The 922,746-nt window shown below is 55.1% G+C and carries 834 protein-coding genes, 17 tRNA genes, 2 other RNA genes, 10 pseudogenes, 2 riboswitches and 1 other annotated feature (2 of these 866 running past the window's edge); of the genes and pseudogenes, 456 read left to right on the forward strand and 407 right to left on the reverse strand.

Features of this window, described 5'->3' with window-relative positions:
• Positions 1-18, reverse strand: partial view of a phosphoporin PhoE gene (gene phoE, locus ACB496_RS04275; protein ID WP_102104387.1) — the 5' portion only. It extends 1,035 nt beyond the left edge of the window; only the first 18 of its 1,053 coding nucleotides appear in the window; its start codon is at positions 16-18; the stop codon falls past the left edge of the window.
• Positions 19-324: 306 nt separating this feature from the next.
• Between phoE and proB the strand changes: the two genes are divergently transcribed.
• From proB to ACB496_RS04295, 4 genes are all read left to right on the forward strand, one after another.
• Positions 325-1,428, forward strand: coding sequence for a glutamate 5-kinase (gene proB, locus ACB496_RS04280; protein ID WP_100777506.1), 1,104 nt, complete (start codon positions 325-327; stop codon positions 1,426-1,428).
• Between the two features lie 10 nt (positions 1,429-1,438).
• Positions 1,439-2,692, forward strand: a complete 1,254-nt coding sequence (gene proA, locus ACB496_RS04285; RefSeq protein ID WP_371974530.1) for a glutamate-5-semialdehyde dehydrogenase — start codon at positions 1,439-1,441, stop codon at positions 2,690-2,692.
• A gap of 111 nt (positions 2,693-2,803) precedes the next feature.
• Positions 2,804-2,879: transfer RNA gene (locus ACB496_RS04290), tRNA-Thr, on the forward strand.
• Between the two features lie 163 nt (positions 2,880-3,042).
• The gene (locus tag ACB496_RS04295; RefSeq protein ID WP_371974531.1) at positions 3,043-4,239 is read left to right on the forward strand and encodes a tyrosine-type recombinase/integrase; all 1,197 of its coding nucleotides are present in this window, start codon (positions 3,043-3,045) and stop codon (positions 4,237-4,239) included.
• Positions 4,240-4,773: 534 nt separating this feature from the next.
• Here ACB496_RS04295 and ACB496_RS04300 read toward each other — a convergent pair.
• Positions 4,774-5,127 (reverse strand): annotated as a pseudogene (locus tag ACB496_RS04300) (tyrosine-type recombinase/integrase); the annotation flags it as partial.
• Between the two features lie 492 nt (positions 5,128-5,619).
• On the opposite strand from ACB496_RS04300, the gene ACB496_RS04305 reads away from it, so the two are divergent.
• The gene (locus ACB496_RS04305; RefSeq protein WP_371974532.1) at positions 5,620-8,697 is read left to right on the forward strand and encodes an autotransporter outer membrane beta-barrel domain-containing protein; all 3,078 of its coding nucleotides are present in this window, start codon (positions 5,620-5,622) and stop codon (positions 8,695-8,697) included.
• Between the two features lie 300 nt (positions 8,698-8,997).
• Here ACB496_RS04305 and ACB496_RS04310 read toward each other — a convergent pair whose 3' ends face one another.
• The 8 genes from ACB496_RS04310 to ACB496_RS04345 form a co-directional block, all read right to left on the reverse strand.
• Entirely contained in the window at positions 8,998-9,894 is an 897-nt protein-coding gene (locus ACB496_RS04310) for a hypothetical protein (protein WP_371974533.1), read from the reverse strand.
• 83 nt (positions 9,895-9,977) lie between these two features.
• Positions 9,978-10,520 carry a fimbrial protein gene (locus ACB496_RS04315; protein ID WP_371974534.1) on the reverse strand — a complete coding sequence of 181 codons (543 nt, stop codon included), beginning with the start codon at positions 10,518-10,520 and terminating at the stop codon, positions 9,978-9,980.
• Positions 10,517-10,888, reverse strand: a complete 372-nt coding sequence (locus tag ACB496_RS04320; RefSeq protein WP_371974535.1) for a fimbrial protein — start codon at positions 10,886-10,888, stop codon at positions 10,517-10,519. Before ACB496_RS04320 ends, ACB496_RS04315 begins: the two co-directional genes overlap by 4 nt.
• Positions 10,889-11,063: 175 nt before the next feature.
• Positions 11,064-11,534: a hypothetical protein gene (locus tag ACB496_RS04325; RefSeq protein WP_371974536.1), complete on the reverse strand. Its 471-nt coding sequence runs from the start codon at positions 11,532-11,534 to the stop codon at positions 11,064-11,066.
• A 15-nt stretch (positions 11,535-11,549) separates the two neighbouring features.
• Entirely contained in the window at positions 11,550-12,149 is a 600-nt protein-coding gene (locus ACB496_RS04330) for a fimbrial protein (RefSeq protein ID WP_371974537.1), read from the reverse strand.
• A gap of 43 nt (positions 12,150-12,192) precedes the next feature.
• Entirely contained in the window at positions 12,193-12,942 is a 750-nt protein-coding gene (locus ACB496_RS04335) for a fimbria/pilus periplasmic chaperone (protein ID WP_371975209.1), read from the reverse strand.
• Between the two features lie 73 nt (positions 12,943-13,015).
• Positions 13,016-15,571 (reverse strand): outer membrane usher protein, encoded by a 2,556-nt coding sequence (locus ACB496_RS04340; RefSeq protein ID WP_371974538.1) that lies wholly within the window; start codon positions 15,569-15,571, stop codon positions 13,016-13,018.
• Positions 15,572-15,657: 86 nt separating this feature from the next.
• The gene (locus ACB496_RS04345; protein WP_371974539.1) at positions 15,658-16,194 is read right to left on the reverse strand and encodes a fimbrial protein; all 537 of its coding nucleotides are present in this window, start codon (positions 16,192-16,194) and stop codon (positions 15,658-15,660) included.
• A 467-nt stretch (positions 16,195-16,661) separates the two neighbouring features.
• On the opposite strand from ACB496_RS04345, the gene ACB496_RS04350 reads away from it, so the two are divergent.
• Positions 16,662-17,192, forward strand: coding sequence for a fimbrial protein (locus ACB496_RS04350; RefSeq protein WP_371974540.1), 531 nt, complete (start codon positions 16,662-16,664; stop codon positions 17,190-17,192).
• Positions 17,193-18,015: 823 nt separating this feature from the next.
• Here the strand turns inward: ACB496_RS04350 and ACB496_RS04355 are convergent.
• On the reverse strand, positions 18,016-18,972 hold the full coding sequence (locus ACB496_RS04355; protein WP_371974541.1) for a hypothetical protein: 957 nt from the start codon (positions 18,970-18,972) through the stop codon (positions 18,016-18,018).
• A 513-nt stretch (positions 18,973-19,485) separates the two neighbouring features.
• Here ACB496_RS04355 and ACB496_RS04360 point away from each other — a divergent pair.
• The 3 genes and pseudogenes from ACB496_RS04360 to ACB496_RS04370 all read left to right on the forward strand — a co-directional run.
• A pseudogene (locus ACB496_RS04360) lies at positions 19,486-19,734 on the forward strand (transposase); the annotation flags it as partial.
• A 64-nt stretch (positions 19,735-19,798) separates the two neighbouring features.
• Positions 19,799-20,950, forward strand: coding sequence for an IS30 family transposase (locus tag ACB496_RS04365; RefSeq protein ID WP_371974542.1), 1,152 nt, complete (start codon positions 19,799-19,801; stop codon positions 20,948-20,950).
• A gap of 12 nt (positions 20,951-20,962) precedes the next feature.
• Positions 20,963-21,856, forward strand: a pseudogene (locus ACB496_RS04370) (IS3 family transposase); the annotation flags it as partial.
• An 18-nt stretch (positions 21,857-21,874) separates the two neighbouring features.
• On the opposite strand, the pseudogene ACB496_RS04375 reads toward ACB496_RS04370, so the two are convergent.
• Positions 21,875-22,138, reverse strand: a pseudogene (locus ACB496_RS04375) (autotransporter outer membrane beta-barrel domain-containing protein); the annotation flags it as partial.
• 246 nt (positions 22,139-22,384) lie between these two features.
• Positions 22,385-26,698, reverse strand: a complete 4,314-nt coding sequence (locus tag ACB496_RS04380; protein WP_371974543.1) for an autotransporter outer membrane beta-barrel domain-containing protein — start codon at positions 26,696-26,698, stop codon at positions 22,385-22,387.
• A 405-nt stretch (positions 26,699-27,103) separates the two neighbouring features.
• Here ACB496_RS04380 and ACB496_RS04385 point away from each other — a divergent pair.
• Positions 27,104-27,509: pseudogene (locus ACB496_RS04385) on the forward strand (Tn3 family transposase); the annotation flags it as partial.
• A 182-nt stretch (positions 27,510-27,691) separates the two neighbouring features.
• Here ACB496_RS04385 and ACB496_RS04390 read toward each other — a convergent pair.
• From ACB496_RS04390 to ACB496_RS04400, 3 genes and pseudogenes are all read right to left on the reverse strand, one after another.
• Complete coding sequence (locus tag ACB496_RS04390) at positions 27,692-28,084, reverse strand: type II toxin-antitoxin system death-on-curing family toxin (RefSeq protein WP_371974544.1); 393 nt, start codon at positions 28,082-28,084, stop codon at positions 27,692-27,694.
• Positions 28,081-28,302: a type II toxin-antitoxin system Phd/YefM family antitoxin gene (locus ACB496_RS04395; protein WP_181828015.1), complete on the reverse strand. Its 222-nt coding sequence runs from the start codon at positions 28,300-28,302 to the stop codon at positions 28,081-28,083. Before ACB496_RS04395 ends, ACB496_RS04390 begins: the two co-directional genes overlap by 4 nt.
• A gap of 161 nt (positions 28,303-28,463) precedes the next feature.
• Positions 28,464-29,369: pseudogene (locus ACB496_RS04400) on the reverse strand (IS3 family transposase); the annotation flags it as partial.
• A 64-nt stretch (positions 29,370-29,433) separates the two neighbouring features.
• On the opposite strand from ACB496_RS04400, the gene ACB496_RS04405 reads away from it, so the two are divergent.
• Complete coding sequence (locus ACB496_RS04405; protein WP_371974542.1) at positions 29,434-30,585, forward strand: IS30 family transposase; 1,152 nt, start codon at positions 29,434-29,436, stop codon at positions 30,583-30,585.
• Positions 30,586-30,597: 12 nt separating this feature from the next.
• Here the strand turns inward: ACB496_RS04405 and ACB496_RS04410 are convergent.
• The 4 genes and pseudogenes from ACB496_RS04410 to ACB496_RS04425 form a co-directional block, all read right to left on the reverse strand.
• A pseudogene (locus ACB496_RS04410) lies at positions 30,598-30,855 on the reverse strand (transposase); the annotation flags it as partial.
• 305 nt (positions 30,856-31,160) lie between these two features.
• Positions 31,161-32,196: pseudogene (locus ACB496_RS04415) on the reverse strand (IS110 family transposase).
• Between the two features lie 245 nt (positions 32,197-32,441).
• On the reverse strand, positions 32,442-33,062 hold the full coding sequence (locus ACB496_RS04420; protein WP_371974545.1) for an inovirus Gp2 family protein: 621 nt from the start codon (positions 33,060-33,062) through the stop codon (positions 32,442-32,444).
• An 803-nt stretch (positions 33,063-33,865) separates the two neighbouring features.
• On the reverse strand, positions 33,866-34,075 hold the full coding sequence (locus ACB496_RS04425; protein WP_371974546.1) for a helix-turn-helix transcriptional regulator: 210 nt from the start codon (positions 34,073-34,075) through the stop codon (positions 33,866-33,868).
• Between the two features lie 569 nt (positions 34,076-34,644).
• Between ACB496_RS04425 and ACB496_RS04430 the strand changes: the two genes are divergently transcribed.
• The 11 genes from ACB496_RS04430 to ACB496_RS04480 all read left to right on the forward strand — a co-directional run bounded on the left by ACB496_RS04430 (position 34,645) and on the right by ACB496_RS04480 (position 41,785).
• Positions 34,645-35,481 (forward strand): hypothetical protein, encoded by an 837-nt coding sequence (locus ACB496_RS04430; RefSeq protein WP_371974547.1) that lies wholly within the window; start codon positions 34,645-34,647, stop codon positions 35,479-35,481.
• Between the two features lie 63 nt (positions 35,482-35,544).
• Positions 35,545-36,432, forward strand: coding sequence for a GTPase family protein (locus ACB496_RS04435; protein WP_371974548.1), 888 nt, complete (start codon positions 35,545-35,547; stop codon positions 36,430-36,432).
• Between the two features lie 292 nt (positions 36,433-36,724).
• Complete coding sequence (locus tag ACB496_RS04440) at positions 36,725-37,276, forward strand: hypothetical protein (protein WP_371974549.1); 552 nt, start codon at positions 36,725-36,727, stop codon at positions 37,274-37,276.
• A 4-nt stretch (positions 37,277-37,280) separates the two neighbouring features.
• Positions 37,281-37,796 carry a hypothetical protein gene (locus ACB496_RS04445; protein ID WP_371974550.1) on the forward strand — a complete coding sequence of 172 codons (516 nt, stop codon included), beginning with the start codon at positions 37,281-37,283 and terminating at the stop codon, positions 37,794-37,796.
• Positions 37,797-37,973: 177 nt separating this feature from the next.
• Positions 37,974-38,813: a DUF932 domain-containing protein gene (locus ACB496_RS04450; protein ID WP_371974551.1), complete on the forward strand. Its 840-nt coding sequence runs from the start codon at positions 37,974-37,976 to the stop codon at positions 38,811-38,813.
• A gap of 12 nt (positions 38,814-38,825) precedes the next feature.
• A complete protein-coding gene (locus ACB496_RS04455; protein ID WP_371974552.1) occupies positions 38,826-39,269 on the forward strand; it encodes an antirestriction protein in 444 nt (147 codons plus the stop codon).
• A 12-nt stretch (positions 39,270-39,281) separates the two neighbouring features.
• Entirely contained in the window at positions 39,282-39,824 is a 543-nt protein-coding gene (radC, locus tag ACB496_RS04460; protein ID WP_371974553.1) for a RadC family protein, read from the forward strand.
• Positions 39,821-40,042, forward strand: coding sequence for a DUF987 domain-containing protein (locus ACB496_RS04465; RefSeq protein WP_371974554.1), 222 nt, complete (start codon positions 39,821-39,823; stop codon positions 40,040-40,042). The genes radC and ACB496_RS04465 overlap by 4 nt, the downstream gene beginning before the upstream one ends.
• A 25-nt stretch (positions 40,043-40,067) precedes the next feature.
• The gene (locus tag ACB496_RS04470; protein WP_371974555.1) at positions 40,068-40,424 is read left to right on the forward strand and encodes a type IV toxin-antitoxin system YeeU family antitoxin; all 357 of its coding nucleotides are present in this window, start codon (positions 40,068-40,070) and stop codon (positions 40,422-40,424) included.
• A gap of 20 nt (positions 40,425-40,444) precedes the next feature.
• Positions 40,445-40,813 carry a TA system toxin CbtA family protein gene (locus ACB496_RS04475; RefSeq protein ID WP_371974556.1) on the forward strand — a complete coding sequence of 123 codons (369 nt, stop codon included), beginning with the start codon at positions 40,445-40,447 and terminating at the stop codon, positions 40,811-40,813.
• A gap of 480 nt (positions 40,814-41,293) precedes the next feature.
• Complete coding sequence (locus ACB496_RS04480) at positions 41,294-41,785, forward strand: DNA-binding protein (protein WP_371974557.1); 492 nt, start codon at positions 41,294-41,296, stop codon at positions 41,783-41,785.
• Positions 41,786-42,293: 508 nt separating this feature from the next.
• On the opposite strand, the gene ACB496_RS04485 is transcribed toward ACB496_RS04480, so the two are convergent.
• The 4 genes from ACB496_RS04485 to ACB496_RS04500 all read right to left on the reverse strand — a co-directional run bounded on the left by ACB496_RS04485 (position 42,294) and on the right by ACB496_RS04500 (position 46,412).
• On the reverse strand, positions 42,294-43,268 hold the full coding sequence (locus ACB496_RS04485) for a bacteriophage abortive infection AbiH family protein (RefSeq protein WP_371974558.1): 975 nt from the start codon (positions 43,266-43,268) through the stop codon (positions 42,294-42,296).
• Between the two features lie 82 nt (positions 43,269-43,350).
• Positions 43,351-44,292, reverse strand: a complete 942-nt coding sequence (locus ACB496_RS04490; protein WP_371974559.1) for a hypothetical protein — start codon at positions 44,290-44,292, stop codon at positions 43,351-43,353.
• Positions 44,293-44,449: 157 nt separating this feature from the next.
• Positions 44,450-44,977: an MltR family transcriptional regulator gene (locus tag ACB496_RS04495; RefSeq protein WP_371974560.1), complete on the reverse strand. Its 528-nt coding sequence runs from the start codon at positions 44,975-44,977 to the stop codon at positions 44,450-44,452.
• 583 nt (positions 44,978-45,560) lie between these two features.
• Complete coding sequence (locus tag ACB496_RS04500) at positions 45,561-46,412, reverse strand: aldo/keto reductase (RefSeq protein WP_371974561.1); 852 nt, start codon at positions 46,410-46,412, stop codon at positions 45,561-45,563.
• 432 nt (positions 46,413-46,844) lie between these two features.
• Here ACB496_RS04500 and ACB496_RS04505 point away from each other — a divergent pair, with 432 nt between their 5' ends.
• Entirely contained in the window at positions 46,845-47,006 is a 162-nt protein-coding gene (locus ACB496_RS04505) for a hypothetical protein (RefSeq protein ID WP_371974562.1), read from the forward strand.
• 68 nt (positions 47,007-47,074) lie between these two features.
• Here ACB496_RS04505 and ACB496_RS04510 read toward each other — a convergent pair whose 3' ends face one another.
• Positions 47,075-47,389 carry a hypothetical protein gene (locus tag ACB496_RS04510; protein ID WP_371974563.1) on the reverse strand — a complete coding sequence of 105 codons (315 nt, stop codon included), beginning with the start codon at positions 47,387-47,389 and terminating at the stop codon, positions 47,075-47,077.
• Between the two features lie 388 nt (positions 47,390-47,777).
• Here ACB496_RS04510 and ACB496_RS04515 point away from each other — a divergent pair, with 388 nt between their 5' ends.
• On the forward strand, positions 47,778-48,398 hold the full coding sequence (locus ACB496_RS04515) for a LysE family translocator (RefSeq protein WP_100777501.1): 621 nt from the start codon (positions 47,778-47,780) through the stop codon (positions 48,396-48,398).
• 465 nt (positions 48,399-48,863) lie between these two features.
• Here ACB496_RS04515 and ACB496_RS04520 read toward each other — a convergent pair whose 3' ends face one another.
• Positions 48,864-49,025: a hypothetical protein gene (locus ACB496_RS04520; RefSeq protein ID WP_158238457.1), complete on the reverse strand. Its 162-nt coding sequence runs from the start codon at positions 49,023-49,025 to the stop codon at positions 48,864-48,866.
• A 213-nt stretch (positions 49,026-49,238) separates the two neighbouring features.
• The gene (locus ACB496_RS04525) at positions 49,239-49,697 is read right to left on the reverse strand and encodes a VOC family protein (protein WP_371974564.1); all 459 of its coding nucleotides are present in this window, start codon (positions 49,695-49,697) and stop codon (positions 49,239-49,241) included.
• A gap of 618 nt (positions 49,698-50,315) precedes the next feature.
• On the opposite strand from ACB496_RS04525, the gene ACB496_RS04530 reads away from it, so the two are divergent.
• Positions 50,316-50,933 carry a LysE family translocator gene (locus ACB496_RS04530; RefSeq protein WP_371974565.1) on the forward strand — a complete coding sequence of 206 codons (618 nt, stop codon included), beginning with the start codon at positions 50,316-50,318 and terminating at the stop codon, positions 50,931-50,933.
• A gap of 121 nt (positions 50,934-51,054) precedes the next feature.
• Here the strand turns inward: ACB496_RS04530 and catA are convergent, their stop codons facing one another.
• Complete coding sequence (gene catA / locus ACB496_RS04535) at positions 51,055-51,732, reverse strand: type A chloramphenicol O-acetyltransferase (RefSeq protein ID WP_371974566.1); 678 nt, start codon at positions 51,730-51,732, stop codon at positions 51,055-51,057.
• Between the two features lie 744 nt (positions 51,733-52,476).
• Here catA and ACB496_RS04540 point away from each other — a divergent pair.
• The 4 genes from ACB496_RS04540 to ACB496_RS04555 all read left to right on the forward strand — a co-directional run bounded on the left by ACB496_RS04540 (position 52,477) and on the right by ACB496_RS04555 (position 57,710).
• A complete protein-coding gene (locus ACB496_RS04540; RefSeq protein WP_371974567.1) occupies positions 52,477-52,971 on the forward strand; it encodes a molybdopterin-dependent oxidoreductase in 495 nt (164 codons plus the stop codon).
• Positions 52,972-52,988: 17 nt separating this feature from the next.
• Positions 52,989-54,962, forward strand: coding sequence for a putative bifunctional diguanylate cyclase/phosphodiesterase (locus ACB496_RS04545; protein ID WP_371974568.1), 1,974 nt, complete (start codon positions 52,989-52,991; stop codon positions 54,960-54,962).
• Between the two features lie 477 nt (positions 54,963-55,439).
• On the forward strand, positions 55,440-56,993 hold the full coding sequence (locus tag ACB496_RS04550) for a peptide MFS transporter (RefSeq protein WP_107704186.1): 1,554 nt from the start codon (positions 55,440-55,442) through the stop codon (positions 56,991-56,993).
• A gap of 111 nt (positions 56,994-57,104) precedes the next feature.
• A complete protein-coding gene (locus ACB496_RS04555) occupies positions 57,105-57,710 on the forward strand; it encodes a class I SAM-dependent methyltransferase (RefSeq protein WP_371974569.1) in 606 nt (201 codons plus the stop codon).
• 3 nt (positions 57,711-57,713) lie between these two features.
• Here ACB496_RS04555 and ACB496_RS04560 read toward each other — a convergent pair whose 3' ends face one another.
• Positions 57,714-59,498 carry a diguanylate cyclase gene (locus tag ACB496_RS04560; RefSeq protein ID WP_371974570.1) on the reverse strand — a complete coding sequence of 595 codons (1,785 nt, stop codon included), beginning with the start codon at positions 59,496-59,498 and terminating at the stop codon, positions 57,714-57,716.
• A 121-nt stretch (positions 59,499-59,619) separates the two neighbouring features.
• Positions 59,620-60,729, reverse strand: a complete 1,110-nt coding sequence (locus ACB496_RS04565; RefSeq protein ID WP_100777491.1) for an AI-2E family transporter — start codon at positions 60,727-60,729, stop codon at positions 59,620-59,622.
• Between the two features lie 432 nt (positions 60,730-61,161).
• Between ACB496_RS04565 and mmuP the strand changes: the two genes are divergently transcribed.
• Positions 61,162-62,562: an S-methylmethionine permease gene (mmuP, locus tag ACB496_RS04570; protein WP_371974571.1), complete on the forward strand. Its 1,401-nt coding sequence runs from the start codon at positions 61,162-61,164 to the stop codon at positions 62,560-62,562.
• Positions 62,549-63,481: a homocysteine S-methyltransferase gene (gene mmuM / locus ACB496_RS04575; RefSeq protein WP_371974572.1), complete on the forward strand. Its 933-nt coding sequence runs from the start codon at positions 62,549-62,551 to the stop codon at positions 63,479-63,481. The genes mmuP and mmuM overlap by 14 nt, the downstream gene beginning before the upstream one ends.
• Positions 63,482-63,558: 77 nt before the next feature.
• Here the strand turns inward: mmuM and fbpC are convergent, their stop codons facing one another.
• The 6 genes from fbpC to ACB496_RS04605 all read right to left on the reverse strand — a co-directional run bounded on the left by fbpC (position 63,559) and on the right by ACB496_RS04605 (position 71,367).
• Complete coding sequence (fbpC, locus tag ACB496_RS04580) at positions 63,559-64,605, reverse strand: ferric ABC transporter ATP-binding protein (RefSeq protein ID WP_100777488.1); 1,047 nt, start codon at positions 64,603-64,605, stop codon at positions 63,559-63,561.
• Between the two features lie 4 nt (positions 64,606-64,609).
• Positions 64,610-66,688: an iron ABC transporter permease gene (locus ACB496_RS04585; RefSeq protein WP_100777487.1), complete on the reverse strand. Its 2,079-nt coding sequence runs from the start codon at positions 66,686-66,688 to the stop codon at positions 64,610-64,612.
• Positions 66,689-66,765: 77 nt separating this feature from the next.
• Positions 66,766-67,797 carry an ABC transporter substrate-binding protein gene (locus tag ACB496_RS04590; RefSeq protein ID WP_100777486.1) on the reverse strand — a complete coding sequence of 344 codons (1,032 nt, stop codon included), beginning with the start codon at positions 67,795-67,797 and terminating at the stop codon, positions 66,766-66,768.
• A 12-nt stretch (positions 67,798-67,809) separates the two neighbouring features.
• Positions 67,810-69,111 (reverse strand): MFS transporter family glucose-6-phosphate receptor UhpC, encoded by a 1,302-nt coding sequence (gene uhpC, locus ACB496_RS04595; protein ID WP_129035500.1) that lies wholly within the window; start codon positions 69,109-69,111, stop codon positions 67,810-67,812.
• 85 nt (positions 69,112-69,196) lie between these two features.
• Entirely contained in the window at positions 69,197-70,738 is a 1,542-nt protein-coding gene (locus tag ACB496_RS04600) for an MASE1 domain-containing protein (RefSeq protein ID WP_312155253.1), read from the reverse strand.
• Positions 70,738-71,367: a response regulator transcription factor gene (locus ACB496_RS04605; RefSeq protein ID WP_100777483.1), complete on the reverse strand. Its 630-nt coding sequence runs from the start codon at positions 71,365-71,367 to the stop codon at positions 70,738-70,740. The genes ACB496_RS04600 and ACB496_RS04605 overlap by 1 nt, the downstream gene beginning before the upstream one ends.
• A 269-nt stretch (positions 71,368-71,636) precedes the next feature.
• Here ACB496_RS04605 and tauA point away from each other — a divergent pair, with 269 nt between their 5' ends.
• Genes tauA through tauD form a run of 4 tightly spaced genes read left to right on the forward strand, consistent with a single transcriptional unit; the run spans position 71,637 to position 75,051 of the window.
• Positions 71,637-72,599, forward strand: coding sequence for a taurine ABC transporter substrate-binding protein (gene tauA, locus ACB496_RS04610; RefSeq protein ID WP_194512869.1), 963 nt, complete (start codon positions 71,637-71,639; stop codon positions 72,597-72,599).
• A 12-nt stretch (positions 72,600-72,611) separates the two neighbouring features.
• Positions 72,612-73,379: a taurine ABC transporter ATP-binding subunit gene (tauB, locus tag ACB496_RS04615; protein WP_102104338.1), complete on the forward strand. Its 768-nt coding sequence runs from the start codon at positions 72,612-72,614 to the stop codon at positions 73,377-73,379.
• Positions 73,376-74,203 carry a taurine ABC transporter permease TauC gene (gene tauC / locus ACB496_RS04620; RefSeq protein ID WP_371974573.1) on the forward strand — a complete coding sequence of 276 codons (828 nt, stop codon included), beginning with the start codon at positions 73,376-73,378 and terminating at the stop codon, positions 74,201-74,203. Before tauB ends, tauC begins: the two co-directional genes overlap by 4 nt.
• Positions 74,200-75,051, forward strand: coding sequence for a taurine dioxygenase (tauD, locus tag ACB496_RS04625; protein ID WP_100777469.1), 852 nt, complete (start codon positions 74,200-74,202; stop codon positions 75,049-75,051). The genes tauC and tauD overlap by 4 nt, the downstream gene beginning before the upstream one ends.
• Positions 75,052-75,130: 79 nt before the next feature.
• Here tauD and ACB496_RS04630 read toward each other — a convergent pair whose 3' ends face one another.
• Together ACB496_RS04630 and hemB are read right to left on the reverse strand one after the other, a co-directional pair.
• On the reverse strand, positions 75,131-76,831 hold the full coding sequence (locus tag ACB496_RS04630) for a lysophospholipid acyltransferase family protein (protein WP_371974574.1): 1,701 nt from the start codon (positions 76,829-76,831) through the stop codon (positions 75,131-75,133).
• Positions 76,832-76,961: 130 nt separating this feature from the next.
• Positions 76,962-77,936 carry a porphobilinogen synthase gene (hemB, locus tag ACB496_RS04635; protein ID WP_371974575.1) on the reverse strand — a complete coding sequence of 325 codons (975 nt, stop codon included), beginning with the start codon at positions 77,934-77,936 and terminating at the stop codon, positions 76,962-76,964.
• A 476-nt stretch (positions 77,937-78,412) separates the two neighbouring features.
• Between hemB and ACB496_RS04640 the strand changes: the two genes are divergently transcribed.
• On the forward strand, positions 78,413-81,187 hold the full coding sequence (locus ACB496_RS04640) for an autotransporter outer membrane beta-barrel domain-containing protein (protein WP_371974576.1): 2,775 nt from the start codon (positions 78,413-78,415) through the stop codon (positions 81,185-81,187).
• A 94-nt stretch (positions 81,188-81,281) separates the two neighbouring features.
• The gene (locus ACB496_RS04645; RefSeq protein WP_102104334.1) at positions 81,282-81,908 is read left to right on the forward strand and encodes a helix-turn-helix domain-containing protein; all 627 of its coding nucleotides are present in this window, start codon (positions 81,282-81,284) and stop codon (positions 81,906-81,908) included.
• 5 nt (positions 81,909-81,913) lie between these two features.
• Here ACB496_RS04645 and ampH read toward each other — a convergent pair whose 3' ends face one another.
• A complete protein-coding gene (ampH, locus tag ACB496_RS04650) occupies positions 81,914-83,071 on the reverse strand; it encodes a D-alanyl-D-alanine-carboxypeptidase/endopeptidase AmpH (protein ID WP_102104333.1) in 1,158 nt (385 codons plus the stop codon).
• A gap of 204 nt (positions 83,072-83,275) precedes the next feature.
• Here ampH and ACB496_RS04655 point away from each other — a divergent pair, with 204 nt between their 5' ends.
• The 3 genes from ACB496_RS04655 (at position 83,276) to ACB496_RS04665 (ending at position 86,259) form a co-directional block, all read left to right on the forward strand.
• A complete protein-coding gene (locus ACB496_RS04655; RefSeq protein ID WP_371974577.1) occupies positions 83,276-83,809 on the forward strand; it encodes an isochorismatase family protein in 534 nt (177 codons plus the stop codon).
• Between the two features lie 114 nt (positions 83,810-83,923).
• Positions 83,924-85,144, forward strand: a complete 1,221-nt coding sequence (gene sbmA / locus ACB496_RS04660) for a peptide antibiotic transporter SbmA (RefSeq protein WP_371974578.1) — start codon at positions 83,924-83,926, stop codon at positions 85,142-85,144.
• 14 nt (positions 85,145-85,158) lie between these two features.
• Positions 85,159-86,259 (forward strand): DUF1615 domain-containing protein, encoded by a 1,101-nt coding sequence (locus ACB496_RS04665; RefSeq protein WP_371974579.1) that lies wholly within the window; start codon positions 85,159-85,161, stop codon positions 86,257-86,259.
• 3 nt (positions 86,260-86,262) lie between these two features.
• Here ACB496_RS04665 and ACB496_RS04670 read toward each other — a convergent pair whose 3' ends face one another.
• Positions 86,263-86,565: a DUF2755 family protein gene (locus ACB496_RS04670; protein ID WP_100777460.1), complete on the reverse strand. Its 303-nt coding sequence runs from the start codon at positions 86,563-86,565 to the stop codon at positions 86,263-86,265.
• Between the two features lie 249 nt (positions 86,566-86,814).
• Here ACB496_RS04670 and ACB496_RS04675 point away from each other — a divergent pair, with 249 nt between their 5' ends.
• On the forward strand, positions 86,815-87,051 hold the full coding sequence (locus ACB496_RS04675) for a DUF2754 domain-containing protein (protein WP_100777459.1): 237 nt from the start codon (positions 86,815-86,817) through the stop codon (positions 87,049-87,051).
• Here ACB496_RS04675 and ddlA read toward each other — a convergent pair.
• Positions 87,048-88,148, reverse strand: coding sequence for a D-alanine--D-alanine ligase (gene ddlA / locus ACB496_RS04680; RefSeq protein ID WP_102104414.1), 1,101 nt, complete (start codon positions 88,146-88,148; stop codon positions 87,048-87,050). The genes ACB496_RS04675 and ddlA overlap by 4 nt on opposite strands.
• A 108-nt stretch (positions 88,149-88,256) precedes the next feature.
• On the opposite strand from ddlA, the gene ACB496_RS04685 reads away from it, so the two are divergent.
• From ACB496_RS04685 to adrA, 6 genes are all read left to right on the forward strand, one after another.
• On the forward strand, positions 88,257-88,940 hold the full coding sequence (locus ACB496_RS04685; protein WP_231276375.1) for an extensin family protein: 684 nt from the start codon (positions 88,257-88,259) through the stop codon (positions 88,938-88,940).
• A gap of 169 nt (positions 88,941-89,109) precedes the next feature.
• Complete coding sequence (locus tag ACB496_RS04690) at positions 89,110-90,321, forward strand: multidrug efflux MFS transporter (protein WP_371974580.1); 1,212 nt, start codon at positions 89,110-89,112, stop codon at positions 90,319-90,321.
• A gap of 237 nt (positions 90,322-90,558) precedes the next feature.
• Positions 90,559-90,819, forward strand: a complete 261-nt coding sequence (gene iraP / locus ACB496_RS04695; RefSeq protein ID WP_100777456.1) for an anti-adapter protein IraP — start codon at positions 90,559-90,561, stop codon at positions 90,817-90,819.
• Between the two features lie 96 nt (positions 90,820-90,915).
• Positions 90,916-92,331, forward strand: a complete 1,416-nt coding sequence (gene phoA / locus ACB496_RS04700; protein WP_371974581.1) for an alkaline phosphatase — start codon at positions 90,916-90,918, stop codon at positions 92,329-92,331.
• Between the two features lie 92 nt (positions 92,332-92,423).
• Positions 92,424-92,744 (forward strand): phosphate starvation-inducible protein PsiF, encoded by a 321-nt coding sequence (gene psiF / locus ACB496_RS04705; RefSeq protein ID WP_102104324.1) that lies wholly within the window; start codon positions 92,424-92,426, stop codon positions 92,742-92,744.
• 89 nt (positions 92,745-92,833) lie between these two features.
• Entirely contained in the window at positions 92,834-93,949 is a 1,116-nt protein-coding gene (gene adrA / locus ACB496_RS04710; protein WP_371974582.1) for a diguanylate cyclase AdrA, read from the forward strand.
• A 16-nt stretch (positions 93,950-93,965) separates the two neighbouring features.
• Here the strand turns inward: adrA and proC are convergent, their stop codons facing one another.
• Complete coding sequence (gene proC / locus ACB496_RS04715) at positions 93,966-94,775, reverse strand: pyrroline-5-carboxylate reductase (protein WP_100777452.1); 810 nt, start codon at positions 94,773-94,775, stop codon at positions 93,966-93,968.
• Positions 94,776-94,872: 97 nt separating this feature from the next.
• Between proC and ACB496_RS04720 the strand changes: the two genes are divergently transcribed.
• The 5 genes from ACB496_RS04720 to ppnP all read left to right on the forward strand — a co-directional run bounded on the left by ACB496_RS04720 (position 94,873) and on the right by ppnP (position 97,637).
• The gene (locus tag ACB496_RS04720) at positions 94,873-95,331 is read left to right on the forward strand and encodes a YaiI/YqxD family protein (RefSeq protein WP_100777451.1); all 459 of its coding nucleotides are present in this window, start codon (positions 94,873-94,875) and stop codon (positions 95,329-95,331) included.
• 270 nt (positions 95,332-95,601) lie between these two features.
• Positions 95,602-96,126: a shikimate kinase AroL gene (gene aroL / locus ACB496_RS04725; protein ID WP_102104321.1), complete on the forward strand. Its 525-nt coding sequence runs from the start codon at positions 95,602-95,604 to the stop codon at positions 96,124-96,126.
• Between the two features lie 44 nt (positions 96,127-96,170).
• On the forward strand, positions 96,171-96,362 hold the full coding sequence (gene yaiA / locus ACB496_RS04730) for a protein YaiA (protein ID WP_100777449.1): 192 nt from the start codon (positions 96,171-96,173) through the stop codon (positions 96,360-96,362).
• Between the two features lie 238 nt (positions 96,363-96,600).
• Positions 96,601-97,278 (forward strand): AroM family protein, encoded by a 678-nt coding sequence (locus ACB496_RS04735; protein WP_100777448.1) that lies wholly within the window; start codon positions 96,601-96,603, stop codon positions 97,276-97,278.
• Between the two features lie 71 nt (positions 97,279-97,349).
• Positions 97,350-97,637: a pyrimidine/purine nucleoside phosphorylase gene (ppnP, locus tag ACB496_RS04740; protein WP_100777447.1), complete on the forward strand. Its 288-nt coding sequence runs from the start codon at positions 97,350-97,352 to the stop codon at positions 97,635-97,637.
• A gap of 54 nt (positions 97,638-97,691) precedes the next feature.
• Here ppnP and rdgC read toward each other — a convergent pair whose 3' ends face one another.
• Positions 97,692-98,606, reverse strand: a complete 915-nt coding sequence (gene rdgC, locus ACB496_RS04745; RefSeq protein WP_100777446.1) for a recombination-associated protein RdgC — start codon at positions 98,604-98,606, stop codon at positions 97,692-97,694.
• Positions 98,607-98,729: 123 nt separating this feature from the next.
• On the opposite strand from rdgC, the gene mak reads away from it, so the two are divergent.
• A complete protein-coding gene (gene mak, locus ACB496_RS04750) occupies positions 98,730-99,635 on the forward strand; it encodes a fructokinase (RefSeq protein WP_314520449.1) in 906 nt (301 codons plus the stop codon).
• A 294-nt stretch (positions 99,636-99,929) separates the two neighbouring features.
• On the opposite strand, the gene ACB496_RS04755 is transcribed toward mak, so the two are convergent.
• The 3 genes from ACB496_RS04755 to sbcD form a co-directional block, all read right to left on the reverse strand.
• The gene (locus tag ACB496_RS04755) at positions 99,930-100,367 is read right to left on the reverse strand and encodes a hypothetical protein (RefSeq protein WP_371974583.1); all 438 of its coding nucleotides are present in this window, start codon (positions 100,365-100,367) and stop codon (positions 99,930-99,932) included.
• 188 nt (positions 100,368-100,555) lie between these two features.
• Positions 100,556-103,693: an exonuclease subunit SbcC gene (gene sbcC / locus ACB496_RS04760; RefSeq protein ID WP_371974584.1), complete on the reverse strand. Its 3,138-nt coding sequence runs from the start codon at positions 103,691-103,693 to the stop codon at positions 100,556-100,558.
• Positions 103,690-104,895 carry an exonuclease subunit SbcD gene (sbcD, locus tag ACB496_RS04765; protein WP_123429396.1) on the reverse strand — a complete coding sequence of 402 codons (1,206 nt, stop codon included), beginning with the start codon at positions 104,893-104,895 and terminating at the stop codon, positions 103,690-103,692. The genes sbcC and sbcD overlap by 4 nt, the downstream gene beginning before the upstream one ends.
• A gap of 180 nt (positions 104,896-105,075) precedes the next feature.
• On the opposite strand from sbcD, the gene phoB reads away from it, so the two are divergent.
• The 8 genes from phoB (at position 105,076) to ACB496_RS04805 (ending at position 115,574) form a co-directional block, all read left to right on the forward strand.
• Complete coding sequence (phoB, locus tag ACB496_RS04770) at positions 105,076-105,765, forward strand: phosphate response regulator transcription factor PhoB (protein ID WP_095280962.1); 690 nt, start codon at positions 105,076-105,078, stop codon at positions 105,763-105,765.
• A 21-nt stretch (positions 105,766-105,786) separates the two neighbouring features.
• A complete protein-coding gene (gene phoR, locus ACB496_RS04775; RefSeq protein WP_102104313.1) occupies positions 105,787-107,082 on the forward strand; it encodes a phosphate regulon sensor histidine kinase PhoR in 1,296 nt (431 codons plus the stop codon).
• Between the two features lie 409 nt (positions 107,083-107,491).
• Positions 107,492-108,811: a branched-chain amino acid transporter carrier protein BrnQ gene (brnQ, locus tag ACB496_RS04780; RefSeq protein WP_100777441.1), complete on the forward strand. Its 1,320-nt coding sequence runs from the start codon at positions 107,492-107,494 to the stop codon at positions 108,809-108,811.
• Between the two features lie 78 nt (positions 108,812-108,889).
• Positions 108,890-110,263: a proline-specific permease ProY gene (proY, locus tag ACB496_RS04785; protein ID WP_100777440.1), complete on the forward strand. Its 1,374-nt coding sequence runs from the start codon at positions 108,890-108,892 to the stop codon at positions 110,261-110,263.
• A 160-nt stretch (positions 110,264-110,423) separates the two neighbouring features.
• Positions 110,424-112,241, forward strand: a complete 1,818-nt coding sequence (gene malZ / locus ACB496_RS04790) for a maltodextrin glucosidase (protein ID WP_371974585.1) — start codon at positions 110,424-110,426, stop codon at positions 112,239-112,241.
• 200 nt (positions 112,242-112,441) lie between these two features.
• The gene (locus ACB496_RS04795; RefSeq protein WP_100777438.1) at positions 112,442-113,083 is read left to right on the forward strand and encodes a hydrolase; all 642 of its coding nucleotides are present in this window, start codon (positions 112,442-112,444) and stop codon (positions 113,081-113,083) included.
• Between the two features lie 55 nt (positions 113,084-113,138).
• Positions 113,139-113,684 carry an antibiotic biosynthesis monooxygenase gene (locus ACB496_RS04800; RefSeq protein ID WP_100777437.1) on the forward strand — a complete coding sequence of 182 codons (546 nt, stop codon included), beginning with the start codon at positions 113,139-113,141 and terminating at the stop codon, positions 113,682-113,684.
• Between the two features lie 21 nt (positions 113,685-113,705).
• Positions 113,706-115,574, forward strand: coding sequence for an amidohydrolase (locus ACB496_RS04805; protein ID WP_371974586.1), 1,869 nt, complete (start codon positions 113,706-113,708; stop codon positions 115,572-115,574).
• 101 nt (positions 115,575-115,675) lie between these two features.
• On the opposite strand, the gene ACB496_RS04810 is transcribed toward ACB496_RS04805, so the two are convergent.
• On the reverse strand, positions 115,676-116,278 hold the full coding sequence (locus tag ACB496_RS04810; RefSeq protein WP_100777435.1) for a peroxiredoxin: 603 nt from the start codon (positions 116,276-116,278) through the stop codon (positions 115,676-115,678).
• A gap of 127 nt (positions 116,279-116,405) precedes the next feature.
• Entirely contained in the window at positions 116,406-116,987 is a 582-nt protein-coding gene (gene acpH, locus ACB496_RS04815) for an ACP phosphodiesterase (RefSeq protein WP_100777434.1), read from the reverse strand.
• Positions 116,988-117,078: 91 nt separating this feature from the next.
• On the opposite strand from acpH, the gene queA reads away from it, so the two are divergent.
• From queA to ACB496_RS04845, 6 genes are all read left to right on the forward strand, one after another.
• On the forward strand, positions 117,079-118,149 hold the full coding sequence (gene queA / locus ACB496_RS04820) for a tRNA preQ1(34) S-adenosylmethionine ribosyltransferase-isomerase QueA (RefSeq protein ID WP_123429390.1): 1,071 nt from the start codon (positions 117,079-117,081) through the stop codon (positions 118,147-118,149).
• A 53-nt stretch (positions 118,150-118,202) separates the two neighbouring features.
• Complete coding sequence (gene tgt, locus ACB496_RS04825; protein WP_100777432.1) at positions 118,203-119,330, forward strand: tRNA guanosine(34) transglycosylase Tgt; 1,128 nt, start codon at positions 118,203-118,205, stop codon at positions 119,328-119,330.
• A gap of 21 nt (positions 119,331-119,351) precedes the next feature.
• Complete coding sequence (gene yajC, locus ACB496_RS04830; RefSeq protein ID WP_064325012.1) at positions 119,352-119,684, forward strand: preprotein translocase subunit YajC; 333 nt, start codon at positions 119,352-119,354, stop codon at positions 119,682-119,684.
• 26 nt (positions 119,685-119,710) lie between these two features.
• A complete protein-coding gene (gene secD / locus ACB496_RS04835) occupies positions 119,711-121,558 on the forward strand; it encodes a protein translocase subunit SecD (protein ID WP_100777431.1) in 1,848 nt (615 codons plus the stop codon).
• Between the two features lie 10 nt (positions 121,559-121,568).
• Complete coding sequence (gene secF / locus ACB496_RS04840) at positions 121,569-122,540, forward strand: protein translocase subunit SecF (protein WP_100777430.1); 972 nt, start codon at positions 121,569-121,571, stop codon at positions 122,538-122,540.
• 110 nt (positions 122,541-122,650) lie between these two features.
• Positions 122,651-124,036, forward strand: coding sequence for a M24 family metallopeptidase (locus tag ACB496_RS04845; protein WP_371974587.1), 1,386 nt, complete (start codon positions 122,651-122,653; stop codon positions 124,034-124,036).
• A 69-nt stretch (positions 124,037-124,105) separates the two neighbouring features.
• Here ACB496_RS04845 and ACB496_RS04850 read toward each other — a convergent pair whose 3' ends face one another.
• Entirely contained in the window at positions 124,106-124,990 is an 885-nt protein-coding gene (locus ACB496_RS04850) for a nucleoside-specific channel-forming protein Tsx (RefSeq protein WP_102104413.1), read from the reverse strand.
• Positions 124,991-125,256: 266 nt separating this feature from the next.
• Positions 125,257-125,796: a DUF3251 domain-containing protein gene (locus tag ACB496_RS04855; protein ID WP_371974588.1), complete on the reverse strand. Its 540-nt coding sequence runs from the start codon at positions 125,794-125,796 to the stop codon at positions 125,257-125,259.
• Positions 125,797-125,948: 152 nt separating this feature from the next.
• On the opposite strand from ACB496_RS04855, the gene nrdR reads away from it, so the two are divergent.
• From nrdR to thiL, 5 genes are all read left to right on the forward strand, one after another.
• A complete protein-coding gene (nrdR, locus tag ACB496_RS04860) occupies positions 125,949-126,398 on the forward strand; it encodes a transcriptional regulator NrdR (protein WP_064325018.1) in 450 nt (149 codons plus the stop codon).
• Positions 126,399-126,402: 4 nt separating this feature from the next.
• Positions 126,403-127,506, forward strand: a complete 1,104-nt coding sequence (gene ribD, locus ACB496_RS04865; protein WP_371974589.1) for a bifunctional diaminohydroxyphosphoribosylaminopyrimidine deaminase/5-amino-6-(5-phosphoribosylamino)uracil reductase RibD — start codon at positions 126,403-126,405, stop codon at positions 127,504-127,506.
• Between the two features lie 87 nt (positions 127,507-127,593).
• Positions 127,594-128,064 carry a 6,7-dimethyl-8-ribityllumazine synthase gene (gene ribE / locus ACB496_RS04870; protein ID WP_100777426.1) on the forward strand — a complete coding sequence of 157 codons (471 nt, stop codon included), beginning with the start codon at positions 127,594-127,596 and terminating at the stop codon, positions 128,062-128,064.
• A gap of 21 nt (positions 128,065-128,085) precedes the next feature.
• A complete protein-coding gene (gene nusB, locus ACB496_RS04875; RefSeq protein WP_100777425.1) occupies positions 128,086-128,505 on the forward strand; it encodes a transcription antitermination factor NusB in 420 nt (139 codons plus the stop codon).
• Between the two features lie 78 nt (positions 128,506-128,583).
• Entirely contained in the window at positions 128,584-129,555 is a 972-nt protein-coding gene (gene thiL, locus ACB496_RS04880) for a thiamine-phosphate kinase (RefSeq protein WP_371974590.1), read from the forward strand.
• 97 nt (positions 129,556-129,652) lie between these two features.
• Here thiL and ACB496_RS04885 read toward each other — a convergent pair whose 3' ends face one another.
• The 4 genes from ACB496_RS04885 to xseB form a co-directional block, all read right to left on the reverse strand.
• Positions 129,653-130,627 carry an aldo/keto reductase gene (locus ACB496_RS04885; protein ID WP_371974591.1) on the reverse strand — a complete coding sequence of 325 codons (975 nt, stop codon included), beginning with the start codon at positions 130,625-130,627 and terminating at the stop codon, positions 129,653-129,655.
• 68 nt (positions 130,628-130,695) lie between these two features.
• Positions 130,696-132,558, reverse strand: a complete 1,863-nt coding sequence (gene dxs, locus ACB496_RS04890) for a 1-deoxy-D-xylulose-5-phosphate synthase (protein ID WP_129035473.1) — start codon at positions 132,556-132,558, stop codon at positions 130,696-130,698.
• Positions 132,559-132,584: 26 nt separating this feature from the next.
• Entirely contained in the window at positions 132,585-133,484 is a 900-nt protein-coding gene (gene ispA, locus ACB496_RS04895) for a (2E,6E)-farnesyl diphosphate synthase (protein WP_371974592.1), read from the reverse strand.
• Positions 133,485-133,727, reverse strand: a complete 243-nt coding sequence (gene xseB / locus ACB496_RS04900; protein ID WP_100777420.1) for an exodeoxyribonuclease VII small subunit — start codon at positions 133,725-133,727, stop codon at positions 133,485-133,487.
• A gap of 193 nt (positions 133,728-133,920) precedes the next feature.
• Here xseB and thiI point away from each other — a divergent pair, with 193 nt between their 5' ends.
• Both thiI and ACB496_RS04910 read left to right on the forward strand, forming a co-directional pair.
• The gene (gene thiI / locus ACB496_RS04905; RefSeq protein ID WP_371974593.1) at positions 133,921-135,369 is read left to right on the forward strand and encodes a tRNA uracil 4-sulfurtransferase ThiI; all 1,449 of its coding nucleotides are present in this window, start codon (positions 133,921-133,923) and stop codon (positions 135,367-135,369) included.
• A gap of 125 nt (positions 135,370-135,494) precedes the next feature.
• Entirely contained in the window at positions 135,495-136,220 is a 726-nt protein-coding gene (locus tag ACB496_RS04910; RefSeq protein WP_181827413.1) for a GntR family transcriptional regulator, read from the forward strand.
• 27 nt (positions 136,221-136,247) lie between these two features.
• Here the strand turns inward: ACB496_RS04910 and ACB496_RS04915 are convergent, their stop codons facing one another.
• The 5 genes from ACB496_RS04915 to panE form a co-directional block, all read right to left on the reverse strand.
• Positions 136,248-136,970 (reverse strand): glucosamine-6-phosphate deaminase, encoded by a 723-nt coding sequence (locus tag ACB496_RS04915; protein ID WP_371974594.1) that lies wholly within the window; start codon positions 136,968-136,970, stop codon positions 136,248-136,250.
• A 9-nt stretch (positions 136,971-136,979) separates the two neighbouring features.
• Positions 136,980-138,293 carry a 6-phospho-beta-glucosidase gene (locus tag ACB496_RS04920; protein ID WP_194512841.1) on the reverse strand — a complete coding sequence of 438 codons (1,314 nt, stop codon included), beginning with the start codon at positions 138,291-138,293 and terminating at the stop codon, positions 136,980-136,982.
• A 12-nt stretch (positions 138,294-138,305) separates the two neighbouring features.
• On the reverse strand, positions 138,306-139,574 hold the full coding sequence (locus ACB496_RS04925; RefSeq protein ID WP_102104298.1) for a PTS sugar transporter subunit IIC: 1,269 nt from the start codon (positions 139,572-139,574) through the stop codon (positions 138,306-138,308).
• 312 nt (positions 139,575-139,886) lie between these two features.
• Positions 139,887-140,480 carry a protein deglycase YajL gene (gene yajL, locus ACB496_RS04930; protein WP_107704150.1) on the reverse strand — a complete coding sequence of 198 codons (594 nt, stop codon included), beginning with the start codon at positions 140,478-140,480 and terminating at the stop codon, positions 139,887-139,889.
• Positions 140,443-141,354: a 2-dehydropantoate 2-reductase gene (gene panE / locus ACB496_RS04935; protein ID WP_123429378.1), complete on the reverse strand. Its 912-nt coding sequence runs from the start codon at positions 141,352-141,354 to the stop codon at positions 140,443-140,445. Before panE ends, yajL begins: the two co-directional genes overlap by 38 nt.
• Positions 141,355-141,481: 127 nt before the next feature.
• Between panE and ACB496_RS04940 the strand changes: the two genes are divergently transcribed.
• Positions 141,482-141,973: a YajQ family cyclic di-GMP-binding protein gene (locus ACB496_RS04940; RefSeq protein ID WP_371974595.1), complete on the forward strand. Its 492-nt coding sequence runs from the start codon at positions 141,482-141,484 to the stop codon at positions 141,971-141,973.
• Positions 141,974-142,005: 32 nt separating this feature from the next.
• Here the strand turns inward: ACB496_RS04940 and ACB496_RS04945 are convergent, their stop codons facing one another.
• The 8 genes from ACB496_RS04945 to ACB496_RS04980 all read right to left on the reverse strand — a co-directional run bounded on the left by ACB496_RS04945 (position 142,006) and on the right by ACB496_RS04980 (position 150,943).
• A complete protein-coding gene (locus ACB496_RS04945; RefSeq protein ID WP_371974596.1) occupies positions 142,006-143,367 on the reverse strand; it encodes an MFS transporter in 1,362 nt (453 codons plus the stop codon).
• Positions 143,368-143,578: 211 nt separating this feature from the next.
• Positions 143,579-144,466, reverse strand: a complete 888-nt coding sequence (gene cyoE / locus ACB496_RS04950; RefSeq protein ID WP_100777411.1) for a heme o synthase — start codon at positions 144,464-144,466, stop codon at positions 143,579-143,581.
• Between the two features lie 11 nt (positions 144,467-144,477).
• Complete coding sequence (locus tag ACB496_RS04955; RefSeq protein ID WP_100777410.1) at positions 144,478-144,804, reverse strand: cytochrome o ubiquinol oxidase subunit IV; 327 nt, start codon at positions 144,802-144,804, stop codon at positions 144,478-144,480.
• A complete protein-coding gene (locus ACB496_RS04960; RefSeq protein ID WP_095280996.1) occupies positions 144,804-145,418 on the reverse strand; it encodes a cytochrome o ubiquinol oxidase subunit III in 615 nt (204 codons plus the stop codon). The genes ACB496_RS04955 and ACB496_RS04960 overlap by 1 nt, the downstream gene beginning before the upstream one ends.
• Positions 145,408-147,399, reverse strand: coding sequence for a cytochrome o ubiquinol oxidase subunit I (gene cyoB / locus ACB496_RS04965; protein ID WP_100777409.1), 1,992 nt, complete (start codon positions 147,397-147,399; stop codon positions 145,408-145,410). The genes ACB496_RS04960 and cyoB overlap by 11 nt, the downstream gene beginning before the upstream one ends.
• A gap of 16 nt (positions 147,400-147,415) precedes the next feature.
• Complete coding sequence (gene cyoA, locus ACB496_RS04970) at positions 147,416-148,363, reverse strand: cytochrome o ubiquinol oxidase subunit II (protein WP_100777408.1); 948 nt, start codon at positions 148,361-148,363, stop codon at positions 147,416-147,418.
• A gap of 479 nt (positions 148,364-148,842) precedes the next feature.
• On the reverse strand, positions 148,843-150,318 hold the full coding sequence (gene ampG, locus ACB496_RS04975) for a muropeptide MFS transporter AmpG (protein WP_371974597.1): 1,476 nt from the start codon (positions 150,316-150,318) through the stop codon (positions 148,843-148,845).
• A gap of 46 nt (positions 150,319-150,364) precedes the next feature.
• A complete protein-coding gene (locus tag ACB496_RS04980) occupies positions 150,365-150,943 on the reverse strand; it encodes a lipoprotein (RefSeq protein ID WP_100777406.1) in 579 nt (192 codons plus the stop codon).
• A gap of 305 nt (positions 150,944-151,248) precedes the next feature.
• Between ACB496_RS04980 and bolA the strand changes: the two genes are divergently transcribed.
• The 9 genes from bolA (at position 151,249) to ACB496_RS05025 (ending at position 161,620) form a co-directional block, all read left to right on the forward strand.
• Positions 151,249-151,566: a transcriptional regulator BolA gene (gene bolA, locus ACB496_RS04985; RefSeq protein WP_100777405.1), complete on the forward strand. Its 318-nt coding sequence runs from the start codon at positions 151,249-151,251 to the stop codon at positions 151,564-151,566.
• Positions 151,567-151,899: 333 nt separating this feature from the next.
• Positions 151,900-153,198, forward strand: a complete 1,299-nt coding sequence (tig, locus tag ACB496_RS04990; RefSeq protein ID WP_100777404.1) for a trigger factor — start codon at positions 151,900-151,902, stop codon at positions 153,196-153,198.
• 260 nt (positions 153,199-153,458) lie between these two features.
• Positions 153,459-154,082: an ATP-dependent Clp endopeptidase proteolytic subunit ClpP gene (gene clpP / locus ACB496_RS04995; protein WP_003021624.1), complete on the forward strand. Its 624-nt coding sequence runs from the start codon at positions 153,459-153,461 to the stop codon at positions 154,080-154,082.
• Between the two features lie 126 nt (positions 154,083-154,208).
• Complete coding sequence (gene clpX / locus ACB496_RS05000) at positions 154,209-155,483, forward strand: ATP-dependent protease ATP-binding subunit ClpX (RefSeq protein ID WP_095281003.1); 1,275 nt, start codon at positions 154,209-154,211, stop codon at positions 155,481-155,483.
• A gap of 181 nt (positions 155,484-155,664) precedes the next feature.
• On the forward strand, positions 155,665-158,019 hold the full coding sequence (lon, locus tag ACB496_RS05005) for an endopeptidase La (protein WP_100777403.1): 2,355 nt from the start codon (positions 155,665-155,667) through the stop codon (positions 158,017-158,019).
• A gap of 210 nt (positions 158,020-158,229) precedes the next feature.
• The gene (gene hupB, locus ACB496_RS05010; RefSeq protein ID WP_010428111.1) at positions 158,230-158,502 is read left to right on the forward strand and encodes a nucleoid-associated protein HU-beta; all 273 of its coding nucleotides are present in this window, start codon (positions 158,230-158,232) and stop codon (positions 158,500-158,502) included.
• Positions 158,503-158,713: 211 nt separating this feature from the next.
• Complete coding sequence (gene ppiD, locus ACB496_RS05015) at positions 158,714-160,588, forward strand: peptidylprolyl isomerase (RefSeq protein WP_371974598.1); 1,875 nt, start codon at positions 158,714-158,716, stop codon at positions 160,586-160,588.
• A gap of 148 nt (positions 160,589-160,736) precedes the next feature.
• Positions 160,737-161,123, forward strand: coding sequence for a helix-hairpin-helix domain-containing protein (locus tag ACB496_RS05020; protein ID WP_371974599.1), 387 nt, complete (start codon positions 160,737-160,739; stop codon positions 161,121-161,123).
• A 98-nt stretch (positions 161,124-161,221) separates the two neighbouring features.
• Positions 161,222-161,620: a YbgC/FadM family acyl-CoA thioesterase gene (locus ACB496_RS05025; protein ID WP_095281007.1), complete on the forward strand. Its 399-nt coding sequence runs from the start codon at positions 161,222-161,224 to the stop codon at positions 161,618-161,620.
• A 43-nt stretch (positions 161,621-161,663) separates the two neighbouring features.
• Here the strand turns inward: ACB496_RS05025 and queC are convergent, their stop codons facing one another.
• From queC to ACB496_RS05040, 3 genes are all read right to left on the reverse strand, one after another.
• Positions 161,664-162,359 (reverse strand): 7-cyano-7-deazaguanine synthase QueC, encoded by a 696-nt coding sequence (queC, locus tag ACB496_RS05030; RefSeq protein WP_371974600.1) that lies wholly within the window; start codon positions 162,357-162,359, stop codon positions 161,664-161,666.
• A 67-nt stretch (positions 162,360-162,426) separates the two neighbouring features.
• Entirely contained in the window at positions 162,427-164,127 is a 1,701-nt protein-coding gene (locus tag ACB496_RS05035; protein ID WP_371974601.1) for an SgrR family transcriptional regulator, read from the reverse strand.
• A 20-nt stretch (positions 164,128-164,147) separates the two neighbouring features.
• On the reverse strand, positions 164,148-165,059 hold the full coding sequence (locus ACB496_RS05040) for a LysR substrate-binding domain-containing protein (RefSeq protein ID WP_100777398.1): 912 nt from the start codon (positions 165,057-165,059) through the stop codon (positions 164,148-164,150).
• A 191-nt stretch (positions 165,060-165,250) separates the two neighbouring features.
• On the opposite strand from ACB496_RS05040, the gene ACB496_RS05045 reads away from it, so the two are divergent.
• The 3 genes from ACB496_RS05045 (at position 165,251) to cof (ending at position 168,610) form a co-directional block, all read left to right on the forward strand.
• Complete coding sequence (locus ACB496_RS05045; protein WP_371974602.1) at positions 165,251-166,441, forward strand: MFS transporter; 1,191 nt, start codon at positions 165,251-165,253, stop codon at positions 166,439-166,441.
• Positions 166,442-166,456: 15 nt separating this feature from the next.
• On the forward strand, positions 166,457-167,641 hold the full coding sequence (locus tag ACB496_RS05050) for an amidohydrolase (protein ID WP_371974603.1): 1,185 nt from the start codon (positions 166,457-166,459) through the stop codon (positions 167,639-167,641).
• 150 nt (positions 167,642-167,791) lie between these two features.
• Positions 167,792-168,610, forward strand: a complete 819-nt coding sequence (gene cof / locus ACB496_RS05055; protein ID WP_371974604.1) for an HMP-PP phosphatase — start codon at positions 167,792-167,794, stop codon at positions 168,608-168,610.
• 50 nt (positions 168,611-168,660) lie between these two features.
• On the opposite strand, the gene ACB496_RS05060 is transcribed toward cof, so the two are convergent.
• Positions 168,661-169,707, reverse strand: coding sequence for a PLP-dependent cysteine synthase family protein (locus ACB496_RS05060; RefSeq protein ID WP_100777395.1), 1,047 nt, complete (start codon positions 169,705-169,707; stop codon positions 168,661-168,663).
• Positions 169,708-169,823: 116 nt separating this feature from the next.
• Between ACB496_RS05060 and ACB496_RS05065 the strand changes: the two genes are divergently transcribed.
• From ACB496_RS05065 to amtB, 5 genes are all read left to right on the forward strand, one after another.
• Positions 169,824-170,282 (forward strand): Lrp/AsnC family transcriptional regulator, encoded by a 459-nt coding sequence (locus ACB496_RS05065; RefSeq protein ID WP_012016320.1) that lies wholly within the window; start codon positions 169,824-169,826, stop codon positions 170,280-170,282.
• A 42-nt stretch (positions 170,283-170,324) separates the two neighbouring features.
• Entirely contained in the window at positions 170,325-172,097 is a 1,773-nt protein-coding gene (locus tag ACB496_RS05070) for a SmdA family multidrug ABC transporter permease/ATP-binding protein (RefSeq protein ID WP_371974605.1), read from the forward strand.
• A complete protein-coding gene (locus tag ACB496_RS05075; RefSeq protein WP_100777393.1) occupies positions 172,090-173,871 on the forward strand; it encodes a SmdB family multidrug efflux ABC transporter permease/ATP-binding protein in 1,782 nt (593 codons plus the stop codon). Before ACB496_RS05070 ends, ACB496_RS05075 begins: the two co-directional genes overlap by 8 nt.
• A 219-nt stretch (positions 173,872-174,090) precedes the next feature.
• Positions 174,091-174,429, forward strand: coding sequence for a P-II family nitrogen regulator (gene glnK / locus ACB496_RS05080; RefSeq protein WP_012016323.1), 339 nt, complete (start codon positions 174,091-174,093; stop codon positions 174,427-174,429).
• A 35-nt stretch (positions 174,430-174,464) separates the two neighbouring features.
• Positions 174,465-175,751: an ammonium transporter AmtB gene (gene amtB / locus ACB496_RS05085; protein WP_100777392.1), complete on the forward strand. Its 1,287-nt coding sequence runs from the start codon at positions 174,465-174,467 to the stop codon at positions 175,749-175,751.
• A 103-nt stretch (positions 175,752-175,854) separates the two neighbouring features.
• Here the strand turns inward: amtB and tesB are convergent, their stop codons facing one another.
• Positions 175,855-176,715, reverse strand: coding sequence for an acyl-CoA thioesterase II (tesB, locus tag ACB496_RS05090; RefSeq protein ID WP_371974606.1), 861 nt, complete (start codon positions 176,713-176,715; stop codon positions 175,855-175,857).
• 204 nt (positions 176,716-176,919) lie between these two features.
• Between tesB and ACB496_RS05095 the strand changes: the two genes are divergently transcribed.
• Positions 176,920-177,489: a YbaY family lipoprotein gene (locus tag ACB496_RS05095; RefSeq protein WP_100777390.1), complete on the forward strand. Its 570-nt coding sequence runs from the start codon at positions 176,920-176,922 to the stop codon at positions 177,487-177,489.
• Between the two features lie 36 nt (positions 177,490-177,525).
• Here the strand turns inward: ACB496_RS05095 and ACB496_RS05100 are convergent, their stop codons facing one another.
• Positions 177,526-177,837 carry an MGMT family protein gene (locus tag ACB496_RS05100; RefSeq protein WP_371974607.1) on the reverse strand — a complete coding sequence of 104 codons (312 nt, stop codon included), beginning with the start codon at positions 177,835-177,837 and terminating at the stop codon, positions 177,526-177,528.
• Positions 177,838-178,078: 241 nt separating this feature from the next.
• On the opposite strand from ACB496_RS05100, the gene ffs reads away from it, so the two are divergent.
• The 3 genes from ffs (at position 178,079) to ACB496_RS05115 (ending at position 178,884) form a co-directional block, all read left to right on the forward strand.
• Positions 178,079-178,175, forward strand: an RNA gene (gene ffs, locus ACB496_RS05105) — signal recognition particle sRNA small type.
• Between the two features lie 245 nt (positions 178,176-178,420).
• On the forward strand, positions 178,421-178,672 hold the full coding sequence (locus tag ACB496_RS05110; protein ID WP_100777388.1) for a hypothetical protein: 252 nt from the start codon (positions 178,421-178,423) through the stop codon (positions 178,670-178,672).
• Positions 178,669-178,884: a hypothetical protein gene (locus ACB496_RS05115; RefSeq protein WP_014069144.1), complete on the forward strand. Its 216-nt coding sequence runs from the start codon at positions 178,669-178,671 to the stop codon at positions 178,882-178,884. The genes ACB496_RS05110 and ACB496_RS05115 overlap by 4 nt, the downstream gene beginning before the upstream one ends.
• Before the next feature lie 63 nt (positions 178,885-178,947).
• On the opposite strand, the gene ACB496_RS05120 is transcribed toward ACB496_RS05115, so the two are convergent.
• Positions 178,948-180,369, reverse strand: a complete 1,422-nt coding sequence (locus tag ACB496_RS05120; protein WP_371974608.1) for a PLP-dependent aminotransferase family protein — start codon at positions 180,367-180,369, stop codon at positions 178,948-178,950.
• An 84-nt stretch (positions 180,370-180,453) separates the two neighbouring features.
• On the opposite strand from ACB496_RS05120, the gene ACB496_RS05125 reads away from it, so the two are divergent.
• The 4 genes from ACB496_RS05125 (at position 180,454) to ACB496_RS05140 (ending at position 185,815) form a co-directional block, all read left to right on the forward strand.
• Positions 180,454-181,065, forward strand: a complete 612-nt coding sequence (locus tag ACB496_RS05125; RefSeq protein WP_100777386.1) for a YczE/YyaS/YitT family protein — start codon at positions 180,454-180,456, stop codon at positions 181,063-181,065.
• 75 nt (positions 181,066-181,140) lie between these two features.
• A complete protein-coding gene (locus ACB496_RS05130; RefSeq protein ID WP_371974609.1) occupies positions 181,141-182,208 on the forward strand; it encodes a LacI family DNA-binding transcriptional regulator in 1,068 nt (355 codons plus the stop codon).
• 104 nt (positions 182,209-182,312) lie between these two features.
• Positions 182,313-185,399 carry a beta-galactosidase gene (locus ACB496_RS05135; RefSeq protein WP_371974610.1) on the forward strand — a complete coding sequence of 1,029 codons (3,087 nt, stop codon included), beginning with the start codon at positions 182,313-182,315 and terminating at the stop codon, positions 185,397-185,399.
• A gap of 62 nt (positions 185,400-185,461) precedes the next feature.
• Positions 185,462-185,815, forward strand: a complete 354-nt coding sequence (locus ACB496_RS05140) for a DUF1428 domain-containing protein (protein WP_102104278.1) — start codon at positions 185,462-185,464, stop codon at positions 185,813-185,815.
• A gap of 29 nt (positions 185,816-185,844) precedes the next feature.
• Here ACB496_RS05140 and ACB496_RS05145 read toward each other — a convergent pair whose 3' ends face one another.
• Complete coding sequence (locus tag ACB496_RS05145; RefSeq protein WP_107704132.1) at positions 185,845-187,404, reverse strand: EAL domain-containing protein; 1,560 nt, start codon at positions 187,402-187,404, stop codon at positions 185,845-185,847.
• A gap of 94 nt (positions 187,405-187,498) precedes the next feature.
• On the opposite strand from ACB496_RS05145, the gene ACB496_RS05150 reads away from it, so the two are divergent.
• Positions 187,499-188,218 carry a GntR family transcriptional regulator gene (locus tag ACB496_RS05150; RefSeq protein WP_100777381.1) on the forward strand — a complete coding sequence of 240 codons (720 nt, stop codon included), beginning with the start codon at positions 187,499-187,501 and terminating at the stop codon, positions 188,216-188,218.
• Here the strand turns inward: ACB496_RS05150 and ACB496_RS05155 are convergent.
• Entirely contained in the window at positions 188,206-189,405 is a 1,200-nt protein-coding gene (locus tag ACB496_RS05155; protein WP_371974611.1) for an enolase C-terminal domain-like protein, read from the reverse strand. The genes ACB496_RS05150 and ACB496_RS05155 overlap by 13 nt on opposite strands.
• 278 nt (positions 189,406-189,683) lie before the next feature.
• On the opposite strand from ACB496_RS05155, the gene ACB496_RS05160 reads away from it, so the two are divergent.
• The 3 genes from ACB496_RS05160 to ykgO all read left to right on the forward strand — a co-directional run bounded on the left by ACB496_RS05160 (position 189,684) and on the right by ykgO (position 191,554).
• Positions 189,684-191,060 (forward strand): PTS transporter subunit EIIC, encoded by a 1,377-nt coding sequence (locus ACB496_RS05160; protein ID WP_312069587.1) that lies wholly within the window; start codon positions 189,684-189,686, stop codon positions 191,058-191,060.
• A gap of 90 nt (positions 191,061-191,150) precedes the next feature.
• Positions 191,151-191,411 carry a type B 50S ribosomal protein L31 gene (locus ACB496_RS05165; protein ID WP_095281030.1) on the forward strand — a complete coding sequence of 87 codons (261 nt, stop codon included), beginning with the start codon at positions 191,151-191,153 and terminating at the stop codon, positions 191,409-191,411.
• Positions 191,412-191,413: 2 nt separating this feature from the next.
• Complete coding sequence (gene ykgO, locus ACB496_RS05170) at positions 191,414-191,554, forward strand: type B 50S ribosomal protein L36 (protein WP_003859006.1); 141 nt, start codon at positions 191,414-191,416, stop codon at positions 191,552-191,554.
• On the opposite strand, the gene ACB496_RS05175 is transcribed toward ykgO, so the two are convergent.
• Complete coding sequence (locus ACB496_RS05175; protein WP_371974612.1) at positions 191,551-192,261, reverse strand: GNAT family N-acetyltransferase; 711 nt, start codon at positions 192,259-192,261, stop codon at positions 191,551-191,553. The genes ykgO and ACB496_RS05175 overlap by 4 nt on opposite strands.
• Positions 192,262-192,361: 100 nt before the next feature.
• Between ACB496_RS05175 and ACB496_RS05180 the strand changes: the two genes are divergently transcribed.
• Positions 192,362-193,819 carry a PLP-dependent aminotransferase family protein gene (locus ACB496_RS05180; RefSeq protein WP_371974613.1) on the forward strand — a complete coding sequence of 486 codons (1,458 nt, stop codon included), beginning with the start codon at positions 192,362-192,364 and terminating at the stop codon, positions 193,817-193,819.
• On the opposite strand, the gene ACB496_RS05185 is transcribed toward ACB496_RS05180, so the two are convergent.
• The 6 genes from ACB496_RS05185 to acrA all read right to left on the reverse strand — a co-directional run bounded on the left by ACB496_RS05185 (position 193,791) and on the right by acrA (position 200,637).
• Positions 193,791-194,258 carry a YlaC family protein gene (locus ACB496_RS05185; protein ID WP_100777376.1) on the reverse strand — a complete coding sequence of 156 codons (468 nt, stop codon included), beginning with the start codon at positions 194,256-194,258 and terminating at the stop codon, positions 193,791-193,793. The genes ACB496_RS05180 and ACB496_RS05185 overlap by 29 nt on opposite strands.
• A 117-nt stretch (positions 194,259-194,375) precedes the next feature.
• Positions 194,376-194,927, reverse strand: coding sequence for a maltose O-acetyltransferase (gene maa, locus ACB496_RS05190; RefSeq protein ID WP_319423905.1), 552 nt, complete (start codon positions 194,925-194,927; stop codon positions 194,376-194,378).
• A 215-nt stretch (positions 194,928-195,142) separates the two neighbouring features.
• Positions 195,143-195,361, reverse strand: a complete 219-nt coding sequence (locus tag ACB496_RS05195) for an HHA domain-containing protein (protein ID WP_012016344.1) — start codon at positions 195,359-195,361, stop codon at positions 195,143-195,145.
• 27 nt (positions 195,362-195,388) lie between these two features.
• Entirely contained in the window at positions 195,389-195,763 is a 375-nt protein-coding gene (gene tomB / locus ACB496_RS05200; protein WP_100777374.1) for an Hha toxicity modulator TomB, read from the reverse strand.
• 511 nt (positions 195,764-196,274) lie between these two features.
• The gene (gene acrB, locus ACB496_RS05205; protein WP_100777373.1) at positions 196,275-199,421 is read right to left on the reverse strand and encodes a multidrug efflux RND transporter permease subunit AcrB; all 3,147 of its coding nucleotides are present in this window, start codon (positions 199,419-199,421) and stop codon (positions 196,275-196,277) included.
• Between the two features lie 22 nt (positions 199,422-199,443).
• Positions 199,444-200,637: a multidrug efflux RND transporter periplasmic adaptor subunit AcrA gene (gene acrA, locus ACB496_RS05210; protein WP_100777372.1), complete on the reverse strand. Its 1,194-nt coding sequence runs from the start codon at positions 200,635-200,637 to the stop codon at positions 199,444-199,446.
• 142 nt (positions 200,638-200,779) lie between these two features.
• Here acrA and acrR point away from each other — a divergent pair, with 142 nt between their 5' ends.
• The gene (acrR, locus tag ACB496_RS05215; RefSeq protein WP_107704126.1) at positions 200,780-201,433 is read left to right on the forward strand and encodes a multidrug efflux transporter transcriptional repressor AcrR; all 654 of its coding nucleotides are present in this window, start codon (positions 200,780-200,782) and stop codon (positions 201,431-201,433) included.
• 107 nt (positions 201,434-201,540) lie between these two features.
• Positions 201,541-204,894, forward strand: coding sequence for a mechanosensitive channel MscK (gene mscK / locus ACB496_RS05220; protein ID WP_102104411.1), 3,354 nt, complete (start codon positions 201,541-201,543; stop codon positions 204,892-204,894).
• Between the two features lie 16 nt (positions 204,895-204,910).
• Here mscK and rsmS read toward each other — a convergent pair whose 3' ends face one another.
• Entirely contained in the window at positions 204,911-205,081 is a 171-nt protein-coding gene (gene rsmS, locus ACB496_RS05225) for a pleiotropic regulatory protein RsmS (RefSeq protein WP_100777370.1), read from the reverse strand.
• Between the two features lie 12 nt (positions 205,082-205,093).
• Positions 205,094-205,621, reverse strand: a complete 528-nt coding sequence (priC, locus tag ACB496_RS05230) for a primosomal replication protein N'' (RefSeq protein ID WP_123429356.1) — start codon at positions 205,619-205,621, stop codon at positions 205,094-205,096.
• A 50-nt stretch (positions 205,622-205,671) separates the two neighbouring features.
• Here priC and ACB496_RS05235 point away from each other — a divergent pair, with 50 nt between their 5' ends.
• From ACB496_RS05235 to ACB496_RS05275, 9 genes are all read left to right on the forward strand, one after another.
• Positions 205,672-206,049 (forward strand): DUF454 family protein, encoded by a 378-nt coding sequence (locus tag ACB496_RS05235; RefSeq protein ID WP_100777368.1) that lies wholly within the window; start codon positions 205,672-205,674, stop codon positions 206,047-206,049.
• Positions 206,050-206,203: 154 nt separating this feature from the next.
• On the forward strand, positions 206,204-206,755 hold the full coding sequence (apt, locus tag ACB496_RS05240; protein ID WP_010428187.1) for an adenine phosphoribosyltransferase: 552 nt from the start codon (positions 206,204-206,206) through the stop codon (positions 206,753-206,755).
• An 89-nt stretch (positions 206,756-206,844) separates the two neighbouring features.
• Complete coding sequence (dnaX, locus tag ACB496_RS05245; RefSeq protein WP_107704124.1) at positions 206,845-208,773, forward strand: DNA polymerase III subunit gamma/tau; 1,929 nt, start codon at positions 206,845-206,847, stop codon at positions 208,771-208,773.
• Positions 208,103-208,167, forward strand: a sequence feature (DnaX frameshifting element). Its footprint overlaps the gene before it by 65 nt.
• 56 nt (positions 208,774-208,829) lie before the next feature.
• Positions 208,830-209,162, forward strand: a complete 333-nt coding sequence (locus ACB496_RS05250) for a YbaB/EbfC family nucleoid-associated protein (RefSeq protein WP_052283815.1) — start codon at positions 208,830-208,832, stop codon at positions 209,160-209,162.
• Positions 209,162-209,767, forward strand: coding sequence for a recombination mediator RecR (gene recR, locus ACB496_RS05255; RefSeq protein WP_100777366.1), 606 nt, complete (start codon positions 209,162-209,164; stop codon positions 209,765-209,767). Before ACB496_RS05250 ends, recR begins: the two co-directional genes overlap by 1 nt.
• 110 nt (positions 209,768-209,877) lie before the next feature.
• Positions 209,878-211,752 carry a molecular chaperone HtpG gene (gene htpG / locus ACB496_RS05260; protein ID WP_102104268.1) on the forward strand — a complete coding sequence of 625 codons (1,875 nt, stop codon included), beginning with the start codon at positions 209,878-209,880 and terminating at the stop codon, positions 211,750-211,752.
• A gap of 194 nt (positions 211,753-211,946) precedes the next feature.
• Positions 211,947-212,591, forward strand: coding sequence for an adenylate kinase (gene adk, locus ACB496_RS05265; RefSeq protein WP_100777364.1), 645 nt, complete (start codon positions 211,947-211,949; stop codon positions 212,589-212,591).
• Positions 212,592-212,745: 154 nt separating this feature from the next.
• Positions 212,746-213,708 carry a ferrochelatase gene (gene hemH / locus ACB496_RS05270; RefSeq protein ID WP_123429354.1) on the forward strand — a complete coding sequence of 321 codons (963 nt, stop codon included), beginning with the start codon at positions 212,746-212,748 and terminating at the stop codon, positions 213,706-213,708.
• 62 nt (positions 213,709-213,770) lie between these two features.
• Positions 213,771-215,075, forward strand: coding sequence for an inosine/guanosine kinase (locus tag ACB496_RS05275; RefSeq protein WP_100777362.1), 1,305 nt, complete (start codon positions 213,771-213,773; stop codon positions 215,073-215,075).
• A 73-nt stretch (positions 215,076-215,148) separates the two neighbouring features.
• Here the strand turns inward: ACB496_RS05275 and ybaL are convergent, their stop codons facing one another.
• Together ybaL and ACB496_RS05285 are read right to left on the reverse strand one after the other, a co-directional pair.
• On the reverse strand, positions 215,149-216,825 hold the full coding sequence (gene ybaL, locus ACB496_RS05280) for a YbaL family putative K(+) efflux transporter (RefSeq protein WP_100777361.1): 1,677 nt from the start codon (positions 216,823-216,825) through the stop codon (positions 215,149-215,151).
• 232 nt (positions 216,826-217,057) lie between these two features.
• Positions 217,058-218,278, reverse strand: a complete 1,221-nt coding sequence (locus ACB496_RS05285) for an MFS transporter (protein WP_371974614.1) — start codon at positions 218,276-218,278, stop codon at positions 217,058-217,060.
• 163 nt (positions 218,279-218,441) lie between these two features.
• Between ACB496_RS05285 and ushA the strand changes: the two genes are divergently transcribed.
• A complete protein-coding gene (ushA, locus tag ACB496_RS05290) occupies positions 218,442-220,094 on the forward strand; it encodes a bifunctional UDP-sugar hydrolase/5'-nucleotidase UshA (protein WP_371974615.1) in 1,653 nt (550 codons plus the stop codon).
• Positions 220,095-220,233: 139 nt separating this feature from the next.
• Here ushA and ybaK read toward each other — a convergent pair whose 3' ends face one another.
• The 3 genes from ybaK to copA all read right to left on the reverse strand — a co-directional run bounded on the left by ybaK (position 220,234) and on the right by copA (position 224,303).
• Positions 220,234-220,713 carry a Cys-tRNA(Pro)/Cys-tRNA(Cys) deacylase YbaK gene (ybaK, locus tag ACB496_RS05295; RefSeq protein ID WP_100777358.1) on the reverse strand — a complete coding sequence of 160 codons (480 nt, stop codon included), beginning with the start codon at positions 220,711-220,713 and terminating at the stop codon, positions 220,234-220,236.
• A gap of 200 nt (positions 220,714-220,913) precedes the next feature.
• Positions 220,914-221,708 carry a TraB/GumN family protein gene (locus tag ACB496_RS05300; RefSeq protein WP_129034599.1) on the reverse strand — a complete coding sequence of 265 codons (795 nt, stop codon included), beginning with the start codon at positions 221,706-221,708 and terminating at the stop codon, positions 220,914-220,916.
• 96 nt (positions 221,709-221,804) lie between these two features.
• Positions 221,805-224,303 carry a copper-exporting P-type ATPase CopA gene (copA, locus tag ACB496_RS05305; RefSeq protein ID WP_371974616.1) on the reverse strand — a complete coding sequence of 833 codons (2,499 nt, stop codon included), beginning with the start codon at positions 224,301-224,303 and terminating at the stop codon, positions 221,805-221,807.
• Positions 224,304-224,400: 97 nt separating this feature from the next.
• Between copA and cueR the strand changes: the two genes are divergently transcribed.
• Positions 224,401-224,811: a Cu(I)-responsive transcriptional regulator gene (cueR, locus tag ACB496_RS05310; RefSeq protein WP_100777355.1), complete on the forward strand. Its 411-nt coding sequence runs from the start codon at positions 224,401-224,403 to the stop codon at positions 224,809-224,811.
• Here the strand turns inward: cueR and ACB496_RS05315 are convergent.
• Positions 224,808-225,260, reverse strand: a complete 453-nt coding sequence (locus tag ACB496_RS05315) for an NfeD family protein (protein ID WP_100777354.1) — start codon at positions 225,258-225,260, stop codon at positions 224,808-224,810. The two genes, cueR and ACB496_RS05315, sit on opposite strands and share 4 nt — an antisense overlap.
• Positions 225,257-226,171 (reverse strand): SPFH domain-containing protein, encoded by a 915-nt coding sequence (locus ACB496_RS05320; RefSeq protein ID WP_100777353.1) that lies wholly within the window; start codon positions 226,169-226,171, stop codon positions 225,257-225,259. The genes ACB496_RS05315 and ACB496_RS05320 overlap by 4 nt, the downstream gene beginning before the upstream one ends.
• A gap of 149 nt (positions 226,172-226,320) precedes the next feature.
• Between ACB496_RS05320 and fetA the strand changes: the two genes are divergently transcribed.
• Positions 226,321-226,998: an iron efflux ABC transporter ATP-binding subunit FetA gene (fetA, locus tag ACB496_RS05325; RefSeq protein WP_100777352.1), complete on the forward strand. Its 678-nt coding sequence runs from the start codon at positions 226,321-226,323 to the stop codon at positions 226,996-226,998.
• Entirely contained in the window at positions 226,985-227,767 is a 783-nt protein-coding gene (gene fetB, locus ACB496_RS05330; RefSeq protein ID WP_100777351.1) for an iron efflux ABC transporter permease subunit FetB, read from the forward strand. Before fetA ends, fetB begins: the two co-directional genes overlap by 14 nt.
• A 52-nt stretch (positions 227,768-227,819) precedes the next feature.
• Here the strand turns inward: fetB and ACB496_RS05335 are convergent, their stop codons facing one another.
• The 3 genes from ACB496_RS05335 to tesA are packed head-to-tail and all read right to left on the reverse strand — an operon-like array spanning position 227,820 to position 230,159.
• The gene (locus ACB496_RS05335) at positions 227,820-228,674 is read right to left on the reverse strand and encodes a co-chaperone YbbN (protein ID WP_312069520.1); all 855 of its coding nucleotides are present in this window, start codon (positions 228,672-228,674) and stop codon (positions 227,820-227,822) included.
• A 59-nt stretch (positions 228,675-228,733) separates the two neighbouring features.
• The gene (locus ACB496_RS05340) at positions 228,734-229,504 is read right to left on the reverse strand and encodes an SDR family oxidoreductase (RefSeq protein ID WP_100777349.1); all 771 of its coding nucleotides are present in this window, start codon (positions 229,502-229,504) and stop codon (positions 228,734-228,736) included.
• A gap of 28 nt (positions 229,505-229,532) precedes the next feature.
• Positions 229,533-230,159: a multifunctional acyl-CoA thioesterase I/protease I/lysophospholipase L1 gene (gene tesA / locus ACB496_RS05345; RefSeq protein ID WP_100780759.1), complete on the reverse strand. Its 627-nt coding sequence runs from the start codon at positions 230,157-230,159 to the stop codon at positions 229,533-229,535.
• Here tesA and ybbA point away from each other — a divergent pair.
• The 6 genes from ybbA (at position 230,127) to ACB496_RS05375 (ending at position 237,365) form a co-directional block, all read left to right on the forward strand.
• Positions 230,127-230,813, forward strand: coding sequence for a putative ABC transporter ATP-binding protein YbbA (gene ybbA / locus ACB496_RS05350; RefSeq protein WP_371974617.1), 687 nt, complete (start codon positions 230,127-230,129; stop codon positions 230,811-230,813). The two genes, tesA and ybbA, sit on opposite strands and share 33 nt — an antisense overlap.
• On the forward strand, positions 230,810-233,224 hold the full coding sequence (gene ybbP / locus ACB496_RS05355; protein ID WP_102104259.1) for a putative ABC transporter permease subunit YbbP: 2,415 nt from the start codon (positions 230,810-230,812) through the stop codon (positions 233,222-233,224). Before ybbA ends, ybbP begins: the two co-directional genes overlap by 4 nt.
• Positions 233,225-233,400: 176 nt before the next feature.
• Positions 233,401-234,552: a porin gene (locus ACB496_RS05360; RefSeq protein WP_194512930.1), complete on the forward strand. Its 1,152-nt coding sequence runs from the start codon at positions 233,401-233,403 to the stop codon at positions 234,550-234,552.
• 255 nt (positions 234,553-234,807) lie between these two features.
• Positions 234,808-235,641, forward strand: a complete 834-nt coding sequence (locus ACB496_RS05365; RefSeq protein WP_371974618.1) for a MetQ/NlpA family ABC transporter substrate-binding protein — start codon at positions 234,808-234,810, stop codon at positions 235,639-235,641.
• Between the two features lie 58 nt (positions 235,642-235,699).
• On the forward strand, positions 235,700-236,713 hold the full coding sequence (gene sfbB / locus ACB496_RS05370; protein ID WP_100777344.1) for a virulence-associated ABC transporter ATP-binding protein SfbB: 1,014 nt from the start codon (positions 235,700-235,702) through the stop codon (positions 236,711-236,713).
• On the forward strand, positions 236,706-237,365 hold the full coding sequence (locus ACB496_RS05375; RefSeq protein ID WP_371974619.1) for a methionine ABC transporter permease: 660 nt from the start codon (positions 236,706-236,708) through the stop codon (positions 237,363-237,365). The genes sfbB and ACB496_RS05375 overlap by 8 nt, the downstream gene beginning before the upstream one ends.
• Positions 237,366-237,369: 4 nt before the next feature.
• On the opposite strand, the gene mnmH is transcribed toward ACB496_RS05375, so the two are convergent.
• From mnmH to ppiB, 5 genes are all read right to left on the reverse strand, one after another.
• Positions 237,370-238,440 carry a tRNA 2-selenouridine(34) synthase MnmH gene (gene mnmH, locus ACB496_RS05380; protein WP_371974620.1) on the reverse strand — a complete coding sequence of 357 codons (1,071 nt, stop codon included), beginning with the start codon at positions 238,438-238,440 and terminating at the stop codon, positions 237,370-237,372.
• Between the two features lie 98 nt (positions 238,441-238,538).
• On the reverse strand, positions 238,539-239,606 hold the full coding sequence (purK, locus tag ACB496_RS05385) for a 5-(carboxyamino)imidazole ribonucleotide synthase (protein ID WP_100777341.1): 1,068 nt from the start codon (positions 239,604-239,606) through the stop codon (positions 238,539-238,541).
• Positions 239,603-240,112, reverse strand: a complete 510-nt coding sequence (gene purE, locus ACB496_RS05390) for a 5-(carboxyamino)imidazole ribonucleotide mutase (RefSeq protein WP_100777340.1) — start codon at positions 240,110-240,112, stop codon at positions 239,603-239,605. Before purE ends, purK begins: the two co-directional genes overlap by 4 nt.
• Positions 240,113-240,231: 119 nt before the next feature.
• A complete protein-coding gene (gene lpxH / locus ACB496_RS05395; protein ID WP_107704304.1) occupies positions 240,232-240,954 on the reverse strand; it encodes a UDP-2,3-diacylglucosamine diphosphatase in 723 nt (240 codons plus the stop codon).
• A 3-nt stretch (positions 240,955-240,957) separates the two neighbouring features.
• The gene (gene ppiB, locus ACB496_RS05400) at positions 240,958-241,452 is read right to left on the reverse strand and encodes a peptidylprolyl isomerase B (protein ID WP_107704116.1); all 495 of its coding nucleotides are present in this window, start codon (positions 241,450-241,452) and stop codon (positions 240,958-240,960) included.
• 173 nt (positions 241,453-241,625) lie between these two features.
• Between ppiB and cysS the strand changes: the two genes are divergently transcribed.
• On the forward strand, positions 241,626-243,011 hold the full coding sequence (gene cysS / locus ACB496_RS05405) for a cysteine--tRNA ligase (protein WP_371974621.1): 1,386 nt from the start codon (positions 241,626-241,628) through the stop codon (positions 243,009-243,011).
• 71 nt (positions 243,012-243,082) lie between these two features.
• Here cysS and malI read toward each other — a convergent pair whose 3' ends face one another.
• The 4 genes from malI to folD form a co-directional block, all read right to left on the reverse strand.
• Positions 243,083-244,099, reverse strand: a complete 1,017-nt coding sequence (gene malI / locus ACB496_RS05410) for a Mal regulon transcriptional regulator MalI (protein ID WP_102104251.1) — start codon at positions 244,097-244,099, stop codon at positions 243,083-243,085.
• Positions 244,100-244,182: 83 nt separating this feature from the next.
• On the reverse strand, positions 244,183-245,682 hold the full coding sequence (locus ACB496_RS05415) for a PTS transporter subunit EIIC (protein ID WP_100777337.1): 1,500 nt from the start codon (positions 245,680-245,682) through the stop codon (positions 244,183-244,185).
• Between the two features lie 294 nt (positions 245,683-245,976).
• Positions 245,977-246,189, reverse strand: coding sequence for a ribosome-associated protein YbcJ (gene ybcJ / locus ACB496_RS05420; RefSeq protein WP_100777336.1), 213 nt, complete (start codon positions 246,187-246,189; stop codon positions 245,977-245,979).
• A gap of 1 nt (position 246,190) precedes the next feature.
• Positions 246,191-247,057: a bifunctional methylenetetrahydrofolate dehydrogenase/methenyltetrahydrofolate cyclohydrolase FolD gene (folD, locus tag ACB496_RS05425; RefSeq protein WP_102104250.1), complete on the reverse strand. Its 867-nt coding sequence runs from the start codon at positions 247,055-247,057 to the stop codon at positions 246,191-246,193.
• A gap of 307 nt (positions 247,058-247,364) precedes the next feature.
• Here folD and fimA point away from each other — a divergent pair, with 307 nt between their 5' ends.
• The 6 genes from fimA to sfmF all read left to right on the forward strand — a co-directional run bounded on the left by fimA (position 247,365) and on the right by sfmF (position 253,383).
• Complete coding sequence (gene fimA, locus ACB496_RS05430; protein WP_100777334.1) at positions 247,365-247,919, forward strand: type 1 fimbrial major subunit FimA; 555 nt, start codon at positions 247,365-247,367, stop codon at positions 247,917-247,919.
• 65 nt (positions 247,920-247,984) lie between these two features.
• Positions 247,985-248,530: a type 1 fimbrial protein subunit FimI gene (gene fimI, locus ACB496_RS05435; protein ID WP_371974622.1), complete on the forward strand. Its 546-nt coding sequence runs from the start codon at positions 247,985-247,987 to the stop codon at positions 248,528-248,530.
• Positions 248,531-248,573: 43 nt separating this feature from the next.
• Positions 248,574-249,266, forward strand: coding sequence for a type 1 fimbria chaperone FimC (fimC, locus tag ACB496_RS05440; protein ID WP_100777332.1), 693 nt, complete (start codon positions 248,574-248,576; stop codon positions 249,264-249,266).
• Between the two features lie 14 nt (positions 249,267-249,280).
• The gene (locus tag ACB496_RS05445; RefSeq protein ID WP_102104248.1) at positions 249,281-251,848 is read left to right on the forward strand and encodes a fimbrial biogenesis usher protein; all 2,568 of its coding nucleotides are present in this window, start codon (positions 249,281-249,283) and stop codon (positions 251,846-251,848) included.
• Positions 251,849-251,861: 13 nt separating this feature from the next.
• Positions 251,862-252,848 (forward strand): type 1 fimbria D-mannose specific adhesin FimH, encoded by a 987-nt coding sequence (gene fimH / locus ACB496_RS05450; RefSeq protein WP_100777330.1) that lies wholly within the window; start codon positions 251,862-251,864, stop codon positions 252,846-252,848.
• Between the two features lie 10 nt (positions 252,849-252,858).
• Positions 252,859-253,383, forward strand: a complete 525-nt coding sequence (gene sfmF, locus ACB496_RS05455; protein WP_102104246.1) for a fimbria assembly protein — start codon at positions 252,859-252,861, stop codon at positions 253,381-253,383.
• Between the two features lie 51 nt (positions 253,384-253,434).
• On the opposite strand, the gene fimZ is transcribed toward sfmF, so the two are convergent.
• The 3 genes from fimZ to ACB496_RS05470 form a co-directional block, all read right to left on the reverse strand.
• On the reverse strand, positions 253,435-254,067 hold the full coding sequence (gene fimZ / locus ACB496_RS05460) for a fimbria biosynthesis transcriptional regulator FimZ (protein ID WP_100777328.1): 633 nt from the start codon (positions 254,065-254,067) through the stop codon (positions 253,435-253,437).
• Positions 254,068-254,864: 797 nt separating this feature from the next.
• Positions 254,865-255,584 (reverse strand): response regulator transcription factor, encoded by a 720-nt coding sequence (locus ACB496_RS05465; RefSeq protein ID WP_181827438.1) that lies wholly within the window; start codon positions 255,582-255,584, stop codon positions 254,865-254,867.
• Positions 255,585-255,594: 10 nt separating this feature from the next.
• Complete coding sequence (locus ACB496_RS05470) at positions 255,595-256,329, reverse strand: EAL domain-containing protein (RefSeq protein ID WP_371974623.1); 735 nt, start codon at positions 256,327-256,329, stop codon at positions 255,595-255,597.
• A 286-nt stretch (positions 256,330-256,615) separates the two neighbouring features.
• Here ACB496_RS05470 and ACB496_RS05475 point away from each other — a divergent pair.
• Positions 256,616-256,692, forward strand: a tRNA-Arg gene (locus ACB496_RS05475).
• 15 nt (positions 256,693-256,707) lie between these two features.
• Here ACB496_RS05475 and ACB496_RS05480 read toward each other — a convergent pair.
• From ACB496_RS05480 to ACB496_RS05490, 3 genes are all read right to left on the reverse strand, one after another.
• Positions 256,708-257,556, reverse strand: a complete 849-nt coding sequence (locus tag ACB496_RS05480) for an EAL domain-containing protein (RefSeq protein ID WP_371974624.1) — start codon at positions 257,554-257,556, stop codon at positions 256,708-256,710.
• A 76-nt stretch (positions 257,557-257,632) separates the two neighbouring features.
• The gene (locus tag ACB496_RS05485; RefSeq protein ID WP_371974625.1) at positions 257,633-259,561 is read right to left on the reverse strand and encodes a methyl-accepting chemotaxis protein; all 1,929 of its coding nucleotides are present in this window, start codon (positions 259,559-259,561) and stop codon (positions 257,633-257,635) included.
• Between the two features lie 152 nt (positions 259,562-259,713).
• On the reverse strand, positions 259,714-260,154 hold the full coding sequence (locus ACB496_RS05490; protein WP_102104243.1) for a transcriptional regulator: 441 nt from the start codon (positions 260,152-260,154) through the stop codon (positions 259,714-259,716).
• 511 nt (positions 260,155-260,665) lie between these two features.
• Here ACB496_RS05490 and ACB496_RS05495 point away from each other — a divergent pair.
• The 4 genes from ACB496_RS05495 (at position 260,666) to ACB496_RS05510 (ending at position 265,563) form a co-directional block, all read left to right on the forward strand.
• Complete coding sequence (locus tag ACB496_RS05495) at positions 260,666-261,496, forward strand: winged helix-turn-helix domain-containing protein (RefSeq protein ID WP_371974626.1); 831 nt, start codon at positions 260,666-260,668, stop codon at positions 261,494-261,496.
• Complete coding sequence (locus tag ACB496_RS05500; protein ID WP_371974627.1) at positions 261,483-261,947, forward strand: hypothetical protein; 465 nt, start codon at positions 261,483-261,485, stop codon at positions 261,945-261,947. The genes ACB496_RS05495 and ACB496_RS05500 overlap by 14 nt, the downstream gene beginning before the upstream one ends.
• A 286-nt stretch (positions 261,948-262,233) precedes the next feature.
• Positions 262,234-263,313, forward strand: a complete 1,080-nt coding sequence (locus ACB496_RS05505; protein ID WP_371974628.1) for a YncE family protein — start codon at positions 262,234-262,236, stop codon at positions 263,311-263,313.
• A gap of 63 nt (positions 263,314-263,376) precedes the next feature.
• Complete coding sequence (locus tag ACB496_RS05510) at positions 263,377-265,563, forward strand: TonB-dependent receptor (protein ID WP_371974629.1); 2,187 nt, start codon at positions 263,377-263,379, stop codon at positions 265,561-265,563.
• Positions 265,564-265,606: 43 nt separating this feature from the next.
• On the opposite strand, the gene ACB496_RS05515 is transcribed toward ACB496_RS05510, so the two are convergent.
• Positions 265,607-266,527: a M14 family metallocarboxypeptidase gene (locus ACB496_RS05515; RefSeq protein ID WP_100777313.1), complete on the reverse strand. Its 921-nt coding sequence runs from the start codon at positions 266,525-266,527 to the stop codon at positions 265,607-265,609.
• 149 nt (positions 266,528-266,676) lie between these two features.
• Here ACB496_RS05515 and pheP point away from each other — a divergent pair, with 149 nt between their 5' ends.
• Entirely contained in the window at positions 266,677-268,071 is a 1,395-nt protein-coding gene (gene pheP, locus ACB496_RS05520; RefSeq protein WP_371974630.1) for a phenylalanine transporter, read from the forward strand.
• A 47-nt stretch (positions 268,072-268,118) separates the two neighbouring features.
• Here pheP and fhuE (ACB496_RS05525) read toward each other — a convergent pair whose 3' ends face one another.
• A complete protein-coding gene (fhuE, locus tag ACB496_RS05525; RefSeq protein WP_371974631.1) occupies positions 268,119-270,257 on the reverse strand; it encodes a ferric-rhodotorulic acid/ferric-coprogen receptor FhuE in 2,139 nt (712 codons plus the stop codon).
• Between the two features lie 266 nt (positions 270,258-270,523).
• On the opposite strand from fhuE (ACB496_RS05525), the gene ACB496_RS05530 reads away from it, so the two are divergent.
• The 4 genes from ACB496_RS05530 (at position 270,524) to ACB496_RS05545 (ending at position 274,991) form a co-directional block, all read left to right on the forward strand.
• Positions 270,524-271,762: an MFS transporter gene (locus tag ACB496_RS05530; RefSeq protein WP_102104236.1), complete on the forward strand. Its 1,239-nt coding sequence runs from the start codon at positions 270,524-270,526 to the stop codon at positions 271,760-271,762.
• 15 nt (positions 271,763-271,777) lie between these two features.
• Entirely contained in the window at positions 271,778-272,803 is a 1,026-nt protein-coding gene (locus ACB496_RS05535) for a sugar phosphate isomerase/epimerase family protein (RefSeq protein ID WP_371974632.1), read from the forward strand.
• The gene (locus ACB496_RS05540) at positions 272,796-273,938 is read left to right on the forward strand and encodes a Gfo/Idh/MocA family protein (RefSeq protein WP_371974633.1); all 1,143 of its coding nucleotides are present in this window, start codon (positions 272,796-272,798) and stop codon (positions 273,936-273,938) included. The genes ACB496_RS05535 and ACB496_RS05540 overlap by 8 nt, the downstream gene beginning before the upstream one ends.
• 75 nt (positions 273,939-274,013) lie before the next feature.
• Positions 274,014-274,991: a LacI family DNA-binding transcriptional regulator gene (locus ACB496_RS05545; RefSeq protein ID WP_102104233.1), complete on the forward strand. Its 978-nt coding sequence runs from the start codon at positions 274,014-274,016 to the stop codon at positions 274,989-274,991.
• 3 nt (positions 274,992-274,994) lie between these two features.
• Here the strand turns inward: ACB496_RS05545 and ACB496_RS05550 are convergent, their stop codons facing one another.
• Together ACB496_RS05550 and ACB496_RS05555 are read right to left on the reverse strand one after the other, a co-directional pair.
• Positions 274,995-276,239, reverse strand: a complete 1,245-nt coding sequence (locus tag ACB496_RS05550) for a mechanosensitive ion channel family protein (RefSeq protein ID WP_100777306.1) — start codon at positions 276,237-276,239, stop codon at positions 274,995-274,997.
• Between the two features lie 78 nt (positions 276,240-276,317).
• Positions 276,318-277,745 (reverse strand): MFS transporter, encoded by a 1,428-nt coding sequence (locus tag ACB496_RS05555; protein ID WP_371974634.1) that lies wholly within the window; start codon positions 277,743-277,745, stop codon positions 276,318-276,320.
• A 107-nt stretch (positions 277,746-277,852) separates the two neighbouring features.
• Between ACB496_RS05555 and ACB496_RS05560 the strand changes: the two genes are divergently transcribed.
• Both ACB496_RS05560 and ACB496_RS05565 read left to right on the forward strand, forming a co-directional pair.
• Positions 277,853-278,731, forward strand: coding sequence for a helix-turn-helix transcriptional regulator (locus tag ACB496_RS05560; RefSeq protein WP_371974635.1), 879 nt, complete (start codon positions 277,853-277,855; stop codon positions 278,729-278,731).
• A gap of 24 nt (positions 278,732-278,755) precedes the next feature.
• Positions 278,756-279,799 (forward strand): DUF2157 domain-containing protein, encoded by a 1,044-nt coding sequence (locus ACB496_RS05565; protein ID WP_371974636.1) that lies wholly within the window; start codon positions 278,756-278,758, stop codon positions 279,797-279,799.
• Here the strand turns inward: ACB496_RS05565 and nfsB are convergent.
• The 3 genes from nfsB to ACB496_RS05580 all read right to left on the reverse strand — a co-directional run bounded on the left by nfsB (position 279,796) and on the right by ACB496_RS05580 (position 281,517).
• Entirely contained in the window at positions 279,796-280,449 is a 654-nt protein-coding gene (nfsB, locus tag ACB496_RS05570) for an oxygen-insensitive NAD(P)H nitroreductase (protein WP_107704096.1), read from the reverse strand. The two genes, ACB496_RS05565 and nfsB, sit on opposite strands and share 4 nt — an antisense overlap.
• Before the next feature lie 119 nt (positions 280,450-280,568).
• The gene (locus ACB496_RS05575) at positions 280,569-280,937 is read right to left on the reverse strand and encodes an MmcQ/YjbR family DNA-binding protein (RefSeq protein ID WP_100777301.1); all 369 of its coding nucleotides are present in this window, start codon (positions 280,935-280,937) and stop codon (positions 280,569-280,571) included.
• Positions 280,927-281,517: a TetR/AcrR family transcriptional regulator gene (locus ACB496_RS05580; protein ID WP_100777300.1), complete on the reverse strand. Its 591-nt coding sequence runs from the start codon at positions 281,515-281,517 to the stop codon at positions 280,927-280,929. The genes ACB496_RS05575 and ACB496_RS05580 overlap by 11 nt, the downstream gene beginning before the upstream one ends.
• Before the next feature lie 191 nt (positions 281,518-281,708).
• On the opposite strand from ACB496_RS05580, the gene ACB496_RS05585 reads away from it, so the two are divergent.
• Both ACB496_RS05585 and ACB496_RS05590 read left to right on the forward strand, forming a co-directional pair.
• Positions 281,709-282,812, forward strand: coding sequence for an MBL fold metallo-hydrolase (locus ACB496_RS05585; protein ID WP_312155390.1), 1,104 nt, complete (start codon positions 281,709-281,711; stop codon positions 282,810-282,812).
• Between the two features lie 35 nt (positions 282,813-282,847).
• A complete protein-coding gene (locus ACB496_RS05590; RefSeq protein ID WP_020885132.1) occupies positions 282,848-283,189 on the forward strand; it encodes a RamA family antibiotic efflux transcriptional regulator in 342 nt (113 codons plus the stop codon).
• A gap of 56 nt (positions 283,190-283,245) precedes the next feature.
• Here ACB496_RS05590 and ACB496_RS05595 read toward each other — a convergent pair whose 3' ends face one another.
• Positions 283,246-285,390, reverse strand: a complete 2,145-nt coding sequence (locus ACB496_RS05595) for a TonB-dependent siderophore receptor (protein WP_371974637.1) — start codon at positions 285,388-285,390, stop codon at positions 283,246-283,248.
• 123 nt (positions 285,391-285,513) lie between these two features.
• On the opposite strand from ACB496_RS05595, the gene ACB496_RS05600 reads away from it, so the two are divergent.
• Positions 285,514-287,082: an alpha/beta hydrolase-fold protein gene (locus tag ACB496_RS05600; RefSeq protein ID WP_100777297.1), complete on the forward strand. Its 1,569-nt coding sequence runs from the start codon at positions 285,514-285,516 to the stop codon at positions 287,080-287,082.
• Here ACB496_RS05600 and ACB496_RS05605 read toward each other — a convergent pair.
• Positions 287,068-287,316: a DUF1158 domain-containing protein gene (locus tag ACB496_RS05605; RefSeq protein ID WP_100777296.1), complete on the reverse strand. Its 249-nt coding sequence runs from the start codon at positions 287,314-287,316 to the stop codon at positions 287,068-287,070. The genes ACB496_RS05600 and ACB496_RS05605 overlap by 15 nt on opposite strands.
• Positions 287,317-287,815: 499 nt before the next feature.
• On the opposite strand from ACB496_RS05605, the gene ACB496_RS05610 reads away from it, so the two are divergent.
• The 3 genes from ACB496_RS05610 (at position 287,816) to ACB496_RS05620 (ending at position 294,777) form a co-directional block, all read left to right on the forward strand.
• Positions 287,816-290,509 carry a cation-transporting P-type ATPase gene (locus ACB496_RS05610; protein WP_102104225.1) on the forward strand — a complete coding sequence of 898 codons (2,694 nt, stop codon included), beginning with the start codon at positions 287,816-287,818 and terminating at the stop codon, positions 290,507-290,509.
• A gap of 80 nt (positions 290,510-290,589) precedes the next feature.
• Positions 290,590-291,669, forward strand: coding sequence for an efflux RND transporter periplasmic adaptor subunit (locus ACB496_RS05615; protein ID WP_371974638.1), 1,080 nt, complete (start codon positions 290,590-290,592; stop codon positions 291,667-291,669).
• Positions 291,670-291,678: 9 nt separating this feature from the next.
• Positions 291,679-294,777: an efflux RND transporter permease subunit gene (locus ACB496_RS05620; protein WP_371974639.1), complete on the forward strand. Its 3,099-nt coding sequence runs from the start codon at positions 291,679-291,681 to the stop codon at positions 294,775-294,777.
• Here the strand turns inward: ACB496_RS05620 and ACB496_RS05625 are convergent.
• Complete coding sequence (locus ACB496_RS05625) at positions 294,764-295,885, reverse strand: YbdK family carboxylate-amine ligase (RefSeq protein WP_371975210.1); 1,122 nt, start codon at positions 295,883-295,885, stop codon at positions 294,764-294,766. The two genes, ACB496_RS05620 and ACB496_RS05625, sit on opposite strands and share 14 nt — an antisense overlap.
• Before the next feature lie 257 nt (positions 295,886-296,142).
• On the opposite strand from ACB496_RS05625, the gene ACB496_RS05630 reads away from it, so the two are divergent.
• The gene (locus ACB496_RS05630; protein ID WP_107704088.1) at positions 296,143-296,622 is read left to right on the forward strand and encodes a cold-shock protein; all 480 of its coding nucleotides are present in this window, start codon (positions 296,143-296,145) and stop codon (positions 296,620-296,622) included.
• A 55-nt stretch (positions 296,623-296,677) separates the two neighbouring features.
• Here the strand turns inward: ACB496_RS05630 and ACB496_RS05635 are convergent, their stop codons facing one another.
• The 6 genes from ACB496_RS05635 to ACB496_RS05660 all read right to left on the reverse strand — a co-directional run bounded on the left by ACB496_RS05635 (position 296,678) and on the right by ACB496_RS05660 (position 302,540).
• Positions 296,678-297,133, reverse strand: a complete 456-nt coding sequence (locus ACB496_RS05635) for a hypothetical protein (RefSeq protein ID WP_371974640.1) — start codon at positions 297,131-297,133, stop codon at positions 296,678-296,680.
• Positions 297,134-297,501: 368 nt separating this feature from the next.
• A complete protein-coding gene (locus tag ACB496_RS05640) occupies positions 297,502-298,206 on the reverse strand; it encodes an ABC transporter ATP-binding protein (RefSeq protein WP_102104221.1) in 705 nt (234 codons plus the stop codon).
• Positions 298,193-299,017, reverse strand: coding sequence for an ABC transporter ATP-binding protein (locus ACB496_RS05645; RefSeq protein WP_102104220.1), 825 nt, complete (start codon positions 299,015-299,017; stop codon positions 298,193-298,195). The genes ACB496_RS05640 and ACB496_RS05645 overlap by 14 nt, the downstream gene beginning before the upstream one ends.
• Positions 299,010-299,843 carry an ABC transporter permease gene (locus ACB496_RS05650; protein WP_102104219.1) on the reverse strand — a complete coding sequence of 278 codons (834 nt, stop codon included), beginning with the start codon at positions 299,841-299,843 and terminating at the stop codon, positions 299,010-299,012. Before ACB496_RS05650 ends, ACB496_RS05645 begins: the two co-directional genes overlap by 8 nt.
• Positions 299,843-300,865: an ABC transporter permease gene (locus tag ACB496_RS05655; RefSeq protein WP_371974641.1), complete on the reverse strand. Its 1,023-nt coding sequence runs from the start codon at positions 300,863-300,865 to the stop codon at positions 299,843-299,845. The genes ACB496_RS05650 and ACB496_RS05655 overlap by 1 nt, the downstream gene beginning before the upstream one ends.
• A gap of 106 nt (positions 300,866-300,971) precedes the next feature.
• The gene (locus ACB496_RS05660) at positions 300,972-302,540 is read right to left on the reverse strand and encodes an ABC transporter substrate-binding protein (RefSeq protein ID WP_102104217.1); all 1,569 of its coding nucleotides are present in this window, start codon (positions 302,538-302,540) and stop codon (positions 300,972-300,974) included.
• 213 nt (positions 302,541-302,753) lie between these two features.
• Between ACB496_RS05660 and ACB496_RS05665 the strand changes: the two genes are divergently transcribed.
• Positions 302,754-303,476, forward strand: coding sequence for a GNAT family N-acetyltransferase (locus ACB496_RS05665; RefSeq protein WP_371974642.1), 723 nt, complete (start codon positions 302,754-302,756; stop codon positions 303,474-303,476).
• An 88-nt stretch (positions 303,477-303,564) separates the two neighbouring features.
• Here the strand turns inward: ACB496_RS05665 and entD are convergent, their stop codons facing one another.
• A complete protein-coding gene (entD, locus tag ACB496_RS05670; protein ID WP_371974643.1) occupies positions 303,565-304,221 on the reverse strand; it encodes an enterobactin synthase subunit EntD in 657 nt (218 codons plus the stop codon).
• Between the two features lie 52 nt (positions 304,222-304,273).
• Positions 304,274-306,526: a TonB-dependent siderophore receptor gene (locus tag ACB496_RS05675; RefSeq protein ID WP_100777281.1), complete on the reverse strand. Its 2,253-nt coding sequence runs from the start codon at positions 306,524-306,526 to the stop codon at positions 304,274-304,276.
• Between the two features lie 256 nt (positions 306,527-306,782).
• Here ACB496_RS05675 and fes point away from each other — a divergent pair, with 256 nt between their 5' ends.
• The 3 genes from fes to entF are packed head-to-tail and all read left to right on the forward strand — an operon-like array spanning position 306,783 to position 312,109.
• Positions 306,783-307,988 (forward strand): enterochelin esterase, encoded by a 1,206-nt coding sequence (gene fes, locus ACB496_RS05680; RefSeq protein ID WP_371974644.1) that lies wholly within the window; start codon positions 306,783-306,785, stop codon positions 307,986-307,988.
• Between the two features lie 36 nt (positions 307,989-308,024).
• The gene (locus ACB496_RS05685) at positions 308,025-308,237 is read left to right on the forward strand and encodes an MbtH family protein (protein WP_100777279.1); all 213 of its coding nucleotides are present in this window, start codon (positions 308,025-308,027) and stop codon (positions 308,235-308,237) included.
• Positions 308,234-312,109, forward strand: coding sequence for an enterobactin non-ribosomal peptide synthetase EntF (gene entF, locus ACB496_RS05690; protein ID WP_371974645.1), 3,876 nt, complete (start codon positions 308,234-308,236; stop codon positions 312,107-312,109). Before ACB496_RS05685 ends, entF begins: the two co-directional genes overlap by 4 nt.
• A 48-nt stretch (positions 312,110-312,157) precedes the next feature.
• On the opposite strand, the gene fepC is transcribed toward entF, so the two are convergent.
• Genes fepC through fepD form a run of 3 tightly spaced genes read right to left on the reverse strand, consistent with a single transcriptional unit; the run spans position 312,158 to position 314,948 of the window.
• Positions 312,158-312,958, reverse strand: coding sequence for an iron-enterobactin ABC transporter ATP-binding protein (fepC, locus tag ACB496_RS05695; RefSeq protein ID WP_100777277.1), 801 nt, complete (start codon positions 312,956-312,958; stop codon positions 312,158-312,160).
• Positions 312,955-313,947 carry an iron-enterobactin ABC transporter permease gene (gene fepG, locus ACB496_RS05700; protein ID WP_102104212.1) on the reverse strand — a complete coding sequence of 331 codons (993 nt, stop codon included), beginning with the start codon at positions 313,945-313,947 and terminating at the stop codon, positions 312,955-312,957. Before fepG ends, fepC begins: the two co-directional genes overlap by 4 nt.
• Positions 313,944-314,948 carry a Fe(3+)-siderophore ABC transporter permease gene (gene fepD, locus ACB496_RS05705; RefSeq protein ID WP_371974646.1) on the reverse strand — a complete coding sequence of 335 codons (1,005 nt, stop codon included), beginning with the start codon at positions 314,946-314,948 and terminating at the stop codon, positions 313,944-313,946. Before fepD ends, fepG begins: the two co-directional genes overlap by 4 nt.
• A 111-nt stretch (positions 314,949-315,059) precedes the next feature.
• Here fepD and entS point away from each other — a divergent pair, with 111 nt between their 5' ends.
• Positions 315,060-316,304: an enterobactin transporter EntS gene (gene entS, locus ACB496_RS05710; RefSeq protein WP_371974647.1), complete on the forward strand. Its 1,245-nt coding sequence runs from the start codon at positions 315,060-315,062 to the stop codon at positions 316,302-316,304.
• Between the two features lie 49 nt (positions 316,305-316,353).
• Here entS and fepB read toward each other — a convergent pair whose 3' ends face one another.
• Complete coding sequence (gene fepB, locus ACB496_RS05715; protein ID WP_371974648.1) at positions 316,354-317,313, reverse strand: Fe2+-enterobactin ABC transporter substrate-binding protein; 960 nt, start codon at positions 317,311-317,313, stop codon at positions 316,354-316,356.
• 189 nt (positions 317,314-317,502) lie between these two features.
• On the opposite strand from fepB, the gene entC reads away from it, so the two are divergent.
• Genes entC through entH form a run of 5 tightly spaced genes read left to right on the forward strand, consistent with a single transcriptional unit; the run spans position 317,503 to position 322,332 of the window.
• Positions 317,503-318,678: an isochorismate synthase EntC gene (gene entC / locus ACB496_RS05720; RefSeq protein ID WP_102104209.1), complete on the forward strand. Its 1,176-nt coding sequence runs from the start codon at positions 317,503-317,505 to the stop codon at positions 318,676-318,678.
• A gap of 9 nt (positions 318,679-318,687) precedes the next feature.
• Entirely contained in the window at positions 318,688-320,298 is a 1,611-nt protein-coding gene (entE, locus tag ACB496_RS05725; protein WP_371974649.1) for a (2,3-dihydroxybenzoyl)adenylate synthase EntE, read from the forward strand.
• A 10-nt stretch (positions 320,299-320,308) separates the two neighbouring features.
• Positions 320,309-321,163, forward strand: a complete 855-nt coding sequence (locus ACB496_RS05730; protein ID WP_100777270.1) for an isochorismatase — start codon at positions 320,309-320,311, stop codon at positions 321,161-321,163.
• On the forward strand, positions 321,163-321,918 hold the full coding sequence (entA, locus tag ACB496_RS05735) for a 2,3-dihydro-2,3-dihydroxybenzoate dehydrogenase EntA (protein WP_371974650.1): 756 nt from the start codon (positions 321,163-321,165) through the stop codon (positions 321,916-321,918). The genes ACB496_RS05730 and entA overlap by 1 nt, the downstream gene beginning before the upstream one ends.
• Complete coding sequence (gene entH / locus ACB496_RS05740) at positions 321,919-322,332, forward strand: proofreading thioesterase EntH (RefSeq protein ID WP_100777268.1); 414 nt, start codon at positions 321,919-321,921, stop codon at positions 322,330-322,332. It begins immediately after the preceding gene.
• Positions 322,333-322,385: 53 nt separating this feature from the next.
• On the opposite strand, the gene ACB496_RS05745 is transcribed toward entH, so the two are convergent.
• From ACB496_RS05745 to ACB496_RS05755, 3 genes are read right to left on the reverse strand one after another with little or no spacing between them, the layout of a single operon-like run.
• Complete coding sequence (locus tag ACB496_RS05745) at positions 322,386-323,498, reverse strand: M20 family metallopeptidase (protein WP_371974651.1); 1,113 nt, start codon at positions 323,496-323,498, stop codon at positions 322,386-322,388.
• A 13-nt stretch (positions 323,499-323,511) separates the two neighbouring features.
• The gene (locus ACB496_RS05750) at positions 323,512-323,976 is read right to left on the reverse strand and encodes a YjiG family protein (RefSeq protein WP_371974652.1); all 465 of its coding nucleotides are present in this window, start codon (positions 323,974-323,976) and stop codon (positions 323,512-323,514) included.
• The gene (locus ACB496_RS05755; RefSeq protein WP_100777265.1) at positions 323,973-324,695 is read right to left on the reverse strand and encodes a nucleoside recognition domain-containing protein; all 723 of its coding nucleotides are present in this window, start codon (positions 324,693-324,695) and stop codon (positions 323,973-323,975) included. The genes ACB496_RS05750 and ACB496_RS05755 overlap by 4 nt, the downstream gene beginning before the upstream one ends.
• Positions 324,696-324,986: 291 nt before the next feature.
• Between ACB496_RS05755 and cstA the strand changes: the two genes are divergently transcribed.
• On the forward strand, positions 324,987-327,092 hold the full coding sequence (gene cstA, locus ACB496_RS05760) for a pyruvate/proton symporter CstA (RefSeq protein ID WP_100777264.1): 2,106 nt from the start codon (positions 324,987-324,989) through the stop codon (positions 327,090-327,092).
• A 65-nt stretch (positions 327,093-327,157) separates the two neighbouring features.
• Entirely contained in the window at positions 327,158-327,355 is a 198-nt protein-coding gene (locus ACB496_RS05765; protein WP_100777263.1) for a YbdD/YjiX family protein, read from the forward strand.
• Here ACB496_RS05765 and ACB496_RS05770 read toward each other — a convergent pair.
• The 4 genes from ACB496_RS05770 to ACB496_RS05785 all read right to left on the reverse strand — a co-directional run bounded on the left by ACB496_RS05770 (position 327,352) and on the right by ACB496_RS05785 (position 330,124).
• The gene (locus tag ACB496_RS05770) at positions 327,352-327,756 is read right to left on the reverse strand and encodes a helix-turn-helix domain-containing protein (RefSeq protein ID WP_371974653.1); all 405 of its coding nucleotides are present in this window, start codon (positions 327,754-327,756) and stop codon (positions 327,352-327,354) included. The genes ACB496_RS05765 and ACB496_RS05770 overlap by 4 nt on opposite strands.
• The gene (locus tag ACB496_RS05775; protein WP_371974654.1) at positions 327,731-328,123 is read right to left on the reverse strand and encodes a type II toxin-antitoxin system RelE/ParE family toxin; all 393 of its coding nucleotides are present in this window, start codon (positions 328,121-328,123) and stop codon (positions 327,731-327,733) included. Before ACB496_RS05775 ends, ACB496_RS05770 begins: the two co-directional genes overlap by 26 nt.
• Before the next feature lie 111 nt (positions 328,124-328,234).
• A complete protein-coding gene (locus tag ACB496_RS05780) occupies positions 328,235-328,978 on the reverse strand; it encodes an SDR family NAD(P)-dependent oxidoreductase (RefSeq protein WP_371974655.1) in 744 nt (247 codons plus the stop codon).
• Positions 328,979-329,035: 57 nt separating this feature from the next.
• Positions 329,036-330,124: an oxidoreductase gene (locus ACB496_RS05785; protein WP_100777260.1), complete on the reverse strand. Its 1,089-nt coding sequence runs from the start codon at positions 330,122-330,124 to the stop codon at positions 329,036-329,038.
• 162 nt (positions 330,125-330,286) lie between these two features.
• Between ACB496_RS05785 and ACB496_RS05790 the strand changes: the two genes are divergently transcribed.
• The 4 genes from ACB496_RS05790 (at position 330,287) to ACB496_RS05805 (ending at position 335,195) form a co-directional block, all read left to right on the forward strand.
• Positions 330,287-331,789: a sugar ABC transporter ATP-binding protein gene (locus ACB496_RS05790; protein WP_100777259.1), complete on the forward strand. Its 1,503-nt coding sequence runs from the start codon at positions 330,287-330,289 to the stop codon at positions 331,787-331,789.
• Entirely contained in the window at positions 331,786-332,781 is a 996-nt protein-coding gene (locus ACB496_RS05795; protein ID WP_102104200.1) for an ABC transporter permease, read from the forward strand. The genes ACB496_RS05790 and ACB496_RS05795 overlap by 4 nt, the downstream gene beginning before the upstream one ends.
• A 20-nt stretch (positions 332,782-332,801) precedes the next feature.
• Entirely contained in the window at positions 332,802-333,866 is a 1,065-nt protein-coding gene (locus tag ACB496_RS05800; protein WP_100777257.1) for a sugar ABC transporter substrate-binding protein, read from the forward strand.
• Between the two features lie 84 nt (positions 333,867-333,950).
• On the forward strand, positions 333,951-335,195 hold the full coding sequence (locus tag ACB496_RS05805) for an LVIVD repeat-containing protein (RefSeq protein WP_371974656.1): 1,245 nt from the start codon (positions 333,951-333,953) through the stop codon (positions 335,193-335,195).
• Between the two features lie 49 nt (positions 335,196-335,244).
• On the opposite strand, the gene mtnK is transcribed toward ACB496_RS05805, so the two are convergent.
• Positions 335,245-336,444: an S-methyl-5-thioribose kinase gene (gene mtnK, locus ACB496_RS05810; RefSeq protein WP_371974657.1), complete on the reverse strand. Its 1,200-nt coding sequence runs from the start codon at positions 336,442-336,444 to the stop codon at positions 335,245-335,247.
• 105 nt (positions 336,445-336,549) lie between these two features.
• Between mtnK and mtnA the strand changes: the two genes are divergently transcribed.
• Entirely contained in the window at positions 336,550-337,566 is a 1,017-nt protein-coding gene (gene mtnA / locus ACB496_RS05815) for an S-methyl-5-thioribose-1-phosphate isomerase (RefSeq protein ID WP_371974658.1), read from the forward strand.
• Positions 337,567-337,758: 192 nt separating this feature from the next.
• Here mtnA and ACB496_RS05820 read toward each other — a convergent pair whose 3' ends face one another.
• Genes ACB496_RS05820 through ACB496_RS05830 form a run of 3 tightly spaced genes read right to left on the reverse strand, consistent with a single transcriptional unit; the run spans position 337,759 to position 339,598 of the window.
• The gene (locus tag ACB496_RS05820) at positions 337,759-338,301 is read right to left on the reverse strand and encodes an acireductone dioxygenase (RefSeq protein ID WP_181827469.1); all 543 of its coding nucleotides are present in this window, start codon (positions 338,299-338,301) and stop codon (positions 337,759-337,761) included.
• On the reverse strand, positions 338,298-338,987 hold the full coding sequence (gene mtnC / locus ACB496_RS05825; protein WP_102104197.1) for an acireductone synthase: 690 nt from the start codon (positions 338,985-338,987) through the stop codon (positions 338,298-338,300). The genes ACB496_RS05820 and mtnC overlap by 4 nt, the downstream gene beginning before the upstream one ends.
• Positions 338,984-339,598 carry a methylthioribulose 1-phosphate dehydratase gene (locus ACB496_RS05830; RefSeq protein ID WP_100777251.1) on the reverse strand — a complete coding sequence of 205 codons (615 nt, stop codon included), beginning with the start codon at positions 339,596-339,598 and terminating at the stop codon, positions 338,984-338,986. The genes mtnC and ACB496_RS05830 overlap by 4 nt, the downstream gene beginning before the upstream one ends.
• Positions 339,599-339,719: 121 nt before the next feature.
• On the opposite strand from ACB496_RS05830, the gene ACB496_RS05835 reads away from it, so the two are divergent.
• Positions 339,720-340,880, forward strand: coding sequence for a pyridoxal phosphate-dependent aminotransferase (locus tag ACB496_RS05835; protein WP_248859815.1), 1,161 nt, complete (start codon positions 339,720-339,722; stop codon positions 340,878-340,880).
• On the opposite strand, the gene ACB496_RS05840 is transcribed toward ACB496_RS05835, so the two are convergent.
• A complete protein-coding gene (locus ACB496_RS05840) occupies positions 340,881-341,507 on the reverse strand; it encodes an IbrB-like domain-containing protein (RefSeq protein ID WP_102104195.1) in 627 nt (208 codons plus the stop codon).
• The gene (locus ACB496_RS05845) at positions 341,492-342,715 is read right to left on the reverse strand and encodes a phosphoadenosine phosphosulfate reductase (protein ID WP_371974659.1); all 1,224 of its coding nucleotides are present in this window, start codon (positions 342,713-342,715) and stop codon (positions 341,492-341,494) included. Before ACB496_RS05845 ends, ACB496_RS05840 begins: the two co-directional genes overlap by 16 nt.
• Before the next feature lie 700 nt (positions 342,716-343,415).
• Between ACB496_RS05845 and ahpC the strand changes: the two genes are divergently transcribed.
• Together ahpC and ahpF are read left to right on the forward strand one after the other, a co-directional pair.
• A complete protein-coding gene (ahpC, locus tag ACB496_RS05850; protein ID WP_100777247.1) occupies positions 343,416-343,979 on the forward strand; it encodes an alkyl hydroperoxide reductase subunit C in 564 nt (187 codons plus the stop codon).
• A gap of 217 nt (positions 343,980-344,196) precedes the next feature.
• Complete coding sequence (ahpF, locus tag ACB496_RS05855) at positions 344,197-345,762, forward strand: alkyl hydroperoxide reductase subunit F (protein WP_100777246.1); 1,566 nt, start codon at positions 344,197-344,199, stop codon at positions 345,760-345,762.
• A 67-nt stretch (positions 345,763-345,829) separates the two neighbouring features.
• Here the strand turns inward: ahpF and uspG are convergent, their stop codons facing one another.
• The 3 genes from uspG to rnk all read right to left on the reverse strand — a co-directional run bounded on the left by uspG (position 345,830) and on the right by rnk (position 347,031).
• Positions 345,830-346,258, reverse strand: coding sequence for a universal stress protein UspG (gene uspG, locus ACB496_RS05860; protein ID WP_100777245.1), 429 nt, complete (start codon positions 346,256-346,258; stop codon positions 345,830-345,832).
• Positions 346,259-346,391: 133 nt separating this feature from the next.
• On the reverse strand, positions 346,392-346,481 hold the full coding sequence (gene yldA / locus ACB496_RS05865; protein ID WP_276528585.1) for a small membrane protein YldA: 90 nt from the start codon (positions 346,479-346,481) through the stop codon (positions 346,392-346,394).
• A 139-nt stretch (positions 346,482-346,620) separates the two neighbouring features.
• Entirely contained in the window at positions 346,621-347,031 is a 411-nt protein-coding gene (gene rnk, locus ACB496_RS05870) for a nucleoside diphosphate kinase regulator (RefSeq protein ID WP_371974660.1), read from the reverse strand.
• Between the two features lie 243 nt (positions 347,032-347,274).
• Between rnk and ACB496_RS05875 the strand changes: the two genes are divergently transcribed.
• The gene (locus tag ACB496_RS05875) at positions 347,275-347,895 is read left to right on the forward strand and encodes a flavin reductase family protein (RefSeq protein WP_102104193.1); all 621 of its coding nucleotides are present in this window, start codon (positions 347,275-347,277) and stop codon (positions 347,893-347,895) included.
• Between the two features lies 1 nt (position 347,896).
• Positions 347,897-348,751, forward strand: coding sequence for a helix-turn-helix transcriptional regulator (locus ACB496_RS05880; RefSeq protein WP_371974661.1), 855 nt, complete (start codon positions 347,897-347,899; stop codon positions 348,749-348,751).
• Between the two features lie 3 nt (positions 348,752-348,754).
• On the opposite strand, the gene ptsP is transcribed toward ACB496_RS05880, so the two are convergent.
• The 7 genes from ptsP to dcuC all read right to left on the reverse strand — a co-directional run bounded on the left by ptsP (position 348,755) and on the right by dcuC (position 357,512).
• Positions 348,755-351,250, reverse strand: a complete 2,496-nt coding sequence (gene ptsP / locus ACB496_RS05885) for a phosphoenolpyruvate--protein phosphotransferase (RefSeq protein ID WP_371974662.1) — start codon at positions 351,248-351,250, stop codon at positions 348,755-348,757.
• A 23-nt stretch (positions 351,251-351,273) separates the two neighbouring features.
• Positions 351,274-352,314 carry an aminopeptidase gene (ypdE, locus tag ACB496_RS05890; protein WP_371974663.1) on the reverse strand — a complete coding sequence of 347 codons (1,041 nt, stop codon included), beginning with the start codon at positions 352,312-352,314 and terminating at the stop codon, positions 351,274-351,276.
• A complete protein-coding gene (gene ypdF / locus ACB496_RS05895; RefSeq protein WP_371974664.1) occupies positions 352,314-353,399 on the reverse strand; it encodes an aminopeptidase in 1,086 nt (361 codons plus the stop codon). The genes ypdE and ypdF overlap by 1 nt, the downstream gene beginning before the upstream one ends.
• Positions 353,400-353,411: 12 nt before the next feature.
• Entirely contained in the window at positions 353,412-354,662 is a 1,251-nt protein-coding gene (locus tag ACB496_RS05900; RefSeq protein WP_371974665.1) for a PTS fructose transporter subunit IIC, read from the reverse strand.
• 24 nt (positions 354,663-354,686) lie between these two features.
• Complete coding sequence (locus ACB496_RS05905) at positions 354,687-355,013, reverse strand: PTS fructose transporter subunit IIB (RefSeq protein ID WP_102104187.1); 327 nt, start codon at positions 355,011-355,013, stop codon at positions 354,687-354,689.
• Positions 355,014-355,186: 173 nt separating this feature from the next.
• The gene (gene rna, locus ACB496_RS05910; protein ID WP_371974666.1) at positions 355,187-355,996 is read right to left on the reverse strand and encodes a ribonuclease I; all 810 of its coding nucleotides are present in this window, start codon (positions 355,994-355,996) and stop codon (positions 355,187-355,189) included.
• Positions 355,997-356,138: 142 nt separating this feature from the next.
• Positions 356,139-357,512: an anaerobic C4-dicarboxylate transporter DcuC gene (gene dcuC, locus ACB496_RS05915; RefSeq protein WP_102104185.1), complete on the reverse strand. Its 1,374-nt coding sequence runs from the start codon at positions 357,510-357,512 to the stop codon at positions 356,139-356,141.
• Between the two features lie 341 nt (positions 357,513-357,853).
• Between dcuC and ACB496_RS05920 the strand changes: the two genes are divergently transcribed.
• The 7 genes from ACB496_RS05920 to cspE all read left to right on the forward strand — a co-directional run bounded on the left by ACB496_RS05920 (position 357,854) and on the right by cspE (position 365,332).
• Positions 357,854-358,255 carry a hypothetical protein gene (locus tag ACB496_RS05920; RefSeq protein ID WP_371974667.1) on the forward strand — a complete coding sequence of 134 codons (402 nt, stop codon included), beginning with the start codon at positions 357,854-357,856 and terminating at the stop codon, positions 358,253-358,255.
• A gap of 55 nt (positions 358,256-358,310) precedes the next feature.
• Positions 358,311-358,622, forward strand: a complete 312-nt coding sequence (locus tag ACB496_RS05925; protein ID WP_371974668.1) for a copper-binding protein — start codon at positions 358,311-358,313, stop codon at positions 358,620-358,622.
• 11 nt (positions 358,623-358,633) lie between these two features.
• On the forward strand, positions 358,634-359,890 hold the full coding sequence (locus tag ACB496_RS05930; RefSeq protein ID WP_371974669.1) for a TolC family protein: 1,257 nt from the start codon (positions 358,634-358,636) through the stop codon (positions 359,888-359,890).
• Positions 359,887-361,092, forward strand: coding sequence for an efflux RND transporter periplasmic adaptor subunit (locus tag ACB496_RS05935; RefSeq protein ID WP_371974670.1), 1,206 nt, complete (start codon positions 359,887-359,889; stop codon positions 361,090-361,092). The genes ACB496_RS05930 and ACB496_RS05935 overlap by 4 nt, the downstream gene beginning before the upstream one ends.
• On the forward strand, positions 361,089-364,193 hold the full coding sequence (locus tag ACB496_RS05940; protein WP_371974671.1) for an efflux RND transporter permease subunit: 3,105 nt from the start codon (positions 361,089-361,091) through the stop codon (positions 364,191-364,193). The genes ACB496_RS05935 and ACB496_RS05940 overlap by 4 nt, the downstream gene beginning before the upstream one ends.
• A gap of 193 nt (positions 364,194-364,386) precedes the next feature.
• Positions 364,387-364,932 carry a lipid IV(A) palmitoyltransferase PagP gene (pagP, locus tag ACB496_RS05945; protein WP_371975211.1) on the forward strand — a complete coding sequence of 182 codons (546 nt, stop codon included), beginning with the start codon at positions 364,387-364,389 and terminating at the stop codon, positions 364,930-364,932.
• A 190-nt stretch (positions 364,933-365,122) separates the two neighbouring features.
• On the forward strand, positions 365,123-365,332 hold the full coding sequence (gene cspE / locus ACB496_RS05950; RefSeq protein WP_000034826.1) for a transcription antiterminator/RNA stability regulator CspE: 210 nt from the start codon (positions 365,123-365,125) through the stop codon (positions 365,330-365,332).
• Between the two features lie 223 nt (positions 365,333-365,555).
• Here the strand turns inward: cspE and crcB are convergent, their stop codons facing one another.
• Positions 365,556-365,939, reverse strand: coding sequence for a fluoride efflux transporter CrcB (crcB, locus tag ACB496_RS05955; RefSeq protein ID WP_100777235.1), 384 nt, complete (start codon positions 365,937-365,939; stop codon positions 365,556-365,558).
• Between the two features lie 66 nt (positions 365,940-366,005).
• Here crcB and ACB496_RS05960 point away from each other — a divergent pair, with 66 nt between their 5' ends.
• A complete protein-coding gene (locus ACB496_RS05960; protein WP_371974672.1) occupies positions 366,006-366,794 on the forward strand; it encodes a deaminated glutathione amidase in 789 nt (262 codons plus the stop codon).
• Positions 366,795-366,921: 127 nt separating this feature from the next.
• Positions 366,922-367,125, forward strand: coding sequence for a twin-arginine translocase subunit TatE (gene tatE, locus ACB496_RS05965; RefSeq protein ID WP_100777233.1), 204 nt, complete (start codon positions 366,922-366,924; stop codon positions 367,123-367,125).
• A gap of 81 nt (positions 367,126-367,206) precedes the next feature.
• Here tatE and lipA read toward each other — a convergent pair whose 3' ends face one another.
• From lipA to ACB496_RS06045, 16 genes are all read right to left on the reverse strand, one after another.
• Positions 367,207-368,172 (reverse strand): lipoyl synthase, encoded by a 966-nt coding sequence (gene lipA / locus ACB496_RS05970; protein ID WP_102104176.1) that lies wholly within the window; start codon positions 368,170-368,172, stop codon positions 367,207-367,209.
• Positions 368,173-368,378: 206 nt separating this feature from the next.
• A complete protein-coding gene (locus ACB496_RS05975; protein ID WP_102104175.1) occupies positions 368,379-369,332 on the reverse strand; it encodes a YbeF family transcriptional regulator in 954 nt (317 codons plus the stop codon).
• Between the two features lie 299 nt (positions 369,333-369,631).
• Positions 369,632-370,273, reverse strand: coding sequence for a lipoyl(octanoyl) transferase LipB (gene lipB / locus ACB496_RS05980; RefSeq protein ID WP_123429272.1), 642 nt, complete (start codon positions 370,271-370,273; stop codon positions 369,632-369,634).
• Between the two features lie 97 nt (positions 370,274-370,370).
• On the reverse strand, positions 370,371-370,634 hold the full coding sequence (gene ybeD, locus ACB496_RS05985) for a DUF493 family protein YbeD (protein ID WP_095281214.1): 264 nt from the start codon (positions 370,632-370,634) through the stop codon (positions 370,371-370,373).
• Between the two features lie 108 nt (positions 370,635-370,742).
• The gene (gene dacA, locus ACB496_RS05990; RefSeq protein ID WP_095281215.1) at positions 370,743-371,954 is read right to left on the reverse strand and encodes a D-alanyl-D-alanine carboxypeptidase DacA; all 1,212 of its coding nucleotides are present in this window, start codon (positions 371,952-371,954) and stop codon (positions 370,743-370,745) included.
• A 139-nt stretch (positions 371,955-372,093) separates the two neighbouring features.
• Positions 372,094-373,194, reverse strand: coding sequence for an endolytic peptidoglycan transglycosylase RlpA (gene rlpA / locus ACB496_RS05995; RefSeq protein ID WP_107704047.1), 1,101 nt, complete (start codon positions 373,192-373,194; stop codon positions 372,094-372,096).
• A 16-nt stretch (positions 373,195-373,210) separates the two neighbouring features.
• Positions 373,211-374,323 carry a peptidoglycan glycosyltransferase MrdB gene (gene mrdB, locus ACB496_RS06000; protein ID WP_100777228.1) on the reverse strand — a complete coding sequence of 371 codons (1,113 nt, stop codon included), beginning with the start codon at positions 374,321-374,323 and terminating at the stop codon, positions 373,211-373,213.
• A 2-nt stretch (positions 374,324-374,325) separates the two neighbouring features.
• Positions 374,326-376,227: a peptidoglycan DD-transpeptidase MrdA gene (gene mrdA / locus ACB496_RS06005; RefSeq protein WP_100777227.1), complete on the reverse strand. Its 1,902-nt coding sequence runs from the start codon at positions 376,225-376,227 to the stop codon at positions 374,326-374,328.
• Between the two features lie 28 nt (positions 376,228-376,255).
• On the reverse strand, positions 376,256-376,723 hold the full coding sequence (rlmH, locus tag ACB496_RS06010; RefSeq protein WP_014069327.1) for a 23S rRNA (pseudouridine(1915)-N(3))-methyltransferase RlmH: 468 nt from the start codon (positions 376,721-376,723) through the stop codon (positions 376,256-376,258).
• A 3-nt stretch (positions 376,724-376,726) separates the two neighbouring features.
• Complete coding sequence (rsfS, locus tag ACB496_RS06015; RefSeq protein WP_100777226.1) at positions 376,727-377,044, reverse strand: ribosome silencing factor; 318 nt, start codon at positions 377,042-377,044, stop codon at positions 376,727-376,729.
• A 268-nt stretch (positions 377,045-377,312) separates the two neighbouring features.
• Positions 377,313-377,978, reverse strand: coding sequence for a nicotinate-nucleotide adenylyltransferase (gene nadD, locus ACB496_RS06020; RefSeq protein WP_371974673.1), 666 nt, complete (start codon positions 377,976-377,978; stop codon positions 377,313-377,315).
• On the reverse strand, positions 377,971-379,002 hold the full coding sequence (gene holA / locus ACB496_RS06025) for a DNA polymerase III subunit delta (protein WP_100777225.1): 1,032 nt from the start codon (positions 379,000-379,002) through the stop codon (positions 377,971-377,973). Before holA ends, nadD begins: the two co-directional genes overlap by 8 nt.
• Positions 379,002-379,571, reverse strand: coding sequence for an LPS assembly lipoprotein LptE (gene lptE / locus ACB496_RS06030; protein ID WP_102104171.1), 570 nt, complete (start codon positions 379,569-379,571; stop codon positions 379,002-379,004). The genes holA and lptE overlap by 1 nt, the downstream gene beginning before the upstream one ends.
• Before the next feature lie 14 nt (positions 379,572-379,585).
• The gene (gene leuS, locus ACB496_RS06035; protein ID WP_371974674.1) at positions 379,586-382,168 is read right to left on the reverse strand and encodes a leucine--tRNA ligase; all 2,583 of its coding nucleotides are present in this window, start codon (positions 382,166-382,168) and stop codon (positions 379,586-379,588) included.
• A 274-nt stretch (positions 382,169-382,442) separates the two neighbouring features.
• Positions 382,443-382,718, reverse strand: coding sequence for a hypothetical protein (locus ACB496_RS06040; protein WP_194512750.1), 276 nt, complete (start codon positions 382,716-382,718; stop codon positions 382,443-382,445).
• A gap of 20 nt (positions 382,719-382,738) precedes the next feature.
• Complete coding sequence (locus ACB496_RS06045; RefSeq protein ID WP_215628780.1) at positions 382,739-382,915, reverse strand: YnfU family zinc-binding protein; 177 nt, start codon at positions 382,913-382,915, stop codon at positions 382,739-382,741.
• Positions 382,916-383,060: 145 nt separating this feature from the next.
• On the opposite strand from ACB496_RS06045, the gene ACB496_RS06050 reads away from it, so the two are divergent.
• Positions 383,061-383,294, forward strand: a complete 234-nt coding sequence (locus ACB496_RS06050; RefSeq protein ID WP_100777222.1) for a hypothetical protein — start codon at positions 383,061-383,063, stop codon at positions 383,292-383,294.
• 18 nt (positions 383,295-383,312) lie between these two features.
• Here the strand turns inward: ACB496_RS06050 and ACB496_RS06055 are convergent, their stop codons facing one another.
• Both ACB496_RS06055 and ACB496_RS06060 read right to left on the reverse strand, forming a co-directional pair.
• Entirely contained in the window at positions 383,313-391,895 is an 8,583-nt protein-coding gene (locus ACB496_RS06055) for a GH36-type glycosyl hydrolase domain-containing protein (protein WP_371974675.1), read from the reverse strand.
• Positions 391,896-392,052: 157 nt separating this feature from the next.
• Positions 392,053-392,217, reverse strand: a complete 165-nt coding sequence (locus ACB496_RS06060) for a YnfU family zinc-binding protein (RefSeq protein ID WP_164971751.1) — start codon at positions 392,215-392,217, stop codon at positions 392,053-392,055.
• A 173-nt stretch (positions 392,218-392,390) separates the two neighbouring features.
• Here ACB496_RS06060 and ACB496_RS06065 point away from each other — a divergent pair, with 173 nt between their 5' ends.
• Positions 392,391-392,873: a zinc ribbon-containing protein gene (locus tag ACB496_RS06065; RefSeq protein ID WP_100777220.1), complete on the forward strand. Its 483-nt coding sequence runs from the start codon at positions 392,391-392,393 to the stop codon at positions 392,871-392,873.
• A 79-nt stretch (positions 392,874-392,952) separates the two neighbouring features.
• On the opposite strand, the gene rihA is transcribed toward ACB496_RS06065, so the two are convergent.
• The 10 genes from rihA to miaB all read right to left on the reverse strand — a co-directional run bounded on the left by rihA (position 392,953) and on the right by miaB (position 403,244).
• Entirely contained in the window at positions 392,953-393,888 is a 936-nt protein-coding gene (rihA, locus tag ACB496_RS06070) for a pyrimidine-specific ribonucleoside hydrolase RihA (RefSeq protein WP_102104169.1), read from the reverse strand.
• Between the two features lie 120 nt (positions 393,889-394,008).
• The gene (locus tag ACB496_RS06075; protein ID WP_107704044.1) at positions 394,009-394,734 is read right to left on the reverse strand and encodes an amino acid ABC transporter ATP-binding protein; all 726 of its coding nucleotides are present in this window, start codon (positions 394,732-394,734) and stop codon (positions 394,009-394,011) included.
• Positions 394,731-395,408 carry a glutamate/aspartate ABC transporter permease GltK gene (gene gltK / locus ACB496_RS06080; protein WP_100777217.1) on the reverse strand — a complete coding sequence of 226 codons (678 nt, stop codon included), beginning with the start codon at positions 395,406-395,408 and terminating at the stop codon, positions 394,731-394,733. The genes ACB496_RS06075 and gltK overlap by 4 nt, the downstream gene beginning before the upstream one ends.
• A complete protein-coding gene (locus tag ACB496_RS06085; RefSeq protein WP_102104168.1) occupies positions 395,408-396,148 on the reverse strand; it encodes an amino acid ABC transporter permease in 741 nt (246 codons plus the stop codon). The genes gltK and ACB496_RS06085 overlap by 1 nt, the downstream gene beginning before the upstream one ends.
• A gap of 157 nt (positions 396,149-396,305) precedes the next feature.
• A complete protein-coding gene (locus ACB496_RS06090; protein ID WP_146003453.1) occupies positions 396,306-397,211 on the reverse strand; it encodes an amino acid ABC transporter substrate-binding protein in 906 nt (301 codons plus the stop codon).
• A 401-nt stretch (positions 397,212-397,612) separates the two neighbouring features.
• On the reverse strand, positions 397,613-399,151 hold the full coding sequence (gene lnt / locus ACB496_RS06095; RefSeq protein ID WP_371974676.1) for an apolipoprotein N-acyltransferase: 1,539 nt from the start codon (positions 399,149-399,151) through the stop codon (positions 397,613-397,615).
• A gap of 5 nt (positions 399,152-399,156) precedes the next feature.
• Positions 399,157-400,035 carry a CNNM family magnesium/cobalt transport protein CorC gene (gene corC / locus ACB496_RS06100; RefSeq protein ID WP_100777214.1) on the reverse strand — a complete coding sequence of 293 codons (879 nt, stop codon included), beginning with the start codon at positions 400,033-400,035 and terminating at the stop codon, positions 399,157-399,159.
• Positions 400,036-400,136: 101 nt separating this feature from the next.
• Positions 400,137-400,604, reverse strand: a complete 468-nt coding sequence (gene ybeY, locus ACB496_RS06105) for an rRNA maturation RNase YbeY (protein WP_100777213.1) — start codon at positions 400,602-400,604, stop codon at positions 400,137-400,139.
• Positions 400,601-401,647: a PhoH family protein gene (locus ACB496_RS06110; protein WP_181827485.1), complete on the reverse strand. Its 1,047-nt coding sequence runs from the start codon at positions 401,645-401,647 to the stop codon at positions 400,601-400,603. Before ACB496_RS06110 ends, ybeY begins: the two co-directional genes overlap by 4 nt.
• A gap of 172 nt (positions 401,648-401,819) precedes the next feature.
• Positions 401,820-403,244 carry a tRNA (N6-isopentenyl adenosine(37)-C2)-methylthiotransferase MiaB gene (gene miaB, locus ACB496_RS06115; RefSeq protein WP_129034471.1) on the reverse strand — a complete coding sequence of 475 codons (1,425 nt, stop codon included), beginning with the start codon at positions 403,242-403,244 and terminating at the stop codon, positions 401,820-401,822.
• A 136-nt stretch (positions 403,245-403,380) separates the two neighbouring features.
• Here miaB and ubiF point away from each other — a divergent pair, with 136 nt between their 5' ends.
• Complete coding sequence (gene ubiF / locus ACB496_RS06120; protein WP_371974677.1) at positions 403,381-404,556, forward strand: 3-demethoxyubiquinol 3-hydroxylase; 1,176 nt, start codon at positions 403,381-403,383, stop codon at positions 404,554-404,556.
• Between the two features lie 93 nt (positions 404,557-404,649).
• On the opposite strand, the gene ACB496_RS06125 is transcribed toward ubiF, so the two are convergent.
• The 12 genes from ACB496_RS06125 to nagB form a co-directional block, all read right to left on the reverse strand.
• Positions 404,650-404,724 (reverse strand) — tRNA-Gln (locus ACB496_RS06125).
• 43 nt (positions 404,725-404,767) lie between these two features.
• Positions 404,768-404,842, reverse strand: a tRNA-Gln gene (locus ACB496_RS06130).
• 44 nt (positions 404,843-404,886) lie between these two features.
• Positions 404,887-404,963, reverse strand: a tRNA-Met gene (locus ACB496_RS06135).
• A 16-nt stretch (positions 404,964-404,979) separates the two neighbouring features.
• Positions 404,980-405,054: transfer RNA gene (locus tag ACB496_RS06140), tRNA-Gln, on the reverse strand.
• A 32-nt stretch (positions 405,055-405,086) separates the two neighbouring features.
• A tRNA-Gln gene (locus tag ACB496_RS06145) sits at positions 405,087-405,161 on the reverse strand.
• A gap of 23 nt (positions 405,162-405,184) precedes the next feature.
• A tRNA-Leu gene (locus tag ACB496_RS06150) sits at positions 405,185-405,269 on the reverse strand.
• A gap of 9 nt (positions 405,270-405,278) precedes the next feature.
• Positions 405,279-405,355 (reverse strand) — tRNA-Met (locus ACB496_RS06155).
• Between the two features lie 224 nt (positions 405,356-405,579).
• Positions 405,580-407,244 (reverse strand): asparagine synthase B, encoded by a 1,665-nt coding sequence (gene asnB / locus ACB496_RS06160; RefSeq protein WP_371974678.1) that lies wholly within the window; start codon positions 407,242-407,244, stop codon positions 405,580-405,582.
• Between the two features lie 250 nt (positions 407,245-407,494).
• Entirely contained in the window at positions 407,495-408,247 is a 753-nt protein-coding gene (locus ACB496_RS06165) for an HAD-IIA family hydrolase (RefSeq protein WP_100777208.1), read from the reverse strand.
• A 47-nt stretch (positions 408,248-408,294) separates the two neighbouring features.
• Entirely contained in the window at positions 408,295-409,515 is a 1,221-nt protein-coding gene (locus tag ACB496_RS06170; RefSeq protein WP_100777207.1) for an N-acetylglucosamine repressor, read from the reverse strand.
• Between the two features lie 8 nt (positions 409,516-409,523).
• Positions 409,524-410,672, reverse strand: a complete 1,149-nt coding sequence (nagA, locus tag ACB496_RS06175; RefSeq protein WP_102104165.1) for an N-acetylglucosamine-6-phosphate deacetylase — start codon at positions 410,670-410,672, stop codon at positions 409,524-409,526.
• 55 nt (positions 410,673-410,727) lie between these two features.
• A complete protein-coding gene (nagB, locus tag ACB496_RS06180) occupies positions 410,728-411,528 on the reverse strand; it encodes a glucosamine-6-phosphate deaminase (RefSeq protein ID WP_100777205.1) in 801 nt (266 codons plus the stop codon).
• Between the two features lie 331 nt (positions 411,529-411,859).
• Between nagB and nagE the strand changes: the two genes are divergently transcribed.
• From nagE to chiQ, 4 genes are all read left to right on the forward strand, one after another.
• The gene (gene nagE, locus ACB496_RS06185; protein WP_102104164.1) at positions 411,860-413,878 is read left to right on the forward strand and encodes an N-acetylglucosamine-specific PTS transporter subunit IIBC; all 2,019 of its coding nucleotides are present in this window, start codon (positions 411,860-411,862) and stop codon (positions 413,876-413,878) included.
• Between the two features lie 179 nt (positions 413,879-414,057).
• A complete protein-coding gene (gene glnS, locus ACB496_RS06190) occupies positions 414,058-415,725 on the forward strand; it encodes a glutamine--tRNA ligase (RefSeq protein WP_100777202.1) in 1,668 nt (555 codons plus the stop codon).
• A 441-nt stretch (positions 415,726-416,166) separates the two neighbouring features.
• Positions 416,167-417,564, forward strand: coding sequence for a chitoporin ChiP (chiP, locus tag ACB496_RS06195; protein WP_100777201.1), 1,398 nt, complete (start codon positions 416,167-416,169; stop codon positions 417,562-417,564).
• 46 nt (positions 417,565-417,610) lie between these two features.
• Positions 417,611-417,940 (forward strand): ChiQ/YbfN family lipoprotein, encoded by a 330-nt coding sequence (gene chiQ, locus ACB496_RS06200; RefSeq protein WP_100780751.1) that lies wholly within the window; start codon positions 417,611-417,613, stop codon positions 417,938-417,940.
• 106 nt (positions 417,941-418,046) lie between these two features.
• On the opposite strand, the gene fur is transcribed toward chiQ, so the two are convergent.
• From fur to ybfF, 4 genes are all read right to left on the reverse strand, one after another.
• Positions 418,047-418,493, reverse strand: a complete 447-nt coding sequence (gene fur / locus ACB496_RS06205) for a ferric iron uptake transcriptional regulator (RefSeq protein ID WP_064325325.1) — start codon at positions 418,491-418,493, stop codon at positions 418,047-418,049.
• Positions 418,494-418,787: 294 nt separating this feature from the next.
• A complete protein-coding gene (fldA, locus tag ACB496_RS06210; protein ID WP_059178645.1) occupies positions 418,788-419,318 on the reverse strand; it encodes a flavodoxin FldA in 531 nt (176 codons plus the stop codon).
• Positions 419,319-419,475: 157 nt separating this feature from the next.
• Positions 419,476-419,763, reverse strand: coding sequence for a LexA regulated protein (gene ybfE / locus ACB496_RS06215; RefSeq protein WP_102104162.1), 288 nt, complete (start codon positions 419,761-419,763; stop codon positions 419,476-419,478).
• 128 nt (positions 419,764-419,891) lie between these two features.
• Positions 419,892-420,665 carry an esterase gene (ybfF, locus tag ACB496_RS06220; protein ID WP_319423832.1) on the reverse strand — a complete coding sequence of 258 codons (774 nt, stop codon included), beginning with the start codon at positions 420,663-420,665 and terminating at the stop codon, positions 419,892-419,894.
• A gap of 183 nt (positions 420,666-420,848) precedes the next feature.
• Here ybfF and seqA point away from each other — a divergent pair, with 183 nt between their 5' ends.
• Together seqA and pgm are read left to right on the forward strand one after the other, a co-directional pair.
• Positions 420,849-421,391: a replication initiation negative regulator SeqA gene (gene seqA / locus ACB496_RS06225; protein ID WP_100777197.1), complete on the forward strand. Its 543-nt coding sequence runs from the start codon at positions 420,849-420,851 to the stop codon at positions 421,389-421,391.
• Positions 421,392-421,415: 24 nt separating this feature from the next.
• Positions 421,416-423,056 (forward strand): phosphoglucomutase (alpha-D-glucose-1,6-bisphosphate-dependent), encoded by a 1,641-nt coding sequence (pgm, locus tag ACB496_RS06230; protein WP_371974679.1) that lies wholly within the window; start codon positions 421,416-421,418, stop codon positions 423,054-423,056.
• Between the two features lie 127 nt (positions 423,057-423,183).
• Here pgm and potE read toward each other — a convergent pair whose 3' ends face one another.
• The 9 genes from potE to kdpF form a co-directional block, all read right to left on the reverse strand.
• The gene (gene potE / locus ACB496_RS06235) at positions 423,184-424,500 is read right to left on the reverse strand and encodes a putrescine-ornithine antiporter (protein WP_100777195.1); all 1,317 of its coding nucleotides are present in this window, start codon (positions 424,498-424,500) and stop codon (positions 423,184-423,186) included.
• Positions 424,497-426,695 carry an ornithine decarboxylase SpeF gene (gene speF / locus ACB496_RS06240; RefSeq protein ID WP_102104160.1) on the reverse strand — a complete coding sequence of 733 codons (2,199 nt, stop codon included), beginning with the start codon at positions 426,693-426,695 and terminating at the stop codon, positions 424,497-424,499. Before speF ends, potE begins: the two co-directional genes overlap by 4 nt.
• A 256-nt stretch (positions 426,696-426,951) precedes the next feature.
• Positions 426,952-427,056 carry a leader peptide SpeFL gene (gene speFL / locus ACB496_RS06245; protein WP_106875989.1) on the reverse strand — a complete coding sequence of 35 codons (105 nt, stop codon included), beginning with the start codon at positions 427,054-427,056 and terminating at the stop codon, positions 426,952-426,954.
• 279 nt (positions 427,057-427,335) lie between these two features.
• The gene (kdpE, locus tag ACB496_RS06250; RefSeq protein ID WP_231276558.1) at positions 427,336-428,013 is read right to left on the reverse strand and encodes a two-component system response regulator KdpE; all 678 of its coding nucleotides are present in this window, start codon (positions 428,011-428,013) and stop codon (positions 427,336-427,338) included.
• Complete coding sequence (gene kdpD, locus ACB496_RS06255; RefSeq protein WP_100777192.1) at positions 428,010-430,697, reverse strand: two-component system sensor histidine kinase KdpD; 2,688 nt, start codon at positions 430,695-430,697, stop codon at positions 428,010-428,012. The genes kdpE and kdpD overlap by 4 nt, the downstream gene beginning before the upstream one ends.
• Entirely contained in the window at positions 430,698-431,273 is a 576-nt protein-coding gene (gene kdpC / locus ACB496_RS06260; protein ID WP_371974680.1) for a potassium-transporting ATPase subunit KdpC, read from the reverse strand.
• 12 nt (positions 431,274-431,285) lie between these two features.
• The gene (gene kdpB / locus ACB496_RS06265; RefSeq protein WP_371974681.1) at positions 431,286-433,334 is read right to left on the reverse strand and encodes a potassium-transporting ATPase subunit KdpB; all 2,049 of its coding nucleotides are present in this window, start codon (positions 433,332-433,334) and stop codon (positions 431,286-431,288) included.
• A 19-nt stretch (positions 433,335-433,353) separates the two neighbouring features.
• Positions 433,354-435,033: a potassium-transporting ATPase subunit KdpA gene (gene kdpA, locus ACB496_RS06270; protein WP_268196565.1), complete on the reverse strand. Its 1,680-nt coding sequence runs from the start codon at positions 435,031-435,033 to the stop codon at positions 433,354-433,356.
• Positions 435,033-435,122: a K(+)-transporting ATPase subunit F gene (gene kdpF / locus ACB496_RS06275; protein WP_003858638.1), complete on the reverse strand. Its 90-nt coding sequence runs from the start codon at positions 435,120-435,122 to the stop codon at positions 435,033-435,035. The genes kdpA and kdpF overlap by 1 nt, the downstream gene beginning before the upstream one ends.
• A 308-nt stretch (positions 435,123-435,430) precedes the next feature.
• On the opposite strand from kdpF, the gene ACB496_RS06280 reads away from it, so the two are divergent.
• From ACB496_RS06280 to nei, 10 genes are all read left to right on the forward strand, one after another.
• Positions 435,431-435,637, forward strand: coding sequence for a YbfA family protein (locus ACB496_RS06280; RefSeq protein ID WP_095281257.1), 207 nt, complete (start codon positions 435,431-435,433; stop codon positions 435,635-435,637).
• Between the two features lie 219 nt (positions 435,638-435,856).
• Complete coding sequence (phrB, locus tag ACB496_RS06285) at positions 435,857-437,269, forward strand: deoxyribodipyrimidine photo-lyase (RefSeq protein ID WP_371974682.1); 1,413 nt, start codon at positions 435,857-435,859, stop codon at positions 437,267-437,269.
• A 10-nt stretch (positions 437,270-437,279) separates the two neighbouring features.
• Positions 437,280-438,023, forward strand: coding sequence for a type 2 GTP cyclohydrolase I (locus ACB496_RS06290; RefSeq protein WP_100777187.1), 744 nt, complete (start codon positions 437,280-437,282; stop codon positions 438,021-438,023).
• Between the two features lie 14 nt (positions 438,024-438,037).
• A complete protein-coding gene (gene pxpB / locus ACB496_RS06295) occupies positions 438,038-438,694 on the forward strand; it encodes a 5-oxoprolinase subunit PxpB (protein WP_107704027.1) in 657 nt (218 codons plus the stop codon).
• Entirely contained in the window at positions 438,688-439,620 is a 933-nt protein-coding gene (gene pxpC / locus ACB496_RS06300; RefSeq protein ID WP_371974683.1) for a 5-oxoprolinase subunit PxpC, read from the forward strand. The genes pxpB and pxpC overlap by 7 nt, the downstream gene beginning before the upstream one ends.
• Positions 439,610-440,344 (forward strand): 5-oxoprolinase subunit PxpA, encoded by a 735-nt coding sequence (gene pxpA, locus ACB496_RS06305; protein WP_371975212.1) that lies wholly within the window; start codon positions 439,610-439,612, stop codon positions 440,342-440,344. Before pxpC ends, pxpA begins: the two co-directional genes overlap by 11 nt.
• A 51-nt stretch (positions 440,345-440,395) precedes the next feature.
• Complete coding sequence (locus ACB496_RS06310; RefSeq protein WP_194514244.1) at positions 440,396-441,115, forward strand: DUF969 domain-containing protein; 720 nt, start codon at positions 440,396-440,398, stop codon at positions 441,113-441,115.
• Positions 441,112-442,107: a DUF979 domain-containing protein gene (locus ACB496_RS06315; RefSeq protein ID WP_102104152.1), complete on the forward strand. Its 996-nt coding sequence runs from the start codon at positions 441,112-441,114 to the stop codon at positions 442,105-442,107. Before ACB496_RS06310 ends, ACB496_RS06315 begins: the two co-directional genes overlap by 4 nt.
• 9 nt (positions 442,108-442,116) lie before the next feature.
• Positions 442,117-442,761 (forward strand): pyroglutamyl-peptidase I, encoded by a 645-nt coding sequence (gene pcp / locus ACB496_RS06320; protein WP_371974684.1) that lies wholly within the window; start codon positions 442,117-442,119, stop codon positions 442,759-442,761.
• A 15-nt stretch (positions 442,762-442,776) separates the two neighbouring features.
• Positions 442,777-443,568, forward strand: a complete 792-nt coding sequence (gene nei, locus ACB496_RS06325; RefSeq protein WP_102104150.1) for an endonuclease VIII — start codon at positions 442,777-442,779, stop codon at positions 443,566-443,568.
• Between the two features lie 99 nt (positions 443,569-443,667).
• Here nei and ACB496_RS06330 read toward each other — a convergent pair whose 3' ends face one another.
• Positions 443,668-444,954, reverse strand: a complete 1,287-nt coding sequence (locus tag ACB496_RS06330; protein ID WP_102104149.1) for a citrate synthase — start codon at positions 444,952-444,954, stop codon at positions 443,668-443,670.
• Positions 444,955-445,714: 760 nt separating this feature from the next.
• Between ACB496_RS06330 and sdhC the strand changes: the two genes are divergently transcribed.
• The 8 genes from sdhC (at position 445,715) to sucD (ending at position 455,482) form a co-directional block, all read left to right on the forward strand.
• Complete coding sequence (gene sdhC / locus ACB496_RS06335; RefSeq protein WP_164971833.1) at positions 445,715-446,119, forward strand: succinate dehydrogenase cytochrome b556 subunit; 405 nt, start codon at positions 445,715-445,717, stop codon at positions 446,117-446,119.
• Positions 446,113-446,460 (forward strand): succinate dehydrogenase membrane anchor subunit, encoded by a 348-nt coding sequence (sdhD, locus tag ACB496_RS06340; protein ID WP_100777177.1) that lies wholly within the window; start codon positions 446,113-446,115, stop codon positions 446,458-446,460. The genes sdhC and sdhD overlap by 7 nt, the downstream gene beginning before the upstream one ends.
• The gene (gene sdhA / locus ACB496_RS06345; RefSeq protein WP_100777176.1) at positions 446,460-448,226 is read left to right on the forward strand and encodes a succinate dehydrogenase flavoprotein subunit; all 1,767 of its coding nucleotides are present in this window, start codon (positions 446,460-446,462) and stop codon (positions 448,224-448,226) included. The genes sdhD and sdhA overlap by 1 nt, the downstream gene beginning before the upstream one ends.
• Positions 448,227-448,241: 15 nt before the next feature.
• Positions 448,242-448,958 (forward strand): succinate dehydrogenase iron-sulfur subunit, encoded by a 717-nt coding sequence (locus ACB496_RS06350; protein WP_100777175.1) that lies wholly within the window; start codon positions 448,242-448,244, stop codon positions 448,956-448,958.
• Positions 448,959-449,298: 340 nt separating this feature from the next.
• Complete coding sequence (gene sucA / locus ACB496_RS06355; protein WP_100777174.1) at positions 449,299-452,106, forward strand: 2-oxoglutarate dehydrogenase E1 component; 2,808 nt, start codon at positions 449,299-449,301, stop codon at positions 452,104-452,106.
• Between the two features lie 14 nt (positions 452,107-452,120).
• Positions 452,121-453,350, forward strand: coding sequence for a 2-oxoglutarate dehydrogenase complex dihydrolipoyllysine-residue succinyltransferase (gene odhB / locus ACB496_RS06360; protein ID WP_371974685.1), 1,230 nt, complete (start codon positions 452,121-452,123; stop codon positions 453,348-453,350).
• 96 nt (positions 453,351-453,446) lie between these two features.
• Positions 453,447-454,613, forward strand: coding sequence for an ADP-forming succinate--CoA ligase subunit beta (gene sucC, locus ACB496_RS06365; RefSeq protein WP_059355295.1), 1,167 nt, complete (start codon positions 453,447-453,449; stop codon positions 454,611-454,613).
• Complete coding sequence (gene sucD, locus ACB496_RS06370; protein ID WP_095281274.1) at positions 454,613-455,482, forward strand: succinate--CoA ligase subunit alpha; 870 nt, start codon at positions 454,613-454,615, stop codon at positions 455,480-455,482. Before sucC ends, sucD begins: the two co-directional genes overlap by 1 nt.
• 125 nt (positions 455,483-455,607) lie before the next feature.
• Here sucD and ACB496_RS06375 read toward each other — a convergent pair whose 3' ends face one another.
• Positions 455,608-456,324 carry a GntR family transcriptional regulator gene (locus tag ACB496_RS06375; RefSeq protein ID WP_102105256.1) on the reverse strand — a complete coding sequence of 239 codons (717 nt, stop codon included), beginning with the start codon at positions 456,322-456,324 and terminating at the stop codon, positions 455,608-455,610.
• A 182-nt stretch (positions 456,325-456,506) separates the two neighbouring features.
• On the opposite strand from ACB496_RS06375, the gene mngA reads away from it, so the two are divergent.
• The 21 genes from mngA to pnuC all read left to right on the forward strand — a co-directional run bounded on the left by mngA (position 456,507) and on the right by pnuC (position 473,417).
• Entirely contained in the window at positions 456,507-458,423 is a 1,917-nt protein-coding gene (gene mngA, locus ACB496_RS06380; protein ID WP_371974686.1) for a PTS 2-O-a-mannosyl-D-glycerate transporter subunit IIABC, read from the forward strand.
• Positions 458,424-458,440: 17 nt separating this feature from the next.
• Positions 458,441-461,074, forward strand: coding sequence for a mannosylglycerate hydrolase (gene mngB, locus ACB496_RS06385; protein ID WP_371974687.1), 2,634 nt, complete (start codon positions 458,441-458,443; stop codon positions 461,072-461,074).
• Positions 461,075-461,755: 681 nt separating this feature from the next.
• Positions 461,756-463,324: a cytochrome ubiquinol oxidase subunit I gene (cydA, locus tag ACB496_RS06390; RefSeq protein WP_100777169.1), complete on the forward strand. Its 1,569-nt coding sequence runs from the start codon at positions 461,756-461,758 to the stop codon at positions 463,322-463,324.
• 15 nt (positions 463,325-463,339) lie between these two features.
• Entirely contained in the window at positions 463,340-464,479 is a 1,140-nt protein-coding gene (cydB, locus tag ACB496_RS06395) for a cytochrome d ubiquinol oxidase subunit II (RefSeq protein ID WP_107704020.1), read from the forward strand.
• 14 nt (positions 464,480-464,493) lie between these two features.
• Complete coding sequence (cydX, locus tag ACB496_RS06400; RefSeq protein WP_095281280.1) at positions 464,494-464,607, forward strand: cytochrome bd-I oxidase subunit CydX; 114 nt, start codon at positions 464,494-464,496, stop codon at positions 464,605-464,607.
• 2 nt (positions 464,608-464,609) lie between these two features.
• Positions 464,610-464,900 carry a cyd operon protein YbgE gene (gene ybgE / locus ACB496_RS06405; protein ID WP_100780748.1) on the forward strand — a complete coding sequence of 97 codons (291 nt, stop codon included), beginning with the start codon at positions 464,610-464,612 and terminating at the stop codon, positions 464,898-464,900.
• Positions 464,901-465,048: 148 nt separating this feature from the next.
• Positions 465,049-465,453, forward strand: a complete 405-nt coding sequence (gene ybgC / locus ACB496_RS06410) for a tol-pal system-associated acyl-CoA thioesterase (protein WP_032617092.1) — start codon at positions 465,049-465,051, stop codon at positions 465,451-465,453.
• Positions 465,450-466,142, forward strand: a complete 693-nt coding sequence (tolQ, locus tag ACB496_RS06415; RefSeq protein ID WP_100777167.1) for a Tol-Pal system protein TolQ — start codon at positions 465,450-465,452, stop codon at positions 466,140-466,142. Before ybgC ends, tolQ begins: the two co-directional genes overlap by 4 nt.
• A 3-nt stretch (positions 466,143-466,145) precedes the next feature.
• Entirely contained in the window at positions 466,146-466,574 is a 429-nt protein-coding gene (gene tolR / locus ACB496_RS06420) for a colicin uptake protein TolR (protein WP_100777166.1), read from the forward strand.
• A gap of 28 nt (positions 466,575-466,602) precedes the next feature.
• Positions 466,603-467,874, forward strand: a complete 1,272-nt coding sequence (tolA, locus tag ACB496_RS06425) for a cell envelope integrity protein TolA (RefSeq protein ID WP_102105252.1) — start codon at positions 466,603-466,605, stop codon at positions 467,872-467,874.
• A 129-nt stretch (positions 467,875-468,003) separates the two neighbouring features.
• Positions 468,004-469,296: a Tol-Pal system beta propeller repeat protein TolB gene (gene tolB / locus ACB496_RS06430; protein ID WP_102105251.1), complete on the forward strand. Its 1,293-nt coding sequence runs from the start codon at positions 468,004-468,006 to the stop codon at positions 469,294-469,296.
• Positions 469,297-469,331: 35 nt separating this feature from the next.
• On the forward strand, positions 469,332-469,853 hold the full coding sequence (gene pal / locus ACB496_RS06435) for a peptidoglycan-associated lipoprotein Pal (RefSeq protein WP_003858578.1): 522 nt from the start codon (positions 469,332-469,334) through the stop codon (positions 469,851-469,853).
• Between the two features lie 9 nt (positions 469,854-469,862).
• Positions 469,863-470,657, forward strand: a complete 795-nt coding sequence (gene cpoB, locus ACB496_RS06440) for a cell division protein CpoB (RefSeq protein ID WP_371974688.1) — start codon at positions 469,863-469,865, stop codon at positions 470,655-470,657.
• Between the two features lie 162 nt (positions 470,658-470,819).
• A tRNA-Lys gene (locus ACB496_RS06445) sits at positions 470,820-470,895 on the forward strand.
• 37 nt (positions 470,896-470,932) lie between these two features.
• Positions 470,933-471,008: transfer RNA gene (locus tag ACB496_RS06450), tRNA-Val, on the forward strand.
• Positions 471,009-471,010: 2 nt separating this feature from the next.
• Positions 471,011-471,086: transfer RNA gene (locus tag ACB496_RS06455), tRNA-Lys, on the forward strand.
• A 29-nt stretch (positions 471,087-471,115) separates the two neighbouring features.
• A tRNA-Lys gene (locus ACB496_RS06460) sits at positions 471,116-471,191 on the forward strand.
• A gap of 30 nt (positions 471,192-471,221) precedes the next feature.
• A tRNA-Lys gene (locus ACB496_RS06465) sits at positions 471,222-471,297 on the forward strand.
• A gap of 31 nt (positions 471,298-471,328) precedes the next feature.
• Positions 471,329-471,453: non-coding RNA, RtT sRNA (locus ACB496_RS06470), on the forward strand.
• A 163-nt stretch (positions 471,454-471,616) separates the two neighbouring features.
• Positions 471,617-472,660 carry a quinolinate synthase NadA gene (gene nadA / locus ACB496_RS06475; RefSeq protein ID WP_371975213.1) on the forward strand — a complete coding sequence of 348 codons (1,044 nt, stop codon included), beginning with the start codon at positions 471,617-471,619 and terminating at the stop codon, positions 472,658-472,660.
• 37 nt (positions 472,661-472,697) lie between these two features.
• Positions 472,698-473,417: a nicotinamide riboside transporter PnuC gene (gene pnuC, locus ACB496_RS06480; protein ID WP_100777161.1), complete on the forward strand. Its 720-nt coding sequence runs from the start codon at positions 472,698-472,700 to the stop codon at positions 473,415-473,417.
• Here pnuC and zitB read toward each other — a convergent pair.
• Both zitB and ACB496_RS06490 read right to left on the reverse strand, forming a co-directional pair.
• Positions 473,414-474,352 carry a CDF family zinc transporter ZitB gene (gene zitB, locus ACB496_RS06485; RefSeq protein WP_102105247.1) on the reverse strand — a complete coding sequence of 313 codons (939 nt, stop codon included), beginning with the start codon at positions 474,350-474,352 and terminating at the stop codon, positions 473,414-473,416. The two genes, pnuC and zitB, sit on opposite strands and share 4 nt — an antisense overlap.
• A gap of 107 nt (positions 474,353-474,459) precedes the next feature.
• The gene (locus tag ACB496_RS06490) at positions 474,460-474,858 is read right to left on the reverse strand and encodes a YbgS-like family protein (RefSeq protein ID WP_100777159.1); all 399 of its coding nucleotides are present in this window, start codon (positions 474,856-474,858) and stop codon (positions 474,460-474,462) included.
• A gap of 317 nt (positions 474,859-475,175) precedes the next feature.
• On the opposite strand from ACB496_RS06490, the gene aroG reads away from it, so the two are divergent.
• Entirely contained in the window at positions 475,176-476,228 is a 1,053-nt protein-coding gene (gene aroG / locus ACB496_RS06495) for a 3-deoxy-7-phosphoheptulonate synthase AroG (protein ID WP_371974689.1), read from the forward strand.
• A 62-nt stretch (positions 476,229-476,290) separates the two neighbouring features.
• On the opposite strand, the gene gpmA is transcribed toward aroG, so the two are convergent.
• The 7 genes from gpmA to modE all read right to left on the reverse strand — a co-directional run bounded on the left by gpmA (position 476,291) and on the right by modE (position 484,086).
• On the reverse strand, positions 476,291-477,043 hold the full coding sequence (gpmA, locus tag ACB496_RS06500; RefSeq protein ID WP_100777157.1) for a 2,3-diphosphoglycerate-dependent phosphoglycerate mutase: 753 nt from the start codon (positions 477,041-477,043) through the stop codon (positions 476,291-476,293).
• 250 nt (positions 477,044-477,293) lie between these two features.
• Positions 477,294-478,334 (reverse strand): galactose-1-epimerase, encoded by a 1,041-nt coding sequence (gene galM / locus ACB496_RS06505; protein WP_371974690.1) that lies wholly within the window; start codon positions 478,332-478,334, stop codon positions 477,294-477,296.
• A complete protein-coding gene (gene galK, locus ACB496_RS06510) occupies positions 478,328-479,476 on the reverse strand; it encodes a galactokinase (RefSeq protein WP_123429247.1) in 1,149 nt (382 codons plus the stop codon). The genes galM and galK overlap by 7 nt, the downstream gene beginning before the upstream one ends.
• Before the next feature lie 3 nt (positions 479,477-479,479).
• On the reverse strand, positions 479,480-480,526 hold the full coding sequence (galT, locus tag ACB496_RS06515; protein WP_371974691.1) for a galactose-1-phosphate uridylyltransferase: 1,047 nt from the start codon (positions 480,524-480,526) through the stop codon (positions 479,480-479,482).
• 9 nt (positions 480,527-480,535) lie between these two features.
• Positions 480,536-481,552, reverse strand: coding sequence for a UDP-glucose 4-epimerase GalE (gene galE, locus ACB496_RS06520; RefSeq protein ID WP_100777153.1), 1,017 nt, complete (start codon positions 481,550-481,552; stop codon positions 480,536-480,538).
• 205 nt (positions 481,553-481,757) lie between these two features.
• A complete protein-coding gene (modF, locus tag ACB496_RS06525; protein WP_371974692.1) occupies positions 481,758-483,230 on the reverse strand; it encodes a molybdate ABC transporter ATP-binding protein ModF in 1,473 nt (490 codons plus the stop codon).
• A 67-nt stretch (positions 483,231-483,297) separates the two neighbouring features.
• A complete protein-coding gene (modE, locus tag ACB496_RS06530) occupies positions 483,298-484,086 on the reverse strand; it encodes a molybdenum-dependent transcriptional regulator (protein ID WP_100777151.1) in 789 nt (262 codons plus the stop codon).
• A 128-nt stretch (positions 484,087-484,214) separates the two neighbouring features.
• Between modE and ACB496_RS06535 the strand changes: the two genes are divergently transcribed.
• The 4 genes from ACB496_RS06535 to modC all read left to right on the forward strand — a co-directional run bounded on the left by ACB496_RS06535 (position 484,215) and on the right by modC (position 487,066).
• Positions 484,215-484,364, forward strand: coding sequence for an AcrZ family multidrug efflux pump-associated protein (locus ACB496_RS06535; RefSeq protein ID WP_072241805.1), 150 nt, complete (start codon positions 484,215-484,217; stop codon positions 484,362-484,364).
• 178 nt (positions 484,365-484,542) lie between these two features.
• On the forward strand, positions 484,543-485,316 hold the full coding sequence (gene modA, locus ACB496_RS06540) for a molybdate ABC transporter substrate-binding protein (protein ID WP_371974693.1): 774 nt from the start codon (positions 484,543-484,545) through the stop codon (positions 485,314-485,316).
• On the forward strand, positions 485,316-486,005 hold the full coding sequence (gene modB, locus ACB496_RS06545) for a molybdate ABC transporter permease subunit (protein ID WP_100777149.1): 690 nt from the start codon (positions 485,316-485,318) through the stop codon (positions 486,003-486,005). Before modA ends, modB begins: the two co-directional genes overlap by 1 nt.
• Positions 486,006-486,007: 2 nt before the next feature.
• Positions 486,008-487,066 (forward strand): molybdenum ABC transporter ATP-binding protein ModC, encoded by a 1,059-nt coding sequence (gene modC / locus ACB496_RS06550; RefSeq protein ID WP_371974694.1) that lies wholly within the window; start codon positions 486,008-486,010, stop codon positions 487,064-487,066.
• On the opposite strand, the gene ACB496_RS06555 is transcribed toward modC, so the two are convergent.
• Positions 487,067-487,885, reverse strand: a complete 819-nt coding sequence (locus ACB496_RS06555) for a pyridoxal phosphatase (RefSeq protein ID WP_371974695.1) — start codon at positions 487,883-487,885, stop codon at positions 487,067-487,069.
• A 141-nt stretch (positions 487,886-488,026) separates the two neighbouring features.
• Here ACB496_RS06555 and pgl point away from each other — a divergent pair, with 141 nt between their 5' ends.
• Positions 488,027-489,022: a 6-phosphogluconolactonase gene (gene pgl, locus ACB496_RS06560; protein ID WP_371974696.1), complete on the forward strand. Its 996-nt coding sequence runs from the start codon at positions 488,027-488,029 to the stop codon at positions 489,020-489,022.
• A gap of 58 nt (positions 489,023-489,080) precedes the next feature.
• Here the strand turns inward: pgl and ACB496_RS06565 are convergent, their stop codons facing one another.
• Positions 489,081-490,364, reverse strand: a complete 1,284-nt coding sequence (locus tag ACB496_RS06565; protein ID WP_100777145.1) for a putative acyl-CoA thioester hydrolase — start codon at positions 490,362-490,364, stop codon at positions 489,081-489,083.
• A 224-nt stretch (positions 490,365-490,588) separates the two neighbouring features.
• Here ACB496_RS06565 and hutI point away from each other — a divergent pair, with 224 nt between their 5' ends.
• From hutI to hutH, 5 genes are all read left to right on the forward strand, one after another.
• Positions 490,589-491,812, forward strand: a complete 1,224-nt coding sequence (gene hutI, locus ACB496_RS06570) for an imidazolonepropionase (RefSeq protein WP_371974697.1) — start codon at positions 490,589-490,591, stop codon at positions 491,810-491,812.
• Positions 491,809-492,747 carry a formimidoylglutamase gene (hutG, locus tag ACB496_RS06575; protein ID WP_371974698.1) on the forward strand — a complete coding sequence of 313 codons (939 nt, stop codon included), beginning with the start codon at positions 491,809-491,811 and terminating at the stop codon, positions 492,745-492,747. The genes hutI and hutG overlap by 4 nt, the downstream gene beginning before the upstream one ends.
• A 19-nt stretch (positions 492,748-492,766) precedes the next feature.
• Positions 492,767-493,501 (forward strand): histidine utilization repressor, encoded by a 735-nt coding sequence (locus ACB496_RS06580; RefSeq protein ID WP_371974699.1) that lies wholly within the window; start codon positions 492,767-492,769, stop codon positions 493,499-493,501.
• A 127-nt stretch (positions 493,502-493,628) separates the two neighbouring features.
• The gene (gene hutU / locus ACB496_RS06585; RefSeq protein ID WP_123429239.1) at positions 493,629-495,314 is read left to right on the forward strand and encodes a urocanate hydratase; all 1,686 of its coding nucleotides are present in this window, start codon (positions 493,629-493,631) and stop codon (positions 495,312-495,314) included.
• Positions 495,314-496,834 (forward strand): histidine ammonia-lyase, encoded by a 1,521-nt coding sequence (gene hutH / locus ACB496_RS06590; protein ID WP_371974700.1) that lies wholly within the window; start codon positions 495,314-495,316, stop codon positions 496,832-496,834. The genes hutU and hutH overlap by 1 nt, the downstream gene beginning before the upstream one ends.
• Before the next feature lie 102 nt (positions 496,835-496,936).
• Here the strand turns inward: hutH and ACB496_RS06595 are convergent, their stop codons facing one another.
• Together ACB496_RS06595 and bioA are read right to left on the reverse strand one after the other, a co-directional pair.
• Entirely contained in the window at positions 496,937-497,413 is a 477-nt protein-coding gene (locus tag ACB496_RS06595; RefSeq protein ID WP_100777139.1) for a kinase inhibitor, read from the reverse strand.
• A 71-nt stretch (positions 497,414-497,484) separates the two neighbouring features.
• On the reverse strand, positions 497,485-498,774 hold the full coding sequence (bioA, locus tag ACB496_RS06600; protein ID WP_409340093.1) for an adenosylmethionine--8-amino-7-oxononanoate transaminase: 1,290 nt from the start codon (positions 498,772-498,774) through the stop codon (positions 497,485-497,487).
• Positions 498,775-498,863: 89 nt separating this feature from the next.
• Here bioA and bioB point away from each other — a divergent pair, with 89 nt between their 5' ends.
• Genes bioB through bioD form a run of 4 tightly spaced genes read left to right on the forward strand, consistent with a single transcriptional unit; the run spans position 498,864 to position 502,488 of the window.
• Entirely contained in the window at positions 498,864-499,904 is a 1,041-nt protein-coding gene (gene bioB, locus ACB496_RS06605; protein WP_100777137.1) for a biotin synthase BioB, read from the forward strand.
• Positions 499,901-501,052, forward strand: a complete 1,152-nt coding sequence (bioF, locus tag ACB496_RS06610; RefSeq protein ID WP_371974702.1) for an 8-amino-7-oxononanoate synthase — start codon at positions 499,901-499,903, stop codon at positions 501,050-501,052. The genes bioB and bioF overlap by 4 nt, the downstream gene beginning before the upstream one ends.
• The gene (gene bioC, locus ACB496_RS06615) at positions 501,039-501,794 is read left to right on the forward strand and encodes a malonyl-ACP O-methyltransferase BioC (protein WP_371974703.1); all 756 of its coding nucleotides are present in this window, start codon (positions 501,039-501,041) and stop codon (positions 501,792-501,794) included. The genes bioF and bioC overlap by 14 nt, the downstream gene beginning before the upstream one ends.
• Positions 501,787-502,488, forward strand: coding sequence for a dethiobiotin synthase (bioD, locus tag ACB496_RS06620; RefSeq protein WP_371974704.1), 702 nt, complete (start codon positions 501,787-501,789; stop codon positions 502,486-502,488). The genes bioC and bioD overlap by 8 nt, the downstream gene beginning before the upstream one ends.
• Here bioD and ACB496_RS06625 read toward each other — a convergent pair.
• Positions 502,451-503,173, reverse strand: coding sequence for an ABC transporter ATP-binding protein (locus ACB496_RS06625; RefSeq protein ID WP_371974705.1), 723 nt, complete (start codon positions 503,171-503,173; stop codon positions 502,451-502,453). The two genes, bioD and ACB496_RS06625, sit on opposite strands and share 38 nt — an antisense overlap.
• A 709-nt stretch (positions 503,174-503,882) precedes the next feature.
• On the opposite strand from ACB496_RS06625, the gene uvrB reads away from it, so the two are divergent.
• Positions 503,883-505,898: an excinuclease ABC subunit UvrB gene (gene uvrB, locus ACB496_RS06630; protein WP_102105221.1), complete on the forward strand. Its 2,016-nt coding sequence runs from the start codon at positions 503,883-503,885 to the stop codon at positions 505,896-505,898.
• Between the two features lie 91 nt (positions 505,899-505,989).
• Here the strand turns inward: uvrB and yvcK are convergent, their stop codons facing one another.
• Positions 505,990-506,898, reverse strand: coding sequence for a uridine diphosphate-N-acetylglucosamine-binding protein YvcK (yvcK, locus tag ACB496_RS06635; protein ID WP_100777131.1), 909 nt, complete (start codon positions 506,896-506,898; stop codon positions 505,990-505,992).
• A 227-nt stretch (positions 506,899-507,125) separates the two neighbouring features.
• Positions 507,126-507,259: riboswitch (molybdenum cofactor riboswitch) on the forward strand.
• On the opposite strand from yvcK, the gene moaA reads away from it, so the two are divergent.
• The 6 genes from moaA (at position 507,247) to ACB496_RS06665 (ending at position 510,718) form a co-directional block, all read left to right on the forward strand.
• On the forward strand, positions 507,247-508,236 hold the full coding sequence (gene moaA, locus ACB496_RS06640) for a GTP 3',8-cyclase MoaA (RefSeq protein ID WP_312153063.1): 990 nt from the start codon (positions 507,247-507,249) through the stop codon (positions 508,234-508,236). Its footprint overlaps the riboswitch before it by 13 nt.
• Before the next feature lie 22 nt (positions 508,237-508,258).
• Positions 508,259-508,771 carry a molybdenum cofactor biosynthesis protein B gene (moaB, locus tag ACB496_RS06645; protein WP_100777129.1) on the forward strand — a complete coding sequence of 171 codons (513 nt, stop codon included), beginning with the start codon at positions 508,259-508,261 and terminating at the stop codon, positions 508,769-508,771.
• A gap of 3 nt (positions 508,772-508,774) precedes the next feature.
• Positions 508,775-509,260: a cyclic pyranopterin monophosphate synthase MoaC gene (gene moaC / locus ACB496_RS06650; protein ID WP_371974706.1), complete on the forward strand. Its 486-nt coding sequence runs from the start codon at positions 508,775-508,777 to the stop codon at positions 509,258-509,260.
• Positions 509,253-509,498: a molybdopterin synthase sulfur carrier subunit gene (gene moaD / locus ACB496_RS06655; protein ID WP_371974707.1), complete on the forward strand. Its 246-nt coding sequence runs from the start codon at positions 509,253-509,255 to the stop codon at positions 509,496-509,498. Before moaC ends, moaD begins: the two co-directional genes overlap by 8 nt.
• 2 nt (positions 509,499-509,500) lie before the next feature.
• Complete coding sequence (gene moaE, locus ACB496_RS06660; protein ID WP_371974708.1) at positions 509,501-509,953, forward strand: molybdopterin synthase catalytic subunit MoaE; 453 nt, start codon at positions 509,501-509,503, stop codon at positions 509,951-509,953.
• 57 nt (positions 509,954-510,010) lie between these two features.
• Positions 510,011-510,718, forward strand: coding sequence for a Bax inhibitor-1 family protein (locus ACB496_RS06665; RefSeq protein WP_371974709.1), 708 nt, complete (start codon positions 510,011-510,013; stop codon positions 510,716-510,718).
• A 76-nt stretch (positions 510,719-510,794) separates the two neighbouring features.
• On the opposite strand, the gene ACB496_RS06670 is transcribed toward ACB496_RS06665, so the two are convergent.
• Genes ACB496_RS06670 through ACB496_RS06680 form a run of 3 tightly spaced genes read right to left on the reverse strand, consistent with a single transcriptional unit; the run spans position 510,795 to position 513,756 of the window.
• The gene (locus ACB496_RS06670) at positions 510,795-511,757 is read right to left on the reverse strand and encodes a YbhN family protein (RefSeq protein ID WP_102105216.1); all 963 of its coding nucleotides are present in this window, start codon (positions 511,755-511,757) and stop codon (positions 510,795-510,797) included.
• On the reverse strand, positions 511,757-512,998 hold the full coding sequence (gene clsB, locus ACB496_RS06675; RefSeq protein ID WP_371974710.1) for a cardiolipin synthase ClsB: 1,242 nt from the start codon (positions 512,996-512,998) through the stop codon (positions 511,757-511,759). The genes ACB496_RS06670 and clsB overlap by 1 nt, the downstream gene beginning before the upstream one ends.
• Positions 512,995-513,756, reverse strand: a complete 762-nt coding sequence (locus ACB496_RS06680; RefSeq protein ID WP_102105215.1) for an endonuclease/exonuclease/phosphatase family protein — start codon at positions 513,754-513,756, stop codon at positions 512,995-512,997. Before ACB496_RS06680 ends, clsB begins: the two co-directional genes overlap by 4 nt.
• A 133-nt stretch (positions 513,757-513,889) precedes the next feature.
• Between ACB496_RS06680 and ACB496_RS06685 the strand changes: the two genes are divergently transcribed.
• A complete protein-coding gene (locus tag ACB496_RS06685) occupies positions 513,890-514,300 on the forward strand; it encodes a YbhQ family protein (RefSeq protein ID WP_100777121.1) in 411 nt (136 codons plus the stop codon).
• Here ACB496_RS06685 and ACB496_RS06690 read toward each other — a convergent pair.
• The 5 genes from ACB496_RS06690 to cecR form a co-directional block, all read right to left on the reverse strand.
• A complete protein-coding gene (locus ACB496_RS06690; protein WP_107703996.1) occupies positions 514,262-515,368 on the reverse strand; it encodes an ABC transporter permease in 1,107 nt (368 codons plus the stop codon). The two genes, ACB496_RS06685 and ACB496_RS06690, sit on opposite strands and share 39 nt — an antisense overlap.
• 96 nt (positions 515,369-515,464) lie before the next feature.
• A complete protein-coding gene (locus ACB496_RS06695; protein WP_100777119.1) occupies positions 515,465-516,598 on the reverse strand; it encodes an ABC transporter permease in 1,134 nt (377 codons plus the stop codon).
• Positions 516,588-518,327, reverse strand: coding sequence for an ATP-binding cassette domain-containing protein (locus tag ACB496_RS06700; RefSeq protein ID WP_129035316.1), 1,740 nt, complete (start codon positions 518,325-518,327; stop codon positions 516,588-516,590). The genes ACB496_RS06695 and ACB496_RS06700 overlap by 11 nt, the downstream gene beginning before the upstream one ends.
• Positions 518,320-519,315 (reverse strand): secretion protein HlyD, encoded by a 996-nt coding sequence (gene hlyD, locus ACB496_RS06705; RefSeq protein WP_100777117.1) that lies wholly within the window; start codon positions 519,313-519,315, stop codon positions 518,320-518,322. Before hlyD ends, ACB496_RS06700 begins: the two co-directional genes overlap by 8 nt.
• The gene (cecR, locus tag ACB496_RS06710) at positions 519,312-519,989 is read right to left on the reverse strand and encodes a transcriptional regulator CecR (RefSeq protein ID WP_100777116.1); all 678 of its coding nucleotides are present in this window, start codon (positions 519,987-519,989) and stop codon (positions 519,312-519,314) included. Before cecR ends, hlyD begins: the two co-directional genes overlap by 4 nt.
• A gap of 232 nt (positions 519,990-520,221) precedes the next feature.
• Here cecR and rhlE point away from each other — a divergent pair, with 232 nt between their 5' ends.
• The 3 genes from rhlE (at position 520,222) to ybiB (ending at position 524,920) form a co-directional block, all read left to right on the forward strand.
• Positions 520,222-521,613 carry an ATP-dependent RNA helicase RhlE gene (gene rhlE, locus ACB496_RS06715; protein WP_371974711.1) on the forward strand — a complete coding sequence of 464 codons (1,392 nt, stop codon included), beginning with the start codon at positions 520,222-520,224 and terminating at the stop codon, positions 521,611-521,613.
• Between the two features lie 97 nt (positions 521,614-521,710).
• Entirely contained in the window at positions 521,711-523,888 is a 2,178-nt protein-coding gene (gene dinG / locus ACB496_RS06720; protein ID WP_371974712.1) for an ATP-dependent DNA helicase DinG, read from the forward strand.
• A 66-nt stretch (positions 523,889-523,954) separates the two neighbouring features.
• Positions 523,955-524,920, forward strand: coding sequence for a DNA-binding protein YbiB (ybiB, locus tag ACB496_RS06725; protein WP_371974713.1), 966 nt, complete (start codon positions 523,955-523,957; stop codon positions 524,918-524,920).
• A gap of 116 nt (positions 524,921-525,036) precedes the next feature.
• Here the strand turns inward: ybiB and ybiJ are convergent, their stop codons facing one another.
• The 3 genes from ybiJ to mcbA all read right to left on the reverse strand — a co-directional run bounded on the left by ybiJ (position 525,037) and on the right by mcbA (position 526,238).
• Positions 525,037-525,297 (reverse strand): DUF1471 family protein YbiJ, encoded by a 261-nt coding sequence (ybiJ, locus tag ACB496_RS06730; RefSeq protein WP_100777112.1) that lies wholly within the window; start codon positions 525,295-525,297, stop codon positions 525,037-525,039.
• 285 nt (positions 525,298-525,582) lie between these two features.
• Positions 525,583-525,849 (reverse strand): DksA/TraR family C4-type zinc finger protein, encoded by a 267-nt coding sequence (locus tag ACB496_RS06735; protein WP_231276502.1) that lies wholly within the window; start codon positions 525,847-525,849, stop codon positions 525,583-525,585.
• Between the two features lie 122 nt (positions 525,850-525,971).
• Positions 525,972-526,238, reverse strand: coding sequence for a DUF1471 family periplasmic protein McbA (mcbA, locus tag ACB496_RS06740; RefSeq protein WP_100777110.1), 267 nt, complete (start codon positions 526,236-526,238; stop codon positions 525,972-525,974).
• 247 nt (positions 526,239-526,485) lie between these two features.
• Between mcbA and rlmF the strand changes: the two genes are divergently transcribed.
• Entirely contained in the window at positions 526,486-527,403 is a 918-nt protein-coding gene (rlmF, locus tag ACB496_RS06745) for a 23S rRNA (adenine(1618)-N(6))-methyltransferase RlmF (protein ID WP_194514151.1), read from the forward strand.
• A 33-nt stretch (positions 527,404-527,436) separates the two neighbouring features.
• Here rlmF and ybiO read toward each other — a convergent pair whose 3' ends face one another.
• The 6 genes from ybiO to rhtA all read right to left on the reverse strand — a co-directional run bounded on the left by ybiO (position 527,437) and on the right by rhtA (position 534,048).
• Positions 527,437-529,650 carry a mechanosensitive channel protein gene (ybiO, locus tag ACB496_RS06750; RefSeq protein WP_371974714.1) on the reverse strand — a complete coding sequence of 738 codons (2,214 nt, stop codon included), beginning with the start codon at positions 529,648-529,650 and terminating at the stop codon, positions 527,437-527,439.
• Positions 529,651-529,788: 138 nt separating this feature from the next.
• The gene (gene glnQ, locus ACB496_RS06755) at positions 529,789-530,511 is read right to left on the reverse strand and encodes a glutamine ABC transporter ATP-binding protein GlnQ (RefSeq protein ID WP_100777107.1); all 723 of its coding nucleotides are present in this window, start codon (positions 530,509-530,511) and stop codon (positions 529,789-529,791) included.
• Positions 530,508-531,167: a glutamine ABC transporter permease GlnP gene (glnP, locus tag ACB496_RS06760; protein ID WP_095281341.1), complete on the reverse strand. Its 660-nt coding sequence runs from the start codon at positions 531,165-531,167 to the stop codon at positions 530,508-530,510. The genes glnQ and glnP overlap by 4 nt, the downstream gene beginning before the upstream one ends.
• Before the next feature lie 78 nt (positions 531,168-531,245).
• A complete protein-coding gene (gene glnH / locus ACB496_RS06765) occupies positions 531,246-531,992 on the reverse strand; it encodes a glutamine ABC transporter substrate-binding protein GlnH (protein WP_100777106.1) in 747 nt (248 codons plus the stop codon).
• A gap of 362 nt (positions 531,993-532,354) precedes the next feature.
• Positions 532,355-532,858: a DNA starvation/stationary phase protection protein Dps gene (gene dps / locus ACB496_RS06770; protein WP_100777105.1), complete on the reverse strand. Its 504-nt coding sequence runs from the start codon at positions 532,856-532,858 to the stop codon at positions 532,355-532,357.
• Positions 532,859-533,160: 302 nt separating this feature from the next.
• On the reverse strand, positions 533,161-534,048 hold the full coding sequence (gene rhtA / locus ACB496_RS06775; protein ID WP_371974715.1) for a threonine/homoserine exporter RhtA: 888 nt from the start codon (positions 534,046-534,048) through the stop codon (positions 533,161-533,163).
• A 355-nt stretch (positions 534,049-534,403) separates the two neighbouring features.
• On the opposite strand from rhtA, the gene ompX reads away from it, so the two are divergent.
• On the forward strand, positions 534,404-534,922 hold the full coding sequence (ompX, locus tag ACB496_RS06780; protein WP_100777103.1) for an outer membrane protein OmpX: 519 nt from the start codon (positions 534,404-534,406) through the stop codon (positions 534,920-534,922).
• 91 nt (positions 534,923-535,013) lie between these two features.
• Here ompX and ACB496_RS06785 read toward each other — a convergent pair whose 3' ends face one another.
• Positions 535,014-536,597, reverse strand: a complete 1,584-nt coding sequence (locus tag ACB496_RS06785; protein ID WP_371974716.1) for a phosphoethanolamine transferase — start codon at positions 536,595-536,597, stop codon at positions 535,014-535,016.
• A gap of 279 nt (positions 536,598-536,876) precedes the next feature.
• Positions 536,877-537,005, reverse strand: a complete 129-nt coding sequence (gene mntS / locus ACB496_RS06790; RefSeq protein WP_107703991.1) for a manganase accumulation protein MntS — start codon at positions 537,003-537,005, stop codon at positions 536,877-536,879.
• Between the two features lie 182 nt (positions 537,006-537,187).
• On the opposite strand from mntS, the gene mntR reads away from it, so the two are divergent.
• The 7 genes from mntR (at position 537,188) to ACB496_RS06825 (ending at position 546,045) form a co-directional block, all read left to right on the forward strand.
• Positions 537,188-537,661: a manganese-binding transcriptional regulator MntR gene (gene mntR, locus ACB496_RS06795; RefSeq protein WP_102105205.1), complete on the forward strand. Its 474-nt coding sequence runs from the start codon at positions 537,188-537,190 to the stop codon at positions 537,659-537,661.
• Positions 537,658-538,767, forward strand: coding sequence for an anion transporter (locus ACB496_RS06800; RefSeq protein WP_371974717.1), 1,110 nt, complete (start codon positions 537,658-537,660; stop codon positions 538,765-538,767). Before mntR ends, ACB496_RS06800 begins: the two co-directional genes overlap by 4 nt.
• 102 nt (positions 538,768-538,869) lie before the next feature.
• Positions 538,870-539,973 (forward strand): HlyD family secretion protein, encoded by a 1,104-nt coding sequence (locus ACB496_RS06805; RefSeq protein WP_100777097.1) that lies wholly within the window; start codon positions 538,870-538,872, stop codon positions 539,971-539,973.
• Complete coding sequence (locus ACB496_RS06810) at positions 539,970-541,541, forward strand: DHA2 family efflux MFS transporter permease subunit (RefSeq protein WP_371974718.1); 1,572 nt, start codon at positions 539,970-539,972, stop codon at positions 541,539-541,541. Before ACB496_RS06805 ends, ACB496_RS06810 begins: the two co-directional genes overlap by 4 nt.
• On the forward strand, positions 541,541-543,064 hold the full coding sequence (locus ACB496_RS06815) for an efflux transporter outer membrane subunit (protein ID WP_371974719.1): 1,524 nt from the start codon (positions 541,541-541,543) through the stop codon (positions 543,062-543,064). Before ACB496_RS06810 ends, ACB496_RS06815 begins: the two co-directional genes overlap by 1 nt.
• A 108-nt stretch (positions 543,065-543,172) precedes the next feature.
• Positions 543,173-544,210: an aldo/keto reductase gene (locus ACB496_RS06820; RefSeq protein WP_371974720.1), complete on the forward strand. Its 1,038-nt coding sequence runs from the start codon at positions 543,173-543,175 to the stop codon at positions 544,208-544,210.
• A gap of 947 nt (positions 544,211-545,157) precedes the next feature.
• Complete coding sequence (locus ACB496_RS06825) at positions 545,158-546,045, forward strand: LysR family transcriptional regulator (RefSeq protein ID WP_371974721.1); 888 nt, start codon at positions 545,158-545,160, stop codon at positions 546,043-546,045.
• Between the two features lie 118 nt (positions 546,046-546,163).
• Here ACB496_RS06825 and ACB496_RS06830 read toward each other — a convergent pair whose 3' ends face one another.
• Positions 546,164-547,057, reverse strand: a complete 894-nt coding sequence (locus ACB496_RS06830) for a LysR family transcriptional regulator (protein WP_371974722.1) — start codon at positions 547,055-547,057, stop codon at positions 546,164-546,166.
• Positions 547,058-547,160: 103 nt separating this feature from the next.
• A complete protein-coding gene (locus ACB496_RS06835; protein WP_371974723.1) occupies positions 547,161-550,403 on the reverse strand; it encodes an autotransporter outer membrane beta-barrel domain-containing protein in 3,243 nt (1,080 codons plus the stop codon).
• A gap of 474 nt (positions 550,404-550,877) precedes the next feature.
• Here ACB496_RS06835 and ACB496_RS06840 point away from each other — a divergent pair, with 474 nt between their 5' ends.
• The 13 genes from ACB496_RS06840 (at position 550,878) to ACB496_RS06900 (ending at position 566,786) form a co-directional block, all read left to right on the forward strand.
• Entirely contained in the window at positions 550,878-551,408 is a 531-nt protein-coding gene (locus tag ACB496_RS06840; protein ID WP_102105197.1) for a fimbrial protein, read from the forward strand.
• A 71-nt stretch (positions 551,409-551,479) separates the two neighbouring features.
• Positions 551,480-552,028: a fimbrial protein gene (locus ACB496_RS06845; protein ID WP_371974724.1), complete on the forward strand. Its 549-nt coding sequence runs from the start codon at positions 551,480-551,482 to the stop codon at positions 552,026-552,028.
• A gap of 84 nt (positions 552,029-552,112) precedes the next feature.
• A complete protein-coding gene (locus tag ACB496_RS06850) occupies positions 552,113-552,793 on the forward strand; it encodes a molecular chaperone (RefSeq protein ID WP_107703983.1) in 681 nt (226 codons plus the stop codon).
• 51 nt (positions 552,794-552,844) lie between these two features.
• A complete protein-coding gene (locus tag ACB496_RS06855; protein ID WP_371974725.1) occupies positions 552,845-555,526 on the forward strand; it encodes a fimbria/pilus outer membrane usher protein in 2,682 nt (893 codons plus the stop codon).
• Positions 555,527-555,546: 20 nt separating this feature from the next.
• Positions 555,547-556,503 (forward strand): fimbrial protein, encoded by a 957-nt coding sequence (locus ACB496_RS06860; RefSeq protein ID WP_371974726.1) that lies wholly within the window; start codon positions 555,547-555,549, stop codon positions 556,501-556,503.
• A gap of 342 nt (positions 556,504-556,845) precedes the next feature.
• Entirely contained in the window at positions 556,846-557,736 is an 891-nt protein-coding gene (locus ACB496_RS06865) for a LysR family transcriptional regulator (RefSeq protein ID WP_371974727.1), read from the forward strand.
• A 361-nt stretch (positions 557,737-558,097) separates the two neighbouring features.
• A complete protein-coding gene (locus ACB496_RS06870) occupies positions 558,098-558,643 on the forward strand; it encodes a fimbrial protein (RefSeq protein WP_102105191.1) in 546 nt (181 codons plus the stop codon).
• 87 nt (positions 558,644-558,730) lie between these two features.
• Positions 558,731-561,217 carry a fimbria/pilus outer membrane usher protein gene (locus tag ACB496_RS06875; protein WP_371974728.1) on the forward strand — a complete coding sequence of 829 codons (2,487 nt, stop codon included), beginning with the start codon at positions 558,731-558,733 and terminating at the stop codon, positions 561,215-561,217.
• A gap of 12 nt (positions 561,218-561,229) precedes the next feature.
• A complete protein-coding gene (locus tag ACB496_RS06880) occupies positions 561,230-561,952 on the forward strand; it encodes a molecular chaperone (protein ID WP_371974729.1) in 723 nt (240 codons plus the stop codon).
• Positions 561,953-561,964: 12 nt separating this feature from the next.
• A complete protein-coding gene (locus tag ACB496_RS06885; RefSeq protein WP_371974730.1) occupies positions 561,965-563,101 on the forward strand; it encodes a fimbrial protein in 1,137 nt (378 codons plus the stop codon).
• A 201-nt stretch (positions 563,102-563,302) separates the two neighbouring features.
• Positions 563,303-564,679, forward strand: a complete 1,377-nt coding sequence (locus ACB496_RS06890; RefSeq protein ID WP_231276495.1) for a glycoside hydrolase family 1 protein — start codon at positions 563,303-563,305, stop codon at positions 564,677-564,679.
• Positions 564,680-564,730: 51 nt separating this feature from the next.
• Positions 564,731-566,053: a PTS sugar transporter subunit IIC gene (locus ACB496_RS06895; RefSeq protein ID WP_100777081.1), complete on the forward strand. Its 1,323-nt coding sequence runs from the start codon at positions 564,731-564,733 to the stop codon at positions 566,051-566,053.
• A gap of 16 nt (positions 566,054-566,069) precedes the next feature.
• Positions 566,070-566,786 (forward strand): GntR family transcriptional regulator, encoded by a 717-nt coding sequence (locus ACB496_RS06900; protein ID WP_100777080.1) that lies wholly within the window; start codon positions 566,070-566,072, stop codon positions 566,784-566,786.
• 49 nt (positions 566,787-566,835) lie between these two features.
• On the opposite strand, the gene ldtB is transcribed toward ACB496_RS06900, so the two are convergent.
• Entirely contained in the window at positions 566,836-567,756 is a 921-nt protein-coding gene (gene ldtB, locus ACB496_RS06905) for a L,D-transpeptidase (protein ID WP_102105187.1), read from the reverse strand.
• A gap of 223 nt (positions 567,757-567,979) precedes the next feature.
• Between ldtB and ACB496_RS06910 the strand changes: the two genes are divergently transcribed.
• Positions 567,980-569,575: an ABC-F family ATPase gene (locus tag ACB496_RS06910; protein WP_100777078.1), complete on the forward strand. Its 1,596-nt coding sequence runs from the start codon at positions 567,980-567,982 to the stop codon at positions 569,573-569,575.
• Between the two features lie 187 nt (positions 569,576-569,762).
• Here the strand turns inward: ACB496_RS06910 and ACB496_RS06915 are convergent, their stop codons facing one another.
• Together ACB496_RS06915 and ACB496_RS06920 are read right to left on the reverse strand one after the other, a co-directional pair.
• Positions 569,763-572,126 (reverse strand): TIM-barrel domain-containing protein, encoded by a 2,364-nt coding sequence (locus ACB496_RS06915; protein ID WP_371974731.1) that lies wholly within the window; start codon positions 572,124-572,126, stop codon positions 569,763-569,765.
• Positions 572,127-572,143: 17 nt separating this feature from the next.
• Entirely contained in the window at positions 572,144-573,445 is a 1,302-nt protein-coding gene (locus tag ACB496_RS06920) for an MFS transporter (protein ID WP_100777076.1), read from the reverse strand.
• A 288-nt stretch (positions 573,446-573,733) separates the two neighbouring features.
• Here ACB496_RS06920 and ACB496_RS06925 point away from each other — a divergent pair, with 288 nt between their 5' ends.
• Entirely contained in the window at positions 573,734-574,807 is a 1,074-nt protein-coding gene (locus ACB496_RS06925; protein WP_146003472.1) for a LacI family DNA-binding transcriptional regulator, read from the forward strand.
• Here ACB496_RS06925 and ACB496_RS06930 read toward each other — a convergent pair.
• From ACB496_RS06930 to ACB496_RS06945, 4 genes are all read right to left on the reverse strand, one after another.
• Positions 574,804-576,060, reverse strand: a complete 1,257-nt coding sequence (locus ACB496_RS06930) for a DUF1479 domain-containing protein (RefSeq protein WP_371974732.1) — start codon at positions 576,058-576,060, stop codon at positions 574,804-574,806. The two genes, ACB496_RS06925 and ACB496_RS06930, sit on opposite strands and share 4 nt — an antisense overlap.
• Positions 576,061-576,217: 157 nt before the next feature.
• Positions 576,218-577,027, reverse strand: coding sequence for a Cof-type HAD-IIB family hydrolase (locus ACB496_RS06935; protein WP_312069667.1), 810 nt, complete (start codon positions 577,025-577,027; stop codon positions 576,218-576,220).
• Positions 577,028-577,192: 165 nt separating this feature from the next.
• Complete coding sequence (locus ACB496_RS06940; RefSeq protein ID WP_371974733.1) at positions 577,193-579,625, reverse strand: formate C-acetyltransferase/glycerol dehydratase family glycyl radical enzyme; 2,433 nt, start codon at positions 579,623-579,625, stop codon at positions 577,193-577,195.
• A 4-nt stretch (positions 579,626-579,629) separates the two neighbouring features.
• Positions 579,630-580,529, reverse strand: a complete 900-nt coding sequence (locus ACB496_RS06945) for a glycyl-radical enzyme activating protein (RefSeq protein WP_371974734.1) — start codon at positions 580,527-580,529, stop codon at positions 579,630-579,632.
• A gap of 126 nt (positions 580,530-580,655) precedes the next feature.
• Here ACB496_RS06945 and fsa point away from each other — a divergent pair, with 126 nt between their 5' ends.
• Positions 580,656-581,318, forward strand: a complete 663-nt coding sequence (gene fsa, locus ACB496_RS06950; protein WP_102105258.1) for a fructose-6-phosphate aldolase — start codon at positions 580,656-580,658, stop codon at positions 581,316-581,318.
• Positions 581,319-581,359: 41 nt separating this feature from the next.
• Here the strand turns inward: fsa and moeB are convergent, their stop codons facing one another.
• Together moeB and moeA are read right to left on the reverse strand one after the other, a co-directional pair.
• Positions 581,360-582,112, reverse strand: a complete 753-nt coding sequence (moeB, locus tag ACB496_RS06955; protein ID WP_248859881.1) for a molybdopterin-synthase adenylyltransferase MoeB — start codon at positions 582,110-582,112, stop codon at positions 581,360-581,362.
• A gap of 1 nt (position 582,113) precedes the next feature.
• Positions 582,114-583,346, reverse strand: coding sequence for a molybdopterin molybdotransferase MoeA (moeA, locus tag ACB496_RS06960; protein WP_371974735.1), 1,233 nt, complete (start codon positions 583,344-583,346; stop codon positions 582,114-582,116).
• A 189-nt stretch (positions 583,347-583,535) separates the two neighbouring features.
• Here moeA and iaaA point away from each other — a divergent pair, with 189 nt between their 5' ends.
• From iaaA to ACB496_RS06995, 7 genes are all read left to right on the forward strand, one after another.
• A complete protein-coding gene (gene iaaA / locus ACB496_RS06965) occupies positions 583,536-584,474 on the forward strand; it encodes a beta-aspartyl-peptidase (RefSeq protein WP_371975214.1) in 939 nt (312 codons plus the stop codon).
• Between the two features lie 11 nt (positions 584,475-584,485).
• Complete coding sequence (gene gsiA, locus ACB496_RS06970; RefSeq protein WP_100777068.1) at positions 584,486-586,351, forward strand: glutathione ABC transporter ATP-binding protein GsiA; 1,866 nt, start codon at positions 584,486-584,488, stop codon at positions 586,349-586,351.
• A gap of 33 nt (positions 586,352-586,384) precedes the next feature.
• Positions 586,385-587,923, forward strand: a complete 1,539-nt coding sequence (gsiB, locus tag ACB496_RS06975) for a glutathione ABC transporter substrate-binding protein GsiB (protein WP_371974736.1) — start codon at positions 586,385-586,387, stop codon at positions 587,921-587,923.
• A gap of 48 nt (positions 587,924-587,971) precedes the next feature.
• Positions 587,972-588,892, forward strand: a complete 921-nt coding sequence (gene gsiC, locus ACB496_RS06980; protein WP_100777066.1) for a glutathione ABC transporter permease GsiC — start codon at positions 587,972-587,974, stop codon at positions 588,890-588,892.
• Position 588,893: 1 nt separating this feature from the next.
• Positions 588,894-589,805 (forward strand): glutathione ABC transporter permease GsiD, encoded by a 912-nt coding sequence (gene gsiD / locus ACB496_RS06985; protein WP_095281372.1) that lies wholly within the window; start codon positions 588,894-588,896, stop codon positions 589,803-589,805.
• A gap of 131 nt (positions 589,806-589,936) precedes the next feature.
• Positions 589,937-590,320 carry a biofilm formation regulator BssR gene (bssR, locus tag ACB496_RS06990; RefSeq protein ID WP_100777065.1) on the forward strand — a complete coding sequence of 128 codons (384 nt, stop codon included), beginning with the start codon at positions 589,937-589,939 and terminating at the stop codon, positions 590,318-590,320.
• A 108-nt stretch (positions 590,321-590,428) separates the two neighbouring features.
• A complete protein-coding gene (locus ACB496_RS06995; protein ID WP_371974737.1) occupies positions 590,429-591,547 on the forward strand; it encodes a PQQ-dependent sugar dehydrogenase in 1,119 nt (372 codons plus the stop codon).
• Here the strand turns inward: ACB496_RS06995 and ACB496_RS07000 are convergent, their stop codons facing one another.
• Complete coding sequence (locus tag ACB496_RS07000; RefSeq protein ID WP_371974738.1) at positions 591,548-592,174, reverse strand: glutathione S-transferase family protein; 627 nt, start codon at positions 592,172-592,174, stop codon at positions 591,548-591,550.
• Between the two features lie 258 nt (positions 592,175-592,432).
• On the opposite strand from ACB496_RS07000, the gene dacC reads away from it, so the two are divergent.
• Positions 592,433-593,638, forward strand: a complete 1,206-nt coding sequence (gene dacC, locus ACB496_RS07005; RefSeq protein ID WP_100780743.1) for a serine-type D-Ala-D-Ala carboxypeptidase — start codon at positions 592,433-592,435, stop codon at positions 593,636-593,638.
• Positions 593,639-593,755: 117 nt separating this feature from the next.
• Here dacC and deoR read toward each other — a convergent pair whose 3' ends face one another.
• From deoR to ACB496_RS07020, 3 genes are all read right to left on the reverse strand, one after another.
• Positions 593,756-594,514, reverse strand: a complete 759-nt coding sequence (deoR, locus tag ACB496_RS07010; RefSeq protein ID WP_102105172.1) for a DNA-binding transcriptional repressor DeoR — start codon at positions 594,512-594,514, stop codon at positions 593,756-593,758.
• A gap of 67 nt (positions 594,515-594,581) precedes the next feature.
• Positions 594,582-595,190: an undecaprenyl-diphosphate phosphatase gene (gene ybjG, locus ACB496_RS07015; RefSeq protein ID WP_100777061.1), complete on the reverse strand. Its 609-nt coding sequence runs from the start codon at positions 595,188-595,190 to the stop codon at positions 594,582-594,584.
• Positions 595,191-595,196: 6 nt separating this feature from the next.
• Complete coding sequence (locus tag ACB496_RS07020) at positions 595,197-595,925, reverse strand: phosphatase PAP2 family protein (protein ID WP_107703961.1); 729 nt, start codon at positions 595,923-595,925, stop codon at positions 595,197-595,199.
• Positions 595,926-596,092: 167 nt separating this feature from the next.
• On the opposite strand from ACB496_RS07020, the gene ACB496_RS07025 reads away from it, so the two are divergent.
• On the forward strand, positions 596,093-597,322 hold the full coding sequence (locus ACB496_RS07025; RefSeq protein WP_102105170.1) for an MFS transporter: 1,230 nt from the start codon (positions 596,093-596,095) through the stop codon (positions 597,320-597,322).
• A 42-nt stretch (positions 597,323-597,364) separates the two neighbouring features.
• Here ACB496_RS07025 and ACB496_RS07030 read toward each other — a convergent pair whose 3' ends face one another.
• Positions 597,365-598,177, reverse strand: coding sequence for a Cof-type HAD-IIB family hydrolase (locus ACB496_RS07030; RefSeq protein ID WP_371974739.1), 813 nt, complete (start codon positions 598,175-598,177; stop codon positions 597,365-597,367).
• Entirely contained in the window at positions 598,167-599,381 is a 1,215-nt protein-coding gene (locus ACB496_RS07035) for an MFS transporter (RefSeq protein ID WP_371974740.1), read from the reverse strand. Before ACB496_RS07035 ends, ACB496_RS07030 begins: the two co-directional genes overlap by 11 nt.
• An 80-nt stretch (positions 599,382-599,461) precedes the next feature.
• Between ACB496_RS07035 and ACB496_RS07040 the strand changes: the two genes are divergently transcribed.
• On the forward strand, positions 599,462-600,004 hold the full coding sequence (locus ACB496_RS07040) for a TetR/AcrR family transcriptional regulator (protein ID WP_100777056.1): 543 nt from the start codon (positions 599,462-599,464) through the stop codon (positions 600,002-600,004).
• A 2-nt stretch (positions 600,005-600,006) separates the two neighbouring features.
• Here the strand turns inward: ACB496_RS07040 and ACB496_RS07045 are convergent, their stop codons facing one another.
• Both ACB496_RS07045 and ACB496_RS07050 read right to left on the reverse strand, forming a co-directional pair.
• Positions 600,007-600,804 carry an SDR family NAD(P)-dependent oxidoreductase gene (locus ACB496_RS07045; RefSeq protein ID WP_371974741.1) on the reverse strand — a complete coding sequence of 266 codons (798 nt, stop codon included), beginning with the start codon at positions 600,802-600,804 and terminating at the stop codon, positions 600,007-600,009.
• A gap of 346 nt (positions 600,805-601,150) precedes the next feature.
• Entirely contained in the window at positions 601,151-602,836 is a 1,686-nt protein-coding gene (locus tag ACB496_RS07050) for an aspartate:alanine antiporter (RefSeq protein ID WP_100777054.1), read from the reverse strand.
• Between the two features lie 277 nt (positions 602,837-603,113).
• Here ACB496_RS07050 and ACB496_RS07055 point away from each other — a divergent pair, with 277 nt between their 5' ends.
• Positions 603,114-603,485, forward strand: coding sequence for an inner membrane protein YbjM (locus tag ACB496_RS07055; RefSeq protein ID WP_107703957.1), 372 nt, complete (start codon positions 603,114-603,116; stop codon positions 603,483-603,485).
• Between the two features lie 29 nt (positions 603,486-603,514).
• Here ACB496_RS07055 and ACB496_RS07060 read toward each other — a convergent pair whose 3' ends face one another.
• Positions 603,515-603,784 (reverse strand): GrxA family glutaredoxin, encoded by a 270-nt coding sequence (locus tag ACB496_RS07060; protein WP_095281388.1) that lies wholly within the window; start codon positions 603,782-603,784, stop codon positions 603,515-603,517.
• Between the two features lie 187 nt (positions 603,785-603,971).
• Between ACB496_RS07060 and nfsA the strand changes: the two genes are divergently transcribed.
• From nfsA to ACB496_RS07115, 11 genes are all read left to right on the forward strand, one after another.
• Positions 603,972-604,694 (forward strand): nitroreductase NfsA, encoded by a 723-nt coding sequence (gene nfsA, locus ACB496_RS07065; protein ID WP_371974742.1) that lies wholly within the window; start codon positions 603,972-603,974, stop codon positions 604,692-604,694.
• A 70-nt stretch (positions 604,695-604,764) separates the two neighbouring features.
• Positions 604,765-605,667 (forward strand): 30S ribosomal protein S6--L-glutamate ligase, encoded by a 903-nt coding sequence (gene rimK / locus ACB496_RS07070; protein WP_100777051.1) that lies wholly within the window; start codon positions 604,765-604,767, stop codon positions 605,665-605,667.
• Positions 605,668-605,722: 55 nt separating this feature from the next.
• Complete coding sequence (locus tag ACB496_RS07075) at positions 605,723-606,199, forward strand: YbjN domain-containing protein (RefSeq protein ID WP_100777050.1); 477 nt, start codon at positions 605,723-605,725, stop codon at positions 606,197-606,199.
• Positions 606,200-606,556: 357 nt separating this feature from the next.
• Positions 606,557-607,669, forward strand: a complete 1,113-nt coding sequence (potF, locus tag ACB496_RS07080; RefSeq protein ID WP_100777049.1) for a spermidine/putrescine ABC transporter substrate-binding protein PotF — start codon at positions 606,557-606,559, stop codon at positions 607,667-607,669.
• 97 nt (positions 607,670-607,766) lie between these two features.
• Complete coding sequence (gene potG / locus ACB496_RS07085; RefSeq protein ID WP_100777048.1) at positions 607,767-608,900, forward strand: putrescine ABC transporter ATP-binding subunit PotG; 1,134 nt, start codon at positions 607,767-607,769, stop codon at positions 608,898-608,900.
• A gap of 9 nt (positions 608,901-608,909) precedes the next feature.
• A complete protein-coding gene (gene potH, locus ACB496_RS07090; RefSeq protein ID WP_194513546.1) occupies positions 608,910-609,863 on the forward strand; it encodes a putrescine ABC transporter permease PotH in 954 nt (317 codons plus the stop codon).
• The gene (gene potI / locus ACB496_RS07095) at positions 609,860-610,705 is read left to right on the forward strand and encodes a putrescine ABC transporter permease PotI (protein WP_371974743.1); all 846 of its coding nucleotides are present in this window, start codon (positions 609,860-609,862) and stop codon (positions 610,703-610,705) included. Before potH ends, potI begins: the two co-directional genes overlap by 4 nt.
• A 42-nt stretch (positions 610,706-610,747) precedes the next feature.
• On the forward strand, positions 610,748-611,245 hold the full coding sequence (locus ACB496_RS07100) for a YbjO family protein (RefSeq protein ID WP_228483451.1): 498 nt from the start codon (positions 610,748-610,750) through the stop codon (positions 611,243-611,245).
• 40 nt (positions 611,246-611,285) lie between these two features.
• On the forward strand, positions 611,286-612,413 hold the full coding sequence (gene rlmC / locus ACB496_RS07105) for a 23S rRNA (uracil(747)-C(5))-methyltransferase RlmC (protein WP_371974744.1): 1,128 nt from the start codon (positions 611,286-611,288) through the stop codon (positions 612,411-612,413).
• Positions 612,414-612,540: 127 nt separating this feature from the next.
• Entirely contained in the window at positions 612,541-613,248 is a 708-nt protein-coding gene (locus ACB496_RS07110) for a response regulator transcription factor (RefSeq protein WP_371974745.1), read from the forward strand.
• On the forward strand, positions 613,232-614,704 hold the full coding sequence (locus ACB496_RS07115) for a sensor histidine kinase (protein WP_371974746.1): 1,473 nt from the start codon (positions 613,232-613,234) through the stop codon (positions 614,702-614,704). The genes ACB496_RS07110 and ACB496_RS07115 overlap by 17 nt, the downstream gene beginning before the upstream one ends.
• A gap of 46 nt (positions 614,705-614,750) precedes the next feature.
• On the opposite strand, the gene artJ is transcribed toward ACB496_RS07115, so the two are convergent.
• From artJ to ACB496_RS07145, 6 genes are all read right to left on the reverse strand, one after another.
• On the reverse strand, positions 614,751-615,482 hold the full coding sequence (artJ, locus tag ACB496_RS07120) for an arginine ABC transporter substrate-binding protein ArtJ (protein ID WP_100777041.1): 732 nt from the start codon (positions 615,480-615,482) through the stop codon (positions 614,751-614,753).
• Between the two features lie 171 nt (positions 615,483-615,653).
• A complete protein-coding gene (gene artM, locus ACB496_RS07125; protein WP_100777040.1) occupies positions 615,654-616,322 on the reverse strand; it encodes an arginine ABC transporter permease ArtM in 669 nt (222 codons plus the stop codon).
• Positions 616,322-617,038: an arginine ABC transporter permease ArtQ gene (gene artQ / locus ACB496_RS07130; RefSeq protein WP_100777039.1), complete on the reverse strand. Its 717-nt coding sequence runs from the start codon at positions 617,036-617,038 to the stop codon at positions 616,322-616,324. The genes artM and artQ overlap by 1 nt, the downstream gene beginning before the upstream one ends.
• A 6-nt stretch (positions 617,039-617,044) precedes the next feature.
• Entirely contained in the window at positions 617,045-617,776 is a 732-nt protein-coding gene (gene artI, locus ACB496_RS07135) for an arginine ABC transporter substrate-binding protein ArtI (protein WP_102105164.1), read from the reverse strand.
• Positions 617,777-617,795: 19 nt separating this feature from the next.
• A complete protein-coding gene (gene artP / locus ACB496_RS07140) occupies positions 617,796-618,524 on the reverse strand; it encodes an arginine ABC transporter ATP-binding protein ArtP (RefSeq protein ID WP_100777037.1) in 729 nt (242 codons plus the stop codon).
• A 217-nt stretch (positions 618,525-618,741) separates the two neighbouring features.
• Positions 618,742-619,260: a lipoprotein gene (locus ACB496_RS07145; protein WP_371974747.1), complete on the reverse strand. Its 519-nt coding sequence runs from the start codon at positions 619,258-619,260 to the stop codon at positions 618,742-618,744.
• Between the two features lie 229 nt (positions 619,261-619,489).
• On the opposite strand from ACB496_RS07145, the gene ACB496_RS07150 reads away from it, so the two are divergent.
• Together ACB496_RS07150 and ACB496_RS07155 are read left to right on the forward strand one after the other, a co-directional pair.
• Positions 619,490-619,813: a heavy metal-binding domain-containing protein gene (locus ACB496_RS07150; protein ID WP_100777035.1), complete on the forward strand. Its 324-nt coding sequence runs from the start codon at positions 619,490-619,492 to the stop codon at positions 619,811-619,813.
• Positions 619,810-620,637, forward strand: a complete 828-nt coding sequence (locus ACB496_RS07155) for an N-acetylmuramoyl-L-alanine amidase (RefSeq protein ID WP_371974748.1) — start codon at positions 619,810-619,812, stop codon at positions 620,635-620,637. Before ACB496_RS07150 ends, ACB496_RS07155 begins: the two co-directional genes overlap by 4 nt.
• On the opposite strand, the gene ACB496_RS07160 is transcribed toward ACB496_RS07155, so the two are convergent.
• The 4 genes from ACB496_RS07160 to poxB form a co-directional block, all read right to left on the reverse strand.
• Positions 620,638-621,651 (reverse strand): NAD(P)-dependent oxidoreductase, encoded by a 1,014-nt coding sequence (locus ACB496_RS07160; RefSeq protein WP_100777033.1) that lies wholly within the window; start codon positions 621,649-621,651, stop codon positions 620,638-620,640.
• 92 nt (positions 621,652-621,743) lie between these two features.
• Positions 621,744-623,180 (reverse strand): DUF2867 domain-containing protein, encoded by a 1,437-nt coding sequence (locus tag ACB496_RS07165; RefSeq protein ID WP_371974749.1) that lies wholly within the window; start codon positions 623,178-623,180, stop codon positions 621,744-621,746.
• Positions 623,181-623,190: 10 nt separating this feature from the next.
• On the reverse strand, positions 623,191-624,192 hold the full coding sequence (ltaE, locus tag ACB496_RS07170; RefSeq protein WP_371974750.1) for a low-specificity L-threonine aldolase: 1,002 nt from the start codon (positions 624,190-624,192) through the stop codon (positions 623,191-623,193).
• A gap of 38 nt (positions 624,193-624,230) precedes the next feature.
• Positions 624,231-625,949, reverse strand: a complete 1,719-nt coding sequence (gene poxB / locus ACB496_RS07175; RefSeq protein WP_371974751.1) for a ubiquinone-dependent pyruvate dehydrogenase — start codon at positions 625,947-625,949, stop codon at positions 624,231-624,233.
• 152 nt (positions 625,950-626,101) lie between these two features.
• Between poxB and ACB496_RS07180 the strand changes: the two genes are divergently transcribed.
• Positions 626,102-626,536 carry a DoxX family protein gene (locus ACB496_RS07180; protein WP_100777029.1) on the forward strand — a complete coding sequence of 145 codons (435 nt, stop codon included), beginning with the start codon at positions 626,102-626,104 and terminating at the stop codon, positions 626,534-626,536.
• A gap of 103 nt (positions 626,537-626,639) precedes the next feature.
• Here the strand turns inward: ACB496_RS07180 and hcr are convergent, their stop codons facing one another.
• The 4 genes from hcr to aqpZ all read right to left on the reverse strand — a co-directional run bounded on the left by hcr (position 626,640) and on the right by aqpZ (position 631,183).
• Positions 626,640-627,608: an NADH oxidoreductase gene (gene hcr, locus ACB496_RS07185; RefSeq protein WP_371974752.1), complete on the reverse strand. Its 969-nt coding sequence runs from the start codon at positions 627,606-627,608 to the stop codon at positions 626,640-626,642.
• Positions 627,609-627,619: 11 nt separating this feature from the next.
• Positions 627,620-629,272, reverse strand: a complete 1,653-nt coding sequence (gene hcp, locus ACB496_RS07190) for a hydroxylamine reductase (RefSeq protein WP_371974753.1) — start codon at positions 629,270-629,272, stop codon at positions 627,620-627,622.
• 143 nt (positions 629,273-629,415) lie between these two features.
• Positions 629,416-630,315 carry a lysine exporter LysO family protein gene (locus ACB496_RS07195; protein ID WP_102105158.1) on the reverse strand — a complete coding sequence of 300 codons (900 nt, stop codon included), beginning with the start codon at positions 630,313-630,315 and terminating at the stop codon, positions 629,416-629,418.
• Between the two features lie 172 nt (positions 630,316-630,487).
• Complete coding sequence (gene aqpZ / locus ACB496_RS07200; RefSeq protein WP_100777025.1) at positions 630,488-631,183, reverse strand: aquaporin Z; 696 nt, start codon at positions 631,181-631,183, stop codon at positions 630,488-630,490.
• Between the two features lie 372 nt (positions 631,184-631,555).
• Between aqpZ and ACB496_RS07205 the strand changes: the two genes are divergently transcribed.
• Entirely contained in the window at positions 631,556-633,214 is a 1,659-nt protein-coding gene (locus tag ACB496_RS07205; protein ID WP_371974754.1) for an ATP-dependent endonuclease, read from the forward strand.
• Here ACB496_RS07205 and ACB496_RS07210 read toward each other — a convergent pair.
• On the reverse strand, positions 633,211-634,167 hold the full coding sequence (locus ACB496_RS07210) for a VirK/YbjX family protein (protein ID WP_371974755.1): 957 nt from the start codon (positions 634,165-634,167) through the stop codon (positions 633,211-633,213). The genes ACB496_RS07205 and ACB496_RS07210 overlap by 4 nt on opposite strands.
• Before the next feature lie 160 nt (positions 634,168-634,327).
• On the opposite strand from ACB496_RS07210, the gene macA reads away from it, so the two are divergent.
• Positions 634,328-635,443 carry a macrolide transporter subunit MacA gene (gene macA, locus ACB496_RS07215; RefSeq protein ID WP_100777022.1) on the forward strand — a complete coding sequence of 372 codons (1,116 nt, stop codon included), beginning with the start codon at positions 634,328-634,330 and terminating at the stop codon, positions 635,441-635,443.
• The gene (gene macB, locus ACB496_RS07220) at positions 635,440-637,380 is read left to right on the forward strand and encodes a macrolide ABC transporter ATP-binding protein/permease MacB (RefSeq protein ID WP_371974756.1); all 1,941 of its coding nucleotides are present in this window, start codon (positions 635,440-635,442) and stop codon (positions 637,378-637,380) included. Before macA ends, macB begins: the two co-directional genes overlap by 4 nt.
• 104 nt (positions 637,381-637,484) lie before the next feature.
• Here the strand turns inward: macB and cspD are convergent, their stop codons facing one another.
• Positions 637,485-637,706, reverse strand: a complete 222-nt coding sequence (gene cspD / locus ACB496_RS07225; protein WP_100777020.1) for a cold shock-like protein CspD — start codon at positions 637,704-637,706, stop codon at positions 637,485-637,487.
• Between the two features lie 320 nt (positions 637,707-638,026).
• Here cspD and clpS point away from each other — a divergent pair, with 320 nt between their 5' ends.
• Together clpS and clpA are read left to right on the forward strand one after the other, a co-directional pair.
• Complete coding sequence (clpS, locus tag ACB496_RS07230) at positions 638,027-638,347, forward strand: ATP-dependent Clp protease adapter ClpS (RefSeq protein ID WP_025912927.1); 321 nt, start codon at positions 638,027-638,029, stop codon at positions 638,345-638,347.
• Between the two features lie 27 nt (positions 638,348-638,374).
• Positions 638,375-640,654, forward strand: coding sequence for an ATP-dependent Clp protease ATP-binding subunit ClpA (gene clpA / locus ACB496_RS07235; protein ID WP_371974757.1), 2,280 nt, complete (start codon positions 638,375-638,377; stop codon positions 640,652-640,654).
• Between the two features lie 240 nt (positions 640,655-640,894).
• On the opposite strand, the gene infA is transcribed toward clpA, so the two are convergent.
• The 6 genes and pseudogenes from infA to trxB all read right to left on the reverse strand — a co-directional run bounded on the left by infA (position 640,895) and on the right by trxB (position 646,722).
• A complete protein-coding gene (gene infA / locus ACB496_RS07240; protein WP_002211347.1) occupies positions 640,895-641,113 on the reverse strand; it encodes a translation initiation factor IF-1 in 219 nt (72 codons plus the stop codon).
• A pseudogene (locus ACB496_RS07245) lies at positions 641,041-641,214 on the reverse strand (hypothetical protein); the annotation flags it as partial. The pseudogene ACB496_RS07245 and the gene infA, both read right to left, overlap by 73 nt.
• A gap of 187 nt (positions 641,215-641,401) precedes the next feature.
• Entirely contained in the window at positions 641,402-642,106 is a 705-nt protein-coding gene (gene aat, locus ACB496_RS07250) for a leucyl/phenylalanyl-tRNA--protein transferase (RefSeq protein WP_371974829.1), read from the reverse strand.
• Between the two features lie 46 nt (positions 642,107-642,152).
• On the reverse strand, positions 642,153-643,874 hold the full coding sequence (gene cydC / locus ACB496_RS07255) for a heme ABC transporter ATP-binding protein/permease CydC (RefSeq protein WP_371974831.1): 1,722 nt from the start codon (positions 643,872-643,874) through the stop codon (positions 642,153-642,155).
• Positions 643,874-645,640: a heme ABC transporter permease/ATP-binding protein CydD gene (gene cydD / locus ACB496_RS07260; RefSeq protein ID WP_371974833.1), complete on the reverse strand. Its 1,767-nt coding sequence runs from the start codon at positions 645,638-645,640 to the stop codon at positions 643,874-643,876. The genes cydC and cydD overlap by 1 nt, the downstream gene beginning before the upstream one ends.
• A 113-nt stretch (positions 645,641-645,753) precedes the next feature.
• Positions 645,754-646,722, reverse strand: a complete 969-nt coding sequence (gene trxB / locus ACB496_RS07265; RefSeq protein ID WP_181827557.1) for a thioredoxin-disulfide reductase — start codon at positions 646,720-646,722, stop codon at positions 645,754-645,756.
• A 552-nt stretch (positions 646,723-647,274) separates the two neighbouring features.
• Here trxB and lrp point away from each other — a divergent pair.
• From lrp to ACB496_RS07310, 9 genes are all read left to right on the forward strand, one after another.
• Positions 647,275-647,769, forward strand: coding sequence for a leucine-responsive transcriptional regulator Lrp (lrp, locus tag ACB496_RS07270; RefSeq protein WP_000228473.1), 495 nt, complete (start codon positions 647,275-647,277; stop codon positions 647,767-647,769).
• Positions 647,770-647,903: 134 nt separating this feature from the next.
• Positions 647,904-651,737: a DNA translocase FtsK gene (gene ftsK, locus ACB496_RS07275; RefSeq protein WP_371974835.1), complete on the forward strand. Its 3,834-nt coding sequence runs from the start codon at positions 647,904-647,906 to the stop codon at positions 651,735-651,737.
• Between the two features lie 128 nt (positions 651,738-651,865).
• Positions 651,866-652,480, forward strand: a complete 615-nt coding sequence (gene lolA, locus ACB496_RS07280) for an outer membrane lipoprotein chaperone LolA (RefSeq protein WP_371974837.1) — start codon at positions 651,866-651,868, stop codon at positions 652,478-652,480.
• Positions 652,481-652,489: 9 nt separating this feature from the next.
• Positions 652,490-653,833, forward strand: a complete 1,344-nt coding sequence (gene rarA / locus ACB496_RS07285) for a replication-associated recombination protein RarA (protein ID WP_100777012.1) — start codon at positions 652,490-652,492, stop codon at positions 653,831-653,833.
• 91 nt (positions 653,834-653,924) lie between these two features.
• Positions 653,925-655,217 (forward strand): serine--tRNA ligase, encoded by a 1,293-nt coding sequence (gene serS / locus ACB496_RS07290; RefSeq protein WP_100777011.1) that lies wholly within the window; start codon positions 653,925-653,927, stop codon positions 655,215-655,217.
• Between the two features lie 209 nt (positions 655,218-655,426).
• Positions 655,427-657,871, forward strand: a complete 2,445-nt coding sequence (gene dmsA / locus ACB496_RS07295; protein ID WP_371974839.1) for a dimethylsulfoxide reductase subunit A — start codon at positions 655,427-655,429, stop codon at positions 657,869-657,871.
• A gap of 10 nt (positions 657,872-657,881) precedes the next feature.
• Positions 657,882-658,499: a DMSO/selenate family reductase complex B subunit gene (locus tag ACB496_RS07300; RefSeq protein WP_102105149.1), complete on the forward strand. Its 618-nt coding sequence runs from the start codon at positions 657,882-657,884 to the stop codon at positions 658,497-658,499.
• 1 nt (position 658,500) lies between these two features.
• Complete coding sequence (locus tag ACB496_RS07305; RefSeq protein ID WP_371974841.1) at positions 658,501-659,364, forward strand: dimethyl sulfoxide reductase anchor subunit family protein; 864 nt, start codon at positions 658,501-658,503, stop codon at positions 659,362-659,364.
• 272 nt (positions 659,365-659,636) lie between these two features.
• Positions 659,637-660,785, forward strand: a complete 1,149-nt coding sequence (locus ACB496_RS07310; RefSeq protein ID WP_371974842.1) for an MFS transporter — start codon at positions 659,637-659,639, stop codon at positions 660,783-660,785.
• Positions 660,786-660,836: 51 nt separating this feature from the next.
• Here the strand turns inward: ACB496_RS07310 and pflA are convergent, their stop codons facing one another.
• The 4 genes from pflA to ycaO all read right to left on the reverse strand — a co-directional run bounded on the left by pflA (position 660,837) and on the right by ycaO (position 667,138).
• Positions 660,837-661,577 carry a pyruvate formate lyase 1-activating protein gene (gene pflA, locus ACB496_RS07315; protein ID WP_100777006.1) on the reverse strand — a complete coding sequence of 247 codons (741 nt, stop codon included), beginning with the start codon at positions 661,575-661,577 and terminating at the stop codon, positions 660,837-660,839.
• A gap of 204 nt (positions 661,578-661,781) precedes the next feature.
• A complete protein-coding gene (gene pflB / locus ACB496_RS07320) occupies positions 661,782-664,064 on the reverse strand; it encodes a formate C-acetyltransferase (protein ID WP_100777005.1) in 2,283 nt (760 codons plus the stop codon).
• A gap of 49 nt (positions 664,065-664,113) precedes the next feature.
• Positions 664,114-664,971, reverse strand: a complete 858-nt coding sequence (focA, locus tag ACB496_RS07325; protein WP_123429160.1) for a formate transporter FocA — start codon at positions 664,969-664,971, stop codon at positions 664,114-664,116.
• 406 nt (positions 664,972-665,377) lie between these two features.
• Complete coding sequence (ycaO, locus tag ACB496_RS07330) at positions 665,378-667,138, reverse strand: 30S ribosomal protein S12 methylthiotransferase accessory factor YcaO (RefSeq protein WP_312069640.1); 1,761 nt, start codon at positions 667,136-667,138, stop codon at positions 665,378-665,380.
• Positions 667,139-667,276: 138 nt separating this feature from the next.
• Here ycaO and ACB496_RS07335 point away from each other — a divergent pair, with 138 nt between their 5' ends.
• The 14 genes from ACB496_RS07335 to ACB496_RS07400 all read left to right on the forward strand — a co-directional run bounded on the left by ACB496_RS07335 (position 667,277) and on the right by ACB496_RS07400 (position 683,178).
• Positions 667,277-667,969, forward strand: coding sequence for a DUF421 domain-containing protein (locus ACB496_RS07335; protein WP_100777002.1), 693 nt, complete (start codon positions 667,277-667,279; stop codon positions 667,967-667,969).
• A 162-nt stretch (positions 667,970-668,131) separates the two neighbouring features.
• Positions 668,132-669,220, forward strand: a complete 1,089-nt coding sequence (serC, locus tag ACB496_RS07340) for a 3-phosphoserine/phosphohydroxythreonine transaminase (RefSeq protein ID WP_371974844.1) — start codon at positions 668,132-668,134, stop codon at positions 669,218-669,220.
• Positions 669,221-669,290: 70 nt separating this feature from the next.
• Positions 669,291-670,574, forward strand: coding sequence for a 3-phosphoshikimate 1-carboxyvinyltransferase (gene aroA, locus ACB496_RS07345; protein WP_129034330.1), 1,284 nt, complete (start codon positions 669,291-669,293; stop codon positions 670,572-670,574).
• A 154-nt stretch (positions 670,575-670,728) separates the two neighbouring features.
• Positions 670,729-671,496 carry a M48 family metallopeptidase gene (locus tag ACB496_RS07350; RefSeq protein ID WP_371974846.1) on the forward strand — a complete coding sequence of 256 codons (768 nt, stop codon included), beginning with the start codon at positions 670,729-670,731 and terminating at the stop codon, positions 671,494-671,496.
• A gap of 169 nt (positions 671,497-671,665) precedes the next feature.
• Positions 671,666-672,349 (forward strand): (d)CMP kinase, encoded by a 684-nt coding sequence (gene cmk / locus ACB496_RS07355; protein ID WP_100776998.1) that lies wholly within the window; start codon positions 671,666-671,668, stop codon positions 672,347-672,349.
• A gap of 108 nt (positions 672,350-672,457) precedes the next feature.
• Positions 672,458-674,131, forward strand: coding sequence for a 30S ribosomal protein S1 (rpsA, locus tag ACB496_RS07360; RefSeq protein ID WP_100776997.1), 1,674 nt, complete (start codon positions 672,458-672,460; stop codon positions 674,129-674,131).
• A 238-nt stretch (positions 674,132-674,369) separates the two neighbouring features.
• On the forward strand, positions 674,370-674,657 hold the full coding sequence (gene ihfB, locus ACB496_RS07365) for an integration host factor subunit beta (RefSeq protein WP_012016828.1): 288 nt from the start codon (positions 674,370-674,372) through the stop codon (positions 674,655-674,657).
• Between the two features lie 213 nt (positions 674,658-674,870).
• Positions 674,871-677,135, forward strand: a complete 2,265-nt coding sequence (locus ACB496_RS07370) for a ComEC family protein (RefSeq protein ID WP_371974849.1) — start codon at positions 674,871-674,873, stop codon at positions 677,133-677,135.
• A gap of 36 nt (positions 677,136-677,171) precedes the next feature.
• A complete protein-coding gene (msbA, locus tag ACB496_RS07375; protein WP_100776995.1) occupies positions 677,172-678,920 on the forward strand; it encodes a lipid A ABC transporter ATP-binding protein/permease MsbA in 1,749 nt (582 codons plus the stop codon).
• Complete coding sequence (gene lpxK / locus ACB496_RS07380; RefSeq protein ID WP_371974851.1) at positions 678,917-679,894, forward strand: tetraacyldisaccharide 4'-kinase; 978 nt, start codon at positions 678,917-678,919, stop codon at positions 679,892-679,894. Before msbA ends, lpxK begins: the two co-directional genes overlap by 4 nt.
• A 43-nt stretch (positions 679,895-679,937) precedes the next feature.
• The gene (locus ACB496_RS07385) at positions 679,938-681,167 is read left to right on the forward strand and encodes a winged helix-turn-helix domain-containing protein (protein WP_371974853.1); all 1,230 of its coding nucleotides are present in this window, start codon (positions 679,938-679,940) and stop codon (positions 681,165-681,167) included.
• 45 nt (positions 681,168-681,212) lie between these two features.
• Complete coding sequence (gene ycaR / locus ACB496_RS07390) at positions 681,213-681,395, forward strand: protein YcaR (protein WP_095281446.1); 183 nt, start codon at positions 681,213-681,215, stop codon at positions 681,393-681,395.
• The gene (kdsB, locus tag ACB496_RS07395) at positions 681,392-682,138 is read left to right on the forward strand and encodes a 3-deoxy-manno-octulosonate cytidylyltransferase (protein WP_100776992.1); all 747 of its coding nucleotides are present in this window, start codon (positions 681,392-681,394) and stop codon (positions 682,136-682,138) included. The genes ycaR and kdsB overlap by 4 nt, the downstream gene beginning before the upstream one ends.
• 146 nt (positions 682,139-682,284) lie before the next feature.
• Entirely contained in the window at positions 682,285-683,178 is an 894-nt protein-coding gene (locus ACB496_RS07400; RefSeq protein WP_100776991.1) for a YcbJ family phosphotransferase, read from the forward strand.
• Here ACB496_RS07400 and elyC read toward each other — a convergent pair.
• Positions 683,155-683,934 (reverse strand): envelope biogenesis factor ElyC, encoded by a 780-nt coding sequence (gene elyC / locus ACB496_RS07405; protein WP_100776990.1) that lies wholly within the window; start codon positions 683,932-683,934, stop codon positions 683,155-683,157. The two genes, ACB496_RS07400 and elyC, sit on opposite strands and share 24 nt — an antisense overlap.
• 124 nt (positions 683,935-684,058) lie before the next feature.
• Here elyC and cmoM point away from each other — a divergent pair, with 124 nt between their 5' ends.
• The 7 genes from cmoM to ACB496_RS07440 all read left to right on the forward strand — a co-directional run bounded on the left by cmoM (position 684,059) and on the right by ACB496_RS07440 (position 694,692).
• Entirely contained in the window at positions 684,059-684,838 is a 780-nt protein-coding gene (cmoM, locus tag ACB496_RS07410) for a tRNA uridine 5-oxyacetic acid(34) methyltransferase CmoM (protein ID WP_102105759.1), read from the forward strand.
• A gap of 3 nt (positions 684,839-684,841) precedes the next feature.
• Positions 684,842-686,164 (forward strand): chromosome partition protein MukF, encoded by a 1,323-nt coding sequence (gene mukF, locus ACB496_RS07415; RefSeq protein WP_100776988.1) that lies wholly within the window; start codon positions 684,842-684,844, stop codon positions 686,162-686,164.
• Positions 686,145-686,849 (forward strand): chromosome partition protein MukE, encoded by a 705-nt coding sequence (mukE, locus tag ACB496_RS07420; RefSeq protein ID WP_102105760.1) that lies wholly within the window; start codon positions 686,145-686,147, stop codon positions 686,847-686,849. Before mukF ends, mukE begins: the two co-directional genes overlap by 20 nt.
• Positions 686,849-691,297, forward strand: coding sequence for a chromosome partition protein MukB (mukB, locus tag ACB496_RS07425; protein ID WP_100776986.1), 4,449 nt, complete (start codon positions 686,849-686,851; stop codon positions 691,295-691,297). The genes mukE and mukB overlap by 1 nt, the downstream gene beginning before the upstream one ends.
• A gap of 181 nt (positions 691,298-691,478) precedes the next feature.
• Complete coding sequence (gene ldtD / locus ACB496_RS07430) at positions 691,479-693,302, forward strand: L,D-transpeptidase (protein WP_194513614.1); 1,824 nt, start codon at positions 691,479-691,481, stop codon at positions 693,300-693,302.
• Between the two features lie 175 nt (positions 693,303-693,477).
• On the forward strand, positions 693,478-694,029 hold the full coding sequence (locus ACB496_RS07435) for a YcbK family protein (protein WP_181827572.1): 552 nt from the start codon (positions 693,478-693,480) through the stop codon (positions 694,027-694,029).
• A 15-nt stretch (positions 694,030-694,044) separates the two neighbouring features.
• A complete protein-coding gene (locus ACB496_RS07440; RefSeq protein ID WP_100776983.1) occupies positions 694,045-694,692 on the forward strand; it encodes an MBL fold metallo-hydrolase in 648 nt (215 codons plus the stop codon).
• 56 nt (positions 694,693-694,748) lie between these two features.
• On the opposite strand, the gene ACB496_RS07445 is transcribed toward ACB496_RS07440, so the two are convergent.
• The 4 genes from ACB496_RS07445 to pncB form a co-directional block, all read right to left on the reverse strand.
• Positions 694,749-695,939: an amino acid aminotransferase gene (locus ACB496_RS07445; RefSeq protein ID WP_100776982.1), complete on the reverse strand. Its 1,191-nt coding sequence runs from the start codon at positions 695,937-695,939 to the stop codon at positions 694,749-694,751.
• A 185-nt stretch (positions 695,940-696,124) separates the two neighbouring features.
• Positions 696,125-697,204, reverse strand: coding sequence for a porin (locus tag ACB496_RS07450; RefSeq protein WP_100776981.1), 1,080 nt, complete (start codon positions 697,202-697,204; stop codon positions 696,125-696,127).
• 606 nt (positions 697,205-697,810) lie between these two features.
• Positions 697,811-699,211 carry an asparagine--tRNA ligase gene (gene asnS, locus ACB496_RS07455; protein ID WP_100776978.1) on the reverse strand — a complete coding sequence of 467 codons (1,401 nt, stop codon included), beginning with the start codon at positions 699,209-699,211 and terminating at the stop codon, positions 697,811-697,813.
• A gap of 164 nt (positions 699,212-699,375) precedes the next feature.
• On the reverse strand, positions 699,376-700,578 hold the full coding sequence (pncB, locus tag ACB496_RS07460; RefSeq protein ID WP_102105764.1) for a nicotinate phosphoribosyltransferase: 1,203 nt from the start codon (positions 700,576-700,578) through the stop codon (positions 699,376-699,378).
• A 265-nt stretch (positions 700,579-700,843) separates the two neighbouring features.
• Between pncB and pepN the strand changes: the two genes are divergently transcribed.
• Positions 700,844-703,456, forward strand: coding sequence for an aminopeptidase N (pepN, locus tag ACB496_RS07465; RefSeq protein ID WP_371974856.1), 2,613 nt, complete (start codon positions 700,844-700,846; stop codon positions 703,454-703,456).
• A gap of 109 nt (positions 703,457-703,565) precedes the next feature.
• Here the strand turns inward: pepN and ssuB are convergent, their stop codons facing one another.
• From ssuB to ssuE, 5 genes are read right to left on the reverse strand one after another with little or no spacing between them, the layout of a single operon-like run.
• On the reverse strand, positions 703,566-704,333 hold the full coding sequence (gene ssuB, locus ACB496_RS07470; RefSeq protein ID WP_100780700.1) for an aliphatic sulfonates ABC transporter ATP-binding protein: 768 nt from the start codon (positions 704,331-704,333) through the stop codon (positions 703,566-703,568).
• Positions 704,330-705,121 (reverse strand): aliphatic sulfonate ABC transporter permease SsuC, encoded by a 792-nt coding sequence (ssuC, locus tag ACB496_RS07475; RefSeq protein WP_100780699.1) that lies wholly within the window; start codon positions 705,119-705,121, stop codon positions 704,330-704,332. Before ssuC ends, ssuB begins: the two co-directional genes overlap by 4 nt.
• Before the next feature lie 10 nt (positions 705,122-705,131).
• Complete coding sequence (gene ssuD, locus ACB496_RS07480; protein ID WP_100780698.1) at positions 705,132-706,277, reverse strand: FMNH2-dependent alkanesulfonate monooxygenase; 1,146 nt, start codon at positions 706,275-706,277, stop codon at positions 705,132-705,134.
• Positions 706,274-707,224, reverse strand: coding sequence for a sulfonate ABC transporter substrate-binding protein (locus tag ACB496_RS07485; RefSeq protein WP_371974858.1), 951 nt, complete (start codon positions 707,222-707,224; stop codon positions 706,274-706,276). The genes ssuD and ACB496_RS07485 overlap by 4 nt, the downstream gene beginning before the upstream one ends.
• A complete protein-coding gene (gene ssuE, locus ACB496_RS07490; protein ID WP_102105597.1) occupies positions 707,217-707,792 on the reverse strand; it encodes an NADPH-dependent FMN reductase in 576 nt (191 codons plus the stop codon). Before ssuE ends, ACB496_RS07485 begins: the two co-directional genes overlap by 8 nt.
• Before the next feature lie 247 nt (positions 707,793-708,039).
• Between ssuE and pyrD the strand changes: the two genes are divergently transcribed.
• Together pyrD and zapC are read left to right on the forward strand one after the other, a co-directional pair.
• Entirely contained in the window at positions 708,040-709,050 is a 1,011-nt protein-coding gene (gene pyrD, locus ACB496_RS07495; RefSeq protein WP_371974860.1) for a quinone-dependent dihydroorotate dehydrogenase, read from the forward strand.
• Positions 709,051-709,215: 165 nt separating this feature from the next.
• Complete coding sequence (gene zapC, locus ACB496_RS07500; RefSeq protein ID WP_100780694.1) at positions 709,216-709,758, forward strand: cell division protein ZapC; 543 nt, start codon at positions 709,216-709,218, stop codon at positions 709,756-709,758.
• Here the strand turns inward: zapC and ACB496_RS07505 are convergent.
• Positions 709,755-710,864, reverse strand: coding sequence for a YcbX family protein (locus ACB496_RS07505; RefSeq protein ID WP_371974861.1), 1,110 nt, complete (start codon positions 710,862-710,864; stop codon positions 709,755-709,757). The two genes, zapC and ACB496_RS07505, sit on opposite strands and share 4 nt — an antisense overlap.
• Before the next feature lie 104 nt (positions 710,865-710,968).
• Here ACB496_RS07505 and rlmKL point away from each other — a divergent pair, with 104 nt between their 5' ends.
• From rlmKL to rmf, 6 genes are all read left to right on the forward strand, one after another.
• Positions 710,969-713,077, forward strand: a complete 2,109-nt coding sequence (rlmKL, locus tag ACB496_RS07510; protein ID WP_102105594.1) for a bifunctional 23S rRNA (guanine(2069)-N(7))-methyltransferase RlmK/23S rRNA (guanine(2445)-N(2))-methyltransferase RlmL — start codon at positions 710,969-710,971, stop codon at positions 713,075-713,077.
• Positions 713,078-713,089: 12 nt separating this feature from the next.
• Entirely contained in the window at positions 713,090-714,997 is a 1,908-nt protein-coding gene (locus tag ACB496_RS07515; RefSeq protein WP_371974863.1) for an ABC transporter ATP-binding protein, read from the forward strand.
• 13 nt (positions 714,998-715,010) lie between these two features.
• Positions 715,011-716,264 carry a membrane integrity-associated transporter subunit PqiA gene (pqiA, locus tag ACB496_RS07520; protein ID WP_100780690.1) on the forward strand — a complete coding sequence of 418 codons (1,254 nt, stop codon included), beginning with the start codon at positions 715,011-715,013 and terminating at the stop codon, positions 716,262-716,264.
• Positions 716,265-716,268: 4 nt separating this feature from the next.
• Positions 716,269-717,906, forward strand: a complete 1,638-nt coding sequence (gene pqiB / locus ACB496_RS07525; RefSeq protein ID WP_100780689.1) for an intermembrane transport protein PqiB — start codon at positions 716,269-716,271, stop codon at positions 717,904-717,906.
• Entirely contained in the window at positions 717,906-718,472 is a 567-nt protein-coding gene (gene pqiC, locus ACB496_RS07530; RefSeq protein WP_102105591.1) for a membrane integrity-associated transporter subunit PqiC, read from the forward strand. The genes pqiB and pqiC overlap by 1 nt, the downstream gene beginning before the upstream one ends.
• A 254-nt stretch (positions 718,473-718,726) precedes the next feature.
• Positions 718,727-718,894 carry a ribosome modulation factor gene (gene rmf, locus ACB496_RS07535; RefSeq protein ID WP_100780687.1) on the forward strand — a complete coding sequence of 56 codons (168 nt, stop codon included), beginning with the start codon at positions 718,727-718,729 and terminating at the stop codon, positions 718,892-718,894.
• Positions 718,895-718,970: 76 nt separating this feature from the next.
• On the opposite strand, the gene fabA is transcribed toward rmf, so the two are convergent.
• Complete coding sequence (gene fabA / locus ACB496_RS07540) at positions 718,971-719,489, reverse strand: bifunctional 3-hydroxydecanoyl-ACP dehydratase/trans-2-decenoyl-ACP isomerase (RefSeq protein WP_064325594.1); 519 nt, start codon at positions 719,487-719,489, stop codon at positions 718,971-718,973.
• A 68-nt stretch (positions 719,490-719,557) separates the two neighbouring features.
• Positions 719,558-721,318 (reverse strand): AAA family ATPase, encoded by a 1,761-nt coding sequence (locus tag ACB496_RS07545; RefSeq protein WP_371974867.1) that lies wholly within the window; start codon positions 721,316-721,318, stop codon positions 719,558-719,560.
• Positions 721,319-721,504: 186 nt separating this feature from the next.
• Between ACB496_RS07545 and matP the strand changes: the two genes are divergently transcribed.
• Positions 721,505-721,957 (forward strand): macrodomain Ter protein MatP, encoded by a 453-nt coding sequence (gene matP, locus ACB496_RS07550; RefSeq protein WP_100780685.1) that lies wholly within the window; start codon positions 721,505-721,507, stop codon positions 721,955-721,957.
• 63 nt (positions 721,958-722,020) lie between these two features.
• On the opposite strand, the gene ompA is transcribed toward matP, so the two are convergent.
• Complete coding sequence (gene ompA / locus ACB496_RS07555; RefSeq protein WP_107703919.1) at positions 722,021-723,076, reverse strand: porin OmpA; 1,056 nt, start codon at positions 723,074-723,076, stop codon at positions 722,021-722,023.
• A gap of 356 nt (positions 723,077-723,432) precedes the next feature.
• On the reverse strand, positions 723,433-723,942 hold the full coding sequence (sulA, locus tag ACB496_RS07560; RefSeq protein ID WP_181827581.1) for an SOS-induced cell division inhibitor SulA: 510 nt from the start codon (positions 723,940-723,942) through the stop codon (positions 723,433-723,435).
• A 218-nt stretch (positions 723,943-724,160) separates the two neighbouring features.
• Here sulA and ACB496_RS07565 point away from each other — a divergent pair, with 218 nt between their 5' ends.
• Complete coding sequence (locus tag ACB496_RS07565; RefSeq protein ID WP_100780904.1) at positions 724,161-724,787, forward strand: TfoX/Sxy family DNA transformation protein; 627 nt, start codon at positions 724,161-724,163, stop codon at positions 724,785-724,787.
• On the opposite strand, the gene yccS is transcribed toward ACB496_RS07565, so the two are convergent.
• On the reverse strand, positions 724,744-726,906 hold the full coding sequence (gene yccS / locus ACB496_RS07570) for a YccS family putative transporter (RefSeq protein WP_100780682.1): 2,163 nt from the start codon (positions 726,904-726,906) through the stop codon (positions 724,744-724,746). The two genes, ACB496_RS07565 and yccS, sit on opposite strands and share 44 nt — an antisense overlap.
• A gap of 19 nt (positions 726,907-726,925) precedes the next feature.
• On the reverse strand, positions 726,926-727,372 hold the full coding sequence (locus ACB496_RS07575; protein ID WP_100780681.1) for a YccF domain-containing protein: 447 nt from the start codon (positions 727,370-727,372) through the stop codon (positions 726,926-726,928).
• Positions 727,373-727,495: 123 nt separating this feature from the next.
• Here ACB496_RS07575 and helD point away from each other — a divergent pair, with 123 nt between their 5' ends.
• The gene (helD, locus tag ACB496_RS07580; protein WP_371974871.1) at positions 727,496-729,550 is read left to right on the forward strand and encodes a DNA helicase IV; all 2,055 of its coding nucleotides are present in this window, start codon (positions 727,496-727,498) and stop codon (positions 729,548-729,550) included.
• 42 nt (positions 729,551-729,592) lie between these two features.
• Here helD and mgsA read toward each other — a convergent pair whose 3' ends face one another.
• Together mgsA and csgI are read right to left on the reverse strand one after the other, a co-directional pair.
• Positions 729,593-730,051, reverse strand: coding sequence for a methylglyoxal synthase (mgsA, locus tag ACB496_RS07585; protein ID WP_100780679.1), 459 nt, complete (start codon positions 730,049-730,051; stop codon positions 729,593-729,595).
• Between the two features lie 87 nt (positions 730,052-730,138).
• Entirely contained in the window at positions 730,139-730,801 is a 663-nt protein-coding gene (gene csgI, locus ACB496_RS07590) for a curli synthesis inhibitor (protein ID WP_100780678.1), read from the reverse strand.
• A gap of 173 nt (positions 730,802-730,974) precedes the next feature.
• Here csgI and ACB496_RS07595 point away from each other — a divergent pair, with 173 nt between their 5' ends.
• Complete coding sequence (locus tag ACB496_RS07595) at positions 730,975-731,388, forward strand: CoA-binding protein (RefSeq protein ID WP_100780677.1); 414 nt, start codon at positions 730,975-730,977, stop codon at positions 731,386-731,388.
• A gap of 35 nt (positions 731,389-731,423) precedes the next feature.
• Here the strand turns inward: ACB496_RS07595 and hspQ are convergent, their stop codons facing one another.
• Entirely contained in the window at positions 731,424-731,741 is a 318-nt protein-coding gene (gene hspQ / locus ACB496_RS07600) for a heat shock protein HspQ (protein ID WP_100780676.1), read from the reverse strand.
• A gap of 60 nt (positions 731,742-731,801) precedes the next feature.
• Positions 731,802-732,992 carry a 23S rRNA (cytosine(1962)-C(5))-methyltransferase RlmI gene (gene rlmI / locus ACB496_RS07605; RefSeq protein WP_268196487.1) on the reverse strand — a complete coding sequence of 397 codons (1,191 nt, stop codon included), beginning with the start codon at positions 732,990-732,992 and terminating at the stop codon, positions 731,802-731,804.
• A 94-nt stretch (positions 732,993-733,086) separates the two neighbouring features.
• Between rlmI and yccX the strand changes: the two genes are divergently transcribed.
• Positions 733,087-733,368 carry an acylphosphatase gene (gene yccX / locus ACB496_RS07610; RefSeq protein ID WP_100780674.1) on the forward strand — a complete coding sequence of 94 codons (282 nt, stop codon included), beginning with the start codon at positions 733,087-733,089 and terminating at the stop codon, positions 733,366-733,368.
• Here yccX and tusE read toward each other — a convergent pair.
• Positions 733,365-733,694, reverse strand: a complete 330-nt coding sequence (gene tusE / locus ACB496_RS07615) for a sulfurtransferase TusE (protein WP_371975215.1) — start codon at positions 733,692-733,694, stop codon at positions 733,365-733,367. The genes yccX and tusE overlap by 4 nt on opposite strands.
• An 87-nt stretch (positions 733,695-733,781) precedes the next feature.
• A complete protein-coding gene (gene yccA, locus ACB496_RS07620; protein ID WP_100780672.1) occupies positions 733,782-734,441 on the reverse strand; it encodes an FtsH protease modulator YccA in 660 nt (219 codons plus the stop codon).
• A 266-nt stretch (positions 734,442-734,707) separates the two neighbouring features.
• On the opposite strand from yccA, the gene ACB496_RS07625 reads away from it, so the two are divergent.
• Together ACB496_RS07625 and ACB496_RS07630 are read left to right on the forward strand one after the other, a co-directional pair.
• A complete protein-coding gene (locus ACB496_RS07625; RefSeq protein ID WP_371974875.1) occupies positions 734,708-736,336 on the forward strand; it encodes an ABC transporter substrate-binding protein in 1,629 nt (542 codons plus the stop codon).
• Positions 736,337-736,481: 145 nt separating this feature from the next.
• Positions 736,482-736,569: transfer RNA gene (locus ACB496_RS07630), tRNA-Ser, on the forward strand.
• A 258-nt stretch (positions 736,570-736,827) separates the two neighbouring features.
• Here the strand turns inward: ACB496_RS07630 and ACB496_RS07635 are convergent.
• On the reverse strand, positions 736,828-737,829 hold the full coding sequence (locus ACB496_RS07635) for a magnesium transporter (RefSeq protein WP_102105583.1): 1,002 nt from the start codon (positions 737,827-737,829) through the stop codon (positions 736,828-736,830).
• 60 nt (positions 737,830-737,889) lie between these two features.
• A riboswitch (M-box (ykoK) riboswitch) is annotated at positions 737,890-738,059 on the reverse strand.
• 158 nt (positions 738,060-738,217) lie between these two features.
• On the opposite strand from ACB496_RS07635, the gene ACB496_RS07640 reads away from it, so the two are divergent.
• Complete coding sequence (locus ACB496_RS07640; RefSeq protein ID WP_268196370.1) at positions 738,218-738,739, forward strand: DedA family protein; 522 nt, start codon at positions 738,218-738,220, stop codon at positions 738,737-738,739.
• A 41-nt stretch (positions 738,740-738,780) separates the two neighbouring features.
• Here the strand turns inward: ACB496_RS07640 and dgcJ are convergent, their stop codons facing one another.
• Positions 738,781-740,349 (reverse strand): diguanylate cyclase DgcJ, encoded by a 1,569-nt coding sequence (gene dgcJ / locus ACB496_RS07645; protein ID WP_371974878.1) that lies wholly within the window; start codon positions 740,347-740,349, stop codon positions 738,781-738,783.
• 95 nt (positions 740,350-740,444) lie between these two features.
• The gene (locus ACB496_RS07650; RefSeq protein ID WP_102105580.1) at positions 740,445-741,194 is read right to left on the reverse strand and encodes an SDR family oxidoreductase; all 750 of its coding nucleotides are present in this window, start codon (positions 741,192-741,194) and stop codon (positions 740,445-740,447) included.
• 100 nt (positions 741,195-741,294) lie between these two features.
• On the opposite strand from ACB496_RS07650, the gene ACB496_RS07655 reads away from it, so the two are divergent.
• The gene (locus ACB496_RS07655; RefSeq protein ID WP_100780665.1) at positions 741,295-741,654 is read left to right on the forward strand and encodes a winged helix-turn-helix transcriptional regulator; all 360 of its coding nucleotides are present in this window, start codon (positions 741,295-741,297) and stop codon (positions 741,652-741,654) included.
• Position 741,655: 1 nt separating this feature from the next.
• On the opposite strand, the gene ACB496_RS07660 is transcribed toward ACB496_RS07655, so the two are convergent.
• Both ACB496_RS07660 and ACB496_RS07665 read right to left on the reverse strand, forming a co-directional pair.
• A complete protein-coding gene (locus ACB496_RS07660) occupies positions 741,656-742,450 on the reverse strand; it encodes an SDR family oxidoreductase (protein WP_123429133.1) in 795 nt (264 codons plus the stop codon).
• Positions 742,451-742,608: 158 nt separating this feature from the next.
• Positions 742,609-743,049, reverse strand: a complete 441-nt coding sequence (locus tag ACB496_RS07665) for a winged helix-turn-helix transcriptional regulator (protein ID WP_371974881.1) — start codon at positions 743,047-743,049, stop codon at positions 742,609-742,611.
• A gap of 148 nt (positions 743,050-743,197) precedes the next feature.
• Between ACB496_RS07665 and agp the strand changes: the two genes are divergently transcribed.
• Positions 743,198-744,439 carry a bifunctional glucose-1-phosphatase/inositol phosphatase gene (agp, locus tag ACB496_RS07670; RefSeq protein WP_371974883.1) on the forward strand — a complete coding sequence of 414 codons (1,242 nt, stop codon included), beginning with the start codon at positions 743,198-743,200 and terminating at the stop codon, positions 744,437-744,439.
• 33 nt (positions 744,440-744,472) lie between these two features.
• Here the strand turns inward: agp and ACB496_RS07675 are convergent, their stop codons facing one another.
• Both ACB496_RS07675 and wrbA read right to left on the reverse strand, forming a co-directional pair.
• On the reverse strand, positions 744,473-744,700 hold the full coding sequence (locus tag ACB496_RS07675) for a YccJ family protein (RefSeq protein WP_100780661.1): 228 nt from the start codon (positions 744,698-744,700) through the stop codon (positions 744,473-744,475).
• Between the two features lie 19 nt (positions 744,701-744,719).
• Positions 744,720-745,316 carry an NAD(P)H:quinone oxidoreductase gene (wrbA, locus tag ACB496_RS07680; RefSeq protein WP_100780660.1) on the reverse strand — a complete coding sequence of 199 codons (597 nt, stop codon included), beginning with the start codon at positions 745,314-745,316 and terminating at the stop codon, positions 744,720-744,722.
• A 391-nt stretch (positions 745,317-745,707) separates the two neighbouring features.
• Between wrbA and ACB496_RS07685 the strand changes: the two genes are divergently transcribed.
• Together ACB496_RS07685 and ACB496_RS07690 are read left to right on the forward strand one after the other, a co-directional pair.
• Positions 745,708-745,884: a general stress protein gene (locus ACB496_RS07685; protein ID WP_100780659.1), complete on the forward strand. Its 177-nt coding sequence runs from the start codon at positions 745,708-745,710 to the stop codon at positions 745,882-745,884.
• A 138-nt stretch (positions 745,885-746,022) separates the two neighbouring features.
• Positions 746,023-746,931: a DMT family transporter gene (locus tag ACB496_RS07690; protein ID WP_371974886.1), complete on the forward strand. Its 909-nt coding sequence runs from the start codon at positions 746,023-746,025 to the stop codon at positions 746,929-746,931.
• A gap of 93 nt (positions 746,932-747,024) precedes the next feature.
• On the opposite strand, the gene rutG is transcribed toward ACB496_RS07690, so the two are convergent.
• The 7 genes from rutG to rutA are packed head-to-tail and all read right to left on the reverse strand — an operon-like array spanning position 747,025 to position 752,468.
• Positions 747,025-748,353: a pyrimidine utilization transport protein G gene (gene rutG, locus ACB496_RS07695; protein ID WP_371974889.1), complete on the reverse strand. Its 1,329-nt coding sequence runs from the start codon at positions 748,351-748,353 to the stop codon at positions 747,025-747,027.
• A 21-nt stretch (positions 748,354-748,374) separates the two neighbouring features.
• Complete coding sequence (rutF, locus tag ACB496_RS07700; protein WP_194513301.1) at positions 748,375-748,869, reverse strand: NADH-dependent FMN reductase RutF; 495 nt, start codon at positions 748,867-748,869, stop codon at positions 748,375-748,377.
• A 9-nt stretch (positions 748,870-748,878) separates the two neighbouring features.
• Positions 748,879-749,469, reverse strand: coding sequence for a malonic semialdehyde reductase (locus ACB496_RS07705; protein ID WP_194513303.1), 591 nt, complete (start codon positions 749,467-749,469; stop codon positions 748,879-748,881).
• Positions 749,470-749,478: 9 nt separating this feature from the next.
• Positions 749,479-750,279: a pyrimidine utilization protein D gene (rutD, locus tag ACB496_RS07710; protein WP_371974891.1), complete on the reverse strand. Its 801-nt coding sequence runs from the start codon at positions 750,277-750,279 to the stop codon at positions 749,479-749,481.
• A gap of 7 nt (positions 750,280-750,286) precedes the next feature.
• A complete protein-coding gene (rutC, locus tag ACB496_RS07715) occupies positions 750,287-750,673 on the reverse strand; it encodes a pyrimidine utilization protein C (protein ID WP_100780653.1) in 387 nt (128 codons plus the stop codon).
• Between the two features lie 11 nt (positions 750,674-750,684).
• Positions 750,685-751,377 (reverse strand): pyrimidine utilization protein B, encoded by a 693-nt coding sequence (gene rutB, locus ACB496_RS07720; RefSeq protein ID WP_371974894.1) that lies wholly within the window; start codon positions 751,375-751,377, stop codon positions 750,685-750,687.
• Positions 751,377-752,468, reverse strand: a complete 1,092-nt coding sequence (gene rutA, locus ACB496_RS07725; protein ID WP_102105570.1) for a pyrimidine utilization protein A — start codon at positions 752,466-752,468, stop codon at positions 751,377-751,379. The genes rutB and rutA overlap by 1 nt, the downstream gene beginning before the upstream one ends.
• 289 nt (positions 752,469-752,757) lie before the next feature.
• On the opposite strand from rutA, the gene rutR reads away from it, so the two are divergent.
• Positions 752,758-753,396, forward strand: coding sequence for an HTH-type transcriptional regulator RutR (gene rutR / locus ACB496_RS07730; protein WP_100780650.1), 639 nt, complete (start codon positions 752,758-752,760; stop codon positions 753,394-753,396).
• On the opposite strand, the gene ACB496_RS07735 is transcribed toward rutR, so the two are convergent.
• Entirely contained in the window at positions 753,393-753,788 is a 396-nt protein-coding gene (locus ACB496_RS07735) for a lysozyme inhibitor LprI family protein (RefSeq protein WP_371974896.1), read from the reverse strand. The genes rutR and ACB496_RS07735 overlap by 4 nt on opposite strands.
• Positions 753,789-753,858: 70 nt before the next feature.
• Complete coding sequence (putA, locus tag ACB496_RS07740) at positions 753,859-757,821, reverse strand: trifunctional transcriptional regulator/proline dehydrogenase/L-glutamate gamma-semialdehyde dehydrogenase (protein ID WP_123429125.1); 3,963 nt, start codon at positions 757,819-757,821, stop codon at positions 753,859-753,861.
• A gap of 424 nt (positions 757,822-758,245) precedes the next feature.
• Here putA and putP point away from each other — a divergent pair, with 424 nt between their 5' ends.
• Entirely contained in the window at positions 758,246-759,754 is a 1,509-nt protein-coding gene (putP, locus tag ACB496_RS07745) for a sodium/proline symporter PutP (protein ID WP_371974898.1), read from the forward strand.
• Positions 759,755-759,811: 57 nt separating this feature from the next.
• Here putP and ACB496_RS07750 read toward each other — a convergent pair whose 3' ends face one another.
• Positions 759,812-760,231 (reverse strand): DUF3574 domain-containing protein, encoded by a 420-nt coding sequence (locus tag ACB496_RS07750; RefSeq protein WP_371974900.1) that lies wholly within the window; start codon positions 760,229-760,231, stop codon positions 759,812-759,814.
• Positions 760,232-760,322: 91 nt separating this feature from the next.
• Positions 760,323-761,507 carry a NupC/NupG family nucleoside CNT transporter gene (locus ACB496_RS07755; RefSeq protein ID WP_371974902.1) on the reverse strand — a complete coding sequence of 395 codons (1,185 nt, stop codon included), beginning with the start codon at positions 761,505-761,507 and terminating at the stop codon, positions 760,323-760,325.
• Positions 761,508-761,758: 251 nt separating this feature from the next.
• On the opposite strand from ACB496_RS07755, the gene efeU reads away from it, so the two are divergent.
• The 4 genes from efeU (at position 761,759) to phoH (ending at position 766,343) form a co-directional block, all read left to right on the forward strand.
• Positions 761,759-762,592, forward strand: coding sequence for an iron uptake transporter permease EfeU (gene efeU / locus ACB496_RS07760; protein ID WP_100780644.1), 834 nt, complete (start codon positions 761,759-761,761; stop codon positions 762,590-762,592).
• A 44-nt stretch (positions 762,593-762,636) separates the two neighbouring features.
• Positions 762,637-763,764 (forward strand): iron uptake system protein EfeO, encoded by a 1,128-nt coding sequence (gene efeO / locus ACB496_RS07765; protein WP_371974904.1) that lies wholly within the window; start codon positions 762,637-762,639, stop codon positions 763,762-763,764.
• A 5-nt stretch (positions 763,765-763,769) separates the two neighbouring features.
• A complete protein-coding gene (gene efeB, locus ACB496_RS07770; protein WP_371974906.1) occupies positions 763,770-765,053 on the forward strand; it encodes an iron uptake transporter deferrochelatase/peroxidase subunit in 1,284 nt (427 codons plus the stop codon).
• A gap of 498 nt (positions 765,054-765,551) precedes the next feature.
• Positions 765,552-766,343 (forward strand): phosphate starvation-inducible protein PhoH, encoded by a 792-nt coding sequence (gene phoH, locus ACB496_RS07775; protein WP_174348619.1) that lies wholly within the window; start codon positions 765,552-765,554, stop codon positions 766,341-766,343.
• 107 nt (positions 766,344-766,450) lie between these two features.
• On the opposite strand, the gene ACB496_RS07780 is transcribed toward phoH, so the two are convergent.
• Positions 766,451-766,538, reverse strand: a tRNA-Ser gene (locus tag ACB496_RS07780).
• Positions 766,539-766,669: 131 nt separating this feature from the next.
• Positions 766,670-767,530, reverse strand: a complete 861-nt coding sequence (locus tag ACB496_RS07785) for a pirin family protein (protein WP_100780640.1) — start codon at positions 767,528-767,530, stop codon at positions 766,670-766,672.
• 111 nt (positions 767,531-767,641) lie between these two features.
• Between ACB496_RS07785 and ACB496_RS07790 the strand changes: the two genes are divergently transcribed.
• Positions 767,642-768,547 (forward strand): LysR family transcriptional regulator, encoded by a 906-nt coding sequence (locus ACB496_RS07790; RefSeq protein ID WP_107703893.1) that lies wholly within the window; start codon positions 767,642-767,644, stop codon positions 768,545-768,547.
• 57 nt (positions 768,548-768,604) lie between these two features.
• On the opposite strand, the gene ACB496_RS07795 is transcribed toward ACB496_RS07790, so the two are convergent.
• A tRNA-Ser gene (locus tag ACB496_RS07795) sits at positions 768,605-768,692 on the reverse strand.
• A 232-nt stretch (positions 768,693-768,924) separates the two neighbouring features.
• On the opposite strand from ACB496_RS07795, the gene ghrA reads away from it, so the two are divergent.
• The 4 genes from ghrA (at position 768,925) to ACB496_RS07815 (ending at position 771,843) form a co-directional block, all read left to right on the forward strand.
• Complete coding sequence (gene ghrA / locus ACB496_RS07800) at positions 768,925-769,863, forward strand: glyoxylate/hydroxypyruvate reductase GhrA (protein ID WP_102105562.1); 939 nt, start codon at positions 768,925-768,927, stop codon at positions 769,861-769,863.
• A gap of 85 nt (positions 769,864-769,948) precedes the next feature.
• Positions 769,949-770,686 carry a phosphatase gene (locus ACB496_RS07805; RefSeq protein ID WP_371974910.1) on the forward strand — a complete coding sequence of 246 codons (738 nt, stop codon included), beginning with the start codon at positions 769,949-769,951 and terminating at the stop codon, positions 770,684-770,686.
• A gap of 20 nt (positions 770,687-770,706) precedes the next feature.
• On the forward strand, positions 770,707-771,261 hold the full coding sequence (locus ACB496_RS07810; RefSeq protein WP_194513316.1) for a molecular chaperone: 555 nt from the start codon (positions 770,707-770,709) through the stop codon (positions 771,259-771,261).
• 96 nt (positions 771,262-771,357) lie between these two features.
• Positions 771,358-771,843: a DUF1097 domain-containing protein gene (locus ACB496_RS07815; protein WP_206732568.1), complete on the forward strand. Its 486-nt coding sequence runs from the start codon at positions 771,358-771,360 to the stop codon at positions 771,841-771,843.
• Between the two features lie 45 nt (positions 771,844-771,888).
• Here ACB496_RS07815 and csgG read toward each other — a convergent pair whose 3' ends face one another.
• Genes csgG through csgD form a run of 4 tightly spaced genes read right to left on the reverse strand, consistent with a single transcriptional unit; the run spans position 771,889 to position 774,234 of the window.
• Positions 771,889-772,722 (reverse strand): curli production assembly/transport protein CsgG, encoded by an 834-nt coding sequence (gene csgG, locus ACB496_RS07820; RefSeq protein ID WP_100780634.1) that lies wholly within the window; start codon positions 772,720-772,722, stop codon positions 771,889-771,891.
• A 26-nt stretch (positions 772,723-772,748) separates the two neighbouring features.
• Complete coding sequence (gene csgF, locus ACB496_RS07825; protein ID WP_100780633.1) at positions 772,749-773,165, reverse strand: curli production assembly/transport protein CsgF; 417 nt, start codon at positions 773,163-773,165, stop codon at positions 772,749-772,751.
• A 24-nt stretch (positions 773,166-773,189) separates the two neighbouring features.
• Complete coding sequence (gene csgE, locus ACB496_RS07830; protein WP_100780632.1) at positions 773,190-773,579, reverse strand: curli production assembly/transport protein CsgE; 390 nt, start codon at positions 773,577-773,579, stop codon at positions 773,190-773,192.
• A 4-nt stretch (positions 773,580-773,583) separates the two neighbouring features.
• On the reverse strand, positions 773,584-774,234 hold the full coding sequence (gene csgD, locus ACB496_RS07835; protein ID WP_100780631.1) for a biofilm master transcriptional regulator CsgD: 651 nt from the start codon (positions 774,232-774,234) through the stop codon (positions 773,584-773,586).
• A 746-nt stretch (positions 774,235-774,980) separates the two neighbouring features.
• Here csgD and csgB point away from each other — a divergent pair.
• The 6 genes from csgB to ACB496_RS07865 all read left to right on the forward strand — a co-directional run bounded on the left by csgB (position 774,981) and on the right by ACB496_RS07865 (position 778,819).
• Positions 774,981-775,436: a curli minor subunit CsgB gene (gene csgB / locus ACB496_RS07840; protein ID WP_100780630.1), complete on the forward strand. Its 456-nt coding sequence runs from the start codon at positions 774,981-774,983 to the stop codon at positions 775,434-775,436.
• Between the two features lie 40 nt (positions 775,437-775,476).
• Positions 775,477-775,929, forward strand: coding sequence for a curli major subunit CsgA (gene csgA, locus ACB496_RS07845; RefSeq protein ID WP_100780629.1), 453 nt, complete (start codon positions 775,477-775,479; stop codon positions 775,927-775,929).
• Positions 775,930-775,989: 60 nt separating this feature from the next.
• Positions 775,990-776,313, forward strand: coding sequence for a curli assembly chaperone CsgC (csgC, locus tag ACB496_RS07850; protein WP_100780628.1), 324 nt, complete (start codon positions 775,990-775,992; stop codon positions 776,311-776,313).
• Between the two features lie 114 nt (positions 776,314-776,427).
• Positions 776,428-776,748 carry a type 1 fimbrial protein gene (locus ACB496_RS07855; RefSeq protein WP_102105557.1) on the forward strand — a complete coding sequence of 107 codons (321 nt, stop codon included), beginning with the start codon at positions 776,428-776,430 and terminating at the stop codon, positions 776,746-776,748.
• Between the two features lie 108 nt (positions 776,749-776,856).
• Positions 776,857-777,399 carry an O-acetyl-ADP-ribose deacetylase gene (gene ymdB / locus ACB496_RS07860; RefSeq protein ID WP_100780626.1) on the forward strand — a complete coding sequence of 181 codons (543 nt, stop codon included), beginning with the start codon at positions 776,857-776,859 and terminating at the stop codon, positions 777,397-777,399.
• The gene (locus tag ACB496_RS07865) at positions 777,335-778,819 is read left to right on the forward strand and encodes a phospholipase D family protein (RefSeq protein WP_371975216.1); all 1,485 of its coding nucleotides are present in this window, start codon (positions 777,335-777,337) and stop codon (positions 778,817-778,819) included. Before ymdB ends, ACB496_RS07865 begins: the two co-directional genes overlap by 65 nt.
• Before the next feature lie 30 nt (positions 778,820-778,849).
• Here the strand turns inward: ACB496_RS07865 and mdoC are convergent, their stop codons facing one another.
• Positions 778,850-780,004 (reverse strand): glucans biosynthesis protein MdoC, encoded by a 1,155-nt coding sequence (gene mdoC / locus ACB496_RS07870; protein WP_123429115.1) that lies wholly within the window; start codon positions 780,002-780,004, stop codon positions 778,850-778,852.
• 272 nt (positions 780,005-780,276) lie between these two features.
• Between mdoC and mdoG the strand changes: the two genes are divergently transcribed.
• The 3 genes from mdoG to ACB496_RS07885 are packed head-to-tail and all read left to right on the forward strand — an operon-like array spanning position 780,277 to position 784,617.
• Entirely contained in the window at positions 780,277-781,812 is a 1,536-nt protein-coding gene (gene mdoG, locus ACB496_RS07875; protein WP_100780903.1) for a glucans biosynthesis protein MdoG, read from the forward strand.
• Positions 781,805-784,333 carry a glucans biosynthesis glucosyltransferase MdoH gene (mdoH, locus tag ACB496_RS07880; protein ID WP_102105554.1) on the forward strand — a complete coding sequence of 843 codons (2,529 nt, stop codon included), beginning with the start codon at positions 781,805-781,807 and terminating at the stop codon, positions 784,331-784,333. Before mdoG ends, mdoH begins: the two co-directional genes overlap by 8 nt.
• A gap of 56 nt (positions 784,334-784,389) precedes the next feature.
• Complete coding sequence (locus tag ACB496_RS07885; protein WP_100780622.1) at positions 784,390-784,617, forward strand: YceK/YidQ family lipoprotein; 228 nt, start codon at positions 784,390-784,392, stop codon at positions 784,615-784,617.
• Between the two features lie 6 nt (positions 784,618-784,623).
• On the opposite strand, the gene ACB496_RS07890 is transcribed toward ACB496_RS07885, so the two are convergent.
• The 3 genes from ACB496_RS07890 to ACB496_RS07900 all read right to left on the reverse strand — a co-directional run bounded on the left by ACB496_RS07890 (position 784,624) and on the right by ACB496_RS07900 (position 787,365).
• Complete coding sequence (locus ACB496_RS07890; protein WP_100780621.1) at positions 784,624-784,998, reverse strand: MysB family protein; 375 nt, start codon at positions 784,996-784,998, stop codon at positions 784,624-784,626.
• Positions 784,999-785,084: 86 nt separating this feature from the next.
• The gene (gene mdtG / locus ACB496_RS07895) at positions 785,085-786,311 is read right to left on the reverse strand and encodes a multidrug efflux MFS transporter MdtG (RefSeq protein WP_371974917.1); all 1,227 of its coding nucleotides are present in this window, start codon (positions 786,309-786,311) and stop codon (positions 785,085-785,087) included.
• Positions 786,312-786,438: 127 nt separating this feature from the next.
• Positions 786,439-787,365: a Kdo(2)-lipid IV(A) acyltransferase gene (locus ACB496_RS07900; protein ID WP_100780619.1), complete on the reverse strand. Its 927-nt coding sequence runs from the start codon at positions 787,363-787,365 to the stop codon at positions 786,439-786,441.
• A 220-nt stretch (positions 787,366-787,585) separates the two neighbouring features.
• On the opposite strand from ACB496_RS07900, the gene ACB496_RS07905 reads away from it, so the two are divergent.
• Entirely contained in the window at positions 787,586-788,635 is a 1,050-nt protein-coding gene (locus tag ACB496_RS07905) for a rhodanese-related sulfurtransferase (protein WP_100780618.1), read from the forward strand.
• A 41-nt stretch (positions 788,636-788,676) separates the two neighbouring features.
• Here the strand turns inward: ACB496_RS07905 and ACB496_RS07910 are convergent, their stop codons facing one another.
• From ACB496_RS07910 to mdtH, 9 genes are all read right to left on the reverse strand, one after another.
• Entirely contained in the window at positions 788,677-789,255 is a 579-nt protein-coding gene (locus ACB496_RS07910; RefSeq protein ID WP_102105551.1) for a YceI family protein, read from the reverse strand.
• Between the two features lies 1 nt (position 789,256).
• The gene (locus ACB496_RS07915) at positions 789,257-789,823 is read right to left on the reverse strand and encodes a cytochrome b (RefSeq protein ID WP_102105598.1); all 567 of its coding nucleotides are present in this window, start codon (positions 789,821-789,823) and stop codon (positions 789,257-789,259) included.
• Positions 789,824-790,084: 261 nt separating this feature from the next.
• Entirely contained in the window at positions 790,085-790,198 is a 114-nt protein-coding gene (locus tag ACB496_RS07920) for a YceO family protein (protein WP_100780616.1), read from the reverse strand.
• Positions 790,199-790,257: 59 nt separating this feature from the next.
• Positions 790,258-791,376: an N-methyl-L-tryptophan oxidase gene (solA, locus tag ACB496_RS07925; RefSeq protein ID WP_371974921.1), complete on the reverse strand. Its 1,119-nt coding sequence runs from the start codon at positions 791,374-791,376 to the stop codon at positions 790,258-790,260.
• Positions 791,377-791,493: 117 nt separating this feature from the next.
• The gene (gene bssS, locus ACB496_RS07930) at positions 791,494-791,748 is read right to left on the reverse strand and encodes a biofilm formation regulator BssS (protein ID WP_095281565.1); all 255 of its coding nucleotides are present in this window, start codon (positions 791,746-791,748) and stop codon (positions 791,494-791,496) included.
• 271 nt (positions 791,749-792,019) lie between these two features.
• Positions 792,020-792,265 (reverse strand): DNA damage-inducible protein I, encoded by a 246-nt coding sequence (dinI, locus tag ACB496_RS07935; RefSeq protein WP_100780614.1) that lies wholly within the window; start codon positions 792,263-792,265, stop codon positions 792,020-792,022.
• Positions 792,266-792,339: 74 nt separating this feature from the next.
• Positions 792,340-793,386 (reverse strand): dihydroorotase, encoded by a 1,047-nt coding sequence (gene pyrC / locus ACB496_RS07940; protein ID WP_371974923.1) that lies wholly within the window; start codon positions 793,384-793,386, stop codon positions 792,340-792,342.
• Between the two features lie 141 nt (positions 793,387-793,527).
• Positions 793,528-794,088 (reverse strand): lipoprotein, encoded by a 561-nt coding sequence (locus tag ACB496_RS07945; RefSeq protein WP_100780612.1) that lies wholly within the window; start codon positions 794,086-794,088, stop codon positions 793,528-793,530.
• Between the two features lie 138 nt (positions 794,089-794,226).
• On the reverse strand, positions 794,227-795,435 hold the full coding sequence (gene mdtH, locus ACB496_RS07950; RefSeq protein WP_100780611.1) for a multidrug efflux MFS transporter MdtH: 1,209 nt from the start codon (positions 795,433-795,435) through the stop codon (positions 794,227-794,229).
• Between the two features lie 289 nt (positions 795,436-795,724).
• Between mdtH and rimJ the strand changes: the two genes are divergently transcribed.
• From rimJ to murJ, 4 genes are all read left to right on the forward strand, one after another.
• Positions 795,725-796,309, forward strand: coding sequence for a ribosomal protein S5-alanine N-acetyltransferase (rimJ, locus tag ACB496_RS07955; protein WP_100780610.1), 585 nt, complete (start codon positions 795,725-795,727; stop codon positions 796,307-796,309).
• Between the two features lie 9 nt (positions 796,310-796,318).
• Positions 796,319-796,969: a YceH family protein gene (locus ACB496_RS07960; RefSeq protein WP_100780609.1), complete on the forward strand. Its 651-nt coding sequence runs from the start codon at positions 796,319-796,321 to the stop codon at positions 796,967-796,969.
• A gap of 2 nt (positions 796,970-796,971) precedes the next feature.
• Positions 796,972-797,895 (forward strand): Gfo/Idh/MocA family protein, encoded by a 924-nt coding sequence (locus ACB496_RS07965; RefSeq protein ID WP_123429109.1) that lies wholly within the window; start codon positions 796,972-796,974, stop codon positions 797,893-797,895.
• Positions 797,896-798,015: 120 nt separating this feature from the next.
• Entirely contained in the window at positions 798,016-799,551 is a 1,536-nt protein-coding gene (gene murJ / locus ACB496_RS07970) for a murein biosynthesis integral membrane protein MurJ (RefSeq protein ID WP_107703883.1), read from the forward strand.
• A gap of 64 nt (positions 799,552-799,615) precedes the next feature.
• Here murJ and flgN read toward each other — a convergent pair whose 3' ends face one another.
• From flgN to flgA, 3 genes are all read right to left on the reverse strand, one after another.
• Positions 799,616-800,038: a flagella biosynthesis chaperone FlgN gene (gene flgN, locus ACB496_RS07975; RefSeq protein WP_100780606.1), complete on the reverse strand. Its 423-nt coding sequence runs from the start codon at positions 800,036-800,038 to the stop codon at positions 799,616-799,618.
• Positions 800,039-800,042: 4 nt separating this feature from the next.
• A complete protein-coding gene (flgM, locus tag ACB496_RS07980; RefSeq protein WP_100780605.1) occupies positions 800,043-800,336 on the reverse strand; it encodes a flagellar biosynthesis anti-sigma factor FlgM in 294 nt (97 codons plus the stop codon).
• Positions 800,337-800,428: 92 nt separating this feature from the next.
• Positions 800,429-801,088: a flagellar basal body P-ring formation chaperone FlgA gene (flgA, locus tag ACB496_RS07985; protein ID WP_371974928.1), complete on the reverse strand. Its 660-nt coding sequence runs from the start codon at positions 801,086-801,088 to the stop codon at positions 800,429-800,431.
• Between the two features lie 158 nt (positions 801,089-801,246).
• Between flgA and flgB the strand changes: the two genes are divergently transcribed.
• From flgB to flgL, 11 genes are all read left to right on the forward strand, one after another.
• A complete protein-coding gene (flgB, locus tag ACB496_RS07990) occupies positions 801,247-801,663 on the forward strand; it encodes a flagellar basal body rod protein FlgB (RefSeq protein WP_100780603.1) in 417 nt (138 codons plus the stop codon).
• Between the two features lie 3 nt (positions 801,664-801,666).
• Positions 801,667-802,071, forward strand: coding sequence for a flagellar basal body rod protein FlgC (flgC, locus tag ACB496_RS07995; RefSeq protein WP_371974930.1), 405 nt, complete (start codon positions 801,667-801,669; stop codon positions 802,069-802,071).
• Positions 802,072-802,082: 11 nt separating this feature from the next.
• Positions 802,083-802,793: a flagellar hook assembly protein FlgD gene (gene flgD, locus ACB496_RS08000; protein ID WP_100780601.1), complete on the forward strand. Its 711-nt coding sequence runs from the start codon at positions 802,083-802,085 to the stop codon at positions 802,791-802,793.
• A gap of 26 nt (positions 802,794-802,819) precedes the next feature.
• The gene (gene flgE / locus ACB496_RS08005; protein ID WP_100780600.1) at positions 802,820-804,028 is read left to right on the forward strand and encodes a flagellar hook protein FlgE; all 1,209 of its coding nucleotides are present in this window, start codon (positions 802,820-802,822) and stop codon (positions 804,026-804,028) included.
• Positions 804,029-804,048: 20 nt separating this feature from the next.
• The gene (locus tag ACB496_RS08010; protein ID WP_100780599.1) at positions 804,049-804,804 is read left to right on the forward strand and encodes a flagellar basal body rod protein FlgF; all 756 of its coding nucleotides are present in this window, start codon (positions 804,049-804,051) and stop codon (positions 804,802-804,804) included.
• Between the two features lie 11 nt (positions 804,805-804,815).
• A complete protein-coding gene (gene flgG, locus ACB496_RS08015; protein WP_064325681.1) occupies positions 804,816-805,598 on the forward strand; it encodes a flagellar basal-body rod protein FlgG in 783 nt (260 codons plus the stop codon).
• Positions 805,599-805,653: 55 nt separating this feature from the next.
• On the forward strand, positions 805,654-806,352 hold the full coding sequence (gene flgH / locus ACB496_RS08020) for a flagellar basal body L-ring protein FlgH (protein ID WP_100780598.1): 699 nt from the start codon (positions 805,654-805,656) through the stop codon (positions 806,350-806,352).
• A gap of 12 nt (positions 806,353-806,364) precedes the next feature.
• On the forward strand, positions 806,365-807,462 hold the full coding sequence (locus tag ACB496_RS08025) for a flagellar basal body P-ring protein FlgI (RefSeq protein WP_100780597.1): 1,098 nt from the start codon (positions 806,365-806,367) through the stop codon (positions 807,460-807,462).
• Positions 807,462-808,415: a flagellar assembly peptidoglycan hydrolase FlgJ gene (gene flgJ / locus ACB496_RS08030; RefSeq protein ID WP_371974935.1), complete on the forward strand. Its 954-nt coding sequence runs from the start codon at positions 807,462-807,464 to the stop codon at positions 808,413-808,415. The genes ACB496_RS08025 and flgJ overlap by 1 nt, the downstream gene beginning before the upstream one ends.
• A gap of 74 nt (positions 808,416-808,489) precedes the next feature.
• On the forward strand, positions 808,490-810,133 hold the full coding sequence (gene flgK, locus ACB496_RS08035; protein WP_100780595.1) for a flagellar hook-associated protein FlgK: 1,644 nt from the start codon (positions 808,490-808,492) through the stop codon (positions 810,131-810,133).
• A gap of 14 nt (positions 810,134-810,147) precedes the next feature.
• Positions 810,148-811,101, forward strand: a complete 954-nt coding sequence (flgL, locus tag ACB496_RS08040; protein WP_102105544.1) for a flagellar hook-associated protein FlgL — start codon at positions 810,148-810,150, stop codon at positions 811,099-811,101.
• Between the two features lie 80 nt (positions 811,102-811,181).
• Here flgL and ACB496_RS08045 read toward each other — a convergent pair whose 3' ends face one another.
• On the reverse strand, positions 811,182-812,396 hold the full coding sequence (locus tag ACB496_RS08045) for an MFS transporter (RefSeq protein WP_371974936.1): 1,215 nt from the start codon (positions 812,394-812,396) through the stop codon (positions 811,182-811,184).
• Positions 812,397-812,463: 67 nt separating this feature from the next.
• Between ACB496_RS08045 and ACB496_RS08050 the strand changes: the two genes are divergently transcribed.
• Positions 812,464-813,438 carry a LysR family transcriptional regulator gene (locus tag ACB496_RS08050; protein ID WP_371974937.1) on the forward strand — a complete coding sequence of 325 codons (975 nt, stop codon included), beginning with the start codon at positions 812,464-812,466 and terminating at the stop codon, positions 813,436-813,438.
• Positions 813,439-813,491: 53 nt separating this feature from the next.
• Here ACB496_RS08050 and rne read toward each other — a convergent pair whose 3' ends face one another.
• The gene (gene rne / locus ACB496_RS08055; protein WP_371974938.1) at positions 813,492-816,659 is read right to left on the reverse strand and encodes a ribonuclease E; all 3,168 of its coding nucleotides are present in this window, start codon (positions 816,657-816,659) and stop codon (positions 813,492-813,494) included.
• 570 nt (positions 816,660-817,229) lie between these two features.
• Here rne and rluC point away from each other — a divergent pair.
• Positions 817,230-818,177: a 23S rRNA pseudouridine(955/2504/2580) synthase RluC gene (rluC, locus tag ACB496_RS08060; protein WP_181827608.1), complete on the forward strand. Its 948-nt coding sequence runs from the start codon at positions 817,230-817,232 to the stop codon at positions 818,175-818,177.
• Positions 818,178-818,233: 56 nt separating this feature from the next.
• Here the strand turns inward: rluC and ACB496_RS08065 are convergent, their stop codons facing one another.
• Entirely contained in the window at positions 818,234-818,818 is a 585-nt protein-coding gene (locus tag ACB496_RS08065) for a nucleoside triphosphate pyrophosphatase (RefSeq protein ID WP_371974939.1), read from the reverse strand.
• Between the two features lie 140 nt (positions 818,819-818,958).
• On the opposite strand from ACB496_RS08065, the gene yceD reads away from it, so the two are divergent.
• The 14 genes from yceD to ptsG all read left to right on the forward strand — a co-directional run bounded on the left by yceD (position 818,959) and on the right by ptsG (position 831,337).
• Complete coding sequence (gene yceD, locus ACB496_RS08070) at positions 818,959-819,480, forward strand: 23S rRNA accumulation protein YceD (protein ID WP_100780588.1); 522 nt, start codon at positions 818,959-818,961, stop codon at positions 819,478-819,480.
• 16 nt (positions 819,481-819,496) lie between these two features.
• Entirely contained in the window at positions 819,497-819,670 is a 174-nt protein-coding gene (gene rpmF / locus ACB496_RS08075; protein WP_071844907.1) for a 50S ribosomal protein L32, read from the forward strand.
• Between the two features lie 132 nt (positions 819,671-819,802).
• Positions 819,803-820,837 (forward strand): phosphate acyltransferase PlsX, encoded by a 1,035-nt coding sequence (gene plsX / locus ACB496_RS08080; protein ID WP_206732569.1) that lies wholly within the window; start codon positions 819,803-819,805, stop codon positions 820,835-820,837.
• Between the two features lie 6 nt (positions 820,838-820,843).
• Entirely contained in the window at positions 820,844-821,797 is a 954-nt protein-coding gene (locus ACB496_RS08085) for a beta-ketoacyl-ACP synthase III (RefSeq protein WP_102105540.1), read from the forward strand.
• A gap of 13 nt (positions 821,798-821,810) precedes the next feature.
• A complete protein-coding gene (gene fabD / locus ACB496_RS08090; protein ID WP_129034383.1) occupies positions 821,811-822,740 on the forward strand; it encodes an ACP S-malonyltransferase in 930 nt (309 codons plus the stop codon).
• 12 nt (positions 822,741-822,752) lie between these two features.
• Positions 822,753-823,487: a 3-oxoacyl-ACP reductase FabG gene (gene fabG, locus ACB496_RS08095; protein WP_100780584.1), complete on the forward strand. Its 735-nt coding sequence runs from the start codon at positions 822,753-822,755 to the stop codon at positions 823,485-823,487.
• A gap of 154 nt (positions 823,488-823,641) precedes the next feature.
• A complete protein-coding gene (acpP, locus tag ACB496_RS08100) occupies positions 823,642-823,878 on the forward strand; it encodes an acyl carrier protein (RefSeq protein ID WP_003857954.1) in 237 nt (78 codons plus the stop codon).
• Positions 823,879-823,969: 91 nt separating this feature from the next.
• Positions 823,970-825,211, forward strand: coding sequence for a beta-ketoacyl-ACP synthase II (fabF, locus tag ACB496_RS08105; RefSeq protein WP_100780583.1), 1,242 nt, complete (start codon positions 823,970-823,972; stop codon positions 825,209-825,211).
• Between the two features lie 123 nt (positions 825,212-825,334).
• Entirely contained in the window at positions 825,335-826,144 is an 810-nt protein-coding gene (pabC, locus tag ACB496_RS08110; RefSeq protein WP_371974940.1) for an aminodeoxychorismate lyase, read from the forward strand.
• 2 nt (positions 826,145-826,146) lie between these two features.
• Positions 826,147-827,169: a cell division protein YceG gene (gene yceG, locus ACB496_RS08115; RefSeq protein ID WP_371974941.1), complete on the forward strand. Its 1,023-nt coding sequence runs from the start codon at positions 826,147-826,149 to the stop codon at positions 827,167-827,169.
• The gene (gene tmk / locus ACB496_RS08120) at positions 827,159-827,800 is read left to right on the forward strand and encodes a dTMP kinase (protein ID WP_100780580.1); all 642 of its coding nucleotides are present in this window, start codon (positions 827,159-827,161) and stop codon (positions 827,798-827,800) included. Before yceG ends, tmk begins: the two co-directional genes overlap by 11 nt.
• Positions 827,797-828,801 carry a DNA polymerase III subunit delta' gene (gene holB, locus ACB496_RS08125; RefSeq protein ID WP_371974942.1) on the forward strand — a complete coding sequence of 335 codons (1,005 nt, stop codon included), beginning with the start codon at positions 827,797-827,799 and terminating at the stop codon, positions 828,799-828,801. The genes tmk and holB overlap by 4 nt, the downstream gene beginning before the upstream one ends.
• A gap of 10 nt (positions 828,802-828,811) precedes the next feature.
• Positions 828,812-829,606, forward strand: a complete 795-nt coding sequence (locus ACB496_RS08130; RefSeq protein WP_371974943.1) for a metal-dependent hydrolase — start codon at positions 828,812-828,814, stop codon at positions 829,604-829,606.
• Positions 829,607-829,903: 297 nt separating this feature from the next.
• The gene (gene ptsG, locus ACB496_RS08135) at positions 829,904-831,337 is read left to right on the forward strand and encodes a PTS glucose transporter subunit IIBC (RefSeq protein ID WP_100780577.1); all 1,434 of its coding nucleotides are present in this window, start codon (positions 829,904-829,906) and stop codon (positions 831,335-831,337) included.
• Positions 831,338-831,528: 191 nt separating this feature from the next.
• On the opposite strand, the gene fhuE (ACB496_RS08140) is transcribed toward ptsG, so the two are convergent.
• Positions 831,529-833,739 carry a ferric-rhodotorulic acid/ferric-coprogen receptor FhuE gene (gene fhuE, locus ACB496_RS08140; RefSeq protein WP_371975217.1) on the reverse strand — a complete coding sequence of 737 codons (2,211 nt, stop codon included), beginning with the start codon at positions 833,737-833,739 and terminating at the stop codon, positions 831,529-831,531.
• A 349-nt stretch (positions 833,740-834,088) separates the two neighbouring features.
• Here fhuE (ACB496_RS08140) and hinT point away from each other — a divergent pair, with 349 nt between their 5' ends.
• The 8 genes from hinT (at position 834,089) to ACB496_RS08180 (ending at position 840,178) form a co-directional block, all read left to right on the forward strand.
• A complete protein-coding gene (hinT, locus tag ACB496_RS08145) occupies positions 834,089-834,448 on the forward strand; it encodes a purine nucleoside phosphoramidase (RefSeq protein ID WP_006809243.1) in 360 nt (119 codons plus the stop codon).
• 1 nt (position 834,449) lies between these two features.
• Positions 834,450-834,824: a YcfL family protein gene (locus ACB496_RS08150; RefSeq protein WP_100780575.1), complete on the forward strand. Its 375-nt coding sequence runs from the start codon at positions 834,450-834,452 to the stop codon at positions 834,822-834,824.
• Positions 834,825-834,834: 10 nt separating this feature from the next.
• Positions 834,835-835,485, forward strand: a complete 651-nt coding sequence (gene lpoB / locus ACB496_RS08155) for a penicillin-binding protein activator LpoB (RefSeq protein WP_100780574.1) — start codon at positions 834,835-834,837, stop codon at positions 835,483-835,485.
• Positions 835,466-836,290 (forward strand): thiamine kinase, encoded by an 825-nt coding sequence (gene thiK, locus ACB496_RS08160; RefSeq protein WP_371974944.1) that lies wholly within the window; start codon positions 835,466-835,468, stop codon positions 836,288-836,290. Before lpoB ends, thiK begins: the two co-directional genes overlap by 20 nt.
• Positions 836,291-836,301: 11 nt before the next feature.
• The gene (nagZ, locus tag ACB496_RS08165; RefSeq protein ID WP_371974945.1) at positions 836,302-837,327 is read left to right on the forward strand and encodes a beta-N-acetylhexosaminidase; all 1,026 of its coding nucleotides are present in this window, start codon (positions 836,302-836,304) and stop codon (positions 837,325-837,327) included.
• 35 nt (positions 837,328-837,362) lie between these two features.
• Entirely contained in the window at positions 837,363-837,905 is a 543-nt protein-coding gene (ycfP, locus tag ACB496_RS08170; RefSeq protein WP_100780571.1) for an alpha/beta hydrolase YcfP, read from the forward strand.
• 237 nt (positions 837,906-838,142) lie between these two features.
• The gene (locus ACB496_RS08175) at positions 838,143-839,447 is read left to right on the forward strand and encodes an NAD(P)/FAD-dependent oxidoreductase (protein WP_100780570.1); all 1,305 of its coding nucleotides are present in this window, start codon (positions 838,143-838,145) and stop codon (positions 839,445-839,447) included.
• A 191-nt stretch (positions 839,448-839,638) separates the two neighbouring features.
• Entirely contained in the window at positions 839,639-840,178 is a 540-nt protein-coding gene (locus tag ACB496_RS08180; RefSeq protein WP_100780569.1) for a glycine zipper 2TM domain-containing protein, read from the forward strand.
• A 63-nt stretch (positions 840,179-840,241) separates the two neighbouring features.
• Here ACB496_RS08180 and ACB496_RS08185 read toward each other — a convergent pair whose 3' ends face one another.
• Together ACB496_RS08185 and comR are read right to left on the reverse strand one after the other, a co-directional pair.
• Entirely contained in the window at positions 840,242-842,434 is a 2,193-nt protein-coding gene (locus ACB496_RS08185; RefSeq protein WP_314520115.1) for a TonB-dependent siderophore receptor, read from the reverse strand.
• Between the two features lie 207 nt (positions 842,435-842,641).
• The gene (gene comR, locus ACB496_RS08190) at positions 842,642-843,277 is read right to left on the reverse strand and encodes a TetR family copper-responsive transcriptional repressor ComR (protein WP_100780567.1); all 636 of its coding nucleotides are present in this window, start codon (positions 843,275-843,277) and stop codon (positions 842,642-842,644) included.
• Positions 843,278-843,523: 246 nt separating this feature from the next.
• On the opposite strand from comR, the gene bhsA reads away from it, so the two are divergent.
• Positions 843,524-843,781, forward strand: a complete 258-nt coding sequence (bhsA, locus tag ACB496_RS08195) for a multiple stress resistance protein BhsA (protein WP_100780566.1) — start codon at positions 843,524-843,526, stop codon at positions 843,779-843,781.
• 78 nt (positions 843,782-843,859) lie between these two features.
• On the opposite strand, the gene ACB496_RS08200 is transcribed toward bhsA, so the two are convergent.
• The 3 genes from ACB496_RS08200 to ACB496_RS08210 all read right to left on the reverse strand — a co-directional run bounded on the left by ACB496_RS08200 (position 843,860) and on the right by ACB496_RS08210 (position 849,639).
• A complete protein-coding gene (locus ACB496_RS08200) occupies positions 843,860-844,819 on the reverse strand; it encodes a L,D-transpeptidase family protein (protein WP_371974946.1) in 960 nt (319 codons plus the stop codon).
• A gap of 143 nt (positions 844,820-844,962) precedes the next feature.
• Positions 844,963-848,409, reverse strand: coding sequence for a transcription-repair coupling factor (mfd, locus tag ACB496_RS08205; protein ID WP_371974947.1), 3,447 nt, complete (start codon positions 848,407-848,409; stop codon positions 844,963-844,965).
• 156 nt (positions 848,410-848,565) lie between these two features.
• A complete protein-coding gene (locus tag ACB496_RS08210) occupies positions 848,566-849,639 on the reverse strand; it encodes an acyltransferase family protein (protein ID WP_371974948.1) in 1,074 nt (357 codons plus the stop codon).
• 268 nt (positions 849,640-849,907) lie between these two features.
• Here ACB496_RS08210 and lolC point away from each other — a divergent pair, with 268 nt between their 5' ends.
• The 5 genes from lolC to cobB are packed head-to-tail and all read left to right on the forward strand — an operon-like array spanning position 849,908 to position 854,848.
• Positions 849,908-851,107 carry a lipoprotein-releasing ABC transporter permease subunit LolC gene (gene lolC, locus ACB496_RS08215; RefSeq protein ID WP_100780562.1) on the forward strand — a complete coding sequence of 400 codons (1,200 nt, stop codon included), beginning with the start codon at positions 849,908-849,910 and terminating at the stop codon, positions 851,105-851,107.
• Positions 851,100-851,801: a lipoprotein-releasing ABC transporter ATP-binding protein LolD gene (gene lolD, locus ACB496_RS08220; RefSeq protein ID WP_100780561.1), complete on the forward strand. Its 702-nt coding sequence runs from the start codon at positions 851,100-851,102 to the stop codon at positions 851,799-851,801. Before lolC ends, lolD begins: the two co-directional genes overlap by 8 nt.
• Positions 851,801-853,045 (forward strand): lipoprotein-releasing ABC transporter permease subunit LolE, encoded by a 1,245-nt coding sequence (lolE, locus tag ACB496_RS08225; RefSeq protein WP_102103458.1) that lies wholly within the window; start codon positions 851,801-851,803, stop codon positions 853,043-853,045. The genes lolD and lolE overlap by 1 nt, the downstream gene beginning before the upstream one ends.
• 54 nt (positions 853,046-853,099) lie before the next feature.
• Positions 853,100-854,011: an N-acetylglucosamine kinase gene (gene nagK, locus ACB496_RS08230; protein WP_123429091.1), complete on the forward strand. Its 912-nt coding sequence runs from the start codon at positions 853,100-853,102 to the stop codon at positions 854,009-854,011.
• A gap of 15 nt (positions 854,012-854,026) precedes the next feature.
• Positions 854,027-854,848, forward strand: coding sequence for a Sir2 family NAD+-dependent deacetylase (gene cobB, locus ACB496_RS08235; RefSeq protein ID WP_102103460.1), 822 nt, complete (start codon positions 854,027-854,029; stop codon positions 854,846-854,848).
• 40 nt (positions 854,849-854,888) lie between these two features.
• Here the strand turns inward: cobB and potD are convergent, their stop codons facing one another.
• Genes potD through potA form a run of 4 tightly spaced genes read right to left on the reverse strand, consistent with a single transcriptional unit; the run spans position 854,889 to position 858,697 of the window.
• Positions 854,889-855,935 carry a spermidine/putrescine ABC transporter substrate-binding protein PotD gene (potD, locus tag ACB496_RS08240; protein WP_102103461.1) on the reverse strand — a complete coding sequence of 349 codons (1,047 nt, stop codon included), beginning with the start codon at positions 855,933-855,935 and terminating at the stop codon, positions 854,889-854,891.
• The gene (gene potC / locus ACB496_RS08245; RefSeq protein ID WP_100780556.1) at positions 855,932-856,723 is read right to left on the reverse strand and encodes a spermidine/putrescine ABC transporter permease PotC; all 792 of its coding nucleotides are present in this window, start codon (positions 856,721-856,723) and stop codon (positions 855,932-855,934) included. The genes potD and potC overlap by 4 nt, the downstream gene beginning before the upstream one ends.
• Positions 856,720-857,577, reverse strand: a complete 858-nt coding sequence (gene potB, locus ACB496_RS08250; RefSeq protein ID WP_102103462.1) for a spermidine/putrescine ABC transporter permease PotB — start codon at positions 857,575-857,577, stop codon at positions 856,720-856,722. The genes potC and potB overlap by 4 nt, the downstream gene beginning before the upstream one ends.
• Entirely contained in the window at positions 857,561-858,697 is a 1,137-nt protein-coding gene (gene potA, locus ACB496_RS08255; protein ID WP_102103463.1) for a spermidine/putrescine ABC transporter ATP-binding protein PotA, read from the reverse strand. The genes potB and potA overlap by 17 nt, the downstream gene beginning before the upstream one ends.
• 250 nt (positions 858,698-858,947) lie before the next feature.
• Between potA and pepT the strand changes: the two genes are divergently transcribed.
• Positions 858,948-860,171, forward strand: a complete 1,224-nt coding sequence (gene pepT, locus ACB496_RS08260; RefSeq protein ID WP_100780553.1) for a peptidase T — start codon at positions 858,948-858,950, stop codon at positions 860,169-860,171.
• A gap of 46 nt (positions 860,172-860,217) precedes the next feature.
• Here pepT and ACB496_RS08265 read toward each other — a convergent pair whose 3' ends face one another.
• The 8 genes from ACB496_RS08265 to rluE form a co-directional block, all read right to left on the reverse strand.
• On the reverse strand, positions 860,218-861,339 hold the full coding sequence (locus ACB496_RS08265) for a cupin domain-containing protein (RefSeq protein ID WP_100780552.1): 1,122 nt from the start codon (positions 861,337-861,339) through the stop codon (positions 860,218-860,220).
• Positions 861,340-861,429: 90 nt separating this feature from the next.
• Entirely contained in the window at positions 861,430-862,893 is a 1,464-nt protein-coding gene (gene phoQ / locus ACB496_RS08270) for a two-component system sensor histidine kinase PhoQ (RefSeq protein WP_102103464.1), read from the reverse strand.
• Positions 862,894-863,565 carry a two-component system response regulator PhoP gene (phoP, locus tag ACB496_RS08275; RefSeq protein ID WP_100780550.1) on the reverse strand — a complete coding sequence of 224 codons (672 nt, stop codon included), beginning with the start codon at positions 863,563-863,565 and terminating at the stop codon, positions 862,894-862,896. It lies immediately after the preceding gene.
• A gap of 125 nt (positions 863,566-863,690) precedes the next feature.
• Positions 863,691-865,061 (reverse strand): adenylosuccinate lyase, encoded by a 1,371-nt coding sequence (gene purB, locus ACB496_RS08280; RefSeq protein WP_371974949.1) that lies wholly within the window; start codon positions 865,059-865,061, stop codon positions 863,691-863,693.
• A 19-nt stretch (positions 865,062-865,080) separates the two neighbouring features.
• Positions 865,081-865,710 carry a high frequency lysogenization protein HflD gene (gene hflD, locus ACB496_RS08285; protein ID WP_100780548.1) on the reverse strand — a complete coding sequence of 210 codons (630 nt, stop codon included), beginning with the start codon at positions 865,708-865,710 and terminating at the stop codon, positions 865,081-865,083.
• Between the two features lie 27 nt (positions 865,711-865,737).
• Complete coding sequence (mnmA, locus tag ACB496_RS08290; RefSeq protein WP_100780547.1) at positions 865,738-866,850, reverse strand: tRNA 2-thiouridine(34) synthase MnmA; 1,113 nt, start codon at positions 866,848-866,850, stop codon at positions 865,738-865,740.
• Positions 866,851-866,890: 40 nt separating this feature from the next.
• A complete protein-coding gene (locus ACB496_RS08295; RefSeq protein ID WP_268196332.1) occupies positions 866,891-867,364 on the reverse strand; it encodes an NUDIX hydrolase in 474 nt (157 codons plus the stop codon).
• A 9-nt stretch (positions 867,365-867,373) separates the two neighbouring features.
• Positions 867,374-868,036, reverse strand: coding sequence for a 23S rRNA pseudouridine(2457) synthase RluE (gene rluE / locus ACB496_RS08300; RefSeq protein ID WP_371974950.1), 663 nt, complete (start codon positions 868,034-868,036; stop codon positions 867,374-867,376).
• A 108-nt stretch (positions 868,037-868,144) separates the two neighbouring features.
• Here rluE and icd point away from each other — a divergent pair, with 108 nt between their 5' ends.
• The 3 genes from icd (at position 868,145) to ACB496_RS08315 (ending at position 871,102) form a co-directional block, all read left to right on the forward strand.
• Positions 868,145-869,395 carry an NADP-dependent isocitrate dehydrogenase gene (icd, locus tag ACB496_RS08305; RefSeq protein ID WP_102103468.1) on the forward strand — a complete coding sequence of 417 codons (1,251 nt, stop codon included), beginning with the start codon at positions 868,145-868,147 and terminating at the stop codon, positions 869,393-869,395.
• Between the two features lie 152 nt (positions 869,396-869,547).
• Positions 869,548-870,366: a hypothetical protein gene (locus ACB496_RS08310; protein ID WP_371974951.1), complete on the forward strand. Its 819-nt coding sequence runs from the start codon at positions 869,548-869,550 to the stop codon at positions 870,364-870,366.
• Position 870,367: 1 nt separating this feature from the next.
• Entirely contained in the window at positions 870,368-871,102 is a 735-nt protein-coding gene (locus ACB496_RS08315) for a hypothetical protein (protein ID WP_371974952.1), read from the forward strand.
• Here the strand turns inward: ACB496_RS08315 and ACB496_RS08320 are convergent.
• From ACB496_RS08320 to ACB496_RS08335, 4 genes and pseudogenes are all read right to left on the reverse strand, one after another.
• A pseudogene (locus ACB496_RS08320) lies at positions 871,099-872,083 on the reverse strand (tyrosine-type recombinase/integrase); the annotation flags it as partial. The gene ACB496_RS08315 and the pseudogene ACB496_RS08320 overlap by 4 nt on opposite strands.
• A complete protein-coding gene (locus ACB496_RS08325) occupies positions 872,077-873,087 on the reverse strand; it encodes an NAD-dependent epimerase/dehydratase family protein (protein WP_371974953.1) in 1,011 nt (336 codons plus the stop codon). The pseudogene ACB496_RS08320 and the gene ACB496_RS08325, both read right to left, overlap by 7 nt.
• Positions 873,080-873,667 (reverse strand): TetR family transcriptional regulator, encoded by a 588-nt coding sequence (locus ACB496_RS08330; protein WP_371974954.1) that lies wholly within the window; start codon positions 873,665-873,667, stop codon positions 873,080-873,082. The genes ACB496_RS08325 and ACB496_RS08330 overlap by 8 nt, the downstream gene beginning before the upstream one ends.
• Before the next feature lie 570 nt (positions 873,668-874,237).
• A complete protein-coding gene (locus tag ACB496_RS08335; RefSeq protein ID WP_233210340.1) occupies positions 874,238-875,806 on the reverse strand; it encodes a methyl-accepting chemotaxis protein in 1,569 nt (522 codons plus the stop codon).
• Positions 875,807-876,291: 485 nt separating this feature from the next.
• Between ACB496_RS08335 and ACB496_RS08340 the strand changes: the two genes are divergently transcribed.
• Positions 876,292-876,540, forward strand: coding sequence for a GlsB/YeaQ/YmgE family stress response membrane protein (locus ACB496_RS08340; RefSeq protein WP_100780542.1), 249 nt, complete (start codon positions 876,292-876,294; stop codon positions 876,538-876,540).
• Between the two features lie 55 nt (positions 876,541-876,595).
• On the opposite strand, the gene yoaJ is transcribed toward ACB496_RS08340, so the two are convergent.
• Genes yoaJ through ACB496_RS08355 form a run of 3 tightly spaced genes read right to left on the reverse strand, consistent with a single transcriptional unit; the run spans position 876,596 to position 877,840 of the window.
• Positions 876,596-876,670 carry a protein YoaJ gene (gene yoaJ, locus ACB496_RS08345; protein ID WP_107704291.1) on the reverse strand — a complete coding sequence of 25 codons (75 nt, stop codon included), beginning with the start codon at positions 876,668-876,670 and terminating at the stop codon, positions 876,596-876,598.
• Complete coding sequence (locus ACB496_RS08350) at positions 876,671-876,769, reverse strand: YoaK family small membrane protein (protein WP_041689378.1); 99 nt, start codon at positions 876,767-876,769, stop codon at positions 876,671-876,673.
• A 42-nt stretch (positions 876,770-876,811) separates the two neighbouring features.
• Positions 876,812-877,840, reverse strand: coding sequence for a sensor domain-containing diguanylate cyclase (locus tag ACB496_RS08355; RefSeq protein WP_100780898.1), 1,029 nt, complete (start codon positions 877,838-877,840; stop codon positions 876,812-876,814).
• 310 nt (positions 877,841-878,150) lie between these two features.
• Between ACB496_RS08355 and ACB496_RS08360 the strand changes: the two genes are divergently transcribed.
• Positions 878,151-878,393 carry a DUF333 domain-containing protein gene (locus ACB496_RS08360; protein ID WP_100780541.1) on the forward strand — a complete coding sequence of 81 codons (243 nt, stop codon included), beginning with the start codon at positions 878,151-878,153 and terminating at the stop codon, positions 878,391-878,393.
• 82 nt (positions 878,394-878,475) lie between these two features.
• Positions 878,476-878,781, forward strand: coding sequence for a hypothetical protein (locus ACB496_RS08365; protein ID WP_100780540.1), 306 nt, complete (start codon positions 878,476-878,478; stop codon positions 878,779-878,781).
• Here the strand turns inward: ACB496_RS08365 and ACB496_RS08370 are convergent.
• Positions 878,767-879,120: a DUF488 domain-containing protein gene (locus ACB496_RS08370; RefSeq protein ID WP_371974955.1), complete on the reverse strand. Its 354-nt coding sequence runs from the start codon at positions 879,118-879,120 to the stop codon at positions 878,767-878,769. The genes ACB496_RS08365 and ACB496_RS08370 overlap by 15 nt on opposite strands.
• Entirely contained in the window at positions 879,107-879,610 is a 504-nt protein-coding gene (locus tag ACB496_RS08375; RefSeq protein WP_371974956.1) for a DUF523 domain-containing protein, read from the reverse strand. Before ACB496_RS08375 ends, ACB496_RS08370 begins: the two co-directional genes overlap by 14 nt.
• A 158-nt stretch (positions 879,611-879,768) precedes the next feature.
• Here ACB496_RS08375 and ACB496_RS08380 point away from each other — a divergent pair, with 158 nt between their 5' ends.
• Positions 879,769-880,476, forward strand: a complete 708-nt coding sequence (locus ACB496_RS08380; RefSeq protein ID WP_123429086.1) for a CTP synthase — start codon at positions 879,769-879,771, stop codon at positions 880,474-880,476.
• 30 nt (positions 880,477-880,506) lie between these two features.
• On the opposite strand, the gene ACB496_RS08385 is transcribed toward ACB496_RS08380, so the two are convergent.
• Complete coding sequence (locus ACB496_RS08385; RefSeq protein WP_102103474.1) at positions 880,507-881,694, reverse strand: CynX/NimT family MFS transporter; 1,188 nt, start codon at positions 881,692-881,694, stop codon at positions 880,507-880,509.
• Positions 881,695-881,793: 99 nt separating this feature from the next.
• On the opposite strand from ACB496_RS08385, the gene ACB496_RS08390 reads away from it, so the two are divergent.
• Positions 881,794-882,585 (forward strand): helix-turn-helix transcriptional regulator, encoded by a 792-nt coding sequence (locus ACB496_RS08390; protein ID WP_100780535.1) that lies wholly within the window; start codon positions 881,794-881,796, stop codon positions 882,583-882,585.
• Here ACB496_RS08390 and ACB496_RS08395 read toward each other — a convergent pair.
• The 3 genes from ACB496_RS08395 to ACB496_RS08405 all read right to left on the reverse strand — a co-directional run bounded on the left by ACB496_RS08395 (position 882,569) and on the right by ACB496_RS08405 (position 886,510).
• Positions 882,569-883,015, reverse strand: coding sequence for a DUF441 domain-containing protein (locus ACB496_RS08395; RefSeq protein ID WP_003857881.1), 447 nt, complete (start codon positions 883,013-883,015; stop codon positions 882,569-882,571). The two genes, ACB496_RS08390 and ACB496_RS08395, sit on opposite strands and share 17 nt — an antisense overlap.
• A gap of 108 nt (positions 883,016-883,123) precedes the next feature.
• Complete coding sequence (locus tag ACB496_RS08400) at positions 883,124-885,160, reverse strand: TIM-barrel domain-containing protein (RefSeq protein WP_371974957.1); 2,037 nt, start codon at positions 885,158-885,160, stop codon at positions 883,124-883,126.
• Positions 885,161-885,175: 15 nt separating this feature from the next.
• Positions 885,176-886,510: a glycoside-pentoside-hexuronide (GPH):cation symporter gene (locus ACB496_RS08405; RefSeq protein ID WP_107703850.1), complete on the reverse strand. Its 1,335-nt coding sequence runs from the start codon at positions 886,508-886,510 to the stop codon at positions 885,176-885,178.
• 286 nt (positions 886,511-886,796) lie between these two features.
• On the opposite strand from ACB496_RS08405, the gene yoaI reads away from it, so the two are divergent.
• On the forward strand, positions 886,797-886,901 hold the full coding sequence (yoaI, locus tag ACB496_RS08410) for a small membrane protein YoaI (protein WP_228483420.1): 105 nt from the start codon (positions 886,797-886,799) through the stop codon (positions 886,899-886,901).
• A 21-nt stretch (positions 886,902-886,922) separates the two neighbouring features.
• Here yoaI and ACB496_RS08415 read toward each other — a convergent pair whose 3' ends face one another.
• The 3 genes from ACB496_RS08415 to yeaG form a co-directional block, all read right to left on the reverse strand.
• Positions 886,923-887,423 (reverse strand): YbaK/prolyl-tRNA synthetase associated domain-containing protein, encoded by a 501-nt coding sequence (locus ACB496_RS08415; RefSeq protein WP_371974958.1) that lies wholly within the window; start codon positions 887,421-887,423, stop codon positions 886,923-886,925.
• Positions 887,424-887,718: 295 nt separating this feature from the next.
• Complete coding sequence (locus tag ACB496_RS08420) at positions 887,719-888,999, reverse strand: YeaH/YhbH family protein (protein WP_371974959.1); 1,281 nt, start codon at positions 888,997-888,999, stop codon at positions 887,719-887,721.
• Positions 889,000-889,120: 121 nt separating this feature from the next.
• On the reverse strand, positions 889,121-891,055 hold the full coding sequence (yeaG, locus tag ACB496_RS08425) for a protein kinase YeaG (RefSeq protein ID WP_100780530.1): 1,935 nt from the start codon (positions 891,053-891,055) through the stop codon (positions 889,121-889,123).
• Positions 891,056-891,490: 435 nt separating this feature from the next.
• Here yeaG and ACB496_RS08430 point away from each other — a divergent pair, with 435 nt between their 5' ends.
• Both ACB496_RS08430 and ACB496_RS08435 read left to right on the forward strand, forming a co-directional pair.
• Complete coding sequence (locus ACB496_RS08430) at positions 891,491-892,237, forward strand: MipA/OmpV family protein (protein ID WP_371974960.1); 747 nt, start codon at positions 891,491-891,493, stop codon at positions 892,235-892,237.
• Between the two features lie 90 nt (positions 892,238-892,327).
• The gene (locus ACB496_RS08435) at positions 892,328-893,182 is read left to right on the forward strand and encodes an aldo/keto reductase (RefSeq protein ID WP_371974961.1); all 855 of its coding nucleotides are present in this window, start codon (positions 892,328-892,330) and stop codon (positions 893,180-893,182) included.
• 37 nt (positions 893,183-893,219) lie between these two features.
• Here the strand turns inward: ACB496_RS08435 and ACB496_RS08440 are convergent, their stop codons facing one another.
• Positions 893,220-894,104, reverse strand: a complete 885-nt coding sequence (locus tag ACB496_RS08440) for a D-hexose-6-phosphate mutarotase (RefSeq protein WP_100780527.1) — start codon at positions 894,102-894,104, stop codon at positions 893,220-893,222.
• A gap of 74 nt (positions 894,105-894,178) precedes the next feature.
• Complete coding sequence (gene gapA, locus ACB496_RS08445; protein ID WP_100780526.1) at positions 894,179-895,174, reverse strand: glyceraldehyde-3-phosphate dehydrogenase; 996 nt, start codon at positions 895,172-895,174, stop codon at positions 894,179-894,181.
• Positions 895,175-895,514: 340 nt separating this feature from the next.
• On the opposite strand from gapA, the gene msrB reads away from it, so the two are divergent.
• Together msrB and ACB496_RS08455 are read left to right on the forward strand one after the other, a co-directional pair.
• A complete protein-coding gene (msrB, locus tag ACB496_RS08450) occupies positions 895,515-895,928 on the forward strand; it encodes a peptide-methionine (R)-S-oxide reductase MsrB (RefSeq protein WP_100780525.1) in 414 nt (137 codons plus the stop codon).
• 41 nt (positions 895,929-895,969) lie between these two features.
• Complete coding sequence (locus tag ACB496_RS08455) at positions 895,970-896,248, forward strand: YeaC family protein (protein WP_100780524.1); 279 nt, start codon at positions 895,970-895,972, stop codon at positions 896,246-896,248.
• A 40-nt stretch (positions 896,249-896,288) separates the two neighbouring features.
• On the opposite strand, the gene ACB496_RS08460 is transcribed toward ACB496_RS08455, so the two are convergent.
• Positions 896,289-897,542 carry a glycoside hydrolase family 18 protein gene (locus tag ACB496_RS08460; RefSeq protein ID WP_371974962.1) on the reverse strand — a complete coding sequence of 418 codons (1,254 nt, stop codon included), beginning with the start codon at positions 897,540-897,542 and terminating at the stop codon, positions 896,289-896,291.
• 400 nt (positions 897,543-897,942) lie between these two features.
• Between ACB496_RS08460 and ACB496_RS08465 the strand changes: the two genes are divergently transcribed.
• A complete protein-coding gene (locus ACB496_RS08465; protein WP_371974963.1) occupies positions 897,943-898,293 on the forward strand; it encodes a hypothetical protein in 351 nt (116 codons plus the stop codon).
• A gap of 60 nt (positions 898,294-898,353) precedes the next feature.
• Here ACB496_RS08465 and yajD read toward each other — a convergent pair whose 3' ends face one another.
• From yajD to sppA, 4 genes are all read right to left on the reverse strand, one after another.
• Positions 898,354-898,698 (reverse strand): HNH nuclease YajD, encoded by a 345-nt coding sequence (yajD, locus tag ACB496_RS08470; RefSeq protein ID WP_100780522.1) that lies wholly within the window; start codon positions 898,696-898,698, stop codon positions 898,354-898,356.
• 42 nt (positions 898,699-898,740) lie between these two features.
• Entirely contained in the window at positions 898,741-899,382 is a 642-nt protein-coding gene (gene pncA / locus ACB496_RS08475) for a bifunctional nicotinamidase/pyrazinamidase (RefSeq protein ID WP_371974964.1), read from the reverse strand.
• A gap of 10 nt (positions 899,383-899,392) precedes the next feature.
• Positions 899,393-900,409 (reverse strand): asparaginase, encoded by a 1,017-nt coding sequence (gene ansA / locus ACB496_RS08480; protein WP_100780520.1) that lies wholly within the window; start codon positions 900,407-900,409, stop codon positions 899,393-899,395.
• Between the two features lie 62 nt (positions 900,410-900,471).
• Positions 900,472-902,328 (reverse strand): signal peptide peptidase SppA, encoded by a 1,857-nt coding sequence (gene sppA / locus ACB496_RS08485; RefSeq protein WP_371974965.1) that lies wholly within the window; start codon positions 902,326-902,328, stop codon positions 900,472-900,474.
• 167 nt (positions 902,329-902,495) lie between these two features.
• Between sppA and ACB496_RS08490 the strand changes: the two genes are divergently transcribed.
• The 3 genes from ACB496_RS08490 to ACB496_RS08500 all read left to right on the forward strand — a co-directional run bounded on the left by ACB496_RS08490 (position 902,496) and on the right by ACB496_RS08500 (position 906,118).
• Positions 902,496-903,047: an NAD(P)H nitroreductase gene (locus tag ACB496_RS08490; protein ID WP_123429075.1), complete on the forward strand. Its 552-nt coding sequence runs from the start codon at positions 902,496-902,498 to the stop codon at positions 903,045-903,047.
• Between the two features lie 115 nt (positions 903,048-903,162).
• Positions 903,163-904,206 carry a selenide, water dikinase SelD gene (gene selD / locus ACB496_RS08495; protein WP_100780517.1) on the forward strand — a complete coding sequence of 348 codons (1,044 nt, stop codon included), beginning with the start codon at positions 903,163-903,165 and terminating at the stop codon, positions 904,204-904,206.
• 4 nt (positions 904,207-904,210) lie between these two features.
• The gene (locus ACB496_RS08500) at positions 904,211-906,118 is read left to right on the forward strand and encodes a DNA topoisomerase III (protein WP_102103487.1); all 1,908 of its coding nucleotides are present in this window, start codon (positions 904,211-904,213) and stop codon (positions 906,116-906,118) included.
• 84 nt (positions 906,119-906,202) lie between these two features.
• On the opposite strand, the gene gdhA is transcribed toward ACB496_RS08500, so the two are convergent.
• Positions 906,203-907,546 carry an NADP-specific glutamate dehydrogenase gene (gene gdhA / locus ACB496_RS08505; RefSeq protein WP_371974966.1) on the reverse strand — a complete coding sequence of 448 codons (1,344 nt, stop codon included), beginning with the start codon at positions 907,544-907,546 and terminating at the stop codon, positions 906,203-906,205.
• A 315-nt stretch (positions 907,547-907,861) separates the two neighbouring features.
• Between gdhA and ACB496_RS08510 the strand changes: the two genes are divergently transcribed.
• On the forward strand, positions 907,862-908,134 hold the full coding sequence (locus tag ACB496_RS08510; protein ID WP_371974967.1) for a YnjH family protein: 273 nt from the start codon (positions 907,862-907,864) through the stop codon (positions 908,132-908,134).
• On the opposite strand, the gene ACB496_RS08515 is transcribed toward ACB496_RS08510, so the two are convergent.
• Positions 908,094-908,510 carry a pyrimidine (deoxy)nucleoside triphosphate diphosphatase gene (locus ACB496_RS08515; protein ID WP_102103850.1) on the reverse strand — a complete coding sequence of 139 codons (417 nt, stop codon included), beginning with the start codon at positions 908,508-908,510 and terminating at the stop codon, positions 908,094-908,096. The genes ACB496_RS08510 and ACB496_RS08515 overlap by 41 nt on opposite strands.
• 75 nt (positions 908,511-908,585) lie before the next feature.
• Between ACB496_RS08515 and ACB496_RS08520 the strand changes: the two genes are divergently transcribed.
• Together ACB496_RS08520 and ACB496_RS08525 are read left to right on the forward strand one after the other, a co-directional pair.
• The gene (locus ACB496_RS08520; protein WP_371974968.1) at positions 908,586-909,155 is read left to right on the forward strand and encodes a carboxymuconolactone decarboxylase family protein; all 570 of its coding nucleotides are present in this window, start codon (positions 908,586-908,588) and stop codon (positions 909,153-909,155) included.
• Complete coding sequence (locus tag ACB496_RS08525) at positions 909,148-909,765, forward strand: CDP-alcohol phosphatidyltransferase family protein (protein WP_123429071.1); 618 nt, start codon at positions 909,148-909,150, stop codon at positions 909,763-909,765. Before ACB496_RS08520 ends, ACB496_RS08525 begins: the two co-directional genes overlap by 8 nt.
• Here ACB496_RS08525 and ACB496_RS08530 read toward each other — a convergent pair.
• The 6 genes from ACB496_RS08530 to xthA all read right to left on the reverse strand — a co-directional run bounded on the left by ACB496_RS08530 (position 909,762) and on the right by xthA (position 915,944).
• Complete coding sequence (locus ACB496_RS08530) at positions 909,762-911,063, reverse strand: sulfurtransferase (protein ID WP_371974969.1); 1,302 nt, start codon at positions 911,061-911,063, stop codon at positions 909,762-909,764. The genes ACB496_RS08525 and ACB496_RS08530 overlap by 4 nt on opposite strands.
• 77 nt (positions 911,064-911,140) lie before the next feature.
• On the reverse strand, positions 911,141-911,758 hold the full coding sequence (locus ACB496_RS08535; RefSeq protein WP_371974970.1) for an ATP-binding cassette domain-containing protein: 618 nt from the start codon (positions 911,756-911,758) through the stop codon (positions 911,141-911,143).
• Positions 911,758-913,293 carry a thiamine ABC transporter permease gene (locus ACB496_RS08540; RefSeq protein WP_371974971.1) on the reverse strand — a complete coding sequence of 512 codons (1,536 nt, stop codon included), beginning with the start codon at positions 913,291-913,293 and terminating at the stop codon, positions 911,758-911,760. The genes ACB496_RS08535 and ACB496_RS08540 overlap by 1 nt, the downstream gene beginning before the upstream one ends.
• Entirely contained in the window at positions 913,266-914,429 is a 1,164-nt protein-coding gene (locus tag ACB496_RS08545) for an ABC transporter substrate-binding protein (protein ID WP_371975218.1), read from the reverse strand. Before ACB496_RS08545 ends, ACB496_RS08540 begins: the two co-directional genes overlap by 28 nt.
• Positions 914,430-914,450: 21 nt before the next feature.
• Positions 914,451-915,131: a TVP38/TMEM64 family protein gene (locus ACB496_RS08550; protein WP_371974972.1), complete on the reverse strand. Its 681-nt coding sequence runs from the start codon at positions 915,129-915,131 to the stop codon at positions 914,451-914,453.
• Positions 915,132-915,137: 6 nt separating this feature from the next.
• Positions 915,138-915,944, reverse strand: a complete 807-nt coding sequence (gene xthA / locus ACB496_RS08555; protein WP_371974973.1) for an exodeoxyribonuclease III — start codon at positions 915,942-915,944, stop codon at positions 915,138-915,140.
• Between the two features lie 433 nt (positions 915,945-916,377).
• Here xthA and ACB496_RS08560 point away from each other — a divergent pair, with 433 nt between their 5' ends.
• The 6 genes from ACB496_RS08560 to spy all read left to right on the forward strand — a co-directional run.
• Entirely contained in the window at positions 916,378-917,598 is a 1,221-nt protein-coding gene (locus tag ACB496_RS08560) for an aspartate aminotransferase family protein (RefSeq protein ID WP_371974974.1), read from the forward strand.
• Positions 917,595-918,629, forward strand: a complete 1,035-nt coding sequence (gene astA / locus ACB496_RS08565) for an arginine N-succinyltransferase (protein WP_100780505.1) — start codon at positions 917,595-917,597, stop codon at positions 918,627-918,629. Before ACB496_RS08560 ends, astA begins: the two co-directional genes overlap by 4 nt.
• Positions 918,626-920,113 (forward strand): succinylglutamate-semialdehyde dehydrogenase, encoded by a 1,488-nt coding sequence (gene astD, locus ACB496_RS08570; protein ID WP_371974975.1) that lies wholly within the window; start codon positions 918,626-918,628, stop codon positions 920,111-920,113. Before astA ends, astD begins: the two co-directional genes overlap by 4 nt.
• Complete coding sequence (astB, locus tag ACB496_RS08575) at positions 920,100-921,425, forward strand: N-succinylarginine dihydrolase (RefSeq protein WP_371974976.1); 1,326 nt, start codon at positions 920,100-920,102, stop codon at positions 921,423-921,425. The genes astD and astB overlap by 14 nt, the downstream gene beginning before the upstream one ends.
• A 9-nt stretch (positions 921,426-921,434) precedes the next feature.
• Positions 921,435-922,400: a succinylglutamate desuccinylase gene (gene astE, locus ACB496_RS08580; protein ID WP_371974977.1), complete on the forward strand. Its 966-nt coding sequence runs from the start codon at positions 921,435-921,437 to the stop codon at positions 922,398-922,400.
• A gap of 326 nt (positions 922,401-922,726) precedes the next feature.
• Positions 922,727-922,746, forward strand: the start of a protein-coding gene (gene spy / locus ACB496_RS08585; protein WP_123429060.1) for an ATP-independent periplasmic protein-refolding chaperone Spy. 469 nt of this gene lie beyond the right edge of the window; only the first 20 of its 489 coding nucleotides appear in the window; the start codon lies at positions 922,727-922,729; the stop codon falls past the right edge of the window.

Consider the following 922,746-nt stretch of genomic DNA (forward strand, 5'->3'; position numbering starts at 1 on the left):
CAGAGTGCTCTTTTTCATTTTCAATCCTGATGTTTTATAAAACGCGCTAATATTCGCTGAGCAATAAGATTCAGCTTATTACCCCGTGAAAAACAGGAAGGGTTTTATCGTCTGCGGGTGAACGTTTTATGACAAAGTAAGAATATGTTTAAAAAAGTCAGTTTTAATTTTTCAGTCATAAAACTGTCAAAATCTGCCGCTACGCTTCCTGATCCCGCGCAACAAAGTCGCGAGCTTTGTGCGCCAGCAGTTGGCAACGGCGCTGAGTCCTGTTAAAACGTCTGATTGACATCATTTTCCCTTATTGTTGAATGGCAGAGAATCATGAGTGACAGCCAGACGCTGGTGGTAAAACTCGGTACCAGTGTTTTAACAGGCGGATCGCGCCGCCTTAATCGCGCCCACATTGTTGAACTTGTCCGCCAGTGCGCACAGCTTCATGCCGCAGGTCATCGTATTGTGATTGTCACGTCAGGCGCGATTGCCGCCGGGCGCGAACATTTAGGCTACCCCGAACTCCCCGCCACCATCGCCTCTAAGCAACTGCTGGCCGCGGTCGGGCAAAGCCGACTGATTCAACTGTGGGAACAGCTGTTCTCTATCTATGGTATTCACGTCGGGCAGATGCTGCTGACCCGCGCGGACATGGAAGATCGTGAACGCTTCCTGAACGCGCGAGACACCTTGCGTGCACTGCTGGATAACAACATCGTTCCGGTCATTAACGAGAACGACGCGGTGGCAACCGCTGAAATCAAAGTTGGCGATAACGATAATCTCTCTGCGCTGGCGGCGATTCTGGCCGGGGCTGACAAGCTGCTGCTGCTCACGGATCAGCAGGGGCTGTTTACCGCCGACCCGCGCAATAACCCGCAGGCGCAGCTGATTAAGGACGTTTACGGCATTGATGACGCACTGCGCGCGATTGCCGGAGACAGCGTTTCCGGGCTGGGCACCGGCGGAATGGGCACCAAGTTGCAGGCCGCCGACGTGGCCTGCCGCGCGGGCATCGATACCATCATCGCAGCGGGCAGCCGTCCGGGCGTGATTGGCGACGTGATGGAAGGAATTTCCGTCGGCACCCGTTTCCACGCGCAGGCTTCTCCGCTGGAAAACCGCAAACGCTGGATTTTTGGCGCACCGCCAGCCGGTGAAATCACCGTCGATGAAGGGGCGACCGCCGCGATTCTGGAAAGAGGCAGCTCATTGCTTCCAAAAGGAATTAAAAGCGTGACAGGTAACTTCTCCCGTGGTGAAGTGATTCGTATCTGTAATCTTGAAGGTCGCGATATTGCTCACGGCGTCAGCCGCTACAACAGCGACGCGCTGCGCCGCATTGCCGGGCATCACTCACAGCAAATCGACGCCATTCTGGGCTATGAATACGGCCCGGTTGCTGTGCATCGTGACGATATGATCATTCGCTAAGGAGCCAATCATGCTGGAACAAATGGGCGCCGCTGCCAAAGCCGCCTCTTACAAACTGGCGCTCCTTTCCAGCCGCGAGAAAAACCGCGTTCTGGAAAAAATCGCTGATTATCTGGAAGCACAGTCTCAGCAGATCCTGCTCGCCAACGAACAGGATTTGGCCGACGCGCGTAACAATGGCCTGAGCGAGGCAATGCTCGACCGCCTGGCTCTGACGCCCGCACGTCTTAAAAGCATCGCGGATGACGTGCGCCAGGTCTGCAACCTCGCCGATCCAGTGGGGCAGGTGATTGACGGCGGGCTGCTCGACAGCGGCCTGCGCATCGAGCGTCGCCGCGTCCCACTCGGTGTGATCGGCGTGATTTATGAAGCGCGCCCGAACGTGACCGTCGACGTCGCCTCCCTGTGCCTGAAAACCGGTAACGCCGCCATTCTGCGCGGGGGTAAAGAGACGTGGCGAACCAACGCGGCCACCGTTAACGTCATTCAGCAGGCGCTGGAAGAGTGCGGCCTGCCAGCCGGTGCGGTACAGGCTATCGAAAGCCCGGATCGTGCGCTGGTGAATGAAATGCTGCGCATGGATAAATACATCGACATGCTGATCCCACGCGGTGGCGCGGGCCTGCACAAGCTGTGCCGCGAACAGTCGACCATTCCGGTAATCACCGGCGGGATTGGCGTGTGTCATATCGTGGTGGATGACAGCGCAGAGATCGCGCCTGCCCTGAAGATTATCGTCAACGCCAAAACCCAACGCCCGAGTACCTGCAACACCGTTGAAACGCTGCTGGTGCATCAGGATATCGCGCAGACGTTCTTACCTGCGCTGAGCAAGCAGATGGCCGAGAGCGGCGTGACGCTGCATGCAGATGAGAATGCGCTGGCGTTGTTGAAAGATGGCCCAGCGAAAGTAGAAGTGGTCAAAGCACAGCAGTATGACGACGAATATCTGTCGCTGGATCTGAATGTGAAAGTGGTCGCCGATTTGGACGATGCTATCGCCCACATTCGCACCCACGGCACGCAGCACTCTGACGCGATTCTGACCCGCACCCTGCGCAACGCCGATCGGTTTATCAATGAAGTGGATTCTTCTGCGGTCTACGTGAATGCCTCAACGCGCTTCACCGACGGCGGCCAGTTTGGACTGGGCGCAGAGGTGGCGGTGAGCACGCAAAAACTGCACGCCCGTGGCCCGATGGGCCTGGAAGCGCTGACCACCTACAAGTGGATCGGCTTTGGCGATGATACGATTCGTGCGTAAATAAACGTGGGTGATGCAAAATTAGGCTTTTGATTCGCAAGGCTATTGACGCATCACCCCGTTAGTTTTAACCTTTTGCCCCGTGGTTACACTCGTAACCGGCCTCTCAGGGCCGATATAGCTCAGTTGGTAGAGCAGCGCATTCGTAATGCGAAGGTCGTAGGTTCGACTCCTATTATCGGCACCATTTCAAACTCTTCCCAAGTCTACCGAAATCAACTTAAAGCCCGTATACTGCGGTTTCTGGCCCGTATCTTATCTCCTGTTATCAACTGGACTCAACCGGAATCAAGTCACAGTTGGGGGCATAAGTGGGGGCATTCTGTGTTCGGTCCAGGGAGGTGCCCCCAATGAAGCTTAATGCACGACAGGTAGATGCTGCTAAACCCAGAGAGAAAGCCTACAAGCTAGCAGATGGTGCAGGCTTGTATCTTGAAGTTGTTCCTTCTGGTTCCCGATACTGGCGGATGAAATATCGCTTCAATGGAAAAGAGAAGCGTATGGCTTTTGGTGTCTATCCGACAGTGTCCCTTGCACAAGCGAGGGCACTACGTGATGAAGCCAAGAAAAAACTGGCCGAAGGTATCGATCCATCGTTTGCCAAGAAAGAAGAAAAGTTGGTTCGCGATGTGCAGCTCAATAATACGTTTCAGGCTGTGGCACTTGAATGGCACGGAACGAAGGTGAGCCGATGGTCAGAAGGTTATGCCTCCGATATCATCGAAGCATTCAATAAAGATATTTTCCCCTATATCGGCCAGCAGCCGGTAAATGAAATCAAACCACTGGTTCTGCTGAATGTGCTGCGTCGTATGGAAAGTCGTGGCGCGACAGAGAAGGCCAAGAAGGTTCGCCAGCGCTGCAGCGAAGTCTTTCGTTACGCCATCGTTACCGGTCGCGCGGAATACAATCCTGCTGCGGATCTAACCAGCGCGATGTCAGGACATGAATCGAAGCATTATCCCTTCCTTACCGTTGAGGAGTTACCAGACTTCTTTAAAGCTCTCTCTAGCTATACAGGCAGCCCGTTAGTTGTTCTTGCCGCACGTTTGCTAATCCTTACGGGAGTTCGTACCGGCGAGCTTCGGGGGGCTTTCTGGAGTGAGTTTGATCTTGAGAAAGCGGTGTGGGAAATACCTGCAGAGCGAATGAAGATGAAACGGCCTCACCTTGTCCCCCTCTCTACCCAAGCGCTGGAAATCGTACAGCAGCTCAAAGTGATGTCTGGACAATATCCTCTGGTATTCCCAGGGCGTAATGATCCCCGTAAGACGATGAGTGAAGCGAGCATTAATCAGGTATTCAAACGGATTGGATATACAGGAAAGGTTACGGGACATGGTTTTAGGCACACGATGAGTACGATTTTGCATGAAGAAGGGTTCAATACGGCGTGGATTGAAACCCAGCTTGCGCATATCGATAAGAACGCGATTCGTGGGACGTACAACCATGCGTTGTATCTGGAAGGACGTAGGGAGATGATGCAGTGGTATGCGGATTATATTGATAACATTGGAAAATATAAAATAATCATGGCCTTATGATACGAACCTTAAATTGGTCCTTTATTAGTAGGTAGCGTGAAATCTAAAGCTTAGCTCCTCCGCTTTGGAGGAGTTCAACCCCCGTAATTTTTTGTACTGATTTACATTTGCGTCCATCAGTTGAACTCACAGTGAAAAGCTGACTCTGATATCATTTGCGCATATCGTTGCTAAGCAATCGTGTCTGCTAATATCTGTGCGTATGCGAAAAAACTACTAACCTTTGAAGGTTAATTTGGAAGGTGAAAATGGCAAAATTATATGTTGTCGACAGATACAATCGCTACCAAGAAAAACAAATTGTATCGCTGAAGAAATTTGATGATATCACACCTATCGAACTGGGCCATTTAGTGAGGGAGTTGTTCCCTGATGGTGTATCAGATCAAGGTAACTACTATTTTCTTTCGAATGTGCCTTATGTAGACCCAATGACCTGCTCCCCGTTGATTAGTACACCCCGATGTTAGTAATGTCTTCATCTGCAACGTGAGGACATCCCCATTTCCCTGATACTCGAAGTAATGAAATTACTTACCTGACTTTCAATATCGCCACAGCTTCAGTCTCCGGCATCGAAAACTGCACCCGGTGCCGGGCAGCCACATCTAGTGTAAACACTTTTGTATAGAATTCCGTCGAGCTGACCGACTTGTGACCCATCAGGCTCTGCAGCACCTTTACCGGAATTCCTGCGTACAGCATGTGCATGGCGTAGGAATGACGAAACGTGTCCGGGGTCACCGGTACCGAGAACGTTACCCCGTCGGCCGCAGCCGCTTCCACTGCTTCACCAAGCCATGTCCGGACCGTGCGAGCAGTGTTCTCCCAGATACGTGCCTTCTCTGTCTTACCGGTTCGCTTGTTGCGGTGCTCCAGCGGGAGCTCGCCCGGCAAAACTGCCTTAAAACTTAAACCAAGCATAAATGGCACCAGAATGACTCAAAAAATACTGGCGCATTACGCTGGTTTTAAGGGGCGATTTTGAATAATTTTAACTTTGTGGAGCAATGTTAGTCAGCAGAAATTAAATGTAAGCTACAATAATACTGTGAAGCTATCTGGGGCATAAAAAACAGCGTGTAGTACAGGATAATTTCAGGTCATACAGATAATGAATTTTATTAATGACAGTAGGTATAATTGCAAGGGGTGATTACTTTGCTAATAATTACCAAAAGACGATTTTAATCTTTAATGTATACCGATTATCCCCTGCACGGCGAGAATTCATGCCTGCATCTTTAGGGTGTATGGGTTAGATTGAGGGAATCAGACGTCCACCATAGAGTACCTATTTTATTCGTAACATCCTATCAGTACCTTTCCAGCCGAGCCTGAAAATGATTTTTCACTGTATCCATATTTTGGAAGGTTAGAATGATGAAAAAAGTCAATATGCTATATCAACCTGATCTAACAACAAGTCGAAAGATGTCTGGTGTAACTCGTTGTAATAGCATGACCTGCATAGGTAAATTTTTTCCCCTCACGATATTACTGCCATTCGTTTTTGTATCTTCAGCTAAGTCTGCAGACGACCTTATCGTAGTGAAAGCGGATGAAATACTTCAGTTAGAAACTGGCTCTAATCTGACTTACGGTATTATTTATATAGGCAACACTCCTGGGGATGCCTCGCTTACTATTAAAGGAACAGGCTTTCCTGCTTCTGGGGTCGTAAAGACGAATTATGTTAGTGTGGGAAATAACAGCTCCGGCACGTTAACTGTGGATAACGGTGCTTTTGTATCTGCGGAAAATATTTTTTTCGTCGGCTTAGGCTCTGCAGGTTCAGGAACAGGCGTGTTAAACGTGGACAACAAAGCTGCTGTGCTGGCAAAAAATGATATTTACGTTGGCTACGGCTACGATACAGGTAATTATGACAGTGCCGGCACGGGGACATTAACAGTGGACAGAGACGCTTCTGTGTCTGCAGGAAATAATATTTTTATCGGCTTAGGTTCTTCAGGAACAGGTGAAGGTATATTTAATGTAAATAACAATGCTACTTTGCGGGCGGGGAATGATATTTACGTCGGCTACAGCGACAGTACAGGTAACTTTGACATAGCTGGTTCAGGGAGGCTAATCGTAGATAGTGGTGCTTTTGTGTCTGCGACAAATGATGTTTTCATTGGCTTAGGCGTTATAGGTACTGGTACCGGTATGCTCACCGTGAATAACAAAGCTTCTGTGCTGGGGGGGAAAGATATTTATGTCGGCTACGGTAACAGTACCGGTAGCTACGACAGCTTCGGCTCAGGTACACTAACCATGGATAGCGGTGCCTCTGTGTCTGCAGGAAAAAATATTTTCGTCGGCTTAGGCACCAGCACCAGCACCGGAACCGGAACCGGAACCGGTACGCTAACCGTTGATAGTGGTGCTTCTGTGTTTGCTGAAAATTATATCTTTGTCGGCTTAGGCACCAGTACCGACTCTACAGGCGCGGGTAACGGCACCGGTGTGTTAACTGTAAATAACGGTGCTTCTTTAACTGCGACAAATAATATTTATGTCGGTTATTCCGTATTTTTCAACGGCAGTACCAACGCAACCGCCTACGGCACTCTGACGGCCAGTAATGGAAGCCTGATTAAATCTCCAAACCTTTCTATCAATAATGGTGCGCTAAATATTGGGGCTGCCCGAAATCAAGATGCAATCGGAGCGGGTTATGTGGAAGCTGGTGTTGTTACTCTAAATTCCAACTTAAACACAAGTATTGCGGAAATTAACTTCAACCACACAGATTCGGAGTATGTGTTCTCCTCTCCAGTGGAAGGTACCGGTAATATTAATATCTGGCAGGGACATACCACACTTACCAGTAACAATACCTATTACGGAAGAACATCTGTTTATGGCGGTACACTTACCGCCGGGACGGAAGGTGCATTCAGCGGTAGTTCCGGCTATAACGTGCGACGGGAAGGTGTGCTTGATCTTAACGGGCACGATCAGACGCTATATTCTCTGGTCAACAGCGGAACAGTTTACCTCAACCAGAGTGAGTCGTCTGCCGGAACCACCCTTACAGCTACTGACTATATAGGTAACGGCGGCACCCTCGTATTCAACTCTGTTCTGGCAGGTGATAACTCACTTACCGACAGGATGCATATCACGGGTAACACTTCCGGAAGCAGCTATGTTCAGGTGATCAACCTTGGGGGCCAGGGCGCAGAAACCGTGGAAGGGATTGAGTTGATTGGCGTTGACGGGAAATCAAATGGAAATTTCGTTCAGAAAAGTCGCATTGTGGCCGGTGCATACGACTATCGGCTTGCGAAAGGTCCGCAGAATGGCAACTGGTATCTGACCAGTACGCTTAACCCACTACCACCTGTTGAACCGGGGCCTCTGCCTGTAGATCCTGAGGCACCGGAACCACCATTACCACCAATAGACCCTGAGGCACCAGAACCACCATTACCACCAATAGACCCTGAGGCACCAGAACCACCATCGCCACCGATTGGTCCGGGAGTTCACATGGTTCGTCCGGTAGCAGGCAGCTACATCACCAACATGATAGCTGTCAGTGAAATGCTCGTCACCCGAATGGAAGATCGCAACGATCAGCGGACTTATACCGATATGCTGAGCGGAGAGAAGAAAACAACCAGCATGTGGTTACGCACGGAAGGGCGCCATCTGGACAATCGCTCTGCCGGTGACCAGATCGACACCGACGAGAACCGCTATGTGGTTCAGTTAGGGGGCGACATTGCCCGCGGCACCTTGACGGGAACCGACAGCTGGCGTACCGGGGTTATGGTTGGCTATGGTAACAGCCACAGCACCAGCGACTCCAGCCTGACCGGTTACGGCTCAGAGGGGAACGCCAGTGGTTACAGTGCCGGTCTCTACGGCACCTGGTTCCAAAATGCAGACCAACGTACCGGGGCTTATCTTGACAGCTGGTTACAGTATGCCTGGTTCAGCAATGAAGTCCGGGAGGAGGGGATGTCTGCCGAAGAGTATGATTCAAATGGGCTACAGGCATCACTGGAAGGGGGTTATACATTCCACCTCGGGGGAAATGAGCAGAATGACTTCTTTATTCAGCCTCAGGCCCAGGTGGTGTGGAATGGCGTGAAGATGGATGAGCATATTGAAGATAACGGAACCCAAGTGGTAGGTAAGGGTGATAACAATGTGCAGAGCCGCGTTGGCCTAAAGGGCTTTATGGAGCACCGGCCGGACAAGAATAGTGTCTGGAAACCGTACCTGGCCGCAAACTGGATACACAACAGTGAAGAGGCTGGCGTCAGAATGGATGACGTAACGCTGTACAGCGCAGGTCAGAAAAACCTGGGTGAAGTAAAGGCAGGAGTTGAGAGTCGTATAATACGTAATATGAGCGTACAGGCCGGTGCTAGTGTTCGATTTGGCAGGGATGACTATCGTGATGTGGGTGGCAGTATAGGAGTGCGTTATGAGTTCTAATGTTACGGTTTCATTACCATCATCGGTGGCTTCCGTGCTTGCTAACAGAACAGAGAAAACTTCACCAACCTGCCCAGCAGGTTGCGGGTAATTTGACCGATAACCACGGGAAGATACAACCGACATGCGACCTGCATGTCGGTTTGCGCTCAGGCACAACAACCGGACATAACCCGCAAAGGTGATTACATGGAGCCGATATGTAAATAACGAATTTTGATCGCAAAGCAATAAATGGATATAAGAACACTATGAGAATTTTTTTCCGACTGCAGGAGAATATTTTCAAAGGGATGGGTATCAAGGGTTGGCAATAGATAGTATCGCCTCGTTAATGACTACCGGAATATAGTAGCTAAATACGTAATAATTATCTATGCCTTCTACCTTTCGCCTCCTTGATATATCAAACCCCTCTTTCCGCGTTGCCATATATTCAAGAAAAAAAATATCGTAAAAACTTCTGACCCTTAAAAAGGTATCCTCTACCCGGCCAGCCCAGCTAAAACAGATGTAATCACCCTGAAGGGATAAATTTTCACCTTCAGGTAAAATGTTTGGATTGCCGGATATAAAGGTATACATACTGACTTCATAATTTTCACCATCATATGGAGAGAATTGTGCACACATCCATACGTCATCACGATTTAACGAATTGGTATCACAAAAATTATCAATAATGCGTTCAATCTGATGGTAATGTGAGGCTATCATCATCCCGCCTGGACGCTGAAACGTATGCTTAACACCACGAGCCTGTATATCAAAATCAAAAAGGCTGACAAATGTACATGATAGATACCTCTTTGGAAGATTTATTCTATGTTTTTTAAGAATCCCATTGAAACTAATGTTTCTATGTGTTTTTGATTTATCAATACACTCTCCAGTGATTAGTTCAATGCTTTTTTTAAAATAACCAATACCCTTTCTGTTGTGTTTTTTACAAATATCCTCTACTGAAATGGTGGTGAACTTGAGCTCCAGAAGTATTCTGTAAGCCCACATTACTTTAATATACAGGTATGGAGTGACACCTGCATATTCCAAAAATAATCGACTCAGGTGTCTTTTACTATAACCAGAAATGCGCTGTAACTCATTCATGGTCATCTGATAGGGCAGTCGATTGTCAATATGCTCCAGTAAAGAATTGAAAATTTCCCGTGTAAAGCCATCATTAAATTTAGTCATGTCATCGCCTAATATAACATATGCCATCTGGATATATTAGCATATCCCAGGTCTGGTGCTAGTTCTTATTCGGTCTAAATTAATTAGTCATACTCAATGATATAATTTGCGCTAGCATAGAAGGTACCCTCGGTTAAGTTATTTTCATCATCAACCTGAATGAAAGCCTGCACAGTAAACATTGTCGACTCTGCAATCTGTAATGAAAGATATTTTGCAGGGTCGTTAATTGACAGCAGTTCTCCATCTGGCGTTTCAATGCCAATGGCAATTCCATTACTGGTACTACTGGGGTCGGGCATTAACAAACCGGTAGAGCCAGAGCTTTCAGCCCCGGTAAAGAGAATTTTCACTGTTCCTTGCCTGGAGATATCACAGTTATCAAGATGTATAGTAAAAGGAAAACCTTTCGTCCTTTTTTGTTCTTTAAGCTCTCTCACTGTAATATCAGAAATCATCATCGTAATTTCTTCATCACCAGGCCTGATGGTGCAGGGAGAGGCTTCAATTAATGTTCCGCTAAATTCAGCAGCAATGCTACTTTCATTTGATATAGCATGACGGAATGGATAAAATAAGAAAGAAACTATAACCATTGTAGTGAATATAACTTGGCGATTCATCATTGATAAGTTACCCGCAGGGTTGCAGATGCTGTAAATCCCCCCCCCATTAAAGTCGCATCAACATCTTTATCAAGAACAGCTTCAAGTATCGTATTATCACCGTAATTTAATGTAAATTCTTCATTAATAGCCTGGGGGGTGCCATTATTCAGTAACCGCACACCCAGTCCGGGTTTTTCAGGAATATCAAGCAACGCAGTATTAAATTGCGCACTGGCACCATAAAATTGTAGGGTTAACTGATTATTCTGAAGATGTTCACATGTTAGGTGTAAATCTAACTGTTTTCTTAGATACGAAGAACCGTCAATTTTTGTAATATCGACATCTCCAAATTGAACAACAATATTTTCATTGTTATTAACCATGCATTGTGCTTCTTCTGAGACCATCGCTGTAATCGAGAATTTTACTCTATCATCATCCTGAGCAGCGCGCGGTGAATATGAGACCAACAATATCAGGCTATAACCAAGCCAGGCTAAGGTGTATTTTATAAACCTAAGATTATACATTGTATCCTACATATAAATTTAGATGGTGTTAGTCATACTTAATTATCATGACCAGATTATTATTATAGGCACCAGCCTGAACTGGAGTCCCGGTAGTTCGCACTGATAACATGGTTAACTCCGCCTGTTTCTTCTCCAGGTGAGTGCCATCCTTGATTTCAATATTCGTAGAACGATCAATTAACTGGTGATTCAGCCCATTTTTACTTGGATTGTCCAGGGAAACTGTAAATCCAAACGGGCGGGATTCGGATCCTGGGCAAACACCCCTCATTTTCCCAACGGGAAAATCTATTTTCACCGGAATGCCAAGTGTGAGATCCCCCAAAGAGACAGTGGTTTCGCCCTCATGTTGCCACGTACACTGCGGACCTAAAATAATGGCGGTCGCGGTAAAGGTAAAACTATCGGGTGACTGCGCCGCATAACAAAAAGAAGTTGAAACTGCTGTCAATACCAGTATGAAAATCTTTACACACGCATTTAGTTTCGTAATCATTCAATTTATATCTCATCAATCATAAATTAATTCGAAACTCACAAAAGCATCCCATTCGTTGGCCTCAAGGGCCGATAGGGTTCGTTCAGGGGCTACATGGTAAATTACGGCATCAGTACCCGGTTCCAGGAACAAAGGTCCTTCCCGCTGCCCCAAAGGTACACTTTTCCCCTGATGATCCGTGATTCTCAAACCAATGCCTTCAATCCCGTTTAACGCGATAAGCTGGTCGTTATCTTTATGGCTGTTTGCAATAAAGCGAATTGTGGCCAATGGCTGACTATCACTCCAGCTAAGTAATGCACCAGGAACATTCATTAAACTCCGGCTAATCTGTTGACAGTCTTTCAGTCGCAGCTCAAGGGTAGCTGCCCTGCCTCTATCTCCCGGATGGTTAAACTGGCTTGTTTTTGTATCCCCTAAATCGATTTCCTGAAAGACTGAAGCCATATCAAGACGACAGGCATCTCGATATACAGCACCATTTACGTGAAACACTCCATGTAAACCATCTGTAAGCCAATTATTTTGCTCAGTGGCCTGAGTCACCTGTATAGATAGAGTTGCTATTAATATAATAAACAACATCTGAAGGTTTGATGTTTTTAAAAACATACGTATTCTCTTAATAAGAGGCTTGTTAACACTGGCAATTCATTCATTTCTGATTTGTATCAGTCTTGCAGGAATTTGCATTGCATTTAAAATTCAGGCGAGGACGTCCACCATAATCATTTATATACGTAAGAACAGGGTTGCTTCCTAATTCATTGGCGTTAACACCTAGCGTATTCTGGCCATACGGTTCGAGCATCACGGCTTTGAAGTTTGCATTACTCTCAGTTTTTTCTGAAGAGCGTGCATCAACCAGCGTAATAAAATAAGGAGTCTGATTTGAAACCTGATACTTATCACCCGATTTAGTCAGCGTGATTTTTTCGTTCCAGATGGAAGCCATCTCTGTTGCACTGATAACAAGGGCCTTTGGTCTATAAAACAGCTTTATGCGCGACTGCAGTGCCAGTTGCATAGTATTTGCTTTGTCGCTACGTGGTGGGATCTCACGTAAATTGAAATAAAAAAGTGATTCGCGATCCTGAGGGAGCGTGCTGACGGAGGGTAAAGCCTGAATTTTAACCTGACTTTTACTTCCTGGCTCAATACGCTGAACTGGCGGTAAAACAGTCAACGGGCTGGTAATTTTGTTTCCTTTCGAATCCTCAAGCCATCCCTGTGCAAGATAAGGTAATTTTGTATTTTCGTTACTAACTCCCAAACTCACTGAATTCTTGCTGCCATCAAATATAACACGCGTTCGGTCCAGGGCAACGGCTGCCAAGGCTGATTGACCGTTTATAGTTATCAGTAATGATACAAAAAGACTATTCTTAATAGTGGATGATTTCATGTTAATTTCCGGTTGTAGTATTGAATTAAAAGAAGATAAATTAATCATGATATATCTTCTCATGATTATGTTTTCACTCTTGCACTGTTGATGATGCCACAGGGTGACATGTCAACAGCAAGTTAGCAATTTGCTCATTATTAAGGGGAAGTTTATCAGGAACACCAATGGCACACTGGGATTCTCCATCCCAACGTACAGATATAGTTTCACCTGCATTTATTCCGCTTAAATAGACACTGCCACTATCATTTACGAGACCAATTTCTTCGTGGTTTGTATTGTGAACAGTAGCACCAAAAGGTGGATATGACCCGTCCTTAAGACGAATTACAGCCATACCTTTACTCCCTGATATAACATCAAAATGTCGATATCCTATAGCGCCTTCAGTCATAGTCAAATCGGCAACAGAACGTCTGACTTCTGTGTTTTCATCCAGTTTATCTAAATCGATTTTAGCTGAATTTCGATAATAGCTATTAACGTCACCGAGAACTGATGTGCCGAATACATTTGAATACACAGATGCCCCATAACCTCTGACAGGGACGCCTGAAACACCATCAGTATCGACCATAAGCCGGGTTCCTCCATTCATCCCAGAACGGTGCAGCGCAGCGCCTTTCATAGTCGCAGTCCCACTTCCTTGTAAGGATATCCCTAGCTGAGTGTATTGATCTGACTTATAGCTTACATTTCCATTTATCAGCGCAATATCGGTTTTATGCGTCACATTTGCGCTTAACGAATTGCTGCTTTCATTATAACCTGTGCTAATTCGATAGTCAGTATATTCATTTAAATGTTTGTTATAGCTGACTTGCTGCTCTGTGTTACTTCCATTGTTTGAAACGTTATAAGAAACAGTACCACCCTCACCAAAAGGCACTGACATGGAAAGATACATCCCATCGTCTGTCTCCTGTTGGTATTCATTACGATAAGCTGACAATGACAGATTGATATTTTTTATAGGACCAATGTCAACATTATGAGAGGCCGTAATACTATAACGATCATTAACAGGGTTTTCCCAATATGTTTCATGGGTATAATTCAGATATGCGGTAAGTCCGATACTGTCAAATCGTTTATTTGCCGTTATAGTATACATCTCTTTTCGGTTTCCTGACCTTTCCCCAGTATCAAGGGCATCAAGGTACTCAGCCATACTCATGAAGTCTCTTTCTGAAAATCGGTAACCTGCAAAGCTTATATTTGCATCTAGCTCGTCAAAAGATTTCGAGTAATCCAACCGAAAGGACCTACCTTGTAATGTTGAATCATCGGGTAGGGTAGCCTTGGATTGTGTTATATCAAAAGATACAGCCCCAATGGTGAACAGGTCTCTGCCAATACCCGCAGCGGCAGCCCAGTAATTATCACTAACAAGGCTCCCACCAAAAAGTGACCAACCATTACTTACACCCCAGGAAAATTCCCCGGTAGCAAACAACGGACCATCTACTGAATGAGACCAGCCCGAGGCCCGACCAACAGCGGTACTGTATCTTACCGTTCCAGGGCGGGTGAGATAAGGTATATTCGCGGTCTCAACCTGAAACTCTCTAATTGAACCGTCTGCCTCAGAAATCTTAACGTCAAGTTTTCCACGGATATTATCGCTTAAATTCTGTATAGAAAAAGGACCACTTGCGACCTGTGTTTCATATAAAATGCGGTCCTCTTGGGAAATTGTCACACGTGCATTACTGTTGGCCACACCAGTGACTTCAGGTGCATAACCCCGTAAATTTGGTGGCAGCATATTGTTGTCAGACTTAAGCCCTGCACCTGTAAATCGGAAACTGTCAAAAACGTCCGAGTAAAGATAGTCTTCGCCTACTGTCAGTTTCGCCGCTAATGCTGGTATCGGACGATACGCATAAAATCGACTCCATTCCATATCAGAGGACATTGCACTGGTTGACGAAGTTGAATCTGGGCTCATTTGCCAGTCAGCCCTTAAGCGCCAGGCTCCTAGGTTAACTCCAGTAGTTCCATTTCCACTAAGTGTGTAATCACTACTACTACGCGATTCATGTTGTCTATCTATCGACTGCGCATTGATGTAATAATCAACCAAAACTCCTGAAATGCCATTATCCCATCGGGAGGGAGGGTCCCAGTTTGTGTCAGTATATTCGAGATAAGCTTGCGGAATGCCTAATGCTAAGGATGACGTAGCGAGTGCGACATCAATGGTTAGGCCGTTCAGGCTATTAAGCCTCAGGCATTGGTCTTTATCATCCCATTGCAATTTTTCAAAAATGTCAGGTTTAATCCCAAACAGGGAAACCATATCTCTAGTTAAGCAAGCTTCGCTACCATTAGGGTCGTCTTCAGGCGCCCGAAAGATGACTTCCATTTCTTCGGTGCTTTGACCATTTATTTTCACTATCAACTGGTAAGTACCGGGTAAAATAAACCCTTTCTTAGAAAACTGGCTTAAGTCAAAATTATTTTTATCATTTATATCAAGGATGCTAGTATTAAATTGAATTTCATCTTCAGAATTGACGACTGGCACCCGAAGGAAAATTGAAAATGCAAGTGAATACATTGCAAATATAACCGCACTTGCCTTTATTGATTTGCTATGTATCGCCATTTCAATTAACTTCAATTATCAAACATTGATTATTTAATTCACCCGAAAATATCCTTACGAACAGGTGTTACAAGTACTCCTGCTCGTAAGGATAAAGCAACTTACTGGTAAGCTAAAATAAAGTTTGCGACAGCGGTAAATTCACCCTCGGTTGGCGTAGCACTTTCATCCCCCATGAGATAAGCTGAGAAATGCATCGTATTACTGCCATTCATAATATCCATTGCTTTACTTGGAGTATTCAGAGGTAGAAAACCAGAGCTACTATTCTGCTCTGCGATAGCTACTCCAACACCACTTGCCGTACCACTAACCCCTAAAATGCCTGGCTCAAATTCTGACGACGTACCACCGAATGTAACGGTCACTGTATTTGCGCCATCTTGATCCAGCACACAATTTTCTAGTGTAATATCAAAATCACGCGGTTTTGTTGTTTTATCGCCATCAGTCAGATCTTTAATGGATATCTGCCCCAGATCAACTGTTTGATCTGATGATTCAGGAGAAATGGAACAGGCCGAGTCAGTAATATTTCCGGTAAAGGTTACTTTCCCTCCCTGGTTTATAGCCATTGCGCTGCCAGACATCATTACAGCAGTAAAACCAAGCGAAAGACATAATGCAGATAATTTCATTTGAAAGCCTTAATCTTTTATTTATAAGATCTGAACCAATTCCAGATTTCGTTACATATTAAATAGGAAAGTATTACGAAGATTATAAAAATGTCCGCATTGTTCGAAAAACCCATGTTTTTGTAACAAACAACTAACAACTAACAACTAACAAATAGGTTTTTCCAACCGTTTACCCGGATATTTTCATCGTAGGTTGTAAGTGTTCTGATGTTGCAGAACCATTCCTGATAAGTAGTGCAGATGAACCGCAGGAGAATATCAGTTATGTTTTTTACATCTGGTCCCCCTGACGATGAATGTAATCTCCGGTATAGCAGGGGCACCACACAAATGTTATAAATTTGTTTCTTTGAGAGAGTGGGTGGACGCTTTTGATACACTACCTGATAATTATATTTATCCTTTCTAATATACTTGGCTTGAACCCAGCCATGTTATGACTTTATATTTCAACAGGAAAATATATGAATTTATCATCAAAAATTATCCTTCTTGGCTTGGCGACAGCATTTATAACCGGGAATGCAATGGCTGCAAATCAGGGAGGTAAAGTAACCTTTACCGGAAATATTACTGACTCGGCCTGTTCCATTTCTCCTGAATCATCAGATCAAACAGTTGATCTGGGGCAGATATCCATTAAAGATCTGACCGATGGTGACAGAAAATCAACACCACGTAACTTTGATATTTCACTCGAGAACTGTATCTTAAATAAGCCAAAACTCGAGAATTGGGTAACAATAACCTTCAACGGTTCAGGCGCTACGTTTAATCCTTCAATTCTGGGGACAAGCGGCACAGCCAGTGGGATTGGCATCGCCATTTCGGAGCAAAATAGCGGTGATTATCTTCCTCTGGGAGTCGCAAGTTCACCTCAAAATCTTTTGGCAGGTGATAATACATTACATTTCTCAGCTTATCTCGTTGGCGGTTTGCGTCCAACTGAAGGTGATTTCACCGCAGTTGCAAACTTTACATTGGATTATTTATAATTTCTAACAAGAGCTATTTTAAGCGATAGCTCTTGAACTATATCACCACCGTAATTTTACCATTGCGGCTGGAAGTGCTAATATCATTAACTGTGCTAGTCTACATATTACCTTCATATCAGCCATTATTATTTAACCTCATTATTATGAGGTTAAATATCTTTATCTAACATGAACCCCATAGCTCTCGTTCTCAGGTGCGCTTACTGGACTCACTGAATTGCCATGGATAACCTCGACACTTCTAAGTCATTGATGGACTGACTCCGCCACGGTAGTCGACCTATATTTTGAGTATAGGAGATGTCTATGGGCGCACCACCCACGCTACCAGCTAAGTAAGACGGCGACCAAAGCGCTTCCGGCTTCCCGTTAAACTCCTGCAATTCGCACTCGAATAGCTCGCATACCATGGCAAGGCACGAAAACAGTTTAAACGTTTGCGCTCGCCGGTCGTTGGGCTGGATTCTGTTTAAAGTTGGCTTTACGAAGTGGCAAAACGGGCAAGTTAAGTTGTTTGAAGTCGTCAACGAAAGGAATTCTACCGCAAGCTTGTTCGTGTTGCGGTGTTATCTTCGCCAGCACTCCGAAAGATAGAGCTGGCTAGCGAATAAGAGAATGGCCGGATAAGCCTGAAGTTAACGGGCCAGTGCCCAGTAGAATACCGGACCTAGGCCTCAGCGACAGCCTGATTTAAATCGTCCAACTTTTGGGTTGCAGTTCATTTAGGGCGGGGAGGATGTCAATTTCAACCAATTAGAGACATCACATGCATTTTCATGACCTTTCTAACTTATTTTATAACCTATTGAATATCAATTTATTATAAATATGTGATTTTCATTATTGAAGTAAATGTCATACTTCCTGTTTCTGATGGCATTCCGATAAATGTGATTTTTATCGGAAATTGACGCCCAGGGGTGAGCGTGTAGTCCCCATCCAAAGATTTTTCTGTTGAAGTGGTGAAAGCCATTTCGACATTGTTGACTTCATTAGGAGTAACTTCGATGTTAACTTGCACACTATTCTGATGGGGATTTTTACATTCAGTGCTCAAATACAAATCAATACTCTTTTTGGCGAGTTCATCAGCAGTTAACGTCCCGAGATCCCATTTCAATTCAGAGGGTACAACATGACAATCAAGTTCGGGTATACCTGGGCTAATACTACAGGATCTATCTGCCAAGGCTTCCTTGTCGATATCCGAATTATCGCCATCAAAAACGAGGCATGTGTCACCAACAAGCTCGGGGTCATCAGGTTTAAACAACCCGATATTGAAGGCTGAGTCTATCGGAACGCCAAATAGTTTGTCACCTTCGGTCTTGCAGACGCGGTTTTCTAAGATCATTTTTGGGTCAATCGTCGATTCGTCATTCCATGCTTGCCCAGTGGTAGCTCCATATGTGCGAGGAGCCACAGTACTCCCTGCTCGTCTCCACTCTCCCCACTCAGTATTCCATCTATATGGAGTCACATTCCAACTTTTCGCGGGGTATGCATCTGCCTGATTACAGATAGGAACCGAAGTGCCTTTAGCTAGTGTGCCACCTGTTGCTGGCAGGCCACCCTGGTAGTATCCGTAGGCACCGGCAAAGCAGGAGTTGGACACAAAGATAAGTGATAGCATCACTATGCGCATAATTTTCTGTCTTATTATCGTTTTTAAGTTAATGAGATACCCACGCTCGGCGTAGGCTGTATGATTGCAATCATTGTGTCCGTCGCGGGACTGCGCTCTTATCATAGATGGTGTCATTACTTTCTCGACCATTTAATACAGACTCTTGTTTAACAGGTTTCCCTCACGCCATAAGAAACACTGCTGGGATTTTACAAGAAATAGTTACCGACCAATTTAACAGAGAAAAGATTCTACTCATAAACATAGATAGTTATCCAAGAGTATAGTTTGTTATTGACTGTAACGATTAAATAATGCGAGCGGCTTTCGTTGCCCATAGAGAGCTAATCACTGATGGCGAGACAAACTCCACGATTCACACAAGTTGTGCATAGTAATTTAAAATCAACCATTTCAGGATGTTAGTTATTTTTAACGGCATAAATAAAAGTTATTCCCAACCCAACCATAAGCACCTAATTACAAAATCATTGCAGGATAAGTATATAATGATAGGGTAATTTCCTTGCAGGGCACAGTGTTTGTCCGCGCCTTTGATTGGCGAAACAAGTTTTTAACAATAGTGTTACTACCAACAATTGAATCGCCACGGGTTTAACAGACACCTCAGAGTCATTTAAGATGGCTTAAAGAGAGGTGCCCATGAGCGGTAAGCGTTATCCCGAAGAGTTTAAAATTGAAGCAGTCAAACAGGTTGTTGATCGCGGTTATTCTGTTGCCAGCGTTGCAACACGTCTCGATATCACCACCCACAGCCTTTACGCCTGGATAAAGAAGTACGGTCCGGATTCTTCCACTAATAAAGAACAGTCAGATGCTCAGGCCGAGATCCGCCGTCTCCAGAAAGAGCTGAAGCGGGTTACCGACGAACGGGACATATTAAAAAAAGCCGCTGTAGATTCAATTGGTCAACGCAACAGTCATGTGAAAACATGTAGTTGCGGAGGATTGTTGGATGAGACGGACATTTACAGCAAAGGAAAAAGCATCTGTTTTTGAACTGTGGAAGAACGGAAAAGGCTTCAGTGAAATAGCTAATATCCTGGGTTCAAAACCAGGAACAATCTTCACCATGTTAAGAGATACTGGTGGCATTAAACCCAATGAGCGCAAGCGGGCTGTAGCTCATCTGACGCTGCCTGAGCGCGAGGAAATACGAGCCGGTTTGTCAGCCAAAATGAGCATTCGTGCTATAGCGACTGCGCTGAATCGTAGTCCTTCGACGATCTCACGTGAAGTTCAGCGTAATCGAGGCAGGCGCTATTACAAAGCTGTTGATGCTAATAACCGGGCCAACAGGATGGCGAAAAGACCAAAACCGTGCTTACTGGATCAGAATTTACCGTTGCGAGAGCTTGTCCTGGAAAAGCTGGAGATGAAGTGGTCTCCAGAGCAAATATCAGGATGGTTAAGGCGAACGAAGGTGCGCCAAAAAACACTGCGAATATCACCTGAGACAATTTATAAAACGCTGTACTTTCGTAGCCGTGAAGCGCTACACCACCTGAATGTACAGCATCTGCGCCGGTCGCATAGCCTTCGTCATGGCAGACGCCATACCCGCAAAGGTGAAAGAGGTACGATCAACATAGTGAACGGAACGCCAATTCACGAACGCTCCCGGCATATCGATAACAGACGCTCTCTGGGGCACTGGGAAGGTGATTTAATATCAGGCACAAAAAACTCGCATATAGCCACACTTGTAGACCGAAAATCACGTTATACGATCATCCTTAGACTCAGGGGCAAAGATTCTTTCTCAGTGAATCAGGCTCTTACCGACAAATTCCTGAGCTTGCCGCCTGAACTCCGACGATCACTGACATGGGACAGAGGAATGGAGCTGGCCAGGCATCTGGAATTTACTGGCAGCACCGGAGTTAAAGTTTACTTCTGCGATCCTCAGAGTCCCTGGCAGCGGGGAACAAACGAGAACACTAATGGGCTAATTCGACAATACTTTCCCAAAAAGACATGCCTTGCCCAATATACTCAGCATGAGCTGGATCAGGTTGCAGCTCAGCTAAACAACAGACCGAGAAAGACACTGAAGTTCAAAACACCGAAAGAGATAATTGAAAGGGGTGTTGCGTTGACAGATTGAATCTACAGCGGCGTACTTCGCAAAGCTGTCCGACTGAGGTACGCCTTTATCCGTGACAACACCTGTTGCTGGCCTGTTCGCCTGCTCTGTCGGGTGCTGGATGTTCATCCCAGTGGTTTTTACGCCTGGCTTCAGCAGCCGCATTCACAACGCCATCAGGCAGACCTGAGACTGACAGGACAGATTAAACAGTTCTGGCTGGAATCGGGATGCGTCTATGGTTATCGCAAAATCCATCTGGATCTGCGGGACAGCGGGCAACAGTGCGGAGTGAACAGAGTCTGGCGACTGATGAAACGTGTCGGGATAAAGGCTCAGGTCGGATACCGGAGCCCGCGGGCACGTAAAGGCGAGGCCAGTATCGTGTCGCCCAACAGGCTCCAGCGACAGTTCAATCCGGATGCTCCGGATGAGCGTTGGGTAACGGACATAACCTACATCAGGACCCACGAAGGCTGGCTGTATCTTGCCGTGGTTGTTGATCTGTTCTCACGCAAAATTATCGGCTGGTCCATGCAATCCCGGATGACAAAGGACATTGTCCTGAACGCACTGCTGATGGCTGTATGGCGGCGTAATCCCCAAAAACAGGTGCTGGTTCATTCGGATCAGGGCAGTCAGTACACAAGCCATGAGTGGCAGTCGTTCCTGAAATCACACGGTCTGGAGGGCAGCATGAGCCGTCGCGGTAACTGCCATGATAATGCGGTTGCAGAAAGCTTTTTCCAGTTACTGAAACGCGAACGGATAAAGAAAAAGATCTACGGAACGCGGGAAGAAGCCCGCAGTGATATTTTTGATTACATCGAAATGTTTTATAACAGTAAGCGTCGGCATGGTTCTAGCGATCAGATGTCACCGACAGAATATGAAAACCAGTATTATCAACGGCTCGGAAGTGTCTAGATTATCCGTGGCGATTCATTCCATCGAAGCATTTTTGCCCTGAGAACCATATTTTTCTTCAGACAGGTCTTCACCATTCACCGTATTTTTGAACCAGTTATACTGCGCCCACATATCCAGATATAAACCGGTTTTATCCGCATCGTTCGCATACCACGTACCGTATACACCCACACTGTAGCCACTAATCTGGCCTTTGGAAGAGTAACCGCTGACGTTTGAAATTGAGTTGCTTTTATTATTTCCGTAACCGGCCATCAGTCCCAGGTGCCAGCGACCCAACGGGGTTTGGGGAGCAACGGAACAGTAAACGCTGTTAAGCGGTCATTTAAAGTGGCTAACAATAAATCGACCACTTATTCGATACCATCAGGTAAACGAATCGATGGTCACTCATGGACAGGTGCAAGGCAAATTGATTGTATGCTGCGTTGAGTAAAGAGCAAAAGCCCACCGAAAAGTGGACAGTAAACATATTGCCGGGCCGATATCAAAATGAGCCCGGACATTCAATGCTGAATACTGGGATCACCAGCTATATTTAACTCCCAGCATAGCCTCCGTATTGAAATAACCTTTATTCCCCACCTGCTGACCCACGTTACCCCACGCCGTAAGGTTGCGTGAAAGCTGGCCTTCGACGCCGGTTTTCAGCTCGCCAATATTTCGGGCACCGTCCTGACTAATTCTGACGCTGTTCATACTGGTTGAATAGCTGCGGGTATTATGCAGCCAGTTCGCCTCAACGAAGGGTTCAAACTCCCGGTCTTTGCCTTCGTCAATATTGCTGTGGCCTTTCAGGAAAACGCGGGTCCCCAGGCGGGTCTGGATATTTCCGTCACCGTCGCTGTTGATTCGGGTTCCGTTACCCTCCGTATGGTTGTCTGCCTTTACGCCCATCCAAGTTATCTGCGCCTGCGGCTGGATATAAACTGAATTAATGCTTTGCTTGCTGCTGCTGAATTCGCCGACTTTCCATGTATAGCCGCTCTCCAGAGAGGCGCTCAGTCCACTTGAATCGTATTTTTCCTGGGGAAGGTCTTCACCCTTAACGGTGTTTTTAAACCAGCCGTACTGTGCCCAGCTGTCTATATACAGACCTGTTTTGTCAGCATCGTTTGCATACCATGTGCCGTACAGGCCGACGCTGTAGCCATTGACCTGGCCTTTGGCGGAATAACCTGTCACGCTGGAACGAGTGTTGCTCTGGTTGTTGCCGTAACCGCCCATAATGCCAAGATGACCGCGATCCAGTCCATCGCTACTCCATTGCGCCAGATCCCCACCAAGCATCACAACGTACTGATTGCTAGTAGTTTTCAGCGAGCCGGTATTTGAGCGGGAGGAGTTATGCGTGCCAACCTGGCGGAGCCAGAGGCTGGTGACGTTTTTCTCTCCGGTAAGCGCGTCGGTGTACTGCGTTTCCCCCAGTCTGTCGTGCAACCGCGTATTAAACATGGTATTTGCCGCAGTCAGGTTTGCTGTATAACTGCCCGCTTCAGGGCGCAGCATGACATTATTACCTGTAGGCGGTTCAGGGATGCCCGGCTCTGTAGGGTTAGTCGGGTCATCAGCATCATTAGTCAGATACCAGTTTTTTTTGTTTGCGCCCGCACCGCGCCCCAGCCGGTAATCATATGCCCCTGCAACAATGCGTCCGTCCTGTAAGAATTCGCCGTCAGAACTTCCGCCGACATTGATCAATTCAATTCCGTTGAGAGTTCTGGCCCCGCTTCCCACGGTGTTAGCCACGACTACGTAAGTTGTCCCGCCAGTGTCGCCGTTGACGGTCATATGGTCAGTGGTGGAGGCGTCATTTCCAAGAGCTGTATTAAAGGCGATTTTACCGCCGTTACCTGTATAGTTGCCATTGACGGTGAGCGTATTGCCAGCCAGGGCATCGCTTCCGGTCTGGCCTACCTGAACCTGGCCGCTGTTGGTCAGATTGCCATCTATTGTCAGCGCATCGGTTGTTGACTCAGCCAGAACGGCGGCAAAGGTCACGATACTCTGCGTGACGCTGTCCTGCGAGGCCGTGCGATTCCCGACCTGAAGCAGACTTTTGTTATTTACATCCCCGGCAACCGTACCGTTGCCCGCGAGGAAGCCGTTATTAATATTAACTTCTGAGGTTGCCAGCTTAATCGGCTGGCCGCGGCTGCCAAAGGCAATGCCGCTCTGGTTAATATATGTTGTTCCTGTATAGGCTGCGCTCGCCTGCGTCAGAGTGACAACGCCCGCTCCGTTTTTAACGAGGTTGCCTGCTCCCGTTACGCTGTTAGCCAGCGTCCAGTCGGTGCCGGTAGTCAGATTTAATGTGCCCGCATCGTTGATGGTCGCACTGCCAATATGTCGGGCTTCTCCCGCCGTCAGCTGGCTGTCTGCATCAATATTAAACGTGCCGCTGAACTGTGAGTTATCCCCGGCCAGGATAATCTGGCTGGTATTTAAATCCACGTCGCCGCTGTTGCTCAGGTTGTTGAGCAGCGTGCCGCTGGCTCCATTGAGGTTAAGCAGACCGGCGTTATCGATATCGCCGCTTCCCAGACCCTCCGCGTTGGTCAGATTGACCGTGGCGCCATTCAGGATTTGCGTGCTGGCGCTCAGCGCGGTGTTTGCGCCGTTGATGTCCAGCGTGCCGCTATTAAGCGTCAGGTTTCCGGCGCCAAGCAGGCCGCCGTTTATTGTGCCACCTTGGTCAACCGTCAGGCTGCCGCTGGCAATATCAATCTGCGAATTTTCAGCGGTATCAACGCTGCCAATCGTCTGGGCAAACCCATTCATATTTAGCGCGGTGTCTCTCGCCATTTGAAGAATGGATGTTTTGCCGAGAACTCTGTTGTTATTCATCAGCAAATTACCGCTGCGAACATCGGTTATTCCGGTGTAGTCGTTATCTTTATTCGAGAGAGAAACCGTACCGTTTGCGGCATTCTCAAATGCCAAATCACCGCTGCCGGTAATTTTTGCGCTCAGGTCTGCCGCATTGCCTGAGGCGTTCTGACCGTTGAGGATCAGGGTATCGGCGCCGGTACCCTGGAGTTCCACCTGCTTCAGGGCGTAGGCGATATACAGCCCGTCTTGGTTTTCACCTGAGCTTAAACGCCAGTCCCAGGTCCCCTGAGCAACCACCTTGCCGTTCTGAAGAATGTCATCGGTAATACTGTCGGTAATTATGTTGCCACTGGCATCGGCCAGCGTCAGGTTGCCGCCGTTTCCGGTGACTGTGCCATCTGAACCAGCCAGTTTGATGGTCGTGTTTGCGTCATCCTGAGAGAGCAGCGGCAAATTATTCGCGGCGGCAGGGTATTCATTCACCATATTGCCAATGCCAACTTTAACCGTACCGCTGCCCTTCAAATCGAGATCGCGGCTTGTTTGAATGGTGTTGTCCGGCAGGGTATTACCAGGCGCGACGCTTCCAAAATCGACGGTCCCGCCTGCAAACGTTAGACCGCCGATATGCTGTTCGCCAGCTCCTACGGTCGTCACGCTGTCAGTTCCTGCCCGCAGCGTGGCATGGCCGAGCGCCTGAGTATTCAGACCACTCAGATCGAAGGTGCTGTCACCCAGCGCCAGGGTTCCGGAAAAATTGTCCCCGGCATTGTTGCCGGTAAAGCTAAAAACGTTGCCGCTTGTGTCCGTACTTATCGTCCCCGTTCCGCTCACGTGACTTTTAAACGCCGTCTGGTTGCCGTTTTGAATCGCGAGGGTGCTGGTACCGTCGAGGGTATAACCGGTGCTGGCGTTATCGTCTTTGGCATCACCCAGCGGCAATGGACTGTTATTGAGCGCCAGCGTGGAACCGTTAATGAGAGTAATGTGCTCAATCCCTTGCATAACGTTTGCCGTGCTGTGGACATATACGCTGTTGTCCATAACTAAAGTATCATTGCCCTCGCCTCCGTCTATAAGAGGAGAGGGGGCCGCAGAGGCGGCGTCTAGGTTAGTCAACTCTATCCGGTCGTTATCGGCCTCCATCATTATATTGCCCAGAATAGTGCCTTTCTCCCAGTGGAAGATATCATCCCCGGTGCTCATTCTGATTTCGCCTTTGACCGTGCCGCCGGTGACCGTCACACTGTCTGTGCCGCCGCTGACGCTAATGTTTCCACCGATTACGCTGTCGCCTCTGACAAGAATGGTGTCATTGCCGAAGCCGGTAACCAAGTTACCGACTATCTCGCCGCCGGACATATCAAAAATATTGTTATCGAGCTTCATATTAACGCGGCCAATGGTTCCTCCGGTCATCTTAGCTACGTCGCCATCTTCGAAAGCGTCCACGATGGTGCCGCCTGTCATGATGAACGTGTCCCGGTTATCTCCCTGCTGAAGCGCGCCCAGTGAGCCTCCACTCATGACAAAATCGTCAATGCCATTGCCCTGCAGGAGGGTGCCGGTGATGGTGCCGTTGCTGATGTTGGCACTGTCGGCCCCATCGCCAAAATCAACATCGCCGGTAATGGTGCCGCCGTTCACGATGAGTGAATCATTGCCGCTGCCAAAGACAACCGCCTTGCTACCGACGCCGCCCTGGATAGCCCCGCTGTTTGTCAGTTGATTATTTCCGCTGCTGCTAAACAGTACTCCTGGCCCGGTAGTTCCGGTGATAGCGCCGCTGTTATTAAGCACGCTTGTTCCTTCCCGCAGTAGCACACCAATGGTGCCTGTCAGCTGCCCGGCGTTAATGATATTGCTGCCATCACCAAGAGAAATAGCTTCCGCTCCTGCGACATTAAGTTCGCTACCTGGGGCAATATTAACGGTGACGCCTGTCACGCCGCTGGTGCTGACAATCGCAGTGGGATAGGGATTGGGGGGGGATACGTCGCACTCCACAGTTTGCCCCGTGCCAGGAAGATAATTGTCGCAGGCGGCATAAGACTGACTTGCAGAAGATAAAGCTAGGTAAATACATGTAGAAAGGAGAGAGGTCTTTCCGAGTACTGCCATAGTCATACTCCTTTTGCTTTTACCTTGACTTCATGGGTGTAACTTATTGTAATTATTAATTAAATATAAATTATCAATATTTTTAATGATTCTGTTTAAAATTACTAGTAGGAAATCTCGCCACCTAATTCATGATAAATTTAAAGTTTCTAATAGATAAAACTACAAGCTCTACTGACGTGCATATTCTTTCAGGATAGTCAGGCTTAAGCATAATGGTTAGTTAAATGCTATCCGGTCGGTGGCTGCCACTGTCCGTATCTGCTGATTTTCGGATCAATACAGCCGGTTTTCACCGACATAATCAGTCGGGTCAGGGTTTCAACCCATGTGCTCGATGGCCTGCTGTACCACGAAAGTGACCTCGAAATCAGGGAGCATTACACCGATACCGCTGGTTTCACCGATCATGTTTTTGCCCGGATGCATCTGCTGGGATTTGCATTCTGTCCACGAATTCGGGATCTCCATGACAACAAGCTGTTTATCAAAGGGAAAGCGGACCAATACCCGGCGCTTCAGTCGCTGATATCCACAACCAGCCTGAACCTGAAAGAGATCGAGATTCACCGGCGTGAGGTGCTGCGTCTGGCGACATCGATAAAGCAGGGAACCGTAACGGCATCCCTGATGCTGAAAAAGCTATCCCAAACAAAATGGCCTGGCAAAGGCGCTGAGAGAAATTGACCGCATTGAGTGAGCGCTGTTTATGTTACTGCAATTTGATAATGTCACTTTAGGGACTGCGGATGTTTTCTTGGAATGATTAAGTTGTGATCCCCAGATGCTGACTGTCCTTTATCGGGTTCATTACACCTAATGATTACTTGATTCGCTTCTCGTTATGCCAGCGTATGCTCTTGAGCTGGAGCAATCATATCAGAAGGTAACGAACGTGCGGAGCTGGGTGGCCAAATCAGCAATGTCCCGGTCGCCGGTAGCGGCTTTGAGGGTTAAATCCACTAACCGCGCCTGATCTTCCGGATGGTTACGGATTTGGATGTTGTTACGCGCCAAATAAAAAAGTGTACTGGCCAGCGCTGTGCGCTTATTGGCATCGTTGAAGATATGGCCCCGCGCTATGGCTATCCAATATAGGGCCGCCGTTTCAAAAATATCCGGAGCGGGATCGCTATAAAACTTAGCTTGCTCCACGCGCGCTATGATTGCACCCACCCTTTCCGCATCCGGCATGCCAGGAAGCCCGCCGTATAATTCGATCATACGATCGTGAATTCGCATTACGATCGCTTCATTCAGTGAAAAAATCATTTATCAGCCAAATCCTTTAAGGCATCACCAAACCGGCCCGTGATTTGGGCGAACTCCCGATCAAACTTTTCCGCTTGCCACTCCTGATACTCTTTAGCAGAAATAACCACTACATCGCCACCAATTCGGCGCGTGATGCGTACAGCTTCGCCCTGCGAAGCTTTATCCAGGATCGTGGATTGTTTTGCACGGGCTTCTGTTGCTGAAATAGTGAACATAAAAATACACCTCTTCTTTGTAATGTACAGATTAAATGTACAGTTAAACGGTAGTAGTCGCAACCTGTCAGGGACCGGATTAACACTGAAAGATATTAAGAGGAATGGATGCCCAGCTTTGTGCCTGGTCAAACCGTGCATGCCATTAGACGGTGTAGTGGTCAAGAAAAACTGGCCACGGCTTTAGAGTTTTTCCAGTATCGACTTTCCGATTCGTTTGGTGGTAATCCACCGTTATATTCATGCGGCCTGAACGTGCTGTAATAACCCACGATGTAATCTGTGATCGCATGAGCGGCTTCACTGAAGTTCATATATCCCATCACAGGAACCCACTCCTTTTTCAGGCTTCGAAAGAACCGCTCCATTGGGCTGTTATCCCAGCAATTTCCCCGCCGACTCATGCTCTGCTTTATCCTGCAACGCCACAGTAACTGCCTGAACTGTCGGCTTGTGTAGTGGCTACCTTGATCGCTGTGGAACATTACTCCCGTTGGCTTTCCCCGACGCTCCCAGGCCATTTCCAGCGCTTTCATAGTGAGTTTGCTGTCCGGTGAGAATGACATTGCCCAGCCCACGGGTTTTCTGGCGAACAGGTCGAGAATAACGGCAAGATATGCCCAGCGCTTTCCCGTCCAGATATAAGTCACGTCGCCGCACCATACCTGGTTGGGCTCGGTGACTGCGAACTGGCGAGCAAGATAGTTCGTTATAGCGATGTGCTCCTGTCCACCGCGCTTATACCGGTGTGTTGGCTGCTGGCAGCTTACAAGTCCCAGCTCTTTCATGAGCTTGCCTGCAAGCCAGCGCCCCATACGGAAGCCTTTAAGCCTTGCCATGGTGGCAATGCTCCTTGCCTCCGCAGAGCCATGACTGATGCTGTGCAATTCCTGCACCTGGCTGCGCAGCGCTGTCCGCCTGATATCCGGTTCATCAGGACGACTTTTCCAGTATTTGTAGCTGCTACGGTGAACCCCAAACACATGGCAAAGTGTTGCCACGGGATAACGCGCTCTGAGCTTCCCGATTAACGAGAACTGTTCAGGGAGTCTGACATCAAGAGCGCGGTTGTAGATTCAATTGGTCAACGCAACAGTCATGTGAAAACATGTAGTTGCGGAGGATTGTTGGATGAGACGGACATTTACAGCAAAGGAAAAAGCATCTGTTTTTGAACTGTGGAAGAACGGAAAAGGCTTCAGTGAAATAGCTAATATCCTGGGTTCAAAACCAGGAACAATCTTCACCATGTTAAGAGATACTGGTGGCATTAAACCCAATGAGCGCAAGCGGGCTGTAGCTCATCTGACGCTGCCTGAGCGCGAGGAAATACGAGCCGGTTTGTCAGCCAAAATGAGCATTCGTGCTATAGCGACTGCGCTGAATCGTAGTCCTTCGACGATCTCACGTGAAGTTCAGCGTAATCGAGGCAGGCGCTATTACAAAGCTGTTGATGCTAATAACCGGGCCAACAGGATGGCGAAAAGACCAAAACCGTGCTTACTGGATCAGAATTTACCGTTGCGAGAGCTTGTCCTGGAAAAGCTGGAGATGAAGTGGTCTCCAGAGCAAATATCAGGATGGTTAAGGCGAACGAAGGTGCGCCAAAAAACACTGCGAATATCACCTGAGACAATTTATAAAACGCTGTACTTTCGTAGCCGTGAAGCGCTACACCACCTGAATGTACAGCATCTGCGCCGGTCGCATAGCCTTCGTCATGGCAGACGCCATACCCGCAAAGGTGAAAGAGGTACGATCAACATAGTGAACGGAACGCCAATTCACGAACGCTCCCGGCATATCGATAACAGACGCTCTCTGGGGCACTGGGAAGGTGATTTAATATCAGGCACAAAAAACTCGCATATAGCCACACTTGTAGACCGAAAATCACGTTATACGATCATCCTTAGACTCAGGGGCAAAGATTCTTTCTCAGTGAATCAGGCTCTTACCGACAAATTCCTGAGCTTGCCGCCTGAACTCCGACGATCACTGACATGGGACAGAGGAATGGAGCTGGCCAGGCATCTGGAATTTACTGGCAGCACCGGAGTTAAAGTTTACTTCTGCGATCCTCAGAGTCCCTGGCAGCGGGGAACAAACGAGAACACTAATGGGCTAATTCGACAATACTTTCCCAAAAAGACATGCCTTGCCCAATATACTCAGCATGAGCTGGATCAGGTTGCAGCTCAGCTAAACAACAGACCGAGAAAGACACTGAAGTTCAAAACACCGAAAGAGATAATTGAAAGGGGTGTTGCGTTGACAGATTGAATCTACAGTAGCCTTTTTTAAAATGTCGTTTTCCATTTCAATTCGTTGAATTTTTTTCTTTAACTCACGAATTTCAATTTGTTCAGGCGTTATGGGTGAGGCTTTTGGCGTTTTGCCCTGACGTTCATCGCGCAACTGTTTAACCCAGCGCGTCATGGTAGAAAGACCGATGTCCATCGCTTTAGCCGCTTCAGCAACGGTATAATTCTGATCGACAACAAGTTGAGCTGATTCGCGTTTGAACTCTGCACTGAAATTTCTTTTTTTCATTGGGGCACCTGTATTGTTCTGAGGTGAGCATATCACCTCTGTTCAGGTGGCCAAATTCAGTAAACCATATATGGACGCCCCGGGTGATGCAAGTACTGGTTCGATGCGGTTTGCGACCATATATCCGGCGTCGTTAGTAGGTTCAATGACCTGCGCCATGATGTTATCCGAGCCCTGTTTCCTAATCACTACACCGGTATTTGATTACCCAGGTCAACTTCAGGCTGTTACAGGGACGGTAGCCGTTATCTCATCAGTGCCTGCAAACTCAGTTAAAAATGTTTTCTGTAACTTGCTGTTTTTATTCAGCTCATCGAAACGGCCTTTTGCAAATTAAAATCAATACCATCGGTCAAAACACGCCAGATAATTCTCGTCAGCTTATTCGCCAGCGCAACCGTAGTTTTCAGGAACCCTCGACGGGCCTCCAGCCTTTGCAGCCAAATACTCAGGCGATCATCGCGCTTTTTCATACAGCGCATTACAGATCGCGCACCATGAATAATGAGAGTTCTCAGACTCCGGTTGCCATTCTTCGTCACTGAATACAGGCGTTGTTTTCCGCCCGAACTGTGCTGGCGGGGAACCAGTCCGCACCATGCAGATAATTCTCGCCCACTCGAGAACTGTGTGGCATCAACTATCGCTGATAAACGCGGCTGCAATCAGGGGACCGACGCCCGGGATTGTTAATAGATGGCGGTACGCGATTTGTTGTGATGACAGCGCTGTAATTTCGTTATCCAGACTGTTAATTCGTTCATTTAATGCCTGCATATCTTCCCGCAGCGAGGACAGCAGCCGACGAAGAGTGAATGTCAGGCTGTTTGAGGCATCTTCAATCAGCTCCGGTAGCTGTTGCTGGAGACGCAGGATCCCGACAGGAATAGTGAAGCCATATTCAGCGAGCAGAGAACGAAGCTGGTTGGCCAGCGCCGTTCTCTGCTCAACCATCAGTTGACGTGTGTTCCGAAGCGCCTTGATATCCTGCTGCTCTGTGGTTTTTACACAAACAAAGTGAATGCCCGGGCGAAATGCTGTCTCGCAAATTGCCAGCGCATCATTGGCATCATTTTTTTGGCTACGGACAAAAGCTTTTACGTGTTGTGCGGGGATGAGTCTGACGCAGTAGCCCATAGATGCGAAGGTTCGCCCCCAAAAATGCGAAGTGGCGCAGGCTTCCATAGCAACAAGAGTTCCAGGTTCAAACTGTCGGATAGTATCCAGCAATTTAGAACGAGAGATTTTTTTGTTCCATGCGACGGAGCCATCCACCATCCAGACGCAGACCTGAAAAACTGATTTGGCGATATCAATACCAACAACTCTGATCGTGCTCATGTGATTTACTCCCGTAGTAAACGCAGACAGTAAAGTATGGCACTGGCTGCTTTAGGAAAGGGCGTCCATCACATCACTACACATCAGGGTGGCAAGTTCAACGATCGTGCGATTGATGAAGACAATAAGTCTGCCCGGTGTGTCTGATGGTAAAAAAGGGCTCACGACAGCTTGTCCTTTGTCTAAGCCGCTCACGAAAGGGTCAATCGTCAGTTCGTGGCTGGCTCTGGCTGTGCTCTGTTGGCTTATCTGACACTTCCCCCGAATGAGCGTTCTTCCTTGTTGTAGGATTTGGTGTGTTCTTTGGCAAAATAGCTTAAGTGGCTCCGTAGTTTCAGTAACTGTTGCCCAAAGCGGTCCACCCGAAGACACTCCAGCGAATGTGGCGTATTGTTGAAGGTTACCAGCGTTCTGTACTCAGGCGTTTCGAGCAGATTTAACGCACTCAACCAGGCCTCGCTGATATAGCTCCCCAGATTATGGTCTTCCGTCGAATAATTCCCTAAGCCGTTAAAGGTATCTTTATTAACAAATATCGCTGCGTGGTAGTGCGATTTACCGCTCTCTCCAACTTCACGCACCCAGATGTATCTCAGATCCGTTGAACACACCTGGAGCCCCTCCCGCTTACGGCGCTGTTGATGGGCATTTATCCGCGACCTCAGCGCTCCGGTGAAGCGTTCCATTAAGCCCGGTCTCAAATCAGGGGCACAGGCGATGCTGTCATCTGCATCACGATGCTCAGGCAGTCTGAGTACGAAGGTGAAAACGGATGTTCTGGCGTGGGCTTTTATTGCTTTGTTGATGATTTCAGTCATACGATTCATATAGCCAGAGTTCAGGGGGCCAAATTTACTGTTAGTCATGAAGATTGCTCCAGTAGGTATATTGCAGATGTTCGCAATCCCTGTCAGAACAAATGACCGTGAGGGATGCACTCATGGGGATTAAGCTTTCAGAAGGTGAAACGTCATGATACTACCGGGTACTTGTCAATTGACGGAGATAAGAGGCTTGTCAATCAATGCACTTTAAGGTTTATATTTACGTGATAATGAAGTAAGGGTGATTTAAGTGACTGATGGCCATCACACCTGAATGATCAGTAGTGAGAAGTGAGCTAGGGTAATTTTATCGCTGATGACAGTTTTATCTCTTTAATATTTACTTAATGTCGATGTAAGGGTGGGTTTGATATTTAATGTGCCACTTTCATCTAGTTATTTATATTTCAAGTCTCGATCGACTTTCTGTTATTATACGGCTGTATACTTTACAATCCTGTCTTGCGTTTATGTGCATTTTTTGAGGCTGTATCTTAATGCATAGCTGATTTATAATCTGCTTTATGTATGTGTTATCTATCTATGGATTGCCTTGAATATAATGCATCAATATAAACAATTATTATTTCATGCATCTCTAAAGACTACTCTGTATATAATATATATACTGTAAAAGAATTGTGGCTAATTACTATGCAGAGCCGCGCAGGACACGCTTAGATAATTTTTCATCGTCTGAATTTTACTCCAGGGTTATCGATTCAGAACATAAACGAAAATCTGATAATCAGGACATCTGGGAGTGCTCATGGACAACATCTGTTTTGCCCATTTTTGCTTCAGCCAGACTACCTCGGACAAAGCCTTGCTTCCACTGTTTTAGCTCAGTTACCCCGGGAGTCTGCTATGCGCTGCTGCACCCAGGCTTCCACTTCGCTTTTCAGCCAACGCGAGCTACGACCCAGTTTGATTGGCTTAGGGAAGTGTCCTTCGCTAATCAGTTTGTAGAACCATTTGTCTGTCATTTCGGTGTAGGTGGTGATGAAAGCCATATCGACCAGCTGGTCGTTAAGCAGGGCCGTTGATGTATTCATGATGAGAACTCCTTTACGTTGAATGTGAAAAGGAGGAATGACTGTTTCAGGTATGAGATGCAGCCTTCCTCAGAGGATGGAAGGCCGTGTAAAAAATTAATTAGACAGACGGGTATCCACTTTCAACAGGCGCGTCAGTGATGTGTTAAACCCCGCCTCTTCTGCCCGGACTAAGGCCGTGCGCACATAGTTCATAGCGCACAGTGGCACGCTGGAGTGGAGATTGATGGTGTAGTATTTTTTTAACGAAACATCTTATCCATGAGGTTACTAACGGAGTCAGTACCCTGCAGAAAGGCCAGCTGGGTACAATTGCAGATTGATATGTCATTTTTATAATGCACTGTTATTCAAAATAAAATAATAAAGTGACCTACTTTTATAGGTTGCTTTATTATTTTCATTAAAATATAAATAACCTGTAATTCTTACTTTGTAGGTTACTTTTTATTTTTTAGTTTGTATGATTGTAAGCCATCTTTGCACGGCATCAGATATGGACAGGTTGTCGGAGATGGAAGGCAAACCAGAAGATAAGTACAGGGAAACCAGGTGAGGGGTGAGGATTTATGGCATATAAATTTAAGGCAACAATGTACTATTCGGATGAGGAGACGAAAGCGTTTCTTCAGAGCAAGGCGGTGAAGTCCAGTGGGAAAAAAAGCGAATCCCACTATCTTTACTCTCTGGTAAAGAACGAAAGAGAAGGCCTGCAGCAGGCTGATAATGAGGGTAAGAGCAAACCCGCTTCAGTAGAGCTTTATCCCGAATTTATTACGTCACGTGAATTCACTGTGAGTGGCCAGATTGAATTTGCGGGACTTGCTCACGGATATCAGCAACAGGAAAAAGAAAGCGCCCTGATGCGGTTAAAGCACAAATCTTTAATGGGAGTGATTGATATCAAAATTGAAGAAGGTGTCCTGCAACAGGATGGTTTTAAATGTGAGGGACAAAACGAAGGCCACTTTCTGGTCGTGCTAAAGACAAATGTCGCGTGTTATTATAGTACCCCCTATGCTGAATATGGCCTTTACGAAGGGATGTTCACCGCAACATGCAGGGTTATTATCGTCAACAGGGAGTTATGGGACAGGCACGACGGGAAGTTTAATTTTGAAAAATTACGCTACATAAAATATGAAGATATTGCCAAAGCAGGGCGGGGAATACCCAGGGGGCTTTGTAAGGTGGCGGAGATATCCACTAAAGATAAAACCGGCGCATTCTTTATACCGGTGTCAACGTTACCCGTGAAATTTCCAGAAAAGACCAACCGTGCACCCGTCCTTATCAAGGGCGTTGATGTTTCTTTCCATAAAGAACGTCTGAAATTAAAAGCAATGAATGAAACGCAAAAGAAAAGACATTCCGGGAAGATATTAACCCTTCCCGGTGAGTTGTAAATAATTTCAGCCCAACATTACCCCTGTGATAACAAACAAGATTATTTTTATCACAGGTGAAATATGCACAATGATTCTCCGGAAGAAACGCCATTCAGGCAGCTGCTCTCCCGGCTGCCTCCTGACGCTGCACGTCAGATACAACAACAACTCCACAGCGTCATAAATTATGAGCCCCGCATCGGCCTGATGGGCAAAACGGGTTCAGGCAAATCCAGTCTGTGCAATACGCTGTTCAGCCCTCCTCCCGCCAGCGTTGACGCTGTCAAAGGCTGTACCCGTCGGGTGCAGCGCTGGCAGGTCCAGCACGGTTCCCGAATGCTTCATATTGTCGATTTCCCGGGTATTGCTGAGAGCCCGGAACTTGATGCCCTTTACCAGAGGCTTTACCTGGCCTGGTCCTCAAGGCTGGATGTGATTGTGTGGGTACTGAAAGCGGATGAGCGTGCATGGAATGACGACCTTCGCTGCTATCGCTCACTGAGGGAGGCGGGTGTCGCCCCGGCGCGCTTTCTGTTTGTCCTCAGCCAGGCAGACAAGACAGAGCCTTGCCGGGAGTGGGATACCGTGAGCCACTGTCCTTCTCCTCGCCAGGCTGAAAATCTGCATGCCAAAGCTGTTCTGGCCGCTACCCTGTTTGCCACTGCCCATCCCGTTATTGCCGTTTCTGCTGCAGAGTATTACAACCTGGACCGCTGGGCTGAAGCGCTGATACTGGCGCTGCCGCCACATAGCTGCAGTGCTGTTTCCCGTCACCTTGATCCTGAGCTGCGTACCTACTGCGTTAGCGACACGGCCCGGGCAGGCTTTGTCCGTATCACGGGTGACATATTTGATGAGGCTGTGAACACACTGGCGCTTTCAGACGTGCTGATACGCCAGCTCAGACAGCTGCGCCACGCGCTGCTCTGTGCTGCCCGTGCTCTCTGGCATCTTCTTTTCTGGCGATGACTCTCCTGCCGTTTCGATCTGTTTCGACGATCGATAAGCAAATAAGTGATAGTCATAAACTATCGAATGTTCGTTACCTATCGTTATTTCTGATAGATAAAAACGATCGGTATGCCTTTATCGATCTGAATTAACGATTATCACATCAGAAAGTTAGCCAGTACGATCTGCGCTGAAAATAACCTGCAGACTCTTTGCCAGTCATTCCAGTAAGTTGTTTATAAAGGAGCTTTTCCATGTTTTTGTTTATCACTGTCTTTAATAAAGAAAATATTATTCAGGGGGAAACGGAATGAAATCCTATACACTCCTGCGCCACGACCTCTTTGCCTGGTGTCTGGCGGTTGTGCTCCCGGCGCTCTGGATTGTCCTGGTCCTGAGTTTTCCCCAAATCGTCGCGCTTATCCTTTATATGGTCATAGCCCTGGTCTGGGTGTTGCTGGACCGGACAAACCTGATGAAGCAAGGCATCACGCCACCTTCCTTTCTCGGGTTCTGGTTCCCGGTGGTGTACCTGCGTCAGCGTGATCAGATGCACGGCAAACCCTGGCGGCTGATGCAGGTCTGGCTGTTGTGTACGGTGATGTCATTTATGGCGATTTATCTGTTTAACCGTCAGTCAGGCACGGAAAATCTCGCACAACGTGCCTGCAGTGTAGTGACGAAGATTCTGCAGGATGAAGGATCCGACGAACGTTGTATCCGTGTGAAGAATATGCAGGAAGAAGTGAACGACCGTTTCTGGCGGGCACAGGCATTACTGAACACCGGCGCTCAGGAGCCTGTGACCATTGAGCGCAAGGGCCGGGATATTTATGTCGTATTACCCGAAGCGGGGGAGTAAAAAAATGGAACACGTCAAAAGTATTACCTGTCATTTACTGTTAAATGCAGTGATTTTATTTGCGGTCACGTCAGAGGCGTCTGCCGCCACACCGGACACGTTGCGTCAGGTGCATTATCAGCGCTGCGCCAAACCGGTGTTTTACGCCCAGACTACAAACCACAAAAAGGAGGTAGAAATTTGTATTGTCACCCCGTCGGTTTCGTATTCGTTCGGTAAGGTGGGGGCAGGAAGCAAAGAGATGGATATCACCGTCCCGGCGCAGGCAACCTATTACGCATACCAAAGCAATCAAGTCATCAGCATTCAGGATTTTACGGTCAGAAATGGGGATACAAGCTATCAGGTTTCAGCGGGTTCGAATGATTCAGGGGAACCTTTTGCATCGCTTTATGTATATAAAGGCACGCCGGAGACTGGAAAACTGCTGACCGAAATAAAGCTCGACCCGAATACGGTGGCCAACAACATCAGCCATTCTCTGGCGAATGAGGGGGTTGTTCAGTCAGACAGCCTTTGATAATCCGGGCCTCTCCGGACAGTCATTTCTGGCCCGTCCGGTTACAAGGGAATGCTCCCGAACCCTGGCTCATATAACCGACGACTCTCTCTTCATACGCATCACACACAAGGCTGTCCCCTCCGGGGAATGGCCTTTTTGCTTTTTTACCGTCTGATTCATTCGAGGAGTTTTCACATGCGATTAGCCAGCCGTTTTGGCCGTATAAACCAGATACGCCGTTACCGGCCTCTGACCCACGAAGAGCTGATGAGCCATGTACCCAGCGTGTTCGGGAGTGACATGCATGAATCACGCTCAGACCGTTTTACCTACATCCCGACCATCACCATCCTCGAAAGTCTGGAGCGGGAAGGCTTTGAGCCGTTCTTTGCCTGCCAGACGAAGGTTCGGGACCAGAGCAAACGGGAGCACACCAAACACATGCTTCGCCTGCGTCGTGTCGGTCAACTGACCGGGCATCAGGTACCGGAAATCATTTTGCTCAACAGTCATGACGGCTCCTCAAGCTATCAGATGCTACCGGGGCTGTTTCGTGGCGTCTGTACCAATGGTCTGGTCTGCGGTCAGTCATTCGGAAAAGTGCGGGTACCGCATGAAGGGAATGTTGTTGAGAGGGTGATTGAAGGGGCTTACGAAGTGCTCGGCGTGTTTGACCGGGTGGAGGAGAAACGCGATGCGATGCAGTCGCTGGCGCTGCCAGCACCTGCACGTCACGCACTGGCGAATGCTGCACTGAAGTATCGATTTGGTGAGGACCACCAGCCAGTCACGTTATCGCAGTTGCTGACTCCGCGTCGTAGAGAGGACTACAACGATGACCTTTGGACCGTCTATCAGCGCGTGCAGGAGAACCTGATACAAGGCGGTCTGTTAGGGCGAACCGTACAGGGAAAAAGCAGCCGCACCCGTGCTGTTACCGGTATTGATGGCGATGTGAAGCTCAATCGTGCCCTGTGGGTTATGGCAGAAAACATGCTCGAGTTTTTCGGGCGTCAACCAACCGTTCCGGCATAAGGAGATAATTTAATGGATACACAAAACCTTCAGTTCGCTGAGCAGTCAGCAATTACTGCCTCGGTGATCCCTGACGAGTTACACGTCGGCTTCTGGCCACAGCACTTTGGCACCATCCCGCAATGGATAACGCTTGAGCCCCGGATCTTTGCCTGGATGGACCGGCTGTGTACCGATTATCACGGCGGTATCTGGAATTTTTTGACGCTCAGTAACGGTGGTGCTTTTATGGCTCCCGAGTTAGAGCAAGATGAAAAGTGGAGATTGTTCAACAGTATGAACGGTAACGGCGCGGAACTTACTGGCGAGGCCGCAGGGATAGTCGCCTGCCTGATGGCTTACAACCACCATGCCTGTCGTACCGAGTGTGACGCGATGACTGAGCACTATTATCGCTTACGAGACTTCGCGTTGAACCATCCAGAGTGCAGCGCCATTATGCATCTCATCGACTGAGGCATACCGAACATGAATACCGCAATACCCTCACTGTTATCGCAGCCTGAGCTCTTTCCGGTGTCGGTCATGGCTCAGCATTGCTGTTTATTCCCTACTACTTCCGGACTGACACCCTACGCCCAACGGACCATTCGTCGGGCTATCAACCTGCTGGATAAATATCTGCGTCAGCCCGGTATAGCCTTTACCTCAAGCACTGCTGCCCGTGACTGGCTTCGGTTACAGCTGGCCGGACAGGAGCGGGAAGTGTTTATGGTGCTCTACCTCGATAACCAACACCGTTTAATGGAGAGCGAAACGCTATTTGCCGGTTCAGTTAACCATGTGCAGGTTCATTCCCGTGAGGTTGTGAAGTCGGCGCTTCGCTTCAATGCTGCAGCGGTAGTACTGGCGCATAACCATCCCTCCGGCGATCCGGAGCCCAGCAAAGCCGATCGCCAGATGACTGACAAACTGAAGGAAGTGCTGGGACTGGTTGATGTGAAAACACTCGATCACCTGGTTGTCGGCCAGGACGGCATTGTGTCGTTTGCGGAGCGAGGGTGGATATGAAAATAATCAGTAAACGCCAGGCAATGGCCTTGTACCGTCAGCATCCTGGCTTCCGGCTGTTTCGCTTCTGTATCGGCAAATATAAATGGTCAGGCAGTATCTGCCATTATGCTGGCCGGGAAGTTCAGGACATACGTGGCGTTCTGGCCGTGTTTGCTGAACGTCGTCAGGACCGCAATGGTCCCTATGCCATTCTTCGAAGTGTCACTCTCAATTAATCCTTCCCTTTAATCAGGAACAATAATGAACAATCATTCGGAATCCGGCACCAGGCCGGAGAATTCCGCCATCCAGCAGTGGGGACTGAAGCGCGATATAACACCGTGTTTTGGCGCACGTCTGGTTCAGCAGGGCAACCGTCTGCACTATCTGGCTGACCGTGCAGGGTTTAGCGGGGCGTTCACCGACGATGTTGCAATGCGCCTCGATCAGGCATTTCCGTTAATGATGAAGCAACTTGAGCTGATGCTGACCAGTGGGGCGCTTAACCCTCGCCATCCGCACTGCGTCACGCTTTTCCACAACGGGCTCACCTGCGAAGCCGATACGCTTGGTAGTTGTGGCTACGTATACATAGCCGTTTATCCCACTCAACGTTAATTACGTTCACGAGAGAAAAAATGAAATTTCTACCTGCAACAAATATGCGGGCGGCGAAGTCATGCCTGATGCCTGTGGCTATCTGGCTAATGTTACTTACTCGTCTGCTTGAACAGCACTATGGTCTGATGCTAAGCGACACACCTTTTATTGATGAAACCGTTATAAAGGAGCATATCGATGCCGGTATCACTCTGGCTAATGCCGTTAACTTTCTGGTGGAGAAGTATGAGTTAGTCCGTATCGATCGCAGTGGATTTTCCTCACAGGAACAAGCGCCATATCTGACCGTGACAGATATCCTTCATGTCAGGAAAGCATGCGGATTAATGAACAATTATTCTTATCGGGAAGTAAGTAATATTGTTCTTAGCCGATCGCGTCAGTGAGAGGCGGCTTAAAGAGCTGAGAAGATTTGCACGGACTGTGAAGTAATTGGTGAGATTAGCGACTCGATGAAAGGCTCATCGAGTCGCATGAAAAACAAGGTGGGGGCACAAAAGGGGGCACTCATAAAGATGAAACAAGAAAATATATATATTTATCAATGGTTATGTGGATTATGTTATGTTCCTATTATCGCACCATTCAAGCATCTCTCAAAGTCTACTCAAGTTCGCTGAACGCCCTTATGATCTCCGCTTTACCGGCCCTTTAATTATTTCCCTGAAATCTACGTTTGTTTGGGGGGACTTATGGGGTATTTGTTGCTCGCGACGATCCAACAGAAGTACAGCCATTTATGACCGGTCGTGATCAGCTAAGCGAACATGTCAGCGCGATGCTCAAAGGCAGCCAGCGGCAGACACATTCAGAAGAGAAGCAGGCCGCCTGAGGGCGGCTTTTTTCTGCCCGGAGGGAAACACAGGATGCTGTTAAGTAAATCAGCCTACGCCAGGCATATGGGTGTCAGCCGGCAAACTGTTTACGGCTGGATAGCCCGCGGTGAAATTGTAATTTCAGGCGATAAAGTGGATGTCGAAGCATCGCAGGCTAAACAAAATTCTGCTGGTGCTGGCGAACACCAGACTGAAATGACGTGGGCGCAGGCCGCCGCATGGGTATGGAAGCATGACGGCGAGGAAGCGCTGCCGGCTGATATTGATGCTGGCCAGCGTATAGAGGCAGCAGCCGCTGAGCTGGGTTTTGATGTTCAGCACGAGCCCGATGAACAATTGCTGATTCTCTTCCGGCCGGATGAAGAAACCCACAGCTTCTATGGCAAAGACCGTGCAGCAGGCGCTTTACGGTTTCTTCGTTCTGAGCTGGCTTACGTTGCCACAATGCCCCCCGATACGCTGGATGACTGGAACAAAACTGGTTTAATGTCACTCTGCCTGCTGGACGGCGAAAAACTGTAAACCCCCCAGCCCCTCAAACTTGACACTTTTTCGCGAGAAACTGGGAAAAGTGTCAACCCAACCTAACGGATCCTGACGCCTACGAACAGCAGCTACAGCAGAAGTGTAAAGGGCTGGCGTTGAGAATTGTTGAGCCTTGGTTGTTAGCTTTTGTTAATCCTGATGCGAAGCAGGGCAGGTGTCAGCCTGTTATGGTTTGTTATGCCTTACTAGGGAAAACTAGGGGAAAAGTGACCATCGCTACCGCTTCAGAAAACTTCAGGTACACGAACTCGTGAAGTGGAGGTGTTAAGCACTCCCCTTTTGCAACCATCCTTGAGCCTCTTTCAGATCACTGTTCTGGTTTGCCCGGAAGCTGGTGTTCAGATTGAGTTGTCAAAAGTTGTCACCCACCGGCAGCGCCAGTGGGGATTTTTGGCAGAACGCGCTCTAAGTTACAGTTGCCTCAATGAGAAAGGATAATATTAATGACGGTAGATTTTTTAAAGAGCAAGATTATTTATTGAGCTTACTTGATAAGTAAGCTGTTCATTTCTACAATTATAGGGTGTTCTATTCCCAAATTTTTAAGTTTATGCCAATGATGTTCTTTCTCTTTTTTGAGATAGTATGTAGCCGTCCACTTACAGTCAGGGTGAACATATTCTTTAATGGCTGAAAAATAAGGCATGTCAACATCAGACAAGGAATGTCCGATTATTACAATCTCACTTACATATTTAAGTTTCGTAAAAAAACAGATGCTTTCTGAAATTACTTCTGCTGTATTTTTAAATGAGTAGTTGAAGTAGTTATTTAATTTATTCTTTCCATTCTCATATGAAATATTATAATTATCAGCTTGCTGTTGGAACCATTGTTGCAACTCTTCATTGTTTGCCCCTGAAGGAGGTTCCTTAGGAAGTTCTATAAAATTTTCAGGATCAATGCCATGTCCTAAAACTAGAGGAATATCGGGAATGGTTGCGATGCCGTGAAGGTAAAGAATTCTGCTGCTGTCTATATTGTAATAATATTCAAGAGTGTTTGTGTAATTAAAGTTAATAAGGAAAGACTTTTCGCATAGTTGCAGTCTCTTGTTCATTGCAAGTAATGGATATTCAACTTGAGAAATAAAATTCCGAAATTTATCGAGAAGAACTTCTGTTAATTGCTCAAGAATTCTCTCCATTTCAATTTCAAATGAATTCCAATCTCTATCGCGGAAGTCAGGATCGGAAATATTTGGAAGATATTCTATAAATGAGTCAAGTACGTATTGGGAATCTAACCCTGCAAGACTCTTTTCAAATTCACTCCAAAGAGGATGTTCATTAGTATCCAATTGGTCAGGATATTTAGGTAAATCAGTAAAGCTTAGAAAGTTGATTAAGAGTTCATACAATTCAGTATGATGGTTTCTGAGGAAGTAGCCGAATGAAAAATAGCTTGTTTTAAGTCCGTGATGTAAATCAAATCCATTTCCGGTTACATAAAGCTTCATGTTTTATAATCCTCCTTAGGCTAGATGAATTTGAAAGAAAACATCTATAATTCAATTGCTTATGAGATATATTTTCATCATTTTAAAATTCGATATCTACTTTTGGAATTTTCTTATTAATTGTTTCTTCAAGACTCTCGTATAATTTACTTCCTAACGACAGTGCGTTTCCCATTAAATTGTCAAGGTTTTCTTTAGTAATTATAACAGGATTGCCCTCTTTATCTTTACCACTGCGATGAACCAAATGGTTTCGCGTTTGAGTTGCCATCTCTATAACGTCGATAGGCCAGTCGCTATGAACGTTAATATCAAATGTTGCTTTATAACGTTTTATAACTGAGTTAGTACTATGCCAGCTCGCACTAATTAAATGCTCCTTTATTTCTTTAATTAACTCTTCTCTTATTTTTTCAATGGTCACACCTATGAATGGCATAACTGCAATCTTTTTACTTACTTTGAACTCTGTTTTTCCTTTATCAATGCAATCAACGATAAAAGATATATCCTTCTCGATGGACTTAATAAATAACTCAACGTAAAGAGTCTCCAAAACTGTGATTACATTAATATACAATATGCTATAAATATGATCTTTTTGCTCGTCTTTATATTTTTCCAGCGATAATGATTTTATTCTCTCTACATTTTCGATAAATTTGTGGAATGGTTCTTCGGAAGATGTAACAGCATCATATAAATCTTCATCGTACCAGTCAGAGTTATTGGAATTCCCGGACCATTCCCAACATTCCTGCTGCAATTCCTCTGCTAATTCTTCAATGTATGAATGTTTTATAAATCCTTCAAACATCGATTGCAACTCTTCATGAGCGTCATATGGACCTCCATAAATGTAAGCATAACCTCCCTCTCTAGATTCATAAGGACATGATTCCGCTGGGTCTTCATAGTTATCATAAAACCATTCACGCATTACTTGTATCTGGTCCTCTTTACTTTTGTACTTCAAGGAGTTGATTCGGGCTTTTTTACCATTTACATTGAAAAAGGTTGTCATTGTATTTTGCCTCACAAATTCAATAGCGGAAATAGTTGTTATTTCTACGTCAAATTGAAATGTTAATCACCTATACTTTGTTTAATAATACTTGTTGGTGTCAGCATTATTAAATGAGCGTGATTTTAAGTATTCACTACCTTAGCAGCGCACAAGCTTAACTGTTCGTGGTTTTGTCAATTACTGTGCCACGTGCGGTATGCCCCCATACCTTAGGTTGCACCTTCCCCCTTTCGACCAATTGTTTACGGTGCATCAGATCGGCAAGCAGTATGGCAACAAAAAACATGAATTTTGTTTTGGGTGTGTTTGGTACATCCTTGGGGCCAAGCCAGGGTAACTGTTCAATTTGGTTTTGTATTTTGGGTGTATCGAAACTAACACCATTCCAACTATGCCCGAAAGCATTTCTAATGCTACGTAAAGTGTTGAGTTCTTTGTATTCGTGTTCCATTATCAGGCCTAACGCATATGCTAAGCCTGTCCTGGCAGCAAAAGATGATAATGGAGCTGTCGCACCATTAAGTAGGCCTTTAGCTACTTTGTCATTTAACAGATGGGCTTGGATGATCTCGGATAACCACTCATCGAAAATGGAAGCAGCTATCAGAACAGATCCACGATCTGATTCTTTATTTAGTTCGGACAAAAATTGACCGAGTTCAATTTGGGTTTTTACACTCACAGATTCTAGAACTCCTTTCTCGAAAGCTAAGCATCAGGGCGCACTGCTCGCACATCTATCTTAACCACTAGGTACTGAAATTGTGTTAGGTGTGAGTCAAAATATGCACAAAAAACTGATGACAAAAATATATGGGGGTATCTTTGGGGGTATCAATGATGTGTGTCTTATGGTAATCAATTAAATATCAATGAGTTAGTTTTTTTTGTGTTCCTATTATCGCACCACTCAAGCATCCTCCAAAATCTCAATCTAATTTCTGTAACCACTTCTCTTTGCGGCTGGACGAACCTCATGGCATTTCTTCGTCAGCAAAATATCCTTCAAATCTGTAGTCATAGGCTTTTCCTGCGTTCAGGTCTACGTTGTTAATATGTAAGTCGTTATCCCAGATAAGTAGAACAAAACAGGATTAATGGCTCTATGTGTGTTTGCAGGTGAAAAAGTATCTACCCAGCCTCACGCCTCCTAACGCCCACGAACAACACCCGTAACCCAAGTAGTAAAAGACTGGCGTTGAGAGCTTTAAGCCCAAGCTAGAAATCAGCGATATCAAAAATGATACCGCTGACATAAAAAGCATTTAAATATTAAGTTTACGGCCAGTCAGCCATTCCACCATCGCCGGGTCGCGATGTGAGAAGAAGGCGCTGGTTGCGGTGTCGAGGGCAGCAATTTGCAGCATATCTTCAGAGCTGAGTTCAAAATCGAGAATGTTGATGTTCTCTTCCATGCGTTCTTTGCGCACTGATTTCGCCAGTGAAATGATGCCTCGCTGGAAGATCCAACGCAGCACAACCTGACCCACGCTTTTGCCGTACTTCTGGCCAATTGCCGTTAACACAGGATGCTGGAACAGACCATTTTTACCCTCAGCAAACGGCGCCCAGGCTTCCGGCTGAATACCACGGCTTTGCATCCAAGGCACGGCATGCAGCTGCTGGTTGAAGGGGTTAACTTCAATCTGGTTTACTGCCGGGGCCACTTTGTTGAAGGCGATAAGGTCGGCCAGTCGGTCAGGATGGAAGTTACTCACGCCGATGGCGCGAATTTTGCCTGCCTGTTGCAATTCTTCCATAGCACGCCATGCCCCATGGACATCGCCGTAAGGCTGATGAATCAGGTACAGGTCAACATAATCAAGTTGCAGCCGATTCAGGGAGCGCTCGAACTGGGCTTTAGCACCTTCGTAATGGGTATCCTGCAGCCACAGTTTGGTCGTGACAAAAAGCTCGTTACGGGCGATGCCGGTCTGTTTCAGTGCGTTCCCGACCTGGGTTTCATTCTGGTAAGACGCGGCGGTATCGATTAGGTGGTATCCGGTATCGATGGCATCAATAACGGCTCTTTCGCACTCGTCGGCATCCGTCATCTGGAAGACACCAAAGCCCAGCAGGGGCATTTCAATACCGTTATTGAGTTTTACTGTTTGCATGACGTTATCCTTTAACTGTTGTGTTGGTTAAGCATAACGCAAACGTATTTATTCTATTAGAGGGATAATTAGCTAGGGTTTATTAGATGAATTCATTAATTGAATGGGGAGGGTAGTCCGCTTTTTTCCAGCCACAGGCCATCAACATCATTGATGCTGAAGAAGCAGCGGCGCTCATTGAGATCAGCGATATCGGCTCGATATGCTGAGGGAAATAATTCGCTTTTTTTTAATATAATATTTTTTACATACCGCGCTATTTTCTATCTTGCACCTTAAGTTTTAAGCTAATCATTATAAATTATTTATGAACGGGTTCGAAACCCTCACCTTGCCCGAGAGGTGATAATTTGTTAAATTATCCGCATTAGCGTCAAATACATTGAGTAGTAAACTGGCGCTAATTATACAATAATGAGTGATGGAGCCAAAATGAAGTATGCGTTTGCATTAATGTTGAGTATGGTATTGTCAGGTTGTACCGCAAATGATTGGATTGATGCTGCAAGTGGAATAATGCAGGCTACAGATCAACACGAAAAAGATTCAAGAAATCAGCGCATCAAAGACGCCAACAGGGCTGCAGGCTATTGATATCAAGATGATTAAGACACTCCTCTTCTTGTATTTTCGACAGAAGAGGAATGGTATTCTAAGCAAATTTACTGACTAAAAACTCCTTTCGCTCTCGCCTGTTGGCAGGAGATATAGCCATAATGTTTTCGCTTTCCATTCTTATCGAACGCCACATAAAAAGGCATCGTCTCTTCACCTTTCTTTAGCGTGTAGTTAATGCAAGTCCCATTGATTTCTGGAACATTTATCTCACTGTCTGGTTTTCCACCTGCCGCAATAACTGAATGTTTTGTCGCATCAGCCGCATAGGTCGCTCGCACCAGAGGGTCATTATCAAATTTAATAAAATCGACACTACAGGCAGTTAAAAAAGGAACAATTAAAATGGGTGTATAGCGCATTGCATATCCTTGCAGAGAATATAATTACCTAAGAAACAAAATGACCAGGTCGATTTCTCTTGCCTGCCAAATTCCCTTCAAAAAGATTATAAGAGCGTAACAGCAGGAAATACAATTACCGCTAATATAGTCACTGTGTTTAATAGTTCTTTGTTAATTATTATGGACATTAAAGGTAGCGACAAATTTTTCTCTCATAAAGGGTCTTATAAACGTTAAGGCGCCGAAATGATGATGGACTCTAACCTCATAACCGCTCATGCGTAATGTCCCTTACTGACTGACAGGTCATATCAGGATGACACAGATCCTTACGGTGCCTACCGAACTTTGGGGTGTTGCAGCATTGTTAAATTTTCAGTAGGATCTTCGTTTTCGGAGAAGCATAATGTCAGTCACCGATGCCCTTCTGGCCTATACCCTTGCCGCCACGCTTTTGACGCTAACCCCCGGTCTCGACACCGCCTTGATCCTGCGAACCGCCGCGGCAGATGGCAGTAAAAAAGCCGTGCACGTGGCGCTGGGTATTGATACGGGCTGTTTTATCTGGGGCGCGCTGGTGGCGTTTGGTCTGGGAGCGTTACTGGCTGTTTCTGACGTGGCCTACTCGCTGCTGAAATGGTGCGGCGCGGCCTATCTTTGCTGGCTGGGGGTTCAGCTGCTGCTTCGTCCGCGTCAGCAATTTACGCTCACCGCCGGGGAGAATACGGGCAGCGGTAACGGCTTTATGCGCGGAATGCTCGGTAACGTGCTCAATCCGAAGATGGGCATTTTCTATGTCTCCTTCCTTCCCCAGTTTATTCCCGCAGGACATTCGCCCTTTGCCTGGACCTTTTTGCTGGTTTCCATTCATGTGTTGATAGGCACGCTCTGGTCATTAACCCTGATTATCGCCACGGGCTATGCGTCTCGCGTGCTGAAAAAGCCGGCCGTGGTGAAGTGGATGGACAGAACCACCGGCGTGGTGTTTTTGCTGTTTGCCGCCAAACTGGCGATGAGTAAACGATAGGAAAGAACGGCACCAAAGGAAGTCTGCCGAAGGGTTGGCACGCTTCTGCGGCCGATCTTCCCATCGGCGACAAATCTCCCGCGGTGTTGCTATTCGGCATCCGTCATCTGAACAAACAAAAGCTCAGCAGGGGCATTTCAATACATTACAGTAAGTGTGGCCTTTCCCTTAAGCGGTTGGGTTGGAAAAGCCTAATGCGAACATGTTTACTGGAGCAAAGGAAAAATTAACCAGGGCATATAAGTAAAATCCTGGGACAAACAGACATTCACTCGCGCTAAATAATCTATCTTGTTGAAAATTATGTGATATTGATCCAGGGCAATGTCAACATTAGCAACTTAAGCTAAATTGTTATTCAAATTTGAACGAGCCTATATCGGTATTATGTTTTTAAGAGCTTTACTGTTTTGCCTTCTGTCATTCTCCTGCTTTGCAAACGCCTTAAATTTCTCCTCTACCTTTTTACGCCTTAATTGCCCACAGCGGGGTCTGGTGGAAGTCATTCTTCACGCCTACGGTCACACGCAGGAAAGGTGGAAAGGAAACTTCGAAACGGGGGCCGGGCATAAACGCGCTGGTGATACCGAAATCATCCCTTTTGCGAATGGCGATACGCTTTTCCACTCAATATCCAGCGACTCATTTGGGTTTCAATACGCGGGCGAAGAGAAACTGTCCGTGTGCGCTAAAATTGATGAGCGCCCTGTTTATCCTTCATTTTAAAGGCAATCATCCATCCTGGCGCCTTGCTCGTTAAACCGGCAAGAGAGGTGCATCGATAGCCAGCGGTCATCTTGCCTTTAAACGATGCGGGAGCCCGGATGTTTAGCGCTGTAATTACTGGCCTGTCAGGTTACTTTTGGGTTCAGTGTGCGTTCCAGAAGCTTCAAGCCCAACTCTTTGCCCATATGAAAGTTCTAACGTATTGCCGTCAGGGTCAGCGATAAAGACAAAATATCCCACGGGATCACCAGCCTGAATCGGCTCTTTTCGCAGCACACCCTCTGCTCGCGCCATCGCCACTTTTTGGTCGATCGCTTCGATGCTTGAGCAAGCGACGCCAAGATGACCAAAACTTCCCAAAGGGGTATCAGTCACGACATCCGCCTGTACGAGGACCAGTGCAAATGGACGCGTTCGATCGCTGAGCCATGCCACTTTGCGTGCCTCTGGTACATCAGGCTCGCGTCTGTGAACAACCTCCATTCCGGCGTAGCGGTGATAGAAATCAATACTCTTATCCAAATCCCTGACGACAAACGCCACGTGGGTAAATCCAACGTCCACCTGTTTCATAAACCGAGTCCTTCTATCTGAGTTCCAGATAAGCATCTTAAAAGCTCAAGTTATCTTCAGGTCAAGCCGGAAAGTGCTGTCGATTTACGCCATAAAATTGTGTTCGCACAGTGCGTCAAGCCAGAATTGCTGGAGAGGGGAGATGAGCTGGGGGGAAGTGAGTCAGCATGCGTTCCCGGCGCGAACCACGGATGAGACGGTATTACGGGTTCGCGCCGGGGCAGTGTGTTTAATACTGCTTAATGACCATCAGGATCACACCAGGCATTCATTAACTGCACCAGGATGTATTTTAGCCCCAGCACAATGAGCAGGGAGAACAGAACTGTCACCACAATAATAGTCATCAGAAACTCCATGTAATCAGCTTTCTTCCCCAAAATCTTAGATCGTATTTTTCATTTGTCACGGTCCTGCAATCATTTTCCTTATCAGGGCGACACGAAGTATCTGTTCGGGTGCAAGAGAGGGTGATGCGCTGATATTTTGTTGTTTAATTTTCGCTTCGTTTCAGGGGCAGAGGTAGATGACATCGTGTTATGGTCGGGAGCGGTTCAGCTGTGTCCGGTTCGCGCGATGAGCGAACGGGCTGATAATGAGTCATGATGGGGAAAATGAATGATCAATGAATTGATTGCACTTTCTGCTATTGGTATTGCTATTCTTTTTGGCGCAATGAGCCCGGGCGTCAGCTTTCTTCTTGTTGCCCGCACGGCGATGTCGAGTTCGAGACGCGTGGCGTTATCTGTTGCGGCAGGTCTCGGTTTTGGGGCGCTTATATTTGCTGTCATAGCGTTAGCGGGCCTTCACACCTTGCTGACTTTGGTCCCCTCACTTTACACAGCCCTTAAAGTTGCCGGCGGATGTTATCTTTTATGGCTGGCGTTGAAAATTCTTCTTCGCCCTTCAAATCGCGTTATTGATTCCACCGCGATAGATGAGGTCAGCGCCTCAAAAGCTTTTTTGACAGGCGTATTGACGCAAATCAGCAATCCTCATACTGCGCTGGTCTTTGCCAGTATCTTTTCCGCAGCCCTCAGCAAAAATATTCAGCCTGCTATGTACATCATCCTGCCTTTAATGGCATTCATTATTGATGTGCTGTGGTATGCGATTGTCGCGTGCTTATTATCATCTGACGGGCCGCGTCTGGCTTACATTAAATACCGTAAATTTATAGATAAACTCAGTGGCGGTGTTATGGCCTTTCTGGGATTACGCCTGCTTCTAAAGTGAGTAAGACGATTTTCAGTCAATAGATGCGAGGAATTAAGGTCTGCTCCTCGCTTTCAGCAGAAATAGCAGCGATTCCTGCTGTCCATCTCGGATAAAGACGAATGATAAAATATCATTAACATCAATTACTTGAGTTGTCTGAATGGTGCTGCAGGTCGTCACAGAGTTCTTGTAACTCATTGACCAGTCTTGCCACATGGAAACCGTCGCATACGGAGTGATGCACCTGAACGGCGAAAGGCAACAAGACTTTTCCATCTTGTTCGAAGTATTTTCCAAGCGTGAACATAGGGGCAAAAAAGTTCTTCATATTAGCCACATTGACGTTAAAGCTGGTAAAAGTTACCCAGGGAATACCGGATATGAAAAATATATTTTCCCGCGACTCTTCCTTAGGCCAATAAGCAGTATTATTACTGTACCGAGCCATATCTTCTGAATATACTTTCTGGAAGTGATGAATATTGCCATCGTAATGACTCCATAATGATGAAAAGGTCTCTGTTTCATTATGGAAAATGGTATAGTTTGGATGAACTTCATCCCATACGACAAGCTCATTATCCTTCATCGCCATACGGAACTCCGGATGCCGATTTACGATTTTGGAAATGAGGGAAATCATCGTCGGATAAAATTTCCAGCCAGCCTCTTTAATATGTTTTAGCAACGCCGTAATGTCTAATTGAACAGTCTGATTAAAGGTCGATTGGGCGAAGGTCTGAAATATCTCAAAATGCTCCCTCCTTGCCCAACGAGATAAATCAACAGACGTATAATGTGGCGTTGTATTTTTCATCTTTTAACCTTTGATTCGCATTTATAAATAAGATGTTAGCATAAGATTTTTCGTCTATGAATGATGATTATGAGCCCTAAAGCCTTTAGAGAACAAACGCATTTGCCACAGTCGTTCCTCCTTATACCGGATCAAATAAAGGTGAAATATGATCAGAAGATCAAACCCGGTTACGCAATCTTGTCGTGCTTTCCCGCCCGAAAAATGTCGCAGGATTTCCGCCTGGAAGCAGCCTTCGTTGTGCCAGGAGAGGTGGCGTGTCCGCTTCCCCTGCGGGGACAGGTATCTGAATGCACCTGCCGTTCAGCCAAAAAGTGCCGGAACTGCCGTTGATGAAGGCTTTGTTGCTAGCGAGTCAGAAGTCAGCCAGCCATTTTTTTCTCAATAATGTGGAATTTTATCCAACAAACTGACAAACGTTCGGCTTGCATCAAAGCCCTCTCTCTTTACCACAACGCGGCCCTGGGCCTGCACCAAACACAAAGCATTAAGATTTGTGTGGGTTTATTTGCGCTAACCAAACACATAGATTATTGTTTGTACAGACATGGTTAGATTTAATGCACTTAAAATAACAGTATCAACCTTGATTAATCATCACTAAACAACTAAAATTTCATAATGCATTGATTTTATGGATTAAATTATAATTTTCTTAATGCATTGTTATTCTCCAGACAGCATGTATAAATAGCATAATAACTAAATTATAATTCTTTTATATTTGACGGATGGGTAGATAAAATGAAGTTAATTGTCATGTTGTTCAGCTTAGTGATTGCGTCGCAGGCTATGGCGGGGGAGCTTCCCAAACCTACCGGGAAAGTCCTTTTAACCATGTCCGGTAATATCGAAAATACAAATGAAGAGGGAAAAGCCGTTTTTGATGTCGCCAGCCTTGAAAAGCTGGGTATGGTCAGTTTCCAGACTGCCTCTCCCTGGTATAATGGGCGCACAACCTTTACGGGTATTCCGCTGAAAAAACTTATGGATTACGTAGGCGCCAAAGGTTCTATCGTTAAGGTTTCTGCACTTAATGACTACACTACCATTATCCCTCTCAGTGACTTCCAAAAATACAATGTGATCCTTGCCTTAAAAATTAATGGCGAATACATGCGTGTTCGCGACAAAGGTCCGCTCTTCATCGTCTATCCCTATGACAGCGAACCCGAGCTGAATAATCAGGTGTTTTATTCAAGGTCAGCATGGCAGGTCAGCAAAATGAGCATTGAGTAGGATTTCAGAAGAACAACATGAACAGAATACTGGCTGCCATAATATTCTCTCTTTTTATATCTACAGGATATATCTCTTTTCTTGTGCACGAAAGACAGCAGGAATTGCAGAAACTGACGCACTACGCCAGTTCATGGTCTGCTGGACAGCTGGTCTCGGAGTATTATCGGTTCGAATCATGGCTCAGTCTTTACACTATTGATGAGTCGATGACACTCGACGATGTGCGCCTACACCTCGACATTATGCTCAGCCAGAGTGATTTATTAAAGCAGGGAGATTTAGGGCAGTATATAAATAGCAATGAATCACTTCATGAACTTGCTGTAAAACTCGACAATACCCTTAATTATCTGGATACACATCTTGAGACAATGACCCGTCCAGAACTCCAGAAATATCTAAGGGTAATGTATTCGCTTGATGGACCATTGAGCCGCCTTTCATCCGGTGCGTTGAACAAAGATCTGAATCTGATTAACAACGCCAACAGCAAAATTCAAACGCTGTACTCTATTTATTCAGCGATTTCTGTGTTGTTGATAATTCTGAGTGCGATACTGGGTGTGCTGATTTTTTATCAAAACAGAAATATTCTCAAAGCGCATATTCAGGTTAAGAGCCTTGCTGGAGAGCTTCAGGAATCTAAAGAAAAACTGCAAATCCAGAATACCAAGCTGGAGTATGACGTCTATCATGACCCGCTCACAGAGCTGAGTAACAGACTGTTTTTCTGGGATAATTTAAACAAAAACATCAAGCTTGCAGACGCTAATAAAAGCTCTGTGACCGTGATGTTGTTTGATTTAGACCGATTCAAAGAGGTCAATGACACCTATGGTCATGATGCCGGTGATATGTTATTGCGTCTGATCGCTCAGCGACTTATTTCGATGGGGCTTCCGTCAGATATGCTTTATCGCTTAGGGGGCGATGAGTTTGCCTTTCTCACAAGCGATCTGGCAGAAAGCCAGGCTGTTTCGATGGCGCAAAAGATATGCGATTGTATTAACCAACCCTACACAATTTATAGCGCGGTTATAAATATAACCACCTGTGTGGGCATTGTTAACTCAGAAACTGAGCGCCGTTCCGACTATCTCTATAAATTTGCTGACCTGGCCCTTTATGAAGCAAAAAATGAAGGCGCTGGTAAGATTAAAGTCTTCCGACAGCGCATGTTAGATAAGCTGCTGGAAAGCAGAACGCTTGAGCATGACATGGCGCTGGCGTTAGTGAATAAAGAATTCGTGGTTTATTATCAACCGATTGTTGATTCGTACAGTCGGGAAATTTACAGCTATGAAGCCCTTATTCGCTGGATGCATCCGCTTAAAGGTCTTTTATCGCCAGATACCTTTATTCCTGTTGCTGAAAAAACCGGAATGATTAGCGAGATGGGCAAATCGGTGCTTGAAATGGCCTGTCGGGAAGCGGCTTCCTGGGCTGTTCCGGTGAAAATTTCAGTAAACGTTTCTCCTGTCCAGCTCAGCAGCAAAACCTTTGCAGGAATAGTGATGTCTATCCTGAAAGAAACAGGGCTTGCGGCTGACCGTCTTGAGCTGGAAGTGACGGAGTCCTCTCTCTTTACTGACAACAATACGCCGCTGAATACGCTTAATAAGCTCAGAGCCCTGGGCGTGAAAATTTCCATCGACGATTTTGGTACGGGCTACTCCTCTCTTTCCCGCCTGAGCCGACTTGCCTTTGATAAAATCAAAATAGACAAATCCTTTGTGAATTCGATATCCACACAGGGAGACGCCCTTAATATCATTAAACTCATCACCGGCATGGCGAAATCTCTCAGTATGAAAACGATTGCCGAGGGGGTTGAAACCCAGGAACAGCTGGAAAGTCTTCAGGCGCTGGGCTGCGATTTCGCACAAGGCTATCTGTTCAGTAAACCTCTGCCGTTTATCGCCGGAGAAATCAAAAACGGTGAATTCTCAAACGATCCTTCTACCCTGTTAAAGGCCCCGCATGGCTGAATAATCCCCATTGCGCGCGACCGTTCCTCGCGCTAAGCGGCCAGTCGCGTTCAACCGTTTTCCGCTGAGGCCAGTTCACTTTATACAACGGATGTTTGTATTGAGCCCTCAATAATGAGGGCTCAATGCTTCCTCTTTCTGATGCACTCATGCAGATCGTTTTCCTTAAGGAATTGACTGACTAAATCAGTGGGGCAATGCACTGTTATTCCGGCTTATTTTGGGGCACAAATCAGGCCGCATCTTCTGCAACGATGTCAATCTTTCCCCCTTTCCATCAAACAAAAAGTCTACAAAACTAGACATCTGTCGAATTTTCATCTTAAAGTCCCCCTCCGGGCACTAGACAAAACCATCGTCCGGTTATCAAATGGTTAAATAATATTTCGCTGGATGTAAAGAAGTGGCCCTGGACCTGAAAGGCCAGCAAACAATCCAGCGTTGACGTGCAACACGACACACCTCTTCGGGAGAACTATGCAATCCACTGTTAATCAAAAAGAAAGCCGAACTTTCTTCGGCCATCCTTACCCGCTTGGCTCGCTCTTCTTTACGGAAATGTGGGAGCGCTTCTCGTTCTACGGCATTCGTCCGTTACTGATCCTGTTTATGGCCGCGACCGTCTATGACGGTGGGATGGGGCTGGCGCGCGAAAATGCGTCGGCGATTGTCGGGATCTTCGCAGGCAGCATGTATCTGGCCGCGCTGCCGGGTGGCTGGCTTGCGGATAACTGGCTCGGGCAGCAGCGCGCCGTCTGGTACGGTTCGATTCTGATTGCGCTCGGCCATCTCTCCATCGCGCTCTCGGCTTTCATGGGCAACAACCTGTTCTTTATCGGCCTGATGTTTATCGTCCTCGGTTCCGGTTTGTTCAAAACCTGTATCTCTGTGATGGTCGGGACGCTCTACAAGAAAGGCGATGCGCGTCGTGACGGCGGTTTCTCGCTGTTCTACATGGGCATCAATATGGGTTCATTTATCGCGCCGCTGATCTCCGGCTGGTTGATTAAAACCCACGGCTGGCACTGGGGCTTCGGTATCGGCGGTATCGGGATGCTGGTAGCGCTGGTGATCTTCCGCCTGTTTGCCGTTCCTTCGATGAAACGCTACGACAGCGAAGTCGGTCTGGACTCCACCTGGAACAGCCCGGTGTCAAAGAAAAACGGCGTCGGCGCCTGGCTGCTGGCACTGGCGGTGGGGGTGGCGGTGATCGTCACGCTGATTGCTCAGGGCATCATTGTGATCAACCCGGTTGCGGTCGCCAGCATGCTGGTGTACGTGATTGCTATCTCGGTCGCGCTCTACTTTATCTGGCTGTTTGTCTTTGCCGGTCTGAACCGCAAAGAGCGTGCGCGCCTGCTGGTGTGTTTCATCCTGCTGGTTTCTGCGGCCTTCTTCTGGTCGGCGTTTGAGCAGAAACCGACCTCATTCAACCTGTTTGCGAACGACTACACCAACCGCATGATCGGCGATTTTGAAATCCCTGCCGTGTGGTTCCAGTCGATCAACGCCCTGTTTATCATCCTGCTGGCACCGGTCTTTAGCTGGGCCTGGCCGATGATGGCGCAAAAAGGTGTGCGTCCAAGCAGCATGACCAAGTTTGTTATCGGTATTCTGTGCGCAGCGGCGGGCTTTGGCCTGATGATGCTGGCGGCGCAGAACGTCCTCAGCAACGGCGGCGCGGGTGTCTCTCCGATGTGGCTGGTGGGCAGTATTCTGATGCTGACCCTCGGCGAACTGTGCCTTAGCCCGATTGGTCTGGCGACCATGACCCTGCTGGCTCCGGAAAGAATGCGCGGGCAGATGATGGGCCTGTGGTTCTGCGCCAGCGCCCTGGGTAACCTCGCGGCGGGCCTGATCGGTGGTCACGTGAAAGCCGATCAGCTGGATATGCTGCCGGATCTCTTCGCGCGCTGCTCCATCGCATTGCTGATTTGTGCTGCGGTACTGGCGGTGCTGATTGTGCCGGTGCGTCGGATGCTGGAAAACGCGCAGACCAAAACAGAGTCAAAACCGGTGACCAACGCCTGATAAGCGATGAATTGAGTCCCAACAAACCGGCGCATCTGCGCCGGTTTTTTTGTTTCCAGCCCGCCGGGTAAGGTATAAACGTTCCAGAAACTTCTGCATACGAGACTCACGATGTCTGATGCCGCTGCCAAACATATCCTGACTATCTACGACACCCATGCCGATGCATTTGTGCGGTTACGCTCGCGTCATCTGATGGAAAAAGGCTGGCTCGATAAGTTTACCCGGCTGATCGGCGGCAAGGGGACGATTCTGGATATCGGCTGCGGCAACGGGGTGCCGATAGCGGAACATTTTATCCGCCAGGGTTATCGGCTGACGGGCGTTGATGGCGCGCCCGGCATGCTGGCGCGGGCGCGACAGGCGTTTCCGTATCAGCGCTGGCTGCATCTGGATATGCGCCAGATGGCGCTCAATGAGACCTTCGACGGGCTGCTCGCCTGGGACAGTTTTTTCCACCTCTCGCCTGACGATCAGCGCCAGATGTTCCCCATTTTTGCCCGCCACAGCCGCCCTGGCAGCGTGCTGATGTTCACCAGCGGTACGGACAACGGGATCGCCATGGGGGAATTTGAAGGGGAGCCGCTGTATCACGCCAGCCTGTCGCCCGACGAATACCGGCAACGGCTGGCGGATAACGGTTTTGCGGTGGTTGAGGTGATGTTTGAGGATCCGGCGTGCGGCGGGCACTCGGTCTGGCTGTGCCAGGCCCGGTGAGGCTCACCCCGCCTCCAGCATTCCAAAGCTCACAATCCGCGATCTCCCCAGCTCTTTGGCGCGATACAGCGCAACGTCTGCCGCACGCAGCAGGTTGTCGCTCTGAGTGTGCTGCGGATAGCTGGCGATGCCGATCGACACATCGACCGGGCCAATCTCCGCCAGACCGTAGCGCAGTGCCAGGGCGCGCACGCCTTCGTAAATCTCCGTGGCGCAGGCGTGAGCACCTTCTTCGCACGTGTCCGTCAGCAGCGCCAGAAACTCTTCGCCGCCGTAGCGGAAGGCGATGCCGTTGTCATGCACCGCACGCTGCACAATCGCCGCCACGCTTTTAATCACCTGATCGCCTGCCTCGTGACCAAAGCGATCGTTAATACTTTTGAAGTGATCGATGTCGATCATCAGGCAGCTTAGCGGCTCATTGTTGCGCATCGCCTGGCTCATCAGCGTCTGCATTTTATCTTCGAGGTGATGGCGATTACGCAGGCCGGTTAAGGGATCGTAGAGCGCTTTTTCCAGCAGGGCGTCGCGCAGACGCTGGTTGGCGAGCGCCAGCCCGAGCGCTTCGGCCATCAGCTCAAGATAGGCGCGGGACGGGGCGGTTTCCGGAGTGATATTCTGGAACGAGAGCAAACCGATGGCCTCGCCCTGAGCGATCAGCGGCACGCAAAGCGACCGATCCGCCGCCGATTCCGGCAGATGATAGCAGGCGATATCCGGCTCACCGTTGACCGGCGGATGGCTCTGGCCGCGACGCACGGCCCAGCAATCATCGGGATGGAAGGGGGGATGTTTCTCCTCAGGCGTCAGCCACTGGGCGACACAGCGCATCTGCCACGGATCGCGATCGAGGATATACAGCTGCCCGCTAATGCCCGGCGCGATATTCGGCGCAAACAGCTGGGCGACGTTAATCACGTCGGTGAAATTCTCACAGCCCTGCAGCCGCTGCGTCATACGCGCCAGCAGTTCACGAATTGCCCAGTCGGCGTCGCGCTCTTTTTCCAGCTGCTGCCGCACCAGGCCGTTTTCGCGGAAAATGCGGATCGCCTGGGCCATATCGCCGATCTCATCGATCTGGCTAAAGTTAGGCGTCTCCACCGCGTAATCCTGCGACGCGAGGCGATGCACGACATCGCTCAGACGCACCACCGGGCGCAGCACGCGGCGCTTCAAAATAAAGCCCATCACGAACAAAAAGAGCAGGGCGGTCAGGCCGACCATCACTTCTGACAGGGTGCGCAGAATGCGGGACTTTTTTGTCGCCTCTTCCACGGCGTTGTGGGCGCGGCGATCCAGCATCAGGCGGAATTGGTCGATCTGATTCTGCACCCGCTCCAGCTCCTGCTCGTAGGGCTTACTGTAGAGCAGAATCACGGCCTGCCTCTCGTCGCCGCGCGCCATGCTGGCGAGCGCCGCCTGCTGCTCATCCTGCAACTCATCGACCACCTGTAACCCTTCATGCAGCAGCGCCAGCTCTTCGCCGGTCGCGCCGTTATCTTTGAGTCGGGAGAGCCGGTGCTCAATGGGCTTACGGGACTGATCTTTTTGCTGATAGTCCTTCAGGGCATCGGGATCTTTATTGATGACATACAGGCGTGCCAAATCCGACAGCGCCCAGGCATCCGTTTCGACCTCTTCGGTCAACTGATCAAATATCTGGCGCTGTTCAACGGCCTGTCGCTCGGCGTTATCGGCATTTGAGGCCAGCAGCATGACCACGCCGGAAGCGAGAGTCAGACACACCGTGACGCCGTAGGCCCAGTTGGTTATGGTGGCAATTCGCACCTGTTGGATCCTTTTCAGCCGTTAGTGGGATAGCGTTCTTGAAATTATAGGAAACGCCTGATTTGGCGTGACAAAAAAATGGCGGCCCGTGGCCGCCAGTCTGTTATTTATCGTCACGTTTTCACAAATCGGGAGGGTTTTTCCCTTCTTCGATGAACGCCTCGTCGATTTCGTCGACGTTCCCCGCGTGGTCGCGCCCGGAGAGCAAATTCCAGCAGGCGATAAACAGCGCGGCGACCAGCGGCCCGATGACAAATCCGTTGATGCCGTAAATCTCCATCCCGCCCAGGGTGGAGATCAGGATTAAATAGTCCGGCATTTTGGTGTCTTTCCCGACCAGCAGCGGACGCAGGATGTTATCCACCAGTCCGACGATAATCACGAAGAAGCCGACGATAAAGAACCCCTGCCACAGCTGCTGCGTGGCGAACAGGAAGATGGCGGCGGGCACCCAGATAATGGCCGAGCCGACAGCTGGGATGAGGGAGAGGAAGGCCATCAGCGCGCCCCACAGGACGCTGCCGTCGATACCGGCAATGTAAAAGGCGATCCCGCCCAGAATCCCCTGAACCACGGCGACCACGGCGGTGCCTTTAACGGTGGCACGCGAGACGGCGGCGAATTTGGCGAACAGATGCTGTTTAACAAAATCGGACAGCGGCAGCGAATCGAGGATCTGGCGCACCAGATAAGGCCCGTCTTTGAGCAGGAAAAACAGCAGATAGATCATCACACCAAAGCTAATCGCAAAGCCAAACGTCCCTTTGCCGATTAAGAAGGCGCTGCCCGCCAGATATTGACCGCCTTTCAGCGCCACATCCGACAGCTTTTGCTGGATCTGGCTGGCGTTATCCAGGTTGTGTTCGACGAGGAAGTTCCGCGCCCAGTCCGGCAGGTGTGAAAACAGGCTCGCTACCACCTCCGGGAACTGCGGATTGGTGTGCTGGAGCTTGGTGTAAACCACGTTCAGCTCGATGGCCAGCGACGACAGGATCACGATCAGCGGCGTAAAGACGATCAGGCAGATCACCAGCAGCGTCAGCAGCGACGCCACGCCGTTACGTTCACCCACCCATCCGCGCAGTTTGTTTTTCACCGGATGGAAAATGACCGCCAGGATTGACGCCCATAACACGGCGGAAAAGTAGGGTGCGAGGATATCGAAGAACGCCACTGAAACAATGGCGAGAATAAGAATGAAAAAACCTTTAGTCAGTCCGTTAAAGCGCATTAGCGAGTCCTGGTGGCTAAGAAACAGAGTCGACTATAGAACCCTTTGAGGGAATTACCAATTTTGTTACGGAGATCACCTTAATACCCGCCGGTCAGGAAAGCGCCGTGCGCCCGGCAAACCGCCTGCGCATCACGCGTTTGATGAGATGCGGGCCGCATGCAGCAACACCTTTATGTGTGAACTCGCCTTAGAACGTTACCACTTTCGACTGACCGAAGAAGTCAGCGCCCCGCGCCATGCTGTAAGTATCTGCTCTGTGGAGGTGCTTATGGCCTGGCGACCGATTCTCTACGTCATTCTCACTCATCACCCTCGTCTCAGCGCGCGCCGCGCCCGGCTGCGGCTGGTTCATGGCTAGCTTTTTGTTAACAATCACGGTATAACAAACCTTCTTTGGATGTTTAGATGTCCATACGTTTAGAAGGTAATATGCAAACAGAACAAGAAAATGGGCAGCTAAAGCGCACCATGAAAACCCGCCACCTAATTATGCTTTCGCTGGGTGGCGTGATTGGGACAGGGTTGTTTTTCAACACGGGTTACATCATTTCCACCACCGGTGCGGCCGGGACGCTGCTGGCGTATCTCATCGGCGCGCTGGTGGTATGGCTGGTAATGCAGTGCCTGGGAGAACTCTCCGTGGCGATGCCGGAAACCGGCGCGTTTCACGTTTATGCGGCACGCTACCTCGGCCCGGCGACAGGGTATACCGTGGCGTGGCTCTACTGGCTCACCTGGACGGTCGCCCTCGGTTCGAGCTTTACCGCCGCAGGATTCTGTATGCAGTACTGGTTCCCGCAGGTTCCGGTATGGATCTGGTGCGTTGTCTTCTGCGCCGTCATTTTTGCCCTCAATGTCATCTCCACGCGCTTTTTCGCCGAAGGGGAATTCTGGTTCTCGCTGGTCAAAGTGATCACCATCATCGCCTTTATTATTCTGGGCGGGGCGGCAATCTTTGGTTTTATCCCGATGCAGGACGGCTCACCCGCGCCGCGGCTGGCGAATATCACCGCAGAAGGCTGGTTCCCGCATGGGGGTCTGCCGATCCTGATGACGATGGTGGCGGTCAACTTTGCCTTTTCAGGGACGGAGCTTATCGGTATCGCGGCGGGCGAAACGCAGAACCCGCATAAAGTGATTCCGGTGGCGATCCGCACCACCATCGCGCGGCTAATCATTTTCTTTATCGGCACCGTGTTTGTGCTGGCGGCGCTGATCCCCATGCAGCAGGCTGGCGTTGAAAAAAGCCCGTTCGTGCTGGTGTTCGAGAAAGTCGGCATTCCCTATGCGGCGGATATTTTTAACTTCGTGATCCTGACGGCGATCCTCTCGGCGGCCAACTCCGGGCTGTATGCGTCGGGGCGGATGTTGTGGTCGCTCTCCAATGAAAAAACGCTGCCGCGCTGCTTTGCTCAGGTCAATAAAAACGGCGTCCCGCTGACGGCAATCTCCGTGAGTATGCTGGGTGGCGTTCTGGCGCTGTTCTCCAGCGTCATCGCGCCGGATACGGTGTTTGTCGCGCTCTCGGCTATTTCAGGCTTTGCGGTGGTGGCGGTGTGGATCAGCATCTGCGCATCGCACTTTATGTTCCGCCGTCGCCATCTTCAGGCCGGGAAAGCGCTGGGCGATCTGCAGTATCGCGCGCCGTGGTATCCGCTGGTTCCGGTGCTGGGCTTTGTGTTGTGTCTGGTGGCCTGCGTCGGGCTGGCGTTTGATCCGACCCAGCGTATTGCCCTGTACTGCGGGCTGCCGTTTGTCGCCCTGTGTTATGGTGCCTACTACCTGACTCAAACCTCAAAAACCCAGGAGCCTGAACATGTCGCAGAATAATCCGCTTACCACCCTCCTTGAAACACAGCCCTTTATCGTGCTGGACGGAGCGATGGCGACGGAACTGGAAGCGCGCGGTTGTCACCTTGCCGACAGCCTGTGGTCCGCCAAAGTGCTGGTGGAGAACCCGGAGCTGATCCGCGAAGTGCATCTCGATTATTTCCGCGCCGGTGCGCAGGTGGCGATCACCGCCAGCTATCAGGCGACGGCAGAAGGGTTTGCCGCACGCGGCTACGATGAAGCGCAATCCCGCGCGCTGATCGGCAAAAGCGTGGAGCTGGCGCGCAAAGCGCGTGAAGCCTGTCTGGCGGAAAACCCGCAGGCGGGCACGCTGCTGGTGGCCGGTTCCGTGGGGCCTTACGGCGCATTTCTGGCGGACGGCTCTGAATATCGCGGGGATTACGTCCGAAGTGCTGCGGCGTTTACCGATTTTCACCGTTCGCGGGTAGAAGCCCTGCTGGATGCGGGGGTCGATCTGCTGGCCTGCGAAACGCTCCCCTCGTTTGCGGAGATCACCGCGCTGGCGGCGCTGCTGGAAAGCTATCCCCGCGCGAAAGCGTGGTTCTCGTTTACCCTGCGCGATAGCGAGCATCTGAGTGACGGCACACCGCTGCGAGAGGTAGTGGCTGCGCTGGCGGATAATCCGCAGATTGTGGCGCTGGGGATAAACTGTATTGCGCTGGAAAACACCACGGCGGCGCTTCAGCATCTGCACACGCTGACGGATCTGCCGCTGGTGGTCTATCCGAATTCCGGCGAGCACTACGACGCGGTGAGCAAAACCTGGCACCATCACGGCGAAGCCTGTGAAACGCTGGCGGGGTACCTGCCGCAGTGGATTGCGGCAGGGGCAAAGCTGATTGGCGGGTGCTGTCGCACCACGCCGAAGGATATTGCTGAGCTTAAGGCTCTGCGCTAAGCATCGCCGGGCGGCGGCTTCGCCTGACCCGGCCTAAAAACCCGATGGCCCGACACGCGTAGCGCCGCCGGGCAAACTCACGCCGCGTCTGCCAGCACAAACATGCCGTACGGGTGGATCTCCAGGTAGTAATGGTCGCCTTCGTTGGGCTGCAGACGCGTGGCGTTAACCTGCAGCAAAATCTCCTGCCCGTGCCACTCCACAATTACCTCGTACTGCGGCCCCATGTAGGCGACGTGACGAATAGTACAGCGCTGGCTGTCGTCTCCGCGTTCGCTCAGGGTGATGGCTTCCGGGCGCACGCCGACGGAGCCGGAACCTTCACGCGCAAAGTGCATCGGGCGCGGCAGACGATAGCCGTGGATCTCCACGTAATCGTCGCTGAAGCGGGCCGGGAACAGGTTTGCGTCGCCCATAAAGCTCGCCATAAAACGCGACGCGGGCTGGCGATAGAGATCCTGCGGCGAACCGATCTGCATAATATTGCCTTTGTTCATCACCAGCACCGTGTCCGACACCGCAAACGCCTCGCTCTGATCGTGCGTCACGTAGAGTGAAGTGATGTTGAACTGCTTTTGCAGCTCGCGAATTTTGTCGCGCATACTGCGGCGCAGGTTGGCGTCGAGGTTACTCAGCGGCTCATCAAACAGCAGCACTTTCGGTTTGAGGATCAGCGCGCGCGCCAGGGCCACGCGCTGCTGCTGGCCGCCGGAGATCTGATCGACATAGCGATCTTCAAACCCTTCCAGATCGACCATCGCCAGCGCCTCTTTCACCCGCGCTTTGGTTTCCGCGCGCGACACGCCGAGCATTTTCAGGCCGTAGCCGACGTTCTCACCCAGCGACATATGCGGAAACAGGGCGTAAGACTGGAACACCATGCAGATATCACGCTGCTGGATGGAGCGATGAGTCACATCCTCGCCGTCAATAAGAATCTGCCCTTCAGTCGGCTTTTCCAGCCCAGCGACCAGGCGCAGAACGGTGGTTTTCCCACAGCCGGACGGGCCGAGGAGCGTCACCATCTGTCCCTGCGGGATCGCCAGGTTGATGTTCTCGATAACGGTATTATTCCCGAAGCGCTTGGTGACATTGCGCAGTTCAACGAAATGTTTCTGAGTCATAGTTTTACGCCTGGTTTTTAGCTTTGGAACGGGAGGTACGCGCCTCACCGATCAGCCAGTCAAAGAGGAAAATGATCGCCAGCATGACCACAATCAGGATTGAGCCGTAGGCAATCGCCACGCCGTATTCGCCGTCTTCCACGCGGTTCAGAATGTAGGCCGTGGCCACGCGGGTGTCTGGCGTGACGAGGAACACAATGGCGCTGACGGTAGTAATGGCACGCACGAAGCTGTAGATCAGCGCCGACAGAATCGCCGGGCGCAACAGCGGCAGCAGAATGTGGGTGATGGTGCGCAGGGAGCCCGCGCGCAGGCTAAGAGAGGCCTCATCGAGCGATTTGTCGATCTGCCCTAAGCCCGCAATCCCGGCGCGAATGCCGACCGGCACGTTACGCATCACCATTGAAATAATCACAATCGCCGCGGTGCCCGTGAGGTAAACCGGGGCGCTGTTAAAGGCCAGAATGTACGACACACCCGCCACCGTACCCGGCACGGCGAAGCACAGCATGGTGGTGAATTCGATGGTCTTTTTGCCTTTAAACTGCTGGCGCACGACGACCCAGGCAATCAGCAGACCAAAACCGGCGGTGATCGGCGCGGCGATCCCGGCGTAGAGCAGGGTATCAAGCAGCGAAGGCCATGCGCCGTCGCTCATGCCCTGGCCGAACAGCTTGATAAAGTTATCCAGCGTCAGGGTGTAATCCACGCCCCAGTTGACCGTAAAGCTGCCGTAGAAAATGCTGCCGTAAAGCAGGGCATTAAAGGCGATCCACACCGTCAGCAGGGCGACCACGCTCCACACCAGCGTCACCGGCAGGGGCTGCACGTCGCCACGGTAGGATTTGCCGGAGACCGTGACGTACGAGCGCTTGCCGATCCACATGTACTGAATGCAGAACACCAACAGGGAGAAGACCAGCAGGAACGCGCCGAGGGTACTGGCGGCCTGATAATCGAGCTGCGAGCCGGTGATGTAGAAGTAGATTTGGGTGGCTAATACGTCGAAGTTACCGCCGAGCACCAGCGGGTTACTGAAGTCGGCCAGCGACTGGACGATGACGATCAAAAACGCATTGGCGAGCGCCGGTTTCAGCAGCGGCACGAAGACGCCGTTAAAGGTCTGCCAGCGGCTGGCGCGCAGCGTATAGGAAGCCTCTTCCAGCGAGGGATGGATGGTTTTGATCGCGCCGTCGAGGATCATAAAAGCCATCGGGGTAAACGCTAGCACCTGCGCCAGCCAGATACCGGTGAAACCGTACAGCCAGTTGGTGTTGGTCAGGCCGAACCAGTCGACCATCAGCTCGGTGATGTAGCCGGAGCGGCCCATCATCAGCGTCACGCCTAAGCCCACCACAAACGGCGGGGTGACGATCGGCAGGATCGAGAAGATGCGGCCAATGATGGCGCTGCGTTTCGCGATGCGGGTGGTGTAGATCGCCAGCACCAGCCCGAAGAAAGTACAGCCGATACCGACGGCAATCGACAGCAGCACGGAGTTGATAATTACCTGCACGATGTGCGCCTGGGACAGCACATTCATAAAGGCCAGCGGGGCGAACTCCCCGGCGTCGTTGGTGAACATCGGAATGAAAATCGCGATGCTCGGCCAGACGATAAAGATGCCGATCAGGGCCACAATGGTGATCAGCGAGCCAATCACAAAGCGGTCGCCGCCCAGCCACTCCAGACGCGTCAGCGCCAGAGTCATAATCGCGCCGAGAGCAACGAACAGCACAATGGTGGCGAAGCCTAACCCGCGTCCTTCCACCGTAGCGCTGACGACGATAAAGGCCATGCACAGCAGCGCCCAACCGGCGTCGAGATAGTGGCGGCTGCGCTGCTCGCGCTTCGCTTCGTTAAACGGCCGCACCAGCAGCAGGCTTGGCAGCAAATACCACAGCCAGCTGATATTGAAATGGGACCAGCTGTAGGCGTCGAGAATTTCCTCGCGCGTCGACTCCAGCAGGCCGTAATCGAGGCTCCAGCTCGGCAGCAGCGCAAACGCCAGCCAGCCGACTAAAACCCACAGGAATACCGCATCCCGTTTTTTGACGGGATGAAGAGCCAGTGTGTGTGACATAAGTTTTCCGGGTGTTGAGGAAAATGTTGGCCGGGTCACGCGCAGACGCCACCCGGCATTGACCACGTATCGCGGGCTTATTTACCCATCTTCACGTCGCTGACCCATTTGTTGATCAGCGCTTTGCGCACATCCGTTGAGCCGTACTTGTCCATGTCGTAGCTAATCAGCTTCAGATCGTCGAGTTTCAGGGAGTTCGGCGAGGTCTCGGCGGTGGTGTTGGTCAGGATTTGGTAGGATTTGCCTTTCTTCCACGCCAGCTCCTGCGCCTCTTTTGACAGCACCCAGTCCACGAACAGCTTCGCGTTCTCTTCGTTACGCGCGCCTTTCAGAATGCTGACGCCGCCGATCTCATACCCGGTGCCTTCGCACGGTGAAATCAGCTCCAGCGGTGCGCCCTGTTCTTTTTCCAGCGAGTAGTCGTGCAGGAAACCAATGCCGATAGCCGTTTCACCGCGCGCGGCGTTACGCGCCGGGGCGATACCGGATTTGGTGTACTGGGAGACATTGCCGTTGAGCTGTTTCAGGTAGTCGAACGCCTGATCTTCGCCCCACAGCTGCACGAAGGTTGCCAGTGCGGTATAGGCGGTGCCGGAGCTTTGCGGATCGGCGATCTGGATCTCGCCTTTGTATTCCGGTTTGGTCAGGTCTTTCCAGCACTTCGGTACCGGCAGGTTTTTCTCTTTCAGGCGCTGGGTGTTGACGCCAAAGCCCAGAATACCGACGTAAACGGCAGAGGAGAGGTTGCCTTTGACCTTGGCGGGATCGCGGAATTTCTCCATGATCTGCTCAAGATTTTTTGATTTGTATGGCTGCAGCAGCCCCATTTCACCGGCCTGAGACTGAGGGTCCAGCGTGCCGCCGTACCAGACGTCTGCCTGCGGGTTTTTCTTCTCGGCATCGACTTTCGCCAGCGTGCTGCCGGAGCCGTTGCGGATAAACGAGGTTTTGACGTCGTACTTATCGCCGAACGCTTTGGTTTCGACTTCGCACATTTCGTTGGTGGCGCTGCAATAGACCACCAGACGGCCTTTGGCCTGTGCGGCACCGGTTAAGGTAGCCAGCGCGATCCCGGAAGCAATGAGGGTAGAGAGAAGCGTTGTTTTCATTATTCAGCCCTTTTAAGACGTTATGTGACTGCGAGAAGCGGTGATGCCCGACATCAGCAGCGGCATCAGTAATAAACCCATCAGTACGGCGGCGATGGAGAGCAAACTGAACATCCCCGACCAGCCGTAATGTTCAATAACCAGTGACAGCGGCCATCCGGCAAGCGACGCCCCCAGATAGGCAAAGACGCCGAGAAAACCGGTTATTGAGCCTGCCGCCTGCTTGTGTCCGCATTCGACGGCGGCAAGACCAATCAGCATTTGCGGCCCAAAGACAAAAAATCCGACCGCAAAAAAACAGATCGCCAGCAGGGCGTAGTGGTGAACCGGCGCCAGCCACAGTGCGGCGACAGAAACCATCAGGCCCAGCGTGAAGAGCAAAATCATCGGCGCACGCTGCCCGCTGAACAGCAGATCCGAGCCCCATCCGGCGAACAGCGCGCCGAGCAAACCGCCGACCTCAAACAGCATCACCGTCGCGTTGGCGCTGAGCAGATTGACGCCGTGGCTCTCCGACAGCCAGATGTTCCCCCAGTCGTTCAGCGCGATGCGGATCAAATAGACCAGCACATAGGAGGCACCGAGCAGCCAGATCATCGGGTTTTGCAGCATGGTGGTGCGTAACATCTGCCACAAACCCATCGGCGGACTTTGCTGCTCCTGGCGCAGCTCCAGCGGATCGTTGCGCCACTCCCCGACCGTTGGCAGACCCTCTTCCTGCGGTGTCCCCCGCAGTTGCGTGGTCAGCCAAATGCCGAGCACAATGCTGATAATCCCCGGTGTCAGCATCGCCGCCTGCCAGCCCCAGAGATGGGCGGCAAAGGCACATATCAGCGGAATAATCGCCCCACCGATGTTGATGGAGGTATTCCAGCATCCCCACCAGAAGCCGCGCTCGTTACGCGAATACCAGTGGGTGAGCAGGCGCGCGCAGGGCGGCCAGCCCCATCCCTGAAAGAATCCGTTCAACGTCCAGATGAACAGCAGCAGGCCAAACGAATCGCTGAAGGTGAACAGCACGTTCAGCACCCCGGTGGCCAGCAGGCCGATCCCCATAAACGCCCGCTGTCCGTGGCGGTCATGCCACAGTCCGGCGGCAAACTTCGACAGACCGTAGCTCAGATAAAACAGCGACCCGATAAGCCCGATATCGCTTTTACTCAGCCCCAAATCCATCTGCAGGGCGGGCAGAACGTAATTGACGCTTTTGCGCGTCAGGTAAAACGCCGCGTAGCCCACCACCATGCACAGCAACAAGCGTGGGCGCAGGGCCCGATAGCGTTGAGAAATCTGTTCAGCAGACAGTGCGTGCATGGCGTTCTCCGTTTGAGCTGACTGTAGGGAAGTGCAAGGCAAAAGGGATGAGAGAAAGTCTGGAGTGACTAAGACTTTTTCCTGGTTAGTGCGGTGTTTGTTGCAAAATTGTGGGCAGGTTAACAATTACGCGCGTGCCGCCCTGCGACTCAAGGGTGAATTCACCGCCCAGGGCGTGTACGCGCTCGCGCATGCCCTGAATACCAAAGCCGGGCGCATTGTCCGGTGCAATTCCGCTGCCGTTGTCCGTGACCTCCAGCAACAGGCGGCCATGGTGCTGGCGCAAGACGATCCGCACTTCGCTGGCGTCTGCGTGTTTGCTGACGTTATTCAGCAACTCCTGCAACAGGCGATAGAGGGTAAAGACCAGAGTCTCGTTTTGCGGCGGCGCGGCCAGCTGCCAGTCAAAACGGCAGTCGATGCCGCGCTCGGCGAAGGCGAATTCGTTCACCAGATGGTGCAGCGCCTCCTGGAGCGAGAGTTCATCCAGCACCGGCGGACGCAGCTGGCGCAACAGCTGGCGGGTCGAATGGTGGATGCGTCGCGCCAGCTCGTTGATCTGCCCGGCGGCTTCCACCGCCAGGGGGGTATCTCCCGCGCGTTTGACTAACTGGGACTGGATCTGAATCGCCGTGATGTTCTGGCCGATTTCGTCGTGTAGCTCGCGCGCCAGATGCTTGCGGGTATCTTCTTCCGTGTGGATCAGTTTTTCGGTCAGCGCCCGACGGGCCTGCAGCTCCGCTTCGAGCCTGCGGCGATAGTGATCGAGATTCAGCGCCAATTGCTGCTGACGGCTGATGGCGATCCCCAGCCCGATGCCAAGCAGGGACTGGGTGGCGAGAAAAATCTCCAGCTCCAGCAGGTCCGTAAACCCTACGCCCACCTGACGGGCAATGGTGATCATCATGCTGCCAAGCAGACCGGAGAGCACGCCGCCCTGCCAGCCGAATTTCCACGCCATCACCACGTTTGGCAGGAACACCACTATCAGCAGCAGGCGTTCCAGAGCGGGGGAGAGCACCATCTGCGTGCCGATCCCGATGATGAAAAACAGGCTGCACCAGATGATCAGCGACGTGCGCAAGGGCGGATTGGTCGTGTCCAGCCCGAGAAGATGGTAGCGATGCTGCTGGCGTAAAAACTCAAACACCAGATAGACGAACGGTGTCAGCAGCACGCCGCCGGTAAAAGAGGCCAGCCCCAGGAGCGTGGCGGGGCTTTGCAGAAACGGTGCAAGGCACAGGGTTTGCAGCAGCGCGTTGACGCTCACCGCCGCAATCAGCAGCGACAGCCGCTGCCAGTACAGGGGAAAACGGTGCCAGTAGCGTTGCGCCGCGTAAGCACTGAGTAGCCCGAGGGGCGGCGCAGCCAGCATCAGATAGCTTGTCAGTAACTGCTCACTGTGCAGCCAGAGAATGGCGGCGAGCGTCGGCAATACCACGGCGGGCCAGAAACGGCGCGACAGGAGGATCAGCAGCGCCAGATAGACGCCCTGCGGCAGAAAAAGCACCGCCTGCTGGCCGTTGTGAGTGAGATAAAAACTGAGCGTCCACAGCATCAGCCAGCCGGTTCCCCAGGCCAGCATAATAAACAGGGAGAGAACAATGTGCCGCAGGGAGCGCCGCATCAGTGGCCCGTCAGCAGCTGATTGTCGAGAGCGAAATGCACCAGCTCAATGGTGCTGCTGCACTGCAATTTTCCCAGCACGTTGGCGCGGTGGACGTGAACCGTCTTATGGCTCAACTCGAGGGTAAAGGCGATGGCCTTGACGCTTTCGCCTTTTACCAGCAGGTCGAACACCTCCCGCTCACGCGGGGTGAGGACATCGAGCACTTTCGACACCGGCTGGCCGCCACGCAGGGCTTTGACCGCGTCGGCGCAGAGATAGTGGCCGCCCATGCCGACGGAGCGCACCGCCTGCACCAGCTCTTCCGGGCCGCAGCGCTTGGTGAGATACCCGCTGGCTCCCGCGTCGAGCGCGCTTTGCACGAAAGCGGGTGTGTCATAGATGCTCAAAATGATGGCGCGAAACGTCGGGCGCTGCTGGCGCAGACGCTTGAGCAGGCTAAGCCCGTTTTCATCGGGCATGGCGACATCCAGCACCGCGACGTCAATCTCGCTGTGGGTTAACGCCGACCAGGCGTCAGCCGCACTGCTGTACTGGCCTTCGACCACCAGGTCGTCCTCCAGATTTAACAGCTGCGCAAAACCCGACCGTACTACCACATGGTCATCCACCAGCACCACTTTGATCATTTCATCTACCCTGGCTGAATACTGGCTCTATGATGCCTGTCGCCACCCGGCTGGCAATCGTGTGCGCACGGATATGGAATGAATGTAACAAAATTGCAATAAAGATGTCGGGCGGCCAGTGCAGACGGAATGCTATCTGCACGAAATTCACTATCCTTTGCCACTTTTTTTCTAAAAACTGTTAGGAATTACAGATTCTTTTTTATTCCTTTATCAAAATTCCCGCGCCAGAAATACTGCTCCCATAACAAGAGAGGGGAGCAGACATTATGGCAATTTCATCGCGTATCACATTACTCGGCGCACTGGCGCTGTGGGCATTTCAGGCGCAGGCGGTCGATGTGACCGTCGCGTATCAAACCTCCGCTGAACCGGCGAAAGTCGCGCAGGCGGACAACACCTTCGCCAAAGAGAGCGGGGCAAAAGTCGACTGGCGCAAGTTCGACAGCGGCGCGAGCATCGTGCGGGCGCTGGCGTCGGGTGATGTGCAGATCGGTAATCTCGGCTCAAGCCCGCTGGCTGTGGCGGCCAGCCAGCAGGTGCCGATTGAAGTGTTTCTTTTGGCTTCGCAGCTCGGCAATTCCGAAGCGCTGGTGGTGAAGAAAAATATCACTAAGCCCGAAGATCTGATCGGTAAACGCATTGCGGTGCCGTTTATCTCAACCACCCACTACAGCCTGCTGGCGGCCCTGAAACACTGGGGGATCAAGCCGGGTCAGGTGCAGATTCTGAACCTGCAGCCGCCGGCAATTATCGCCGCCTGGCAGCGCGGGGATATTGACGGGGCCTATGTCTGGGCACCGGCAGTCAACGAACTGGAAAAAGACGGCACCGTTCTGACCGACTCGGAAAAAGTGGGTCAGTGGGGCGCGCCGACCCTGGACGTCTGGGTGGTGCGCAAGGATTTCGCCGAGAAACATCCTGACGTGGTGAAAGCCTTCGCCAAGAGTGCCATCGACGCCCAACAGCCCTATATCGAAAATCCGGATGAGTGGCTGAAACAGCCCGCCAATCTGGAAAAACTCTCGCGCCTGAGCGGAGTACCTGAATCCGACGTGCCGGGGCTGGTGAAGGGCAACACCTATCTGACGCCTGCGCAACAGGTGCAACAGCTTTCGGGACCAGTGAATAAAGCGATTGTCGATACCGCCGGGTTCCTGAAAGAGCAGGGCAAAGTGCCTGCGGTAGCGGCGGATTACAGCCAGTTCGTGACCGATCGCTTTGTGAAGTAACGGGAGGCCGTGATGCTGCAAATTACAAACCTGTCCGCCAGCTACGGCGGGAAACCTGCGCTGGACGATATCAATCTGACGCTGGATAGCGGTGAGCTTCTGGTGGTGCTTGGGCCCTCCGGCTGCGGGAAAACCACGCTGCTCAATCTGATCGCCGGGTTTGTTCCGTATCAGCACGGCACCATTCACCTGGAAGGTAAACGTGTGGAAGGCCCCGGCGCCGAGCGCGGCGTGGTCTTTCAGAGCGAAGGGCTTCTGCCCTGGCGCAACGTGCAGGAGAACGTGGCCTTCGGTCTGCAATTAGCGGGAGCCGAGCGTGCCGGGCGTCTTGAGACGGCGCGCCAGATGCTGAAAAAAGTGGGGCTGGAAGGGGCGGAAAAACGCTTTATCTGGCAGCTCTCGGGCGGCCAGCGTCAGCGTGTCGGTATTGCCCGTGCGCTGGCAGCCAATCCGCAGCTGTTGCTGTTGGATGAGCCTTTTGGCGCGCTGGATGCTTTTACTCGCGAGCAGATGCAAACCCTGCTGCTGCGCCTGTGGCACGAAACGGGTAAGCAGGTGCTACTGATTACGCATGATATCGAAGAGGCGGTGTTTATGGCCACCGAACTGGTGCTGCTGTCACCGGGACCGGGCCGCGTGCTGGAGCGCCTGCCGCTGGACTTTGCCCGCCGCTACGTGGCAGGGGAACCGGTGCGCAGCATCAAATCCGACCCGCACTTTATTGCTCAGCGCGAATACGTGTTGAGCCGTGTATTTGAGCAGCGGGAGGCGTTCTCATGAGCATTGTTTTTAGCGAAAAACGGGCCGGAAAACGTTTCACCCTCCGCTGGCCGTTTTCACGTCAGATCACCCTGAGCGCAGGCACCTTGGTGGTGTTGCTGGCGATATGGTGGGCGGTGGCGGCGCAGCAGTGGGTTAGCCCGCTGTTTCTGCCCCCACCGGGTCAGGTGTTGACAAAATTGGTCTCCATCGCCGGTCCGCAAGGCTTTATGGATGCGACCTTATGGCAGCATCTGGCGGCGAGCCTGGGGCGCATTCTGGTGGCGTTGCTGGCGGCGGTGATCGTCGGTATTCCGGTGGGGATTGCGATGGGGCTAAGCCCGACCGTGCGCGGGATCCTCGATCCGCTGATTGAGCTTTATCGGCCGGTACCGCCGCTGGCCTATCTGCCGCTGATGGTGATCTGGTTTGGTATCGGTGAGACCTCAAAGATCCTGCTGATCTATCTGGCCATTTTTGCCCCCGTCGCCATGTCGGCGCTGGCAGGGGTGAAGAGCGCCCAGCAGGTGCGGATCCGCGCGGCGCAGTCTCTGGGAGCCAGTCGCGCACAGGTGCTGTGGTTTGTGATTTTACCCGGCGCGCTGCCGGAGATTTTAACCGGCTTGCGCATTGGTTTAGGCGTGGGCTGGTCGACGCTGGTGGCGGCAGAGCTGATTGCAGCAACGCGCGGGCTTGGTTTTATGGTGCAGTCGGCAGGCGAATTTCTGGCGACGGATGTGGTGCTGGCAGGGATCGCGGTCATTGCCGTGATTGCCTTTAGTTTAGAACTGGGGCTGCGCGCGTTACAGCGTCGCCTGACGCCCTGGCATGGAGAGATACAATGAGTGAACGTCTGACCATTACCCCGCTGGGACCTTATATCGGCGCGCAGATTTCGGGCCTCGACGTGACGCGCCCCCTGAGTGATAACCAGTTTGAGCAGTTGTACCACGCGGTACTGCGCCATCAGGTGGTCTTTCTGCGCGAGCAGGCGGTGACGCCGCAGCAGCAGCGCGCTCTGGCACTCCGTTTTGGCGATCTCCATATTCACCCGGTCTATCCGCACGCGGAAGGGGTGGAAGAAATTATCGTGCTGGATACCCATAACGATAATCCGCCGGATAACGACAACTGGCACACAGACGTCACGTTTATCGAAACGCCGCCCGCCGGGGCGATTCTGGCGGCCAAGCTGCTGCCGGAAACCGGCGGCGATACCTTATGGACCAGCGGGATTGCCGCCTTTGAGGCGCTGTCGGCGCCGCTGAAACAGCTGCTGAGCGGTTTGCGGGCGGAGCACGATTTCAAGAAATCGTTCCAGGAATATAAGTACCGCAAAACGGAAGAAGAGCACCAGCGCTGGCAGGAGGCGGTCGCGAAACACCCGCCGCTGCTGCATCCGGTGGTGCGCACGCATCCGGTCACGGGCAAGCAGGCGCTGTTTGTGAACGAAGGCTTTACCACCCGAATTGTGGATCTGAGCGAGAAAGAGAGCGAGGCGCTGTTAGGGTTCCTGTTTGCGCATGTGACGAAGCCGGAGTTCCAGGTGCGCTGGCGCTGGCAGCAAAACGATCTGGCGATCTGGGATAACCGTGTGACGCAGCATTACGCCAATGCTGATTATCTGCCGCAGCGCAGGATAATGCAGCGGGCGACGATATTGGGCGATAAGCCGTTTTATCGCGCGTCGTAATGGTTTCGGGTGGCACAGCGCTTTCCCGCCCTGCGTTTTTACAGGCCGGGTAGGGGGAGGCCGCCACCCGGCAAAAAAATTAAAGATGTGCCTCAATATACCGCTGATACCGGTTCGCCTTCAGATAGCATAAATCCACCAGCACCAGCCCATCCACACAGTTGTTGAACGCCGGATCGCTGCCGAAATCGATAAACTGCACGCCGCCTGGCTCGCACAGTTCGGAATACTGTTTGTAGAGCGGGGGAATGCCGCAGCCCAGATTCCCGAGCAGCGACTTGAGCTTTGTTAAATCCTCGACGTAATTCACGCCGCCAAACTGCGCCAGAACATCAGGTAATGATGCCGGGTAGGGCTGGCGGGAGGCGGCAAGCGGGTGACTGGCCGGGAACCACAGACGGTAAAACGCCACCAGCAGATCGCGCGCGGCGGGAGGCAAACCACCGGAGATGGACACCGGGCCGAACAGATAGCGATATTGCGGGTAACGCGCCAGATAAGCCCCAATTCCTGACCATAGATAGTCCAGTCCACGGCGGCCCCAGTAGCGCGGCTGAATAAAGCTGCGGCCAAGCTCGATGCCGTGCTCCAGCACGTCCTGCATTTTGTCGTCGTAGTGAAACAGGCTGTAGCTGTACAGACCGTCAAGCCCATGATGCGCAAGCTGTTTTGCGGTGGGGATAAAGCGGTAGGCGCCGACAATTTCCAGCTCTTCGTCATCCCACAGGATCAGATGCAGATAATCATCGTCGTAGCTGTCGGTGTCGCGACGCTTACCGCTGCCCTCGTCCACGGCGCGAAAGGCGATCTCACGTAAACGCCCCAGTTCGCGCAGCAGGGGCGCGTCCTCTTGTCCGTTGCGTTGCCACAGATAAATCCCTTTCCCATCGGCGGTTTTACCGAGGCATTCAGCCAGCGCCAGCTCGCGTTTTAGCGTGGCCCGATCTTCCGGGCGGGCGATAGCGCACTGGGTTTTGAACCTCCCTGGCAATCCCTTGCCAAGACGCATCACGTGCTGGCGGCATTGCTCGGCCATGTCACGGGGTGAAAGGGTTGAACTGAACCAGTGGCTCCAGGGAATCTGCTGGCCGATTTTTATCGGTAAGGTGCTGTGGCGGCGGCGGAACATCTGCTGCATTAACAGCAGCAGCGAAAGCGTCGGTGAGACCAGCGTGGAGGCATAAAACAGTAAACTGTTATGTGCCTGAATATGAACGGGCAGCAGCGGCGCGCGCAGCTTGCTGGCCAGTTTGATGAAGCCAGAATGCCACTTTTTATCGCGAATACCCTTGCGGGTCGGGCGTGAGACTTCGCCTGCCGGAAAAAAGATCAGCACACCTGCGTTTTGCAGGTGGTTTTCCATCTGCACGAGCGACGATTTCGCCGTTTTGCCACCCATGTTGTCCACCGGGATAAACAGCGAGCTGAGGGGTTCGAGGTGCGTCAGCATTCGATTGGTGACCACTTTCACATCGCGACGTACGCGGGAAACCGCATACAGCAGCGCCAGACCATCCAGCGTGCCGGTAGGGTGATTGGCCATAATAACCAGCGGGCCGTATTCGGGGATCTGTTCGAGGTCGCGTGCGCAGAGAGTGCAGAGAATATCCAGATGTTCCAGAATCTGCTCCACCATATCCAGCCCTTTCAGGTGGCGGTGTCGGGCGGCGAACTGCTGGAACTCGTCTTCGTAGAACAGCTTTTTTAACAGGCTTTTTTGCCAGGGGGCGGGCTTCGCCTGAGGCCAGAGATCGTCAAGAACGCTATCGAGACTGAACATGATGGTTTCTCCTGTCGTCTTGCCGAGACAGTAGAAGCACCCGATGTCGTTTGTATGGCAGTTTGATGAAGTTTCGTAGGGACAGGAACAGGCCGGGCAGGGCGAAGCCGCTACCCGGCACATGGGGGCATTAGCGCAGGATTTTCTTCTCGGCCAGATCCAGTGCGAAGTAGCTGAAGATCAGATCTGCGCCCGCGCGTTTGATCGCGCCCAGGCTTTCGAGGATCACTTTCTCTTCATCGATCGCACCCGCTTGCGCGGCAAATTTGATCATCGCGTATTCGCCGCTCACCTGGTAGGCACCCAGCGGCAGCTCGGTACGTTCGCGGATGTCGCGCAGGATATCCAGGTACGCCCCGGCGGGTTTGACCATCAGGCAATCGGCACCCTGGGCTTCGTCCAGCAGGGACTCACGGATCGCTTCGCGGCGGTTGAGTGGGTTCATCTGATAGGTTTTGCGATCGCCCTTCAGTGCAGTGCCAGCCGCTTCGCGGAACGGGCCGTAGAAGGAAGAGGCGAATTTGGTGGAGTAGGACATGATCGCGGTATCGGTGAATCCAGCCGCGTCCAGCGCCTGGCGAATCGCCTGCACCTGACCGTCCATTGCCGCTGAAGGCGCAATGAAATCCGCGCCGGCTGCGGCAGCAACGACGGCCTGTTTGCCGAGGTTAATCAGGGTGGCATCGTTATCCACACCGTGATCGCAGAGTACACCGCAGTGGCCGTGAGAGGTGTATTCGCAGAAACAGGTGTCGGACATGACGATCATTTCCGGCACGGCCTCTTTGCAGATACGTGACATGCGCGCCACAAGACCGTTTTCCTTCAGCGCATCGCTGCCGGTGGCGTCCGTGTGGTGCGAGATCCCGAAGGTCATCACCGAGCGGATGCCCGCGTTGGCAATGCGCTCAATTTCACGCGCCAGGTGTTTCTCCGGAATGCGCATAACGCCCGGCATGGCGTCGATGGCTTTGTGGTCATCGATCTCTTCTTCAACAAAAATCGGCAACACCAGATCGTTCAAACTGAGTGTTGTCTCTTCAAACATAGCGCGCAGCGCGGGGGATTTGCGCAGGCGACGGGGACGTGCAATTAAATCGGTCATGGGATGCCTGATGTCTGTAGAACAATAGCGCATATTGTACCTGAAATGACCGTTCGCTGTTTTACGAAAGTGGTGGTTTTGTTAGAAAAGCGGTGAGAAGTGCAGGGAAAAATGTTGCCAGTAGAGCAAGGGCATCCGGTTATTCTCTATTTGAAAGTAACCTGAGCAGAGCGTTTAATTTATTCATGATATTTCTTAGTGCTGCCATTCCTATTTTTCTGACATATTTCATTGGGCATAAATATATTAATTAATATGGGTGAAAACGCGTGTAATTCATTGTGTTTATGACGTTTTGATAATTTCTTATTTATATCTGCAGAACTCTTTTTGTTATTTGTCTGGATACGGACTTAATGGAATCATTCATTGAACCTTTTTGAAGTGAGGTCGCATAATTCCCACCGCACGATATTTAGTTGCACTTGTGTTTTTACGGACAAACTTGCTTACGTCCCTGAGGAGGGATTGACTCAATGCAAACATGGAAAAAGAAACTCGCCGTATCTCAAATTGCATTAGCCTGCACGCTGGCTATCGCTTCTCAGGCTAATGCTAAGGACATTTCCGGTACAACATATAATACCTTCGGCTATGACAACACGGTCTCTACCCCCTGGTTTGATGGGTATGCAGACTGGGGATATTCAGACGCCAGCCACGATGGCGATATTTATCCTGTCATCAATAAATCCACCGTGAATGGCGTTATTTCCACGTACTATCTGGACGATGGTGTGGGTGGTCGTGCCAATGCGCTGAGCATTTCAAACAGCACCATCAATGGAATGATCACCTCTGAGTGCAAGTCTGACACCTGTGCAGAGGGATTAGATGCGGACGGTACGATACATTCTCAGTACGATCGTTTCAGCCTGACGGTAGATAATTCCACCATCAATGATACCTATGAGCATTATGCTTATGACGTTGTGAATGGTGATAAAACCGAAACCCATTATCTCGATACCTATGCCGCAGGTAATGCCATTACGCTGGACACTGAGTCCGATATCGTTATCCAGAATAACTCCCACGTTGCGGGCATTACCCTGACCCAGGGTTATCAGCAGATTGATAATACGCCTTATGATGACGTCGAAGGTGTAGCGAATAACAGCCATGTCTTTACGGATACGCTGGTGGTGAAAGATTCCGTGCTGACTTCGGGTGCTTACAGCGATCTGGGGACCAACGGTTTTTATGGCCAAAGTGCGAAGCCGAGTGACTATGGCGAAACCAATGCCACAGCGGCGGACGATGCAGCGCTGATCGTTTCCTCAAGCGGTTCAGACAACGCCATGCAGACTACCGCGACGTTTGATCACTCCACCGTTACAGGCGACATCCTGTTCTCCAGCACCTTCGATAACAACTTCTTTGAGAACGGCGATCCGGCGACGGATACGACAGACGATGGCGTCTATAACCCAACCACCAACGGCTGGGATGGCACCGATAAACTGGATGTGACCTTAACCAACGGCAGTAAGTGGGTTGGCGCAGCACAGTCCAGCGTTGAAGCTATCGGTACTGCACAAATGTACGGTCTGGGTTATACCGGCGTTGACTGGACTACGCTGTCACCAAATAGCATCTGGCCAGATTCTACCTTCGATACTAATTCCCATGTCGCCGGTGAAGAGGTTTATCAGAGCGGCCTGTTTAACATCACTCTGGACAACGCGTCTGAGTGGGATACGCGTAAGCTCTCCAACATCGACACATTGGCGGTGAAAAACCAGTCACAGGTCAATGTTGAAAACTCTGGCCTGCTGGCTGACAGCATCACCCTCACCAACGGCTCATCACTGAATATTGGCGATAGCGGTGGCGTGGCAACAAACAGTCTCTATCTCGACAGCTACAGCCAGGCTGCGCTGACGGAAGAGACCGCTGAGCTGTATGCCAACACCATTACCGTGGATAACGGTGCGGAACTGGCGCTTGGTCTGGGTCAGGTTGATACGCACAACATGGTGCTGACGGATGGCGGTGTGCTGAACGTGGCGAGCCGTGACTACGTGCTGAATTCCGATCTGAACAACGCTCGTTACGTTACCAACGATAAGAGCAAAGCCGATTACGACTACGGCGTGGTTGCGCTGAACTCCGACGGTCACCTGGCGGTGAACGGCGAAGCCGCAGGTAACTACAAAGTGCGTATCGACAATGCAACGGGTGCAGGTTCCATTGCTGACTATAAAGGCAATGAAGTCATTCGCGTCTATGACAACAATGCAGACACACAGGCGACCTTCACCGCAGCCAACAAAGCCGATCTGGGCGCTTATACCTACCAGGCGCAGCAGCAGGGCGACAGCGTGGTGCTGCATCAGGAAGAGCTGACTGACTACGCGAACATGGCGCTCAGCATTCCTTCTGCAAATACCAATATCTGGAACCTGGAGCAGGACGCCGTGGGTAACCGTCTGACCAACAGCCGTCATGGCCTGGCAGACAAAGGCGGCGCGTGGGTGAGCTACTTCGGTGGCAACTTCGACGGCGATAACGGCGAAATCAGCTACGATCAGGATGTTAACGGCGTAATGGTCGGTCTGGACACGCAGATTGACGGCAATAACGCCAAATGGATCCTGGGTGGTGCAGCAGGCTTCGCGAAAGGCGACGTGAGCGATCATTCTGGTCAGGTTGATCAGGATAGCCAGACGGCGATGATCTACTCATCCGCGTACTTTGCTAACAATGTCTTTATTGATAGCTCACTGAGCTATACCCGCTTCAATAACGATCTCTCTGCAACCATGAGCAACGGCCAGTATGTGGACGGTAACACCACTACGGATGCCTGGGGCTTCGGTCTGAAACTGGGCTACGACTGGAAACCAAATACTTCTGGTTATGTCACGCCGTACGCCGCTGTGTCTGGGCTATTCCAGTCGGGCGACGATTATCAGCTGAGCAACGACATGCGTATGGACGGTCAGTCCTACGACAGCATGCGTTATGAAGCAGGTATCGATGCGGGCTATACCTTCAACTACGGTGGCGAGCAGGCACTGACTCCGCACTTCACGCTGGCATACGTTTATGACGATGCAAGTAACGATGCGGATATCAACGGCGACAGCATCGACAACGGCGTGAAAGGGTCTGCTGTGCGTGTTGGCCTGGGCACTCAGTTCAGCTTCACCAAAAACTTCAGCACCTATACGGAAGCTAATTATCTTGGTGGCGGCGATGTTGACCAAAACTGGGGCGCAAATCTGGGTGTGAAATACACCTGGTAATGCCTGAATTGCGGGGAGGTTCCTCTCCCCGCGTTTTTAACTATAACGACAATAATGAAACAGCACCGATAAGTAAGGATAGCTTGAGGTCTGTATGAATCCTGATGCGAAACCCCTTTCTGAATTTAAACGGCTCGAGCAATGTCTGAAAGCCGAGAGCACACCCTTTAAAGCCTCTGCGCATAATATTATTTACCATGAATGCTTCGATAAAGAACAACATACCTTTGTCATACAGACGGGAATAGTGGCAATCCATCGTCGGCCCGACGATCTTCTCCTCGGAATAGTGACGACCCCTTTCATTCTTGGCCTCACGGCGGGAATGATGGAACATCAGCAGGAATATACGATGGTGGCACACTCATCCTGCAGCGGTTTTTATCTTCCGGCCGCCACAGCACGTCAACTTATTCAGCAATCTCATCTTTGGCATGACGCATTTTGCTGGCTGTCATGGATAAATAGAATATTAGAAAAGCGGGATATGCAGCTGGTCGGAAATAACTCCTACAGCCAGATTCGTGCCATGCTACTGGATATGGCGGAATGGGATGAAACACTGCGTTCTAAAATTGGTGTGATGAATCATATTCAGCGCAGTACGCGTATTTCGCGTTCCGTTGTGGCGGAGGTGTTGTCGGCTTTACGCCAGGGTAATTATATTAATATGAACCGGGGCAAACTGGTTAGCATCAACCGTTTGCCCGCAGAATATTAATTCGATCAGGATGCGGGAACGACCTGGGCTTTATTTCCGCTCAGTTCGGCCACAAGATTATTGATCCCATCACTCATATTGATAAACCGGGTATTTGGTGAGCGGGTGACCACCACGAACGCACCGACATTCGACTGCGGAATCATCGCCATATAGGTGATGAATCCGCCGCCGCCGCCCGTTTTTTGAATAATACCCGGACGTCCATCTTTTGGAGCCATATAGACCCAGCCCATGCCCAGCGCATCGGCTTTGCCTGGGACATCCATCCCAATCACGCGATGAAGCTGATTGCGTTTATAAATCAGGGTCTGCATGCGATCGGCCTGATTGCTGCGGGCGTAGAAATCGGACGAGAGGAACTGCTGCATCCAGCGCATCATATCGCCGGGCGTGGAGTAAACTCCGCCGCTGCCAATCGCTGCCAGGGTGTTATTACACGGGCTTGCCCCTTTCTCCGCCACCATCAGGCGCTTGCACTGATCGGGAGACGGCGTAAAGGTGGTGTCTTTCATCCCCAAGGGCCGTGTGATCTGCTCTTCAAACAGCTGGGTATAAGGTTTTCCCGATGCCGTCGCCAGCGCATCGGCCAGCAGATCGAACGCCAGATTCGAATAGGCGGCCTGAGCACCAGGCGCGGATTTCAGCGTGGCGTTTGTCAGGTAGGTCCAGCGCTGTTCGCGCGTCGGCCAGACGAAAACAGGGCGATGCGCCGCGCCGCCGGGCTGTTCACGCGGCAGGGCGCTGGTGTGCGTCGCCAGATTCACCAGCGTAATCGGTGTCCCTTGATAAGAAGGCACGCGCGACCCTGGTGGTGCGTATTTGCTTAAGGGATCGTTGAGTTTGACTACGCCCTGATCGAGCAGCTTCACCAGCATTTCGCTGGTCATTAGCTTGGTCAAAGAGGCAATGCGAATGACCGAATCAAGCTGTGGACGGACATTGCTGCCAGGACGCGTTTCACCAAAACTGCGAAACACACGCTGATTGCCATCAATCACGACCAGCGCCATACCCGTTGCGCCACTGCCGTAATAGATAAGATTGGCGTAGCGGTCCGCGATATCAGAAGCGAAAACAGGTGCCGTCAGCGGCTGGGCAGCCTGGACAGACGTTAGGCTCACCGCACACAGCGCGGCGAAGGAAAGCAGACAACGTTTCAACGAAAAGCATCCATGAAGTGAATGAAAGAAGTAATGCGTATTTATACTACTAAACGGCGCGGTGCAAAGGGCCGAATTGCATAACGATAGCGGGAAAAACGTAACCACGGGTAAATAAGAACAATTTCGTTGCAATCAGTCTCCTGTTTTGTGACATCGGGCTTATGATAGGGGCTGGTATGACTCAATTCTTCGGAGACGGTGATGGCTGAAAAACGTGTGGTGATGGTGGTCGATATGCAGCAGGGCGTGTTTGCGACGCCTCGTATTCAACGCGAACAATGCGTTTCGCGAATCAATCAGCTTACGCACGCCGCCGATACGGTGATATTTATTCAGCACATCGAAGCGGGTGGACTGGAGGAGGGGAGCGAAGGTTTTGCGTTGCTGCCTGAACTGCATCAGCCAGCGGGGGCGTTTTATGTCACCAAAACCGCCTGCGATGCGTTCTATCGCACTCAGCTCGAAGCATTGTTAACAGAACACGGTATTCAACAGTTTATCATCTGCGGGTGTGCAACCGACTACTGTGTGGACACCACCCTCAAAAATGGCGTGAGCCGGGGCTATCACATCACGGTGGCAGAAGATGCGCATACCACTGCACATCGCCCGGCGGCCGAGGCGCAGGTGCTGATTAAGCACTATAACGAGGTCTGGGGCACCCTTAGCGCACCGGGTAATGCGCCCACCGTGAAACTCACCGAAACAATTCTTGCCGGGTGGCAGGCGAACTAACCTATAAACCACAGGTCTATTTTTTCTGCACGCACCGGTGAGCGGCGCGTGGCGAGTTTTTCGTGTGGTATTTTGTTGAACACAGCAACGCCATAACAACAAGAAGGAAGCACCATGTTTAAGTCTTTTTTCCCAAAGCCGGGACCCTTTTTTCTCTCGGCGTTTATTTGGGCGCTGATCGCCGTCATTTTCTGGCAGGCGGGCGGCGGTGCGTGGATTGAGCGCATAACCGGCGCAACGGGCGATGTGCCTATCAGCGCGGCGCGCTTCTGGTCCCTCAGCTATCTGCTGTTTTACGCCTACTATGCGCTGTGCGTAGGGCTGTTTGCCCTGTTCTGGTTCAGCTATGCGCCGCATCGCTGGCAGTATTGGTCGATTCTCGGCACAGCGCTAATCATCTTTGTTACCTGGTTTTTGGTGGAGGTCGGCGTTGCGGTCAACGCCTGGTATGCGCCGTTTTACGATCTGATTCAGACCGCGCTCAGTTCCCCGCACAAGGTCACCATCAATCAGTTCTATCATGAAGTCGGGATTTTCCTCGGCATCGCGCTAATCGCCGTCATTATCGGTGTCATGAATAACTTCTTCGTCAGCCACTACGTCTTTCGCTGGCGTACCGCGATGAACGAACACTATATGGCGCACTGGCAGCAGCTGCGTCATATTGAGGGTGCCGCGCAGCGTGTGCAGGAAGATACGATGCGTTTCGCCTCCACGCTGGAAGATATGGGCGTGAGCTTTATCAACGCCATTATGACCCTCATCGCGTTTCTGCCGGTGCTCGTCAAGCTCTCCGCGCACGTTCCGGAGCTGCCGATTGTCGGCCATCTGCCTTATGGCCTGGTGATTGCTGCCATCGTCTGGTCGCTGATGGGGACCGGGCTGCTGGCGGCGGTGGGGATAAAACTGCCGGGGCTGGAGTTCAAAAACCAGCGCGTGGAAGCTGCCTACCGTAAAGAGCTGGTCTACGGGGAAGATGACCCCGAACGCGCCTCACCGCCGACCGTTCGCGAGCTGTTTGGCGCGGTGCGTCGCAACTACTTCCGCCTCTATTTCCACTACATGTATTTCAACATCGCCCGCATCTTATATTTGCAGGTTGATAGCGTTTTCGGTTTGTTCCTGCTGTTCCCGTCGATTGTCGCAGGTACGATTACGCTCGGTCTGATGACACAGATCAACAACGTTTTCGGTCAGGTTCGCGGTTCTTTCCAGTATTTGATTGCTTCATGGACTACGCTGGTTGAGCTGATGTCGATCTATAAGCGTCTGCGCAGTTTCGAACGCGAGCTGGACGACCAGAACTTGCAGGAAGTGACCAACACATTAGGTTAAAACAGGGAGTTGCTATGCCATTTGCCGTGCCACGCGCGTTACCCTTATCACTGCTGGCCGCTCTCGTGCTGGCCGGATGCGCCGACAAAGGTGCCGCGCCGCTGAAAAAGGGCGAAAAGCCTGTTGATGTGGCAAGCGTGGTGCGTCAGAAGATGCCCGCGAGCGTCAAGGATCGCGACGACTGGGCAATCGTGCTGGCGAAAACCTTCGACAGCCAGAAGATTGCCCCGACCGAGGAGAATATCTGCTCGGTGCTGGCGGTGGCGCAGCAAGAGTCCATGTACCAGTCCGATCCGGCGGTGCCTGGGCTTAACAAAATTGCCTGGAAGGAGATAGACCGCCGGGCAGAAAAAATGCACATCCCGGTATTCCTCGTCCACACGGCGCTCAAAATCACCTCGCCTAACGGCAAAAGCTACAGCGAGCGGCTGGATACGGTTAAAACCGAGAAACAGCTGAGCGCCATTTTCGATGATTTTATCGATATGGTGCCGATGGGGCAGAAGCTGTTTGGCTCGCTGAATCCGGTGCACACGGGCGGCCCGATGCAGGTCAGCATCGACTTTGCCGAGAAACATACCCGCGGCTATCCGTGGGAAATCGACGGCACGGTGCGCCAGGAGGTGTTTTCTCTGCGCGGAGGGCTGTGGTTCGGCACTTACCATCTCCTTAATTATCCCGCCAACTATAGCGCGCCGCTGTATCGTTTTGCTGATTTCAATGCGGGCTGGTATGCCAGCCGTAACGCCGCTTTCCAGAATGCGGTAAACCGCGCGACGGGGGCGAAGCTGGCACTGGATGGCGATCTGATTGCTTATGGCAGCAGCGAGGCGGGCACAACCGAGCAGGCGGTGCGCAAACTGGCGATCAAACTGGACATGAGCAATAGCGAGATCCGCCGTCAGCTGGAGAAAGGGGACAGCCTGGCATTTGAGAAAACGGAACTTTATCAGCAGGTGTTTAAGCTGGCCGAGCAGAAGAGTGGCAACGCGTTGCCGAGAGAAGTTTTGCCTGGCATTCAGCTTGAAAGCCCGAAGATCACGCGCAATCTCACCACGGCGTGGTTCGCGAAACGCGTCGACGATCGTCGGGCTCGCTGTATGTCACTGAACTAAACGTCAGTGATGACGGCGCCAGCGCAGCACCAGGGCTATCACGCCGAGGATGGCACAGCCTGCGAGAAACGGAATCAATCCGAAGATGGTGCTGACACCCAAACCAATTTCGACATGCGGTCGGCCTGTGTCCTGGACCTGCATCAGGTGTTCATAAACGCCCGGTGCATGCACCAGCATATTCAGAAGCTGTGACCCTGCCCAGAAACAGAACAGCACAAACAGGGCATAGGCGATGTTGCCGGACGTGGAGGTTCTCGGTTTTTTGCCACCAAAAATCGGCTTCGCCAGTGTAAAGTCTGCCATAAAAACCTCCCCCTATTTCATTCTGGCAATGTGCCAGTCATACAAGGTGAGTCTGACAGGTCATAGCATTTGTCAATATCAGAATCGTGGTAATTTGGGCCAGGGAATGCTCCTGGTTTAGCAATTTATGTCTTACATCACATTTTGCTGACTTAAGTTAAATTGCGACGCATTTAAGATTTTCCGCATCCGCCACAGACCGCATGAGAAAACTGTGAGAGGATATCTTTTTATTCTGCCGGAGTTGCCATGAAGCTGTCTGCCAAACTACGCCGTGACTGGCATTATTACGCCTTTGCGATTGGCCTGATTTTTATTCTTAACGGTGTCGTTGGGCTGCTGGGATTTGAAGCGAAAGGCTGGCAAACCTATGCGGTAGGGCTGGTGACCTGGGTGATCAGTTTCTGGCTGGCGGGCTTTATTATCCGCCGTCGACCTGAAGAGTCGACGACGGAAACGGTCGAGAGCGCCGAAAAAGCGGATTAACCGTTTACGGAGCTTTTCAGGGCGCTGTCAGCGGCATGACGCTCCAGCGCCAGTTCGATCAGACGGGTGATCAAATCCGGATAACTGATACCGCTCGCCTGCCACAGTTTCGGGTACATACTGATATTGGTAAACCCTGGCAGCGTATTGATTTCATTGATGATCACGTCATTCTCTGCCGTCAGGAACACGTCAACGCGCGCCATTCCGCCGCAGCCGAGTGCCTGATAGGCTTCAATCGCGATCGCACGGATCTTGTCATTGATTTCCGGATCCAGCACCGCCGGGACCACTACCTGCGCCCCTTTATCATCGATATATTTGGTATCGTAGGAGTAGAAATCACTGTTCAGCACCACTTCGCCACAGGTACTGGCTTGCGGGAAATCATTGCCCAGTACCGCGCACTCGATCTCGCGGCCTTTAATCCCTTGCTCAACCACCACTTTGTGGTCAAATTCAAACGCCAGACGCACGGCTTCGGTGAACTGCGCTTCGCTGGTCACTTTGCTGACGCCAACGGAAGAGCCCTGGTTCGCCGGCTTTACGAAGAGCGGCAGGCCGAGCTGAGAAGTGATTTGGGCAAAGGTGTAGCGCTGGCGATTGGCGCGCGTGAGCGTCACAAATGGCGCGATGTTCAGCCCGGCGTCACGCAGCAGGCGTTTGGTCACGTCTTTATCCATGCAAGCCGCAGAGCCAAGGACATCGGAGCCGACGAACGGCAGGTTCGCCATACGCAGCATCCCTTGCAGGGAACCGTCTTCGCCCAGGGTACCGTGTACAATCGGGAAAACCACGTCAATCTGCGACAGCGCTTGCGCATTCCCCGCGTTAATCAGCTGGCCCTGCACGACGCCTGGGACGGTGGCAACGCTGATCTCTGATGGATTCAGCGCGATATGCGCCGGATCGTCTGCGTTCAGCAGATACTGACTGGCATCGTTTACGTGCCACTGGCCCTGCTTATCAATCCCCAGCAGTACGACATCAAAACGGCTCTTATCAATCGCATCAACGATATTTTTGGCCGACTGCAGCGACACTTCGTGTTCTGCCGATTTTCCCCCAAAAACAATTCCTACCCGCTGCTTCGCCATCTTCACTTTCTTCCAGTCTGACTCATCAAAGGCCATAACATACCACGATGTTCTGTGGGTTTCGCCGCCTTCTGCCATAATGTTTTGAGCTATTCACGAGGAGGGATTGTGCGAGGGAAAAGTGTGCTGGTTTGTCTGATAGTGGTGGGCGCGGCGGTGATGGGCTATCGCTGGCTGCCGTCGTATTACAACCCGTTTACCCCGCTTTCGCTCGACGATCCGCCGGGGAAAATCAGCCAGTTCAAGCTGCGTCGCCTGACGCCCGAAGCCTGTGTCACTCTGCTGGAGCAGGCCAATCAAAAACAGCTCATCCAGACCCAGGCGCTGGCGGACAGTGCCGGAGAGTGCCCGCTCAACGGCGTCGTGCGGGTGCGCAGTTTCGGCCCGGTCTCCCTGAGCAGCAGCTTTATCGCCAGCTGCCCGCTGGCCCTGAGTTCCGCGCTGTTTATCCATCAAAAGGCCCGGCCGCTCACTCAGACGATGATGGGCAGCCCGTTGACGCGCGTGGAGCATCTCGGCAGCTTTGCCTGTCGTAATATCTATAACCGGCCTGATGCGCGTCGCAGCGAACATGCCAGCGCCGAAGCGCTCGATATCAGCGCGTTCCAGCTGGCAGACGGCGAGCGGGTGACGGTGCTGCGCGGCTGGCGCAACGACAAAACACAGCCCTGGCTGCGCGCGCTGCTGAGTGCCAGCTGCGATTACTACGGTAACGGGCTTGGGCCGGAGTATAACGCGGCGCACGCCAACCATTTTCACCTCGGAATGCGCGGTTTTGGTCTCTGTCGTTAAAGCATAATTCACCACCAAAAAGTGGATGATTTGTGACTTGTTTCACAAATATGATGACTGGGGAGATAAAACACCAAAGTTGTCGCTGCCGCACCTCTGGCGCTACGTGATGTGACGCAACTTGCTAATCTGTCGGCGAATTCGCCTAAAAATGAAGAGTTTGCCTGTTATGGAATCCTGGAAAGTCAACCTTATATCGGTCTGGTTTGGCTGTTTTTTCACCGGTCTTGCGATCAGCCAGATTTTGCCCTTCCTGCCGCTGTATGTCTCCCAGCTCGGCGTGTCGTCCCACGAAGCGCTGTCGATGTGGTCGGGTCTGACCTTCAGTATTACTTTCCTGGTTTCCGCCATTGTCTCGCCCATGTGGGGCAGCCTTGCGGATCGCAAAGGGCGCAAGCTGATGCTCCTGCGCGCCTCGCTGGGGATGGCGATCGCAATCCTGCTGCAGGCCTATGCCACTAACGTCTGGCAGCTATTTCTCCTGCGCGGCCTGATGGGGCTGACGTCCGGTTATATTCCTAACGCGATGGCGCTGGTGGCGTCACAGGTTCCGCGCGAGCGCAGCGGCTGGGCGATCAGCACACTCTCGACCGCACAAATCAGCGGCGTCATTGGCGGCCCGCTGATGGGCGGTTTTCTGGCTGACCACGTCGGCTTGCGGGCGGTGTTTTTCATCACCGCGATGCTGCTGGTGGTGAGTTTTCTGGTGACCTTGTTCCTCATTAAAGAGGGCGTACGCCCGACGGTCAGCAAAGCCGATCGCCTGAGCGGAAAAGCGGTTTTTGCCACGCTGCCATACCCCGGCCTGATGATCAGCCTCTTTGTGACAACGCTGGTGATTCAGCTCTGCAACGGTTCGATCGGGCCGATTCTGGCGCTGTTTATCAAATCCATGGCGCCGGACAGCAACAATATTGCGTTCCTGAGCGGCATGATCGCCGCCGTGCCAGGCGTTTCCGCGCTGATCTCTGCCCCACGGCTGGGTAAGCTCGGGGATCGTATCGGTACGGCGCGGATATTAATGGCGACCCTGATTATCGCCGTGGTGCTGTTTTTCGCGATGTCCTTTGTCACCTCGCCGTTCCAGCTCGGCGTGCTGCGCTTCCTGCTCGGATTTGCCGATGGGGCGATGCTGCCTGCGGTACAAACTCTGCTGGTGAAATACTCAAGCGATCAGGTCACCGGACGCATCTTTGGTTATAACCAGTCATTTATGTATCTGGGGAATGTCGCAGGCCCGTTAATGGGCGCGACCGTTTCCGCGATGGCCGGATTCCGCTGGGTATTTGCCGCTACGGCAGTGGTGGTGTTACTGAACGTTATCCAGCTCGCGATAGCATTACGCCGTCGCCGTCAGAAAATGGCGAATATCGCGACGTAAAGAAGATATATTATGTATTAACCCACAACAGGCGCTGTTATCAAAAATAATGGCGCCTGCTTTCTACTATTTTGCTGCCACGCAATCAGTTTTTATAATAGCAAAACGTTTCGCTGGCGATAAATCATCGTTATTTGCGACATAGCGTGTTTTTTCATAAAGATAATACTTTTCGCCTCTTTGCAATAATCAACCGTAATGATACCGTCAGCAAAAACCTGATAAGGAAATAGCACGATGAAAAATCTCATTGCAGAGTTGCTGGTTAAGCTTGCCCAAAAGGAAGAAGAGTCAAAAGAACTGGTTGCCCAGGTTGAAGCGTTAGAAATCGTTGTCACGGCCCTTTTACGGCAAATGGCGCAGACCGATCAGCAGGCGCTGATCCGAAGTATTGAGGGCGCGCTGGAGGATGCCAGGCCCGACTCTCAAGTGCCGATTCAGGATAGCGAAATGCTACAGCAATACGTAAAAAAGCTGTTGCGGCATCCTCGTAGTTAATCTGTCACAGAATCTAAAAAACTGTCATAGCATTGTCATAAGTTGTGCCTATAGTCGCTCTGTTTATTTTTATGTATTTGTACATGGAGAAATAAAGTGAAACAGAGCGCACTTTTCATCGCATTACTGCCTTTATTATTTACCCCTGCCATTTATGCCGACACCACGAATACCCAGGTGCTAGATAATCGCGCGGCTCAGGGAGATATCACGCAGCCGGGCGGCGCACGCCGTCTGTCAGAAGATCAAACCGAAGCGCTGCGTGCATCGCTAAATGATAAACCGGCTAAAAATATTATTTTGCTGATTGGTGATGGGATGGGCGATTCCGAAATCACCGCCGCGCGAAATTATGCCGAAGGGGCCGGTGGCTTTTTTAAAGGTATTGACGCATTGCCGTTGACCGGACAATACACCCACTACGCGCTGGATAAAAAAACCGGTAAGCCTGATTACGTGACCGACTCGGCGGCCTCCGCCACGGCGTGGACCACAGGCGTAAAAACCTATAACGGCGCGCTGGGCGTCGATATTCACGAAAAGGATCACCAGACCATTCTGGAGATAGCGAAGGCGGCTGGCCTTGCGACAGGTAACGTCTCAACGGCTGAACTGCAGGATGCAACGCCTGCGGCGCTGGTGGCGCATGTGACGTCGCGTAAATGCTACGGCCCGTCCGTGACCAGCGAAAAATGCCCGACCAATGCGCTGGAAAAGGGTGGCAAAGGCTCCATCACCGAACAGCTGCTGAATGCCCGCGCCGATGTGACGCTGGGCGGTGGGGCGAAAACGTTCGCGGAAACCGCGACGGCCGGGGAGTGGCAGGGCAAAACTCTGCGTGAACAGGCGCAGGCGCGGGGTTATCAGCTGGTGAGCGATGCCGCTTCACTAGCGGCGATCACCGAAGCGGGCCAGGACAAGCCGCTGCTCGGCCTGTTCTCGGACGGCAACATGCCGGTGCGCTGGGAAGGGCCAAAAGCTTCTTACCACGGCAACATCGACAAACCGGCGGTGACCTGCACGCCAAACCCGAAACGCGATGACAGCGTTCCGACGCTTGCGCAGATGACCGACAAAGCCATCACTTTGCTGAGCAAGGGCGAGAAGGGCTTCTTCCTGCAGGTTGAAGGCGCGTCGATTGATAAACAGGATCATGCGGCAAATCCGTGCGGTCAGATTGGCGAAACCGTCGATCTTGATGAAGCCGTGCAGAAAGCGCTGGCGTTCGCGAAGAAAGATGGCAACACCCTCGTGGTAGTGACCGCTGACCATGCGCACGCCAGCCAGATCGTGGCACCCGATACCAAAGCGCCAGGCCTGACTCAGGCGCTGAACACCAAAGACGGTGCGGTAATGGTGATGAGCTATGGCAACTCCGAAGGCGATTCCATGGAACATACCGGCACACAGCTGCGCATCGCGGCATATGGCCCGCACGCGGCAAATGTGGTCGGGCTGACGGATCAAACGGATCTGTTCTACACCATGAAAGCCGCTCTTGGCCTGAAATAAAGCGATCGCCCGGCGGAAATCCCCTTCCGTCGGGTGGTATTTTTCCCGTCACGAACCAGACTTACTGTGAACCTTCACAAAAGGATGGTGTTATGAAACTGACTCTTACTGTAACCCTGCTCTCTTCTCTGCTCCTGATGTCTGTGGCGTCCGCCGCCGAAAAAACGCTCACTCCGCAGCAGCAACGGATGACCACCTGTAATCAACAGGCGACAGCCCAGACGCTGAAAGGCGATGCGCGTAAAACGTACATGAGCGATTGCCTGAAAAACAGTTCGTCGAAACCGGGCGAAAAGAGCCTCACGCCGCAGCAACAAAAGATGCGCGAATGTAACGGCCTGGCGACGCAGCAATCCCTGAAAGGGGAAGACCGCAGTAAATTTATGAGCGCCTGCCTGAAGAAATCCGCGTAGTCCTAACGGGTGAGCGGTGCCAGCGGCTCACCCGAAATTTCATACTTTCCCCACAACACCCGTCTCTATAATTTGGGAAATGTTTCAGAATGTTCCCAAAAATTATGAATGACGATAACTTTTACAATAAAGACGTCACGCGAGAAGAGTGGCCCCAGAACCTTTCTCAGGATGACCACCATCGTTCCGGAATCCGATTTGCCCGGCGGGTAAGACTGCCGCGGATGTTCGGGTTAGCGGCGATGTTTTTCCCCATCGCAGGTGCGCTGGTCGCCCAGTCTCCGCCTGGAATCTGGTGGCTGGTGCTGGTGGGTTGGGCGTTTGTCTGGCCACATCTCGCCTGGCAGCTGGCTTACCGCGCCGCCGATCCACGAGCCAGCGAAATAAAGAACCTGAAAGTCGATGCCATTATGGCGGGGATCTGGATGGGGCTGATGGGGCTGAATGTACTTCCCACGGCGGCACTGACAATAATGATAGGCATGAATCTGATGGGGGCAGGGGGCGTTAAATTGTTCACTGCTGGTGCAACCATGACGATTATTGCGGCCCTGATCACCCTGAAACTCACCGGTGTCTCTCCCACCTTTACCCTCTCTTCGCAGGAACTCTGGCTGGCGCTGCCGGCGATGGTTCTCTACCCGATCTATTTTGCCTGGGTCAGCTATCAGACCGCCATCCGTCTGGCAGAGCACAAGCGCCGCCTGGAGCTAATGAGCACCCGTGACGGTATGACCGGCGTGTTTAACCGGCGTCACTGGGAAATTTTATTGCGCAATGAATACGACACTTGTCGGCGCAGCCATCGCGAGGCGGCGATCCTGATTATCGATATCGATCATTTCAAGAGTATTAACGATACCTGGGGGCATGATGTGGGCGATGAGGCGATCATTGCCGTCACCCGACAATTGCAATTAGCGCTACGCGCCGGGGATCTTATCGGGCGCTTCGGTGGTGACGAATTTGCGGTGATCATGAGCGGCACGCCAGCGGAGAGTGCCATTGCGGCCATGTCGCGTGTCCATGAGCGGCTGGCAACCTTAACGCTACCCTGCGCGCCGCAGGTACGACTGCGGATAAGCGTTGGCGTGGCAACGTTAACGCCTGAATTTGGCCATTATCGCGAGTGGCTAAAAGCCGCCGATGTGGCGCTCTACAAAGCGAAAAATGCCGGACGCAACCGCACCGAAGTGGCAGCCTGACGCCCGGCGCGCGTCATCAGGATTTGCTGAGATTCTCTGATTTTTCCATGCACTTATTCATCGCTTCAATCACCGCCGAGCGGAATCCGCGCTCTTCGAGAACGCGCACGGCTTCAATGGTGGTGCCGCCCGGTGAACACACCATGTCTTTCAGTTCGCCTGGATGTTTGCCCGTTTCCAGCACCATTTTGGCGGAGCCCATTACCGCCTGCGCGGCAAATTTGTAAGCCTGCGCGCGCGGCATCCCGCCGAGCACGGCGGCATCAGCCATCGCTTCAATAAACATGAACACATACGCAGGCGCGGAACCGCTGACGCCCACCACCGGATGGATCATCGATTCGGCAATCACTTCTGCTTCGCCAAAGCAGCGGAAGATGTTCAGCACATCGGCCACGTCTTCTGCTGTTACCAGCGCGTTAGGCGTCACGGAGGTCATTCCCGCATTGACCAGCGACGGCGTGTTTGGCATCGCGCGGACAATTTTCCGGTCGTGGCCCAGGGCGCGTGCCAGCTGATCGAGGGTCACGCCCGCCGCAATGGAGACCACCAGCGTGTCTTTGTTCAGGCTGGAGGTGATGTCGCTCAGCACTTTAATCATGATGTTAGGTTTAACGGCGCCAAAGACGATGTCGGCAATCTGCGCGACATCCTGTGCGCTTTCGGCGGCATTAATGCCGTATTCATCATGCAGCGCGGCAACTTTATCCGGTGACGGGGTATAGACCCAAATCTGCCCTGGCAATACCTGACCGCTGGCAATCAGACCGCCGAGAATGGCTTTTCCCATATTGCCGCAGCCGATAAAACCGATTTTTTTGTCCATCACGTCTCTCCGTTATTATCCGTTGTGAGTTCTGATTTATAGCTTAACAACGAAAAGCAGGCGACAATAGCCACCAATGTCATCCAGGGGAGAAAGTATGGCGATTTGGGTGGATGCGGATGCGTGTCCGAATGTCATTAAAGAGATTTTATTCCGCGCGGCTGAGCGCGTGCAGATGCCGCTAACGCTGGTGGCAAACCAGAATCTGCGTATTCCGCCGTCGAAATTTATCCGTTCAATGCGCGTTCCGGCCGGGTTTGACGTGGCAGATAACGAAATTGTGCGCCTGTGCAGCCCTGAGGATTTGGTGATTACTGCCGATATTCCTCTGGCGGCAGAGGTGCTGGAGAAGGGCGCAGCGGCGCTGAATCCGCGCGGTGAACGCTACTCACCGGCGACGATCCGCCAAAAGCTGACCATGCGTGATTTTATGGATACCCTGCGGGCCAGCGGTGTGCAGACCGGTGGGCCAGATTCGCTCTCGCAGCGTGACCGCCAGCAGTTCGCCGCGGAGCTGGATAAATGGCTGCTGGAAGTGAAGCGCCGTACTGCGTAATGATAAGCATTGCTGTTTTGTGATATAGTGTGGCAACCGCAGGGTTGTCATCGCCTGGTGCTTTACAGTAAAGTTGACGTACCCGCTCATGCAATAATTTCTTTACAGAGAACAAGCGTTAAAAGCACGCCAGACGCTCTCTGTCATACAAACATAATCTTGTTGTAATCCTATTTTTACAGTTACCTTGCGTACTAGTTTAATGGTATTATTGCTCGTTTTTCGACATTACACACCGCAACCATGCGGTATCAAGGGGAACACCTGGCTATGACCCAACCCATCTTTTTAGTTGGCCCCCGTGGCTGCGGTAAAACGACCGTCGGCCTTGAACTGGCGCGTGTCAGTCAGAGCCAGTTTGTCGATACCGATCACTGGCTGCAAACTCAGGCCCGCCAGACCATTGCCGAGATTGTCGAAAAAGAAGGCTGGGAAAGTTTCCGCGCGCGTGAAAGCGACACTCTGGAAGCGGTAACCGCACCGTCGACCATCATTGCTACCGGCGGCGGCATTATCCTCGCAGAGCGTAATCGCCAGTTTATGCGCGAGAAAGGGATTGTGATTTACCTGTGCGCGCCCGTGTCTACGCTGGTGGAGCGCCTGGAAGCATTCCCGGAAGAGGGGCAACGCCCGACGCTGACCGGGAAACCAATCAGCGAAGAGGTGAGCGAGATCCTCGCCGAACGCGACGCCCTGTATCGCGAAGCGGCGCACCACGTGATCGACGCCGCACAGTCGCCGGAACAGGTCGTAAATCAGATTGTTACCGCCCTGCGTTTGGCTTGCGCCAGCTAGCAGGCGTCTATACTCATAGTTTAGCCGTTAAAAAAGGATGAACTATGCCAACCAGACCGCCATACCCACGTGAAGCGCGCATTGTCACTATTGAAAAAGGCACCGGTGCCCAAACCGTGACCTGGTATCAACTGCGTGCGGACCACCCAAAGCCGGACTCCCTGATCAGCGAACATGAAACTGAGCAGGAAGCGCTGGATGCCAAGCGCCGCTACGAAGATCCTGAAAAGTCCTGATACAAATCTGAAATCGATAACAACCGTGCCTGAATCACACTTTTAACTCAGCGTGAATGTTAAGTGGGGGTTAATATTTAGTTATTACAGTGAGATTCAGACCGGGCGTTGGATCTTTACATTTCGGTGTAGGGATATGCTGCTACGCTTTTGACCTGTTTAAGCTGAAACAAGAACCGCGCAGCGTATTGAGCTTGTGCCTGTATTATCGCAATGGTAGTGAAGAAAGGCGAAAACGATGAAGGCAACATTGGCGATCCTCACCATCGGGGTGGTCCCTGTCAGCGAAGTGTTACCGCTCTTAACTGAGCATGTCTCCGAACAGCAAATCACCCATCTTAGCCTGCTCGGCAAGATGAGTCGGGAAGAGGTCATGGAAGACTACGCACCTGCAGATAATGAGGTGACCCTGCCGACATTGTTAAGCGACGGTAAACTCGCGCATGTTTCACATCACAAAATCGAGCGTGCTTTACAGGGCGTGATCGAAGTGCTCGATAATCAAGGATATGACGTCATCCTGTTAATGAGCACCGCCCCGATTTCGGGTCTTATGGCGCGAAACGCTATCCTCCTTGAACCGATGCGGATTATCCCTCCGCTGGTGGCCTCGATTGTCGACGGGCATCAGGTCGGAGTAATCGTGCCGATTGCAGAGCTGCTGGAGAACCAGATAGCGAAGTGGAAAGTCCTGCAAAAACCGCCGCTGTTTGCGCTGGCAAATCCGATCTGGGATAGCGAAGCCAAACTGATATCGGCAGGACGTGAACTGCTGGAGCAGGGCGCCGACGTTTTGATGCTCGATTGTCTCGGTTTTCACCAGCGACATCGTGATTTGTTGCAAAAAGCCCTCGATGTACCGGTGCTGCTCTCGAACGTTCTGGTAACCCGTCTGGCGTCTGAATTACTGGCCTGATGATTTTGCGTGACAGGCACGGAGGATGGCCCCTATAGTGGATTTTTATCCAAAGACATAAGGGCCAGTTCATGCTTTCGAGTAACGAATACTTTTCCGGTAAAGTGAAATCCATTGGTTTTACCAGCAGCAGTACTGGCCGTGCCAGTGTGGGCGTTATGGCTGAAGGGGAATATACCTTTGGTACCGCAGAGCCTGAAGAGATGACGGTGATCAGCGGCGCGCTGAACGTGCTGTTGCCTGGCGAAACCGAATGGAAGGCGTACACCGCCGGAGAAGTCTTCAACGTCCCTGGCCACAGCGAATTCAACCTGCAGGTTGCAGAGCCAACCTCTTATCTGTGCCGTTATCTGAAATAAAAAAAGGCCGGGTAGCGTTGATGCTGACCCGGCCTGCTTCTCTGATTTGAGAATTTAGCGCTGCGCTTCGCCGCCTAAACCTTCCACCAGATTCTGAATCAATGCCGCCAGCTCACCCGTCATCAGGATAAAGTCCGCATCAAAACGCTGGGCGAAATCTTCACGATCGATATCTTCGTTTTGATCGCGCAACTCATCGCAGAACTTCAGACGCTTAATCGAGCCATCGTCGCACATCACGAACTGAATGCGCTGCTGCCAGTCGAGTGCCAGCTTGGTCACCAGTTTGCCGGCTTCGATATGGACTGCGATTTCGTCGCAGACCAGATCCTGTTTCTTCGCGCGGATCACGCCGCCATCTTCGAGGATCGCTTTTAGCTCGGCTTCGTCCAGCAGCTGGAAACCTTGCGCCGCGCTGCCGCTGCGAACCCATTCGGTGAGGGTCAGTTCAATCGGGTTTTCCATCGCCAGCGGAACCACCGGCAGCGAGCCCAGGCTCTTACGCAGCAGAGCCAGCGTATCTTCTGCTTTCTTGGCGCTGGCGCAGTCCACCATGATCAGACCGTTCACGGTGTCGATCCACATCATGGTCTGGCTGAATCGGCTAAAGGCGCGAGGCAGCAGAGAGTGCAGCACTTCATCCTTCAGGGAATCTTTTTCCGTTTTTTTCAGCTTGCGGCCCTGTTCAGCCTCCAGCTTGAAGATCTTCGCTTCCAGCGCCTGCTTCACCACCGGTGACGGCAGGATTTTCTGTTCCTGGCGCGCGCAAAGAATGATTTGACCATTGGTTGTCGAGTGGGTCAGCGCATCGCTTTGAGAACCCATCGGAGAAACCCAACCGGTTTTTGCCATATCCTGGCTACCGCATGGGGTAAAGGTGTAAGCGGCTAACTGTTTTTCCATCTCTTCCGCACGCAGCGAAACGTCGCGGCTGAGACGGTAAACCATCAAATTTTTGAACCACAGCATGATAATTTCCACGGCCTTGTCGTTAAATCAGCGGGCATGATAACGAATTGTGGCAGTGCTTGCATTGCTAATCGGGTAGCCTGCTTCTACTCTGTTGATAATCAAAATAATGAGGAGAGTCCAGTGCGTATTGGTATTGATTTGGGCGGCACCAAAACAGAAGTCATTGCGCTGAGCGATCGCGGCGAGCAGCTCTTTAGACATCGTCTTCCGACGCCGCGTGACGACTACCAGCAGACTATCGAAACCATCGCACAGCTGGTGGACATGGCGGAAAAAGCCACAGGGCAGACCGGCTCGGTTGGGATGGGGATTCCAGGCTCGATTTCGCCTTACACCGGCGTGGTAAAAAATGCGAACTCAACATGGCTCAACGGTCAGCCGTTTGATAAAGATCTGAGCGCGCGCCTGAACCGCGAAGTGCGGCTGGCAAATGACGCCAACTGCCTTGCTGTCTCTGAAGCGATTGACGGCGCGGCGGCGGGCGCACAGACCGTATTTGCGGTCATTATCGGCACCGGCTGCGGCGCAGGCGTGGCCTTCAACGGTCGCGCCCATATCGGCGGCAACGGGACGGCGGGCGAGTGGGGGCACAATCCGCTGCCGTGGATGGACGAAGACGAACTGAAATACCGCGCCGAAGTGCCATGCTATTGCGGCAAACAGGGCTGTATCGAAACCTTCATCTCCGGGACCGGCTTTGCCACCGACTATTGCCGCCTGAGCGGACAACCGCTCAAGGGCAACGAAATTATGCGTCTGGTAGAAGAACAGGATGCGGTGGCCGAACTGGCGCTGAGCCGCTATGAAATGCGCCTGGCGAAATCCCTGGCGCACGTGGTGAACATTCTCGACCCGGATGTGATCGTGCTGGGCGGCGGGATGAGCAACGTCGACCGTATCTACACCACGGTTCCGCAGCTGGTGAAGCAGTGGGTGTTCGGCGGTGAATGCGAAACGCCGATCCGCAAAGCGGTGCACGGTGATTCCAGCGGTGTGCGTGGCGCGGCGTGGTTGTGGCCTAACTGATCGTCCATATTATTCGGCTGTGAAAAAGCCTGATGTAAAACGTCAGGCTTTTTATTTTATCTGGAATGATAAGCGTTGCTGATAAATAGGTTTACATGGACTGTGTGTTTACATCGATATTACATTTAAAGAAGATGAAATAATCTTTGCAGTGAACAGTCGCGGTGCTGGTCACTAGCATGCTTTTCTGCGATGGATTAACCGGAATAGAAACGGATTTTGACGTGCCGATATTGACACAGCCTTGTAATAAGAAAGCGGCAATCACCAACGAAATACAACTTGTTTTTTTCATTATAATCCTCTCAAAATCTCAGTACGTTTTGCCTGGTATTCTTTGGTACTAATAAGTTTCTGAGACTTTAACTTATCCAGTTCTTCCAGTCGGGTTGCCACGGTTTCGTTGGCGGCAGGTGCTGGCGCTGCAACGGATGCCGTTGCGGGCGCATTTTCCATCACCCCAACCGGCGTCATGTCTAGATTCACTTTGCAGGTGATAATAAACAGAATATCTTTGCAGCGTGCGGTGGCATTAGTATCAACAACGATATGATCGGCGCCGGGTTGTGGTGTGACCTGAATAGTTTTAGTGGTGGATACCGTTGCACAACCAGCCAGAGCAATTGGTAATAACACAGGAAGCAAATAGCGCATAAAGCCCTCAGTCAAATGTTGCTCCCGACCAGTGAAATAATATCCACTGATCTGAATAAGCCAGATAATAATAAACAAGAAATCAACCACAACGGAACGGTGGGTAATATGCGAGTTAGAAATATCTTATGGGAGCGAAAAACGTCGCCATAGGGTAAGTAATATTGAAAATGGCTTTTTGATCACCGTCACACTTTTTGCGATTTGTAATCCCCTGACATAAAAGAATGGGGGCCGCAAAGCCCCCATTGATCGCGTGACCGCGCTTACTCCACAGCAAAGGCTCTGTCTAACTTGCTGTACCCGAGCCCGTTAATTTTCTTCACTTTGATTTGTACCGGTATGCGCTCTTTCATCGCCTCGACATGGCTGATGACGCCGATGGTTTTGCCCGTGGCGTTCAGGGCATCGAGCGCATCGAGCGCCGTATCCAGCGTTTCGCTGTCCAGCGTACCAAAGCCCTCATCAAGGAACAGGGAATCTATTCGCGTTTTATGGCTCACCAGATCTGACAGCGCCAGCGCCAGCGCAAGGCTTACCAGGAAACTCTCCCCGCCGGAGAGGGTGCGCGTATCGCGCACGGCGTCGGCCTGCCAGGTATCGACCACTTCCAGCTCCAGCGCATCGCTGGCCTTGCGTTGCAGCAGATAGCGCCCGTGCAGGCGGTTGAGCTGCTGGTTGGCCAGCCACACCAGATTATCGAGGGTCAGCCCCTGGGCAAATTTACGGAACCGGTCGCCGGTGCTTGAACCGATCAGCGCGTTCAGATATCCCCAATCATCCGCGAGACGCGCGGCTTCTTCAATCTGCTGCATCAAGCCCTGCTGATGAAGACGGTTATCGCTATCCTGCTTCAGCTGCTGGCGGATCTCGCCCTGACGCGTCGTATTTTCGCGCAGCTGCTGTGCCAGTTGCTGTAATTGCGCCTGCAATGCCTGTACGTCCAGATCCGCCGGCAGCGCTTCCGGTTGCTTTTCCCTATGCTCCAGACGCTGCTGATCCGCCTGTAAGGCCAGCGCAGAGGATTGCTGGAGCTGTTGTTCCAGCGTATGTTTCAGCTGTTCCAGCTTGCGCACGGTATCGCCATCAAGCAGTGCGGCAAGGAACGCGGCTTCACTGGCAAAACTGCTCTCCTGGAGCGCAGTCGCAAACTGGGTTTGCAGCTGTGCCAGACGCTCGCGATCGCTCTGCTCCTGCTGTTGCAGGGTGGCGAGCTGGCTTTGCAGGGAGATGCAGTCGTTGTGAATTTCGCGCCAGTTATCGGGGACCGGCTCGTCCGCCGTTTCATCTTCGGATGCGGGCAGCGTGTCGAGAAGCGGCATCAGGACGTTCATTTGTTCCTGAAGGGCCGTCAGCTGCTTCTGCTTTTCCTGCCACTCATTCGATTCGGTTTCACGCAGTGCCAGCCACGCGCTCTCTTCGCCCTCTTGCGGCGCGGTGAGGGCGAGCGGCGTTAATGCGCTCAGCAAGGTCTGGCGCTGGGTATCAATCTGCTGCTGAATCTGGTGAATCTGCTGTTCCAGTTCGTTGAGCTGATTCTGCAAGGCCAGGCGTTGGCTGAGCTGATACAGCTGGCGCTCGTACTGTTCCTGCTCCTCCAGCCAGGGGGCAATATCTTCCTGAATGTTCAGGCTCGCCTTCAGTGACGCGCACACCGACTGCCACTCCTGTGTGAGCGCTTGCTCCTCCTGAGTGAGCGTCAGGGTTTCTGCGGTTTCGCGCTCACGCTGGTCTATCAGCGCTTTCAGCTGTCCGCGCAGCAAGAGTCCCTCTTCTTCAAGCCGTTTCACTTCGGCGTGCAGTTCATCGCGGCGACGTTGGTTAGCGCTAACCTCCAGCGCCTGATACTGCGCCACGGCAGGATGTTCGGTTGCACCGCACAGCGGGCAGGGTTTACCCGCCTCGAGGCTGGCGCGGTGCGCCTCCAGACCCTTGATCAGCGCTTCCTGTTCGCACAGGGTTTTCAGATCCAGATAGTGCTGGTTTTTCTCTTTGTACTGCTGGCGTCGCGCAGCCAGGGTTTGATCAAGCGTGGCCTGCGCGGCCAGGTCTTTTTCCTGCGTTGCCCGCATCTGTAACAGCCGTTTTTGCAGCGGCTGATAGCGGGCATGCAGTGTGGCGAGACGCTGGCGCGCCGGGCGATACTGCACCTGATGCTCTAACGCCTGCGCGGTCTCTTCTGCGGATAGCGTCAGTGAAGTGAGCGGCAGCGCGGCCAGTTTTTGTTGCAGTTCAGTCAGACGCTTACCCAGCGCCACTGCCTGAGATTTATCCCGCTGCTGCTGGGTAAATAACGCGCGCCAGCCGCCAATGTGCTGGCTCAACAGACCGAAGTGGTTGTGTTCGTCGATCCAGCTGGCGAGCGATTTGTGCTGTGACTGGAGCCGCTCTGCCTCACGCATTGCACCGTTACGGATCCGCGCCCGCTGGCCCTTGCGTGAAAGTAAGCGAGTATTTACTTCGGAAATCTGCTGCTGCGTGCGGGCGAGCGTCGACGCCTGCTCCTGCTGACGGTCCCAGAGCGGGCGCAGCGCCAGCGCAGGCTGTGCCTGCTGCAGTTTAAGCAGTTCCGGTTGGGCGTCGGCCTGTGCCTGTAACGCCTGTTGATGTGCCGATTGCGCACGTAGCTGTTCACGCGCCAGCTCTTCGCTGCGCACCAGCCACTGATGTTGTGCCTGGCGGTTTTGCTGTTCACTGAGCAGCGTTTTTTCTTCGTCAGTCAGTGCTTGCAAACCCTGATGGAGCTGCTGTTGCTGTTCTTCGCTCAGCAGCACCACGCCTGCCGCCTGCGCTTCGCGCATCTCCAGCTCGGTTCTTGCCGTTTTGTGTTTTTCAAACACCATGGCGGAGATTTGGCCGTAGATCTCGGTACCGGTCAGCTCTTCCAGCAGCTCGGCGCGCTCTTTGGGTTTGGCATTTAAAAACGCCGCGAACTGCCCCTGCGACAGCAGCATCGAACGGGTGAAACGGCCATAATCCAGCCCGGTCAGGGAGGCGGTCAGATCGAGTTTATCTTTCACCTTATCGGCGAGAATTTTGCCGTCTTCGCACCGGGCAAGCTCCACGCGCGGTGCCTGTAAGTTCCCGTCCGGCTGGTTACGGGCGCGGTTCTGGCTCCAGAATGCGCGATAGGCCACGCCTTTCACTTCGAACTCCACTTCGGCGAGGCACTCCGCCGTGTCGCGGGTCATGAGATCGTTTTGCGATTGCGACACCGTGTTCAGACGCGGCGTCTCATGGTACAGCGCCAGGCAGATGGCATCGAGCAGGGTCGTTTTACCCGCACCGGTCGCGCCCGTAATGGCAAACAGGCCGTTGCTGGCAAACGGCTCGGCGGTGAAGTCGATTTTCCACTCGCCCTTCAGGGAGTTGAGGTTTTTCAGACGCAGGCTGAGAATTTTCATGCGTTGTTTTCCTCGTCATGCAGCGCGTGCAGGGTCTGGGTAAAGAGTTCGTTGAGGCGCGTGCGCTGTGCGTCGTCCAGCGCTTCCTGCGCCAGGCGGCGCTCAAATACCTCTTCCACGTTTAATTCGCTGAGGGTTTCGCGCTGCGCGCTTAAGAGAATTTTCTCGCGCTGTTCGCGGCTGCGGCGCACCAGCAATACCTCTACAGGCAGATCGTCGGTCAGGGTCTGGATTTTGCGCTGCATGTCGTGCAGATATTCATCGGTGCTGATTTCAATATCCAGCCAGACGGGAGGCGACTGTTCCAGGCCGCGCCACTGTTCAAGCTGCGCAGAAATGGCGGCCAGATCGCCTTTGAGCATCGCCAGCGGTTGTGTCACCGGTACGGTTAACGTCTCGACTGCGCTCAGTTTGCCCTCGGCAAAACTCACCAGATGCACGCTTTTGCCTTTGCCGGTTTCATCAAAGCTGAGGGAGATCGGTGAGCCGCAGTAGCGGATATGCTCGCAGCCGCCAATGATCTGCGCGCGGTGAATGTGGCCGAGCGCGATGTAATCCGCTGGCGGGAAATTCTGCGCCGGGAACGCATCCAGCGTACCAATATAAATCTCGCGCACCGCGTCACTTTTGCTGGCACCGACGGTGGTCAGATGCCCGGTAGCAATGACCGGCAGCGGCGCATCACCGCGCAGCGCGCAGGCCTCGGCGTACTGCTGGTGATAATAGTCCGTGATGGCCTGCAGCAGATGCTGCTGTTTTTCGCCGCCGGAAAGCCCAGCCTGGCTCTGAACGATGTCACGCGGGCGTAAAAAAGGAATCGGGCAAAGCACGGCACCCGGCGTTCCGTCGCGTTTTTTGAGGATTTGCGGGGCATGTCCGGCGTTTGCCACTACAGTAGTATTCAGAAACGCAAGAATATCGCGGGATTCGTTGAGCGTGGCGACGGAATCATGGTTGCCCGCGACGATCACCAGATGGCAGCCTGTTTGCTGCAGATTGACCACGAAGCGGTTATACAGCTCACGCGCATAGCTCGGCGGCGAGCCGGTATCAAAAATGTCCCCTGCAACAATGATCGCGTCCACCTCCTGCGACTGCGCCGTCTCCAGCAGCCAGTTCAGGAACGCTTCATGTTCGGCGGCGCGACTTTTGCTGTAAAAATTTTGCCCCAGATGCCAGTCCGAGGTGTGGAGTATGCGCATAACAGTTCCATGGCAAAAAAGGGTGAAGGGGATTATAAGCTTTCAGGGCTGGAAAATAACCGCTGTAATAAAACAACAGTTTGCCATTCATGGTGGTAATGTTTTTCATAAATCTGTCATAAATCTGACGCATAATGGCGCCGCATTACAAACTGATACTTTAATAAGACAGGGCAAAGTATGGCGAGACGTATTCTGGTCGTAGAAGATGAAGCTCCGATTCGCGAAATGGTGTGCTTCGTGCTCGAACAAAATGGCTTCCAGCCGGTTGAGGCGGAAGATTATGACAGCGCGGTGAATCAACTCAACGAACCCTGGCCCGATTTGATTCTGCTTGACTGGATGTTGCCCGGCGGTTCTGGCCTGCAATTTATCAAGCACATTAAACGCGAAGCGATGACCCGCGATATCCCGGTGGTAATGTTGACGGCGCGCGGTGAAGAGGAAGATCGCGTGCGCGGTCTTGAGACCGGCGCAGATGATTACATCACCAAGCCGTTCTCGCCGAAAGAGCTGGTGGCGCGTATCAAAGCCGTCATGCGCCGTATTTCGCCGATGGCGGTGGAAGAGGTGATCGAAATGCAGGGGTTAAGCCTCGACCCGACCTCACATCGCGTGATGACCGGCGAAAACCCGCTGGATATGGGCCCGACAGAATTCAAACTTTTGCACTTCTTTATGACTCACCCGGAACGCGTCTACAGCCGCGAACAGTTGCTGAATAACGTCTGGGGGACTAACGTCTATGTCGAAGACAGGACGGTCGATGTCCATATTCGCCGCTTGCGTAAAGCGCTGGAACACAGCGGCCACGATCGAATGGTGCAGACGGTCCGCGGTACGGGTTATCGTTTTTCGACCCGTTTCTGAACAATGACAGGAGTGTGACGCGTGCTGGAACGTCTGTCATGGAAAAGGCTCGTTTTTGAACTGATCTTATGTTGTATTCCCGCCGCCATTCTGGGGGCGATTTTTGGTTATCTGCCGTGGTTTTTACTGGCGGCAGTGACCGGCCTGCTGGTCTGGCATTTCTGGAATTTACTGCGTCTCTCCTGGTGGCTGTGGGTCGATCGCAGCATGACGCCACCGCCCGGCAGCGGCAGCTGGGAGCCGTTGCTTTACGGCTTGCATCAGATGCAGATGCGAAATAAAAAGCGCCGTCGTGAGCTTGGAAGCCTGATCAAGCGCTTTCGCAGCGGTGCCGAATCGCTGCCGGATGCGGTGATTCTGACCACCGAAGAAGGGACGATGTTCTGGTGTAATGGCCTGGCACAACAGCTGCTGGGGCTGCGCTGGCCGGACGATAACGGCCAGAATATCCTTAACCTCCTGCGTTATCCTGAATTCACCCTTTATCTGAAAAAACGCGACTTTACCCGCCCGCATAATCTGGTGCTGAACAATGGCCGTCACCTTGAGTTTCGCGTGATGCCCTACAGCGATCAGCAGTGGCTGATGGTGGCGCGCGATGTGACCCAGATGCACCAGCTCGAAGGGGCGCGGCGTAATTTCTTTGCCAACGTCAGCCACGAGCTGCGCACGCCGTTGACGGTGCTGCAGGGGTATCTGGAGATGATGCAGGAGCAGACGCTGGAGGGGGCGCCGCGAGAGAAAGCGCTTCACACCATGCGCGAGCAAACGCATCGTATGGAAGGGCTGGTGAAGCAGCTGCTTACCCTGTCAAAAATTGAAGCGGCACCGACGCTGGCGATGAATGAAACCATCGACGTGCCGATGATGCTGCGGGTGGTTGAGCGGGAAGCCCAGACCCTGAGCCACAAAAGGCATCAGTTCACTTTTGAGCTGGACAGCAGTCTGAAGGTGCTCGGCAGCGAGGACGAACTGCGCAGCGCGATTTCAAACCTGGTCTATAACGCGGTGAACCATACGCCAGAGGGCACGCAGATTATTGTGCGCTGGCAGCGCGTCCCGACGGGGGCGGAGTTTAGCGTCGAGGATAACGGGCCGGGGATTGGACCGGAGCATATTCCGCGTCTGACCGAGCGTTTCTATCGCGTGGATAAAGCGCGTTCGCGGCAGACAGGCGGCAGCGGGCTGGGGCTGGCGATTGTTAAGCACGCCGTGAATCACCACGACAGCCGCCTTGATATTCAGAGTACGCCGGGCAAAGGCACGCGCTTCAGTTTTGTTATCCCGGAACGTTTAATTGCCAAAAAAAGTGCCTGACAACGTGTGTGTCAGCCCTCCTTTCCACAGGCCAGCTTATGCTGGCCTGTTTGCTTTGCAGTCAAGCGAAACGTGAATGAATTTTATACGGATGTTGCTTTTTTGTTCGCATGATTAGCCATGAGTTTTTCTTAACCTTAGAGGATTGTTCTGGTCTGAATTTTCATGCTGGCATATTGTTCTGGTTTTCAGATCCCTCCTTGCCTTTAAACGTTATAAGCGTTTAAATTGCGCCCCATATACTGTCATACCGACTGTATTTACGTGGTAAATCGAAAAACTATTCTTCGCCACGGCATGACGGGAGCATATCCCGCTGAAATTGAGTAAATTTTCCGCTGTATCGTCCCCTTTGGGATGGCGAAAATCTCAACGTTTTCAACACCACATCCACAGGCAGTAAGGTTCTATGACCCATCATTTAAAATCGCGTGACATCATCGCGCTGGGCTTTATGACTTTTGCGCTGTTCGTCGGCGCAGGTAACATCATTTTTCCTCCTATGGTTGGCCTGCAGGCGGGTGAACACGTCTGGACAGCGGCGATTGGCTTCCTGATTACTGCGGTCGGTCTTCCGGTTCTGACCGTGATCGCGCTGGCGAAAGTCGGCGGCGGCGTGGACAGCCTCAGCACCCCGATCGGTAAAGTGGCGGGCGTTCTGCTGGCAACCGTGTGCTATCTGGCGGTGGGTCCACTGTTTGCGACCCCGCGTACTGCAACGGTCTCCTTCGAAGTGGGGATTGCTCCCCTGACCGGTGACGGCGCGCTGCCGCTGCTGATTTACAGCCTGGTCTACTTCGCGCTGGTGATTCTGGTCTCCCTCTATCCGGGCAAACTGCTGGATACCGTGGGTAACTTCCTCGCGCCAATGAAAATTCTTGCGCTGATCGTGCTGGCCGTTGCAGCCATCATGTGGCCAGCAGGCCCGATCAGCGAGTCGCTGGACGCCTACAAAACGGCGGCCTTCTCGAACGGCTTTGTGAACGGCTATCTGACCATGGACACCATGGGCGCGATGGTCTTTGGTATCGTCATCGTTAACGCCGCGCGCTCTCGCGGTGTGACCGAAGCGCGTCTGCTGACCCGCTACACCATCTGGGCTGGCCTGATGGCGGGCGTCGGTTTGACGCTGCTGTATCTGGCGCTGTTCCGTCTGGGCTCTGATAGCGCGACGCTGGTCGATCAAAACGCGAACGGCGCGGCGATCCTCCATGCCTACGTTCAGCACACCTTCGGCGGAGCGGGGAGCTTCCTGCTGGCGGTACTGATTTTCCTGGCCTGTCTGGTGACGGCTGTTGGCCTGACCTGCGCCTGTGCAGAGTTCTTCGCCCAGTATATTCCGCTGTCCTATCGCACGCTGGTGTTCATCCTTGGCGGCTTCTCAATGGCGGTTTCTAACCTTGGTCTGAGCCACCTGATTCAGGTCTCCATTCCTGTGCTGACCGCGATTTATCCGCCGTGTATCGTGCTGGTGGTGCTGAGCTTTACCCGTCCCTGGTGGAACAATTCCTCGCGAATTATTGCCCCAACGATGTTTATCAGCCTGCTTTTTGGTATCCTTGACGGGATTAAAGCATCCGCATTCGGTGGGATCCTGCCAGCCTGGACACAGCGTCTGCCGCTGTCAGAGCAAGGCCTGGCCTGGTTAATGCCGACCGTTGTCGCACTGGTTCTGGCTATTATCTGGGACCGTGCAGCAGGGCGTCAGGTGACTTCCAGCGCGCATTAATCAACGACAAATTGTTTAACCACGGGGCTTATGGCCCCGTGGTTTTTTGTTTTTTTCGAGTTGAATGGCAAGATTTAAATGGAAAGCACGAACAAACTCAAACGTGGGCTAAGTACCCGCCACATTCGTTTCATGGCGCTTGGCTCGGCAATCGGGACAGGCCTTTTTTATGGCTCGGCAGATGCCATCAAAATGGCCGGACCCAGCGTGCTGCTGGCGTACATTATCGGCGGCGTCGCGGCCTATATCATCATGCGTGCGCTGGGTGAAATGTCGGTACACAATCCGTCAGCCAGCTCTTTCTCGCGCTATGCCCAGGAAAACCTCGGCCCGCTGGCGGGCTACATTACCGGCTGGACCTACTGTTTCGAAATCCTGATCGTGGCGATAGCCGACGTGACGGCGTTCGGCATCTATATGGGCGTCTGGTTCCCGCTGGTGCCGCACTGGATCTGGGTGCTAAGTGTGGTGCTGATCATCTGCGCCATCAACCTGATGAGCGTGAAGGTCTTCGGTGAGCTGGAGTTCTGGTTCTCCTTCTTCAAAGTGGCGACGATTATCATCATGATTGTGGCGGGCTTTGGCATCATCATCTGGGGGATTGGCAACGGCGGGCAACCGACCGGCATCCATAACCTCTGGAGTAACGGCGGGTTCTTCAGCAACGGCTGGCTGGGGATGGTGATGTCGCTGCAGATGGTGATGTTTGCCTATGGCGGTATCGAAATTATCGGTATCACTGCGGGTGAAGCCAAAGACCCGGAGAAATCCATTCCGCGCGCCATCAACTCGGTGCCAATGCGTATCCTGGTGTTCTACGTGGGCACGCTGTTCGTGATTATGTCCATCTATCCATGGAATCAGGTCGGGACCAACGGCAGTCCGTTTGTGCTGACCTTCCAGCACCTGGGCATCGCGTTTGCCGCCAGTATCCTGAACTTTGTCGTGCTCACGGCGTCGTTCTCCGCCATTAACAGCGACGTTTTCGGCGTAGGGCGTATGCTGCACGGCATGGTAGAGCAGGGCAACGCGCCGAAAGTGTTTGCGAAAACCTCTCGTCGCGGTACGCCGTGGGTCACGGTGATGGTGATGACTGTCGCGCTGCTGCTCTCGGTCTATCTGAACTACATCATGCCGGAAAACGTCTTCCTGGTGATTGCGTCCCTGGCGACCTTTGCGACGGTCTGGGTGTGGATCATGATTCTGATTTCGCAGATTGCGTTCCGCCGCCGTCTGCCGCCGGAAGAGGTGAAAGCGCTGAAATTTAAAGTGCCGGGCGGCGTCGCGACCACGGTCGTTGGCCTGATTTTCCTGGTCTTTATCATCGGGCTAATTGGCTATCACCCTGACACCCGCATCTCCCTGTACGTGGGCTTTGCGTGGATTGTTCTGCTGCTGGTGGGATGGGCGTTTAAACGCCGCCGCGAGCGTCAACTGGCCGAAGCGCAGTAACATAAAAATGCCGGGTGGCGCTCTGCTTACCCGGCAAACATGCTTTTCGCGATAAAACGCCTCCTCCCTCCACCTCCTCCCCCAATAAACCTTTTCATGATGAGTTATCCTCCACTACGCTGTGGCAAGGTGGCCTCAATTTCATCAAAGGGGATACGTGATGTTGAACGCCTGGCACCTTCCGGTTGCCCCATTTGTTAAGCAAAACAAAGACAACTTAGTGATTACGCTGTGGCTGACGGGAGAAAATCAGCCGGAGCGCGTCATGCTGCGCGCCGAAGTGGATAACGAAGAGACGGCGCTGACTATGCATAAACAGCGCACGCAGCCGCAGCCGGGCGTCACCGCCTGGCGAGCCACCATTGATCTGTCCCAGGGCCAGCCGCGCCGTCGCTACAGCTTTAAGCTGCTGTGGAACAACCGCCAGCTGTGGTTTACTCCGCAGGGCTTTAGCCGTTTCCCACCCGCACGGCTGGAGCAGTTTGCCGTCGATTACCCGGACAACGGCCCGCAGTGGGTGTACGACCAGGTCTTCTACCAGATCTTCCCTGACCGCTTTGCCCGCAGCCAGCAGCGCACGGCCGATCAGGATCAGGTCTATTTCCACCATGCGGCGGGCCACGACATTATCCGTAGAACCTGGGATGAACCGCTGACGGCGCAGGCCGGCGGATCGACGTTTTACGGCGGCGATCTGGACGGGATCAGTGAAAAACTGCCGTACCTGAAAAAACTGGGGGTGACGGCGCTCTACCTCAATCCGGTGTTTAAAGCCCCGAGCGTGCATAAATACGATACGGAAGATTATCGCCACGTCGACGAGCAGTTTGGCGGCGACGAGGCGCTGCTGCGCCTGCGGGAGAACACGCACCGTGAAGGGATGCGCCTGATTCTCGACGGCGTGTTTAACCACAGCGGGGATTCCCACGCCTGGTTTGACCGCCACAATCGCGCCACGGGCGGCGCCTGTCACAATCCGGAATCTGCCCAGCGCGACTGGTACAGTTTTAACGAAGAGGGGCGAGCGCTCGACTGGCTGGGCTATCCGAGCCTGCCGAAACTCGATTTTCAGTCCCCGACGCTGGTTGACGAAATCTACGGCGGCGAAGACAGCATCGTGCGCCACTGGCTGAAAGCGCCGTGGAACATGGACGGCTGGCGTCTGGACGTGGTGCATATGCTTGGTGAAGCGGGCGGCGCGCGGAACAATCTTCAGCACGTAACCGGCATTACCCAGGCGGCCAAGGCCGCGCAGCCTGAAGCTTTTGTGTTTGGCGAGCATTTTGGCGATGCGCGCCAGTGGCTACAGGCCGATGCGGAAGACGCGGCGATGAACTACCGTGGATTTACCTTCCCGGTATGGGGATTCCTCGCCAATACCGATATCTCGTACGATCCGCAGCACATCGATGCCCAGACCTGTATGGCGTGGATGAATAACTATCGCGCAAGTCTGTCCCATCAGCAGCAGTTGCGGATGTTCAATCAGCTCGACAGCCACGATACCGCGCGCTTTAAATCCCTGTTAGGTAAAGATGTGGCGCGCCTGCCGCTGGCGGTCACCTGGCTCTTTACCTGGCCGGGCGTGCCGTGCATCTACTACGGCGATGAAGTGGGGCTGGATGGCAACAACGATCCGTTCTGTCGCAAAACCTTCCCGTGGGAGAGTGAGAAACAGGACAAAAACCTGCTGGCACTCTATCAGCGGCTGGCGAAACTGCGTAAACACAGTCAGGCGCTGCGCTACGGCGGCTGTCAGGTGGTCTATGCCCACGACAACGTGGTGGTGTTTGCCCGCGTCTATAACCAGCAGCGCGTGCTGGTGGCGATTAACCGCGGGGAGGCCTGTGAGGTGGTGCTGGACGACTCTCCGTTGCTCAATCTCCAGACCTGGCAACTTAAAGAGGGCAAAGGGGATATCCAGGAGGGCGTATTGTCTCTGCCTGCCATTTCGGCCACGGTCTGGTTCGGTAATTAGCCCCTTTCTGCAACGGGCATACGCTGCCCGTTGCAGAATATTCCCCAAAGTCGTTCGGTTAAATTAAACAGAGCGGACAAATATCTTTACTATCCCGCCAATCTATTCTCGCTATACTCAATTTGCTTTATCAGTCAGGGCCCGACCACATATCGCACACATTTAGTTTTCTTTTAACGTATTGATTAAAAGGTACATTTATGTCTATCCGCGAACTGATTGACCCATCAAACTCCACGCTTATTTTTATTGATCACCAGCCGCAAATGTCGTTTGGCGTGGCGAATATTGACCGCCAACTCCTCAAAAATAATACGGTTGCACTGGCGAAAGCAGGCAAAATATTTGATGTGCCGGTTATCTACACCTCGGTCGAAACTAAAAGTTTTAGCGGTTATATCTGGCCGGAATTACTGGCTGTTCACCCGGATGTGAAACCGATTGAACGCACCTCGATGAACTCCTGGGAAGATGATGCGTTTGTTGCGGCAGTCAAAGCAACGGGCCGCAAAAAACTCATCATCTCGGCCCTGTGGACCGAAGTGTGCCTGACTTTCCCGGCGCTGATGGCGCTGGATGAGGGCTTCGAAGTCTACGTCGTAACCGACACCTCAGGCGGCACTTCTGTCGATGCCCATGAACGTGCTATCGACCGTATGGTGCAGGCCGGTGCCGTTCCGGTGACCTGGCAGCAGGTACTGCTGGAGTACCAGCGCGACTGGTCTCGCAAAGAGACTTACGACGCGGTAATGGATCTGGTGCGTGAGCACAGCGGAGCGTACGGGATGGGCGTCGATTATGCCTATACCCTGGTTCACGGCGCGCCTGAGCGTAAAGCGTAAATCCCTCCCGGCGGGTTGATTGAACCCGCCATTTTCATCAGACCTGGATACTCTCATGGCGCAAAATTCACATGTGACGCTGGTGATCACCCATACCCTGCTGGCCGGACAGGCGGCGCGTTACGAACAGTGGCTGGGCAAAATCATGCCCGTGGCCGCAGAATTTCCCGGACACCTCGGCGCGAACGTGATTCGCCCGACGGAGGGGCAAGATCTGTGGACGGTCATTATCCGCTTCGACACCCTCGAACACCTCTATGCCTGGACGCAGTCCGATACCCGTTCAGTGCTGGTCAAAGAGATTGAACCGCTGCTGGCCGAAGGGGACAAAACGGAAGTGCGCACCGAGGCCGCGTTCTGGTTTACGCCGCCGGAGACGCATGTGCGCAAGCCGAAACAGTGGAAACAGTTTCTGATGACGCTGATGGTGATTTTCCCCAGCACGCTCGTCGTACCGCAATTGACCGGCGCGCTGCTTCCAGGCCTGAAAGGGTCTTTATTCCTGCATTTGCTTAACGATGCTTGTGTGGTCGCGCTGGTGGTCTGGTTGTGGATGCCCATCGTGACCCGCCTGTTCGCCGGATGGCTGAAAAAAGCCTGATTCGGCTCAAAGGAGTACGTTATGTCTCAAACGGCCACACTGATCTTAACCAAAGGTCAGATCCATACCCTTGATCGTGAAAATCCGCTCGCTGAGGCGGTGGCCATTGCCAACGGCAAAATCCTCGCCACCGGCAACCACGACCGGGTGATGAGTTACGCCACCGAAGGGACGCAAATAGTCGATCTGAAAGGGAGCACGGTGATCCCCGGTCTCAACGATTCGCACCTGCACCTGATTCGCGGCGGACTGAACTACAACCTTGAGCTGCGATGGGAAGGCGTGCCGTCGCTGGCCGATGCCCTGCGGATGCTGAAAGAGCAGGCCGATCGCACCCCAACGCCCCAGTGGGTGCGCGTGGTCGGCGGCTGGAGCGAATTTCAGTTTGCCGAACGGCGAATGCCGACGATCCAGGAGCTGAACGACGCGGCGCCGGATACACCGGTGTTTGTGCTGCATCTCTATGATCGCGCGCTGCTCAATCGCGCGGCGCTGAAAGCCGTCGGCTACACCAAAGAGACGCCAAACCCGCCGGGCGGTGAAATCGTCCGTGATAATAACGGCAACCCTACCGGGATGCTGATCGCCAAACCGAACGCGATGATCCTCTATTCCACGCTGGCGAAAGGGCCAAAACTGCCGCTGGAACAGCAGGTGAACTCGACGCGCCAGTTTATGCGTGAGCTTAACCGCTTAGGGTTAACCAGCGCGATTGATGCGGGCGGCGGCTTCCAGAATTACCCGGAAGATTACGAAATCGTCGAAGAGCTGCACGCCAAAGAGCAGATGACGATTCGCATCGCCTATAACCTCTTTACCCAGCGGCCAAAGCAGGAGCTGGAAGATTTCGAACGCTGGACCGATATGCTCAAACCTGGGCAGGGCACCGATTTCTATCGCGCCAACGGGGCGGGGGAAATGCTGGTCTTCTCGGCGGCGGACTTTGAAGATTTCCTGCAGCCGCGCCCGGATCTGCCTGAGGGGATGGAAGACGAGCTGGAGCGCGTGGTGCGTCATCTGGTGGAGCAGCGCTGGCCGTTCCGTCTTCACGCTACCTATGACGAATCTATCAGCCGGATGTTGGACGTGTTCGAAAAGGTGAACCGCGACATACCGTTTAACGGCCTGCACTGGTTCTTCGATCACGCGGAAACCATCACTGAGCGTAACATTGAGCGCGTAAAAGCGCTGGGCGGCGGGATTGCGGTGCAGCATCGCATGGCGTTCCAGGGCGAGTATTTTGTCGATCGTTACGGCAAAGAGGCGGTGAAACACACGCCGCCGGTCGCGAAAATGCTGGAGCTGGACGTGCCCGTGGGCTTAGGCACCGACGCTACCCGTGTGGCGAGCTACAACCCGTGGACGGCACTGTACTGGCTGGTCTCCGGTCGCACCGTGGGCGGGCTGTCGATGTATGACGACAGTAACCGACTGCCGCGTGATATCGCATTGGAATTGTGGACGGCAGGCAGCGCGTGGTTCTCCAGCGAGCAGGGCAAGAAAGGCCGCATCGTGGCAGGGCAGCTTGCGGATCTGGTGGTGCTATCAAAAGACTACTTCAGCGTGCCGGAAGAGGAGATCAAAGGCATCGAGTCGGTGCTGACGGTAGTGGATGGCAAAGTGGTGTACGCCGCCGGACAGTTTAGTCCGCTGTCGCCGCCGCCGATCCCGGTTCTGCCGGAGTGGTCGCCGGTGGTGAAAGTGCCGGGGCATTATCGCTCAGCGCCGCCAGTGGCCTCAAATGTCGGAGCCGTTGTGCAGATGCATCAGTGCATCGGCAGCTGCGGAGTCCATGGGCACCAGCACGGTATTGCACGCCAGTCGGGCATTCCGGTATCGGATGACCAGGCTTTCTGGGGCGTGCTGGGCTGCTCGTGTTTCGCGTTTTAACCTGATGATGAGGCCGGGTAGGGCGAAGCTCACTCCCGGAACAGGGTTAAGAGAAAACAAAAAGGCTCGCCTAAGCGAGCCTTTTTTATCATCCGTGCCGATTACAGGCTGGAGACGTTTTCAGTCAGGTATTTAGCCACGCCGTCTGGAGACGCGTTCATGCCTTCTTTACCTTTTTCCCACTGAGCCGGGCACACTTCGCCGTGCTCTTCGTGGAACTGCAGCGCGTCAACCATACGCAGCATTTCGTCGATGTTACGACCCAGTGGCAGATCGTTCACCACCTGGTGACGCACGATGCCGTTCGCGTCGATCAGGAAGGAGCCGCGCAGTGCAACGCCAGCGTCCGGATGTTCGATACCGTAAGCCTGCTGGATTTCGCGTTTGATGTCCGCAACCATTGCGTATTTCACTGCACCGATGCCGCCTTTGTCGACAGGGGTGTTACGCCATGCGTTGTGTACAAATTCGGAGTCGAAGGAAACACCCACAACTTCAACGCCACGTTTCTGGAACTCTTCGTAACGTTTGTCGAATGCGATCAGTTCAGACGGGCAAACAAAAGTGAAGTCCATTGGCCAGAAGAACAGAACGGTAGGTTTACCGTTGGTGTGCTGTTTGAAATTGAAGTTTTCAACGATTTCACCGTTGCCGAGAACGGCTGCAGCTGTAAAATCCGGAGCCGGACGAGTGACCAGAACCATGTGATTCTCCTGTAGTAACTAAGGTTATTTGGAACGCAACGCGGGCCAGTATAGAGAGTGTTCAGCATTAAGACAAAGAGGCGCTGACAATCGTTCAGCCAGTTTTTACCTATCAATCACACTTCTATTAAAGTTGTTTGTTTTTCGCCTGCGCCATCATGCGCGGATAGAACTGCCAGAAACGGGTCTCCAGCGCGTCGTAATGGGTGTCCAGATCCTGCCAGGAGTCGCGCAGGGCATCCAGCCGCGGACGGCGGCTTGCCATGCCGTTAAGCACGCGCTGAATAAATTCCATCTCGCTGTAACGCTCAAGCCAGCGTTCGGACCACAGATAGTCGTTCAGATTGACAAAGCGCGGCGGCGAGTCCGGGAGAATGAGCGCCACCTGCGAATGGGCATAGCGAACAAATTCCGGCAGCGGCAGCTCGGGTGAGAGTTGTGACCAGTGGCGCGAGAGAAAGTGATCCCACATCACATCCAGCGTAATCGGCGCCACGCGGCGGGTTTCAGGGCGAAACCACGCCTTCGCTTCTGTCACTTCCGGCAGGTTATCGGTCAACACATCGATGCGACGATGCATGAAAATACCCTCCACCACCTCCTCGGAATAGTCGTCTGCCGGGTTGCCGCGAACAAAATCGGCCAGCAAATTGCCCGAAAGTGAGCTGTCGGCGAGGTGGGCGAGGTGCAGGTGTGCGAGAAAATTCATGCGTTTTGGTATCCGGATACGGCTAGTTGTTGCAGCAAAGAGGTGTGAGCACTAGACTAAGCCGCCTGTTTTTAAGTCACGAGTATAAGTCATGCGCGTCGCCGATTTCTCCTTTGAATTACCTGAATCCCTGATTGCCCACTATCCGCAGCCGGAGCGCAGTGGTTGCCGCTTGCTTTCGCTGGACGGGCCAACGGGCGCGCTGACGCACGGTACTTTCACCGATCTGCTCGATAAGCTCAACCCTGGCGATCTACTGGTCTTTAACAATACCCGCGTGATCCCGGCGCGTCTGTTTGGCCGTAAAGCCAGCGGTGGCAAGATTGAAGTGCTGGTCGAACGAATGCTCGATGACAAACGTATTCTGGCACATATTCGCGCCTCCAAAGCGCCGAAGCCGGGCGCTGAGCTGCTGCTGGGTGATGACGAAAGCATCAACGCCACCATGACGGCCCGTCACGGCGCGCTGTTTGAAGTCGAGTTTAACGACGAACGCCCGGTGCTGGATATTCTGAACGCCATCGGCCACATGCCGCTGCCGCCGTACATCGACCGCCCGGACGAAGACGCCGACCGCGAGCTGTACCAGACGGTCTACAGCGAAAAACCCGGCGCCGTTGCTGCACCGACTGCCGGTTTGCATTTTGATGAACCGCTGCTGGAAAAACTGCGCGAGAAAGGCATCGAGATGGCGTTTGTCACGCTGCACGTCGGCGCGGGGACGTTCCAGCCGGTGCGCGTGGATTCTATCGAAGACCACATCATGCACTCCGAATACGCGGAAGTGCCGCAAGAGGTGGTTGATGCAGTGCTCGCCGCCAAAGCGCGCAACAACCGCGTGATTGCAGTCGGCACGACCTCCGTTCGTTCGCTGGAAAGCGCGGCGCAGGCGGCTAAAACCGACCTGATTGAGCCATTCTTTGGCGACACGCAAATCTTTATTTACCCAGGCTACCAATACAAAGTGATCGATGCGCTGGTGACGAACTTCCATCTGCCTGAATCGACTTTGATTATGCTGGTGTCGGCGTTTGCCGGTTATCAGCATACAATGAACGCCTATAAGGCTGCGGTAGAACAAAATTATCGCTTTTTTAGCTACGGGGACGCGATGTTTATCACGTACAATCCGCAGGCTTTGAATGAGCGTGTCGGGGACTGATTCCGCGACACCGTATGAAAACGTCGGACTGTTTTTCTGACGCTGGAGAAAAAATGAAATTTGAACTCGATACCACCGACGGACGCGCGCGCCGTGGCCGCCTGGTGTTTGATCGCGGCGTGGTTGAAACGCCAGCCTTTATGCCTGTGGGCACCTACGGCACCGTAAAAGGGATGACGCCGGAAGAAGTTGAAGCGACCGGCGCACAGATTATCCTCGGTAACACCTTCCACCTGTGGCTGCGCCCAGGCCAGGAAGTGATGAAACTGCACGGCGATCTGCATGATTTCATGCAGTGGAAAGGTCCAATCCTGACCGACTCCGGCGGTTTCCAGGTGTTCAGCTTGGGTGATATCCGTAAAATCACCGAACAAGGCGTACACTTCCGTAACCCTATTAACGGCGATCCGATCTTCCTCGATCCTGAAAAATCCATGGAAATTCAGTACGATCTCGGCTCTGACATCGTGATGATCTTCGACGAATGCACGCCATATCCTGCAGACTGGGATTACGCGAAGCGTTCAATGGAGATGTCTCTGCGTTGGGCGAAGCGTAGCCGTGACCGTTTTGACGGGCTGGAAAACAAAAATGCGCTGTTCGGGATTATTCAGGGCAGCGTTTACGAAGATTTACGCGATATCTCTGTTAAAGGTCTGGTAGAGATAGGTTTTGATGGCTACGCTGTCGGCGGTTTGGCTGTGGGTGAGCCGAAGGAAGACATGCACCGTATTCTGGAGCATGTTTGCCCGCAAATCCCTGCGGATAAACCGCGATACCTGATGGGCGTGGGTAAACCAGAAGATCTGGTTGAAGGTGTGCGCCGCGGCATCGATATGTTCGACTGCGTCATGCCAACCCGCAACGCGCGTAACGGACACCTGTTTGTTACTGACGGTGTGGTGAAAATCCGTAACGCGAAGCATAAAAATGACACCAGCACGCTGGATGCTGAGTGTGATTGTTATACCTGTCGTCACTATTCTCGCGCATATTTGTATCATCTTGATCGTTGCAATGAGATTTTAGGCGCGCGTCTCAATACCATTCATAACCTTCGTTATTATCAGCGTTTAATGGCTGGTTTACGTAAGGCTATCGAAGAGGGTAAATTAGAGAGCTTCGTGACTGATTTTTACCAACGCCAGGGTCGTGATGTTCCACCTTTGAACGTTGACTAATTTAATAATGAGGGAATTTGAATGAGCTTTTTTATTTCTGATGCGGTAGCAGCAACAGGCGCTCCGTCGCAGGGCAGCCCGATGTCTCTGATTCTGATGCTGGTGGTGTTTGGTCTGATCTTCTACTTCATGATCCTGCGCCCACAGCAGAAACGTACCAAAGAACACAAAAACCTGATGAACTCTATCGCAAAAGGCGATGAAGTGCTGACCAATGGCGGTCTGGTGGGTCGTGTGACGAAAGTGGCTGAAACTGGCTACATCTCTATCGCACTGAACGACACCACTGAAGTGGTTATCAAACGTGACTTCGTTGCTGCCGTACTGCCGAAAGGCACGATGAAGGCGCTGTAATCCAACTTTTCCCAAAGGGAACTGCCGTGTTAAACCGTTATCCTTTGTGGAAGTACATCATGCTGGTCGTCGTGATTATCGTCGGCCTGCTGTACGCACTTCCCAACCTGTATGGTGAGGATCCGGCCGTTCAAATCACTGGCGCGCGCGGTGTCGCCGCCAGTGAGCAAACGCTGATCCAGGTCCAGAAAACGTTACAAGAAGAAAAAATTACCGCTAAGTCTGTGGCACTGGAAGAGGGCGCAATTCTTGCTCGCTTCGACACCACCGACACGCAGCTCCGCGCACGTGAAGCGCTGATGGGCGTGCTGGGTGACAAATATGTCGTGGCGTTAAACCTTGCTCCTGCAACCCCGCGTTGGTTAGCCTCCATCAATGCAGAGCCGATGAAACTCGGTCTTGATCTGCGTGGCGGCGTTCACTTCCTGATGGAAGTGGATATGGATACCGCGCTCGGCAAGCTGCAGGAACAGAACATTGATAGCCTGCGCAGCGATCTGCGTGAAAAAAGCATTCCTTACACCACTGTGCGTAAGGAAGATAACTACGGTCTGAGCATCACCTTCCGTGACGCAACGGCTCGCGATCAGGCGGTCGATTATCTGGCTGCACGTCATCGCGATCTGGTTATTTCACGCCAGGGTAGCAATCAGCTGCGTGCCGTCATGACCGATACGCGTCTGAGCGAAGCGCGCGAATACGCGGTTCAGCAAAACATCAATATCCTGCGTAACCGTGTGAACCAGCTGGGTGTTGCTGAGCCACTGGTACAGCGTCAGGGTGCTGACCGTATCGTGGTTGAGCTGCCAGGTATCCAGGATACCGCGCGCGCCAAAGAGATTTTGGGTGCGACAGCCACCCTGGAATTCCGCCTGGTGAACACCAACGTGGATCAATCCGCTGCGGCATCGGGTCGTGTTCCGGGTGACTCAGAAGTGAAACAGACACGTGAAGGTCAGCCTGTTGTGCTGTACAAACGCGTGATTCTGACCGGTGACCACATCACCGATTCCACTTCGAACCAGGATGAATACAACCAGCCGCAGGTTAACATCTCGCTTGATAGCGCGGGTGGTAACATCATGTCCAACTTCACGAAGGATAACATCGGTAAACCGATGGCGACTCTGTTCGTGGAGTACAAAGACAGCGGTAAGAAAGATGCCAACGGTCGTGCGGTTCTGGTGAAAGAGGAAGAGGTGATTAACATCGCCAACATCCAGTCTCGCCTGGGCAACAGCTTCCGTATTACGGGCATCAACAACCCGAACGAAGCGCGTCAGCTCTCTCTGCTGCTGCGTGCCGGTGCGTTGATTGCGCCGATTCAGATTGTTGAAGAGCGTACTATCGGTCCAACGCTGGGTATGCAAAACATCACTCAGGGTCTGGAAGCCTGTCTGGCCGGTCTGGCGGTTTCAATCATCTTCATGCTCTTCTTCTATAAGAAGTTTGGCCTGATTGCGACTACCGCGCTGATTGCAAACCTGGTGCTGATCATCGGTATCATGTCCCTGCTGCCAGGGGCTACGCTGACCATGCCGGGTATCGCGGGTATCGTTCTAACCCTTGCGGTGGCGGTTGACGCCAACGTATTGATAAACGAGCGTATTAAAGAAGAACTGAGCAACGGTCGCTCCGTACAACAAGCGATCGATGAAGGCTATAAAGGCGCATTCAGCTCCATCTTCGATGCGAACGTGACAACACTGATTAAGGTTCTGATCCTGTATGCAGTGGGTACTGGCGCGATCAAAGGCTTTGCTATCACCACCGGTATCGGTGTGGCAACGTCAATGTTTACCGCTATTGTCGGCACCCGTGCCATCGTGAACCTGCTGTATGGCGGCAAGCGCGTCAAAAAGCTGTCTATCTGAGGAGTGCGTTGTGGCACAGGAATATACTGTTGAACAATTGAACCATGGCCGTAAAGTCTGGGACTTTATGCGCTGGGACTACTGGGCCTTCGGCATTTCAGGTTTTCTCCTGATTGTGTCTATCGCCATTATCGGTGTCCGTGGTTTTAACTGGGGTCTCGATTTCACCGGTGGTACGGTGATCGAAATTACCCTGGAAAAACCGGCTGACATGGACCAGATGCGTCTGGCGCTGCAGAAAGCGGGCTTCGAAGAGCCGCAGCTGCAGAACTTCGGCAGCAGCCGCGACATCATGGTGCGTATGCCTCCGGTTCACGATGCCAATGGCAGCCAGGAGCTGGGCAGCAAAGTCGTTAACGTGATTAACGAAGCGACCAGCCAGGACGCCACGGTTAAACGTATCGAATTCGTCGGCCCAAGCGTCGGGGCAGATCTGGCGCAGAATGGTGCACTGGCACTGCTGGCCGCGCTGATCTCGATTCTGGTGTACGTTGGTTTTCGTTTCGAATGGCGTCTGGCGGCCGGTGTGGTTATCGCACTGGCGCACGACGTGGTTATCACCATGGGTGTGTTGTCTCTGTTCCATATTGAGGTTGACCTGACCATCGTGGCCTCGTTGATGTCGGTTATCGGTTACTCACTGAACGACAGCATTGTGGTATCTGACCGTATTCGTGAGAACTTCCGTAAGATCCGTCGCGGTACGCCGTACGAAATCTTTAACGTTTCTCTGACCCAAACGCTGCACCGTACGTTGATCACATCCGGGACAACCTTGATGGTTATCCTGATGCTGTTCCTCTTCGGTGGCCCGATTCTGGAAGGCTTCTCGCTGACCATGCTGATCGGTGTGTCTATCGGTACAGCGTCTTCTATTTACGTCGCGTCCGCGCTGGCGTTGAAACTGGGCATGAAGCGTGAGCATCTGCTGCAGCAGAAAGTTGAAAAGGAAGGGGCGGATCAGCCGTCCATCCTGCCGTAACGGCAACAGCAATCTGATAACGGAATCCCGGTCGCAAGGCCGGGATTTTTTTATTACAGCTATCTCAAATTTGGTTACTCTCGCATTGTGAATCGCAATGACATGGAGTAATGCTGATGGTCACCCTTTCTTCCATTCCCCAGCCTGCCGTCTGGCATGGCGTGCCTTCCGTAATGTTGAGCGACGAAACCCTGCGTCAGCGAAAAGCCAGTATACTGAGCAAGATGCAACAGCACGGGCTGGACGCGCTGATTGTCTACGCGGATAAAGAGCACGGCGGTAACTTCGAATATCTGACCGGGTTTATTCCCCGCTTTGAAGAGGCGCTATTGGTGCTGCAGGCTTCGGGGGAGGCGGTGCTGGTGCTGGGCAATGAAAACCTGAAGCTGGCCGCCCATGCACGGCTCACAAACCGGGTGATTCATGCTCCGTGGTTTTCGCTACCCAATCAGCCGATGGATAACAAAAAACCGCTGCCGGAACTGCTGAAGGAAGCGGGCATAACGGCAGGTAAAAAACTTGGGCTGGCGGGCTGGAAGCTGTTTACCGGCTCGGGCGACGATGCGCATCAGATGTTTGATTTACCCGCTTTTATTGTCGATGCCATTCGCCTGGCGGGAGAGGGGACGGCGCAGCTGCGCAATGCCACGGGCATTTTTATCGATCCTGACGGCGGCGTGCGTACGGTCAACAACGCCAACGAACTGGCGCACTACGAATATGGTGCGAATCTGGCCTCAACGGCGATCCTCACGGCGTTAAATGCCATCGAACCCGGTAAAACCGAAAAACAGATCGCATCGCTGCTGGCGGCAGAAGGCCAACCGAATAATGTCGTCACCATCGCTGCGACGGGCGATCGCTTTGCCTGGGCTAACCTTTATCCCGGAGATAAAGTTATTCAGCGCGGTGATAAATTTTCCCTCACCACCAGCTACAAAGGTGGGTTGACCAGCAGAGCGGCATATGTCGTGGCGAATGCGTCGGAGCTTGCGCCCGACGTCGCAGACTATCTCGATGTGGTGGCAAAACCCTATTTCTGTGCGGTCGTCGCCTGGCTTGAACATCTGCACATCGGGATGAAAGGCGGCGAGATGTACGACGTAATCGAGCGGATATTACCAAAAGCCGAGTATCACTGGCACCTGAATCCGGGGCATCTGGTGGCGGATGAAGAGTGGCTCTGTTCGCCCATTGGTCCGGATTCGGCCGCGACCTTGAAAAGTGGAATGCTCCTGCAAATCGACATCATTCCGTCGAGAGCGGGATACGCCGGGGCCAGCATTGAAGATACCGTCGCGCTGGCGGATGATACGCTGCGTCATACGCTGGCAAGTGACTACCCCGCGCTCTGGCAGCGCATTGTGGCGCGTCGGGCATACATTGCCGAGCACATCGGAATCAGGCTGCCGGATGAGGTACTGCCGATGTCCAACACCGTCGGCTATTTACGTCCGTGGCTGCTGGATCAGGGCCGGGCGCTGGTCTGCAACTAACAAAAAAGCCAGCATTGCGCTGGCTTTTTGATGCCGGATGGCGGTTCGCTTATCCGGCCTGCGGCAAGATTAGAAGTTGTAACCTACAACCAGGTAACCACCCCAACCGGTAGAACGTACGCTGAAATCACCGTTACCGAAGTTCAGGCTCGCGTCGTCGTTCCACTGGCCACCGTTGTGCCAGTAACGAGCAACCACGGAGTAGTGCCAGTGATCGTAGTTCAGCGCCAGGATGTGGCTGGAGGCGATGGAGTCGTTGGTACGCGCTTTCTTACCGTTCAGGTCACGGAAGTCGTTGTCGCCCAGGTCTGAACCCCAGTCAAAGTTGGTGAAACCGATATAGCTCAGGTTACCGCCCCACAGCTGGGTAATTGGCACAAAGTATTTCACTTTGAAACGGTAGCCATCCCACTCGTTTTCGTTCGCGGCACCGTAGTTCTGCCACTGGTATTTGGCATACACGTTCATGGACAGGCTCATCGGCAGACCGGTGTCGATGTCAGTACCCAGACCCATGTACCAGGTGCTCTGACGGCCCGATGCGTTGCGGCCCATATCGTAGATGTAGTTGTTCGCGACATACCACTCTTTGAACGGACCGAAGCTCAGGTCTGCGCCCGTCAGCTTGTCGATAGAGAAGCGCGGTTCGATTTCCATGAACAGCGGAGAACCGTGGTTCCAGATACCTTTCGCATCGGTGTTACCACCGAAGAAGACCGGTGCATCGGCGTAACCGTAGAAATCAAACCAGTCTTTCTTGGCGAAAGCTTCGTACTCCAGATAGGTATCGTTGCGGATCTGAGGTCCGAAGCGGGTGTGGTAGCTACCAACCACGTTGACGCTCTGATGCCACCAGTCGGAAACATATTCAGGTTTTGAATTTTCAGCTGCGTTTACAGCGAAAGAGGAAGACAGTGCCAGAACTGCACCGGCTGCTAATACTGTTTTTTTCATAATCATGCCACTGATTGAAAATCCCTTTCGGGATGTGAAAGATGCGCGAATTGCGTTTCTAAATATTTCGTGTTTCTGCGGAGCCTATTATAGGAATCCCTGCTCACAAAAATATGTGTTGTTTCACATATCTCTCATGAGCGTAATCGATTGCGTTCACGTTTGCGTACTTTAAACGGCGGGGATTGTAACGGCAATCATTTATCTTGCCAATGTTTCGGAATGTAAGAGAGAGCGGAACGCGGTAAACGTTCCGCTAAAGAGTGTTACTGGGCGGCAGGCTGAATATCGTGGATACGGATGAAACCTAACTGCTCTGGCGTGGTGCCGTTTAACTGCAGTGGGATATCGACATCGCTCGGTGCGAGCACGCTGGCAGGTGCGGTAATTAACTGGTTTTGCACGTTAACCTCCTGATAGCTTTCGGTCGTTCCCTGCAGCTGGCCCCATTCGACCGTGCCGCTAAAGGCTGGCAGCGGATCGTTGGACTGGCCCCGGATGCGCAGGGTGGCGCGTGTGCCGTCGGCGTTAGGTGCCACATTGACCAGCGACATGCGCAGCGTACCAATTTGACTTTTCAGCAGGGCGGGCGTGTTGGCGCCCGGCAACAGATAAACGCCGCTACTGGATTTCGCGTTCAGGGCATTTTGCTGCGTGATTTTAACCGTTTCCTGGTTCAGATTAGTCATCGCCGTGTTGAGCGTATTAACGCTCTGTTTCATCTGGCGAACTTCGCTTTGCTGTGCGCAGGCGCTAAGGGTGAAGAGGCTTCCCACCACGAGAATTCTTAGGTAACGTCTTGTCATTGCGTTTAATTCCTTGAAATAACGGATGTCCTAATGGTAGCCAGTAACTCGCCGTCAGGTATAGATCCTTTGTCTCAAAAGCGCTCTTCCTTTGTTGTCGGCCCAGTTCAGGGTAAAATAGAGTTCAGTTAACCAGATAGCCAGGACACCGTATGCATTGCCCATTCTGTTCCGCTGTGGATACCAAAGTAATCGACTCCCGTCTTGTAGGTGAAGGCTCCTCTGTCCGTCGTCGTCGGCAGTGTCTGGTCTGCAACGAACGTTTCACCACCTTCGAAGTGGCAGAGCTGGTGATGCCGCGCGTGGTGAAAAGTAACGATGTACGTGAGCCATTTAACGAAGAGAAGCTGCGCAGAGGGATGCTAAAAGCACTGGAAAAACGGCCAGTCAGCGCAGATGACGTCGAAATGGCGCTTAATCACATTAAATCGCATCTGCGTGGCACCGGCGAGCGCGAAGTGCCGAGCAAAATGATCGGTAACCTGGTGATGGAGCAGCTCAAAAAGCTCGATAAAGTGGCTTACATCCGCTTTGCTTCCGTCTATCGCAGCTTCGAAGACATCAAAGAGTTCGGCGAAGAGATCGCCCGCCTACAGGATTAAGCCCATGCAGGATGAGATTTACATGGCGCGAGCGATGAAACTCGCGCAGCGCGGACGCTTCACCACCCATCCCAATCCGAACGTGGGCTGCGTGATTGTCAAAGACGGCGTTGTTGTGGGCGAGGGTTTCCATTATCGCGCCGGTGAGCCGCATGCTGAAGTGCATGCGTTACGCATGGCGGGCGAAAAGGCCCGTGGCGCAACGGCCTATGTGACCCTTGAACCCTGCAGCCATCATGGCCGCACGCCGCCGTGCTGCGAAGCATTAATTGCCGCAGGCGTGGCGCGCGTGGTGACCTCCATGCAGGACCCGAACCCGCAGGTGGCGGGGCGTGGTCTTTATCGCCTGCAGCAGGAGGGCATCGACGTCAGCCACGGGCTGATGATGAACGATGCTGAGGCGCTGAATAAGGGGTTTCTCAAGCGGATGCGGACCGGCTTCCCCTACATTCAGCTGAAGCTGGGCGCCTCTCTTGACGGTCGCACGGCGATGGCCAGCGGTGAAAGCCAGTGGATCACCTCCCCGCAGGCAAGGCGCGATGTGCAACGTCTGCGCGCGCAAAGCCATGCTATTCTCACCAGCAGTGAGACGGTGCTGGCAGACGATCCGGCGATGACCGTGCGTTGGGAAGAGCTTGATGCCGATACCCGGGCGCTCTATCCAGAGGAAAATCTGCGTCAGCCGTTGCGTATTGTGCTGGATCGTCAGAATCGCCTGACGCCCGCTCACCGTATCGTGCAGCAGCCGGGTGAAACCTGGATTGCACGTACGCAAGAAGACAGTCGTGAATGGCCGGACGCGGTGCGCAGCATTATGGTGCCGGCGCATCACGGTCATATCGATTTAGTGGTGCTGATGATGCTGCTGGGTAAACAGCAGGTGAACAGCATCTGGGTTGAAGCCGGGCCTACGCTTGCCGGTGCGTTATTGCAGGCAGGGCTTGTGGATGAACTGATTGTCTACGTTGCGCCTAAACTGTTAGGTACCGATGCGCGTGGCCTGTTTGTGCTGCCCGGCCTTGAAAAACTGGCCGATGCGCCGCAACTCAAATTCAGCGAAATTCGGCAGGTTGGCCCCGACGTGTGCCTGCATTTAATCCCTGCGTGAGGCTTTCTGAAATAGAGAAGCAGTGCGCGAAGTATTATGATAAAATCCGCCCCCCTGCGGGGCCAAATGAACCCGTAAAGGAAGAGTATGAATATTATTGAAGCTGCTGTTGCTACCCCGGACGCTCGCGTCGCCATCACTATTGCGCGTTTCAACAACTTCATCAACGAAAGCCTGCTGGACGGTGCGATTGACGCCCTGAAACGTATTGGCCAGGTTAAAGATGACAATATTACCGTTGTTTGGGTTCCAGGTGCCTACGAACTGCCGTTGGCAGCGGGCGCTTTGGCGAAAACCGGTAAATACGACGCGGTGATTGCGCTGGGTACGGTGATTCGTGGCGGTACTGCTCACTTCGAATACGTTGCGGGTGGTGCAAGCAATGGTCTGGCGCACGTGGCACAGGATGCTGAAATTCCTGTCGCATTCGGCGTACTGACTACTGAAAGTATTGAACAAGCCATCGAACGCGCTGGCACCAAAGCCGGTAACAAAGGTGCAGAAGCTGCACTGACCGCGCTTGAAATGATCAACGTATTGAAAGCCATTAAGGCCTGATTTTTTTGTAAGGGGAATTCCGTGAAACCTGCTGCTCGTCGCCGCGCCCGTGAGTGTGCCGTCCAGGCGCTCTACTCCTGGCAGTTGTCCCAGAACGACATCGCTGATGTTGAATACCAGTTCCTGGCGGAACAAGACGTCAAAGACGTTGACGTCCTGTACTTCCGTGAACTGCTGTCGGGAGTGGCGACTAATAGCGCGTATCTCGACGGTCTGATGAAGCCGTACCTGTCCCGTCTGCTTGAAGAGCTGGGCCAGGTTGAGAAAGCAGTGCTGCGCATTGCGCTGTTTGAGCTGTCTAAACGTCAGGATGTGCCATACAAAGTGGCCATCAATGAAGCTATCGAACTGGCAAAAACCTTCGGTGCTGAAGACAGCCACAAATTTGTGAATGGCGTGCTGGATAAAGCCGCACCTGCGATCCGTCCCCACAAAAAGTGATCCGCAAACCGGAGTTTCGCACTGCCGCCTGGCTGTGCGGCTCCGGTTTTTTTATTTTTATTTGCTGAGGCATAACGTATGGCATGCGGCGAATTCTCCCTGATTGCCCGTTATTTTGACCGCGTTCGTAGCTCCCGTCTTGATGTTGAAACGGGCATTGGCGACGACTGCGCACTTCTCAATATTCCCGAAAAACAGACCCTGGCTATCAGCACCGACACCTTAGTGTGTGGGCGCCATTTCCTGGCGGATATCGATCCGGCCGATCTGGCCTACAAAGCGCTGGCGGTGAACGTAAGCGATCTGGCGGCGATGGGCGCCGATCCGGCGTGGCTGACGCTGGCACTTACCTTGCCGAACGTCGATGAAGCCTGGCTTGAAGCCTTCAGCAACGCGCTGTTTGAACAACTGAACTATTACGATATGCAGCTGATTGGCGGTGATACCACGGCCGGTCCGCTGTCGATGACGCTGGCGATCCACGGCTATGTGCCAGTCGGACGCGCGCTGAAACGCTCGGGCGCGAAGCCGGGCGACTGGATTTATGTCACCGGTACGCCAGGCGACAGCGCGGCGGGGCTGGCGATTTTGCAGGAACGTTTAACAGTGAACGACGCCGATGACGCAGCGTATCTGGTGAAACGCCACTTGCGCCCGACGCCGCGCATTCTGCACGGCCAGGCGCTGCGCGAGCGCGCCAGCTCGGCGATCGATCTGTCTGACGGTTTGATTTCCGATCTCGGGCACATTCTTAAGGCAAGTGGCGTCGGGGCGCGAGTTGATCTCGATACCTTCCCGCTGTCAGAGCAGATGCGTAAACACGTCGAGCCTGAGCAGGCGCTGCGCTGGGCGCTGTCCGGCGGTGAAGATTATGAGCTGTGCTTTACCGTCCCGGAGCTAAATCGCGGTACGCTGGATGTTGCCCTGGGCAATCTCGGCGCGCCGTTTACCTGTATCGGGCAGATTTTGCCTGATAGCGAGGGGATGCAGTTTGTGCAAAACGGCACCCCTGTGACACTCGACTGGAAAGGGTACGATCACTTCGCGTGATGTCGTGCGGTTTGTTGCCGGGTCGCGCTGGGCTTCCCGGCTGACAAAATCATACGCATTGCAGGCCGGGTAAGACGAAGCCGCCGCCCGGCTTTTTTTATTTAAATCCGACGACCGAATGCTGCTGATAGGGCGTTTCCAGCTCGGCAATCTGCTCCGGCGTCAGCGTCAAATCGACCGCATTCAGCAGTTCATCCAGCTGTTCTTCCCGCGACGTGCCGATAATCGGTGCCGCCACTCCGCGTTTGCTCAGAAGCCACGCCAGCGCCACCTGCGCGCGGGTAGCCCCTGTCTCCTCGGCGATACCGGCCAGACGTTCGGCGATCAGCGCATCGCTTGCCTGGGTATCGTTATACAGATTTTTACCCACTTCATCGGAAACGGATCGCGCGGTGGTTTCTCCCCATGGACGGGTTAAACGACCGCGTGCCAGCGGGCTCCAGGGGATCACCGCCACGCCTTCCCGATAGCACAGCGGCAGCATGTCGCGCTCTTCTTCACGATAGATCAGATTGTAGTGATCCTGCATAGTGACGAACCGCGCCCAGCCGTGCTGCTTCTGAAGATCCAGCGCTTCAGCAAACTGCGAGGCGTGCATTGACGACGCACCGATGTAGCGCGCTTTACCCGCTTTTACCACGTCGTCCAGCGCTTCAAGGGTCTCTTCTATCGGGGTGTTGTAGTCCCAACGGTGGATTTGCAGCAGATCGACATAATCCATGTTCAGACGCTTCAGGCTGGCATCAATTGAACGCAGGATTTGCGCGCGGGACAGCCCTTCAGTTAAATCGCCTGAGGGATAGTAAACCTTGGTGGCAACCACCACTTCGTCGCGGCGGGAAAAATCCCGCAGCGCGCGGCCCACAATTTCTTCGCTGCTGCCGTCGGAATAGCTGTTTGCCGTATCGAAGAAGTTAATGCCGCCGTCGAGGGCGTGTTTGATGATAAGGCGGCTGCTCTCTTCCGGCAGCGTCCAGGCATGGTTTCCCCGTTGAGGTTCGCCAAAGGTCATACAGCCCAGACAAAGACGGGAAACCTTAAGATCTGTTTTTCCTAACGTGTTGTATTGCATGCTTCCACTCCTGCTGATTGCTTAAAATACTATCTTTAAGCATAGCAGGAGGGAAAAGAGGGGAGATGTTACGCCAGCCAGCTGCGGATTTTCGCTTCAATTCCGGCAGCATCCAGGCCAATCGCCGCGCGGGCTTCGTCCTGAGTTCCTTGCGGAATAAAGTAGTCTGGCAGGCCGAGATTCAGCACCGGAACTGGCTTGCGATGCGCCATCAGCACTTCGTTCACGCCGCTTCCTGCGCCGCCCATAATAGCGTTCTCTTCCAGGGTGACCAGCGAATCGTGACGCGCCGCCATCTCCAGAATTAACGTTTCATCCAGCGGTTTGACAAAGCGCATATCCACCAGGGTCGCATTGAGCGATTCCGCGACTTTCGCCGCCTCAGGCATCAATGTACCGAAGTTGAGGATTGCCAGTTTTTCGCCGTGACGTTTAACGATGCCTTTCCCGATAGGCAATTTCGCCAGCGGTTCCAGCTCGACGCCCACGGCGTTGCCGCGCGGATAACGCACTGCGCTTGGGCCGTCCTGATAGTGATACCCGGTAAAGAGCATCTGACGGCATTCGTTCTCGTCGCTTGGCGTCATCACGACCATGTCCGGGATACAGCGCAGGAAGGAGAGATCAAACGCCCCCTGGTGCGTCTGCCCGTCGGCACCGACGATACCAGCACGGTCGATAGCAAACAGCACCGGCAGCTTCTGGATTGCGACGTCGTGGATCACCTGGTCGTAGGCGCGCTGCAGGAAAGTCGAGTAGATAGCCACAATCGGTTTATAGCCACCAATTGCCAGACCGGCTGCGAACGTCACCGCGTGCTGTTCGGCAATCGCCACGTCAAAATACTGGCCCGGGAATTTTTTGGAGAACTCCACCATGCCGGAGCCTTCACGCATGGCAGGCGTCACGGCCATTAGCTTGTTGTCTTTAGCCGCTGTTTCGCACAGCCAGTCGCCGAAAATTTTCGAATAGCTTGGCATCCCGCCGCTGCTTTTTGGCAGACAGCCGCTGGTCGGATCGAATTTAGGCACGGCGTGGAAGGTGATCGGGTCTTTTTCCGCGGGCTCGTAGCCACGCCCTTTTTTAGTCATGATGTGCAGGAACTGCGGGCCTTTCAGGTCGCGCATGTTCTTGAGCGTAGAGACCAGACCCAGCACGTCATGCCCGTCCACCGGGCCAATGTAGTTAAAGCCCAGCTCTTCAAACAGGGTGCCGGGAACCACCATGCCTTTGATGTGCTCTTCGGTGCGTTTCAGCAGCTCTTTGATCGGTGGCACGCCGGAGAAGACTTTTTTACCGCCTTCACGCAGAGTGGAATAGAGTTTGCCGGAGAGCAGCTGCGCCAGGTGGTTGTTGAGCGCACCGACGTTTTCTGAGATCGACATTTCATTGTCGTTAAGGATCACCAGCATATCGGGCATGATATCGCCCGCGTGGTTCATCGCCTCAAACGCCATACCCGCCGTGATCGCGCCATCGCCAATCACGCAGACGGTGCGGCGCTGTTTATTCTCTTTTTCCGCCGCCACGGCAATGCCGATACCCGCAGAAATTGATGTGGAGGAGTGACCGACGCTTAAGACGTCGTACTCGCTCTCACCGCGCCATGGGAAAGGATGCAGCCCGCCTTTCTGGCGGATCGTACCAATTTTATCGCGACGGCCGGTGAGAATTTTGTGCGGATAAGCCTGATGACCGACATCCCAGATCAACTGGTCAAACGGGGTGTTGTAGACGTAGTGCAGCGCAACGGTCAGCTCCACCGTGCCAAGCCCGGAGGCGAAATGTCCGCTGGAACGACTCACGCTGTCGAGCAGGTAACGACGCAGTTCGTCGCTCAGCTTCGGCAGGCTCTCTTTCGGCAACAGACGTAACTCCTGGGTGGAGTCAACCAACGCCAGTGTCGGGTATTTGGCAATATCAAAACTCATCAAAGGCTCATCGAGATTTAGTATGTTTATTTATCACGCTGGATTATATAGTCCGCTAGCGCTTCCAGTGCCGAGGTATCAAGCGATTGTGCGGCCAGCAGATTCAGCGACTGGCGGGCATCATCGATCAGGTCCCGGGCTTTACGTTGGGCTTGCTCAAGGCCCAGCAGGGCGGGGTAGGTACTTTTGCCAAGCTGCTGGTCTGCACCCTGACGTTTTCCCAATATTGCAGTATCGCCCACCACATCCAGAATGTCATCCTGAACCTGGAAAGCCAGACCGATACTTTCGGCGTATCTGTCCAGAACGGGCAGGGCTTCACGCCCCTGTTCACCCGCGCTCAGCGCGCCCAGGCGAACGGCTGCACGGATCAGCGCACCTGTTTTATGACGGTGGATGCGCTCAAGCTGTTCCAGATTAACCTGACGACCTTCCGCTTCCAGATCCAGCGCCTGACCACCGCACATACCAGCGATGCCGCTGGCCATCGCCAGCTCAGAAACCATCGCCAGACGGTCACGGTCGGCCACTTCAACCATCGGCGCATCGCTCAGAATAGAGAACGCCAGCGTCTGCAGAGCATCACCGGCCAGAATGGCATTGGCTTCGCCAAACTTGATATGGCACGTCGGCTGGCCGCGACGTAAATCGTCGTCGTCCATCGCCGGTAAATCATCGTGGATCAGCGAGTAGGCATGAATGCACTCAACGGCGGCCGCTGGCGCATCCAGCGTGTCATTGCTGATGCCAAACATATTGCCCGTAGCATAGACGAGGAACGGGCGCAGACGCTTTCCACCTAAGAGTGCGCCATAGTGCATGGCTTCAACCAGTGGAGTGTTCTTAAAAGGCTGTGGTTCAATAAAACGACGCAGCGCGTCGTTGGCACGTTCCACACATTCCTGAAGCGCTTTGGCGAAATCCATTTACTCAGCGTCCGGTGTAAAAGGGGTTGTGGCGGCGTCTTCGCTATCGGACAGCAGAATTTGCACACGCTGTTCGGCCTGCTGCAATTTAACCTGCCCCTGGCGCGCAAGCTGCACGCCGCGTTCGAATTCATTGAGCGCGTCTTCCAGCGGCAGGTCGCCACTTTCCAGACGAGTCACAATTTGCTCCAGCTCACTCAGCGCAGTTTCGAAACTGGCTGGTGCGTCATTTTTCTTCGGCATAGTGAATGTAGACTCTCATATTTTCAGCCCCGTCATGGTAGCGGACTCGGGCGGATAAGCAAATAACGCGCAATGTGCACAGGAGCACCGCTATAGTGGTATACTTCCGCGCCTGGATGCAGCCACGGGTGTGGGCTGCTGTACTCTTTTCCATCACAAGCCTTTACGGGCTTGCCAACGAAACATTGCCGCCATGAAGTTTATCATTAAATTGTTCCCGGAAATCACCATCAAAAGCCAATCTGTGCGTTTGCGCTTTATTAAAATTCTGACCGGAAACATTCGTAACGTTTTAAAAAATTATGACGAAACCCTTGCCGTGGTTCGTCACTGGGATCACGTCGAAGTGCGCGCCAAGGACGAAAACAAGCGTCTGGATATTCGCGATGCGCTGACCCGCATTCCCGGGATTCACCATATTCTGGAAGTTGAGGACGTTCCGTTTACCTCACTGCACAATATTTTTGAACTGTCGCTTGCTCAGTACCGCGATCAGATCGAAGGCAAAACCTTCTGCGTGCGCGTAAAGCGTCGTGGTAAACATGAATTCAGCTCGATCGAAGCCGAACGTTATGTTGGCGGCGGTCTGAACCAGCACGTCGAATCGGCGCGCGTGAAGCTGACCAACCCGGAAGTGACCGTCAATCTGGAGATCGAAAACGATCGCCTGCTGCTGGTCAAAGGCCGCTACGAAGGGATTGGCGGGTATCCGATTGGGACGCAAGAAGATGTGCTGTCCCTGATTTCCGGTGGTTTCGATTCTGGCGTCTCCAGCTACATGCTGATGCGTCGCGGCTGCCGCGTGCATTACTGCTTCTTTAACCTGGGCGGTGCGGCGCACGAGATCGGCGTTCGTCAGGTCGCGCATTATCTGTGGAACCGTTTTGGCAGTTCCCACCGCGTGCGTTTTGTGGCGATCAACTTTGAGCCTGTGGTCGGCGAAATCCTCGAAAAAGTGGACGACGGCCAGATGGGTGTGGTGCTGAAACGCATGATGATGCGTGCGGCGTCGAAAGTAGCCGAGCGCTACGGCGTGCAGGCGCTGGTAACAGGCGAAGCCCTGGGCCAGGTCTCCAGCCAGACCCTGACCAACCTGCGTCTGATCGATAACGTCTCGGATACGCTGATCCTCCGTCCGCTGATCTCGCACGACAAAGAGCACATCATCGATCTGGCGCGCAAAATCGGTACGGAAGATTTTGCCCGTACCATGCCGGAATACTGCGGTGTGATCTCGAAAAGCCCGACTGTGAAAGCGGTGAAGGCGAAGATCGAAGCGGAAGAGCAAAACTTCGATTTCGAGATCCTCGAAAAAGTGGTTGCTGAAGCAACGAACGTTGATATCCGTGAAATTGCGCAGCAGACCGATCAGGACGTGGTAGAAGTAGAAACCGTAAGCGGATTCAGCGCCAACGACGTGATCGTGGATATCCGCGCCATCGACGAGCAGGATGCCAGCCCGCTGAGCGTGGAGGGCGTTGAAGTTGTCTCTCTGCCGTTCTACAAGCTGAGCTCCAAGTTTGGCGATCTGGAGAAGGATAAAACCTATCTCCTGTGGTGCGAGCGTGGCGTGATGAGCCGCCTGCAGGCGCTCTACCTGCGCGAGCAGGGCTTTACCAATGTGAAGGTATATCGCCCGTAAGCAATGCCCTTCGGGGCGCGCTCCACGATCAGGCCGGGTAAGGCGAAGCCGCTACCCGGCTTTTTTATTTCCAAATTTTGCGCCCATGGTAAAGTAACGATCCGTCAGGACGCCGCGAGGGTAGTATGCATAAATACCTGGAAATAAAAGAAAAGATAAAAAAGGATATTCTCGATCAGAAATATCGAATCGGAGAAAGTATTCCCTCTGAGCGCGATCTCGCCAGCGTGTATCACGTGACGCGGGTGACGGTGCAAAAAGCGATGGCGAATCTGGTTCAGGAAGGGTATATCGAGCGCATTCATGGTAAGGGCATGTTTGTGCTGAAAAATACCGCCAGCAATATTTATATCCTCAACAATGAAAAGAGCGACAGCATTCTGGGGTTTTCCCGCGAATTCCAGGGGCGGGTCAAGGTCACCAGCCGCTTAATTACCTTCACGACTATTCAGGCCGATCCCTCGTTGGCACAACACCTTGAGATTAAGCCTGGCGACGATGTCTGGTTTATCCGCCGCGTGCGTCTTCTGGATGGACAGCCCGTACTGGTCGAAGACACCAATATTCCTGTGCAAACGATCGCGGTGATTCCACAGTCCGTTCTCGAAAAAGGATCGCTGTATGGCTATATCGAAGAGTACACCGGGAAAAAAATCAGCGATGCGGATTCGTTAATTGAGGCGGCGCTGTTCGACCGCGAGCTGGCTACGCTTCTGGGTATTACACCGGGGCAAGCGATGCTGAAAATTACTGAAGTCACCCGCCTGAGTGATAAAAAAGCCTTTAACTATTCGATTAGCTATAACCGTGCGGATCTGTTTCGGGTTAAGAATCTACGCATTGAAAGATGACAGGCGCGAGCGCGCCTGTCGGAGCGTTTATAGCTGAGCCGCAGCGGCTTTATCTACCAGCATTTGCACCTGCGGATGGGCTTTTAACAGGGTCGCCGGAATACTGGCGTCGATATCTGAGCGCAGAGTCTGCGCCACGATAGCGGCCTTTTTCTCGCCGCTGGCCATCACAACCACTGACTTCGCCGCCAGAATCGTTTTCATCCCCAGAGAAATTCCCTGTTTCACGTCGCGCGCCTGGCCGAAATACTTCACGGAAACCGACTGGGTGACCTCATCCAGATCGACAACGTGACACTCCGTATCCTGTGCTGCGCCGGGCTCATTAAAGCCGATATGACCATTCATACCGATGCCGAGCACGATAATATCAATGCTTCCGTGGCCTGCGATGAAACGATCCACGCGGCGGCACTCCTGCGCAGGGTCGGTCGTAAGGCCGTCAAAGAAGCAGATCTGTTCATCCCGTAACGTCAGACGGCTGAAGAAATGCCCCCAGACCATCTCGCGACAGCTCCCCTTATCGGCTTTGCCCAGCCCCAGCCACTCGTCCAGGCCGACAAACGCCGCGCGGGAAAAATCGACGTTGCCCTCTTCGCTGGCACGAACCAGAACATCAAACACCCCCAGCGGCGTATCGCCCCCGGCAATGCAGATCAGGGCATCCGGTTTGCGGGTGACGGTGTCGATCACGCGCTGGGCCACAGTGGCGCTGAGCGCCCGGTAATCTTCAACAATTTCAACGTTCATCGCAGTTCCTTAGCGTTTCGTGTATTGCGGCAAATAGGCGTGGTTCACTTCCAGATACTCATCGAGGATCTGCTCGGCAATGGCGGCGGAGGGCACGATGGGGTTGATGCTCAGCGCCAGCAGGGCGGTGGCATAATCTCCGGTGACGGCGGCCTCGACGGTCAGCTCTTCGTAGGCTTTGACACTCTGGATTAACCCGCGAATTTTCACCGGAAGTCTGCCGTAGGCCAGCGGATGGGCACCGTTTTTATCGATGACGGCATTGGTTTCCAGGGTGACGTGATCCGGCAGATCTGGCGTCGCGCCGTTATTCACTGTGTTGACCACGTGCACTTCTTTTTTGTCGTTGAAAATCGAGCTGATGATGGAGCAGGCCGTGTCGGAGTACCACGCACCACCGCGCTGCTCCAGCTCTTTCGGCTTGTGGTTCAGGTTCGGGTCCTGGTACAGCTCAAACAGTTTGCGCTCGATTTCACGCGTTTGCTCACCGCGTGTGCCCTTATTTGCGCAATCGCGGATAGCCGTTTCCGTCATTTCGCGGGTCAGGAAGTAATACTTGAGATAGGAGATCGGATACATGTGCAGCGCGCGGGCAAAGCGCGCGGTAAAGCCGATATCCGGGATGTTTTTCAGCGAGTTATTAGCGCTGCCAACGGCCAGTTTTTCGATAAAATCATCGGTGCAATCGTCGCCTTTCACATAAATTTTATCGGCAAAGATCAGGTGGTTCAGGCCGATGATCCGCGCGTAGATATCTGCTTTGCGGACATCATAGGCTTTGGCGATGTCCATCATCATGCTATTTGCACCGCTGCAAATCCCGATGGTCTTAATCGCAGAGTGACGAGTGATGGCTTCTGTCACAATGCCCGCCGGGTTAGTGAAGTTGATAAGCCACGCGTTCGGGCACCATTTTTCCATCGCTTTGCAGATATCCAGCAGCACAGGAATGGTGCGCTGGGCTTTCATAAAACCGCCTGGCCCGGTGGTTTCCTGGCCGAGTACGCCGTATTTCAGCGGGATTTTCTCATCGTTAATGCGCGCATCAAGGAAGCCGACGCGCAACTGAGTAGTAACGAAATCGGCATCTTTCAGAGCCGTTTCCCGATCCAGCGTCAGGTGAATGTTCATCGGGATACCCGCTTGCGCCACCATGCGCTGGGCGAGCTTGCCGACGATCTCCAGCTTCTCTCTCCCTTCTTCAATGTCCAGCAGGTAGAAATCGGTGACCGGCAGTTCGTCGTAGCGTTTGATAAATCCATCGATCAATTCCGGCGTATAGCTTGAGCCACCACCAATCGTGACAATTTTGAGCTTTTTCATCGTGAATCCTTTTTACAAGATGGGATCGGGGAGTTTTTCAGCTTCACGGCGCGAGTGTTCTTCCGCCGCTTCTGTTTCTAACTGTTTGCGTTCTGCAAGTTTGAAAAACGGCAGCCAGACGAGGGCTGAAATGGCAATGGTGCAGACTGACCAAATCACGGCCGGAATATTGCCTCCGGTGACAAACCAGGCCGCGAAAATAGGCGGCATAGTCCAGGGGATCTGCAGTACCGGGCGGCCAATAATGTCGAAATACATCAGCGCGTAAGTCGACGTACAGAGAATCATCGGGGTTAAGGTAAAGGGGATCATCAGTAACGGGTTAAAGACAATCGGGCAGCCAAATATCACCGGCTCATTGATGCAAAATATTGCGGAGGGCAAAGAGAGTTTGCCGACCGATTTATACAGCTTGCTGCGCGAGCGCATCATCGCCATGACTAACCCAAGCGTCGCACCGGTGCCGCCGAGACACATAAAGACGATATAAAACCCGTCGGCGGTGATGTGCGGAATAGGCTGGTGGTGTAAATAGGCCTGGGTATTTTCGGCGATGTATTTCAGGAAGATCGGCGCGGTAATACCGGAGAGCACGTTGTCGCCATGAATACCGCAACACCAGAGCAGTGAGATCAAAAAGATTAAGACCAGCATGCCGGGAAGCGATCCTAAGCCGGTGACCAGCGGGCTGAGAATAAGCGTAAAGAAATTATTAATATCGAAGTTAAGAATGACCCTAACGAACCAGATTAACGTAATCGCCACCGCCGCTGGGATCAGGCTTGCGAAAGACTGGGCGACCGCAGGGGGGACGCCCTCGGGGAGTTTAATCACCACGTTATGATGAATAAAGAAACGGACAATTTGCACCGTCAGAATCGAGAGAATAATGGCGGAGAAAAGCCCGGCAGCTCCCAGGTTATCGACATTGAGCTGGTACTTATCGTTAAGCTGGGCCAGTAAAAAGACCACCATGGTGATGATGGCGCAGGTCAGGGCGTTGAGGCTGTACTCTTTCGCCAGGTTGTAGCTGATGCCGATGGCTGAAATCAGCCCGATGGCGCCGAAGGTCACGGCAACCGGTGCGCTGAGCTTCTCGGCGTAAGGGCCAAGCCAGTCGGTCCAGCCCGGAATCGGTAAATTCGCGAGGATCAGAAACAGACTGCCGGTAATGGTGAAGGGGAGCGTCAGGGCAATGCCGTTACGCACCGCCACCAGGATTTTGTTTTCACCGACGCGAATCAGGACAGGAATGACTCTGTTCTCAAGAAATGTAATCACATTGCTTACTCCAGAAGAGATTTCTGTTCTTCGCCATTCTTCATTTCCAGACCGCTTTAGTGGGCGAAGTGTTTAACTGGTATATGCCAGTTAAAATGAGTTTTTCACGGAAGCCTGTGGCTGTCAAACAGAGGGGAAACGACAAAGGGAATCTGTATCTCAATGAAAATACGCAGTTTTAGTCACGGTGAAAGTGCGTGATGAGAATCAGTGTCAGAAAGAAAGATAAGAATTGTGATTCCCGCCGCAATTATCAGCAGAGAAAATAAAGGCCGGCGCGATGGCCAGCCTGAGGGGAATAACAGCGTCTATTTACGCTTCGTAGTAGTTATAAATCCCTGCGGCCATCACCAGCGAGGACGCGACCTCATAGGCTTTTTCTCGCCCGACAAGCAGATCGATAATCTTGAGTGCAAAATCAATCGAGGTTCCCGGCCCCTGGCTGGTCAGCAGGTTGACGCGCGGATCCCAGACCACCCGTTTATCGACCCACTGTCCCTCGGGGATGCGGTCTTTCAGCGCCGGGAAGCCGGTCATGTTGCCGATGGGGAAGAGGTCATGGGGAACCAGTACGGTGGCTGCCGCAGCGCAGAGGGTGGCGACAATTCGCCCGGAGAGATGAAACTGGCGCACGGTTTCGACCAAAAGGGGGCTGTCGCGAAAACACTCCGCTCCTTTCAGGCCGCCGGGCAGAACAATCACATCGAAATCGCCGTCCGCCACTTCTACCAGCGGTGCATCGGCCAGCAGCTTCACGCCGCGCGAGCAGACGATAGTCAGATTGCCATCGCTGGCGACGCTGGCGGTGGTGACGTTTATCCCGCCGCGAACCAGCAAATCAATGGTCGTGACTGCTTCTGTCTCTTCGCTACCAGGGGCGAGGCATACCAGTGCCGACGCGCTCATACTCACTCTCCTTACGTTTAACCAGGTCATACAGGCGGATATTTTCCGGCACGTTGATGCCATGTGCGCGGGCTCGTTTGAGCAGATAGCCGGTGATGTAGTCGATTTCTGTGTGCCGCTGTGCGCGCACATCCTGCAGCATCGATGAGATATTTTCAGCAGTGCTGTCGATAATCTGCTCGACGTAATAACGGATATCGTCTTCTGAGGTGTGTATGCCCTCACGCTCAATCACGGCCGCGACTTCAGCGCACAGGGCCGCCACTTCCTGCGGATGGTTTTTCAGTTCACCGTTCGGGCAGTCCAGGAGCGCCGTTAGTGGATTGATCACGCAGTTGACCGCCAGTTTGCGCCACAGCTGTGGGCGAATGTTGTTGTGCCAGGCCACGTCGGGCAGCACATGCTGCAGCACGTCGGCGAGATAGCTGTAATCGCCATCCTGCTCGCGCGCCGGTCCCATATGGGTAACGCCGCTTGCCACGTGGACGATGATATTACCGTCGCGACGGGCCGCATGGGTGGTGATCGCCATCAGCAGCGGCTGTGGGATGCTTTTGAGCTCTTCGAGGGTGCCCATGCCGTTATGCACCAGAAGAATGGGCGTGGTGCGGGGCAGGGTGTTCGCCAGTGCTCTGACGGCATCCGAGACCTGCCAGGCCTTTAAGGTGACCAGCAGCAGGTCGCTTTGCGCCAGGAAATCAGGATCGTTGGCGGTGAGCGATTCGTTAAAGATACTTCCATCTTCATCGATCAGGTTTACACTGCAATACGGCTGGGGGACGCGTAGCCAGCCTTGTACCTCGTGTCCATGTTTGCACAATGCGGTGAGCCAAAGCTGGCCCAGGGCTCCGCATCCGAGCACGGTAATTTTCATTGTTCCTCCTCACCTGCAACTGCGCCAGGCGTGTCGGTTAAGTATAGCGCCGTCAGCTAAGCTTCTGTTGAGTTATGCCTCGTTGCGGGTATTATGCAACGCAACAAAAGTAAAGGGAGAAGAAAAGATGCCATCTTTCGATATTGTTTCAGAAGTTGATATCCAGGAAGTCCGCAACGGTGTGGATAACGCCAGCCGTGAAGTTGAGTCACGTTTCGATTTTCGTGGTGTAGAGGCGAGTTTTGAGCTGAACGACGCGAATAAGACCATCAAGGTGCTGAGCGAGTCCGATTTCCAGGTCAATCAGTTACTGGATATTCTGCGTGCCAAGCTGTTAAAACGCGGTATTGAAGGGACGTCTCTGGATGTGCCGGATGAGTTCGTGCACAGCGGCAAAACCTGGTTTGTTGAAGCCAAACTTAAGCAGGGTATTGAGAGCGCGATGCAGAAGAAAATCGTTAAGCTCATCAAAGACAGTAAGCTGAAAGTGCAGGCGCAAATTCAGGGCGAAGAGATTCGTGTCACCGGTAAAGCGCGCGACGATCTGCAGGCCGTGATGGCGCTGGTGCGCGGCGGCGACCTGGGACAGCCGTTCCAGTTTAAGAACTTCCGCGATTAAAAACGAAAATGCCCGGCAAGCCGGGCATTTTTTCAGGCTTTGATAGCCTGTTCCACTTCGAAGCGATTGGTGACTTTACTGTCGATTTTGACGTAAGCACTACGCTCTTCTGGGACGATCAGCACTTCGCTGACCCCTTCTGTTGTTTCCAGCCGCTGTTTCAGCGCGTCGCTTATCTCCACACCGTCCGGGATTTCCACCCGCAGGCTGCTTACGTAGCGCGGCTCTTTCATGGTGCTGGCAACCAGCAGCCAGACCATCGCCAGCAGTGCGCCGGCAAGAAATACGGTCTGCGAATCGAATAATCCGTCTACCCAGCCGCCGAACGAACCGCCGATGCCGACGCCCAAAAACTGGCTGGTGGAGTAAATGCCCATCGCCGTGCCTTTGTATCCGGCTGGGGATTCTTTGCTGATTAACGATGGCAGCAGGGCTTCCATCAGGTTAAAGGCGAGGAAGAACAGCTGCACGCCCAGCACCAGCTCCCAGAAGTGTGGACCGGAGCCCCACAGCACAATTTCTGCGATTAATAACAGCGCCACACAGCCCAGGAATACGCGCTTCATGCGACGTTTTACTTCGGCGTAGATGATAAACGGCACCACGGAAACAAAGGAGATCAGCATCGTTACCAGGTAAATCTTCCAGTGCTCCGCCGCCGGGAATCCGGCTGCCGCCAGCTGGCCGGGGAGGGCCACGAAGGTGGACATCAACAGGATGTGCAGACACATGATGCCGAAGTTGAGCTTCAGCAAACGCGGTTCAACGATGACTTTACTGAAGCAGCCTTTCACCATGCCCGATTCACGGTTGAGAACGTGATTTTTACTGTCCGGCACCACCCAAATCGTTAGCGCAATGCCAATCGTCGCCAGTACGGCAATCATCCAGAAGAGGGCATTCAGGCCCAGCTTATGGGTAATGATCGGGCCAAGCACCATGGCAATAGCAAAGGTGACGCCAAAGCTCACGCCAATAAACGCCATCGCTTTGGTTCGGTTCTGTTCGCGGGTTAAATCCGAGAGCAGCGCCATTACGGCGGCGGCAATCGCCCCTGAGCCTTGCAGCGCACGGCCAAGAATAATGCCCCAGATGGAGTGTGACAGCGCGGCAATAATGCTGCCGAGGACAAAGATCAGCAGGCCGCCGACAATCAGTGGCTTACGGCCCACGCGATCGGAGAGTAGCCCGAAGGGGATCTGAAATATCGCCTGGGCCAGGCCATAAATGCCAATTGCCAGACCAATTAACGCCTCGCTGGCGCCCTGAAGTGCCATACCATAGGTAGTCAGAACAGGCAGGACCATAAACATGCCAAGCATGCGCAGCGAGAAAACAGTCCCTAAACCCCAGGTTGCGCGCAGTTCGCCTGGTGTCATTTTATAATCGTTCATTACCACCTCTGTTCAAAAGCAGGCACTAGTGTAGGCGGGGTGTTAAGTGCGGTAAATAGGTGTTTGTTTAAGAGATATTACGGGGGCTAAACATTGCCGGTGGCGGCTTCATTTTACCCGGCCTGACGGTTACGCAGGCCTGTGCAAGCGGAGCGCGACAGGGCAAAAAAAAGCCGGGTTATCATCACCCGGCTTGTTCAAATCAGCGTGCTTACCAGACGTAAGTCAGCAGATTGTGTGAATCAGGCACCATAAAGTCGACGGACATCATCACGGACAGGGAGGTGATAGCGACAATCGAGAACACAAACAGCTTACGTGCCCACACTTTATCGTCTTCCACTTTGTACCCGCGCAGCGCCATACCGAGCCACCAGACGCTCACCGCAGCAGCCACCACCAGATATTTGTATCCAGCGTAGCCTCCGAGAGAGAGCATCAGCGTCGCCACAGCGAAGGCGATGATGTACAGCGTGATGTGATTCTTGGCGACTGAAATACCTTTCACGACCGGCAGAACCGGGATGTTCGCTGCCTGATAATCCTTGAAGCGGAAAATCGCAATGGCGTAGGAGTGCGGCATCTGCCACAGGCTAAAGATAGCCAGCAGAATCAGCGCACCGCTGTCGAACTCGTTCGTGACGGCGCAGTAGCCAATCACCGGCGGCGCAGCGCCGGAGAGAGAACCAATCAGCGTACCGTAGACGGAGTGACGTTTCATATACAGGCTGTAGACGCCCACATACACCACGAAACCCATCACCCCCAGCCAGCAGGCCAGAGGGTTGGCACCAAACCACAGCAGCATAAAGCCAGCAAAGCCCAGCAAGGTGGCGTACACCAGCGAGACGGCAGGAGATATCAGGCCTTTGACAAGCACCCGATTCTTGGTCCTTTCCATCTTCCTGTCGATATCCATGTCGATGTAGTTGTTAAATACACAACCGGACGCAACCACCAGTGACACGCCAATCAACGTGGATGCGAAGAGGGTGTAGTCAATGCTGCCCTTAGAGGCCAACAGGAACCCTCCGATCACGGAGATCAGGTTGCCAAAGATGATGCCTGGTTTCGTTACTTGCAGGTATTGCTTAAACATACTCGCCGCTCTTAGTGAACCATCATGTTGTAGTTCAGGTTCCACATAATCCAGATGGAACCGACTACCAGGATAGCGATGATAATCACGGTAAAGATGAAGGCCGTCATGTTCCAGCCCTCATCGGATTTGGTGTTCATGTGCAGGAAGCAAACCAGATGCACCAGAATCTGCACCACAGCGGAGATCAGGACTGTGCCCAGAATCACCGTGTGAGAAGCCGTTCCGCTCATCACCATCCAGAACGGGAGCGCCGTCAGGATGATCGACAGGATGAAACCTGTCATATAGGTTTTCACGCTACCGTGGGAAGCGCCATGATCGTTAGTATGACTCATTACATCGCCCCCATCAGATAGACAACCGAGAACACGCAGATCCACACCACGTCCAGGAAGTGCCAGAACAGACTCAGGCACATGATACGGGTGCGGTTAGTATTGGTCAGGCCGCGACGATAAACCTGGAACATCAGCACCGCCATCCAGATCAGACCAGATGTTACGTGCAGACCGTGGGTCCCTACCAGTGCGAAGAACGCTGACAGGAAGCCACTGCGATCCGGGCCCATGCCTTCAGCAATCAGGTGATGGAATTCATAGAGTTCCATCCCGATAAATCCAGCACCAAACAACCAGGTCAACGCCAGCCAGGAGACAACCTGGCTCTTGTTGTTTTTGTACATGGCGATCGCCGCCATGCCGTAGGTGATGGAGCTGAACAGCAGCAGAGCGGTTTCAACCAGAACGAACGGCAGCTCGAAAATGTCCTTGCCAGTCGGGCCGCCCGCTGTGCCGTTCACCAGAACGGCATAGGTCGCGAACAGACAGCAGAACAGAATGCAGTCGCTCATCAGGTAGATCCAGAAGCCGAAGACTTTCATCGGCCCTGTATCGTGGTGCGCGTGGTCATGCGCATGGGCAGTTGGGTGCGCCAAAGTATCAGTTGCCATTTTTCAGCCCCGCTTTAGAAATCTCATCGAAATGCTGGTTTTCCAGTTTTTCGACTTCACGGACTGGTACGTAGTAGTCCACGTCCTCGTCAAAGCTCTTCACAATCCAGCTAATGATCACGCCAGCGAAGCTCGCGATCGCCAGCCACCAGATGTGCCAGATCATGGCGAAGCCAAATACCGTTGCGAAGGCGGCAATCACAATGCCCGCACCGCTGTTTTTCGGCATGTGGATCTCTTCGTAATGCTCAGGTTGCTTGTACGCTTCGCCTTTCTCTTTCATTTCCCAGAATGCGTCGCGCTCATGGATCTGCGGCACAATGGCAAAGTTATAGAACGGAGGCGGGGAAGAGGTTGCCCACTCCAGCGTACGGCCACCCCATGGGTCACCGGTCAGGTCACGGTTCTGCTCGCGGTCGCGAATAGAGACGTAGAACTGAATCAGCTGGCATGCGATACCCATTGCAATCAGTACCGCACCACAGGCTGCAACTACCAGCATTGGGTGGAACTGTGGATCAATCTGCTGGCTCAGGCGACGGGTCATACCCATGAAGCCGAGCACGTACAGCGGCATGAAGGCCACGAAGAAACCAACGATCCAGAGCCAGAATGCGCGTTTGCCCCAGGTTTCGTTCAGCGTGAAGCCAAACGCTTTAGGCCACCAGTAGGTTACGCCAGCGAAGCAGCCGAAGACGACGCCGCCGATGATAACGTTATGGAAGTGCGCAATCAGGAACAGACTGTTGTGCAGAACGAAGTCAGCACCCGGTACCGCCAGCAGTACGCCGGTCATCCCACCTACAGAGAAGGTGACGATGAAGCCGATGGTCCACAGCATTGCTGAGTGGAACACAATACGGCCCTGATACATGGTGAACAGCCAGTTGAAGATCTTCACCCCGGTCGGGATGGCGATAATCATGGTGGTAATACCGAAGAAGGCGTTTACGTTCGCGCCCGCACCCATGGTGAAGAAGTGGTGCAGCCAAACTATGAACGACAGGACGGTAATACACACGGTTGCCCACACAAGCGAGGTGTAACCAAACAGGCGTTTACGCGAGAAGGTCGCGGCGATTTCGGAGAACACACCGAAGACCGGCAGAACCAGGATGTACACTTCCGGGTGACCCCATGCCCAAATCAGGTTGATGTACATCATCATGTTGCCGCCCATATCATTCGTGAAGAAATGGGTGCCCAGATAACGATCCAGGGTCAGCAACGCGACGGTAACCGTCAGAATTGGGAAGGAGGCAATAATCAGGATGTTGGCGCACAGAGATGCCCAGGTAAATACCGGCATCTTGAACATGGTCATGCCAGGGGCACGCATCTTGATAATGGTCACGAAGAAGTTAATACCGGTCAGGGTCGTACCGATACCGGAGAGCTGAATCGCCCAAATCCAGTAATCGACGCCTACGCCTGGACTGTATTCAATTCCCGAAAGCGGCGGGTAAGCCAGCCAGCCGGTCTGTGCGAATTCGCCCACACCCAGTGACAGGTTAACCAGGATAACGCCGACAACCGTGAACCAGAAGCTCAGGTTGTTCAGGAACGGGAACGCTACGTCGCGCGCGCCGATTTGCAGCGGCACAACCACGTTCATCAGACCGATAACCAGCGGCATCGCCACGAAGAAGATCATAATCACGCCGTGCGCGGTAAAGATCTGGTCGTAGTGGTGCGGTGGCAGGAAGCCGGCCTCACCTGCCGAAGCAAGTGCCTGCTGGCTACGCATCATGATTGCATCGGCAAAGCCACGAATTAACATGACGATACCGACGATGCAGTACATGATACCGAGTTTTTTGTGGTCAACCGAAGTCAGCCACTCATTCCACAGGTAACTCCACTTACCGAAGTAAGTGATCAGGCCCAGTAAGGCCGCGCCACCAATGATAATTGCAGCAATCGTAACCACGATAATCGGTTCATGGTACGGCACTGCATCCAGTGTCAATTTTCCGAACATTTTCTTCCTCGGCCCCTTAGTGAGAGGTTTCCGCGTGGCTCATGTCCATGCCTTCCATACCTTCGTGCGAGCTGTGCTCACCTTCTGGCTGAGTCATGTTCATGCTCTTCCCGTGGTCCATAAATTTGTTCACAACGTCTTTAAACAAATCAGGTTTCACGTTAGAGAAGTACTCCACCTTGTTGTATTCGCTAGGTGTTGCCACTTTCTCGAATGCCGCCATGTCAGACATGGTGTTAGTAGACTGTTTCGCTTTAGCGACCCACTGGTCGAAAGCGGCACGGTCCGGCGTCGCGATAGCTTTGAACTTCATACCTGAGAAGCCCGGGCCACTATAGCTGGCGGAGATACCGTCGTAGGTGCCTGCTTCATTCGCGATCAGGTGCAGGTTTGTCTGCATACCGGCCATCGCGTAGATCTGGCTGCCCAGACGCGGAATAAAGAAGGAGTTCATCACGGAGTTAGAAGTGACTTTGAACTGCACCGGAGTGTTCGCCGGGAAGGCGATTTCATTCACGGTAGCAATGCCCTGCTCCGGATAGATGAAGAACCATTTCCAGTCCATGGAGACCACTTCAATGGTAATCGGTTTTTCATCGTGAACCAGCGGTTTGCTCGGCTCAAGCGCGTGAGTGGTTTTCCATGTCAGCACGGCAAGGAACAGGATGATCAGGATAGGCACCGTCCAGACCACAGCCTCCACTTTATTGGAGTGTGACCAGTTAGGGCTATACTTCGCATCTTTATTGCTCGCACGGTACTTCCAGGCGAAACCAACTGCCATCAAAATGGCAGGAATAACGACAATCATCATCAGGCCGAAGGCCGTCAGAATCAGTGAACGTTGTTCCAGTCCAATCTGTCCTTTGGGGTCGAGAAGCGCAGAATCACAGCCACTGAGTAAAACAGTGCCTGCAAATAACGACAACCATCCCAAACTTTTATTGTATTTCCTAAGTGTCATTTAACGACCTCAATTCCACGGGGACCTGGTGGCGTTTAAAGTGTGGGGGCATTTTACGGGAAGGTTACATTACTGTAAACATCATTAGCCCTGTGTCAGGAAGGTGTTACCGGGTTCTGCCGCACGTGTCACATGTGTTGCAAATTATGTCTATTTTTAAGACAAAAGCCCGATGGTACGGGAGTTATAACGAAAGGGCTTACAAGGATACCGCAAACGGGGCAATTGGTATAACCATTGTTAGAAATAAACAATAAATTAACAAAAAAGCATCAATTAAAAGACAATTGAAATACGAAAATTTAATCTGCCAGAAGCTGAATCGTTTAATGAAAAATAGCGAAGCAGGGGAGGTTCCAATAATTTCCGGAACCTATCCAGCACAAAACAACAAATATTTTTTCTAGCCGAGGTCGGTTATTTCTCCGTTATAATTTCGTGTCGTTATTACCACGGTAAATAACCTTTCGGTTTTAGCTTCAGGTCAGCCGCGTTTTACGCAGTGCCATGAAATCGAGAAGACCCCCGATGACAATCCCGATGACAGCAAGTAACCCGCCGACGTCCAGCAGGACCGCTTCAAACGGCAATTCAAGCGCCGTGGAGGCGTTGATAATCAACAGGATCAGCCACAGCGCCAGCATCACACAGCCGACCAGCAACAGCCGCAGGGCAAAGCGATAAGCACCCTGATATTCCGTGCGCGGCATAAAGTGATCCGTCTTCTGGGTATATTCCAGCGTCTGTCGGCAGACCAGCAGCAATAATATTCCTGGGACCGCAGCAAAAACGGAGAACAGATAAAACGTCGGCCAGCCGTGCGCTTCGACAAACCAGCCTGCAATCGGCCCGACATACACCCGACCGACAGCGGATAGGGCAGAGAGCAGCGCAAACTGTGTCGCGGAAAACGACTTATTGCAGAGCGTCATTAACAGGGCGACAAATGCCGCTGTCCCCATCCCGCCGCACAGGTTTTCAAAGAACACGGCGGCAGCCATGCTGAACATCTGTTTATCGGTAATAGAGAGCAGCCAGTAACCGGCATTGGAGACGCCCTGCAAAATGCCGAAAATCAGCAGGGCGCGGAACAGCGACAGACGCTGCATCAACACGCCGCCATACAGCGCGCCTAAAATGGTTGCAAACAGCCCCAGCGTTTTATTCACCACCCCGACTTCACCCGCATCAAACCCGACACCGCGAATCAGGAACGTGGTGGTCAGGCTCATGGCAAACGCATCGCCGAGCTTATAAAGGACGATCAGCAGTAAAATCAGCCAGGCGTTGTTGCGCCCAAAGAAGTCCCGCAGCGGTTCAGCGACGGCCTGTTCGAGCGTACGGGGAACCGGGATAACATCGCTCGGTTCAGGGGCAAAAAAGGTCGCAATAATGCACGGGATAAGAAGGGCGGCCATCAGCCAGTACATCCCCTGCCAGCCGAGATAGCGGTCGGCCAGCCACAGGGCTAACCCGCCGGACACCAGCATCCCCAGGCGGTAGCCCAGAACGCTAATCGCCGCGCCGGTCCCGCGCTCTTCTGCCGGTAGCACATCCGTTTTCCAGGCATCAAAAACGATATCCTGCGAGGCTGAACAGAAGGCGATAACTACCGCCAGGGCGGCCATCCAGCGTAATTGTGTTGACGGCTCCAGGAACCCCATTGCGGCGATCGCCAGCAACAGCAGAATCTGAGTCATCACCAGCCAGCCACGGCGTCTGCCGAGGAATGGCGGGGTATAGCGGTCCATCACCGGCGACCATAAAAACTTAAAGACATAGGCCTGGCCGACAAGGGAGAAGAAACCAATGGTTTTGAGATCGATATTCTCGACCGTCATCCAGGCCTGAAGCGTGCCGGAGGTGAGGGCGAGAGGTAAACCGGAGGCGAAACCAAGGATCAGCAATATCGCTGATTTTGGCTGCTGGAAAATGCGCAAGTAATGACTGGACATGTTTCTATATGACTGACCCGGCGAAGCGCCGGGTCAGTGTGCGGGATTAACGCGCGTTCTGCTTGATGAATTCGTGAATGCTGGTGTCCTGCGCCATGTCGGCGATGGTATCCGTCAGCACGCTATTCACTGCGTTAGCAATGTTCTGGTTGGAGGCCTGGAAAGCACCTTCAACCGAGTAGCTTGCACGATAGTTTTTGTTCATCTTGTTGCCGTTCTTCGCGGTGGCGATGATGGCGATATCCGCTTTGGTGGAGATATTGTAACGCACATTGCCCTGAGAAACGTCGGCATACAGATTGTTGACAATGATCTGCAGATCAACAGCACCGCTTGGGCCAACCATGTAGCCGCGAGCGGTCATCTGTTTTTCCAGCACTTCCTGCAGCAGGAAGCGCAGGTCGCGGGAAGCGGTCAGCGTTACCTGTTGGTTGTCGCGAGTCACTTTTGCCAGCGCTTGATCCTGACGCTGATCGGCACCGTTAATACTTACGGTGACGCCCATCAGGCTTGGGTCCTGCTGTGGCAGGGTAATTTTAGGCGAAACGTCAATGGTGGTCGGCGGAGTGGCGCAACCAGCCAGCATGAAGAGAGCTACCAGCGGAAAGAAGAGTTTTTTTAACATTTCAGGTTCTCAACGGATCGTTAGCATATACAGAGAAAAATTGCCGCCATCATAACATCGCTAACGGCAAGGGGAAGTGGTCAACGCATGTAAATTCATCGTCTTGTCTGAAATCTGACCACCACTGACATTTTCTTTACTGCACCAGGGACAAAACGTATGAGGGAGACAGTGAACTTCATCCATTTGAATGAGGAAATCAGACGAAAGCTAAATATTTGTTGTCTTGATGTAATGGAAGCGGTAAAAGCGGCTAACATTTAAAGGGATGGGTGACATCTCAGCGTTGTCAGAGGAGTAATATCATGATGATACGTGAACAGATCGAAGAAAAACTAAGGACAGCGTTTAATCCCGTGTTCCTCGAAGTTGTCGATGAGAGCTACCGTCATAACGTGCCGGCCGGTTCTGAAAGCCATTTCAAAGTTGTACTGGTTAGCGACCGCTTCGTAGGGGAACGCTTCCTTAATCGTCACCGTATGATCTACGGAACGTTGACGGAAGAACTCTCCTCCACAGTGCATGCGCTGGCCCTTCATACCTACACCATTAAGGAGTGGGAAGGGTTGCAGGATACGATCTTCGCCTCACCACCTTGTCGGGGTGCGGGAAGCATCGCGTAATCGATCCGGGTTGCAACCGCTGGAGTTTTTCCAGTATGTTGCATACAGAATGATGTCAAGACGGCCTGCGGGCCGTTTTGTTTTGTCTGCGTTTTGAACGTATGGGGCGAATTTTAGGCCAAAAATAGCCTTAAATTGTGAAAAAAGCCGCAGCTAGATGCCCCAACCGTTCTCGACTCACCCAAGTGATGCCGCTATAATGCCGCGTCTTAATGAATGTCTTCGGGATGATTCTGGCGACAGGGAATGTGAATCTGCTAAATAGTGAGCATCCCGGTATTGCGAGACAAATTCAGAGTTGACCGAGCACTGTGATTTTTTTGAGGTAACAAGATGCAAGTTTCAGTTGAAACCACTCAAGGCCTTGGCCGCCGTGTAACGATTACTATCGCTGCTGACAGCATCGAAACTGCTGTGAAAAGCGAGCTGGTCAACGTAGCAAAAAAAGTACGTATTGACGGCTTCCGTAAGGGTAAAGTACCGATGAATGTCGTTGCTCAGCGTTATGGCGCTTCTGTTCGCCAGGACGTGCTGGGTGACCTGATGAGCCGCAACTTCATTGATGCCATCATCAAAGAAAAAATCAATCCAGCCGGCGCACCGAACTACGTTCCGGGCGAATACAAACTGGGCGAAGACTTCACCTACTCCGTAGAGTTCGAAGTTTACCCAGAAGTTGAGCTGAAAGGTCTGGACACCATCGAAGTTGAAAAACCAATCGTTGAAGTGACCGACACCGACGTTGACGGCATGCTGGATACTCTGCGTAAGCAGCAGGCGAACTGGAAAGACAAAGACGGCGCTGTTGAAGCAGAAGACCGTGTCACCATCGACTTCTCCGGCTCTGTAGACGGCGAAGAGTTCGAAGGCGGCAAAGCGACTGACTTCGTACTGGCGATGGGCCAGGGTCGTATGATCCCAGGCTTCGAAGACGGTATCAAAGGCCACAAAGCCGGCGAAGAGTTCACCATCGACGTGACCTTCCCTGAAGAATACCACGCTGAAAACCTGAAAGGTAAAGCAGCGAAGTTCGTTATCAACCTGAAGAAAGTTGAAGAGCGCGAACTGCCAGAACTGACTGAAGAGTTCATCAAACGTTTCGGCGTTGAAGATGGCTCCGTAGCCGGTCTGCGCGCAGAAGTGCGTAAAAACATGGAGCGCGAGCTGAACGGCGCCGTGCGTAACCGTGTGAAATCTCAGGCTATCGAAGGTCTGGTGAAAGCGAACGAAATCGACGTTCCTGCAGCACTGATTGACAGCGAAATCGACGTTCTGCGTCGCCAGGCTGCACAGCGCTTCGGTGGCAACCAGCAGCAAGCGCTGGAACTGCCTCGCGAACTGTTCGAAGAGCAGGCTAAACGCCGCGTTGTTGTCGGTCTGCTGCTGGGCGAAGTGATTCGTACCCACGAGCTGAAAGCTGACGAAGATCGCGTGAAAGGCCTGATCGAAGAGATGGCTTCTGCTTACGAAGATCCGCGTGAAGTGGTTGAGTTCTACGGCAGCAACAAAGAGCTGATGGACAACATGCGCAACGTAGCCCTGGAAGAGCAGGCTGTTGAAGCGGTTCTGGCTAAAGCAAAAGTGACTGAAAAAGCCACTTCTTTCAACGAACTGATGAACCAGCAGGCGTAATTCTGCCCCAACGGTTTAAAGTTTGAACAAAAACCCGTTGCCATTTGGTAACGGGTTTTTTTTATCGCAGTAATAGCCCAGGAAGAGTGCTAAAACGCCCTTTCAGTGTTAGCGTTACAACAAAAGATTGTTATGCTTGAAATATGGCGATGCCGTCCCCATAAGTGTGTAATCACGATGAATGAGACTGGCTGATAATCCGTCCATAAGGTTACAATCAGTACAGCAGGTATTTTCCAATTTTTATCCAGGAGACGGAAATGTCATACAGTGGCGAACGAGATAACTTTGCACCCCATATGGCTCTGGTGCCAATGGTTATTGAACAGACCTCTCGCGGTGAACGTTCTTTTGATATCTATTCCCGTCTGCTCAAGGAACGCGTTATCTTTTTGACCGGCCAGGTGGAAGACCATATGGCGAACCTGATCGTGGCACAGATGCTGTTCCTGGAAGCGGAAAACCCGGAAAAAGACATTTACCTGTATATTAACTCCCCTGGCGGCGTGATCACTGCCGGGATGTCCATTTATGACACCATGCAGTTCATCAAGCCTGACGTCAGCACCATTTGTATGGGGCAGGCGGCATCGATGGGTGCGTTCCTGCTGACCGCAGGGGCAAAAGGCAAACGTTTCTGTCTGCCAAATTCCCGCGTGATGATTCACCAGCCGCTGGGCGGATACCAGGGCCAGGCGACAGACATTGAAATTCATGCGCGTGAAATTCTGAAAGTGAAAGGGCGCATGAATGAACTTATGGCGCACCACACGGGTCAATCACTTGAGCAGATCGAGCGTGATACCGAGCGCGATCGCTTCCTCTCCGCATCAGAGGCAGTTGAGTACGGCTTAGTCGACTCCATTTTGACCCATCGTAATTGATGCCCACGGCGCGAGTGTGCCGCTATACTAAGGTAGGCGGCATTTTGCTTCACAGTAACTTGCGTCTGAGAATGGCATTTGCGTCGTCATGTGCGGCACAAAGAACTTAAAAAGAGGTTTGGACTCATGACAGATAAACGCAAAGATGGTTCGGGCAAACTGCTGTACTGCTCTTTTTGCGGCAAAAGCCAGCATGAAGTGCGAAAACTGATTGCCGGGCCGTCCGTGTATATCTGCGACGAATGTGTCGATTTATGTAACGACATTATCCGCGAAGAGATTAAAGAAGTAGCGCCTCATCGTGAGCGCAGCGCATTGCCGACTCCGCACGAGATCCGTCATCATCTTGATGATTACGTTATCGGCCAGGAACCGGCGAAAAAGGTGCTGGCAGTTGCAGTGTACAACCACTACAAACGTCTGCGTAACGGCGATACCAGCAATGGCGTTGAGCTTGGCAAAAGTAACATTTTGCTGATCGGCCCAACGGGTTCCGGTAAAACGCTGCTGGCCGAAACGCTGGCACGTCTGCTGGATGTTCCGTTCACCATGGCTGATGCTACCACGCTGACCGAAGCCGGTTACGTGGGTGAAGACGTTGAAAACATCATTCAGAAGCTGCTGCAGAAGTGCGACTACGACGTGCAGAAAGCCCAGCGCGGTATCGTATATATCGATGAGATCGATAAAATCTCTCGTAAATCCGATAACCCGTCCATCACCCGTGACGTATCGGGCGAAGGCGTGCAGCAGGCTCTGCTGAAGCTTATCGAAGGTACGGTTGCCGCCGTTCCGCCGCAGGGTGGACGCAAACATCCGCAGCAGGAGTTCTTGCAGGTTGATACCTCTAAGATCCTGTTCATCTGCGGTGGCGCGTTCGCAGGGCTGGATAAAGTGATCGCTAACCGTGTTGAAACCGGCTCCGGCATTGGTTTTGGCGCGACGGTGAAAGCCAAGTCCGAGAAAGCGAACGAAGGCGAACTGCTGTCGCAGGTTGAGCCAGAAGATTTGATCAAGTTTGGTCTGATTCCTGAATTCATCGGTCGTCTGCCGGTAGTGGCAACGCTGAATGAGCTGAGTGAAGATGCGCTGATTCAGATCCTGAAAGAGCCGAAAAATGCGCTGACCAAGCAGTATCAGGCATTGTTCAATCTGGAAGGCGTGGATCTGGAATTCCGTGACGAAGCGCTGGTCGCTATCGCGAAGAAAGCGATGGTCCGTAAAACGGGTGCGCGTGGTTTGCGCTCTATCGTTGAAGCGGCGCTGCTCGACACCATGTACGATTTACCGTCCATGGAAGATGTCGAAAAAGTGGTGATCGACGAATCCGTTATCAGCGGCCAATCTAAACCAATGCTGATGTATGGCAAACCGGAAGCCCAGCAGGCGTCTGGCGAATAATTAGCCAAATCATACAAGCAGTTAATCAAAAAGGGGGGATTTTATCTCCCCTTTTATTTTTCCTTATTCATAGCGTTGAATGTGTGGGAAACATCCCCATATACTGGTTACATGTTTATGGTTGTGTAACACAGTGACATGACCTGCTTACCTGGCGGACACTAAACTAAGAGAGAGCTCTATGAATCCTGAGCGTTCTGAACGCATTGAAATCCCCGTATTGCCGCTGCGCGATGTGGTGGTTTATCCGCACATGGTCATACCCTTATTTGTAGGGCGGGAAAAATCTATCCGTTGCCTTGAAGCCGCCATGGATCATGATAAGAAAATCATGCTGGTGGCGCAGAAAGAAGCATCAACGGATGAGCCGGGTGTAAACGATCTTTTCACCGTCGGGACCGTGGCCTCTATTTTGCAAATGCTGAAGCTGCCTGACGGCACCGTGAAGGTGCTGGTAGAGGGCTTGCAGCGTGCGCGTATCACTACGCTTTCTGACGATGGCGAACACTTCTCTGCCAAAGCGGAGTACCTTGAGTCGCCGCAGCTCGACGAGCGCGAGCAGGAAGTGCTGGTGCGCACGGCGATTAGCCAGTTTGAAGGCTATATCAAGCTGAACAAAAAAATCCCACCAGAAGTGCTGACGTCGCTTAATAGCATCGACGATCCTGCGCGTCTGGCGGACACCATCGCTGCACACATGCCGCTGAAGCTGGCTGATAAACAGTCCGTGCTGGAGATGTCCGACGTGAACGAGCGTCTGGAATATCTGATGGCGATGATGGAATCCGAAATCGATCTGCTGCAGGTTGAGAAACGCATTCGCAACCGCGTCAAAAAGCAGATGGAGAAATCCCAGCGCGAGTACTATCTGAACGAGCAAATGAAAGCCATTCAGAAAGAGCTCGGCGAGATGGACGACGCCCCAGACGAAAACGAAGCGCTGAAGCGTAAGATCGACGCGGCGAAAATGCCGAAAGAGGCAAAAGAGAAAGCCGAAGCAGAACTGCAGAAGCTGAAAATGATGTCTCCGATGTCGGCCGAAGCGACCGTGGTTCGCGGCTATATCGAATGGATGGTGCAGGTACCGTGGAATGCCCGTAGCAAGGTCAAAAAAGATCTGCGTCAGGCGCAAGAGATCCTCGATACCGACCACTACGGCCTTGAGCGCGTCAAAGACCGCATCCTTGAGTATCTTGCGGTTCAGAGTCGTGTGAACAAGCTGAAAGGCCCAATTCTGTGCCTGGTAGGGCCTCCTGGTGTGGGTAAAACCTCTCTGGGTCAGTCCATCGCCAAAGCTACCGGACGTAAATACATCCGTATGGCGCTCGGCGGCGTGCGTGATGAAGCGGAAATTCGCGGTCACCGTCGCACGTACATCGGCTCCATGCCGGGTAAACTGATTCAGAAAATGGCGAAAGTGGGCGTTAAAAACCCGCTGTTCCTGCTCGATGAGATCGACAAAATGTCTTCGGACATGCGTGGCGATCCGGCGTCTGCTCTGCTTGAAGTGTTAGATCCAGAACAGAACGTGGCGTTCAGCGATCACTATCTGGAAGTGGACTACGATCTCAGCGATGTGATGTTCGTAGCGACCTCCAACTCCATGAACATTCCGGCTCCGCTGCTGGATCGTATGGAAGTGATCCGTCTGTCCGGTTACACCGAAGACGAAAAACTGAACATTGCCAAGCGCCATCTGTTGTCGAAACAGATTGAGCGTAACGCGCTGAAAGAGAGCGAGATTACGGTCGACGACAGTGCGATTATCAGCATTATTCGTTACTACACTCGTGAAGCGGGCGTGCGTAGTCTTGAGCGTGAAATCTCTAAACTGTGTCGTAAGGCGGTTAAACAGCTTCTGCTGGATAAATCCCTGAAGCACATCGAGATCAACGGCGACAATCTGCACGAATATCTGGGCGTACAGCGCTTTGATTATGGCCGTGCCGATAACGAAAACCGCGTGGGCCAGGTGACCGGTCTGGCATGGACGGAAGTGGGCGGCGATCTGCTGACCATCGAAACCGCCTGTGTGCCAGGCAAAGGCAAGCTGACTTACACCGGTTCTCTGGGCGAAGTCATGCAGGAGTCCATTCAGGCAGCGCTGACCGTGGTCCGTGCGCGTGCGGAGAAGCTGGGTATTAATCCAGACTTCTACGAAAAACGCGACATTCACGTCCACGTTCCTGAAGGGGCTACGCCGAAAGACGGCCCAAGTGCCGGTATCGCGATGTGTACCGCGCTGGTCTCCTGTCTGACGGGTAACCCGGTGCGTGCTGATGTGGCGATGACGGGTGAGATCACGCTGCGTGGTCTGGTGCTGCCGATCGGTGGTTTGAAAGAAAAACTGCTGGCTGCACACCGCGGTGGTATTAAAACCGTATTGATCCCGCATGAGAACAAACGTGATCTGGAAGAGATTCCTGACAATGTTATCGCCGATCTGGATATCCATCCGGTGAAACGCATTGAGGAAGTTCTGAGCCTCGCGCTGCAGAATGAGCCCTCTGGAATGCAGGTCGTAACCGCAAAATAGTGACCTCGCGCAAAGAGCGCTAAGAAAAACAAGGCTGACAGGTGATTTCTCACTTGCCAGCCTTTTTTTGTATAGCTAATTTAGATTGCTGATTGGGTTAGCCATCAACAACGGGTGTTGTAAGGTCATGGCAGGCCTGATATAACTGCTGCGCGGTCGCGTCGTGAAGGATTCAGGCGCGATATAAATTATAAAGAGAGGAAGAGAACAGTGAATAAATCTCAACTGATTGACAAAATTGCTGCGGGTGCTGATATCTCTAAAGCTGCGGCTGGACGTGCGTTAGATGCATTAATTGCCTCTGTAACTGAATCTCTGCAATCCGGGGATGACGTTGCGCTGGTAGGTTTTGGTACTTTTGCTGTTAAAGAGCGTGCTGCCCGTACTGGCCGCAACCCTCAGACCGGTAAAGAGATCACCATCGCTGCCGCTAAAGTGCCAGGTTTCCGTGCAGGTAAAGCACTGAAAGACGCAGTAAACTGATCGCTTTCTCGTTCAAGGGAAGTCGAAAAGTACAAGGGCGCATCATTTGATGTGCCTTTTTTGTTTGTCCAGCGCGACTTTATGCGAGTTTATGCGCGTTGTGGGCTGACATTTACCCCGGTTTCTTGTCACAATACAACCTTACGCGCTGCGGTCAGGATTTTCCCCAGCGTGAGGTCACCAGTCACCTACAGCGGAGTGTGGTTTCACCATGATGGACAACTTACGCACGGCTGCTAACAGTCTCGTGCTCAAGATTATTTTCGGTATCATTATCGTGTCGTTTATTTTGACCGGTGTGAGTGGATACCTGATTGGCGGTAGTAGCAACTACGCCGCGAAAGTGAATGGCCAGGAAATCAGCCGCGGGCAGTTTGAAAATGCCTTTGCCGGGGAACGTAATCGCATGCAGCAACAGCTCGGCGAACAGTTCTCTGAGCTTGCAGCGAACGAAGGCTACATGAAAACCCTCCGTCAGCAGACCGTGAATCGTCTTATCGACGAAGCGCTGCTCGATCAGTATTCCCGACACCTGGGACTGGGCATCAGCGATGAGCAGGTCAAAAAGGCCATTTTCGCGACCCAGGCTTTCCAGTCTAACGGTAAATTCGATAACTCCCGCTACACCGCCATCGTTAATCAGATGGGGATGACGCCGGATCAATACGCTCAGGCGCTGCGTAATCAGCTGACCACACAGCAACTGATTAACGCGGTAGTCGGTACCGATTTCATGCTTAAGGGCGAAACCGACGAGCTGGCAGCCCTGGTGGCTCAGCAGCGTGTCGTTCGCACCGCAACGATTGATGTCAACGCGCTGGCGGCAAAACAGTCAGTCAGCGACGACGAGATCAAAGCCTATTACGAGCAGAACAAAAACAACTTCACCGCACCTGAGCAGTTCCGCGTGAGCTACATCAAGCTGGACGCCGCAGCGATGCCGGAAACAGCGTCTGACAGCGAAGTGCAGTCTTACTACGACCAGCACCAGGATCAGTTCACTCAGGCGCAGCGTAACCGTTACAGCGTCATTCAGACCAAAACTGAAGCCGATGCTAAGGCGATTGTCGACGAGCTGGCTAAAGGCGCCGACTTTGCGGCACTGGCGAAAACGAAATCCACCGACATCATCTCTGCGAAAAACGGCGGTGATATGGGCTGGCTGGAAGACGCTACCACGCCAGACGAGCTGAAAAACGCGGGCCTGAAAGAGAAAGGCCAGCTGTCCGGTGTGATCAAATCCTCTGTCGGTTTCCTTGTGGCGCGTCTGGATGATGTCCAGCCTGCTAAAACCAAACCGCTGGCTGACGTTCGCGATGATATCGCCGCGAAAGTGAAGCAAGAGAAAGCGCTGGATGCGTACTACGCGCTGCAGCAGAAAGTGAGCGACGCGGCGAGCAATGACAACGAATCTCTGGCGGGTGCTGAGCAGGCTGCTGGCGTGAAAGCCGTAGAAACGAGCTGGTTCGGTCACGACAACCTGCCTGAAGAGCTGAACTTCAAACCGGTTGCCGATGCCATCTTCAACGGTGGTCTGGTCGGTGAGAACGGTACGCCGGGCAGCAACTCTGACATCATCACCGTTGACGGCGATCGTGCGTTTGTTCTGCGTATTGCGGAGCATAAAGCCGAAACCATCAAACCGCTGGATGCTGTGAAAGATCAGATTGCTGCTCTGGTCAAACACAACAAAGCAGAACAGCAGGCGAAGCTGGATGCAGAAAAACTGCTGGCTGAGCTGAAAGCAGGTAAAGGTGATGCGGCGCTGAAAGCGGCGGGTCTGAGCTTCGGTGAGGCGAAAACCCTGAGCCGTACAGGTCAGGACCCGGTGAGCCAGGCGGCGTTTGGCCTGAGCCTGCCTGCGAAAGACAAACCGAGCTTTGGTACGGCGTCGGATATGCAGGGCAACATCGTTCTGCTGGCGCTTGACGAAGTGAAAGCAGGCACCATGCCGGAAGAGCAGAAAAAAGCGATGGTTCAGGGCATCACCCAGAACAACGCCCAGATCGCTTTCGAAGCACTGATGAGCAACCTGCGCAAAGATGCCAAAATCAAGCTGGGCGATATCATCACGCAGCAGCAGTAATTACGGCGCTGCTCGCAGATTTTCGCAACGCAATGCAATATTTAAAGGCCGCTTACGCGGCCTTTTCCATTTCTGAAATCTGCTGTTTGTTGTTGTTTTTGAGGGCGGGTATTGTGGCTTCGCTGTCAACAAACAAGGAGAAAACAGCATGAAACATGGAATCAAAGCACTTTTAATGACGCTTGCGATCGCCACAACGGGGATGAGTTTTAGCGCACTGGCGGCGACACCGGCGGCGAAGGCACATACCGTTGCGACGACGGCTGAAGCCACCACGTCGGACGCGGCAGCTTCCCAGCCTAAGGCGACAGTCAGCACTAAAGCGACTGACGACGATGGTACCCGGGTCAGCATCAACTCTGCCTCGGCAGAAGATCTGGCGCGCGTAATGAATGGCGTTGGGCTGAAAAAAGCGCAGGCCATTGTCGGCTATCGTGACGAATACGGTCCGTTTAAAACCGTCGACGATCTGAAGCAGGTACCGGGGATCGGTAACGCGCTGGTTGAGCGCAACCTCACGCACCTGACACTGTAATCACACAATAACTTGCACAGTGGCAAAATTTTGCCAGGATAAAGAGGTCATACCAGTTATGACCTCTCATCCTATAACAATTTCAGGGCTAGTGCGCTATGCAGACTCAGATCAAAGTACGCGGTTACCATCTCGATGTTTACCAGCATGTGAATAATGCTCGTTATCTCGAATTCCTCGAAGAGGCTCGCTGGGACGGGCTGGAAAACAGCGAAAGCTTCCAGTGGCTCACGGCGCACAACATCGCTTTTGTGGTTGCCAATATCAATATCAACTACCGCCGTCCTGCGGTGCTGGGCGATCGCCTGACGGTGACGAGCCAGTTGCAGCAGTTAAACGGTAAAAGCGGCGTGTTGAGTCAGGTCGTGACGCTGGACCCGGAAGGGCAGGTGGTGGCTGATGCGCTGATTACCTTTGTCTGCATTGATTTAAAAACGCAGAAAGCGCTGCCGTTAGAAGGCGAGTTACGCGAGAAGCTGGATCTGTTAATCGAATAATGTTGCGACCGGGTGAATGTCCTTCACCCGGTCGCGCCAGGGCTTATTTCAGCCCGGTTTTTTTCTTCATCAGCGCCATCACTGCAGGCTTATCGGCCAGGTAATGATTCAGACCGTTGGCGCGCAGGTTACAGGCGGCACATTGCCCACAGCCGTCGCCTTTGATGCCGTTGTAGCAGGTCAGCGTTTCCTTACGCACCAGATCCAGTTTGCCCCAGTAGTCGGCTAACGCCCAGGTCTCGGCTTTATCGAGCCACATCAGCGGCGTTTCAAAGCGAATCTCTTTTGCCATCCCCAGATCCACGGCGTGATTAAGCGCTTTCACGAACTCGTCGCGGCAATCCGGGTAGCCGGAAAAATCGGTTTCGCACACGCCGGTGATGATCGCCTCCGCTTTCACCTGGTAGGCATAAATCGCGGTGAGCGTCAGGAACAGGATATTGCGGCCCGGTACAAAGGTATTGGGAATGCCGCTGGCATCAGGCTCATAGTCAGGGACAGGAATACTGTCGCGCGTCAGGCTGCTGACAGCCAGTTCGTTTAACAGCGTGACGTCCAGCACTTTATGCGCACGTGCGCCCAGTTTCAGCGCCAGTTCGCGGGCCACGTCGATTTCAGCGCGATGGCGCTGACCATAATCAAACGTCACACAATGCACTTCATCATATTGATGCAGGGCCTGAACCAGACAGGTGGTGGAATCCTGTCCTCCGCTGAACACGACGACGGCACGTTTCATAAATAGATCTCAACAGTATCGGTAAAAACAATATGGTAACGTCTGGCACGCCTGGCGACCAGCTTCTTCACGCGTTCGGGGCCGGAAGCCAGGCCTGTGAAAAATCAAACCAACCGCGGGTATTAAGGCGAATACCGTTCACTCCCGGCGGCGCGCTGATTTGATACTGATAGTTAAAGAGAGGCGTTAAAACCGCATTCTCCATCAGATGGGTGAAAATCGACTGCAAACCGCTGTGCCGCGTGTGCTCGCTGACCTGCGTCTGTACCGCATCCAGCGTTGCCTGAAGATGAGCATACTGCGGCGCGCTGAGCAGATGCGGCCACAGGGTATCGCAGCGCAGCCACTGCTCAAGCGTATATCCCGGCGCTTCGCCGATCAGTCTGTCACCCATCATCAGATCCGCTTCGGCCAGATTGCCGCAGCCGTCCCAGGTTTTAGCATCATGGAAAATGACGTTGAGCGTACAACCCTGCTTTGCCAGATACTGTTTGAGCTGTTCAGCCATGGTGTGCAATTCAACGGGCAAATGGTAAATCAGAGTGAGCGTGTCGGGGAGAGGAACATCCCGCAACTGCGGCCATTCGGGAATGGTCCAGCCCGGCAGCAATTCGTGCGCGGGGGTAATCAGGTTTTCATCCAGTGGCAGGGTGTGCAGAAGCGTCGTGTGATGGATAATCGTGATGAGCCGCTGCGCCTGCCTTTTACTCAGGCGGGGACTCTGCTTCAGCGTGAGATAGCAAAAGCCAAGGCTGGTGCTGCTGCTGACCAGACGCAGATTAGCCAGTTCGTCCGGCTGCCCTATCGCAATTTGTACCGGATGACGACAGCTGGTGCCTAAATCCTGCTCAAACAGTTGCGGAGTGATCCAGTATTCAATGGCTTTGATTAACGGGTGGCTGAGATGGTATTGCTCATGGCTTTCCAGGCGCACCAGATCGGGTTCAAACACCGTCAACCGGAACGGGCCGCAGCCCGTCAGGGGACGCTCCGGATGGGCGAGACGGCTGCAATAACTGGCCAGACGATGTGCCAGCCAATAATCAGGCTGATGCAATACAAAGGTCAGGCACTGGGGATGCGTTACTTCAACGTTCAGCACGCTGTTAAACAATCGTCGCAGGGCGGGGAGGGCAAAGAGTTCGAGCAGGCTCGCGCGCAGCTGTGCGGTTTCGACCTTATCGCCGTTGTGCCAGTGCAACGTCGAACGGATGTAAAAATGCCAGCGTAAGCCATCGGCTGACACTTCCCAGTGATGGGCAAGATCCCCGGCAGGTTCGCGGCTGTCGTCGTCAAAGCGCGTCAGTCCGGAAAAGACCTGTCCGACCAGGTGCTGTTCCGCGCGTCCCGGCAAAAAGCCCGAATGGAGCGGATCAAGGGAGCGGTAGTAGGGTATCCGCAACGTGGGCGTATCGTTTTGCCACTGGCCGCCGAGGAAAGGGTGCAGCAAGGCGCGCAGCTCCGGTGCGGCCAGCTGCGCCAGCTCTAGCGCATCGTGCTGTTGTCCGCGCATCAGCGCCTGCTCCATCATCTCATTGCGCAGGCGGTCCGGGGTGACGTGAAAGGTTAATGTGCCGCGTTTGCCTCGCCCGGACTGTGCCTTCCAGCTCAGCCACCCAGACTCCTGCGCCTGGCGCAACAGCGTACGCACGTGCCGCTCGCTGCAAAAGCAGCGTTCCGCCAGTTCCGCGACGGTAATTTGCTGCGGCTCACCGGCAGAGGGCTGCCAGAGGCGTTGAAACTGATTCAGTCTGTTGAGTTGACGCATCTTTGGTGCCCGTTGAAAAGTTAGTGCCAGTCATACGCCTGACAATGGTGACGCAGCAGATCCAGCAGTCGGCGCGCCGCGAACGTCAGCGGCGATTTTTGCGAATACAGCACGTGATACTCGGCCTGCGGCAGGCCGTCAATATTCAGCAGGCAGAGCTGATCCTGTAAACCGAACGGAGCCTGCATCGCACGCGCCACTATCGTCAGATAATCCGACTGTAACACCAGACTCAGCCCTGAGATCATCGAGTCCGTGCGCACGGGCGTTTCCGCCAGCTGTGGCAGAAAATCGTTCGCTGAAAGCCGAAGCTGCTGGTAATACCCCATATCGGTCTCCGGCAATACCCAGCGAGCATTTTGCAATGCATCGAAAGTGGTGGCCTGCGCCAGAGGATGGCCTTTGCGGGCAATAATGCCGAAGGAGGCATTGAACAGCGGCTCGCGCACGAGATCGTCCAGGGGTAAGCCTGGGCCTGCCGTCCCGACGGCGAAATCCAGTCGTCCCTCCCGCAGTGCGGGCAACAGCATCGAAAGCTGCCCCTCTTTCACCAGCAGCGTAGAGTGAGGAAGCTGCGTCCGGAAGGCGTCGTTTAGTGCCGGAAAGACCGTCAGGGCCAGCAGAGATGAAATGCCCATCGCCACCGCCCCCTGCGAAAACTGATCGATCTGGCGAATTTCATCGGCCGCTCGCTCCAGCTCCTCCAGAATAAACTGCATCCGCTGAGAAAAGGCCCGCCCGGTTTCCGTCAGCGTCATCCCCTGATTCCCGCGCACAATCAGCCGCGTCTCCAGAGTCTGTTCCAGTTCGCGCAGCGTTCTGCTGACCGCCGGTTGAGATTGCCCTAAGGCTCTGGCCGCACCGCGAATACTGCCGCTGCGGATAACCTGCTGGAAAACCTTCAGTTGCTGTAATTTCGGCAGATAGCGCAACCCGCACCCCTATCAGTAAAAAGTATCACCTGTACAAAAATTGTATCTTATGGCCGGGTGGCAAAGCTGCTAACGTCGATGAAGAATCCACATAATCTGTTGTTGTTCAGTCTGTTATGTGATGCATGTCGCATTTTAATTTCACCTGTCGACAACTCTCTGGCGGGGTGATAACAAAAGGGATATCGGCTATGAAAAATCGTTTCCTGATGATCTTCCTGCTCTTTGTCGGTTATGTGGTGGTGTATCTCGACAAGACGGTGATGGGTTTTGCGCTGTTGCCCATTGAACGTGAATTTGATCTTCGGCCTGAGCAGTTGGGTTATATCACCGGGATCTTCTTTCTCGCCTATTCCCTGTTTCAAATCCCCGCGGGCTGGCTGAACGATCGCTTTGGCTACAAGAAAGTGCTGAGCGTCTCACTCTGTCTGCTCGGCGGCTTCGCCCTGTGCTTTGGGATGCTGGGATTCGGCCTGGGGCTGCTGGTCACTTTTCGTTTTTTATCCGGGATCGGCCATTCCGGTTATCCCTGCTCCTGCGCCAAAGCGGTGGTCTCGAACTTCTCCCTGGAGAAGAGAACTTTCGCACAGTCGATTTTGCTCTCCTCGGCCGGCTTTGCCATGACTGCCGGGCCGCTGATTGCGGTCTACAGTCTGAACTCCCTCGGCTGGCGCGGCTCTTTTTCGATCCTCGGTCTGCTGGCCTTTGCGATTGCCGTTGCCATTATGCTGTGGGTACCGAATCCGACGCCGGTTAAACCGCACTCCGGCGCAGTCACTGGCTATCGTGAGCTGCTGAAAAATCCCATCGTGGTGCTGCTGTTTGTCGCGATCTTCTGCATCAACATTCCGTCCTACGGTCTGATGGCGTGGCTGCCGAAATATCTGGTGCAGCAGCGCGGAATGACGCTGGATATTTCCGGGCTGGTGGTGGCCGCCGGAGGGCTGGGTATCTGGATCTCGTCGCTGGCGACGGGATGGCTGGTGGGGCGCTATATGCAGGGGAGGGAGCCAAAAGTGATTTTTTGCTGCGCGTTGCTAAGCGCAGTCTGCATCTGGCTGGTCTACACCTCCACTTCGGCGTTCACCGCCGGGCTGCTGCTGTTCTTTGGTTATGTTTTCCTGATGGCCGCTTTCGTGACCGTATTTACCTTACCCATGAAACGATTGCCGCCGGAGGTGATGGGCGCGGCGATGGGGATTATCAACACCGGTGGGACGCTGGGCGGTTTTGTCGCCCCGATTGCGATGGGGTATTTGATTACTGTCAGTCGCGACTACCTCTCGACGTTTGTTTTTCTGGCGCTGGCAATGGTGGTTGCCGGGCTTGCCATGTTGCCGCTGGCGCTGAAAACGCGCCCCGCTTTGAGCGATGCGGCTTAACTGAGGAGACATGTGATGGCATTTACGATTGAAGCGATGCTGGCTGAAGTGAAAGAGGACGTTTTGCGCTGGCGCAGACACATTCATGCTCATCCAGAGCTTTCATTTCAGGAGCATAAAACGGCGGACTATATTGCCGATGCACTGGCCAGTTTTGGCGGTTTAACGCTGACGCGCCTGACGCCCAACAGCGTCATTGCCGATCTGAAAGGGGCGTATGAAGGGCCGTGCTACGCGCTGCGTGCCGATATTGACGCGCTGCCCATCCAGGAAGAGAACGACGAAGCCTTTTGTTCGACGGTGCCGGGCGTGATGCATGCCTGCGGCCATGATGCGCATGCCGCCATGCTGCTCGGGGCGGCGAAAGTACTGACACAGTGCCAGTCGATGCTGCACGGCTCGGTGCGCTTTATCTTTCAGCACGCCGAAGAGGTGCCGCCGGGAGGCGCGCAGGAGCTGGTTGATCTCGGGGTGCTCAATGGTGTGGAAAAAATCTTCGGGCTGCACGTGATGCCGAATTTCCCGACGGGGGAAGTCGGGCTGAAAGAGGGCGTCTTCTGCGCCTCAACGGATAATTTTGATATCACCATTGTGGGCAAGGGCGGGCATGGCTCCATGCCGCATCTGTGCATTGATCCGGTGGTGATTGGCGCGGAAGTGGTGACGGCCCTGCAAAATGTGGTGTCACGTCGCACCGATCCGCTTCAGGTACCGGTCCTGACCATCGCCACCTTCCAGAGCGGCGAAAGCTATAACGTCATCCCGGAGCGCATCAAACTGGCGGGGACGTTGCGAACCCATCACGACAGCGTGCGTCAGCAGGTGCCACAGCGGATGGAGCAAATTATAGCGGGCATTACCGCCGCGCACGGCGCGCAGTTTACCCTGAACTGGACGCGGGGTTACGCCAGCGGCAATAACCATCCCGAGGCCTGTGCGATTGCCCGCAAAGTGATTAGCGCCACGCTCGGCGATCAGGCGCTGCGGGAGATTGCGCATCCCCTGTTTGGCGGCGAAGATTTCTCTTCCTATCAGCAAAAAGTACCGGGCTGCTTCCTGTTTATCGGCAGCGGCAATGAGCACATCGGGGCGACCTACGGCGTACATAATCCGCGATTCCGTCTGGATGAAGCGGCGTTGCAGACGGGCGTCAGACTGCATGTTGGATTTATTCAGCACCTGCTTCTTAATCAAGCCTGATTCTCTCCCTCATCAAAACGCTGCAACCGCAGCGTTTTTTTACGCCTGTAAAAAACCCGGAACAATAATAATCATCTATTCACTATTACTTCCGTATATCGCGGGCAATACTGATACCCAGATTAACCCCATCACATTTTCGGAGTCATCATGGCGCGGCTTGCAGCATTTGATATGGACGGCACGCTCTTAATGCCGGATCACCGCTTCGGAGAGAAAACCCTGAGCACGCTGAAGCGGCTGCATGAGCGTGATATCACCCTGACGTTTGCCACGGGCCGTCATGTTCTGGAGATGCGCCACCTGCTCGGCAAACTGTCGATGGATGCTTTTCTCATCACCGGCAACGGTACGCGCATTCACTCGGTGGAAGGCGAAATGTTGCATCGTCAGGATCTGGATCCGGAAGTGGCAGATCTGGTGCTGCACAGCACCTGGGATACGCAGGCCAGTATTCACGTGTTTAACGACACCGGCTGGCTGACGGGCGAAGAGATCCCTGAACTGCTGAAAGCGCACGTCTACAGCGGTTTTCGCTACCAGCTGACGGATCTGCGCCGTATCCCTGCGCACTCGGTGACGAAAATCTGTTTCTGCGGCGATCACGACGATCTGTGCCGTCTGCGCATTCAGCTTAATGAAGCGTTAGGCGACCGTGCGCACCTGACCTTCTCGGCGGTGGAGTGTCTCGAAGTGCTGCCGGTGGGATGCAACAAAGGGTCTGCGCTGGCGGTCCTGAGTGACCACCTCGGTTTAACGATGCAGGATTGTATGGCATTTGGCGATGCCATGAACGACCGCGAAATGCTGGGCAGCGTAGGTCGCGGTGTGATTATGGGAAATGCGATGCCGCAGCTGATTGCTGAGCTGTCGCATCTCCCGGTTATCGGACATTGCCGTAACGAAGCGGTGTCCCATTTTTTGACTCATTGGCTGGATAAACCAAACCTCCCGTATTCCCCCGAATAGTGAGACCCTTCCAGCAAGCCAGACGTCGATGTTTATCGGTCTGGCTTTTTTTATTTTGTCATCTGCGCTATTTGCGCTTTCCACGGCTCGATGTCGCCAATATTAGCTTTCACCCAGTCCGCGTTGTAGTAGGTGTCCAGATAGCGTTCTCCGCTGTCGCACAGCAGCGTGACGATAGAACCGCTCTTGCCCTCTTCGCGCATCCGCACGGCCAGCTGTAGCGCGCCCCACATGTTAGTCCCCGTGGAAGCCCCCACTTTTCGGCCCAGCTGCGTTTCCAGCCAGTGAGCGGTGGCGACACTTGCCGCATCCGGCACGCGCAGCATTTCATCGACCACATCAGGAATAAACGACGGCTCCACGCGCGGGCGACCAATACCTTCAATTTTACTGCCCACCGGGCTGCGCAGGCTGGCGTCACGGTTTTGCCAGTAGTCGAGGAACACGGAGTTTTGCGGGTCAACCACCATCAGTTTTGTATCGTAACCCTGGCAGCGAATATAGCGGCCAATGGTGGCAGAGGTCCCGCCGGTGCCCGCGCTCATCACGATGTATGACGGTTCCGGATGCGGTTCATTCTTCATCTGGCGGAAAATACTGTCGGCAATGTTGTTATTCCCGCGCCAGTCGGTTGCACGTTCGGCGAAGGTAAATTGATCCATGTAATGGCCGTTCAGCTCGCGGGCCAGCATTTCTGACGCGGCGTAAATCTCGCAGGCGCTTTCAACAAAATGACAGCGTCCGCCGTAAAACGCGATCTGTTCGATTTTGCGTTTTGCGGTGCAGGAGGGCATCACGGCGATAAACGGCAGGCCAAGCAGACGAGCGAAATAGGCCTCGGACACGGCAGTCGAACCCGACGACGACTCAATAATCGTGGTGCCCTCGTTGATCCAGCCGTTACACAGCCCATACAGAAAAAGCGAACGCGCCAGACGATGCTTCAGGCTGCCGGTCGGGTGAGTGCTTTCATCTTTCAGGTAGAGCTGAATTCCGGAAAACCCCGGCAGGGCGAGGCGGATAAGATGGGTGTCCGCCGAGCGCTGATAGTCGGCATTGATTTCGCTGATTGCGTGTTTGACCCAGGTGCTATTCATCGTGTGTATCCATTTGTCATTTTGTGCCTAGGATAGCGAAAAGCACAGAAAAAATTGTTGCTATCTGGCCTTTAAAATAGAATGTCAGGAGAAAATTATTCTCTGTGAGGCGGGGTATGTTAGATAAAATTGACCGTAAGCTGCTCTCTCTGCTGCAAAAGGACTGCACCCTCTCTTTGCAGGCGCTCGCTGATGCCGTTAATCTGACCACCACACCCTGCTGGAAACGCCTAAAAAGACTGGAAGACGACGGCGTTTTGCTGGGCCGCGTGGCGCTGCTCGATCCCGAAAAACTGGGGCTTGGATTGACCGCGTTTGTTCTGATAAAAACGCAGCACCACAGCAGCGACTGGTACTGCCGGTTTGTCACCGAGGTCTCCGAGATGCCCGAAGTGCTTGGTTTCTGGCGCATGGCAGGGGAATACGACTATCTGATGCGCGTGCAGGTGGCGGACATGAAACGCTATGACGACTTCTACAAACGGTTGGTCAACAGCGTGCCGGGCTTGTCGGATGTCACCTCAAGCTTCGCCATGGAACAGATTAAATACACCACCGCTTTACCCATTGAATAACTTCCAGGCCTTGCCGGAACAATACCTTCAGGAATTTACCGCGTGCGATTATTTGCTCAGTTAAGCTGGTACTTCCGCCGGGAGTGGCGACGCTATCTCGGCGCAGTGGCCCTGCTTATTATTATTGCCATTCTCCAGCTCATTCCGCCGAAAGTGGTGGGATATGTGGTGGATGGCGTCACAGAACAACATTACACCACCGCACGGGTGATGATGTGGATCGGCACGCTGGTCCTGACTGCGGTGATTGTCTACCTGCTGCGCTACGTCTGGCGCGTGCTGCTCTTCGGCGCGTCGTATCAGCTCGCCGTGGAGCTACGCGAAGATTTTTATCGTCAGCTTAGCCGCCAGCATCCTGAATTCTACCTGCGCCACCGCACGGGCGATCTGATCGCGCGCGCCACCAACGACGTGGATCGCGTGGTGTTTGCCGCCGGGGAAGGGGTGTTAACCCTGGTTGATTCGCTGGTGATGGGCTGCGCGGTGCTGATCGTGATGTCGACGCAAATCAGCTGGCAGCTTACCCTGCTGGCGCTGCTGCCAATGCCCCTCATGGCGCTGGCGATCAACCGCTTCGGCGAGCAGTTACACGAGCGCTTCAAACTGGCCCAGGCGGCGTTCTCCTCTCTGAACGACAGAACGCAGGAGAGCATGACCAGCATCCGCATGATCAAAGCCTTTGGCCTTGAAGATCGCCAGTCGGCGCAGTTTGCCGCCGATGCCGCAGACACCGGCGCGAAAAACCTGCGCGTGGCGCGAATTGATGCGCGCTTTGACCCGACGATTTATATCGCCATTGGCACCGCCAATCTGCTGGCAATCGGCGGCGGGAGCTGGATGGTGGTCAACGGCTCCATGACCCTCGGTCAGTTGACCAGCTTCGCCATGTATCTTGGGCTGATGATCTGGCCAATGCTGGCGCTGGCGTGGATGTTTAATATCGTCGAACGCGGCAGCGCGGCGTACAGCCGTATTCGCGCGATGCTGGCGGAAGCACCGGTGGTGAACGACGGCAGCGAATCCGTGCCGGAAGGGCGCGGTGTGCTGGAGGTGGCGATTACGGCGTTTTCGTATCCGCAAACCGAACGCCCGACGCTGGAAAACGTCAACTTTACGCTGCGCCCAGGACAGATGCTGGGGATCTGTGGCCCAACCGGTGCCGGGAAAAGCACCGTGCTGTCGCTGATTCAGCGTCACTTTGATGTCACCCAGGGGGACATTTGTTTTCACGATATTCCTCTAACGCGCCTGCAGCTGGACGCCTGGCGCAGCCGCCTGGCGGTCGTCAGTCAGACGCCGTTTTTGTTCTCGGATACGGTTGCCAACAACATCGCGCTGGGCCATCCCACGGCGACGCAGGAAGAGATTGAGCACGTAGCGCGCCTGGCCAGCGTTCATGACGATATTCTGCGCCTGCCGCAGGGTTATGCCACCGAAGTGGGCGAGCGTGGCGTGATGCTGTCGGGTGGGCAGAAACAGCGTATTTCCATTGCGCGTGCGCTGCTGCTGAACGCTGAAATTCTGATCCTCGACGATGCACTCTCCGCGGTCGACGGGCGCACGGAACACCAGATTCTGCATAACCTGCGTCAGTGGGGCGAAGGGCGGACGGTGATTATTAGCGCCCACCGGCTCTCGGCCCTGACGGAAGCGAACGAAATTCTGGTGATGCAGCACGGGCATATTGCCCAGCGCGGGCATCACGATCAGCTTGCGGAACAGCCCGGGTGGTATCGCGATATGCACCGCTATCAACAGCTGGAGGCGGCCCTGGACGACGCGCCAGATCTGAACGAGGAGGCCACCCATGCGTAAGTTTACCCAGTTGTGGCCGACGCTGAAACGCCTGCTGGCCTATGGTTCGCCGTGGCGAAAACCGCTCTCTATCGCGGTGGTGATGCTGTGGGTGGCGGCGATTGCCGAAGTCAGTGGCCCGCTGCTGATCAGCTATTTCATCGACAACATGGTCGCCAAAAGCTATCTGCCGCTGGGACTGGTTGCCGGGCTGGGCGCGGCTTACGTCGGGCTTCAGCTGCTGGCGGCGTCGTTGCACTATGCTCAGTCGCTGCTGTTTAACCAGGCGGCGGTCGGCGTAGTACAACAGCTGCGCACCGACGTGATGGATGCGGCCCTGCGCCAGCCCTTGAGCGAGTTTGATACTCAGCCCGTCGGGCAAGTGATCTCCCGCGTCACCAACGATACGGAAGTGATCCGCGACCTGTACGTGACCGTGGTCGCCACGGTGCTGCGCAGTGCCGCGCTCGTCGGCGCCATGCTGGTGGCGATGTTCAGCCTCGACTGGCGTATGGCGCTGGTGGCAATCACCATCTTCCCGGCGGTGCTGATCGTCATGGTGATTTACCAGCGCTACAGCACGCCGATTGTGCGCCGGGTTCGCGCTTATCTGGCGGACATTAACGACGGTTTTAACGAAGTCATCAACGGCATGAGCGTGATTCAGCAGTTCCGCCAGCAGGCACGTTTTGGCGAACGCATGGGCGAGGCGAGCCGCTCGCACTATATGGCGCGCATGCAAACCCTGCGTCTGGATGGTTTCCTCCTGCGTCCGCTGCTGAGCCTGTTTTCGGCGCTGGTGCTGTGCGGTCTGCTGATGCTGTTTGGTTTCGGCGCGGGCGGCACAATTGAAGTGGGTGTGCTGTACGCATTTATCAGCTACCTCGGGCGTCTGAACGAGCCGCTGATCGAACTGACGACACAGCAATCCATTCTGCAGCAGGCGGTGGTCGCCGGTGAACGCGTCTTCGAGCTGATGGATCGTCCACGACAAACCTACGGCGACGACGAGCGCGAACTGAAAAGCGGCACGATCGAGATCGATCATGCCTCCTTTGCCTATCGCGAAGATCGTCTGGTGCTGCAGGACATTCATCTTGATATCCCGTCGCGCAGCTTTGTCGCGCTGGTGGGGCATACGGGCAGCGGCAAAAGTACCCTCGCCAGCCTGCTGATGGGGTATTACCCGCTTACGAGCGGTGAAATCCGTCTTGATGGCCGTCCGCTCTCCACCCTGAGCCACGACGTGCTGCGCAAGGGGATTGCGATGGTGCAGCAGGACCCGGTAGTAATGGCCGACTCCTTCTTTGCCAACGTTACTCTGGGCCGTCCGTTTAGCGAAGCGCAGGTCTGGGCGGTGCTGGAGAAAGTCCAGCTGGCAGAGCTGGCACGCACCATGAGCGATGGGATCTACACCAAACTGGGCGAGCAGGGGAATAACCTCTCCGTGGGGCAGAAGCAGCTGCTGGCGCTGGCGCGAGTCTTGATTGAAACGCCGCAGGTGCTCATTCTCGACGAAGCGACGGCCAGCATTGATTCCGGCACCGAGCAGGCCATTCAGCAGGCGCTGGCGGAAGTGCGGGAGAAGACCACGCTGGTGGTGATTGCGCACCGTCTCTCGACGATTGTTGATGCTGATACCATTCTGGTGCTGCATCGCGGGCAAGCCGTCGAGCGCGGCACGCATCGCGAGCTGCTGGAAGCGAAAGGACGATACTGGCAAATGTACCAGCTGCAGCTGGCCGGAGAAGAGCTGGCCGCCAGCACGCGCGAAGAGGAGTCTCTGAGCGCCTGATGCACCAAAATTAAGCACCGCGCTAACAGGGATTTCTGTTGGTGCAAAAATGAAACGCACCCTGCACTGTCATGGTGCGTTTTTTTTATCCATTTCTTCAGAAGTGCCATTTCCTGCCTTTCCCGCCTGATTTCTTCGCCTTTTCAAACTCTGGCACACCCCTTGCAATACCTCTGTTGTAAAACGCGGCCATTATCGAATTCTGACTGGAGAGGAACTATGAAGCTGGTTACGGTTGTCATCAAACCATTCAAACTCGAAGACGTTCGTGAAGCACTGTCTTCAATGGGGATTCAGGGACTGACGGTTACCGAAGTGAAAGGCTTTGGTCGTCAGAAGGGCCATGCGGAGCTTTATCGCGGAGCCGAATACAGCGTCAACTTCCTGCCTAAAGTGAAGATTGATGTGGCTATCGCTGACGATCAACTCGATGAGGTGATTGATGTGGTGAGCAAAGCGGCTTACACCGGAAAAATTGGCGACGGCAAAATTTTCGTTGCCGAATTGCAGCGCGTCATTCGCATCCGTACGGGCGAAGCTGACGAAGCTGCACTGTAAGTAACTCCTGGCACACAGTGATAGGGATCGAGAAAATGAAGAAAGCAACAATCAAAACAGCTCTGGGGTCTCTGGCACTGCTGCCGGGCCTGGCGATGGCGGCTCCTGCGGTAGCCGACAAGGCGGATAACGCCTTTATGATGATCTGCACCGCGCTGGTGCTGTTCATGACAATTCCGGGCATCGCGCTGTTTTACGGCGGTCTGATCCGCGGTAAGAACGTGCTGTCCATGCTGACGCAGGTCGCAGTGACTTTCGCGCTGGTCTGCGTCCTGTGGGTAGTTTACGGCTACTCGCTGGCCTTCGGCGAAGGCAACGCCTTCTTCGGCAACTTCAACTGGGCGATGCTGAAAAATATCCAGCTGACTGCCCTGATGGGGAGCTTCTATCAGTACATCCACGTGGCGTTCCAGGGGTCATTCGCCTGTATCACCGTCGGCCTGATCGTCGGCGCGCTGGCAGAACGTATTCGTTTCTCCGCCGTGCTGATCTTCGTGGTGGTATGGCTGACACTCTCTTATGTGCCGATTGCGCACATGGTCTGGGGCGGCGGTCTGCTGGCGTCTCACGGTGCGCTGGACTTCGCAGGCGGCACGGTGGTGCATATTAACGCTGCGGTTGCAGGACTGGTCGGGGCATACCTGATTGGCAAGCGTGTGGGCTTTGGCAAAGAGGCGTTTAAACCGCACAACCTGCCGATGGTCTTCACCGGTACGGCAATCCTCTATTTTGGCTGGTTCGGTTTCAACGCCGGTTCAGCAAGTGCTGCAAACGAAATCGCCGCGCTGGCCTTCGTAAATACCGTGGTAGCCACCGCAGGCGCAATCCTCTCCTGGGTGTTTGGTGAGTGGGTGGTACGCGGTAAACCATCCCTGCTGGGCGCCTGTTCCGGTGCGATTGCCGGTCTGGTTGGCATCACCCCGGCGTGTGGTTATGTCGGTGTCGGCGGCGCGCTGCTGATTGGTATCGTCGCCGGTCTGGCGGGTCTGTGGGGCGTAACGGCGCTGAAACGCGTTCTGCGTGTCGATGACCCGTGTGATGTGTTCGGTGTGCACGGCGTGTGCGGTATCGTTGGCTGCATCATGACCGGTATCTTCGCCGCGACGTCCCTCGGTGGCGTAGGGTACGCAGAAGGCGTGACCATGGGCCATCAGCTGCTGGTTCAGCTGGAAAGTATCGCCATCACTATCGTCTGGTCGGGTGTTGTGGCCTTCATTGGCTACAAACTGGCGGACATGACCGTTGGCCTGCGTGTACCGGAAGAGCAAGAGCGCGAAGGGCTGGATGTGAACAGCCACGGCGAGAATGCGTACAACGCCTGAGCTGATTGAGTTTCTCCTGTAGCAAAAAGCCTCCCGATGGGAGGCTTTATTTTTTCCCTCAGTCACGGACCGTCACGAGAAGAGGGCGAGGTAAGGGCACAGATTATCCCCGGTTTCGCATTACCCCTTCCTGCACCGTAGAGGCAACCAGCACGCCATCCTGCGTATAAAACTCCCCGCGAACAAACCCGCGCGCGCTCGACGCCGACGTGCTTTCCACGCTGTACAGGAGCCATTCGTTCATGTCGAACGGACGATGGAACCACATGGAGTGGTCGATGGTTGCGACCTGCATCCCTTTTTCGAGGAAGCCCACGCCGTGCGGCTGTAGCGCCACCGGCAGGAAGTTGAAATCTGACGCATAGCCCAGCAGATACTGGTGAACGCGAAGATCCTGCGGCATTGCACCGTTGGCACGGATCCACACCTGACGTTTTGGCTCGGCGATATGGCCCTTCATCGGGTTATGGAACTCGACCGGGCGGATTTCCAGCGGTTTATCGCACAGGAATTTCTCTTTCACCTGCGGCGGCAACAGATGCGCCAGCGCCCGGGCAATGTCCGTTTCCGATTTCAGTTCATCCGGTGCCGGGGCAGGCGGCATCGTTTTCTGATGCTCATAACCGCTTTCCGGTGCCTGGAATGACGCCGTCATATAAAAAATCGGTTTGCCGTTCTGGATTGCCGCGACGCGGCGGGCGCTAAAACTGTTGCCGTCACGCAGCACTTCGACGTCATAGATTATCGGTTTTGCGCTGTCGCCAGGACGTAAAAAATAGCTGTGAAACGAGTGCACCAGACGGTCTGCAGGCACGGTCTCTTTGGCGGCATACAGCGCCTGTCCCACCACCTGGCCGCCGAAAACCTGGCGTAAGCCAAGGTCTTCGCTCTGCCCGCGAAAGAGTCCTTCTTCAATTTTTTCCAGATTCAGTAATGTCAGCAGATTGTTCAATGCTTGACTCATAGTGGTCCTCAATAAACGCCGTGGCGAAAGATAGGATGATTATAACGTAAAAAGGAGAGTGGTCCGATGGGTGCAATAATCTGAATAAGCGGCTGAAACCAGGCATATATAAGTGATATGTGCCACACTTAGTCACGTTATGTATTTGCTAACGACTCTTGGCGGGATCGATCCCGCTGGTGCATTGAAGATAAGGAGAACTCAATGAAACTCGTGCACATGCTTAGTGGTTTAGCGGTAGCGGTTGCTCTGTCTGCCTGTGCGGATAAAAGTGCTGACATCCAGACGCCAGCGCCAAACCCAAATGCCGCGGGAGCGACGACACAGCCAACCATGCAGCAACCTAACGTTTCCGGTACGGTGTGGATCCGCCAGAAAGTGGCCCTGCCGCCGGACGCCGTCTTAACGGTGACCCTGTCGGATGCTTCTCTGGCCGATGCGCCGTCTAAAGTGCTGTCGCAGAAAGCGGTACGTACCGAAGGGAAACAGTCACCGTTCAGTTTTGTGCTGCCGTTTAACCCGGCAGAAATCCAGCCGAACGCGCGTATCCTGCTGAGCGCAGCGATTACCGTGAACGACAAACTGGTGTTCATTACCGATACGGTACAGCCGGTGATCAACCAGGGCGGAACCAAAGCTGACCTGACGCTGGTTCCTGTTCAGCAGACTGCCGTGCCGTTACAGCAGGGCGGTGGTGCCGCGACGACGGTTCCGTCAACGTCGCCAACGCAGGTTAACCCATCTTCTGCAGTACCTGCACCGACACAGTACTAAGTCTGACCTTTGCCCTCTCCTTCGCGGGGAGGGCAGTTAATACGCCCAGCGATACTTCTGCATATCAATCTTCCCCTTTCCTGACACCTGAACACCTTCAGACAGCAATGCCTGGCGCTGACGCTGCAAATCCGGGCCGGTCAGTGAAATTTCGCCATGTCGATTTACTACCCGATACCAGGGCAGCGTACTGCCTTCCGGCAGTCGTTTCAGCACGCCGCCGACCTGACGCGCCGCGCGCGGGGAACCGGCGAGTCTGGCGATATCACCATAGGTGGTGACATACCCTTCCGGAATCGAGGCCACAATTTGCCAGACCCGTTGGGGGAAAGAGTCATGTTCATCCATGGGGCGCTCCTTTGAGAGGGTCATCGATTCTTCCGGAACAAGGGCGGGAAGTTCGGGTCTAATTTAGACAGGCATAATCGCGCAGTCCAGCGCAGATTTCATGCGGGGATGGGCATAATCTCGGATAAATTCCACAGTTTGCGCAATAAACCATCATCCGGTCGCGGTTAACTTGCAATTGCGATCCTGTGCAGGGATAATGCGCCAGCGCGTTGGGTAACAACGCTCTCAATGGGGGCTCTGTTGGTTCTCCCGCAACACTACTCTGTTTACCAGGTCAGATCCGGAAGGAAGCAGCCAAGGCAGATGACGTGTGTGCCGGGATGTAGCTGGCAGGGCCCCCACCCATTTCTGCCTCTCTGAAAATTTTCCCCCTTTAAAAACATTGCCCATGAATATAAAGGGGTTATGTAATATATCCTTCATTGCAATGAAATAATATTGTCATAAACCTGTAATAATAGACTGGCAAATTAATGTCGGGGTGTTTTTAATCCGTCATAAGCAAAAAATATATCAGTGGATTGCCCCGGTAACTTCGTGTATTAAATTAAATAACTTATTCCGAAGGGAAGTGATAAACATGGGCACTGCAGTCTTAAACGTAAAAATTGATGAAGCGCTAAAAGAGAGACTTCGTCATTATGCCGAAGCGAATAACGAGAATTTAAGCGTGACGACAGAAAAACTGCTGCTGCTGGCGTTTGAGGCAGTGGAAGAGGCGGGAGTAACGGAAGAGGATATTGATAATCAGCATACGGAAGAAGAGAGTGTGACTCCTTTTACTCCTAAAGAAATCAAGGCTCTACGCAAACTTCTGAAGAAGAGAAAATGAAACAACAACTGTCTACTGCCAACGACTACAAAGAGGCCTGCGATCTGCTTCGTTCAGGCTACGTAAAACACGTACGTCTTGGCTGGAATGTAGGAAGTGATGAGTTCTTTCGCATTGCGTCTGACTGGTGTGATACGGGCGCGAAAATAAAGAAAGAAGGAGAAAATTTCGTTATTTCTCTGAAAGGTTTTCCGATTCCTCCTCAGCACTGATGACAAACCTGTGAAAACTGCTGACTGCATCTAGTGCAGCCAGCAGTTTTTATTTTCCGCTGGTTATATTACGCCACGTTTTAAATAACTTTCACTTCTGTTCAGCGAGTTCCACAGCGGTTTAATTCGCAGTAGCGCGTTTTCCAGCTGCGCCGAATCCATTGAGAAAGGCATACGCAGATAGCGGTCAAACGCCCCGGAAAGCCCAAAGCGTGTGCCGGTGCCGAGATGAATTCCCAGCGTCTCCGCCCGCGCGCCGAGCTGCGTGGCGACCATCCCCGGCAGTTCCACCCAATACGACAGCCCGCCCTCTGGCTCGTGAAAACGCCATTCCGGAAAATGCTCGCGCATTAACGCGCTGCAGCGATCGCGGCGTTCTGTCAGCATCTGCCGTCTTGCGGGCAGGAAAGTGGCGGCGTGCTCAATCAGCCACAGGGTGGCCAGCTGTTCCAGCAACGGCGATCCAAGATCGAGGGTATCGCGCGTCTGGGCCAGCGTGGCAATGGTGCGCGACGAGGCGCGGATCCAGCCCAGGCGTAATCCCCCCCAGAAACTTTTGCCCGCTGAACCGAGGGTAATGACGTTGGCCTGCGGGTTAAACGCCGCCAGCGGCGGCGGGGGAGGCGCATCAAACCACAGATCAACCATGGTCTCATCCACCACCAGCGTGGTGCGGGTTTGTGCGGCGATATCGGTGATGGTCTGGCGCGTGGCGATGTCCATGCAGCGCCCGGTGGGATTATGGAAATCCGGCATCAGGTACGCCAGTCGTGGCGCGGTTTGCGCCAGCGTCGCGGCAAAGCCGTCCGTATCCCAGCCCGATTCCGGCAGCGCCACGCCAACAGGACGACAGGACGCGCCCTGGATTGCCGCAATCGCCAGCGGGTAAGTGGGATGATCCACCACCACCCGATCGCCCGGACCGGTCAACATGCGCAGCACCAGCGCCAGGCCGCTGACCGCACCGTTGACCACCATAATTTCATGTGCCCGCGTCGGCAGCCCGCGCGAAGAATAGCGTGCAGCGATGGTTTCGCGCAGCTCCGGTAAGCCCAGCTGGTCATAACCCGTGTGAGAGAGGTGTTGGGTCATGGCGGTGAGCGCGTGGGTATAAGCCTGGTGAATTTCCGGCCCGGCGCTGAGCGCGGCGGTTGAGAGATCCAGCGCAGTGCTGATGGCCGCTCGCGTCGGGACGGCGTGGCTGTCCGGGAGAATAATGCGGGAGCCGCTGCCGTGGCGGCTCTCCAGATACCCGGCGTCGCGCAGGTGTGCGAGCGCGCTGGCAATCGTCGTGCGGCTCACGTTGAGCACCGTAGCCAGTTCGCGCTCACCGGGCAGGCGCGTATCGAGGGCCAGTCGGCCATCGAGAATTAACAGGCGCAGTGCGTCCGCCAGTTGTCGCCATAAAGGCGTGCGGGAGGAGGGCTGTTGCCAGTGGCCTAAGAGGCGCACCAGCGACTGGCTACCGAAGCGACGAGATGACATAAGCAGTCCACTATTTGAAAACTGGACATTAATCATAGAGCCATTTTCAGCCAGGATGAAAGCATAACTTTCTGGAGAACCATCATGCTGCGTCGCTTACTGCAACTTTACGTCGGACTGGGATTTTACGGGCTTTCTACGGCGATGTTTGTCCGCGCCGATCTCGGTGCCGATCCGTGGAACGTGTTCCATCTGGGCGTCGCCCGTCTGCTGGCGATGGACATCGGCACGGTGATGATTTTGACCGGTGCGCTGGTGCTGCTGTTCTGGATCCCACTGCGTCAGCGCCCTGGCCTTGGCACAATCAGTAACGTCATTGTGATTGGTCTGGCGGCCGATGCGTCCCTGTCGCTGCTCCCGGAGATGAGTTCGCTGGTGGCCCGCAGCGCGCTGCTCATCTCCGCCGTGGTGGTCAATGCGCTGGCGACCGGAATGTACATCGGCGCAGGCTTTGGCTCCGGCCCACGCGACGGCCTGATGACCGGTATTAATGCCCGCACGGGCTGGTCGGTGCGCAGCGTGCGTACGGCGATAGAAGTGTCGGTATTGCTGATTGGTTGCGTGCTCGGCGGAACCTTTGGCGTGGGCACGGTCCTGTACGCGCTGGCTATCGGCCCGCTGATCCAGATCTGCCTGCCGTGGTTTCGTCAGAAGCCGCAGGTGACGCTGGTGCCAGAGCCGGAACGAATTGTTTAAACTGCGAAGCGCTCACATGCTTTACCCGCCGCGCTGTGCCAGAATAACGGCATCTCTCGCTGCGGTACGGAAAGCATGAAAGCCATCACTCTCTATGACGTTGCCCGCCTGGCGGGCGTTTCCTATCAGACGGTCTCCCGCGTGATAAACGACGCAGAGCACGTCTCCGCAAGGACCCGTGAAAAGGTGCAGCAGGCGATGGCTGAACTGCACTACGTCCCTAATCGCGGTGCGCAGCAACTGGCCGGAAAACGCACCCGCACGCTGGGGCTGATTACCACCGACCTGGCGCTGCATGCGCCCTCGCAAATCGCCTCTGCGGTAAAATCCCGCGCGGGCGAGTGCGGCGCAAGCGTGCTGATTTCGATGGTGGAGCATCCTGTGCGGTGCCAGGCGGCGCTCCAGGAGTTACTGGCCCAGCGCGTGGAAGGTTTGCTGGTCAACGTTCCCCTCGACGATCCCCTCGCCGAACAGATTCGCCAGCTCGCCGCACCGGTGCCAGTGTTATTCTTCGACGTCTCCCCTGAAGCCAAAGTTCATCGCCTGGCCTTTGATGCGGAGCAGGGCGCTAAGCTTGGCGCCGAGCACCTGCTGTCGCTTGGACACCGACGCATTGCCTTGCTCAGCGGGCCAGAGAGTTCCGTCTCCTCGCGCGCGCGTCTCGCGGGCTGGCAGGCGCGGCTGGCCCAGGACAATCTTGTTCCGTGTGCGATGGCCCATGGCGACTGGAGCGCGGCGTCAGGGTATGAAAAAGGTCATCAGCTTCTGGCGGCTAGCGCCCTTCCGGATGCGATTCTGGTGGCGAACGATCAGATGGCCCTCGGCGTGATGCGCGCCTGTGCTGAAAAAGGGATAGCCGTACCGGGGCAGATGTCGGTGGTGGGATTTGATGATACCGCTGACAGCGCCTGGTTCTCCCCGCCGCTGACCACCATTCGCCAGGCGTTTCGCGTGGCTGGCGAGCGCAGCGTCGAGTGGCTCCTTTCCGGATCAACGGATGAACTCTGGCAAACGCAGCTTCCTGTCACGCTGGTGGAGCGCCACTCCAGCGCCCGTCACGCGCCCGATCAGGCCGATCGCGAAGCGCTGGCACAGCAGCTGAAATCCCTGGCGCTATTGGCTGAGCAGCTGGCGCGGCACTGATCCTTTTGTGATCTGGCTCGCTTTGCCGTGGTCAGATCCTTTACCGGCTCCTCTCACCAGGGCATTGTGACTTAAATTGTGAGCGCTTCGCAAAAGAGGTCATTATGTCTGTCGCATCCCCGCACTCTCTTCATTCTGTTTTAGCTCGTCGCGACTGGGAAAACCCCGGCGTCACTCAATGGCATCGGCTGGATGCCCACGCGCCGTTTCACAGCTGGCGCGATGAAACGCAGGCTCGCGATGAGCAGCCACCTTCGCACAAGCGGTTACTGAACGGCGACTGGCAGTTCCGCTTTTTCACGGCGCCAGAGCAGGTTCCTGAGCACTGGATAACAGAAGAGTGTGCAGAGGCTATCACCACGCCGGTGCCGTCAAACTGGCAGATGCAGGGCGTTGATACGCCGATCTACACCAACGTTACCTACCCGATCATCGTCAATCCCCCGTTTGTGCCCGCCGAGAACCCGACAGGTTGTTACTCGCTCACATTTGAGGTGGACGAAGAGTGGCTTAAGAGCGGCCAAACGCGCATCGTTTTTGACGGTGTGAACTCGGCGTTTTATCTCTGGTGCAACGGCGAGTGGGTGGGGTATTCCCAGGACAGCCGCCTGCCGGCGGAGTTCGATCTTACGCCTGTGCTGAAACCCGGCAGTAATCGCCTGGCGGTGCTGGTGTTGCGCTGGTGCGACGGGAGTTATCTGGAAGACCAGGATATGTGGCGGATGAGCGGGATTTTCCGCGACGTGTCGCTCCAGCATAAACCGGCCACTCACATTGCCGATTACCACTACGTCACCGAACTGAATGCGGATTACGATCGCGCAAAATTGCAGGTGGAAGTGGCCCTCGGCGGCGAGGCAGTGGCCGACAGCGAAGTGGTGCTGACGCTCTGGCAGGATGGTGAACCGGTCGCGACGACGACCGCCCGACCAGGCTCTGCGATTGTTGATGAGCGCGGTAACTGGGCCGAGCGTTTACATGTCACTCTGCCGGTGGACCGCCCGGCGCTGTGGAGTGCCGAAATGCCCGCGCTTTATCGTCTGACGCTCGTTCTGCGTGACGGGCAGGGAAATCTGCTGGAAGTGGAGGCCTGCGATGTCGGTTTCCGCCGCGTGGAGATCAGCAATGGCCTGCTGAAAGTCAACGGTCAGCCGCTGCTGATCCGTGGGGTGAACCGCCACGAGCACCATCCCGAAAACGGCCAGGTGATGGACGAAGCGACCATGCGCCGCGATATCGAGCTGATGAAGCAGCATAACTTTAACGCCGTACGCTGCTCGCACTACCCTAACCATCCGCTGTGGTATCGCCTGTGCGACCGCTACGGCCTGTATGTGGTGGACGAAGCGAACATTGAAACCCACGGCATGGTGCCGATGAGCCGTCTGGCGGACGATCCGCGCTGGCTGCCTGCCATGAGCGAGCGCGTCACGCGCATGGTGCAGCGCGACCGCAATCATCCGTCGATCATCCTCTGGTCGCTGGGCAATGAGTCCGGCCACGGCGCCAATCACGATGCGCTCTATCGCTGGATCAAAACCACCGATCCGACGCGTCCGGTTCAGTATGAGGGCGGCGGGGCAAATACCGCCGCGACGGATATCGTCTGCCCGATGTACGCCCGCGTCGATCAGGATCAGCCGTTCCCGGCGGTGCCAAAATGGTCGATTAAAAAGTGGATCGGGATGCCGGATGAAACGCGCCCGCTGATCCTCTGCGAGTACGCCCACGCGATGGGCAACAGCTTTGGGGGGTTTGCCAAATACTGGCAGGCATTCCGCAGCCACCCGCGCCTGCAGGGCGGGTTCGTCTGGGACTGGGTGGATCAGGCGCTAACCAAAAAAGACGAAAATGGCCAGGCGTTCTGGGCCTACGGCGGGGATTTTGGCGATACGCCGAATGATCGTCAGTTTTGCCTGAACGGGCTGGTATTCCCGGATCGCACGCCGCACCCGGCGCTGTTTGAAGCTCAGCGCGCCCAGCAATTTTTCACTTTCACGCTGGTGAGCACTTCGCCGCTGGTGGTGGACGTGCACAGCGATTACCTGTTCCGCCACGGCGATAACGAATCCCTGCGCTGGTGCATCATGCGCGACGGCGACGAAGTGGCGAGCGGAGAAGTGCCGCTGTCCGTTGCGCCGCAAGGCACCCAGCGCATTGAAATGGCTTTGCCTGAACTGGCCGCTGCACCGGGCGAAGTCTGGCTGAATCTCGACGTTTTCCAGACGGCAGCAACCCACTGGTCGCCCGCTAATCATCGCTGCGCCTGGGATCAATTCCCGCTGCCTGCGCCGTTGCATGTGTCAGTGCCGGTTGCTGGACAGGTAAAACCAAAGCTGGCGGTTAACGACGAAGTGCTGGAAGTGAGCCACCTGGATCAACGCTGGCATTTCGATCGCGCCAGCGGAAATCTGGTCCAGTGGTGGAACCGCGGTACGCAAACACTGCGCTCGCCGCTCATCGACAACTTTACCCGCGCGCCGCTGGATAACGATATTGGCGTCAGCGAAGCGACGCGCATCGATCCGAATGCCTGGGTGGAACGCTGGAAAGCGGCGGGAATGTATAACCTCGCGCCGCGCGTGTTGCAGTGCGAAGGCGAGCAGCGTGCGCAGGAGGTGGCGATTACCACGCTTCATGCCTGGGAGTTTAACGGCAAAACGCTGTTCATGAGCCGGAAAGTCTGGACCGTTGACAGCCACGGTGTGCTGCAAGGTGATGTGCAGATTCAGGTGGCAAGTGATATTCCACAACCGGCGCGCATTGGCCTGAGCTGCCAGCTGGCAGAGGCGTCGGCGTCCGCAAGCTGGCTGGGGCTCGGGCCGGATGAGAACTACCCGGACCGAAAACTGGCGGCGCGACAGGGGCGCTGGACGCTGCCGCTGGAGGCGCTGCACACGCCCTATATCTTCCCGACGGAAAACGGCCTGCGCTGCGATACCCGCGAGCTGACATTTGGCGCGCACCAGTTGCAGGGCCATTTCCACTTTGCGCTCAGCCGCTACAGTCAGCAGCAGCTGCGCGACACCACGCATCATCATCTGCTGATCGAGGAGCCGGGCTGCTGGCTGTCTCTCGACGCATTCCATATGGGCGTGGGCGGGGATGACTCGTGGAGCCCAAGCGTTTCGCCGGAGTTTATCCTCGCAGAACGGTCACTGCGTTACGCGTTTAGCTGGCGACAGGACTAAACTTAAATCCGTCAGAGGCGGCCACACCAGGTGGCCGCATGATCACTTCGGAGGTTTGACTCATGAAGTATGTTGATGGTTTTGTGGTCGCTGTTCCCGCGGAAAATAAGGAGGCTTATCGCGAGATGGCAGCAAAAGCGGCCCCGCTGTTTAAAGAATTTGGCGCGACACGGATCGTGGAGTGCTGGGCTGACGATGTTCCCGATGGAAAGCTCACCGATTTTCGCATGGCGGTGAAAGCGGAAGAGGGCGAAGAGGTCGTCTTTAGCTGGATTGAATATCCGTCAAAAGAGGTTCGCGATAAAGCTAACCAGCAGATGATGGCCGACCCGCGCATGAAAGAGTTCGGCGAGTCGATGCCCTTTGACGGTAAAAGGATGATCTACGGCGGATTTGCGCCGCTGCTGGATGAGTAATCCGTGCGCCCGGCGAGGCTCGCCGGGCATTACTCTGGATCGAGGTTATTCTCTGCCCACAGTATGAACTCAATTTTTGGCAAGGCCTTGCTGTACAACCAGCCCTGTCCGTACTGCACGCCGTGACGGCGCAGCCACTCAAGCTGTCCTTCTGTTTCAATCCCTTCGGCGACCATCGCCAGCTTCAGCGATTTAGCCATTTCGATAATGTGTGGCGTGACGTTTTTGTACTCCAGTGCGTCCACGAACGACTTGTCAATTTTCAGGATGTCCACGTCCAGATCCTGCAGATAGCTGAGGCTGGAGTAGCCGGTGCCAAAATCGTCGATATGAATCGGGTGGCCCGAGCGTCGGAAGCTGGCAATAGCGGGCGCGCTCACTTTGGGATCGGCAAACCCGCGCTCGGTCAGTTCAAGCGCAATTTGCTGCGGTGTGATCTGCCAGTGGTTCAGCAGGCGGCTAAGCAGGGGCGGCAATTCAGTGCAAAACAGATCGGCGGGAGAGAGGTTGATCGAAATATGCTGATCCGGATTGTGGCGCAGCCATTCGCCCATATCTTCAAACACTTTCTCGAACACCAGGCGGGTAAGTCTGGAAGTTAATCCGGTCTGTTCGGCCAGCGGAATAAAGATGTTTGGCGACAACATACTGCCGTCCGGCTGCGGCCAGCGGACCAGGGCTTCTGCGCCGGTAATCTTACCCGTATCCAGCGCCACAATGGGCTGATAATGCACCACCAGTTCGCGGGCGTTGATCGCATCCAGCAGGCGATAACGTGGCGACTGCAAACGGCGCAACATGCGCAGGATAAACGCGGCGGCCAGTAAACTGATGAGCGCACCAAACGGGAACCAGAAAAGCAGCTGCTGATGCCAGCTCGCTTTTAACGGTTTCAGGGAGGCCCAGGCGACGACGGCATAGCGCAATTCCGGTACCTCTTTGACCACATACATGAAGCCATCATGCTGCAGGCGCGTGAGATTCTGCGTATGGAGCTTTTTCCAGATCAGCGGATCCAGCGGGTTGCTGCTGGCGAACACTCGATTACTGTCCTCGCCGACCAGCGCGGCATCAATCGGCCAGGAACCAAAGGGAATAACGTCAATCAGGGATGACGGGTCAATCACCACCATGTAGTGGCCTTTTCCCAGCATCAGCATGAAACGATTAACGTCCAGATCGTTTTGCGTCGTCAGCCAGGCGCGATAGCCATCGGCGGTGGTGCGCACAGGCGCAGGAAAAGGTACGGAGTTGCTGACCTGTTCAAGCGACGAGCAGATCGGCTTTTGGTCGACGACGTACATCACTTCCTGGACGTAACGAAGGGAGAACGCCACGCGGCGCATGTCGAGGAGATGTTCGTGGCTACAGGGTGTGCTTTGCAGGGGCTGGAGCTGTTTTAAGGCGGTTTTTCCCTGGCTTACGACTTTATCTGCCCGGAGCAAGACGCGTGAGGAGTACCGGTCCAGCGCTTCGACGAAATTCTCTTCCGCCTGGCGGTGCGCCATCCAGACGCTCAGACAAATGGGGATCAGCACGGCAAAGATCAGAACACCAGTCACAAGGCTGACCAGTTGGCGAGTTGTCATGCTAGGGTTTCCTTTCTGAGCCGCTGATTTACATTACCGCTGAATAATAATCTTATAGTATGCGGCAGAGTTTGATTTCATTCAGGTAAGGCTTATGAAAAAAAAAGAGTTTGTGACGCAAGATCTGCTGAGCAAAATTTACCAGGATACGACGCCCGGACCGCGTAAGCTGTCACCGGAAAGACAGCTCGCCGAGGAGTACGGCGTGTCGCGTTTTACTATTCGCCAGGCGCTGGAAAAGCTGGTCAGCATCGGAGTGGTGCGGATTGTGCAGGGTTCGGGGATCTGGATCAACGAGCAGGCGCGCAATAACCCGCTGGTCTATAACTCGATCACGGAGAAACGCTTCGATCAGATCCGTTATCGGATGATCAGTCTGCATAAAACGCGCCCGGACCGCGCCGCGCAGCAGATTTTTGGGCTAGACGAGGAGAGTTTTATCTGGCACTTCTGCCGCCTGCGCTACGTCGATGATGCGCCGGTGCAGCTGGAGATCTCCAGCATGCCGGTGGCGGATTTTCCCGATCTTAACCAGCAGGCGATTGAGCGATCGATTCAGCAGTACGTGCTGAGCAAAGGTTTCACCATTTCCCACATGCTGACCACCTATCGCGCGGTGAGCGTCAGCCGCGAACAGGCGGTGATTCTGGGCTGCAAGAAGGGCAGCCCGGCAATGCATATTAATAATCGCGGTATTCTCGACGGAGGACGCGTGTTCGAGGTGAGCGATATTATCGACATCAACTACACCTGTACTTACGTCATCCCCTACAACCGCGACAACTTAACCTGGCGGCAAAATCAGGGTGTATGAATCGCCCCATCGGGCAGGCGGCTCTGCGTCCACTCATGCGGGCGGTAGACAACCGGATGCGCCAGGGCCTGCTCCTCGTTGAAGCCCACGCCGATTCCGGCGTTGACAGGCGGATAGACAAATCCCTCTTTTGCCACCGGTGCGCCAGGGAAGACCGCATCCGTGGTTTGCGAACGGGGAATGAACTCCTGAATCGCCGCATTATGCAGATGAATATTCAGATGGGTATTCACCGCCACGCCGATAGGCGTCATGTCGCCCGGCCCGTGCCACGCCAGACGCACGCCAAAAGCCTGACACAGATGCGCCAGTTTGATGGCCGGGGTGATCCCGCCGATCTGTGATACGTGACAGCGGATGAAGTCGATACGACGATTAACGATCAGGTCGTGCCATTCTGCCGGATTGTTAAATAATTCCCCCAACGCCAGCGGTACGCAGCTTTGCTGGCGCACCTGTTCAAGCCAGGCGCTCTGCTGCGGCGGTAAAATGTCTTCAATAAAATAGGGCTGGAACGGTTCGAGCAGTTTTGACAGTTGAACGGCCTGCTGCGGGAACAGTCGCTCGTGGACGTCGTGTAAAATGTGCAGCTTCCAGCCATATTTTTCCCGCAGCGCGCGGAACATCTCAACGGTATTCGCCATGTATTCCTGCTGATCGAACCAGGCGCCAGGCGTTGGATTATCCGGGGCGTGAAGTGCCGACGGCGTGCCGCCGTAAAAGCCAAGCTGACAGCGAATATGCCGGTAACCCTGCGCCAGCAGTGAATCCACGGAGGCGAACAGTTCTTCCAGCGTTTCGCCGCTGGCGTGGCTGTAGGCGGGGATCGCGTCGCGGGATTTGCCGCCCAGCAGTTGATAGAGCGGCATGCCTGCCAACTGGCCTTTGATGTCCCACAGCGCCATATCGACACCCGATATCGCATTGTTCATCACCGGGCCGTTACGCCAGTAGGCGTTGACGTTCATCATTTGCCACAGATCTTCGATATTGTTGGCATCGCGACCAATGAGCAGCGGTTTGAGATACTCATCTACCAGGGTTTTGACCGCCAGCGGACGCTGCTGAAAGGTGGCACAACCGTGGCCGGAGATCCCCTGGTCGGTACTGACACGTACGGTCACCAGATTATGTCGGTCCGGGCGGGTAATAAAACATTCGATATTTTTAATCATCACAGGCGTCACGAAATAACTCCTTGGGGGCTCTGTGGGAATAGGTTATGGGGAATATCATCACCCTAAAAATGTTGGCGGGTAAACCGTTTTTTTGACTATTTATTTTGGTCAGTTATTTAACGGTAAAGCAATTAAAAACCAGACCAATTTTAGATTGATGAGGGTTTTTAGGCTTTTGTTATGGCTAAGTGTGAGCGGAATCAAATTTTATTGGTTTGTTTTGTTGTGACGGTTTAATTATCCTCATGGCAACATTAAAACGACAACAACATCCGGCAGGAGTCTTTATGGGGACGCAAGAAGCCATCAATAATATTATTCGTCTGGTCGGCGGCCAGGGGAATATAAATAAAGTCTGGCACTGCATGACGCGCTTACGCTTTGATCTGATTGACGATAATAAAGTCGATCAAAACGAGATTAAAAAACTGCCTGGCGTGCTGGGCGCGCAGCTGCAGAGCGATCAGTTCCAGGTGATTATCGGACCGAAGGTGAACAGCTGGTACGAGCAAATGCTCAGCGTGCTGGGCAATAACGACACCGCGACGCCTGCGGTGACAAAAGGGCGTAAGAGCCTGGTGTCGCTGTTTATGGACACGGTGTCGGGCGTGTTTGGCCCGATCGTACCGGCGATTGCTGGGGCAGGGATGATCAAAGGTCTGCTGGCCGGGCTTATCGCCCTGAAAGTTGTTTCGGCGAAAAGCGACACGGTGATGGTGATCGATCTCATCGCCAGCGGCGTCTTTTACTTCCTGCCATTTTTCCTTGCCGTTTCGGCGGCGAAAATCTTTAAGACTAATGAATATCTGGCGGCGGCCGTTGCGGCCTGTCTGATGTATCCGTCGCTCATCGAGGCGGCGAAAGCGCTGGCCACGCATCAGGAGGGGGCGGTTAGCGCAATCTGGCTGCTGGATGTGATCCCGGTGTCGGTCTTTAACTATGCCTCCAGCGTGATCCCGGTGATTTTCTCTATTCTGGCTTTGAGCTACATCCACCGCTGGGTGGACAGCATCATGCCCGACGTGCTGAAAACGGTCTTTACCCCGACGCTGACGCTGTTCCTCGGCGCACTGGCCGCGCTGGTGGTGATCGGGCCGATTGGCATCTGGCTCGGTAAAGGACTGGCGCTGTTTATCGAAGGCTTGTTTGGCGTGTCGGCGAGTTTTGCCGGCCTGGTGGTCGGCGCGATTCGTCCGGTGGCGATCCTCACCGGCATGCACCATGCAATGACGCCAATCGCGCTGCAAAACTTCAGCGATCGTGGCTACGACATGCTGATGCCAATGATGTTTATGGCTAACATGGCGATTGCCGGGGCGACCTTTGCAATCTGGCGTATAAGCCGCGATCGGCAGGAGCGCACCGTGACCTTGTCTGCCGCCATTTCCGCTCTACTCGGGATTACGGAACCGGCGCTGTTTGGGGTACTGACGCGCTACAAAAAAGCGTTTATCGCCGCCACCGTCGCCAGTTCTCTGGCCTCAGCGTTTATCGCGTTCTTTGGCGTTCGTCTCTACGGCTACATTCTGTCGAGCATTTTCAGCCTGCCGGCCTATATCGGGCCTTACTTTATCTTTGCGCTCTCGGGCGTGGTGATAGCGCTGGTGCTGTCGTTTGTCCTGACGACCATGCTGGTGGGGAAAGAACAGGCGGAAGAAAAGTAAGCTAAACCCTCGCCTGACGGCGGGGGTTGTTTTTTGTTCGCGACTCGGATACCATTTTGTTATGTTATAACAAAACATGACGAGATGACCATGAAAGCTGATATCCATCCGTACTACCGCACCGTCGTTTTCCATGACACCAGTGCGAACGAATATTTTAAAGTAGGCTCGACCATTAAGACCGACCGCGAAATCGAACTCGACGGCGAGACGTTTCCGTACATCACCATCGAGGTGTCATCGAAATCGCACCCGTATTACACCGGTAAGCAGAAAACCTTCTCGACCGAAGGCAGCGCGGCCCGTTTCCGTCAGCGTTTTGGCGGTTTCATTAATGCGAAGCGAGGTTAATCATGCAGGTACTTAACTCGCTGCGCAGTGCAAAACAGCGCCATCCGGACTGTCAGATTGTTAAACGCAAAGGCCGCCTGTACGTAATCTGCAAATCGAATCCGCGGTTTAAAGCGGTGCAGGGACGTAAGAAAAGACGTTAGTTCTGTAGCATTCGCCAATTTTCCAGGGACTTTATCTGCTTGCCGTCGGCGCTGAAATTGTCGGCGGCAAGCCAGTTCTGAAAGGCGCGATCCCGCGTCTCCCACTCTTTATCTATGATTGAAAACCAGTCTGTATCGCGGTTGTGGCCCTTGGTCACCAGCGCCTGACGAAAACGCCCTTCATACTGAAATCCTAAGCGCAGCGCCGCGCGCCGTGATGGCTCATTGAGGCTGTTGCATTTCCACTCAACGCGACGATAGCCCAGCACCTCAAACACGTAGCGCATCAGTAAATACTGGGCTTCTGTGGACATCGGCGTGCGGCTCAGCAGGGGGGAGAAATGGACATGACCCACTTCTACCACGCCGTTTTTCGGATCGATGCGCATCAGCGCTAGCGTGCCGACGGGAGCCTGAGTCTGGTTGTCGATGACCGCGAAGTGAATCGGATCGGACAGTGCGCAGACGCTCTCGACCCACGCAGTAAACGCCACTACGTTTGCATCCGGTTCACGCAACAGCCAGGTCCAGCTGCGGGTATCTTCCGCCAGCTGGTATGCGGCGAACAGCGCGGCGGCGTGTTCCGGGCGTAGCGGCGTTAAGGTGCAATAGCATCCGTTCAGCTCTACGCGCTCTGGATGCGGTCGCGGCTGCCAGTCGATAAGCTCATCGCCCACTGGCTGACCAAACTGGTTGAATTGATTCATCTTGATTCCCGTTGGCTTAAAGAGAGCCTCAGAGTAAGAAAAATGTGGCTCTGTAAAAAGGTCCACATGAGTGTGTTATGGTGGTACCACGGAGGGCGAGATGAACATTCCTGGCGACGACTTTTACACACTCATCACCCAGGCGCTGCAACGCCGTGGGGCAGAAACACTCCAGCGCACGCTGTATCGGGCATTGCGTGAGGCGATCCTGAGCGGCAGATTGCAGGCCGACAGCCGGTTACCCGGCTCCCGTCTGATCGCCCAACAGTTAGCGATTTCGCGTAATACGGTGAACGGCGCACTGGAACAGCTGACGCTGGAAGGTTATCTGCTGCGCAACCGACAGGGCACGCGGGTGGCGCATCTCGCGCACTGTCACGCCGGGCAGTCATCGCAAGCCCTGGATATCACCCTTGCGCGCCGGGTGGCGAATCTTCCTGCGCCGACACCGCGTGGTACCCCGGTGCCCGCATTTACCCCCGGTACGCCTGCGATCAACTATTTCCCGCTGCCTCTGTGGCGTCGTCTGTACGATCGGGTTCTGCGCGAAGAGGGCAGTGCGCTGCTGGGCTATGGTTCACCGGCGGGTGAGCTTACGCTTCGTGAGGCGATTGCCCGTCATCTTGCGCTCTCGCGCGGCATCCAGTGCGACGCCAGCCAGATTGTAATCACCGAAGGGGCGCTGGAAGGCGTCAGTCTTTGTACCCAGCTGTTGAGTGAAACGGGGGATATCGCGTGGATTGAAGATCCGGGTTATGCCGGGGCGAAAAGCGTGTTTGCCAAATCGGGCCTGACGATGGTCGGTATGCCCGTCGATGAAGAGGGCATGCGTCTGGAAACCCATGAGCACACACCCAAACTGATATTCACCTCGCCGTCGCACCAGTTTCCCTACGGGAGCGTGTTAAGTATTAACCGGCGGCTGGCGCTGCTGGAGTTTGCCCGTCAGCACAATGCTTGGATTATCGAAGACGATTACGACAGCGAGTTTCGCTACAGCGGCGAACTGGTTCCGGCGATGATGGGGATGCAGGAGAACGCGCCGGTGGTATATCTCGGGACGTTCAGTAAAACGCTCTTTCCGTCGCTGCGTACCGGATTTATGGTACTCCCGAAGGCGCTAGCCCGCGCTGCGCACCCGGCCATCGGCTCGCTGCTGCGCGGTGGGCATCGCGCCGAACAGCGCACCCTGGCGTTGTTTATCGAAGAGGGGCACTACGCGCGCCATCTTGCAGCGATGCGCAGACTGTATCGCAAGCGCTACCGGCAGCTACGCGAGGCGCTGGACGCTGAATTGCACGTCACGCATCGGGTGCTGGCCGGTGAGGGGGGGATGCATCTGACGGTTGCTATTGATGGTGTGGATGATAAAGCGATTGTGCAGCAAGCAAGAGCCTTTCAGCTCGCACCGGCCGCCCTGAGCGGTTACTACCTTGATGCACAACAGGGGCAAACCGGGCTGGTGCTGGGATACGGGAATACGTCAGCGTCGCAGTTTGCGCCTGGGATCAGGCGCTTGCAGACCCTGATTACGCAGTGGCAGGGCGAGAGAGGGTAAAGACGTCGTAGAACGACAGTTCACCTTTGGTGGAGATCATTTTCTGCAGTTTCGCCTTTTGCTCGTCTTCTACCTTTGGCGAATGCAAAATATTGCTGATCAGCTCCGACGGCACATAGCGTGTGTTGTACCACTCTCCGTTATAGCAAACGCGGAAATCGAGCACATCGATATCTTCATAGCGATAGCGGGGATTAACGTCGAAAAAGAAAAAGCCGTTAAAGACGACGAAAAGCACCACCAGCAGCCAGACTGAGTCGATCAGCGTTTCTGACAGCAGCATAACGACCAGCGTCGCCAGCAGTGCGGCATACATCGCCAGGAACAGGCCAGGGTGTTTACGGATAAAGCTAATGCTAAAGCGCGGGCGATTATCGCGCTTTTCGCGGGCATTCAGATCGTCGATGGTTTCAGTAAGCAGGCGCTGTATCTCTGTCATTTATAACCTTCATGAATTTTGCAAAATACAGGGGATCTGCCCATTTTAGGGGAGCGGCGGGGGGGAAAGAAGTAACAGTTATGGGCATAAAAACCATAACAGTTACCGGTTTCTGCCTTAAAGCGTTTTGATGATCTTCGCCGGGTTACCGCCGACCACCACGTTATTCGGCACGTTTTTGGTGACCACCGCACCGGAAGCCACCACCACGTTATCGCCAATCGTGACGCCTGGGTTTATTACCGCGCGGCCACCGATCCACACATTATCACCGATGGTCACCGGTTTGCCTAATTCAGCGCCGCTGTTGCGTTCTGTGGCATCCAGGGGATGGGTGGCCGTGTAGATGTGCACGCCTGGCGCCAGCATACAGTTATCACCGATATGAATAGGGCAGACATCCAGCATCACGCAGTCGAAATTGGCGTAGAACGATTTACCGAGATAAATGTTATAGCCGTAATCGCAGCGAAAGCTTGGCTCGATATAGGCATCTTCTGCCTGGCCGAGAAGCTCCGTCAATATTGCCCGACGCTCAACTTTAGCATCGGGTTCCGTATGGTTATAACGATGAACCAGATGGCGCGCGCGCAGACGATCTGCCCGCAATGTGTCATCAGAGGGGCGGTAAAGCTCACCGGCAATCATTTTCTGTTTTTCTTCACTCATGGGAAACCTCACGGGAATGGTCCTGACGCTACAGCGTAAAGAACCTCATCGTGAAAGGGAACGTTCCCATTAAGCTGATGTGATGATAATCACAACATTGTTGCCGACGTGCACGTTTGAAACGATGGGTCTGTTTGCCACGCAGGGATCGTATATCGAAAGGTGAATTCAGCGTAAGAAGGTAATGATATAACCTCAAAACAAAGCACTAGGTATTAACGGACAAATTTCCACACAGATACTGGGATTTTGTCATACAGTTTATTCATCGTTAACTCTGCAAGGCGGTGGTCGGCTGCTGAATAAAATACAGCCAGTTCATGATCGGGAAGTTCATATTTATTCTTTTCAATAACACGCTCCAGGGTGTCGAGTGACTGGCAGCGTCGCAAGCGCATCAAATAATCTGTCTTTGTTAATGGTTTATCAGACATAAATTCACCTTAGTAATTGTAATAATTTTAACATGAATGACTGACCGGGTTAGCTCTGCTCGCGTTGATGAAACAACGGAATAGGCGGTTTCCCGATTTACGCCATTTTTGCAAATCTTGTGTGTTAATGCCGTAACTGCTGAACAACATAAAGGTGTCGTCCAGATATTCATCAATTTGCTCAATCAATTTATTATCTTCATTGTACTTAATTTTATAATTAAGTGCGAAGGTTGCTATATGCTCTATGAGTTCATTTAGCTGCAAATTGATTGCGGAGGTCGGATCATTAACCCAGCCATGGTTACTTTCATCAAGATTGGCAAGGCAGTCATGGTACAAGGATTCGCAGAGAAATTTCAACTGCGCGATATCATGCCTTTTTGGCGAGTATTCGTCCATAGCGCATCCCCTTTTGAGTGATTCTTTACTCACCCGAGCAACGCTGTCGGGATGGATACAACTAGCTTACCTTAACGGGTGCTGTTTCCTGATGTCTTTAACTATAAGCCATGCTGATCAAGATTTCACCGCGCTATTACGAAAAATTACAATTAAAACGTTAGCCGCCGTTCGTCTCTGAATCTCCCTCATTCATAGTGTCAATTTTATCTAAATCATGGCAGAAATTTTGTCGGCTACCTTAGGATTCATCATGTTAGCTAAAACTTACACCTGAAATGTGGAATCCCAAATCTTCCTCATTACCTAAAACCGCCAGGAATAATCCTAATATCTTTAGGGCAAACGAAATAATTAAATAATTGCCGTAAGGATTAACGATGACTTTAAACAACAGAAGTTCAATGCGGTGACATAAAATAAATAAACGAACAATAAGCGTAATTTATGATTTTCGTCAGATAAAGAAAAAGGCCGCAATTTGCGGCCTTTTTAGCATGTGAAACCGGTATCAGTGATGATCTACTGAGTGACTGTGTTCCACATCTTCATTCTTGCGGCTAAAGCGGCGGCGTACCACCACGAAGAACACCGGAACGAAGAAGATAGCCAGTACGGTTGCGGTAATCATCCCGCCCATTACGCCGGTACCCACGGCGTTCTGCGCGCCGGAACCCGCACCGGTACTGATAACCAGCGGCATTACCCCGAGGATAAACGCCAGGGAGGTCATCAGGATTGGACGCAGACGCATACGTACCGCTTCCAGCGTGGCCTCAACGAGACCTTTGCCCTCTTTATCCATCAGATCTTTGGCGAATTCGACGATAAGTATCGCGTTCTTCGCCGACAAGCCAATGGTTGTCAGCAGGCCCACCTGGAAGTAAACGTCGTTGGTCAGGCCACGGAATGTCGCGGCCAGCAGCGCACCGATAACACCCAGTGGTACCACCAGCATGACGGAGAACGGAATCGACCAGCTCTCGTACAACGCTGCCAGACACAAGAACACCACAATCAGCGAGATGGCGTACAGGGCAGGGGCCTGGTTGCCGGACAGACGTTCCTGATAGGACATCCCCGTCCAGTCGTAGCCGATGCCGGAAGGCAGTTTCGCCGCCAGTTCTTCCATCAGGTTCATCGCTTCACCGGTACTTCTGCCTGGTGCCGCCTGACCAAGGATTTCCATCGATGGCAAGCCGTTGTAACGCTCCAGACGCGGTGAACCGTATTCCCAACGTGAAGTCGAGAAGGCGGAGAACGGAACCATCTGACCTTCGCTGCCACGCACATACCAGTTGTTGATATCGTTCGGCAACATACGGTACTGCGCTTCAGACATCACGTACACTTTCTTCACACGACCGCGGTCGATGAAGTCGTTGACGTAGCTACCGCCCCAGGCTGCGCCCAGTGTGGTATTGATGTCGCTGATAGACACGCCCAGCGCCTGTGCTTTTTCCTGGTCGATATCGATCTTGTACTGCGGGGTATCTTCCAGGCCGTTAGGACGCACGCCGACCAGCAGATCAGGGTGTTTCGCCACTTCGCCAAACAGCTGGTTACGAGCCTGAGTCAGTTTCTCGTGACCCAAACCGCCCTGGTCGATCAGCTGGAAGTCGAAGCCGGTTGCCGTACCCAGTTCGACGATCGCTGGCAGGTTAAAGGCGAATACCATCGCATCTTTAATCTGCGAGAAGGTTCCCATCGCACGACCGGTGATCGCTTCAACTTTGTTCTCATCACCTGGACGCTCGCTCCAGTCTTTCAGAGAAACGAAGGCGATACCGGTGTTCTGACCACGACCCGCAAAGCCAAAGCCGTTAACCGCAAACACGGATTCAACGTTCGCTTTCTCTTTGGTGAGGTAGTAGTTGGTCACTTCATCCAGCACTTTCTGGGTACGTTCTTGCGATGCACCCGCCGGAAGCTGTGCCATCGTCAGGAACACGCCCTGGTCTTCATCTGGCAGGAAGGAGCTTGGCAGACGAACGAACAGGAATGCCATGCCCACGACGATAATGATATAGAGCAGCAGATAACGACCGGTACTGCGCAGAATGTTGCCTACGCTGTCGGTGTAATGGTGCGTGCTCTTATCGAACATGCGGTTAAACCAGCCGAAGAAGCCTTTATGCTCGCCGTGGCCGCCTTTCTGAACAGGTTTCAGCATGGTGGCACAGAGAGCAGGGGTCAGAATCAACGCCACGAGAACCGACAGCGCCATTGCCGAAACAATGGTGATGGAGAACTGACGGTAAATCGCACCGGTTGACCCACCAAAGAAGGCCATCGGGATAAATACCGCAGACAGAACCATCGCGATGCCGACCAACGCGCCCTGGATCTGGCCCATGGATTTACGCGTCGCTTCCTTCGGCGGCAGCCCCTCTTCGGCCATCACACGCTCGACGTTTTCGACCACCACGATGGCGTCATCCACGAGCAAGCCGATGGCGAGCACCATCCCGAACATCGTCAGGGTGTTTATCGAGAAGCCGAATATCGCCAGTATTGCAAAGGTCCCTAACAGTACGACCGGAACGGCGATGGTTGGAATCAGCGTCGCGCGGAAGTTTTGCAGGAACAGGTACATAACCAGGAACACCAGGATGATCGCTTCGACCAGCGTTTTCACCACTTCGTGAATCGAGATTTTAACGAACGGTGTGGTGTCATACGGGTAAACGATTTTCAGACCTGACGGGAAGAACGGCTCCATTTTTGCCAGTTCAGCACGGATCGCGGTCGCGGTATCCAGGGCGTTCGCACCGGTCGCCAGTTTAATCCCCAGACCGGAAGCCGGCTGGCCGTTAAACTTCGCCACGATGTCGTAGTTTTCACCGCCCAGCTCAACCTTCGCAACGTCGCGCAGGCGAACCTGAGAACCATCCTGATTGACCTTCAGCAGAATTTTGCTGAATTCATCGGCGGAGGTCAGACGGGTCTGCGCGATGATAGAGGCGTTCAGCTGCTGCCCTTTCACCGGCGGTGTCCCACCTAACTGACCGGCTGCAACCTGGGCGTTCTGCGCTTTAATCGCACTAATCACGTCGACAGGGGTCAGCTGGAAGTTGTTCAGTTTGTTCGGGTCCATCCAGATACGCATCGCGTACTGGGAACCAAACAGCTGAACGTCACCCACACCTGAAGTACGACTGATGGCGTCCTTCATGTTGGCGCCCACGTAGTCGGAAATATCCTCCTGCGTCATGGTGCCATTGGTGTTGATAACGCCGACAACCATCAGGAAGCTACTGGAGGATTTCTCCACGCTTACACCCTGCTGCTGGACTTCTTGCGGCAGTAACGGCATCGCCAGCTGCAGTTTGTTCTGCACCTGAACCTGCGCGATATCCGCATCCGTACCAGACTCGAAGGTCAGCGTGATCTGAACCGTACCGGTTGAGTCACTGTTGGAGGACATGTACATCAGGTTATCGATACCGTTCATGTTCTGTTCGATAACCTGAGTCACGGTGTCCTGCACCGTTTTTGCATCAGCCCCAGGATAGGTCGCGGTGATCGAAACTGCTGGCGGCGCAATCGTTGGATATTGCGCTACGGGCAGCTTCAGGATCGCCAGTCCCCCTGCAAGCATGATGATGATGGCGATCACCCACGCAAATATGGGGCGATCGATAAAGAAATTAGGCATGTCTTAACGGCTCCTGTTTAAGTTAAGACTTGGTTTGTTCTGACTGGCCACCGGCTGCGGCTTGTTGTTTATCGTCAGATTTGACTTCCTGCGCTTTCACCTGCGCGCCAGGACGTACTTTTTGCAAACCAGTGACAATCACGCGATCGCCATCTTTCAAACCGTCCGTCACCAGCCATTTGTCGCCAATCGCCTGCGTTGCAGTGATTTGACGCGTTTCGACTTTGTCATCCGCACCTACAACCAGCGCGCTGGCATCACCGCGTGGCGTACGTGTTACGCCCTGCTGTGGCACCAGAAGTGCGGTTGGGTTGGTGCCTTCTTCAAGACGGGCACGCACGAACATACCTGGCAACAGCGTGTGGTCAGGGTTCGGGAAGATAGCGCGTAAGGTGATAGAACCGGTGGTTTGATCGACGGTCACGTCAGAGAATTCCAGCGCGCCAGCCTGTGGGAATTTGATGCCATCGCTGGTCACCAGCTCCACTTTTGCTTTGCCGTTTTCTTGCTTCAGCGCACCGCTTGCCAGCTCTTGTTTCAGACGCAGGAAATCGTTGCTGGACTGCGTAACATCAACATAGATCGGATCAAGCTGCTGCACGGTAGCCAACGCAGTGGCCTGACCGTTCTGTACCAGCGCACCTTCGGTGACAGCTGATTTACCAATGCGACCGCTGATAGGGGAGGTCACTTTGGTGTACGCCAGGTTAATGCGTGCCGTTTCAACAGCGGCTTTTGCAGCGAGTACCGCAGCGTTAGCCTGTTGAGAATCGGCCAGCGCCGTGTCGTAATCCTGTTGGCTGATGTACTGCGTGCCGAGCAGCTTTTTATAACGGTTCAGGGTCACCTGAGAAATTTTGGCTGCCGCTTCGGCTTTCGCCAGGTCACCTTTCGCACTGTCGTACGAGGCCTGATAGGTTGCCGGATCAATCTGATACAGAGAAACACCCGCTTTGATATCACTACCCTCGGTGAAGTTACGTTTCAGGATAATGCCGCTAACCTGAGGACGAACTTCCGCAACGCGGTAAGCGCTTGTACGGCCTGGTAATTCTGTGGTGATTTGAAGAGGTTCAGTTTTCAGCGTAACGACACCTACTTCTGGCATCTGCTGTGCTCCTTGTTGAGCCTGTTTCTCATCACATCCTGTAAGCGCTAAGCCGCCTGAGAGCATCAGAACGATCGCCAGAGGCGTTAACCCTCTGTTTTTGTTCATATGTAAACCTCGAGTGTCCGATTTCAAATTGATCAATGGATCAAAAGTCCGCAAACCCATTGCTGCGTTTATATTATCGTCGTGCTATGGTACATACATTCATAAATGTATGTAAATCTGACTCCTGTAAATTCATTGACGTATGGCACGAAAAACCAAACAACAAGCGCTTGAGACACGTCAACACATCCTGGATGTGGCATTACGTCTGTTTTCGCAGCAGGGGGTTTCTTCAACCTCTCTGGCGCAGATTGCTCAGGCCGCTGGCGTCACACGGGGAGCGATTTACTGGCATTTCAAAAATAAGTCAGATTTATTCAGTGAAATTTGGGAGTTATCAGAATCCAGTATTACCGATCTTGAGACTGAGTATCGGGCAAAATTCCCTGACGATCCACTCTCAGTTCTGAGAGAAATTCTGGTCCATGTCCTTGAGGCGACGGTCATTGAAGAAAGACGCCGCCTGATGATGGAAATCATCTTCCATAAATGTGAGTTTGTCGGTGAAATGGCCGTAGTGCAACAGGCGCAGAGAAGCCTGTGTCTGGAGAGCTACGATCGCATCGAATATACTCTGAATCAATGCATTCAGGCGAATATGCTGCCGGAAAATTTACTGACCCGCCGCACCGCCATCCTGATGCGCAGCTATATCTCCGGGCTGATGGAAAACTGGCTGTTTGCCCCGCAGTCCTTTGACCTGAAACAAGAAGCACGCAGCTACGTCGCCATTTTGCTGGAGATGTGCCAGTTCTGCCCGACGCTGCGGATGGAGCCGGGCGCGCTGCCAGCCTGATCGGCACCAGGAATTCTCCTGGAGGATTGCCTTCGCGCTATTCTGCTTTCACCTGCCGTGATATCCTTCGCACCAGACTATTCCCGGTCATTTCTGACATCAAATTCATCACTATGCTGCACTACACTCGCTCGCAAAACCCTGTTTTTGTCCTGATCTTCGCCGTGCTTTTTTTCTTCACTACGGCTTCTGCCGTTTACGCTCGCGCTGAGAATAACAGCGACGGACCGACGCGTGCGGATGTTCAGTCTCAGCTCGATACGCTGAACAAACAAAAAGAGCTGACCCCGCAGGAAAAACTGATTCAGGCCGATCTGACCGAGACGCTCGAAACCCTTGATAAAATTGAGCGCGTCAAAACCGAAACCGCCCAGCTGCGTCAGAAAGTGGCTGAAGCGCCGGAAAAAATGCGACAGGCGACCGCCGCGCTGAATGCCCTGAGCGACGTCGATAACGACGACGAAACCCGCAAAACCCTGGCCACGCTCTCGTTGCGCCAGCTTGAATCCCGCATGACTCAGGTGCTCGATGACCTGCAGACCGGGCAGAGCGATCTCGCCACTTACAACAGCCAACTGGTCTCGCTGCAAACCCAGCCGGAGCGCGTGCAGAATGCCATGTACTCGGCCTCTCAGCAGCTCCAGCAGATCCGCAACCGCCTGAATGGCACCACGCTCGGCGAGGGAGCGCTGCGCCCGACTCAGCAAACGTTGCTGCTGGCCCAGCAGACCCTGCTCAATGCGCAAATAGACCAGCAGCGCAAAAGCCTCGAAGGCAATACCATTTTGCAGGATACGCTGCAAAAGCAACGGGATTATGTCACCGCCAATATTAATCGTCTGGAACATCAGCTCCAGCTCCTGCAGGAAGCGGTCAACAGTAAGCGCCTGACGCTAACCGAAAAAACCGCGCAGGAAGCCGTCTCTCCGGATGAAACTACCCGCATCCAGAACAACCCGCTGGTGAAGCAGGAGCTGGATGTGAACCATCAGCTCAGCCAGCGCCTGATTCAGGCTACCGAAAGCGGTAACTCGCTGGTTCAGCAAAATATCAAAGTGAAGAACTGGCTGGATCGCGCCCTGCAGGCCGAACGCAATATTAAAGAACAGATTGCGGTGCTCAAGGGCAGCCTGCTGTTATCGCGCATTCTGTATCAGCAACAACAGACGCTGCCCTCCGCCGACGAGCTGGAAGACATGACCAACCGCATCGCGGATTTGCGTCTGGAGCAGTTTGAAATCAACCAGCAGCGTGATGCGCTTTTCCAGAGCGATGCGTTTGTCGCCAAAGTGGAAGAGGGCCATACCAGCGAAGTGAACGATGAAGTGCACGACGCCCTGCTGCAGGTGGTGGATATGCGCCGCGAGCTACTCGACCAGCTCAACAAACAGTTGGGCAACCAGCTGATGATGGCGATTAACCTGCAAATCAACCAGCAGCAGTTGGTGAGCGTGTCGAAAAGCCTGAAAGAGATCCTCACCCAGCAAATCTTCTGGGTTAACAGCAACAAACCGATGGACTGGGACTGGCTGAAGTCCTTCCCGGAGGCGCTGAAATCCCAGATCAAGAGCATGAAAATCACCGTGAACTGGGAGAAAGCCTGGCCTGCGGTGATGATTGCCTTCCTGGCCGGGCTGCCGCTGCTGCTGATTGCGGGGCTGATCCGCTGGCGTCTGGGCTGGCTCAAAAAATATCAGGCGAAGCTCGCCCATGAAGTGGGGCAACTGCGCAACGACAGCCAGCTCCATACGCCAAAAGCGATTCTCATCGATCTGATCCGCGCCCTGCCGGTGTGCCTGTTTATTCTGGCGGCGGGGCTGATTCTGCTGACGATGCAGCTCAACATCAGCGATCTGCTGTGGGCGTTCAGTAAAAAACTGGCGCTGTTCTGGCTGGTGTTTGGCCTGTGCTGGAAAGTGCTGGAAAAAGACGGGGTGGCGGTGCGTCACTTCTCAATGCCGGAACAGCTCACCAGCCACTGGCGTCGCCAGATTGTGCGCGTGAGTCTGGCGCTGTTGCCGCTGCACTTCTGGTCCGTCGTGGCTGAACTTTCCCCGCTGCATCTGATGGATGACGTGCTGGGTCAGCTGGCGATTTTCCTCAACCTGCTGCTGATCGCCGTGCTGATGTGGCCAATGTGCCGCGACAGCTGGCGCGATAAAGAGTCGCATAATATTCGCCTGATCACCGTCACGGTGCTGGCGATTATTCCGCTGGCGCTGATGGTGCTCACCGCGACGGGCTATTTCTACACCACACTGCGCCTGTCGGGCCGCTGGATTGAAACCGTCTACCTGGTGATCCTCTGGAACCTGCTCTATCAGACGGTGCTGCGGGGGCTGAGCGTCGCGGCGCGCCGTATTGCCTATCGCCGTGCGCTGGCGCGTCGTCAGAATATGGTGAAGGAGGGCGCAGAAGGAGCGGAGCCACAGGAAGAGCCGACTATCGCGCTGGAGCAGGTCAACCAGCAGACGCTGCGCATCACCATGCTGGTGATGGTGGCCCTGTTTGGCGTCATATTCTGGGCGATCTGGTCTGATTTAATCACCGTGTTTGCCTATCTCGACAGCATTACGCTGTGGCAATACAACGGCACCGAAGCCGGTGCGGCGGTGATGAAAAGCGTGACCATGGGCAGCCTGCTGTTCGCGCTGGTCTCATCGGTGGTGGCCTGGGCATTAATTCGCAACTTACCTGGGCTGCTGGAAGTGCTGGTGCTGTCGCGCCTGAACATGCGCCAGGGTTCGTCTTACGCCATCACCACTATTCTCAACTATGTGATTCTGGTGGTCGGGGCGATGACCGTCTTCGGCTCGCTGGGCGTCTCATGGGATAAACTGCAGTGGCTGGCTGCCGCTCTGTCGGTCGGTCTGGGCTTTGGTTTGCAGGAGATCTTCGGTAACTTCGTCTCCGGTCTGATCATTCTGTTCGAACGCCCGGTGCGTATCGGCGATACGGTCACCATTGGCACGTTCTCCGGGACGGTCAGCAAGATCCGCATCCGCGCGACGACAATTACCGACTTCGATCGCAAAGAGGTGATCATCCCGAACAAAGCCTTCGTCACGGAACGTCTGATCAACTGGTCGCTCTCCGACACCATCACCCGCGTAGTGATCCGCCTCGGCGTGGCGTACGGATCGGATCTGGATAAAGTGAAAGAGGTGCTGCTGCGGGCCGCAACGGAACATCCGAAGGTGATGCACGATCCCGCGCCGTCCGTCTTCTTTACCACCTTCGGGGCGAGCACTCTGGATCACGAGCTGCGTTTATACGTGCGAGAGCTGCGCGATCGCAGCTATGCGGTGGACGAACTGAACCGCACCATCGATCGCCTGTGCCGTGAAAACGACATTAATATCGCCTTCAACCAGCTTGAAGTGCATCTGCGCAATGAGAAGGGCGACGAGCATACGGAAGTGAAGCGCGAGATGAAAGGCGACGATCCAACACCAGCCTAATCGAACGCCTTCTTCTTCAAGGAAGAGGGTCAGGGTGAGGGCGGTCGTCCCTCACTTTCCCTTCGAAATCGCGCCGCACAATCTCGAGTGCTTTCAGCACCGTCTCTGCCGGAAGATCATGATTTTCCAGCAGCATAATCAGATCGACGGCCAGCTTGACTTCGTCGGGGGCGTTTTCAAGTGACATGTTCAGCTCCATTTAGCGGGTCATACGCGCAATTACGCGCTCTATCTCATCCAGCGCCTGACGGCAGCGGGTGAGTCGTCCTTCCAGGGCGGAAATTTCCCGCATCAAACGCTGCTGCTCTTCCAGGGTTTCGCTCCCTTTCAGCTGCTGTTCGCGTTCGTTTTTCATCGCATAGAGACGACGTTCAAAATCCTGATGCTCCAGCCGCTTGCGCTGCCATTTTGCCGCGCCAGGCGAGGGCGTGTCCCACGCGCGAAGCGGCCACGCGGTCATCTCCCGGTGCAGGGCAGTTATCTGTTCCACCAGATGGTCAGCCAGCCACGCCACCTGCTCGCGTTGCTGGCTCTCCACGGCGTGACGCAGCTCATCGAGATTATGTTGGGCTTCATCGAGATAATCTTTTATCAACGTACTGCGTGTACGAAACAGCTGCCGGTCAAAGCGTGGTTTCAGCGTCGCGTGCTGCAGCAGCGGTGATGCCTGCGCGCGCAGAGCAATCAGCTGATTTTGCAGCGTCTCTAAAAGCAAGGCTGTTTTCAATACGCTCTCCAGTGGTAAAGTAGCCGTTCAGTTTGATAACGATTCGCATTATGAAGCGTACTATTTTAATCATCATTGGCTGGCTTGCGGTAGTGCTGGGTACGCTTGGCGTGGTTTTGCCGCTGCTGCCCACGACGCCCTTTATTCTGCTGGCGGCCTGGTGTTTTGCCCGCTCGTCGCCGCGCTTTCACCAGTGGCTGCTCTATCGCTCGTGGTTTGGCGGCTATCTGCGCCACTGGCAACAATACCGGGCGATGCCGCCTGGCGCAAAGCCTCGCGCAATTGCGGTGATCCTCGTGACCTTCGCCATTTCATTATGGCTGGTGAAGATGATGTGGGTGCGAATCCTGCTGCTGGTGATCCTCTCCTGTCTGCTTTTCTTTATGTGGCGAATCCCCGTCGTTGATGAAAAGCAACAAAAGCACTGAAGTGCAATGATGGCTGTTGCAATTATCCCGCGCAGCCAGTAAATTCGACCGTTTTCGAGCACAGGTGCGCCTGGTCAAAAGTTAATCACTTGTTACTTTGACCATCATGTTATGCGCGCCGTGAGTAACACCGTTTTTAACCAGGCATACATTTATGACCGCGACTGCGCAGCAGCTTGAATTTCTGAAAAACAGCATCAAAAGCATCCAGGACTATCCAAAACCTGGCATTCTTTTCCGTGATGTCACCAGCTTGCTGGAAGACCCGAAAGCGTACGCACTCAGCATTGAACTGCTGGTTGAGCGTTATAAAAACGCCGGGATCACCAAAGTAGTAGGGACGGAAGCGCGTGGCTTCCTGTTCGGCGCACCGGTTGCGCTGGCAATGGGCGTGGGCTTTGTGCCGGTTCGTAAACCGCGCAAACTGCCGCGTGAAACCATTGCCGAGAGCTATGAGCTGGAGTACGGCACCGATCAGCTGGAAATTCACGTGGATGCGATCAAGCCGGGTGACAAAGTGCTGGTGGTGGACGATCTGCTGGCCACTGGCGGCACGATCGAAGCGACCGTGAAGCTGATCCGTCGTCTGGGTGGCGAAGTGACCGATGCGGCCTTCATCATCAATCTGTTCGATCTCGGCGGCGAACAGCGCCTGGAAAAACAGGGTATCACCAGCTACAGCCTGGTCCCTTTCCCGGGTCATTAATCCCTCATCCCGCAGCCTCGCCCAATGGGTGAGGTTGTGTTAGCATTACCCCCCTGAATATCCACCTTCCAGCGTTGCAGAGCCTGCCCATGAGTTATCAGGTGTTAGCCCGAAAGTGGCGACCCCAAACCTTCGCTGACGTCGTCGGCCAGGAACATGTGCTGACCGCCCTCGCGAACGGTTTATCGCTAGGACGCATCCATCACGCGTATCTTTTCTCCGGCACGCGCGGCGTCGGTAAAACCTCTATTGCCCGTTTGCTGGCAAAAGGCCTCAACTGCGAAACCGGGATCACCGCCACACCCTGTGGTGTGTGTGATAACTGCCGGGAGATCGAGCAGGGGCGTTTTGTCGATCTCATCGAAATCGATGCCGCGTCGCGCACCAAGGTCGAAGATACCCGCGATCTGCTGGATAACGTGCAGTACGCGCCGGCGCGTGGTCGCTTCAAGGTCTATCTGATCGATGAAGTCCACATGCTGTCGCGCCACAGTTTTAACGCCCTGCTGAAAACGCTGGAAGAGCCGCCATCGCACGTTAAATTCCTGCTGGCGACGACCGATCCGCAAAAACTGCCGGTCACGATCCTGTCGCGCTGTCTGCAGTTCCATCTGAAGGCGCTCGACGTCGATCAGATCCGCGCGCAGCTCGAGCACATTCTCGATGAAGAGAAGATCACTCACGAACCGCGTGCGCTGCAACTGCTGGCCCGCGCGGCGGATGGCAGTCTGCGTGACGCATTAAGTCTGACCGATCAGGCGATTGCCAGCGGCGATGGCCAGCTCTCGACCGAGGCGGTGAGCACCATGCTCGGCACCCTCGACGACGATCAGGCCCTGTCGCTGATTGAAGCCATCATCGAAGCCAACGGTGAACGCGCCATGTCTCTGGTGAACGTCGCGGCCTCTCGCGGCGTGGAGTGGGAAGCACTGCTGGTCGAAATGCTGGCGCTGCTGCATCGCGTGGCGATGCTGCAACTTTCCCCGTCGGCGATCGGCGCGGACATGGCGACGATTGAACAGCGAATGCGTGAGCTTGCGCGCACGGTTCCACCGGCTGACGTACAGCTTTACTACCAGACGTTACTGATTGGCCGCAAAGAGCTGCCGTTCGCACCGGACCGCCGCATGGGCGTCGAAATGACGCTGCTGCGTGCGCTGGCGTTCCATCCGCGAATGCCGTTGCCCGAGCCTGAAGTGCCGCGACAATCCTACGCCCCCGTCGCACCGACGGCGGTGATGACGCCGCCACCGATGCCGCAGCATGCAGCGCCACCGCCTGGGCCGGACGTTCCGCTGCCGGATGCCACCAGTTCGGTGCTCGCCGCGCGCAGTCAGCTACAGCGTGCGCAGGGAGCAACCAAACCAAAAAAGAGTGAACCGGCAGCGCCAGGAAGAGCGCGGCCGGTTAACAACGCCGCACTCGAACGACTGGCATCGGTAACGGAGCGCGTCCAGTCGCGCCCGTCACCGTCGGCGCTCGAACAAAAAGCCCCGGCGAAGAAAGAGGCTTACCGCTGGAAAGCGACGACCATCACCGAAGAGGTAAAGGTAGAAGTCGCCACGCCAAAAGCGCTGAAGAAAGCGCTGGAGCATGATAAAACGCCGGAGCTTTCCGCGAAGCTTGCGGCGGAATCCCTTGAGCGTGACGCCTGGGCCGCAGAGGTCAGCCAGTTAAAGCTGCCGAAACTGGTCGAGCAGGTCGCGCTCAACGCCTGGAAAGAGCAGGACGGAAATCACATCCGTCTGCATCTGCGTCCGGGCCAGCGTCATCTCAATTCCGCCAGCGCACAACAGGTGCTGGCGGAGGCGCTCTCCACATTACAGGGCGCGCCGGTTGAATTGACTATCATTGAAGATGATAATCCGGCGATGCGCACGCCGCTGGAGTGGCGTCAGGCAATTTATGAAGAGAAGCTCGCGCAGGCGCGCGAGTCGATTATTGCGGATAACAACATCCAGACCCTGCGCCGTTTCTTCGACGCCGATCTGGATGAAGAGAGTATCCGTCCCATTTGACCGTGAGTCAGACTCCCGGTCGTTGTCCTTAACGTGACTACTTAAGAGAGAAGCCTATGTTTGGTGGTAAAGGCGGTCTGGGTAACCTGATGAAACAGGCCCAGCAGATGCAAGACAAAATGCAGAAAATGCAGGAAGAGATCGCACAGCTGGAAGTCACTGGCGAATCCGGTGCAGGTCTGGTCAAAGTGACCATCAACGGCGCGCATAACTGCCGTCGCGTGGAAATTGACCCAAGCCTGCTCGAAGACGACAAAGATATGCTGGAAGATCTGGTCGCTGCCGCATTTAACGATGCCGCGCGCCGTATCGACGAAACCCAGAAAGAGAAAATGGCCTCTGTCTCCTCCGGGATGCAGCTGCCGCCAGGCTTTAAGATGCCGTTCTGATGCAAACCAGTCCGCTGCTCACGCAGTTAATGGAAGCGTTGCGCTGCCTGCCGGGCGTTGGCCCGAAATCAGCGCAACGCATGGCGTTTACGCTTTTACAGCGCGACCGCAGCGGCGGGATGCGCCTGGCGCAGGCTCTCACCCGCGCCATGTCGGAAATCGGTCACTGTGCGGACTGCCGTACCTTCACCGAGCAGGATGTGTGCAATATCTGTTCGAACCCGCGTCGTCAGGAAAACGGTCTGATTTGCGTGGTGGAGAGTCCGGCGGACATCTACGCCATTGAGCAAACCGGGCAGTTTTCGGGCCGCTATTTCGTGCTGATGGGCCATCTCTCTCCGCTGGATGGCATTGGTCCGGACGATATCGGTCTCGATCGCCTTGAGCAACGTCTGGAATCCGAGACGTTGACCGAAGTGATCCTCGCCACCAACCCGACGGTGGAAGGCGAAGCGACCGCGAACTACATCGGTGAACTGTGCGCGCAGTACGGCGTGCAGGCCAGTCGAATCGCCCACGGCGTGCCGGTTGGTGGTGAGCTGGAAATGGTAGACGGCACCACGCTGTCTCACTCTCTGGCTGGGCGTCACAAGCTTATTTTCTGACCAAACGGAGGCTGGAACCCTGGCCTCCGCTTGAAATTCTTCCCCGCTATCCCCATCTCACTCTCAACGTGTTCAAACCCCATTAAATGGCATTGTTGAGGTCGATCTAGATGAAAGGACAAGAAACCCGTGGTTTCCAGTCAGAAGTAAAACAGCTTCTGCACCTGATGATCCATTCCCTGTATTCCAATAAAGAAATCTTCCTGCGTGAGCTTATCTCGAACGCCTCAGATGCGGCGGACAAACTGCGTTTTCGCGCGCTGTCCAATCCGGATCTGTATGAAGGTGACGGCGAGCTGCGCGTGCGCGTCTCTTTTGACAAAGAAAACCGCACCCTGACCATTGCCGACAACGGTATTGGTATGAACCGCGACGAGGTGATCGATCATCTCGGGACCATCGCGAAATCGGGCACCAAATCCTTCCTTGAGTCCATGGGCTCCGATCAGGCGAAAGACAGCCAACTGATCGGCCAGTTCGGCGTGGGCTTCTACTCCGCCTTTATCGTGGCCGACAAAGTGACCGTGCGCACCCGTGCAGCGGGCGATAGCGCAGAAAACGGCGTGTTCTGGGAATCTCACGGTGAAGGTGAATACACCGTTGATGACATCACCAAAGCCGATCGCGGGACCGAGATCACCCTGCATCTGCGCGAAGGCGAAGACGATTTCCTGAATGACTGGCGCGTGCGCTCTATTATCGGCAAATACTCCGACCATATCGCGCTGCCGGTAGAGATCGAAAAAACCGAAGAAGTCGACGGTGAAACCGTAGTTTCATGGGAAAAAATTAACAAAGCCCAGGCGCTGTGGACGCGTAACAAGTCTGAGATTAAAGACGACGAATATAACGAATTCTACAAGCACATCGCCCACGACTTTACCGATCCGCTGACCTGGAGCCACAACCGCGTGGAAGGGAAGCAGGAGTATACCAGCCTGCTGTACATCCCGGCCCAGGCACCGTGGGACATGTGGAACCGCGATCACAAGCACGGCCTGAAGCTGTACGTGCAGCGCGTGTTCATCATGGACGACGCTGAGCAGTTCATGCCGAACTACCTGCGCTTTGTGCGTGGCCTGATAGATTCCAACGATCTGCCGCTGAACGTCTCGCGTGAAATCCTGCAGGACAGCACCGTCACGCGTAACCTGCGTAACGCTCTGACCAAACGCTCCCTGCAGATGCTTGAGAAACTGGCGAAAGACGACGCTGAAAAATACCAGACCTTCTGGAAACAGTTCGGCCTGGTGCTGAAAGAAGGCCCGGCGGAAGATTCGTCGAACGTGGAAGCCATCGCCAAACTGCTGCGCTTCGCCTCTACGCACACTGACTCTTCCGAGCAGACGGTCTCTCTCGAAGAGTATGTGTCCCGCATGAAAGAAGGGCAGGAGAAGATCTACTACATCACCGCAGACAGCTATGCTGCCGCGAAGAGCAGCCCGCATCTGGAACTGCTGCGTAAGAAAGGCATCGAAGTCCTGCTGCTTTCCGACCGCATCGATGAGTGGATGATGAACTACCTGACCGAGTTCGACGGTAAATCCTTCCAGTCCGTGGCGAAAGCTGACGAATCTATCGACAAGCTGGCGGATGAAGTGGACGAAACGGCGAAAGAGGCAGAAAAGGCGCTGGAGCCATTCGTTGAGCGTGTGAAAACCCTGCTGGGCGATCGCGTGAAAGAGGTACGTTTCACCCACCGTCTGACCGATACTCCGGCGATTGTGACCACCGATGCGGATGAAATGGGCACTCAGATGGCGAAACTGTTCGCCGCTGCGGGCCAGGCGATCCCGGAAGTGAAATACATCTTTGAACTGAACCCGGATCACCCGCTGGTTAAACGCGCGGCGGATACCCAGGACGAAACGCAGTTTAAAGAGTGGGTTGAGCTGCTGCTGGATCAATCCCTGCTGGCCGAGCGCGGCACGCTGGAAGATCCAAACCTGTTCATCAAACGTGTGAATGCGCTGTTGATGGCGTAATCACCCGGCCTCCCCTGGTCTTCTCCCTCTCCCCGAGGGAAAGGGCCAGGGTGAGGGCACCAAACCGCACTAACCTAAATAATCTCCCTCGTTAACCGTTTCAGCCGTCCCACCTTCCTTGAGCGATACCCGTTCTGATGGTATTGTTTAGCGCTTTTTGAAATATTGAACCAACTTTTGAGGGGATTTTCGCAATGCGTATTATTCTGCTTGGCGCTCCGGGCGCGGGTAAAGGAACTCAGGCTCAGTTCATCATGGAGAAATACGGTATTCCGCAAATCTCTACGGGTGACATGCTGCGTGCCGCTGTTAAATCTGGCTCCGAGCTGGGCAAACAAGCGAAAGACATTATGGACGCGGGCAAACTGGTGACTGATGAACTGGTTATCGCACTGGTAAAAGAACGCATCACTCAGGAAGATTGCCGCAACGGTTTCCTGCTGGACGGCTTCCCGCGTACTATTCCGCAGGCTGACGCCATGAAAGAAGCGGGCATCAACGTGGATTACGTTCTGGAATTCGACGTGCCTGACGAACTGATCGTTGACCGCATCATCGGTCGTCGCGTTCACGCTGCTTCCGGCCGCGTTTACCACATCAAATTCAATCCACCGAAAGTGGAAGGCAAAGACGACGTGACTGGCGAAGAGCTGACCACGCGTAAAGACGATCAGGAAGAGACCGTGCGTAAACGCCTGGTGGAATACCATCAGATGACCGCGCCACTGATCGGCTACTATTCGAAAGAAGCGCAGTCCGGTAACACCAAATACGCGAAAGTTGACGGCACCAAAGCCGTGGCTGACGTGCGCGCAGAGCTGGAAAAAATCCTCGGCTAATGTGCGATTTATCCGGCCTGCTTAGAATTCTGTAGGCCGGATAGGCGTTTACGCCATCCTCCGACAATCCCCGCTCCACCTATTACTGCAATGGGTTCCGTTTCCCCGCTTTTCAGTTACAATCATTAGCTATTCAAATGGTTAAGAGGCGTGAATGAGTCAGGCGAAAACCGGCATCCTGCTTGCCAATCTGGGCACTCCAGAAGCACCTACCCCTGCGGCAGTTAAACGTTATCTGCGACAGTTTTTAAGCGACGCCCGCGTGGTGGATACGCCAAAATTGCTGTGGTGGCCGCTGTTGCGCGGTGTCATTCTGCCGATTCGTTCCCCCCGTGTGGCTAAACTCTACCAGTCCGTGTGGATGGAAGAGGGCTCGCCGCTGATGGTCTACAGCCGTCGTCAGGAAAAAGCGCTGGCCGCCCGTTTACCGGATATGCCCGTCGCCCTCGGAATGAGCTACGGCAAACCGTCGCTGGAAAGCGCGGTCGACGAACTGCTTTCGCAGGACGTGGATCATATCGTGGTGCTGGCCCTCTATCCGCAATACTCCTGCTCGACGGTGGCCGCCGTCTGGGACGAACTGGCGCGCATTCTTGCCACCCGTCGCCGCATTCCAGGTATTACCTTTATCCGCGATTATGCCGAAAACGAGCTGTATATCGCGGCGCTGGTCAGCAGTGCGCGCGCCTCGTTTGAAAAACACGGCGAGCCGGATCTGCTGCTGCTCTCCTACCACGGTATTCCGCAGCGTTACGCCGATGAAGGCGATGACTATCCACAGCGCTGTCGCGACACCACCCGCGAGCTGGTTTCGGCTCTTGGACTGCCGCCGGAAAAGGTGATGATGACCTTCCAGTCGCGCTTTGGCCGTGAGCCGTGGCTGACGCCATACACCGATGAAACGCTCAAAATGCTGGGCGAGAAGGGCGTGAAACATGTTCAGGTGATGTCGCCGGGCTTCTCGGCGGACTGCCTCGAAACCCTGGAGGAGATCGCGGTTCAAAACCGGGAGTTCTTCCTCGAAGCGGGCGGCACGAAGTATGAATATATTCCGGCACTTAACGACTCCCCGGAACATATTGAGATGATGGCGGCGCTGGTGACCGGCAGCCGCTAATCGCGCATTGGGCCGGGTTTGTGCTACCATTTCCGGCCCAATAGTCACTCGCAGCCCTGATCATGAAATTTCCCGGTAAACGCAAGTCCAAACACTATTTCCCCGTCAACGCCCGCGATCCGCTGCTGCAACAGATTCAGCCGGTCAAAGAAACTAACGCAGCCTGGGTGGTCGGTATCGATCAGACGCTGGTGGATATCGAAGCAAAAGTGGATGATGCGTTTGTCGCACGTTATGGGCTGAGTTCCGGGCATTCGCTGGTGATCGAAGATGATGTCGCCGAAGCCCTGTATCAGGAGCTGGTGCGCGAAAACCTGATCACGCATCAGTTTGCTGGTGGCACCATCGGCAATACCATGCACAACTATTCGGTGCTGGCCGATGACCGCTCCGTCTTACTGGGCGTCATGTGCCGTAATATCGAAATCGGTGGCTACGCCTACCGCTACCTCTGCAACACCTCCAGCCGTACCGATCTGAACTACCTGCAGGGCGTCGATGGTGCCATTGGCCGCTGCTTTACGCTGATCAGCGACGCCGGCGAGCGAACCTTTGCCATCAGCCCTGGGCACATGAACAAACTGCGCGCGGAAAGTATTCCGGAAGAGGTGATTGCCGGTGCCTCCGCGCTGGTACTTACCTCCTATCTGGTACGCTGCAAGCCCGGCGAACCGATGCCGGAAGCGACCATGAAGGCGGTGGAGTACGCGAAGAAATACAACGTGCCGGTGGTGCTGACGCTGGGTACTAAGTTTGTGATCGCCGATAACCCGGAGTGGTGGCAGGCGTTCCTGAAAGAGCACGTCTCGATTTTGGCGATGAACGAAGAAGAGGCTGAAGCCCTGACGGGTGAAAGTGACCCGCTGCTGGCCGCCGATAAGGCGCTGGACTGGGTAGATCTGGTGCTCTGCACCGCAGGCCCGATCGGGCTGTTTATGGCCGGGTTTACCGAAGAAGAGAACAAACGCAAAACCCAGCACCCGCTGCTACCGGGGGCGATTGCTGAGTTCAACCAGTACGAGTTCAGCCGCGCGATGCGCCACAAAGATTGCGTGAATCCGCTGCGTATTTTCTCGCACATTGCCCCGTACATGGGCGGACCCGAGAAGATCATGAACACCAATGGCGCAGGCGATGGCGCGCTGGCTGCCCTGCTGCACGACATCACTGCGAACGCCTATCATCGCACCAACGTCCCTAATTCGAGTAAACACCAGTTGAACTGGCTGACCTATTCGTCGCTGGCGCAGGTGTGTAAGTACGCGAACCGCGTGAGCTATCAGGTGCTGAATCAGCACTCCCCGCGTTTAACGCGTGGCTTGCCGGAACGGGAAGACAGTCTGGAAGAGTCGTACTGGGATCGTTGATGGTTTCCCTCACCCTGGCGGTGAGGGAATATTGTTCCCCCTCTCGCGTAGAGAGGGGGCAGATTGAAGACGTTTAACCCGTTACCGCCTCTTCAATTGGCGGCTTCTCAATCAATGTAATCATGGTATTGGCAATCTCACGTTCGCCCATCACCACCTGATTCGCCCCGCGTTCGGTAATGTATTCCACTTCATCGTCATAATGCGCGCGAGCAATGATCTCGATAGTCGGGCACTTCTCCCGTGCCTTGGTCACGATTTCACCCGCCTCGTAGCCGTTCGGAATGGTCAGCAGCAGCCAGCGCGCACAGTCCAGATGCGCCAGATTCATAATCTCTTCGTTCGCCGCATTACCCAGCACCGCGCGGATGCCGCGCGCGCGCAGCTCATCCACACGGGTGCGTGACGTTTCAATCACCACCAGCGGAATGCCCTGCGCCATCAGTTTCTCACCGAGCAGACTCCCGACGCGGCCAAAACCGACCAGCAGGGCGTGGTTACAGATATCCACCGGGATCTGCTTCTCTTCTTCAATCGCTTCTTCCAGCGTCTGCTCTTCCAGCGTTTCGGTTTTATCGAGGTATTTCTCAAGCAGGGCAAACAGCACCGGGTTGAGCATAATGGAGAGGATCGCCCCCGCCAGCACCAGATTCTGCCCGGCCTGTGGCAGCAAGTTCAGCGCCATGCCGAGGCTTGCCAGGATAAAGGCAAACTCACCAATCTGCGCCAGGCTTGCGGCGATGGTGAGCGCGGTGCGCGGTGAGTGGCCGAACAGTCTGACCAGGCCGAATGCCACCACGGATTTACCGAAGATAATAATCGCCAGTGTGCCCAGCACGGCCAGCGGCTGCTCGATCAGGATTAGCGGATCAAACAGCATGCCGACGGAAACAAAGAACAGCACCGCAAATGCATCACGCAACGGCAGCGTATCGTGCGCCGCGCGGTGGCTCAGCTCGGATTCGTTCAGCACCATACCTGCGAAGAACGCACCCAGCGCAAAGGAGACGTCAAACAGCTCGACGGCACCGAAGGCGATACCGAGTGCCAGGGCCAGCACCGACAGCGTAAACAGTTCGCGAGAGCCAGTAGCGGCGCTGCGGGAGAGGATCCACGGTACCAGACGGCGGCCCACCAGCATCATAATGGCGATAAAGGCGACCACTTTGCCGATGGTAATGCTCATATCCAGCGCCAGCGTGGCAAAGCCGACGTTATCTTGTTCAACCATACCGGCGACGGCAGGCAGCAGAACCAGCGTCAGGACCATCACCAGATCTTCAACAATCAGCCAGCCGATGGCGATTTGCCCGCGCTGGCTGTCTATCAGCTGCCTCTCCTCAAGCGCGCGCAGCAGCACCACGGTACTGGCGGTTGAGAGACACAGCCCGAATACAATACCGGTCATCAGCGACCAGCCAAGCAGAGCGGAAAGCGCCATCCCCAGCAACGTCGCCACGCCTATCTGGGCGATTGCGCCGGGTATGGCGATATGCTTTACCGCCATCAGATCCTTCAGGGAGAAGTGCAGGCCCACGCCGAACATCAGCAGAATCACGCCTAATTCCGCCAGTTCAGGAGCCAGTTTGGTATCCGCAACAAAACCCGGCGTAAACGGACCCGCCAGCACACCCGCTAATAAATAGCCCACGAGAGGAGAAATACGTAATTTGTTGGCGATCATGCCAAGGATAAAAGCGAGCACAAGTCCACCTACAATGGTGGTGATAAGCGGTGTGGCGTGATGCATTCCGTCTCCTTTCGTCGTGGGGTGTTCCATTTTTGGCGTAAAAACCAAAAAGCCGATTAATAGTTTATGACAATTTCGGCCATTATGTTTATGAATAATTGTTGAAATTTGAAGAAAACAGCAATAAGCGTTAAAAAAAGCAGATTAGGACAAATTACCGGAGGGATGAAGAGGAAAGCCTTATGGCAGTAGGTGAGAGGTGCGGCCAAAGTTTACTTTGACCGCAGAGAAACTACGCCTTATGGCGATAATCAGGCAGGAATATGGTCAGTATCCCCAGAAGTGGCAGGTAAGCACAGATTTTATAGACCAGGAAGATGCTCGTGTGGTCTGCAACCAGCCCCAGCACAGCTGCACCAAGGCCTCCCATCCCAAACGCAAATCCGAAAAACAGCCCGGAAACCATGCCAATACGGCCCGGCATCAGCTCCTGAGCATACACCAGGATAGCGGAAAACGCGGACGCGAGGATAAAGCCAATGATCACGGTTAAAATCCCCGTCCATTCAAGGCTTGCATAGGGTAAAACAAGGGTAAAGGGCGCTACGCCGAGGATAGAGCCCCAAATCACATATTTACGCCCAATTTTATCACCCACAGGGCCGCCAATGAAGGTTCCCGCCGCAACCGCGAACAGGAAAGCAAACAGGTGGAACTGGGCGTTTTGCACCGATAATCCGAATTTCTCCATCAGATAAAAGGTGTAATAGCTGCTGATGCTCGCCATATAGAAGTATTTCGAGAAAATCAGCACCAACAGGATACTCACCGCCAGAATAACCTTATCGCGCGGAAGCGGATTGATAATCACGGCTTTAGGTTTCCCCTTGTTTACCCGATGCTGAGCCGCGTACCAGCGGCTGATCTGGATCAGCACCACGATGGCCAGCAGCGCCGCGAGGACGAACCACGCAACGTTACCTTTCCCGTAGGGGGCAATGACCACGGCGGCCAGCAAAGGGCCGAGGGAGCTGCCAAAATTGCCGCCGACCTGGAACAGAGATTGCGCCAGCCCATGACGTCCACCTGAGGCCATACGCGCGACGCGCGAGGACTCCGGATGGAAGACCGACGAACCGGTACCCACCAGCGCCGCAGCCAGCAGCACCATCTCAAAGCTTCCTGCCAGTGCCAGCAGTACCAGCCCGCTCAGGGTAAAGCACATGCCAATAGGCAGCGACCATGGCATCGGATATTTATCCGTCCAGTAGCCGACTACCGGCTGGAGCAGGGACGACGCCATCTGGAAGGTCAGCGTAATCATCCCGATCTGCACGAAGGTTAATGAAAATTCTGACTGCAGCAGCGGATAGATCGCCAGAATCAGCGACTGAATCATATCGTTAAGCAGATGCGACAGACTGATGGCACCCAAAATACCAAATGCGGTGCGCGATTTCGGCGCGGACGCCGGAGTGCCCGTAACAGGCGGAGTCGATTCACTGATTGCCATAAATACCACGTCTATTATTAGGAGAAGTGCAGGATGTCATTATTATCCCGCTAACATACCTGTGCGCGAGATTTGAAGAAAGTCGCAATTCTGAAAACATATTTGTCTATTCTTCTTACTCATTGTAATTTTTGCGTTTGTCTTTTGGTCAGGGAGCGAGAATATGAAGTTAATGAAGCGAGGCGTCGCACTGGCGCTGATAGCCGCATGGGCGCTGGCAAGCCAGCCTGCGCAGGCGTACGAAAAAGATAAAACCTATAAAATAACCATTCTCCATACCAACGATCACCACGGCCATTTCTGGCGTAGCGAATACGGCGAGTACGGCCTGGCCGCACAAAAAACGCTGGTGGACGGTATTCGTAAAGAAGTGGCGGCTGAGGGCGGCAGCGTCCTGCTGCTGTCTGGCGGCGATATCAACACCGGCGTGCCGGAATCCGATTTGCAGGACGCCGAGCCGGATTTCCGCGGCATGAATTTAATCGGCTATGACGCGATGGCCGTCGGCAACCATGAGTTTGATAACCCGCTAACCGTCCTGCGCCAGCAGGAAAAATGGTCCAAATTCCCGTTCCTCTCAGCCAATATTTATCAGAAGAGTACCGGCGAGCGCCTGTTTAAACCCTGGGCCTTGTTCAAACGCGACGATCTGAAAATCGCGGTGATCGGGTTAACCACCGATGACACGGCGAAAATCGGTAATCCGGAATATTTCACGGATATCGAATTCCGCAAACCGGCTGACGAAGCGAAGCTGGTGATTCAGGAGCTGAATCAAAACGAAAAACCAGACGTGATAATCGCCACCACCCATATGGGGCACTACGACAACGGCGAGCACGGCTCGAACGCGCCTGGCGATGTGGAAATGGCGCGCAGCCTGCCAGCAGGTTCGCTGGCGATGATTGTGGGTGGTCACTCACAGAACCCGGTGTGCATGGCATCGGAGAATAAAAAGCAGGTTGATTACGTGCCCGGTACGCCGTGCGCCCCGGATCGCCAGAACGGGATCTGGATTGTTCAGGCGCACGAATGGGGCAAATACGTGGGGCGCGCCGATTTTGAATTCCGCAACGGCGAAATGAAAATGGTGCGCTACCAGCTGATCCCGGTGAACCTGAAGAAGAAAGTGACCTACGACGACGGGAAAAGTGAGCGCGTACTTTACACCCCGGAAATTGCTGAAAACGCCCAGATGCTGTCGTTGCTGACGCCATTCCAGAACAAAGGCAAAGCGCAGCTTGATGTGAAAATCGGTACGGTGAATGGCCGACTCGAAGGCGATCGCAGCAAGGTCCGCTTCGTGCAGACCAACATGGGCCGTCTGCTGCTGGCGGCACAAATGGCGCGCACCGGTGCTGATTTTGCCGTCATGAGCGGCGGCGGTGTGCGTGACTCCATCGACGGCGGCGATATTACCTACAAAGACGTGCTGAAGGTTCAGCCGTTCGGCAACATCGTGGTGTATGCGGACATGAGCGGAAAAGAGGTGATAGACTATCTGACCGCCGTTGCGCAAATGAAGCCGGACTCCGGGGCCTATCCGCAGTTTGCTAACGTCAGCTTTACGGCGAAAAATGGCACGCTTAACGATCTGAAAATCAAAGGTGAGACGGTCGATCCCGCTAAAACCTACCGCATGGCAACATTAAGCTTTAACGCCACGGGCGGCGACGGGTATCCGCATATCGACAACAAACCGGGCTACGTCAACACCGGCTTTATCGATGCCGAAGTGCTTAAGCAGTACATCCAGCAGAATTCTCCGCTGGATGTGAATGCCTACGAGCCGAAAGGTGAGGTGAGCTGGCAGTAACGGGCTATTTTGTTCGCCCTTTTTGAACTCAGGCAGTGCCAGGAATCCGTATGTACGATGTGTACGCGGGTTCCTGCGCTGTCAGGGTGTAGAGACTAAATTCACGCCTGAACGTTGGCCCGCTAAGCGGACAGCGCGTTTAATCCCGGCGCGCAATATCCGCGAACGTCGCATCCAGCATCTTCGCCAGATCGCCCGCCGCCAGCTCAATATCCAGCCCGCGCTTACCGCCGGAAATATAGATAGTGTCAAAAGTCTGCGACGGCGCATCGATCAATGTCGGCAGGCGTTTCTTCTGCCCGAGAGGGCTAATTCCACCCACCAGATAGCCGGTCGTGCGTTGCGCAACCATCGGATCGGCCATATCGACCTTTTTCGCGCCCAGCGCTTTGGCGACTTTCTTTAAATCCAGCTGCCCGGCCACAGGCGTCACCGCCACGGCCAGGTGCTTCATATCACCGTTCACCGCCACCAGCAGCGTTTTATAGACCTGATCCGCGTTCAGGCCCAGCTTACGCACCACTTCGTCACCAAAGTTTGTCTCACTGGGGTCGTGATCGTAGGTATGGATACGGAAAGGAATTTTGTTTTTTTCGAGTAATTTAACGGCGGGAGTCATAATGATCCTTCTTACCACAGACAATTTACGCGCTCAGCATACGCCTGACAGCTGTCTAAAAAATAGCACCATCTTGCGCAATAGTATTGGCAGTGATGGTTACTTTGAGCGACAATCGGCTCTGACCGAAGGTCTCCTTCGGCATAATAATAACGATGAAATTCCTCTTTGACGGGCCAATAGAAATATTGGCCATTTTTTTATTTCAACAGTGACGGCAAATTCCCTTCGCCATACAAATGCAGCGCCCCCACGGCCACCACGTAACGCCCGGCGGGCAGAGCCTGCAATGTTTCTCGCCAGGCCTGATTGCGCTCATGCATCAGCACATCGTACAGCGATTCGCTGAAGGTCGAGGGCAATTCCAGCTTGCCGTTGGTCGGCGGCGTCTCCAGCCACCAGCTGATCATCATCTGCAACAGACGCGCGTTGGTGTGCCAGTGGGTGAGGGTGTCATCCAGCAGCAGCAGTCCATCCTCAGGAAGCTGGCGCAAAAGAGCAACCTGACTGTCGGCGCCCTCCAGCTCAATAATGGCAAGATTACGCGCGCGCGCGGCGTTGAGGAGCTGGTAGTCGATACCGTACTCCCCGCGCAAACCCAGTCGTTGAGCCTGTGTCGCCTGCAACACCATGGCGATTTGCCACAGGGGCTGCGTTTCCAGAAGGGATAAAGAAAGCCCCAGCTCATCGGCCACACGTTCAAGCTCGGCGCGCTGCGATTCGTTGAGACGCTCGCTCAGCGGCGGCGGGATATCGAGATTGGCGAACGGCGATTCGCTGCCGGAAATATCGGCTTCGACGATGAGCGCATCGGCTTTGCGCAACAGTTGTACCAGTGCCGGAGGCAGCGGCGACATATCGCGCGTGCCCATATGGATACTGCCGACCAGGTGCAGATGCTGCCCGCCCGGGAGTGAAATATCCAGCCCCGGCCAGGGATAGCGGCGGGGAAACAAAGCGCGGAAGGTGGTTTTTATACGACTAAACAGACTCATACGCGCTCCATTGATGGAAAAGTTCATGCTAGCGCGTGGTGGCTGAAGGTGCAACTCCAGGCCGGGTAGGGCGAAGCCGCCACCCGGCCTGCAGGTTTACTCTTTCGGTTTGAAGCGCAGCAACCGGTTCGCGTTGCTGACCACGGTAATGGACGAGAGCGCCATTGCCGCCCCGGCGACGACCGGGTTGAGCAAGGTGCCGGTCAGCGGCCACAAGATCCCGGCGGCAATCGGGATGCCGAACGCGTTGTAGATAAACGCACCGAGCAGATTTTGCTTCATGTTGCGCAGCGTGGCTTTCGAAATCGCCAGCGCATCGGCGACACCCATCAGGCTATGGCGCATCAGGGTAATCGCCGCCGTCTCAATGGCCACATCGCTCCCGCCGCCCATGGCGATCCCGACTTCCGCCTGTGCCAGTGCGGGCGCATCGTTGATGCCGTCGCCGACCATTGCCACCTGTCGGCCCTGACGTTGCAGTTTGATAATCGCATCGGCTTTGCCATCTGGCAGCACGCCCGCGATCACCTCGTCGATACCTGCTTCTTTGGCAATGGCGTTGGCAGTGGTCGGGTTGTCGCCGGTGAGCATCACCAGACGATAGCCAGCCTGATGCAGACGTTTCAGCGCGGCCACGCTGTCGGCCCGCAGCGGATCGCGGATAGCGAACAGCGCTGCCGCTTTGCCCTCGACCGCCAACAGCACCGGCGTCGCGCCCTGAGAGGCCTGGGCGGTTAATTCATCGTTCAGCGCAGCGGTATCAATGCCGTTTTCGTTGAGCAGTGCCTGATTACCAAGCAGCAGCGTGTGGCCATCGACTTCACCGCTGACCCCCAGCCCGCGAAGGGTGCGGAAGTTATTCACCTGCGGCAATGCTGCGTGACCAGCTTTCTCGAGAATCGCTCTCGCCAGCGGGTGGCTGGAGCCTTGCTCAAGCGCAGCGGCCAGACGTAAGGCATCTTCTTGCGTAACACCGACGGTTTTCACCGCCACAACCTGCGGTTTGCCTTCGGTGAGGGTGCCTGTTTTATCAAACACCAGCGTGTCGAGCGTACTGGCGCGCTGGAGGGCATCGGCGTCGCGAACCAACACACCAAACTCGGCGGCGCGACCAACGCCGGAAATAATCGACATCGGCGTCGCCAGCCCTAAAGCACACGGACAGGCGATGATCAGCACCGTGGTGGCGATGACCAGGGTGTAGACAATCTGCGGTGCCGGGCCAAAGACGTACCAGATGGCGGCGCTGAACAGCGCGATGCCCACCACCACGGGCACAAATATGGCGGAAATTTTATCGGCGAGCTGACCGATCTCCGGCTTGCTGCTTTGCGCCTGGCGCACCATGCGAATGATGCGAGAAAGCGTCGTATGACTCCCGACAGCACTGGCGCGGAAAAGCACGCTGCCGTCCTGCACCACCGTACCGGCATGGACTGCATCACCGGCGGATTTTTGCTGCGGCACCGGTTCACCGGTCAGCATCGCTTCATCCAGCCAGGCTTCACCCTGAGTGATTTCACCGTCGACCGGCACGCGATCGCCCGTCGTTAAGCGCAGCGTCATGCCTGGCTGCACCTCGGCGAGCGGCAGGCTGATTTCACCCTCGTCCGTCACCACGCGGGCCGACGGTGGCGTGAGATCAAGCAGACGTTCCAGCGCTTTGGACGACCGCTGGCGCGCGCGCGCTTCAAGCATATGGCCTAAGTTGATCAGACCAATAATCATCGCGCTCGCTTCGTAATAGAGATGGCGTGCTTCCATCGGGAACCACTGCGGCCAGACGTTCACGCTCATGGAGTAGAGCCACGCCGCGCCGGTGCCGAGGGCGACGAGTGTGTCCATCGTCGCGGTGCGGTTCTTGAGGCTCTTCCAGGCGCTGGTGTAGAAATGCCCACCGGCGAAGACCATCACACCAAGGGTGATCACACCAATCACCAGCCACAGCGTGCGGTTGTCGTCGGTGACCATCATGTTGTCGCCGAGCATTCCCCACACCATCACCGGAATACCGACCAGCAGAGCGACAATCGCCTGCCAGCGGAAGCGTTTCATGGCGGCGATGGCGGTCTCTTGCTGGCGTTCGCGGCGCTCGGCATCATCTTCAATGGCCTCTGCGCCGTAGCCGGCTTTTTCCACCGCCTGCACTAATTCTGCGGCTGACGCACTGCCCATAATCAGCGCAGTGCGTTCCGCGAGGTTTACCCGCGCCTGTGAGACGCCCGGTACGGCCTGCAACGCATTCTGTACGCGGGAGACGCAGCTGGCACAGCTCATGCCGTTGATCAGCAGCTGTTGGCTGTCGTCAATATCATGGGCTGCCGGAAGCTCAGAAGTATCCGCTGTCAGTGCTTCCGACGGGGTTAATGACTCTGTCAGCGGATTAGCCTTTGGGTGGCTTAGCTCCGCCCCGTAACCTGCTTGTTTAACGGTATCGATCAGCGCGTCGGCGCTGGCGCTGCCAGTGACAACGGCGCTTTCAATCGTCACGTCTGCACTTTCAACGTCAGGACGTTGTTCAAGGCTCTCTTTGACACGTTTGACGCAGTGACCGCAGGTCAGGCCATCCAGCGTCAGGTTGATTGTGTGAGACATAGTAAAACTCCTGTATGATTATTCAGCCAACATACTCTTTCTGGAACAGTGTTATGAAGGTTAAACCTTCCATCAAGGGGAAGGTCAAGGGGGAAATGTGAATATCAGTGATGTGGCAAAAAAAACCGGGTTAACCAGCAAAGCGATTCGTTTTTACGAAGAGAAAGGGCTGGTCACGCCGCCGCTGCGCAGCGAAAACGGCTATCGCAGTTACACGCAGCTGCATCTCGAAGAACTCACGCTTTTACGCCAGGCCCGGCAGGTGGGGTTTAATCTTGAAGAGTGCGGTGAACTGGTCCATCTGTTCAACGATCCTAAACGGCACAGCGCCGATGTGAAAAAGAGAACTCTGGAAAAGGTTGCGGAAATCGAGCGCCATATCCTGGAGCTGCAGGCGATGCGTGAACAACTGCTCTCACTCGCCGAATCCTGTCCGGGGGATGACAGCGCCGACTGTCCGATTATTGATAATCTTTCCGGCTGCTGCCATCGTAAGGCCAGCGTTTAACGGGCTTTCACCCGAAGCGTAATGCCTTCTACCGCGATGACTTCAATGCGAGTCCCTGCCACGAGGTCATCATCGGCTACCACTGGCCACGTGCTGTCACCGACACGAACATGTCCGCGCCCGTTGATTAACGTGGTATCCAGCGTATAGCGCTTACCCACCAGCTGTTGGCCGCGCTGATTGAGTGCGGCATCGGCAGGTTTTTGTTCGCGCACCTGGCGCGTCAGCCATCGATACCAGAGCCAGGCGGCGACCAGCGTCAGTAGGGCGAAGAGGGCGCCTTGCCACTCCCAGCCAAAAGGTGCGATCCAGACCAGTAGCCCGGTGATGACCGCCGCGACGCCGCTCCAGAGCAGATACCCGTTGCCGCCCAGCATCTCAGCCGCCAGCAACAGCCCGCCCAGGCTGAGCCAGAAAACATGAGGGTGTGCTGCAATCATCTCAATCATTTTTTGCGCTCATCTCCGCTATTCTTGATAAGCTCCGCGATCCCGGCGATAGAGCCCATCAGGCTGCTGGCCTCCAGCGGCATCATCACGACTTTGCTATTGTTGGCGGAGCCAATTTTCTGCAGCGCATCGGTGTATTTCTGCGCCACGAAGTAGTTAATTGCCTGGATATCACCGGCCGCAATGGCCTCGGACACCATCTGGGTGGCGCGTGCTTCTGCCTCGGCGGAACGCTCACGGGCTTCTGCCTGTAAGAAGGCCGACTGGCGTTCCCCTTCGGCTTTCAGAATTTGCGACTGTTTTTCCCCTTCGGCTTTCAGGATCTCTGCCTGACGCACCCCTTCGGCCTCAAGAATGTACGCACGTTTGGTTCGCTCGGCTTTCATCTGGGCGTTCATCGACGAAATCAGTTCTGCCGGTGGGCGCACGTCGCGGATTTCGATACGGGTGACTTTAATCCCCCACGGATTGGTCGCTTCATCAACGATATGCAGCAGGCGCGTATTGATGTTGTCGCGCTGGGAGAGCATTTCGTCCAGCTCCATCGACCCCAGTACCGTACGGATATTGGTCATGGTCAGGTTGATAATCGCCAGCTCCAGGTTGCTGACCTCATAGGCGGCTTTTGGCGCGTCGATCACCTGAATAAAGCAAACGGCGTCGATGGTGACGTTGGCGTTGTCTCGGGAGATGATCTCCTGGGAAGGGATATCCAGCACCTGTTCCATCATGTTGATTTTACGCCCAATACGATCCATGAACGGGACGATAAGACTCAGGCCTGGCTGGAGGGTGTTGGTGTAACGGCCGAAACGTTCGACCGTCCACTGATAGCCCTGGGGCACGATCTTTACGCCTGCCCCGACGATCACCAGCGCGACGAAAATAAGGATAGGGATGACGATCAACATGAAAACCTCCTGTTTTGCATTCCGTGGAGCAGCAAAAACTGCTCGTTTGTTGAACTTAAGTATATCGACTATTGCAGGGAAGTTCGCCTCCAATCCATTAACGTGGTTACAATATTGGAACGAAGCTGAATTAAAAAACGGGAAATAATATGAAGGATAATAATGCGCTTCTGGAACTCAGGAACGTGGGTTTTCGCGTGGGCGAAACCACGATATTGCAGCAGATTAGCTTCAACGTACAGCCAGGGGAATTCAGGCTCATTACGGGCCCGTCTGGTTGCGGTAAAAGCACGTTGCTGAAGATTATCGCCTCACTCCTCAGCCCGACGGAAGGGCGAATTTTCTTTGAAGACAAGGACATCACGACGCTCACACCCGAGCATTATCGCCAGCAGGTCTCCTACTGCGTGCAAACGCCCTCGCTGTTTGGTGAGACGGTGTACGACAATCTGATCTTTCCCTGGCAGATCCGCGATAAAGCCCCCGAACCGGAAAAATTCATTGCCGATCTGGCGCGTTTTAGTCTGCCAGCGGAAACCCTGACAAAGTCCGTAAACGAACTTTCCGGCGGTGAAAAACAGCGCGTCTCGCTGATTCGTAATCTGCAGTTTCTGCCCAAAGTGCTGTTGCTGGATGAAGTGACCAGCGCCCTCGACGAAAACAACAAACGCAACGTGAATGAGATCATTCATCGCTACGCCAAAGAGAACAACATTGCGGTGCTGTGGGTAACGCACGACGCCGGTGAGATTGCCCACGCAGATGAGGTGATTACCCTTCAGCCACAGGGCGGGAAGATGAAGGAGGAAAACCGTGAACGAGCATAATATTACCAACGAATCACTGGCGCTTTCGATGGTGCTGGTCCTGGTGGCGATTTTGGTCAGCCATCGGGAGAAGCTCGGTCTGGAAAAGGACATTGTGTGGAGCATTTGCCGGGCGGTCATTCAGCTGATTATCGTCGGCTATGTGCTGAAGTATATTTTCAACGTCAACCACGCGGTGCTGACGCTGCTGATGGTGCTGTTTATCTGCTTTAACGCCGCGTGGAATGCGCAAAAACGCAGTAAATACATCGACAAGGCCTTTATCTCTTCGTTTATCGCCATTACCACCGGCACGGCGCTGACGCTGGCAGTGCTGGTGCTGTCGGGATCGATTGAATTTTCCCCGATGCAGGTGATCCCGATTTCCGGGATGATTGCGGGTAACGCAATGGTGGCGGTGGGGTTGTGCTACAACAATCTCGGCCAGCGTTTTAGCAGTGAGCAGCAGCAGATCCAGGAGAAACTCAGCCTGGGAGCCACGCCAAAAACGGCGTCGGCGCGATTGATCCGTGAGAGTATACGATCGTCGCTGATCCCAACGGTCGATTCGGCGAAAACGGTCGGACTAGTGAGTCTACCGGGGATGATGTCCGGGCTGATTTTTGCCGGTATTGATCCCGTGAAAGCGATTAAGTATCAGATTATGGTGACGTTTATGCTGCTCTCGACGGCCAGCCTGTCGACCATTATCGCCTGCTATTTAACCTATCGAAAATTCTACAACTCGCGCCATCAGCTGGTGGTGACGCAATTGAAAAAAGCAGAGTAACGTGCAGGTGTGTTGCCGGGCAGCATGTCGCTTGCCCGGCTTTCAGCCTGGATTAGTAGAGCAGGGCGTAAAGCTGGCGACGATACTTTGAGGCCAGCGCATCGCCGGTACCCAGTGCCGCCAGGATCTCCTGGAACATTTTACGCGCCTGGCCGTCAGCAGCTGCCAGATCCTTTTTCAGATGGCTAAACAGCAGCTCCAGCGCCTCTTCGTTACGCCCGACCTGATGAAGCTGTAACGCCAGCTGGCTGGCCAGCGCCGCATCGTCGGGGTTCTCGGTTACCTGCTGCTGCAACTGCTGGATTTCCGGCGTGTCAGCTGCCTGTTTCAGCAACTCAATTTGCGCTACCAGACCCTGATAACGGGTATCCTGATCCTGCAGCGGAATGGTTTTCAGCACTGCTTCAGCCTCTTCTGAACGATGCAGTTCAATCTGCGTCTGCGCCAGCAGCAGGCCAATCTGGCTGTCCTGGTTCGACATCTGCCACGCCTCTTTCAGCAGCGGCAGCGCTTCGTCGTGTTTGCCTTCCTGAATCAATGCCAGCGCCTGCTGCGCTTTCAGCTCCTCTTCGCGCGGCAGCACTTTATCGAGCAGGGCGCGAACCGCCTCTTCGGGCTGCGGGCCCTGGAAGCCATCTACGGGCTGACCATTCTGGAACAGATAGACGGTTGGAATGGCACGCAGACCAAACTGGGAGGCCACCATCTGCTCGGCGTCGCAGTCCAGTTTTGCCAGCAGGAACTGACCGTTGTACTGCGCCGCCAGGCTTTCCAGCACCGGCGTCAGCTCCAGACAGTGCTGGCTGCGCTCGGACCAAAAATAGAACAGCACAGGTTTGGTCATCGACACTTCGAGTGTCTGGTGCAGGTTCGCTTCAGTGATGTTGACAATATTCTGTACGGACATACGGCATTCTCTTTTATCAATTTGACAAATACATGGGGGATGAGGAGCGTGGCTTCAACTCAACCGCGTAAAATTTTATCCATCATGCGCCCCGGTAGCAGACGTTTGAGCCAGCCCACGGCGTGGGTGACGAGGGTCACCGGGTAGCGTATTTTCGGGCGATCGCTTTCAAAAGCATGGCGCACTTTGGTGACAACTGCCTCTGGGCCGAGGGTAAAGCGTGCGGCAATGCCAGGGTTTTCGACCGGATTGTCGGACTGGGTTTGATTTACGTTTTCTGTGAAACGGGTGCGAATCGGGCCAGGCTCAATAAGGCTGACCTTAATACCGCTATGGCGCAGCTCCATGCGCAAGGCATCTGACCAGGCCTCCAGCGCATATTTGCTGGCGGCATACGCCCCACGGCCCGGCGTGGAGATCAGGCCCATCACCGACGAGGTCATCACAATGCGGCCTTCTCCATGGGGCAGCATCGCAGGCAACAGCGCCATGGTCAGCTGGTGGATGCCAAAAAAGTTGGTGGAAAACTGCTGCTCAAGCTGCTCGCGCGAGATGGTTTGCAGCGGGCCGTACACGCCAAAACCGGCGTTGTTAAACAGGCCGTACAGACGATTACCCGTCAGAGCGATCACTTCTGCGGCGGCGCGTTCAATGCTTTCCGGCGAGTCCAGATCCAGCAACACGCCCTGAAAACCTTTGCTGTTCATGCGTTCCACGTCTTCTTGTTTCCGGCATGCGGCGATTACCCAAAATCCCTGGCGCTTCAGTTCGAACGCGCTTTCAAGGCCAATTCCGCTGGAACATCCTGTGATTAAGACCGATTTTTGCATAACTTTACCTGTCAGGATCTCCGCTTAATTAAGAGTCATGTTTAACTAGAGGAGCCAGTCGAGTCGCCATCCAGTCTGCAATAAAGGGCTGGGCGTCGCGATTGGGGTGAATACCGTCATCCTGCATCCATTGCGGTTTCAGATAGACCTCCTCCATGAAAAATGGCAGCAGCGGAATATCGAATTCTTTGGCAAGCTTGGGATAGATGGCGCTAAAGGCCTCATTATAACGGCGTCCGTAGTTCGCAGGCAGACGAATTTGCATTAATAACGGCTGCGCGTTGGCGGCCTGAATATCCGTAATAATTTTGCGTAAGGTTTCTTCTGTCTGTTGCGGCTGGAATCCCCGCAGACCGTCGTTACCGCCCAGTTCGACCAGCACCCAGCGCGGTTGATGTTGTTTGAGCAAAGCGGGCAGGCGCGCAAGCCCCTGCTGGGACGTATCGCCGCTGATGCTGGCATTCAGCACCGGCGTTTGGGTCTGCCACTTATCGTTGAGCAGCGCAGGCCAGGCGGCAGTGGCCGCCATCCGGTAGCCCGCACTCAGGCTGTCACCCAGCACCAGTAACGTGTCCGCCGCAGCGGCGCGAAAGGTCATCAGAATCAGAAACAGGAAGGGCAAATGCCAGCGGAAAACATTGTTGCAGTTCATCATCTTAAGAAGTCCGTCGGTCAGGGTGAGCACGAGCTATCCATCCTCACCGGAGTTGAACTCGTTGTCAAACGCGCTGAAACCATTGCGCTGATTGGTGAATCCGGTTCCGGTAAGTCCACCCTGCTGGCGATTCTGGCCGGGCTGGACGATGGCAGCAGCGGGGAGGTCAACCTAGTCGGTCAGCCGCTGCATAAGCTCGATGAAGAGGCGCGTGCGGCGCTGCGAGCAAAGCATATCGGCTTTGTGTTTCAGTCCTTCATGCTCATCCCGACCCTCAATGCGCTGGAAAACGTTGAGCTGCCGGGTCTGCTGCGCGGTGAAAACGCCAGTCAGAGCCGCAGCGGTGCAAAAGCGCTGCTGGAGCAGCTTGGGTTAGGCAAGCGTCTGGATCATCTTCCGGCGCAGCTTTCCGGTGGCGAGCAGCAGCGTGTGGCCTTGGCGCGGGCATTCAACGGTCGCCCGGAGGTGCTGTTTGCCGATGAACCGACGGGGAATCTCGACCGGCAGACCGGCGATAAAATTGCCGATTTACTCTTCTCCCTCAACCGCGAGCACGGCACCACGCTGATTCTGGTCACCCACGATCCGCAGCTTGCCGCCCGCTGCGACAGACGTCTGCGTCTGGTTAACGGGCAATTGCAGGAGGAAGCATGATTGCACGCTGGTTCTGGCGCGAATGGCGCTCGCCCTCGCTGTTGATTGTCTGGCTGGCGCTGAGTCTGGCGGTGGCCTGCGTGCTGGCGCTCGGCAGCGTTAGCGATCGTATGGAAAAGGGCTTAAGTCAGCAAAGCCGCGAGTTTATGGCGGGCGACCGCACCCTGAGCAGCTCACGCGATGTGCCGCAGGCGTGGATCGATGAGGCGCGTAAACAGGGGCTGAAGGTCGGTCAGCAGTTGAGTTTCCAGACCATGACCTTCGCCGCTGATACGCCCCAGCTGGCGAGCGTGAAAGCGGTCGACGACATCTATCCCATGTACGGCGAGCTGCAAACCGAGCCGCCGGGCTTAAAACCGACGGCAGGCTCAGTGCTACTGGCCCCACGGCTGATGGCGCTGCTGAACCTGAAAACCGGCGACAGCATCGACGTGGGCGACGCCACGCTGAAAATCGCCGGGGAAGTGGTGCAGGAGCCGGATTCCGGCTTTAACCCCTTCCAGATGGCACCGCGTCTGCTGATGAATACCGCTGATGTGGCAAAAACCGGAGCCGTACAACCGGGCAGCCGCGTCACCTGGCGCTACAAATTTGGTGGCACGCCTGCGCAAATCGACGCCTACGAAAAGTGGCTGAAACCGCAGCTGAAACCGGAACATCGCTGGATTGGCATGGAGCAGGACGACGGCGCGCTGGGGAAATCCCTCGAACGCTCGCAACAGTTTTTACTGCTCTCTGCGCTGCTGACCATGCTGCTGGCGGTTGCTGCCGTGGCGGTGGCGATGGGGCACTACTGCCGCAGCCGCTACGATCTGGTGGCGATCCTGAAAACCCTCGGCGCGGGCAGGGCGCAGCTGCGTAAGCTGATCGTCGGCCAGTGGCTAATGGTGCTGGCGTTGTCTGCCATTACCGGCGGGGCGATTGGGCTGCTGTTTGAAAAAGTGCTGATGATCCTGCTGAAACCGGTGCTACCTGCCGCACTTCCGCCAGCCAGCCTGTGGCCGTGGCTGTGGGCCATGGGGGCGATGGTGGTGATTTCGCTGCTGGTGGGGCTGCGCCCTTATCGCCTGCTGCTGGCCACGCAGCCGCTGCGGGTGCTGCGCAGGGATGTGGTCGCCAGCGTCTGGCCGCTGAAATTCTATCTGCCGGTAGTGGTAGCAGTGGTGGTGATGTTGCTCGCCTGGCTGATGGGCGGCAGCATGTTGCTGTGGGCGGTGCTGGCCGGCGCCGTTGTGCTGGCGCTGCTGTGCGGCGTGCTGGGCTGGATGCTGCTGAACGTGCTGAAAGGGCTGACCTTGAAATCCCTGCCCGTGCGTCTGGCGGTGAATCGTCTGCTGCGCCAGCCGTGGTCCACTCTCAGCCAGCTGTCGGCATTTTCACTCTCCTTTATGCTGCTGGCGATGCTGCTGGTGCTGCGCGGCGATCTGCTTGACCGCTGGCAGCAGCAGCTCCCGCCGGAAAGTCCGAACTATTTCCTGATTAACATCGCACCGGAGCAGGTCACGCCGCTGAAGGGTTTCCTGTCTGAGCATCAGATTGTGCCCGAGTCGTTCTATCCGATTGTCCGCGCGCGGCTGACGCAGATTAACGGCAAGCCGACGGAGGGGAATCAGGACGAGGCGCTTAACCGTGAGCTGAATCTGACCTGGCAGGACAAGCGCCCGGATCATAACCCGATTACCGCCGGAAACTGGCCGCCAAAAGCGGGTGAAGTGTCGATGGAAGAAGGGCTGGCCGCACGGCTGAAAGTTGGTTTAGGGGATACGGTGACCTTCACTGGCGATACCCAGGACTTTAGCGCCAAAGTGACCAGTCTGCGTAAAGTGGACTGGGAAAGCCTGCGTCCGAACTTCTTCTTTATCTTCCCGTCCGGGGCGCTCGACGGGCAGCCGCAAAGCTGGCTGACCAGCTTCCGCTGGGAAAACGGCAATGGCATGCTGACGCAGCTGAACCGCGAGTTCCCGACGGTGAGCCTGCTGGATATTGGCGCGATCCTGAAACAGGTCGGCCAGGTGCTGGAGCAGGTAAGCCGTGCGCTGGAGGTCATGGTGGTGCTGGTCACCGCCTGCGGCCTATTGCTGCTGCTGGCGCAGGTGCAGGTGGGAATGCGACAGCGCCATCAGGAGCTGGTGGTGTACCGCACGCTCGGCGCGAGTAAATCCCTGCTGCGCACAACCCTGTGGTGCGAGTTTGCGCTGCTGGGGCTGGTGTCGGGACTGGTGGCGGCCATCGGTGCAGAAACCGCGCTGGCCGTGCTTCAGACCAAAGTCTTCGACTTCCCGTGGGAGCCGGACTGGCGGCTGTGGCTGATCCTTCCGGTCTCCGGCGCAGTGTTGCTCTCCTTGTGCGGCGGCTGGCTGGGAACGCGTCTGCTAAAAGGCAAAGCCCTGTTCCGTCAGTTTGCCAGTTAATTCCCTCACGTGATGATTACGCACCGGTTTATATACTGGTGTGTAATCATTTAGTAGCACAAATCGATAATACCCCCACTTTTAGCAGCACAAAACATTAAAAACCCAACACCACGGCTCGTTTAATTCCGGATATTATTTGTCTGCTAAATAATTAGCAGCGTGTCTATCAAGGAATAATAATGACCATAAAAAAAACAGCGCTGGCGGCAACGATCGGCGCGGCAGTGGCATTGGCGTCTTTCGCAGCACAAGCGGAAATCACCGTACTGAAACAAGATCCGCAGGCGGGCAACCCCCTGAGCCGTCTTAACTTCACCGTTGGCGGCAGTATTCGTCCTCAGTTCAACATGATGACGGGTGACGGCGACAAAGGTTCTTACAAGCGTAACGGCTTCGACGGCGGTACACGTTTCCGTTTCGCCGCAGATTACTACCTGTTCGATGACATCAGCTGGATAAGCTACTACGAGCTGGGTGTGAACATTCCGGCGCTGTTCGACTGGGATAATCACTACGCAGAAGGCGCGAACAACACCTCTCGCCGTATGCTCTACACCGGCCTGAAAAGCGATACCTGGGGTACGCTGACCTTCGGTCAACAGAACAGCGTCTATTACGATGTGGTGGGCGCGAAAACCGATATCTGGGACTACGACATGATCGGTCAGGCTCCGGGTAACGGCATTAACGGCGACTACGACGGCTCTTATCGTTCACGCAAAATGCTGAAATATAAGAAAACCGTGGGCGATGCCGATATCTACGCCTCCTACCTGTTTGAAGACGGTGAATACCTGCCAGGTAACGGCCTGCGTTACAAACGTAAAGGCGGCGGTTCACTGGGTCTGGATTACCACCTGACTACCGACCTGACCTGGGGCGCGGCGTGGAACTACACCCGTGCGGATATGCGTAACCCGGATAACGGCGACAGCAAATCTTACGACCAGAACATCCTCGGTACGGCGCTGAGCTGGACCCCGGACAACTGGACCTTCTCCGCAGGCGGCGGCTGGTATCAGAACTTCATGACCACCAAAAAAGTGTCTGTGAACGACTACTTTGCCGGTGATGCGTGGGGTATTGAATACTTCGCGGGCTACAAAATCCCGGTTGGCCAGTATGCGCTGAAATCCGTTCAGCCGTACGTGATGGGCGATCGTATTGAGTATGTGAATGGCCGCAACTACCAGCGCACCGATAATGGCGTGGGTGTGAGCTTCCAGCTGGATTACGGTTTCCGTGTTGATTACGAGCACGTCTTTACCTCCAGCACCGACGACCTGGGTGATATGAACCTGGTACGTCTGCGTTACGACTTCTAAGTCTGAACGCGTGGCCCTGGTGGCACGTTGCTACCGGGGCCACGAACTGTGCCGATCTCCCCGTTCATATACGCGCACGGTCTATCCTTTCCCATAAAACGCATTTCCCAATTTCCTGCACATTCAACGACATATTCCGCAACATCATGAAATAATTTCAAGGACAGCCGCTTGTGATCTGTGTCATGTTAAACAGACTCTGCCCCGCATCGTACGGGGCATCACAACGTCACACCGCTTTGAAATGGAGATCTCATGGGAATTCGTCATACGTTTCGCGCCGCCGCCGGTGCGCTTTTGCTGCTCTGCGGTTTGCAGACCGCCCACGCTAACAGCGATCCGCACGCCATTGTGTTTGGCGTCGCCCCAGGCCCTTACGGCGATATGGTGAAACAGGCCATTGCCCCCTCGTTGAAAGAGAAGGGCTACAAAGTCGTGGTGCGCGAATTCAGTGATTACGTGCAGCCCAATATGGCGCTCTCAAATGGCAGCATCGACGCTAACCTGTTTCAGCACTCGCTCTATTTTAATAAGTTCACGGCGGATAAAGGGCTGAAACTGACCAAATTACTCACCGTGCCGACCGCGGGAATGGGCTTTTACTCGCGCCAGATCAAGAGCCTGGATCAGCTTAAAAAGGGCGATATTGTGACCCTGTCAAACGACCCGACCAACCTCGCGCGCGGCCTGCGTTTCCTGCAGTCCCTGAAATTAATCACCATCAAAGACAACATCGATCCGACCAAAGCCTCTGAGCGCGATATTGCCAGCAACCCGAAAGGGCTGGTCTTCAAACCGCTGGAAGCCGCGCAGCTGCCGCGCACGCTTGATAGCGTCACGGCCTCGCTGGTGAACGGCAACTTTGCGATTGCTGCCGGGCTGGATCTCTCCAGCGCTCTGGCGCAGGAGCATCTCGATGAAAACCTGAAAAATATCATCGCCGTACGCACGGAAGATGCGGATAAACCCTTCGCGAAAGATATCGTGGCGGTGGTGCAGTCCCCGGCCTATAGCGCGGTGATCGACGATCCGAAAAACGTGTATACCGCTTTCCAGAAACCGGACTGGATGACGGCCGCAAAACCGTAATCGCGTAACCGATCGACAGGGCAGCCGAGTCTGCCCTTTTCGCATTTCTGAGGTAGTCATGATTGAGTTAGACAAGGTATGCGTCGACTTCCAGACAGGACGTGGACCTTCCACCCGTGCGGTTTCCGACGTCAGCCTGACGATTGCGGCGGGCGAGATTTTTGGCATTGTCGGCACCAGCGGCGCCGGGAAGAGCACGCTGCTGCGCACCCTCAACGCGCTCCAGCGCCCAAGTGCGGGCCGCGTGAATGTTAACGGCGTGGAGATTTCTGCCCTCGACGGCGTGAATTTGCGTAAAGCACGCCAGCGTATTGGCATGATTTTCCAGCATTTCAATTTAATGCATACCCGCACGGTGGCGCAGAACGTGGCGTTTAGCCTCAAAGCCGCCGGATGGGCGCGCAGCAATATTGCCCCGCGCGTGGCGGAGATCCTCGCCCTGGTCGGGCTGACGGACAAAGCGAATCGCTACCCGGTGCAGCTGAGCGGCGGGCAGAAACAGCGCGTGGGGATCGCCCGTGCGATTGCCAACCATCCTGACGTCCTGCTCTGCGACGAACCGACATCCGCGCTGGATCTGGAAACCTCGGCCACCATTCTGGCGCTGCTGAAGCAGATCAACCAGCAAATGGGGATCACGATCGTGCTGATCACCCATGAGATGAACGTGATCAAATCTATCTGCGATCGCGTGGCGGTGATGTCCGGCGGCGAAGTGGTGGAGCTGGGCGAGGTGTTTGACGTTTTTGCCCATCCGCAGCATCCGTTCACGCAGCAGCTGGTCTCCCATACTCTGAACCTGACCCTGCCGGAGCGGTTGCAGCAGCACCTGCCGGGGCAACTGCTGAAAATTCTGTTTATCGGGGATTCCGCCGAGCAGCCCGTGCTCTCGGATGTGGCGATTAAATTTGGCGTGGCGGTGAATATTCTGCACGGCAAAATCGAGTACATCGGTGAACGCGCGCTGGGGATTCTGGTGGTGCAGCTAACGGCGGATGACCCGTCCGTGGTGGCGTCTGCCGTGGAACATATTCGTCATCGTACAGCCCAGGTGGAGGTGATCCGTGGATGATTTAGTGGCCGATCTGGGCCTTGCGTTTAACGAAACCTTCCAGATGCTGAGCATCTCAACGGTGCTGGCGATAATTGGCGGCCTGCCGCTCGGCTTTTTAATTTTCGTCACCGACCGCCACCTGTTCTGGCAAAACCGCGCTGTCTATATGGTGAGTTCCGTGCTGGTGAACATTATCCGTTCGGTGCCGTTCGTGATTCTGCTGGTTCTGCTGCTGCCGTTGACGCAGCTGCTGCTCGGCAACACAATCGGTCCGATTGCGGCGTCGGTGCCGCTCTCCGTGGCGGCGATTGCGTTTTACGCCCGTCTGGTGGATAGCGCGCTGCGAGAAGTCGACAAAGGGATCATCGAAGCGGCAGAAGCCTTTGGTGCCAGCCCGATGCGGATTATCTGCACCGTTTTACTGCCGGAAGCGAGCGCCGGGCTGCTGCGCGGCCTGACCATTACGCTGGTGAGCCTGATCGGTTACTCGGCGATGGCGGGAATTGTCGGCGGCGGTGGGGTAGGGGATCTGGCGATCCGCTACGGCTATTACCGTTACGAAACCCAGGTGATGGTTGTCACCGTGATTGCGCTGATCGTGCTGGTGCAGATTGTTCAGGTGCTGGGCGACTGGCTGGCGAAACGCGCCGATAAGCGCGATCGCCGTTAGAGAATCAGGCCGCCAGCCAGGCGGCCACCGCGTTAAATTCGCCCCGAAAGACAATTTTGTCGGCTTTTTTCGCCAGCTGAAAGCGGTACATCGGGTCGTAATAGTCATTGAGCAGTGGCGCAAGCCAGGAATAGTGCGCCTCGGTACGTCTGGTGCGCTGCTGCTCGATGAGCGCGGAATCAAGTAAGGCGCTGAACTCTGCAAACCGCTGTAACCCCAGACGGCGGCGGATGGCGAACAGGCCATGGTGCAGATAGTCGGTGTACTCCTGCCAGCCTTTTTCTTCGCCGAATGCGGCTGAAAAATCCTGCCACATGTGCGCGAAATACTCCTCGCGCAGGCGTTCAAGACGAATATCAAAAGGATCGTCCACCACCACGATAGGCGATTCCGCCATGCGGTCGCGCAGACACTCCGGCAGATGGTTGGAGCCAATCATGCGGCCTTCGTCTTCCAGCACCCAGCGTGCGGCGACCTTTTTCAGCAGTGCGACGGCCAGGTGATTTTCAAAACTGGCTTGCGACAGCTGGGCATTAAGCGTGCGGCCAAAGGATGAGCCGCGATGACGCGCCAGCCCCTCCAGGTCGATGCCCGATGCGTGCTGTTTGACCAGCAGCGTTTTGCCGCTGCCGGTACAGCCGCCAATCAGCACCATCGGCTTTTGCACCTGTTCGGCGGTGGCTTGGATCGCGGTCTGACGCAGGGCTTTGTAGCCGCCCACAATCAGCGGGTAATCAATGCCCACCGCGTTTAGCCACGCCTGGGCAATGTGCGAGCGCTGTCCGCCACGCGCACAGCAGAGATAGCCGCCAGGGTTTGCCAGGCAGGCGTCGCGCCAGGCGTTAATCCGCTCTTCCCGCGTGTCGCCGCTGACCAGACTATGGCCCAACGCCAGCGCGGCTTCTGGCCCCTGGCGTTTGTAGCACGTGCCCACGGCGGCGCGTTCGTCGTCGGTCATCAGCGGCAGATTGAGCGCAGCAGGCATGGCGCCCTGAGTGAATTCGATCGGCGCGCGAACGTCGATTAAAGGGGTATCGGCGGCAAGGATCGCGCGATAGTCCGTTCCATCGTTCATGAGAAGTCCTGAAGGAAACAAAACAGCAATAGGCGGGGATTTTACGCGCGTTGAAAGATGCCGGGGAAGGAAAAGATCAACTCCCCGACATTTAGACCTTATTTGAGTTTGCTTTGCGCCCAGGCGATGCCGCTTGCGTACTCAGGTGGCAGCAGCGGAACCATCGCTTCGAGGGTGGCGCTCAGGCGGCCAGCGTCGTCATCGTTCAGATTGAGATGCCCGACTTTACGGCCTTCGCGCACCTCTTTGTCGTACCAGTGCAGATGGACCAGCGGCAGTTTCAGCCAGTCATAATTCAGATCGGTACCGATGAGATTGATCATCACCGACGGGCTGTTCACCACCGGCTGCGGCAGCGGCAGATCGGTGATGGCGCGCAGGTGCAGCTCAAACTGGCTGATAGAGGCGCCGTTTTGCGTCCAGTGGCCACTGTTATGCACGCGCGGGGCGAGTTCGTTGATCAGCAGACCGGCTGGCGTGATAAAGCACTCCATCGCCATGACGCCGACGTAGCCCAGCTCATGCATGATGGCTGAGAGCATATCTTCGGCCTGCGCCTGCTGAGCGGCGTTCGCCTGCGGGAACACCACGCTGGTGCGCAGAATGCCGTCCTGATGCAGGTTATGGGTCAGGGGATAAAACACCGTGCTGCCGTCATGGGCGCGCGCGCCAACCAGCGACACTTCGCCGCTAAAATTGATCCCCTGCTCGACGATACATTCGCCGTAGCACTCGTCCGGCAGCTCGGCGGTTTCGTTCGCACGCAAACGCCACTGGCCGCGCCCGTCGTAGCCGCCGGTGCGACGCTTCACGATCGCTAGCTCGCCGAGGGTCTCGAAGACCGCCGGCCATTCGCTTTTATCCGCCAGCAGTTGCCACGGGGCCGTCGCCAGGCCCAGCTTGTCGAACAGCTGTTTTTGCGTCAGTCGGTCAGCAATAATCGGGAATACATCGCGGTTCACGAAGGCATTATGACGCGCCAGCTCGCGGGTTAACGCAGTTTCCGGCCAGCGCTCGATTTCAGCGGTGATGACGCTTTGCTGAAACGGCACGGCTTCCGGCTCGGCGTCCAGCCCGACGGGCCAGACGCTGATGCCCAGCGGCTCACCCGCCTGACGCAGCATTCGGCCCAGCTGACCGTTTCCGAGGACGCAGACTTGTTTCATGCCTCACCTCGCGGATCCGGATTCTCCAGCACCTCGTCGGTCTGGGCTTTACGCCACTCTGCCAGACGCTGATGTAGCTCTTTATCGTGTGTTGCCAGAATTTGTGCCGCCAGCAGTGCAGCGTTCGCGGCGCCCGCTTTGCCAATCGCCAGCGTACCGACCGGGATCCCGCGCGGCATCTGTACGATGGAATAGAGGCTGTCGACGCCGCTCAGGGCAGCACTTTGCACCGGCACACCCAGCACCGGCACCAGCGTTTTGGCGGCAATCATGCCTGGCAGATGTGCAGCACCGCCCGCACCGGCAATGATCACCTGATAGCCGTTCTCTTCTGCGCCTTCGGCGAAGCTGAACAGTTTATCGGGAGTACGGTGCGCGGAGACCACTTCAATATGATGTGGAACGTTCAGGATTTCGAAGATTTCGGCGGCAAACTGCATGGTAGCCCAGTCGCTTTTGGACCCCATCACGATGGCGACACGCGCCGGATTATTGCGGGAAGACATGCGTCTTAAAACTCCTGTGGGTGCGGAACACACTGCTTTGAGGGCACAGAGAATAGCATTAAATCACGAGTAGGAAAACGATTGCGTAGCGATGATTTCGGCAACAAACAGAGGGGGGATTAAAACGGGAAAGGGATCAGTTCTATACCGTCTGGCGTGACTTTTACCATTGAGCCTTCCGTGTGCCACGCGCCTAACACGACGCGGTGCGCGGGCTCGCCGTTAGCGGATAGCGTGTGGACGTCCGGGCGATGGGTATGGCCGTGGATAAGCCATTGCACGCGATGTTTTTCCATCACCTCGATAACCGCCTGCGGATTCACATCCATGATGGACAGGGATTTGCTGCTGTTGGCGGCTTTACTGCCTGCGCGCATTTTAGCGGCAATGCGGTTGCGGATAAACAGCGGCAGAGCGAGAAACAGGGTCTGAATCCATGGCGTATGGACTTTGGCGCGAAACGCCAGATAGCCGGTATCGTCGGTGCAGAGCGTGTCGCCGTGCATGATCAGCACCTGGCGACCGTAGAGATCGAGCACCTGTTCTTCCGGCAGCAGCGTCATGCCGCTTTCACGGGCAAAGCGTTTGCCAATCAGAAAATCGCGATTGCCGTGGATGAAGAAGCAGGGAACGCCGGAATCAACCAGTGCTTTAATGGCGGCGGCGATTTCACGGTGCAGAGGGTTGGGATCGTCGTCGCCAATCCAGGCTTCAAAGAGGTCGCCCAGAATGTAGAGCGCATCGGCAGAGCGGGCTTCGCCTTGTAAAAAACGCAGAAAACCGGCGGTGATCGCCGGTTCTTCTGTTTGCAGATGGAGGTCTGCAATAAAGAGTGTCGCCACCAATTACTCGCTGACGGTCACGCTGGTAATGATAACGTCTTCTTTAGGAACGTCCTGGTGCATACCGCTGCGGCCAGTTGCCACGCCTTTGATTTTCTCAACCACGTCCATGCCTTCAACCACTTCTGCGAATACGCAGTAGCCCCAGCCCTGCATGCTTTCGCCGGAGAAGTTCAGGAAGTCATTGTCAGCCACGTTGATGAAGAACTGGGCAGTCGCAGAGTGTGGAGCCTGGGTACGCGCCATTGCCAGCGTACCACGGGTGTTTTTCAGACCGTTGTTCGCTTCGTTTTTGATCGCTTCTTTGGTTTCTTTCTGGTTCATGCCAGGTTCAAAACCGCCGCCCTGAATCATAAAGCCATTGATCACGCGGTGGAAAATAGTGTTGTTGTAGAAACCTTCGCGGCAGTAGTCCAGGAAGTTTTTAACTGTTTCAGGCGCTTTATCGTCAAAAGTTTTGATGACGATATCGCCATGATTAGTGTGGAAAGTAACCATTTTTGCATCCTGTTCCGGTATTGTGGTACGTCGACCTCTGTAAGGTCACAGATAAGAGGGCTGTTATAGCATAACCGTAAGACGGGATCATCTTGCATTGAGTGCTGATTCCGGTCTGAATTATGGGTATTATACAGACTTTATTATCCACACACGTCTACACGGAATCTTCGATGTTAAAAATCTTTAATACTCTGACGCGCCAAAAAGAGGAATTTAAACCTATCCATGCCGGGGAAGTCGGCATGTACGTGTGTGGTATCACTGTTTACGATCTCTGTCATATCGGTCATGGGCGTACTTTTGTCTCGTTCGACGTGGTCTCTCGCTACCTGCGTTTCCTGGGCTATACGCTCAAATACGTGCGTAACATCACCGACATTGATGACAAAATCATTAAACGCGCTAATGAAAACGGTGAGAGTTTTGTCGCGCTGGTGGACCGCATGATCGCCGAGATGCACAAAGATTTTGATGCACTCAATATACTGCGTCCGGACAGCGAGCCGCGTGCCACGCACCACATTCATGAAATTATCGATATCACCGAAAAGCTGATTGCCCGCGGTCACGCCTATGTCGCCGACAACGGCGATGTGATGTTCTCGGTGCCGACCGATCCGAACTACGGCCAGCTCTCTCGCCAGGATCTGGACCAGCTGCAGGCCGGTGCGCGCGTTGACGTCGTTGACGTGAAGCGCAATCCGATGGACTTCGTGCTGTGGAAAATGTCCAAAGCCGGTGAACCAAGCTGGCCATCCCCGTGGGGCGAAGGGCGTCCGGGCTGGCACATTGAGTGCTCGGCGATGAACTGCAAGCAGCTCGGCAAGCATTTTGATATTCACGGCGGCGGGTCGGATCTGATGTTCCCGCACCATGAAAACGAAATCGCTCAGTCCACCTGTGCTCACGGCGGCGAGTACGTGAACTACTGGATGCACTCCGGCATGGTGATGGTCGATCGCGAAAAGATGTCCAAATCACTGGGCAACTTCTTTACCGTGCGCGACGTGCTGAAATATTACGATGCGGAAACCGTTCGCTACTTCCTGATGTCCGGCCACTACCGCAGCCAGCTGAACTACAGCGAAGAGAACCTGAAACAGGCGCGTTCTGCGCTGGAGCGTCTGTACACTGCGCTGCGTGGCACCGACAAATCCGCCGCACCGGCAGGGGGCGATGCGTTCGAAGCACGCTTTATCGAGGTGATGAACGACGATTTCAACACGCCGGAAGCCTACTCGGTGCTGTTTGATATGGCGCGTGAAGTGAACCGCCTGAAAACAGAAGATATGGCTGCCGCGAACGCGCTGGCCGCTCATCTGCGCAAACTCTCTGCGGTGCTTGGCCTGCTGGAGCAAGAGCCGGAAGTGTTCCTGCAAAGCAGCGTGCAGGCGGACGATGGCGAAGTGGCGGAAATTGAGGCGTTGATCAAAGCGCGTCTGGAAGCGCGTCAGGCGAAAGACTGGGCGGCGGCGGATGCGGCGCGTAATCGCCTGACCGAAATGGGGATCATCCTGGAAGATGGCCCGCAGGGCACCACCTGGCGTCGTAAGTAGGTCACTGTTACCCGGTCAATGCCGTAAAACAGTCAATAAAGCGCCCGACATGTTCGGGCGTTTTGCTATTTCTAGGCCGACTCTCGCGCGATCAGCTGCCCGGAAAGGGTGATCCGCTGCGTTTGCAGATCCGGCTCTTTCAGCTTACGAATCATTAAACCGGCCGCCTGACGGCCCGTCTCTTCACTCGCCGACGACACATAGGTGAAGGACGGCGAGGTCAGATTCACATGCAGCATATCTTCAAACCCGACCAGCGCGACCTGCTGCGTCAGAAACACATCTTTCCCGACGGTACGCCCGACCTGATGAATCCCGGAAATCGAACCGATCATCGCATCCGGCGAATGGCACAGCAGGGCGGTGATGGTGTTGTTTTTTTCCAGCAGCTGACGGGTGATAAACCCCGCCGCCTGGGTATCGTCGCTACAGACCGGGGCGGACTCTTCGCGGTTCACCAGGCCGTATTGCGTCATCGCGCTGCGAAAACCGAGCAGGCGCTGCTCGCGGATCAGACAGCCTTCCCGCCCGCCGATATAGGCGATATTACGATGCCCGCGCTCAATCAGATAACGGGTGGCGAGATTCGCCGCCTGGCGATTATCGCGCATCACCAGATTGCAGGTTTCATTCAGCAAGGACTGGGAGACCACGACCAGCGGTAACGGGCATTCGCGGATCTGCGCCGGAAGCGTGGAGGTTCGCGTATCGGACGCCAGATAGATCACCCCGGCGACGCCCTGCTGTTTAAACGAAAGCAGGCAGCGCTCAAGATGCTCGTGATCGTTAAGCGGCTGCCCGAGGAAAACCATATAGCCTTGCTTTTCCAGCTCCTGCACGATGCTCGCCATCACTTTGATGGAGAAACTGTCGCTGAAATCACGCAGGATCAGGCCGATAAGATTGGAGGTGTTGGCGCGAAGATTGGCGGCAGCGACGTTATGAATGTAGCCAAGCGTATTGATGGCAGCGTGGACTTTCTCAATCGTTGCCTCTGAGATTTTCCCTTTCTGACGTAACACCAGCGAGACGGTGGACACCGATACGCCTGCGTGTTTTGCGACATCAATAATGCTGACTTTCTTCAAACTCGCTCCCTGAAATTTCTCGATTATCAGCCAGATAAGACACGCCTCCCAGAGTACAGGAGACGTGCCGGTCCGGCATCTTATTATTTACCTATCATGGTGGACATGGTCTGGGCGATAAACTGTGCTCTGGCACCGAAAATCACCTGAATACCGTTATCGCCGACGAAGACGACGCCGCGCGCACCCAGACCGTTCAGCCCGTCTTTATCCACTTCATCACTCTTCGCCACTTCCAGACGCAGACGCGTGATACAGGAGCCAACGGAGTCGATGTTTTTCGCGCCACCCAGCAGGCCGATGATTTCGGTCGCGATTTCGGTGTCGGTTTTGTCATCCGTGGTGGCGGTCACTTCCGTGCGGCCCGGCGTTTTGACGTCGAAACGGCGGATGACGAAGCGGAAGGTGAAGTAGTAGATCAGCGCCATCGGAATACCGATGATCACGGCGTTGAGGAAGTTTGTCTGATAGCCGTTGAACGACGGCAGGATACCAAATGAAATGTAGTCAATCAGGCCCGCAGAGAAGGATTTGGCGATGTGAGCGTGCAGAAGATACATCGTCATGTAGGCCAGACCCGCCATAATAGCGTTAAAGACGTACAGGATTGGGGCCACGAAGATAAAGGTGAATTCCACCGGCTCGGTGATGCCCGTCAGGAAGCAGGTCAGCGCCGCCGAGAACAGAATACCGAAGGCGATTTTTTTATTCTTGGTGTGCGCTTCGTGATACATCGCCAGACAGGCCGCAGGCAGCGCGAACAGCATCAGCGGGAACTCGCCCTGCATGAATTTACCGGCGTTCTGGTAAGTGTCGCTGCTAAAGGATTTGGTCCCTTCTTCCAGCATTTTGAACCAGATTGTCTGATCGCCGTGGATCACCTGGCCCGCCTGGGTAGTGTAATCGCCAAACGAATACCAGAACGACGGATACCAGATGTGATGCAGGCCGAGCGGGATTAACGCACGTTCAACCAGACCAAAGATAAAGGTCGAGGCCGCCTGATTATCGCCGTTTACAATCACCGACAGGGCATCGATCCCCGCCTGAATATGCTGCCAGACATACGGCAGCAGCAAACCGAGAACGAATGATAGAAACGCAGTGGCGATGGCGACAAAACGTTTGCCGGAGAAGAAGCCGAGGAATTCCGGCAGCTGCATGGTGTGGAAGCGGTTATAGCACCAGGCCGCAAGAATACCGCAGATAAGCCCGCCGAAAACGCCCATTTGCAGTGTCGGAATGCCCACCACCATGGCGTATTTCCCGCCCTGGGAGGCCATTTCCGGTGTAATGCTCAGAACGGTGCCGATGGTGATGTTAGTGACAAATACCGATACCGCCGCCGACAGGGCTGCGATCCCGGATTCAGACGCCAGGCCGACGGCAGAACCAATGGCGAACAGCATCGGCAGGTTATCAAAAATAACCCCACCGGCGTTCATCATCAGCGGCATGTGGAATTTATCGCCGAAGGCTAACAGCAGGCCCGCAGCAGGAAGCAGTGAAATTGGCAGCATCAACGCGCGGCCAATCATCGATAACTTAGACAACGATTTAACAAACCCTGATATCAGACTCATGCTGATTTCCCCCGAGAAGCGCTTTGAGAGGCGCTGTTATTGTAAGTAGAACGTTTTAGTAGAACGTTCTACTTATCGTGAGAGAAGCCTGAAATTCGTGCAACTTAATTTTCACATTTCAACAAACGAAATAGTGATTCTTTGAAGTTGATCGAGAATTAACCGTTATGGTTGAGGGGAAATCAGGGGGCCGAGAGGGGGAAAACCGGGCGGCGGAAATGCCTTACCCGGTCTACAAACACCAATCACGCGTCATTGGCCCGACATGCGAAGCGCCGCCGGGCCTTGAGCGACTCAGGCGGTAATGGTGATGCTCTGGTTTTCGAAGGTGACCGTCTGCCCTGCGACAATTTTGCAGCGCTTGCGGGTTTCAACCACGCCATCGACTTTAACCAGACCGTCGGCGATGAAAATCTTCGCCTGTGCGCCGCTTTCGCTCCAGCCTTCCAGCTTCAGCAGATCGCACAGTTCAACGTGCGGGTGTTTACCTAATGAAAATGTTGCCATCTTACGCTTCCTCTGCGTCGTGATACTCAACGCATGCTTGCAATGTATTCTGAATCAGGGTTGCTACGGTCATTGGACCCACGCCACCCGGTACCGGTGTGATGTAAGACGCGCGCGCGGCGGCGTCTTCAAATACCACGTCACCCACCACTTTGCCGTTTTCCAGACGGTTAATACCCACGTCCACTACGATGGCGCCTTCTTTGATCCACTCGCCCGGAATAAAGCCCGGCTTACCGACCGCCACGATCAACAGGTCGGCATTCTCGACGTGCTGGCGCAGGTTTTTGGTAAAGCGGTGCGTCACGGTGGTGGTGCAACCGGCCAGCAGCAGCTCCATGCTCATCGGGCGGCCAACGATGTTGGATGCGCCAATCACCACGGCGTTCAGACCGTAGGTGTCGATGTTGTAGCGCTCCAGCAGCGTCACAATACCGCGCGGCGTACACGGACGCAGACGCGGTGCGCGCTGGCACAGACGTCCGACGTTATACGGATGGAAACCGTCCACGTCTTTATCCGGTGCGATACGCTCCAGCACCTTCACGTTGTCGATGCCCGCAGGCAGCGGCAACTGCACCAGAATACCGTCGATCGCGTCGTCGGCATTCAGGGTGTCAATCAGCTCAAGCAGTTCTGCTTCGCTGGTGGTTTCCGGCAGATCGTAGGAACGGGAGACGAAGCCCACCTCTTCACATGCTTTACGTTTACTGCCGACATAAATTTGCGATGCCGGGTTGCTGCCAACCAGCACAACGGCTAACCCTGGAGCGCGTTTTCCGGCCGCTGTACGCGCCTTCACTTTTTCCGCGACCTCAGAGCGCACCTGCTGCGCAATCGTTTTACCGTCAATAATCTTTGCTGCCATCAGAGAGAGGATTCCGTCTGTAACGTTTGAAAGGGGGATTGCCTATATTTTGTCAGAAGCGAGGCCCGCTGTCAGTCACCCATTGAGAGATTTCCACAATCAGGCCCTAAACCATGCTCATTGAATGGTCTTTTCCTAAGGGAAATTAGGATGTAGCCTGGAATTATCGCAGTGTTTTGACCTGTTTTAATATTTGTCCGTGGGCTACTTTGTTGCTTCCAAAATAAACTTTCAATTACGCAATTGAATGTGTTTTTTATTCCCGAATTAACCCGGGAAGGGCTTTTTACATTCCAAAGGAACAGATATGAAACTTAGCAATATTGCTTCTTCCGTCATTGCTTCGCTGGTATTGGTTGCGGGTGCAGCTCATGCAGCAGATCCCGTTTCCGTCAATGGCGGTACCGTTCACTTTAAAGGTGAATTAGTTAATGCGGCATGCGCAGTAAATACTGAATCTGCGGATCAGATCGTGACTCTGGGTCAATATCGTACCGCTAAATTCACGAAAGTGGGCGATACCACTTCTAATATTCCGTTCAACATTGAACTGAATGATTGCGATCCAGAAGTGGCTGCCACCGCTGCTGTTGCCTTCACCGGCCAGATTGATGCGACCGATAAAACCCTGCTGGCTGTAACCGCAGGCGATAACGACAACACGGCTAAAGGTGTTGGTATCGAGATCCTGGATAGCGCGTCCAGCACCCTGACACCAGACGGTGCAACCTTCTCCGCAGCGAAAACGCTGATCGCAGGGACCAACACCCTGAACTTCACCGCACGCTACAAATCAACTGCGGCGACCACTGAGCCTGGTCAGGCGAACGCGGACGCCACTTTCGTCTTGAAATACGAATAATCGGCTTTTCAGGGAAGACCGGGCCTCAGGGAAGAGGCCAGTTTGATCCACATCGAGGGCTAAGGATGACCAGAATTGGGCTTCTGTTTCTGCTGACGATTACTGCCGTACAGCCTGTGATGGCGCACCGCGTGGTGGTGGATGGCGGACGGGTACATCTCAAAGGTGAGCTGGTCAACGGCGGTTGCGCCGTGGCGCCCGAGAGTCAAAGCCTGCGCGTGGAGATGGGGCAGTATCGCACCAACGCCTTTCACGGTGTGGGCAGTTTTTCGACGGTGGATGTGCCTTTTACCCTGCGTCTGGTGGATTGCAGTGTGGATGTTTCCCGCACGGTCGGGATGATGTTTCAGGGCATTACGCCCACTGAAGATCCGCAGGTTTTTCTGGCAACATCCCGTCCCGGCAACAGCCGCGTCAGTAGCGGGATTGGGCTGGCACTTTTTGATTCGCAGAAGCGACAGATTATTCCCAACGCCACCGCCAATAATATGCTGCCGATCGACACGCCCGAGCTGAACTTTCATTTCAGTGCGCGCTATCGGGCTATTTCAGAACACCTTGTGCCGGGCAATATTCAGTCGGATGTCTGGTTTACGTTGATTTATCCATAACGTCGTACACGCCTGCGAACTTAATAGTAAAGGTATTGTTGTGATGAACTCCCTAATAAAACCAGGACTGATCTTTTCGCTTATTTTGATGATGATTTCTCTGCCCGTTCAGGCATCCGGTGGGATTGCTCTGGGGGCGACGCGCGTGATTTATCCGGCCGACGCGAAACAGACATCGCTCGCGATCACGAACAGCAATAAACAAGAGCGCTATTTAATTAACGCGTGGATTGAAAACGATCGCGGGCAGAAAGAAAAAACCTTTGCGGTCACACCGCCGCTGTTTGTCAGCGAACCGGACAGCGAGAACACGCTGCGCATTATCTATGCGGGGCCGCCGCTGCCAACGGATCGCGAATCCCTGTTTTACATGAACGTGAAGGCCATTCCTTCGGTGAACAAAGCCAACCTGGAAGGAAAAAACGTTCTGCAGCTGGCGATTCTGTCGCGTATCAAACTGTTTGTGCGACCAAAAAATCTGGCGATGCAGCCGGAAGAGGCGCTTTCGCAGCTGCGCTTTGAACGCGCGGGTAACCACCTGAAAGTCAGCAATGCTTCACCCTATTACGTCACGCTGGTGAACCTGCAACTGGGCGGGAAGAAGCTGGAAAATATCATGATTGCGCCGAAGAATTCAGCCCAGCAGGCGCTACCTGACGGGGCCAGCGGCACGCTCTCCTGGCAGAGCGTGAATGATTACGGCGCGATCACTCCCGCGCGTCGCGTCAGTCTTTGAGCAGAGTCACAGTGATGAATCCTTCACGATGGCGTTACCGCCCGTGTGTGCTGGCCATAATGGCGGTGCTCTGCCCGGGGATAGCCTGGTCTGAGAACTATTTTAACCCCGCGTTTTTGTCTGATGACACGGCGGGCGTGGCGGATCTGTCGCGCTTTGAGCAGGGGCATCAGCAGGCGCCTGGCACCTATCGCGTGGATATCTGGCGTAACGATGAATTTATCGGTACCCAGGATGTCCGCTTTGAGGCCGGGGATGAAAATACACCTCCGGTCGCGGGCGGGCTGTCGCCGTGCATCACGCGCGCGATGCTGGACCGCTTTGGCGTCAACATCACTGCCTTCCCTGAACTGCTTAACGTGACCGGCGAAACCTGCGTTCCGCTGGCGACGGCGATCCCCGGCTCGGAGATTGGCTTCAATTTTGCCTCGCTGCGCCTGAACGTCAGCCTGCCGCAGGTGGCAATGCAGAACAGCGCGCGTGGCTATATTCCGCCGGATCAGTGGGACGAAGGCATACCGGCGCTGCTGCTGAACTACAGCTTCAGCGGCAACAAAGGCAATGACGCCGACAACAGCTACTACCTGAATCTGCAAAGCGGGCTGAACTATGGCCCGTGGCGGCTGCGTAACAACGGGGCGTGGCGCTATACCGAGAGCAACGGGGAAAGCCATCGCGAGTGGCAGAACATCAGCACATCCGCCCAGCGGACGATCATTCCCCTGAAAAGCGAGCTGGTGGCCGGGGACAGCAACACCGGCAATGACGTGTTCGACAGCCTCGGTTTCCGCGGGCTGCGCATGTACTCCTCTGACAGCATGTACCCGGACAGCATGCAGGGCTACGCGCCGACCGTGCGCGGTATCGCCCGCACCCCGGCGAAAGTGGTGATCCGCCAGAACGGGTATGTCATCTATCAGAGCTACGTGCAGGCAGGGGCATTTGCCATCAGCGATCTGAACCCGACGTCGTCGAGCGGCGACCTTGAGGTCACGGTTGAAGAGAAAGACGGCAACCCGCAGCGCTATACGGTGCCGTACTCCACGGTGCCGCTCTTACAGCGTGAAGGCCGCATGAAATACGATCTGGTGGCGGGGGATTACCGCAGCGGCAACGACGATCAGGACACGCCGTTCTTCACCCAGGGCACGCTGATTGCGGGGCTGAGCAACGGTTATACCCTGTATGGCGGCACCCAGCTCGCCTCGCGCTACAGCGCCATCGCGCTCGGTGCGGGGAAAAACTTTGGCGACTGGGGGGCGATTTCACTCGATGTCACCCAGGCGCGCAGCCAGCTGGCTGACGACAGCCGCCACGAAGGGCAATCTTTACGCTTCCTGTACGCCAAATCCCTGAACGGCTTCGGGACTAACTTCCAGCTGCTTGGCTATCGCTATTCCACCAAAGGGTTCTACACCCTGGATGATGTGGCGTGGAAAGCCATGGAAGGTTACCAGTACAGCGACAGCAAGGACGAGAACGGCGTGTCGGATGTGGTGAGTTATCACAATCTGACGTGGAACAAAAAAGGGCGCTTCCAGGTGAACATTTCCCAGTCGCTGGGGGATTACGGGTCGCTCTATGTGTCGGGCAGCGAGCAAACTTACTGGGGTACCAGCGATTCCAGCGTCTGGTATCAGCTGGGTTATGCCGGCGGCTGGCGAGGCGTGAGCTATTCCGTCTCCTGGTCGTGGAATCAGGCGGTGGGCATTGATGGCACAGACAAGCTGGCCTCGTTCAACGTGTCGGTTCCGTTCAGCCTGTTTACCCGTCACGGTTATCGCCGTGACAGCGCCTTCGATCGTGCCTACGCCACGGCCTCCGCCAGCCGCAACAGCAGCGGAGATACCACCTGGCAGACCGGCGTCAGCGGCACCTTGCTGGAAGATCGAAACCTGAACTACAGCGTGAGTCAGGGACACACCAGCACCAACGGTGCAAGCGGCAGCGCCAGCGCAAACTGGCAGGCCACCTATGGCACCTTCGGGGCCGGATACAACTATTCCCGCGACCAGCACGATCTGAACTGGCAAATGTCAGGCGGCGTGGTGGGCCATGCCGACGGTGTGACCTTCAGCCAGCCGCTCGGGGATACCAACGTGCTGATCAAAGCGCCGGGCGCGTCCGGCGTGAATGTCGAAAACCAGACCGGTGTGAAAACCGACTGGCGGGGTTACGCCGTGATGCCTTACGCCACGGTCTATCGCTACAACCGCGTGGCGCTGGATACCAATACCATGAACAACAGTACCGATATCGAAAACAACGTCAGCAGCGTGGTGCCGACCAACGGTGCGCTGGTGCGTGCCAGCTTTGATACGCGCATTGGCGTTCGTGCGCTGCTGACCGTCATGCGCGGCAATCAGCCGGTGCCTTTCGGTGCCGTTGTGCGCGAAACCGGAAGCGGCGTCACCAGCATGGTGGGCGATGACGGGCAAATTTACCTCAGCGGGCTGCCGCTTAAAGGCGAGCTGCTGGTTCAGTGGGGCAACGGCGCCAGCGCCCAGTGCCATGCGCCGTACGTCCTGCCTGAAAAGAGCCTGCAACAGGCAATCACGATGAAGGAGATTCGCTGTGATTAAGAGTCGATACCTGATGGCCGCGCTGCTGGTAATGCTTCCTGTCACGCAGGCGCTAGCCACGGTCTGTGCTAACGAAAACGGTGTGCCGACGGATATCTATTACGATCTGACGGATAAGTTTAATAGTTCCAATAACCAGATTGGGCAGATTGTCACGCTTGCGGAGAAATCCCAGTGGGTGGGGGTCAACGCGGTCTGCCCGAAAGGGACATCGGGCAACACCACCAAGCGCAGCTACGTGACTGATTTCCCGATCACCAGCACCATTGATGGCTACAAATATCTGAAGCTGAATGAGTATCTGGATGGCGCGATGAAGATCACCGACAGCTACTCTGGCGTGTTTTACCCGCCGCAGAATTTTATTCAGATGGGGAGCCACCCGAACGTCTCTAAAAATCAACCTTTCGGGGTGAAAGACTCGAATCTGGTGTTTCGCCTGAAGGTGACGCGGCGATTTATCAATATGGTGGAGATCCCGCGTCAGACGATGTTCCGTGTCTATGTTACGACCACCTCATCGGACCCGCTGACGACCCCGGTGTATACCATCAGCTACAGCGGAACCATCCAGGTGCCGCAGAGCTGCGCCATCAACGCCGGTCAAGTGGTGGAATTCGATTTTGGTGATATTGGCGCCTCGCAGTTTAGCCAGGCCGGGGCGGGAAATCGCCCGCAGAACGTCTCGCCTAAAACCCAGACCATCGCCATAAAATGCACTAACGTGGAGGCCAACGCCTACCTCACCATGCGTGTGGAAACGGAAAAAGTGTCCGGGAATGCGCTGGTTTCTGATAATCCTGATCTCGGTTTTATCGTCGCCAGCACGAACAACACGCCCCTGACGCCCAATAATCTTGCCAGCAAGATCCCGTTCCGCCTGGATGATAACGCCTCGGCAGTGGTTGGGATCACCGCCTGGCCGGTGAGCGTCACCGGGAATAAACCGAGCGAAGGGCGCTTCACCTCACGCGGGTATCTTCGCGTGGATTACGATTAAGGAGAGGGCGATGCGCATAGGGATTTTAGTTGCCGCTGTAGCCGTAGCCTTTATGCCTGTGAAAGGCGTGCTGGCGGCAAGCCCACTGGGCGAAATCAATATCGAACTGTACGGCAATATTATCGATTTTACCTGTGTGGCTGAGGGGAGCGACAGCGACAAATCGGTGACGCTGGGCACCTGGCCGACCAAACAGCTCAGCACCACGGGCAGCAGAACCCAGGCGATGCCGTTTACGCTAAAGCTGACCGGCTGCCCACCGGGTGCGGCGTCGATAACCTTTTCTGGAAAAACGGATCCGCAGGACCCAGAACTGCTGGCCTTAAACGATGCCAGCCAGGCGACGAATGTTGCGGTAGAAATACGCGATCGGGATAAAACGCGTCTGCCATTACAGCAGGCGAGCCAGAATGTGGTGGTTGATGAGCAAGGAAATGCAGTTTTGAATTTTTATGCGAATTATATCGCTACGGCAAATAATCCCCAGCCGGGGCGTGCAGATGCCGATGCGACCTTTATGATTAATTATAATTAAGCCTAAACACCCTCCCTGAAACTCACTGGAGTCTCAGGGAGGACTTTCAGATTAAAGCAGCTCGTGCGCTTTGGCATAATCAATCAGCTCTACAATAGTCTGCACACCTAATTTCGAGTAGATGTTGGACTTATGCGCACTAATTGTTTTGTTGCTAAGTAATAATTGCTGCGCGATTTCCTTGTTAGATAATCCATTGGCCAGATAACGCAAAACAGTCACCTCGCGGTTTGATAACGGCATGTCATTTATTGCTCCCCGGTGTGAGCCTTGATGATTTATAAAGCTCAGGGTCTCATAGGGAAAGAACGAATATCCAGAGAGCAACATTTCCACGGCGTTATAGATATCATTCAGATCTTTTCTTTTGCTCACAAATCCATTTGCACCTGCTCGCATGGCGCGGCCAGCGTAAAACGATTCTGATTTGGAAGACAAAAACAGAATTTTTATGTTGTCATCTAAGTTCTTGATTCTTTTTAGCAATGAAAACCCATCTGTGCCAGGTAATTCGATGTCGAGGATCACCAGATCGATAGGGTGATTGCGAATGTAGTCGAGTGCTTCATGGCTGTCTCCTGACTTGAGTTTAATCTCAATGCTTTTGTTTTTCTGGAGCAGGACTTCAATTGACATTCTGACGATAGGGTGCTCGTCAATAATGATGACGGATGCCGGTTTCATTTTTTATGCCTCAGGTTGTGAAAGCGCAATTGCAATCTCTGCAAAAGTGCCTGGTAAGCCGGAAGGATAATTCTGCAGATCCTTATACGGGGGTAATTCCCTGGAAAAAGCGTAAGCATCCTTGTTTGCATTCTGATAAAAAATGGCAGTAGCGCGTTGGCTTATTAATATTTTGGAAAGAGTAAAGGTATTTCTTATTCTCCTTTGGAACATGCTTATTATACCGTGTAAGTTTTCTCCGAAAAGCCTGTAAATTATTCAGGGTGTACTTAATAATATGATCTTCTGGAGACGGAAAGTGATTATTTTAAATTTGGGCTAAATCACCAGACATTCCTCTTAATGTGGATTATCCTATTTATGTAATTGCAAAAAATAATAGAATCCCCTCAATGTTAATTTAATGTTGCCATTTCACCCACGGTAAGCGGAATCTTCTGTGCCATCACGGCGGAAGATTTATTGCCGCTTTCCGCGCGTCACCTTCATTTGAAAGTGCTGTTCACCTTTCAGCAAAAAAAGCCGTCGGCTGCAGAAGGATCTGCTGCCAGCAAGGGATGGCGTTTTTAGCGACTCATTGAATACTCACGTTTTTACATCGTTATCATCTTTTTAACGGATGAAATTAAAACTTAACTTCTGGATGAATATGCTGTTTTTTGATCGCTACGCAGAGATTAACATCACGAGAAATCCTGGATTAGGAATAGTTGTAATCTTTGCATAAATGTTAATTTAAAACATAATTTTAATATTGTGCGTAAGTAATTTCTTAAAGGTCTTTAGGAATTAAGGGGTTATTCGGGAGAGGAGACAGAAAGGCGATGCAGCAGATGCAGTAATTCCTGACGATGGTTTAACCCTAATTTACTGAGAATTCGTCCCAGACGATAAACCACGCGGCTGTAAGGGCGCTGGCGAAAAAGCGCAATATTTCTTAGTGATTCCCCCTGTGTCAGATATTGCAGGACAAACCACTCTTCTCTGGAAAAGTAGATGTGGCGATTATTCACGGGAGGGAGGGCGGTCGCTAACGCATGTTGCAGCGCCTGAGCCGGGAGCTGGCGCTCAAGCACATCAAAGGGACCGCTGGTTTTGCAAAACAGCCGGGCGTCATAGTCATCAGCGCGTATCAGCAGGCTCACGGCAGTGTAGGGGGGATACAGAATGGCGCGTCGAAGCGTGGTGAGCATCTCCATCAGCGGCATCGTGCGGCTCTCCATATCGACAACCAGTCTGGCCGAGGGCCAGTTTTCCAGCGCGCTGAAAGCCGATTCGAGCGTGTCATATCCGCAGCAGTGTTTCAGGGGGGATGGGCCGTGCTGAATTCCTGCATGCAGGAAACGATCGTGGGTCACGAGAACGATAAAGGGGGCGTCGGGTCTGCGTGTCTGGTTGATGGATTGACTCAAATAAACAAGACGATCAAAAAAAGGGGCGCTGGAACGCGAATGTGAAAAACCCAGCGAATCGCTTCCTTTACGACGACGCCGATAGCGGCGTACGGTCATGCGCATAGATTCTCTCTCAGGCTAATGTCCTTTTTTCTTCAGACCAGCCTACAGACGGCCAGTAATATCCCTGACCGAATCCCGCTCCTGCCTGCAGCGCGTACTCCCGATCCCTGTTTGACTCAATACCTTCAATCAGCACATTGCTGGCGACCTGTGCGCAGAGATTTACCAGCTGGGCTAGCGCAGGCGAGCCTTTTTTTCGCCAGAACGCCATCTTATCGATCTTGACGCCACATAACGGTAAACGACAGCCTAAAAAAGGACGAACAGAAGCCGTGTTTACGTCATCAAGCCAGAGATGGCATCCGCGTTCGACGAGCATCCACCAGTGGCGGGTTACGCATTCACGCATGGGAGCCGGAAGTCTGAAGAGTGCGCTGGGTTCGACAATTTCAATATTCTGGCCGGCGTTAAGCAGCGGCAGGATTCGGGCGAAGGATTCTGGGTCACTCAATACGGTTATCGGCAGGTTGATAAAAAGGTTTTTAGCGTAAAGTGTGTTTTTTAACATGGCGAGCTGCAGTTCAAGCAGCCTAAGCGACTGTTTCACCGACTGTTGCTGAAAAAACGCTTCACTTTGCTCAGGGGAGGCGAGAAGGCTAAGCACTTCACGCCCGACCACTCGCGAAGAGGAGAGAGCCACGATAGGCTCCAGCTTGATGCCGATAATCTCTGGCGAGACGCTACGCAGTGGGGGGAGATCGCATTCTGGCAAGTCGGAATGGTTAAGCGGGAATGGGGAGGTCACTACACTGTCCTGTTATCTTCCGGCTCCTCGGCGCCGGGATACCGGAGGCTAGTGTGAGAGCGATGGTCGGCAGAAAATACCAGGCGTTACTTAAACGGCGTTAAGCCTTTTCGTAGAGTCATCAAGTGGCAGAAAAATGAGAGGAATGTCGAAAAAACAGACGTATTGACGAGGGATAAACAGGGGGATGATGAGAAGGCAGGCGATTGCGCTAAAAGGCATTGACTCACTAGCCATTGACCGTATAATTCCAGGCGTTTCACACCGCAAGTGCACGCTTCTCCGTGCGCCCTTAGCTCAGTTGGATAGAGCAACGGCCTTCTAAGCCGTAGGTCGTAGGTTCGAATCCTACAGGGCGTACCATTTAGTCGCTGTTACTCACGCCATCACCACGTTAAGCAACTCCTCCACCGGTAGCGGTCGGCAAAAATAAAACCCCTGCAAGAAGTCGACCTGTTTATCACGCAGATAGTTCGCCTGTACCTGTGTTTCGACCCCTTCGGCAATAATCTTCAGATGCATGTTTTTGGCCAGCGCAATCATGCTGTCCACGAGCCGTGTATCGGCACTGACGCCAATCTGGCTGATAAACATTTTATCGATCTTGATGAATTCTGGATTCAGGGCAGAAATATAGGACAGGTTCGAATAGCCGGTGCCAAAGTCATCCAGCGCGACAGAGATGTTGGCGCGCCGCAGGGCTGCAAACCAGTTACTCAGCTGCGGGGTGAAATGCAGCGGGTGTCTCTCGGTGATTTCCATCACCACCTGACTCTGATTCGCGTCGCATTTCTTTAACAGCTCACAGGTGTCGATCTCGAAATTCTGATCGAGACAATTTTGCGCGCTGATATTAATGCAAATATAAGTTCCCACCGGGAAGTGCTGAATCGGGTGTTCGAGATCGGCAATCACCTGCTGGATAAGCTGATGGGTCAGCGAAATAATCAGGCCGTTTTGCTCTGCCAACGGGATAAACACGTCGGGAGAAACATCGCCATAAGTGGGGTGCCGCCAGCGAGCGAGGACTTCGATGCCCGCGATTTTCCCGGTCTGCGCGTTGATAAAAGGCTGATAAACAGGGGTGATTTGCTTTTGCGCGATGGCCGTTTTCAGGGTTTTCAACCCAGGTCGGGCGGGGATCGTTTTAAACCGTGACAGACCGCGGATCAACGATGATCCCAGCCCGTTGAGGAACGTAGGATCTTTTTTAAGGGTGTTTTCCATAGGTCACTTTTATCGCGTTTTCGTCAGGCAAACCGGGAGGGTTTACCTGACGAGAAGGGGGGAATCACAGGCTGGATTAGAATTTCACCCAGTCGTCCTGGTCGCTGACACTCTCTTTTTTGCCGGGCGCCAGCGCAATAACATGCCCTTTGCCTGCCGGACGGCTCTCCTTAAGCTGGCGTGGGGTATTCGATACACGGAAGATCGACACCACCTTTTCAAGCTGCACGGCCTGATCTTCCAGCGAACTGGCCGCAGCGGAGGACTCTTCAACCAGCGCGGCGTTCTGCTGCGTGGTGGTATCCATCTCGGCCATCGCCTGCGCAATCTGCGAAATCCCACGGCTCTGTTCGTCCGTCGCGGTGGCGATTTCACTCATGATATCGCGCACCTGAGCCACCGATTTTTCAATTTTGAACATCGCGGCACCGGCGCCTTCCACCAGGTTAAAACCGGTATCGACGTGAACGGCGGATTCGTGGATCAGGTTCTCAATCTCTTTTGCTGACTGCGCGCTGCGTTGCGCCAGGGTGCGCACTTCGGCGGCGACAACCGCAAAACCTTTCCCCTGATCGCCCGCGCGTGCGGCTTCCACAGCGGCATTGAGCGCCAGAATGTTGGTCTGGAAAGCGATGCTGTTAATCACCGTGGTGATCTCAGAAATACGGTGCGAGCTGAGTCGCACATTTTTCATGGTATCGATCACTTTCTGCGAAATCAGGCTGCCTTCGCTGGCATTTTGCGATGCTTCTTCCGCCAGCAGGCGCGCCTGGTTAGCGTTTTCCGCATTCAGCGCGACGGTGGAGGTCAGCTCTTCCATACTGGCTGCCGTCTCCACCACGGCAGCAGACTGCTGCTCGGTGCGTGATGACAAATCCATGTTGCCTGCGGCGATTTCCGTGGAGGAGCGGGCCACGCTTTCCACCCCTTCGCGCACGTCATTAATAATGCTTTTCAGGTTTTCGTTCATGGTTGAAACGGCCTGCATCAGCAGTCCAGGTTCGTCATGACGCGTGCTGGTCAACGTACTGGTGAGATCGCCTTTGGCGATTTGCTCTGCGACGCGCAAAGTTTCGTTTAGCGGACGGGTGATTGATGCGGTGATCCCCATTGCCAGCAGCAGGCCAAGGGCAATGCCAATGGCAGCCACAATGCTCATCTGCAGCCGGACGCCATCAACGGTCTCAACCACTTTTTGTTGCTGTCTGGCGAACATCGACTGAATAGTCTCAATCAGAGTCTCTGCTTTATCTGTCAGGGTTTCTGATAGGGTCGATTGCTCTGCCCACACAACTTTGTAGTGGTCGAGTTCTGCAGCGATTGCCTGCATATCTTTAAGACTGCTGTTCAGCCAGGCGTTTTGATCTTCCGGCACAAACTGCAGCATCTCTGTTATCCCGTTTTTGGCCGCGTCCAGACGCGTCAGGACGTTTTGCTTTGCCGCCTCTGTCGGGTGCTGCTTATAGAGAGAGACCTGGGAGTCAATATCGCTCAGGATGAAGGCCACCTGGGACGCAACCAGCGTCTGCTGTGGAGTTAACGCCGCGCTGCGGCTTAATTTCGATGCGATTTCAGAGTTATCGCACAGGGATTGCGTATTGAGTTTGCGCTCACTGTCCGTTTTTTCGCTCGCCGCTTTGGTAAACGGCGTCAGGGACGCGATGTAGTTTTTCACCGCAGCGTCCGTCTTATCCACGGAAACTTTTCCCTCAGGCGTCCAGGTGTAAGTTTCCAGCCGGGCGATCATATCCTGCATCGTCTGGGCGGCATCGTTGGTCTGATCGAGATACTTCTGGTCCTGCGTATACAGATAGTTCAGACGGGCCAGTCGCACGGCAGACAGCGCGTTAAAAAGGCCGGTGGTATGTTCATTTTTCTCGACGCGATCCTGAATGCTCACCATCCCCAGCATTCCCGACAGCAGAATGGCCAGTGTCACCAATAAAATAGTCGAAAAGCCGAATAAGAGTTTTCGGCTGACTTTTAAATTTTGAAAACGATTCATTACACTCATCTATTTTTCCCGGGCCGGTTTTTACCGAGCGACAATATTTTTAGCTATGTTGCCATCATTAATGGAATGCAAAACATGAAACTGAAGAAGTAAAAAAAAGCCCTTTGCACTCAGGTACGAAGGGCAAAACCGCTGAGTTGACATCACTCACTCAGGGGATCAGACTTCTCCTCTTTTTTAACAGAGTGAGCAGGGAGTTCGCTCATTCTATAATATACGGGGACGACATCCTGGTAATTAATGATGTAACCATGCCCTCTAATATTGCGAATAAAGTCCTCGGGTAATCCAAGAAGATTCAGTTTGTTGTTCAGATTATGAAGCACTTGCCATAACCGCTGGGTCGAAGGACTGAGGTTATTGTCCTCCCAGATCTTTTCGAACAACTCTTCTTTGGCGATGACTTTCTTACGACCATGTTCCAGCAAATATAGAAAAAGCCGTAACATTGTTTCGTTAAAATAGATTGATGCAAACGCCACACTTTTATCGTTGTGACTACCGGTAAGTCGGTACAGTCTGCGATTGGTAATATCGAAGTGAATTTCATCACCAATCATAAAGCCATATAGACGATAGCCCATCTCTTTATTCCTGCATTAGAGTCAACCTGACATACGCCGCTGGAAATACACTTTTCTAATAAACCATACATTTTATAAGGTGGATTATATGTATGCCGTTCGTGCTTTCCAATACACAAGCCTATGCGCTATAAGAAACCCTGTGTTGACGATTTGTTTATAGAGTTTCTATTTACATAAGTTGCATCTGTAGTGCTATGCACCTTGTTTTTTATGATTTCTGGAGATTAATGCTAAAAACGTGTAATGAACCAACCACTCAACATAAAGTCGCGAAGTTTTCTGGTTTTCAAGCATCAATGGCTGATTGTGAGTGTCGATGATCACGTTTTCTTCATCCATAGGTTTCCGATGCCACAACTTTAAGAATTGCCTGACAAAAACGTGAGTGAAGTTATATGATTTATACTGATTAAGAGGCTTAAGGCGCGAGCGAAGAGCGGTTTTTTGCATGAAGGTGTTTATTTCAACCTGCTGATATATAATAACTAAATTCTGAATCAGGTTTTCTATGTCAACTATCGATCGCACCATGAAAAAAGTGTACGTCATCAACGATACCTTGCTGTTTGAACCTGATTTGCGGCGCCTCGGTCCGCTGGACGGGTATCCTCAGAGGGCTACCACCCTTCATGGCCCGGTGAGCGAGTGCCTGCTTTTACTCCTTGAAAACAACAACCAGGTTGTGACGCAGCGGGTTCTGTTTGCCTCCATTTGGGAGAAACAGGGGGCGATTGTCAGCACCAATGCCCTTTACCAGACCATTTCCCAAATCCGCAAGGCGCTGAAATTTGCAGGGTTGGAAGAAAACATCATTAAGACCCTGCCTAAAGAGGGGTTTAAGTCGATTGCCCAGCTGCGCGAAGGGGAACTGGACGAGTTTATTCGCCCGCAGACAACGGCGCTGGTTTCGGTTTTACCCGAAGAATATCCCGTCGCCGAGGTTACGGCGGTGGCTGTTTCTGAGGTGATTCGCAAACCCCCTTTTTTCCCGGCAAAGCTTGCCTATGGGGTGGCAGGCATTCTTTTTCTGCTCTCCTGCGCGATATCGTACTTTCTGATTAAAGAGGATAAGTCCTCTCTGACGCATTATCAGTCGGTGAGTCAATTTAACGGATGTGACGTATATTCATCCTGGCGGGATAAAGAGAAAACCAGTGAAATGCTGGCGGGGCTGGCGAAACGCTATCCCATTCAGTGCAAACCCGGAGGGGTACTGTGGATGACCAGCAGTTTTTCCCAGCAGGCTCATTCGGTCATTATTTGCGACCGTCCGCTACAGGACAAAAATGCGCAGTGTGATTCCATTATTTACAGGCCGCAGAATCATGATGATGAATAAAATAACGCTGCGCTGGACGTTTATCGTTCTGGCCATTGCCGCACCCTTGCTTTATGCGTGGTATATTCATTACCAGCGTAATCACTTCAGCTGCGAAGCACATGTAACGGTGGTAGACGATAATTATCTTCTCGACGTCATGATGGATTATTCATTTATGAACGGGGAGGGTAGCTATGCAACGTCCGGGGAATATACCCAGAAAGGCCAGCCACCTGTCGAAGTCAGTAATAAAATTGCGTTTAATTACTGGCGAGATGCGGGGGATATTATTATGGTGTCCAGCGACACCAGTGGACGCCCAAAAAGAAATGAAGCCTTCAGGTTGGATGTCCCGGACTTTTTCCGTCTGCGCGATCGCGGCCTTAAAGTTCAGATAACGCCGGCGAACGCCTCCAGCTATTTCATTATCTACAGAAACGCCCCTGTTATTTATTGCGCAAAAGAGTAGATGAGGTGACCTAACGCTCTCTCATCCCTGCTTGTTTTATCTTGTTGCCCATTTTTACGCTTGATCATATAAAGATAATGAGTATAGTTCTCATTCTCTTTAGTGTTTGTGGGCAGCGACGGACGATTCCCGCATCAACAGTGAGCGCAGATCTCACACGGAACACTGAGTGTTAACGGTGGACTCTGCACTGGCCTCACAGCCTGTAAAACAACCTTAATCGCACAGCAGCATGCGACGCAGTTTCCCGCCTGATTCTCTTTTTGAACGGTAAAGGATGTTCCTGATGACAAAAAAATTGTCCGCGCTGGCGCTGCTTGTGGCTGCCTCTCTTTCCGGCTGCGCCGCGCAGCATGCCGCCAAACCTGCCCCTGAATCTCACACCGCCGTAACCGCGCCGGCGGAAACCGGCGTGGTGAAGCGTGAACTGGCCGACGGCTTATACGAAATGGTGCTCAGTCCGAAAGGCGATGCGCTGTATGTCGCAAGCGCCGAAGGGTTTAAGGACGTGCAGGGCGGGGTGATCTACAAGCTCGATCCCACTACGCTCAAAACCCTTGGCCGCAGCCATACGGATCTGAAAAACTTTGCGCTGGCGATATCAAAGGATGGCAGCACCGTCTATGCGACCAACTCGCTGGACGGCGGCATCAGCGCCATCAGCACCGCGGACGGCAAAGTGAAAAATCGCCTGCTGTTCACCGAGCGCAACAAAGAAGGTTTCCCGTACGGGGCGCGCCAGGTGCTGCTCCATGACGGCACACTTTACATCGGCGGTGTCGCCGATCCGGCAGTGGTCTGGGTGGTGGATGCCGAAACGCTCAAGCTGAAAAAAACCATCAAAAATGCCGGGCAGTGGGTGACGGGGCTGCTGTGGTCTGAGCAGACTCAGCGCATATACGTGGCTAACGGCGGCGGCGAAATCCTGATTATCAATCCGCGCAACAATCGCATCGAAAAACGCTGGAAACCGCTCGGCGACAAACCGGCGCTGCTGCTTAACCTGGCAGAAGACAAGGCCACGGGTCGCCTGTTCGTGACCGATAACTCCAAAGCCAAAACCACGCTGGTGCTGGATATCCATACCGGCGAAGTGATTAAGAAGCTGGATGTGGGCGATTCGCTGGCGGTGAAATTCAACGCTAAACGCAACGAGCTGTACATCACCCAGCGCGAAAGCGGAAAACTGCTGAGCCTGGATGCCACGACCTATGCCGTCAAACAGAGCTGGGATCTGCCTCCGAATCCAAACAGCCTGCTGCTGTCCGAAGATGGCCAGACGCTGTACGTCACCGTCAAACAGGCGTTCAACAAAGACCACTCCACGAACGGACCGGACAGCGTTGTCAGAATTTCACTGAAATAAACCTCTTATAAATTATCAGGCCCGGCGACGGGCCATTTTGCGCGTATGTTGAACGAGTTAATCATGAACAACACCAGAATGAACAAAACGCTGCTGGCGCTCGCCATCGGCGCGGTTACGCACTCCGCCTTTGCGGCGGAGACCCCAAAAGAAGAGACCCTCGTGGTGCAGTCTGCGCCGGCCAGCGATTTCAAACCGGGCGGCGATCAGCTGGTGCCCGCATTCCTTGACGGACAGGTCGCCAACGGTGGCCGCATGGGAATGCTCGGCCAGCAGAACGCGATGGACGTGCCTTTTAATATCATCAGCTACACCTCGAAGCTGGTGGAAGATCAGCAGGCCAAAACCATTGCCGATGTGGTCGCCAATGATGCGGGCGTGCAGTCGGTGCAGGGCTACGGTAACAGCGCGGAAAGCTATCGCATTCGCGGCCTGAAATTCGACGGCGACGACATGACTTTTGGCGGTCTCTCCGGCGTGCTGCCGCGTCAGGTGGTCGATACGCAGATGGTTGATCGCATTGAGATCTTTAAAGGCGCCAACTCCCTGATGAACGGCGCGGCAAGTTCCGGCGTCGGCGGGATGATCAACCTTGAGCCAAAACACGCGGGCGACACGCCGCAGGCCAAAATTGGCGTCGATTACACTTCTGATTCGCAGATTGGCACCACGCTGGACGCCGGTCGGCGCTTCGGGGAGAGTGACCAGTTTGGCGCACGCGTGAACCTGGTCCACCGCGAAGGCGAAGCACCGGTCGCCAACGACCGCCGTCGCACCACGCTGCTCTCTACCGGGCTGGATTTCAAAGGTGACACCTTCCGCACCTCCCTGGACATGGGTTATCAGAAGAAAACCTTCCATGGCAGCGAAACGGGCGTCAACATTTCCGGTGTCGACTTCGTGCCGACACCACCGAAAAACGATCGTAACTACTCGCAGAAATGGGCCTACAGCAATATCGAAAATGAATTCGGCATGTGGCGCAGCGAGTATGACATCACCGATAGCTGGACGGCTTACACCGGGCTGGGCGCGCAGCACGCCCACGAAGAGGGGCTGTACAGCGGCGCGAAGCTGATGGATAAGAGCGGCAACGCCACGGCGACACGTCTGGATACCAATCGCATCAGCGACGCCGTGAGCGGCATGGCGGGCATTCGCGGTAACTTTGATACCGGTTTCGTGTCGCACAAGGTCAACGTGGGCTACTCCGCAATGACCAAAAACGAAAAAATCGCGTGGAAGATGTCGGCGGCAGCGGATAACCCGATCACCAACATCTATCACAATACCGGCGTGGATAAACCTGACAGCAGCAACTTCAATGGCTCCGGCGGTAATTACAGCGATCCGTTGACCAGCGGCCGCACCCGCACTCAGGGCTGGCTGCTCAGCGATACCCTTGGCGTACTCGACGACAAACTCTTGTTTACCGCTGGCGCGCGCCATCAAAAAGTGGTGATTCGCGGATACAACAAAATCACCGGTGCGGAAAACGACGCCGATGGCTTTGACGGCAGCCGCTGGATGCCAACTTACGGCGTGGTCTACAAACCGTGGGACGAACTTTCGCTCTACGCTAACCACACCGAAGCGCTGCAGCCGGGTAAAACCGCGCCAGACACCGCGACTAACTACGGGCAAAGCACCGGGATTGTTCACTCGAAGCAGAACGAAGTGGGCGTGAAAGCAGACTTCGGACGGGTGGGCGGCTCTTTGGCCCTGTTCGAAATCAAAATGCCGTCGGCGATCCTCGACAGCGTGACCAAACACTACGGTCTGGATGCCGAGCAGCGTAACCGCGGCGTTGAACTGAACGTGTTCGGCGAGCCGATGCTGGGAATGCGTCTGAATGCCAGCGCCACCTGGCTGCAGGCAGAAATGACCAAAACCAACAACGGGCTGAATCAGGGTAACAAGGTCATCGGCGTACCGAATTTCTATGCGGTGCTGGGGGCGGAATATGACATCAAACCGATCGACGGCCTGACGGCGACCGCGCGCGTGAACCACTCCGGCTCTCAGTACGCGGATCTGGCGAACAGCAAAAAACTCGACAGCTACACCACGCTGGATCTGGGCATGCGCTATCGCTTCGCGGTAAACCAGAACCAGAATCAAATGACCGTACGTGCCGGTATCGACAACGTGACGGACGAAAACTACTGGGCAAGCGTGGACGACTCCGGAACTTACCTGTTCCAGGGCGAGCCGCGTACCTTCAAAGTTTCCGTCGGCTACGAGTTCTAAGTTTTACCCTCGTTATCAGGGGCACGGATGCCCCATCCATTTCTTAAGCGTGCGCCAGCGCAAACGCAATTGCGGCGTGAACGGTCACGATCTGCGCGCGCGTACAGGCCTCTGGCGTAGTGCCGGGGCTGTCGGGATAAACTTCCGTGGTGGTGGTAAAAGGCGCGCCGGTAAGGGTGGCGCACAGATGATAGGCATGAATGTCATATTCCACCACGCCCTCGCTGACGACGGTGAACTCCATCATTTTGCCATTCTCATCGGCAGGGGCGATATGGGTGACTTTCTTCACGGCGTCGATAATCGCCTGCTGGAAATCCAGCCGTGAATTTTGCGTATCGCTCACCAGATAGTAGCCATCGGGAATTGTCCCCGGCTCAAACGGCAGTCCGTCGCGCGCGGCCTTCGCCGGTCGGAACTCACTCTCATCGCTGTCGGTGGTTTCGTGCAGATCAACGTGCAGCAGGAATTTGCCTTTCAGCGGGGCGGTTAACGCCATCAGCGCGCGGGCTTCTTCGCCTTCTCCTTGTGGCCAGAACTGGCGGTTGGTATCCACGGCTTCATAGGTCCAGCGAGTGATATGCTCGTAGGCCCACGGGCTGACGCACGGCACCACCAGTAGATTGATTTTCCCCGCATACTCATTCTGATACTCCGCCAGGAAGTTCAGCGCGCCCATCACACCACTGGTTTCGTACCCGTGAACACCGCCGGTAATCAGCGCGACGGGAAGGTTGTCGTCCCAGTCTTGTGACTTCACGGCCATCAGCGGGAAGGTCTGGTCGCCGTAGTGTAATTCGCCGTACTGACTCACGTCGTAGCGAGGCTTGAGGGCATTGATCGCGTCAAGCACGTCCGTCTGATAGCTGCGAAAACGCGTCTGGTTCTCGCGCCACTGCTGTTTTTCCGCCGCAGTCCATGGCTGGCCTGGCGTACCGATAGGGTAGAACTGTTTCTCAGTCATAGGTCACTCTGTCAGTGTAGGGTTCTCAACATCATACCCAGCCGCGCTTTTAAATTCATATGGGTATTTGAGCCGGGCCTGCAACTTGCTCCTGCTGACCCGAAGTGTTAAAAGGTGCCCCTTCCAATAAAAATACACAGGGGGCAGACGTGAAAGACGCGTCATCCGCTTCAGACAATGCGGTTTCTGAAGCCTCGTCGGAACAGACACCGACGCTGCAACGTGGTTTGCAAAATCGACATATTCAATTAATTGCCCTCGGCGGCGCGATTGGTACCGGACTGTTTCTCGGCATCGGGCCAGCGATTCAAATGGCCGGGCCTGCGGTACTGCTGGGATACGGCATTGCGGGCGTGATTGCCTTTCTGATTATGCGCCAGCTTGGTGAAATGGTCGTCGAAGAGCCGGTTTCTGGCTCTTTCGCCCACTTTGCTTACAAATACTGGGGGCCGTTTGCAGGCTTCCTGTCCGGCTGGAACTACTGGGTGATGTTCGTGCTGGTCGGCATGGCTGAACTCACCGCCGCGGGCATCTACATGCAGTACTGGCTGCCGGATGTCCCGACGTGGATCTGGGCCGCCGTCTTCTTCATTATTATCAACGCCGTAAACCTGGTTAACGTGCGTCTGTATGGCGAAACGGAATTCTGGTTCGCGCTGATTAAAGTGCTGGCGATTATCGGCATGATCGGCTTTGGCCTGTGGCTGCTCTTCTCCGGGCACGGGGGCGAGCGCGCGAACATCGATAACCTGTGGAAACACGGCGGTTTCCTCGCGACCGGCTGGAACGGGCTGATTATGTCTCTGGCGGTGATCATGTTCTCCTTTGGCGGGCTAGAGCTGATTGGGATCACGGCGGCAGAAGCGCGCGATCCGCACAAAAGCATTCCGAAAGCGGTCAACCAGGTGGTCTACCGTATTCTGCTGTTTTATATCGGTTCGCTGGTGGTTCTGCTGGCGCTCTACCCGTGGGTAGAGGTGAAATCCGACAGCAGCCCGTTTGTGATGATTTTCCATGATATGAACAGCAACCTGGTGGCATCGGCCCTGAACTTCGTCATTCTGGTGGCGTCGCTCTCGGTCTATAACAGCGGCGTCTACTCTAACAGCCGCATGCTGTTTGGCCTCTCCGTGCAGGGTAACGCGCCGAAGTTCTTAACGCGCGTCAGCCGTCGCGGGGTACCGGTCAATTCGCTGCTGCTCTCCGGAGGCATTACCTCGCTGGTGGTGCTGATCAACTATCTGCTGCCGAAAGAGGCCTTTGGCCTGCTGATGGCGCTGGTGGTGGCTACCCTGCTGCTGAACTGGATCATGATCTGCCTGGCGCACCTGCGTTTTCGTGCGGCGATGCGTCGTAAAGGGCGTGAGACGCAGTTCAAGGCGCTGCTCTACCCGGCGGGAAACTACCTGTGTATCACGTTTCTCGGCATGATTCTGGTGCTCATGTGCACCATCGATGACATGCGTCTGTCGGCGTTCCTGCTGCCTGTGTGGGTGGTATTCTTGTTTGTGGCCTTTACCTTATCGCGCAGTAAAGCGCGCTAACAAAAAGCCCGCCAGCGGAACCGCAGGCGGGCTTTCACATCATCTCATCAGAACAGATAACTCATACTCACTGAGACACTTCGCGGTTCGCCATACACTGCCGAATCGTCGAGATACGAGTAATATTCCCGATCAAACAGATTGCTGACGTTGGCCTGCACCGCCAGCTGTTTGGTCAGCTGATACTTCGCGAACAGATCGACCAGCGGGTAGCTGCCCTGGTACAGACGCTGGGTTTCGCCATCCGGCCCGGTTACGTCTTTATACACCCGGTTTTGCCAGTTCACGCCGCCGCCGACCGTCAGGTCCGGAAGCACCGGCACGCGATAGCGGCTGAAGAGTTTGAGCTGGGTCTGCGGTGCATAGCTGTTGAAGCGGCCATCCGTATCGGTGGCGACGTAGCGCGTGGCGCTGAAGGTCAGCTGCAGATCGTCGGTCACGGCGCCGTTCACTTCAAACTCGGCCCCTTTGCTCACCGCCCCTTTTGTTGCGCGATAGGCCTGCTCGCTTGAGCCGTTGACGAACTCTCCGCTGATCGCCTCCGCCGCGTTTTCCTGCTCGATACGGAATACCGCAACGTTGGTGGTCAGGCGACCGTCCATCCAGTCGGCTTTCAGGCCGGTTTCGTAGTTTTTGCCGGTCACCGGCGACAGCCACGCGCCATCTTTGCTGCGCTTGGTCTGCGGCGCGAAAATCGAGGTGTAACTGGCGTACGCCGAAAGCGCGTCGGTGATATCGAACACCAGGCCGCCGTACGGGGTGGTGTTGTATTTACGCATATCGCCGCTGCTGCCGTTAGTGCTGTACTGGGTGTAACGCGCGCCTAAAATCAGCGACAGGGGATCGGCCAGCGACAGGCGTGTCGCCGTGTAGGCCGATTTCTGACGCACGATGTCATCGGCGTTTTGATACCAGTCGCCCCACGCCGGTTCCGCCACGCTCCCATCCCAGTTGTTGTTAAAGATACCCACGCTGTCCATCGGCCCATCCTTACTGAAGGTAGCGTTATGCTGGCGGCTGTAGCTGGCCCCGGCCATCAGCTGGTGCTGGCGGCCAAGCAGTTCAAACGGGCCGCTGGCGTAGGAGTCAAAGGAGTCGAGGGTGCGTTTGCCGCGATCTTTGCTCCCCCAGCCGCTCGCGCCGTCGCCCGTGGTCGCGTCCGGATTGCCCATCACATAGAGCAGCGTATCGTTAAAGTTCTGCTCGCCGTGGGTGCCGTTGAAGCGCACCGACCAGCCGTTGTCCCAGCTGTGGGAGAGGTTCGCGAACACCTTGCGTGATTCGATGGAATAGCCCGTCCAGTCTGCCGAGGTGTTGACGTTGCGATCGTAGTGGGTACGCGAACCGTTGCTGTAGAGGCTCGGCAGGCCGCCCCAGGTCGGGTTGGCGGTGTTGGTCTGCTGATAATCCCAGCCGAGTGAAAGGGTGGTGTGGTCCGTAAGATCCGCATCCATCACGCCGTAGAGAAATTTTTTGCGTTTACCGTAGCGATCCAGCCAGCTGTCCTGATCCTGATAACCGGCGATCACCCGTCCGCGCAGGCTGCCGTCAGCGTTGAGCGGGGAAGAGAGATCGGCGACGTAGCGCTGCTTATTCCAGCTGCCATAGCTGGCGCTGACGTTGCCGGTCACGGTTTTGCTGTCGGCGCGTTTACGCACCATATTCACCGATGCCCCCGGATCGCCCGCGCCGGTCATCAGGCCCGCCGCGCCGCGCACCACTTCGATACGATCGTAAATCGCCGTATCTTTCGTCGCATCGCCAAAGTTCCACGCGTCGCCCATGGACGTGGGGATGTCATCGTAGGAGAAGTTGGTGATCTCAAAGCCACGGGAGAAATAGTTCGAGCGCTCGCTGTCGATCTGCTGTGACGACACACCGGTGGCGTTGGTCAGCACCTCATCGATGGTTTGCAGGTCCTGATCCTTCATGCGCTGCTGCGTTACGACGCTCACCGACTGCGGGATATCGCGCGGGGCGAGCAACATTTTGGTCCCTGCGCGCGTGGTTTTAACCGCGTAATCCTGCTGCTCATCCACCGTGGTGTTTGCGTCGCCGTACACCACCATCTCCTGTTCGCTTTTGTTCTCTGCCGCCAGCGCCGGGTGAACTACGGTCTGGATTGCCAGCGCGATAAGTGAAACCGCGAACGGTTTCGTGATTTCCTTGCCATTAAAAGAGGTCATGTTTCCTGTCCGGAAGAGTTGTTATGTGATTTTTTTTGAATGAGAATCGGAATCATAATTATTTAATGAATTAAGCGCAGACTAATTTATCGGCCAAATGTAACTAAATATGTAAATTCGGAGAAAGCGTGGGAGAAGGGGGCGGAAATTTAGATCGTGACCATTCTCGCAGTTCTGTTTTGATCCGCAGGATCTTTATTTTGTAATCGATTACTTTTTAGTTGACGAGGTTTGTAATCGATTACTTTTTAAGGGTGAGGCTTATCATGGTGTCAACAACTGAAAGTAGTGGAAAGGCGATAGCCCAGCATCGGCTGCTGGTGCCGCGGCTGTCGCTGATGATGTTCTTACAGTTTTTTATCTGGGGAAGCTGGTCGGTCACGCTCGGGCTGGTGATGACTCAGCACAACATGTCCCTGCTGATTGGCGATGCGTTCTCCGCCGGGCCTATTGCCTCGATTCTGTCGCCGTTTGTGCTCGGGATGCTGGTGGACCGCTTCTTCGCCTCGCAGAAGGTGATGGCCGTGATGCACCTCGCTGGCGCGGCGATTCTGTGGTTCGTGCCGGGGGCGCTGATCGCCGAAAACGGCGCGCTGCTGATCGGTCTGCTGTTTGGCTACACGCTCTGCTACATGCCGACGCTGGCGCTGACCAACAACATCGCGTTTCACAGCCTGGCGAACGTCGACAAAACGTTCCCGGTGGTGCGCGTCTTCGGCACCATCGGCTGGATTGTCGCCGGGATTTTCATCGGCGTGACCGGCGTGGCGTCCAGCGTGACCATTTTCCAGGTCGCGGCGGTAAGCTCCGTTCTGCTGGCGCTCTATAGCCTGACGCTGCCGCACACGCCAGCTCCGGCAAAAGGCATGCCCGTTGCCGTGCGCGATCTGTTCTGTGCGGATGCGTTCGCACTCCTGAAAACGCGCCACTTCTTTATCTTCTCCCTGTGCGCGATGCTGATCTCCGTTCCGCTGGGCACCTATTACGCGTACACCGCCTCCTATCTCGCCGACGCCGGTATCCGTGATGTCAGCACCGCCATGTCGTTCGGGCAGATGTCAGAGATCGTCTTTATGCTGGTCATCCCGCTGCTGTTCCGTCGCCTCGGGGTGAAATACATGCTGCTGATCGGCATGCTGGCGTGGTTTGTGCGTTACGCCTTCTTTGCGCTTGGCGTCAGCGAAGAGGGGCGCTTCCTGCTCTATCTCGGCATTTTGCTGCACGGCGTGTGCTATGACTTCTTCTTTGTCGTCGGCTTTATCTACACCGACCGCGTGGCGGGCGAAAAGGTAAAAGGCCAGGCCCAGAGTATGGTGGTGATGTTCACCTACGGCATCGGCATGCTGCTCGGCTCGCAGATTTCTGGCGCACTTTATAACAGCCTGGTGGCGGGGCAGGCCGTGCCGCAGGCGTGGGTCACATTCTGGTGGATCCCGGCGATAGCTGCCGCCGCGATCGCGCTGATTTTCCTTATCGCATTCAAATATGATGAAGATAAGGCGTAATTTTCTGGAGGTGTTATGAGGACGATTAAGGGACCGGGCATTTTTCTGTCGCAGTTTATTGGCGAGCGCGCGCCGTTTAACTCCCTCGACGGGCTGGCGAGCTGGGCGGCGGAGAAAGGCTATAAAGCGCTGCAAATCCCCTGCAACCATCCACAGATTTTCGATCTGGAGCAGGCGGCGAACAGCCAGACCTACTGCGATGAGATCACCGGGATACTGGCCGGGCATGGGCTTGTCATCAGCGAATTATCCACCCATCTGGAAGGGCAGCTGGTGGCGGTCAGTCCGGTCTACGGCGAGGCCTTTGACCACTTCGCGCCGCCTGCGGTAAGCGGTAACGACGCGGCGCGCCAGGCGTGGGCAACCGCCAAAGTGAAACAGGCCGCTGCGGCGTCGGCGAAGCTCGGATTAACCGCCCACGCTACCTTTTCCGGTTCGCTGGCGTGGCCGTTTTTCTACCCGTGGCCGCCGCACAACGAGCAGCGTTTTTGCGATGCCTTTGCAGAGCTGGCACGCCGCTGGCGCCCGATCCTCGACTGCTTTGACGAGCACGGCGTCGATCTCTGTTTTGAGCTGCATCCGGGGGAGGATCTGCACGACGGCGTGACCTTCGAGCGCTTCCTCGCGCTGGTCGACAACCATCCGCGCTGCAATATTCTCTACGATCCGAGCCACATGCTGCTGCAGCAGATGGATTACCTGTCGTTTATCGACATCTATCACGCACGCATCAAGGCGTTTCACGTCAAAGACGCTGAGTTTCGCGCCAACGGACGCAGCGGCGTTTACGGCGGTTATCAGCCGTGGATCAACCGCGCCGGGCGTTTTCGCTCGCTGGGCGACGGGCAGATCGACTTCAACGGTATTTTCAGCAAGCTCACGCAGTACGATTACGACGGCTGGGCGGTGCTGGAGTGGGAGTGCTGCATGAAAGACGGCGACGTGGGGGCGAGCGAAGGCAGCGAGTTCATCCGCCGCCACATCATTCCGGTCTCTGGCCGCGCATTTGACGATTTCGCCGCAGGAGGCGCGCATGATTAACGTCGGGATCGTCGGCAGCGGCTTTATCGGCCCGGCGCATATCGAGGCCCTGCGTCGACTGGGTGTTGTGCAGGTCGTCGCCCTGTGCGACGGCTCGCTTGAGCAGGCGCAGGAAAAGGCGCGGGCGCTGAATGTGCCGCATGCCTACGGCAGCGTGGACGAACTGCTAGCCCATCCGGGATTGCAGGTGGTTCACAACTGCACGCCCAACCATCTGCACGCGCAGATTAACCGGCAAATTCTGGCAGCGGGCAAACATGTGTTCTCTGAAAAGCCCCTGTGTATGACGCCGGAAGAGGCGCGGGAACTGGTGGATCTGGCCGGGCAGGCGGGGGTGATCCACGGCGTGAGCTTTGTCTATCGCCACTTCGCGATGGTGCGCCAGGCGGCGAGCATGATGCGCGAGGGGAGCGTGGGGCGGCTGTTTGCCTCGCACGGCAGCTATTTGCAGGACTGGATGCTGCGGGAGACCGACTACAACTGGCGCGTCGATGCCGCTCTCGGCGGGGCCTCGCGGGCGGTGGCGGATATCGGTTCGCACTGGTGCGACACGGTGCAGTTTGTCACCGGACGACGGATTGTCGAGGTGATGGCCGATCTGTCGATCGTCTGGCCGACGCGCAAGGCAAACGTGGCGGGCAACCAGACCTTTACCCGCCAGGCCGACGCCGTGTATGCGGATAAAGCCGTCACGACGGAGGATTTTGGCTCAGTCCTGTTCCGCTTTGACGACGGCAGCAAAGGCTGTTTCAGCGTCTCGCAGGTTAGCGCCGGGCGCAAAAACCGCCTCAGTTTTGAAATCAACGGCAGCGAGCGTTCTGTGGCCTGGGATCAGGAAATTCCGCAGCAGCTGTGGATCGGGTATCGCGAGCAGGCAAATCAGACGTTGTCAGACGATCCGGGCCTGATGAACGCAGATGCCGCCGACAGCGCCCACTTCCCCGGCGGGCACATCGAAGGCTGGCCCGATGCGTTCAAGAATATGATGGCGCAGTTCTATCGTGCCGTGCAGGCAAATGCCCTGCCCGAGAAGCCGCTTTTTGCGACCTTCCACGATGGCGCAAACGTGATGTATATCATTGATGCCATTGTTAAAAGTCACCAACAGCAGCGCTGGATACGCGTTGAGCGGTAACGTGCTGCCCGGTTCGCCGGGCAGCAAAATTATGTTAGCCTGATGAAAACGCTAACTGCAGGATGTGCCGTCGTTATGTCAATTCAGAAAATCGCTAAGCTCGCCGGTGTTTCGGTGGCGACCGTGTCGCGCGTGCTTAACAACAGCGACTCGGTGAAAGCGAAGAACCGCGAGCGCGTCTTGCAGGCGATTAAAGAGAGTAACTACCAGCCCAATCTGCTGGCGCGCCAGCTTCGTACCGCGCGCAGCTACATGATCCTCGTGATGGTCTCGAACATCGCCAACCCGTTCTGCGGCGAAGTGGTGAAAGGCATCGAAGAAGAGGCCGAGAAAAACGGCTACCGCATTTTACTGTGCAATTCCGGGTCGGATCTGCAACGGTCGCGCTCCGGCCTGAGCCTGCTGTCGGGCAAAATCGTCGACGGCATCATCACCATGGACGCGTTCTCGAAACTGCCGGAACTCTCCGCCCTTATCGGCAGTGCGCCCTGGGTGCAGTGCGCGGAATACGCCGACTCCGGCACCGTTTCCTGCGTGGGCATTAACGATGTGGACGCGTCGCAGCACGTGGTCAGCCAGCTGGCGGACGGCGGGCGTCGACGGATTGCGCTCATTAACCACGATCTCAGCTACAAATATGCCCGTCTGCGCGAGCGCGGCTACAAAAGCGTGCTGCATCTGCGCGATCTCGAGTATCAGGTGGTGGAGTATGCGAGCGATCTCAGCTCCAGCGCGGGCATGGCGGCAATGAATAAACTGCTGGCGAACAACCCGCCGGATGCGGTGTTTGCCGTATCGGACACCCTGGCAGCGGGTGCTCTGCGCGCCATCGAACAGGCCGGGCTGCGGGTTCCGCAGGACATCGCGGTGGTCGGTTTTGACGGCACGGAGCTGTCGGAGATGGTTTCCCCGCCGCTCAGTACCATCGAACAGCCGTCGCGGGATATCGGGCGCAAAGCGGTCGATCTGCTGCTGAATAAAATCGATAACCCGGATGCGCCAACGGAAAGGGTGATGATGGACTGGCGCTACGTGGCGCGCGCCAGTACCTGAGGATTATTTCGCGAACGCGCCCGCCAGCGAGCGAATATCATTCCCGGTGGGCGACTGATGAATTCGCAGGCCAAACTCTTCGACCACGGCGTAAATATGGTCGAAAATGTCTGCCTGAATGGATTCATATTCCGCCCAGACCACGGTATTGGTGAACGCATATATCTCAATGGGTAAACCATTGGCGTCCGGAGCTAGCTGGCGCACCATCAGGGTCATATCTTTACGAATACGCGGATGGTTGCGCAGATATTCATTCAGGTACGCACGGAATGTACCAATATTGGTCATTTTGCGCAGATTTAATACCGATTCCCCTTCACCATTTTCCTGATTCCAGAGATGAATTTCTTCGTGACGCGCCGCCATATAGGGCTTCAACAGTTTCGCCTGAATTAAACGCTGCTGCTCGTGCTCATCAAGAAAATGAATGCTGGTGGTATCGATGCTCAGGCTGCGCTTAATTCGCCGTCCACCGGAGGCTGACATGCCGCTCCAGTTTTTAAAAGAGTCCGACACCAGTGCCCAGGTAGGAATGGTGCTGATGGTGTTATCCCAGTTGCGCACTTTCACGGTGGTCAGGCCGATATCCGTCACCGCGCCATCCGCGCCGTATTTCGGCATCTCCAGCCAGTCGCCGAGCTTGAGCATGTCGTTCGCCGAGAGCTGAATACCGGCGACCAGGCCCAGAATCGGATCTTTAAAGACCAACATCAGTACCGCGGCCATCGCGCCAAGACCGCTGATCAGAATCGCCGGAGACTGACCAATCAGCAGGGAGATCATCAGAATGCCGACGAGGATCGCACTCACTAACTTCACGCCCTGGAATATTCCTTTGAGCGGAAGCTGAGAGGCGGTTGCCAGCTTTTGCGACAAATTGAAGATCACATCTAATAACGAGAAGAAGGAGAGAAGGGCATAAACCATGACCCACAGTCGGGCGCAGGTGGTTAATATTTCAGCCGCTTCGCTGCCTTTTTGTAACCACAGCGCCGCCTGAACGTTGACGATTATCCCCTGAAGGGTAAAGGCCAGGCGGTGAAATAACTTATTCTGGGTAATGATTTGCAGCCACAAATGTGAGCTGGCCTGCGCCCGTTTTTCAAACAGACGCAGCACCACTTTGTGCAATATCAGATGGACAATAACGGCGGTGAGTAAAATGATGCCAAAGATTAACACCAGCGAAGTGGTGTGATTAATTTCAATTCCAAGCTCTTCAACCTGAGCAATTAATTCCTGCATAACGTCTCCTGAATATCCTCCTTTTATCATGACGGCTGCGTGTTTATTATGCAACCCGCGACGCTATGCAGGTGGTGTCTATGATGCGGCAGGCAGCGGGCCGGCCTCCAGGCGGTGGCGCAACCACAGGGCAATGCCGCCAAGCGCCAGCATCATCACCACTTCAATACTCAGAAAACCGATCATCGCCTGCGGGTAATGGCCGCCGTTGTGACGCGCAAAGGTCAGGAACAGGGTGCCCAGAATGGCGGGGCCGAGACCGAGCGTGGCCTGTTGCAGCGTGCTCAAGATTGCGCTTCCCGCGCCCGCGTCGCAGCTGCTGATATCGCGCATCCCAATCCGGTAAAAACTGTTGACGATCAGCGCCTGGCCATAGCCAATCAGGATTGTGGCAGGGGCTAGCGTCAGCGCCGTATTTGCCTGACCGAAGCGCCAGAAGGTGGCGATCAACAGCAACAGGCCCGCAATTTGTACCGTCAGGCCGGTCATCAGAATGCGCCCCATGCTGTAGCGGGCAATCAGTTTTGGCGCGTACCAGGCGGAGACAAAATAGGCCACGCCGAGGGCGATAAAGCTATTTCCTGACTGCCACGGCGCCATCCCCAGCCCGGCCTGCATGGTCAGTGCCATACAGAACATAAAGCCTGACCAGGCGCTGAAAAACAGCAGGGCGATCACCATCCCAAAGCGGATGCTGGTGAGTTTCAGCAAACGCGGGGGCAGCAGGGGATGTTCGCCGCGCTGCTGCTTACGCAACGCGCTGGCGCGCATCCACAGCATCAGCGGAACCACCGCGATCAGCGCCAGTTGCAACACCAGCGGCCAGTGGAGTTCCGGCCCGAGCGCCATCGGGAACAGCAGGCAGCACAGGATCACTGCCAGCAGGGTGGTTCCCTGCCAGTCGATGCGCGACGGCGTTTCGCGGCGAGTTTCCGGCACGTAGCGACGGCTCAGGGCCAGCACCAGCAGGCAAATCGGCACGTTGATAAAGAACGCGTTTCGCCAGCCCAGCCCGGCAATATCCGCCGACACCAGCCAGCCGCCGCCCATCTGGCCGACGATAAACGCAATTCCGCCGATGCCGCCAAACAGACTGATGGCTTTGGCGTGGGCCGTGCCTTTCAGGGTGACGTGCAGCGTGGCGAGGATTTGCGGCACGATCAGCGCCGCGCCAGCGCCCTGCAACACGCGAGCGCCCAGCAGTTGCTCCACGCTTCCCGCCATGCCGCACAGCAGCGATGCCACGCCAAAGGCGGCCACGCCCCACATAAACAGACGGCGGCGGCCAAGGTTATCGCCGAGCTTACTGCCCAGCGCGAGACAGACGGCGAAGGCCACGCCGTACAGCGCCACAATCAGCTCCAGTTCGGTGGCCGTGGCGTGCAGTGAGTGGGTGATCGAATCCAGCGCCACGTTGGTGATTGAGGTATCAATCAGCGGCAGCATCTGGCCTGTAAGCAGCAATATCAGGCCTGCGCGACCCGGTGAAACAACAGACGTATTCATGGTGACTCCATTGCGTCATTCAGCAGATGGACGTAGCATCGGTGATAATAAAAACGGGTACCAGTTCTTGCTTATACTGGTACTGGCACTACCACGCAGGGGGCCGTATGACGCTGATGACCGAACCCACTTCCTCTTTGCAGGACGACAACCGCAAGCAGCTCGGGGCCTTTTTACGCGCGCGCCGCGAAAGCCTCGATCCCCAGCGGCTGGGGCTGCCGCGCAGCGGTCGGCGCCGCACGCCGGGGTTGCGTCGCGAAGAGGTGGCGATGCTGGCGGATGTGGGGGTGACCTGGTACACCTGGCTTGAGCAGGGCAGGGACGTCAATCCCTCCAGCGCCGTCATGGTGGCGGTGGCGAAAGCCCTGCAATGCACCGCCACGGAAACGCGCCATCTGTTTGTGCTGGCGGGACTGCCGCCGGGCGAAGCGCCGCAGCAGACCGTGTGTGAGGGGATCAGCGAAGGCACGCGGCGTCTGCTGGATACGCTGATGCCGAAACCGGCCAGCATCCAGAAACCGAACTTCGACATCGTGGCGTGGAACGACAGTTTTGGCCATCTGATGGGGGTGGATTTCAACGCCATTCCGCCGGAAGATCGTAACTGCATCTACCTCTTTCTCACCCATCCGGCGTGGCGAAGCCGACTCGGCAAACGCGATGACGTGCTGCCGATTTTCGTCTCCTACTTCCGCGCGGCAATGGCCGAACATCGCGGCGATCCGCAGTGGGAAGCGCAGCTGGCGCGCTTCTTTGCCGTCTCCGCAGAGTTCGAGGCTCTGTGGCACCAGCGCTATGACGTGCGCGGCGTGGAAAATCAGCTGAAACTCTTTAGCCATCCGCAGCTGGGGGATTTTCAGCTTCAGCAGATGTACTGGTACTCCGCTCCGCGCAACGGCTCGCGGCTGCTGGTTTATCTCCCGGTGGACGACGCGGGCGAACATGCGCTCACGTGGCTGGCGGAACAGGCTGTTATACTCAACTAAATTTCACTCATTCAGGGACAGAACATGAACGTGACTCGCAAACAGGAACGCCTGCTGCGTCGGGCGCTCGTCGAATGGGAGCAGGAGGGCGCGCTCAGTGCCGATGAACACCAGCGGCTGGCGGGCACCCTCAAACGCGTGGCGATGGACTGGCAGCGACTCAGCCGTTACGCCTTCTGGACCGCGCTGGCCTGCGTGATGATCGCCTTCGCCAGCCTGTTTGCTGACAGCGAGCTGATGGAACGTATCATCGCCTTTTTCTCCTTCTCTTTCGTTGCCCGCATCGGGCTGCCCGCCGTGCTGGCGGTGGCCTTTTATCTCTGGGGATTCAGCCGCCAGCGGCGAGAAACCCAGTGGCACTACAGCACCGAAGCAATTCTGTTTCTCGGCGTTATCTTCACCGCCATTGCGCTCTGGCAGCTGGGCGAGCGGCTGGATAACGGCAGCGGGCATATCGCGCCGCTGTTCCTTGCGGGCTGCGTGGTTTACGGGCTGGTGGGCTTCTTTGGGCGCTCGGGGCTGGTGTGGCTCTTTTTCCTGCTGTCGCTCGGCAACTGGTTTGGGGCTGAAACCGGGTATATGTCCGGCTGGGGTGCCTATTGGCTGGGAATGAACTACCCGGTGCGGTTTATCTTCTTCGGCGGGGCGCTGCTGGCGCTGTGCTGGCTGCTGCGGGCGATGTTAATCAAACGTCACTTGTACACCACCAGTAAAGCGATGGGGCTGACGTACCTGTTTGTGGCCCTGTGGATCATGTCGATTTTTGGTAATTACGATATCGACAGCTGGTATGGTGTCACCCGCGCCGCGCTGCTGCCGTGGGCGCTGCTTTTCGCCGTCGCCGCCATTGTCTGTATTTATATCAGCCTGAAAACCGACGACGGCATGCTGCGCGGTTTTGGCCTGACGTTTCTCGCCATCAACCTCTACACCCGCTATTTCGAATACTTCTGGGACGGGATGAATAAAGTGATTTTCTTCCTGATTCTGGCGGCGTCGCTGGCGGTGATTGGGCGTTATGCGGAGAGAATTTGGCACGCCGGAAACCAGCGTGCCCATGTCGATTAGCACTCAGTAATAATCGTGCTCAACGGCAGTCGAGATTTTGGCAGAGCGGCGTTGAAATCTTCCACGCTGTGGTGGCCGACCGGCACAACGACCAGGCTGGTGAAGCCCTGCGCTTTCAGGCCGAACTCTTCGTCGAGGATGGCGGCGTCGAAACCTTCAATCGGCACCGCGTCCAGACCCAGTGCCCCCACGCCCAGCAGGAAGTTACCGACGTTCAGGTAAACCTGTTTGGCCATCCACTGATCGTCATCTTTTAGATCGACGCGATGCATGTCGGCAAAGTAGCAGCGGCCCTTGTGGTTTGCGGCTTTCGCTTCTGGGGTCGCAAAACGCCCGTCGGCTTCTTCCTGATCCACGACGCGCTCGAGCCACGCATCGTCCATCGCGGTTTTTGCGCAGAAGACGACGACGTGGGACGCATCCAGCATTTTACGCTCGTTGAACACGTAAGTGCCTGCCGCTGATTTTGCCACGCGCGCTTTGCCCTCTTCGGTGCTGGCGACGATGAAATGCCACGGCTGTGAGTTGGTGCTGGACGGGCTGAACTGCAGCAGCGTTTTAATTTGTTCTGCCTGTTCTGCGGTCAACTTTTTGGTGGGATCAAATGCCTTGGTCGAGTGACGCTTCAGGGCAACTGAAATGATATCCATAACAACTCCTGGTCAATAAATTCGCCGTCTGCGGGCGAGAAAAGAGAGCAGATTACAAGGACTCACGGGAAAAGATAAGTGCCAGATATGCGCTTATACTGTTCGTCTGACATGAACAATCAGGCAGGGCGAATGCGCTTCTGATCTTTTTTCGGCAGCTTATCCACCACCAGATTCCACGAGTCGAGAACCAAATCCGCCACCAGTTCTGGCGTGATATCGTCGGCTTCGTAGAGGGAGATCCAGTGTTTTTTGTTCAGATGATAGCCGGGTTCGATGCCGCGATAGATCTGCTGGTTGAGCAGTGATTTCTCCGGATCGGATTTCAGGCTGACATGCGCCCGCCCGTGGGCGACCGCCATCAGCATGAAGATCTTCCCGTTGATCTTAAACACGTCATATTCCGGGCCAAAGGGCCAGCAGTGCTCGGTGAAGGGCAATTCCAGCGCGACGCGTTTGGCGCAGGCCTGCAGGGATTTACTGTCCATTCACATCCTCGATGGCGAGCGCGCGCCACATGGATTCAAAGCCAAGGGATTTAAAATCACTGGCGCGGGACGGGTCGCGGGTGGCAAATTCCATCGTCGTTTCGGCAAGCGATAAGAAAATCGCATCGCCGAAGGTGCGAAACTCATCGGACATAAACACCTGGCGCACGGAGCGACGGCACAGCTCGTGCAGTTCCGGGAACATCTCATGCACCGCCTGTTCCGTTTCGGCGTTGATCTTTTCACTCACGCCGAGCTGGCGGATAGCACCGTGGGCGACAGGGTTGCGAATCCCCCAGTCCACATAGCTGTTCCAGATATTGCGGGTATGTTCTTTCGGGGTGTTAATGGCGCGGTCCAGGTTTGCCAGCATGGTCTGGCAGAGATCCTGTTTCAGGTGCAGATAGAGGGCATTCAGCAGGTCGTCTTTAGTAGCAAAATAGCGAAACAGCGTCCCTTCAGCGACGCCCGCGTTACGGGCGATAAGCGCCGTCGATGCAGCAATCCCTGACTGCGCAAATGCAGCGGTTGCTGCCTCCAGTAACGCCTGTCTTTTATCTTCACTCTTCGGACGTGCCACTAAAATTCCCCTCCTGTCAATGTGTAAAACCCTGATTGAAACATGCTCTTTGCCACGCTGCAACGCGGAATGTCAAAGATCGAAAACGTCTTGACGACTTTATCATCATATCTATAATGAGTGCTTACTCACTCATAATCAAGTTCAACCCGCGCAAACCAACGGAAGGGGGCGCGTATTCGGGTCAGGATATGAAAAAGCCTCTTCTTCTTAGCGTGGTGTTTGTCATGATTATTGCTTCAGCGGCGAGTTTGCCCTTTGTGTTAAATGCCGGATTCGGCCAGCCGCCGCAGGGCGCACAGCTCAGTGAAGTGGAGGCCTCGCCACACTATCGCGACGGACAGTTCCACAATACGCTGCCGACGCCGGGCTACAACGGCGACAAAAATATGCTGGTGGCGATGTGGGAATTTCTGGTCAGCAAAACGGAAAACGCCCGTCCCGCTCAGCCGTTGCCGCTGGTGAAAACCGATCTGGCGGCGATTCCGCTGGAGCAGGAGACGCTGGTCTGGCTCGGGCATTCGTCGTGGTATCTGCAGCTGGCGGGCAAACGCATTCTGATTGATCCGGTCTTCAGCAGCTACGCCGCGCCGTTTTCGTTCCTCAACAAAGCCTTTGCCGGGGAATATCCGTGGCGCGCGGAAACGATGCCTGAGATCGACCTGCTGATCATCTCGCACGATCACTACGATCACCTCGATTACGCCACCATCAAGGCGCTGATGCCGAAGGTGAAGCGTGTGGTCACGCCGCTCGGCGTCGGGTCGCATCTGCGCTACTGGGGAATGGACCCACAGATTATCGACGAGCGCGACTGGAATCAGTCGGTGCGTATCAGCGATGAGCTGACGGTACACGTGCTGCCGGCACGCCATTTCTCTGGTCGAGGGCTCAAACGCAATCAGACCCTGTGGGGCAGCTTTATGTTCGTCACGCCTGAGCAAAAGGTCTACTACAGCGGCGATTCTGGCTACGGCCCGCACTTTAAAGCCATTGGTGAGCAGTTCGGCGAGGTCGATCTGGCGATCATGGAAAACGGACAGTACGACCAGGACTGGAAATACATTCACATGTTGCCGGAAGAGACCGCGCAGGCCGCCGCCGATATCAACGCTAAAGCGGTGGTGCCGGGCCATTACGGACGCTTTGTGCTGGCAAAACACAGCTGGAACGACCCGGTAATTCAGCTGACGCGCGCAAGTCTGGATAAAAAGTATCGTCTGCTGACGCCGGAGCTGGGCGAACCGGTCAGGGTGAATGATACGACGCAGCAATTTCGTGAGTGGTGGGAATAATGTTTAACCGACAAGCAGTCGAGGGGGAGAGCAGCATGACTATTTCCGCTCAGGTCATCGACACCATCGTTGAGTGGATCGACGACAATCTACATCAGCCGCTGCGCATTGAGGAGATCGCCCGTCACGCGGGGTACTCCAAATGGCATCTGCAGCGGTTGTTTATGCAATACAAGGGTGAAAGCCTGGGGCGGTACATTCGCGAGCGCAAACTGCTGCTGGCAGCGCGGGATCTGCGCGAGTCCGACGAACGGGTGTATGACATCTGTCTGCGCTACGGGTTTGATTCCCAGCAGACATTTACGCGGATTTTTACCCGTACCTTCAATCAGCCGCCGGGTGCGTACCGCAAAGAGAATCACAGCCGCACGCATTAAAAGACGTGTGCGTTTGTATGCCGGGTGCGGCGGTGCCGCCACCCGGCAATTGCTTACTACCAGCGATAATTCACCGTTGCCGTCACCGTACGACCAATCCCATAGAAACACGCCGTATCGCTGGCGCATGACGCCACATACTTGGTATCCGCCACGTTATTGACGTTGAACTGCACGCTGGCCCCTTTCAGGCTGCTGTTCAGCTCGCCCAGTTCATAGCTCATCATCGCGTCATACAGATCCACCGAGGCCACTTTGAAGGTGTTTTTCGCATCGCCATAGCTGGTGCCGATGTAGCGCATCCCCACGCCCGCCGTCAGGCTTTTCAGCGCTCCGCCAGGCACGGTGTAGCTGGCGAAGGCCGACGCCATGTGTGCCGGAATACGCGCCGGGGTTTTGCCTTCGGTGCCTGCCACCGTGGTGCTCTGCGTTTCCGCATCGGTGTAGGTATACGACCCGATGAGGTTGATGCTCTCCATCAGCGTTGAGTGAATCTCGGCCTCCACCCCTTTGGAGCGCACTTCGCCCGCGTTTTCGAACCAGCCCTGGGCGCTGTTGTAAGTCGCCACGTTGCTCTGGGTCAGATCGTACAGCGCCAGGGTCATCAGCGTGGAATCGACCGGCTGATACTTCAGGCCGATTTCCGTCTGCTTGCCGGTTGTCGGTTTAAACGGTGCCACGCCCGGTGCACGGTTGGTCTGCAGGCTCGGCTCGAAGGAGGTGCTGTAGCTGACGTACGGCGAGAGACCAAAGTCGAACGCATAGAGCAGCCCGGTGCGCCAGGTGAACTTGTTATCGTTCTGCTGGGTCGGCGCGCCGCCGGTGAAATCGGTGGTCCGCACTTCGGTCCAGTCGTAACGCCCGGACACCAGCCACTCCCAGTTATTCCAGCTCAGCTGATCCTGCAAATAGACGCCCATCTGGTCGAGGTTTTGCTGCTCGTCCGTCGCGGTGCTGAACGTGCTCTCATCGACGTTGATGCCATATACCGGCTTCGTCCAGTCGAGGTCGTACTGTTTGCCCATCCCGCGTTCCAGCAACTGCTTATCTTTGCTGGTTTTATAGTCCAGCCCGCCGAGCAGGGTATGGCTCACATCGCCGGTAGTGAACAGGGATTCCAGCTGGTTATCGAGACCAAACTCGTTGGTGGTGCGCTCTTCATGCTGGGCGCGGCGGGTCAGCACCGTGCTGTCTGCCGCGCTGTTGGCGTACACCAGATAGCGATATTTCTGCTTGATGGAGGCGTAGCGGGCGTTTTGGCGGAAGGTGAGGTTATCGGCGAACTGATGTTCCAGCTCGTAGCCGATCATCGTCTGCTCGCGCCACGACTGGTTGTAATCCGGATCGCTGACGTTAAAGTCGCGCGGAATGTAGCGCCCGTTGGCGCTGGTCACCGTGCCATAAGCGGGCAGGAAGTTGCGATAGCCCGCGTCAGGATCTTTCTGGTAGCTGGTCAGCAGGGTAAAACGCGTCTGATCGTTAGGGTACCAGGTGAGCGCCGGGGCAATCGCCATCCGCGTCTCTTTGTAATCGTCCACCTGGTTGTGCTGCGTGCGGGCTATTCCGTTCACGCGATACAGCACGCGACCATCGTCGCTGAGCGGGCCACCGAAATCAAACGCCCCTTCGGCGAGATCGTGATTGCCGGTGCGGAACTGCACGTTGTGGACAGGCTCACTGGTCGGACGCTTGCTGGTCATGCTGATCAGTCCGCCTGGGTTGACCTGACCAAACAGCACTGAGGCCGGGCCGCGCACCAGCTCGACGCGCTCCAGCAGCCACGGATCCACGGTGCCGGTTTGCGAGGAGGCCGTCGCGCCGTAGCTCAGCCCGTCGAGGAATTTCGGCACGTAGCTGAAGCCGCGCACGAACACTTCATCGTTACGGTTGGACGAGCCGCGGTATTCCGTAAACACCCCGGCGGAGTAGCGCAGGGCCTGTGACACGGACGTGACATCCAGCTGCTCCATCTGATCGCGCGTAATAACGGAAACCGACTGCGGCGTCTTCACAATATCGGCACTGGTTTTGGTCGCCGAAAGGGTTTTCGTCGCCACGATCCCCTTCACCGGAGCGGTCGGCTCCTGGCTGACACTCTGCGTGACCAGAAGCGTTTCTTCATTTGTTTCTGCCTGAGCCGCCACGCTGACGCTGGCCAGACTCAGCAACCAGAGTTGCATTATCTTATTATTTTTAAACATTTTTATTAAAATCCCTTAATTGCTATCGCCATAAAAACACCCTAATAACGGCGTAGATGATATTGCAAATTATTACCATTTGCATTAGCGTTGCTAACAAATTTTGCAGGGGAACGAGTCGGTATGAAAAGGGCGTGGAGTGGGTTGCTGTTAGGGATAAGTACGCTGCCAGCACTGGCGGCAACGTGCGAGCATCCTTCCATTCAGGGGGAACAGAAAGGGAAATTCGATGCCAGCGGCGAGGTCTGTTTCGTCCTGCCCGCGCTCGATGAAAACTACGTTTCCGCGACGCTGAGCGGTGTAACCGATGCCAGGCTGCTGGACGGGCAAAACCGCCGTATTCGCACGCTGATTGAAAAAGGTCCCAGCGATGGCGAGCACTCACTGCTGTTTGCGCTGCCGGTGCAGCAGAGCACGTCTCTGGTGCTGCACGGGGAAGAGGGCAAGCCGTGGCGCTTTACGTGGCGGATGAAAGAGACGTCGCCACTCCCGCGCACGCAGATGCTCGAGCCAGAAAGCCCGACGCTGCAAACGCTGGCTAAAACGGTTGCTGCCGGTGGAGATACGCATGCGTTCTGGCAGGCGCAAATTCGGCAGGGAACGCCGATGGTGGAGCCGGTCGATGCCAGCCACAAGCGCGTGACGTTCTTATGGCGCGGCGCGCGGGATAACGTCTTTCTTCTCGGGTCGCCCGCAGGCGATCACGATCCGCTGTTTCGTCTTGGCAAAACCGACGTCTGGTTCCGCAGCTACGTGGTGCCGGCGGATACGATCATGCAGTACAAACTGGCACCGGACGTGCCGCGCGTGGAGGGCAGCGCACGCGATCAGCGCCGCGCCATTCTGGTGAGCGCGCAGGCCGATCCGCTCAATCCACAAACCTACGGCGATCAGCAGGCCGATCGCTGGAACCGCTATTCGCTGCTCGATCTCAGCCCCGCGCGCTACTGTTCAGCGCAGGCCGCCGCGCAGCCGCTTACCCATGGCTCGCTGACGCGCCAGCCGTTTACCAGTCATATCCTCGGTAACGCGCGGGAAGTGATGATTTACAAACCGCGCGGCGCACAGCCCGCACGCTGGACGCTGATCCTGTTCGACGGGCAGATTTACCAGGATGAGTACCATTTTGCCAATGTGCTCGACGGACTGATCGCCCGCCACCACCTGCCACCGATTAACGTGGTATTTATTGATAGCCTCGATCACGCCCGTCGCGGTAAAGAGTTGCCGCCGAATCCGGATTACGCCGATTTTATGGCGCAGGAGCTGCTGCCGTGGCTGCGCGGGCAGGGGATTGCGTTGCAGCGGCAAAAGACGGTGCTGGCGGGATCAAGCTATGGCGGAATTGCGTCGTCCTGGGTGGCGCTGCGCTATCCGTATCTGTTCGGCAATGTGCTGAGTTTGTCGGGGTCGTACTGGTGGGCACCGAAAGAGGACGCGCCGGGCTGGCTCACGCGTCAGTATCAGCAGTCGCCGACGTATCCGATTCGCTTCTGGCTGCAGGCCGGGCGCTTCGAAACCTCCGGGCCGGGCGGTGGGATCTATCGCAATACGGAAAAGTTTGAGCAGGTGTTACGCGAGAAAGGCTATCGCGTGAGCTTCCATCCGTGGTCCAGCGGCCACGATTACGCGGCCTGGTGCGAAGCGCTGATCCACGGAATGCGCGATTTCACGGGGCTACGCGGTCAGTGAAAACCAGCGGCGCCAGATGAAACGCAGGACGAAAAATTCGATGGCGCCGAGCAGGATAAACCACAGACAGAACACCAGAGTGTAAAGCTGGTTCAGATCCATCAGATGAAACAGAGCGACCAGTTTCTGCGCCAGCGCCAGTCCGAATGATGGCGCGGGAAGCAACAGGCAGGAGAGCAGCGCCATCAGCAAAATGCCTCCTGCCGTTAACAGCGATTCTAACGGGTGTTTCATATCAATGTTAATTGTCAGTTAAAAAAGTTATTGTCCGGCATCCTGCAACGTAAAGCAATATCATCCCGAAATTCACTTTCCTGATAAAAAAAGAATAATTATTCCGGGAATATTCCTGATTTAATTAAACCTCGAATGAATGAATTCAATTATTCTGTGGTTATGTAAATAACTGTCATCATCAGGTGAATAATTTTACAAACGTATATGTGCTGTATCCAATTAACGTCGCAATAACAATGGCAACAACTATGTACAAAGCCAGGCGGCGCCCGCGATAAATCCCAAACATGCTCTCTCCTCGTTTAGATTGCGTTTAGAAATATTTTGTAAAAATCATCTCATCGAAATATTGAATGTGTGTTTTGAATAAGCCGGCGCTAATTATATTGCGGCAGAACAATTTACACCGCAAGAATTAACGCCATAAAAAATGAATTTAATAAAGCCAGAAAGGAATTCAGGCTTCCGTCCACCGGATATTGAAGGAATTGCATCAATGACCAAAAAGACTCACTCCCAGAATCGGCCATACCAGCAGACCATCGAGCAGGTACTGGCGCAAAAAAAGAGCCACGCCAACGGACTGGACCGTGCAGAAGCCCAGGCGCGTTTGCAGCAATATGGCCCAAATGCCCTGCCTGAGAAAAAAGGCAAACCGGCCTGGTTGCGTTTTCTCGCCCATTTTAATGACGTCCTGATTTATGTTCTTCTGGCCGCCGCCGTATTAACCGCCGTGATGGGGCACTGGGTGGATACGCTGGTGATTCTGGGCGTGGCGGTAATCAACGCCTTAATTGGTCATGTGCAGGAAAGTAATGCGGAGAAATCGCTGCAAAGTATTCGCAATATGCTCTCCAGCGATGCGCGAGTTATTCGTAACGGCGTCCATGAGACCATTCCAACCACGGATATTGTGCCGGGCGATATTATTGTCCTGCGCGCCGGGGATCGTATTCCGGCGGATATGCGTCTGATCGAGGCGCATAATTTACGCGTCGAAGAGGCGATTCTGACGGGTGAATCGACGGTAGTGGATAAACACACTAATCCACTGCAGGGCGACTTATCGCTCGGTGACCGCACAAACCTGGTGTTCTCCGGCACCACCGTAAGCGCAGGCGGCGGTGTGGGCGTGGTTATCGCCACCGGCCAGGACACCGAGCTTGGTCACATCAACCAGATGATGGCCGGAATTGAAAAGCACCGTACGCCGCTGCTGGTGCAGATGGACAAACTCGGCAAAGCGATCTTCGCCATTATTCTGGCGATGATGGCGGCGCTGTTTGTCTTCAGCCTGGTGTTCCGCGACATTCCAATGGGCGAGCTGCTGCTCTCTCTGATCAGCCTGGCGGTGGCCTCTGTACCGGAAGGTCTGCCAGCGATTATCTCGATTATCCTGTCGCTCGGCGTTCAGGCGATGGCGCGCAAAAAGGCGATTATTCGCAAGCTGCCAACCGTTGAAACCCTGGGGGCGATGACCGTGGTCTGCTCGGATAAAACCGGCACCCTGACCATGAACGAAATGACCGTTAAAGCAATTATCACCGCCGACTGCTGCTACCGCGTGGAAGGCAACAGCTACGAGCCAGTGGGTAACATCTATCTGGACGGCAGCGACGAGCCGGTGCACGTTCAGCAGGGCACGGTGCTGGAGCACTATCTGCGCACCATCGACCTGTGCAACGACAGCCAGATTATTCAGGACGAGCGCGGCCTGTGGGGTATCACCGGCGGGCCGACGGAAGGGGCGCTGAAAGTGCTGGCCGCCAAAGCCAATCTTGCGCCGGTCGTCACCAGCCTGATTAACAAAATCCCGTTCGACTCGCAGTACAAGTACATGAGCACCCACTACCAGATTGGCAGTGAGGAGCAGATCCTGGTCACCGGTGCGCCGGACGTGATTTTCGCCCTGTGCGACCAGCAGCAGACTCGCCACGGTGTCGACGCGTTTGACCGCGCCTGGTGGGAAACCGAGATGGAGCGTTATGCCAGCCAGGGGCTGCGCATGGTAGCAGCCGCGTACAAACCGGCGGCGGCCGATCAGCAGGGGCTGAGCCACGACGACCTGAACAACGGGCTGATTTTCCTCGGCATCGCCGGGATGATGGACCCGCCGCGTCCGGAGGCTATCGACGCCATCCACGCCTGTCAGCAGGCCGGTATCCGCGTGAAGATGATCACCGGCGACCACCCGCAGACCGCAATGAGCATCGGGCAGATGCTGGGGATCACCAACAGCGCGCAGGCTGTCACCGGCTATCAGCTGGAGAAGATGGACGACGCCGAGCTGGCGGATGCGGCGGTGGAGTACGACATCTTTGCGCGTACCAGCCCGGAGCATAAGCTGCGCCTGGTGAAAGCCCTGCAGGAGAAAGGTGAAATCGTCGGGATGACCGGCGACGGGGTGAACGATGCGCCCGCGCTGCGTCAGGCGGATGTCGGGATCGCCATGGGCATCAAAGGCACGGAAGTGACCAAAGAAGCCGCCGATATGGTTCTGACGGACGACAACTTCGCCACCATCGCCAGCTCGGTAAAAGAGGGGCGTCGCGTCTACGACAACCTGAAGAAAACGATTCTGTTCATTATGCCAACCAACCTGGCGCAGGGTCTGCTGATTGTGATTGCCCTGCTGGCGGGGAACATTATTCCGCTGACGCCGGTGCTGATTCTGTGGATGAACATGGCGACCTCCGCCACGCTCTCCTTCGGCCTGGCCTTTGAAGCCGCCGAGCGCAACATCATGAAGCGTCCGCCGCGTCAGACCGGTCAGCACGTGATGGATGCCTTCGCCGTCTGGCGCGTGGCCTTCGTCGGCACCATGATTGCGATTGCTGCCTTTGCGCTGGAAGCCTGGCTCGCACCGCGGGGCCACAGCGCCGAGTTCATCCGCACCGTGCTGCTGCAGATGCTGGTGTGTGCGCAGTGGGTGTACATGATTAACTGCCGCAACAGCGATGGTTTCTCTCTGAACCGCGGTCTGCTGGCGAACAAAGGGATCTGGCTGGTCACGGGTGTGCTGTTCCTGCTGCAGCTGGCGATTATCTACCTGCCATTTATGCAGATGCTGTTCGGCACCGAAGCCCTGCCGCTGCGCTACTGGGGTGTTACCCTGGCGCTGGCTGGCGTGATGTTCTTCATCGTCGAAATTGAGAAGCGACTGACCCGCAGGTTCCGTAAGGCTGCATAACTTTTTGCCCTCACCCTCATCCTGACCTTCTCCACTGGAGCGGGCCAGGGTGAGGGAGACAATCACCTGAGGACTTCCCCATGAAATCCACCTTCCTGCGCACCGCTCTGGCGGTCGCACTTCTTTCCTGCACCCTGCAAACCGCCCTTGCCGCCGCCATTCCGGTGCGCGTCGCCAGCGTCGAGCAGACCACCCACGCCGCTGAGCGCCAGATCCCTGGCCGCATTGAGGCGATCCATACGGTAGAGCTGCGGGCGCGCACGGAAGGGGCGATTGCCAAAATCCATTTCCGCGACGGGCAGTACGTCAAACAGGGCGATCTGCTGTTTGAACTCGACGACGCGGAGCCGCGTGCGGCGGTGCGTCTGGCGCAGGCGGAAGTGAAAAGTGCCGAAGCCACCCTGCGCCAGGCGCAGCAGCAACTCACGCGTTTTCAAAGCCTGAAAACCGGCAATGCTATCAGCCGTAATGACGTCGACAATGCGCAGATGCAGCGCGACGTGGCTCGCGCGGCGCTGGAGCAGGCCAATGCCCGTCTCGAAGCGCGAAACGTCACTCTCGGTTTTACCCGGATAGTCTCGCCCATCAACGGGCGTATGGGCCACAGCCGCTTCCATGTCGGCAGCGTAGTGAATCCATCGAGCGGCCCGCTGGTGGAGGTGGTGCAGCTTGACCCCATCCGCATTGCCTTCGCCCTGGAAGAGGGGGCATTTGCCGCGAAAGCCGGGCAGCATGCGGATATCACGGCGCTGAAACAGGCATGGCTGGCGCAGATTCAGAACGGCGAGCAGCGTGAAAATGGCATCCTGACCTCGGTGGATAACCGTATCGACCCGCGCACCGCCAGCGTAATGCTGCGCGCCGAATTCGCCAATCCGCAGCACCGCCTGCTGCCTGGGGGCAACGTGAATGTCTGGCTGCGACCGCAGAGCGAGCAGGATTCGCTGGTGATCCCGGCGGCTGCGGTACAACAAAATGGCGACGGATTTTTCACCTGGGTAGTGAACGCCGATGGGAACGCTGAAAAACGCGCGCTCACGCTCGGCGGACAAATGGGCCAGCAGTTCACCGTGCAAAGCGGCGTTGAGGCGAATGAGCGCGTGGTCACTGACGGCGCACCGCGACTGCAGCCCGGTGCTGCTGTCCAGATTCTGAATTAAGGAGCCACCATGCTGACGTTGTTTATCAAACGCCCGCGCTTTGCGATGGTGATCGCGCTGGTGATCACCCTGCTTGGGGCCATCGCCCTGAGGCTGATTCCGGTGGAGCAGTACCCGCAGATCACGCCGCCGGTGGTGAATGTGAGCGCCAGCTGGCCGGGTGCCAGCGCGGCAGATGTGGCAGAAGCCATCGCCACGCCGCTGGAAACCCAGCTTAACGGTGTGGATCACATGCTGTACATGGAATCGACCAGCTCCGATGAAGGCGCCTACAGCCTGAACATCACCTTTGCCGCAGGCACCGACCCGGATCTGGCGGCGATTGATGTGCAAAACCGCGTGGCGCAGGCTTTGGCGCAGTTGCCCGCCGAGGCGCAGCAAAACGGCGTCCAGGTGCGAAAACGCGCCACCAACCTGATGATGGGGGTAAGTCTTTACTCACCGGAAGGCACCCATTCGCCGCTGTTTGTCAGCAACTACGCCAGCACTCAGGTGCGCGAAGCCCTGGCACGCCTGCCGGGCGTCGGGCAGGTCCAGCTGTTTGGCGCGCGCGACTACAGCATGCGCATCTGGCTGCGTCCGGATCGTATGAACGCTCTCAACGTCACCACGGATGATGTGGCCCAGGCGCTGCACGAGCAGAACGTGCAGGGCGCGGCAGGCCAGGTGGGAACGCCGCCGGTCTTCAACGGGCAGCAGCAAACGCTCACTATCAACGGGCTGGGGCGTCTCAACGAAGCCGACGCCTTTGGCGATATCATTATTCGCGCCGGTGACATGGGGCAACTGGTGCGCCTGAAAGATGTGGCGACCATCGAGCTGGGATCGCGCAGTTACAGCTCTGGCGCGCAGCTGAACGGTCACGATTCGGCGTACTTAGGCATCTATCCGACGCCGTCGGCTAATGCCCTGCGCGTGGCCGAAGCGGTGCGCGGCGAGCTTGAGCGGCTCGCCACACGCTTCCCGGCGGATCTGACCTGGGAAGTGAAGTTCGACACCACCGAGTTTGTGGCGGCGACCATCAAAGAGATTGGTGTCTCACTGGCCCTGACGCTGCTTGCCGTGGTGGTGGTGGTTTCCCTGTTTCTGCAAAGCTGGCGCGCGACGCTGATTGTGGTGCTGGCAATCCCCGTGTCGCTGATTGGCACCTTCGCGGTGCTCTACACGCTCGGCTATTCGGCCAACACCCTGAGTTTGTTCGCCATTATTCTGGCGCTCACCATGGTGGTGGATGACGCGATTGTGGTGGTCGAGAGCGTCGAAACGCTGATGGCGGAGGGGCAAAGCCGCACGGAGGCGACGGCCAACGCCCTGCGTCAGATTGCCGGGCCGGTGATCGCCACCACCCTGGTGCTGCTGGCGGTGTTCGTGCCGGTGGCGCTGCTGCCGGGGATTGTCGGCGAGCTGTATCGCCAGTTTGCGGTCACGCTCTCCACCGCCGTAACCCTTTCAAGTATTGTGGCCCTGACGCTTACACCGGCGCTGTGCGCCTTATTGCTGCGCCCGCGCGTCGGGCGTCCTGCGGCGGTGTTCCGCGGCTTTAACCGGGCGCTGGACGCCACGCGGCAGGCTTACACCCGTCTGGTGGAGGTCTTTAACCGTCGCCCTGTGGTGGCACTGCTGGCGACTGCCGGTGCGGCGGCCATCGTGGCGCTGAGTTTTACCGCCATGCCAAAAGGGTTCCTGCCGCAGGAAGATCAGGGCTACTTCTTCGCCAGCGTCCAGCTGCCGGAGGCGGCGTCCCTGGAGCGCACCGAAGCGGTGATGACGACGGCGCGCGAGCTGATTGCCGCCAATCCGGCGGTGGCGGATGTGATTCAGGTATCGGGTTTTAATATTCTCAACGGCACCAGCGCCTCGAACGGCGGATTTATCTCCGTGATGCTGAAAGACTGGAGCGAGCGCCCGCCGCTCGACGAGGTGATGGGCGGGCTGCAACGTCAGCTGTTGGCCCTGCCGGAAGCGACCATCATGACCTTCGCGCCGCCGACGCTGCCGGGGCTGGGTAATGCCTCCGGGTTCGATCTGCGTATTCAGGCCCAGGCAGGGCAAAGCCCGGCGGAGCTGGAGCGCGTCACCCGCGAGGTGCTGGCGAAAGCCAACCAGCATCCGCAACTCACCCGCGTGTTTACCACCTGGAGCAGCAACGTACCGCAGCTGACCCTTGAGGTGGATCGCGAGCGCGCAGCACGTCTGGATGTGCCCGTGAGCCGTATCTTCAGCAGCCTGCAAACCGCCTTTGGCGGCACGCGCGCCGGGGATTTCAGCATTAATAATCGCGTTTACCATGTGGTGATGCAAAACGAGATGCAGTGGCGTGAGCGTGCGGAGCAGATCAGCGAGCTTTATGTGCGCAGCAATAACGGCGAGCGCGTGCGTCTGAGCAATCTGGTGACTATCACCCCGACCGTCGGTGCGCCGTTTGTGCAGCAGTACAACCAGTTCCCGTCGGTGTCGGTGAGCGGCTCGGCGGCGGCAGGCGTGAGCAGCAGCACGGCAATGGCGGCGATGGGCCAGTTGCTGAACGATACTCTGCCCGCCGGGTATGACTACGCGTGGAGCGGTATGTCGTATCAGGAGCAGCAGACGGGCAATCAGGCGATCTGGATTGTGCTGGCGGCGGTGGTGATGGCGTGGCTGTTCCTTGTGGCGCAGTACGAAAGCTGGACCTTGCCTGCAAGCGTGATGCTCTCGGTGCTGTTTGCCATCGGCGGCGCGCTGGTCTGGCTGTGGGTTGCAGGCTTTGCCAACGACGTTTACGTGCAGATTGGGCTGGTGTTGCTTATCGCCCTGGCGGCCAAAAACGCCATTCTGATCGTCGAGTTTGCCCGCGCGCGGCGCATCGACGGCATGGCGATTGTCGATGCCGCCCGCGAAGGGGCGTCGCGCCGCTTCCGCGCCGTGATGATGACCGCCGTGTCCTTTATTATCGGCGTGCTGCCGATGATGCTGGCCTCCGGTGCGGGGGCGCAGAGCCGCCGCATCATCGGGACCACGGTGTTCAGTGGCATGCTGGTGGCGACCGTGGTCGGGATTGTCTTTATTCCGGCGCTGTTCGTGCTGTTCCAGCGTTTGCGCGAGTGGGGGCACTCACTTACGGGTGAGTAGTCCACAGCTCGCAGTGTTTTTGTACCAGCGAGATCAGCGAACCGCCGTCGGCGATAAAATCCCGCATCCGCTGCGCCTCGCTTTTGCCCTGTTTTAACATCAGGGCAATTTCCGCAATCGCGCTTGTCGCGCCCACCTTATCGGCTGATGGCGCGACGCGCTCCAGCAGCCACGCAATATCCTCGGCAATGGTTTTCTGTTCGCCGCTGTTCACGTCGGTCAGCAGGCCATCCAGCCCATAGCGGCAGGCCTGAAAACGGTTGAAGTTATAGAGCAGGGCGTCCTGCGGCTGGTGCTTGTAAGGACGTTCGGTTAGCAACCAGTGCGACGTCGCCTGAATCAGCCCGGCGATATTAATCGCGTGCGCCAGGGTCAGCGGCGTATCCATCACCCGCACCTCAACGGTGCCAAAATGCGGGCTGGGGCGGATGTCCCAGTGCAGATCTTTGATGCTGTCGATGGTGCTGGTATAGCTCAGGCGGCGAAACAGCCCTTCGAACTCCTGCCAGTTATTCACCCACGGCATTTTGCCGTTATCCGGAAACGCCGAGAAAATATTGAGCCGCGAGGAGGCGAATTGGGTATCGCTGCCCTGCATGTAAGGCGACGAGGCGGAGAGAGCGATAAAGTGCGGCACAAAGCGCGACAGGCCATGCAGCAAGTAAATCGCCTCATCACCGTTCCGGCAACCGACGTGAACGTGCTGGCCGAAAACCGTCGCCTGCAAAATCAGATAGCCAAACATCTCCAGCGTGCGGTTGTAGCGCTCGTCGTCGCACACCTCCTGACGCTGCCACTTCTGAAACGGATGCGTGCCGCCGCCGCAAATCTGAATATGCTGATCCGCCGCCGCGCGCAGGATCGCCTGTTGCATCGCGGAAAACTGCGCTGCCGCCTGATGAATGTCCTGGCACACGCCAGTGGCGATTTCGAGCATACTCTCGGTGATATCGTGTTTAACTTCACCGGCTTTGATATCGTTTTTCACGGCGGCAATCAGCGCCGAAGAGTCCTGGCTGAGATCGTACCCCGGCGGGTTCACCACCTGCAGTTCGAGTTCAATACCCAGCGTAAAAGGGTCGGATACATGGAAATCGGGTAGGGGCATGGCGCGCTCCGGTTGCGGGGATGAAATGAGTATAGACATCTCCTGGCCTTAGCGGCATGGCGGAAGTGGCAGTGCCTTACCCAATTTTCTACGTATGCGATGCGTAGGCCCGTGCAAGCAACTTCCCCACCGGGTAATGGACTCGCATCCCACAAATTTATCGTCCAGACTTAACCCAAAGACGTAGTCTGCGCAGGCAATGTGCTTTACACTGCGCGCTGCAAAATTTGTGTTGATAAACGATTAATCAGGCGGTAATGGCGATGAACGGAACGATCACAACGTGGTTTAAAGATAAAGGCTTTGGATTTATCAAAGATGAAAACGGTGACAACCGGTATTTTCATGTGATCAAGGTTGCCAATCCTGAGCTGATTAAGAAAGACGCGGCGGTCACGTTTGAACCGACGACCAACAACAAAGGCTTGTCCGCGTATGCGGTGAAAGTGGTGCCGGAAAGCAAATACATTTATATCGCGGGCGAGCGTATTAAGCTGACGTCGATTAAATCTTTCCTGGTCTACAGCGAAGAAGTGCCTGCGGACTCGGGCATCGATAAAGAAAATGCGATCCTGTCCGTTGGCCTGCTGCTGAACAATATCCGTCCGAAATCTGCGGCGAAACCGGGTGAGATGCGCTCGGTGAAGAAACTGGCGATCACCACCTTCCAGGGGACGACGCTGATCTTCTCTGAAGATGAGATCGACATCGAGGCCACGGTGAAACTCCTCAAGTGATCCTGTGCCGAAATTCTGTGCCATTCATCAGCAGAATTTCGGCCTCACTCCTGCCTCAGTGCGCCGTGATGTACGGCTCCTTCACAAAATCGGTCAGCAGCCAGACCATATCATGCAGCAGCCCCGTTAACTCTTTTGCCACATTCGGTGGCAGAGTCCCTGCCAGAATAGCGTTCGTTAGCGCCTGAATGTAATCCAACAGCGTGGCGGTTTCTTGCCACAGATCCGGCACGTTTGAGCTGATTTTCTCGCCTTTGATCAGTTGCTCAATCAGGTACGGTGGAAGATCTTTATCGCACAGTTCGCGCAGCTGATTGAGCGCTTGCAGTAAACGCTCGCACAAGGCTTCGCGCGTTTTGCTGTCGTGGGTTTCGACCAGCACGCACACAAATGAGGCGCAGAGATCGGCCACCTGGAATAAATCCGCCGTTTGCGGGAGCGGGGCGTTGAGAAGCTGCTGAATAACGCTTTCGTCAGATTGCGCGTAAAACAGGGTTGGGATAATAGCCATTTGGCATCCTCATTATGCATGAAATTATTTGACCACCCTGTAAGTCCCTGCGCTCAGGGAGGGGCAGCGCTGACGGAGGTAGGAATACCGTGCACAAAGAAAACGGCCAGCGTTTGCTGCTCCGCCAGCGCCACCGTAAGTTAACGGGGTATGCGCTGTCGCGAAAAAAGTTATCGCTTTATGCCAACGGGTTCCTACGCCCGGTCGCGGATAAACCGCAACGCAGGCACTTTACGACCGAGGAAGGGCAAATAAAAGGCTAAACCCTGAGTTTCACAAGGTTACTTTTCGATTTGCGAGGCGCTTTCCAGAAAACAGATGCCGGGCGGTAGCCGGCCTGAAAGGGCACACACTCGCCCACGCAAAACCTACCCCATCCGGTGCTCGCCGTTTCGCATCGCTTCACGATCAAAGACCCGTTGAATCTCGCCGTGCGCCATAAACGCCGCGCGGTCTGACATATGCGCAATCACATCCGCGTCGTGGCTCACCAGCAGATAGGTCATACCGTGCTGCTGTTTCAGGCGGTTCAGCAGATTCAGGATCTCCGCCTGCACCGACATATCCAGCGCCGAGGTTGGTTCGTCCAGCAGCAAGAGCTGGGGGCGAAGCAACAGGGCGCGGGCAATCGCCACGCGCTGACGCTGGCCGCCAGACAGCTGATGCGGATAACGCTGGCCCGCGTCAGCCGACAGCCCCACCTGCTGCAACGCGTCGGCTACTTTCTCTGCAATCTGTGTTTCACCGTGAATTTTTAGCGGCTCAGTCAGCGTGCGTGAAAGGGTGTGATTCGGATGCAGGGACGCCCACGGATCCTGAAATACCATCTGCACGTTGCGCCGCAGCGCGCCGGTAAACCGGGCGTCGGGTTTCAGGTTTTCCCCGAGCAGCGTCACGTCGCCGCGCCACTGACGTTGTAGCCCGGCCAACACGCGCAGAATGGTTGATTTTCCACAGCCGGATTCCCCGATAAGGCTGAAAGTTTCCCCTTTTTCGATGGCAAAGCTGGCCGACGATACCGCCGTTTTTTCGCCGAACGCCACCTGCAACTGACGGACATCAACGAGTGCCATGGTGTATCTCCTTGCGATCCAGCGTCGGTAACATTTGCCCATAGGTGCTGGCATCCGGGCGGCAGGTCCACAGCGTGCGGGTGTAGGGATGCGTGGCCTGCGGCAGTTCCCGCGCGGTCATCTCATCGACGTTTTCGCCCTGATACATCACCAGCACGCGGTCGCAATGTTCAGCCACCAGCGGTAAATCGTGACTAATCAGTAACATCGCCATCTGACGCTCCTCGCACTGCTTCACCAGCAGTTCGAGGATTTGATTGCGCAGACGCGCGTCGAGGGCCGACGTGGGTTCATCGGCAATCAGCACCTGCGGATTATTGATGAGCGCAATGGCAATCATCACCCGCTGGCCCATCCCGCCGGAGAGTTCACCGGGATAGCTCGTCAGCACGCTCTGCTCCAGCCCGACGGCGTGGATGATGTCGCGAATACGCTCCTGCCGCTCCTTGCGGGAGAGAGACTGATGCAGCGTCAGCGACTCTTCGAGCTGCGCGGCGACGTTTTTGGCCGGGTTGAGCGCATAGCGCGGGTCCTGTAGCACCATCGCAATGCCGTTGCCGCGAAGGCGCTGCCAGCCGCGATTACTCATGGTCAGCAGATCGTGGCCCAGCACGTTAAGCTGCCGGGCACTGACCACGCCGGGCCTGCGTACCAGGCCCATCAGCGCCCTGGCCGACATGGATTTACCGGAGCCGGATTCGCCCACTAACGCCAGCCGTTCGTTGCCGAGGGTAAAACTCAGGTTGTTCACCACACGCGCGGCGGGGTAGTCGATATTCAGCGCATCGACGATAACGCGGGAGTCAGTCATGTTGCGGCTCCAGAATGTCGCGCAGGCCGTCGCCCAGCAGGTTAAACGCCAGGCTGGCGAACAGGATCGCGCCGCCAGGAATAGCGGCGATCCACCATTGATCGAAAATCACCTGCATGCCGTCGGCGATCATCGCGCCCCATTCGGCCATCGGCGGACGCGCGCCCAGACCCAGGAACCCCAGTCCGGCGGCGGCCAGAATAATGCCCGCCAGATCCAGCGCCAGTCGCACAATCGCTGACGGCAGGCAGAGCGGCAGAATATGCCCAAGCAACAGACGCCCGCCGCGAATGCCCATCATCTCGGCAGCCGCCAGATAATCGCTGTGACGCAGACGCTGAATTTCACTCCGGGCCTGACGCGCATAGGCCGGCCAGGTGGTGAGCGCCAGCGCCAGCGCGCCGTTCACAAGGCCAGGGCCGAGCATGGCGACAAAGGCAAAGGCGAGGATCAGACGTGGCATCGACATCACCACGTCAGTAAAACGCATCAGCACGCGCTCCAGCCAGCCGCCGTAGTAGCCGGACAAAATCCCGATCAGCAGCCCGGTGGGCAGGGTAATGATCGTCACCAGCGCCACCAGCCCAAGGGCGGGGCGGCTGCCGTAGATCAGGCGTGAGAGCAGATCTCGCCCGAAACTGTCCGTGCCGAGCCAGTGCGTGGCGTTCGGTGCCTGCAGGCGTGCCGCCGCGTTCTGCCAGTTCGGGTCGAGCGGAGCGAGCCACGGAGCAAACAGCGCGATCAGCAGCAATAGAACGATTGCGATAAGCCCGCAGAACGCAGCGGGAGAGCGGCGCAGTCGGCGCAGAAAAAGATAAAAAGGCATCAGCGCACCCTGGGGTCGGTGGCCCGCACAAGCAGGTCGGTCAGATTATTTATCAGCACAAAACAGACGCCAATCACCAGCGTACCGCCCATGATGGCGGTAGTATCGCCCGCGAATAACGCGGTGGTGAGATAGCGGCCAATGCCCGGCCATGAAAAGACGGTTTCGGTCAGCACAGCCCCTTCGAGCATGCTGGTGTAAGCCAGCGCGATTACCGTCAGTAGCGTGCTGCGAATATTGGGCAGCACGTGGCGCAGCAGAATCGCCATCTCTCCGGCACCTTTGGCGCGCGCGAGCAGGATGTACTCTTTGTTCATTTCGCTAAGGCACGCCGAGCGCGTCAGGCGGGTGATGCTCGCCAGGGAATAGTAGGCCAGCAGCAGCACCGGCAGCACCAGGTGGCTGAGGGCATTTTTAAACGCCTCGCGGTCCCCTGAAAGCCAGGTATCGATCAGCGCAAAACCGGTGCGCGGCTCCACGGTGTATTGCCAGATATCGTCCAACCGGCCCGGCCCGGCGCTCCACTGCAGCTTCGCGTAGAACAGCGCCAGCATGAGCAGCCCCAGCCAGAAAACAGGCACCGAGTTACCGAGCAGGGTGAGGGTGCGGATGATCAGATCCAGCGGTGAACCGGCAAAACGCGCGCACAGCACTCCCGCAATAATTCCGAGCACGGAGCCGATAATCAGCGCCAGCGTGGCGAGTTCCAGCGTGGCGGGAAATGCGTGCAGCAGATCCTGTAATACCGGCTGTCCGGTGGCGCTGGCGGTGCCAAGATCGCCGTGAAACAGATTCAGCAGGTAATGCCAGAACTGTACCGGCAGGGGCTGATCCAGCCCGAGCTGGTGACGAACCTGATCGTACGTCGACTGGCTGGCGTGATCGCCGACGATCTGCAAGACGCGATCGACGGGGGAAAAAGCGGAGAGCGCAAACGTGACGAGCAGCAGCCCGAACAGCGTGAGGAGCAGGGTGAAAAGGCCCTGAAAAACACGTATCACGTGGGAAGATAGAGGTGGCATGGAGAGAGCGTTATTCCTTTTGCCCGGCGGCGTTGTGCTGGCCGGGCCGACGTTTCACTGTGTTGTAGGCCGGGTGAGGCGAACCCCACCCGGCCATCAGGGCAGATTATTTAGTCACTTTATCGTACCAGACCATATCGGCATTCAGCCCTTGCTGGTACCCCTTCACATTATCGCGCACCACGATCTGGGTTTTGCCCTGATCGACAAACACGTATGGCGAATTATGCTGCAACTCCTGCTGCATTTTGGTGTACAGATCCAGGCGTTTTGCCGGATCGGGCTCGGCCACCGCGGCCAGCGTGGCTTTGGTCAGCTCGGGGATTTTCCAGCCGTTAAGACCGGCCACGGTGCTGGATTTTCCGTCGTTCCAGGCAAAGGCGCTGGCATTGGAGTGTGCATCGAAGTAATCCGGGATCCACAGGCGAATCGCCGCCTGGTGCTGTTTGGCACGCACGCGCGCATACACCTGGCTGCCCGCAGCAGGCAGCAGATCCACCTTCACGCCGCCCTGGGCGAAGCTCGCCTGCATTGACTGCGCGATGGTGATAAACGGCGGTTTGTTCTCCACGTCCAGCGTGAAGTGCGCGTCTTTAATACCCGCTTTGGCGAGGATCGCTTTCGCTTTGGCCGGATCGAATTTGAATGGATTATCCTCCAGCGCGCCCGGCAGCCCGACCGGCAGGAAGCTCTGATGCACAAAATACTGGCCCTTCAGCAGATCCTTAGTGATACCGTCGTAATCCACCAGCCAGCGCGACGCTTCCCAGAACGCCGGGTTGTTCAGCAGCGGGTTAGCGCTGTTTCCGGCGTTAAACACAAGATAGTTCTGCTCGGCAGACGGGATGCTTAACACCTTCACACCCGCTTTACCTTCCAGCGCGCTGATTTGGTCAGCGCCCAGATCGCGGGCCACATCCGCATCACCTTGCTGAATCAGCAGACGGCGAGAGGCCGGGTCCGGGACGTTTTTAATAATGATGCTTTTGAGCTTCGGTGCGCCGCCAGGGGCGGTGTCGTTAGCTTCCAGCACGATGGCCTGATGCGGCTGGTAGACGCGCATTTTGTACGCGCCGCTGCCCGCCGAGTGCATTTTCAGCCAGGTATTACCGAAGTCGTTGTCTTTCACATTCGCTGAAACCAGCTTTTCATCGACGATAGAGGCAATCGGCGTGGAGAGAATATTCAGCGCCACCGCCGGGCTGACGTCAGCCGTCCAGTGCAGTTGCAGCGTGTGGTCATCCACTTTTTTCAGCTGGCTGGCGATATTGCCCGGCTCCCAGCCCAGCACGTTCAGAATAAAGGCCGGGGATTTGTTCAGTGTGATGGCGCGGGTGTAGGAGAAAATCACATCTTCCGGGCGCAGCGGGTTGCCGGAGGCAAATTTGGCGTCAGGCTTGAGTTTGATGGTCAGGGTTTTCGCTGCTGCGTCTGCTTCCCAGCTTTCCGCCAGAATTGGGGAGATTTTTGCCGGATTATCGCGGTCGGGCTGCACCAGACGCTGGTACAGGCTCGGCACGGTCTGGATGCTGGAAAGCTCGTTGGCTTCCGCGGGATCGAGGCTGACGATATCATCAAGCCCCTGAGCGACAACCAACGTATTCGGCGGAGTAGCGGCGTTGGCGGCGGCTGACAGCGCGGCCAATACCAGTAACGGCAGCAGTTTTTTCGTCATAGCGATCCCTGAAAGAAAATGTGTTGTGATTGTTTTTGGCATCGCTACGTTAGGCCTGCCGTGAAAATCCTCAAAGTCTAAATTCTGCTTTGCTTATGCCATGGGGATATAACGCATGCAGATTGGCTATTAAGCGCTTTCCTACACGCAGGGCTTTTCGCCTGCTTTTTGTCCTGATATAACAATTGCATTACATATCAGGGAGTCGCGGGCGTGCCGGAAATTAATCAACATGGTCAAGTCGTAAACGATATTGTTCCCCACTGGAAAGGTGCTTCGGTGTTGCGCCGCACGCCGCTGAACGGGCGATTCTGCCGTCTGGAGCCGCTGGACGCCACGCGGCACGCCGTGGATCTGTTTGACGCGTACGCTCTGGGCGATGACAGCGACTGGACGTGGCTTGCCAGCACACAGCCGGAGAGCGTCGACGCCACCGCTCACTGGCTGTTGGGCAAGGTGATGGACGATGCGCTGGTGCCTTACGCGGTCATTGATTTACGTTCAGAGCGTGCGGTTGGCGTGGTGAGTTATATGGCGATTGAGCGGCTGATGGGGTCGGTGGAGATTGGCCACGTGACCTGGTCGCGTAAGATGAAAAACTCTCCCATAGGAACGGAAACGGTCTGGCTGTTGCTACAAAATGCCTTCGAACATCACTACCGCCGCGTGGAGTGGAAATGCGATTCGATGAATGTGGCGTCGCGGCGCGCGGCAGAGCGGCTGGGGTTTGTCTGGGAAGGGCGGCTGCGGCAAAAACTGATCCGCAAAGGGCGCAACCGCGACAGCGATATGCTTTCCATCATTAATACCGAGTGGTCGGAGCGCGACGCCGAGCTGCGCGCGTGGCTGGCGGCGGAGAACTTTGACAGCGAAGGGCGGCAGATCCAGCGTCTGGAAGCGTTCAGGCAAGGGGTTGCGGAGGATAGTCCCCGCTAAACTGCGCGGTCGGCTCCATGCTATTTAACGAAGAAATAAATAGCGGGTTTTGAAAGTAACAGGGAAGGCGGGTTAACGCTGAGGCGAATTATTCGCAGAGCAAAGTAATGACGCCGACGTTTTGCTGGCACCAGTGAAGGTGAAAAGCGTGGTTGTGCGAAAAACCGGCCAGCGGGCGAGCCAGCGACAGGGTGATCGTGCTGCGAGTCATCGCCGTCACGCAGGCGCTGTCAAAACCCATATAGGCGTTAACGCGCGGGAACAGGGCTTTAAACAGGCTCTCTTTGGCGCTGAAGACCAGCGTCAGGGCGAGGGCAAACGGATATCCCGCGCCTAGCAGAACACGCTTTTCCTGCTCGTTGATAATCCCGTCCTGAATCTCTACGGCTTCCTTTTCTGCAATCAGCGCTTCGCAGTCAATCCCCACCAGCGCGGTGTCGCGGCGCACCGCCAGCGCCAGCGCCTGGGTGCCGCTGTGAGAAATACTGCCCGCAAAACCGGTTGGCCACAGCGGTTCGCCGTTCGCGCCGATACCGGGCACCGTGGTGATGCCAAAGGGCTGGAGCGCCTGGACGGCGGCGATGCGTCCGGCGAGGTGTTCCGCTTTGCGTTTGGCAGAGGCGTGGTTGAGGTCGGCGTGATGGGGCAGCCAGAGCAGATCGGCGTGATCAAAGGTGGAGGGATCGAAATCGATGCGGTGAAGCGAGACGCCGCCGAGTGTCAGCAGGCTGTGTGTGGTGTGCATCGGTCCCCCTGATAGAAAAAGCCCCCTTCGATGGAAGAGGGCTTACAGTCTATCAGAAGTGGGTGTTAACGCTCATGTACCAGGTACGACCCGGTTCGTTGTAGGTGTAAGCACCTGCACCGTACATGTACGCGCCCGTGGTGGCATTCCCGGTGGTCTGGGCATTACCTGCACGCCACTGGCGTTTGTCGAAGACGTTATCCACGCCGCCGGTCAGGCTGACGTATTTGGTCACGTCCCAGGTCGCGCTCAGGCCCACGATGCTGTACGGGCTGACTTCGTCTTTTTCAGACCCGCTCACCGGCTGGCCTTTGTAGTTGTATTTCTTCGGCTGCTGCTTGCCGTACCAGGTGAAGGTCGACTGCACCGACACATCCTGTTGTACCTGCCAGCTCAGGGTTGAGTTCAGCGTGTACTCCGGGATGATCGACAGACGATCGCCGGTCTCTTTGTTCTTACTTTGCAGCATGTAGGTGATGTTGTTGGTCCAGTTGACCGCATCCGTCACCGGCACGTTTAAGGAGCCTTCCAGCCCTTCTACGACGGCTTTCGGCACGTTTTCCCACTGGTAAATATCGGTGGAGACTTTGCCGGTAGAGGTCTGGCCGATTGGCGCATAGCCCGCTTCGATTTTGTCGCGATAGTCGTTACGGAACCAGGTTGCACCCGCCAGCCAGCCGTCGCGTTTCCACTCGAGGCCAATTTCTTTGTTGATGCTGGTTTCGGCTTTCAGATCGTCGTTACCCATCATGTAACAGCCGACGCCGTCGCCGCTGGCGTAGCAGCCCTGGCCTTTGCTGTAGAGCAGGTAGTTCGGGTTGGTCTGGTACAGGCTCGGCGCTTTATACGCACGGGCGATACCCATCTTCAGCGTGAAATCATCCCCCAGACCTTGCGACAGGTTCAGGGACGGGCTCCAGTTGTTGCCCACGATAGTGTGATGATCGAAGCGCAGCGCCGGGGTCAGCATGGTGCTGTCGGTCAGCTCCATGTTGTTTTCGGCGAACAGGGAGAAGATCTCCGCCTTCGAGTACGGGCTACGATCGTCGCTCATGCCAGGGATCGCGCCGCCCTGCTGGGTCTGAGAGTTAGAGGCGTAATCCTTCATGCGCTGCTGGTTCCACTCGGTCCCCAGAGTCAGGTTCTGGTTGACCAGGAAATCGAACGGCAGGTTAACTTCGCTGTGCAGGGTGACGTCGGAGAGATCCGTATCGGTAAATTTGTCGCTGTTGAACAGCCCTTCCAGACCGCCCGCCAGCCCTTCGCCTAGACGCGAGTTACGGGTGTGCTCGTATTGCGCCCAGTTGCTGGTGGTCACGCCGTTATCCCAGCCGCCGTTCCAGGTCACCGCCCAGTTCTGGCGGTAAATACGGTTGGTCTCTTTGCCGTAATTCTTCTTCACCAGCCCGTTCGAGCTGTTGTCGTTGTTGGTGTTCTGGGTATCGCCCGCGTAGAGGTTATTCTGGCGGCTGTAGCCCGCTTCAAATTCCAGGGACTGCATTGGCGCGAAGTCCCAGCGCACCACGCCGTTGATATCTTTGTTTTCCACGCCTTCACGACCGGCCGGCAGGGTATCGGCATACATTCCGGTACGGTCGGACTGATGGCCCTGGTTGATATCCCATGCGTCGGCCTGGGTTTTGTCCAGATTACCGAACATACGGAAGCTGAAATCGCCGCCCAGCGGGCCGCTCAGGCTGAAGTTGGTGCGCTTGGTGGAGCCTTCGTCTTTATGCTCCGGCGCGTTCAGATAGGTGTTCCACGAACCATGCCACTGGTTGTCGAATTTCTTGGTGATGATGTTCACTACGCCGCCCGCTGCGCCGTTACCGTAGCGCGCGGCCGCCGGGCCACGAATGACTTCGATGCGCTCGATCATCTCAGGCGGTACCCAGCCGGTGTCGCCGCGCGTATCACGCTCGCCGCGCCAGCCGAGACGGATGGAGTTACGGCTGGTGACGGGTTTGCCGTCGATCAGAATCAGGGTGTTTTCCGGGCCCATGCCACGAATATCAATCTGGCGGTTGTTACCGCGCTGACCGCTGGTAGAGTTACCGGTCAGGTTAACGCCTGGCATGGTACGAATGATTTCGGCCACGTCGCGAGCGGGAGGATTTTTACGAATTTCATCAGCCGTGATGGTTGAAACGCCCGGCGCCTGCAGGTTTTGCTCGGCGGCGGTGATCACCATAGTATCTTCGTGCGCGGCACTGCTGGTGGTTTTGTCGTCTGCCATGGCTGGCATGGCCACGCCGTAAATCCCCAGATTGACCAGCAAGGCCAGGGAGTGAATCTTCTTATTCATTGTACGTCCTGCTTTTCGTTGCCGCGTCCCCTTGGCTCCATTCCCTAACGGGAGAGGAGGCGGCATGAATTATCACCGGCACGTTGCGTAAGCAGCCCTGTCCTCGAGCGCACACAATGCGTGGCATGGTTATTTTATGAGCGCGCTTCCCACAGCGCGGGCACTACGCTATTGCAAATGCAAATAGTTATCAATAATATTATCAATAATTTTTGTCATATAACAAAAAAGACGCGAAAAACATGAGGTTAAACGGGTGACGGCGCTAACAACGGGAAGTGATGCCTGGTGGCAGTCAAAAAAAGGGCCGGAAGCGGTCCGCGAAGGGGATAATTATCGTGTCACTTTCTGGTGGCGCGATCCCGGCGGAACGCAACTAACCTCGACGGTGCAGCGGGTGTGGATCTACATCACTGGCGTCACGGATCACCATCAAAATGCGCGTCCCCAGTCGCTCACGCGCCTTCCCGACACCGACGTCTGGCAGTGGCAGGGGGAATTCAGCCCTGAGTGGCGCGGCAGCTACTGTTTTATTCCCTCCGATAATGCCCAGGATTTCGACCAAACCGTCTTCACCGCCGACGCGCCCGATCGCATGGCGCTGCGTGAGGGCTGGCGCAAACTGCTGCCAAATGCGATTGCCGATCCGCTGAATGCCCAGAGCTGGCGCGGCGGACGCGGCCATCCGGTGTCGGCGCTGGAGATGCCGAATGCGCCCGTTCAGCCTGGATGGAATCATCCCGAAACGCCGTTTTCTGCGCCGCACTGCATTCAGTGGCACAGCTCGCGTCTGGGGAATGCGCGCCGGGTGTGGATCTTCACCACGGGCGAGGAGAGCGCAGCCGAGCGTCCGCTGGCAATTCTTCTCGACGGCCAGTTTTGGGCCGAAAGTATGCCCGTCTGGCCTGCCCTGACGGCGCTCACAAACGAGGGGCAACTGCCTCCTGCGGTCTACGTGCTCATTGATGTGATCGACACCGCCCATCGCAGCCGCGAGCTGCCCTGCAACCCCGATTTCTGGCTGGCGGTGCAGGAAGAATTACTCCCGCAGATTCACGCCATCGCGCCGTTCAGCGCGCGAGTTGACCACACGGTCGTCGCCGGGCAAAGTTTTGGCGGCCTGTCCTCTCTGTACGCGGGGCTTAACTGGCCGCAGCGTTTTGGCTGCGTGCTCAGCCAGTCGGGTTCCTACTGGTGGCCGCATCGCGGCGCGCAGCAGGACGGGCTGCTTATTGAACAACTCAAAGCGGGTGAAAAATCCGCGCAAAACCTTCGCATCGTTCTTGAGGCGGGCCAGCGCGAGCCGCTGATTTTCCGGGCCAATCAGGCCATTTACGCCCAACTACAACACACACAGCAGTCGATTTTCTGGCGTCAGGTTGACGGCGGACATGATGCGCTTTGCTGGCGTGGCGGGCTGACGCAGGGGCTTATCACCCTCTGGCAGCCACTCATTCACTAACGCCAGGCAGGCGATTTTTTTCGACAGGAGTTTGGTATGGAATTCAGTAATCCCTTCGACAATCCGCAAGGGCAGTTCTCTGTGTTGCAAAACGAAAACGGTCAGTACAGCCTGTGGCCCGCGCAGTGCGCACAGCCTGCGGGCTGGCGTGAAGTGTGCGCCCCGCAATCCCAGGAGGCCTGCCAGCACTGGCTGGCAGAAAACTGGCAGACGCTGATCCCGTCCTTTTTTGCCGAGGAGAACGTATGAGCACGCATCTTCCTCTCGTGGCCGCCCAGCCGGGTATCTGGATGGCAGAACAGCTCTCCACGCTGCCTAATGCCTGGAGCGTGGCGCACTACGTTGAACTGAAAGGCGAAATTAACGCGCCGCTGCTGGCGAAAGCGATTGTCGAAGGCATGATGCAGGCCGACACGCTGCGCACGCGCTTTAGCGAAGACAACGGCGAAGTGTGGCAGTGGATCGATGACGCCATGACGTTCGCCGAGCCGCAACGGGTCGATCTGCGCGACAGCGCCGATCCCCATGCCGCCGCCGTGGCGCTGATGGAGGCTGATCTTCAGCAAAACCTGCGCGTCGAGAGCGGCCAACCGCTGGCGTTTCAGTGCCTGATTCAGGTCGATAATCACCGCTGGTACTGGTATCAGCGCTATCACCACTTAGTGGTTGATGGCTTCAGTTTCCCGGCGATTACCCGCCAGATTGCCGCCATTTACGCGGCCTGGTCGAAAGGCGAGCCTACACCGCCCACGCCGTTCACACCTTTTGCCGAGGTGGTGGAAGAGTATCAGCGCTATCGCGACAGCGACGCTTTTCAGCGCGACGGCGCATTCTGGGCCGAGCAGCGTAAACAGCTACCGCCGCCTGTTTCGCTCTCCCCCGTGCCGTTGCCGGGGCGTGCTGCCACGACCGATATTTTACGCCTGAAGCTGGTCGCCGATCGTCGCGCATTCAGCCAACTGACGGCCTCCTGCCCGCAGGTGCAGCGCACGGATCTGGCCCTCGCACTGGTGGCCCTGTGGCTCGGGCGTTTAACCGGACGCATGGACTACGCGGCGGGCTTTATCTTTATGCGTCGCATGGGATCGGCGGCGCTCACCGCCACCGGCCCGGTGCTGAACGTGCTGCCGATGGCGGTCAACATTAACCCGCAGGACACGTTGCCGGAGCTGGCCCTGCGCCTGGCGAATCAGCTGAAAAAGATGCGCCGCCATCAGCGTTACGACGCCGAGCAGATTGTGCGCGACAGCGGTCGTGTCGCAGGAGACGAAGCGCTGTTTGGCCCGGTGCTGAACGTGAAGGTCTTTGATTATCAGCTGGATATTGATGGCGTTGAGGCTGTCACCCATACGCTGGCGACCGGCCCGGTGAACGATCTCGAACTGGCGCTGTTCCCGGACGAGCAGGGCGGTTTGAGCATTGAAATTCTGGCGAACAAACAGCGCTATGACCAGGCAACGCTCAGCCGCCACGTGGCGCGCCTGAATGCGCTGCTGGCGCAGTTTGCCGCCAATCCAGCACTCGGCTGCGGCGAGGCGGAAACCGTCTCGGAAGCGGAGTATCAGCAGCTGGCGCAGATCAACGATACAGGCGTGATGCTCAAGGCGACCACCCTGAGTGCGCTGGTGGCAGAACAGGCGCGCAAAACGCCGGACGCCCCGGCGCTGGCGGATGCCCACCATGCGCTGAGCTATCGTCAGATGCGCGAGCAGGTCATCGCGCTGGCGACGCTGCTGCGTGAACGCGGGGTTAAACCCGGTGACAGCGTGGCGGTGGCATTGCCGCGTTCGGTGTTCCTGACTCTGGCGCTGCATGGGATTGTCGAGGCCGGAGCCGCCTGGCTGCCGCTCGATACGGGTTATCCCGACGACCGCCTGCGGATGATGCTGGAAGATGCGCGCCCATCGCTGCTCATCACCACCGACGATCAGCTTCCGCGCTTTAGCGACGTGCCGGGCCTTGATAGCCTGTGCTACGACGCGCTGCTGCCTGCGAACGGCAGTGAACCGCTGAATCTGAGCACGCCGGAACAGACCGCCTATATTATTTTCACCTCCGGTTCGACCGGACGTCCGAAAGGGGTGATGGTCGGGCAAACCGCCATCGTTAACCGCCTGCTTTGGATGCAAAACCACTACCCGCTGGACGCGCAGGATGTGGTCGCACAGAAAACGCCGTGCAGCTTTGACGTCTCCGTGTGGGAGTTCTGGTGGCCATTTATTGCTGGGGCAAAACTGGTGATGGCCGAACCGGACGCCCACCGCGATCCGCTGGCGATGCAGCACTTCTTCGCCCACTACGGCGTGACCACCACGCACTTTGTGCCGTCGATGCTGGCGGCATTTGTTGCCTCGTTAACGCCGGAAAATGCACGCTGTTGCGCGAGTCTGAAGCAGGTGTTCTGCAGCGGGGAAGCGCTGCCGACAGATCTGTGCCGCGAGTGGGAAGTGCTCACGCACGCGCCGCTGCATAACCTCTATGGCCCGACGGAAGCGGCAGTGGACGTGAGCTGGTATCCAGCCTTTGGCGACGCGCTGGCGGCGGTGTCAGGCAACAGCGTGCCGATTGGTTTCCCGGTGTGGAATACCGGCCTGCGGATTCTGGACGCCATGATGCGCCCGGTGCCGTTCGGGGTGGCGGGCGATCTCTATCTGACGGGCATCCAGCTGGCGCAGGGCTATCTGGGCCGTCCGGATCTGACCGCCAGCCGCTTTATCGCCGATCCTTTTGCGCCGGGCGAGCGGATGTATCGCACCGGTGATGTCGCCCGCTGGCTGGACAACGGCGCGGTGGAATACCTCGGGCGTAGCGACGATCAGCTAAAAATTCGCGGCCAGCGTATTGAGCTGGGTGAAATCGACCGCGCGATGCAGGCGCTGCCTGACGTGGCGCAGGCGGTGGCCCATGCCTGTGTCTTTAATCAGGCGGCCGCCACGGGCGGCGATGCGCGTCAGCTGGTGGGTTACGTCGTTTCCGAATCCGGCCTGCCGCTGGATCGCGATGCGCTGCTCGATGCACTGAAAGCGCAGCTTCCGCCGCACATGGTGCCGGTGGTGCTGCTGCAAATCAGCGAACTGCCCCTGAGCGCCAACGGGAAGCTCGACTGCAAAGCACTGCCGCTGCCGGAGTTAACCAGCAAAGCCTCGGGCCGCGCGCCGGAATCGGACACCGAAATGGCGGTGGCGCAGGCGTTCTCCGCGCTGCTCGGCTGCGAAGTAAATGATATCGAAGCGGATTTCTTTGCCCTCGGCGGCCACTCGCTGCTGGCGATGCGTCTCGCGGCGCAGCTCAGTCGTGCGTTCTCCCGCAAAGTTACGCCGGGGCAGATTATGGTCGCCTCGACGGTTAATCAGCTCAGCACGCTGCTGGAGTCGACCATCAGCGACGAGCAGGCTCAGCGTCTGGGGTACGAAACCCTCCTTCCGCTGCGCCAAAGTACGGGCCCGACGCTGTTCTGCTTCCATCCGGCGTCCGGTTTTGCCTGGCAGTTCAGCGTGCTGGCGCGCTACCTCAGCCCGCGCTGGTCAATTACCGGTATCCAGTCGCCAAGGCCAGATGGCCCGATGGCGCAGGGCGCGACGCTCGATGCGGTGATCGAACATCATCTGCAGACGCTACGCACCCAGCAGCCGAAGGGACCCTATTATCTGTTCGGGTACTCGCTCGGCGGAACGCTTGCACAGGGTATCGCGGCACGTCTGCGTGAGCAGGGCGAAGCGGTAGCGTTCCTCGGCCTGCTGGATACCTGGCCGCCGGAAACGCAAAACTGGGCGGAAAAAGAGGCTAACGGGCTGGACCCGGAAGTGCTGGCCGAGATCGAACGCGAGCGCGAAGCGTTCATGGCGGCCCAGCAGGGGCAGGCGTCCGGCGAGCTGTTTAGCGCTATCGAAGGGAACTACGCCGATGCGGTGCGACTCCTGACCACGGCCCACAGTTCACGCTTTGACGGCAAAGCGACGCTGTTTGTCGCCGAACGCACGCGCACCATGGACCCGCAGCAGGCGTGGGCCCCGTGGGTGGGTGAGCTGGAGGTCTATCGCCAGGATTGCGCCCACGTGGATATTATCTCTCCGCAGGCGTTTGAGCAGATTGGGCCGGTGTTGAAGGGCATTTTAGGGTAAGCACAGGTTTCTGCCCTCTTCTCAGGGAGAGGGCAGAAATGAGAGGCGTCAGACCGCGCGTTTCCCCAACGGTACCACCAGCGGCGTACCCGCCACCGGATCGTCAATAATCATGCAGCGCATGCCGTAAATCCGCTCGATAAGCTCCGGCGTGACAATCTCTTTCGGCGCACCTTGTGCCACAATCTTCCCGTCGCGAAGCGCAATCAGGTGCGTGGCGTAGCGGCACGCCTGGTTGAGGTCGTGCAAAACTGCCGCGAGTGTATACCCCTGGGTGCGGTTCAGATCGCTCAGCAGTTCCAGCAGATCGATTTGATGGCTGATATCCAGCCAGGTAGTTGGTTCGTCGAGCAGCATGATCGCGGTTTCCTGCGCCAGCACCATCGCAATCCACGCGCGCTGCCGCTGGCCGCCGGACAGCGTATCGACACTCTGCGTCGCCAGATCCGTAATGCCTGTTGCCTGCATCGCGCGCGCAACGGCCTCTTCATCCTCTTTGCGCCAGCGGGTAAACAGCGGCTGATGCGGATAGCGTCCGCGAGCCACCAGCTCGTGCACCGTGATATCCCCCGGCGTGGTGGCGTTTTGTGCCAGCAGACCAATCCGGCGCGCGACCTCTTTGCTGGCAAAACTCTGGATCTGCTCGCCGTCGAGAAACACGCTGCCGTGCTGGGGCGTCATCAGGCGGCTCAGGGTGCGCAGCAGGGTCGATTTTCCGCAGCCGTTCGGGCCGATAATCGCCGTGAAATGGCCGTCAGGAATCGAGACGCTCAGGTCGTCGACCACGATTTTTTTACCGTAGCCGAGGGTCAGTTTTTCGCCGCGCAAGCGGGAGGTGATGGCATTCATTTCTTGCGGGACTCCTGGACTAACAAGACGATGAGGTAAATCCCGCCAAGACTGACGGTCACCACCCCCACCGGAAGTTGATAAGGCATAAACAGCTGCTGGGCGCAAAGATCGGCGGCCAGTAAAAGTAATGCGCCGCACAGGGCTGCCTGGGTTAGGCCCCAGCGCGCGGTGCCGCTGATGCGTCGCGCAATGTGCGGAGCGACCAGAGCAATAAACGAAATCGGGCCCGCGATGGCAGTGGAGGCAGCGGTTAACACCACGGCGACCAGCATCAGGGTCAGGCGCGAACGCTCCACGCTGACGCCCAGCGCACAGGCGCTGTCATCGCCCATCTCCAGCAACCGCATTCGGCGCACCAGCAGCCAGGCACAGATAAACATCAGGGCGATAATCGGCGTGGTGGGCAGGGTTTTGGCCCACGTCAGGCCGTTGAGCGAACCTGCGTTCCACAGCCCCGCAGAGAGGGACGTTTCCAGCGAGGCGTGCAGCAACAGCCAGGTGTTGAAGGCCATCAGCATGGCGCGAATGCCGATGCCGATAATGATCAGGCGGAAGGTTTCGATGCCGTTGCGCCAGGCGAGCGCCCAGACCAGCAGCGAGGTGAGAATACCGCCCGCCATCGCCGCAAACGCAATGGCCGTCAGATGCTGGCCAAACAGCACCATCGCCACCAGCACGCCGCTCCATGCCCCGGTGTTGAAGCCCATCACGTCCGGGCTGCCGAGAGGGTTACGCAGCAGAGACTGGAAAATCGCGCCGCTCACACCCAGCGCGGCGCCGACCACAATCGCCATCATCACGCGCGGCAGACGCCACTCCGTCACAACCATGGTGATATTGCGCGGTGCGCTGCCGGTGAGGGCGTTAAACACCTGGCTGAAATCGAGGGGCACCGCGCCGCTGCGCAGACTCCAGACGGCAATCAGCAGGCTGGCGGCCACCAGCAGCAGGCAGGAGAAAACTAAACGTCGGGACGGGGCCATCACAGGGCACCTCCGCGCTGGCGTCGAACCAGGAAAATCAGCACCGGCGCGCCAATAAAGGCGCTGACCACCGAGACGCGCAGTTCGCCCGGTACCAGCACGCGGCCCAGAATATCGGCAAACAGCAGCAGCGTCGGCGTAGCGAGCAGCGTGACCGGCAGCAACCAGCGGTGATCGGCCCCGACAATCCAGCGCGCCATGTGCGGCATCATCAGGCCAATAAAGGCAATCGGGCCGACGACTGCCGTTGCGCTGCCGCACAGCACGGTGATCGCCAGTAAACCGAGCAGCTGCGTACGCGCCACGCGACTGCCGAGCGCGGTAGCGGTGTCGGTTCCGAGACTCAGGCTGTTCAGCGCCCGGCTGGAGAAGAGCGCGATGGTGGCGGCGATCAGCACCGGCAACGTCACCACTTTCAGGGTTTGTAATGTGCGAATATCCAGCGAACCGGCCTGCCAGAAGCGCAGCTGATCCCAGACGTCCGGGTTGAGCAGGGCGATGCCGCTGGACAGACCTTCGAGTACCGCGCCGAGCGCCACGCCCGCCAGCGTCAGACGGACCGGGCTAAGCTGGCCGCCGCCCTGGCTGCCGGTAAAGGCCACCAGCAAGGACGCGGCGAGGGCGCCGCAGAAGGCCATCAGCAGTTGTTCGCCGGGGGAGGAAAAACCAAACAGCGCCGCGCCGAGGACGATAGCAAAACTGGCACCGGCGTTAACGCCAAGAATGCCGGGGTCGGCGAGGGGATTGCGGGTCAGGGTTTGCATCAGCGCACCGGCGAGGCCAAGCGCCGCACCGGCCAGCAGCCCGGCAAGGGTGCGCGGCAGACGGGCGTCCAGCACAATAATGCAGTCTGCGCGTTGGCAGGTACCGGACAGGGCATCGACGATCGTGGATGCGGGCAGCGGTTTCGCGCCAACCAGCAGGCTGAGTGCAACAGCAAGAATGAGTAACAACAATAAAACGGGCACGGCAGCGGCGCGCACCGTCAAAGAGGAAGACGACATAGCAACATCCATGATTTGATAATGATAGTAATTATCGTTATCTATCTTATTTGGCTATGTTAGCATGTGCGGCCATGGAATTGGTAGAAAGTTAGACCACAAGGCCTTGTCATGAATCAAAAATCCTGGCTGCTCAACCTCAGCCTGCTGAAAACGCATCCGGCGTTTCGCGCCGTGTTTATCGCCCGTTTTATCTCCATTTTATCCCTTGGCCTGCTTGGTGTTGCCGTACCGGTGCAGATCCAGGCCATGACTCACTCCAGCTGGCTGGTCGGGCTTTCCGTCACATTGACGGGCAGCGCAATGTTTATCGGCCTGATGGTCGGCGGCGTGCTGGCGGACCGCTACGAGCGTAAAAAACTGATCCTGCTGGCGCGCGGTACCTGCGGCGTGGGCTTCGTCGGGCTGTGCCTGAACGCCTTGCTGCCGGAGCCGTCGCTTATCGCCATTTACGCGTTAGGGCTGTGGGATGGATTCTTTGCCTCGCTGGGCGTGACGGCACTGCTGGCGGCGACGCCAGCGCTGGTTGGGCGTGAAAATCTGATGCAGGCCGGGGCGATCACGATGCTCACCGTGCGCTTGGGTTCGGTGATTTCGCCGATGGTCGGCGGCCTGCTGCTGGCGACCGGGAATGTTGCCTGGAACTACGGCCTGGCGGCGGCGGGGACCTTTATTACCACGCTCACCTTGCTGCGCCTGCCGGTGTTACCCCCTCCGCCGCAGCCGCGTGAGCATCCGTTAAAATCACTGATGGCGGCGATCCGTTTTCTGTTCAGCAATCCGCTGATTGGCGGGATCGCGCTCCTCGGTGGGCTGCTGACGATGGCGAGCGCGGTGCGCGTGCTTTATCCGGCGCTGGCGATAGAATGGCAGATGAGCGCCTCGCAGATTGGCCTGCTGTACGCGGCAATCCCGCTCGGTGCGGCGTTTGGCGCCCTGACCAGCGGCAATCTGGCGCACAGCGCGCGGCCTGGACTGATCATGTTGTCGGCGACGCTGGCCTCGTTTATCGCCATCGCTTTCTTTAGCCTGATGCCATTCTGGGCGCTGGGTGTGGTGTGTCTGGCGCTGTTTGGCTGGCTGAGTGCGGTGAGCTCTTTGCTGCAATATACCTTGATTCAGACCCAGACGCCGGAAGGCATGCTCGGGCGGATCAACGGCCTGTGGACCGCGCAGAACGTGACGGGTGATGCAATTGGCGCGGCGATTTTAGGCGGGCTGGGGGTGATTATGACCCCGGTGGCGTCGGCGAGCAGCAGCGGTTTTGTGTTGGCCATCGTCGGGGTGATTTTATTGATGACGCTGGCAGAGTTACGCCGGTTCCGTCAGGAACCCGTTGTGATTGAAGAAGTATAAAATGCAGTGCCCGGTCAGGCGCAACCGCCACCGGGCACAACCGTCTTTGCTATTTGAATAACACCTCTAAACGCTGCAACACCAGCATCGCACTGTAGTAATCCAGGCGGAAGGTCTCCGTGCCGAGCGCCCAGACGCGTTTGTTTTGCACCGCCGGCAGATGGGCCAGCAGCGGGTTAGCGTAAATCGCATCCACATCTTTCTGATCGCCCGCAAACAAGAACAACCCTTCTCCGTTCAGACCCGTCGCCAGGTTTTCACCGCCCAGCTGGATAATATCGTGGCGTTGGCCCTGGCTTTTGGACGTGTGTAGCCCGGCAGGCAGTTCAGCCAGCTGGAAGCCGAGCTGTTGCAGGAATTTCCCCTGCGCCGATTCGGTGGTCCACAGGTTCGCGCTGTGCGCAGCGGCGGTGTAGACGATGGCGTTTACCGGCTGTGGCGGCAGCTTCATTTTCTGTTTCACCTGCGCCAGCTGCGTGTCGAATTCCGCGATGCGGGCGGCAGCCTGCTTTTCCTGCCCGGTGATCGTGCCGAGCTGCGTCAGCAGTTCCTGCCAGCTTTTGTCGTCGTAGTTAATTACCAGTGTCGGCGCGATAGCTGAAAGCTGATCGTACAGCGCGAGGGCTGAATCGCCGCCGGTGGCGCTGATCAGGATCAGATCCGGCATTTGCGCGGCCACGGCTTCTGCGCTCGGTTCGCCGATATAGAGGCGAGAGAGTTTGCGTGCTTTGGCGATATCGCCCCACTGGCGCATAAAGCCCTGCGCATCCGCCACGCGGTTGTTAGGGGTGGTGGCACCGCTGGCAATGACCGGCGCGTCAATCGCCAGCAGCGAGCCGGTGAGGGTCACGCTGGTGGAAACAATGCGAGTCGGTTTGCTTTCGAGGGTGTGCGTACCGTGGCTGTCGCTCACCTGACGCGGCCAGTCGGCGGCGGTGGCTGAGGTTAGTCCTAAAACAAAAAGTCCTGCGAAAAGCAGGGTTTGACGACAAACGGCAGGGAGTTTCACAAAGCGGCATCCTGTTTTTGTTGAGGTTAATGCTTCTCATTTTCATGAATGCGCCGAAGGGATGCAAGCGATAGTCGCACAAGTTGCGCTGTCGGCGGTTGACACCGTCGCGCTCTGCTATTAGGTTAGCCATCGAAAATATAAATGATAATTATTCGTACTGCGTTTATCATTTTTAAGGAGGATGATATGGATACGTCATTGGCTGAGGAAGTTCAGCACACCGCGACCACGCTGCAATCAGACAGCTTTTTCTTTATGTCGCCTTATCGCAGTTTTACCACGTCAGGCTGTTTTGCCCGTTTTTCTGAATCCGCCGTTGGCGGCGACGATCCGGCAGGTGCCTTCCAGCAAAAGCTGGCGCAGGCGTTTCAGCATGCCAAAGACAGCGGAATAAGCCATCCGATTATGGTCGGCGCTATTCCGTTCGATACCCGCAAACCGTCGTCACTGTTTATTCCGCAAAACTGGCAGACCTTTTCCCGCCCGGCGCGACAAAAATCCGCGCGCTATCTCCCAGGGGCGCAGGAGCTGTCCGTCACCCGACGCACCGAAATTCCCCCTCAGCCCGTTTTTGAAGAGATGGTGGCCCGCGCCGCTGCGCTCACCGCTACGCCGCAGGTCAATAAAGTGGTGCTGTCGCGCCTGATTGATATCGCCGCTGACCAGAAGATTGACAGCGGGGCGCTGCTCGAGCGCCTGATCGCACAGAACCCGGCGAGTTTTAACTTCCACGTGCCGCTCGAAGACGGCGGCGTGCTGCTGGGTGCAAGCCCGGAGCTGCTGCTGCGCAAAGAGGGGGCGCATTTTAGCTCGCTGCCGCTGGCCGGTTCCGCGCGTCGTCAGCCGGACGACATGCTGGATCGCGAAGCCGGTAACAAGCTGCTGGCCTCGGAAAAAGATCGCCACGAGCATGACCTGGTCACGCAGGCGATGAAAACTGTGCTCGAAAAACGCAGCCATCACCTGACCATGCCCTCTTCCCCGCAGCTGGTGACGACGCCGACGCTCTGGCATCTGGCGACGCCGGTGGAGGGCGAAGCGCACGACAACGAAAACGCCCTGACGCTGGCCTGCCTGCTGCACCCGACGCCCGCCCTGAGCGGTTTCCCGCATCAGGCGGCGAAACAGCTGATTGCGGAGCTGGAGCCGTTCGATCGCGAACTGTTTGGCGGCATCGTCGGCTGGTGCGACAGCGAAGGTAATGGCGAGTGGGTGGTGACGATCCGCTGCGCGCGCATTCATCAGAATTCAGTTCGCCTGTTCGCGGGCGCGGGCATTGTCCCGGCCTCTTCACCGGTCGGTGAGTGGCGCGAAACCGGGGTGAAACTCTCCACCATGCTGAACGTTTTTGGTCTGCACTGAGGAACCATCATGAGCATTCCCTTTACCCGCTGGCCCGAAGATTTTGCCCGGCGCTACCGCGAAAAAGGCTACTGGCAGGATCTGCCTCTGACCGATATTTTGACCCGCCACGCCGGGAGCGAGGCGACGGCGATTATCGACGGCGAGCGTCAGTACACTTATCGCCAGTTCCATCAGGCCGTCAACAATCTCGCCTCCGCGTTGCAGGCGCAGGGCGTGAAACGCGGTGAAACGGCGCTGGTGCAGCTCGGCAATGTCGCCGAGTTTTACGTGACCTTCTTCGCGCTGCTGCAGGTGGGCGTTGCACCCGTAAATGCCCTGTTCAGCCATCAGCGCAGCGAACTGAACGCCTACGCCGCGCAGATAGAACCGGCTTTACTGATTGCCGATCGCCAGCACGCGCTGTTCGCGGGCGATGAATTCCTGAATACCTTTGTCGACCAGCACCGCTCCGTGCGCGTGGTGTTGCTGCGTGGCGATACGGGCGAACATGCGCTGGAAGCCGCGATTGCGCGCCCGGCGGATAACTTTATCGCCAGCCCAACGCCGGCCGACGAAGTGGCCTTTTTCCAGCTCTCCGGCGGCAGTACCGGCACGCCGAAGCTCATCCCGCGCACGCACAACGATTACTACTACAGCATTCGTCGCAGCAACGAGATTTGCGCCATCAACAGCCAGACGCGCTATCTGAACGCGCTGCCTGCCGCGCATAACTACGCCATGAGTTCCCCTGGTTCCCTGGGCGTGTTCCTCGCGGGTGGCTGCGTGGTGCTGGCCAACGATCCGAGCGCCACGCTCTGCTTCCCGCTGATCGAAAAACATCAGATTAACGTCACCTCGCTGGTGCCACCGGCGGTCAGCCTGTGGCTGCAGGCGATTGCCGAAGGAGCGGGAAATGAACAGCTTGCCTCGCTGGCGCTGCTGCAGGTGGGCGGGGCGCGTTTGTCTGCGACCCTTGCCGCACGTATTCCGGCGGAGATTGGCTGCCAGCTGCAGCAGGTGTTTGGCATGGCGGAAGGGCTGGTGAACTACACGGCGCTCGACGATTCCCCGGAAAAAATCATGAACACCCAGGGCCGCCCGATGTGTCCGGACGATGAAGTGTGGGTGGCGGATGAACAGGGCAATCCTCTGCCAAGCGGCGAAGTGGGACGTCTAATGACGCGCGGGCCGTACACGTTCCGTGGCTATTTCAACAGCCCGGAGCACAACGCCAGCGCCTTTGACGCCGACGGTTTTTACTGCTCCGGCGATCTGATCGCCATCGATGAACAGGGTTACATCACCGTTCAGGGGCGCGAAAAAGATCAGATCAACCGTGGGGGCGAGAAGATTGCCGCCGAAGAGATCGAAAACCTGCTTCTGCGCCACGACGCGGTCATTCATGCGGCGCTCGTCAGCATGGAAGACAGCCTGCTCGGCGAGAAAAGCTGTGCATATCTGGTGGTGAAAACCCCGCTGCGGGCGGTGGAGGTGCGGCGTTTCCTGCGTGAGCAGGGCGTGGCGGATTTCAAGCTGCCGGATCGTGTCGAGAGCGTGGATGCGCTGCCGCTGACGCCGGTAGGAAAAGTGGACAAGAAACAATTGCGCCTGTGGCTGGCCGAACGCGCCCAGGGCTGAGGAGTTTAAAATGGCAATTCCAAAATTAACCGGTTATGCGCTGCCAACGGCGGCCGATCTGCCAGACAACAAAGTGAGCTGGGCGTTTGAGCCGGAGCGCGCGGCGCTGCTGATCCACGATATGCAGGAATATTTCCTCAACTTCTGGGGCGATAACTGCCCGATGATGGAGCAAGTGGTGGCGAACATCGCCCAACTGCGCGATTACTGCAAAAAGCACAACATTCCGGTCTACTACACCGCGCAGCCAAAAGAGCAGAGCGATGAAGATCGCGCCCTGCTGAACGACATGTGGGGACCGGGCCTGACCCGTTCACCGGAGCAGCAGCGCATTGTCGCCGCGCTAACCCCGGACGAAGCCGATACGGTGCTGGTGAAATGGCGCTACAGCGCGTTCCACCGCTCGCCGCTGGAACAGATGCTGAAAGAGACGGGCCGCAATCAGCTGCTGATCACCGGTGTGTACGCGCACATCGGCTGTATGACGACCGCGACCGACGCTTTCATGCGTGATATCAAACCGTTCTTTATCGCTGACGCACTGGCCGATTTCAGCCGCGAAGAGCACCTGATGTCCCTCAAATACGTGGCGGGCCGTACCGGTCGCGTGGTGATGACTGACGAATTGCTGCCGTCCGTGCCGGCAAGTAAAGAGGCCCTGCGCGCCGTCGTACTGCCGCTGCTGGATGAGTCCGACGAGCCGATGGATGATGAAAACCTGATCGATTACGGTCTGGACTCCGTGCGCATGATGGCTCTCGCAGCTCGCTGGCGCAAAGTGCATGGCGATATCGACTTCGTGATGCTGGCGAAAAACCCGACCATTGATGCCTGGTGGGCACTGCTTTCCCGCGAGGTGAAGTGATGGCCGGATTCGATTTTACCGGCAAAACCGTCTGGGTGACGGGGGCCGGAAAAGGCATCGGGTACGCCACCGCGCAGGCCTTTGTGGAGGCGGGGGCGCGGGTGACGGGCTTTGATCTCGCTTTTCCCGAGCAGAATTACCCGTTTGCCACTGAAGTGCTGAACGTGGCGGATGCCACCGAGGTGAACGAGGTTTGCGGGCGCGTGCTGGCGACCATCGATCGCCTCGACGTGCTGGTTAACGCGGCAGGGATTTTGCGCATGGGGGCGACGGATCAGCTCTCTCAGGACGACTGGCAGCAGACTTTTGCGGTTAACGTCGGTGGGGCGTTCAATCTTTTCCAGCAGACGATGGGCCAGTTCCGCCGTCAGCAGGGCGGGACAATTGTGACGGTCGCCTCTGACGCTGCGCATACGCCGCGCATCGGCATGAGCGCGTATGGCGCGTCAAAAGCGGCGCTGAAAAGCCTGGCCTTGACGGTCGGACTGGAGCTGGCAGGCAGCGGCGTGCGCTGCAATATTGTCTCGCCTGGCTCGACGGATACGGACATGCAACGCACCCTGTGGGTGAGCGACGACGCCGAGCAGCAGCGCATTCGTGGGTTTGGCGAGCAGTTTAAGCTTGGCATTCCGCTAGGTAAAATCGCGCGTCCTCATGAAATTGCCAACACCATTCTGTTCCTCGCCTCGGATCTGGCCAGCCACATCACGCTGCAGGATATCGTGGTGGACGGCGGCTCAACCCTGGGGGCGTAGATGATCTGGAAACGTCATTTGTCCCTCGAAGAGCTGAACGCCACCAGTCACAACACCATGGTGGCGCACCTCGGGATGGTTTACACGCGTATCGGTGACGACACGCTGGAAGCGGAAATGCCGGTCGATGCGCGAACGCATCAGCCGTTTGGTCTGCTGCACGGCGGGGCTTCGGCGGCGCTGGCGGAGACGCTCGGTTCAATGGCCGGTTTTCTGATGACCCGCGACGGGCAAAACGTGGTGGGTACGGAGCTGAACGCCACCCATCATCGCGCCGTGTCACAGGGCAAAGTGCGCGGTGTGTGTCAGCCGCTGCACCTGGGGCGTCAGAACCAAAGCTGGGAGATCGCGATCTTTGACGAGCAGGGGCGGCGCTGCTGTACCTGCCGGTTAAGTACGATGGTGCTCGGGTAATTTGGTTGCGTGGGATTGCCCGGTAAGCGTACAGCCACCGGGCAATCTTCGTCTTACAGCATTGAAACCACCCGCTTCAACAGGCGAATGCGTGGCTCAATCGAGGCTTTATCCAGCCACTCGGCAGGGCTATGGAAACCGGCACCGATCGGCCCGAAGCCGTCGAGAGTCGGAATGCCGAGCGCTGCCGTATGGTTGGCGTCGCTGCCTCCGCCCACGGCTTGCCAGGTGATGTCGATACCTTCCTCTTTGCCAGCCTTTTCCACCTGCAGCATCAGCGCCTGAGTCGCTTCGCTGGCCGCCATCGCAGGCTTGTGATTAACGCGGGTAAGTGTGGTCGTCACTCCCTTCAGAAAACCGTTTTCGCACAGGGCAGTGAGCGCATGATGCACACGAGTGTCTTCATCATTTTCCCAGAAACGCACATCAAGCTCCGCGACGGCGCTGTCCGCCACCACGTTTGCCGCGCTTCCGCCGGTGATCACCCCGATGTTGAGGGTGGTGCCGCGATCCCAGTCTGCCAGGGCATTGATGGCGATAACGCTGTTAGCGAGGGCGGTGATCGCCGAACGGCCTTTCTCCGGATCGTTCCCCGCGTGCGCCGCCACGCCGCTAAACGTCAGATGATATCCGGCCATCCCTTTACGGGCTTTCACCAGTGAGCCGTCGGCGCGGGCGGCTTCGCACACCAGCACGCAGCGGGCGCGTTTCGCCAGTCCGCCGATCCATTCGTGAGAGTAAACTGAGCCGGTCTCTTCGTCCGGATTCATCGCCACGGCAATAGAAAGGCGCGCTTTGTCGGCGGCATCCAGTTCGCGCATCGCCCACAGAATATTGAGTAACCCGCTTTTCATGTCCGAGACGCCCGGCCCGTACAGACGGGTATCATCCTCGCTCATCGGGCGCTCCGCGACGGTACCCGGCGCAAAGACCGTATCCAGATGGCCCACCAGCAGGACATCCAGCTTTTCTGCGTCGGGTTTGTTGCAGACCAGCACGCCAGGACCGACCTGCTCGCCTAGATTTACCCGCTCGGTGTGCCAGCCCTCCTGCTGCCACAGTGATTCCATAATGCCGGCAACGGTGGCAACACCTGCCAGAGTCTGGGTCCCGCAGTCTACGTTCACCAGGGTTTTCAGTTCGTTGATGTAATGGTCAAGATTCATGGTTCCGTCCTGTTCAGAGAATAATGCGCATCAGCAGCATGGCTAAGAAGGCGTTGATGACCGAAATGGCAATCATCAGAGGAATGCATTTGGCGCGGGTTCCGATCACGCCAAGAATGCGGCCCAGATACTGGACCTGAGAACCCATCAGATAGATGGCCGGGGCGAGGATCGCCAGATGTTCGCCGCTCAGAATGCCCTTATCAAACAAGCCGATAGCGACGCCAATACCGCCGCCCATCGACATCCAGCCGCCAATCAGCACTGCGGCCGCTTCACCCGGCAGGCCGAACAGCCCCATCAGCGGGGCGAAAATCATCCCCAGCCCTTTAAGTGCGCCGGTGATCTCCAGCGCTTTAATGATGATAAAAGCCATCACCACGTTCGGCAGGGTGCTGCTGGTGGCGATGCTCCAGCCTTTACGCGCGCCCTCGACAAAAACATCGGTAATGACGGGATTGGATTGCGGTGCACTCATGAGGCTTCTCCTTCTGCCTGTTGGGCCACGGCGGCTTTGTTACCGGTGAGTAAGAGGATCAGGCGCAGGATGTTGGCGCCGACGATTTTCATGATGAACATCACCGCCACACAGGTGCCGATGGAGGTCGGGACGGCGGCGGTGCCGTCTATCGCGATCAGGGTGAATAAAATGGCGCCGGAGGAGAAGAAGTTGGTGATCATCGCCCCCGCCGAGAACTGGAACATCGCAAAGACGTCTTTCTCGTTTTCGCTGATTTGCCCTTCATCGGCAAGATTACGGGTGAGCGACGCGCCGACATCGGTGCTTTGCAGGCTGCCGATCAGCGCCAGTCCGGTGGTGCCCGGAATGCCAATCAGCGGGCGCAGCAGAGGCGTCAGCAGTTTACGCGCCGCACGCAGCGCGCCGTAATGTTCCAGCACGTTGATCATGCCGAGTGCGAACATCACCGCCGGAATCAGCCCCAGCGCAAACAGAAACCCGTCCATCGCGCCGCTGCCGCCGGTACCGCGAAAGGCGCTGGTCGCCGTGGTCAGGGTGCCGTCTTCGAGGCTGGCTTTGCTGACCACTTTGCCGAAAGCCCCGTTGAGCGTGGTGAAATCAAACACGCCGTACCACTCTTTTCCCCCTAACAGGCCGGAGAAGAAAACGGCGGCGAAAGCCAGCGCAAAATAGGCGCCGGGCCCTACCTTATAGTCCTGAGGTATTGAACTTTTCATATCCTTTTCCTTGTTAACGTGCGAATACACAAGGGTATTTTGTTGATTATTTGCTCAGATAAGATGATTCAAATCATTCCGACAGGGAGCTTTGCCAGGAAAAAATCAAAAATGTGACGGGGGAGGAGAGAGGAAAACGCACGCGGAAGGCACGAAAGTGATCCGCTTAACACTGTGGCGTAAATATCTGGTTTGACCACACATTATTGCGTTTCAGAGTTGTTAAATTTTAAGCAGTGATCTAGAAACAAAATGTAACATCTCACTGTTTCACGCTAACGGACAACAACTATGAACAACTCAGGGAAATACCTCATCTGGGCAGTGCTCTCCGTTGTGGGCGCATTTGCTCTGGGCTATATCGCCCTCAACCGTGGTGAACAGATCAATGCGCTATGGATTGTCGTCGCTTCCGTCTGCATTTATCTGATCGCGTATCGTTTTTACGGGCGCTTTATTGCTGACAAAGTGTTGGCGGTAGATGGCACGCGCATGACACCTGCGGTTCGTCATAACGACGGGCTGGACTACGTCCCGACGGATAAAAAAGTGCTGTTCGGCCACCATTTTGCGGCGATTGCCGGGGCGGGGCCGCTCGTCGGGCCGGTGCTGGCGGCGCAGATGGGCTATCTCCCTGGGATGATCTGGATCCTCGCGGGCGTGGTGCTGGCCGGTGCGGTGCAGGATTTTATGGTGCTGTTCGTCTCGACCCGCCGCGACGGGCGCTCGCTCGGTGAGCTGGTGAAAGAGGAGATGGGGGCAACGGCCGGGGTGATCGCCCTGATCGCCACCTTTATGATCATGGTGATCATTCTGGCGGTGCTGGCGATGATCGTGGTGAAAGCCCTGACCCACAGCCCGTGGGGAACGTACACCGTGGCCTTTACCATCCCGCTGGCGATTTTCATGGGGATCTACATTCGCTATATCCGCCCTGGGCGCATTGGCGAAGTGTCGGTGATTGGCCTGTTCTTCCTGGTCTTCGCGATTATCTCCGGCGGCTGGGTGGCGGAAAGCCCGACCTGGGCGCCGTACTTTGATTTTACTGGCGTGCAGCTGACCTGGATGCTGGTGGGCTACGGTTTTGTGGCGGCGGTTCTGCCGGTCTGGCTGCTGCTGGCCCCGCGTGATTACCTCTCCACCTTCCTCAAAATCGGTACTATCGTGGGGCTGGCGATCGGGATTCTGATCATGCGCCCGACCCTGACGATGCCGGCGCTGACCAAATTTATCGACGGCACCGGCCCGGTCTGGACCGGTAACCTGTTCCCGTTCCTGTTTATCACTATCGCCTGTGGTGCCGTCTCGGGCTTCCATGCCCTGATCGCATCTGGCACCACGCCGAAGATGCTGGCCAATGAAAATCAGGCCTGCCTGATTGGCTACGGCGGTATGCTGATGGAGTCCTTCGTCGCGATTATGGCGCTGGTCTCTGCCTGCATTATCGATCCGGGCGTGTACTTTGCGATGAACAGCCCGATGGCGGTGCTGGCGCCGGCCGGAACCGTTGACGTGGTAGCCTCTGCGGCGCAGGTGGTGAGCGGCTGGGGCTTTGCGATTACGCCGGAAACCCTGACCCATATCGCTAACGAAGTCGGGGAGCAGTCGATTATCTCCCGTGCGGGTGGTGCGCCGACCCTGGCGGTGGGGATGGCCTATATTCTGCACGGCGCGCTCGGCGGGCTGATGGATGTGTCGTTCTGGTATCACTTCGCCATTCTGTTCGAGGCGCTGTTTATTCTGACGGCGGTGGATGCGGGGACGCGCGCGGCGCGCTTTATGCTGCAGGATCTGCTGGGGGTGATTTCGCCGAACCTTAAACGCACGGATTCGCTGCCCGCCAACCTGCTGGCAACGGCGCTGTGCGTGCTGGCGTGGGGTTACTTCCTCCATCAGGGGGTCGTCGATCCGCTCGGCGGGATCAATACCCTGTGGCCGCTGTTCGGTATCGCTAACCAGATGCTGGCAGGCATGGCGCTGATGCTCTGCGCGGTGGTGCTGTTCAAAATGAAGCGTCAGCGTTACGCGTGGGTGGCGCTGCTGCCAACGGCGTGGCTGCTGATCTGTACGCTCACCGCAGGCTGGCAGAAAGCGTTTAGCCCGGACAACAAAGTCGGCTTCCTCGCGATCGCCAATAAATTCCAGGCGATGATCGACAGCGGCAAGATCCCGGCGCAGTATACGGAGTCGCAGCTGTCACAGCTGGTGTTTAACAACCGTCTGGATGCTGGGCTGACAATCTTCTTTATGGTGGTGGTTGTGGTGCTGGCGTTGTACTCTCTGAAGACCGCGCTGGCGGCACTGAAAGAAGACAAGCCGACCGCGAAAGAGACGCCATACGAGCCGATGCCAGAAAATCTGGATGAGATTGTGGTGCAGGCAAAAGGGGCACATTAATCATCATGCCGGGTGGGGCTTGCGCTCACCCGGCCTGCTATTTTCACCACTCCGGGAACCGAATCATGTTCGATACCTTATCCAAAGCAGGGAAATACCTCGGCCAGGCGGCCAAAATGATGATCGGCGTGCCGGACTATGACAACTATGTCGAGCATATGCGGGTTACGCATCCGGACCAGACGCCAATGACCTACGAGGAATTTTTCCGCGATCGTCAGGACGCCCGTTACGGCAGCAAAGGTGGGGCGAAGTGCTGTTAACCCTCTTTCGGGTGATACAGACTGATCTGCTCCTGTGTGCAGCCATAAATGGCCGCAAGTTTTTCACGCGTGCGCTTTTGCGGGCGTGAGTCGAGCGCCTCGAGTTGTGAAACGGCAGACTGACTGATGCCCAGTGTGTCGGCTACGTCCTGTTGAGATAAGCCGCGCAAAATACGCCATGCAGCCTGCAGACTGACATTTTCTTTATGCATCACGTCGCAGACATCACCCGGTAGCTCGACATCATCATAGGTATCGTGCTCACACTCGATATCTTCCAGATCGCTATCCCTCTCGTCATCGTTTTCTGACAGCTGTAAACACATGCGCGAATATTCATGCCAGGGGATCACCACAAACTGCGTTGTTCCTTCATCATCCTGAATTAGCTGAACAGCCATAGGGCACAATCTCCTCATGCAGATAAGTGGTTGAGGTTCTGCGTTTAACGGATATGACCAGGCACTCGTCATACGCATCACCTCTTATGGTGAAAACAATCCTGTAATTGCCCACTCTCAGGCGGTAGTGATTTTCCGGAATCGTTAATTTTCTGATGTCCGGAGGGGGAGCCGATCGATCATTGAATTCAGAGAACTTATGAAGAATGCGTTTCTTCGCATGAGGTTCAATCCTGGCGAGCTCTCTTTCTGCGTTTTTTGACCAACAAATCGATTTGAATCTACGCACTTTACACCCACAGTTTTTATAAGGAAATAATAAGACTATTAGACAATTTCCGAATTTCTTATGGGCACTGTAAGGCACAGAATTTGCGGGTGAAAGAGGCAAAATAGAAGGCTGCGAGGCCCCTCGCAAGCGCCTCTGTCAGGCGACAGAGGCGTGCAAAAAACCTGGAATCAGGGCGGCAAAAAAGTCTCAGGCATTGAGGCCGCCATCCACATCCAGACCGGTGCCGGAGATTTGTCCTGCCGCCGAGCTTGCCAGGAAGGTGACCGCCGCCGCGATATCTTCCGGCTGGCCGTAATGACCGATGGCGATCAGCTGGCGCTGGGAGTCGGCCTGCTCGCCATCTTCCGGGTTCATGTCGCTATTGGTAGGGCCGGGATGGACCAGATTGACGGTGATGCCGCGCGGTCCCAGATCGCGGGCCAGACCTCGGGTCAGGGAGTTAAGCGCTGATTTCGTCATGGAATAGACCGCAATACCCGGCTGGGCGACGCGGTTGGCGAGACAGCTGCCGATACTGATGATACGCCCGCCGTCAGACAGATGGACCAGCGCGGCCTGGGTGGCAATCACCACGCCGCGTATGTTGACGTTGATAAGGGCATCAATGTCCGCCAGCGTCATGGACTCCAGCGGACCACCGCGCGCAATCCCGGCGTTATTGACCAGAATATCCAGCCCACCGAGCGTGCGTGCCGCCTGCGTAACGGCATCCTGAATGGCCTCTGCGCTGGCGCTGTCTGCCTGAATGGCTTCGCTGTTGCGTCCCAGCGCCGCTATCTCTGCGGCGACGGCCTGGGCTTTATCAGCGGATTTTTCATACGTAATAACCACGTCGGCCCCGGCCTCAGCCAGGGATAGCGCGATGGCACGGCCCAAACCACGACTGGCGCCAGTAACCAGCGCTTTCTTACCCGTTAAATCGATCTGCATGATGACCTCGTTTCGAGAGTGGTGAGAATCATCATTAGGTATAGACGGTCGAAGCGATTAGCGGCTGAGGTTTTCCACCTTCACCAATGCGGCGTAAAGCGACTCGGGCGTAAGTGTCACCGGCAAGGAGTGAATCGACTCCACCGGGCGCAGCGTATGGGCGATCACCTTATCCAGTTCAGCGCGGTTGTTGATATCCACCTCCAGTTCGCGAAGGGTCGTTGGCAGATGAAAACGCTGATACGACGCAATTAACTGCGCGAGAACATCGTCCTGACCGAGCAGGGCGCTCTGCACCAGAATGCCGTAGGCCACTTTGGTGCCGTGGAGGAATTTTTCGGTCTGCGGCAGAACCGTTAAACCGTTATGCACCGCATGTGCAGCCGCCACGCGGGTATAGCGCTCGCCCAGCCCGCCAACCATCCCGCCACCGGCGATAATGGCGTCGACCACATCGCGAAACGCCTGAGTTTGTTCGCCGCGCGCCTGATCGGCCAGCGCCTGCTCGCTGCTCTCCAGCAGCACGTCGCGGATCGCCAGCGCGCCGTTAATGCCAAGCCGCACTGTCAGAGGCAGCGCTTCCGGTTTCGGTGCCAGCACCACCGCTTCGTACCATTTCGCCAGCGTGTCGCCGATACCCGCCAGCAGGTATTCCGCCGGGGCGTTGAGGATGATCTGAGGCTCGACCAGCACCAGGAAGTTGGCGTCATCGAAAATCTCAAACTGAAGCGCCTGACCAGCGTCGTTGTACCACACGGACAGCGGCGTCCAGGCCGCGCAGGTGGCGGCGATAGTCGGAATGCCAACGAACGGCGCACCCAGACGACGCGCCACGGCTTTGACCGTGTCCATCACTGCGCCGCCGCCTACGCCGATCACCACGCTGACGTCATCTCCCGCGTCATTCACCAGATGGGTGACATCCCGCTCGCTGCAGTGGCCCTTAAACAGCAGATGCTTCGCGCCTGCGGCGTGGAAGCTGTCAGGCAGGAACGGGCGGGCACCTTCGATGGCGCGTTCACCGTAAATCCACACCGCGCGGGACAACTGTTCCGGGGTGAAGAAATCGCTCAGGCGCGCAAGGCTGCCGTTGTGGGAGAAATAGTTTGCCGGGCCGGGTACGACGCGAATATCAGTGTGACTCATGAGGGTGTCCTTTTTGCGAAGCGCTAACCCGATGTTATGTCTGGACATCCGGATGGCTAATAATATTTAGCTTTATCTTATGCCTTTTCTATCATTGCCAGTCAACCCGAGCTGTGAAAAATTCCATAAATCAAAATATTAAATAAGAAGGAATGACAGCGGATGGGTTCCAGTCGCCTTGAGATGCGCGGTATCAGCCTGGCCTTTTCCGGCTTTCAGGCGCTGTCGCGCGTGGATTTCACCCTGACGGGCGGTTCTGTCCATGCGCTGACGGGGGCCAACGGGGCGGGAAAATCGACGCTGATGGCGGTGCTCTGTGGCACGCATGACCACTACGAGGGCGAGATCAGCATTAATAATCAGCCGGTGGCCATTCGTGAACCGCTGGACGCCAAACGGCTGGGCATTCACCTGGTGCAGCAGGAGGTGGACGTGGCGCTGATCCCGGGCCTCAGTATCGCCGAAAACATTATGCTCGATAATCTGGCGCAGCCGGGCCATCGCTACCGCTGGCGCGCGATTCGCGAGCAGGCGCAGCAGGCCCTGGCGCAACTGGATATCTCCCTTAATGTCCGTCGTTCCATCGATAGCTGCACCCTCGCCGAAAAGCAGCAAATTCTGCTGGCGCGGGCGTTGTCGCATCACTGTCGTTTTCTGATTCTGGATGAGCCGACCGCACCGCTGGATGCGCACGAAAGCGAGCGCCTGTTCGCGGTGGTCCGACGCCTGCAACAGCAGGGGATCGGCGTGGTGTTTATCTCCCATCGCATTCATGAGCTGAAAGCCATTTGCGACACCTTAACGGTGCTGCGCGACGGCAAGCTGATTGAGTCCGGGCCGATGGCGTCACTGTCCGGCGAAGATATCGTCGAGAAGATGCTCGGCCATGAGCTGAGTGATATTTATCCGCCTGCGCGACCGCCGCACAGTGACGAAACTTTGCTGCGCGTGGAAGGGCTGCACGACGAAGCGCTGCTGAAAGATATCTCCCTGCACCTGCGCAAGGGCGAAATTCTTGGCATTGCCGGGCTTGCCGGGGCGGGGAAAACCGAGCTGTGCAAAGCGCTGTTTGGCGCCTCGAAAAGCCGCGTCGATCGCGCAGAGCTGAACCATCAGCCGTGGCAGCCGCGCGATCCGGCGGATTCTGTACTGCGCGGGCTGGCGCTGGTGCCGGAAGAGCGGCGCAAAGAGGGCATTTTTATCGACGAGCCGGTGAGCATGAATCTGGCCGTTAGCGCAGATCACAGCTTCTCGCGCTGGAGCCTGTTTGGACATCGTCAGGCGTGGCGCTGGGCTGAGGAGGTGATCGCCCGCGTCGGTATTCGCGCGCGGGGGCCGGGGCAGGTTTTACGTCGTCTGTCAGGCGGCAATCAGCAGAAAGTGGCGATTGGCAAATGGCTGCGCGGCAACGCCAGCGTACTGATTTTTGACGAGCCGACCAAAGGCGTGGACGTGAAGGCCAAAACCGATCTGTTCCAGCTGATTGATGGTCTGGCGCGCGAAGGCAAAGGGGTGATTTATGCCTCCGGCGAATTCGCCGAGCTGGTGGGATTATGCGACCGCATCTGCGTGCTGTGGGACGGGCGCATCGTGGCGGAAGTCGCCGGGGCACAGGCCCGCGAAGAGACATTACTTTATTATTCAACCGGAGGTACGGCGTCGTGAGCAAGGCCCTTTCAGTGAATGCGACGGCGTCGGGCCGTCAGCAGTTTTTCGATTTTCTCTACAAATGGGGCATGTTGCTGACCGTTGTCGCGCTGGTGGCGATTTTTGGCATCGCATCGGACAACTTCCTCGATCCTTTTAACATCATCAATATCTTACGCTCCATCGCCATTGTGACGGTGATTGCCATCGGGGTGTCGATCTCCCTGACCGTCGGCGGGTTTGATCTCTCCGTAGGCTCGACGGCGTCGCTGGCCAATGCGCTGGTGATTTCACTCTTCGTCTGGCACGGCTTCGGCACCACCGAGTCGATTCTGATCACCCTGGCGCTCTGTACGCTGGTCGGGCTGTTTAACGCCTTCCTGATTGTCATCCTGCGGATTCCGGACATGCTGGCGACCCTCGCCAGTCTGTTTGTGATTCAGGGCGTGGCGATGACCTACAGCTACGGCGGATCGATTACCGAAAACATGGTGCTGCCGAGCGGCGACATGGCTGAAGGGACCATTCCGGCGGCGTTCGGGCTGCTCGGCCAGGTGCCGACCATTGTGATCATCATGCTGGTGGTGACGGTGCTGGCGCAGCTGGGCCTCTCCCTGACCACCCACGGACGACGCATGTACGCCATCGGCGGAAACCCGGAAGCGGCGCGCCTGTCTGGAATTCGCACCACGCGCTACAAAGTGGCGGCGTATGTGATTGCCTCTCTGCTGGCCGGTTTAGGCGGCATTTTGCTGGCGTCACGCATTGGATCTTCTCAGGTCAATGCGGGCGGCGGTTATCTGATGGACGCGGTAGCCGCGGCGTGGATTGGCTTCTCGCTGGCGGGTTCCGGTAAACCCAACGCACTGGGAACCCTGGTGGGGGCGGTGATTTTAGGCGTGCTGTCGAACGGGCTGGTGATGCTCTCGGTTCCGTATTACGCCATGGACATTATAAAAGGGCTGGTGCTGGCAGTGGCACTGGCGATTACCTACATACAAAAACGTTAACAACACAATGGGATAACAGAATGAAGAAAATAGCACTCTCTTTGGTGGCGCTGGGGTTACTGACCGCGTTACCGGGTTACGCGGCCACCCCAGCCCCCGTTCCGGCGGCGATTGCAAACCATGATGGTCCGATTCGTATCGCGGTGATCCGCAACCTTGGCTCCGACGACAACACCACGCAGTTTGTCTCGGGCGCGATTCAGGAAGGGAAAAAGCTCGGCTTTAAAGTCAGCACCTTTTTAAGCAACGGCGATGACGCCAAATTCCAGGATTTCGTCAACCAGGCCATCAGCCAGAAATATGACGGGATTATTCTCTCCCAGGGCCGCGATCCCTACTCCACGGCGCTGGTGAAAAAGGCCGTGGATGCCGGGATCAAAGTGGCGGTGTTTGATACGGCCGTCAACGGTGAGATTCCGGGCGTGACGGTCACCCAGCAGGATGATGCCTCCCTGACGAATCTCTCCTTCGGCCAACTGGCGAAAGATTTCAACGGCAAAGCCAATATTATCAAGCTGTGGGTCGCGGGTTTCCCGCCGATGGAGCGTCGTCAGGCGGCGTACCAGGCGCTGCAAAAAGAGTATCCGGGCATCAAAGAGCTGGAGTCGATCGGCGCGGTGTCCTCTGACGTGCAGGGCGATACGGCGAACAAAGTGGGTGCGGTGCTGGCGAAGTACCCGAAAGGCCAAATCGATGCGATCTGGGGAACCTGGGATGCCTTCAGCCAGGGCGCTTACAAAGCGCTGAAAGAGAATGGCCGCACCGAGATCAAACTCTACAGCATTGATATTTCGAACCAGGATCTGCAACTGATGCGTGAATCCGGCAGCCCGTGGAAAGTGAGCGTGGCGGTTGACCCGAAACTGATTGGCGCCACTAACGTGCGCCTGATCGCCAATAAAATCGCAGGTGAAACCACGCCAGCGACCTACGACTTTAAAGCGGCGGCAATTCCACAGGCACTGCTGGCGGCCCAGCCGGGTGCGGTCAATGTGGCATCACTCGGAAAAATCATTCCGGGCTGGGGCCAGACCGAAGATTTCGTCGCGCCGTGGTTTGCGACCCTGGAAGCGAAGAGCAAATAATATTGCCCGGTGGCGCTGCGCTAACCGGGCCTACGTTCTGTAGGCCGGAGAAGGCGTAGCCGCCATCCGGCAAAAGGAACGGATATGTCCTCTCAATTACCTACACCGGAATACAGCCGCAATATGCGGCTCATCGGTCACAGCGATCAGGGCGGTCGACCGGACGGCGTTCAGCTGATGGTCCATCGCGGCTTTGCCTACATCGGGCATATGGTGTCGCAGGGCTTTTCCATCGTCGACGTACGTGACCCGAAAAATCCCAAAGCGGCGGGCTACGTGGCTGCGCCGCCCGGCACCTGGAATGTGCATCTCCAGGCCCATGACGATCTGTTACTGGTCATCAACGCCCGCGATCTGTTTGCCGACGCCCGTTTTGCCGATGAAAAGGTCTACTACACCCGCCAGGTAGGGCAGACCGTCAGCGACGTGCAGGACAAAGGCTGGAGCGCGGGGCTGCGAATTTTTGATATCTCCACGCCGGACAAACCGCGTGAAATCAGCTTCTTGTCGCTCGACGGAATCGGCATTCACCGCATCTGGTACGTCGGCGGGCGCTGGGCGTATGTCTCGGCGCTGATCGACGGCTTTACCGACTACATTTTCCTGACTATCGATCTTGCCGATCCGCGCAAACCGGAAGTGGCAGGCCGCTGGTGGCTGCCGGGGATGCATCAGGCGGCAGGCGAACAACCGGGCTGGCCGGAGGGCAAACGCTACGCGCTGCATCATGCGATCATCGCGGGCGATACCGCCTACGGCAGCTGGCGCGACGGCGGGCTGACCCTGCTGGATGTGAAGGACAGAACCCAGCCGAAGCTGATTAGCCATCGCAACTGGAGCCCGCCGTTTGGCGGTGGAACGCATACCGCGCTGCCGCTGCCCGACCGGGACCTGCTGGTGGTGCTGGACGAAGCGGTGCTCGATAACCAGGAGGACGGTGAAAAGCTGATCTGGCTGTTTGATATCCGCGAGCCGTCGAACCCGGTCAGTATCTCGACCTTCCCGCAGCCGGAAGAGACAGATTACGTGGCGAAAGGGGCGCACTTCGGGCCGCACAATCTGCATGAAAACCGACCCGGGAGTTTTATCAGTTCGACGCTGATATTCGCCACCTACCAGAATGCAGGCGTGCGCGCGTACGACATTTCGAATCCGTACCGCCCGGTGGAAACCGGCGCGCTGGTTCCGGCCGCGCCGGAGAAGATGATGGACACACGCCCTCATCGCCCGCAGGTGATTCAGTCATGCGACGTGTTTGTGGATGCGCAGGGGATTATCTACAGCACGGATTACAACGGCGGGCTGTCGGTGATTGAGTATCTGGGATAAGTGTGACAGGCCGGGCAGGCGATATCGCCACCCGGCAAGAGTTACGGAATCAGCTGTACTGGCGGACTCGCGCCACAAGTTCTTCGGCGCTGTCGATTCGGTCGGCAATCACAATCAACGCTCTGCCGAGCGTAATGGCGTGGCGCAGGCACTCGTGGCGCATTGCTTCGTCCACAATGGTGTCGATATCCGCCACGTGCGACAGCCCAACGCTTCGGCGAATCAGCTCGGTGCCGCAAAAACCGATGGCATCGGTCCAGACCTTTTTCAGAAATTCCGACGCATAGCCCGGTGCGCTCAGGGCCGCATCGCGGGTTTTTTCACGCGCCAGGGCCTGGAAACGTTCCGCGAAGGTGTTCCACAGCTCCTGAATATCCGTCAGGCGCTGCTCGCGGGCGGCAGCGGCATCGCGAATACCCAGATGGCCCGGCAGACCGCAGAAGTTCAGCAGCAGATTGCCGATGGCGGTGCCGATATCAAAACCGATCGGCCCGTAATAGCCGAACTCGGCGTCAATCGCCTTCAGGCTGCCTTCTGCGACAAAAATCGAGCCGCTGTGAATATCGCCGTGCAGTAGCGCTTCGGCCTGGGAGAAGAAACGGTGCTTGAGCGAGGCGACGGCAATTTTCAGCCGATCGTCACTGCGCAGGGCGTCCACGTCCGCTTCCAGCGCCGCCGGATAGTTATTGCGCTCGTGGATCTGGTACGGATCGTTAAAGAACAGATCCTCGGTGATCTCACACATTTCCGGGTTGATGTACTTCGCCACCTGCGCCTTTTTGACGTGCGGATGGAGGTAAAAATCGCTGGTGTGGAACAGGGTGTGAGCGAGATATTCCCCCAGTTGGCGCGAAGCCTGCGGGTACCAGACGCCGCTAATCAGCTCGCCGCGCCAGATTTTATGGCTGGAGAGATCTTCCATCACCATCACCGCCAGCTCCGGGTCGTAATGGTGGATTTTGACCGTGTGCTGCGGGCTGTGCTGATAGTGCTCGACCAGGGTTTGCGCTTCGAGGCGGGCGCGATCCAGCGTCAGTGGCCAGGACTCACCCACGCAGCGCACGTAAGGCAGCGCCTGCTTGACGATGATACGGCTGACGCCGTCGGCATCGAAAATTTTAAACACCAGATTGAGGTTGCCGTCGCCCACTTCCTGCGCCTCCACCAGCGATGATGGGTCATCAAGGCCGCCGAACTGCTTTGCATATTCCACGGCATCCTGGGCGGTAAAGGTACGGTATTGCGACATTGCCTGTTCCTCATCAGTTCTGGTAATAAAGACATTTAGACGTCTATACATCTGAATTTTATCCTGACACAATGTGATACAACAACGCAACAGAGAATTAACGACATGCAGACATTACAGACGACAAGCCTGCGGGTGGCGGGTAATCAGCTATTTATTCTCGACCAACAGGCGCTTCCGCAGGAGAAACGCTGGCTGGATGCCTCCACGGTAGAGGCGCTGGTCGGCCACATTCACGCGCTCAGAGTACGCGGCGCGCCGCTGATTGGCCTGTCTGCGAGCCTTTTGCTGGCGCTGCTGGCCGAGGCAGGGAAAAGCCGCGACGAGCTGGCGCTGGCCCTCGACACTCTGCGGGCGTCACGCCCAACGGCCGTGAACCTGATGAACAATCTCGATCGCATGAAGCAGGCGCTGTGGCAGGAGGATTTTGTCCCTGCGCTGAGCGCTGAGGCCCTGCGTCTGATCGATGAGGACAAGCAGCTTTGCGACGCCATCGCTCGCGCCGGAAGCGAACTGGTGAAGCCTGGAAGCCGTCTGCTGACCCACTGCAATACCGGTGGGCTGGCGACTGCGGGCGTTGGTACGGCGCTGGGGGTTATTGCGGTTGCCCATCAGCAGGGAAAAATCGCTAATGTCTGGGTGGATGAAACGCGCCCGCTGTTGCAGGGCGGGAGACTCACCGCCTGGGAACTGGGCGAATTGGGCGTGCCGTATCAGCTGATCACCGACTCCATGTCCGCCAGCCTGATGGCGAAAGGGCAGGTGGACGCAGTGTGGGTCGGAGCGGATCGCATCGCCGCCAACGGCGATGTGGCGAACAAAATCGGCACTTACTCTCTGGCGGTACTGGCGAAATTCCACGGCATTCCCTTTTATGTCGCAGCACCGCAAACCACGCTGGATCCGAACTGTCCGAACGGCGATGCCATCCCTATCGAGCAGCGCGCGGCCAGCGAAGTAACGGGTGTTGCCGGGAGTTTTGGCGCGGTGCAGTGGGCACCGGAAGAGGCGAAAGTCTACAACCCGGCGTTTGACGTGACGCCTGCGGCGCTGATCAGCGGGTGGGTGCTGGATACGGGCGTGGTGTGGCCGGAAGCGGTGGCAAAAGGGGAATTAGCCTGAGTGCGGTTATCCTTTTAGGGCATCCCTTGAGGAGGACAGAAACGTGACGCGTGATCCTGATTTAACGCTCGAACGGGTGAAGGATGGGGCGTCATGCTGGATCGGCTGGTTGTTGATGCGAACGGACTGAAGCGCTAAAAGCGGCTACCGCTGTAAAAGCCGGGTCAGCGTTCGCGCCGCCCGGCGAAGCGCTTAAGCCAGTCGCGGATAGCCATCCGCGATCTCACTTCCCGTGAACTGCGCAATCCATCCTTCCGGATTATCGAAAATGCGGATCGCGGTGAAGTTGGGTTCGGAACCCATATCAAACCAGTGCGGCGTGCCGGCGGGTACGGAGATGAGGTCATTTTTCTCGCACAGCACCTGGTACACCTGGTCTTCGATGTGCAGACAAAACAGCCCGGCACCCTCGACAAAGAAACGCACTTCATCTTCGCCGTGAGTATGTTCGTTAAGAAACTTCGCGCGCAGCGCCTCTTTCTGCGGGTTATCCGCGCGTAGGCTGATGACATCCCAGCTCTGATAGCCTTTCTCCGCCACCAGTTTATCGATCGCGTGCTGATACGCATTAATCACCGTTTCCGCTGCGGGATCGCGGCCTAAATCGCGGTCGGCTTCCCAGCGTTCAAAACGCACACCGCGGGCGTTGAGCTTTTCAGCGATATCACGGGCATCGGTGCTGTGCCACAGCGGGGCGCGGGTGTCGGTGTCGGAATAAATGGTCAAAGCGCTCATGAAGGGATCTGCTCCGGATTAATCTCGTCGAATTGGTGTACCTGATGGTGGTGGCTCGCGCCATCGTCATCACCGCGAATCAGCTGCAGGGTACGAAAACCTGCCTGCTCAGCGGCGTCCAGCTCCTGGTGAATGTCCGAGAGGAACAGGATTTGCGACGGGGCGGCGCCGATCTGCGCGGCAATGGTGGTGTAGGACTGCACATCACGCTTCGCGCCCACGTGGGTATCGAAATAACCGCTGAACAGATGAGTAATATCACCTTCGTCGCTGTAGCCAAATAACAGTTTCTGCGCTGCGACAGAGCCAGAGGAATAAACATAGAGATCAATGCCTTGCGCTTTCCATTTTTCCAGCGCAGGCAAAACGTCCGGGTAGAGATGGCCCGTAAAATCGCCGTTGACGTATCCGTCCTGCCAGATGATCCCTTGCAGGGCCTTCAGGGCGGTGGATTTCCTGTCTTCATCCATAAACGTAAACAGGGTGTCGATAAGCTCGCTGATGCTGGCGTGGGGGCTGGCAATTTCATCACGCAGATTGTCCAGAATGGATTTCACCGGTTCGGCGTACTGCTGGGCGGTGACAAACGCCGCCAGCCGCTCGCGCGCATAGGGGAATAGCACATTGTGGACAAAACGAATATCGCTGGTGGTCCCTTCAATATCCGTCACAATCGCGCGAATCATAATCTCTCCAGTTGTCGTAAACGCATTTCGCATTCAAATAAGAATTCAAGGCCTTCAAGGTGACGGCGAGCTTCGGCCACATCGCGTCCCCAGCAGGTTAAGCCATGACCGCGCAGAAGAAAACCATAATTAAGTGGGGTTTCCTGTGCGTAATGGGCGATTCGTGAGGCGAGGGCGTCAATATCCTGGTCGTTGTCGAACACCGGAATAACGAGGGTATCCAGATGGGTGGTCTGCCCGCTGAGGGATTTTTGCATCTCAAAACCGCTGATGCGCAGCTCGGCCGTTTTGGTCAGGCGCGACAGCACGGTGGCATTGACCGTATGCACGTGCAGCACCGCGTTGGCCTGCGGAAACAGGCGATAAATCAGCGTGTGCAAGCCCGTTTCCGCCGACGGTTTGCGCCCGGACGGCGCGCGGTTGGTGGCGATCTCCACTTGCAGGAAATCATCCGTTGTCAGGCTGCCCTTGTCTTTGCCGGATTCGCTCAGCCAGCACAGCGTGTCGTCCTGTCGCACGGACATGTTCCCGCCCGTCGCGGGAGCCCAGCCTTTGGCACCAATCCAGCGGCAGGCGTCGACGAGTTGTGTGAGTTGCAGGTGGTCTGTCATTTTCCTTTACCCTCTCGGCAGGAATAATTATATGATTTAGACGTCTAAGCGTCTTGATTGCCAAAGACTAACATCGTGTTATAGTGGCAGCAACATAAGTATTACATGCAGGCACGACACAATGAGCAATAACCCGTTGATTCCGCAAAGCAAACTCCCTAATCTCGGTACCACCATCTTTACGCAGATGAGCGCGCTGGCCCAGGCCCATAACGCCATCAACCTTTCGCAGGGATTCCCTGACTTTGACGGCCCGACCTATCTGCAGGAGCGCCTGGCGCACCACGTGGCACAAGGGGCCAATCAATATGCGCCGATGACGGGCGCGCAGCCGCTGCGGGAGGCGATTGCCGATAAAACGGCTGAACTCTATGGCTACAAGCCGGATGCCAACAGTGAAGTGACGGTGACGGCGGGGGCGACAGAGGCACTGTACGCGGCGATTACCGCGCTGGTGCGTACCGGTGATGAGGTGATTTGCTTCGATCCGAGCTACGACAGCTACGCGCCAGCCATTGAACTCTCCGGCGGCGTGGTCAAACGTGTTGCGCTTCAGCCGCCGCATTTTCGCCCCGACTGGCAGGCTTTCGCCGCGCTGCTGAGTGAGAAAACCCGTCTGGTTATCCTTAATACGCCGCACAACCCGTCGGCGACCGTCTGGCGCAAAGCGGATTTCGCGGCGCTGTGGCAGGCAATTGCTGAACGTGAAATCTATGTGCTGAGCGACGAAGTCTACGAGCACATCTGTTTTGCAGACGAGGGGCACGCCAGCGTGCTCGCCCATCCGCAGCTTCGCGAACGCGCCATCGCGGTGTCATCGTTTGGTAAAACCTATCACATGACCGGCTGGAAAGTGGGCTATTGCGTCGCGCCTGCGGCGATCAGCGCCGAGTTGCGTAAGGTGCATCAGTATCTGACGTTTGCCGTAAACACCCCTGCGCAGCTGGCGCTGGCGGATATGCTGCGCGCCGAACCGGAGCACTATCGTGAATTACCAGCGTTTTATCGCGCGCGACGGGATCGGTTTGTGAATGCGCTGAGCAACAGCCGCCTGGAAATTCTGCCGTGCGAAGGGACTTACTTCCTGCTGGCGGATTACAGCGCGATTTCCGATCTGGACGACGTCAGTTTTTGCCAGTGGCTGACCAAAGAGGCGGGCGTCGCCGCGATACCGCTGTCGGTATTTTGCGCCGATCCCTTCCCGCATAAACTGATTCGTCTCTGTTTTGCGAAGCAGGAATCGACGCTGTTAGCGGCGGCCGAGCGCCTGAACGCGCTGTGATTATTTAACGGTCCAGGCGTCTGAATAACGACGGTCTGCGAACAGTTCCAGCAGGCCGTTGATCTGTTTCAGGCGCAGCACTTCGTCGCTGTCCATCCCAAGCTCCAGCCCGATTTTCTCATTGTCCCAGCCGAGCAACACCAGTTCCCGGACAATCTCCGACATCGAATGGATTTGATGGCGCCCGCGCGCACGGTTGTGACGAATGGTGGCGGCCATCCGGTCGAACTTCTCCTGCCGTTCTTTACGCAGGCAGGTGACGGGCAGATAGCCCTTCAACTGACGTTTTAACGCCGCCCGGTGGCTGCCAAGCTCACGCCGATGGAATCCGTCCACGATCTCGTAATTATGTGGGCCGTTTTCAGTGACCAGGATCGGCTGCGTAAACCCATCCAGCTCCAGCGATTTGCTGAGCAAGCGTTTTTCCGGCGGGGCCACGGTATTGGGGTTGTAGTCGTTAGCGCTGATCTCTTCTTGTTTAATCCACAGTACGCAGTCGACGGGCTGTTCGTGAAAGGGGCTGAACTGGTGAATCGCCTGACGAAACGCGTTGATGGCCTCTATTTTCTTCTCTTCAGAAAGCGATTGCAGATAGTGCTCCATATCGTTAATTAATCGTTGTTGCATAAAATTCCCCACTGCTGGCGTTTGGTTTTCATTCGGTCACTGTAGCGTTGGTAATGCTTAGGTTTATTTGGGCTAAATGATAACGCCCGGCACCAATAATCATTATTAAGAAGTACCTTACAAATTCGCCGCCAGGAGGGAATGTCTTTTGAGCCAATATCCGCGTCCTGGGTGTCCGGTATATTTTCCATGCCCTGTTTTTGATACCAGTGCAAATAGACGGCGATTTTGTTGCGATAATGTTCCGCCGTGGCGACAGGCATACTGTCGAGTAATAACAGGGCATATTCCTGCCAGCAAAGATGATCGGGTTTGAGAATTTTACGGTGGCCGTAAAAATGGTTGTCATGACCCGCGTATATGCCTCCGCTTCGCACACCGCTGACCCGCTCGCACATCGCCGCCCAGCGCTCCGGCTCCAGCACATGGTAGAGCCATAAGCCCTGGCGCTGCTCCGGGCCAAAGGGTTCGCAAATGCGCATATAGCGAAGGGGGACGCCCGCCTGGTACATCAGGTTGTACAGGGGGTTATAGCTGCAGCCGGTTTTGGCAAACCAGGTCCAGATATCGGCGGTTTTCCAGTCGTAGATGGGATACATGTACCAGGCGTGGCCGCCGGGGGCGAAGGTGGTCCAGGGTTTGTCGTCTGCGAACCGCTGTTTGCGGGCGTTAGCGATACTCAGAAAGCGGTTATAGGACTCGTCGGCGCGAATGCCGATCAGCACCGCGGCAGGGCGTTTTTGCGCATACCAGTCGGAAAAGGCTCTGACGAACGATTCGAAGGTCATCCCTTGCTGATAGAAATCAAAATAGTGGGGATCGGTAATGGCATCTTCCGGCGGCTGGCGGACCCAGTCGGTGCCCGGCTCCCAGCACTGCCACTCAGGCTGAAATTGTGACAGGGAGTTTTGCGTGGTGAGGGGCAGTGCCACCCAGTAAAAGTGATCGATGACGTCGGAATAGTGCGCCCGCATGTTCTCGACATGTTCGATGGTGTAAGTAAATTGCGCCTCCCAGTCGATAAACAGAACGCTAATTTTCCGTTTCTGTTTACGCGCCCGCTGCGCCGTAAGATGCAACATAATGGTGGAATCTTTTCCACCGGAAAAAGAGACGCAGACTTTCGATAAGTTTTCGAGCGTCCAGTCGATTCTCTCTATTGCGGCGTCGAGAACATTCAGTTTAAGAGGATATTTATAGATGGACATAATCAATCTCTTTATGACTTTTTCTGCCATATCATTACTTCGTCGGGAATGACGTGGTGATAATAAAGCAATTCCCCTGCATGTAAAAAGAAAGTTGTCCTTAAATAAAATTTGATTGGATAGTGCCCTGGTGTTTTGTGATAACACCCGGTTTTGTGCTGACTGAAATATTATGTTTCACAATATGCTTTAAATAAAATACATCCATGAAAATGTTTCTCACTATTAATAATAGTTGAACTGCATGAATTACGGCGCATTAATAATAATTTTGTATTTTTAATGGGTAAATTCAGCATCAAGCGCAATTTTATTTCTCGCAAGAATAGAGGGGAGAAGGGCCGTCAACATCGTTATTCGGAAAAACCTATCACAGCCATAGACAGGAATGACCCGGTCGTGGATTGCTCAATGCCTGCGCGGGTGGTGTAATCGATACCGCTGTTACGACCTGACTCAGGTTCTGTAGAGCGCAACGCAACGCCAGCTTCGGCTGGCACTGAAGGTACCTACGGGGAATTCAGGTATCAGGGCCGCCCGTAGGGGCGGCCTTTTTACTTTTGGGCTCCCCAACACCATTCACAACGTTGTCGGTTTGGGTTGTAAGGTATGACTGATTGATTTGATACGGCAAACGCATTAGCCCCATCAGTCAAAGTTCGTTACCTTACATCTCAACGAAAACACGGAGGAAGTACAGATGTCTTTGATTAACACTAAAATTAAACCTTTCAAAAACCAGGCGTTCAAAAACGGTGAATTCGTCGAAGTGACCGAGAAAGATACCGAAGGTCGCTGGAGCGTGTTCTTCTTCTATCCGGCAGATTTCACCTTCGTTTGCCCGACCGAACTGGGCGACGTAGCGGATCATTACGACGAACTGCAGAAACTGGGCGTGGACGTTTACTCTGTTTCTACCGACACCCACTTCACTCACAAAGCATGGCATGGCAGCTCTGAAACCATCGCGAAAATCAAATACGCGATGATCGGCGACCCGACTGGCGCCCTGACCCGTAACTTCGACAACATGCGTGAAGATGAAGGCCTGGCTGACCGCGCCACCTTCGTTGTTGACCCGCAGGGCATTATCCAGGCTATCGAAGTTACCGCTGAAGGTATCGGCCGTGATGCATCTGACCTGCTGCGTAAAATCAAAGCAGCACAGTACGTGGCGTCTCACCCAGGTGAAGTGTGCCCGGCTAAATGGAAAGAAGGCGAAGCGACGCTGGCTCCATCTTTGGACCTGGTTGGCAAAATCTAAGATTTCCCTCTTTTTCACGCTCAGGCGCGAAATCCAAAGGAAATTGACGACGATTGGCGGGTGCATTGTGGCACCCGCTTTTTTGAAATTTTTACGTTATCTCATGTAAGTCGCATCGCGGCGGCGCTAAGCGAATCCCAGGAATAAGTGACCGGGGCGCGAAGGCCGCCAGCTAAGAGGCGGGTTACATGAGGAAACGTAAAGCAGGAGATTAACGATGCTCGACACCAACATGAAAACCCAGCTCAAGGCCTACCTTGAGAAACTGACCAAACCTGTTGAGCTGATTGCCACGCTGGATGACGGCGCTAAATCGGCAGAAATCAAGGAACTGCTGGCGGAAATCGCCGAACTGTCACCAAAAGTGACCTTTAAAGAAGATAACAGCCTTGCGGTACGCAAGCCGTCATTCCTGATTACTAACCCAGGTTCTGACAAGGGGCCGCGCTTTGCAGGTTCTCCGCTGGGGCACGAATTTACCTCCCTGGTACTGGCGCTGCTGTGGACCGGTGGGCATCCGTCGAAAGAGGCACAGTCTCTGCTGGAGCAAATCAGCAACATCGACGGCGATTTTGAATTTGAAACCTATTACTCGCTCTCGTGCCATAACTGTCCGGACGTAGTGCAGGCGCTGAACCTGATGGCGGTGCTTAACCCACGCATCAAACATACGGCCATCGACGGCGGCGTATTCCAGAACGAAATCACCGATCGCAACGTGATGGGTGTTCCGGCGGTATTCGTCAATGGTCAGGAGTTCGGCCAGGGGCGTATGACGCTGACGGAAATCGTCGCCAAAATTGATACCGGTGCCGAAAAACGTGCGGCGGAAGAGCTGAATAAACGCGATGTTTACGACGTGCTGATTGTCGGTTCCGGCCCGGCGGGTGCGGCGGCGGCGGTCTATTCTGCCCGTAAAGGCATTCGTACCGGCCTGATGGGTGAGCGTTTCGGTGGCCAGGTGCTCGACACCGTCGACATCGAAAACTACATCTCGGTCCCGAAAACCGAAGGTCAAAAGCTGGCGGGTGCCCTGAAAGCGCACGTTAGCGATTATGAAGTGGATGTGATTGATAGCCAAAGTGCCAGCAAACTGGTTCCGGCAGCGCAGGAAGGTGGCTTACACCAGATTGAAACGGCTTCCGGCGCGGTGCTAAAAGCGCGCAGCGTGATCATCGCCACCGGCGCGAAATGGCGCAACATGAACGTCCCTGGCGAAGATCAATATCGCACCAAAGGCGTGACCTACTGCCCGCACTGCGACGGCCCGCTGTTTAAAGGTAAACGCGTGGCGGTGATTGGCGGCGGTAACTCCGGCGTTGAAGCGGCTATCGATCTGGCGGGTATTGTGGAACACGTTACCCTGCTGGAATTTGCTCCGGAAATGAAAGCCGATCAGGTGCTGCAGGATAAAGTGCGCAGCCTGAAGAACGTCGATATCGTGCTGAACGCGCAGACGACGGAAGTGAAAGGCGACGGCAGCAAAGTGACGGGCCTTGAGTATCGCGACCGCGTCAGCGGCGATGTGCACAGCGTGCCGCTGTCAGGGATTTTCGTCCAGATTGGTCTGTTGCCAAACACCACCTGGCTGGAAGGCTCCGTTGAGCGTAACCGTATGGGCGAAATCATCATCGACGCCAAGTGTGAAACCAGCGTGAAGGGTGTCTTTGCGGCGGGCGACTGCACGACGGTGCCATACAAACAGATTATCATCGCCACCGGCGAAGGGGCGAAAGCGTCATTAAGCTCGTTTGATTATCTGATTCGCACCAAAACAGCATAATAAAAGAAAGTAAGGCACCACCTGCATCAGACAAAACCCCGCGCAAGCGGGGTTTTTCTTTTGGGCGTTAGCGAACGACCATCACCGGAATATGGGTATGGCGAATCACGCTTGAGGCATTCGAGCCGAGCAGGTGGGTGCTGATGGACGGATTACGCGAGCCGATCACCACCACATCGGCTTTCAGTTCGTTCGCCATTTCATTGACCGCATCGCGAACGCTGCCGAAACGCACGTGGGTTTTAATCCGTGACGGATCGAGGGTGAAATGGCCGACCATGGTTTGCAGCCGCGCTTCGGCTTCGTGCTGAAGATGCTCTTCAAAGCGGCGGACATCGGCTGCAAAGCGGTGCAGGCTCAGACTGGCCGAACCGGGCAGGACGTGCAAAAGGTGAATCACGCCATCCTGCTGCGCCAGAAATTCAGCATGGCGGACGGCTTTGTCGCTCAGTTCCATTTCGAAAACATCAACCGGCATAATAATTGTCTGGTACATACCCGTTTCTCCTTGTTTATAAACGCTCGATTCATTCAATCACAAAATAATATGGTTTTCTGATATCTGTCAGACACTTTTCATATCGTGGCGTTATTTGACGTTTCTTTGCGGAGTTGAGGTGGGAGTAAGGCTACCAGTGACGCTCAAGATATAGCACGGCCGTGACGATAATCGCCAGTAAAATTAAATAGATAAGAGAAATGACTTCTATCTCATCCATAGAAGACCCTGGGCCGTTGAAACGGATTAAGCCTGGATGAAGATAATTTTGGCTTCTATAGGAAATAAAGGTGATTTTACGGAAAGAGGATGCGGGTGCATCCTCTGGGAAACGCGGTTATGCGCTTATTCAGATGAGATTAACGAAGGTAATCGCCGGCCGCTTCTGGCTGGTAGAGCAGTTCCAGCACTTCCAGATGCGCGGAAGCGCCGCCCGGTAACTCCCAGTGAATGGTGTCGCCGGTACGCAGGCCCAGCAGCGCGGCGCCGACGGGGGCGAGAACGGAAAGCTGCGTGCTGCTGTCGGACATCTGCGCAGGATAGACCAGGGTGCGCGTGCGCTCATCGCCGGTGGTCAGATCGCGGAATTTCACCTGGCTGTTCATCGTCACGACGTCATGCGGCATGGTTTCCGGGGTACACATCTGTGCCCGGTCCAGCTCCGCATTCAGGGCGTCGGCAACCGGCAGTGAAGCAAACTCTGATTTTTCCAGAAGGCGGTCGATACGTTCTGCGTCGAGTTCATTAATGATAATTGTGGGTCTAGACATTTATTACTCCATGTCGTTAATGCTGCGTGTACCGCAGAAACCAATCCAAAAGAAAACCCTCGCCGTCTGGCAGCGAGGGTTTTATCTGTTCTGATGATACTGGCTGTGCACGCAACTTTGAAGTGATCAATGTCACATTCGTTGCGCAGATGAATTTTATGATTGGAATGATTTCATCGCGGCTACTGTACCGGGCGAAATCCCACGGCATAATGAGGTTCTGACTACTCACCGGAGAGCGTAATGTACTTTTATCAGCCTTCGCAGGGACATGGTTTACCGCACGATCCTCTGAACGCCATTATCGGCCCTCGGCCCATCGGCTGGATTGCCTCGCAGAATGCGTCGGGGCAAACCAATCTCGCACCCTACAGTTTCTTTAACTGTTTTAATTACCGTCCGCCCATTATTGGTTTTGCCAGCAGCGGCTGGAAGGACAGCGTGCGAAATATCGTCGAGACAAAAGAGTTTGTCTGGAACCTTGCCACACGTGAGCTTGCAGAGGCGATGAACGAAACCTCGGCCAGCCTTCCTCACGGAGAAGACGAATTTGCCTTTGCCGGGCTGACAAAAGCCGATAGCACACTGGTCAAGGTGCCGCGCGTGGCGGAAAGTCCGGTGAACTTTGAGTGCAGGCTGTCGCAATGTATTCAATTGACCGGCGCAGATGGAACGGCGATCGATAGCTGGCTGGTACTGGGTGAGGTCGTCGGGATCCATATCGCCGAGTCGCTGCTGGAAGAGGGCATCTTCCAGACCGCGAAGGCCAACCCGATTCTGCGAGCGGGAGGCCCAACGGCTTACTATTCGATAAGCGAAGACCACCGCCTGGATCTGGTGCGCCCGGATGCGCGCAGGGGATAGTATGTCTGAGCGCCCCTTTCCTGCCGACCAGCAGTTTTTTGCCGACCTGTTGAGCGGTCTGGTACTCAATCCGCAGCAACTGGGCCGCGTCTGGTTCGCGCATCGACCTGCCACGCTGCCTGCGGGCAGTGTGAGTATTGAGTGGCCACGGTTGGAGGTGGTACTGCGTGGTGAATACGAGAACCGGCTTATCGCGGAGCAAAAGCTGATTGGGCAGGGGGAGATGCTGTTTCTTCCCGCCCGTGCCGTGACGATGTCGACGTTTGAAAAGCCGGTCATGCTGCTGAGTCTTGTCTTTGCCCCTTCCTGGCTCGGTCTGGCGTTTCACGACTCCCGTAGCGGGCAGACCGGGTATCCGCAGCGAAAAATAGAGTTGCCGCATCCGGAGCGGGGCGAGCGCACGGCGATGCTGATGGCGCTGACTCATCTGAGCGCGTCGCCGCAGGACCAGGCCATTATTCAGCCCCTGACGCTGAGCGTATTGCACTGGTGCCGGAAGGTGGTGTCCACGAGGCCAGAGGCAGGTTTATCGCGCGGCGATTTTCTCTATCAGAGCATCTGCAACTGGGTACAGGAAAATTATGCCGGGCCGGTAGCGCGTGAGAGCGTCGCCGCGCTGTTTACCATCACCCCTAATCATCTCTCCCGCCTGTTTTCGCAGCATGGAACCATGAGTTTTGTCGATTATGTGCGCTGGGTGCGGATGGCAAAAGCGCGTACGATTTTACAAAAGTACCACCTGCCCGTGGGCGAAGTGGCGAAACGCTGCGGCTACCCTGACAGCGACTATTTTTGTCGACTGTTCCGGCGCCAGTTTGGCCTGACGCCGGGTGAGTACCGCGCACGTTTTCAGTAGCGGTCAGAAGCTGAGTTCAGCATTGAGCAAATCGAGGATCTGCTGCGGGGTATTTGCCGCAAACAAAGACTCGCGGAATGCTTTGTTCACCAGTTTTCGCGCCAGCTGAGAGAAGACTTTTACATGGTTTATCCCTTCCTGCGTGCCAAGCGTCAGCATAATCACCAGCTCCACCTCGCCCATATCTGACTCCCAGTCGATGGGCTTTTCCAGGCGTGCGATGCTAATGCTGGAGTGGCGTATCCACTGGGATTTGGTATGCGGAATGGCCACGCCGAAGCCCACGGCGGTGGTCACAATTTCTTCGCGCTGCCAGAGATCTTCTTCCAGCTCCAGCGGATTCTCCGTGCGCCCCTGAATAGCCAAATTGCCGCACAGAAACTGCAGAACCTGCTCCTTTGACGCGAGCGGTTCGTTCACCACGATATTCTGAAGCGCCAGCAGCGGGCGCGCAGGCTCTTGCGGTGTAAATTCGGCGAGCAGCGTCTCTATCTCCTCGGCGCTGCGGCATTCGCAGGCACTGTCGGCCAGCGCCTGGCAGGCACCGCTCTCAAGCTGGCGTAGCTGCGCTTTTACCGGCGGAATGCGCGGGCCGCTCATACTGAACTCATCAATCCCCAGCCCCAAAATCAGTGGAAGATAGCGGCGTTCTCCGGCGAGTTCTCCGCAAATTCCCACCCATTTTCCGTGGCGGTGGGCGGTGGAAACGATCTGGCGCACCATGCGTAAAAATGAAGGCGTGATCGGATTATAGAACGGCGACACGCGCGGATTGTTGCGATCCACCGCGTAAAGATACTGGGTCATATCATTCGATCCGATGCTGAAAAAATCCACCTCATCGCAGAAGTGATCGATGATATAGCAGACCGAAGGCACCTCGACCATTATGCCCAGCGGCAGGTGGGAGGTATGGCGTAGCCCTTGTGCTTTCAGCGCTTCCTGCACGTTTCGCAACTCCTGTTTCACCCATAAAATCTGATCGAGGCTGTGCACCATGGGGATCATCAGCAGGGCGTTACCGCTCGCACCGGCCCGCAAAATGGCGCGCAGCTGCGTGCGAAAAAGGTCGACAAACTCAGGGTAAATACGCACCGCGCGGTAGCCGAGAAACGGGTTCTCCTCTGGCGGAATATTGAGCCAGGGGATCTGCTTATCCCCGCCGATATCCATAGTGCGGAAGATGACCGGCTTGCCTTCGGCAGACAATAGCACCTGCTGGTAGGCTTCAAACTGCTCCTGCTCGTCCGGGGCGGCGTCGCGATCCATATACAGCATTTCTGTGCGAAACAGTCCTACGCCCTGCGCGCCATTGGCAAATGCGCCGGGTGCCTCCAGCGCGCTGCCGATATTGGCGGCGATCGCCACCGGGACATTATCCCGCGTCACTGCGGGAAGCCCGGCGTCTTTGATCTGCTGATGATGACGTTTGTCGGCGAGGCGCTGCGCCACGCTGTAGTACTGGCTGACGGCCTCGTCAGGGGCTACCACCAGCACGCTGCACACGCCGTCCAAAATCACCTCTTTGCCGATATCCGCAGCCAGCGATGCCACCGTGATCCCGCTCATCACCGGCACTGATGCCGCGCGCGCCAGAATCAGGGTGTGCGAGGTGCGCCCGGTTTTCTCCAGGATCATCCCCTTAAGCTGGCGGGTGTCGAGGCTTAAAAACTGGCTGGGCGTGAGGTCTTCTGCCGCCAGAATGGTCGGCGTCTCAAGGGTAAAGGGGGTTGTTTGCTGAAGCTCAGGCCAGGTAATACTCAGCAGTTGTTCGCTGATGTCGCGGATATCGCTGACCCGCTCGCGAAGATAATCACTGGCGGAAAGCGAGAGTTTGTCGCAGATCTGCTCCATATTGCGAATGATGGCATTCGCCAGGCTCAGGCGTTCTTCGACAATCAGACGACGGATATTCGCACCAAACTCGTCATCCTGAATAAGTGACAGATGGGCACTGATGATGGTTTTACTCTCGCCGTCAAGCCCACGCAGGCGCTGGTTGAGTTGTTCAGCGAGGGTCGCCAGGCTGTGCTCCAGACGCGTGATATCTTCCGGGCTTGCCGGACGCTGGCGATAGCGCTCGAGGTTATCGCTTTGCAAGCGGCGAAGGGTGCCCGAGCCAATGCCGCTGGCAAGCGTAATGGCCTCGCGTAAATGGGGATTGAGCCGCACCAGCGAGCGGGGAAGGGGATGCGCGACATGAGGCGCATCGCCCGACGGGATGCTGTCGCTATCGATAAACGCGACATTGAGATAATGCTCCAGCACGCGTCTGGCCTGCTCTTCGTCGCTACCGTTGATTTCAAGCACACAGCTGTCGTTAAAGAGCGTACCGGTACTGATAAGCGCAAGCGAGCTTTTGGCATCCGCGTGAGTGTTCAGACGTTTGTTAATAAAGCGGATGTCGCTGCGCCATGCGCTGCACTGCTCTTTCAGCGCCCAGGCCGGGCGAGCGTGCAGGCCGTTTGGTAACGGACAACAAAATTCAATCGATAACATGTTTACCTCCGTTCAACGTGAGATCAGCATCTGAAGTCCGTCAGATGAGCCACGGTCTCACGATTCAGACGAGCCAGCAGGGCAACCAGCAGCTGGTGGGTATGGTCAATATCCTGGATGTCAGCAATGGATGCGGCACAATGACCGTGCCGGGTCGGCGGCCCGAGCACCACCGCCGGGACGCCGGTTCCGCAAAGATGGATTGCGCCTGCGTCGGTGCCGCCGTTGCTGAACATATCTTTTTGCAGCGCAATGCCTTGAGCCAGAGCCACCTCCTCAACGAAAGCGGTGAGCTTCGGCGGGGCAATGTGTGATTTGTCATACAGCACCAGCATGGGTCCGGCCCCCGTCTGGCGGTGATTTGCTGAGCTGTAGTCGAAGTTTTTGGACCAGCAGGCGGTGTCCAGCACCAGAGCTAGGTCAGGATTCACGACTCTGCATGCCGTCTGTCCGCCGCGCAGCCCGACCTCCTCGCTTGAGCTGGCAACCAGCCACAGCTCACAGTCCAGCGGTATGGCGTGCAGCTCACGCAAAAGGGTAATCAGCAGATAGCAGCCGAGACGGTCGTCAAACGCTTTGCCCATCACCCGGCCGTGAGGAAGGGGCTGAAAAAGGGTGTCGAAAGTCACCCGATCGCCCGCATCAATGCCTGCCGCCAGCACCTCGTCGGCGCAGGTCGCCCCGATATCAACGCGTAAATTCTCTATCGTCTCGCCTTTCGTCTCGCCGTCCAGTAATCCGGGGATTTTCCGGCCGTCGCGCGTAGTGATTCTTACAGGCTGCACAGTGCGGGCCATCATGCGGACATTGCCGACAGGCAACACCTCGATGGCCCCCTCTTTTGTCACGGAGCGCACGATAAAACCCACTTCATCCATATGGGCGCACACCATCACCTTCGGCCCGTCGCTGCGGTTGACGCGAATGAGCACCGAGCCTAGCCCGTCAAACCGGACCTCTTTCGCGTAACGTTGCGCTTCAGCCAGCAGGATATCGCGCACCTCTTGTTCAGAGGCGGCGATGGCATCGGCCTCACTCAGTTTGCGCAGAAGTTCTGTGTCCATTAACGTTCCCCTGTTGTCAGTAGCGTTTTGTCCATGGTGTAGAGAACCTCAGCGCCAGTGGGCGTCACCAGTACCACATCCTCAATACGCACCCCGCCCAGGCCGTCAAGGTAGATCCCCGGCTCAACGGTCAGCAGCATACCGGGCTGAAGCAGGGTGGTGTCGGTGGGAGAGAATCTCGGATTCTCATGCACATCGATACCAACCGCGTGCCCGGTATTATGACCAAACTGCGGGCCGTACCCTGCGCGTTCGATAATCGTTCTGGCTGCAGTATCAACCTGGTGACAGGCGACGCCGGGGCGAATGGTGGCGATGGCGGCGAGCTGTGCCTCAAGCACCGTCTGATACACGCAATAGAGAGGATGGTCCTCAGGCTTCTGGCCGTGTCCGGCGACAAGGAATGTCCTCGTCATGTCCGAACAATATCCCTGGTGTTGGGCGCCAAAATCGAGAGTGACCATCTCTCCTGCGTTAATCACTTTGTCGGAGGCCTTACCATGCGGCAGCGCGCCGCGCGTTCCGCTGGCGACGATGGTATCGAAGGAGGGTTTATCTGCCCCCTGTTGCTTCATAAACCATTCCAGTTCCGCTGCCACCTCGCGCTCGCGCATACCGGGCTGAATCACGCGACGAATATGCTGCGCCGCGCTATCGGCAATCCGGCAGGCCGCGCGAATCGAGGCGATCTCCTCAGCGGTTTTGATCTGCCGTAAGACGTCGAGGGAGATACTGCAAAGCTTCGCATCCAGCGTATTGCGCCAGTGGGTCCCGGTCTGCCAGCTGACCTGTTCGCCTTCGAAACCCAGTGTGGCGATCCCTTCGCGGGCAATCAGCCGGTTCACTACCCTGGTGAGCGGGATTTCTGCATCCAGCAGGTGCAGGTGATAGCCGCTCACACGGGAGGCGATGTCGCTGTAATAGCGAAAATCCGTCAGAAGATGCGCACTTTTGTGGGTTATCAGAACAAAACCGGAACCGGTTGAAATACCCAGATGCGGCTGCTTGTTCTGGCGCGAGGAGATCAGCACGCCGTCCAGATTTTCTGCTGCAAGCCAGGCGCGTAGCCTTGTCAGTAATTCCATCTCATGACCTCGTTACAGCGTATCGACGGACAGTTTTCCGCGCTTATGCATGTTGTTACGTATCAGCACCACCAGCAGGGCGGTGATCGTCGCGCCAACCAGAATGCTGAGCATGTAAGCTCCTAGGTTGGTAACCAGCGGCCATGCCCAGATAGCGGATTCCGGGAACCACTGCACGGCACCGAGCGCTGTTGCCGTCATCGCTCCGGCAATGGCGCCCACCATATAGGCCGGTAGCGTGGCGAGCGGGTTTTCCAGCAGGAAGGGGATTGCCCCTTCGCTGATACCCATGAACGCCAGAAACATTGCCGTTTTTCCCTGCGGGTAAAGCTGCGGGCTAAACAGACGTTTGCCGGTCAGACGATGGTCGATTAACGTCGCCAGCCCCAGACCAATCGGCGGGATAACAATCGCGACGGCGCGGGAGGTGATCGGTAATACGTGATCGGTGGTTAGCCCAAGCCCGACAAATCCCGCCGCTTTGTTGATCGGCCCACCGAGATCAATGGCGGTCGCCGCCGCCATGCCGATGGCGTACATCATCGAGCCAGACTCGCCTGCGGCCAGCAACAGCGTGCGCATGCCTGCGTTCAGCCAGCCGCCAACAGGCGTAATGACGTAATACATCGCCAGCATCACAAACAGCGCGGAGAGGATCGGAATCAGAAAGGTGCTTTTAAACGCCAGCAGATACTGAGGAAGGTTAATTTTGTTGTTCAGCCATTTGACCAGATAGCCCGCCGCAATAGCGATAATCAACGCGCCAATAAAGGTAGAAGGCACTGGTTTGGTGGCAAGCCAGGTGAGTTTTTCCGGGTCGAAATTTAGCACCAGCGTCGGCTGGGTGGAGACCAGCCCGCCGATAAAACCGGCCGGGAAGGCTTGCTTGCCGCCGATAGAGTTGGCGACAAAAGCAGAGAACATCGGGATCGCGAAGCTGAACAGCAGCCCGCCGAAGGATTCCGTCAGGTAACCAAACTTCAGCACCGACAGATTAAAACCCGTGAAGTGGCCGGAGTTCAGCGCATCCAGAATGCCCGTGTCCGGCGGGATCTCCAGCCAGACATAGGCGATGAGCTGCGAAATGGCGAGGATCACCCCGCCCATGATCAGCGTAGGTACCATGCGGGAAATTCCCGACATAATGTGCTGTGGAAGTTCTTTCCAGAAGGTATTGCCCGTTGCGGCGGGCGCGGGGGTGAGTGCGAGGGTATCGCCTTCGTGACCGTCCGACCGAACCGCACTGCGTTTTTTAATTGCCATAACCAGGACCCCTGAAGTGGAGGATTATTGTTGTTCTGCAGCAATCATTTCTTCGATTTCTTTCAGGGTTCCCGCCGCGTTTTTAATGGCGTCCTGAAGGGTAATTTCGTACACGTCCCGCGTTTCAAAGCGTTCGTTGTCTTCCGGGGTGATCGCGATGGCGTGAATAATAATGTCCGCCCCGGCGATATCCTGTGGCGTTAAGCGGTTCTGGATGCCATCCGCCCCCTGGGTTTCAATTTTGACTTCGTAGCCTGCTTCTACCGCGGCCTCTTCCAGCGCCTGAGCCGCCATAAAGGTATGTGCCAGACCCATCGGGCAGGCGCACAACGCAATCAGTTTTTTAGCCATGTGAACATTCTCCTGTAGATGACATCGCGATTATGGCGGGGAGGTTTCAGGGTTGTTTACCGGATAAATAATGCATTAGCTGGAGAGATGAGGCGTGAGATCAGAAGTGTGACGCTTATCGTCATATAAGGGAAAAGGATGAAACGCCGGGTGCGGGTGCACCCGGCAGAAGATCAGTAGCCGACTTTATCAATGACAAACTGTTTGCCGCAGTTGCCAGGGTGCGGCTGGGGCGCAAACGACGCGGATGAGAGCGGCGCGTTGATGGTCGCGGCTTTGAGCGAAAGCTGCAGTTCGGTGAGATACGCCGGGTTATTGTTGCAGGTCAGCTTGACGGCTTTAACGGATTCTTTGCCCCAGCTTTTGGCGACGGCCTCGTCAAAATCGCGGCGAGAAACCGTTTTGCCGTAGTGATCAGCAAGGAAGTTCCCCAGCGCGCTGCTTTTCACTTCCTGATTCATGCGCACCATGGTGCCAAAATAGGCGTCAGGATCGAATCCAAAGCAGACGCCGTGCTTGGCGTATTCATAGCGTTCAAGACAGGACTCTCCGCCCGCGCCCGGCATTACGCCGTTGAGTTTTGCGGCGGCTTCGAAGGAAAGCCCGGTTTCGGCAGCGGCGCATTTACGGCTGGCTCTGGCTTCTGGCATGTTGGGGACGGGGCGAGTGGCGCAGCCAAATCGCATCCAGCGGCGATCGTCCACCCCGCGAGAGGCGATAGATTTGGGCAGGCTCGGCCACAGGCCGTGAACCGTCAGAAAATCCGTTTTGGTTTTGCTCTCTTTTTGCAGGCGGCACTCGTCAGGCTCATTGCGGTTTCGGTCGTGCATGCTCTGACAAAAACCGGTCTGCCAGGAGAGGGCAAGGACGTAGCGATCAAAATCGGCATACTGTGTGGCCTGAAGCGGCGCGGCATGTGCTGAGAAGGCGCACAGGGCAAGAGCGGTTGCACTGAACCGGAGAACGATATCCTTCCTGAACATTTGAATTCCTGATGATTAAAGGGAAATTAATTCCAGGAACTTATTAAAGCACAAAAAGCGCCCGCAGGCGCTTTTTGTGCCCGGCGACGCGGGCTGAGGGTAAGGCAGGCCTGGCTAGCGCAGCGCCACCAGACCCATTCTTTTATCCCGCGACCGTACCCGGCACCAGGATTTCTGTTGCGATAATCACAATGACCAGGCCGACAAGTACCGGAACAGAGGTGCGTTTCACCACTTCGAACGGCGAGATTTTGGCCATACCGGCGACCGCAACCACCACGCCGGAAACCGGGGAGATAGTACGGCCCAGGTTGGAGGCCTGCAGCATCGGAATCGAAAGGTAGGCCGGGTTGATACCGGACGAGTGTGCCAGTTTTGGAATCATCTCGACGAACGCATAGAACGGGGCGTTACCGGAGCCGGTCGTCATGGCGGCCAGCATCGTCAGGACAACCAGCACCAGCATCAGAATAATGCTGGCAGAGCCGAAGGAGGTGGCGATGGAGATCAGGCTCTGGATAAAGCCGATGGTGCTCAGACCCTGAGCGAAAACGCCCGCCGCGACCAGCAGCATCACCACGCCCGCAAAGGCGTCAGCCATCCCGCGATACGCCACTTCCAGGCCGGAGAACACTTTCTGAGTGTTAAAACCGCGTACGAATTCCAGCACCGCCGCCAGCAGCATGCAGATCACCAGAATGGTAATAATGTGCAGCTGTGGGCCCCATTTACCATCGAAAATCAGTACGCCAATGATCGGCGTAAACGGCAGAATGGCGTAGAACGATGGCGCGGTGGTGGTGATTTCACTCACGTCCAGCATCTCGTGGCTGATGTTTTCTTTTTTATCGAGATACTTCTGCCAGAAATAGTGCGCAACCGCCATACCGATAATGGCGGCGATAGAGATCGGCAGGGTGGTTTTAAAGGCGAAATCAATCAGCGGCATTTCGGCTGCTTTTGCAGCCAATACTACGTCACCAGACGTTGGGGAGAGGATAATCGCGGCAGGGGAGGCGCAAATCGCTGCCGCGGCACCGCGGCTGATACCCACGTTCACCATCACCGGGAACAACGTCGCCATCAGCAGAACGCCGAGACCGGTAGCGGAGGAGACCGCCAGCGACATCAGGCACGCCACGAAATAGGCGGCAATCATCAGAATGTAGGGGGAGTTAATATATTGCAGCGGCTTTGAGGCCAGTTTGACAACCATATCATTGGCGCCGATATGGGTCATATACGCGGCGAAACCACACAGCATCATAATCATCATGCCGAGATCGCCACCGCGGCTCATCAGCAGAATTTTAATATATTCCACAATATCGGTGGCGGTATAACCGGTGCTGGTTTCACTGGCCGGTAACACCTGGTGGCCCATTAGCGCACTAATAATAAGCAGCGTTAAACCGCCGACGAATAATACCCCGGTGGCGGAATAGCCTTTAATGATGTAGCGCGCGACGCCGACAATGACGACCACTCCGATGAGGAGTTCGATAACGGTAAGCATGGTTTCCCCTGTACGTGCGCTCCCCAGAGAGCACGGAAAATCAAAAAAATGAAGTGTTGAAATGTGCCGAATAAATGGACAGTTCTTGCTGACTAAAATCAATAAAATGACTACTAAAACGGCCATCAACGATATTTTGCCACCACTACGTCATTTGTGTCACCACACTATTGACCGAAGCTATGATTATTATATGTCATTAAAATGATAATTAATTGTTGTGATATTTAGAGGGTTTTATCCGTGAAAGGATTAAGAACGTAAAACTATTTAAAATAGCTTTAATTTCAACACGCGCTGTTCTTATACTCGGCTTCCTTTTGCCACCCGACGACGCGAATATGCATGCCAGCTGGAGTTACCGCCTGCGCTTTCTAAAAAAACATCTGCTGATGTTTTTGTTCGCGTTCGGCTGGCTGCTGATTCAGAGCCAGGTCGCGGTTGCGTCCCATGATTGCTCCCTGAGCCCGCGCGGCGAAAGCGCCATGATCCAACATATGGACATGATGACCACGCCGCTTCATCACGAGCTCAGCAATATTTCACCTCTGTGTGAAAAACACTGCGTTCCGGATCAGGCACAAAAAGATCCCGGGCAGACGCAGGTGGTCGCGCTTCCTGCAACCATGACCATCACCTTAAACACCCCTTCATGCAGCGACGTTTCGCCGTCCGCATGGTCACTCCCCCCTCCCGCAGCGGGGCCGCCGGCAACGATCCGTTTTTGCCGGTTCCGGGAATAGCTCTCTGTTAATTCGTTGAATTCATTTTTCTTTTACGATTAACAGGAGTTTTATCATGCGTGCAATTTTTGTCTCTGCGCTTACGGGCGTGCTGTTTTCCCTTATCTCTCTTTCCGTTCAGGCCACCGAACCGTCACCTACAGCCCAACAATGGCAAGGCCAGGGCGTGGTTCAGCAGATCGCGCCACCCCAAATCATCCTCCAGCATCAGGCCATTCCTGAGCTGCAGTGGCCCGCGATGACCATGCCGTTTGTGCTGGCGAAAAGCGTGGATACCGCTTCGCTGAAGTCCGGCGATCGCGTCACCTTTACGCTCGAACGCGCGGGTGACGGCTTCCAGATTATCTCCCTGACGCCGCTGCGCTAAGGGAGGAGACCATGAAATATCAGACACTGAGCCTGTGGCTCGGTGGGGTGCTGCTCGGCTTTTTAAGCTCAGCGGTTCAGGCCCAGTCCTGGACGCTCGCGCAAACCCTGACCGAAGCCCAGCGCTATTCTGCGGAGCTTTCTGCCAGCCGCAACGAAGCGCAGGCGCTGGATATGATGGCGGATTCCGCCACTCAGCTGCCCGACCCTAAACTCAAATTCGGCATCGAAAACGTGCCGGTGCAGGGGAGTAATGACCAGCGGTTTACCCGCGAAGGGATGACGATGCAGCGCATTGGCATCATGCAAAGCTACGTGAGTGCGGAAAAGCGGGAGCGTAAATCGCAAACGTTACAGGCCCAGGCGCGGGGTGTGGAGGCGAAGTCCGAGGCCATTCGCGCCGCGCTCCAGCGTGATACGGCGCAGGCGTGGCTCGATCTTGCGTTATCAAAGCGGGCACTCACAACCGCCAAAAATCTGGTGAGTGAAACCGAGCGTCAGCAGGGTGTGCAAAAGGCCAGCGTCGGCGCAGGAAGTGCATCGCCCGACAGCGTGCTCTCGCTGCAGATGACCCTGAGTGCGATGCGCGACAAAGTGACGCTCGCGAGCCGGGATGTTCAGCTGGCGCAAAGCCGCCTGTTCCAGCTCACCGGTCAAGCCATTACCGATGTGCAAGGCCCGCTGCCGCGCTATCAACGTTTACCTGCCGACGAAAAGACGCTGGAGGAGGCGATTGTGCGGCATCCTGAAGTGGAAGCCGCGCAGCGCGAATCGGAAACGGCAAAAGCCCGCTCGGCCCAGTCGGCGATAGCGGCGATCCCCGACGTCGATGTGGAGGTGTTCTACGCTCATCGCGCCGAAGGGTATGACGATATGGCGGGCGTGATGTTTACCGTCGATCTGCCGCTGTTCCAGTCGCGCCGACAGGACAAGGACTATGCCGCCGAGGTGTCGCGATCGATGCAGGCCGTGGATCAGCTGACGTTGATTCAGCGCGAGCATGTCGCGCAGGTGCAGTCGCTGGTGGCGCAATACCAGGCCGCGCAGACCCTGTGGCAGCGCCAGCGCGATGACCTCCTTCCGCTCCAGCATCAACGGCTGGCGGTGCTGGCCGCACAGTACCGTTCCGGGCAGTCGGAACTCCCGGCGCTCCTTGAGGCACGTCGCAGCGTGCTCGACACCGAACTGGCTGCCAATCAGGCTGAGCGCGAGATGGCGCGAACCTGGGCGGCAATTCAATGGCTGATCCCGCAGGACATCACACAATGAAAATACTGACGTTAAGCGCAATTGCACTGGCCGTTCTACTGGCTGCGGGCGGCGGCTATTACGCGGGGCAGCGCACGATGCATGCCGCTCCCGACGAGGCAAAACCGGCCGAGCGCAAAGTGCTCTACTGGTACGACCCGATGATGCCGGGCCAGCGTTTCGATAAGCCCGGAAAATCGCCTTTCATGGATATGGATCTGGTGCCGCGTTACGCCGACGAAGAGAAAGCGGCGACGGGCGTGGGGATCAGTGCCGAGCAGCAGCAAAACCTCGGAATGAAAACGGGCAAAGCGCAGAAGCGCGCGCTGGCGCAGCCTTTCTCGGCCTATGCGACGGTCTCGACCAATGAACGCAGCCTGACAATTTATCCGGCACCCGCTGCGGGCGTGATCGCAAAACTCTACGTGCGTGCGCAGCAGCAGCAGGTCAAAGCCGGTGAACCGCTGGCAGAGATTTGGGTTCCCCAGTGGACGACGGCGCAGCAGGAGTATCTGGCCGTACGTCAGCTCGGGGACGCGACGCTCACCCGCGCGGCGCGGGAGCGGCTGGCGCTGCAGTTTATGCCGGAAGAGACTATTCGCGCCGTCGAGCGCAGCGGGAAACCGCAAACCCGATTAACCCTGCGCACCGACCGCGCCGGGTATGTCGTCAAGCTGGACGCGCGGGAAGGGGCGCAGGTGGCGGCTACCGCGCCGTTATTTGAGATCGCCGCGCTGGATACGGTCTGGCTGGTTGTGGATTATCCGCAAACCCAGGCGCAATCCCTGAGGGTGGGCAGCGAAATGAGTGCCACGTCCGAAAGCTGGCCGGGCGAGCGTTTTCACGGCACCGTCAGCGAACTGCTGCCGCAAATGGAAGCGACCACGCGCACGCTTCAGGCGCGAATCGTACTGGAAAACCCAGGCAATAAACTGAAACCGGGCATGTTCCTGAATGTTTCTCGCGCAGAGCAAACGCGCGGTGCTGCGGTGCTTGCTGTCCCGGAAGAGGCGGTGATTAACAGCGGTGAATCGCAGCGTGTTTTACTGGCAACGGGCGATGGCTATTTCCGCCCGGTTAAGGTGACAACGGGAATGACGGCTGAAGGCTGGACCGAAATCACCTCCGGCGTGCAGGAGGGCGATACCGTGGTGACCTCCGGGCAATTCCTGATCGACTCGGAAGCGAGCCTGCGCAGCGCGCTGCCGGAGGTGATGCCATGATTGCCGCCGTCATTCGTGCTTCATTACGCAACCGGCTGCTGGTGATCCTCGCAGCCGCGATCATGGCAGGCTGGGGCTGGTGGGCGGTCCAGCGCGCGCCGCTGGACGCACTGCCGGATCTCTCGGACGTGCAGGTGATCGTCAAAGCCAGCTATCCAGGCAAAGCGCCGCAGGTCATTGAGGATCAGGTGACCTGGCCGCTCACCACTTCGATGCTCTCCGTGCCGGGGGCCAAAACCGTGCGCGGTTTTTCAATGTTTGGCGATGCCTATGTCTATGTGCTTTTCGAAGATGGCACCGATCTGTACTGGGCGCGCTCAAGGGTGCTGGAGTATCTGAGCCAGGTGCAGTCGCAATTCCCGGCGGGGGTGAAAGTCTCTCTTGGGCCGGATGCGACAGGGGTCGGCTGGATTTATGAATATGCGCTGATCGACCGCACCGGCAAGCACAGCCTCGCCGATTTGCGGGCGCTGCAGGACTGGACCTTAAAGTTTGAGCTTAAAACCGTGCCAAACGTCTCTGAAGTCGCCAGCATTGGCGGCATGGTGCGTCAATATCAGATTGTGGCGTCGCCCGAAAAAATGCGTGTGCTGAATATTACTCACGGTCAGTTGGTGAGTGCCATTCAGGCGGCGAATAAGGAGAGCGGTGGCGCATTGCTGGAGATGGGGGAGGCGGAATACATGGTGCGCACCACCGGTTATCTGCGCTCGCTGGACGATTTCCGCAATGTGGTGCTCACGTCGCGTGACGGCAAACCGGTGCTGCTCCGCGATGTCGCGACGGTGAGCTACGGGCCTGAAATCCGTCGTGGAGTGGCGGAGCTGAACGGTGAAGGTGAAGTGGCGGGCGGCGTGGTGGTGATGCGCTACGGGCAAAATGCGCTGGAAACTATTCATGCTGTGAAAGATAAACTTCAGGCGCTGCAAAAAACGCTGCCGGAAGGGGTGGAGATTGTGCCGGTTTACGATCGCTCAACGCTGATTGAAGAGTCGGTCAAAACCCTGACCCATAAACTACTGGAAGAGTTTGCCGTCGTGGTACTGGTGTGCGCGTTATTCCTCTTTCATTTCCGCTCGGCGCTGGTGGCGATCGTCTCGTTACCCTTAGGGATTCTGGGGGCGTTCGTGGTGATGCACTACCAGGGCATCAACGCCAATATTATGTCGCTGGGGGGGATTGCGATTGCGATTGGCGCGATGGTCGATGCAGCGATTGTGATGATTGAAAACATGCACAAAGTGCTGGAGCAGTGGCGACACGATCATCCGGATCAGGAGCCTACCTCCGGCGATTACTGGCATCTGGCCGAGCGGGCGGCGGTCGAAGTGGGCCCGGCGCTGTTTTGCAGCCTGCTGATTATTACGCTGTCGTTCATCCCGGTCTTTTCCCTCGAAGCGCAAGAGGGCCGCATGTTCTCGCCGCTGGCTTTCACCAAAACCTGGTCGATGGCGGTGGCGGCAGGGCTTGGGATCACGCTGGTTCCGGTGCTGATGGGCTATTTCATTCGCGGCAAAATCCCGGATGAAAAGGCCAACCCAATAAACCGCTTTTTGATTCGGCTGTATGAGCCGCTGCTCGATAACGTTCTGCGCTTTCCCAAAACAACCCTGGCGCTGGCGCTGGTGCTTTTACTGGTGACGCTGTGGCCACTCAGTCGGCTGGGCAGCGAGTTTATGCCGCCGCTCAATGAGGGGGATCTGCTGTATATGCCGTCGACGCTGCCGGGCATTTCAGCGCGCGAGGCCGGTCGTCTGTTGCAGCAAACGGATCGGTTGATCAAGAGCGTTCCGGAAGTCGCGAGCGTGTTTGGTAAAGCCGGACGAGCGGATACGGCAACGGATCCGGCGCCGCTGACGATGATTGAGACCACGATCCACTTTAAGCCGCGCGACCAGTGGCGGCCTGGCATGACGCCTGAAAAACTGGTGGAGGAGCTGGATAAAACCGTCTCGGTCCCTGGTATTGCCAACGTCTGGGTGCCACCGATTCGTAACCGTCTGGACATGCTGGCAACGGGGATCAAGAGTCCGGTGGGGATTAAGGTGAACGGCAACAATATTGCCGATATCGAACGCGTCGCCGGGCAGATTGAGTCGATTGTGAAACAGGTGCCGGGCGTGACGTCTGCGCTGGCGGAGCGGCTGGCGGGCGGGCGCTATGTCGATATTCGTATCGATCGGCAAAAAGCGGCGCGCTACGGTGTCTCCGTCGATGAGCTGCAGAGTATGGTCTCGACGCTGGTGGGCGGCGACAACATCGGAGAGGTGATTCAGGGGCGCGAGCGCTATCCCATCAACGTGCGCTATCCCCGCGATCTGCGGGATAACGTCGATAAGCTGCGGGTTCTGCCAGTAGTGACGGCAAACGGCAGCCAGATCGCGCTGGGGGAACTGGCGGATATCCAGGTGACAGAAGGGCCGCCGATGCTGAAAAGCGAGAACGCACGGCTCTCGAACTGGATTTATGTCGACCTGCGCGGGCGGGATTTGAAGTCCGCTGTTGAAGAGATGCAGCAGCGCGTCGCCGAACAGGTCACATTGCCGCAGGGTGTTTCTCTGTCGTGGTCCGGGCAATTTGAATATCTGGAACGCGCCACGGAAAAACTGAAACTGGTGCTTCCGGTTACGTTGATGATTATCTTTGTTTTGTTGTGGCTGACGTTTAAGCGAATCGCGGATGTCTTATTAATAATGGGGACTTTGCCGTTTGCGCTTATAGGTGGCGTATGGCTGTTGTGGCTGTTGGGATATAATCTTTCCGTCGCGGGTGCTGTCGGATTTATAGCCCTCGCCGGGGTGGCTGCGGAATTCGGCGTTATTATGGTGCTGTATCTCAATCAGGCTCTGGATAAATATCCTGAGGGGGGAAACACGCAACTGATGCATGCGATTCATGAAGGTGCAGTGCTACGCGTGCGGCCAAAAGTGATGACAGTTGCTACGATCATGGCGGGCTTGCTGCCCATTATGTGGGGCGGCGGAAGCGGCTCTGAGGTGATGCAACGCATTGCGGCACCGATGATCGGCGGTATGGTCACAGCACCCTTATTATCCATGCTGGTTATTCCTGCTTTGTATAAATTGTTACATAAGCGTTAATTAATCTTTGCGCCCCGATTATTTCGGGGCGTTTTGTTGTTATTCACCAGGAATATTCCCACTTTTGAAAGTAAATAATTCGGATTAAGGGCGATGTTATTCAGTCTTCATTTAATTAATATTTGTTAAAATCGCCCCGAATACGAAAAATGGTAATTTCATTGTGACGATAAGAAATAATATTTTCCTGGTTATGTTGTTTGTTTTTGCTCAGCTCACCTTATCGGCTTCGGCGATGGCAGATGAGAAAGCGGCGGATAAAGGGTGGTTCTCAACCTTCACCGACAACGTAGCGCAGACCTGGAACGAACCTGAGCATTATGACCTGTATGTTCCGGCAATCACCTGGCACGCCCGTTTTGCCTACGACAAAGAGAAAACGGATCGTTACAACGAACGCCCGTGGGGTGCTGGTTTTGGTCAATCCCGCTGGGATGATAAAGGCAACTGGCACGGCCTGTACCTGATGGCGTTTAAAGACTCCTATAACAAATGGGAGCCGATTGGTGGTTACGGTTGGGAGAAGACCTGGCGTCCGCTAACGGATGACAATTTCCACATGGGCCTGGGGTACACGGCGGGCTTTACGGCGCGTGATAACTGGAAATATATCCCGATTCCTGTGCTGCTGCCGCTGGCGTCTATCGGCTACGGTCCGGCCACATTCCAGATGACCTATATTCCGGGTACCTACAACAACGGTAACGTTTACTTCGCCTGGATGCGCTTCCAGTTTTAACTGAAAAAAAACTGTCGATTGGCTGAAAAATGCACGCTTTTTGAATCGCAAAGCACAAACAGCCAGTCGATAAAATTAACGCGACTTTTGTCACTTTTTAACAAAGAACCGCTGGACAAAACGGCCCACAATTGTTGTACTGATACCCGACACAGCATTTGTGTCCATTTTTCATGTAAAGGTAATTTTGATGTCTAAGATTAAAGGTAACGTTAAGTGGTTTAATGAGTCCAAAGGATTCGGTTTCATTACTCCGGAAGATGGCAGCAAAGACGTGTTCGTACACTTCTCTGCAATCCAGACTAATGGTTTCAAAACCCTGGCTGAAGGCCAGCGCGTTGAGTTCGAAATCACTAACGGTGCCAAAGGTCCTTCTGCTGCTAACGTAACTGCTCTGTAATTCGAGCCGTTCAGCAAGAACTCCAAAACCCGCTCATTGAGCGGGTTTTTTTTGTGCTTTTTTTAGAGCTAAAACAGATACATTCTCAGAAAGCTGGCGACGATAAGTACGCTCAGTAACATCATGCCTGCGCTCATCACTTTTTCTTTCATCTCATCACCCCTGGTCAATTTGTCGACAAGCGTGACAGAGAAAAATTAAGCTAACATTAATATGCCAGTGATTAATGCGCGCTGGCGGCAGAAAATAACCAAAATGCGAGCGCGGTCATCGCAAACGAGCCGAGCATGTTGACGGCAATGTTTGTCAGTGCCCAGCCAAAACGCCCGTCCTGGAGCAGAAATACCACTTCAGCCGAGAAGGTGGAAAAGGTCGTTAACCCGCCGCAAAAACCGGTGGTGATCAATAATTTCCACATCGGATCGATGTGCGTCATGCGGTTAAACCACGCTAATCCCATACCAATGATAAACGCGCCGATCAGGTTCGCGGTGAGTGTACCCATCGGAATGGCCTGATGCATGGGGTTAAAGCGCATGCTGAGAAACCATCGCGCAACGCTGCCCGTGCCGCCGCCAATAAATACGGCTAAAAGGAGTTGTAACACTGTCAATTCCTGCTATTGAATGAGTCAAAGTATTGAGTGTATCGCTAAGTGAAGCAGGGGGAAAATATGTATGTTGCGGTTGGACAGTTCGCGGTTAGCCCATTCTGGGAGGAAAACGCCCGGCAGTGTGTCGCACTGATGGCACAAGCGGCGCGCCAGGGAGCCGCGCTGCTGGTTCTCCCGGAGGCGCTTCTGGCTCGTCATGATCAGGACCCGGACCTTTCGGTAAAGTCGGCCCAGCTCCTGGACGGCGGCTTTTTACAGCTGTTGCTGGATGAGAGCCAGCGCAACCGGCTCACCACGGTGCTGACGGTGCATGTCCCGACGACCGAGGGCAGGGCAGCCAATACCCTGGTCGTACTGCGTGAGGGGAAAATCATCGCGAATTACGCCAAGCTCCATCTCTATGATGCCTTTACTGTTCAGGAATCCCGCCTGGTTGATCCCGGCAGCCAGATCCCACCGCTGATAGACGTCGAGGGCATCAAGCTGGGGCTGATGACCTGCTACGATTTACGCTTCCCGGAGATGGCGCTGAACCTGGCACTGGCCGGGGCGGAAGTCTTAGTGCTGCCCGCCGCGTGGGTCAGAGGGCCGCTCAAAGAGCATCACTGGGCGACGTTATTAACCGCACGCGCGCTGGACACCACCTGCTACATTGTTGCCGCCGGAGAGTGTGGTAATAAGAATATCGGCCAAAGCCGGATTGTTGATCCCCTGGGCGTGACGATTGCGGCAGCAGGTGAAGCGCCTGGCCTCTTCATGGCTGAGATAGATCCTGAGCGAATCGCGCAGGCGCGGCGGCAATTACCGGTTCTGACCAACCGACGGTTTGCGCCACCGCAATTAATGTGATGTTTTTTTCATCAGAGCTTGATTCACCTTGTTACAGATTGCTATTGTGTGCGCGCGTCGAATGTCCGTTAATAACATCAGGTTTTCTGGCGCTGTTTGCAGCCTGTTTTAAGTGAAGAAGGTATCTATGGGTGAGATTAGTATTACTAAACTGCTGGTGGTTGCGGCGCTGGTCGTCCTGCTGTTTGGTACCAAGAAGTTACGTACTCTGGGCGGAGACCTGGGTACAGCCATTAAAGGCTTCAAAAAAGCGATGAACGATGACGACACCACTGCTAAGAAAACGGCAGAGGGCGACGTCCCGGCTGAGAAGCTGTCGCACAAAGAGTAATGGCACTGTCCTTCCAGTTCTCTGGAAAGAAAAAAACCGGCGTAATAGCCGGTTTTTTTATGGGTGAAGTGTAATAAATTATTACTTCACTTCTTCGCCTTTCGCCTGCATATCCGCATGGTAGGAAGAGCGAACGAATGGACCACAAGCTGCGTGGGTAAAGCCCATCGCCATCGCTTCGGCTTTCATTTCATCGAACTCATCCGGGCTGACGTAGCGCTGTACCGGCAGGTGATGACGGCTAGGCTGCAGATACTGACCCAGGGTCAGCATCGTTACGCCATGGCGGCGCAGATCGCGCATCACTTCGATAATTTCAGCGTTAGTTTCACCCAGACCGACCATCAAACCAGATTTGGTTGGAATGTGTGGATGCGCTTCTTTGAAGCGTTCCAGCAGCTTCAGTGACCAGTTGTAGTCTGCGCCCGGACGCACCTGACGGTAAACGCGCGGCACGTTTTCCAGGTTGTGGTTGAACACATCCGGTGGCGTGGCGGTGAGAATATCCAGCGCGCGATCCATACGACCACGGAAATCGGGCACCAGCGTTTCAATCTTAATGTTCGGGCTTTTCTCACGGATGGCGGTGATGCAATCTGCAAAGTGCTGCGCACCGCCGTCGCGGAGATCGTCACGGTCAACGGAGGTAATCACCACGTAGCGCAATGCCATGTCGGCAATGGTCTGGGCCAGCTTCAGCGGCTCGTTGGCGTCAGGGGCGACCGGGCGACCGTGTGCTACGTCGCAGAACGGGCAGCGACGGGTGCAAATCGCGCCCAAAATCATAAAGGTGGCCGTACCGTGGTTGAAACATTCCGCAAGGTTCGGGCAAGACGCTTCTTCACAGACAGAGTGAAGGCCGTTCTTACGCATCGCCGCTTTGATACCCTGAATGCGTGACGAGTCAGCCGGAAGTTTGATTTTCATCCATTCCGGTTTTCTTAACAGCGCTTCGCGCTCCGTAACCACGTTTTTAACCGGGATAAGGGCCATTTTATCGGCGTCGCGGTACTTAACACCGCGTTCCATCACAATGGGTTTACTCATAGCGTGCGTGTTCCAGTTGCGAAATTCGAGGGAAAGCGTTTCAATTCAAGGGAATGTTGTATTTATCAACTATTTTTGAACGAACGACAGGCAGTATATCATTGATAAGGGCGATAAAGCAGCCTGTGAGGTCGCCAAATTGTAAAATAGTTGTTGTTTTGTGCCCTTTGTCCCCTGCGGGGCAGGGGCTTGCGCTGGAAGGGGCTTTAAAACGCCTGACGGATAATGTTAATCACGTTTTCCAGAACCGGGTCGCGCAGGCTCAGTTTATTGTAATGCAGCGCAATCTCAATAGATTCAGCATTTAGCGGCGCGTAGGGGATCTGTTCCAGCGGCCAGCACTGACGCAGCAGGGTATAAAGGCGCGAAGGCATAATGGTGATCATGTCGCTGTTGCCCACCAGCGCCGCAATCGTAAACATATTGTAACTGCTGAAGTTCACCAGGCGATCCGGGAACAGTTCGTTAACGCGCTGGTGCAGCTGATTCAGGTTGTGCCCGTCATTCATGAACAGGGCGTACTCATATTCACGCAGATTTTCAGCCGTTGCCGTCTGGCTGAGGGCCGGATGATTTTTGCGACATACCAGCAGCAGCCCGTCGGCGTAAAGCACGCTGTGGGCCAGCGATCGTGCGCCAAAAGCATTGCTGTCGATAATCAGGTCAGTCTGGAACTGTGCGAGCTGGGTTTCCGTGTCGTTAACCGGAATATTGCGCAGCATCAGCTGTGGCGCTTCACGCTTCACCGCCTGATAGATAATCGGCAAGACCATCGCGCCGACGGAAGGCGACGTGCCTATGGTAATGGTGCGTTGTTTGTCATAGCTGCCAGTGAGATCCAGAGCACCGAGAATCGACTCCAGCCCCTGGCTGATGTACTCGTGAAGGTGCGTGGCGTAAGCGGTAGGGGTGACACCCTGGCCTTTACGAATAAACAGCGGGTCAGGAAATATAGCGCGCAATTTCTGAATTGACTGGCTAATTGCTGAGGGGGTGAGATTAAGAATTTTCGCAGCATTAACGATACCCTTATGGACATATACGGCCTCAAAGATCGTCAATAAATTGAGGTCAATATTACGTAAAGTCCTAAAAACTTGCGGCTTGTCCTGACCGCCTGGCTCATTCAGTCGTTTAGCCGGTAAATTATTATAATCCACGCTGTCACTCCGTATTCATTCACAATATGAATGATAGTTGAATTTATATATTGTGCTTGTAGTGATTGGTAAAGTATTTTGTGGATGTCAATTGTTTAGGGAAATCAACTAACTGTGTAATTTTCAATCAAATGAAGGCCAGTTCGCAAGGTGGTATTCACGTACTGAAATTAAACGCAGCAAAATATGTGAACCTGCTCAAGCGCTTCGAAAATATAGAAACTATGGATTATTGTAAAGCGTAAATGCGGTAAATACGCGAAGGTCCATAAAATAAATGGACCATCATGTATAATATATTAAGCGGGAATATATTCGTGTGGTGGATTGTTTAGCAGCGCTAAAAGATTACTTACCAGCGTCGGGCGAATAATATCTGGGGTGACATTTTCTACCCATTGGTGCATTTGGGTCATTTCCATTCCCGCATAACCACACGGATTGATGCGCAGGAAAGGCGAAAGATCCATATTGATATTGAGCGCTAGGCCGTGGAATGAGCAGCCCTTGCGGATGCGCAACCCCAGCGAACAGATCTTCATCTCCCCGACATACACCCCCGGCGCATCGGCACGCGGATGGGCATCGATGCCGTATTCTGCCAGCGTATCCACTACGGTTTGCTCCAGCAGCGTGACCAGTTCGCGTACCCCGAGTTTGCGGCGTTTCAGATTCAGCAAGACATACATCACTTGCTGACCCGGTCCGTGGTAGGTCACTTGCCCGCCGCGATCGCTTTGAATAACCGGGATGTCACCGGGAACCAGCACATGCTCTGCTTTACCTGCCTGCCCCTGGGTGAAAACCGGCAGGTGCTCGACCAGCCAGATCTCATCGGGCGTGTTGTCATCGCGTGAGTCAGTGAAATCATGCATAGCCTGAGAGACAGGCTCATAAGGTTGCAGCCCGAGATGGCGGACAAGAATTTTATCCTGATACAAAACAGCAACTCCGGGGGAGGTAGCGAGAAAAGGGTGTAGGGAGTATATCACAGAGAGGGGAGCGGGTTACCCGGCAAAGCGGGTAACCACGAGGGGACTACAGCACCATACGGACGATTTCGATATTGCCGAGCTCTTCGTACAGGGTTTCGACCTGCTCAATATGCGTGGCAGTAATGGTGATGGAAACCGAGTGGTAGTTGCCCTTGCTGCTTGGTTTTACCGTCGGAGAGTAGTCACCCGGCGCATGGCGCTGTACCACTTCAACCACCTGGTCAACCAGCTCCGGCAACGCCTGACCCATTACTTTGTAAGTAAACGGGGTAGGGAATTCAAGCAGTTCGTTAAGTTTGGTTTTCATGTCAGCTCCGGCATTACATCAAAAAAATAATAACTCCCACGTGAGGGTGGGAGTTATCAGGATACCTAGTATATGGGGATCAAAATCACACTTTCAAGTGTTCAATTTTTAACCAAACCAGTGATGGAACATCAATTTAATGTAATCAATGATTTTGCCGAAGAAATTGCCTTCAGGAATTTCATCCAGCACCACCAGCGGACGCTGATCGATGGTTTTACCGTCGAGCTGGAAGTTAATGGTTCCCACCACCTGGTTCTTCTGCAGCGGCGCGTGAAGTTCGCTGGTGTTCAGCACGTAGCTGGCTTTCAGGTCTTTCATGCGACCACGAGGAATGGTCAGGTACAGATCTTTATCTACGCCCAGGGATGCGCGGTCGTTGTCGCCAAACCACACCGGCTCTGACGCAAATTCTTTACCGGCTTTCAACGGATTCACGGTTTCGAAGAAACGGAAGCCCCAGGTCAGCAGTTTTTTACTTTCCGTCTCACGGCCTTTAAAGGTACGACCGCCCATTACCGCGGAGATCAGACGCATCTGGCCTTCAGTCGCGGAGGCCACCAGGTTGTAGCCCGCTTTATCCGTATGACCGGTTTTGATGCCGTCGACGTTCAGGCTGTTATCCCACAGCAGACCGTTACGGTTGGTCTGACGGATGCCGTTAAAGGTGAACTCTTTTTCTTTATAGATGGTGTATTCGTTCGGCACGTCACGAATCAGTGCCTGGCCAATTAGCGCCATATCACGTGCGGAGCTGTACTGACCGTCTGCGTCCAGGCCGTGTACGGTCTGGAAGTGGCTGTTTTTCAGGCCCAGCGCGGAAACGTAGCTGTTCATCAGGCCAACAAAGGCGTCCTGGCTACCGGCGGCGAAATCGGCCATGGCCACACAGGCGTCGTTACCGGACTGCAGGTTAATGCCACGGATCAGCTGAGAAACGGGCACCTGCATCCCTGGTTTCAGGAACATCAGGGAAGAGCCTTTAAACACCGGGTTACCGGTCGCCCAGGCATCGTTACCCACGGTGACCAGGTCAGTCTCTTTGAATTTACCCGCTTTCATCGCCTGGCCGATGACGTAGCTGGTCATCATTTTGGTCAGGCTCGCAGGGTCACGGCGCGAATCAGCGTTCTGTTCTGCCAGCACTTTGCCGGAGTTGTAGTCGATCAGGATGTAGGATTCCGCGTCAATTTGCGGAACGCCAGGGATCATGGTCTTGATATTCAGGTCATCGGCGTGAGCGGCTGAGAGAGCGGCTGCGCAAAGGGCCGTGGTCAGCGCCATGCGCTGCAAGAATCGAGCGGAGAGAGTGGTCTTCATGGTCAGAACTACGACATCCGTGATGGAATTAAAAAAAGTGCCTTACTATAGCAAATGCTATACAGGCAGGCATCCGACTTTCAGCATGAGATTGTGAACGTTGGTTACACAAACTGACAATTCGGATACCGCCGATTCATTACTTCGCAACAGCGATAAACGACTGTAACTGCGCTTCGTTTTGCAGACGCTGCTGCAACGACGCGGCCTGCGATTTGCTGGCAAAAGGCCCCATCTGGATACGCCAGACGGCACCGTTTTGCTCAACGCGGCCAGGTACGCCAAATTTCTGGCTCAGCTGCTGCTGATACTGCTGCGCACGCGCTTGATCGCTTACCGCACCGACCTGAACCACAAAATTGCCGCTGGCAGAGGTCGCCGCTGGCGGCGTCACCGCAGCAGGCGCGGTCACCGGCGCTGGCTGAGTGACAGGTGTGGCCGCAACGGGGGCTGGCGTTGGCTCACTGCCTTCCAGCACGCCGGAGGCCAGCGGTGTCGCTGCGCCCAGGAAACCGCTGCTGCTCACTGGTGCACCGGTGGAGTCGTCACTTTTCAGCGTATCGTTGCTGATGGCGCGCACATTATCCGGTGGCGTGGTGTCTTGCGGCAGGGAAGAGGCGCTCCCCATTCCTCCGTTCAAATCCGGACGAGCGGGCAGGGCATAGGTCTGTTTGGCGACGGTGGTACATACGGTTCCAGGGCCAGACAGCGTTCCGTCCTGGGCCACGATAATCGGATCGATGCGGACTTTGGTATTGTTGGAGGTATTCAGACGATCGGCTGCCGCGCGGGAGAGCGAAATCACGCGATCGTTACCGTAAGGGCCACGGTCGTTAATGCGCACCACAATCATGCGGCCATTCGCCAGGTTAGTGACGCGGACATAGCTTGGGATAGGCAGCGTCGGGTGCGCGGCTGTGATCTGCGCCGGGTCGAAGGTCTCGCCAGAGGCGGTCAGGTTGCTGCCTGGCTCCGCGTCATAGATGGCGGCAAAACCGGCCTGACTGAAACGGGACGGGTCCTGAACGATCTTATAGCTCTTGCCGTCGCGTTCGTAATTCTGATTGGCGCCCGCGTTCAGCGGCTCATAAATCGGGTCCGCGCCACTGATTTCAACCACCGGACCGTTACAGACCGCAGGCTGCGGCGGCGCGATGGTTGCCTGTTGCTGACCATCATCACTTGAACAAGCTGCAAGTAAACTTGCTGCGATGCAGATACCCAGCCACTGCTTACGCATGGCGATCCCCTTATTTTTATACGCTTTTGGACAACATTTTTCTGTGGGTATGGATAGACATCACTATCCCAAACCCGGCCATCAACACGATCAGTGCCGAGCCTCCGTAACTCACCAGCGGTAATGGCACGCCTACAACCGGCAGAATCCCACTCACCATACCAATATTTACGAAGACATAAACGAATAAAATCAGCATCAAACCGCCTGCCATGACGCGACCGAAAGTGGTCTGCGCGCGCGCGGCGATCCACAGTCCACGCATGATCAGCAGGAGGTACAGGGCCAGCAAAATCAAAATACCGACCAAGCCAAGCTCTTCCGCCAGAACGGCGAAAATAAAGTCCGTATGGCGTTCCGGCAAGAACTCCAGCTGTGACTGTGTTCCGTGCAGCCAGCCTTTACCGCGCAATCCACCCGAGCCAATTGCAATCTTAGACTGAATAATATGATAGCCCGCGCCCAGCGGATCGGTTTCCGGATCGAGCAACATCATGACGCGCTGACGTTGATAGTCATGCATCAGGAAGAACCAAAGTATCGGGATAAAGGCGGCCACCAGCACCACCGCAATGCCGATTAATCGCCAGCTCAAGCCGGACAGGAACAGCACGAACAGGCCGGACAGCGCCACCAGAATCGACGTTCCCAGATCGGGCTGCGCCGCAACCAGCAGGGTCGGCAGGAAGATCAGCACCAGCGCAATGGCGGTATTTTTCAGCGAAGGCGGACAGACGTCACGGTTGATAAAGCGTGCGACCATCAGCGGAACGGCGATTTTCGCAATCTCGGAGGGCTGAAAACGCACAATCCCGAGATCGAGCCAGCGCTGCGCACCTTTCGAAATCGCCCCAAACGCATCCACGGCGATTAGCAAAATAATACAGATAAAATAGAGGTAGGGCGCCCAGCCTTCATAGACGCGCGGCGGGATTTGCGCCATCACCACCATGATCACCAGCCCCATTGCGATCTGGCCAATCTTGCGCTCCATCATGCCAATATCCTGGCCGCTGGCGCTCCAGATAACGAGGGCGCTGTAGGTCAGCAATGCCAGCAGGATCAGCAGCATGGCCGGGTCGATGTGGATTTTGTCCCACAGCGATTTCTTATTTGGATTATCCGTCATGATTATTGGTCCTCCGCCGCAGAGGCGGCTGGGGTTTCAGCCGGCAGGTCGGTGTTGTTGTCGCCCAGCATAATGTGGTCGAGGATCTGGCGCATAATCGTACCTACCGCCGGACCAGCGCCGCCGTTTTCGAGAATAATCGCTACCGCCACCTGAGGCTTATCATAAGGCGCAAATGCGGTCATGAGTTTATGGTCACGCAGACGTTCAGCGATTTTATGCGCATTATAGGTTTCGTTGGCTTTCAGGCCGAAGACCTGTGCGGTACCGGATTTCGCCGCCACTTTATACGGTGCGCCCGCAAAATACTTATGCGCGGTGCCGTTTGGACGGTTGGCGACGCCGTACATCCCGTCTTTGGCGATTTCCCAGAAGCCGGAATGGATATCACCCACCGGTGCTTCATGGGGCTGCGACCACGGAACCTGTTTGCCATCTTCGACGGTGCTCATCAGCAGGTGCGGTACTTTCACCACGCCGTCGTTGATGAGGATCATCATGGCTTTGTTCATCTGGATTGGCGTGGCGGTCCAGTAACCCTGGCCGATACCGACCGGAATGGTGTCGCCCTGATACCACGGTTTTTTAAAGCGTTTCAGCTTCCACTCGCGCGTTGGCATGTTGCCTGAGCGCTCTTCCGAGAGATCCACGCCCGTGTAGTGGCCGTAGCCAAATTTGCTCATCCACTCCGAGAGGCGGTCAATCCCCATGTCGTAGGCGACCTGATAGAAGAAGGTATCCGCCGACTCTTCCAGAGATTTGGTGACATTCAGGTGACCGTGGCCCCATTTTTTCCAGTCACGATAGCGTTTTTCTGAGCCAGGCAACTGCCACCAGCCAGGGTCAAACAGGCTGGTATTGCGGTTGATCACGCCGGCGCTCAGGGCGGAGACGGCGACATACGGTTTGACCGTGGATGCTGGCGGATAGACGCCCTGGGTGGCGCGGTTCACCAGCGGGGTGTTCGGATCGTTCAACAGGCCGGAATAGTCTTTGCTGGAGATGCCATCGACGAACAGGTTAGGATCGTAGCTTGGCATAGATACCAGCGCCAGAATGCCGCCGGTACGCGGATCGGTGACCACCACCGCTGCACGGCTGCCTGCCAGCAGGGTTTCGATATACTGCTGGAGCTTAAGATCGAGCGTCAGATAGACGTCGTGACCGGCTTGCGGCGGCACCTCTTTTAGCTGGCGGATCACGCGGCCACGGTTGTTCACTTCAACCTCTTCGTAGCCCGTTTGTCCATGCAGCACGTCTTCGTAGAAGCGCTCAATGCCAAGCTTACCGATATCATGGGTAGCGGCGTAGTTTGCCAGTTTGCCGTCTTTGTCGAGACGATCGACGTCTTTATCGTTAATTTTGGAAACGTAGCCGATGACGTGAGTCAGCGCGGAGCCGTAAGGGTAGAATCGACGCTTATAGCCTTTGACCTCAACGCCGGGGAAGCGGTACTGGTTCACCGCAAAGCGGGCGACCTGGACTTCCGTCAGATTGGTTTTCACGGCGATGGAGGTAAAGCGGTGCGAACGCGAACGCTCTTTTTTGAAGGCGGCGATATCGTCATCCGTGAGGTCGACCACGCCTTTCAGCGCATCCAGCGTGTCCTGCACGTTATCGACTTTTTCCGGCATCATCTCGATTTGGTAGATGGTGCGGTTTAACGCCAGCGGCGTGCCGTTACGGTCGTAGATAATGCCGCGGCTCGGTGCGATGGGCACCAGCTTGATGCGGTTTTCGTTGGAGCGCGTTTGATAATCGGTAAAGCGGACGATTTGCAGATTGTAGAGGTTGGCGACGAGTACGCCAGACAGCAGCAAAATCCCGGTAAAAGCGACCAGCGCCCGGCGCACAAACAGCGCGGACTCAGCCGAATAGTCGCGAAAAGAATTCTGTAGTTTCATCCGCTGCTTAATTTGCCCTGGTCAATCATTACTCACGGTGATAAGGGTGGTTGGTAGTAATGCTCCACGCGCGATAGAGGCTTTCTGCGACCAGCACCCGAACAAGCGGGTGGGGCAGCGTCAGCGCGGAGAGGGACCAACTTTGTTCTGCGGCCGCTTTGCAGGCGGGGGACAACCCTTCCGGACCGCCAATCAACAGACTGACGTCGCGGCCATCCTGCTTCCAGCGCTCTAATTCGTGCGCCAGCTGCGGCGTATCCCAGGGTTTGCCTGGGATATCGAGGGTTACAATGCGGTTCTTGCCAGCCGCTGCCAGCATTAACTCACCCTCTTTTTCGAGAATACGTTTGATATCCGCGTTCTTACCGCGCTTTCCTGCTGGGATCTCCACCAGTTCGAACGGCATGTCTTTGGGAAAACGGCGCAGATATTCAGTAAAACCCGTCTGTACCCAGTCCGGCATTTTTGTGCCGACGGCTACCAGTTGCAACTTCACGCATTAACCCCAGAGTTTTTCCAGCTCATACAGACGACGGCTCTCTTCCTGCATGACGTGGACGATCACATCGCCAAGGTCCACAACAACCCAGTCAGCAATGGCTTCGCCTTCTACGCCCAGCGGCATCAGGCCAGCTGCACGCGATTCCTGAACCACATGATCGGCAATAGAAGCAACATGACGTGTGGATGTGCCGGTGCAAATGATCATGCAGTCGGTGATACTGGATTTACCTTGAACGTCGATAGTGATGATGTCCTGACCTTTCAGGTCATCAATTTTGTCGATAACAAAATCCTGGAGTTCTTTACCCTGCAAGTTTTCCCCCTGGTGAGTGAAGTTGAGCAACGATTAAATGGATAGCCTGGCAGTATACCTTAACTGGCGGCTGTGTCGGGACAAATGTCACCTGACGGACTTTTAAAGGCGGGTATCATCCCATCCCCGGCCTGACAATGCATCGCCATTTTTGTAAAACAATTTCTATTTGGCAACGACTGGCAGGAAGTCAGGCTGCGGAGGATATCAGCCTGAAGAGGGCTGTCAATGGCGCGGCGGTGAATAACGCGAATTTTCGCGCTTCCCCTCATTCATCTGCGCTTTTCTGATACAACCCGTGTTGATGGATATAGTTGAGCACTGGCGCGGGCAGCATATCGTCGCAGGATAAATCCTGCTGAAGCCGTTCGCGGATCAGGGTGGCGGAGATATCAAACCACGGCGTCTCGGCCAGATAAATTTTACCGGCAGGCAGGGTGTGCAGATCTTCCACATCGTTCGTCAGATGGGTGTCCAGCCAGGCCTGATGCTGCTCTTCCTTCATGGTCAGCGGATAACCTGGACGGCGGCAGACGATAAGATGGCTGTTTTGCAGAATGGTTTCATATTGATGCCAGGAGGGGAAATTGAGCAAAGAGTCCTGGCCGATGATAAATCCCAGCGGTTGCGTCGTGCCGCGCTCAGCGCGCCACTCCTGCAACGTTTGCGAAGTATAGGAGGGCGTATCCCGGCGCAGTTCGCGCTCATCAAGTTGAAACAGCGGCTTATCGGCGATGGCCAGCGCCAGCATCTCTTTGCGCTGTTCACTGGTCGCTTCGGGCTGCGGGCGGTGCGGGGGAACATTATTCGGCATGATGATCACGCGCTGCAGGCCAATCAGATTCGCCAGAATTTCGACCGGCTTCAGATGCCCATAATGGACCGGATCGAAGGTGCCGCCATACAACGCCTGTAAAGAACTCATATCAACCATCAATAAAGACGTCTGCCAGCGCCTTATGGCACAGCAGAAGGGAAAGACTTTCCAGCTCCGCCCAGACCGACTGACCGTAATCCTGCTTCAGCGTCAGTTCGGCGCGTGTCAGCAGATGCACCGCCTGACGAAGCTGCTCGGCGCTGAGGCGATTAACTGCCTCGGTGGTCATGGCGCGGCGGTTTTGCCAGACGCGATGTTTATCGAACAGGGCGCGCAGCGGCATGTTGGCCGACTGGCGTTTCAGGGTGTTGAGCAATAACAGTTCACGCTGCAGCGTGCGCAGCAAAATCACCGGCTCACTGCCTTCGAGCCGCAGCTGCTGCAAAATGTGCAGTGCGCGTTTGCTCTTGGCCGCCAGCAACGCATCGACCCAGTGGAAAGGGGTAAAGTGCGCCGCATCGTTCACCGCCTGTTCAACGCGCGGTAATGTCAGTTTGCCATCCGGCCACAGCAGTGACAGGCGATCCAGCGCCTGCGCCAGCGCCAGCAGATTGCCTTCATAGCAATAGCACAGCAGCTGATTGGCCGCGTCATCCAGCTGCAAATTGAGCTGCTTTGCCCGGACCGCCACCCACTTCGGCAGCTGTGCCTGTTCAGGGGTTTGGCAGGTCACCTGCACAGAATGGGCCGCGAGCTGGGTAAACCAGGCCGCATTTTCCTGCGCTTTGGTGAGTTTATTCCCGCGAACAATCAGCAGCAAATCGTTGTGCAGCAGGCTGACCAGCGTGGCGAGCTGTTCGTTAATCGCCGCATTCGGGCCATTTTCCGGCAGCTGGACCAAAATCGTCTGGCGCGAGGCAAACAGGCTCATCGCCTGGCACAGGGAAAAGAGTGTCTGCCAGTCGGTGCTGTTGTCTATCTGGAAAGCGTGATGTTCATCGAAGCCCTGAGACGCGGCGACCTGGCGCACGGCATCCTGGCTTTCCTGAAGTAAAAGGGGATCGTTTCCGAGGAGCAGATACGCCGCGCGCAGCCCTTCATTGAGCTGCGCGCGGAGTTGTTCAGGATACAACCGAACCATTAGTTACCCAGCGTTCCGGTAACTTGCGGCGTGGTATCCAGTGGCACAGAGTGTTCCGTGCTGGTGTCTTTTGACGCCATCTGAATGCTTGGCAGTTTACGGATCAGCTGTTCCGCCGCCTTGTCGTACATTTCGTTGATGATAATTTGCTGCTCGGCATCTTTTGCCAGCGCAGTTTGTGGGTTATCAAAGAACGAACGGTAGACTTTGGTGCTGATCGGGTAAATGTCTTTACCCGGCACCAGCACGGCAGCACTCACCGACATCACCATCTGGTATTCCGCCGTACGGCCATCCTGGAAGATGGACGCCGTGTCTTTGCTCAGCACGGAGCTCAATACACGGAACGATGGAACATCCTGACGCAATGTGCCTTTTTCGATCAGCTCAACGCCGTTAAGACGCAGCTGGTTACGAATGGCGCGGCTCAATGGGCCATTTGGATCCCCGGAATCGAAGATCATCGTTTTCATCTGAGGCGGCACTGCCGTGGTATTGCGCAGATGCCAGCCACAACCTGCGGTGACAAGCACCGCCAGAGATAAGAGTATTGTTGCCAGTTGTCGCACGTTTCCTCCCGCGCTTAGCCAACGACCAGATTCAGCAGTTTACCCGGTACATAGATCACTTTACGTACGGTAACGCCATCAAGGTACTTCGCAACCAGATGTTCCTGGCCTGCGCGTTCACGAACCTGTTCTTCCGTTGCATCGACGGCAACAGTAATTTTACCGCGCACTTTACCGTTAACCTGAACCACCACCAGCGTGGTGTTCTCAACCATAGCGGCTTCATCAGCAACCGGCCACGGTGCGTTATCGATATCGCCTTCACCTTTCAGCTCCTGCCACAGGGTAAAGCTGGCGTGAGGCGTGAACGGGTTCAGCATGCGAACGATAGCCAGAAGCGCTTCACGCATCAAGGCACGATCCTGCTCGCCTTCCTGCGGGGCTCTCGCCAGCTTGTTCATCAGTTCCATAATAGCCGCAATTGCGGTATTGAAGGTCTGACGACGACCAATATCATCGGTCACTTTTGCGATAGTTTTGTGAACATCGCGACGCAGCGCCTGCTGATCTTCACTCAGTGCCGCCACATTCAGTGCCGGAGCCTCACCCTGAGAAGTGTGCTCGTAAACCAGTTTCCAGACGCGTTTCAGGAAGCGGTTCGCACCTTCTACGCCGGATTCCTGCCACTCCAGAGTCATATCCGCCGGAGACGCAAACATCATGAACAGACGCACGGTATCCGCGCCGTAGCGCTCTACCATGACCTGCGGGTCGATGCCGTTGTTTTTGGACTTCGACATTTTGCTCATGCCGGTATACACCAGCTCATGGCCTGCCGCGTCTTTGGCTTTCACGATACGGCCTTTCTCGTCGCGCTCAACGATAGCGTCAACCGGGGAAACCCAGTTACGCTCGCCGTTTTCGCCGAGATAGTAGAACGCATCTGCCAGAACCATACCCTGACACAGCAGCTGTTTGGCTGGCTCATCAGAGTTCACTAGGCCCGCATCGCGCATCAGTTTGTGGAAGAAGCGGAAGTAGAGCAGGTGCATGATGGCGTGTTCGATACCGCCGATGTAGATGTCTACCGGCAGCCAGTAGTTGGCCGCTTTGGCGTCCAGCATCCCTTCCTGATACTGCGGGCAAGTGTAGCGCGCGTAGTACCAGGACGATTCCATAAAGGTATCGAAGGTGTCGGTTTCACGCAGGGCAGGCTGGCCGTTGACGGTGGTTTTTGCCCACTCAGGATCGGCCTTGATTGGGCTGCTGATCCCATCCATCACCACATCTTCCGGCAGGATCACCGGCAGTTGATCTTCAGGCGTTGGGATAACCGTACCGTCTTCCAGCGTCACCATAGGAATCGGTGCGCCCCAGTAACGCTGACGGGAAACACCCCAGTCGCGCAGACGATAGTTCACTTTACGCTCGCCCACGCCCAGCGCGGCCAGTTTGTCTGCGATAGCGTTGAAGCCATCTTCGAAGCTCAGGCCGCTAAATTCGCCGGAGTTGAACAGGGTGCCTTTTTCAGTCAGCGCCTGCTCGGACAGATCCGGTTCAGAACCGTCGGCGGCCAGGATTACCGGCTTAATAGTCAGGCCGTATTTGGTCGCAAATTCGTAATCGCGCTGATCGTGGCCTGGAACCGCCATCACGGCACCGGTGCCGTATTCCATCAGCACGAAGTTAGCCGCCCAGACCGGGATTGCTTCACCGGTCAGCGGGTGAATGGCGTTAAAGCCCGTCGCGACGCCACGTTTCTCCATGGTTGCCATTTCGGCTTCGGCCACTTTGGTGTTGCGGCATTCGTCGATGAAAGCAGCCAGTTCAGGATTGGTCGCCGCCGCCTGCTGTGCCAGCGGGTGACCGGCAGCCACGGCCAGGTAGGTGGACCCCATAAAGGTGTCAGGGCGCGTGGTGTAAACCGTCAGTTTTTGATCGCTGTTCTGCACGTCAAAGGTGATTTCGACGCCTTCAGAACGACCAATCCAGTTGCGCTGCATGGTTTTAACGGTATCTGGCCAGTGATCCAGAGTATCCAGGTCGCGCAGCAGTTCGTCGGCGTAAGCGGTGATTTTGATAAACCACTGAGGGATCTCTTTACGCTCAACTTTGGTGTCGCAGCGCCAGCAGCAGCCGTCGATAACCTGTTCGTTCGCGAGAACGGTTTGGTCGTTCGGGCACCAGTTAACGGCAGAAGTTTTCTTGTACACCAGGCCTTTTTTATACAGCTCGGTGAAGAATTTTTGCTCCCAGCGGTAGTATTCCGGGGTGCAGGTCGCCAGCTCGCGGCTCCAGTCGTAACCAAAGCCCAGCATTTTGAGCTGGTTTTTCATGTAGGCGATGTTGTCGTAAGTCCACGGCGCAGGAGCCGTGTTGTTTTTGACGGCCGCGCCTTCGGCTGGCAGACCAAACGCATCCCAGCCGATGGGCTGCAGCACGTTTTTGCCCAGCATACGCTGGTAGCGTGCAATCACATCACCGATGGTGTAGTTACGCACGTGGCCCATGTGTAGTCGACCAGAAGGATAGGGAAGCATCGACAGGCAGTAATACTTCTCTTTGCTCTCGTCTTCAGTGACTTCAAAGGTACGCTTCTCGTCCCAGTGTTGCTGGACTTTTGATTCTATCTCTTCCGGGCGGTATTGCTCTTGCATGGCAGCCAGTGGTCCTGTTCTCAATACAGCTACAAACGTAGCCAATGGATGTGGTATTTCAGATCCGCATAGCATAGCCCAAACGCCTGCGTCAAAACAGCCTTTCACGCAAATGCGTTAACGTCACGCGATATGCCCTGGCGACCGGTTCGTCCACCCAAAAGCGAGGGGCATCCATTTTTAGGCAGCAGGCTCGGCGCGCGTTTTATTATTCATATAACGAGCGCAACTGGCGTTGACAATATAACTGACAGTAACCCGGTGTGAGGGGGTATCAGGTTTCATATTCAGATAATTGCCGCAGGGATTCGTTTTCTTTAATGTACTGAAAAGGCAGTAGATGAATTTTCTGCTCGTGGAAAAACCATTCGCAATCGTAGCGTTGAATAATTTCTCCGGGATTAAAACAGATCCCGGACTCAGCCCGCACAATGGCATATTTTCCATTACTGAACATGACGCTGTGAATACAAAAAGGGTGGCAGGTTTCGCCAAGCCGTCGATTAGCAACAATATGACCTTCAATAAAAACAGCTTTCCTGGTTTTCATGATGATGGCCTCGATTAAGGTTATCCTCCAATGCACCAGCATTCGGAGGGGCGGAAAAGTAATCCGCATGAGGGGCATTCAAGCACCGCATCCTTTCGCATCTTCCCCGCTTTTTGATCGGCCCTGTGGGAACAGACCGGGCAGGCCACGTGTACGGGCCGCTCTTTAAATTCCCGAAGGCCACTGGTATAGGACATAAATGAATACTCTTAAGGGTGGTTATTAATTATACGCTTTTATGCTGACGTTTACGGGTAATGTTTTCGCGCATTCATGGCGTAAAAGGGGACCGGGAATTCAGACAGGATTTATGATATAATACCCTTCCGTGAGAATTTTATAATGAAATCAGAAGACACTCTCGACTGGTACCCCGCACAATTACCGCCCGTCAAAATTATTTTAGGTGAAGCTGTCCTGGCTGTGGGTAAGCAGGGAAGGCCGATCAATACCCGAACGTTGCTCGAATATTTGCAAGTGATGCAAGCGCAGCAAAAAAAGCGGGATAATAAAATTGCGATGCAAACGGCAATTGATGTCCTCCGCGATAATCAGCGCATTAACGGCAGGTGTTAATGCGCCTGTTTTCAGAAATTAATTCTGAACAATCTCAACCGTATGAGATTGCCCATCCTTCATCAGCGGAATGCGGTCATCAGGCAGCGTAACCCCATCAAGTCGTACCTGGTAGGCTTCACCACCCCGCGAAACCGTAATGTGATACTGACTACTCCCTTGCTGATAGGTCATATTGAGTGACGGCCAGTCATGCGGTAACTGCGCATGTACGACAAAGGTTTCACCGTAGCGTTTTATCCCCAGCAACTCCTCTGTGAGCAGGCGATAGGCCCATCCCGCTGAACCGGTATACCAGCTCCAGCCCCCACGTCCGCTATGCGGCGCGACGCTGTAGACGTCGGCACTCATGACGTAAGGCTCGGTTTTATACCGTTCAACGTCATCGGCCGTTAAAGCGTGGTTGATAGGATTGATCATTGACCACAGCTGCCACGCCCGCTCCGTATTGCCCATTCGGGCAAAGGCCATCACCGCCCAGATTGCACCGTGGGTATACTGCCCGCCGTTTTCCCGCACGCCGGGCAGATAGCCTTGAATGTAGCCCGGATTCGGGCCGTGGCCATCGAACGGTGGCGTCAGCAGTTTGATAAGCCCGGCGTCGTTATCCACCAGCAGCTTATCCAGCGATTGCATCGCCCGCGCGCTGCGCACCGGATCGGCGGCTCCGGAGAGCACCGACCAGCTTTGGGCGATGGCATCTATTCGGCAGTCCTGAGAGGCCTTCGACCCCAGCGGTTCGCCGCCGTCAAAATAGCCGCGACGATACCACTCTCCGTCCCAGCCGGAAGCTTCCAGGTTTTTCTGCAAACGTGAGGCCTGGGTGCGGCACAGTTCCGCTATCGTCCCGTCCTGACGCTGTTCAGCCAGAGCGGCGAAGCGCTGCAAAATGTCGTACAGGAAGAACCCAAGCCAGACGCTTTCCCCTTTCCCCTCGATCCCGACCCGGTTCATGCCGTCATTCCAGTCGCCCGCGCCCATCAGCGGCAGACCATGCTGTCCGAACTGCAAACCATGACGCAGGGCTTTTACGCAGTGCTGCCACAGCGTCTCTTCGACGGCGCTCACTATCGGCGTGTCGTACACTGACTCTTCGCCGGGCTGAAGGAGACGGCCTTCCAGATAAGGAATCTGTTGCTCAAGCACGCCGTTATCCCCGGTAGTCTCGACATAGTGACAAACCGCCAGCGGCAGCCAGAGATAATCGTCCGAGCAGCGCGTGCGCACGCCGTTGCCGTGCGGTGGATGCCACCAGTGTTGCACGTCGCCCTCGATAAACTGCCGGGAAGCGCAGAGCACAATCTGGTCCCGCAGGCGTTCAGGCGCGGCGTGGCTCAGGGCCAGCGTATCCTGGAGCTGATCGCGGAAACCAAATGCGCCCCCGGACTGATAGTACCCGCTGCGCGCCATCAGACGACAGGCCACCGTTTGATACAGCAGCCAGCCGTTGGTCAGCAGATTGACGGCACTGTCCGGGGTGTTGACCACGATGTTATCGAGCACGCTGTGCCAGTAACGGTGAACGTTGTTCAGCTCCTCGCGGGCGGCCTCTTCGTTGAGATAGCGATTGAGTAGCGTCTGCGCTTGTGCCGGATCGTCGCCCACTCCCAGCACAAAAATAAAGGTCTTGTGATCGCCGTCGATCACCGTGGCAGCCGATTGCACCGCGCCGCAAGGGTCCAGTCCGGCTCCGGTTTTATCCGACAGCCTGTGCAAGCGCATCGCCAGCGGATCGTGCAGGGAGCCGTTACGACCCAGAAACTCGCGCCGATCGCCCGTCAGGGAGCAGTGAACACCGCTGACCGCGAAAAATGCCGTACGGCCGCTGCCGTTGTCGCCGTAAAAGTTGTTCGCCATCACGCCGCAGCCGCAGCCGCCGTTGACGCTGGCCGCATGGGTCACAATATGGTGGGCCGACTGCGAGCGTGATTCACCCAGCGTCCAGGCCACGTATCCGGTGACGGAGAGTTTTCGTGTCCGCCCGGAGTTGTTGCTGAGCGTCAGGATCGCCAGTTTGACCGGCTCATGCTCGGCGACCAGCACCGTCAGCTCGCTGTCGATGCCGCTCTCCCGGTGGCCAAAGACGCTATAGCCGAACCCGTGGCGAGAGAGGTAATCCCCTTCACCGCGAAGGGGTAAGGTGGTCGGCGACCAGCACGCGCCGCTCTCTTCGTCGCGCAGGTAAAACACCTCTCCACCAGGGTCGCTGACGGGATCGTTTTCCCACGGCGTGATGCGATATTCATGGGCATTTTCATACCAGCTGTAGGCTTGCCCGGCCTCCGACAGCACGCTGCCGAAACGGGCATTGGCCAGCACATTCGACCAGGGGGCGGGCGTCGGGGCATTTTCCCGAAGGACAATCTGGTACTCGCGGCCATCCTGAGAAAAACCGCCGTGGTCGTTGAAATGCAGCAGTTGTCCCGTATCCGGCGTCCAGGGAATATGCTGAATAACGCCCGATCCGCCGTGCGCGATAAAGGGCGCAGGCACGGTTTTAAGACTATGAATGCGTTGATCCAGCTGTTCGTTCAATCCGCCTGCGCGATCGTCGAGATACAGGTGAGCAACGCTCATCAGCAGCAGTTTGTCCTCGGTGGAGAGGTGTTCGCCGTTACGGACAAAAATCCCGCCCGATTTATCCAGCAGGCTTGCTTCAGAGCCGGCATAAATCAGGTCCATGATCTGATTTTGCAGCGCTTGCTGATAACCGCCGGGGCTTTCATTCAGGATCACCAGATCTACCGCCAGCCCTTTCAGCCGCCAGTAACGGTGCGCCTGAATCAGGGTGGTAATCGACAGAATGCTCTCTTCGCTGCTGATGCTGAGCAGCACAATCGGCAGATCGCCGGAAATCGCCCAGCCCCACAGGCCCGACTGACCGCGTCGGTTGCGGCTGAGGGTCTGGCTGTCGGCGCGCAACTCCTGGCACGGAAACAGAATCGCACCGGCGAGCCGGTTAAACAGGGCGGCGTCATCTTCGTTGGCGTTAATCTGGCGCAACACCACCAGACTGTGCGACCAGGCAAGCTCAAAGACGCGGTCGGCGATCGGATGATCGCGATATTTCTCCAGCAGCGTCAGGCTCTGCTGGCGATTTTCGCTCACGCCATACAGGATATCGACGGTGACCGGCTGGCCGGGTTGCAGGGTGATCGACTGGCGAATGGCCAGCACCGGGTCCAGCACCGAGCCAGAGGAGTTACTGAGCGGCCCGCTTTGTCCGATTGCCAGCGCATCTGCCGGATGCCTGCCGCGGCCAAGAAACGCCGCGCGGTCGGTTTCAAACGAGGCGCGAGGTTGACTGCTGCCCTGTACCACCATCATGTGGAACAACCAGGGACTTTTTTCATCCGGCGCGCGTGGACGTCGGTGGCACAGAATGGCGTTCTGAGCGGGCACCAGTTCAGTCTGGATAAACAGTTTGCTGAACGACGGATGCGCCAGATCGCTGTTCGCCGGTGCCAGCACCACTTCGGCGTAGGTCGTCAGCTCGATGGTGCGCGGCTGGCGGCCACGGTGCAGCAGCGTTACGCGCCGCAGTTCGATATCATCTTCCGGCGACACAACCACCTGAGTTTTCACACTCAGGGAGCCGAGCGTGCGTCGGAATTCCGCGCCCGCATCGGTAAAGATCACTTCGTCGCTGCTGTCCGCATCGCCCATCGGCTGCCAGGTATTGCTCCAGATTTCGCCCGACTGCAGATCGCGGATATAGCAGAACGCTCCCCAGTTATCGCGGGTGGTATCGCTGCGCCAGCGGGTGAGGGCCAGATCGTTCCAGCGGCTGTAACTGCCGCCAGTGTGGGTCATCATCAGATGGTAATGACTGTTTGAGAGCAGTTGAACCTCAGGGATCAGGTTGTCCGGCGTGGTGAAAATCCTCGGCTCATAGTGCACCGGTTTAACGCGTCCTTCGTGAGACTCAAAATGACGACGCGGGCTATAGAGATCGACCGCATCCGGTACTCGCTCCTGCAACAGCAGGCTGGCAGACTGGAAGGCGGTGCTGGCCATAAACCGGTCGGCCATCGGCGCATCCAGCATTACGTGCGCCAGCGCCTGAAACGCCATCCCCTGATGGTGCGCCATCCACGACTGTACCACCGCGTACAACTGTCCGGAGGCGAGACGCGACGGGGTGTAATCCAGCGCTTCATAAAAACCGAACTCCCCGCGCGCGCCGTTTTTTTCCAGACGGAGCAGGTTGTCACAGGCTTTTTGCGGCGCAACCATCAGCGCCAGCAGCGTGGCGTAAGGGGCGACGACCATATCGTCCGCCAGCCCACGACGCAGGCCGAGACCCGGCACGCCAAAGGCCTGATACTGATAGTTCTGCTGCACATCAAAGGCGTGATAGCCCGACTCCGACACACCCCAGGGGACGCCGCGCTCTTTCCCCCAATGGATCTGGCGCATTACCGCCGACTGGCTCATCTCGTCCAGCAGGCTACCGGGCCAGGTGGGCATCACCAGATTCGGCATCAGATATTCAAACATCGAACCGCTCCATGACATTAGGGCGGTTTCGTTCTCAATGGTGGTAAACAGCCTGCCGAGCGCATACCAGCTCTTCTGCGGCAGCTGGTTAGTGGCGATGGCGAGAAAACTGGTCAGGCGAATTTCGGAGGGCAGCAGATCGTAGTGACTTTTATCCAGCATATTGCTGTCGCAGTTGTAGCCGATGCTGAGCAGGCTGGTCACTTCGCTGTAGAGGAACGTGAAATCCATCCGCGCATGCTCGTTCAGCCGCTGTTCCAGCTCGGTAATGATATTCAGGCGCATGCGTGCCAGGGTAATCGCCGAGGTGGAGGGCGTGCCTTCACCGCGGTGCGTCGCCTGAGCAAGCTCGCTCAAAGACGGCAGCGTCGGGGAGTCATAGGCGGGCGTTAACCAGCCCAGCAGATGCGACCATTCATGGCACAGCTGCACCAGCTGGCGCTGCAAATGCTCGATCCAGCGCAGAACCAGTTTGTCATCCTGATGGCACAGCGCCGTCAAATGGTTGCTTTGGGTTCGCATCTGCTTCAGTTCGAGGTAAACCTGCGCCGGAGACAGGGCGTTAGCGTTCAGACAGTGTTTACGCAACAGCCGCAGCCCGGTTGGGGCGTGCTGTCCCCAGTGTTTTTCGAGGATCCCCAGGGTATCGTTCAGCCCGGCCAGCACCTGCGTGCAGTTTAACACGGGCTGATTTCGCATGGCGGTCAGCCCTTCGCGCAGGGTCAGCAGGTGGCCCGCCATATTGCCGCTGTCGACGCTGGATACATAGCGCGGGCTAAGGGGCGCGAGGGTCTGGGTGTCGTACCAGTTATACAAATGCCCGCGGAAATGCTCCATCTTATCCAGCGTGTCCAGGGTCAGCGTCACGCGCTGCAGCACCTCGCCAATCGGCAAATAGCCAAAATCCCACGCCGTCAGGTTTGCCATCAACGAAAGGCCAATATTGGTCGGCGACGTTCGATGGGCAATCACCGGGTGGGGGATCTCCTGATAGTTATCCGGTGGCAGTCCGTTTTCTTTCGCGGTGGCAAAGGTTTCAAAAAAGGCCCAAATTTCGCGGCTCGTCTGGCGCAGCAGCAGCTTCTGTTCCTTGTTGGGTGAAAACGTCCGGCGGGCAGGCTGGCGGCTCATCCAGCTCAGCAGCAGCGGTGTCAGGCACCACAGCAGGCTTAAGGGCAGCGCGATAAAGGAAAACATCGGTGCAATATGGGCGGTCAGGACGTTGAGAGCCACGCCGCAGGCGACATTCATCCACATCGCGCGATAAAAGCGGAGCGGTGAGGTTTTTGCCACATCGTCGTCAGGGCTGAAGCTGGCCCACTGGCTCAGGTTGCGGTGGCTGAATCCCAGACGCCAGAACGTGACGGCAATGGCATACAGAGAATAGCCAGCCTCATGAGGCAGCGTCGCCACAGTCAGCCCGATGCGGGAAAGCCGCTTCAGGGCGCCGGAGGCGACCAGCAGCAGATGCTGCACAGTGTGACGCCGGGCAGGTTTATTGATCAGATCCCAGGCGACCGCCAGCCCGGTGGGCAAGAGCCACACCAGCGCCAGCACGCCCAGCCAGTACAGGGGATTCGGCACCCACAGCAGGGTGCAAAAGAGCAGCGTCAACAGGGAAGGGGCGACCAGGCTACGGCGCAGGTTGTCGAATAATTTCCAGTACGACAGGGCGGACAGTGGGTTTTTATCGCGCGTGCCATCGGCTTTTCTGACGCGCGGTTTAAGCCAGTTCAGCAGTTGCCAGTCGCCGCGGATCCAGCGGGTGCGACGCGCGACATCTGAAAGATAGTTATTCGGGTACTGCTCATAGAGCAGCACTTCGCTTAACAGCCCCGAGCGGGCATAACACCCTTCCAGCAAATCGTGGCTGAGCACCAGGTTTTCCGGGCAGGTGTTGTGCGTGGCCTGCACAAAAATATCGACGTCGTAAATCCCTTTCCCGACGAAAGAGCCTTCGTTGAACAGATCCTGATAGATATCGGAAGACATCATTGAATAGGGGTTATTCCCCGCAATGCTGCTGCACATGGCGGCATAGCGCCCTTGCCCGTTGCGGGGCATCTCTTCCGCCATGCCCGGTTGCAGAATGCCGTAGCCTTTGATTACCCGCTGGCGCGCGGCGTCATACTCTGGCCGGTTGAGTGGATGGGCCATGGTTGCGGCCAGCTTATGGGCGGTATCGCGCGGCAGAAGAGTGTCGCTGTCGAGCGTGATCACGTATTTGATCGGCGCCGGTCGCTGGTGGGCTGGCAGATCGGCGACGCTGGAAAATTGTTTGTCAGGATGGCGTAACCAGCTGTTCAGCAGCGCCAGTTTTCCCCGTTTGCGTTCATAACCCATCCACACGCCCTGCTGCGGGTTCCATTCTGGGTTCCGGTGGAGCAGATAAAACAGCGGGCGGTTGGCCGGATAGCGGCGGTTGAGATCCTGAACGTGTGACATCGCCTGGTCGAGCAGGGCACTGTTTTGCGGTGAATATTCCTCTGCTGAATCGGCAAAATCGGTCAGGAGCGCAAAACAGAGATGATCGCTCTGATTGCCCAGCCAGCACACTTCCAGGCGGGTGATGAGCTTGCTGATTCCGTCGGCGCTGGTGAGCAGGCAGGGGATGACCACCATCGTGGCTGACTCTGCCGGAATACCGCTGGAAAAGTCCATGCGCGGCAACGGGCGCGGCGTACGAAAACGGGTCGTCGCTTCACTCAGCAGGTCGCTGGCAAGCTGGCTGAGCACAATAATCAGCGGCAGTGCGAGGAGGATCAGCAGCCAGCCCATCCCCTGCTGCGCCGTGCGGTGCAGGATTTCAGCCGTCGCGGCGGTGGTCAACAGGCTCAGGCTGCCGAGCCATGACATCAGCGGAATCTGGTTGAAGCTGTGCCGCAGGCGAATCAGCCGCGACGCATCTGCCGTAAGCAGGATCTCCAGCTGCTGGCGGCCTTCGCCCTTCAGGTAATAGCCAATATGGGCGCCGGGTGTCTCGGGCGCATTTTCACTGGCAAGCGCCAGCACGCGGCGGGCAACTTCCGGCTCGCTAAAGCGGCTGTCTCGCGCCAGAACCTCAATGACGTGACGATAGTGATCGCGCGTATCGAAGTGCATCAGCGGATAAATGCCTGCCGGGTCCTGGCGCAACATCTGCTCGACGACGCTCATGGCCTCGGCAAAATCCGCCCAGTTGGTTTCACTCAGCAAACGCAAGCCCGCGATGCTGTTGCTCACGGACAGCTGGCTGGCGGCTAACTGCTGGTTGAAGCGGTGGATCAGGGTATCGGTAGTGACTCCCTGTTCCGCCAGACGCTGTTCGACCCAGGTCAGCGGTAACGCCAGCATATTGCCGCGTCCCTGCAGACGGCGCACCAGCTCGGCGACAAACGCGCTGGTGAGCGGTGGGCTGGAGCGCGCCAGATCGGCGATCACCATGATCAGATCGGCGGGCGTGTTCTCCGCACATTCGAAAATGCGGGTGACCCAGCTATCCGCCAGATTGCGCTCCTGCTGGGCTTTAACCACGTCGATACTGACCCTACGCAGATTCTCGATCAGCGCCAGGCGCAGCATACCTGGCAGCGCCCAGACTTCGCCCAGCGTCAGCGGCGTTTCCTGCTGATAGGCGCTGATATAGCTGGTGAGGCTGGTGGCGTCCCAGCGCCCGTCGCCATGGGCAATCGCCTCGGCGGCAATGGCGTAAATTCGCGGGCAGTCATGAGGGGAGGCCAGCGCCGGAAGCCCTTTGCCGAAATTCTTCGGCAGATGCTGGCGCACGATGCGGATCTGCTCCTCAATCAGGTAGTAGTTGTCGAGCAGCCACTCACCGGCGGGCATAATCGTCGCTTTTTTACCGGCATTGAGGTCGTAGCAGTTTTGCGTAATGACCGCCTCGTTATCATCGAGGCGTTTGAGCAGGTAATAGGGCAGTTTGTCGGGCGACAGCTTGTGCGAACGCGCCAGTTTTTGACCGTAGCGCGCCATCTGCGCCGTCGAAAACAGCTCGGCCTGCAGACTATTTTCTGGCACAGGCTCGTGCCCCTTCAGGGCAGAGACGTTGACAGGCGGAAGTGAACGGGAACGACTCCGCCACGATTTAAGGCTCATTTTCATAGGGTTGCTCTGGTGCGACATGAACGCGCAGGAGCAGTTGTGAAATCAGATCAGAAACGTTCTCTCAGGATGGGTGTGGGGCATCTTGGATTTAACAGCTGCTGGACTCTTACTTCAGTATAGAACACCGATGTTGCGCCAAAGGGCGCGCGTGCAATCAGCGTGGAGCAACAAACAGGGCTTTACAGCCGGGGCACAGCATGGCCTGTTTGAGACGAATTTTGGAGGTCGGGTGGGAGGACTTGAGGCCGCAGTGCGGGCAAGTCACAGTGGTGGTTGATGCGCCACCGATAAGCTTCATTGCGTAATCGAGAAGAGACATGATGATTAACCTTTCAATGAATGAGCTTCATCCTAGCACGAACTGTTCAAATACTGTGCACGGTATCGCATCCCGCCTTTGCAGGAATTTACCCGGTCTGTGGTCGACCTGACAAAGCAGCAGCAAAATAAGGTCTATTATTAGAGACAGTTACTTACCCGGGAGGCGAAAGGATGAACAAGGTTGCTCAATTTTACCGCGAACTGGTTGCCACACTGACGGAGCGCCTGCGTAACGGCGAACGTGATATTGATGCTCTTGTCGAGCAGGCGCGTGTTCGGGTTGTACAGACGGGTGAGTTGACGCGCACCGAAGTGGAAGAGGTGACGCGAGCCGTGCGCCGCGACCTTGAGGAGTTCGCGCGAAGCTACGAAGAGAGTCAAAACGACGTTACCGACAGCGTATTTATGCGGGTGATTAAAGAGAGTCTGTGGCAGGAACTGGCAGATATCACCGATAAAACCCAGCTGGAGTGGCGCGAAGTGTTTCAGGATCTGAATCATCACGGCGTGTACCACAGCGGCGAGGTGGTTGGGCTGGGCAATCTGGTCTGTGAAAACTGTCATTTCCATCTGGCGGTGTATACCCCGGACGTTCTGCCGCGCTGCCCGAAATGCGGCCATGACCAGTTCCAGAGACGGCCTTTCGAGCCGTAATCTCAACGCCGGTGGCGCGACGTTTACCGGGCCTGCAAAACCGTAGGCCGGAAAAGCGCAGCGCCGCCCGGCGCACTGATTAGGCGTAAAACTTCAGTCTCTCTGCCAGCAAATCTACAAACGCTTCCCGGTTGATATCCACCATCAGCGTGGTATTCGGCGTATTGCCCGTCAGGAAATAATAATCCACCACCGTCATGCCCTGAGTGTATTTCCCCTGGGTTTCAACGCCTACCCAACGATCAACGGTCGTGAAAATCTCCGGTTTCAGCAGCCAGGCGATGGTGCACGGATCGTGCAGCGGCGCGCCCTGGAAGCCCCATTTCTCGGTTTTGTGGTATTCCATAAAGAAGTCGAGCAGCTCAGCGACCGTGGTGGCAACAGGATTGCCAATTGCGCGAAAACGCGCGATATCTTCTGCCATGATCTGCGCCCGGTGGGTGACATCCAGACCGGCCATCACAATCGGGATGCCCGACTGGAAGACAATTTCTGCGGCTTCCGGATCGACGAAAATGTTGAACTCTGCCGCGGGCGTCCAGTTCCCCAGCCCCATCGCTCCACCCATGATCACAATCCGCGCGATTTTGGCGTGCAGTTCCGGGTGGCTGTTGAGCAGCAGCGCCACGTTGGTTTGCGGGCCTGTCGCCACCAGCGTCACCGGCTCGTCGCTTTCTCGCAGCACGTTCGCCATCAGCTCAACCGCCGTGCAGTTTTGCGGTTCAAAGCCTGGCTCAGGCAGCGCCGGGCCGTCCAGCCCGCTCTCGCCGTGGACGTTATCGGCGATGATCAGATCGCGCATCAGCGGTTTCACCGCGCCGCCCGCCACCGGGATATCCATGCGATTGAGCAGGGTCAGCATGCGTAACACATTACGCAGGGTTTTGTCCGGGGTCTGATTTCCGGCGGAGGAGGTGACGGCTTTGAGGGCTAATTCCGGTGAGGCGAGGGCAAGGACAAGCGCGATAGCGTCATCATGACCAGGATCGCAATCGAGAATGATCGGCAGTGGCATAGGGTGCTCCATTTTTGGCGTTATTTTGTGACAAGGTTAACGCCGCAAGGTGAAGCAGACGAGAAGAAGAGACCTAAAGCGTGAAGTGGTGCGCAATCCGAAGAGTGCGCACCCGGTTGATCAGTGCAGGATTTTGGCGAGGAAATCTTTAGCGCGATCGGATTGTGGATTTGCGAAGAAGTCCTCTTTCGGCGAATCTTCGACAATTTTTCCTTCGTCCATAAAGATCACGCGGTTGGCCACTTTGCGGGCAAAGCCCATCTCGTGGGTCACCACCATCATGGTCATCCCTTCGTGCGCCAGCTCCACCATCACATCCAGCACTTCGTTGATCATTTCCGGATCAAGCGCGGAGGTCGGTTCATCAAACAGCATGGCGATAGGGTCCATGCACAGCGCGCGCGCAATCGCCACACGCTGTTGCTGACCACCGGAGAGCTGGGCCGGGAACTTATCGGCGTGAGCAGACAGCCCCACGCGTTCCAGCAGTTTTAAGCCTTTATCACGCGCCGCTTTTTTGTCGCGTTTCAGCACTTTTACCTGCGCCAGCGTCAGGTTCTCGATAATCGACAGGTGCGGGAACAGCTCAAAGTGCTGGAACACCATCCCGACGTGGGAACGCAGTTTCGCCAGATTGGTATTTTTGTCGTTCACCTTCGTGCCATCGACGACAATCTCGCCTTTCTGCACCGGTTCCAGGCCGTTGACGGTTTTAATCAACGTCGATTTACCGGAGCCAGACGGCCCGCATACCACAACCACTTCGCCTTTTTTCACTTCGGTGGAGCAGTCGGTCAGCACCTGAAAGTGCCCATACCATTTAGAAACATTTTTCAGGGAAATCATGAGACTGTCCTTTTCTTCAGCCAGGTAACCAACAGCGACGCGCTTAAACTAATTGCAAAATAAACCGCACCTGCGAACAGGATCATCTCAACCTGCGTACCGTCGCGTTCGCCGATAGTGGAGGCCGTACGGAAGAAGTCCGCGAGGCTCAGCACATACACAAGCGAGGTATCCTGGAAGAGAACGATGCCCTGCGTCAGCAGCAGCGGGACCATGGCGCGAAACGCCTGTGGCAGAATAATGAGCTTCATGGACTGCCAGTGGGTCATCCCCAGGGCCAGCGCCGCGCTCGATTGTCCGCGAGAGATGCTCTGAATACCCGCGCGAATAATTTCCGAATAGTACGCCGCCTCAAACATTGAGAACGCGACCATGGCAGAGATCAGGCGGATATCGGTTTTCGGCGACAGTCCCAGCACGTTTTGCAGCAGACCGGGGACGATCAGATAAAACCACAGCAGCACCATCACCAGCGGAATGGAGCGGAAGACGTTGACGTAGGCGGTGGCGAACCAGGCGAAAGGCTTGAAGCTCGACAGGCGCATGACCGCCAAAATCGTGCCCCACACAATACCAACCACGATCGCAATGGCAGTGATTTTTAAGGTAATAACCAGCCCGTCGAGCAGATAGGGCATGGCGGGAACAATGGAACTCCAGTCAAACTCGTACATTATTTGCCCCCCAGATTGCCCGGCAGGCGAGTTTTACGTTCAACCAGGTTCATCACCAGCATGATGAAAGCGTTAATCAGCACATAGGCCACGGTAATGGCGGTGAAAGATTCCCACGCGTGGGCGGAGTAATCCAGCAGCTTGCCCGCCTGCGCCGCCATATCGACCAGACCAATGGTGGAGGCGATGGCCGAGTTTTTCACCAGGTTCATCATCTCGGAGGTCATCGGCGGAACGATTACGCGATAAGCGTTTGGCAGCAGCACGTAGCGGTAGCTTTGCGGCAGCGTCAGGCCCATCGCCAGTGCGGCGTTCTTTTGCCCGCGCGGCAGCGACTGAATCGCGGCACGCACCTGCTCGCATACGCGCGCAGCGGTGAACAGGCCAAGGCAGAGCATCGAGGAGACAAAGAACTGAATATTCGGGTCCAGCTCAGATTTAAACCACATGCCGAGATTTTCCGGCAGCAGTTCAGGCACAACCAGATACCAGGTAAAGAACTGCACGATGAGCGGAACGTTACGGAACAGTTCGACGTACAGGGTACCCAGGGAAGAGAGAAAACGGTTCGGAACGGTACGTAAAATACCGAACAGGGAACCGACCAGGAAAGCGATTATCCAGGCCGTTATCGATAACGCAACGGTAACCTGAAAGCCGCTCCACAGCCAGCCAAGATAGGTGGTGTTGCCGAACGGAGCTTGTTGCAGAAAAATGCCCCAGTTCCAGTCTATTGACATAATAAACTCCAGAAAAAAAAGGGTAGCAGCGCTACCCTCGAAGATTGGTGAGAAGCTCAATGTTCGCGCTGAGTGGGGAACGACCACTCAACGTATAGTCTGTCCGCGCTTCCCGACAATCGAGAGGGCAGGAGATCCCGCCCCTTAATGGTTCTAATTAGTTAAGTGCTTTGTCGTTTGGTTCTTTGAACAGGGCTTTCATGTCGTCAGACAGTTCAAAGTTCATGTTGAGATTTTTTGGTGGAATCGGGTTCTTGAACCACTTATCGAACCATTTTTCTGCTTCGCCGGAGGTCTGAACCTGAGCGATGGTGTCATCGATCAGCTTTTTGAAGCCCGCGTCGTCTTTACGCAGCATACAGCCGTATGCCTCTTTCGACTGCGCCGTGCCGACGATGTCCCAGTTGTCTGGTTTCTTCGCTTTTGCACGTTCGCCCGCCAGCAGCGCGTCATCCATCATGAATGCCACCGCGCGGCCGCTCTCCAGCGTACGGAAAGAGTCACCGTGGTCTTTCGCGCTGATGATGCGCATATCCAGTTTCTTCTCGTCGTTGAGCTTATGCAGCAGCACTTCAGAGGTGGTACCGGAGGTCACTACAACCGCTTTGCCTTTCAGGTCTGCGAAGTCTTTAATCTCGCCGCCTTTTTTGGTCAGCAGACGCGTACCGACCACGAAGATAGTGTCGGAGAAGGCCGCTTGTTTCTGACGTTCGAGGTTGTTGGTGGTGGAACCACACTCAAAATCGAAGGTGCCGTTTTGCAGCAGAGGAATACGGTTTTGCGACGTAATTGGAATCAGCTTCACCTGCAGGTCAGGTTTGTTGAGCTTTTTCTTGACCGCTTCTACGATCGCGTTGGAGTAGTCCTGAGAGTAGCCTACGACTTTTTGCGTGTTGTCGTAGTATGAGAACGGGACGGAAGATTCACGGTGGCCGACCACGATCACGCCATTTTTGGCAATCTTGTCGAGAGTGCTCCCGGCAGCCGGAGCGTCTTCAGCGTGAACGACGCCTGCGGACATCCCCATTACCAGCATTGCTGTGGCCAGTTTACGTAATTGCATACCCAACTCCTTTATTATCTGCGCCAATGACGCATTGATACCCATTGTGATGTTGTTATATCTCGCGCGATGCGAGTGCAGTGTTATGCAAGCTTGTTAACATTTAGTCTGGCTTAATGTAAAGATTTTGCTGCGTTATTGTTTATTTTTGCGAAGCGCGCCGCACCATTCAGAGGCAAAAATATCTGCCTGCACCGTTTCGGTGCTACCGATGAACTGCGGTGGTGCGCCAACGTTGCACGTTAAGCCAAACCACTGAATCTGTGATTTAACAAAGCAATAGGCGTGCCAGAAATGGGAGTTGAGGGGGAATTGCCGGGTATCAGATGTGTCGTGCCAGACCTGGCCTGGGATGAGGAATGAAGGCCCGGCAAGCGAAACGCCGCCGGGCACTGGGGGGATTACTTACGACGCTGACGCAAACTCATTAACACAGCGCCAAAACCAAACAGTACCGTCAGGATCCACAGCGGCCAGTTGCCGGTGCGAGCATACGGCGTGAGGCCGGAGGTTGGCGTGACGGTGGTTGTCAGCACGGCGCGTGTGAATTGCGGGATCATCGCCTGGATTTCACCCTGCGGACCAATCACAGCGGTAATGCCGTTATTGGTGCTGCGCAGCAGCGGACGGGCCAGCTCCAGGGAACGCATGCGCGCCATCTGGAAGTGCTGCCACGGGCCAATCGACTTGCCAAACCAGGCATCGTTGGAGATGGTCAGCAGATAATCCGTATCGGGACGGAAGTTATCGCGCACCTGTTCGCCAAGGATGATTTCGTAACAGATCGCCGGGGTCAGCGCCAGGCCATGCGCATGAAGCTGCGGCTGGACATAAGGCCCACGGCTGAAGGACGACATTGGCAGATCGAAGAACGGTGCCAGCGGGCGCAGAATCGTTTCCAGCGGTACAAACTCACCAAACGGCACCAGGTGGTTTTTGTTGTAACGATTCGCCGATTCGTAGCTGTACGGGTTGTCTTTGCCGAGCGTGATAATGGTGTTGTAGGTGTCGTAACGGTTCTGTTTGTTCAGACGCGCGTCGACAATCCCGGTGATCAGCGTGCTGTTCTTCGCGCGCAGCAGATCGTCCATCATGCTCAGGAAACGCTGCTGGTTGATCTCCAGATCGGGAATCGCAGACTCCGGCCAGATAATCAGGTCAGATTTGCCCATCTCTTTCTGCGTCGCATCGAGATAGATTTTCAGCGTATTGATCAGCTGGTTCTCATCCCACTTCAGCGACTGCGGAATGTTGCCCTGCACCATCGACACCTGAGTTGCGCGCGCGGGCTCCAGAGTGAACCACTGGATAAAGCGCAGCGGGAAGGGAAGGGCAAACAGCACCACTGCTGCGACCAGCGGTTTCCAGTTGCGCTGCACCAGGGCCAGTGCCAGCAGACCACTCACCACCATCAGCAGGAAGTTGATCGCCTCCACGCCCATCACCGGCGCCAGGCCTTTTAGCGGGCCATCAATCTGGCTGTAGCCAAACTGCAGCCACGGGAAGCCGGTCAGCACCCAGCCGCGTAAAAACTCGGTGATTTGCCAGACCACGGGTGCCGCAATCGCCACGCGCAGCCAGCTGGTTTTCGGCCACAGGCGCGACAAAATCCCCGCGAAAAGACCGGTATACAGCGAGAGATACGCCGCCAGCAGCACCACCAGGAAGACGTTAACCGGGCCAGGCATACCGCCGAACTGGGCGATACTGACGTAAACCCAGTTAATGCCGGAGCCAAACAGGCCCAGACCCCAGAAGTAGCCGATGGCCGCAGCCTGAATCGGGCGACGATTCAGCGTCAGTCCTTGTAACCCCATCAGTGAGAGGAGGGCGGCAGGCCAGATGTCATAAGGAGAAAAAGCCAGCGTTCCGCTGGCTCCGAGCAACAGCGCCAGCAGCAAACGGACGCGCTGGCGTTCAAGCAGTGGGGCAAATGCCATTTACATTAATCTTCCAGTTTTGGCACCGGGGAGTCGTCCGGCATTCTGACGTGAACCTGAATAATACGTCGGCTGTCGGCCATAGCGACCTTGAACTGGTAACCATCGATGTCAACGGACTCGCCGCGCGCCGGGAGATGGCCAAAGGCCTGCATCACCAGCCCGCCAATGGTATCCACCTCTTCATCGCTGAAGTGGGTGCCAAAGGTGTCGTTGAACTCTTCAATGGAGGCCAGCGCGCGCACGGTCCACGTATGTCGGCTAAGCTGACGGAATTCGATATCGTCTTCTTCGTCGTACTCATCTTCGATTTCACCGACGATCAGTTCGAGAATATCTTCGATAGTCACAAGGCCGGAAACACCGCCAAATTCATCGATAACAATCGCCATGTGGTAGCGCTGGGAGCGGAACTCTTTCAGCATGCGGTCAACGCGCTTGCTTTCCGGAACCACCACCGCCTGGCGTAACACTTTTTCCATGCTGAAAGCTTCGGCATCGCTGCGCATAAACGGCAGCAGATCCTTGGCCATCAGAATCCCTTCAATGTGATCTTTGTCTTCGCTAATCACCGGGAAACGCGAGTGGGCCGATTCGATGATCACATCGAGGCACTCGTCCAGAGTCTGGTTGCGTTTCAGGGTAATCATCTGCGAGCGGGGGATCATAATATCGCGAACGCGCTGGTCGGCGATGTCCATGACCCCTTCGAGCATTTCGCGCGTATCTTCGTCGATAAGATCGTTCTGCCCGGAATCACGAATCAGCTCCAGGAGTTCATCACGGTTTTTCGGTTCGCCGTGGAACAGCTGGCTCAGAATGAGGGAGAAAAATCCCTTCTTACTGGTTGTCGTGTCGCTACTGTGTGAATTGTCGTCGCTCATGGCGTTTGTTAAGGGTTCTCTTGTGAGTTTAATGCGCGCCGCCGCAGGAAAGGTCCATATGCGGCGGCCTGATCGGTCAATAAAGCCTGATGCTTAACTGACTATTCTTTCTCGGCAATGTACGGATCCTCATAGCCCAGAGCAAGCATTATCTCTGTCTCGAGGGATTCCATCTCTTCCGCTTCTTCGTCTTCAATATGATCATAACCCAGCAGATGCAGACTGCCGTGGATAACCATATGCGCCCAGTGAGCGTCGAGCGGCTTTTGCTGCTCTTTGGCTTCCTGTTCAACCACCTGACGGCAGATGATCAGGTCGCCGAGCAGCGGCATTTCGATGCCCGGCGGCGCTTCAAACGGGAAAGAGAGCACGTTGGTCGGCTTATCTTTCCCGCGATAGGTCAGGTTCAGCTCGTGGCTCTCCGCTTCGTCGACCAGGCGAATCGTGACTTCTGACTCTTCCTGAAACTGCGGGATCACCGCATCCAGCCATGTTTGAAACTGACGCTCTTCCGGCAAACCGGAATTGTCTTCACAGGCTAGCTGTAAATCGAGGATCACCTGACTCATTTATTCTCATGCTCCTGGGCTTCGCGTTTTCGTTCCGCGGCCTGTTCTGCTTTACGTTTTTGTTCTGCTTCTTCCCACGCTTCATAGGCATTGACGATGCGGGCGACCACCGGATGGCGCACCACGTCTTCGCTGTTGAAGAAGTTGAAGCTAATTTCGTCTACTTCCGCCAGCACTTCGATGGCGTGACGCAGACCGGATTTGGTGCTGCGCGGCAGGTCGATCTGGGTGATATCGCCGGTAATAACCGCTTTCGAGTTGAAGCCGATACGGGTCAGGAACATCTTCATCTGTTCGATGGTGGTGTTCTGGCTCTCATCGAGAATGATAAACGCATCGTTCAGCGTACGGCCGCGCATATAGGCGAGCGGGGCGACTTCGATGACGTTACGCTCGATCAGCTTTTCCACTTTCTCGAAGCCGAGCATTTCAAACAGGGCGTCATACAGCGGGCGCAGATACGGGTCTACTTTCTGGCTCAGATCGCCAGGCAGGAAGCCCAGTTTCTCACCGGCTTCAACGGCCGGGCGCGTCAGCAGGATACGACGAATATCCTGACGCTCCAGTGCATCGACGGCGGCGGCAACGGCCAGATAGGTTTTACCCGTCCCCGCCGGGCCGACGCCGAAGGTGATGTCATGGTCGAGAATATTGGCGATGTACTGCGCCTGGTTTGGCGTACGCGGCTTGATGACGCCACGCTTGGTTTTGATATTGATGGCCTTGCCGTAGTCCGGCACGCTTTCCGCGCTCTGCTCCAGCACACGCGCTTCTTTAATGGCAAGGTGGATGTGCTCAGGCTCGATATCCTGAGTTTCGCCGCGCATCGGGGCGGTATCGACATACAGGCTGCGCAGAATGTCCGCAGCGGCGTTGACGCAGATGGCGCGTCCGGTGAGTTTGAAGTGATTATCGCGACGATTGATTTCGATACCCAGACGTCGCTCCAGTTGTTTGATGTTGTCATCAAACGGCCCGCACAGGCTCAGCAGGCGAGCGTTGTCTGCTGGCTCCAGGGTAAGTTCACGCGTTTCTGTATTCAAACTGTTCCTCTTAATGTGTGTAGGGTCAGAGAGCAACGTGCCGAACTGACTTACAGACGAGTCGTCTTTACGAAATTATTCACGCCACAGTTTAAAGGCGCAAGCTTATGGTTGCATATTGGGGACGCAGAGGGGAAATACAAGGCCTGCCAGAGCGACAGGCCTGAATGGATCAAGGCTGGTAAACACCGACACCCAAATCGTTTTCTTTACGCGTGCGGGCAATAACAGACTCTGGCGTTTCGGCGACGCGCAGGCCCATTTCCGCTTCCGTGCGCACCAGTTTGCCGCGCATGGAGTTGGTGAGCACTTCCTGGATTTCGATATCGACAAACTTACCGATCATGTCCGGAGTGCCTTCGAAGTTCACCACGCGGTTGTTCTCGGTTCGCCCAGAGAGCTGCATCAGGCTCTTACGCGACGTGCCTTCCACCAGAATACGCTGCGTGGTGCCGAGCATACGGCGGCTCCAGGCGTTGACCTGCTGGTTGATACGCTCCTGCAGAATATAGAGACGCTGTTTCTTCTCCTCTTCCGGCACATCGTCCACCATATCGGCGGCTGGCGTGCCCGGACGCGCAGAGAAGATAAAGCTAAAGCTGGTGTCGAAATTGACTTCGCCAATCAGCTTCATGGTACGCGCGAAGTCGTCGGTGGTTTCGCCAGGGAAGCCGACGATAAAGTCGGAGCTAATCTGGATATCCGGGCGCGCTTCACGCAGCTTGCGGATGATCGCTTTGTACTCCAGCACCGTATGCGTGCGGCCCATCAGGTTCAGCACGCGGTCAGAGCCGCACTGAACCGGCAGGTGCAGGAAGCTCACCAGCTCTGGCGTATCGCGATAGACATCAATGATGTCATCGGTAAATTCGATCGGATGGCTGGTGGTGAAACGCACGCGGTCGATACCGTCGATGGCGGCAACCAGACGCAGCAGCTCGGCGAAGGTGCCGGTGGAGCCGTCGTAGTTTGCGCCACGCCAGGCGTTCACGTTCTGGCCGAGCAGGTTCACTTCACGCACGCCCTGGGCCGCCAGCTGCGCCACTTCAAACAGAATATCGTCGCAAGGGCGGCTGACCTCTTCACCGCGCGTATAAGGCACGACGCAGTAGGTGCAGTATTTGTTGCAGCCTTCCATGATGGAGACGTAGGCGCTTGGGCCATCGGCACGTGGCTCTGGCAGACGGTCAAATTTCTCGATTTCCGGGAAGCTGACGTCAACCACCGGGCTGCGATCGCCGCGCACTGAGTTGATCATCTCCGGCAGGCGGTGGAGAGTCTGCGGGCCAAACACAATATCGACGTAATGGGCACGTTGACGGATCAGCTTGCCCTCTTGAGAGGCCACGCAGCCGCCGACGCCGATAATCAGGTCCGGATTTTTCTTTTTGAGGAGTTTCCAGCGACCTAACAGGTGGAAGACTTTTTCCTGCGCTTTTTCACGGATTGAGCAGGTGTTAAGCAGCAGCACATCGGCTTCTTCTGCCACTTCAGTCAGTTGATACCCGTGGGTGGCATTCAGCAGATCGGCCATCTTCGATGAATCGTATTCGTTCATCTGACAGCCCCAGGTTTTTATATGGAGTTTTTTAGTCATCGACTTGCTCAGGCTCAGGATTGCAAGCCGCGTATTGTAATGCTTTGGTGGGGTTGTGACCAGTATGAAGGTTGGCTGCCTCAAGGGAGAAAAAATCCGGTAAACTTAAGGGATTCTCTTCAAAGGATTATTGACCATGACACTCCAGAAAACCGAAATCGCCGTGGTCGGCGGCGGGATGGTCGGCGGCGCACTGGCGCTGGGACTGGCACAACAGGGATTCCAGGTAACGGTGATCGAGCAGGCCGCGCCCCCCGAATTTGACGAGGCTCAGCAGCCGGACGTGCGGATCTCAGCGATCAGCGCCGCGTCGGTCGATCTGCTACGCGGGCTGGGCGTGTGGGAGGCGATCCTCGCGATGCGCGCCCATCCGTATCGTCGACTGGAGACGTGGGAGTGGGAAACCGCGCATGTGACCTTTGACGCCGCTGAACTGAAGCTGCCGCTGCTGGGCTACATGGTGGAGAATAACGTTCTGCAGCTAGCCCTGTGGCAGGCGCTGGAGGCGCATGAGAACGTGACGCTGCGCGTTCCGGATTCTCTGAAAGCGCTGCATCGCCATGAGGGCGGTTATTTGTTGGAGCTGGCTAACGGCGATGAACTGGCCGTGAAGCTGGTCGTGGGGGCCGACGGTGCGAATTCACAGGTGCGTCAGATGGCCGGGATTGGTATTCACGCCTGGCAGTATCAGCAATCTTGTATGCTGATTACCGTTAAATGTGAAAATGAGCCGGGCGACAGTACCTGGCAGCACTTTACCCCCACCGGACCGCACGCCTTTTTACCGCTCTTTGGACACTGGGCGTCGCTGGTGTGGTACGACACGCCGGCGCGCATCCGCCAGCTGCAAAGTTTGTCGATGGATCAGCTGCAGCGCGAAATCGAAAAACACTTCCCGGCGCGTCTCGGCGCGGTGACGCCGGTGGCGGCGGGAGGATTCCCGTTAACCCGTCGTCACGCACTGCAATATGCACAAGAAGGGCTGGCGCTGGTGGGGGATGCCGCGCATACCATTCATCCGCTGGCCGGGCAGGGCGTCAACCTGGGATATCGTGACGTCGAAGCGTTGTTATCGGTGATGAGCAGCGCGCGTGACCATGCGGAACCCTGGGCGAGTGCGGCTGTGCTGAAGCGCTACCAGACGCGTCGCATGGCGGATAACTTTTTAATGCAGTCGGGGATGGATCTGTTTTATGCGGGATTCAGCAACGATCTCGGCCCGGTGCGGATTCTGCGCAATGTGGGTCTGATGGCGGCCGAGCGTGCGGGCGGATTGAAGCGTCAGGCATTGAAGTACGCGTTAGGTCTGTAGGTTCTGTCTCCTCCCTCGTTGTTGTGAGGGAGGGGGATATCTCCAGAGCACAAAAACAAAAAAGCCCGCAGAGCGGGCTTTTTTGCTATTAAGTGGCTGGGGTACGAGGATTCGAACCTCGGAATGCTGGTATCAGAAACCAGAGCCTTACCGCTTGGCGATACCCCAACAGGGTGCGTTAAACAAACAACAATCTAGCGACTTTTGAAATTGGCTGGGGTACGAGGATTCGAACCTCGGAATGCTGGTATCAGAAACCAGAGCCTTACCGCTTGGCGATACCCCAACAATTTTTTCTAGTTTATCGAAATAATCGATAAATTCCTAATTTGGTGGCTACGACGGGATTCGAACCTGTGACCCCATCATTATGAGTGATGTGCTCTAACCAACTGAGCTACGTAGCCAGACTGCTTTCTTCGATGGCTGGGGTACCTGGATTCGAACCAGGGAATGCCGGTATCAAAAACCGGTGCCTTACCGCTTGGCGATACCCCAATAACCGCGGAGAACCGCTAAATCGAAGAAGATGGCTGGGGTACCTGGATTCGAACCAGGGAATGCCGGTATCAAAAACCGGTGCCTTACCGCTTGGCGATACCCCATCCGTGCAACGCGGAACTGGAAATGGTGCGGGAGGCGAGACTTGAACTCGCACACCTTGCGGCGCCAGAACCTAAATCTGGTGCGTCTACCAATTTCGCCACTCCCGCAAAAAAAGATGGTGGCTACGACGGGATTCGAACCTGTGACCCCATCATTATGAGTGATGTGCTCTAACCAACTGAGCTACGTAGCCATCTTTTTTTCGCGTTACCTTATCGGCGTTGCGGGGCGCATTATGCGTATAGAGCTTTGCAGCGTCAATACCTTTTTCAACGAAAATGGCCGGATTGTGACTGTTTGGTTAGGTTGCGAACAGCGTGGCCGAATAATCGGCAATTATTGGTTATTAATCGTTTTTGTTCAGCAAAACGCGACGCATAAAAAAGGCCCCGAAGGGCCTGAGTACGATTCTGGCGATTACTTATAGGCCGACTGGTGAACCCCTACCGCGCGTCCTGATGGATCGTTCATGGATTTGAACGATTCATCCCACTCGATGGCTTTCGCTGAAGAGCAGGCCACTGACGGGCCGCCTGGCACACACTCTGCCGCGCTTGCGACCGGGAAAAGTTCTTCGAAGATTTCACGGTACAGATACGCTTCTTTCGAGCCAGGCGTGTTGTACGGGAAGCGGAAGCTGGCGGTCTCCAGTTGTTGATCGGAAACCTGCTTCGCCGCCACCTCTTTCAGGGTGTCGATCCAGCTGTAGCCCACGCCGTCGGAGAACTGCTCTTTCTGACGCCATGCGACGCTTGCCGGCAGGTAAGATTCGAAACATTCACGCAGAATATGTTTCTCCATTTTACCGTTGCCGCACATTTTGTCCTGCGGGTTGATGCGCATGGCCACGTCGAGGAACGATTTATCGAGGAACGGCACGCGGGCCTCCACGCCCCAGGCGGACATCGCTTTGTTAGCGCGTGCGCAGTCAAACATATGCAGCGCCTGCAGTTTACGCACCGTCTCCTCGTGCAGCTCTTTGGCGTTTGGCGCTTTGTGGAAGTACAGATAACCGCCAAACACTTCGTCAGATCCTTCGCCCGACAGCACCATTTTAATGCCCATCGCTTTGATTTTGCGCGACATCAGGTACATCGGGGTGGATGCGCGAATGGTGGTCACGTCGTAGGTTTCGATGTGATAAATCACGTCGCGGATCGCATCCAGACCTTCCTGCACGGTGAAGTGAATTTCATGGTGCACGGTACCCAGATGGTTTGCCACTTCCTGCGCGGCTTTCAGATCCGGTGCACCTTCCAGGCCTACGGCGAAGGAGTGCAGCTGCGGCCACCAGGCTTCAGAGCGTTCTCCGTCTTCCACGCGGCGCGCAGCAAATTTTTTGGTGATCGCGGAGATCACGGAGGAGTCCAGACCGCCAGAAAGCAGCACGCCATAAGGCACGTCAGACATCAGGTGGCTTTTTACGGAATCTTCCAGCGCCTGACGCAGCGCGTTTTTGTCGGTGACGTTATCTTTCACCGCGTCGAAATCGAACCAGTCGCGCTGGTAATACTGACGGATTTCGCCGTCTTTGCTCCACAGGTAGCTGCCTGCCGGGAACTCTTTAATGGTGCGGCACACCGGGACCAGGGCTTTCATTTCAGAGGCGACGTAGAAGTTGCCGTGTTCGTCGTGACCCATATACAGCGGGATAATACCGATGTGGTCGCGGCCAATCAGATAGGCGTCTTTTTCGTTGTCATACAGGGCGAAGGCAAACATGCCCTGCAGATCGTCCAGGAATTCGGGTCCTTTTTCCTGATACAAGGCAAGGATGACTTCGCAGTCGGAACCCGTCTGGAACGCGTAGCGATCGCCGTATTCCGCGCGCAGCGCCTGATGGTTGTAGATTTCACCGTTAACGGCCAGCGCGTGAGTTTTTTTCTCGTTATACAGCGGCTGGGCACCGGCGTTGACATCAACAATCGACAGACGTTCGTGAGCCAGAATTGCTTTATCGCTTGCGTACACGCCGGACCAGTCCGGGCCGCGGTGACGCATCAGGCGAGAAAGCTCCAGTGCTTTTTTACGCAGTTCGCCCGCGTCAGTCTTGATATCCAGTACGCCAAAAATTGAACACATAACCTTCTCCGTTAACCCTGTTGCAGTGTGATGTTGCTTGCTTATGAAAATGCCGCAAAACACGGTGTGCGCGCAAGACTTTTACGGGCGAAAACGCAAATAACGCAACAGTCATTGCTGAATGTTGAAAAAAGAGTATGTCGTGAGCAGTTTTATTGATGATTATGCAATGGATGGCGTTTTTTATTAGATGGCGTTGCGTTTTCAAGGCCTGAAAATGAGAAACCACGCTCAGCGGCGTGGTTTTTCGTCAGATAACGTCGATTTCAGCAACCGAGGGGTAAATCCAGCTCGGCCTGAACGGCATGGCGTCAATGTCATCCAGAGTGGAGACGCCCGAGAGCACAAGGATCGTTTCAAGCCCGGCCTGGAAACCGGCCAGAATATCTGTACGCAGGTTATCGCCGACAATCACCGTTTGCTCGGAGTGGGCCTGCATTTTGTTGAGCGCCGCGCGCACAATCCATGGGCTAGGTTTGCCTACCACGAAAGGTTTACGGCCAGAGATTTTCTCGATGCCCGCGCAGAGCGCGCCGCACGCCGGGTAATATCCGCGCCCGTGGGTATCCGGGTTGGTGGCAATAAAGCGCGCGCCTGTTGCCACGAAATAGGCGGCTTTGTGCATCATTTCCCAGTTAAATGAGCGGGTCTCACCCACGATGACGAAATCCGGGTTGACATCGGTGATGGTGAATCCGGCTTTATACAGCTCATGGATAAGAGCGCCTTCCCCGACCACATAAGCTTTTTTCCCTTCCTGACGTTTCAGGAAGTCGGCGGTCGCCATGGCGGAGGTGTAAAACACGCTGTCCGGCACGTCGACACCGGCGGTGGCGAAGCGGTTGGCCAGATCCTGGCCGGTCTGCGACGGATAGTTAGTCAGCAGAACCAGCGGCATTCCCTTTTCCAGAATACGGTTCAGAAACTCAGCGGCACCGGGCACCGCAACGTTATCGTGCATCAGCACGCCGTCAATATCACAAATCACATTCTGAATGGTCATGGACTACCTGGCATCTCAAAAAAAGAAGGCGTAACTATAAAGGGCTGTTAGCTTTCCAGCAAACGCTGGAGCAGCAGACCGTTAAGCATGGCGCGTTTCACCAGCGCAAAAGCACCAATGGCGGAGCGGTGATCGAGCGTCGAGCGCACGACCGGCAGGTTCTGGCGGAAGGCTTTCAGCGCCTGAGTATTGATGCAGCCTTCGATGGCCGGAAGCAGCACTTTTTCCGCTTCGGTAATTTCACCGGCAATCACCACTTTCTGCGGATTAAACAGGTTAATTGCGATGGCGATGGTTTTACCCAGATGGCGGCCGACCTGCTCAATCACTTCGCAGGCAAGGGCGTCGCCTTTGTTGGCCGCTTTGCAGATAGTGTTGATCTTGCAATCATCCAGGGTGATACGGCTCTGATAGCCCTGTTCAAGCAGATGACGCACCCGGTGTTCAATCGCTGCATTGGCCGCGACCGTTTCCAGACAGCCGAAATTACCGCAGTGGCAGCGCTCGCCGAGGGGATCGACCTGAATATGACCAATCTCACCAACGTTGCCGTTACGGCCAATGAAAATGCGGCCGTTGGAGATGATTCCGGCTCCTGTACCCCGGTGTACGCGCACCAGAATAGAGTCTTCGCAATCCTGACTCGCACCAAAGTAGTGCTCTGCCAGCGCCAGGCTACGGATATCGTGGCCGACGTAACAGGTGACGTTGAAACGTTTTTCCAGCGCGCCGACCAGCCCCCAGTTTTCGACCGGGATATGGGGCATATAGCGAATCACGCCGCTCTCCGGGTCGACCAGACCTGGCAGGATCACTGAAATGGCGATCAGCTCGCGGATTTTACGCTGGCAGCTGTCAATAAACTGCGCGATGGTATTAAGCAGCGCGTGTTCAAGCGTCTCCTGAGTACGTTCGGGCAGGGGATAGTGCTCTTCCGCCACCACTTTGCTGCTCAGATCGTACAGGGTGAGCGTGGTGTCGTGACGGCCAAGACGTACGCCGATGGCGTGGAAATTGCGGGTTTCGGTAATGATGGAGATGGCGCGGCGGCCCCCGGTGGAGGCCTGCTGATCGACTTCTTTGATCAATCCGCGCTCAATCAGCTGACGCGTGATTTTGGTCACACTGGCGGGGGCAAGCTGGCTCTGTTCGGCGATCTGAATACGCGAGATTGGACCATGCTGGTCAATCAGGCGATAAACAGCCGCACTGTTGAGTTGTTTAACGAGGTCAACATTACCAATTTGAGCTTGTCCGCCAGATGTCATACTTTTACTTACTCAGTGACGACCTCGTTACCATTAACGATGGTCTTAATAATTTTATAATCGCGCGTGAAGGCGGTGAGGTTTGCCACCATGCCCGGTGCGATACCGCCCAGCTGTTTGTCCACGCCGATCGCGCGAGCCGGGTAGAGTGTTGCCATACGCAGCACTTCATCCAGCGCAATGCCGCAATGTTCAACCAGGTTACGAACCCCTTCGATCATCGTCAGCGCAGAGCCGCTCAGCGTTCCGTTCTCATCTACGCACAGTCCGTTGCGGTAGTATATTGTTTTACCGGCAAAAATGAACTGTTCAATATTTGCCCCTGCCGGTGCGGTAGCGTCGGTGACCAGGCACAGCTTATCGCCTTTTAGGCGTTTCGCGTTGCGGATGTTGGTGTAATCAACATGCAGGCCATCAGCAATAATGCCACAGTAAACGTCCGGCTCATCAAGAATCGCACCGACCAGCCCTGGTTCGCGGCCCGTAATGTACGGCATGGCATTATAAAGGTGGGTCGCAAAGGTTATACCTGCGCGGAAACCGGTTTTCGCTTCGGCGAGTGTCGCATTGGAGTGGCCCGCTGAGACGACGATGCCTGCCGCCGCCAGTTTGCTGATCACATCCGGCCCGGTCATTTCCGGTGCCAGCGTGACTTTGGTGATCACATCGGCGTTAGCGCACATGAAGTCGACCAGCTCGGGGTCTGGCTTGCGCACGTAATTCGGGTTGTGGGTGCCTTTCTTCACAATGTTCAGCCAGGGACCTTCAAGGTGCAGACCCAGCGCCTGATGCGGGTATTTCGCCAGGTATTCACGCATCACGCGGATACCTTGCTTCATCAGGTTGTCATCGGAAGTAATCAGCGTTGGCAGATAGCTGGTGCAGCCCGATTTCTCATTGGCTTTCTGCATGATCTCCAGCGTTTCAACCGTAACCGCCTCTGGCGTGTCATTGAACTGCACGCCGCCGCAGCCGTTAAGCTGGACGTCGATAAAACCGGGGGAGATGATTGCTCCATTGAGTGAGCGCTGTTCGATCTCTGGCGGTAATTCAGCCTGTGGGCAGACACGTTCAATCAGGCCATTGGCGATAACAATCGCATGGTCATCCAGAATTTCATGGCCGGTATAAATCCGACCGTGGGTTAAAGCGTACATAACGACCCCCGGTTTAAAAAATCGACCGCCTCTCAGGGAAGAGGCGGCTCATCAATTACAGACCTTTAATGTTTTCAGCTTCTAACTCGTTGAAGTATTTCAGCGTCTTCACTTTCAGTTCCATGGTAGACGGCTCATCGCACACCACAACGGCTTTCGGATGCAGCTGCAGGCAGCTGATGGTCCACATGTGGTTAACGTTGCCTTCAACGGCGGCTTGCAGCGCCTGTGCTTTCACATTACCCAGCACCAGAATCATCACTTCTTCGGCATCCAGCAGGGTGCCCACGCCAACGGTCAGGGCGTATTTTGGCACCTGGCTTACGTCGCCATCAAAGAAGCGAGAGTTTGCCACGCGGGTGTCATGGGTCAGGGTTTTAATACGGGTGCGAGACGCCAGAGAAGAGGCCGGTTCGTTGAACGCGATGTGACCGTCGTTGCCCACGCCGCCCATGAACAGGTTGATTTTGCCGTAAGAGCGGATTTTTTCTTCGTACTGGCGGCATTCTGCGTCAATATCAGGCGCGTTGCCATTTAGCAGGTTAATATTTTCAGCTGGGATATCAACGTGATCAAAGAAATTACGGTGCATGAAGCTATGGTAGCTCTCCGGATGCTCCTTCGGCAGGCCGACGTATTCGTCCATGTTGAAGGTGACAACGTGTTTGAAGCTAACCTGGCCTGATTTATGCATTTCGACCAGAGCTTTGTACGCGGTCAGTGGTGTGCCACCGGTTGGCAGACCCAGAACGAAAGGACGATCGGCAGTAGGTTTGAACGCGTTGATGCGGTTAACGATATGGCGTGCAGCCCATTTACCGACTTGTTCAGCAGTCGCCAGGGGAATCAGTCTCATTGTTCACCTCTAAAGTTAAAGTTAAAAAAAGTGGGCGGATGGCGCGCCTTGACCTGAAATAAGCGTAACCTGGATCACGCGAGGCAGGGGGCAATCCGACTTGATTTTTTGAATGATAAAATAAGTTTTCACTGTTAGCCAGCAAAAGGGAGGGTTAATAACGATATTTGGTGACAAAACTCACAAAAAGTATGCATTTAATTTGCGATACGAATTAATTTTTCACACACTCAGAATGCCAGTGATTCATCAACTGTATTGATAAGTTAGTGACACAATAAAAAACAGCTGAGAACGTGCCTTAAACGGGGTCTCATAGGGGGAAGCACAAGTGAGTATTCTAGGTTATTTACAAAAGGTTGGCCGCGCACTGATGGTGCCGGTCGCCACGCTGCCGGCGGCAGCAATTCTGATGGGTGTGGGTTACTGGATTGACCCGGTTAGCTGGGGTGGTGATAACGCGCTTGCGGCGCTGTTCATCAAGTCCGGTTCCGCCATCATCGACAATATGTCTGTACTGTTCGCGATTGGTGTCGCTTATGGTATGTCCAAAGATAAAGACGGTGCAGCAGCATTGACCGGTTTTGTGGGCTTCCTCGTGTTGACCACACTCTGTTCTCCGGCCGCGGTTGCCATGATTCAGAAGATCCCGGTGGACCAGGTGCCTGCCGCGTTCGGTAAGATCAGCAACCAGTTCGTCGGTATCCTGGTGGGTATCATCTCTGCGGAACTGTACAACCGCTTCAGCGGCGTTGAGCTGCCGAAGGCGCTGTCGTTCTTCAGCGGTCGTCGTCTGGTGCCGATTCTGACCTCCTTCGTGATGATCGCCGTGGCGTTCATTCTGATGTACGTCTGGCCGGTGATCTTCGACGGTCTGGTGAACTTCGGTGAACACATTCAGAAACTCGGCTCTGCAGGGGCGGGTATCTACGCGTTCTTCAACCGTCTGCTGATTCCGGTCGGTCTGCACCACGCGCTGAACTCTGTGTTCTGGTTTGACGTTGCAGGTATTAACGATATCCCTAACTTCCTCGGCGGCGCACAGTCCATCGAAGCAGGTAAAGCGGTTGTCGGTATCACCGGTCGTTACCAGGCGGGCTTCTTCCCGATTATGATGTTCGGTCTGCCGGGTGCAGCGCTGGCCATCTACCACTGCGCACGTCCAGAGAACAAAGCAAAAGTTCTGGGTATCATGATGGCGGGCGCATTCGCGGCCTTCTTCACAGGTATCACCGAGCCGCTGGAATTCTCCTTCATGTTCGTGGCACCGGTTCTGTACGTGATCCACGCAGTGCTGACCGGTATCTCCGTATTCATCGCCGCATCAATGCACTGGATTGCAGGCTTCGGCTTCAGTGCGGGTCTGGTGGATATGGTTCTCTCTTCCCGTAACCCGCTGGCCACGCACTGGTGGATGCTGATCCCTCAGGGTCTGGTGTTCTTCGTGATTTACTACGTGGTGTTCCGCTTCACTATCACCAAATTCAACCTGATGACTCCGGGTCGCGAACTGGCTGTTGCCGGTAGCGAAGCAGATGGTCAGGACGTGAATGTGAGCGGTGACAAAGAGCAGGATGTTGCAGGTCTGGCGCGTCAGTACATCGCCGCTGTGGGCGGTTCTGACAACCTGACCGGTATCGACGCCTGTATCACGCGTCTGCGCCTCAGCGTCAAAGATTCTTCTCTGGTTAACGAAGCACTGGCAAAACGTCTCGGCGCATCCGGTGTGATTCGTCTGAACAAAACCAGCGTGCAGATTATCGTGGGCTTCGTGGCAGAAAAAATCGCTAATGCCATGAAAACCACTGGCCCGGTAGCCGCTTCAGAAGCTGCACCTGTCGCCGCTGCCCCCGCTGCTGCTAAACCGCAGGCTGTTCCTAATGCCACCACCATCGCCGCGCTGGTCTCTCCAGTCACCGGTGAAGTGGTTGCCCTGGAGCAGGTTCCTGATGAAGCGTTCGCCAGCAAAGCTGTCGGCGACGGCGTAGCCGTGAAGCCAACGGAAAAAACCGTGGTCTCTCCAGCAGCCGGTACCATCGTGAAAATCTTCAACACGAACCATGCGTTCTGCCTCGAAACCGAGAAAGGCGCTGAGATCGTGGTCCACATGGGTATCGACACCGTTGCCCTGGGCGGTAAAGGCTTCACGCGTCTGGTCGAAGAGGGTGCCGAAGTGGTGGCAGGTCAGCCGATTCTGGAAATGGATCTGGACTTCCTGAACGCCAATGCACGCTCCATGATCAGCCCGGTTGTTTGCAGCAATATCGACGACTTTAGCGGTCTGGTTCTCCAGGCGAAAGGTCAGGTTGTTGCCGGTCAAACGCCACTGTATGAGATTAAAGGCAAGTAATCGCTCCTGAGTAGAGTCATGCCTTAAGCGGCGGGGGATATCCTCCGCCGCTTTTTTTTGCAGCAATCCTCCCCAATATTCACTTCAAAGCCGTTTTTTGCATAACTAAAGGTTGTCACTACGTCCTGCTTATAAGATCATATGCCGTTATACGTTGTTTACGCTTTGAGGAATCCACGATGAGTGAGGCTGAAGCCCGCCCGAGTAACTTTATTCGCCAGATCATCGATGAAGATCTGGCCAGTGGTAAGCACACCACAGTTCATACCCGTTTCCCGCCGGAGCCAAACGGCTACCTGCATATTGGGCATGCGAAATCTATCTGTCTGAACTTCGGCATTGCGCAAGATTACCAGGGCCAGTGCAACCTGCGTTTCGATGACACCAACCCGGTAAAAGAAGACATCGAATACGTTGAGTCCATTAAGAACGACGTGCAATGGTTAGGCTTCAGCTGGTCTGGCGATATCTGCTACTCCTCGGACTACTTTGATCAGCTGCACGCTTACGCGATTGAACTGATCAACAAAGGCCTAGCCTATGTTGATGAGCTGTCTGCAGATGAAATCCGCGAATACCGTGGCTCGCTGACTGCGCCGGGCAAAAACAGCCCGTTCCGCGATCGCAGCGTCGAAGAGAACCTCGCACTGTTCGAAAAAATGCGTGCCGGTGGCTTCGAGGAAGGTAAAGCCTGTCTGCGTGCGAAAATCGATATGGCATCTCCGTTCATCGTGATGCGCGATCCGGTGCTCTACCGCATTAAATTTGCCGAACACCATCAGACCGGCAACAAGTGGTGCATCTACCCGATGTACGACTTCACCCACTGTATCAGCGATGCGCTGGAAGGCATTACGCACTCTCTGTGTACGCTGGAATTCCAGGACAACCGTCGTCTGTACGACTGGGTACTGGATAACATCACCATTCCTGTGCATCCGCGTCAGTACGAGTTCTCTCGTCTGAATCTTGAGTACACCGTGATGTCCAAGCGTAAGCTGAACCTGCTGGTGACCGACAAGCACGTTGAAGGCTGGGATGACCCGCGTATGCCGACCATCTCCGGTCTGCGTCGTCGCGGCTACACGGCGGCCTCTATTCGCGAGTTCATCAAACGTATCGGCGTGACCAAGCAGGACAACACCATTGAGATGGCCTCTCTGGAGTCCTGTATTCGCGAAGATCTGAACGAAAACGCCCCGCGCGCAATGGCGGTTATCGATCCCGTTAAACTGGTCATCGAAAACTACCCGCAGGGTGAAAGCGAGCAGGTCACTATGCCTAACCATCCGAGCAAGCCGGAAATGGGCAGCCGTGAAGTGCCGTTCAGCGCGGAGATCTGGATCGATCGCGCCGACTTCCGTGAAGAAGCGAACAAGCAGTACAAACGTCTGGTGCTGGGCAAAGAAGTTCGCCTGCGCAACGCGTACGTGATCAAAGCTGAGCGCGTAGAAAAAGACGCGGAAGGCAACATCACGACCATCTTCTGCACTTACGACGCCGAGACCCTGAGCAAGGATCCGGCGGACGGACGCAAAGTGAAGGGCGTCATTCACTGGGTCAGCGCGGCACACGCACTGCCGGTTGAAATTCGTCTTTACGATCGTCTGTTCAGCGTTCCTAATCCAGGCGCAGCAGAGGATTTCCTGGCGACCATCAACCAGGAATCATTGGTCATCAAACAGGGCTATGCAGAACCTTCCCTGAAAACAGCCGAAGCAGGCAAAGCATATCAGTTCGAGCGTGAAGGTTACTTCTGCCTCGACAGCCGTTATGCAACCGCTACCAAACTGGTGTTTAACCGTACCGTCGGTTTGCGTGACACCTGGGCCAAGATTGGCGAGTAAGCCTGGTCAATGAGAGACAAACGCCGCATAACGCGGCGTTTTTTTTGCTTATCGATCATGCTTTTACTTTTCGCGTCTATTTTTAACATTAAAATTACACGTCAATGAGCTGCTACTTATTTTTTTTAATAAAGTTTCGCGTAACGTGAAATAAGCGAAATTAAAGTATGTAAGCGCTATCAATTATCATTACCTACTGAATTTAACCATTTTTTTCTGATTAAGCCTTGTCCCGAGTGATATGTTTCAAATCACTACCAATTATGTGCACTTCGTCATAATCCTGCATTTTGCCCACTGAAAAGCGTTGATAATTCGCGTCACGAAAAATAGTCTAAAGGCGGTAGTTAATTCGAGGGTATTACAGACTACCCCTGACCATTTGGTCTTTTAGATTTTTCGCCGTTTAAGGCGCTTTTATTCGTCAAAGAGGAACAATCTATGCGTACGTTCAGTGGCAAACGTAGTGCGCTGGCGCTGGCTATCGCCGGTGTGACAGCAGTGTCGGGATTTATCGCGGCTCCGCAGGCTCAGGCAGCAGGCTTTATTGATGATTCAACGCTAACGGGCGGTATCTATTACTGGCAACGTGAGCGTGACCGTAAAGACGTCACCGAAGACAAATATAAAACTAACCTTTCTCACTCCACCTGGAACGCCAACCTGGATTTCCAGTCCGGTTATGCCGCTGATATGTTTGGCCTGGATATTGCCGCGTTTACTGCCATTGAAATGGCGGAAAACGGCGATAGCGCACACCCGAACGAAATCGCATTCTCCTCCAGTAATAAAGCTTACAAAGAAGACTGGTCGGGCGATAAGAGCGGTATCAGCCTGTATAAAGCGGCGGCCAAATTTAAATACGGTCCGGTATGGGCGCGCGGCGGTTATATTCAGCCAACCGGCCAGACTCTGTTAGCTCCGCACTGGAGCTTTATGCCGGGTACTTACCAGGGCGCAGAAGCCGGGGCGAACTTTGATTATGGCGACGCTGGTGCGTTGAGCTTCTCGTACATGTGGACCAACGAGTACAAAGCGCCGTGGCACATCGAGATGGACAAGTTCTACCAGAACGATAAAAAGACGCGGGTGGAATATCTGCACTCACTCGGCGCGAAATATGACTTCAAAAATGATCTGGTACTGGAAGCGGCATTCGGTCAGGCAGAAGGTTACGTCGATCAGTACTTCGCCAAAGCCAGCTACAAATTCGATATCGTTGGCGGCCCGCTGACCACCAGCTATCAGTTCTACGGTACGCGCGACAAAGTCAGCGATGGCGGCGTAAACGATCTGTATGACGGCACCGCATGGCTGCAGGCTCTGACCTTCGGCTACAAAATTGGTCAGGTAGATTTGCGACTCGAAGGAACTTACGTTAAAGCGGAAGGGCAGCAGGGCTACTTCCTGCAGCGTATGACGCCAACGTACGCCTCGTCTAACGGTCGTCTGGATATCTGGTGGGATAACCGTTCTGACTTCAACGCCGACGGCGAAAAAGCGCTCTTCTTCGGCGCGATGTATGACCTTAAAAACTGGAATCTGCCGGGCTGGGCGGTGGGCGCATCTTACGCCTACGCATGGGACGCGAAGCCAGCTGACATGGCGACGCCAGATGCCTACTACGATCCAAACTATCGTCTGAAAGAGTCTTCATACAGCCTGGATGCAATGTATACCCTGCAGGATGGTCGCGCCAAAGGCACCATGTTCAAACTGCACTTCACGCAATACGACAACCACTCCGATATTCCGAGCTACTCGGGCGGTTACGGCAACATCTTCCAGGATGAGCGTGACGTGAAATTCATGGTTATCGCACCTTTCACCATCTTCTGATGAACGATCTGGCGGGATCACTCCCGCCGGAATGGAGACCGACATGTTGAAGAAAATCGCATTCGTTGCTGTGCTGGCCGCAGGGCTGACCGCCTGCGCGCAACCTCAGGCGCAGAAAGAAGACTCTCGCCTGAAAGAGGCTTACAGCACCTGCATTAACACCGCTGAAGGCTCGCCGGAAAAAATCGAAGCCTGTCAGAGCGTACTGACGGTGCTGAAGAAAGAGAAAGCCCATGAGCAGTTCGCGACGCAGGAAAACATCCGCGTGATGGATTACCAGGCCTGCATTCAGGCGCGTAAAACCGGTAACGATCAGGAAGTGGCAAAACGTTGCGATCAGATCTGGAAAGAGATCCGCAGTAACAACGCACAGTAATTCGTTGTATTCAGCGCCCGGCCGCGAAAGCTTGCCGGGCGTTTTTGCATTTATTGCAGGCAAAAAAAAAGCCAACCGTCAGGTTGGCTCAGAGTTTGTAACACGATTATTTGGTATCGTGTGCATGCTCGTTTTCGCGGCAATCGCCTTCAGCACAATGACCATACAGGTACAGGCTATGGTTGGTCAGACGGATGCCATGTCGGGTGGCGATTTCACGTTGACGTGCTTCGATGGAGTCATCGCTGAATTCAATCACCTTGCCACAGTCGAGGCAGATCAGGTGATCGTGATGATGCTGTTGCGTCAGTTCAAAAACGGATTTACCGCCTTCGAAATTATGGCGGGTGACAATCCCGGCGTCATCGAACTGGTTCAGAACGCGGTATACGGTCGCCAGTCCAATCTCTTCGCCCATGTCGATCAGACGTTTGTATAAGTCTTCCGCACTGACGTGATGGTTGTCCGGCCCTTGCAGAACTTCCAGGATTTTTAAACGAGGAAGCGTAACTTTCAGGCCAGCCTTCTTTAATGCGGTATTGTTGTCAGTCATGCGGAATCTGTCCTGTTGCTAAACGATTCACTTCCTTAGAAGAAGTGACAGAAAATGCAGTTGGGATAATGCGTCTCATTATAGAACTGCCATGCCTAAATGAAAACTGCAAGTCTCAAGCAAAGTATGCTTATAAAAACGTGGTATCACCAACAAACTTGTTGGATGGCATCCACTTTAACCCGGGGACATTGTACAGGTATGAACACGAAAGTTAAAAATTTGTAGCAATTATTTTAATCGGTATTATCTATCAATGAGGTGCAACGTAGTCAGTTGCACCTCATCACTGCATTACGCGTTCAGGATGTCGTCGAGGTGCAGCTCTTCGCGGATCTGTTTTACCCACTTGTCGACGCGCTCAGCGGTCAGTTCTGGCTGACGGTCTTCGTCGATAGCCAGGCCAACAAAGTGGTCGTCATCCGCCAGGCCTTTAGAAGCTTCGAAATGATAACCCGCCGTTGGCCAGTGACCGACGATTGCCGCGCCGCGCGGTTCAATGATGTCGCGGATGGTGCCCAATGCATCACAGAAGTATTCCGCGTAGTCTTCCTGGTCGCCGCAGCCGAAGAGGGCAACGAGTTTACCGTTGAAATCCACTTCTTCCAGCGTCGGGAAGAAATCATCCCAGTCACACTGTGCTTCGCCGTAGTACCAGGTTGGAATGCCAAGCAGCAGAATATCGTAACCTTCGAGATCCTCTTTGCTGCTCTTAGCAATGTCATGTACGTCGGCAACGTCTTTACCAAGCTGTTTTTGAATGTTTTTTGCGATGTTTTCGGTATTACCGGTATCGCTGCCGAAGAAAATGCCGATGATTGCCATGAGTGAAATAACCTCTTGAAACTTAATGGTATGGTGGCGCAAATTGTCCACGGATAAGGGCAATCATAGCAGAACAGGGAAGTCTGCGGAAACAGCTATCACGCGGGACTGCACTCTGTGCTACATGAAAGGGACAATTGAGGGGATTTTCAGACGATCACCTGGTGCTGCGCCATGCCTGAAGCTGTGCCATCAGCATCTCTTCAATCAGCTCGCTGCGGCTGATCTCGCGGGCATCGGCCAGTTCACTTAAGGCGTCGGCGGCCTCCGCGTTGAGTTTCAGCTCGACGCGTTTAAGCCCACGACTTTTGTCGCGTTTCAGCTGATTGCGCTTATTGATGCGCAACTGTTCATCACGCGAAAGCGGATTGGTTTTTGGTCGTCCCGGTCGACGTTCAGTCGCGAACAGATCTAGTGTCGTGCGGTCCGTTTGTTCTTTGGCCATGATTCAGAAACTTCGGGGAAAACGAGCGGCCCTGCTATTGCCGGGGCGATGAGCGCGACATCATACATCACGGATACCTGCACGCCAACGACTGGTAGCCTGCGGGCAACCGGTCGCTGGCTTTTTAATCAAATCGCTTTATCAGAGAGATAGCGACGGATCGCCCGCAGCACGGCTTCGGGTTTTTCAGCGTGAACCCAGTGCCCGGCTCCGGCGATCACATGCGCACGCGCCTGTGGGAATTGCGCCAGCAGCGTATCGCGATAGGCATCGGTGACGTACGGAGAATTGCCGCCGCGAATAAACAGGGTAGGGTGTGGCCAGGCCGGAACGGTCTGCCAGCCGACAATCTGAGGATACTGATCCCACAGCACCGGCACATTAAACCGCCATGCGCCATCGACGAAAGATTTCAGCAGGAACTGCACCACGCCTTCTTCATCCAGATGTTCACGCATGATGGCTGCGGCCTGCTGGCGTGTAGACACGCCGGCCTCGGTCACGGCATTAATCGCCGCAAAGATCTCGTCGTGGCGACGCACGTCATAATCCACCGGGGCGACATCAATCACCACCAGCTGATCGATACGCTCCGGTGCCAGCGCCGTCAGGGCCATCACCGCCTTGCCGCCCATGGAATGGCCAATCAGCGTCGCTTTTTCAATCTGATTCGCATCGAGAGTATCCAGCAGATCCTGGGCCATCGCGCTGTAAGTCATCTCCGGGCTGCGCTCGGAAAGCCCGTGGTTACGCATATCCACCTGCAAAATATCGCGATCGGTCACCAGATCGCGGGCCAGCACGCCCAGATTATCCAGGCTGCCAAAGAGGCCATGAACCAGTACGATGGGAGAATTATTGTTCGGCGATTGTGCAGATTGCGCTCGGCTATTCAATTTCATGGCAAAGTTCTTTTTTTACGTATGTCAGGTTAGGGTATTATGTTGACCATTCTGCCGCCCGGCTGCAAGGTTCCAGTTTAATCTGACTTTTGCCGCCACCCAGGTTTGACCCTATCCGCGGTTGGGATTAGCCCTTATAATCCCAACGACTTGTATTCAGATAAGATATTGCACTGGATTAAGATGAAAACAATCGAAGTTGATGATGAGCTCTATCAGTATATTGCCAGCCACACGCGACATATTGGCGAGAGTGCATCAGACATTTTACGGCGCATGCTGAAATTTTCCGCCGCCTCACAGCCTGCAACTCCGGTTTCTAAAGAGGTTCGTCAGCCAAATGTGGTCGCGGAAGCGAAAACAGTGGCACCGGTGAAAGACAAAGTACGCGCGGTGCGTGAACTGCTGCTTTCCGACGAATACGCCGAGCAGAAAAAAGCGGTTAACCGCTTTATGCTGGTGCTGTCTACACTCTATTCACTGGATAACAAAGCGTTTGCTGAAGCCACTGATTCGCTTCATGGCCGTACCCGCGTTTACTTCGCGGGCGACGAACAGACGCTGCTTGCCAACGGCAATCAAACCAAACCTAAACATGTCCCTGGTACGCCGTACTGGGTGATCACCAATACCAACACCGGACGCAAATGCAGCATGGTCGAACACATCATGCAGTCGATGCAATTCCCGGCGGAATTGATTGAAAAGGTTTGCGGTACCATTTAACCCTTGCACAGGAAGGACCAGGCAATGGCAAATCACGATCGTGCGGGTCAGCCTGCACAACAAAGCGATTTGATTAACGTCGCTCAACTCACCGCGCAGTACTACGTACTGAAGCCGGAAGTGGGCAACGCAGAACACGCAGTGAAGTTTGGTACGTCTGGCCACCGCGGCAGCGCGGCGCGCCATAGCTTTAACGAACCGCATATTCTGGCCATTGCTCAGGCCATCGCGGAAGAGCGCGCTAAAAATGGCGTGACCGGTCCGTGCTATGTCGGGAAAGACACCCACGCGCTGTCCGAACCGGCGTTCATTTCCGTGCTGGAAGTGCTGGCAGCGAACGGTGTGGATGTCATCGTGCAGGAAGACAACGGCTTCACCCCGACGCCTGCGGTCTCAAACGCGATTCTGGTGCACAACAAAAAAGGTGGCGCGCAGGCTGACGGTATCGTCATCACCCCTTCGCACAACCCGCCGGACGATGGCGGTATCAAATACAATCCACCGAACGGTGGCCCGGCTGATACCAATGTCACCAAAGTGGTCGAAGACCGCGCCAACGCGCTGCTGGCTGACGGCCTGAAAGGCGTAAAACGTATCTCTCTGGATGCGGCGATGGCTTCCGGTCACGTGAAAGAGCTGGATCTGGTTCAGCCGTTCATCGAAGGGCTGGCCGATATCGTTGATATCGCCGCGATTCAGAAAGCGGGCCTGAAGCTGGGCGTGGATCCGCTCGGCGGTTCCGGTATCGAATACTGGAAGCGCATTGCCGAATTCTACAAGCTGGATCTGACTATCGTTAACGATCAGGTCGATCAGACGTTCCGCTTTATGCACCTCGATAAAGATGGCGCAATCCGCATGGACTGCTCCTCCGAGTGCGCGATGGCGGGTCTGCTGGCCCTGCGCGATAAGTTCGATCTGGCCTTTGCCAACGACCCGGACTACGACCGCCACGGTATCGTTACTCCTGCGGGCCTGATGAATCCGAACCACTACCTGGCTGTGGCGATTAACTATCTGTTCCAGCATCGCCCACAGTGGGGCAAAGAGGTGGCTGTCGGTAAGACGCTGGTCTCTTCTGCGATGATTGACCGCGTGGTGAAGGATTTAGGCCGTAAGCTGGTGGAAGTGCCAGTGGGCTTCAAATGGTTCGTTGACGGCCTGCACGACGGCAGCTTTGGTTTTGGCGGCGAAGAGAGCGCGGGTGCATCCTTCCTGCGTTTCGACGGTACGCCGTGGTCGACGGACAAAGACGGGATCATCATGTGCCTGCTGGCCGCGGAAATCACCGCCGTCACCGGCAAAAACCCGCAGGAACACTACAACGAGCTGGCGGCTCGCTTTGGTGCGCCAAGCTATAACCGTATTCAGGCCAGTGCCACCTCCGCACAGAAAGCCGCGCTGTCTAAGCTCTCTCCAGAGATGGTGAGCGCTAACACGCTGGCAGGCGACCCGATCACCGCACGTCTGACGGCGGCACCCGGTAACGGTGCGTCAATCGGCGGTCTGAAAGTGATGACAGATAACGGCTGGTTCGCCGCGCGTCCGTCCGGTACGGAAGATGCGTACAAAATCTACTGCGAAAGCTTCCTCGGCGACGAACACCGTAAGCTGATCGAGAAAGAAGCGGTTGAGATTGTGAGTGAAGTGCTTAAGAACGCGTAAGTCTGCGGTCTGATACCCTCAGCCGACAAGCGTGAGGGAAACATTAAAAACGGCAACCTCGGTTGCCGTTTTGTATTTACCTCGCAGGCCCGGTAAGCAGTAATGCCCCCGGGCTTTTTTGTCGCTCTTAGCTGTGCTTATTCTTCAGTTCAAATCTTGGCGACACCAGACCGTACAGCGTCCAGCCCATAAACGTCACCATCGCCCCGTACAGCATCGCTTCCTGGCCGGAAGAGTAGAGCGCATAGAAGCTGTATATCGCCCCAACCAGCGCCACGAAATTCGCAATCTTCGCTTTGCGGGGATCGACATTCGCCATTTTCTGAATAATCACCAGGGCGGCCATCGACAGAATATACGGAATAATGTTGGTCACCACCGCCAGGTTCACCAGCACGTTGAACTGGCTGTTCAGCGACGGGCTAATGGTCATCAGCGACAACCCACTCTGGAAAATAACAATCGCCAGCATCCCCTGAATCGGTGCGTCGGACTTACTGACGCGGGAGAAGATTTTCGGGAAATATCCGGAGTCGGCAGAGGATTTAAACACCTGCGCGATGGTGAACTGCCAGCCGAGCAGCGAACCGCAGCAGGACATCACCATCAGGCCCATGATCACTTTCCCGACTTCCGGCGTGAACATCTGCGCAAACGCCAGGCCAAACGGCGCGGTCGAATTCGCCAGATCCATGTTTGGCACAATCCCGGCAATCACGTTGGTGGAGACGATGTAAATCACCGCAGCCCCCAGCGTCCCGCCCAGTACCGCGATCGGCACGTTGCGTTCCGGGTTTTCCACCACCTCGGCGTTCGCACAGGCCGATTCCAGCCCAAGGAAAGCCCACAGCGTCATGGCGATTGAGGAACCGACCGCCGCGAAGAACGGCACGTGGTGCGGGTTCCAGGAGTTGGCGTACAGCGTCGGACTAAACCAGAACCAGCCGATAATGCACAGACCCACCACCGGGATGATTACTCCCCAGACGGTGATACTGCTGATCTGCCCGGTGATACGGGCGCCGCCGAAGTTAGCGACGGTACACAGCCACAGCACGCCGATGGTCGCGATACCGATCTGCACCGGGCTCAGGGCGACGCCGAACAGCTCGGTGCCGTACCCGACCGCCGAAATCGCAATCGCGACGTTAGCGATCAGCAGCGACACACCGTAGGTATAGTTGGCCATAAAATTGCCCGACTTGCCGAAGGCATACTCCGCGTAACCGCCCATCCCGCCGGACTTACGGCTGAACATCCCGCATTTGGCGAAAGCCCACGCCAACGCCATCGAGCCAACGGCGGTCACCAGCCAGGAGATAATTGAGATGGTACCGACTTCGGCGAGTTTGGTCGGGAGCATAATAATCCCCGAGCCCATCATATTGACCATGGTCAGGACGGTGAGCTGCACCACGCCCATCTTGTTGGATTTTTTACTCATAGTGTTTCCCCTTTCAGCAGCGCGGGCTGGGCGGCTGGCTGCTTAATCACGTAACAGCGAACCTGTTTGCGCCCGTCGCACTCTTCGACGTACACACCCTGGAGTTCCGGCGCGAAGCCCGGCAGAAGGTTAATCCCTTCTTCCAGCGCCGTGAAATAGCGCAGAACCGCGTCGCCCCACACTTCACCCGGCACCACGCACAGCACGCCCGGTGGGTAAGGGAGCGCGCCTTCCGCGGCAATACGGCCTTCTGCATCGCGCAGAGAGACCAGCTCCACTTCGCCGCGCAGATAGGCGTAGTTCGCCGCCTGCGGGTTCATTTTCACTTGTGGGAAATGCGCCTTGCGGAACATCTCTTTTTGCAGCTGTTTCACGTTGTGACGGGCGTAAAGGTCATGCATCTCCTGGCAAATCTGGCGCAGAGAGTAACCGGCGTAGCGCTCAGGATGCTGCTTGTAGAGGGACGGCAGCACCTCTTTCAGCGGCGCATCGGTTTCAAGCAGCTTCTCGAAACGCACCAGTTGAGCGATCAGTTGCTGCAACTTGCCCATGTCTTCGGCAGGCGTGAGCAGGAACAGGATGGAGTTGAGATCGCATTTTTCCGGGACGATGCCGTTTTCGCGCAGGAAGTTAGCGAGGATGGTGGCCGGTACGCCGAAATCGTCGTATTCCCCGGTACGGGCGTTGATGCCGGGCGTGGTCAGCAGGAGTTTGCACGGATCGATAAAATACTGATGCTCAGCGTAACCTTCGAAGGCATGCCAGTTTTCACCCGGCACAAAATGGAAGAAGCGCAGATCCGTGGAGATCTCTGCCGTCGGCCAGCTTTCCCACGGCTTGCCATCTACCGTTTCAGGCACAAACGGGCGGATAAACTGGCAGTTTTGCAGGATCAGCTTGCGCGCTTCGATACCGTTCACCACGCAGTCCATCCACATGTTGCGCCCGCTCTGGCCCTCATGCATGCGGGCGTTAATGTCCAGCGCGGCAAACAGCGGATAGAACGGGCTGGTAGAGGCGTGCATCATAAAAGCGTTGTTCAGGCGTTTGTGCGGAACGTAGCGCTGCTGGCCTTTGATATGGCTGTCTTTTTTGTGGATCTGCGAAGTCTGGGAGAAGCCAGCCTGCTGCTTATGCACCGACTGAGTGACCAGAATCCCCGGATCGTTCTCGTTCAGCTCCAGCAGCAGCGGGGAGCAATCCGCCATCATGGGAATAAACTGCTCGTAGCCGACCCACGCCGAGTCAAACAGGATGTAGTCGCACAGATGACCAATCTTATCGACCACCTGACGGGCGTTGTAGATGGTGCCATCGTAGGTACCGAGCTGAATGACCGCCAGGCGGAACGGACGCTGATCGCGCATCCGGCCCGGAGCCACTTCAGCCACCAGTTCGCGCAGATAATTCTCTTCGAAGCAATGGGCGTCAATCCCGCCGATAAAGCCGTACGGGTTGCGAGCGGTTTCCAGATAGACCGGCGTTGCACCGGCCTGCAGCAGCGCGCCGTGATGGTTAGATTTATGGTTGTTACGGTCAAACAGCACCAGATCGCCCGGCGTCAGCAGGGCGTTCAGCACCACTTTGTTGGACGACGACGTGCCGTTCAGCACGAAGTAGGTCTTATCGGCGTTAAACACTTTCGCCGCATGTTTTTGTGCCGTACAGGGCGCACCTTCGTGAATGAGCAGATCGCCCATCGCCACGTCGGCGTTGCACAGGTCAGAGCGGAACAGCGTCTCGCCAAAGAAATCGACAAACTGATTACCGGCAGGGTGACGGCGGAAGAACTGACCGCCCTGATGCCCCGGGCAATCAAAGGCGCTGTTACCCTGTTTGACGTAATCTACCAGCGCGCGGAAGAAAGGCGGGCGCAGCTGAGTTTCATACTTCAACGCGGCGGCTTCCAGCTGGCGTCCGTAGAAATCGTTGCTGGTGTCATTGCACTCAAATACGCCGTGAATGCGCGGTAAATATTCGGCCGGAACCATCTCTTCTTTGTGCGTCGCGATAAATACCGGGATCCCAAAACCGGTGGCTTCTATTTCTTCAATGGTGCCATTAAAAATATCGCCGACGGCCAGTACTACGGCTGCCACATCAATATAATCGGTCGCACTGGCGTCGACCATTTCCCGAGTGGTGGTGAAGCAGTCCGGGCAAGCACGGCTGGCAGCGATTTTTAGCATTTTCATATTTGTCTCTTTATTTTAGGCAATATTTGTCCTACGACTTCGTATAAATAAGAAATCGAAATAGTCCGGAAAAAAAAGCAAAGAGGAGCCGCTGATAAAAAATCAGTGAATTGCTTTTTGATGAGTTAAATCCCAGGCCGTCCGGAAACGGAATAGACAGGATTTAAGGAAAAGGAGCGCAGCGCCCACAGGCAAATGCCTGTAAGTCAGGGTGTTTCAGGAAAACCTGTAAGCAGACGCGCCCTGGGTCGAAGGACTACCGGGCGTTGAAGAAGTGAAAGTCAAAGCTATTGCGGTGGGCGAACATCATAATATGCGTTGTTCGCCTTATATGCGGCATTAAACGATTATTGTTTTCCATGACTGTTTTTCCTTTCAGTAATTGAAAGCAAGGCCATTTTATCCATGAAAAGGCAGCAAACCGTGAAGAAGATCACCAATAACCGATCAAATCAGAAATAAATATTCGTTTTGCGTGAATAGAGCAGTGCATAACGCTGCTTTGTATTACGAATGTTAATACAATGTATTCATGGTGTTTTTATTTAATTTAAAGAGAGTGGGAATGCGTGTTTTCGTAATAATTAAAAACGCAGAAATATGTTGAGCTAATTTAATTGAGTTAATTCTGAATAGTTATTCAAAGCATAAACCGATAACCGATACCGGTTTCAGTTAATAAATGGCGGGGGCGTGCGGGGTCAGTCTCAAGTTTTTGACGAAGGTGGCCCATATATATGCGTAAATAATGACTATGCTCAACGGCGTTCGGTCCCCAGACCTGATTAAGCAGCTGGCGCTGGGTCAGCACTTTGCCGTGATTGTTAAGCAGCACGGCCAGCAGGCGAAACTCAATCGGGGTGAGGTGGATCTCTTGGGTACCGCGCAGAATTCGACGGGCAGGCAGATCGACCTGGATATCTGAAAAGGTAAACACCGGATCGGACGGCGTCGTCGCACTGTGGCGGCGCAGCGCCACGCGCAGGCGCGCCTGAAGTTCACCAATACCAAAAGGTTTGCTGAGATAGTCATCGGCCCCGGCGTCCAGCGCCGCAATCTTATCCGTCTCTTCGGCGCGGGCAGAGAGCACAATGATGGGCATTTGGCTCCACTGGCGCACTTCGCGGATAAAATCGAGACCGTCGCCGTCGGGGAGGCCTAAATCAAGGATCACCAGGTCGGGTTTGCGGGTGGCCGCTTCGATAAGCCCGCGCTGTAATGTCCCGGCGTCATATACGCGCAAGCCGTCTCCCTCCAGCGCAGCGCGCAGGAAACGGCTAATGGCGAGTTCGTCTTCAACAATCAGGACGTTAATCACAAATCCTCGGGTAATTCATTCATTTCTGGCGGGACATCCAGCGGAAGTGTAACACAAAAACAGGCACCTCCTTCCGGTCGGTTATGGGCGGTAATGGTTCCGCCGTGCACATCGACAATCGCCTGACAGATGGCCAGCCCCAGCCCGACACCGGGAATGGCCGACTCTTTATTCCCGCGCGCAAACTTCTCAAAAATCGCGCTTTCCTGACCGGACGGAATGCCCGGCCCGTCGTCCCACACTTCAAGGCGCAGTGCCTGATGCGCGACGCCCGCCGTTAAACCAATTTCCGCTTTTGCGCCCGCGTATTTCGCCGCATTCTCCAGCAGATTGATCAGGACTCGCTCGAACAGCGGTCCGTCGACGTGGATCAGCGTGAGCGGTTCAGGCATGTCGAGGGTGATATGGCGACCGCCCAGCCCTGGCTCCAGCATTTGTAACGCGCTGCCGACCACCTCTTCCAGCGTCAGCCACTCTTTTTTAAGGTTAAACCCACCGGACTGAATACGCGCCATATCGAGCAGATTATTCACCAGCCGGGTGGTGTTCAGCACGTGCTGGCGGATCTCGCTGGCCTGCAGAGCGTGAGGGGAATTCTCCGCCGCCAGATCGAGGGTCAGGATCTCCGACTGACCAAACAGCACCGTTAGCGGCGTGCGCAGATCGTGGGAGAGCGCCGCCAGCAGGGAGTTGCGAATACTTTCGCGCTCGCTCGCCAGCCGCGCCTGCTCTTCGCTGGTGGTCAGGGCCAGACGCTCCAGCGCGCTGGCAACCAGCAGGGTAAAGGTTTCCAGCAGGCGCTGCTGTTCCGGGATCATCAGCTGTCGCAGATTCGACGGCTCAACAATCACCAGCCCCAGGGTTTTATCGGCGCTGCGCAGGGGGAGAATCAGATAGGGCACGCCGGGTAGCGTATCGGTTCCGGCTCCGGCGGGCAGCCCTTTGTCAAAACTCCAGCGGGCGATGGCTTCATCCCACGGCGTCATGCCGTTGGCGGAGGTGAGCGGGCGCAGTTTTCCGTGTTCGTCCGGGAGCAGAATCAGGCTGCTGGCCTGGAACGTGGAGCGAATAAACTGCTCGCTGGTCTGGACGATATCCAGCGGCGTGCGCCCGACGGCCAGCGATTTCGACATCTCATACAGATGGCGCGTACGTTGTTCGCGGTAGCGGGCGATACGCGCCTGGTAGCGCACGCCCGCGGTGAGATTACCTATCACCAGACCGACGGTCAGCATCACGGCAAACGTCAGAATGTACTGCACATCCGACACTGCCAGCGTGCCGCGCGGAGCGATGAAGAAGAGGTCAAAGCTGGCGACGTTAATGATTGTCGCCAGTACCGACGGCCAGCGCCCGTAGAGCAAAGCCACCACCACCACACCCAGCAGATAGACCATCACCAGGTTGGCGGCGTCAAAGGCAATCAGCCATTGGCTGGCGACGATGGTGATCAGGGCGCAAAGCACCGTCGCCACCAGACAGCCTCTGAGCTGGATGCGCCATTTATCGCCAAAGCTGCGGGCGTCAGGCGTGCGGCTGGGGAGGGGGGCTGGTTTTTCGTCGAGCGCGACAATTACCAGATCCAGATCCGGCGCGCGTTTCGCCAGTTTGTCAGCGAAAGATTCGCGGCTAAACCAGCGGCGATGCTGACGGCGACCAATGACGATCTTGCCGAGATTATGTTCCCTGGCGTAGCGCAGGATAGCTTTATCTTCTGCCGGATCGGACAGAGTAGCGGTCTCCGCGCCTAACTCCTGGGCGAGGCGCAGGGCGCTGAGGATAGCGCGCCGCTGGTTTTCCGGCAGGGCGTGCAGGTGCGGGGTTTCGACGTAAACTGCATGCCAGGCGCTGCCAAATTTTGCCGCCAGCCGCGCGGCGGTGCGCACCAGTTTCTCGTTGCCGCCGCTGTGCCCGATGCAGAGCAAAATGGCGTCGCGGGTATGCCAGACGCGGTCCTGCCCCTGTCGGTCGCGCCAGGCGCGCATCTGATCGTCCACCCGATCGGCGGTGCGTCGCAGCGCCAGTTCGCGCAGGGCAATCAGGTTCCCTTTACGGAAAAAGTGCTCGATAGCGCGTTCGGCCTGCCCGGCGATATAGACTTTGCCCTCGTGGAGGCGCTGGCGCAGATCGTCCGGGGGGAGATCGACCAGCACCACTTCATCGGCGGAATCAAAAAAGGGATCGGGGACGGTTTCGCGCACCTGAATGCCGGTGACGCCGCTGACCACGTCGTTCAGGCTTTCCAGATGCTGCACGTTAACGGTGGTAAAGACGTCGATACCCGCTTCCAGCAGCTCTTCGACATCCTGCCAGCGCTTGGGGTGACGCGAGCCTGGCGCATTACTGTGCGCCAGTTCGTCCATCAGAATTAATGCCGGACGGCGGGCGAGGGCGGCGTCGAGATCAAACTCGGAGACCAGACGGCTGCGATGGCTGATACGACGGGCCGGCTGCGTCGCCAGCCCCTCCAGCAGCGCCGCCGTCTCTTTGCGCCCGTGGGTTTCCACCACGCCGATGAGAATATCCAGCCCCTGCGCCCGCAAACGCTGCGCCTCGGTTAGCATGGCGTAGGTTTTCCCGACGCCCGCACAGGCGCCGAAAAACACTTTTAATTTGCCGCGATGCGCTTCAGCGGTCTGCTCAAGCAGCCGATCCGGATTCGGGCGCAGGGGCTCGTCGGTCATTTAGTTTTTCCTTAGCGCGTCCAGCGCCAGATTCAGCTCAACAATATTCACGACCGGCATGCCGATAAAGCTGACCAGCGGTTTTTGCGTGTGTTCAGCAACCAGTTTGTTGACCTGGTCGGTGGTCAGCCCGCGCGCGGCCGCCACGCGCGGGATTTGCCACGTCACAGCGGCGGGCGTCAGGCTATAATCCAGCCCGCTGGCCGAAGCGGTGACCAGTTCAACGGGCACCGTCGGGTTCGCCTGCGGGTTAGCCGCGCGCAGGGCGCTGACGCGTTCAGTCACGGCTTTATCCAGTTCAGGATTACTTCCTGCCAGGTTGCTGCCACCCGATGCCATTGGATTATACGGGGTTTCAGCGGTGGCGGAAGGACGCCCCTGAAAGTAACGGGCATCGGTAAAGTTCTGCCCGATCAGGCGCGAACCGCGGCTCTCACCGTTTTGCATAATCAGCGAGCCGTTGGCCTGATCCTTAAACCACCACTGGCCCAGCGCGGTGGTCACCAGCGGGTAAAGCCCACCGGTAATCAGCGACAGCAGAATAAACAGAAGTATAGCGGGACGTAACATAGTCATTTGATTTCTCTCTTAAACCAGCCCGAACAGGGTCAGTAACAGGTCGATAATTTTGATCCCGATAAAGGGCACCACTAATCCACCAAGACCATAAATCCACAGGTTACGGCGCAGCATCGCAGCTGCCGTCAGCGGTTTATAGCTCACCCCTTTCAGCGCCAGAGGAATCAGGAAGACAATGATCAGGGCGTTGAAAATCACGGCGCTGAGAATCGCCGACGCGGGCGAGTGCAGATGCATCACGTTCAGCGCGTTAAGCTGCGGATAGGTGGCAGCAAACGCGGCCGGGATAATGGCGAAATATTTCGCCACATCGTTGGCGATACTGAAGGTGGTGAGCGACCCGCGCGTCATCAGCATCTGTTTACCGATATGGACCACCTCGATAAGCTTGGTCGGGTTAGAGTCCAGATCGACCATGTTCCCCGCTTCTTTTGCCGCCTGGGTGCCGGAGTTCATCGCCACCGCCACGTCAGCCTGCGCCAGCGCCGGGGCATCGTTGGTGCCGTCGCCGGTCATCGCCACCAGACGGCCTTCCGCCTGGTACTGGCGGATCAGCGCCAGCTTCGCTTCCGGCGTCGCTTCGGAGAGGAAATCGTCCACCCCCGCTTCGGCGGCGATGGCGGCGGCGGTCAGACGGTTATCCCCGGTGATCATCACCGTTTTGATCCCCATTTTACGCAGCTGGGCAAAGCGTTCTTTGATGCCGCCTTTGACGATATCTTTCAGGGCGATCACCCCCAGCACGTTAGCCCCTTCAGCGACCACCAGCGGGGTAGCACCCTGACGCGCCACGCTTTCCACCAGCTGATCGACCTGCGGAGGGAAGTGGCCGTTATTGGCTTCGATGTGGCGACGAATGGCGTCCACGGAGCCTTTACGGATCATGCGATCCTGAATGTTAATCCCGCTCATCCGCGTTTGTGCTGTGAAGGGCACAAAGGTGGCGTGCAGGCTCTGCACATCGCGCTGACGCAGATTGAAGCGCTGTTTAGCCAGAATCACGATGCTGCGGCCTTCCGGCGTTTCATCCGCCAGCGAGGAGAGCTGCGCCGCATCGGCCAGCGTTTTCTCATCGACACCCGGCGCAGGCAGGAAGTCCGAAGCCTGACGGTTGCCGAGAGTAATGGTCCCGGTTTTATCCAGCAGCAGCACGTCCACGTCGCCCGCCGCTTCGACCGCGCGGCCGCTGGTGGCAATCACGTTCGCGCCGAGCATCCGGCTCATCCCGGCCACGCCGATGGCCGACAGCAGACCGCCGATGGTGGTCGGGATCAGGCAGACCAGCAGGGCCACCAGCACCGTGACGCTCACCGCCGTGCCGCCGTAAGCGGAGAACGGCCACAGGGTGGCGGTCGCCAGCAGGAAGACGATGGTCAGGGCTACCAGCAGAATGGTGAGCGCGATTTCATTTGGCGTTTTGCGACGCTGCGCGCCTTCGACCATGGCGATCATCCGGTCGAGGAAGGTTTCGCCCGGGTTGACGCTGCACTGGATCACCAGCCAGTCAGAGAGAATGCGCGTCCCGCCCGTGACCGAGGCAAAATCGCCGCCGGACTCACGGATCACCGGCGCGGACTCCCCGGTGATGGCGCTTTCGTCCACTGACGCGCCGCCTTCGATCACCTCCCCGTCGCAGGGGATAATATCGCCCGCTTCCACCAGCACCACGTCGCCTTTGCGCAGTTCATCGGCCGGGACGTGATCCATCTGCGCGCCATATTTCGGTTCGCGCAATTTGCGGGCAAACGCGGTCTTTTTGACCCCTTTCAGGCTGTTGGCCTGCGCTTTGCTGCGGCCTTCCGCCAGCGCTTCGGCAAAGTTGGCGAATAGAACTGTAAACCACAGCCACAGGCTGATGGCCCCGGTAAACAGGGCGTCGCCCGTCAGGTGTCCGCTGCTCATGGCGATGGCAAGCGCGGTGGTGACCACGCTGCCAATCCAGACGATAAACATCACCGGGTTGTGCCACTGCACGCGCGGGCTGAGTTTTTTCACCGCATCCATCAACGCCTGGCGAACCAGTGTCGGTTCTAAGAGGGCCAGTTGTTTACGACTCATGACTGATATCTCCGCTCTGTTAGCGTAAAGAAAGATGTTCCGCGACCGGGCCTAACGCGAGGGCGGGGATAAAGGTCAGGGCACCGACCAGCAGGATGGTGCCAATCAGCAGGCCAATAAACAGCGCGCCGTGTGTCGGGAGCGTACCGGTTGAGGTGGGCTGAATTTTTTTACTCACCAGCGATCCGGCGATAGCCAGTACCGGCACGATCACCCCAAAGCGGCCCACGAACATGCAGAACGCCAGCAGGCAGTTCCAGAACGGAGAGTTGGCGCTTAACCCGGCAAAGGCGCTGCCGTTGTTATTGGCCGCAGACGACACGGCGTACAGCACTTCGCTAAAGCCGTGGATACCTGGGTTGAAAATGCCGCTGCGCCCGGCCTCGGTCATTAGGGCCAGCGCGGTGCCCATCAGCACCAGCGCAGGGGTCACCAGGATGGCAAGGGCGGTCAGTTTCATTTCGCGCACGTCGATTTTTTTACCCAGATACTCCGGCGTGCGGCCAATCATCAGCCCGGCGATAAACACCGCCAGCAGAACGAACAGCAGCATGCCGTACAGACCGGCACCGACGCCGCCGAAGACCACTTCGCCAATCTGCATCAGCCACAGAGGGATCATCCCGCCGAGGGCCGTGAAGGAGTCATGCATCCCGTTGACGGCGCCGCAGGAGGCCGCCGTTGTCACTACCGCGTACAGGCTGGTGGCGAGGATACCGAAGCGGCTCTCTTTGCCTTCCATATTGATACTGCTGTCAGCGCCCAGCTGCAGGAAATGGCTATTGCCGTGCCACTCCGCCCACATCACCAGCGCCGCGCAGACCACAAAGATAATCGACATCGCCCACAGCAACGTCCGGCCCTGACGGCGGTCATTTACCACATCACCAAAGGCGAAACAGAGCGCGGCGGGGATCAGGAAGATCGCCAGCATCTGCACGATATTGGTCAGCGCGGTCGGGTTCTCGAACGGATGCGAGGAGTTGGCGTTAAAGAAACCTCCGCCGTTGGTGCCCAGCATTTTGATCGCTTCCTGCGATGCCACTGGCCCCATCGGCAGCATTTGTTTCACGCCTTCAATAGAGGTGTAAGACGAGTAGGGCAGCAGGTTTTGCAGGGTGCCTTGCTGAATAAAGAACAGGGCGATCAGCAGAGCAATCGGCAGCAGTAGCCACAGGGTAATGCGCGTGAGATCGACCCAGGCGTTGCCCAGGGTGCTGATTTTCTGACGGGCGAAGGCGCGGATAAGGGCGAAGATCACCGCAATACCGCTGGCGGCAGAGAGGAAGTTCTGCACCGTTAACCCCACCATCTGGCTGAAATAGCTGAGGGTGGTTTCACCGGCGTACGACTGCCAGTTGGTGTTACTGACAAAGCTGACGGCGGTATTGAGCGCCAGATGCCATGACAGGCCCGGCAGCTGCTGCGGGTTGAGAGGCAGAATGCCTTGCAGCATCAGCATCGCGAACAGCACCACCAGCCCGACGATATTCAGCAACACAATGGCGATCAGATACTGCCGCCAGTTCATCTCCTGGGTGTTGATCCCAAGTACGCGCCAGATCCCGTTTTCGACGCCCCCAATCACCGGCAGCGCGCCGCCGTTAATCATCCGCGCCAGCCAGCTTCCCAGCGGCCTTGCGAGCAGGAAAAGCACCAGCAGGAAGCTGGCGATCAGTAAAAATGCCTGGGCCACCATCAGAACGCCTCCGCATTAATCAGGGCATAAATCAGATAGCCCAACAACAGGAACACCAGCACGATGCCAGCAATCAGACCTGCACTCACAATTCACCTCCGGGTGACTTTTGTCGTTGTGCAAAAGGTAGGATTTATGGCGCAAAGATTTCGCAAAAATCAGCGGGGTGGGTGTAAAAAAAGTATAAAAATGATAAGACCCTGATTTAACTAATGGTAAGTATTTTGTTAACTTTTATGTAACTTAATTACAGGCGGAGTGTAAATATTCACTAAACGGATGAAAATAAGTGGTCGGATGAGTAGTAAAATTACAAACAAAGCGGTACTATTTTAGCCAGATAACCACTTTTGAAATTTCCGGATAACGTTTCCGGCCAGCTATAGGGGAGAAAATCATGGACCTGTATAAAGAGTTTCCAGCACATGTTGTCTTTTTACGTCGCACCTTCGCCGTAGTGGCCGGGATTGTGGCGCTGCCAGTGATGTTGTTCTGGAAAGACCGTGCACGTTTTTACAGCTATCTGCACCGCGTCTGGGCGAAAACCAGCGAGAAACCGGTATGGATGGACCAGGCCGAAAAAGCGACCTGCGATTTTTACTAACAAATAGCCACACAGCAATGTCGAACCGCCACAGCGATGTGGCGGTTTTTTTGTGTCTGTCGCTTTCCGCTCGCCCGCCGGGCAAAGGTTACACTTGCTCCTGTAACATAACTTAAACATTATAGAGTCAGTTATCCCACGTTTAGGGATAGACGACGCGGTTTCGGCCTGCGGTCAGAAACGCTACGCTTAGGTTATGGACAATTATTCAGGAGTGTTATGACCACGCATCTGGTCTGGTTTCGCGCGGATCTGCGCCTTCATGACAACATCGCGCTCGCGGCCGCCTGCCGCTCTCAAGACGCCCGCGTGTTGGCCCTGTTTATCGCCACGCCCGAACAGTGGCGTGAGCACGGCATGGCCCCGCGACAGGCGGCATACCTGCGTGCGCATCTCAATGCCCTGCAGCAGGGGCTGGCGGAGAAGGGCATTCCACTGATTTATGAGGAAGTGAGCGACTTTGCCGCGCAGAGCGACAAAGTGCAGCAGGTCTGTGACGCGCACAACGTCACCCATCTTTTTTACAACTATCAATACGAATTCAACGAGCAGCAGCGCGACCGACAGCTTGAAAACCGGCTTACTACGGTTGTGTGCCAGGGCTTTGACGACAGCGTGATGTTAGCGCCGGGCAGCGTCATGACCGGCAATCACGAGATGTATAAAGTCTTCACCCCGTTCAAAAATGCCTACCTGAAACGCCTGAAAGAGGGGCTTCCTGAGTGCGTCGCCGCGCCAGCGGCCCGAGGAGAGGCGCTGACCGTTTCTGCGGAGATCAACGTTGACTACCCTCAGCGCGATTTCGACCCGGACCACTTCCCACCGACCGAAAAGGCCGCGATTGCGCAGCTGCGCCAGTTCTGCAAACAGCAGGCCGCTGAGTATGAAGCACAGCGCGATTTTCCCGCCATCGAAGGCACCAGCCGTTTATCCGCCTGTCTGGCGTTGGGCGTGCTCTCCCCGCGTCAGTGTCTGCACCGCCTGCTGGCCGAACAGCCGCAGGCCCTCGACGGCGGGCCGGGGGCGGTATGGCTTAACGAGCTGATCTGGCGCGAATTCTACCGCCATCTGATGACGTATCATCCTGATTTATGTAAACATCGTCCCTTCATCCGCTGGACGGACAAGGTGCAGTGGCAACAGGATGACGCCCAGTTACAGGCGTGGCAAAACGGGCAGACGGGCTATCCGATAGTCGATGCGGCCATGCGTCAGCTAAACGAAACGGGGTGGATGCATAACCGCCTGCGGATGATCGTTGCCAGCTTCCTGGTGAAAGACCTGTTGATCGACTGGCGCGCCGGAGAGCGATATTTTATTTCTCAGCTGATCGACGGCGATCTGGCGGCCAATAACGGCGGCTGGCAGTGGGCGGCGTCAACCGGAACGGATGCCGCTCCCTATTTTCGTATTTTTAACCCGACAACCCAGGGACAACGATTTGACGCTACCGGCGAGTTTATCCGCCAGTGGCTACCTGAACTGGCTGACGTGCCGGGAAAATCGATCCATGAACCCTGGGTGTGGGCGGATAAAACGGGTGAAACCCTCGATTATCCGCGCCCGATTGTTGACCATAAACAGGCGCGAGTCGCCACACTGGCGGCCTATGAAGCCGCCCGCAAAGCGTAAGAGAGTAATGATGAAAAACAGCGAACTGGAAACCTTAATCAATGAAAAGCTGAACAGCGCCAGCTTCAGCGACTACGGCCCTAACGGCCTGCAGGTGGAAGGGCGTGAAACGGTGCAAAAGATTGTCACCGGCGTCACGGCGAGCCAGGCCCTGCTGGATGAAGCGGTGCGCCTGCAAGCGGATGCGGTGATCGTGCATCACGGCTATTTCTGGAAAAACGAAGCACCGATTATTCGCGGTATGAAGCGCAACCGCCTGAAAACCCTGCTGGCGAACGACATCAATCTGTACGGCTGGCACTTGCCGCTGGATGCGCACCCGGAGCTGGGTAATAACGTTCAGCTCGCTCAGCTGCTCGGCATCACCGTGATGGGCGAAATCGAAGAGCTGCTGCCGTGGGGTGAGCTGTCCATGCCGGTTCCTGGCCTGGAACTTGCTTCCTGGATTGAGGCGCGTCTGGGCCGCCGTCCACTGTGGAGCGGTGATACCGGCCCGGATCTGGTGAAACGCGTGGCGTGGTGTACCGGCGGCGGCCAGGGCTTTATCGACAATGCGGCGCGCTTTGGCGTCGACGCTTTTATTACCGGTGAAGTGTCCGAGCAGACCATTCACTCTGCCCGCGAGCAGGGGCTGCATTTCTACGCGGCAGGGCACCATGCCACCGAGCGCGGCGGCATCCGCGCCTTGAGCGAATGGCTGACGGAAAATACCGATCTCGACGTGACCTTTATCGATATCCCTAATCCTGCCTGATGAGAGGTGCGTAAGTGCAGCGAGCGCGTTGTTATTTATTAGGCGAAACGGCAGTGGTACTGGAGTTAGAGCCTCCGGTCACGATGACGACGCAAAAAAGGATCTGGCGCTTAACTCAGCGGCTGGGCGAAATCCCTGAAGTGGTCGAGGCCATTCCGGGGATGAACAACATAACCGTGGTGCTGCGCAATCCGCAGTCGGTGGCGCTGGATGCCATCGAGCGGTTGCAGCGCTGGTGGGAGGAGAGCGAGGCGCTGGAGCCGGAGTCGCGATTTATCGAGATCCCGGTGGTGTATGGCAACGCGGCTGGCCCGGATCTGGGCGACGTGGCGCGTCATGCGGGGCTGACGGAAAAGCAGGTCGTCGAGCTGCATGCCTCGGTGGACTACGTGGTGTGGTTCTTAGGGTTCCAGCCGGGTTTCCCGTATCTCGGCGGATTGCCTGAGCCACTCCACACGCCCCGCCGGGGCGAGCCGCGTTTGATGGTCCCGGCCGGTTCCGTGGGAATTGGCGGATCGCAGACCGGGGTTTATCCGCTCGCCTCGCCGGGGGGCTGGCAGCTTATCGGCCATACCTCCCAGGCGCTGTTTGATGCTAAACGCGAAGAGCCGGTGCTGTTGCGACCGGGCGATACCGTGCGGTTCGTGCCGCAGAAGGAGGGGGTATGTTGAAGGTGATTCGCGCGGGGTTATACACCTCGGTACAGGACGGCGGGCGCACCGGGCTGCGCCAGTCCGGGGTCAGCTACTGCGGCGCGCTGGACAAACCGGCGTTGCAGATCGCCAACCTGCTGGTGGGCAACGATCCGAATGCCGCAGCGCTGGAGATCACCCTTGGGCAGTGCAGCTTTGAATTTGAACGTGACGGCTGGTTTGCCCTGACGGGCGCGGGCTGTGACGCGACGCTTGACGGCGCGGCGGTCTGGACCGGCTGGCGGCTGCAGGTGAAAGCAGGGCAGCGTCTGACGCTTCATCGCCCGACTCACGGCATGCGCAGTTATCTGGCGGTCGGCGGCGGGATAGACGTACCGGAAGTGATGAACTCGTTCAGCACCGATCTCAAAACGGGTATTGGGGGCTTTGAAGGGCGCCTGCTGAAGGATGGCGATAACCTGCCGCTGGGCAGCGAATCACGTCAATTTACCGACGCGCAGGGGGTGAAACAGCTCCTGTGGAGTAACCGCATTCGCGCCCTGCCGGGGCCGGAATACCATGAGTTTGACCAGGCCCCGCAGGATGCCTTCTGGCGACTGCCGTGGCGGCTCAGCCCGCAGAGTAACCGCATGGGCTACCGTTTGCAGGGCCAACAGCTGGCGCGTACCACCGATCGCGAAATGGTCTCCCACGGCCTGCTGCCGGGCGTTGTCCAGGTGCCGCACAACGGCCAGCCGATTGTGCTGATGAATGATGCTCAGACCACCGGCGGTTATCCGCGTATCGCCTGCATCATCGAAGCTGATATGTACCACTTGGCGCAAATCCCGCTCGGACAGCCGATCCACTTTGTGCCCTGTACGCTGGAAGAGGCCCTCGACGCGCGCCGTGTCCAGCGGCAATTCATCGAACAACTGGCATGGAGGTTGAATGATCGTCGTTGATTTAAATGCGGATCTGGGTGAAGGCTGTGGGAGCGATGCCGAGCTCCTGACGCTGGTGTCGTCGGCCAATATTGCCTGTGGCTTTCACGCCGGGGATGCGCAGACCATGCGCGAAAGCGTGCGAGGCGCTTTAAAAAACGGCGTGGCGATAGGTGCCCACCCGAGCTTTCCCGATCGGGAGAACTTCGGGCGCACGGCCATGAATCTGCCGCCGGAAACGGTTTACGCCCAAATGCTGTACCAGATTGGTGCGCTGGCGGCGATTGCCCGCGCCGAAAGGGGGCAACTGCGTCACGTGAAACCTCACGGGATGCTCTACAACCAGGCGGCGAAAGACGCGCAGCTGGCTGACGCCATCGCCCGCGCGGTGCATGCGGTGGACGGCAATCTGATTCTGGTCGGGCTGGCGGGGAGCGAACTGATCCGCGCCGGTGAGCGTTACAGCCTGGTCACACGCGAAGAGGTGTTTGCCGATCGCGGCTATCGGGCCGACGGCAGCCTGGTGCCGCGCAGCGAGCCGGGGGCGCTGATTGCCGATGAAGAGCAGGCGCTGGCGCAAACTCTGGACATGGTGCAGCAGGGGCGAGTGAAAAGTACGAGCGGTGAATGGGCCTCTGTGCGCGCGCAGACGGTGTGCCTGCACGGAGACGGCGAACACGCGCTGGCGTTTGCCCGTCGCTTGCGCGCAGAATTTGAGTTAAATAATATAAAAATCAGTGCCTAAAGCACAAAACGCAAACACAACAAAACGCTATACAACAACAGGAAGGACAACATGGCAGAGACGCTTTCGCTCTGGCCACTCATCGGTATTGCGGTGATCGTGGTCGGGTTTATCTTACGTTTTAATCCGGTGCTGGTGGTGATTGTCGCCGGGATTGTCACCGGTGTGGCGGCGAATATGCCGGTCGCGACTATCCTCGAAAAGCTGGGCGAAGGGTTCCTGAATACCCGTAACCTGCCTTATATCCTGCTGATCCCGCTGGCCGTTATTGGCCTGCTGGAACGCCACGGGCTGAAAGAGCGCGCGCAGGCGTGGATTGCCAAAATCCACAGCGCCACCGCAGGGCGACTGCTGATTGTCTATCTGTTTGTGCGTGAAGCGACGGCGGCGATGGGGCTGACCAGCCTGGGCGGCCATCCGCAAATGGTGCGACCGCTGCTGGCTCCGATGGCAGAGGGGGCTGCGGAGAAAAAATACGGCGAACTGCCGGGCGCGGTGCGCTATCGCCTGAGGGCGATGTCGGCGGCGACGGACAACGTCGGGCTGTTCTTCGGTGAAGATATCTTTGTCGCCTTCGGGGCGATCATCTTTATGCATAACTTTATGCTGGAGTCCGGCGGAATTCAGACCGAGCCGCTGCACATTGCGCTGTGGGGCATTCCGACGGCAATCTGCGCCTTTATTATCCACGCCACCCGCCTGTGGCGGCTGGACAAGCATCTTGAGCGCGAGCTGGCGAAAACCGCGCACACGCAGGGAGATGCCTCATGAATTTCCAGCAAAGTTATCTCTACTGGCTGGCAGGGCTGATCCTGCTGATCGTCGCCGTGATGTCGTTTCGCGATAAAGCGAACCCGCGTCGCATCACTACCGGTCTGTTCTGGGGCGTGTACGGCCTGATATTCCTGCTCGGTGACTGGACGTATCAGCTGGTGGGCGATAAGCGCACCGTGCATATTGCGGTCGGTGTGGCGGTGGTTGGGCTGGCGCTGATCGCCGGTTTTGGCGGCGTGCGTCTGGGCAGCTATCACCAGCGTAAACCCGAAGAGCGGGAGGCCAGCGCGAAGCGGCTCGGCAACCGTCTGTTCTATCCGGCGTTAGCCATTCCTGTGGTGACGGTGGTGGGCGTGCTGATGTTCAACCATGTGCCTGGATTGCAGGAAAATCTGTTCGGGCCGGGTAACCATTCGACGCTGGTGACGCTGTTCTCGATGACCGCCGGATCGCTGATTGGCCTCGCAATGGCGGTCAAAATGACGCACGAAAAAGTGCATCAGCCGTTGCAGGAGGCGCGCCGTCTGCTGGATTCCATCGGCTGGGCGTTTATCCTGCCGCAGATTCTGGCGACGCTGGGCCTGCTCTTTACCGCCGCTGGCGTGGGCGATGGCATCTCCTGGCTGACGAAAAGCTACCTGGCGGTGGACAGCCGCTTTATCGCCGTGGCGGTGTACACCATCGGGATGGCGCTGCTCACGATGGTGATGGGCAATGCGTTTGCGGCGTTCCCGATCGTGACGGCGGGGATCGGCATCCCGATCCTGGTGCTGCAGCATGGCGGTAACCCGGCGGTGATGGCGGCGATTGGCATGTTCTCCGGCTACTGCGGAACGTTGATGACGCCGATGGCGGCGAACTTCAACATCGTGCCCGCCGCGCTGCTGGAGCTGCCGGATAAAAATGCGGTAATCAAAGCGCAAGTGCCGACCGGCGTGCTGCTGCTGATTGCCAACGTGTTCCTGTTGTACTTCCTGATGTTCCTGTAAGGAGAGACGATGCGTAACGTATTAGTCACCGGTTTTGAGCCGTTCGGCGGCGAGACCGTTAACCCTTCGTGGGAAGTGGTCAGGCAGCTTGAGGGGAGTATTATCGACAGCTGCCGCGTAGTGACACGCCAGCTGCCCTGCGTTTTTGGTGAGTCGTTAAGCGTGCTAAATGCGGCTATCGATGAACTTGAACCTGCGGTGGTGATCGCGGTCGGACAGGCGGGCGGTCGTGTGGATGTGACCGTCGAGCGCGTCGCCATTAACGTGGACGACGCCAGGATTGCCGATAACCACGGCCAGCAGCCGATTGATGTGGCGATCGTCCCGGACGGTCCGGCGGCGTGGTTCAGTTCGCTGCCGATCAAAGCGATGGTGGCGGCGATGCGCGAGAAGGGGATCCCCGCCTCCGTTTCGCAGACGGCGGGCACCTTCGTCTGCAACCACGTCATGTACGGGCTGCTGCATAAAATCAGTGAAAAAACCGCAGTGAAGGGTGGATTTATCCATATTCCGTACCTACCTGAACAGGCCGCAGCCCATCCGGGCGCACCGAGTATGGCGGCGCACACGGTGAAAGCGGCGCTGATCGTGGCGGTCGAAGTGGCCCTGCGCCAGGCGTCTGACATTAAAATCGTGGGCGGCGCGACGCACTAAACAAAGGAAGATAAGATGCCAGAAGGTCCGGAGATCCGCCGCGCGGCGGATAGCCTGGAGGCGGCGATAAAGGGCAAACCACTGACCGATGCGTGGTTTGCTTTCCCTCAGTTAAAACCGTATGAAACGCAGTTGATCGGGCAAACCGTGACGCACATCGAGACGCGCGGCAAAGCGTTGCTGACCCATTTCAGCCATAACCTGACGTTATATAGCCACAACCAGCTTTATGGCGTCTGGCGAGTGATCAATGTGGGTGAGCAACCGCAAACTAATCGTGTCTTGCGCGTCAGATTGCAGACGGCGGAGAAGGCTATTTTGCTCTACAGCGCGTCGGATATCGAGATGTTAACGCCGGAGCAACTGCTCACACACCCGTTCCTGCAACGGGTCGGACCGGACGTGCTGGATATGCGCCTGACGGCAGAAACTGTGAAAGCGCGGCTGCTATCGCCTGCCTTTCGCAACCGACAGTTTTCCGGGCTGCTGCTCGATCAGGCGTTTCTCGCCGGGCTAGGTAACTATCTTCGCGTTGAAATTCTGTGGGAAGTGGGGTTGGCAGGTCAGCGAAAAGCGTCGCAGCTCAATGAGAGACAGCTCGATGCGCTGTCTCATGCCTTGCTGGAGATCCCGCGCCTCTCCTACAACACGCGCGGCGTGGTGGATGATAAAAAACATCACGGGGCGCTGTTCCGCTTTAAGGTGTTTCATCGGGAAGGAAAGCCGTGCGAGCGGTGCGGCGGGGCGATTGAGCGAACAATGTTGTCGTCGCGACCGTTTTACTGGTGCCCGGCGTGCCAGCAATAAAAACAAAACGGTAACCCGAAGGTTACCGTTTTTGGTATTAGCGTCCTCTCCAGTGTGAAGAAGATTAAGGTGCGGGCAGCAGGCCGCACCTCATGGCGCTTATTTGGTTTTCACATCAGACTTAAAATCACGCTGGTCGTAGCCGGTATACAGCTGACGTGGACGCGCGATTTTCATACCTTCGCTGTGCATTTCGTTCCAGTGTGCAATCCAGCCGACGGTACGTGCCATCGCGAAGATCACGGTAAACATGGAAGACGGGATGCCCATCGCTTTCAGAATAATGCCAGAGTAGAAATCGACGTTCGGGTACAGTTTCTTCTCGATGAAGTACGGGTCGTTCAGCGCGATATGTTCCAGCTCCATCGCCACTTCCAGCAGATCATCTTTGGTGCCCAGCTCTTTCAGCACTTCGTGGCAGGTTTCACGCATCACGGTGGCGCGCGGGTCATAGTTTTTGTAAACACGGTGACCGAAGCCCATCAGGCGGAAGGAGTCGTTCTTATCTTTCGCACGACGCACGAACTCTGGAATGTGCTCAACGGAGCTGATCTCTTCCAGCATCTTCAGTGCCGCTTCGTTAGCACCACCGTGCGCCGGTCCCCACAGGGAGGCGATACCGGCAGCGATACAGGCGAACGGGTTCGCGCCTGAAGAGCCTGCGGTACGGACGGTAGAGGTCGATGCGTTCTGTTCGTGATCGGCGTGCAGGATCAGAATACGGTCCATGGCGCGCTCAAGCACCGGGTTAACCTCGTAGGTTTCGCACGGTGTGGAGAACATCATGTTCAGGAAGTTGCCTGAATAGGAGAGGTCGTTACGCGGGTAAACAAAGGGCTGGCCGATGGAGTATTTGTAACACATCGCCGCCATGGTTGGCATTTTGGACAGCAGACGGAACGCCGCGATATCGCGATGGCGTGGGTTATTCACGTCCAGAGAGTCGTGGTAGAACGCGGCCAGTGCGCCGGTAATCCCGCACATGACGGCCATCGGATGTGAATCACGACGGAATGCATGGAACAGACGGGTAATCTGCTCATGGATCATGGTGTGGCGGGTAACGGTAGTTCTGAACTCATCGTATTGTTCCTGCGTCGGTTTTTCGCCGTTCAGCAGGATGTAGCACACTTCCAGATAGTTGGATTCGGTGGCTAACTGATCGATGGGGAAACCGCGGTGGAGCAGGATACCTTCGTCACCGTCGATGTAGGTGATTTTGGATTCGCAAGATGCGGTAGAGGTGAAACCAGGGTCAAAGGTGAATACTCCTTTGGAACCCAGTGTACGGATATCAATAACATCCTGACCGAGCGTGCCTTTTAGCACATCCAGTTCAATAGCAGTGTCACCGTTTAGGGTGAGCTTTGCCTTTGTATCAGCCATTTACGGTCTCCTTAGCGCCTTATGCTTAAGACCACGTTTTTACCAACTTGCTTTCAGCTGTTTATCACATCGTTACCGGTTTGTTATTTGGCTTACCGCTCAGCTCGCGAGGAGGAACCAGGGTACAGAGCTATGGCGCCTTGCAGGTAAACGTGTGAAAAATCAGAGAAACAACAGCAAATCAGTGTCTTCGCAGTCCGAATTATTCAAACCTGTATACCACTAATAACTGTCCTGATAACTTCGGTCAATACCATCACACTGTTACATAACTAAATCTCAGGTGAAAGAGAGACCTCATAACTTTTGCGCATTATATGCCTTTTCTGCTGTAGTTTGTAACAATAATGTTTAATCTTTGTCAAATCTGATGATTAAAATTTAAAATAATGTTGTTATCGTGACTCTGATCACTGTTCCGCATAAAACCCGACAAACTGTATGTAGGTTAATTGTAATGGTTTTGTGAACGACCTATACTGCCGCCAGGTCTCCGGAACACCCTGCAATCCCGAGCCACCCAGCGTTGTAACGTGTCGTTTTAGCATTTGGAAGCAATGTTTACCATGACGCGCAGTTATAGATATGGACGCTGCTTGACCCGCACGCAGACCGGAGGAAGGAAATCCCGTCGTCTTTCACGCTACAGGTGTGTTGGCTGCGTCAGGTCACCCCGGTCACACAGTTTACTGTGATGCAGGGGATTCCCGGACTTGCCGCCTTCCTGTAACGCGAATTCAAAGGGAATTATAAGAACAGCATGTGGGCGTTATTCATGATAAGAAATGTGAAAAAACAAAGACCTGTCAATCTGGATCTCAAAACGATCCGATTCCCCGTAACGGCAATAGCGTCCATTCTGCACCGTGTGTCCGGTGTGATCACGTTTGTGGCGGTCGGCATTCTGCTGTGGTTACTGGGTACCAGCCTCTCTTCTCCTGAAGGATTCCTCCAGGCCTCTGCCATTATGAGCAGCTTCTTCGTGAAATTTATCATGTGGGGCATTCTGACGGCGCTGGCATACCACGTTGTGGTGGGTGTTCGCCATCTGCTGATGGATTTTGGCTATCTGGAAGAAACCTTCGAAGCAGGTAAACGTTCTGCCAATATTTCATTTGTGATTACTGTCGTGCTTTCAATTCTTGCAGGAGTCCTCGTATGGTAAGCAACGCCTCCGCATTAGGACGCAACGGCGTACATGACTTCATTCTGGTCCGCGCTACTGCCATCGTCCTCACGCTTTACATCATCTACATGATCGGTTTCTTTGCGACCAGCGGCGAGCTGACGTGGGAAATCTGGAGCGGGTTCTTCGGATCTGCCTTCACCAAAGTGTTCACCCTGCTGGCTCTGTTCTCCATCCTTATTCATGCCTGGATTGGCATGTGGCAGGTGTTGACCGATTACGTTAAACCGTTAGGCGTTCGCTTGCCGCTGCAACTCCTGATTGTTGTGGCTCTGGTGGTTTACGTTATTTATGGATTTGTTGTGGTGTGGGGTGTGTGATGAAACTGCCAGTCAGAGAATTTGATGCTGTTGTGATTGGTGCCGGTGGCGCAGGTATGCGCGCGGCGCTGCAAATTTCCCAGAGCGGCCAGACCTGTGCGCTGCTCTCTAAAGTGTTCCCGACCCGTTCCCATACCGTGTCTGCGCAGGGTGGTATCACCGTGGCGCTCGGTAATACCCATGAAGATAACTGGGAATGGCATATGTATGACACGGTGAAAGGCTCCGATTACATCGGTGACCAGGACGCCATCGAATATATGTGTAAAACCGGCCCGGAAGCGATTCTGGAGCTAGACCATATGGGTCTGCCGTTCTCCCGCCTGGAAGATGGCACAATTTATCAGCGTCCGTTTGGCGGCCAGTCGAAAAACTTCGGCGGCGAGCAGGCGGCACGTACTGCGGCAGCGGCTGACCGTACCGGTCACGCGCTGTTGCACACCCTCTATCAGCAGAACCTGAAAAACCACACCACAATTTTCTCCGAGTGGTATGCGCTGGATCTGGTGAAAAACGAAGATGGCGCAGTGGTGGGTTGTACCGCGCTGTGCATCGAAACCGGTGAAGTGGTCTATTTCAAAGCCCGCGCGACCGTGCTGGCGACCGGCGGCGCAGGCCGTATTTACCAGTCCACCACCAATGCCCACATCAACACCGGTGACGGCGTTGGTATGGCGATCCGCGCAGGTGTGCCTGTGCAGGATATGGAAATGTGGCAGTTCCACCCGACCGGCATCGCTGGTGCGGGCGTTCTGGTTACTGAAGGCTGCCGTGGTGAAGGCGGTTACCTGCTGAACAAACATGGCGAGCGCTTCATGGAGCGTTATGCCCCGAATGCGAAAGACCTGGCGGGTCGTGACGTGGTGGCGCGTTCCATCATGATCGAAATCCGTGAAGGTCGCGGCTGCGATGGTCCGTGGGGCCCGCACGCGAAACTGAAACTGGATCACCTGGGTAAAGACGTTCTGGAGTCCCGTCTGCCGGGCATCCTCGAACTGTCGCGCACCTTCGCGCACGTTGACCCGGTGAAAGAGCCGATTCCGGTTATCCCAACCTGCCACTATATGATGGGCGGTATTCCGACCAAAGTGACCGGTCAGGCGCTGACCGTGAACGAGCAGGGCGAAGACGTGGTGATTCCGGGTCTGTTCGCGGTTGGCGAAATCGCCTGCGTATCGGTCCACGGTGCTAACCGTCTGGGCGGCAACTCGCTGCTCGACCTGGTGGTGTTTGGTCGTGCAGTCGGTTTACATCTGCAAGAGTCCATCGCCGAGCAGGGCGATCTGCGCGATGCCCGTGAATCGGATATCGAAGCCTCTCTCGAACGTCTCAACCGCTGGAACGGCAACCGTGATGGCGAAGATCCGGTCGAAATCCGCAAAGCGCTGCAAGAGTGTATGCAGCACAACTTCTCGGTATTCCGTGAAGGCGATGCGATGGCTAAAGGCCTTGAGCAGCTGAAAGCGATCCGTGAGCGTCTGAAAAATGCCCGTCTGGACGATACCTCCAGCGAGTTCAACACGCAGCGCGTCGAATGCCTTGAGCTGGATAACCTGATGGAAACCGCCTATGCAACGGCCGTCTCCGCAAACTTCCGCACCGAAAGCCGTGGCGCCCATAGCCGCTTCGACTTCCCGGATCGTGACGACGAAAACTGGCTGTGCCATTCCCTGTATCTGCCAGAGTCGGAATCTATGACGCGACGTCAAGTCAACATGGAACCGAAACTGCGTCCGGCGTTCCCGCCGAAGATTCGTACCTATTAATGCGGAGACAGGATAATGAAACTCGAATTCTCAGTTTATCGTTATAACCCGGATGTTGATGACGCTCCGCATATGCAGGATTACACCCTGGAAGCGGAAGAAGGTCGCGACATGATGCTGCTTGATGCGTTAATGCAGCTGAAAGAACAGGACCCAACACTGTCGTTTCGTCGTTCCTGCCGTGAAGGGGTTTGTGGCTCCGACGGCGTGAACATGAACGGCAAAAATGGCCTGGCCTGTATCACCCCAATTTCAGCGCTACAGCGTTCAGGACAGAAAATTGTGATTCGTCCTCTGCCTGGCCTGCCGGTCGTTCGCGATTTGGTGGTGGACATGGGGCAATTCTATGCACAATATGAGAAGATTAAGCCTTACTTGTTGAATAATGGGCAAAATCCACCCGCTCGCGAGCATTTACAGTCGCCAGAGCAGCGTGAAAAACTCGATGGTCTGTATGAGTGTATTCTCTGTGCATGCTGTTCGACCTCTTGCCCGTCGTTCTGGTGGAACCCGGACAAGTTTATCGGCCCGGCTGGCCTGCTGGCCGCGTATCGCTTCCTGATTGACAGCCGCGATACCGAAACCGACAGTCGCCTTGAAGGATTAAGTGATGCTTTCAGCGTATTCCGCTGCCATAGCATCATGAACTGCGTCAGTGTATGTCCTAAGGGGCTGAACCCGACGCGCGCCATCGGCCATATTAAGTCGATGCTGTTGCAGCGCAGTGCCTAAGTAATACCGCCGGATGGCGCTCCGCTTATCCGGCCTACTTTTATGTAGGCCAGTAAGCGGAACGCCACCGGGCAAAAAGACATTGTAGGAAACCTCTAAAAACTGCCCTGACAGGCAATAATTGAGGCGTTCAGAGCGAGACACGGCGCGGTTAACTGACGTGAGTGAAAACCGCAACGACAACTCCGCCTGAACGACGAAGATTATACAGACAGTTTTTAAAGGTTCCTTCGCGAGCCCAAGACAACATAAGAGCTCGCAGGTGAACCCCGGCACGTACACGAGGTGTGCGTGGTAGTTTCTACGGCGAAATAAGCATAAAAATGCTTAAGGGATCACGATGCAGAACGGCGCAATGAAAGCCTGGCTGGACTCTTCTTTCCTCTCTGGTGCAAACCAAAGCTGGATCGAACAGCTCTATGAAGACTTCTTAACCGATCCTGACTCAGTGGACGCTAACTGGCGTTCCATGTTCCAGCAGTTACCTGGCACTGGGGTCAAACCGGATCAATTCCATTCCAAAACACGTGATTATTTCCGTCGTCTGGCGAAGGATGCCTCACGTTACTCTTCCTCGATCTCTGACCCTGACACCAATGTGAAGCAGGTTAAAGTCCTGCAGCTCATCAATGCTTATCGCTTCCGTGGTCACCAGCATGCGAACCTCGATCCGCTGGGACTGTGGAAACAAGAACGTGTGGCGGATCTTGATCCGGCGTATCACGATCTGACCGAGGCAGATTTCCAGGAAAGCTTTAACGTCGGCTCTTTTGCAAGCGGCAAAGACACGATGAAGCTGGGAGAGCTGCTTGAGGCGCTCAAACAAACCTACTGCGGCTCCATCGGCGCAGAGTACATGCACATCACCTCCACGGACGAAAAACGCTGGATCCAGCAGCGCATTGAGTCGGTGACAGGCCACGCCAGCTTTAGCGTTGAAGAGAAAAAACGCTTCCTGAGCGAACTGACCGCAGCAGAAGGTCTGGAGCGTTACCTCGGTGCTAAATTCCCGGGTGCAAAACGCTTCTCCCTGGAAGGCGGCGATGCGTTAGTGCCGATGCTGAAAGAGCTGATCCGCCATGCGGGCAACAGCGGCACCCGTGAAGTGGTGCTGGGTATGGCGCACCGTGGGCGTCTGAACGTGCTGGTCAACGTGCTGGGTAAAAAACCGCAGGACCTGTTCGACGAATTCGCGGGCAAACATAAAGAACATCTCGGTACCGGCGACGTGAAGTACCACATGGGCTTCTCATCGGATATCGAAACGCAGGGCGGTCTGGTTCACCTGGCGCTGGCGTTTAACCCGTCACACCTGGAAATCGTAAGCCCGGTGGTGATCGGTTCCGTGCGTGCGCGTCTGGATCGTCTGGACGAGCCAAGCAGCAACAAAGTGCTGCCAATCACCATTCACGGTGATGCGGCGGTAACCGGGCAGGGCGTCGTTCAGGAAACCCTGAACATGTCTAAAGCGCGTGGTTACGAAGTGGGCGGTACCGTTCGCATCGTCATCAACAACCAGGTGGGCTTCACCACCTCGAACCCGCTGGATGCACGCTCTACGCCGTACTGTACTGACATCGGTAAAATGGTGCAGGCGCCAATCTTCCACGTGAACGCTGACGATCCGGAAGCTGTCGCTTTCGTTACCCGTCTGGCGCTGGACTTCCGTAACACCTTCAAACGCGATGTGTTCATCGACCTGTTCTGCTATCGCCGTCATGGCCATAACGAAGCGGACGAGCCGAGTGCAACCCAGCCGCTGATGTACCAGAAAATCAAAAAGCATCCGACGCCACGTAAGATCTACGCTGACAAACTGGAAGCCGACAAAATCGCGACCCTGGAAGATGCGACCGAGCTGGTTAATCTTTACCGCGATGCGCTGGATGCCGGTGAGTGCGTAGTGAAAGAGCTGCGTCCGATGAACATGCACTCCTTTACCTGGTCGCCGTACCTCAACCACGAGTGGGATGAGAGCTACCCGAACAAGGTCGAAATGAAGCGTCTGCAGGAGCTGGCTAAACGCATCAGCACGGTACCTGAAGCGATTGAAATGCAGTCTCGCGTGCAGAAAATCTACTCCGACCGTCAGTCAATGGCGTCCGGCGAGAAGCTGTTCGACTGGGGTGGCGCTGAGAACCTGGCGTACGCGACGCTGGTCGACGAAGGGATTCCGGTGCGTCTGTCCGGTGAAGATGCGGGCCGTGGGACTTTCTTCCACCGTCACGCGGTTATTCACAACCAGACCAACGGTTCAACGTACACCCCGCTGCAGCACGTGCATAACGGTCAGGGCCAGTTCAAGGTCTGGGACTCCGTGCTGTCCGAAGAAGCGGTACTGGCGTTTGAATACGGCTATGCCACCGCAGAGCCGCGCACCCTGACTATCTGGGAAGCGCAGTTCGGTGACTTCGCTAACGGTGCGCAGGTTGTTATCGACCAGTTCATCAGCTCCGGCGAGCAAAAATGGGGCCGTATGTGTGGCCTGGTGATGCTGCTGCCACACGGCTACGAAGGGCAAGGTCCGGAGCACTCCTCCGCGCGTCTGGAACGTTATCTGCAGCTCTGCGCTGAGCAGAACATGCAGGTCTGCGTGCCATCCACGCCAGCACAGGTTTACCACATGCTGCGTCGTCAGGCGCTGCGCGGTATGCGCCGTCCGCTGGTGGTGATGTCACCGAAATCTCTGCTGCGTCATCCGCTGGCAGTTTCCAGCCTGGATGAGCTGGCGAACGGGACCTTCCAGCCAGCGATTGGTGAGATTGACGAGCTGGATCCGCAGGCCGTGAAGCGCGTTGTGATGTGTTCTGGTAAGGTTTATTTCGACCTGCTGGAACAGCGCCGCAAGAAAGATCAGAAAGATGTCGCCATCGTGCGTATCGAGCAGCTTTATCCGTTCCCGCATCAGTCGGTGCAGGAAGCGTTGAAACCGTACGCACACGTGCATGATTTTGTCTGGTGCCAGGAAGAGCCGCTCAACCAGGGCGCATGGTACTGCAGCCAGCATCATTTCCGTGATGTGATTCCATTTGGGTCTGCCCTGCGTTACGCAGGTCGCCCGGCCTCCGCCTCTCCGGCGGTAGGGTATATGTCCGTTCACCAGAAGCAACAGCAAGATCTGGTGAATGACGCGCTGAACGTCGAATAATTTAAGGATACATAATGAGTAGCGTAGATATTCTTGTTCCCGACCTGCCTGAATCCGTCGCTGACGCCACGGTTGCGACCTGGCATAAAAAACCGGGCGATAGCGTTAAGCGCGATGAAGTGCTGGTAGAAATCGAAACTGACAAAGTGGTACTGGAAGTACCGGCATCGGCGGATGGCATTCTTGATGCAGTGCTGGAAGACGAAGGCACCACGGTGACCTCTCGCCAGATCCTCGGTCGCCTGCGTGAAGGCAACAGCGCGGGCAAAGAGTCCAGCGCCAAGTCTGAAAGCAAAGAGTCCACCCCGGCTCAGCGTCAGCAAGCGTCTCTGGAAGAGCAAACTAACGATGCACTCAGCCCGGCGATCCGTCGCCTGCTGGGTGAACACAATCTTGAAGCCAGCGCCATTAAAGGCACCGGTGTTGGCGGTCGTCTGACCCGTGAAGATGTGGAAAAACATCTGCCGAAAGCGCCTGCGAAAGAAGAAGCCAAAGCACCGGCAGCCGCCGCCGCAGCGCCTGCTGCACAGCCAGCGCTGGGCGCACGCAGTGAAAAACGCGTGCCGATGACGCGTCTGCGTAAGCGTGTGGCTGAGCGTCTGCTGGAAGCGAAAAACTCCACCGCGATGCTGACCACCTTCAACGAAGTCAACATGAAGCCAATCATGGATCTGCGTAAGCAGTACGGTGACGCGTTTGAAAAACGTCACGGTATCCGTCTGGGCTTTATGTCCTTCTACGTGAAAGCGGTTGTTGAAGCGCTGAAACGCTATCCGGAAGTGAACGCCTCTATCGATGGCGAAGATGTGGTTTACCACAACTACTTCGACGTCAGCATGGCAGTTTCTACGCCGCGCGGCCTGGTGACCCCGGTTCTGCGTGACGTTGATACCCTGGGCATGGCGGATATCGAGAAGAAAATCAAAGAGCTGGCGCTGAAAGGCCGTGACGGTAAGCTGACCGTTGAAGACCTGACCGGCGGTAACTTCACCATCACCAACGGTGGTGTGTTCGGTTCCCTGATGTCTACCCCAATCATCAACCCGCCGCAGAGCGCGATTCTGGGTATGCATGCCATCAAAGATCGCCCAATGGCGGTTGACGGTAAAGTGGAGATCCTGCCGATGATGTATCTGGCGCTCTCCTACGATCACCGTCTGATCGATGGTCGTGAATCTGTGGGTTATCTGGTGGCGATTAAAGAGCTGCTGGAAGATCCAACGCGTCTGCTGCTGGACGTGTAGTAGTTTTTGCCTCACCTGCCCTGTAGACCGGGCAAGCGTTGCGCTGCCGGTCTACAGGTTTGAAAAAAACGATTACCTGAAGGATGGATAGAACACATGAACTTACATGAATATCAGGCCAAACAGCTGTTTGCCCGGTATGGCTTACCGGCTCCGGTGGGTTATGCCTGTACTACCCCACGTGAAGCAGAAGAAGCCGCATCTAAAATCGGTTCCGGCCCTTGGGTAGTTAAGTGTCAGGTTCACGCTGGTGGCCGCGGTAAAGCGGGCGGTGTGAAGGTTGTGAAGAGCAAAGAAGAGATCCGTGCCTTTGCTGAACACTGGCTGGGCAAACGCCTGGTGACCTATCAGACAGATGCGAACGGCCAGCCGGTAAACCAGATCCTGGTTGAGGCGGCGACTGATATCGCAAAAGAGTTGTATCTCGGCGCGGTCGTAGACCGTAGCTCCCGTCGCGTGGTGTTCATGGCATCCACCGAAGGCGGCGTGGAAATCGAGAAAGTGGCTGAAGAGACGCCACACCTGATCCACAAAGTGGCTATCGATCCACTGGCAGGCCCTATGCCTTACCAGGGGCGCGAGCTGGCGTTCAAACTGGGTCTGGAAGGTAAACTGGTTCAACAGTTCACCAAGATCTTCATGGGCCTGGCGACGATCTTCCTGGAGCGCGATCTGGCGCTGATCGAAATCAACCCGCTGGTGATCACCACTCAGGGCGACCTGATCTGCCTCGACGGCAAACTGGGCGCTGACGGTAACGCACTGTTCCGCCAGTCCGATCTGCGTGAAATGCGCGATCAGTCTCAGGAAGATCCGCGTGAAGCGCAGGCTGCACAGTGGGAACTGAACTACGTCGCGCTGGATGGCAACATCGGCTGCATGGTTAACGGTGCGGGCCTGGCAATGGGCACCATGGACATCGTTAAACTGCACGGTGGTGAACCGGCTAACTTCCTTGACGTGGGCGGCGGCGCGACCAAAGAGCGCGTAACCGAAGCGTTCAAAATCATCCTCTCTGACGACAACGTGAAAGCCGTTCTGGTTAACATCTTCGGCGGTATCGTTCGTTGCGATCTGATCGCTGACGGTATCATCGGTGCGGTGGAAGAAGTGGGCGTGAACGTCCCGGTTGTGGTTCGTCTGGAAGGTAACAACGCTGAACTCGGCGCGAAAAAACTGGCTGACAGTGGCCTGAATATTATTGCAGCGAAAAGTCTGACGGATGCAGCTCAGCAGGTTGTTGCCGCAGTGGAGGGGAAATAATGTCCGTTTTGATTGATAAGAACACTAAAGTTATCTGCCAGGGCTTCACCGGAAGCCAGGGGACTTTCCACTCCGAACAAGCGATTGCTTACGGTACGCAGATGGTTGGCGGCGTGACGCCAGGCAAAGGCGGCACCACGCATCTGGGCCTGCCGGTGTTTAACACCGTGCGCGAAGCGGTCGAAGCGACGGGCGCAACCGCGACCGTGATCTACGTTCCGGCTCCGTTCTGCAAAGACTCTATTCTGGAAGCGATCGACGCAGGCATTAAACTGATCATCACCATTACTGAAGGCATCCCGACGCTGGACATGCTGACCGTAAAAGTGAAGCTGGATGAAGCGGGCGTTCGCATGATCGGGCCAAACTGCCCGGGCGTCATCACCCCAGGTGAATGCAAAATCGGCATCATGCCGGGCCACATTCACAAGCCAGGCAAAGTGGGCATCGTGTCTCGCTCCGGTACCCTGACCTATGAAGCAGTTAAACAGACCACTGACTACGGTTTCGGTCAGTCCACCTGTGTGGGCATCGGCGGTGACCCGATCCCAGGCTCTAACTTCATCGATATCCTGAAACTGTTCCAGGAAGATCCGCAGACTGAAGCGATCGTGATGATCGGTGAAATCGGCGGTAGCGCGGAAGAAGAAGCTGCAGCTTACATCAAAGATCACGTGACCAAGCCGGTTGTTGGCTACATCGCGGGTGTGACGGCGCCAAAAGGCAAACGTATGGGCCACGCAGGCGCCATCATTGCCGGTGGTAAAGGCACAGCGGATGAGAAATTCGCCGCTCTGGAAGCCGCAGGTGTTAAAACCGTTCGCAGCCTGGCCGATATCGGCGAAGCGCTGAGCGCTATCATCAAGTAAATCCTCTCTGCTCTCCGCAAGGGGAGCTTTGACATAATAAATGTCCGTTTCGACATGGTTGGCCGCTGAAAAGCGGCCTTTTTTATGCCATATATTTCTCGTTCAACCGTTTACCGGCCAGGTTTTCAGTGTCGGCGTTTCGCTACCAGCGTGAAGTTGTAGTCGTCGCTATTGAATACGTTACGGCTGAACTCAAACACTCTGCCGTCTTTCAAAAAACCGCGAGAGACTTTTTCGAGGATCGGTTTTGCCGGATCGAGCGACAGGGCGGCGATCGCCTCTTCTGAAGGCATGACCGGCAACAGTTCCTGCTCGCTGCGATCGATAACCATCTTTTTGATCTGCTCAATATAGTGATATTTCGAGTTTTCCATCACCTCCCAGGTGAGGTCGGCAAACAGCGCCAGCGGCATCCAGGTCTCTTCCAGATTCACCGGTTTTTGCTTGATAAAACGCACGCGTTTTACGTGCCAGACCTTGTCATCCGGGGCGAGCTGCAACTTTTCGGCAAGCCTTGCATCGGCTTTTATAACCTCAAACACTTTCACATCGCTGTGGGTGTCGACGTTGCGGTCCGCCAGTTTTTCGTAAAAACCGGTAAGCTGATAGATGTCGTAATTCACCCGCTCCTCTTTTACGTAAGAGCCGCTGCCCTGAATACTTTCGATAATCTGCTCTTCTGTCAGCCGCTTTAGGGCTTGCCTTATCGTCACGCGGCTGACGCTGAACATCGCCTGAAGCGCTGATTCGGTGGGGAGCGCGTCACCCGGCTTCAGTTCGCCGCTGCTGATCTGTTCGCGCAGGGTGTCGGCGATCTGGCGGTACATCGGTTTCTGACTCATAAACGTCCATTTTTGTATTGTTCAGCTAATACCATTCTTTTGAATTATGCCCTGAGTAATCGGATTGTAAATAATACAACAACAATACAAATTTAGCAGTTAAGTGAAAATGATCACATAAAGGTATTGTCTGGTGTGCCAGAATCTGCCGTACATTAAAACGACAATTCTGTGAGGATCTGATGAACCTGACGACTCTGACTCATCCCCAGGCGATCTTTCTGCATGCGCGATTTACCGATCGTGACGATGCGATCCGCCAGCTGGCACAGCGGCTATACGATCTGGGAAAAATAGCCGATCCGGAGCGTTTTCTGGCTGATGTTTTACAGCGCGAAGCGCAGGGACCAACCGCGCTGGGTGAGGGGCTGGCGGTTCCGCACGGTAAAAGTGCGGCGGTGAACGAAGCGGCTTTTGCGGTCGCGACGCTGCACAATCCGCTTGAGTGGGAGGGCGTTGATGGGCCTGAAAACGTCGAGCTGATTTTCCTGCTGGCGATCCCGCCTGCCGAAGCAGGGACCACGCACATGAAAGTGCTGACGGCGCTGACCACGCGTCTGGCCGATGATGTCTTGCGGGCGCGCGTGATGGCGGCTGATACGCCCGATGCCCTGCTGGCCGCACTGGACGAAGCACCCGAAGAGCAAACCGTGGCGCTGCTGTTTGATGCGCCGACGATTGTTTGCGTCACGGCCTGCCCGGCGGGGATCGCCCACACGTATATGGCGGCGGAATACCTTGAGAAGGCCGGGCGCAAGCTTGGCGTCAATGTGATTGTCGAAAAGCAGGGGGCGAACGGCATTGAAGGGCGCTTAACGCCCCAGCAGCTCAAGGAGGCGAAGGCCTGCATTTTTGCCGCCGACGTGGCGATTAAAGATCATGAACGTTTTAACGGCATTCCTGCGCTGTCGGTACCCGTGACCGAGCCGCTGCGCCACGCCGAAGCGCTGATCACTCAGGCGCTGGCCCTGAAATCTTCTGAGGTTCAACGGCAGCAACAACCCGACGCCGACGGGCGAAAAAGCCTGAAAACGGAGCTGAAACAGGCCCTGCTGAGCGGGATTTCGTTTGCCGTGCCCTTGATCGTTGCAGGGGGCACGGTGCTGGCAGTGTCGGTATTACTGGCGCAAATGCTCGGTTTGCAGCACCTCTTCGATCAGGAGAATTCATGGCTGTGGATGTATCGCAAACTGGGCGGCGGGATGCTGGGCGTGTTGATGGTGCCGGTGCTCGCAGCCTATACCGCGTATTCGCTGGCAGATAAACCCGCGCTGGCCCCCGGTTTCGCGGCAGGACTTGCCGCCAACATGATTGGCTCCGGGTTTTTGGGCGCTATCGCCGGGGGCCTGATCGCGGGCTATCTGATGCGCTGGGTGAAAAATCACGTTCGCCTGAGCAATCGCTATAACGGTTTCCTGGTCTATTACCTCTATCCGGTGATAGGCACGCTCGGCGCGGGCAGCCTGATGCTGTTTGTGATCGGTGAGCCGGTAGCGTGGATCAATAACGCCCTGACTGCCTGGCTGAACGGACTTTCTGGCGCAAACGCGCTGCTGCTCGGCGCAATCCTTGGATTTATGTGCTCGTTCGATCTGGGCGGTCCGGTGAATAAAGCGGCCTACGCCTTTTGCCTCGGTGCGATGGCGAATGGGGTGTACGGCCCATACGCTATTTTTGCGTCGGTCAAAATGGTTTCTGCGTTTACCGTGACGGCCTCAACGCTCATCTCCCCGCGGCTGTTTAAACCTTTTGAAATCGAAACCGGAAAATCGACCTGGCTGCTGGGGCTGGCAGGGATCACCGAAGGGGCGATTCCAATGGCGATTGAAGATCCGCTGCGGGTGATTGGCTCGTTTGTGCTCGGCTCACTGGTGACAGGCGCGATAGTCGGCGCGATGGGAATGGGGCTTTCCACCCCAGGGGCCGGAATTTTCTCCCTCTTTTTACTGCATCCCGCCGGACTGAGCGGCGTTGCGGCCGCAGCGGGCTGGTTTGGCGCCGCGCTGGTGGGGACCGCCATATCGACCAGCGTGCTGCTCCTTTGGCGGCGTCAGGCGGTAAAAAGCGGCAAATACATTCCCAATAGCATCATGCCTTAACTGGACAGGAAACGAAGATGAAAGCTGTATCTCGCGTTCACATCACGCCGCACATGCACTGGGACCGTGAGTGGTACTTCACCACCGAAGAGTCACGCATTTTGCTGGTCAATAATATGGAAGAGATCCTCGTGCGCCTTGAGCAGGATGAGGAGTACAAATACTACGTTCTCGACGGGCAGACGGCGATTCTGGAAGATTACTTCGCGATAAAGCCGGAGAACAAAGCACGCGTAAAAGCGCTGGTGGAAGCCGGAAAGCTGATTATCGGGCCGTGGTACACCCAGACGGACACCACGATTGTTTCGGGCGAATCCATTGTGCGCAACCTGCTGTACGGAATGCGTGATTGCCTGGCCTTCGGCGAGCCGATGAAAATCGGCTATTTGCCGGATTCCTTCGGCATGTCGGGTCAGCTTCCGCACATCTACAACGGGTTTGGTATCCAACGCGCGATGTTCTGGCGCGGCTGTTCTGAACGTCATGGCACCGACAAAACGGAGTTTTTATGGCAGAGCAAAGACGGCAGCGAAGTGACGACACAGGTGCTGCCGCTGGGCTACGCGATTGGTAAGTACTTACCGGAGGACGAAGCCGGGCTGCGTAAACGGCTGGACAGTTATTTCGACGTGCTGGAAAACGCCTCGCTCACGAAAGAGATTTTGTTGCCGAACGGACACGACCAGATGCCGCTGCAGCAAAACATTTTTACGGTGATGAAGACGCTGCGGGAGATCTATCCCCAGCGGGAGTTTGTCATGAGCCGCTTCGAAGCGGTGTTTGCGCATATCGACGCTCATCGTGATGCGCTGGCGACGCTCAACGGCGAGTTTATCGACGGGAAATATATGCGCGTTCACCGGACCATCGGCTCTACGCGTATGGATATCAAAATGGCGCACGCCCGCATGGAGAACAAAATCGTCAATATTCTGGAGCCGCTCTCTACGTTGGCCTGGACGCTGGGCTTTGAGTATCACCATGGGCTGCTGGAGAAAATGTGGAAGGAGATTTTAAAGAATCACGCCCACGACAGCATCGGCTGCTGCTGTAGCGATAAAGTACACCGGGAGATCGCATCCCGTTTCGAGCTGGCGGAGGATATGGCCGACAATCTGATTCGTTTCACTTTACGTAAGATCGTCGACAACATGCCGCAAACGGATGAAGACAAACTGGTGCTGTTTAATCTGATGCCGTGGCCACGCGAAGAGGTGGTCAATACTACCGTGCGCCTGCGCGCGAGCGCGTTCCGCCTGCTGGACGATAAAGGAAATGAAATTCCCTACTTTATCCGCGCCCGACGGGAGATCGATCCGGGCCTTATTGATCGGCAGATTGTGCATTATGGCAACTATGAGCCGTTTATGGAGTTTGATATCCAGCTGCGCCAGATTTTGCCTTCGATGGGCTATCGCACCCTCTATATCGAACCGCACGTCGCAGGAAAAGTATTGCCGGGCCATGAGGCGACGGCGGCGCTGCTGGAAAATGCTTTCTGGCAGATTGACCTGAATGATGACGGCACGCTGCGCCTGCGGGATAAAGACTCCGGCCTTATTTATGACCGCGTGCTGGAGATCGAAGAGAGTTCCGATGACGGGGACGAATACGACTATTCGCCGTCGCGGGAAGAGTGGCGGCTGACATCACGTGAGGCGCAGCATACCGTCGAGGTGATTCACGAAGCCTGGCAGAGCAGGGCGGTGATCCGAAGCCGCATGGCTATCCCGGCCAATCTTGCTGCGCGCTCTGCCCGCCTGCGAGACGGCCACCTGGGCATTGAAATTGAGGTCACGCTCAGCCATCACAGCCGTCGTATCGACGTTGAGGTGCGCATGGATAATCAGGCGGACGATCACCGGGTGCGGGTGCTCATACCGACTCCCTTCAACACGTCAGAGGTGCTGGCAGATACCCAGTTTGGCTCGGTCGTCCGCCCCGTTCGTGATGAAGCGATGGACCGCTGGCAGGAAGAGGGCTGGAAAGAGGCGCCGGTGCCGGTGTGGAACTTACTGAATTACGCGGTGTTGCAGGAGGGGCGCCAGGGCATGGCGTTGTTCACCGAAGGATTACGCGAGTTTGAAATTGTCGGTGAGGAGAAGAAAACCTTTGCTCTGACGCTGCTGCGCGGCGTTGGGTTACTCGGAAAAGAGGATCTGTTATTACGCCCAGGCCGCCCCTCTGGCATAAAAATGCCGGTGCCAGATTCGCAGGTGAGGGGAGCGCTGCAGTGTCGTTTCAGCCTGTTTAACTTTTGCGGAACGCCTCTCAATGCGGGCGTTGCCCAGCAGGCCAGGGCCTGGCTGACGCCGATCCAGTGCTATAACAAAATCCCGTGGGATGCGATGAAGCTCAACAAAGCCAGCGTCGTCACTCCTGCGACCTACAGCTTATTGACCATGTCTCCCGTTGGCTGCCTGGTGGGGGCGTTGAAAAAAGCCGAAGATCGCGATGAGATTATCCTGCGGGTGTTCAATCCTTCCGAGTCGGTTTGTTGTGATACCTCGTTCAGCTTCAGCCGTGAGATCTGCCGCTGTGCTGAAACGGGAATGGATGAAGAGATTCAGAAGGGCGATAGGGTTGTCAACGGGACGGCTGAAACCCTGCGGCCCTGCCAGTCCAGAACCTTTAGCATCAAACTTGCCTAAAAACCCGGCGAACGAATCAAAGGTCACATTTTTGTGACCTTTTCGTTTTCTAAATAGTCACGCCGTGGTGTTAATTTAAAGATTAATAAAAGTAAAATAGATGTTTCCGCTTCGGCTGAAAACGTCGCGATGGAAAGTCACGTTAAAGCAGCTATCCTTAAGTGTTTGTCAGTGAAAATGACCAGACGGCAAACAGCGTTAAAAAAAATCACTTCAATTTATTTTCATCTCTGTATTTGATAACCATCACCTTGCTTAAATCTACATATCATTAACATTGATTTTACTATGGCTACTGCATTTAAACACCATTAACATAAAGTCGCGTTTTTGATTTAAATCAATGTTTAATGCTTGGAAAAACACCTCAAAAGGCGCTAAATTGTCGGCGATCAAACTGGCTGAAAATGTGTAAATTCGCTATATATTGATCACCGTCGTAAAACGTAAATCTCCTTCAATAAAAACCTGTTTATTGTAAGGGCTTTGCAGCGTATTATATTCGCGGGATCAATTAGAGTTTTTTCTTAACGTATTTGTAACCTTTCATCATGACTTTTTCCTCTAGTGAAGAAAATAAGTCACGACGAAGGGAACAGATAACTTTGTATTGGGGCATGTGTGTGAACCCGTCTCAGGGATTCACTCTCGGAGTCTTCATGCGATGAGCAAGGAGTCATGATGTTAGATATAGTCGAACTGTCGCGCTTACAGTTTGCCTTGACCGCGATGTACCACTTCCTTTTTGTGCCACTGACGCTCGGTATGGCGTTCCTGCTGGCCATCATGGAGACGGTCTACGTCCTTTCCGGCAAACAGATTTATAAAGATATGACCAAGTTCTGGGGCAAGTTGTTTGGTATCAACTTTGCACTGGGCGTGGCGACCGGCCTGACCATGGAGTTCCAGTTCGGGACTAACTGGTCTTACTATTCTCACTATGTTGGGGATATCTTCGGTGCGCCGCTGGCCATTGAAGGTCTGATGGCCTTCTTCCTCGAATCCACCTTTGTAGGTCTGTTCTTCTTCGGTTGGGACCGTCTGGGTAAAGTTCAGCACATGGCAGTGACCTGGCTGGTGGCCTTAGGCTCCAACCTGTCCGCACTGTGGATCCTGGTCGCTAACGGCTGGATGCAGAACCCTATCGCGTCTGATTTCAACTTTGAAACCATGCGTATGGAGATGGTCAGCTTTGCCGAGCTGGTCCTGAACCCGGTTGCTCAGGTGAAATTCGTTCACACTGTGGCCTCGGGTTATGTCTGCGGCGCGATGTTCGTACTCGGCATCAGCTCCTACTATATGCTGCGCGGTCGTGACTTCGCTTTCGCCAAGCGCTCCTTTGCCATCGCGGCAAGCTTCGGTATGGCGGCAATCCTGTCTGTTATCGTGCTGGGTGATGAATCCGGTTACGAAATGGGTGACGTACAGAAAACCAAACTGGCGGCTATCGAAGCCGAATGGGAAACTCAGCCAGCTCCGGCGGCGTTTACCCTGTTTGGTATTCCTGACCAGGATGCGCAGGAAAACCGTTTTGCTATTCAAATTCCTTACGCCCTCGGCATCATCGCCACCCGTTCTGTTGATAAGCAGGTGACGGGCCTGAAAGATCTGATGGTGCAGCACGAAGAGCGTATCCGTAACGGTATGAAAGCGTACGGGCTGCTGGAGCAGCTGCGTTCAGGCTCTACCGATCAGGCTGTTCGCGATCAGTTCAATGACGTGAAGAAAGACCTGGGTTACGGCCTGCTGCTGAAGCGTTATACCCCGAATGTGTCTGATGCGACTGAAGCACAGATTCAGCTGGCAACCAAAGACTCCATTCCACGCGTTGCGCCGCTGTACTTCGCGTTCCGTATCATGGTCGGTTGCGGCATCCTGATGCTTCTGATTATCGCGGCCTCCTTCTGGTCTGTGATTCGTAACCGTATCGGCCAGAAAAAATGGCTGCTGCGTACCGCGATGTACGGTATTCCATTGCCATGGATTGCTATCGAGTCCGGCTGGTTTGTTGCGGAGTATGGCCGTCAGCCATGGGCGATAGGTGAGGTGCTGCCAACGGCAGTGGCTAACTCATCCCTGACTGCGGGAGACCTGATTTTCTCCATGCTGCTGATTTGTGGTCTGTACACCCTGTTCCTGGTGGCCGAACTGTTCCTGATGTTCAAGTTCGCACGCCTTGGCCCGAGCAGCCTGAAAACCGGTCGCTATCACTACGAGCAGTCCAACGTGGCTACTCAGCCGGCACGCTAAGACAGGAGTCGTCAAATGATCGATTATGAAGTATTGCGTTTTATCTGGTGGCTGCTGGTCGGTATCTTACTGATTGGTTTTGCGGTCACGGACGGTTTCGACATGGGCGTGGGCATGCTCACCCGTTTCCTCGGTCGTAATGACACCGAGCGTCGAATCATGATCAACTCCATCGCCCCGCACTGGGACGGTAACCAGGTGTGGCTGATCACCGCGGGTGGCGCACTGTTTGCCGCCTGGCCGATGGTCTACGCGGCTGCGTTCTCCGGCTTCTATGTGGCGATGATTCTGGTGCTGGCATCCTTGTTCTTCCGTCCGGTCGGTTTTGACTACCGCTCGAAGATCGAAGATACCCGCTGGCGCAACATGTGGGACTGGGGCATCTTCATCGGTAGCTTCGTGCCACCGCTGGTGATTGGCGTGGCGTTCGGCAACCTGTTGCAGGGCGTTCCGTTCCACCTCGATGAGTATATGCGTCTGTACTACACCGGTAACTTCTTCCAGCTGCTGAACCCGTTTGGCCTGCTGGCGGGCGTGGTGAGTGTGGCGATGATCATTACTCAGGGTGCCACTTATCTGCAGATGCGTACGGTGGGTGAACTGCACCTGCGTTCCCGTGCCACCGCGCAGGTTGCGGCGCTGGTGACACTGGTCTGCTTCGCGCTGGCAGGTGTTTGGGTCGTATACGGTATTGATGGTTATGTAGTGACGTCTGCTATCAACCATGCTGCGCCGTCTAACCCGCTGACCAAAGAAGTCGCGCGTCAGGCAGGGGCATGGCTGGTGAACTTTAACAGCACTCCTGCGCTGTGGGCTATCCCGGCTCTGGGTGTGTTGCTGCCGCTGCTGACGGTCCTGACCTCTCGTCTTGAGAAAGGCGCCTGGGCATTCGTGTTCTCTTCACTGACGCTGGCGTGCATCATCCTGACTGCGGGCATTGCAATGTTCCCGTTCGTGATGCCATCCAGCACCATGATGAATGCGAGCCTGACCATGTGGGATGCGACGTCAAGCCAGTTGACGCTTAACCTGATGACATATGTTGCTTGCGTGTTCGTACCGATTATCCTGCTCTACACCACCTGGTGTTACTGGAAAATGTTCGGTCGTATCACGAAAGAAGACATCGAAAGCAACACTCATTCCCTGTACTAAGTAAGGAGCTGAATATGTGGTATTTCGCATGGATTTTGGGGACGCTTCTTGCCTGTGCATTTGGTGTCATTACCGCGCTGGCGCTTGAGCATATTGAAGCGACCAAAACCGGTGAAGAAAAGCACTGATGATGAATGTTATCGCAAAGCTATATGCGGTAATGGACAAGCGCCCGTTACGGGCGCTTTCCTTAGTGATGGCATTACTGCTGGCAGGCTGTATCTTCTGGGACCCGTCGCGCTTTGCGGCGAAGACGAGCGAACTGGAAATCTGGCATGGTTTCTTGATCATGTGGGCAGTTTGCGCGGGCGTTATTCACGGTGTGGGCTTTCGCCCGAAAGCCGTTCACTGGCAAGGCATTTTCTGCCCGCTGGTCGCTGATATTGTGCTTCTCGCCGGACTTGTTTTTTTCTTTAGCTGAATAAGAACTGTCCGTTAATCTTATGGGCTTACTCGAGCCCATAAAAATTTACTCTCCGTTTACTTTCCCCCATTCCAAACCATCATTCCCGCGCGTATAGTAGCGAAGTTTAAAAGCTCTAACTTTTGTTGCATTACCAGGATGTAAAGTGAATACAACGCTGTTTCGATGGCCGGTTAGGGTCTACTACGAAGATACCGATGCCGGGGGTGTGGTCTACCACGCCAGCTACGTTGCTTTTTATGAACGGGCACGCACTGAGATGCTGCGCCATCATCACTTCAGTCAGCAGGTTTTGTTGGCTGAGCGAGTTGCCTTCGTGGTACGCAAGATGACGCTGGAGTATTTTGCACCCGCCAGACTCGACGATATGCTCGAAGTCCAAACGGAAATAACATCAATGCGCGGGACCTCACTGGTTTTCACGCAGCGGATCGTCAACGCAGAGAACACAGTACTGAACGAAGCAGAAGTCCTGATTGTTTGTGTTGATCCACTCATCATGAAGCCTCGTGCGCTTCCTAAGTCTATTGTCGCGGAGTTTAAGCAGTGACTGACATGAATATCCTTGATTTGTTCCTGAAGGCTAGCCTTCTGGTTAAACTTATCATGTTGATTTTGATTGGTTTTTCAATCGCATCCTGGGCAATCATTATCCAGAGAACCCGTATTCTTAACGCTGCTGGCCGTGAAGCCGAAGCCTTTGAAGATAAATTCTGGTCTGGTATTGAGCTTTCTCGTTTGTATCAGGAAAGCCAGGGGCGCCGTGATAACCTTTCAGGCTCCGAACAAATTTTCTATAGCGGTTTCAAAGAGTTCGCTCGCCTGCATCGCGCAAATAATCATGCGCCTGAAGCGGTCGTTGAAGGGGCATCGCGTGCCATGCGCATCTCGATGAACCGTGAGCTGGAATCACTTGAAACACACATCCCGTTCCTTGGCACGGTGGGTTCCATCAGCCCGTATATCGGTCTGTTTGGTACCGTGTGGGGGATCATGCATGCCTTCATCGCACTGGGTGCGGTTAAACAGGCTACGCTGCAAATGGTTGCACCGGGCATCGCAGAAGCACTGATCGCGACCGCAATCGGTCTGTTCGCCGCAATTCCGGCAGTTATGGCGTATAACCGACTGAACCAGCGAGTGAACAAACTGGAACTGAACTACGACAACTTCATGGAAGAGTTCACTGCGATTCTGCACCGTCAGGCGTTTACCAGCACCGAGAGTAACAAGGGGTAAACCATGGCCAGAGCGCGTGGACGAAATCGTCGCGAACTTAAGTCCGAAATCAATATTGTACCGTTGCTGGACGTATTGTTGGTGCTGCTGCTGATCTTTATGGCGACAGCGCCAATCATCACCCAGAGCGTGGAAGTTGATCTGCCGGATGCGACAGAATCACAGGCGGTAAGCAGCAATGATGAACCACCGGTTATCATTGAAGTTTCCGGCGTGGGGCAATATAGCGTTGTGGTAGAGAAAGATCGCATGGATCAGCTGCCGCCTGAGCAGGTTATTGCTGAAGCGCAGCGTCGCCTGACGTCGAATCCGAAAACGGTCTTCTTAATCGGTGGCGCCAAAGATGTGCCTTACGATGAAATAATTAAAGCGCTGAACTTGCTACATAGCGCGGGTGTTAAGTCGGTAGGCTTGATGACGCAACCGATTTAATCCTCTGCACAGTTTTTGGGAACCGATAGTGTCAAAGGCAACCGAACAAAACGACAAGCTTAAGCGAGCGATTATTATCTCCGCGGTGCTGCATGTGATTCTCTTTGCAGCGCTGATCTGGAGTTCGTTCGATGAGCATATTGACGCGTCAGCCGGCGGCGGTGGAGGCTCTTCCATCGACGCCGTCATGGTGGACCCAGGCGCGGTAGTGCAAAACTATAATCGTCAGCAACAGCAGCAGGCGAGTGCAAAACGGGCAGAAGAGCAGCGTGACAAACAGGCGCAACAGCAGGCCGAGGAGCTGCGTGAAAAGCAGGCCGCGGAGCAGGAGCGTCTGAAGCAGCTCGAGAAAGAACGTTTGCAGGCGCAAGAAGCGGCGAAGGAGCAGGCAGAACAGCAGAAGCAGGCTGAAGCTGCGGCCCAGAAAGCACAAGAGCAGCAAAAGCAGGCAGAAGAAGCGGCAGCTAAATCCGCTGCGGATGCCAAAGCAAAAGCAGACGCTCAGGCAAAACAAGCTGCTGACGCAGCGAAGAAAGCCGCTGCTGATGCTCAAAAAGTCGCAGAAGCGGAAGCCGCGAAGAAAGCTGCCGCCGACGCACAGAAAAAAGCGGAAGCAGAAGCCGCCAAGAAAGCTGCTGCCGACGCACAGAAGAAAGCAGAAGCGGAAGCCGCGAAGAAAGCAGCCCAGGAAGCGGAGAAGAAAGCCGCTGCTGATGCTGCGAAGAAAGCGGCTGCAGCAGAGAAGGCCGCTGCTGAAAAAGCCGCCGCTGCTGAGAAGGCTGCGGCCGACAAAAAAGCCGCTGCCGCTGAAAAAGCTGCTGCAGATAAGAAAGCCGCTGCCGATAAAGCAGCAGCCGCTAAAGCCGCCGCAGCCAAAAAAGCGGCAGCAGAGAAAGCGTCGGCATCTGATGTTGACGACCTTTTCGGTGACCTGAGTTCAGGTAAGAATGCGCCGAAATCGGGCGGTGGGGCGAAAGGAAACGGCCAGCCAGCTAAAGACAGCGGAACGAGTGGGGCGAATGGTGGTGCATCGGGTGCGGACATCAGTGCTTACGCCTCGCAAATCCGTACTGCTATTCAGAGCCGTTTATACGGCGCTGATCTGTACGCCGGTAAATCTTGCGTCTTGCATATCAAGCTTGCGCCAGATGGACTGCTACTGGACGTAACCCAGGAAGGGGGCGATCCAGCGTTATGTCAGGCTGCTTTGACGGCTGCCAAAACGGCCAAAATTCCTAAACCGCCTTCACAGGCTGTTTATGAGAAGGTAAAAGATGCCAAACTGGACTTCAAACTGTGATGTTTTCCCGCTCAATGTGGGAAATACAGGCTAAGGTTTGATGCTGGGGACGGGTAGTTTTGTCTATTTGAGTTTGTTAACATTCTGCTAAATTATCGTGGGTAACGTTACCCAGATAAGGGAGATATAATGAAGCAGGCATTACGTGTAGCAGTAAGTTTCTTTATGCTGTGGGCAGCCGTGCTGCACGCAGAGGTACGCATCGAGATCACCCAAGGGGTGGACTCTGCGCGTCCAATTGGCGTTGTTCCGTTCCAGTGGGCCGGCCCTGGCGCTGCCCCTGAAGACGTTGGCGGCATTGTGGCGGCTGACTTGCGTAACAGCGGCAAATTCAATCCCTTAGATCGTTCTCGCCTGCCACAGCAGCCGGGTACCGCTCAGGAAGTTCAACCGGCAGCCTGGTCTGCGCTCGGTATTGATGCCGTGGTAGTGGGTCAAGTGACTCCGAATCCGGACGGTGGTTACACAGTGGCTTACCAGCTGGTTGATACTGGCGGCGCTCCAGGTACTGTTCTTGCGCAGAACTCGTATAAAGTGAACAAGCAGTGGCTTCGCTACGCGGGTCACACTGCGAGTGATGAAGTGTTCGAGAAGCTGACCGGTATTAAAGGTGCCTTCCGTACCCGTATCGCCTATGTGGTTCAGACCAACGGCGGCCAGTTCCCGTATGAACTGCGCGTCTCTGACTACGACGGCTACAACCAGTTCACAGTGCACCGTTCACCACAGCCGCTGATGTCTCCGGCCTGGTCTCCGGACGGTTCTAAACTTGCTTACGTGACCTTCGAAAGCGGTCGCTCTGCGCTGGTGATTCAGACTCTGTCCAACGGCGCTGTGCGTCAGGTTGCTTCGTTCCCGCGTCACAACGGTGCGCCAGCGTTCTCACCTGATGGGACTAAACTGGCATTTGCTCTGTCTAAAACAGGCAGCCTGAACCTTTACGTGATGGATATCGGCTCCGGCCAGATTCGCCAGGTCACGGATGGTCGCAGCAACAACACTGAACCAACCTGGTTCCCGGACAGCCAGAACCTGGCGTTCACATCTGACCAGGCCGGTCGTCCTCAGGTGTACAAAGTCAATGTAAATGGCGGTGCACCGCAGCGCATCACCTGGGAAGGTTCACAGAACCAGGATTCTGATGTAAGTAGTGACGGTAAATTTATGGTAATGGTCAGCTCTGCTGGTGGCCAGCAGCACATTGCCAAACAAGATCTGGTAACGGGTGGCGTGCAAGTTCTGTCGTCAACGTTCCTGGATGAAACGCCGAGTCTGGCACCTAACGGCACGATGGTAATCTACAGCTCTTCTCAGGGGATGGGATCTGTGCTGAATCTGGTTTCTACAGATGGGCGTTTCAAAGCGCGTATTCCGGCAACTGATGGACAGGTAAAATCACCTGCCTGGTCGCCGTATCTGTAAATAATAATTAATTGATTACTAAAGGAATCATAGAAATGCAACTGAACAAAGTGCTGAAGGGGCTGATGATCGCTCTGCCTGTAATGGCAATCGCGGCGTGTTCTTCCAACAAGAATGCAAGCAACGACCAGAGCGGCGAAGGCATGATGGGTGCCGGCACTGGTATGGACGCTAACGGTAACGGGAATATGTCTTCTGAAGAGCAAGCGCGTCTTCAGATGCAGCAGCTGCAGCAGAACAACATTGTTTACTTCGATCTGGACAAGTATGACATCCGTTCTGACTTCGCTGCGATGCTGGATGCGCACGCAAACTTCCTGCGTAGCAACCCATCTTACAAAGTCACCGTAGAAGGTCATGCTGACGAACGTGGTACTCCTGAGTACAACATCTCCCTGGGTGAGCGTCGTGCGAACGCCGTTAAGATGTACCTGCAGGGTAAAGGCGTTTCTGCTGACCAGATCTCCATCGTTTCTTACGGTAAAGAAAAACCTGCAGTACTGGGTCATGACGAAGCGGCTTACTCCAAAAACCGTCGTGCCGTACTGGTTTACTAAGAGAATTGCATGAGCAGTAACTTCAGACATCAACTCTTGAGTCTGTCGTTACTGGTTGGAATAGCGGCCCCCTGGGCCGCTTTTGCTCAGGCACCAATCAGTAGTGTCGGCTCCGGCTCGGTCGAAGACCGCGTCACTCAACTCGAGCGTATTTCTAACGCTCACAGTCAGCTTTTAACCCAACTCCAGCAGCAGCTCTCTGATAACCAAAACGATATTGATTCTCTCCGTGGTCAGATCCAGGAAAGTCAGTATCAGTTGAATCAGGTTGTCGAGCGTCAGAAGCAGATCCTGTTGCAGATCGACGGCATGAGTAACGGCGGCGCTGCAGCGCAACCCGCGGCAGGCGATCAGACCGGGGCGGCGGCAGCTACTCCGGCACCGGCCGCAGATGCGTCAGCTTCGACAGGCGCGCCTGTACAGAGCGGTGACGCAAATACTGACTACAACGCAGCTATTGCCCTGGTGCAGGATAAATCGCGTCAGGACGATGCCATTGCGGCGTTTCAGAACTTCGTGAAAAAGTACCCTGACTCAACTTATCAGCCAAATGCGAATTATTGGCTTGGTCAGTTGAACTACAACAAGGGTAAAAAGGATGATGCGGCGTTTTATTTTGCCTCTGTGGTAAAAAACTACCCAAAATCGCCTAAAGCCCCTGATGCCATGTTTAAGGTCGGCGTCATCATGCAGGATAAAGGCGACAGCGCGAAAGCGAAGGCCGTTTATCAGCAGGTGGTCGCGAAGTACCCTGGCACCGAAGGTGCGAAACAAGCGCAAAAACGTCTTGGATCGATGGGTTGAGTGTCGCATGACCAGAAATCGCGTTATTTCTGGTCGTGCCGCCTGATTCGTAAGCAGTTAAGTGATCTTCGTCGAAATTTTTGTTGCGCTGAATTCTTAAATCAGTAATATATGCCGCCGTTGCCAAGGGATATCGAACAGCCCGAAAGCCGCGAAAAAAGTGGGTCGTTAGCTCAGTTGGTAGAGCAGTTGACTTTTAATCAATTGGTCGCAGGTTCGAATCCTGCACGACCCACCACTTAAGATTTTCCTGTAGTACCCAGTAGTACGGCGTTGGGTGATTAGCTCAGTTGGTAGAGCACCTCCTTTACACGGAGGGGGTCGGCGGTTCGAGCCCGTCATCACCCACCATCGGGTCGTTAGCTCAGTTGGTAGAGCAGTTGACTTTTAATCAATTGGTCGCAGGTTCGAATCCTGCACGACCCACCAATACTACAAAATTCAGGCAACACCCGAATGGGTCGTTAGCTCAGTTGGTAGAGCAGTTGACTTTTAATCAATTGGTCGCAGGTTCGAATCCTGCACGACCCACCAGCCTGAATAAAAATTTGCAAGTCCCGAAAGGGGTCGTTAGCTCAGTTGGTAGAGCAGTTGACTTTTAATCAATTGGTCGCAGGTTCGAATCCTGCACGACCCACCAGTGTAGAAAGGCGCCCTAAAGGCGCCTTTTTGCTATGCGCGATTCGGCAGGATGAGAACCTGCTGCAGGTTCGAGTCGAACGCAGTGAGACACCGGAGCCGCCTGCGGCGACGGCCTGAAGGGCGAGCGAAACGAGTCATCCTGCACGACCCACCAGTGTAGAAAGGCGCCCTAAAGGCGCCTTTCTGCTATCCAAATATTGTGACTTTTTTCCCTCAACGCGCTATCTTGTTTAGTATACAAAACACAATTGTCGTATCTTTCGTTCATAACGCAAAAGAGAGACATTATTGTTAAGCCAGTAAAACGAGAAGCAATGATGAGCGTGATGTTTGATCCTGAAGCCGCAATCTATCCTTTCCCGCCTAAGCCCGTGCCTTTAAACCGGGACGAAAAACAGTTCTATCGTGAAAAAATAAAGCGCCTGCTGAAGGAGCGAGATGCGGTAATGGTCGCTCATTACTACACCGATCCCGAAATCCAGCAGCTGGCCGAAGAGACAGGCGGTTGTATCTCCGATTCTCTTGAGATGGCCCGCTTTGGTGCGAAACATCCGGCCTCGACGCTGCTGGTGGCTGGCGTTCGCTTTATGGGCGAGACGGCAAAGATCCTCAGCCCGGAAAAAACCATTCTGATGCCCACGCTCAATGCGGAGTGTTCTCTGGATTTAGGCTGTCCGATCGACGAATTCAGCGCGTTTTGCGATGCCCATCCTGACAGAACCGTCGTTGTTTACGCCAACACCTCAGCCGCTGTCAAAGCGCGTGCAGACTGGGTGGTCACCTCCAGTATCGCCGTTGAACTCATTGAGCATCTGGATAGCCTCGGGCAGAAGATCATCTGGGCGCCGGACAAACATCTGGGCAACTACGTGCAGAAGCAAACCGGCGCGGATGTGTTGTGCTGGCAGGGTGCGTGTATTGTGCACGACGAATTTAAAACCCAGGCGCTGGCACGCATGAAAGCCCTCTATCCTGACGCCGCGATCCTTGTCCACCCGGAGTCACCTCAGTCGGTAGTCGATATGGCTGATGCGGTGGGGTCCACCAGCCAGCTGATCAACGCCGCGAAAACGCTGCCGCAGCAGAAGCTGATCGTCGCCACCGATCGCGGTATCTTTTATAAGATGCAGCAGGCGGTTCCGGACAAAGAGCTGTTCGAAGCCCCAACAGCCGGAGAGGGGGCCACGTGCCGCAGCTGCGCGCATTGCCCGTGGATGGCGATGAATGGCCTTAAGGCGATTGCTGAAGGGCTGGAGTCGGGCGGGGCGGCACATGAGATCCATGTGGACGCTGCGTTGCGTAAGGGGGCGTTAATTCCTCTTAACCGTATGCTCGATTTTGCGGCTACACTACGCTCCTGAGATGAGATAACGCGTATCAGTACGCTCTGGGGAAAAGATGGATTTTTTTAGCACGCAGAATATCCTGGTTCATATACCAATCGGGGCGGGCGGCTACGACCTGTCATGGATTGAAGCCATTGGCACCCTGGCGGGGCTGCTCTGCATTTGGCTCGCAAGTCTGGAGAAGATCAGCAACTACGCCTTCGGCCTGATTAACGTCACGCTGTTCGCGATTATCTTTTTCCAGATCCAGCTCTATGCCAGCCTGCTGTTGCAGCTCTTTTTCTTCGCCGCGAATATCTACGGCTGGTACGCATGGTCCCGGCAAAATAGCGCTCAGGAAGCGGAGCTACAGATTCGCTGGCTACCTCTGCCAAAAGCCATTGCCTGGCTCGCGGCCTGTGTCGTCGCCATTGGCCTGATGACGGTCTACATCAACCCGGTATTTGGTTTCCTGACGCGCGTGGCAGTGTCGGTGATGTCCAGCCTGGGATTAAACGTCACCATGCCTGAACTGCAGCCCGATGCGTTCCCGTTTTGGGATTCCTGCATGATGGTGCTGTCGATCGCGGCGATGATTCTGATGACGCGTAAGTACGTCGAGAACTGGCTGCTGTGGGTCATTATTAACGTAATAAGCGTGGTGATCTTCGCGTTGCAGGGCGTCTACGCCATGTCGCTGGAATACCTGCTCCTCACCTTCATTGCCCTTAACGGCAGCCGGATGTGGATTAACAGCGCGCGTCAGCGTGGCTCCCGCGCGCTGTCCAGTTAATGGTGGTGATGGTGTGAATGGTCGGGCTGCGTCTCATTGAGATGGCAGTCCGGCCCGCTACAGGTCTGATACTCCATCTGAATAGTGGCGTGCGAAATCTCGTAGTGGTGCTCCAGGAAGTGCTGAATGCGGCCCAGAAGTGCGTCGTGGTCGTGCGGAGGGATCACCTGGACATGCAGGGTCATCACCGGTTTCTCGCCCACCAGCCAGACATGCACATGATGAACATCGCGCACTTCCGGAATATCCCGGCACAGCTTGCGCTTCAGCGCCGAAATATCCAGCGAAACGGGCGCACCCTCCAGCAGTTCGTTCACACTCTCGCGTAACAATCCCCATGCACTGCGCAGCACCAGGCAGGAGACCAGCACCGACAAGATGGGGTCGATCGGTGTCCAGCCCGTGGAGATAATCACCAGTGCCGCCACAATCGCCCCGACCGAGCCCAGCAGATCGCCCAGCACGTGTAACGCGGCCGCGCGGACGTTGAGGTTTTTCTCTGCGCTACCGCGATGCAAAATCCAGAAGGCGAGGACATTGGCCAGCAGCCCGGCCACGGCAATCACCATCATCGTCGTTCCGGCGACAGGCTGCGGGTCGCGGAAACGCTGGAACGCCTCCCAGACAATCAAAATCGTTATCACCACCAGTGCAATGGCATTGACGAAAGCGGCGAGGGTCGTGAGACGAAGCCAGCCGAAGGTGTGGCGCGCGTTAGGTGGACGGCGGGAAAACTGCACGGCGATCAGCGCAAACAGCAGCGCTGCGGCATCCGTGAGCATATGGCCCGCATCCGCCAGTAATGCCAGAGAGCCAGAAATCAGCCCACCGATAACCTCGATAACCATAAACGTGGCTGTGACGCCGAAAGCCAGCATCAGACGTTTAGCGTTTTCGTCCCCTGGAGAGTGTGAATGCGAATGCGTGTGCGCCATGAACTCTGTCCTGATGAGTAATCATTCTGAGTGTAGATTTTTTAACATTTTGCACAAAAAAGAAAGGAGAGCCTTCGCTCTCCTTCATTTATCCGATCCGACTCGTATTACTGCGTTGTGCCATCGGTTTTGGTATCAACATCGTTGTTGATCCCGTTGCCGGTTTCAACTTTCTTGTTGATGTCCGGACATTTCCCGTCTTTACACATCGAGTTTTTGTGAATTTCGTCCTTGGTCATCCCGTCATGGTTCATGGTGCCCGAGTCGGTCCCGTTCGGGTGCAGCATGGTACCGCCGCTGGTTCCGCTGCCCGTGTTGATATTACTGTTATCAACATTGTTTGGCGCCACGTTCTGTTTGGCGTCCGGCGCGACCTGGCCTGCTGCAGCCGCAGCGTTCGCCTGGCCATTATTATCGGAACCCGTAGAATCTGCTGCAAGCGCTGCGCCGCTCGCCATGGTCAGGGTTGCTGTCAGGAAAAGGGTTGCCAGTTTAGTCATTTTCATCATGCTGCTCCTGTTCTGGTCGTTATTTGCTGGATAACTTCTTCCAACAGTGCATCCGCGAAATCAATCGCTGAGTGGTCAAAGATTCCATTATCTGAACTTATGTCAGGATGGAATCACGTTTAAATGCATAAACAGAGTGGTTACATTTAAAAAGTTTAGGGCAGATCTCGTTATTCGCTACTTTGTCGCGTTTTATAGGGTAATTCCAGGAATTATCCGTGCGAAGTGTAAAAGCCCGTTTACACTTCCAGGCTGACAAGTTAGATTGAAAGGATTGCATTCATTACTAAAAATATGTCAGAGCCGGAACGATCATGAATTATCAGAACGACGATTTACGCATTAAAGAGATCAATGAGTTATTACCCCCCGTAGCGCTCCTTGAAAAATTTCCCGCCACGCAAAACGCCGCCAATACGGTTTCTCATGCCCGCAAAGCGATCCATAAGATCCTGAAAGGCAACGACGATCGCCTGATGGTGGTGATTGGCCCTTGTTCCATTCACGATCCTGCGGCGGCAAAAGAGTACGCTGCGCGCCTGCTGACCCTGCGTGAAGAGCTGCAAGGTGAGCTGGAAATCGTCATGCGCGTCTATTTTGAAAAACCACGCACTACGGTGGGCTGGAAAGGGCTGATTAACGATCCGCACATGGATAACAGCTTCCAGATCAACGACGGGCTGCGCATCGCGCGCAAACTGCTGCTGGAAATTAACGACAGCGGATTACCGGCCGCAGGCGAGTTCCTGGACATGATCACCCCGCAATATCTGGCCGACCTGATGAGCTGGGGCGCGATTGGTGCGCGTACCACGGAATCTCAGGTTCACCGCGAACTGGCGTCGGGTCTCTCGTGCCCGGTCGGTTTCAAAAACGGTACCGATGGCACCATGAAAGTGGCGATCGACGCCATCAACGCCGCCGGTGCGCCGCACTGTTTCCTGTCGGTCACCAAATGGGGCCACTCTGCTATCGTCAACACCAGTGGGAACGGCGACTGCCATATTATTCTGCGTGGCGGTAAAGAGCCTAACTACAGCGCAAAACACGTCGCAGAAGTGAAATCCGGCCTCGAAAAAGCGGGTCTGTCACCGAATGTGATGATCGATTTCAGCCATGCCAACTCCAGCAAGCAGTTCAAAAAGCAGATGGAAGTGGGCGCGGACGTTTGCCAGCAACTGGCTAACGGCGAGAAAGCCGTGATTGGCGTGATGATTGAAAGCCACCTGGTGGAAGGAAATCAGAGCCTGGAGAGCGGCGAGCCGCTGGTCTACGGGAAGAGTGTCACTGACGCCTGCATCGGCTGGGAAGATACGGACGCGATCCTGCGCCAGCTGGCAAACGCGGTTAAAGCGCGTCGCGGTTAATCCTTCTTAACCCAATAAAAAAGCGTGGATTGCTCCACGCTTTTTTTATATCGGGCGAATCATTACTTCGCTTTACCCTGGTTTGCTACCGCCGCCGCTTTCGCTGCGATTTCGTCAGCGTTACCCAGATAGTAACGTTTGATTGGGTTGAAGTTCTCATCGAACTCATACACCAGCGGTACGCCCGTTGGGATGTTCAGTTCAAGGATTTCGTCTTCGCCCATCTTATCCAGGTATTTCACCAGCGCACGCAGGGAGTTACCGTGAGCGGCAACGATGACGCGCTCACCGCTTTTAATGCGCGGCAGAATGGTCTCGTTCCAGTAAGGCACAACGCGATCGATGGTCAGCGCCAGGCTTTCAGTCTGTGGCAGCTCAGCATCAGTCAGTTTCGCGTAACGCGGATCGTGGCCCGGATAACGCTCATCGTCTTTGGTCAGCTCTGGTGGGGTTACCGCAAAACCACGACGCCACTGCTTAACCTGCTCGTCACCGTATTTTTCAGCGGTTTCAGCTTTGTTCAGCCCCTGCAGCGCACCGTAATGACGCTCGTTCAGCTTCCAGGATTTCTCAACCGGCAGCCAGGCCTGATCCAGTTCGTCCAGCACGTTCCACAGAGTGTGGATGGCACGTTTCAGCACAGAGGTATAAGCAAAATCGAAGCTGAAGCCTTCATCTTTCAACAGTTTACCTGCAGCTTTTGCTTCGCTTACGCCTTTCTCAGACAGATCAACATCATACCAACCAGTGAAGCGGTTTTCGTTGTTCCACTGGCTTTCGCCGTGGCGCACCAGGACCAGCTTAGTTACAGCCATATTGCACTCCTTAAGCTTATTGAATGATAACAATTCTCATTATATTGCCGTGATCGCTCAGGCGGCAACGCTTAACCCTAACCATAGCGAAAATAGTGGCCCAGTGTAAGATGCTTGTGAATTGAGGGTTATGATTTTGTCCGCGATCGACGCTATTTTCAGCAAGACGGACAAAAAAAGCCCTCAGCATGAGGGCCTGGCGGGATGTCATTCGGGTGGGGCCGGGGAAACAATGCGCCACCCAATATCGTTAGCGGGCGATAAACTGATAAACGGTCTCGCTCACATATTCCTGGCCCGGACGCAGAATGCAGTCAGGCTGCGGCCACTCGGCATGGTTAGGGCTGTCCGGCAGAAACTCACTTTCAAGCGCCATTCCCTGCCAGTCGTGGTAATCACCCTGTTCGCGCGCAGGCGTACCGCCGAGGTAGTTCCCGGAATAGAATTGCAGGGCGGGAGCGCTGGTATACACCGTCATCTGCAGCTTTTCGTCGGCGGACCACACCTGAGCGGCAGGTTGGGTAGCATCTCCCTTCGCCTGCAGCAGGAATGCGTGGTCATAGCCTTTCACGTTGCGCTGATGGTCGTCGCTCAGGAAATCCGTTGCGACGGTTTTCGCGACGCGGAAATCAAAGCTGGTGCCCTCTACAGACTTCAGTCCTTCAAGAGGAATTCCCATCGCATCGACCGGTAAATACGCATCGGCCAGGATCTGCAATTTGTGATTGCGCACATCCGTCTGATCGCCGTCGAGATTGAAATAGGCGTGGTTGGTCAAATTGACCGGACAAGGCTGGTCGACCGTCGCACGGTATTCAATACTGATACGGTTATCGTCCGTCAGGCGGAAGAGGGCAGAGGCAGAAAGATTGCCGGGGAAGCCCTGATCGCCGTCGGCGGATTCCAGCGCAAACAGCACTTCGCTGTCATTCTGCTGCACGATACGCCAGCGGCGTTTATCAAAACCTTCCATGCCGCCGTGGAGCTGATTCTCGCCCTGGCTTGGCACTAAGGAATAGGTTTTACCGTCCAGAACGAAGCGGCTTTTGGCGATACGGTTAGCGTAGCGTCCGACAGAGGCGCCCAGGTAAGCCGCCTGGTTGACGTACTGTTCCGGCGATGCGCAGCCGAGCAGGGTCTCGCGCACGCTGCCGTCTGGCATGGGTACGCGGGCAGAGAGTAGCGTTGCGCCCCAGTCCATCACCGTCACCACCATTCCTCCGCTGTTACGCAGGGTCAGCAGGCGATACGGCAGACCGTCAGGGGCGAGGGTTGGCGTTTCGTTTAGCACTGTCCAGCTCCTTGGGTTGCTTTACAGACATAGAAGGTCTCTTTGATACCGGTTTTGGCCTCATACTGTTTCGCCACGGCATCCTGAACGGCGGGAACCAGCTCTTCCGGGATCAGCGCCACAATGCAGCCACCAAAACCGCCGCCGGTCATACGCACACCGCCTTTCTCGCCGATGGTCGCTTTCACAATCTCAACCAGCGTATCAATTTGCGGAACCGTGATCTCGAAATCATCGCGCATGGAGGCGTGGGATTCCGCCATCAGTTCGCCGATGCGTTTCAGATCGCCTTTCTCCAGCGCAGAGGCTGCTTCCACGGTACGGGCGTTTTCGGTCAGAACGTGACGCACGCGTTTGGCCACGACCGGGTCCAGTTCGTGCGCCACTTTATTGAATTCGTTTAACGAAACATCGCGCAGTTTAGGCTGCTGGAAGAAGCGCGCCCCGGTTTCACACTGCTCACGGCGGGTGTTGTACTCACTGCCGACCAGCGTGCGTTTGAAATTACTGTTGATAATCACCACCGCCGCGCCTTTCGGCAGGGAGACAGCTTTGGTGCCCAGCGTGCGGCAGTCAATCAGCAGGGCATGCTCTTTTTTACCGAGCGCAGAAATCAGCTGATCCATAATCCCGCAGTTACAGCCGACGAACTGGTTCTCCGCTTCCTGGCCGTTGAGGGCGATTTGCGCCCCGTCCAGCGGCAGATGATAAAGTTGCTGGAATACGGTGCCGACCGCCACTTCCAGAGAGGCAGAGGAACTCAGGCCTGCACCCTGCGGAACATTACCGGTGATCACCAGATCCGCGCCGCCGAAGTTTTTATTGCGCTTTTGCAGGTGTTTAACCACCCCGCGCACGTAGTTTGACCACTGCTGGGTATCGTGTGCCACAATCGGCGCATCAAGGGAAAACTCGTCGATCTGATTGTCGTAATCGGCGGCAATCACCCGCACGTTGCGGTCGTCGCGTTTGGCGCAGCTAATGACGGTCTGATAATCGATCGCACAAGGCAGAACGAAACCATCATTATAGTCGGTGTGCTCACCAATCAGATTAACGCGGCCAGGAGCCTGTATCGCGTGGGTGGCAGGGTAGCCGAATTTTTCAGCAAACAGGGATTGTGTTTTATCTTTCAGACTCATTTATTAGACTCCTGATTCGCGGTAGTGGACATCGCTGACGGCGCGCAGACGTTCTGCCGCCTGTTCTGCCGTCAGATCGCGCTGGGTTTCTGCCAGCATCTCATAGCCCACCATAAATTTACGCACCGTCGCGGAACGCAGTAGCGGCGGATAAAAATGGGCGTGTAACTGCCAGTGCTGATTCTCTTCGCCATTAAACGGCGCGCCGTGCCAGCCCATGGAATAGGGGAAAGAGCACTGGAACAGATTGTCATAGCGACTGGTCAGTTTTTTCAGCGCCAGGGCCAGATCGTCACGCTCGGCATCGCTCAAATCGGTAATGCGCAGGACGTGGGCTTTTGGCAGCAGCAGCGTCTCGAACGGCCACGCCGCCCAGTACGGCACTACGGCGAGCCAGTGTTCGGTTTCAACGACCGTGCGGCTGCCGTCAGCCATCTCGCGCTGAACGTAATCCGCCAGCAGCGCTGACTGGTTTTCGTCGTAATAAGCTTTTTGCAGACGATCTTCGCGCTCAACTTCATTTGGCAGGAAGCTGTTCGCCCACACCTGGCCGTGTGGATGCGGGTTAGAGCAGCCCATCGCCGCCCCTTTGTTTTCAAAAACCTGCACCCACCGATAATCCTGTCCCAGCTCGGCGGTCTGCTGTTGCCAGGTGTTGATCACGTCGGTGAGGGCGCTGAGGCTCAGCTCCGGCAGCGTTTTGCTGTGGTCCGGCGAGAAGCAGATCACCCGGCTGGTGCCGCGCGCGCTTTCGCAACGCATTAGCGGATCGTCACTTTCCGGAGCATCCGGCGTGTCGGTCATCAGGGCGGCAAAATCGTTGGTAAACACATACGTGCTCTGATAATCCGGATTTTTATCGCCGGTGACGCGGGTATTCCCCGGACACAGGAAGCAGTCCGGGTCATGCTGAGGCAGCGTCTGTTTCGCCGGCGTCTCTTGCGCGCCTTGCCATGGGCGCTTCGCACGATGCGGAGAGACCAAAATCCATTGCCCGGTTAACGGGTTATAACGCCGATGCGGATGATCGACGGGGTTGAATTGCGTCATGTCGGATCCTTAATCCGGATAGCCCTGGGGATGGCGTGACTGCCAGTGCCAGGTATCCTGTGCCATTTCATCCAGTGTGCGCGTGACACGCCAGTTCAGCTCTTTATCGGCTTTGGAGGCATCTGCCCAGTACGCGGGAAGATCGCCATCGCGGCGTGGCGCGAAGTGATACGCCACCGGTTTGCCGCAGGCTTTGCTAAAGGCGTTAACCACGTCCAGCACGCTGCTGCCCACGCCAGCACCGAGGTTGTAAATATGCACGCCGGGTTTATTCGCCAACTGCTGCATCGCCGCCACGTGACCATCGGCCAGATCCATGACGTGAATGTAGTCGCGCACCCCGGTGCCATCTTCGGTCGGGTAGTCGTTGCCAAAAATTGCCAGCGAGTCGCGGCGGCCCACGGCCACCTGCGCGATGTAGGGCATCAGGTTATTCGGGATGCCCTGCGGATCTTCGCCCATATCGCCTGACGGATGTGCGCCAACCGGGTTGAAATAACGCAGCAGAGCGATGCTCCAGTCCGGCTGCGCTTTTTGCAGATCGGCCAGAATCTGTTCCACCATCAGCTTGCTTTTGCCGTACGGGCTTTGCGGCGTGCCGGTCGGGAAGCTTTCGACATAAGGAATTTTAGGCTGGTCACCGTAGACGGTGGCCGATGAGCTGAAGATGAAGTTTTTCACGTTCGCGGCGCGCATCGCGGAGATCAGGCGCAGGGTACCGTTCACGTTGTTATCGTAGTATTCGAGAGGCTTAGCGACGGATTCGCCGACCGCTTTCAGGCCCGCAAAGTGAATCACCGTATCAATGGCGTGGTCGTGAAGGATTTCGGTCATCAGCGCTTCGTTGCGGATATCGCCTTCCACAAACGTGGGCTGTTTTCCGCCGAGGCGCTCAATGACGGGCAGCACGCTGCGCTTACTGTTGCACAGGTTATCGAGGATGATGACATCATGGCCATTTTGCAGCAGTTGCACACAGGTATGACTTCCAATGTAACCGCTACCACCCGTTACCAGAACTCGCATGTTTCGCTCCATTAGGCTTATGGTATGTAATAACCATAGCATAACAGAGACGTGAAAAGTGTGACATGGGATAAAATAGTGGAATCGGTTACACTGAATCACGCACGCGAATTTATAATGAGATGGCCCATTATAAATCAAAGAGATAACAATGTATTACTGCAGGTTGTCTGAAAAAGAGGGGCACGCCCCTCTGAGAGAACGATCAGCGAATGCGGCTTAACTCATAGCGATAGTGCTCGCCGTCAGGAACAAACTCCAGCCGGTGGGTGATACAGGATGGCGCATCTTCCGCATGGTGGGAAACGAACAGCAGTTGTGTTTCGCCTTCGCTGATTAAAACGTCCACAAAGCGGCGTATCAGCTGGCGATTAAGCGGGTCGAGACCCTGCAGCGGTTCATCCAGAATCAGCACCGTAGGGTGCTTCACCAGCGCGCGGACGATCAGCGCCAGCCGCTGCTGTCCCCACGATAAACTGTGAAACGGCGCATCCGCCACGCGTTTATCCATCCCCAGAATATCCAGCCACTCCTGCGCCAGTTTGTGTTGTTTGTCAGAAACTGCCTGATAGATACCAATGGAGTCGAAATACCCCGACAAAATCACGTTTCGCACCGTGGTACTGACGCGGTAATCGAGGTGCAGGCTGCTGCTGACGTAGCCGATGTGTTTTTTGATATCCCAGATGGTTTCGCCACTGCCGCGACGACGGCCAAACAGCGTCAGATCGTTACTGTAACCCTGGGGATGATCGCCGGTAATCAGGCTGAGCAGCGTGGATTTCCCCGCGCCGTTGGGGCCGGTGATCTGCCAGTGCTCGCCGGGGTTCACCGTCCAGCTCAGCCGATCGAGGATCGGGCGATCGTTATAAGAGACAGTACCGTTTTTCAGCTCGATGCGCGGCTGGTGGTTGTCCAGCAAATGCCGCGCCGAAGGGGCGTCGGGCTCGGGGAGTGCAATGCCGTCGAGTTTTTCGCTGTGTGCCAGCTGGGCGATCAGGGCCTGCTGTAGCAGCGCCTCTTTTTCGCCGGTTTCTGTCAGACAACAATCCGCCAGCACGCCCACGTACTGCACAAAATCGGGGATCTCATCGAAACGGTTCAGAACCAGCACCAGGGTATAGCCCTGCTGATTCAGCGTCGCGAGCAAGGAGGCCAGCTGCGCGCGGGACTGTACATCCAGCCCGTCGAACGGCTCGTCGAGGATCAACAGATCCGGCTCGTTCATCAGTGCCTGGCAAAGCAGAGTTTTGCGTGTTTCCCCCGTCGAGAGGTACTTAAAGCGTCGCTCCAGCAGGCCAGTAATACCGAATAGTTCGGCCAGTTGCTGGCAGCGAGCAGCGTCTTTTCTTTCGTCCTGGATAATTTCTGCGGTGGTGCGGCCCGTATCCTCTTCGCCTGGGCTGAGCAGGTCGGTGTTATTGCGCTGCCACTCGTCGCTGACCAGTTTTTGCAGCTGTTCGAAGGAGAGGCGCGTGATGCGGGTAAAACTGCACTGACGTTCGCCCTTAAGCAGGGTGAGCTCACCCGCAAGCGCGCGAGCCAGCGCGGACTTGCCGCTGCCGTTGGTGCCGACAAATGCCCAGCTTTCGCCGGCGCGCAAGTTGAGTTCGGGCAGTGAGAGGGTTCGTGTGTCGCTAAGACGAAACGTGCCTTGCGAAATTTGCAATGATGACATGACTTATCCCATTTTTTGCAGCGATATGCATCAGGGATACTCACTGGCGGTAGGTTTGTCAACGCACTTAGCACAACGTGGCGATAATCACCCGGTCAGCATTAAAATATGCGGTGACGTCAGCGCCTTCCGATAAATCTTCTGCTTCGGCCAGCGGGACCGTGGCGCACAGCACTTGCCCGTCGGGCAGGGTCATTAGCACTTCGCTCTGTTCGTCGCCGCGCGCAATGTGGCTGATCTTTCCGTGCAGCTGGTTATCGGCGTCTTGGGCCTGCTTTTCATCCAGCGTGATATTCACCCACGGCGCTTTCAGCAACACCAGCACCTCTTTGCCTTCGTCCAGCCCCAGCCGTTCGCCGCTCTGCGCGGTAATCGCCACTTTGAGCCGCGTCGTGCCGTCGGCCAGCAGAATATCCACGTGCTGCTGAACTTGGTCGCGATCGCGTGCGGTCACGGTGCCAAACCACTGGTTTCGCGCGCTGGTTTGCAGGGAGAAGCGGGAGATGGCGGCCAGCAGGCTGTCGAGGGGTAACGCGTCGTCATCGCTCAGGACGTCGAAGGCTTTTTGCTGGATCTGTGCCAGCAGATCGTAGAGCTGAATCAGGCGCTGGCCGTAGCGGGTTAGCATCGCGCCGCCGCCGCCCTTGCCACCGGTCGCCCGATCCACCAGCGTCTGTTCGCTCAGGCTGTTCATCTCATTGATGGCGTCCCAGGCACTTTTGTAGCTAATGCCCGCATTCTTTGCTCCCTGGCTAATTGAACCGGTTTGTTCTATCTGTTTAAGCAGGGCAATACGTCGCGGATCGGCGAAAAGCTTCTGCTGAAGTCGAAGGGTAAGGAGAATTTCGGCCTGCATAGACGGTGTCCTGGCAAAAAGCGTATTGTGACCCAATTGCCCGACAGCGCAAAGCCTACCGCACAAAAGGGGATGTTTTTCTGACTTTTCAGGGTAGAATACGCCATTCACAGTGTCTGGAGAAAACCATGTTAGAGTTGTTGAAAAGTCTGGTATTCGCCGTGATCATGGTACCCGTAGTGATGGCCATCATCCTCGGCGCCATCTACGGCCTGGGTGAAGTGTTCAACGTCTTTTCGAACATCGGTCACAAAGACCAGCCTAAAAAGCAGCATTAATTCCTCCCAAAACGCCCGGCCAGTCCGGGCGTTTTGCTCTCAAGTTTCCGCCTCTCCCGCCGATAGTAGTTTCAGAATCAGCTTTGTTTACCCCTTAAACGGTACGATTTAACGCTAGGTTATCCCTGCAGTTATCGTTATATTTGTCTGTATATAACGACACTCACAGGAGCTACAAATGGCACGTACATGGTTACGCCTTTTCGCAGGGGCAACACTGACACTTACCGTCGCCGGGCAGGTACTGGCTGACGAAGGGAAAATCACGGTCTTTGCGGCGGCGTCGCTGACCAACGCAATGCAGGACATTGCGGCGCAGTATAAAAAAGAGAAAAACGTCGATGTGGTTTCGTCGTTCGCTTCGTCTTCAACGCTGGCTCGCCAGATCGAAGCCGGTGCGCCTGCGGATCTGTTTATTTCTGCCGATCAGAAATGGATGGATTACGCGGTGGGGAAAAAATCGATCGATACGGCCACCCGCGAAACCCTGCTGGGTAACAGCCTGGTAGTGATCGCGCCAAAAGCCAGCGCGCAGGGCGAGTTCACCATCAACAAAGAGACTAACTGGACCAGCCTGCTGAAAGACGGGCGTCTGGCGGTGGGCGATCCGGAGCACGTTCCGGCAGGCATCTACGCGAAAGAAGCGCTGCAAAAACTGGGTGCCTGGGATACATTATCCACGAAACTGGCTCCGGCTGAAGATGTGCGCGGCGCCCTGGCGCTGGTGGAACGCAACGAAGCGCCGCTGGGGATTGTCTACGGTTCCGATGCGGTTGCCGGTAAAGGTGTGAAAGTGGTTGGGACCTTCCCGGAAGATTCGCACAAGAAAGTGGAATACCCGATCGCCATTGTTGATGGACATAAAAATGCGACGGTCAGCGCCTTTTACGACTATCTGAAAGGGCCTGAAGCGTCTGCCATCTTTAAACGTTACGGATTTACGACTCACTAATGATATTGACCGATCCTGAATGGCAGGCCGTGCTGCTGAGCCTTAAAGTCTCTTCCCTGGCAGTTGCCTTTAGTTTGCCCTTTGGGATCTTCTTTGCCTGGCTGCTGGTTCGCTGCCAGTTTCCGGGCAAAGCCCTGCTCGACAGTGTGCTTCATCTCCCTCTCGTGTTGCCGCCGGTGGTGGTCGGGTATTTATTGCTGATCGCGATGGGGCGACGCGGTTTTATCGGCCAGTGGCTGTATGACTGGTTCGGCCTGACGTTTGCTTTTAGCTGGCGCGGCGCGGTTTTGGCGGCAGCAGTGATGTCTTTCCCGCTGATGGTGCGCGCGATACGCCTGGCGCTGGAAGGGGTGGACATCAAGCTGGAGCAGGCGGCGCGCACTCTCGGTGCCGGGCGCTGGCGGGTGTTTTTCACCATTACGCTGCCCCTTACGTTGCCGGGAATCATCGTCGGTACGGTACTGGCGTTTGCCCGTTCTCTGGGTGAATTCGGCGCGACCATTACTTTTGTTTCAAACATCCCCGGCGAAACGCGGACCATTCCGTCGGCGATGTACACCCTGATTCAAACGCCGGGCGGGGAAGGGGCTGCCGCACGGCTGTGCATTATCTCCATTGTGCTGGCGCTGGTGTCGTTGCTGATTTCTGAATGGCTGGCGCGTCTGAGCCGCGAGCGGATGGGGAAATAATCATGCTGGAACTCAACTTTACTCAAACGCTCGGCAACCACTGTCTGGTGCTCAACGAAACGCTGCCCGCCAGCGGAATTACCGCCGTCTTTGGCGTTTCGGGCGCGGGAAAAACCTCGCTGATTAATGCCATCAGCGGGCTGACGCGCCCGCAAACCGGGCGGATCGCGCTGAACAATCGCGTGCTTCACGACGCGGAAAATAAGATCTACCTGGCCCCTGAAAAACGGCGCATCGGCTATGTGTTCCAGGACGCGCGCCTGTTTCCGCACTATAAGGTGCGCGGCAATCTGCGCTACGGCATGGCGAAAAGCATGGCCGGTCAGTTTGATAATCTGGTCGCGCTGCTTGGCATTGAATCGCTGCTGGACCGGCTTCCGTCGTCGCTCTCCGGCGGTGAAAAACAGCGTGTGGCGATTGGCCGCGCGCTGTTAACTGCACCGGAACTTCTGCTGCTGGATGAGCCGCTGGCGTCGCTCGATCTGCCGCGTAAGCGCGAGTTATTGCCTTATCTGCAACGCCTGGCGCGGGAAATTAACATTCCGATGCTCTATGTCAGCCACTCGCTGGACGAGATTCTGCATCTGGCGGACAACGTGCTGGTGCTGGAAAACGGCAACGTGAAAGCCTTTGGGCCGCTGGAAGAGGTGTGGGGCAGCAGCGTGATGTATCCGTGGCTGCCAAAAGAGCAGCAGAGCAGCATCCTGAAGGTCAGCGTGCTGGAGCACCATCCGCACTACGCCATGACGGCGCTGGCGCTGGGCGATCAGCATTTGTGGGTCAATAAGATCGACAAGCCGCTGCAATCCGCGCTGCGTATACGCATTCAGGCGTCGGATGTTTCTCTGGTACTTCAGCCGCCGTTGCAGACCAGTATTCGTAATATTTTGCGCGCGAAAGTGGCCCAGTGTGTGGATGATAACGGCCAGGTGGAAGTGCAGCTGGAAGTGGGCAGCAGAAAGCTATGGGCGCGCATCAGCCCGTGGGCCAGGGATGAGCTTGGCATCAAACCTGGCCTGTGGCTTTACGCGCAGATCAAGAGTGTCTCGATCACCGCCTGATCACAGCAGATGGGTGTAAATGTACTGCGCGATGCTGTCGGTGGTGTTGTCGCCAATGACCACGTTGGCGCGCGCTTTCACGGCATCGTCGGCATTGCCCATCGCCACGCCAGTGCCGGCAGCTTCCAGCATGCTGATGTCGTTGTAGTTATCACCGAAAGCGATCACGTCTTTCATCGACCCGCCCTGAGATTCAACAAACTGCGTCAGGCGTTTGCCTTTGCTGTTGCCCTTACGCGCGATATCCACCTGATCGTGCCAGGACCATTCGCACTCCAGCCCCAGCGTCTGCTCAACATGTTTCGCGAACGCGTTCAGCTTGTTCGTATCTTCGTCCGTCAGGGCAAATTTCCAGATAGCATCGACGTCGGCGGCCGCCTGGCGTAGGGATGAGACCTGCGTAAAGACCGGACGCTGGGCCTCGGGCAGTGACAGCGCCCAGTTGCTGGTACGGATGACATGCCCGGTCGGGCGCTCATAGAGCATGGCGTTATCCACGTACATCAGGCCGTGAATGGCGTGCTCATCCAGCAGATCAATCAGTTGTAACGCCTCAACCACCGGCAGCGGATCGGACTCAAGAACCTTTTTTGCATGATAATCATACAAATAAGTGCCATTACAACAAATTGCAGGTGTATCTAACGCCAGTGCCTGATAAAAAGGATGAATGGCAACGTGATGTCGACCGGTAACAATCAGGAGTTGATATCCCGCTTCCTGAGCACGTTTCAGTGCTTCGAGCGAAGAGGGGAGCAGGGTTTTTTGCGGGGTTAACAGCGTACCGTCTAAATCCAGAGCAATCACACGCGAGGTCATTTGTTCTTCCGGGTTAATGTTGAATTATGGTCTTAGGGGATGGTACACCGAGAGGCGTGACCCACAAAACGCCAGGCTAAAATTCAGCATTCACCGTTAAAAAGTTAATCACTTTCACGCGCAGTGAGGAGAGGAGTATTCATGAAACAAACCGTTTATACCGCCAGTCCTGAGAGCCAGCAGATCCACGTCTGGCGTTTGAATGCGGAAGGCTCGCTCACGCTGGTGCAGGTTGTTGATGTGCCGGGACAGGTGCAACCGATGGTTGTCAGCCCGGATAAACGTTTTCTGTACGTAGGCGTGCGTCCTGAGTTTCGCGTGCTGGCCTACCGCATTGCACCGGACGATGGTGCCCTGACCTATACCGCCGAAGCGCCGCTCCCGGGCAGCCCGACGCACATCTCGACCGATCGCAAAGGTCAGTTCATCTTCAGCGGTTCTTACAATGCGGGCTGCGTGAGCGTCACGCGTCTGGAAGAGGGCCTTCCGCGCGACACCGTGGAAGTGGTTGAAGGGCTGGAAGGCTGCCACTCGGCCAATATCTCTCCGGACAACCGCACGCTGTGGGTTCCGGCGCTGAAGCAGGATCGAATCTGCCTGTTTACCTTGAGCGACGACGGACACCTGGCTGCGCAGACTCCGGCGGAAATCACCACCGTTGAGGGCGCAGGCCCGCGCCACATGGTATTCCACCCGAATCAGCAGTACGCCTATGTGGTGAATGAGCTAAACAGCTCTGTTGACGTGTGGGCACTGAACGATCCGAACGGTAAGATTGAACGCGTTCAGACCCTGGACATGATGCCGTCAGACTTTACCGACACCCGCTGGGCGGCGGATATTCACATCACCCCGGATGGTCGTCATCTGTACGCCTGCGACCGTACTTCAAGCCTGATTACCATTTTCAGTGTCTCTGAAGATGGCAGCGTGCTGGCAATCGAAGGCTTCCAGCCAACCGAAACCCAGCCGCGCGGCTTTAATATTGATAACAGCGGTAAATTCCTGGTGGCGGCGGGGCAGAAATCCCACCACATCGCGCTGTATGAAATCAAAGGCGAACAGGGCCTGCTGGAAGAGAAAGGCCGCTATGCCGTAGGCCAGGGCCCAATGTGGGTGGTGGTAAACGCGCACTAAGCGGCGAAAAACAAAAAACCTCGCATTTGCGAGGTTTTTTTATGCCCGGCGTTCGGGATTACTGCTTCGGCTCTGCAACCACTTTGCTGCCCAGACCGCGGTTGTTGTATTCCCACATGCGGTTGAAGTTAGCGTCGTTCAGGTTGCGCTGTACGTTTCCTTTATCATCCATCGCGCCGGTGTTACCGGAGTAAGGACGTTTGGAGATCGCCGCGTCGGCCCATGGTTTTGCCATGTTAAAGCCTTCGTTAATCACGCTGTCGCGGATCACGACCTGGCCGTTGGTGGCAGAGTCGATGTCCAGCGAACGTCCCAGCTGCGCCACGCCGTCACCGGCTGCGGTAAAGCGGCTGTTCACGGCCAGGAAGCCGTAGAACATGTTGGACAGCGTTGCAGGTGCAAATACGTAACCTTCCTGCTGAGTACGGGAGTTCACCACGCGGAATTCAGTGTTATCAAACACCACCGCGCCGCGACCGGAGACGATATCCACATCACCTTCGATATAGCTGTTGGTCACCTGAGTACGGGTCAGACGGTTATTCTGCAGGGTGTTCTGCACACCGCTGTTGGTCACGAAGAAGGTGTTCTGACGACCCAGAATGTTCACGTTGTTGATCTGAACTTTGTCGCCGTCAGTACGCAGTGCCACAGCCTGATGGTTACCCGCATCCACGCTGTCACCCAGGGTGTTCTGAATGGTGAGGTTCTGCAGTTGCAGGCCGTTGTTCTGCGACCAGAACACCGCCGAGCACATCATGCCGATAGTGGCGCTCTGCTTGCTCTGGCAGCTGTCGAACATATACCACGCTGGTTTGCCCGGCATATATTTACCGGCCGGGTTCACCAGGTGACGCCAGGTGTTGCGGTCGATTTCAGAGTCGATCGCCAGACCGATTTTCACGTCAATCGCTTTATCACCGGTACCGTAAATCGTAATGCTGCCCGGTGCGGCGGGAACGTAGACCGTCCCTTCGTACTCGCCTGGCAGAATTGCGATGTACTGGCGTGATGCGCTGTGTTTCGTGATGGCAGCGTCAACAGCAGCCTGAATGCTGGTGTGCGTCACGCCCTGCGTGCCTGCCGGGCCAACCACAAAGTTAGGCTGTGCAGGAACGCTAATAGAAGAAGGCGTCCACGGTGCCGCGTTCGGGTCCATGGCAGTGTAATAATGTGCAGCGGTGAAGTTCTTCGCTTCGCCAGCAGACAGAATTGGGCGAGATGCCGTGCCTGGTGCGGCCTGCTCAGAGGGCAGCTGATCAGGTGGCGTTGAGCTGCACGCTGACAGTGTCACGCCAAAGGCGAGTGCCAACGCCAGACGAGAAATCCTGGAAATGTTCAAGGGAAAGCTCCTTGCTTCGCGAGTCTTAACGGGATGATCGAAATAGCCTGCTTTTTTATACTAAGTTGAGCGAAACGGGAAGATGAAATACGAAAAAGTTGCATATTTCACCCGCGCCCGGCGGGGAAGTCGTCACAAATAAATAACAATTTCCGTAAAGCCGGTTGACACGGGCAAACGAATGAAAATAAATGTCTATACAACCCATGACAAGCGGAAGTCCTATGCATCAGCTTCATCCCGACGATCTTATCTGGCGTAACGCACGACTGGCGACCATGAACCCTGATGAACCCGCACCTTACGGCCTGCGTGACAATGCGGCTCTGGTGGTGCGCGGCGAGAGGATTGTGGCGATTATCCCTGAAACGGCGGTCCCGGTTGCACATGCTCATCAGGTCGATCTCGGGGGACGACTGGTCACGCCCGGTCTGATCGATTGTCACACCCATCTGGTGTTCGGTGGCGATCGCGCCGCGGAGTGGGAGCAACGTCTGAACGGCGTCTCTTATCAGACCATCAGCGCTCAGGGCGGCGGAATCAATGCGACCGTGGCCGCCACCCGCGAAAGCGATGAACAATCATTACTGAAGCGGGCGGAACAGCGCCTGCATCGCCTGATGCAGGAAGGCGTCACCACCCTTGAGATCAAGTCGGGCTATGGCCTGAATGCGCAGACCGAAGAGAAAATGCTGCGCGTCGCCCAGACTCTGGCGCAAAGCCATCGGGTTGAAATCAGCCCAACGCTGCTCGCCGCCCACGCCGTGCCGAAGGAGTACCGTCAGGATCCGGACGCTTATCTGACGCAGGTTTGCGAGCAGATCATGCCGACTCTCTGGCGCGAAGGGCTGTTTGAAGCGGTGGACGTATTTTGCGAGAACGTCGGCTTCACGCTGTCGCAAACCGAACGGGTGTTTCAGGCGGCCGCCGCGCTGGGCATTCCCGTCAAAGGCCATGTCGAACAGCTTTCCAGGCTGGGGGGCGCCGCATTAGTGAGCCGCTACCACGGCTGGTCAGTCGATCATATTGAGTATCTCGATGATGCGGGGGTCAACGCGATGGCGCACAGCGGCACGGTCGCAGTGCTCCTACCCGGCGCGTTTTACTTCTTACAGGAACGCCAGCGCCCGCCTGTCGATCAGCTGCGAATACAGGGCGTGCCGATGGCTGTCGCCACAGACTACAACCCCGGCACCAGCCCGTTTGCCAGCCTGCATCTGGCGATGAACATGGCCTGCGTGCAGTTTGGTTTAACGCCGGAAGAGGCGTGGGCAGGCGTCACGCGTCACGCGGCACAGGCGCTGGGTCGGGGGGCCACCCACGGTCAGCTGAAGGCCGGTTTTGTCGCTGATTTCGTCGTCTGGGATGCCGAGCGCCCGGTGGAAATGGTCTACGAGCCGGGGCGTAATCCGCTCTATCAGCGTGTGTTTCGAGGGAAAGTATCATGACACTCTGGCGGCCAACGCCCGCTGATCTCTGGCAGGGGCGCGACGACAGCAGCGAAGCCAGCAACGCGCTGCGGATTTTTCAGACTATCGCCCAGACCGATCGTTTTGCGCCCAAAAGTTCAGGCATTGCGCTGTTAGGTTTCGAGTGTGATGCAGGCGTGCGGCGCAACCATGGGCGGCCCGGTGCTGCGCAGGCGCCCGACCTGCTGCGTAAAGCGCTGGCAAACATGGCCAGCCACAGCGGGCACGACACGCTGACCGATATGGGCACCATCGCCGTTGCGGGCGATCGGCTCGAAGATGCTCAGCGCGCGCTGAGTGATGCGGTGCTGGCCTGCCAGCAGTCGGGCATGCGCACGCTGGTGTTCGGCGGCGGCCACGAAACGGCCTGGGCCCACGGACGTGGAGTGCTGGATGCCTTTGCCCACGAACGCGTTGCGATTATCAATCTCGACGCGCACCTTGATCTCCGCAAGGCCGACCACGCCACATCAGGCACGCCGTTCCGCCAGCTGGCGCAGTATTGCCACGCGCAGAATCGCGAGTTTCAGTACGCCTGTCTGGGCGTCAGCCGGGCGGCGAATACACAGGCGCTGTGGGACGAAGCGGCCCGCCTCAACGTGACGCTGGTGGAAGATCTCGATTTTCGCCGCGAGGCGCTACCGGTGCTGGAAAGCGTCCTGGCGCAGGCCGACCGCGTCTATCTGACCATCGATCTCGACGTACTGCCTGCCGGTGAAATGCCTGCCGTGTCAGCCCCGGCGGCGCTCGGCGTGTCGGCCCTGGATATAATGCCGGTGATTGGCGAAATCTGTCGCAGCGGAAAACTGCAGGCAGTAGATTTGGTCGAGTTTAATCCGGTTTACGATCGCGACGGACAGGGCGCGCGGCTCGCGGCACGTCTGGCCTGGCAAATTGCTCACTGGTGGGCATAAATCATTATAAGGAGTAACCATGTTTTCACGCTCACCGAATCCGCCTTCCGGCGCGCCAGCCCCTTTCTACGAAAAGGTGAAACAGGCCATCAGCGAGAAGATCGCCACCGGCGTCTGGCAGCCGCACGACCGCATCCCCTCCGAGGCCGAACTGGTGGCCCAGTTTGGTTTCAGCCGTATGACCATCAACCGCGCACTGCGTGAACTCACGGACGAAGGGCTGCTGGTGCGTTTGCAGGGGGTGGGAACGTTCGTCGCCGAGCCGAAAGGGCAGTCGGCGCTGTTTGAAATCCGCAGCATTGCCGACGAGATCGCCTCGCGCAATCATCAGCACCACTGTGAAGTGCTGGTGCTTGAGGAGACGCAGGCCAGTGCGGAGCAGGCGGTTGAGCTGAATGTCAAAGAGGGGGCGCGGATTTTCCACTCGGTGATGGTGCATTTCGAGAACGACGTTCCGGTGCAAATCGAGGATCGCTGCGTCAACGCCGAACGGGTACCCGATTATCTTCAGCAGGATTATACCCAGACCACGCCCCACGCCTGGCTGTCACAGGTCGCTCCGTTGACCGAGGGCGAACACATTGTCGAAGCGGTGCGCGCCACGCCGCTGGAGTGCGAACGACTGCGCATTAAAGAGCACGACCCGTGCCTGCTGATCCGCCGCCGCACCTGGTCTTCCGGGCAGATTGTCTCGCACGCCAGACTGTTATTCCCCGGTTCTCGCTACCGGTTACAAGGCCACTTTATGTCATAGGTTTTCAAAGCGTGATAGCTAACACAATATAACAAAATTGTATCTTTATTGTTAAATCTGACCTTGTGCGTGGTTGTCTATACAAGTATATCTGTTTGTATCTTTCATCCCGTATGAGGACCACACAATGTCGTCAGGTAAATACCGTCAGCAGGATGTCCGCGCCCCGCGCGGCACCACGCTCACCGCCAAAAGCTGGCTCACCGAAGCGCCGCTGCGCATGTTGATGAACAACCTCGATCCCGACGTCGCCGAAAACCCGCACGAGCTGGTGGTGTACGGTGGCATCGGTCGCGCGGCGCGTAACTGGGAATGCTACGACGCCATTGTGGACGCGCTCACCAACCTCGAAATCGACGAAACCCTGCTGGTGCAATCCGGTAAACCGGTCGGGGTGTTCAAAACCCATAAGAATGCGCCACGGGTGCTGATTGCCAACTCAAACCTTGTTCCGCACTGGGCAACCTGGGAACACTTTAATGAGCTGGACGCCAAAGGGCTGGCGATGTACGGCCAGATGACTGCGGGCAGCTGGATCTACATTGGCAGCCAGGGCATCGTGCAGGGCACCTACGAAACCTTCGTCGAAGCCGGACGCCAGCACTATAACGGCTCCCTGAAAGGGCGCTGGGTACTGACCGCCGGACTGGGCGGCATGGGCGGCGCACAGCCGCTGGCAGCAACTCTCGCGGGTGCCTGCTCCCTGAACATCGAATGCCAGCAGAGCCGCATCGATTTCCGCCTGCGCACCCGCTATGTCGATGAGCAGGCCGACAATCTCGATGACGCGCTGGCGCGCCTTCAGAAATACACCGCCGAAGGCAAAACCGTGTCGATTGCCCTGTGCGGCAACGCGGCGGAGGTCGTTCCGGAACTGGTGGCGCGCGGCGTGCGCCCGGACCTGGTCACCGACCAGACCAGCGCCCACGATCCGCTCCACGGTTACCTGCCAAAAGGCTGGAGCTGGGAAGAGTATCAACAAAAATCCCAAACCGACCCGGAAGGGACGGTGCTGGCCGCCAAACGCTCGATGGCTGAGCATGTGTCGGCGATGCTGGCGTTCAGCAAAATGGGCGTACCGACCTTCGACTATGGCAACAATATTCGCCAGATGGCGAAAGAGATGGGCGTGGAAAACGCCTTCGACTTCCCTGGTTTTGTCCCGGCCTATATCCGTCCGCTGTTCTGTCGCGGCATTGGCCCGTTCCGCTGGGTAGCGCTCTCGGGCGACCCGGAAGATATCTATAAAACTGACGCCAAAGTGAAAGCCATCGTCGCCGACGACGCGCACCTGCACCACTGGCTGGACATGGCGCGCGAACGCATCAACTTCCAGGGGCTGCCCGCGCGTATCTGCTGGGTGGGGCTGGAGTGGCGCCAAAAACTCGGCCTGGCCTTTAACGAAATGGTGCGCAGCGGCGAAGTCTCCGCGCCGATTGTGATTGGTCGCGACCACCTGGATTCCGGCTCAGTCGCCAGCCCGAACCGCGAAACCGAAGCCATGCAGGACGGCTCTGACGCGGTTTCTGACTGGCCGTTACTCAACGCCCTGCTGAACACCGCCAGCGGCGCGACCTGGGTGTCGCTACACCACGGCGGCGGCGTCGGGATGGGCTTCTCCCAACATGCGGGCATGGTGATTGTCTGCGACGGCACCGACGAAGCTGCCGCCCGCATCGCCCGCGTACTGCATAACGACCCGGCGACAGGCGTCATGCGCCATGCCGACGCGGGCTACGACATCGCGATTGACTGTGCGAAAGAGCAGGGGCTGAACCTGCCGATGGTCGCCGCCACACAAGGAAAACACTGATGAATGCACTGACTATTACACCCGGCGCGCTGACCTTCGCTCATCTGCGCAGCGCCTGGCGCCACCCGGTTACGCTGACACTGGATGAAAACGCCCATCAGGCGATCAACGACAGCGTCGCCTGCGTGGAAGCCATCGTCGCCGAAGATCGCACGGCCTATGGCATCAACACCGGTTTCGGCCTGCTGGCGCAGACGCGCATCGCCACGCATGATCTGGAAAATTTACAGCGCTCGCTCGTGCTGTCACACGCGGCGGGGGTCGGCGAACCGCTGGATGACGAGATCGTCCGTCTGATGATGGTGCTGAAAATTAACAGCCTGGCGCGCGGTTTCTCCGGTATCCGCCTGAGCGTGATTAAGGCGCTTATCGCTCTGGTCAACGCGCAGGTCTATCCGTGGATCCCGGCCAAAGGCTCGGTGGGGGCCTCGGGCGATCTGGCGCCGCTGGCGCACATGTCGTTGCTGCTCCTCGGCGAGGGCAAAGCTCGCTGGCAGGGGCAATGGTTGCCCGCCAAAGAGGCGCTGCAAAAAGCCGGATTAACGCCAATTACTCTGGCGGCGAAAGAGGGACTGGCCCTGCTGAACGGCACCCAGGCTTCCACAGCGTTCGCCCTGCGCGGTCTGTTCGAAGCTGAAGATCTGTTTGCCTCGGCGGTGGTGTGCGGTGCGCTGACCACGGAAGCCGTGCTCGGTTCGCGTCGTCCGTTTGATGCCCGTATCCATGAGGTGCGCGGCCAGCGCGGGCAAATTGATGCGGCGGCGATGTACCGTCATCTGCTGACTGACACCAGCGCAATTGCGGATTCGCACCATAACTGCGACAAGGTGCAGGACCCGTACTCCCTGCGCTGTCAGCCGCAGGTGATGGGCGCGTGTCTGACGCAAATTCGTCAGGCCGCCGACGTGCTGCTGGTGGAAGCGAACGCGGTTTCCGATAACCCTCTGGTGTTCGCCGAGCAGAATGACGTGGTGTCGGGCGGGAACTTCCACGCGGAGCCGGTGGCGATGGCCGCCGATAATCTGGCGCTGGCGATTGCCGAAATAGGTTCGCTCTCTGAGCGTCGTATCGCGCTGATGATGGATAAACACATGTCGCAGCTGCCGCCATTCCTGGTGCGCAACGGCGGCGTAAATTCCGGGTTTATGATTGCCCAGGTGACGGCGGCGGCGCTGGCGAGCGAGAACAAAGCGCTGTCCCATCCGCACAGCGTGGACAGTCTGCCGACCTCGGCCAATCAGGAAGACCATGTCTCTATGGCGCCGGCGGCCGGGCGTCGTCTGTGGGAGATGGCCTACAATACGCGCGGCGTGATCGCGGTCGAGTGGCTGGCGGCGGTGCAGGGGATCGACCTGCGCGAAGGGCTGAAGTCCAGTCCACTGCTGGAGCAGGCGCGCCAGACGTTGCGAGAACACGTCACGCACTACGACGACGACCGTTTCTTTGCGCCGGATATCGATAAGGCGATGGAATTGCTGAAGGCGGGGAGTCTGGTGACGTTATTACCCGCGGTGCTGTAAAGCAAAGCCCGGCAGCGCTGCGCTTGCCGGGCCTGTAAAACGACGTTTTCGTGATGAATGAACCTTACAGGCCGGGTGAGGCGACGACGCCGCCCGGCTTTTTTACGAATACATCGCGGTAATCGACGCACTTCCCAGCGTGTGAAAATGCACGTTAAAGCCAACCATCGCGCCGCTCGCGCCTTCATCCACATCGATCTTCTCAACGTCCAGGGCATGAACGGTGAAAATATACCGGTGCGTCTCGCCCTTTGGCGGCGCCGCGCCGCCATATCCGGCTTTGCCGAAATCGGTGCGGGTCTGAATGGCTCCTTCCGGCAACGCCGTTAAATCAGAGCCGGAGCCCTGCGGCAGCACGCGCGTGTCGGCGGGCAGGTTTGCCACAATCCAGTGCCACCAGCCGGAGCCGGTTGGCGCATCCGGGTCGTAGCAGGTGACGACAAAACTCTTCGTCCCCGGCGGAACATCATCCCAGGCCAGGTGCGGCGAAATATTATCGCCCTGATAACCCATGCCGTTAAACACGTGACGCTCGGGTAATTTTTCACCGTCGCGCAGATCCTGACTGATTATCTTCATGCGATTTCTCCGTACGTAGCCATGCAAAAAGTGTACTGCATAAAACAGCATACCGAAGCTAACGCGTTGGGTTAAATCGCAAAATGTGCGGGAATGTTAACAGCCTCATTCACCGCGCGGGTCAGCTTCTGCAGTTGCTCTGGGGTGATGATGTACGGCGGCATCAGGTAGATCAGTTTACCGAACGGTCGCACCCACACGCCACGATCGACGAAGAAACGTTGCAATGCCGCCATGTTCACCGGATGGCGCGTTTCGACCACGCCAATTGCGCCCAGCACCCGCACGTCGGCCACGAACGCTGACTGCGCCGCGCTCGCCAGTTCACGCGTGAGTTGGGATTCAATCGCCGCAACCTGCGTCTGCCATTCGCCGCTTTCCAGAATAGCCAGACTTTCACTGGCGACCGCGCAGGCCAGCGGATTGCCCATAAACGTCGGGCCGTGCATAAAGCAGCCGGCTTCGCCGTCGCTGATGGTGTCGGCTACGTGACGGGTCGTGAGGGTTGCGGAGAGGGTCATGGTGCCGCCCGTCAGGGCTTTACCGAGGCACAAAATATCCGGGGCGATGTTCGCATGGTCGCAGGCAAAGAGCTTGCCGGTGCGGCCAAATCCGGTCGCGATTTCGTCGGCAATCAGCAGGATACCCTCCCGATCGCACATCTTCCGGATGCGTTTCAGCCACTCGGGATGATATATGCGCATTCCCCCCGCGCCCTGAACGACAGGCTCAAGGATCACGGCGGCAATTTCGTGGCGATGGGCGGCCATCAGACGGGCAAATCCGACCATATCCATTTCGTTCCACTCGCCGCCAAAACGGCTTTGCGGCGCCGGGGCGAACAGGTTTTCCGGCAGATAACCCTGCCACAGGCTGTGCATCGAGTTATCGGGATCGCAGACCGACATCGCGCCGAAGGTGTCGCCGTGATAGCCGTTACGAAAGGTGAGGAAACGCTGGCGCGGCTCGCCTTTCGCCTGCCAGTACTGCAGCGCCATTTTCATCGCCACTTCCACCGCCACCGAACCGGAATCGGCGAGGAAAACGCATTCCAGCGCGTCCGGAGTCATGGAGACCAGCCGACGACACAACTCAATCGCCGGCTGATGGGTGATCCCGCCAAACATCACGTGGGACATCTGGTCAATTTGCGTTTTCATCGCCGCGTTCAGGCGCGGATGGTTGTACCCGTGGATGGTTGCCCACCAGGAGGACATCCCGTCGACCAGCGTTTCGCCGGTGGCCAGATGCAGTTCACACCCGTGCGCCGAGGCGACCGGATAAACGGGCAGCGGGCGGGTCATGGAGGTGTAGGGGTGCCAGATATGTTGCTTGTCGAAGGCGAGATCGTCCGGGGTCATAATCGACTTGTAAACCATTTTGAAAAGTTTTAGGTTTACAAGTATAAACCGAACCCACAATGAACTGAACCCCTTTTTGGAGAAGCCCGATGGCTAACCCTGTACGTTGGACAATGTCGCAAGTCACCGAATTATTTAACAAACCTTTCCTCGAACTGATGTTCGAAGCCCAGCAAATCCACCGCCAGCACTTCGATCCGCGCCATGTGCAGGTCAGTACGCTGTTGTCGATCAAAACCGGTGCCTGCCCGGAAGACTGCAAATATTGCCCGCAAAGTGCGCGCTACAAAACCGGGCTGGAGGCCGAGCGGCTGATGGAAGTGGAGCAGGTGCTCGACTCGGCACGCAAGGCGAAAAACGCCGGTTCGACCCGCTTTTGCATGGGAGCCGCGTGGAAAAACCCGCACGACCGTGACATGCCGTATCTGGAGCAGATGGTACAGGGCGTGAAAGCGATGGGGCTGGAAGCTTGCATGACGCTCGGTACGCTTAACGAAACGCAGGCGCAGCGCCTGTCGGCGGCGGGTCTGGACTACTACAACCATAACCTCGATACCTCGCCGGAATTCTACGGCAATATCATCACCACCCGCACCTACCAGGAGCGTCTCGATACGCTCGACAAAGTGCGCGACGCGGGGATTAAAGTCTGCTCCGGGGGGATTGTCGGTTTAGGTGAAACGGTAAAAGATCGCGCCGGTCTGCTGTTGCAGCTGGCGAATTTGCCGACGCCGCCGGAAAGTGTGCCGATCAACATGCTGGTGAAGGTCAAAGGCACGCCGATGGCCGATAATGACGACGTGGATGCGTTTGATTTTATCCGCACGATTGCCGTCGCGCGCATCATGATGCCGACCTCGTTTGTGCGCCTCTCCGCAGGCCGTGAGCAGATGAGCGAGCAGACTCAGGCGATGTGCTTTATGGCGGGCGCAAACTCAATTTTCTACGGCTGCAAACTGCTCACCACGCCAAACCCGGAAGAGGACAAAGATGTCCAGCTGTTCCGCAAGCTGGGGCTGAATCCGCATCAGACCGAGGTGTTGACGGGGGATAACGAGCAGCAGCACCAGCTGGAACAGCAGCTTTTCAACGCCGACACCGAACAGTTCTACAACGCGGCAGCCCTATGACCTGGCAACACCGCATCGACGCCGCGCTGGAGGAACGCCGGGCGGCGGACGCATTTCGCTCGCGCTCGGCGGTCGAAAGCGGCGGGCGTTTTCTGATCCGCGAAACGCGCCGGTTCTGCAACTTTTCGAGCAACGATTATCTCGGCCTGAGCCAGCATCCGGCGATCATTCGCGCCTGGCAGCAGGGGGCGGAAACCTGGGGCGTCGGCAGCGGCGGGTCGGGGCATGTGACAGGCTATACCACCGCGCATCAGGCGCTGGAAGAGGCCCTTGCCGACTGGCTCGGCTATCCCCGCGCGCTGCTGTTTATCTCCGGTTTTGCCGCCAATCAGGCGCTGATTGCGGCTCTGATGGGAAAAGAGGATCGGATTGTCGCCGACCGCCTGAGCCACGCCTCCCTGCTCGAAGCGGCCAGCCTCAGCCCGGCGCAGCTGCGCCGGTTTGCCCATAACGACGCCGCCCAGCTCAACGCGCTGCTGGCGAAATCCTGCGACGGGCAACAGCTGGTGGTGACGGAAGGGGTCTTCAGCATGGACGGTGATTGCGCTCCATTGGGGGAACTCCATGCCGCGGCACGCCAGCACAACGCCTGGATGCTGGTGGACGATGCCCATGGCGTTGGTGTGCTGGGCGCGGAAGGGCGCGGAAGTGCCGCCCGCCAGGATGTCAAACCGGAACTGCTGATTGTGACCTTCGGCAAAGGGTTTGGCATCAGCGGCGCGGCGGTGTTATGCAGCGAATCCGTCGCGGATTACCTGCTGCAATTCGCCCGCCATCTGATCTACAGCACCAGTATGCCGCCTGCGCAGGCCGTGGCGCTGCTGGAAGCGCTGAGGGTTGTCCGCAGCGCAGAGGGCGAGCAGCGGCGACACACCCTCGCTGCGCGCATCCAACGCTTTCGGGCGGGCGTGCGCGAACTGCCCTGGCAGATGACCGATTCGCAAAGTGCCATCCAGCCGCTGATTGTGGGCGAGAACAGCCGTGCCTTGCTTCTGGCGCAGCAGCTTCGCGAGCGTGGCATGTGGGTGACGGCGATCCGCCCGCCAACCGTTCCGGCGGGTACCGCGCGATTACGCCTGACCCTGACGGCCGCACACCACACGCAGGATATTGATGATTTACTGGAGGCGCTGCATGACGCAGGTTAACAAGCAGGCCATCGCCTCTGCTTTCGGGCGGGCGGCGCAAAGTTATTCCCGACACGACGACCTGCAGCGCCGGAGCGCCCAGGGGCTGAAAACGCTGCTCGGCGAGGGGCGTTTCCACGCCGTGCTGGATGCAGGCTGCGGGCCTGGCGCAAACAGCCGTCTCTGGCGCGAGGCGGGCAGCCATGTGACGGCCCTCGACCTCTCCCCGCAAATGCTGGAACAGGCGTGCTACCAGCAGGCGGCTGATGATTATCTGGTGGGGGACATCGAGTCAATTCCGCTGCCGGACGCGCAGTTTGACCTGGTCTGGAGCCATCTGGCGGTGCAGTGGTGCGCCAGTCTGCCGCAGGCGTTGCGCGAGTTGTATCGGGTCACGCGCCCCGGCGGCACTGTCGCCTTCACCACGCTGCTCGATAACTCTCTGCCGGAGCTGAATCAGGCCTGGCGTGCGGTGGATGAACGGCCGCACGCCAACCGTTTTTTACCGGCGCAGGCGGTGAACGACGCCCTCGCCGGGTGGCGCTACAGGGCCACCATGGAGGTCGTTACCCTCTCTTTCAGCGATGCCCTGAGCGCGATGCGCTCGCTGAAAGGGATTGGCGCCACCCATCTGCACGACGGACGGGCGCGAAAACCCCTCACGCGCGGTGAACTGACGCAGCTTGAGCTGGCGTGGCCGCGTGTGTGCGGGGAATTCCCGCTCTCTTATCAACTCTTTCATGGGATTATCGAACGTGACTGAACGCTATTTTGTCACCGGAACCGACACTGAAGTCGGTAAAACCGTCGCCAGCTCGGCGCTGTTGCAGGCGGCGCGTTTGCAGGGATTCATCACCGCCGGATACAAACCGGTCGCCTCCGGCAGCGAGATAACGCCGGAAGGCTTGCGCAACTCCGACGCGTTGGCGCTGCAACGCCACAGCACGCTTGCACTGCCGTATCAGGCGGTGAATCCATACACCTTCGCCGAGCCAACTTCTCCGCACATCATCAGCGCCGACGAGCAGCGCCCGATTGCATTTTCGGTTCTCTCTGCAGGTCTGCGCGCGTTGGAGCAGCAGGCGGAATGGGTGCTGATCGAAGGGGCAGGCGGCTGGTTTACGCCGCTCTCGGCGCATCAGACGTTTGCTGACTGGGTGCAGGAAGAACGGCTGCCAGTGATCCTGGTCGTGGGCGTTAAGCTCGGCTGTATCAACCACGCGATGCTCACCGCGCAGGCGATTCAGCAGGCCGGTTTACGCTTCGCAGGCTGGATCGCCAACGACGTGGTGGCCCCAGGTAAACGTCATCAGGAGTATCTTGCGACGCTGAAAAACGTCCTTCCTGCGCCGTTCCTCGGGGAGATCCCCTGGCTTGCTGAGGGCGCAGAGCAGGCCGAGACCGGGCAGTATCTCGATCTCAGCGTCTTGCATCCAGCGACATCCAGTGGGCGATAAGCTCATCATCCAGCTCGTTAACGTGGCCCTGAGCCACGTTACGCCCGCGATACAGCACGCAAAAACGATCGGCCACCCGGCGAATAAACGACAGCTGCTGTTCCGCTAACAGCACCGTCATTCCCAGCTCCCGACTCAACCGCATCAGCAGCTGCCCAAGCCGGATGGCAAAGGTGCTTCCCGCGCCGTGCAGCGGCTCGTCCAGAATCAGCAGGCGAGGGCGGCAAATCAGCGCATTGGCCAGCGCCAGCTGGTACTGCTCGTCGGGCGACATCCCCGTCGCTCTGGCGTGACGCAGCGGCCACAGCTGGGGAAACAGCTCGTAAATATCACTGCTCGCCGCCGCATCGGGTGCACCTTTGGCGCGCATGGCCACGTGCAGGTTCTCCTCAACGGTGAGCTGCGAGAAAATACGCCGGTCCTGTGAGACATAGCCAATGCCCGGCATCGCGCACTGCTCAGGTGCAGCGCTGCGCAAATTGCACGGTGGCGCGCCCGCTTCATGCCAGATGATGGTGCCGCTCTCGATGGGCAACTGGCCGGTGATGCAGTTGATAAGCGTGGTTTTCCCCATACCCGGCAGCCCGATAACGCCTGTACACATCCCTGGCGGCAAATCCAGATCGACATTCCACAGCGTGTGCTGACTTCCATAGAACTGATTAACGGCGCGCAGACTTAGCATATTTCACTCCTTAAAACGCATGAGGGATGAGACGTCTCAGGATAATCTGCAAAACCCTTGCCATAACCGATGGCGTGGTTCGATATGCTGCACTTTTCAGATTTAGCTCACAGCCGGGAAAAGGGTGGGTTGTGCACATAATGACGGAAATGTGATTAAGATCTCGCCAGTCGGTTATGCGCGGTGGGGCTGAATATCATCAAAAAAGAGCTATAAATATTTTTTACGGACATGCCCTTGGGAAAAAACGGGAATTTGCGGAGTCGCGGTCTGTACGGGCTGGAAGCACTTATCCACTATTCCTGTGGATAACCATGTGCATTAGAGTTAGAAAACCTGAGGCAAGCGAGAGAAGACGCGGCCTGCGCATGAATTGATGCGAAACGCGGCTTTAAGAAATATCTTCTATGAATTAACGAGTTAGACAAAAGCAATCATCGTCATGAAAGTGTCACTGACTGCCATAAAACTATCATTACGTGGCTTGACAAATGTTAAAAATAGAAATGTTCTGGGGATAACCGAACATTGCTGGTGTTTTATCTCGTCACAGCCTAAATTTTGGCCCCTTTCGCACTCATCAGGCGGATGCTAATCCAGATATCCTTACACGCCACTGGTTTTACATCCAGTATTTATTACTGGCAAATTTGCCAGCCGCGAGTAAAATTACTCACCTGCCGCTTTTTCCGACATCAGGTTGTCGCCCATGAGTAAATTGTTCAAACTGAATTCTGCTTTCCGTCCGTCTGGCGATCAGCCGGATGCGATCCGTCGCCTGAAAGAGGGGCTGGAAGACGGGCTGGCGCACCAGACCCTGCTGGGTGTGACCGGTTCGGGCAAAACCTTTACCGTTGCCAACGTGATTGCGGATCTGCAGCGCCCGACGATGGTGCTGGCGCCTAACAAAACGCTGGCGGCGCAGCTGTATGGCGAGATGAAAGAGTTCTTCCCGGAAAACGCCGTTGAATATTTCGTCTCCTACTACGATTACTACCAGCCGGAAGCCTACGTACCCAGCTCAGACACCTTTATCGAGAAGGATGCTTCGGTCAACGAACATATCGAACAGATGCGTCTGTCGGCAACGAAAGCGCTGCTTGAGCGTCGGGATGTGATCGTGGTGGCGTCGGTCTCCGCCATCTATGGTCTGGGCGATCCGGATCTTTACCTCAAGATGATGCTGCACCTGACCATCGGGATGATTATCGATCAGCGCGCGATTTTACGCCGTCTGGCGGAGCTGCAGTATGCCCGTAACGACCAGGCGTTCCAGCGCGGTACTTTCCGCGTGCGCGGCGAAGTGATCGACATCTTCCCGGCAGAATCCGACGATCTGGCCCTGCGCGTTGAGCTGTTTGACGAGGAGGTCGAGCGTCTGTCGCTGTTTGATCCGCTGACAGGCCACGTTGAGTCGGTGATTCAGCGTTTTACCATCTACCCGAAAACCCACTACGTCACCCCGCGCGAGCGTATCGTACAGGCGATGGAAGAGATCAAAGTGGAGCTGGCTGACCGTCGTAAGGTGCTGCTGGCGAATAACAAACTGCTCGAAGAGCAGCGCCTGAGCCAGCGTACGCAGTTCGATTTAGAGATGATGAACGAGCTGGGTTATTGCTCGGGCATTGAAAACTACTCGCGCTATCTCTCCGGGCGAGGTCCTGGCGAAGCACCGCCGACCCTGTTCGATTATCTCCCGGCTGACGGTCTGCTGGTGGTGGACGAATCTCACGTCACCATTCCGCAGATCGGCGGCATGTATCGCGGTGACCGCGCGCGTAAAGAGACGCTGGTGGAGTACGGTTTCCGCCTGCCGTCGGCGCTCGATAACCGCCCGATGAAATTCGAAGAGTTCGAGGCGCTGGCCCCGCAAACGATCTACGTGTCGGCCACGCCGGGTAACTACGAGCTGGAGAAATCCGGTGATGAAGTTATCGATCAGGTGGTGCGTCCAACGGGCCTGCTGGACCCTATTATCGAAGTTCGCCCGGTGGGAACGCAGGTGGACGATCTGCTCTCAGAGATCCGCGCTCGCGCATCGGTTAACGAGCGTGTGCTGGTCACTACGCTAACCAAACGTATGGCGGAAGACTTGACCGAGTATCTGGAAGAGCACGGGGAGCGCGTGCGCTATCTGCACTCGGATATCGATACCGTTGAGCGTATGGAGATCATTCGCGATTTACGTCTTGGCGAGTTTGACGTGCTGGTGGGGATCAACCTGTTGCGAGAAGGTCTCGACATGCCAGAAGTGTCGCTGGTGGCGATTCTGGATGCCGACAAAGAGGGCTTCCTGCGTTCTGAGCGCTCCCTGATTCAGACCATTGGCCGCGCGGCGCGTAACATCAACGGGAAAGCGATTCTGTACGGTGACAAAATTACGGCGTCGATGGCGAAAGCGATCGGCGAAACGGAACGTCGTCGTGAGAAACAGCAGCAGTACAACGAAGAGCATGGCATCACCCCGCAGGGGCTGAACAAGAAAGTGGTGGATATTCTGGCGCTGGGTCAGGGGATTGCGAAAACCAAAGGCCGCGGAAAAGCGCGTCATCCGGTTGAGGCTGATGCGGTGGAAGTGCTGCTGACACCGAAAGCGCTGCAGCAGAAAATCCACGAGCTGGAAGGGCAGATGATGCAGCATGCGCAGAATCTGGAGTTTGAAGAGGCGGCGCAACTTCGCGATCAGCTGCATAAGCTGCGCGATCTGTTTATCGCGGCGTCGTAACTCGCGTTGCCGGGCGGCATTGCGTCTGCCCGGCTAACCGTTCGGATGCGTTGTCGGCCCGGTTAGCGTAACGCCACCGGGCGCAGTTCGGTTATCCCAACGCCTGAATCGCTTTTTCCAGCGCCAGGCGCAGCAAATGCCGGTCGTGGCGATATTTAATATCACTCGCTTCCAGCTCTGTCTGCACCACCACACGGCCTTCCATACCTGAAACATCCACCTTCGGCCCTACAACCACGCCGTCGATAATTTTTTTACCGACGTACTGCTCCATCAGATTGAGTTTATCGGCAAGCGAAAGGCTGGCGGCGGCAGGGCTAAGCTCTTTCCCCAGATTACCGATATACACCATCGGCGCGGGTGTTCTGCGCAGCGCTTGGGCCAGCTCTTTTACCAGCAGCAGCGGCATCAGGCTGGTGTAAAAACTGCCAGGGCCGATGAGGATCAGATCCGCCTCGCTGATAGCTTCCACCGCTTCGCGCGTGGCGGGAACAGTCGGGTAGGTCATCAGTTCTTTGGGTGGGACTACCAGCTGGTCAATATTGACCTCGCCGTAAACTTCATGCCCTTCCATGTCGATCGCCATCAAATCGACCGGTTGTTCCGACATAGGAATCAGGAAAGCATCCACTTTCAGCAGATTTCGGATTAAATTGATCGCCTCAAGCGGGCGTACGCTCAGGTGATCCAGCGCCTTTAACATCAGATTTCCGAGGTTATGCCCGGAAAGTTCCCCGTTACCGCCAAAACGATACTCAAACATCGCCGATGCGACGCTTTGTTCGGTAATTAACTGGTTAAGACAGTTACGCATATCGCCCCAGGCGATACCGCCTTCTGAACGACGAATACGACCTGTTGAGCCACCGTTATCGGTGGTGGTCACGATCCCGGTGAGCCTGGAGCCCAGCGAGGATAATGACGACATAACCCGCCCCAGCCCATGCCCTCCGCCGAGAGCGACCACACGGTCAAGATCCGCAAAAGTGCGATTGCGCATACAGATTCCTTATGACATTTGATCCGCGTAACAGTAACCCAACTACCCCTAAAAGACGATGCCCGACCCCTGTCAAAATGACGTATATCAATGCGAAACATTGATTTTTACGTATTCTGTAGTGAAAGTGCACGATCAGGTCGCTATATATATAATTATATAGCGAAATCGGCGAATGGCGAAAGCGCCATTTCCGCGCTACTATCGGCATAACCCACGTTTTCAAATTTGAAAACATACACTCTAGCCCTGGCGCCTGTGTCACACGATATGGCGCCCTGGCCGTGACGGAAACGTCACCAGGGTACAGAAAGAAATGACTGTGCCTCCCGTACTGGAAAGGTGTACATGGCTTCTCAACTCACAGATGCTTTCGCGCGTAAGTTTTTCTATTTACGTCTGTCGATTACCGATGTGTGCAATTTTCGTTGCACCTATTGCCTGCCAGACGGCTACAAGCCGGGCAGCGTCACCAATAACGGATTTCTTTCCGTCGAGGAAGTGCGCCGCGTCACGCGTGCGTTTTCTGAGCTTGGCACGGAAAAAGTGCGTCTCACGGGTGGCGAACCCTCCCTGCGTCGTGATTTTCCCGACATCATCGCCGCTATCCGTGAAAACGAGAACATTCGCCAAATCGCCGTCACCACCAATGGCTATCGCTTAGCCCGCGATGTGGCCCAGTGGCGCGATGCGGGTCTCACGGCCATCAACGTCAGCGTCGACAGCCTCGATGCGCGCCAGTTTCACGCCATCACCGGGCAGGATAAGTTTCGCCAGGTGATGGAGGGGATCGATGCGGCGTTCGAAGCCGGTTTCGACAAAGTCAAAGTCAACACGGTCCTGATGCGCGATGTAAACCATCACCAGCTCGACACCTTCCTCGCGTGGGTCAAACCCCGCCGCATTCAACTGCGTTTTATTGAGCTGATGGAGACGGGCGAGGGCAGCGACCTGTTCCGTCGTCATCATATCTCCGGCATGGTGCTGCGCGATGCGCTGCTGAAGCGCGGCTGGATCCACCAGATTCGCCAACGCAGCGACGGCCCGGCGCAGGTCTTTTGTCACCCGGATTATGAAGGGGAAATTGGGCTTATCATGCCCTATGAGAAAGACTTCTGCGCCACCTGTAACCGTCTGCGCGTCTCGTCTGTGGGCAAGCTGCATCTGTGCCTGTTCGGCGACGGCGGCGTGGATCTTCGCGATCTGCTGGAAGACGATGCGCAGCAGGAGGCCCTCGAAGCGCGCATTTCTGCTGCTCTGACGCATAAAAAACAGACCCATTTCCTGCATCAGGGCGACACCGGGATTACACAAAACCTGTCTTACATCGGCGGGTAATCGGCTTAAAAGGAACCAGAAAATGAGTCAGGTCAGCGCTGAATTTATTCCGACGCGTATTGCTATTCTTACCGTTTCTGAACGTCGTGGTGAGGAGGATGACACCTCCGGCCACTGGCTGCGCGACGCCGCCCACGAGGCGGGGCACAGCATCATTGATAAAGCGATAGTGAAAGAGAATCGCTACGCCATTCGCGCTCAGGTCTCCCAGTGGATCGCCAGCGCAGAGGTGCAGGTGGTACTGATCACCGGCGGCACCGGTTTTACCGCAGGCGATCAGGCGCCAGAAGCGCTGCTCCCGCTCTTCGACCGCGAAATCCAGGGCTTTGGCGAAGTGTTCCGGATGCTCTCCTTTGAGGAGATCGGTACGTCCACGCTTCAGTCGCGCGCCGTGGCCGGGATCGCCAACAACACCCTGATTTTCGCCATGCCAGGCTCTACCAAAGCTTGCCGCACCGCGTGGGAGAACATCATCGCTCCGCAGCTGGATGCTCGCACTCGTCCGTGTAATTTTCATCCTCATTTGAAGAAATAAGCTATGTCGCAATTGACCCACATTAACGCCGCTGGCGAAGCGCATATGGTGGATGTTTCCGCCAAGGCCGAAACGGTGCGCGAAGCGCGCGCCGAGGCTTTCGTAACCATGTTGCCAGAAACCCTGGCGATGATTATCGACGGCAGCCACCACAAGGGTGACGTTTTCGCTACCGCGCGTATCGCCGGAATTCAGGCCGCAAAACGCACCTGGGATCTTATCCCGCTGTGTCACCCGCTGATGCTCAGCAAGGTTGAAGTGAGCCTGCAGGCCGAGCCGGATCACAACCGCGTGCGTATCGAGACGTTGTGCCGTCTGACCGGCAAAACAGGCGTCGAGATGGAGGCCTTAACGGCGGCCTCGGTTGCGGCGCTCACCATTTACGATATGTGCAAAGCGGTGCAGAAGGATATGGTGATTGGCCCGGTTCGTCTGCTGGCGAAAAGTGGCGGCAAATCCGGTGATTTCAGGGCGGACAATCATGATTAAAGTGCTTTTTTTTGCTCAGGTGCGAGAGCTTGTCAATACCGACAGCCTGACCCTCGAGATGCCGTTCGACAGCGTCGAAGCCCTGCGTGCCCATCTGGCGGCGCAAGGCGATCGCTGGGCGCTGGCGCTTGAAGAGGGAAAACTGCTGGCGGCGGTGAATCAGACGCTGGTGGAGTTTTCCCATCCGCTTAACGCCGGTGACGAAGTGGCGTTTTTCCCGCCGGTCACAGGGGGTTAATCATGGCTGACACGCGGATTATTGTTGGACCGGAACGCTTCAATGTCGGCACGGAATACAGCTGGCTGGCCGAGCGCGACGAAGACGGAGCGGTGGTGACATTTACCGGTAAAGTCCGGAACCATAATCTGGGGGAGAGTGTAAGCGCGCTGACCCTCGAGTATTATCCGGGGATGACGGAAAAGTCGCTTGCCGCTATCGTGGAAGAGGCCCGTCAGCGCTGGCCACTTGGTCGTGTCACGGTGATTCACCGCGTCGGCGAAATGTGGCCTGGCGAAGAGATTGTCTTTGTTGGCGTCACCAGCTCGCATCGCGGTAGCGCGTTCGATGCCGGTGAATTTATTATGGATTATCTCAAAACCCGCGCGCCGTTCTGGAAGCGTGAAGCCACACCGGAAGGGGAACGCTGGGTGGAATCGCGTGACAGCGACAAGCAGGCTGCCAGCCGCTGGTAACCGGATGGCGCGGATGTGTTAATCTTAAAAGGTGTGCCCAGTTAATCAGGAGTTATCATGGACCGATTTCCACGTTCGGATTCAATCGTTCAGCAGACGCGTAGCGGCCTGCAAACTTATATGGCGCAGGTGTACGGCTGGATGACCTGCGGCCTGCTGTTAACCGCGTTTATCGCGTGGTACGCAGCCAATACCCCCGAACTGATGATGTTTATCTTTTCCAGCAAAATTACCTTCTTTGGGCTGATTATCGCCCAGCTGGGGCTGGTGTTTGTGCTTTCCGGACTGGTGCAAAAGCTCAGTGCGGGCATGGCGACCACGCTGTTTATGCTCTATTCGGCGCTGACCGGCCTGACGCTCTCCAGTATTTTTATCGTCTACACCTACTCCTCTATCGCCAGCACCTTTGTGGTGGCCGGTGGGATGTTCGGTGCCATGAGCCTTTACGGCTACACCACCAAACGTGATTTGAGCGGTTTCGGCAATATGCTGTTTATGGCGCTTATCGGGATTGTGCTGGCGTCGCTGGTGAACTTCTGGCTGAAAAGCGAAGCGCTGATGTGGGCGGTGACGTACATTGGGGTGATTGTGTTTGTCGGCCTGACGGCGTATGACACTCAGAAGCTGAAAAACATCGGCGAGCAGATCGACGTGCGTGACAGCGGTAACCTGCGCAAATATGCCATTCTTGGCGCGTTAACGCTCTATCTGGACTTCATCAACCTATTCCTGATGCTGCTGCGGATTTTCGGTAACCGCCGCTGATGGCTGTGCCCGGCGGCGTTACGCCTGCCGGGCATGCAACTCGTCGTTTGGTCAGTGGACCGCCACACGGATTTCGTTATTTCGCCATCGCTTTCTCATTCTTCGCCCGCAGCTTTTTCGCCCGACTCTCCAGAATCAAATAGCCGACCGTCGCCAGTGCCAGCGGCAGGAAGTAGTACAACATTCGATAGGCCAGCAGCGCCGCGATAATCGTGCCGTGAGACACGTGTTCCCCCGCCAGCAGGGCAATAAACACCGCTTCTAACACCCCGATCCCGGCCGGAATGTGGACGATTACCCCGGCAATACTGCTTACCAGCAGCACACCAAGCACGAAGAAATAGTTTACCTCTTCGCCAATCAGCAGCCAGATAATGGCCCCCATCACCATCCAGTTAGCGCTGGAGATCACCATCTGCACCAGCGCGAACTTCCACGATGGCAGCACCAGTTTCTGCCCTTTGACGGTCATATGACGGCGTTTAGCGAATGCGCAGGCCCAGAGATACGCCGCGATGATCAGCAGCAGGACGATGCCCAAAATCCGCAGCGTCGTTTCGTCGATATACCAGTGGGCCGGAAGCTGCACCACGCCAATCGTGAAAATCACCCCGCCGAGAAGGATATACCCGAGCCAGTTGGTGGTGATGCTTAGCGAGAAAATGCGCGTAATGGTGCTGCCCGGCAGCCCGAGGCGCGAATAGAGGCGGTAGCGCATGCCGATACCGCCCACCCAGGTGCTGAGGGTCAGGTTAAAGGCGTAGCAGATAAACGACACCAGCATTACCTGGCGTTTCGCCAGCTTATGCCCGCAGTAGGCGCGGCCCAGCAGGTCGTAGCAGCCGTAAATCAGATAGCTGACGATCACCAACCCGACGGCGCTGAGCAGCACCAGTCGGTTGTAATTGCGGATGACTTTCCACACCTCTTCCCAGTCAATTTTCTGCGCGTACACCACCAGCAGCACGGCAACAGCAATGAAAAACAGCCAGGTGAGAATGCGTTTAGCCAGCCGCCAGCGCGGATGTGATTTGCTCATTACGGTTTCACCCCTGAGTTTTCGGCTTCAACCCGATCCTGGGTCTCCATTTCCGGCTGAACAGGCGCCGGCACCAGTGCGAGCTTGGGCGTATGAGCCGGCAGCCAGCCCACCAGCGCTGGGAAGTGGCGCAGGAAGTGGAACACCACCACGCTTTTGGTCAGATTCCACCAGGTGCGTTTCGGCACCATCGAATCATCTACCCGCACGCAATCGCGAGCGATAATGCCCGTAAGATTGTCGCGCAGGGTCTGGTTAAATGCGCGATCGTGAATGATCAGGTTTGCCTCCAGATTAAGGGACAGGCTCAGGGGATCGAGATTACTGGAGCCAACGGTCGCCCAGTGATCGTCCATCAGCGCCACTTTTCCGTGCAGCGGGCGGCGGCGATACTCGTAAATCTGCACGCCGCCTTTGACCAGATAGTCGTACAGCAGCCGCGCGCCGACGGTGACAATCGGCATATCCGGCTCGCCCTGAACAATCAGTTTGACCCGCACCCCACGCCGTGCGGCATTGCGCATGGCGTGCAGCAGACGGTAGCCGGGGAAGAAATAGGCGTTAGCGATGATCACTTCGCGCTTCGCATTGGCGAGCATCTTCAAATAGTGGCGTTCAATATCGTCCCGATGCTCGTCGTTATCGCGCCAGATAAACAGCGCCTGTGCCTCACCGGGCTGGCGGTTTTCTTCCGGGCGATGATGGCGTTTCCACCAGCGGCGCACCGCCGACTGCCCCGGCAGATTTTCCAACTCAAAGAGTAAAATATCCTGCACCACCGGGCCTTCGACTTTCACCGCATAATCCTGCTTCGCCTCCGGGCCGAAGTCGGACATGTGTTCGTCGGAGTAGTTGATTCCGCCCACGAACGCGACGTTGCCATCCACCACCACAATTTTGCGGTGCATCCGGCGAAAGACGTTGGTGCGCATGCCAAACAGCGGCGGGCGCGGATCGTAATAGCGGAACACGACGCCTGCGGTGGTCAGCTCGTTGACGAAGCTGTCGCTGAGGTCGGGCGAACCGTAGCCGTCGAGCAGCACTTCGACTTTGACGCCTCGCTGAGCCGCGCGCAGCACGGCCTGATGGAGCTGACGGCCCACGTCGTCCTCGAACCAGATAAACGTTTCGAGAATAACTTTTTGCTCTGCCGCATCGAGGGCAGCAAAAACGGCGGGATAATACTCATCGCCATTTTCCAGCAGCGTAATTTGGTTACCTTCTCGCCATGAACTTTTCATAAGTGAATCTCCGCACTTAACGGGGCATGGTCAGACAGGTGACGCCAGCCGCGCAGCGCCAGGGTGCTCGGATGGCTGGCGTGGGCGTTTTTGACGTAAATGCGATCCAGGCGCAGCAGAGGAAAACTGACCGGGAAGGTGCGCGCCGGGCGGCCATGCGCCCGGGTGAAAATCTCATCCAGCCCGGAATCGGCCTTCAGCGGGCGGTTTGCGCGCTGTCGCCAGTCGTTAAAATCACCGGCGATAACCACCGGATCGTTATCCGGCAGCGAATTGACCCAGCGGGTCATCATCTGCAGCTGTGCCTGGCGGTGCGCTTCCCGCAGGCCGAGATGCACGCAGCCCACGTGAACCGGAAAGGCCAGATCCGGCGGTTTTATCCGACAGTAAAGCAGCCCGCGTTTTTCACTTTCTCCCACCGACACGTCGTGATTTTCATAATGTTCGATGGGAAAACGTGACAGCACCGCGTTGCCGTGGTGCCCTTCCGGGTAGACTGCGTTGCGGCCATAGGCATAGTCGCTCCACATGGTATCAGCCAGAAATTCGTAGTGGGTGGTGTCTGGCCAGTTCTCGACGTGCAGCGGGTGAATATCGTGCGCGCCCATCACTTCCTGCAGGCAGACGATATCCGCGCCGACGGTACGTACCGCGTCACGCAGCTCGGGTAATATGAAGCGGCGGTTAAATGCCGTGAAGCCTTTGTGTGTGTTAATCGTCAAAATTTTGAGCGAAAAATGCCGGGTTTTTTGCGTCATATGCTCCTGCCAGCGTCACTATCCTGATGAAAATAAAGTGTAGTCGGCGTCACAAAAAGATGCGGTGTTACGGAATTTTCCGTAAAGTGCGGTACTCTGAACTAGCAGAGAAATATCCTTCAGGAGAGAAGCCATGAAGTGGCAACAACGCGTTCGTGTCGCAACTGGCCTCAGTTGCTGGCAGATAATGTTGCATTTACTGGTCGTGGCGGTACTGGTAATGGGCTGGAAGAGCGGCACGCTGGTGCATGTCGGCTTGGGATTATGTGCGATGTATGGCGTGACCGTGCTGTCGATGCTGTTTTTACAGCGTCACCACGACGCGCGCTGGCGTGAAGTGGGTGATGTGCTCGAAGAGCTCACCACCACCTGGTATTTTGGTGCAGCGTTAATCGTCCTGTGGCTGCTGTCGCGGGTACTGCATAACAACCTGCTGCTGGCCCTGGCGGGCCTGGTCATTCTGGCAGGACCCGCAGTGGTCTCGTTGCTGACCAAAGAGAAAAAGCTAGGCGATATTGCGTCTAAACATCGCGTACGCCACTGAGCCTGTCGTGGCCGCTATGACCAGTAGCGGCCACAAACTTCCCCACACAATATCCAGACTCGCATCCTTCAGATAGATCTGCTTGGTGATATCGGTAAAGTGCCGAATCGGATTCACCCACGTCAGGTCTTGTAGCCACACCGGCATGTTCTCGACAGGCGAAACATACCCTGAGAGCAAAATCGCCGGCATCATAAAGACAAACACCCCGATAAATGCCTGCTGCTGCGTTGAGCAGAGCGCCGAAATCAACAGCCCGAATCCCACCAGCGACAGCCCGTAAATCAGCATGGTGAAGTAAAACAGCGCCAGCGATCCGGCAAACGGAATTTGATACGCCCAGATACCTATGCCGAGCACAATACTGGCCTGGAAAGTGGCGACAATCAGCGCAGGCACGGCTTTGCCGACGAAAATCTGCCAGGTGGCGAGCGGGGAAACCAGCAGCTGATCCAGCGTCCCTTGTTCACGTTCGCGGGCGACGGAGAGCGACGTTACAATCATCACCCCAATGGTGGTGATCATCGCGATAAGCGACGGCACCACGAACCATTTGTAATCCAGGTTCGGGTTATACCAGTTGCGCACCACCAGCTCGCTGTTATTCGGCCTGGCTTTCCCCTCCATCAGCTCCTGCTGGTAATTCTTCACGACCTGCTGCAGGTAGTTGGCGGCGATTTGCGCACTGTTGGAGTTGCGCCCGTCGAGAATCAGCTGCATCGGCGCGGTTTGGGCATTATCCAGATTACGCGAAAAATCGGCCGGGAAACGCACCAGCAGCAGCGCCTTTTGCGTGTCGATGGTGGGCTGGATCTCCTGCGGACTTTTCAGCAGCAGCACATGGGTAAAGGCTTTGGCGCGGGCAAAACGCTGGGTCAGCTCCACGGAGTGTTTGCCGTTGTCTTCGTTGTAGACGGCGATGGTGGCGTTGGTCACTTCCAGCGTCGCGGCAAACGGAAACAGCAGAACCTGAATCAGCACCGGCAGGATCAGGATCGCGCGGGTTTGCGGTTCACGCAGCAGCGATTGCAGCTCTTTGCGAATTAATGTCCATAAGCGATGAAACATCGTGTCATCCTCGTGTCGGGTGGCGCTTCGCGACCCCGACCTACAAAATCACGTCGGCCCGGCAAGCCTCTCCACCGGACATGTTTTAGACGGCGTTTAATCCAGTCGCCGTTTCGTTTTCAACCACGTCAGGCCGATAAACATCACCGCCGACGCCATCAAAAACAGAATATTGACGATCAACACCGCCGGAATATTCCCCGCCAGGAACAGGCTTTGCAGCGTGTTCACAAAGTAGCGCGCCGGGATGATATAGGTCACCGCGCGGATAATGGCGGGCATACTGTCGATCTGGAAAATAAACCCGGACAGCATAATCGACGGCAGAAACGCCGCGTTCAGCGCCACCTGCGCGGCGTTAAACTGGTTGCGGGTGATGGTCGAAATCAGCAGGCCCATGCCCAGGGTGCTGAGTAAAAACAGGCTGGTGATCAGGAACAGGAGAATCAGCGAGCCGCGATAGGGCACCTCAAGGATAAACACCGACACCAGCATACAGAGCAGCATCGCCAGCATGCCGAGGAAGTAATAGGGGATGAGCTTGCACAGTAGCAGTTCTACGCGCGTCACTTCCGTGGAGAGCAGGGCCTCCATGGTGCCGCGCTCCCATTCGCGGGCAATCACCAGCGAGGTGAGGATCGCGCCGATAACGGTCATGATTATCGTCACCGCGCCGGGGATAATAAAATGCTGGCTGATGGCGGCAGGGTTAAACCAGTAGCGGGTTTGTACGTCGATCAGCGGCTCAAATTTTTCGCCGCGATCTTCCGCTCGCTGCATCTGCCACAGCTGCCAGATCCCCTCGACATACCCCTGCACAAAATTGGCGGTGTTTGGCTCACTGCCGTCGGTGATCACCTGAATCGGCGCATCGGTATTTGCCCGTGCCATATTGGCGGCAAAATCCACGGGGATCACCACCAGCCCACGAATTTTCCCGGCCTGCATCTTCTGGATCAGCGCCTCACGGTTATCGCTGATGGTGGCGTCGATGTAAGGCGAGCCGGTCATTGCATGGGTGAAATCGAGCGCTTCTTCGCTCTGCTGTTCCAGTAAAATCCCCACCCGCAGCTTGCTGGAGTCGAGGTTTATCCCGTAGCCAAAGATAAACAGCAGCAGCAGGGGGATCACCACTGCAATCAGCCAGCTGCTCGGGTCGCGCACGATCTGCCGCGTCTCTTTGACGCACAGAGCGCGCACCCGGCGCCAGGAAATCGCCTTAATGCTCATGGGCGTGCTCCTTATCCCAGTCGTTAATCAGGGTGATAAACGCTTGCTCCATGGTGGGATCGGGCTGCTCATCGTCGGCCGCCTGAGCTTTTAAATCGTCCGGCGTGCCGTGGGCAATCAGCTTGCCGCGATAGACCAGCCCAATGCGGTCGCAATACTCCGCTTCATCCATAAAGTGGGTGGTCACCATCACCGTGACGCCTTTCTCCACCATGCTGTTAATGTGCAGCCAGAACTCACGGCGGGTGAGGGGATCGACGCCGGAGGTCGGTTCATCGAGAAACAGAATATCCGGCTCGTGCATCAGGGAGCAGGCCAGCGCCAGACGCTGTTTAAAGCCGAGCGGCAGTTCGTCGGTGGCGTGCGAGGCAATATGGGTAAGACCAAAGGCATCGCTCATCCGGGCAATTTTTTCACTTTGCGCCCGCCCGCGCAGACCGTAGACCCCGGAGAAAAAGCGCAGATTCTGCTCGACGGTCAGATTACTGTAGAGCGAGAATTTCTGCGCCATATAGCCCAGATGCTGACGGGCTTTGCCGGAGCTGACCTTCAGATCCATATCCAGCACCAGCGCTTTACCAGAGGTGGGCACCAGCAGGCCGCACATCATTTTAAAGGTGGTCGATTTCCCTGCACCGTTCGGCCCGAGCAGACCAAAAATTTCCCCGCGCTTCACGGCGAAATTGACGTTATCCGTCGCGGCGAAATCCCCGAACTTTTTGGTTAAGGATTTGGCTTCGATCACCGTCTCGCCGGGCGTACCCTCTACCGTATGCAGAATTGCCCCCAGCGGCGACTCAGAGGTGCTGGCGCCGCCAAGGAGATCGATAAACGCATCCTCAAAGCGCGGGGCGGTCTCTTCTATCTCAATTTGCGGCATGCCCTGTGCCTGGCGGATATCGTCGGCGGTGGCCTCTTTTTTGAGGATCACGCGCACCGAACGCCCCTGAATCATGCCGTCGCTCACCTGCGGACATTTCAGTACCCGCTGCAACAGTTTGCGGTTGGTCTCATCCGGGCTATGCAGGAGAAAACAGCGCCCGGACATCTGCTGCGTCAGCGCCGTCGGCTCGCCCTGATAGAGCAGTTCGCCTTCGTTCATCAGCAGGACGTCGCGGCACTGTTCGGCCTCGTCGAGATACGAGGTGCTCCAGAGGATCAGCATTCCGTCACCGGCCAGTTCGTGGACCATCTGCCACAGCTCGCGGCGAGAAATCGGGTCCACGCCGACGCCGGGTTCGTCCAGCAATAACACTTTTGGTTCGCCGACCAGGGTGCAGGCCAGCCCCAGTTTTTGCTTCATGCCGCCGGAGAGCTTACCGGCCAGCCGGTCGGTAAATGGCCCAAGCGAGGTAAACTCCAGCAAACGGGCGAAGGTTTTTTGCCGCGTTTCGCCCGTGACGCTGCGCAGATCGGCATACAGATTAAGGTTTTCCATCACCGTCAGATCTTCGTACAGGCCAAATTTCTGCGGCATATAGCCGAGCATCGCATGCAGTTCGCTGTCGTCTTTGATCGGGTCCAGCCCGAGGACTGAGGCCGTGCCTTCGTCGGGTTTGAGTAATCCGGCGAGCATCCGCATCAGCGTGGTTTTACCTGCGCCATCCGGACCGACCAGCCCGGTGACATAGCCTTTTTGCAGGGTGCAATTAAGGGGTGCTACTGCGGGCTTATCCATGCCCGCAAAGCGTTTCACCAGATTATTGAGCTGGATAACCGCATCATTCATGTCGGTCCCCATCGTTGAATTTCACCGTGATCGGCATCCCCTGGCGCAGCGCGTCGTCGGCATCGGTCACGATAATGCGCAGGCGATAGACGAGGTCCGTGCGCAGGTCAGGGGTTTCAACGGTTTTTGGTGTGAACTCGGCGGTCGGAGAGACAAACCCGACTTTACCGTGATAGGGCTTATCGGGACGCCCGTCGGTGTAGAGCAACAGCTCGCGCCCTGGCTGGGCCTGATTCAAATTCGGTTCATCAATGTACGCGCGCACCCACACCGGGCGGGTGAGGGAGAGCGTCAGAACGGTACTGCCCGCGCTTAACATGCTGCCTGGCTCCACGGCGCGGGTCATCAGGGTGCCGTTGGACGGGGACACCAGCGTGGTGTCATGCAGGTCTAACTGCGCCTGCGCCAGCTGTGCCTGAGCCTGTTCGAGACTGGCTTTTGCCTGGGCGATATCCTGCGGACGGTTACCGGTGCGGTACTGGCTTAATTTGTCCTGGGCGGATTTCAGCGTGGCCTGGGCCTGATCGCGCGAGGAGCGGGCGTTTTCCAGATCGTTTGCGGAAATGGTGCGGCTTTTCCATAACCCCTGCTGGCGGTTGTAGAAGTTCTGCGCATAATCAAACGCGGCCTGCGCCTGTTTAACGGCGGCTGCGGCCTGCGCGACCTCTTCATCGCGATAGCCCGCCAGCATCAGATCATATTGCGCCTGAGCAACGGACACGCTGGCTTTGGCCTGCATCAGCGCATTTTCGTACGGTGCTTTGTCCAGCTGGCCCAGCGTCTGCCCGGCGGTGATGGTATCGCCTTCGTCCACCGTGAGAGATTCCAGCCGCCCCCCGACGCGGAAGCTCATATTAAGGGTGCGGATATCCACGTTGCCGTAGAGCGTAAGACCGCGATCCTGCTGGCTCTGATACCACAGCCAGCCGCCGATCCCGGCTGCCAGTACAACGACCACCGCCAGTATGGCGACGACAGGTTTTTTCATGACTCCAGGCTCCTTTGCGTTAAACCTTGCAGGATCAGGTCGAGATGACAGGTGATGACCTGACTGATCTGCGCGGATTTATCCTCATCAAATTGTGTCCAGCCCGTGCGCAGCAAGATGGTTTCCCGGCCCAGGCGAAAAGCGAGCACTTCGCCGAGTAGCGCATGGGTGTGCAAAATGGTCTGTGTGTCGTTCGCATCGCGCCCGGTGTAGGCCGCAATCAGCTGCGTCAGGTGGGTGTGCATCGGGGCAATCACCTGATCGTGGACCCGCTGGTAGGCGGCGGTGGGCGAGAGCTGCTCCCGCGAAATAAATTTACTCAGATTCAGCGTATCGTCGTGGGTGAGCAGGGCGATCATATTGTTGCAAGCGTTCAGGATAAGTGCGCGGATGGCGGCGCGATCCGGCGATGGCTCGCTAAGCAGCGCGGTGGCGGCGGCTACCTGTTCGTGAAAACGGCTGCCAATGAAATCGGCGATCCACTGGGCGCATGCGAGATACAAATCTTCCTTCGAACCGAAATAGTAGGTGATGGCAGCAATGTTTTGCCCGGCCTGCGCGGCGATATCGCGGGTGGTGGCGTGCAGGCCATATTCGCCAAACTGGGCAAGTGCTGCGGCAATCAGCTGGCTTTTGGCCTGTTCACCTTTGGTGGTCGTCGGAGTTGGATTCATAGCGTCATTAAAAATTAATCAATCGATTGATTAAGATTATGTTTAAATTTTCACCTTGTCCAGTCGGGTGGAGCAATATTTTGTTGATGAATCCCGCCGGGATATTTTATGCGCCATGTCACAAAATCTGCTACACTCCGCTGCTTCGTGACATTGTGGTTTTTGTCCTACTCGTTTCGTCTTATCTCCCTGAAAACTACACCTGTGACGGTCGGGGCGGTTCGGAGTTTTTATGTCTTTTGATACCCTTGGCCTGAACCCGGAAATTCTGCGCGCTGTTGCAGAGCAGGGCTACGTTGAGCCAACCCCTATTCAGCAGCAGGCGATCCCTGCGGTGCTGGAAGGCCGTGACCTGATGGCCAGTGCCCAGACCGGCACCGGTAAAACGGCTGGCTTTACCCTGCCACTGCTGCAGCGTCTGGTTCAGAAAGAGCCTCACGCGAAGGGCCGTCGCCCGGTCCGTGCGCTGATCCTGACCCCCACCCGTGAACTCGCTGCGCAAATCGGCGAAAACGTCCGGGAATACAGTCGTTACCTCGACATCCGTTCGCTGGTGGTTTTCGGTGGTGTGAGCATTAATCCACAGATGATGAAACTGCGCAGCGGCGTTGACGTTTTAGTCGCCACGCCGGGCCGTCTGCTGGATCTGGAACATCAAAACGCGGTCAAACTGGATCAGGTTGAAATCCTGGTGCTGGATGAAGCAGACCGTATGCTGGATATGGGCTTTATCCACGATATTCGTCGCGTGCTGGCGAAACTGCCTGCACGTCGTCAGAACCTGCTGTTCTCCGCGACCTTCTCCGACGAGATCAAAGGGCTGGCGGAAAAACTGCTGCGTAATCCGCTGGAAATCGAAGTGGCGCGTCGCAACACCGCCTCTGAGCAGGTGACCCAGCACGTTCACTTCGTCGACAAGAAGCGTAAGCGGGAACTGCTGTCCCAGATGATTGGCGAAGGTAACTGGCAGCAGGTGCTGGTCTTTACCCGTACCAAACACGGTGCCAACCACCTGGCGGAACAGCTGAATAAAGATGGCATTCGCAGTGCAGCCATCCACGGCAACAAGAGCCAGGGGGCGCGTACCCGTGCGCTGGCCGATTTCAAATCGGGCGACATTCGCGTTCTGGTGGCAACGGATATCGCGGCGCGTGGCCTTGATATCGAAGAGCTGCCGCACGTCGTGAACTATGAGCTGCCAAACGTTCCGGAAGATTATGTTCACCGTATTGGCCGTACTGGCCGTGCGGCGGCAACCGGTGAAGCGCTGTCTCTGGTTTGCGTCGATGAACACAAACTGCTGCATGACATCGAACGTCTGCTGAAAAAAGAGATCCCACGCATCGCCCTCGAAGGCTATGAAGTGGATGCTTCCATCAAAGCGGAGCCAATTCAGAACGGTCGCCAGCAGCGTGGTGGCGGTGGTCGTGGACAGGGCTGTGGTGGCCGAAGCCAGCAGCCGCGCCGTTCGGAAGGTGGCGCACCAAAAGCGGCAGGCAAACCGCCGCGCCGCACGGGTGACGCGAAACCCGCCGGGGAAAACCCATGGCGTAGCGGGGAAGCAAAACCCGCAGGTGAAGGCCAACGCCGACGCCGCCCGCGTAAACCTGCCTCCGCGCAGTAATCTGGAAGCCCGGCTCTAACGCCGGGCTTTTCTTTTTGCGACAACCCCGCGAACGTGCCACAATAGTGGCTGTTTATACAGTATTTCAGGTTCCCCGATGGCTTTAACCGCTGCGCTCAAAGCGCAAATTGCCGCCTGGTATAAGGCGCTGCAACAGCAGATCCCCGACTTTATTCCCCGAGCCCCGCAGCGACAGATGATTGCCGATGTGGCGAAGACGCTCGCCGGGGACGACGGGCGGCATCTGGCGATCGAAGCACCCACCGGCGTCGGGAAAACCCTTTCCTATTTAATTCCGGGCATTGCCATCGCCCGCGAAGAGCAAAAAACGCTGGTGGTCAGCACCGCCAACGTGGCATTGCAGGATCAGATCTACAGCAAAGATTTACCGCTGCTGCGCAAAATTATCCCTGAGCTGCGGTTCACCGCCGCGTTTGGACGCGGGCGCTACGTGTGTCCACGCAATCTGGCGGGGCTTGCCAGTACCGAAGCGACTCAGCAGGATTTGCTGGCGTTTCTGGATGATGATCTCACTCCGAATAACAAAGCCGAGCAGGAGCTGTGCGCAACGCTGAAGGTCGATCTCGACGGCTATAAATGGGATGGCCTGCGCGATCACACGGATAAAGGCATCAGCGACGATCTGTGGCGTCGCCTGAGCACTGATAAAGCCAGTTGCCTGAATCGCAACTGCCATTACTACCGTGAATGCCCGTTCTTCGTTGCACGTCGCGAAATCCAGGAGGCGGAAGTGGTGGTGGCTAACCATGCGCTGGTGATGGCGGCGCTGGAGAGCGAATCGGTTCTTCCCGATCCGAAAAACCTGCTGCTGGTTCTCGACGAAGGACACCATCTGCCGGACGTGGCGCGCGATGCTTTGGAGATGAGTGCAGAAATCACCGCGCCATGGTTTCGCCTGCAGCTCGATCTGTTCTGTAAGCTGATTGCCACCTGCATGGAGCAGTTCCGCCCCAAAACCACGCCGCCGCTGGCGGTGCCTGAGCGACTGAGCGCACATTGCGAAGAGATCTACGCCCTTATCGCCTCACTCAACACGATCCTCGATCTGTATCTTCCGGCCACCCAGGAAGCGGAACATCGTTTTGCGATGGGGGAGCTGCCGGATGAGATCATGGAGATCTGCAAGCAACTGGCGAAGCACCTGGAAAAGCTGCGCGGGCTGGCGGAGATGTTCCTCAACGATCTCAGTGAAAAAACCGGGACGCATGACGTAGTGCGCGTGCATCGCGTTTTATTGCAGATGAATCGCGCATTGAGCATGTTTGAGAGCCAAAGCAAGCTGTGGCGGCTGGCGTCGATGGCGCAGGCCTCCGGCGCGCCGGTGACCAAATGGGCGACGCGGGAAGCGAAAGACGGGCAAATTCACCTCTTCTTCCACTGCGTGGGGATCCGCGTCAGCGATCAGCTGGAAAAGCTGATCTGGCGCAGCGTGCCGCACGTGGTGGTTACGTCTGCGACGCTACGCTCCCTGAACAGCTTTTCGCGGTTGCAGGAGATGAGCGGTCTTAAAGAGAAAGCGGGCGACCGCTTTGTCTCGCTGGATTCCCCGTTTAACCACTGCGAGCAGGGCAAACTGGTGATCCCGAAAATGCAGCATGAGCCGCTGATGGAGCACGAAGAGCAGCATATTGCCGAGATGGCCGCCTATTTCCGCGAGCAGGTCGAGAGCAGGAAATACCCCGGCATGCTGGTGCTGTTTGCCAGTAATCGTGCGATGCAGCTGTTTTTAACCTATGTCACTGACCTGCGCTTATTGCTGCTGGTGCAGGGCGATCAGCCGCGCTACCGGCTGGTGGAAACCCACCGTAAACGCATTGATAACGGCGAGCGCAGCGTGCTGATCGGTCTGCAGTCCTTTGCGGAAGGGCTGGATTTGAAGGGCGACTACCTCACGCAGGTGCATATCCATAAAATCGCATTCCCGCCCATCGACAGCCCGGTGGTGATCACAGAAGGCGAGTGGCTGAAAAGCCTCAACCGCTATCCGTTCGAGGTGCAAAGCCTGCCTGCAGCGTCATTCAACCTGATTCAGCAGGTGGGGCGACTGATTCGTAGCCACGGCTGCTGGGGCGAAATCGTCATTTATGACCGACGATTGCTGACCAAAAACTACGGCCAGCGCCTGCTTAACGCCTTACCGGTATTTCCTATCGAGCAACCCGACGTACCGGAAGTGACAAAGCGGCCAACGACCGTGGTGGCGGCGCGGAAAAAAGCGCCGGGTGCGAGACGACGAAGTCCCGGCAGAAAATAAGCAACACTATCGTTGATGGCTTTTTCAGGGCTATAGTGTGTCAATGATGTTGCCAGGAGAAATGTCGTGGATTATCGCAAAATTATCAAAGAGGTAGGGCGCGGGAAGAATCATGCCCGCGATCTGGACCAGGAAACCGCTCGCGCGCTCTACACCCATATGCTTAACGGCGATGTGCCGGAGCTGGAGATGGGCGGCATACTGATTGCGCTGCGCATTAAAGGCGAAGGAGAAGCGGAGATGCGCGGGTTTTATGAGGCGATGCAGGCGCAAACCTTCCGCCTGACGCCGCCTGTCGCCAAACCGATGCCGATTGTCATTCCCACCTATAACGGTGCGCGCAAACAGGCGAACCTGACGCCGCTGCTGGCGTTGCTGCTGAACAGGCTCGGTTTCCCGGTCGTTGTGCACGGCGTCAGCGCCGATCCCACGCGCGTGCTGACTGAAACCATTTTTGAATTAATGGGCATTGCACCGACGCTTCATGCGGGACAGGCGCAGGCCAAACTAGAAAGCCATCATCCGGTCTATATTCCGGTGAGCGCGCTGTGCCCCCCTCTCGAAAAACAGCTGGATATGCGCTGGCGCATGGGCGTGCGTAACAGTGCTCATACGCTTGCGAAACTGGCGACGCCGTTTGAGGAAGATGCTGCGCTGCGTCTGTCCAGCGTCTCGCATCCGGAGTATGTCACTCGCGTGGCGGGCTTCTTCGCCGATATTGGCGGTAAAGGGCTGTTGATGCACGGCACCGAAGGCGAGGCGTATGCCAATCCGCAGCGCTGCCCGCAGATAACGCTTATCGACAAGCAGGGCACGCGTGTCGTGCTGGAGCGCGGTGAGGAGCCGGAAGGCGACGTCGTTCTGCCGACGGCAAAAGATGCTGAAACCACGGCCCGCTGGACCGAGCGCTGTCTGGCCGGGAGTGAACCGGTTCCGCACTCTCTGAAGCTACAGATGGCGTGCTGTTTGCTGGCGACGGGGGAGACGGATTCCGTTGAGTCTGGGCTTAAACGCGTGGCAGCGTTTTTCTAGACAAAAAAAAGCCCGTCCGGTGAGGACGGGCAAACAAAGGGTAACAACAACAGGGTCAATGAGGGTTGGAGCAACTCGCCAGAGGGTATAGCGAGCGTGGAGCATAATTCGTTGGGTTATTTGTAGATAACCGCAGTACCGCTAAGTTTGTTGTTGGTGTTAGCAGAAGTGATGGTGTAACCACTTGCACCCGCAGCAGACGCTTTCTCAGCCAGTTTTGCTTCCAGACCATCCAGCGTGGTCGCGCCTTCAGCACTCACCACACCGATTTTATTCATGTTCTGCGCCTGAGCAGAAGTCACAGATTCCGCAGCGAACGCGCCAAATGACAGAGCAGACAGGGCAACAGCGGCAACAGCATATTTGATGGTTTTCATAGTTAATCTCTCGCAGGTTATTCTGTTAAGGGGACGATGTTCCGTCGATGTGATAAGTATCACGTTTTTTTGCGAAAGATAAAATCGAAGAGAATTGACAGCATTGCTCAAAAAAATTGAATGACAAATAACTTATTGATTATTAATAAATTCAGAGCAGCGTTTTACAGTTCTTGTCGTTGCGCTTTACAGAGGGAGTAAAGAGGGCACGTTTTGCCACGCGGTCTTTAAAAAACCGTGAGCGTAAAGGTAACCGCTTACGGCTTCGTTTAAGGTAAAGAAGAGTCAACGTAGCTGGCTGTCTTTCGATCCTCTGCGATTATATCCTGAATGTGAAGTGTTTTTTGAATCTTTACTCTGCTGGCATGTGATACACAGCCTTACGCCGGGCATGGCTTTACGCCGCGCCTCGGGAATGATCTCCCCGCACTCCTCACACTCATACAGACTTTCACCCTGCGGTATCTCACCGCGAACGCGTGCGACAGCATCTTCAATTGTACTGTTGATCTGTTCGTTCACGGCATCGTCATTTGCCCAACCGGAAGCCATAGCTCTCTCCTGATGGAAGATAAACCTTCATAGAATGAATATGGGGTTAAAAAACGTACAGTCAAGACAAGCGAAAAGAGAACTGCATCTTTTTAAACAGATGCAGTTCGATGGAGGGGAGACTATTTGTAGATGGTTGCTGTGCCAAACATACGATTGTCGCCGCTGGCGGATTCCACAACGAACCCTTTAGCCCCTTCCTGGCGGGCTTTCTCAGCCAGCTTATGCTGAAGATCGTCTAGATTCGCGGCGCCAGTTGCGGAGACTGTCCCTGCAGGACGTAGCTGGCTGGTATCGCTATCGGTCGTGAGCGGCTGAACGGACCAGGCGGGAAGCGAGGCGGTTGCAAGGGCTCCGGCAACAACGATGAGTGTCAGGTATTTTTTCATAATCACATCCTCTAAGTCTGAATGACAATGGGTGATTCAGATTAAGTTTAGAAGGATACGGAGTGTGATTTAGCGCAAAAATTTGATGGTGATCTGCTTATTTTTTGAACGATATAAATTGACAAATTATTGACAGATCATAGACATACAGGTTGCTGATTTTTGGCGATTTGTTGTGTCAGAAAGAGAGTTATTTACCGTTGGGTCATCAGAGGGTATCTTACGCCGCTGTGAAAAGGAGAATGCCATGACTGCCCAAAAGCCGGGATTACACCCGCGTAACCGCCATCGTAGCCGCTACGACATGAATGCCCTGTGTCAAAGCTGCCCTCAACTGCAGGAATTTATCGTGCAGACCCCAGCGGGTGAACCCTCAGTTAATTTTGCCGACCCGCTGGCGGTAAAGGCGCTGAATAAGGCACTTTTGGCCCATTTTTATGGCGTTGCGCAGTGGGACATTCCGGAAGGTTTTCTCTGTCCACCGGTGCCGGGACGCGCGGATTATATCCACCATCTCGCCGATTTGCTGGCGGAAGGCAATGGCGGTGAGATCCCGAAACAGGCGACGGTGTTAGATATCGGAACCGGCGCGAACCTGATTTATCCGCTGATTGGCGCGCATGAGTACGGCTGGCGTTTTACGGGCAGCGAAACGGGGCCGGAAGCCTTTGCCAGCGCCCAGGCGATCATCAATGGTAACGAGGGATTAACCCGCGCCATCCGTTTGCGTCGCCAGAAAGATGCCTCCATGATTTTCAACGGCATCATTCATAAGAATGAAAACTACGATGCCACAATGTGTAATCCGCCGTTCCACGATTCGGCAGCCACCGCCCGCGCCGGTAGCGAGCGCAAGCGCCGCAATCTCGGCCAGGCGGAAGAGGGTGCGCTTAACTTCGGCGGCCAGCAGCACGAGCTGTGGTGCGAAGGGGGCGAAGTGGCCTTTATCGAGAAAATGATCGCCGAAAGTAAGCAGTTTGGCCGTCAGGTAAAATGGTTCACGACGCTGGTCTCTCGCGGCGATAACCTGCCGCCGCTCTACCGTGCACTGACTGACGTCGGCGCGGTGAAAGTGGTGAAAAAAGAGATGGCCCAGGGACAGAAGCAGAGCCGCTTTATCGCCTGGTCCTTTATGGATGACGCGAAACGCCGCCGACCATTCTGATGCCTGCTGCCGGTGGTGCTTGGCTGACCGGGCCTACAGGGTTGGCTCCTGCAGCGGCGGTGGTGACACCGGCGCGGGGAGCACCTGGTAGGTTTGCACCGGCGGTCGCACGTCGGCGATATCGAAGTGTTTCTTCACCATGCTGTCGAGTGCAAACCGCACCGTCCACTGCTTGAGCGGCTGGGTGGTGAACGAAACGCGCAGGGTAAAGGCGGTATTCGTCAGCCCGACAATCCCGGCAAACGACGGCTCACCGATCACCAGCCCGCGAATATCGTCCATCTCCATAAGCTCTTCAACCGCCGATTTCAGCGCCTGCTTCGCTTTATCCGCATCCTCATGCCGATCCACGTCGTAATTGGCCACCACCGAACCGATACCGCGCACAAAGTTGGCGAAGGTGGTGATCGATGACCACGGAATGATGTGGTACGCGCCGGTGTCCTGGCGCACGCCGACCGAACGAATCGACATCCGCTCGACGGTGCCGGTTAACGGCCCAATCGTGACCAGATCGCCCGTATTCATCCCGTTCTCAAACTGAATAAAGATCCCGGTAATAATATCTTTCACCAGGGTTTGTGACCCGAAGGAGATCGCCAGACCCAGCGCACCGGCACCTGCCAGCAGCGGAGCGATATTCACGCCGATTTCAGAGAGCACAATCATGATGGTGATGGTACTGATGATCACCGCCAGCGCATTGCGAAACAGGGTCAACAGCGTGCGTGCGCGAGCGCTGGGCAGTGGGCGGCCGTGAATATCGGACACCAGCCGATTTTCAATCAGGCTGGCGAGCAGCGTCCAGCCGATAGCCGAGAAGAACAGAATCAGTGCGATGCGAATTAAAATATCCACGGTTTTTTCGCCCGCGCCGTTGTGCATCCAGTTCCAGAAATCAAACAGACTCCAGGCGCTAAGCAGAAGCATCACGGCGATGCAGACGGTCAGGATCCGCGCCACTTTCAGTGAGGCGGAGATCCAGCCATTCACCCGTTTTTGCAGTTCGGGATAATTTCGCTGTACCTGCGGGGACAGGGTGATGGTTTTTGAAATCCAGCGTGAAAGCAGGCCGGAGACAAAGGCCGCGATGCCGATAATCGCCAGACTGTGGAAGGTGGCACCCATCATAAATTTCAGGCTGTTACCCGGATCGAACAGGGAGAAGAAGCACAGCACGATGAAATAGGCGCTCGCCAGCCAGTGCCACACCAGGGCGAAGGCGCGGATAAACAGGCTGAAGAATGAGAGCGAGCGGTCCGCCAGGTGCAAAAGCCCGTTGGTAATCGCCTTTTTATTATGAAAAATCAGGTACAGCGCCCAGACGGTAATCCCGAGCATAATCAGCACGTTTGCCAGGGCGCCAATTTGCACGTTGACCTGATTCGAGATAATGGGCACCGCGACCAGCAGGCCGTAGCCTATCAGACCGCTTAGGATGCTCAGGCGTAGCGCCCAGTATTTGGCGCTTTCGTCATTAACGGTGAATGGGCGTAAATCCGGCACGCGCGGGCTAAATATCAGGCGTAACAGGGCCTTAAAGAACTCGATCAGGGCGAAGGCATTGAGGAACAGGCTTTGCTGGAAGGCGATGGTTTGGCTTCCGGCATTAAGGTTATCGCTCAGCACCTGGCCCACAAACAGCGTCAGGGCCAGAATCAGTAAATCAATGACGAACGCGCCTGCAATCATGAGCGGCAAGTGAAGCCAGCTGCTTTTCTCACGGTTTTTTCTGCGTCCCCACTCTCCCATTTTGCGGTACAGCGGCCACGCGCACAGCCGCGCCAGCCAGTAAAAAGCGAAGATCGCCCCGGCCAGCATCAGGAAGTGGCTGGCGGCGTTGCTGAATGTTTGTGGGTTGAAGGGTTTGTGCGGGGAGCCAATCAGGTTGCGGTAGAGCTGTGCGAAGCGGGCGGAGAGGGCTTCGCCGTAGTGCCGACTGACGTCAGTCACATTCTCCAGCACGGTTTTTTCGCTTGCCACTTCAGGTGGCGTAATGCTGGGGACCGGCTCCTGCGGCGGCGTTTTCGCGACGGTGCGCAGCTGGTCGATCAGTTCTTTGCGCGAGGTGTCATTCTCCAGCACGTCGGCCAGCGCGCCATAGGCAGCTTTCTTTTGCTCAACGTCCGGCTCCGCAGCAGGCGTGCTCGACTGAGAGGCAGACGCGCCGGAGGTAACGCCCGGGAGGGTGACAGCCTGAGCGGATGCACCGAACAGGCAAAGCAAAAGCAGCAGGATCCACGGCACGGCTTCCTCCGATGAAGAAAATGTTCAGCAAAATGATAAGTATAGATGGCAGGTGGGGGAGAGAAGTTTTTGGGAACAATCCGGCATAAAAAAGCCGGGCGACAGAGCGGCCCGGCTGGTGTGAAGCAACGGCGATGATTACGACACGTGCTGCAAGAATTCCTGCAGGCGCTGGCTAGGCGGGTTAGCAATCAGCTCTTGCGGATTACCGTCTTCCGCAATACGCCCTTTATCAATGAAAATCAGCCGGGATGCCACTTTCTCGGCAAAGCCGATTTCATGGGTCACGATGACCATCGTCATCCCTTCTTCCGCCAGATCCTGCATAACCTTCAGTACTTCGTGACGCAGTTCCGGGTCGAGCGCGGAGGTAGGCTCATCGAACAGCATCATTTTCGGTTTCACTGCCAGCGCACGGGCGATAGCCACACGCTGCTGCTGGCCGCCGGAAAGCTCGGACGGATAGTGGTGGGCACGCTCGGCAAGGCCGACTTTCGCCAGCAGCTCTTTTGCCAGCTTTTCAGCCGCCGCTTTGTTGGCACCGCGCACGCGCTGTGGACCAAACATCACGTTTTCCAGCGCCGTCAGGTGCGGGAACAGGTAGAACTGCTGGAACACCATACCCGCTTCCTGGCGAATCAGACGCTCGTCCACTTTCGGGTCGTTGACCTTCAGGCCATCAACGATCAGATCGCCGCTGGTGATCTCTTCAAGCTTATTGATGCAGCGCAGCAGCGTCGATTTGCCGGAACCTGACGGCCCGATAATGACGACAACTTCGCCCTGTTTGATGTCCAGATCGATGTTATGCAGCACCTGGGTTGGCCCAAAATGCTTGGAGACGTTTTTAAATTCAATCACAGGATTTTCATCCTTCTTTCAAGGCGACGCAGAACAAAGCTCAGCAGCAGCGTAATAATCAGGTAAACAACGGCCACGGCACTCCAGATTTCCAGTGCGCGGAAGTTACCGGCAATGATCTCCTGGCCCTGACGGGTCAACTCGGCCACGCCAATTACGATAAACAGCGAGGTGTCTTTAATACTGATGATCCACTGGTTACCGAGCGGCGGCAGCATACGGCGCAGCGCCAGCGGCAGGATCACGTGGCGGATGGTTTCGCGACGAGACAGCCCCAGCGCCAGACCCGCTTCGCTAAAGCCTTTATGAATCGACAGTACCGCGCCACGCGTGATTTCCGCGATGTAGGCGCCGGAGTTGATCATAATGGTCACCACGGCGGCGCTGAACGGATCAATGCGCAGATCGGTGAAAGCCATTGGCAGGGCGAAGTAGATAAACATGACCTGGACGACGATAGGCGTTCCGCGGATCACTTCGATGAAAACCAGTGCGATGTGGTTTGCAATCCAGCCGCCGTAGGTGCGAGCGAAACCAGCCACGAGGCCGATAAACAACCCGCCAACCAGACCGAGGACCGAAATCCACAGGGTCATTTTGGCGCCTTCAAGCAAGAGAGGAATGGCAGGCCAGATGGCGCTCCAGTCAAACTGCATGATAATTTCCTGTTACCGTGGTTCTAAAATGCAGGGGCGAAAGGTCGCCCCCGAGCGTACTTCTTCTTTTAAGAATAATTATTTTGGCTCAGTGCCGAACCATTTTTTGTAGATTTCGTTGTAGGTGCCGTTTTCACGCAGGGTTTTCAGCGCGCCGTTCACTTTGGTACGCAGATCGTCGCTGCCTTTCGGGAAGGCGATACCGTACTGCTGTGCTTCTAAAGACTCGCCAACCGCTTTGAATTTGCCGTTGCCCGCAGTTTTGATGAAGTACAGGATGTTTGGTGTGTCGTGCAGTACCGCGTCAGCGCGGTTGGTGCCCAGTTCCATGTAAGCGTTATCGATGTTCGGGAACTGACGCAGGTCTTTGGATTTGATGTTGGCTTTCGCGTAATCAACAGAGCCGGTGCCGCTTTTCACTGCAACCACTTTGCCGTCGAGATCTTTTACGCTTTTCACGTCGTTGTTATCAGCCTTAACCATCACCAGCAGGCCGCTTTTGTAGTAGCCGTCAGAGAAGTCGATCGCTTTTTTACGTGCGTCAGTGATGGTGATACCCGCCAGCGCAACGTCAACGTTTTTGGTTTGCAGTGCAGGGACGATACCGCTGAAGTCCATTGGCTTCAGGGTGTAATCAAGTTTAAGTTCCTTCGCGATAGCTGCCCACAGATCGACGTCAAAACCAACATACTGATCGCCCTGTTTGAATTCAAAGGGGACGAAGGCGGTGTCGGTTGCGACGATGAGTTTTTTATCTGCAGCATGAGAGGACACGGCAAAAGCCAGGGTAAGTGCAGCCAGTGAAACTTTTAATACAGACTTCATAGCATTTCCTTTTATATCCACGGGGCGATCCCCTGCGAGAACAAACGGCTACATGAAAAAATCGTGCCAACATTGCAACTCATTGTTTTGCAAAGAGGATGATGTCATGTGTTGCACAGCAACCGGTGCAAACCGCTTTTGTTGCACCAAAATGGAGCGCTGTTTTGGTGCAGTCGGGTTTGCTTAGCCGACGGGTGGCTATTAAGCGCAGATAACGGCGATAAAACAATCTTTCGTTAACGATTTTGTGAGGTGATTATTACAACTAATTTACTTTTGCAGAAGGGGAGAGCAAAAGTGTGCACCATAAACGTGCAAAACCCCCGCCGGGCGGCGAGGGTTTTATAGATAATTCGTATGGATTATTCGATGTTAGATTCGATAAACCACAGGAATTGATCCAGGTCGCGAGAAGCCGCGGTTAAGATATCTGCGGTGTCTTCGTCTTTGGTTTCGCCAATCGCTTTACGTACATCGTTCGCGACGATAGCGTAACGGTCAGCCAGCTCTTTCAGGTGATCCTGAACGGTGTGGATATCCAGCGGGTAGCTTTTCAGTGGCGTTTTGCTGTTAATCACCTGAGTGGTACCCAGGGCAACACCGCCCAGCTGCACGGCACGTTCAGCCATGGTGTCCAGGTGGGTCACTAAGGCAGTCCGGAATCCATCCAGCATTTCATGAACAGCGATAAAGTTGGCGCCGCGCATATTCCAGTGGGCCTGTTTAGTGATCAACGACAGGTCAATGAACTGGATCACCTGGCGATTCAGCAGCTCAATCGTTGCTTTCTTATCGCTATCCGAGACATCGTTACGGGTATAAAGCAGATTAGACGCTTTCGTTTTAACCAGTTTAGCGGTACTCATAATCTCATATCCTCTTGATGTTTTATGTTCCAGGTAATTACCGGAAATAAGTATAGCACCGCTTTTATATTCTGCCGGGATGGCTGTGCCTATCGGTTTAATAGTGAAAGGGAAGATATTTGTGTAACTCATTGATATAAAATGATTATGATTTATTTTATGCGGATGAGTCTTAATTACGCCCTCTTTTCATGGGCGACAGGGGATATTTCACCGTGATGACAAAATATGTAAGAAAATAAAATCAGGGGTAAGTTGGCCTCTATTCTGCATGGCTATAAAACCATGCAGAACAGGGAGCATTAATTGACGTCGATTTTCTTGATTTTGGTTTCAGGCCGCATGGTGAGCGTCGATCCCATTGACGCGGCAATAATCGAGCACAGCGCCAGCGTCTGAGTGAAGGTCAGGCTTTCTCCCAGGAAAACCATCCCCGACAGGGCGGCGAGCGCCGGTTCCATGCTCATCAGCGTGCCGAAAATGCGGGTTGGCAGGCGCGTCAGGGCAATCATTTCGAGCGAGTAGGGCAACGCGGTGGAGAGAACGGCGACCGCCAGACCTATCGGCAGAATGGACCACTGCCAGATGGATTCCGTTGCTTGCGCCATCCCAATCGGCACAAAGATGATCGCAGCGATGAGCGAGCCGAGTGCGACGGTGGCAGGGCCATGCTCTTCACCCGCACGCTGCCCGGTGAGGATATAGACCGCCCAGCAGGTTCCCGCACCGAGCGCCAGCGCGGCACCGGTTAAATCCACATGAGAGATGTTCTGCCCCAGCGGCAGCAGGAACCACAGGCCCAGCACGGCCAGCACTACCCAGACAAAATCGACGGGGCGACGGGAAGAGAAGAGCGCCACGGCCAGCGGGCCGGTGAACTCCAGCGCGACCGCGATGCCCAGCGGTACGGTCTGGATCGACAAATAGAACAGATAGTTCATTCCGCCGAGCGACAGCCCGTAAAAGAGTAGCGGCAGGCGTTGCTCTCTTTTAAATCTCAGCCGCCAGGGTTTGAAGATCACCACCAGAATTAAGGTACCCAGCGCAATACGCAGCGCCGTGACGCCAGGGGCGCCCACCAGTGGGAAAAGGGATTTTGCCAGTGATGCACCACTCTGAATGGACAGCATAGCGATGAGTATTACAACGATGGGCAACCAGACTGGCGCCTTGCGAGACATCCCAGGCATCCTTTCTCCTGTCAATTTATGTCAAAGGGAGTAAAGGTCGCAGTGTAATTGAAATAATCAGGCAGCGGTTGAGACTTTGTTGAAAAAAAATGCCGCGAAATCCGTAGAATGAGCCACTATTGATGGATTAATAAGCTAACAGATTAGGATTAATCTGGATGAATGTAATGGCGTTGACGCGCAAAATCAGCGTATAAATGTGGAAATTCAGTGTTTTTTGAACAAGATAGCTGACCTTTGAAATGTTCTGTTACATCAAAGGATCGGTTAGACAACACGAATCACAAAGAGTTTCACAAGATTTTTTGATATATTTAAAACTTACGGATTTACTTGAAGCACATTTGAGGTGGTTATGAAAAAAATTGCATGTCTTTCAGCACTGGCCGCTGTTCTGGCTGTTTCCGCAGGTACCGCTGTAGCTGCTACTTCCACTGTTACCGGTGGTTACGCTCAGAGCGATATGCAGGGCGTAGTAAACAAAGCTAACGGCTTCAACCTGAAGTACCGCTACGAGCAGGACAACAATCCGCTGGGCGTGATCGGTTCTTTCACTTACACCGAGAAAGATCGTTCTGAAGATGGCGCTTATAACAAAGCTCAGTACTACGGTGTTACCGCTGGTCCTGCTTTCCGCCTGAATGACTGGGCAAGCATCTACGGTGTTGTAGGTGTTGGCTACGGTAAATTCCAGCAGACTGAAAACGAAAGTCTGAACCGCACTGCTTCTACCAGCGACTACGGTTTCTCCTACGGCGCAGGTATGCAGTTCAACCCAATCGAAAACGTTGCTCTGGACTTCTCCTATGAGCAGAGCCGTATCCGCAACGTTGACGTTGGCACCTGGATCGCAGGCGTGGGTTACCGCTTCTAATCACTTCGGTGAGCCAGTAAAAAATCCGCCCAATGTGGCGGATTTTTTTTTGCCCTCTCCCAGTGGAAGAGGGTGCCAGACCGACGTCAGCTTACCTGCTTTTCACCTCAAAAACATCCGTGCCCAGATGGGTATACTCCACTTTCTGTAACTTGAAGTTGGTGATATAGACCGGCGGCGCTTTCTTGTTTGAAATGAACGAATAGCTGTTGGCGATCTCTTTTGCCGAAATTCCCGTCCATTGTGAGAAGAATTTCAGGAAATCATTGGCTGAACGACGCGCTTTGATGATGCGATGAGTTTTGTCATCGCTGGAGAGCACCATAAACGGCACCTGGAAGTTCTGCTGGAACTTATCGTCATGGGCCAGGTACTGCACCTCTTTGCCGCGCTCTTTAAACGCCAGACCGTGATCTGAGAAGTAGACCATCGAGAAACTGTCGCCGGTGTTGCGCAGCTGGGTATAGAGTTTACTCAGCAGGTCGTCGGTTTGCGTCATGGTGTAGAGGTAGCACGACGTCTCTTTCGACTGCACGAATTCCGCATATTTCCCCTGGGTACGATCGCACGCCTGCGGGTGCGAGCCCATCAGATGCAGAACGATCAGCTGGGGCTGGGTGCGCTGGCTGGCGAAGACCTGCGACGTCATCTTCAGTAAGGCTTCGTCTTTAGTATTTTTATCGGCCTCAAAATCTCCGCTCTTCAGGAACTGCGCTTCGTCCGCACGTTTGGCGATGCTGGCGATGGCCGTGTCGTATTCACCGATCTGCCCCTGATTGGAGAACCACCAGGTCTGGAAACCGGCGCGGTTGGCCAGAGTCACGAAATTATCCTGATACTGCGGTTTGCCATCGACCACACGGCTGAGCGTCAGGCCGAGCGATTTCTGCGTCGAGCCGCTTGCCGCGACATAATCGGTAAACAGGGTGCCGTTTACTGAGCTGGCAAACGGCGTGTTATCCCAGTGCCCGCCGAATGCGCCCAGCGCATCGCGGCGCGCGCTCTCGCCAATTACCACCACGTAGGTGTGATATTTCGGTTTGACCGCCAGCACGTTCCAGGTGTCTTTCATGTTCGACAGCTCCGCCATACGCGTCTGCTCATCGAGCACTTCTTTATTGTTCACCACAATATCTTTGACGAAGCGGAAAACCGGATAGCCGGTGTCTTTTAGCTTGAACACGCCACCCCACGCCAGGTTTTGCACCGGCGCGACAAAAAAGGTCGCCACGCCGACAACCAGGCACAGGTTTTCAATCATGCTCCACGGCTTTTTCTCCTGCGGCTTGCGGCGAACGGCAATCACCCCAAGAGCGAAAATAAACAGGCCGATGACGTAGCTGTACCACGGGAAGATCGTCAGGATCTCCGTGGACTCTTCCATATTGGTGGAGTGCAGCGCCAGCAGGGTGTTGAAGTTGGGGGCGCCGTACGCCTGACCAAACGGGTAGTACATCGCCGCGACGACCGAGCAGATCCCGACCACCACTTTTTGCGCACGCGGCGCGCTGCGCCACATCAAATGGAGCAGACAGGTAAAAGCGACGGCGTAGAGCAGGCTAAAGGGATAGCCCAGCGCAAAGTTAATGAGCAGCGATTGCAGAAAGTAGAATCCCGTCCACGGGCTTAAGGCCCGACTGCGGGTTATAAATGTTTCTTTCAGGGTTAAATTCATAGGTCACTATCATGAAAACGCCATGTGCTCACCCTGGCGTCGAGGGTCAAAGCCTGCCTGACAGTGCGTGGAGAGGGAATGAGGGTCCGCTTCAGCGAGCCGCAATTGGTGCAGGGCTGCAAGAAGATAGAGCCAGTCGGCATTCAGGTCAACAGTTGCTAAGAAGATGTTTTGCGAGAGGGATTACAAATCCGTAAAAAAGATCGGGAATTGAGGGCTAACAGGGCAGTTTGCGCGGAAAGTGTGACGGAAAAATGAAGCGGCGTACCGCGACGCCGCTTAGTGGGACGGTTTATCGTTTTGCTCTGATTTACCGTTAAACATATCGCACAGCATGTTCAACAGCATCAAGCGTACTTTAAAGGGAGAGTGGCTAAACACTTTCATACACCTCTTGAATTCGTTCATGTGACCTCCTGATTTCTGATCCCTTCGATCCGTGAAGGGTGACTGCATTACATACAGATATAGCACAGGCTATATTGTATAGCTATGGCTAATTCGTTAATTTTTTGTGCTTGTAGAGGGATCGTTTACACTGTGCGCTCAAGATATATGACGCCAGGGGCGTCACCCACTGAGGAAGGACAATGAACCGTCGCGCAGGTAAGCCCATTACAAAAAAAAAGACGCAACTGGTGAATGTTGAAGAGCATGTTGAAGGGTTTCGTCAGGTGCGTGAGGCGCACCGTCGCGAGCTGATTGATGACTACGTCGAGCTGATTTCCGATCTCTTTCGTGAGGTCGGTGAAGCGCGTCAGGTGGACATGGCTGCGAGGCTTGGGGTGTCACAGCCTACGGTTGCCAAAATGTTAAAACGTCTGGCCTCGGTTGGGCTGATCGAAATGATCCCGTGGCGCGGCGTGTTTCTGACGCCAGAAGGGGAGAAACTGGCTCAGGAGAGCCGGGAGCGCCATCAGATCGTTGAAAACTTTTTGCTGGTGCTCGGCGTGAGCGAAGACACGGCCCGCCGCGATTCGGAAGGGATTGAACACCACGTCAGCGAAGAAACGCTGGAGAAATTCCGCGAGTTCACGCGTAAATTTGGGTCCCCTGCTGAATGAGCATTCCTGGACTGCGGGCGCTCGCCCGCGATCGCTTTTTCCATCTTCTGTTATTGATTGGCGTTGGGCTGAGCTTTTTCATTCCCTTTGCGCCTGCGTCCTGGCCAGCGGCTATCGACTGGCACACCATTATTACCCTGAGCGGGCTGATGATGTTGACCAAAGGGGTGGAGCAGAGCGGCTACTTTGACGTCATCGGGCGTAAAATGGTGCGCCGCTTTGCCACTGAGCGCAAACTGTCGCTGTTTATGGTGCTGGCGGCGGCGCTGCTGTCGACGTTTCTGACTAACGATGTGGCGCTGTTTATCGTCGTGCCGCTGACCCTGACGTTACGCAAGCTGTGCGAGATCCCGGTTAACCGGCTGATCATCTTTGAAGCGCTGGCGGTTAACGCCGGATCGTTGCTGACGCCGATTGGCAATCCGCAGAACATTTTGCTGTGGGGACGTTCCGGATTGTCCTTTGCGGCCTTCACCTGGCAAATGGCGCCTCTCGCGCTGGTGATGATGCTCTCTCTGCTGGTGGTCTGCTGGTTTGCCTTTCCGGCGAAACCGCTTCGCTATCACAGCGGTACCCAGGCCTCCCCGTGGAATGCGCGGCTGGTGTGGGGGTGTCTCACCCTGTACATCATTTTCCTGACGGCCCTCGAACTTAAATATGCCCTCTGGGGCGCACTGCTGGTGGCGGGCGGCTTCCTGCTGCTGGCGCGGCGGGTGCTGATCAGCGTCGACTGGACGCTGCTGCTGGTCTTTATGGCGATGTTTATCGATGTGCATCTGCTGATCCAGTTGCCGGTATTGCAGGGCGCGTTGCACAGCGTGAGTGGACTCTCGCCGCTCGGCCTGTGGCTGACGGCCATCGGATTGTCGCAATTTATCAGTAATGTTCCCTCGACCATTCTGCTCATCAACTACGTGCCGCCAACGGTGCTGCTGGCCTGGGCTGTTAACGTCGGCGGTTTCGGCCTGCTGCCGGGATCGCTCGCCAATCTGATTGCGCTGCGTATGGCAAATAACCGCCGGATCTGGTGGCGATTCCACCTCTGGTCCCTGCCAATGCTAGTGTGGGCGGCCGCGGTCGGTTTCGGATTATTCCTTCTCATATAGTGCGCTAATTGTCAGCTTTTCCTGGCAAATGTATAGCAACGTCCTAACTTTAGTGAACGGCATAACTGTGATGCCGTTCACTGACAGGAACGTTGTTGGCATATGGCAGAGACAAACGAAAACGCGGAACAAAACGAAAGCGCAGATCAAAATGAAAAAAGCGAGCGCAAACGCCCGGGTAAAAAGCCTCTCATTATCCTTGGGATAGTGGTGGTCATCATGGTTATCGTGGCGCTGGTGTGGTGGCTTCTGACCCGAAATGAAGAGACCACCGACGATGCGTTTACCGATGCAGACGTGGTGACTATTGCCCCGAAAGCGGCGGGCTACGTTACCGAACTGCGCGTGCGTGATAATCAGCGGGTGAAAAAGGGCGATCTGCTGGTCGTTATCGATCCGCGTGACACCACCGCTCAGCGCGATCAGGCGCAGGCGCAGTTAGGGCTGGCCGTGGCGCAGTTGCACCAGGCACAGGCTCAGCTGGCGCTCTCAAAAGTGCAATATCCGGCCCAGCGGGACGAAGCGAAAGCGCAGGTGCTGAAAGCGCAGGCGGATATGGCGAACGCGCAGGCTGAATATCGCCGTCAACGCGGTGTCGATCCGCGCGCCACCACGCAACAAAGCATTGATTCTGCGAACGCCCAGCTGCGCAGCGCTCAGGCCGGTCTGGCCAGCGCCCAGGCACAGCTGGAAGTGGCGGAGCAGGTCCAGCTCCAGATCCGCCAGCAGGAAACCAACGTTGAAGCGCGTGAACGCCAGGTCGATCAGGCGAAAGCTCAGCTCGAAACCGCCACGCTGAATCTCTCTTACACCGAAGTGCGCGCCCCGTTTGATGGGTTTGTCACCAAACGTAACGTCCAGCCGGGTACCCTGGTGCAGGCTGGAACAGCGCTCTTTTCGCTGGTCTCACCGGATATCTGGGTGGTGGCGAACTTCAAAGAGTCGCAGCTTGAGCGTATGCGTCCGGGCAATAAAGTGGCGATCACCGTGGATGCCTGGCCGGACATGAAGCTGGAAGGGCACATCGACAGTATTCAGCAGGGGAGCGGCGCGCGTTTCTCGGCCTTCCCGGCGGAAAACGCTACCGGCAACTTTGTGAAAATCGTGCAGCGCGTCCCCGTGAAAATCGTGATCGACAAAGGGCTGGACCCGAACATGCCTCTGCCGCTGGGCCTTTCCGTTGAGCCGAAGGTCACGCTGGAATGACGGATCACAGCCACGACAACTGGCGGCCCGCCAGTAATCCCTGGGCGGTGGCGATTGTGGTCACGCTCGCGGTGTTTATGGAGATCCTTGATACCACCATCGTTAACGTGGCGCTGCCGCACGTGGCAGGCTCGCTCTCGGCAAGCTACGACGAGTCGACCTGGGTGCTCACCAGCTATCTGGTTGCCAACGGTATTGTGCTGCCCATCTCCGCGTTTCTGAGCCGGGTGTTTGGGCGCAAGCAGTTCTTCCTGATCTGTATCGTGATGTTCACCATCTGCTCCTTTCTGTGCGGTATCGCGACGGAGCTGTGGCAAATCATTCTGTTTCGCATCATGCAGGGCTTTTTTGGTGGCGGCCTTCAGCCGACGCAGCAGTCGGTGCTGCTCGATTACTTCAAACCCGAGGATCGCGGCAAAGCCTTTGGCCTGTCGTCGATTGCGATCATCGTCGCCCCGGTGCTGGGGCCGACGCTTGGTGGCTGGATAACTGATAACTACTCCTGGCGCTGGGTCTTTTTTATCAATATTCCCGTTGGGATCGTGACGGTACTGGCGATTTATCAGCTGCTGGAAGATCCGCCCTGGGAGCGTAAATCCGAAGAAAAACTGAGTATCGACTGGACCGGGATTGGCCTTATCGCTCTGGGCCTCGGCTGCCTGCAGGTGATGCTCGACCGCGGCGAGGATGACGACTGGTTCTATTCAAACTTTATCCGCACCTTTGCGGTACTGACACTTATTGGCATCATCGGCGCGATTTACTGGCTCCTGTATGCCAAAAAACCGGTGGTCGATCTGCGCTGCATGAAGGACAAAAACTTTGCCGTCGCCAGCCTCTTAATGGCCGGAATGGCGATGATTTTGTACGGCAGTTCGGTTGTGATCCCGCAGCTTGCCCAGCAGGATCTGGGTTACACCGCCACCTGGTCGGGGATGGTGCTCTCGCCCGGTGCGGTGCTGATTGTCCTGACCATTCCGCTGGTGTTAAAGCTGATGCCCGTCGTGCAGACGCGCTGGATCATCGCCTTTGGTTTTGCCTGTCTCGCGGTGTCGTTTTTCTGGTCACGCACCCTGACGCCGGATATCGATTTCGAAACCCTGGTGCTGTTTCGTAGCGCCCAGTCGTTCGGGCTGGGGTTCCTTTTTGTTCCGCTCACCACCATTGCGTTTATTTCGATACCGAGGCGGCTTAACGCCGACGCCGCCGCGCTGTTTACCATGTTCCGTAACGTCGCGGGTTCGATTGGGATCTCGCTTTCCACCGCCGCAATCACGGAACGTGCGCAGACGCACAGCGCGCATCTGTCCTATCACGCGTCGCCTTTTAATGAGCAGTTCCAACTGGCGCTGCGGGAGTCGGCGCAGGCCATTCAGAACTTCACTACTCAGGTTGGCAATCCGCTGGATATCGCTACCGGACGCATGTATCAGACCATGATTGAACAGTCGCGCTTCCTGGCCTACGTGGACGTTTTCACGATCCTGAGCGCGGTGGCGCTATTACTGATCCCGTTTTGTTTGTTGCTCTCGCCGGTGAAAAGCGAGGGGAGTGCAGGAGCACATTGATGATGTACAGACGTTTATCCCCCCTGTTTTTAATGCTGCTGTTAGCGGGGTGCGCCGTAGGGCCTGATTACCAGCCGCCCGCACCGCAGACGCCTACGACATGGAACGATCCTGGCGATGCGAGCGTGAAGTCACAAACGCAGAGCAGTGCGGTAAACCCGCGCTGGTGGAAAACGTTTGGCTCCGCGCAGCTCGACAGCCTGGTTGAGCGGGCGATTGCCGGAAACCTCTCGCTGCAGCAAACCGTCCTGCGCATCGCCGGTGCCCGCGAACAGATAAACCAGGCAGGTGGGGCGTTTTATCCCTCGGTGAACGGTAATCTGCAGGCGACCCGCCAGCAATTGGGGCTGGAGGGGGAGCTAAAATCGCACGGTGTTTACGATCAGCTGGATGACGTTGATCCCGATCTGAAAGGGGCGCTGGGGCCGCTCACCCAGCCGATAAATCTCTATCAGGGAAGTTTTGATGCCCAATGGGAACTCGATCTGTGGGGCAAAGTGCGCCGTCAGGTGGAAGGTGCCGAAGCCCAGCAGCGTGCGGCTATCGAACAGCGCAACGACGCCCTGGTCTCTCTGGAAGCGGAAGTGGCGCGGACCTGGCTGCAACTGCGCGGGGCGCAAAGCGTGATGGCGACGCTCAATACGCAAATTGAGAGCGCACAGCAAACGCTCGATCTGACCGAAAGCCGCCAGCGTGGCGGTCTGTCACCGCAGATGGACGTGGAAAATGCCCGCGCGCAGCTGGGCAATCTGGAAGCGCAACTGCCGCAGTATCAGGCCCAGGAGCGTCAGGCGATGAACGGTCTGGCGATTCTGCTGGGTAAACCGCCGGGTGCGCTGGACAGCGAGCTGCGTTCTGTTCAGCCGCTGCCCGCATTGCCAGACATTGTGCCGACAGGTATTCCGTCGACGCTCGCCCGTCGCCGCCCGGATGTGCGCGAGGCGGAGGCCAATCTTCACGCCGCGACGGCGCAAATTGGTGTCTCCGTTGCCGAGCTGTTCCCGAGCGTGTCGCTCTCCGGCCAGTTTGGCCTGCGCAACAGTGAAACCAACTGGCTCACCGACTGGAGCAGCCATTTCTATAGCGTCGGTCCGCAGGTATCGATCCCGATTTTCCAGGGCGGGCGGTTAGTTTCGAGCGTCAAAGTGGCGCGCGCGCAGCAGGGCGCCGCCGTGCTCGACTATCGTCAGACGGTACTCACCGCGCTCGGCGATGTGGAAAACGCGCTGGTGAGCTATCGCACGGACCAGCAGCGGGAAGCGGGCTTAGGCAAAACCATCGACGCACTGCAAAACGCGTTCGATCTGGCGAGCGACAGCTATCGTCAAGGGATCGCCAGCTTTATCGACGTGCTGGATGCTCAGCGCCAGCTGGCTCAGGCGCAGCAGCAGCGTGCGCAGTCGCAGGTGCAGAGTGCTCTCGATCTGGTGGCGCTCTACAAGGCCCTCGGCGGAGGCTGGGAGCCGTATCAGCAGGTGAATTTGCCGGACTATTCAGTGTTTGGCGACGCCCCGCGCGGATAACGTTCAGAGGATTGGGCAAGAAACAAACAGGAACGCCACATTCGCGTTTTGCAGGCGCGGGGTATAACTGTCCGGCACCCATCAAACGAACATTGTGAGGAACGTCATATGCGTTATCAAAAACTGGGCAATACCGGTCTGTTTGTTTCTGAGCTTTGCCTTGGCACCATGACCTTCGGCGGGGAAGGTGGCATGTGGGGAAAAATCGGCCAGCTTCAGCAGAGCGATGCGGAAAAACTGGTTGGCCGTGCGCTGGATGCCGGAATTAACTTTATCGATACTGCGAACGTCTATTCAGAAGGGCGCTCGGAGGAGATCACCGGCCAGGCGCTGAAAAACCTCAAAATCCCGCGTGAAAACGTCGTTGTCGCCACCAAAGTGTTCGGTGAAACCGGCACCGCTGGCGTTAACTCACGCGGCAGTTCGCGCTATCACATCATCAGCAGCGTTAAAGAGAGCCTGCGCCGTATGCAGCTCGATCATATCGATCTCTATCAACTGCACGGTTTCGATCCGGCAACGCCGATCGAAGAGACGCTCTACGCCCTCGATAATCTGGTGCAACATGGCCATGTGCGCTACATCGGTGTCTCTAACTGGGCGGCATGGCAGATTGCGAAAGCACTGGGGATCTCCGAGCGTCTCGGGCTGGCGCGTTTTGCCTCGCTACAGGCGTACTACACCATTGCCGGGCGCGATCTGGAACGTGAACTGGTGCCGATGCTGCAAAGCGAAGGTGTCGGGCTGATGGTCTGGAGCCCGCTGGCGGGGGGGTTACTGAGCGGCAAATACGGTCGTGACGGCCAGAGCGAGGCGGGTGGACGTCGTCTGGAATTCGATTTCCCGCCGGTGGAGAAAGAGCGCGCGTTCGACTGCGTGGACGTGATGCGCACCATAGCCGAAAGCAAAGGCATTTCAGTCGCGCAAATCGCGCTGGCGTGGCTGCTGAATCAGAAAGTGGTGAGCAGCGTTATCATCGGAGCCAAACGCGTGGATCAGCTTGATGACAACATTGCCGCAACGAATATTCGCCTGAGTGATGACGAACTGAAACAGCTCGATGCCGTCAGCGCGCTGCCGCGGGAATATCCGGGCTGGATGCTGGAGCGTCAGGGCGAATATCGTCAGAATCAATTGAAAGGGTAATTGTCATTATTCAGGCTGTGCTTAGTTTATCTCGCTTCTAATATCAACGAAGATGCTCGCTATGGCGGAGAAGTAAAAAGTGTCTGTATAAGGTTTACAATCAGGCTTAACGAGATTGTTATCCGTACCCGCTGACTGATGTGAATCAATAAAGCCCCCTGTGGATAGTCTCTGCAGGGGGCTTTTGCATGGCCAGGTTTTAACCCTGGTGGCAAAACTGTTTAAGGAGAGCGCCGACACAGCTGCCGGATTGATTTCTGCTGTAGAGTTGACAAACATAAGTCATTTATACTGGCGCGCTCACTATATAAAAGCGCTAAATAGTCATTTAGCAAAACTAAATAGTGATAACGCAGACATCAAAGCGTTAATATTTTACTATTGTAGATAAAGTTGTTTTGTCTAGTCCACATTCTTTCATTTTAGAAAGTGTTTCTCTAACCGTGGATGAATAAATATTCAGATTCATAAACAATGAAAATTAATCGATTGAAAAGCATTAATGCATACAGCGGGGGCGAATCAGTCTCGCCAGCGTTGGAATACCACTGTCATTCTCCCTGATATTTACCCATAGCCAGGCGCTGAGTCCTGTCTGATACTCGTGGTAGTACAACTAACGCCCGGTATGCAATGTAAATCAAGTAGTTGAATGGTATGCCATTCGGTAGGCGTTTCCCCTCTGGCTTTAATGCTGCCGTAGGCTTCAGGACAGTGAAAATACAACGCAGCAAATGAATATTTACCGATGCCAGGGTATGGAGTGTGCGAGAGAAGTTGCCCGCTGTATGCAGGAAAGACTGACGTTCAGAGGAGTAACAGACATCGTTAACCGACCGCCTGACCTGGAGCACTAAAGTTTTTTCACAGAATGTGACGTGATTAGCGAGATGTATAAAGGATTGAGTATTCTCAAATGAACGCTAACTGATTATGGAAGATTATAGATGATTCATCATAAATTAAGTAAAGCAGAAATAGGCCGCATACGAATTTTTAATACAGTCATGAAAACGAAAAGCATGAGCCAGACAGCTTTTGCGTTGAGTATTTCTCACTCAAGCGTCTACCTGGCCATAAAAAAACTACGGCTTTTATATAACGATGTGCTTTTTATCCGTGAAAAAAATTCGCTGATACCGACAGAATTTGCAAAGCGCTTGCATACCGAGTCCCTGGCCATATTGAATAACCAGCAAGACGTTCAGTCTGCTAATGTGGAAACAGACAAACAACGTTTCGTCTTTGCCTGCGCGCCGCATATCGCTGCAACCGTTATCCCTGTCACCTATTTGTTGATGGAGCAATCCATCTCCTTTCCCCTGGAGCATACCGCTCTTCCCGTTTCGCCAGAGGGAAGGGCCGATTTGTTGTTGAGCAATAAGGCGGATGTTATTTTTGACTATGAGCCTATTCAACATGAAGACATTTTCTTCAAGCGACTGTTTAAGGAAGATTATGCGATTGTTTGCCGTAACGATCACCCCAGGCTTTCGGACTCGATCTCGCTGAAAGAATTTTCCTATGAAAAACAGGCGGCGCTAGGGTGTTCCTCACTTTTTGATAACTTACTGGATGAGGGGCAAACCGCAAACGTATTTTTCTCCAGTCATTACTATCTTGACTTGCTGGCAATGGTGGAGGTAAGCGATATTATTTGTGTTATTCCATTGAATATTTATTTGAAGCTTCACGCATCTTTTGATATCAAATCGTTAAATTATAAATTTAAATTGAATGTCAAAAAAACAAGTTTATACATTAACTATTTAAAAGATCCTTCCAGACGAAAAGATAAAAATGATTTGCTCAAAAAAATAGCAATGATGCGCTAACCTTTGAAGAGTACAGTAGGGGGAAGGCTGTGGTGTTATGAAGGGAATAGCCATAACCGTTGTGCAGGCTATTCCCTTTGATTCACAACTCTTTGAATTTGTTAAGTACCTGTAAAAGCTAAAGAAAGTGTGGGCTTTTCAAGGAAGCTTTATTGTACGTCATATACATGGTGACCGGTTCCAGAGTGAAATTGCATTCCAGCACTTTAATATTGAAGCTGGACGCAAATTTTTCAGCAAACCAGGCGGGCACGAAACTGACCACGTCTGATTTTTCTACAATGGCGGCGTTAACAATAATGGAGCTGCTGCTAAAGAAAAAGTTGCGATCGCCTAAATACTCCATAATCCCCGTCTGCGTGCGTTTGACGTTTTCAGAACCGGCATTCAGGAAGCTGGAGGTTTCAAACGCCATCTCCTCATATGTCAGCGTCTTCTTTAACCGTGGATGATCCACCCGGCAAATAGGAACAGTCTGCTCAACCAGATACGGCTCTACCACGGTGGAAAAATTATAATAAGGCTTAGTGTCAAAGACGATATCGGCTTTGCGGTAGGTCAACGCATCTTCAATGGTATCCAGTAGTGCATCTGCGCTGATATGGCTTATTTCACAGTTAAGCCCTTCTTTTAGAACCTCAGCGCTCACATGAGGTAAGATGCGCATCGCCGCATAGGGCGTTGAGTGGACCACAAATTTGCTGCGGGTCGTTGTATCCTTGAAATAATCAAGGCTACCGAGTAGCTGCCTGAAACCTGCACGTAACTGATTATGCAAATTTTCTGCAATAGTGGTCGCCACAAGTCCTCTCCCTTCGCGGATAAAAAGGGGATCGGAGAAAAAACTGCGTAGCTTCGTCAATGACTGACTGACGGCCGAAGGGCTAACACACAGCAGTTCCGCCGCTTTAGATACGCTCTTGTGAACATAAATGGCTTCAAAGATTAAAAGAAGATTTAAATCAAATCCTTTGACTCTACTAATATTTGCGATAAGCGAATTTTCTGTCATTTTCAAATCCCTGATGAATGATGGACAAAGCTGTGACTTCACTCTGCGATATATTCACATAAAGAATAGTATAGCCACAGCTCAGCTCCTTTTTCTCGTGGTCTTAGAAAGAGACTTTCACATTTGCATTCGCGCTGTATCCCTCGATGTCAGAACCAAAACCTTTCTGGTAACTCACATCAGCATTCAAGAGGGTATTCTCTCCAAGACTTACGGTGACGCCCGCTGCACTCTGCCACCAGTCTTTACCGAAATCTGCTTGTGTACGTTTATCGGCAATTTGCACGTTTGCTTCATCACCCATAACGCTGACGGCATTAATTGCTAAATAAGGGGTCCAGTCTGGATTATCCATGAAGAAACGAAGGCCTGTTCGACCCTGTCCGTTACTCATGGAAACGCCTGAAACTGAACTGATCTCGTCGTTAAAATCCTCGAGATTAAGGTACTGATAAATAATCTGCGCCTGAGGTTCTACTTTGAGATTTTGATAAAGAACAAACGGCTTACCCACTTCCACTGACAGTGCGGCACCATAGCCATTCTGACTGGCGTCATGGGTGCTGTCATAATCGGTTTTGTACCAGCTTCCCTGACCGACAACGTCAATGTACGCGCCCTCGTGGGTTTTCAGAGTGTAATACCCGCCTAAGCTGTAAATACGACTGTCAATGCTGCCAGTTTTTGTCGAGAGAGAGGGATTATGACGGCGTAAACTGTCTTCGGAATCTGTGGTTTGGCGGCCCAACGTCGCCATAATACCTGCACGAATTTCCCCGCCATCAGTGGTTTTATCCCACAATAAATCCTGACCAAACTGGATTAAGCTCATATCCGTATCATAGCTATAACGACCGGCATCATAGTTTGTATGCTGATACGCTGTCCGCGCCCATGTCTCGTCTGTGTGCATAACGTTACTACCATTACGTTGATGATAAGTGCCGATAGCATCAAATCCATAATTCATGAGCAAAGTAGGGGCTGCAAGATAAGAAGGCACCTCTTCACGCCATGGCAGGTTTGCATCAGACGGGGTTGGGGCAGGTGTCGGGTCCGGAACAGGATCGGGTTCCGGCGCTGGCTCTGGATCAGGGGTCGGTTCTGGTTCTGGAGCCGGGTCTGGATCGGGAACAGGGTCTGGATCAGGAGTCGGGTCTGGATCAGGAGTAGGATCAGGAGTTGGGTCGGGTTCTGGCGTCGGGTCCGGATCGGGAACCGGGTCCGGAATAGCTTCGGAGCACGTATAATCAGCACAATCACTCAGGTACCAGTTTTCCCCTTCGCCGCTTGAAATGTCGCCTTTGTGCAACGTGTAGTTAAACGCGCCAGCAGAAACGGTGTTTCCAAGCGTAAAGGCGTTACTGCCCTCGGTATTGGTACCGTCGACCTGTATAACCTGAATGCCGTTAGCCGGAGTGTAATCACCCTGACCACCCGTATTGTTAACATACAGAATATTACTGCCGGTAACGTCACCCGTCACATGGATGGTATCGGTGGGGGAGTTACTATCATCCAGGAATGTATTGATGTGGTAAATACCATCACCGTTCATGTTTCCGTTGATATTCAGCGTAGAATAAGTACTTCCTGTATGAGAGAAAAAGACATTCCCTGCGGAATTCAATGTATTAACCGTAGAATTATCAGGAATAACCCATTTACTGGTAGCATCAATATTTACGCTGTTAGTGGTCTCGGTTGCACCCTTCCATTGCGAGTCCGAATTCAGATAAACATCAACAAGGTTTCCCTGAGCCGCGATAATGTCACCCTCAAGGAGTGAATCACTGGCCGATAGGTTCACCTTGCTCGCAGTAATCACCCCGGTACTCGTATTGATAGTGCTGTTCGCACGCAACAAAATACCGCTGCCGCTGGTAATCGTTGAATGATCGTTCACATTGATTTGCTCATTCGCACCCGAAATGATGATTCCTTCGGCAGCGGCGCTGCTCAGGTCACTGTTAATAAGCGTGACTATCGCCGGGTTGTCCGCATCAAACCCCGTTCCATAAATCGCGTTCGCATTGGCTCCCGTTGCACTCAGTTGGCTCCCTTTAAGCGTGATATTACTGTTTGCGTATGAGCGTATTAAATCGGCATTCTCGCCCGAAGAGTGTCCAGTAACAGACTCCGCAGTAATGATGGCATCATTCATCGCCGCCAGCAGGTAACTACCCGTACCGGAGGTCGTAATTGAGGAGTTGCTGATATCAAGGATACCTGTGCAGGCGATGTTGGCGGAACACGCGGCGACTGCCGCAGCAGAACTATTTCCCTCTGTAACCAGCGTCATGTTGGAGGCCGTCAGGGTGACAGGCGGGAGCTGGTTATAGGTCATATCACCAGAGTCGACATACAAGGCATACGATTTATCCCCTGTCGTCTTAACAATATCGTTATCGATATGCATATTATTGCGAGCATCAATAGCGTTGGATCTGACGCCGTTCGTGATAAGTGTAAGATTGTTGGCCGTGAGACTGCTCTCTTTCCCCGATAAGAAAAAGGCCGTGATATTATCGCCATAGCTCTGATAAATACCGCCATCCAGCCGAACGTCACTGTAGGCGTTGGCATTAATCATTGTGCTGTTACTGCCCGTAAAATTCACGTGCCCATTGGTGATTGTTGCCACCGCTTTTTGGTTCGAATTCGAACCAATGGCATAAATAGCATTTTGATAGCCCGTGGAGGACTGATTGATAGTGAGATTATCAATCACTGCTGTAGATGAATCGAGCTGAATCCCATACATGGCATCACTGAGTGTAATAGTGACATTACTCAGATCGTTAGCGGAAGCGCCATAATGCAAAGAGATGCCAGTACCTGTAGAGTTAGTATCGGTAATACGAATATCATCACCATGAAATGAGGAACCGGCCCCACTGACATAAACCACATAACTTCTTGATTGATTCGCACTAATATCAGCATTATTCAATGTTGCTGATGCACCGGAGCTTATGTTGATGGTTCTGCTCGCGTTTTTGGTGTCAATAGCGGCATTGGTAAGGGTTAAATTGGCAAGGTTAGAAAGGTTAAACGCATAGGACTCTTTTCCTGAAGTAGATATAACTGATTTTTCAGGAATAAGCGTATCGCCAGCATTATTACTCCCCTGAACCTTAACTGCGGTTCCCGCACCGGTAATGATAAACGCAGGATCATTATCCGCTGTGGTTTCTGTTGAAGGTAAAAAGTTAAAAAAATGTTCTTTACCGTCGCTATAGGTTATGGATGCGTAAACACTCAAAGGAGAAAGCAGAAGCCAATAGAACGGCGTAAATAGCCATTTACCCTTTAATGAATAATCATTTTTTTTACATATTTCCATGTTTAAATTTCCTTATAAATCATGGTTAAAAAGATATTGTACCTACGCCAGAAGCCAGGCGTTCTCAAGAATTAAATAGCGAAACAGGAATCAGTATTATTTAAAGGATTTAGTCAGTCCGTTTTTACACACTGATAAGCGTATTATTATCTGTTCACTTAACATGAAGGCATAAAGTGTAACTGTCTGTTTAATACGCTAAAAAAAGGGTGCCTTCATTTGTGGTGTTCAAGAAGTAGCCAGGAATTGACAGGTGTTCACCAGCATTTACATTTATTAGCAATGTAAGAATAAAGTCAATAAATTAATACTTGCATACCTTAAGTTAAGCTTAATGCATCTGTAAGCATTACTGACTGTACCGCCATTAAGGTTTCCTGAATAATCCACTCCAACGTAGATGTCTGGCAAAGAGGCATCCGTAATGGTTGTTAGATTCATAAACTAACAATATATAATCTTGATAGGATAAAAATGAAAATGACTTCATGGTTCAAACTTACAGTGCTTGCTGCAGCTGCTGCTGCAACAATGGGCGCAAACGCAGCTGCTGTTAATACTGGTACTATCACTGTTAATGGCCGTATTAACACCACCGGCTGTGTTATTGATGCAGCAAGTACTTCTGCCGCAATTGAATTAGGTACCATTATTGCTGCTGACTTCGGTGGTACTAAGGGCGCTAAGTCTCCTGCGAAAGATTTTACCATTCACCTGACTCAATGTCCGGAAGCACAGGCAGGTGTTAGCCTCACCGCAAACGGTACAGCAGATGCAACTGATTCAAAACTGCTGGCTATCACTGGCGTAACCGGCATTGGCTTGGGTTTATATAACCCAGACGATACCCAAATTAATTTAAACAGCGCTTCTGCGGTAACAACCATTGATGCCACTTCACACGAAGCGAATATTCCACTGCGCGCAGCAGCGGTTTATACCGGCGGGACTGTGACTGAAGGTCAGTTCACTGCAACGACTAACTTCACCCTGACCTATAACTAATCACCGGCTGTCATTTATTTCCAGAAATACAGTCTGAGAAAATGGCAAAGGTTAAAAGGATTAAACCAATTATGAACATGAAAAAATTAAGTATTGCAGCAGTCGTAATGATGGGCTTTGGTGTTTCTGGCGCCCAGGCTATTGACGGCACCCTGAATTTTCACGGCACCGTAGCGTCCACCGCCTGTTCTGTTGCGGCCGGTTCTGAAGCCCTGGTTGTGCCAATGGATGCTGTGCCGATTTCATTAGTTAGCGCACTGCCTGGCGCAGCTGTTACCAGCGCTAACCTGCAGAAGAGCTTCAGCATCAAGCTGGAAACCTGCCCAAGCGTTGTAGAAAACGTGTCGATCAAATTAACCGGTAAAACCTCATCCGGTGCTGGTGCCAACGTCTTTGTTGATTCCACGTCCTCTGGTGCTGCGAAATATGCGGGCTACGTTATTACTGATGCTCAGAGCGGCGCAGTCATTCCTGCCAACGTTGTAACGCAGTACAGCACGCCACTGGTAGTCGGTAATAACAATCTGAACTACCGTGTTGGCTACGCGAAGACAGGTGCTAACACCCCTACAGCGGGTCCGATGGTTTCCGTAATCAACTATGAGCTGTCTTATCTGTAATAATCATTTGATGATTTAATTACTCTTAATACAAGTGACTTTTGATGACAAAAGTCACTATTTTTTTAACCAAAGAAGAAACTTATGAAAATGTTAGTCAAGTCTATTCTCGCTAGCGCATTGCTGGTAACGGCTATCCCAAGTTTTGCCGGTTTAACCGTTGGCGCAACTCGGGTTATCTTTACAGGTGATATGAAAGAGGCGTCTCTGCCTATTATGAATGGTGAAGATTCCTCAGTATATCTCATCCGTTCATGGGTCAGTACCGATAATGCGGGCGAGAAAGTCCCATTTATGACCACGCCGCCTCTTTTCCGAATTGAGCCGGGCCAAAATAACACCGTTCGTATTACGCAGACCTCCTCAAATTTACCGCAGGATAAAGAGTCTGTTTTCTGGATCAATACGCTGGCCATTCCACCAGAAGCGAAAGTGAAATCTGAAAACTCGTTGCAGTTCTCTCTGAATACGCGAATTAAACTTTTCTACCGACCTGTTGCGATCAATAAGCCGGAAGAGGTCAAACACGCCTATGAAAAAGTAACCTTTAACTACGCTGGCGATTCGCTGGTAGCGAAAAACCCAACGCCATATTTTGTTAATATCTCGAGAATAAGTATTAATGGCCACGATGTGAAACAGGGTTACATGGTTGCCCCTGGCTCGTCTGTCAATATCAAGGAGCCTGCAAGCAGCGGCACAATCACCTGGCAATCGATAAATGACTACGGTGGGTTGAGCGAAAAGGCGACCGCTAAATTCTGAACAACAATGTTGTTACCTGATTGATAAACGAAAATGCTGGATGTATGAATTATGGATGATAATAAAATAAAAAATATGTCAGGTAAACTTTCACAGAAGCTGAGTGAGGCTGATGGCCGCGATTTTAAAAAATCAAATTACGATTGCTTTCATTCTTTAGCAAAGCCAGCTTCTTTTTTTATCTTATTATCATTACCTGCTGCTTCTTTTGGTGCCGAATCATTTAACCCTGAAATGCTCAAAGCTATGGGGGGGGTAAGTGACCTGCAAGATGTGGACCTTAACTATTTTGCCGAGAAAGGCGGCCAAATGCCGGGTTCATACAAAGTAAATGTCTATCTTAACAACCAGCAGGTGGATTTGAGGACGGTTAATTTCGTCAGTCTGAAAGAGTACCCGGGCAAGCTTTATGGGCAACTCACGCCGGAAGAGCTGGTTGGTTACGGGGTGATTTTAGATACGTTCCCCGATCTCAAAGCGGCACCGCAAACTGAGATAATGACCAAACCGCTTAATGTGTATGTGAAAGATGCCACTGAAACGCTGGATTTAAACCGTATGCGCTATGACATTACGGTTCCGCAGGTGGGGGTGGATACGCGTCCACGTAATGCGATTGACCCGAAACGTTGGGAAGCAGGCATTCCGGCAATCATTCTCAACTACAGCTATTCGGGATCAACGACATCCAGGGACGACAGTGATTCCCAGAGTCACTTTGTGAACTTAAGAAGTGGAGCCAACGTCGGTCCATGGCGTTTACGCAATTACTCCACCTATAGCGAAATTCACAACTCGTCTGACAACGGGCATGGCAACAGTAGCGACAGTAACCAGCGTGAATTTCAGTCGATCAATACGTACGTACAGCGTGATGTCCAGTTTTTACAGGGTGGCCAGCTCACATTAGGGCAAACAGCAACGCCGGGCGACGTCTTTGACAGTATTCAGTTTACCGGGGCACAGCTCGCGTCTGACGATCAGATGCTGCCTGACTCGATGAGCCAGTTCGCGCCCACGGTCCGGGGTATCGCGAAATCAAACGCCCAGGTTACGGTTAAACAGAACGGTTATACGATTTATCAGACCAACGTTTCCCCGGGCGCTTTTGCGATCACCGATCTCTATCCGTCGAGTAACGGTGGTGATTTGGAAGTGACCGTGAAGGAAGCGGACAACTCAGAAACGAAATTTACCGTTGCGACCAGCTCGGTACCTATTTTGCAGCGCGAAAAACGCCTGAAATACAATCTGGTTATGGGTGAATATCGTACCGGCACTGACGACACGAAAACACCTCAGTTCATTCAGATATCAAATATTTATGGTCTCACATCACGGACGACCATATATGGCGGTGTACAATATGCCGACAATTATCGTGCCGTTACTGTCGGATTAGGCAGAGACTTAGGCGCGTGGGGGGCGATCTCCTTTGATGGTACTCAGGCCACCAGTCAGTTTGATGATAATTCCCTGGGGACGAAAAAAGGCCAGTCCTATCGTGCAATGTATGCTAAAAACTTTGAACGTACGGATACTAACTTAGAAATTGCGGGTTATCGCTATTCTACCAAAGGGTATTATTCATTCAGCGATGTTCAGGACTATCAGGCTGATCCTGATTCAGATAATGACTTTGATAATTATAATCGCTCACATAACCAGCGAAGTAAAATTCAGTTGACGATTAGCCAGTCTTTCGGCGACTACGGCTCAATTAATATTAGCGGTAGTCGGCAGAATTATTGGGGCGGTGATGGTGTAGAGAAACTTATTCAGTTAGGTTACTCAACGACTATCTATGGAGTGAGTCTTGGGCTGAATTATAACTATTCCAAAAATCCGGGAACTGCAGAAGCCGATAAAATTGTCGCATTTAATATGTCTGTGCCGTTCGATCTCTTATTGGGACATACCGGGGCATGGATGACCTATAATATGAGCAGTAACAAGAATGGCACGACATCTCAACAGGCAGGTATCAGCGGTAACTTACTGCAGGATAATAACCTGAGTTATGCCGTGCAACAGGGCTATGAAAACGAAGGTCAGGGTTCATCGGGGAATGCCTCTCTCGATTACAAAGGTAATCTGGGCGAAAGTAATCTTGGATATAACTATGATGATCATACTCAACAATGGACGTATGGCGTACAGGGCGGCGTGGTAATACATCAGAACGGTGTAACATTATCACAGCCTCTCAGCGATACAATTGCCCTTGTTAAGGCGCCTGATGCCGGTGGCGTGAATGTTAAGAATAATACCGGCGTTAAGACTGACTGGCGCGGATATGCAGTCGTACCGTACGTTCAGCCTTATCGTAAAAATTCAATTGAACTCGATACGCAAAGTTTTGGCGATGATGTAGACATGGATTTCAGCAGTCAGACGGTTATTCCAACGCGTGGCGCTGTTACCATTGCCGACTTTAAAACACGTGTTGGTCAGCGAGCGCTTATCCAGCTTCTGTTCTCCGGGAAGCCCGTTCCTTTCGGCGCGACGGTGACCTTAATGCAAGATGAAACAGATGATGACAAAATTATTACCGGCATCGTCAGCGATCAAGGCCAGGTGTATTTATCGGGTCTGCCGGAAGAAGGCAATTTAATGGTGAAGTGGGGCGATGACAGCAACCAGAAATGTAAGGCAAATTATGCGTTACGTTCTGATAAAAAGAGTGCTGATAGCGCTGAGCTGATCAAGCAAATCACAGCCCAATGTCATTAATATAATTAAGAAGGTAGCCAATGATGAATCAAGTAGTGAAGTTAAGGAAATATACGGCGGGAATTGTGTTTAGTATTCTTGGTCTGGCAGGGTTGCATCCTTTTGCAGCCTATGCGCAGGGTTCTTGTGAACTGACACCAACGACTCAGATGAAAAATCTGCACTCTATAGAAATTCCACATAATACGCCGGTCAATACCGTTGTATATTCGTCTTCATTTCAAAGACGTTATGTTGCAACATGCACTTCTGGCGGTTATCAAACCTATACAATGCTGGCATCACAGTATTCCGGTAAATCGCCGAAGATTATCAATGGCGATGCTGTTTTTCCGACTGCGATAACCGGTATCGGTGTTGCCGTGCGAGTTGACGGTAGACCATTAAATACTAATATCCTAACTAACCACACAGAAGAAAACCTGCAAACGCCTGATTTTACATTTAAACTCTATAAAACGGGTAACACCACCTCTCCTTCACAAACCTTTGGTGGTGATTTATTTTCATACCAGGTCAACAGTTCCGCTGGAACTAAAGTTGCCGGCTACTACACGCTCGGGGGGGGGCCGCTGAGTCTGACCCCGTGTAGTTTAGGTTATACCGGGACTCTTGGTGTTGATATGGGCACACTGTTTCCGGGTACGCTCACCGGAAAAGGTGACACGGCATCGCCTGTCAGTTTTAAGATCCCGTTAGATTGTGATGCCGGAACCCGGTTAAATATAAGTTTTGACGCGGCGTCCACAAAAGGAGACGGCATCATCGACCTGTCCAACAGTACCGCGCGCGGTATTGGGATAAAACTCATGTACAATGAGTCGGCGGTTAAATTTGGTCAGGATACCTATATTCAGACAACGCAAACAGGGGGAGTATTCAATATTCCTTTGACCGCAGCTTATACACAGACAGAAAACGATATCACCCCAGGGTCAGTGAGCGCTGTTGCTAATTTCACTGTTTCCTATGAATAATATTGCGTAGGCAGAGTGATAATTACCCTTGAGGCCAACCAAAAACGTACGTAAAGTACGTTTTTGAGCTGGAGTTATTTCCCATGGTAAAGCAATTAACGAATAATAATATCGCTTTAACAACCGTGTTTTTGTACGCGGAACACCTAAAACAGTGAGATTTGTCTGGCGGTAACCTTTGGGCATATTCTCAAAGACAGCGCACTTTATTATATTTAACGAATTCACCCGCGATTGAACGACATGTTGCCAGAAGAGCATTATCAAAAAATGAACGTTCTAAAGGGACGAAATAAAGCTCTCAAAAATATTAATCACGAAAGGTATGTCAAGGAACGTCTTATGCTCTCTTTTAAAACAGAAAAGGTGGAAGCTGAACGACTGAAAATTTTTGATATGGTTATGCAAACCCAAAACCTGAGCCATGCCGCAGCGTCGTTGAATATATCCTACTCAAGTGTTCATCTGGCGATAAGAAAACTGCGGGTTTTATATAATGATTTGCTATTTATACACGATAAGAAAGCGATGGTGCCTACTGCTTTCGCCATTAGGTTATATAATGAAATACAGGCGTCGCTGTACAAGTCGCAGCCAAATAGCTTTATGAACAATGAAGAGCCAGACAATCTCCGTTTTGTTTTTTCCTGTGAATCACATATTGCTACCATCGTGACGCCCCTTGCTTTTCTGTCAATGCAGAATGTAGCACCATTCCCTTTGGTACATCTGCCTCTTCCGTCAACAGTACAGAATAAAAAGGATATCCTTCTTAATAATAAAGTGGATGTCATTTTAGATTATGCCCCTCTTGAGCATGAAGATATTTTCTCTAAACGGTTGTTCAAAGAGGACTATGTGATTGTTTGCAGCAATAATCATCCCAGACTGTTGAAGTCAATTAGCCATAAAGAGTTTTGTCAGGAGAAACATGCGGTTCAGACGTCACCGTCTGGTGTTGATACACAAACGAAATTTAGCAATGCGCATTGCGCACTGTTTAGCAGTCATAACTACCTTGATCTTTTGGCGATCGTTGAGGTCAGTGAATTGATTTGCGTTGTACCATTAAATATCTATCTGAAGTTAAACCTCGCCTTCAACATCAAAACATTAAGCTATAACTTCAAGTTGAATATTCAAAATACCAGCCTTTATATTAACTATCTGAAAGATCCCTTTCGTCCTGTCGAGAAAGCGTATTTGCTGGAAAAAATTAAGAAAATGAATTAAATGTTTTCGCAGCGTCAATAACATGCCCAAGGGTCTTCGCTGAGATCTTTACATTAACTTTTTTCCGGACAATACTTTGTTGTTAGTTAATTATGTGAAAAATGTTATTGTTATGATGCAAACACGTAAGTGTGATTAAGCATTTGTGGTAAGTCTATTTTAGCTCCCCGCGTAATATTTGGAATTCCCCAACGATTTTAGTGTGTTACCTTCCACTGTTTTAAAATAATTAACAGCATTAGTGCTCCTTCATAAGTCCTTAAGTATATCTCACTACATGGTTTAAGTTGCCAGGGATACTATTGTCATTCATTCAATTAATCTTAATTGAATATCCCTTTTACTTATTAAGTGTGGTTTTATGAAAAAGTTAAATACCTATCTTGTATCATTGTTATGCGTAGCGCCTTTATCGTCTTTTGCTGCGGATGGCGACATCACCTTCACCGGTAAAGTGACTGCATCGGCCTGTACCCTTAAGGGCTTTAACGGTATGGCGTCTACCTCTTCAGTGATGACACTGACGACCGTAAGCCCTAACTCCTTTAATGGCGCAGGGGGTTATGCAGGCATGAAGGACTTCACTATCAACCTGCAGGATTGTGATATCACCACCATGAAAAATGCCCGCGTGGCTTTCAGCGGCACGCCCGACACCCTCGATAACGAAATATTGAAGAACACCGAAACCAACGGCCCTGCTGATGGCGTGGGTGTTGCTATTTTAGAGAATGATGGTGTCTCGCTGGTTGATATTAACGGCGGTATGCCTTCTCAGTCCCAGGCATTAAGTGCGGGCGACACCGAGCTTAAATTTAAAGTGGCCTATAAAGCTAACTCGGCCACGCCGGCCGTCACCCCCGGTAATGTCAAAGCGAAAACCTTTGTCGATATTACCTATAATTAATCTCCCTGTTATTTAATTTATTTTCTGGTTAATCATTTGTGATGAAAAAGCAGGCCTCTTTTGAAAAGACATCATTCCTATTTAATAATGAAGGCTTTCATTTTAGCGTCTGCTTTAGTTTCGTCTTATTCTCAGGCAGCAGCAAACGACAGCGCCTTTGACGCTGACTTCCTGCGCAAAGATTCCCAGGAAATACCTGAGCAATTTTATCACCCGGATCAAGTGGACGCGGGGGTGAAAACCGCCGATATCGTCCTTAATGGCCATATTCTGTTTAAAACCAAAATCGAATTTATTGCCACCCGAGCGGGTGAGAGCGCCACGCCCTGTCTGACCCAGGCGCTGCTGCATCAGATGGGGCTGGATACGCATCTCGACGAACTGGCGAAAGCGGGGAATGAAACCTGCTACGACTTCCTCAAAAAATGGCCGGACGCCCGGATCACTTACGACGAGTCGATGCAGCAGCTGGTTATCAGCGCGCCGCAGGCGGCGACCAGCGTGGCCGGGCAGACCGAGATGATCGACCCGTCGCTGTGGGATAACGGGGTCAATGCCCTGCGTCTGGGCTATTCAGGCTACGTGTATCACACCGACAACCACGGCGACGATTCAGGTTCAGGCAGCAGCGACAATGCCTACCTGAGCCTGAACTCCGGCGTAAACCTCGGGAGCTGGCGTTTCTACAGCTTTGATACGTTTAACAAATCTGACCTGGGCTGGGAGCAGAACCACGACCGCGCCTACGCCGAGCGGGATATTGCGGCGCTGGTCTCACGCTTTACCGCCGGGGACGTGTATGCCAGCACCTCCAGCGACGTGCTGGGGATTTTACCCCTGCGCGGTGTGACGCTGGAGACCAACGCCCAGATGCTGCCGTCGGACACCTTTAACTACTCGCCGGTGATCCGCGGCGTGGCGCGCAGTAACGCCCGCATCGTTATCCGCCAGCGCGGCAACATTATCTACAGTGAAACCGTCGCCCCCGGCAGCTTCGCCATTAAAGATTTGAACAATGGCCAGATTGGTGCGGACCTGGACGTCACGGTGGAGGAGAGCGACGGCAGCAAACAGCAGTTCACGGTGCCGTACACCGCGCTGCCGAACATGCTGCGCCCCGGCACCTGGCGCTACAGCCTGAGCGCGGGCCGCTACCGCGATGACGGGCTTTCTTATCAGCCCCTCGTGGCGCAGGGCAGCCTGCAGTATGGCTGGGACCGGTTCACGCTGAGCGATTTGATTGTGGCGGGGGAAGGGTACCAGTCCATGGCCCTGAGCAGTGCGGTCAACCTCGGCGTGCTGGGCAGCGTGTCGCTCGACTGGGCGCTGGAGCGTCACCAGACGGCAACTGACAGCGACAGCACCGGTGACGAAGACATCAGCGACAACGGCCGCGCGCTGCGCCTGCTGTACGCCCGGCGTTTTGACAGCACCGACACCTCGTTGCAGGTGATGGGATTTCGCTACCAGAGCAAAGATTTTATGGATTTCCCGGACTATGCCAGCTGGCGCTGGGGCGACAGCGACAGCCGCAGTCACCGCAAAAACGAAGTGCAGGCCACCCTTAACCAGGGGATGGGCGATTTCGGCAACGGCTATCTGACCCTGCAACAGGACAGCTACTACGACTCGGATGCGCGCGACACCTCCCTGACGCTGGGCTACAGCTTCATGATTAAATTTGTGAACGTCAGTCTGAACTACAGCTATCAGAAAAATTCCGGTGCGGGTGACGATAGTGATGATGACCGCCAGTTCTCGCTGAACTTATCGATACCGCTCGATGCGGGCGACCGCAACAGCCGCACCCTGTCCGTGAGCAGCAACAGCAGCAATCATGACAGCGGCTCGCAGATGGTGACGGTGTCCGGAACGGAGCTGGACAATGCCCTGAGCTATTCCGTGTCGGCCCAGCATGACAGCAGCGGGTATTCGCCCGCCGCGTCGATGGCGTATCGCAACAGCATGGTCAACATGAACGTCAGCGCCAGCACCAGCCGGGGCAGCAGCCAGTACTCGGCAGGCGCCTCCGGCGGCGTGGTCGCCTACGGTGACGGCGTCGTGCTCTCGCAGCAGCTGGGGGACACCATCGCGATTATCGAAACGCCGGGCGCTAAGGACATCAGCGTGGAAGGCCAGCCGGGGGTCTCGACCAACCGCTGGGGCCGTGCCGTGGTGCCGTCGGTGTCGGCCTATCGTGATAACCCGCTGTCGCTCGACACGCGTCACGCCGCCGACAACGTCGAGCTGATTGATGCCGGGCAGAACGTCATTCCTACCCACGGCGCCGTGGTTGTGCGCCGTTTTCAGACCAAAGTAGGACGCCGTGCGATCGTGATGTTATCACTCCCGGACGGCAAACCCGCCCCGTTTGGCGCCAGTGCGTGGCAGGAGAAGGAGCAGGTCGGCATGGTGGCCGATAACGGACTGTTGTACCTCAACGGCATTCTGGCCGACGGGAGCGCAACGCTGCATGTGGATCTGGGCAATCACGCTCAGTGCCAGTTCACCTTACCGGATGCCGGCGGCCCTTCTGAGCCCTGGTATCAGCAAATTAATGCGGTTTGCCGCTAAGCAGAGAACATCATGAAACTCACTAAACTTGCCGTTCCCGCTCTGATGAGCCTCCTGTTACTGACAAATGTCGCCTCCGCGGCGGTGCGCCCGGCGCTGACCCGCGTGGTGGCCCTGGAAAGTGATAAAGAAACCTCCATCAAATTACTCAACGACGACACCACCCAGGACTACCTGGTCCAGTCGTGGGTGGAAGACCTCAAAGGCAGCGATAAAAACCTGCCGCTCATCCTCACGCCGCCGCTGTTTAAAATCGGGGCCGGGCGCGAGGGCAAGCTGCGTATGGTTATCCTGCCGGGCCGCATTCCGCAGGACCGGGAGTCGGTGTACTGGCTGTGGATCCAGGAAGTGCCGCCGGTCAGCAAAGTGAAAGGCAACCAGCTGCAGGTGGCGGTGCGCACGCGTCTGAAAATCTTCCTGCGCCCGACAACGCTCTCCGAAAAACCGGCTGAGACGGTCAGTAAACTGCAGTGGCAGGTGAGCCACGACGGCGGCAAAGCCTGGCTGGTAGTGAAAAACCCGACGCAGTATTACGCCAGCTTCTCTGAGCTTTCGGTCACGACTGGCGGCAGCGCGCAGCCGGTGGCGGATAAAAGGAGCATGGTACCGGCCAAAGGGGAAATGCGTTACGCACTCCCGGCAGGCGTGAGCGGTAAAGCGGGCACGCTGAATTATTCGCTGATGAATGATTTCGGGGGGGAATCCCCGGTTCAGCATCAGTCCCTGACATTCTGACGGACACTGATTATGAAACTCTGGTGTGCCCTGCTGTTGTGTCTGCTGCCTGCCTTCAGTTGGGCAGGGGCGTTGCACTGTGATATTGACACCGGGGGGGCGCTGCCGTTCGCCCCCTTTACCCGGGAAAACCCCATTGCGGTGGACGAAGAAACACCTGACTATACCGTCGTGCTGTCGCTGGACTACGCGCAGTTTCTGCCCAACATGCGCCTGTCCTGTACCTCGGACGGTCAGGACATCAATGCCCCGGCGAATTTCGACGGCAACATCACCCTCAGCCTCAGTACGGTGAATGATAAGGCGCTGGACTGGACGGGGGAGGCGCAGACCACCAACAACGGCATCAAAATGAAGATGTACATCAAGGCGGTGTCGCTGAGCGAAGAGACCCCGCCGGACAGCTATCCGTCCGCCCGCATGGTGCTGGGGAAACGCCTCGGCGTGGAATACCCGATCATTAACGGGAAAGATGACTCGACGCTGGTGCAGTTTGGAGCCCAGTACAACGCCGGCAAAACGCAGTACAAATATGATAACAAATACAATTTCGCCATCGAATCGATGCGCGTGGAGCTGATTAAACTGGGCTGGGTGGATTACCGCTCAGAAGCGGTCATTCCGCCGGGGGCGCACCTCACGTTCTCCATCGATGGCCTGGGCGGAACCTCAAGCGTGGATGTGCCGCTCGGGTCGGGCGTGTATATGGCAGCGCCGTCGTGCTCGCTGGATAACAAACATCAGACCGTGGACCTGGGAGATTTCCGTAAAAGCAGCAGCGGTTCATTCCCGCGTGAAGGGAAGATGACCCGTTTTGGTATGGATTTTACCTGCAGCAGCTACACCAACAATGTCGAGTTTACCTTCGATGAACCCTACACCGTCCTTGCCGGACGAGACACGATCTCGGCAGTCAGCGTGCAAAATGGTCAAAAGCTAAAAGGCCTCGAGGTGGGACTCTATAACAGTGAAGGGAAAGTGGTGCGAATGGGCGTGAAGCAGAATATCGGAGTGGGGCAGAAAGGGAAAAATACGGCGTTTTTCCAGGCGGCGGCCATACAGACAGCCCCCGAGATAACCGACGCAAATGACAATACCTTTTCCGGGGATTTTACGGCAAAAGCGAATGTGACGATCACGTATTACTAGGGCAAGGGTTAGCGTTCATCACTTTCAACAATGATCGAATCCGAGAGAACCCTGGGCTGTTTTGAGAGAAACAGCAGGGCTTTCCGGTTTCTTTATTTCTATCCCGCTCACAAAAAACGATCCTTCTGTTTGCTTGATTTTTCATCTTTGCCTATATGACTAGTCATGAAATTTAAATGACTAGTCATATAGGGAGAGACCATGAAGCAATCACTGCCAGCTAACTTTTTATGGGGTAACTCGGTTTCCAGTATGCAGACCGAGGGGGCGTGGAACGAGGGCGGAAAGGGGATGTCGGTGTATGACATTCGCGAAGCCGGGGAAAATGCCTCTGACTGGAAAGTCGCCACCGATTCGTATCATCGCTATCAGGAAGATTTCGACCTGATGCAGGATCTGGGCATGAACTGCTACCGCTTCCAGATCTCCTGGAGCCGTGTCTGCCCGCAGGGTGACGGCGATTTCAACGAAGAGGGCATCGCGTTTTACGATCGCTTTATCAACGATCTCATCGCGCGCGGCATTGAGCCGATGGTCTGCCTGTACCACTTCGACATGCCGCTGGCCCTGGCGCAGGAGTACAACGGGTTTAACGATCGCCGGGTGCTGGACGCGTTTGTGCGCTACGGCAAAAAGATGATCGACTGCTACGGCGACCGGGTGAAGTACTGGTTGACCTTTAACGAGCAGAACATTTTCCATATGCCGGAAGCGTTCAGAGTCTCAGGCTATATGAAGGGCGAGCAAACCCTGCGCGAACTCTACGAAATCCAGCATCATACGATGGTGGCGCACATGGCGCTGACGGAGTATCTGCACCAGGCCAAACCGGGGCAGTTGATGGGCGGCATGCTGGCGCATCAGCTGATCTATCCGGCCACCTGCAAACCGCGCGATATTTTCTGCGCTCAGCAGTACGACGAATTCCTCAACCAGAATCTGCTGCGCGTCTTTGCCGGTCAGGGCTACAGCCCGGCGGTGATGGCAGTGGTTGAACAGCAAGGATTTGGGGATATCTATCGTGAGGACGATTTGGCCCTGCTGGCGCGAACCAAAAACGACTACATGGCGTTTAGTTACTACGCAAGTAAAACCCTCGACAGCGACCCGATTCCGGAAGGCACGCCGGTGAACTACTACCTGGCCCACGGCGAGAAGAACAATCCGTTCCTGAAAGCCACCGAATGGAACTGGCAAATCGATCCGCTCGGTTTTCGCACCATTATCACCCGCTATTACAACGACTGGCGTCTGCCGGTCTTCCCGATTGAAAACGGCATCGGGGTGATTGAGTCCTGGGACGGGGTGAATCCGATAGAAGATGATTACCGCATCGATTATCACCGCAAGCATTTCGAGGCGATGAAAGCGGCGATCTTTGAAGACGGCGCGCAGGTGATAGGCTACCTCGGCTGGGGGTTGATCGACATTCTCAGCTCGCAGGGCGATATGCGTAAACGCTACGGCGTGGTGTACGTCAACCGTGAAAACCACGATCTCAAGGATCTGAAACGCGTGCCGAAAAAGAGCTACGCGTGGTTAAAACAGGCTATTCATAGCAACGGAAGCGAGCTGTAAGCCTTACGCTGCCGGACCGGTTTTTGTGACTGATTGATGGGAATATCCGCTATGTCTGATACAAAAATTACACCTGCGATGCAGTCGTTTGTCGACAGATTTGTTGAGTTCTCCGCGCGCCTGGCAAACCAGGTGCACTTACGTTCCTTGCGCGACGCCTTCGCCACGGTAATGCCGATCTTTATCCTTGCCGGTCTCGCGGTGCTGGTGAATAACGTGGTGTTTCCGTGGGTGTTCGAAGGGGAAACGCTCGCCCACTTTAAGGTGTGGGGTGAGGCGATTATTAACGGCACGCTGAACATCGCGGCGCTGTTACTCGCCCCGATGATTGCCTGGTCGCTGGCGCGCAACAAAGATTTCGACAACCCGGTTTCGGCAGTGGTTATCGCCGTAAGCAGTTTTATCATTATGATGCCGATGCAGCTCCAGCTGGTGCCCGTCGGCAGTCAGGCGCCGGTGAATGTCACCCAGGTGCTGACGTTCAGCAATATCGGCTCAACGGGCATATTTGCCGGGGTGCTGATTGGTCTGATTTCAACGGAAGTGTTTATTGCGATTTCGCGCCTGAAAGTGTTGCACATTTCGCTGGGCGAGAACGTCCCGCCTGCGGTGAGCAAATCCTTTACCGCGCTGATCCCGACGATCATCACGCTTTCCCTGTTCGCCATTCTGGCGGCGCTACTGGCGAACGTGCTGCATACGGATCTGATTCACCTGATCACCCATTTTATCCAGCAGCCTCTCAGACTCATTAATACCAGTTTGCCCGGCACAATTTTTATCTACAGCTTCGGTAATTTCCTGTTTACGCTGGGTATTCACCAGTCGGTAGTGAACAGCGTGATTCTGGAACCGTTCCTGTTAATCAACACCAATGAGAACATGCTGGCCTTCGCCAACGGGCAGCCGATTCCGCATATCATCAATAACATTTTTGTCCCGACGTTCGGGATGATTGGCGGGACGGGCAGCACCATCTCGCTGCTGATCGCCATCTTTATCTTCTCACGGCAAAAATCGGCCAAACAGGTGGCGCGGCTGTCGCTGGCTCCGGGGCTGTTTAACATCAACGAACCGGTGATTTTCGGCCTGCCGATTGTCTTTAATCTGCCGCTGATGATTCCGTTTGTACTGCTGCCGGCGATAGGGATTTACTTTGCCTGGCTGTGTACCACGCTCGGCCTGATGTCGCGCTGTGTAGTCATGATCCCCTGGACCACGCCGCCCATACTCAGCGCCTGGCTGGCGACGGCGGGGGACTGGCGGGCGGTGGTGGTTCAGTTGGCAATCATTGTATTTGGTGTATTCTTCTACCTGCCTTTCCTCAAGATTGCTGAGAGGGTGGCATTGAAAAACAGTGCGATAGCGGATTAATCATAAGGAAAAGGCGATGGCGGCGAAGTACATCACCATAGCGCGGGAAATTAAGAAACGCATTATTAGCCAGCAGTATGCCGCCAATGAACCGCTGCCGGACCAGTTTGCGCTGGCGGCGGAGTTCAGCACCAGCCGGATGACCATTCAGCAGGCGATGCGCCAGCTGATTGTGGAAGGGCTGGTCTATACGCGACAGGGGCAGGGGACGTTCATTCGTAAAAACTTCCTGCAGCTTTCCCAGTGGGATCTCTCCGGCAGCGACTATTTCGGCGCCACCAAAACCTGGGAACATCTGGGCACGGTGAGCAGCAAAGTGGTCCATTTCGAACTGCGCTTTCCGAACGAGAAAGAGCAGTCCTCCCTGATGATAAACGCCGATACGCCGATCTATGATTTTATTCGCCTGCGCAGCCTCAACGGTGAGCCGATGTCGCTCGATTCCACCGTCATGCCGCTGAATCTGGTGCCGGGGCTGAATAAAACCCATCTTGAAAGCTCGGTGTTCCAGTACGTGCAGGAGACGCTGGGGCTGAAAATTATGGGGTCATATCGGGTGGTGCGGGCGCTAAAACCGAACGCGCTGGATATGCAGCATCTGATCTGCGAGCAAACCGACCCGGTGCTGGAGGTGGAGCAGGTGATCTATCTGGAGGATGGCACGCCGCTGGAATACGCCCATTGCCACTATCGATACGATCACGGTGGAATCGTCATCGTGAATAACGGGTAATAAAAAAGCGGGCTAAGCAGCCCGCTTTTTTTGTTTGAAGCTGAGTCAATCAGTTCAGACGTACCGGCATACCGGAACGGTTCTGTACCGCCTGATCCACAACGGTGGATTCAACGTCGGCCTGGCTGGTGACAGCCTGCACGTTGCTCTTCAGGGTAATCGGCACGATCTCGTTGTTGTTAATCTGATCTTCGCTGGTAGACAGCGGGTTGTGCACTTCGATATAGCGGCTGCCATCTGGCTCAGAGGTCGCTTTTACCGGTTCATTGATGAACTGAACGCGGGTACCGACCGGCACATTCTCGAACAGGAACTTGATATCGTCGTTACGCAGACGCACACAGCCGTGGCTCACGCGCAGGCCGATACCGAAGTTGGCGTTGGTGCCGTGGATCGCATACAGACGACCAATGTACAGCGCGTACAGACCCATCGGGTTGTCCGGGCCGGCAGGAACAACGGCTGGCAGCGGCTCACCGGCAGCGATGTACTCGGCGTGCATCTTGGCGGTTGGCGTCCAGGTCGGGCCTGCTTTCTTACGTTCTACTTTGGTGGTCCAGTTCAGCGGGGTGTCTTTGCCCAGCTGACCGATACCAATCGGCAGAACGATCACGGTATTGGTGCCTTTCGGGTAGTAATACAGACGCATTTCAGCGCTGTTGATCACGATACCTTCGTGGACGGTGTCCGGCAGGATCAGCTGCTGAGGAATGTTCAGCACGGTACCGGCTTTCGGCAGATACGGGTCAACGCCCGGGTTTGCTTCGAGCATGTTGGACAGGCCCAGCTGGTATTCAGCGGCGTAATATTCCAGCGGCTGGGAGTTGCCTTCCGGAACAATAACCACCTGGTTTTGACCCACCAGACGGCTACCGTCTGTCGGCAGCGGATAAGTCACCGCAGAAGCGGTATTGCAAAAACCTACTACGGCTAACGCCGCCGCAAAAAGCGTTGATAATTTCATATTCATGTTATGCGAGGTATCTTTGCCACTCTGGCGATTAGTTGATGAGTCTGAATCATTGATGGGAGCGCATTATATGTGCATTCCCTCGCGCATGGAATTCAGATGTGTACGAAATCACATTTTTTTCGATTTTGTTAAAGTTTAGTGGTTGGTTGCAACACGGGATTTCAATTCGGAATTGTGGCATAATGCCGTGTTTATCACACTTTTTCGCAGGAATCTCCCCGTGTTAGTTACCAGCAACGTCACTATGCAGTTTGGCAGTAAGCCGCTGTTCGAAAACATTTCCGTCAAATTTGGCGGCGGCAACCGTTACGGCCTGATTGGTGCCAACGGTAGCGGAAAATCCACCTACATGAAAATCCTCGGCGGCGATTTAGAGCCGACGCTCGGCAACGTGTCGCTCGATCCGAACGAGCGTATCGGTAAGCTGCGTCAGGACCAGTTCGCCTTCGAAGAGTTTACTGTGCTCGACACCGTGATCATGGGACACGGGGAACTGTGGGAAGTGAAGCAAGAGCGCGACCGCATCTACGGTCTGGCTGAAATGAGCGAAGAAGACGGCTATAAAGTGGCCGATCTCGAAGTGCTTTACGGCGAAATGGACGGTTACTCTGCCGAATCCCGTGCCGGTGAGCTGCTGCTCGGCGTCGGTATTCCGGTTGAGCAACACTACGGCCTGATGAGCGAAGTCGCACCGGGCTGGAAACTGCGTGTGCTTCTGGCGCAGGCGCTGTTCTCAAACCCGGACATTCTGCTGCTCGATGAACCGACGAACAACCTGGACATCGACACCATCCGCTGGCTGGAGCAGACGCTGAACGACCGCGACAGCACCATGATCATCATCTCGCACGACCGTCACTTCCTGAACATGGTCTGCACCCACATGGCCGATCTGGACTACGGCGAGCTGCGCGTTTATCCGGGCAACTACGACGAGTACATGACGGCTGCCACCCAGGCGCGTGAGCGTCTGCTGTCTGACAACGCCAAGAAAAAAGCGCAGATTGCTGACCTGCAATCCTTCGTCAGCCGCTTCAGTGCTAACGCCTCTAAATCCCGTCAGGCGACGTCTCGTGCGCGTCAGATTGATAAAATTAAGCTGGACGAAGTGAAAGCCTCCAGCCGTCAGAACCCGTTCATTCGCTTCGAGCAGGACAAGAAACTGTTCCGTAACGCGCTGGAAGTGGAAGCGCTGGCGAAAGGGTTTGATAACGGTCCACTGTTCAAAAACTTCAATCTGCTGCTGGAAGTGGGCGAGAAGATTGCGGTACTGGGCGCGAACGGCGTGGGTAAATCAACCCTGCTGAAAACCCTGGTGGGTGAACTGGCACCGGACAACGGTACCGTGAAATGGTCTGAAAACGCCCAGCTCGGTTACTACGCGCAGGACCACGAATTTGAATTCGAAAACGATCTGACGGTCTTCGACTGGATGAGCCAGTGGAAGCAGGAAGGCGACGACGAGCAGGCCGTGCGCGGCATTCTGGGCCGTCTGCTTTTCAGCCAGGACGACATCAAAAAGCCTGCCAAAGTGCTCTCCGGTGGTGAAAAAGGGCGCATGCTGTTCGGTAAGCTGATGATGGAAAAACCTAATATCCTGATAATGGACGAACCGACTAACCACCTGGACATGGAATCTATCGAATCCCTGAACATGGCGCTGGAAATGTATCAGGGCACCCTGATCTTCGTCTCCCACGACCGTGAGTTCGTAAGCTCCCTGGCGACCCGCGTGATTGAAATCACACCGGAACGCATCGTGGACTTCACCGGTAATTATGAAGATTACTTGCGCAGCAAAGGCATCGAAGGCTAATTTCCCGTCGTCTTTCACGCTGCAGATGCGTTGGCTTCACCTGTTCACCCCGGTCACTTACTTATGTAAGCTCCCGGGGATTCACCGGTTTGCCGCCTTCCTGCAGCGCGAAATACTTAGGAAAAGGCGCCATGCCTTTATCCCCTCTCCCAGTGGGAGAGGGTTAGGGTGAGGGCATCAGGCCGCACTACACCACCCACTCACCTCCTTCAACCCCGTTCACCCGCAGCGTACGTTTTTCCCCTGCAGGCAGCGACACCTTCAGCGCGTTCCACGCCGGACGATAATCGCCGCGTGCTGCGACCTTCAGATTGATTGTGGTGCCATCGCACACCATCTCCCACTCCAGCCACAGCGCATTTCCTTTCTGATAGCCCCAGCTCTCGCCATCGTCCTCAAACAGCTGGCCCGACGTTGTGCCCACGCCCTTCACAGGAAACAGTTTCAGCTCGCGGGTATCATCTTTCCCGGCGCTCACATGGGTAATGCGTTCGCTGAGCGGCAGACCGGCCCCTGCGCGTACCAGCAGCGGCAGTTTTTCCAGCGGTGCATCGCGGACGATCCACTGGCCGCCGGAGAACCACTCATGGGTGTAAAAATCGTACCAGCCTGTTTCGTTGTCCGGCAGCCAGAGGCGGCGCTCGCGCTGGCCTTGTTCAACGACGCTGGCAACCAGCAGATCGCGCCCGAGCAGGAAATCGTCACACTCTTCGAATGTCTGGGCATCATGCTCGTGATCGAGGAAAGTCGGACGCAGCATCGGCTCGTCATCAGCATGGGCCTGCCACAGCAGAGTATAAAGATACGGCAGCAGACGATAGCGCAGCTCAATTGCGCCGCGGATCGCAGGCGTTACGCCCGGATACATCCACGGCTCATTCACCGTGTGATCGTCATTCCACGAGTGAATGGTGAAGCGCGGGTGCATTACGCCGTTCTGAACCCAGCGCACAAACAGCTCCGCGTCCGGCTTATCGCCGGAGAAACCGCCGACATCGTGGCCGACGTTGAACAGCCCGGAGAGGCTCATCCCCAGCCCCATGCGGGTGTTATAGCGCAGGGTGTCCCAGTTGGTACGGTTATCGCCGCTCCAGGTCTGGACGTAGCGCTGCATCCCGGCGCAGCCTGAGCGGGAGATCAGGTACGGACGTTTATCCGGCGCAAAGCGCTGCTGGGCTTCCATCGAGGCGCGCATCATCAGCAGCGGCATCACCGGGCGAATATGCTTGATAGCAATCTCCTGGCCAAAACCGTGGCAGCGCGCCTCGCCGTCCCAGACTTCAAACTCGTTGTTGTCGTTCCAGGTGGAGTCGATACCCATTTCCAGCAGCTGCGTGGTCACGCCTTCCTGCCACCATTTGATGGTCTGCGGATGGGTGAAATCGAGGTGAGAACCCTCGTCATCCCAGAAGCTTGAACGTTCCGGTGCATCGGTTTCTGAATCACGGATAAACAACCCGCGCTCCGCCACTTCGTTATAGCGCGGGTGGTCCTGAAGCAGGCACGGTTTGATGTTTGCCGCGAGTTTCAGCCCCGCGTCGTGGAATGCCTGGCTCATCACCTTCGGCTGCGGCACTTTGTCATAGTTCCAGTTGAAGACGTAGCGCTTGCCGTTGATGGAGGTATAGCCGGACGAAAGCTGGAACGAATCGCACGGAATCGCATGCTCCTCACACAGACGAATAAAGTTCATCAGCTGGTTTTGCGCGTCCGGTGCGTCGGTGTAGTGCATGGTCGAACCGCTGTAGCCGAGGCTCCATTTCGGGCCGAACAGCGTTTTCCCGGTCAGCCGGACAAAGGCTTTGGTGACGTCCAGTACGCGTTTACCGGTGAAGATGTAGTAATCGATATCGCCCGCTTCCGCCTGCCAGCGGCGATATGCCGTGTGGTAGTTGTCGATTTCGTTACCTAGATCCAGCCAGCAACTGCTCAGGTTGTCGTAAAACAGACCGTAGCTCACGTTGTCGCGGCGGGTGATAGTGAACGGAATATGCTTGTACAGCGGGTCGGTGCTGACGGCGTTATAGCCCATCGCGTCGAGGTTACGCATCTCGTAGCGTTTGCCGTTGCGCTGCAAATCACCCGCTTTTTCGCCCAGACCGTAAAAACGCTCGTCCTTGCGGCGGCTCAGATAGTGCGCCGCGCCGTCGCCGTGGGCGTTCAGCAGGTACGCGCTGGTCGGTCGGTCGTGCGCCAGCTCCAGCCATTCACCGGCCTCATTGCGGTAGTGCCACTCCAGCCACAGAGGCTGGTGGGCGGTGACGCGCAGGTGTTCAGTCGCGACGACAAGCGTGTCGTCTTGCTGCGTGAGCGTCCACGTCGGGCAGCTAAATCCGCTGAGATCGTCGCGCTGGCGACCCTCCCACGGCACGTCCTGAGCGGGCGCGATACTCCAGGTTTTATCCAGCGACAGCTCGCCTTTGCGTTTGATCAGCACGCGGAACAGATTCTCTTCCAGCACATACAGACACAGACGGTGCTGATTATCGACGAGCAGTTCCAGATGGTTCGCGGACTGTTCAAGAAGGGTCCAGTTTTTCAGGGTTTTCATATGCAATACATCCACTATCAGGCGCGCTTGGCGCGACGTTCAGCAATAAATGCTACCAGGAAAAATGCGCCAATCAGGTCAAAGAAGCCCATGGCAATGAAGAGCGGGTTGAAGCCGATTTTGTCGGCGGTGACACCAATTAACAGAGAGAACAAGAAGCTTGCGATCCACGCCGCCGAGCCGCGCATGCCGTTGACGGTGGCCATCTGGCCTTTGTCGAACGACTCCACCACCAGGGCGCTTAACATGCAGGAGATAATCTGGTGGCCGAAACCGCCAATCGAAATCAGTACGATGGTGACGTACGGGTCGCGAGTGATCGCCACGGCGGCCAGGGAGATCATCAGGAAGGCACCGGTGACGGAGCTGGCAACGACCGAGTTCACACGAGTGCAGCCGAACCAGCGGGTATACAGGCGGGTGAGGTAGCCGCTGGCCACGCTGCCCAGATCGGCGGCCAGGAACGGCAGCCAGGCGAACATCGCAATCTGTTTCAGATCCATACCGTGCTCTTTCGCCAGATACAGCGGTACCCAGAAGCTCAGCACAGCCCAAGCCGGTTCTGCCATAAAGGCCGGAATGGCGATGCCGTAAAAACGTTTGTTTTTGGAGACGGTTTTCAGCGCCGTCAGGAACGGCATCTTCACGGCAGGCGGTTCGTTATCCTGCTTGATAAACGCCAGCTCGTCTTTGCCCAGATTCGGGTGCTGTTCCGGGTTATGGTAGAACGCCCACCACAGAATCACCCACAGCAGCGCCAGTACGCCGGTAAACATAAATGCACCCTGCCAGCCAAAAGAGGCATGGGCAAAGTAGATGATAGGCGGAGCCAGCATCGCGCCGATAGAGAAGCCAACGCCAGCCCAACCGGCGGCCACCGGACGCTCTGATTTCGGGAACCATTCGCCGATAGTCTTGGCGTTCGCCGGTGTGGCGGCCGCTTCGGACGCACCCATAAAGAAGCGCAGCACTGCCAGATGCAGCCAGCTGCTGGCACCGGCGTGGAAAATACACATCAGCGCCCAAATCCCGGCGCACACCATAAAGCCAATCTTCAGGCCAATCACGTCGATCAGCCAGCCGCACAGAGGCTGGAAGAGGGTGTAGGCAATCTGGAAAGCACCCACGATCCACGAGTACTGCTCGGTGGTGATCCCCATGCTCTCTTTCAGCTCCGGCGCGAGGATGCCTAACGAGTTACGGGTGATGTAGTTAACGGTGACGCCCAGTAAAAACAGCACCAGCACGTACCAGCGCAGATTCTTGATGACGCGGCGGGCTTTGCTTGCCACGACAGGGGTATTGATGTCCTGACTCATTTTTCTCTCCACAAGACGGACGGTAGGGGGATGAACGTATCGGGTGTCACACCGGTTTTATGCCTTTGATCGTTATCAGTTTTATGACTTCAAGTTGCTATACAACTAGTATGGAAGTGGTGTGACAAGTTCACCTTAAGGGAGAAAATGAGCGGGAAATAGCGGATTTTGTGCAAGCTTTCTCATAACTGCGCAGCTTATTTTGGCATGATGCCTTTTAAGCCTGCTGTAACCGCAATCTCACGCTATGAAAATTTTTTCATTTGGCAAATGGAGCGAGATCACAAAATGGATAAAAGACTCAAAATCGCGGAAATTGCCGCCCGTACCCAGCTCTCAATTAGCACTGTTTCCCGCGTGCTGGCGGGGAAGTCCAATACCAGCGAAAAAGCACGCACTAAAGTGCTGGCCTGCGCGCGGGAGCTGGGGGTGATGGACGGCATGGCGGCCGGGCGACTGCTGCTTAACAGTCTGGTGGTCTTTGCTCCGCAGCGCGCGTTTGACGAGCGGTCCGACATCTTTTACTACCGCGTGATCCAGAGCGTGAGCAAAGGGCTGGCATCACATGAGGTTAGGCTCCGCTACTGCGCGCTGGAGGAGAATGACAGCGACGCGCAGCTTTTCCTGGCGCGTATGAATGAAGCGGATACCCAGGCGGCGATCTTGCTCGGTATCGACGATCCGCATATTCACGATCTGGCCGTCGATATCGGCAAGCCTTGCATGCTGATTAACTGCCGCGATCAGCGGATGCGGTTGCCCGCCGTGGCTCCCGATCATCGCGCCATTGGCGAGCGCGCGGCGGAGTATCTGTTCGAGATGGGGCACCGGGAAGTGATGAACGTCCTGTGCCTGCGGCGCTACACCATGGAGCTGCGCCTGGCGGGGATCCGCGACGGATGGCAGGGGCATAATCTGAAATTCAATGACAAACGCGATCTGCTGGTGGTCCCGAGTTTCAGTGCCAAAGAGACCGAGCAGCAGGTGAGCGAGTGGCTAAGTCAGATGCCGGAAAAAGCGCTGCCTACCGCTTTTTTGGTCGGCGGAGATTTTATGGCGGAGGGCACCATTCGCGCGCTGCAGAAGCACGGCCTGCGCGTCCCGCAGGATGTGTCGGTGATGAGTATCGACGGTTTTAATCTGGCCGCGATTCAGGATGTGCCCTTAACGGCGGTGCATGTCCCGCGCGACGAGCTGGGAACCGAAGCGGTGCATATGCTCCAGCAGAGGCTGATGCGCCCGGATGCGCCGGTTGGAACCTTATTACTGAACGGCACGCTGGCGGTGCGGGAGTCGGTACGGCGGATACGTCAGGGGAAAAGACGCACCGCCGTGGAGCGGGAAGGGCTGTACGACGCTTAGGCCATGCCGAGGGCGCGTTTACCGTGGATGTTGAGATCGTTCAGGGTAAAGCGGTCCTGCCAGTTTTTTTCGTAATCTTCGCGCGGGAAATCGCCCGGAGAAGCGCCGGTTTCCAGTGCCGCTTTCACCTTCTTCGCATAGGCGAGGTTTTTCTCGCACATCGGCGCGGCAGGAATGTACATCACGTTACCCCAGCCCTGCTGATTATCTACCGGTGCGACCGAGTGGATCACATCGCAGTGCCACCACACGGAATCCCCCGCGTCCAGTGCCGGAATGCTGGTTAACGCGTCGATGAGCAGCGGATGCCACTTCTCGGAAATCGGCAGAACACGACCCGGCGCGACGCCGCAGAGTTCGTCTTCCGGCACATCATCCAGCAGCGGACGCAGCAGAATGTAGGCCATCGCTTCCGGGATCGGCACCACGTGCAGCAGACCCTGATTCGGGATCATATCCGACAGGGCAGTCCAGCCCTGGAACGTACGGAACACCGAGCATTTGGTGGTGTTATCCACGGTGTACTCTTCCACTTCGGTACGGTGCGCCGCATTCCACGGATCGTACTGATCGACATTGCCGTCAAACACGCGGGCAAACACCTGCTGATAGGCCGGCAGCAGCCAGCGTTCCAGCGCACCGGAATCCGTATGCGCTCCAAGCCCTTTAGAGGTGGTTCCCGGTGGGCGACGGCGAATACGATCCGGGTAGATCACGCTGACGTCCGGGTTAAACCACTGCTTGCCGTTGCTCTCAAAAGTCCATAAACGGTTCAGGAACGATTGTACCTGCGCCATCTCTTCACTCTGACGCGCCTGCATCTGCGCCTGCGACCAGTAGATCGGGAAAATTTCCGGACGTGACGCGGTTAAGGTGCCGAAGAAGTTATCACCAGGCCCTTTGTACACGTCGTCAAACTGGTTGAGATCGAGATAGTCGAGCATCGCGTTATCCCACGCCAGCGCCTGCTCGCGCGGGAAGTGACCTTTGATCACCGCACAGCCGCGGCGTTTTACCGCTTCACGTTGGGCCGTGGTAATCGTTCCGTTCTTTACGTCCTCGAACGGAATCACAGGCCAGACGGTTTCACCGTTATTCTTCATGGCGTTAATTTCCGCCACGCGTGTCGCAATCTTATCGCTGAGCTGGTCAAAAACGGCCTGAACGTCGCCGATCTGAGCACGTAATTCGCGTTTTAACTGGCGAATGGCGGCTTTGTGGTCCGCAGGCAAAATTTCACTGGAGAAGGTCATAACTGCCTCGCTATCTTTCATTCGAAAGTAAAAGTATCTACAAGTGATACTTTAAGTTAAAAATAAGTTAATGCAAGTTTAAAAACTTGACGGGCAGCACAGGATGAAAAAAGAGTGAGGTGCCGGAGCGTCGCCCCGGCAGGGGAGGAATCAGAGGTTAAAACGGAGCGGTTTTGTCGAGTACGGCCTGAATAACGTTCAGCGCGCCCTGGTGGTTATTGTCATCGGTGCTGAAGGTGCTGATCGTTTTGATGCTTTCCGCCGCGTTGCCCATGGCGAATGAGTATCTCACCAGCTTCAGCATTTCCGCGTCGTTGCCGCTGTCGCCAATGGCCACACACTCCTGCGGAGAGACCGACCAGCGTTTCAGCAGGCGGCTAATCCCGTTCGCTTTGTGCAGGCCGGGAATGATCAAATCGACGAAGCCAAAGCCGCTGGTGACTGGTTTCATGATGCCATCTAAAGAGACGTGCAGTTTGTCGATAAGACCAGGGATGTCGCTGTCCGGCAGGTTCAGGGAGAACTTGAACAGCACGTCGTCGATCTCATGATAATCGCTGATGCGCTGTAAGCGGTGGTAGTGTTTTGACATCAGCGCGACAAATTCGTCCGGCGCGTGTTGGCTGACGTAGGCGCTCTCCAGCCCGCAGGCGACGAAGTTAAGCTGTTTGTCTTTCAGTAATTCGCCAATCACGATTTGCGATTCGTGACGCGTCAGTTCGCCGTGGAAAATCTGCTCGCCATGATCGAAGACCAGCGCGCCGTTTTCCGCCACGAAGGAGATCTGTTCTTTCAGTTCCGGAAAGAAGGAGATGAGCTGGTAATACTGGTTTCCGCTGGCGACCACGAACTCGATGTCACGGGCCTGAAGCTGCTGAAATTGCGCCATAAAGCGGTCACGATCGTACTGCTTGGCATCATCAAGGAAAGTTCCGTCCATATCGGTGACGATAACTTTTACGGTCATACATTGCTCTCCAGAATATTACTGCGACCAGCAACATTCTAATAACAATGTGACCCGAACCACAAATTTATTTCGAATGAAAGTAAACGCAAAACAGCAACCCTTGGGTTGCTGTTGTTAGTGTGCTCAGTCTCTCCCGCGTGGGAGAGGGGTTGCGGGTGGAAATTACAGCGTATGCTCGGTACGCGCAATAATATCGTCCTGCGCATCCGGGGACAGGGCGGTGAAGAAGGCGGAATAGCCCGCGACGCGCACCACCAGGTCACGGTACTGGTCAGGGTGTTTCTTCGCTTCCAGCAGCGTTTCGCGTGACACGATGTTGTACTGAATATGCCAGCCCTTATGCACCTCGAAGAAGGTCCGCAGCAGAATCATCAGCTTCTGACGATCGGAATCGTTTTCCAGCGTCGCCGGGTTCAGCTTCTGATTCAGCAGCACGCCGCCCAGAATCGCCTCCGTTGGCAGTTTGCCGACGGAACCGATCACCGCCGTCGGCCCGAGGTGGTCGGTACCGGATGCCGGACTGGCCCCTTCCGCCAGCGGAGTATGCGCCTTACGGCCATCCGGCGTTGCCATGGTTGCGGCGCCAAACGGCACGTTCGCGGAGATGGACGACGTACCGGCATAGTAATTCCCGCCAATCGGACCACGACCGTAGCGCGGGTTGTGATACTGCTTCAGCTCTTCGATATAGGTCTCATACGCACGGGCCAGCAGCAGATCCACGCTATCATCGTCGTTACCGTATTTCGGCGCGCCGTTGATCAAACGCTGGCGCAGCTGCTCATGCGTCAGACCTTCGTAGTCTTCCGCCAGCGCTTTCGCCAGCTGTTGCTGACCAATCGCTCCCTGTTCGAACACCAGTTTCTTCACGGCGGCGAGGCTGTTGCCGAGGTTGGCGATACCCACCTGCAAACCCGATACCCAGTCATACTTCGCGCCGCCTTGCTTGATGCTTTTCGCGCGTTCGATGCAGTCGTCTACCAGCGCCGAGCAGAGAATATCGTGCACGTTCTCTTCCAACATGGTGTCGACCACGTACTCAATTTCAATCGATTTGCGAGTGTAGTAGCGGATCTGGTGATCCCAGGCGGCCATCACCTCGTCGAAGTTGTCGAAATTGCCCGCAGACAGCGCTTTCTCCTGCGGCAGGAACACCTTGCCGCTGGTGGCGTCGCGGCCACCTTCCATCGCCGCCAGCATCACGCGCGCGAAGTTGATAAAACTCATGCCGGTGCAGCGATAGCCCCACTTGCCGCCGACGGCGGTTTCGATGCAGCCGATTGCCGCGTAATCGTAGGCGTCCTCTTTTTCCACGCCGAGTTTAATGAACTCGGAGATGACGATTTCGTCGTTGTTAAACGCGGGCATCCCGAAGCCGCAGCGGATCACCTGCACGCAGGCGTCGAGGAAGTCGTTGCTCATACCCGCGTGATAACGCACGCTCAGGTTTGGCTGGGTGGAGCGCAGGCGTCCGCAGGATTCCAGAATCGCGTAGGAGAGGGGGTTCACCGCGTCCATCGGCTCGCCGTTCACCAGTTTCTGACCGCCAATGGTGACGTTCTGATACAGCGGGCTACCCGCCGAGGCTTTAGAGTGCGAGCCGGAACGGATTTTGTTCACTTCCAGCAGCTTCAGCCAGCAGCTGTGCAGCAGCTCAATCGCATGTTCACGGTCGAGGGACTGATTCAGCTCCACGTCGCGGCGGTAGTATGGATAGAGATACTGGTCCATACGCGCGAAGGAGACCGAGTGGCCGTTGGACTCAATTTGCAGGATCAACTGGATGAAATAGCACAGCTGTAGCGCCTGCCAGAAGGTTTTTGGCGGCTGGTGGGCAATGACATCGCAGTTTTCCGCCATTGCCAGCAGCTCGTCGCGGCGGCTTTCGCGGATCTCATTTTTCGCCATCTCACGCGCCAGATCGGCAAAGCGCTGAATGTGCAGCGTGACGGCTTCCAGTACGATATCAATCGCTTTCAGGAACTGATCGCCGTGCAAATCCTCCAGCACGGTCAGGTTGATGCGAGTACGACGCTCCGCGACTTTCGCGCGCATGCCGTCGAGACCTTTCTCCAGCAGCAGCGGGAAGTTCACTGCCAGGTGCGCATCGCCGGAGGTCATGTTGCCTTCGGCTTTGATGATGCCGGTTTCCAGCAGCCCTTTTTGCTCGTCGGTAAACATACCGTAGCAGCGATCCTGTACCGTCTGGCCGCGCCACCATGGGCAGACATCGTGCAGCACGCGCTTGTTCTCTTCGCTCACCGCAAAGCCAGCGCCCGGACGGTCGGCCAGATCGTCGATCTCTTTTTCAATCCACGAAACGGTGTATTCCGGGAAGATTGGCGCAGCGCGTACTTCGCTTGCCTGGTTGCCGATAATCAGCTCGTCGTGTTTGATCCAGATGGTGCGTTTTGCCAGATGATGCGCCAGCGCCATCGCGCGACGCACCGGGATCGGTTTGTCCATGTGCTGCTGGTACATTTCGGTGTAATGCTGCGCGCGCTCGGTACAGACCGGCGGTTTCACGATATGCACCAGAGCGGTTTTGTGCGCCTTAATGCGGTCTGTCAGGGTGTTCAGATTCAGCTGTGTCATATCTTTATCCTCGTAGGGTCGCAGTTAACCCATTCTGGGCCGCAAACTGTTGGGCAAACTCCAGTAACTCAGGGTTATCGAGCGGTTTGTCAGGGGCAGAGTAGGGTTGGCCGAGCAGGGTGTATTTGTTCATGCCAAGGGTGTGGTACGGCAAAAAGTGGATATCGCGGACGTTCAGTTCGTCGGCGGCAAAACGGGTGATGGCTTTAATCGACGCTTCATCGGCGTTAAAGCCCTGAATCAGCGGGACGCGAATGGTCAGCTGTTTTCCGGCAGCGGCCAGGCGTTTTAAGTTCTCCAGCACCCGTTTTGCCGAGCCGTCAGTCCACTGTTTAAACACCTCGCTATCGACATGCTTAAGGTCGGCGAGGAACAGATCGACATAGGGTATCGACGGTTCGATATAGTGCCATGGCACATGGAGACAGGTTTCGACCGCCGTGTGAATGCCCTGATCGTGGCTGGCTTTAAACAGAGAATGGGCCAGCTCCGGGCTCATAAAGGGTTCGCCGCCGGAGAGGGTGATACCCCCGCCGCTGCGATCGTAAAAGGGTTTATCGCGCAGTACGGTTGCCATAATATCGGCCACCTGTTTCTCTTCTCCACAGACCGTCAGCGCCTGGGTCGGGCAGCAGTCGGTGAGGGCGTCGAGATGGGCGTCATTGAGTTTTTCGCGATGGATGATCACTCCGTTCAGCGCACGGTCGATAATCCCAGGCGCAGCCTGCTGACACAGGTCGCAGCCTTCGAGGCACAGGCGGGCATCAAACAGCACATCCCGCGTGCGGGAGCGGCTCTCCGGGTTCTGACACCAGCGACAGCCGAGGGAGCAGCCTTTCAGGAACACCACGGTACGAATACCTGGGCCGTCGTGGGTGGAGTAACGCTGAATATTGAAGATCATATTTTCGCCTCTTGTTGCGTATGAAGATTAAATAACTTTCGAATGAAAGTTATTTTGATGTGCGTCAACTCTGAGGAAGGTTTTTACGTGGTAGTGTTACGGCAGGTTAATTTTGAGGGTGACATCATGGAATTTTATCTCGACACATCTGACGTAGCCGCAGTCAAAAAACTGGCACGCGTTTTCCCGTTAGCCGGTGTAACGACCAACCCGAGCATCGTCGCAGCAGGTAAAAAGCCGCTGGAGGTGCTCCTGCCGGAGCTGCATGACGCGCTCGGCGGAAAAGGGCGTCTGTTTGCCCAAGTGATGGCGACGACCGCAGAGGGCATGGTGGAAGACGCACGTAAACTGCGCGCCATCATTAACGATCTGGTGGTAAAAGTGCCGGTTACGGCAGAAGGGCTGGCGGCAATCAAAATGCTGAAAGCGGAAGGGATCCCAACGCTTGGGACGGCGGTGTATGGCGCGGCGCAAGGGATGCTGTCGGCATTAGCAGGCGCGGATTATGTCGCACCCTATGTGAATCGCCTTGATGCTCAGGGTGGCGACGGAATTCAGACCGTGGTGGAACTCCAGCAGCTACTGACGCTGCACGCGCCGCACGCTAAAGTGCTGGCCGCCAGCTTCAAAACACCGCGTCAGGCGCTGGACTGCCTGCTGGCCGGGTGTGAATCTATTACTCTGCCGCTGGACGTGGCGCAGCAGTTTATTAGCTCTCCGGCGGTGGATGCGGCGGTAGTGAAGTTTGAGCAGGACTGGCAGACTGCGTTTGGGCGCACGTCGATTTGACCCAGTAAACCGGGTGCTGGCGTCGCCTCACCCGGTCAGCGTTATCCCCCGCACACCTCGCAGCCTGGATTACGCATCAATTTCATCTCACGAAACTGACAGGTCATCGCGTCGTACATCAGGATTTTTCCGGCGGCAGGTGTGCCGTAATGGGTCAGCACTTTAATCGCTTCCATCGCCTGCAATGAACCGATCACCCCCACCAGCGGCGCCATGACGCCCGCTTCCACGCAGGTGAGGGCGTTCTCGCCAAACAGTCGGCTTAAACAGCGATAGCACGGCTCGCCATCCGCATAGGTAAAGACGCTGATCTGCCCTTCCATGCGGATCGCCGCCCCGGAGATCAGCGGTGTTTTATGGGCAAAACAACCCGCGTTGAGCTGATTGCGCACCGCCACGTTGTCGGTGCAATCAAGCACAATATCGTGCTGCGCGATGTGGGCGGACAGTGCCGCATCGTCCAGCATCGCATCAATGAGGGTAAAGTGAACATTCGGGTTGATCCGCGCCAGGGCATCGCGCGCCGAGATCACTTTCGGCTCTCCAACGGTCGCGTCGCTGTGCAGTGTCTGACGCTGTAAATTCGACACCGATACCGTATCGAAATCCAGCAGCGTCATCCTGCCAACGCCCGCTGCCGCCAGATACTGCGCGGCGGCACAGCCCAGCCCGCCAAGGCCAACGACCAGCACGTTCGCCGCCTTTAGTGCTTCCTGCCCGTCAAAATCAAACCCGCGCAGGACAATCTGACGGTTATAGCGCAGCATCTCCTGATCGTTCAGCTCCACCGCCATTTTAGCCTCCGAACAGATGGTTGAAGGCTTCGACCTCAACCCATTCACCGGCTTCGACGTTGCCGCGCTCACGCTCCAGCACGATGAAGCAGTTACCCTGGCTGAATGAGCTAAAGATATGCGAGCCCTGATGCCCGGTGGTGCTCACTTCCAGCTCGCCGTCGGCGTTACGTGTCAGAATACCGCGCTGGAAATCCAGACGCCCCGGGGACTTTTTCAGTCGCGTCGCCGCTCGCACGCGCTGGCGAGGAGGAAGGCCTGAGGCGTTATCGCCGGAGAGTTTCGCCAGCAGCGGCTGCACCAGCTGATAAAAGGTCAGTGCCGCCGAAACCGGATTGCCCGGCAGACCGCAGAACCAGCTGTTAGCCAGTGTGCCAAAGGCAAACGGCTTGCCCGGTTTGATCGCCAGTTTCCAGAAGCTGATTTCGCCCAGCTCATCGAGAATGGTTTTGGTGTAATCCGCTTCGCCGACGGAGACGCCGCCGGAGCTTATCACCACGTCGGCTGCGTTATCCGCTTCGATAAAGGCCGCGCGCAGTTTTTCCGGATCGTCCGGAATGATACCGAGGTTGATCACCTCGCAGCCCAGCTGTTCCAGCATCAGATGCACGGCCAGACGGTTGGTGTCGTAGATTTGGCCCGCCTGCAAAGGCTGGCCCGGCAGCTGCAGTTCGTCGCCCGTCGAGAAGAGCGCGACGCGCACTTTGCGCACCACGTCGATCTCCGCAATGCCGAGAGAGGCCAGCACCGGCAGCTCTGCGACAGTCAGTTTGGTTCCGGCCGTGAACACCGTTGCGCCCTGGGCGATATCTTCCCCGGCGCGGCGGATATTTTGATTCGCTTTAACACTGGCGGTAAAAAGCACGCCCGCGTCGGTCTGTTCGGTCTCTTCCTGCATCACCACCGCGTCGCACCCGTCAGGCACTGGTGCACCGGTCATGATGCGAATGCAGGTCCCCTGTGGCCACTCACCCGCGAACGGCTGACCGGCGAAGGCTTTTCCGGCGACCGGTAAGGCATTTCCCGCCTGAATATCCGCAAGGCGCACCGCGTAACCGTCCATCGCCGAGTTATCAAACCCCGGCACATTGAGCGGAGAGACAACGTCGCGCGCCAGCACACGCCCAAAGCCGCGTAGCAAAGGCAGCGTTTCGTGCTCTTTCAACGGGGTGACGGGGGCGAGCATCTGCGTGAGTGCCGTTTCAAGCGGCATCAGTCCGGCGGTAAAATCCATGGTTTACTCCTGCGGGATAACAGCGAAAGCGGGCATTATGACAGAAAAGTGCCCCTAACTGTATGACACAGAGGGTGTAGTCTTTACATCACCCTTGCGTCTTTCTATATTCAAAATTCGTCTGAAGATCTGACAACGATAATGATATTTATAGAAAAAGCGGCGCCTCTGTGCTGATGGGTGATGGAAATGGTTAATGCGGTGATCGCAATTCACGGCGGCGCAGGGGCGATTACCCGTGCGAAGCTGAGTCCGGAGCAGGAAAAACGCTACGTTGACGCGCTTTCTGCCATTGTGGAAACGGGCCAGCGGATGCTGGAGGCGGGCGAGAGCGCGCTTGATGTCGTCACCGAGGCGGTACGTTTGCTGGAAGAGTGCCCGCTGTTTAACGCGGGTATTGGGTCGGTATTTACTCGCGACGAAACCCACGAACTGGACGCCTGCGTGATGGACGGCAATAGCCTGAAAGCCGGTGCGGTGGCGGGTGTCAGCCATCTGCGTAACCCGATTCTGGCGGCGCGTCTGGTGATGGAGCAAAGCCCGCACGTCCTGATGACGGGAGTAGGCGCGGAGCAGTTTGCCGCAGAAAACGGCATGGAACGGGTGCCTGCTGAGACCTTCTCGACGCCCGAGCGTTATCAGCAATTACTGGACGCGCGCAGCGCCGGGATCACCCAGCTCGATCACGCGGCACCGCTCGATGAGTGCACCAAAATGGGTACCGTTGGAGCGGTGGCGCTGGACAAAGCGGGCAATCTCGCGGCGGCGACCTCTACCGGCGGAATGACCAACAAATTACCGGGCCGGGTCGGGGACAGCCCTCTGCCGGGCGCGGGATGTTACGCCAATATCGCCAATGTGGCCGTGTCCTGCACCGGTACGGGCGAAGTGTTTATCCGCACGCTCGCGGCGTATGACATTGCCGCCTTGATGGATTACGGAAACTTAAGTCTGGCCGAGGCCTGCGAGCGCGTGGTGATGGAAAAACTCCCGGCGCTCGGCGGCAGCGGCGGGCTGATTGCTGTGGATCGTGAAGGCAACGTCGCGTTGCCGTTTAACAGTGAAGGGATGTATCGCGCCTGGGGTTATACGGGCGATGCACCCTCGACGGGAATTTATCGTGAATAAGGGGAGCCTGCGTGCCGCACAGTAACGATCTGGATAGCCGGGAAGTTCTGGCCGTCCACAACCTGAACATCGCGTTTCAGGAAGAGCGGCGGCTTGTCCCGGCGGTAAAACAGCTTTCGTTCTCTCTCAAGCGAGGCGAAACGCTGGCGATTGTCGGTGAATCCGGTTCCGGTAAATCCGTCACGGCCCTGTCGCTGATGCGTTTGCTGGAGCAGGCAGGCGGGATGATCAACTGTGACAGCCTGCTTTTACGCCGTCGCAACCAGCAGGTCATCGATCTCACCGAGCTGAGCCAGTCGCAAATGCAGAGCGTGCGCGGCGCGGACATGGCGATGATTTTCCAGGAGCCGATGACCTCGCTCAATCCGGTGTTTCCGGTGGGCGAGCAGATTGCCGAATCTATCCGCCTGCACCAGGGATTATCCCGCGAGCAGGCGCTGGCAGAGGCCAAGCGCATGCTGGATCTGGTGCGTATTCCGGAAGCGCAAACCATTCTCGGGCGCTACCCGCACCAGCTCTCCGGCGGCATGCGCCAGCGGGTGATGATCGCCATGGCGCTATCGTGCCGCCCGGCGGTGCTGATTGCCGACGAGCCAACCACCGCGCTGGATGTGACCATTCAGGCGCAGATCCTGCAGCTCATCAAAGTGCTGCAACAGGAGATGGAGATGGGGGTGATTTTTATCACCCACGATATGGGCGTGGTGGCGGATATCGCCGACCGGGTGCTGGTGATGTACCAAGGCGAGGCCGTTGAAACGGGCAGCGTGGAGCAGATCTTCCACGCACCGGAACACCCTTACACCAAAGCGCTGCTGGCGGCGGTTCCGCGTCTCGGGGCGATGAACGGCAGCGATTTGCCGCGTCGCTTCCCGCTGCTTTCGCCGGGCGTGGCGCAAAGCGAAGAGACTGAACAAGACACGGTGGTACCGGGCGAGCCGATACTGCAGGTGCGCGATCTGGTGACCCGTTTCCCGCTGCGCGGCGGGCTGCTTAACCGCGTGAAGCGCGAAGTGCACGCGGTGGAAAACGTCAGTTTCGACCTGTGGCCGGGCGAAACCCTGGCGCTGGTGGGGGAATCGGGCTGCGGGAAATCCACCACCGGACGGGCGTTGCTGCGTCTGGTCGACTCCCAGGAGGGCAGCATTACCTTTAACGGTGAGCGCATCGACACGTTGCCAGCCAGCAAGCTACAGCACCTGCGCCGGGATATTCAGTTTATCTTCCAGGACCCTTATGCCTCACTCGATCCGCGCCAGACGGTCGGTTACTCGATCATGGAGCCGTTGCGGGTGCATGGCCTGCTGAAAGGCGAAGAGGGGCAGCGGCGCGTAGCCTGGTTACTGGAACGCGTGGGGTTAAAGCCGGAACATGCCTGGCGTTACCCACACGAGTTTTCCGGTGGTCAGCGTCAGCGCATCTGCATTGCCCGCGCGCTGGCGTTGAATCCGAAGGTGGTGATTGCCGACGAATCCGTCTCGGCGCTGGATGTCTCCATCCGTGCACAAATCATCAATTTACTGCTCGATCTCCAGCGCGAGCTGGGCATCGCCTTTTTGTTTATCTCACACGATATGGCGGTGGTAGAGCGCATCAGCCATCGCGTGGCGGTGATGTACATGGGACAAATCGTGGAGATTGGCCCGCGCCGCGCGGTGTTTGAAAACCCTCAGCACCCGTACACCCGCAAACTGATGGCCGCCGTTCCGGTGGCCGACCCGGCGCACCGGCACGGCCACCGCGTGCTGTTGCAGGATGAGATGCCGGGCAATATTCGTAAACGCGGCGAGGCGACGGAGCGTGTGGTTCTGCGCGAAGTGGGCCCCGGACATTTCGTGGCACCGCCGCATCAACACAACGCCTTTTCACGCTTATAGCTTTTGACAGACAGGGAACAACAGGAGAATACAATGACAAAATTTGTTGCTCGTTCATGGCTGTTAGCCGCGAGCGTGACGGCCGCGCTGGCGGCAGCGCCTGCATTTGCGGCTAAAGATGTGGTGGTCGCCGTGGCGTCCAACTTCACCACGCTGGACCCGTATGACGCTAACGATACGCTGTCGCAGGCGGTGGCGAAGTCGTTCTATCAGGGGCTGTTTGGCCTTGATAAAGAGATGAAGCTGAAGAATGTGCTGGCCGAAAGCTATACCGTCTCCGATGACGGGCTGGTCTACACCATCAAACTGCGCAGCGGCGTGAAGTTCCAGGATGGGACTGATTTCAACGCTGAAGCCGTGAAGGTGAACCTCGATCGCGCCAGCAATAAAGAAAACAGTCTCAAGCGCTATAACCTCTACAAAAACATCGCCAGCACCGAGGCCGTCGATTCGACGACGGTGAAAATCACCCTCAAAGAGCCGTTCTCGGCGTTTATCAATATTCTGGCGCACCCGGCGACGGCGATGATCTCCCCGGAAGCGCTGAAGAAATACGGCAAAGAGATTGGTTTCCACCCGGTCGGCACCGGGCCGTACGAGCTGGTGACCTGGAATCAGACCGATTTCGTGAAGGTGAAGAAATTCGCCGGGTACTGGCAGAAGGGCCTGCCGAAACTGGACTCTATCACCTGGCGTCCGGTTGTCGACAACAACACCCGTGCGGCGATGCTGCAAACCGGCGAAGCGCAGTTTGCTTTCCCGATCCCATACGAGCAGGCGGCAATCCTTGAGAAAAACAGCAAGCTGGAGCTGGTGGCCAGCCCGTCGATCATGCAGCGCTACATCAGCATGAACGTCACGCAAAAGCCGTTTGATAATCCAAAAGTGCGCGAGGCGATCAACTACGCCATTAACCGTCAGGCGCTGGTGAAAGTGGCTTTTGCGGGCTATGCGACCCCGGCGACGGGCATTGTGCCGCCGTCGATTGCCTACGCCCAGAGCTATAAACCCTGGCCATACGATCCGGCGAAAGCGCGCGAGCTGCTGAAAGAGGCCGGTTTCCCGAACGGCTTTAGCACCACGCTGTGGTCATCCCATAATCACAGCACCGCGCAGAAAGTGCTGCAGTTCACCCAGCAGCAGCTGGCGCAGGTGGGCATCAAAGCGCAACTGACAGCGATGGACGCGGGTCAGCGCGCGGCGGAAGTGGAAGGCAAAGGGCAGAAAGAGAGCGGTGTGCGCATGTTCTACACCGGCTGGACGGCATCAACGGGTGAAGCAGACTGGGCGCTTTCGCCGCTGTTTGCCTCGCAGAACTGGCCGCCGACGCAGTTCAACACCGCGTTCTACAGCAATCCGCAGGTGGATAAAGATCTGACGGATGCCCTGAAAACCACCAAAACCGACGAGAAAGCGCGTCTGTACAAGGATGCTCAGGATATTCTGTGGAAAGAGTCGCCGTGGGTGCCGCTGGTGGTGGAAAAACTGGTTTCCGCCCACAACAAGGCGCTGACCGGGTTCTACATCATGCCGGATACGGGCTTCAGTTTTGAAGACGCGGATTTGAAATAACAGAACTCATTCCCGCAGGCGATAGTCTGCGGGATGAGAGGGAAAGGCATGCTGAATTATGTTTTTAAACGCCTGCTGGGGCTGATCCCAACGCTGCTGATTGTGGCGGTGCTGGTGTTTCTGTTCGTCCATATGCTGCCCGGCGATCCGGCGCGACTCATCGCCGGGCCGGAGGCGGATGCGACGGTGATCGATATGGTGCGCCAGCAGCTGGGTCTCGATCGGCCGCTGTACGTGCAGTTCTGGCACTACATCACCAACGTGTTGCAGGGCGATTTCGGCATCTCAATGGTGTCGCGACGTCCGGTTTCTGAGGAGATTGCCAGCCGCTTTATGCCGACGTTCTGGCTCACTCTTGCCAGTATGATCTGGGCGATGATTTTTGGTCTTGCCGCGGGGATTATTGCCGCCGTCTGGCGCAACCGCTGGCCGGATAAGCTCGGCATGGCGCTGGCCGTCACCGGGATCTCTTTCCCGGCGTTTGCGCTGGGGATGCTGCTGATGCAGATCTTCTCCGTCGAACTGGGCTGGCTGCCGACGGTGGGGGCGGATACGTGGAAGCACTACATTCTGCCGTCGCTCACTTTAGGCGCAGCGGTGGCCGCCGTGATGGCGCGATTTACGCGCGCCTCGTTCGTCGATGTGCTGAGTGAAGACTATATGCGCACCGCGCGCGCCAAAGGCGTGAGCGAAAAGTGGGTGATCCTCAAGCATGGCCTGCGCAATTCGATGATTCCGGTTGTCACGATGATGGGCCTGCAGTTTGGCTTCCTGCTTGGCGGTTCGATTGTGGTGGAGAAGGTCTTTAACTGGCCGGGGCTGGGTCGTTTGCTGGTCGATTCCGTCGACATGCGCGACTATCCGGTGATTCAGGCAGAGGTGCTGCTGTTTTCACTGGAATTTATTCTTATCAACTTAGTGGTGGATGTGCTCTACGCCGCCATTAACCCGGCTATCAGGTACAAGTAACATGCGATTGTTTAACTGGCGTCGTCAGGCCATTTTAAAGGCTATGCCGGGGTTAAAACCGGACCATATCCGCACGCCGTGGCTGGAGTTCTGGCGGCGATTTCGTCGTCAGCCGGTGGCAATGACCGCCGGACTGTTTGTGCTGCTGCTGATCGTAGTGGCGATTCTGGCACCCTGGATCACGCCGTTCGATGCGGAAAACTACTTCGATTACGATCGACTAAACGATGGCCCGTCAATGATGCACTGGTTTGGCGTGGACTCTCTCGGGCGCGATATCTTTAGCCGCGTGCTGGTCGGCGCACAAATCTCACTCGCGGCGGGAGTTTTCGCGGTGCTGATTGGCGCTGCCATCGGTACGGTGCTGGGGCTGCTGGCGGGGTTCTACGAAGGCTGGTGGGACCGCATCATCATGCGTATCTGCGACGTGCTGTTTGCCTTCCCCGGCATTTTGCTGGCAATCGCCGTCGTCGCAATAATGGGCAGCGGGATGGCTAACGTGATCATCGCCGTGGCGGTCTTTTCCATTCCGGCGTTTGCCCGTCTGGTGCGTGGAAATACACTGGTGCTGAAGCAACAGACGTTTATCGAATCGGCGCGCAGTATTGGCGCCAGCGATGCAACCATCCTGTTTAACCACATCCTGCCCGGTACGGTCTCGTCCATTGTGGTCTATTTCACCATGCGTATCGGCGTATCGATCATCTCAGCGGCGAGTCTCTCATTCCTGGGATTAGGCGCACAGCCGCCGACGCCGGAGTGGGGCGCGATGCTCAATGAAGCGCGGGCTGACATGGTGATTGCGCCCCACGTGGCGATCTTCCCAAGCCTCGCGATCTTCTTTACCGTGCTGGCCTTTAACCTGTTGGGTGATGGCCTGCGCGACGCACTGGATCCGAAGATTAAAGGGTAGGGCTGAGGGCCGGACGTTGTAACATTGTAAAGAATGTTAATCAGTTGCGATTTATTGACCTGACGCATTAATCTGGTCAAAAAATGAGCTTATTCTGATTGTGCACAATGGCTGACAAGGGAGGAAATAGCATGTCCGTTGACAGACTGAAACGCGATCTACTGAACAAGCTGATCAATGCCCGGATTGACCTTGCGGCATACCTGCAGTTAAGGATGGCAAAAGGGTATATGTCAGTCAGCGAAAGCGACCATCTGCGCGATAATTGTTTTGAACTGTGTGACTACATGCGTGAAAAAGCGCCGATCCTGCGGGATTATTACGACGCTGATGAACAGCTTGTCCTGCAACGCGCGGCTGACGCGTTGTCAAAAGCTGCCGTATGCCTGATGACCGGACACCATGATTGTCCAACGTTTGTCGCCGTCAGCGCGGAGAAACTGGAACACTCCCTGACGACACTGACTCTCTGCATTATGTGCCTGAAAGAGCACGCCGCGCTCCATCAGCACTAAACTCCGGGGGAGGCGACTCCCCCTTCTGATTAAGCTTTTGTAAAAGTGCTCACGCGCCCGGTCGGCCTGGCTACTCTTTATGCCAAACGTCGAAAAAAGGAGTGCGTAATGCGCCGATCTTCGCTGATTCCTCTGTCTCTCTTCTTTCTCTCCGCTTCCGTAATGGCGGCACCCGGCGCAGTCAACGTCGATGTGCTGCAAACTAAACTCGATCACCCGTGGTCGCTGGCCTTTTTGCCGGATAATCAGGGCATGCTGATCACCCTCAGGGGCGGGCAGCTCAAGCACTGGCAGGCGGGAAAAGGGCTGTCAGATCCGATCGTCGGGATACCGAAAGTGTGGGATAGCGGGCAGGGCGGTCTGTTGGACGTGGTGCTGGCTCCGGATTTTGAACAGTCGCGCCGCATCTGGCTCAGCTACGCCGAAGTCGGCAACGACGGTAAAGCGGGCACGGCGGTAGGATATGGCCGCCTGAGCGAGGATCTCTCGCGCATCGAGGCCTTCCAGGTGGTGTTCCGCCAGATGCCAAAACTGTCGACGGGAAATCACTTCGGCGGGCGACTGGTGTTCGACGGAAAAGGCTATCTGTTTATCGGCCTGGGTGAAAACAATCAGCGTCCGACGGCGCAGGATCTGGATAAGCTGCAAGGGAAAGTGGTACGCCTGACGGATCAGGGCAAAGTGCCTGCGGATAATCCGTTCGTCGATAAAGCAGGCGCGCGCCCGGAAATCTGGTCCTACGGCATCCGCAATCCGCAGGGGATGGCGATGAACCCCTGGACCGACGCGCTGTGGCTGAACGAGCACGGCCCGCGTGGCGGCGACGAGATCAATATCCCTGAAAAAGGCAAAAACTACGGCTGGCCGCTGGCGACGCACGGGATTAACTACAGCGGCCTGAAAATTCCGGAAGCGAAAGGCGAGCATGTCGAAGGCACGGAGCCGCCGCTGTTTGTCTGGAAAGTATCGCCCGCGGTGAGCGGCATGGCGTTCTACAACAGCGACGTTTTTCCGCAGTGGAAAAACAAACTGTTCGTGGGCGCGCTGAAAGAGAAAGACGTGATTGTCCTGAGTGTGGATGGCAATAAGGTGACGGAAGACGGGCGGATTCTGGGGGATAAAGGCAACCGCATCCGCGATGTGCGGGTGGGGCCGGATGGCTATCTGTATGTATTAACGGATGAATCAGACGGGCAACTGTTGAAAGTCAGCCCGTCCGGGGCGTGATTAGCTCACGGGGATCATGATCGCTTTTTGGAAGGCCGGGCGCGCTTTGAGCTGTGCGTACCAGCGCTCCAGGTTTGGATACGATCCCCACTCCAGACCGATGTTGGTCAGGTTCCAGATAAACGGCGCGACAGCAATATCGCCCACGCCAAACGCGGAGCCTGAGAGCCACGGCTGGTTCGCGAGTGCGTCATCCAGCAGGGCAAACAGTTTTTCGCACGCGGCTTTTCCGGCGTTGATCGCCGCATAATCACGCTCGGCTTCCGGGGTTCTGACCAGGCCCATCAGGATCGGGCGGTGCGCGGGGGAGAGCGTCTGGTTTGCCCAGTCCATCCATTTTTCGCCCTCGGCACGGCGGGCAGGATTGTCCACCCACAGGCGGTTTTGCCCGTACTGCGCTGCCAGATAGCGCACAATGGCGTTCGATTCCCACAGGGTTAAGTCGGTTTCGTCGTCGCGCAGCAGCGGCACCAGTCCATTAGGGTTCATCGCCAGATACTCGGCATCGTTATTCACGCCAAACTGCAAACCGGCCATGATCTGGTTAAACGGTAAATCCAGCTCTTCCAGCGTCCAGAGCACTTTCTTGACGTTGGTTGAATTGTTCCTGCCCCACAGCGTAATCATATTGACTCCTGAATGAGTGAAATAACCTGAGTGGTGAATCAAAGCCTGCGATTGCACATGGTGAGATAAACCTAACATTTACGCAACAGAAGACAAAAAAATCGCATCCGGGACAGCACCCCGGCCCGTTATTGCGTAAACTTTAAAAACTTTACCTGGTTTAGGTTTCTTTAGACTCATTAGTACGTTATTACTCATCGCTTCTTGCGACACGGTGATGTGACGTGATTTTTTAGAAAGGACACTCGGGTGGCATTTATGACGCATACAACTTCTTCTCTGCGCAGCCTGGCGGCAGGCTCCGCACTGCTTTTCCTGTTTTCCCCCACACTTTTTGCGGCTGAAACGGCGGCACCAGAAGCGCCTCCGGTCGACGCGCGCGCGTGGATCCTGATGGACTACGCCAGCGGTAAAGTGCTGGCGGAAGGCAACGCGGACGAACAGCTCGATCCGGCGAGTCTGACCAAAATCATGACCAGCTACGTGGTCGGGCAGGCGCTCAAAGCGAACAAAATTAAGCTCGACGACATGGTGACCATTGGCAAAGACGCCTGGGCCACCGGCAACCCGGCCCTGCGCGGTTCGTCCGTGATGTTCCTGAAACCGGGTGACCAGGTTTCCGTGTCGGATCTGAATAAAGGGGTGATTATTCAGTCGGGGAACGACGCCTGTATCGCGCTGGCGGATTACGTCGCGGGCAGCCAGGACTCCTTTATCGGCCTGATGAATGGTTACGCGCAAAAGCTCGGCCTGACCAAAACCACCTTCAAAACGGTCCACGGCCTGGACGCGCCGGGGCAGTTCAGTACCGCCCGCGATATGGCGCTGCTGGGCAAAGCGCTGATCCACGATGTGCCGGATGAGTACGCCATTCATAAAGAGAAAGAGTTTACGTTCAACAAGATCCGCCAGCCGAACCGCAACCGTCTGCTGTGGAGCAGCAACGTGAATGTGGACGGCATGAAAACCGGCACCACCGCAGGCGCAGGCTATAACCTGGTGGCGTCTGCGACCCAGGGCGATATGCGTTTGATCTCCGTGGTGCTTGGCACCAAAACCGACCGCATCCGCTTTAATGAATCCGAAAAACTGCTGACCTGGGGCTTCCGCTTCTTCGAAACGGTGACGCCAATTAAACCTGACGCGACCTTTATCAGCCAGCGCGTCTGGTTCGGAGATAAGAGTGAAGTGAATCTGGGTGCGGGTGAAGCGGGTTCTGTGACGATCCCGCGTGGTCAGTTGAAGAACCTGAAAGCGAGCTACACCCTGACCGATCCACAGCTGACCGCGCCGCTGAAAAAGGGCCAGGTGGTCGGCACGATCGATTTTCAGCTTAACGGCAAATCCATTGAGCAGCGTCCGCTGATCGTAATGGAAGCAGTGGAAGAGGGTGGATTCTTCAGCCGGATGTGGGACTTCGTGATGATGAAATTCCACTCGTGGTTTGGTAGCTGGTTCTCATAAAAGCAAAACGATAACCGCAAGATTATCGTTTTGAGTGTTTGCCTCCTCCCCCGACGGGGGAGGGATAAGGTGAGAGCATCAGAGCGCGCTGGCGACTAAGCCCGGCAAAACCCCCACTCAGTACATCAATTTAATCTGCTGCGCTTTGGCGTGTGCGACCAGCTCGTCATCCGGGCGGCAGTCGCTGACAATCGCATCAAAGCGTGCCAGATCGCCCATTCTTGCTGAACGCACTTTGCCAAATTTGCTGTGATCCACCACCAGCACATGATACTGCGCGGCGTTCATTGCCCAGTGCTTCACCGTTAACTCTTCGAGGTTAAAGCAGGTTGCGCCCTGGCGCACGCTTACGCCTGCCGCTGAGTAAAAGGCGATATCCGGACAGAGATTGCTCAGGGTGTCCTGAAGATTCAACGGCTTGAAAATGGCATTGCTGGCGTGAAACTCACCGCCGCAGAGGATCACCCGACACTCAGGTTTCTCCTGGAGAGCCAGAAAGGTATTCAGGGAGTAGCACACCGCCGTGAACGGCAGCGCGTTATCAATGGCTTCGATAATCCATGGTGTGGTGGTGCCGCAGTCGAAAAACAGAGTCTGATGCGGTTGCACGAGGGAGGCGGCCAGCCGTGCGGCTTTGCGTTTTTCCTCAACCAGGCGGGTTTTCTGATCGCTCAGCAGATAGTGGCTGCCGCTGCGTGGCTCCAGCACGATATAGCCGCCGAGCAGCACCACGGGGGCACTCTCGCTGTTCAGATCGCGACGGATGGTCATCTCGGAAACGCCGAGCAGAGTGGCAGCTTCTTTGAGATGCAGCTTATCGCTGCGCTTCAGGGCTTGCAGCAGCTGGGAGATGCGGTCGTCGCGTCGTGTTTCCATAGATCCTCGGGGCGAAAAGGTGAACCCCCACAATGTGGGGGTTCAAGTGTAACCTGTCGGACCGGGATTAGTCACGTATCCAGCCTTTGCGGATCGGGAGAGCAAAGCAGATACGGTAGACGCGCTGCAGCCCGCGATAAATCTGCTGTCCCATGATATTCCACAGGATTTGCGCGCTCAGGCAGCCCATCATTCCGACCAGCAGTCCGCCCAGCATATCCAGCGGCCAGTGGACGCCGAGATAGACGCGCGACCAGGCAATGCCGAGTGCGATCGCCATCAGAACCACGCCCGACCAGACGCGGTGCCAGAACAAAAAGGCCAGTGCGAAGGTGAAAATCACGGTGCCGTGATCGCTCGGGAAGGAGTCGTCAGCCGCATGGTGCAGGAAGTTCGAACCGATATGATCGACAAATGGACGATCGTGCGGGAACAGATGCCCCAGCGTCCAGGAGGCGGTCATGCTAACCGCCAGCGCCATCGCCACCTTTATCACCAGCTGACGCTGCGCGCTGACCTGCTTGCGCGGCCCCCACAGCCAGAGTATCGCGATCAGCAAGGGCACGATGTTAATCAGATCCTTTGCCACAAATTTGGCAAAAATAATCATCCACTCCGGTGACGCCGGGGTGGCATTAATCAGATAAAACAGTCCGTAATTGAGATTCTCTAGCATTCCAACTCACTCTTTTGCAAACCAGGCAGAAACAAGGCCGTAAGCCACGACCTGAGAAAACCAAACCCACCAACCTGCCCACAGGTTGTGGGAGAAGAAATGGGCGCCGCGCATGACCTGGCCGAAGCCCATCGTCAGGCCCGCCACCGCACCCAGCGCCACGAAACACCACGCCAGACGAGGGCGCTCGCGCCAGAAGGCGAAAAACAGCCCCATTACCATAAAGCCGCTCGATGCGTGCCCGCCAGGGAAGCAACGACCGGGGCCGCTGCCATCAGGCGTACTGCTAAACAGCGGATACGAAACCGCTTTGCCGCCGTACTCCAGCAAATCCCACGGACAGCTGTGATGGCTGGTACTTTTCAGCACACCGACCACCAGGGTGCCAAGGCCCATCAGCAGCGCTCCGGTGACCAGCGGCATGTTGCGACGAAAGGCGCCATAAATCAGCGCCACGGCCGCCGTCGCAATCGCAACGTACTTCGCCAGTCGATGGTTCAGCAGATCCAGCAGCGCGTTTTGCTGCAGCGGGAAATGGTGGCTGGCGGCGTCATACCAGAAACCCGTGATCCAGCGGTCGAGCGTCTCATCGCGCGAAAGCCAGGTAAACAGCACCGCCATCAGCAGTAGCGCGAAAAGCTGATAACCATAAAAGCGCACCGGTAAACGGTAAAGGGGTTTTATCTTAGTTGTCGGTGACTTAGATAAATCCGAAGGGGCAGTATGTTGAGCCATAATGACGTTCATTGACGGGAAATAGGCCCATCATAAAGGTGTCAACTTAAGGAAACCTTAAACGACGACGATATGTGCTTTATTTCTGTTTATCTTCGATAATTCACTATCTCGCGACCGGGCATTTCATTAAACTCATCGCGATTTTTTCATCAAAAAGAGACTGCATGTTAAACCGTTCTTCTTCCGGTAACCGTCTGGGTCGTCAGGCGTTACTTTTCCCTCTGTGTCTGGTGCTTTACGAATTCTCCACCTATATCGGCAATGATATGATCCAGCCGGGTATGCTGGCCGTGGTGGAGCAGTACAACGCCGGGATCGAGTGGGTACCGACATCCATGACCGCCTATCTGGCTGGCGGCATGTTTTTGCAGTGGCTGCTGGGGCCGCTGTCGGATCGCATTGGCCGTCGCCCGGTGATGCTGACTGGCGTGGTGTGGTTTATCGTCACCTGCCTCGCCATTCTGCTGGCACAAACGATTGAACAATTCACACTGCTGCGATTCTTGCAGGGGGTGAGCCTGTGCTTTATCGGCGCCGTGGGGTATGCCGCTATTCAGGAGTCCTTTGAGGAGGCGGTGTGTATCAAAATCACCGCCCTGATGGCGAACGTGGCGCTGATTGCGCCGCTGCTCGGCCCGCTGGTGGGCGCGGCGTGGGTGCACGTTGCGCCGTGGGAAGGGATGTTTGTGCTGTTCGCGGCATTGGCGGCGATTTCGTTCTTCGGCTTGCACCGCGCAATGCCAGAGACCGCCACTCGACTGGGCGAAAAACTGTCCCTTAAAGAGCTGGGGCGCGACTACAAAGAGGTGCTCAGGAATGGCCGCTTTGTGGCGGGCGCGCTGGCGACCGGGTTTGTCAGCCTGCCGCTGCTGGCGTGGATTGCCCAGTCACCGGTCATTATTATTAGCGGTGAGAAGCTCAGCAGCTATGAATACGGTCTGCTGCAGGTGCCTGTTTTTGGCGCGCTGATTATCGGAAACCTGGTGCTGGCACGCCTCACATCCCGTCGCAGCGTGCGCTCGCTGATCATTATGGGCGGCTGGCCGATTGTGGCCGGGCTGGTGGTTGCAGCGGTGGCGACCGTCGCCTCTTCCCACGCCTATCTATGGATGACAGCCGGGCTGAGCATTTATGCCTTTGGGATTGGTCTGGCGAATGCCGGTCTGGTGCGCCTGACGCTGTTTGCCAGCGAGATGAGTAAAGGCACCGTATCCGCCGCGATGGGGATGCTGCAGATGCTGATCTTTACCGTGGGCATTGAAGTCAGTAAACACGCCTACAGCTTTGGCGGTAACGGGCTGTTCAGCCTGTTTAACCTCGCCAATGGCGTGCTGTGGCTGGGGCTGATGGTGATGTTCCTGAAAGATAAACGCGTCGGCAGCGCGTTACAGTAAGTGGTTGCCCGGTGGCGTTACGCTTACCGGGCAATTCACGCGCTAGTTAAACGGCGCTTCCCCGTTCAACGCTTTTTCGATCACATCCAGCACGCCTTCGTCGTTATTGTGCGGCGCCTCGAAACGCGCCACGGCTTTGATATGCGGTTTGGCGTTTGCCATCGCAAAGCTGAAGCCCGCCTGACGCAGCATCTCAACGTCATTCCCGCTGTCGCCAAACGCTACCACTTCGCTATCGTCGATACCCCAGTGCCGCTGCAAAATCCGCAGCCCGTTCGCCTTGTGCACGCCTGGAATAATCAGATCGATATTGCCATGGCCGGTGGTCACCGGAACCATAATGTCGCTCAGTTCCTGATGGATCATCGCCTGCACGCGCGGGATTTCGCTGTCCGGCAGATTCAGCCCAAATTTGAAGAAGATGTCGTCAAGATGGTCAAAGTTATCAACCATTTCCAGGCGATGGTAATACTTCGCCGCCATCTCTTTGAGGCTGTCGTCGTAAGATTTCAGGGTATAGGCGCTGGTCTTACCGCAGGCGATCACTTCCACTTCCGGCAGAGAGCAGAGGAAACGCGCCACGGTGGCGAACTGGTTTTTGGTGAGTTCACCGTTAAATACATCTTCACGAGCGTTCACCACCCAGCCGCCGTTTTCGGCGACAAAAGCGATCTCATCGGCAATCTCCGGGAAAAAGGAGATGAGCTGGTAATACTGATTCCCGCTGGCAACCACAAAGCGAATATCTTGCGCCTTCATGCGCGCATACTGCGCCAGAAAGCGCTCGCGGTTATAGGTTTTGGCGTCGCTCAGGAAGGTTCCATCCATGTCGACGGCGATTAACTTAACGCTCATATCCCTTCTCCATTGCTGAATCTTGTGTTGTAGGTTTTGCCACGGCTTTTGCGACCAGCGCAGCGACAATGACCAGGGCTAATACCACCAGCATGGCGCTGCGTAACCCGTAATGTTCGCCGAGGAACCCGAGCAGCGGCGGGCCGACCAGGAAGGCGAGATAGCCGGTGGTGGCAACCACGCTGACGCGCGTCGGGGCGTCCGGGCCGGTATCGCTGGCCGCCGAAATGGTGAGCGGGAACCCGAGTGACGCACCGGCGCCCCACAGAATGACCGAAATACCGGCGATCCAGTCCACGTCGACAAAAATAATCAGCGCGATACCGAGCGCGCCCATCATCGCGCTGGCGCGCACCACGGCTACGCGGCTGTAACGATCGATAAACCAGCCGCCGGTAAAGCGCCCGACGGTCATCCCGAGGGTAAACCCGGCGTAAATCAATGAACCGGAAGTAGGGCTAAAACCGTGGCCGTCGACCATCAGCAGCGGCAGCCAGTCGTTCGCGGAGCCTTCGGCAAACGCCATCGCCAGCACCACTACGCCAATCAGCATCAGCTGCATATCGCGATAAAAAGGTAACCCTTTCTCGGTCGACTTTTGATCTTCCGCGCTGTTTTTGCCCGTGCCGTCAGGAATGAAGGTAATGCCCGTCAAAATCGGCAAAATACAGATCAGCGCCGCCAGTAAAATGTGCAGGCTCGCGGCGGTACCAAAAGCGGTCAACGCCATGCCCACACCGGCACCGGCCAGCGTGCCGAGGCTGTAGAAGCCGTGCATCATCGGCAGCACGGTTTTATTCAGCTCGCGCTCGACGGCGGCGCCTTCGACGTTAATCGCCACTTCTGCTGCGCCAAAGCTGCCACCAAAGACCATCAGACCAAAGGCAAACATTACCGGCGACGCAAACCACAGGGCGGTGCTGAGGATCAGCATGCCGACTACCGCGCTGCACATGGTGGTACGAATCACTTTACGCGTACCAAAGCGCTTCACCAGCCATGCCGAGCAGAGAATACCGCTCATCGAACCGATCGACAGACCAAACAGCACGATGCCCATTTCTGCCGTCGAGACCGACAGAATGTCGCGGATCGCGGGGGTGCGCGTCGCCCAGGACGCCATCAGCAATCCGGGGATGAAAAAGAACATAAACAGTGCCCACAGGCGGCGCTGCAGGGCTTTACGGGGAGAGATCAACGTCATTGAGGAGCACCAGAAGTACAACAATAGCGACAACACTAGCAAGTTTGTGTACATTTGTACACAAACCGAAAGGGGAAAAGATGAGCAGACGACCAAACGATCCGCAGCGTCGGGAGCGGATCCTTCAGGCCACCCTGGAGTCCATTGCAGAGCATGGCATCAATGCCGTGACGCACCGTAAAATCGCCAGCTGCGCGGGCGTGCCGCTGGGGTCGATGACCTACTATTTCGACGGGATAGACTCGCTGCTCGAAGAGGCGTTCACCGGCTTTACCCAGCAAATGTCGCTGCAATACCGCGAATTTTTTGCCGGTGTTACCGGTCCAGAAATGGCCTGCGAAGCGATCACCACGCTGATCCACAGCTCAGAAGTGACCACGCCGCACAATATGGAGCTGATGTACCAGCTGTATGCGCTGATGAGCCGTAAACCAGCGCTTAAAAAAGTGATGCAGGACTGGATGCAAACTAGCCAGAGTACGCTGGAGCAGTGGTTTGACCCGGTGACGACGCGTGCGCTCGATGCGTTTATCGAGGGCATGACCCTGCATTTTGTAACGGACCGGGAGCCGCTGTCACGCGAAGAGATCAGGGCGATGGTGAGGCGCATCGCAGGATTTTAGCATTAGCCGAGGGTCGCACCCGCCGTCACGTTGACCATCGTCGCGGTCATCGCTCGGGCATGTTCAGAGGCCAAAAATGCAATCACACCGGCCACCTGCGGCAGGGTTGGCAGCCGCTTGAGCATTGTGCTTTGCGCGGCACCTTCCATAAACTGCTCGACCGTTACTCCCATCGACTGCGCTTTTATCGCGAATAACTCTCCTGTGTAAGAACCCGCCTGAACCGCGCCGCTGATGGCATGAGAGCGTACGCCCGTAACGCGGATGTTCTTCGGACCCAGTTCGCTGGCGAGCGCATTGACGAACGCCTCAATGCCCGCGCAGCCGACGATATGCCCAAGATGACCGGGTATCGCCATCGGGCCTGCCGGTGCGACAACGGTGATTATTACGCCCTCGCGATCGCCACCCATATAGGGGACGACGGCCTTTGATATAGTGAAAAGGGCGGTGAGAAACGGATCAAATCCCTGCCTGAACTCTGCCAGGGATAACTCTGCGAGGTGTTTGCCTTGCTCGTGCATGAACCCTGTTGCGTTAACGACCACATCAATGCCGCCAGTCTGCTGAGCCATTTTTGCGGTTTGCTCAAGAACAGAACGTTCGTCGAGGACGTCGATGACACGTGATTCAGCGATTCCACCGGCAGAACGGATGTCGTTAGCCACGCGCTCCAGCTTATCCCGATTCCGGGCGACGAGAAATACATGCGCTCCCTCTCGCGCCAGTACTCGCGCGGTTTCGCTACCTATCGCGCCGCTTGCGCCGAAAATGACAACGGTTTTGGTTTTCATCAGCATGGCCTTTTTTCAATTAAAGAGGCAGGGATAGTTCAAAGTATGGTTGCAAATGGGGTAGGGGCAAGCGGACGAAACAGGAACCTGGTACTGCTTATATCATGGGGTAATGGTGCTAGTGCGACGGTGATATTGATGGAGCAGGAAAGTAGGGTGACGCAGCGGGTTTGACATGGCTGTGAATGTCAGGCAACAAAAAACCCATCAACCTTGAACCAAAATGGCGGGGTTGATGGGCTCCACAAAATGGGGGACATCAAAGAAAAGCAGTGGCAATAGTTATGACTGCCTCATATACAAAAAGTTCTGCGCATCGCGAAAATAATTCGGGGATGCGCAAACTTCAGAGTTATCCGAGCGCGGGCCAGATAATGATAATCAGCGTACCGGCAAGCGTCAGCAGGACGTTGGCGATGGCGTACGTGCCTGCGTAGCCCAGCGCCGGGATGTTGCTGCGGGCGGTGTCGCTGATGATTTCCATCGCCGGTGCACAGGTGCGCGCGCCCATCATGGCGCCAAACAGCATTGCGCGGTTCATGCGCAGCACGTATGCGCCGAACAGGAAGCAGATTACCACCGGCAGCAGGCTGACGATCAACCCGGCGACCAGCATCTGCCAGCCGACGGCACCCAGACTGTGTCCGATGCCGCTGCCTGCGCTCAAACCCACGCCCGCCATAAAGACCATCAGGCCAAACTCTTTCACCATGTTCAGCGCGCCCTGCGGGATATAGCCGAAGGTCGGGTGGTTGGCTCGCAGGAAGCCGAGCATGATCCCGGCGAACAACAGACCCGCAGCGTTACCCACGCCGAAGCTAAAGTTGCTGAACTGGAAGGTGATCATCCCAATCATCAGGCCGACAATAAAGAAGGCGCAGAAGGCGAGCAGGTCGGTAACCTGGCTGTGAATGGAGATAAAGCCGATGCGGTCGGCAACGGTTTTCACGCGGCGCGCGTCGCCACTGACCTGAAGAACGTCGCCTTTGTTCAGCACGACGTTATCGTCAATGGGCATCTCAATCTGGCTGCGGATGACCCGGTTCAGGAAGCAGCCGTGATCCGTCAGCTTTAGCTGTGCCAGACGACGTCCGACGGCGTTATGATTTTTCACCACAATCTCTTCCGTGACGATACGCATGTCGAGCAGGTCGCGGTCGAACACCTCTTTACCGTTACGGAAACTCGGGTCGAGGCGCGCGTGCGCGTCCGGATAGCCGACCAGGGCGATATCATCCCCCATCTGCAGCACTGCATCACCGTCCGGGTTAGCCAGAATACCGTTGCGGCGAATACGTTCGATATAGCAGCCCGTCTGGCGGTAGATACCCAGCTCGCGCAGGTTTTTGCCGTCGGCCCAGGCAACCAGCTCCGGCCCGACGCGATAGGCGCGAATGACGGGCAGATAGACTTTACGTTTGGTGTCGGTGTCCAGGCCGCGCTCGCGCGCAATCTGCTGGGCGCTGGTCTGGAGATCCTGATGCTGCAGTTTAGGCAGGTAACGCGCAGCGACGATAAGGCTCACCAGCCCAATCAGATAGGTCAGGGCGTAGCCGAGACTCAGGTGGTCGAGCGCTAGCGAAAGCTGACCGCTCTCCATACCCGAGTGGCGCAACGTATCACCCGCACCGACCAGCACCGGCGTCGAAGTCATCGAACCGGCCAGCATCCCGGCGGTTAAGCCGATATCCCAGCCAAACAGTTTACCCAGCCCTAACGCTATCACCAGGGCGCTGCCGACCATCACCAGCGCCAGCATCAGATAATTTTTGCCGTCGCGGAAAAAAATTGAAAAAAAGTTCGGCCCTGCTTCCACGCCAACACAAAAAATAAACAGCATAAAACCGAGATTAAGCGCATCTGTGTTAATGCTGAAATGCTGCTGGCCTAATAATAATGAGACCACTAAAACGCCAATGGAATTACCAAGTTGAACTGAACCCAGGCGTAATTTACCCAGACACAGTCCCAGTGCCAGTACAACAAATAATAACAGGATGTAATTCCCATTTAACAAATCTGCGACGTTTATATTCACGGAGGCTAACTTCTTGTTTACCGTTAAGCTGTTGAAAGGATGGGGGATTTAGGCTACTGTTTTATCCCATGTGAGTGAAGGGATTCTCCCTTTCGCCCATACAGAATATATCCCACAGAACAATAACTGGCCGATAGTCTAATCGTATTAGATATCCAGGGCCAGAAAAGATCGCGTAACAATCTATGAGCTTTGGCAAGGAATGCCACATTGCATTATCTGACTGGGCGTCCTCTGGACGAATGTGTATTCGATAGTGATGGAGTCAGGAGGATTTTTGAACATCAAGCGGAACTGGACAGGTGTCGTCTGCTGTTTTCTACTGTTTATCGCCGTATGCCTTTCTTTAGCCTTCCATGTGAAGGGGGCATTCAGGGCATCAGGCCATCCTGAACTGGGTTTACTCTTTTTCATTTTGCCAGGCGTGGTGGCGAGTTTTCTCTCGCGCGGGGGAGAAGTGGTCAAACCGCTGATTGGCGCGATGCTCGCGGCACCGTTATGTCTGGTGGTGATGCGTCTCGTTTTTGTCTCGCCGCGCTCGTTATGGCAAGAGCTGGCGTGGCTGTTGAGCGGGATTTTCTGGTGTGCGTTAGGCGCGCTCTGTTTTATGTTTGTACGCAGCCTGGTGCATCGCTGGCGACACAAATAAAAACGCCCTCCTGAGAGGGCGTTATCGCGTTACTGGGCTGCAAACAGTCCCAGATTTTCTTTCGCGTAGGCTTCGAAATCGGTGAAGCCGCCAATGTGCGTCTGATCGAGGAAAATCTGCGGAACAGTTTCAACAGGTTTACCCACGGTTTTTTCCAGATCGGCTTTGCTGATGCCTTCCGCGTGGATATCCACGTAACGGAAGTTAAAATCATCGCGCTCGGCGGTCAGTTTTTCTGCCAGTTCTTTAGCGCGGACGCAGTAAGGGCATCCCGGACGTCCAAAAATCACTGCAAACATATCTCTCTCCTCAAAACGTAAGCCCGACGGCGAATGGCGCTTAGTGTGCCCGATAACCCTTGCTCATGGAAAGCAGGTTTTACCTGTCGCTTTAATACTTACAGACTATGTTTTGCCAATTACATCACACTTTTCTTTGCCTATACTGGCTGTCAAACCGCGTTCAGACAGACAAAAGAGAGACCTAATGACGCCGACTATTGATACCATTCGCGCCCACCGTTCCATCCGCCATTTTACCGATCGGCCAATCAGCGACGCCGAGCGTGAGGCGATTGTGGACAGCGCGAGAGCCACTTCCAGTTCCAGCTTTTTGCAGTGCACATCGATTATTCGTATCACCGACCCTGCAATGCGTGAAAAGCTGGTGACACTCACCGGCGGTCAACCGCACGTGGCGCAGGCCGCCGAGTTTTGGGTGTTTTGTGCCGACTTCAACCGCCATCTGCAAATCTGCCCGGACGCCCAATTGGGCCTGGCGGAACAGCTGCTGCTTGGCGTCGTGGACACGGCGATGATGGCGCAAAATGCGCTGACGGCGGCGGAATCCCTGGGTTTAGGCGGCGTGTACATCGGCGGCCTGCGTAACAATATCAACGAGGTGACCGAACTGCTGGCGTTGCCAAAACACGTTTTACCGCTATTTGGCCTGTGCCTCGGCTGGCCGGCAGATAACCCGGATCTCAAGCCGCGTATGCCAGCGGCGATGCTTGTGCACGAAAATCACTACCAGCCGGTGGATGCGCAGGTTCTCGCCCAGTATGACGAAGAGCTCGCCAGCTACTATCTGTCGCGCGGAAGCAATAATCGCCGCGATACCTGGAGCGATCACATCCGTCGCACCATCATTAAAGAAAACCGTCCGTTTATTCTCGACTATTTGCATAAACAGGGCTGGGCTGTGCGTTAAGTCCATTCATCCTGTGCCAGCCTGCGTGTATGATACGCAGGCTTTTATCGAGTCTTTAGAGAGGTGCAGGGTGAAAATTGCCATTTTGTCCCGGGATGGAACGCTCTATTCGTGTAAACGTCTGCTTGAGGCAGCTAATAAGCGTGGCCATCTGGTTGAGATCCTCGACCCGCTGTCGTGCTATATGAACATCAGCCCGGCGGCGTCCTCGATACATTACAAAGGCCGTCATCTGCCGCACTTCGATGCGGTGATCCCTCGCATCGGCTCGCAAATTACCTTCTACGGCACCGCCGCGCTGCGCCAGTTCGAAATGCTCGGCAGCTATCCGCTGAATGAATCTGTCGCCATTACCCGCGCGCGTGACAAGCTCCGCTCCCTGCAACTGCTCGCCCGTCAGGGGATCGATCTGCCTGTCACCGGCATTGCCCATTCGCCAGACGACACCAGCGATCTGATCGACATGGTCGGCGGCGCGCCGCTGGTGGTGAAACTGGTGGAAGGCACACAGGGTATCGGCGTGGTGCTGGCCGAAACGCGCCAGGCTGCCGAGAGCGTGATCGACGCCTTTCGCGGTCTCAACGCCCATATTCTGGTGCAGGAATATATTGAAGAGGCGAAAGGGCGCGATATTCGTTGCCTGGTGGTCGGCGACGAAGTGGTGGCTGCCATTGAACGTCAGGCGAAAGACGGTGATTTTCGCTCGAATCTGCACCGGGGTGGCGTGGCGCGGATCGCTGACATCAGCGATCGCGAACGCGAGATTGCCATCAAAGCGGCGCAAACCCTGGGGCTGGATATTGCAGGGGTCGATATTCTGCGCGCTCATCGCGGGCCGCTGGTGATGGAAGTCAATGCGTCACCCGGCCTTGAAGGCATCGAAAAAACCACCGGAATAGATATCGCCGGTAAAATGATCTCCTGGATCGAACGCCACGCCACGCCGGGCTTTTGCCTGAAAACGGGTGGTTAGGGCTGCATTTTTTGCGTAATCTAAGCGAAGTTTTTATCTAAGAGGCTGCACTGCTATGGATTTACAGGTCGTTCCAACACTGGATACGTTACGTCAATGGCTCGACGATGCAGGCATCACCTATTTTGAGTGTGATTCCTGTCAGGCGTTGCACCTGCCACATATGCAAAATTTCGACGGCGTGTTTGATGCCAAAATCGATCTGATTAACGACGTTGTGCTTTTCTCGGCGCTGGCGGAGGTCAAGCCCTCGGCATTACTGGCGTTGGCGTCTGATTTGTCGGCCATTAATGCCGGTTCTTTGACGGTGAAAGCATTTCTCGACATACAGGATGATAATCTGCCAAAGCTGGTGGTTTGCCAGTCTTTATTCGCCGGGGCAGGGGTGTCGTTTAAGCAGTTTGCCTGGTTTATGCGCCAGAGCGAAGAGCAGATTTCCATGGTCATGCTGGAAGCCAGCGCGCACCATTTACTCTTTACCACGGAAGAGGAAATGGAGAATAACGATTCACGCGAATCGTTCCTGCACTAAGCCTTTCCGACCTGCACGCAGTCGCTGCCATGGCGGCTGCGCATCACAAAATTTTCCTCTGCCTGTAACCTTTCTTTAAAGAATTATTCACCTCATCGCAGGCCATTTCGGCTTATCACATAGACAGATCCTGCATAAAAAATTGATAAAAGGCGTTTTTTAATCTGGGCTATAGCCTGGGGCACGGGCTACAGTTATTCTTGCGGAGCTTAAAAAAGCGAGCAAAAACTGCCAAAAGATTTTTTCTTTTGCGTCAGGCAGAGCGACAAAGTATGCATGATTCTTGCATATCACCAATTGCATGGTTGTAGTTCGTTTGTTAACAACAGTTAACGAGCTTTCATAAGGAATAACGATATGATCGCCTTGAATAAAAAATGGTTATCGGGTCTGGTTGCGGGTGCTCTGATGGCTGTCTCTGCCGGCACGCTCGCTGCGGAACAAAAAACGCTGCATGTCTATAACTGGTCTGATTATATCGCGCCGGACACGGTTGCGAATTTCGAAAAAGAGACCGGGATTAAAGTGGTTTACGACGTCTTCGACTCTAACGAAGTGCTGGAAGGCAAACTGATGGCAGGCAGCACTGGCTTCGACCTGGTCGTGCCGTCAGCCAGCTTCCTTGAGCGTCAGCTCACCGCGGGCGTGTTCCAGCCGCTGGACAAAAGCAAACTGCCAAACTGGAAAAACCTCGATCCTGAGCTGCTGAAGCTTATCGCCAAACATGACCCGGAAAACAAATTCGCCATGCCGTACATGTGGGCAACCACCGGCATTGGCTATAACGTCGACAAAGTGAAAAAAGCGCTGGGTGCAGATGCGCCGGTGAACAGCTGGGATCTGGTGCTGAAACCAGAAAACCTCGAAAAACTGAAAAGCTGCGGCGTCTCCTTCCTTGATGCGCCTGAAGAGGTGTTCGCCACCGTGCTGAACTACCTCGGCAAAGATCCGAACAGCACCAAAGCCGATGACTACACCGGCCCGGCGACGGATCTGCTGCTGAAGCTGCGTCCAAACATTCGTTACTTCCACTCCTCCCAGTACATTAACGATCTCGCCAACGGTGACATCTGCGTGGCGATTGGCTGGGCGGGGGACGTCTGGCAGGCGGCGAATCGCGCGAAAGAAGCCAAAAACGGCGTGAACATCTCCTATTCGATTCCGAAAGAGGGGGCGATGGCCTTCTTCGACGTCTTCGCGATGCCTGCGGATGCGAAAAACAAAGACGAAGCCTATCAGTTCCTTAACTATCTGCTGCGTCCGGACGTGATTGCGCATATCTCCGACCACGTCTTCTACGCCAACGCCAACAAAGAAGCGACACCGCTGGTGAGCGCGGAAGTGCGTGATAATCCGGGGATTTACCCACCGGCTGACGTGCGCGCCAAAATGTTCACTCTGAAAGTGCAGGATCCGAAAATCGACCGCGTGCGTACCCGCGCGTGGACGAAGGTGAAAAGCGGTAAATAACAGCGGTTATGCAGGCCGGGCACGCGTTGCGCTGCCCGGCAAAACGCACCGTTCGGGTGCGTTTGCACTATTTTAGATTTCTGCCGGAGAGCACCCCGTGAATGAAACCATCCCCCGCCCGCAGGCGAAAACCCGTAAAGCGCTGACTCCGCTCCTCGAAGTCCGTAATCTGACCAAATCGTTCGACGGCCAGCACGCCGTGGACGACGTCAGTCTGACGATTTATAAAGGCGAAATTTTTGCGCTGCTTGGCGCATCAGGCTGCGGGAAATCCACGCTGCTGCGCATGCTGGCCGGATTTGAACAACCGACGTCCGGACAAATTATGCTGGATGGTGTCGACCTCTCCCGCGTTCCTCCCTATGAACGCCCGATCAATATGATGTTCCAGTCCTACGCGCTGTTTCCCCACATGACGGTGGAGCAGAACATTGCCTTTGGCCTCAAGCAGGACAAGCTGCCGAAAGCGGAAATCGCCGCACGCGTGGCGGAAATGCTGAGCCTGGTGCACATGCAGGAGTTTGCGAAACGTAAGCCGCATCAGCTTTCCGGCGGCCAGCGTCAGCGCGTGGCGCTGGCGAGAAGCCTGGCAAAACGCCCGAAACTGCTGCTCCTCGACGAACCGATGGGGGCGCTTGATAAAAAACTGCGCGACCGCATGCAGCTCGAAGTGGTGGATATCCTTGAGCGCGTCGGCGCGACCTGCGTGATGGTCACACACGATCAGGAAGAGGCGATGACCATGGCCGGGCGTATCGCGATCATGAATCGCGGTAAGTTCGTGCAAATCGGCGAGCCGGAAGAGATTTATGAGCATCCGACCACCCGCTACAGCGCCGAGTTTATTGGCTCGGTCAACGTCTTCGAAGGGCTGCTGAAGGATCGTCAGGAGGACGGTCTGGTGATTGATTCGCCGGGGCTGGTGCATCCGCTCAAAGTCGATCCGGACGCGTCGATTGTCGACAACGTCCCGGTCTACGTGGCCCTGCGCCCGGAAAAAATCATGCTTTGCGAAGAGCCGCCTGCGGATGGCTATAACTTTGCCGTCGGCGAAGTGGTTCATATTGCCTATCTGGGCGATCTCTCGATCTATCACGTGCGCCTCAAAAGCGGGCAGATGATCAGCGCCCAGTTGCAGAATGAACACCGCTACCGTAAGGGGCTGCCGACCTGGGGCGACGAAGTGCGCCTGTGCTGGGATGCGGACAGCTGCGTCGTGCTGACGGTATAAGGAGTGGCCATGAATACACTTGAACCACCGGCCCGCGTGCAAAAAACGGGCGGTTTCGCGCAGTGGCTGACGCGCATGCAGATGGCGCATGGCCGTAAGCTGGTCATTGCCATGCCGTACGTATGGCTGATCCTGCTGTTCCTGCTGCCGTTTTTGATCGTCTTTAAAATCAGCCTCGCAGAGATGGCGCGCGCGATCCCGCCGTACACCAATCTGATGGAGTGGGCCGACGGCCAGCTGTCGATCACCCTTAATCTCGGGAATTTCCTTCAGCTCACAGACGATCCGCTCTATTTTGAAGCTTATCTGCAGTCGCTGCAGGTGGCGGCGATCTCGACAATATGCTGTCTGGCGATGGGCTATCCGCTCGCCTGGGCGGTAGCGCACAGCAAACCCTCGACGCGGAACATTCTGCTGCTGCTGGTGATTTTGCCGTCGTGGACATCGTTCCTGATCCGCGTGTATGCCTGGATGGGCATTCTGAAAAACAACGGGGTGCTGAATAATGTCCTGATGTGGCTCGGCGTTATCGATCAGCCGCTGACGATTTTGCACACCAATCTGGCGGTCTATATCGGGATTGTGTACGCCTATCTGCCGTTTATGGTGCTGCCGATTTACACGGCGCTGACGCGGATTGACTACTCGCTGGTGGAAGCTTCGCTGGATCTCGGCGCACGTCCTCTGAAAACCTTCTTCCAGGTGATTGTGCCGCTGACCAAAGGCGGGATTATTGCGGGGTCTATGCTGGTCTTTATCCCGGCGGTGGGCGAGTTCGTGATCCCGGAACTGCTCGGCGGCCCGGACAGCATCATGATTGGCCGCGTGCTGTGGCAGGAGTTCTTCAATAACCGCGACTGGCCGGTGGCGTCGGCGGTGGCGATTGTGATGTTGCTTCTGCTGATCGTGCCGATCATGTGGTTCCACAAACATCAGCAAAAACAGATGGGAGATCACGGATGAACAACTTACCGGTGGTGCGCTCCCCGTGGCGAATTGTGATTCTGGTGCTCGGCTTTACCTTCCTCTACGCGCCGATGCTGATGCTGGTCATCTACTCGTTTAACAGCTCCAAACTGGTGACGGTCTGGGCGGGCTGGTCGACGCGCTGGTACGGGGAACTGTTCCGCGATGACGCGATGATGAGCGCGGTGGGGCTGAGTCTGACCATCGCCGCCTGTGCGGCGACCATGGCGTCGATTCTCGGCACGATTGCAGCGATGGTGATGGTGCGTTTTGGTCGCTTCCGTGGCTCGAACGGCTTTGCCTTTATGATCACCGCGCCGCTGGTCATGCCTGATGTGATTACCGGTCTGTCGCTGCTGCTGCTGTTTGTCGCGCTGGCGCACGCCATCGGCTGGCCGGCTGATCGCGGCATGCTGACGATCTGGCTGGCGCATGTGACTTTCTGTACCTCCTATGTGGCTGTGGTGATTTCGTCGCGCCTGCGCGAACTGGATCACTCCATCGAAGAGGCGGCGATGGATCTCGGTGCAACGCCGCTGAAGGTCTTCTTCATCATTACGCTTCCGATGATCATGCCTGCGGTGATTTCCGGCTGGCTGCTGGCGTTTACCCTGTCTCTGGACGATCTGGTGATCGCCAGCTTCGTCTCCGGGCCTGGGGCGACCACGCTGCCGATGCTGGTCTTCTCCAGCGTGCGGATGGGCGTTAACCCGGAGATCAACGCCCTGGCGTCGATCATCCTCGGTGTGGTGGGTATTGTCGGTTTTATCGCCTGGTATCTGATGGCGCGGGCGGAAAAACAGCGTGTGCGTGATATCCAGCGTGCAAGACGCGGCTGAAGCATTTAAAATTCTCAATGAAGTGCCGCGCCTGTCGCGGCACTGTTTTTCAGGGAAGTAAAAACATTGGGACTGTTTACCAAATCACGACATTCGCATGCGCGCCTCAATGTACCTGCACTGGTGCAGGTAGCTGCGCTCGCCATTATTCTGATTCGCTGCCTGGATTTGCTGATGGTGTTTAACATGCTCGGCGTGCGGGGCGTGGTCGAGTTTATCCATCGCAGCGTACAGACATGGAATCTGACGCTGGTCTTTTTCGCAAGCCTGGTGCTGGTGTTCGTCGAGATTTACTGCGCCTTTTCCCTGGCGAAAGGGCGTAACTGGGCGCGCTGGGTCTACCTGCTGACTCAGGTGATCGCCACGGGGTATCTGTGGGCCGCCTCGATTGGATACGGCTACCCTGAGCTGTTCAGTATTGCCGGGGAGTCGAAACGGGAAATTTTCCGTTCACTGGTGATGCAGAAATTGCCTGATCTGTTGGTACTGTTCCTGCTGTTTGTCCCGGCATCCAGCCGACGGTTCTTCCGCTTGCAATAATGTGTATAATCGCTGCCCTCGCGAACAATGAGGTTTTCCTATGCAGTGCGCACTTTATGACGCCGGTCGCTGCCGCTCCTGTCAGTGGATAGAACAGCCGGTTTCCCAGCAACTTACCGCCAAAATGGCCGATCTCCAGCAGCTGCTTGTTGAACATCCGGTCGCGGAGTGGTGCGCGCCCGTTAGTGGACCGGAGCAGGGCTTTCGCAATAAAGCCAAAATGGTGGTCAGCGGTAGCGTCGAAAGGCCGCTGCTCGGCATGCTGCATCGCGACGGCACGCCAGAAGATCTCACGGATTGTCCGCTCTATCCCGCCTCCTTTGAGCCGGTGTTTGCCGCGCTGAAACCCTTTATCGCCCGCGCCGGTCTGACGCCTTACAACGTTGCCCGCCAGCGCGGGGAGCTGAAATATCTCCTGCTGACGGAAAGCCAGCTCGACGGCGGGATGATGCTGCGCTTTGTGCTGCGCTCTGAAACCAAGCTTGAACAACTGCGCGCAGCGCTCCCCTGGCTGCAACAGCAGCTGCCGCAGCTGAAGCTGATTACCGCGAACATTCAGCCGGTGCATATGGCGATCATGGAAGGGGAGAAAGAGATCTTCTTCACTGAACAGCAGGCGCTGGCCGAGAATTTCAACGGCGTGCCGTTGTGGATCCGCCCGCACAGTTTCTTCCAGACCAACCCGGTGGTTGCCAGCCGACTGTACGCCACGGCGCGTGACTGGGTGCAGGCGTTAAATATCGATCACATGTGGGATCTCTTCTGCGGGGTCGGCGGATTTGGCCTGCACTGCGCGACACCGAACATGAAATTGACCGGGATCGAGATCTCCGCCGAGGCGATTGCCTGCGCGAAGCAGTCTGCCGCCGAGCTGGGCTTAACGGATCTCCATTTCCAGGCGCTGGACTCCACGCAGTTCGCCACGGGGCAGGGCAGCGTCCCGGACCTGGTGCTGGTGAACCCTCCGCGTCGCGGCATCGGTAAAGCTCTCTGCGAATACCTGAGCCAGATGGCGCCAAAAACCCTTATCTACTCCAGCTGCAATGCGCAGACCATGGCCAAAGATATCGCGATGATGTCGGGGTATCGCGTCGAGCGGGTACAGCTTTTCGATATGTTCCCACATACGGCGCACTATGAAGTGTTGACGCTGCTGACTCGCAGATAAAAAAGATAAGTCGGGTCAGCGCAGCGCCGCCCGACACCCTCCCGTACAATCTTCAACAAAATGTGAACTCTTCCATGCCCTAAAATCAGGTAAGCTTGAACTATTCACGATGAAGTAAGGCTTACCGATGAAGCACATCCTGCTGGTGGAAGACGACAGCGATATCGCGTCACTGCTGCGATTAAACCTCGAAGACGAAGGCTATGCGATCACGCACGAAGCGGACGGCGCGCGGGCATTGCAGTTGCTCGACCGCACCCACTGGGACGCGGTGATCCTCGATCTGATGCTCCCGAACGTGGACGGCCTGGAGATCTGCCGCCGCATCCGTCAGCTTACCCGCTATCTGCCGATTATCATCATCAGCGCCCGCAGCAGTGAAACCGACCGCATCACCGGGCTTGAAACCGGCGCCGACGATTACCTGGCCAAACCCTTCTCCGTCCAGGAGCTGATTGCCCGTATCAAAGCCCTGTTTCGCCGTCATCAGGCGATGGGGCAGGCGCAGACCAGCGGCACGATTGTCGCGCACGGGCTGACGCTTGATCCGCTCGCGCGCAGCGTGCGTCTGCACGGCAAAGAGGTGGATCTCACGCCGCGCGAATTCGAGTTGCTCTGGTTTTTTGCCCGTCACCCCGGCGAGGTCTTTTCCCGGCTGGCGCTGCTGGAACAGGTCTGGGGGTATCAGCACGAAGGCTACGAGCACACCGTTAACACCCACATTAACCGCCTGCGGATCAAAATCGAAAAAGATGCCGCCGAGCCGGAAATTATTCGCACCGTCTGGGGCAAAGGGTACAAATTTGCGGAATTGAACCATGATGCGACGTCTTAGCCTCAGTCAGCGGCTGACGCTGCTGTTTATCCTGCTGCTGATCCTCTGTGCCACCGTGGCCTGCGTGGTGCAGCTCTACGCCAGCAAACAGTACGGTAACGCCATGGTGCAGCGTCTTTCCAGCAGTCTGGCGCAGCAGATCCTTCAGCGCGAGCCGGTGCTGGACGCCGAAGGGGGCGTTGACCGCAGCCGCCTGAAACCGCTGTTTGATCGGCTGATGACCTATAATCCCAGCGTTGAACTGTACGTGATCTCACCCGATGGCGATCTGCTGGCCGACGCCGCACCGCCGGGCCATATTAAGCGGCAAAAAATCGCCATCGCGCCGCTGCAAACCTTTCTCAGTGGCACCAGCTGGCCGGTGTACGGTGACGATCCACGCAGCCTGGATAAACAGAAAGTGTTTAGCGTAACGCCGCTGCGCCAGGACGGGGAGCTGCGCGGCTATCTGTATATTATCCTGCAGGGCGAGGAGTTTAACGCTCTGGCGGATATGGCGTGGCACAAGACGCTCTGGAGCACGGTAATGTGGTCTCTGCTGCTGGTGGCTGGCTTTGCCCTGCTGGCGGGCGGACTGGTCTGGTACTGGGTCACGCGGCCGGTAAAAAGGCTGACGGCGGAAGTGTCCGGACTGGAGCAGGACAGTATCAGCGCCATTAAACAGCTGGCAGCGCAAACGCCGGTGCCAGGCTCGGCGGATGAAGTGACGCAGCTGCGCAATACGTTTATCGAGCTGGCGCGCCAGATCACCGCGCAGTGGGACCGGCTGGCCGACAGCGACCGGCAGCGCCGGGAATTTATCGCCAATATCTCTCACGATTTACGCACGCCGCTGACGTCGTTACTGGGCTATCTGGAAACCCTGTCGCTGAAATCCGCCACCCTGAGCGCCGCGCAGCATCAGCAGTATCTGGCGACGGCGCTCAGACAGGGGCAAAAAGTGCGTCATCTCTCGCAGCAGCTGTTTGAGCTGGCCCGGCTGGAGCACGGCGGCATCAAGCCGCAGCGCGAGCGTTTTGCGATGGCGGAACTGATCTCTGACGTGGCACAAAAATTCGAACTGACCGCCCAGACGCGCCAGCTTCAGCTGCATATCGACGTGCCGGGGCCGCTGCCGCTGGTGTTTGCCGATGTGTCGATGATCGAGCGGGTAGTGACGAATCTGCTGGATAACGCCGTGCGTCATACGCCGTCGGGCGGCGATATCCGGCTCTCCGTGTGGCAGGAGAATGAACAGCTGCAGGTAGAAGTGACCGACAGCGGGCCGGGCATTGAGGCGTCGTTGCGCGAAGAATTGTTCCAGCGCCCCTCGGCATTGAGCCAGCAGGCGTCGCGGGAGAATCGCGGTGGGTTAGGGCTGTTAATCGTGAAAAAGATGCTGGAGCTACATGGGGGCGGGATCATTCTGCTGGATTCTGAACCGGGGGCGACATTCCGCTTTTTTGTGCCGCTTTAAGAAAAACCGGGCGGCGTAACCGCCACCCGGCAATATCATTTTAAAATTACTGCGGGAACCACTGGTCGCTAATTTTCTGGTAAGTCCCGTCAGTTTTAATCGCTTTCAGCGCGCCGTTCAGTTTTTCCAGCAGGGCTTTGTTATCCGGGCGTACAGCGATACCCAGACCGGTGCCGAAATACTGCGGATCGGTCACTTTCTCGGTCGCGGTACCCAGCTGTGGATTGGTTTTCAGCCACTCGTTCACCACCGCCGTATCGCCAAAGACCCCGTCAATACGGCCATTTTTCAGGTCGATGATCGCGTTCTGGTAGCTGTCATAGGCCACGGTTTTCACTTCCGGATGCTTATCCTGCAGGTATTTCTGGTGCGTGGTGCCGTTTTCCATCCCGATGCGTTTGCCTTTCAGCTGATCAAAAGAGGTGTAAGCCCCTTTCTTCGCAATCACCACCGCGGAGTTGGCGTAGTACGGGTCGGTAAAGGAGACCTGCTTGCTACGCTCTGGCGTGATGTCCATACCGGAAATCACCGCGTCATATTTTTTGAATTTCAGAGACGGGATCAGGCTGTCGAACGCGTGATTAGTGAATGTGCAGTCGGCCTGCATCTGTTTGCACAGCGCTTTAGCGAGGTCGATATCAAAACCCACGATCTGGTTGCTGGCATCCAGCGATTCGAACGGCGGATAGGTCGCCGAAACGCCGAAATTGATTTTATCTGCAGCCGATGCGCCTGCGGCGAATGTTGCCAGTAATGCAGCCAGAACTAACTTTTTCATTTTAATGCTCCCGTCTGTCAATCTTGTCATTATGCGCCGTGTCTGCGGCATGGATGTACAATGCCAGTTAATGAATTTGTATGCAATATTTATGATTAAGTATTTTTATTGAAATAAAAAAAACGGGCAGTCGTTAGACTTACCCGTTTTCGTGATGCAGTGATTATGCAGTTAGTTTCGACGCTCAAAGGCCAGCGCTTTGTTCTCGATAAGACGCATCAGCAGGGTCAGCAGGCCGTTCACCACCAGGTAAACCAGACCAGCTGCGCCAAAGACCATCACATCATAGGTGCGTCCGTACAACAGCTGGCCGTGGCCCATGACTTCCATCAGCGTAATGGTGTAAGCCAGAGAGGTACTTTTAAACACCAGCACCACTTCGTTGGAGTAGGAAGAGAGCGCGCGTTTGAACGCATACGGCAGCAGGATCGCCAGCGTGTCTTTCTTGCTCATGCCCAGCGCCCCGCAGGACTGCCACTGGCCTTCCGGAATGGCGCGAATCGCACCATAAAACAGTTGCGTGGTATACGCCGCACTGTTCAGGGAGAGCGCAATCAGCGCGCACAGCCAGGGTTCAGACAGCAGATGCCAGATAACCGGGTAGTTCTGCAGCGACGGGAACTGGCCCGGTCCGTAGTAAATCAGGAAGATCTGCACCAGCAGCGGCGTACCGGTAAAAAGTGTGATATAGGCGCGAACCACCCACACCAGCACCGGCGTTTTCAGCGTCAGCACGATGGTGAAAAAGAGGGCCAGAATCAGTGCCACCACGATAGACGCCACGGTCAACGTCAGGCTGGTGTGCAGCCCTTTCATCAGCTCCGGTAAATACTCAAGCATCAGCCTGGTCTCCGTTCAAAACGCGTTGCGCGCAGATCAATACGTTTGAGAACGTACTGGCTCAGCAACGTGATCACCAGGTAGATAGCCGCCGCAACGATATACCAGGTGAAAGGCTCCTGGGTGCGGGTGGCGATGCTTTTAGTTTGCAGCATTAAATCGTTCACGCTAATCAGGCTCACCAGCGCGGTGTCTTTCAACAGCACCAGCCACTGGTTGCCCAAACCCGGCAGGGCATGCCGCCACATCTGCGGCATCACCAGGCGGAAGAAAATGGCGGCTTTCGATAAGCCCAGCGCCTGGCCGGATTCCCACTGACCCACAGGCACCGCTTTCAGCGCGCCGCGCAGCGTCTGAGACGCATAGGCGGAGTAGAGCAGAGAAAGGGCAATCACGCCGCACAGGAACGGGCTGACGTCAAAGTTTTCAATCTGCATCTGCACCGGGATCTGCGCAAAGCCGAGGTTAAGGGTAAAGCCGTCCGACAGCGTTAGCAGCAGCTGTGAGGAGCCGAAATAGATAAACAGAACCACCAGGATTTCCGGCAGCCCGCGCAGAACCGTCACCAGCGCTGAGCCCGCCCATGCGACCGGGCGCCATTTGGCTGACTCCCACACCGCAAAGAACATCGCCAGCACAAGGCCGATAATGAGTGCGCAAACGGCAAGGCCGACGGTCATCCCGGCGGCACTTGCTAAAGGAAAAATTTCGTTCATCAGATCTTACTTCTGGAACCATTTGGAATAGATGGTTTCGTACGTGCCGTCTTTTTTCACTTTATCCAGCGCAGTATTGAGCTTCTGCTGCAGGTCAGTGTTGCCCTGACGAACAGCGATACCCAGACCGGTACCGAAGTAATCTTTGTCCGTTACTTTGTCGCCGATAGCGGCCAGTTTCGGATCGGCTTTCAGCCACTCGGTGACCACGGCGGTGTCACCGAATACGGCATCAATACGACCATTCTGCATATCCAGCTTGGCGTTCATGTAGCTGTCGTAAGGCACAACGGTGATTTCCGGGTGCTTGTCGGTGATGAATTTCTGGTGCGTGGAGCCGTTCTGCATACCGACTTTTTTGCCCTTCAGCGCGGCGATATCAGCAATTTTGCCTTTCTGACCGACGAACAGGGCTGAGTTTTCATAGTACGGCTGAGTGAACAGCACCTGTTTTTCACGTTCTGGCGTGATGTCCATTCCGGAAATCACCGCGTCGAAACGACGGAACTTCAGGCTTGGGATCAGGCTGTCGAACGCCTGGTTGGTAAAGGTACAGGTGGCGTCGATCTCTTTACACAGCGCGTTCGCCAGATCCACATCGAAGCCTACGATCTTATTGCTGGCATCCATGGATTCAAACGGAGGGTAAGACGCTTCCATGGCAAAACGAATCGTCTGTGCTGCGGTAGCGGAAAGGCTGACGCTGGCAAGCAGCGCGGCTATCAGTACTTTTTTCATTGTCATTTTCCCTAACACATCAGTGAGATAAATAGTTTTTAAAGGCGTCGGTTTGCGGGGCGGTAAAGCAGCTCGCATCACCTTGTTCAACAATATGACCGTTTTCCATGTACACCACGCGGCTGGCGGTTTTGCGCGCCACTTCCACTTCATGGGTCACGATCACCTGTGTGATATTGGTTTCGGCCAGCTCGCGGATGATGCTGACGATCTGGGCGGTAATTTCCGGGTCCAGTGCGGCGGTAGGCTCATCGAACAGCAGTACCTGCGGCTCCATCATCAGCGCACGGGCAATGGCGACACGCTGTTGCTGTCCACCGGACAGGTGCAGCGGATAGCGATCGCTGTAAGGTTTTAAGCGCAGACGTTCAAGCAGCTTTTCAGCGCGGGCGAGGGCCTGATCTTTGCTTAAACCCAGCACGCGGCAGGGCGCTTCAATCAGGTTTTGCTGCACGGTGAGGTGCGGCCAGAGATTGTATTGCTGAAACACCATGCCGACGTTCTGACGCAGATCGCGGATCGCTTTATCAGAAGGGGCTTTGGCGAAATCGAAATGATTTCCGGCAATCGCGAGCGTGCCGGAACGTGGCATTTCAAGCAGATTGAGGACGCGCAGCAGTGAGCTTTTGCCCGCACCGCTTGGGCCGAGCAAAACCAGCGTTTCGCCCTCTGGGCAGTTCAGCGTGATGTCGAACAGCGCCTGGTGTGCGCCGTAGAAGCAGTTAATGCCGTTTAGTTGAATACTCATCGGGGCAGTCTTTACTCATCCAGGCAATCTATAGCAATTGAGGCCGCAGATAGTACCGTTGACAGAATAGTTATGCAATATTTATGCGTTAAAAGTTAAATATAAACCGTATTCACGTTTAAACATAGCACAAAATAGCGAAGGGCATAGGGGGCGAGAATAAATGTCGGCATTCCTCTCGAAATGCCGCACATTTTACGGGGGAAACTTTTTTGAACTAACGATTCTCTATCGACTGGCGAAGCGTACCGGCTGGGGCGTGGACGCTGCCGCCGATGTAGCGCACGTCATCTATAGCCCAGCACTGGCCCTCACGGATCATCAGCACTTCATCCTGCCAGGTCTGGCTGCCTTGCGTCAGTTTGACTCGCAGCGGGATGTTGCGCGCATCGGTGTTCGGGATGGTAGAGGCGCTGGAGACGTCTGCGCGTTCAGGCAGCGTGGTGCGGCTGGAGAACGGATCGGATTTCAGCAGCGCGTTGTGCTGCGGATCGCGCGAGGCATCGTTAAGCAGTTTCGCCAGGTTGTCACTCAGGTACGGGCGCAGAGCGGTGAGATCGCTGCTGCGATGCGAAATGCGGTAATCATAGAACTGTTGAGCCACGGCATCCGGGCCGCCGTCAATGCACGGACCGCTGCGTGTCCCGATATCCTTAAAAGCCGGTGTCACCGTGGTGGTGCAGGCGCTGAGCAGCAGCGCGCACGGCACTAAAAGCGTCAAAGCAGAATAGCGCATGTTGATTTCCTTAATGATTAACTATCCTTTCAATAATAGCGTAACGAACCGATAATGCGGCTGAGTTAATCCGCTAACGCATTGAACGTTAAATAATCGTCATACTTCCGCATGCCGATGCATTTAACGCGTTCGTTCACCCGTTCACTGACTCACGTCAGCTACGGAGGATTCTCTCACGTGCCGCCTTGTGACTACGTGACTATTTTGAGTATTGAAGGAGATAAACATGCAATTTTCTACCACCCCGACTCTGGAAGGACAGCCGATTGTCGAGTATTGCGGCGTTGTCACCGGTGAAGCCATCCTTGGCGCGAACATCTTCCGCGACTTTTTTGCCGGGATCCGCGATATCGTCGGTGGGCGTTCGGGTGCCTATGAGAAAGAGCTGCGCAAAGCGCGGGAAATCGCGTTTAAAGAGCTGGGCGAGCAGGCCAAATCCCTGGGCGCGGATGCCGTCGTGGGCATTGATATCGACTACGAAACGGTCGGCAAAGACGCCAGCATGCTGATGGTGAGCGTCAGCGGTACGGCGGTGAAAACGCGCCGATGAAACGTTTGTGGTCCACGCTCCTGCTGGCGGTGTTGCTGGCAGGCTGCGCAGAGAAAGGGATTATCGATAAAGGGGCCTACGAGCTGGACACGCGGCATCAGGCGCAGGCGGCGTATCCGCGGATCAAAGTGCTGGTCATTCACTATACCGCCGATGATTTTGACAGCTCGCTTGCGACGCTCACGGACAAAAACGTCAGCTCCCACTATCTGATTCCGGCCAGACCGCCTGAGCCGTCCGGCAAACCGCGCATCTGGCAGCTGGTGCCGGAGAAGGATTTAGCCTGGCACGCAGGGGTCAGTTTCTGGCGCGGAACGAACCGCATTAACGATACCTCGATTGGTATTGAGCTGGAAAACCGTGGCTGGCAAAAGTCGAACGGCGAGAAAATCTTCACCCCGTTTGAACCGGCGCAAATCGCGGCGCTTATTCCCCTCGCCAAAGACATTATTGCCCGCTACGACATCAAACCGGAAAACGTGGTGGCCCATTCGGATATTGCCCCGCAGCGTAAAGACGATCCCGGCCCGCTGTTTCCCTGGCAGCAGCTGGCACAGCAGGGCATAGGTGCCTGGCCCGATCCCGCCCGCGTGACGTTTTATCTCAACGGAAAGTCGAAGTATGAGCGCGTAGAGACGGCAGCGTTGCTCGATCTGCTGGCGCGCTACGGCTATGACGTGCCGGAGAACAGCACCGAGGCGCAGCAAAAACGGGTGATTAAGGTCTTCCAGATGCACTACCGTCCCCAGCTATGGAACGGTATTGCTGATGCAGAAACGCTGGCGATTGCCAGCGCGTTGTTAGAGAAATACGGGCAGAGATAATTACCGGTGCAGTTTGCCGTGGTCGCGCAGCCAGGCTGCTGTGCGCACGATCCCTTCATCCAGCGTGACGATGGGCTGATAACCCAGCTCGGTTTCAGCGCGCGTGGTATCCAGCGTAAAATCGAAGTTCAGCTTTGACACGCCGTAGTGGGTCAGCGCCGGCTCTTTCGCCGATTTATTGCCAAAGCGCTCCATGCTGCGGGCGATCATGTCCAGCATCGGGTAGGGCACAGAACGAATGCGGCAGTGAATGTTCAGCTCATCGATCAGGCGCTGGACGATGCTGCGCAGCGTCTGCGGCTCGCCGTTGGTGATGTTGTAGGCGCGGCCGGACACCAGATGATCGCACTCGGATTGACTGGCCAGCCACATGGCGTGGATTGCGTTCTCGTAGTAGGTCATATCCACCAGCGCATCGCCGCCGCGCGGCAGCAGCACGCTGCCGTAGTGGTGCATCATCTGCGCCAGACGCGGGATAAACACTTTGTCGTGCGGCCCAAACAGGCTCTGTGGACGCAGAACGGTGAAACGGGTGTGCGGGTTTGACTGCGCCAGCAGATCGATCACCTCTTCGCTGGCCGCTTTGCTGCGCGCGAACTCACAGGCGAAACGCGCCGGGCGGAAATCTTCCTGAATATCGCGATGGTGGTGATAATCAAAATAGAGCGACGGGGAGGAGATATGCACAAAGTTGCGTACGCCCCAGGCGACGGCCCATTCACCGAGGCGGCGAGTGGCGCGAACGTTGGCCAGGTCGAACGCCTGCTGCGTTCCCCAGGGAGAGGTAAAGCTGGAGCAGTGCCACAGTGTATCGATTCCGGCGAGCATGACTTTGGCCTGCGAAGACACCAGCTCTGTCAGATCGGCGTGGATGAATTCCGCGCCCATTTTTTGCAGGAGTTTACCCATCGCTTCGTTGCGACCGGTGGCTCTGACGCTGATGCCTTTCTGACGCAAAAACTCGACCGCATTTCGGCCTAAGCCGCTGGTGGCGCCGGTAACCAGTACCTTCATATCTATCCACTGTGTTGAAAAGAATTTCGTGCGCATTCTTCCGTGAATTACGTCACGATGCAATGGGAAAGGTGAAAGAATCAGAGTTTAAATCAGACTTTTTCCGTGATTCCTTCTGCAAGATGCGCAATACGCTTTGCCATCCCCCGGAAGATAAACAGGTGCGCCGGGATCATGAACAGCCAGTAGAACAACCCTGGCATTCCGTGCGGATGCCACCAGGCGCGAACGTCCAGCTCCCGGTGATCGCCTTTGTCTTTTAGGGTAAAGCAGAGGCGGCCCAGACCCGGCGCTTTCATACCAAACAATAGCGCCAGCTGTTTTTCCGGCTCAACGATGATCACCTTCCAGCTGTCCACGCTGTCGCCCGTCTGCAAGTATGGGTGCGCAGGGCGGCCTTTTGCCAGTTTATGCCCGACCAGCAGATCCATCATCCCGCGCGTTTCCCAGAGAATATTGCCAAAGAAATAGCGCTCTTTGCCGCCAATCTGGTTGATCACCTCCCACAGCGGCGCCAGGCTGGCGGTTGTTTTCACCGTGCAACCGGCCTGTTTCGGGTAATAGCCGTATTCTGGCCGCCAGCGGGCAAAGGCCTGAGCGTCATAACCCCAGTCGCTGGAGTTCATCAGCTCCTCTTCCTCTTTGAGGGTGTTGCGTACCGCATCGTCAAAGCGGATCAGATTTTGTGGAATCAGCGCCCGCAGCTCGCGGTCGTCGGCCAGCAGATCGTGCTTCAGCCCCTGAATCAGCGCTTTGGCAGTCGTAGGTGGAACGGAGGTGATGACATTCAAAAACCACACCGAGATCCAGCGGGTCGGGAAGGGAACGGGTACCAGCCAGCGACGACGGCCGCTGACGGTCATAAAGTGTTCGAACTGCTCCTGATAGCTCAGTACCTCCGGCCCGGCGGCTTCGAGCACGCGATGGCTTTCCGTCGGATGATTCAGCAGTTCGACCAGATAGTGCAGCAGGTTTTCCAGCGCAATCGGCGTGGTGCGTGAGCGCACCCAGCGCGGCGGCGTGAGCACCGGCAGGTTATAGACCATATCGCGCATCACTTCGAAGGCGGCAGAACCCGCCCCGACGATAATGCCCGCCCGCAGTTCCGTCAGTGGGATCCCTGCGCTACGGAGCATTTCCCCCGTCAGCTGACGGGCGCGCAGGTGATCCGATTGTTCATGTTCCGGGGCCTGTAAGGAACTGAGAAAAATAATCTGCTTTACCGGCGTTTGCAGCAGCGCGTCACGCACGTTCAGCGCCACCTGACGCTCATGGGCGATAAAGTCACCGCCTTCGCCCATGCTGTGTACCAGATAATAGAGCGTATCGACGCCTTCCAGCAGCGTCGGTAGCTCTTTTGGCCAGTTAAGATCCACCGTGTGACAGGTGACGTTGGGCAGCGCGAGTTTTTGCAGCCGTTCCACATTACGTGCCGCCGCCAGCACCTGATGTCCGTGCTGGCTGAGCGCCGTCGTCAGATGCTGACCGATATAACCGCTGGCACCGAGCACCAGAATACGTTGCGGCACGTTGTGCTCCTTAACGCTGTAAAAAGGCCTGCCAGTGTTTTACCACTTCCGCCAGCTGCTCGCGGCTCACGTCGAGATGCATCACCAGACGCACAACCGGCGAGGCGTTCATCAGCACGCTGTGCGCTTTCATATACTCACCCAGCGCCGCCGCGTTCTCTTCGCCAACGCGAACAAACAGCATATTGGTGTCGTGACGCATCACATCCGCGCCGATCTCGCGCAGCTGCGCCGCCATCCATGCCGCGTTATCGTGATCGTCTTGCAGACGGGCAACGTTATTTTTAAGCGCGTACAACCCCGCTGCCGCCAGAATTCCGGCCTGACGCATGCCGCCGCCGGTCATTTTACGCCAGCGGTTGGCGCGCTTGATGTAGTCCGCATTGCCGACCAGCAGTGAGCCGACCGGCGTCCCCAGCCCTTTTGAGAGGCAAATGGTGAACGAATCGCAATACTGGGCGATCTCTTTTAGCTCGCAGCCATACTCCACGACGGCGTTAAAAATACGCGCGCCGTCGACGTGCAGACCCAATTTGCGCTCGCGAGTAAACTCCCATGCGGCTTTCAGATACTCGCGCGGCAGCACTTTGCCGTTGTGGGTATTTTCCAGACTCAGGAGTTTGGTACGGGCGAAGTGAATATCGTCGGCTTTGATTTTGGCGGCGACTTTGTCCAGCGGCAGGGAGCCGTCGGGCGCGGCATCAATGGGCTGCGGCTGAATACTGCCGAGCACCGCAGCGCCACCGGCTTCATACAGGTAGTTATGGGCACCCTGGCCGACGATATACTCTTCGCCGCGTTCGCAGTGGCTCAGCAGCGCCACCAGGTTCGCCTGGGTGCCGGTTGGCAGGAACAGCGCCGCCTCTTTACCGCTTAATTCGGCGGCGTAGCGCTGAAGTTCGTTTACGGTGGGATCGTCACCGTAAACGTCATCCCCGACCGGGGCGGCCATCATCTCTTCGAGCATGGCGCGGCTCGGACGGGTTACGGTATCACTGCGCAGGTCTATCATTTCACATCCCTATAGTTTTAAAGGTGATGTGAGATGTTTTACCTGAGCCAGTTGGTTTTTGCCAGTTCGATCACTTCGTCGCCGCGCCCGCTGATAATGGCGCGCAGCATGTACAGGCTAAAGCCTTTCGCCTGCTCCAGTTTGATCTGCGGCGGGATCGCCAGCTCCTCTTTGGCAACGACCACATCCACCAGCACCGGGCCGTCGATGGAGAAGGCGCGCTGCAGGGCTTCATCCACGTCCGCGGCTTTTTCCACGCGGATGCCGGGAATCCCGCAGGCTTCGGCGATCTTCGCGAAATTAGTGTCATGCAGTTCGGTGCCGTCCGTCAGATAGCCCCCGGCTTTCATCTCCATCGCCACAAAACCTAACACGCTGTTGTTGAACACCACGATTTTAACCGGGAGTTTCATCTGCATGACGGAGAGGAAATCGCCCATCAGCATGCTGAACCCGCCGTCGCCACACATGGCCACCACCTGACGCTCCGGTGCAGTGGCTTGTGCCCCCAGCGCCTGCGGCATTGCGTTTGCCATCGAGCCGTGGTTGAACGAACCGATCAGGCGGCGCTTCCCGTTCATTTTCAGATAGCGTGCCGCCCAGACGGTGGGGGTGCCCACATCGCAGGTAAAGATGGCGTCGTCGCTGGCGAAATGACTGATCTGCTGCGCAAGGTACTGCGGATGAATGGCTTTGTCGCTCGGTTTGGCAAGATCGTCCAGCCCTTTGCGCGCGTCACGGTAGTCGCTCAGGGCTTTGTCGAGGAACTTGCGGTCGGTTTTCTCTTCCAGATGCGGCAGCAGGGCGGCAAGCGTGGCTTTGATATCGCCCACCAGCGCCATATCAACCTTACTGTGCGCGCCAATGCTGCCGGGATTGATGTCGATCTGAATGATTTTTGCGTCGCTCGGATAGAACGCGCGGTACGGGAACTGGGTGCCGAGCAGCACCAGGGTGTCGGCGTTCATCATGGTGTGGAACCCGGACGAGAAACCAATCAGGCCGGTCATACCGACATCGTACGGGTTATCGTATTCCACATGCTCTTTGCCGCGCAGCGCGTGAACGATGGGGGCTTTTATTTTCCCGGCAAATTCGACTAACTCTTTATGCGCGCCCGCACAGCCGCTGCCGCACAGTAGCGCGATATTGCTGGAGTAGCGCAGCAGCTGCGCCAGCTTTTTCAGCTCCTCTTCCGCAGGCGTTACCACCGGCTGCGGGGCGTGATACCAGTGGGTGCTGGCCCCTTCGGGTGCGGCTTTGAGCGCGACGTCGCCCGGCAGAACCACCACCGACACGCCGCGATTGAGGATCGCCTTGCGCATGGCGATCGCCATTACCTGCGGGATCTGCTCCGGTGTGGAAACCAGTTCGCAGTAGTGGCTACATTCACGGAACAGCTCCTGAGGATGCGTCTCCTGAAAATAGCCGCTGCCAATTTCGCTCGACGGAATATGCGCCGCAATCGCCAGCACCGGGACGTGGTTGCGGTGACAGTCGAAAAGACCGTTAATCAGATGCAGGTTGCCCGGTCCGCACGAACCTGCGCATACCGCCAGCTCGCCCGTCAGCTGCGCTTCCGCGCCTGCGGCAAAGGCCGCCACCTCTTCGTGGCGCGTCGGCATCCAGTCAATGGTGCCCATTCGGTTGAGGCTGTCGCTTAAGCCGTTGAGAGAATCGCCGGTGACGCCCCAGATGCGTTTGACGCCAGCTTGTTCCAGGGTTTTTGCTACGTAGGCCGCTACGGTCTGTTTCATGGTTGTCCATCTCCGTTTTGTGATAACGCTTACAAGCTTAGAAGAAACTGGGCGTTATGCCCGTTTAATCCCCCTGATTAATAGTGACTTTCTTTGTACAACCTTTCGTCATATTCTGATGGCCTACAGGGTGAAAACAGGAATCATTTCAGATGGTTAAATCATTGTTAATTGCTGTTAATAGAACGCTAACGCATGATGATTTTGGCAAATTGTTATTACGTCTGGCGGTCGGCGGGTTAATGCTGTTTCACGGTTTACACAAGCTGTTTGGCGGCGTGGGGTTTATCAGCGGCATGCTGGTGGAAAAAGGGCTGCCGGGGTTTATCGCCTATGGCGTTTTGATTGGCGAAGTGGTGGCACCGGTTCTGATTGTGCTGGGGATCCTGACCCGTCCGGCGGCACTGGTGCTGGCGTTTACAATGATCGTTGCCTGGCTGATGGTCGGCACCGGCAAAACCTTTGCGCTGGATGCGGTAGGCGCATGGGCGATTGAAAGTCTGGTCTATTTCTTCATTGGCGCACTGGCCGTGGCCTTTATGGGAGCAGGGCGTTATTCACTGGCGCGCGATCCGGCCTGGCGTTGAGAATAAAAAAAGCCCGGTAGTCTATATCTACCGGGCCTGAAAAGGGTAGGCCGGGCAACCGCAAAGCTGCCCGGCACATTGTGCACAGTATATGGTACACAGTTTATGCCAGAACCAAATCACCCTGCGGATGACAAGAACAGGCCAGCACGTAACCCTCGGCAATTTCCGCATCCGTCAGCGTCATCGTACTGCTCACGGTGTAGTCGCCAGAAACCACTTTCGTTTTACAGCACCCGCACACGCCCGCGCGACAGGCCGCAACGACCGGAACGTTATTGCTCTCCAGCGCTTCCAGCAGCGTGGTACCGACGCGGCCGAAGAAGGTCTGCGCAGGCTGCAGTTTAGTGAATTTCACCCCGCTGATGGCGGCTTCGGCCACTGGCGTGAAGAACTGCTCCTTAAAGAAGCGGGTCACGCCAAGCGCTTTCACCTCGTTCTCCACGATTTCCATATAGGGCGCTGGGCCGCAGGTCATCACGGTGCGCGAGGCGATATCTGGCACGCTTTGCAGCAGTTCGCGGCTCAGACGGCCCGCGACAAATCCGTGAGTCGCGTTATTCTCGGCGATCAGGGTGACCGGATAATTGCGCCACTCGTCGGCGAAAATCACATCCTCCGGAGAGCGGACGCTGAAAATCACCTGTACGTCAGCCTGCGGACGGTTCTTCGCCAGCCAGCGACGCATCGACATCACCGGCGTCACGCCGCAACCCGCCGCCAGCATCAGGAATTTATCGTCAGCTTTATCGTCGCAGACGAAATCCCCCTGGGCGTCGGAGAGCCAAAGATAATCCCCGCGCTTCACTTCGTTCGTCAGCCACTGTGAACCGGCACCGTCATCGATCCGACGCACGGTGAGCGTGATGTACTCACTCACGCCCGGCGTCGAGGAAAGGGTGTAGGCGCGAAGGGTGTCCGCAGAATTGCGTACACTCACCAGCGCATACTGACCGGCGCGATAGGGGTAAAAATCATGGCACAACAGCGATAGCGTCCACACATCCGGCGTCTCCTGATGGATGTGATGAACCTGCATCCGCCACGGGCATTGTGAGGTTGGCATCGTCATGAAAAAACTCCTTACGCGCTCAGCAGTTGCTGCATGTCTTCTTCTACGGTGGTCACGGAACGCAGACCAAATTTTTCGTTCAGCACCGCCAGCAGATCCGGGGTCAGGAAGCCCGGTGCCGTCGGGCCGGTCACAATATTGGTGACGCCCAGCGACAGCAACGTCAGCAGGATCACGATCGCTTTCTGTTCGAACCAGGAGAGCACCAGTGACAGCGGCAGATCGTTCACGCCGCAGCCCAGTTTCTCGGCCAGCGTCACCGCCAGAATGATCGCCGAATAGGCATCGTTACACTGACCGGCATCAATCAGACGCGGCAGGCCTTCGATATCGCCGAAGTCCAGTTTGTTGAAGCGGTATTTCCCGCACGCCAGGGTCAGGATCAGGCAGTCCTGCGGCACGCTGGTGGCGAAATCGGTGAAGTAGTTACGTTCGCCGCGCGCGCCGTCACAGCCGCCGACCAGGAAGATATGACGCAGTTTTTCGCGGCTCACCAGGTCGATCAGGGAATCCGCCGCCCCCAGCAGGGTTTCGCGGCCGAAGCCGACGGTGATCAGATGTTCTATTTCGCTGAACGGGAAGCCTGCCATCTGCTGCGCCTGGGTGATGACCGGGGTGAAATCATCGCCTTCGAGGTGGCTTACGCCCGGCCAGCCGACGATGCTGCGCGTCCAGATACGGTCGTCATAGGCACCGACGGTCGGATCGATGATGCAGTTGGAGGTCATGACGACAGGGCCTGGGAAGCGGGCGAACTCCACCTGTTGGTTCTGCCAGCCGCTGCCGTAGTTGCCGACCAGGTGCTTAAATTTACGCAGCTCCGGGTAGCCGTGGGCAGGCAGCATTTCGCCGTGGGTGTAGACATTCACACCCGTGCCTTCGGTCTGTTGCAGCAGGTTGTAGAGATCTTTCAGGTCGTGGCCGGAGATCAGAATGCATTTCCCGGCAGTGGCTTTGACGTTGACCTGAGTCGGCGTCGGATGGCCGTAGGTGCTGGTTTCGCCCGCATCAAGAATGCTCATCACTTTGAAGTTCATCTGGCCGATTTCCATCGAACACTCCAGCAGGGCGTTCATGTCGGAGGGCCAGGTGCCGAGCCACGCCATGATTTTGTGGTACTGGGCATAAATGTTGTTGTCGTACTGACCAAGAACGTGGGCGTGTTCCATATAGGCCGCCGCCCCTTTCAGGCCGTACAGGCACAGCAGACGCAGGCCGAGAATGTTCTCGCCAATCGCCGCTTTGTCTTTGTTCGGGGTGAATTCCGCCGCCTGACGCTGCAGTTCGCCCAGATCGTCACTCACCAGTTGCAGACCAGCCATAGGGTTATCGACGGCAGCGTTCGCGTCCACGCTCAGGCTTTGCGTTTTCAGCGCTTCACGCAGGGCGATGGCTTCGCGCGCGTAGCCTACGATGCGAGGGGAGTCGAAGTTGACGTTGGTCAGCGTGGAGAAAAATGCCCGCGGCGCGAAGTTGTCGATGTCGTGGTCGATAATGCCATATTCGCGCGCTTTTACCGCCCAGGCGGAGAGGCCTTGCAGGGCTGCAATCAGCAGATCCTGCAGGTCAGACGTTTCTGCGGTTTTACCGCACATGCCCTGCGCGTAGGAGCAGCCGTTGCCAGCTGGGGTACGGATAGTTTGTTCACATTGCACACAAAACATAATCACACCTGTTAAAGTTATATTTTAGATACATGTTTAAGGTTATGCCTGTGACCGGACAGAGAAAAGGTCTTTCTTCGACAAAGTAAAGGGAGATTGATTTAACGCAATTTTGGCGGCAGAAGCCTACCGCCAGAGAGGTATTATGCGGTGAACAGCGCCATCAGAATCGGCACCAGCAGGCTCAAAATAAAACCATGAACGATGGCGGCAGGGACCAGCTCCAGACCGCCGGAACGCTGCAGAACGGGCAGGGTAAAGTCCATCGACGTCGCACCGCACAGGCCAACCGCTGTGGAGCGGCTTTTACGCACCAGCCCCGGAATGAGCATAATGGCGATCAGTTCGCGGCCCAGATCGTTAAAGAACGACGCGCTGCCAATCACCGGGCCAAAGGATTCGGTCATTAAAATCCCTGACAGGGAATACCAGCCAAAACCGGAGGCCATCGCCAGCCCAGTTTTCAGCGGCAGGTCGAGAATAAACGCGTTAATCACACCACCAATCAGCGAACTGCCCACCACGACCACCGCGATAATCATTCCGCGTCGATTGAGTACAATCTGTTTCAGCGTCATGCCGTTATTGCGTAATTGAATACCGATCAGGAATAACAGGAAGATCAGGGTATATTCGCTGGCTTCTGTGGCGTGTTGTAAAAACGCTAAACCGGTCAGGCCAAGCAAAAAGCCGAGCACGACCACGCCGCACAGTTTTAATGACTCCAGCGCCATGGCAATTCGCGAGGGTAATTTTTCCTGTTGATGATGGTTTTTCCATGGCAATGCGCGCTCAAGCCAAAATAGCGCCGCAATATTACACAGCAGAATTACCACAATAGTAACTACAGAATAATGGAGAATAGAGAGTAAATTAGCGGCCAGATTATCCAGGAACGCGAGGCTTATTCCCATAAAAAACAGGATGACGTAGACAATCCAGCTGAGGAAGCGATTAATGAGTTTTAAGGCCGACTCATGATGGAGGGGAATAAGATAGCCCACTACCAGCGGCAGCAGAATGATTAAGAGTCCTGAAAACATGAACAGCCGGGTCCTTTTGTGTGTCTGAATAGCGCCAGTGACACTACCCAATTCCGGTCTGCCAGTCAAAGTACAAAATAAAGGCCGGGTGGCGGCGACGCCTTACCCGGCCTGGATGACTGCACCTGTTAGCCGGGTTCGCGACGTGCCACCCGGCATCACAGCCGTACACTCAGTCGCGTTTTTCCAGCAGCGTACGATACAGCAGCCCGCCGAGGATACCGCCGACAATCGGCATTACCCAGAACAGCCATAGCTGCTGCAGCGCCCAGCCACCCTGGAAGATCGCCACTGCGGTGCTGCGCGCAGGGTTCACGGAGGTGTTCGTTACCGGAATGCTGATCAGGTGAATCAGGGTCAGCGCGAGGCCGATAGCAATAGGGGCAAAACCGGCAGGTGCGTGTTTGTCAGTGGCACCGTGAATCACCAGCAGGAAGCCCGCGGTCAGGACGATTTCAATAACAATCGCAGACAGCATAGAGAAGCCGCCCGGTGAGTGTTCGCCATAGCCGTTAGAGGCAAAACCGCTTGCCGCCGCGTCGAAGCCCGCTTTACCGCTGGCCACAACGTACAGGACCGCTGCCGCAATAATGCCGCCAACCACCTGCGCCACAATATAGCCAATCACGTCTTTCGCCGGGAAACGACCGCCAGCCCACAGGCCTAATGTCACAGCCGGGTTAAAATGCCCGCCGGAAATATGGCCGACAGCAAATGCCATCGTTAATACGGTTAAGCCAAAGGCTAATGCCACGCCCGCAAAACCAATACCTAATTCCGGGAATGCCGCAGCCAGAACGGCGCTACCGCAACCACCAAACACCAGCCAGAATGTACCAAAGCATTCTGCCGCTAATTTTCTAAACATAACCACCTCGTTAATTTCCGCACGCGGTCCTGCGCGCGGGCTACTAAATCGCCTAAAAGGGATGACGACTCAAAGAGCCATTATTTTAAAAACCAACAACACCCCTTCGCCAGTTAAATAAATCTGTTTAATTTGATTTATGGCAATGTGATGTTAATCCTTGTTCGGACTGGATGGATTTAAAGCATAGTCCAATTCGGAATGCGAAGTATCTTATGCCGGAAAATATGTTTCAAACGAAAGTCGTGGTGTAAATTCTGAATTTTAGGCTCCGTCCTGAAATAATCCGTCGATCTTAATGTGTCCTGTCACACCGCCTGCCGCTATACTGCTGATAACTTGAAGGAAAAAGTGAGCATTTCAGGGGGCATTATGTTTCTCGAACGTGTGGAGATCGTCGGGTTTCGCGGCATTAACCGTTTATCGTTAATGCTGGAACAGAACAACGTGCTGATCGGTGAAAACGCCTGGGGTAAATCCAGCCTTCTGGATGCGCTGACCCTGCTGCTTTCGCCGGAGGTAGACCTTTACAGCTTCGTTCGGGAGGACTTTTGGTTTCCGCCGGGGGATATTCAGGGGCGCGAACACCATCTGCATATCGTTTTGACCTTTCGCGAGCTGGAGCCCGGTCGTCATCGCGTTCGCCGCTATCGGCCACTTTCTCCCTGCTGGACGCCCTCCGATGATGGCTATCAGCGTATCTTTTATCGCCTGGAAGGCGAGCTGGCGGAAGATGAGAGTGTGATGACCCTGCGCGGGTTTATGGATGCCCGCGGGCAGCCTATTCCGCTGGAGGATATTGACGCTCAGGCCGCCCATCTTGTGCGCCTGATGCCGGTGCTGCGCCTGCGGGATGCGCGCTTTATGCGCCGGATCCGCAACGGCTCGGTGCCTAATTTGCCCGACGTTGAAGTCACCGCCCGCGAGCTGGATTTTCTGGCGCGTGAGCTGGTGGCGCGTCCGCAAAATCTCACGGACGGGCAGATTCGCCAGGGGCTGTCGGCGATGGTGCAGTTGCTGGAACACTACTTTTCCGAACAGGGCACGACACAAACCCGGCACCGCCTGATGCGCAGGCGCTCTCACGATGAGCAGCGCAGCTGGCGCTATCTGGATATCATCAACCGTATGATCGACAAGCCCGGTGGGCGAGCGCATCGGGTGATCCTGCTGGGGCTGTTTTCCACGCTGCTGCAGGCGAAAGGGTCGGTGCGGCTGGACCGCGACGCGCGTCCTTTATTGTTGGTGGAAGATCCTGAAACGCGGCTGCATCCGATCATGCTGTCGGTCGCCTGGCATCTCCTGAATCTGCTGCCCCTTCAGCGCATCACGACCACTAACTCCGGGGAATTGCTCTCTCTGACGCCGGTGGAGCATGTCTGCCGTCTGGTACGTGAATCCTCACGCGTCACCGCGTTTCGCTTGGGACCGGGGGGATTAAACCCGGAAGATGGCCGCCGTATCGCGTTTCATATCCGCTTTAACCGTGCGTCGTCGCTGTTTGCCCGCTGCTGGCTGTTAGTTGAGGGGGAAACTGAGACCTGGGTGATCAACGAACTGGCGCGTCAGTGTGGACACCATTTCGACGCCGAAGGGATCAAAGTCATTGAGTTTGCCCAGTCGGGATTAAAACCGCTGATCAAATTTGCCCGCCGGATGGGGATCGAATGGCATGTGCTGGTGGATGGCGATGAGGCCGGGAAAAAGTATGCCAGTACCGTACGCGGTTTGCTGAACAACAACCGGGAAGAGGAGCGGGAGCACCTCACGGAATTACCGGCGATGGATATGGAACACTTTATGTATCGTCAGGGGTTTGACGATGTGTTTCACCGCGTGGCCATGATCCCCCCGGGCGTGCCGATGAATATGCGACGGGTGATCGCCAAAGCGATACATCGCTCATCGAAGCCGGATCTGGCTATTGAAGTGTCGGCGGAAGCAGGACGGAGAGGGGTCGAGGCGGTGCCGACATTACTGCGTAAAATGTTCTCCCGCGTGCTGTGGCTGGCACGCGGGAAAGCCGACTAGCGGTGGGTTGCCTGATTGATCTGCTCGATCAGGCTATCCAGCAGTTCATAGCGGCGACGGTATTCAGAGCGTTTTTTGCTCGCGATCTCTTCCATCGGTTTGCGCGCCATCTCGAGCGGGAGCTGGAAGTGACCGCTCGCCAGCGGTTCGCCACTCATTGAGCGCCAGAAACTGTCGTAATCCGCCAGCAGCTTGCCCTCTTTTTTCTTACGATAGCGCCAGCTGCGATAGATATGCGTGGCGTTGCTGACGGCCAAAATCTGCTCCACCGGGAACGCGGTGCCCAGCGTCATGGCGGCTTCCACCAGCAGACGTTTCGGGAACAGGCCATGACAGGCTTTGGTTGCACCCTGGATCAGCTCGTGAGGCACAAAAGCTTTTGCTCCTTGCAGGCCGCCGATAAACAGGGTGGTTTTCCCGTCGAGCTGACACAGGGTGAAGGTCATCTCGGCCAACACCGTATTCTGGTGATCGCAGAACGCCAGCGTCGCTTCGCCCTCTTTATCGAGGAACGCATCGGCACACAGGCGGATCGTAAACTGGCGTTCGTCTTTGCCGGTCAGCGTTAACAGGGTGACGCCTTGTTTGGATAAATACCCGTTCATCAGCGTTGCCGGAAGGGTTTTGCTCATGGTCTGGTAGTGCCAGTTCAGCGCCTCGAGCGCGCGCTGACGGCTCATGTCTACAGAGAGCCATGGGCGGTGCAGACGGCACGGCAGCCCAGGCTGCACTTTCAACATTTGCATTAATCGCGGTTGTTTTGCCAGGCTTGCCAGCAGGCGCGCAGTGCTGAACGGTGCCGCCAGCGAACGCAGCATGAATTTACGCCGATAGGAGGGGTTCTGCCACGCAAGCCCCGGTGTTAATTCGCCTGATGCAAGGCTCTGGAAAAGCTGCCAGCCTGATTTTGGCTGCGACGGCTGTGAAGAAGGTAGATCGGCGATGGAAGACATGATTATTCCTGGCTTCTGGATGAGATCTCTATTTCAGCAGCCATTTAATCAACATCTCGTCAACAAATGAGGTGAGAGATAAAAAAACGGGGGTTTCGTTGAGGAACAGTTTAGATAGAATCGACATTTATAATTGCCAGAACATTTATTTGGAATATTTATGAATCTCAAGGGAAAACGCAGGAAGCTGTTTTTACTGTTGGCCGTCGTCGTGCTGGTGGGCGGATACTGGCTGTGGCAGGTCCTCAACGCACCTGTGCCGCAGTACCAGACGCTGATTGTGCGGCCGGGCGAGCTGCAACAAAGCGTGCTGGCAACCGGTAAGCTGGATGCTCTGCGAAAAGTCGACGTCGGCGCGCAGGTCAGCGGTCAGCTTAAAACGCTGTCGGTTGAGATTGGCGACAAAGTGAAAAAAGGTCAGCTGCTGGGGGTGATCGATCCTGAGCAGGCAGAAAACCAGATCCGCGAAGTAGAAGCCACGCTTATGGAATTACGCGCCCAGCGCAGCCAGGCCGAAGCCGAGCGCAAGCTGGCGCAGGTGACGCTTGGGCGTCAGCAGGCGCTGGCAAAAACGCAGGCCGTTTCCCGTCAGGATCTGGATACCGCGACGACGGAACTGGCGGTAAAACAGGCGCAGATTGGCACCATAGACGCGCAAATCAAACGCAATCAGGCCTCCCTTGATACGGCCAAAACTAACCTCGATTACACCCGTATCGTGGCACCGATGGCCGGGGAAGTGACGCAAATCACCACCCTGCAGGGCCAGACGGTTATCGCCGCTCAGCAGGCGCCAAACATCCTGACGCTGGCGGATATGGGCACCATGCTGGTAAAAGCGCAGGTTTCCGAGGCCGACGTTATCCATCTCAAGCCCGGTCAGAAAGCCTGGTTCACGGTGCTGGGCGATCCGAATACCCGCTATGAGGGCGTGCTGAAGGATATTCTGCCGACGCCGGAGAAGGTCAATGACGCGATTTTCTACTATGCCCGCTTTGAAGTGCCAAACCCGAAAGGCGTGCTGCGTCTGGATATGACCGCGCAGGTGCATATTCAGCTGACGGGCGTGAAAGATGTGCTGACTGTCCCGCTGGCGGCGCTGGGCGAACCGGCAGGCAACAACCGTTATAAAGTGAAAGTGCTGCGTAACGGCGAAACCCGCGAGCGCGAGGTGGAGATTGGCGAGCGTAATGATACGGACGTCGTGATCGTCAAAGGGCTCGAAGAGGGCGACGAAGTGGTGACGGGTGAAAGCCAGTCCGGGGCCGCGAAATGACGGCATTGCTTGAACTGAACGATATCCGCCGCAGCTATCCTTCCGGAGAGGAGGCGGTAGAGGTGCTGAAGGGCATCACCCTGCGCGTCGAAGCCGGGGAGATGGTGGCGATCGTCGGGGCGTCTGGCTCCGGGAAATCCACCCTGATGAACATTCTCGGCTGCCTGGATAAACCAACCAGCGGCACCTATCGCGTGGCGGGGACGGATATTTCCACCCTCGACAGCGATGCGCTGGCCAAATTGCGTCGTGAACACTTCGGCTTTATCTTCCAGCGCTACCATCTGCTTTCGCATCTGACGGCGGCGCAAAACGTGGAAGTCCCGGCGGTGTATGCCGGTGTGGAACGCAAGAAGCGCCTTGAGCGCGCCCATGCGCTGCTGACGCGTCTGGGTCTGGCCGAGCGTGTCGATTATCAGCCATCGCAGCTCTCTGGCGGCCAGCAGCAGCGCGTGAGTATTGCCCGCGCGCTGATGAACGGCGGGCAGGTGATTCTGGCCGATGAACCGACGGGCGCGCTGGACAGCCATTCCGGGGAAGAGGTGATGGCGATCCTGCACCAGCTGCGCGATCAGGGGCATACGGTGATTATCGTCACCCACGATCCGCAGGTGGCGGCGCAGGCGGAGAGAATCATTGAAATTCACGACGGTGAGCTGATAAGCAATCCGCCAGCGAAAAAAAATCACGTCGGTGTGCAGAAAACGATCCTGCCGCCGCCGACGGGCTGGGGGCAGTTTGTCAGCGGATTCCGCGAGGCGTTAACCATGGCCTGGCTGGCGATGGTGGCGAACAAAATGCGCACATTGCTGACTATGCTCGGCATTATCATCGGCATTGCATCGGTGGTATCGATTGTGGTGGTGGGCGATGCGGCGAAACAGCTGGTGCTGGCGGATATCCGCGCCATCGGGACCAACACCATCGATGTCTATCCGGGTAAAGATTTTGGTGACGATGAACCGCAAAACCAGCAGGCGCTGAAGTATGACGATCTGGTGGCGCTGCAAAAACAGCCGTGGGTGAACTCGGCCACCCCAGCGGTATCGCAAAACCTGCGTCTGCGCTATGGCAATATTGACGTAGCGGCCAGCGCCAACGGCGTGAGCGGTGACTATTTTAACGTCTACGGGATGACCTTCAGCCAGGGCGCAACCTTTAACGCCGAGCAGCTTGCAGGTCGCGCGCAGGTGGTGGTGCTGGACGATAACTCGCGTCGTCAGCTGTTCCCGAATAAAACCAACGTCGTCGGTGAAGTGATTCTGGTCGGCAACATGCCCGCGACGGTGATTGGCGTGGCGGAGGAGAAACAGTCGATGTTTGGCAGCAGTAAAATCCTGCGCGTCTGGCTGCCGTACACCACCATTTCCGGGCGTATCATGGGGCAGTCGTGGCTTAACTCCATCACCGTGCGGGTGAAAGAGGGTTACGACAGCACTCAGGCCGAACAGCAGATCGAACGACTGCTCACCCTGCGCCACGGGAAGAAAGATTTCTTCACCTGGAATATGGACGGCGTCTTGAAAACGGCGGAAAAGACCACACGTACTCTTCAGATGTTCCTGACGCTGGTGGCGGTGATTTCGCTGGTCGTCGGTGGGATCGGGGTGATGAATATCATGCTGGTGTCGGTGACGGAGCGCACGCGCGAGATTGGCATTCGCATGGCGGTTGGCGCGCGGGCAAGCGATGTGCTGCAACAGTTTTTGATTGAAGCGGTGCTGGTTTGTCTGGTGGGCGGTGCCTTTGGTATCACGCTTTCGATGCTGATCGCCTTTACCCTGCAGCTGTTTTTACCGGGCTGGGAGATCGGTTTCTCACCCTTTGCGCTGCTGACGGCATTTTTATGTTCGACGGCGACGGGCGTGCTGTTTGGCTGGTTACCGGCGCGCAATGCGGCGCGGCTCGATCCGGTGGATGCATTGGCCCGCGAGTGAGTTTTACCGGGTTACGCGCCGTCGCGCGACCGGTGCTGGAAATAAAAATGCCAGCCGATCGGGCTGGCATTTTGCCGACAGGATGTACACAATGAATCAGAGGGCTAAGCGACAGCTTCTGCTTCAATGGGCACAATGACACTGGCATGATTGCCTTTTGGCCCCTGGTGAACATCAAACCGAACCGACTGTCCGGCTTTTAGTGTTCTGTATCCATCCATCTGAATGGTGGAATAGTGAGCGAAGATATCTTCGCCGCCGCCTTCAGGGCAGATGAACCCGAACCCTTTGGCGTTGTTGAACCACTTAACAGTACCCATTTCCATGCTTCGACATCCTTCGTATATCTTATTAAGTAAGATGGAATGAACCGGTGGTGGAGTGGGGGCTGTTCAAAACCTCGCCAACTCACGCTTGTACAATTTAGATAAACCAGCCTTATCGTCAAGTGTCAGGCGCTGGAGTTGGGACAATAATCAACCAAAATTTGAAGCAGTTAACGCTATTGACGGGAATGTGACAGACATCGCGGATGGCAGTAATAGATGTTTGTTATCTGATATCTGAGGTAGATTCAGAATATGTATCAATGCCTGTCAGCGAAAAATGTTCTGCCGGAAACCGTAACCGATGATGACGACTGACAATGGGTAAGACGAACGACTGGCTGGATTTTGACCAGCTGGCGGAAGACAAAGTGCGCGACGCGCTAAAACCGCCATCTATGTATAAAGTTATGTTAATGAACGATGATTACACGCCGATGGAATTTGTTATTGACGTGCTACAAAAGTTCTTTTCTTATGATGTTGAACGTGCAACGCAATTGATGCTCACCGTTCACTATCGCGGCAAAGCCATCTGCGGCATTTTTACTGCCGAAGTAGCCGAAACCAAAGTGGCGATGGTGAACGAGTATGCAAGGGAGAACGAGCATCCGTTGCTGTGTACGCTGGAAAAAGCCTGAAAAGGCATAAAATTGGGGGAGGTGCCTATGCTCAATCAAGAACTGGAACTCAGTTTAAACATGGCTTTCGCCAGAGCGCGTGAGCACCGTCATGAGTTTATGACCGTTGAGCACCTGCTGCTTGCACTGCTCAGCAACCCATCCGCCCGCGAAGCGCTGGAAGCCTGCTCCGTGGACCTGGTGGCGTTACGTCAGGAACTCGAAGCCTTCATCGAACAAACGACACCGGTGCTGCCCGTCAGCGAAGAGGAGCGCGACACTCAGCCGACGCTCAGCTTCCAGCGCGTGCTGCAGCGTGCGGTGTTCCACGTCCAGTCCTCTGGCCGTAGCGAAGTGACTGGCGCAAATGTGCTGGTTGCCATCTTTAGCGAGCAGGAGTCGCAAGCTGCGTACCTGCTGCGTAAACACGAAGTCAGCCGACTCGACGTGGTGAACTTTATCTCTCACGGAACGCGAAAAGACGAGCCGAATCAGGCGTCGGATTCCAGCAGTCAGGTCAATAATAATGAAGAGCAAGCAGGCGGGGAGGATCGTATGGAAAACTTCACCACCAATCTTAACCAGCTTGCTCGCGTCGGTGGGATCGACCCGCTGATTGGCCGCGATAAAGAGCTGGAACGCGCGATTCAGGTCCTGTGCCGTCGCCGTAAGAACAACCCGCTGCTGGTGGGGGAATCGGGCGTGGGTAAAACCGCGATTGCTGAAGGGCTGGCCTGGCGTATTGTGCAGGGCGATGTTCCGGAAGTGATGGCCGATTGTACCATCTACTCGCTGGATATCGGTTCTCTGCTTGCGGGCACGAAATATCGCGGTGATTTTGAAAAACGCTTCAAAGCCTTGCTGAAACAGCTGGAGCAAGACACCAGCAGCATCCTGTTTATCGATGAGATTCACACCATCATCGGCGCAGGTGCGGCGTCTGGCGGCCAGGTGGATGCGGCTAACCTGATCAAACCGCTGCTCTCGAGCGGCAAGATCCGCGTGATGGGGTCGACCACCTATCAGGAATTCAGCAATATCTTCGAGAAGGACCGTGCGCTGGCGCGCCGCTTCCAGAAAATTGATATTACTGAGCCGTCCGTTGAGGAAACGGTGCAGATTATCAACGGCCTGAAACCGAAGTACGAAGCGCACCACGACGTACGTTACACCGCCAAAGCGGTACGTGCGGCGGTAGAGCTGGCGGTGAAATATATCAACGACCGTCATCTGCCGGATAAAGCGATTGACGTAATCGACGAAGCAGGCGCGCGTGCGCGTCTGATGCCGGCCAGCAAGCGCAAGAAAACCGTTAATGTGGCGGACATTGAATCCGTGGTAGCTCGCATCGCGCGTATCCCTGAGAAGAGTGTCTCTCAGAGCGACCGCGATACCCTGAGAAACCTCGGCGACCGCCTGAAAATGCTGGTCTTTGGCCAGGATAAAGCCATTGAGGCCTTAACCGAAGCCATCAAGATGGCCCGTGCCGGGCTGGGACACGACCATAAACCGGTTGGCTCCTTCCTGTTTGCCGGTCCAACCGGTGTCGGTAAAACCGAGGTAACGGTGCAGCTGTCTAAAGCGCTGGGCATTGAGCTGCTGCGCTTTGATATGTCCGAGTACATGGAACGCCACACCGTCAGCCGTTTGATTGGTGCGCCTCCAGGATACGTGGGCTTTGACCAGGGCGGCCTGCTCACCGATGCGGTGATCAAGCATCCGCACGCGGTTCTGCTGCTCGATGAGATCGAGAAAGCGCACCCGGACGTGTTCAACATCCTGCTTCAGGTGATGGACAACGGGACGCTGACCGACAACAACGGGCGCAAAGCGGACTTCCGCAACGTGGTGCTGGTGATGACCACCAACGCCGGTGTGCGTGAAACGGAACGTAAATCGATCGGCCTGATCCATCAGGATAACAGCACCGATGCGATGGAAGAGATCAAGAAGATCTTTACGCCAGAGTTCCGTAACCGTCTGGACAACATTATCTGGTTCGATCACCTGTCTACCGAGGTGATCCATCAGGTGGTGGACAAGTTCATCGTCGAGCTGCAGGTCCAGCTGGATCAGAAAGGCGTATCGCTGGAAGTGAGCCAGGAGGCCCGAAACTGGCTGGCCGAGAAAGGCTACGACCGTGCGATGGGTGCACGTCCAATGGCGCGAGCCATTCAGGACAACCTGAAAAAACCGCTGGCCAACGAACTGCTGTTTGGTTCGCTGGTGGATGGCGGCCAGGTGACCGTGGCGCTGGATCAGGCGAAAGGGGAGTTGACGTACGACTTCCAGAGTGCGCAGAAGCATAAGCCAGAAGCGGCACACTGAGTTATATCGCGTAAATAAAAGCCGGGTGAAAGCCCGGTTTTTTTATGCCTGTGTTTTGTGGGTGTCGCAGGTTGAACGCGTCGGGCTGTTGCATGTGACCGGTTCGGATATAACGCAGGCGGTGGCGAGGTCTCTGACGGTAATAGATTTTCGGCCTGGCCCGGTATATAGCGGAAATAAAAAAGGCCGGGGATTCCCCGACCTTTTTAAATATCTCTACGCCTTTACTGGCGAAAACAATTAGCGACTACGGAAGACAATGCGGCCTTTGCTCAGGTCGTACGGGGTCAGCTCAACAGTCACTTTGTCGCCCGTCAGGATACGGATGTAGTTCTTGCGCATTTTACCGGAGATGTGCGCGGTTACCACGTGACCGTTTTCCAGTTCTACGCGGAACATGGTGTTAGGTAACGTATCAAGTACGGTACCCTGCATTTCAATATTGTCTTCTTTGGCCATCTAATCCTCTGGGGTATCACTACCAAGTTTTGAACCGGCAAGATAATGCCGAAATTCATCAATTAAGTAAAGAATTGCGCGTTTAAAACGCAACAAAACAGTTTCGGCGTATTGCCCAGTCGTCACGGTATAACCGTACGAGAAGCGCATTCGTAAAGGGGAGGCGACAGGATAAACGCAAGGACGTTATCTGGTGCGAAGGATTCCCAAACGGCGGCGGGGCAACAGGCTGAACCTACTCTGCGGCACCAATTATAACACTCCTCATCAGAAATGGGCGGAAAACATTTATGCCTGAGAGATAAAGAGCGTTCTGGGAACCCAAAAGTTCTGTGGCAGCTTCTGCAAACGCATGGCATCCAGCTGTTCCAGATAATGTCGTCGTGATATTTCAACGGCGCCCAGCGAGGCGGTGTGCTCGTTCAGCACCTGGCAATCCACCAGTTGACCACCGCGCAAAGAGAACTCCTGGCAAAAGACCAGCAGGGCCGTTTTGGAAGCGTTAATGGCGCGGCTGAACATCGACTCACCGCAAAACAAGGTGCCCTGCGCCACGCCGTACATGCCGCCAACCAGCGCCTCGTTTTCCCACACTTCGATGGAGTGGGCGTGGCCCAGTTCATGTAAGCGATGATAAGCGTCGATAATGTCGTGTGTGATCCAGGTGCCTTCATGACGATCGCGGGCGCAGCCTTCGATCACCTGCCCGAACGCGTGATTGAGCGTTACATGATACGGGGATTTCGCATGGAAGCGCTTCATACTGCGACTCAGGTGAAACTGCGCGGGAAGCAGCACTGCGCGAGGATCGGGCGACCACCAAAGAATCGGATCGCCGGGTGAGAACCAGGGAAAAATGCCGCGCTGATAGGCCATCAGCAGACGCGCCGGGCTTAAATCACCGCCAAGCGCCAGTAGCCCATTGGGTTCACGTAGCGCTCCCTCTGGCGAAGGGAACGCAATATTATGACGAGAAAGCTGGACCAGGCGCATGACTGCGAAACTCCAATACGCGAGTTAGGATCGGTTCAAATATAGTCTACAGACGTTGTTTAAACTGGTAATAGCGACCCTGTTTCGCCAACAGCTCTGCGTGACTACCTTGCTCAATAATTTGCCCGTTGTCCATTACAATTATTTGGTCAAAATTCGCCAGTCCGCGCAGGCGGTGCGTCACCATCAGCACGGTTTTGTTTTTCATGACTTGCGCCAGTAAATCAAGGATTTGGCTTTCGGTTGTGGCGTCCAGACCTTCCGTCGGTTCATCCAGGAGCATCAGCGGCGCGTCATGCAACAGAGCACGTGCTACCGCCAGACGCCGTAACTCTCCACCCGAAAGCTGACGACCTCCTTCTCCCAGCCAGCTGTTTAAGCCGTCATCCTCGAGCAGTTTCTGCAGGCCGACCTGTTCCAGCACGGCGCTTAAGTCGCTGTCAGAGGCTTGCGGCGACGCCAGCAGCAGGTTATCGCGCAGCGTGGCGCTAAACAGATGCACGCGCTGCGGAACTACGCTGACAGCCTTACGCAGGGCGGGCTCGCTAAATTCCGTAAGCTTTGTATCGTTAAAGCGAATTTCGCCCCGACGCGGGTCCCAGGCGCGGGTCAGTAATTGCAGCAGTGTCGATTTACCGCAGCCGGTTCTGCCGAGCACGGCAACGTGCTTGCCGGCCGGAATTGTCAGGCTGATGGCATCGAGCGCGTTTTGCGCCTGCCCGTCGTAGGCAAACGTCACGTCTTTCAGCTGCAGCGCCACGGACTGAGGAGCCACATCGTGCTGTGCGGTGAACGCCACTTCCGGTTTCTGTTCGGTAATCTGGGTAATGCGCACCGCCGAGGCAATCACCTGGCCGAGGTGCTGGAACGCGCCGGTTACCGGCGCGAGTGCTTCAAACGCTGCCAGCGCACAGAAGACAAACAGGGCGATCAGCGCGCCGGGCTGCGTATTTCCGCCCACGCCGCCTGATGCCATCCACAGCATCGCGATCACCGCAACACCGCCAATCAGCATCATCACCGCCTGGGACAGCGCCGTCAGCTCGGACTGTCGGCGCTGGGCTTCGTGCCAGCTCAGCTCCGTGCTTTCCATCTGAGCGCGGTAGCGGCGGCTGGCGCCGAAAATCGTCAGTTCTGCCTGGCCTTGCAGCCAGGACGTTAATTGCTGGCGGTAGTCGCCGCGCAGACGAGTCAGGTTTTCACCCGTGGATTTCCCCGCACGATAAAACAGCGGCGGCAGCAGGAGCAGCGTGAGCAGCATAATACCGCCCAGGGTGAGAGCGATAGGCACGTCGAGCACACAAAGGCCCAGCGTGACGGTCACGATCACCACAAACGCGCCAACCAGCGGGGAGATCACGCGCAGATAGAGATGATCCAGCGTATCGACATCGGCCACCACGCGGTTCAGCAGTTCGCCCTGACGAAAACGCGCCAGCCCGGCAGGGGAGAGGGGCAGAAGCTTGCTGAAGGTGAAAATACGCAGATGTTGCAGAACGCGGAAGGTGGCATCGTGGCTGACCAGACGCTCAAAATAGCGCCCGGCGGTACGGGCAATCGCAGTACCGCGCACGCCAGCAGCGGGCAGCATGTAGTTAAAACTGTAGAGTCCGGCAACGCCCGCGACGGCAGAAGCCGACAGGAACCAGCCAGAGAGTGTTAATAATCCGATACTGGCCAGCAGGGTGACGATAGCCAGCACAATGCCCAGCGTCAGCATCCATTTATGGCGTTTATACAATGCGAGGTACGGCAGCAGGGCGCGCATTAAATATCCTCCTGACGATTAGCCAGCAGGGAGGCAAATGGCCCCTGCGCGGCGGCGAGCGTGGCGTAATCACCTTGTTCAACAATACGCCCGTTTTCCATTACCCAAATCTGATCCCAGTCGGCAATACCTTCGAGCTGGTGCGTGACCATCAGCGTCGTTTGCTGGCGAGAGGCATCATTCAGCGCCTGCATGACGCGCTGTTCACTGTGGGCGTCAAGGCTTGCGGCAGGTTCGTCGAGCAGCATTAACTGGCTTGGATTCAGCAATGCGCGCGCTACGGCGATACGCTGGGCCTGGCCGACGGAGAGTCCTGCCGCCTGATCGCCGACAACAGTGTCGACGCCGTTTGGCAGCAGCGGCAGAAACTCGCTGACCCAGGCGCGGTCGAGCACCGATTGAAGCTCATCTTCGCGGGCATCGGGGCGGGCCAGCAGGACGTTTTCGCGAAGCGTCGCGGCTGGCAGCTGTGGGTTTTGTCCCACCCAGCTCAGCTGCCTACGCCAGGCATCAGGCTCAAGCGAGCGCAGTTCCGTTCCGTTGATCTGCAGCGAGCCGGTATACGCCATAAAGCCGGATAACGTATTCAGCAACGAGCTTTTCCCCGAGCCGCTGATGCCAACCAGCACCACGCGCTGGCCCGCCGAGAGTGTAAAGTTGAGCGGTCCGGCCAATACTTTGCCTTCCGTCGACAAGATGGAGAGATCTTCGGCATGAACGGTAATTGGCTCTTTGCTGTTGAGCGTGATATCTCCACGCTCCGGGTGTGCCAGCGGCGTCTCAAGGAAGGCTTTCAGACTGTCAGCCGCGCCCACGGCCTGCGCTTTGGCGTGATAAAACGTCCCCAGATCGCGCAGCGGCTGGAAGAACTCAGGCGCCAGGATCAGGGCGAGGAAACCGGCAGACAGCGTTACCGCGGTGCCGTAGTGGCCAAAATCCAGCGCGCCAAGGTAGGAGAACCCAAAGTAAACCGCGACCAGCGCAATGGACAGCGAGGTGAAGAACTCCAGCACGCCGGAGGAGAGGAACGCCAGACGCAGCACTTCCATGGTGCGCTGACGGAAGTCCTGTGAGGCGAGACGGATATTTTCGATTTCGGCTTCGCCACGACCAAAGACGCGCAACGTCTCCATTCCGCGCAGGCGGTCGAGGAAATGCCCACTCAGGCGACCCAGCGCGAGGAAGTTACGGCGGTTGGCATCTGCCGCGCCCATGCCGACCATCGCCATGAACATCGGGATCAGCGGCGCGGTGCCGAGCAGAATCAACGCTGCTACCCAGTTAGAGGGGAAAATCGCGAGCACGATCAGCAGCGGAACACAGACTGCCAGCGCCATCTGGGGCAGATAGCGGGCGTAGTAGTCGTGCATATCGTCGATCTGTTCAAGGATCAGTGTCGCCCAGCTACCGGCTGGTTTACCCTGAATCCAGGCCGGGCCTGCTTCCTGGAGACGATCCAGAACCTTACGGCGGATTTCGTAGCGAATATTTTGTCCGGCGTGGAAGCCCACTCGCTCGCGCAGCCAGACCACCCAGGCGCGAAGAACAAAGACCAACACCAGCACGACAAACGGCATCAATAATGCCTCGCGCGGAATGTTCTCCATAATCATATGGTTAAGAATGCGGGCCAGCAGCCATGCCTGGGCAACAATCAACAAACCGCTGATAAGACCCAAAAGACGGGAAATAGTCAGCCAGCGGCGGGAAATAACGCTTTGCTGTTTAAGCCAGCGAGTTAACTCTTGTTGACGGGTTTTTTCCATTACGCGCTTTGCAGGTGAGTTATAAGAAATTAGACAACCGCATGTTACACGTGGGAAAAAATAAAGGCGACCAGTGGCCGCCTTTATTTACGTTTGTTACTGACTTGTAAAGATTATTTACTTAATTCAGCCAGCCCATCCAGGTAGCGTTCCGCATCCAGTGCAGCCATACAGCCGGTGCCTGCGGAGGTGATTGCCTGACGGTAAATATGGTCCATCACGTCGCCTGCGGCGAATACGCCTGGGATGCTGGTCTGGGTCGCGTTGCCGTGAATACCAGACTGCACTTTGATGTAGCCGTTTTCCAGCTCCAGCTGACCGTCGAAGATAGCGGTGTTCGGGCTGTGGCCGATAGCCACAAACAGACCTGCCACTTCCAGCGACTCAATGTTGTCGCTGTTTTGCGTATCACGCAGACGCAGGCCAGCAACGCCCATCTGATCGCCAGTGACTTCTTCGAGCGTGCGGTGGGTGTGCAGCACGATGTTGCCGCTCTCCACTTTATCCATCAAACGTTTGATGAGGATTTTTTCCGCGCGGAAGGTGTCACGACGGTGGATCAGATGCACTTCAGAGGCAATGTTTGCCAGATAAAGCGCTTCTTCAACCGCGGTGTTACCGCCACCGATCACCGCCACTTTCTGGTTACGATAGAAGAAACCGTCGCAGGTGGCACAGGCAGAGACGCCACGGCCTTTGAACGCCTCTTCGGACGGCAGACCGAGATAACGCGCGGACGCGCCGGTTGCGATAATCAGCGCATCGCAAGTGTACTCGCCGCTGTCGCCCGTCAGACGGAATGGACGGTTTTGCAGATCAACCTTGTTGATGTGATCGAACAGGATTTCGGTTTCGAATTTGATGGCATGCTCGTGCATACGTTCCATCAGCAGCGGCCCGGTCAGGTCGTTCGGATCGCCTGGCCAGTTTTCCACTTCAGTTGTGGTGGTCAACTGACCGCCTTTTTCCATGCCGGTGATTAACACCGGGTGCAGGTTAGCGCGTGCAGCATAGACCGCTGCGGTATATCCCGCAGGTCCAGAACCAAGGATTAGCAGCTTACTGTGTTTAGCCGTGCCCATGAGATCCCCATTGTTGTTGGCAGACATTTGCTCGGATTGTAGGGAATTTGTTGCCTTAAAAAAAGAGCACAGCAATTTTGTAAACGATTTGTGTAATAGCCGGGGACGATGAGGCGGCCTTTTTGGGCGTAATAACATCACACTATCGGCGAAAAACGGTCGTTTATACGGCGTCCGAATGAGGATTAATACCCGGTCGCAATGAATAACTGGCATGTTGTACTAAAAAACGATGTTTTGCTTTGACAATCCCCTGCGCTTTTGCGAAAACATTGAAGGAAGAAAAAAAAAGCCGCGCTAACGTTGTGTCGCATAGACATGCACGGAAACGCCATTTTTACCGGGTCAGTGAAATCTACGCATGGTGTGGACAGATGCCATGCGTGATGTCGGTGACAGCCTTCTGGCAACGGTCTTCTCACCGTAGAACCCGAATCTGCATCGCGTACAAACTATAAAAGGCGATGTGATAAGCAACGGGTACAGGCTCTGAACAGTGATGTGCACAGGGTCCAGGCAGGAGTAGGGAAGGAATACAGAGAGACAATAATAATGGTAGATAGCAAGAAGCGCCCTGGCAAAGATCTCGACCGTATCGATCGTAACATTCTGAATGAATTGCAAAAGGATGGGCGTATTTCCAACGTCGAGCTTTCAAAACGTGTGGGACTTTCTCCGACGCCATGCCTTGAGCGTGTGCGCCGACTGGAAAGACAGGGTTTTATTCAGGGCTATACGGCTCTGTTGAACCCGCATTATCTGGATGCCTCACTTCTGGTATTTGTTGAGATTACTCTGAATCGTGGCGCGCCGGATGTGTTTGAGCAATTTAACACCGCTGTGCAAAAACTTGAAGAAATTCAAGAGTGTCATCTGGTTTCCGGTGATTTCGACTACCTGTTGAAGACCCGTGTACCGGACATGTCAGCCTATCGTAAACTGCTGGGTGAAACCCTGCTGCGACTGCCTGGCGTGAATGACACCCGCACCTACGTGGTGATGGAAGAGGTCAAACAGAGCAATCGTCTGGTTATTAAGACGCGCTAATACGGAACAGGTGCAAAATCAGCGTAATTTGATTACACTCCTGTTAATCCATACAGCAACAGTGCCGGGTATCCCGGCGCTGTTGTCCGTTTTAGCAAACAGGCAGGAAATGCCTGGTACCTGGAGAGCCTTTTTTGAGCCAGGAATATACTGAAGACAAAGAAGTCACGTTAACGAAGTTAAGCAGCGGGCGCCGACTCCTTGAGGCGTTACTGATTCTTGTTGCCCTTTTTGCCGTCTGGTTGATGGCCGCCTTACTCAGTTTCAATCCTTCCGATCCCAGCTGGTCACAAACGGCATGGCATGAACCGATCCATAATTTGGGCGGGGTGCCTGGCGCATGGCTGGCGGACACGCTGTTCTTCGTGTTTGGCGTGATGGCCTACACCATTCCGATCATTATCGTCGGCGGGTGCTGGTTTGCCTGGCGTCACCGTCAGAACGAAGAGTACATCGACTATTTTGCCGTTTCGCTGCGTTTGATTGGCGCGCTGGCGCTGATCCTCACATCCTGTGGGCTGGCCGCGATTAACGCCGATGATATCTGGTATTTCGCCTCCGGTGGCGTGATCGGCAGCCTGCTGAGCACGGCGCTCAAGCCTATGCTTCACAGCAGTGGTGGCACCATTACGCTGCTCTGTATTTGGGCCGCCGGGCTTACCCTCTTTACCGGCTGGTCGTGGGTGAGCATCGCCGAGAAACTTGGCGGCTTCATCCTCAATATTCTGACTTTCGCCAGTAATCGCACCCGTCGTGACGACACCTGGGTGGATGAAGAAGAATACGAAGATGACGACTATGAAGAAGAGACGTCATCCGCTAATCGTACTGAATCTCGCCGTACGCGCATTATGCGTGGTGCGCTGGCGCGTCGTAAACGCATCGCTGACAAATTCACCAATCCTGTGGCGCGTAAAACGGACGCTGCACTCTTCTCCGGCAAGCGCATGGATGATGACGAGCAGATTTCCTATAGCGCGGGCGGTGTTGCTGCCGATCCGGATGACGTGCTGTTCTCCGGCAATCGGGCGACGCCGGGTGATTTCGATGAATACGATCCGCTGTTAAACGGTCATTCCGTTACGGCACCTGTTGCCGCTGCGGCTGTTGCGACGACGGCTGCGCAAGCCTATGCCGCACCTGTCGAAGCTGTCATGCCTGCTGCGCCGGTGCAGACACCCGAGCCTGCAATGCAGCAGCCCGTGGTTGACTGGCAAACGGCGCCAGGCGTTCACACGCCAGAACCCACCATTGCCCCTGAGCCAGAAAGCTACGTGCCCGTTCAGCCGCAAGAGGTGCAGCCGCAAGAACAGTGGCAGCAGCCGTATCAGCCAGAGCCAGTTTACCAATCAGAAACTTATCCGCAGTATGCTGAGCCTCAGGTTCAGACTTACCAGGAATACACGCCTGAGCCCGTCGTCGAGCCGCAGGTTGAAGTGGAAGAGGTCAAACCGGCCCGTCCACCGATGTACTATTTTGAAGAAGTGGAAGAGAAGCGTGCCCGTGAACGCGAGCAGCTTGCGGCCTGGTATCAGCCTGTGCCGGAGCCAGTGAGCGAGCCTGTTGTCACGCCTTCTGCGTCGCCTGCGTCCTTAAGTACACCCGATCTCGACCCGACCGCATCCGTGGCACCTGTTGCGGCTGGTATTAAGCAAGCGACTGCCTCTGCGGCAGCGACAGCTGCGGCCGCCGCGCCAGTGTTCAGTCTGGCAACGGGCGGTGCGCCGCGTCCGCAGGTTAAAGAGGGTATCGGTCCGCAGTTGCCACGTCCAAATCGCGTGCGCGTTCCGACCCGTCGCGAGCTGGCGTCCTACGGGATTAAACTGCCTTCCCAGCGTATGGCTGAGGAAAAAGCGCGCGATCCTGATGACATGGATGATGTCGACGAAATGCAGCAGAACGAACTGGCCCGCCAGTTTGCTGCTCAGCAACATCAGCGCTACGGCGAAGAGTATCAGCCGCGTGTTCAGGACGACGAAGATGATGCCGCCGAAGCGGAGCTGGCTCGTCAGTTTGCCGCCTCGCAGGAGCAGCGTTACTCTGGCGAACAGCCAGCCAATGCGAATCCTTTCTCTCTGTCAGATTTTGAATTCTCACCAATGAAAGATCTGGTGGATGACACGCCGAGTGAACCGCTGTTTACGCCGAGTGTTATGCCGGAAGCTGAACCGCCGCGTCAGCACTATGCGCCTGCTCAGCCTGCGCACGTTCCACAACCTGCCGCTCCACAGCAATATGCGCAACCACAGCAGCCCGTTGCTGCACCACCGCAATATGCACAACCGCAGCAGCCCGTTGCTGCACCACCGCAATACGCGCAACCACAGCAGCCCGTTGCTGCACCACCGCAATATGCGCAGCCGCAGCAGCCCGTTGCTGCACCACCGCAATATGCACAACCGCAGCAACCTGTCGCACAGCCGCAGGAGAGCCTGATTCACCCGCTGCTGATGCGCAATGGTGACAGCCGTCCTGTGCAACGACCGACTACGCCGCTGCCGTCGCTGGATCTCTTAACCTCTCCGCCGACGGAAGTTGAGCCGGTGGATACCTTCGCGCTGGAGCAAATGGCGCGTCTGGTTGAAACGCGTCTGGCCGATTTCCGTATCAAAGCGGATGTTGTGAACTACTCACCAGGCCCGGTTATTACTCGCTTCGAGTTAAACCTGGCACCTGGTGTTAAAGCGGCACGTATTTCTAACCTGTCACGCGATCTGGCACGCTCACTGTCAACCGTGGCTGTGCGTGTGGTAGAAGTCATTCCAGGCAAGCCTTACGTGGGCCTGGAACTGCCGAACAAGAAACGCCATACCGTTTATCTGCGCGAAGTGCTGGATAACGCCAAGTTCCGCGATAATCCGTCGCCGCTTACTGTGGTGCTGGGCAAAGATATCGCGGGCGAGCCTGTGGTGGCCGATCTGGCGAAAATGCCGCATCTGCTGGTTGCAGGGACCACGGGTTCCGGTAAATCCGTGGGTGTAAACGCCATGATCCTGAGCATGCTGTACAAAGCGCAGCCGGAAGATGTGCGTTTCATCATGATCGACCCGAAAATGCTGGAACTGTCTGTCTATGAAGGCATTCCGCATCTGCTCACCGAAGTTGTGACCGATATGAAAGATGCCGCCAACGCACTGCGCTGGAGCGTCAATGAGATGGAACGCCGCTACAAGCTGATGTCGGCTCTGGGCGTGCGTAATCTTGCCGGTTATAACGATAAAATTGCTGAAGCCGCGCGCATGGGTCGTCCGATCCCGGACCCATACTGGAAGCCGGGCGACAGCATGGATGCCCAGCATCCGGTTCTGGAAAAACTGCCGTATATTGTGGTGCTGGTGGATGAATTCGCCGACCTGATGATGACCGTGGGCAAAAAAGTGGAAGAGCTGATCGCCCGACTGGCGCAGAAAGCGCGTGCGGCAGGTATTCACCTGGTGCTCGCGACGCAGCGTCCATCCGTTGATGTCATCACCGGTCTGATTAAAGCGAACATTCCAACGCGTATCGCCTTCACCGTTTCGAGCAAAATCGACTCCCGAACCATCCTCGATCAGGCCGGTGCAGAATCGCTGCTTGGCATGGGTGATATGCTCTTTTCCGGCCCTAACTCCACGACGCCAGTGCGTGTTCACGGTGCTTTCGTGCGCGACCAGGAAGTCCACGCGGTGGTCCAGGACTGGAAAGCGCGCGGTCGTCCTCAGTACATTGACGGCATCACCTCTGAAAGTGAAAGCGAGAGCGGCGGTGGCGGTTTTGACGGTGCGGAAGAGTTGGACCCGTTATTCGACCAGGCAGTAAACTTTGTGACGGAAAAACGTAAAGCCTCGATCTCGGGCGTACAGCGACAGTTCCGCATCGGCTACAACCGTGCCGCACGCATCATCGAACAGATGGAAGCGCAGGGCATTGTGAGCGAGCAGGGGCACAACGGTAACCGCGAAGTGCTGGCACCGCCGCCGTTCGAGTAATCTGGCGCCGAATGCAAAGATGGGTAAATCAGCAAAAATTAAGCATTTTCTTCTGTCGCCTGCCTGCGGGCAGGTCCAGAATAGAGGACAGCACCCCATTCGGGGATGACGAATTTTAAGGATTAATAATGAAAAAAATCGCAATCTTCGGAGCACTACTGACCAGCTTTGTTGCCAGCAGCGTCTGGGCTGATGCCGCAAGCGACCTTAAAAGCCGCCTGGATAAAGTCAGCAGCTTCCATGCCAGCTTCACACAGAAAGTGACGGATGGTAGCGGTAATGCGGTGCAGGAAGGTCAGGGCGATCTCTGGGTGAAACGTCCTAATCTGTTCAACTGGCACATGACGCAACCGGATGAAAGTATTCTGGTTTCTGATGGCAAAACCCTGTGGTTCTACAATCCGTTTGTAGAGCAGGCGACGGCAACGTTGCTGAAAGACGCGACCAGCAATACGCCGTTCATGCTCATCGCCCGTAATCAGACCAGCGACTGGCAGCAGTACAACATTAAGCAAAATGGCGATGATTTTGTACTGACGCCGAAAGGCAATAACGGCAATCTCAAGCAGTTCACCATTAATGTGAGCAGCAACGGGACTATCAATCAATTCAGCGCCGTTGAGCAGGATGAGCAGCGCAGCAGCTACCAGCTCAAGTCTCAGCAAAATGGCGCTATTGACGCATCGAAATTCACCTTTACCCCGCCGCAGGGCGTAACGGTGGACGATCAACGCAATAAGTAAGAGGCGTGAGTGGGCAACCTGTCGCTCGATTTTTCTGACAATGCGTTTCAACCTCTGGCCGCGCGTATGCGGCCAGAAAATTTAGCGCAGTACATTGGCCAGCAGCATCTGCTGGCTTCCGGTAAACCGTTGCCGCGCGCTATCGAAGCCGGGCATCTGCACTCGATGATCCTCTGGGGGCCACCCGGTACGGGTAAAACTACGCTGGCCGAAGTGATTGCTCGCTATGCAGATGCGGACGTGGAGCGCCTTTCTGCCGTCACGTCAGGCGTGAAAGAGATTCGCGAAGCCATTGAGCGCGCCCGTCAAAACCGCAATGCCGGTCGTCGTACGATCCTGTTTGTCGATGAAGTCCATCGTTTCAATAAGAGCCAGCAGGATGCGTTTCTGCCGCACATTGAAGATGGCACGATCTTTTTTATCGGTGCGACCACCGAAAACCCCTCTTTTGAACTCAACTCGGCGCTGCTGTCGCGTGCGCGCGTCTATCTGCTGAAATCGCTCACCACGGACGATATCGAGCAAGTACTGACTCAGGCGATGGAAGACAAATCGCGCGGTTACGGCGGACAGGATATCGTTCTGCCGGATGATACCCGTCGTGCGATTGCCGAACTGGTCAATGGCGATGCGCGCCGGGCATTAAATACGCTGGAAATGATGGCCGATATGGCCGAGCTGGACGCATCCGGGAAGCGGGTGCTGAAGGCAGAGTTACTGACCGAAATTGCCGGAGAGCGCAGCGCGCGTTTCGACAACAAAGGCGATCGTTTTTACGATCTCATTTCGGCGTTACACAAATCCGTACGAGGCAGTGCGCCAGATGCTGCGCTCTACTGGTATGCGCGCATTATTACCGCCGGTGGCGATCCGCTCTACGTCGCGCGCCGCTGTCTGGCGATTGCATCCGAAGATGTCGGTAATGCCGATCCGCGTGCCATGCAGGTGGCGATTTCTGCCTGGGACTGTTTTACCCGCGTAGGCCCGGCGGAAGGCGAGCGCGCCATCGCTCAGGCGATTGTCTATCTGGCCTGTGCACCGAAAAGTAATGCTGTCTACACCGCGTTTAAAGCAGCGATGTCCGATGCTCGCGATCGGCCGGACTATGATGTGCCGGTGCATCTGCGTAATGCGCCGACCAAACTCATGAAAGAGATGGGTTACGGTCAGGAATATCGCTATGCCCACGATGAGCCGAACGCCTATGCCGCCGGGGAGGAATATTTCCCGCAGGAAATGGCACAAACGCGCTATTATCGTCCAACCAACAGAGGTCTTGAAGGCAAGATTGGCGAAAAGCTCGCCTGGCTTACCGGACAGGATCAAAATAGCCCTATAAAACGCTACCGTTAGCGCGATCGTTGCGGTAATGTTGGCAATGTATCCCTGTGACCGCAGGCTGTGGTCACTTTTCCTCATTTAATTCGATAAGCACAGGATAAGCATGCTCGATCCCAATCTGCTGCGTAACGAGCCAGACGCAGTCGCTGAAAAACTGGCACGCCGGGGCTTTAAGCTGGATGTAGATAAGCTGCGCGCTCTTGAAGAGCGTCGTAAAGTTCTGCAGGTACAAACTGAAAATCTGCAGGCTGAGCGTAACTCTCGATCGAAATCCATCGGCCAGGCGAAAGCACGCGGGGAAGACATTGAGCCATTGCGTCTGGAAGTGAACAAACTGGGTGAAGAGCTGGATCAGGCGAAAGCTGAACTGGATGTTCTTCAGACCGAAATTCGTGATATCGCGCTGGCGATCCCGAACATTCCTGACGATAGCGTTCCTGTCGGCAAAGACGAAAATGATAACGTTGAAGTGAAACGCTGGGGTACCCCTCGTGAATTCGACTTCGATGTGCGCGATCATGTCACCCTCGGTGAAATGCACGCGGGTCTGGATTTTGCCGCTGCGGTGAAACTGACCGGTTCTCGCTTTGTGGTGATGAAAGGCCAGATCGCGCATCTGCACCGTGCGCTGGCGCAGTTCATGCTGGATCTACACACCGAGCAGCATGGTTACAGTGAAACCTACGTTCCGTATCTGGTTAACCACGATACGCTGTACGGTACTGGCCAGTTGCCGAAATTTGCAGGCGATCTGTTCCACACTCGTCCGCTGGACGAAGAAGCAGACAGCAGCAACTATGCGTTGATCCCAACGGCTGAAGTGCCGCTGACCAACCTTGTTCGCGATGAAATCATCGACGAAGACGATCTGCCAATCAAACTGACTGCACACTCTCCGTGCTTCCGTTCTGAAGCGGGTTCCTACGGTCGTGATACCCGTGGTCTGATTCGTATGCACCAGTTCGACAAAGTCGAGATGGTTCAGATTGTTCGCCCGGAAGAGTCGATGGATGCGCTGGAAGAGATGACCGGCCATGCAGAGAAAGTGCTTGAGCTGTTGGGTCTGCCGTACCGTCGTATGGCGCTGTGCTCGGGTGATATGGGCTTTGGTGCCTGTAAAACCTACGACCTGGAAGTTTGGGTCCCTGCGCAGAACACCTACCGCGAAATCTCCTCCTGCTCTAACGTCTGGGATTTCCAGGCACGTCGCATGCAGGCGCGTTGCCGCAGCAAATCTGACAAGAAAACCCGTCTGGTTCATACCCTGAACGGTTCTGGTCTGGCTGTGGGCCGTACGCTGGTTGCGGTGCTGGAAAACTACCAGCAGGCAGACGGCCGTATTGAGATCCCTGAAGTGCTGCGCCCGTACATGAAAGGCCAGCAGTACATCGGTTGATTTGCCCTAAAACAAAAAAGCGCCTGATGGCGCTTTTTTTATGCCTGCGTTTTGACTCCAGACAATAACTTATCCTCCTAAAGTAGTAATACTCATCTCACTCATTATTAGCATAAAAATCTAATAACGAATCAAATCGTTATATAAAAAACTATATAGCGGCGTGTGCCGCACCTTTATTTATTTGTGAGCAACCAAAGTGAGTTTCTATGAAAATCAAAGCGCCTGATGCTCTTCTGGCTGCCGAGGTGAGTCGTCGCGGGTTAGTCAAAACGACGGCGATTGGTGGCCTGGCCGTTGCCAGCAGCGCGTTCACTCTCCCTTTTTCACGGATGGCAACCGCGGCTGAAGCTATCGCGCCGCTGAGTGCCCCGGATAAAGTGGTCTGGAGCGCCTGTACCGTCAACTGTGGCAGCCGTTGCCCGCTGCGAATGCACGTTGTCGATGGTGAAATCAAATATGTCGAAACCGACAACACCGGGGATGATAACTACGAAGGGTTACATCAGGTTCGTGCCTGCCTGCGTGGTCGCTCGATGCGTCGTCGTGTTTACAATCCGGATCGCCTCAAATATCCCATGAAACGCGTGGGCAAACGCGGTGAAGGCAAGTTTGAGCGCATCAGCTGGGAAGAGGCCTTTGATACCATCGCCGGGAATATGCAGCGACTGATCAAAGAGCACGGCAACGAATCCATCTATCTGAACTACGGTACCGGCACGCTCGGTGGTACCCTGACTCGCTCATGGCCACCGGGTAAAACGCTGATTGCCCGTCTGATGAACTGCTGCGGCGGTTATCTCAATCACTACGGTGATTACTCCTCTGCGCAAATCGCTGAAGGGCTGAATTACACCTACGGCGGCTGGGCCGACGGCAACAGCCCGTCCGATATCGAAAACAGCAAACTGGTGGTTCTGTTCGGCAACAATCCGGGTGAAACGCGTATGAGCGGCGGTGGCGTGACCTATTACCTCGAGCAGGCGCGCGCAAAATCTAATGCCCGGATGATCATCGTCGATCCGCGCTATACGGATACCGGCGCCGGTCGTGAAGATGAATGGATCCCGATTCGCCCGGGTACCGATGCGGCGCTGGTGAATGCGCTGGCGTGGGTGATGATCACAGAGAATCTCGTCGATCAGCCATTCCTCGACAAATACTGTGTCGGGTATGACGAGAAAACCTTGCCAGCCAGCGCCCCGGCTAACGGTCATTACAAGGCGTATATCCTTGGACAGGGCAGCGATGGCGTGGCGAAAACGCCGCAATGGGCATCCACCATCACAGGCATTCCCGTTGAGCGTATTGTGCAACTGGCGCGTGAAATTGGCTCGGCGAAACCGGCCTATATCAGCCAGGGCTGGGGCCCGCAGCGTCATGCGAACGGTGAAATTGCCACTCGCGCGATTTCGATGCTCTCAATTTTAACGGGCAACGTCGGCATCCACGGCGGTAACTCCGGCGCGCGTGAAGGCTCTTATTCTTTGCCATTCGAACGCATGCCTACGCTGGAAAACCCGGTGCAGACCAGTATCTCCATGTTTATGTGGACCGATGCGATTGAACGCGGCCCAGAAATGACGGCCCTGCGTGACGGTGTGCGCGGCAAAGATAAACTGGATGTGCCGATCAAGATGATCTGGAACTATGCCGGTAACTGCATTATTAACCAGCATTCAGACATCAACCGCACGCATGACATCCTCCAGGATGACAAAAAATGCGAGATGATTGTGGTGATCGACTGCCATATGACCTCGTCGGCGAAATATGCCGATATTCTGCTGCCGGACTGCACCGCCTCTGAGCAGATGGACTTCGCGCTGGATGCCTCCTGCGGCAACATGTCGTACGTCATCTTTGCCGACCAGGCAATTAAACCGCGCTTTGAATGCAAAACCATCTACGAGATGACCACGGAACTGGCTAAACGTCTCGGCGTTGAGCAGCAATTCACCGAAGGCCGCACTCAGGAAGGGTGGATGCGTCATCTGTATGAACTCTCCCGCAAGGCGATGCCTGAACTGCCTGATTTTGACACCTTCCGTAAGCAAGGGATGTTCAAACAGCGCGATCCGCAAGGGCATCATGTGGCCTATAAAGCGTTCCGCGAAGATCCGCAGGCGAATCCACTGACTACGCCGTCTGGCAAAATCGAGATTTACTCTGAAGCACTGGCAAAAATTGCCGCCAGCTGGGAGCTGCCAGAAGGGGATGTCATCGATCCATTGCCGATCTACACCCCTGGTTTTGAGAACTATAACGATCCGCTCACCGCCAAATACCCACTGCAGCTCACCGGTTTCCACTATAAATCGCGCGTTCACTCTACCTATGGCAACGTCGATGTGCTGAAAGCGTCGTGCCGCCAGGAGATGTGGATGAACCCGATGGATGCCCAGAAACGTGGCATTGCCAATGGCGATCGCATTCGTATCTTTAACGATCGCGGAGAGGTGCATATCGAGGCGAAAGTGACGCCACGTATGATGCCAGGCGTGGTCGCGCTGGGGGAAGGGGCCTGGTACAACCCGGATGCCAATCGCATCGATCAGGCTGGCAGCATTAACGTGCTGACTACGCAGCGACCGTCGCCTCTGGCGAAAGGCAATCCGTCCCACACGAACCTCGTTCAGGTTGAAAAGGTATAAGGAGTAACCGATGACTACCCAGTATGGATTTTTCATTGATTCCAGTCGTTGCACCGGTTGCAAAACCTGCGAGCTGGCGTGTAAAGATTACAAAGACTTAACTCCTGATGTCAGCTTCCGCCGTATCTACGAATACGCAGGCGGCGACTGGCAGGAGGACAACGGCGTCTGGAATCAGAACGTGTTTGCCTACTATCTGTCGATCGCCTGTAACCACTGCGAAGATCCCGCGTGTACCAAAGTGTGCCCAAGCGGCGCGATGCACAAGCGTGACGACGGTTTTGTGGTGGTGGACGAAGATGTCTGCATCGGCTGCCGCTACTGCCATATGGCCTGCCCGTACGGCGCGCCGCAGTACAACGCTGCGAAAGGCCACATGACCAAATGCGACGGCTGCCACAGCCGCGTCGCAGACGGTAAAAAGCCAATCTGCGTGGAGTCCTGCCCGCTGCGCGCGCTGGACTTTGGCCCGATTGAAGAGCTGCGTCAGAAACACGGTCAGCTTGCCGCTGTCGCGCCGCTGCCGTCTGCGCACTTCACGAAGCCAAGTATCGTTATTAAACCGAATGCCAATAGCCGTCCGACGGGTGATACCACCGGCTACCTGGCCAATCCGAAGGAGGTGTGAGATGGGAAGTGGATGGCATGAATGGCCGTTGATGATTTTCACCGTCTTCGGACAGTGCGTGGTGGGCGGGTTTATTGTCCTCGCTCTGGCATTGCTTAAAGGTGATTTACGCGCTGAACAGCAACAGCGTCTGATACTGGGTATGTTCGGCCTGTGGGTTCTGATGGGGATTGGCTTTATCGCCTCCACGCTCCACCTCGGCTCGCCGCTGCGCGCATTTAACTCCCTGAATCGTATCGGCGCCTCTTCGCTCAGTAATGAAATTGCGAGTGGGGCGATCTTCTTTGCTGTCGGTGGTCTTGGCTGGCTGCTGGCAGCACTGAAGAAGTTACCGTCAGGGCTGCGCGGTGTGTGGCTGATCGTGACCATGGTGCTTGGGGTCGTATTTGTTTGGATGATGGTACGCGTCTATAACACCATCGATACCGTTCCTACCTGGTACAGCGTCTGGACACCAATGAGCTTCTTCCTGACCATGTTTATTGGTGGTCCGCTGCTGGGCTTCCTGCTGCTGCGCGTGGCGAGTGTCGATGGCTGGGCAATGCGCCTTCTGCCGGCGGTATCACTGCTGGCGCTGGTGATCAGTGCAATGGTTGCGCTGATGCAGGGCGCTGAGCTGGCGGCTATCCATAGCTCTATTCAGCAAGCGTCGGCGCTGGTACCGGATTACGGTTCGCTGATGGCCTGGCGTATCGCACTGCTGGTTGCGGCTCTGGCCTGCTGGGTGATCCCGCAGGTGAAAGGGTATCAACCGGCCGTTCCGCTGCTGTCTCTGGCCTTCGTGCTGGTACTGGCAGGAGAGCTGATTGGTCGCGGTGTGTTCTACGGTCTGCATATGACGGTAGGTATGGCTGTCGCCAGTTAAACGATCGTTTGGTTATATCGAGCCGGGGCAATTGCTCCGGCTTTTTTATTTTCTATCATGAAATTTTTCAACTGAGCGCGGCCGTTAATTTGCCTCAGAGATTAATAAAAACAATCAGATAATTATTACGTATTGTATTGGCTGCGCACGGAGGATGAATTTTTTAAATCGACAGCGAACAAATCGTGCGAGGCCGCTAACTGCATGGATTGACTTTGTTTTTGCCGGTGGCATGATGCGCTCGAATCTTTACTTCCTCACGGTTAAAATCCATGACCACCTACACCCGCCCAGTGCTGCTCTTGCTCTGCGGCCTGCTTTTGTTGACCCTGGCGATAGCGGTATTAAATACGCTCGTCCCGCTTTGGCTCGCCCATGAAAACCTTCCGACATGGCAGGTGGGGATGGTCAGCTCATCCTATTTTACCGGTAATCTGCTGGGTACTTTGCTGACCGGTAAACTGATCAAACGCTTCGGGTTCAACCGCAGTTATTACCTGGCTTCGCTGATCTTTGCGGCCGGTTGCGTGGGTCTGGGCGTGATGGTCGGATTCTGGAGCTGGATGAGCTTCCGTTTTATCGCTGGCGTCGGCTGCGCGATGATCTGGGTGGTGGTGGAAAGCGCACTGATGTGCAGTGGGACATCCCGCAATCGTGGCCGCTTACTGGCGGCGTACATGATGGTCTATTACGTGGGGACGGTGCTGGGTCAGTTGATGATCAGCAAACTGCCTACCGATTTGATGAGCGTCCTGCCATGGGTGACCGGTATGGTGCTGGCGGCGATTCTGCCTCTGCTCTTTACCCGAATTGTTAACCAGGGTAGCGAACATCAGGAAGCGACGCAGGTCTGGCCGATGCTGAGATTGCGTCATGCACGCCTGGGTATCAACGGCTGTATTATCTCCGGGGTTGTACTCGGCTCGCTGTATGGCCTGATGCCGCTCTACCTGAATCATAAAGGTGTAAGTGATTCCGGTATTGGTTTCTGGATGGCGGTGATGGTCAGTGCAGGCATTGTGGGGCAATGGCCTATCGGTAAACTGGCCGATAAATTTGGTCGTCTGCTGGTGCTGCGCGTGCAGGTTTTCGTGGTGATCATGGGCTGTCTGGCGATGCTGAGCAACGCGGCAATGGCCCCGGCGCTGTTTATCCTGGGGGCGGCGGGCTTTACGCTCTATCCGGTAGCGATGGCCTGGGCCTGTGAAAAAGTCGAGCATCACCAGCTGGTGGCGATGAATCAGGCACTGCTTCTGAGCTATACCATCGGCAGCCTGCTGGGTCCGACATTTACGTCCATGCTGATGCAGAGCTATTCCGATAATCTGCTGTTTATCATGATCGCCAGCGTGTCGTTTATCTATCTCCTGATGTTGCTACGAAAAGCAGGGGAGCATCCGACGCCAGTGGCGCATGCCTGATACAAAAAAGCCCGGTGCACATTGCCCGGGCTTTTGTCATTCAGACTTCTTTTAGTACATCACTTTGTGACCATACTGTTCGAGAATGCCTTTGACGCGTTCCATCGTCTCTTTCTTAGGTGGTTTAACGCCGTCGAGTTTGTATTCTTCACCCATCGCCACCCACTTGTGTTTGCCCAGCTCGTGATAGGGCAGCAGCTCGATTTTCTCGACATTGCCCATGTCGCGAGTAAATTCGCCGAGGCGATGCGCGGAGTCGTCATCATCTGACCAACCCGGAACCACCACATAGCGAATCCAGGTTTTGATTCCTTTATCGGCAATGTATTTGGCAAATTCCAGAGTACGGTGGTTCGAAACCCCAACCAGATTCTGGTGGATCTCATCGTTCATCTGTTTCAGATCGAGCATCACCAGATCGGTCACTTCAAGCAGTTCATCAATCACCGGATCGTAGCGACGGACAAAACCGTTAGTGTCCAGGCAAGTGTGAATACCTTCTTTGCGGCAGGCACGGAACCAGTCGCGAACGAATTCCGCCTGCAGGATTGCTTCGCCACCTGAGGCCGTCACGCCGCCACCGGATGCATTCATAAAGTGGCGATAGGTGACCACTTCTTTCATTAGCTCTTCAACGGTGATCTCTTTGCCGCCGTGGGTGTCCCAGGTGTCGCGGTTGTGGCAGTACAGGCAGCGCATCAGGCAGCCCTGGAAGAAGGTAATAAAGCGGATGCCTGGGCCGTCGACGGTGCCACAGGATTCAAAGGAGTGAATGCGACCAATAGTTGACATTGCGGTGATATCTCCAGATTCGGTCCGTCCGGGACCTGTTTATGTGCATAGCTCATCGGCTATGTCGAGTCTGTTTTGGCTATTATCCATTAAGTATATAGATAGCGGACAAAAGAGACTGGTGTGGAGAGGGTGTTAAAAAGGCCCCACTGACGTGGAGCCTTTATTGTACGCTTTTTACTGCGTGATTTCAGTCAATTCCAGTTAGATGGATTGAGTGAAAGTACGGGTGATAACGTCCTGCTGCTGTTCTTTAGTCAGGGAGTTAAAACGTACTGCGTAGCCAGATACACGAATGGTCAACTGCGGATATTTTTCCGGGTTTTCCATCGCGTCGAGCAGCATTTCACGGTTCATTACGTTCACGTTCAAGTGCTGACCACCTTCGATGGAAGATTCGTGATGGAAGTAACCGTCCATCAGACCTGCCAGGTTGGTTTTACGCACTTCGTCGTCTTTACCCAGCGCATTTGGAACGATGGAGAAGGTATAAGAAATACCATCTTTCGCGTAAGCAAACGGCAGTTTAGCAACGGAAGTCAGAGAGGCAACTGCACCTTTCTGGTCACGACCGTGCATTGGGTTAGCACCTGGACCGAATGGAGCGCCAGCGCGACGACCGTCTGGGGTGTTACCGGTTTTCTTACCGTACACAACGTTAGAAGTGATGGTCAGAACAGACTGAGTCGGGATAGCGTTGCGGTAGGTAGTCAGTTTCTGAATTTTCTTCATGAAACGTTCAACCAGGTCAACGGCCATGTCATCGACACGAGAGTCGTTGTTACCAAACTGCGGGTATTCGCCTTCGATTTCGAAGTCAGTCGCCAGACCATCTTCGTCACGAATTGGTTTAACTTTCGCATATTTGATAGCAGACAGGGAGTCAGCTGCAACGGACAGACCTGCGATACCACATGCCATGGTGCGAACCACGTCACGGTCGTGCAGAGCCATCAGAGAAGCTTCGTAGCTGTACTTGTCGTGCATGTAGTGGATGATGTTCAGGGCGGTGACATACTGCTTAGCCAGCCAGTCCATGAAGTGATCCATACGGTCCATCACTTCGTCGAAGTTCAGAACGTCGCCTTTGATTGGTTCAGATTTAGGACCAACCTGGATTTTCAGTTTTTCATCAACGCCGCCGTTGATTGCATACAGCATGGTTTTCGCGAGGTTAGCACGAGCACCGAAGAACTGCATTTGCTTACCAACAACCATTGGGCTTACGCAGCAAGCGATAGCGTAGTCGTCGTTGTTGAAGTCAGGACGCATCAGATCATCGTTCTCGTATTGCAGAGAAGAGGTATCGATGGAGACTTTAGCAGCGAATTTCTTGAAGTTCAGAGGCAGTTTTTCTGACCACAGAACAGTGATGTTCGGTTCCGGAGACGGACCCATGGTGTACAGGGTGTTCAGGAAACGGAAGCTGTTTTTGGTTACCAGAGTACGGCCATCAACGCCCATACCACCGATAGATTCAGTTGCCCAGATTGGGTCACCGGAGAACAGCTCATCATATTCTGGGGTACGCAGGAAGCGAACCATACGCAGTTTCATGACCAGGTGGTCAATCATTTCCTGTGCGTCTTGCTCGGTGATTTTGCCTGCTTTGATGTCACGTTCGATGTAAGCATCCAGGAAGGTGGATACGCGACCGAAGGACATTGCTGCGCCGTTCTGAGACTTAACAGCAGCCAGGTAGCCGAAGTAAGTCCACTGGATAGCTTCCTGAGCGTTGGTAGCAGGACCAGAGATATCGCAGCCATATTTAGCAGCCATTTCTTTGATCTGACCCAGCGCACGGTGCTGTTCAGAGATCTCTTCACGCAGACGGATAGTTGCTTCCAGGTTTACGCCGTTTTCCAGGTCAGATTGCAGTGACAGGAACTGTGCGTATTTGTCTTTCAGCAGGAAGTCGATACCGTACAGTGCAACGCGACGGTAGTCACCGATGATACGGCCACGGCCATACGCATCTGGCAGACCAGTCAGAACACCGGATTTACGGCAGTTCAGGATGTCTTTGGTGTAAACGTCAAACACGCCCTGGTTGTGAGTTTTGCGGTAGTCGGTGAAGATTTTCTTCAGCATTGGGTCCAGCTCGCGATTGTACGCTTTGCAGGAACCTTCAACCATTTTGATGCCACCGAACGGGATAATTGCACGTTTCAGTGGTTTTTCAGTCTGCAGACCAACGATTTTCTCAAGGGCTTTGTTGATGTAGCCAGCGTCGTGAGAAGTGATGGTAGAGGCAACGGAAGTATCGAAATCAACTGGCGCGTGAGTGCGGTTTTCCAGTTTGACGCCTTCCATAACATTGTCCCACAGCTTGGTTGTTGCGTCAGTAGCACCAGCCAGGAAGGATTCGTCACCTTCATACGGGGTATAGTTTTTCTGAATGAAGTCACGTACGTTGACTTCTTTCTGCCAGTCACCTTTCGCAAAACCTTCCCAGGCTGTGGCTAACTTTTCATTAAGCTCGGACATGTGATACCTACCTTCTTAAGTGGATTTTTCTTTACTGCCTGAGAAACCATCAATGATGATTGTCGCCACGCAGGTAAATGACCCAGTATGTCAACCCAACCAGCAGACCCCCACCGATAATGTTCCCAATAGTGACAGGGATCAGGTTATCTGTGATGAAGTTCATAATAGTCAGGTGAGAGAAACTTTCCGGGGTTGAACCAACTGCAGTCCAGAACTCCGGGCTCGCAAAGTTGCGGATTACGATACCCATCGGGATCATAAACATGTTTGCGATACTGTGCTCAAAGCCGCTGGCAACGAACATCGCAACCGGCAGAACCATAATCATGGCTTTGTCCATCAGGCTGCGGCCAGAGTAGCTCATCCAGACCGCCAGGCAGACCATCAGGTTTGCGAGGATGCCGAGAGCGACGGCTTCGATAAAGGTGTGATGCATTTTGTGGTCAGCGGTTTGCAGGACGTTGAGTCCCCAGCCACCGTTGGCGGTCATATACTCGCCGGATAACCACATAAGCAGTACAAAGAGCAAACAGCCAATCAGGTTGCCAACGTAGACATTAATCCAGTTGCGCGCCAGCTGACCCCAGGTGATTCTTCCGCTCGCTTTTGCCACCACGATAAGCACCGTTGAGGTAAAGAGGTCGGCGCCGCAAATGACGCACAGAATCAAGCCCAGTGAGAAACAGATACCGCCAATCAGTTTCGCAATACCGAAAGGCATCGCAGCAGTACCGGTTGTCGCAGTGATGTAGAAGACGAAGGCGATGGAGATGAACACACCAGCGGTAATCGCCAGATAGAACGTCGTCATCGGGTGTTTCGTTGCTTTATAGACACCCGCTTCTTCGGCAACTTTGGCCATCGCAGCTGGGAGTAATAGATCAAAAGGGTTGTCAGCTTTCACACTAACTCTCTCTTTATTAAGTCGGCGACGAGATACTAACAAAGCATTATAGAAGAGAAATTGATATAGATCATATCTCGCCTGGCTTATAGGCCCGCAAAGCGCATGGTTTTGCAACAAATGCGGAGTAAGTTTTTGATTATCCGTATAAAAATAAATTTTAAAAGTTATGAAAAGAGTTGAATTATTTCCTGTAACCTCTCCCGAAGCAGTTAATTAAAATGGAGTAATTACCTTAAAAAGTAACAGTAAAGCCCAGGTAAGCATAATTATATTTACCTGTAATTAACTTTATTATTACAATCAAAATTCATTGCAAAAGAAATAAAAAAACGGGGCAATGAAATTGCCCCGTAATATAGCCCAGACGTGGAAATACGCCTACTGTCTGTAATGCTATGTGCGCTTATTTTGACCAGTAGGCCGCTTTCGCGCGCTGCAGTTTTTCGTAAGCTTTGAGCAGTGACTGATGGGCCGGGAAGGCTTTCAGATCGCTATCGACAGCCTGAAGGCCATAGAACGGCGCTTCACCGCTCAATGCGGCGCTGGCGGCTTCAACAGCGTCGGCACCGTACATACGCACGAACGCATTGAGATATTGCAGCGGCTGACGATCCTCTTCCTGAGACAGGAGCAGCAGGGTTTGCAGGCAACGATAATAGTTAGCGCGCTCCGGGCTGAAGACCGACTGGTTGTACTCAATGGTCCATTCCGTCCAGGCCAGAGCCTGATCCAGATCGCCACCGGCCAGGGCCAGCATGGATTTCAGCTCGCCCACACGCAGGGTGTACCAGCCATTGTCTTTGCCGGTTGCCAGGCCCAGCAGCTCGCGTACGCGGGTAAGATCGTCGTGGCCTTCGTCGTCAAGCTGGGCGATCAGGTTCAGATAATCCTCTTTTTCCCACTCACTACCCGGCAGAGCCAGCAGCGTTTCGCGCAGATGGCTGCCCATGCTGTTGTTGGCCAGCCACAGATCTTCTGCCGGATAGATGTCGGACATGCCTGGCACGATAATACGGCAAGCGTAGACGCTCAGATGCTCGTAATCGGCGATGTACACTTCTTTATCTTCTGCTTTGAAAATTGCCATCAGCGTGGCGAACTCTTCTTCCGTGGTGCCGGAGAAACTCCAGTCCACGAATTCATAGTCGGCGTCCTGCTTGAACATATCCCAGGAGATCAAACCGCTGGAATCGATGAAGTGCGTTTCGAGGTTGGTGTGTTCGCCCACTTCTTCGTCGTCAAACGTTGGTGGGGTGAAGACATCGAGATCTTTCAGGCTACGGCCCTGAAGCAGCTCGGTAACGGTACGTTCCAGCGCCACGCCGAAGTCAGGGTGGGCGCCAAACGACGCGAAGCAAGTGCCGTTGGCCGGGTTGAACAGCACCACGCAGATTACCGGGTATTTACCGCCCAGAGAGCCGTCGTAAGCAAAAATTGGGAAACCTTCTGCTTCCAGTTTAGCGATAGATTCCACCACGCCCGGATAGCGCGCCAGTACCTCGCTCGGGATTTCCGGCAGGCTGATGGACTCGGCGATAATACGGTTTTTGATATGACGCTCAAACACCTCGGACAGCCCCTGCACGCGGGCTTCGTTACGGGTATTACCTGCGGACATGCCGTTGGACACGTACAGGTTGCCGACGATGTTCATCGGGATATAGACAGTGTGATCGTCAGACTGACGGGTAAACGGCAGGGCGCAGATACCACGCTCGTCGTTACCGGACTGCAGATCGACCAGCATACCGGCGGTCAGTTCGTTATCCGGATCGTAGAACTTGCGCAGACGCGCATCCAGAATGCCTTCCGGCAGCGTGTCATCTTCCGTCAGTGGGAACCACTTTTCGTTCGGGTAGTGTACGAACGGGCCGTTGGCGATAGTCTCGCCCAGCCAGAAATCAGCGAAAAAGTAGTTGGTGGACAGGCGCTCAAAATACTCCCCCAGGGCAGAAGCCAGAGCCGCTTTTTTGGTGGCGCCTTTACCGTTGGTAAAGCACAGCGCACAGTCGGTGTCGCGAATATGCACAGACCAGACGTGAGGTACCGGATTGAGCCAGGAGGCTTCTTCGATATTAAAACCCAGGTCGGTCAGTTTCTGCTGGAAGCGAGCGATGGAATCTTCCAGAGCGGCGTCTTTGCCGGGGATAAATGTTTGAGTCATGGCGATCACTTTTATCGTACGTAAAGCGCGCAATGATACGGGTTTTGCGTGGCAGGCGCTATCTTCGCGAGGAGAAGAGCGAAAATAAAAGACTCAGCTATGCTTATCAGCAGTAACTTACTGTTAAGGCGAATAAAAATGAAAGCGTTCGATCTTCAGCGGATGGCGTTCGACAAAGTCCCGCTTGAGTTCTTAGGGGAAGTAGCTTTGCGCAGCCTCTACACCTTTATTCTGGTGTTTCTGTTTCTCAAAATTACAGGGCGGCGCGGCGTTCGGCAGATGTCACTGTTTGAAGTCCTGATCATTCTGACACTCGGCTCTGCGGCCGGTGACGTCGCGTTTTATGACGATGTGCCGATGATTCCGGTGCTGATCGTTTTTGTCACGCTGGGCTTACTCTATCGGCTGGTGATGTGGCTGATGTCGAAAAGCGAAAAAATCGAGGATCTACTGGAAGGCAAGCCGGTGGTGATTGTCGAAGAGGGGCAACTGGCCTGGGAGAAGGTTCGCAGCGCCAACATGACTGAATTTGAGTTTTTCATGGAGCTGCGCTTAAACAGCGTGGAACAGCTGGGCCAGGTGCGGCTGGCGATCATGGAAACGAACGGGCAGATAAGCGTCTATTACTATGACGACGATGACGTGAAACCGGGTTTATGCATTTTGCCGGATGAATATGTTGAACGCTTTACCACTGTCCCGGAGGCGGGGGAGTATGCCTGTCGACGCTGTAGCCATGTTCTGACGATGCAGCCGGGCGATCATCAACTTTGCCCTCGCTGTGCGAATCCAGTATGGACGAAGGTGAGCCGGGCTAAACGCGTCACCTGACAGCCAATTTGTCGGTTTTGTGACAACGCGCTGGCAGATTGTTTTGTGTGAGCGGGGACACATTTTCCCGGTCATAAGTTTTAGACATTGCGGCGCGTGTCACTGAATGATAAAACCGATATCCACAGTTATAACTTATGGCTTTTAGCGTGGTGAGGGTAAATGGCTCAGGTCTTTAATTTCAGTTCAGGTCCGGCAATGCTACCGGCGGATGTGCTTAAACAGGCTCAGCAGGAGCTTTGCGACTGGCAGGGTCTCGGTACATCGGTGATGGAAATTAGCCATCGTGGAAAAGAGTTTATCCAGGTGGCGGAAGAGGCAGAAAAAGATTTTCGCGATCTGCTGAATATTCCCTCGAACTACAAAGTATTGTTCTGCCACGGCGGCGGGCGCGGTCAGTTTGCCGGCATCCCGCTGAATCTGCTCGGCGACAAAACCACCGCAGACTACGTTGATGCCGGCTACTGGGCGGCCAGCGCAGTGAAAGAAGCCAAAAAATACTGCTCCCCGAATGTTATCGACGCCAAAATTACTGTTGATGGCCTGCGCGGCGTGAAGCCGATGAGTGAATGGCAGCTTTCCAGCGACGCAGCGTACCTTCACTATTGCCCGAACGAGACTATCGACGGGATCGCCATTCACGAAGAGCCGAACTTTGGCGACAACGTCGTCGTAACGGCTGATTTATCCTCAACCATTCTCTCTGGCCCGCTGGATGTCAGCCGCTACGGCGTGATTTATGCTGGCGCGCAGAAGAACATTGGCCCGGCTGGTTTAACGTTAGTGATTGTCCGCGAAGATCTGCTGGGCAAAGCGCACCAGGCCTGCCCGTCGATTCTGGACTATACCGTTCTGAATGATAACGACTCCATGTTTAACACCCCGCCGACCTTCGCCTGGTATCTTTCTGGCCTTGTCTTCAAATGGCTGAAGAAAAATGGCGGTGTGGCGCAGATGGACAAGATCAATCAGCAAAAAGCGACCCTTCTGTACAGCGCGATTGATGGCAGCGGCTTCTATCGCAACGACGTGGCCAGCGCGAATCGTTCTCGCATGAACGTGCCGTTCCAGTTGGCTGACAGCAATCTTGATAAGCTGTTCCTCGAAGAGTCCTTCGCGGCGGGTCTGCATGCTCTGAAAGGCCACCGCGTGGTCGGCGGCATGCGTGCTTCCATCTACAATGCGATGCCGCTGGAAGGCGTCAAAGCGCTGACTGATTTTATGGCCGACTTCGAACGTCGCCACGGTTAATTGCGCGAGTTTTTCACCCCCGTAGCCTCGCTGCGGGGTTTTTATTATGTTGATTTGAGAGTTAAGTTTCATGGAATCCCTGACGTTACAACCGATCGCGCGGGTAGATGGCACCATTAATCTGCCTGGTTCAAAAAGTGTCTCGAACCGCGCCCTGCTGCTGGCTGCTCTGGCAAATGGCACCACTGTTCTCACTAACCTGCTGGATAGTGACGACGTTCGCCATATGCTGAATGCGCTGAACGCGTTAGGTGTTCAGTACACGCTGTCAGCCGATCGTACGCGTTGTGAAGTGACGGGCAACGGCGGTGCGCTGCAAACTGTCGACGAGCTGGAGCTGTTTCTCGGCAACGCGGGTACGGCAATGCGCCCTCTGGCGGCGGCGCTGTGCCTGGGCAGCAACAATGTTGTGCTGACCGGCGAGCCACGCATGAAAGAGCGCCCGATCGGCCATCTGGTGGATGCCCTGCGTCAGGGCGGCGCGCAGATTGACTATCTGGAGCAGGAAAATTACCCACCACTGCGCCTTCGCGGTGGATTTACGGGTGGCGACGTAGCGGTAGACGGTAGCGTTTCCAGCCAGTTCCTGACGGCGCTGCTGATGACGGCACCGCTGGCATCTCAGGATACGGTAATCACCATCAAAGGGGATCTGGTTTCCAAACCCTACATTGATATCACCCTGCATCTGATGAAGACGTTTGGCGTCGAGGTGGAAAACCAGGCGTATCAGCGCTTCGTGGTGCGTGGTGCGCAGCAGTATCAGTCGCCGGGCCACTATCTGGTGGAAGGGGATGCGTCGTCCGCCTCCTATTTCCTCGCCGCCGGTGCGATTAAAGGCGGCACGGTGAAAGTCACCGGTATCGGGCGTAACAGCGTTCAGGGCGACATTCGCTTTGCCGACGTGCTGGAAAAAATGGGCGCCGTCATCACCTGGGGCGATGATTTTATCGCCTGTACCCGCGGTGAGCTGAACGCGGTCGATATGGATATGAACCATATTCCTGATGCGGCGATGACCATTGCGACGGCAGCACTGTTTGCCAAAGGCACCACAACGCTACGTAATATCTACAACTGGCGCGTAAAAGAGACGGACCGCCTGTTTGCGATGGCGACGGAGCTACGTAAAGTGGGCGCTGAAGTGGAAGAGGGCGAAGACTACATTCGCGTGACGCCACCAGCCAAACTGCAGGTTGCAGAGATCGGGACATACAACGATCACCGTATGGCGATGTGTTTCTCGCTGGTGGCCTTGTCCGATACGCCAGTGACCATTCTGGATCCGAAATGCACCGCAAAAACGTTCCCGGACTATTTCGAACAGCTGGCGCGTATTAGCACACTTGCCTGATTCTTCCCTGGATGAGACAAAAAAGCCGACCACGAGTCGGCTTTTTTTATGTCCCGTTTCAAACTTTTTTCATGACATCGTGGAGTGCTATCTTCCCGTGAACGCTGTGGGTTAATCCATAATTTATCAATATGTTAATCAACGGAAGATAGATATGAAAAATCGTAAACTGCTTTTATCTCTGGCCATTGCCGCTACGCTTCTTGCTGGCTGTAAAAATATGAACGGCGTCGATCCTAACGGGATCGCGAGCGCCGGTATGTCGGCCTATAAAGCCGCGACGCTCTCTGACGCCGATGCCAAAGCCATCGCCAACGGCGGCTGTAAAGAACTGGACAGCCAAAATGAGATTGCGGGCGCTTCAAGCAAATATACTAAGCGCATCAATAAAATAGCGAAGGCGCTAGGGAATAATATTAACGGCACCCCAGTTAACTATAAGGTCTATTTGACCAGCGACATCAACGCCTGGGCAATGGCCAATGGCTGCGTTCGTGTGTACAGCAGTCTGATGGATATGATGACGGACAATGAAGTTGAAGGGGTGTTAGGCCATGAGCTGGGGCATGTGGCGCTGGGCCATTCCCGTAAAGCGATGCAGACGGCCTATGCGACTGTTGCCGCTCGCGATGCTGTTTCGGCAACCAGCGGGGTGGCGTCTCAGCTCACGCAGTCTCAGTTAGGTGATATTGCGGAAGGGGCGATAAATTCTGCATTCTCGCGCAGTCAGGAGTCTGAGGCAGATGATTTCTCTTACGATTTGCTCAAAAAACGTAAAATCAGCACCGCGGGTTTAGCCAGCAGTTTCGATAAACTGGCTGCCCTCGACAGCGCCCACGCTAAATCCCTGTTTGATTCTCATCCGCCATCGACAGAACGTGCGCAGCATATCCGCGATCGTATTGCGGCAGAAAAGAAGTAACGCTATGACTTACGGGCTGGTTTTACGCTAGTCCGTCCTTTAATGCCTATTTCTTCTACACTCACCTTCAAACATTCCGTTATTTGCAAGCAACATTAACGGTTGCGGGCAATGGCGCGTATAATGCGCGGCGTTTATGTAACTGACGCCTTTAATGAAGGAGAGAACGATGACAGCAATTGCCCCGGTAATTACCATTGATGGGCCAAGCGGTGCGGGTAAAGGCACCTTGTGCAAAGCGATGGCGGAAGCATTGCAATGGCATCTTTTAGATTCGGGCGCGATCTATCGCGTACTGGCGTTAGCGGCGTTGCATCATCATGTGGACATGGCTTCTGAAGAGGCGCTGGTGCCTCTGGCTGCGCACCTTGATGTCCGCTTTGTGTCCACCAACGGCAACCTTGAAGTCATCCTTGAAGGGGAAGACGTGAGCGGTGAAATCCGCACCCAGGAAGTGGCAAATGCGGCTTCGCAGGTGGCGGCGTTCCCGCGCGTTCGTGAAGCGCTCTTACGTCGTCAGCGAGCCTTCCGTGAAGCGCCGGGCCTGATTGCGGATGGTCGTGACATGGGAACGGTGGTGTTTCCTGATGCGCCGGTGAAAATTTTCCTTGACGCTTCCTCGGAAGAACGCGCGCAACGTCGTATGCTTCAGTTGCAGGAAAAGGGCTTTAGTGTTAACTTTGATCGCCTTTTATCCGAGATAAAAGAGCGCGATGACCGCGATCGTAATCGTGCTGTAGCGCCACTTGTTCCGGCAGACGATGCCTTAGTGCTCGATTCTACCCGATTAACTATTGAGCAAGTGATTGAAAAAGCGTTACAATACGCGCGCCAGAAATTGGCACTCGCTTAATCGCGACAGATTCGTAGTGCCCCGCTGCAATGGATTGACGGTGGGTATGTGAAACAACCCCATCCGGCATGGAGCCAGGTGGACGTTATATTAACCTGAAGATTAAACATGACTGAATCTTTTGCTCAACTATTTGAAGAATCCTTAAAAACAATCGAAACCCGTCCGGGTTCCATCGTTCGTGGTGTTGTTGTTGCTATCGACAAAGATATCGTACTGGTTGACGCCGGTCTGAAATCTGAGTCTGCCATTCCGGCAGAGCAGTTCAAAAACGCCCAGGGCGAGCTGGAAATCCAGGTTGGTGACGAAGTTGACGTTGCACTGGATGCAGTAGAAGACGGCTTCGGTGAAACTCTGCTGTCCCGTGAGAAAGCTAAACGTCACGAAGCTTGGATCACGCTGGAAAAAGCTTACGAAGAAGCTGAAACTGTAGTCGGTGTTATCAACGGCAAAGTTAAAGGTGGCTTCACTGTTGAGCTGAACGGTATTCGCGCGTTCCTGCCAGGTTCTCTGGTAGACGTTCGTCCGGTTCGCGACACGCTGCACCTGGAAGGCAAAGAGCTTGAGTTCAAAGTAATCAAGCTGGACCAGAAGCGTAACAACGTTGTTGTTTCTCGTCGTGCCGTTATCGAATCCGAGAACAGCGCAGAGCGCGATCAGCTGCTGGAAAACCTGCAGGAAGGCATGGAAGTTAAAGGTATCGTTAAGAACCTCACTGACTACGGTGCATTCGTTGATCTGGGTGGTGTTGATGGCCTGCTGCACATCACCGACATGGCGTGGAAACGCGTTAAACACCCAAGCGAAATCGTGAACGTTGGCGACGAAATCACTGTTAAAGTGCTGAAGTTCGACCGCGAGCGCACTCGTGTATCCCTGGGCCTGAAACAGCTGGGCGAAGATCCATGGGTCGCTATCGCTAAACGTTACCCAGAAGGTACTAAACTGACTGGTCGCGTTACCAACCTGACCGACTACGGCTGCTTCGTTGAAATCGAAGAAGGCGTTGAAGGCCTGGTGCACGTTTCCGAAATGGACTGGACCAACAAAAACATCCACCCATCCAAAGTTGTTAACGTTGGTGATGTAGTGGAAGTGATGGTTCTGGATATCGACGAAGAACGTCGTCGTATCTCCCTGGGCCTGAAACAGTGCAAAAACAACCCATGGCAGCAGTTCGCGGAAACCCACAACAAGGGCGACCGTGTTGAAGGTAAAATCAAGTCTATCACTGACTTCGGTATCTTCATCGGCCTGGACGGCGGCATCGACGGCCTGGTTCACCTGTCTGACATCTCCTGGAACGTTGCAGGCGAAGAAGCAGTACGTGAATACAAAAAAGGCGACGAAATCGCTGCAGTTGTTCTGCAGGTTGACGCAGAACGTGAGCGTATCTCTCTGGGCGTTAAACAGCTCGCAGAAGATCCGTTCAACAACTGGGTTGCACTGAACAAGAAAGGCGCAATCGTAAACGGTAAAGTGACTGCAGTTGACGCTAAAGGCGCAACCGTAGAACTGGCTGACGGCGTTGAAGGTTACCTGCGCGCTTCTGAAGCTTCACGTGACCGCGTTGAAGATGCAACTCTGGTTCTGAGCGTTGGCGACGACGTTGAAGCTAAATTCACCGGTGTTGACCGTAAGAACCGTGCAATCAGCCTGTCTGTTCGTGCTAAAGACGAAGCTGATGAGAAAGATGCAATCGCAACTGTTAACAAACAGGAAGATGCAGGTTTCTCTAACAACGCAATGGCTGAAGCTTTCAAAGCAGCTAAAGGCGAGTAATTCAAGTTCTCTAAATCGTTTGGGCGGTAACAAGGCAACGAGCCTGAGAGCCCCAGCCACTTACTCAAGTGAATGACTGGGGTGGAACAGGCGAAGTTAACGCAGTGACCGCTCGAAGGATGACGAGCAGACTTGACAGATTGCAGGATTCGTTCTGTAATCAATAACAAAGGGCGGCTACGGCCGCCCTTGTTTAATAAGCTGTTCAGCTAATTGGTTTGAAGGAACCGGAGGAATCATGACCAAGTCAGAATTGATTGAAAGACTTGCCAGCCAACAATCGCACATCCCCGCAAAAGCAGTGGAAGATGCAGTGAAAGAGATGCTAGAGCATATGGCCTCGACTCTTGCACAAGGCGAGCGCATTGAAATCCGCGGTTTCGGTAGTTTCTCTCTGCATTATCGTGCTCCACGAACCGGGCGTAACCCGAAGACTGGCGATAAAGTCGACCTGGAAGGCAAATACGTTCCGCACTTTAAGCCGGGTAAAGAACTGCGCGATCGCGCCAATATTTACGGAAACTGAGTTTTAGCCTTCGGGCGAACTGGGTTTTCAAAAGAAAGCACCTTCGGGTGCTTTTTTCTTATCTAATTTTAAAAAACTGAAGCAGCGCTGCAACTCAGCATGGCTGTTTCTGCAACCTGAAAAATTCTCTTCGGCAATGGCTGCAACCGCGTATTTTCCTGCCTGACTCGCCCAACTCCATACAGCAAACTGTCCCTAAACAGGGAGGTGTGTGTGGGTATTCCAGTCATCAGTGCATGTTTAATTTCAGCTATCTTGCCATTACTTTGGCTGCCTTCGCTCCCCGGTTTGCCAGTCGTCTGGGTGTGCATTGCAGTTGGCATCTTACTGGCACTGCAACGTCTGGTTTATCTGCGGTATGCGGGGCTATGGCTGGTATTTTTTGCCTGGGGAGTCTTGGCGGCGCTGGAGTGCGTATGGCCGATGCAAAACCTGACGGCCGGGCCACAGCGGGCAGAAATCGTCATCACAGGTACAGATGGCGCCACCACCCATCAGGCCAGGATTGTCAGCCTTGGCGGCAAGCCCTGGTTTTCGACGACAGGTGTTACGCTATACGGAAATTACTTGCCGCAGGCGGTCTGTGCAGGACAACGCTGGGCGGTGACGCTGCGTCTTCGCGCGGTGCATGGCGAGCTTAACGAAGGCGGTTTTGATTCGCAGCGCTATGCGCTTGCTTCGCATCAGCCTCTGACCGGTCGCTTCACTCATGCCGAGGCGATTGATACCACGTGTAGCCTGCGGTCCCGCTATCTCGCATCTCTTACCTCAACGCTCTCACCCTATACCTGGGGTTCTGTCATTCTTGGGTTGGGAATGGGGGAGCGCCTGTCAATCTCACAAGACGTGAAAAAATTGATGCGTGAGACCGGGACTTTGCACCTGATGGCGATCTCGGGTCTGCACATTGCGCTTGCGGCATCAATTGTCTGGCTCATCGTTCGTGGACTTCAATTTTTACTCCCATGCCACTGGATTAACTGGCGCACACCATTACTTTCCGGAGTCTGCTTCGCGGCGTTTTATGCCTGGCTTACAGGAATGCAGCCGCCAGCGTTACGGACTGTCGTCTCTCTTACCGTGCTGGCATTGCTGCGTCTGAGTGGACGGCAATGGTCACCGTGGCAGGTCTGGTTATGTTGTGTCGCGGCGATCCTGTTTATCGATCCATTAGCCGTACTTTCACAAAGCCTGGCACTCTCCGCCTTCGCCGTTGCAACCCTTATTTTCTGGTATCAGTGGCTGCCCCTGCCAAAATGGCAACTTCCGCGGTGGTTAAATCCTCTGCCAGCACTGTTGCATTTGCAACTTGGGATGCTGTTTTTACTACTGCCGCTTCAGGTCAGCATTTTTCATGGCATGAGTCTTTCTTGTGTAATCGCGAATCTCTTTGCCGTACCGCTGGTCACGTTCATATCCGTCCCCTTGATCCTGGCCGGAATGTTGCTGCATCTTTGTGCGTTGAATGTATTGGAAATCAAGGTCTGGTTTCTGGCTGATCAATCGCTGGATCTGCTTTTCGGATTGCTAAAAAAATTACCGGACGGCTGGATTGATATTGATGAGCGCTGGCTCGCCGTCACCTGCCTCCCGTGGATTACCGTGATGGCATGGCGTTTACGTGCCTGGCGGTCAGTCCCCGCAGTCTGTCTTGCAATAAGCGTATTGCTGACGTTTCCCTTGTGGCGCTCTCAGAAAACCGAGGGCTGGACGGTGCATATGCTGGATATCGGTCAGGGACTGGCCATGGTAGTTGAGCGACAGGGAAGGGCGATTTTGTATGATACCGGCTTAGCCTGGCCGGGGGGCGACAGTGCACAACAGCAAATTATCCCCTGGCTGCGCTGGCACCATCTGACGCCAGAAGGGGTGATTATCAGTCATGAACACATGGACCATATTGGCGGATTACGCTCTCTGCAAAAAGCATGGCCGTCAATATGGATTAGAAGTCCGCTCGGCTGGGGCGGACATCAGCCCTGTTTTCGTGGCGAGCAATGGCAGTGGCAGGGCCTGACCTTTACGGCGCACTGGCCGCCGAAAGGGTATCAGGTGCAAGGAAATAACCGCTCGTGCGTCGTGAAAATTGACGACGGCGAGCACAGCGTATTACTCACCGGCGACATTGAGGCGAAAGCCGAGCAGCTGATGTTAAGTCATCGTTGGCAATATCTAACGTCTACACTTATCCAGGTGCCGCATCATGGGAGTAATACCTCGTCATCACTGACGCTCATTCAGCGCGTGGAAGGGAAGGTCGCTTTGGCCTCTGCGGCACGCTATAACGCATGGCATTTTCCGTCAGCAAAAGTCGTTCGACGCTACAAAAAGGAGGGCTATTCTTGGCTCGATACACCGCAATCTGGGCAAATATCGGTACATTTTTCGCCACATGGCTGGCAAATCCGACGCTTACGAGATCAAATTTTACCTCGTTGGTATCATCAGTGGTTTGGCGCGCCCGTCGATAACGGGTAGAATATGCGGCTATTTCAACAAATGCTGGTTTTTTGAATGCATAACGACAAAGATCTCTCCACGTGGCAGACCTTCCGCCGACTCTGGCCGATGATTGCACCCTTTAAAACAGGTCTGATCGTGGCGGGTGTCGCGTTAATCCTCAACGCAGCAAGTGATACCTTCATGCTATCGCTCCTCAAACCGTTACTGGACGACGGTTTTGGTAAAACGGATCGCTCAGTGTTGCTATGGATGCCTCTGGTGGTTATCGGACTGATGATCTTACGCGGCGTCACCAGCTATATCTCCAGCTACTGTATTTCCTGGGTATCGGGAAAAGTGGTCATGACCATGCGCCGTCGACTGTTCAGCCATATGATGGGCATGCCGGTCTCCTTCTTTGACAAGCAGTCCACCGGGACCTTGCTGTCGCGCATCACCTACGATTCTGAGCAGGTTGCGTCGTCATCGTCCAGCGCACTGATTACCGTAGTGCGTGAAGGCGCATCGATCATCGGCCTGTTTATCATGATGTTCTACTACAGCTGGCAGCTGTCGATCATTCTCATCGTGCTGGCGCCAATTGTCTCGATCGCTATCCGCGTCGTCTCCAAGCGTTTCCGCAACATCAGTAAAAACATGCAGAACACCATGGGGCAGGTGACCACCAGCGCAGAGCAGATGCTGAAAGGCCATAAAGAAGTGCTTATTTTTGGCGGTCAGAATGTCGAAACCAAGCGCTTTGATAAGGTCAGCAACAAAATGCGTCTGCAAGGGATGAAAATGGTTTCGGCCTCTTCCATCTCCGATCCGATCATTCAGCTGATTGCCTCTCTGGCGCTGGCATTTGTACTGTATGCCGCGAGCTTCCCAAGCGTCATGGAGACCTTAACCGCAGGTACTATCACCGTGGTCTTCTCGTCGATGATTGCACTGATGCGTCCGCTGAAATCTCTGACGAACGTCAACGCCCAGTTCCAGCGCGGTATGGCCGCCTGCCAGACGCTGTTTAGCATCTTGGATACGGAACAGGAAAAAGACGAAGGCAAACGCGTGATCGACCGCGCCAACGGTGACGTTGAATTCCGTAATGTGACCTTTACTTATCCAGGCCGCGAAACGCCTGCGCTGCGTAATATCAACCTGAACATTCCGGCTGGTAAAACGGTTGCGCTGGTGGGCCGCTCTGGTTCAGGTAAATCGACCATTGCCAGCCTGATGACCCGTTTCTACGACATCGACGAAGGCGAAATTCTCCTCGATGGTCACGATCTGCGGGAATATACTCTGCAGTCACTGCGTAATCAGGTCGCGCTCGTCTCGCAGAACGTTCATCTGTTCAACGATACGGTCGCCAACAACATTGCTTACGCCCGTACCGAAGAGTACAGCCGTGAAGCCATCGAAAACGCCGCGCGTATGGCCTACGCGATGGACTTCATCAATAAGATGGATAACGGTCTTGATACCGTAATCGGCGAAAACGGCGTGCTGCTTTCCGGTGGCCAGCGCCAGCGTATTGCGATTGCTCGTGCGCTGCTGCGTGACAGCCCGATTCTCATCCTCGACGAAGCCACTTCTGCACTCGATACCGAGTCAGAACGCGCCATTCAGTCGGCGCTGGATGAACTGCAGAAAAACCGCACCTCGCTGGTGATTGCGCACCGTCTGTCGACTATCGAGCAGGCGGATGAAATCGTGGTTGTGGAAGACGGCCTGATCGTTGAACGCGGAAGTCATGCGGATCTCATTGAGCATCGCGGCGTTTACGCTCAGCTTCATAAAATGCAGTTTGGCGCATGATTGCACGCATCTGGTCCGGGGAATCCCCTCTCTGGCTACTGCTGTTGCCGCTCTCCTGGCTATACGGCCTGGTGAGCGGCATCATCCGTTTGTGCTATCGCCTGGGGCTGAAAAAAGCCTGGCGAGCACCGGTGCCGGTTGTGGTCGTCGGGAATCTTACCGCCGGAGGCAACGGTAAAACGCCCGTTGTGATCTGGCTGGTGGAACAGCTGACAAACCGGGGTGTGCGTGTCGGCGTGGTCTCACGAGGTTACGGTGGAAAAGCCGAGCAGTATCCACTGCTCCTGACCTCTCAGACCACCACGGCACAGGCCGGAGACGAACCGGTATTGATCTTTCAGCGTACCGGGGCGCCTGTCGCTGTCTCTCCTAATCGCAGCGAAGCCGTTCAGGCATTGTTGGCCGAACATCCGCTGCAAATTATCATCACCGACGACGGCTTACAGCATTACGCTCTGGCGAGAGACAAAGAGATCGTGGTGATTGACGGTGAGCGTCGTTTCGGCAACGGCTGGTGGTTACCTGCCGGGCCAATGCGCGAACGTGCGTCTCGTCTGCGCTCCGTCGATGCCGTTATTGTGAACGGCGGCGAAGCACAGCCTGGAGAAATCCCGATGGCCTTAAAGCCCGGACAGGCAGTCAATCTGCTGACCGGTGAACAGCGGGACATAACCGCGTTGCCTTGTCTGGTCGCCATGGCCGGTATCGGTCATCCTCCGCGTTTTTTCGCCACCCTGGAAACCGGCGGGGCAAAGCTTGAAAATCGAATTCCTCTCGCCGACCATCAGGCGCTGACGCTGGAGAGCGTTGAACCTCTGGCGGCTTCTCACCAGAATCTGATCATGACCGAAAAAGACGCCGTTAAATGCCGCGCCTTTGCCAAAGCCAACTGGTGGTATCTGCCCGTTGATGCACAGCTCAGCGGCGAACAGCCAGAACGCCTGCTCCAGGAACTGATAGCGCTGGTGCGCTAAGTCGAATGCGGTTCTGGTAGCGCGATGACTTACAGGAAAACGCATGTCACTACCGCAACTCTCACTTAGCGCCGCCCGCCATTTGCATCTTGCCGCGCAAGGTCTACTGAAAAAGCCCCGCCGTCGCGCACAGCCTGCCGATATTCTCTTTGCAATCCAGCGCATGTCCCTGCTGCAAATCGACACCATTAATATTGTTGCCCGCAGTCCTTATCTGGTGCTTTTTAGCCGCCTTGGGAATTATCCGGCTCAGTGGCTGGATGATGCGCTAAGCCGGGGCGATCTGATGGAATACTGGGCGCATGAAGCTTGTTTTCTGCCGCGTACCGATTTCGGGCTGGTGCGCCATCGGATGCTCTCGCCGGAGAACATGGGCTGGAAGTACCGGAAGGAATGGATGCGTGAGAATGCCGACGAAATCGACCAGCTGATTGCGCATATTCAGGACAACGGCCCGGTGCGTTCTGCCGATTTCGAACATCCGCGTAAAGGCACGAGCGGCTGGTGGGATTGGAAACCGCATAAGCGTCATCTGGAGGGGCTGTTTACCTCGGGAAAAGTCATGGTGGTGGAGCGACGCAATTTTCAGCGCGTGTACGATCTCACCCACCGGGTGATGCCGCACTGGGACGACGAACGCGATCTGCTGGACCAGGCCGCTGCCGAAGCGATCATGCTGGAAAACAGTGCCCGTAGCCTAGGGATTTTTCGTCCGCAGTGGCTGGCGGATTACTATCGTCTGCGTCAGCCGGCGCTGAAACCGCTGCTTGAACGCTGGCAGGAAAACCAACGCGTCGTGCGCGTCGAGGTTGAAACGCTGGGGGAAATGTGGCTCCATGCCGATCTCCTCCCACTTCTGCCGCAGGCTCAGGCCGATAAGCTGACCGCGACGCATAGCGCCGTATTGTCGCCGTTCGACCCGGTGGTCTGGGATCGTAAACGCGCAGAACAGCTGTTTGATTTTACCTATCGCCTCGAATGTTACACGCCTGCGCCGAAACGCCAGTTCGGCTATTTCGTCTTACCGCTGCTGCATAAGGGGCGGTTGGTCGGACGGATGGACGCGAAAATGCACCGCAAAACAGGCGTGCTGGAAGTCATTGCGTTGTATCTGGAAGCGGGGGTTAAAGTCAGTGCAACGCTTGAAAAAGGTCTCACGTTGGCGCTCAACGAATTCGCCATCTGGCAGCAGGCCCGACAAATCACTCTGGGGCGGCTGCCGGACGGGTTATTTGAGGGCTGTCGGAGTGGCTGGGAAATAGACATAGCCTGAAAAAGGAATGTGGTAAGCTTTAGCGATTACCTATACGGAGGAACTATGGATCACCGTTTACTTGAAATTATTGCCTGCCCGGTGTGCAACGGCAAACTGTATTACAGCCAGGATAAGCAAGAGCTGATTTGCAAACTGGATAATCTGGCTTTCCCGTTTCGTGACGGTATTCCTGTCCTGCTGGAAACCGAAGCCCGTACGCTGGCGGCAGAAGAGAGCAGACCATGAGTTTTGTTGTCATCATTCCGGCACGATTCGCATCCACCCGTTTACCGGGCAAACCGCTGGTCGATATTAACGGTAAGCCGATGATTGTTCACGTTCTCGAGCGAGCACGTGAATCGGGTGCCGAGCGCGTGATTGTGGCCACGGATCATGAAGAGGTTGCACGTGCGGTCGAAGCGGCGGGCGGCGAAGTGTGCATGACGCGCGCGGACCACCAGTCGGGCACCGAAAGGCTGGCCGAAGTCGTCGAAAAATGCGGTTTTAGCGATGACACGGTAATCGTTAATGTGCAGGGCGACGAGCCGATGATCCCGGCGGTGATTATCCGCCAGGTCGCGGAAAACCTCGCGCAGCGCCAGGTCGGAATGGCAACACTGGCCGTGCCGATTCATCACGCGGAAGAAGCATTTAACCCCAATGCTGTCAAAGTGGTGATGGACGCGGAAGGTTACGCGCTCTACTTCTCCCGTGCGACTATTCCCTGGGATCGCGATCGTTTTGCGCAGTCCAAAGAGGCCATTGGCGATACTTTCCTGCGTCATCTGGGCATTTACGGCTACCGGGCGGGCTTTATTCGCCGCTACGTGACCTGGGCACCAAGCCCGCTGGAGCACATCGAAATGCTCGAGCAGCTGCGCGTGCTGTGGTACGGCGAAAAAATCCATGTGGCTGTTGCACAGGAAGTGCCAGGAACCGGCGTCGATACCCAGGAAGATCTCGAACGCGTACGCGCGGAACTGAAATAAATCTCCCGCATCCCCCCGTTCTGGGGGGATGTTCTACCGCCTCGTTTTTATCGCATTTTTCTACGTTCAAATTGATCTCATAAGGGTGACATCTGTCAGCTACACGCTCATTATGAAAGCAGTAGTTTTGATGGGGGTAATCTCATATGGAACAGTTGCGTGCTGAGCTGAGCCACCTGCTGGGTGAGAAACTCAGTCGGGTGGAGTGCGTGAGTGAGAAAGCGGACACTTCCCTGTGGTCGCTGTACGACAGTAACGGAAATCCCATGCCGTTAATGGCGAGAAGCTTTACCTCCCCCGGCGTCGCCAGGCAGCTGGCCTGGAAAATGTCGATGCTGGCACGTAGCGGGACGGTGCGGATGCCGACGGTGTATGGGGTTATGACCCACGAAGAACATCCCGGCCCGGATGTGCTGCTGATTGAGCGCCTGCGCGGTGTTCCGGTCGAAGCGCCCGCAAGAACGCCGGATCGTTGGGAGCAGCTTAAAGATCAGATTGTCGAAGGGCTACTGTCCTGGCATCGACAGGACAGCCGTGGGCTGGTCGGGCCGGTAGACAGCACTCAGGAAAACCTTTGGCCACTGTGGTATCGCCAGCGGGTCGAAGTGCTCTGGGGCACGCTCAACCAGTTCAACAATACCGGCCTGAGCATGCAGGATAAGCGTATTTTATTCCGCACCCGCGAATGTTTGCCGACGATGTTTGAGGGCTTTAACGATAACTGCGTGCTGGTTCACGGCAACTTTACCCTTCGCAGCATGCTGAAAGACGCCCGAAGCGATCAGCTTCTGGCGATGGTAGGGCCGGGGATTATGCTGTGGGCGCCGCGCGAATATGAACTGTTCCGCTTAGGCGAAAGCGCGCTGGCAGAGAGCTTAATGTGGCACTATCTGCAGCGAGCGCCAGTCTCGGAATCTTTCCTCTGGCGCCGCTGGCTGTATCTGTTGTGGGATGAAGTCGCGCAGCTCGTTAATACCGGGCGTTTTAACCGCGCGAACTTCGATATGGCTACAAAATCACTCCTGCCCTGGCTCGCCTGACGAGCCTTTGAGCCACTGCCAGAGTCGCCCGAGGGATTCATACCCGACGCGATCGCTGTGCATCAGCCAGACTGGCGACGGGATCACGCGCTCCCAGGGATTGAGCGGCGCGTCGATCGCCAGCTGATTCGCCGGTGCGGGCAGGGGATGCAATCCGGCATGTTCAAAGAAAATCATCGCCCGCGGCAGATGCGAGGCGGACGTCACCAGCAGGAAAGGCGCATCGCCGATAGCCTGTTTCACGGCAGCGGCCTCTTCTTCCGTATCTTTCGGGCTATCGAGGGTAATAATCGCCGAGCGCGGCACGCCGAGCGATTCTGCCACCCGCGCGCCAGCTTCTGCGGTACTGACTGGATTCGTTTTAGCGGCGGCGCCCGTAAAGATCATTTTCGATCCCGGATTGCTCAGCCACAGGCGGATCCCTTCGTTGAGGCGCGGCAAGCTGTTGTTAATCAGGTTGGAGCTGGGCGCCCATTTATCGTCCCAGGTATAACCGCCGCCCAACACCACGATGTACTCCACTTTCTGATTTCCCTGCCACGTCGGGTACGTGTTTTCGATGGGGCGCAACAACCTGTCCGCCACCGGTTGCAGGCTTAACAGCAGCAGCGCCAGCCAGCCGGTGGTGATCACGATTTTGCCACTTCGCTGAAAACGGGTGAACCACACCAGCAGCAGCCCGAGCGCAATGAACATCAGCAGGAGAGGGAGGGGAAGCATCATCCCTCCAATGTATTTCTTTAGGGTAAAAAGCATCCTTTTTGGTTCCTTTTTTAACCATACAGCAGGTGATTACACGCGATATTACACCAGAGAGGTTCATTCTCCGCGCGGGTGTGACAAAATAGCGGTTTTGCTGCTAGCGGATGGAACTCTCCCAATGCGGGATCGCAATTTTGATGACATCGCGGAAAAGTTTTCGCGGAACATTTACGGCACCACCAAGGGGCAGTTACGTCAGACGATCCTCTGGCAGGATCTGGACAACGTGCTGGCCACCTTTGGTGACCGAAAGTTGCGGGTACTGGATGCGGGCGGCGGTGAAGGTCAGACGGCCATTTTAATGGCGCAGCGCGGCCATCACGTCACGCTTTGCGATCTTTCTGCTGAAATGGTAGCGCGTGCGAAACGCGCGGCAGAAGAGAAAGGTGTGAGCGACAACATGCATTTTATACATTGCGCCGCTCAGGACATTGCGCAGCATTTGGAAACGCAGGTTGATCTGATATTGTTTCATGCTGTGCTGGAATGGGTCGCCGAACCTCAGGAAATGTTAAAAACTCTGTGGTCTGTGCTTACGCCCGGCGGCGCGTTGTCGCTGATGTTCTACAATGCTAACGGCCTGCTGATGCGTAACGTGCTGGTGGGCAATTTCGGCTATGTGCAACAGGGCATGTATAAAAAGAAACGGCGCACGCTTTCGCCGGACTTTCCACGCGATCCGCAGCAGGTCTATGGCTGGCTGGAAGAGATGGGGTGGGAGATCACCGGGAAAACGGGCGTCAGGGTTTTTCATGATTATCTGCGCGATAAACAAAAACAGCATGACTGTCTTGACGCTTTAACAGAAATAGAAACGCGGTATTGCCGTCAGGAACCCTTTATCAGTCTTGGGCGATATATTCACGTCATCGCGCGCAAGCCGCAGAAGCAAGGATAATTTATGAGTGAATTTTCCCAGACAGTCCCCGAACTGGTTGCCTGGGCCAGGAAAAACGATTTCTCCATCTCGCTGCCGGTAGACAGGCTCTCTTTCCTGCTGGCGGTCGCTACGCTTAACGGCGAACGCCTGGATGGAGAAATGAGCGAGGGTGAACTGGTGGACGCGTTCCGCCATGTCAGTGATGCGTTTGAGCAAACCAGCGAAACCATTAGCGTGCGTGCCAACAACGCGATCAACGAGATGGTGCGTCAACGTCTGCTGAACCGCTTTACAAGCGAGCAGGCGGAAGGAAACGCCATCTATCGTCTGACACCGCTGGGTATCGGCATTACGGACTATTACATCCGTCAGCGCGAATTCTCTACGCTGCGCCTCTCCATGCAGCTGTCGATCGTGGCGGGCGAGCTTAAACGGGCGGCGGATGCTGCGGACGAAAATGGGGATGAATTCCACTGGCATCGAAATGTCTACGCGCCGCTGAAATACTCGGTGGCCGAAATTTTCGACAGTATCGATCTCACCCAGCGGTTGATGGACGAGCAGCAGCAGCAGGTGAAAGATGATATCGCACAGCTGCTGAATAAAGACTGGCGTGCGGCGATCTCCAGCTGTGAGCTGCTGTTGTCTGAAACGTCCGGGACCCTGCGTGAACTGCAGGACACGCTGGAAGCCGCAGGGGATAAACTCCAGGCGAATCTGCTACGCATCCAGGATGCGACGCTGGCGCATGACGATCTGCATTTTGTCGATCGCCTGGTCTTCGATTTGCAAAGCAAACTCGACCGTATTATCAGCTGGGGCCAGCAGTCGATCGATCTGTGGATCGGCTATGACCGCCACGTGCATAAATTCATCCGTACCGCCATCGACATGGACAAGAACCGCGTGTTCGCCCAGCGTCTGCGTCAGTCGGTACAAAGCTATTTTGATGCGCCATGGGCGCTGACCTACGCCAACGCCGATCGTCTGCTGGATATGCGCGACGAAGAGATGGCGCTGCGTGACGAAGAGGTCACCGGCGAACTGCCGCCGGATCTGGAGTTTGAAGAATTCAACGAAATTCGTGAGCAACTTGCCGCGATGATCGAAGAACAGCTGGCCGTCTACAAAACCAGACAAGTGCCGCTGGATCTCGGCCTCGTGGTGCGCGACTATCTGGTGCAATACCCGCGTGCGCGCCATTTTGATATCGCCCGCATCGTCGTCGACCAGGCCGTTCGCCTGGGCGTCGCGCAAGCAGATTTCACCGGACTGCCGCCGAAGTGGCAGCCGATTAACGATTACGGAGCCAAGGTACAGGCGCATGTCATTGACAAATATTGAACAAGTGATGCCAGTTAAACTGGCCCAGGCGCTGGCAAATCCGTTATTTCCGGCGCTGGACAGCCAGCTGCGTGCCGGTCGTCACATTGGTCTTGACGAGCTGGATAATCACGCTTTTCTGATGGACTTCCAGGAGTATCTGGAAGAGTTTTATGCCCGTTACAACGTCGAGTTGATCCGCGCGCCAGAAGGCTTTTTCTACCTGCGCCCGCGCTCCACGACGCTGATCCCACGCTCTGTGCTGTCTGAGCTGGACATGATGGTGGGCAAAATTCTTTGCTATCTCTACCTCAGCCCGGAACGTCTGGCCAACGAAGGCATCTTCACCCAGCAAGAGCTGTATGACGAGCTGATGAGCCTCGCAGACGAAGGCAAGCTGCTCAAGCTTGTGAACAACCGCTCCACCGGGTCGGATCTTGACCGCCAGAAGTTACAGGAAAAAGTGCGCTCTTCCCTGAACCGCCTGCGCCGTCTGGGGATGGTCTGGTTTATGGGCCACGACAGCAGCAAATTCCGCATTACCGAATCCGTGTTCCGCTTTGGCGCTGATGTGCGTACTGGCGACGACCCGCGTGAAGCGCAGCTGCGCATGATCCGCGACGGTGAAGCCATGCCAATCGAAAATAATTTGCAGCTCAATGATGAGAATGAAGAGAGTCAGCCGGATAGCGGGGAGGAAGAGTAATGATTGAACGCGGTAAATTTCGTTCGCTAACGCTGGTTAACTGGAACGGTTTCTTCGCCCGAACCTTCGATCTGGATGAGCTGGTCACCACGCTCTCCGGCGGTAACGGGGCGGGTAAATCCACCACCATGGCGGCGTTCGTCACGGCGCTGATCCCTGATTTGACGCTGCTGCACTTCCGTAATACCACCGAAGCGGGCGCGACGAGCGGGTCTCGCGATAAAGGTCTGCACGGTAAGCTGAAGGCGGGCGTCTGTTATTCGGTGCTGGATGTGATCAACTCCCGCCACCAGCGTGTGGTGGTCGGTGTGCGCCTGCAACAAATTGCGGGCCGCGACCGTAAAGTCGACATCAAACCTTTCGCCATCCAGGGGCTGCCAACGTCGGTTCAACCGACGTCGCTGCTGACGGAAACCCTTAACGATCGTCAGGCGCGCGTGCTGCCGCTGAATGAACTTAAAGAAAAGCTCGAAGCAATTGAAGGCGTCCAGTTTAAACAGTTCAACTCGATCACTGATTATCACTCGCTAATGTTCGATCTGGGCGTTGTCGCGCGTCGTCTGCGCACCGCGTCGGACCGCAGCAAATACTATCGCCTGATTGAAGCCTCCCTGTACGGCGGGATTTCCAGCGCCATCACCCGCTCCCTGCGCGACTACCTGTTGCCGGAAAACAGCGGCGTGCGTAAAGCCTTCCAGGACATGGAAGCGGCGCTGCGTGAAAACCGCATGACACTGGAAGCGATTCGCGTTACCCAGTCTGACCGCGACCTGTTCAAACATCTGATCAGCGAAGCGACCAACTACGTGGCGGCGGACTACATGCGTCACGCCAACGAGCGTCGCATTCATCTGGATAAAGCGCTGGAGTACCGCCGCGAGCTGTTTACCTCTCGCAAGCAGCTGGTGGCTGAGCAGTACAAACACGTTGAGATGGCCCGCGAGCTGGGCGAACACAACGGTGCCGAAGGCGATCTGGAAGCCGATTATCAGGCGGCCAGCGATCATCTGAATCTGGTGCAAACTGCCCTGCGTCAGCAGGAGAAAATCGAGCGCTATGAAGCCGATCTCGATGAGCTGCAGATCCGTCTCGAAGAGCAAAACGAAGTGGTGGCAGAAGCCGCCGATATGCAGGAAGAGAAAGAGGCGCGCGCCGAGGCCGCCGAGCTGGAAGTGGATGAGCTGAAAAACCAGCTGGCCGACTACCAGCAGGCTCTCGATGTTCAGCAAACCCGCGCCATCCAGTACACCCAGGCATTACAGGCGCTGCAACGCGCGAAAGAGCTGTGCCACCTTCCGGATTTGACGCCGGATAGTGCCGACGAGTGGCTGGAGACCTTCCAGGCAAAAGAACAGGAAGCGACGGAGAAATTGCTCTCCCTCGATCAGAAAATGAGCGTGGCGCAGGCCGCGCACAGTCAGTTCGAACAGGCATATCAGCTGGTTGCGGCGATCAACGGCCCGCTGGCACGCAGTGATGCCTGGGAAGTGGCGCGCGACTTGCTGCGCGATGGCGTCAATCAGCGCCATCTGGCGGAGCAGGTTCAGCCGCTGCGTATGCGTCTGAACGAGCTGGAACAGCGTCTGCGCGAACAGCAAGAGGCGGAACGCCTGCTGGCCGAATTCTGCAAACGCCAGGGTAAGCATGTCGATATCGACGATCTGGAAACGCTGCATCAGGAACTGGAAGCGCGTATCGCGTCTCTGTCTGACAGCGTCTCCAGCGCCAGCGAGCAGCGCATGGTTCTGCGCCAGGAGCTGGAACAGCTGCAGTCGCGCACTCAGACGCTGCTGCGACGTGCACCAGTCTGGCTGGCCGCGCAAAGCAGCCTGAACCAGCTGAGCGAGCAGTGTGGCGAAGAGTTCGAGTCTAGCTCAGAAGTAACCGAATACCTGCAACAGCTGCTTGAGCGCGAGCGCGAAGCCATTGTTGAGCGTGACGAAATCGGTGCGCGTAAAAATGCCGTCGATGAAGAGATTGAACGTTTAAGTCAGCCAGGCGGCGCGGAAGATTCGCGTCTTAATGCGCTGGCGGAACGTTTTGGTGGTGTGCTGCTGTCCGAAATTTACGATGACGTCAGCCTTGAAGATGCGCCGTATTACTCTGCGCTGTATGGCCCGTCCCGTCATGCGATCGTCGTGCCGGATTTATCGCTGATTGCCGATCAGCTGGAAGGGCTGGAAGAGTGTCCGGAAGATCTCTATTTGATTGAAGGGGATCCGCAGTCCTTCGATGACAGCGTGTTCAGCGTCGATGAGCTGGAAAAAGCGGTGGTCGTGAAAGTTGCCGATCGCCAGTGGCGTTATTCTCGCTTCCCGACGCTGCCGATCTTTGGCCGCGCCGCGCGTGAAAACCGCATCGAAAACCTGCATGCCGAACGTGAAACCCTCTCTGAACGCTTCGCGACCCTGTCGTTTGACGTGCAGAAAACCCAGCGTTTGCACCAGGCCTTCAGCCGCTTTATCGGCAGCCACGTTGCGGTTGCCTTTGAGCCGGATCCAGAAGCTGAGATTCGCAAACTCAATACCCGTCGCGGCGAACTTGAGCGCGCGCTGAGCAATCATGAAAATGATAATCAGCAGAGCCGCGTACAGTTTGAACAGGCGAAAGAGGGCGTTGCCGCCCTGAACCGTATCCTGCCGCGTCTGAATCTGCTGGGTGACGAAACCCTCGCCGATCGCGTGGATGAAATTCAGGAACGCCTGGATGAAGCTCAGGAAGCCGCGCGCTTTGTCCAGCAGCACGGCAATCAGCTCGCGAAACTGGAGCCTGTGCTGTCGGTTCTGCAAAGCGATCCGGAACAGTATGAACAGCTGAAAGAAGATTATGCGTACTCCCAGCAGGTGCAGCGTGATGCGCGCCAGCAGGCGTTTGCACTGACCGAAGTGGTGCAGCGTCGCGCGCACTTTGGTTATAGCGACTCGGCAGAAATGCTGAGTGGCAACAGTGATTTGAACGAAAAACTGCGCCAGCGTCTGGAGCAGGCAGAAGCAGAACGTAGCCGCAGCCGCGATGCGCTGCGCAGCCATGCCGCACAGCTGAGTCAGTACAATCAGGTGCTGGCATCGCTGAAAAGCTCCTTCGACACCAAGAAAGAGCTGCTCACCGATCTGCATAAAGAGTTGCAGGATATCGGCGTTCGCGCGGATAGCGGGGCGGAAGAGCGTGCGCGCATTCGCCGCGATGAGTTGCACAGCCAGCTGAGCAACAACCGTTCACGCCGTCACCAGCTTGAAAAGGCCCTGACACTGTGCGAAGCGGAGATGGATAACCTGACCCGTCGCCTGCGTAAGCTGGAACGCGATTACCACGAGATGCGCGAGCAGGTCGTGACCGCCAAGGCGGGCTGGTGTGCGGTGATGCGCATGGTGAAAGACAATGGCGTCGAGCGTCGTCTGCACCGTCGCGAGCTGGCCTATCTCTCTGGCGATGAGCTGCGTTCAATGTCGGATAAAGCGTTGGGTGCTCTGCGTCTTGCGGTGGCGGACAACGAACATCTGCGCGATGTGTTGCGTATGTCTGAAGATCCAAAACGTCCTGAGCGCAAAATTCAGTTCTTCGTGGCGGTTTATCAACACCTGCGTGAACGTATTCGCCAGGACATCATTCGCACGGACGATCCGGTCGAAGCGATCGAACAGATGGAGATCGAACTGGGTCGCCTGACAGAAGAGCTGACCTCCCGCGAACAGAAGCTGGCCATCAGCTCTCGCAGCGTGGCGAACATTATTCGCAAAACGATCCAGCGCGAGCAGAACCGTATCCGGATGCTCAACCAGGGTCTGCAGAGCGTGTCGTTCGGCCAGGTGAACAGCGTTCGTCTGAACGTTAACGTCCGTGAAGCGCACGCCACGCTGCTGGATGTGCTCTCTGAGCAGCACGAGCAGCATCAGGATCTGTTTAACAGCAACCGTCTCAGCTTCTCCGAAGCGCTGGCGAAACTGTATCAGCGCCTGAATCCGCAGATTGATATGGGCCAGCGTACGCCGCAAACCATTGGTGAAGAGCTGCTGGATTACCGTAACTATCTGGAAATGGAAGTTGAGGTTAACCGTGGTTCTGACGGCTGGCTGCGTGCAGAATCCGGCGCACTTTCTACCGGCGAAGCGATCGGTACCGGGATGTCGATTCTGGTGATGGTCGTGCAGAGTTGGGAAGATGAAGCGCGCCGCCTGCGTGGCAAGGATATCTCGCCGTGTCGCCTGCTGTTCCTCGATGAGGCCGCGCGTCTGGATGCCCGTTCAATCGCAACGCTGTTTGAGCTGTGCGACCGTCTGGATATGCAGCTGATTATTGCGGCACCTGAGAACATCAGTCCGGAAAAAGGCACCACGTACAAACTGGTGCGTAAAGTGTTTAATAATACCGAACATGTTCACGTCGTGGGGCTGCGCGGTTTCGCGCCGCAGCCGCCGGAGTCGTTACCGGGTACGGCTGACGCGTCTTAACGCGTTTTGATAAAAAGGGCGGCACACAGGTGCTGCCCTTTTTATTTGCTTAACTTGCGCTCAGGGCTGCGTTATCTTTAAACTTCTTTACATAAGGCAAGGCAGTAGCGTCTATGCCTTTCTATACTGAAGAAAAGCCCCGGTGTTGTGGGCAGGTCGTAAAGCAAACAGGGGGCAAGGGATGTTGCTAAAGAAAATTCATGGTCGTCAGCTGTCCGCACTCAGTGTGTGTCTGACGTTAATATTCGCTCCACTGTTTAATGCCCAGGCTGATGAGCCTGAAGTGGTTCCTGTCGACAGTTCGGCGACGATGGGCGCACAGCCCACTTCGCTGCTGCAACCACTGGAACAATCTTCCGCGACCGCCATTATGGCAGGTATCAAAACGCTGCCTGCGGATGTGGATACGCAAGCCGTGCGTCAGCAGCTGCAATCTGGACTGCCGTCCGGCTACACGCCCGCCTATCTTAATCAGCTGACCTTACTGTATGCCGCGCGCGAGATGAAACCGATGTGGGACGATCGCGATGCGGTGCGTGCTTTCCAGCAGCAGCTGGCAGAAGTGGCTATCGCCGGTTTCCAGCCGCAGTTTACCGCGTGGGTTGAGCTTTTGACTGACCCGACGGTGACGGGGATGGCTCGCGACGTGGTCCTTTCCGATGCCATGATGGGCTATTTGCAGTTTGTGGCGGGTATTCCGGTCAATGGCAATCGCTGGCTTTACAGCGAAAAACCCTACAAGCTGGCGACACCCGCACTCTCTGTGATCAACCAGTGGCAAGTGTCGCTGGATAAGGGCACGCTTCTGCGCTTTATCGCCAGTCTGGCACCGGCCCATCCGCAATATGCCACCATGCATCAGTCGTTGCTGCAACTGGTGGCGGATACGCGCCCGTGGCCGCAGCTGCGTGGCACCTCTACGCTGCGTCCAGGACAGTGGAGCAGTGATGTTCCTGCGCTGCGCGAAATTCTTCGCCGCTCTGGTGAGGCCGATGCAGGGCCGAAAATTGCGCTGCCGGGGGATGATCCGCAAAGCGTGGTGGTCAGCCCATCAGCGCCTGTACAGAAGAAAAAATCTGCCACTCCGGCCGATAAACCTGCTGCCTATGACCGCGAACTGGTTGCTGCAGTAAAAGCGTTCCAGACGGCTCAAGGCCTGGGGGCTGACGGGGTCATTGGACAGTCAACGCGCGACTGGCTGAACGTCTCACCGGCGCAGCGCGCAGGCGTGCTGGCCCTGAATATTCAGCGTTTACGCCTGCTTCCAGGAACCCTTTCCACCGGAATTATGGTGAACATACCGGCCTATTCGCTGGTTTATTATCAGAATGGCAGTGAAGTGCTGGCCTCCAGAGTCATTGTCGGACGACCGGATCGTAAAACGCCGATGATGAGCAGCGCGCTAAACAACGTGGTGGTGAATCCGCCGTGGAACGTCCCACCGACGCTTGCGCGCAAAGATATTCTACCGAAGTTGTGGAATGACCCGGGTTATCTCGAACGCCACGGTTATACGGTGATGCGCGGCTGGAACAGCAATCAGGCGATTGACCCATATCAGGTCGACTGGTCGACGATTACGGCGTCAAATCTGCCATTCCGTTTCCAGCAGGCTCCGGGTGAGCGTAACTCGCTTGGCCGCTATAAATTTAATATGCCAAGTTCCGATGCAATCTATCTGCACGACACGCCCAACCACAACCTGTTCCAGAAAGATACGCGCGCGCTCAGTTCCGGCTGTGTTCGCGTCAATAAAGCCTCCGAACTGGCGAATATGCTGTTGGGTGATGCAGGCTGGAACAACACGCGGATATCTGATGCGCTGAAAGAAGGGAATACGCGCTACGTGAATATTCGACAAAACATTCCGGTCAATCTTTACTATCTGACGGCGTTTGTTGGTGCTGATGGACGTACCCAATATCGTACAGATATTTACAATTACGATCTCACCGCGCGATCTGGCGCACAAATTTTGCCAAAAGCCGAACAATTAATCAGGTAAATGAAGTAGTTCGGGAAAAATGATTGTCGTAAGTTATGGTAGAGAAGGGGCTATATCGCTGTAAGCCCCGTATCTACTGGGGTTGGGTGCCTTGACGTTGGCTGTTCTGGCGGTTATGGTGCCCTTCGTGCGCTAAGCATATTTACGATAACATTGACCTGTAGACCTGATTATCATGGACAAATTTGACGCTAATCGCCGCAAGCTGCTGGCGTTAGGTGGTGTTGCGCTGGGCGCAGCGGCCATCTTACCGACGCCAGCATTTGCCACCCTCTCGACACCACGTCCGCGTATTTTAACGCTCAACAATCTTCACACGGGTGAGACGTTAAAAGCGGAGTTTTTCGATGGCAGAGGCTATATTCAGGATGAATTAGCAAGACTCAACCATTTTTTCCGTGATTACCGCGCGAATAAAATAAAAGCCATCGACCCAGGATTATTTGATCAGCTTTTCCGCCTCCAGGGCCTGCTCGGAACCCGCAAGCCGGTGCAACTCGTTTCCGGTTATCGCTCTATTGATACCAATAACGAACTGCGCGCCCATAGCCGTGGGGTAGCCAAAAAAAGCTATCACACTAAAGGACAGGCGATGGACTTTCATATTGAAGGCGTTTCATTAGCCAATATTCGCAAAGCTGCGTTATCTATGCGCGCAGGTGGTGTAGGATATTATCCACGTAGCAACTTTGTGCATATTGATACCGGGCCAACACGGCACTGGTAATAATGAAGGAGCAGTATGAACTATCGTATTATTCCGGTGACTGCGTTCGCCCAGAACTGTTCATTAATCTGGTGTGAACAAACCAAACTGGCCGCGCTTGTCGATCCCGGCGGAGATGCTGAGAAGATCAAGCAGGAAGTCGACGCGTCCGGCGTGACGCTGATGCAGATTTTGCTGACCCATGGTCACCTCGACCATGTGGGGGCTGCGGCAGAGCTGGCACAACATTACGGTGTGCCAGTCATTGGACCGGAAAAAGAAGATGAGTTCTGGCTGCAGGGCTTGCCTGCCCAAAGCCGTATGTTTGGTCTCGATGAGTGTCAGCCTCTGACGCCCGATCGCTGGCTGAATGAAGGCGAGAGCGTTAACGTCGGAAACGTGACGCTACAGGTGTTGCATTGCCCGGGCCATACGCCGGGGCACATCGTCTTCTTTGACGATCAATCGCGTTTGCTCGTCTCGGGTGACGTGATTTTCAAAGGCGGCGTAGGACGTAGCGACTTCCCGCGCGGCGACCACGGTCAGTTGATTCAGTCGATTAAACAGAAGTTATTGCCGTTAGGTGATGATGTGACGTTTATTCCAGGCCATGGCCCACTGTCGACGCTAGGATATGAGCGGGTGCACAACCCGTTCCTGCAGGATGAAATGCCTGTCTGGTAAACCCCATTAAAAAAGCCTGCTATAAGCAGGCTTTTTTGTCACTACAAGTACCGATTTTACAGTACAGCGACAATCGCTTCGCACAGCGGTGCCATGTTGTCTGGCGTCATTCCCGCGACGTTCACACGTCCAGAAGCGACAGCATACACACCAAACTCTTCGCGCAGACGCAGAACCTGTTCTTTGGTCAGGCCGCTAAACGAGAACATACCGTTCTGTTTGATGATGAAGCTGAAGTCACGATCCGCCCCTTTTTCTGCCAGCGTGTTCACAAACAGCAGACGCATGCGCTGGATGCGTTGACGCATGTCGTTCAGCTCTTGCTCCCAGATGGCGCGCAGGGCGTCATTGCTGAGGATGGTCGCTACGACAGACGCACCGTGTGCCGGTGGGTTGGAGTAGTTAGCACGAATCACCGATTTCATCTGGCTGAACGCACGATCAACGGTTTGCTCATCGGCAGCCACCAGCGTACAGGCGCCTACACGCTCATTGTACAGACCAAAGTTCTTGGAATAGGAGCTGGCGACGATCAGTTCCTGATGAACAGCAGCAAAGGCGCGCAGGCCCTCTGCATCTTCTTCCAGACCGCGAGCAAAGCCCTGGTAGGCGAAGTCGAAGAGCGGCAGCCAGCCCTTTTCTACAGACAGTTTTGCCAGCTGTTCCCACTGTTCCAGCGTCGGATCGATACCGGTTGGGTTGTGGCAGCAGCCATGGAACAGCACCACGTCACCCGCCTGTGCTTCGTTCAGGCTGGAGAGCAGGCCGTCAAAGTCGAGCGTATGGTTTGCCGCGTCATAATATGCATATTCACGCACTTCCAGCCCCGCAGAGTTAAACACGCTCTTGTGGTTCGGCCAGCTTGGGTTGCTCACCCAAACGCGCTTCACAGCGGTGTTTTTCGCGAGGAAATCCGCCGCGACGCGTAATGCGCCGGTACCGCCTGGCGTCTGGGCTGTGCGGGCACGCTTATCGCTAACAATCGTGCTGCCTTTTCCAAACAGCAGCTCCTGAGTGCAGCGACCAAATTCCGGGATACCGTCGATACCGAGGTAGTTTTTGGTGTTTTCGTTTTCCAGCAGATACTGCTCAGCTTTTTTAACGCTGGTCAGGACCGGAGTCTTGCCGGTTTCATCTTTATAGACACCAATACCCAGGTTGATTTTTCCAGGGCGGTCATCGGCACGAAACAGATCGGCCAGGCCCAGAATAGGGTCGGCAGGGGCGGCGGTAATGTTCTCAAACATGACGAGGTTCCATTGTGATTACAGAAGTGAAATCCGCTATCAGGTTAACGGTAGATTTACAAAATGCCAACCGTTTGCGACGAAAAGCGTGCGCCTTTTCAAAAGTCGCTACTTTTTACTTTCAGCCATAAAAAAAACAGGACCGAAGTCCTGTTTTTAAGGCATTTAGCAGAGAGGGCTGCTTATTAGAACTGGTAAACGATACCAACACCAGCCTGGTCGTCGGTAGACAGACTCACCGCACGGGTGTAGCTGTTATCGTCCAGCAGGTTGAAGCGGTAAGCCGCGTATACGTTCATGTTCTTGTTGAAGTAGTACCAGGTACCCAGCTCAATATATTTAACCAGGTCAGCGTCGCCACCAGCGAAGCCGTTACGGTCGCTCAGGTTTTTACCTTTAGACTGTACGTAGCCCAGGGATGGACGCAGGCCGAAGTCGAACTGATACTGTACTACTGCTTCAATGTTCTGAGTTTTGTTTGCGAATTCGTCGTCGTTTTCGCGGGTCATGTTACGGGATTCGCCGTACATAACAGATGCGTACAGGTTGTTCGCATCGTATTTAACAGAAGTTGCCCAACCTTCAGCGCGTTTACCTTTGCCGTCAGCAGACTGATCAGAAGAGCGGTCAGAGTTGGTGTACGCTGCAGTTACGTTGAAGCCTTCAGCGAAGTCATAACCCAGAGAGTAGCTGCCGCCGTCGCCGTTCTGACGAGCTGGGGTGTGACCAGATTCGTTTTTACCCTGGTATTGCAGACCCAGGTTCAGACCGTCAACCAGACCGAAGAAGTTGGAGTTACGGTAAGTTGCCAGACCGGTGCTACGGCCAGTCATGAAGTTGTCTGTTGCTGCCAGGGAGTCGCCACCCCAGATAACGAACATATCGGTAGATGCCAGTGCATCGTAGAACGCACCGTAGTTACGGCCGTAATCGAATGAACCGTAGTCGCCGCCTTTCAGACCAGCGAATGCCAGACGGGTTTTAGTACCCTGAGCGCCTTCCTGTGCGGAAGCATCCATGTTGTATTCCCACTGACCGTAACCGGTCAGCTGGTCATTAACCTGGGTTTCACCTTTGAAGCCGATACGGGCATAGGTGGTGTCATTGTTGTTAGAGTCACCGTTGGTAGTCCACTGGTGTTCACCTACAGCCTTACCGTAGAAGTCCAGTTTGTTGCCGTTTTTGTTATAGATTTCTGCAGCGTTTGCTGCACCGGCTACCAGCAGGGCAGGGATAACCACTGCCAGGATATTGCGCTTCATCATTATTTATTACCCTCATTGGTTTTTTTATGACACTCGCCACTGCCCACAATAAATTCTGTCAATAAATATTTCCGGAACTATTGATGAGAGTTTGGTGTCTTTATGTATCTGACAGGCATCTTTCCATTCATATAACCGTTTCGCTAGCCTGAAAGTGCTACAAAGATAAAGATTGAGTAACAAAAAGAAATTATGTGTAACCAAGTGTGTATTATTCGGAACTTTGTGAAGCACCTCAAATTTCGGAACTGATTGCTGAATAAAAACACTAACCCATTCCTATATATATGAATTGCTTATATTTAATTTTGATAAAGGCTTTTCGTATCAACAGAAGTTAAACAATGCACTTTTTCTTATTGTATACATTAGCCATCCAGAGGGCTGTGTAAGTGGGTATTTTTTGTGCTAAAGCACGCAAAGGTAATAAGGCGCAATAAGAATGTGGTTTATTTTTTGTTCGTAGATATTTCATGGAAATAAAACGTAACAGGTGGAATATTTGGCGGGGTTGCACTTTGAAGATACTGACTTTCAACTGACATAAACTGACAGTACAGAATAAAATAACGGCCAGCAGTTGCTGGCCGTTATTAATTATGAGGATTAGAAACTGGCGTTACGCGGAGTACGTGGGAATGGAATCACGTCACGCACGTTCTGAACGCCGGTGACGTATGCAATCAGACGTTCAAAGCCCAGACCGAAGCCTGAGTGTGGCACGGTGCCGTAACGGCGCAGGTCGCGATACCAGCTGTAATCCGCTGGATTAAGACCCATCTCTTCCATACGCGCGTCCAGTACGTCCAGACGCTCTTCACGCTGAGAGCCACCGATGATTTCACCGATGCCCGGCGCCAGCACATCCATCGCCGCAACGGTCTTACCGTCTTCGTTAAGGCGCATGTAAAAGGCCTTAATGTCTTTCGGATAGTTTTTCACGACCACCGGTGCTTTGAAGTGTTTCTCAGCCAGGTAACGTTCGTGTTCAGAAGATAAATCCACGCCCCAGTAAACCGGGTTCTCGAATTTCTCACCGCATTTTTCCAGGATCGCTACCGCGTCGGTGTAATCGACCTGCGCGAAGTCCGCAGAGACGAAACGCTCCAGACGGGCAACCGCATCGCTGTCGACACGCTCTGCGAAGAATTTCATGTCGTCTGCGCGCTCTTCCAGAACCGCTTTGAAGACATACTTCAGCATCGCTTCTGCCAGAGCCGCCGCGTCATTCAGATCGGCAAACGCCACTTCCGGTTCCAGCATCCAGAACTCCGCCAGGTGGCGGCTGGTGTTGGAGTTTTCAGCACGGAAGGTTGGGCCGAAGGTGTAGATTTTTGACAGGGCGCAGGCGTAGGTTTCGCCGTTAAGCTGGCCGGATACGGTCAGGAACGCCTCTTTACCGAAGAAGTCCTGGTCGAAATCCACTTTGCCTTCTGGTGTGCGCGGCAGATTTTCCAGATCCAGCGTAGAAACGCGGAACATTTCGCCCGCACCTTCGGTATCGGACGCGGTGATCAGCGGCGTGGAGACCCAGAAATAACCCTGCTCGTCGAAGAAGCGGTGCAGCGCTTGCGCCAGCGTGTGACGAACGCGTGCGACGGCACCAATCATGTTGGTACGCGGGCGCAGGTGAGCCACTTCACGCAGATATTCGATACTGTGGCGTTTTGCCGCCATTGGATAGGTGTCTGGATCTTCAACCCAGCCGGTCACTTCAACAGACGTTGCCTGGATTTCGAAGCTCTGACCCTGGCCTGGAGACGCAACCACGACACCCGTCACGATAACGGAACAGCCGGTGGTCAGGCGCAGAACTTCGTCATTGTAATTGGGCAGAGAATTATTAATAACGGCCTGTACAGGATCAAAGCAGGAACCGTCATAGACGGCAAGGAAGGAGATGCCAGCTTTAGAATCTCGGCGAGTACGCACCCATCCGCGCACGGTGACTTCTTGGTCAACGGCGACGCGGCCCTGGAGTACGTCGGCTACAGGCACAACGCTCATAATATTCTCTCTGTTAATAGTCGGAAAAAATAGACACTTGTTCACCCTTATAGGGGGATATCTATGTTACCTGGCATCCGCCATCAGACAAGCAGATTTCGCAGAGAAAAGAGAGAAATTAGTAAAAATTTGGACGGGGGGCCAATAAGCCCCCCTGAAGAGGATTAACTGGCTTTCTTAATCTGTGGCAGATCGAAGGCTTTACGCAGTGCGCGCACGAACGCTTTATCATGGCAGATGGTTTTACCCGGGCTGTCAGAAAGCTTGGCGACCGGCTTGCCGTTACATTCCACCAGTTTGATAACGATATTCAGCGGTTTTACCTGCGGGATATCGCACGTCAGGCGGGTACCGATGCCAAAGCTGAGGTTAACCCTGGAGGAGAACTGGCGGTAAAGATCGACCGCTTTTGTCAGATCCAGATTGTCGGAGAAGACCAATACTTTGGTGAGCGGATCGATGCCGAGCTTCTGATAATGGGCAATTGCTTTTTCACCCCATTCAACCGGATCCCCGGAGTCATGGCGCAGACCCTGATAGCGATTGGCAAATTCCGGGCCGAAATCGCGCAGGAATGCATCCATGGTAATACAGTCGGTGAGGGCAATACCCAGCTGATCGGGATACTCATCAAGCCATGCGGCGAGCGCCGCACGCTGGCTGGTGGCAAGATCGGGGCTTATCTGCTGATGCGCCTGGAACCACTCGTGAGCCTGTGTACCCATCGGCGTTAGATTACGGCGACGCGCCAAATCATAGTTGCTGGTTCCGACAAACCACGGCTCTTGCTGTAGACGTTCCACAATCGCCTGCTGCACTTCGCGGGAGAAACGACGGCGCGTGCCGAAATCCATCAGTCGGAAACGAGACATATCAATCGATTCCGTCATCTGGTGGAAATCAACCAGCTTGCTTTCCAGCGTCGCCAGCGCCTGTTCAACGCTCGCTTCGGGAGAACGGTAGCGGTGCACAATCTCGCTAATCACCGCCAGCAGCGGCACTTCCCACATGATCACTTCACGCCACGGGCCGGCGAGGCGAATGTGCAGCCTGCCATTATTGTTGGTGACGGTAACCTGTTCGGGGTTGTAGCGGAAATCGCGCAGCCAGTTGAGATAATCGGCTTTGAAGAAGGGGAGACCAGAGAGCCACTGGTATTCGTCGTCCTGAAGAGTCAGATGCTGCATGGCATCGACCTGTTCACGGATGGTATCAGCGTAAATACCGAGCAGGTCATCACCGCGGCAGCGAAATTCAGCCGCTACCTCTACATCATAGTAATGGTGAAAAACGGCTTGCTGCATATGCAGTTTATACGCATCGGTATCCAGCAGTGTATGCAGAACAGGGGAAGCGAATTGAGTCATAGGTGCGCAGTAGCATCCTCTCACGGGAGCGTTTAGTACAATAAACAACTATTGAAACCGCTGGAGTATACCTTGTTTAGCGATTTATTGAACCCCGATCACAACATAAGCTGCCGTTATGGTCGAGGGCATTTCGTGCCCCGTGTTATACAAATGTAGCAAAAATGGTTTTTCCGCCTGAAAAGATGAACATTCTGCGTAGCGCGTTTTACACAACAGGAATAGACTGGATTCGTTATTCGACAAACGATGCATAAGGTTTTCTATGACACAACAGCCACAAGCCAAATACCGCCACGACTACCGTGCGCCGGAATACCTGATTAGCGATATCGATCTGACTTTTGACCTGGATGCCACCAAAACCGTTGTCACGGCCGTAAGCCAGATCACACGCCAAAGTGCGACGGCTGTTCCGCTGCGTCTCGATGGCGAAGACCTGACGCTGGTCTCAGTCCACGTGAACGACGAAGCCTGGTCTGACTATAAAGAAGAAGAGAACCAGCTGGTCATCAACAATCTGCCAGAGCGTTTCTCCCTGCGCATCGTGACTGAAATCAGCCCGGCGTCCAATACGGCGCTGGAAGGCCTGTATCAGTCAGGCGTGGCGCTTTGCACCCAGTGCGAAGCCGAAGGTTTCCGCCATATTACCTGGTATCTGGACCGCCCGGACGTTCTGGCGCGTTTCACCACCAAAATCATTGCCGATAAAAAACGTTATCCGTATCTGCTCTCCAACGGTAACCGTGTGGGGCAGGGCGAGCTGGAAAATGGCCGTCACTGGACACAGTGGCAGGATCCGTTCCCGAAACCATGCTATCTGTTTGCCCTGGTCGCGGGTGATTTCGACGTGCTGCGCGATACCTTCAAAACCCGTTCCGGTCGTGACGTCGCGCTGGAGCTGTTTGTCGATCGTGGCAACCTCGACCGCGCGCCGTGGGCGATGACGTCCCTGATTAACTCTATGAAGTGGGACGAAGAGCGTTTCGGCCTTGAGTACGATCTCGACATCTATATGATCGTCGCCGTCGACTTCTTTAATATGGGCGCGATGGAGAACAAAGGCCTGAACGTCTTTAACTCCAAATACGTGCTGGCCCGTACCGACACCGCCACCGATAAAGATTACCTCGATATCGAACGCGTGATTGGTCATGAGTATTTCCACAACTGGACCGGGAACCGCGTCACCTGCCGCGACTGGTTCCAGCTGAGCCTGAAAGAGGGCCTGACCGTGTTCCGCGATCAGGAGTTTAGCTCCGATCTGGGATCACGCGCCGTCAACCGCATCAGCAATGTGCGCACCATGCGCGGCCTGCAGTTTGCCGAAGACGCCAGCCCAATGGCGCACCCGATTCGTCCTGACAAAGTGATTGAGATGAACAACTTCTACACCCTGACGGTGTATGAGAAAGGTTCTGAAATCATTCGTATGATCCACACCCTGCTCGGCGAAGAGAACTTCCAGAAAGGGATGCAGCTCTATTTCGAACGCCACGACGGCAGCGCGGCGACGTGCGACGATTTCGTGCAGGCGATGGAAGATGCGTCCAACGTTGACCTGTCGCATTTCCGCCGCTGGTACAGCCAGGCCGGTACGCCGATCGTCAGCGTAAAAGATGACTACAATCCGGAAACCGAGCAGTACACCCTGACCATCAGCCAGCGCACGCCGCCGACAGCTGAGCAGGAAGAGAAGCACCCGCTGCACATTCCGTTCAGCATCGAGCTGTACGATAACGAAGGCAACGTGATCCCGCTGCAGAAGGGCGGTCATCCGGTGCATCACGTGCTGAACGTGACCCAGGCAGAACAGACCTTTATCTTTGATAACGTCTACTTCCAGCCGGTTCCGGCGCTGCTGTGCGAATTCTCCGCACCGGTGAAACTGGAATATAAGTGGAGCGATCAACAGCTCACCTTCCTGATGCGTCATGCGCGCAACGATTTCTCCCGCTGGGATGCGGCGCAGAGTCTGCTGGCGACCTACATCAAGTTGAACGTGAACCGTCACCAACAGGGTCAGCCGCTGTCGCTCCCGGTTCACGTTGCCGATGCGTTCCGTGCCATTTTGCTGGATGAGAAAATCGATCCGGCGCTGGCCGCAGAGATCCTGACGCTGCCGTCCGCGAGCGAAATCGCCGAGCTGTTTGAGATTATCGATCCCATCGCCATTACCGCCGTGCGTGAAGCCCTGACCCGCACGCTGGCGACCGAACTGGCCGATGAATTCCTGGCCATTTATAACGCCAACAAGCTCGACGAATACCGTGTCGAACACGCGGATATTGGCAAGCGTTCCCTGCGTAACACCTGTCTGCGCTATCTGGCATTTGGTGAAACGGAACTGGCGAACACGCTTGTCAGTAAGCAGTATCACGAAGCCGATAACATGACCGACGCCTTAGCGGCCCTGGCGGCGAGCGTGGCGGCAGAGCTGCCGTGCCGTGATGCGCTGATGCAAGAGTACGATGATAAGTGGCATCAGGACGGCCTGGTGATGGATAAGTGGTTTATCCTGCAAGCCACCAGCCCGGCGGCGGATGTGCTGAGCAAGGTACGCAATCTGCTCAAACACCGCTCTTTCACCATGAGCAACCCGAACCGCGTGCGTTCCCTGATTGGCGCGTTTGCCAGCAGCAACCCGGCGGCCTTCCATGCGGAAGACGGCAGCGGTTATCAGTTTATGGTGGAAATGCTGACTGAGCTTAACAGCCGTAACCCGCAGGTGGCATCGCGTCTGATTGAGCCGCTGATCCGCCTGAAACGCTACGACGCAGCGCGTCAGGCGAAAATGCGTGCTGCCCTTGAGCAGTTAAAAGGGCTGGAAAATCTGTCGGGCGATTTGTTCGAGAAGATTACGAAGGCGCTGGCCTGACGTTAATGCCAGGTAGCACTGTTAAGTAAAAACAAAACGGCAACGCAAGTTGCCGTTTTTTATGGGTTTAACCGTTTCTTGTATGAGAGCCTTTCAGGCTTCGCCTTCTTTATCCATGACGGCGGGCCTTCTCTTCAGTTGCCCCACGCTTCATCACTCTCTCCAGCACTTCTGCTTCCAGCTCTGCCAGTCTTACAGAACCGAGCCGCCGTGGACGGGGAATATCCACCGCCAGATCCAGGCCGATTTTGCCTTCTTCAATTAGCAGCACCCGATCCGCCATCGCCACGGCTTCACTCACATCATGCGTCACCAGCAGTACGGTAAAACCGTGCTCCTGCCACAGGGAGGCGATCAGATCCTGCATTTCGATGCGCGTCAGGGCATCAAGCGCCCCGAGCGGTTCGTCCAGTAGCAGCAGGCCTGGCCGGTGGATCAACGCGCGCGCCAGTGCCACACGCTGTTTTTGGCCCCCGGAGAGGGCAGCAGGCCACTCGTCCGCACGGTTTTCGAGGCCGACGGCGCGCAGCGCCTGACGTGCGTTATCCCGCCAGTTACCTTTCAGCCCCAGCCCCACGTTGTCGATAACCGTTTTCCACGGCAGCAGGCGCGCATCCTGAAACATCATGCGGGTATCGTCCTGAATATCCGCCAACGGCGTATTGCCCGCCAGCAATTCTCCGCCGTTCGGTGCCTCCAGCCCGGCAAGCAGCCGCAGCAGGGTGCTTTTGCCCCCGCCGCTGCGCCCGACAACCGCAACAAATTGTCCGGCAGGGACATGCAGATCCAGCGCGTTCAGGATAGTGTTATCGCCGTAGCGTTTGGTGACACCGTTAAGCAGCAGCGGTGTCCCCTGAGTTAAACGAGCCGTATTCATGCGTTTGCCTCCTTCGTGGAATAGGCCGGGTTCCAGCGCAGCCAGCTTCGCTCAAGCCACTGGGCACTGACGTCGGCGAGTTTGCCGAGCAGGGCGTAAAGAATGATGGCCACCACCACCACGTCGGTTTGCAAAAATTCGCGGGCGTTCATCGCCAGATAGCCGATCCCGGAGTTGGCCGAGATGGTCTCCGCCACAATCAGTGTCAGCCACATCAGACCGAGGGCGAAACGCACGCCGACCATAATCGATGGCAGCGCGCCCGGCAGGATCACATGGACAAACAGCGCAAAGCCGGACAATCCGTAACTGCGCGCCATCTCCACCAGCCCACGGTCGATATTACGAATGCCGTGCCAGGTGTTGATGTAAATCGGGAACAGCGTGCCGAGGGCCACCAGGAAAATCTTGGCGCTCTCGTCGATGCCAAACCACAGAATTACCAGCGGGATTAACGCTAAATGCGGGACGTTACGCAGCATCTGAATTGACGTATCCAGCAAACGCTCGCCCCAGCGGGAGAGGCCGCTGATAAGCCCCAGCGTCAGGCCAATCGAGCCGCCGATGGAAAAGCCTATTAGCGCACGCCAGGAGCTGATCGCCAGATGCTGCCACAGCTCACCGCTCGAACTGAGCGACCAGAACGCCTCCACTACGCCCTCCGGAGAGGGCAGAATACGGCTCGACAACCATCCCACGGACGAGGCGATTTGCCAGACAATCACAATGCCGACGGGCAGAAACCAGGGGGCCAGACGCAGCAGCCATTTTTGGGATGGATTTGCCATACGTACCTCGTTAGCTCTGCGCGACTTTTCGCGGGATAAACTCATTCGCTACGGCTTCGCCCTGAAGCTGGAGCGCGCGCGGCTGCGGGATTTCCGGGATGGCCACATCCAGATGCGGGAACAGCAGCTCGCCGACGTTGTATGCTTCTTCCAGATGCGGATAGCCAGACAAGATAAAGCTGTCGATACCCAGATCGGCATACTCATTGATCCGCGCCGCGACCGTAGGGCCATCGCCCACCAGCGCCGTACCCGCGCCGCCGCGAACCAGGCCTACACCCGCCCACAGATTCGGGCTGATTTCGAGATTGTCCTTGTTGCCTTTATGCAGGGAGGCCATTCGGTGCTGTCCTACGGAATCAGTCTTCGCAAAGGCTGCCTGCGCTTTGGCGATGGTGTCATCGTCCAGATGTGAAATCAGCCGGTCGGCGGCCTGCCAGGCTTCGGCGTTCGTTTCTCGCACGATGACGTGCAGGCGAATGCCGAAGCGCACTTTGCGCCCATGCGCGGCGGCTTTGGCGCGCACCTGCTCAATTTTCTCTTTCACCAGCTCAGGCGGCTCGCCCCAGGTCAGATAGAGATCAACCTGTTCAGCGGCAAGATCCTGCGCGACATCTGACGATCCGCCAAAGTAGAGTGGGGGACGCGGCTGTTGCACCGGCGCAAACAGCAGTTTCGCATCGCGAACGTGGATATGTTTTCCTTCGTAGGTGACGGTTTCGCCCTCGAGCAGACGGCGCCAGACGCGGGTAAATTCCGCGGAAGCCTCGTAGCGCTCCGTGTGATCGAGGAACACGCCGTCGGCGGCCAGCTCCTGCGGATCGCTGCCGGTCACCAGGTTAAACAGGGCGCGGCCATTGGAAAGGCGATCCAGCGTCGCGGCCTGACGGGCGGCAACGGTTGGGGAGACCACGCTCGGGCGCAGGGCCACCAGGAATTTCAGGCGCTGCGTGACCGGGATCATCGAGGCGGCCACCAGCCATGCGTCTTCACAAGAGCGCCCTGTCGGGATCAGCACGCCGGTAAAACCGATTCTGTCGGCGGCCTGCGCGATTTGCTGCAGATAGCCGTAGTCCACCGGGCGCGCGCCCTCTTCGGTGCCAAGATAATGCCCATCACCGTGGGTCGGTAAAAACCAGAACAGATTCAGACTCATGATTTCGATCCTTCTTTTTCAGAGGGTTGCCAGATACGGTCGCGAATATCGATTTTTTTCGGCACGAGACGGTTCTCGTAGAACAGATCTGCGGTTTGCTGCTGCAGGACAGCGGTTTTCGCGTCGACGGGTTTAATCACCGTCGTCGGGCGATGATCCAGATAGCTGGCGATCACCGGCTCCGGCAGGCCCATGGTTTTGGCGAGCAGGGCGATGCTTTCCTGACGCTGACTCTGAGTGAGCGCATCCGCCTCGCTAAAGGTCTGCAGCACACCCTGAACAAAGTCGCCGTTTTTTTCCGCATACGGACGTGCGGCAAGATAGAACGAACCGGTCTGCTTCAGCGTTTCGCCATCTTTCAGCACCCGAACGCCGCCCTGTAATAAGGCGGCAGAGTAGTACGGGTCCCAGATCGCCCAGGCATCAACATTATTTTGCTGGAACGCCGCGCGGGCATCTGCCGGGGTTAAGTAGACAGGCTGAATATCCTTGAACGTCAGACCCGCCTGTTGAAGGGCGCGCAAAAGCAGGTTGTGGGAGCTGGAACCTTTCTGGAAGGCGACTTTGTGGCCTTTCAGATCGGCGACGGTTTTGATCGGGCTGTTTTCAGGCACCAGAATCACTTCCGCTTTCGGCTTTGGCGGCTCGACGCCGACATAAACCAGATCCGCTCCGGCAGCTTGGGCAAAAATAGGAGGGATATCGCCGGTACTGCCCAAATCAATACTGCCGACGTTCAGCGCCTCCAGCATCTGCGGCCCGGCCGGGAACTCGACCCATGAGAATTTCGTGTCCGGGTAGCGCTTCTCCAGCAGCTGATGGCTTTTCGCCAGCACCATGCTGACGCTGCCTTTCTGATATCCGATACGCAGGCTTTCAGGCGCCGGTTCCGCCGCCTGTGCAAGCGCAGAGACAGCGAACAGGGCGGTCAGAAGATATTTAAACATGGGCGACTCCTTTCAGACGGCCAAAGGCGGGGGCTTGCACATCGCGGCGATGCAACGCCTGCCAGAAGGTTTCCAGCGCGCTATCAAGGCGCAGGTGCAGGTTCGGGGTGAACTGCGGTTTATGCTGGTAATCGATCACCTGAGAGTCATCGGCAAACACCCCGTGCAGGATCTCCTGGGCTTTGAGGGCATTCAGGACAGGCTTGAGGGCGTAATCCACCGCCAGCATGTGCGCAACGGTACCGCCGGTCGCCAGCGGCAGAACCACTTTTCCCTCCAGCGCACGTTCAGGCAGAAGATCGAGCAGGGTTTTCAGCGCGCCAGAGAAAGAGGCTTTATAGATCGGTGTCGCCACGATCAGCCCGTCGGCTCCTTTGAGCTGTTCGATCAGCGTCTGTAATGCCGGGCTGTCAAAGCGGGCATAGAGAAGGTCTTCCGGCTCAAAGTTTTGCAAGTTCCAGTGGCACACCTCGACGTTCAGCGAGTTGAGCTGTTCGCGGGCGTATTCCAGCAGGGCGCTGGAGCGAGAAGGAAAACGCGGACTTCCGGCCAACGTGATGACGCGCATGTTTGCTCCTTATAACTATTTGTTTGCTTTTATCTAACATTCATAACAATTTTCACGAGTGTGACATTGCACGGTTATTCCACTAAATGATTTATCTGAAATTAAAATGCCGAAAATTGCATAAGAAAGAGGCAGAAAGGAAAACGATTGCGCTTTACGATGATTTTTTGCCACAGGTCAATTCCCTTTCCTGGCGCGATCGCTGATAATCCGTGTCCGGTTTGCATACCGGAATCCAGGAGAGTTCATGTACTACCCCTTCGTTCGTAAAGCCCTTTTTCAGCTCGATCCAGAGCGCGCTCATGAATTGACATTCCAGCAGTTACGCCGGATTACAGGAACGCCTCTTGAGGCGCTGGTGCGCCAGAAAGTGCAGGAAAAACCTGTCCAGTGCATGGGCCTGACGTTTAAGAACCCACTGGGTCTGGCAGCAGGTCTCGACAAAAATGGTGAGTGCATTGACGCTCTTGGCGCGATGGGGTTTGGCTCCATCGAAGTGGGCACCGTGACGCCGCGCGCGCAGGACGGTAACGACAAGCCGCGCCTGTTCCGCCTGGTTGAAGCAGAAGGTTTGATCAACCGGATGGGCTTCAATAACCACGGTGTTGATCATCTGGTAGAGAACGTTAAAAAAGCCCATTTTGACGGTGTGCTGGGAATTAATATCGGCAAAAATAAAGATACGCCGGTTGAGAAGGGTAAAGATGACTATCTGATTTGTATGGAAAAAGTCTATGCCTATGCCGGTTATATCGCGATAAATATCTCTTCGCCAAATACCCCTGGCTTGCGTACGCTGCAATATGGTGAAGCGCTGGACGATCTGTTAAGTGCGATTAAAAATAAACAGAATGAACTCCAGGCGACCCATCATAAATATGTTCCGATCGCGGTTAAGATCGCCCCGGATCTTTCTGTCGAAGAATTGATCCAGGTTGCCGACAGTTTGGTTCGCCATAATATTGATGGTGTTATTGCCACCAATACTACGCTCGATCGCTCCCTCGTGCAGGGAATGAAAAACTGCGACGAAATGGGTGGCTTAAGTGGTCGTCCGGTACAATTAAAAAGCACCGAAATTATTCGTGCCTTGTCGGCGGAATTAAAAGGTCGCTTACCGATCATCGGCGTGGGCGGGATCGACTCTGTCATCGCGGCTCGCGAGAAGATGGCGGCAGGTGCCTCACTGGTGCAAATCTATTCCGGCTTTATTTTTAAAGGCCCACAATTGATTAAAGAAATCGTTAATCATATCTAATCTTTTCTCCATATCAGACAACCAGGGCTTTATTTCCAGCCCTGGTTGTTTTATATTCCGTCTTTGTTGCTTATTTAGACATTATGGTCTTTTATTATTGATGTTATAAACGAAGCGATAATTTGGACATTTTAAGAACAGGACGTTGTGGGGAAGGAGAGGAAAATGCGAATAAAACCTGACGATAACTGGCGCTGGTATTTTTGCGAAGAGCACGATCGAATGATGCTCGATTTAGCCAATGGTATGTTATTTCGCTCTCGTTTTGCTCGCCGAATGCTGACCCCGGATGCGTTTGCACCGTCAGGCTTTTGTGTTGACGATGCAGCCCTGTTTTTCTCTTTTGAAGAGAAATGTCGCGATCTTATTCTCTCTAAAGAGCAGCGCGCCGAACTGGTGCTGAATGCGCTGGTGGCGATTCGCTTCCTGAAACCGCAGATGCCAAAAAGCTGGCACTTTCTCGCTCATGGGCAAGCATGGTCGCCAGTCACCGGCGATGCGGCCTGCGTCAATCTCAGCGATACTTCGGAAGAGGTGAGTTTGCTGGTGGTAGAACCGGGCGAAAACGCCGCGCTCTGTTTGCTGGCGCAACCCGGCGTGGTGATTGCCGGGCGCACAATGCAATTGGGTGATGCGATTAAAGTGATGAACGACCGGCTTAAACCGCAACTGCGTATGGATTCCTTTAGCCTCGAACAGGCTGTTTAGCGCTCTAGCTGCAACGACGTTTTCGGAATGCAGCTACAGCACAGAATCGTACCATCTTCGCTTACGGCTGATTTCTTCAGCGCCGTCACTTCGCCATCGACCAGAGTGATGCGACAGCTTCCACAGATCCCCGCACGACATGAATAAGGAACGCGGATCCCCGCTTGTTCCAGCTGTTCAAGCAGTACCTGCTGATTATTCCCCGGTAAGGTTTGCCCCTCCCACTGAAGCGTCACTTTTGTGACAGGCTGCGTTTCAGCTTCAAGCGCTTCTTCTTCCGGCCCTGGGCCGTAAACTCGGGCAGGACCCGATGCGAGGATCTCAATCTCGTCGCCGACGCGAATCACGCCGCTGGAGCGTGGGATCAAGTTCTGACCAAAATCGACATCGCCGTTATCCTGTGCGGTGCGGAAAGACTGCAAGGTTTTCAGCGGCTCGCCGGAAGGGTGTTTTTGCCCTTTTTCCGGGCTGATGGTGGTGAAAATACAGCGGCTGCACGGTTTCACCACATCAAAGATCACGCTGCCGATACGGATCACTTTCCAGGTATCTTCTTCCCAGGCCTGTGCGCCCGTCACGACCAGATTCGGGCGGAACTGCTCCATCTGCACGCTGGCGGAACAGCGGTTTTGCAGATCGCGCAGGGAGGCGTCATTCGTCAGCAGATAGGGGAAACCGTCGGCAAAGGAGAGGGGAACGGCTTCAAAACGCTTCACGCGGCGCGTAAGCTCCGGGCCGACCCAGCGCAGCTGCACCGCGCGGGAGAAGAAACCGCTCAGCCAGGTGTTAATCTCATCCGGGGCGATGCGGGCGGTGAAATGGTTACCCCACACTTCTGTCGGGGCATCAACAGGGGCAAAGTCAGTAAAGCGTGCTATCACGCTTGAGCCATCCGGCGCCGTCAAATGCAGGCCGTCGTGCAGCGGAGCTGGGATAAAACGCACCATCTGCGGGAACTGGCGGGCGGTGATGAAGGTGCCGTCCGGTTCGGTAATCATAAAAATGCGATCGAAGGCAAAGCCGCTGACGTCAGCAAGCGCGTGGGTCAGGCCAATACCACGCATGGATTTGACCGGATGAATAAAAAGCCTGGATAACGTCGCCACTGTTCACGCCCTCGAACGATTTGAAAATAAGCCTTCAACTTTATGACATAGAGCGCATATTAGCTATAATGCGCAGCAATTTTCTACGAGTAATAAGTGACGATATGAATTCTCTGTTTGCCAGTACGGCCCGTGGGCTGGAAGAGCTGTTAAAAACTGAACTGGAAAGCCTTGGCGCGCTTGAGTGTCAGGTGGTTCAGGGTGGTGTCCACTTTGAGGGCGACACACGGCTTATTTACCAGAGCCTGATGTGGAGTCGCCTGGCGTCGCGCATCATGTTGCCGCTGGGTGCCTGCAAGGTCTATAGCGACCTTGATCTGTATCTCGGCGTGCAAGCGATCGACTGGACAGAGATTTTCGCCCCGGGTGCGACCTTTGCCGTGCATTTCAGCGGGCTGAACGACGAAATCCGTAACAGCCAGTACGGTGCGCTGAAAGTGAAAGACGCCATCGTCGACAGCTTCACGCGTAAAAATCTTGAGCGCCCGAACGTCGATCGTGAAAATCCCGATCTGCGTATCAACGTGTGGCTCAATAAAGAGACCGCCAATATTTCTCTGGATCTCTGCGGCGAAGGCCTGCACCAGCGTGGTTATCGCGATCGCGCCGGTATTGCACCGATCAAAGAAAACCTGGCTGCGGCCATTGTGATGCGCTCTGGCTGGCTGCCGGGCACGCCGATGATCGACCCTATGTGCGGTTCCGGCACCTTGCTGATTGAAGCGGCCATGCTGGCCACCGACCGCGCGCCAGGATTGCATCGCGGGCAGTGGGGCTTTAGCGGCTGGGCACAGCATGACGACGCCATCTGGAAAGAGGTCAAAGCCGAAGCACAGGTTCGTGCGCGTAAAGGCCTGGCTGATTACACCTCCCGTTTCTATGGCTCGGACAGCGACGCTCGCGTAATTGAACGCGCGCGCAGCAACGCCCGCCGCGCCGGTATCGGCGAACTGATAGACTTCGAGGTGAAAGACGTCTCCCAGTTAACCAACCCGCTGCCGAAAGGCCCTTACGGTACGGTGATCAGTAACCCGCCGTACGGCGAACGTCTCGATAGCGAACCGGCACTGATTGCACTGCACAGCCTGCTGGGTCGCACCATGAAAGATTATTTCGGCGGCTGGAATCTGTCGCTGTTTAGCGGTTCTCCTGAGCTGCTAAGCTGCCTCCAGCTCCGCGCCGAGCGTCAGTTCAAAGCCAAAAACGGCCCGCTGGACTGCGTACAGAAAAACTACCATCTGACCGAGAAAGATGGCGACAGCAAGCCATCGACAGTGGCGGAAGACTACGCTAACCGTCTGCGTAAGAATCTGAAGAAATTCGAAAAATGGGCGAAACAGGAAGGCATTGAATGCTATCGCATTTACGATGCCGATTTGCCGGAATATAACGTTGCGGTAGACCGTTATGCGGACTGGGTCGTGGTGCAGGAATACGCTGCGCCGAAAACCATTGATGCCCAAAAAGCGCGCCAGCGTTTGCTGGACATCATCGCGGCGACAATTGGCGTGATGGGCATTGCGCCGAACAAACTGATCCTGAAGACCCGTGAGCGTCAGAAAGGGACCAATCAGTATCAGAAAATGGGCGATAAGGGCGACTTTATCGAGGTGGGCGAATACAATGCGCGCCTGTGGGTGAACCTGACAGACTATCTCGACACCGGTTTGTTCCTCGATCACCGTATTGCGCGTCGTATGCTGGGCCAGATGAGCAAAGGGAAAGACTTCCTGAACCTGTTCGCTTATACCGGCAGCGCCAGCGTTCATGCGGGCCTGGGCGGTGCGCGTAGCACCACCACGGTCGACATGTCGCGTACCTATCTGGAGTGGGCTGAGCGCAACCTGCGTCTTAACGGCCTGACCGGTCGTCAGCATCGTCTGCTGCAGGCCGACGTACTGGGCTGGCTGCGCGATACGGATGAACAGTTCGATCTTATCTTCATCGATCCGCCGACCTTCTCCAACTCCAAGCGTATGGAAGACACCTTCGACGTTCAGCGCGATCACCTGCGTCTGATGACCGACCTGAAACGTCTGCTGCGTAAAGGCGGCACAATTATGTTCTCGAACAACAAACGCGGCTTCCGCATGGACAATGACGGGCTGGAAAAACTGGGGCTGAAAGCACAAGAAATCAGTCAAAAAACGCTGTCTCAGGACTTCGCCCGTAACCGTCAAATTCACAACTGCTGGTTAATTACCGCAGTCTGAAAGGAAATTTAAATGTCATTAATTAGCATGCACGGCGCATGGCTGTCCTTCAGCGATGCGCCACTTCTCGACGATACAGAACTGCACATTGAAGACAACGAACGCGTCTGTCTGGTGGGCCGTAACGGCGCGGGTAAATCCACGCTGATGAAGATCCTCAACCGTGAGCAGGGTCTGGACGATGGGCGTATCGTTTATGAGCAGGATCTGATCGTTTCTCGTCTGCAACAGGATCCGCCGCGCAACGTCGCGGGCAGCGTCTATGATTTCGTCGCCGAAGGGATCTCCGAGCAGGCCGAATACCTGAAAGGCTATCACGATATTTCGCATCTGGTGATGACCGATCCGAGCGAAAAAAACCTCAACGAGATGGCGCGCCTGCAGGATTTGCTGGATCACCACGGCCTGTGGCAGCTGGAAGACCACATCAATGAAGTGCTGGAGCAGCTTGGCCTTGAGGCCGATATGGCGCTGGCGTCTCTGTCTGGTGGCTGGCTGCGTAAAGCGGCGCTGGGCCGCGCGCTGGTCTGCGGGCCAAAAGTGCTGCTGCTCGATGAACCGACGAACCACCTGGATATCGAAACCATCGACTGGCTGGAAGGGTTCCTGAAAACCTTCAATGGCACCATTATCTTTATCTCGCACGACCGTTCATTTATCCGCAATATGGCCACCCGTATTGTCGATCTCGATCGCGGCAAGCTGGTCACGTATCCGGGCGATTACGACACTTATCTGCTGGAAAAAGAAGAGAACCTGCGCGTTGAAGAGCTGCAAAACGCCGAGTTTGACCGCAAACTGGCGCAGGAAGAGGTGTGGATCCGTCAGGGCATCAAAGCGCGTCGTACCCGTAACGAAGGCCGCGTGCGTGCCCTGAAAGCGATGCGTAACGAACGCAGCCAGCGCCGTGAAGTGATGGGCAGCGCGAAGATGCAGGTCGAAGAGGCCTCTCGTTCCGGCAAAATTGTCTTCGAAATGGAAAACGTGAACTACCAGGTCGACGGCAAAGTGCTGGTGACTGATTTCTCCGCGCAGGTTCAACGCGGCGATAAAATTGCGCTGATCGGCCCGAACGGCTGCGGTAAATCCACGCTGTTGAAACTGATGCTGGGCCAGCTACAGGCTGACAGCGGCCGCGTTCACTGCGGGACTAAACTGGAAGTGGCCTATTTCGATCAGCACCGTACTGAGCTTGATCCTGAAAGAACGGTGATGGATAACCTGGCAGAGGGCAAGCAAGAGGTGATGGTTAACGGGAAACCGCGCCATGTGCTGGGCTATCTGCAGGACTTCCTGTTCCATCCAAAACGCGCCATGACGCCTGTTCGCGCGCTCTCCGGCGGGGAACGTAACCGACTTCTGCTGGCGCGTTTGTTCCTTAAACCCAGCAACCTGTTAATTCTCGATGAACCGACGAACGATCTGGATGTCGAAACCCTGGAACTGCTCGAAGAGCTGATCGACGGCTATCAGGGCACCGTGATGCTGGTGAGCCACGACCGTCAGTTTGTAGACAACACCGTCACCGAATGCTGGATTTTTGAAGGCGAAGGTCGTATTGGTCAGTATGTGGGCGGTTATCAGGACGCGCGTGGGCAACAGGCGCAATCCTTAGCGCATAAACAGTCCAAATCTAAAACGGGATCGCAACCGCTTGTCGCAAAAGCAGAAACTGTCAAAAAGCCGACGGTTAAAATGAGCTATAACCTGCAGCGCGAACTGGAAGGGTTGCCGCAGCGTCTTGAAGAGCTGGAAACGCAACTGGAAGCATTACAGGCTCAAGTTGCTGATGCATCCTTCTTTAGCCAGCCACACGACTATACTCAGAAAATATTGGCAGAGCTTTCCCAGGCCGAAAAGGCGCTGGAAGAGGCATTTGAGCGCTGGGAGTACCTTGAGGCACTCAAAAACGGCGCATAAACAGGGATACCCGATGTGTGATCAGCACCATGCCGACCGGCATATTTTATGCTCGCAATGCGATATGCTCGTGGCGCTGCCTGAGATGGGTCACGGACATAAGGCGGCATGCCCCCGTTGTGGGGCAACGCTGACGACAGAGTGGGACGCGCCAAGGCAGCGTCCCACTGCTTATGCGCTTGCGGCACTGTTTATGCTGCTGCTCTCGAATCTTTTTCCGTTCATCTATATGAAAGTCGGCGGGATGACCAGCGAAGTCAATTTGCTGGAGATCCCGGGCGTTATGTTCTCGGAAGATTACGCCAGCCTTGGCACCTTCTTTCTTCTCTTTGTGCAAATCGTTCCGGCGTTTTGCCTGGTCGTGATTTTACTGCTGGTAAACCGCGTCCGGATGCCCATTAAAGTCAAAATCCTGCTAGCCAGAATTCTTTTCCAGCTGAAAAGCTGGGGAATGGCGGAGATTTTCCTCGCGGGGATTCTGGTCAGTTTTGTGAAGCTGATGGCCTATGGCGACGTCGGCATCGGCAGCAGTTTTGTTCCCTGGTGTCTGTACTGCATGCTACAGCTGCGCGCCTTCCAGTGCGTCGACCGTCGCTGGGCCTGGGATGATATTGCGCCTGCGCCAACGCTAAACCAGACGGTTAAAGTGGGCGTGCCCGGGATTCGCCAGGGATTGCGCTCCTGTACGTGCTGTACCGCCATTCTGCCTGCTGATGTGGAAGAGTGCCCGCGTTGTGGCACCAAGGGGCATGTGCGGCGCAAAAACAGTCTGCAATGGACGATGGCCTTACTGGTCACCTCCATCATGCTTTATCTGCCGGCCAACATTTTACCCATCATGATCACGGATCTGCTGGGGGATAAAATGCCTTCGACGATCCTGGCCGGAGTGGTGTTGCTGTGGGGCGAGGGATCTTATCCGGTGGCGATGGTGATTTTCATTGCCAGTATTATGGTTCCCACCTTAAAGATGATCGCGATTGCCTGGCTGTGCTGGGATGCCAAAGGCCATGGAAAGCGCGACAGCGAACGCATGCATCTGATTTATGAAGTCGTCGAATTTGTTGGCCGCTGGTCAATGATCGACGTGTTTGTGATTGCCGTTCTCTCCGCGCTGGTGCGCATGGGTGGACTGATGAGTATTTATCCCGCTATGGGCGCGCTGATGTTTGCGTTGGTCGTTGTCATGACGATGTTTGCGGCCCTGACTTTCGACCCGCGTTTATCCTGGGATCGTGAGCCAGAGTCAAGCCATGAGGAAGAGTGAAAGCATGGAAAATAAGAGTGGAGAGGCGAAAGTGCAGAAGGTCAAGAACTGGTCGCCGGTGTGGATCTTCCCCATCGTCACAGCGCTGATCGGAGCCTGGATCCTGTTTTATCATTACAGCCATCAAGGGCCGGAAGTGACGCTGATCACGACCAACGCCGAAGGCATTGAAGGGGGCAAAACCACCATCAAGAGCCGCAGCGTTGACGTGGGTGTCGTTGAGAGCGCGACGCTGACTGACGATCTCACGCACGTTGAAATCAAAGCGCGCCTTCATTCCGGCATGGAGAAGCTGCTGCATGGCGATTCCGTCTTCTGGGTGGTCAAACCGCAGGTCGGACGCGAAGGGATCAGCGGCCTGGGTACGCTGCTTTCCGGGGCTTACATTGAGCTTCAGCCCGGCGCGAAGGGCAGCCAGCCTGGACATTATCAACTGCTGGATGCACCGCCGCTTGCGCCGCCAGACGCGAAAGGTATCCGGGTGACCCTCGACAGCAAGAAAGCGGGGCAGCTCAGCCCTGGCGATCCGGTGCTGTTCCGTGGTTACCGCGTGGGCTCGGTGGAAACCAGTACCTTCGATGCGCAAAAACGTACTATCAGCTATCAGCTGTTTATCAATGCGCCAAACGACCGTCTGGTGACCAGCAACGTACGTTTCTGGAAAGACAGCGGTATTGCGGTAGATCTGACGTCGGCGGGGATGCGCGTAGAGATGGGTTCTCTGACCACGCTGTTTGGCGGCGGGGTGAGTTTTGATGTGCCTGAGGGAATGGATCTGGGGCAGCCGGTCGCACCGAAAACCGCGTTCAGACTGTTTGACGATCAGAAAAGCATTCAGGATGCGCTCTATACCGATCATGTCGACTATCTGATGTTCTTCAAGGATTCTGTTCGCGGCCTGCAGCCAGGTGCCCCGGTGGAATTCCGCGGTATCCGCCTGGGTACAGTAGGTCAGGTGCCGTACTTTGTGCCGGGTCTGAATCAGGTACTGGATGACGACTATCGTATCCCGGTGCTGATCCGCATTGAACCAGAACGCTTACTGGCCCAGATTGGTCAGAACCAGGATATCGGCACGCATATTAATCAGCTGTTGAGTCGCGGGTTACGTGGCTCGCTGAAAACCGGCAACCTGGTGACGGGCGCCCTGTATGTGGATATGGACTTCTATCCGAAAGCGCCAGCGATTACCGGTGCGCGTGAATTCGGTGGTTATACCATTATCCCAACCGTCAGCAGCGGTCTGGCGCAGATCCAGCAGCGCCTGATGGAGACTCTGGATAAGATTAACAACCTGCCGTTGAATCCAATGCTTGAGCAAGCGACCAACAGCCTGACGGAAAGCCAGGCCACGATGCGTCGTCTGCAAACCACACTGGATAACATCAACAAAATTACGGCTAACCAGTCGATGCAGCAGCTTCCGCAGGATATGCAGAAAACGTTGCGTGAGCTTAACCGTAGTATGCAAGGCTTCCAGCCAGGCTCGGCGGCGTACAACAAGATGGTGGCGGATATGCAGCGCCTGGATCAGGTCCTGCGCGAACTGCAGCCGGTTCTGAAAACGCTGAATGAGAAGAGCAACGCGCTGGTATTTGAAGCGAAGGACAAAAAAGATCCTGAGCCGAAGAGGGCAAAATAATGAAAAAATGGCTATTAATTGTCGGAGCACTGGTTCTAACGGCCTGTAGTTCAGGAAGCGATACCAAGAGTTACTACCAGCTGCCGATGGGGGCTCAGACGGGCGGGCAAAGCAGCGCCAGCCAGGGGCATCGCCTGCTGTGGGTTGAGCAGGTCACAATCCCCGATTCCCTCGCCGGCAACGGCGTGGTGTATCAGACCAGCGATGTGCAGTATGTAATTGCGAATAACAATCTGTGGGCCAGCCCGCTGGATCAACAACTGCGCAATACGCTGGTGGCGAACCTGAGCAGCCAGTTGCCCGGATGGGTTGTTGCCTCACAGCCTCTGGGCAGCGACCAGGATACCCTCAACGTCAATGTGACGGGTTTCCATGGACGCTACGATGGCAGAGTGGTGATCAGCGGTGAGTGGCTGCTGAACCATCAGGGGCAGCTGATTAAGCGCCCGTTCCATCTTGAGCTGAAACAGCAGGAGGATGGTTACGACGCTATGGTGAAAGCCCTGGCCCAGGGCTGGGCACAGGAATCTGCCAGCATCGCCCAGGAGATTTCTCGCCTGCCATAAGCAAAATTCATGATGTTAAGCCGCCATCCGCGTTTCGCTGATGGCGGCTTTTTTTTCGGTTTTTGTTCAGGCTGTTACTTGTTCCAGCTCACAATTTTTGTACAAATGATCTTCTGTGTAGCTCACAAATATGACACTGGCGTGAATTTTGCGCATTGACGCATGGCGTGATTCGGGTTATTCGTTATCTGTGTTTGCACGTTTTGCATACACTGTTTTCTTTCCACCAGACCAAAGAATGAGGGAAACGAGGCATGAAGAGACAGAAACGAGATCGCCTGGAAAGGGCTCATCAACGTGGTTATCAGGCTGGCATCGCTGGACGCTCAAAAGAAATGTGTCCTTATCAGACGATAAATCAAAGGTCACAATGGCTGGGAGGCTGGCGAGAAGCCATCGGAGACAGGGTACTTCTTGCTTGATAACGTCTCTTTAAAAACAGAAACCTCCGCCATGCGGAGGTTTCGCCTTTATTGCTCAAGCACTACTTAAGCAAAATCAGAACGCGGAAGTGTCCTGGAACAGACCGACTTTCAGGTCACTGGCGGTATAGATCACACGGCCATCAACCAGCACTTCACCGTCTGCCAGACCCATCACCAGACGACGGTTCACGATGCGTTTGAAGTGAATACGGTAGGTAACTTTCTTCGCGGAAGGCAGAACCTGACCGGTGAATTTCACTTCACCCACGCCCAGCGCGCGGCCTTTGCCTTCGCCGCCCAGCCAGCCGAGATAGAAGCCAACCAGCTGCCACATCGCATCCAGGCCTAAACAGCCAGGCATTACCGGATCGCCGATAAAGTGGCAACCGAAGAACCACAGGTCTGGATTGATATCGAGTTCCGCTTCCACGTAACCCTTGTCAAAGTTGCCGCCGGTTTCGGTCATTTTCACGACACGGTCCATCATCAGCATGCTAGGTGCCGGTAACTGCGGGCCTTTAGCGCCGAACAGTTCACCACGACCAGAGGCAAGAAGATCTTCTTTTGTATAGGATTCGCGTTTATCTACCATGTTCTCAGTAAGCCTTATTTTAGTGAAGCACGCAGGATAGCTAACACGTGTACGCTGAACAAGTCCGATCAGTTCGGGCTAAACCAGCTTAACCAGCGTAACGGCCATGGATAACGATGACGAGCATCCTGTTGCATCGCCTGAGCGATACGCTCCTGGATAGTTTGCATCAGCGTTGTTTGCACTTCGCCATCCCAGACCTGATTTGTCAGTAAGGGTAGCGCATCCGTGACATCGTCGATGGCCCAGATACTGAATTGCTCTGCATCCACCGCATCCAGTACCGCCTGGCTCAGGCTCAGATGACGTGCGTTTGGCGCAGGAATAATCACGCCCTGTTTGCCACTCAATCCACGCTGCTGGCAAATAGAGAAGAAGCCTTCGATTTTCTCATTCAGACCGCCAACCGGCTGAGCGCGACCAAACTGATCGACAGAGCCGGTGATAGCGATGCTTTGATTAACTGGCACATCCGCAAGCGCACTGATGACGGCACAAAGCTCAGCCATCGATGCGCTGTCGCCGTCCACTTCACTGTAAGACTGCTCAAAGGTCAGTGATGCGGAGAAGGGCAGCTGTTGCTCCAGCTGTAGCTGTGACATCAGAAAGGCCTGCATAATCATCATGCCTTTAGCATGAATGTTCCCGCCCAGCTCGGCTTTGCGCTCAACGTCAGTAAATTCGCCGTCGCCAATGTGGATGACGCAGCTGATACGTGAAGGTTCGCCAAAGGCACGCGGATGACCGGGGAACTCAATGACGGACAGGGCGTTGATTTGCCCCACACGCTCGCCTTCGGTTTCCACGAGGATCTGTTCCAGCAGGATTTCATCCTGCATACGATCCGCGAGATACCCTTCCCGCCATTCGCGCTGTGCCAGCATCTGGGCGAACTGCTCACCGGTAAAAGTACCCGTCCCGCTAATGACGCCCGTTTCGCGCAGTTGCTTGCTGATCCACAGCGGACAGAGCGGCAGGGTTTCCTGATCGCCCGTGTCACGTGCGGCTTCACGAATAAGACCTGTCCATGCGTCTGCTGCAGGGATCGGAAGAGCATACCGTGCAGCGACGGCCAGCACCCATTGGCACCATTGCGTCACGTCGTCTGCATCGGCGATCTGGATGTTATCTTCAAATTCGGTGTATACGGCCTGATCGGCAAGTTCCGGTTCCATCTCCTGGAAATCCGCCAGAGACTCACGATCGCCTGTCAAAATCACTTTCAGTGACAGAGGCATCGATGGAATAGCGACAGGCAGCGGGCGGGACTCATCATAGGCAATCCAGTCGAAACGCTGATGCGCCACAATGTTCTTCAGACGCATCCACAGCAGCGGCTGTGCAAGCAGCGTTCGCAGAGAGATGATCAGGACACCGCCATTGGCTTTGTGCACCAGTCCCGGCTGGATACTGAGCTGACCGTTAAAGTGACGAAGACAGCCAAACAATTGCTCCGCTTCGGCCCACTCGGCGGTAATGACCTCGCCGGTAGCGGCAAAATTATTATCAGCCTGCGTGGCGGGTTCGAAAGTGACATCACTTCCCACGATACGATATTGTCCGCCAAAAACGGTGTCCGTTTCTGGTTGCAATTGACGCACGGCATCGGCCATCAGAGCCAGGTATTCAGCTTCTTCTGGCGCCTTCAGTAACATGAAGGGGGAGGTTGTCCATGGGCTTAACGTCTGTTCAAGCGCGTAATGTAAACGCGGTTGCGTATCGCTAAGGATGAAGTCGTGTTCTTTTGCGAGGTCTGGCTGTGCAAACAGTTCCTGATAGCTCTCAGTATCAGGAACCAGGTCACGCCATGCTAGTTTCGTAATGGTCAAAGTTGATGTTTTTTAGTTAGATGTAAAACGGTGGATTATACCGCAAGCCTTGACCCATTCCCACGTGGTATTAGGGATTTCAGGCGGGGAATGCGCGGTAAGGGGTCACTGGATATGATTTCTTTTCAGCAGATTGCCAAAAAACTGATATTCTGAACATAGTTACGAGGTAACACTGAGATCGCGATGAAATATCAACAACTGGAAAATCTCGAAAGCGGCTGGAAATGGAAGTATCTGGTCAAAAAGCATCGAGAAGGCGAGCTGATCACCTGCTACATCGAAGCCAGTGCTGCAAAAGAAGCGGTAGATTTATTGCTGACCCTCGAAAATGAGCCGGTGCAGGTCAACGGCTGGATCGAGAAACACATCAATCCTGCTCTGCTAAACCGCATGAAGCAGACCATTCGTGCGCGCCGCAAACGCCATTTCAACGCGGAGCATCAGCATACCCGTAAGAAGTCTATCGACCTGGAGTTTATGGTCTGGCAGCGATTAGCGGGGCTTGCTCAACGGCGCGGGAAAACCTTATCGGAAACGATCGTGCAGCTCATTGAAGATGCGGAGCATAAAGAGAAATACGCGAGCCAGATGTCTACGCTTAAAAATGACCTTCAGGCGATGCTGGGTAAAAAATAGTTTCTCATTTTCTTCAGCCAATAAAAAACCCCGCATAGCGGGGTTTTTTTATAAGACGATAACTTATGCCGCAGGCTGAGTTACAACGTCTTTGATACCTTTAACTTCGATCTCAACGCGACGATCTGGTGCCAGGCAGTCGATCAGTGCAGCGCGAGCTTTCACGTTGTCACAGGTATTGCCAGTCACTGGGTTAGATTCGCCCATACCACGTGGGGAGATCTTGTTAGCTGGGATACCTTTAGATACCAGGTAATCAACTACAGACTGAGCACGTTTCTCGGACAGGTTCTGGTTGTATGCGTCAGAACCGATACGGTCGGTGAAGCCCAGAACAACTACAGAACCATCTTTAGGGTCGAGGTTGCTCAGCTGGGTGTACAGCTGATCCAGTGCCTGCTGACCTTCTGGTTTCAGAGTTGCTTTGTTGAAGTTGAACAGAACGTCAGACTTCAGAGTGAAGTGCTTGGTCTGTACTTCTGGAGCTGGAGCCGGAGCTGGAGCAACGATCGGAGCTGCATCTTCCTGCTGGCCGAAACGGTAGGAAACACCTACGCTCAGCATGCCGTTGTCAGGACGAACGCCAACGGTGTTACCGTCGCCGATGTTGTTAACCCACTGGTATTCCAGACGGGTAGCGATGTCACGGGTCATTGCCCACTCTACGCCACCAGCGAATACTGGAGAAACACCAGTGTCGTGGTCGTCGCCAGAACGGCTGTTGCTGGAGTCAGCGCGCCATACCATGCCGCCCAGACGAGTATAAACGTCCAGATCGTCAGTCACTGGGTAACCCAGTTTAGCGGTCAGCTGTACGCCTTGAGCTTTGAATGCGCCGTTAACGGTGTCGCCTTTGTATGGCATACGACCTAACCAGTCGTAACCCATTTCAAAGCCAACATACGGGTTAACCTGATAGCCACCAAACGCACCTGCACCGAGCTGGCTTTCGTGAGTTGGGCCATCGTTGTTCAGGGAGCTGTTGTACCAGCCAGTGTCGTGGAACTGAGACCAGCCCAGTTTGCCACCTGCATACCAGGTATTATCTTTCGGAGCGGCCTGCGCTACGGTAGCGAAGCCAGCCAGTGCCACTGCAATCGCGATAGCTGTCTTTTTCATTTTTTGCGCCTCGTTATCATCCAAAAATCGCCATGAAGATCTCGTCGAGAAATCACGGTTAAATCCTTCACCGGGGGGCGAGCTCAAACTAGTAACTCTACCGATATCTTCGGCTTAGACCGAGCACCCCTGGCGATGTAAAGTCTACAACGTAGTTGAAAACTTACAAGTGTGAACTCTGTCAGGCATATGAAAAAAAAAGTTCCGTATACAAAATATTTAACATTTTTTGCGAGTATTTTATGCAGTAAAATTAACGGAAACCGCGCCAGACAAGCGTTGTCGAAGTTTTTAGTCAGGGAACTATTTGCACTTACGACTGTCAAAAAAAGTTCCAGGAATACTCTTAAATTTACTCAATGATACAAATTAGAGTGAATTTTTAGCCCGGACAGGTGTCCTCTGCCGAGAGAATCAAGACGAATTGGGCGCATAATGAACCCGATCGCATCACCTTCTTCAGCAGCTTCAGCCAGACGAAAATGCTCTTCCTCCGTCAATTCCTCTGACAACCAACCAATTACCACACTGTAGTTTCCGGTGCGCAAAGCGCGAACCATCGAATCAACCGTATGACATGGCGAAACCAGGCTGCTTTGCATCATTTTGGTGAGCGGCAGACCCGCCGACTGCACCCATTCGCGGCTCAATTTCTGCTGCGGAGTTAGCCACAGCTGCCAGCGTGACTGCTGACCAAGTTGTTGTAAAAGCGGCAATAAAAGCAGCTGCGTCATCAAGGGCTGGTCTTCGCGATATACGATTTCACTGATCAAACCGGTAGACACACGCCCGGAGGTTTTCTGCGCGCCATTACCCGCGGAAGAAGAAAAAGAGGTTAAGCGATTTGCATAGTTTGAAGTGTGCATAATCATTCCAGCCCTGTAGTTACTGTATGAATATACAGTAACCCCTGTACGTCTAAAGATCAACCTCATTTTCGGAAAGCGTCTCGCAAAATTGGTTCGATATTGGCGTGTCCTGCAAAATAATCTTGCCGAGTGACAATAAGTTTTCTATTTTCCTGCTAACGGATCCGGTAGTAAGAAAAACACATCGTTAATGTTTGATTTATATGGTGAATATCATGAAAAAGATATCTTATGAACGGATCTATAAGTCCCAGGAATACCTCTCTCCGTTGGGTGAAATCCATCATCGTGCCCTTTTCGGTGGGTATACCCTGGCGGTGAATGAAGCCGTGTTTGCGATGGTCTCTGATGGCGAGCTTTACCTGCGTGCCTGTGAACAGAGCGCTCAGTACTGTGTAAAACAGTCCTCTTCATTTTTAACTCTGTTGAAACGGGGCAGGCCTGTGCTACTGAACTATTACCGGGTGGATGACGGGCTATGGCAGGACAGGGAAAGGCTATTGCAACTTTCCAGTTTTGCTCTTGAAGCCGCCCGTCAGGAGCGCTCTCTACGGCATCAGAGGCGGCGACTCAAAGATTTACCCAACCTGACGTTTCAAATTGAAGTGCTTCTCTGCGAAGCTGGCGTCACCAGTGAAACCATGCTGAGGGCGCTAGGGGCAGAGGAGTGCTGGCTGAAAATCAGGGCCAGAAATAAGAACCTGGGGATCAGAGTGTTGTTTGCGCTGGCAGGGGCAATAGAAGGAACGCATGAAGCTGCGCTCCCGACGGTCAGACGCCGGGAGCTAACGGAGTGGTTTAATGCGCTTCCTGTACTGCCGGATAGTCATTCCGATAGGTAGCAATCTGCTGCTGCAACCGGCAGATTTCGGGCAGAAGTGCAATGAGCAGACCGATTTGTTGGAGTATGAGTGGCGCCTTGTTATCCGTACCAGGATCGCAATGCGCAATGCGCTGGCTCAGTTCATCTATGGCACTCTGCACGCGCGGTTCGTCTGCGGGACGATGATGAAGAGCATCGTCAACGTAGCATACCGCGTCATCCAACAGTGCGAGGATGTTTGGATCGGTTAACTGCTCACGATGCGCGCCCAACGTTGAAATGTAACTGGTGAAGGTGTGGTTCAGACACAGCAGACGAAAGGCGACTTCCCGGATTTCTGCGGTAGCACGCGGCTCCGTTGACATGTTTGACACCACCGACGCCAGTTCTGCATCGCGGTTATGGGCGTCACGTCGGGCAATGCGATACGCCAGCCGATTATCGCGGCCCTGATGATATTGCTCAAGGATAGCATCCAGATAGCGACAGTTCGCATTCATGGCGAGATCCAGGGCGCGTGGCAGATTGCGAAAACGCCAGTCCGGCCAGATAAAACTGACCGCGGCCCAGGCGATCGCGCAGCCAATCAACGTATCGATGACGCGTGGCAGGGCGACTTCGAACCCTTCGCCCAGCAGGTTAAAGCACAGCAGCACCAGCAGGGTAATAAACATGGTGGCATGGGCATACTGAACATTACGGAAGGCGAAGAACAGCACGCCCGTAATGACTATCAGGATCAGTTGCCCTTCAACGGAAGGAACAAAGTACAGCACCGGTAGGCCGATTGCGACGCCGACCAGCGTGCCGATCACGCGTAGCGCCAGTCGATGGCGGGTGGCGTTATAGTTCGGCTGGCAAACAAACAGGCTGGTGAGCAAAATCCAGTAGCCGTGATGCAGGCCGGTTATCTGGATAAAGGCGTAACCGACGCACAGCACGGCAGACATTCTCACGGCATGGCGGAACAGCGCCGATTCCGGCGTGAAGTTGCGGCTTAACCGCAGCCACATGTCCGCGAAGCCGTGCGGACTGTCATCGGCAAGCTGATTTTCGACCTCACTACCCGGCACTGACAGCGCCTGTTCAGACTGAATAGTCGCGAGCTGCGCATCGATGGCGCGTAAATTGCTGAGCAAGAACCCCAGCGCTTTCATCTGTTCTGGCGATGTGCCGCTGGCCTGTACCCGGTCGAGTGCCGCATCAAGATGGCTGAACGCACGCTCGAAGCGAGGGTCATGCTGGTAGGGGGTTCGCAACAGAATCGATCGTGCAAGTTGCTGGCAGGCCTGAGACTGCATCGACAGCATCCGCTGGAAGCGGAACATCACGTCGCTATAGCGAAACTTCTCGCGCAGCGCGGCGTACTGGATATGTGATGAGCTGGCGCGCTCATGTATATCCTGGGCGACGAAGTAGTAATGCAGCGTTTGCCGCGTGCCGCGCTGGCCGCGATCGCCACGAAGACGCGTCAGCAGAGAGGCTTTGGTTTGATTCAGCGTGGTAACCAACTGGCCGTTAGCCAGCGCCAGATCGTAAAGCGGCGCCTGGCTCTCTTCTTCAATGTCAGGATCGAAGAGCCTGGATTTCAGTTCCAGGTAGTGCGCCAGCTGTTCATAGCTGCGGGCGAGATTATCCTGCAAGGGGCGAATCGGAAAGATAAGGTGCCCGGTTAAGGTCAGCAGGTTATACCAGATTGCGCCCACCAGCAGCAGCAGGGGCTGTTGGTACCACTGGTCGTAGAGGGAAACGCCCAACATGGTATAGATCGCAATCAGCAACGCGCCAAAGGCAATGGTGGCGTAGCGCTGTCCCAGCCCGCCCAGCAAAATAAAACCGCTGGTGGAGATCATCAGCCCAAGGGCAAACAGCCAGGGCCACGGGAAAAGTAGTTCTACAGACGCGGAGGCGATGAAAAAGCAGATCAGCGTAATCACCAGGTTACGCAGCCGCCCGGCCAGACGGTCGTCCAGATCGGCCAGTGCTCCGGCTACCACGCCCAGAGTGAGAGGGATCGTGAGTTTAATCTCACCCAGCCACCACGGCACGGCAGCCGCACCGCAAAGCGCGATAAAAATCCTGACGTTATAGAGCCAGGCACTGTTCCATGTGTATCTGCGAAGCAAAGGGCTTAGCATAAAGGCGGCGTATCCTTATTTACTGAAAACGACGACGGGCATTGGCTTCGCGTGCGGCCTGGGCGACCTCCACGGGAACCACGCGGCGACCGACGGGCCAGAGCGCAATCGCGGCAATCTTGAAGTTGGCGATACCGACCGGGATACCAATAATCGTAATACACTGGGTAATCCCGACTGCGATGTGCATCAGGCACAACCACCAGCCAAAGAAGATCAGCCATAAAATATTAAGCAGCGTGCCGCCCGTATTCATCAGCACACTTTTGCTGTCCGGGTTGAGTTCATCAACGTGAACCGCTTCATTGCCGTAGGGCACTAGCGAGAGTTTGGTGATCTCCCAGCACGAACGCGTCAGGGGAAGCGTGAAGATCAGCACGATGCTGACCAGGGTGGCGAAAAGCCAGGAAAGAGTGGTGGCAAAACCGCCAAGGACAAAATTCAAAATATTCAGAACAGTACGCATAAACCCTCACTTCCTTTCGATATGATTAAAGCCTGATGATTGTAACGTTTTTTTAGGCTGGAGCACCTGAAAACTGGCGGTTAAACTAATGAGCAAACTATCACTTCGTGGATCAGGCTGGACATGGAACTAAAAGCAACATCATTAGGCAAGCGCCTGGCGCAACATCCGTACGACAAGGTTGTCCTTCTTAACGCCGGGGTGAAAGTTTCCGGCGAACGCCACGAATATCTTATTCCATTCAATCAGTTGCTGGCCATTCACTGCAAGCGCGGCCTGGTGTGGGGCGAGCTGGAGTTCGTCCTGCCTGCCGATAAAGTCGTGCGTCTGCACGGTACGGAATGGGCTGAAACTCAGCGCTTTCATCATCATCTGAATTCCCTCTGGCAGCAGTGGAGCGCAGAGATGAGCCTGGTGGCCGAGCAGGTATTGCAGCAGGTTTTGGCGGATATCGCTCAGAGTCAGGAGCAAAAAAAGTGGCTGACCCGCGCCCAGACGGCGGGGATGCAGCAACGCATTCAGCAGGCGCTGACCGCGCTGCCACTGCCTGTTTCTCGTCTTGATGAGTTTGAAAATTGCCGTGAACCGTGGCGCAAATGTAAAGCATGGCTGACGGATATCGACCGAAGCCGACTGGCGCACAACCAGGCCTGGACGGATGAGATGCTGACCCAGCACGCTGAGTTTTTCAAAAATATCGAATCGTCGCCGCTAAATCCGGCTCAGGCGCGTGCGGTGGTGAACGGAGAACACTCGCTGCTGGTACTTGCGGGCGCGGGCAGCGGTAAGACCTCTGTGCTGGTGGCGCGAGCCGGATGGTTGCTCGCACGGGGTGAAGCAACGGCGGATCAGATTTTACTCCTGGCCTTTGGCCGCAAGGCGGCGCAGGAGATGGACGAACGCATTCAGGAACGTTTGCACACGCGTGATATCAGCGCGCGAACCTTCCATGCGCTGGCGCTGTATATTATCCAGCAGGGCAGCAAAAAAGTGCCGGTTATCAGTCAGCTGGAAAACGATACCCAGGCCAGGCTGTCGCTGTTTGTCACCACCTGGCAGCAGCAATGCAGTGAGAAAAAGGCGCAGGCAAAAGGGTGGCGGCAGTGGCTGGAAGAAGAGTTGAACTGGACTGTGCCGGAAGGCAGTTTCTGGCAGGATGAGAAACTGGCGCGCCGTCTCGGTTCGCGCCTCGATCGCTGGGTGAGCCTGATGCGCATGCACGGTGGCTCACAAGCGGAGATGATTGAGAATGCGCCAGAAGAGGTGCGGGCGCTGTTTTCCAAACGCGTCAAACTGCTGGCTCCGGTTCTCAAAGCCTGGAAATCAGCGCTGAAAGAAGAGAATGCTGTAGATTTCTCGGGGTTAATTCATCAGGCAATTATCATCCTCGAAAAAGGGCGTTTCGTGAGTCCGTGGAAGCATATTCTGGTGGACGAGTTTCAGGATATCTCCCCGCAGCGTGCGGCGCTGCTGGCGGCGCTGCGCGCACAAAACAAGCACACCTCACTCTTCGCGGTGGGCGATGACTGGCAGGCAATTTACCGCTTTAGCGGCGCACAGCTGTCGCTGACCACGGCGTTCCACCACTATTTTGGCGAGGGTGACCGCAGCGATCTCGACACCACGTACCGTTTTAACTCGCGCATCGGCGAAATCGCCAACCGCTTTATTCAGCAGAACCCCCATCAGCTGGTGAAACCGCTGAACAGCCTCTCCGCCGGGGATAAAAAAGCGGTGACGCTGTTGCCACAGGATCAGCTGGAACCCTTGCTGGATAAGATGAGTGGGTATGTCAAAGCCGATGAGCGGATTTTGGTGCTGGCGCGTTATCACCATCTGAAACCGGCGAACCTCGAGAAAGCCGCCACGCGCTGGCCTAAGCTCACGCTCGATTTCATGACCATCCATGCCAGCAAAGGGCAACAGGCAGATTACGTGATTGTACTTGGGCTGCAAGAGGGGAGTGACGGCTTCCCGGCACCGGCTCGGGAATCGGTGATGGAGCAGGCGCTGCTGCCTGTGGTAGAGGATTTCCCGGATGCAGAAGAGCGACGTCTTCTGTATGTGGCCATCACCCGCGCACGACATCGCGTCTGGCTGCTGTATAACAAAGACGAACCCTCACGCTTCGTGGAGATTCTGAAGAATATCGATGTGCCGGTGGCGAAGAAGCCTTAAGGATAAAAGCCGGGACAGGCGGAGCCGCCGCCCGGCAAACACTTACTTCAAGCGCTCAGCCAGATAGCGCGGATAATCCGGAATCAGGATCTCAATCGGCGCGTTGAACTGCGGTGACTCAATAATAAAGTCCGCAGTAGAGAGGTTAGTGGCGACCGGGATATTCCAGACGGTTGCCAGACGCAGCAAGGCCTTCACATCCGGATCGTGCGGTACCGCGTTCAGCGGGTCCCAGAAGAAAATCAGCACATCAATTTTCCCTTCCGAAATCTGCGCGCCCACCTGCTGGTCGCCGCCCATCGGGCCGCTCAGCATGGCGTTCACGTTCAGCCCGGTTTCACGTTGGATCAGATTACCGGTGGTGCCCGTTGCCGAAAGGGTGTGCTTTTCAAGCAACGCCTGGTGGCGCTGAACCCAGTTCAGCAGCATTTTTTTGCAGTGATCGTGCGCGACCAGAGCAATGTGTTTGCGCTCTGGCAGGGTACGTGTCGTCAGTTCCATAATCTCTTTCCGTCAGGTTCAGGTTAACTGGCTACACGATGACGGGAACCGCCTGAGGCTGCAAGAGAAAGGGCAAAAAAATGCGGCTTAAGACGAAGGTTGTTGCTTTGCCCATTGTAAAAATCGCGTGCGGGTGTCGGGATCGGCCTGCTGGAACCAGAATTTGAGGCGCTGCTCGGTAAGCGTCTGCGACTGCGGCGGAATAACGTCCAGCTCCGAAACGCCGGACAGCAGCGTGCTGTCATCCGCCATCATGGTAGCAAATTTCGGCAGTGACGCCGTTTTACCCGCTTTGTTATAGCGCTCCGTATCCGCTTCGTAATCCAGCCCCTTCGGCGTTTTGGTGAGGGCGAGAATATCCAGTTTCACCGGAATGGGCATCGCATCGCCGTCGAGCAATTCCAGTTTCGGTGCGGCCTCAAAAGCGTCGGACTCTTTTTCCGTTTCCAGCCGCGGTAGATTAAAATTAACCTGACTGATCTTCTGCGTGTTGAAGCTCACCACCAGCGGCGGGGAGATATAGAGACGTTGTTCGTGGTTGGAGAGGCGAATGTTTTTTTCGACGCGAAAGACGATCTGGTGCGGCCCGTTATCCAGCTCAATGCTGTCGGCACCGCGCAGGAGCGAGCTGGACACTTTTTTACCGTCCAGCACCAGCAGATCGATGTCGGTAGATAATCGCAGCGTCGTGGCATATACGCAGACCGGCATCAATAATGCAATCACAGCAGAGGCAATGCCGGTCTTCATAGGATGCTCCTGTCGAAAAGTCTTTCGTCGTAATAATGTATCTAAATTTTTCGATAAACACGTTTACTAACATATAGACATATTCCCGGGTTTTGCCCTCATACAGATGTATGGGATGAATGGTTGCCTGATGTGCTTTGACGTACACTTAAAAAAAAGCCAGGAGAAACATTATGAAAGAGAACGATATTGTCGGCATTCTGACCTCGACCCATACCATCGCGCTGGTGGGCGCCAGTGATAAACCCGATCGCCCGAGCTATCGGGTGATGAAATATCTTCTCGACCAGGGCTATCACGTCATCCCCGTTTCACCGAAGGTCGCGGGTAAAACTCTGCTGGGGCAGCAGGGGTACGCCACCCTTGCGGATGTGCCTGAAAAGGTGGATATGGTGGATGTGTTCCGTAACTCCGAGGCGGCCTGGGGTGTGGCGCAAGAGGCGATTGCTATTGGGGCGAAAACCCTGTGGATGCAGCTGGGCGTGATTAACGAACAGGCGGCCGTGCTGGCGCGTGATGCGGGATTAAACGTAGTGATGGATCGCTGCCCGGCGATTGATATTCCGCGTCTGGGTCTGGCGAAGTAATAAAAAAAGCCCGAGCGATTCGGGCTTTTTTAAGGTTAGTTCCGCAGGCGCGGGGCCTGGAGCTGTTTGCGGATGGTCTGGGCCAGTTCATCCATTGAAGGCTGCTCCGGATGTTCCTTTTGCAGCTCACTGCTTAACTGCGCTTCGGCGAGATAAGTGTGAACCGGCTGGCCATCGTCGTCTTCCATGACCACATGGTACCAGGGTGCGGCGCGAAGCTCGGCGTTTACCGCCAGCTCATCCGCTGACGGTTCATCAAGGGAGTATTCCGGGTCAATATCCACCACCACACCCAGATACCCTAACAGGGAGTGGCGCACCTGCTGGCCGATACCGTATTTGCTGGCAATCATAGTCACCTCCCGGGAAATGTTACTTACATCAGATGTATGGGCAACATTCCACTTTTCAAGCTACATGACGCGACAGGCAAACCCTTTCAGATACAGCCCTTCCGGGTAGGTAGCGATCACCGGATGATCGGCGGCCTGACGGAACTGCTCTATAAATTGTACATCACGGCCCGCATCTACAGCGGCATCTGCGATCAGTTTCTGAAATAAATCGGTGGTCATCAGGCCAGAGCAGGAGAAGGTCAGCAAAATGCCGCCTGGATTGAGCAGCTGAATGGCAAGCATGTTGATGTCTTTATAGCCACGGCAGGCGCCCATCAGCTGGCTTTTATTTTCCACGAACTTCGGCGGGTCCATCACGATGACATCGAATTTCTCCCCCTGATCGCGGTATTTGCGCAGCAGTTTGAATACGTCATCGCGGACAAATTCGGCTTTGCTCAGATCCAGCTTGTTCAGCTCAACGTTCTGTTTCGCCACGTCCAGCGCTTCCTGCGAGGTGTCGACGCTGACCACCTGGCTGCACCCGCCCATCAGTGCCGAAACGGCAAATCCGCCGGTGTAGGAGAAGCAGTTCAGCACGCGTTTATTCGCAACGTACTGACGCGTCGCCAGGCGGCTGTCGCGCTGATCGAGGTAATAGCCGGTTTTATGGCCACCCCGGATGTCGACGTACAGCTTCATACCATGCTCTTCAATAGGCAGCAGGGCAGGCGGCAGTTCACCGGTGACCGGACCTTGCGTCAGCTCCATCCCCTCTTTTTTACGCACCGCGACATCGCTGCGATCGTAAATAGCGCAGTCAGGGTAAAGGCCCTGCAGGGCACTGATTAACGCGGCGCGCTGATACTCTGCGCCCGCGCTCAGGAGCTGAAGCACCAGGAAGTTGCCGAAGCGGTCGATGGTCACGCCCGGCAGACCGTCGGACTCGCCGGCAATCAGTCGATAGCTGTCCAGCCCGTCACGTTTTGCCAGCCAGTCACGCCACTCCTGCGCCTGCTGTAAACGGCGGGTGAAGAAGGCGATGTCGATGGTTTCGTCTTTATCAAAGCTCCAGACACGCGCACGGATCTGTGAAGCAGGCGAGTATGCGCCGCGCGCTAACCATTTCCCCTGATGGTCAACAATATCGATGGTTTCACCGAGGCTGGCTTTCCCTTCCATGCGGGCAACGGCACCAGAAAACACCCAGGGATGACGGCGCAATAATGATTTCTCGCGCCCTTTGGCTAACACTAAACGTACACTCATAATTTGCTATTCTGTTGATTCAATGAATTGGCGGCCATTTTCCCGAGTTCAGTGGGGAAATGCAACGCGCCAGACAGGATTAAGGGGAACGATGATGTCAAAAGTCTGCACAATCGCCTGGGTTCACGGCACCGTTCAGGGCGTCGGGTTTCGCTACAGTACGCAGCGCGAAGCGTTACAGCTTGGGCTGACGGGCTATGCGCGCAATATGGATGACGGCAGCGTGGAGGTGGTGGCCTGTGGCGACGCTGAGCAAGTCGAAAAACTGGTCGCCTGGCTGAAAGCGGGCGGGCCACGCAGCGCGCGGGTTGAAAAGGTATTAACCGAACCGCATCAACCCGGCCGCGACTATGTGGATTTCGGTATTCGCTATTAAATACACTTCACGGGCTTGGGCAAACCGGCGATTTTGGTCGCCTGTTTGGCTGGCCCTTTCGGGAACAGGCGATACAGATAGCGGCTATTGCCTTTCTCTTCGCCAAACTTGTTAGCCATTGCCTTCACCAGCATACGGATGGCAGGAGAGGTGTTGAATTCCAGATAGAAGTCGCGCACAAAGCGCACCACTTCCCAGTGCTCCGGCGTCAGGGTAATTGCCTCTTTCTCAGCAATCACCTCGGCAAGGCCTTCGCACCACTGACTGCTCTCTTTCAGATAGCCGTCGTTATCGGTTTCTATCTCTTTACCTTCAAAGCTCAACATAGTCATTCACACGTCAATCGAAAACCCGCGCAGTGTACCAAAAAACAAAGCCCCGCATAAGCGGGGCTTGATTCGACGCACTGTCTGTTAATCGCGGCTGGCGAAGCCCAGGATGCTCAACAGGCTGACGAAGATGTTGTACAGCGACACATACAGGCTCACGGTAGCACGAATGTAGTTCGTTTCGCCGCCATGAATGATGTTGCTGGTTTCATACAGGATCGCCCCGGAGGAGATCAGGATGAACACCGCGCTAATCGCCAGGTGCAGGGCAGGCAGCTGCAGGAAGATGTTTGCCACCATGCCGACCAGTACAATCACGATACCCGCCATCAGCATTCCGCCGAGGAAAGACATGTCTTTACGGGTCGTCAGGACGTAAGCGGAGCAGCAGAAGAACACCAGTGCCGTACCACCCAGCGCCATGCCAATCACATCACCCATGCCCGCAGACAGATAGGCGTTGAGGATTGGCCCCAGGATATAACCCAGGAAGCCGGTGAAAGCGAACGCAGACAGAATACCAATCGGTTTGTCAGCGGTTTTATAGGTCAGGAACATCAGACCATACATGCCCACCAGCGTCAGAATCAGGCCCGGAGACGGCAGCATCAGCACGGTGCTGGCCGTTGCGGTAATGGCGGAAAACGCCAGGGTCAAGCTGAGCATGAAATAGGTATTGCGCAGCACTTTGTGGGTGCTGAGTAGCGATGTGCGGTCGCGTGAAGAACTAATAATACGATCCATGAGTCACTCTCTTATGACAGATGTAATTAACGGCAAGAATAAGAAAGGTCTTGCCAGTTACAAAGTGGTTTTACCCATCTTTACTCAGCACCTTAGGGCCTGCGCTGGTGCTTTATTTCAAAGAAATCCATTTCAACAGAATGAATATCGGTTTGACGAATTTAATCAGATCAACATCTTATAGGTTACTGAAAAATATTGCCTTATTTATCTTTGAGCGCTAAGAGTGAATACGCATCGTCAAAAACCCACAATAAGGCGAAACAATGAAATCAGCATCACGCAATCACTTTACACTCTCTTTACTGACGGCAGGGATCTTGTGCGCCAGCACAACGGCCTGGGCGGCCAGTGTACCAGCAGGAACGCAGCTGGCAGAGAAACAGGAACTGGTCAGGAATAACGGCAGTGAGCCGGCATCGCTCGATCCTCACAAAGTCGAAAGCGATGTCGAATTCAATATTATCAGTGATTTGTTCGAAGGGCTGGTGAGTGTCTCACCGGCGGGGGAAATTCAGCCGCGCCTGGCAGAGAAATGGGAAAATAAAGACAACACCGTCTGGACCTTCCACTTGCGTCCTGGCATCACCTGGAGTGACGGCTCAGCTATTACCGCTCAGGATATTGTCTGGAGCTGGCAGCGTCTGGTTGATCCTAACACCGCGTCACCCTACGCCAGCTACCCTGGCAACATGCATATTGTGAATGCGACCGATATCGCGCAGGGCAAGCAAAAGCCAGACACGCTGGGCGTGAAGGCAATTAACGACACCACCCTCGAAGTGACGCTGACACAGCCGAATGCGGCGTTCCTCGCCATGCTGGCGCACCCGTCGCTGGTGCCGGTCGATAAAGTGCTGATAAGCCGCTTCGGCGACAAGTGGACCAAACCCGAGCACTTTGTCAGCAGCGGCGCGTACAAACTCTCACAGTGGGTGGTCAACGAACGCATCGTTGCTGAGCGTAACCCGCGCTACTGGGATAACGCCCACACGGTGATCAATAAAGTGACGTATCTGCCAATCACTTCTGAAGCCTCGGATGTGAACCGCTACAAAGCGGGTGAGATTGATATCGTCTATACGGTGCCCATCAACCAGTTTGCCCAGCTGAAGAAAACACTGGGCGCAGAGCTGGATGTCTCCCCGCAGCTTGCCACCTATTACTACGAATTCAACACCACTCGACCGCCGTTCAACGACGTGCGGGTGCGTAAAGCGTTAAACATGGCCCTGGATAAGGACATCATCGCCGAGAAAGTATTAGGGCAGGGGCAGCGCCCGGCGTGGGTGATCAGTCAGCCGGATATCGGCGGCGTGAAACTTAAGGCGCCGGAGTACGCGAGCTGGCCAATCGACAAACGCATCGCTGAAGCGAAAAAACTGCTCAGCGAAGCGGGATTCAACGACAGCCATCCGCTCAGTTTCAATCTGCTCTATAACACGTCGGAATCCCATCAGCGTATCGCCATCGCCGCCAGCTCCATGTGGAAGAAAAATCTCGGCGTGGAAGCGAAGCTGCAAAATCAGGAGTGGAAAACCATGCTGGACACCATGCACACGCACAATTTTGATGCTGTGCGCTACGCCTGGATTGCCGACTACGATGACGCCGCGACCTTCCTGAACAATTTCCGCACCGGCGACAGCGAAAACACCAGCCAGTACAGCAACCCGGCCTATGACAAAGCGCTGGTGGATGCGGCGAAAGCAAAAACTACCGAGGAGCGTGGCAAGTTCTACCAGCAGGCGGAAGACCTGTTGGGCCAGGATGTGCCCGCTATTCCGGTCTATCACTACGTCCGTACGCATTTAATTAAGCCATGGGTGGGTGGATTTACGCCGGATAAACTGGGTTATTACTTCACGAAGGACATGTACATCAAAAAGCATTAAGCCGGAAATGGGCTATTTTGTGCTGACAAAATAGTCAATGCGTTGTTATTTCAACCGATTAACATCGTTTTGGCTATTTTTGAAGCAAACGAACACATTGATGCTTTACACGAAGTACGGAGGTGTTTATAGTGCGCCCCATACCGGAAGCGTGGCCGAGCGGTTGAAGGCACCGGTCTTGAAAACCGGCGACCCGAAAGGGTTCTAGAGTTCGAATCTCTACGCTTCCGCCAAATACGAAAAAAGGGGTTACCGAAAGGTAACCCCTTTTTTTTTGCTCTCTTTTCATCAGAATCTTCTTTGGTTCAATCCATAGCCTGTTCAGACGTTGCCAGCGACTCACGGAAAGGAGAGTTTTAGCCCGATGAAGGGCGGGACGTTACCGATGTGGTTGAATGATGGGAATGTTGATCACTGCACGTCGAAGATGTTGCGAGAGCCGGGGGCGCATTCCCGGCTCTCACGAGGCTTTGGTTTAGGCTAGGCGCCTGTCACTCCAGTCCCAGCGTGTACTGCGCGATTTTGAAATAGATAATCAGGCCTGTTCCGTCGATAAAGGTGGCGATAAACGGCGCGGATACCACGGCAGGGTCGATGCCGCAGCGTTTTAGCACCATCGGGATCACTGACGAGACAATGGCGCTCCAGAGGGTGATGCACACCAGCGTCAAGCTCACGATAAGCGTAATGTCCATTCCAATGCCCATCATCCAGGCGCGCACACAGCCTGCCAGCCCGAGCGTAACGGCAATCATCACCGAGGTGGTCATCTCTTTACGCAGCACGCGTCCCAGGTCTTTCAGCCCAACCTCACCCAGCGCCATCGCACGGACCAGCGTGGAGGTAATCTGCGTGCCGCTGTTGCCGCCGGTGCCAATGAGCAACGGAATAAAGAACGCCAGGGCGATCGCGGATTCGAGAGCATCTTCAAAATGCTGAAGCACGGTGCTGGTGTAGGCCTCTGCGACGAACAGCAGCAGCAGCCATACGGCACGTTTTTTCCAAAGCTGCACGGCGCTGGTTTCGAGATAAGGCCGCTCCAGCGGAAGCGTTGCCCCCTGGCGCTGCGCATCTTCCGTCACGTCATCCTCCAGCAAATGCGCAATTTCACGCTCGGTGAGACAACCCACCAGTTTCCCGTGGGTGACCACCGGTACCACGTCAACACCGGCATGGCTCAGCAGGGCGGCCACTTCTGCACGCTCATCGTCGGGTTTAACCTGCAAAAACTGAGAGACCATCAGCGCGCTCACGGCCTGAACGGTATTGGCTTCCTGTAATAGCGTTCTGACCGAAATCATTCCAGCCAATCGGCCATTATTTTCAATAAAAATATGCGTTGGAATATCGTCATCTTTTAATTGTGCGAAGAAATGTTCACGCGCCAGCGCGACACATAATGATGCGTCGAGGACAATAAAATCCGTATTCATATATTGCGCAATGGCGCTGTCGTTAAATGCCGGAAGTGAATTATGGATGGTGTAAGACATAGTGAATTCCCTTTGAATATAATTATCTCTCAGGGGCGAGCAAGACAGGGCATGTCGAAGAGGAGATCCCCACGTCCTGGGTTCAGCACTGTACACCGTATCCCCTAAGGGAAGTTATACTGACAAAGCCTTGATTCGACAGTGCCTGTTTTACCCTGTGTAGTTTCTCTCGAAACCACCAGAGCGATAACGTGTATTTGTACAGGAGCCTCGCCATAACGAGATCGTAGTAAAGCGGTAGGGATAATACGCCAGTTTTTAAATGCTGCTTTAAAATATCAATAATGTTGACGAACGGTTTAAGTTAAATATATTTAATCCGCGTTGAGGTTTTATTTAATTCATTTCATTTTAAATAGCAGATTCCCCTTTCTAAAGAGGCGCTGCGATGGAATGGCTCAATAATTTGCTTAATCATTTTGCACACTATCCGGCACAATTGTTCGCCTTGCTGGCGGTAATGGCGTTCTGCAAATCAACGGTGTTTGTCTCCTCCATTCTTCCGCCCGCGTCGCTGATGTTGCTTGGTGGGATTACCGTTAGTCAGACAACGCTTTCGCCCGTGCTGGCCTGGCTTGCCGTGGTGACGGGCGCGACGTGCGGCTCAGTGTTGAATTACCATCTGGGGCAGCTCATGGGCAATACGCGGATGATGATGCGCCTGAGCGCAAAACATGCCGCTCGCTTTTTACGCATCCAGCATCAGTTAGAGAAAAACAGCGTGGCAGTGTTATTCACCGCCCGTTTTCTTGCGGTGCTGCGCTACATCGTACCGCTGGCAGCGGGGATGCTCAGAGTGAATGTCGGGAAGGTTTACGCGGTGAGCCTGATCTCTGCCGCCGTTTGGGCGGCGCTGTATGTCGGCGCGGTGATCGGCATCAGCGCCGGGTTTTCTCCCGGAGGGCTTTAGCCGTTCACGCGGATCACACGTATTCCAGCCACATCATCCGTTTACTGGCGATCTGCGTATTTTGCCCGTTTATGCTGATATAGCAGGGCGTCCGCCTTCAGCATTGCCTCCTCGAGAGTATCACCCTCGCGCATCTGGCAGCTCCCCCAGGAGAACGCCACCATTTTTTCCGTATCAATGGTCTGTAAATAACCTTGTATACGCGCAACCATATCCCGGGAGCGGTCAATATTATTGTCGATGAGAATTAAACAAAATTCATCGCCGCCGAGCCGGATTCCGTAATCACTTTTGCGAATCGACTGAGCCAGCGCCAGCCCCAGGGACTGAATCGCCTTATCGCCCATATGATGGCCTAAGGTGTCATTGATTCTTTTGAGTCCATCGCTATCGATAGCCATCACCGTGACCGGAATATTTCTCTCCACCAGTAGCTGAATTTTTTGGTTGAGTTCTGGCGTGATCACTTTGCGGTTATACAGCCCGGTTAACACATCGGTAATATTGTCGCGGGAGAGTAATTTCTGACGGATAAACTGTTTGCGGGCATAGCGTAGCAGCATCACGGTAGCCAGGACGTAAAGCAGCACCAGCCAGAAAGTCAAAATCACCACGTAAATCGCATCGAGCTTAACGTGCAGGGTATAGTACTGCGTCATTTCATCTTTATAATTAATCAGATCCAGCGACCTAAGGATCGGCTTATGGAAAATGATATTCCCCCCGGTGGTATTATCCGTGACATACAGGGAGAGGAATTTCCACAATATTGGGCGGTCAGGAGTAATAAACGATGTGGCCAGATCGTGAATATTAATGTCGGTGATCAGCAGGCCTTTTATTTTTCCATCAAAAAATACCGGCTTGATCATGCTAATAATATTTCGCATGGTATAGGCATCTTTATAAATATGCGTCACAATATTTTCGCCCTGGATCAGGTCTTCCAGCGCGTTATCATCTATCGTAATGGTGTTCGGGTTGTTTGCGAGATTGATTCTGTCCCCGTCGGCCACCAGCCAGTTACCAAAGGTGTAGTCAAACGTGTTCACCAGATGGTTGATGTAAATATAGTTGTTTACGAGGTCAATATAATATCGGGTGCTATTAAACGCGTAGCCCGTGTAGTTGGAAAAAGTGTATTTTGACGAGGCTACAGTCTCCGTCATATTGATGACGGGCAGGGCGGGTACATCCTGCCCCCAGGCTTCGCAGGCGGTATTTCGCGTCTGAAGGGTCCCCTCCAGAAGAATGGTCGTTCTCGCCACCAGATTAAAGCCTTTGATCTCGCCAACAGTTTCAACATTCTTGCACAGCGATTTGGCTTTTTCTTTAGTATTCACGCCTGAGGCCGCTTGTTTAGAAAACGCGCGAGATAAACGATAGGCAATATCCTCATTAATAAATTCTTCATGGAAAAGGGCCGATTTCCCGTTCTCGGCAATGTAACCCATATAACCATGAAGATTCTTTACTTCATGTGAAATTAACGTTGCGAATATTGACGTTGTGCAGGCAATGATAATTATCGTTGCAGTGATATATTTACGTTGTGACAAGAAGGTTAATTCCTTTGCAATACCACCTAAGACTATTCGTAAGTATAACATTGAAACAGACTATTATTCAGCGAAGTTATATTTGAATGCTTATTAAACCAGGCGCGATATACCGGCACGAATTCCGCTATATCGCGCCTGTGAAATTACAGACTCCCGGTTCCGCCATCCACCAGCAGGTCGATCCCCACGGTATAGCTGGACTCATCTGACGCGAGATAGAGCGCCGCTTTCGCCAGTTCCTGCGGCGTACCCATACGCCCAAGTGGGACCAGGCTTGCGATATCCCCCTGCAGTGCTTTCTGTGCCTCTGCGCTCAGCCCCAGTTTGTTCAGCGCCGGGGTTTCTACCGGACCAGGGCTTAAGCCATTCACGCGAATGCCACGTGGCAGAAGTTCCGCTGAAAGCGTCCGCGCCAGCGACAGCAGACCTGCCTTACTGGCTGCGTACACGCTGCTGGTGGGTAAGCCGATCCGCGCGCTTACCGATCCGCACAGGATCACCGAAGAAGGGTTGTTCAACAGCGGCAGCAGGGCCTGCACCAGAAAGAACGGGCCTTTGAGGTTAATGCCCATCAACCGATCCCACGCCTCTTCGCGCCACTCTTCCAGCAGCCCGTGCGTCACATCACCGGCGTTGATAAACACCGCATCCAGTCGCGGCCAGCGTGCGGCGAGGGTATCTGCCAGCTGTTTCTGTTCCGCGATATTCCCGGCGTCGGTGGCGATCACCCAGGCGTTGTCCCCCAGCACGCGCTGGGCCTCGGCCAGAGTGTCCGGGTTACGTCCGGTCACCGCGACGTGTGCTCCTTCGGCGATGAACGCCTGCGCTGTTGCCAGACCGATGCCGCTGGTACCCCCTGTAATAAGCGTATATTTACCTGCTAAACGACCCATGGTTATCTCCTGAAATGTCACTGGAGAAAGCACTATAGAAACGTTAGTATCCAAAAGAAACCAGGTACCATTTGGATACTAATGAGGCGAAGGGGGTGCTATGGCGCAAACAGGCGAACTAACCTGCGAAAAAAATTCTGCGACGGAATCCTGTCCGATGACGCAGTTTGTGAATTTGATTTCGGGCAAATGGGCGATCCCCATTCTCTATCGTTTGATTGTGCTGAACAGCCCGGTGCGTTTTGGCGATTTGCTGCGCGCCGCCGCCCCCATCACTCAAAAAGAGCTGACCAAACAGCTGCGATTATTTGAACAGCGTGGGCTGGTGTCGCGCACCATTTATCCGGAAATCCCGCCGCGGGTGGAATATCAGATCACGGCGTTAGGGTTGACGCTGCAAAGCGCCCTCTCTCCGCTGGCCGCCTGGATGCGGGAGTACGGCGACCAGCTGGAGCGCTAGTTTAACGACTGAAATAACGCGGGGCCGGGACGCCGGTGCGCGCGCTGTTGAACAGGGCCAGACGCGCCTCTTCATAGTCCTCCCACAGCTGCACATCGTGCATTGGCGGGATAGTGATCAGTTCACCCTGATCCAGCCCGGCCAGTGCCGCATCGACCATATTGTCGGTGGTCATCACCGATCCTTCCGGCAGATCGTTCATCGAGACACCCGAGATCTCCCAGATTTCAGTCGCGGTGGCGGCAGGTAACACCGCCTGAATCCGCACGCCGCTGTCGGCAAACTCTTCCTGCAAACCGCGCGTAAAGTTGAGCACCCACGCTTTGGTGGCGCTATAGAGCGCGCTGCCCGCACGGGCGTGGATCGACAGCACCGAGGCGATATTGATCAGCGTACCGCGACGGTTTTCCGCCAGACGTGGAAGAACCGCGAGCGTCAAACGCATCAGCGCAGTCGTGTTGAGAGTATTGATGGCCTGATGCGAGGCGGCATCACTGGCGAGGAACGGCGCCATTTGCGCCGTGCCTGCATTATTGACCAGCGTGTCGATGGCGGTATTACTGTGTAGCACTTCCTCGACGGCGCGGATCCCCGTCTCTTGTGTCAGGTCAGCAACCAGAATCTCGACGTTAACGCCATAGCGTTCACGCAGTTGCGATGCCAGCGCGTTCAGACGATCTTCCCGGCGGGCGACCAGCACCAGGTTGATGCCCCGCGCAGCGAAACGATCGGCGTACACCGCGCCAATACCGGATGATGCCCCTGTGATCAACGCGGTCGAGTGTTGAGTTGTCATTGCGTGTTACCTCAAAGCGGAGTGGGTTAATGGTTTCAATATGAAACTGAATCAACTGTGAGATATTTGGTTTTATAATGCAACCAGTTTGCGGTAATTATTTTTATTCTGCAGTCAGAAGGAGGGCGAAGGTACGGCTAATGTATTGAAAATAAGGGCTAAGGGAGCTTTGGGACCACCTCGTCCGGCGTCAGTTCGCGACCATCGTGCGAGATAAGCGCCAGCTTACGCAGCGGCTGACGGTGTTCGGCATCCACCAGCACGCTTCCCAGCTCGTTTTCCGCAAACAGAAATTCATTGCCCCACTGGGACAACGCCACCAGCACTGTCTGCAGGGCACGGCCTTTTTCGGTCAGGACATACTCCTGCCAGGCGCTGCCGTCGGAGGCGGGCTGCAACACCAGAATCTCTTCTTCCACCAGCAGTTTGAGGCGCGTGGCAAGCATATTTTTGGCGATGCCGAGGCTTTTCTGGAACTCCCCAAAGCGCTTCAGCCCGCGCAGGGCGTCGCGCACAATCAGCAGCGACCACCAGTCGCCGATAATATCGAGCGAACGGGCGACGGGGCAGGTACTCTCTTCAAGACGGGTTCGTTTCACAGTCACTCCTGAGGTTGATAGTTTTATTATAAAACCTTTTTTCGCCCGCGTAAAAAGAGATAACTATCAGTTTGAGAAATGGTTCCCGGAAATATGTCATCAATCTGTCACAATCACATCGACGATAATAATACGTGAGGAACAAGGGATGAGAAAAACACTACTCGCTATTGCAGTGGCTGGCACCGTAACAATGACCTCTGGCGTTCAGGCGCAACCGGCCCCGGAAGGCTATCAGTTGCAGCAGGTTTTAATCATGAGCCGCCACAACCTGCGCGCGCCGCTGGCGAATAACGGCAGCGTGCTGGAGCAGTCCACGCCGGGCAAATGGCCGGAATGGGAGGTGCCGGGCGGGCAGCTCACCACCAAAGGCGGCGTGCTCGAAGTCTATATGGGCCATTACATGCGTGAATGGCTGGCGGAGCAGGGGATGGTGACCACTGGCGAATGCCCACCGGCTGACGCAGTCTATACCTATGCCAACAGTCTGCAACGTACCGTCGCGACCGCGCAGTTCTTTATCACCGGGGCTTTCCCTGGCTGTGATGTGCCGGTGCATCATCAGGAAAAAATGGGCACCATGGACCCAACCTTTAACCCGGTGATCACCGATAATTCGCCGGAGTTCCGCGAAAAAGCGGTCAAAGCGATGGAGACCGAGCGCCAGGGCATGAAGCTGGATGATAGCTACAAGCTGCTGGAACAAATCACCAAATACACCGATTCCCCGTCCTGCAAAGAGAAAAAAGAGTGCTCTCTGACCGAGGCCAAAGACACCTTCACCGCCGATTATGAAAAAGAGCCGAGCGTCTCTGGTCCGCTTAAAGTGGGCAACTCTCTGGTGGATGCCTTTACGCTGCAGTATTACGAAGGTTTCCCGCTGGATCAGGTGGCGTGGGGCGAAATCAAGACGGACCAGCAGTGGCGCGTCCTGTCACAGCTGAAAAATGGCTATCAGGATTCTCTTTTCACCTCCACGGAAGTGGCGCGAAACGTCGCCAAACCGCTGGTGAAATATATCGATAAGGCACTGGTCACCGATCAGGCGAAAGCACCGAAAATCACCGTGCTGGTGGGGCATGACTCCAACATCGCATCGCTGCTGACGGCGCTGGATTTCAAACCTTATCAGCTGCATGACCAGCACGAACGCACGCCGATTGGCGGGAAGATCGTCTTCCAGCGCTGGCATGATAAGAGTGCGAATCGTGACCTGATGAAAATTGAGTATGTCTATCAAAGCTCAGAGCAGTTGCGAAACGCCGATGTGCTGTCGCTGAAATCTCCGGCGCAGCGTGTGACGCTCGAACTGAAAGACTGTCCGGTGGATACCAACGGTTTCTGCCCGATTGATAAATTTAATACGCTGATGAACGACGCGGCAAAATAAGTAAAAACCCCCCGCTTCGGCGGGGGGCAACGGTCAGACGTTTTTACGTTCGATGGTTTGCTCGCCCCAGAAGAGCGAGTCTTTGTCTGTTTTGTCGAAGGCACGGACCAGCACTTCATCGCTCCCGTCCTCCCAGATTTTCTCCGCCAGCTTCTCGTCATATTCCGCGACTTCAAAGATCGCCTCGGCAATTTCTGGAGAGGTATTGCGTAAACTTGCCCACTCACCGACGTGATGAGCTTTGGATTGTTGAGTTGGCATGCTTGTCCTCCTGTTGAGGTTAACCGTTCAGTTTTTTCGCGAGGCCCGCGACGTGCTCACCCTGATAACGGGCGATGGCCAGCTCTTCCTGGCTTGGCTGACGCGAACCGTCGCCGCCAGCAATGGTGGTCGCCCCGTACGGTGTCCCGCCGCGCACTTGTGAAACATCAAACAATTCTTGCGCACCGTAGCCAATCGGCACAATCACCATCCCGTGATGGGCAAGGGTAGTCCAGGTGGAGGTGATCGTCTGCTCCTGCCCGCCGCCGGTCCCAGTTGAGCTAAAGACGCTGGCCAGTTTGCCGTACAGTGCGCCTGACGCCCACAGCCCGCCAGTCTGATCCAGGAAAGTACGCATCTGCCCGGACATGTTGCCAAAGCGCGTTGGGGTACCAAAGATGATGGCGTCATAGTCGGCCAGCTCTTGCGGGGTTGCCTGCGGCGCATTCTGTGTTTTACCGCCCGCTTTTAGAAACGCCTCGGCGTTCATGGTTTCCGGTACGCGTTTCACCACGACCTCAACACCATCCACTTTACTTGCGCCTTCCGCCACCGCATGAGCCATGGTTTCAATGTGTCCATACATGGAATAATAGAGCACCAGAACTTTTGCCATCTTGCATCACTCCTCGATTGTGGTTTCTGGCAGCGAATCGCTGCGTTCTTTTAAAGATAAGACGCCACGGCCAGACTGCAAACCTGAAAGCCATTTCTTTGATTTATAACAAGATATCTAAGACGATTCCTTGTAGCAAAATGAAACATTTTTAAGAAATCGCGTTTCCTGAATGATAAGAGGAGCTTATTGGTCTCGCTTTCGCGATCTCACACGAATGGCTGATTTCATGTTGCAGAATATTACCGTTTACTGGCTGGATCGGCTCATTCCACTAAGCTTAGTTTCACGCGACGCAGACAAAGGCACTGACCTTGTGTCGTCAGGTGAAAGAATCCTCTTTTACTGAATGCAGTATGATGTCTAATGTTTCATATTCTGGAGGTTCGAGATGGCAAACCATCGTGGTGGGTCAGGTAATTTCGCTGAAGACCGTGACAGAGCATCAGAAGCAGGTCGTAAAGGTGGCCAGCAGAGCGGGGGCAACTTCAAGAATGACCCGCAGCGTGCATCTGAAGCTGGCAAAAAAGGGGGCAAAAACAGTCACGGGAGCAGTAATAAGAGTTAGCGTCTCCCCATTTCAGTGTCACCCAACCTGAAATATCCCCCTGCCGCCGGGTTTCCCGGCGGTTTTTTCGTTTCATGACATTGAACTGTAACCAAAGCCATCGCACACTAGCGGATTGACTCTTGTTGCAGGTAGCTCATGTCCTCCTCTCGTTACGCCTTTTCCATCAAACCCCAGGAATCGATCCTGATTCTGATCACCATGTTCTGGGGCGGTACGTTCCTCGCGGTGCAATACGCGGTGACGCTCAGCGATCCCTTTTTCTTCGTCGGGCTGCGTTTTGCCACGGCGGCGATTGCGGTGGCGCTGATTTCACTAAAAACCCTGCGCGGACTGACCCTGAAAGAGCTACAGGCTGGAGTGGCGATCGGCGTTGCTATCGCGATGGGCTACAGCCTGCAAACCTGGGGTTTACAGACCATCCCCAGCAGCAAATCGGCGTTTATTACCGCGATGTATGTTCCGCTGGTGCCGCTGCTGCAGTGGCTGTGTCTGGGCAGAATGCCGGGGCTGATGTCCTGCGTGGGTATTGTGCTGGCGTTTATTGGCCTGATCCTGCTAGCAGGACCGGGTGACAACCTGCTGGCGATGGGGCCGGGCGAAATCATTACGCTGATTGGCGCGGTGGCGATCGCGGCGGAAATTATTCTGATCAGCGCCTGGGCCGGAAAGGTCGACGTTAAACGGGTGACCGTCGTGCAGCTGGCAACAGCCTCAATAGTGGCCTTTATCGCGATGGTGCCTGCGGGCGAATCGGTGCCGCCGATGTCCACCGGGCTGGTGGTTGTGGCGCTCGGTCTGGGGATTTTCAGCGCCATTATTCAGGTGACAATGAACTGGGCGCAGCGCAGCGTTTCGCCCACGCGCGCCACCGTCATCTACACCGGTGAACCGGTCTGGGCCGGTATTTTTGGCCGTCTGGCGGGCGAACGTTTGCCGCTGCTGGCGCTGTTAGGTGCGGCGTTTATCGTGCTGGGTGTGCTGGTCAGTGAGTTAAAGCTAAAAAAGAAAAGACGCCGTGAAGCGGCCGATCTGACCCTCGAATAACGCGGTATTGAACCTGAAGCGCGGCCATTCACTCTGCCAGCGCTATCCTGTGCCGGGTAAGGCGACGCGCCATTACCCGGCACAAACCTTCTGTCAGGAATCCTGACGCACTACTTCAGCCTGAGTAACCTCAGCCGTGCGCCGGCTCAGCAGCGCATTCAGTAAAATCGCGCCAAAGGTCGCCGTCCCAATCCCGCCCAGAGTAAAGCCGCCGAGCGTCAGCGCGAAATCCCCTGCGCCGAGCACCAGCGTTACGGCGACCATAATCAGGTTGCCGTTCTGGTTGAGATCCACACGGTTCTGCACCCAGATGCGAGCGCCTGCCACGGCAATCAGACCAAACACCACAATCGACGCTCCGCCAATCACCGGCGCCGGAATGGTATGGATCAGCGCCCCGAATTTCGGAGAAAAGCCCAGCAGCAGGGCAATCACCGCCGCGGCGACAAACACCAGCGTGGAGTAAACCTTGGTCACCGCCATCACGCCGATATTCTCCGCGTATGTCGTCACGCCGCTGCCGCCCACGGCGCCAGAGAGCATCGTGGCCAGCCCGTCACCCACGAACGCGCGCCCCATGTACGGGTCCATGGTACGCCCGGTCATTCCAGCGACCGCTTTGAGATGGCCTAAGTTTTCCGCCACCAGAATCACCGCGACCGGCGCGATAAGCATCATCGCCTGCCCGCTAAAGGTGGGGGAGGTAAGGTGCGGCAGACCAAACCAGGCGGCGTTCTGCACCAGCGTAAAATCGACCGGTTTACCCAGCCCAAGCACGCTGGTCATCAGGGCATACACCAGGCAGGCCGCGATCAGTCCCACCAGGATCAACAGCCGCTGAATTATTCCTCGGGTAAATACCGCGACCAGACCAATGCACAGCACCGTCACCGCCGCCATCCAGCTATCAAAAGACGAGCCGGAGACGCTTTTCACCGCGATAGGCGCAAGATTCAGGCCAATCGCCATCACCACCGCTCCGGTCACGACCGGCGGCATCAGGCGTTCGATCCAGCGGGTGCCGACCTTCATCACCACCAGGCCAATCAGGGTGTAGATAAACCCGCAGGCGATAATGCCGCCGAGGGCGATGCTGAGATTGGGGTTGATGCCCTGGCCGTTATAGCCCGTGGCGGCGATCACCACACCGACAAAAGCGGCACTTGAGCCAAGGTAGCTCGGCACGCGCCCGCCGGTGATGAAAAAGAACAGCAGCGTGCCAATCCCCGACATCAGGATCGACAGATTCGGATCAAGCCCCATCAGAATGGGCATCAGCACCGTCGCGCCAAACATAGCGACCGCATGCTGAACCCCCATCACCACGGTGGGTAGGACGGGAAGCCTCTCATCCGGCGCGACCACGCCGCGTTCAGTGGAGGTCGAGGTTAACTGCCAGTGGGGAAAACTGAACAAAGCCATGAGCTGTCTCCTTAAGGAGGGTTAACAGGCGGGTCGCAGGAGTGCGTGATAGCCGCGATCAAACCACACCAGTCCCTGCGGCGCGGGGTGGCGGGTAATGGAGACAATGTCGCAAAACAGAATGTCGTGGGTACCAACGCTGACCACCTGGCTGATGCGGCAGTCAAACGACGCCAGAGCCTCCTCCAGCCGTGGGCAGCCCGTTTCACCGGTCTGCCAGTTTGCCGCCGCGAAGCGTTCCGCCATCGGTGTTTTCCCGCCGAACAGGTTAGACAGCGGCTCTTGTCCGGCGCAGAGGGTATTGACGCACAAGGTGCGGTTTTCGCTAAACGTCGGCCAGACGGACGCGCCGCGATTCAGGCACACCAGCAGCGTCGGCGGTGAGTCGGTCACGCTGCACACGGCGCTGGCGGTAAATCCCGCCTGACCGGCAGGGCCATCGGTGGTGATGATATTCACCGCCGCGCCGACGCAGGCCATCGCGTCGCGAAAGGTTTGTTGATTCGGTACGCTCATGTTTGCTCCTTACGCCAGCCCGCAGGCATCTTCAAAGGTCAGACGCGGCAGTCGGGCATAGACTTTGCTCGCATCGCCATACCCGATATTTATCAGCAGATTGCTTTTCAGGCTGGTGCCGGTGAAAAAGGCTGCATCCACTTTTTGCGGATCAAAGCCGGACATCGGCCCGGTATCCAGCCCCAGAGCGCGACAGGCGAAAATCAGATAGGCCGCCTGCAGGGAGCTGTTGCGAAACGCCGTCTCCTGGGCAAGTTCCGGGCTGGTGGTAAACCAGCTGCGGGCATCGCCGTGGGGGAACAGTTCAGGTAAGCGCTCATAAAATTCGCTGTCCCACGCCACAATCGCCGTGACGGGCGCGGCGAGGGTTTTTGCCAGGTTGCCGCTGGAGAGGGCCGGCGCCAGTTTTTCTTTGCCTTCGGGCGTGCGAACAAACACGATCCGCGCGGGGGAACAGTTGGCGGAGGTCGGTCCCCATTTCATCAGGTCGTAAATCTCACGCAGCGTCTCATCGCTGACCGGAATATCCTGCCAGCCGTTGTGCGTTCGGGCGTCGGTAAAGAGCGTTTTCAGCGCGCTCGGGTTGATGGCTTCGCTCATGGCGGCTCCTTATAGCACTTTTTCACGCGTATGCAGCAGGCTGGCAAGCCCGTTCAGCAATAGCGTATTAAACGTATCGGGATCGGTGACGTTGCAGGCGTGTCCGCCCTGGCGCATCACCACTTTTTCGCTGTGGGGCAGCGCGGCGTGCAGCGCAGACGAACAGACGGCAGGCACCAGCAGATCGTCTGCGGAGCAGATCACCTGCACCGGGCAACGAATCCGCGCCGCATCCCGGCTAAAATCCGCCTGTTTCAGGGCCTGAAGCCGACGCAGCAGATTCGCTTTCCCCTGGAAATGGGCGAGCGCCAGCGCCTCTTCGGCCTCCATGCGCGGGCCACGGGCCGCCATCCAGTCTGCGGGGTAGAGAAACAGGAGCTGCGCCTCCACCCAGGCCTGCGCGCCGCCCGCATGCAGCAGACGCTCGCGGATCTGAAAGCAGCGGCGGGTATGGGCGTTTAACGTTAGCCAGCCGTTGACGGACACCAGCGCGGTGAGCGCCTCAGGGTGATCGAGTGCTAACTGCAGGCCGACCAGCGCCCCCAGCGCGTGTCCCACCACGCAAAAGCGCGGAATGCCTGCCTCTGTCAGCGCCAGATACAGCTCCTGCGCCATCTGCGCGAGAGAATAGCCCTCGGGCAACGCCTCGGGATTATTCCCGGTCCCACGCTGGTCGTAGCACACCACCTGATACTCTTGCTCCAGCACTGCCAGCTGCGGCAGCCAGTAGCCTCCCGCGCCGCCCAGCCCGGCAATGAGAACTACCACCGGCGCACCGGTGTACGGAGGCGGAGAAACGGATATTTTCATGGCAACCTCATTTTCCGATATGCGCAACGGTGGCGATTTCGACCAGTGCCTCGGGCTTTACCAGTCCGCACTGGATACAGAACCGTGCCGGTTTGTCGCCGGGGAAAAACTCGGCGTAAATTTCGTTAATCGCGGCGTAGTTTTTCCAGTCGGTGATAAAAATGCTGTTGAAGGTCACGTCCTCCATCGTTCCACCCGCCGTTTCGATAACGCTCCTGATGGTCTCGAGAACGTGGCGGGTTTGCGCCTTTGGGTCGTCGGGATAGACCACGTTGTTGTGCTTATCAAACGGCAGCGTGCCGGAGACATACACCACGCCGTCGGCGAGCGTGCCGGGTACAAAGGGCGCAATCGGCGTGCTGGTGCCTGCGGGAATGATCACGGATTTCGGCATAGTGTGGCTCCTCAGGCGATACGGGCTAACGATGGCGGGGAGACGGCATCGCAAAACTCGGCGACGGTGCTGACCCAGCCAAAAAAGGTTTCGATATTGAACAGGGCGGCCTGCTGCGCGAACTCCGGCCCGGCCTGGTGCGTTGCGTCTGCCAGCACCACGCCGAAATACTCCAGGAAAAAGCCGTCGCGCAGGGTCGATTCCACGCAGACGTTGGTGGCGATCCCGGTGAAGACCAGATGGCGAATGCCACGGCTGCGCAGCAGGCTGTCGAGCGGGGTGTTGAAAAAGCCGCTGTAACGCGGTTTGGGCAGCACGATATCGCCGGGCTGCGGCACCAGTTCATCCACCAGCTGGTAATCCCAGCCACCTTTTGCCAGCAGTTTGCCCTGTAGCTCCGGCTGTTTGCGCATGGTTTTCAGCGCGTTGGATTTGTGGAAGTTAGGCGAGCCGGGGCCACCGGCTTCCACGTACTGATCGTCCCAGCCGTTCTGGAACCAGATAATGAGCATGCCCGCCGCGCGGGCGGCGGCAACGGCGGTATTGATGTTGTCGATCACCGGGCGGGTGGCCGAGACGTCAAATCCGGCCAGATCCAGATAACCGCCCTGGCTTGCGTAGGCGTTTTGCATATCCACCACGATCAGCGCGCTCTGTTCAGGCGCAAAGGTGATGGCTTCCGGGCGTGCCTGTAACGTCGTCATTACGCAACCTCCCTGGTGACGGCGGGAATATGTGCGCGGCACTGCATTAGCGGCTGAATGCGCTCGCCAAAGGTCTCCACGCCGGTAAGGAAATCATCAAAGGTCAGCAACACGCCTTCGGCACCGGGCACGCTGGCAACTTCATCAAGCATTCGCGCCACATTGGCGTAAGAGCCGACCAGCGTGCCCATATTAATGTTGACCGCGGAGGTCGGGTCTGCCATCTGGCGCACGTTGGTGTCCGAGCCGGAACGCGTGTCTTTCTGGCTCTGTTCCGTCAACCAGCTCAGGGCTTCTTCATCGGCACCGGCTTTGTAATGCTCCCATTTCGCCCGTGCGGCCTCGTCGGTTTCGTCGGCGATCACCATAAACAGCACATAAGAACCGACCTCGCGCCCGGTCACTTCCGCCGCTTCTTTCATCCGCGCTGCAGTCGGCGCGAAAGCGGCCGGGGTGTTGACGCCTTTGCCGAAGCAGAAGTTGAAATCTGCGTGCTGCGCCGAGAACGCCATGCCTGCGTCGCTTTGTCCGGCGCAGATCACTTTCATCGGTGTGGAGGGCTGCGGGCTGACGCGGCAGTCGTTCATGGTGAAGTAATCGCCCTTGAAATCGCTCTTGCCGGTGCCCCACAGATCGCGCAGGACCTGCACGTACTCGGTGAGATAGTCATAGCGGCGCGAGAAATACTCATCGCCCGGCCACAGCCCCATCTGCTCGTATTCCGGTTTTTGCCAGCCGGTCACCAGATTCACGCCGAAACGACCGCCGGAGATAGAGTCAATGGTCGACGCCATTCGCGCCACAATCGCCGGCGGCAGGGTGAGGGTGGCGGCCGTCGCGTAAATCTGAATGCGTGAGGTCACCGCCGCCAGGCCCGCCATCAGCGTGAAGGACTCCAGATTGTGATCCCAGAATTCGGTTTTGCCGCCGAAACCGCGCAGCTTGATCATCGAGAGCGCAAAATCGAAATGGTAATGCTCCGCCTTTTGCACAATGGCTTTGTTCAGCTCGAAGGTCGGCATGTACTGCGGCGCATGGGAGGAGATTAGCCAGCCGTTATTGCCGATAGGGACGAATACGCCAATTTTCATCACGAACCTCTCTTCAACTCAGTGTGGGGTGAAAGTCAGACGTGGCGCTGCATCCTGCATTTCCTGTTCAGCCTCGTGATGAAGGTTTTGCAAAGGGAATGCCAGTTTTGAAAATGGCTTTGTTATTAGTGTGTTAACTGATGGTTGTTAAAAAGATGCCGGTAAAAGTGGACTAACTGGTCAAAAGCGATGCACACAAATCAGGCAGTTATGCGCGATTGAGGTGCAGAATGTCGTGAGAAGCGAGGGGTTTTGCTATGCTGAACGCACATCAACAAGGAGAGCAGGCATGACACAAGGCGCAGTGCAAACAGCAGGTAAACGTTCGCGGGCGGTGAGCGCCAAGAAGCAGGCCATTCTGAAAGCCGCACTGGAGACCTTTTCCCGGTTCGGCATTCATGGCACGCGTCTGGAGCAGGTGGCGGAGCTGTCCGGCGTGTCGAAAACCAATCTGCTCTACTACTACCCGTCGAAAGAAGCGCTCTATGTCGCCGTTCTGCAGCAAATTCTCGATATCTGGCTGGCGCCGCTGAAAGCGTTTCGCGAAGAACTGACGCCGCTGGTGGCGATCAAAGAGTATATTCGCCTCAAGCTGGAGGTCTCCCGCGACCATCCGCAGGCGTCGAAGCTGTTCTGCATGGAGATGCTGCAGGGTGCGCCGCTATTGCAGGCGGAACTGACGGGGGATTTAAAGCAGCTGATCGACGACAAATCGGCCATCATTGCGGGCTGGGTGGCGAGCGGAAAGCTGGCGCCAATCGATCCGCAGCACCTGATTTTCATGATTTGGGCCTCGACCCAACACTACGCTGACTTTGCCAGCCAGGTTGAAGCCGTGACCGGAAAAACGCTCCAGGATGAAGCGTTTTTCCAGAGTGCGGTGGATAACGTGCAGCGTCTGATTATTGAAGGGATTCGCCTGCGTTAATTGCCTGGCGGAAGCGGGCAGCTTAAATCGCCTTCTTCGCACTGCATCAGCGAGGCCAGAAACGCCTCGCGCTCGACGGTTTTTTCCGTCATGCACTGATTAATGATCATCGGCTGGATGCTGCCGCCTTCGGTGCCGGAACCGGCAAAGGCACAGTCGGCATCACGCAGTCCAATCCACGCCTGCTGGGCCTTTTTCAGTAAATCACGCTGGGGCGCGGCAGCACGCTTCATCACGGCCTGGTACGTCTGATTCAGTTTTTTATCTGCCGCCTGATATTGCTGGGCGGTGCAGGTGTTCAGATCGGTCTGGGTGGTCGCACTGGCACACTCATCCGCCAGCGCGTTAGCGCTGAAGAGCAATACCGCGCCGGCAATCAATAGTCGTTTCATTTTACCCTCCGTATAAAAAAGCCGGACGCGCTACGCTTATCCGGCCTACGGGTTCATTGTAGCTATACGATTAGCCGATTGTCATCAGGCTGGCGTTACCGCCTGCGGCCGCCGTGTTGACGCTAAGAGAGTGCTCAACGTACAGACGCTCCAGCAGCAAATTGGTTTCACCGCGCGCGAAGCCCTGCACCGACACAATCGCGCCGTCGCGCGCCGCCACCTGCTCGCACAGCTCACGCAGCTGATCGGAATCGCCGTGGTAAATCACGGCGTCGAAGGCCTGTGTGGTGATCACGTCCGGTTTCGCGAAGGTGATGCGCGCAGACACCTCTTTCGGCAGCTGTTTGGCGAGATCGCGGTGCAGACCATCCTCCGGCCACAGCACTTCACAGCCCGTTGCCGCAGCGGCAGCCAGCTGGACCAGCGCGTCCTGTTCGTTGTCGGCGATGCACAGCACGCGCTCGCGCGGCATCAGCGTCCAGGTGTTGCGCTCACCGGTTGGGCCGGGCAGCAGACGCTGAGTACCGGCCTGCGCCTGTTCGCCATACTGCTGGCACAGGGCGTGCAGTTCCGGGCGTTTTTCCGCCCATTTGGTCAGCGCCTCCAGCGGCTGAGTCAGCAGCGTTTTCAGCTGCGCATCCACCGGACGTTCCGCATCCTGACGCGCCAGGGTCACGCCGAGTGCGTTCTCCGGACGGTTCGCCAGCAGACGATACAGGTAGAGCGGGCCACCGGCTTTCGGACCGGTGCCGGACAAGCCTTCGCCGCCGAACGGCTGCACGCCGACCACCGCGCCCACCATGTTGCGGTTGACGTAGAGGTTGCCGACTTTGGCGCTGCCCGTCACCTGAGCGATGGTTTCGTCGATACGGGTATGCACGCCGAGGGTCAGGCCGTAGCCGGAGGCGTTAATCTGATCGACCAGCGCCTCGAGGTTGTTGCGGCTGTAGCGCACCACGTGCAGCACCGGGCCGAAGACCTCTTTTTTCAGCTCGTCAAAGCTGGAAAGCTCAATAAGCGTCGGCGCAATAAAGGTGCCGGTGTTCCATTCGCGGGCGTCTTCGCTGTTCTCGCGAACCGCCTGGAAGACCGGACGGCCTTTGGCACGCATCGCCTGAATGTGCTGTTCGATATTGGCTTTGGCTTCGGCGTCAATCACCGGGCCAATGTCAGTGGTCAGTCGGCCTGGGTTACCCATCCGGCATTCTGCCATCGCACCGCGCAGCATTTTCAGCGTGTGGTCGGCGATATCATCCTGCAGGCACAGCACACGCAGGGCGGAGCAACGTTGTCCGGCGCTGTCGAAGGCCGAGGCCAGCACGTCCACCACCACCTGTTCGGTCAGGGCGGAGGAGTCGACGATCATCGCGTTCATCCCGCCCGTTTCGGCGATCAGTGGCGTCGGACGCCCCTGCGGATCGAGACGGGTGGCGATGTTGCGTTGCAGCAGCGTTGCCACTTCCGTGGAACCGGTAAACATCACACCGCGCACGCGGTTGTCAGAGGTCAGCTGAGCGCCGACGGTTTCACCGCGCCCCGGCAGAAGCTGTACCACGCCTGCCGGAACACCGGCTTCGAGCAAGATCTGAATACCCTGAGCGGCAATTAGCGGCGTCTGTTCAGCGGGTTTCGCCAGCACGCTGTTACCGGCGGCAAGCGCGGCAGCAATCTGGCCGGTAAAGATCGCCAGCGGGAAGTTCCACGGGCTGATACAGACTACCGGACCCAGCGGGCGGTGAGTTTCATTATCGAAGTCGTTGCGTACCTGACCGGCGTAGTAGTGCAGGAAGTCGACCGCTTCGCGCACTTCGGCGATGGCGTTGCTGAAGGTTTTCCCGGCTTCGCGCACCAGGATGCCAATCAGCTGTTGCATTTGGCCTTCCATCAGCACGGCGGCGCGTTCGAGGATCGCGGCACGCTCCTGCGGCGGCGTTGCGAACCAGATTGGCGCATTGTTGACGGCGTTTTCCAGCGCCAGCTCGACTTCCTGGGCGGTGGCTTCGCGGGCAAAACCGACGATATCTTTCGGCTCGGCCGGGTTGATCACCGGCTGCATGTCGCCTGCGTCAACGGGCTGTTCGAGAATCGGCTTCGCCTGCCATTTCTGCAGGGCGCTGTTGAGCAGGGCGGAGGAGAGGGACGCCAGACGGTGTTCGTTCGCCAGATCCAGACCCGCTGAGTTGGTGCGATCGCTGCCGTACAGTTCACGCGGCAGGGCAATTTTCGGATGCGGCAGGCCGAGCTGGCCCTCCTGCGCTGCCATTTTTTCCACGGCCTGCACCGGATCGGCAACCAGTTCATCAAGCGGCAGTGTGGTATCAGCAATACGGTTGACGAAGGAGGTGTTCGCGCCGTTTTCCAGCAGACGACGCACCAGATAGGCAAGCAGCGTTTCGTGCGTACCAACCGGAGCATAAATACGGCACGGTCGGTTCAGTTTGCCTTCCGCCACTTTACCGGTGACCTGTTCGTACAGCGGTTCACCCATGCCGTGCAGGCACTGGAACTCGTACTGGCCCGGATAGTAGTTTTGCCCGGCCAGGCTGTAGATCGCCGCCAGCGTATGGGCGTTGTGGGTGGCGAACTGCGGGTAAATCAGGTTCGGCACGTTAAGCAGTTTTTTCGCACAGGCGAGGTAAGAAACGTCGGTATAGACCTTACGGGTGTAGACCGGATAGCCTTCCAGCCCGTCCATCTGCGCACGTTTGATTTCGCTGTCCCAGTACGCGCCTTTCACCAGACGGATCATCAAGCGACGGCGGCTGCGGGAGGCGAGGTCAATCAGATAATCAATCACAAACGGACAGCGTTTCTGATAGGCCTGAATGACGAAGCCGATACCGTTCCAGCCCGCCAGCTCTGGCTCGAAGCACAGCTTTTCCAGCAGATCGAGGGAGATCTCCAGGCGGTCGGCCTCTTCGGCATCGATGTTAATCCCGATATCGTACTGGCGCGCCAGCAGAGTCAGGGATTTCAGGCGCGGGTAGAGTTCATCCATTACGCGATCGTACTGAGCGCGGCTGTAGCGTGGGTGCAGGGCGGAGAGCTTGATGGAAATCCCCGGCCCTTCGTAAATGCCGCGCCCGTTCGAGGCTTTACCAATCGCGTGGATCGCCTGCTGGTACGAGACCATGTAAGCCTGGGCATCGGCGGCGGTCAGGGCCGCTTCACCGAGCATGTCGTAAGAGTAGCGGAAGCCTTTATCTTCCAGCTTGCGGGCATTGGCCAGCGCTTCGGAGATGGTTTCACCGGTGACGAACTGCTCGCCCATCAGACGCATCGCCATGTCCACGCCTTTGCGGATCAGCGGTTCGCCACTCTTACCAATAATGCGGTTCAGGGAGCGGGAAAGGTTGGCTTCGTTATGGGTGGAGACCAGTTTGCCGGTAAACAGCAGGCCCCAGGTGGCAGCGTTGACGAACAGCGACGGGCTGCGGCCAATGTGCGAGTGCCAGTTACCGTTGCTGATTTTGTCGCGGATTAATGCATCGCGCGTGGCTTTGTCCGGAATACGCAGCAGCGCTTCCGCGAGGCACATCAGCGCCACGCCTTCCAGCGAGGAGAGGGAGAACTCCTGCAGCAGCCCTTGCACCATACCGGCGCGACCACTGGCGGATTTCTGATTACGCAGTTTGTCGGCGAGCTGATACGCCAGGCTGTGCGCCTGGGACGCAATCGGCTCCGGCAGACGTGCCTGCTCCAGCAGCATCGGCACGGCGTCGGTTTCGGCGCGACGATACGCGGCGGTGATCGCGGCGCGGCTCACGGACTGCGGCAGGATCTGCTCGGCAAAGTCGAGGAACGGCTGGTGGTTCTCTTCGGCGATGGCGGCAGCGTCTTCGCTTTCGTTGGCGGCACCCGCCAGCAGGGCAGGCAGTTCCGGTAAGTCGTCTTCGTTTTCCAGACGTTCCAGATAATTAAAAATGGCCTGTTTAATCAGCCAGTGCGGCGTGCGGTCGATGCGGGTTGCAGCGCTCTTAATCCGTTCGCGGGTCGCGTCATCCAGCTTAACCCCCATGGTGGTCATGCCCATGCCAGTAACTCCTGTTGATCTTTAGTGATGTTCGTTCGTTAGCGTGAAATATCCACCATGTTGCAACTTTGTGCAACCGTGTTAAATGTGACCTGGACTGCAAGCTGAAAAATGAATGGATTGTTAACGATAAGTAAGCTGGTAAATACGATGAGATTCTGCGTGTGAAGCCCGTTTTTATGCGGCACTTAACACTTTTAAAAGGTGCAACCCGTAAAAGCGTGAGCGAGTGCAACCTATACGAAAGACCTATAAATCCAGGGATGAATTTGATGTAAATGCAGTGTTAAATCATTTGTGCATGTGGAGCGCTTACGGCAGGATACGCGCGCCCAACCGAAATACACTCATGATTATCACGTTCCGATAATCGAATAATAAGGCAGCCCGGACGGCTGTCGCTCGATATTTTTGGAGATTTTAAATGGCTATTAGCACACCGATGCTGGTGACATTTCTCGTTTATATTTTTGGCATGATCCTGATAGGGTTTATTGCATGGCGTTCGACCAAAAACTTTGACGACTATATTTTAGGTGGGCGTAGTCTAGGGCCCTTCGTGACCGCGCTGTCAGCGGGCGCTTCCGACATGAGCGGCTGGCTGCTGATGGGGTTACCGGGCGCGATTTTCATCTCCGGGATTTCCGAAAGCTGGATTGCCATCGGCCTGTGTATCGGGGCATGGATTAACTGGAAACTGGTGGCCGGTCGTTTGCGTGTTCACACCGAAGTGAACAACAACGCACTGACGCTTCCGGACTATTTCACCAGCCGTTTCGAAGATAAAAGCCGCGTGCTGCGTATTATCTCCGCGCTGGTGATCCTGCTGTTCTTCACCATCTACTGTGCGTCCGGGATTGTCGCCGGGGCTCGTCTGTTCGAAAGCACTTTCGGCATGAGCTATGAAACCGCACTCTGGGCCGGTGCTGCAGCCACCATCCTTTATACCTTCGTCGGTGGCTTCCTGGCCGTGAGCTGGACGGATACCGTGCAGGCGAGTCTGATGATTTTCGCCCTGATTCTCACCCCGGTGATTGTGATTATCACCGTCGGCGGGTTTGGCGATTCGCTGGAAGTGATCAAGCAAAAGAGCATTGAAAACATCGATATGCTCAAAGGGCTGAACTTCGTGGCCATCATCTCACTGATGGGCTGGGGCCTGGGCTACTTCGGCCAGCCGCACATTCTGGCGCGTTTCATGGCGGCGGACTCTCACCACAGCATCGTGCATGCGCGTCGTATCAGTATGACGTGGATGATCCTGTGCCTGGCGGGTGCGGTTGCGGTCGGCTTCTTCGGCATTGCGTACTTCAATAACAACCCGGCGCAGGCGGGGGCGGTAAACCAGAACGCCGAGCGCGTGTTTATCGAGCTGGCGCAGATTCTGTTTAACCCGTGGATTGCCGGGATTTTACTGTCGGCGATTCTGGCGGCGGTGATGTCGACCCTGAGCTGTCAACTGCTGGTGTGCTCAAGCGCCATTACAGAAGATCTGTACAAGGCCTTCCTGCGTAAAGGCGCGAGCCAGAAAGAGCTGGTGTGGGTCGGACGCTTTATGGTGCTGGCGGTGGCGCTGGTCTCTATCGCGCTGGCCGCAAACCCGGAAAACCGCGTGCTGGGCCTGGTGAGCTACGCCTGGGCGGGCTTCGGTGCGGCCTTTGGTCCGGTGGTGCTGTTCTCGGTACTCTGGTCACGCATGACCCGAAACGGCGCGCTGGCGGGGATGATCATCGGTGCGATGACGGTTATCGTCTGGAAACAGTTCGCGTGGCTGGGCCTGTATGAAATCATTCCAGGCTTTATCTTCGGCAGCATCGGGATTGTGGTGTTCAGCCTGCTGGGGAAAGCGCCGTCGGCGGCTATGCAGGAACGTTTTGCCGAAGCGGATGCGCATTACCACACGGCACCGCCGGTAAAGTTACAGCCTGAATAAGCGTTAACAGGTGTTCAAAGCCGGGTAAGGCGTCGTCGCCGCCCGGCTTTTTATTTGTCAGAACTGCACGCAGACCGGTTGATCAACGCGCATCACCGACTCCTGTGCAAACCGTGATTTGTAGATCCCGCGTAATGCTTCGATATTGCTCTCGCTCTGAGCATCTTTCCCGTGGATCAGCATCAACGCTTTACTTGGCTCACGCGCCACTTTCCCGTCATTGCCCAGCCACTGTCCGCGCGCATCAAACACCGTTAAGCCATCGCGAAAACGCGGCGTCACGTCCTGATCGACAAACTGCTGCCACTCCTGCCCGGTGATGGCGGAACCCGCCGGACGATTCAGACCGAAATAGAGCGTGGTTTGCTGCATCTGGTTATCCACTTTGCAGGTGGCGTCAGGAGCCGTATGCGAGGGGGCGTTGCAGCCGGCCAGCATGAAAAGTGCGGCAACCATAAGCCCTGTTTTGATGGTCATTGTTCGCTATCCTCATTGTTATTGTTGCAAGAAAAAGCCGGGTGGCACTAACGCTGACCCGGCCTGCATATCATCTGTTCGACAAACGGTGTTAAAGCACCAGCCCCGCAAAGCTTGCCGACAGCAAGCTCACCAGCGTCGCGCCGTACACCAGACGCAGACCAAAGCGAGATACCACGTTGCCTTGTTTCTCATTCAGCCCTTTGATCGCCCCGGCCACGATGCCGATAGAGGCAAAGTTGGCGAACGACACCAGGAAGATAGAGAGAATGCCCAGCCCGCGCGGTGTCATTTGACCGGCAATTTTTTGCAGCTCAATCATCGCCACAAATTCATTTGCCACCAGTTTGGTCGCCATAATACTGCCCGCGTTCAGCGCATCACTCAGGGGAATGCCCACCAGCCACGCCAGCGGATAAAATACATAGCCAAGGATCTGATGGAAGCTCATTCCAAACAGGCTGGAGAAGAGGGCGTTGACGGCGCTAATAAGGGCAATAAAGCCAATCAGCATCGCCAGAATAATCATCGCCACTTTAAAACCGGCCAGAATATACTCGCCCAGCATCTCAAAGAAGCTCTGGGATTCGTGCAGTTTTTCCAGTTTGATTTCCGGCTCGGCTTCCGGGCTTGCCGGGTTAATGACCGACAGAATAATAAAGGTGCTGAACATATTGAGGATCAGCGCCGCGACCACGAATTTCGCATCAAGCATGGTCATATAAGCGCCGACGATCGACAGGGAAACGGTGGACATCGCCGTCGCCGCCATGGTGAACAGACGACGAGACGAGAGATCGCCGAGCACCCCTTTGTAAGCAATGAAGTTTTCCGACTGGCCGAGAATGAGTGAGCTGACGGCGTTAAAGGATTCCAGCTTGCCCATGCCATTCAGTTTTGACAGCAGGGTGCCGATCAGACGAATAAAAATCGGCAGAATTCGCCAGTGCTGGAGAATACCGATCAGGGCAGAAATAAAGATAATCGGACACAACACGCCGAGGAAAATGAACGCCAGCCCTTTTTCACCCATTCCGCCAAAGACAAAATTGGTGCCCTCCGCGGCAAATTTCAGCAGGGATTCAAAGAAACCGGAGACATATTTAATCACGAAGAGACCGCTTTCGGCGTGCAGGAAAAAGAACGCCAGCGCAATTTCAATCACAATAAGCTGTAAAACATAACGAATACGAATTTTTCGGCGGTCGAAACTCACCAGCCAGGCGAGCGCAAGAATAATGACCAGCGCCAGCAGGAAATGAACAAAGTTATACATTTTGAATTTTCAGCAGGTAAACGAAGCGCTTATTTAGCCATAGGGCAGGGAAACCGTAAATGGGCATTTACGTTATAAGTTATATACATAACGGTAACGATCGTAACTATTAACCGGCGATGGATTTACAACTGGTCATCAAAACCTGACACAATTCGCTTGTTTTTCTTTCTGCCGTAATGATAATCACTATCACAGTTATTTACCTTTCTTTGCACCAGTTGACCGCGATAAACATTTAAGGTGTCGGCATGTTTGTTCCATTTCTCATTATGTTACGTGAAGGGCTTGAAGCGGCCTTAATTGTCAGTCTGATTGCCAGCTACCTGAAGCGCACCCAGCGCGGCCGCTGGATTGGTGTGATGTGGATTGGCGTTATTCTCGCCGCCGCACTCTGTTTAGGTCTCGGGATCCTGATTAACGAAACCACCGGTGAATTCCCGCAAAAAGAGCAGGAGCTGTTCGAAGGGATCGTGGCGGTGATCGCCGTGGTGATCCTCACCTGGATGGTGTTCTGGATGCGCAAAGTCTCGCGTAACGTCAAAGTGCAGCTGGAGCAGGCTGTCGATCACGCGCTGCAAAAGGGCAACCACCACGGCTGGGCGCTGATTGGGATGGTCTTTTTCGCCGTCGCCCGCGAAGGGCTGGAGTCAGTCTTCTTCCTGCTGGCGGCGTTCCAGCAGGACGTGGGGATCTGGCCGCCGCTCGGCGCGATGCTGGGTCTCGCCACCGCGATTGTGCTGGGATTCATGCTCTACTGGGGCGGCATTCGCCTGAACCTTGGCGCGTTCTTCAAATGGACCAGCCTGTTCATTCTGCTGGTCGCCGCCGGGCTGGCGGCAGGGGCGATTCGCGCCTTCCACGAGGCGGGCCTGTGGAACCACTTCCAGGACGTTGCGTTCGATTTCAGTAATACGCTCTCCACCCACTCTCTGACCGGCACCCTGCTCGAAGGCATCTTCGGCTATCAGGAAACGCCGAGCGTCAGCGAAGTGGCGATGTATTTCATCTATCTCATTCCGGCGCTGGTGCTGTTCTTTATGCCATCACGCCCCAGTACTCAGCCGTCGCGTACTGCGCCCTGAAGTGCTTCGTGTTGTTTATACATACTTTTAGAAAGGGAAGGGTCATGGCAATTCAATTTCGACGTACTGCATTACAGGCAGGTGTGGCAGCGCTGTTTGCGTTTGCATTCTCAGCGGGCGCGGCAGATGTTCCTCAGGTGAAAGTCACCGTGAACGATAAACAGTGTGAGCCGATGACCATCACGGTCAACAGCGGTAAAACCCAGTTTATCATTCAGAACCATAGCCAGAAGGCGCTGGAGTGGGAAATCCTCAAAGGCGTGATGGTGGTGGAAGAGCGTGAAAACATCGCGCCAGGCTTTACCCAGAAAATGACGGCTAACCTGCAGCCGGGCGAATATGACATGACCTGCGGCCTGCTGACCAACCCGAAAGGCAAGCTGATCGTCAAAGGCGAAGCCACGGCGGATGCGGCGAAAGGCGAAGCGCTGCTGAGTCTGGGCGAGGCGATCACCGCCTATAAAGCCTACGTGACCAAAGAGACCGCTGACCTGGTTGCCGGTACCAAAGCCTTTACCGACGCGGTAAAAGCGGGTGATATCGAGAAAGCCAAATCTCTGTACGCGCCAACGCGCCAGCACTACGAGCGTATCGAACCGATTGCCGAGCTGTTCTCTGACCTCGACGGCAGCATCGACGCCCGTGAAGATGATTACGAGCAGAAAGCCGCCGATCCGAAATTCACCGGCTTCCACCGTCTGGAGAAAGCGCTGTTTGGCGACAACTCCACCAAAGGGATGGAGAAGTACGCGGAGCAGCTGAATACCGACGTGCTGGATCTGCAAAAACGCATTAGCGAGCTGGCTTTCCCGCCGTCAAAAGTGGTGGGCGGCGCGGCTGGCCTGATTGAAGAAGTGGCGGCCAGCAAAATCAGTGGCGAAGAAGATCGTTACAGCCACACCGACCTGTGGGATTTCCAGGCGAACGTTGACGGCGCGCAGAAGATTGTAGACCTGCTGCGTCCGCAGCTGCAGAAAGACAACAGCGAACTGCTGGCGAAAGTGGATGCCAACTTCAAGAAAGTGAATACCATTCTGGCGAAGTACCGTACCAAAGACGGGTATGAGACTTACGACAAATTGACGGACGCCGACCGGAATGCGCTGAAAGGGCCAATCACAACGCTGGCGGAAGATCTGGCACAGCTGCGTGGCGTACTGGGTCTGGACTAAGCATTATGAGTAAACATCACGAAATCGACGTAGCAGAACCGTCGCGCCGTCGATTGTTAAAAGGGGTGGGGGCGCTTGGCGGCGCGCTCGCTCTGGCGGGGGGTTGCCCGGTGGCGCATGCGGCCAAACCGCAAAGCGCGCCGGGAACCCTCTCCCCGAATGCACGCATGGAGACGCAGCCGTTCTACGGTGAACATCAGGCCGGGATCCTGACGCCGCAGCAGGCGGCGATGATGGTGGTGGCGTTTGATTCGCTGGCGAGCGATAAAGCGGATCTGGAACGTCTGTTTCGCTTGCTGACGAAGCGGATTGCGTTTCTGACGGCAGGCGGCCCGGCGCCGGAAACGCCGAACCCGCGGATGCCGCCGATGGATTCGGGTATTCTGGGGCCGTTTATCGCCCCGGATAACCTGACGGTCACGGTTTCCGTTGGCGAGTCGCTGTTTGATGCCCGCTACGGGCTTGAGAAACAGAAACCGAAAACGCTGCAAAAGATGACGCGTTTTCCGAACGATTCTCTCGACGCCGCGCTCTGTCATGGCGATCTGCTGATCCAGATCTGCGCCAATACCCAGGATACGGTGATCCACGCCCTGCGCGATATCATCAAGTACACGCCGGATCTGCTCAGCGTGCGCTGGAAGCGGGAAGGGTTTATCTCCGATCACGCGGCGCGCAGCCAGGGAAAAGAGACGCCGGTCAATCTGCTCGGCTTTAAAGACGGAACGGCCAACCCGGACAGCCGCGATGCGGCGCTGATGAAAAACGTGGTCTGGACCACGGCGGATCAGGGCGAACCGGCGTGGGCGGTGGGCGGCACTTATCAGGCGGTGCGCATTATCCAGTTCCACGTGGAGTTCTGGGATCGCACGCCGCTGAAAGAGCAGCAAACCATTTTCGGTCGTGACAAGCAGAGCGGTGCGCCGCTGGGCATGAAAAACGAACACGATGTACCGGATTACGCAAACGATCCGGACGGGGATACCATCGCGCTCGATAGCCATATTCGTCTGGCGAACCCGCGAACGCCGGAAACCGAGTCCAGCCTGATGATGCGTCGCGGCTACAGCTATTCGCTGGGCGTGACCAACTCCGGGCAGCTGGATATGGGCCTGCTGTTTGTCTGCTATCAGCACGATCTGGAGAAGGGCTTTTTAACCGTGCAGAAGCGGTTAAACGGCGAGGCGCTGGAAGAGTACATAAAACCTATCGGCGGCGGGTATTTCTTTGCTCTGCCGGGCGTGCGCGATAACACCGCGTATCTCGCCCAAGGGCTGATCGAAGCCTGATTATTCTCCCCGCCACCCGCGCGGGGAGATTATTTTTTCCTATGACCCTCACTGTTATATTTCTGTCATATTTCTGTATGAGACTGAACTCAGCTGCAGGGCGAGTCTGAAAAAGTTGCGTTCAGGTAAAAAATATGTTGCATTTGTGATAAATCCTGATGTACTTAATATAAGACAGCGGTAGTTCCCGGCAGTGATAACGATTCACTATGGAGATCGCGAATGGTTGGGTCCTGTACTGGACAAGTTAAACATAACAACCGCAGCACCCGGCGCGGAGGCTCTGACTCCGGCAGCGATTTCTTCACCATTAAATTCTCCTCCCCAATACCTCAAAAGAACTTATCCGGCGTGCAGAACGGTGCGCGTAGCCGTTTTGCATCGTCATTCCAAAAGGCAAGCAAGGGCTTACAAGGAAGCCAAACCTCAGATGTTCGTGCGCATAATCGCGCTGCCAACGGCGCGTGTGATGAATACCAACAACTCAAGGTGCTATCCATGGGAAGACAAAAAGCAGTGATCAAAGCTCGTCGCGAAGCAAAACGTGTGCTGAGACGGGATTCACGTAGCCATAAACAGCGTGAAGAAGAGTCGGTCACCTCGCTTGTGCAGATGAGTGGCGGCGTAGAAGCAATTGGCATGGCGCGAGACAGCCGTGATAACTCCCCAATTGCCGCCCGCAATGAAGCTCAGGCGCACTACCTGAATGCTATCGAGAGTAAACAGCTGATCTTCGCAACCGGTGAAGCCGGATGCGGGAAAACGTGGATAAGTGCTGCCAAGGCGGCGGAGGCTCTGATTCATAAGGATGTGGACAGAATTATCGTCACCCGTCCGGTATTGCAGGCCGATGAAGATCTCGGCTTCTTGCCCGGCGATATGTCAGAGAAGTTCGCCCCGTATTTCCGGCCTGTCTATGACGTGCTGGTGAAACGCCTGGGGGCTTCTTTTATGCAGTACTGCCTGCGACCAGAGATTGGTAAGGTGGAAATCGCGCCGTTCGCCTATATGCGCGGACGTACATTTGAAAATGCGGTCGTCATTCTCGACGAGGCTCAGAACGTGACCGCAGCGCAAATGAAGATGTTTTTAACGCGCCTCGGGGAAAACGTGACCGTTATCGTCAACGGCGATATCACCCAGTGCGACCTGCCGTCGGGTGTCAAATCGGGCCTGAGCGATGCGCTGGCACGTTTTGTGGAAGATGACATGGTTGGGGTGGTGCGTTTCAACAAAGATGATTGCGTACGCTCGGTTCTGTGCCAGCGCGCACTGCTTGCCTACGACTGAATTTGCTGCAGATGACAAAGCCCGGGAAACCGGGCTTTGCTTTCTGGGGAACCCAAACGACAGACGAAAAAAAAGCCCGCATTTTCATGCGAGCTCTTCTCTAAATATGGCGGTGAGAGAGGGGTTCGAACCCTCGATACGTTGCCGTATACACACTTTCCAGGCGTGCTCCTTCAGCCACTCGGACACCTCACCGTATTGTTTCGCTGCCTGACCTCTCGGGGGCAACGGGGCGCTACTATAGGGAGTTGCGCTAAAACGGTCAAGCAAATTTTATGCCCGAGTGGCTGTTCGGTTAAGCAATAATCATCTCTGCCGGTTTATGCTCACATCTGACCAAAACGACCGGAATTAAAATCACCGATCGCCTCTGCGATCTCGGTTTTGGTGTTCATCACGAACGGACCGTAACCGACAATCGGCTCGTTTAACGGCTCGCCGGACATCAGCAGCACTTTTGCGTCACGGGTAGCTTCAAGATGCAGTTTATCCCCGCTCTGGCTCAGCACCACCAGCTGGGCTTCACCGGCTTCGGTGGTGCCATTCACTGTGATGCTGCCTTCGACCACCACCAGCGCCGTGCTCCAGCCATCCGGCTGGTTCAGGCTCAGATGGCCGCCCTGATGCAGGGCAATGTCCCATACGTTGAGGGGCGAGAAGGTGCGCGCCGGGCCTTGTGTATCGCCATACTGACCGGCAATCACCCGCAGCTCGCCGCTGTTATCGGGCAGCGCCACGACCGGGATCGCCGCTTTGGTGATGCTCTGGTAGCCCGGAGTGGCCATTTTGTGCTTCGCCGGAAGGTTGACCCACAGCTGCATCATCTTCAGCTCACCGCCCTGGCGCGAGAAGGCATCGGCGTGAAACTCTTCATGCAAAATGCCCGCACCGGCGGTCATCCATTGCACATCGCCCGGACCAATCACGCCACCTTTACCGGTTGAATCGCGATGCTCTACGTCGCCCGAATAGACAATGGTCACCGTTTCAAAGCCGCGATGGGGATGCTCACCCACACCGCGTTTCACGCCATCGCCGGGGAAAACGTGCGGGCCTGCATAGTCCAGCAGCAGGAAAGGGCTGAGGGCTTCGCCGTGAGTCTGGTAAGAGAACATTGAGCGTACCGGGAAACCGTCGCCCACCCAGTGGGGACGCGGTGCGGTATAGACGCCAGTAACCTGTTTCATGTTTTTCTCCTGCTGTTCGGTTGATGTGTATTAGCTTATATTCGACATTAATATCCCGGTAGAGTGTGAAATTAATACTCACTGTTCCATAAACAGGACGATGGAGGCGAAATGCAGGATCTCAATGATTTTGCGTGGTTTGTGAAAGTGGTGGACCACGGCGGATTTGCCGCGGCAGGGCGGGCCTGTGATTTACCGAAATCCCGCCTCAGCCGTCGTATTGCGCAGCTTGAGGAGCGGCTGGGCGTGCGATTAATACAGCGTACCACGCGGCAGTTTACGGTCACCGACATCGGCCATACCTTTTATCAGCACTGCAAAGCGATGCTGGTAGAAGCCGAGGCGGCGCAGGAGGCCGTCGCCGCTTTACAGGCAGAGCCGCGCGGAATGGTGCGCATAACCTGTCCGGTAACGCTGCTGCATGTCCATATTGGCCCGATGCTGGCGCGATTTATGGTCCGCTATCCGGGCGTGAATCTGCAGCTGGAAGCCACCAACCGGCGTGTGGATGTGGTGGCGGAGGGGATTGATGTGGCAATTCGCGTCCGACCACGGCCCTTTGACGATAGCGATCTGGTCCTGCGTGTGCTCGCCGATCGCGGTCACTGTCTGGTGGCGAGCCCGCAGCTGATTGAAAGGCTGGGCACACCGACAGCGCCTGCTGAACTCAGCCAGTGGCCCGGACTGAGCATGGGGGCGGGCAAGCAGGTTCACAAATGGGCGCTGACCGGGCCTGCGGGCGCGAAGGCGGAGATCCACTTTACGCCGCGTTATATCACCTCCGATATGCTGGCGCTGCGCGAAGCGGCATCGGCTGGCGTCGGCGTGGTCCAGTTACCCGTTTTAATGGTCAAGGAGCAGCTGGCGCGCGGTGAGCTGGTCAGGGTACTGAGCGAGTGGGAGCCGCAGCGGGAAGTCATTCACGCAGTGTATCCTTCGCGGCGCGGGCTGTTGCCTTCTGTGCGCACGCTGGTGGATTTTCTGGCCGAAGAATACGCGCGGATTGTCGAGGAGTAGACCCAAACGACAGACGAAAAAAAAGCCCGCATTTTCATGCGAGCTCTTCTTCAAATATGGCGGTGAGAGAGGGGTTCGAACCCTCGATACGTTGCCGTATACACACTTTCCAGGCGTGCTCCTTCAGCCACTCGGACACCTCACCGTATTGTCATCCCGTTGTTGCTGGGACGGGCGCTAATGTAAGTAAAAGGGGCATCGCCGTCAATCAACTTTTTCAGTTATTTGGCGTGTTTAGATAAAGTTTCAGCAATGTGATTCCTGAATGTGCTGAAAGCGCTTTTTTTATCATCAACACACCCTGCGCAATATTTGTTATCCTGATAATCCTCTTGAAAACACATATAAAACATCGCAATAAAAAGCAGGAGTCATTTATGGATATCATCTTTTACCACCCGACGTTTGATACCCCTTACTGGATTAAGGCGCTGTCGACAGCCATTCCGGGCGCGCGCGTGCGTGAATGGAAGCGGGGCGATAACGAACATGCGGATTATGCGCTCGTCTGGCATCCGCCGGTGGAGATGTTGCAGGGGCGCAATCTGAAAGCGGTCTTCGCCCTCGGCGCGGGCGTGGATTCCATCCTGAGCAAATTAAAAGCGCATCCGGAGATGTTGCCAGAACATATTCCCCTGTTCCGCCTCGAAGATACCGGTATGGGCCAGCAAATGCAGGAATACGCGGTGAGCCAGGTTCTGCACTGGTTCCGCCGTTTTGACGACTATCAGGCGCTGAAGCAACAATCGCGCTGGGAACCGTTAGCCGATTATCAGCGCGAAGATTTTACCGTCGGCCTGCTGGGTGCGGGCGTGCTGGGATCAAAAGTGGCGGAAGCCCTCGCGCCGTGGGGATTCCCGCTGCGCTGCTGGAGTCGCACGCGTAAGACGTATCCTGGCGTGGAGAGTTTTGCCGGTCATGACGAACTGCCGGCCTTCCTGAAAGGGACGCGCGTGCTGATCAACCTGCTGCCGAATACGGCGGAAACGGTCGGGATTATCAATCAGGATCTGCTGAACCAACTGCCGGATCAAAGCTATGTGATGAACCTGGCGCGCGGCGTGCATCTGGTGGAAGCGGATCTGCTTAAAGCGCTCGACAGCGGTAAGCTGAAAGGGGCGATGCTGGATGTCTACAGCCGTGAACCGTTGCCGGAAGAGAGCCCGCTGTGGGCGCATCCGCGCGTGGCGATGACGCCGCATATTGCCGCTGTCACCCGCCCGGCAGAAGCCGTGGATTACATCGCCCGCACGATAGCGCTGCTGGAGCAGGGGAAAGCCGCGACCGGACAGGTCGACAGGCAGCGAGGCTACTAACCGCAACCCGGCTTTTGCCGGGTTTTTGCTGATATTCGCCGGGTATACCTGCTATCCTTGGGGTAAAACATCAGAGGAGAGAGAGATGTATCCCGTAGACCTGCATATGCACACCGTCGCCAGCACCCACGCGTACAGCACCCTTCATGACTACATCGCGCAAGCCAAACTGAGAGGGATTACGCTTTTTGCGATCACCGATCACGGCCCGGATATGGCTGATGCGCCGCACTACTGGCACTTTGTAAATATGCGCATCTGGCCTCGTCTGGTGGATGGCGTCGGGATACTGCGCGGCATCGAGGCGAACATTAAAAACACGGACGGCGAGATCGACTGTACTGGCCCGATGCTGACCTCTCTGGATCTGATTATCGCCGGTTTTCATGAACCGGTGTTTGCTCCTCAGGATAAAGAGACCCACACTCAGGCGATGATCGCGACGATTGCCAGCGGCAACGTCCACATTATCAGCCACCCTGGCAACCCGAAATTCCCAATCGACATTCAGGCGGTCGCCCAGGCGGCGGCAAAACACCGCGTGGCGCTGGAAATCAATAACTCCTCCTTTACCCATTCGCGTATTGGCAGCGAAGCCAACTGTCGCGCAGTGGCGGCGGCGGTGCGTGATGCTGGCGGAATGGTGGCGCTGGGCTCTGATTCCCACACCGCTTTTACGCTGGGGGAATTTGGCGAGTGCAGGAAAGTGTTAGATGAAGTCGGGTTCCCGGAAGAGCGTATTCTTAATGTTGCCCCGCGTCGGATGCTGGATTTCCTCGAATCGCGTGGCATGCCACCGATCGCTGAATTTGCTGAACTTTAATACAGTCATGGAATAATTAAATGAACGAGTTTTCAATCCTTTGCCGCGTACTGGGCACCTTGTACTATCGCCAGCCGCAAGATCCGCTGCTGGTTCCGCTCTTTACGCTGATTCGCGAAGGTAAGCTCGCGGACAACTGGCCGCTGGAGCAGGACGAGCTACTGCAACGCCTGCAAAAGAGCTGCGATATGCAGCAGATTTCGGCGGATTATAACGCCCTGTTTGTGGGCGAAGAGGGGCGCGTTTCACCGTATCGCTCTTCCTGGGAAGAGGGGGCGACGGAATCTGAAGTGCGCGCGTTCCTCTCCGAGCGCGGTATGCCCCTGAGCGATGCGCCTGCCGACCATATCGGCACGCTGCTGCTGGCGGCCTCGTGGATTGAAGATCACGCCGGTGACGATGAAAGCGAAGCTCTGGAAACGCTGTTTGGGGATTACATTCTCCCCTGGTGCGGCGCTTTCCTCGGTAAGATTGAAGCCCACGCCACATCTCCTTTCTGGCGCACCATGGCACCGCTGACCCGTGAAGCGATCTCGGCCATGTGGGATGAATTGCAGGAAGAGAACGAAGAGTGATTTAAATCACATATTCAATGTAACGATACATTTTGATTTGAACAAAATGTGCTCGTGATCTCATTTCACTGGCGCGTATCTGATAAGATGCGCGCCATGAATATATTACTTTCCATTGCCATTACGACAGGGATCCTCTCCGGAATCTGGGGATGGGTTGCCGTGTCTTTAGGACTGCTCAGCTGGGCGGGTTTTCTCGGCTGTACCGCCTACTTCGCCTGTCCGCAGGGCGGACTGAAAGGGCTGTTTATCTCGGGCTGCACCATGATGAGCGGCGTTGTCTGGGCATTGATTATCATGCACGGCAGCGCGCTTGCGCCGCATCTTGAGATCGTCGGCTATATGATGACTGGCGTGGTGGCATTTTTGATGTGCATTCAGGCAAAACACCTGCTGCTCTCTTTTGTTCCTGGAACTTTCATTGGCGCATGCGCGACCTTTGCCGGGCAGGGCGACTGGAAAATGATTATCCCGTCGCTCCTTCTGGGGCTGGTGTTTGGCTACGCGATGAAAAACAGCGGACTGTGGCTGGCGGCCCGGCGAGAGCGGGCGCAGGAAAACGGCACGGTATTGAGCAAATAAAAAAGCGAGGCCTTAGCGCCTCGCTTTTTCGTTGGGCTTTCTGAATCAGGATTCTGGAGGCACCGACATCTCGCGGTATTTCACCAGCACCTCATTTTTCACGTCATTTTTATTCTGCAGATCCCACAGTCCGCGATCGATCCCGTCGTTAATCAGGAAAATAACCCCTGTTTCGATGGCCGACATCAGACACATCATCACCGGTTCATTCGAGGTGTAGCCGATTTCACCTTCCAGCAGACGCTGGTAGTCGATGAAGCGGAAGACACCGGCCTGAACTTCATAGGAGAGAATCGTTTTGCTGGTGGTGACCGATGACAGCACTTCACCGGTGCTCACGTTAACCACGCGCAGGTTGACGGCAATCTGGTCGAGCTGGTACTGCGTGTCCGCCCCGATACCGAAATAACGCGCCCCGACACCACCCGATTTCACGTTACTTTCGTAGCCGATAATTGAGCCTTCAACCATGACGTTCGCGGCAACCAGCGACTGCAACGGTACGCGGTTATTAACCTCAACGGTGCCGTTTTCCTGAGCCGCACGAATGATTTTGCGTTCGTTCAGCAGGTTTTGCAGCCCCTGGCGTTCCAGAGGAATAAACCAGCGTGAATCCTTGAGCGCAGTCACCAGCATGGCGGTGGCACTTTGTGGAACAGCCGTCGAGAAGTTACTTGCCGGATACGGTTTGAACTGGCCCGTTTCATCCTGAATGTTATAAACCGAGACAAATATCTTACCGGTTGGCGCCGGCAGATGTGTCAGGTCGCGATAGCTTTGCGCCCGGGGCATCAGCGTGGGTTTAGCGGCTTCTTTAGGTGGAGCAGTTAAACAACCGCTCAATAAGCACACTGCAACAAGAATCAGTAAGCGCTGCATGATTGTTGTCCTTATTTCGTGGTTGTTTAAAAATCAGTTGAATCGGTTGCGAGACCCGATACCTGAATGGTGGACGTTTTGCCCGTTTTCCGGTCGGTCACATTCAGCTGCAGTTGCCCGTCTTTATTGGCAATATCGACAATAAAATCGTTGGTCACCATGCGGCCAGGTTTGCCGGTATTAATATTCGTGAGCAAGCCACCTAATATTTGCGACTGAATAGCCTGAGTGAAGTTATCCAGTGCAGACGGTGTTTCAATACCAAAGTCATCGTCATAGCTGGGGTCTTTATAGGAGTTTTGGGCCTGGGCTTCATTGAGCATAAAAGCCCCGTTATTTGGATTGCCACCAAAATTTGGGTTACGGAACTGGAAAGTCATATTCCCGGCCCAGCTTAACGGTGCAATCAGCATTAACGAAATCACTGTGTGTGCGAGACGCATTACAGCCTCCGGAGATTAATATCGCTAGAATTCATCTTTTGCTAAATCGCCAGTGCTCAGCAGAGCCTTATCGATTTGCAGACGATTTACCGCTTCTTCAGTTTGTGCCAGTGCAAAACTGATGTTTTTGTCAAAGTCTCTTTTCGTTGGGAATAAAAATGTCTGGTACACCACGTCCTGATTAACCGTTATGGTGATCCAGCTTCCCCATCGAGCACTGGGCCGCTCATTGATTGTTAAGTTGCCTGGATAATCACTTTCCCATTTGTCGCTAAATGCCCGATAAAAATCGTGGCCGATAGATGAGACGGTGTGGTCAGTTAATAATCCGGGCACTTCCACTTCAACAGCGTGAAGATTTCCGGCAGCGAGCAGAAAGCCGACTGCCGCGATCCAACTCGACGTGCGTTTCATGTTATTAACGCCTGAGGTTATCGTTTGCCCATGAAACAGCCTGAGTCCTGTTTTTAACAGCTATCTTCTTGAAAAGATTATAGAGATGTGTCTTCACTGTATTTTCGCTGATAAATAACGAACGGGCGATTTCAATATTTGAAGAACCAATGCGTAATTTATTCAGAATCTCTTTTTCGCGATGGGTCAGCAAAGCCGACTCTGAACTGTTGTAGCGATAATTTCCGGAGTGAGTGATGAGGTAGCTGGCCAGTTTTTGTGAAAAGTAACACTCTCCACGCAAAATACCCTGCAACCCTTCCACCACACGCGTCTCGTCTTCAGTGACGTAAAAGACGCCGTTGATATGCGGCCAGCTTTCAATATCCCGGAAAGGATACTCATCAGGTGTATTCAATAATAATACGCGGATATTATTGTTTTTCCTGCTTAAGTTATCTTGCCAGTAATGGATAAGCTTTTTATCAGCTTCCATCATATCGAAGAGAATGATGCTGCCAGGAGCAATATCATCATAAGAACGTTGAATATTGTGCAATTTCCCGTTCAATGACAGAGACTGCTTCAAATGTTGTAATAAGGCTGTCGCTTGTAAAGAAGGCTTTGTGATCAACAGTAATGTATGACCATGTAAACTATGGACTTCATTAAACATGATGAAACCCCACTTTTTTTATAACACCTGGCAGCTGTCCCCCGATATATTCGGGGGACACCAGAAGTACTGACAGATGTTGTACTGCTGTGTGTAGAATCAGACCATAACCTCCAGGAGGAGGTAAATATTAAAAATAATTCGTACTGCTGATTTCAATCTAGCTATTACGATTTTTAAATCAAGTGTTAATGGTGTAACAGAATGTAAAAATCAATATTAATTTGTGAATTTTAGACACTTTAAAAGTTCAGTAATGATAAAAAAGTTGTACATGATAATAATGCTGCACACATTTTAAAAATCATACAAATTATTGCAATCAGTTGATTTTAATATCAATTTATTATTTTGTGTTTGCTCGTAACAGGTATGAGTGAGATGAAAAGTCTAAGACTTTGCATGCTAACAGAAAGCTCTTAAGAAATCGTACGTCTTGTGACAGAGGTGTCGCGGAATGTTGTCGGCGAAGCGCGAAGTGCAGACGCGACGGGGGCGATAAGCGCTTCCTTAACGAAGCGCAAACAGGCTATCAAAATAATATTTAAAAAACTAACTTACGCTGCTGACTGGTAATTTTGGCATTAATTAATACTTTGAGGTGACCCATTAAATAAAAATAACACTCGCGGGTGAGATATTTAAATTGTTTCGGTAGACATACTCTTCATCGTAACGCGGCGTTAACAAAAAACGAATCGCGTTAACACCAAGCCATTTATTTATTACCAGGTCCAGGTGACAACATGAAAAACAGAACGTTATTTATGATGTTTACATTACTGGGTGCGCCTGGGTTAGCGATCGCGGCAGGTCCGGATTTGGCAGTCTCGGAATATAACTTCGCGATTAATGAATTAAGCAAGTCTTCATATAATCAGGCAGCCATTATTGGTCAACAAGGTTCAGGTAATAATGCTGACGTTCGCCAGGGCGGTTCTAAATTACTGTCCGTTGTTTCTCAGGATGGCGGGAACAACCGAGCGAAAGTTGATCAATCAGGGACTTATAACCTCGCTTATATCGATCAGTCCGGTAACGGCAATGATGCGAGTATTAAGCAAGGGGCTTTTGGTAATACCGCGATGATTATCCAGAAAGGCTCGGGTAACAAAGCGAATATTACCCAGTATGGTACGCAAAAAACAGCAGTTGTAGTACAGAGACAGTCGCAAATGGCAATTCGCGTTATCCAACGCTGACTATTTACGACGACTTAAATCAATCCGATGGGGGTTTACCATGAAACTTTTCAAAGTGGCAGCAATTGCAGCAATCGTAGTTTCTGGCAGTGCTCTGGCTGGTGCGGTTCCACAATATGGCGGCGGCGGTGGTGGTTGGGGTGGCGGTAATAGCGGCCCGAACTCAACTCTGAGCATTTACCAGTACGGTGGCGGCAACTCAGCTGTTGCCTTGCAAACTGACGCTAAAAATTCTGACCTGACGATTACTCAGCACGGCGGCGGTAACGGTGCTGATGTAGGACAAGGTTCTGATGACAGTTCCATTGACCTGCTGCAGAAAGGCTTTGGTAACAGCGCAACCCTCGATCAGTGGAACAGTAAAGACTCCACCATCAGTGTTAAACAGTTCGGCGGCGGCAACGGCGCGGCAGTGGACCAGACCGCTTCCGGGTCAACTGTAACTGTGCATCAGGTTGGCTTCGGCAACAACGCGACTGCGCATCAGTATTAATTTCGAATCTGTACTACAAAAAAACAGGGCATTTGCCCTGTTTTTTTTCGGGAGTTTATCATGCACACCTTATTACTCCTTGCTGCGCTCTCGAGCCAGATCACCTTTAAAACCACCCACGACGGGGATATGACCACCATCATTCCTCAGGTTATTTTGACTGAACCCTGCGTGTGTCAGGTGCAAATTATTTCTTCTCGGGAAGGGCTTGGGGGACAAAGTACGTCTAGCCAGCGCAGCACCCTCTCTATTCCCGCGAATCAACCGATCGATTTAACCCGTCTGAGTCTGAATATTAACCCTAAAGATTCCGTGAGAATTGTCGTTAATGTCTCTGACGGGCAATCGCTTCATTTATCGCAACAATGGCCGGGTTCTGAATGAAATATTCACGAAATCAATATATTGGATAATTTGGCGGTTCCCAATGAATGTTTCTATGATTTGAATAAGGAATGCGTGACCCCTCAAGGATGATTTCTCATTGAGGAGCCAACCATGGCAGCGTCCATAGTAAAAAGTATTATTTCAGCAGGTATTGTTGTTTTATCGGCACTGACTCCAGCATTAGCTGCGACAACGGTTAACGGCGGTGTGATTCATTTTCGCGGGGCAATTGTGGAAGACCCCTGTGAGATTTCACCACACAATAATCAGTTTGCGCTGTCATGCCCGCACGAAGGACGCGTGCAAACCACCCAGGTAAGTTACGGTGATGCCCTGCGGGGACACAACCCTTACCCAGATGTCGCCACGGTAAGTATGAAATATATCAATCCGGAAAAAACGCTGGCTGTTTTGCAAGTCAGCTATCGCTAAAACAAAGCCCTCCCGTTTCCCGACCGGAGGGCTTTTCTTATCAATTACTTCTTCCCAACTGGCCGCTGCTATACACTTAACAAAGAGATGGGTAGTAGAGGGTTAGATATGAGACCGCACATTGAAGTTGTCCTCGGGGACATCACCACGCAGCACGTTGATGTCATTGTCAATGCCGCCAATCCATCCCTGATGGGCGGTGGCGGCGTCGACGGTGCCATTCATCGCGCCGCCGGGCCACAGCTGCTGGAAGCCTGTAAAATTGTTCGTCAGCAGCAGGGTGAGTTAGCGCCAGGACATGCGGTGATTACGATTGCAGGCGATCTGCCTGCCAAAGCAGTTATTCATGCGGTAGGCCCGATCTGGCAGGGCGGAGAGCATCATGAGGCGCGAAGCCTGGAAGATGCCTATCTGAATTGTCTGCGTCTGGCGGCCGCCAATGGCTATCAAACTATCGCCTTCCCGGCGATCAGCACCGGTGTCTACGGTTTTCCCAAGGCTGCTGCGGCGGCCATCGCGGTGACGACGGTTTCAGACTATCTCACCCGCAAGCCGTTACCGGAACGGGTATACTTTGTTTGCTATGATGACGAAAATGCCCGACTTTACCAACGACTCCTTACCCAGCGAGGAGAGGATCTCGACGCATAACACGCGACTCGGGCGTGCTATCGCGCCCGTCAATGCCGAACATCCGGGGATGTGTGGGCTGCTTCCTCTGGATGACAGTCTGGACGCGTTTGCCTGCCGCTACAGGCTTGCGGAAATGGCCGAGAAGACGCTGGATGTGCAGTACTACATCTGGGAAGACGATATGTCGGGGCGTCTGCTGTTTTCCGTGCTACTCGCTGCGGCATCGCGCGGCGTGCTGGTCAGGCTCTTGCTTGACGACAACAATACGCAGGGGCTGGATGCTATCCTGCGCTTGCTCGATTCCCATCCCAATATCGACGTCCGGCTGTTTAACCCTTTCTCTTTCCGCACCCTGCGGGCGCTGGGTTATCTCACTGATTTCGCCCGACTCAACCGCCGAATGCACAATAAAAGTTTCACCGTCGACGGTGAAGCGACCATTGTGGGGGGCCGAAATGTCGGGGATGCCTATTTTGGGGCAGGGGAGGCGCCGCTCTTTTCCGATCTGGATGTGATGGCCATCGGGCCTGTGGTGGCGGATGTCACGGACGATTTCGAACGCTACTGGAACAGCGCCTGCGTCTCGCCCCTGAAGCAGGTGCTTGAGCTGTCGGAGGAGGAGATTGAAATGCGTCTCCATCCGCCGGAAGAGTGGTATCAGAATGACATTACCCAGCGGTACCTGGATAAACTCGAGTCCAGCCAGTTCATCACCCGGCTTGAAGCGCGCAATCTGCCGCTTATCTGGGCGAAAACTCGTCTGCTCAGCGATGATCCGCGTAAGGGGCTAGGGCGGGCGAAGCGTCATTCCCTGCTGCCACAGCGTCTGCTGGATGTTATGGGCTCGCCGGTGGAACAGATCGATATTATCTCGTCCTATTTTGTCCCGACACGCGCCGGCGTCGCGCTACTGCTGCAAATGGTGCGCAAGGGCGTCAAAATCGCAATTCTCACCAATTCGCTGGCGGCAAACGATGTGGCGGTGGTGCATGCGGGGTATGCCCGCTGGCGCAAAAAACTGTTGCGTCATGGGATTGAACTCTACGAACTGAAACCGACGCAGGATTTTGTCCCAGGCCTTCGGGATCGCGGCCTGACCGGGAATTCCGGCTCCAGCTTACATGCCAAAACCTTCAGCATTGATAACGAAAAAGTGTTTATCGGCTCGCTGAATTTTGATCCGCGCTCGACGATGCTTAACACCGAAATGGGGTTTGTCATTGAAAGCGAAACCCTGGCGCGCCTGATCCACCGACGTTTTCTGAAAAGTCGTCAGCATGAGGCGTGGCAAATCCGGCTGGATAAATTCGGGCGCTTAAACTGGGTGGAGCAAAAAGAGGGCGAGGAGATTGTCCTCAAGAAAGAGCCGAAGACGCGCTTCTGGCAGCGGGTGCTGGTGCGGCTCGCCTGGTGGCTGCCGGTGGAGTGGCTACTGTAGACGCGCCGGAAGCCCGGCGCGACAGGGACGTTAAGCGGCTTTGACGCTCTCCGCTTTGTTTTGCGGTTTACCGGAAAACAGGAAACGCAGCAGGGGAATTCGCAGATGAATTTCGTACAGCAGGATGGCAATCCCCACCACAAACACCAGACCGGTGAAAAAGCCTAATGCGTTAGAACGAATGTGCGGGGTGATATATGCACCAAAAAAGAGCGTCAGCGGGTGGTGAACCAGGTAGATAAACAACGACGCGTTGACGAAATAGGTCACCCGCGCGGATTTGAAGTTCAGGAGGCGATGCCCCAGCGCAAATACCACGTTCACCATCCACAGCCCCAGCAGCATCGTAATCACGCTTTCTGTTTCGTACATCCACGCATCGCCACTCCCATAACGCTGATTGAGCAGATAGGCCGCAAAGGCGAGGGCTGAACCGACGGCGCACCATGGCGATGGCGTGGTGAACAGCGCTTTGAGCTTCGGCGAGATGAATGCCAGCGCACCCAGCATAAAGAAGGGGATGTAGAACAGGGTTTGCATCACGACGAAGTTAAACAGCCCATCGCTCAGTACCGGTGGATAAACCATAAACAGAATACGGCGAATCGCGCCGTAAGCGATACCCAGCACCAGGAAGAGCAGGGAGAGCTTGCCATAGGTGAGGTGGGGGAAATGCGATTCGTGATGTCGGCTAAGATGGCGGCGCAACTTGCTGAAAATCCACAGGCTCACGGTCGTCATCACCACCAGCACCAGCAGGAACCACAGGTGCGAAACCAGCTCCCAGACCAGGGTGTTGTATTTCTCATACAGCGACAGGTTTTGCCAGTTATCCGCTTTGCCTTTTACGTACTGCAACATGATGAACTGGGGCAGTGTCAGCAGCGGGATGGCGGTCAGCATCGGAATGCCGACGCGCTCGACGCGCACTTTCCACCAGCGCTTCATCGGATAGCGCAAAAACAGCATGTAGGAGAAATAGCCAGAAATGACGAAGAACACCTGCATGCGGAAGGAGTGAATAAAATCGTTAAACAGTGTCAGCCACCATGAGGGCTCTATACTGTTAACGTGCCAGGTGTGGCTGGAGTAAATCAGTGAGATGTGAAATGGGATCCCCAATAGCATCAGCCATGCCCGGATCGAGTCGAGGAAATATTCACGTTGTACAGGTACAGTGGTCATATAACTTTGTGCATTCTCAGACTTTTCGCCTTATCCATAAGGCTAATAGTGGTTACATTCGAAGCCAACCCTACACCAAGACCGACACCCTGTCTCCAGGATAAGCACGCAAAGTGAAGAGTGGGTTCTTCTCGTTGCTTAATCCATGAGCCAGCCGCTGAACAAAGCAGTGATAATGTTGTCGGATTGCCTGAATTTCCAGTAAAATGGATCGGATCGAATTAAGCACACAAAGGGGGAAGTGCTTACTTATTATGAAACATAAACCACAAATGATGAAAATGCGTTGGTTAGGTGCAGCAGTATTGTTGTCACTGTATACCTCTTCTGCATGGTCTTTTTCCATCGATGATGTCGCAAAACAGGCAAAATCGCTGGCCGACAAAGGCTATGAGGCGCCAAAAAGTAACCTGCCCTCCGTTTTCCGCGACATGAAATATGCGGACTATCAGCAGATCCAGTTCAATCACGATAAAGCGTACTGGAACAACATTAAAACCCCGTTCAAGCTTGAGTTTTATCATCAGGGTATGTATTTCGACACCCCGGTTGCCATCAATGAGGTGACGGCTACTGCGGTGCGTAAGATCAAGTACAACCCGGATTATTTTAATTTTGGCGATGTGAAACACGATAAAGACACCGTTAAAGACCTGGGATTTGCAGGCTTTAAAGTGCTTTACCCCATCAACAGCAAAGATAAAAACGACGAAATTGTCAGCATGCTGGGGGCCAGCTATTTCCGCGTGATCGGTTCCGGCCAGGTTTACGGTCTCTCTGCGCGTGGTCTGGCAATCGACACGGCGCTGCCGTCGGGTGAAGAATTCCCGCGTTTTCGTGAGTTCTGGATCGAGCGTCCAAAACCGACGGACAAACGCCTGACTATCTACGCACTGCTGGACTCCCCGCGTGCGACCGGTGCCTACCGTTTTGTGATCATTCCAGGTCGTGACTCGGTTATCGACGTGCAGTCCAAAGTTTACCTGCGCGACAAAGTGGGCAAACTGGGCGTTGCGCCACTGACCAGTATGTTCCTGTTCGGGCCGAACCAGCCGTCTCCTGCGACCAACTTCCGCCCGGAACTGCACGACTCCAACGGCCTGTCTATTCTTGCGGGCAACGGCGAGTGGATCTGGCGTCCGCTGAACAACCCGAAACACCTGGCGGTCAGCAGCTTTGCGATGGAAAACCCGCAGGGCTTTGGTCTGCTCCAGCGCGGTCGTCAGTTCTCTCGCTTTGAAGATCTCGACGATCGTTACGATCTGCGTCCAAGCGCCTGGGTCACACCGAAAGGGGACTGGGGTAAAGGGAAAGTCGAGCTGGTTGAAATTCCAACCAACGATGAAACCAACGACAACATCGTCGCTTACTGGACGCCGGATCAGCTGCCGGAAGCCGGCAAAGAGATGAACTTCAAGTACACCATCACCTTCAGCCGCGATGAAGACAAACTGCATGCGCCGGACAATGCGTATGTGATGCAGACGCGTCGCTCAACGGGCGATGTGAAGCAGTCGAATCTCATTCGCCAGCCTGATGGCACCGTGGCGTTTGTGGTCGACTTCGCCGGTCAGGATATGAAAAAACTGACGCCGGATACGCCTGTCACGGCGCAAACCAGCATCGGTGACAATGGTGAAATCGTTGAGAGCACCGTGCGTTACAACCCGGTAACCAAAGGGTGGCGTTTAACCCTGCGCGTAAAAGTGAAAGATCCTAAACAGACCACTGAAATGCGCGCTGCGCTGGTCAATGCCGATCAGCCGCTGAGTGAAACCTGGAGCTATCAGCTACCTGCCAATGAATAATACATCTGAATATATCGATGCCATGCCGCTGACAGATATTGAGAAAGCGGCGCTGCCTAAGAGCGACATCCGCGCGGTTCATACCGCGCTGGATGGCGAGCATCACGAATTTACCCGTGATGACGATACGCCACTGGGTTCCGTCAAGGCGCGTCTGGAGCAGGCCTGGCCGGATTCGCTGGCAGAAGGGCAGCTGGTTAAAGACGATGAGGGGCGCACCCAGCTGCAGGCTATGCCGAAAGCGACACGCTCTTCCATGTTCCCGGACCCGTGGCGCACCAACCCGGTGGGCCGCTTCTGGGATCGTCTTCGCGGTCGCGATGTGGCGCCACGCTACCTGTCTCGCCTGACCAAAGAACAGCAGGCGTCTGAGCAGAAGTGGCGTACCGTCGGCACCCTTCGTCGTTACACCCTGCTGGTTCTGACCCTGGCGCAAACCGTGGTCGCCACCTGGTACATGAAAACCATCCTGCCTTATCAGGGCTGGGCGCTGATTAATCCGGCCGACATGGTTGGACAGGATCTGTGGGTCTCCTTCATGCAGCTCCTGCCGTACATTCTGCAAAGTGGGATCCTCCTGCTGTTTGCGGTGTTGTTCTGCTGGGTCTCCGCCGGTTTCTGGACCGCGCTGATGGGCTTCCTGCAACTGCTGATGGGGCGTGACAAATACAGCATTTCAGCGTCGACGGTCGGGGATGAAGCCTTAAATCCCGAGCACCGCACTGCGCTGATCATGCCTATCTGTAACGAAGACGTTGACCGCGTATTCGCGGGCCTGCGCGCGACCTGGGAGTCTGTAAAGGCGACCGGCAACGCCGAGCATTTTGACGTCTACATCCTGAGCGACAGCTACAACCCGGACATCTGCGTGGCTGAGCAAAAAGCGTGGATGGAACTCATCGCGGAAGTGCAGGGCGAAGGGCAGATTTTCTACCGTCGCCGCCGTCGTCGTGTGAAGCGTAAAAGCGGTAACATCGATGACTTCTGCCGCCGCTGGGGTAATCAGTACAGCTACATGGTGGTATTGGACGCCGACTCCGTGATGACCGGTGAGTGTCTGACTGGCCTGGTGCGCCTGATGGAAGCGAACCCGAACGCCGGGATCATTCAGTCATCGCCGAAAGCCTCGGGCATGGACACGCTGTATGCGCGCTGTCAGCAGTTTGCTACCCGCGTTTACGGCCCGCTTTTTACCGCCGGTCTGCACTTCTGGCAGCTAGGTGAATCCCACTACTGGGGCCACAACGCCATTATTCGTGTGCAGCCGTTCATCGAACACTGCGCGCTGGCACCGCTGCCGGGCGAAGGCTCGTTTGCGGGTTCCATTTTGTCTCACGACTTCGTGGAAGCTGCGCTGATGCGCCGCGCAGGCTGGGGCGTGTGGATTGCATACGATCTGCCTGGCTCCTATGAAGAACTGCCGCCGAACCTGCTGGATGAGTTAAAGCGTGACCGCCGATGGTGTCACGGCAACCTGATGAACTTCCGTCTGTTCCTGGTCAAAGGGATGCACCCGGTTCATCGCGCCGTGTTCCTGACGGGGGTAATGTCTTATCTGTCTGCGCCGCTGTGGTTTATGTTCCTGGCCCTGTCGACCGCACTTCAGGTTGTCCATGCCCTGACCGAACCGCAGTACTTCCTGCAACCGCGCCAGCTGTTCCCGGTGTGGCCGCAGTGGCGTCCTGAACTGGCGATTGCGCTGTTTGCATCAACCATGGTGCTGTTGTTCCTGCCTAAGCTGCTGAGTATCATTCTTATCTGGTGCAAAGGCTCGAAAGAGTTTGGTGGCTTCTGTCGCGTGACGCTTTCCCTGCTGCTCGAAGTGCTGTTCTCCGTGCTGCTGGCCCCGGTACGTATGTTGTTCCACACGGTGTTTGTGGTCAGCGCGTTCCTCGGTTGGGAAGTGGTCTGGAACTCGCCGCAGCGTGATGATGACTCCACGCCGTGGAGCGAAGCCTTTATGCGTCATGGCTCGCAGATGCTGCTGGGTCTGGTGTGGGCTGCCGGAATGGCGTGGCTGGATTTACGCTTCCTGTTCTGGCTGGCGCCGATTGTGTTCTCGCTGATCCTGTCGCCGTTTGTCTCCGTGATTTCCAGCCGTTCAACGGTAGGATTACGTACCAAACGCTGGAAACTGTTCCTGATCCCGGAAGAGTACTCCCCGCCGCAGGTGCTGGTGGATACCGATAAGTATCTGGCAATGAACCGCAGCCGCTCGCTGGACGATGGCTTTATTCACGCGGTGTTTAACCCGTCGTTTAACGCCCTGGCCACCGCAATGGCAACGGCGCGTCACCGTGCAAGCCAGGTGCTGGAGATCGCCCGCGATCGCCACATCGAGCAGGCGCTCAACGAAACGCCGGAAAAACTGAACCGCGACCGCCGTCTGGTGCTGTTAAGCGATCCCGTGACGATGGCGCGTTTGCACTACCGCGTATGGTCCTCTCCGGAGAGATACTCTTCGTGGGTGAACTACTACTCGACGATAAAGCTGAACCCGCTGGCCCTGAAGGCGAAGTAAGCCGAACGAAAATAAAAATACCGGCCAAGGCCGGTATTTTTTTATATGAGGTTTGAATGCGAATACTCATCGTGGTGATGATGGCGCTGCTGCTCAGCGGCTGCGGCAGCATTATCAGCCGTACCATTCCCGGTCAAGGCCATGGCAACCAGTATTATCCCGGTGTGCAATGGGACGTTCGTGACTCCGCATGGCGTTATGTCACGATTATCGATCTGCCGTTCTCGCTGGTGTTCGACACGCTGTTACTGCCCATCGACGCCCAGCATGGCCCTTACGAATAGGGCTGATTAACGCTCGTCCCACTCATCCGCTGCGGTTTGCCCCTCTTCGGTATCCAGCGGCGGCTCAAGCTGAAACTCACCCTCATCCCATTCATGGAGGGTGTTTTCTTCCTGCCACTCCTGACGCAGTTCGATCTCTTCATAATCACCGTCGAACACCGCCTGAGCTGCTTGACCACTCAGCACGGGCAGGCATTCACCGTCTTCCCCCTCGTCTGCAAAGAATTCGGCCTGCCACATGATATCGCCATCCTGCAGGACATATTTTTGGATATTGAGTTGTTGGATGTCCGCATCCTCTTCCTCGACGTTGGTATTGTCGGCGAGGAACTCTTCACGGGCGGCATCAATCGCTTCTTCCAGCGTGGCATACATGGTCATCGGTTTCTCCCTGTGATTCGCAGTGGTGTTCAGGGAAAGAATAGCTGATTCTCTGATTTTGCAAGTATGAATGGGGCAATAAGTTGTCAGGAGGATGCATTAAGGGCAGGCCGCGAGGCGCGGGCCAGGCTCCACCAGGAGTAAATGGCGTTAAACAGCACGACGCTTGCCGTCACAATAAAGACCGCGCGGAAGCCAAAGCTGGCGGAGACCCCGGCGCCGACCAGTGGGCCGGTGACGTTACCAATATCGCGAAACGACTGGTTATAGCTGAAGATTCGTCCGGCGATTTGGTTTGTCGAATTGTAGACCAGCAGGGTTTGCACTGCCGGAAGCAGTGCGCCGTCAGCGGCACCCAGTAAAAAGCGCAGCACGCCGAGTTGCCACGGCGTTTGGACGAAGGACATCGGGATCAGCAGCAGAACCGAGATCACCAGCGCGGCAATCAGGATCTTCTCCGGGCCGATACGATCGCCGAGCTTCCCGAGACGCGGTGCGCTCAGCAGCGCCGCAACGCCCGGCACGGAGGCAATCATGCCGCTGATAAACGCGATATTGCTGACATTCCCGGCCAGTTCGCGCACGTACAGCGTCAAAATCGGGGCGATCGATCCGGTCGCCACCTGGATAATCATCGTCGTCACGAACAGGCTCAACACCAATTTCGGATTTTTCAGCGAACCGATGACATCGCGCGCATGCAGCATCTCTTTTTTCGACACCGGCGTGAAGTTTTCGCGAATAAAGAACGCCGTCAGCAGGAAGCAGGCAAAGAGCACGCTGGCGGTGATGAAAAACACGGGACGCAGCCCGTAGGTATCGGCCATTAGCCCCCCGGCGAGCGGGCCTAACAGTGCGCCGCTGACGCCGCCGGTCGATAAGGTGCCGAGTGCCCAACCGCTTTTATGGCGAGGAATTTGCGTGGCGATAAGGGCATTAGCGTTAGGGACAAATCCACCTAACAGGCCCAGCAGCGCGCGCAAGATCAGGAACTGCCAGATATTCTGTGCCATCCCCATCAGCACCATGATAATCGCCATCCCGAGCGCAGAACGCAGCAGCATGATCTTGCGCCCCTTGCGGTCGGCAAGCCCGCCCCAGAAAGGGGAGGCAATGGCTGAGAACAGGAAAGTGATACTGAATACCAGACCGGACCACATATTCAGTGCGCTATGGCCCGTCACGCCGAGTTGCTCGACATACAGCGGCAGGAAAGGCATCACCAGGCTAAATCCGGCTCCGGTTAAAAAACAGCCGAGCCAGGCCACGACGAGGTTACGTTTCCAGTTTATGGGGGCATCTGAGGGCGACATAGCATTCCGCATTGCGATAAAAGAAGATAGTAAGCTTGCTAATTATGCGCCTGGGGGATGATTGCTGCAATGCGAAGGGCTTTTAAAGCTAAAAGCGATGCGGCCTGAACGACCGCATGGAGGTTAGTTAGTAGCGGGAAGGCATGCCTTGTGGGCGTGTCTTGAAGCGGCGATGCAGCCACATATACTGCTCCGGCGCGTGCATGATGCATTGCTCAATGATGCCGTTCATCCAGCGGGCCGTGGTTTCTGCATCATCCAGCGGCGGTGTGCGCTCTGGCTCAAGCATCATCAGCTCATAGCCTTTTCCGTCTGGTTTACGGCGCGGAACAAAAGGCACAACGGCGGCTTTAGACATACGGGCCAGCATCCAGGTACCGGTCGTAGTTGCTGTTTCCTGAACGGCAAAGAAAGGGACGAACACGCTGGATTGCTTGCCGTAATCGTGGTCAGGGGCATACCAGATGACTTCGCCGTTTTTCAGCGCGCGGATCATCCCTTTGAGGTCTTTACGGTCAATCATGCTCTTATTGGAGCGCATACGGCCCCAGGTTTGCAGAAGATCGATCACCGGATTATCGTTCGGGCGATAGACGCCGATGCCGGGAGCCTGCATGCCAAACATCCTTGCGCCTATTTCGAGCGTCAGGAAGTGAATGCCAATCAGCAGCACGCCGGTTTTTTCCGCCTGCAGGGTATGCACTGGCTCCATGCCTGTTCCGGTCACGTCAAACCAGCGCGCCATACGTTTATCGGGCCAGAACCAGGCCATTCCGGTTTCCATCAGACCCATGCCGACCGATTCGAAATTCTTGCGCAGCATCCGCTCGCGCTCCTGTGCGCCCATGTCTGGAAAACAAAGTTCCAGATTGCGGTTCGCAATCTTGACGCGTCGTTTCATAAAGCGCTGAGCGAGATGACCAAGACCGCAACCGATGCGATAGATCACCGGATAGGGGAGTTGAACCAGCAACCATAAAAGGCCGATGCCGGCCCAGGTTGGCCAGTAACGTGGATGAAGCAACGCCGTTGAAAACTGAGGTAATCGGGTCATGTCTTTCCTGTCTTTTTCGTCCTTATGCCAGCATTCTCGCATTTTTTAAATACATAACCAAAACGAAAGGGCGCCAAATGAACGCTTTTGCAGCAATTGTTGCTACTTTATTTTCTGGATGAGGGAAATGTAGCGCAAAATGTGGGGATGTAAATTCTCATTGTATGCTATATGATGCCGCCGATTTTCTTTCTCTTAACGATTGCAGGAACCGTACACCATGCCAGTGTTACACAACCGCATTTCGAATGAGACCTTGAAAGCACGCATGCTGGCGGAAACCGAAGCGCGTGTAACCATCTCATTCTACAAATATTTTACCATTGAAGAGCCGCAGGTCACCCGCGACGCACTCTATAAAGCCTTTGAAGCGCTGAAGGTATTTGGCCGCGTTTATCTGGCCCATGAAGGGATCAACGCGCAGATCAGCGTGCCAGAAAGTAAAGTAAACGCCTTCCGCGATTTTCTTTATGGTTTTGATCCCGCTCTCAACAACGTGCGCCTGAACGTTGCCCTCGATGATGACGGGAAATCCTTCTGGGTGCTGCGCATGAAAGTGCGTGAGCGCATCGTGGCTGACGGCATCGACGATCCGACGTTCAACGCCGCTGATGTCGGCGAATATCTGAAAGCGGCAGAAGTGAACGCCATGCTGGACGATCCTGATGCCGTGTTTATCGATATGCGCAACCACTACGAATATGAAGTAGGCCATTTCGAAAACGCGCTGGAAATCCCGGCGGACACATTCCGCGAGCAGCTGCCGAAAGCCGTGGAGATGATGCAGGAACACAAAGATAAAAAAATTGTGATGTACTGCACCGGCGGTATTCGCTGTGAAAAAGCTAGCGCCTTTATGAAACACAGCGGTTTCAATAAAGTCTGGCATATCGAAGGCGGGATTATTGAGTACGCCCGCCGCGCGCGTGAGCAGGGCCTGCCGGTGCGTTTTATCGGTAAGAACTTCGTCTTTGACGAGCGTATGGGCGAGCGCATCTCCGAAGATGTGATCGCGCACTGTCATCAATGCGGTACGCCGTGTGACACCCACACCAACTGTAAAAATGACGGCTGCCATCTGCTGTTCATTCAGTGTCCGAGCTGTGCCGAGAAGTTCAGAGGCTGCTGTAGCGAGCTGTGTAGCGAAGAGAGCGTACTGCCTGAAGAAGAGCAGCGCCGCCGTCGCGCAGGGCGAGAAAACGGCAACAAGATTTTCAATAAATCGCGTGGTCGTCTGAATACCAAACTGGGCATCCCTGACCCGGAATAAATAAGAAATCCCGGCGCAAAATGCGGCCGGGATTTTTTTTATCAGGACTTCTGCTGCACGCCTTCCACAGAAATAATCAGATCCACTTCCTGCGATGCCGGGCCTAAATCGGTGGTGATGTTGAAATCTTTCAGACGGATTTTACCCTCAGCCTCAAAGCCAGCGCGTTTGCCGCCCCACGGATCATCCCCCTGACCAATGAGTTTCGCATCGAGGGTGACAGGCTTCGTCACGCCGTTCAGGGTCAGATTGCCGGTGATATCCAGATCATCGCCGTCCTTTTTCACTTCCGTTGAGGTAAATGTCGCCTGCGGGAATTTCGCCACGTTGAGGAAATCCGCGCTGCGCAGATGTTTATCACGCTCTGCGTGGTTGGTGTCCAGGCTGTTGGTATTGATGGTTACATTCACTTTATCTGCGGCGGGATTTTTCTCGTCAAAGGTAAAAGTGCCGTCGAAATCTTTAAAGGTGCCGTACAGCCAGCTGTAGCCCAGATGCTGAATACGGAAATTCACGAAGGCGTGCTGGCCCTCTTTATCGATTTTGTAATCAGCGGCCACGGCGGAGCCGGTGACAAATACCAAAGAACCTAACGCGATACCCAGCAGGTGTTTTTTCATTTTATGCTCCAGAGTCTACAGACGATCGGCCCAGCATGCGCTTGAGCGTGGCGTCTTTATCGATGAAATGATGTTTAAGGGCCGCAAGGCCGTGCAGGACAGAAAGAATCACGACGCCCCAGGCAAGCCAGAGATGCACCTGGCCCGCCAGATCGGCCTGAGAACCGGCATCCGCCAGGGTAGCCGGAACCTCAAAGAGACCAAAGACGCTTATCGGTTTACCGTCGGCGGTCGAAATCAGATACCCGCTAATTAAAATGGCAAACAGCAGGCCATACAGGGCGATGTGAGCGGCGATGGCGCTCAGTCGCGTCAATTTGCTGTAGCTTTTTAGCGCCGGTGGAGGAGGGGAAATGTGACGCCAGACAATACGAACCACCAGGCTCATCATCAACAGGATGCCAATGCTTTTGTGCAGTTCAGGCGCCTGGTGATACCAGCCGTCGTAATAGCTAAGCGTCACCATCCACAATCCTAAGCCGAACATGCCATAAACCGCGAGAGCAATTAACCAGTGCAAGCACATGGATATTATTCCATAGCGTGCAGAAGAATTACGCAGCTGCATAATGATGATCATCCCTAATTAATTTGAAGGTTAAAAATGGCCTGTGAAAAGGTTTATTGCAACTGATATTTAAGCATTAGGAATATTCATTTTTCTATTTCAATATTTTTGATTGTGTAACGCGATTCTGATTCAATTCATTCGTGTTTAAGTGGCTGTTCTTAAGTGGGGAAGGGTTTTCGGGTGCTGTGGGGTAATCAAATTATTTGCTGCCAGATTAAGGTAATATAAAGTATTGTCAATTATCGTCAGCGCGTCTTTTCAGAAAAATACAATATAAATAACATCGATGATGGCAAGCATTGACCATAGAAAAATATAGAGCATCAAATGCTCGCGAATATTGTTTACCAGATAATCAAAGATCCTGCGCATTATCTCTGCCCGACGATATAAAGAGAAAGGCCCCGACGGGTCGGAGCCTGAAAAGAGGATTATCCGCCAAAACGCGCGAGAGAGAAGGGGGCCAGATCAAACTGCGGAGTGATACCCTGCGCAAACTGCGCGGCGATTTCACCCAGCACGGAGGCGAATTTAAACCCGTGTCCGCTTAGCCCGGTGATCAGCAGCGTATTGTCGTGGCCCGGAAGCGTATCGATAATGAAATCTTCATCCGGAGTGTTGTCGTACGTACAGGCGGCACCGTACAGTAGCCCGCCGACGCCTGGCAGCACATTGCGCAGGAAGTTGAACGCCTCGGAACCATCGCCCGGCACAGCACCGAACGCTTTACGCTCCTCCGGGGAGGAGATGATCTGCCCGCCGTTATGCTTACCAATCTTGAGTGCGTCTTTTTCAGACGGGAAGCCGTAAAACTGATCGCCATTCGGCAGCTCGCCGGTAAAGGCCGGGAATTTATTCTGGGTGCTGAAACGCCCGTCGGCCTGGAACCAGGAGAAGACTTTACGCACCGGCTGAACCGGCAGCTCAGGCATCAGTTTCGTGACCCATGTCCCGGCACTGACCAGCAGGCGGGAGGCAGTATAAGGCCCTTCCGGCGTCTCAACGGTAACACCGTCGTCACTATGCTGGATGGCCGTGACCGGGCAGTTAAAGAGCTGAGCGCAGCCCGCTTTTTCCGCGAGGGAGACCCAGGTTTTGATGGCAGTTTCGCAATGCAGTACGCCGGAGTTGGCTTCAAAGAGTCCGATGTAATCCTCGGGAACGGTGATCTCTGGCCAGCGTTTCATGACGGCGGCGGCGTCGAGGCGTTCTACGTCGAGATTGAATTCGCGGGCACTGTGCTCCACGTTCGCCAGGAATTCCGAGTGCGCAGGACCGAGGTTCACCACGCCCGTGCGCTCGAAAATTTTATCTTCGGTCAGGGCTGATAATTCATCCCAGAGTTGTTGCGCCCTCAGTACCAGCGGAACGTAGCGCTCGCCTTCGCCATAGGCATGGCGGATGAGGCGGGTGTCGCCGTGATGGCTCCCCTCAGCATGCGGAGGAAGGTGGGAATCAATCATCAGGACGTTCAGGCCAGCAAGGGTTGCGTAATAACCCGCAGCAGAGCCGACGGAGCCGCTGCCTAAAATAATCAAGTCGTATTTCATGAGAATCTCTTAAACCAGGACTTAAGTTTGCAGAGTAAATAAGATGAAAGGCTTATTCAAGGGAGAAATAAATGAGGCACCCCTTAGGTGCCTGTTGAGTGAATGTAGGGCATAAAATTAATGCCGACGATACTCATTTTCCTGGTAGTCGCCAGACTCTATTTTGGCAATACCTGCCTCTAAAATAGAAATAAACTGACGGGCGACATCTGTGGTCAGCCACAGTGTCTGTCCAACTTCCGCTTCTTCACGGCTAGGCTGATTCGGGGTCTGGTAGTGCAAACGCAGCATCAGCGCATCGTAGCTGTCTACGGTACTGATGTCCCATCCGACAAGTGGATGAGTCTGGATGACTTCATTATTCTTTTCCATCATAACCCCCGTAATACGTGTGAGAAGACAACGACTGTGAGGTTCAATGCGTGTTTTTCTGAAGCAACTTCAGTATATCAATAAATAAGGGATATGAAGGGAAAAATAAACAGGCTGCAACCTAAATTTCTGCTTTTTAGGATTGTTTGAACAATAAAACGCCATCTTATTCACGTTTTTTTAAGAAGATACGCAATTAATTTGAACTTATTTAATCGGCATAAAAAAAGCCGGGGCGACCCGGCAAAAAATGACAATGAGGGAGTTTGAATTAATCAGTGATGAACCAGTCGTCGGCGCTTTCCCAGGTTTCTTGCAGGATTTCGCTAATGCGATCTTTATCCTCTTTTGCCCCACCGAGGACGGAAAGATTGTTCGCGGAGGCATAACGGACGGTGACAGCCCCTTCCTGATCGGGGAACGTGCTGTTGATGCGACGGGAGAGTTCTCCGGCCAGCGCATCCAGCGCGCCAGCAGGCAAAGTGGTTGTTTTGGCGATAGTCACTTCGATACGCATAATTGCCCCCTGTGTAATATACTGTGTATTTATACAGGCATTATATTGAACTTACAACAGGGGGCGATAAAAAATTACTGTTTAACCGTCCAGTTAACGGTTTCACCGGCGAGGAATGGGATGAGAGTGTCGTCTGTCAGGGCGATAGTATCGACGACCTGGCTCTGTTTGCGTTCCAGCTCGATAAAGGTTTCATTCACCGGCAGGCCGTAGAAGCGCGGACCGTTCAGAGAACAGAAGGCTTCGAAGTGCTCCAGCGCGCCCATCTCTTCAAATACCGTGGCGTAGCTGGCCAGCGCCGTTGGGGCGTTGAAACAGCCCGCACAGCCGCAGCTGGCCTCTTTACGGTGACGCGCGTGCGGGGCGGAGTCGGTTCCGAGGAAGGCGCGGGTAAAACCGCTGGCGACGAGTTCACGCAGCGCATGCTGGTGGATATTGCGCTTGAGGATCGGCAGGCAGTACAGGTGAGGGCGCACACCGCCGACCAGCATGTGGTTACGGTTGAACATCAGGTGCTGAGGGGTGATTGTCGCGGCGAGCAGATCGTTGCCGTCGCGCACATACTCGGCAGCATCTTTGGTAGTGATGTGCTCAAAGACCACTTTCAGCCCCTGCAGACGCTGGCGCAGCGGTTCCATCACGGTCTCGATAAAGCGCGCTTCGCGGTCAAAAATATCGATGTCGGGATGCGTCACTTCGCCGTGGATAAGCAGCGGCATGCCCAGTTTTTCCATGCGTTCCAGGACCGGCATAATGGCATCCGTGCTGGTCACACCGTGGCTGGAGTTGGTGGTGGCATTGGCCGGGTAGAGTTTGGCGGCAGTGAACACGCCTTCATTAAAGCCGCGTTCGACTTCGTTCGGGTCGAGCGAATCGGTGAGGTAGCAGGTCATCAGCGGGGTAAAATCATGGCCTGCCGGAACGGCATCGAGAATGCGCTGACGGTAGGCAATTGCGGCATCAACGGTGGTGACTGGTGGAACCAGGTTAGGCATGACAATCGCGCGGCCATAGATTTCGCTGGTGTAAGGGACAACGGTTTTCAGCATGTCGCCATCGCGCAGATGGATATGCCAGTCGTCAGGGCGGCGGATTTTCAGAACCTGGGGATGTGCAGTCATTGATATGCTCCGGCTTATCAGGAATCAGTCATAAGGATGGCTGTTTTTGCCGGACACAAATCATAAGGGGAAACGTTTTCGTTTGCACACATTTCCGTTAAATAGCAGTGTAAAAAAAGGGCGCACACGGCGCCCTCTCGGTTAATTCGTAAACGGGATGATAATTTCACCCGGTTTCACTTCAATTCCCTTGGCGTATTTCTTCGCCAGCGCTTCACCTTTGCTTCTGTCCTCGCTCAGCACATAGGCAGGCTGCTGATTGAAATAGTTCCGCAGCGACTGGTTCAGATACGGCATCAGGGTTTGCAGCACCGGTTTCATTTTCTCCGGCGTCACTTCGGCATCCACGATCTCCATTTCCTGAAGATAGATGGCCCCTTTCTCTTTGTTAAAGACCGGCAGCGCTTTCAGTTTCAGCTTAATGTTCGCTTTCTGGCTGCCAAACAGGGAGTTCATATCCAGTTTGGCGTCGCCGGAGAGCGTGACTTTATTCGGCTCTTCGCGGCCAATCTGGCTGACGAGTTGATTGAGTACGATATGGGCATCGGCGACGCCGGGCACACCGATATCTTTGGAGAAGTTATTGTGTTTTTCCAGCGCCTGATTAATTTCCTGCTCACTAACGCTGTATTGCGTAAGCTGGTTACAACCGACCAGCAGGCCGCTGATAACTAACGCAGCAGCAATGACAATCTTTTTCATGGGGTTCCTCAACATGATGTCGGCGCTCTTGTCCTGACGCCTCAGTATGTCAGGGGGGTATACCAGTTACCAGCAGAAAAACCTGATATTCGGGGGCGAAAGTGGACCTTCCGCCCGTGGGAATACGTGCTCAGACCATCAGGCCCCGGGTTCGAGCATACCGCTTGCGCTGCGTTTCGGGCTGAACTGCCACCACAGGGCGATGAGGGTGATAAAGCCTACAACGCCCAGCATTACCCACGGCAATTCCGGTTGATTCAGCGCTTTCCCTGCATCGAACAACCAGCCGCCTCCGGCGTATCCGAGCGCACCGCCAAAGGCCAGCCCCAGTCGGCTAAAGCCCATGTAGCTGCCGCGTGCACGCGGATCGGCAAGCCCGGCGCTGAGGGTTTCACGCGCCGGTTCGGCAATGATCGACCCAATGTAGAAGGTGCAGATCAGAATAAAGAGCTGTTGCAGAGTGCCGACCAGACCAATCGGCATCATGCTTAACGTCATCAGCAGCAGGCCCGCCATCAGGCGATGCTCAAGACGAAAACGTTTTTCGCTCCAGCGCGCGATAGGGTAGAGCAGGGTCAGCGACAGGCAGGCTTCGATGGCATACATCCATTTCACGGCCGCAGGCGAACCGGCAATATCGTTAACCATAATGGGCAGCATCAGCATTACCTGAACCGCCAGCATGTAATAGCCCGTCAGCGTCAGCACGTAGGTAACGAAGCGTTTATCGGCCAGCACGCGGCCCAGCCCTTCACGCACGGGGGCTTTTACCGTCGAGAGTTTCCAGGCGGGCAGCAGCCAGGCGTTAAATGCCGCGCAGAGGATAAACAGCACCGCGCCGGTGGCGCACACCAGACGGAAATCATATTGCAACAGCCAGCTGCCGAGCAGGGCGCCAACCACCGCACCGGCGCTATCCTGCATCATCAGCAGCGAGAAAAAACGCCCGCGATGCTGTGGGCGAATCAGTTTCACGACCAGCGCAGTACGCGGCGGATCAAACAGCGTGCCGCCAATCCCGGAGAGGAAACAGGAGAACCACAGCAGCCAGGGATCGTGCGCGATGCCCATGGTGGCAAATCCGGCGGCCCGCAGTAGCATGCCGGTGACAATCATCGGTTTTGCGCCGAAGCGGTCGGCAATCGCACCGCCAAACACGCCAAGTCCCTGCTGGACAAACTGACGCAAGCCCAGGGCAATTCCGACCATTAATGCCGCCCAGCCCATTTGATCGACAAAGCGAATGGAGATCAGTGGGAAGACGACAAAAAAGCCGAGCACGACCAGCATGTTATCGACGAGCAGAAAATATTTGCCCAGGCTCCGGGCTTGCGATACGCGAGACATTTTCCCTCCAGGGAAAAATCACGTCATCCTGCTGACGGCCCCGAAAAGGCAGTCTGAAGGCTTAAGTGTAGAGAAAGATGAGCACGCTAATATTCTGCGTGGTTGCGAGGCGTTTTCCCACACCGCCAGCGACAATATTTTTTTATCAAAAGGGTGGTTTGATTCAGCTTTTTAATCGAATTTTGTGAAATCTGTGAAAAAGGGTATGTCACTGTTTTCACAGAAAGCACCGGCGCAGGTATAGTAAAGCTAACAGGTAGAGCAGAAGTAACGGGAAGGAGTGGTAACGATGTTTGGCTATCGCAGTAACGTGCCAAAAGTGCGCCTGACAACAGACAGACTGGTCGTTCGTCTGGTGCATGAGCGTGATGCCTGGCGTCTGGCGGATTATTACGCCGAGAATCGCCAGTTTTTAAAGCCCTGGGAACCCGTTCGGGATGAAAGTCACTGCTATCCCTCCGGCTGGCAGGCTCGCCTGAGTATGATTGCCGAATTCCACAAGCAGGGCAGTGCCTATTATTTCGCGTTGCTCGACCCGGAAGAGAAAGAGATCATCGGGATCGCCAATTTCTCGAACGTGGTACGCGGATCGTTTCACGCCTGTTACCTCGGCTACTCCATCGGCCAGAAATGGCAGGGCCAAGGGCTGATGTTTGAAGCCCTGACCAGCGCGATCCGCTATATGCAGCGTTCTCAACACATCCACCGCATTATGGCCAACTATATGCCGCACAATCAGCGTAGCGGCGATCTGCTGGCGCGGCTTGGGTTTGAAAAAGAAGGTTACGCGAAAGATTATCTGTTGATCGACGGCGAGTGGCGCGACCACGTGCTGACGGCGTTAACCACCAAAGAATGGACCGCAGGTCGTTAAGGAGCACCCATGAAATATCAGTTAACTGCCACAGAAGCGCGGGTGATTGGCTGCCTGCTGGAAAAACAGGTCACGACGCCAGAGCAATATCCCCTGTCGGTCAATGCGGTGACGCTGGCCTGTAACCAGAAAACCAACCGTGAGCCGGTGCTCAACCTGAGCGAGCACGAGGTACAAGAGCAGCTGGATGCGCTGGTTAAACGCCACTATCTGCGCACCGTCAGTGGGTTTGGCAACCGCGTCACTAAATATGAACAACGTTTTTGCAATTCCGAATTTGGCGATCTGAAACTGAACAGCGCCGAAGTGGCGGTGATCACCACCTTACTGCTGCGCGGGGCGCAAACGCCGGGTGAATTACGCTCCCGCGCCGCACGAATGCATGAATTCAGTGATATGCAGGAAGTGGAGCAGACGCTGGAAAATCTCGCCTCACGCGAAGATGGCCCGTTTGTGCTGCGCCTGGCGCGTGAGCCGGGCAAACGCGAAAGCCGTTATATGCATCTTTTCAGTGGCGACGTTGAAACCCTCATCAATGTGGTAGAAGCGGTTTCGCCCGCCGAGGACGAGAGTCTTGCCGCGCGGGTCGACGCGCTGGAAAACGAAGTGGCGGAACTCAAGCAGCGCCTCGACTCCCTGCTGGCGCATTTAGGAGACTAACGGTGACAACATTACGCATTGGCGTGGTCGGCCTCGGCGGGATCGCGCAGAAAGCCTGGCTGCCGGTTCTGGGCGCGGCGACTGACTGGACGCTGCAAACCGCATGGTCCCCGACGCGGGAAAAAGCGCAGCGAATCTGCGACACCTGGCGAATTCCTTATGCTGCCTCCATGGCGGATCTGGCGCGCGACTGTGACGCGGTATTCGTTCATACCTCGACGGCGACGCACTATCAGGTGGTGAGCGAATTGCTCAACGCCGGTGTTCACGTTTGTGTCGATAAACCGCTGGCCGAGAATGTGCAGGACGCCGAGCGTCTGATTGAGCTGGCGGCGCGCAAAAATCTGACGCTGATGGTCGGGTTCAATCGCCGGTTCTCGCCGCTGTATCAGGATCTCAAATCCCGGCTTAGCGCGGCGGCATCGCTGCGCATGGATAAGCATCGCACCGACAGCATTGGCCCGAACGATCTGCGCTTTACGCTGCTGGATGATTATCTGCATGTGGTCGATACGGCCCTGTGGCTGACCAACGGTAATGCACAGCTGAAAAGCGGCACCCTGCAAACCAACGATCAGGGGGAGATGGTGTATGCCGAACACCATTTCGCGGTGGACACAATTCAGGTGACCACCAGCATGCATCGTCGTGCGGGAAGTCAGCGCGAATCCGTGCAGGCGGTCACCGACGGCGCACTCATTGATGTAACCGATATGCGCGAATGGCGTGAGGAAAAAGGGAGCGGGGTGGTGACGCGGCCAATCCCTGGCTGGCAAAGTACGCTGGAGCAGCGCGGGTTCGCCGGTTGTGCGCGTCACTTCATCGAGTGCGTGCAAAATCAGACGGTTCCTGAAACTTCGGGCGAACAGGCGATTCTGGCGCAACGCGTCATTGAAAAGCTCTGGCGCGAGGCGATGAGCGAGTAGAAACTGTTTAACCCCTGTAACATCTGCGGATAGTAATTCGCTTAAATACGGGTAGACTAAGCGCACTTTTCACGCCTGCTATGCAGGCGTTTTGCCGTGTGGTTGTGGAAATTCACGTTAATGAACTTATTAAAATCGCTGGCAGCAGTCAGCTCGATGACCATGTTTTCTCGCGTGCTGGGTTTCGCGCGCGATGCGATTGTGGCGAGAGTGTTTGGCGCGGGGATGGCGACTGACGCCTTCTTTGTGGCGTTCAAACTGCCGAACTTACTGCGCCGAATTTTCGCCGAAGGGGCGTTCTCCCAGGCGTTCGTGCCGATTCTGGCGGAATACAAAAGCAAGCAGGGCGAAGACGCGACCCGCGTGTTTGTCTCCTATGTCTCGGGCCTGCTGACACTGGCTCTGGCGATTGTCACGGTGATCGGGATGCTGGCCGCACCGTGGGTGATTATGGTGACCGCGCCGGGCTTTGCCGACACGGCGGATAAATTCGCCCTGACGACGCAGCTTCTGCGCATTACCTTTCCTTATATTCTGCTGATTTCGCTGGCGTCGCTGGTCGGGGCGATCCTCAACACCTGGAACCGCTTCTCCGTTCCGGCGTTTGCACCGACGTTTTTAAACGTCAGTATGATCGGCTTTGCCCTGTTTGCGGCACCGCACTTCCATCCGCCGGTGCTGGCGCTGGCGTGGGCAGTCACCGTCGGCGGTGTGCTGCAGCTGGCTTATCAGCTTCCGCATCTGAAAAAGATCGGCATGCTGGTGCTGCCACGCATTAACTTCCGCGATGCGGGTGCGATGCGCGTGATCAAGCAGATGGGGCCGGCGATCCTCGGCGTGTCCGTGAGCCAGATTTCCCTGATTATCAACACCATTTTCGCCTCCTTCCTGGTGTCAGGTTCCGTGTCGTGGATGTACTACGCCGACCGCTTGATGGAGTTCCCGTCCGGGGTGCTGGGCGTGGCGCTGGGGACGATTCTGCTGCCGTCGTTGTCGCGAAGCTTTGCCAGCGGCAATCATGATGAATACTGTCGCCTGATGGACTGGGGTTTACGCCTGTGCTTCCTGCTGGCGCTGCCAAGCGCTGTGGCGCTGGGGATTCTGGCGAAACCCTTAACGGTTTCATTATTCCAGTACGGCAAATTCAACGCGTTCGATGCATTAATGACCCAGCGCGCGCTTGTGGCGTATTCCGTCGGCCTGATGGGGCTGATTGTGGTGAAAGTGCTGGCGCCGGGCTTTTATTCGCGTCAGGACATCAAAACGCCGGTCAAGATTGCGATTGTGACGCTGGTGATGACCCAACTGATGAACCTCGCGTTTATCGGGCCACTGAAGCACGCGGGTCTGTCGCTGTCGATCGGTCTGGGGGCGTGCCTGAACGCCGGGCTGCTCTACTGGCAGCTGCGTAAGCAGAAAATTTTCACCCCGCAGCCGGGCTGGATGAGTTTCCTGGTGCGTCTGGTGATTGCGGTGGTGGTGATGGCGGCGGCGCTGGTCGGGATGATGTATGTGATGCCGGAATGGTCCCTGGGCACCATGCCGTATCGTCTGCTGCGTCTGATGGCTGTTGTAGTCGTGGGGATTATTGCCTACTTCGCTACACTGGCGGTGCTCGGCTTTAAGGTGAAAGAGTTCGCTCGCCGGACGGCATAAACGACTAAAGGGGAGTTCACCAGAGGGTGCTCCCCGTTTCCCACTTCATCTCTTCACTGAAGCGTTAAATCGAAATCTTCTTCCCGCCACCGCGTGAGCTGGATGTCTGGCCATTGGCGCCATACAGCCCCGGCTCCTGATGAGGTTTTAACACCTCAAGCGCCTGCTGGTTGCGTTCAATTTGCCCCTCTAACAGCCAGCCGTTGTGCTGGTTGAGATCGCGAAGGTGCTGCGTTTTTTCTGTGATGGTCTGCCAGCGCTCAACGATATCGTCGTTGGCGCTGCGACGTGGATCTTGCTCCGCGCGGCGCTGCTGCTCCAGATAGTCCAGGGTAGCCAGCAGCGAGCTTTTATCTTCAGTAATGCGCTGCAGTGCGCTGCCGCTGACATAGCCTGCGGATAACTGTTGTTGCTCGGCATCCATCACCGTCTTCAGATCGTTCAGGACTACCGTCATTTGATCCAATATTTCTGACAGTCGACTCATACGGTTATTTACTCTGAAGGAAGTTCTGCGTTTCGTTAATCAGCGCATCAGCAATTTTGCTGGTGTCCATTTTCAGTTCGCCGTTACGAATCGCGGTTTTCAGCGCTTCGACGCGTTCCATATTGATATCGTTCGTGCCTGGCTGCATCAGTTTTGACTGTGCATCACTTAACGTGACGCTGGTGCTGTTGGCCGTGGACGATTTTTCCAGACGCGCTTTAAGGGCTGGCGCGTCGTTCGTTTCGCGAGGTTGTACAGTGCTAACCGGCTTCAGGGGCGATGTACGATCAATGCTCATAGTGTTGTCCTCATAGAGGTTCGCGGCGTTGGCGCCTGATATAATCATCTGATGATTATTTATCGGCAGCTGCCGCGATATCTTTAAAAAGATTATAGGTTAATCAGAATATTCCCATCAGAACCGACGGTTCCGCTAACCACCTGACCTGAAGACATCCTAACGCGTGCGTTTTGGGCGACGGCAGCGTTGTTCAGCGCCTGGCCTTCGCTATTAATGCTAAAGCCATCTCCGTTCGCCACCACCATCACGCGCTGTCCGGCTTTAATGCGCCACGCCTGACGCAGCATCGACAGCTGGATGGCTTGCCCTGGCGCCAGATCGCGCAGGCTCACCGAATCCTGTGCCTGGTTAATATCCAGCATGGTGCGCGGCGGAAGTTGATCCAGGCGTCCGCGCTTTAATTCTACATGAGTGGGCTGTAAAACGCTGCCGCGTGCGATGGGCTGAGCGGCGACAACATAGTTGCCTGTCGCCTGAACCATAACCTGCAAAAAGCGTTTCTCATTATTGCAGCGGGCCAGCACGTTCACATTACCCCACAGCCGGGTACCGCCGCTGATGCTGAACGAGGGTTGTTCGCAAGTGGGCAGGAGATTCGGCTGCGTTCGAATATCGACTTTGACCTCATCGCTTAACCCCGCCAGACGCTCAGCAAAAAAAGCGGTCAGCAACACATTCAGCCCCAGCGCTGAAGACTGGGTACTGAACAGCAGTAAGGTAACGGCAAGGCCATTTTTGAACGTCAGCATCTCACTTTCCCGCGGTTCCTGGATTTAACAGGATTCTACCCCTAAGGCTTTCCCATCAACGCAACAAATAGCGACGCATTTTGCGTTTATTCCTTCGATAAGGAAGACGGGTTGAGATTTAAGCTACATGCTGAAATTTCGCCATCAGCGGAGGAGACATGCTCGATAAACTCGACGCCGCGTTACGTTTTCAACAGGAAGCGCTCAATCTGCGCGCCCAGCGGCAGGAGATCCTGGCCGCCAATATCGCGAATGCCGACACCCCAGGGTTTCAGGCGCGCGATATTGATTTTTCTACTGAGCTTAAAAAAGTGATGGAGCGTGGTCGGGCCGAAGGGACGGGTGTTGCCCTTGCGCTGACCTCTTCACGCCACATTCCCGCTCAGGCGATGACTGCGCCGTCCACCGATTTACTTTATCGCATTCCTGACCAGCCATCCCTGGACGGTAACACCGTCGATATGGACCGGGAGCGCACCCAGTTTGCCGATAACAGCCTGCAGTATCAGATGGGGCTAACCGTGCTCGGTGGACAGATTAAAAGCATGCAGAGCGTCCTGCAGGGGGGCAACTAATTCATGGCCTTACTGAATATTTTTGATATCGCGGGTTCAGCCCTGACCGCGCAGTCTCAGCGTCTGAACGTCGCCGCCAGTAACATGGCGAACGCCGACAGCGTGACCGTACCCGATGGTCAACCCTATCGCGCCAAACAGGTGGTCTTTCAGGTCAATGCTGCGCCGGGCGCGGCAACCGGCGGCGTGAAAGTGGCCGATGTGGTTGAGAGTCAGGCCCCGGACAAACTGGTGTATGAGCCAGGCAACCCGCTGGCGGATGCGAGCGGCTACGTGAAAATGCCAAACGTCGATGTGGTCGGCGAAATGGTGAACACCATGTCAGCGTCGCGCAGCTATCAGGCGAACGTTGAAGTGCTCAATACCGTGAAGAGCATGATGCTCAAAACGCTCACTCTCGGCCAGTAAAGGAGACACGTATGTCCATCGCCGTCAATGTGAATGACCCGACCAACTCCGGCGTCGCCAGCACCAGTGGGGCCACTGGCTCCAGCTCGCTGACCGGTAACAGTGCTGCCGATCTACAGGGCAGCTTTTTGACGTTACTGGTTGCGCAGCTGAAAAACCAGGACCCAACGAACCCGATGCAGAACAACGAACTGACCACGCAGCTTGCGCAGATCAGTACCGTGAGCGGCATCGAAAAGCTCAATACCACGCTGGGTTCCGTTTCCGGTCAAATCGACAACAGCCAGTCTTTGCAGGCCGCCAATCTCATCGGCCACGGTGTGATGATCCCAGGGACCACTATCCTGGCAGGGACCAGCACCACAGACGGAAGCAGTACCACCACGACCACGCCATTTGGCGTTGAGCTGCAGCAACCGGCCGATAAAGTCACCGCCACCATCACCAACAAAGACGGTGTTGTGGTGCGCACGATCGACATTGGTGAGCTGAAAGCGGGCGTTCATACCTTTACCTGGGATGGCAGCCTGACGGATGGCACAACGGCACCGAACGGTTCTTACAAAGTGGCGATTTCTGCCAGCAACGGGACGACTCAGCTGGTGGCTCAGCCGCTGCAATTCGCTCTGGTGCAGGGGGTGATTCGCGGCTCTGATGGTAACAAACTGGATTTGGGTACTTCTGGGACCACCACGCTCGACGAAGTTCGGCAGATTATTTAAGCCTTAACACTTATCAGGAGTAAGTCATGGCCTTTTCTCAAGCGGTCAGCGGCCTGAATGCTGCGGCCACCAACCTGGACGTCATTGGCAACAACATTGCCAACTCCGCGACCTACGGTTTTAAATCTGGCACAGCATCTTTCGCAGATATGTTCGCCGGTTCCAAAGTGGGTCTGGGCGTTAAAGTTGCGGGTATTACCCAGGACTTTACCGATGGCACCACCACTAACACCGGCCGTGGGCTGGATGTGGCCATCAGCCAGAACGGTTTCTTCCGTATGGTCGATGAAAACGGTTCTGTTTTTTACAGCCGTAACGGTCAGTTCAAACTCGACGAAAACCGTAACCTGGTCAACATGCAGGGTCTGCAGCTGACGGGCTATCCGGTTGCGGGTACACCGCCAACGGTACAGACCGGTGCAAACCCGCAGGCAATCTCAATTCCAAACACGCTGATGGCGGCGAAGTCCACCACCACCGCGTCTCAGCAGATTAACCTGAACTCCACCGATGCGACGCCGACGGTGACACCGTTCGACCCGACAAACGTCGATTCTTACAACAAAAAAGGGACCGTGACGGTCTTTGACAGCCAGGGTAATGCGCACAACATGAACCTGTTCTACGTCAAAGACACCGCTGCGAACAGCTGGAAAGTCTATGCGCAGGATGGCAGCGTGGCGGGCAGCACCCCCTCTCTGGCCACTACGCTGACCTTTAACGCCAGCGGCGTGCTGACAGGCGGTGGCCAGGTCAACATCACCACCGCGACCATGCCGGGCGCAACCCCTGCAACCTTCGCGATGAGTTTCACCAACTCCATGCAGCAGAACACCGGTGCGAACAACATCGTGGCGACTAACCAGAACGGTTACAAGCCGGGCGACCTGGTGAGCTACCAGATCAACGATGACGGCACTGTCGTGGGTAACTACTCCAACGAACAGACCCAGGTTCTGGGCCAGATCGTGCTGGCGAACTTCGCCAACAACGAAGGTCTGAAATCCGAAGGCGATAACGTCTGGTCTTCCACTCAGTCCTCTGGCGTGGCGCTGCTCGGCACCGCCGGTTCCGGTAACTTCGGTACGCTGACCAACGGCGCGCTGGAAGCATCCAACGTCGATCTGAGTAAAGAACTGGTGAACATGATTGTCGCGCAGCGCAACTATCAGTCGAACGCGCAGACCATCAAAACTCAGGACCAGATCCTCAACACGCTGGTCAACCTGCGTTAATCGTCTAACGGGATGATGTAATGGATCACGCAATATATACCGCGATGGGCGCAGCCAGCCAGACGATGAATCAGCAGGCTGTGACCGCCAGTAACCTTGCGAACGCCTCAACACCGGGCTTTCGTGCGCAGCTGAATGCGCTGCGCGCCGTGCCGGTGGAAGGGCTGTCGCTGCCAACGCGTACGCTGGTTATCGCCTCAACGCCGGGTGCCGATATGACGCCTGGTCAGATGGATTACACCTCGCGTCCGCTGGACGTTGCACTCCAGCAGGACGGTTGGCTGGCGGTGCAAACGGCTGATGGCTCAGAAGGCTATACCCGCAACGGTAATATCCAGGTGGATGCCAACGGTCAGATGACCATTCAGGGGCATCCGGTGATTGGCGAAGCGGGTCCGATTACTGTGCCGGAAGGCTCGGAAATCACTATCGCGGCGGACGGGACCATTTCGGCCCTGAACCCCGGTGATCCGGCGAACACCATTGCCCCGGTCGGTCGACTGAAGCTGGTCAAAGCGGAAGGCAATGAAGTGACGCGCGGCGATGACGGCATGTTCCGTCTGAGCCAGGCAGCACAGGCAACGCGTGGCCCGACCTTGCAGGCTGACCCAAGCATTCGCGTGATGTCCGGCGTGCTGGAAGGCAGTAACGTCAAACCGGTTGCAGCCATGACCGATATGATCGCCAGCGCCCGACGTTTCGAAATGCAAATGAAGGTTATCACCAGCGTGGATGAAAACGCCGGCCGTGCTAACCAACTGCTGTCTATGAGTTAACAGGATTTCTTATGATCAGCTCTTTATGGATCGCGAAAACGGGTCTCGACGCGCAGCAAACCAATATGGATGTCATCGCCAACAACCTGGCGAACGTCAGCACCAATGGTTTTAAGCGTCAGCGTGCCGTGTTCGAAGATTTGCTTTATCAAACCATTCGTCAGCCGGGCGCGCAGTCGTCCGAGCAGACCACGCTGCCGTCAGGGCTGCAGATTGGTACGGGTGTGCGTCCGGTTGCGACCGAACGTCTGCACAGCCAGGGCAACCTGTCCCAGACCAACAACAGCAAAGACGTGGCAATCAAAGGCCAGGGTTTCTTCCAGGTGCAGCTGCCTGACGGAACCTCAGCCTATACCCGCGATGGCTCGTTCCAGGTGGATCAGAATGGTCAGCTGGTGACCGCCGGTGGTTTCCAGGTTCAGCCTGCCATCACCATTCCGGCTAACGCCCTGAGCATTACCATCGGACGTGACGGTGTGGTCAGCGTGACCCAGCAAGGGCAGGCCGCGCCTGTTCAGGTTGGACAGCTGAACCTGACGACGTTCATGAACGATACCGGTCTGGAAAGCATTGGTGAGAACCTCTACACCGAAACCCAGTCCTCCGGTGCGCCGAATGAAAGTACGCCGGGCCTGAACGGTTCCGGGCTGCTGTATCAGGGCTATGTCGAAACCTCTAACGTCAACGTGGCGGAAGAGCTGGTGAACATGATCCAGGTTCAGCGCGCGTATGAAATTAACAGTAAAGCAGTGTCGACGACCGACCAGATGCTGCAAAAACTGACGCAACTCTAAGGTGTAGCCCGGTGCGGTAAACCGCACCGGCTCCCTGTTTTCGAAGATGAAGGCAATGCAAAAAAACGCGGCGTTTCGTTATCCAATACTGACTGTCCTGGCCGTTACCCTCAGCGGTTGCGCCTTGATCCCGTCAAAACCTTTGGTAGAGGGTGCGACTACCGCCCAACCCGTTCCCGGCCCAACGCCGGTGGTGAACGGCTCCATTTTCCAGTCCGCACAGCCGATTAACTACGGTTATCAACCGCTGTTCGAAGACCGTCGCCCGCGTAACGTCGGCGATACCCTGACCATTGCGCTGCAGGAGAACGTCAGCGCGAGCAAAAGCTCCTCGGCGAATGCCAGCCGCGACGGCAAAACTAACTTTGGTTTCGATACCGTTCCGCGCTATCTGCAGGGCCTGTTTGGCAATGCGCGTGCCGATGTGGAAGCCTCTGGCGGTAACAGCTTTAACGGCAAAGGCGGCGCCAATGCCAGTAACACCTTCAGCGGTACGCTGACGGTGACCGTTGACCAGGTTCTGGTGAATGGCAATTTACACGTAGTGGGTGAAAAACAGATCGCCATCAATCAGGGCACTGAATTCATTCGCTTCTCCGGTGTGGTTAACCCTCGCACCATCAGTGGCACCAACACCGTACCGTCCACCCAGGTGGCGGATGCGCGCATTGAGTACGTCGGTAACGGCTACATCAACGAAGCGCAGAATATGGGCTGGCTGCAACGCTTCTTCCTTAATTTATCGCCGATGTAAGCGAGGTGACCTATGTTTAAATCCCTCTTCGCAATGGTGTTGGTCCTGGTGGCGACCTGCGCCCAGGCTGACCGCATTCGCGATCTCACCAGTGTACAGGGCGTACGTGAAAACTCATTGATAGGCTATGGCCTGGTGGTTGGCCTGGACGGAACGGGCGACCAGACCACTCAGACGCCGTTTACCACTCAGAGTTTGAACAACATGCTGTCCCAGCTTGGGATCACCGTCCCGACGGGCACCAACATGCAGCTGAAAAACGTGGCGGCGGTAATGATCACCGCGTCCTACCCGGCCTTTGCGCGCCAGGGGCAAACCATCGATGTGGTGGTTTCGTCAATGGGTAACGCCAAAAGTCTGCGCGGCGGGACGCTGCTGATGACCCCGTTAAAAGGGGTGGACAGCCAGGTCTACGCGCTTGCACAAGGTAACATTCTGGTCGGCGGTGCGGGGGCATCGGCGGGCGGCAGCAGCGTGCAGGTGAACCAGCTGAACGGCGGGCGTATCACTAACGGGGCGATCATCGAGCGTGAACTGCCAACGCAGTTTGGCGCCGGGAATACCATCAACCTGCAGCTGAATAATGAAGACTTCACTATGGCGCAGCAGATTGCCGATACCATCAACCGCAGCCGTGGTTTTGGTAGCGCGACGGCGCTTGACGCACGTACCGTGCAGATCCGCACCTCGACGGGCAGCAGCAACCAGGTGCGCATGCTGGCGGATATCCAGAATATGGAAGTCAACGTTCCGCTGCAGGATGCCAAAGTGATCATCAACTCCCGTACCGGGTCCGTGGTGATGAACCGCGAAGTGACGCTGGACAGCTGCGCCGTGGCGCAGGGCAACCTCTCCATCAGCGTCAACCGCTCGGCTAACGTCAGCCAGCCGGATACGCCGTTTGGTGGCGGCCAGACGGTGGTGACGCCACAAACGCAGATTGATATGCGCCAGAGCGGCGGCTCGCTGCAAAGCGTGCGCTCCAGTGCCAACCTGAACAACGTGGTTCGTGCGCTGAACGCGCTGGGGGCGACGCCGATGGATCTGATGTCGATTCTGCAATCCATGCAAAGTGCGGGATGCCTGCGCGCCAAACTGGAAATCATCTAATGCTCGGCGATAGCAAACTGATGGCAAGTGCGGCCTGGGATGCCCAGTCGCTCAACGATCTGAAAGCCAAAGCAGGCACCGATCCGGCGGCGAACCTCCGCCCGGTTGCCCGCCAGGTGGAAGGGATGTTTGTGCAGATGATGCTGAAAAGCATGCGAGAAGCGCTGCCGAAAGATGGCATGTTCAGCAGCGACTCGACGCGACTCTACACCAGCATGTATGACCAACAGATTGCCCAGCAGATGACCGCCGGTAAGGGGCTTGGCCTCGCCGATATGATCGTGAAACAGATGCAGGCGGCGCAGGGTGTTCAGCACGATGAGCAAACCCAGCAGGTGCCGATGAAGTTTGATCTTGAAACGGTGACCAGTTATCAGAACCAGGCGCTGACGCAGATGGTGCGTAAAGCCATGCCGAAACCGACTGCCAGCAGCGATGAGCCGCTGTCGGGCGACAGCAAAGACTTCCTCGCACAGCTTTCGCTCCCGGCGCGTCTGGCCAGTGAACAGAGCGGGGTTCCGCACCACCTGATTCTGGCGCAGGCCGCGCTGGAATCCGGCTGGGGGCAGCGTCAGATCCGCCGTGAAAACGGCGAACCAAGCTTTAACATTTTTGGCGTCAAAGCGTCGTCAGGCTGGAAAGGGCCGACCACGGAGATCACCACCACCGAATTTGAAAACGGTGCGGCGGTGAAGGTCAAAGCAAAATTCCGCGTTTACAGCTCCTATCTTGAAGCCTTGTCAGATTATGTCGGGTTGTTGAGCCGCAATCCGCGCTACGCTGCGGTCACGCAGGCCGCGACGGCGGAGCAGGGGGCGCAGGCGTTGCAGAACGCAGGCTACGCTACCGACCCGCAGTATGCCCGCAAACTGACCGGTATGATTCAACAGCTTAAAGCGATGGGTGAGAAAGTCAGCAAGGCTTACAGCACCGATATCGAAAATCTGTTCTAAGGACTCAAGTTTGCGCGCGCGATGTCGATAATCCTAATCAGGACTCGTGTCTGAAAGTTTAAAAAGGAACCTCAATGTCCAGTTTGATTAACAGCGCTATGAGTGGCCTCAGTGCGGCACAGTCGGCACTGAACACCGTCAGCAACAATATTTCCAGTTATAACGTGGCCGGGTATACCCGTCAGACCACGGTGCTGGGTGCAGCGAACAGTACATTGACCGGCGGTGGTTGGGTTGGCAATGGTGTTTATGTTTCGGGCGTACAGCGCGAATATGATGCGTTCATCACCAACCAGCTGCGTGCAGCACAGACTCAGAGCAGCGGCCTGACCACGCGTTATCAGCAGATGTCGAAAATCGACGATGTGCTGTCTGATACCACTAACTCCCTGTCCACCACGCTGCAGGGCTTCTTTACCAGCCTGCAAACGCTGGTGAGTAACGCGGAAGATCCGGCTGCGCGCCAGACTGTTCTCGGCAAAGCGGATGGCCTGGTCAATCAGTTCAAAACGACCGACCAGTACCTGCGCGATCAGGATAAGCAGGTAAACACTGCGGTTGCGACCAGCGTGGATCAGATTAACTCCTATGCCAAACAGATTGCGAATCTGAACGATCAGATTTCACGTCTGACCGGTGTGGGCGCAGGGGCTTCCCCAAACAATCTGCTCGACCAGCGCGATCAGCTGGTGAGCGAACTGAATCAGATCGTGGGGGTGGAAGTCGCGGTACAGGACGGCGGCACCTACAACGTCTCATTCGGTAATGGTTACACCCTGGTTCAGGGCAGCACGGCTAACCAGTTAGCGGCGGTACCGTCGAGCGCCGATCCTGCGCGCACCACCGTGGCGTATGTGGATTCCCTCGCCGGTAATATCGAAATTCCCGAGAAGGTGCTGAACACCGGCTCACTGGGCGGTCTGTTAACGTTCCGCGCAGAAGACCTGGATAAAGCGCGAAATACGCTGAACCAGCTGGCGCTCTCCTTTGCTGACGCCATGAACCAGCAGCACGAGAAAGGCTTTGATGCCAATGGTGATGCGGGCGGCAAATTGTTCGATATCGGCTCTCCAGCGGTGACCGGCAATAGCAAAAACAGCGTGCCAGGTGCGGCCGTCACGGCCTCTATCGCGGACAGCTCTAAAGTTCAGGCGACGGATTATAAGCTTGAATTTAACGGCACTGACTGGACCGTCACCCGTAGTGCTGACAAAACCTCATTTACGGCTACGCCAGATGCCAGCGGCAACATGACGTTTGACGGTGTTACCGTGAATGTCAGCGGTAGCGCAGCCACGAAAGACAGCTTTACGGTGAAACCGGTAGTTGACGCTATCGTGAACATGGATCTGCTGATCAGCGATGAATCCAAACTGGCAATGGCGGGTTCGGCGACGGGTGGTGAGAGTGATAACCTCAACGGGAAAGCGCTGCTGAATCTGCAAAGCAGCAAAGTGGTCGGTGGCAACAAGACTTTTAACGATGCTTATGCCTCACTGGTCAGTACCGTCGGCAGCACCACGTCTTCACTGAAAACCAGCGCTGCGACCAAAACAAATGTGGTGACACAGCTGAGCAATCAGCAGCAGTCTATCTCCGGGGTTAACCTCGACGAAGAGTATGGCAACTTGCAGCGTTTCCAGCAGTATTACCTCGCGAATGCGCAGGTTCTGCAGACTGCCAGTACGCTCTTTGATGCGTTAATTAATATTCGCTAAGGCCGAGGTGAACGATGCGTATTAGCACCCAAATGATGTACCAGCAAAATATGCGTGGGATCACTGAGTCCCAAAGCAAATGGCTGGGGTATGGCGAGCAGATGTCCACCGGCAAACGCGTGAACCGTCCATCGGACGATCCGATTGCCGCGTCGCAGGCCGTTGTACTGTCTCAGGCCCAGTCGCAGAATAGCCAGTTCGCTCTCGCGCGTACGTTTGCGACGCAGCGCGTGTCGCTGGAAGAGAGCGTGTTAAGCCAGGTGACGACGGCAATTCAGTCTGCACAGGATAAAATCGTGTATGCGAACAACGGCTCCCTGAGTGATATCGACCGGGCGTCTGTGGCAACCGATCTGCAGGGTATTCGCGATCAGCTGGTCAACCTGGCCAATAGCACCGACGGCAATGGGCGTTATATTTTTGCGGGCTTTAAGACCGACACCGCGCCGTTTGATCAGACAGACGGCAGCTATAACGGTGGCAGTACGGCGATCACTCAGCAGGTGGACTCTGCACGCGATATGCAGATTAGCCATACTGGCTCGGAAGTGTTTGAAAAGTTTACCAGCAATGCCAAGCCAGAGCCTGACGGCAGTGCCCAGGAAACTAACCTGTTTAAGATTCTGGATAACGCCATCGCTGCGCTGAACACACCGGTAAGCGGCGACCAGGCTAAGACAGATGCACTTGTGGCAAATATCGATAAAGCCAACCGTGGACTGAGTAATTCCCTGGATAACGTGCTGACCGTGCGTGCCGATCTGGGTACCAAACTCAACGAACTCGATAAGCTGGATGCACTGGGTGATGACCGCGCTCTGGGTCAGACTCAGCAGATGAGTGATCTGGTGGACGTGGACTGGAACGCGGCGATTTCGTCTTACACCATGCAGCAAGCAGCACTTCAGGCCTCTTATAAAGCGTTCAGTGATATGCAGGGCATGTCTCTGTTCCAGCTGAACAAGTAACATTTTGACCTTTTAGAACATGTCTTGAAACTGGATATGTTTTGTCTGCCCAACCCGGCGTGCCGGATTGGGCTTTTTTTTTAGCGATTTTGCGCCTGCACGCTGACCAGCCGCGCGCTTTCTATTAAGCGGATCAGCACTGCCGCCGCACCACACACCGTTGCCAGCATCACTACGCCTTGCCAGCCCGCCAGGGCGTACACTTTGCTCCCCAGCGCCGAGCCGAGCGCCATCCCAATAAATACCACCGTAAACAGCAGCGCATTGAGCCGCCCACGCGCCTGGGGTTCGAGGCTATAGACCAGGTTCTGATGGGCGACCAGGCTGGACTGCAGCCCCAGGTCGAAACCGATCGCGGAAATCGCGATCAGAACGAGTTGCCCGTGGGTGCCCAAAGCGGGCATTAAAAACATCAGCGCAAACGATACTGTCACCAGCGCGGCACCCAGTTGGGTCACTCTTCCTGCACCGAGCTTATCAGCCAGGCCTCCGGCCAGCGGGGCGGCCAGCGCACCTGCGGCACCGGCAATCCCAAATCCACCAGCCACCGCGCTACCGAGGTGGTAGCGTTCCAGCAGCATCACCGCTAGCGTTGACCAGAACGCGCTAAAGGCAATAGAGAGAAAACCCTGGGCCAGCGCCGCACGACGCAGGGCCGGGTAGCGGCGCCACAGGTGCTCCATCGAGCGCATCAGGGCCGGATAGCTGAGCGTAGAGTGAATCGCAAAACGCGGTAACACAGCCCACATCACCATACCGATCATGGCGATGCTGACGGCGGCAAGTTGATACATCACCCGCCAGCCGAACGCTTCACCCACCACACCGCTGACAGTACGCGACAGCAGAATACCCAGCAGCAGGCCGGTCATTACCGTCCCGACGGTTTTTCCCTGTTTGCCTTCCGGAGCAAGAATAGCCGCTGCCGGCACGATGTCCTGCGCCATGGTCGCCGCCATACCAATAAGCAGGCTGGCCAGCAGCAACGAGTGAAGCTGCCCGGTCATGCTACAGCCCAGCAAAAAGAGCGCCAGTGCTGCGCTTTTAACGAGAATTAAGGTTCGGCGATCGTGACGGTCGCCGAGCGGCAGCAGGAAAAGGATGCCAAGGGCGTAGCCTGTCTGCGTCAGGGTCGGCACCAGTCCCATACCTTCGATACTGAGGTGTAAATCGGTGCCCATTAACGGCAGCAGCGGCTGAGCATAATAGATGGATGCAACGCTAAACCCGGCGCCAATGGCAAGGATAAAAATAACCCAGCGGCTGGTGGCCTGGGTAAGGGTGGCAGTGTTCATTTGATGTACCTCATTCGTGGAGTGAGGCTATTTTTGTGCATTCAGGCTTGAGGCGGTAGCCAGCGGGATGGTAAAACGGTTATACGTTAAACGTATCATCAGAATAATCATGAAGCGAACAGAGCGTATAGACAGAGTGGAACTGATGCGCACCTTTGCGCGTATCGTGGAATCGGGATCGCTCTCTGCTGCAGCACGGCAGCTGGGGACCACGCAGGCGACCGTTAGCCGACGCCTGCAGTCGCTGGAAACCCTCCTCGGCGTGCGTTTGCTGTTACGCACCACCCACGCCACCAAGCTCACCGATGACGGCGAGCGCTGCTATCAGCATGCCAGAAAAGTGATCGACAGCTGGCTCGCGCTGGAGGATGAGGTGGGGCAGTCGGAAGATGAACCTGTCGGCACCTTACGTGTGCGGGCGCCCCATGCGTTCGGGCAGGAACAACTTCTGGCACCATTGAGCCAGTTTTTAATGCGCTATCCGCAGCTTTCTGTCGACTGGATGCTATACGACAGATCGGCGGATTTTCTGAGTGATAACATCGACTGCGCGATCCGCGTAGGGGCGGAGATCGACCCTAATACGGTATCGGTGCTGCTGGCCGAAGTCCCACGCTGTGTGGTTGCGGCGCCCGAGCTACTGGCCCGTCATGCCATGCCTGAGGTCCCCGACGATCTCACTGCGCTTCCCTGGATTGCACTCAATACCTTTTATCATCAGCATATTGAGCTGTTTGACGGAGCTTCGCCGCAGCCTGCGCGTGTGGCAATTTCGCCGCGTCTGAGCACCGACAGCCTGTATGTAACGCGCACCATGACGTTGAATGGATTAGGCGTGGCGGTGGTATCGAGCTGGACCGTGGAACAGGATATCCGCGAGGGAAGGCTGGTGCCTCTTTTACCGGGCTGGCAACCTGCTGCGCTGCCGGTGCACCTGGTTTATCCGTGGTCGCGCTATTACCCGGCACGATTGAGGCGTTTTCTGGAAATGATGCGTGAGGTGATGCCACAAATCGTCGGAATGCGAAAACCCCTCCCGTAAAAAAGCCAAAAAAAAGCCGACCACGAAGGTCGGCTTTTCATCAGAACGGCGCGTTATTCAACCGGATTCGGGCGAGTCGCCGGAGCCGTTGCCTGGTGAGTGGCGCTATGACCACCTGCAGAACCACGGCCGTCGAAATCGAACGCAGGGCGTACCCAATCGCTATGACGTGGTGCTTCTGGCACGTATTCCGGTGCTGGCGCGCGAGTCATCGGTGCGGTTGCATGGTGATGCTCAGCAACGACAGCGACAACAGGCTCTGGTTTCACAACCGGTGCGGGAACCGGTGCTTGTGGAGCCGGGGTAACATCGACAGGTTGCTCAGCAACCGCTTCAGTCACTACGTCTTCTTCAACCACCTCGGCTGCCGGTTCTGCGTCTTCTGCAACCTGTTCAGCCACCACAACATCTTCTTGGGCGATGAACTGAGGCTGCTCGTCGACAGGCGCGGCAATCACTTCCGGATGAGTTGTCTCGATCTCAGCGGTTTCCACAACCTGCTGAGGTTCCGCGACTGGCTCGACGTCAACCACTGGCTGGGCGTCGGCCATGATCTGCGGTGCTTCTTCAACGACCACAGCAGCGGATTCGGTAGCGGCTACAGGAGCAACGATTGGCTCAACGGTTTCTGCAGCGACGTTTTGCTCTTCAACTTGCTGCTCCTGAGGACGGGCAACCGGGTAGCGGATCCAGACTTTGCCGGACGCCATTTCTGGTGACGCACAGGCGACAGTCAGAGGCATCGGTGACTGAGTCGGGTAACGCTCGTCACGGTAACGACGACGACGCTGACCGCTCACGCGCAGGTGACGCGGAGAGCGACGGGAACGACGCGGCATACCGTTGTTATCACGCGCTTCGCCATTGTCATCATGCTCAGCGACCGTATCGACGACCGCAGGCAGGTCCAGTTTCGCCAGCTGCGTGTTCTGAGCGGTTTCAACAACCGGTTCAGCGGCGGCAACGATAGCCACTTCGGCCTGTTCAGATGCAAAGCGAACTTTCTGCGACAGTTGACGCTGCTTACGGCGCGGCATCACCTGAACGCGTTCTTCCTGATCGGCATCCTGTTCAACAGGTGTTTCGGTGTTGACAACTTTCGCTTCCTGCTGCGCCTGACGTTTATCGTCATTGCGACGGCGGTTGCGTTCGCGACGTGGCTGCTGCTCGTCACGCTGTCTGGTTTTTTCAGACTCATCGCCCGCCTGCTGGCGAATTTCGCGATCTTCCACATTCTGCTGCTGTGGCTTCTCGCGACGGTTGCGACGATTATCTTCGCGCGCTTCACGACCTTCGTTGTTGTCGGAACGGTTATCGCGCTCACCACGGTTGTCACGGTCACCACGATTATCGCGGTTGTCACGACGGTCACGATCGTTACGATCGCGGCGGTTGTTCTGACGCTTACGACGATCCTGTGGACGCTCTTGTTTCTCTTCTTTCGGCGCAACTTTTGGCTGCTCCGGCTGAGGCTCTTCACCGGCGAACATTTTCTTCAGTGCGCTGAAGAAGCGGCCCAGCAGACCTGGTTCAGCAGGCTTATCACTGGTTTCAGCAGGTTTCTGCACAGCAGTTTTCGCCGGCGCTTTTTCCTGAACAGGAGCTGGTGGGGCTTCTGGCATGATGAAGGTCGCCAGCGCCGGTTGTTCTGGCAGCTTGCGCTCGGCCGGTTCTGCATCAGACGGCATCGCCATCTCTTCTTCATGCAGTTTTGGCAGCAGGTAGCTCAGGGTGCTGGTCTCTTCGCCTTTGCGCACGCGCAGGACGGAGTAGTGCGGGGTCTGCATCTGATCGTTTGGTACGATGATGCAGCGCACGCCGCCCTGACGGGTTTCAACGGCACTCACCGCTTCACGTTTTTCGTTCAGCAGGTAGGAGGCAATTGGCACCGGAACAATGGCGTGAACCTCTTTGGTGTTCTCTTTCAGTGCTTCTTCTTCGATGAGGCGCAGAATAGAGAGGGAGAGAGATTCGTTGTCGCGCACGGTACCCGTACCGCTACAGCGCGGACAGACGTGGTGGCTTGATTCACCCAGCGACGGGCTCAGGCGCTGACGTGACATCTCCAGCAGGCCAAAGCGAGAAATATGGCTGATCTGAATACGTGCACGATCCTGGCGCACCGCTTCACGCAGACGGTTCTCAACGGCGCGCTGATGGCGAACCGGAGTCATGTCGATAAAGTCGATAACGATCAGGCCGCCCAGGTCACGCAGACGAAGCTGACGGGCAATTTCATCTGCGGCTTCAAGGTTGGTGTTGAAGGCGGTCTCTTCGATATCGCCGCCGCGGGTTGCGCGTGCGGAGTTGATGTCGATGGCGGTCAGCGCTTCGGTGGAGTCGATAACGATAGAACCGCCGGACGGCAGACGCACTTCACGCTGGAAGGCGGACTCAATCTGGGATTCAATCTGATAGTGGCTGAACAGCGGAATTTCACCGGTGTACAGTTTAATTTTGCTGGTGAAATCTGGACGACCCAGTGCTGCGATGTGCTGGCGAGCCAGCTCAAGCACTTTTGGGTTATCAATCAAAATTTCGCCGATGTCCTGACGCAGATAATCGCGGAAAGCACGGACGATAACGTTACTTTCCTGGTGAATCAGGAACGGAGCCGGGCGGCTTTCTGCGGCTTTCTGGATTGCTTCCCAGTGCTTCAGACGGAAGCCTAAGTCCCACTGCAGCGCTTCGGCAGATTTGCCTACGCCTGCGGTACGAACGATAAGGCCCATGCCATCAGGCAGTTCGAGGCTTGCCAGCGCTTCTTTCAGCTCGGTACGGTCGTCGCCTTCGATGCGGCGAGAGATACCGCCCGCACGCGGGTTATTCGGCATCAGAACCAGATAGCTGCCTGCCAGGCTGATAAAGGTGGTCAGCGCAGCGCCTTTGTTGCCGCGCTCTTCTTTATCAATCTGAACGATAACTTCCTGGCCTTCGCGCAGCACATCTTTGATGTTCGGACGACCGTGGGAGTTGTAATTGGCAGGGAAGTATTCGCGGGCAATTTCTTTAAGAGGAAGGAAACCGTGACGCTCAGCGCCGTAATCGACGAATGCGGCCTCAAGGCTTGGTTCAATGCGGGTGATTTTGCCTTTGTAAATGTTCGCTTTTTTCTGTTCGTGTCCAGGACTTTCGATATCCAGATCGTACAGACGCTGCCCATCCACGAGGGCGACACGCAACTCTTCTTGCTGAGTTGCGTTGATTAACATTCTTTTCATCGTAACTTACTCATTATTCTTACATTGACGACTAAGCTGCGGGCAAGGTGACGCTTTCCGGGGTTTGAACCGATGGCCTCGTGACTATTGACGTCGCCAACCTCACGGTTGTCGCTCGCTTAAGAGGCGCAAAGTGTCGGTTGCCTGTATTTCATACGGAAATACAGCGCAATTATCAGGGGAACAGCCTGGGAACACTCTCCAGAGAAGATTCCATTTACCGGTAAGTACTGCAACCCGCAGCCCGCTAACTGTCTGAAAGATCAATACGTCTTACGCCATTGCTGCGTGGATGATCGGTCAGACAAAATGGGTCATTCCGTCGACATCCTTACTTAACCAGGATTTAACACGGAAAACGGATTCATTATTCCATTGCTAACCCGGTTATAGCAAGATGACTTTTACCATTTATCACCCGGTTACTCACAGTTTCTCCACTTCAACGAGAGGATTGGTTTAATAACCACCAAATCGATTGCGCGTGAACAAACCTGCCCGGGCAAAAGTAAATATAAGCATAGAAAAATGAGTGGCGCTAATGCGTATCGATATTTAGAATCGCCAACCATGAAAACAGAGACTCCATCCGTAAAAATGGTTGCTATCGCCGATGACGAAGCGGGGCAACGAATCGATAACTTTTTACGCACCCAGTTGAAAGGCGTGCCAAAAAGTATGATTTATCGCATCTTGCGCAAAGGCGAGGTGCGGGTAAATAAAAAGCGCGTGAAACCTGAGTACAAACTCGAAGCGGGCGATGAAGTGCGTATTCCGCCGGTGCGCGTCGCTGAACGTGAAGAAGAGGCGGTTTCGCCGCATCTGCAAAAAGTCGCCGCGCTGACTGACGCTATCCTTTATGAAGACGATCATATCCTTGTGCTGAATAAACCCTCCGGCACGGCGGTGCACGGCGGCAGCGGTTTGAGCTTTGGCGTGATCGAAGGCCTTCGCGCCCTGCGCCCGGAAGCGCGTTTCCTCGAGCTGGTTCATCGTCTGGACCGTGATACCTCTGGTGTGTTGCTGGTGGCCAAAAAGCGCTCGGCGTTACGTTCGCTGCACGAGCAGCTGCGCGAAAAGGGCATGCAGAAGGACTATCTGGCGCTGGTGCGCGGTCAGTGGCAGTCCCATGTGAAAGTGGTGCAGGCACCGTTGCTGAAAAACATTCTGCAAAGCGGTGAGCGCATTGTGCGGGTGAACAGCGAAGGCAAACCGTCTGAAACTCGCTTTAAAGTAGAAGAGCGTTACGCGTTTGCGACACTGGTGCGTTGTAGCCCGGTGACCGGCCGTACCCACCAGATTCGCGTACATACGCAACATGCCGGACATCCCATTGCGTTTGATGACCGCTACGGCGATCGTGAGTTTGATAAACAGCTGGCCGGAACGGGGCTGTCGCGTCTCTTCCTGCACGCTGCGGCGCTGAAATTCACCCATCCTGGCACAGGTGAAGTGATGCGCGTCGAAGCGCCGCTGGATGACCAGCTGAAACGCTGTCTGAAAGTGTTACGCGGTTAAAGATAGGCCGGGTGGCGCTGCGCTTACCCGGCTTACCAAACCAGGGCCGTTTACGATCAGGCAGAAAGCGGATTAAAGTGCTCGCGTCTGAGCATCTGGCATAACGCAATCAGCGGCAAACCGACCAGCGTATTTGGGTCGCGCCCGTCCAGTTTTTCAAACAACGCAATCCCCAGACCTTCACTTTTGAAGCTCCCTGCGCAATTAAGCGGGCGCTCTTTGCGCACATAATCCTCAATCTCCTGATCGCTCAGGTGTCGGAAGTGAACGTCAAAGGGTTCGCATTCCGTTTGCAGGTGGCCCGTGGCGGAGTTGTAAAGCGCAAGGCCGGTGTAAAAGGTAACAATAGTGCCTCGGGCTTTCATGAGCTGCAGGCGCGCGTTCTCTTCGGTGTGAGGTTTACCCGTAATTTCACCGTCGAGCACGCAAACCTGATCGGAGCCTATAATCAGATGGTTGGGATAGCGAGCGGCCAGACTTTGCGCTTTTTCCTGTGCCAGACGCAACACCAGATGACGCGGAGATTCAGCGTGATGCGGCGTTTCGTCAGCGAAGGGGGCGGCACACTCAAACGGGATCCCCAGCTTTTCAAGCAACGCGCGGCGGTATGACGAAGTGGAAGCAAGCACGAGATTTGGCATATTTTTTTCACCAGATATAGCGTATCGATGCCAGCCATTTTAAACTACAGGCCGCAATGTGTGCGAATAATTGGCAAAAGGCAGCCCTGGTTGCCTTTTTCTTTGACTCTATGACGTTACAAAGTTAATATGCGCGCCCTATGCAAAAGGTAAAATTACCCCTGACTCTTGACCCGGTTCGTACGGCTCAAAAACGCCTCGATTACGAAGGTATTTATACCGCCGATCAGGCTGAACGTATCGCCGAGTTTGTGGTCAGTGTGGACACTGATGTGGAATGCTCCATGTCGTTCGCTATCGATAACCAGCGCCTGGCCGTTCTGAACGGTGATGCAAAGGTCACGGTAACGCTCGAGTGCCAGCGTTGCGGGAAACCGTTCACACGTCATGTTCACACAACGTATTGTTTCAGTCCGGTTCGTTCTGACGAACAGGCTGAAGCACTCCCGGAAGCGTATGAGCCGATTGAGGTTAACGAATTCGGTGAAATCGATCTGCTTGCAGTGGTTGAAGATGAAATCATCCTCGCCTTGCCGGTAGTTCCGGTGCATGATTCTGAACACTGTGAAGTGTCCGACGCGGACATGGTCTTTGGGGAACTGCCTGATGAAGCGCAAAAACCAAATCCATTTGCCGTATTAGCCAGCTTAAAGCGTAAGTAATTAAGGAGTAAGGTCCATGGCCGTACAACAGAATAAACCAACCCGTTCCAAACGTGGCATGCGTCGTTCCCATGACGCGCTGACTGCAGTTACCAGCCTGTCTGTAGACAAGACTTCTGGTGAGAAACACCTGCGTCACCACATGACTGCCGACGGTTTCTACCGTGGCCGCAAGGTAATCACTAAGTAATCACGCGCTACTCAACGAATTTTACCGTGCGGGACGCCTGCATCGTGAAAGACGAAGAGTAAACGTGATGAAGCTTAGTGAGGCATTCCCCGCGAAAGCGGGGGATACACCGAACCGGGCAGCGAAGATACCTTGACACGTCTAACCCTGGCGTTAGATGTCATGGGAGGAGATTTCGGGCCTTCCGTGACAGTGCCTGCAGCATTGCAGGCACTGAATTCTAATTCGCAACTCACACTTCTTTTAGTCGGCAATCCCGACACCATCACGCCATTACTTGCAAAAGCTGACTTTGAACAACGTTCACGTCTGCAGATTATCCCTGCGCAGTCAGTTATTGCCAGTGATGCCCGGCCCTCGCATGCGATCCGCAACAGTCGCGGAAGCTCAATGCGAATTGCGCTGGAACTGGTAAAAGAAGGGCGGGCTGAAGCCTGCGTCAGCGCCGGAAATACCGGTGCTCTGATGGGACTGGCGAAATTAATGCTCAAGCCCATTGAGGGGATTGAGCGTCCTGCGCTGGTGACGGTGTTGCCGCATCAGCAGAAGGGCAAAACGGTGGTGCTCGATCTGGGCGCTAACGTCGATTGCGATAGTACGATGCTGGCCCAGTTTGCCATTATGGGGTCGGTGCTGGCAGAAGAAGTTGTGGGGATTGTGAATCCCCGCGTTGCGTTGCTGAACATCGGTGAAGAAGAGACCAAGGGTCTTGATAGCATCCGTGATGCCGCAGAATTGCTAAAATCCATGCCGTCAATCAACTATATTGGCTATCTTGAAGCTAATGAATTATTGACCGGAAAGACCGATGTTCTGGTGTGTGACGGGTTTACCGGCAACGTAACGTTAAAGACGATGGAAGGGGTGGTTCGAATGTTCCTTTCCCTGCTCAAATCGCAGGGCGAAGGCAAAAAAAGGTCCTGGTGGCTGATTTTATTAAAGCGTTGGTTACAAAAAAGCCTGGCGCGGCGATTCAGTCACCTCAACCCCGACCAGTATAATGGCGCCTGTCTGTTAGGATTGCGCGGCACGGTGATTAAGAGTCATGGTGCGGCCAATCAGCGAGCCTTTACCGTCGCGATTGAACAGGCAGTGCAGGCGGTGCAGCGACAAGTCCCTCAGCGGATTGCCGCTCGCCTGGAATCTGTATTAGCTAAAAGTGACTGAGCGTACATGTATACGAAGATTTTAGGTACCGGCAGTTTTCTGCCTGAACAAGTGCGAACCAACGCCGATCTGGAAAAAATGGTCGATACGTCTGACGAGTGGATTGTCACCCGCACAGGTATTCGTGAACGCCGTATCGCCGGTCCAGATGAAACAGTAACCACGATGGGCTATGAAGCGGGCCTTCGCGCGCTGGAAATGGCAGGTATTGATAAAGACGAGATCGGTCTGATCGTGGTCGCGACTACATCCGCACCTAACGCCTTCCCAAGCGCAGCCTGTGAGATTCAGGCTAAGCTCGGCATCAAAGGTTGCCCGGCGTTTGACGTTGCAGCTGCCTGCGCAGGTTTTACCTATGCGCTGAGCGTTGCCGATCAGTACGTGAAGTCTGGCGCGGTGAAATATGCGCTGGTGATTGGTGCAGACGTGCTGGCACGCACCTGCAACCCGGAAGATCGCGGAACGATCATTATTTTTGGTGATGGTGCGGGCGCTGTACTGTTAGGTCAGTCAGAAGAGCCGGGCATTATCTCGACGCATTTGCATGCCGATGGTCGCTATGGCGAGCTGCTGACGCTGCCTAACGCCGATCGCGTGAACCCGGACAGCTCCATTTACCTGACCATGGCAGGCAATGAAGTATTCAAGGTTGCGGTCACGGAACTGGCGCACATCGTCGATGAGACGCTGGAAGCAAACAATCTGGAGCGCTCTGCGCTGGACTGGTTGGTGCCGCATCAGGCGAACCTGCGCATTATCAGCGCCACGGCTAAAAAGCTGGGCATGTCCATGGATAACGTTGTTGTGACCCTCGATCGTCATGGCAACACCTCTGCGGCGTCGGTACCCTGCGCGTTTGACGAAGCGGTACGCGATGGACGAATTAAACGAGGCCAACTGGTCTTGCTTGAAGCCTTTGGTGGCGGTTTCACCTGGGGCTCCGCGCTGGTTCGTTTCTAATTAAGGATTAAAAATGACGCAATTTGCTTTTGTGTTCCCGGGTCAGGGTTCTCAGTCGGTTGGGATGTTGTCTGAATTAGCGGCACAGTACCCAATTATTGAAGCGACTTTCCGTGAAGCATCAGACGCTCTGGGCTACGATCTCTGGGCGCTGACTCAGCAGGGTCCGGCGGAAGAGCTGAATAAAACCTGGCAGACGCAGCCTGCATTGCTTACCGCATCCGTTGCGTTGTGGCGTGTCTGGCAGCAGCAGGGCGGTAAAGCGCCTGCAATGCTGGCAGGTCATAGCCTGGGTGAATATTCTGCACTGGTATGTGCGGGCGTCATTGGTTTTGCCGATGCCGTGCGTCTGGTCGAAATGCGTGGCAAATTCATGCAGGAAGCGGTTCCGGAAGGGACTGGTGCGATGTCCGCCATTATTGGTCTGGATGATGCATCGATTGCCAAAGCGTGCGAAGAATCAGCCGAAGGGCAGGTTGTTTCACCGGTGAACTTCAACTCACCGGGCCAGGTTGTCATTGCGGGCAACAAAGAAGCCGTTGAACGTGCAGGCGCAGCCTGTAAAGCGGCGGGCGCGAAGCGCGCACTCCCACTGCCGGTGAGCGTCCCGTCTCACTGTGCACTGATGAAACCCGCTGCTGAAAAACTGGCGGCTGAGCTGCAAAAAATCACTTTTAACGCACCAACGGTTCCGGTTGTGAACAACGTTGATGTGAAATGCGAAACGGCGCCGGAAGCGATTCGCGATGCGCTGGTTCGTCAGCTTTACAGCCCAGTGCAGTGGACCAAAACCGTTGAGTTTATGGCCGCACAGGGCGTTGAGCACCTGTATGAAGCAGGCCCGGGTAAAGTCCTGACCGGCCTGACCAAACGTATTGTTGATACCCTGACGGCATCGGCTATTAATGAGCCAGAAGCCCTGTCAGCGGCACTCGCGCAATAAAAGAGGATTACCATGAGTTTTGAAGGAAAAATCGCGCTGGTAACGGGCGCAAGCCGCGGTATCGGACGTGCAATTGCTGAGACCTTGGTCGCGCGTGGCGCGAAAGTCATTGGTACTGCGACCAGTGAGAAGGGCGCTCAAGCGATTAGCGACTATTTAGGTGCGAACGGTAAAGGTCTGATGCTGAATGTGACCGATGCTGCATCTATCGAATCTGTTCTGGAAAATATTCGCGCAGAGTTTGGCGAAGTGGATATTCTGGTAAATAATGCCGGTATCACTCGCGACAACTTACTGATGCGAATGAAAGACGACGAGTGGGACGATATCATCGAAACCAACCTGTCATCTGTATTCCGTCTGTCAAAAGCGGTAATGCGAGCTATGATGAAAAAGCGTCATGGCCGTATTATCACTATCGGTTCTGTGGTTGGTACCATGGGAAATGCTGGTCAGGCCAACTACGCTGCGGCGAAAGCAGGTCTGATTGGGTTCAGTAAATCGCTGGCGCGCGAAATCGCGTCACGCGGGATTACTGTAAACGTTGTTGCTCCGGGCTTTATTGAAACGGACATGACGCGTGCGCTATCTGACGATCAGCGTGCGGGTATTCTGGCGCAGGTTCCTGCGGGTCGCCTCGGTGGCGCTCAGGAAATCGCCAGCGCGGTTGCATTTTTAGCCTCTGACGAAGCGAGTTACATCACTGGTGAGACTCTCCACGTCAACGGCGGGATGTACATGGTTTAACCACGATCGAAAATATTTGCGTTATTAGGGCGAATGGCCTCAAAATAACGTAAAATCGTGGTAAGACCTGCCGGGATTTAGTTGCAAATTTTTCAACATTTTATACACTACGAAAACCATCGCGAAAGCGAGTTTTGATAGGAAATTTAAGAGTATGAGCACTATCGAAGAACGCGTTAAGAAAATTATCGGCGAGCAGCTGGGCGTTAAGCAGGAAGAAGTTGTGAACTCCGCATCCTTCGTTGAAGACCTGGGCGCAGATTCTCTTGACACCGTTGAGCTGGTAATGGCTCTGGAAGAAGAGTTTGATACTGAGATTCCGGACGAAGAAGCTGAGAAAATCACCACCGTTCAGGCTGCCATTGATTACATCAACGGTCACCAGGCGTAAGTGAACATCTCCAGGCGGTCATTCGACCGCCTGAGTTTTATCTTTTTTAGTCCCACGAATCCTTTTTTTTATCCCTCCCTGGAGGACAAACGTGTCTAAGCGTCGTGTAGTTGTGACCGGACTTGGCATGTTGTCTCCTGTCGGCAATACCGTAGAGTCCACCTGGAAAGCTCTCCTTGCCGGTCAGAGCGGCATCAGCCTAATCGACCATTTCGATACTAGCGCCTATGCAACGAAATTTGCTGGCTTAGTAAAGGATTTTAACTGTGAAGAGATCATCTCGCGCAAAGAACAGCGCAAGATGGATGCCTTCATTCAATATGGAATTGTCGCTGGCGTTCAGGCCATGCAGGATTCTGGCCTTGAGATTACGGAAGAGAACGCAACCCGCATTGGCGCCGCTATTGGCTCCGGGATTGGCGGCCTTGGCCTGATCGAGGAAAACCACACCTCTCTGGTGAATGGTGGCCCGCGTAAGATCAGCCCATTCTTCGTTCCGTCCACGATTGTTAACATGGTGGCTGGTCACTTGACCATCATGTTTGGCCTCCGTGGCCCAAGCATTTCTATCGCAACTGCCTGTACGTCTGGTGTGCATAACATCGGTCAGGCCGCGCGTATCATTGCTTATGGTGATGCAGACGCTATGGTTGCCGGTGGTGCTGAAAAAGCCAGTACTCCGCTGGGCGTTGGTGGTTTCGGTGCGGCGCGCGCGCTGTCTACCCGTAACGACAATCCTCAGGCTGCGAGCCGTCCGTGGGACAAAGACCGTGATGGTTTTGTTCTTGGCGATGGTGCTGGCATGATCGTACTTGAAGAGTACGAACACGCGAAAAAGCGTGGCGCGAAAATTTATGCAGAAATCGTTGGTTTCGGCATGAGCAGCGATGCCTATCACATGACCTCTCCGCCGGAAGATGGCGCGGGTGCGGCACTGGCGATGGTGAACGCGATTCGCGACGCAGGTCTCGAGCCGGGCCAGATTGGCTATGTTAACGCCCACGGCACCTCGACGCCTGCAGGCGATAAAGCAGAAGCCCAGGCCGTTAAGTCTGTATTTGGTGATGCTGCCAGCCGTATTATGGTCAGTTCCACCAAATCCATGACCGGCCACCTGCTGGGTGCTGCAGGTGCAGTAGAGTCTATCTACTCCATCCTGGCCCTGCGCGATCAGGCTGTTCCGCCAACCATCAACCTGGATAACCCGGATGACGGTTGCGATCTGGACTTCGTTCCACACGAAGCGCGCCAGGTTAGCGGTCTGGAGTACACGCTGTGTAACTCCTTCGGCTTCGGTGGCACCAACGGTTCTCTGATCTTTAAAAAGATCTAAGTCTCGCTGCCCGGTTGCGATAAATGAAAAGGTCCGCTTGTCGGGCCTTTTTTATTCGGTTTTCTTCCCTTGTTCTGCATTATTCATCCTGCCAAACTATCGGGTCACGAAAAAGGAGCCTCCATGTTCTTAATCAATGGCCAGCAGCAGGATTATCTTCCCGCGAGCGACAGGGCGACCCAGTTTGGCGATGGCTGCTTCACTACGGCACGCATTGCTGAAGGCGAGGTCTGTCTGCTTGCCGCACATCTTCAGCGTCTGCAAATGGCGTGCGAAAAGTTGCTGATCCCGTTTACTCACTGGGCAGAGCTTCAGCGTGAAATGATCGACCTGGCTAAAGGCAACCCTCGCGGCGTGCTGAAAGTCATTATCAGCCGGGGGGCGGGCGGACGCGGCTATAGCGGGGCAAGTTGCCTGAATCCCACTCGAATCCTCTCTGTTTCAGCTTATCCCACGCACTACGACGTATGGCGTCGCGACGGCATCAGCCTGGCGCTCAGCCCGATTCGCCTGGGCCGTAATCCCTCGCTTGCAGGGATAAAACATCTCAACCGACTTGAGCAGGTGCTGATCCGCGCTCATCTTGAACAGTCAGACGCCGATGAAGCGCTCGTTCTTGACAGCGAAGGTCTCATTACGGAATGCTGTGCGGCCAATTTACTGTGGCGACAGGGTAATGACGTATTCACCCCTAAGATGGATCAGGCCGGTGTGAATGGCATCATGCGACAGTTTTGTTTGCAGCATCTGGCACACTCCGGTTTTCGCGTTGTCGAAGTTCACGCAGGCGAAGAGGCACTGCGGGATGCCGATGAGGTTGTCATCTGCAATGCATTAATGCCCGTCGTGCCGGTTCGAGCTTATGCTCAGAAGCAATGGTCGTCGCGTGAGTTGTACTCGTTTTTAGCCCCACTGTGTGAGCAAACAAGATAGTCATGAAAAAAATGTTGCGCTTTGTCCTCCTCCTTATCGTCGTGATGGCTATCGCTGGCGGCGTGGGAGTCTGGAAAGTTCGTCAAATGGCGAACAGTCACATTCTGATTAAAGAAGAGACCGTATTCACGCTGAAAGCGGGTACCGGGCGCCTGGCGCTGGGGGATCAGCTTTACGGCGATAAAATCATTAACCGCCCACGAGTATTCCAGTGGCTGCTGCGTCTTGAGCCGGAGCTTTCGCATTTTAAAGCGGGGACCTACCGCTTTACGCCGGGTATGACGGTGCGTGAAATGCTTGAACTGCTGGAAAGCGGCAAAGAGGCGCAATTCCCGCTGCGATTCGTCGAAGGCATGCGCCTGAGCGACTACATCAAACAGCTGCGCGATGCGCCCTACATCAGCCATACGCTGAAAGATGACCAGTACGCGACCGTCGCCGAGGTGCTGAAGCTCGAACATCCCGAGTGGGTGGAAGGCTGGTTCTGGCCTGATACCTGGATGTATACCGCAGGCACCACCGACGTCGCCATTCTCAAGCGCGCACACAAAAAAATGGTTACCGCCGTTGAGAAAGCGTGGGAAGGGCGCGCGGAAGGTCTGCCGTATAAAGATCAAAATCAGTTTGTCACCATGGCCTCGATTGTCGAAAAAGAGACGGCCGTCGCCAGCGAGCGCGATCAGGTTGCGTCAGTCTTTATCAATCGTCTGCGTATCGGCATGCGGCTGCAAACGGACCCGACGGTGATTTACGGAATGGGTGAGAACTACGCCGGGAAGATAAGCCGTAAGGATCTGGAAACGCCAACGGCGTATAATACCTACGTGATTAGCGGTTTGCCGCCAGGCCCAATCGCGACGCCGAGCCAGGCATCACTTGATGCCGCCGCACATCCGGCACACACACCGTATCTCTATTTTGTGGCTGACGGAAAAGGGGGGCATACCTTTAACACCAACCTTGCCAGCCATAATCGCTCTGTTCAGGACTATCTGAAGGCACTTAAGGAAAAAAATGCGCAGTAATTACATCGTCATAGAGGGGCTGGAAGGCGCCGGGAAAACCACCGCACGTAACGTGGTGGTCGACACACTGAAAGAGCTGGGCATCGGGGAGATGGTTTTCACCCGCGAGCCGGGCGGGACTGTGCTTGCCGAGAAGCTGAGAAGCCTGGTGCTGGACATCAAATCCGTCGGGGACGAAGTGATTTGCGATAAAGCCGAAGTGCTGATGTTTTACGCCGCCCGCGTGCAACTGGTCGAAACGGTGATCAAACCGGCGCTGGCAGAAGGGCGCTGGGTGATTGGTGATCGTCACGATCTCTCGACCCAGGCCTATCAGGGCGGTGGGCGCGGTATCGATCAGGCTATGCTTGCAACGCTGCGCGATGCCGTGCTGGGCGATTTCCGCCCCAATCTGACGTTGTATCTGGACGTCACCCCGGCTGTAGGCCTGAAACGCGCCCGCGCGCGCGGTGAGCTGGATCGTATTGAGCAAGAGTCGCTGGATTTCTTTAACCGCACCCGTGCGCGCTATCTTGAACTGGCCGCGCAGGACAGCTCGATTCGTACCATTGATGCGACCCAATCCCTTGAGGATGTCACCCGTTCGATCCGCGAAACGGTCACTGCGTGGGTACAGGAGCAGCAGGCATGAAATGGTACCCATGGCTGCGTCCGCACTTTGATCAGCTGATTAGCAGCTATCAGTCCGGTCGGGGGCATCATGCGTTACTGATTCAGTCGTTACCCGGCATGGGTGATGACGCCCTGATTTATGCGATTACGCGTTTTCTGATGTGTCAGCAGCCGGAAGGCAGTAAAAGCTGTGGCAAATGCCGCGGCTGCCAGCTGATGCAGGCGGGGACGCACCCGGACTACTACACGCTGGAGCCGGAGAAGGGCAAAAGCTCGCTCGGGATCGATGCGGTGCGTGAAGTCAGCGAAAAGCTGTATGAGCACGCCCGTCTCGGCGGGGCGAAAGTGGTTTGGCTGAAGGATGCGGCGCTGCTGACGGAAGCTGCCGCGAATGCCCTGCTCAAAACGCTGGAAGAACCGCCGGTGAATACCTGGTTCTTCATGTCCTGCCGTGAGCCGGGCCGATTACTGGCCACATTGCGCAGCCGTTGCCGACTTCATCACCTCGCCGCGCCCCAGGAATCATGGGCGTTAAGCTGGCTTGAACGGGAAGTGACGGCGTCACAAGATGCAGCGTTAACCGCGCTGCGCCTGAGCAGTGGCGCACCTGCCGCCGCCCTCGAACTGCTGCAAAAAGAGACCTGGGCACAGCGAGTACAGCTTTGCGATGCCCTGAGCGGCACGCTGGAGAGCCGGGACTGGCTAAGTCTGTTAGGCGCGCTGAACCACGAACACGCGCCCGCACGGCTGCACTGGCTGGCATCTCTGCTACTGGACGCCCTCAAATTACAGCAAGGCGCACAGCTTCTGAGCAATACCGACGTTTGGCCGCTGGTCAATACGCTGGCGAATCAGCTGTCGGGGGCCATACTGCGTGCGATCTTCCACGACGTCAGCGTGTGCCGCGAACAACTCTTAACCGTAACCGGCGTGAATCGCGAGCTGTTACTCACGGACCTGTTACTGCGTACGGAACATTACCTGCAACCAGGCACACAGCTGCCTGCTTCCCATCTCTGAGAGAGACATCATGTTTTTAGTCGACTCACACTGCCATCTCGATGGCCTGGATTATCAATCACTGCATAAAGACGTGGACGACGTACTGGCGAAAGCTGCCGCCCGCGATGTGAAATTCTGTCTGGCGGTCGCCACCACTTTACCGGGATACCGCGCGATGCGCGATTTGGTGGGTGAGCGCGATAACGTGGCCTTTTCCTGCGGCGTGCATCCGCTCAATCAGGATGAAGAGTATAACGTTGAGGATCTGCGCCGTATGGCAGCGGAAGAGGGCGTGGTCGCGATGGGGGAAACCGGGCTGGACTATTTTTACACGCCGGAAACGAAATCCCGCCAGCAGGTGTCCTTTCGCAACCACATCCGCATCGGACGCGAGCTGAACAAGCCGGTTATCGTCCACACCCGCGATGCGCGCGCCGATACGCTGGCGATCCTGCAGGAAGAAAAGGTGACGGATTGCGGTGGCGTACTACACTGTTTCACAGAAGACAGAGAAACAGCGGGCAAGCTGCTTGATTTAGGGTTTTATATCTCGTTTTCCGGGATCGTGACGTTCCGTAATGCTGAACAACTGCGTGATGCCGCGCGTTATGTGCCTCTCGACCGCATTCTGGTGGAAACAGATTCTCCTTATCTGGCACCGGTGCCGCATCGCGGTAAAGAGAACCAGCCAGCCATGACGAGAGATGTGGCCGAGTACATGGCCGTCCTGAAGGGCGTCAGCCTCGAAGCGTTGGCACGTGCCACCACGGAAAACTTCGCTAATTTGTTCCACATCGCCCCCGCCCGCCTGCAATCTGTTTGAAACACCTGTTTTTTTTAGGCTCGTAATTAATAAACAAAGCGAGTAAAGTTCACCGCCTTATTTAGGGCGGTGACGGTGTTTTTAGACATATCTGGAAATGCTTTTTGTAAATTACTGAAAGTTTTTCGATCGTCTGAGGCTGAAACGTGATAGCCGTCAAACAAAGTCACAGGGATTTATTTTACTCTGTGTAATAAATAAAGGGCGCTTAGATGTCCTGTCCACGGCGCGGTTCTCCCCCCGTGCCCATGCGTGAAAGCGTAAAAAAAGCACAAATACTCAGGAGCACTCTCAATTATGTTTAAGAATGCATTTGCTAACCTGCAAAAGGTCGGTAAATCGCTGATGCTGCCAGTATCCGTACTGCCTATCGCAGGTATCCTGCTAGGCGTCGGTTCTGCAAACTTCAGCTGGCTGCCAGCCGTAGTTTCACACGTGATGGCCGAAGCAGGCGGTTCTGTTTTTGCTAACATGCCGCTGATCTTCGCTATCGGTGTCGCTCTGGGCTTCACCAATAACGATGGTGTATCTGCTCTGGCTGCGGTTGTTGCTTACGGCATCATGGTGAAAACCATGGCTGTGGTTGCGCCACTGGTTCTGCATTTACCTGCTGAAGAGATCGCAGCAAAACACCTGGCGGATACCGGTGTTCTCGGCGGTATCATCTCCGGTGCTATTGCAGCCTACATGTTTAACCGCTTCTATCGCATCAAGCTGCCTGAGTATCTGGGCTTCTTCGCGGGCAAGCGCTTCGTACCGATCATCTCTGGTCTGGCTGCGATCTTCATGGGCGTTGTGCTGTCCTTCATCTGGCCTCCGATTGGTACGGCTATCCAGACCTTCTCTCAGTGGGCTGCATACCAGAACCCGGTTGTCGCGTTCGGTATCTACGGTTTCGTTGAGCGCTGCCTGGTACCATTTGGTCTGCACCACATCTGGAACGTTCCATTCCAGATGCAGATTGGTGAATACACCAACGCCGCAGGTCAGGTATTCCACGGTGATATCCCACGTTACATGGCAGGTGACCCAACTGCAGGCAAACTGTCTGGCGGCTTCCTGTTCAAAATGTACGGTCTGCCGGCTGCTGCGATTGCTATCTGGCACTCTGCTAAACCAGAGAACCGTGCAAAAGTGGGCGGTATCATGATCTCCGCAGCGCTGACCTCGTTCCTGACCGGTATCACCGAGCCGATCGAGTTCTCCTTCATGTTCGTTGCGCCGATCCTGTACGTTATCCACGCGATTCTGGCAGGCCTGGCATTCCCAATCTGTATCCTGCTGGGTATGCGTGACGGTACATCCTTCTCGCACGGTCTGATCGACTTTATCGTTCTGTCCGGTAACAGCAGCAAACTGTGGCTGTTCCCAATCGTTGGTGCGTGCTACGCAGTGGCGTACTACACCATCTTCCGCGTGCTGATCAAAGCACTGGACCTGAAAACGCCAGGTCGTGAAGATTCTACTGACGATGCGAAAGCGACCTCTACCAGCGAAATGGCTCCTGCTCTGATTGCAGCATTCGGCGGCAAAGAAAACATCACTAACCTGGACGCGTGTATCACTCGTCTGCGTGTGAGCGTTGCTGACGTGGCTAAAGTTGACCAGCAGGGTCTGAAAAAACTGGGCGCAGCGGGCGTTGTTGTTGCAGGTTCGGGTGTTCAGGCAATCTTCGGGACTAAATCCGATAACCTGAAAACCGAAATGGATGAATACATCCGCAGCAACTAAGTTCTGACCTGGGGAGACTAAGGCAGCCAAATGGCTGCCTTTTTTATTGGCTAGCCTACGCTCACTGGCGTTGCGTTTACCGGGCATACGGTTTTGTAGAGAGGGTAAGCGGAAATACAATCCTGCGTTTACTCCAATAAAAAAGGGAGCCTTTCGGCTCCCTTCGTATTCACGGCTAAATCACGGCGAACTTAGAAACTGTAGCTTCCGCTCACAGAGAAGTTACGCGGTGCGCCATAGACACCGTAGGTGCCCAGGTAATCGTAATACTCTTCGTCAAACACGTTGTTCAGGTTGCCCTGAACCGAGAAGTTTTTGGTGACCTGATAGCGGGTAAAGAGATCGACTACGGTATAGCCATCCTGAGTAATCTGCTTCACGCCGTTCGGGCCATTGTCGATATCCTGCCAGGTTTTGTTCTGCCAGCGAGCGCCACCGCCCACGGTCAGCTCAGGCAGCATTGGCAGCTGGTAACGCGTAAACAGTTTGAGAGACGTACGCGGCTGGCCTGGGTTTACTGCGGCGCCATTCTCATCATCTGCAATGTACCGGCTTCCACCGAAGGTCAGCTGCCAGTTATCGGTCAACGCGCCGTTCAGTTCGAATTCGATACCTTTACTGACGGTACCATCTACAGATTTATACGCCGACTGGCCGCCGGAGCCTGGGATCGTCGTTCCGGTATTAACGGCCACGTTGTCCTGCTCGATACGGAAGACAGCAACCGTCGCGGTCAGACGGGTGTTGAACCAGTCGCCTTTCACACCGGCTTCATAGCTCTTACCGGTGGTCGGATCGATAAACTTGCTGTTGATATCGCGCTGGCCCGTAGGCTGGAAGATAGAGGTATAGCTCCCGTAGACCGACCAGGTATCATCGATGTCATAGATCAGGCCCGCGTATGGTGTGACGTCATCGAACTTCGCGTTGCGGATTTCGTTCGGTTGACGCTCCAGATTGTACTTCGCGCTCCACTCGGTGTAACGCGCGCCGAGAATCAGGTGCAGCGGATCGGCCAGTGACAGGCGGGTGGCGCCATAGACTGATTTCTGACGGATGACATCACGCTGATAGAGCGAGAAGCCGGACCAGCTCGGATCAGCCAGTTTGCCGTTGTAATCGTAAATGCTGCCGACATCCATCAGGCCATAGTTATCGTTAACCGGATAGGAGTTGTCATAGTTATTGCGCTGACGGCTGTAGCTGCCGCCAAACATGACTTCGTGCTGACGGCCCAGCAGCTCATAGCCGCCGCGCACAAACGCATCCACAGAGTCCTGTTTACGTTCGCCCCGGTTCCAGCCGCCCCAGGCGCCGTACCAACTGGAGGCATCGTACAGGCCGGTTGTTTTATCCGGATAGCCGTCGATGTACATCAGCTTGCTGTCAAAATTGGTTTCCGCATGCATGGCGTTAACTTTGGCTTCCCAGCCGTTATCAAAGCGCTGCGTCAGGTTAGCGAAGACCTTGGTAGAGTCGTTATTGGAGTAGGTCCAGTCGGCCGCCGTGTTAAAGCCGCGACGGAAATTGGTTTTGCTGCCATCGCTGAACATGGACGGGAAACCGCCCCAGGTCGGGCTGTCCTCTTCGCTCTCCTGGTAGTCATAGCCCAGAGAGAGGGTGGTTGAGTCCGTAATGTCTGCGTCGAGGATCCCGGAGACAAATTTCTTACGGTAGTGGTTACGTTCAACCCAGGAGTCGCGGTCTTCGTAACCGGCGATCACGCGCCCGCGCACATTGCCGGATTCCGTCAGCGGTGCCTGCAGATCCATCACATAACGCTGTTTGTCCCAGCTGCCGTAGGTGGCGGAGACGTTGCCTTTGAACTCTTTGCTGTCGGCGTGTTTACGCACCATATTGACGTAGGCGGATGGGTTTCCCGTTCCGCTCATCAGGCCGGCTGCGCCGCGCACCACTTCGATTTTGTCGAAAATGGCCGTGTCGCCTGCGGTATCACCAAAATTCCAGCGGTTATCGAGGAAAGTGGGCATATCTTCATAGGCAAAGTTGCTGATGAAGAAACCGCGAGAATAGAAGTTGGTACGGCTGGTATCGATGCGAGACGCACTCACACCGACGGTATTATCCAGCACTGCGCCAATGGTGTTCAGCTCCTGATCCTGCATACGCTGCTGGCTCATGACGCTGACCGACTGGGGAATATCACGCGGAACCAGCAGTAATTTGGTGCCGGTCGTGGTGGTTTTGACGCTGTAATCCTTATCCTGCGCGCTATTCTGGTCTTGCGCGTTATCAGCCCCGTCAACGACAACGGTATCTTCTGGATTCGTTTCAGCGAAACTTGCGGTCGGCATCAATGCCATAGCAATACAGGCTGCCAGCAACGAAGGTGTTGCGACAGACTGACGTTGCCCATCCCTGGTGTGATTAATGAAAGACATCATCAAACCCTTTCTGAGTGAATGGTAATTTTTTGCCCCAGTCCCGATAACGGTCGGAGGTCATTTCTATGTTGGAAATGCGCATGAAAATGCAAATGCGAAATATACGCATTTGATTTAACCGTGTAAACAGATGTAACCATTGCCACTGAAATTATGTTTCAGTTCATTCCGGGGGGTGAATGGTCAATCAGCGACCATCCATTGGACGTTAAAGAAAGAAATAACGGGATAAGGTTGAAAGGACAGGAGAAACTCGCTCATACTCTTGTGTTGTGTCACGGGCAATTGCCGTATGTCAGCCTTTGCCGGTCACGTCACGCCAGATTAAACCAAAAAGGAAAACGTCATGGCTGAAGAAACCATTTTCAGTAAAATTATCCGCCGTGAAATCCCGTCGGATATCGTGTATCAGGATGAACTGGTCACTGCTTTCCGCGACATTTCGCCTCAGGCTCCGACACACATCCTTATTATCCCCAATATTCTGATTCCGACCGTTAATGACGTGAAAACTGAGCATGAAGTGGCATTAGGCCGTATGCTGACGGTAGCAGCGAAAATTGCTGAGCAGGAAGGGATTGCCGAAGACGGATACCGTCTGATCATGAACTGCAATCGTCATGGTGGGCAGGAAGTTTATCATATTCACATGCATCTGCTGGGCGGTCGTCCGCTGGGTCCGATGCTGGCGCATAAAGGTCTTTAACATGCAAAGAGGGCGTATCGCTGTACTGCTCCTGGCGATGGTAATGGCGGGCTGTAGCTCGCGTCCCGCGATCCCGGTCAGCGACGAACAGACGCTGGTGATGGAGTCGTCGGTACTGGCTGCGGGCATCACCGCAGAAGCACCGTCGCTGACGGTCAGTGAAATTCAGCCGTCGGCGTCCTCTACGCTCTATAACGAACGACATGAGCCTGTCACCGTCCACTATCGGTTTTACTGGTATGACGTAAGAGGCCTCGAGATGCATCCACTTGAAGCGCCGCGCAGCGTCGTTATTCCGGCGAATTCGTCGGTCACGCTTTATGGCAGCGCTAATTATCTGGGTGCGCATAAGGTCAGACTTTATCTTTATTTGTAAGGGGTGAACCTTGATTAAGAATTTGGGCCGTTACGCGCTCGTTACCGCTTTTGCGCTTTTCCTGTCGGGATGTATCACCCGTACGGAACAGCAACCCGCGCCCGTTGATGAGGCCAAACCGGGCACTGAACAGCCAGTGACCCCGACGGAGCCGGTTCCAACGGTGCCGTCCGTGCCAACGATTCCTGAACAGCCAGGGCCGATTGAACATCCGGATCAAACCTCACAGCCTGCGCCACGCGTTCGCCACTATGACTGGAACGGTGCGATGCAGCCGATGGTCGGCAAAATGCTGCAGGCACAGGGTGTTACCGCAGGCAGCGTGCTGCTGGTGGACAGCGTGAACAACCGCACCAACGGTTCGCTGAATGCCGGTGAAGCCACCGAAACCCTGCGCAATGCGCTGGCGAATAACGGCAAGTTTACGCTGGTCTCCGTGCAGCAACTGTCGGTTGCAAAGCAGCAACTGGGCCTGTCACCGCAGGACAGTCTGGGCTCGCGCAGCAAAGCGATTGGTATCGCCCGTAACGTTGGCGCGCAGTATGTGCTCTATTCCAACGCCACCGGCAACGTCAATACGCCAGCCCTGCAAATGCAGCTGATGCTGGTTCAAACGGGTGAGATTATCTGGTCAGGTAAAGGTGCCGTTACACAACAATAACGTCACGCGCGAAACGATCGTTTCGCGCTACTTCCCTCAGTATCGCCTTGTCGCGCCGCAAACCCACGCCGGGTTTAGCGGCGCGAGTTGCATTATTGAGCAGGGCGAGCGCCGTCTGGTGTTACGTCTGCGCCACGATGCGAGCGGGCCCGCTTTCTGTTTTCGCCGCCAATACCACGCTTTATGCCGTCTGCCTGCCGATCTGGTGCCAAAGCCGCACTGCTTTTATCGCGACTGGATGGCGGTGGAGTATCTTGTGGGCGAGATCAAAAGCGAGCTTCCTGATACCCAAACCCTCGCAGGCATGCTGTATTATCTGCATCGGCAATCCCGTCTGGGCTGGCGAATTAACCTGTTACCGCTGCTCGATGCCTACTGGCAAGGGGCCGATCCCGCCAGACGCACGCCGTTCTGGCTGGCTACGCTAAAACATTTGCGTCAGCGCGGCGAACCGCAGCCCTTGCGGCTGGTGCCGCTGCATATGGACGTTCATGCCGGAAACATTGTGCATACGGCGACAGGCGAGCGGCTGATCGACTGGGAATATGCCGGTGATGGCGACGTAGGGCTTGAGCTGGCGTCCATATGGATGCCGACGGAAAATGCCCGCCAGGAGTTTATCGACGTCTACGCCAAAACGGCGAACATCGATGCGCATCACCTGAAAAAGCAGGTGCAGCGCTGGCGGCCCTGGGTACTGATGATGATGGCCGGGTGGTTCGAATTACGCTTTCAGCAATCGGCTGACAAACAATTTATCGCGCTGGCAGATGACGTCTGGCGTCAGTTACAAACTAAAGGATAAGAGAGGTTCGTGTGGGTCCAGTAATGTTGGATGTCGAAGGGTATGAACTGGATGCGGAAGAGCGCGATATTCTGGCGCATCCGCTGGTGGGTGGGCTCATTCTGTTTACCCGCAACTATCACGATCCCGCGCAGCTGCGCGAGCTGGTGCGTCAGATCCGTGCGGCGTCCCGTAACCATCTGGTGGTGGCGGTCGATCAGGAAGGCGGACGCGTCCAGCGTTTTCGCGAGGGCTTTACCCGTCTGCCGGCGGCGCAATCTTTTGCTGCACTGCTGGGAACGGAGCAGGGCGGCAAGCTGGCGCAGGATGCAGGCTGGCTGATGGCTAGCGAAATGATCGCCATGGATATTGATATCAGCTTTGCGCCGGTGCTGGATGTCGGGCATATCAGCGCGGCGATTGGCGAGCGTTCTTACCATGAAGATCCGCAGATCGCCCTGGCGATGGCAACATGTTTTATCGACGGAATGCACGACGCCGGTATGAAAACCACCGGGAAACACTTCCCGGGGCACGGCGCTGTGACGGCGGATTCCCACAAAGAGACGCCGCGCGATCCGCGCCCTGAGGCGGAAATCCGCGCCAAAGATATGTCCGTTTTCCGTTCGCTCATTACTGACAACAAACTCGACGCCATCATGCCCGCGCACGTGATTTACAGCGACGTCGATCCGCGTCCGGCCAGCGGCTCTGCGCACTGGCTGAAAACCGTGTTACGTCAGGAGCTGGGCTTTAACGGCGTAATTTTCTCCGACGATCTGTCGATGGAAGGCGCTGCCATTATGGGCAGCTATGCCGAGCGCGGTCAGGCGTCGCTGGATGCGGGTTGCGATATGATCCTGGTCTGCAATAATCGTAAAGGGGCGGTTAGCGTGTTAGATAACCTGTCGCCGATCAATGCTGAACGTGTTACACAATTGTATCATAAAGGTTCATTTAGCCGTCAGGAGCTGATGAGCTCGGCTCGCTGGAAGACGGTGAACGCTGAGCTTGAAGCACTCAATGAGCGCTGGCAGGCACACAAAGCAGGTCAATAACCCCCTCCTGGAAGGCGTCGTGTGGTGAGGAAACAATGATCATTTATTTGCACGGTTTTGATTCGAACAGTCCTGGTAATCATGAGAAAGTGCTGCAACTGCAGTTCATCGACCCGGACGTGCGGCTGATTAGCTACAGCACGCGCCATCCGAAACACGATATGGCGCATCTGCTCAAAGAAGTGGACAAGATGCTGCAGCTCAACGTCGACGATCGCCCGCTGATTTGCGGTGTGGGCCTCGGAGGCTACTGGGCAGAGCGGATCGGCTTTCTCTGCGATATTCGCCAGGTGGTGTTCAATCCGAATTTGTTCCCTAACGAGAACATGGAAGGCAAGATCGACCGCCCGGAAGAGTACGTGGATATCGCCACCAAATGCGTCAGTAACTTCCGCGAGAAGAACCGCGACCGCTGCATGGCGATCCTCTCCCGCAACGACGAGGCGCTGGATAATCACCGCGCTGCGGAGCTGCTGCACCACTATTATGAAATTGTCTGGGACGAAGAGCAGACCCACAAATTCAAAAATATCTCCCCGCATCTTCAGCGCATCAAAGCTTTCAAGACCCTGGGCTAAACCCCCTCTGAACGACTCCAGGCCCGGCCGCGCAAGCGAGCCGGGCTTTCTCTTTTGCTACAATTGTACAAATTTAAATCATCAAAACTTGATTCATATCAATTTTGGTATGACCAATGCGCCTGGCGTGTTATTCTCAATGCACCTGAATGGTTTCAGTGCTGTAACCTGTTGTTAATTAAGGGTTATTATCATAACTTTTAATTAACAATTGGTTAATAATTTGAGGGGGTCACATTGACTACGCCATTGAAAAAGATAGTAATTGTAGGCGGCGGCGCAGGTGGGCTGGAGCTGGCTACGCAACTCGGCAAAAAGCTGGGCCGTGGCAAAAAAGCCAAAATTACGCTGGTCGATCGTAACCACAGCCATCTGTGGAAACCGTTGCTGCATGAAGTGGCCACCGGTTCACTGGACGAAGGTGTTGATGCCCTAAGCTATCTGGCGCATGCGCGTAATCACGATTTCCAGTTCCAGCTGGGCTCCGTGATGGATATCAACCGCGAAAGCAAAACCATCACCCTGGCCGAGCTGCGTGACGAGAAAGGCGAGCTGCTGGTGCCTGAGCGCAAGCTGCCGTACGACACGCTGGTGATGGCGCTGGGAAGCACCTCGAACGACTTCAACACGCCAGGCGTGAAAGAAAACTGCATCTTCCTGGATAACCCGCATCAGGCACGTCGTTTCCATCAGGAAATGCTGAACCTGTTCCTGAAATACTCCAACAATCTCGGTGCGAGCGGCAAAGTGAATATCGCGATTGTCGGCGGCGGGGCGACGGGCGTTGAGCTTTCAGCGGAACTGCACAACGCGGTGAAACAGCTGCACAGCTACGGTTACAAAGGGCTGACCAACGAAGCGCTGAACGTGACGCTGGTCGAAGCGGGTGAACGCATTCTGCCTGCGCTGCCACCGCGTATTTCCGGCGCGGCGCATAACGAGCTGACCAAAATGGGCGTGCGCGTTCTGACGCAAACCATGGTCACCAGCGCCGATACCGGCGGCCTGCACACCAAAGACGGCGAGTATATTCAGGCCGATCTAATGGTCTGGGCGGCGGGTATTAAAGCGCCTGATTTCATGAAAGAGATTGGCGGACTGGAAACCAACCGTATCAACCAGCTGGTAGTGGAGCCGACGCTCCAGACCACACGCGATCCGGACATCTTCGCCATCGGCGACTGCGCCTCCTGCGCACGTCCTGAAGGTGGATTCGTGCCTCCTCGCGCGCAGGCCGCGCACCAGATGGCAAGCCTTGCGCTGCACAACATTCTGGCGCAGACCAAAGGCAAAGCGATGAAGTCCTACGTCTATAAAGACCATGGCTCGCTGGTCTCCCTGTCTAACTTCTCCACCGTGGGCAGTCTGATGGGTAACTTGATGCGCGGCTCGATGATGGTTGAAGGGCGTATCGCGCGCTTCGTTTACATCTCGCTGTACCGTATGCATCAGGTCGCGCTGCACGGTTACTTCAAGACCGGGCTAATGATGCTGGTAGGCAGTATCAACCGCGTGATCCGTCCTCGCCTCAAACTGCACTAATCTTTCAGTCCCTCCGGCTCCCGGAGGGACTTTTTAGCATTTCCTGCTGACAATCTTCGTCAGAGTGCTTAAGAGTTCTCTGAAACGCGTCCCTTTTCATTTTACCTCTCTCTTTTTGAGCGTTATTCCGATTGGCGAACACACTCTTCGATTGCAAAATTGTTACCAATAGCAACAAAGGAGGAAGCCCCGTGAATAAATCTATGTTGGCGGGTATAGGGATTGGCGTGGCTGCAGCGCTGGGCGTGGCAGCAGTGGCCAGTCTGAACGTGTTCGAACGCGGCCCGCAGTATGCTCAGGTTGTTTCTGCCACCCCGATTACCGAGTCGGTGAAAACCCCTCGTCAGGAGTGCCGCAACGTGGCGGTAACTCACCGTCGTCCGGTACAGGATGAAAACCGTATCGCAGGCTCAGTGCTGGGTGCGGTTGCGGGTGGTGTGATTGGTCATCAGTTCGGTGGGGGACGCGGGAAAGATGTCGCGACCGTCGTCGGCGCACTGGGTGGCGGCTATGCCGGTCACCAGGTTCAGGGCGCGATGCAAGACAACGACACCTACACCACGACGCAGCAGCGTTGTAAAACGGTGTACGACAAATCAGAAAAAATGCTCGGCTACGATGTGACCTACAAGATTGGCGATCAGCAGGGGAAAATCCGCATGGATAAAGATCCTGGCACTCAGATCCCACTCGACAGTAACGGTCAGCTGGTTCTGAATAACAAGGTGTAAAAAAAGCGGTATTATTAATTTGGCTCCTCAAACGCTCAGGCTGAGGAGCCTTTTTTTTACCTGTCAGAAGGTCAGGGCGTAGTTCAGACCGAAGGTGCGTCCACGGCCTTTATACTCGTACAGCGCCGCATTCCCGTAAGTTGGGCTGTAGAGCAACGGAGCGCGCTGTCCCCAGACGGTGGTGTACTCTTTATCCAGCAGGTTTTCGACGCTAAACGACAGTTTACCGAGCGGAAGCTGGTAGCTGCCGATGAAATCAACGGTGTTATAACCGTTCAGCTTATTGCCCGCCGCATCGCTCAGATCAAAGGCCTGCTGCGTTTGCAGGCGCAGCGCCCACGGCTCCGGTGCCCAGCCGACGTAGGCCGTCGCTTTGGATGGCGACGCCTGAGTCACATCCCATTTTTCCCAGGAACCGTTGGTTTTAATCTCTGACTTCAGGACGTTAACATTCCCGCCGAGACTCCAGTCGCTCTCAGGAATAAAGTAATCCACTGCGCCTTCCACACCGTAGATGCGCCGCTTCTGCGGATTCACGTCGATAGTCATGTCGGCGCGGTTGATATCAATGGATTTATCCGACAAGGAGTAATAGGCCGCAATCTGTGTGCGCAGCTGGTCGCCCGTAAAACGCCAGCCCAGCTCGTAGGAGTCGACCTTAATCCCTTCGAGCTTTGCATCGTTCGGGTTAACGCTTTTCAGCAGCGCCAGATGGCCCTGGGCATCAGGTTTGCTATAGCTACCGTTACCGTAATATTTTCCCGGGTCAGGCAGTTCCACGCCCTGAGAGAAGTTAAACCAGACCTGCTGACGCTCGGTCAGGTGCGCCAGGATCCCGGCGTTAAACAGGACATTATCGTAATCCGTTTTCCCGCCCGGAATAGCATCCGCAGAGCGCGCGCCGCCTTTGGCAATGGTCTGCTGCTGGGTATAGCCGATGAAATCATCGACGCGGTTTTCCGTCCACTGATAGCGCACGCCACCGCTGAGGGTAAACACCTCGTTAATGTCATAGCTGTTTTGCAGGAATGGAGCGAAATTGGTGATGCTGTAGCCCGGATAGCGCCCGGTGCTGTAGGCCGACTGATTATTCATCCCGCCGGAAGGGACGGAATCGGCGAGGTCGAAGAACATCTGGTTGGAATCGAAGGTTTCATGGTCGGCATCAATACCCCAGGTGAGCTGCCAGCCGTCAAGCGGAGTGCTGTTTAAGGTCAGCTTCGCGCCGTACTGATCCGTGTTCTGCTCGGAGGCGGAGAAACTGGTGATGTCACCTTTGGCCACCGTCGGGAACGGGTAAAAACGCAGGGATTCGTCGCGATAATAGATCTGCCCGACCAGCTCCTGACCCCAGAAATCCGTATCGGAATATTGCAGGCTGACGAGATGACGCTCGGTGCCAGGAATACGATCTGAGCTAAAGCCTTTGGACGTGCGGGCCGTGCCGTTCCCGGTCACGGCGCTCATGTTCTTGTCCAGGTAAAGCCCGTAATCGTCGTCGCCCTGGCTTTTGTAATACTGGGTCACCAGCTGCAGCTGACGGGTCTCGTCAATTTCAATGGTGCCGGTTCCCATCACATCCAGACGATCGGAGTGTTGCAAACCCGTCTGGGTGTTGTCGAAGGTCAGCGCATCGCCATTGCCATCGTACCAGCCGCCGAAGCGCTGATACGCCACAGACAGACGGCCCGAGGCGTTATCATTGCCGCCGCTAACGGCCGCCGCCACGCGCTCGTCGCGATCGTCACTGTTGTTAAAGCCGCTTTTTCCGCCCAGTTCCAGATCAACCTGGGTCTCCGGCTGACCTTTTTTGGTGACGATATTGATCAGCCCGCCGGTACTGCCGCCTCCGTAGAGTGACGTCGAGCCGGAGATGACTTCGATATGTTCGATATTAAACGGATCAATGGAATCGAGCTGGCGGCTGTCGGTTCGCGAGGAGTTCAGCCGTACGCCGTCAATCAGCACGACGATAGCGCGACCGCGCATGTTCATGCCATAGTTGGTGCGCCCCTGGCTGCTGACGTCCATCCCTGGGATCAGCTGGCCGAGAATATCTTTAAACTCTTTCCCGCCCTGAACCTGCTGTTCAATCTCCTGACCTTCAATGATCCACGTGGTCTGCGCCATTTCGGCGACGGTGCGGTGGCTGCGGTTGGCGCTGACAACCAGATTTTCTTCGTTCTTTTGTTCTGCATACAGCGGCATCGCGATGGCCAGCAGGACAGGGTTGAGCACCCAGAGGCTCTTTTTCATCATCATTCCTTGTTGAGCTTTTGCTCTTTGTTATCGGCAGGTCAAATCACACAATGGAAACATTGTGAAACAAATGTAAACGCGAATTTTGCCGATAAAGAGTCTCATTATCAACCCGCTGAAATAAGAGGGTTTACAGGTGAGAACGTGAAAACGAGAGGGGAAAAGGGGAAGGAAAAAGAAAAGGGCGGTTGCCCGCCCTGATAATCAGAGTTTCAGCAGTTCAGGCCACAGGCGCAGCGTGGTGCGAGAAATGCTTTGCAGCTTTTCAAGGCTTGCGCCTTCACGCGCGCTGATGGACATCCCCTGCAGGACGCAGCTTAAAAATTGCGTCAGTTCGACGGTATCGCAGTGCGCCGGAATTTCACCCCGCTTTTGGCGTTGGCTTAAAAACGCGCCCAGAGTCTCTTCCTGCATGGCGTGGCGCGATTTCACGGTATTCGCAATGTCTTTCGACGCGGCGGCAAGCGTGGCGGAGGTGTTAATCATAAAGCAGCCCGCAGGCGTATCTTTGCTGGTAAAGCAGGCGGAGATAGCCGCGAAATAATCCTGCAAAGCCTGTTCAACGGTTTTTTCTTCGCAGAATAGCTGGGCTTCATGTTTGGCCGCAAAGCGCGCGATATAGCGATCCAGCACTGCGCGGAACAGGCCTTCTTTATTGGTGAATTCTGCATACAGCGTGGGGGCTTTCGCACCTGTCGCTTCGACCAGGTCGGAGAGCGAGGTGGCTTCATACCCATGCTGCCAGAAGAGTGTCATGGCCTTATCGAGCGCCGCATCCCTGTCGAACACTTTCGGTCGGCCACGGCTTTTTTTTGCGCAACTCGTGACGTCGGTTGTCATGTGCCGTTGTACCTTTGTTGGTTTGTTGAATGACCATTATAAAAATAATAGCCTGCGCCGACCAGCACTCATTTCACAAAAATAAATTAATCATATGGGTATGAAAAATAAGAGGTTTAAAATTAATTTAATGGTCGTTATAAAATTATGTTGACGTGTGACCTGGATCACAACTATCATTTACCTATCGATCGTTAAGTAAATAACTAACGACCTCCCAAATTCATCTGTTAAAGGCTATTTATCATGAAAACCATCAATACCCTCATCGCTGCTGCTGTACTGAGTTCTCTGTCATTTGCCAGCTTCGCGGCTGTCGAAGTGCAATCCACCCCTGCTGACCAGCAGAAAGTGGGCACCATCTCTGCCAACGCAGGGACCAACCTGAGCTCACTGGAAGATCAGTTAGCGCAGAAAGCCGACGCCATGGGTGCGAAATCTTTCCGCATCACCTCTGTGACCGGTCCGAACACCCTGCACGGTACTGCGGTTATCTACAAATAAGCCTGGCTTAACCCTCATAAAGCCACTGCTAAAAAAAAGGCCCTGCGATTTCGCAGGGCCTTTTTTGTCTCTTGTGCTTTAAAGCGCTTGCTGAGCCACGTCGTGATGCGGCGTCACATCCACCGGCATACCCGAGCGCACGTCCATCGCTTTTTCCATCACCGCGCTGTCCGCGCGCGCTTTGAAGTTTTGCATTGCTGCGTTCAGGACAATCGGCAGCGTTTGCGGATCGTCGCCAATGTTTTTCGACAGCGGCTGGTGGATCTCTACCAGACGTTTTCCGCCCGGCTCTTCCGACACTTTTATCGGCGTATTGATGATATTGACCTTCGTGCCTGGGGTAATCACGCGGAACAGCGTCTCGATATCGCCGTCGCGCAGGCGAATGCAGCCTGAGCTGACGCGCATGCCGATGCCAAAGTCCGCGTTGGTTCCATGCAGCAAATAGACGCCGCCGTAGGCCGCCAGGCGAATCGCGTGATGGCCCATTGGGTTATCCGGACCTGCCGGAACCACAGCGGGCAGATCAATGCCCTGGGCTTTATAACGTGCGCGGATATTGGCCGTCGGCGTCCAGGTCGGGTTGGCGCGTTTATCCGAAACGGTGGTCACCATGGTCGGCGTTAAGGTGTCGCCGCCCAACTGACCAATTCCGATAGGGTAGACCGTCACCTCGTTTTTACCCGGCGGGTAATAGTAGAGGCGCAGTTCGGCGAGGTTAATCACCAAACCTTCGCGCGGCGCGTCAGGTAACAGGGTTTGCAACGGGATAGTCAGCACGCTGCCAGGGCGTGGCACGTAGGGATCAACGCCCGGGTTAGCCTGCAGTAACGCCAGAAAACCGACGTTATATTTTTTGGCTATCGCCTCCAGCGAACCGCCGTCATTTTCTACGACGTGAAAACGGTTTTCGCCCACCAGACGACTTCCGGCAGGGGGCAGCGGCCAGGTATTCGCACGCGCGGGCAGGGCGAGGGCGACGGTCGCCGCGAGGGCAATCAGGGTTATCCAGCGAGTAAAACGCAGAGTCATCATCACTCAATTCCATGGAAATACTAAGGTTATTGTTATTCAAAAGTTAATTGATGATTATGACCAGGGGGCGTGTCGGGAAATCAGGAGAAGTGCAAAGAGTTTGTAAATTAATGGCCGGGCGGTGATATCGCCGCCCGGCCACAGGGTTACGCCGCCGCGTTCTCTTCGAGCTGGCGCATAAAGTTACGGACCCATTCCATCCGCGTTTTGCGGTCGCTCAGTTCTTGCATGAACTTCAGACGCGTCGGCCCATCAAGGCGGAAGTGCTGCGGTTGCTTCTGCAGCAGGCCGATGAGCCACATTGGGTCGACGTGGTTCTTCTCGGCAAACTCAATCACACCGCCTTTATCATTGCCTTCCAGCTTGCGAATACCCAGTTTCTGAGCCAGCTGGCGCAGACGCGCGATATCCAGCAGGTTGCGCGCTGCATCCGGCAGCAGGCCAAAGCGGTCGATCAGCTCGACTTTGATCTCCTCAAGCTCCGCCTCATTTTTAGCACTGGCGATGCGTTTGTAGAATGACAGCCGCGTGTTGACGTCCGGGATAAAATCGTCCGGCAGCAGGGATGGCATCCGCAGTTCCACTTCCGTTTGCTGGCTGGTGAGATCTTCCAGCGACGGTTCGCGTCCCGCTTTCAGCGCATCGACGGCGTTTTCCAGCAGCTCCATGTAAAGCGAGAAGCCGATGGTTTCCATCGATCCGCTCTGGTCTTCACCGAGCAGCTCGCCTGCGCCGCGGATCTCCAGATCGTGGGTCGCCAGTGCAAAACCTGCACCCAGATCTTCCAGCGAAGCGATGGCTTCCAGACGCTTTTGCGCGTCAGTGGTCATCGCTTTCGGGTGTGGCGTCAGCAGCCAGGCGTAGGCCTGATGGTGAGAACGCCCGACACGACCGCGCAGCTGGTGGAGCTGCGCCAGGCCAAAGTGATCGGCCCGTTCGATAATGATGGTATTCGCCGTCGGAATGTCGATCCCGGTTTCGATAATGGTGGTACAGACCAGCACGTTGAAACGCTGGTGATGGAAATCGTTCATCACCCGCTCCAGCTCGCGCTCGCGCATCTGGCCGTGGCCGATGGCAATGCGCGCCTCCGGCACCAGTTCCGCCAGCTTATCCGCCGCTTTCTGGATATTTTCCACGTCGTTATAGAGGTAGTACACCTGGCCGCCGCGCAGGACTTCACGCAGAATCGCCTCGCGCACTACCAGGCTGTCGTACTCGCGGACAAAAGTTTTCACCGCCAGACGACGGGCCGGTGGAGTGGCAATGATCGACAGATCGCGCATCCCGCTCATCGCCATATTCAGCGTACGCGGGATCGGGGTCGCGGTGAGGGTCAGGATATCCACATCCGCGCGCATCGCTTTGATCCGCTCTTTGTGACGCACGCCGAAGCGGTGCTCTTCATCGACAATCAGCAGGCCCAAATCTTTCCACTTCACGTCGCTTTGCAGCAGCTTGTGGGTGCCGATCAGAATGTCGATTTTACCAACGCTTGCCTGCTCCAGAATCTGCGTCTGCTCTTTGGCGCTGCGAAAACGCGACAGCATCTCAATGCGCACCGGCCAGTTGGCAAAGCGGTCGCGGAAGTTGTCGTAGTGCTGTTGCGCCAGCAGCGTGGTGGGCACCAGCACAGCAACCTGTTTGTTGTTTTCGACGGCGAGGAAGGTCGCGCGCATCGCCACTTCGGTTTTGCCGAAGCCGACGTCGCCGCACACCAGACGGTCCATCGCCAGTGGCTGACACATATCGCTTAAGACAGCGTTGATGGCCTGAGCCTGATCCGGCGTGGTTTCAAACGGGAAGCTGTCGCAGAACAGCTGATACTGGTCTTTATCGTGTTTGAAGGCATAGCCGGATTTCGCTGCGCGCTGGGCGTAAATATCCAGCAGCTCGGCCGCCACATCACGCACTTTTTCGGCGGCTTTCTGCCGCGCGCGGGTCCAGGCATCGCTGCCCAGTTTATGCAGCGGAGCGCTCTCTTCCGCGCCACCGGCGTAGCGGCTGATCAGATGCAGAGAGGAGACCGGGACATAGAGTTTTGCGTCACCGAGATAGGTGATCATCAGATATTCGGCGGTGATCCCGCCCGCTTCGAGGGTGGTCATTCCCGCGTAGCGTCCCACGCCGTGCTCGAGATGCACAATCGGCTGGCCGACGTGCAGCTCGGCCAGGTTGCGAATCAGTGTGTCCGGGTTAATGGTGCGACGATTGTCCTGTCGACGACGCGCCACGCGCTCGCCAAGGAGATCGCTTTCGCAGATCAGCGCCCGATTATTCAGGGTATCGATAAAACCGTGCTCGGCAGAGCCAATCATCAGATAGCGGCCGTTATCGGCGGCTTCGTCGAGACGCAGGATCCGTTTTGGCGACACTTTGATGCGCGCCAGCAGTTCGCCCAGCGCCTCGCGACGGCCCTCACTTTCGACCGAGAAAATCACCGGGCCGGTAAAGGATTCGAGAAACTTGCGCAGATTATCCAGTGGCGATTTTTGCTGCGCCTGAACGGACAGGTCCGGCAGCGTCTTAAACGCCAGGTTAGTGTTCGCGGCTTTGTCCGGCAGACTCTCCGTTTTGAGCTGTACGCGCGGCCATTTTTTCAGCTCTGAAAACAGTTCGTCGGTGCGTAACCACAGCTGCTCTGGCGGCAACAGCGGGCGCATCGGGTCGACGCCACGGTTTTCAAAACGGGCGCGGGTTTCGCTCTCAAAGCGGGTGGCGCTGGCGTCGAGATCGCCGGTATTGACGATCAGGGTTTTGGCCGGGAAATAGCTGAACAGGGCCGGAAGCGGCTCGCTGAAGAACAGCGGCTGCCAGTATTCAATGCCTGCGGGCAGGGTGCCTTTGCTCACCTGCTGATAGATATGCTCGGCGTCACGCTTCACATCGAACTTATCGCGCCACTGGCTGCGGAACAGTTCGATGGCGGTTTTGTCCGTCGGGAATTCGTGGGCAGGCAGTAAATTGATTGCCTCAACCTCTTCCAGCGTGCGCTGGGTGTCCGGGTCGAATACCCGCAGGCTGTCGATTTCATCATCAAAGAAATCCAGACGGTACGGCTGATCGCTGCCCATCGGGTAGAGATCCAGCAGCGCGCCGCGCGTGGCGTATTCGCCGTGCTCCATCACCTGGTCGACGTGGCGATAGCCTGCGCTGTCGAGCTGCGCACGCAGGGCATCGCGCGACAGGCGCTGGCCTTTTTTCATCACCAGCGCGTGGCCGTGCAGGTAGCTGTGCGGACACACGCGCTGCATCAGGGTATTCACCGGAACGATCAACACCCCGCGCTGCATCGACGGCAGCTGATAGAGGGTGGAGAGGCGCGAGGAGATAATCTCCTGATGGGGGGAAAAACTGTCGTAGGGCAGGGTTTCCCAGTCGGCCAGGTTAAACACCAGGCTGTCGGTAAACTGGCGGATCTCGTCGTGCAGACGGAGCGCGTTTTGCATATCGGGGGCAACCAGCACCACCGGGCCCGCGTGGCGCTCAGCGATCTCTGCGACCAGCGTGGCGCAGGCGGCGCCCGTCAGTTCGCCTAGCTGGCGCTGGTCACCCGCTTTGCCGGGCAGGGAATAACGGTATTGTTCAGGCATGGCTTTGTCAGAATCTCTTATGGATATATACCCTAAACACAGTATTGGGGCATATCACTGATACGCAATGTCTTTATTATCCTTGATCGTTTTACATTAGCAAACCGGAACCGCACACAGGGTGAATTCGCCCTCGAATGAGGGCGAGGGGAAGTATTATCGGGTCGCCTCAATCGGCGCGAGACGGGCGGGAGGGGCAAAGAAAAGGTCGCCAAACAGCGCGCTGGAGACTTTTCGCGCGCCCAGTCCGAACAGCGTACAGACCAGCAGGCTGACGAACGGATAGACCAGAATCAGGGTCAGTTCCGCCCAGACCGGCCAGTTACCGCCGTTAAGTTCGCCAATCAGGAACAGGCTAAAACCTTCGATCAAAATGCGATGCGTGGTATAGATCGCAATGGTGTTCGAGCCGACGATGTTCAGCAGATTATTCGGGTGGACGGCGTAACGTTGCTCAATGCTGTAAAACAGTTTCATAATCAGCAGAATCGACAGAAGCGACAGCAGCAGGGGAATGTTGGCAAACCACAGCACCACGGAGACCCCACCGAACGCCACTATCGGCAGCCAGTAGCGGCGTATCACCATCCCTTTCATCCACTCCATCAGCTGCGCGCCGTACCAGGCACCGAGACTGTAGTAGATCATGTTACGCACTACGCTGTTCATGCCCCACCAGGGCAGCGGCAGGAAGTTGATCGCCACGCTCGCCAGGGCCAGCACCGCGAGCACCGGCAGTTTCCAGCGGCTGAGCAATTTACAGAGGGTGAAATAGACGATCAGCGCATACAGATACCAGAGGCTGGTGCTGGCGGTGAGCATGCCGCGAATAAATTCGCTTATCGAACCGGCGTAGGCGGCGTTGGAAGAGGTGGCTAATTCACGCTCCGGCGCAAGCCAGGCGTTAATATGGCTCAGCGCCTGCCACTGCAACACGCCCCACAGCGCCAGTACCCAGACGATGCTCCAGATCCGCTTATCGAAGCTGACCCGCCAGCCGACGTCATCAATGTAGCGACGAATCAAATAGCCCGAAATGAAGAAAAACACCGGCATGCGAAAAGGTGCGAGATAGAGATTAAAATAGACCCAGCATTTGGCGAGCAGACCGGAAAGCGGATGCTGTAGCCCGCTTAGATGAGGATAAAAGGTGATCACCGAGTGGTAAATCACCACCAGGCAGATGCACAGCCCTTTTATCTGATTAATCCATAATGCTTTTTGTTTCATCGGTCTTTAATACCTGTTTTGCCATAAAGAAGGCGTTAATCCTGGGCGAACCGGCGTGAGATGTAATCAGTAAGAGTCTGTATCAGGACGATTTTCAGAAAAGGTGGAGAAGGGCGCGGGCGTAATGAGAGGCCGATCGACAAGTAGCCTGATGATTTTTCTTGTTTTTTCGCCAAAATCATTACCAAAGCTTACGGTTTCAGTCATTTACGCTTAACGGATTCGCTTATATACTCGTGGGTCTGCTATCAGCAACCAGACGGATTTCATGTATCAACCTGTCGCACTCTTTATAGGCTTACGTTACATGCGTGGGCGCGCCGCGGACCGCTTCGGTCGCTTTGTCTCCTGGCTTTCCACTATTGGCATTACGCTTGGCGTGATGGCTTTAGTGACGGTTCTGTCCGTGATGAATGGCTTCGAGCGCGAGCTGCAAAACAACATCCTGGGACTGATGCCGCAGGCGGTTCTCTCTTCCTCTCAGGGCTCCATTAATCCGCAACAGCTGCCCGAAAGCGCCGTGAAGTTACAGGGCGTCAGCCGTATTGCGCCGCTGACAACGGGTGACGTGGTGCTGCAAAGCGCGCGCAGCGTGTCGGTGGGGGTGATGCTGGGCATCGATCCGGCGCAGAAAGATCCGCTCACCCCGTATCTGGTTAACGTCAAACAGACCGATCTTGAGCCGGGCAAATACAACGTTATTCTCGGCGAGCAGCTCGCCGGACAGCTTGGCGTCAACCGTGGCGATCAGCTGCGCGTGATGGTGCCGTCGGCCAGCCAGTTCACCCCGATGGGGCGCTTGCCGAGCCAGCGCCTGTTCAACGTGATCGGCACCTTCGCCGCTAACAGCGAAGTCGACGGCTATCAAATGCTGGTGAATATTCAGGACGCCTCCCGCCTGATGCGTTATCCGTTGGGTAACATCAGCGGCTGGCGTTTGTGGCTCAACGAACCGCTAAAAGTGGACGTTCTGAGCGAGCAAAAACTTCCGGAAGGTACCAAATGGCAGGACTGGCGCGAGCGTAAAGGCGAGCTGTTCCAGGCCGTGCGCATGGAAAAGAATATGATGGGCCTGCTGCTAAGCCTGATCGTCGCCGTGGCCGCGTTTAACATCATCACGTCGCTTGGCCTGATGGTGATGGAAAAGCAGGGCGAAGTGGCGATCCTGCAAACCCAGGGGCTGACGCCGCGCCAGATTATGGCGGTGTTTATGGTTCAGGGGGCGAGCGCCGGGATTATCGGGGCGCTGCTGGGTGCCGTACTGGGTGCGCTGCTCGCCAGCCAGCTCAATAATTTGATGCCGATTATCGGCATTCTGCTCGACGGTGCCGCGCTGCCGGTGGCGATCGAGCCGCTGCAGGTCGTGGGTATTGCGCTGGTCGCGATGGCCATTGCGCTGCTCTCTACGCTTTATCCTTCCTGGCGCGCCGCCGCCACTCAACCCGCTGAGGCTTTACGTTATGAATAAGATCCTGTTGCAATGCGACAACCTGTCCAAACGCTATCAGGAAGGCACCGTGCAGACCGATGTCCTGCATGAGGTCAGTTTCAGCGTAGGCGAAGGCGAAATGATGGCGATTGTCGGTAGCTCCGGCTCGGGCAAAAGTACCTTGCTGCACCTGCTGGGCGGGCTGGATACGCCGACCTCCGGCGATGTGATCTTCTCCGGCCAGCCGATGAGCAAAATGACGTCGACGGCGAAAGCCGATCTGCGTAATCAGTCCCTTGGTTTTATTTACCAGTTCCACCACCTGCTGCCTGATTTCACCGCGCTGGAAAACGTCGCGATGCCGCTGCTGATTGGCAAAAAGAAACCGGCAGAGATCAACACCCGCGCCAGCGACATGCTGAAAGCCGTTGGCCTCGGCCATCGCGGGAACCATCGTCCGTCTGAGCTTTCCGGTGGCGAACGTCAGCGTGTGGCGATTGCCCGTGCGCTGGTGAATAACCCGCGTCTGGTGCTGGCGGACGAACCGACCGGTAACCTTGACGCGCGCAACGCAGACAGCATTTTCCAGCTCCTCGGGGAACTGAACGCCTCCCAGGGAACGGCGTTCCTGGTGGTGACCCACGATCTGCAGCTGGCGCGACGCATGAGCCGTCAGCTGGAGATGCGTGACGGTCGTCTGACGGCGGAACTGACCCTGATGGGAGCCGAGTAATGGCGTCATCGTTATCCTTATTGATCGGTATGCGCTTTAGCCGTGGCCGCCGTCGCGGCGGCATGGTGTCCCTGATTTCCGTGATCTCTACCGTGGGTATCGCGCTCGGCGTGGCGGTGCTGATCGTCGGCTTAAGCGCGATGAACGGCTTTGAACGTGAGCTTAATAACCGCATTCTGGCGGTCGTTCCGCACGGCGAAATTGAACCGGTGAATCAGCCGTGGACCCACTGGAGCGAGGCGCTCACGAAAGTGGAAAAGGTGCCGGGCATTGTGGCCGCAGCACCCTACATCAACTTTACCGGCCTGGTGGAGAGCGGAGCGAATCTGCGCGCCATTCAGGTGAAAGGGGTGAATCCGCAGCAGGAGGCGCGTTTGAGCGCGTTGCCACAGTTTGTGCAGAACGGCGCGTGGGCGAACTTTAAAGCGGGTGAGCAGCAGATTATCATCGGCAAAGGTGTCGCGGATGCGCTGAAGGTGAAGCAGGGCGACTGGGTGTCGATCATGATCCCGAACGCCAGTGCCGATCACAAACTCCAGCAGCCGAAGCGCGTGCGTCTGCACGTGACCGGGATTTTAGCCCTGAGCGGTCAGCTCGATCATAGCTTTGCGATGGTCCCGCTGGACGATGCGCGTCAGTACCTGGATATGGCGGACAGCGTCACCGGTATCGCCATTAAGGTCAACGACGTCTTTAACGCGAATAAACTGGTGCGCGACGCCGGTGGTGTGACCAACAACTATGTCTATATCAAAAGCTGGATTGGCACCTACGGCTATATGTATCGCGATATCCAGATGATCCGCGCCATTATGTATCTGGCGATGGTGCTGGTGATTGGCGTGGCCTGTTTTAACATCGTCTCGACGCTGGTGATGGCCGTTAAAGACAAAAGCAGCGACATTGCCGTTCTGCGCACGCTGGGCGCGAAAGACGGTCTTATTCGTGCCATTTTCGTCTGGTATGGTCTGCTGGCGGGTCTGTTTGGCAGCCTCTGCGGCGTGGTGATCGGCGTGGTGGTTTCTCTGCAGCTGACGCCGATTATCAACGGCATTGAAAAGCTGATTGGTCATCAATTCCTGTCGGGTGACATCTATTTTATTGACTTCCTGCCGTCTGAATTGCACTGGCTGGACGTTATTTATGTGCTGGTTACAGCACTTTTACTGAGTCTGCTGGCAAGCTGGTATCCAGCGCGTCGCGCAAGCCGAATTGATCCGGCGAGGGTGCTAAGTGGCCAGTAATTACGTCATGATTTAGCGGTTTTCGGGCCGCCAAATCAGAAAGAGGAATGCGTTATGTATTATGGATTTGATATTGGCGGCACTAAAATTGCGCTCGGCGTATTTGATGAACAGCTCAAATTGCAGTGGGAAACCCGTGTTCCCACGCCGCGCGACAGTTACGACGATTTTCTGAACGCGATCGCCGCCCTGGTGACCGACGCAGACACCCGTTTTGGCGTGAAAGGCTCCGTGGGGATCGGTATTCCGGGGATGCCGGAAACCGACGACGGTACGCTCTACGCCGCCAACGTGCCTGCCGCCAGCGGCAAACCGTTGCGCGCCGATCTCTCTGCTCTTCTTGAACGCGATGTGCGTCTCGACAACGATGCCAACTGCTTTGCCCTCTCCGAAGCCTGGGACGATGAGTTCCGTCAGTACCCTTTAGTCATGGGGCTGATTCTGGGGACGGGCGTCGGCGGCGGGATTATCATTAACGGCAAGCCGATTACCGGTCGCAGTTATATTACCGGTGAGTTCGGCCATATCCGCCTGCCGGTGGATGCGCTGGAGGTGGTCGGGCGTGATTTTCCCCTGACCCGCTGCGGCTGTGGGCAGCACGGTTGCATTGAGAATTATCTTTCCGGTCGTGGGTTTGCATGGCTTTACGAACACTTCTATCATCAGAAACGTGAAGCGCCGGAAATCATCACCTTGTGGGAGCAGGGCGATGAACAGGCCCGCGAACACGTTGAGCGCTATCTTGATCTGCTGGCGGTGTGTCTGGGCAATATTCTGACCATTGTCGATCCCGATTTACTGGTGATCGGTGGCGGGTTATCCAACTTTTCGGCGATCACGGAGCATTTGTCCGGGCGACTGCCCCGACATTTGCTGCCGGTCGCCCGCGTACCGCGTATTGAACGTGCGCGTCATGGGGATGCCGGAGGCATGCGCGGTGCGGCATTCCTTCATCTCACCCGCTAGTTATACGAGGTTTTTATGCTGTCGCGTCGGTTAGGTCGACTGAGCCGTTTTCGCAAAAATAAACGCCGCCTGCGTGAGCGCTTGCGCCAGCGGATTTTTTTCAGAGACAGGGTGATGCCAGAAGGTATGGAAAAGCCAAGAGTCGTGGTACTGACCGGGGCGGGGATCTCCGCCGAGTCCGGGATCCGGACGTTTCGCGCCACGGATGGATTGTGGGAAGAACATCGCGTCGAAGACGTAGCAACGCCGGAAGGCTTTGCCCGTAATCCTGAGCTGGTGCAGACGTTCTATAATGACCGCCGCCGTCAGCTACAGTCGCCGGAGATTGCGCCCAATGCGGCGCATCTGGCGCTGGCGAAGCTGGAAGAGGCGCTGGGCGACCGCTTTCTGCTGGTGACGCAGAATATCGATAACCTGCATGAACGCGCCGGGAATCACAATATCATCCACATGCACGGCGAGCTGCTGAAAGTGCGCTGCGCGTGGAGCGGTCAGGTCCTCGACTGGACCGGTGATATCACGCTCGATGACAAGTGCCATTGCTGTCAGTTCCCGTCACCTCTGCGTCCACACGTGGTGTGGTTCGGCGAAATGCCGCTGGGTATGGACGAGATCTACAGCGCGCTGGCAATGGCAGATGTATTTATTGCGATTGGCACGTCAGGGCATGTCTATCCGGCGGCGGGTTTTGTGCATGAAGCACGGCTGCACGGTGCGCACACGGTTGAGCTGAATCTGGAACCGAGCCAGGTCGGCAGCGAGTTTGAAGAGAAACAGTATGGTCTGGCGAGCGTTGTGGTGCCAGATTTTGTTGAAAAGCTCTTGAAGGGATTGTAATTTTCCCGGCCCTCTTCGTATGGAAGAGGGCCGGTTAACGCTATCGGCCTGCTTTTAACTTCTGATAATACTCTTCATAAATGCGGCTCGCGTCGCCCACATCGTTTTGCCATTCGCCTTTCTTCACGGTTTCCGCATCCGGATACAGTGATTTATCGTTCGCCACCTCTGGGCTAAGCAGTTTGCGTGCCGCCAGATTTGGCGTCGGATAGCCAATGGTTTCCGCCACCTGTTTTGCCACTTCAGGGCGCAGCAGGAAGTTAATCAGCTTCATCGCACCGTCGACGTTTTTAGCGTTAGACGGAATCGAAAGGCTGTCCATCCAGAAGATCCCGCCTTCTTTCGGCCAGACGACCTGAAGCGGCGTACCGGCCTGACGCGCGACGTACGCAGAACCGTTCCACACCATCCCCAGATTCACTTCGCCTTCCATATACGGGTTAGCCGGGTTATCGGAGTTAAACGCTGCCACGTTTGGCATCAGTTTTTTCAGCTCGTTATAGGCCGCTTCGATCTCTTTCGGGTCGGTGCTGTTACCGGAATAGCCCAGTTTGCGTAGCGCCATCTGGAACACTTCGCGCGCATCGTCCGTCAGCAGCAGGCTGCCTTTGTACTCCGGTTTCCACAGGTCAGCCCAGCTGGTGACGGTTTTCGGGTCGATCTCGTCGCTGTTCACGCCGATGGCGGTTGCACCCCAGATGTAGGGGATAGAGTAGTCATTATTCGGGTCGAACGGCTTGTTCAGCATCTCCGGATCGAGGTTGCCGAAATGGGTTAATTTCGTCTTGTCGATCTTCTGGATCATGCCCTCTTTGCGCATTTTGTCGACGAAATAGGTGGAGGGCACCACTACATCATAGGCGCCGTCTTTGTAGGTTTTGAGCTTGGCGTACATGGTTTCATTCGACTCGTAGGTCGAATAGATCACCTTGATCCCCGTCTCTTTGGTGAACTGTTCAAGCAGGCCTGGCGGCACATACTCGGTCCAGTTGTAGAAGTAGAGCGTCTTACTGTCGTCCGCGTGCGCGGCGCTCATGCCGATTGCGAGAGCACCTGCCGCGAGCAGGTGGCGTGACCATTTTTTCATTTTAACGTCCCCTGAGATTTCGTTGTATCACGAGCAATAATCTGGCTGGCAATCACCATCACCAGCGATAACACCAACAGAATCGTCGCCAGCGCGTTCACCTCCGGTGACACACCGACTTTCACCATGGAGTAGATTTTCAATGGCAGAATTTCATAGCTCGGCCCGGTGACAAAGGATGAGACCACCACGTCGTCCATCGACAGCGTGAAGCTCAAAAGCCATCCGGCAGCGACCGCCGGCATTGCCAGCGGCAGAATGATTTTGCGCAGAATGGTCATCTCACTCGCCCCCAGATCCTTCGCCGCTTCGAGCATTCGCACGTCAAAGCCCTTCAGTCGCGAGTAAACCGTCACCACCACGAAGGGCAGGCAGAAGGTGATGTGCGAAAAGAGCAGCGACCAGAAGCCAAGCTGCAGGCCGATGAGCATAAACAACACCAGCAGTGAAATCGCCATCACGATATCCGGCGACATCATCACCACAAACAGCATTCCGCTAACGAAAGGTTTACCGCGAAAACGGTAGCGATAGAGCGCCACGGCGGTCAGTGAGCCAATCAGCGTGGCGAAGGTCGCCGACGCGATCGCCATCGTCAGTGAGTGCTGTGCTGCCTGCAGCAGGCTGTCGTTGTTCATCAGCAGGCTATACCAGTTGGTGGTAAAGCCTTGCCAGTTGATCCCGAAACGTGAACTGTTAAACGAGTTCACGATCAAAATGATAATCGGAATATAAAGATAGGCGTAAATGGCGGTCATAAAACCGCCACGCAGCAGACGACCGATCATTCGAGATCTCCCTGTTTATTCAGCCAGCGGGAGGCGCGCCAGTAGACGAGCAGCATCAGGCCCATCACTACCGTCAGTGTAATGCTGGTGGCAGAGCCGAACGGCCAGTCGCGAATGTTCAGGAACTGACTTTTTATCACGTTGCCGATCAGCAGATTTTTCGCACCGCCCATCAGATCGGAGACGTAAAACAGCCCCATCGCCGGGAGCATCACCAGCAGACAGCCGGCAATAATGCCCGGCATGGTGAGCGGAATGATGATCCTGAGGAAGGTTTGCAGTTTGCTGGCACCCAGATCGCGTGCCGCTTCGAGCAGCGGTTTGTCGAGCTTTTCGATACTGGAGTAGAGCGGCATCACCATAAACGGCAGCAGAATATAGACCAGACCGATAATCACCGCGCTCGGGGTAAACATGATGCGGATCGGCGTATCAATCACCCCCAGCCACAGCAGAAACTCGTTCAGATAGCCTTTGGTACTGAGGAAAATCTTCAGGCCGTAGATGCGAATCAGTGAATTGGTCCAGAAGGGAACAATCAGCAGAAACAGCAGCAGCGGACGGACTTTTTGCGGCAGCCGGGCCAGAAACCAGGCGAAGGGATAGCCCAGCACCAGGCAGGCGAGGGTCGCAATCAGCGCCATGTTGAGTGAATGCAGCAGGACCTCAAAGTAGAGCGGGTCCAGCAGGCGTGCGTAGTTATCCAGCGTAAAGACCAGCTTGACGAAACTGGCGTCGTCGCGGGTCAAAAAACTGGTGCCAATGATCATCAGGTTGGGGAGGAAAACAAACAACACAAGCCAACCCACGATCGTGGCGATCACCACATTCTGGAATTTACTGGTGTTCTTCATCGGCCAGCACAACCTCCCAGCTCTCTACCCAGTTAACGACCATTTTCTGATCGAGCGGATGGTCAAAGTCCGGATCGTCCTCGTTAAAGAACTCGCTGACCATCACCATTTTGCCATTCTCCAGCTCAACCACCGACTCCAGCGTCATCCCTTTGTAGTTACGCTCGCGGATGTAGCCAATAAGGCCTTCCGCCTCGGCGGTGTCGTGGATTTCATCGACGCGCAGATCTTCCGGGCGTAGCATCACGTTGAGTTTCTGGCCCTTTTCGACCGCAAAATTAACGTAAATATTGCACTCGCGACCTTCGACGCTGGCGCGCACGCGCTGTTCGTCGAGACGCTCAATGACCGTAGCGTCAAAGATATTGATCTCGCCAATGAAGCTCGCCACAAACAGGTTTTTCGGCTCTTCGTAGATTTCACGCGGCGTGCCATCCTGCTCAATCTTACCGTCGCGCATCACCACGATACGGTCCGACATGGTCAGAGCCTCTTCCTGATCGTGGGTGACGAACACAAAGGTAATGCCGAGCTTACGCTGCAACGCCTTCAGCTCGTTCTGCATCTGTTTGCGCAGCTTGTAATCGAGCGCGGAGAGGGACTCATCCAGCAGCAGCAGGCGGGGTTTGTTGACCACGGCGCGCGCAATGGCGACGCGCTGTTGCTGCCCGCCGGAGAGCTGATGCGGTTTGCGTTGGGCGAACTCGTCGAGCTGAACCATCCGCAGGGCGTCGTTCACCCGTGGTGTTATCTGATCGGCAGGGGTTTTCTGCATGCGCAGGCCGAATGCCACGTTTTCGAACACGGTCATGTGCGGGAAAAGGGCGTAGCTCTGGAAGACGGTATTAACGTGACGATGTTCAGCGGGAACATCGGTGATGTTCTGATTTTCGAGATGAATATGGCCGTTGTCGACACTTTCCAGTCCGGCAATCAGGCGCAGAACGGTTGTCTTGCCGCAGCCCGAGGGGCCTAGCAGCGTGAGAAACTCACCGTTATTGATAGTCAGGTTAAGATCGTCAATGACGGTTTTACCATCGAAACTTTTGCTGATCCCCGACAGAAGAACCAGCGGTGACAGTGTTCCCGGTTGTGTATTCAATTTTTGGCGCTGTCCCATATAAACGCGTCGGTGGGTTTACCGACTGCGGGGTTTGTGTGTAACCACCTTGGTGACTCTTAATGAGGGCGGTCATTCTACGGCAAACCACTGAAATCACCAATCCTTGTGACTGATTGATAAGCTACATTTATTAACGAATCACGACAAAATCGAAAATATTCTCGTTTACGGGATAAAAGTGACCTGACGCAATATTTGGGTTTTGATGCTTACTGATAATGTTGTCACAAAAAGTGAGGGTGACTGCATGGAAAAATTACTTGAGCGTTTTTTACAGTACGTTTCGCTGGATACCCAATCTAAAGCGGGTGTCCGACAGGTGCCGAGCACCGAGGGCCAGTGGAAGCTTTTAAACCTGCTGAAGGATCAGCTGGAAGAGCTTGGTCTGGTCAATGTGACCTTAAGCGAAAAGGGCACTGTGATGGGTACGCTGCCGTCGAACGTTAAAGGTTCGGTTCCGGCGATTGGCTTTATTTCTCACGTCGATACGTCACCTGATTTTAGCGGAAAGAACGTTAATCCGCAGATTGTCGAAAACTACCGGGGCGGCGATATCGCACTCGGTATCGGCGATGAGGTGCTCTCGCCGGTGATGTTCCCGGTGCTCCATCAGCTGCTGGGCCAGACGCTGATCACCACCGACGGTAAAACGCTGCTGGGCGCCGACGATAAAGCCGGTGTCGCGGAGATCATGACGGCGCTGGCGGTGCTGAAAGGCAAAAACATTCCCCACGGCGATATCCGGGTGGCCTTCACGCCGGACGAAGAGGTGGGCAAAGGGGCGAAACATTTCGACGTTGAGGCTTTCAATGCGAAGTGGGCCTACACCGTTGATGGCGGCGGCGTCGGAGAGCTGGAGTTTGAAAACTTTAACGCGGCTTCGGTGACCATCAAAATTGTCGGCAACAACGTGCATCCGGGGTCGGCGAAAGGGGTGATGGTCAACGCGCTGTCGCTGGCCTCGCGGATTCATGCGGAAGTCCCCGCTGAGGAGAGTCCGGAGCAGACCGAAGGCTATGAAGGCTTCTATCATCTCACCAGCATCAAAGGCACGGTGGACAGTGCGCAGATGCACTACATTGTTCGCGATTTTGACCGCAAGGCGTTCGAAGCGCGTAAGCGTAAGATGATGGAGATCGCCAAAAAAGTCGGCAAAGGGCTGCACCCGGATTGCTACATTGAGCTGATCATCGAGGACAGCTACTACAATATGCGCGAGAAGGTGATGGAGCATCCGCACATCCTCGATATCGCCCAGCAGGCGATGCGTGATTGCGACATCGAACCGCAGCTCAAACCCATTCGCGGCGGTACCGACGGCTCGCAGCTCTCCTTCATGGGATTGCCGTGCCCGAACCTGTTTACCGGCGGCTATAACTACCACGGCAAGCACGAGTTTGTGACGCTGGAAGGGATGGAGAAAGCGGTAAAAGTGATTGTGCGAATTGCGGAGCTGACAGCGAAGCAGTGAGAAAAAGAGTGCCCGGTAAGCAAAGTGCTACCGGGCACTTGTACACTCAGTCCTCGAAGAACCAGTACCCGCTGTTCACCAGCGCCGCCAGCATGGCGAGGAATGACGGATCTTCCAGCGCATCGCCGAAGGTCTCAGCATTCAGAACCATATGGCTCGCCAGCGCTTCCAGCGCAGGACGGTGCGGGGAATCAAGCTTCTCGCCATTGACGAAGATATCGTCGCCAATGCGCAGCACGCGTAACCCACCCAGACGAACCAGCGAATCACCCTGTTGCAGGGCATCATAAATCTCATCTGGCTGATAAGGCGGCTCGGCGGGAGCGACATCCAGCTCGTGACGCGACTGGCTGACAAACTCCCCAAACCACTGACGGAAATGCTCCGGCTCGTTAATCAGGCCCAGCATCATCTCGCGCAGTTTATCCAGCTCCTGCGGCAGAATGTCGGCAGGGTGCTCGCGCGCAGGAACATCCGGATCGCTGTAGCGATGGCTGCCCAGCTCGCGCTGCAGAACATAATCAGCAAAGCCGCTGATCATCTCGCGCCCGCTCGGCGCACGGAAACCCACTGAGTAGTTAAGGGAGTTTTCCAGGGAATACCCTTCGTGCGGGAATCCTGGCGGGATATAGAGGATATCGCCCGGCTCCATCTCTTCGTCGATGATACCTTCAAACGGGTCGACCTGGAGCAGGTCCGGGTGCGGGCAGTGCTGTTTCATCGGCACTTTCTCGCCCACGCGCCAGCGACGGCGGCCGGTTCCCTGAATGATAAACACATCGTACTGATCGAGGTGCGGGCCAACGCCACCACCCGGAACAGAGAAGGAGATCATCAGATCGTCCATGCGCCAGTCGGGCAGGGCGCGGAACGGATGCATCAGGGCTGCGGTCGGCTCATGCCAGTGGTTCACGGCCTGCACCAGCAGTGACCAGTTGGTCTCGCCGAGGTGATCGTAGCTCTCAAAAGGACCGTGGCTGACCTGCCATTTTCCATCCTGGTGGCTCACCAGGCGGCTGTCGACTTCGTTTTCCATGGCCAGGCCGGCCAGTTCATCCGGGGAGATGGGGTCGACAAAATTGCTGATCCCGCGTTTCAGAACGACAGGGCGTTTTTGCCAGTAGCGTTCGATAAACTCGGGCCAGTTAAGTGTTAAGTGATAATCCATAATTATATTTCCGCAGGCTCTTACTGACTCGGATTATAACGGAAGCGTAAGAGCCTGCGCGCGAGAATCTCGCTTTTTTCACATTCACCCCTAACTATCGTCAGATGAGGGGTGCTGACGCCCAAAAATCGCCACCATCCGCGCGCCGCCCAGCAGACTATCGCTGGTTTCGATGCGCCCGGCATACTGGTCGACAATCTCCTGCGCGACGGATAGCCCCACGCCCTGGCCAGGACGCAGCGTGTCGGCACGTTGGCCACGATCAAAGACCACGTCACGTTTGTTCTGCGGAATGCCGGGGCCGTCATCTTCAACGATAATGTGCAGCTCGTCGTCGGTCTGATGGGCGGAAACCTCGACAAACTCCAGGCAATATTTGCAGGCGTTATCCAGCAGGTTGCCCATCACTTCCATAAAGTCATTCTTCTCGCCGACAAAACTGATCTCAGGCGAAATATCGAGGCTAATGTTCACCCCTTTACGTTGATAGACCTTATTCAGCGCTGACGTCAGGCTGTCCAGCAGGGGGGCGACGGGGTGCAGTTCGCGGCTGAGCAACGGGCTGCCCGAGCGCATACTGGCGCGGTGCAGGTAATACCCAATCTGCTGGGAGATGCGGCTGATCTGCTCCAGCATCACCGGCTCGGCGTCGTCCACGCTGAGCTTTGAGCTGCGCATGGATCGCAGTGTGCTCTGCATCACCGCAAGGGGCGTTTTCAGACTGTGGGTGAGATCCGTCAGCGTAGTGCGGTATTTATCGTAACGCTCACGCTCGCTTTTCAGCAGGCGGTTAAGGTTGCGCACCAGGCTTGTCAACTCGCGGGTGGTCTGCGGATTGAGCTTATCCCGGTTGTGCTCTTCGAGTTCGCGAACCTCTTTCGCCAGCGATTCAATAGGGCGCAGGCTCCACCAGGCGGCGATCCACAGCAGCGGGATCACCAGCAGCAGGTTAGCTGCCAGAACGTACACGAACCAGCTCCAGACCATATAGGAGCGTTTCAGCTCAACGGGAATGGTGTCGATCACCACAATCGTGAGCTGCGGCATATCCATGGTCGCTGGGTAGAGATTGATCGCCACCGAGTGCGTCATCTCCGTATCGTCGTCATCCGCGCGGATTTCGTCGAGCTGACGCTGCATGGAGGCATCGTTGCCGAGCAGGGAGCTGGTGGAATTCAGATCGGCCTCAATTTCGTGGAAGCCGTTGGTTTTTAGCCACTCCGGACGAATACTTTTTTCCAGCCACGGGACATGTCGTTGCGCCCACAGCAGTTTGCCTTTCTCATCGTAAATCAGCGCCATCGTCGGGCTTTGCCGGTCCAGGTTTTCCGGCATCTCCACGCTGATGCGATTATTTTCCCATTTGGCCAGAGTGTAGAAGAGATTGCTCTCGCCGCGCAGCAGGCGGAAGGTGGTTTTATCAAAGCTGACGCTGTAGCCGACCAGCGCCACCATGCCGTAGGCGAGGGAGAGGATCAGCACCACCGCGGCGGTAGCCAGTAAAAAGCGGACCCGCAGCGACAGGGGCAGTAAATGGCGAAGGATTTTCTTCATTTAGCGTAGTTCAAACAGGTATCCCTGACCCCTGACCGTGGTAATGACATCCTGCGGGTATTGCGCCTGGATTTTCTTACGTAAACGCCCCATTAGCACATCAATGGTATGGCTCTCGCGCAGTTCGGCGTCAGGGTAGAGCTGGAGCATTAAAGAATCTTTGCTCACCACTTTACCGCTGTTGCGGATCAGCGTTTCCATAATGGTGTATTCAAACGCCGTCAGCTTAATGACTTCATCGTTGATGGAGAATTCGCGACGAGAGAGATCGACCTGGAACGGAGGAAGAGAGATCACCTGTGACGCCAGACCGCTGTTACGGCGCATCAGGGCCTGCATACGGGCAGACACTTCTTCGATATGGAACGGTTTGGTCACATAATCGTCGGCGCCTGCGCTGAGCACTTCGACTTTATCCTGCCAGCCTTCGCGGGCGGTTAAGACCAGCACCGGGAGGGAGACATCATGGCTGCGCCAGCGGCGGATCAGCGACAGACCATCTTCGTCCGGCAGCCCCAGATCGACGATGGCAATATCGGGCAGGTGCTCATTGAGATAATAATCCGCCTCTTTTGCGTCTTCCGCGTCGTCGACCTGATGCCCCATTTCCTGAAGCTGAACTTTCAGGTGATGACGTAGCAATGCATTATCCTCAACAACCAATACGCGCATCATCTCTTCTCCCTAAAATTAATGGTATGAATAGTTTAACGCTGATTATGTTGTTTTGGGGATAAACATTGAGTAAACCGCAGAGGAAGGAACCCTCTTTCCGGGCGGAAAGAGGGTAAGGGGAATTACTTCAGCTCATCAACCATAGCAATGGCGCGACCGATGTAGTTCGCCGGCGTCATTGCTTTCAGGCGCGTTTTCTCTTCTTCTGGCACATCCAGACCGTCGATAAACTGCTTCATGCCTTCGGCGTCCACTCGCTTGCCGCGGGTCAGCTCTTTCAGTTTTTCGTATGGTTTTTCAATGCCGTAACGACGCATCACGGTCTGAATCGGCTCTGCCAGCACTTCCCAGTTGTGATCCAGTTCGTCCAGCAGACGGTCACGGTTCACTTCCAGTTTGCTCACACCTTTCAGGGTGGACTGGTAAGCGATCAGCGCATAGCCGATGCCGACACCGAGGTTACGCAGCACGGTGGAGTCCGTCAGGTCACGCTGCCAGCGGGAGACCGGCAGTTTGCTCGCCATGTGTTGCAGCAGGGCGTTCGCCAGACCCAGGTTGCCTTCGGAATTTTCGAAGTCAATCGGGTTAACTTTATGCGGCATGGTGGAAGAGCCGATTTCGCCCGCGATGGTTTTCTGTTTGAAGTGGTTCAGCGCCACGTAGCCCCACACATCGCGATCAAAATCGATCAGGATGGTGTTGAAGCGCGCGATGCAGTCAAACAGCTCGGCGATGTAGTCGTGAGGCTCGATCTGGGTGGTGTACGGGTTCCACTGAATGCCCAGAGAGGTCACGAACTCTTCGCTGAACTGGTGCCAGTCCACTTCAGGGTACGCGGCGATGTGGGCGTTATAGTTGCCAACCGCGCCGTTGATTTTTCCGAGGATCTCAACCTGCTCCAGCTGACGATACTGGCGCTCCATGCGGTAGGCCACGTTTGCCATCTCTTTACCCATCGTCGACGGTGTGGCTGGCTGACCGTGGGTGCGGGAGAGCAGTGGAATATCACGGTACTGCACGGCCAGGTCTTTCACCGCGTCGATGATTTTGCGCCAGTAAGGCACCACCACCTCCTGACGCGCGGTAGAGAGCATCAGCGCGTGAGACAGGTTGTTGATATCTTCTGAGGTGCAGGCGAAGTGGATGAACTCAGACACCGCGTGCAGTGCCGGAACGCTTTCTACTTTCTCTTTCAGGAAGTATTCAACCGCTTTTACGTCGTGGTTGGTGGTGCGCTCAATGGTTTTAATACGCGCCGCGTCTTCTTCGCTGAACTCCGCGACGATTTTATCAAGGTAATCGTTTGCCTGGGCGTCAAAAGCAGGAACTTCCTTGATTGCTGCCTGGGTAGCTAACTTTTGCAGCCAGCGCACTTCAACCTGTACACGGAACTTCAGCAGACCATATTCGCTGAAGATCCCGCGCAGCGCGCTGACTTTATCGCCGTAACGTCCATCGACAGGGGAAACGGCGGTCAGTGAGGATAATTCCATAATTCGCAACTCCGGGAGGTTAACAATGAGCAAGAATTTGTTTTGCCTGAGTCGTCAGGCGATTACGAGAGAACATTAACTGCAGTCGGCCACCGCCAACCTGTTGCCACAGCACGGCGGCACGAATCCCGGCCAGCAGCGAGGCGCGAACTTTCGCCTGTACCTGCGGGCTTTGCAGCACGGCAGGGGAGCCGGTGACCTGGATGCGTGGCCCAAGCGGGCTGATGACATCGACATAAATCGCGGCCATCGCACTCAGCAGGGTTTCAGACTGCAAATCAAAATGGTCGAGCTGACGCTGCAGCCCGGCAATGCGGTTGCCGAGCGTATCCATCGCCCCTTTCGCGCTGTTGAGCTTACGCTCCAGCACCATCAGGCTCAACGTGTAGCGGGTCAGTTCTGCATTCAGCCCCTGGCGGTTACTGGCATTGAGCACGCCGAGCAGGGTTTCGAGACCGAGGCGAAGATTCGTTTCACTGCCACCGAACACCCCGAGCGTAGAGCCGGGGTTAAGGTCGATAACGCTGTTGAGCGAAACGTGCAGCGCGTCAGCATCGCAATGACCCTGATGCGCCAGCTGTTGCACCAGACGGGCTGACTGGCAAATTCCTGCCAGTGCCAGGGTGATGTCATAATAATTCTTCGCCACACAGGCTCCTTTTGGTGTGCAATCGGTTTAAACAGCGGCCAGCGGTAGACGCTGTTCAATGATCCCGCCGCCGAGGCAGATTTCGCCGCTGTAGAAGACGGCGGACTGGCCAGGCGTAACGGCAGAGACAGGCTCGTCGAAACGCACTTCGATGCGTTCGTCATCAATGGCCGTTACGGTGCAGGGGATATCAGTCTGACGATAGCGGGTTTTCACCGTGCAGCGCAGGGTGCCGGTGAACGGTTCGCGATCGACCCAGTGCAGCTGCTGGGCAATAAGGCCGACGGACATCAGACGCGGATGTTCGTGCCCCTGAGCCACAACCAGAATATTGTTTTCAACGTCTTTATCGACCACGTACCACGGCTCTTCGCTGCCGTCCTTGGTGCCGCCGATGCCCAGCCCTTTACGCTGGCCGAGGGTGTGATACATCAGACCCTGATGCTCGCCGACGTCATCGCCGTCAACGGTGATAATTTTGCCCGGCTGCGCAGGCAGATAGCGGCCGAGGAATTCGCGGAATTTACGTTCGCCGATAAAGCAGATGCCGGTAGAGTCTTTTTTCTTCGCGGTAATCAGATCCAGATCTTCAGCAATTTTACGCACTTCCGGTTTTTCCAGTTCACCGACCGGGAACAGGCTTTGCGCAATCTGCTCGTGGCCCAGGGTGTAGAGGAAGTAGCTCTGATCTTTGTTACCGTCGAGACCGCGCAGCAGCTGGCTTTTGCCATCCACATCGGCGCGACGCACGTAATGGCCGGTCGCGATAAAGTCCGCGCCCAGATCTTCGGCGGCGAATTCGAGGAACGCCTTGAATTTGATCTCTTTGTTGCAGAGGATATCCGGATTCGGGGTGCGGCCCGCTTTGTACTCTTCGAGGAAGAGTTCGAACACGTTGTCCCAGTACTCTGCAGCAAAGTTTACGGTATGCAGCTCAATGCCGAGTTTGTCGCACACGGCCTGCGCATCCGCAAGATCCGCCGCAGCCGTGCAATATTCCTCGCCATCATCTTCCTCCCAGTTCTTCATGAACAGGCCTTCCACCTTATAACCCTGCTGTTGCAACAGGTAGGCGGAAACGGAGGAATCGACACCGCCGGACATGCCGACGATTACTTTTTTCTGGCTGTTATCTGACATGGAATACTCACGACATTGAACTTAAAGGCGGCGTATTCTATCACGCGCCCCCGGTGTTGGCACCCTCTGTAAACGGCCAGTTAAATTCCGCGATCACCTCAAGCGGCAAGCGGCTGCCGGACTGATAGCAACGAATACTTTCGGCAACCAGCGGTGAGCGCAGGTTTGGGGCATTTAGGATCTCATCAGCAGTGACCCACAGGCAGCGATCGATGTCGTCGTCGTGCGGCTCAGTGGCGCACATTTCGTTAAGTTCGACGACGAACAAAAAGCGCAGGAAGGGGGTGCGATCGGGGGCGATCCACTGATGCAGACGAACAAAGTGCTGCGGCTCGGCATGAATGCCGGTCTCTTCCCACAGCTCACGGCGGGCGGCCTGCACCAGGGTTTCGTCGGCTTCGAGATGGCCTGCAGGCTGGTTCCACAGCGCTTTGCCGTTGATGGTCTCTTCTACGACCAGAAATTTTCCTTCGGCGTGAACTACGCAGGCGACGGTAACGTGTGGTTTAAACATCTGTTCTCCTTAGATTGAATCGATCGGGATCTCTCGCCACTCACCGGACGCCAGCGTGTCGAGCGTCAGGGAACCCATCGCATAGCGTATCAGACGTAAGGTTGGAAAACCGACATGCGCCGTCATGCGTCGCACCTGTCGATTCCGTCCTTCGTATAAGGTGATTTTCAACCAGCTGGTGGGGATAGTTTTGCGCTCGCGAACGGGTGGATTGCGCGGCCACAGCCACTGCGGTTCCTCGACCCGTTCGACACTTGCGGGCAGAGTGGGGCCATCATTGAGCGTAACGCCATTGCGCAGAGCCTCGACCGCGTCCTGCGTCGGCTCGCCTTCTACCTGCACGTAGTAAATTTTGCCGGTACGTTTGCCTGGCTGAGTCAGCTGCGCCTGGAGCTGACCGTCGTTGGTGAGCACCAGCAGCCCTTCGCTGTCGCGGTCCAGACGGCCTGCGGCATAAATTCCTTGTAACGGGATGTAATCTTTTAGCGTGCTGCGTCCCGCCTCGTCTGTGAACTGCGGCAGAACATCGTAGGGTTTATTGAAGATAACCAGCCGCTTCGGTCCAGTGTCAGGCTTTTTTTTGGCGTTGCGTCGGGTGCTGAATCGTTCAACTTGGTGATTTCTAAAAGAAGTTTTGTTCATAGTGTTTTCAGAATGAATGTATTCACGCATTATAACGGAAATTCATGAGTGATTGGCGCGAGCCAGATATTCGAGTAGTATGAGGTCGCATATTACAACTCATTAACAAAAAACCAGAAGCGCTCGAAGGAGAGGTTAATGGAAAGCAAAGTAGTCGTTCCGGCGGAAGGTAAGAAGATCACCCTACAAGATGGCAAACTGAACATCCCTCACAACCCAATCATTCCTTTCATTGAAGGTGATGGTATCGGTGTGGATGTGACGCCAGCCATGATTAAAGTGGTGGATGCCGCCGTGCAGAAAGCCTATAAGGGCGAGCGGAAAATTTCCTGGATGGAAATCTATACCGGCGAAAAATCTACCCAACTGTATGGCCAGGATGTCTGGCTGCCAGAAGAAACGCTGGACCTGATTCGTGATTACCGTGTTGCCATCAAAGGCCCGCTGACTACCCCGGTCGGTGGCGGTATTCGTTCCCTGAACGTGGCTCTGCGCCAGCAGCTTGACCTGTACGTATGTCTGCGCCCGGTGCGCTACTACGCAGGCACGCCAAGCCCGGTGAAACACCCTGAACTAACCAACATGGTTATCTTCCGTGAAAACTCCGAAGACATCTATGCGGGTATCGAGTGGAAAGCCGACAGCGCCGAAGCTGAAAAAGTGATCAAATTCCTGCGTGATGAGATGGGCGTGACGAAGATTCGTTTCCCTGAACATTGCGGTATCGGTATCAAGCCGTGCTCCGAAGAAGGCACTAAACGCCTGGTTCGTGCAGCCATCGAATACGCTATCACCAACGATCGTGATTCCGTGACCTTGGTTCACAAAGGCAACATCATGAAGTTCACCGAAGGCGCTTTCAAAGACTGGGGTTACCAGTTAGCGCGTGAAGAGTTCGGCGGTGAGCTGATCGACGGCGGCCCATGGGTGAAAATCAAAAACCCAAATACCGGCAAAGAGATCGTGGTCAAAGACGTGATCGCCGATGCGTTCCTGCAGCAGATTCTGCTGCGTCCAGCTGAATACGACGTGATCGCCTGTATGAACCTGAACGGTGACTACATCTCCGACGCCCTGGCAGCTCAGGTTGGCGGTATCGGTATCGCCCCAGGCGCAAACATCGGTGACGAGTGCGCACTGTTCGAAGCAACCCACGGTACAGCACCTAAGTATGCAGGCCAGGATAAAGTGAACCCAGGTTCCATCATCCTTTCCGCAGAAATGATGTTGCGTCATATGGAATGGTTCGAAGCCGCAGACCTGATCGTAAAAGGTATGGAAGGCGCGATCAACGCGAAAACCGTAACTTACGATTTCGAACGTCTGATGGAAGGCGCTAAGCTGCTGAAATGCTCAGAGTTTGGCGACGCGATTATCGCGAACATGTAATCCAGAGTCTGGGTTAAACAAGAACGGGGGCCGATTGGTTCCCGTTTTTATTATTAGTTTTTGAACGGTTATCAAAAAATTATCAAAATAAGTTGTCAAAACTAAACAGGTTAAGACATATTCATCACATGGTTAATATTTGGAATTAGAAAATGGAAATTCATGTTCCCATGGAAGTAGTTGTAAGCGATGGTGAAGAGCGTTTCACTGAGTTGGATTTTTACTATGGTTCCAAAGCGCTTGAAGGTACTTCTGAAATTGTTACCGTTCTCACTAATACTATCCTTAACCGTGAAGTGGTTACAAAAATCCCTTCCATAGAGGGTATTTCAGCATCATTTCGTACAAGTTATGAAGGATCTTTCAGACAACGGTTCATGCTAAAGATCATAGGGGACGAGCAAAGAAGAAATTTTGAGGCTATTGGAGAGGGAGCATTTCTCGATGTAATGTCCTATTATCTTACAAGGCCTCTTTTAACGCCGTATAACTTCAGTTATAAGAGAGCGTCAAGAATAGTTGAAGAACTTCAACCGGATTATAGGTCGTTAATGAAAAGACTTTATGGACCGTTACTTAAACTCCATAAGCCGATTGAAGAACAAAATTATAAAGTAGAATTGAAACGGAGAAGAACGAATTTAGTTAGTTATGACAATTCCACGCTTGAAAATTTGACTATTGAGCGTGCTGATGCCGAGAGAATTATTATTGAGGCTTCGATTACTAGATTTAACCGTTTGACTGGAACGGGAAGACTTATTCTCGAAGAAGATTCCGAATCTGTAAGTTTTGAACCTTCTTTGCTTTGGAGAGAATTCCCTTTGGAGCAAAGACGCAAACTTTCAAGAAATTTAGATGTCAACACTGACAATGCGAACTTTACTCGTTTACGCTTAGAGGTTACAGCAATCAGAAACTTTCTTGGTGATATCAAAAAATATAGTCTTCATAGGGTTGTAATGGATTAACATGATCAGATACATCGCATTTTTAGTAATACTGGTTACTTGGTTAATTTACTTCTCAAAATTTGATCCGTTCAATGGTTTTCCGATTGATAAATCTGAGTGGGGAACATTTGGAGATTTTGTTGGCGGTGTTACCAATCCAATTTTAACTTTCTTTACCATGATAATGTTGATTAAATCAATTAGTCTTCAAAAAGAGGCAAATGAAAGCTTAATAAAACAGAACAAACATATGCACGAGGATTCAGAGAGACAAAAAGAGATGGATGATCTGCGCTCTTTTGAATCGTCATTCTATAATTTAGCTACAGTTTCTAGAAGAGAGTTTGATGCACTCAAAATAAATGGGAGAAATAAGAAAACATATACCGACGCAAATGCAGTTGTTTATTTAGAGAAGTGTCTGATAAATGCATGCAAATCGAATAATGCAGAAGAGTTAAAAGATATATTTTCCAGATTTGATACTGAGTCTTCTATGGCTATATTTTCTGCTGTCCGTAGTTTTTATGTCCTTTTCAAATTCACTAATGAATCTTGTCCTGAGAAATATAAGGAGAGATATTATGAAATCGCAAATTACACCATGCCTGTAAAATTCTTACATTTAGTATGCCTTGCTTATGTATTCGGTGATTGGAAAATAACTAAAGACTTCGAAAGTTATGGTTTTTTTAAACGAAAAGGTCTTGATTCCTACATCACCGATTTTACTAATGTTAAAAATTTCTATTAAATTAATTTTATCTCCTGCCAATCCTTCCCCCTATCATCATGATATCTTTGAGTTTGCGCAGGTGATTTGTGACCCAGAAGTTTTTGGGTATCTATACCCTGAGCTTCGTACAGTCGCTCTGCTAAAGATCGTTGTTCGTGGAACGTTGCTGGAGTACCATCTCCCCAATTTATTTCTGCTTTATCACGGGCCTTACTAAAATTCATTGTTATTGTGTTCGATTTAACCTGTGCACCTCGTTCAGCCATTGAGGTCGCTCGGAAAAAGTGAACCAGGTATGGGCTCACAGCATAATCGCGGCAACTCGCAACTACATCCCTCAAACTCCAGTCAATCGCATTAAGTCTAAGTGATAGTGGGATCGCAAGCTTGCTCCCCGTCTTCTCCTGTACCACATGCAGATGGTCATCCCAAATATCGCCAAACTTCATGTTGGAAATATCCCCGAGGCGCTGACCCGTTACGAGTGCCAATAGCATTGCATTGCCCATGTATTGATGGCAGGCATCAGCGATCTCGAAAATCTTTTGCCATTCGTCTAGGTTTAGACGCTGTCGGCTAATCCGCCGGCGCGGTTGTTTTGTAGCAAGGGCCGGGTTATAACCCCGCGGTACCTCGCCATAATGTTGGGCTTCCTTAAAAACATCGATAAAAACAGAGCGGATTACTTGGGCTATCCTCGGATGACCTTCTGCAACATAGGACTCCAGTATCTGGGCAACATCCCGAACATCGAAGGCTGATATCAATTTCATTCCTACACTCTCGCGAAGTAGGGCGACGGGTTTAGCCTTTTGCTTATGAGTGTTCGGTCTGATATCACCATTCTCCAGTCTTTCATCCTGGATTTTCCAATAACGATCCAACCATGTATTTGTTGATATCGCTGTTCCTTTGCTGGTGGCGATCTTGTCGCTGATAGCCAAAACGTTTCTGGTGCGCTAGCTCAGCTACTCCCGAATTGGCTTCGATTACTATTGCTGTTTATTCAGCTTCATCATTCCCTCATGCAACGTAATCTGAGGGTTATAGCCCAGCTCCTTTCGGGCTTTGCTAATGTCGAGGGTCACTTCGACGGCAGAGGTGGCGTAGGTTTGCAGATTTAACGGGCTGGTAACACGGCCCCTGGTGAGGCGGAATAAGCCGTCCCCCAAATGGGCAAGTATCCTGACCAGACTGCGCGGAACGCGCTTATCCGGAGCCGTTATGCCCTGAGTGGCGAGCAGTTGGCTGACGAAATCACGAAAAGTATGAGGTTCACCGTCGGTGAGGAAATACACCTCTCCGCTTTTGCCGTATTCGGCTGTACGGCTGATGCCATCGCAGAGATTATCAATGTGGGTCGTTGAAGTCAGGTAGTTGCCGCCGTCAATCCAGGCAAATTTCCCGGAGGAGACCGCCGCGACAAGCTGTGGCAGGGCGGTAGTGTCGTCTTTTCCCCAGACAAATCGTGGGCGCACCACGCTGACGCAGAAATTTTCATTTGCCTGCGCAAAGGCTGCCTGCTCGGCGGCTGCTTTACTTCGGCTATACGCCCCGGCAAATTTTTGTGGCAGGGGATGTGTCTCAGAGGCCATTTGCAGCGGCGCACCTGTCAATAACACCGACTCGGTACTGATGTGTACAGCTCGGGTAACGCCCGCCTGGCGTGCTGCCGTAAACAGCTTTTCGGTCCCTTCAACGTTGACCTGCCATTGTTCTGCCGATTCATATCCATGTGACGTATCGGCAGCCGCGTGAATGAGAAGGTCGCAACCCGTGAGGGCATCCACCAGGTCTGTTTCGCACAATGAACCGTAGACTGGCGTTCCACCCACGTGGCGAATGATTTCGGCTGCAGCCTCGCTTCTGGCCAGCGCCCGGACATCTGCCCCCGCTTCGCGATAATGGCGAATGATGTTTCTGCCGACAAAACCACTGCCGCCGGTGACGAATACTCGGCGTTGGGCCATGGCGGCATTTAAATCGTGCGGATGTTTAGTCATCTAAAGTCTCCCGGGGTGCCGAAGAAGGTACATTTTGTTCCGCGAGCCAGCTGAGTTCCTCGAGGATTTGCGCCCGTTCTACGTCGGTCCATTTATGGAAATCGAGAAAATCGAGAAACTTAAAACCTTCAAGCGCCAGATAGGCCAATAGTGCACCGCGAGGCTGGGCAGAGGTCGAAATAATGCGTTGAATAACGTCATCCTGATGCTGTTGCATGGTTTTTCGCAGTTCAGGATTCAGGATCAGCGCAGAACTGAGGTTTAACGCGACCGGGCGGAACTCCTCCGGCGGTGGCGTTTTAGCGACCTCAATACGGCCTTTTAGCGCTAAGCTGTCGACGTCCCCCAACTGCAACTCCGCGTCCTGATGAATGCTGTCATCACGCTTCATTGCGCGTGTCACCAGCGCTTCCAGCAGCGCCTGTTTGGTTTTATGCACGTACAGCACGCTGGCCTTGCTAATCCCTGCCTGATGCGCGACAGCGTCAATCGTCAGGTTAGCCACGCCGATTCGGGCCATTACCGCTTCCGCCGCATCGAGAATGCTGTCGGTGCTGATCTCTTTTCTGCGTCCCATCATTCACCCTATTTATTTAAACATCCGGTCGGATATTAATTGCATTACGTTTGCCGCGCAACAGATATCCTGAAGAGAACAGAAGGTTAGGGATCAGCAAAACACGAGAATCTCAGGCGGTGAAAGCGATGCGGCGTCGTGCGCAATTGTTTGGTGCAGGAAGGTGATCAAGAGCATCCAGCCCTCTGTAAAAACGTGTTGCATTTTACTGATCAAAAACCCTGGTGAATCACTCCCGGCTAGCTACGCTTAAACAGGTAACCGATATCGGGAGGGGTTATGCTGACTCATTCTGAAGCCAAACGGTGGGCATCGATAATGCTGAAATCGGCATTATGCGATGGTATGAATACTGACGAGATTTCCCGACAGGTACACCTGGTCTGCGATCATCACGGGCGAGAGTGTCTTGAGGAGTTAATTGAGGAAATCTTAATTGAAGCAGGACGAATAGGGCCTAAGCACAGCAATGGCGAAATTCACCATCACTGAGCTTCAATATTCTGCTCATCGTATCATCCATCATGATGTCTCTTGCTGGATCCGGGAGCTTCCGCTCCCGGACAGCCCGTCTTAGTAAACCTCTTTCACTTTGAAAAGCGACACAGAGTGTGACAGCAAGTTTGCCTGCTCGTTGACCCCCGACGCGGTGGTCGCCACTTCCTCCACTAGCGCGGCGTTTTGCTGCGTGACGTGATCCATCTGGGTGATTGCGATACGAATTTGCTCCACCCCACGGCTTTGCTCTTCCGACGCCAGCGCGATGTTTTCCATCATCACATTGACCTTACTGACGGCTCCGCTGATATCCAGCATGGTCTGGCTGGTTTTATTGGCCAGTTCAGCCCCTTCTTCAATATACAGGCGCGATTCGTTGATGAGCGTGGTGATCTCTTTTGCAGAGTCCGTGCAGCGGCGGGCGAGGTTTCTGACTTCGCCTGCGACCACGGCGAAACCGCGCCCGGACTGGCCTGCACGCGCCGCTTCTACCGCGGCGTTCAGGGCCAGAATGTTGGTCTGGAAGGCAATGCTGTCGATAACGCTGATGATCTCAACCATCTTTTGAGCGCTCTGACTAATGGCGTCCATTTTTTTCATCATGCCCCGCATCTGCTCTTCGCCTTCGTTGGCAATTCCGGCGGCGTTTTGCACCATCTGTGCCGCCTCAAGGGCATTATCGGTATTCATTTTCACCGTGGAGGTGATCTGTTCCATGCTCGCCGCGGTTTCGACTACGGCTGCGGCCTGCTCTTCGGTACGACGAGAAAGATCGTTGTTGCCGGATGAAATCTCCTGCGTGCCAATATTGATGGACTCAACGCCCTGACGGATAGAGACCACCGTCGAGTTCAGTTCAGCCTGCATGGTTTGTAAGGAGGCGAACAACAAGCCAATTTCATTATTGTTAGCGACGTGAATATCTCCGGTCAGATCGCCTTTACCGATAAATTCAAAATGCTCAGCCACTTCCTGCAGCGGCAGGATTAACATTTTCCGCATCCAGGCGTTGATAACAAAGAACAACACGGCGGCAAGAATCAGTAAGGCGATCATCACGTACAGGGCAAATTGATAAGAACTGTTGCTGTAACTAATGACGCCATCCAGATTACGCTGCGTGGTATCAATATAAGAGTGATATTCATCATCCCAGGCCTGACGCACCTGCAGGGTCGTGTCGAGATATTTGGCCAGCGCCAGTTTCAGTTCCTGCGGATCATTAATATTAATCAGCAGGCCGGAGTTGTGAGCAATGACGGCTATTTGCTGATCGTAACGGTCTTTCATTCTTGCGCCCACTTCCGGATGAATGGTGGAAAGCCCCGGGATTTGCACAAACAGCTGGTATTGCTCAGCGGCGGTCTGCATCTCTTTGCGGATACTGGCCTGAATCGCCGGCTCATCAATATCATCGCCGTGGGTTTTCGCTTGCGAGGCTGAATCAATAATCACCCGTGCGCGCAAAATGGCATTACGCACGTTGTTGAGCGCTTTTTGTTCTCCGGCGTTATAACTTAATGTCTGAATATCATTATTGCTGCGGTGGAGGAAATAGAGTCCCAGCCCGCTGGAAAGAATGAGCATAAGCGTAAAAGTCGTCAGAACGATCAACAGCCCGACTCTGATTTTAATATTTTTCACAGTAAACCCCTTTATAACCTGTAACGAAATACCATCAATGTTGGAAGGGTTATCGGCAGGGGTAAAAGGGGCTTGATTGAGAGAAACATCAAAACCAGTCCAAAACCAAAATATGATGTTTACTGTTTTTTCTGAGGGGAAATGCGATATTTAAACTTGATGATCCGGATGCGTATCCCAGGTGAGGAGGGCAACGGCGCAAAAAAAAGCCCACTAAAAAGTGGGCAAGAAATACTGGAAGCAATGTGAGCAATGTCGTACTGAATACCTGAGTGATTTGCTCAACTATTCAGTGTTGAGAAAGATAATCTTTCTCAAATGAAGTTGCAACCCCATCTTTTGTGTGGTGCGTGATTTTTTTAAGTGCTGATAAAATGTGCAAACAGGCAGCGTGATCCCTATCACAAATATCATTTTGGTGATCCTGTGCTATCCTTTTCTGTGTCGTTGATTTAATGACAAAAAACCATACAGAGAGGAAAGCTATGGGAATTTTATCCTGGATTATCTTTGGGCTTATTGCGGGGATTCTGGCGAAGTGGATCATGCCGGGCAAAGATGGCGGTGGGTTCTTCGTGACAGTAATACTGGGGGTCGTGGGCGCCGTGGTCGGCGGCTGGATCAGCACCCTGTTCGGTTTTGGTAAAGTCGATGGCTTCAATATCGGCAGCTTTGCTGTTGCGGTAGTGGGTGCGCTGGTAGTTCTGTTTATCTACAGAAAAATCAAAAGCTAACAGCGTTCACCATCAAAAAAGGCTGCCAGAGGGCAGCCTTTTTAGTTTTCCGGGTTCACCACCAGCCAAGCTGGGTACCCGCTACCGCCACGACCGCGACGATCAACATAATGATGGTTGTCTTACGCATTTATGCCCCCGGCGCGGCGTAACCGCCGACAAAAAACCACGTTAAAAATACCACTGCCGTTATAAAAATAACGACCGGGAAAACAATTCCGATCCTCATCACATCACCTCTAAGGTTTCCTTGCCCGCAGAGTGTACGGGGTTACTCATCCGGGAGAAAGCGTGTTTTGCTTTTGCCTTTTTTATCCAGGTACATGGCCGTATCCGCCGCGCGCAACGCGCTGTCTGCATCGGTACTGGCAGGATCCACTGCCACCACGCCCAGGCTCGCGCCAGGGTAGACCAGGTGTACGTTTCCAAGCCAGTACTCTCCGGCAATCGACGCGCCAAGCTGCGTGCGCAGAATATTGATTTGCGCGTTATCGACCGCTTTTTCACCCTTACTCAGGCAGGCCACTAAAAACTCATCGCCGCCGAGCCGCCCGACGATGTCGTCTTCGGTTTGGCCGTCGATCAATCGTTTACCGACCTCAACCAAAAACTGATCGCCCGTCTCATGGCCGTAGCGATCGTTGATGAGCTTAAAATCATCAAGATCGATGTAGGCGATGATGGCATTTCGCTTGAGGTGGCGCGCCAGCGAGAACAGGGTATTGAGATTATCAAAAATCGCCCGACGGTTGGGTAAACCGGTTAACGCATCCGTATAGGAATGCGCGATCAGCGCCGCGTTCGCCTCTCGCAGCTGGATTACCAGCGACTCTTTTTGAATGTACTGCGCAATCAGCCCGGCAAAAAGCTGCAGGACCTGCTCGGCCCGGTCGCTTAAGGTCTGTTTTTGCGTGCTGGCCGCACAGAGGGTGCCGTACAGCGAACCATCTGCCAGATGAATAGGAATACTCACGTAGGTTGTGATGCCCAGCGCTTTGGCGGCGTCGCAGTCGGCCCAGCGTTCCGCGACCTCATTACTGAAAAAAGAGTTGCTATCGATGGCGCGCTTACACAGCGTATCGCCCCAGGGCACGCTCAGCCCTTCTGGGATCTGCATCTGCTTACTGTTGCGGGCGTAAAGAATATGCTGCAAACGCGCATTGATATCGACTTTCGTCAGATAGGTCGATTCCATCTCGGTGACAATCTCCAGCATTTCCAGGAGCTGTCGAACCAGGCTTTCAAGGGATTGTTCTGTCGCAAGGGTTTCTGAAACACGGGCAAGAATAATATCCGACATGACGTGGGTAAACTCCCATGCAGAAGACGCCAGTATCTGCATGTTGTGCTGAATTTTTCGGCTGGGGCATAGTAAAACACGAATACAGGAAATTTTATATATTGTCGCGGTACGCGTGGCAGGGCAGGCGAAAAAAAAAGCCCCACACAGGCGTGCGGGGCAAAGACATCTTGATTACGGAATGATGTTCTCTGGTCATTGAGAACGCAGCCACTATAGGGTGAAAAAGTGCAGGTTTAATGGAGAAATCATGGAGAAAACGGTGAAGTCCCGGTACGCTTTAGACTTTGCAAACAGAAAGGACAACCCCATGCGATACCTGCTGCTGGCGATGGCTCTGCCATTGGCCGCCTGTTCGACCCCGCCCGACGCGCCGAAACCTCCGCAAATCGGTATGGCTAATCCTGCTGCCGTGTACTGTGTGAAGAAGGGCGGAGAGCGCGTTCCGGTACAAAGTCCGCAGGGCGTGCGCACCGAGTGCAAACTGCCGGGCGGCGAAGTGATTGATGAGTGGGAGTTGTTCCGCCGCGATCACCCAACGCCTGCTGCGTGACAGGGCAGGAGCGACTGCGATACACTTCTCTTTAAGAATTATCTCAGTCCTTGTGGCTGATAACAGAGACCGCGAGAGAAGTATGTTTCAGTTAAAACCGGGCAGCCTGTGCATGGTCATCGGCGCCCGCACTGCCGCCGGGCGGCGCAATATCGGCAAATCCGTGGAGCTTTTTGCGCTCTGCAAGCCAGGCCTGCGTTTCCTGAACCCCGTTAACGGCGTGATGACCGAGCTGCCTGCCAGCGCCGATCGCGCCCTGTGGCTGGTCACCGGCGATGTTTATGCCGTTGATAATCAGCATGGTTTTGCCTTTGTGCGCCCGGAACATCTGCTGCCGCTGACGCCTGATGATGCGTCACACATCCTCGACGAATTAACTTTCAGCTAACTGGCGCAGCCAGTCGGCCAGGACCAGAGCGTGGTTCTGCCGCGTGTTCTTCGCGCCGTAGAGCAGCGTCAGAGTCTGGTTTTTACCAAGGGCAGCCACGCGTTGCCCTTCGTCCTGATGCTGCGCCAGCTCCTGCAGATAGGCCTCGCGAAAAGCGGCGAAATCAATGGTTTCGCTGTGAAAGGCTTTGCGTAACTCGCCTGAGGGCGTCAGGGCTTTGCACCACTCATCAAAAGCCAGCGCCTCTTTCTTGATGCCGCGTGGCCAGAGCCGGTCGACCAGAATGCGATAGCCGTCGTTTTCGGCTGGTGCGTCATACACCCGTTTACACTGAATCATTGTCTCTCTCCTCAACCCAGGCGATCAGCTCAGCAAGCTGGTTATCGGAAAATACCTGAATACCGTGTTCACGTAACAACGCAGCGGCGACGCCCATCCCTGCGCGTTTTTGCCCGCGAAAGCTGCCGTCGTAAATCAGCTCGCTGCCGCAGGTAGGGCTGCCGTCGGTCAGCAGGGCGGCGCGGCAGTTCCCCTCCTGGGCTGCACGTAGCGCAAGCCAGGCGGCAAGCTGATAATGCGCGGTCACATCGCGACCGTCGCTTTCCAGAATTCGCGCGCGGCCCGCCATCACCTCATTTCCGCCGCCTGCCACAATCTCTGCGGGTAAACGCGGGATCGACAATCCTGCTGCCAGCTCCGGGCAGTGCGTCACCAGTCGTTGTTCTTGCTGCCAGCGCCTGAGGGTGTCAGAAATAGCCGCTTTCTCGCAGCCGTTATAGCGAACTTTGTGGCCCATCAGACACGCGCTGACCAGAATTTTGGTTTTCATGAGGTTTCAGACTACCCGAAATAAGGGGGGATAATACGCTATCACTATACCACCTGAATTTTTGCCCCTCCAATTTAAGGTATTGTGAACCCTGCAAAAGATCGGTAGGCTGAGGTTCCTTATGTTATCTGATAATTCTTTGGCATATGGAACCTCTCATGGAACTCTCCCCGGTAAAAGACACACTTCGCATTGCACTTGTTGGTGACTACAACCCTGATGTCATTGCTCACCAGGCCATTCCGTTATCCATCGATGATGCGGCGGCCGTGCTGGATTTAACGGCGGATTACGACTGGATCGCCACCACCGAGCTGACCAGCCCGGAAGATTTAGTGGGCTACGACGCGATCTGGCTGGTACCGGCAAGTCCGTATAAAAATGTCGACGGGGCGTTTATTGCTGCGCGTTTTGCGCGTGAAAACAGTATTCCGTTTCTAGGAACCTGCGGCGGGTTCCAGCATGCGCTTATTGAATATGCGCGAAACGTGCTGGGCTGGAGCGATGCGGCGCATGCCGAAACCGATACCGACGGCAGAATGGTGATTGCGCCTCTGACCTGCTCGCTGGTGGAGAAAACCGATACCATCGAACTTCGTGCTAACACGATTATCGCCAAAGCCTATGGCCGGGAAGAGATCGAAGAAGGGTATCACTGCAACTACGGCGTTTCTCCGGCGTTCGCAAAAGAGCTGGAAAGCGGCGATATGCGCGTAACGGGCTGGGATGAACAAGGCGAGATCCGCGCGGTAGAACTGGTGACGCATCCGTTCTTCGTCGCCACGCTGTTCCAGCACGAGCGCGGTGCGCTGGCGGGGCGTCCTGTACCGCTGGTACAGGCCATGCTGCACGCCGCTCGCAGCTAAACGGGCAGGCCATTCGGCCTGCCGTCAGACTCAGTGGGGCGTGATCTCGCGGTCGCGCCCGGCAAGCACACCGCAGACCGCCATCACCACGCCAGCCAGCGCACAGGCGATAAGCGGGATCCGCCAGTCACCCGCGGTGTCGTGAATTTTCCCCATCAGCGGTGGACCACAGGCCGCCAGCAGATACCCGACCGACTGCGCCATTCCGGAAAGTGCCGCAGCCTGGTGCGCCGAGCTGGCACGCAGTCCGATAAAGGTCAGGCCCAGAATCATCGTCGCGCCGGAACCAAATCCATAGACAATCGTCCAGAGCACGGCCTGATCCGGCACAAACCAGAACCCGGCGAGACTCACCGCGCACATCAGTGCCGATAACCCGGCGATACCGCGCTGGTCTTTCAGTTTATGCAGCAGCAGCGGCACGGCAAGCCCCGGCGCTGCGGTCGCCAGCTGCAGCAAACCGTGCATCGATCCGGCCTCGGTTTCGCTGTAGCCGTGGCTGAGCAGAATTGCCGGCAACCAGCCGATAATCACATAGTAAATCAGCGAGTTAATGCCGAGAAACAGTGTCACCTGCCAGGCCAGAGCCGAGCGCCAGATCCCACGGTTGTGCAGCGCCCGCGCATTGCTTAAGGAGGCGGTATGTTTTTGTCGCCACTGGGGCAGCCACAGAAGTGTGGCTAACAGCGGGAACACCATTAGCATCAGCAGCGCGCCGTGCCAGCCCGCGCCGCTCAGGGCCAGCGGAACGATCATCGCTGAACCCAGCGCCGCCGCCGCGCCCATGGTCAGGGAGTAGGCACCGGTAAGCTTTGCCACCTGGCCTGGAAAATCACGCTTAATCAGGCCGGGGAGCAGAACGTTACCCAGCGCAATTCCGCAGCCGATCACCCCGGTGCCGATAAACAGCAGCGCAGCGGAGGGCAGCGAACGAAGGCCAATGCCCACGCAGATGAGCAGCATAGCGAAAAACAGGCTGCGCTCCATGCCGATCTTCCGCGCCACACCGGCGGCGAGAGGGGAAATCAGCGCAAATGCCAGCAGCGGCAGAGTGGTCAGCAGGCCAGTCTGGGCAGTCGTCAGGCCGTAGTCGTGACGAATCATGTCCAGTAAAGGAGCCGCACCGGTAAAGGTGACGCGCAAAGTGGTGGCAATCATCAAAATACCGGCAATCAACAGCAGGCGATCTTTGCCGGAAGAGGGAATAGCAGTAGTCATGGTTTTCTCTGACAACGTAACGAGGGCACACAATACCCGTTTTCCACCCTGTTTAAATCAAGCTAAAATGACACTTTATCGCTAATATCGGACAACTTTATGCAAGGTCTCGGACTTGACGGCTACGATCCCGACAGCCAGCACGATGCGGCCGTGGCGTTTCGCATCCGCGTGGTGGAAGACGAACAGCGCATTCCGCGCCATCAGCACCGTAAAGGTCAGCTGATCCTTGCCCTGCGCGGGGCCATCACCTGCGAAGTGGAAAACGCCATGTGGATGGTGCCCCCGCAGTACGCGGTGTGGATCCCAGGCCAAATCCCTCACAGCAACAAAGCCACGCCCGGTGCGCAGCTCTGTTTTCTGTTTATTGAGCCGGGCGCGGTGACGCTTCCGGAACGCTGCTGTACGCTAAAAATCTCCCCGCTGGTGCGCGAACTGATCCTGACGCTGGCGAGCAAAACCCGCGAGCAGCTGTTGCTCCCGTCCACCTCCCGGCTGGTTGATGTGCTGTTTGATGAAGTCCCGCAGCAGCCGCAGGAGCAGCTCCAGCTGCCGGTTTCACCGCACCCTAAAATTCGCATGATGAGCGAAACCATGGCTGAGCAACCCGCCGAATGGCAGACACTGGCCCAGTGGGCGAGCCACTTTGCCATGAGCGAGCGCAATCTGGCGCGGCTGGTGGTGAAGGAGACGGGCCTGAGTTTTCGCCGCTGGCGTCATCAGCTGCAGTTAATCGTCGCGCTACAGCTGTTGATCGGTGGCAAATCGGTCCAGCAGGCGGCGCAGTCACTGGGATATGACTCCACCACCGCGTTTATTACGATGTTCAAAAAAGGGTTGGGGCAGACCCCCGCGCGCTATATCGCCAGCCTGTCTACGACTTCCCAATAAACAGGGATACCAGCCCGGCAGCGATCAGCGGGCCGACCGGCACGCCGCGGAACAGCGCCACGCCGAGCACCGTTCCGACCAGCAGACCGGCGACGAGAGAGGGTTGCGAACTCATCAGCGTTACCCCGCGCCCGCCGAGCCAGGAGACGAACACCCCCACGGCGATAGCCACCAGCGATTTCCAGTTCACAAAGGAGTGTAGAAGTGTCGAGGCCGGGAGTGTACCGCTGGCGATGGGAGCCATCACCCCGATGGTCAGAATGATGATCCCGATGGTCAGGCCCTGTTTTTCTATCCACGGGAAGAAAGTGTTGAGCGGCGTTACGCGCACGATAATTAACACCAGGATCGAAATGGCCACCGTGGTGTTGTGGCTGACAAAGCCCAGCGCAGCCAGCGCCAGCAGGATCAGCAGGGTAGGGTCAAACATGAGGGGTATCCTTGCCAGAAAAAAGTAAGCCTGCTTACTTTACCCGCAAAGGCGAGCGTAAACAGGCTTTTATCGACAAATCCCCCATTTTTGGGCAACTGCCCGAGGCTAGCTCACTAACACCTTCACCAGCGGGCTATCGTCGCGAATAAACACCGGAATCGTCTCCAGCGCCGCGTCGACCGTCACGCGTTCGCCGCCGCGATATCGCTCGCCGTTTAAAGCGATCCAGTGATTTCCAGCGGGAAGCCAGACGTCACGATGGCGCTGCCCGGCGTGCATCACAGGTGCAACCAGCAGATCTTCGCCGAACAGATACTGATCTTCCGTCTCCCAGCTCTGTTTTTCCTGTGGATAGTGCCAGAACAGCGGGCGCATCAGCGGGTCGCCGTGCTGATGGGCATTCTCATACAGGGCGTCAATGTACGGGCGCAGTTTTTCACGCACTGACAGCCAGTGCTGCATGATCGCGAAGTTCGTTTCGCCGTAGCTCCACAGCTCGTTGGGTGAGCCGCTGTTGCACTGAGGAATGCCGTCGCGATAGCGCTCTGGCGGCTGGATTTGCGGCTCGCGATAGCCGTGCATGCGCAGTACCGGACAGAAGACCGCCCACTGGAACCAGCGAATCAGCAGCTCATGGAATGCCGGATCGTTGACGTTTCCGCCCTGGAATCCGCCGATGTCCGTGGTCCACCACGGAATGCCCGCCAGCCCCATATTCAGGCCGGCGGCCAGCTGGTTGCGAAACGCGTGGAAGGATGAATGCACATCGCCCGACCACGCCAGCACACCATAGCGCTGACTGCCCGCCCAGGAACACCGCACCAGATTCACGATATCGCGCTCGCCGTTAGCGGTTAAGCCGTCGTAGAAGCCCTGCGCAAAATCGCGCGGATAGCGGTTGCCCACCTCCAGCACCGGGCCGGCGTGATAGCGATAATTATCAAAATCGTAGGCGCGGTACTCCGGCTCGGCTTCATCCAGCCAGAACAGTTTGATGCCCAGATCGTAGTAGTTTTTCTTGACGGTCTCCCAGACAAATTCACGCGCCTGCGGATGGGTCGCGTCGAAAAAGGTGGTGTTGCCCATAAAGTCGAGATTCACCTGCACACCGCGCTCGCTGCTGACCAGCCAGCCTTTGGCTTTCATCTGCGGGAACAGTGGGCTGCGCGCTTCGACGGTCGGCCAGACGGAGACCATCAGCTCGATGCCCATCTCAGTGAGTTCGTCCACCATCGCTTTGGGATCGGGCCAGTCGACCGGGTCGAAACACCAGGTGCCCTGATTCGGCCAGTGGAAGAAATCAATCACCATCACAGCGAGCGGCAGGTTGCGACGGCGATATTCCCGCGCCACTTCCAGTACCTCCTGCTGGGTGCGGTAGCGCAATTTGCACTGCCACAGGCCGCTGATAAAGGCCGGGGCAGGCGGCGGAGTGCCGGTGGCGGTGACATACTGACGGGTAATCTCCGCGATGCTGTCGCCTGCGGTGATCCAGTAGTCCATCTCCCCCGTGACGCGGGCGCGCCATTCGGTCTGGTTTTTGGCAAAGCTGACTTCCCCAATCGCCGGATTATTCCACAGCACGCCGTAGCCCAGATTCGACTGCATAAAAGGCACGCTGGCCTGAGAGTTGCGCTGGGCCAGTTCGAGGGTACAGCCTTTCAGATCCAGCCAGGGCTGCTGATACTGACCCATACCGTAAATCCGCTCCTCAGGACGCGATTCAAAGCGCACGGTGAGCTGATACTTGCCGCCCGCCAGCGGTTTGAATTCGCGTCCGTCGAGTTTCAGGGCGCTGACATATTTATCCTGGCTCTTTTCGCTGGCACCAATTCCCACCGTTGAGCGCTGACGCCACATCTCCTCCAGCAGCAGCTCGCCGCGCTGGTTATAGAATGCCAGCTGGCCTTTCAGATTCAGGGTGGCGGTGATGTTGCCGTTGCGCAGCGTCAGGCTTTCGTTCTCCGCGGTGATCTCCGCGGTGCAGGCGGCAGCTGGCAGGAGTGCCTGTAACGCTTCGCTGAAGTCCGGTGAGCAGGTGGCTCTCACGCGCAGACTGTTTTTACCCCACGGTTCGATGCGCAGGATCTGCCGCTCAAAGCGCCACTCGATACTGTTGGTATGTTGAATGAGTTCACTCATGGTTAATGCGTCCTTTTACGAAAGACTGTGTTTGGCAAGGTTGATGGATTGCATGGTGCGGTCGTCGAGCTTGTACCAGCGCAGGGTGGCAAATGCGCACAGGGAGAGAATGCCCGGCACCACGGTAAAGAGGGCGATGATGCAGTACATGGCGGTGGAGGTTTGCTCCGGCGCGTTAGCCACATAGCCGCTGAAGCCCAGCGTCCAGCCGACAATGGCACCGCTGATGGCCATTCCCAGTTTGAGTACGGCGAGGAAGGTCGAGAAGATCACGCCGTCCATGCGTTTGCCCTGTTTCCATTCGCCGTAATCGGCGACGTCAGCCATCATCACCCACATTAAGGTGGTGGTGGCCTGATAAAGGGTGGAGATAATGAAGGTGAGGGGCACCAGTACGACGACCATTTTCGGCGCAAAGAACAGGGCGATACTCAGCACGCCCGCCAGCACCGCGCAGTAGCCAAACATCTGTACTTTGCTGTAGTTGCGCGTCAGGCGTTTTGCCAGCGCGCTGCCCGCCGCTTTACCGAGAATATGCGCACCGAGCATCCACATAAAATAGCTGGCGCTGCCGAGATAATAGGTGACGAAATACATCATCGCCCCTAGACGAATAACCCCAAAACCAATATTGGTTAATACCAGAACGGCAACCACGCGCCACTGATCGTTGCGCAATAAATCGCGTAATTCAGCCAGATAATTATTGTGCGTCGCGGGGGCGTTAATACGCTCGCGGGTATTAGCAAAACAGATCCAGAACATAATGACCGCAATCGTCGCCATTATTGCCATCGCCCAGCGATAGCCGAGTAATTTATCATCGCCGCCGAGAAATTCAGCCAGGGGCATCATAAAGAAGGTGGATAACGCACCGCCGAGGGTGGCGAGGAAAAAGCGATACGATTGCAGGGAAATACGCGCTTCGTTGTCCGGAGTAATCACCGCGCCCATCGAGCAATAGGGGATATTAATGGCGGTATACATCAGCATCATCACCGTGTAGCTGATGGTGGCAAAAATCATTTTGCCGTGCAGATCCAGCGACTCCGGCACGGCGTAGGTGAGCAGACAGCTGGCACCAAACGGCAGGGCCAGCCACAGCATCCACGGGCGGAATTTACCCCATCGGGTGCGGGTGCGATCGGCAATATAGCCCATCGCCGGATCGATAATCGCATCTGCCGTTCTTGCCAGCAGAAACATGGTTCCGACAAAGGCGGCGGGCAGACCGACGACGTCCGTATAATAAAAGGTCAGAAAGATAATAACGTTATCCAGCCCAATATGGCTCGCCATATCACCTAACCCATAACTGATTTTCTCTTTACGGGAAATTGTATTGCTCATGTTATTCACCTTGCCAGTGTAAGGTTTATTTGAGGGTGTTCTTGTATGCAGTGTTAAGCAGGCAGGAGGGGTTAACAATTACGAGATTTGGCAATGGACTTATGGAAATCCTTTTTCGTGATACCGGTAACAATTTATTGTGATGCGGGTTGTATTTATCGCGAGGGGATTATTTTCACCAGAATCGTTTCAGCTTATTCGTATTCATCGGGCTGACCTGAATCTGTCATATCATTGTCATCTGTGGGGATTAAAAAGGGACAAACGCAGCAAAAGGGGAATCAACATGAACGATCACATGTTTGTTGAAACGCTGATTATCTCGTCGTCGTTTTTTACCATTGCGATAATACTGGTGGCCTCAGTGATGTTTCTGGAAAAACGCGGCTGACAGAACTGCCAGCCGGGAAGCTCAGGCGCGGCGAAACGCCACCAGCTCAGGCTGGGCGATGCGCAGGTAGTCATGGGTATTCATAATGACCGATTTTTCCAGCAGACCGGCGTTAAAGGCAATCTCATCGTAACGCTCGAATAGCAGGGGATCGGCAACCAGCGTCAGGTCCGGATGAAAGCTGAACGGGGGAATTGCCCCGAAGACGCAGGCGGTTAAAACGTCCACTTCCGCCGGGCTTGCAAGCGAAGCTTTGCTCCCGCCAAAATGGCTGGCTAATTGACTCAAATCGGCCTGCTGATCCGCCGCCAGAATCGCCAGCACATGTTTCTTCACCCCGTTACCCTTAACTTTACAGACCAGCGCTTTCGCACCCTGGCCAAGCGCCGTGCCGCGAATTTCGCTCACCGCTTCGCATTTTCCTACCGCCGCATGTTCCACCACGCGATATTGCGCGCCCTGGTCAGATAACAGTTCGATCAGCTGCTGGTGGGTGGCGGAACCTTTTATCTCGTCTGACATGATCGATATTTCCCTCGGGTTGTTAAGTCGTGCGACTACATTAGCACAGTGTATTTTAAGAGCATTAATTTCAAGAAACCGATAATGCCCACGCGTGGGCTATTTTTACGACTGCGCGATATTTACCAGGGAAATGACAGATACGGACATTTAACAGGCTATGCATGAGTGAGAGGGCGGATAGGACGCTTATCGCGGGAATAATGATGTGCATTATGCCGAGGGGTAAAAATCTCGACTGTATTAATGTGAGTAAGTAAATAAAACAGCCAGCGTTTGGGCGCTGGCTGTGGGGTTATGCGTTACTGGTACTTTGCGTGTGGAACAGTTCGCGGAAGACCGGATAAATATCATCCTGATCGCGGATATGCTGCATGGCAAAGTTATCGAACATCGCCTGCAGGTGTTCATATTCCCGCCAGAGCGTTTGATGCGCGCGACGGGTAATTTCGATGTAGCTGTAATACCGCACCACCGGCAAAATTTTCTTCGCCAGAATTTCGTGACAGAGCGGGGAGTCATCCGCCCAGTTATCGCCATCGGACGCCTGCGCGGCATAAATATTCCACTGCGCCGGGTCGTAGCGCTCTTTCACCACTTCATCCATCAGCTTCAGGGCGCTGGAGACAATGGTCCCGCCGGTTTCCTGAGAGTAGAAGAACTCGTGCTCATCCACCTCTTTGGCCTGCGTGTGGTGGCGGATATAGACGACATCCACGTTCTTATAGGTTCTGCTCAGGAACAGGTAGAGCAGAATATAAAAGCGCTTCGCCATATCTTTGGTGGCTTGATCCATCGAACCGGAGACGTCCATCAGGCAGAACATCACCGCCTGGCTGGAAGGTTCCGGACGTTTCTCGTAGTTCTTATAACGTAGGTCAAAGGTGTCAATAAACGGCACACGCTCGATTTTTGCCCGTAGTTCGGCTATCTCTTTGCGCAGCCGTTCTTCCTCCAGCAGTTGCGCAGGCTCGCTGTTTTCAACGGTCTTAAGGCTGACCTCCAGCTCGCGTAGTTCACGACGTTTACCCGCCGTCATCGCGGTGCGTCGGGCCAGCGAGTTTTGCAGGGAACGCACTACGCTAATATTTGCCGGAACGCCGTTGGCGGTATAACCGGCGCGGTGGGTTTTGTACTCGTTAAGCTGACGGTGCTGATTTTTTTTCAGGTTTGGCAGCGCCAAATCCTCGAACAGCAGATCGAGATACTCATCTTTGGAAATCTGGAAGACGAACTCATCCTGGCCTTCACCGTCCTGACTTGCTTGCCCCTGACCACTTCCTGAACCGCCGCCGCCGCCCTGCGGGCGTTCGATGCGATCGTTCTGCACAAAATGGTCGTTACCTGGGTGTACGCGATGGCGCAAGCCGCCCCGTCCCTGATGGAACATCGGTTCGCTAATATCATCCGTCGGGATAGAGACGGACTCGCCGCTTTCCACATCGGTCACCGAACGTTTGTTGATGGCCTCGGAGATCGACTGTTTAATTTGCGCTTTATAACGGCGCAAGAAGCGCTGGCGGTTCACCGTGCTCTTGTTTTTGCCGTTAAGACGCCGGTCAATAAACCAGGTCATATGCCCCCCGTACTGCATTGCCAACTTTTGCACTCCCTGTTTGCCGGATGCGCTGCGCTTATTCGGCTAACGGAAGGTTGTCGTTGTCGGCCCGATGGCGAGAAGCCACCGGGCACTTTTGTTAAGACGATTTACGTACGCGCAAATACCATTCGCACAGCAGACGAACCTGCTTGCGGGTATAGCCTTTCTCCATCATGCGATCGACAAAATCGTCGTGCTTTTTCTGCTCGTCAGTTGAGGTTTTGGCATTAAACGAAATGACCGGCAACAGCTCTTCGGTATTCGAGAACATTTTCTTCTCAATAACCGTGCGCAGTTTTTCGTAGCTGGTCCAGTTCGGGTTACGTCCGCTGTTATGCGCTCTGGCGCGCAGCACGAAGTTCACGATCTCGTTACGGAAGTCTTTCGGATTACTGATCCCGGCCGGCTTCTCAATTTTTTCCAGTTCCGCGTTCAGGGATTCACGGTCAAACAGCTGGCCGGTATCCGGGTCGCGGTATTCCTGATCCTGGATCCAGAAGTCCGCATAGGTGACATAACGGTCGAAAATGTTCTGCCCGTATTCGGAATAGGATTCCAGGTAGGCGGTCTGGATCTCTTTGCCGATAAACTCGGCGTATTTCGGAATCAGATAGCCTTTGAGGAACTCAAGATACCGTTCCGCCAGATCCTGCGGGAACTGCTCGCGCTCGATCTGCTGCTCCAGAACGTAGAACAGATGTACCGGGTTGGCCGCCACTTCGGCGTGATCGAAGTTAAACACGCGGGAGAGGATTTTAAACGCGAAACGCGTGGACAAGCCGTTCATCCCTTCATCGACACCGGCGTAATCGCGATACTCCTGATAGGACTTCGCTTTCGGGTCGGTATCTTTCAGGCTTTCGCCATCGTAGACGCGCATCTTCGAATAGATGCTGGAGTTTTCTGGCTCTTTCAGACGCGAGAGAATCGAGAAGCGCGACAGCGTTTCCAGGGTTCCCGGCGCGCAAGGGGCATGCACCAGCTCACTGTTGTTAAGCAATTTTTCGTAAATTTTGATCTCTTCGGAGATCCGCAGGCAATAAGGCACTTTGACGATGTACACACGGTCAAGGAACGCCTCGTTGTTTTTGTTATTACGGAAGGTGACCCACTCTGATTCGTTCGAGTGTGCCAGAATAATCCCGTTGAACGGCAGGGCGGAAATACCTTCCGTCCCGTTGTAGTTCCCTTCCTGGGTGGCGGTCAGCAGCGGATGCAGCACCTTAATTGGCGCTTTAAACATCTCAACGAACTCCATCACACCCTGGTTGGCACGGCACAGCGCGCCGGAATAGCCATAGGCATCCGGATCGTTTTGCGCGTGGTGTTCCAGTTTACGGATATCGACCTTACCGACCAGCGCGGAGATATCCTGGTTGTTCTCATCGCCCGGCTCGGTCTTGGCAATCGCAATCTGCTGCAGAATGGACGGCCAGACTTTTACCACGCGGAATTTGGTGATGTCGCCGCCAAACTCATGCAGGCGCTTCGCCGCCCACGGCGACATGATCGTGCCGAGATAGCGGTTCGGGATGCCAAACTCTTTATCCAGAATTTGGGCATCTTCCTGCGGATTGAACAGGCACAGCGGATGATCGTTAACCGGGCTGCGTTCTCCGTTGGCGCTAAGAACATAGATCGGCACGCGCTGCATCAGTGATTTCAGGCGCTCTGCCAGGGACGATTTACCGCCACCGACCGGGCCTAATAAGTAAAGGATCTGTTTCTTCTCTTCCAGACCCTGAGCCGCGTGTTTCAGGTACGAAACAATCTGCTCGATGGCGTCTTCCATGCCATAAAATTCTTCAAAAGCGGGGTATCGTGCAACCACACGATTCGAAAAGAGACGGGAGAGCCGTGGTTCGAGGGCAGTGTCGACCATGTTTGGCTCACCGATAGCCATCAATAGCCGTTCTGCCGCATTGGCATAGGCACTGCGATCTTGCTTACAGACAGCAAGAAACTCCTGCAGTGTGAACTCTTCGTCCTTGGCAGCTTCATAGCGCTGGCGATAGTGATCGAATATATTCATGGCATGCCGTCCTTTCGTTTTTTAGCACAGGAAAAGAGCCGTTCGTATGAATAGTGGAGGCTCCTGGAAGCGTCTTCACCCCCGCACCTCAGTACCAGAGCAGCAACCCGTGTGCCAGGTCTTGCGCTCTCAACCGCCGGGCGTACAGCAATTTATCTTCCTAAAATTAAGCGTAGATGGCATTTGCAAAACTTGCATGCCTCCAGAATCTAATTTCAATGACATATCAATAACTCATCCAAAAAATCTGCGGCGAGATTCAGGATAAAACGTCGACTTTCACTGCCTCGTCACATAAATGAAAGCCTCCCGTCATCTTAAATGATGAAAATAATCGGTTAATTAAACTCATTAGCGGGCAAAAAATTTTGGGATGTGTGGGCAGGGCGGTTACACTTCACTCGCTGATTATTTGACTACAGGAAAGAATGGATTGTGACCAAACTCAAACTTCTGGCATTGGGCGTACTTGTCGCCACGTCCGTTAGCACCGCTCACGCGGCCGATCAGTGGTCCGTTGGCGCAGGCGTCGGCGTTATCAACAGCCCGTATAAACAGTACGATCGCGACGTTTATCCGGTGCCAGTGATCACTTATGAAGGCGATAACTTCTGGTTCCGCGGCCTGGGTGGTGGTTACTACCTGTGGAATGACAACACAGATAAGCTCTCCATCATGGCGTACTACAACCCGATGCACTTCAAACCGGGTGACAGTGATAGCCATGCGCTGCGTCAGCTCGATAAACGCAGAAGCACCGTAATGGCGGGGCTTTCCTATGTTCACAACACCCAGTATGGCTTCCTGCGCACTGCGCTTGCGGGCGATACGCTGGACAATAGCAACGGGTTTATCTGGGATCTGGCCTGGTTGTACCGCTACACCAACGGCGGCATCACGCTGACGCCGGGCATCGGTGTGGAGTACAGCAGCGAAAACTACAATGACTACTATTATGGGGTGTCCCATAAAGAGTCTAAACGTAGTGGCCTGAGCAGCTATGACGCGGATGATGGCTGGAACCCGTACCTGGAACTGACCGCAAGCTACAAGTTTGCCAGCGACTGGAACCTGTACGCCTCTACCCGTTACACCCGTCTTAGCGATGAAGTGAAAGACAGCCCGATGGTTGATAAGTCCTGGGCCGGTCTGTTCTCTGCGGGCGTGACCTACAGCTTCTGATTGTGCACTTTTACGGTGCATTCTGTGCATGATAACGGGGCGCTTGCGCCCCGTTTGCTTTATCGTGGTGCGGAAAAACAGGAGAGACACATGTCAGATAAAACCGTGACTTTTGCTGACCGTTTTACCTTGCCGGCGATGGGGCAGGGAACCTGGTATATGGGGGAAAACGCCGGTCAGCGGCAAAACGAAGTGGCTGCACTGCGAGCGGGCATCGATATGGGGCTGACGCTCATCGACACCGCCGAAATGTATGCAGATGGCCGAGCCGAGGAGGTGGTGGGCGAGGCGATCAAAGGCCAGCGCGATCGCGTCTTTCTGGTCTCCAAGATTTATCCGTGGAATGCGGGCGGGAAAAAGGGGATAGCGGCCTGCGAGGCCAGCCTTCGTCGTCTCGGCACCGACTACATCGACCTTTACTTACTGCACTGGCGGGGAAACTACGGTCTGGACGAGACCGTTGAGCTGATGCAGACATTGCAACAGCAGGGCAAAATTGGCCGCTGGGGTGTGTCCAATTTCGACCATGACGATATGCAGGAGCTATGGGGCGTCGACGGCGGTGCGGAGTGTGCCACCAATCAGGTGCTTTATCATCTGGCCTCGCGTGGCATTGAATACGCTCTGCTTCCCTGGTGTCAGCAGCAGTCGATGCCGGTGATGGCCTATTGCCCGCTTGCGCAAGCCGGACGGTTACGCTCTGGCCTGCTCAATCATCCCGCCGCGAATGACATCGCGCAACATCATCATGCCAGCGCCGCACAGGTGCTTCTTGCGTGGGTGATTAGCCATCAGGGTGTTATCGCCATTCCAAAAGCGGCGTCGATTGAACATGTGACAGAGAATTCAGGCGCGTTGGCGTTAACGCTTTCGGCTGAAGAACTTGCGCGGCTGGATGCAGCGTTCCCGGCGCCGGGGCGTAAAACAGCACTGGACGTGGTGTAACGAAATTTCCCCTCTCCGGGCAGAGAGGGGAACAGGATTAGCGTTTAACGATTTTGATGGTCTGACCCAGGCGTGAAGGTTTATCCGCGCTGGTTTTCTGCGGTGCGGTGACGCACGCAGTTTCGACGCAGACAAAGGTTTTATACCCGTCGTCCGGTACGTCAGCCATGCTCACAGAGAGCGCCGGGCCTGGGTTCCAGCCCACCACATTGCTGTGATGGTGGTGAACCACTTCAATACCACGGTTGAGCGCCGCATCGTGGATCACGCTGCAGGCTTCCGGGTTCAGATAGACGCGGTCGGTACGATCCGGGAAGGTCTGCACGCCGTCGCTCAGTTTACCTTCTTTCGCGTTATCCACTTTATCGATAAAGCGATCGCCAAAGCCGCTCACTTTCACATCCGCAATGTCACCGACGTTGAAATAGGTGTGCAGGGCAGAGGTGGTTTCAAACTCACCGTGCGCTTCCAGCTCAATTTCACAGGTTTGACCCAGTTTGAAGCGGGCATACAGCGTGAAGTCATGCGGCCACAGCGCGCGGGTTTCGTCGTTGCTTTGCAGTTCGAAGGTCAGCACGGCGCCGTTATCATCTTCATTGTGCGCTTTCAGCGTCCACTGTTGGTTACGGGCAAACCCGTGCGCTGGCAGGCCTGCTTCAGCGGCAGGGCCAAACCACGGCCAGCAGATAGGTACGCCACCGCGAATCGCCGCCCCTTTCTTGAAAGAGGTCGCCGCGCTCAGCCACAGGCCTTCTTCTTCGCCTTCTGGTTTCCAGGAGAGCAGGTGGGCGCCATTGAGGGCCACAGAGGCTTTCACGCGCGGGTGATCGACGACAATAATATCCGCGCCATCAATCTGGCGGCGGGAGAGTACAGGGGTAAGTTGTTCGACTACTGGAAGTGCAAAAATTTTGTGAATCATTACGCAATCCTCTGTCTTTAAGCATAAAAAAAGGCGACCGAGGTCGCCTTTTTGGATCAGTATCTCATCTCAACTTATTTGGAGATGTGAGCGATCAGGTCCAGTACTTTGTTAGAGTAGCCAGTTTCGTTGTCGTACCAGGAAACCAGTTTCACGAAGTTGTCGTTCAGTGCGATACCTGCTTTAGCATCGAACACAGAAGTGCACACTTCGCCGTTGAAGTCGGTAGAAACAACGTCGTCTTCGGTGTAACCCAGAACGCCTTTCATTGCGCCTTCAGAAGCGGCTTTGATAGCTTTCTTGATTTCTTCGTAAGACGCTGCTTTTTCCAGACGAACGGTCAGGTCAACAACGGATACGTTTGGAGTAGGAACGCGGAACGCCATACCAGTCAGTTTGCCATTCAGTTCTGGCAGTACTTTACCTACTGCTTTAGCAGCACCGGTAGAGGATGGGATGATGTTCTGAGCTGCGCCGCGGCCGCCGCGCCAGTCTTTGTGAGACGGGCCATCAACGGTTTTCTGAGTTGCGGTGGTCGCGTGAACAGTGGTCATCAGACCTTCGATGATGCCGAAGTTGTCGTTGATAACTTTTGCCAGCGGAGCCAGGCAGTTGGTGGTGCAGGATGCGTTAGAAACGATGTCCTGGCCTTCGTATTTGTCAAAGTTAGCGCCTTTAACGAACATAGGCGTGTTGTCTTTGGAAGGACCAGTCAGAACAACTTTCTTCGCACCAGCGGTGATGTGTTTACGCGCAGTTTCGTCGGTCAGGAAGATACCCGTTGCTTCAGCAACAACATCAACACCGATTTCGTTCCACTTCAGGTTAGCTGGATCTTTTTCAGCAGTAACACGGATGGTTTTGCCGTTAACAACCAGGTGGCCGTCTTTCACTTCAACGGTGCCATTGAAACGACCGTGAGTTGAGTCGTACTTCAGCATGTACGCCATGTATTCAGCGTCCAACAGATCGTTGATACCAACGATTTCGATGTCAGAACGTTCCTGAGCAGCACGGAAAACAATACGGCCGATACGGCCAAAACCGTTGATACCTACTTTGATAGTCATATATTCCACCAGCTATTTGTTAGTGAATAAAAGGTTGCCTGTAAAATTACAAAAACCTTACGCAGCGTCAAGCGGAATCGTGTCAATCATTGCGACAAATCAATCCTGCGCATAACCTTTGTGCGACTGACAGCCTCACTTTCCCTTTGAGCTAGCAACCACATGGGGGCTGCGCCCGGGATTTTAAAGGGCTATCAGGATAAATATGTGAGCAAGATCACAATTGCCTGACTGCCGTACCGCAACGCATAAGTTTAGAACAAAAGTTCACACTTCAGTGTTAATGTTTTGTTAGAATTCGCGATGAAAGGTATCTGTTTCTACAGCGAGATCTGAGCATATGTCGAATCAACGTAACCCTGACGAACTCAAAAAAAATCTAACAGAAATGCAGTTCTACGTGACGCAGAACCACGGAACTGAACCCCCATTCACCGGGCGTTTGCTGCACAATAAGCGCGATGGCGTGTATCACTGTCTGGTGTGCGATGCACCGCTGTTTAATTCCCAGTCAAAATATGATTCTGGCTGCGGCTGGCCGAGCTTTTACGAGCCTGTCAGCGACGAGGCCATCCGCTATTTAACGGACTCTTCACACGGTATGCAGCGCACAGAAATCCGCTGCGGAAACTGCGATGCTCATCTCGGACACGTTTTCCCGGATGGACCACAGCCTACGGGTGAGCGTTTCTGTGTAAATTCGGCGTCGATGAGCTTCTCTGATGACGAAAATGGCGACCAGACCAAAGGTTGAAAAACCGATTCAGCAAATTATTCCATCACAGCGGATTTCTCATGAATATTGATGACATGATTAACAGTATGACGCCGGACGTGTATCAGCGTCTGGTGACAGCCGTAGAACTGGGGAAATGGCCGGATGGCGTGGCGCTGACGGCAGAGCAAAAAGAGAACAGCCTGCAATTGGTGATGCTGTGGCAGGCGCGCAATAACAGCGACGCACAGCACATGACTATCGACACGAAAGGCCAGATGGTGATGAAGAGTAAGCGCGAGCTGAAGGAAGACTTTGGCATCACGCCAAAACCGATTGCGACGATGAAAATGCAGTAACCACAGGCCGGGCAAGCGCCAACGCTGCCCGGCAATGGAGTTAGTGCTTAATCCCTAACGACGTTGCTAACTGCTTCGCCAGCTGGTTGTGGTCGTCCGCGCCATACTCCCAGAACATCGCGCCACCCAGACCTTTCTCTTTGATGTACTGCGCCTTCAGGTCGACCGAACGCGGGTTTTCGTACGACAGAGCGAACAGTTCTTTGCCCTCCGCCGATTTCACCGACAGCCACGGCACTTTCGCCTGATCGTCCCAGTGCTCGGTAAAGCGTTTCTGCGGATCGTTAATCAGCTTGCTGACAATATCGTTGTACTTCACGTAGGTATCTTTGGTGAGGTCATAGCCCAACGCCTTGAACAATCCCATCTCCTGCGCACCGAAGTACGGCTGTGTCACTGGGTTTTTCTCAGCATCTGTTTTTGTCCAGTCGATGCCTGGCTCCACGCTGCGTTTTGGCACGCGCCCGTAAAAACCAATCCCTAAATTCATCTGCTCAGGTTTCAGCCCGGCAGCGAGGTAGTTGTTGACTACAAAATCAGCACTGTATTTGTCCGCTGCGGCCACAGTCGGCCACTTAGTGGAGTCATACAGGTTCGAGTTAAAATACTGCGTGCCGTAGGCCATATCGTAGGTCATCAGATTGATGTAGTTCAGATACAGCGCGATCGCTTTGACGTCGACCCAGCTTTTTGGGCTTTCGGCATTCGCCCCCAGGGCGACAGTTACCAGCTTCTCTTTCGGCAGCGATTCGCGGATCTCCTTCAGCAGAGCAGTGAAGTTGTCTTTGTCGGCGGGCTGCTTATCCACCAGACCCCACGCACCGTTCACCGGGTACTCCCAGTCGAGATCGATGCCATCAAGTCCGTAGGTCGTGACGATCTCCTGCACGGAGCGAATAAACACGGCGCGGCTCTCTTTGCTATCCGCAGCGCCGGAGAATCCGCGTGCGCCCCAGCCACCAACAGAGAGCAGGACTTTAAGCTGTGGGTTTTGCTTACGCAGTTCAGGGATTTTATGCAGATCGGCAGTTACCTTCGGCGAGAGCCAGATTTGGTGCAGCTTACTGGCGTCTTTCAGCGCGGCGTTGGTTTCACCCGCTTCGTTGTTATAGATAAGACCAAACGAGTAGTTGAGATGGGTAATCTGGCGAACATCCAGCTTATCGATGTCACCTCCCGGCCCGGCAGTCACATCGCCGCCACCGTTGAAGTAGCCGACGGACATCAGGTCAGCCGCAAAAAGGGCTGGAGCGCAGAGCAGGGGTAAGGCTGCCATCACAGGCAATAGCTTCATAACGTATCCTCTTTGACTAAAAAAAAGTACGTCACATCAGGGATGTGACAAAAAATAGCCAAATGAGGATAGCAGTGCCGCTTCGCTGAAACTGCGAGAGAGGTTGAATTTTTGTTATACCGGAAACAAAAGGCTGTTAACGGCAGGAAACGCAGCGCGTAACTGTCCGGAAGCGGAAATGGCGAGCCCAAAGCCTTCGTGTAGAGTATTGCGACCACTGCTTGACATAGGTGCCTAATAAAATACAGGGAATCAATGAATCGATTTTCAAAGCCAGGGTCCATTATTTTTAATATTTCAGAAATGAATATCAAATGATTATTCATTGGCGGGTATGTGTTGGCTGACCGGTATCAATCCCAGGCCTGTTTTCGCTATTTTTTATTATTCAGGAGCTTTCGTGAGTATACGTTCCTTTGAGTGGTTTTCTCGTTGGATTAAGGGATCTATGCCCCTGTGGGTTACCTGCTGGTTGACCGGTGTGGTTCCTTATATGATGTTGCTGCAAATTCATCTGTCTATTGAGCATGAGTTTAGTGAGCGCAGTGTTGAGTTTCACACTGCTAAATTCTTATTAAAGCTAGATGAGCTTGCTTTTCTTATTTATATTCCCATATGTCTTGTAGCTATCGCAAACAGTGCCATTAAGTACAAAGGTTTTCATCTCTGGCGCTTTTTTACATTCCTTCTTTTTGCCAAAGGCTGTGAAATATATTTCAATTTTATAATGGGAAAATGGCCGCTTGGCTAAACCGAGTGGAGTCAAAAATTTGGCCGGGCAGCGTTGTCATGCCCGGCTAGGAATGCAGGATTACTTCTTATCAATCATCGCTTTCAGATTGGCAAACGGGTTGTATTTCGCTTCCCCGACGCTCTTCTGCGCATCTTCACCCGCGACGACGGTGGAACCGTACAGGTCGGCTTCCGTGTATTTGGAATGCTCATGATCGTGGCAGAACAGGCATAACATCTCCCAGTTGCTGCCGTCTTCCGGGTTATTGGAGTGATCGTGATCGATATGGTGAACCGTCAGCTCACGCAGGTTGGAATAGACAAATTCGCGGCTACAGCGACCGCATACCCACGGAAAAAGCTTCAGCGCCTTTTCACGGTAACCGACTTCAAGCCGGGCATAGTTTTTTGGGATAAAAGCCATAAGAGTGGCCCTCCTGAATAAGATAAAAAATGGGAACCGCGCTTACGCCTGCGTCTCTTGCCAGTCGGAAAGGGTGTACAGCGTCGCACCAGCCGTCGACATCTCCATAAACGCCAGCGCGCTATCCTGCGTCTGAATATTCACGCCGCGACAGCCATCGGTGATGACGCTGACGTTATACCCCAGTTTTAGCGCATCAAGGACGGTGAACTTCACACAGTAATCCGTCGCCAGCCCCATCACGATCAGCTCGCCGATCTCATGATGGCGTAGCCACTCATCGAGCGCGGTTTTCTGCCGATGACCGTTGTCGAAAAAGGCGCTGTAACTGTCGATATTCGGATTTTCGCCTTTATGAAACACCGCGTCGATGGCCGCCTGATTCAGCAGCGGATGCAATTCAGCCCCTTCGGTCTGCTGAATGCAGTGATCGGGCCAAAAGGTTTGCGCCAGACCGTCCAGCTCGCCCTGGGTAAACGGCTCGACATTGTGCTGGCTGGCAAAGCTGCCGTGATCCGCCGGATGCCAGTCCTGGCTTGCCACCACCGCCTCACCGCGCGCTTTACACCACGCTATCAGCGTATTGGCAACATCCACGGTGCTATCACCACCGGCCACCGCCAGCGCGCCACCGGCGCAAAAATCATTTTGCAGATCGACCAGCAGCAGGGCACGTTGCTTCATAACACTCTCCTTATTCGTCCGGCGTCAGTTCGCCGCGCAGGTTTTGCATCATCGCGGTACGCATCGACTGCACGTCCAGATCCTGACTGAGTAAGTAATGAAGTTTAGTCAGGGTGGCCTCGACCGTCATATCGAACCCGCTGATCACCCCGGCATGCGCCAGCGCGTTGCCCGTGGCATATCCCCCCATATTCACTTTGCCGGACATGCACTGGGTGAGGTTAACCACCAGAATGCCGCGATCGCTCGCTTCCTGCAGCTCTTTCAGAAACTCGCCGTTCTGCGGCGCATTGCCCACGCCGTAGGAACGCAGGATTAGCGCTTTCACCGGCTGGCGCAGGAAGTTGCGCACCACGTCGGCAGAAATCCCCGGATAAATCGTCACCACGCCAATCGGCTGTGGGGTGATCGGGTGAACAATCAGCTCGCCCGCCGTGTGCGGTGCCGGTGGTGTGCCCAGACGACGAATATGGATACCCGCCTCCAGCAGCGGCTGGAGGTTTGGCGACGCAAAGGCATCAAAACCGTCGGCGTGCGCTTTGGTGGTGCGGTTCCCGCGATAAAGTCGGTTGTTGAAGAACAGCGACACTTCATTGATCGGATAATTGGCTGCGACATACAGGGAGTTGAGCAGATTGATCTGCCCGTCGGAGCGCAGCTCCGCCAGCGGGATCTGCGAGCCGGTCACGATCACCGGCTTGCCGAGGTTCTCCAGCATGAAGGAGAGCGCAGAGGCCGTAAACGCCATGGTGTCGGTACCGTGCAGGATCACAAAGCCGTCGTACTCGTCGTAATGGGCTTTGATATCTTCTGCGATATGCTGCCAGTCTTCCGGCGTCATATCTGAGGAGTCCATCAGCGGATCGTACTCGTGAATGGTGAAGTCTGGCATCTCCTGGCGGTGGAACTCGGGCATCAGTGCGAGCTGGCGCTGGAGATGACCGGAGACAGGAATATAGCCATTTTCAGAGCGCTGCATACCGATGGTACCGCCGGTATACGCCACATAAATCGATTTCTTCTGCATGATAGTGTGTTCTTGTGCTTCAAAGAAAAATCCCCCCTTCGCGAGAAGGGGGGACAGGGTTTTTAGCGAACGTTAGCGCAGGTGAGGCAGAACGCGTAACGGTTTTGCGGATCGTTAAAGGCGGCGAGCTTATCGCTCTCGGCTTTTACGACGCTTGCCGCGCTCGCCACTGGCGCAGGCAGATAGGCCTGAATTGCAGCAGGCAGCATCACGCGCACTGAGCCGGACATGCTGTTCATCACCATATCCACAAACGTCGGCTCATCCTGATAATACGCAATATGCCACTGTTTCAGTTTTGCCAGTTCGGCGGCTTTCGCGACGGCGTCATCGAAGTCGCCCAGGCTGTCGACCAGCCCATTGTTCTTCGCATCCTGGCCGGTCCACACATGGCCCTGCGCGATTTTATCCACCTGCTCCGGCGTGGATTTACGGGAATCCGCCACCAGTGTGATAAAGCGCTTATAACCGTTCTCAATGCTGAGCTGCATCATCTGCGACACTTCCGGTGGCAGGGATTTAGTCACGGCCACATCCGCCAGCGGTGACGTCGCAACGCCATCCGTATGCACACCCAGATAATCAAGGCTGTTTTCAACGGTATTAATAACGCCGAAGATACCGATAGAGCCGGTCAGCGTACTCGGGTTCGCCACGATGTAGTTCGCTGGTGTGGAGATCCAGTAGCCGCCGGATGCCGCCATACCGCCCATCGACACCACCACCGGTTTACCTGCAGCACGTGCAGCGGCCAGTTCCGCACGGATCACTTCCGAAGCGCTGACGCTGCCGCCAGGGCTGTTGACGCGCAGGACAATGGCTTTCACTTTCGGGTCCAGACGCGCATCGCGGATCTGCGACGCGGTCGTGTCACCGCCCACGTTCCCCGGCGTCTCTTCACCGTCCATGATTGCGCCGTTGGCAAAGACCACGGCCACGCTGTCACCCGTCTCGTTCGGTTTTTTCGGCGTGTAATCGTAGAGGCTGATGGCGCTGTAGTTCTTGTCTTCTTTGCTCCAGCCAAACTGTTTGGTCAGCGCTTTTTCGATCTCTGCGCTGGAGCCGAGGGTGTCGACCAGTTTGTTATCGAGCGCGTATTTCGCCGTATCGCCGCCGACCTTAGTCAGGCCATCCAGCATCGCCTGTGCACCCGGGAAGACCTGCTCAGGGGTGATCTGACGGTTCGCGGCCACGGTAGCCAGATAGTTCTGCCACAGCTCGCCGATCCAGCGGCTGTCCGCTTCACGGGCGGCAGGGGACATATCGTCGCGAATAAACGGCTCAACCGCCGATTTATAGGTACCGACGCGGAACACGTGCGTGGTGACTTTCAGCTTATCCAGCAGCGATTTGTAGTACAGCCCGTTGGTGGCAAAACCGTGCAGATCGACGGTACCCTGCGGGGAGAGCCAAATCTTGTTGGCAAAGCTCGCCAGATAATATTGCCCCTGGCTGTAGCTGTCGCCCACGGCAATCACTGGTTTACCGCTGTCGCGGAATTCGCGCAGCGCTTTACCGATGTACTGCATCGACGGCTGATCGCCCCCGGCGAAGTTTTTCAGGTCCAGCACGATGCCGGTAATGTTGCGATCGTCTTTCGCCTGACGAATTGCGTCGACGATATCAAACAGGGAGTTTTCCTGCATACGATCGGAGGTGGAGCCAAGCAGCTGGCGGCCAATCACGCCCAGACGATTGCTGGTAGATGGCTTATCGACAATCACACCGGTGATGTCGAGCAGCAGCGCGCCGCGCTCGGAATGCTGCGCCTGGTTACTGCTGCTGATGTGCATCCACAGGCCCACACACACCAGAATCAGGAAGATGAAGAAGATATTCATCACCAGTTCGCGGACAAAATTGAGCAACCGCCACGTCCATTTAAAGAAACCGGCAAAAATTCGCCAAAGGGTTCGCATGTATTCTCCCAAACCAGATAATGACCGTTTCCGTCGCGACTGGACGGCAATGTGGGGTTATCGTAATGACCCAACCGTCACTTGTCAGCAGGAATCGCCCACTGCGCTGTAACAAATTCTGCTGTCGTGTTAATTTTGTGAGCAAATTTGAAGACAGGAGTGAATCAATGGACGCACTTGAACTGCTTGTTAACCGTCGTAGCGCTTCTCGCCTGGCGGAACCAGCGCCTGCGGGCGAACAGTTGGAAAACATTCTGCGCGCCGGTATGCGCGCCCCGGATCACGGTACGCTCTCGCCGTGGCACTTCTTTATTATTGAAGGCGAAGGGCGCGACCGTTTCAGCACCTTGCTTGAGAATGGGGCGATGGCCGCCGAGCAGGATGAAAAAGCGATTGATAAAGCGCGCAATGCGCCGTTTCGCGCGCCGATGATCATCGCGGTGGTGGCGAAATGTCAGCCGGAACATAAAGTGCCGGTCTGGGAGCAGGAGATGTCTGCAGGCTGCGCGGTGATGGCGATGCAGATGGCGGCTGTGGCTCAGGGCTTTAACGGCATCTGGCGCACCGGCCCGCTGACCGACAGCCCGGTAGTCCGCGAAGGGCTTTCCTGCGCCCAGCACGATAAAATCGTTGGCTTCCTCTACTTAGGCACGCCGCAGCTGAAAGCCTCGACCACTATTACATCGCCCGATACCGCCCCGTTCGTCACCCGTTTCTGATAATCACACTAAACTGTCTGGATTATGAGCAAGCGTCGCATAATTCAGACAGTCATACTTACCTCATCACGGAATGAGCGCTACCATAGCGCGATTGCAATGACAGGAGATGTCCATGAGCGAGCAAACCATTCGTTTAACGCAATACAGCCACGGAGCGGGTTGCGGTTGTAAAATTTCCCCGAAAGTGCTGGAAACCATTCTGCACAGCGAACAGGCGAAGTTTGTCGACCCGAACCTGCTTGTCGGCAACGAAACGCGTGACGATGCAGCGGTATACGATTTAGGTAACGGCACCAGCATTATCAGCACCACCGACTTCTTTATGCCGATTGTCGATAACCCGTTTGATTTCGGGCGCATCGCGGCGACCAACGCCATCAGCGACATCTTCGCGATGGGCGGTAAACCGATCATGGCGATTGCTATTCTCGGCTGGCCGATCAACACCCTGGCCCCGGAAATTGCCCGCGACGTCATCGAAGGCGGCCGCTTTGCCTGCCAGCAGGCGGGGATCGCTCTGGCGGGTGGGCACTCTATTGATGCGCCGGAACCGATCTTCGGCCTCGCCGTCACCGGCGTCGTACCGACCGAACGCGTGAAGCGCAACAGCACCGCGCAGGAAGGGTGCAAACTGTTCCTCACCAAGCCGTTGGGCATTGGCGTGCTCACCACCGCTGAGAAAAAATCCCTGCTCAAGCCCGAGCATATCGGTCTTGCCACCGACGTGATGTGTCAGATGAACCTGGCGGGTGCGGCGTTCGCGAATATCGACGGCGTAAAAGCGATGACCGACGTCACCGGTTTTGGCCTGCTCGGCCACCTGAGCGAAGTTTGCCAGGGCGCGGGCGTGCAGGCGCAGCTCTGGTATCAGGACATTCCAAAACTGCCGGGCGTGGAAGAGTACATCGCACAGGGGGCGGTGCCGGGCGGTACGCAGCGTAACTTTGCAAGCTACGGTCATCTGATGGGCGATATGCCGACGGAGTGGCGCGATCTGCTGTGCGATCCACAAACCTCCGGCGGCCTGCTGCTGGCAGTCACGCCTGAGGCGGAAGCCGAGGTCAAAGCCACCGCCGCAGAGTTTGGCATTACCCTGAGCGCCATCGGCGAGCTGGTCAGCGCGCGCGGCGGCCGTCCGATGATTGAGATCCGTTGATTCGATGCGTTTGTTTATTGCGGAAAAGCCGAGTCTCGCCCGAGCCATTGCCGATGTGCTGCCCAAGCCGCATCGCAAGGGTGACGGCTTTATCGAATGCGGTAACGGGCAGGTGGTCACCTGGTGTATTGGTCACCTGCTGGAACAAGCGCAGCCGGATGTCTATGACAGCCGCTATGCGCGCTGGAATCTCAACGATCTGCCGATCGTGCCGGAAAAGTGGAAACTGCAGCCACGTCCTTCGGTCACCAAACAGCTCAACGTCATCAAACGCTTTCTGCATGACGCACAAGAAGTGGTTCACGCGGGTGACCCGGACAGGGAAGGGCAACTGCTGGTGGACGAAGTGCTCGACTACCTTGAGCTGGCGCCGGAAAAGCGTCAGCAGGTGCAGCGTTGTCTGATTAACGATCTTAACCCGCAGGCGGTGGAGCGCGCCATTACGCGTCTGCGCGCCAACAGCGAGTTCATCCCGCTGTGCGTGTCTGCCCTGGCGCGTGCCCGCGCCGACTGGCTGTATGGCATCAACATGACACGCGCCTACACCATTCTCGGGCGTAACGCCGGGTATCAGGGCGTACTCTCAGTCGGGCGCGTTCAGACGCCGGTGCTGGGCCTGGTGGTGCGTCGCGACGAAGAGATCGAAAACTTCGTCGCCAAAGATTTCTTCGAGGTGAAAGCGCATATTGTCACCCCGAAGGATGAACGTTTTACCGCGACGTGGCAGCCGAGCGACGCCTGTGAATCTTACCAGGACGAAGAGGGGCGGTTGCTGCATCGTCCGCTGGCGGATCACGTGGTCAACCGCATCAGCGGCCAGCCAGCGATGGTCACCAGCTATAACGATAAACGGGAATCAGAACCCGCGCCGCTGCCGTTTTCGCTGTCGTCCTTACAGATTGAAGCGGCTAAACGCTTTGGTATGAGCGCGCAGAACGTGCTCGATATCTGCCAGAAGCTGTACGAAACCCACAAGCTGATTACCTATCCGCGTTCAGACAGCCGCTACCTGCCCGAAGAGCATTTCGCCGGGCGACATGCGGTGCTGAATGCCATCGGCGTTCACGCCCCGGATCTGCTCCCGCAGCCCGCCGTGAACCCGGAGACGCGCAACCGCTGCTGGGATGATAAAAAAGTCGACGCGCACCACGCGATTATCCCGACGGCGCGCGCCAGCAATGTCAATCTGAGCGAGAACGAAGCGAAGGTGTATAACCTCGTGGCGCGCCAGTATCTGATGCAATTTTGCCCGGACGCGGTGTTCCGCAAGTGCGTAATTGAGCTGGAGATCGCCAAAGGTAAGTTCGTTGCCAAAGCGCGTTTTCTGGCGGAAGCGGGCTGGCGCACACTGCTCGGCAATAAAGAGCGCGATGAAGAGAACGACGGCACGCCGCTGCCCGTGGTTGCAAAAGATGACGAACTGCTGTGCGAAAAGGGCGAAGTGATTGAGCGACAAACGCAGCCGCCGCGCCACTTTACGGACGCCACGCTGCTCTCTGCCATGACCGGGATTGCCCGTTTTGTGCAGGATAAAGATCTGAAAAAGATCCTGCGTGCGACCGACGGATTAGGCACAGAAGCGACGCGCGCAGGGATTATTGAGCTGCTGTTCAAGCGCGGTTTCCTGATCAAAAAAGGGCGCTATATCCACTCGACGGATCCGGGCCGGGCGCTGATTCACTCGCTGCCTGAGCTGGCTGCGCGACCGGATATGACGGCGCACTGGGAATCTATCCTGACCCAAATCAGCGAGAAGCAGTGCCGCTATCAGGACTTTATGCAGCCGCTGGTCGGCACGCTGTTTGAGCTAATCAATCAGGCGCGCAATACGCCGGTGAAATCCTTCAGAGGAATGGTGGCGCCAGGCGGTGGGGACGCGAAGAAAAAGTTTAAGAAGAAGAGTGCGGCCTGACGCCCTCTCACAAGGCGCGGGCGAAGATAAAAAAAACGGCAACATTGTTGCCGTTTTGCTTTTATCAACCAGGCCAACAACGGCTTAAATCACCCCTTGGCCGATCATTGCATCGGCGACCTTCACAAACCCGGCGATATTCGCGCCGCGTACATAGTTGGTCTGCTCCGCTTCTCCGCCATACTCCACGCAGGCGTGGTGAATATCCAGCATGATGTGGTGCAGACGGGCGTCCACTTTTTCAGCTTTCCAGCCCATACGCGCGGCGTTCTGCGCCATCTCTAACCCAGACGTCGCCACGCCACCGGCGTTGGCCGCTTTACCTGGCGCAAACAGCACACCGGCTTCCAGGAACAGATCGGTCGCTTCGATGGTCGTCGGCATATTCGCGCCTTCCGCCACGGCTTTCACGCCGTTTTTGATAAGCGTGCGGGCGGCGCCCACATCCAGCTCGTTCTGCGTGGCGCACGGCAGGGCGATGTCCACCGGTACCGACCACGGCTGCTTGCCTTCCAGATAGGTCAGGCCAAACTCGCGGGCGTAATCGGCGACGCGACCGTCGCGGCTGGCTTTAATTTCGCACAGACGCGCCAGTTTTTCCGCCGTGAAACCGGCCTCATCCACTACCGTGCCGCTGGAGTCGGAAGCCGTCACCACGCGCGCGCCAAACTGCATCGCTTTTTCAATGGCATACTGCGCGACATTACCTGAGCCGGACACCGCCACGCGCATCCCTTCAAAACTCAGACCGTGGCGTTTGAGCATCGCTTCAGTGAAGTACACCAGCCCGTAACCCGTCGCTTCCGGGCGAATCAAACTCCCGCCAAAGGAGAGCCCTTTGCCGGTAAACACGCAGGCGCTGTTGTTGGACAGTTTTTTCATCATCCCGGCCATAAAGCCCACTTCGCGTCCGCCCACGCCAATATCACCCGCAGGCACATCCGTATCAGGGCCAAGGTGACGATACAGTTCCGTCATCAGCGCCTGGCAGAAACGCATCACTTCGCCTTCGCTTTTGCCTTTTGGATCAAAATCGCTGCCGCCTTTACCCCCGCCCATCGGCAGGGTGGTGAGGGCGTTTTTGAAGGTCTGCTCAAAGCCGAGGAACTTCAGGATCGACAGGTTCACGGAAGGGTGGAAACGCATTCCGCCTTTGAACGGGCCGATGGCGGAGTTGAACTGTACGCGCCACGCGCGGTTCACCTGCACCTGATTTTTGTCATCGACCCAGACCACGCGGAACTGAATTACACGTTCAGGTTCAACCAGACGCTCAAGCAGAGACATCTGACGGTAACGCGGGTTTTCTTCGAGGAATGGCCACAGGGTGGTCATGACTTCACGAACGGCCTGTGCAAACTCGCTCTGATGCGGGTCGCGTTGTTGAACATGGGTAAGAAATGATTCCAGAGAGCGTGTCTGTTCCATAGCGATAAGAGCCTCTTATGACAATTTTTTTAATTTTGTGTGTTGTGTGGGTGATTTGTGGTCGTTTTCGACTATACCACCCGTACCGCTTTGCGTGGCAAGGGAAAATTTACCGGGAAAGTGAAATTAATTAGCGGCCTTGTGTCATAACTAAAAACGATGATGCGCTAAAGATTAAGCGGCAAACAACCGTTATATACAGATCATCCTTCAGGCACCTACGCGAGTCAGCCCCTGGGTATGCTCGGGTTGCTGGCCTGATGCAACTTGAATGAATTTGTGTATAGTCATGATCAGCAGATAAAAGGAATCTTTATGAACCGCTACCTATTAACCGCTCTGTTTGCTCTGTTATCCGCAGGGGCCCAGGCTGACCGTATTCGCCCGGACGTGGAGGTCAATGTGCCGCCAGAGGTGTTCAGCTCCGGCGGTCAGCGTGCGCAGCCCTGCAATCAGTGCTGCATCTATCAGGATCAAAACTATTCGGAAGGTGCGGTGGTGAAGGCCGACGGCGTGCTGCTGCAGTGTCAGCGCGATGAAAAAACCATCAGCACGAACCCGCTGGTGTGGCGGCGCGTAAAAGGATAAAGGCTTCCAGCAGGGGAATATCGGCGGGCGCTAAATCATAGGCGAACGCCTCCTGCGGCGTACACCACACCAGACGGCTGTGATAGTGCGCGACCACGTCGCCGCTAAAGGACGGAACGTGCCAGGCGTGGAGATGAATCAGCCGCCCGGACACTTCGCGCTGATGACTGGCGACATACTGCACAGGGAGTGCCTCAATCCCCAGCTCTTCGCGCAGCTCGCGGATCAGCGCCTCGGGCTGCGTCTCACCGGCTTCGACCTTACCTCCGGCGAACTCCCACATTCCCGCTTGATCGGCCTGCGCGGGGCGTTGCGCGAGGAGAATTTTGCCATCCTTTTCAAGGATAGCGGCAACAACATCGAGAGTTTTCAGCATGGTCGTCAATAATTACAGTTGAAAAACGACATATTATCGTCGCCTTTCAAAGAGTCCAGCCATCAGGAGAGTCCGGTGAAAGAAACATCCGCCTGGGTCCAGCCCGTAGAATCCCTTCCCGCCAGTCTGAAACCCATCGCCGTCATGCAGAAAAAACATTTTGGCGTGGTGCTCAATCCCACCCGCTGGTGGGGAAGAATGCCGCGTCTTTTCTGGCTGGTCGCGCTGTTTGTCGGTTTTCTGGAGAGAAAAAAGGCGCGCCTGAACCCGGCCCTGCGCGCGCTGCTGATGACCCGCATTTCGCAGCTCTGCCACTGCGCATTTTGTATCGACGCTAACAGCCTGCGCCTCGCCGAGCGCTGCGGCGCGCTGGATAAAGTCCAGGCGGTCAGCGAGTGGCGTACATCCGCGTTATTCACGGCAGAAGAGCGTGCCGCGCTGGACTATGCCGAGGCGACGACGGCCACGCCGCCGCAGGTGACGGAAGCGATAAAATCCGAACTAAAGCGCTTTTACAACGACGAAACCATTACCGAAATGACGGCCCTGATTGCGTTTCAGAATCTCTCGGCGCGTTTTAACGCTGCGCTGGAGATCCCGTCACAGGGGCTTTGTGACGCCTTCAAAGGTCAGCCTCATGCTTGACAGTCATCTGCATCCGCGCGTTAAACCTGCACTCAACCGCCTGGTGGCGGTCATCGATAAGCCATTCATCACGCCGGATGGCGTGACGCTTGCGGGCTTTGCCCTCGGCGTGCTGGCGCTGCCGTTTCTGGCCCTCGGCTGGTACCCGGCGGCGCTGGTCGCGATTGTGCTGAACCGCCTGTTCGACGGGCTGGACGGCGCACTGGCGCGGCGTCGCGGCCTGACGGACGCGGGCGGTTTTCTCGATATCGCCCTCGATTTTCTGTTCTATGCCCTGGTCCCCTTTGGCTTTGCGCTGGCGGCACCGATGGAAAACGCGCTTGCCGCCGCCTGGCTGCTGTTTGCGTTTATCGGTACCGGGAGCAGTTTTCTGGCGTTTGCGGCGCTGGCCGCGAAACACAATATCGACAACCCAGGCTATGCGCATAAGTCGTTTTATTACATCGGGGGATTAACGGAGGGGACGGAGACCATCGCGCTGTTTGTGCTCTGCTGCCTGTTCCCGGCGCACTTTGCGCTGTTCGCCTGGATCTTTGGCGCGTTGTGCTGGCTCACCACCACAACGCGCATCTGGAGCGGGTATCAGACGCTGAAAACCCTGAAATCTTAAAGCGTGCTTTCCGGCGTCAGCGGACCCGTGGTGATCGGATTTTGTGGATGGCTGCTCCACTCGTACCAGCCGCCGTCGTAAACCGAGACGTTTTTCCAGCCCATGGCGCGCGCGTACATAAAGGTTTCTGACGCGCGCCAGCCGGTGCCGCAGTAAAAGGCGACGTGCTGATCCGGCAGGATGTTCAAGGCTTTCCACATCGCAGCGATATCATCGGCGCTGCGCATGGTGCCGTCCGGGTTGTGGAAATCTTCCATATGCGTCGCATCGCTGCCCGCATGGCCCCAGCGCGCGCCTGCGATTTCACCTTTTGGCTTGATGTAGCTGTAGCCGCTGGTTTCGCCGGTAAATTCCGGCCAGGAGCGAATACTCACCAGCGAGGCATCCCGGCGATGCACCATCCCGCGCGCCTGTTCCATATCTACCATCAGCTGCGGCTGCCCCGGGATCGGTGCGCCGAAATCATTCGCTGGCGTCACTTTCGCAGGCAATCCGCGCTCGACCGGCAGACCGGCGTCGGACCAGGTTTTCCAGCCGCCATCCAGCAGACGCACATCTTTCACTCCCGCGTAGAGCATGATCTGCGCGACGCGCGCCGCCGCATAGACGTCGCGACCGTAGAGGATCACGGTGGTGTCATGGCGAATGCCCTGTTTTGCCAGCAGCGCTTTCAGTTTGTCGTCGGAGACTTTATTCCACAGCGGCTCGCTTTCGACGTCGTTGGTATCGATATAACCCGCGCCCGGAATGTGATTCAGCAGATAAAATTTCGGTGCGCCCCAGGCGGCTTCGATAATTTTATAATTGCCCGCAGGCGCCGCCGCGACCTTTTTGCCCTGCATCAGCTGGTGCAGCCATTCGGGATAGACCAGTTGCTCGAAATGAGGAAGACGTTGCAGACGGTCGGCACTTTGCAGCGCATCGCCAAGCACTGAAATGTGCTGATAACCAGCTTTGGTAAGGCGCGCTTTCACGGCCTGGTTGTCGGTATCGCTGCCGTACAGGGCGATAGCGGATGTCGGGGTGAGGTTATGCTGTTTTGCCCAGTCGCTGAGCTGCTCATCGCTCATCACCTTCAGCCAGCTGGCTGACAGATTCAGCGCGGCGGGCTCATGCCCGGAGGTGCCAGACAGGGTTTGCGGCCAGCCGTTATAAAATGCGCTGGCGCGGGTATCGATCACCGCGCCGTGCTGCTGTTGCAGCTGTGCCAGCGTCAGAGAAGGGGCCATATTAGCGGCAAAAGTGGAAACACTGGCAAGACAGAGCGCCAGCGCGGTCAGTTGAGAAACACGTTTCATCGAAAAACCTGACATCATATAAAAGGTGCGTCATTTTCGTCTTCCCCTAAACAGAATTCTTTGCGTTAGCACAGGGTTTACTGCCAGTCGGACAGCTGAATCACGCGTCCGCCCGCCGGAATGTCCTCTTCATCGTGCGTGACCAGCACCACCGGGATATTCAGGGCACGAACCTCAGCGAATACCCACTCCCGAAACGTCACGCGCAGGGATTTATCCAGACGACTAAAAGGCTCATCCAGCAACAGCGCGCGCGGCTGCGCCAGCAGGGCACGCAGCAAACTAACACGACTGCATTCACCGCCCGACAGCGTGGCCGGATCGCTGGCATAAAACCCCGCCAGACCGGCGCTGGCAAGCGCCTGTTCAACCCGCTCACGGCGCGACGTGCGGATCTGCGCGGGAAGCGCCAGCATCAGGTTCTGTCCGACGTTAAAGTGATCGAACAAGAGCGCATCCTGGAACAAAATGCCGATCCCGCGTTTTTCAACCGGGCGAGTATCGAGCCGCTGATCGTCAAGCCACAGCTCGCCATAAGCGTGAAAATCGGTGGAGAGGGCGCCCACCAGCCAGGCAAAAAGGGTCGATTTTCCGCTGCCGGAGGGGCCCATAAGCGTTAGAATTTCTCCGTGCTCAATACTGAAACTGACATTGCGCAGCAGCGGTTCGAGGGTGAGATTTTTGACCGTCAACATTACCGTAACCCCTGTCGATAGTAGCCAGCGAGACGCGATAAACCGGCCGCCAGCCCAAACGCGGCGGCGGTAAGCGCCAGAAGCCATAAGGCCTGGTTCGCCAGAATAGCGCTGCTGCCGCCGCTGCTAAGGGCCACCGCTTCGGTGGTCAGCGTGGCAAATCGTCCAGCGCCGAGCCACAGCGTTGGCAGATACTGCGCCATGCTCACGGAAAACCCGGTGGCAAAAGCAATCAGGATCGGGCGCACCAGCAGCGGGCATTTGATTTTAAAAAACAGCTGACTGCGCGACAGCCCGAGGGTTTTAGCGATCAGGAGCTGGCGCGGATCGAGCCTGCGCCAGGCCGGCTGTAGCACCAGCAGCGTCCAGGGCAGTACCCACAGCAGATGCCCCCACAGCACCGCCAGAAAGCCGCCGTCAAAACCCAGCGCGAGCGCCAGACGGTATTGCCCGGCGACGAGGGGCAGGGCGGGCAATGCCAGCGGCAGCCACAGCCAGAGCGTTCCGCGCGACGGACCCCACTCCAGCCAGAGCAAAATAATCGCCAGCGCAATCAGGGCGGAAAACAGAGCAAACGAGAGGCTGGCGTGAAACGGCGCGAAATCAAACTCGCGGTGCTGCGCCAGCAGGAGCAGCGCTCCGGCACACAGCAGCCCACAGAGCGGCAGCAGCCAGCCAAGTGCCGTTCCCGTGACGGGCGGACCGGCGTTGTGGCGGTGACCGGACGTGGCGGGCAGCGTGCGTCGCCAGGCTTTCCAGAGCGCAAAGCCCACCGCGGCAAACAATGCCAGCAGGAGCAGCAAAACCAGACACAGCAGCGTGCCTTTGATTTGCTGTTCCGCATCGCCCTGGCTCAGCCACTGCCAGGCCAGCACCGCCAGTGTCGGCGGATTACCCGGCCCGAGAATGATGGCGATATCCACCACCGACAGGGACCAGGCCACCACCGCCAGCATCACAGCGCCCAGTGCCGGGGCAATGGTCGGCAGAACCAGCCAGAACAGCCCCTGAATGCGGGAGTAACCGAGGCTTTGCAGCACTACCATTTTCTGCGCCAGGATCTTTTCCGGCAGCACTGCGTAAATCGCCCACAGCACGAAGGCACTCTCTTTCACCGCCATTGTCGCGCCAAGGCCTATTCCATAGGGATCAAGCATTGGCGAACAGGCGCTGCAAAACGGATAAACGGCACCGCCTTCGGCAAAAAGCAGCAGCACGCTGGTGGCGAAGGCGACATGCGGCACGGCGAGTAACCATGGCAGGCGGCCATTCATCTGCTGCCAGCGCTTGCCGGGCCAGAGGGCAGACAGGATACAGAGCGCAATAAAAAGCGAACCGAGGGTGGCGAGGGTCGTTGAAACCAGGGTGGCGATCAGCGCCTGCGGCAGCTGCGGATCGCGAAACAGGGATTGCCACCCGGCGGCAGAAAATGCAGGGGACAGGAGCATGGCGGTGGCGGGAAACAGCGGCGCGTAAATGGCCGCCATTGCCAGCCACACCAGCCAGCCTAGCGGGTGCCGTAGCGACGCAGCCATTCCTGCTCCAGAGCATTCACCCACGCCGCGTGCGGCTCAGGCAGCATGGCGGGTAAACCGACCGGGATAAACTGGCGCAGGGCGTGAGCCTGCTCAGCGGGCAGTTTTTGCGGGTCCAGCACGCTCGGATCGCCCCAGATTTTCGGGTCGGCTTTGCGACGTTGTGCGGGTGGTGACAGCAGGAAATTCGCCACCACTTTTGCTCCGGCGCTGGCGCTGCTGTTGGCAGGAATCGCCACGAAATGGACATTGCCAATCATTCCGTTGGCAAAGCCGAAGCTTATGCTGTCAGCAGGTAACTCGCCGCTGGCCACCTTCTGCCGGGCGTGCGCCGGGTTAAAGGTCAGGGAGAGATTCAGATTGCCGCTGGCGAGCAGGGCATCCATTCGTGCCGGTGACGGCGGGAAATCTTTCCCTTCGCGCCAGAGCAGGGGATGAAGCTGGTCGAGATAGCGCCACAGAGGGGCGGTTACCGCATCAAATGTATGGGGATCGGGCGCGGTTTTTAGCGCGTCGGGTGTAGTCGTCAGGTTCAGTAACAGCTGTTCCAGAAACGCGGTGCCAGTAAAATCGGGCGGGCGTGGATAGGTCACTTTACCGGGATGCTGTTTCGCGTATCCGAGCAGGGCGGAAGGATCGCGCAGTGGCTCAGGCAACAAAGTCTGTCGCGAGATAAACGTCAGTTGCGCCGCGCCCCATGGAGATTCGGCGCCGTCGGTGGCGATGGCAAAATCCTCAGTCACCGGTTTGGTGGTATCGACATACCGCCAGTTGGGGAGCATTTGCGCCCAGCCGCTTTGCAGCAGATTCGCCTGTTTCAGCGTGCGGAAGTTCTCGCCGTTGACCCACAGTAAATCGACCGAACCTTGGGTGGTCCGCCCGGCGCGGGATTCCGTCTGGATACGTTTGACCGCATCGGCGGCATCCGCCAGATGCACAATGTTGAGGGTAATAGCGTAGTGAGTTTTCATCTCATCGCTCACCCAGTCGAGATATCGATTCACCGCCGGATCGCCCCCCCAGGCGTTAAACCAGACGGTCTGCCCTTTGGCTTCCTGTTGAACGGCTTGCCAGTCGCTGGCGGCGAGCACCGGGGTTGCCAGCAGCAGCCCGGTCAGAAACACGCAATAACGCACACGGCGCATAATGCCTCCCTGTTAATAAGATGAAGGGGTGAAGCGAGAAAACAGCCAGCGAGCGATCAGCGGCAATAACCCTAACAGTGTAAAGGCGATCAGCACTCCCGGCGACAGAATATCGCGCAGAGAGGTCAGTTGCCCCAGTTCGCGCCCGGCGTTGAGGAAAACCACCGTCGCCGGCAGCATCGCCAGTTGGCTAACCCACCAGTAACGCGCCACACCGAGAGAGGTCAGCCCGCAGAGCAGATTGACCAGAAAAAACGGGAACACCGGCATCAGGCGCAGGGCAAAAAGATAAAACGCGCCATCGCGTTTCACCCCTTCGTTCACCGTCTGCATCGGTTTCGCAAAGCGGCGTTGCACCCAGTCGCGCAGCACATAGCGGCTGGCGAGCATTGCCAGTGTCGCCCCCAGCGTCGAGGCAAAAGAGACCAGCACCATCCCCTCCCAGAAGCTGAATAACGCGCCGCCAAGCAGCGTTAACAGCGCCGCACCGGGAATCGAAAAGGCGGAAATCAGCACATACAGGGCGAAATAGAGCGCGGCACTTTGCACCGGGGCGCGGTCGACGTTATCCAGCAGCATCAGCCGATGGGCGCGGATCGCATCCAGGGAGAGAAAGCCCGGCGGCAGTTGCGTGATGAGCAAAGCAAATGCGCCCAACAGGGCGCACAGGAAGAGGATTTTTGACGCGTTCACCGGCACTTACAGCTTGAATTTCGCCCAGACCGGCGCGTGATCGGACGGTTTTTCCATGCTGCGAATATCGTAGTCGATCCCGGTTTCGATGCAGCGCTCGGCCAGAGGCTGGCTTGCCAACAGCAGGTCGATGCGCAGGCCACGGTTATCGTCGAAGCCTTTTGAGCGGTAATCAAACCATGAGAAGCGATCCTGTGTCTCCGGGTTGGCGGTGCGGAAGGTATCGACAAGGCCCCAACTCATCAGGCGATCCATCCACTCGCGCTCTTCCGGCAGGAAGGAGCATTTACCGGTGCGCAGCCAGCGCTTGCGGTTATCTTCGCCAATGCCAATATCCAGGTCCGTCGGGCTGATATTCACGTCGCCCATGATCAATACCGGATTCTCTTTGTTCAGCTCGGTGTTCAGGTAATCCTGCAGATCCTGATAGAACTTCGCTTTTGCCGGGAATTTGGTCGGGTGGTCGCGGCTTTCGCCCTGCGGGAAGTAGCCATTGATAACGGTAATATTACCCAGCGGGGACGGGATCTCGGCCATGATAATGCGGCGCTGTGCTTCACCGTCATCGGCAGGGAAGCCGCGGCGGACCGAGACAGGCGTCTCTTTGGTTAACAGCGCCACGCCGTAATGGCCTTTCTGACCGTGATAAAAGACGTTGTAACCCAGCTTCGCAACGTCTTCCAGCGGGAACATATCATCGTGAACTTTTGTCTCCTGCAGGCCGATCACGTCAGGTTGATGTTGTTCAACAATGGCTTCCAGTTGGTGAGGGCGGGCGCGCAGGCCGTTGATATTAAAAGAGACAAATTTCATAGTCGCTGCCAGTGCAAGGTGAATAGTGCATGGATGGTAGCAGAATTTGCGCCCCCTGTTACCGGGTTAGACCAATAACTGCAACAGATCCTGCCGACGGTGCAATTTTTGCACCATTTCGACGCGCCTTGCCCCCAAAAGGGGCGTAAACGGTCAATAAATTTCGCGAGCGATCACAATTCCAGAATTATATTTTGCTTGTGAATAATATTTCTCGTTTTCGTCCCGCGAACCGCCGCTTATCGTAAAAATATTCACTTAATATGCATTAACAGTGAATAACTCCATATCCTAACTCATTGATATTCTGTCCAGGCAACCCGTTTATGCATTTTTATCGCTGGCTGGCACGAACTCTGCAATCTACATTCACAGTGCAAACACTCAAATATTTAACATTTAAACAACTTATTATTTACCGGATGAGGTCGCTATGTCTCTGTCAATTACGCGTGAAAATTTTGATGAATGGATGATGCCGGTTTACGCTCCGGCGGCTTTTATTCCGGTACGCGGGGAAGGCTCACGCCTGTGGGATCAGCAGGGTAAAGAGTACATTGATTTTGCAGGCGGTATTGCCGTGAACGCGCTGGGGCACGCACACCCGGCGCTGCGTCAGACTCTCAACGATCAGGCGGCGAAGTTCTGGCATACCGGTAACGGCTACACCAACGAGCCTGCGCTGCGCCTGGCGAAAAAGCTGATCGACGCGACCTTTGCCGAGAAAATTTTCTTCTGTAACTCCGGTGCTGAGGCCAACGAAGCGGCCCTGAAGCTGGCGCGCAAATATGCCCACGACCACTTCGGCGCGCAGAAAAGCGGGATCGTGGCGTTCAAAAATGCCTTCCACGGGCGCACGCTGTTTACCGTCAGCGCCGGTGGGCAGCCCGCTTATTCCCAGGATTTTGCCCCGTTACCGCCGGACATTCGCCATGCGGTGTTTAACGATCTGCAGTCTGCAAAAGCGCTGATTAATGACAACACCTGTGCGGTGATCGTCGAGCCGATGCAGGGCGAGGGCGGTGTGGTTCCGGCAGATAAAGCATTCCTGCAGGGGCTTCGCGAGCTGTGCGATCAGCACAACGCGCTGCTGATTTTTGATGAAGTGCAGACGGGCGTTGGCCGTACGGGCGAGCTTTACGCCTACATGCACTACGGCGTCACGCCGGATGTGCTGTCGACGGCGAAAGCGCTGGGCGGTGGCTTCCCGATTGGCGCGCTGCTCACTACCGATAAATGTGCCAGCGTGATGGTCGTCGGCACCCACGGCACTACTTACGGCGGTAACCCGCTGGCATCCGCAGTGGCGGGCCAGGTGCTGGATATCATCAATACGCCAGCGGTGTTAAACGGCGTGAAGCAGCGTCACGACTGGTTTGTTGAGCGCCTGAATGCCATCAACAGCAAGGTCGGCATGTTCAAAGACATTCGTGGGCTGGGGCTGTTAATTGGCTGCGAACTGACCGCTGAATTTGCCGGAAAAGCTAAACTTATTTCACAGGAAGCAGCAAAAGCGGGCGTGATGGTGCTGATCGCAGGCGCGAACGTGGTGCGTTTTGCCCCGGCGCTGATTGTCAGTGAAGAAGAGATCACCACCGGCCTGGACCGCTTTGCGCTGGCCTGTGAACAGGTGAAATCCGGGGTGTCATCATGATGGTAATCCGTCCCGTAGAGCGCGGCGATCTCGCCGGGCTTATGCAGCTTGCCGGTAAGACGGGAGGTGGGCTGACCTCGCTTCCTGCCGACGAAAAAACGCTGTCGGCGCGCATCGAGCGCGCCATCCATACCTGGCAAGGGACGGTGCCGAAAAGCGAACAGGGATACGTCTTTGTTCTGGAAGAGACGGATACAGGAACCGTGGCCGGGATTTGCGCTATTGAAGTGGCGGTCGGTCTGAATGAACCCTGGTACAACTACCGCGTGGGGACGCTGGTTCACGCGTCGAAAGAGCTGAACATTTATAACGCGCTGCCGACGCTTTCACTGAGCAACGATCACACTGGCAGCAGCGAACTCTGCACCCTGTTTCTCGACCCGGCCTGGCGCAAAGAGGGCAACGGTTATCTGCTCTCTAAATCGCGCTTTATGTTTATGGCTGCCTTCCGCGACCGCTTTAATGAAAAAGTGGTGGCGGAGATGCGCGGCGTGATTGACGAAACCGGCTACTCCCCGTTCTGGGAAAGCCTCGGCGAGCGCTTCTTCTCGATGGAGTTCAGCCGCGCGGACTATCTGTGCGGCACCGGGCAGAAGGCGTTTATCGCCGAGCTGATGCCGAAACATCCGATCTACACCCATTTCCTCACCCCCGAAGCGCAGGCGGTGATTGGCGAAGTCCATCCGCAGACGGCACCCGCGCGCGCGGTGCTGGAGAAAGAGGGTTTCCGCTATCGGAACTATGTCGATATTTTTGACGGTGGCCCGACGCTGGAGTGCGATATCGATCGCGTTCGCGCCATCCGTAAAAGCCGTCTGGTGACGGTCGCCGAAGGGCAGCCTGCGCCAGGCGAATTACCAGCCTGTCTGGTGGCGAATGAACAATACGACCATTTTCGCGCCATGCTGGTGCACGCGAATCCAAAATGTGAACGACTGGTGCTGACCGCAGCCCAGCTGGATGCCCTGAAATGTAGCGCAGGCGACACGGTGCGCCTGGTGCGACTCTGCCCCGAGGAGAAAACAGCATGAGTTTATGGATTAATGGCGACTGGGTGACGGGTGAAGGCGAACGCCGCGTGAAAACCAACCCGGTGGGTAAAGAGGCGCTGTGGACGGGGTCAGATGCCAGCGCTGCGCAGGTGGAACAGGCCTGCAAAGCCGCACGCGCTGCGTTCCCGGCGTGGGCCAAACAGCCGTTTAGCCTGCGTCAGGCGGTCGTTGAGAAATTCGCGTCACTGCTGGAGACCAATAAAGTCGAACTGACCAGCATTATCGCCCGTGAAACCGGCAAACCGCGCTGGGAAGCGGCGACGGAAATCACGGCGATGATCAACAAAATCGCGATTTCGGTGAAGGCGTATCACACCCGCACCGGCGAGCAGCACACGGAGATGGCCGACGGTGCGGCCACTCTGCGCCACCGCCCGCACGGCGTGCTGGCAGTCTTCGGCCCTTATAATTTCCCCGGCCATCTGCCGAATGGCCACATTGTGCCTGCGCTGCTGGCGGGAAACGCCGTGATCTTCAAACCGAGCGAGCTGACGCCCTGTAGTGGCGAAGCGGTAGTCAAACTGTGGGAACAGGCGGGTCTGCCGCCGGGCGTGCTGAACCTGGTGCAGGGCGGGCGTGAAACCGGTCAGGCGCTGAGCGCGCTGAGTGATATCGACGGGCTGCTGTTTACCGGCAGCGCGGGGACCGGCTATCAGCTGCATCGCCAACTGGCGGGCCAGCCGGAAAAAATTCTGGCGCTGGAAATGGGCGGCAATAATCCGCTGATCGTTGAAGATCCTGATGATATCGACGCCGCCGTGCATCTGGCTATCCAGTCGGCGTTTGTCACCGCCGGGCAGCGCTGCACCTGTGCGCGCCGTCTGCTGGTTAAACGCGGCGCGCAGGGCGATGCTTTTCTGGCGCGCTTAGTGGAAGTGAGTGCGCGGCTAAAACCTGATGCATGGGACGCTGAGCCGCAGCCGTTTATCGGCGGCCTGATCTCCGAACAGGCGGCGCAGAACGTGGTCAATGCCTGGCGCGATCATGTGGCGCGCGGCGGGAAAAGCCTGCTCGAGCCAAAGCTTGTCCAGCCAGGCACGTCGCTACTGACGCCGGGAATTGTGGAAATGAGCGCGGCGAGCGATGTGCCGGATGAAGAGACCTTTGGGCCGCTGCTGTGCGTCTGGCGCTATGACGATTTCGACAGCGCGATTGCGCTTGCGAACAATACGCGCTATGGCCTGTCTAGCGGCCTGATTTCACCGGATCGCGAGAAATTCGACACGCTGCTGATTGAAGCGCGCGCCGGAATTGTGAACTGGAATAAACCCCTGACCGGTGCGGCGAGCACTGCGCCGTTTGGCGGCGTGGGCGCCTCCGGCAACCATCGCGCCAGCGCCTGGTATGCGGCAGATTACTGCGCGTGGCCGATGGCGAGCCTCGAAACTCCCGCGCTGACTCTGCCAGAAACCCTCAATCCTGGGCTTGATTTTAGCAAAGGGGATGGCCATGAAAGCGCGTGAGGTCAACTTTGATGGGCTGGTGGGACTGACCCACCACTATGCCGGGCTGTCGTTTGGTAATGAAGCCTCGACGAAACACCGCTTTCAGATGTCGAACCCAAAGCTTGCGGCGAAGCAGGGGCTGCAAAAGATGAAAGCCCTCGCCGATGCCGGTTTCCCGCAGGCGGTGATCCCGCCGCAGGAGCGCCCGAACGTCGAGGTACTGCGCCAGCTTGGGTTTAGCGGCAGCGATGAGCAGGTGGTGGAAAAAGCCGGTACTCAGGTGCCACATCTGCTCTCGGCGGCCAGCTCAGCGTCGTCGATGTGGGTCGCTAACGCGGCCACCGTCGCACCCTCGGCGGATACCCTGGATGGCAAAGTGCATCTCACCGTCGCCAACCTCAATAACAAATTCCATCGCGCGACGGAGGCGGTGACCACCGAGCGCGTGCTGCGCGCCATTTTCAGCGATGCGGAACGTTTTAGCGTCCACGAGGCACTGCCGCAGGTCGCCATGTTTGGCGATGAAGGGGCGGCCAACCATAACCGTCTGGGCGGCGATTATGGCGACCCGGCAACGCAGTTGTTTATCTATGGTCGCGACGAAAGCGGTCACCACGCCCCCGTGCGCTACCCGGCGCGGCAGACGCTCGCGGCAAGCCAGGCGGTGGCGCGTCTCAATCAGGTGAATCCGGGACAGGTGGTGTATGCCCAGCAGAATCCTCAGGTGATCGATCAGGGTGTGTTCCACAATGACGTGATCGCCGTGTCGAACCGTCAGGTGCTGTTCTGTCATGAACAGGCGTTTGCTCAGCAGGATAAATTGCTGGCAAATCTTGCGGAGCGCGTTCCGGGCTTTACGCCGATTCAGGTTCCGACGCACGCCGTGAGCGTGCAGGATGCGGTGGAAACCTATCTCTTTAACAGCCAGCTGTTGAGCCGTGACGATGGCAGCATGATGCTGGTGCTGCCGCAAGAGTCGCACAACCATCAGGGGGTATGGCGCTATCTGAGCGAGCTGGTGAAGGCCGATAATCCCATCAGCGAGCTGAAGGTTTTCGATCTGCGTGAAAGTATGGCCAACGGCGGAGGACCAGCCTGTTTACGTCTGCGCGTCGTCCTGACACAGGCTGAGATGCAGGCGGTAAACCCCGCAGTAATGATGAATGACACGCTGTTTAACACGCTGAACAACTGGGTGGACCGCTATTATCGCGACCAGCTGACGCAGGCGGATCTGGTCGATCCGCAGCTGCTGCGCGAAGGGCGCGAGGCGCTGGACGCCCTGACCACGATCCTGCAGCTCGGTTCGGTTTATCCGTTCCAGCGCTAAGGAGAGAGCATGGAGAATTTACTGGCGCTGACGCTGGCCGATGAAACACCCGCTGAAAAAGAGGGTGAAGGGGCGTCGTTTCACTGGAAATGGCATGGGCGCGGGCTGCTGGAACTGACCCCGTTTGACGAGAGCGGCCGTGCGCTGGTGCTCTCGGCAGGTGTTCACGGCAATGAAACTGCACCGGTGGAGATTGTCGATCTGCTGATCCGCGCGCTGTATCACGGGGATATTTCCCTGCGCTGCCGTGTGCTGGTGGTGCTCGGGAACCCTGCGGCGCTGGCGCACAACAAACGCTATCTGGTGAGTGATATCAACCGGATGTTTGGCGGGCGCGCGGCGCAGTTTGCACCCTGTGAGGAGACGGCACGCGTGCCGGTGCTGGAAAACGCCGTCAGGGAGTTCTATGCGACGGCCGGCCCGGACCGCTGGCATCTGGATCTGCACACCGCCATTCGGGCGTCGTATCACGTGCGCTTTGGCGTGTTGCCCCAGCGCGAGCAGCCCTGGGATGAACGGTTCCTGCAATGGCTGGGCGATGCAGGACTCGAAGCGCTGGTGTTCCATCAGTCGCCGGGCGGAACCTTTACTCATTTCACCTGTGAGCATTTCGGCGCGCTGGCCTGCACGCTGGAGCTGGGCAAAGCGCTGCCGTTTGGCCATAACGATCTGACGCGATTTGCCCCAACGCATATGGCGCTGCGGGCGCTGCTCGCGGGCGTTGAGCCTGAGCCGCATACCGAAGCGGTTGAGCGCTATCGGGTGGTGCAGCAAATCACCCGTCGCAGCGACGCGTTCCGGCTGCACATGGCGGCGCATACCCTTAACTTCACGCCGTTCCGCCAGGGGGTTTTGCTGGCAGAAGATGGCGATGAGCGCTACGAGGTGCAGAAAACGACGGAGTACGTGCTGTTCCCCAATCCGGCTGTGGCCTTTGGTTTGCGGGCGGGACTGATGCTGGAAAAAATAGGCTGAGGCATAATTTCCCGCGTCCGACAGGGGGCGGGAAATTATCTATTATGGCGAACGCGTAAAGTTTACAGATTATTCCTGGATACCTGCTTTATTATTAATCTCCAGTTCGCTATACTCTTTCACAATCTCTTTAAAATCAGCTAATTGAATATTTTTGTTTCAACTCTCCACGCTTTATCCTTAATTCCTCCACATTTGGTTATAAATTGTTTTTTACACTTTCATTGTTTTACCGTTGCTCTGACTAATTGACGATAAACCCCGTAAAGTTAATCTCGTCAACACGGCATAGCGCCGAAGAATAACTGAAAGTAAGGAAAACAATTATGCGTAAATTAACTGCACT

Origin of the sequence: Lelliottia nimipressuralis (assembly GCF_041464075.1) — a bacterium.
Lineage (GTDB): Bacteria > Pseudomonadota > Gammaproteobacteria > Enterobacterales > Enterobacteriaceae > Enterobacter > Enterobacter nimipressuralis.

Excerpts from the sequence above, each read along its gene's own strand:
- proB (WP_100777506.1), top strand. The coding sequence starts at position 325 with ATGAGTGACAGCCAGACGCTGGTGGTAAAACTCGGTACCAGTGTTTTA.
- proA (WP_371974530.1), top strand. The coding sequence starts at position 1,439 with ATGCTGGAACAAATGGGCGCCGCTGCCAAAGCCGCCTCTTACAAACTG.
- ACB496_RS04295 (WP_371974531.1), top strand. The coding sequence starts at position 3,043 with ATGAAGCTTAATGCACGACAGGTAGATGCTGCTAAACCCAGAGAGAAA.
- ACB496_RS04305 (WP_371974532.1), top strand. The coding sequence starts at position 5,620 with ATGATGAAAAAAGTCAATATGCTATATCAACCTGATCTAACAACAAGT.
- ACB496_RS04310 (WP_371974533.1), bottom strand. The coding sequence starts at position 9,894 with ATGACTAAATTTAATGATGGCTTTACACGGGAAATTTTCAATTCTTTA.
- ACB496_RS04315 (WP_371974534.1), bottom strand. The coding sequence starts at position 10,520 with ATGATGAATCGCCAAGTTATATTCACTACAATGGTTATAGTTTCTTTC.
- ACB496_RS04320 (WP_371974535.1), bottom strand. The coding sequence starts at position 10,888 with ATGGTTAATAACAATGAAAATATTGTTGTTCAATTTGGAGATGTCGAT.
- ACB496_RS04325 (WP_371974536.1), bottom strand. The coding sequence starts at position 11,534 with ATGATTACGAAACTAAATGCGTGTGTAAAGATTTTCATACTGGTATTG.
- ACB496_RS04330 (WP_371974537.1), bottom strand. The coding sequence starts at position 12,149 with ATGTTTTTAAAAACATCAAACCTTCAGATGTTGTTTATTATATTAATA.
- ACB496_RS04335 (WP_371975209.1), bottom strand. The coding sequence starts at position 12,942 with ATGAAATCATCCACTATTAAGAATAGTCTTTTTGTATCATTACTGATA.
- ACB496_RS04345 (WP_371974539.1), bottom strand. The coding sequence starts at position 16,194 with ATGAAATTATCTGCATTATGTCTTTCGCTTGGTTTTACTGCTGTAATG.
- ACB496_RS04350 (WP_371974540.1), top strand. The coding sequence starts at position 16,662 with ATGAATTTATCATCAAAAATTATCCTTCTTGGCTTGGCGACAGCATTT.
- ACB496_RS04355 (WP_371974541.1), bottom strand. The coding sequence starts at position 18,972 with ATGGTCGAGAAAGTAATGACACCATCTATGATAAGAGCGCAGTCCCGC.
- ACB496_RS04365 (WP_371974542.1), top strand. The coding sequence starts at position 19,799 with ATGAGACGGACATTTACAGCAAAGGAAAAAGCATCTGTTTTTGAACTG.
- ACB496_RS04390 (WP_371974544.1), bottom strand. The coding sequence starts at position 28,084 with ATGATTTTTTCACTGAATGAAGCGATCGTAATGCGAATTCACGATCGT.
- ACB496_RS04395 (WP_181828015.1), bottom strand. The coding sequence starts at position 28,302 with ATGTTCACTATTTCAGCAACAGAAGCCCGTGCAAAACAATCCACGATC.
- ACB496_RS04405 (WP_371974542.1), top strand. The coding sequence starts at position 29,434 with ATGAGACGGACATTTACAGCAAAGGAAAAAGCATCTGTTTTTGAACTG.
- ACB496_RS04420 (WP_371974545.1), bottom strand. The coding sequence starts at position 33,062 with ATGACTAACAGTAAATTTGGCCCCCTGAACTCTGGCTATATGAATCGT.
- ACB496_RS04425 (WP_371974546.1), bottom strand. The coding sequence starts at position 34,075 with ATGAATACATCAACGGCCCTGCTTAACGACCAGCTGGTCGATATGGCT.
- ACB496_RS04430 (WP_371974547.1), top strand. The coding sequence starts at position 34,645 with ATGGCATATAAATTTAAGGCAACAATGTACTATTCGGATGAGGAGACG.
- ACB496_RS04435 (WP_371974548.1), top strand. The coding sequence starts at position 35,545 with ATGCACAATGATTCTCCGGAAGAAACGCCATTCAGGCAGCTGCTCTCC.
- ACB496_RS04440 (WP_371974549.1), top strand. The coding sequence starts at position 36,725 with ATGAAATCCTATACACTCCTGCGCCACGACCTCTTTGCCTGGTGTCTG.
- ACB496_RS04445 (WP_371974550.1), top strand. The coding sequence starts at position 37,281 with ATGGAACACGTCAAAAGTATTACCTGTCATTTACTGTTAAATGCAGTG.
- ACB496_RS04450 (WP_371974551.1), top strand. The coding sequence starts at position 37,974 with ATGCGATTAGCCAGCCGTTTTGGCCGTATAAACCAGATACGCCGTTAC.
- ACB496_RS04455 (WP_371974552.1), top strand. The coding sequence starts at position 38,826 with ATGGATACACAAAACCTTCAGTTCGCTGAGCAGTCAGCAATTACTGCC.
- radC (WP_371974553.1), top strand. The coding sequence starts at position 39,282 with ATGAATACCGCAATACCCTCACTGTTATCGCAGCCTGAGCTCTTTCCG.
- ACB496_RS04465 (WP_371974554.1), top strand. The coding sequence starts at position 39,821 with ATGAAAATAATCAGTAAACGCCAGGCAATGGCCTTGTACCGTCAGCAT.
- ACB496_RS04470 (WP_371974555.1), top strand. The coding sequence starts at position 40,068 with ATGAACAATCATTCGGAATCCGGCACCAGGCCGGAGAATTCCGCCATC.
- ACB496_RS04475 (WP_371974556.1), top strand. The coding sequence starts at position 40,445 with ATGAAATTTCTACCTGCAACAAATATGCGGGCGGCGAAGTCATGCCTG.
- ACB496_RS04480 (WP_371974557.1), top strand. The coding sequence starts at position 41,294 with ATGCTGTTAAGTAAATCAGCCTACGCCAGGCATATGGGTGTCAGCCGG.
- ACB496_RS04485 (WP_371974558.1), bottom strand. The coding sequence starts at position 43,268 with ATGAAGCTTTATGTAACCGGAAATGGATTTGATTTACATCACGGACTT.
- ACB496_RS04490 (WP_371974559.1), bottom strand. The coding sequence starts at position 44,292 with ATGACAACCTTTTTCAATGTAAATGGTAAAAAAGCCCGAATCAACTCC.
- ACB496_RS04500 (WP_371974561.1), bottom strand. The coding sequence starts at position 46,412 with ATGCAAACAGTAAAACTCAATAACGGTATTGAAATGCCCCTGCTGGGC.
- ACB496_RS04505 (WP_371974562.1), top strand. The coding sequence starts at position 46,845 with ATGAAGTATGCGTTTGCATTAATGTTGAGTATGGTATTGTCAGGTTGT.
- ACB496_RS04510 (WP_371974563.1), bottom strand. The coding sequence starts at position 47,389 with ATGCGCTATACACCCATTTTAATTGTTCCTTTTTTAACTGCCTGTAGT.
- ACB496_RS04515 (WP_100777501.1), top strand. The coding sequence starts at position 47,778 with ATGTCAGTCACCGATGCCCTTCTGGCCTATACCCTTGCCGCCACGCTT.
- ACB496_RS04525 (WP_371974564.1), bottom strand. The coding sequence starts at position 49,697 with ATGAAACAGGTGGACGTTGGATTTACCCACGTGGCGTTTGTCGTCAGG.
- ACB496_RS04530 (WP_371974565.1), top strand. The coding sequence starts at position 50,316 with ATGATCAATGAATTGATTGCACTTTCTGCTATTGGTATTGCTATTCTT.
- catA (WP_371974566.1), bottom strand. The coding sequence starts at position 51,732 with ATGAAAAATACAACGCCACATTATACGTCTGTTGATTTATCTCGTTGG.
- ACB496_RS04540 (WP_371974567.1), top strand. The coding sequence starts at position 52,477 with ATGAAGTTAATTGTCATGTTGTTCAGCTTAGTGATTGCGTCGCAGGCT.
- ACB496_RS04545 (WP_371974568.1), top strand. The coding sequence starts at position 52,989 with ATGAACAGAATACTGGCTGCCATAATATTCTCTCTTTTTATATCTACA.
- ACB496_RS04550 (WP_107704186.1), top strand. The coding sequence starts at position 55,440 with ATGCAATCCACTGTTAATCAAAAAGAAAGCCGAACTTTCTTCGGCCAT.
- ACB496_RS04555 (WP_371974569.1), top strand. The coding sequence starts at position 57,105 with ATGTCTGATGCCGCTGCCAAACATATCCTGACTATCTACGACACCCAT.
- ACB496_RS04565 (WP_100777491.1), bottom strand. The coding sequence starts at position 60,729 with ATGCGCTTTAACGGACTGACTAAAGGTTTTTTCATTCTTATTCTCGCC.
- mmuP (WP_371974571.1), top strand. The coding sequence starts at position 61,162 with ATGCAAACAGAACAAGAAAATGGGCAGCTAAAGCGCACCATGAAAACC.
- mmuM (WP_371974572.1), top strand. The coding sequence starts at position 62,549 with ATGTCGCAGAATAATCCGCTTACCACCCTCCTTGAAACACAGCCCTTT.
- fbpC (WP_100777488.1), bottom strand. The coding sequence starts at position 64,605 with ATGACTCAGAAACATTTCGTTGAACTGCGCAATGTCACCAAGCGCTTC.
- ACB496_RS04585 (WP_100777487.1), bottom strand. The coding sequence starts at position 66,688 with ATGTCACACACACTGGCTCTTCATCCCGTCAAAAAACGGGATGCGGTA.
- ACB496_RS04590 (WP_100777486.1), bottom strand. The coding sequence starts at position 67,797 with ATGAAAACAACGCTTCTCTCTACCCTCATTGCTTCCGGGATCGCGCTG.
- uhpC (WP_129035500.1), bottom strand. The coding sequence starts at position 69,111 with ATGCACGCACTGTCTGCTGAACAGATTTCTCAACGCTATCGGGCCCTG.
- ACB496_RS04600 (WP_312155253.1), bottom strand. The coding sequence starts at position 70,738 with ATGCGGCGCTCCCTGCGGCACATTGTTCTCTCCCTGTTTATTATGCTG.
- ACB496_RS04605 (WP_100777483.1), bottom strand. The coding sequence starts at position 71,367 with ATGATCAAAGTGGTGCTGGTGGATGACCATGTGGTAGTACGGTCGGGT.
- tauA (WP_194512869.1), top strand. The coding sequence starts at position 71,637 with ATGGCAATTTCATCGCGTATCACATTACTCGGCGCACTGGCGCTGTGG.
- tauB (WP_102104338.1), top strand. The coding sequence starts at position 72,612 with ATGCTGCAAATTACAAACCTGTCCGCCAGCTACGGCGGGAAACCTGCG.
- tauC (WP_371974573.1), top strand. The coding sequence starts at position 73,376 with ATGAGCATTGTTTTTAGCGAAAAACGGGCCGGAAAACGTTTCACCCTC.
- tauD (WP_100777469.1), top strand. The coding sequence starts at position 74,200 with ATGAGTGAACGTCTGACCATTACCCCGCTGGGACCTTATATCGGCGCG.
- ACB496_RS04630 (WP_371974574.1), bottom strand. The coding sequence starts at position 76,831 with ATGTTCAGTCTCGATAGCGTTCTTGACGATCTCTGGCCTCAGGCGAAG.
- hemB (WP_371974575.1), bottom strand. The coding sequence starts at position 77,936 with ATGACCGATTTAATTGCACGTCCCCGTCGCCTGCGCAAATCCCCCGCG.
- ACB496_RS04640 (WP_371974576.1), top strand. The coding sequence starts at position 78,413 with ATGCAAACATGGAAAAAGAAACTCGCCGTATCTCAAATTGCATTAGCC.
- ACB496_RS04645 (WP_102104334.1), top strand. The coding sequence starts at position 81,282 with ATGAATCCTGATGCGAAACCCCTTTCTGAATTTAAACGGCTCGAGCAA.
- ACB496_RS04655 (WP_371974577.1), top strand. The coding sequence starts at position 83,276 with ATGGCTGAAAAACGTGTGGTGATGGTGGTCGATATGCAGCAGGGCGTG.
- sbmA (WP_371974578.1), top strand. The coding sequence starts at position 83,924 with ATGTTTAAGTCTTTTTTCCCAAAGCCGGGACCCTTTTTTCTCTCGGCG.
- ACB496_RS04665 (WP_371974579.1), top strand. The coding sequence starts at position 85,159 with ATGCCATTTGCCGTGCCACGCGCGTTACCCTTATCACTGCTGGCCGCT.
- ACB496_RS04670 (WP_100777460.1), bottom strand. The coding sequence starts at position 86,565 with ATGGCAGACTTTACACTGGCGAAGCCGATTTTTGGTGGCAAAAAACCG.
- ACB496_RS04675 (WP_100777459.1), top strand. The coding sequence starts at position 86,815 with ATGAAGCTGTCTGCCAAACTACGCCGTGACTGGCATTATTACGCCTTT.
- ddlA (WP_102104414.1), bottom strand. The coding sequence starts at position 88,148 with ATGGCGAAGCAGCGGGTAGGAATTGTTTTTGGGGGAAAATCGGCAGAA.
- ACB496_RS04690 (WP_371974580.1), top strand. The coding sequence starts at position 89,110 with ATGGAATCCTGGAAAGTCAACCTTATATCGGTCTGGTTTGGCTGTTTT.
- iraP (WP_100777456.1), top strand. The coding sequence starts at position 90,559 with ATGAAAAATCTCATTGCAGAGTTGCTGGTTAAGCTTGCCCAAAAGGAA.
- psiF (WP_102104324.1), top strand. The coding sequence starts at position 92,424 with ATGAAACTGACTCTTACTGTAACCCTGCTCTCTTCTCTGCTCCTGATG.
- adrA (WP_371974582.1), top strand. The coding sequence starts at position 92,834 with ATGTTCCCAAAAATTATGAATGACGATAACTTTTACAATAAAGACGTC.
- proC (WP_100777452.1), bottom strand. The coding sequence starts at position 94,775 with ATGGACAAAAAAATCGGTTTTATCGGCTGCGGCAATATGGGAAAAGCC.
- ACB496_RS04720 (WP_100777451.1), top strand. The coding sequence starts at position 94,873 with ATGGCGATTTGGGTGGATGCGGATGCGTGTCCGAATGTCATTAAAGAG.
- aroL (WP_102104321.1), top strand. The coding sequence starts at position 95,602 with ATGACCCAACCCATCTTTTTAGTTGGCCCCCGTGGCTGCGGTAAAACG.
- yaiA (WP_100777449.1), top strand. The coding sequence starts at position 96,171 with ATGCCAACCAGACCGCCATACCCACGTGAAGCGCGCATTGTCACTATT.
- ACB496_RS04735 (WP_100777448.1), top strand. The coding sequence starts at position 96,601 with ATGAAGGCAACATTGGCGATCCTCACCATCGGGGTGGTCCCTGTCAGC.
- ppnP (WP_100777447.1), top strand. The coding sequence starts at position 97,350 with ATGCTTTCGAGTAACGAATACTTTTCCGGTAAAGTGAAATCCATTGGT.
- rdgC (WP_100777446.1), bottom strand. The coding sequence starts at position 98,606 with ATGCTGTGGTTCAAAAATTTGATGGTTTACCGTCTCAGCCGCGACGTT.
- sbcC (WP_371974584.1), bottom strand. The coding sequence starts at position 103,693 with ATGAAAATTCTCAGCCTGCGTCTGAAAAACCTCAACTCCCTGAAGGGC.
- sbcD (WP_123429396.1), bottom strand. The coding sequence starts at position 104,895 with ATGCGCATACTCCACACCTCGGACTGGCATCTGGGGCAAAATTTTTAC.
- phoB (WP_095280962.1), top strand. The coding sequence starts at position 105,076 with ATGGCGAGACGTATTCTGGTCGTAGAAGATGAAGCTCCGATTCGCGAA.
- brnQ (WP_100777441.1), top strand. The coding sequence starts at position 107,492 with ATGACCCATCATTTAAAATCGCGTGACATCATCGCGCTGGGCTTTATG.
- proY (WP_100777440.1), top strand. The coding sequence starts at position 108,890 with ATGGAAAGCACGAACAAACTCAAACGTGGGCTAAGTACCCGCCACATT.
- malZ (WP_371974585.1), top strand. The coding sequence starts at position 110,424 with ATGTTGAACGCCTGGCACCTTCCGGTTGCCCCATTTGTTAAGCAAAAC.
- ACB496_RS04795 (WP_100777438.1), top strand. The coding sequence starts at position 112,442 with ATGTCTATCCGCGAACTGATTGACCCATCAAACTCCACGCTTATTTTT.
- ACB496_RS04800 (WP_100777437.1), top strand. The coding sequence starts at position 113,139 with ATGGCGCAAAATTCACATGTGACGCTGGTGATCACCCATACCCTGCTG.
- ACB496_RS04805 (WP_371974586.1), top strand. The coding sequence starts at position 113,706 with ATGTCTCAAACGGCCACACTGATCTTAACCAAAGGTCAGATCCATACC.
- ACB496_RS04810 (WP_100777435.1), bottom strand. The coding sequence starts at position 116,278 with ATGGTTCTGGTCACTCGTCCGGCTCCGGATTTTACAGCTGCAGCCGTT.
- acpH (WP_100777434.1), bottom strand. The coding sequence starts at position 116,987 with ATGAATTTTCTCGCACACCTGCACCTCGCCCACCTCGCCGACAGCTCA.
- queA (WP_123429390.1), top strand. The coding sequence starts at position 117,079 with ATGCGCGTCGCCGATTTCTCCTTTGAATTACCTGAATCCCTGATTGCC.
- tgt (WP_100777432.1), top strand. The coding sequence starts at position 118,203 with ATGAAATTTGAACTCGATACCACCGACGGACGCGCGCGCCGTGGCCGC.
- yajC (WP_064325012.1), top strand. The coding sequence starts at position 119,352 with ATGAGCTTTTTTATTTCTGATGCGGTAGCAGCAACAGGCGCTCCGTCG.
- ACB496_RS04845 (WP_371974587.1), top strand. The coding sequence starts at position 122,651 with ATGCTGATGGTCACCCTTTCTTCCATTCCCCAGCCTGCCGTCTGGCAT.
- ACB496_RS04850 (WP_102104413.1), bottom strand. The coding sequence starts at position 124,990 with ATGAAAAAAACAGTATTAGCAGCCGGTGCAGTTCTGGCACTGTCTTCC.
- ACB496_RS04855 (WP_371974588.1), bottom strand. The coding sequence starts at position 125,796 with ATGACAAGACGTTACCTAAGAATTCTCGTGGTGGGAAGCCTCTTCACC.
- nrdR (WP_064325018.1), top strand. The coding sequence starts at position 125,949 with ATGCATTGCCCATTCTGTTCCGCTGTGGATACCAAAGTAATCGACTCC.
- ribD (WP_371974589.1), top strand. The coding sequence starts at position 126,403 with ATGCAGGATGAGATTTACATGGCGCGAGCGATGAAACTCGCGCAGCGC.
- ribE (WP_100777426.1), top strand. The coding sequence starts at position 127,594 with ATGAATATTATTGAAGCTGCTGTTGCTACCCCGGACGCTCGCGTCGCC.
- thiL (WP_371974590.1), top strand. The coding sequence starts at position 128,584 with ATGGCATGCGGCGAATTCTCCCTGATTGCCCGTTATTTTGACCGCGTT.
- ACB496_RS04885 (WP_371974591.1), bottom strand. The coding sequence starts at position 130,627 with ATGCAATACAACACGTTAGGAAAAACAGATCTTAAGGTTTCCCGTCTT.
- dxs (WP_129035473.1), bottom strand. The coding sequence starts at position 132,558 with ATGAGTTTTGATATTGCCAAATACCCGACACTGGCGTTGGTTGACTCC.
- ispA (WP_371974592.1), bottom strand. The coding sequence starts at position 133,484 with ATGGATTTCGCCAAAGCGCTTCAGGAATGTGTGGAACGTGCCAACGAC.
- xseB (WP_100777420.1), bottom strand. The coding sequence starts at position 133,727 with ATGCCGAAGAAAAATGACGCACCAGCCAGTTTCGAAACTGCGCTGAGT.
- thiI (WP_371974593.1), top strand. The coding sequence starts at position 133,921 with ATGAAGTTTATCATTAAATTGTTCCCGGAAATCACCATCAAAAGCCAA.
- ACB496_RS04910 (WP_181827413.1), top strand. The coding sequence starts at position 135,495 with ATGCATAAATACCTGGAAATAAAAGAAAAGATAAAAAAGGATATTCTC.
- ACB496_RS04915 (WP_371974594.1), bottom strand. The coding sequence starts at position 136,970 with ATGAACGTTGAAATTGTTGAAGATTACCGGGCGCTCAGCGCCACTGTG.
- ACB496_RS04920 (WP_194512841.1), bottom strand. The coding sequence starts at position 138,293 with ATGAAAAAGCTCAAAATTGTCACGATTGGTGGTGGCTCAAGCTATACG.
- yajL (WP_107704150.1), bottom strand. The coding sequence starts at position 140,480 with ATGAGCGCGTCGGCACTGGTATGCCTCGCCCCTGGTAGCGAAGAGACA.
- panE (WP_123429378.1), bottom strand. The coding sequence starts at position 141,354 with ATGAAAATTACCGTGCTCGGATGCGGAGCCCTGGGCCAGCTTTGGCTC.
- ACB496_RS04940 (WP_371974595.1), top strand. The coding sequence starts at position 141,482 with ATGCCATCTTTCGATATTGTTTCAGAAGTTGATATCCAGGAAGTCCGC.
- ACB496_RS04945 (WP_371974596.1), bottom strand. The coding sequence starts at position 143,367 with ATGAACGATTATAAAATGACACCAGGCGAACTGCGCGCAACCTGGGGT.
- cyoE (WP_100777411.1), bottom strand. The coding sequence starts at position 144,466 with ATGTTTAAGCAATACCTGCAAGTAACGAAACCAGGCATCATCTTTGGC.
- ACB496_RS04955 (WP_100777410.1), bottom strand. The coding sequence starts at position 144,804 with ATGAGTCATACTAACGATCATGGCGCTTCCCACGGTAGCGTGAAAACC.
- ACB496_RS04960 (WP_095280996.1), bottom strand. The coding sequence starts at position 145,418 with ATGGCAACTGATACTTTGGCGCACCCAACTGCCCATGCGCATGACCAC.
- cyoB (WP_100777409.1), bottom strand. The coding sequence starts at position 147,399 with ATGTTCGGAAAATTGACACTGGATGCAGTGCCGTACCATGAACCGATT.
- cyoA (WP_100777408.1), bottom strand. The coding sequence starts at position 148,363 with ATGACACTTAGGAAATACAATAAAAGTTTGGGATGGTTGTCGTTATTT.
- ampG (WP_371974597.1), bottom strand. The coding sequence starts at position 150,318 with ATGTCCAGTCATTACTTGCGCATTTTCCAGCAGCCAAAATCAGCGATA.
- ACB496_RS04980 (WP_100777406.1), bottom strand. The coding sequence starts at position 150,943 with ATGTTAAAAAAACTCTTCTTTCCGCTGGTAGCTCTCTTCATGCTGGCT.
- bolA (WP_100777405.1), top strand. The coding sequence starts at position 151,249 with ATGATGATACGTGAACAGATCGAAGAAAAACTAAGGACAGCGTTTAAT.
- tig (WP_100777404.1), top strand. The coding sequence starts at position 151,900 with ATGCAAGTTTCAGTTGAAACCACTCAAGGCCTTGGCCGCCGTGTAACG.
- clpP (WP_003021624.1), top strand. The coding sequence starts at position 153,459 with ATGTCATACAGTGGCGAACGAGATAACTTTGCACCCCATATGGCTCTG.
- clpX (WP_095281003.1), top strand. The coding sequence starts at position 154,209 with ATGACAGATAAACGCAAAGATGGTTCGGGCAAACTGCTGTACTGCTCT.
- lon (WP_100777403.1), top strand. The coding sequence starts at position 155,665 with ATGAATCCTGAGCGTTCTGAACGCATTGAAATCCCCGTATTGCCGCTG.
- ppiD (WP_371974598.1), top strand. The coding sequence starts at position 158,714 with ATGATGGACAACTTACGCACGGCTGCTAACAGTCTCGTGCTCAAGATT.
- ACB496_RS05020 (WP_371974599.1), top strand. The coding sequence starts at position 160,737 with ATGAAACATGGAATCAAAGCACTTTTAATGACGCTTGCGATCGCCACA.
- ACB496_RS05025 (WP_095281007.1), top strand. The coding sequence starts at position 161,222 with ATGCAGACTCAGATCAAAGTACGCGGTTACCATCTCGATGTTTACCAG.
- queC (WP_371974600.1), bottom strand. The coding sequence starts at position 162,359 with ATGAAACGTGCCGTCGTCGTGTTCAGCGGAGGACAGGATTCCACCACC.
- ACB496_RS05035 (WP_371974601.1), bottom strand. The coding sequence starts at position 164,127 with ATGCGTCAACTCAACAGACTGAATCAGTTTCAACGCCTCTGGCAGCCC.
- ACB496_RS05045 (WP_371974602.1), top strand. The coding sequence starts at position 165,251 with ATGAAAAATCGTTTCCTGATGATCTTCCTGCTCTTTGTCGGTTATGTG.
- ACB496_RS05050 (WP_371974603.1), top strand. The coding sequence starts at position 166,457 with ATGGCATTTACGATTGAAGCGATGCTGGCTGAAGTGAAAGAGGACGTT.
- cof (WP_371974604.1), top strand. The coding sequence starts at position 167,792 with ATGGCGCGGCTTGCAGCATTTGATATGGACGGCACGCTCTTAATGCCG.
- ACB496_RS05060 (WP_100777395.1), bottom strand. The coding sequence starts at position 169,707 with ATGAATAGCACCTGGGTCAAACACGCAATCAGCGAAATCAATGCCGAC.
- ACB496_RS05065 (WP_012016320.1), top strand. The coding sequence starts at position 169,824 with ATGTTAGATAAAATTGACCGTAAGCTGCTCTCTCTGCTGCAAAAGGAC.
- ACB496_RS05075 (WP_100777393.1), top strand. The coding sequence starts at position 172,090 with ATGCGTAAGTTTACCCAGTTGTGGCCGACGCTGAAACGCCTGCTGGCC.
- glnK (WP_012016323.1), top strand. The coding sequence starts at position 174,091 with ATGAAGCTGGTTACGGTTGTCATCAAACCATTCAAACTCGAAGACGTT.
- amtB (WP_100777392.1), top strand. The coding sequence starts at position 174,465 with ATGAAGAAAGCAACAATCAAAACAGCTCTGGGGTCTCTGGCACTGCTG.
- tesB (WP_371974606.1), bottom strand. The coding sequence starts at position 176,715 with ATGAGTCAAGCATTGAACAATCTGCTGACATTACTGAATCTGGAAAAA.
- ACB496_RS05095 (WP_100777390.1), top strand. The coding sequence starts at position 176,920 with ATGAAACTCGTGCACATGCTTAGTGGTTTAGCGGTAGCGGTTGCTCTG.
- ACB496_RS05100 (WP_371974607.1), bottom strand. The coding sequence starts at position 177,837 with ATGGATGAACATGACTCTTTCCCCCAACGGGTCTGGCAAATTGTGGCC.
- ACB496_RS05110 (WP_100777388.1), top strand. The coding sequence starts at position 178,421 with ATGGGCACTGCAGTCTTAAACGTAAAAATTGATGAAGCGCTAAAAGAG.
- ACB496_RS05115 (WP_014069144.1), top strand. The coding sequence starts at position 178,669 with ATGAAACAACAACTGTCTACTGCCAACGACTACAAAGAGGCCTGCGAT.
- ACB496_RS05120 (WP_371974608.1), bottom strand. The coding sequence starts at position 180,369 with ATGTCATCTCGTCGCTTCGGTAGCCAGTCGCTGGTGCGCCTCTTAGGC.
- ACB496_RS05125 (WP_100777386.1), top strand. The coding sequence starts at position 180,454 with ATGCTGCGTCGCTTACTGCAACTTTACGTCGGACTGGGATTTTACGGG.
- ACB496_RS05130 (WP_371974609.1), top strand. The coding sequence starts at position 181,141 with ATGAAAGCCATCACTCTCTATGACGTTGCCCGCCTGGCGGGCGTTTCC.
- ACB496_RS05135 (WP_371974610.1), top strand. The coding sequence starts at position 182,313 with ATGTCTGTCGCATCCCCGCACTCTCTTCATTCTGTTTTAGCTCGTCGC.
- ACB496_RS05140 (WP_102104278.1), top strand. The coding sequence starts at position 185,462 with ATGAAGTATGTTGATGGTTTTGTGGTCGCTGTTCCCGCGGAAAATAAG.
- ACB496_RS05145 (WP_107704132.1), bottom strand. The coding sequence starts at position 187,404 with ATGACAACTCGCCAACTGGTCAGCCTTGTGACTGGTGTTCTGATCTTT.
- ACB496_RS05150 (WP_100777381.1), top strand. The coding sequence starts at position 187,499 with ATGAAAAAAAAAGAGTTTGTGACGCAAGATCTGCTGAGCAAAATTTAC.
- ACB496_RS05160 (WP_312069587.1), top strand. The coding sequence starts at position 189,684 with ATGGGGACGCAAGAAGCCATCAATAATATTATTCGTCTGGTCGGCGGC.
- ACB496_RS05165 (WP_095281030.1), top strand. The coding sequence starts at position 191,151 with ATGAAAGCTGATATCCATCCGTACTACCGCACCGTCGTTTTCCATGAC.
- ykgO (WP_003859006.1), top strand. The coding sequence starts at position 191,414 with ATGCAGGTACTTAACTCGCTGCGCAGTGCAAAACAGCGCCATCCGGAC.
- ACB496_RS05175 (WP_371974612.1), bottom strand. The coding sequence starts at position 192,261 with ATGAATCAATTCAACCAGTTTGGTCAGCCAGTGGGCGATGAGCTTATC.
- ACB496_RS05180 (WP_371974613.1), top strand. The coding sequence starts at position 192,362 with ATGAACATTCCTGGCGACGACTTTTACACACTCATCACCCAGGCGCTG.
- ACB496_RS05185 (WP_100777376.1), bottom strand. The coding sequence starts at position 194,258 with ATGACAGAGATACAGCGCCTGCTTACTGAAACCATCGACGATCTGAAT.
- maa (WP_319423905.1), bottom strand. The coding sequence starts at position 194,927 with ATGAGTGAAGAAAAACAGAAAATGATTGCCGGTGAGCTTTACCGCCCC.
- ACB496_RS05195 (WP_012016344.1), bottom strand. The coding sequence starts at position 195,361 with ATGTCTGATAAACCATTAACAAAGACAGATTATTTGATGCGCTTGCGA.
- tomB (WP_100777374.1), bottom strand. The coding sequence starts at position 195,763 with ATGGACGAATACTCGCCAAAAAGGCATGATATCGCGCAGTTGAAATTT.
- acrB (WP_100777373.1), bottom strand. The coding sequence starts at position 199,421 with ATGCCTAATTTCTTTATCGATCGCCCCATATTTGCGTGGGTGATCGCC.
- acrA (WP_100777372.1), bottom strand. The coding sequence starts at position 200,637 with ATGAACAAAAACAGAGGGTTAACGCCTCTGGCGATCGTTCTGATGCTC.
- acrR (WP_107704126.1), top strand. The coding sequence starts at position 200,780 with ATGGCACGAAAAACCAAACAACAAGCGCTTGAGACACGTCAACACATC.
- rsmS (WP_100777370.1), bottom strand. The coding sequence starts at position 205,081 with ATGTCACTTGAAAACGCCCCCGACGAAGTCAAGCTGGCCGTCGATCTG.
- ACB496_RS05235 (WP_100777368.1), top strand. The coding sequence starts at position 205,672 with ATGAAGCGTACTATTTTAATCATCATTGGCTGGCTTGCGGTAGTGCTG.
- apt (WP_010428187.1), top strand. The coding sequence starts at position 206,204 with ATGACCGCGACTGCGCAGCAGCTTGAATTTCTGAAAAACAGCATCAAA.
- dnaX (WP_107704124.1), top strand. The coding sequence starts at position 206,845 with ATGAGTTATCAGGTGTTAGCCCGAAAGTGGCGACCCCAAACCTTCGCT.
- ACB496_RS05250 (WP_052283815.1), top strand. The coding sequence starts at position 208,830 with ATGTTTGGTGGTAAAGGCGGTCTGGGTAACCTGATGAAACAGGCCCAG.
- recR (WP_100777366.1), top strand. The coding sequence starts at position 209,162 with ATGCAAACCAGTCCGCTGCTCACGCAGTTAATGGAAGCGTTGCGCTGC.
- htpG (WP_102104268.1), top strand. The coding sequence starts at position 209,878 with ATGAAAGGACAAGAAACCCGTGGTTTCCAGTCAGAAGTAAAACAGCTT.
- adk (WP_100777364.1), top strand. The coding sequence starts at position 211,947 with ATGCGTATTATTCTGCTTGGCGCTCCGGGCGCGGGTAAAGGAACTCAG.
- hemH (WP_123429354.1), top strand. The coding sequence starts at position 212,746 with ATGAGTCAGGCGAAAACCGGCATCCTGCTTGCCAATCTGGGCACTCCA.
- ACB496_RS05275 (WP_100777362.1), top strand. The coding sequence starts at position 213,771 with ATGAAATTTCCCGGTAAACGCAAGTCCAAACACTATTTCCCCGTCAAC.
- ybaL (WP_100777361.1), bottom strand. The coding sequence starts at position 216,825 with ATGCATCACGCCACACCGCTTATCACCACCATTGTAGGTGGACTTGTG.
- ACB496_RS05285 (WP_371974614.1), bottom strand. The coding sequence starts at position 218,278 with ATGGCAATCAGTGAATCGACTCCGCCTGTTACGGGCACTCCGGCGTCC.
- ushA (WP_371974615.1), top strand. The coding sequence starts at position 218,442 with ATGAAGTTAATGAAGCGAGGCGTCGCACTGGCGCTGATAGCCGCATGG.
- ybaK (WP_100777358.1), bottom strand. The coding sequence starts at position 220,713 with ATGACTCCCGCCGTTAAATTACTCGAAAAAAACAAAATTCCTTTCCGT.
- ACB496_RS05300 (WP_129034599.1), bottom strand. The coding sequence starts at position 221,708 with ATGAGTCTGTTTAGTCGTATAAAAACCACCTTCCGCGCTTTGTTTCCC.
- copA (WP_371974616.1), bottom strand. The coding sequence starts at position 224,303 with ATGTCTCACACAATCAACCTGACGCTGGATGGCCTGACCTGCGGTCAC.
- ACB496_RS05315 (WP_100777354.1), bottom strand. The coding sequence starts at position 225,260 with ATGATTGAGATGATTGCAGCACACCCTCATGTTTTCTGGCTCAGCCTG.
- ACB496_RS05320 (WP_100777353.1), bottom strand. The coding sequence starts at position 226,171 with ATGTTGATCGTCATCCCTATCCTTATTTTCGTCGCGCTGGTGATCGTC.
- fetA (WP_100777352.1), top strand. The coding sequence starts at position 226,321 with ATGAAGGATAATAATGCGCTTCTGGAACTCAGGAACGTGGGTTTTCGC.
- ACB496_RS05335 (WP_312069520.1), bottom strand. The coding sequence starts at position 228,674 with ATGTCCGTACAGAATATTGTCAACATCACTGAAGCGAACCTGCACCAG.
- ACB496_RS05340 (WP_100777349.1), bottom strand. The coding sequence starts at position 229,504 with ATGCAAAAATCGGTCTTAATCACAGGATGTTCCAGCGGAATTGGCCTT.
- ybbA (WP_371974617.1), top strand. The coding sequence starts at position 230,127 with ATGCCAGCGGAAAACATTGTTGCAGTTCATCATCTTAAGAAGTCCGTC.
- tesA (WP_100780759.1), bottom strand. The coding sequence starts at position 230,159 with ATGATGAACTGCAACAATGTTTTCCGCTGGCATTTGCCCTTCCTGTTT.
- ybbP (WP_102104259.1), top strand. The coding sequence starts at position 230,810 with ATGATTGCACGCTGGTTCTGGCGCGAATGGCGCTCGCCCTCGCTGTTG.
- ACB496_RS05365 (WP_371974618.1), top strand. The coding sequence starts at position 234,808 with ATGGGAATTCGTCATACGTTTCGCGCCGCCGCCGGTGCGCTTTTGCTG.
- sfbB (WP_100777344.1), top strand. The coding sequence starts at position 235,700 with ATGATTGAGTTAGACAAGGTATGCGTCGACTTCCAGACAGGACGTGGA.
- mnmH (WP_371974620.1), bottom strand. The coding sequence starts at position 238,440 with ATGAACGATGGAACGGACTATCGCGCGATCCTTGCCGCCGATACCCCT.
- purK (WP_100777341.1), bottom strand. The coding sequence starts at position 239,606 with ATGAAACAAGTCTGCGTCCTCGGAAACGGTCAGCTGGGCCGAATGCTG.
- purE (WP_100777340.1), bottom strand. The coding sequence starts at position 240,112 with ATGTCTTCCCGCAATAATCCGGCGCGTGTCGCCATCGTGATGGGGTCC.
- ppiB (WP_107704116.1), bottom strand. The coding sequence starts at position 241,452 with ATGGTTACTTTCCACACTAATCATGGCGATATCGTCATCAAAACTTTT.
- cysS (WP_371974621.1), top strand. The coding sequence starts at position 241,626 with ATGTTAAAAATCTTTAATACTCTGACGCGCCAAAAAGAGGAATTTAAA.
- ACB496_RS05415 (WP_100777337.1), bottom strand. The coding sequence starts at position 245,682 with ATGAGTCTGATATCAGGGTTTGTTAAATCGTTGTCTAAGTTATCGATG.
- ybcJ (WP_100777336.1), bottom strand. The coding sequence starts at position 246,189 with ATGGCAACATTTTCATTAGGTAAACACCCGCACGTTGAACTGTGCGAT.
- folD (WP_102104250.1), bottom strand. The coding sequence starts at position 247,057 with ATGGCAGCAAAGATTATTGACGGTAAAACGATTGCGCAGCAGGTGCGC.
- fimA (WP_100777334.1), top strand. The coding sequence starts at position 247,365 with ATGAAACTTAGCAATATTGCTTCTTCCGTCATTGCTTCGCTGGTATTG.
- fimI (WP_371974622.1), top strand. The coding sequence starts at position 247,985 with ATGACCAGAATTGGGCTTCTGTTTCTGCTGACGATTACTGCCGTACAG.
- fimC (WP_100777332.1), top strand. The coding sequence starts at position 248,574 with ATGAACTCCCTAATAAAACCAGGACTGATCTTTTCGCTTATTTTGATG.
- ACB496_RS05445 (WP_102104248.1), top strand. The coding sequence starts at position 249,281 with ATGAATCCTTCACGATGGCGTTACCGCCCGTGTGTGCTGGCCATAATG.
- fimH (WP_100777330.1), top strand. The coding sequence starts at position 251,862 with ATGGCCGCGCTGCTGGTAATGCTTCCTGTCACGCAGGCGCTAGCCACG.
- sfmF (WP_102104246.1), top strand. The coding sequence starts at position 252,859 with ATGCGCATAGGGATTTTAGTTGCCGCTGTAGCCGTAGCCTTTATGCCT.
- fimZ (WP_100777328.1), bottom strand. The coding sequence starts at position 254,067 with ATGAAACCGGCATCCGTCATCATTATTGACGAGCACCCTATCGTCAGA.
- ACB496_RS05465 (WP_181827438.1), bottom strand. The coding sequence starts at position 255,584 with ATGCGCATGACCGTACGCCGCTATCGGCGTCGTCGTAAAGGAAGCGAT.
- ACB496_RS05480 (WP_371974624.1), bottom strand. The coding sequence starts at position 257,556 with ATGGAAAACACCCTTAAAAAAGATCCTACGTTCCTCAACGGGCTGGGA.
- ACB496_RS05485 (WP_371974625.1), bottom strand. The coding sequence starts at position 259,561 with ATGAATCGTTTTCAAAATTTAAAAGTCAGCCGAAAACTCTTATTCGGC.
- ACB496_RS05490 (WP_102104243.1), bottom strand. The coding sequence starts at position 260,154 with ATGGGCTATCGTCTATATGGCTTTATGATTGGTGATGAAATTCACTTC.
- ACB496_RS05495 (WP_371974626.1), top strand. The coding sequence starts at position 260,666 with ATGTCAACTATCGATCGCACCATGAAAAAAGTGTACGTCATCAACGAT.
- ACB496_RS05500 (WP_371974627.1), top strand. The coding sequence starts at position 261,483 with ATGATGATGAATAAAATAACGCTGCGCTGGACGTTTATCGTTCTGGCC.
- ACB496_RS05505 (WP_371974628.1), top strand. The coding sequence starts at position 262,234 with ATGACAAAAAAATTGTCCGCGCTGGCGCTGCTTGTGGCTGCCTCTCTT.
- ACB496_RS05510 (WP_371974629.1), top strand. The coding sequence starts at position 263,377 with ATGAACAACACCAGAATGAACAAAACGCTGCTGGCGCTCGCCATCGGC.
- ACB496_RS05515 (WP_100777313.1), bottom strand. The coding sequence starts at position 266,527 with ATGACTGAGAAACAGTTCTACCCTATCGGTACGCCAGGCCAGCCATGG.
- fhuE (WP_371974631.1), bottom strand. The coding sequence starts at position 270,257 with ATGACCTCTTTTAATGGCAAGGAAATCACGAAACCGTTCGCGGTTTCA.
- ACB496_RS05530 (WP_102104236.1), top strand. The coding sequence starts at position 270,524 with ATGGTGTCAACAACTGAAAGTAGTGGAAAGGCGATAGCCCAGCATCGG.
- ACB496_RS05535 (WP_371974632.1), top strand. The coding sequence starts at position 271,778 with ATGAGGACGATTAAGGGACCGGGCATTTTTCTGTCGCAGTTTATTGGC.
- ACB496_RS05540 (WP_371974633.1), top strand. The coding sequence starts at position 272,796 with ATGATTAACGTCGGGATCGTCGGCAGCGGCTTTATCGGCCCGGCGCAT.
- ACB496_RS05545 (WP_102104233.1), top strand. The coding sequence starts at position 274,014 with ATGTCAATTCAGAAAATCGCTAAGCTCGCCGGTGTTTCGGTGGCGACC.
- ACB496_RS05550 (WP_100777306.1), bottom strand. The coding sequence starts at position 276,239 with ATGCAGGAATTAATTGCTCAGGTTGAAGAGCTTGGAATTGAAATTAAT.
- ACB496_RS05555 (WP_371974634.1), bottom strand. The coding sequence starts at position 277,745 with ATGAATACGTCTGTTGTTTCACCGGGTCGCGCAGGCCTGATATTGCTG.
- ACB496_RS05560 (WP_371974635.1), top strand. The coding sequence starts at position 277,853 with ATGACGCTGATGACCGAACCCACTTCCTCTTTGCAGGACGACAACCGC.
- ACB496_RS05565 (WP_371974636.1), top strand. The coding sequence starts at position 278,756 with ATGAACGTGACTCGCAAACAGGAACGCCTGCTGCGTCGGGCGCTCGTC.
- nfsB (WP_107704096.1), bottom strand. The coding sequence starts at position 280,449 with ATGGATATCATTTCAGTTGCCCTGAAGCGTCACTCGACCAAGGCATTT.
- ACB496_RS05575 (WP_100777301.1), bottom strand. The coding sequence starts at position 280,937 with ATGGACAGTAAATCCCTGCAGGCCTGCGCCAAACGCGTCGCGCTGGAA.
- ACB496_RS05585 (WP_312155390.1), top strand. The coding sequence starts at position 281,709 with ATGAAAAAGCCTCTTCTTCTTAGCGTGGTGTTTGTCATGATTATTGCT.
- ACB496_RS05590 (WP_020885132.1), top strand. The coding sequence starts at position 282,848 with ATGACTATTTCCGCTCAGGTCATCGACACCATCGTTGAGTGGATCGAC.
- ACB496_RS05595 (WP_371974637.1), bottom strand. The coding sequence starts at position 285,390 with ATGTTTAAAAATAATAAGATAATGCAACTCTGGTTGCTGAGTCTGGCC.
- ACB496_RS05600 (WP_100777297.1), top strand. The coding sequence starts at position 285,514 with ATGAAAAGGGCGTGGAGTGGGTTGCTGTTAGGGATAAGTACGCTGCCA.
- ACB496_RS05605 (WP_100777296.1), bottom strand. The coding sequence starts at position 287,316 with ATGAAACACCCGTTAGAATCGCTGTTAACGGCAGGAGGCATTTTGCTG.
- ACB496_RS05610 (WP_102104225.1), top strand. The coding sequence starts at position 287,816 with ATGACCAAAAAGACTCACTCCCAGAATCGGCCATACCAGCAGACCATC.
- ACB496_RS05615 (WP_371974638.1), top strand. The coding sequence starts at position 290,590 with ATGAAATCCACCTTCCTGCGCACCGCTCTGGCGGTCGCACTTCTTTCC.
- ACB496_RS05620 (WP_371974639.1), top strand. The coding sequence starts at position 291,679 with ATGCTGACGTTGTTTATCAAACGCCCGCGCTTTGCGATGGTGATCGCG.
- ACB496_RS05625 (WP_371975210.1), bottom strand. The coding sequence starts at position 295,885 with ATGCCCCTACCCGATTTCCATGTATCCGACCCTTTTACGCTGGGTATT.
- ACB496_RS05630 (WP_107704088.1), top strand. The coding sequence starts at position 296,143 with ATGGCGATGAACGGAACGATCACAACGTGGTTTAAAGATAAAGGCTTT.
- ACB496_RS05635 (WP_371974640.1), bottom strand. The coding sequence starts at position 297,133 with ATGGCTATTATCCCAACCCTGTTTTACGCGCAATCTGACGAAAGCGTT.
- ACB496_RS05640 (WP_102104221.1), bottom strand. The coding sequence starts at position 298,206 with ATGGCACTCGTTGATGTCCGTCAGTTGCAGGTGGCGTTCGGCGAAAAA.
- ACB496_RS05645 (WP_102104220.1), bottom strand. The coding sequence starts at position 299,017 with ATGACTGACTCCCGCGTTATCGTCGATGCGCTGAATATCGACTACCCC.
- ACB496_RS05650 (WP_102104219.1), bottom strand. The coding sequence starts at position 299,843 with ATGCCTTTTTATCTTTTTCTGCGCCGACTGCGCCGCTCTCCCGCTGCG.
- ACB496_RS05655 (WP_371974641.1), bottom strand. The coding sequence starts at position 300,865 with ATGCCACCTCTATCTTCCCACGTGATACGTGTTTTTCAGGGCCTTTTC.
- ACB496_RS05660 (WP_102104217.1), bottom strand. The coding sequence starts at position 302,540 with ATGACGAAAAAACTGCTGCCGTTACTGGTATTGGCCGCGCTGTCAGCC.
- entD (WP_371974643.1), bottom strand. The coding sequence starts at position 304,221 with ATGCACACCACACACAGCCTGCTGACACTCGGCGGCGTCTCGCTTCAC.
- ACB496_RS05675 (WP_100777281.1), bottom strand. The coding sequence starts at position 306,526 with ATGAATAAGAAGATTCACTCCCTGGCCTTGCTGGTCAATCTGGGGATT.
- ACB496_RS05685 (WP_100777279.1), top strand. The coding sequence starts at position 308,025 with ATGGAATTCAGTAATCCCTTCGACAATCCGCAAGGGCAGTTCTCTGTG.
- entF (WP_371974645.1), top strand. The coding sequence starts at position 308,234 with ATGAGCACGCATCTTCCTCTCGTGGCCGCCCAGCCGGGTATCTGGATG.
- fepC (WP_100777277.1), bottom strand. The coding sequence starts at position 312,958 with ATGAATGCCATCACCTCCCGCTTGCGCGGCGAAAAACTGACCCTCGGC.
- fepD (WP_371974646.1), bottom strand. The coding sequence starts at position 314,948 with ATGTCGTCTTCCTCTTTGACGGTGCGCGCCGCTGCCGTGCCCGTTTTA.
- entS (WP_371974647.1), top strand. The coding sequence starts at position 315,060 with ATGAATCAAAAATCCTGGCTGCTCAACCTCAGCCTGCTGAAAACGCAT.
- entC (WP_102104209.1), top strand. The coding sequence starts at position 317,503 with ATGGATACGTCATTGGCTGAGGAAGTTCAGCACACCGCGACCACGCTG.
- entE (WP_371974649.1), top strand. The coding sequence starts at position 318,688 with ATGAGCATTCCCTTTACCCGCTGGCCCGAAGATTTTGCCCGGCGCTAC.
- ACB496_RS05730 (WP_100777270.1), top strand. The coding sequence starts at position 320,309 with ATGGCAATTCCAAAATTAACCGGTTATGCGCTGCCAACGGCGGCCGAT.
- entA (WP_371974650.1), top strand. The coding sequence starts at position 321,163 with ATGGCCGGATTCGATTTTACCGGCAAAACCGTCTGGGTGACGGGGGCC.
- entH (WP_100777268.1), top strand. The coding sequence starts at position 321,919 with ATGATCTGGAAACGTCATTTGTCCCTCGAAGAGCTGAACGCCACCAGT.
- ACB496_RS05745 (WP_371974651.1), bottom strand. The coding sequence starts at position 323,498 with ATGAATCTTGACCATTACATCAACGAACTGAAAACCCTGGTGAACGTA.
- ACB496_RS05750 (WP_371974652.1), bottom strand. The coding sequence starts at position 323,976 with ATGAGTGCACCGCAATCCAATCCCGTCATTACCGATGTTTTTGTCGAG.
- ACB496_RS05755 (WP_100777265.1), bottom strand. The coding sequence starts at position 324,695 with ATGAAAAGTTCAATACCTCAGGACTATAAGGTAGGGCCCGGCGCCTAT.
- cstA (WP_100777264.1), top strand. The coding sequence starts at position 324,987 with ATGAACAACTCAGGGAAATACCTCATCTGGGCAGTGCTCTCCGTTGTG.
- ACB496_RS05765 (WP_100777263.1), top strand. The coding sequence starts at position 327,158 with ATGTTCGATACCTTATCCAAAGCAGGGAAATACCTCGGCCAGGCGGCC.
- ACB496_RS05770 (WP_371974653.1), bottom strand. The coding sequence starts at position 327,756 with ATGGCTGTTCAGCTAATTCAGGATGATGAAGGAACAACGCAGTTTGTG.
- ACB496_RS05780 (WP_371974655.1), bottom strand. The coding sequence starts at position 328,978 with ATGCAGATCGATTTAACGGGTAAGAAAGCGCTGGTTACTGGCGCCAGT.
- ACB496_RS05785 (WP_100777260.1), bottom strand. The coding sequence starts at position 330,124 with ATGAGTCACACTGATATTCGCGTCGTACCCGGCCCGGCAAACTATTTC.
- ACB496_RS05790 (WP_100777259.1), top strand. The coding sequence starts at position 330,287 with ATGGGTTCCAGTCGCCTTGAGATGCGCGGTATCAGCCTGGCCTTTTCC.
- ACB496_RS05800 (WP_100777257.1), top strand. The coding sequence starts at position 332,802 with ATGAAGAAAATAGCACTCTCTTTGGTGGCGCTGGGGTTACTGACCGCG.
- ACB496_RS05805 (WP_371974656.1), top strand. The coding sequence starts at position 333,951 with ATGTCCTCTCAATTACCTACACCGGAATACAGCCGCAATATGCGGCTC.
- mtnK (WP_371974657.1), bottom strand. The coding sequence starts at position 336,444 with ATGTCGCAATACCGTACCTTTACCGCCCAGGATGCCGTGGAATATGCA.
- mtnA (WP_371974658.1), top strand. The coding sequence starts at position 336,550 with ATGCAGACATTACAGACGACAAGCCTGCGGGTGGCGGGTAATCAGCTA.
- ACB496_RS05820 (WP_181827469.1), bottom strand. The coding sequence starts at position 338,301 with ATGAGCGCTTTGACCATTTATTCCGACACCGACACCCGCGCCCCGCTG.
- mtnC (WP_102104197.1), bottom strand. The coding sequence starts at position 338,987 with ATGATTCGCGCGATTGTGACGGATATTGAAGGGACCACCAGCGATATT.
- ACB496_RS05830 (WP_100777251.1), bottom strand. The coding sequence starts at position 339,598 with ATGACAGACCACCTGCAACTCACACAACTCGTCGACGCCTGCCGCTGG.
- ACB496_RS05835 (WP_248859815.1), top strand. The coding sequence starts at position 339,720 with ATGAGCAATAACCCGTTGATTCCGCAAAGCAAACTCCCTAATCTCGGT.
- ACB496_RS05840 (WP_102104195.1), bottom strand. The coding sequence starts at position 341,507 with ATGCAACAACGATTAATTAACGATATGGAGCACTATCTGCAATCGCTT.
- ACB496_RS05845 (WP_371974659.1), bottom strand. The coding sequence starts at position 342,715 with ATGTCCATCTATAAATATCCTCTTAAACTGAATGTTCTCGACGCCGCA.
- ahpC (WP_100777247.1), top strand. The coding sequence starts at position 343,416 with ATGTCTTTGATTAACACTAAAATTAAACCTTTCAAAAACCAGGCGTTC.
- ahpF (WP_100777246.1), top strand. The coding sequence starts at position 344,197 with ATGCTCGACACCAACATGAAAACCCAGCTCAAGGCCTACCTTGAGAAA.
- uspG (WP_100777245.1), bottom strand. The coding sequence starts at position 346,258 with ATGTACCAGACAATTATTATGCCGGTTGATGTTTTCGAAATGGAACTG.
- yldA (WP_276528585.1), bottom strand. The coding sequence starts at position 346,481 with ATGGATGAGATAGAAGTCATTTCTCTTATCTATTTAATTTTACTGGCG.
- rnk (WP_371974660.1), bottom strand. The coding sequence starts at position 347,031 with ATGTCTAGACCCACAATTATCATTAATGAACTCGACGCAGAACGTATC.
- ACB496_RS05875 (WP_102104193.1), top strand. The coding sequence starts at position 347,275 with ATGTACTTTTATCAGCCTTCGCAGGGACATGGTTTACCGCACGATCCT.
- ACB496_RS05880 (WP_371974661.1), top strand. The coding sequence starts at position 347,897 with ATGTCTGAGCGCCCCTTTCCTGCCGACCAGCAGTTTTTTGCCGACCTG.
- ptsP (WP_371974662.1), bottom strand. The coding sequence starts at position 351,250 with ATGTTATCGATTGAATTTTGTTGTCCGTTACCAAACGGCCTGCACGCT.
- ypdE (WP_371974663.1), bottom strand. The coding sequence starts at position 352,314 with ATGGACACAGAACTTCTGCGCAAACTGAGTGAGGCCGATGCCATCGCC.
- ypdF (WP_371974664.1), bottom strand. The coding sequence starts at position 353,399 with ATGGAATTACTGACAAGGCTACGCGCCTGGCTTGCAGCAGAAAATCTG.
- ACB496_RS05900 (WP_371974665.1), bottom strand. The coding sequence starts at position 354,662 with ATGGCAATTAAAAAACGCAGTGCGGTTCGGTCGGACGGTCACGAAGGC.
- ACB496_RS05905 (WP_102104187.1), bottom strand. The coding sequence starts at position 355,013 with ATGGCTAAAAAACTGATTGCGTTGTGCGCCTGCCCGATGGGTCTGGCA.
- rna (WP_371974666.1), bottom strand. The coding sequence starts at position 355,996 with ATGTTCAGGAAGGATATCGTTCTCCGGTTCAGTGCAACCGCTCTTGCC.
- dcuC (WP_102104185.1), bottom strand. The coding sequence starts at position 357,512 with ATGCTTACCGTTATCGAACTCCTCATCGGAGTGGTCGTCATTGTCGGC.
- ACB496_RS05920 (WP_371974667.1), top strand. The coding sequence starts at position 357,854 with ATGCATGCCAGCTGGAGTTACCGCCTGCGCTTTCTAAAAAAACATCTG.
- ACB496_RS05925 (WP_371974668.1), top strand. The coding sequence starts at position 358,311 with ATGCGTGCAATTTTTGTCTCTGCGCTTACGGGCGTGCTGTTTTCCCTT.
- ACB496_RS05930 (WP_371974669.1), top strand. The coding sequence starts at position 358,634 with ATGAAATATCAGACACTGAGCCTGTGGCTCGGTGGGGTGCTGCTCGGC.
- ACB496_RS05935 (WP_371974670.1), top strand. The coding sequence starts at position 359,887 with ATGAAAATACTGACGTTAAGCGCAATTGCACTGGCCGTTCTACTGGCT.
- ACB496_RS05940 (WP_371974671.1), top strand. The coding sequence starts at position 361,089 with ATGATTGCCGCCGTCATTCGTGCTTCATTACGCAACCGGCTGCTGGTG.
- pagP (WP_371975211.1), top strand. The coding sequence starts at position 364,387 with ATGTTGTTTGTTTTTGCTCAGCTCACCTTATCGGCTTCGGCGATGGCA.
- cspE (WP_000034826.1), top strand. The coding sequence starts at position 365,123 with ATGTCTAAGATTAAAGGTAACGTTAAGTGGTTTAATGAGTCCAAAGGA.
- ACB496_RS05960 (WP_371974672.1), top strand. The coding sequence starts at position 366,006 with ATGTATGTTGCGGTTGGACAGTTCGCGGTTAGCCCATTCTGGGAGGAA.
- tatE (WP_100777233.1), top strand. The coding sequence starts at position 366,922 with ATGGGTGAGATTAGTATTACTAAACTGCTGGTGGTTGCGGCGCTGGTC.
- lipA (WP_102104176.1), bottom strand. The coding sequence starts at position 368,172 with ATGAGTAAACCCATTGTGATGGAACGCGGTGTTAAGTACCGCGACGCC.
- ybeD (WP_095281214.1), bottom strand. The coding sequence starts at position 370,634 with ATGAAAACCAAACTTAACGAACTGCTTGAATTCCCTACCCCGTTTACT.
- dacA (WP_095281215.1), bottom strand. The coding sequence starts at position 371,954 with ATGAAGACCACTCTCTCCGCTCGATTCTTGCAGCGCATGGCGCTGACC.
- rlpA (WP_107704047.1), bottom strand. The coding sequence starts at position 373,194 with ATGCGTAAGCAGTGGCTGGGTATCTGCATCGCAGCAAGTTTACTTGCA.
- mrdB (WP_100777228.1), bottom strand. The coding sequence starts at position 374,323 with ATGACGGATAATCCAAATAAGAAATCGCTGTGGGACAAAATCCACATC.
- mrdA (WP_100777227.1), bottom strand. The coding sequence starts at position 376,227 with ATGAAACTACAGAATTCTTTTCGCGACTATTCGGCTGAGTCCGCGCTG.
- nadD (WP_371974673.1), bottom strand. The coding sequence starts at position 377,978 with ATGGTTGATATGAGTTCTTTACAGGCGTTGTATGGCGGCACCTTCGAT.
- holA (WP_100777225.1), bottom strand. The coding sequence starts at position 379,002 with ATGGTTCGGTTGTATCCTGAACAACTCCGCGCGCAGCTCAATGAAGGG.
- leuS (WP_371974674.1), bottom strand. The coding sequence starts at position 382,168 with ATGCAAGAGCAATACCGCCCGGAAGAGATAGAATCAAAAGTCCAGCAA.
- ACB496_RS06040 (WP_194512750.1), bottom strand. The coding sequence starts at position 382,718 with ATGAAAACCAGGAAAGCTGTTTTTATTGAAGGTCATATTGTTGCTAAT.
- ACB496_RS06045 (WP_215628780.1), bottom strand. The coding sequence starts at position 382,915 with ATGTCCTATACCAGTGGCCTTCGGGAATTTAAAGAGCGGCCCGTACAC.
- ACB496_RS06050 (WP_100777222.1), top strand. The coding sequence starts at position 383,061 with ATGAAATCAGAAGACACTCTCGACTGGTACCCCGCACAATTACCGCCC.
- ACB496_RS06055 (WP_371974675.1), bottom strand. The coding sequence starts at position 391,895 with ATGAAAATGAGCCTTAAATCGTGGCGGAGTCGTTCCCGTTCACTTCCG.
- ACB496_RS06060 (WP_164971751.1), bottom strand. The coding sequence starts at position 392,217 with ATGTCTCTTCTCGATTACGCAATGAAGCTTATCGGTGGCGCATCAACC.
- ACB496_RS06065 (WP_100777220.1), top strand. The coding sequence starts at position 392,391 with ATGAACAAGGTTGCTCAATTTTACCGCGAACTGGTTGCCACACTGACG.
- rihA (WP_102104169.1), bottom strand. The coding sequence starts at position 393,888 with ATGCCACTGCCGATCATTCTCGATTGCGATCCTGGTCATGATGACGCT.
- ACB496_RS06075 (WP_107704044.1), bottom strand. The coding sequence starts at position 394,734 with ATGATTTCCCTGAAAAATGTTTCTAAATGGTATGGGCACTTTCAGGTG.
- gltK (WP_100777217.1), bottom strand. The coding sequence starts at position 395,408 with ATGTACGAGTTTGACTGGAGTTCCATTGTTCCCGCCATGCCCTATCTG.
- ACB496_RS06085 (WP_102104168.1), bottom strand. The coding sequence starts at position 396,148 with ATGTCAATAGACTGGAACTGGGGCATTTTTCTGCAACAAGCTCCGTTC.
- ACB496_RS06090 (WP_146003453.1), bottom strand. The coding sequence starts at position 397,211 with ATGCAATTACGTAAACTGGCCACAGCAATGCTGGTAATGGGGATGTCC.
- lnt (WP_371974676.1), bottom strand. The coding sequence starts at position 399,151 with ATGGCATTTGCCCCACTGCTTGAACGCCAGCGCGTCCGTTTGCTGCTG.
- corC (WP_100777214.1), bottom strand. The coding sequence starts at position 400,035 with ATGAGCGACGACAATTCACACAGTAGCGACACGACAACCAGTAAGAAG.
- ybeY (WP_100777213.1), bottom strand. The coding sequence starts at position 400,604 with ATGAGTCAGGTGATCCTCGATTTACAGCTAGCCTGTGAAGACAATTCC.
- miaB (WP_129034471.1), bottom strand. The coding sequence starts at position 403,244 with ATGACTAAAAAACTCCATATAAAAACCTGGGGCTGTCAGATGAACGAA.
- ubiF (WP_371974677.1), top strand. The coding sequence starts at position 403,381 with ATGACACTCCAGAAAACCGAAATCGCCGTGGTCGGCGGCGGGATGGTC.
- asnB (WP_371974678.1), bottom strand. The coding sequence starts at position 407,244 with ATGTGTTCAATTTTTGGCGTACTGGATATCAAGACTGACGCGGGCGAA.
- ACB496_RS06165 (WP_100777208.1), bottom strand. The coding sequence starts at position 408,247 with ATGACCATTCAGAATGTGATTTGTGATATTGACGGCGTGCTGATGCAC.
- ACB496_RS06170 (WP_100777207.1), bottom strand. The coding sequence starts at position 409,515 with ATGACATCTGGCGGACAAGCTCAAATTGGTAATGTTGACCTCGTTAAA.
- nagA (WP_102104165.1), bottom strand. The coding sequence starts at position 410,672 with ATGTACGCTTTAACCCACGGTCGGATTTATACCGGCCATGAAATTCTG.
- nagB (WP_100777205.1), bottom strand. The coding sequence starts at position 411,528 with ATGAGACTGATTCCCCTGGCGACTGCTGAACAAGTCGGTAAATGGGCT.
- glnS (WP_100777202.1), top strand. The coding sequence starts at position 414,058 with ATGAGTGAGGCTGAAGCCCGCCCGAGTAACTTTATTCGCCAGATCATC.
- chiP (WP_100777201.1), top strand. The coding sequence starts at position 416,167 with ATGCGTACGTTCAGTGGCAAACGTAGTGCGCTGGCGCTGGCTATCGCC.
- fur (WP_064325325.1), bottom strand. The coding sequence starts at position 418,493 with ATGACTGACAACAATACCGCATTAAAGAAGGCTGGCCTGAAAGTTACG.
- fldA (WP_059178645.1), bottom strand. The coding sequence starts at position 419,318 with ATGGCAATCATCGGCATTTTCTTCGGCAGCGATACCGGTAATACCGAA.
- ybfE (WP_102104162.1), bottom strand. The coding sequence starts at position 419,763 with ATGGCCAAAGAACAAACGGACCGCACGACACTAGATCTGTTCGCGACT.
- ybfF (WP_319423832.1), bottom strand. The coding sequence starts at position 420,665 with ATGAAATTGAATAGCCGAGCGCAATCTGCACAATCGCCGAACAATAAT.
- seqA (WP_100777197.1), top strand. The coding sequence starts at position 420,849 with ATGAAAACAATCGAAGTTGATGATGAGCTCTATCAGTATATTGCCAGC.
- pgm (WP_371974679.1), top strand. The coding sequence starts at position 421,416 with ATGGCAAATCACGATCGTGCGGGTCAGCCTGCACAACAAAGCGATTTG.
- potE (WP_100777195.1), bottom strand. The coding sequence starts at position 424,500 with ATGAGTAAAAAATCCAACAAGATGGGCGTGGTGCAGCTCACCGTCCTG.
- speF (WP_102104160.1), bottom strand. The coding sequence starts at position 426,695 with ATGAAAATGCTAAAAATCGCTGCCAGCCGTGCTTGCCCGGACTGCTTC.
- speFL (WP_106875989.1), bottom strand. The coding sequence starts at position 427,056 with ATGGAAAACAATAATCGTTTAATGCCGCATATAAGGCGAACAACGCAT.
- kdpD (WP_100777192.1), bottom strand. The coding sequence starts at position 430,697 with ATGACCGACGAGCCCCTGCGCCCGAATCCGGATCGGCTGCTTGAGCAG.
- kdpC (WP_371974680.1), bottom strand. The coding sequence starts at position 431,273 with ATGACTATGTTACGTCCCGCTATACTTCTGTTTATTCTGCTGTCGCTG.
- kdpB (WP_371974681.1), bottom strand. The coding sequence starts at position 433,334 with ATGAGTCGTAAACAACTGGCCCTCTTAGAACCGACACTGGTTCGCCAG.
- kdpA (WP_268196565.1), bottom strand. The coding sequence starts at position 435,033 with ATGGTGGCCCAGGCATTTTTACTGATCGCCAGCTTCCTGCTGGTGCTT.
- ACB496_RS06280 (WP_095281257.1), top strand. The coding sequence starts at position 435,431 with ATGGACCTGTATAAAGAGTTTCCAGCACATGTTGTCTTTTTACGTCGC.
- phrB (WP_371974682.1), top strand. The coding sequence starts at position 435,857 with ATGACCACGCATCTGGTCTGGTTTCGCGCGGATCTGCGCCTTCATGAC.
- ACB496_RS06290 (WP_100777187.1), top strand. The coding sequence starts at position 437,280 with ATGAAAAACAGCGAACTGGAAACCTTAATCAATGAAAAGCTGAACAGC.
- pxpC (WP_371974683.1), top strand. The coding sequence starts at position 438,688 with ATGTTGAAGGTGATTCGCGCGGGGTTATACACCTCGGTACAGGACGGC.
- ACB496_RS06310 (WP_194514244.1), top strand. The coding sequence starts at position 440,396 with ATGGCAGAGACGCTTTCGCTCTGGCCACTCATCGGTATTGCGGTGATC.
- ACB496_RS06315 (WP_102104152.1), top strand. The coding sequence starts at position 441,112 with ATGAATTTCCAGCAAAGTTATCTCTACTGGCTGGCAGGGCTGATCCTG.
- pcp (WP_371974684.1), top strand. The coding sequence starts at position 442,117 with ATGCGTAACGTATTAGTCACCGGTTTTGAGCCGTTCGGCGGCGAGACC.
- nei (WP_102104150.1), top strand. The coding sequence starts at position 442,777 with ATGCCAGAAGGTCCGGAGATCCGCCGCGCGGCGGATAGCCTGGAGGCG.
- ACB496_RS06330 (WP_102104149.1), bottom strand. The coding sequence starts at position 444,954 with ATGGCTGATACAAAGGCAAAGCTCACCCTAAACGGTGACACTGCTATT.
- sdhC (WP_164971833.1), top strand. The coding sequence starts at position 445,715 with ATGTGGGCGTTATTCATGATAAGAAATGTGAAAAAACAAAGACCTGTC.
- sdhD (WP_100777177.1), top strand. The coding sequence starts at position 446,113 with ATGGTAAGCAACGCCTCCGCATTAGGACGCAACGGCGTACATGACTTC.
- sdhA (WP_100777176.1), top strand. The coding sequence starts at position 446,460 with ATGAAACTGCCAGTCAGAGAATTTGATGCTGTTGTGATTGGTGCCGGT.
- ACB496_RS06350 (WP_100777175.1), top strand. The coding sequence starts at position 448,242 with ATGAAACTCGAATTCTCAGTTTATCGTTATAACCCGGATGTTGATGAC.
- sucA (WP_100777174.1), top strand. The coding sequence starts at position 449,299 with ATGCAGAACGGCGCAATGAAAGCCTGGCTGGACTCTTCTTTCCTCTCT.
- odhB (WP_371974685.1), top strand. The coding sequence starts at position 452,121 with ATGAGTAGCGTAGATATTCTTGTTCCCGACCTGCCTGAATCCGTCGCT.
- sucC (WP_059355295.1), top strand. The coding sequence starts at position 453,447 with ATGAACTTACATGAATATCAGGCCAAACAGCTGTTTGCCCGGTATGGC.
- sucD (WP_095281274.1), top strand. The coding sequence starts at position 454,613 with ATGTCCGTTTTGATTGATAAGAACACTAAAGTTATCTGCCAGGGCTTC.
- ACB496_RS06375 (WP_102105256.1), bottom strand. The coding sequence starts at position 456,324 with ATGAGTCAGAAACCGATGTACCGCCAGATCGCCGACACCCTGCGCGAA.
- mngA (WP_371974686.1), top strand. The coding sequence starts at position 456,507 with ATGAACCTGACGACTCTGACTCATCCCCAGGCGATCTTTCTGCATGCG.
- mngB (WP_371974687.1), top strand. The coding sequence starts at position 458,441 with ATGAAAGCTGTATCTCGCGTTCACATCACGCCGCACATGCACTGGGAC.
- cydA (WP_100777169.1), top strand. The coding sequence starts at position 461,756 with ATGTTAGATATAGTCGAACTGTCGCGCTTACAGTTTGCCTTGACCGCG.
- cydB (WP_107704020.1), top strand. The coding sequence starts at position 463,340 with ATGATCGATTATGAAGTATTGCGTTTTATCTGGTGGCTGCTGGTCGGT.
- cydX (WP_095281280.1), top strand. The coding sequence starts at position 464,494 with ATGTGGTATTTCGCATGGATTTTGGGGACGCTTCTTGCCTGTGCATTT.
- ybgE (WP_100780748.1), top strand. The coding sequence starts at position 464,610 with ATGAATGTTATCGCAAAGCTATATGCGGTAATGGACAAGCGCCCGTTA.
- tolR (WP_100777166.1), top strand. The coding sequence starts at position 466,146 with ATGGCCAGAGCGCGTGGACGAAATCGTCGCGAACTTAAGTCCGAAATC.
- tolB (WP_102105251.1), top strand. The coding sequence starts at position 468,004 with ATGAAGCAGGCATTACGTGTAGCAGTAAGTTTCTTTATGCTGTGGGCA.
- pal (WP_003858578.1), top strand. The coding sequence starts at position 469,332 with ATGCAACTGAACAAAGTGCTGAAGGGGCTGATGATCGCTCTGCCTGTA.
- cpoB (WP_371974688.1), top strand. The coding sequence starts at position 469,863 with ATGAGCAGTAACTTCAGACATCAACTCTTGAGTCTGTCGTTACTGGTT.
- nadA (WP_371975213.1), top strand. The coding sequence starts at position 471,617 with ATGAGCGTGATGTTTGATCCTGAAGCCGCAATCTATCCTTTCCCGCCT.
- pnuC (WP_100777161.1), top strand. The coding sequence starts at position 472,698 with ATGGATTTTTTTAGCACGCAGAATATCCTGGTTCATATACCAATCGGG.
- zitB (WP_102105247.1), bottom strand. The coding sequence starts at position 474,352 with ATGGCGCACACGCATTCGCATTCACACTCTCCAGGGGACGAAAACGCT.
- ACB496_RS06490 (WP_100777159.1), bottom strand. The coding sequence starts at position 474,858 with ATGAAAATGACTAAACTGGCAACCCTTTTCCTGACAGCAACCCTGACC.
- aroG (WP_371974689.1), top strand. The coding sequence starts at position 475,176 with ATGAATTATCAGAACGACGATTTACGCATTAAAGAGATCAATGAGTTA.
- gpmA (WP_100777157.1), bottom strand. The coding sequence starts at position 477,043 with ATGGCTGTAACTAAGCTGGTCCTGGTGCGCCACGGCGAAAGCCAGTGG.
- galK (WP_123429247.1), bottom strand. The coding sequence starts at position 479,476 with ATGAGTCTGAAAGATAAAACACAATCCCTGTTTGCTGAAAAATTCGGC.
- galT (WP_371974691.1), bottom strand. The coding sequence starts at position 480,526 with ATGACGCAATTCAACCCCGTCGATCATCCGCATCGGCGTTATAACCCG.
- galE (WP_100777153.1), bottom strand. The coding sequence starts at position 481,552 with ATGCGAGTTCTGGTAACGGGTGGTAGCGGTTACATTGGAAGTCATACC.
- modF (WP_371974692.1), bottom strand. The coding sequence starts at position 483,230 with ATGTCATCATTGCAAATTTCGCAAGGCACGTTTCGTCTTAGCGACACA.
- modE (WP_100777151.1), bottom strand. The coding sequence starts at position 484,086 with ATGCAGGCCGAAATTCTCCTTACCCTTCGACTTCAGCAGAAGCTTTTC.
- ACB496_RS06535 (WP_072241805.1), top strand. The coding sequence starts at position 484,215 with ATGTTAGAGTTGTTGAAAAGTCTGGTATTCGCCGTGATCATGGTACCC.
- modA (WP_371974693.1), top strand. The coding sequence starts at position 484,543 with ATGGCACGTACATGGTTACGCCTTTTCGCAGGGGCAACACTGACACTT.
- modB (WP_100777149.1), top strand. The coding sequence starts at position 485,316 with ATGATATTGACCGATCCTGAATGGCAGGCCGTGCTGCTGAGCCTTAAA.
- modC (WP_371974694.1), top strand. The coding sequence starts at position 486,008 with ATGCTGGAACTCAACTTTACTCAAACGCTCGGCAACCACTGTCTGGTG.
- ACB496_RS06555 (WP_371974695.1), bottom strand. The coding sequence starts at position 487,885 with ATGACCTCGCGTGTGATTGCTCTGGATTTAGACGGTACGCTGTTAACC.
- pgl (WP_371974696.1), top strand. The coding sequence starts at position 488,027 with ATGAAACAAACCGTTTATACCGCCAGTCCTGAGAGCCAGCAGATCCAC.
- hutI (WP_371974697.1), top strand. The coding sequence starts at position 490,589 with ATGCATCAGCTTCATCCCGACGATCTTATCTGGCGTAACGCACGACTG.
- hutG (WP_371974698.1), top strand. The coding sequence starts at position 491,809 with ATGACACTCTGGCGGCCAACGCCCGCTGATCTCTGGCAGGGGCGCGAC.
- ACB496_RS06580 (WP_371974699.1), top strand. The coding sequence starts at position 492,767 with ATGTTTTCACGCTCACCGAATCCGCCTTCCGGCGCGCCAGCCCCTTTC.
- hutU (WP_123429239.1), top strand. The coding sequence starts at position 493,629 with ATGTCGTCAGGTAAATACCGTCAGCAGGATGTCCGCGCCCCGCGCGGC.
- hutH (WP_371974700.1), top strand. The coding sequence starts at position 495,314 with ATGAATGCACTGACTATTACACCCGGCGCGCTGACCTTCGCTCATCTG.
- ACB496_RS06595 (WP_100777139.1), bottom strand. The coding sequence starts at position 497,413 with ATGAAGATAATCAGTCAGGATCTGCGCGACGGTGAAAAATTACCCGAG.
- bioA (WP_409340093.1), bottom strand. The coding sequence starts at position 498,774 with ATGACCCCGGACGATCTCGCCTTCGACAAGCAACATATCTGGCACCCC.
- bioB (WP_100777137.1), top strand. The coding sequence starts at position 498,864 with ATGGCTAACCCTGTACGTTGGACAATGTCGCAAGTCACCGAATTATTT.
- bioF (WP_371974702.1), top strand. The coding sequence starts at position 499,901 with ATGACCTGGCAACACCGCATCGACGCCGCGCTGGAGGAACGCCGGGCG.
- bioC (WP_371974703.1), top strand. The coding sequence starts at position 501,039 with ATGACGCAGGTTAACAAGCAGGCCATCGCCTCTGCTTTCGGGCGGGCG.
- ACB496_RS06625 (WP_371974705.1), bottom strand. The coding sequence starts at position 503,173 with ATGCTAAGTCTGCGCGCCGTTAATCAGTTCTATGGAAGTCAGCACACG.
- uvrB (WP_102105221.1), top strand. The coding sequence starts at position 503,883 with ATGAGTAAATTGTTCAAACTGAATTCTGCTTTCCGTCCGTCTGGCGAT.
- yvcK (WP_100777131.1), bottom strand. The coding sequence starts at position 506,898 with ATGCGCAATCGCACTTTTGCGGATCTTGACCGTGTGGTCGCTCTCGGC.
- moaA (WP_312153063.1), top strand. The coding sequence starts at position 507,247 with ATGGCTTCTCAACTCACAGATGCTTTCGCGCGTAAGTTTTTCTATTTA.
- moaB (WP_100777129.1), top strand. The coding sequence starts at position 508,259 with ATGAGTCAGGTCAGCGCTGAATTTATTCCGACGCGTATTGCTATTCTT.
- moaC (WP_371974706.1), top strand. The coding sequence starts at position 508,775 with ATGTCGCAATTGACCCACATTAACGCCGCTGGCGAAGCGCATATGGTG.
- moaD (WP_371974707.1), top strand. The coding sequence starts at position 509,253 with ATGATTAAAGTGCTTTTTTTTGCTCAGGTGCGAGAGCTTGTCAATACC.
- moaE (WP_371974708.1), top strand. The coding sequence starts at position 509,501 with ATGGCTGACACGCGGATTATTGTTGGACCGGAACGCTTCAATGTCGGC.
- ACB496_RS06665 (WP_371974709.1), top strand. The coding sequence starts at position 510,011 with ATGGACCGATTTCCACGTTCGGATTCAATCGTTCAGCAGACGCGTAGC.
- ACB496_RS06670 (WP_102105216.1), bottom strand. The coding sequence starts at position 511,757 with ATGAGCAAATCACATCCGCGCTGGCGGCTGGCTAAACGCATTCTCACC.
- clsB (WP_371974710.1), bottom strand. The coding sequence starts at position 512,998 with ATGAAAAGTTCATGGCGAGAAGGTAACCAAATTACGCTGCTGGAAAAT.
- ACB496_RS06680 (WP_102105215.1), bottom strand. The coding sequence starts at position 513,756 with ATGACGCAAAAAACCCGGCATTTTTCGCTCAAAATTTTGACGATTAAC.
- ACB496_RS06685 (WP_100777121.1), top strand. The coding sequence starts at position 513,890 with ATGAAGTGGCAACAACGCGTTCGTGTCGCAACTGGCCTCAGTTGCTGG.
- ACB496_RS06690 (WP_107703996.1), bottom strand. The coding sequence starts at position 515,368 with ATGTTTCATCGCTTATGGACATTAATTCGCAAAGAGCTGCAATCGCTG.
- ACB496_RS06695 (WP_100777119.1), bottom strand. The coding sequence starts at position 516,598 with ATGAGCATTAAGGCGATTTCCTGGCGCCGGGTGCGCGCTCTGTGCGTC.
- ACB496_RS06700 (WP_129035316.1), bottom strand. The coding sequence starts at position 518,327 with ATGAATGATGCGGTTATCCAGCTCAATAATCTGGTGAAACGCTTTGCG.
- hlyD (WP_100777117.1), bottom strand. The coding sequence starts at position 519,315 with ATGAAAAAACCTGTCGTCGCCATACTGGCGGTGGTCGTTGTACTGGCA.
- cecR (WP_100777116.1), bottom strand. The coding sequence starts at position 519,989 with ATGAATCCAACTCCGACGACCACCAAAGGTGAACAGGCCAAAAGCCAG.
- rhlE (WP_371974711.1), top strand. The coding sequence starts at position 520,222 with ATGTCTTTTGATACCCTTGGCCTGAACCCGGAAATTCTGCGCGCTGTT.
- dinG (WP_371974712.1), top strand. The coding sequence starts at position 521,711 with ATGGCTTTAACCGCTGCGCTCAAAGCGCAAATTGCCGCCTGGTATAAG.
- ybiJ (WP_100777112.1), bottom strand. The coding sequence starts at position 525,297 with ATGAAAACCATCAAATATGCTGTTGCCGCTGTTGCCCTGTCTGCTCTG.
- ACB496_RS06735 (WP_231276502.1), bottom strand. The coding sequence starts at position 525,849 with ATGGCTTCCGGTTGGGCAAATGACGATGCCGTGAACGAACAGATCAAC.
- mcbA (WP_100777110.1), bottom strand. The coding sequence starts at position 526,238 with ATGAAAAAATACCTGACACTCATCGTTGTTGCCGGAGCCCTTGCAACC.
- rlmF (WP_194514151.1), top strand. The coding sequence starts at position 526,486 with ATGACTGCCCAAAAGCCGGGATTACACCCGCGTAACCGCCATCGTAGC.
- glnP (WP_095281341.1), bottom strand. The coding sequence starts at position 531,167 with ATGCAGTTTGACTGGAGCGCCATCTGGCCTGCCATTCCTCTCTTGCTT.
- glnH (WP_100777106.1), bottom strand. The coding sequence starts at position 531,992 with ATGAAGTCTGTATTAAAAGTTTCACTGGCTGCACTTACCCTGGCTTTT.
- dps (WP_100777105.1), bottom strand. The coding sequence starts at position 532,858 with ATGAGTACCGCTAAACTGGTTAAAACGAAAGCGTCTAATCTGCTTTAT.
- rhtA (WP_371974715.1), bottom strand. The coding sequence starts at position 534,048 with ATGCCTGGGATGTCTCGCAAGGCGCCAGTCTGGTTGCCCATCGTTGTA.
- ompX (WP_100777103.1), top strand. The coding sequence starts at position 534,404 with ATGAAAAAAATTGCATGTCTTTCAGCACTGGCCGCTGTTCTGGCTGTT.
- ACB496_RS06785 (WP_371974716.1), bottom strand. The coding sequence starts at position 536,597 with ATGAATTTAACCCTGAAAGAAACATTTATAACCCGCAGTCGGGCCTTA.
- mntS (WP_107703991.1), bottom strand. The coding sequence starts at position 537,005 with ATGAACGAATTCAAGAGGTGTATGAAAGTGTTTAGCCACTCTCCCTTT.
- mntR (WP_102105205.1), top strand. The coding sequence starts at position 537,188 with ATGAACCGTCGCGCAGGTAAGCCCATTACAAAAAAAAAGACGCAACTG.
- ACB496_RS06800 (WP_371974717.1), top strand. The coding sequence starts at position 537,658 with ATGAGCATTCCTGGACTGCGGGCGCTCGCCCGCGATCGCTTTTTCCAT.
- ACB496_RS06805 (WP_100777097.1), top strand. The coding sequence starts at position 538,870 with ATGGCAGAGACAAACGAAAACGCGGAACAAAACGAAAGCGCAGATCAA.
- ACB496_RS06810 (WP_371974718.1), top strand. The coding sequence starts at position 539,970 with ATGACGGATCACAGCCACGACAACTGGCGGCCCGCCAGTAATCCCTGG.
- ACB496_RS06815 (WP_371974719.1), top strand. The coding sequence starts at position 541,541 with ATGATGTACAGACGTTTATCCCCCCTGTTTTTAATGCTGCTGTTAGCG.
- ACB496_RS06820 (WP_371974720.1), top strand. The coding sequence starts at position 543,173 with ATGCGTTATCAAAAACTGGGCAATACCGGTCTGTTTGTTTCTGAGCTT.
- ACB496_RS06825 (WP_371974721.1), top strand. The coding sequence starts at position 545,158 with ATGATTCATCATAAATTAAGTAAAGCAGAAATAGGCCGCATACGAATT.
- ACB496_RS06830 (WP_371974722.1), bottom strand. The coding sequence starts at position 547,057 with ATGACAGAAAATTCGCTTATCGCAAATATTAGTAGAGTCAAAGGATTT.
- ACB496_RS06835 (WP_371974723.1), bottom strand. The coding sequence starts at position 550,403 with ATGGAAATATGTAAAAAAAATGATTATTCATTAAAGGGTAAATGGCTA.
- ACB496_RS06840 (WP_102105197.1), top strand. The coding sequence starts at position 550,878 with ATGAAAATGACTTCATGGTTCAAACTTACAGTGCTTGCTGCAGCTGCT.
- ACB496_RS06845 (WP_371974724.1), top strand. The coding sequence starts at position 551,480 with ATGAACATGAAAAAATTAAGTATTGCAGCAGTCGTAATGATGGGCTTT.
- ACB496_RS06850 (WP_107703983.1), top strand. The coding sequence starts at position 552,113 with ATGAAAATGTTAGTCAAGTCTATTCTCGCTAGCGCATTGCTGGTAACG.
- ACB496_RS06855 (WP_371974725.1), top strand. The coding sequence starts at position 552,845 with ATGGATGATAATAAAATAAAAAATATGTCAGGTAAACTTTCACAGAAG.
- ACB496_RS06860 (WP_371974726.1), top strand. The coding sequence starts at position 555,547 with ATGATGAATCAAGTAGTGAAGTTAAGGAAATATACGGCGGGAATTGTG.
- ACB496_RS06865 (WP_371974727.1), top strand. The coding sequence starts at position 556,846 with ATGCTCTCTTTTAAAACAGAAAAGGTGGAAGCTGAACGACTGAAAATT.
- ACB496_RS06870 (WP_102105191.1), top strand. The coding sequence starts at position 558,098 with ATGAAAAAGTTAAATACCTATCTTGTATCATTGTTATGCGTAGCGCCT.
- ACB496_RS06875 (WP_371974728.1), top strand. The coding sequence starts at position 558,731 with ATGAAGGCTTTCATTTTAGCGTCTGCTTTAGTTTCGTCTTATTCTCAG.
- ACB496_RS06880 (WP_371974729.1), top strand. The coding sequence starts at position 561,230 with ATGAAACTCACTAAACTTGCCGTTCCCGCTCTGATGAGCCTCCTGTTA.
- ACB496_RS06885 (WP_371974730.1), top strand. The coding sequence starts at position 561,965 with ATGAAACTCTGGTGTGCCCTGCTGTTGTGTCTGCTGCCTGCCTTCAGT.
- ACB496_RS06890 (WP_231276495.1), top strand. The coding sequence starts at position 563,303 with ATGAAGCAATCACTGCCAGCTAACTTTTTATGGGGTAACTCGGTTTCC.
- ACB496_RS06895 (WP_100777081.1), top strand. The coding sequence starts at position 564,731 with ATGTCTGATACAAAAATTACACCTGCGATGCAGTCGTTTGTCGACAGA.
- ACB496_RS06900 (WP_100777080.1), top strand. The coding sequence starts at position 566,070 with ATGGCGGCGAAGTACATCACCATAGCGCGGGAAATTAAGAAACGCATT.
- ldtB (WP_102105187.1), bottom strand. The coding sequence starts at position 567,756 with ATGAATATGAAATTATCAACGCTTTTTGCGGCGGCGTTAGCCGTAGTA.
- ACB496_RS06915 (WP_371974731.1), bottom strand. The coding sequence starts at position 572,126 with ATGAAAACCCTGAAAAACTGGACCCTTCTTGAACAGTCCGCGAACCAT.
- ACB496_RS06920 (WP_100777076.1), bottom strand. The coding sequence starts at position 573,445 with ATGAGTCAGGACATCAATACCCCTGTCGTGGCAAGCAAAGCCCGCCGC.
- ACB496_RS06925 (WP_146003472.1), top strand. The coding sequence starts at position 573,734 with ATGGATAAAAGACTCAAAATCGCGGAAATTGCCGCCCGTACCCAGCTC.
- ACB496_RS06930 (WP_371974732.1), bottom strand. The coding sequence starts at position 576,060 with ATGACCTTCTCCAGTGAAATTTTGCCTGCGGACCACAAAGCCGCCATT.
- ACB496_RS06935 (WP_312069667.1), bottom strand. The coding sequence starts at position 577,027 with ATGACCGTAAAAGTTATCGTCACCGATATGGACGGAACTTTCCTTGAT.
- ACB496_RS06940 (WP_371974733.1), bottom strand. The coding sequence starts at position 579,625 with ATGACACAGCTGAATCTGAACACCCTGACAGACCGCATTAAGGCGCAC.
- ACB496_RS06945 (WP_371974734.1), bottom strand. The coding sequence starts at position 580,529 with ATGATCTTCAATATTCAGCGTTACTCCACCCACGACGGCCCAGGTATT.
- fsa (WP_102105258.1), top strand. The coding sequence starts at position 580,656 with ATGGAATTTTATCTCGACACATCTGACGTAGCCGCAGTCAAAAAACTG.
- moeB (WP_248859881.1), bottom strand. The coding sequence starts at position 582,112 with ATGGCGGTGGAGCTGAACGATCAGGAGATGCTGCGCTATAACCGTCAG.
- moeA (WP_371974735.1), bottom strand. The coding sequence starts at position 583,346 with ATGGATTTTACCGCCGGACTGATGCCGCTTGAAACGGCACTCACGCAG.
- iaaA (WP_371975214.1), top strand. The coding sequence starts at position 583,536 with ATGGTTAATGCGGTGATCGCAATTCACGGCGGCGCAGGGGCGATTACC.
- gsiB (WP_371974736.1), top strand. The coding sequence starts at position 586,385 with ATGACAAAATTTGTTGCTCGTTCATGGCTGTTAGCCGCGAGCGTGACG.
- gsiC (WP_100777066.1), top strand. The coding sequence starts at position 587,972 with ATGCTGAATTATGTTTTTAAACGCCTGCTGGGGCTGATCCCAACGCTG.
- gsiD (WP_095281372.1), top strand. The coding sequence starts at position 588,894 with ATGCGATTGTTTAACTGGCGTCGTCAGGCCATTTTAAAGGCTATGCCG.
- bssR (WP_100777065.1), top strand. The coding sequence starts at position 589,937 with ATGTCCGTTGACAGACTGAAACGCGATCTACTGAACAAGCTGATCAAT.
- ACB496_RS06995 (WP_371974737.1), top strand. The coding sequence starts at position 590,429 with ATGCGCCGATCTTCGCTGATTCCTCTGTCTCTCTTCTTTCTCTCCGCT.
- ACB496_RS07000 (WP_371974738.1), bottom strand. The coding sequence starts at position 592,174 with ATGATTACGCTGTGGGGCAGGAACAATTCAACCAACGTCAAGAAAGTG.
- dacC (WP_100780743.1), top strand. The coding sequence starts at position 592,433 with ATGACGCATACAACTTCTTCTCTGCGCAGCCTGGCGGCAGGCTCCGCA.
- deoR (WP_102105172.1), bottom strand. The coding sequence starts at position 594,514 with ATGGAAACACGACGCGACGACCGCATCTCCCAGCTGCTGCAAGCCCTG.
- ybjG (WP_100777061.1), bottom strand. The coding sequence starts at position 595,190 with ATGCTAGAGAATCTCAATTACGGACTGTTTTATCTGATTAATGCCACC.
- ACB496_RS07020 (WP_107703961.1), bottom strand. The coding sequence starts at position 595,925 with ATGGCTCAACATACTGCCCCTTCGGATTTATCTAAGTCACCGACAACT.
- ACB496_RS07025 (WP_102105170.1), top strand. The coding sequence starts at position 596,093 with ATGTTAAACCGTTCTTCTTCCGGTAACCGTCTGGGTCGTCAGGCGTTA.
- ACB496_RS07030 (WP_371974739.1), bottom strand. The coding sequence starts at position 598,177 with ATGAGCGTTAAGTTAATCGCCGTCGACATGGATGGAACCTTCCTGAGC.
- ACB496_RS07035 (WP_371974740.1), bottom strand. The coding sequence starts at position 599,381 with ATGACGTTGATCTCTCCCCGTAAAGCCCTGCAGCGCCGCCTGTGGGCA.
- ACB496_RS07040 (WP_100777056.1), top strand. The coding sequence starts at position 599,462 with ATGAGCAGACGACCAAACGATCCGCAGCGTCGGGAGCGGATCCTTCAG.
- ACB496_RS07045 (WP_371974741.1), bottom strand. The coding sequence starts at position 600,804 with ATGCTGATGAAAACCAAAACCGTTGTCATTTTCGGCGCAAGCGGCGCG.
- ACB496_RS07060 (WP_095281388.1), bottom strand. The coding sequence starts at position 603,784 with ATGTTTGCAGTGATTTTTGGACGTCCGGGATGCCCTTACTGCGTCCGC.
- nfsA (WP_371974742.1), top strand. The coding sequence starts at position 603,972 with ATGACGCCGACTATTGATACCATTCGCGCCCACCGTTCCATCCGCCAT.
- ACB496_RS07075 (WP_100777050.1), top strand. The coding sequence starts at position 605,723 with ATGGATTTACAGGTCGTTCCAACACTGGATACGTTACGTCAATGGCTC.
- potF (WP_100777049.1), top strand. The coding sequence starts at position 606,557 with ATGATCGCCTTGAATAAAAAATGGTTATCGGGTCTGGTTGCGGGTGCT.
- potH (WP_194513546.1), top strand. The coding sequence starts at position 608,910 with ATGAATACACTTGAACCACCGGCCCGCGTGCAAAAAACGGGCGGTTTC.
- potI (WP_371974743.1), top strand. The coding sequence starts at position 609,860 with ATGAACAACTTACCGGTGGTGCGCTCCCCGTGGCGAATTGTGATTCTG.
- rlmC (WP_371974744.1), top strand. The coding sequence starts at position 611,286 with ATGCAGTGCGCACTTTATGACGCCGGTCGCTGCCGCTCCTGTCAGTGG.
- ACB496_RS07110 (WP_371974745.1), top strand. The coding sequence starts at position 612,541 with ATGAAGCACATCCTGCTGGTGGAAGACGACAGCGATATCGCGTCACTG.
- ACB496_RS07115 (WP_371974746.1), top strand. The coding sequence starts at position 613,232 with ATGATGCGACGTCTTAGCCTCAGTCAGCGGCTGACGCTGCTGTTTATC.
- artJ (WP_100777041.1), bottom strand. The coding sequence starts at position 615,482 with ATGAAAAAGTTAGTTCTGGCTGCATTACTGGCAACATTCGCCGCAGGC.
- artM (WP_100777040.1), bottom strand. The coding sequence starts at position 616,322 with ATGCTTGAGTATTTACCGGAGCTGATGAAAGGGCTGCACACCAGCCTG.
- artQ (WP_100777039.1), bottom strand. The coding sequence starts at position 617,038 with ATGAACGAAATTTTTCCTTTAGCAAGTGCCGCCGGGATGACCGTCGGC.
- artI (WP_102105164.1), bottom strand. The coding sequence starts at position 617,776 with ATGAAAAAAGTACTGATAGCCGCGCTGCTTGCCAGCGTCAGCCTTTCC.
- artP (WP_100777037.1), bottom strand. The coding sequence starts at position 618,524 with ATGAGTATTCAACTAAACGGCATTAACTGCTTCTACGGCGCACACCAG.
- ACB496_RS07145 (WP_371974747.1), bottom strand. The coding sequence starts at position 619,260 with ATGCGCTATTCTGCTTTGACGCTTTTAGTGCCGTGCGCGCTGCTGCTC.
- ACB496_RS07150 (WP_100777035.1), top strand. The coding sequence starts at position 619,490 with ATGCAATTTTCTACCACCCCGACTCTGGAAGGACAGCCGATTGTCGAG.
- ACB496_RS07155 (WP_371974748.1), top strand. The coding sequence starts at position 619,810 with ATGAAACGTTTGTGGTCCACGCTCCTGCTGGCGGTGTTGCTGGCAGGC.
- ACB496_RS07160 (WP_100777033.1), bottom strand. The coding sequence starts at position 621,651 with ATGAAGGTACTGGTTACCGGCGCCACCAGCGGCTTAGGCCGAAATGCG.
- ltaE (WP_371974750.1), bottom strand. The coding sequence starts at position 624,192 with ATGATAGACCTGCGCAGTGATACCGTAACCCGTCCGAGCCGCGCCATG.
- poxB (WP_371974751.1), bottom strand. The coding sequence starts at position 625,949 with ATGAAACAGACCGTAGCGGCCTACGTAGCAAAAACCCTGGAACAAGCT.
- ACB496_RS07180 (WP_100777029.1), top strand. The coding sequence starts at position 626,102 with ATGGTTAAATCATTGTTAATTGCTGTTAATAGAACGCTAACGCATGAT.
- hcr (WP_371974752.1), bottom strand. The coding sequence starts at position 627,608 with ATGACGATGCCAACCTCACAATGCCCGTGGCGGATGCAGGTTCATCAC.
- hcp (WP_371974753.1), bottom strand. The coding sequence starts at position 629,272 with ATGTTTTGTGTGCAATGTGAACAAACTATCCGTACCCCAGCTGGCAAC.
- ACB496_RS07195 (WP_102105158.1), bottom strand. The coding sequence starts at position 630,315 with ATGTTTTCAGGACTCTTAATCATTCTGCTGCCGCTGGTAGTGGGCTAT.
- aqpZ (WP_100777025.1), bottom strand. The coding sequence starts at position 631,183 with ATGTTTAGAAAATTAGCGGCAGAATGCTTTGGTACATTCTGGCTGGTG.
- ACB496_RS07205 (WP_371974754.1), top strand. The coding sequence starts at position 631,556 with ATGTTTCTCGAACGTGTGGAGATCGTCGGGTTTCGCGGCATTAACCGT.
- ACB496_RS07210 (WP_371974755.1), bottom strand. The coding sequence starts at position 634,167 with ATGTCTTCCATCGCCGATCTACCTTCTTCACAGCCGTCGCAGCCAAAA.
- macA (WP_100777022.1), top strand. The coding sequence starts at position 634,328 with ATGAATCTCAAGGGAAAACGCAGGAAGCTGTTTTTACTGTTGGCCGTC.
- macB (WP_371974756.1), top strand. The coding sequence starts at position 635,440 with ATGACGGCATTGCTTGAACTGAACGATATCCGCCGCAGCTATCCTTCC.
- cspD (WP_100777020.1), bottom strand. The coding sequence starts at position 637,706 with ATGGAAATGGGTACTGTTAAGTGGTTCAACAACGCCAAAGGGTTCGGG.
- clpS (WP_025912927.1), top strand. The coding sequence starts at position 638,027 with ATGGGTAAGACGAACGACTGGCTGGATTTTGACCAGCTGGCGGAAGAC.
- clpA (WP_371974757.1), top strand. The coding sequence starts at position 638,375 with ATGCTCAATCAAGAACTGGAACTCAGTTTAAACATGGCTTTCGCCAGA.
- infA (WP_002211347.1), bottom strand. The coding sequence starts at position 641,113 with ATGGCCAAAGAAGACAATATTGAAATGCAGGGTACCGTACTTGATACG.
- aat (WP_371974829.1), bottom strand. The coding sequence starts at position 642,106 with ATGCGCCTGGTCCAGCTTTCTCGTCATAATATTGCGTTCCCTTCGCCA.
- cydC (WP_371974831.1), bottom strand. The coding sequence starts at position 643,874 with ATGCGCGCCCTGCTGCCGTACCTCGCATTGTATAAACGCCATAAATGG.
- cydD (WP_371974833.1), bottom strand. The coding sequence starts at position 645,640 with ATGGAAAAAACCCGTCAACAAGAGTTAACTCGCTGGCTTAAACAGCAA.
- trxB (WP_181827557.1), bottom strand. The coding sequence starts at position 646,722 with ATGGGCACGGCTAAACACAGTAAGCTGCTAATCCTTGGTTCTGGACCT.
- lrp (WP_000228473.1), top strand. The coding sequence starts at position 647,275 with ATGGTAGATAGCAAGAAGCGCCCTGGCAAAGATCTCGACCGTATCGAT.
- lolA (WP_371974837.1), top strand. The coding sequence starts at position 651,866 with ATGAAAAAAATCGCAATCTTCGGAGCACTACTGACCAGCTTTGTTGCC.
- serS (WP_100777011.1), top strand. The coding sequence starts at position 653,925 with ATGCTCGATCCCAATCTGCTGCGTAACGAGCCAGACGCAGTCGCTGAA.
- dmsA (WP_371974839.1), top strand. The coding sequence starts at position 655,427 with ATGAAAATCAAAGCGCCTGATGCTCTTCTGGCTGCCGAGGTGAGTCGT.
- ACB496_RS07300 (WP_102105149.1), top strand. The coding sequence starts at position 657,882 with ATGACTACCCAGTATGGATTTTTCATTGATTCCAGTCGTTGCACCGGT.
- ACB496_RS07305 (WP_371974841.1), top strand. The coding sequence starts at position 658,501 with ATGGGAAGTGGATGGCATGAATGGCCGTTGATGATTTTCACCGTCTTC.
- ACB496_RS07310 (WP_371974842.1), top strand. The coding sequence starts at position 659,637 with ATGACCACCTACACCCGCCCAGTGCTGCTCTTGCTCTGCGGCCTGCTT.
- pflA (WP_100777006.1), bottom strand. The coding sequence starts at position 661,577 with ATGTCAACTATTGGTCGCATTCACTCCTTTGAATCCTGTGGCACCGTC.
- pflB (WP_100777005.1), bottom strand. The coding sequence starts at position 664,064 with ATGTCCGAGCTTAATGAAAAGTTAGCCACAGCCTGGGAAGGTTTTGCG.
- ycaO (WP_312069640.1), bottom strand. The coding sequence starts at position 667,138 with ATGACTCAAACATTTATCCCCGGCAAAGACGCCGCTCTGGAAGATTCC.
- ACB496_RS07335 (WP_100777002.1), top strand. The coding sequence starts at position 667,277 with ATGAAAGCGTTCGATCTTCAGCGGATGGCGTTCGACAAAGTCCCGCTT.
- serC (WP_371974844.1), top strand. The coding sequence starts at position 668,132 with ATGGCTCAGGTCTTTAATTTCAGTTCAGGTCCGGCAATGCTACCGGCG.
- aroA (WP_129034330.1), top strand. The coding sequence starts at position 669,291 with ATGGAATCCCTGACGTTACAACCGATCGCGCGGGTAGATGGCACCATT.
- ACB496_RS07350 (WP_371974846.1), top strand. The coding sequence starts at position 670,729 with ATGAAAAATCGTAAACTGCTTTTATCTCTGGCCATTGCCGCTACGCTT.
- cmk (WP_100776998.1), top strand. The coding sequence starts at position 671,666 with ATGACAGCAATTGCCCCGGTAATTACCATTGATGGGCCAAGCGGTGCG.
- rpsA (WP_100776997.1), top strand. The coding sequence starts at position 672,458 with ATGACTGAATCTTTTGCTCAACTATTTGAAGAATCCTTAAAAACAATC.
- ihfB (WP_012016828.1), top strand. The coding sequence starts at position 674,370 with ATGACCAAGTCAGAATTGATTGAAAGACTTGCCAGCCAACAATCGCAC.
- msbA (WP_100776995.1), top strand. The coding sequence starts at position 677,172 with ATGCATAACGACAAAGATCTCTCCACGTGGCAGACCTTCCGCCGACTC.
- lpxK (WP_371974851.1), top strand. The coding sequence starts at position 678,917 with ATGATTGCACGCATCTGGTCCGGGGAATCCCCTCTCTGGCTACTGCTG.
- ACB496_RS07385 (WP_371974853.1), top strand. The coding sequence starts at position 679,938 with ATGTCACTACCGCAACTCTCACTTAGCGCCGCCCGCCATTTGCATCTT.
- ycaR (WP_095281446.1), top strand. The coding sequence starts at position 681,213 with ATGGATCACCGTTTACTTGAAATTATTGCCTGCCCGGTGTGCAACGGC.
- kdsB (WP_100776992.1), top strand. The coding sequence starts at position 681,392 with ATGAGTTTTGTTGTCATCATTCCGGCACGATTCGCATCCACCCGTTTA.
- ACB496_RS07400 (WP_100776991.1), top strand. The coding sequence starts at position 682,285 with ATGGAACAGTTGCGTGCTGAGCTGAGCCACCTGCTGGGTGAGAAACTC.
- elyC (WP_100776990.1), bottom strand. The coding sequence starts at position 683,934 with ATGCTTTTTACCCTAAAGAAATACATTGGAGGGATGATGCTTCCCCTC.
- cmoM (WP_102105759.1), top strand. The coding sequence starts at position 684,059 with ATGCGGGATCGCAATTTTGATGACATCGCGGAAAAGTTTTCGCGGAAC.
- mukF (WP_100776988.1), top strand. The coding sequence starts at position 684,842 with ATGAGTGAATTTTCCCAGACAGTCCCCGAACTGGTTGCCTGGGCCAGG.
- mukE (WP_102105760.1), top strand. The coding sequence starts at position 686,145 with ATGTCATTGACAAATATTGAACAAGTGATGCCAGTTAAACTGGCCCAG.
- mukB (WP_100776986.1), top strand. The coding sequence starts at position 686,849 with ATGATTGAACGCGGTAAATTTCGTTCGCTAACGCTGGTTAACTGGAAC.
- ldtD (WP_194513614.1), top strand. The coding sequence starts at position 691,479 with ATGTTGCTAAAGAAAATTCATGGTCGTCAGCTGTCCGCACTCAGTGTG.
- ACB496_RS07435 (WP_181827572.1), top strand. The coding sequence starts at position 693,478 with ATGGACAAATTTGACGCTAATCGCCGCAAGCTGCTGGCGTTAGGTGGT.
- ACB496_RS07440 (WP_100776983.1), top strand. The coding sequence starts at position 694,045 with ATGAACTATCGTATTATTCCGGTGACTGCGTTCGCCCAGAACTGTTCA.
- ACB496_RS07445 (WP_100776982.1), bottom strand. The coding sequence starts at position 695,939 with ATGTTTGAGAACATTACCGCCGCCCCTGCCGACCCTATTCTGGGCCTG.
- ACB496_RS07450 (WP_100776981.1), bottom strand. The coding sequence starts at position 697,204 with ATGATGAAGCGCAATATCCTGGCAGTGGTTATCCCTGCCCTGCTGGTA.
- asnS (WP_100776978.1), bottom strand. The coding sequence starts at position 699,211 with ATGAGCGTTGTGCCTGTAGCCGACGTACTCCAGGGCCGCGTCGCCGTT.
- pncB (WP_102105764.1), bottom strand. The coding sequence starts at position 700,578 with ATGACTCAATTCGCTTCCCCTGTTCTGCATACACTGCTGGATACCGAT.
- pepN (WP_371974856.1), top strand. The coding sequence starts at position 700,844 with ATGACACAACAGCCACAAGCCAAATACCGCCACGACTACCGTGCGCCG.
- ssuB (WP_100780700.1), bottom strand. The coding sequence starts at position 704,333 with ATGAATACGGCTCGTTTAACTCAGGGGACACCGCTGCTGCTTAACGGT.
- ssuC (WP_100780699.1), bottom strand. The coding sequence starts at position 705,121 with ATGGCAAATCCATCCCAAAAATGGCTGCTGCGTCTGGCCCCCTGGTTT.
- ssuD (WP_100780698.1), bottom strand. The coding sequence starts at position 706,277 with ATGAGTCTGAATCTGTTCTGGTTTTTACCGACCCACGGTGATGGGCAT.
- ACB496_RS07485 (WP_371974858.1), bottom strand. The coding sequence starts at position 707,224 with ATGTTTAAATATCTTCTGACCGCCCTGTTCGCTGTCTCTGCGCTTGCA.
- ssuE (WP_102105597.1), bottom strand. The coding sequence starts at position 707,792 with ATGCGCGTCATCACGTTGGCCGGAAGTCCGCGTTTTCCTTCTCGCTCC.
- pyrD (WP_371974860.1), top strand. The coding sequence starts at position 708,040 with ATGTACTACCCCTTCGTTCGTAAAGCCCTTTTTCAGCTCGATCCAGAG.
- zapC (WP_100780694.1), top strand. The coding sequence starts at position 709,216 with ATGCGAATAAAACCTGACGATAACTGGCGCTGGTATTTTTGCGAAGAG.
- rlmKL (WP_102105594.1), top strand. The coding sequence starts at position 710,969 with ATGAATTCTCTGTTTGCCAGTACGGCCCGTGGGCTGGAAGAGCTGTTA.
- ACB496_RS07515 (WP_371974863.1), top strand. The coding sequence starts at position 713,090 with ATGTCATTAATTAGCATGCACGGCGCATGGCTGTCCTTCAGCGATGCG.
- pqiA (WP_100780690.1), top strand. The coding sequence starts at position 715,011 with ATGTGTGATCAGCACCATGCCGACCGGCATATTTTATGCTCGCAATGC.
- pqiB (WP_100780689.1), top strand. The coding sequence starts at position 716,269 with ATGGAAAATAAGAGTGGAGAGGCGAAAGTGCAGAAGGTCAAGAACTGG.
- pqiC (WP_102105591.1), top strand. The coding sequence starts at position 717,906 with ATGAAAAAATGGCTATTAATTGTCGGAGCACTGGTTCTAACGGCCTGT.
- rmf (WP_100780687.1), top strand. The coding sequence starts at position 718,727 with ATGAAGAGACAGAAACGAGATCGCCTGGAAAGGGCTCATCAACGTGGT.
- fabA (WP_064325594.1), bottom strand. The coding sequence starts at position 719,489 with ATGGTAGATAAACGCGAATCCTATACAAAAGAAGATCTTCTTGCCTCT.
- matP (WP_100780685.1), top strand. The coding sequence starts at position 721,505 with ATGAAATATCAACAACTGGAAAATCTCGAAAGCGGCTGGAAATGGAAG.
- ompA (WP_107703919.1), bottom strand. The coding sequence starts at position 723,076 with ATGAAAAAGACAGCTATCGCGATTGCAGTGGCACTGGCTGGCTTCGCT.
- sulA (WP_181827581.1), bottom strand. The coding sequence starts at position 723,942 with ATGCACACTTCAAACTATGCAAATCGCTTAACCTCTTTTTCTTCTTCC.
- ACB496_RS07565 (WP_100780904.1), top strand. The coding sequence starts at position 724,161 with ATGAAAAAGATATCTTATGAACGGATCTATAAGTCCCAGGAATACCTC.
- yccS (WP_100780682.1), bottom strand. The coding sequence starts at position 726,906 with ATGCTAAGCCCTTTGCTTCGCAGATACACATGGAACAGTGCCTGGCTC.
- ACB496_RS07575 (WP_100780681.1), bottom strand. The coding sequence starts at position 727,372 with ATGCGTACTGTTCTGAATATTTTGAATTTTGTCCTTGGCGGTTTTGCC.
- helD (WP_371974871.1), top strand. The coding sequence starts at position 727,496 with ATGGAACTAAAAGCAACATCATTAGGCAAGCGCCTGGCGCAACATCCG.
- mgsA (WP_100780679.1), bottom strand. The coding sequence starts at position 730,051 with ATGGAACTGACGACACGTACCCTGCCAGAGCGCAAACACATTGCTCTG.
- csgI (WP_100780678.1), bottom strand. The coding sequence starts at position 730,801 with ATGAAGACCGGCATTGCCTCTGCTGTGATTGCATTATTGATGCCGGTC.
- ACB496_RS07595 (WP_100780677.1), top strand. The coding sequence starts at position 730,975 with ATGAAAGAGAACGATATTGTCGGCATTCTGACCTCGACCCATACCATC.
- hspQ (WP_100780676.1), bottom strand. The coding sequence starts at position 731,741 with ATGATTGCCAGCAAATACGGTATCGGCCAGCAGGTGCGCCACTCCCTG.
- rlmI (WP_268196487.1), bottom strand. The coding sequence starts at position 732,992 with ATGAGTGTACGTTTAGTGTTAGCCAAAGGGCGCGAGAAATCATTATTG.
- yccX (WP_100780674.1), top strand. The coding sequence starts at position 733,087 with ATGTCAAAAGTCTGCACAATCGCCTGGGTTCACGGCACCGTTCAGGGC.
- tusE (WP_371975215.1), bottom strand. The coding sequence starts at position 733,694 with ATGTTGAGCTTTGAAGGTAAAGAGATAGAAACCGATAACGACGGCTAT.
- yccA (WP_100780672.1), bottom strand. The coding sequence starts at position 734,441 with ATGGATCGTATTATTAGTTCTTCACGCGACCGCACATCGCTACTCAGC.
- ACB496_RS07625 (WP_371974875.1), top strand. The coding sequence starts at position 734,708 with ATGAAATCAGCATCACGCAATCACTTTACACTCTCTTTACTGACGGCA.
- ACB496_RS07635 (WP_102105583.1), bottom strand. The coding sequence starts at position 737,829 with ATGTCTTACACCATCCATAATTCACTTCCGGCATTTAACGACAGCGCC.
- ACB496_RS07640 (WP_268196370.1), top strand. The coding sequence starts at position 738,218 with ATGGAATGGCTCAATAATTTGCTTAATCATTTTGCACACTATCCGGCA.
- dgcJ (WP_371974878.1), bottom strand. The coding sequence starts at position 740,349 with ATGTTATACTTACGAATAGTCTTAGGTGGTATTGCAAAGGAATTAACC.
- ACB496_RS07650 (WP_102105580.1), bottom strand. The coding sequence starts at position 741,194 with ATGGGTCGTTTAGCAGGTAAATATACGCTTATTACAGGGGGTACCAGC.
- ACB496_RS07655 (WP_100780665.1), top strand. The coding sequence starts at position 741,295 with ATGGCGCAAACAGGCGAACTAACCTGCGAAAAAAATTCTGCGACGGAA.
- ACB496_RS07660 (WP_123429133.1), bottom strand. The coding sequence starts at position 742,450 with ATGACAACTCAACACTCGACCGCGTTGATCACAGGGGCATCATCCGGT.
- agp (WP_371974883.1), top strand. The coding sequence starts at position 743,198 with ATGAGAAAAACACTACTCGCTATTGCAGTGGCTGGCACCGTAACAATG.
- ACB496_RS07675 (WP_100780661.1), bottom strand. The coding sequence starts at position 744,700 with ATGCCAACTCAACAATCCAAAGCTCATCACGTCGGTGAGTGGGCAAGT.
- wrbA (WP_100780660.1), bottom strand. The coding sequence starts at position 745,316 with ATGGCAAAAGTTCTGGTGCTCTATTATTCCATGTATGGACACATTGAA.
- ACB496_RS07685 (WP_100780659.1), top strand. The coding sequence starts at position 745,708 with ATGGCAAACCATCGTGGTGGGTCAGGTAATTTCGCTGAAGACCGTGAC.
- ACB496_RS07690 (WP_371974886.1), top strand. The coding sequence starts at position 746,023 with ATGTCCTCCTCTCGTTACGCCTTTTCCATCAAACCCCAGGAATCGATC.
- rutG (WP_371974889.1), bottom strand. The coding sequence starts at position 748,353 with ATGGCTTTGTTCAGTTTTCCCCACTGGCAGTTAACCTCGACCTCCACT.
- rutF (WP_194513301.1), bottom strand. The coding sequence starts at position 748,869 with ATGAGCGTACCGAATCAACAAACCTTTCGCGACGCGATGGCCTGCGTC.
- ACB496_RS07705 (WP_194513303.1), bottom strand. The coding sequence starts at position 749,469 with ATGAGCGAAGCCATCAACCCGAGCGCGCTGAAAACGCTCTTTACCGAC.
- rutD (WP_371974891.1), bottom strand. The coding sequence starts at position 750,279 with ATGAAAATATCCGTTTCTCCGCCTCCGTACACCGGTGCGCCGGTGGTA.
- rutC (WP_100780653.1), bottom strand. The coding sequence starts at position 750,673 with ATGCCGAAATCCGTGATCATTCCCGCAGGCACCAGCACGCCGATTGCG.
- rutB (WP_371974894.1), bottom strand. The coding sequence starts at position 751,377 with ATGACGACGTTACAGGCACGCCCGGAAGCCATCACCTTTGCGCCTGAA.
- rutA (WP_102105570.1), bottom strand. The coding sequence starts at position 752,468 with ATGAAAATTGGCGTATTCGTCCCTATCGGCAATAACGGCTGGCTAATC.
- rutR (WP_100780650.1), top strand. The coding sequence starts at position 752,758 with ATGACACAAGGCGCAGTGCAAACAGCAGGTAAACGTTCGCGGGCGGTG.
- ACB496_RS07735 (WP_371974896.1), bottom strand. The coding sequence starts at position 753,788 with ATGAAACGACTATTGATTGCCGGCGCGGTATTGCTCTTCAGCGCTAAC.
- putA (WP_123429125.1), bottom strand. The coding sequence starts at position 757,821 with ATGGGCATGACCACCATGGGGGTTAAGCTGGATGACGCGACCCGCGAA.
- putP (WP_371974898.1), top strand. The coding sequence starts at position 758,246 with ATGGCTATTAGCACACCGATGCTGGTGACATTTCTCGTTTATATTTTT.
- ACB496_RS07750 (WP_371974900.1), bottom strand. The coding sequence starts at position 760,231 with ATGACCATCAAAACAGGGCTTATGGTTGCCGCACTTTTCATGCTGGCC.
- ACB496_RS07755 (WP_371974902.1), bottom strand. The coding sequence starts at position 761,507 with ATGTATAACTTTGTTCATTTCCTGCTGGCGCTGGTCATTATTCTTGCG.
- efeU (WP_100780644.1), top strand. The coding sequence starts at position 761,759 with ATGTTTGTTCCATTTCTCATTATGTTACGTGAAGGGCTTGAAGCGGCC.
- efeO (WP_371974904.1), top strand. The coding sequence starts at position 762,637 with ATGGCAATTCAATTTCGACGTACTGCATTACAGGCAGGTGTGGCAGCG.
- efeB (WP_371974906.1), top strand. The coding sequence starts at position 763,770 with ATGAGTAAACATCACGAAATCGACGTAGCAGAACCGTCGCGCCGTCGA.
- phoH (WP_174348619.1), top strand. The coding sequence starts at position 765,552 with ATGGGAAGACAAAAAGCAGTGATCAAAGCTCGTCGCGAAGCAAAACGT.
- ACB496_RS07785 (WP_100780640.1), bottom strand. The coding sequence starts at position 767,530 with ATGAAACAGGTTACTGGCGTCTATACCGCACCGCGTCCCCACTGGGTG.
- ACB496_RS07790 (WP_107703893.1), top strand. The coding sequence starts at position 767,642 with ATGCAGGATCTCAATGATTTTGCGTGGTTTGTGAAAGTGGTGGACCAC.
- ghrA (WP_102105562.1), top strand. The coding sequence starts at position 768,925 with ATGGATATCATCTTTTACCACCCGACGTTTGATACCCCTTACTGGATT.
- ACB496_RS07805 (WP_371974910.1), top strand. The coding sequence starts at position 769,949 with ATGTATCCCGTAGACCTGCATATGCACACCGTCGCCAGCACCCACGCG.
- ACB496_RS07810 (WP_194513316.1), top strand. The coding sequence starts at position 770,707 with ATGAACGAGTTTTCAATCCTTTGCCGCGTACTGGGCACCTTGTACTAT.
- ACB496_RS07815 (WP_206732568.1), top strand. The coding sequence starts at position 771,358 with ATGAATATATTACTTTCCATTGCCATTACGACAGGGATCCTCTCCGGA.
- csgG (WP_100780634.1), bottom strand. The coding sequence starts at position 772,722 with ATGCAGCGCTTACTGATTCTTGTTGCAGTGTGCTTATTGAGCGGTTGT.
- csgF (WP_100780633.1), bottom strand. The coding sequence starts at position 773,165 with ATGCGTCTCGCACACACAGTGATTTCGTTAATGCTGATTGCACCGTTA.
- csgE (WP_100780632.1), bottom strand. The coding sequence starts at position 773,579 with ATGAAACGCACGTCGAGTTGGATCGCGGCAGTCGGCTTTCTGCTCGCT.
- csgD (WP_100780631.1), bottom strand. The coding sequence starts at position 774,234 with ATGTTTAATGAAGTCCATAGTTTACATGGTCATACATTACTGTTGATC.
- csgB (WP_100780630.1), top strand. The coding sequence starts at position 774,981 with ATGAAAAACAGAACGTTATTTATGATGTTTACATTACTGGGTGCGCCT.
- csgA (WP_100780629.1), top strand. The coding sequence starts at position 775,477 with ATGAAACTTTTCAAAGTGGCAGCAATTGCAGCAATCGTAGTTTCTGGC.
- csgC (WP_100780628.1), top strand. The coding sequence starts at position 775,990 with ATGCACACCTTATTACTCCTTGCTGCGCTCTCGAGCCAGATCACCTTT.
- ACB496_RS07855 (WP_102105557.1), top strand. The coding sequence starts at position 776,428 with ATGGCAGCGTCCATAGTAAAAAGTATTATTTCAGCAGGTATTGTTGTT.
- ymdB (WP_100780626.1), top strand. The coding sequence starts at position 776,857 with ATGAGACCGCACATTGAAGTTGTCCTCGGGGACATCACCACGCAGCAC.
- ACB496_RS07865 (WP_371975216.1), top strand. The coding sequence starts at position 777,335 with ATGACGAAAATGCCCGACTTTACCAACGACTCCTTACCCAGCGAGGAG.
- mdoC (WP_123429115.1), bottom strand. The coding sequence starts at position 780,004 with ATGACCACTGTACCTGTACAACGTGAATATTTCCTCGACTCGATCCGG.
- mdoG (WP_100780903.1), top strand. The coding sequence starts at position 780,277 with ATGATGAAAATGCGTTGGTTAGGTGCAGCAGTATTGTTGTCACTGTAT.
- mdoH (WP_102105554.1), top strand. The coding sequence starts at position 781,805 with ATGAATAATACATCTGAATATATCGATGCCATGCCGCTGACAGATATT.
- ACB496_RS07885 (WP_100780622.1), top strand. The coding sequence starts at position 784,390 with ATGCGAATACTCATCGTGGTGATGATGGCGCTGCTGCTCAGCGGCTGC.
- ACB496_RS07890 (WP_100780621.1), bottom strand. The coding sequence starts at position 784,998 with ATGACCATGTATGCCACGCTGGAAGAAGCGATTGATGCCGCCCGTGAA.
- mdtG (WP_371974917.1), bottom strand. The coding sequence starts at position 786,311 with ATGTCGCCCTCAGATGCCCCCATAAACTGGAAACGTAACCTCGTCGTG.
- ACB496_RS07900 (WP_100780619.1), bottom strand. The coding sequence starts at position 787,365 with ATGACCCGATTACCTCAGTTTTCAACGGCGTTGCTTCATCCACGTTAC.
- ACB496_RS07905 (WP_100780618.1), top strand. The coding sequence starts at position 787,586 with ATGCCAGTGTTACACAACCGCATTTCGAATGAGACCTTGAAAGCACGC.
- ACB496_RS07910 (WP_102105551.1), bottom strand. The coding sequence starts at position 789,255 with ATGAAAAAACACCTGCTGGGTATCGCGTTAGGTTCTTTGGTATTTGTC.
- ACB496_RS07915 (WP_102105598.1), bottom strand. The coding sequence starts at position 789,823 with ATGCAGCTGCGTAATTCTTCTGCACGCTATGGAATAATATCCATGTGC.
- ACB496_RS07920 (WP_100780616.1), bottom strand. The coding sequence starts at position 790,198 with ATGCGCAGGATCTTTGATTATCTGGTAAACAATATTCGCGAGCATTTG.
- solA (WP_371974921.1), bottom strand. The coding sequence starts at position 791,376 with ATGAAATACGACTTGATTATTTTAGGCAGCGGCTCCGTCGGCTCTGCT.
- bssS (WP_095281565.1), bottom strand. The coding sequence starts at position 791,748 with ATGGAAAAGAATAATGAAGTCATCCAGACTCATCCACTTGTCGGATGG.
- dinI (WP_100780614.1), bottom strand. The coding sequence starts at position 792,265 with ATGCGTATCGAAGTGACTATCGCCAAAACAACCACTTTGCCTGCTGGC.
- pyrC (WP_371974923.1), bottom strand. The coding sequence starts at position 793,386 with ATGACTGCACATCCCCAGGTTCTGAAAATCCGCCGCCCTGACGACTGG.
- ACB496_RS07945 (WP_100780612.1), bottom strand. The coding sequence starts at position 794,088 with ATGAAAAAGATTGTCATTGCTGCTGCGTTAGTTATCAGCGGCCTGCTG.
- mdtH (WP_100780611.1), bottom strand. The coding sequence starts at position 795,435 with ATGTCTCGCGTATCGCAAGCCCGGAGCCTGGGCAAATATTTTCTGCTC.
- rimJ (WP_100780610.1), top strand. The coding sequence starts at position 795,725 with ATGTTTGGCTATCGCAGTAACGTGCCAAAAGTGCGCCTGACAACAGAC.
- ACB496_RS07960 (WP_100780609.1), top strand. The coding sequence starts at position 796,319 with ATGAAATATCAGTTAACTGCCACAGAAGCGCGGGTGATTGGCTGCCTG.
- murJ (WP_107703883.1), top strand. The coding sequence starts at position 798,016 with ATGAACTTATTAAAATCGCTGGCAGCAGTCAGCTCGATGACCATGTTT.
- flgN (WP_100780606.1), bottom strand. The coding sequence starts at position 800,038 with ATGAGTCGACTGTCAGAAATATTGGATCAAATGACGGTAGTCCTGAAC.
- flgM (WP_100780605.1), bottom strand. The coding sequence starts at position 800,336 with ATGAGCATTGATCGTACATCGCCCCTGAAGCCGGTTAGCACTGTACAA.
- flgA (WP_371974928.1), bottom strand. The coding sequence starts at position 801,088 with ATGCTGACGTTCAAAAATGGCCTTGCCGTTACCTTACTGCTGTTCAGT.
- flgB (WP_100780603.1), top strand. The coding sequence starts at position 801,247 with ATGCTCGATAAACTCGACGCCGCGTTACGTTTTCAACAGGAAGCGCTC.
- flgC (WP_371974930.1), top strand. The coding sequence starts at position 801,667 with ATGGCCTTACTGAATATTTTTGATATCGCGGGTTCAGCCCTGACCGCG.
- flgD (WP_100780601.1), top strand. The coding sequence starts at position 802,083 with ATGTCCATCGCCGTCAATGTGAATGACCCGACCAACTCCGGCGTCGCC.
- flgE (WP_100780600.1), top strand. The coding sequence starts at position 802,820 with ATGGCCTTTTCTCAAGCGGTCAGCGGCCTGAATGCTGCGGCCACCAAC.
- ACB496_RS08010 (WP_100780599.1), top strand. The coding sequence starts at position 804,049 with ATGGATCACGCAATATATACCGCGATGGGCGCAGCCAGCCAGACGATG.
- flgG (WP_064325681.1), top strand. The coding sequence starts at position 804,816 with ATGATCAGCTCTTTATGGATCGCGAAAACGGGTCTCGACGCGCAGCAA.
- flgH (WP_100780598.1), top strand. The coding sequence starts at position 805,654 with ATGCAAAAAAACGCGGCGTTTCGTTATCCAATACTGACTGTCCTGGCC.
- ACB496_RS08025 (WP_100780597.1), top strand. The coding sequence starts at position 806,365 with ATGTTTAAATCCCTCTTCGCAATGGTGTTGGTCCTGGTGGCGACCTGC.
- flgJ (WP_371974935.1), top strand. The coding sequence starts at position 807,462 with ATGCTCGGCGATAGCAAACTGATGGCAAGTGCGGCCTGGGATGCCCAG.
- flgK (WP_100780595.1), top strand. The coding sequence starts at position 808,490 with ATGTCCAGTTTGATTAACAGCGCTATGAGTGGCCTCAGTGCGGCACAG.
- flgL (WP_102105544.1), top strand. The coding sequence starts at position 810,148 with ATGCGTATTAGCACCCAAATGATGTACCAGCAAAATATGCGTGGGATC.
- ACB496_RS08045 (WP_371974936.1), bottom strand. The coding sequence starts at position 812,396 with ATGAACACTGCCACCCTTACCCAGGCCACCAGCCGCTGGGTTATTTTT.
- ACB496_RS08050 (WP_371974937.1), top strand. The coding sequence starts at position 812,464 with ATGGTAAAACGGTTATACGTTAAACGTATCATCAGAATAATCATGAAG.
- rne (WP_371974938.1), bottom strand. The coding sequence starts at position 816,659 with ATGAAAAGAATGTTAATCAACGCAACTCAGCAAGAAGAGTTGCGTGTC.
- rluC (WP_181827608.1), top strand. The coding sequence starts at position 817,230 with ATGAAAACAGAGACTCCATCCGTAAAAATGGTTGCTATCGCCGATGAC.
- ACB496_RS08065 (WP_371974939.1), bottom strand. The coding sequence starts at position 818,818 with ATGCCAAATCTCGTGCTTGCTTCCACTTCGTCATACCGCCGCGCGTTG.
- yceD (WP_100780588.1), top strand. The coding sequence starts at position 818,959 with ATGCAAAAGGTAAAATTACCCCTGACTCTTGACCCGGTTCGTACGGCT.
- rpmF (WP_071844907.1), top strand. The coding sequence starts at position 819,497 with ATGGCCGTACAACAGAATAAACCAACCCGTTCCAAACGTGGCATGCGT.
- ACB496_RS08085 (WP_102105540.1), top strand. The coding sequence starts at position 820,844 with ATGTATACGAAGATTTTAGGTACCGGCAGTTTTCTGCCTGAACAAGTG.
- fabD (WP_129034383.1), top strand. The coding sequence starts at position 821,811 with ATGACGCAATTTGCTTTTGTGTTCCCGGGTCAGGGTTCTCAGTCGGTT.
- fabG (WP_100780584.1), top strand. The coding sequence starts at position 822,753 with ATGAGTTTTGAAGGAAAAATCGCGCTGGTAACGGGCGCAAGCCGCGGT.
- acpP (WP_003857954.1), top strand. The coding sequence starts at position 823,642 with ATGAGCACTATCGAAGAACGCGTTAAGAAAATTATCGGCGAGCAGCTG.
- pabC (WP_371974940.1), top strand. The coding sequence starts at position 825,335 with ATGTTCTTAATCAATGGCCAGCAGCAGGATTATCTTCCCGCGAGCGAC.
- yceG (WP_371974941.1), top strand. The coding sequence starts at position 826,147 with ATGAAAAAAATGTTGCGCTTTGTCCTCCTCCTTATCGTCGTGATGGCT.
- tmk (WP_100780580.1), top strand. The coding sequence starts at position 827,159 with ATGCGCAGTAATTACATCGTCATAGAGGGGCTGGAAGGCGCCGGGAAA.
- holB (WP_371974942.1), top strand. The coding sequence starts at position 827,797 with ATGAAATGGTACCCATGGCTGCGTCCGCACTTTGATCAGCTGATTAGC.
- ACB496_RS08130 (WP_371974943.1), top strand. The coding sequence starts at position 828,812 with ATGTTTTTAGTCGACTCACACTGCCATCTCGATGGCCTGGATTATCAA.
- ptsG (WP_100780577.1), top strand. The coding sequence starts at position 829,904 with ATGTTTAAGAATGCATTTGCTAACCTGCAAAAGGTCGGTAAATCGCTG.
- fhuE (WP_371975217.1), bottom strand. The coding sequence starts at position 833,739 with ATGTCTTTCATTAATCACACCAGGGATGGGCAACGTCAGTCTGTCGCA.
- hinT (WP_006809243.1), top strand. The coding sequence starts at position 834,089 with ATGGCTGAAGAAACCATTTTCAGTAAAATTATCCGCCGTGAAATCCCG.
- ACB496_RS08150 (WP_100780575.1), top strand. The coding sequence starts at position 834,450 with ATGCAAAGAGGGCGTATCGCTGTACTGCTCCTGGCGATGGTAATGGCG.
- ycfP (WP_100780571.1), top strand. The coding sequence starts at position 837,363 with ATGATCATTTATTTGCACGGTTTTGATTCGAACAGTCCTGGTAATCAT.
- ACB496_RS08185 (WP_314520115.1), bottom strand. The coding sequence starts at position 842,434 with ATGAAAAAGAGCCTCTGGGTGCTCAACCCTGTCCTGCTGGCCATCGCG.
- comR (WP_100780567.1), bottom strand. The coding sequence starts at position 843,277 with ATGACAACCGACGTCACGAGTTGCGCAAAAAAAAGCCGTGGCCGACCG.
- bhsA (WP_100780566.1), top strand. The coding sequence starts at position 843,524 with ATGAAAACCATCAATACCCTCATCGCTGCTGCTGTACTGAGTTCTCTG.
- mfd (WP_371974947.1), bottom strand. The coding sequence starts at position 848,409 with ATGCCTGAACAATACCGTTATTCCCTGCCCGGCAAAGCGGGTGACCAG.
- ACB496_RS08210 (WP_371974948.1), bottom strand. The coding sequence starts at position 849,639 with ATGAAACAAAAAGCATTATGGATTAATCAGATAAAAGGGCTGTGCATC.
- lolC (WP_100780562.1), top strand. The coding sequence starts at position 849,908 with ATGTATCAACCTGTCGCACTCTTTATAGGCTTACGTTACATGCGTGGG.
- lolD (WP_100780561.1), top strand. The coding sequence starts at position 851,100 with ATGAATAAGATCCTGTTGCAATGCGACAACCTGTCCAAACGCTATCAG.
- lolE (WP_102103458.1), top strand. The coding sequence starts at position 851,801 with ATGGCGTCATCGTTATCCTTATTGATCGGTATGCGCTTTAGCCGTGGC.
- nagK (WP_123429091.1), top strand. The coding sequence starts at position 853,100 with ATGTATTATGGATTTGATATTGGCGGCACTAAAATTGCGCTCGGCGTA.
- cobB (WP_102103460.1), top strand. The coding sequence starts at position 854,027 with ATGCTGTCGCGTCGGTTAGGTCGACTGAGCCGTTTTCGCAAAAATAAA.
- potD (WP_102103461.1), bottom strand. The coding sequence starts at position 855,935 with ATGAAAAAATGGTCACGCCACCTGCTCGCGGCAGGTGCTCTCGCAATC.
- potC (WP_100780556.1), bottom strand. The coding sequence starts at position 856,723 with ATGATCGGTCGTCTGCTGCGTGGCGGTTTTATGACCGCCATTTACGCC.
- potB (WP_102103462.1), bottom strand. The coding sequence starts at position 857,577 with ATGAAGAACACCAGTAAATTCCAGAATGTGGTGATCGCCACGATCGTG.
- potA (WP_102103463.1), bottom strand. The coding sequence starts at position 858,697 with ATGGGACAGCGCCAAAAATTGAATACACAACCGGGAACACTGTCACCG.
- pepT (WP_100780553.1), top strand. The coding sequence starts at position 858,948 with ATGGAAAAATTACTTGAGCGTTTTTTACAGTACGTTTCGCTGGATACC.
- ACB496_RS08265 (WP_100780552.1), bottom strand. The coding sequence starts at position 861,339 with ATGGATTATCACTTAACACTTAACTGGCCCGAGTTTATCGAACGCTAC.
- phoQ (WP_102103464.1), bottom strand. The coding sequence starts at position 862,893 with ATGAAGAAAATCCTTCGCCATTTACTGCCCCTGTCGCTGCGGGTCCGC.
- phoP (WP_100780550.1), bottom strand. The coding sequence starts at position 863,565 with ATGCGCGTATTGGTTGTTGAGGATAATGCATTGCTACGTCATCACCTG.
- purB (WP_371974949.1), bottom strand. The coding sequence starts at position 865,061 with ATGGAATTATCCTCACTGACCGCCGTTTCCCCTGTCGATGGACGTTAC.
- mnmA (WP_100780547.1), bottom strand. The coding sequence starts at position 866,850 with ATGTCAGATAACAGCCAGAAAAAAGTAATCGTCGGCATGTCCGGCGGT.
- ACB496_RS08295 (WP_268196332.1), bottom strand. The coding sequence starts at position 867,364 with ATGTTTAAACCACACGTTACCGTCGCCTGCGTAGTTCACGCCGAAGGA.
- rluE (WP_371974950.1), bottom strand. The coding sequence starts at position 868,036 with ATGCGTGAATACATTCATTCTGAAAACACTATGAACAAAACTTCTTTT.
- icd (WP_102103468.1), top strand. The coding sequence starts at position 868,145 with ATGGAAAGCAAAGTAGTCGTTCCGGCGGAAGGTAAGAAGATCACCCTA.
- ACB496_RS08310 (WP_371974951.1), top strand. The coding sequence starts at position 869,548 with ATGGAAATTCATGTTCCCATGGAAGTAGTTGTAAGCGATGGTGAAGAG.
- ACB496_RS08315 (WP_371974952.1), top strand. The coding sequence starts at position 870,368 with ATGATCAGATACATCGCATTTTTAGTAATACTGGTTACTTGGTTAATT.
- ACB496_RS08325 (WP_371974953.1), bottom strand. The coding sequence starts at position 873,087 with ATGACTAAACATCCGCACGATTTAAATGCCGCCATGGCCCAACGCCGA.
- ACB496_RS08330 (WP_371974954.1), bottom strand. The coding sequence starts at position 873,667 with ATGATGGGACGCAGAAAAGAGATCAGCACCGACAGCATTCTCGATGCG.
- ACB496_RS08340 (WP_100780542.1), top strand. The coding sequence starts at position 876,292 with ATGGGAATTTTATCCTGGATTATCTTTGGGCTTATTGCGGGGATTCTG.
- ACB496_RS08350 (WP_041689378.1), bottom strand. The coding sequence starts at position 876,769 with ATGAGGATCGGAATTGTTTTCCCGGTCGTTATTTTTATAACGGCAGTG.
- ACB496_RS08355 (WP_100780898.1), bottom strand. The coding sequence starts at position 877,840 with ATGTCGGATATTATTCTTGCCCGTGTTTCAGAAACCCTTGCGACAGAA.
- ACB496_RS08360 (WP_100780541.1), top strand. The coding sequence starts at position 878,151 with ATGCGATACCTGCTGCTGGCGATGGCTCTGCCATTGGCCGCCTGTTCG.
- ACB496_RS08365 (WP_100780540.1), top strand. The coding sequence starts at position 878,476 with ATGTTTCAGTTAAAACCGGGCAGCCTGTGCATGGTCATCGGCGCCCGC.
- ACB496_RS08370 (WP_371974955.1), bottom strand. The coding sequence starts at position 879,120 with ATGATTCAGTGTAAACGGGTGTATGACGCACCAGCCGAAAACGACGGC.
- ACB496_RS08375 (WP_371974956.1), bottom strand. The coding sequence starts at position 879,610 with ATGAAAACCAAAATTCTGGTCAGCGCGTGTCTGATGGGCCACAAAGTT.
- ACB496_RS08380 (WP_123429086.1), top strand. The coding sequence starts at position 879,769 with ATGGAACTCTCCCCGGTAAAAGACACACTTCGCATTGCACTTGTTGGT.
- ACB496_RS08385 (WP_102103474.1), bottom strand. The coding sequence starts at position 881,694 with ATGACTACTGCTATTCCCTCTTCCGGCAAAGATCGCCTGCTGTTGATT.
- ACB496_RS08390 (WP_100780535.1), top strand. The coding sequence starts at position 881,794 with ATGCAAGGTCTCGGACTTGACGGCTACGATCCCGACAGCCAGCACGAT.
- ACB496_RS08395 (WP_003857881.1), bottom strand. The coding sequence starts at position 883,015 with ATGTTTGACCCTACCCTGCTGATCCTGCTGGCGCTGGCTGCGCTGGGC.
- ACB496_RS08400 (WP_371974957.1), bottom strand. The coding sequence starts at position 885,160 with ATGAGTGAACTCATTCAACATACCAACAGTATCGAGTGGCGCTTTGAG.
- ACB496_RS08405 (WP_107703850.1), bottom strand. The coding sequence starts at position 886,510 with ATGAGCAATACAATTTCCCGTAAAGAGAAAATCAGTTATGGGTTAGGT.
- yoaI (WP_228483420.1), top strand. The coding sequence starts at position 886,797 with ATGAACGATCACATGTTTGTTGAAACGCTGATTATCTCGTCGTCGTTT.
- ACB496_RS08415 (WP_371974958.1), bottom strand. The coding sequence starts at position 887,423 with ATGTCAGACGAGATAAAAGGTTCCGCCACCCACCAGCAGCTGATCGAA.
- ACB496_RS08420 (WP_371974959.1), bottom strand. The coding sequence starts at position 888,999 with ATGACCTGGTTTATTGACCGGCGTCTTAACGGCAAAAACAAGAGCACG.
- yeaG (WP_100780530.1), bottom strand. The coding sequence starts at position 891,055 with ATGAATATATTCGATCACTATCGCCAGCGCTATGAAGCTGCCAAGGAC.
- ACB496_RS08435 (WP_371974961.1), top strand. The coding sequence starts at position 892,328 with ATGTCAGATAAAACCGTGACTTTTGCTGACCGTTTTACCTTGCCGGCG.
- ACB496_RS08440 (WP_100780527.1), bottom strand. The coding sequence starts at position 894,104 with ATGATTCACAAAATTTTTGCACTTCCAGTAGTCGAACAACTTACCCCT.
- gapA (WP_100780526.1), bottom strand. The coding sequence starts at position 895,174 with ATGACTATCAAAGTAGGTATCAACGGTTTTGGCCGTATCGGCCGTATT.
- msrB (WP_100780525.1), top strand. The coding sequence starts at position 895,515 with ATGTCGAATCAACGTAACCCTGACGAACTCAAAAAAAATCTAACAGAA.
- ACB496_RS08455 (WP_100780524.1), top strand. The coding sequence starts at position 895,970 with ATGAATATTGATGACATGATTAACAGTATGACGCCGGACGTGTATCAG.
- ACB496_RS08460 (WP_371974962.1), bottom strand. The coding sequence starts at position 897,542 with ATGAAGCTATTGCCTGTGATGGCAGCCTTACCCCTGCTCTGCGCTCCA.
- yajD (WP_100780522.1), bottom strand. The coding sequence starts at position 898,698 with ATGGCTTTTATCCCAAAAAACTATGCCCGGCTTGAAGTCGGTTACCGT.
- pncA (WP_371974964.1), bottom strand. The coding sequence starts at position 899,382 with ATGAAGCAACGTGCCCTGCTGCTGGTCGATCTGCAAAATGATTTTTGC.
- ansA (WP_100780520.1), bottom strand. The coding sequence starts at position 900,409 with ATGCAGAAGAAATCGATTTATGTGGCGTATACCGGCGGTACCATCGGT.
- sppA (WP_371974965.1), bottom strand. The coding sequence starts at position 902,328 with ATGCGAACCCTTTGGCGAATTTTTGCCGGTTTCTTTAAATGGACGTGG.
- ACB496_RS08490 (WP_123429075.1), top strand. The coding sequence starts at position 902,496 with ATGGACGCACTTGAACTGCTTGTTAACCGTCGTAGCGCTTCTCGCCTG.
- selD (WP_100780517.1), top strand. The coding sequence starts at position 903,163 with ATGAGCGAGCAAACCATTCGTTTAACGCAATACAGCCACGGAGCGGGT.
- ACB496_RS08500 (WP_102103487.1), top strand. The coding sequence starts at position 904,211 with ATGCGTTTGTTTATTGCGGAAAAGCCGAGTCTCGCCCGAGCCATTGCC.
- gdhA (WP_371974966.1), bottom strand. The coding sequence starts at position 907,546 with ATGGAACAGACACGCTCTCTGGAATCATTTCTTACCCATGTTCAACAA.
- ACB496_RS08510 (WP_371974967.1), top strand. The coding sequence starts at position 907,862 with ATGAACCGCTACCTATTAACCGCTCTGTTTGCTCTGTTATCCGCAGGG.
- ACB496_RS08515 (WP_102103850.1), bottom strand. The coding sequence starts at position 908,510 with ATGCTGAAAACTCTCGATGTTGTTGCCGCTATCCTTGAAAAGGATGGC.
- ACB496_RS08525 (WP_123429071.1), top strand. The coding sequence starts at position 909,148 with ATGCTTGACAGTCATCTGCATCCGCGCGTTAAACCTGCACTCAACCGC.
- ACB496_RS08530 (WP_371974969.1), bottom strand. The coding sequence starts at position 911,063 with ATGAAACGTGTTTCTCAACTGACCGCGCTGGCGCTCTGTCTTGCCAGT.
- ACB496_RS08535 (WP_371974970.1), bottom strand. The coding sequence starts at position 911,758 with ATGTTGACGGTCAAAAATCTCACCCTCGAACCGCTGCTGCGCAATGTC.
- ACB496_RS08540 (WP_371974971.1), bottom strand. The coding sequence starts at position 913,293 with ATGGCTGCGTCGCTACGGCACCCGCTAGGCTGGCTGGTGTGGCTGGCA.
- xthA (WP_371974973.1), bottom strand. The coding sequence starts at position 915,944 with ATGAAATTTGTCTCTTTTAATATCAACGGCCTGCGCGCCCGCCCTCAC.
- ACB496_RS08560 (WP_371974974.1), top strand. The coding sequence starts at position 916,378 with ATGTCTCTGTCAATTACGCGTGAAAATTTTGATGAATGGATGATGCCG.
- astA (WP_100780505.1), top strand. The coding sequence starts at position 917,595 with ATGATGGTAATCCGTCCCGTAGAGCGCGGCGATCTCGCCGGGCTTATG.
- astD (WP_371974975.1), top strand. The coding sequence starts at position 918,626 with ATGAGTTTATGGATTAATGGCGACTGGGTGACGGGTGAAGGCGAACGC.
- astB (WP_371974976.1), top strand. The coding sequence starts at position 920,100 with ATGAAAGCGCGTGAGGTCAACTTTGATGGGCTGGTGGGACTGACCCAC.
- astE (WP_371974977.1), top strand. The coding sequence starts at position 921,435 with ATGGAGAATTTACTGGCGCTGACGCTGGCCGATGAAACACCCGCTGAA.